Raw genomic sequence first — 922,746 nt, 5'->3', positions numbered from 1 at the left:
AGGTTTCGTTATGAAACGTCACCAACAGACCATTGCTTGACCAGACGCCGCTGCTTCCCCACGGGGTCAGCGCGGCGGCTTCGTCCAGCGCCGTGCAGAGGCAGTAGCGCGCGCCGACAATCACTTCATACGGTAAGCCCGCCTGCTGGCATCGCACTTCGAAACGGCGAATTTCGTCAATCAGGCGCTGGCGCAGCCCGACCTGATCGTCGTGGGAAACCGAATGACGGATTTGCGGAATCGCATTGAGCAGCGGATTGGCGGCCGCCACCAGCTGATTGTTCCCACTGGCTCCGGTAAACACGGCATCACTGCCGGTATCCTGTCGTTCCTGCATATTAAGCGCTCGCTTTATTATTCTGTCGGGCTACGGATGGCCCAGAACTCCATATCGAGACCCGGGAATTCCCCTGCGAGATGCAGCGCGAATGCCCCGGACTTGTCCATCTCGTGCCACAGTTCGCTGCCCCTCTCGAGCTCGAAATAGCTGTAGCCTGCATGCCACGGGATCTGCGGCGGCGCGACGGGCATTGCCCGAAGCATGATGCCCGGCAGCTGGAGCTGGACCAGATCGCGAATTTTCGACACTGGCGCAACCTTCATCTGGGCAGGGAAATGGGTTTGCAGGTGTTCGCCGGGGACATTGGCTTTTACCGCCAGCACGAAGCCAAATTCGCGGACCATGCTGGTCTCCGGCACGGTGGCGATGTTCAGCCCGTGGGAGCGTTCGTGCAGCGGCAGCTGGATGGCATGATCTTCCATGACCAGCGACAGCCCCTGACGCAGCATCAGCATCAGTTTGCTGAAGCAAACGGCGAGATCGTCATGGTCGTATACCGGCAGTATGCTCTCTGCGGTACGCTGCGGCGTCCAGGTGGCGAGCTCCGTGGCGAACGGCAGCCAGCTGCGCCAGAGCGCTTCCGGGTGAAGCAGCGGCAGCGTTTTTAAATGTGAGACGTCGCCAAGGTGGCGGTTGATCAGCGAGAGAAGCGTGAACTCAACCATCTCGGACGTATTGAAACGCCCCGGCTGGCGCAGTCGACCGCCGATCTGCTGGCTACGCTGCACCAGCAAGCCGTGCAGGTCATTGATCATGCCGTACAGCTGCGGGCTGTTATTGGTGTTCAGCATTGGCGGGATGTAGCTGTTATCCAGCCGCACGTGGTTATCGTTGCGCTTTTCGGTGACGTACGCCACGCCGATGGCGGTCCATTCTGCCGTCAGATCTTTCTCCAGCATCAGGGTCAGACGCAGGCGGCCAAACTGGACCGTCGCCTCCCCGACCGACATGGCGTTGTCGTCTTCCACCTCTTGTTCAAAGGTAATAAAACGCGCCAGAGAAGACTGCTCCTCGCTGAAAATCACCTCTTCACGGCCACCGCGACGAACCGGCAGCGCAAGCACCACCTTTTCATTGGTGAGATTATCGGGGATTTTTAGCGGAGCCGGACCGTTGCGGTCGCTGCGAACCTGGAAAAAGGTGCCGTCAGGCAGCAAACCGCTACAGTAGCTCAGGGCAATACAGCCCTGGCGAAGCATCGCTTCATCCAGCTCAAGGTCGAGAAAGCCCCAAAGATACGATCGCTGCAAGGCCCCCCACTCACGAACGTGGTTGAGGAGGTAGCTTTCTGTCCGCTGAAAATGGTGGGGACGCAGGAACATGCCCTCGGTCCAGACGACCTTTTCTGCTTTCGTCATGATGATCTCTTTCCTGTTATGAAGGGCGTTACTGGCTGATGACCCGGATACCATTTACGTCAAGAAAGACGCTGGCCTGGAGTTCATCTGCGGACCATTTCCAGAACTGGTAAATCGCGTTTTCGCCGGGAACAGGCAAAGGAAGTGAGACGCGCCATTTTTTGCCGTCCAGCGCCTGGTATTCCGCCATCACGCCGATATAGCGCGCTTCCGGTGAGCTTTGTCCGCTCAGGGTTTTCGAAAGCTGGCCCGGCATCAGGAAGAACACATCGCTGTTCAGCAGATTCGCGCCAAGCGTGGCTGACGCATTGTTCTGTAAGGAGTAGAAGTCACTGGACATGAAATCCGCATCGGATTTCAGCAGCAACACTCTGACCTTAAGCGGCGCAGAATCATTGATTTGAGGATGAGCCTGAAACTGAAGATTGTAGCGGGAGGGGTCGCTGTGTGAAGACGACGTACAACCACCGATCAGCGCGAGAATCAACGCAAAAAAAGGGAACCACATCCGATGAAAATTTTTATTATTCATAAAAATATGCTCGTGAAACCCATTTAGTTCAGGATCCAGGTACCGTTCGCGCTGTCTTTGCAGGCTTTGCTGTTGCCATCGACATCAACACAGGTGGTTTTCTTACGCGCTTTCGGGCGCAGTGCCTGTTTACGCACGGTGGCTTCGTACTGGTCAGCCTTGATCACGGCACGCATCGGAACGTAACCAATCAGCTGTTCACTCCCTTCATCGGCCAGCGCCATCCAGAAATGTTCAACCTGCCCCAGCACGACGTAAGTTTTACCGGTCTCAAGCGTACGGATCACTTTTCCGCCGTAGTCAGGACGGCTCATCAGGGATGCCGGGTACATGGCACGGTACGGTTCATTCACCTGAGTGAACTCCGCCGGAGGGGTAACAGCGTGACGGTGCGTCAGCGTGATGCCATTCACCTGGCTGGTCACAATCGTATCATCGGTGATCGCTGGTTTCTGCGGCGCCTTACAGCCCGCCACCGCCATAACAAACAGAAGTGATAACAATACGCGCAGTTTCATATGCTTTTCCGTAGCGATATTTAGAGGATGAAGAGAGGGGATAAAATTTGACTTAGGTGCTATTGTTAAAATAGTCAGGTTTTTCCGGGGCGTTACTATTATTTGGGCATAGCTACCGCACGAGCCTTGAGAATAAGGCCCAGCGTAATCCTGACATATTTTGACAAACGGTAAACAAGTTTACATGAGCTGGTCACCTTTTCAATATTTCCTTTCTCTCTACTACTGTTTAATGAAGCAACCGCCCCACCCTGAGATTAATCTGAAAAATACACAAGTCATGCAACACTATGATTTAAAAACAAAAATATACAAAAGAGAACCATTATCACTAACGTAACATCGCTATTTTCGCCACTACCATAATTAGTAGAATGGAGAATTTTTCAGTTGCGCATGAATATATTTCACGTGAATTATTTAATGTATTGATAGCATCTCTACAAAACTCAGGGACGCCATCCCAGCGAATTAAGAAAACATAGTAAGGATCGAGAAATTAATTTCACGCCACAAATTAACTTTATGCTCCCTCTTTCTGACGGTAATTTTTTCTCTTCCGGGTCGTATGAATAATTAAGCCTCACTACAATTTCATTCACCAGAGCATTGCTTAAAATATAACCATATCCTCCCGAATGGCGGATAAAAACGCTGCTTTCGACTGGCGAATTCTATTTTGTATTTTATCGTCACTACACTATCGCTTGCTTTTCTTCATTGCGACGACTTATTACTAACATGATGAAAATTTGTTATGCGTTCTTTGCTTTTCCTGGCCATAGCTCGCAGCACGAGCGGCAAAGACAGTGTAGTTGGGGTACAAAAGACGTGCCGTGGCCAGCATCGGGCGTTTGAACAGAACCGTGGATCATACAGTCAACGCTCTCCTCTTGACTTATTTTGTGATAAAGGTACTTTTCAGGACATGAAGAAGATCCTGATTATCGTTCCCGATGGTGGCATGTTGTTTGAGGCCGCCGGTATCGCCGACATTCTGATGCAGGCCAACCGGCTGCACCCGGACGGCTTTGCGCAGCCCCGCTACCGCATCATTATCGCCACCACCCAGCCTCATCTGGTGATCCACGGCCAGTCCGGCTTGAACCTGCTGGCGGACTATCGCCTGCCGGAGCTGGATCCGCGCGAGCCGCTGGACACGATCATCATTACCGGCCGCGGCATGAATGAGCTGGAGAGCACCGCCGTGGTGGACTGGCTGCACCTGGCCGCGCCGCATGCGCGACGCGTCGCCTCTGTCTGCGGCGGGGCCCTGCTGCTGGCACAGGCCGGACTGCTCGATGGGCGCCGGGCAACGACCCACTGGCGGCTTCTGGAAACCCTGAAAACCCGCTATCCTGCGGTCAACGTTGAGGGCGGCCCGCTCTATGTTCAGGATGGCCCCGTCTGGACGTCCGGCGGCGTCAGCTCCGGGTTTGACCTGACGCTGGCGCTGGTGGAGGATGATTACGGCTTCACCCTCGCCCGCAATGTGGCGCAGGATATGGTGATGTACCTGCGCCGGCCTGGCGGCCAGCTACAGTTCAGCCGCTATAATCTGGAGCAGTCTGGCGCGACCGGACCCGTCAGCGAACTGCAAAGCTGGATCCTGCAAAACCTCACCGCAGATTTGTGCGTCGAAAGGCTGGCCGAACGGGTCGCCATGAGCCCGCGCAACTTCACCCGCGTGTTCACGCGTGACGTGGGCGTGCCTCCGGCCCGTTATGTCACCGAAGCGCGCCTGGCCGCCGCCCGACAGCTTCTGGAGCAGACCCAGGATCCGCTTGAGGTCATTGCCGAAAAAAGCGGGTTTGGTACCAGCATCAACCTGCGCCGCGTTTTTGAAAAGCAGCTTCATCTCACGCCGGGCGAATACCGCCAGCGCTTCCACTGCCGCAGAATGGCGTAATATGATCCTTTTTTGTCATTTACGCCATCTGACCTGACGCCTACAGTAACTCCAGACAACACAGATAAGGAGTGCATCATGGTTAAGGTCGGTATTAACGGTTTCGGCCGTATCGGACGTAATGTCCTGCGCGCGGCGCTGGGCAACCCGGATCTCCAGATTGTGGCCATTAACGATCTGACGGACAGTAAAACCCTCGCCCATCTGCTGAAATATGACTCTCTGCTCGGCACGCTGCCGGTGCCTGTGGAAGCGGCGGACGGCGCGCTACAGGTTGACGGGCAACGCATCACCGTATTCAGTGAACGCGACCCGGCAAACATTCCGTGGAAAGACGCTGGCGTTGAGGTGGTAATCGAAGCCACAGGCTTCTTCACCGAACGTGAAAAAGCGGCGGTGCATATCACGAGCGGCGGCGCAAAACGCGTCATTATTTCCGCCCCGGCTAAAAATGATGATCTGACGGTGGTAATGGGTGTGAACCACACGCTGTACGATCCGGCCCAGCATTTTGTGATCAGTAACGGGAGTTGCACCACTAATGGTCTGGCGCCAGCGGCGCAGGTGCTGCACCAGCAGTTTGGCATTGAGCACGGGCTGATGAACACCACGCATGCCTACACCAACAGCCAGGCGCTGCATGATCAGCCGGAAAAAGATCTGCGCGGCGCGCGCGCGGCAGCATTATCCATTGTGCCTTACTCCAGCGGCGCGGCAAAAGCGCTCGGGAAAGTGATCCCCGAGCTGGACGGTAAACTCACCGGGTATTCTCTGCGCGTGCCGGTTCCGGTGGTGTCGATTGTCGATCTGACGGTGACGCTGAGCCGCAACGTAACCGCCGAAGAGGTGAATGACGCGTTCCGTCAGGCTGCCACCAGCGGGCCGTTGAAAGGCATCCTGGGCTACAGCGATGAACCGCTGGTCTCCAGTGATTATCAGGGCGACCCGCGCTCATCCATCATCGACGGGCTTTCAACGCTGGTGATTGGCGGGAATATGGTGAAGATCCTGTCGTGGTATGACAACGAATGGGGCTTCTCCAACCGTCTGGTGGATCTGGCGGTGCTGATGGATAAGAAAGGGTTGTAGCCGATCGCATTGCCGGGTGACGCTTGCGCATACCCGGCCTGCAAAATGGCCCCTCTGCCTGCTAACAGGGGGGCATCATGACACTCTTCAGAAATAATATTTAAACCGCACACGACCGCCATAACGATCGTCGTTCTTATCGCTTCCCTTTTTCGGCGACGCGTTCACCCACGAAGCGTAGGCGCCCAGGTAAATGTTAAAGTTCTTCATCTTCATTACGTTGGGAATAAGGTATGACGCATGGACAGTGTGAATATCATACTCACCCGGATCGGTGATCCAGCAATCATTCTCACACTCTGCGTCAAAGGTTGAAGTGTTAAATTCGTCGATTTCGTTATGCGCATAAATATAGCCCAGCTCAGCGTTACGCCACAGGACATTGACGCCGGAGGTGAAGTCCGTTTCGTCTGCGGCGTCAAGATACGCTGTGTTGAGATTCACGACTATGCCATCCTCTGGATCGGCTTTCAGACCATCCCAGGTCATGGTGAATCCGTAACCGGTGCGGTCAGACTGATCGACCCAACGACCCGCGTCATCCCGATAGCCATAAGCATTGTTGACCAGATTGGTTTCCATGGCGACGGCCGTTGAGAACGGGCCGTCCTGCCACGAAATAACTGGCCGGACATAGGCGACGTTCTTATCATTTTCCAGTTCCGCGCCATGGTAGCGCTGGTCGACGTACAGATCGCTGCCGTCTTTGAACAGCGTATTCAGCTCGAAATACCAGTTATCCAGCGTTTTACTCATCAGGAAGTTACCGCCGCTGTCGGTACGGCCACGCCCCTCTTTCAGCATATAAATGTAACCATAGCCGTCGCTATAAAGATCGTCCGCTGTATTGCCCGAGTATTCAACAAAGGTATCCTGGTTGAGCGGGAACATATCGTAGGCTTCAAAACGTCCAACTTTAATTTCCCAGTCGTTTTCTGCGCCAAAGAAAAATACCGCATCATCAAGGTACATTTGCCCTGCCAAATCGCCCAGTGGTTGTACAGAAAATCCGGAAAAATGGCCGTTATCCATTTTTCGATAACCATCAAACCCCAGCAAAATACGACCATTTATATCCCACCGTTCTTTATCTCCCGGCGCCCAGTCGCTATTAGCACTTTGCTTAACAGAAGTCAGACTGCCGGTTTTGCTGGCAGCATCCATATTAAATTCCACATCGCCATAAAATTTTATATCTCCAAAGCCCGAAAGCGTCAGCTTCGGTGGTGCGTCTTTATTGACGGGCTCTTCTGACTGTACGACCACGGGAGCGGCCTGCTGACTGGCCGCCTGCTGTTGTTTCAACGCCTCGATTTGCGCCTCCAGTTGCGCCAGTTTTTCATCTACGCTCGTCGCACTTTGTGCCGCAAAAAGAGAGCCAGAACAGAGTGCCCCCACGAGGACAACCATTTTTTTTAATTGCATAGAATCCATCCTGAAATAAAAGTGAATACCCAAAGTGATGGGTCACTCTATTTCGTCTAAATGCTTTTCGGCAGGCTATTATGTTTTTTGTTATGTCGGTTATGTTTTTTACTTTGTGTGACCTTCACAGAAAGTTATTCGCGGAATGTAATAAAGAAACACAACCCCGTTCACAGAATTAAAAAAGGTTGCAACCCATAAGCCTGGTCAATATTCATAGTGTGCCCTGACAGGATATTTAATTAAAATCACTCCCCAAAAAACATTCCCCGAGTAAATAGTTTTCGGCGCGCTTCTCACGTCCGGGCGCGGCGGTAAATCGTCTGGTAATGCGCAAAATGGGATATCTAACACGCGAAGCGGGCTATATTCGTCTAAGGTTTTCAGGTGATTGACGACAGCGGTGACGCTGCCCAGCGACGAATGGAGATGAACCGATGATAAAAACTCGAATGCTACACCCTGGCTTGTTACACCTTACGTTGGCAGGCGCCCTACTCGGTGTTACCGCATTTGGTTATGCTGAAGACCAGCCAACGAGCCAGCAAAGCTCACCTGATATTCTCCTTGGCCCCCTCTTTAATGAAGTACAGAGCGCCAAACTGTTCCCGGACCAGAAAACCTTCGCGGATGCCGTTCCCAAAAGCGACCCGCTAACCATCCTGGCGGATTACCGGATGCAGCATACCCAGTCCGGTTTTGACCTGCGCCACTTCGTAGAGATGAACTTTATCCTGCCGAAGGAAGGTGAGAAATACGTTCCCCCTGAAGGCCAGAGCCTGCGCGAACACATAGACGATCTGTGGCCTGTACTGACCCGCACCACTGACAAAGCGAACAAATGGGACTCCCTCCTGCCCCTGCCAAAGCCCTATGTCGTGCCGGGAGGACGCTTCCGCGAAGTCTATTACTGGGACAGCTATTTCACCATGCTGGGGCTGGCCGAGAGCGGCCACTGGGATAAGATCGGCGACATGGTGGACAACTTCGCTTACGAGCTTGATACCTGGGGCCATATCCCTAACGGTAACCGCAGCTACTACCTGAGCCGCTCTCAGCCGCCTTTCTTCTCGCTGATGGTGGAATTGCTGGCCACGCATGACAGCGACGCGTTGAAGAAATACCGTCCGCAGATGGAGAAAGAGTACGCTTACTGGATGGAGGGGGCTGATGGGCTCCAGCCTGGTCAGGCGAACAAACGCGTGGTGAAGCTGGATGACGGCTCGATCCTCAACCGCTACTGGGACGATCGGGACACGCCGCGCCCTGAGTCGTGGCTGGATGACGTGACCACCGCCAAAAATAACCCTAACCGTCCGGCCACCGAAATTTACCGCGATCTGCGCTCTGCCGCGGCCTCGGGCTGGGATTTCAGCTCCCGCTGGATGGACGATCCACAGAAGCTGGGTACCATCCGCACCACCAGCATCGTGCCGGTGGATCTGAATGCGCTGATGTTTAAGATGGAAAAACTGCTGGCCCGCGCCAGTCAGGAAGACGGCGATAACGCCAGTGCAAGTAAATATGACGCGCTGGCCTCCGCACGTCAGAAAGCCATGGAAAGCCACCTGTGGAACGATAAAGAGGGCTGGTATGCGGATTACGATCTGAAAACCGGGAAGGTGCGTAATCAGCTGACGGCCGCAGCCCTCTTCCCGCTGTATGTGAAGGCCGCATCACAGGATCGCGCCGATAAAGTGGCCGCAGCCGCGTCGTCACGCCTGCTGAAACCGGGCGGTATTTCTACCACCACCATCAACAGCGGGCAGCAGTGGGATGCGCCGAACGGCTGGGCGCCGTTGCAGTGGGTAGCGGTGGAAGGGTTGCAGAACTATGGTCAGCAGAAAGTGGCGATGGACGTAACCTGGCGTTTCCTGAAAAACGTTCAGCATACCTACGATCGCGAGAAGAAACTGGTTGAGAAGTACGATGTCTCTTCGACCGGTACCGGCGGTGGCGGCGGTGAGTATCCGTTGCAGGACGGTTTCGGCTGGAGTAACGGCGTGACGCTCAGGATGCTGGACATGGTCTGCCCGAAAGAGAAGCCGTGCGACAGCGTACCGGAGAATCAGCCTGCGGCAAACGATGATGTTGCACCTGCGAAACAGGCGGCGCAGTAGCGCCCCTCACCCTGACCCTCTCCCCGGTGGGGCGAGGGGACGGTTCCGTGCAATAGATTGGCCCGGTAGCGAAGCGCCACCGGGCTTTTTTCAGAAGCTGTAACTCGCCCCGACCTGGAACGTGCGGTCACGGCCTATCCAGCAGTTGGTCGCGTCATAGCAGGTGAGGGTCTCTTTGTTGGTGACGTTCTGCGCGCTCGCTTTCAACGTCAGCCCCTCCAGCGATGGCGCCAGCTCGCCCATGCGGTAAGACGCCGCCAGATCGTATTGCGTCGTACCGCCCAGCTTGCCTGCGTCGTTGGCTGGCGAGATCTCCATCGGCCCGGTGTAGCGTGCCCCTGCCCCCAGCGTTAACCCTCTCAGCGGTGTGCTGTCAAAGGTGTAATCTCCCCACAGATTAAAGGCGTTCTCAGGGACCTGCGTCGGTCGTTTGCCCTGGTACTTGTCATCTTCGGTATTGATGGCGTGGGTGTAGGCATAGTTGGCAATCAGCGTCAGGTTATCCGTTGGACGACTCATAGCGGAAAGCTCCGCACCTTTCGATTCCACTTCCCCGGTCTGGCGATAGTTGAGGAAGCCCGGATCGCTGGTCACCACATTTTTCTGACGAATGTTAAACACCGAGGCGGTGAAGGTGGTTGCGTATTCCGCCAGCAGGTATTTCACCCCACCCTCCACCTGCTTGCTGGTGGTGGGCTTAACGTCTTTCGCGGTCAGCGTGCCCTGCGGCGATACCGGGGCGAACCCTTCCGAATAGCTGATAAACGGTGAGAGACCATTGTCGAAGGCATAAAGCGCGCCCAGTCGCTTGGTGAGGCGATCCTGCGATACCCAGGCTTTGTCACCGTTTTGCAGATAGTTGGTGGTGACAGAACGGTAGTCGTCATAGCGCAGGCTGGCCAGCACGTTCAGCCCGCCAAACGCAATCTGATCCTGGAGGTAATAGCCATTCTGCTGATAGCTGAGACGGTTTTTCTGCGCGGTTTCAAGCCCCAGCGCATCGTTATCGATCTGCGAGTGATCCGGATTACGCATATCGATACCCGGTGTGGACGAGGCGTAACGATAGTGGAAGTGAGAGTTCAGCTTCTGGTAGTCAAAGCCCGCCAGCAGATGATGTTTCCAGTCCCCCAGCGCGACGGTTCGGGTGACTTGGTTATCAATGTTGAAGCTCTGTAAATCTTCATCCGTGGTATAGGCGAAGCGGTTAAGCTGGTAGACCTCGCTGCCCGTCCCGGTTGAATAGGCGCTGCGCTGGTGGGTGTCCACGTCAAAGTAGCGCGCTTTCTGGCTAAAGCCCCAGCCACTGTCAAACTCATGTTCAAAGCTGTAGCCCAGCATCCACTGACGCTGCTTAAAGCCGCTCCACTCATCCCCGGCATAGTCACGACGATCGGCGTATTTAGACCGTAGATAGCTTAGCGGCATCGGATCAGACGGCGTCAGGCTCGGCGTATTTTGCGCCAGCGCGTCAATAGTCAGGCGCGTTTTGTCATCCGGCTGCCAGGTCACGGAGGGGGCCACCAGATAGTTTTCATAGCGCGTGGTGTGCGCCTGTTCGTCACTCTCTGTCGCTTTACCCAGCAGGCGATAGTTCCAGTCGCTGGTCGCAATCTGCCCCGTGGAATCCAGGTACCCCTCTTTCAGATTGCGGTTTCCGGTATTAAAGCCCAGCTCCGTTTTCGCCTCTTTCTGCGGCTTTTTACTCTGAATATTGACCAGCCCGCCCGGGGAGCCACCGCCATACAGCACTGATGACGGCCCCTTCAGGATATCGACGCTCTCAATCAGCAGCGGATCGATTCGCGCTTTAGTGTTCCCGGTGACGTTATAGGGAAGTTGCAGGCCGTTGTAGAACTCCTGCTCGACGTTGAACCCGCGGATTTTGTACTCGCTCATGTAAGAGGTGCTCCCGCGCACCTCCGTGGAAACGCCCGGCGCATAGCGCAGGATCTCGTTTACCGAACTGGCGTGCCGCTGCTCAATCTCTTTAGCGGCGATGGTGTTGATCACCTGGGGCGTTTTACTTTCCGCGACGGCTGATTTCGTGGCGCTGTTGGTCCAGGCAGGGAGCGCGCTGCCCTGCTCTGTACCGGTCACCACGATGGTGGGTTCTTCTGCAAAAGCCTGTGTTTGCAATGCCAGCGTGACGGCGCCTGCCAACGCGCATAACGCAAAACGTGAGGTGCTCATAGTGTCGTCTTGTTATTAGATGCCATTGGGAACGCCAATTATTATCATTTCCATTAGCAAATCAATATCGGCGGAGAAAAACAGATCGTTTGTATTAAGTTTCATGCCAGCGTGCCGATAACCCAGAGACAGTCTGTCATCTATCGAGGAGCCATCTGGCGTGAGTAGCTACAGTGAGCAGTTCCTGAAACAAAATCCGCTGGCTGTATTAGGGGTATTACGCGACCTGAAAAAGGGCGAGGTGCCGCTGCGCATCAACTGGTCAACCAGCCAGTTTATCAGCAAGATCCTGGACGTGACGGCAGAACACCTGATCGTGGATCTGGGTAGCCAGAGCGAAGAAAACCGTGCCGCGCTCCAGGCAGAAAACCTCTCGGTGATGGCCGAAACGCAGGGGGCTAAAGTCGAGTTTATACTGCCCCGCCTGACCACGATCGCGTACCAGGGTTTGCCTGCGTTTATCGCTCCCCTGCCCGCTAACCTCTGGTTCGTGCAACGCCGCGAGTTTTTTCGCATCAGCGCCCCGCTTCACCCGGCCTATTTCTGTAAGGCAAAAATGCCGGACAAAAAAGAGATCCGCTTTCGTCTCTTCGACCTGTCACTGGGCGGGATGGGCGCGTTAATGGATACGCCGGAGCCGGAAGGACTGGTGGAAGGCATGCGTTTTAGTCAGATTGAGCTGGATATGGGCGGATGGGGACGCTTCTGGTTTGACGCCCAGCTGATTGCCATCAGCGAGCGTAAGGTGGTGGACAGCAAAAACGAAACCATTACCACGCCGCGACTGAGCTTTCGCTTTCTGAATGTCGGGCCAGGCGCCGAACGCGAACTACAGCGCATCATCTTCTCACTGGAGCGTGAAGCGCGGGAACGCGCGAACAAAGTGCGCTGAAAGGCGTCGGGCAGCATGCTGCCGCCCGACAAAGGCGTTACATGGCGTCCATCGCTTTCTGTACTTTCCAGATATAACGTGGAGCCTGTGCTGACGGATGATTCTTCACAACGTGCTCGAAGAATTCATCTTTATCCATATCGTTAATCTCTTCTATCGCCTCTTTGCGATCGGATGAGAAGGTTCGGAGCAGCGCGCCGGCTCCGTTAACGTACGACACCACCAGCGCATATTGCATCACTTCCGGATCGTCAATCCCCTTCAGAATGCCATGCTCGAGAATACTCAGGTAAGCGGTTCCCATAGAGATATTACGTTCCGGGTTTTTCAGCTCGCTGGTGGATGGCTGTCCCTTCCAGCCCATGTAGCGATAGACCTCTCTTCCCGCCGTCGAGGCTTTTAACTGCATCAGCCCCACCGCATTCGATTTACTCACCAGCGTCGGGTTGCCACCGGATTCCACGGCAATGATCGCCGTGATCAGACGCGGGCTCACGCCCCAGGCCTTCCCGGCTTGTTCGCTGATCGGCATCCACTGCATGGCCCGCTTTACCGGCACTTCAGGGTTCCAGGGGGGATTTTGATAATCATGTTTTGAACTACAGCCAGCGAGCAGCACAATCAAAAAAGCAAACCATCTCAATTTCACGTCATCTATCCTTATAGCCGGTCATCGCGGTACGTCGCCCCTTGAAGCAGGCGGCGTATACGCGGCATGATATAGACAATTAGATTCTCATTCAGCAAGGAATTGCCATGCCTCAGTTTCATCTCATCGCACCGTCAGGCTACTGCATCAACCAGGAGGCGGCACAGCGGGGCGTTCAGCGCCTGCTGGAAATGGGCCATCAGGTAGAAAATCAGACTATTATCCCCCGCCGTATGCAGCGTTTTGCCGGTACGGAGGCGCAGAGACTGAGCGATATCAACAGCCTGGCGACGCTGGAAGGTGAAAACACTATTGTGCTGGCCGTGCGCGGCGGCTATGGCGCAAGCCGGCTGCTGGAGAGCATCGACTGGGCCGGGCTGGCCGCGCGCCAGCAGCAGGATCCGCTGTTAATCTGCGGACACAGCGATTTCACGGCGATCCAGCTCGGCCTGCTGGCGTTGCATAACGTCATTACCTTTAGCGGCCCGATGCTGGCCGGCAACTTTGGTGCGCCGGAGCTGGATGCGTTTACGCAGGACCATTTCTGGCGCGCCCTGCAAAACCCGACGTTCACCGTCGAGTGGCAAGGCAATGGACCGCACTGGGAATGTGAAGGACAGCTGTGGGGCGGCAACCTCGCGATGCTGGTGTCGCTGATTGGAACGCCGTGGCTACCGCAGATCACGGACGGCATACTGGTGCTGGAAGATATCAACGAACACCCGTTCCGCGTCGAACGTATGCTGTTGCAGCTGTATCACGCCGGGATCCTGGATCGGCAGTCGGCCATTGTGCTGGGCAGTTTTAGTGGTTCAGCCCCCAACGATTACGATGCGGGCTATTCCCTGGAGACGATGATTGATTTCATTCGTTCCCGGCTGGATATCCCGGTGATCGCCGGTCTGGATTTCGGCCATGAGCCGCAAACCGTTACCCTGCCGCTGGGTGCCCAGGCGCACCTTGTACACGATAATTCAGGCAGTCGGTTAACAATCAGCGGTCATCCGGTCTTAAAGGCATAAAAAAGCCGTTATTCCCCCTCAATAAAACGCAGTTAACGTTGTTATTATGTTAGGGTTTTAATAACAGCGTTCACATTGAGGTGGGAGTAAGACGACATTGGGTGCCACAGCGATAATCAGTCTTTTCATTCTGGGTTCCATCCTGGTAACCTTTAGCATTTTATTAAGTTCATTTTCATCGCGTCTTGGCATACCTATTCTTGTCATTTTCCTGGCTATCGGCATGCTTGCCGGGATCGACGGTATCGGCGGTATCCCCTTCGATAATTACCCTTTCGCCTATATGGTGAGTAACCTCGCGCTGGCGGTGATTCTGCTGGACGGCGGAATGCGCACCCAGGCAAGTTCGTTTCGCGTTGCCTTAGGCCCGGCGCTGTCTCTGGCGACCGTCGGCGTGCTGATCACCTCCGGCCTGACCGGCATGATGGCGGCCTGGCTGTTTAACCTCGATATAATGGAAGGCCTGCTGATTGGCGCGATTGTCGGCTCTACCGATGCGGCGGCGGTTTTCTCACTGCTCGGCGGCAAGGGGCTGAACGAACGCGTTGGCTCCACGCTTGAGATTGAATCCGGCAGTAACGATCCGATGGCGGTGTTCCTGACCATTACCCTGATTGAGATGATCCAGCAGCACGAAACCGGCCTGAGCTGGATGTTCGCCTGGCACATCCTCCAGCAGTTTGGCCTCGGGATTATCATTGGTCTCGGCGGCGGTTACCTGTTACAGCATACGATTAACCGTATTACGCTGCCTTCCGGCCTTTACCCGCTGCTGGCCCTGAGCGGTGGGATCCTGATCTTTGCCGTCACCACCGCGCTGGACGGCAGCGGTATTCTGGCGGTTTACCTTTGCGGTTTCCTGTTGGGCAACCGACCGATTCGCAACCGTCACGCCATCTTGCAGAACTTCGACGGTCTGGCCTGGCTGGCGCAGATCGCCATGTTCCTGGTGCTGGGCCTGCTGGTGACGCCGTCGGACCTGCTGCCTATCGCCGTACCGGCGCTGCTTTTGTCGGCCTGGATGATCTTCTTCGCCCGTCCGCTGTCGGTGTTTGCCGGGCTGCTGCCGTTCCGCGGGTTTAACCTGCGTGAGCGGATATTTATCAGTTGGGTGGGGCTGCGCGGCGCGGTGCCAATTATTCTGGCAGTGTTCCCGATGATGGCCGGGCTGGACAACGCCCGCCTGTTCTTCAACGTCGCCTTCTTCGTGGTGCTGGTGTCGCTGCTGTTCCAGGGGACGTCGCTGGGCTGGGCGGCGAAAAAAGCCAAAGTGGTGGTACCGCCCATTGGCTGGCCGGTCTCCCGCGTGGGGCTGGATATTCACCCTGAGAATCCCTGGGAACAGTTTGTCTACCAGCTAAGCGCCGATAAGTGGTGCGTGGGCGCGTCCCTGCGCGATCTGCATATGCCCGCTGAAACGCGCATTGCCGCCCTGTTCCGGGATAACGCCCTGCTTCACCCGACCGGCAGCACGCGGCTGCGTGAGAACGATATCCTCTGCGTGATTGGCCGCGAGCGCGACCTGCCGGCCCTCGGCAAGCTGTTCAGCCAGTCGCCCCCGGTGGCGCTGGATCAGCGTTTCTTCGGCGATTTTATCCTCGAAGCCAGCGCCCGCTTTGCGGATGTGGCGCTGATTTATGGCCTGGAAGGTGGACTGGAGAATCGCGATAACCAGCAAACACTGGGTGAAATTATTCAGCAATTATTAGGGGCTGCGCCGGTCGTCGGTGACCAGGTGGAGTTTGCCGGGATGATCTGGACGGTAGCGGAGAAAGAAGATAACGCGGTGCGCAAAGTCGGCGTAAGGCCAATGGAGGAGGAGGCGGAGTAGCTGCTTTTTAGCCGGGTGGCGGCTTCGCCTTACCCGGCCTACAAAACCCCGAACGTAGGCCGGGTAAGCGTTAGCGCCACCCGGCACACACACAAGTTACACCGTCACAACAGGCACTCTTGGCGCCAGCGCGCACATCAATTCATACCCGACGGTGCCCGCCGCAGCGGCCACATCATCAATTTTAACCTCGTTGCCCCACAGCTCAACCGGCGATCCGATGCCCGCCTGGGGACACGGCGTCAAATCGATGGCCAGCATATCCATGGAGACGGTGCCTACCGTGCCCGTGCGCACGCCATCGACCCACACCGGCGTGCCGCTCGGGGCGATGCGCGGATAACCATCTGCATAGCCCCCCGCCACGATACCGATGCGCTGTTCACCTGCTGCCCGATAGCGGCTGCCATAGCCCACCGTATCGCCCGCTTTCAGGGTTTGCACGCCGATAATCTCGCTTCGTAACGTCATCACCGGCTTCAGGCCGCTGTTGGCAATATCCTGCCACTGACCTGAGGGTGACGCGCCGTACAGTACGATCCCCGGACGTACCCAGTTGTAGTGCGCCTCGGGATGCCAGAGCATTGCCGCTGAGTTCGACAGCGAGCGCGGACAGTCCAGACCTTCTGCCGCCTGCTCAATGCGGACCATGGCATCGGCAATGCCGTCCGGCTTTTCCGCATCGGCGAAGTGCGCCATCAGCGTCATCTCACCGACGTTTTTCAGCGCACGAAGCTGCTGCCAGACCGTATGCACCCGTTCAGGCTGGAAGCCCAGACGGTTCATCCCGCTGTTCACTTTGAGATAGATATCCAGCGGGGCATGCAGCTTCGCGTCCTGGATGGCCTTGATCTGCCAGTTACTGTGAACGCTGGTCGTCAGGCGGTACTTATCCAGCAGAGGCAGATCCTGCGCATGAAAGAATCCTTCCAGCAGCAGGATCGGTCCTTTCCAGCCGCGCTCGCGCAGCAGGATGGCCTCTTCCAGATTCAGCAAGGCAAAACCATCGGTGCCGCCGAGCGCACTCCAGATACGGTCGATACCATGACCGTAGGCGTTGGCTTTCACCACCGACCAGACACGAGAACCCGGCGCAGCACGGCGAACAATTTGCAGGTTATCCTTCAGCGCCTGCAAATCCAGCTGGGCCAGAATGGGACGGGACATGACGACTCCTTAATTATGCGCGCCGTGCAGGTGTTGTGGACGCGATGGGGTAAACCCTGATTGATAGCGTGCGGCGCTCAAATCGTCAAACGGAATTGCCGGCGTCCTTCCGGAGATCAGGTCGCTCAGCAGCTGGCCCGAACCGCAGGCCATGGTCCAGCCAAGCGTGCCGTGGCCGGTGTTAGTCCACAGATTTTTGTATGGTGTACGGCCCACAATCGGCGTGCCGTCCGGGGTCATTGGGCGCAGGCCGGTCCAGAACGTCGCCTGCTCAATGAAGCCGCCGCGCGGGAAGAGATCGCCCACGACCATCTCCAGCGTTTCACGACGCGGTTTGAGCAGCTCGGTATTGAAGCCCACGATTTCCGCCATGCCCCCGACGCGGATCCGGTTATCGAAGCGGGTGATGGCGATTTTGTAGGTTTCATCAAGAATGGTCGAGACCGGCGCGCCGCTGTCCTCTTTCACCGGGATGGTCAGGGAGTAGCCTTTCAGCGGATAGACCGGGATATCCAGGATCCCTTTCAGCATCGCGGTTGAGTAGGAGCCAAACGCCATCACGTAGGCATCGGCTTTAATTACCTCCTCCCCACACTTCACGCCGTAAATCTTCTCACCTTCCGACAGCAGTTTGTCGACAGAAGTATTGAAGCGGAATTTCACCCCGGCCTGCTCACACATGCGCGCCAGACGCTGGGTGAATAGCTGGCAGTCGCCGGTTTCATCGTTCGGTAAACGCAGACCGCCCGTCAGCTTATGCGCGACCTCGGCAAGCGCTGGCTCCACCTGCGCCAGCTGGCTGGCTTCCAGCAGCTGATACGGTACGCCCGCATCTTCAAGCACGGCGATATCGCGGGTCGCGTTTTCGTACTGTTGCGCGGTACGGAACAGCTGAAGCGTGCCGCCCTGACGCCCTTCATATTCAATGCCCGTTGAGGCGCGCAGCGCCTTCAGGCAGTCGCGGCTGTATTCCGCCAGCCGCACCATACGCCCCTTGTTTTCCATATAGTGGCGGGTGTCGCAGTTGCGCAGCATCTGCCACATCCATTTAAGCTGGAACTGCGTGCCGTCAAGACTTATCGCCAGGGGCGCATGTCGCTGAAACATCCATTTGATCGCCTTCAGCGGAACGCCCGGGGCCGCCCACGGCGCAGCGTAGCCCGGAGAGATTTGCCCCGCATTCGCCGCGCTGGTTTCCAGCGCCGGACCGGATTCGCGATCGATAACGGTAACCTCATGTCCCGCCTGACTTAAATACCAGGCGCTGGTTACGCCAACGACACCACTTCCCAGTATGACAACACGCATAGCCACTCCATTATGAGCAAAAGAACAATCATCTAATTACAGATTGATAACCTAGTTGAAAATATTATTCAACATATGACTTTTTTATGGTGACTCAACTCACATATCCCGCTGTATCAGGGGATGGCGCTTATTTGGGATCTCCTGCTGCGCGTTATTTTTAACCAGTAGAAAATTCTGTAGGCACCGCTTTTTTTGCCGTATCGAAAACGCGAAATCGCAAAGAAAAAATTTCTGCGCCCCGCGTATTTGAATGGGGTGATCTATGCTTGAAAGGAGGCTCTCCAGTCAGAGAGAGCGACCAACAACGAGGGCGCGCTAATGGCTACACTAGATTCCATGTCCAGGGACAGCACCCGTCTGAGCGATGGACCCGACTGGACCTTCGAGTTGCTGGATGTCTACCTGGCGGAGATCGACCGGGTGGCCAAACTCTATCGTCTGGATACCTACCCCCATCAGATTGAAGTCATCACCTCGGAACAGATGATGGACGCTTACTCCAGCGTCGGGATGCCAATTAACTATCCGCACTGGTCGTTTGGCAAAAAATTCATTGAGACAGAGCGGCTGTATAAGCACGGGCAGCAGGGACTGGCGTATGAAATCGTCATTAACTCTAACCCGTGTATTGCCTATCTGATGGAGGAGAACACCATTACCATGCAGGCGCTGGTGATGGCGCACGCCTGCTATGGACATAACTCGTTCTTCAAAAATAACTATCTGTTCCGCAGCTGGACGGACGCCAGCTCCATCGTCGATTATCTGATCTTCGCCCGCAAATACATTACCGACTGCGAAGAGCGCTACGGCGTGGACGAGGTGGAGAAGCTGCTGGACTCCTGCCACGCGCTGATGAACTACGGCGTTGACCGCTATAAGCGTCCGCAGAAGATCTCATTGCAGGAAGAGAAAGCCCGACAGAAAAGCCGCGAAGAGTATCTGCAAAGCCAGGTGAATATGCTGTGGCGCACCCTGCCAAAACGTGAAGAGGAGAAAACCGTCGCCGAGGCGCGTCGCTACCCTTCCGAGCCGCAGGAAAACCTGCTCTACTTTATGGAGAAAAACGCCCCGCTGCTGGAGCCGTGGCAGCGTGAGATCCTGCGCATCGTGCGCAAGGTGAGCCAGTATTTCTATCCGCAGAAGCAGACCCAGGTGATGAACGAAGGCTGGGCGACCTTCTGGCACTACACCATTCTTAACCACCTGTACGACGAAGGAAAAGTCACCGAGCGGTTTATGATGGAGTTTCTGCACAGCCACACCAACGTGGTATTCCAGCCGGCATATAACAGCCCGTGGTACAGCGGCATTAACCCGTACGCGCTCGGCTTTGCCATGTTCCAGGATATCAAGCGTATTTGTCAGTCGCCCACCGAAGAGGACAAATACTGGTTCCCGGATATTGCCGGTTCCGACTGGCTGGAAACGCTGCACTTCGCGATGCGTGATTTTAAGGATGAGAGCTTTATCAGCCAGTTCATGTCGCCGAAGATCATGCGTGATTTCCGCTTCTTCACCGTACTGGATGATGACCGCAACAACTACCTGGAGATCTCCGCGATCCACAACGAAGAGGGTTATCGCGAGATCCGCTCGCGCCTGTCATCCCAGTACAACCTGAGTAATCTTGAACCGAACATTCAGGTCTGGAACGTGGATCTGCGCGGCGACCGCTCCCTGACGTTGCGCTATATTCCGCACAACCGCGCGCCGCTGGATAAGGGGCGTAAGGAAGTGCTGAAGCATGTGCATCGCCTGTGGGGATTTGATGTGTTGCTGGAGCAGCAGAACGAAGATGGCAGCGTGGAGCTGCTGGACCGGTGTCCGGCGCGGTTGAATACGCTGTAGTTTGTTGCCGGGTGGCGGCTACGCCTTACCCGGCCTACGGGTTTTGTAGGCCCGGTAAGCAAAGCGCCACCGGGCGAAAAAAAACCTCTCAATCGAGAGGTTTTTTATTTTAGCGACTCTGAATCGCTAAATCACCCGGCAGCGTTTTCTGCATCCGGTGCCAGATTTCACCGGAGTCGTGGCCGTAACGACGCACCGTTTCATAGACCTGATCGTGCAGCCCTTCGGTGCAGAGTTTGCTCAGTTTATGGTAGAAGCCGAGCGCCAGGCTGCGGGCTTCAGGGTTAGCAAAGTAGTGACGACCAATGCGCGTATATAACCCTTTCATTCCATTCAGGATCAGACCGTAAACCGGATTGCCGGAAGCAAACGCCAGACCGCGGAACACGTTGTAATCCAGGGTCGCAAAGGCATCCGCGTGGTCTTCCACCTCATTAGCGGTGGCAAGCACTTTCAGCGCATCTTCAGGATGCTGACGAAACGCGGTGCGGATGAAAATGGTGGCGATGTTGGTGCGCACGGAAAGCAGATTATCAATCAGCTGCGGTACGCTTTCGTGGTCGAGACGCGCCAGCGTTTCCAGAATGTTCAGCCCGGACGTTTCCCAGAAGTTGTTCACCTTAGTGGGTTTGCCATGCTGTATCGTCAACCAGCCATCGCGCGCCAGACGCTGGAGCACTTCTCGCAGCGTGGTACGGGTGACGCCAATCAGTTCAGAGAGTTCGCGTTCAGCAGGTAGAATTGATCCCGCAGGGAAACGATTATTCCAGATGCTTTCAATGATGTACTCTTCCGCGAAACCCGCCGGGCTCTGCGCCTTAATGACCATAGTGAGATTTCCATTACACAGCTTTAGCAAATTGCACTCATCATACCAGAGGCGCGCAGAGGCAGATAGCGCAGCAGAGACAGAAAAGAGGGATCGCCGTTTCATTTTTATGAAATTTACAAATGGCTTAATCCCCCGCTCTGCCGCCATTTTTGCGTATACTGATGTCTTGTCTTATTTGACGGGTAAAGGACGTCTGTCGTGGAAATTTCATTTGGGCGCGCGCTGTGGCGCAACTTTTTAGGTCAGTCACCTGACTGGTACAAACTTACTTTACTGGTATTCCTGGTCGTTAATCCCGTTATCTTTTTGCTGGATCCCTTCGTTGCCGGGTGGATGTTGGTCGCCGAATTTATCTTTACCCTGGCGATGGCGCTGAAGTGCTATCCGCTGTTGCCCGGCGGGCTGCTGGCGCTGGAAGCCGTGGTCATTGGAATGACCAGCGCGGAGCATGTTAAAAACGAGATAGCGTCGAATCTTGAAGTCCTGCTGCTGCTGATCTTCATGGTGGCGGGGATCTACTTTATGAAGCAGCTTCTGCTGTTTATCTTCACCCGTTTGCTGCTGAGCATTCCGTCGAAAACGCTGCTCTCGCTGGCGTTTTGCCTCGCCGCGGCCTTCCTCTCTGCCTTCCTGGATGCGCTGACGGTCGTTGCGGTGGTGATCAGCGTCGCCGTCGGCTTTTACGGGATTTACCACCGGGTGGCCTCGTCTCGTCCTGGCGATAACTTGCAGGACGACAGCCACGTTGAGGCGCACAACCGCGATGTGCTGGAACAGTTCCGCGCGTTTCTGCGCAGCCTGATGATGCATGCGGGCGTGGGGACGGCGCTGGGCGGCGTGATGACCATGGTCGGGGAGCCGCAAAACCTGATTATCGCCAAAGCGGCTGAATGGCATTTTGGCGAATTTTTCCTGCGCATGGCGCCCGTCAGCGTGCCCGTGCTGGTCTGCGGGTTAGCCACCTGTGTGCTGGTCGAAAAATTCAACCTCTTTGGGTATGGCGCGAAGTTGCCCGATCAGGTCCGCCAGGAGCTGCATAAGTTTGACGAGCAGAGCCGCAAACAACGCACGCGCCAGGAGACGCTGCGCCTGATTGCACAGGGTTTCATCGGCGTGTGGCTTATCGCTGCGCTGGCCTTCCACCTTGCCGAGGTGGGGCTGATTGGCCTGTCGGTAATTATCCTTGCAACCAGCCTGGGCGGCGTTACGGACGAACATGCTATCGGAAAAGCCTTTACCGAAGCGCTGCCGTTTACCGCCCTGCTGGCGGTGTTTTTCGCGGTCGTGGCGGTGATTATTGACCAACATCTGTTCGCGCCGATCATCGCGTTTGTGCTTCAGGCTACGCCAGATTCGCAGCTAACGCTGTTCTATTTGTTTAACGGTCTGTTGTCCTCTATATCCGATAACGTCTTTGTCGGGACGGTATACATCAATGAGGCCAAAGCCGCGATGGAGCAAGGGATTGTCAGCAGTGAACAGTTCGAGCTGCTGGCGGTGGCGATCAACACCGGAACCAACCTCCCCTCCGTGGCAACCCCGAACGGTCAGGCGGCATTCCTCTTCCTGCTGACCTCGGCGCTGGCACCACTCATACGACTTTCTTATGGAAGAATGGTCTGGATGGCGCTGCCGTATACGCTGGTGCTTACCCTGGTTGGTTTGCTGTGCATCAAAATTACTCTCGTTCCCTGTACGCAATGGTTATTGCAAGCAGGTATACTTGCGGCGCATTAAAATTCGTTTACACTGCGCTGTCTAAGCATGTTCCAGGGAAATGATTATGTTGCGATTTTTGAACCAGTGCTCACGCGGTCGCGGAGCGTGGTTGTTGATGGCCCTGACCGCCTTTGCGCTGGAAATGGTCGCGCTGTGGTTTCAGCATGTGATGGGGCTGAAACCTTGCGTACTGTGTATTTATGAGCGTTGTGCGCTGTTCGGCATTATGGGCGCGGGTCTGGTAGGTGCGATTGCACCTAAATCACCGTTACGCTATGCGGCAATTGCCATCTGGCTGTACAGCGCCGGGAAAGGGATTGCGCTTGCCTGGGAGCACACCCAGATGCAGCTTCACCCGTCGCCGTTTATGACCTGTGATTTTGCCGCCCGCTTCCCGAGCTGGCTGCCGCTGGATAAATGGCTGCCGCAGGTGTTTGTGGCCTCCGGTGACTGCTCTGTACGCCAGTGGGAGTTCCTGACGCTGGAGATGCCGCAGTGGCTGGTGGGCATTTTTGTCGCCTACTTTGTGGTGGCGCTGCTGGTGCTGATTGCCCAGCCGTTCAAACCAAAGAAACGCGATCTTTTTGGAAGGTAAAAGCAAAACGGCAACGTCAGTTTTGTAGATCGGGTAAGCGCAGCGCCACCCGACAAAATTGCGCACAATAAAAAACCCGCCTCGGCGGGTTTTTTATTGTCACCGATTAGGGTGATTCATAATGTGGTCTTCCCAGTCGCGCACCTCGGACTCTTTCACCGCAATGTGGCGCACGGAAATACGTTCACCGTGCATCGCCGCTTTCGACCCCGTCAACAGCGGATGCCATGTGGGCAGATCTTTTCCTTCCGCCAGCAGGCGATACGCGCAGGTATGCGGCAGCCACTCAAAGGTCGGCAGATTTTCACGGGTTAACTTGATGCAGTCCGGCTCATATTCGAAACGGCGCTCATAGTTGCGGCACTGGCAGGTTTTGATGTTTAACTGCTTGCAGGCTACGTTGGTGAAATAGATCTCGTCCGAATCTTCATCCATCAGCTTATGCAGGCAGCACTGCCCGCAGCCGTCACACAACGATTCCCACTCCGCGTCGGTCATGTCGTCGAGAGTTTTGCTTTGCCAGAAAGGAATGTCGTTCATCGGGATGTCCACACGTCAAAATAGAGCGCACCTTATAACGAGTCTGGCACGTTGATGCAAGTTTTGCCGCCCTTTTCAGGCGGCAAGGTGCTTTTACAGCACGCGGGTTTTCAGCGACAGGCCGTTAAAACTGACGTCCAGTTCGTCGCCGCCAAGCAGCGGCCCCACACCTTCCGGAGTGCCGGTTAGGATCACGTCGCCAGGTTTCAGGGTGAAGAAGCGGCTCATGTAGGCAATCAGCGGAACGATCTTATGGATCATGTCAGCGGTTGTTCCCTGCTGGCGGATCTCGCCGTTGACCTTCAGGCTGAGCGGCGTGTTCTGCGGATCGTCGGTAAATTCACTCACCGGAACGAAACCGGAAATCGGGCATGAATTATCAAAACCCTTGGCTTTTTCCCACGGCTGCCCCGCTTTCTTCATTTTGCCCTGGACGTCACGCAGCGTCAGGTCGAGCGCGACACCGTAACCCACAATCGCTTTCTCTACATGCTCTTCAGTTGCCTGGCGCAGCGTCGCGCCGATCAGCACCGCCAGCTCCACTTCATGATGCACCGAGCCCAGTCCCTGCGGCAGAACCAGCGGCTGGCGAATATCGCACAGTGCGGTTTCTGGCTTAATAAACAGAACCGGCTCTTCCGGCACGGCGCTGCCCATCTCCTGAATATGTTTTGCATAGTTGCTGCCCACGCAGACCACTTTGCTGACGGGATAATCCAGTAATGCACCTTGCCAGTTATGATGTTGATACATGGTCGACCCCTAATCGGTTGATGAGTTGTTCCCGGAAAGACCCGGGCTTATTTCTTTCCGCTCAGCTCAAGGTGCTGTTTTAATAAATTCTCCGGTGGCGGCGGAAGCTGTAAATAATAGCCCTGCTCGGTTAACGCCTTTTTGACTTTCTCAAGATCGGCGTTCACCAGCTTCTTACGGCCGTCCAGCGGCAGCAGCATCGCCAGCTGCGGTCGGCCAAAGCTTTTCATTAATTCTTCAGGCACGCGGGAAAAATCGTCTTTCTTTTCGACATAAAGGTAGGTCTGGTCGCGGCTGGTACTTCTGTAGATCACACAAAACATGTTTTTACTCTGAATTAACGGGTGGTTGCTTGCCTCAATATACTCCTGACTATAACATGCCTGATACTCTTCGGAATATCGCGGCGATGTGTTGCGGTTAATAGCAAATTGAGTAAGGCCAGGATGTCAAATACGCCCATCGAGCTTAAAGGCAGTAGCTTCACCTTATCAGTGGTTCATTTGCATGATGCAAAACCCGAGGTTATTCGTCAGGCGTTAGAAGACAAAATCGCGCAGGCTCCCGCTTTTCTTAAGCATGCTCCTGTCGTCGTCAATGTAAGCGACCTTGAGGGGCCGGTTAACTGGAAGCGACTCCAGCAGGCCGTCGTCTCCACGGGGTTGCGCATCGTGGGTATTAGCGGCTGCAAAGACGCAGAGTTAAAAGCCGAAATTGAACGCGCGGGTTTGCCCTTGTTAAACGAGGGCAAAGAAAAAGCTCCGCGTGCAACGCCTGCAACCGTTCCCGCTCCCCCGCCTCCGGCGCAAAATGTAGCCCCAGTCACAAAAACGCGATTGATTGATCTGCCGGTTCGTTCCGGTCAGCGCATTTATGCGCCAAACTGTGATCTGATTGTTACAAGCCACGTCAGTGCGGGCGCAGAACTGATTGCAGATGGCAATATTCACGTTTACGGTATGATGCGTGGGCGTGCGCTTGCGGGCGCCAGCGGCGATCGAGAAGCACAAATTTTTTGTACTCACCTGACGGCAGAACTGGTGTCTATCGCAGGTGAATATTGGCTGAGCGATAAAATCCCAGCCGAATTTTATGGCAAAGCGGCCCGTCTGCAACTGGCAGATAACGCTTTGACCGTTCAACCGTTAAATTGATCCCTTTTAACAAGGAATTTCTATGGCACGCATTATTGTTGTGACTTCGGGTAAAGGAGGCGTTGGCAAGACCACCTCCAGCGCGGCCATCGCTACTGGTTTGGCCCAGAAGGGAAAGAAAACCGTCGTAATCGACTTCGATATCGGTCTGCGTAACCTGGACCTGATCATGGGTTGCGAGCGTCGCGTGGTGTATGACTTTGTGAACGTCATTCAGGGCGATGCCACCCTTAACCAGGCGCTGATTAAAGATAAGCGTACCGAGAACCTCTACATTCTTCCGGCGTCTCAGACCCGTGATAAAGACGCGCTGACTCGCGAAGGCGTGGAAAAGGTGCTCGACGATCTGAAAAAGATGGAGTTCGACTTCGTGGTCTGCGACTCCCCGGCCGGTATCGAAACCGGCGCGCTGATGGCGCTCTACTTCGCGGATGAAGCCATCATCACCACCAACCCGGAAGTCTCGTCAGTACGTGACTCCGACCGTATTCTCGGCATTCTGGCCTCGAAATCCCGCCGTGCGGAAAATGGCCAGGAGCCAATCAAAGAGCACCTGCTGCTAACCCGCTACAACCCGGGCCGTGTGAACAAAGGTGACATGCTGAGCATGGAAGACGTGCTGGAGATCCTGCGCATCAAACTGGTTGGCGTGATCCCGGAAGATCAGTCCGTGTTGCGCGCCTCTAACCAGGGCGAGCCCGTGATCCTAGATACACAGGCAGACGCAGGTAAAGCGTATGCGGATACCGTTGACCGTCTGCTGGGAGAAGAACGTCCTTTCCGCTTCATTGAAGAAGAGAAGAAAGGTTTCCTCAAACGCCTGTTCGGAGGATAAGTTATGGCATTACTGGACTTTTTTCTCTCGCGGAAAAAAAGCACCGCCAACATCGCAAAAGAACGTCTGCAAATCATTGTGGCGGAACGTCGTCGTAGCGACGCCGAACCGCACTACCTGCCGCAGTTGCGCAAAGACATTCTGGAAGTGATCTGCAAATACGTGCAGATTGACCCGGAAATGGTCACCGTTCAGCTGGAGCAAAAAGACGGGGATATTTCGATTCTGGAGCTGAACGTGACGCTTCCGGAAGCGGAAGAGTCGCGTTAATCCATTTGTGGTTTTGTAGGCCGGGTAAGCATCACGACGCCCGGCAATTTCCCCGGTGGCGCTGCGCTTACCGGGGCTACAATTCTTTAGCGCGGATACCCTTCCAGCAGGGTATTCAGGCGTTCGGCCATCAGTTCCCCCCGCCATCCGGCGACCAGTTCCGGTAAACCATTTTGCGGTTTCAACTTCCAGTGCCAGTTCAGCAGCTGGTTAATCTGACGACGTGAAGCCAGCAGTTCGGCACTCAGTTTGCTTTCCCCCGCCACCGTCTGCACCAGCGCTTTGATGTCTTTGAACGCCTTGCGGTAGCCCGGCATATCCATCAGGTTAAGCAGCGGTTCTGGCAGTGCGTCCTCTGGCAGCTGCTGAGCTTTCTCTACCAGCGCGAGCAGCGTTTTACCGTGGAAACGGATCTCACTTCCGGAAAGGCCAATGCTGTCCAGCTCACCAAGGCTACCCGGCATATAGCGCGCCACCGCCCACAGGTGTTCTTCACGCACCACGAAGTTAACCGCCAGATCGCGCTCACGCGCTTTACGCAGACGCCAGTCAGCCAGCAATTGCAGACAGGCCAGTTGACGGGTGCGCAGCTGCCAGGCGTTGGTGATGTCACGCCAGGCTTCTTTCGGATCAACCACTTCCTGACGACGCTGCTGCGTCATGCGGCACTCGTCCAGTGCGGCAGACAGCCAACCGGACGCCTCAGCCTCTTTCATGAGCTGGCCGGCAATCGGTAGCAGATAAAAGACGTCTGCCGCGGCGTATTCAAGCTGACGCGCCGTCAGCGGGCGCGCAAGCCAGTCGGTACGCGATTCGCTCTTATCCAGCGTCAGACCGGTGTACTCTTCCACCATCGCCGCAAAACCCCAGGAGAGCGGACGACCGCTGAACGCCGCGAGGATCTGGGTATCAATCAGCGGCTGCGGCATGATGCCAAAGGTGTTGAGAAATACTTCCAGATCTTCACTGCCCGCGTGCAGATATTTGGTCACGGCGGTATCCAGCAACAGCTCGCGCATTGGCGCCCAGTCGGTAATGCCGAGGGGGTCAATCAACGACACGTGTTTGCCGTCATACATCTGAATCAGACCCAGCTGCGGATAGTACGTTCGGGTGCGGACAAATTCCGTATCCAGGGCGATAGCGGGAAATTCACGCGTCACCTCGCACAGCGAAGCCAGCTCGTCGTTGGTTGTGATCATCTGGTAATTCAAATCGGACTCTCTTTTGTTTGCGCCCATAAAAAACGCCGGATTAACCGGCGTCTGGGCGATTAACGTGAAGCTCAGGCCTTATTGTCCACTTTGGCACGGGCTTCGTCACGTAATTCTCGTCGTAATATCTTCCCGACGTTGGATTTCGGCAGCTCATCCCGGAATTCCACCAGCTTCGGCACTTTATAGCCCGTCAGCTGACGGCGACAAAACGTTATCAGCGCATCCTCGGTCAGAGAAGGATCTTTCTTGACCACAAATATCTTCACCGCTTCACCGCTGCTGCCGGAAGGAACGCCCACCGCCGCCACTTCCAGCACGCCGCTGTGCTGCATCACCACGTCTTCGATTTCGTTCGGATAGACGTTGAACCCTGACACCAGGATCATATCTTTCTTGCGATCGACGATGCGCAGGAAGCCTTCGTCATCCATCACCGCGATGTCGCCCGTGTGCAGCCAGCCGTCTTTGATGATCTCATCCGTGGCATCCGGACGTTGCCAGTAGCCCAGCATCACCTGCGGCCCTCTGACGCACAGCTCTCCTGGCTCACCGTGAGGCACTTCGTTATCCTCATCATCCACCAGTTTTGCTTCCGTCGACGGGACCGGCAGACCGATACTGCCGCTGTGATAGTCGATATCATGCGGGTTAACGCTGACCAGCGGGGCGCACTCCGTCAGGCCATAGCCTTCCAGCAGATATTGCCCGGTGAGTTTCACCCAGCGCTCGGCAACCGCCTGCTGAACCGGCATCCCGCCACCCGCAGAGAGGTGCAGCGTGGAGAAATCGAGCTGCTGGAACTCTTTATTGTTAAGCAGCGCGTTAAACAGGGTGTTCACGCCGGTCATGGCGGTGAACGGGTATTTCGCCAGCTCTTTGACCAGCCCCGGAATGTCGCGTGGGTTGGTGATCAATACGTTTTGACCGCCAAGCTCAATAAACAGCAGGCAGTTCATGGTCAGCGCAAAAATGTGATACAGCGGAAGCGCGGTGATCACCAGCTCCTTGCCCGGGTGCAGCAGCGGCCCGTAGGTGGCATTAACCTGCTCAAGGTTCGCCAGCATATTTCGGTGGGTCAGCATCGCCCCTTTCGCCACGCCGGTGGTACCGCCCGTGTATTGCAGAAATGCCAGATCCTCAGACACGATCTCCGGCTTCACGTACTGCATCCGGTAGCCCGCATGCAGGGCGCGGCGGAAGGAGATGGCATCCGGCAGGTGGTATTTCGGCACCAGCCGCTTAACGTATTTAACGACAAAGTTGACCAGCGTACCTTTCGCGGTAGAGAGCTGGTCGCCCATGCGCGTCAGGATGACGTGCTTAACCTGAGTTTTTTCAACGACTTTTTCCAGCGTGTGGGCAAAGTTGGAGACAATCACAATCGCCGCCGCGCCGCTGTCATTCAACTGATGTTCCAGCTCGCGCGGGGTATAGAGCGGGTTAACGTTAACCACAATCATCCCTGCCCTGAGGATCCCGAACAGCGCCACCGGGTATTGCAGCAGGTTTGGCATCATCAGCGCGACGCGATCCCCTTTCTGCAAGCCCAACCCTTCCTGTAAATAGGCCGCAAACGCCCGGCTGCGCTCTTCCAGCTTACGGAAGGTCATCACTTCGCCCATATTCACAAATGCAGGCTGGTCAGCGTAGCGCCGTACCGAGTGTTCAAATAATTCAATCAGGGATTGATAACGGTCAGGATTGATCTCCGCAGGGACATCCGCGGGATAACGGTTAAGCCAAACCTTTTTCAATGCATCACCTCTGAAATGAGTGTTCGTCGTCATCACAGCCCCGATAATAAACAGTTTGTTAACATTATATTAACTCAGCGTACCAGTTTATTAATTGTTCAGATTGCAGGTTGCGAAGCGCGTCACTCTTTTTTTTCGTTTTATCCGTAGAAAAACAGAGACAGCGGCTGAGCCGCTGTCTCTTTCCTAACAATAACAGTAAGTTACTCAGTTACGATTGTTTGAACCTGTGCAGGGCCTGGATTGTACCAACCCCAGCCACCGTAGCCGTAACGATACGGATGCGGTCCCCACATCCACGGATCGATTGGCTGTGGCGGCATCACCACCTGCTGGGCGATACGCCAGCGTTTGTAGCCGTTCACCTGCATGGTCATAAATTTGTATGGCGTATTGCCGATTTTCCCCGCCACCGAACCGGTAATCGGCCCGACGACGGTCACCAGCTGCCCGCGGAAATCTACCGGATCGAGGAAGCCGCTGACGTCAGCGTAGATCCGCCCGCGCGAGGCTTCACCCAGAACAGGCCGCGCGCCGTCGTCCAGCGGGACAGTGGCAATCTCCAGTCGGGTTTTACCCTGCTGGTTTATCACTTCAACCACCTTGCCGCCAAACCGCGCTTCCTGCCCGACATACAGCTCCGGGGCATTCATCACGCGTACCAGATCCTGCTGTGGCGTCGGGCTGGTGCCCTTGATCGCATCAGGAACGGTGACGCACCCGCTCAGTGCTATGGCAACCGCGCCTGCCATAAGAAAGCGTACAACTTTAGTCTGAACCGCCATGATGCGACTCCTTTTTCTCAGTTCCTGTTACTGAGATTCACTCGCGGCCAGGAAGTTTCTTCCACGCGACGGTGTTTCGTAAATAAACCGGTTCAGCATGTTCAACCGCCACGGTTTTTCCTGCGGCAAGTAGCTGACAGGCAATCGGCAGCATATCTTCTGCGGCGGGCAGGAGCATGTTACCGTCCACCAGCGTAAGGCCGGTGTCCTTCGCCATCTCAGGCCATGCCGGCCAGCCGGTTCCGACCGTCGCCCACTCACCGGAGAGCTGCTTCAGGCGCCCGGTGACGGCTTCAGGTTTAAGCACCGCTTCCGTCTCTTCGCCGTGCCAGACGCCGTTTTCGTCACGGGTGTACTCCGCCCAGTAGACTTCCCCCATGCGGGCATCAATCGCAGCCAGCACGCGGGTGGCCCCGGTCATGCGCCAGGCGCCCTGAGCCATGGTCGCAAGCGTTGAGACGCCGATCATCGGCAGGTCAGCGCCCAGCGCCAGCCCCTGCGCAATGCCAATCCCGATACGTACGCCCGTAAAGCTGCCCGGACCACGGCCGTAGGCCAGCGCGTCGAGGTCAGTCAGGGCGGTGTTGCCCTCGGTTAAAATGGTTTTTACCAGGGGCAGAATACGTTGGGTGTGTTCCCGTGGGCACTCTTCGAAATGAGCAAAAGTCGTACCGTCGTTCCACAGGGCAACGGAACAGGCCTCTGTCGCGGTATCAATAGCCAGAATTCGCATCAGTCGTCGCGCTCTCGCAATGGTCAGTCACAAAATGGCGCGCATCTTAACACACTCCGGGAAGAATTACTCCGCCGTCGGGTTCGCCAGGAAGCGGACCGCGCGTTTAATATCCCGCGTGCGCGGCGCGGGCGGCAGGCTGGCGAGGAAGGTGGCGCCGTAGGGACGCATCACCAGGCGGTTGTCGCAGATCACCAGCACCCCGCGGTCGGTGACGTCGCGGATCAGTCGCCCTACCCCCTGTTTAAGCGTGATGACCGCGTCCGGCAGCTGGACGTCGTCGAACGGATCGCCCCCGCGCAGACGGCAATCCTCCATGCGCGCTTTCAGGAGCGGATCGTCCGGCGATGTGAACGGCAGCTTATCGATAATCACCAGCGAGAGCGTATCGCCGCGCACGTCCACCCCTTCCCAGAAGCTGCTGGTCGCCACCAGCAGGGCATTACCGGCGCTGACAAACTGCTGGAGCAGCTGGCCTTTGCTGGTTTCCCCCTGCAACAGCACCGGTAGCGTCATGGTGGCGCGGAACTGCTCGGCCAGTTCGCGCATCATGGCGTGTGAGGTGCAGAGCATAAAGCAGCGCCCGTTGTTGGCCTCAATCATCGGCTTCAGCATGGCCGCCAGATGGCGCGCCGCGCCCGGCTGGTTAGGCAGCGGCAGATTGCGCGGCACGCACAGCAGCGCCTGTTTCTCATAGTCGAACGGGCTCGGCAGAAGCAGGGATTCCGCCTGCTCAATGCCGAGGCGCTCGGTAAAGTGGTGCAGATCGTCATTGACCGACAGCGTGGCCGAGGTAAAGACCCAGGTGCCGGGCTTTTGCGCCATCACCTCTTTGAATTTATCAGCAACGGTCAGCGGCGTGAGCGCCAGGGTGAAGTGGCGCGAGGTACATTCGTACCAGTAGCTATAGCCCGGCTGGTTGATCTCTTTCAGCCGCTTCAGCCGCCCACGGTAGAGCGTGGCGCGCTCGAAAGCGGCGTCCAGCAGCGCTGAACGTCCGAGGGACAGCTTCACCACGTCGTAACAGAGTTCAAGGGCATCATCGAGCAGCAGCAGCGCGCGCTGGATATTTTTGTCTGCGAGCAGTTCGCGCAGGTTGCCGCGATAGCCCGGCTCGCCAAGCTGTAAGCGGAAATCCTGTGCGCATTGCGCCAGGCGGTCCGCGCACTTCTGCAACTGCTGGGTATCTTTGAGTTCGGTGCGATAGGCAATGGTAATATCTTTCGCCAGATCCTGAAGCTGACGGCTGGAGAGCGACTGACCAAAATACTGGCTGGCGATGTCCGGTAGCTGATGGGCTTCATCGAAGATCATCACCTCCGCCTCCGGGATCAGCTCGCCGAAACCACTGTCCTTGACCACCATATCCGCAAGAAACAGGTGATGGTTCACCACCACCACGTCGGCGTCCATCGCGGTTTTACGCGCTTTCACCACAAAACAGTCCTTATACAGCGGGCAGTCGCTGCCGAGGCAGTTGTCATTGGTGCTGGTCACCAGCGGCCAGGCCGGGGAGTCTTCCGGCACGCTCGCGCAGGTGCTGATGTCCCCCTCCTCCGTCTGGTTGGCCCAGGCGCGCAGGACGATCACATCGCTCAGGGTTTGTACCGGCAGGTCGCCGCCCGCCAGCGCCTGCTGTTCAAGGCGCTCCAGACACAGGTAGTTAGAACGCCCTTTCAGCAAGGCCAGACGCCCTTTGTATTTCAGCGCTTTCGCCACCGTGGGTAAATCGCGGCTGTAGAGCTGATCCTGGAGCGCTTTTGATCCCGTAGAGATGATCACCTTCTTTTTCGCCCGCAGCGCAGGAGCGAGGTAAGCATACGTTTTCCCCGTACCGGTGCCGGCCTCCACGACCAGCGGCTGCGCCTTGTCGATGGCGTGCGCGACGGCATGCGCCATCTGACGTTGGGGTTCGCGCGGTTTAAAGCCGGGAATAGCCTGTGCTAAGTGACCTTCTGGGGAAAAATCGTCTGCCACGGTGTTCTCTCACTGTATTTTTGCACAGGGATTATGTCAGCCCCTTCTCTCCGGTGCCACCCCAAATAGTGACGACGGCGGAACATTGTGGCAGTCTTGCCGCCTGACGACGAAAGATAACGAGGATACGTTTATGACAATTACGCGCATTGATGCCGAAGCCCGCTGGTCTGATGTGGTGATCCACAACCAGACGCTGTACTACACCGGCGTCCCTGCCAATCTGGACGCTGACGCCTTCGAGCAGACCGCCAACACCCTGGCGCAGATCGACGCCGTACTGGAAAAACAGGGCAGCGATAAATCCCGCATTCTGGATGCGACGATTTTTCTGGCGAATAAAGACGATTTCGCGGCGATGAATAAAGCCTGGGATGCGTGGGTGGTGGCGGGTCACGCGCCTGTACGCTGCACCGTACAGGCCACGCTGATGAAACCGGAATATAAGGTTGAGATCAAGATTATCGCGGCAGTGTAAGCCGGTTATTCTTCATCTTCATCCTCAAAGCGCGCCACGATCCGCTCGCCGGTATGGGTGGCGCGAAGTTCTTCCGCGACCTGGGAAATTGCCTGTCCGCTGCTCATCCCCTGGGACATCAGCTCCTGAATACGTTCAACGGCTTTCTGCTGTTGGTCATGGCTGAGAGAAGGTAAACCTGCAAACATCGTTAACTCCTGCTAAATTATTCGCGCTAATTATTTCACGCTGCCCGGTAGTATGCCATACATGAACATGCGCTTCCCCACTGTTATGACCTTGCCCTGGCGTGCAGACGCCGCCGAGTTCTGGTTTGCCCGTCTGAGCCACCTGCCTTTTGCGATGCTCCTGCACTCCGGGCATGCGGATCATCCCTACAGCCGCTTTGATATTCTGGTGGCCGACCCGGTTAAAACGCTGACGACCGATGCGCTGTCGCCAACTGACGATCCGCTGATGCGACTCCAGAACGAGATCCATGCTCTGGGCTTATCTGCCACACCGGATCCGGATCTGCCTTTCCAGGGGGGCGCGCTGGGCCTGTTTGGTTACGATCTGGGTCGCCGTTTCGAAAAGCTGCCCGAGCATGCGCAGGCGGATATTTCCCTGCCGGATATGGCGGTTGGGCTCTATGACTGGGCGCTGATCGTGGATCACCGTAAGCAGACGGTTTCTCTGCTAAGCCACCGGGACGTGCAGGCGCGTCTGGCCTGGCTTGAGGCGCAACGGCCCGCCGCCCCGGAACGCTTTATGCTAACCTCCGGCTGGCGCTCGAACATGAGCGCGGAGGAATACGCGGAAAAATTCTCCCGCGTGCAGACGTATCTTCACAGCGGCGACTGTTATCAGGTCAACCTTGCCCAGCGTTTCCAGGCGGCATACGAGGGAGACGAATGGCAGGCGTTTACCCGCCTCAATGCCAGCAATAAGGCCCCGTTCAGCGCATTTTTACGCCTTGAACACGGCGCCATCCTCAGCCTTTCGCCTGAGCGTTTTATTCACCTGGCTGACGGTATGATTCAGACCCGCCCGATAAAGGGCACCCTGCCGCGCCTTGCCGATGCCGACGCCGACCGTCAGCAGGCGGAGACGCTGGCGGCCTCGCCGAAAGATCGCGCTGAAAACCTGATGATTGTCGATCTGATGCGCAATGATATTGGCCGCGTCGCCGAGCCGGGCAGCGTGCGCGTGCCGGAGCTGTTCGTCGTGGAGCCATTCCCGGCGGTGCATCATCTGGTCAGCACCATCACCGCACGTCTGCCGGCCTCGCGAACCGCCTGCGATCTGCTCCGCGCCGCGTTTCCGGGCGGCTCCATTACCGGCGCGCCGAAGGTCCGGGCGATGGAGATCATCGACGAACTGGAACCGCATCGCCGCAACGCCTGGTGCGGCAGCATCGGCTATGTGAGTCTGTGCGGCACCATGGATACCAGCATCACTATTCGCACCCTGACGGCCTGCGACGGTAACCTGTACTGTTCCGCAGGCGGTGGCATTGTGGCCGACAGCCAGGCGGAGGCGGAATATCAGGAAACCTTTGATAAAGTGAATCGTATCCTGAAACAACTGGAGAACTCACGGTGAAGAAAGACAACCTGACGCTGGATGATTTTCTGTCGCGCTTTCAGCTTCTGCGGCCCCAGGTTAACCGCGCCACGCTGAATCAACGTCAGGCGGCGGTGCTGATCCCGGTCGTGCGTCGTGAGCAGCCGGGTCTGTTGCTTACCCAGCGCTCACCGCATATGCGAAAACACGCCGGTCAGGTTGCGTTCCCGGGCGGCGCGGTGGACAGCACCGATGCATCCCTGATTGCCGCCGCACTGCGCGAAGCGCATGAGGAAGTGGCGATCCCCCCGGAGGCGGTCGAGGTGATCGGCGTGCTGCCGCCAGTGGACAGCGTAACCGGTTTTCAGGTCACGCCGGTCGTTGGCATTATTCCGCCCGATCTTCAGTATCACGCCAGCGTCGATGAAGTTTCAGCGGTATTCGAAATGCCGCTGGAAGAGGCCCTTCGTCTGGGTCGCTATCACCCGCTGGATATTCACCGCCGCGGACACGATCATCGGGTCTGGCTGTCGTGGTATCAGCATTATTTTGTCTGGGGCATGACGGCAGGCATCATTCGTGAGCTGGCCCTGCAAATCGGCCTGAAGCCTTGACTATACTTTACATTCCACCCTTTTCTGGCAGGTTTGCGATCGGCGTCGCGCTATTAGCAAAACCATCGTTAACCATTAGTTTAATTCATGTGAATAGTTAAGCCGAGGTTGGTGTTCCCTCTTACACTATGCGCAGTTATAACATCGTTACTGGAACCCCAGTAACCCTGTCAGGAGTGTGAAAGTGATTAGTATATTCGACATGTTCAAAGTGGGGATTGGTCCATCTTCTTCCCACACTGTAGGGCCGATGAAGGCCGGTAAACAGTTCGTCGATGATCTGGTCGAAAAAGGATTACTGGAAAGCGTTACCCGTGTCGCCGTAGACGTTTACGGTTCACTGTCATTAACGGGTAAAGGCCACCACACCGATATCGCCATTATTATGGGTCTGGCGGGCAATATGCCGGACACAGTTGATATTGATGCCATTCCGGCATTTATCCGCGACGTGGAAACGCGCGGTCGTTTGCTGCTGGCTAACGGCCAGCACGAAGTGGACTTCCCGCAGGATGACGGGATGCGTTTTCGTAGCGACAACCTGCCGCTGCATGAAAACGGCATGACCATCCACGCCTGGAGTGGCGAAAAAGAGATCTACAGCAAAACTTACTACTCCATCGGCGGCGGCTTTATCGTTGACGAAGAACACTTTGGTAAAGAGAGCGCGGGCGACGTCAATGTGCCCTATCCGTTTAAATCGGCCACCGAGATGCTGGGCTACTGCAAAGAGACCGGTCTGTCCCTGTCAGGCATGGTGATGCAGAACGAACTGGCGCTGCACAGCAAGAAAGAGATTGAAGACTATTTTGCTAACGTGTGGCAAACCATGCGCGCCTGTATTGACCGCGGGATGAACACCGAGGGTGTTCTGCCTGGGCCACTGCGCGTACCGCGTCGTGCCTCTGCGCTGCGCCGCATGCTGGTCACTACCGACAAGTTCTCCAATGACCCAATGAACGTGGTCGACTGGGTGAACATGTTTGCCCTCGCGGTTAACGAAGAGAACGCAGCGGGTGGTCGCGTCGTGACGGCGCCAACCAACGGCGCGTGCGGTATCGTTCCGGCGGTGCTGGCCTATTACGATCACTTTATTGAGCCCGTGACGCCGGACATCTATATCCGTTACTTCCTCGCGGCAGGCGCTATCGGCGCGCTGTACAAGATGAATGCGTCCATCTCCGGCGCTGAAGTGGGCTGTCAGGGTGAAGTGGGCGTAGCCTGCTCCATGGCGGCGGCTGGCCTGGCGGAGCTGCTGGGCGCCAGCCCTGAGCAGGTGTGCGTAGCGGCGGAAATCGGCATGGAGCACAACCTCGGCTTGACCTGTGACCCGGTTGCCGGCCAGGTGCAGGTGCCGTGCATTGAGCGTAACGCCATCGCCTCCGTCAAAGCGATCAACGCCTCGCGTATGGCGATGCGCCGTACCAGCGAGCCACGCGTGTCGCTGGATAAGGTTATTGAAACCATGTACGAGACCGGCAAGGACATGAACGCGAAGTACCGTGAAACCTCGCGCGGCGGTCTGGCCATTAAGGTGCAGTGCGACTAAGCCTTCCTTTCGCCCATCTGCAACGGATGGGCGAATTTTCCCCTCTCGTCTCGTCGCTTCGCGTATTCCCCACTACACTGTCACTGTTGCGTCTGGCTTTTCTGGCCGGTGCTTAACAGGCGACCGTTCATGCAAACTGCACAAACGATCATTAAAGACTATCGCCGAAAACGCGTTATCGTCTGTGTCACGGTTGCGCTCGTTACGCTCGTCCTGACGCTGGGTATTCGCTTTATTTCACAGCGCAACATAAATCAGGATCGGATCCACGACTTTACCCACCACACCGTGCGTGCGCTTGATAAGGTGCTTCTTTCGTTAGAGGCCCAGCGGGAAACGCTACTTTCACTGGTTGGCATACCCTGTTCCGAAGCAAATCTGATCCTGCGAAAACAGGCGGCGATCCTCCAGACCGTACGCTCCATCGCCCTCATTCAAGACGGAATACTGTATTGCTCAAGCGTCTTTGGCAGCCGTAATGTGCCCGTCAGTGAGTTTGTGCCGGAGCTGCCGGTCAGTGAATCCAGGCTGTTGCTGCTGACCGATCGGTGGCTGGTAAAAGGCAGCCCGGTACTGATTCAGTGGTCTCCCCTCGCGAGCGACGGCAACGACGGGGTGATGGAGGTGGTGAATATCGATCTCATCACTAAAATGATTCTTGAGCCGCAGCGGCCGCAGATCACCGACGTTGTCCTGAGAGTAGGAGATAACTTCCTCCGCGACGGGCAACAGGTGACGACTACGCCGACCTTCGATGAAAACGCCTCCCTGCTGGAACAATCGTCACAGCATTACCCTTTCAGCGTCACGGTGAGCGGCCCCGGGCCTGGCGAAATGGCGTTAAAAAATCTGCCCACCCAGCTGCCGCTGGCGTTAATGCTCAGCTTACTGATGGGCTATATCGCCTGGCTCGCCACCGCGCGGCGCATCAGTTTCACCTGGGAAATCAATATGGGAATTGCGGCCAGGGAGTTTGAGCTCTTCTGCCAGCCGCTGGTGAATGCCCGCACCCGGGAATGCGTCGGCGTCGAGATCCTCCTGCGCTGGAACAACCCGCGTCAGGGATGGATTTCGCCCGATGTCTTTATCCCTCTGGCCGAAGAACATAACCTGATTGTTCCGCTTACCCGCTACGTCATCAGCGAAACGGTGCGGCAGATAGGCTATTTCCCGGCCTCGCGCGATTTCCATATCGGCATTAACGTGGCCGCCAGCCATTTTCGCCGCGCTGCGCTGATCCAGGATCTCAACCGCATCTGGTTTAACGCCAGCCCTGTTCAACAGTTGATCGTGGAGTTAACCGAACGCGATGCGTTGCTGGATGTGGATTACCGCATCGTGCGGGAGCTGCACCGCAAAGGGGTGAAACTTGCGATTGATGATTTTGGTACCGGCAACAGCTCACTTTCATGGCTAGAAAAACTGCATCCGGATGTGCTGAAAATTGATAAATCCTTCACCACCGCGATCGGCACCGACGCCGTGAACTCAACGGTAACGGATATTATTATTGCGCTGGGTCAGCGGCTGAATATTGAACTGGTTGCGGAAGGGGTGGAAACCGAGGAGCAGTCACGCTACCTGCGCCGTCACAGCGTACATATTTTGCAGGGGTACTTGTATGCGCGGCCAATGCCGCTGCGCGAGTTTCCGAAATGGCTGGCGGAAAGTCACTCTCCGCCAGCCCGCCACAACGGACACATCGTGCCCTTACTGCCGTTACACTAGATAGCGTTACTCTTCTTCGTCGTGTGCAGAGTGCTCTTTAACAATACGCACCATATCAACGCGATAGTCGTTGGCTTCGACGATGGTAATTTGCAGCGGCGGCAGCTCCAGCACATCACCAATACGCGGGATCTGCCCGTTAACGGCAATCACCAGCCCCGCGACGGTGGCAATGTCTTCATCATCATTGACCACGTTTTCGACGCCCAGCGTGTGCGAGAGCGCGTGCAGGTCGGTGGTGCCTTTCACCAGCCAGCCGTCACCGTCGGCAACGATTTCCGGGGTTTCATCCGCATCAGGGAATTCACCGGCAATGGCTTCCAGCACGTCCAGCGGCGTCACCAGGCCCTGTACCACACCAAATTCATTGGTGACGATAACAAAGCTCCCGCGGGCACGACGCAATACGCCCAGCAGGTTGATCGGATCCAGCGTCTCCGGTACTACGATGGCGGGCGACGCGGCCGCTACGGCCTCGACGTTAACGCCCTCTTCCAGCGCCACCAGCATCTCTTTCGCGCGTACGACACCGATGATCTCATCCAGCTCACCCCGGCAGACCGGGAACAGACTGTGTGGCGAGGAGAGCAGCTGCTGACGAATTTCGTCAACGCTCAGGTTGGCGTCCACCCAGCTGATCTCACCGCGCGGCGTCATAATGCCGCGCAGGGAGCGGGAAGCCAGCGAAAGCACGCCGTTGATCATGTAGCGTTCTTCTTCCACAAACGCGCCTTCCGGCACCGGAACCGGGTTACGGTTCTCGTTATCAGCCTGCACGTTGACCTGACGACGTCCGCCCATCAGTCGCAGAATCGCATCTGCGGTACGGGCTCGCAGCGGCTGATTCGACTGCTGCTTAATAAAGTTACGGCGCGCAATCTGGTTAAACAGCTCGATCAGAATCGAGAAGCCAATCGCGGCGTACAGGTAGCCTTTCGGAATATGGAAGCCAAACCCTTCTGCCACCAGGCTCAGACCAATCATCAGCAGGAAGCTCAGACACAGCACAACGACCGTCGGATGCTGGTTGACGAAACGCGTCAGCGGTTTTGACGCCAGCAGCATTACCGCCATCGCAATCACCACCGCCGCCATCATCACCGGCAGATGGTTCACCATGCCGACCGCCGTAATCACCGCATCCAGTGAGAAGACCGCATCAAGCACCACAATCTGGAGAACAACCACCCAGAAGCTGGCGTAACCCTTACCGTGGCCATCATCGTGCTGCCGGTTCTCCAGCCGTTCATGCAGCTCTGTTGTGGCTTTGAACAGCAGGAACAGTCCCCCCACCAGCATGATTAAATCGCGGCCGGAGAAGGTGAAATCCATGACGGTGAACAGCGGCTTCGTCAGGGTAACCATCCACGAGATCACAGACAGCAAGCCCAGACGCATGATCAGCGCCAGCGAGAGGCCGATCAGACGGGCTTTATCACGCTGTTTCGGCGGCAGCTTATCCGCGAGGATGGCGATAAACACCAGGTTATCAATACCGAGAACGATCTCCAGCACGACCAGCGTAAGCAAGCCTACCCAGATTGACGGGTCCATTAAGAATTCCATGACACGCTCCTGCTAAAGGAATGACAAAACGGTGCCCCGCTAATTTCGGGCATTTCAAAGGGAATGAGAGTCGATGCGTGGCGAAGATCGCCGATGAATAAGGCGCGGAATGGCCTGGAAGATGACTGACGTCGGTGACGGTCCATATAGTGGGCTGTAGCCCCATACTCCTGAATAATTAAACGGACGCTAAACATATCAGAGACAATTGGTTTTTAGCAAAGATTTACGTTCCTTTGCAAACTTCTGTAACACACGCGGATTAACTTAAAGAAAAATCTGTAAGGCTTAGCTAAATTACGGATCTTCATCACATAAATTATTTTTTCACTATCTAAAATAATTCGCGGAAGTCTTAGTTTTTTGAACTCTAACCCTTATCTGAATCGATTCGGTTCGCCAATACGATTCTCAGTACGCCTGCCTGGCAGACGTATACATGATAATAAAAGGAGGTAGCAAGTGACCATTGCTATTGTCATAGGCACACATGGTTGGGCTGCGGAGCAGTTACTCAAAACGGCAGAAATGCTGTTGGGCGAGCAGGAAAACGTCGGCTGGATCGATTTCGTTCCCGGTGAAAATGCCGAGACGCTGATTGAAAAATACACTGCTCAGCTTGAGAAGCTGGATACCAGCAAAGGCGTGCTGTTTCTCGTGGATACATGGGGCGGCAGCCCGTTCAACGCTGCCAGCCGCATTGTCGTCGATAAAGAGCATTATGAAGTCGTCGCCGGGGTGAATATCCCGATGTTGGTGGAAACCTTCATGGCGCGTGACGACAACCCAGGTTTTGATGAACTGGTGGCACTGGCGGTGGAAACCGGTCGCGAAGGCGTGAAGGCGCTGAAAGCGCAGCCGGTTGAAAAACCGGCCCCTGCCCCTGCTGCACCAAGGGCGGCAGCACCGGCGAAGCCAATGGGTCCGAACGATTACATGGTTATCGGCCTTGCGCGTATTGATGACCGTCTGATCCACGGCCAGGTGGCAACACGCTGGACCAAAGAGACCAACGTACAACGCATCATCGTGGTCAGTGACGAAGTGGCCGCCGACACTGTCCGTAAAACCCTTCTTACCCAGGTTGCACCGCCGGGCGTCACCGCGCACGTCGTGGATGTCGCCAAAATGATCCGCGTTTACAACAACCCGAAATATGCGGGTGAGCGCGTGATGCTTCTCTTCACCAACCCGACAGACGTCGAACGCATTGTTGAAGGCGGCGTGAAAATCACCTCCGTTAACATTGGCGGTATGGCATTCCGTCAGGGCAAAACGCAGGTCAACAACGCGATTTCAGTGGATGCGAAAGATATCGAGGCCTTCAACAAACTGAATGCACGCGGTATCGAACTGGAAGCCCGTAAGGTTTCCACGGACCAGAAACTGAAAATGATGGATTTGATCGGCAAAGTGGGGAAATAAGCCCGGGCCGGTTTTTCATATAGAGCTTATGTAATAGGAGAAGTGCAATGGAGATTACTACTCTTCAGATTGTGCTGGTGTTCATCGTCGCATGTATTGCGGGTATGGAGTCCGTACTTGATGAATTTCAGTTCCACCGCCCTCTGGTGGCCTGTACGTTGATTGGCGCCGTTCTCGGTGACATGAAAACCGGTATCATCATCGGTGGTACTTTGGAAATGATCGCCCTCGGCTGGATGAACATCGGTGCGGCAGTTGCGCCAGATGCCGCGCTGGCGTCCATTATTTCAACCGTTCTGGTTATCGCTGGTCATCAGAGTATTGGTGCCGGTATCGCGCTGGCCATCCCGCTGGCCGCAGCGGGTCAGGTGCTGACCATTATCGTCCGTACTATTACCGTTGCCTTCCAGCACGCGGCGGATAAGGCGGCCGAAAACGGCAACCTCACCGCGCTCTCCTGGATCCACGTTTCTTCCCTGTTCCTGCAAGCGATGCGTATCGCAATCCCTGCGGTTATCGTGGCGATTTCTGTCGGTACCAGCGAAGTTCAGGGCATGCTGAATGCGATCCCTGAAGTGGTTACCAGCGGTCTGAATATCGCCGGGGGTATGATCGTGGTGGTCGGTTATGCGATGGTCATCAACATGATGCGCGCGGGCTACCTGATGCCATTCTTCTACCTCGGCTTCGTTACCGCTGCGTTCACCAACTTCAACCTGGTTGCGCTGGGTGTGATTGGTGCGGTGATGGCGATTCTTTATATCCAGCTCAGCCCGAAATACAACCGTGTCGCGGGTGCCCCTGCGCAGGCTGCTGGTAACAACGATCTCGATAACGAACTGGACTAACAGGTGAGCGAAATGGTTGATATGACAAAAACTACCACTGAGAAAAAACTCACTCCGGGTGATATTCGTGGCGTGTTCATCCGTTCTAACCTGTTTCAGGGTTCATGGAACTTCGAACGTATGCAGGCGCTCGGCTTCTGCTTCTCCATGGTGCCGGCCATCAAACGCCTGTATCCGGAAAACAACGAAGCACGCCGTCAGGCAATTAAGCGTCACCTGGAATTCTTCAACACCCATCCTTATGTTGCGGCGCCGGTTCTGGGCGTGACGCTGGCAATGGAAGAGCAGCGTGCGAACGGGGCTGAGATCGACGATGGTGCCATCAACGGTATCAAAGTTGGTCTGATGGGGCCGCTGGCAGGCGTGGGCGACCCGATCTTCTGGGGTACCGTGCGGCCGGTCTTTGCGGCGCTGGGCGCCGGGATCGCCATGAGCGGCAGCCTGCTCGGTCCTCTGCTGTTCTTCATCCTGTTCAACGCGGTGCGTCTGCTGACCCGTTACTACGGCGTGGCGTACGGTTATCGTAAAGGGGTGGATATCGTTAAGGATATGGGCGGCGGCTTCCTGCAAAAACTGACTGAGGGGGCGTCAATCCTCGGCCTGTTTGTAATGGGGGCGCTGGTTAACAAGTGGACGCACGTGAACATCCCGCTGGTGGTATCGACGATCACTGGTCAGGATGGTCAGACGCGCGTTACCACCGTGCAGACGATTCTGGACCAGCTGATGCCGGGCCTGGTACCGCTGCTGTTAACCTTCGCCTGTATGTGGCTGCTGCGTAAGAAAGTGAACCCGCTGTGGATCATCGTTGGCTTCTTCGTCATCGGTATCGCGGGCTACGCCGTCGGCCTGCTGGGTCTGTAATAAAATGCGTTACCGACCGGGGGCTTGCCCCCGGTCTTTTTATCTGGAGGATGAATGACTGTCACGGACACCGTACTGGTTTTATTTATTGTTGCCCTTCTGGCTTACGCGATCTATGACGAGTTCATTATGCCTCGCCGCCACGGCGAGACGCTGCTGACCCTTCCCCTCTTACGCCGTGGACGCATTGATGCGTTTATCTTCGCCGGTCTGGTAGTCATCCTGATTTACAATAATGTGACCAGCCACGGCGCAATATTAACCACATGGTTATTATGTGCGCTGGCATTAATGGCGATTTACCTGTTCTGGATCCGCTCGCCAAAACTCATTTTTAAAAAACACGGATTCTTCTTCGCCAATGTCTGGATAGAATATAACCGTATTAAAGAGATGAATTTATCCGAAGACGGGGTTCTGGTGATGCAATTAGAACAACGCCGCCTGCTCATCCGGGTCAAAAATATTGATGACCTGGAAAAGATCTACAAATTACTCGTTAAAACTCAATGAGTTAATATTATAGCATCGGCTATATATTGCATTATTCTTAAACCAGCAATATAGCCGATGCTATATCTCCTCTGTTAATTGCCTTATTTTTGTTAACGATATTTTCACGCATAAATCTAAATGAAAATCGTTATCAATATAGTGGCTATATAAAGCCATCTTCGTTGTTGTTTTATATTCTCAAAATATGTTAAGGTTGCGCCCGTCGTTGGGGAGTAGCCGATTTCCTGCCTGCGGGAAATGTACGTGTCAACATACTCGTTGAAAAACGTGGCGCGTACGGATCGTTTTCAGCACACTTACTGTGCCAAAAGCAATCAGGCGAGACCATAGATACATCAACTGCTGTTTACTGGGGGCAGTGATGTGTCATATGGATATCCCCGGTCTGGACGCTCTTATGAATATCTCCGCTACGATCCTTCTGGCTTTTGGCATGTCCATGGACGCATTTGCCGCCTCTATTGGTAAAGGTGCCACCCTCCATAAACCTAAATTTTCCGACGCCCTGCGTACCGGTCTCATATTTGGTGCTATCGAAACGCTGACGCCGCTTATCGGCTGGGGTCTGGGGATGCTCGCCAGCCAGTTCGTGCTGGAGTGGAATCACTGGATTGCTTTCGTGCTGCTGGTGTTCCTCGGCGGACGCATGGTGATTGAAGGCTTTCGTGGTAACGGCGATGAAGATGATGCGCCGCTGCAACGCCACGGCTTCTGGCTTCTGGTGACAACCGCCATCGCAACCAGCCTGGATGCAATGGCCGTGGGTGTCGGTCTGGCGTTTTTGCAGGTCAATATTATCGCCACCGCGCTGGCGATTGGCTGCGCCACGCTGATCATGTCAACGCTGGGGATGATGGTGGGTCGGTTCATTGGCCCGCTCTTAGGCAAACGCGCCGAAATTCTGGGCGGTATCGTGTTGATCGGGATTGGTGCCCAAATCCTTTGGGCACACTTCGCGGGTTAACCTTCGCGCTGCCAGCAATGGATGCTGAAATCCGTATGGCAGCGAAATTCTGTCTGCGCTGCCAGCGTTTCCCACACCTCTGGTTTTGCCCGCCATGCAAACGGCGTCATTTGCAGTAACGCCACGGCTTCACTTCCCTGCAACGTCATTTCATACGCTACCGACTGCGCCTGCTTTAACGCAAAGCCCGCCAGCTGTTCAGAGTGCGGCGCATGCAGGTGAACTTCATCATAGATCAGCCCTTTTAACTCCAGCAGATGACGCGGCCCTGGCGTGACGGTGATAACCCAGCCGCCAGGCTTAACGACGCGCGCCAGCTCCTCTGCCTTGCACGGCGCATAGATACGCACCACGGCGTCCATACTCGCTTCTTCAAACGGCAGGCGGTGGCTGGAGGCCACGCAGAACGTTACCGCTGAGTAGCGTTTGGCTGCCGCACGGATTGCCACTTTCGACACGTCCAGCCCGAAAGTTTCGGCACCCTTCTCAGCCGCCACGTCAGCAAACGTGGCGGTGTAGTAACCTTCGCCGCAGCCGATATCCAGCATGGCGGATGCGCCTTCTGTCAGATATTGACGGAGTAAGGCGACAACGGCATCCCTGAGCGGTTGATAGTGCCCGGCATCGAGAAACGCCCGGCGCGCCTGCATCATCTCCGCGCTGTCACCCGGGTCCCGGGAGCGCTTGTGTTGTACCGGCAGAAGATTTACATAGCCCTCTTTCGCCCGGTCAAACTGATGTCCCTGTGGACAGATAAACGTTTTCTCCGCGCGCGTCAGCGGCGCGTGGCAAAGGGGACAACTGAAAGACATGACAGCTCCAGGGCGTAAACCAAAAGGCGAAGTGTACCGCTATTCGCCAGGGTTATAAACGGCTGGGTGACGCATCACGATCAGATGGTCAGAATCTGCCGGCAGCCCGTCTGGCTTCACGTTTTCCAGGCGCAGGACGTTACCCATAATTTCGCTGAACACGGGCGCAGAAACGGCCCCGCCATAGTAGGCACCGTTTTGCGGATCGTTGATCACCACCACCAGCGCGAAACGGGGATCGCTGGCAGGCGCAACGCCTGCGGTATAGGCGACGTATTTATCCACATACTTACCATGTTCATCGATTTTTTTGGCCGTCCCGGTTTTTATCGCCACGCGATAGTTACGCACCGCCGCTTTGACCCCGCCACCGCCGGGTAACGCAACGCTCTCCATCATATGTTCCACCTCGTGAACAATTTCCTCGGGCATCACCCGCTTGCCAATCACCGGCGGGTCAATACGGGTGATGGACAGAGGCCGTTCAATGCCGTAGCTGCCGATGGTGGCATACACATGCGCCAGCTGGAGGGGGGTTACCATCAGGCCATACCCAAAGGCAAAGGTCGCCCGATCTAACTGACTCCAGAATTTTCGCTGCGGCAGTAAACCTGCGCTTTCTCCCGTTAAGCCAAGCCCGGTACTCTCGCCAAAACCAAAGTGTTTATAGGTATCCAGTAACCGTTGCACGGGCATCGCCAGCGAAAGACGGGACACGCCCGTATCACTGGATTTTTGCAGGATCCCGGTCATCGTCAGCTCGGGGTAGTAGCCCACATCGCGGATACGATGGCCATCAATGGTGTAGGGATGCGTGTCTATGACGCTGTCAGGCTGTACCAGCCCCTGCTGTAGCGCCGTCATCAGCACCAGAGGCTTAACGGTCGAGCCAGGTTCAAAGGTGTCGCTGATCGCGCGATTGCGAAAAACATCCAGCGTTGCCCCTTCCCGGTTATTGGGGTTGAAGTCGGGGAAGCTCGCCATTGCCAGAATTTCGCCCGTCTGGATATTAATCAGCACCGACGCGCCTGATTCGGCTTTGTTCCACGCTACGGCATTATCCAGCGCGTCTTCGGTGATAGTTTGCAGGCGTTCATCGATACTAAGCTGGATATTATGTGCAGGTACGGGAGCCACCTCCGTAAGGTTCTCCACCACATGTCCGTAGCGATCTTTCCTGACCAGCCGCACGCCTGCCTTCCCGGTAAGCTGCGTGTTAAAGCTTTTCTCGACGCCCTCAATGCCCTGACCATCAATATTGGTGAAGCCAATCAGGTTCGCCGCCACGTGCCCGGCAGGATAAAAGCGGCGGGACTCATCGCGAAGGTTGATACCGGGGAGACGCAGCTTATCGATCCACTTTGCCTGGGCGGGATCAACCTGACGGGCCAGGTAAATAAATCGCCCGTGCGGGTTACTGTTAATTCGCGATGCGAGCGTGCTCAGAGAAAGGTGTAAGGCATTTGCCAGGGCCTGCCAGCGCGAGTCAAAACCGATCCCCCCTTTTTCCAGCACTGTTTTGGGATCGGCCCAGACGGCCTGGACGGGTACGCTCACCGCAAGGGGTCGCCCTTCACGGTCAACAATCATCCCACGCGGGGCGTCTATCGCCACTTCGCGCAGGGAGCGCATATCCTCCTGCTTCACCAGATTATCCGGTTTGATAATTTGTAGCCACGCTACTCGGCCCAGCAGAAACGCAAGGCTACAAAAGATGGCGAGACACAGAAGTGCAAAACGTGCCGGAGTAAAATTTCCGGTGGTGGTTATTGTCTTTTTTTTCACCTTAACCCCAGGGCTGTTAATCAACGCCCTGATTTAACGAGAAAAGCGGATAATAAGGCGGGAAAACAATGCTAATAATCTCGCGGGTTTGCAACAAGATAATAACAGAGGAAGATTACGTAATATTTTGAAAAATAAGCGTATAAAAAAAGCCCCGCATCGGCGAGGCTTATGTCTGAGATCGAAGCGCTGAGCGCTTCAGTCAGCAGTGATTCGATCAGATAGCAGTTACGTTAACCGCAGCTGGGCCTTTCTGGCCATCCTGAATTTCGAACTCAACGTTCTGGCCTTCAGCCAGAGTTTTGAAGCCGTTACCCTGGATTGCAGAGAAGTGTACGAACACGTCTTTGCTGCCGTCAGCAGGAGTAATGAAACCAAAACCTTTAGACTCGTTGAACCACTTAACTTGACCTTTAATCTTTGCCATTTGCAAAATTCCTTAGAGTGTTTTCTTAGCCCGCGGGCTTTGACATAGATAAAACTGAGACATTACTGCTTGAGGCACTAATATAAGGTTCGGCAGAGAAGCGGTATTCAACGACAACGTGTTTACTCAGGACTTCTTTACTGAAAATGCCACACATAAACAGAACTGTACCTCGTTTGACCCAAAACGTGTTATCACACACAACGTTTAATATGGCAAGCCATTTTTAAACGTGTCTCGATCCGCCGCACAAATTCAGACGTTACTCCATAACAATCTGCACAGTTATGCGAATTGTCAAATGAAGCGCCACCTGACCTCACTGCCCGCAGGGTGCGTTGACGCGCCCTGTAATCAAAGACTTTTTAAACATAGCTCAATCATTTCAAAGCGTCCATCCCAATCCCAGAATTTCTTTAAAGGAATGACTGAGTTAGAACATTTTGTGAAAAGTTATGCTGAAAACATTGCAACGCACCAACATGTGTCAGGGAATATACGATGTTAATTACATTTTGCTAACTGTATTAAAAACCACCATTTAATAAGTGTTAATCTGCACCAAAATAATGAAATTTTTATGACTCTGCCTCAAAACAAGGCAAGCAAAACGTTTCGATAAAAATAAAACACTTCAGGAAAGATAAAGCACACTATTTATTCAACGAAACTGAATTTGTTAAATAAGGATAAATATTCGCCAGTTTTCAGTGTGCTAAAACATGAGTTAACTGCTGCTTAATTAAATGCCGGGAAGTTGTGGGATGCATTTGATAAGGGAGGGGATTTACGCGTACGTCAGGCCACCTCCCCGCTCCGGGCAGACTATCGTTCAGCTACCAGGCGAATGAAGTCTTCCTCGTCTTGTTGTTGAGCAACAGCGTCCTTCGGTACCGCTTTCTCCTCCGGCTCGTTGGCTTCGCACAAACGACGCAGCAGCGCAGTCTGCCGTTTCTGCTGATCGAGCAATGCCTCCAGCAGCTCAATCTGCTCGTTTGTGCGGGAGCTGGCGCGGTTAACGAAAAACCACAGCACCAGCCCAACGACCAGCACCAACAAAGACATTACCAGGGATGCAATGCTCAGCAGCCCCGAATTCAGTAACTCACCCATTTCACCACCTCAGTAAAAACCACCATTTTACCACTGCCGCCGCGTAAGGACATCACTCAGCGTAAAAATGGTCTCTACCAGGGGATAAACTTATTGATTGAACAAATGCCGCTAAAGAACTGTACATCCTGATCGCACATCACATTGATAGTCTGCGTCCACAGCACCACGCATGCTATCAACACTATAATCAGAATTACCCAGCGTATTTTTTTCACTCCACACTCCGTCTTATGACCTGATACAGCCAGGTTATCACGGTTATCTTAAACAGGGGCTAACTGTACCTTCAACAGACGCTTTTCGGAATCGTGCACTTGTTTCACTGCGTAAAGCCGTTACGCTTACTCTATGACAACAAAGAAAAAAGAGGCAACGATGCGTTTACTTATTCGTACAGTAATTGTACTGGCCATTGTCTGGATCGGCCTGTTATTAAGTGGGTACGGCGTATTAATGGGGAGCAAAGAAAATGCCGCGGGTCTGGGTATCCAGTGTAAATATCTTACCGCCCAGGGGATAAGCACGGCTCAGTACATACATTCCGACAGCGGGATCATCGGGTTAACCAACTGTCCTGTGCTGCGTAAATCATCTGTTGTGGTTGATAACGGTTAATCAGCGCTGAACTTCGCTTACAGAAACGCCGCAAAAGTGCGGCGTTTTTATTGGTGGCGTCGATCAGAACGGATAATCGTTATAGCCCATCTGCTCTGAAATTTTGCGCGCTGCGGTATGCAGAATCGCCACATATTCATGAAGACGCTCTTCAGAGAAACGCAGCGTTGGGAACGAAATGCTCAGGCCCGCAATGACAACGCCGAAGCGGTCAAACACCGGCACACCGATGCAACGCAGCCCCTCTTCCTGCTCTTCGTTATCTTCCCCGTAACCCTGTTCACGCACTTTATCCAGCACGCTCAGCAGTTCTTCCGTACTGGTAATCGTGCGGTCGGTGCTGCGTTTGTACTCCACCCCGTCAAGGATTTGCTTCACCTCTTCGCGATCGCGCCAGGCCAGCAGTACTTTACCAATTGCGGTGCTGTACAGCGGGTTACGACGACCAATGCGTGAATACATGCGCAGGTTGTACATGGAGTCAATTTTGTGGATGTAAACAATGCTGTCTTCATCCAGCGCACCGAGGTGAATTGTCTCTTTCGTCAGTCGTGAAAGTTCACGCATCTGAATGTCAGCGCTGCGGATCAGATCCACGTTCTGCAAGGCGCGGGCGCCCAGTTCAAACAGTTTCAGGGTCAGAGAATATTTTTCTGATTCTCCTTCCTGCGCGACATAACCCAATGATTTCATCGTCTGCAAAAAGCGATAAACGGTGCTTTTCGACATCATCACACGCTGCGACAACTCTGTAATACCAATTTCACGCTCTTCTCCGAGCGCCTGCAAGATGCCAAACACCTTCAGCACGGAAGAAACAGAATCTGGCTGCTTATCCAAATCTGCGATTGCCATTTATCACCTCATAGAGAGTGTTTTATAAAAATCAGAACCGGTTTTTATTATAAATTCGTGTGATGCGTGCTGCAATCTATCTGGGTTTACTTCGTTACAAATCTGCGACATAAAACCGAAATAACGATGCTAAAATAGTTACTCTGAAAATAATTTCACGCTGAGTCATTCTTTCCCCATGCAAAAAAACGTTTCTGATGGCCTGCCCTTATCGCAGCGGTACGGGGCAATTGCCACTATTGTCATCGGTATTTCGATGGCTGTCCTTGACGGTGCGATTGCCAACGTGGCTCTTCCTACCATTGCCAAAGACCTTAATGCTTCGCCGGCAAGCTCCATCTGGATTGTGAACGCGTACCAGATAGCGATTGTGATTTCCCTTCTGTCACTCTCTTTCCTGGGCGATATGTTTGGTTATCGCCGGGTTTACCAGTGCGGGCTGGTGGTCTTTACCCTCACCTCGCTCTTCTGTGCCCTTTCAGATTCACTGCACACCCTTACGCTGGCGCGTATCGCGCAGGGCTTTGGCGGCGCGGCGCTAATGAGCGTGAACACGGCCCTGATACGGCTTATTTATCCTCAACGCCACCTGGGGCGCGGCATGGGCATTAACTCCTTTATTGTGGCCGTGTCGTCCGCCGCCGGCCCAACGATTGCCGCCGCCATCCTGTCCGTTGCCTCGTGGCAGTGGCTGTTTGCCATTAACGTGCCGCTGGGCATTGTGGCGATCTTCTTCGCCCTGCGCTATCTTCCGGAAAATGGTCCGAAAAGCACCATGCCACGTTTCGATCTGCCCAGCGCCGTGATGAACGCGCTGACTTTTGGCCTGCTGATTACCGCGCTGAGCGGATTTGCGCAGGGACAGTCTCTGTCGCTCATTGCCGCAGAAATCGTTGCCATGCTTATCATCGGCTTTTTCTTTGTTCGACGTCAGCTGGCGCTGCCCGTGCCGTTACTGCCGGTGGATTTGCTGCGTATTCCGCTGTTTTCGCTATCCATTTGTACCTCCATTTGCTCGTTCTGCGCCCAGATGCTGGCGCTGGTTGCACTGCCGTTCTTTTTGCAGAGCGTGATTGGCCGTTCAGAAGTGGAGACAGGCTTGCTGCTCACGCCCTGGCCGCTGGCAACCATGGTGATGGCCCCGCTGGCCGGTTACCTTATTGAGCGCGTCCATGCCGGGCTTCTGGGGGCGATTGGGCTGGTTGTCATGGCGGTGGGACTGTTTGCGCTGGCGCTCCTGCCCGCCTCGCCGGGGGATCTGGATATTATCTGGCGCATGATCCTGTGCGGGGCCGGTTTTGGTCTGTTCCAGTCCCCTAATAACCACACGATTATCACCTCTGCCCCACGTCATCGCAGCGGTGGCGCCAGCGGGATGCTGGGCACGGCAAGACTGTTAGGGCAAAGCACCGGGGCCGCACTAGTGGCGTTGATGTTTAACCTTGCCGGGCAGAATGCGACACACGTTGCGCTAATTACCGCAGGGACCCTGGCGACCCTCGCGGCTGTCATTAGCGGCCTTCGCGTCACCCAGCCAAAGGCGCAGGCATAAAAAAACCGGGCGGAGAATGGCTCCAGCCCGGTTCTTTTCAACCCGATTACGTTACTTCAGGTATTCGCCGCTACGCAGCGCTTCAATACGTTTATCCAGCGGCGGGTGAGACATAAACAGCTCGCTCAGCGACTTTGATTTGCCGTTGATGCAGAAGGCCATCATGCTGTTTGCTTCCTGCGGCTCGTAGCTGGTTTTCAGTCGTTGCAGCGCAGCAATCATCTTTTCACGACCCACCAGTTTCGCGGAACCGGCATCCGCGTGGAACTCACGATGACGGGAGAACCACATGGTAATGATGCTTGCCAGGATACCGAACACCAGCTCCAGCACCATTGAAACAGCAAAATAGATCAGCGGGTTGCCGTTGCTCTCTTCACCCTCATCACGGTTGCCCCCCATAAACCCGGCAGCAATCTGTGCCAGAATACGAGAAATAAAGATAACGAAGGTGTTCACCACGCCCTGGATCAGGGTCATGGTGACCATATCGCCATTGGCGATATGGCTGATCTCGTGAGCAATAACCGCTTCCGCTTCGTCACGGCTCATGTTTTGCAGCAGGCCGGTACTGACGGCCACCAGGGACGCGTCACGACGCGCACCGGTAGCAAACGCGTTAATATCCGGCGCGTGGTAGATGGCTACCTGCGGCATGGCAATGCCCGCCTGCTTTGACTGCTGAGCAACCGTGCTCATCAGCCACTGCTCCATATCGTTACGCGGTTGCTCAATAACTTCACCGCCCACGGATTTCAGTGCCATCCACCTGGACATCAGCAGTGAAATGAAAGAGCCACCGAAACCAAACAGCAGCGCCATAATCAACAGACCCTGAACGCTGCTCGACTGAATTCCCGTCAGGCTTAGCACCAGCCCGAATACCACCATCACCGCCAGGTTGGTGAGCAGGAAGAGCGCGATTCGCATCATAATATTCTTTTAACCTCAGTTTAACAAAACGCACTATGCGATTACCCACATCGTATGGGTATTACGGCTATTTTCAAGCATCCAGACGGCGTAAGTCACCAGAAAGACACAACTTTACACAATTGGAAATCCGCCTGACGGAAGGAGGAGGTACATAAAGAAACAGGCACAATTTCTTGTGCCTGTTGGGGGATTATTTTGTCGGAGCAGGTTGCAGGGCAGGTTTCTCTTTTTCCAGCTTCGCGAGATCAAGCGCGATATGCACCGTCTCGTTCAGATACGGATCGGGCTCCTGGTAATCCTTAGGCAGATCGTCCAGTTTTTTGAGCAGAGGCTTGCCTTCACGTTTGAAGCGATCGTTGATACGCGCCAGACGTGTCGCGTCATCTTCATTGTTCTCTTTCTCACGCTGGGCATAGTTCAGAGACACAATGTTCCGTTTCGCTTTCAAAGCGTTGAAACGCGCGATGTCCTTCATGATGTACTGGAATTCCGGATCCTTCCCGATGCGATCGTTGTGATTTTTCAGCAGTTCCGGTCCGAACTGTTTCATATCACCCGATTTCACGAATGTCGCGGCATCAATGCTATCCCACGGCAGCGCGTTATCTTCAAACTTCTCGCCCGTTTCCGTCTCTTCGGTACCTGTCGGCATCATGATATCCGGCGTCACGCCTTTGCGCTGCGTACTGCCGCCGTTGACGCGGTAAAACTTCTGAATGGTGTACTGTACTGAGCCCAGCGCAGGCCACTCAGGGCGCAGCATCTGGTCGTAAATACGGTTCAGAGAGCGGTACTGCTGAACGGTGCCCTTGCCAAACGTCGGTTCGCCGACGATTAATGCCCGGCCGTAATCCTGCATGGCAGCAGCGAAGATTTCCGATGCAGAGGCGCTGAAGCGATCGACAAGCACCACCAGCGGACCCTTATAGTAGACCACACCATCGGTATCGGCATCTTCACGCACTTTACCGTTGTTATCGCGCACCTGTACCACCGGGCCAGACGGGATAAACAGCCCGGAAAGCGAGACGGCCTCGGTCAATGCCCCGCCGCCGTTGCTGCGCAGGTCAATGATCACGCTGCTGACATTCTGCTTTTCAAGCTTCTGGAGCTGCACTTTCACATCATCGGTCAGGCCGACGTAGAAACCTGGGATATCCAGAACGCCAACCTTCTCTTTACCCACGGTTTTCACCGACATTTTCACCGCGCGATCTTCCAGACGGATACGCTCACGGGTCAGAGTAACGATACGGGTTTTGGTCCCCTTACCGGCTGGCAGGATCTCCAGGCGAACTTTGCTGCCCTTCGGCCCTTTGATCAGCGCAACAACATCATCAAGACGCCAGCCAATCACGTCCACCATGCTCTTTCCGGTTTGCCCCACACCGACAATACGGTCGCCTACGCTGATCGCTTTGCTTTTCGACGCAGGGCCACCGGCCACCATGGAGTTGATTACGGTGTAGTCATCGTCCATCTGAAGCACAGCACCGATACCTTCCAGAGACAGGCTCATTTCGGTATTGAACTGTTCGGTGTTACGTGGAGAGAGATAATTAGTGTGCGGATCAATTTCATGCGCAAACGCGGTCATCGCCAGCGAGAAAACATCTTCACTGTTGGTCTGCGCCAGACGACGAATAGCGAATTTGTATCGACGATTTAACGTCTCACGGATCTCTTTCTCGTCTTTGCCTGTAAGCTTGAGGCTCAGTTCGTCATATTTGACTTTTCCGTCCCACAGCGCATTCAGTTCAGCCTCGTCTTTCGGCCATGGCGCTTTGCTGCGGTCCAGATTAAAGGTGTCGTTGCCGGTGAAGTCCATCGGACGTTCCAGCACTTTCAGCGCGTATTGATAACGCTCAAAACGGCGCTTTTGCGATAAGTTGTACAGATCGTAGAACAGATCGAGCTTTCCGGAGCGCAGCTCATCACCCACTTCGGATTTGCGTTTAGCGAACTGTTCGACATCGCTGGCCAGCAGTACGTTATGGCTGTAATCCAGCAAGTTCAGATAACGGTCAAAGATTTTGGCCGAAAAGGCCTGATCGAGATCGAACTGACGATAGTGCGAACGAGTAAAGCGCGACGTCACGCGCTCACTCACCGTCGCGTGCTGAGTCTCTTCCTTGAGAACCGGAATTTGATCAACACGCGTAATATCGTCCACAGCGAAAGCATGGCCTGTTATAGCAAACAGGCCAGCCAGCGCGGTGAGCTTAAAAAAAGTGTTCATGCCAGGCTCGGCCTCCGTTTCAGAACAACAAGTGTTCTGCGCGTACAATCATTGACATACCAGAAGTCAGCTGTACACGAACGCCATCTTTGGTGATTTCCAGTACGGTGGCGTCCATCGCGTTGTTACCCGCTTTCACCTTCAGTGACTGACCTACGCTCAGTGCGTTGATGTCAGAAACTGGGGTGTGGCGCGGCTCTTCGCGCGGCGCACGTGGGGCTTTAGCTGCTGGTTTGTCAGCACGCGGTTTGCGATCGTTATTTTCAGTACGACGCGGTGCCGGGCGCGGTTTACGCTCGCGACGAGGGGCGTCTTCCTGACCGTTTGCCGCTGCGGCTTCGCGTTTTTTCGCCTGCTGTTCCGCACGCTGTGCCTGCACGCGAGCTTTGGCTTCTTCAAGCTGCTTACGCGCATGTTCTACGTGCTGCTCGTCCAGCTCACCGCACGGGTTGCCGTCAAGGTCGACACGGGTCGCACCCGGCTTGATACCGTACAGGTAACGCCAGCTCGAGGTATAAAGGCGCAAGGCAGAACGAAGCTGCGTTTTGCTGAGGTTCATCTCCCCCTCAACGCGCGCGACCAGATCCTGAAAGATACCGACTTTCAGAGGACGCGCTTCACCTTCAGCGCTGAAGCACTGCGGGAAACGCTCGGCCAGAAATGCGATAACTTCTTTACTGCTATTCAACTTAGGTTGATTTTCCATGAAATTTCCTGATTACAACGGACGTTGCCAACAAGCGCAGGCATGAACAGGCGACATTATAATGACGCTATCAGTAAATGCTACGTTATCCGTTGATTATCCTGCGACGCTCGCAAAGAATTTATGATAATCGGTCTCTGCCAGAACATTTTCCAGGTTTGCGGCCAGCGCGCGCAGCCCCTGCTCATCCTCGGCAGTAAAGCGGCTGAAGACCGTGCTGTCGATATCCAGAACGCCAATAATCTGATTTTTAACCACCAGCGGCAGTACGATTTCAGAATTGCTGCTGGCATCGCAGGCAATGTGGCCGTCAAACGCATGAACATCTTCGACACGCTGAACCTGACGAGTCGCCACTGCGGTACCGCACACGCCACGACCTACCGGGATGCGTACGCAGGCGAGTTTCCCCTGGAAGGGCCCGAGCACCAGCGTGTCGCCTTCCAGCAGATAAAAGCCCGCCCAGTTCACGTCAGAAAGGCGTTCGAACAGTAACGCACTGGTATTTGCCAGAGTGGCTAAGAAACTGGTTTCCCCTGCCATTAATGCCTTAAAATCGCGATTCAGATCCGCGTAGAATTCTGTTTTGTTCATTATTCAATCACTTAGTTATCTTACATAGTTACCGCATAGCCTATTAAAATAAGCATTAAATGCGCTCATGCTCAAGATGAATCCGTTCATGAGTTATTATAACTTTCAACAATACTAATCTGTGTGCGACTGATGGCCCTAAAAACACCCCAAATTACGCCGACACGAAAGATCGTTGTCCGTACGGTAAGCCAGGCTCTGCCCCGTGCACATTATCAGCGTTGTCCCCAGTGCGATACGCTTTTTATGTTGCCGAAGATGAAATCGCACCAAAGTGCTTTTTGTCCTTGCTGCGATGCCAAAATTCGCGATGGCCGGGACTGGTCATTGACGCGCCTGGCAGCAATGGCGGTCACCATGCTGCTGCTGATGCCCTTCGCCTGGACCGAGCCGCTGTTAAAGCTCTACCTGCTTGGCGTGCGTATTGACGCTAACGTGTTGCAGGGGATCTGGCAGATGACGCGCCAGGGCGATCCGCTTACGGCCGCCATGGTGCTGTTCTGCGTCGTCGGCGCGCCGTTGGTGCTGGTCGCGGCAATTGCCTACCTGTGGTTTGGCAACATTCTGGGGATGAACCTGCGCCCTGTCCTGCTCATGCTGGAAAAGCTCAAGGAGTGGGTGATGCTGGACATCTATCTGGTAGGCATTGGCGTGGCCTCCATCAAGGTGCAGGATTATGCGTTTTTACAACCCGGCATCGGCCTTTTCGCGTTTATTTCACTGGTCCTGCTGAGTATTTTGACCCTGATTCATCTCAATGTTGAACAGCTTTGGGAGCGATTTTACCCGCAGCGCCCCGCGACCCGGCCTGATGAAAACCTGCGCGTCTGCCTGGGCTGCCATTACACCGGTTTTCCGGATAAACGCGGGAGGTGCCCACGCTGCCACATTCCGTTAAGATTGCGACGCAACAACAGCCTGCAAAAGTGCTGGGCGGCGCTAATCGCCTCCCTGGTATTTTTGTTCCCGGCCAACATGCTGCCGATCTCCGTAATTTATGTGAACGGCGCCCGTCAGGAAGATACTATCCTTTCGGGGATTATCTCTCTGGCGCACAGTAACGTGGGGGTCGCCGCCATTGTTTTCATCGCCAGTATTCTGGTGCCCTTTACCAAAGTGGTGGTGATGTTTACGCTGCTTATCAGCATTCACTTTAAATGCGAACAAGGACTACGCACCCGCATCCTGCTTCTGCGATTTGTGACCTGGATTGGTCGCTGGTCGATGTTGGATCTGTTCGTGATTTCGCTGATGATGTCGCTCATCAATCGCGATCAGTTACTTGCTTTTACCATGGGACCCGCAGCTTTTTATTTCGGCTCTGCGGTGATATTGACTATTCTTGCAGTGGAATGGCTGGACAGCCGCTTACTTTGGGACGCACATGAGTCAGGAAACGCCCGCTTCGCCGACTGAAGCGAGAATTAAAACAAAACGCCGCATTTCGCCATTCTGGTTGCTGCCTGTTATCGCGCTGATGATCGCAGGCTGGCTTATCTGGACGAGCTATGAAGATCGCGGAAGTACCATCACGATTGATTTCCAGTCTGCGGACGGCATTGTCGCCGGACGTACCCCCGTTCGCTTCCAGGGGGTGGAAGTGGGTACCGTGCAGGATATCTCCCTTGACAAAGGGCTGAACAAAATCCAGGTCCGGGCGAGCATTAAGTCTGACATGCAGGATGCCCTGCGTGCCGAAACGCAGTTCTGGCTGGTCACGCCTAAAGCCTCCCTGGCCGGCGTTTCCGGGCTGGATGCGCTTGTGGGCGGTAACTATATCGGCATGATGCCCGGCAAAGGTGAGCCACAGGATCACTTTGTTGCGCTGGATACCCAGCCGAAATATCGGCTGAATAACGGCGATTTGATGATCCATCTCCGCGCGCCGGATTTGGGCTCGCTGAACAGTGGTTCTCTGGTCTATTTCCGCAAAATTCCGGTAGGCCGCGTTTACGACTACGCCATTAACCCGAACAAAGATGGCGTGACTATTGATGTACTCATCGAGCGCCGTTTTACCAACCTGGTGAAAAAAGGCAGCCGCTTCTGGAACGTCTCAGGCGTCGATGCCGACCTGAGCTTAAGCGGTGCGAAAGTGAAGCTTGAGAGCCTGGCGGCGCTGGTGAATGGCGCTATCGCCTTTGACTCACCAGCTAACTCCAGCCCTGCCGCCGCAGAAGATACCTTTGGCCTGTACGCCGACCTGGCGCACAGCCAGCGCGGTGTCATCGTCAAGCTGACCCTGCCGGATGCCAAAGGCCTGAAAGCCGGTTCGACCCCGCTGATGTACCAGGGTTTAGAGGTCGGGCAACTGACAAAATTAACCCTCAATGCGGGCGGTTCCGTTACCGGCGAAATGACGGTGGATCCGAGCGTGGTGGATCTCCTGCGGGAAAAAACGCGCATTGAACTGCGTAATCCGAAGCTCTCCCTCAGCGACGCCAGCATCAGTTCTCTGCTGACGGGAAGCATCTTTGAGCTGATCCCCGGCGAAGGTGCGCCGAACAAAAACTTTGTTATCGCGCCGGCAGATAAAGCCCTGCTGCAAAAACCGGGCGTGTTGACGGTTACGCTGAATGCACCGGAAAGCTACGGTATTGAAGCCGGGCAACCGCTGATCCTGCACGGTGTGCAGGTGGGCCAGGTCCTCGAACGTAAGCTGTCGGAAAAAGGGGTCTCCTTCTCCGCCGCCATCGATCCGCAGTACGGCAACCTGGTCCACGGCGACAGTAAATTTGTGGTTAACAGTCGGGTCGACGTGAAGGTGGGTCTGGACGGGGTTGAGTTCCTCGGCGCCAGCGCCAGTGAGTGGGTTAACGGCGGGATCCGCATTCTGCCGGGCAGCAAAGGTGCGCTGCGCGAAAGCTATCCGCTGTTCGCCAATCTGGACAAAGCCATTGAAAACAGCCTCGGCGACCTGCCAACCACCACGCTGACCTTAAGCGCTGAAACGCTGCCGGATGTCCAGGCAGGCTCCGTCGTGCTTTACCGTAAGTTTGAGGTGGGGGAAGTGATCACCGTTCGTCCTCGTGCGGACGCGTTTGATATCGAACTGCATATCAAGCCGGAGTACCGCAAGCTGCTCACGCCAAACAGCGTGTTCTGGGCTGAGGGTGGCGCGAAAGTGCAGCTCAACGGCAGCGGGCTGACCGTACAGGCATCGCCTCTCTCCCGTGCCCTGCGCGGTGCGATCAGCTTCGATAACCTGAGCGGCGCCGGCGGCAACATGCGTAAAGGTGACAAGCGGATCCTCTTCCCGTCCGAAACCGCGGCGCGCGCGGTCGGGGGGCAAATTACCCTGCACACCTTTGATGCCGGTAAACTGGCAGAAGGCATGCCCATCCGCTATCTCGGCATTGATATCGGGCAGGTCCAGAAGCTGACGCTGATCACCGCACGCAATGAAGTGCAGGCGACCGCCGTGCTTTATCCGGAATATGTGCAGACGTTCGCCCGGGCAGGCTCGCGCTTCTCGGTAGTTACGCCGCAAATTTCTGCCGCAGGGGTTGAGCATCTCGATACCATACTTCAGCCGTACATTAACGTTGAACCGGGTCGCGGCAACGCACGTCGTGAATTTGAGTTGCAGGAGGCCACCATCACCGACTCCCGTTATCTGGACGGTCTGAGCATTGTGGTTGAAGTGCCGGAAGCCGGTTCGCTGGGCATCGGTACGCCGGTCCTGTTCCGCGGCATTGAAGTAGGGACAGTAACAAGCCTGACGCTGGGTAATCTGTCCGATCGCGTGATGGTCGGCCTGCGCATCAGCCAGCGTTATCAGCATCTGGTGCGCAACAACTCGGTGTTCTGGCTCGCTTCAGGCTACTCGCTGGACTTCGGCCTGACCGGTGGCGTGGTCAAAACGGGGACCTTTAATCAGTTCATTCGCGGCGGCATTGCCTTCGCGACGCCGCCTGGCACGCCTCTGGCGCCTAAGGCGCAGGCAGGTAAACACTTCCTGCTGCTGGAAAGTGAACCGAAAGAGTGGCGCGAATGGGGAACGGCGCTGCCGCGTTAATCTCGCAGGCTCCGGTGTCAACGCGCCGGAGCCTTTATGTTACACTGCGCACCTGAATGTTTCCCTGTGGTGTGCCCGTGGCTCAAAACTCCGTATTTCTTCCCGAACAATTCCTCGCACAGATGCGCGAGGCGCTTCCAGCTCATCTCTCTTTCGACGATTTCGTTGCCGCCTGCCAGCGCCCTTTGCGCCGGAGTATTCGCGTCAATACGCTGAAAATCAGCGTCGGGGCGTTTCTGGATCTCGTCTCCCCCTACGGCTGGCAATTAACGCCAGTGCCGTGGTGTGAAGAGGGTTTCTGGATCGAACGGGATGACGAGGAGAGCCTGCCGCTCGGCAGCACCGCCGAGCACCTGAGCGGGCTGTTTTATATTCAGGAAGCCAGCTCCATGCTGCCGGTTGCTGCGCTGTTTGCCGACGGGAACCAGCCTGAGCGGGTTATGGATGTCGCGGCGGCGCCGGGCTCTAAAACCACGCAGATTGCCGCCCGGATGAACAACCGCGGCGCGATCCTCGCCAACGAATTTTCCGCCAGCCGGGTTAAAGTCCTGCATGCCAATATCAGCCGCTGCGGGATCCACAACGTCGCGTTAACGCACTTCGATGGTCGCGTGTTTGGCGCTGCCCTGCCGGAAGCCTTTGATGCCATCCTGCTCGACGCGCCCTGCTCCGGCGAAGGCGTGGTGCGTAAAGATCCTGATGCGTTAAAAAACTGGTCCGTTGAAAGCAACCTGGAGATCGCCGCCACACAGCGCGAACTGATCGACAGCGCGTTTCATGCCCTGCGCCCAGGCGGGACGCTGGTTTACTCTACCTGCACGCTGAATCGCGATGAAAACGAGGACGTCTGCCTGTGGCTCAAGCAACGCTATGCGGATGCCGTCGAGTTTCTGCCGCTGGACACCCTCTTCGACTCGGCCAGTCATGCGGCCACCCCTGAAGGCTTCCTGCATGTCTTCCCGCAGATTTACGATTGCGAAGGCTTCTTTGTTGCCCGTCTGCGTAAAACCCGCGCCGTCGATCCCTTGCCTGCCCCTAAGTTTAAGGTCGGCAACTTCCCGTTCACGCCGGTCAAAGGCCGTGAGGCGGCACAGGCGCAAGCGGCTGCGAGCAAAGTCGGCCTGCACTGGGATGAGAGCCTGCGCCTCTGGATGCGTGACAAAGAGCTGTGGCTGTTCCCGGTCAACATCGAACCGCTGATTGGTAAGGTGCGTTTCTCCCGCCTCGGTATTCGCCTGGCGGAGATCCACAACAAAGGCTATCGCTGGCAGCACGAAGCGGTCATTGCGCTGGCCGGCAGTGAGAACACCTTTGCCCTGACGCATCAGGAAGCGGAAGAGTGGTATCGCGGTCGTGACGTTTACCCGGAAGACGGCCCGTCACAGGATGAAGTCATCGTGACGTATCAGGGCTATCCGCTGGGGCTGGCGAAAAAAGTCGGCTCGCGGCTGAAAAACAGCTATCCGCGCGAACTGGTACGCGATGGCCGCCTGTTTACCGGTAACAACCGCAGCGCCTGAAAAAAAGCGCATTTTTTTACTGGCGATTTCGCTCTCCTTGTCTAGGATCAAAAATGGGTGACTGCACTGGTCATACCAGATTTTGGGCAACAAACCGGAGAGCATTATGACGAAAACCAGCGTACGCATTGGCGCTTTTGAAATCGACGACGCTGAATTGCGCGGCGAATCACAAGGCGAACGAACGTTAAGTATTCCCTGCAAATCCGATCCGGATTTGTGCATGCAGCTGGACGCCTGGGATGCAGATACCAGCGTCCCGGCAATCCTAGATGGGGAACATTCCGTTCTGTACCGTGAGCATTACGACAGTAAAACCGATGCCTGGGTCTTGCGTCTTGCCTGACCCAAAGAGAACCCGCCCGAAGGCGGGTTATTTATTACTGAAGCTGCGCCAGCGTCAGAAAGCCCCCGAATACTGCCCCCGTATCAATGTAGTGCAGATTGTTAAAATCGTAGCGTTTGTCCACAGGCGTATGTCCAAACCAGAAGTGATCCGCGCCGCTAATGCCCTGCCCTTTGCCCACCATAAAGCCCATTAACCGGTCGCGATCCCACAGCACGCGCTGGACATCCACCGGCTTATGCCAGCCATATTCAGCGGAGGGATAATCCGCATGAGCAATCACGTTCAGACCGTTTTTGCAGGTTATTTCAATAATGTGCGGTAAGTCCCGACACGCATCGAGTAAACCCTTCGCCTGTTTTTGTTGAGCGTCCTTAAGCCCGGTAAACCAGTTACCGCCATTTATCGACCAGAGACTAAAATCATTATTTTCAAGCGCATCTAACGCCATTTGCTCGTGATTACCGCGTACCGCATAAAACCAGTTTTCCTGCATCAGCTGTAAACATTTTACGCTGTCAGGCCCGCGATCGATAATATCCCCCACCGAGATCAGCAGATCCGTATCAGGATTAAAATGCCGTCGTTTCAGCTCATCCATAAGCCACTGATAGCAACCATGAATATCGCTGACAACCCAGACATGACGCCAGTGTTCTCCCTCTATTTTCTGATACATAACGCCTCCTGTAAGAAGTATAGCTGCCACAGAAAATGTCATGAGCTGGCGTTGGATTTTGCCAATCCAAACAAACCATAAACCAGCCGGAAATAAAGATCGCTGCGCTATTAATCCCTTATTCCCTGGCCTTTAAAATAGAGCGGAATAAAAAGAGGGATTTTCACGTGTCAAACATACACCTGCAAAACGATGTTTTTTATCCGCATCGCACAAATATTATTTCTGAACTGGTGAGAGGAAAACGCGTTCCCGGCCCAATCTGGCACAAACGTGATTACCGGTTAAAGTTTCTTCTACGCTCGCTTTTATTCTGGTCCTCCACCCATCGCATGCTGGAGGCCCTGTCCGGGCGCGATGATTTCGACAGGCTGCTCACCTCTCAAATTACCTTGCCGAGCAAAACTCACCGCCAGTATCTGATGCGCGGCCTGAACTCAAACGATCGGGCCGATGCTATCATCAGCCACTATCAGTGGATTGATAGTCTGAAAAACATCGCCCTCGCCCACGCGCTGACCAGCCCGCAAGAGGCGCCAGTTGTCCGGTTCGAGGCAAAAAACGGCGAAATCTATACCGTCCACGCCTCGTCCGCAGGTAAGGCCGAACGCGAAGGCGAAAGCACGCTTTGGCTGCACGACAATGACAATACGCTGCTTGCCAGCCTGACGTTCTGTGTCGCACGCAGTAACGGCCGTACGGTGCTGGTGATCGGCGGCCTTCAGGGTCCACGTCGTCATGTTTCACGGGAGGTGATTAAGCAGGCTACCCGTGCCTGCCATGGGCTTTTCCCGAAACGCGTGCTGATGGAGGTGATCTTCCAGCTTGCCTCACGCTCGAACATTAGCGCGATTTTTGCCGTCAGCGATGAAGGCCATGTTTTCCGCGCGCTGCGCTACCGTCTGAGCAAAGGCCGTCATTTTCACGCCAGCTACGACGAGTTCTGGGAAGGCCTGAACGGAAAGAAACTCTCCCCCTTCTGCTGGCAGTTGCCGCTCCAGATGGAGCGTAAAGCACTGGAGGAGATTGCCAGCAAAAAACGCGCCGAATACCGTCGCCGCTTTGCGTTACTTGATGATATTGCGGCTTCCGTACATGCGCGCATTGATCCCGCAGTCGTCTCAGGCAAAATACAAACAAAAATTTAACAAAACAGCCAAAAAGGACTGGACTTACGCCTGCCGGGTTGTGGTATGTTTGAAGCAGGCGCACAGGAAGTGAACCTTCTGCTGAGACGAAAACCGGATTTTATCGTTTATTTTCAAGCAGATAAAAAGAGACCGAATACGATTCCTGTATTCGGTCCAGGGAAATGGCTCTTGGGAGAGAGCCGTGCGCTAAAAGTTGGCATTAATGCAGGCTCAATCGCCTTGCCCTTTAAGAATAGATGACGACGTCAGGTTTTCCAGTCCACAGCAAAAGTGGTCTGAAAAAAAGCGTCAGAACATCACTAAATGTGAAAAACCGCAGAGCTTTTACAAGCACCTGCGGTTTTTTTTTACTGGAAACCTGACGGCTAGCAGAGCTTTTCAGCGCGCTCAATAAACGGTGCCAGACTCTTCTTCTGCCCGGGGTTTGCCGGGTCATCTACCTGGATCACGCTGACAGGCTGTCCGTTACTTTTCCCGCTGGCAACCTGCTGCTCCGCCACGTCATTTAACGGATACTGCACGAGCGTACTGGGATTGATGACATACAGCGCGTTACCGGGACGGCAGGTAAGCATGACTTCTTCACGATTAAATGCCCAGTTGTCCTTACCCACTTCAAACCGGCTGACAGTGATGACCTGCGGCGCGGCTAACGCACTGCTGGCACAGGTGAGAAGTAAAAGAGAAAGCAGTGTCTTATTCATATGTTATTTAACCTTGTCAGAAGGGTTCCCAGGTCGCGAACAGGCTGACGGCCGCCAGTACCAGCGCGCCCAGCACCACCTCTGCCTGTGTCATCCTGATAAAAATCTGTTGTTCCCGCCCGGCCTCCGGGCGAAAGCGTGGCACAAGAAAATACCGATTCGCCAGCGCAATTGCCACCATCATCATGACCAGCGCACATTTGAACAACAACAGCTGGACATAAGGCGCCTGCCACGGCACGTTTATGCCAACAATAAAGAGCGTATTGATTATCCCGGTCAGCAGCACGCCTGCCACGGCGTAATGCCCCACGCGGGAGAAGCGCATCATGGTAAAGATAGCGGCTGGCTGCCAGCGGCCTTTCGCCAGACGCATACAAAACAGCAGCGGCAGTAAACCACCCACCCAGGTCGCGGCGCAGAGCAGGTGAAGCGCATGGTTGAGACGATGCAACGCTCCCGGTGCGCCACCGTTCATCGCGGCATGTCCCACGCCCGCCAGCAGCACCAGCTGCCCCATCGCGAGCAGTAACAGCCGAGAGCCTTTTTGCGGGGTAAGCCATGCAGCGCCCGCCGTCACAACGGCCAGCACCATTTGCCACAACCAGACGCCGCCAAATTGCGTTCCCAGCACGCTGCGCCAGACCGCCGGACGAATGACATCGCCCCAGCCGTTGCCCATCAACCCACTTTGCAGGCCAAACATCAGCAGAGCCGCTATCAGGCTGATTAAGGCCGCGAGTTTCTGCTGCCGCTGGAAACGCCGGGTCATGAGGCGCTGCAACGAAGACGGCGCAAACCAGACGCTGTAGAGCGCGTTGCCGAAAAGCAGCATCAGCGCAGCAAAATGGATGAAGCGTAACGCGACGTAGCTCAGGGTCAGCATGCTATTTCACGCTAAAGTGATAGCTGCCTTTGGTTTTGTGGCCATCCACGGAGACCACATGCCAGTCCACCGTGTAGGTGCCGGACGTCAACGGTTTCTCAAGAGGAACAATCAGCTTTGCGTTATCCTTCTCGTCACGCTTCACCGCGCCGGTCTGGATCTTGTGCTGCTGCGCGTCCGTCACCACCACGCCGCTGAAGGCAGGCTCAATGCCTTCCGAGAAGTTCAGGGTAATGACCTCTGGTGCCACCGCAACGGTATTTTCCTGCGGGGATTGCTGCTTAAGATGCGCATGGGCCAGAACTGAGGGCGTGATGGCTGAAGAGAGCAGAAAGACCAGCGCGCACGCGACACGGGAAGGGGTAAAATGCATCACAATCATTCCTTTTCGTTATGCCTGAATGCTAAAGAATAACTCTGTATAATTAACGAGTCGAGGAACATCCTTTGCTCCCTTGTCATCGTTGAACAATCGCGGTAACGTTGCCGCCGCAGAAAAAGGAGAAGGAAATGAACGTTAACCTGGCCGCCCTTCCTCAGGACGAGATGGACAAAGTGAATGTCGATCTCGCCGCCGCGGGGGTCGCATTCAAAGAGCGTTACAACATGCCCGTCGTGGCTGAAGTGGTAGAGCGTGAACAACCCGCGCATCTGCGCGACTGGTTTCGCGAACGTCTCATTGCGCATCGCCTCGCCTCCGTCAATCTCTCGCGCCTTCCGTACGAACCTAAAGTTAAATAAGCTTAACGTCTCGTTACACTTCCTTACGCGTTATGTGGCAGGATAAGAAAACCCTGATAAATTTAGGTGTAATCTTAAAATCCCAGCGACTTAGTGTATAAGGAAGTCACGATGTCACGATGGAATATTGCCGCGGCTCAGTATGCCCCGCGGCACAACTGTGTTGATGAGCACGTAAAACATCACCTGCACTTTATTGCCGAGGCTGCCTGGCATGGGTGCGATTTAATCGTCTTTCCGGAGCTTTCGCTTACCGGCCCAGGCGGAACATCCTTACCCCCACCCCCTGACGATTTGCAGCTTGCCCCCCTCCTTCACGCTGCCCAGTCACGTTTCATCACGGTGATAGCTGGTATTACACTCCAGCAACACGGCCAGCGCCAGAAAGGACTCGCGCTTTTCACCCCTAACCTGTCGACCATCCGGCGTTATCCGCAGGGCAACGGTGCGGGTGTTATTCCTGGCGATAAACGGTTAACCATCGTGGATAACCAGGCTGACGCCCCGGAACTGGACCCGGAGGCAACGCTGTTCACCAGCAGCCTGGCCGTGGGCGAGCATCGCTGGCGGCAATCCATCGGTTCGTTACAACGCTTCGCGCACAAGTACGCCATCGCGGTATTAATGGCGAACGCGCGCGGCGGTAGCGCGTTATGGGATGAAAAAGGTCAGCTGATCGTACGTGCGGATAAGGGAGAACTGCTGCTAACCGGTTCTTTAGGCCAACAGGGTTGGCAAGGCGATATCATTCCATTAGGCTAGGCATTTTGGATCAGGAGCGATCAATGCTGCGCGTTATCGATACCGAAACCTGTGATTTGCAGGGTGGAATTGTGGAAGTCGCTTCTGTCGACGTGATTGACGGAAAGATAGTCAACCCCATGAGCCATCTGGTGCGCCCGGATCGTCCCATCAGTGCGCAGGCGATGGCGATACATCGTATTACGGAATCGATGGTGGCGGATAAGCCGTGGATTGAAGAGATCATCCCTCTTTACCACGGTAGCCAGTGGTATGTGGCCCATAACGCCAGCTTTGACCGCCGCGTGCTGCCGGAGATGCCCGGCGAATGGATTTGCACTATGAAGCTGGCGCGCCGTCTGTGGCCGGGGATCAAATACAGCAATATGGCGCTGTATAAGTCGCGTAAACTCAGCGTGCGGACGCCGGAAGGGCTGCATCATCACCGCGCTCTTTACGACTGCTACATCACCGCAGCGCTCCTGATTGATATCATGAATACTTCCGGCTGGACGCCAGACGATATGGCGACCATTACCGGGCGCCCCGCGCTACTGACCACCTTTACGTTCGGAAAATATCGCGGGAAGCCAGTATCGGAAGTGGCGGACAAAGATCCGGGCTATCTGCGCTGGCTGTACAACAACCTCGACAGAATGAGCCCGGAACTGCGCCTGACGCTGAAGCATTATTTAGGCGAAGCCTGAGTCCCCGCCCGGCCTGGCAGCGTATCCTGCGCCAGGCCAATCAAAAAGGCGTACTCCAGCGCCACCCCTTCATAGGATTTAAATCGCCCTGATTTCCCTCCGTGCCCCGAGTCCATATCGGTACACAGCAGCAGCAAATTATCGTCAGTTTTCAGCTCACGCAACTTCGCCACCCATTTCGCGGGCTCCCAGTACTGTACCTGAGAATCGTGCAGGCCGGTGGTCACCAGCATATGCGGATAGGCTTTCGCCTCGACGTTATCGTACGGGCTGTACTCTTTCATGTAGCGATAATAGGTTTCATCCTGCGGGTTCCCCCACTCCTCAAACTCCCCGGTGGTCAGTGGAATGGACTCATCCAGCATGGTCGTCACCACGTCCACAAACGGCACCTGGGCGATAACGCCTTTAAACAGTTCAGGCCGCTGGTTGATCACGGCGCCCATAAGCATGCCCCCGGCGCTGCCTCCCATGCCAAAGCAGAGCTGCGGATCGCCATAACCCTGCGCGATCAGCGCATCGCAAACATCAAGGTAGTCATTAAAGGTATTTTTCTTTTTGAGAAATTTTCCGTCTTCATACCAGTGCTGACCCAGCTCGCCGCCGCCGCGAATATGGGCAATCGCATAAACAAAACCGCGGTCGAGCAGGCTCAGCCTGCTGCTGCTGAAATCGGCGTCCATGCTGGATCCATAGGAGCCATAGCCATAGACGAGGATGGGGTTTTTACCTTTGTTGAAGTGCGCCTTGTGATAGACGAGCGACACTGGGACTTCAACGCCGTCGCGTGCGGTCACCCACAGGTGCTCACTGCGATAATTTTCCGACTCAAAACCCCGGACCTCAGCCTGTTTAATCACCTGACGCTGCCCGGTGTCCATATCCAGTTCAAACAACGTATCCGGGGTGGTCATCGACGAATAGCCGTATCGCAGGCGGGACGATTCCGGTTCCGGGTTAAAGCCGATCCACGTTACGTAAGCCGGGTCATCGAACGCAATGCCCACCACTTCGCGGGTTTTGCGGTTGATTTGGCGGATACTGGTCAGTCCGCGCTGACGCTCTTCCACCACCAGCCAGTCGGTAAACAGGGTGAACCCCTCCAGCATCACCTGATCGCGCGCGGGAATTAACACTTCCCATTTGCGTTCATCGCGCACTTTGGTTTTATAAAGGCCAAAGTTTTTGCCCTCGCGGTTCGAACGCAGGTAAAAGCTGTGCTGGAAGTGATCCAGGCTGTACTCATGATCTTTACGGCGCGGCAGGAAGCACAGAGGCTGCGCATCCGGCAGCTCTGCATCCAGCAGCAGCACTTCTGAGGTGGTGGCGCTGGAGAGGAAAATGATCACGTAGTGGCGAGACGACGTTTTGTGCAGGCTGACATAGAACGTCTCATCTTTTTCCTCATACACCAGTTCATCGTCGGCGGAATCGGTCCCCACCGTATGACGCCAGACCTGATAAGGCAGCAGCGTTGAGACATGCTTTTTAACGTAGTAAACCGTTTCTGAATCGTTACCCCAGACGAAATCGGGGGAGACATTATCCAGCATTTCGGGATACCAGTTTCCCGTTTCAAGATTGCGGAAACGCAAACCGTACTGGCGGCGGGAGAGGTAATCCTCAGCCAGCGCCATAATGGCGTTATCGGGGGAAATGGACATGCCGCCCAGCGTATAAAACTCACTGTGGGCAGCACGTTTGTTGGCATCCAGCAGGATCTCCCATTCATCCCACTCGGCGCTCAGCACAGACTGGCGCTGGTAGATGGGATATTCGTTTCCCGGCTCATAAATATGGCGATAGCGATAACCGTTTTTGCACCACGGGGCAGAGACATCACGCTGGGGGATACGCTGCACCATTTCCTTCAGAAGTTGATCCTGAAGCGCCTGCTGGCTGGCCATGACCTGGCGGCCATAGTCGTTTTCCTCGTGCAGATAGTCCAGCACCTCTGGCCGGGAACGAGAATCGTCCCGCAGCCAGTAGTAGTTATCGATACGCGTATCGCCATGCGTGGTGATCGCATAAGGAGTACGTCGGGCTTTTGGAGGCATGGCATTCTTACTTTTTCGTTTTACATCCTATAAGGTTGGCAAAACACGCGTATGATGCAAGCGAAACATGGCCTTCTAGCCCACGAGGGTCTGCTTCTGCTGCTGAATATCCTGCTCAATTCCCTCACGAACGTCCTGTGGGATCTTCAGCGCATCGCCCAGGGCGTTCAGGTAGCTGCGCTCCATAAAGTGATCGATATCGATGGCGGCACAGCTCAGAAAATAGAGTTCCAGCGCCTCTTCTTCGTTTTTCACGCTTTGCGCCAGACGCTGCGGATCAAGCGGCTGTTCGATGGCCTGCGCCACCAGCGCCCTGCCCTGTTCCTCAACGCCCGCTTCCCGCATCTGCTGTTCAATTGCGGCACGTTCACTGGCATCAATATGCCCGTCGCTCTTGGCCGCAAAGACCAGGGCGAGGATCAACCGCTCGGTGCGTAAATCTAACGGCGATACCTGCTTCCCGTATTGCGGTTCATCCTGATGCGCGCTGCGCACCTTGTCTTTGTATTTGTTCCATAAGACGGAGCCTGCAATAGCCCCTCCGCCCGCCAGCAGCGCGCCGGTACCGTATTTGGTAAGCAGTTTCCGCGATGATTTATTGGCAACCAGCAAACCGGCCAGCCCGCCGAGCGCACCCGGCACCAGCAGCTTGCTCAGACCCTGCTCGCCGGACGACGAGCCTTTTTGTCCCAACAGGGATTGCAGTTGATTCATCCAGCCTGACATATTTTTCCTCACGTAACAGTGCGTAACCTTCACAGCCTAAGCGAGCGGGTGTCAGGAAATGTCTGTCAGTGCTAAAGAAGCGCAAATTTCCCTGCTGTCCGGTTATCCCCATACAAGACAGACGCAAACGTTTTCGTTTATACTGCCCGCATCTTTTTCAGGGGGATTTTTATGACTCGTTTAGGAACCGCGCTGCGTCCCGCCGCGACGCGCGTCATGCTGTTGGGATCGGGTGAACTGGGTAAAGAAGTGGCCATTGAATGCCAGCGTTTAGGTGTGGAAGTAATTGCGGTGGACCGTTACGCGAATGCGCCCGCCATGCACGTCGCGCATCGCTCGCACGTCATCGATATGCTTGACGGTAATGCGCTGCGGGGGTTAATTGCCGACGAAAAACCGGATTTCGTGGTACCTGAAATTGAGGCCATTGCCACTGAGATGTTGATTGCCCTTGAACAGGAAGGCCAGCGCGTGGTGCCCTGCGCCACTGCGGCAAAACTGACCATGAACCGGGAAGGCATTCGTCGCCTGGCGGCAGAAGAATTACAGCTCCCGACCTCCAGCTACCGTTTTGCCGGGGATAAAGCTGCGTTTCTCCAGGCCGTAGAGGAGATTGGCTACCCGTGCATCATTAAGCCGGTAATGAGCTCCTCCGGCAAAGGGCAGAGCTTTATCCGCGACAGCAGCACGCTGGACAACGCCTGGGACTATGCCCAGCAGGGCGGCCGAGCCGGGGCCGGGCGCGTCATCGTGGAAGGCGTGGTGAAGTTTGATTTTGAAATTACCCTGCTCACCGTCAGCGCCGTGGATGGCGTTTATTTCTGCGACCCGATTGGTCATCGCCAGGAAGACGGCGATTATCGCGAATCCTGGCAGCCGCAGCAGATGAGCGCGCTGGCGCTGGCACGCGCACAGGAGATCGCCCGCAAGACGGTGCTGGCGCTGGACGGCTACGGCCTGTTCGGCGTGGAATTGTTTGTTTGCGGCGACGAGGTGATCTTCAGCGAAGTCTCCCCTCGTCCGCACGATACCGGGATGGTTACGCTGATTTCACAGGATCTCTCCGAGTTCGCGCTGCACGTACGCGCTTTCCTCGGCCTGCCGGTTGGCGGCATCCGTCAGTACGGCCCGGCAGCCTCGGCGGTGATCCTGCCGCAGCTGACCAGCCAGAATGTCACCTTTGATAACGTCGAAGGTGCGGTTGGCGCAGGCTTGCAGGTCCGGCTGTTCGGCAAACCGGAGATCGACGGAAGCCGTCGTCTGGGCGTGGCATTAGCTACCGGGGAAAATGTGGACGAAGCCGTCGCGAGAGCAAAAAGAGCGGCTGCGAACGTCAGCGTAGCAGGATAAAAAAACGGGCCGAAAGGCCCGTTTTAACTGTCTGGCTGGCCGGGTTAGGCGCAGCCGACACCCGGCAAACAAACTTACTGTTTCGCGCCTTCTACCGCTTCGCGAGCCAGTTTAGTGATGCGATCCCAGTCGCCTGCTTCCAGCGCATCCGCCGGAACCAGCCAGGAGCCGCCGATGCACAGCACGCTTTTCAGCGCCAGGTAGTCGCGGTAGTTGGCCGGAGAGATGCCGCCCGTTGGGCAGAAACGCACCTGGGAGAATGGGCCCGCAATGGCCTGCAACGCTTTGGTGCCGCCGTTCGCTTCAGCCGGGAAGAATTTGAACTCTTTCAGGCCGTAGTCCATGCCCAGCATCAGTTCAGAAACGGTGCTGATACCCGGGATCAGCGGAATAGAACCTTCGGTTGCGGCTTTCAGCAGCGGCTCAGTCAGCCCCGGGCTGATGGCAAACTGTGCGCCCGCTTCGGTCACTTCCGCCAGCTGCTGCGCATTCAGAACCGTACCGGCACCAATGATCGCTTCCGGCACTTCTTTGGCGATAGCACGGATCGCATCCATCGCACAGGCGGTACGCAGGGTCACTTCCAGAACGCGAACGCCACCCGCAACCAGCGCCTTCGCCATTGGGACAGCGTGCTCCAGTTTGTTTACCACAATAACCGGCACGACAGGGCCAGTGGTCAGGATTGCTTCTGCACTTGTTTTCCAGTTTTTCATCAGAGTTTTCTCTCGCCAGATCGTTAAAATCAAGTCGTCTTAAAACGTAATACAGGTTGCGCCCTGCTCCGCACCGGAGAGTTTCTCACGCAACGCACCAAACATTTCGCGTCCGGTACCCACGCGTGACGCGCTCAGGTCAGGAATATGTGGCTGACGCGCCGCCAGCTCTGCTTCATCCACCAGCAGGGTTAACTCGCCTGTCTGACCGTTAACGCGGATCATGTCACCATCACGCACTTTCGCCAGCAGGCCGCCGTCGTAGGCTTCCGGGGTGACATGAATCGCTGAAGGCACTTTACCGGATGCCCCTGAAAGGCGTCCATCGGTTACCAGTGCAATTTTGAAACGGCGGTCCAATAATACACCAAGCGGCGGCATAAGTTTATGTAATTCTGGCATCCCGTTCGCTTTTGGTCCCTGATGACGCACCACGACCACACAGTCTTTATCAAGCAGACCCGCGTCAAAGGCAGGTAAAACGTCGTGCTGGCTTTCAAACACCACCGCCGGGGCTTCGATAACCTGATTCTCTTCCGGCACGGCAGAGGTTTTCATCACGGCACGTCCAAGGTTACCGCTCAGCACTTTGGTGCCGCCGTGAGGAGAGAACGGCTGTTCGAAGGTTGCGATAACCTGAGGATCGAGCGAGTCGCTCGCCCCTTCGCGCCAGTCCAGCTCACCGTTGTTCAGCCAGGGTTCAAGGGTATAGCGATGCAGGCCAAAGCCCGCCACCGTGTTGACATCCTCATGCAGCAGGCCGCCTTTCAGCAGCTCGCGCATCAGCACCGGCACGCCGCCCGCGGCCTGGAAGTGGTTGATGTCCGCCGGACCGTTCGGGTACAGACGGGCCATCAGTGGTACCACGGAGGAGATATCGGAGAAGTCATCCCAGTTGATCAGAATGCCCGCCGCGCGCGCCATCGCGACAAGGTGCATGGTATGGTTGGTTGAACCGCCGGTCGCCAGCAGGGCGACAATCCCGTTTACGATGACTTTTTCATCCACCATTTTGCCCATTGGCATCCACTCGTTGCCGTTACCGGTCAGGCGCGTCACCTGACGGGCTGCGGCTTCGGTCAGCGCTTTACGCAGTGGCGCATCCGGCTGGATGAACGACGAGCCCGGCAGCTGCATACCCATAAACTCCACCACCATCTGGTTGGTGTTGGCCGTACCGTAGAACGTACAGGTGCCCGGCGCATGATAGGACGCGGCTTCCGCTTCCAGCAGTGCCTGACGGTCCGCTTTTCCTTCGGCATACAGCTGGCGGATACGGACTTTTTCCTTGTTTGGCAGACCGCTAGCCATCGGGCCTGACGGCACAAAAATCGCTGGCAGATGGCCAAACGACAGCGCGGCCATCACCAGCCCCGGGACGATTTTGTCGCACACGCCCAGATAGAGCGCGCCATCAAACATGTTGTGAGAGAGGCCCACTGCCGCCGACATGGCGATCACTTCGCGGCTCAGCAAGGACAGCTCCATACCGTCCTGGCCCTGGGTTACGCCATCACACATGGCCGGCACGCCGCCTGCAACCTGGCCCACCGCGTTCACGCTGTGCAGCGCATTGCGGATGATAGCCGGGTAGGCCTCATACGGCTGGTGGGCTGAAAGCATGTCGTTATAGGAGGTAATTATGGCGATATTGTTACGCAACATGCTTTTCAGCGCGTCTTTATCACCAGGCTGGCAGGCCGCAAAGCCGTGGGCCAGATTCCCGCAGGCCAGCTGAGAGCGATGGACAGTTTCACTCTTCGCCTGTTCGATGCGGGCAAGGTAGGCAGTACGGGTCTCTTTCGAGCGCTCAACAATGCGCTGTGTTACGCGTAACAATGTCGGATTCATAAAAGCTCCTCTAATTTATCTGTCCAGGCTCGGGAGTTTACACAGTTTCTGACGGTTGTTAACAACGCTGAAACGCCTGATATCCGGAGCACAGGGGCAAAATGTCTGAAGGGAGTGTAATAAAAAAAGCTCCGCGGGTGAATCCACGCGGAGCTTAAAAGATAAAAATTATGCCACTTGCTGTGTTAGATCATGTTACCGGTAAAATAACACCTTTGGGCTAGAGAAGGTGGTTATTCAAACTCGTTCCAGGAGCGGCCATCACGGGTGATCATCGCAACGGAGGCGACAGGTCCCCAGGTTCCCGCCTGATACGGTTTTGGCGCGTCCTGATCGGCTGCCCACGCTTCAGTGATAGAGTCGACCCACTTCCACGCCTCTTCCACTTCATCGCGGCGGACGAACAGCGCCTGGATACCACGCATGGTTTCCAGCAGCAGACGCTCGTAAGCATCGGCGAGATGCGTCTGGTTGAAGGTTTCAGAGTAGCTCAGGTCCAGCTTGGTAGTTTGCAGGTTGTGTTTGTGATCAAGGCCTGGCACTTTGTTGAGGATCTGAATATCCACACCCTCGTCCGGTTGCAGACGGATGGTCAGTTTGTTCTGCGGCAGTTCCTGCCAGGATTCTTTGAACAGGTTCAGTTCCGGATTCTTGAAGTAGACCACCACTTCGGAGCATTTTGCCGGCAGACGTTTACCGGTACGCAGGTAGAACGGCACACCGGCCCAGCGCCAGTCGTCGATATCCACGCGGATCGCCACAAACGTCTCGGTGTTGCTGGACTTGTTCGCGCCCTCTTCTTCCAGATAGCCAGGAACTTTTTTCCCCTGGGCAAAACCTGCGGTGTACTGGCCGCGCACGGTTTTCTCGCGCACGTTGGAGCGGTCAATACGGCGCAGTGATTTCAGAACTTTCACTTTGGCGTCACGAATGCTGTCGGCCGTCAGATCTGACGGTGGAGACATGGCAATCATGCACAGAATTTGCAGCAGGTGGTTCTGGATCATGTCCCGCATCTGGCCGGCCTGGTCGAAGTAGCCCCAACGGCCTTCGATGCCCACCTCTTCCGCCACGGTAATTTCCACATGGTCGATAGTGCGGTTGTCCCAGTTGTTCACAAACAGGGAGTTGGCAAAACGCAGCGCCAGCAGGTTCAGTACCGTCTCTTTGCCCAGATAGTGGTCAATACGGTAAACCTGACACTCCTCAAAGAACTCGCCCACCTGGTCGTTGATTTCACGCGAGGTCGCCAGCGACGTACCCAGCGGTTTCTCCATCACCACGCGCGCCGGTTTGGCGTTCAGCTTCGCCTCGCCCAGACCTTTGCAGATGGCGCCGAAGGTGCTTGGCGGCATGGCGAAATAGTTAATTGTGACACGATTTTCCTGGTCAAGCATTTCACCCAGACGGGTAAAGGCGCCTACATCGTTGACGTCCAGGTTGCAGAAATCGAGACGCCCGCTCAGCTTATCCCAAAGGCTTTCATCGATTTTCTCTTTCATGAACGTTTCGAGCGCCTCGCGCACGACTTTGGTATAAGCCTCCTTATCCCAGTCTGCGCGTCCTACCCCAAGGATTCGGGTGTCGGGATGGATCTGGCCCGCTTTTTCGAGCTGATACAGGGAAGGCAGCAATTTTCGGCGTGCAAGATCGCCTTTCGCGCCGAAAATGACCAGGTCACATGCCTGGGCTGTTTGCGTTACCGCCATGTCATTCTCCTCAGTTAGATCGCCTGGTACTCTGCCAGGTATCGTTGTAATTTTATTACAATGCACTGTACTGCTTTTACGCGTTTCCTGAAACCATTAGCGCTTAACGTCGCGTGCTATACGGTAATTTTTCGTCACCCGGGCCATAACGCCCGTCTGATGACGCAACAAACGTCGATTCTTTGCGCAACAGGGTCAGAGCAAAACCCGACGTCGATCAAGTAATGAAAAAAAACAACAACATTTCTTGTCGACGATTACCCTTTCGGGAGTCCCGGGGGTAATATCGGCTAAATCGAATCAAGATTTCATCTCTTTATGAAATCGTTTATGCCCTCATGAGCGTCTTGTTAACAATGAACATGCTGGAAAAAATCCAGTTTCAACTGGAACACCTTAGCAAATCCGAGCGCAAAGTGGCTGAAGTTATTCTCGCCGCGCCCGCTCAGGCGATTCATTCAAGCATCGCCGCTCTGGCACAGGAATCGGGCGTCAGCGAACCGACGGTCAATCGATTCTGTCGTAGTCTGGACACGCGCGGCTTTCCTGATTTTAAACTGCATCTGGCCCAAAGTCTGGCAAACGGCACCCCGTATGTTAATCGCAATGTAGATGAAGACGACAGCGTTGATGCTTACACCGCAAAAATATTTGAATCGGCTATGGCCACGCTCGACCACGTTCGCCAGTCTCTGGACATGAGTTCAGTGAATCGCGCGGTCGATCTTCTCACGCAGGCCAAACGGATTGCCTTCTTTGGCCTTGGCTCGTCCGCCGCCGTGGCGCATGACGCCATGAATAAGTTCTTTCGCTTTAACGTGCCGGTGATTTACTCCGATGACATTGTGCTGCAACGCATGAGCTGTATGAATTGTAGTGAAGATGATGTCGTGGTACTCATCTCCCATACGGGCCGCACCAAGAGCCAGGTGGAGCTGGCGCAGCTCGCGCGTGACAACGATGCGATGGTCATCGCCCTGACGACGGCAGGTACGCCGCTGGCCAGGGAAGCGACGCTCGCTATTACCCTGGACGTACCGGAGGACACCGACATGTACATGCCGATGGTCTCCCGCCTGGCGCAGTTGACGGTCATCGACGTGCTGGCGACCGGTTTTACCTTACGCCGGGGCGCAAAATTCCGGGATAACTTGAAGCGGGTCAAGGAAGCCCTGAAAGAATCGCGTTTTGATAAAGAATTGCTTATAAAGAGCGATGTTCCCTAATAACTACGATGTACGATTTACGGCATTCGGTCCCCTCGCTACTGCCTTGCGATAGATGAAGGCCGATTCTATGTTCACGCAACACCAAAGTTGTTTCAGTCAACGGAGTATTACATGTCCAGAAGGCTTCGCAGAACCAAGATCGTCACCACCTTAGGCCCGGCCACCGACCGCGATAATAACCTCGAAAAGATTATCGCCGCGGGTGCCAACGTGGTGCGCATGAACTTCTCTCACGGTACGCCAGAAGACCATAAATTACGTGCCGACAAAGTGCGTGAAATCGCAGCTAAACTGGGCCGCCATGTTGCTATCCTCGGTGACCTGCAAGGTCCAAAAATCCGCGTATCGACCTTTAAAGAAGGCAAAGTCTTCCTCAACATCGGCGATAAATTCCTGCTGGATGCCAACCTGAGCAAAGGCGAAGGCGATAAGGAAAAAGTGGGTATCGACTACAAAGGTCTGCCTGCTGACGTTGTGCCTGGCGACATCCTGCTGCTGGACGACGGACGCGTACAGCTGAAAGTGCTGGAAGTTCAGGGTATGAAGGTATTCACCGAAGTGACCGTCGGCGGCCCGCTCTCCAACAACAAAGGCATCAACAAACTCGGCGGTGGCCTGTCTGCCGAAGCGCTGACCGATAAAGACAAAGCGGATATCGTGACCGCAGCGCAGATCGGCGTGGATTACCTGGCTGTCTCCTTCCCGCGCTGCGGCGAAGATCTGAACTATGCTCGCCGCCTGGCGCGCGATGCAGGCTGCGATGCGAAAATCGTTGCGAAAGTGGAACGCGCTGAAGCGGTCTGCGATCAGGACGCGATGGACGACGTGATCCTGGCGTCTGACGTGGTGATGGTTGCCCGTGGTGACCTGGGCGTGGAAATTGGCGACCCTGAACTGGTCGGTATCCAGAAAGCGCTGATCCGTCGCGCGCGTCAGCTGAACCGCGCGGTGATCACCGCCACCCAGATGATGGAATCCATGATCACCAACCCAATGCCGACCCGTGCGGAAGTCATGGACGTGGCGAACGCCGTGCTGGATGGTACCGATGCGGTGATGCTGTCAGCGGAAACCGCGGCAGGTCAGTATCCGGCAGAAACCGTGGCCGCCATGGCGCGCGTGTGCCTGGGTGCAGAGAAGATCCCAAGCATTAACGTCTCTAAACACCGCCTGGACATTCAGTTCGACAACGTGGAAGAAGCGATTGCGATGTCTGCGATGTACGCAGCCAACCACCTGAAAGGGGTCACGGCGATCATCACCATGACCGAATCTGGCCGTACCGCGCTAATGACGTCCCGTATCAGCTCCGGTCTGCCGATCTTCGCCATGTCCCGTCACGAGCGTACGCTGAACCTGACGGCGCTGTATCGCGGCGTGACGCCAGTATACTTCGACAGCACCAACGACGGCGTGGCCGCCGCGCACGATGCCGTGAACCTGCTGCGCGACAAAGGTTATCTGGTATCCGGTGATATCGTTATCGTGACGCAGGGTGACGTGATGAGCACCATCGGCTCAACCAATACCACCCGCGTACTGACCGTAGAGTAAGCTCCGATCCCCTCTCCCCTAAGGGGAGAGGGGTGAAGGTTTCCTATTTCTTCGGGAAAAGCTCTTTACGCTTGTACGGCTCTGTTTCGCCAGGTTTGCGCGTTTTGAGCAGCTTCAGGATCCACGTATATTGCTCTTTATGCGGCCCCACCAGCACCTCCACCTCTTCATTCATGCGACGTGCGATGGTGTGATCGTCTGCGGTCAGCAGATCGTCCATCGGCGGACGTACCTCAATGCTCAGGCGATGCGTTTTACCGTCATAAACCGGGAACAGTGGGATCACGCGGGCGCGGCAGACTTTCATCAGGCGACCAATCGCGGGTAGCGTGGCTTTATAGGTTGCGAAGAAATCGACAAACTCGCTGTGTTCCGGGCCGTGGTCCTGATCGGGCAGATAGTAGCCCCAGTAACCCTGACGTACCGACTGAATGAAAGGCTTAATGCCATCGTTTCGGGCGTGCAAACGCCCGCCAAAGCGACGGCGCACGGTATTCCAGACGAAGTCGTAGATTTTGTTTCCCTGATTATGGAACATCGCCGCCATTTTCTGGCCCTGCGACGCCATTAACATCGCCGGAATGTCTACCCCCCAGCCGTGCGGCACCAGGAAAATCACCTTTTCATCATTGCGACGCATCTCGTCGATGATCTCCAGCCCTTTCCAGTCAACGCGTTCGACGATCTTCTCCGGCCCTTTCAGCGCCAGTTCCGCCATCATCGCCATGGCCTGGGGCGCGGTGGTATACATGTCATCAATGATTGCTTCGCGTTCGGCGTCGCTTTTATCCGGAAAACAGTACAACAGATTTATTTGCGCGCGGCGGCGTGCGCTTTTACCTAAGCGCCCTGCCAGGCGCCCCACTTTGCCGAGCACCGGATCGCGGAGGGAAGCAGGTAGCAACGCCATGCCAGCAAACGCGTATACGCCAAGCCAGGCGCCCCAGTTACGCGGGTGGCGGAAAGATTTTTCAAACTCGGGAATGTACTCAATATTGTTTTTTTTGGTTTCCATGCGGGTTCCAGGGTCTGGTGACGCAAAAATATATTCGGATAGTGTAGCGAGGCTGCCGCCCGCGCACAAAAGAAAAAGCCGGCGCATACTGACGCCGGCTTTTTAAATCAGGAGAGCTTAGTCGAAGCGCAGCTGCGGCATCACCTCTTTCACCTGCGCCAGGTAATCTTTGCGATCTTTGCCGGTCAGCCCTTCGGTGCGCGGCAGTTTTGCCGTCAGCGGGTTAACTGCCTGCTGGTTGATCCACACTTCGTAGTGCAGGTGCGGACCCGTCGACCGGCCGGTGTTACCGGACAACGCGATGCGATCGCCACGTTTCACTTTCTGGCCCGGTTTGACCAGCAGTTTACGCAGGTGCATGTAGCGGGTGGTGTACGTACGACCGTGACGAATAGCAACGTAGTAGCCAGCAGCACCGCTGCGTTTCGCCATGACCACTTCACCATCCCCTACCGCCAGCACTGGCGTGCCCTGCGGCATGGCGAAGTCAACGCCACGGTGCGGCGCTACGCGGCCAGTTACCGGGTTCAGACGACGCGGGTTGAAGTTGGAGGAGACGCGGAACTGTTTTGCCGTTGGGAAACGCAGGAAGCCTTTTGCCAGACCCGTACCGCTGCGGTCATAGAACTTACCGTCTTCCGCGCGAATGGCGTAGTAGTCTTTGCCGTCTGAACGCAGACGAACACCCACCAGCTGGCTCTGCTCGCGCTTACCATCCAGCATTTCGCGGGACATCAGGACAGAGAACTGATCGCCTTTTTTCAGTTTGCGGAAATCCATCTGCCACTGCATGGCTTTGATCACCGAGCTGATTTCAGCGCTGGTCAGGCCGGCATCGCGTGCGCTGTAAACAAAGCTGCCGCCGACGGTCCCTTTCATGACGCTGTTAACCCAGTCGCCCTGCTGCAATTCGCTGGTCATTTTGAAACCGTTTGCAGTGCGATCGTAGGTGCGGGTTTCGCGACGGGACATCTCCCAGGTCAGACGTTGCAGATCGCCGTCGGGCGTTAGGGTCCAGGAAAGCTGCTGACCAATTTTCAGGTTACGCAGCTCTTTATCGGATGCGGCGAGCTGGCTGATGTTGCCCATGTCGATACCGTACTGGTTCAGGACGCTGCTCAGCGTATCGCCAGTAGAAACAACATATTCATGAATGCCGGCTTCATTCTGGATCTTGTCATCCAGCTCATCCTGGGGAATCGCTTCATCTTCCTGAGCGGCCTGATCGATAGGCTCGCTGGCCTCAGGCAGCAGAGAGCGGATCTCGCTCTTCTCCAGTTCGATGGTTTTAATGATTGGGGCGGAACTCGGGTGGTAAACATAGGGCCGCCAGACGGCGACCGCTAATGTGAGAACTGTAAGCGACCCCAGCATAACGCGGTGGGGTCGAGGCAGATTGTTAAATGCCAGGGCGACAGAGCGGGCTATCTGTTGCACGTATTCACTTCCTCGTTAATCTCCTTTCAGGCAGCTCGCATACTGATTCGCCAGTTGGCTGAGGAACTGCGAATAGCTCGCTTTGCTCAACTGGATGTTCGTACCTAGCGGGTCAAGGGTTCCCATGCGCACGGATGTTCCCCTGGCCACGGCTTCTACGACCGCTGGCCTGAACTGTGGCTCAGCAAAAACGCATGTCGCTTTTTGCTCAACCAACTGTGTTCTGATTTCATGTAAACGCTGCGCACCAGGCTGAATTTCAGGGTTGACGGTAAAATGCCCCAGCGGGGTCAGACCGTAATGTTTCTCGTAATACCCGTAGGCATCATGAAAAACGAAGTACCCTTTTCCTTTAAGCGGTGCGAGCTCGTTACCCACCTGTTTGTCGGTTGCGGCTAATTGAGCCTCAAAATCCTTCAGGTTGGCGTCGAGTTTGATTCGACTTTGCGGCATAAGTTCCACTAATTTGTCGTGGATTGCAACCGCTGTAAGCCGCGCTATCTCTGGGGAGAGCCAGAGATGCATGTTGTATTCGCCGTGATGGTGATGGTCGTCACCTTTTTCACCGTGAGCATGGTCGTGGTCGTGTTCGTCACCCTCGTCCTCAGCTCCTTTCATGAGTAACGGTTTCACGCCGGACAGCCCGGCAATCGTCACCTGTTTCTCAGCGGGAAGCTGACTGGCTGACTTCTGCATGAACGCTTCCATCTCAGGACCAATCCAGACGACTAAGTCCGCGTTCTGTAAGCGTTTTACATCAGATGGACGCAGGGAATAATCATGCTCGGAAGCACCGTCAGGCAGCAGAACCTGGGTCTCAGTGACCCCATCCGCGATGGCAGAGGCGATAAACCCAAGCGGTTTAAGCGAAGCGACAACGGCGGCGTTAACATCTTGTGCTGTTGTACCCCAAAGAGCAGCGGATAAAGCTGCGAAAAGAAGCGTATTTTTCTGTAACATAATGCGACTAATCATCGTAATGAATGCGTGGAATGTGATATTATAACATTCGATGACTTCTGCAAGCTTAAATTGACATGACGACTTTAGTTTCTCTTGAAAATGTTTCGGTCTCATTCGGCCAGCGCCGCGTCCTTTCTGAGGTGTCGCTGAATCTGAAGCCCGGCAAAATACTCACGCTGCTCGGCCCTAACGGTGCAGGCAAGTCGACGCTGGTACGCGTCGTATTAGGCCTGGTAGCCCCTGATGCAGGTGTTATCGTCCGCCAAGACAAGTTGCGTATCGGCTATGTGCCGCAAAAATTACACCTCGATGCCACCCTGCCCCTGACGGTGAGCCGCTTCCTGCGCCTCCGTCCCGGTACGCGTAAAGTGGATATCCTCCCGGCGCTGAAACGCGTTCAGGCGGGACATCTTGTTGAGGCGCCCTTGCAAAAGCTGTCGGGCGGTGAAACCCAGCGCGTATTACTTGCCCGCGCCCTGCTCAGCAGCCCTCAGCTGCTGGTCCTGGACGAGCCGACGCAGGGTGTTGACGTCAACGGTCAGGTTGCGCTGTACGATCTGATTGACCAGCTCCGTCGGGAGCTAAACTGCGCGGTGCTGATGGTGTCCCATGATCTGCATCTGGTGATGGCCAAAACCGACGAAGTGCTGTGCCTGAACCATCACATTTGTTGTTCCGGCACGCCGGAAGTGGTGTCAATGCATCCGGAATTTATCTCTATGTTTGGCCATCGTGGCGCCGAGCAGCTGGGCATCTATCGTCATAATCACAATCACCGCCATGATTTACAGGGACGAATCGTCCTGCGTCGGGGAAATGGACACTCATGATTGAACTGTTACTGCCCGGCTGGCTGGCCGGGATTATGCTTGCCTGCGCCGCGGGTCCACTCGGCTCGTTTGTCGTCTGGCGCAGAATGTCCTATTTCGGCGATACGCTGGCCCATGCTTCATTGCTGGGTGTGGCGTTTGGTTTGTTACTGGACGTGAACCCGTTTTATGCGGTGATTGTCGTCACGCTGCTGCTGGCTGCCGGTCTGGTCTGGCTGGAAAAACGTCCTCATCTGGCAATTGATACCCTGCTCGGCATTATGGCGCACAGCGCCCTGTCGCTGGGCCTGGTGGTGGTGAGCCTGATGTCAAACATCCGCGTGGACCTGATGGCCTACCTGTTTGGCGATCTGCTGGCCGTCACGCCCGAAGATCTGATTTCTATTGCCATTGGCGTGGCAGTGGTGCTCGGGATCCTGCTGTGGCAGTGGCGGAATTTACTGGCTATGACCGTCAGCCCGGATCTGGCCTTTGTCGATGGCGTGAAGCTTCAGCGCGTGAAGCTGCTGTTGATGCTGGTGACGGCGTTAACCATCGGCGTGGCGATGAAGTTTGTCGGCGCGCTGATCATCACGTCGCTGCTGATAATTCCTGCCGCCACTGCGCGCCGTTTTGCGCGTACGCCGGAGCAAATGGCCGGTATCGCGGTGATTATCGGAATGATTGCGGTGACGGGCGGGTTAACCTTCTCGGCGTTTTATGACACGCCAGCGGGGCCGTCGGTGGTACTGTGCGCGGCGGTGTTGTTTATTTTCAGTATGATGAAGAAGACCGCAAATTAACATCGAGGGCGCTGATGCCCTCACCCTGGCCCTCTCCCACAGGGAGAGGGAACAATGCATTACGGCATTGCCGGTGGCGTAATACCGAAATGATTCCACGCCCGCACCGTCGCCATACGACCACGTGGGGTACGCTGTAAGAAGCCCTGCTGGATCAGATACGGCTCCAGCACGTCCTCGATAGTCTCACGCTCTTCGCCAATTGCCGCCGCCAGGTTATCCAGCCCTACCGGCCCGCCAAAGAACTTATCCAGCACCGCCAGCAGCAGCTTACGGTCCATATAGTCAAAGCCTTCGGCATCGACATTCAGCATATCCAGCGCCTGGGCGGCGATCTCGGCCGATATGGTGCCGTCGTGCTTCACCTCGGCAAAGTCACGCACCCGGCGCAGCAGGCGGTTGGCAATACGCGGCGTACCGCGGGAGCGCTTCGCCACTTCAAACGCCCCCTCTTCGCTCATATCCAGCCCCATGTAGCGCGCGCTGCGCCCTACAATATGCTGAAGGTCGGGCACCTGATAAAACTCCAGACGCTGCACGATACCAAAACGGTCGCGTAGTGGAGAGGTCAGCGAGCCGGCGCGGGTCGTGGCGCCAATCAGGGTAAACGGTGGCAGATCGATTTTGATCGAGCGCGCGGCCGGACCTTCACCGATCATGATATCCAGCTGGTAATCCTCCATTGCCGGATAGAGCACTTCCTCCACCACCGGTGAAAGACGGTGGATCTCATCGATAAACAGCACGTCATGCGGTTCGAGGTTGGTCAGCATCGCCGCCAGGTCCCCTGCTTTCTCCAGTACCGGGCCGGAGGTGGTACGCAGGTTAACGCCCATTTCATTGGCGACGATATTCGCCAGGGTGGTTTTACCTAACCCCGGCGGACCAAAAATCAGCAGGTGATCGAGCGCATCGCCGCGCAGCTTTGCCGCCTGGATGAAAATCTCCATCTGAGAACGAACCTGCGGCTGGCCGATGTACTCATCCAGCAGTTTGGGACGGATCGCGCGATCCACCACGTCATCTGGCTGAATAGTGCCTGCCGATACCAGGCGGTCTGCTTCAATCATCCTTTACCTCACAATGCAGCGCGCAGCGCTTCACGAATCAGAGTTTCACTGCTGGCATCCGGTTTAGCAATTTTGCTCACCATCCGGCTGGCCTCCTGAGGTTTATAGCCCAGCGCCACCAGCGCGGCAACCGCTTCCTGCTCGGCATCATCATCCGATGCAGGCGCGCCCGGGGAAGTCAGCACCAGATCGGCTGCCGGCGTGAACAGATCGCCATGCAGACCTTTGAAGCGGTCCTTCATCTCGACAATCAAACGCTCGGCGGTTTTCTTCCCGATGCCCGGAAGTTTAATTAACGCAGCTGGATCTTCACGCTCAACGGCGTTCACAAACTGTGGCGCTGACATACCGGACAGAATCGCCAGGGCCAGCTTCGGCCCGACGCCGTTGGTTTTAATCAATTCGCGGAACAGGGTGCGTTCCTGTTTGTTATTGAAGCCGTACAGCAGCTGAGCGTCTTCACGCACCACAAACTGGGTAAAGACAACCGCCTCTTTGCCCGCCTCCGGCAGCTCATAGAAGCAGGTCATTGGCATATGGACTTCATAGCCCACGCCACCCACTTCCAGCAGTACTAACGGGGGTTGTTTTTCAATGATGATGCCTCTGAGTCTGCCTATCACGTGACGCTCCTGCGTTCTGGAAGAAATTAACTGCCGACATAATAAAAAAAGGCTGGATAAACATCCAGCCTGATTTGTCATTATCGTAACCTGCCACGCGCCAGATTGAGCCGCGACTCGCTCATTTGCATCGCATTCTGGCTGACGTGACAGTGGGTAATCGCAATGGCCAGCGCATCGGCGGCGTCAGCCTGCGGGTTCGCAGGGAGCTTCAGCAGGGTACGCACCATGTGCTGTACCTGGCTTTTCTCCGCGCTACCAATGCCCACCACCGTCTGCTTAACCTGTCGGGCCGCGTACTCAAACACCGGCAGATCCTGGTTCACGGCGGCAACAATCGCCACGCCGCGCGCCTGACCGAGCTTTAACGCCGAGTCAGCGTTCTTCGCCATAAAGACCTGCTCGATGGCGAAATAGTCCGGCTGAAACTGGGTGATGATCTCCGACACGCCCGCATAGATGAGCTTCAGGCGCGACGGCAGATCGTCCACTTTGGTGCGAATACAGCCGCTGCCGAGGTAGGTTAGCTGGCGTCCCACCTGACGGATAACGCCATAGCCGGTGACGCGTGAGCCGGGGTCAATCCCGAGAATAATCGACATCACGCGTCTCCCGTAAACGGTTTACAGGCTCTCATCAGAGAGTCGCTGCAACCTCATCAGAGATTTCACCGTTGTGATACACTTCCTGCACGTCGTCGCAGTCTTCGAGCATGTCGATCAGACGCAGCAGTTTCGGTGCGGTTTCCGCATCCATGTCCGCTTTGGTAGACGGGATCATGGAGACTTCAGCGTTATCCGCCTTCAGGCCAGCCGCTTCCAGCGCATCGCGCACGGCACCCATCTCTTCCCATGCGGTGTAAACATCAATAGCACCGTCGTCGTAGGTCACCACGTCTTCCGCACCGGCTTCCAGCGCCGCTTCCATGATCGCATCTTCGTCGCCTTTCTCGAAGGAGATGACGCCTTTTTTGCTGAACAGGTACGCTACGGAACCGTCAGTGCCCAGGTTGCCGCCGGTTTTGGTGAACGCGTGGCGCACTTCCGCAACGGTACGGTTACGGTTGTCGGACAGACACTCAACCATCACCGCCGTACCGCCAGGACCGTAACCTTCATAAATGATGGTTTCCATGTTCGCGTCTTCATCACCGCCCACGCCACGTGCGATGGCACGGTTCAGGGTGTCACGCGTCATGTTGTTGGACAGGGCTTTATCCACCGCTGCGCGCAGACGTGGGTTAGAGGCCGGATCGCCGCCGCCCAGACGCGCCGCTGTCACCAGCTCACGAATGATTTTGGTAAAGATTTTACCGCGTTTGGCATCCTGTGCCGCTTTGCGGTGTTTGGTGTTGGCCCACTTACTATGACCTGCCATAAAAAGTTCTCCAAAAATCGCGCCTTCTCAGGCAGCGTTAATTACAAATTCTTCAATCGCCTGCCGGTTGCTCCACGACTTGGTCAGTGCGGCGGCATCCGCCGCATTCACCCAGCGGTAGGTCAGGTGTTCCGTGAACACGATCTCCCGCTCATGGGGAAGCGCAAGGCAGAACCACGATTCCGTATTGCGCTCAATGCCCGGTGCATAGCGATGACGTAAATGGCTAAAAATTTCAAACTCCACCGTGCGCTGACAGTCCTTCAGGGTCAGTTGCTCGCGAGCAACATCAATGGCGACCTCTTCCTTTACTTCACGCGCGGCGGCCTGCGGCGCGGTCTCCCCCTCTTCCAGGCTGCCGGTAACCGACTGCCAGAAATCCGGATCGTCGCGCCGCTGCAACATCAGCACCCGCTTCGTGTCTTCTGCATAAATGACCACCAGAACCGAAACGGGACGCTTATATGCCATATCAGTTTTTCTCTTCCTTCTTCACCACCTCAATGCCCAGCTCAGCCAGCGCGGCCGGGTTGGCAAAGCTTGGCGCTTCAGTCATCAGACACGCCGCTGCGGTGGTTTTCGGGAAGGCGATCACATCACGGATGTTGTCGGTGCCGGTCAGCAGCATGGTCAGACGGTCAAGACCGAAGGCCAGACCAGCGTGCGGAGGGGTACCGTACTTCAGGGCGTCCAGCAGGAAGCCAAACTTCTCGCGCTGCTCCTGCTCGTTAATGCCCAGAATGCCGAACACGGTCTGCTGCATTTCACCGCTGTGAATACGCACGGAACCGCCGCCCACTTCGTAGCCGTTGATGACCATATCGTAGGCGTTTGCCACCGCGTCTTCCGGCGCCGCTTTCAGCTCTGCCGCCGTCATCTCTTTTGGCGAGGTGAACGGGTGGTGCATCGCGGTCAGGCCGCCTTCACCGTCGTCTTCAAACATCGGGAAGTCGATTACCCACAGCGGCGCCCATTTGCTTTCGTCGGTCAGGTTCAGGTCTTTGCCAAGCTTCAGACGCAGCGCGCCCATCGCATCCGCAACCACTTTCTTGTTGTCTGCGCCGAAGAAGATCATGTCGCCGTCCTGCGCGCCGGTGCGCTCAAGGATCGCTTCCACGATGTCCGCATTCAGGAATTTCGCCACCGGGCTGGTGATGCCTTCCAGACCTTTTGCACGCTCGGTTACTTTAATATAGGCCAGACCTTTCGCGCCGTAGATCTTGATGAAGTTGCCGTAGTCGTCAATCTGCTTACGGCTCAGGGCAGCACCGCCCGGAACGCGCAGGGCAGCCACGCGGCCTTTCGGATCGTTAGCCGGGCCAGCAAAGACCGCGAACTCAACGGCTTTCACCAGGTCTGCCACGTCCACCAGCTCCATCGGGTTACGCAGGTCTGGTTTGTCAGAACCGTAGCGACGCTCGGCTTCCGCGAAGGTCATGACAGGGAAATCGCCCAGCTCAACGCCTTTCACGTCGTTCCACAGGCTACGCACCAGGGCTTCCATCACCTCACGCACCTGCTCAGCGGTCATGAAGGAGGTTTCCACATCGATCTGGGTAAATTCTGGCTGACGGTCAGCGCGCAGGTCTTCGTCGCGGAAGCATTTCACGATCTGATAGTAGCGATCGAAGCCGGACATCATCAGCAGCTGTTTGAAAAGCTGTGGTGACTGCGGCAGCGCGTAGAATTTGCCTTTATGGACGCGGGATGGCACCAGGTAGTCGCGCGCGCCTTCCGGCGTGGCTTTGGTCAGCATCGGGGTTTCGATATCAAGGAAACCGTGGTCATCCATAAAACGGCGCACCAGGCTGGTGATTTTCGCACGGGTTTTCAGGCGCTGAGCCATTTCCGGACGACGCAGATCCAGGTAGCGGTATTTCAGACGCGCTTCTTCGGTGTTGACGTGGTTGGAGTCCAGCGGCAACGCTTCCGCGCGGTTGATGATCGTCAGATCGGACGCCAGCACTTCGATAGCGCCGGTCGCCATGTCGGCGTTGACGTTTTTCTCGTCACGCGCACGCACGGTGCCCGTCACCTGAATGCAGAACTCATTGCGCAGCTCAGAAGCCAGCTTCAACGCATCAGCGCGATCCGGATCGAAGAACACCTGAACGATACCTTCGCGGTCACGCATATCAATAAAGATAAGGCTACCAAGATCGCGACGACGATTGACCCAACCACACAGGGTGACCTGCTGCCCGACGTGGGACTGACGCAGCTGCCCGCAATATTCTGTACGCATGAGATATCCCTTAATTAGCCGCAGGCTGATTGTCGCCTGTCTCGCAGGCTACGATGTCGCAGCTTTCTGTATGTCACAACTGGATGAAAAAAGGCGGCTATTATACTGGAAATTCTGCCGCACGATAAGAGCGAAGCACGGCCTGACGCGCGTTTGCTGAACTCTTATTGCCTATTCTCACAAAAATTAACAAAATTATCCGACCGATAACAGGCCATCACGTCGTAAGGTGTAGAAAAGCAATCATTTGACGGGAGTGACGATGTTTACACTTGATGCCACCAAAACCGCCCTTGTGGTCATTGATTTACAGGAAGGCATTCTGCCTTTTGCCGGTGGTCCGCACACCGCTGACGATGTGGTCAGCCGCGCTGCGCGCCTGGCAGAAAAATGCCGCGCCAGCGGCTCGCCTGTTGTTATGGTGCGCGTCGGCTGGTCCGCTGATTTCGCCGAAGCGTTAAAGCAGCCGGTTGATGCCAAGGCCCCGGCGCAGGCGCTGCCGGACAACTGGTGGACATATCCTGTCTCGCTCGGTAAACGCGACAGCGATATAGAAGTTACCAAACGCCAGTGGGGCGCATTCTACGGCACCGACCTGGAGCTCCAGCTGCGCCGTCGCGGGATCGACACGATTATTCTGTGCGGGATCTCCACCAACATTGGTGTGGAATCCACCGCCCGTAACGCCTGGGAGCTGGGCTTTAACCTGGTGATCGCGGAAGATGCGTGCAGCGCAGCCTCTGCGGATCAGCATCAGGGCAGCATGACCCATATCTTCCCGCGTATCGGTCGCGTGCGCAGCACGGATGAGATCCTCAGCGCGCTATGATGTACGTGGGCCTGCCCCAGTGGTCGCACCCGAAATGGGTGCGCCTGGGTATTACCAGCCTTGAAGAGTATGCCCGACACTTTAACTGCGTGGAGGGCAATACCACGCTGTACGCCCTGCCCCGCGCGGAGATCGTCGAACGCTGGCGCGAGCAAACCACCGACAACTTCCGCTTTTGCTTTAAATTCCCGGCGACCATCTCCCACAACGCCGCGCTGCGCAACTGCGATGATTTAACCCACGAGTTTTTCACCCGGATGTCGCCTCTGGCCAACCGTATTGGCCAGTACTGGCTCCAGCTTCCCGCCACGTTTGGCCCGCGCGACCTGCCCGCCCTCTGGCAGTTTCTCGACGCCCTGCCACATGGCTTTACCTACGGCGTAGAAGTGAGGCATCCGGAATTCTTTGCCAAGGGCGACGCGGAGAAAGCGCTCAATCGCGGCCTGCATGAACGATCGGTCAACCGCGTGATCCTCGACAGCCGCCCTGTGCACAGCGCAATCCCGCACAGCGAAGCGGTTGTTGATGCCCAGCGCAAAAAACCGAAAGTGCCCGTCCACGCGATCTTAACGGCACAGAACCCGATGGTCCGGTTTATCGGCAGCGATAACATGCAGCAAAATGAGGAGATGTTCGCCGTCTGGCTGCAAACGCTGGCGAAATGGGAGCACACCACCACGCCGTACCTTTTTTTACATACGCCGGATATCGCACAGGCGCCTGAACTGGTCGATGCTCTCTGGCAGGCCTTGCAGCAGGCGGTTCCGTCGGTTGGCCCCGCGCCGTCCATCCCACAACAATCTTCTCTTTTCTGAAATCACCCCCTATCATAGAGACGTGCCATCTGCCAAAAACAGGGAGTTAGTATGGTCAGCGCGCTGTATGCGGTGTTAGGTGCATTACTGCTGATTAAGTTTTCATTTGATGTTGTGCGCCTGAGAATGCAGTACCGCGTCTCGTACGGTGACGGGGGCTTTTCTGAGCTACAAAGCGCAATCCGCATCCACGGCAACGCGGTCGAGTACATTCCCGTCGCGTTAATTTTACTGCTGTTAATGGAGATGGATGGCGCAGAAACATGGATGGTGCACGTCTGTGGGCTGCTGCTGATAGCTGGGCGTTTGATGCATTATTATGGTTTTCACCACCGCCTGATCCGCTGGCGTCGTTCCGGCATGAGCGCGACCTGGTGCTCGCTTTTGCTGATGGTGCTGGCTAACCTTTGGTATATGCCGTGGGAGTTGGTTTTCTCCTTCCATTAGCGCACAATATGCCCCTTTATTTTTCCCGGATTTTTACGTTATGTCAGATCGCGACACGCTTTTTTCCGCGCCTATCGCCAGCCTGGGCGACTGGACCTTTGATGAACGGGTAGCCGAAGTCTTCCCGGATATGATCCAGCGCTCTGTTCCCGGTTATTCCAATATTATCTCCATGATCGGCATGCTGGCGGAGCGTTTTGTTCAACCCGGCACGCAGGTCTATGACCTGGGCTGTTCGCTGGGAGCGGCAACGCTGTCCATTCGTCGTAACGTTCATCACGAAGGCTGCAAGATTGTGGCTGTCGATAACTCACCGGCCATGGTCGAACGCTGCCGTCGCCACATTGACGCGTATAAAGCCCCTACGCCTGTGGAGGTGGTAGAAGGCGATATCCGCGATATCGACATCCAAAACGCCTCGATGGTGGTACTGAACTTTACCCTTCAGTTCCTGGTGCCGGACGATCGTCAGCGGTTGCTGGATAAAATTTATCAGGGCCTGAACCCGGGCGGCGCGCTGGTGTTGTCTGAGAAATTCAGCTTTGAAGACGCCAGCGTGGGCGAACTGCTGTTCAACATGCACCATGATTTCAAGCGTGCAAATGGCTACAGCGAGCTGGAGATCAGCCAGAAGCGCAGCATGCTTGAAAACGTCATGCTGACGGATTCCGTAGAAACCCACAAAGCGCGCCTGCGCAAAGCCGGATTTGAACACAGCGAACTGTGGTTCCAGTGCTTTAACTTTGGTTCTCTGGTGGCGCTTAAAGCCGGAGACGCAGCATGATCGAGTTCGGTAATTTCTATCAGCTGATTGCCAAAAACCACCTTTCCCACTGGCTGGAAACCCTGCCTGCGCAAATTGCCACCTGGCAGCGCGATCAGCAGCATGGTCTGTTGAAGCAGTGGTCCAACGCCGTGGAGTTTCTGCCTGAACTGACGCCTCATCGTCTGGATTTACTGCACAGCGTGACGGCGGAGAGCGAAGAGCCGCTCCCGGCCGGGCAGATCAACCGCATCGAAACGCTGATGCGTAACCTGATGCCGTGGCGCAAAGGGCCGTTCTCGCTGTACGGCGTAAACATCAACACCGAGTGGCGTTCCGACTGGAAGTGGGATCGCGTTCTGCCGCATTTATCCGACCTGACCGGGCGCACCATTCTGGACGTGGGCTGCGGTAGCGGCTATCACATGTGGCGCATGATCGGCGCAGGCGCGCATCTGGCCGTCGGTATCGATCCGATGCAGCTGTTCCTGTGCCAGTTTGAAGCGGTGCGTAAGCTGCTGGGTAACGACCAGCGTGCGCACCTGCTGCCGCTGGGTATCGAGCAACTCCCTGCCCTGAAAGCGTTTGATACCGTTTTCTCGATGGGCGTGCTGTACCACCGTCGTTCCCCGCTGGAGCATCTGTGGCAACTGAAAGATCAGCTGGTCAGCGGCGGCGAACTGGTGCTGGAAACGCTGGTCATCGAAGGCGATGAACATGCCGTTCTGGTGCCGGGCGATCGCTATGCGCAGATGCGCAACGTTTACTTCATCCCTTCCGCGCTGGCGCTGAAGAACTGGCTGGAGAAATGTGGATTTGTCGATGTACGCATCGCCGATGTGTGCGTGACGTCAGTTGAGGAACAGCGCCGCACCGACTGGATGATCACCGAATCACTGGAGCAATTCCTCGACCCGGACGATCACAGTAAAACCATAGAAGGCTATCCGGCCCCGATGCGTGCGGTATTGATTGCGACCAAGCCGTAGCCTTTAGCCGGGTGGCGGCTGCGCCTTACCCGGCCTACGCGTGATTTCGTAGGCCCGGTAAGCGCAGCGCCACCGGGCAAAAAAGAAAAAAAGGCCCCTGTGTAATTTGCAGGGGCCTGGTACAAGCAAGCATCATATTGGGCGACATGATGCGCGGTAAAAATCGGTACGTTGCTACACGTGATGACGTTCAATCAACGATTTCATTACCGCAACCGACTCTCCATCCACACCGTAGCGTGAGTACTCATCCGCTTCAGCATCCGTCGACATTGACAACCCTGTATTGCGATAACGCATGGGTGAAGGTATCCATTTACCCGCCGAGCTGTGCAGCTCTTCCACCCCTGCGTTTAAAAACAGTTCCAGATTGCTGGCGCGTACTCCTGCGCCCGCCATGATTATTGGAACACCGGAATGTGCTTTTAGTTCCGTAATTAATTTCAGTCCTTTTTCAGCCGAGGACTGCTGGCCCGACGTCAGAACGCGCGCCACGCCCAGTTCTGCCAGCGTATCAAAGGCTTGTATCGGATCCTGACACATATCGAACGCACGATGAAAAGTGACCGCCATCCCCCGGGCGGCGCGCATGACCTGACGCATACGCGGAAGATCGATGTTGCCGTCTTCGTCCAGCACACCGATCACCAGCCCCGGAAAACCGGAATCACGGACGAGGGCGATATCCTCAAGCATGGCACTGAACTCACCCGCCGTATAACAAAAATCACCGCCGCGCGGGCGAATAATCGGGTGCACCGGAATGGTGATGGCCTGGCGGGCTGATTTCAGCACGCCAAAGGACGGGGTTAATCCCCCTTCTTTAGGTGCCGCGCAAAGCTCGATGCGATCGGCCCCGTGCCGTTGCGCAGTGACGGCACACTCCACGCTGTAACAACAAATTTCCAGCAGCGCCATGTCATCCTCCTTAAATTTCACTCAACGTACCATCGTGGCACGTTGCCCGATTGATGTCTGGATCGACGCTCACAATGCTTACGCTTCGCTGGCGACGATCTGCTCGATAGTCCAGGGATGGAATTTCACCGTCACGTTGCCGTCCGTTACGGCAAGCGTAGGGTTCGGTAAGCGTTCGCGCTCCCCTTTTGGCGAGCTGGTTTTGACGAAAATACCCGGCTGGCTTAACCCCTCGTCGGAAAGCAGCGCCAGCGCACGGGCGTTCAGCGTCTCGGGCTCCCCAGGCAGAACAATTTCGATATGCTCCCAGCCTTCGTGCGGATAACGCTTCTCTCCTGGCCAGGGCAGTTCCACAACGGTGAATTGCCAGTGCGCCACCGTTACCGGCGCGTGAAGTTTGAACAGGCAGATCGGGCGACCGTTAATGATATTCTCCGACAGCAGTTCTCCGCACTGCTCAAAGCCACGCCGCCAGCGTTCGGCGGTGGCATTCTGGTGGCAGCGCAAAGAGATGTGATCGGCCTCAAGCGGCGCGATATCCAGCCCGAGACGGGTGGCAAGTTCTGTGAACGCCTGAGTGAAGCGCGGTAAATCTGCGGAAATATCATGCAGTTCGTCAATGGTATGCCAGTTCGCCATAGGTCAGTCTCGTTTCGTGTCGCAAAGCCGCTAATTTACTCTGTTGCCCTCTGTCGACCAACCGCAGAATCACGGTTTTTTCGACTGCATGATTATGCATACCGTCTTCGCCTGGATTCTGAGCGATCTTCGCCCCCCGCAGGGCTGACGCCCGAAGGCATTTGCAGTATACTCCCGCCCTAAATTCTTAAACTGGCGTGGGTGTTTTTTACCCGCATCAAAAACGTAAGGTATCCAGGTGAATATTCAGGCTCTTCTCTCAGAAAAAGTCAGTCAGGCACTGATTGCCGCAGGTGCGCCTGCGGATTGCGAACCACAGGTTCGTCAGTCAGCGAAAGTACAGTTTGGCGACTATCAGGCTAATGGCGTGATGGCAGTGGCTAAAAAACTGGGCATGCCGCCGCGACAGCTCGCTGAGCAGGTACTGACGCATCTGGATCTCACCGGCATCGCCAGCAAAACCGAAATCGCCGGTCCAGGCTTTATCAACATTTTCCTTGAGCCTGCATTCCTCGCAAGCCACGTTGACGCGGCGCTGAAGTCTGACCGTCTGGGCGTGGCTCAGCCAGAAGCGCAGACCGTGGTGGTTGACTACTCCGCGCCAAACGTGGCGAAAGAGATGCACGTCGGTCACCTGCGCTCCACCATCATCGGTGACGCGGCGGTGCGTACCCTGGAGTTCCTTGGTCACAAGGTGATCCGCGCTAACCACGTAGGCGACTGGGGCACGCAGTTCGGCATGCTGATCGCGTATCTGGAAAAGCAGCAGCAGGAAAACGCAGGCGAAATGGCGCTGGCAGACCTGGAAGGTTTCTACCGTGAAGCCAAAAAGCACTATGACGAAGATGAAGCCTTCGCCGAGCGCGCGCGCAGCTACGTGGTGAAACTTCAAGGCGGCGACCCGTACTTCCTCGAGATGTGGCGCAAGCTGGTGGACATTACCATGTCCCAGAATCAGCTCACCTATAACCGTCTGAACGTGACCCTGACCCGTGACGACGTGATGGGTGAAAGCCTGTATAACCCGATGCTGCCAGGCATTGTGGCGGACCTGAAAGCTAAAAATCTGGCGGTGGAAAGCGAAGGCGCAACGGTGGTGTTCCTTGATGAGTATAAAAACAAGGAAGGCGAACCGATGGGTGTGATCGTCCAGAAAAAGGATGGCGGCTATCTCTACACCACCACCGACATCGCCTGTGCGAAATACCGTTACGAAACCCTGCATGCGGATCGCGTGCTGTATTACATCGACTCCCGTCAGCACCAGCACCTGATGCAGGCGTGGACTATCGTGCGTAAAGCGGGTTATGTGCCGGATTCCGTGCCGCTGGAACATCACATGTTCGGCATGATGCTGGGTAAAGACGGTAAGCCGTTCAAAACCCGTGCGGGCGGCACCGTGAAGCTTTCCGATCTGCTGGATGAAGCGCTGGAACGCGCGCGTCGCCTGGTGGCCGAGAAGAACCCGGATATGCCTGCTGACGAGCTGGAGAAACTGGCTAACGCGGTTGGGATCGGCGCGGTGAAATACGCGGATCTCTCCAAGAACCGTACCACCGACTATATCTTCGACTGGGACAACATGCTGGCGTTTGAAGGCAACACGGCGCCATATATGCAGTACGCTTATACCCGCGTACTCTCCGTCTTCCGTAAAGCCAATATCGACGAAAGCGTGCTGGCGAATGCCACGGTGACCCTTACCGAAGATCGTGAAGCACAGCTGGCTGCCCGCCTGCTTCAGTTCGAAGAGACGCTCTCCGTGGTCGCGCGTGACGGTACGCCGCACGTTATGTGTGCTTACCTGTACGATCTGGCCGGTCTGTTCTCTGGCTTCTACGAACACTGCCCTATCCTCTCTGCCGAGAGCGAAGCGGTGCGTCACAGCCGCCTGAAGCTGGCGCAGCTGACGGCGAAGACACTGCAGCTCGGTCTGGATACCCTGGGTATCGAAACCGTAGAACGTATGTAAAAAAGAAACCCGGCGAGCGCCGGGTTTTTTATTATCAGAAATATTTCCGCAAATATTCCGTCAGACACAGAATCGCCATTGCCTGGCCATACGGCATCGAGGTCAGCGGTATCTGGCGGTAAAACGCCAGATCGCTTCCCATCCCCGTCCCGAAGGACGTTTGCAGCAGCTCCCCTTCCGGGGAGATGTTTTGCACGATGCCGCGAATCGCTTTCTCCGCCACCTCTGCGTACTCTGCGCCGACATAACGCTTGCGCACGGCTTTCAGAATGCCGTAGGCAAACCCTGCCGTGGCCGACGCCTCCAGATAAGAATCAGGATCGTCCAGCAGCGTATGCCACAATCCGCTCTCGTCCTGACATTTTGCCAGTGCGGCGATCTGCGCGTTCAGTACCTGCACCAGATAGCGACGAACGGCGTTGTTTTCCGGCAGATCCACCAGCTCAAGGAAATCCGGGATCACGATGGTCAGCCAGCTGTTGCCGCGCGCCCAGCGAGCCCGGGCAAAGTTGTGATTGCCGTCGTAATTCCAGCCGTGGAACCACAGCCCGGTCTCCCGATCCATCAGATTCTGTACGTGGAGCAGGAACTGGTAGATCGCCTCCTCGACGTACTCCGGCTTGTTCAGCAGCTTGCCGATTTTCGCCAGCGGCAGCACCGTCATCATCAGCGTGTCATCCCACATCTGCTGATGGTTCTCTTCCGCCAGGGTGATGTGCTGCATGCCGCCATGTTCGGTGCGCGGCATCTCATTCATCGCCCATTCCGCCCAGCTTTCCAGCCACGGCAGCCAGGCCGGGTTTTTGGTCTCTTCGTAGCGATACGCCAGCGTCAGGAACGGCGACATGGTATTCACGTTTTTGGTGGTTGCGCCTTCAGCGAAACGGTCAGCAAACCAGCTGTCGATAATCTCGCGCATCCCTTCGTCACCGGTCTGGCAGTAATACTGCCAGATACCGTATAAACCGACGCCGTGGGTCCATTCCCATCCGGCCCAGCCTTTGGTGTCGATCACGCGCCCGTCGTCCAGCCGCAGCAAAAACTCACCCGTTTTGTCGTGGATATTGACCAGGTTATGCGTCACCTTTTGAATCAGCGATTGCAGCTCATCCCTGGCGATAAAGCGCTCAGGCTGACGCAGTAACGGGCTATGTTTGACAGGCCAAACTTTCATCATCTTAACCTCTGTTGTATGTCGAATTCAGTACCGCGCGATCCTTCAGCGAAGGGGCCGCTGGCTTATTGCGATTCAGATAACCGATGTTGTTGTTGCCCCACAGGGATTCATACGGCATTCCCGCCAGCATCTCCACGGTAGCGCGGGCCTGCGGGGTCACCGCCTCTGGCATCGCATGGCCGGACTCGCGCATTTTCGCGGTCTCTTCACGCAGGGTGCTGTGGGTCTGCAAATTGAGTTTGAAGCGCAGGGAGACAAGGAAGCCGCAGAACAGCACCAGAATAGTGCCAACGCTCAGGATCATCAGAATGGTGTGGCTCACTTCCGCAGGCTGCATTTTTTGCCCGCTGACAAAGCCCGACATCTGCATCACGATCCCCACCAGCATCACCGCACCGGCCTGAGACGCTTTACGGGTCAGCGTCATGATGCCCGCGAAGATCCCTTCGCGACGCTGACCGGTGATCACTTCGTCCACGTCAGCAATGTAGGTGTAGGTATTCCACGGTACGTAGTTGATACCTCCGCGGCCAAGACCGGCAACCGCAGAGATCAGCAGCAGCAGAGCGTAAACGTCGCTCAGGCCCGCGTAATAAAGCACCGCGTAAGAGAGCGAAGCCAGACCAAACAGCACGACCACCATGCGGTAAGACGGCGCAGGTCCGAAGCGAATGCACAGCGGGATCATGCCGATCACGGCGAGGAACTGGAAAATGGCCATCGTGCCCAGCAGGTTGGACGCCATTGACGCCTCCTGCATCAGCACAAATACCACGTAATAGGTGAACACCGCATTAAAGACGTCCTGGGCGATGTAGCCGCCAAGGTACATCCCCAGATGCTGGCGGAAAATCTTGATGCGCAGCGTCGAACTTAATTCGACAAAAAGACGGTTCAGGCTCTGGCCCAGGGTCAGCTTTTTCTTCTCTTCCTCGGCACGCAGAGCCGCTTCAGACCACTCTTCCCGCGGACGCTCCCAGGTGAAGAACCAGACGAAAGTAAGCATCAGCGCGCAGAGTACGGAGAAGACCAGGCTTGCATAGAAGAAGGAGATCGCGTTGTCTTTGCCGAAATGCGTGAGCAGGATCCCCGGCAGGAAGGAGGCCAGAATGGCGGACATCTGCGCCATAGAGATTCGCGCCCCGGAGAATTTGGTTTTCTGTTTGAAATCGTCCGTCATCTCCGGCACCAGCGTTTCGTACGGCACCAGGATCATGGTGTAGACGATATCAAAGATCAGATAGGTCAGCAGGTAGTACCAGAAACTCATGTCCCCTACCCACATCAGCGAGTAGCTGAAAACGCAGGGAATACCGAGCAGGATAAAGAACTTACGACGGCCAAAACGCTTGCCCAGCCAGGTGGTGCCAAAGTTATCGGTTAAAAAGCCCATTAACGGGCTGACAACCGCATCCAGCACCCTTGCAGCAGCGAAGATAAAGGTTGCTTCAATCGGTGTGAGTCCACAGAAGGTGGTATAAAAATACAAAAGCCAGGCGGCCGTCAGGGCGGTAGTCCCCGCCCCGAGGAAGTCCCCTGACCCGTAAGCAAAATAATTTGCGAGTCCAATTTTACGTGTTTTCATTGCCGTCAACCCTAATCAGTTTTGGGAGACTCCCTGTAAGCAACCTCGTCCGGGAGTTTTTACACGGCTACAGTAAAAGTATCGACCTGTTGATACCTTTCTGTTTCTGCCATCACAAAGTGGTGAATGGCAAAAACGCAAAGAGTGTCAATACGCGTGTCACTGATTTATAAAACAGCGTTTCTTTTGTATCAAAAGGGAAGGTCATTTTTGCGAGCCAGCCTTCAGAAATGCCTGGAGACTGGCGAAAAGGCGGGCAGTTAGCGGTAGTTGACGAGCACCTCGTTGCGCTGAACCTTCAGCGCCGGTATGAGACGTCCACCGCCTGGCACTTCCCAGATAAAGCGTAAAGGCTCCTGAGCAGACACCCCGTTGAAGGCCTGGGTAGTGCCACGTTGACCCTCGATTTCCGCGCAGCGGGTCAGCGAACACAGCCGCACCCGCAACCCGGCCGGTGTGGGTCCCGTCAGGGTGTAATTCCAGGCCACCAGCGTCATCTGCCCGGACACGGGCTCAGAGGCGGACAGCGGACGGGAGGAGATCGACTCCCCCCGATGGTTGAGCGTTAAGCCGATACTGCTGGCCTGCCATGCCCCCTCGCCTGCGGCCTGCGCCGCCAGCGGGAAAAGTAAGATCCACAGCCACTTACGCATTATTTCCCTCCTATGGTCGCCGTCATGCGAATATTGCGGTTATCGGACAGCTCCATATTCGACAGCACTACCAGCTGGTTCAGGCTCCGGCGCAGGAAGCGCGACAGCAACGGACGCAGCGCGTGATTCACCAGCAGCACCGGCGGCGCGCCCAGCATCTCCTGACGCGCCAGCGCCTCCTGGGTTTGCGCCAGTAATCTGTCCGCCAGACCCGGCTCCAGCCCGCCACCGCCCTGCAACGCCTGAAGCAGCAGACGTTCCAGCGGCGTGTCCAGGCCAATGACCTGCACTTCGCCGGTTCCCGGGAACCATTGCTGGGTAATGGCGCGTCCAAGCGCCACGCGCACCACCGCCGTCAGTTCGTGCGGATCGCTTTGCAGCGGCGCATGTTCGGCCAGCGTCTCAAGGATGGTACGCATATCGCGAATGGGCACCTTCTCATCGAGCAGATTTTGCAGCACTTTGTGCAGGGTGGTTAAGGTCAGTACGCCCGGCACCAAATCTTCGGTCAGCTTCGGCATCTCCTGCGTTACGCGGTCGAGCAGCTGCTGCGCCTCCTGACGTCCAAACAGTTCCGCGGAGAACTGGCCAATCAGGTGGTTGAGGTGCGTTGCCACCACGGTACTGGCCTCAACGACCGTGTAACCCTGAATCTGGGCCTGCTCTTTCAGGGCGCTCTCAATCCAGATTGCCGCCAGACCAAAGGCCGGGTCGGTCGTCTGCTCACCCGGCAACGTGCCTGCGGCGGTGCCCGGGTTAATCGCCAGCCAGCGGCCGGGGTACGCATCACCGCTGCCGATTTCCACCCCTTTCATCAGGATGCGGTAGCGCGCGGGCGGGAGATCCATATTGTCCCGGATGTGGACCACCGGCGGCAGGAAGCCCATATCCTGGGCGAATTTTTTACGAATGCTGCGGATACGGCCAAGCAGCTCACCATCCTGCTGGAAATCCACCATCGGGATCAGGCGGTACCCCACTTCCATCCCCAGCGAATCTTCGAGCTGTACGTCGTTCCAGGTGGCTTCCACCGCCTGGGTGTTCTCAGGCATTTTGACCGGCGCAGGCTCTGCCTTAGGCTGCGTTTCCCGGCCACGCATCCACCAGGCAAGCCCCAGCAGCGCAGCGGTGAACAGCAGGAATACCAGGTTTGGCATGCCCGGCACCATACCGAGCAGGCCCAGCACCGCCGCGGAGAGCAGCATAACGCGCGGGTTGCTGAAGAGCTGCCCCACCATCTGCTCGCCCACGTCCTGATCGGTACTGACGCGAGTCACAATCACGCCCGCCGCGGTGGAGATCACCAGCGCCGGGATCTGCGCCACCAGACCGTCACCAATGGTCAGCAGCGTATAGCTTTCCGCCGCGTGGCCCATGTCCATGCCGTGTTGCAGCACGCCGACGAGCAGGCCGCCGACGACGTTAATCACCATGATCAGAATGCCCGCGATGGCGTCACCGCGCACAAACTTACTCGCACCGTCCATGGAGCCGTAGAAATCTGCCTCCTGGGTCACTTCGGCACGGCGTTTTTTCGCTTCATCTTCCGCGATCAGCCCGGCATTCAGGTCGGCGTCGATGGCCATCTGCTTGCCCGGCATCCCGTCGAGCACGAAGCGCGCGCCCACTTCAGCGATACGCCCCGCCCCTTTAGTGATAACCATGAAGTTGATAATCACCAGAATGACGAACACCACGATACCGATGGCGAAGTTGCCGCCCACCAGGAAGTGACCGAAGGCTTCGACCACCTTGCCCGCCGCCGCCGCGCCGGTGTGCCCTTCCATCAGGATGATACGCGTGGAGGCAACGTTCAGCGCCAGGCGCAGCAGCGTGGTGAACAGCAGGATCGTTGGAAACGCGGCGAACTCCAGCGTGCGCTGGGTGAACATCGCCACCAGCAACACCATGATGGACAACGCAATGTTGAAGGTGAAAAGCAGGTCGAGGATAAATGCCGGTAACGGCAGCACCATCATCGACAGAATTAGCAGGATCAGAATCGGTCCGGCAAGGATCTGCCATTGCGTCGATTTCAGGTTGCCGGGCAGGCGCAACATTGCCACCAGATTAGCCATCAGTGTCCTTCTCGTTCAAAAAATCCAGTGCTTCAGGCACCGGAAGGTTCTCAGGTTTTACAGGTCGTTGACCGCCCGCTAAACGCCAGCGTTTCAGTTGCCACACCCAGGCCAGCACCTCTGCGACAGCGGCGTAGAGCTGGCCCGGGATCTGTTGTCCAATTTCCGCGTGGCGATACAGCGCGCGAGCCAGCGGCGGTGCTTCCAGGATCGGCACACGGTTTTCCGTGGCGATTTCACGAATGCGCAGCGCAATCAGCCCGGCCCCTTTCGCCACCACTTTCGGCGCGCTCATTTTGTTTTCGTCGTACTGAAGCGCCACGGAGTAGTGAGTCGGGTTGGTGACGATGACGTCGGCTTTCGGCACATCTTCCATCATGCGCCGACGCGCGGCGGCGCGCTGCATCTGGCGGATACGGCCCTTAACGTGCGGGTCGCCTTCCATCTGCTTATATTCATCGCGGATGTCCTGACGCGACATTCGCAGCTTTTTGATATGGGAATAGATCTGGAAGATAACGTCGAACGCCACCATCGGAATAATGCTGAGTACCACCAGCAGCGAGCATAACCCGACCAGGTTCAGGGCATTCTTCATCGCCGTCATCGGGGACTCGCTGATCAGGCGCATCATCTCCGGCCAGTGGTGCCACAAAAAAAACCCGGCGGTACTGCCCATAAGAAGCGATTTCAGGATCGCTTTAAGAAGCTCAGCCCCGGTTTGCGCGGAAAACATTTTCGCAATGCCGGGGAACGGATTGAGCTTAGAGAATTTCGGTTGCAGCGATTTACCGCTGAACACCAGGCCACCGAGCATGACCGGCGAAACAAGGGCCACGATGACCACGCCCGCGATCAGCGGCAGCAAGGCGATCATCGCGCTTTTCACAAGGTTGATGATCTGAATGAGGATCAGATTGGGGTCATTGACCATGCTGTGATCAAAACGTAAGCCAGCCGAGAGCATTCCCGCCAGTCTGCGGGCGAGCATCTCCCCGCCCCACCAGATTATGCAGACGCCCACCACCAGGATCAGCAGGGATGTCAGCTCTCGGGATCGGGGGATCTGCCCATCCTCACGGGCTTTTTCAAGTCGGTGGGGTGTGGGGGCTTCTGTTTTGTCGTCGTTCTCTTCTGCCACTGTGCCTGCTCGCAGCCCATTAATTCACGGGTATCATGCCTAAGAATTACTTTGGCAATCGCGTAAACAAACCAATAAAAAGGGCCGATTTAATCCCTTAACACCTATTACACCTGCCCCTGGTTTCGTTTCTTGCGTAACGCATTCCAGTTTTAAAATTTTCATTCTGGACCGTCTGGTAACCCCTGATTGGGTTTGATAGCTTTCCTTAAAGGCCTCAATAAAAAGGATGTTTTATGAAGTGGAGTAAGTTGTTAAATAGCAGCAGACGCAAAGATAAAGAGAAAAATCCGGGTTCAAAAAAGTCCGACCTCGCCGCCGGTAGGCAAGAGATTGAACGAGACTTTGACCGCTTACTCTTCGCAGCGCCAACCCGTCGTTTAGCTGATAAAACGCAGGTTTTCCCACTGGATCTGAATGACAGCGTACGTACCCGATTGACCCATTCCCACGAAGTGGCGAATTTTGCCAGAGGCATTGGGATGCGTCTTGCCTTTGAAATGAAAGAAGAAATATTTGGAAGCGACTGTAACCACTTAATACTGGAACGCGATGTCCCCGCTCTGTTGGCAACGATTGGACTGGCACATGATTTGGGTAACCCTCCTTTCGGGCATCAGGGAGAGGCAGCGATGGCGACGTGGTTTCGTCGCAATTTGGCTCCCCTGGTAGCGCATGGTTTCGATGAAGAAAGCGGCAGGATATTCAATGATTTCATGAACTTCGATGGTAATTCTCAAACGCTTCGCCTTGTGACCAGACTTCAAATTATCAATGATAATTATGGTTTGAATCTTACCTATGCGTCACTTGCAGCCATGATTAAATACCCTCAGTCCTCCTACATCAAAAACAAGAAATGGAGTAAACATGGGTATCTGTTCTCGGAAGAAAAAGTGGTACATGATATTTGGCAGGAAACAGGCCTTTCTGAAGGACTCAGACATCCCTTTACCTATTTAATGGAAGCGTGTGATGACATAGCGTATTCAATTCTTGATGCGGAAGACACCATTAAAAAAGGGCTGGCATCCTATCAGGATCTGATTAGTTTTCTGACAAGTGGAAAAACGGAACAGATAAAACAATTAATCAGTTGGTAAAAAAAGTACAGGATAAGAATCGGGAATGGGACGACCGAAAACAAGAGCTCTCCCCCGCTGAAATCAATGATATGAGTATGCAAATGTTCCGTGTGCACGGAACAAATGTACTCATTACGAGTGTTGTTGAGGCTTTTCGACAGTGCCATAAACAGCTTTGCAATACCGAGTGCGCTATTAAGGATCTGATCAGTATCAGTGATGGAAATGAACTTTGTTCAGCGTTGAAAAAATTTGATCAAACCCGTGGCTATCGTCATCGAACCGTACTTGAGCTGGAGCTGAAAGGCTCAAACTACATACAGGGACTCATGGACATGCTCTGGGTAGGTATAAGGGGTCGTAAAAGCGGTGGAAAGGAATGGGATACACCATTTGGTCGTTATGCTTATGGCCGAATCTCTGAAAACTACCGCCGAGTGTTTGATGATAAAGAAAACAACTTACCCCCCCTTTATAAAGAAGCGCAGTTGCTCGCTGATGCTGTTTCAGGAATGACAGACAGTTATTTGATACGCCTTCACGATGAGCTAAAATCGCTTTATGAATATGAAAGTCGTCTCCAGCCATCAACGCCTTAAGCTAAGAATCGAAGATTTCTTTGACGTTAGCGAAGAGCGAAAGCAAGCCAGAGCGCTCATCGACGCTCTGGCTGAGCGCTCGCACGCGTGGATTTTTGGTGGGATGATTCGTGATATCGGCCTTTTTGGGCGTGGAGGCTTTACTTCGGATATCGATCTGGTCATTGATCTGTCACGAGAAGAGCTGATTAACGCGCTGAACAGACACAACATCGAATGTTTCAGCGTAAATAAGCTGGGCGGGATCCGCTTCCATTACATGAGTCTGGATTTTGATATCTGGAGCATCAATGATACCTGGGCCTTTAAGAACAGGATTGTTGAGTTTAAAGATACCTACAGCTTGTTGAATACAACGCTGATGTCATGGGATTCAATTCTTTACGATGTGAAGAAGAAACATCTCATTAGTCCCGATAACTATCTCCACGACTTGCATCACCGTCGGCTTGAACTCGTATTACAGAAAACACCTAACGAAGTGGGTTCTGTTATCAAGATCTTGCGCACAATCTATAACAAGCGAGTCCAGATCCTGGGGCCGCAGTTGACCGATTTTTTGTTACAGGCTCTGCATGAACACAGCTTTGACCAGCTAAGGCAGTATGAATACGGTAGTTATCACTCTTCTTCCTTTAGCGTCGAGGATCTGCGCCGTCTCAAAGAAGACCTCTGCCATTTCCGAACCGGATTCGATATAAAAATTCGAATTTAAACCATAGAAAACACCACCTCAATGAGGTGGTGTTTTTACGTTAAAAACCAAGACTGTCCAGCAGATCGTCCACCTGATCCTGGCTTGCCACCACGCCCGCTTTGCTGGTGTCAAGCTGTGGACCATTGAGCAGGCTTTCGTTCTCGCGTTTCGGACGGGCAGCCGGTTCCGGTATGTTCTCCAGCAGCACCATCAGCAGCTGACGTTCAATCTCCTGAATCACATCCATCATGCGCTTGATCACCTGGCCGGTGAGGTCCTGGAAATCCTGTGCCATCATGATGTCCAGCAGCTGGGCATTGGTGAAGCTGGTGTGGCCCGGCACGTCACCCAGGTACTGACGGGTATCCGTTACCAGTTCGCGGGCATCCGCCAGCTCAATAGGGTTCTCAAACCACTCATCCCAGCGTTTGCTCAGCGCTTTCGCCCCCTTCTCCATCGCATCCTGGTGCGGCTGCGAGGCTTCAACGCTGTTCAGCGCACGCTCGGCCGCCTGCGCGGTCATCTGTACGACGTAGTCCAGACGGTCGCGCGCGTCAGGGATGGCTTCCGCCGCTTCGGCGATAGCCTGGTCCAGCCCCAGCTCACGCAGGCTGTCACGCAGCATGCGGGTCAGGCTACCAATGCGGGCAATAATGTCGCTCGGCGAATGTTCTTCAACGGGTTTCATAGCAGGTTGCAACATATCCATCACCTCACATGCCGAGTTTCTCGAAGATCTTCCCGAGCTTCTCTTCCAGAGTCGCCGCGGTGAATGGCTTCACCACGTAGCCGCTTGCGCCCGCCTGTGCAGCGGCAATAATGTTCTCTTTCTTCGCTTCTGCGGTCACCATCAGCACCGGCAAAGAGGCCATGCCCGCATCCGCGCGGATGGTTTTCAGCAGTTCGAGACCGTCCATGTTCGGCATGTTCCAGTCGGAAATCACAAAACCAAACCCGCCAGCCTGGAGTTTGTTCAGCGCATCCACCCCGTCTTCTGCTTCTTCAACATTGTTGAAGCCCAGCTCTTTCAGCAGGTTGCGCACAATGCGACGCATGGTGGAAAAGTCATCCACAACCAAAAACTTAAGCTCTTTATCCGCCATAAAATAATACTCCTGAGTCAAATACGTATTGCCTGTCCGGCACTGATTTTCGCCAGCATCTGCTGGCTTACCTGGCTAAGATCGACCACTTCGCTTACGCCACCCATATTGATGGCCTCGCGCGGCATGCCGAACACCACACAACTTGCTTCATTCTGCGCAATCGTCCAGGCACCAGCCTGGTGCATCGCAAGCATTCCGGCGGCGCCGTCGTTGCCCATCCCCGTCAGGATCACCCCAACGGCGTTGCGCCCCGCATGTTTCGCCACCGAATGAAACAGCACATCCACCGACGGACGGTGCCGGTTAACCGGCGGCCCGTCATGAATTTTGATTTGATAGTTCGCCCCGCTGCGCGCCAGCTCCATGTGCTTGTCACCCGGGGCGATATAGGCGTGACCCGGCAGCACGCGCTCGCCGTCTTCCGCCTCTTTCACGCTGATCTGGCACAGCTTATTCAGGCGCTCCGCGAACGAACGGGTAAACCCTGGCGGCATATGTTGCGTGATCAGAATACCCGGGCTTGAGAGCGGCAATGGCTGGAGTACATGGCGAATTGCCTCTGTTCCTCCGGTTGACGCCCCAATGACCAGCAACTTTTCCGAGCTGAGTAACGGCCCTGCCTTCAGGGTTGCCGGAGCTGCCATCGGCTTGTGGGCCGCGAGTTTTGCGCGCGACGCGGTACGGATTTTCTCGGCGATCATCTCGCTGTACGCCAGCATCCCCTCGCGAATGCCGAGCTGCGGCTTGGTGACAAAATCCACCGCCCCCAGCTCCAGCGCGCGCAGGGTGATTTCTGAACCTTTACCGGTCAGAGATGACACCATCACCACCGGCATCGGGCGCAGGCGCATTAATTTTTCCAGGAAATCGATGCCATCCATGCGCGGCATTTCAACATCCAGCGTCAGCACGTCGGGGTTATATTTTTTGATTAAATCCCGCGCGACCAGCGGATCGGGCGCTGTCGCCACCATCTCCATATCGCTGTGGCTATTGATGATTTCGGTCATGATCTGACGCATTAGCGCTGAATCATCGACAGACAATACCCTGATTTTACTCATGCTTTTTCCTTACTCAGCGCATATACCGTTTGCCCACGCAGGCTAAACTCACGCACGAGGTTACTGAAGTTTTCCGAGTGCCCGGCAAACAGTAAACCGTCAGGCTTGAGCAACGGAACAAAGCGACGCAGGATGTCCTGTTGCGTCGTTTTATCAAAATAGATCATCACGTTACGGCAAAAAATGGCGTCGAATGGCCCCGGCACGTTGTACTGCTTATCCAGTAAATTAACGGGAGCAAATTCCACGCAGTTCGCCAGCTCCTGGCGTACGCGCACCAGTCCTTCATGCGGGCCGGTACCGCGCATGAAGTAACGCTGTAGCTGCTGAGGAGACAGCGTTTTAAGCTCATCCTGGCGATAAACGCCGTTACGGGCTTTTTCCAGCACTTCGGTATCGATGTCGCTGGCGTACACTTTCCAGCGGCCCGGCGCCATGCCCAGGGTGTCCGCCAGGGTGATGGCCAGCGAGTACGGCTCTTCCCCGGTAGAGGCCGCCGCGCTCCAGACGCGATACTCCCCGCTACGGCGACGGGCGTGTTCCGCCAGCACCGGGAAGTGATGCGCCTCGCGGAAAAACGCGGTCAGGTTGGTGGTTAATGAGTTGATAAATGCCTGCCATTCGGCGCTGTTCTGGTTCGCTTCGAGCATGCTCAGATAGCGGCCAAAATCATCCAGCCCCAGCGTACGCAAGCGCCGCACCAGCCGGTTGTAGACCATGTCTCGCTTATGGTCCGCAAGCACGATCCCCGCACGCTGGTAGATTAACTGACATATCCGACGAAAATGCGCGTCGGACAGCGCGAGGCGCTGTGTCATCTGCAACAATAATGACGTTTGCCCTGAGGGCATGGGTGATGTCATAGCGCCTTCTTAATCACATTCAGGATACAACGGGCACGGCCTGTGACCGTCCGACTTCTGTTACTGCTTCAACGTGCTCTTTCACATTAAATACGGCGACCAACCCGGTAAGGTGATCCGCCTGGTTTGCCAGCTGATCGGTAGCCGCCGCCGCCTCTTCCACCAGTGAGGCGTTCTGCTGCGTAACCTGATCCATCTGTGTAACGGCCTGCGCCACCTGCTCAATACCACGGCGTTGTTCATCAGACGCCGAGGCAATCTCGCCCATAATGTCGTTAACCCGCGTCACGGAGGTGACAATCTCGTGCATGGTCTGCGCGGCGGTATCCACCAGCGCGGAGCCCTGCTGAACGCGGGAGACCGACTCTTCTATCAGCCCTTTGATCTCTTTCGCCGCATTGGCGCTGCGGCTGGCGAGGTTTCGGACTTCACCGGCAACCACCGCGAACCCGCGCCCCTGCTCCCCGGCACGCGCCGCTTCAACGGCCGCGTTCAGCGCCAGAATATTGGTCTGGAACGCGATACCGTCGATGACGCTGATAATGTCGCCAATTTTCTGCGAGCTGGCGGCAATCTCCTGCATCGTGCTGGCGACGTGAGAGGCCTGATCGCCCCCACGTTTCGCCGTCATCGCCGCCTGTTTTGACAAGTCGGACGCCTGACGCGCGTTATCGGCGTTCTGGCTTACCGTCGCGGTCAGTTGCTCCATGCTGGCCGCCGTCTGCGCCAGCGATGCCGCCTGCTGTTCGGTGCGGGATGAGAGATCGTTATTGCCTGCCGCAATCTCGGAGATCCCGGTATGCATGGCGTAACTGCCCTGGCGAACGTTGCTTACCGTTTCCCGCAGCGACCCCTGCATCGCCTTCAGGCTGGCGAAAATCGCTGATATTTCATTCCTGCCATACACGGCCACCGGACGCGCCAGATCGCCCTTCGCCATACTGTCGAAGTGGCTGCTGACGATGGCCAGCGGCTGGACGATCATTTTGCGCGACCACCACAGCGAGCCGCCGGTCAGCAGGGCGGCCAGGATCACCATGGTCAGGAAAATCGCCCCTGACATGCGGTAGCTGGTACGGCTGTCCGCACCGGCACGCGCCACAAACTGGTTAATATCCTGCTGCCAGGCGTTAAAGCTGCCGTCGAACGCCGCCTGAGACGCCTGCACCGGCGCGGTCAGGAAGTCAGAAAGCTGGTTGTTCTCCAGCCACGTCGCCTGATGGTCGAGATCGCCGTACCACACATCAAAGGTCTTTTTCATGGCGACTTTCAGCGCTTTCTCTTTCTCACTGACCGCCTCCTGCGCCGTAAAGGCCTTAAACTGCGCGTCGGCCTGCTTCAGACTGCTGCGGGCCACGACCATCAGCGCCTTAATATCCTCCGGCGGATAGCTCAGCGCGGTTAACGTCCCTGCTTTGTTCAGCGCAGTGCTTGCCTGCAACAGCACGGCACGCGTTTGTGCCAGTGCGGAGCGCTGCTGATTACTCGTCTCAACTTCCTGCAAATTCTGATAGCCATCGCGAAACGCCCAGAAAGACAACCCGTTACTGCCAACCTGCAAAACCCCACACAGGATCAGAATCAAAAACAGTGTGGTCGAGATACGAATACGATTTAACATCCACGCTCCCATCAAGCGGCAAGCAGCCGCGGTTTAATTGTCAGTCAAAATGTTTCCCAGTTTTCATCTTGTCCGGTCACCGCTGCGCGCGTACGTGTTGTCACGGGCGCCGGGGTTGCTTCGCTGTACGCCGACCGCGAGCTGACCGTATTTGTCGTTTTTGAAGTAAGACGGAACGCCGAGACGGCCATTTTCAGGCGGCTCGCCTGGTCCTCCAGCGCAGCGGCCGCGGCAGCGGACTCCTGCACCAGGGCGGCGTTTTGCTGCGTCACACGATCCATTTCCGATACCGCCAGGGCGACCTGGTCAATACCACGACTCTGCTCATCCGATGCAGAGGCGATTTCACCCATGATGTCCGTCACGCGCGTCACGGCATTCACGATGTCATTCATGGTTTCACCCGCACTTTCCACCAGCACCGAGCCGGTATCCACGCGTGAAACAGAGTCTTCAATCAGGGCTTTGATCTCTTTCGCCGCATTGGCGCTGCGGCTGGCGAGGTTACGCACTTCGCCAGCGACCACGGCAAACCCGCGCCCCTGCTCGCCCGCACGCGCCGCTTCAACGGCCGCGTTCAGCGCCAGGATGTTGGTCTGGAAGGCGATACCGTCGATTACGCTGATGATGTCGGCAATTTTCTTCGAGCTGTCGGCAATGTCATGCATGGTTTTCACCACGCCGTCGACCACCCGACCGCCGCGCTGGGCGGTGTCGGACGCGCTTTCTGCAAGCTGCGACGCCTGGCGGGCATTGTCGGCATTCTGCTTCACGGTCGCGGTGAGCTGCTCCATGCTGGCCGCCGTCTCTTCCAGTGCGGATGCCTGCTGTTCGGTACGGGACGAGAGATCGTTGTTGCCCATCGCGATTTCACTCGTGCCGGTATAGATGGCATCCGCCCCCTCGCGAACGTTGGCGACGGTATCAATCAGCGAACGCTGCATATGGTCGACGCTGGTTGCCAGCTCGGTGATCTCATTGCGGCCAGAAACGGTCAGCGTTTTCGTGAGATCGCCTCGGCCAATATCACGGATATGGGCAATGACGCGGCCAAGCGGGTTAAGAAGGATATGACGAATGCCGTACCACACGGCCACCAGCACGATGACCAGCGCGAGGGCGAGAACCGCCATCTGCCATTTCGCGAAACGGTAGTCGTTCTGGCTTTGCGTGAACGCGGAGTGATAAAGCTCGCCGCTGGCTTTGGCGTACTCGCCGAGCGCCGCGCCGAGGGCGTTCTGCATTCCCTGGGTCGGCTGCGCGAAATAGGCGTCCATATTGCCCTTTTCCAGGAACTGCACCAGCTCCGTGAGGCCGGCGAAGTAGGCCTGATATTTTTCATCTATGTTCGCGCTCGCCTGCGCCATTGCTGGCTGAGGGGCGATTTTTTTGAAGGCGTCGTAATGTTTCGCCGCGTCTGCCAGCGTGGCGCGCGCATTCTTCAGCAGTTCCGTTTTTGCGCTGCTCTGCTGGTTATTTGGGTCCATCATCATGCGGGCAGACGAGCGGCTCAGGTTGATACGCGTCTGCAACATCAGATCCCAGGTCGTGGTCAGTTCGCTTTGCTGCATTCGCAAATCGTTCGAGGCCGCGAAGCTGTCCTGGTTCTGTTTTAACGACGAGAAAAAGAGGCCGCCAGAAGTAAGCTGAAGAAGTGCGAAAATGACCAGCACCATCATAAGCATTGTGACAACGCGGATACGGTTCAACATACAACACCTTCTCATAGATTTATTAACGGTGTTATCGGCACAGGCCACAGGAACTTTACATTTGCGAAAGGGAAAAGCGCGGGAGTCAGAATGCGACGTCGACAATCAGCGTGTCGGTGTAGGTTCCGGCAGGCGGCGTGGCCTGGCTGGTCAGAACTTTGGCGGTGTAGTTGTAGGTACGTAAAAGCCCGTCCGTACTGACCTGCGATGAGCTGGCGCTGGCCCAGCGCTCGCTGCCGCTGCTACCCCAGCGGTTGCTGGTCGCCTCTTTGTAGATGTCGTAACTCATGAAGTTGCTGCCGCTGACCATACGACGCACGTTGTTCAGGGCATTTGCCCCATTATTAATGCCTATGGTGTAGGTGCTGCCTTTGGTGCAGGTGACGGCAACCGACTGTGAAACGGTGGGAAAATTTTGCACCAGCGGCGCGCTGTTAAAATTCACGTCCGGCGTGGTCATGGTGCTGCAATCGTTGGTGACGGTCATGTTGAGGAGGATCGAGGTGGTTGCCGTACCGGTTTGCGGGGTCAGGCACGCTCCGACCGCGCCAACGGCGCACACGTTGTAGTTAATACTGAACGTTAACAACACCTGATACGGCCCGGCGGTGACGTTCTGCCCCATTACGGTCCGGAAATAAAGGGGAATGTTGTAGCGCCTTGAACCCAGCAGCCCGAGCAGCGTGTTTCCGCTCCAGGTATAGGCTTTGCTGATTTGTATTTCACTGTTTCCGCCGCAGCCGGACGCCCCGCACAGCCGCGCAGGGATGACATCGGTAATAGCCGCGTTGTCCGTACGCTTCATGGTCGCCCGGCTATTCGCGAAGACGGATGCCGAGGTGTAATTCAGCGTCACCGAGTCGTTGGTTAACAGGTTGAGAACGGTATCGCAGGTCACCACCAGCGTGCCCGTCGTTTCCACTTCCCCGGTGCCGCTGAGTGCGAACGAGGTGACGCTGCCAAACGAGGCATTCACCGTACTGACGGTACAGGCCGCCCAGCTGCCGCCGGAGCACAGCAGCAGGAGCGCGATTAACAGGCGTCTCACGGCGCCTCCCGACAGGTCAGCGGACCGTAGGTTTGCAGCTTATGTGCAGGGTTTGCGCCAACGGTCAGCGTTGCCGTACAGCGTTTACCCTCCGGGGTGATGACCTCGAGCGGATTCACGTCGTTGAGGTTTTCCAGCCAGGCGAGGCCGTCGTAGCCGACAACCGCGCTGCTGCGCGACGCGCGTCTGACCTGGCTTCCTACCGGGATCGCATTGCCCTGCGCATCGTGCAGGATCACGCTGGCAACCCGCTCCTGCTCCATCGGAAAATCCACCAGATAACCGTTATGCCGACGAATCGCCACCCGACGCTCGGTCTCTTTCAGCCGGGTATCCGCGGGTAAGTTCAGGGTATCGATGCGGTAACTTGCCGGGTAATAGGCCGAAACGCCGCTCACCAGCAGATAGCCTTTGTTATTGGTTTTTCCGACCGGCTGGTTTTCGTAGCTGACGGGAACATCCGGATGACCGTCGGTGCTGATCACCACAAACGCATCGTTGATTTTGTTCGCCGCAAACAGTTCACCGTCCATCAGCACGACAGAACCCATCGCCTCGCCCCACCAGGTCATCATGCCCTTCTCACCATAGCCGCCGCCCTGTAGCTCCACGTTGTTATTCCGCCAGCCGAGCGTGGCCTGCTGATAGTTACTCGACCGCGACTGGTTGGCCCAGGCCATGTTCCAGCTAAAGCCGCCGTCTGAAGGCATCGAGTGGTTGTAGTTAATGCGTTGAGTGCTGCCTGCGTCAGGGGTGTTTTCAAAGGTGACGGCGGCGCTGTCACGTTCGCCGAGGGGAACCTGCAACGACAGCGCAACCGTCCAGTCGCCCCGCTGCTGGTCACGGCTGGCAGCCAGATAAATACTGCTTGAGCCCCACAGATTACGGCTCCAGGAGAGGTTGAGCAGCTCAGTTTTCTGGCTGTCAAAACTCTCAACGCCGATCCACGCCGCGCCGATATTGCCGTATCCGCCGAGGTTAAAGGTTAAAGAATACTGGTCGGTATTGCGGCTCAGGCTGGCAACGGGGTTATCATTTTCATCATAAACGGTGGGCTGATCGTACAGGGCGAGATTGCCAAAACCACGATCACGTCGGGTATGCTGGGTCGCTACGCTAAACTCGCTGGTGTTGTATTGATAGCCCCAGTTTATCTGGCCGCCGCTATCGCCGCGCATGCGGCTTTGGGTCCACGAGGTATTTACCACGCCAAAACGCCCGAGCTTCAGTACCGTGCCCGCGCCGCCAAGCGCCAGCGACTCCGCCCCTTCCGCATGCCCCTCCAGCGTCAGCCAGTCGGTCACCCCGTAGCGGTACGATCCGCTGCCCGCCGCCGGGCCATAGTCAAAATTCTCAATACCGTAGTTACGCCGCAGGCTGCCCAGCGTCACGGCGCCGTCGCTTAACCCCTGCTTAAGCAGATCGCTGCTGACATAAAACGGCAGCGTGGTACTCACCTGACGACCCAGCGCATCAGTGGTAACCAGTACTGCATCGCCAGCACCGTTGATATACGGCAGATTGGTGAGGGTAAACGGCCCCGGCTGAAGGCGGGTGGAGCCGGAACGGTAGCCATTAATAAAGAGATCGACCGAGGTCGGGACAGCCGCCTCGCCGGAAAACGCCGGCAGCGGCCAGGTCACCAGATCCGGACGCAGGGAGAAGTCGCGCCCGTAGCTGATCCCGCCCATGCGCACGCTGGTGCTCCAGCTCAGCGCATCGCTGATGACGTCCCCGGCGGACCAGGTGGTGGCATCCTCTTCGTTGGTGATCAGTAAGGTAGAGTCATAACGCACGTACCCTTCCTGCTGCCCGCTGTTACCGGTGAAATTCTGCCGGGCGTAACCCGTCGATGAAAATGAATAATCCTCATTGAAATAGCGGAACTCGTGCCAGACCGATGCCTGACCGCCCGTGTGTTCGGAATGGTTGGTATAAACGTCGTAATTGAGCAGCGCGCCGCGGCCATAGTGCGGCTTGCTTTGCATGCTCTGTTCGCTGAACGGCGTGATCCGCGCCGCGACCCAGTCCCGGGGGACCGTCAGCAACAGGCGCTGGGCCGTACTGTCGTACTCTGCGTGTACCGACGTAAGCGTCGAGAGATTCACCTCTCCGGCTGGCACATGCGCGGGCGGCAGCCCGGCGCGGAGCAAATCCGCGCCCGAAATAAACCAGGCTCCCTCGCGCTGCGTCACCGGCACCACCAGACCCGTGTCATAGTGGTTCAGCACCAGGACGAGCTGAAATACTGCTTCGCCGTTCATCGTCCGTGCATCCGGCGGCGGCGGTAAACTGTCGTCGCCGGTTTCGGCAAAGGCGCTGGTACTGACGCAAAGCAGGATCATCATCGCCGGTTTCAGTTGACGGGCGTCGATTGCCATTGCGTATCCCTGGCATTAATTTGCGCGCTCATCCGGTTCGGCTGATAAATCCCTGCCGGAAGCGGCCAGCTTCGGGTGCTGCCTGGCAGCACATAACCCAACAGCCCCTCGGCAACCGTGCGTTTTTGCCCGCCCTGCTCAACCGTAACCTGGCTGAGCCGGACGTGCACATCCCCCTGATTACGGACCTGAAGCGCGGGTTTCCCCCCTTCCTGAACGACCCGCCAGCTCAGCTGTTGAGTATTCGCCAGCGCGTGGTGCGCCCCTTCGTTGAGGGTGGGGATCCCCTGCCCATAAACAAATAAGGGAATGGAATAGCGCATTTGCAGTTTGAGGCCCATGGACGGTTCCGCTTTGGCATCCGGCTGGGGAATTTCATCCACAATAATGCGGTAGGCCTGCTCAACCCCCGACGGGATTGTCCCCTGCTTGATCAGGCGAATAAGCTGTTTACTGCCTTTGGCGATGGTCACGATCGGCGGGCTGGCGACCACATCCTGCTGGGCGGTGTAACGCTCATATCCTCCCTCCTGCTTCCAGCGCACAATACGCACCTGCATTGTCGTGGTGCTGTTGCCCTGATTCTGGATCCACAATTCAGTTGCTCTGGCCTCTGCCGAAAGCCACGGATCGATGGGCCACAAAAGAATGGTTGCCGCTGCCTGCGCCTGGCTCGCTGCCAGAGCCGTTGCCCCCAACAGACCCACCAGGCCTGATCGCCTGAAAAATGGCTTCATCGATGTTCTCCCTTTCCTACCATGACAAGGTCACGGTGAGTTGATCTGAATATGTTCCCGGCAGGCTAAACCCCGTCAGGAGCGCGACGCCAAAAAGAGGCAGCGCGATGTTATTGCTGTTGGTATAGGTAATCGGTATGGCCTGGTTAACCCCAATTTCGCTGTTCGCCGCCAGAGAGCTGCTGCTGTAAAGCCGGTAACCAACAACTTCGGTCCCACCTGAACGCGTCATCCGTCGCACCGAGCTGTAATTCTGGCCGCCGTCAATGCTCATGCTCAGCGCCACGCCCGGCGTGCAGGCGATGGACAACGCACCGTCGGCGACAAAGCTGGTGCTGACCGGCGTGTTGTCCACGCCGTTACGGGTTCCAAAATCCAGCGTCCCAAAGCGCCCGCCCGTGCCGGTACTCACCGAGCACCCTGGTACTACCGTCGCGCTCACCCTGAAGGACTGGGAGGTCACCGCTCTGGCGTCGCAGTTCATCATCAGCCCGACGATCAGGGCCAAAAAAGGTTGCACGACGCCCTCTGCGCTTTCGCGCAGACATAAACACAATGCCTTCATGGCTGAATCAGTAGGTGACGCTGACGTTAATCGTGTCGGTATAGGTTCCCGGTACAACCGTTACGCTATTGCCACCGCCCGTTATGCGTCCGTAGAGGGTATAGCTGTCCACCCCGCCCGCCGTGGAGGCAACGGGCAACGCGGCGTTGTTAGCGATCACGTTGTTGTACCCGCTGTCGCTATAGAGGCTGTATGCCACGCCCTGTGCCGCATTGGCAGTGTTCACCAGATAGCGGGCGGGTGTGCCGGGGGTGCCGACAACGGTTCCGGGTGCGGTCGCGTTGGTGTTGCCGGTGATCGCCACCGTGTAACTGGCAGTGGTACATTGAATGGTAAAGGTGTTTCCGCCGCTGGCCCCGGTTAACTGGGTTGACAGGGTGGAGAATGTCGCAGGATGGGTCCCGAAATCGAGTGTCCCGAAGTTAATGCCGTTTTGCGTTGGCGAGCCGTTGATCAAACAACCGTTCGTCAGCGTCAGCGTCGCCCCGATAGTACCGCTACTGGTGACTGCCAGCGCCTGACCGACAGTCGCCGCCGTCAGCAGTGTACCCGCGCAGATAAAAAGAAGTGTTCTTTTCATTTACCACCCTCCAGAAGAAATAATGGTCCGCTTACCCTATTTTATTCATACTGTTCAGTATGTTAGCCCCGCTTAAACATTCCCCGGCGCGGTTACTGAGAATTTAGTTTATGGTTCACGCTTCAACCACTTTCAGCGAAGGTGAGACACCCGCCCTCCAATTAACAGGCTATTAACAAACATTACAAAGAGTTAGCAAAATAAAACGGGCATTATATTTGCTTAATTTGAGGATATATCGCCTGTAACGTGATCCGCGTCACAATATATCGTCATCATAAAAACAACGAATTTCATAAAAATTAAAAACAAGTTGTAACTCACGCAGCTTTACTTCAATTTATGCCCCGAATATTTTCCTGCGCTTAAATAAAAATTTTGTATGCATTGACGCAGGAAACTCTTTTAGCGCATAGAGGATCTTTTTGTGGCAAGTGCAAACAAACTCACGCTCTTCATCGTGATTTTCATGCTGGCGGGCATTCTTTCAGGTGCGGCAATCCATGAGTATGCTTCGCCCGACGCGATACAGGCCTGGTCGGAGAACATCACCCTGCTGACCGATATTTTCCTGCGGCTGATTAAGATGGTGATTGCCCCGCTGGTGTTCAGCACCCTGACGGTGGGCATTATGAAGCTGGGTGAAACGTCGACGATTGGGCGCGTCGGGGGTAAAGCGATGGTGTGGTTTATCAGCTCATCCGTACTTTCCATTCTGGTGGGGCTGTTTATTGTTACCCTTGAACAACCCGGCAGCGGTCTGAACCTGAGCATTCCGACAGAGACGGTTGATACCGGCCTGGCCGTTAGCGGGATGTCGCTGAAAGCCTTCCTGTCACACACTATTCCAACCAGCATTGCCGGCGCGATGGCGAACAATGAGATCCTGCAAATTGTGGTCTTCTCGATGTTCTTCGGCATCGGCGGCGCGTCATTAGGTCAAAAATTCAACGCCCCGCTGGTGGCGGCGCTGGATGTGGTCTCCCACATTATGCTGAAAGTGACGGGCTATGTGATGTACGTTGCGCCGCTGGCCATTTTTGCCGCGATTTCGTCCGTGATTGCCACTCAGGGTCTGGGCATTTTGCTGAACTATGCCTCGTTCATTGGCGGTTACTATGTGGCGATCCTTCTGACCTGTCTGGTATTGCTGGCGGTAGGTTACATGGTACTGAAAAAAGAGATTTTCCGTCTGGTGGCGATGCTGAAAGATCCGGTTCTGGTCGCGTTTACCACCAGCAGCTCAGAAGCGGCATACCCGAAAACGCTGGAGCAGTTAGCGCGCTTCGGCTGTTCACGTAATATCGCCTCTTTCGTCCTGCCGATCGGCTACTCGTTTAACCTGGTCGGCTCCATGGTGTACTGCTCGTTCGCCTCGATGTTTATCGCCCAGGCATACAACATTCACCTGAGTTTCACCGAGGTGACGGTGCTAATGTTAACGTTGATGCTGGCCTCGAAAGGGATTGCGGGCGTACCGCGCTCGTCGCTGGTGGTGCTGGCGGCAACTATTCCGAGCTTTAACATTCCGGTGGCCGGGATCCTGCTGCTGATGGGGATTGACCATTTCCTGGATATGGGACGATCGGCCATTAACGTGCTGGGGAACGGGATTGCGACGGCGATGCTGTCGCAGAATGAAGGGGCGCGGGAAGCGGAATCAGCGCTGGTGGAGCAGGAGGCGTAAGGTTACAAAAGAGCCGGGTGGCGCTGACGCTTACCCGGCCTACGTGTTCGAGCCATTTGTAGGCCGGGTAAGGCGAAGCCGCCACCCGGCTTTATTTTATGCCACGTGATTCGCCGCAATATCCAGCAGCGCCATCTCTTCGCTGTTCAGCAGCTTCTCAATATTCACCAGAATCAGCATACGCTCGCCGAGCGCACCCAGCCCCGTCAGGTATTCCGTCGACAGCGTGACCGCAAACTCCGGCGCAGGACGGATTTGATCGGCGGTCAGCGACAGCACATCAGACACGCCATCCACCACGATCCCCACCACGCGCTGCCCCAGATTCAGGACGATCACCACCGTGTTATCGTTGTACTCCACATCGCCCTGGCTAAACTTCACGCGCAGGTCCACGATAGGCACAATCACACCGCGCAGGTTGGTCACACCCTTGATAAACGCTGGCGTGTTCGCAATGCGCGTTACCTGGTCGTAACCGCGAATTTCCTGCACTTTCAGGATGTCGATACCGTACTCTTCATCCCCTAAGGTGAAAACCAGGAATTCCTGTCCAGATGGCTCGCCCGCCAGTTTCGTTACGTTACTCATACCGGTCATGTTATTACCTTTTACTTAATCAGGCGGCTGTGTTCGCCACACGTTGTTCACGATTTAATCCCTGAAGTGCCGATACATCGACGATCAGCGCGACGCTACCATCACCCAGGATGGTGGCAGCAGAGATCCCCGGCACTTTGCGGTAGTTACTTTCCAGGTTCTTAACCACCACCTGATGCTGACCAATCAGCTGATCGACCAGCAGCGCGTAGCGGCGTCCGGCGCTTTGCAGGATCACAACGATACCCTGCGTGGCCTCGGTTTTTGCCCCGTCCACTTCAAACACTTTCCACAGTTCCACCAGCGGCAGGTACTCGCCGCGCACTTCGAGCACGCGCTCGCCGCCCGCCAGCGGATGCAGATCTTCTTCACGCGGCTGGAGGGACTCCATCACCGCGTTCAGCGGCAGAATAAAGACTTCGTCCGCCACTTTAACGGACATGCCGTCAAGAATGGCCAGCGTCAGCGGCAACAGGATACGAATCGTGGTGCCCGCGCCCTGCTTAGACTGGATCTCAACGTGACCGCCCATCTCCTGAATGTTACGTTTCACCACGTCCATGCCCACGCCGCGGCCGGAAACGTCGGTGACCTGCTCTGCGGTTGAGAAGCCCGGGGCAAAAATCAGCATGCCCACTTCTTCGTCGGTCATGTTTTCGTTAACCGCCATTCCCTGCGAAATCGCCTTCGCCAGAATGCGCTCGCGGTTCAGGCCGGCGCCATCATCGGTCACTTCGATGCAGATGTTGCCGCCCTGATGTTCCGCTGACAGGATCAGGTTGCCCACGGGCGATTTTCCAGCTGCTACGCGGTTTTCCGGCAGCTCGATGCCGTGGTCGAGGCTGTTACGCACCAGGTGCGTTAACGGATCGATAATGCGTTCAATCAGGCTCTTGTCCAGCTCGGTGGAGCTGCCCATCAGCGTGAGTTCGATCTGTTTGTTGAGCTTGCCGGCCAGGTCGCGCACCAGGCGCGGGAAGCGGCTGAAGACATATTCCATCGGCATCATGCGGATGGACATCACCGATTCCTGTAAATCGCGGGCGTTACGTTGTAACTGGCCCATGCTGGTGATGAGATCGCCATGGGTCACCGGGTCCAGCTCGTTGGAGCGCTGGGCCAGCATCGACTGGGTGATGACCAGTTCACCCACCAGGTTGATCAGCTGATCCACTTTCTCCACCGCCACGCGAATGCTCGTGGACTCGCTGGAACGCGCCGCCGGTTTTTCACCGCGGGCCGGAGCGGCCGTCTCTTTTGGCACGGCTTTCAGGGCCGGGGCAGCGGCAACTACCGCAGGGGTATTCTCTGCCGGAGCAGGCGCTTCAACGGCCGCCGCCTCGGTTTCAAACGCAATCTGATCCGCTTCAATCACGAAGCAGAGCACCGCCACGATGTCATCCTGGCCAATCCCATCGTCAAGCGTCGCGGCCAGGCTGTCTTTGCCCTTCACCACGTTGCTGAGCGTCGCCAGGTTCCCCAGCTCCTCTTCCAGCAGGTTGACCTCGTTCTCCTTCAGACGTGACAGCACCACGCGCAGTTTTCCTGCGGGCGCGTCAGGCGCCGTATCGGGTTCGGCCACGGCGTCAACAACGCTCAGTTTTGCCGCAGGGACAGCGGGCGCAGACGCCTCACCTTTGGCTTCCAGCGCTAACTGACGCAGCGCGTTGCAGATGTATTCAAAGCTGGCGGCATCAGGCTCTGCCGAACTTTTATAGGCGTCGAGCTGTTCCTGCATAATATCTTTCGTTTCCAAAAACAGGTTGATAATGTCGGTATTGAGCTGCATCTCACCGCGTCGTGCTTCATCCAGCAGGTTTTCCATTAAATGGGTGGTTTCCTGCAAAATGGTAAATCCAAACGTTCCGGCACCGCCTTTAATGGAATGCGCCGCACGGAAGATGGCATTGAGCTGTTCTGAGTCCGGTGCCTCGGGCACCAGATCCAGCAAATGTTGCTCCATATCGGCCAACAATTCGTCGGCTTCATCAAAAAATGTCTGGTAAAAATCGGTAATATCCATGCTCACGCTATCACCTCGGATTGGCTGGTGGCGATGTTGGAACGGCAGCCGAAGGGACGGCCCCAGGCTGTTTTAAATCGTCCAGTGACTCATTCTGACTTTCGGCGTTTTCATGCAGGATGGCCTGCTCCGCCTGCTGGTTCAGCACTAAAAGACTGATACGACGGTTGATGGCGTCATCCGGTCCGCGGTCGGTAAGGCGCATGGTTGCAGCCATGCCGACCACGCGCAGGACCTTGCCATCATCAAGCCCACCCGCCACCAGCTCGCGACGCGAGGCGTTGGCGCGATCGGCAGAAAGCTCCCAGTTGCTGTATCCTTTCTCTCCCGTGGCGTACGGGAAATCATCCGTGTGTCCGGACAGGCTAATGCGGTTTGGAATACCGTTCAGCACCGGTGCAATCGCACGCAGAATATCGCGCATGTAGGGCTCCACGTCGGCGCTGCCGGTTTTAAACATAGGCCGGTTCTGGCTGTCGATGATCTGAATACGCAGCCCTTCCTGTACCAGGTCAATTTTCAGATGCGGACGCAGCGCGCGCAGCTTAGGGTCCGCTTCAATCAGCTGATCCAGGTCACCGCGCAGTTTTTTCAGGCGAGCCTGCTCCATCCTTTTTTTCAGCTCGTCGATGTTAGGCTGTTTTTTCACTTCGCCCTGCTGCTGGGTATAATCGTCACCGCCGCCGGGGATCGGGCTGTCGCTGTTAGAAATGCGCGGCCCGCCGGTAACCGCCGTCGCCAGCGGCGTTCTGAAATATTCCGCAATCTGAATAAGCTCTTTCGGGCTGGAGATGGAGATTAGCCACATCACCAGAAAGAAGGCCATCATGGCGGTCATAAAGTCGGCGTACGCGATCTTCCAGGAGCCGTGAGAACCGTGCCCGTGCCCCTTATGCTTGCGCTTTTTTACGATGACGATCGGATGGGACTGGTTTTTCATGCGTCCTCAGTTGTCGTCTGTTGGTTAGGGTTTTTCACCGCGCGCACGTGCTCTTCCAGTTCGATAAACGACGGACGTTCGCTGGAGTAAAGCGTCTTACGACCAAATTCGACGGCAATCGGTGGCGCATAGCCGTTGAGGTTTGAGAGCAGCGTAATTTTCACGCACTGCATCATTTTGGTGGTTTCGGCGCTCTTCTGGCGCAGCACGCTCGCCAGCGGGGAGATAAAGCCGTAGGCCAGTAAAATACCGAGGAACGTCCCCACCATCGCGTGGGCAATCAGCGCCCCCAGTTCAGCCGCCGGGCGATCCGCCGAGGCCAGGGCATGAACGACGCCCATGACCGCCGCCACGATGCCGAACGCCGGAAGCGAGTCGCCCACCAGCGCCAGGCTGTTGGCCGGTACTTCGGACTCGCTCTCGTGGGTTTCGATCTCTTCGTCCATCAGGGCTTCAATTTCGAAGGTGTTCATGTTGCCGCTGATGATCAGTCGCAGGTAATCGACGATAAAATCGAGCATCATCGCGTCGGCCAGAATACGCGGGTAGCTGGCGAAAATTTCGCTCTCTTTCGGGTTTTCGATGTCCCGCTCCAGCGAGAACATCCCCTGCTGACGTGACTTCGCCATCAGGCGATAGAGCAGCGCCAGCAGATCCATATACATGCTTTTGGTGTATTTCGAGCGACGAAACAGCAGCGGAATCGCCTTCAGCGTGCCCTTGATCGATTTGCCGTTGTTACCAACGATAAAAGCCCCTACCCCTGCACCGCCGATGATGACAAGTTCAGCCGGTTGATAGAGTGCTCCAAGGTGCCCGCCGGTCATCATGTAACCGCCGAAAACTGTACCGAGAACTACCAGGTAACCTAATAAGATAAGCACGACATCATCCTTCCGCTAGTGACTATGGCAGGACGTTCATTTCGAGCGCATGACCTGAACGCAGGGTAAAAAAAAGCAGCGGTAATCGCTTACCGCTGCTGGAATCTTGCCCACAGGTTCGGGTTAAACAGCGTGTTCGATCTGTTCATCCAGCAGTTGTGGAATAATATCGGCAGCATCCCGGGAAAGTTTACGTCTTTTTACGGCTCGGGATGGAGGCTGGCACAAACTACAGGCGAAGCTGCCCGCAGGCTGGTGCGCGTGGGTAATGAAATTGCCGTCACAGCAGTTGCAGCGGGACAATTCAAGCATTCCGCTTTCAACAAAACGCACCAGCGTCCAGGCGCGGGTCAGCGCCAGCAGGGGTCCCTCTTCCTGCTGCGGGCATTGCTCAAGGTAAAGTTTGTAGGCTTTGATCACGGCATCAACGCCGCTGCATAAGCCCGTTTTAAGCAGGTACTGCCAGGCGTTACAGAACATGGAAGCATGAATGTTCTGCTCCCAGGTCATGAACCAGTCAGTCGAAAACGGCAGCATGCCTTTTGGCGGCGGGCTACCACGCAATTCTTTGTACAGCTTGATCAGACGACCACGGCTCAGCTGCGTCTCGCTTTCCAGCATTTGTAAACGCGCACCGAGCGTGATGAGTTCCATTGCCAGCTGGATATCACGGGCTTCCTGAACAATGCTTTTTTCGCTCATTGTTAAGCCCTTTTCTTCCGGGCTACGTCATCAGGCTGGCTGATTTCGTTGAGCAGGCGGGTGGAGAGAAGAATACCGGTGTGGATCTGTTGCAGATCGTCCACGCGGGATTCCTGAGTCAGACGCGTAATGGTCTGCGGGTTATCAAAACGGAACTGGCAGACAAGTTGATTGGTTTCAGCCAGCTTGACCATTTGCGGGAGGGTTAATCCACCCAGCATGGTTGCCATCTCTTCGTTAACACCCAGACGAAACATCGCTGACGGTTTGTCCTGACTAATCAAACGCTGCGCGAGCAATAAATACGACAAATTGATGTCATAAATATGTTTTAGCAACTCGGATGTATGCATTTTTCCCATCCCGAATAACCAACTATTATTTTTATGCGGAAAGACCGCACCCCGTGATGTCGCCGGGAAATCACCCGGTATAAAAAGAAAAGGCCAAATGCATAGTTGAATTTAGGTTTGTACGTCGTAAAGCGCGTGACCGGTTAACATGGCCAAAATGTCGGTTACACATTTTATCTTTTCTTACAAATAACTAAGATTTTTCCTAATTCGACGCAAACTCTACTCGTCAGTTTTGACACATACAATGCAGCCCCCCCTGGAATTTAAAAAAAATGTGATCTCTGTCACATAATTTACGCGAATGTAACCCATAAATCCATCAGCGTGACTTGTAATTTGACTATTTATTGAGCAACTGAACCTTGTTTATATTCTTATGGAACGAATACTCATGCAGAGGGATGAGGGGATCGGGTATGAAAATTGCTACGTCGAAGAAGCACTGCCCTTTCGCGTCACAACGGGCGCGAACGCCAGAGAAGAGGCGGAGTTAATTAAGTAAAAACAGCAGCTTAAGTTTTCCTTTCGAGAAAAAAGTTTCCATGGGTAACCATCACGCTTGCGTTGACGATCGGTTAACGCGATTTAACAGCACGGAAGGCTAAATGTGTGATTTACGTTAAGTTGTTAATTACTTTCATTTAGCGTCCCCATTTCGTTATTCTTCTTATAAGAATAATTAATGAATAATTATGATAAGCTTCACACTATTGTCGCATGTGCCTCTTGCAGAAGCGGCAGATTCGCGGTAAAGCTTGAGAAAGGTGTCATTCTGACATAAAAGGAGTGTGTGATGAGTTACTCCCATCTTCTTGTTTCTGTTGCGGTTTCCCCCGAAAGTCATCAACTCGTCGCCCGTGCCGTTTCCATTGCCCGCCCGAATAATGCCCGCATAAGTCTGATTACCCTGGCTGCTGAACCCGAAATGTATAATCAACTGGCAGCGCCAATGCTGGAAGATATTCGTGAGGTTCTTCAGGAGGAAACGCAGCAATTTCTGCGCGAGCTGGTTGAGCGGGCAAAATATCCTGTCCACCAGACGGTGATTGCCACCGGCGAGTTAAGTGGACATATTCTGGACATTTGTCAGAAACAGAATGTTGACCTGGTCATTTGCGGAAATCATAACCAGAGCTTTTTTTCCCGGGCGGCATGCTCGGCAAAATCCATCGTTTCGTCAAGCCAGGTGGATGTCCTGCTGGTGCCTCTCGGGGGCAATTAATGCCCCCGGAGAAAATCAGGCGAGTTTAGGGAAGGTCGCGATCTTTTTTTGCAGATCACCTTCCTGAGTTTGCGGCTGGATCGCGCGCAAATCGTCAATAAAACGCGCCTGCCAGCGGTTGATATCATTCTTAACGATGGTCTCCATCATTTCTGAATGACGTGAAATACGTTCCGCAAGCGGCATGGTTAACGCGCGGTTCAGGGCATTTGCCACATCATCGCGATCGTAAGGGTTCACAATCAGCGCCGAGGTTAACTCGTTTGCCGCACCGGCAAATTGGGACAGCACCAGCACGCCCGGGTCAGCAGGATCTTGTGCTGCTACATACTCTTTTGCCACCAGATTCATCCCGTCGCGCAGCGGGGTGACCAGCCCGACGTCCGCATAGCGGAACACTTTCATCAGGATTTTGCGCTCAAAGTGCTGATTCAGATAGAAAAGTGGAGTCCAGCCGAGCTGACCATAGCGCCCGTTGATGCGCCCTGCTTCGGTCTCCAGCTGGTGACGAATATCCTGGTAAGCCTGAACCTCACCGCGCGAGGTCGGCGCTATCTGGGTATAGCGGATCTTGCCGTGATGCTGCGGGAATTTATCCAGCAGGGTTTCATAAGCGAGGAATCGCTCCGGCAACCCTTTGGAATAATCCAGTCGTTCAACCGAAAAGATATTCTTAACGTGCTTGAGTTCGTCCTTGAGCTGGGCAAGCTTCGGCGGCAGCGGACCAGAGGCCTGCTCGGCGATTTCGTCTGGCTCAATACCAATCGGGTAGACTTCGGTATGGAAATTTCGTCCCCACGCGGTGTGAGATTTGCCGCCGTGAGTGACCAGCCGGGTTTTACCCGACACGCTGTCGAGGAACGCCAGCCTGTCATTTTCCGTCTGGAAACCGAGCAGGTCGTAATCAGACAATGCTTCAAGAATTTCATCATGCTGCGGCAGCGCCGTAAAGATCTCCGGGGTCGGGAACGGAATATGCAGGAAGAAGCCGATCCGGTTCTTCACACCCCGTTTACGCAGCTCCCTGGCGAAGGGCAGCAGATGGTAATCGTGGATCCATAAAATATCGTCTTCTTCGATTAGCGGCAGCAGTTTATCTGCCAGCAGCGCGTTAACGCGCATGTAGCCTTCATAGGATTCACGCTGGAATTTCACCAAATCCAGACGATAGTGGAACGCTGGCCACAGCACGGCGTTTGAGAACTCGGAATAATATTCATCGTAGTCCTTCTCACTAAGGGCGAAGGAGGCCCACGTGATATTGCCCCGTGACACCTTTTTTAGCGGTTTCTCATCATTACTGATTTCCCCGCTCCAGCCAAACCAGAGACCACCCGCGGCTTTGAGGGCACCTAATACCCCGACCGCCAGGCCACCGGCACTGGCTTTTTTATCATCCGGCGGTGCGATGCGATTAGAGACGACGACTAAGCGACCCATAATGATTTCTCCCGTTGTTTTGCGCTATTTGTTGTTGTTGCTGGTTAGCGACGTCAGATATCCACTGCCAGACGCTGGCGACATTTTCCAGCCGCCATCCGGCAATGGTTTCACCAGATCCCACCTTGACAGACATGCCCTGGGCCTGGTTTACCACCCTGAACCCGGCCTCGTCGGTAAGGTCATCCCCAAAAAAGACTGGCGTACGCCCTTTGAACGGCGCTTCCGCCATAAACGCTGCAATGGCAGCGCCTTTATTAATTCCTGCCGGTTTAATCTCGACCACACATTTACCCGGCTGTAACGCCAGCTCCGGATGGGCTTCCGCCACGCTTCTTGCCACCGCAAATATCGCCGCCTCATGATGGGGCGCCTGACGGTAGTGCAGCGCAAAGGCCATGCCTTTGGCTTCCAGTTCCGTACCGGGAAGCATTTCCAGAGCCGAAGAGAGTTGCGCATGCAGCGCCTGAATCAGCGTGTCGGGGAGTGAAACTATATGCAGTTGATCATGGATATCGCGGCGCTCCGCTCCGTGCACACCGGCCAGCGGAAAGTGATAAGGACTGGCGAGCACGTCCAGCTCGGCCATTGAGCGCCCTGAAATCAATGCCAGTGCCCCCTCGTTCTGTCGGGAGAGCTGCTGCAAATTCTCTAACACCGTGTCCGGTACAACGACGTCATCCGGATGCGGTTCAATCCCGGCGAGCGTCCCGTCGAGGTCAAAAAAGAAAGCAAATTTTCCGGGCAGTACAGGCGGTGCGGTTAACAAGTCAGCCACCCTAATCCTCCTTACAGTGAACAAAACAGCCATGTAAGTATAGACAGTGTGACGGTGCTCGCCATTTGGCAACCGGCCCGTCATCAAAACTGGCGGGCCGGTCAGGGGGTCAACTATGGTTAATAGTTGAGCATATTGATGGCTAAAAATAAATCAGACGGTACGCTTCGCTTTTTGCTTGTAACGGTCGAAGATCACCGCTGCCAGCAGGATCAGGCCGCGTACGACGTACTGAGAGAACGGAGAAATATTAAGCAGGTTCATGGCGTTCTCCACGGTCCCCAGAATCAGGATCCCCGCCACCACATATGAGATTTTTCCGATGCCGCCCTTGAGGGAAACGCCCCCTAAAACGCAGGCTGAGATGACGATCAGCTCATAACCAATGGAGGTCATTGGCTGGCCGCTGGTCATACGCGACGCCAGAATAATCCCCGCCGCCGCCGATACCAGCCCGGAAAGCACGAAGATAATGATCTTGGTCCGTACGACCGGAACACCCGCCAGACGCGCCGCCTCTTCATTGCCGCCAATCGCCAGCGTGTTACGGCCAAACGTGGTGCGGTTAAGCAGGAAACCGAACAGGATCAAACAGCCTACCGTCAGCCAGATTGGCGCAGGCAGCCCCAGCCAGTTGGCATAGCCCAGCGTGAAGAAACGCTCGTCTTCAATCCCCACGGCTTTCCCGTCGGAGATGATATAGGCCAGACCGCGCACGATTTGCATGGTCGCCAGCGTCGTAATCAGGGCGTTAATCTTCAGGCGCGCAATGACAAACCCGTTCACCAGGCCGCTCAGCACGCCGAGCAGCAGCCCGGCCAGCACGCCGATCCACAGGCTTTCGGTCATGTTGATCACCACGGCAGTGGTGACGCCAGCACAGGCAATCACCGAGGCAACCGACAGGTCAAAATCGCCGGAGGCCAGGCAGAACAGCATTCCGCAGGCCACCATGCCGGACATGGAGATAGCCAGCCCCAGCCCCTTCATATTGATGAACGTGGCGAAATTCGGCACAAAAATCGCGCAGGCGACGAACAGGGCAGCAAAGACCACCAGCATGCCGTACTGGTCCCAGATGCGGCCAAAACTGAAAGCCGACTTCGGCGCTCCGGATGTAGTAACAGAAGACATCATTGACTCCTTACTCAGGCGACAGCCTGGCTAACTTTAGGCATGGCGAGACTCAACGCCTGTTGTTCATTCGCCTGTTCATGCAGCAATTCACCGGCAATTTCACCTTCACGCATCACAACAATGCGGTCGGCAACGCCCAGCACCTCAGGCAGATCGCTGGAGGCGAACAGGACCGCCACACCGCGTTTTGCCAGTTCATAGATGACGTTATAGATTTCGTGTTTCGCCCCCACGTCGATACCGCGCGTTGGCTCATCCAGCAAAATGACCTTCATATCTTCCGACAGCCAGCGCCCCAGAATGGCTTTTTGCTGATTGCCGCCGGACAGGTTCATGATCAGCTGTTCAGCCCCGGGGGTTTTGATGTTCAGCGAACGGATATGGTGATCCGCGTTGCTCGCCTCCCAGCCGTCGTTAATCAGACATCCCGCGCGGATGAACTTGCGCCGGGCAGAGATGTTGATGTTGTCGCGCACCGAGTGCACCGGAATGATGCCCTCGGCCTTTCGATCCTCCGGGCAGAGCATAATCCCCGCGTTAATCGCCTGCGCAGGCTTCTGAATATCGACCTTTTTCCCGTCGACGAAAACCTGGCCCTGGGTTATTCGGGTGCCGCCAAACAGCCCTTTCATCAGCTCGCTGCGCCCTGCCCCCACAAGGCCAAACAGCCCGACGATTTCGCCGCTGCGCACCGAGAGTGAAATGGGCGTGCGCACGCCCGGGGCTTTGACGTTATCCAGACGCAGACGCTCAGGGCCATACTCGCGCGGTTTCCAGTGGTAAATATCCCCGAGATCGCGTCCGACCATCGCCTGCACCAGTTGGTCATGGTTGACCTGCTGCATATCGGTGAAGGTGCGCACGTAGCGGCCATCTTTAAACACGGTGATGGCATCGCTTAAGGCAAAAATCTCTTCCATTCGGTGAGAAACGTACAGAATGATGCGGCCCTCTTTGCGCAGCTCGCGGATCACGCGAAAGAGATTTTCTATTTCACGCGCCGAGAGCGAGCTGGTTGGCTCGTCAAAAGCGATAATTTTGGCGTTACGTGCCAGCGCTTTGGCAATTTCCACCATCTGCCACTGGCCGATGGAGAGATACTTAAGGGGCGTTTGCGGATCGACATCCAGCCCAAGGTGCTTGAGCTGCAAGCCCGCTTCATAGTTGAGCAGCGAGCGGTTGACCACGCCGCTTTTATGCGGAAGCTGGCCCAGATAGATGTTCTCCGCCACGGTCATTTCAGGAATGAGATGCAGCTCCTGATAGATGATAGCGACGCCCGCATTTAACGCTGCCGTGGTGTCGGCAAAGGCCACCTCTTCGCCGCGAATAGCCAGCGTGCCGGTGGTGGGCGTGTAGTTGCCGCTGAGAATTTTTAGCAGCGTGGATTTTCCCGCGCCATTCTCCCCCATCAGGGCGTGAACCTGGCCGGCATAGCAGTCGAAGCTGATATCGGTCAACGCGTTTACACCGGGGAACGTTTTACCGATGCCGCGGAAAGAGAGATACGGATCAGACTGTTGCATAACGACTCCGTGATTCCTGTAGTGTGTACGTCTGGCCCCTCACGGTGAGTGAGGGGCGCAATCACAGCGTATTACTTACCGCCCAGTCCTTTTTTCGCCAGCTCCTCTTTGAAGTTATCGCGGGTGATCAGCACCACATCGGTCACTTCGGTGAATTTCGGCGGCTCAACCCCTTTGGTCACCCAGTTGTAGAGCATTTCGCTGGATTTATAGCCGTGGACATCCGGGCTTGGCAGCAGAGAGCCGTAGAAACCGGTCGCCTGCGCTTTAGACAGTTCGCTCACGGCGTCAACGCCGTTGATGCCGATCCCGATCACGTCCGGTGCTTTAAAGCCCTGGCCTTCCGTTGCACGCACGCCGCCCAGTACGGTGTTGTCGTTCATCCCCACCACCAGCCAGTGCTTCACTTCCGGATGCTGGACGAGCATGGAATTCGCCGCATCAAAGGCGCCCGGAATATCGTTGGATTTGGTCGGAACTTTGTAGATCTGTTTTTCCGGGAAGCCAGCCGCTTTCAGGGCGTCCATGGACCCGGTGGTACGACGACGGGCGGTGTCCAGCTCGTCAGCGGTAATGGCCATCACGGCGGTCTCTTTGACATCCCAGCCGCGTTTTTGCATCTCTTTGTAGAGCTCCTGGCCCTGACGCTCACCGATTTTAGTGGCCGCCATCATTACCAGCGGAACGGTATCCATCGGTTTACCTTTGGCGTTCACGAACTGATCGTCCACCGCAATCACTTTCATGTCGTAACCGCGCGCTTTCGCGGCAATCGCTGACCCCAGTTTTGGATCCGGCGTACAGATAACGAAACCTTTCGCGCCGCTGGCCGCCAGGCTATCAATGGCGTTCAGCGTTTTCTCACCGTCAGGTACGGCGATTTTAATTACCTCAAATCCCAAATCTTTTCCGGCTTTATCAGCAAATTTCCATTCGGTCTGGAACCACGGCTCTTCCGGCTGTTTAACCAGAAAACCGAGCTTTAAATTTTCAGCGATAGCGGATTGTGACATAACGGCAGCCAGGCCGATGGCCGCCAGCGCTTTAGTAAATTTGTGCATGGTAAACTCCAGCTTTAGCATTCTTATCTGTAGGGAATAATGGCGAACGACTTATTTAATCGGACTTAAAACAAGGCATTAGCGCTTACCTCGTCATAAGCGTTATTGCTGGAGATAGTTTTAGCGGGAAATTAATCATCCATAAGAGAGCGACATCACACCGCAGAATTACAGTAATTGCGTACATAAATTCAGCGAAAAATGACATAAAAAAGGACGTAATTGTCCTACAAATGGAAGGGAGTTAAGCAGGATTATCCATAAGGTCAGCTAAGAAATCCCTGTAACCCGGACGCCTTAGCGCCCGGCAGAAAAATTACCAGCGGTAATAGATGTGTTCAGCATGATCGCGCACGGGGGCGTCGTCACCCAACAGACGAGCAGAGAGCGCCAGCGCAAAGTCAAAAGCGTGCCCCAGCCCCTTGCCGCTGATGAGGTTATTATCCACCACGACCGGCGCATCCACATATACACCCTCATCAACGCTCTGCCAGAGATCGCCGGAACAGACGTAGCGACGCCCCTTCAGTAGCCCGTTACCGCCCAGCACCCGCGCGGCCGCAGAGCAGATTGGGCAGATGAGTTTGCCCTGCTTGTCATGCGCGGAAACAAAGCGGAGCACCTGCTTGCTAGCCGCAAGATTGACGCTCCCCTGCGGCCCACCGGGCAACACGACTGCGTCATACAGCGTATTAATGCGCTCCGTTAACGTACTGTCAGCCACCATGGGGATATTGTGGTAACTCACTACCGCACGGGACTCCGCACAGGCCAGCGTCTCCACCTCAATCTGTAAACGCCGCAGAATATCAATCGTGATAATCGCTTCTGCTTCTTCAAAACCGGGTGCCAGCAGCACCGCAACGTTAGCCATCATAAACCTCAACGAATGAAAAGATGTAAAACAGTGTTTCATTTTCACTCTTTATCAGATCACAATCTTGCGACGCGATCACAGAACCGTATATTGAGTGAAAATTGATTTAGCTCAAATTTGATACGACAGGATATATTTGCAGATATTATTTCTGATTTAACACTTTTACAGAATTTCCCGCCAAAGAACGTTTCCTGAAACGATAAAAATGAGCGATATTAATTTCACACCCATTAAAATCAACAAGTTATATTAAACACAATCTCTTAACCCTCTTTCTATTCTGGGCTATATTTAAATTTGTAATGTATGGTAAACACAGCCTTATTAAGAGTTTTCTTAAGTCAAAGAGAAGCGTATGCTTATTTAAATCGAACACAGGAAGTGAATTTTCGAGTTTTTTACCTTGCAGAAATCTATTTCTGCCATTCAATCGTCAATACCTGCCGGGTCAGGTTAAGTAGCGGACATCAAGTCCCACAGTCAATAAGGATATGAGAATGACTACCCAAACGATGATGCAAAAACTGAATGCCCAGATGAACCTGGAGTTTTATGCTTCAAATCTGCATCTGCATTTGAGCGCGTGGTGTTCCAGAAAAAGCCTCAACGGCACTGCCACCTTCTTTCGTACTCAGGCGCAAAGTAACGTCACGCACATGATGCGCGTCTTTAATTTTTTGAAAGCTGTCGGGGCAAACCCTACCGTCAAAGAGCTTGAAACGATTGAAGATAATTATACTTCTCTGGAAGAACTGTTTCAGAAAACGCTCGAAGAGTATGAGCAACGCTGTGCGAAGCTGAGCAAACTGGCTGATGAAGCCAAAGCGCAACGGGACATCATTACCCTCAAGTTTTTACGTGATATGGACAGAGAGCAGCAGCAGGATGGCATGCTGCTGAAGACGCTCGCAGATGAAATCCGCAACGCGAAACGCGCGGGGATTTGTCTGGAGCAGACGGACCGCCATCTTCTCGACATTGCTACCGTGCAACACCACTAAGTCCTTCACCCGCTCCCGTCAGGGCTGAGAGTTCCCCACAAAATAATGCCTGCACAGACGGCCCCCTCTCCCTTGAGGGAGAGGGCTGGGGTGAGGGGGAACATACGGCTCTGGTGGTCATTCCGTTCACTTTATGTTCCTTGCTACTCTGTCACGGCATAACCGGTGAACGTGCCAGGGTGGCTCAGTCGCCACAACCCTGGCGACCCGGGCTTCCGGCGGAAAATCGCCGCTTCGCGGTACCTTCGGCTTATTCCTTCCGGCTTATCGGGGACGGGCGGAGGTAACATCCCTGTAAAGCCCGCCCTCTCGGCGCATCCCTGCGCCTCGCCCCGGCCTACAGGAAACGCCTCAGCGATTTACAGCCGGACCGAGGCATCGCTGAAAGCCTTCAGTTATTCTGAAGGCAACGTTATCGCTTTTGCTTTCAAATTACTGGGGATCCCTCAGCCCGTCAGGGAGTGGGTACCAACTCCCTGCTTTTGCTGACATTTAACAAATCAGATCTTGCTCCCAATGAATAACCATACATCGTGTAATGATTTGTTTAATTACATTCATTAACGAGGGAGCATCATGATCACCATTGAGTTTATTGTCATTATTCTCTGCCTGCTGATAGGCACCCGCTTCGGCGGGATGGGCCTGGGGCTGATAAGCGGCATCGGCCTGTTTGTTTTGAGTTTTGTCTTTGGTCTGCAACCCGGTAAACCGCCGGTTGACGTGATGCTCACGATCCTCGCCGTCATCGGCTGTGCGGCCACGCTACAGACCGCCGGTGGCCTGAATGTAATGATGCAGTTTGCAGAGCGCCTGCTGCGTAAACATCCCCAGCACATCACCCTTCTCGCACCGTTTACCACCTGGATGTTGACCTTCCTGTGCGGGACCGGGCACGTCGTCTACACCATGTTTCCCATTATCGCGGATATCGCCCTGAAAAAAGGCATACGCCCGGAACGGCCGATGGCGGTGGCCTCGGTGGCATCTCAGATGGCGATCACCGCCTCCCCCGTTTCCGTGGCCGTCGTTTCGCTGGTCTCGATTCTGGGTGCGCAGCACGGTATCGGCCACGCGTGGGGGATCCTCGAAATTCTTGCGGTCTCCGTACCGGCCTCACTGTCTGGCGTCGCCATTGCGGCGCTGTGGAGCTTGCGTCGCGGGAAAAACCTCGCAGACGATCCTGAATTTCAGGAAAAGCTGAAAGATCCGAAACAGCGGGAGTTTATCTATGGAGGAACGGAGACGTTGATGGATCAACGTTTCCCGAAACAGGCCTACTGGTCCACGTGGATCTTCTTCGCCGGGATTGCCATAGTGGTCCTGCTGGGTGCGCTGCCCGAGCTGCGTCCGGCGTTTGAGATCAAAGGGAAAATGACAGCCCTGTCGATGAACCTTGTCATTCAAATGATGATGCTGATCGCCGGGGCCATCATGCTGATGACCTGCAAGGTGAATGCGTCGGCCATTTCAAACGGGGCGGTATTTAAGGCGGGGATGGTCGCGATTTTCTCGGTGTTTGGCGTGGCGTGGATGAGCGATACCTTTTTTCAGGCGCATCTCGACGAGCTGAAAATGGCGCTGGAGGGGGTGGTGAAAAGTCATCCCTGGACGTATGCCATCGTGCTGTTCCTGGTATCAAAACTGGTCAACAGCCAGGCTGCGGCCTTGACCGCGGTCGCCCCGATGGGGTTGATGCTGGGCATCGATCCGAAAATGCTGGTGGCCTTCTTCCCGGCATCCTACGGCTACTTTGTGCTGCCCACCTATCCGAGCGATCTGGCCTGTATCGGGTTCGATCGCTCCGGCACCACCCGCATCGGTAAATTCATCATCAACCACAGCTTTATTCTGCCGGGGCTGATTGGCGTCAGCTGTGCCTGCGTGGTGAGCTATCTGCTGGTGCAGACGTTCTTCTGATCCTTCTGCGGGCGACAGGCTCTGTCGCCCTTCGACGTAAAAGCAGAAAAGAGTTTCTAATTTTAAAACATCGGTTTATTTTAGTGTGACTCACCCTGCGGTGTGAAGCGGAGTTCAATCAGCGCAATCGCTTTCTGGATCGCGCGGAGCGTAACCGGGTCCGCCGCAGCAGGATGGTTGGTGAAATCGATGTTTTTCAGCTGGGTCGACATCTTTTCGCGTACCTCAACCGGCGCGATAACGTCAATCACATCAAGGATTTGTTTGATAACCAGCTGGCAGGCGACGACGTCAGATACCAGTTCCTGATCGGCGCTCAGGTTTTGTGACATGGGGTTCTCCTTATTCAAAGGCCGCCATAGTAGCAAAACAGACGCCCTTCCATCTCCCTCTCGTCGTCCGCAGACATAAAAAAACCTGCCGAAGCAGGTTTTTTTATCAGAACATCGCACCCGGTGGGACGTCTTTAAACGTTGTGCAGTAGTTTGCCCACATGCTTTTCAGGATTTTGCGCAGTTTCATTATGTTGCTCCAGTAACGTGTTATGCAGGTGTTATTGTCAATACGCTTATAATATGACCACCATCACAAAAATCAACCATTTTGTGACCTGCATCACGGTTATTAAACCCTCAGTGCTGCTGGTTTGTTAAAAAAAGCCATGATAAATCCGCACGTTACAGGCTTATAAATTCCAGTAAATGTTTATAAAATTTTTTGAGCGGGCAGGAAGAGAATGAGTGAAAACGTATCCGGCAAAGAGAGCCGTGGATTATCGCCTGCGGCGCTGCTGGTGGCCGGTGCTTTCTTTATGGAGTTTCTGGATGGGACGGTGATCGCCACCGCGTTGCCGGATATGGCAAAAAGCTTCGGCGACCAGGCGGTGGATCTGAATATCGGCATCAGCGCCTATCTGATCACCCTGGCCGTACTGATCCCCGCCAGCGGCTGGATCGCCGACCGCTTCGGCGCGCGAAAAGTGTTTGCCCTCGCGCTGGCGATCTTCACGCTGGCCTCGGTATTTTGCGGCCTGTCCACCACGCTCGATCAGTTCGTTGCGATGCGCGTCCTCCAGGGCATGGGTGGCGCGCTGATGGTGCCCGTAGGTCGCCTGGCCGTGCTACGCACCACGCCAAAACATCAGCTCATCACGGCAATCGCCACCCTGACGTGGCCTGCGCTGGTCGCGCCGATCATCGGCCCGCCGCTGGGTGGGTTCATTACCAGCTATGCCGACTGGCGCTGGATCTTCTTTATTAACGTGCCGCTGGGGATAATCGCCATTTTGCTGGCACTGCGCATCATTCCGGACCTGCATGAAGATACGCGCCGACCGTTTGATTTACCGGGTTTTGTTGTCACCACCCTTGCCATGGTGAGCCTGGTTTATGCGATGGAGTTGATGGGCGCAGAGCCTCTGCGAACAGGATTAACCGCCACGCTGTTTATCGTCGGTGTCGTCGCCTTAAGCCTGGCGCTGCGTCACTTTAAGCGGGCAACCTGGCCGATGATCAGGCTCGATGCGATGCAGGTGCCGACGTTTCGCGTCACCCTGTACGGCGGATCGCTGTTTCGCGCCTCCATCAGCGCGGTTCCGTTCCTGTTACCGCTGATGTTCCAGGTCGGCTTTGGCATGGACGCGTTCCATTCTGGCCTGCTGGTGCTGGCGGTTTTCGTTGGCAATCTCACCATTAAACCGGCGACGACGCCGCTTATCCGCAGCCTGGGGTTTAAGCGGCTGTTGCTGATTAACGGTGCGTTGAATGTCCTGGCGTTGCTGGCCTGCGCGTTTCTTACGCCGCAGACGCCCGCGTGGCTCATCATGCTGATCCTTTATCTGGGCGGCGTTTTCCGTTCGATTCAGTTTACAGCCATCAGTACGTTGGCTTTTGCGGATGTGCCATCGGTGCAGATGAGCTATGCCAATACTCTGTTTTCAACCGCAACGCAGCTTGCCGTGGGGCTTGGGATCACGCTCGGGGCGATTGGTATTCGTATCGGGGAAAAAGTCAGTGAGGCGATGGGGATTGCCGGTATGCCAGGAATGAGCTTCCGGCTGGCATTTGTGGCAATCGCGCTGATCTGCCTGGTGGGAATGGTTGACACGCTGCGTCTGACTCAAGATGCGGGCAGCGCGGTCTCATCGAAAAAGTAACGCTATCTGCCGGGCAGGCAACGCACCGCCCGGCAAAGTAAATCAGCCAACAATACCGCGCACGAAGGCTTCAATCTCTTTGTCCTGGCAGTTCTCGAAGAAGCACTGCTGGAAGCGCTGGCCTGATACGGCGGTTTTAACCAGCTCAGGATCGATTGCTCGCAGGGTATCCAGATAGTTTTCTTTCACCACCGCCGCTTTCACCTGGTTCAGGATCCCGGCGTTACGCACCTGCGGCTCTTTACGCTCTGGTGGATAGCCTTCGCCATTGCGTCCGGTAAACGCTTTCTCAAAGATAAAGCGTACGTTCAGTTCTGCCCCCCAGCCGAAGCCCTTCGCAAACGGCAGAGAAAGCGCGTTACCGTTGTTGATTTGCGCAAACAGGAAAGCATCCGCAGGATCGATGCAGTAACCGCAAATCACACCCGGATGGATGTTCAGAGACATCAGCGCGCCCTGCCCGGTACCGCAGCCGGTAACAACAAAATCAACGGCTTTAGCGTTAAGCAGAATGCTCGCCATGATGCCCAGGTGAATATAGGTGAGATGATGATCGTTCTCATCACTCATACCGACGTTATAGACCGGAAAACCTTTCTCATCAGCAACGGCTTTCAGCTCATTAAGGATGATGGGATTCTTAGCGGCCTGGCTGTTTTCCATCATCAGTGCAATTTTCATCTTGTCTCTCCTGAATGCATGGCGGGCGATCCCGCTGTGGATACCTTTTCAACTTAACCTTACTATCAAACAAACGCACTTTCAAATTAAGTGAAAGATTGTTTTAAAAAACAAAGATGCGCTCACAATTTCGCGCGGTGGCCCGGCTCGTTGCACAGTGAGAGGGCAGATCCTCCGGCTATTCCAGCCATTGCGTACCATCGCGTTGGTTACAATGGCGTATTTCCCGTCACGCAGAGTGAACCATGAAACGTGTAATCATAGCCGGAACGATCCTGTTGCTCGCCGGGTGCAGTATCAACCGTCAGGCAGAAGTCAGCAGTACGGATGCCCCAAACGGAATTGTGCGCCTCGACTATGGCCAGGCCATGCTGCAAAACGCCTGGTCTGATGAGTATGTTAATAACGGTACGGCAACCAAAGCCTGTCAACATATGGGCTACGCCACTGCGTCAGCCTACGGGCAGCCAATTAAAACCTGCACCCTGATCAGCGGTTCACTCTGTCTGAACGAAAGTGTGACCATTCAGTATAAATGTCAGGGATATGCTGTTACCTCTTCCAGCCAGAATCCGTGGTATTAACCGCTACTGCCAGTCACGCTGGCAGTTTATTTAATAAGAACTAAAACAATTCTCATTAATAAATATAAATGACGGCAATGCGTTTTATTCCCATTCGTATTTTTAATAAGGAAATATTTATTTTACTTTTTGCAAATAATTAAATAACAAATTATAGTGTCGCTCATCGTGAACCAGAATTAATAAACCGGAGCTGCACCATGTTAAAAACTGAAATGATCGACAAGCTCAATGCGCAAATGAATCTTGAGCTTTTTTCTTCCCTGCTTTATCAGCAGATGAGCGCCTGGTGCAGCTATCACAGCTTTGAAGGGGCGGCCGCCTTCCTGCGTCGTCATGCCCAGGAAGAGATGACGCACATGCAGCGTCTGTTTGATTACCTGACGGACACCGGCAGCCTGCCGCGCATTGATAACGTGGCATCGCCTTTTGCCGAATACGGCTCTCTTGATGAACTGTTCCGCGCCACCTATGAGCATGAACAGCTGATCACCCAGAAAATTAATGAACTGGCTCATGCCGCCATGACCAGCCAGGATTATCCAACCTTTAATTTCCTTCAGTGGTATGTGGCTGAACAGCACGAAGAAGAGAAGCTGTTTAAATCCGTGCTGGATAAATTATCTCTGGCAGGTAAATCCGGGGAAGGTCTGTACTTCATTGATAAAGAGCTGTCGACGCTCGATACCCAGAATTAACAGAAAAGCGGTGCTGAGTTTTCAGCACCGCATTATTTAATGGCGGCAAATTTTACTTTCGTGAGTGGAAAATCCGTCTGCTGCTGGAATGAATTTTCCGCGCGCCGCCAGAAACGCCACCAGCTCCGCGGCCGTCATCTCCGAAGCTGAACAGGTATGGAAACGCGCCGCTTCGCCAAAGCGGGCATGTATCGCCTCAACCAGACTCTCCTCCGTATAGCGCTCACCTGACTCAATCATCATATTCAGCACGTCGTGTCCGTGAATTGACATGGTTACCTCTCGCAAATAAAAAGCAGACTAAACGTTCCCTCTACGGCACGCTTTGCGCTGGCTCAGGTTACCCTTTTCTTTTTGTAAATTAATTATTACACCCTATGTAACGGTGATTTGACGAGATGGTGCTTTTCCCTTACTCTGCGCCGCAGAATGAGTCGCGGTATGGAAGCGTTGTAGAGGAAAGCGTGAAGAACAGAACTCTGGGAAGTATTTTTATCGTCGCCGGAACGACAATTGGCGCAGGAATGTTGGCCATGCCGTTGGCTGCCGCCGGCGTCGGGTTTGGGGTTACCGTAGTGCTGCTGGGCGGTCTGTGGGCCCTGATGTGTTACACCGCGCTATTATTGCTGGAGGTTTATCAGCATGTCCCTGCCGATACTGGCTTAGGCTCCCTGGCTGCACGCTATCTTGGACGCTACGGGCAGTGGATCACCGGTTTCAGCATGATGTTCCTGATGTACGCCCTGACTGCCGCTTACATCAGCGGCGCCGGGGAGCTGATTGCGTCAAGTATCAATGACGGCTTCGGTGCGTCACTTTCACCGGAAACAGGCGCCATTGTCTTTACGCTGATCGGTGGCGGCGTGGTTTGTGCGGGCACATCGCTGGTCGATCTGTTTAACCGTTTTTTGTTCAGCGCCAAAATTCTCTTCCTGATTGTGATGCTGGTGCTGCTGGCACCGCATGTTCACAAGATTAACCTGCTCTCCCTCCCGCTGGAGAAAGGTCTGGCGCTTTCGGCCATCCCGGTTATTTTCACCTCCTTCGGTTTTCACGGCAGCGTGCCGAGCATCGTGAGCTATATGAACGGTGATATTCGCAAGCTGCGCCGCGTCTTTGTTATCGGCAGCGCCATTCCGTTGATTGCTTACCTGTTCTGGCAGCTGGTGACGCTGGGCAGTATTGATTCCAATACCTTTATCGGCCTGATGGCAGAGCATTCTGGTCTGAATGGATTCCTGGTTGCCCTGCGTAACGTGGTGGCCTCTTCACACGTGGAGCTGGCGGTACATCTGTTTGCAGACCTGGCGCTGGCAACCTCCTTCCTCGGCGTAGCGCTTGGCCTGTTTGACTATATGGCGGATCTGTTCCAGCGTCGCAATACCGTTGCCGGACGCTTACAGACGGGGGCGATGACCTTCCTGCCGCCGCTGGCCTTCGCGCTCTTTTACCCGCGCGGGTTTGTGATGGCGCTGGGGTATGCTGGCGTGGCGTTATCGGTACTGGCCCTGCTGCTGCCTTCCCTGCTGGCGTGGAAGAGCCGCCAGCAACATCCGCAGCAGGGGTATCGCGTAGCGGGCGGTACGCCAATGCTTTGCGCGGTGTTTGGTTGTGGGGTGGTGATTATTCTGGTGCAGATTTTGATTGCAGCGGGGATGCTGCCGGAAGTGGGATAACTTATTTATACAGGTCCTGAGGTACTGTTCCGTTCACCTTAAGATCAACAGAATATAATTTTTTCACAGCATGTGAACGGGATAAGGGGGCCGCCGCGGCCCCCTTATCAATCCCCGCGGCCCCGCGGAAAATCGGTGCTTCGCACTGCGCTCACCTCCCGACCATCTGCCTGCGGTCGGCTCAACTCGACATCCTGTCTCGATTCGCCTCTGGCCGCCATCCATGGCGTCCAGCCCTTGTCATCTGGTCTCCGGTTCGCCGATTTTAGCGGGGACTCAACACCCGTGCCCCATTCAGGCCACAGTAATTAATGATTTAATGCAGGCAGCAGCTTTTAAACTTCTTCCCACTCCCGCACGGGCACGGATCGTTACGCCCCACCTTCGACCCGTTCACGATCGGCTTTTTCGCTTCCGGCTGCTGCGGGTTAGCCACCCAGTAGTTATACAAACGCAGCGCCGCAGGCTGAATGCTTTCGATGCTGGCCATGTACTCCTCTTCGGTCAGCGCATCCAGCTTCTCGCTGTTCTCTTCCGTCCCGTGCAGGGCAATCACCGCCAGGTCCGCTTCCAGCGCTTCCGGCAGGGATGACCAGTCCGTCAGCGCCACGCCGCGCATGTAGCCATAGCACCACTCTTCCACCACGGTATAGCTCTGACCGTCAACGTCGTTATAGCCAAACAGCGGTTCAAACTGATCCGGGTATTCGCTCAAACGCTCGGCAATATCGTTCATGTGCTTAAAGCAGAGATCGATAAAACGGTTCATCTCACGATCGTTTTTCCAGCGCGGAATATATTTCTCACCACCCCAGACCGCCACCAGCCAGGTGTCGGGCTCCACCACAACGGGACCGGAAAGTACTGCGGTAAGCATGCCGTCCAGTTCGGACACGTCAATCACGGATGCATCGTCGTGACCGTAAGAGATTAATGTCTCTTCCAGCCACGCCATCTCGCTTTCATTTAATGGGCCTTCAGCCATTGCTGATACTCCTGATAAAAAAAACGATCCTGACATATATCGCCGCGCGTGCCTATCTGAAGTTTAGGTCTTTATTGCTGCAAAAACGTGCAAATCGTGACCGTTGCACAACTTATGGGCTTTGTTGTTAAGGAGATGTGATCTCCGCTGTAAATTCATCTCATCCCGCAAAGACGCATAAAACGGCGCTCTATACTCAACGTGTTGTGACCCGGTCAAGGGATTAACCATTCTGGCAACCTTTTTGCTTAATGTTCTGCGCGCTTCGCGGTGCGTGGGATCCTCGCCGTATTAAGCATGAGATTGCTTCTAAAGTGCATTTTGTTCTCGCTCTTGTTTTTGGATTTACGATGCCATCAGGCGTTCGGGTTTCTACCTGGTGCAAAAACCTCTTTGCTAAGGAACATAATAATGTCGCTGAAATTTACCAAAACTCCCCTCTCCCTGGTGCTGGCCGGTTGTCTGGTGACGGCCTTTTCCGCGCAGGCCGATATCGTCATCGGCGTGGCCGGGCCGTTCACAGGCCCGAACGCAACCTACGGCGATCAATACTGGCATGGCGCTACGCAGGCGGCGGAAGACATTAACGCCGCCGGTGGGATCAACGGTGAGAAAATCAAACTGGTTCAGGGCGACGACGCCTGCGAGCCCAAACAGGCCGTCGCCGTTGCCAACCGCTTAGTCGATCAGGATAAAGTGAAAGCGGTCGTCGGCCACTTCTGCTCCTCGTCGACCATGCCCGCCTCCGAGGTCTACAGCGATGCCGGGATCCTCTCCATCACCCCCGGCTCAACGAACCCGCTGATTACCGAACGTGGCATGAGCGATATATTTCGCATGTGCGGACGTGACGACCAGCAGGGCCAGGTCGCCAGCGATTTCATTCTTGATAAGCTGAAAGCCAAACGGGTGGTCATCATCCACGATAAAGACACCTACGGCCAGGGGCTGGCGGACGCCACTAAGGCGGCGCTGGCGAAACGCGGCGTGAAGGAGGTGATGTACGAAGGGTTATCCCGCGGGGAGAAAGACTTTAACGCGCTGGTGACCAAAATCGGCGCACAAAAACCGGACGTGGTGTTCTTCGGGGGCTGTCACCCGGAAGCGGGCCCGCTGGTTCGCCAGATGCGTGAACAGGGCGTGCAGGCGAAGTTCTTCTCGGGAGACTGTATCGTCAATGAAGAGATGGTCACCGCCGCCGGTGGGGCGCAGTACACCAACGGTATTTACATGACCTTCGGTAAAGATCCGCGCCTGATCCCGGACGGAAAAGCCGTCATCGAGAAATTCCGCACCGGTAAATTTGAACCTGAAGGATACACCCTCTACGCCTACGCGTCTGTGCAGGCTATCGCGGCGGCATTCAAGGCCACGAAAGGGACGGATTCCGCAAAAGCCAGCGAGTGGCTGAAGGCCAACCCTGTCGACACGGTGATGGGTAAAAAAGCCTGGGACAGCAAAGGTGACCTCAAAGTCTCTGACTACGTGGTCTATCAGTGGGATGACAAAGGCAAATATAAAGAAGTGCCATAACGGGACGGAATCTGCTCAGCGCCGGCAGGTCTGACTGTCGGCGTAACCCTTTATTCAGGTGCGCGACCATGAGTACATTCTTCCTGCAACAATTAATTAATGGCTTAACGCTGGGTTCGGTCTACGGTCTTATCGCCATCGGCTACACCATGGTGTACGGCATCATCGGTATGATCAATTTCGCCCACGGCGAAGTGTATATGATCTCCGCCTATCTCTCGGCCATTGGCCTGGCCCTGCTGGCGTTTTTTGGACTCCACTCCTTTCCGCTGCTGATCCTGGGGACGCTGGTTTTCACCATCGTGGTCACCGGGGTTTACGGCTGGACGATTGAGCGCATCGCCTATAAGCCGCTACGCAACTCGACGCGTCTGGCGCCGCTGATTTCGGCCATCGGGATGTCGTTGATACTGCAAAACTACGTCCAGCTCAGCCAGGGCCCGCGCCAGCAGGGCGTGCCGACCATGCTGGATGGCGTGCTGCGTTTTCACCTCGGCGAAGGGTTTGTCCAGATAACCTATACCAAAGTCTTTATTCTCATCGCCTCGTTCGCGGGCATGCTGGTGCTGACCTGGATTATCAACCGTACCCGCTTAGGACGCATGTGCCGTGCGGTACAGCAGGATCGTAAGATGGCCTCCATCCTGGGTATCAACACCGACAGAATTATTTCGCTGGTGTTTGTTATCGGCGCAGCCATGGCCGGGCTGGCGGGCGTGCTGATCACCATGAATTACGGCACCTTTGATTTTTACGTCGGGTTTGTTATCGGCATCAAGGCCTTTACGGCGGCGGTGCTGGGCGGCATCGGCTCTCTGCCCGGTGCGATGCTTGGCGGGCTGATTCTGGGCGTCGCAGAAGCGCAATTCTCCGGGATGGTGAACTCGGATTATAAAGACGTGTTCTCGTTTGGATTGCTGGTCTTAATTCTGATCTTCCGTCCTCAGGGGCTGCTGGGCCGCCCTGTCGTGGCTAAAGTGTAAGGAACAACGCGATGACCTCTGACGGTTTTTCCCTGAAGCGCTGCATTCTGGACTCGATTTTTTCCGGAATGATCGCCCTGATTATTTTCGGCCCGATTGCGGGCGTGATACTGGATGGTTACAGCTTTACCTTTGACGGCCAGCGGCTGGCGTGGATTGTAGGCACGGTGATGGTGGGACGCTTTTTACTGAGCGCCTTTTCAGCTACGGCGGCCGGAAGACGTTTACAGGCACGGTTTGAATCCGACAATGCGGGGGTGTATGTCCGGCCGCCGGCGTATAAAAGCCGCATGCGCTGGATCATTCCGCTGATTGTCACGCTGGCGATCTGCTTCCCGTTTGTGGCCACTAAATACGTTCTGACGGTTGCCATTCTCGGACTGATCTACGTCCTGCTCGGTCTTGGGCTGAACATTGTTGTTGGCCTGGCAGGGCTGCTGGATCTGGGTTATGTCGCCTTCTATGCCATCGGCGCTTACGGGCTGGCGCTCGGGTATCAGTATCTGGGGCTTGGGTTCTGGAGCATGCTGCCGCTGGCGGCGCTAATGGCCGCGGGCGCGGGCGCCCTGCTCGGCTTTCCGGTGCTGCGCATGCACGGGGATTATCTCGCCATCGTCACGCTCGGGTTTGGCGAGATCATCCGCCTGGTGCTGAACAACTGGCTCACCTTCACCGGCGGGCCTAACGGCGTTTCAGCCCCTGCCCCGACCTTTTTTGGCCTGGAGTTTGGCCGACGCGCCAAAGAAGGCGGCGTCCCCTTCCACGAGTTCTTCGGCCTGACCTATAACCCCAACTTGAAGTTTATCTTCATCTATGCGGTGCTGTTCCTGGTAGTCATGCTGGTGCTGTACATTAAACACCGGCTGACCCGAATGCCCATTGGACGGGCGTGGGAAGCGCTCCGTGAGGATGAGATTGCCTGCCGTTCAATGGGGCTAAATCACGTTCTGGTCAAACTCTCGGCCTTCACCCTGGGCGCATCGACGGCAGGTATCGCCGGGGTGTTTTTTGCCACCTACCAGGGATTTGTTAACCCGACCTCTTTCACCTTTTTTGAATCGGCCCTGATCCTCGCCATTGTGGTCCTGGGCGGGATGGGCTCCACCGTCGGCGTCGTACTGGCCGCCTTTGTGCTGACCGTCACGCCGGAACTGCTGCGCAGCTTTGCGGAATATCGCGTGCTGCTGTTTGGCATGCTGATGGTGGTGATGATGATCTGGCGTCCTCGCGGTCTGATCCGCATCAACCGCAGCGGATTTGCCGTGCGTAAAGGAGTGGCGCCATGAACGCAACGATTTTACGTGTAGAACATCTGATGATGCACTTCGGCGGGATCAAGGCCTTAAACGACGTCAATCTTGAGGTGCAGCGCGGCTCCATTACCGCACTCATTGGGCCTAACGGCGCGGGAAAAACGACCGTCTTTAACTGCCTGACCGGTTTCTACCGGGCCTCCGGCGGCAACATTCTGTTCAATGCACGAAATAAAACCACCCATGTCATTCAGGTGCTCGGCCAGAAATTCCAGCCGGGCGACTGGCTCAACCCGGCGCAGCTTGGTCAACGCCTGTTCTATAAGATGTTTGGCGGCACGCATCTGGTGAACCGCGCGGGTCTTGCGCGCACGTTTCAGAACATCCGCCTGTTCCGCGAGATGTCCGTTGTGGAAAACCTGCTGGTGGCACAGCACATGCGCGTCAACCGCAATCTGCTGGCGGGGGTGCTGAACACCCCTGCGTATCGTCGCTCAGAGAACGATGCGCTGGACCGGGCGTTTTACTGGCTGGAGGTGGTGGATCTGGTGGATTGCGCGAACCGTCTGGCCGGGGAAATGTCCTATGGCCAGCAACGACGCCTCGAAATCGCCCGCGCCATGTGTACCGGCCCGGAGATGATTTGTCTCGATGAACCTGCTGCCGGCCTGAACCCGGTGGAAACGCACAAGCTGAGTGAGATCATCCGGTTCCTGCGCGACCACCATGACATCACGGTTTTGCTGATCGAGCATGATATGGGGATGGTGATGGGCATTTCAGATGACATCATTGTGCTCGATCATGGCGATGTGATTGCCAGAGGTAAACCGGCTGAAATCCAGCACAATGAAAAAGTGATTGCCGCGTATCTGGGCACCGACGAAAGCGAGGTAAATCTGTGAGCGAACCGATGCTTCAGTTTCAGGATGTGGATGTTTTCTACGGGGTGATCCAGGCGTTGAAGCAGGTTTCGCTTGAGGTTAACAAAGGGGAAACCGTGGCCCTGATTGGCGCTAACGGCGCGGGGAAGTCAACATTACTGATGTCTGTCTTTGGTCAGCCCCGGATCCGCAACGGGCAGATCCTCTTCTGCGGCGAGGATATAAGCCACAAATCCACCCACTATGTTGCCACCGGTGGCATCGCGCAGGCACCTGAGGGACGACGCATTTTCCCGGATATGTCTGTAGAAGAGAACCTGCTGATGGGGACAATCCCCGTCGGCAATCAGCATGCAGCGGAAGATATGCAAAGCATGTTCGACCTCTTCCCCCGCCTCAAGGAGCGACGTAACCAGCGGGCGATGACGCTCTCCGGCGGTGAACAGCAGATGCTGGCTATCGCCCGCGCGCTGATGAGCCGTCCTAAACTTCTGCTGCTGGATGAACCCAGCCTCGGCCTCGCGCCAATCGTGGTTAAACAGATTTTCCAGACGCTGCGCGAACTGGCCCGTAACGGAATGACGATTTTTCTGGTCGAGCAGAATGCGCACCACGCGCTGAAGTTGTCCGACCGCGGCTATGTGATGGTTAACGGGCAGATTCGGTTAAGCGGCAGCGGCGAGGCGTTGCTGAAGGATCCGGAGGTGAGGAAGGCGTATCTGGGTGGCGTGTGAAACGAAAAGGCTATAGTGAGAAAAACTCACAGTGATTGCGATTATTAATCGTTTTTCAAAAACGCACACCTTCCAATATTATCCTCTCGACCTACCCTGACGGTGGGCCAATTAAAACATTCAGGCGCAAACTGAATAGTCATAATGAGAGGAACCGGGGCAAACATGACACTTGATGCTTTATTTCAGTTAATGAAAATTATATCGCCATCTGAAATTCCATCAGATGGCGATTTAGCGAATTTTATGACCCTGCTTATCTCCACCAAAAATCATTCTGACGCCCTGTTACCGTTTTCGCAGCGCGCGTATATGCTTTCAGTTGCCTATCGCGATCCCCAAAAAGCAGCTGCGTTGCTTTCATCCTGTCAGCCCGAAGCAGGCAACCCTCTCCCGCTGCTCAACTTCTCTGGCTGGCCGGACGTGCGTTACGCCACTTCTGGTGAATTACAGACGCCCGAGTCTAAGGACTATTTTCACAAGATTTCGTCTGCCGCCACGCTATTACGTGCGGCAATTATTGACGCTGAGCAACAGAAAAACACGCCAGCATTTTATATTCTGGATAAGGTGCTCAACCTGAACAGCGCTTTGCCAGAACGTTATAAAAAGATGGCAAATATATCTTATACATAACGGTATTAATAAATCCGACTGTCATCGTATGCCAGATAATCGATATCCAGCGCCGGAACGACCGGGGTATGGTTTTGCAGCCAGGCCAGAAGATGCTGAATGCTCTCTCTTTTGAGTGAATTTTTTGGCCAGACGAGGTAGTAGCCATCCCCCGTCGCGATAGCTTCCCTGAAAGGCAGGCCCAGCAGGCCACTTTTCAGGGCATCAAGCGTGAGATGCAGGTCGGCGATAGCGATGCCGTGCCCGTTCATCGCGGCAATACTTCCCTGTTCAAGGGTATCGAACACCATACCGCTGCTCATATCGAGCCCCGGGAACAATCCTGTTCTTCGCAGCCAGCGCCGCCAGTCACGTCTGTCCGGTGAAGGATGGATCAGATCGCATTGCGGAAGCCGCTGCCGGGCCGGTTCGATAAGTGATGGAGTACAAACCGGGATAAGCCATTCATGAAATAGCAGTTGGCTTTCCGTTGTGTCACCAAAACGCCCATTGCCGAGAAGAATGGCGCAATCGTAGGGCTCAAGATTGAAATCAACGGTGTCAATGTCCATCCAGACGCTGGCAATCTCAACCTGTGGTTTTGCATGGTTGTTGCGAAAAGATCGCAGCACGTCGAGAAGCCATCTCATGGTCAGGGTACTGGGTGCTTTAAGCCGCAGCAGGTGGTTTTCACTACGAAATACCCGGCAGGCCCATTCAATGCTCGTGAAGCTTTCGTTCAGCTGCCCGGCAAGCACTCGCCCGGCTTCAGTGACCTCCACCCGAGGACCTTGCCTTTTGAAAAGCTCGCAGTCGAACCACAGTTCAAGGGTACGAACATGTCTGCTGACCGCGCCCGGCGTAATATTGAGCGTTTCAGCGGCTTTACTGAAGGAGTTCAACCGCGCAGCAACTTCAAACGCACGCAGTGCATACAATGGCGGTAAAGACATAGCGTCCCTTAAATGAAAATTTCATTATGCTAAAACTTGTTCCGGGGCAACGCCAGCAAGTAAATTATGGAGAAACACAATGATCCCCAATATACCGAGTCATATCGATAGGGGTCAAAATCGATATGCAAAAAGCTGCGGACAAACTCGTAGCCATTAGCAAAGATGTTTATCTGAACGGCTGCAACAGCGATTACAAACACCATATATGCGATAAATAGCGGGTATTTACGCAGCCTGTTAACTTTTAGTTTACCGAGATAAAGCAGGAAAAAAATTGCCACAGATACAACAAAATACACGATAGCAGGCCAAACAGGTGGATGAAGCGAAAATTCTAATTCTTGTGACATAATCAATTCTCTTTAGCTATATGGTACATCTGCCAACCCGTAATACTCCCACTGGTCAAATCCAGCGCCATTGCGGTTTTAGACGCTTCTTGCCAACCTCTGATATAATCGGATTGGATATTGTGGAATAAACTCCAGGACTTTTCTCTGGGGCCCAAAACCTTTCTGCCCGCACCATATGCTGATAAAGAGAGATCAACGACGCCATAGACTAAGTCTGCCTGGTTATTACCATAACCTAACTTCGTAGCAGCAAATCTATATGCATCTCTCAGGGTTCCTGATTGTTCTTCACGGAAAAGGAGATAATAGCCATTTTCGTACATATTATTTAAACCATGAGCGATCATAGGGGCGCCGTACGCAGCACATGCCAGACCCAGCGAACCAACACATAAACTAGCGCCCCCATAAACTTGTGCGCCACCGGCGACGAAGCCAATCTGTTTGAGCGCGATGGTTGTCGTTGTCGTCCGATTTTTTTCGACAACTATGTATATCTTCGCTCGGTTAAAAGTAAGCAGCTCATCCTGTTCATGGAGGTGCCGTATCTGTTCATCAAGGATATGTGTCCCCCCAGAATAGGTAAGACAATGGGATTCAATCTCTCTTTTCAAATTCCCCACAAGCTGTTGGATTTCAAAAAACAGATTTGAAGTGCCATAAAGTATATGCTTTGCGGCGATTTGCTCTGCGAGCAGCTCAATTTCACGGATTTTATGCTCAAAATGACTTTTATCACGATTATGATTATACATTCCACCTCCATGTTACAAATGATGATCATCAATACTACATGCGTTTAGACGACATTCAATAGTCGTTTACATATATGCGTTTGCAGCAGCTAAGAGGTGAAATTTCTTATACAAAGTGCACACGGCCACATCGTGCATTATCGCCACATGCTTTTATACCCGGCGCTTACAGTCAGATGATTGGGCAGTAAGTGACAATGCTGTACGGCGGCACTGCCTCAGTTCGTCCACCTGTTGTACCAGTTTCCGTTCGCTTTGCCCGAGGCATTCCCGTTTTCATACCCTCTGCGTACCTACCTACACAGCTTTCTGAGAAGCTTTTATGCGCTGGTCGGTTCACTACCGTTCCGCTTATTTTTCATTTAAAAAACCAGTTCACATCCTGGACGTTTGAGAGCTTGTCGCCGGAGAGCCATGTTAAAGTTGTCCCTGTGCCGGGCTGGAAAATAAGATTTGTTGTCAGGAAGGGGGGATTGCAGGCACAAAAAAACCACCTTTCGGTGGTTTCACGACACTGCTTATTGCTTTGATTATTCTGCTTTTTCCCATGGTAGCCGGAGTGGGACTTGAACCCACACAGCGCGAACGCCGAGGGATTTTAAATCCCTTGTGTCTACCGATTCCACCATCCGGCCAGGGAAGAAAGTGGAGGCGCGTTCCGGAGTCGAACCGGACTAGACGGATTTGCAATCCGCTACATAACCGCTTTGCTAACGCGCCTTAAATCTGTTGTCTTTCGACCTGCACCCGCAAACTGCAGATGCATTAATCTGGAGCGGGAAACGAGACTCGAACTCGCGACCCCGACCTTGGCAAGGTCGTGCTCTACCAACTGAGCTATTCCCGCATGTTATCAAGTAACTATTTAACTACTTCATAACCACTTGATTTCATTGTCGTCCGGCTAACTGTGCCGCCGTTCGATGCGTTGCATTCTACTGATATGACGTTTTGAGTCAACGTTATTTTTTGCATCTCAGGATCGTTTGCTGAAAATTAAGCCGAAACGATCACTGTTCAAGCAAATCACCGCGCGCAGCGTTCAAATATTGCAGCATTGACCACAGCGTCAGCACCGCCGCAACCCACAGCAGACCAATGCCGGCCCACTCTACCCAGGCATTCGGACGCCACAGCATCCATACCAGCGCCGCCATCTGTGCGGTGGTTTTAACTTTACCGATCCAGGACACCGCCACGCTGCTGCGTTTACCCAGCTCCGCCATCCACTCGCGCAGGGCAGAGATAATAATCTCACGGCCAATCATGGTCGCGGCAGGCAGCGTTACCCACCAGGTATGATAATGTTCCGCCACCAGCACCATCGCGATTGCCACCATCACCTTATCCGCAACCGGATCGAGGAACGCGCCAAAGCGGGTACTCTGGTTCCAGCGACGCGCCAGATAACCATCAAACCAGTCCGTAACGGCAGCGATCAGGAAAATCAGCGCACAGGCAAAAGGCGCCCAGACGACCGGCAGGTAAAATGCCAGGACGAAGAACGGAATGAGCACAACGCGAAAAAGAGTGAGCAACGTAGGGATATTAAATCGCATGATGACGGTAACTGTCTGTTGTCAGTAAAATTTAGCTCTATGTTGCTACAGAGCCCTCAATGTTTCAACGAGTAGTAGATCTTTTCTGCCAGCCCTTGCGAAATACCCGGCACTTTTGCAATTTCTTCCATACTGGCGTTGAGTAATCCTTGCAATCCGCCCATATACTTCAACAGCATCTGGCGACGTTTTGGCCCGACGCCTTCAATCGTCTCAAGGGTACTGGTATTTTTCACTTTCGCCCGTTTTTTACGGTGCCCACTGATGGCATGATCGTGCGACTCATCCCGGATATGCTGGATCACATGCAGCGCAGGGGAATCCGGCGGCAGGCTAAAGCCCTCGCCTTCCGGCTCAAAGAACAGCGTTTCCAGGCCAGCCTTACGATCTGCCCCTTTCGCTACCCCCAGCAGCAGCGGATGGTTCTTATCCCACTCCACGTCGAGCGATTCAAATACCGCCTTCGCCTGCCCCAACTGCCCTTTCCCGCCGTCGATAAGGATAACGTCCGGAATTTTGCTCTCTTCAATCGCTTTACCATAGCGACGGCGCAGCACCTGGTTCATGGCGGCATAATCGTCACCAGGTGTAATGCCGGTGATGTTATAGCGACGATACTCTGCCCGCAGCGGACCGTTGGCATCAAAGACCACACACGACGCCACGGTCTGCTCACCCATCGTATGGCTGATGTCGAAGCATTCCATGCGTTTCACTTCCGGCAGCTTGAGCAGCGTAGCAAGCGCGGTTAAACGCTGGCTGACAGTCGACTGCTGGGAAAGTTTAGTGGTCAGCGCCGTGGCGGCATTGGTTCGCGCCAGCTTCAGATAGCGCGCGCGATCGCCGCGCGGTTTCGTCTGAACATTCACCCGGCGGCCTGCCAGCTCTGAAAGCGACTCCGCCAGCAGGGTTTTATCATCGAGCGTGAAGTCGAGCAGGATCTCCGAGGGCAGCGTACGCATCTGGCTGCCCTGCAAATAAAACTGGCCGACGAAGGTCTCCACCACTTCACCCAGCTCAGTGCCGCCCGGCACTTTCGGGAAGTAGCTGCGGCTGCCGAGCACTTTGCCCTGACGAATAAAAAGCACATGAACGCAGGCCAGACCGGCGTCAAAGGCTACGCCGATAACATCGAGGTCGTCGCCCGTATTGGAAACAAACTGCTTCTCGGTCACCCTGCGCACCGCCTGAATCTGGTCGCGGATGCGTGCGGCCTCCTCAAATTCCAGCGCCGCGCTGGCTTTTTCCATACGGGCAATCAGTTGCGTCAGCACCTGATCGTCTTTCCCGGCTAAAAACAGGCGGACATATTCCACCTGCTGCGCGTACTCTTCTTCGCTCACCAGCCCTTCAACGCACGGCCCCAGGCAGCGGCCAATCTGATATTGCAGGCATGGCCGGGAGCGGTTGCGATAAACGCTATTTTCGCACTGGCGAACAGGAAAGATTTTTTGCAAAAGCGCCAGCGTTTCCCGCACGGCATAACCGTTCGGGAACGGGCCGAAATATTCACCTTTCGCATGCTTAGCGCCACGATGCATCGCCAGCCGCGGGTGCGTGTCGCCGCTCAGGAAGATAAACGGATAGGATTTGTCATCGCGCAGCAGAACGTTGTAGCGCGGCTGATACAACTTAATGTAGTTGTGCTCAAGGAGCAGCGCTTCCGTTTCCGTATGCGTTACGGTGACATCAATGTTGTGTATAAGTGCGACCAGCGCTTCGGTTTTACGGGAGGCAAGGTTGCTGCGGAAATAGCTGGAAAGGCGTTTCTTCAGATCTTTCGCCTTACCGACATAGATAACCGTACCGCCAGCATCGTACATACGGTAGACGCCTGGCTGGCTGGTGACGGTTTTCAGAAATGCTTTTGAATCGAACGCTTCACTCACTGACTTATTAACGACTCCGCATTGCACAAACCATGGCGAATGGCCAGGTGAGTCAGTTCGACATCACCGTGAATGTTCAGTTTACTGAACATTCGATAGCGATAGCTGTTGACCGTTTTCGGGCTGAGATTCAGCTGCTCTGAGATCTCATTCACCTTCTGACCTTTAGTGATCATCAGCATAATCTGCAATTCGCGCTCAGACAAACTGGCAAACGGAGATTCCGTTTTTTCCGGTTCAATCTGACTCAGCGCCATCTGTTGAGCAATATCAGAAGCGATGTAGCGCTGCCCGGCGTGTACGGTGCGGATCGCATTGACGACTTCCTGCGGCGCGGCGCCTTTACTGAGATACCCGGCAGCACCCGCCTGCATAACCCTGGCGGGCAGCGGATTTTCGGTATGGACGGTCAGCATGATAACTTTGGTATCAACGAACATGCGCGCGATTTTGCGCGTGGCTTCAAGCCCGCCAATACCGGGCATGTTCATATCCATCAGCACCACGTCTGCGGAGTTAGCGCGACACCATTTGACGGCATCTTCGCCACAGCACGCCTCGCCGGCAACTTTAATACCCTTTATATCTTCAAGAATGCGTCGTATCCCTGCGCGCACCAGTTCGTGGTCATCAACAAGAAGGACGTTGATCAAAGGAAATGTCTCCAGAATAGGGATAACGCTACTGACTGCTAATTGGGTTTATATTAACGGTTTTCCATGCAAGATTAAAACGCTAAAAAATCGCCTATTCGATTCTGGTCTCGTTTTTGGAAATTAAGCTGTACAGTAAGTGGAAAGAAAACCCTTGCCCGCCGGGCTTTTACCGCTATTTTTTAGCATCGACATTCGAAAAGTTACTAAAACAGTTGTTAACTCAAACGAAAAAGAGCGCGCGATTTTTTGTAACAACAATTAACGAATGGCGAACCGGGGATAAACATTTAATTGTCGCTAACATATTGGACAGAGTACCTTCATAATCCGCGCCGCCCAATAATCACTGCGCGATAAGTATAAAAAACAACCACTGCATTTTTTGCCGTAGCTTGTGGTATACTCCGCCGCCTTAACTTTCATCGTCGCGCTCATGCGCTGTTTTATAATGAGGAAAATAAATGAGCACACCTGAATTTGCCACTGCCGAGAATAACCAGGAACTGGCACAGGAAGTAAACTGCCTTAAGTCGCTGCTGACGCTTATGCTACAGGCGATGGGCCAGGCTGATGCTGGTCGTGTGATCATTAAAATGGAAAAACAGATCGCGCAGATGGAAGACCAGGCGGAATCCGCTGTTTTTGCCAATACGGTTAAGCAAATTAAACAAGCCTACCGCCAGTAACAAAAACGGCTGGATGCAAAGCATTCAGCCGTTTTCTCGTCTGACACGCAGAACGTGATATCAGTCAGATAAGCCCCGTCGCCGCGGCATAACACGCTATCTGGATCTTATTCGGTGCGTTGAATTTCTTCTGCATATTCTTTTGATGGAAATTGACGGTATTTTCCGAGATGGAGAGAATGATGGCGATTTCTGCCGACGTCTTCCCTTCTGCGGTCCACTTCAGAATTTCCCGCTCACGCTTGCTGAATTTCATTTCAGGCGGCATCACCGTCTCATGTTCAAAGCGCAACAGTGTAGTGAGCGCCATCTGGACGAGCATTTGTAAACGCAGCTCAACTTCTTCACTGGATATCGAGTGTGCCTGTAAGCTGGTACATGACACGGAGAGGAAACCGAGCGCATGATTTGGCATCATCAGACACTGCGTTATTCCCTTGCGTAAACCGTGGTCCCGCGCGCCGTCCCATAATTGCTGGGCATCCGTGAATAATTCATCCGTCCAGGGCAAATGTCCCTGAATGAAATTCTCCGGCTTCAGCACCGGGTCAATGGCGAAATAATTCTCGGACTGATATTGCGCCATCCATTGTTGCGGATAACTGGAATGGACGGAGGTTCGCGGGCGGGTAAATGGCACAGGGTGTCGAACACAAAGCGCATAATAATCGAATTCAAGCGCCTGCGTTTGTCGCTGAAGTTCCTGATATACCTCTTCGGCACAGGTCATTTCCTGAAACCGGAGGAAGCATTCCCGTCGCCAGGTGAAAAAGTCTATATCCCTCATACTTACTGAATGAAGCCTCTGATAAAGATAATCATTATTATGGTGAATATAACCTAACACATAAAGCATGATTATTTATATAAAATATCGGCCACAGGCAGATTATCTTTAATTTGGCGATGGCTTATCCACATCAGGCGGAATAAAAAAGCAACAGAACGGAGTTTAAGGGAGGATAATTTGCTCCAGAAGCGGCATCTGGAGCAAATTGAACGCTAAAATGCTACTGCATTAAGAATTTTTCAAGGAACTGACGGGTACGGGGCTGCTGCGGATTGGCAAACAGCGCTTTAGCCGGCCCCTGCTCAACTATTCTCCCCTGATCCATGAAAATAGCCCGATCGGCAACGTCGCGAGCGAAGCTCATTTCATGCGTCACAATCACCATCGTGCGTTTCTCCTGCGCCAGCTGTCGGATCGTGTTCAGTACTTCCCCGACCAGCTCAGGATCGAGCGCGGATGTGGGTTCGTCAAACAGGATCACATCCGGGCGCATCGCCAGCGCGCGCGCAATGGCGACACGCTGCTGCTGCCCGCCAGATAAGCGACGCGGATAGCTCGTCTCCTTCCCTGCCAGCCCAACCTTCGCCAGCAGCTCGCGGGCGCGGACCGTCGCGTCTTCCTTAGGTTCCCCCTTGACGATGACCGGCCCTTCAATAATGTTTTCCAGCACCGTGCGGTGCGGAAAGAGATTAAAGCTCTGGAACACGAAGCCGACATGCTGGCGCAGGCGGCGAATCAGCCCTTTTTGCTGGCTGATGGGTTTCCCGGTATCAATGGTGATATCACCCACGCGGATCGTCCCGCCTTCGGGCTGCTCCAGTAAATTGATGCTGCGCAGCAGCGTGGTTTTGCCTGACCCGCTCGGGCCGATAATTGCTACCACTTCGCCCTGCTCAACCTCAAGGTCAATGCCATGCAGCACCGTTTGCCCGTGGAATTTTTTCACCAGGTTTTTGACGTCAATTGCACTCATTTTGGATCACGCTCCTGGCGGTTAAGCTGGTTTTCAAAATAGTTTTGCAGAGCGGACAGTACCGTCGCCATCACCCAGTAAATCAGCGAGGCCGCCAGATACATGGTAAACACTTCCAGCGTGCGCGAGGTGATCAGCTGCGCCTGACGGAACAGCTCCGGCACCTGAATGGTCGCCGCAAGCGAGGTGTCTTTCACGAGGCTGATAAAGCTGTTGCTCAGCGGCGGCAACGCCACGCGCGCCGCCTGGGGCAGGATCGCTCGGCGCAGCGTCTGCCACGGGGTCATCCCGATACTGGCAGCCGCTTCCCACTGTCCTTTATCGATGGACGAGATCGCCGCACGCAGCGTTTCAGAGGTGTACGCCGCCGTATTCAGCGACAGGCCAATCATCGCCGCCGGGATCGGATCCAGCTCGATACCGAACTGTGGCAGACCGTAGTAAATCATAAACAGCTGGGCGATAAGCGGCGTTCCGCGGAACACGGAGATGTAAAACCGCGCCAGCCACCGCACCGGCCAGATGTTCGACATGCGCATCAGTGCCAGCACAAACCCGAGCACCAGCCCGAAGAACATCCCGCCGATACTGAGCTGTAAAGTAAACACCGCGCCCTTAAGCAAGAACGGCAGCGAATCAATAACCAGTTGAATACTTTCTTGCATTATTATTTTTCTACCTGATTTTTAGACATGAGGATGATAGGCAAACAGCGCAGGCGCCCCGCCAGTATGAACAAACAAAATGGGTCCTTCATCCTTAAAGCGCTTGCGGGCGATGCCGTCGATCAGGCCCGCCATTGCCTTGCCGGTATAGACCGGGTCGAGCAGAATACCTTCGAGACGGGCCAGCAGCTTAACGGCCTCCATCCCTTCATCATTGGGGGTGCCATAGCCCGGCGCGAAATAGTCATCCCACAGCAGTATTTCCGCCTTCGCCTGAAGCGCAAGCTGTTCAGCCACCGCCTGTTGCAGGGTGACGACTTTCGGCTTCTGGTCCGCAACGCTTCTGGAAACCGTCACGCCAATCAGCTCGACCTCCGGCATCAGTTGCTCAAGCCCGACCGCTAAACCAGCATGGGTCCCCGCACTGCCGGACGCCACCACCACCGAGGATAAACTCACCGCGCCTTCGCACTGCTGAGCGATTTCCAGCGCGCTCTCAACATAGCCGAGGGCACCCAGCGCATTCGAGCCGCCAACCGGGATCACGTACGGACGAAAACCCTGCGCTTCCAGACGCGTCGCCAGCTCGTCGAGCTGTGCAGCCGGGTCGGTCAACGCGTCGACCATTTCAACCTGCACGTTGAACAGATCCAGCAGCAAACGGTTACCGTTAGTCAGGTAATTCTCTGCCTGCGTCCCGATCGGGTTCTCCAGCAGGGCTACGCAGTGGAGTCCCAGCTTCGCCGCCACTGCCGCCGTCTGGCGAACGTGGTTAGACTGAATTGCCCCGGCGGTGATCAGCGTGTCCGCCCCCTCACGCAGAGCATCGGCGGCGAGAAACTCCAGCTTGCGCAGCTTATTTCCGCCCATCGCCATGGGCGTCACATCGTCACGCTTAATGAATATATCGCGCCCCAGGTAGTCAGAAAATCGCGGCAGATACTCCAGCGGCGTGGGTGCGCCGATAAATTCCAGACGGGGAAAGCGCGTTAAATTCTGTAGTGACATGGTTCCTCCGGTCACGCAAACAATTGTTATTTCATTATGCACGCAGACGCGCGAGAAATAAAAAAGGCGCTTTTAAAAGCGCCTTTTTTTGTCAGTCAGAGACTTATTTCGTCACGTCTGCACCAAACCACTTCTCAGAAAGCGCCTTCAGGCTACCGTCTTTCTGCATCTCAGCAATGGCGCCGTCGATGGCTTTCAGCAGATCCTCGTTACCTTTACGCACCGCCACGCCGGATTCCTGACGGGAGAACGCATCACCCGCGACAGCCAGGGTATTGTTGGTTTTCTTCACCAGATCCAGCGCTGCCAGGCGGTCAACCAGAATGGCGTCAATACGGCCTACGCGCAGATCCTGGTATTTCGTCGGGTCATCATCGTAGGTACGGATGTCCACGCCCTGCACATTCTGGCGCAGCCACTCCTCGTAGTTGGTGCCCAGACCGACGCCGACTTTCTTACCTTTCAGATCCGCTGCGGATTTGATACTGCCTTCGTTACCTTTCTTCACCAGCGCCTGAATACCGGACACGGTGTACGGCGTGGAGAAGTCATACTTCTTCTTACGCTCGTCAGAAATGGTTACCTGGTTAATCACCACGTCAATACGTTTGGAATCCAGTGACGCCAGCATCCCGTCCCATTTGGTGGGTTTCAGGGAGGCTTTAACGCCGAGGTGTTTTGCCAGCTCCTGCGCAAACTCCACTTCAAAACCGGTCAGTTTACCGTCGTCGCCCTGGAAGCTGAACGGAGGATAGGTTCCTTCCAGCCCAACCAGCAGCGTGCCGCGCTCTTTAACTTTGTTGAGCAGATTCTCTGCCGCGAACGTTTTCACGCTCATCCCCGCGACCAGCGCAACGGCCATCATCCCCATCAGCGCCTGACGACCCAGAAGTGCTAATTTCATAAGTACCCCGATACAGTGGAATTTTTGAGTAGTGTAGAGAAATCGCCTGCAACGTCAAAGGCGGCTGCGCTACATCTTATTCTTTTTTAATATATATCAGAAGTTGTTCCGGCGCGGACTTTCTGCTTTATGACGCCCGGCATCTGGACTTTATATTGCGCGTACTTTCGCAGCGCGATGCGGTAATTATTGGTACTGGTGGCGGGCAACCAGGGTTCCAGATTTTCATCCAGGTATCCGGTCGTCAGCAGATCGCGGGAGATATTTTGCATGGTCAAATGCTGACCCAGGCGGCGCAGGCGAACCACGTATTCACGCACGGTGCCGTGACTCATCTCCGTTTGTTCAAACAGGAATTGCTTGAAGCCGATAATATCGAAGAAGTCGCTTTGCTCTTTGCAATGGAGATCGCCACAGAAACGGCAAAGCGCTACCCACTCTTTTTGCTCTTCAAGCCAGGCGGCTTCATCCATCAGCGTGTCGAGGCGGGAAATCGCAATCTTATTCACGATTTCACCGCGACGAACCAGCGTGATGCGGTCGAGTAATTTTTTACAGTGGGCGCAATGCGTCTGGCTGTGTTTAAAGTCTTTCAGGTAGCGGCTTAAAGGCCGTCTTTTAGATTGCTGCACCGTCATGATAACTCCTGGTTGTCAATACGTTGTGCGGCATTTCCAAGGCGAATAACTCACCTATAACTTACCCAGTTTTGTGCGCAGGCGTTTAATGGCCTGGCTGTGCAGCTGGCTCACCCGTGACTCGCCCACCTCCAGCACGGCGCCAATCTCTTTGAGATTGAGCTCTTCCTGGTAATAGAGGGTTAACACCAGTTGCTCACGTTCCGGTAAAGCTTCGATCGCTTCCATCACGCGCTGGCGTAAATTTCCTTCCAGTAAGTGGTGTAACGGGTTTTCTTGCTGGTGTTCATCGGTCACCAGCTCGATGCTATCGCCATGCTCTTCGCGCCACTCATCATAAGAGAAGAGTTGGCTGTTATTGGTATCGAGCAACATCTGGCGATACTCTTCAACAGGAATGCCCAGACGCTCCGCTACTTCGGTTTCCGTCGCGTTGCGCCCCAGTTCCTGCTCCAGCTGTCCCATCGCATGCGCCACTTCGCGCGCGTTGCGGCGAACGCTGCGCGGCACCCAGTCGCGGCTGCGCAGCTCGTCCAGCATCGCACCACGAATACGCTGCACTGCGTAAGTCGTAAATGCCGTTCCTTGCAGAGCGTCGTACCGGTCAACTGCATTCAATAACCCGATACCGCCCGCCTGTAGCAGATCGTCCAGTTCCACGCTCGCCGGCAAACGCACCTGGAGGCGCAATGCTTCGTGACGCACCAGCGGAACATAACGCTGCCACAGCGAGTGTTTATCCATTACACCTTCAGCGGTATAGAGTGAATTCACGATAAACAGCCCTGCGTTAGTTGAGTTATCGGCATGATTATCCGATTCTGGAGGGGTTTTAATCGGGTGAATAGTGGGTGAAATGAGGGGTTATTTGGGGGGTTACGCGTAAATGCGGACAGAAAAAACCCCGCCGAAGCGGGGTTTAAGCGTAATCAGGCGATTAGCCTTGCAGCAGAGACAGAACCTGCTGAGGAACCTGGTTAGCTTTGGACAGCACGGAGTTACCGGCCTGCTGAACGATCTGCGCTTTAGACATGTTGGACACTTCGGTCGCATAGTCGGCGTCCTGAATACGGGACTGCGCTTCAGACAGGTTGGTGGTGGTGTTGTTCAGGTTGGTTACGGCAGAGCTCAGACGGTTCTGAACCGCACCCAGTGAAGAACGGAATTTGTCTACGGACGCGATTGCTTTGTCCAGCAGAGCCAGTGGATCCGCAGTAGATGCGCCTTTGAATTCAGCCTTTGTGGTAATGTCGCCGACATCTTCACCGGTTGAATCAGTTGGAGCGTCACCACCATTTTTAATTGCATCTGCAGTAAGTGCGAAATTTTTGCCTTGAATAGTAACAAAGCCAGTTGCATCGCCAGTAGTAGGGTCTGCTGCCACTTTTACGTAGGTATCTTTAATACTACCTGAACCCGTTGCGTCAGTATAAGCTACTGTAGCTTTATTCAGTACAACATTACCAGTGGCGTCATCGACAGAAACGGCATAGTTATCTGAGCCGGAGCTTACGACGTACGTTCCGTTAGTAGAGTCTTGAACATTGTGTAACGTAAGGGTACTAGCATCTACATCCAGAGCTTTAGCAACGGCGTCCAGTTTAACATCTTTCAGAGCTCCAGAAGCTCCAACCTGAGTAATTGAATCACTCAGCTTAAGTGCGGTTCCTGCAACACCGAAACCTTTCAGACCCAATGTAGAAGAGTCAATTTTCTGCAGGTCAATAGAGATAGTCTGGCCATCATTCGCGCCAACCTGAATCTTCATGGAGCCGTCTTTAGCCAGCACGTTCACGCCGTTGAACTGAGTCTGACCAGATACACGGTCAATTTCGTCCAGACGGGATTTGATTTCGTCCTGGATTGAAGACAGGTCAGAATCAGAGTTAGTACCGGTAGTTGCCTGAACGGTCAGTTCACGAACACGCTGCAAGTTGTTGTTGATTTCAGACAGTGCGCCTTCAGTGGTCTGCGCCAGAGAGATACCGTCGTTAGCGTTACGTGCAGCCTGAGTCAGGCCTTTGATGTTAGAGGTGAAGCGGTTAGCGATAGCCTGGCCCGCAGCGTCATCTTTCGCGCTGTTGATACGCAGACCAGAAGACAGACGCTCGATAGAAGAAGACAGAGCGGACTGGTTCTTGTTGATGTTGTTCTGAGTGATCAGCGAGAGGCTGTTGGTATTAATGACTTGTGCCATGATTTCGATTCCTGTTGTTCATCAAATCTGTTTGGTTAGATTTGGGTTTCCACCCTTCGGCTTCATCGCCGTCAAAGGTGTTATCGTCTGGTCCAAACCAACCTTTAGATATTTTTTCAGGATCGCGTTAATTTTTTTAGCCACGGAAAAGCTCTTCTCTATTACCGTTATTCCCGCCATTAAAAAAAAGAAATTAACCGTAAACTTTCCCCCATTAAGGCCGATAACCCCACTATTCGTTCTACGTGTCGATAGATTAAGGAATAAATATGGCAAGTATTTCATCATTGGGGATTGGTTCGGGTCTTAAGTTAGCAGACATTCTGGATAGTCTGACCACGGCCGAAAAAGCACAGCTGACGCCAATTTCCAAACAACAGACATCGTATACCGCCAAGCTGAGCGCTTACGGCACGTTGAAAAGTTCACTGGAAGCGTTTCAGACCGCCAACACCGCGCTGAATAAAGCCGACCTGTTTACAGCGACCAGCACGTCGAGCAGTACCACGGCATTCAGCGCCACCACTACCGGCAGCGCGATTGCCGGTAAATACACCATCAGCGTGTCGCAGCTGGCGCAGGCGCAAACCCTGACGACCAAAAACGCGCAGCCGGATACCAAAACGGCCATTGCCACGGCTGACAGCAAGATCACCTTTACCGCCGGTAACGGTAAAGATCCGGTGACCGTAGATATCAGCGCGGCAAACTCCTCGCTGACCGGCATTCGCGATGCGATTAACAAAGCTGACGCCGGCGTGACCGCCAGTATTATTAACGTCGGTAATGGTCAGTACCGTCTGTCCATCACCTCCACCGAAACCGGGGCGGACAACGCGGTCAGCATCAGCGTGAGCGGCGACAGCGCCCTGCAATCCTTTATGGGTTACAACGGCACCAGCACCGACGCCAGCAACGGCATGACAGAAAGCGTCACCGCGCAGAACGCCAAGCTGAAGGTGAATAACGTCGATATCGAAAACAGCAGCAACACCATCAGCGATGCGCTGGAAGATATCACCCTGAACCTGAACGATGTCACCACCGGTAACCAGACGCTGACGATCGCTAAAGATACATCGAAAGCGGAAACGGCGATGAAAGCCTGGGTGGATGCCTACAACACCCTTCAGGACAGCTTTGCATCATTAACCAAATATACGGCAGTTGATGCGGGTACAGATGCGCAGGACTCCAGCAACGGTGCCCTGCTCGGGGACAGCACGCTGCGTACTATTCAGACGCAGCTGAAAACCATGCTGGGCAACTCCGTCGGCGGAACCGCCTATAAAACGCTGTCTCAGGTCGGCATTACTTCAGATCCAAGCACGGGCAAGCTGGAGCTGGACAGCGACAAGCTGAAAAAAGCGCTGACGGATAACCCGTCTGCCGTGAAAGATTTGGTTGTGGGTGACGGTAAAACCACCGGGATCACTACCACCATGGCCACCCATCTGACTGACTGGCTTTCCAGTAAAGGCATTATCCAGGCGGCCAAAGATGGCGTCAGCAAAACGCTGAACAAGTTAACGGATCAATATAACGCCGTGAGCGAACGTATTGACGCGAGAGTGGCGCAGTACAAAGCCCAGTTTACCCAGCTGGACGTACTGATGACCTCGCTGAACAACACCAGCAGCTACCTGACGCAGCAGTTCGAAAATACGTCCAGCAACAAGTAGTAAACGCTAATCAGACCCGAGGGGGATAACATGTACGGCGCAAAAGGCACGCAAGCCTACGCAAAGATAGAAGTTGAAAGCGCGGTGATGAGCGCCAGCCAGCAGCAGCTGGTTATCATGCTATTTGATGGAGCCCTCAGCGCGCTGGTACGCGCGCGTCTGTTCCTGGCAGACGGTAATATCCCGGCAAAAGGGCTGGCGCTCTCAAAAGCCATCAACATTATCGAAAACGGGCTGAAGGTTGGCCTGGTGGAAAATAACGGTGATGAGCTTACGCAAAACCTGATTGCCCTTTATGCCTATATGGTACGTCGCCTCCTGCACGCCAATGTGAATAACGACGCCAGCGCCATCGAAGAGGTGGAAAACTTGCTGCGCAATATCGCTGACGGGTGGAAGGAGGTTGCCGGTACGCCACAACTGATGCAGGACGCCGTCTAATGAGTAACGCACCGCAACTTTATGCCCTTTATCAGCAACTCCTTGAGCAGAGCCAGTTGATGTTGCGACTGGCCCGGCAGGGACTATGGGATGATCTGATCATCTGTGAAACCGACTATGTTAATGCGGTGCACTCACTGGCTCGTCTCACTCAGGAAAGTGAACCTTCGATGCAGATTCAGGAGCAGCTTCGCCCGACGCTGCGGGTGATCCTGGACAACGAAGGCCAGGTAAAAACGTTGCTGCAAGCCAGAATGGATGAACTGGCGAAGCTGGTTGGGCAATCCTCCATCCAGAAAACCGTTCTCTCCACCTACGGTAACCAGGGCGGTCATGTCCTGGTTCCGCAAAGTAATAGCGATATTAATTAGCCATTTAACTGGCGGGCAAACGTAAACCGTTTCGTTCGCCAGGCATTTCTGCCAAACCTGCTCCATACTTGAGTTTCGCGACCTCATGGAGATGGTGCATGCGCAACCCAACACTTTTACAATGTTTTCACTGGTACTACCCCACCGGCGGTGAACTGTGGCGAGAAGTCACGGCATTAGCCCCCAACCTGAACGAAATCGGCATCAATATGGTCTGGTTACCGCCGGCATACAAAGGGGCATCCGGCGGCTATTCCGTCGGGTATGACTCTTATGACCTTTTCGACCTCGGTGAGTTTGACCAGAAAGGCAGCGTCGCCACCAAATACGGCGATAAAGCCCAGCTGCTGGAGGCCATCAACGCCTTAAAAAGCAACCAGATTGCGGTGCTTCTGGACGTGGTGGTCAACCATAAAATGGGGGCCGATGAAAAGGAACCCGTCCGCGTGCAGCGTGTGGATGCTCAGGATCGCACCCAAATCAGCGATGAGATCATCGAATGCGAAGCCTGGACGCGTTACACCTTCCCCGTTCGGGCCGGGCAGTATTCGCAATTCATCTGGGATTACAAATGCTTCAGCGGTATCGACCACATTGAAAACCCCAATGAGGACGGTATCTTCAAAATCGTGAACGACTACACCGGCGAAGGCTGGAACGATCAGGTCGACGACGAGATGGGCAATTTCGATTACCTGATGGGTGAAAATATTGATTTTCGCAACCATGCGGTGACGGAGGAGATCAAATACTGGGCGCGCTGGGTGATGGAGCAAACCCACTGCGACGGCTTCCGCCTGGACGCGGTAAAACACATCCCGGCCTGGTTCTATAAAGAGTGGATTGAGCACGTCCAGGAGGTGGCCCCGCAGCCGCTGTTTATTGTGGCGGAATACTGGTCTCACGAAGTGGATAAATTGCAGCACTACATCAATCAGGTGGACGGCAAAACCATGCTGTTTGATGCGCCGCTGCAAATGAAATTTCACGAAGCGTCACGCCAGGGACGCGACTACGATATGAGCCAGATTTTCACCGGTACGCTAGTGGAAGCCGATCCGTTCCATGCCGTGACCCTGGTAGCCAACCACGATACCCAACCCTTGCAGGCGCTGGAAGCCCCGGTTGAAGCCTGGTTCAAACCGCTGGCCTACGCGCTCATCCTGCTGCGTGAAAACGGCGTGCCGAGCGTGTTCTATCCGGATCTTTTTGGCGCCAGCTATGACGACACCGGCGGGGATGGCGAGACGTATCACATTGATATGCCAGTGATCGAGCAGCTCCACGAGCTGATCCTCGCCCGACAGCGCTTCGCCCACGGCGTGCAGACGCTCTTTTTCGACCATCCAAACTGCATTGCCTTCAGCCGCAGCGGAACGGAGGATAACCCTGGCTGCGTGGTGGTGCTGTCGAACGGTGATGACGGCGAGAAGACCATCTGTCTCGGTGAGAATTACGGCAATAAAAACTGGCGTGATTTTTTGGGCAATCGCGAGGAAACCGTGACCACGGCGGCGGATGGCGAAGGGACGTTCTTCTGTAACGGGGGAAGCGTCAGCGTCTGGGTGATTGAGGACGCGCTGTAGTGCTGGGAAAGTGCGGCCTGATGCCCTCACCCCGACCCTCTCCCACCGGGAGAGGGAGCAAACCCTAAAAACGGCAATATGATTGCCGTTTTGCTTTTACCGCTACGGAAGCTTACTCTCCAGCGGATTCTTGCTCAGGTAATCTGCGCATTCCACTGTTGGACGGTCAACCTTGTACAGTTCCATACCGTCATACTCCAGCGCCGCCCCATCACGCTCCAGCGGATAGACATCCAGCTTACGCGTCACGTTGTAATAATCATCTGAACGCAGCATGATCTTACCCGGCACCGCGATAACGCGCTGCCACTGACGGCAATCCAGCGTATCCCCCTCTGGCGTCACCACCAGCGTGGCGATCGCTTCCGGGCTCACCATCGCGCTCTGCGGCCCTTTCGACTGCCAGTAACCTGCCAGTTGCGAAGGTACCGGGTGCTTAATCACTTCCTGGTAGTTATCGACCTGAACACATCCCGCTAACGTCAGCATCGCAGCCACAATTGCTACTTTTTTCATCATCTTTCCTGCATGCGAAGAAAAAAATATTGTGGCATTAAAGCCATCAGGCTGCCAGCGTAAGATAGGTATTGATTAAACCTGCATCCCCATCACTTCCTGGTATGCCGACACCAGCTTGTTACGCACCTGCAACCCCATCTGCAATGACACCGACGCTTTTTGCAGATCGGCCATCACATCGTTGAGCGCCACGCCGGGTTCGCCAAGGGTAAATCTCTCAGCCTGGGTACGGGCCGCGTTTTGCTTGTCGCTGATCCGGTCCAGCGCCGCATGCAGTTGACCGGCGAAGCTAACGCCCGGCGGCTGGTCAGCCACGCTCTGATTACGGGCGGTCATCGCCGTTGCCTGTAACTGACTGAGTACCCCTTCAATGCCCTGTATAGCCATGACTCTCCCCTGGATGGTTTTTTACGAGGTCAAGACTAACAGCTTGTCAATAAGATAATGGCGGTAAATAGCGTTAAAAAACCAGGTTATTTGACGCATAGAAAATCCCGAATCATCAAATAATGGCAGGGCCATCAGTATGGAACTTTTGTCGTGTTTGCCGACCCGGGAGTCAGTTTTGTTTCTCTACACGAATAACGTAAACCACCAGGATTTAAGAGGTGCGCAATGAGTGCGACAGCAGCATCGACAGCGCCACAGAATAAATCACTCGAGTGGATGAACCGCCTTCGCGCCAACCCTAAGATCCCGTTGATTGTGGCAGGCGCTGCCGCCATTGCGATCGTTGTCGCGATGGTCTTATGGGCAAAAAGCCCGGATTACCGCACGCTCTACAGCAACCTTTCCGACCAGGATGGCGGTGCCATCGTCACCCAGTTAACCCAGATGAACATCCCGTATCGCTTTGCCGATAACGGTGGTGCGCTTGAAGTACCGGCAGATAAAGTGCACGAGCTTCGCCTGCGTCTCGCCCAGCAGGGGCTGCCAAAAGGCGGCGCGGTTGGGTTTGAGCTGCTGGATCAGGAAAAATTCGGCATCAGTCAGTTCAGCGAGCAGGTTAACTATCAGCGCGCACTGGAAGGTGAGCTGGCCCGTACGATTGAAACCTTAGGCCCGGTGAAAAGTGCCCGCGTGCACCTGGCGATGCCTAAGCCGTCCCTGTTTGTCCGTGAACAAAAGTCCCCTTCGGCCTCTGTGACCGTTAACCTCGAACCTGGCCGTGCGCTGGATGAAGGGCAGATCAGCGCCGTCACGCACCTGGTCTCCAGTGCGGTGGCCGGCCTGCCGCCGGGTAACGTTACGCTGGTGGATCAGAGTGGTCATCTGCTGACGCAGTCCAACACCGCAGGGCGCGATCTCAACGACGCTCAGCTGAAATACGCCGCGGATGTGGAAGGCCGTCTCCAGCGTCGCATCGAAGCGATTCTGGGCCCGGTGGTCGGCAGCAGCAACGTACACGCGCAGGTCACAGCGCAGATTGATTTCTCGAATAAAGAACAGACCGAAGAGCAGTACGCCCCGAACGGGGATGCCTCCCGCGCCGTGTTACGCTCGCGTCAGATCAATGAGACGGAACAGGTCGGCGGACAGTATCCTGGCGGTGTGCCGGGCGCGCTCTCTAACCAGCCAGCGCCTGCCAACGCCGCGCCAATCTCCACCCCGCCGGCAAACCCGCAGAACGGTCAGCAAACGAATCAGCAGACGACCTCGACCGCGAACAGTACCGGCCCGCGTAACAGCAGCCGTAACGAAACGACCAACTACGAAGTCGACCGGACTATCCGCCATACCAAACTGAACACGGGCGATATTCAGCGTCTCTCTGTTGCCGTGGTGGTGAACTACAAAACGCTGCCGGACGGTAAACCGCTGCCGCTCACAGCGGAGCAGATGAAGCAGATCGAAGATTTAACCCGCGAAGCGATGGGCTTCTCTGAAAAACGTGGCGATACCCTCAACGTTGTGAACTCACCGTTCAACCCGGTGGATGAGACCGGTGGCGAACTGCCGTTCTGGCAACAGCAGGCGTTCTTCGATCAGCTAATGTCCGCAGGCCGCTGGCTGCTGGTGCTGATTGTCGCGTGGCTGCTGTGGCGTAAGGGCGTTCGTCCTCAGCTACAGCGCCGTGCTGAAGCCGAGAAAGCCGCGCTGGAACAGAAGAACGCGCGTCCGGACGAGGAAGAAGCGGTTGAAGTTCGTCTCAGCAAAGATGAACAGATGCAGCAGCGCCGTGCTAACCAGCGTATGGGCGCAGAGGTGATGAGCCAGCGCATTCGCGAAATGTCAGATAACGATCCGCGCGTCGTCGCGCTGGTCATCCGCGGTTGGATGGGTAACGAACATGAGTAATACGCTTACAGGCACCGATAAAAGCGTCATCCTGCTGATGACCATTGGCGAAGATCGCGCGGCGGAAGTGTTTAAACACCTCTCCCAGCGAGAAGTGCAGATCCTCAGCGCGGCGATGGCCAACGTGCGCCAGATCTCCAACAAGCAGCTGACAGAAGTGCTGGCGGAGTTTGAGCAGGAAGCCGAGCAGTTTGCCGCGCTCAACGTCAACGCCAACGAATACCTGCGCTCCGTGCTGGTTAAGGCGCTGGGCGAAGAGCGCGCCGCCAGCCTGCTGGAAGATATTCTCGAAACGCGCGACACCGCCAGCGGGATCGAAACGCTCAACTTTATGGAGCCGCAAAGCGCCGCCGATCTTATTCGCGACGAGCACCCGCAGATTATCGCCACCATTCTGGTCCACCTCAAACGGGGTCAGGCGGCCGATATTCTGGCGCTGTTCGACGAGCGCCTGCGCCACGACGTGATGCTGCGTATCGCCACCTTCGGCGGCGTCCAGCCGGCCGCGCTGGCGGAGCTGACCGAAGTGCTGAACAACCTGCTCGACGGCCAGAACCTCAAGCGCAGCAAAATGGGTGGCGTGAGAACGGCAGCGGAAATCATCAACCTGATGAAAACGCAGCAGGAAGAGGCGGTTATTACGGCGGTACGCGAGTTCGACGGCGAGCTGGCGCAGAAAATTATCGACGAGATGTTCCTGTTCGAAAACCTGGTCGAAGTGGACGACCGCAGCATCCAGCGCCTGCTCCAGGAGGTGGACTCCGAATCGCTGCTTATCGCCCTCAAAGGCGCCGAGCAGCCGCTGCGCGAGAAATTCCTGCGCAACATGTCCCAGCGTGCGGCCGATATCCTGCGCGACGACCTGGCCAACCGTGGCCCGGTGCGTTTGTCTCAGGTGGAAAACGAACAGAAGGCGATCCTGCTTATTGTTCGTCGTCTGGCAGAAACCGGCGAGATGGTGATTGGCAGCGGAGACGACACCTATGTCTGATGAACTGTCGTGGAAGCGCTGGACGCCTGACGACCTCTCCCCTCCCACCGCAGAGTTCACCCCTGCCGTTGTGTCGTCCGACGAGGGCGACGCCGGGGCGGGCATCCCCGAGCTGAGTGAAGAGGAACAGCGCGCCCAGATGCTGGCCCAGATGCAAATGCAGGCGCACGAGCAGGGCTTCAACGCCGGGATGAACGAAGGCCGTCAGACCGGGCAAGCACAGGGTTATCAGGAAGGGCTGGCGAAAGGTTTAGAGCAGGGCATCGAGCAGGCGCGCCAGCAGCAGGCGCCGCTGCATGCCCGCATGCAGCAACTGGTGAGCGAGTTTCAGCACACGCTGGATGCGCTCGACAGCGTGATTGCCTCGCGCCTGATGCAGATGGCGCTGGAGGCGGCCCGTCAGGTGATCGGCCAGACGCCGGTAGTGGATAACGCCGCGCTGATTAAGCAGATCCAGGGGCTGCTCCAGCAGGAGCCGCTGTTCAGCGGCAAACCGCAGCTGCGCGTTCATCCTGATGATTTGCAGCGCGTGGAAGAGAGCCTCGGCGCGACGCTAAGCCTGCACGGCTGGCGGCTGCGCGGCGATCCGTCGCTCCATCACGGAGGCTGTAAGGTCTCGGCGGATGAGGGCGATCTGGATGCCAGCGTCGCGACCCGCTGGCAGGAACTGTGCCGCCTGGCGGCACCGGGAGTCGTCTGATGACCGCTCGCCTTACGCGCTGGCTTAACACGCTCGATAATTTTGAAACGAAGATGGCGCAGCTGCCATCCGTTCGTCGTTATGGACGCCTGACGCGCGCCACCGGTCTGGTCCTGGAAGCCACGGGGCTGCAACTTCCGCTCGGCGCCACCTGCGTGATTGAGCGTCAGGACGGGGGGGAGACGCGTGAAGTGGAAAGCGAAGTGGTCGGGTTCAACGGTCAGCGCCTGTTTCTGATGCCCCTTGAAGAAGTGGAAGGGATTTTGCCCGGCGCCCGCGTCTACGCGAAAAACATCAGCGGTGACGGCCTGCAAAGCGGCAAACAGCTCCCGCTCGGTCCGGCGCTGCTGGGCCGCGTGCTGGACGGAAGCGGCAAACCGCTCGATGGCCTGCCCTCCCCTGATACCACCGAAACCGGCGCGCTGATCACCCAACCCTTCAACCCGCTGCAACGCACGCCAATCGAGCACGTACTGGATACCGGCGTGCGGCCGATTAACGCCCTGCTCACCGTGGGACGCGGCCAGCGTATGGGGCTGTTTGCCGGCTCCGGCGTGGGTAAATCGGTCCTGCTCGGCATGATGGCGCGTTATACCCAGGCGGACGTTATCGTGGTTGGCCTGATTGGTGAGCGTGGTCGCGAAGTCAAAGATTTCATCGAAAACATTCTGGGTGCGGAGGGCCGCGCCCGTTCGGTGGTGATCGCCGCGCCTGCGGACGTGTCGCCGCTACTGCGTATGCAGGGTGCCGCCTACGCCACGCGTATTGCGGAAGATTTCCGCGACCGGGGCCAGCACGTGCTGCTGATTATGGACTCCCTGACCCGCTACGCGATGGCGCAGCGTGAGATTGCGCTGGCCATCGGCGAGCCGCCCGCGACCAAAGGCTACCCGCCGTCGGTCTTCGCCAAGCTCCCGGCGTTGGTTGAGCGCGCGGGGAACGGCATCAGCGGCGGCGGCTCCATCACCGCGTTCTATACGGTACTGACCGAAGGCGATGACCAGCAGGACCCGATTGCCGACTCCGCGCGCGCGATCCTCGACGGCCATATCGTGCTGTCGCGCCGTCTGGCCGAAGCCGGGCACTATCCGGCAATTGATATTGAAGCCTCGATCAGCCGTGCGATGACGGCCTTGATCACCGAGCAACACTACGCCCGCGTGCGTAACTTCAAACAACTGCTCTCCAGCTTCCAGCGCAACCGCGATCTGGTAAGCGTCGGGGCGTACGCCAAAGGCAGCGACCCGATGCTCGATAAAGCGATTGCCCTGTGGCCGCAGCTGGAGGCATTTCTGCAACAGGGTATTTTTGAACGCGCCGACTGGGAAGATTCCCTCCAGGCACTGGAGCTGATTTTCCCGCAGGTGTAACACAGGTGGAGGGCGAAGGTCATGGCGCAGAACAGCGCGTTATCAACGCTGAAAGATCTGGCTGAAAAAGAAGTTGATGATGCCGCATTGCAGCTTGGCGCAATGCGACGCGGGTGCCAGCAGGCTGAAGAACAGTTGAAGATGTTAATCGACTATCAGCATGAATATCGCACCAACCTTAACACCGACATGGCGCAAGGCATTGGTAGCCAGCGCTGGATTAACTATCAGCAGTTTATCCAGACGCTGGAAAAGGCGATTGAGCAGCATCGCCAGCAGCTCAACCAGTGGACGCAAAAAGTCGATACCGCGCTGAATTTCTGGCGCGAGAAAAAACAGCGGTTGCAGGCCTGGCAAACCTTACAGGACCGACAGATTGCAGCCTCGACCCTGGCGGAAAACCGTCTGGATCAGAAAAAAATGGATGAGTTTGCCCAGCGCGCATCAATGAGGAAACCAGAATGATCACACTGCAACAACTGCTGATGACCGACAGCGACCCGTCCGGCGGCACGCTGACCGGGAAAGGCGCTGAGGGCGCGCAAGATTTTCTTTCTCTGCTGGCGGGCGCGCTGACCGAGACCACCGGCAAAGGCAAAGATGCCCCGCTGACGCTGGCGGATCTGAAAGCGGCGGGCAACAAGCTGTCGACAGCGGCAAAGGAAAAAAACGGTGATACCACGCTCCAGGCCAAAATCGCCGAACTGCTCTCCCGTCAGGAGACCCTGACTGGTGAAGATACCGCCGTCTCCCTGCAAAGCCTCGTCTCCGGCCTGAAACCCGCCGCGAATACGGATGCGCTGAAGGCGCTGACCCAGCCGGAGGCGAAAACAAACAGCGAGACCACGACTGAAGAAGAGGAGCTGGCCGGGTTAAGCGCGCTGATGGCGATGTTACCGCACCAGCAGACCACCATCCCGGTAGCGACGCAGCCTGCGAGCACCGGGGAGATCGCCCCCCGTGCCGCCCTCCCCTCTGCGCTAGCCCAGACGGACAACGGCCAGCATCAGCCGCTTAGCCATGCGTTAACGGGTCAGGAAAAAATGCCGGTTCAGGACAGCGACACATCGTTGCCCGCCACGGCAGCCGTTACGCCAGCCGTCGCCGCCGTCGCAGAGAAGCAGGACGTAGCGAGCGCGGCGTCGTCTGCCGCCAGCCCAACCGCGACGCTGGCACCGATCGTCAGTCACCTGGCGCCTTCACAGCCTGCCGCTACCGTTGCGACAGCGCCGGTGTTAAGCCAGCCGCTGGGCACGCACGAATGGCAGCAGAATCTGAGCCAGCACATCACCCTGTTCACAAAGCAGGGACAGCAGACCGCAGAGCTGCGTCTGCACCCGGAAGATCTGGGTCAGGTGCAAATTTCGCTTAAGCTGGATGACAACCAGGCGCAGTTGCAGATGGTTTCGCCCCACAGCCACGTCCGCGCGGCGCTGGAAGCGGCCCTGCCGATCCTGCGCACGCAGCTTGCGGAAAACGGCATTCAGCTTTCCCAAAGCAGCGTCAGCAGCGAGGGCTTTGCCGGGCAACAGCAGTCCTCATCCGGGCAGCAACAGCACACTTCGCGTTCCGGCCAGCATGGCGGGTTTAACGATGAGAGTGAAGAGTTATTGCCTGCCCCTGCCGCCCTGCAATCCGCCGCGCGCGGCAGCCGTGCCGTAGACATCTTTGCCTAAACGCCAGAGGTAACGTGATTATCCCCGTCTTTTCCACGCTTTGACCTAAGCCGGACACGGGATAATCACCGTATTAAGCTGTACCGAAACAGGAAGCTCGTATCAGATGACAGACTCCGCTATCACCAAAAAAAGCAAGCGTTCCATCTGGATCCCGCTGCTGGTGTTGATTACCCTCGCGGCCTGCGCCACCGCAGGCTACAGTTACTGGCGTATGCAGCAGGAACCCTCCAGCGCGGCCGCCAAAGCTGAAGCGCCGCCTCCACCGGCGCCGGTCTTCTACCCGCTGGATACGTTCACCGTGAACCTGGGCGATGCGGATCGCGTGCTTTACGTGGGTATTACGCTGCGTCTGAAAGATGAAGCGACCCGTGCACGCCTGAACGACTACCTGCCAGAAGTGCGTAGCCGTCTGCTGCTGCTGTTTTCTCGTCAGGATGCCTCCGCGCTCGCCACCGATGTGGGCAAGCAAAAGCTGGTCGATGCCATTAAACAGACGCTGGCGACCCCGCTGGTAAACGGCCAACCTAAGCAGGAAGTCACTGACGTTCTGTATACAGCCTTCATTCTGCGGTAACGACATGGGCGACAGTATTCTTTCTCAGGCAGAAATCGATGCGCTGCTCAACGGCGACAGCGATAAAAGTGACGAACCGAAGCCGGGTCTGACCGGCGATGATAATATTCGTCCCTACGATCCCAATACCCAGCGTCGCGTGGTGCGCGAGCGTTTACAGGCGCTGGAGATCATCAACGAACGTTTCGCACGTCAGTTCCGTATGGGGTTGTTTAACCTGCTGCGTCGTAGCCCGGATATCACCGTCGGTGCGATCCGCATTCAGCCGTATCATGAGTTTGCCCGCAACCTGCCGGTGCCAACCAACCTTAACCTGATCCATCTGAAACCGCTGCGCGGTACCGGTCTGGTTGTGTTCTCGCCAAGCCTGGTGTTCATCGCGGTGGATAACCTGTTCGGTGGCGATGGCCGTTTCCCGACCAAAGTGGAAGGCCGCGAGTTTACCCATACCGAACAGCGTGTGATTAACCGCATGCTGAAGCTTGCGCTGGAATCCTACAGCGACGCGTGGAAAGCGATTAACCCGCTGGAAGTCGAGTACGTGCGTTCCGAGATGCAGGTGAAGTTTACCAACATCACCACCTCCCCGAATGACATCGTCGTGAACACCCCGTTCCACGTCGAGATCGGCAACCTGACGGGCGAGTTCAACATCTGCCTGCCGTTCAGCATGATTGAACCGCTGCGCGAACTGCTGGTGAACCCGCCGCTGGAGAACTCACGTCACGAAGATCAGAACTGGCGTGAAAACCTGGTGCGTCAGGTGCAGCATTCGCAGCTGGAGCTGGTGGCCAACTTCGCCGACATCTCCATGCGGTTATCGCAGATCCTGAAATTACAACCCGGCGACGTTTTGCCGATAGATAAACCCGACCGCATTATTGCCCATGTGGATGGCGTACCCGTGCTGACAAGCCAGTACGGCACGATTAACGGCCAGTATGCGTTACGCGTTGAGCACTTGATCAACCCGATTTTGAATTCGCTGAATGAGGAACAGCCCAAATGAGTGACATGAACAATCCGTCCGATGAAAACAGCGGAGCACTGGACGATCTGTGGGCTGACGCGTTAAACGAGCAGAAAACGACGCCGACGAAAAGCGCGGCAGACGCGGTCTTTCAGCAGTTAGGCGGCGGCGACGTCAGCGGCACGTTGCAGGACATCGACCTGATTATGGACATTCCGGTCAAGCTGACCGTTGAGCTGGGTCGCACCCGCATGACCATTAAAGAGCTGCTGCGCCTGACGCAGGGTTCCGTGGTGGCGCTTGACGGTTTAGCGGGTGAGCCGCTGGATATTCTGATCAACGGCTACCTGATTGCACAGGGCGAAGTAGTGGTGGTGGCCGATAAATACGGCGTACGTATCACCGACATCATTACCCCTTCCGAACGCATGCGTCGTCTGAGTCGTTAAGTATGAAAACCCAGGCAACACTGTCCGCGCCCTCCGCCGTACCCGGCTCACCGCTGCTCCAGGTGAGCGGCGCGCTGTTCGGTATTATTGCCTTTATCCTTATCGCCGCCTGGCTGGCAAAGCGTTTCGGTCTGGCGGGGAAAACGGCCGGTACCCGCGGGTTGAAGGTCAGCGCCAGCACACCGCTAGGACCGCGCGAGCGCGTGGTCATTGTGGAGGTGGAAGATGCACGACTGGTGCTGGGCGTGACCGCCTCCAGCATTAACGTCCTTCACACGCTCCCCCCTGCGCCTGTCACGGTGGAGGCTAACGCCCAGGCCCCTGCGGATTTCCAGTCCGTAATGAAGAGTTTGCTCAAGCGTCCCGGGAGATCCTGATGCGCCGTTTGTTATTCCTTACGCTGACAGGCCTGGGCCTGTTCGCGCCCTCTGTGTATGCGCAACTGCCGGGGCTGGTTTCCACGCCGCTGGCGAACGGTGGACAAAGCTGGTCCCTGTCCGTGCAGACGCTGGTATTCATCACCTCGCTGACCTTTATCCCGGCGATCCTGCTAATGATGACCAGCTTCACCCGCATCATCATTGTGTTTGGCCTGCTGCGCAACGCGCTCGGCACGCCGTCCGCGCCGCCCAATCAGGTGCTGCTGGGTTTAGCCCTGTTCCTGACCTTTTTCATTATGTCGCCGGTTATCGACAAGATTTACACCGAGGCCTACCAGCCGTTCAGCGAAGATAAAATTTCCATGCAGGTTGCCCTGGAAAAGGGCGCGCAGCCATTACGTGAATTTATGCTTCGCCAGACGCGCGAAGCGGATCTGGCCCTGTTTGCCCGTCTCGCTAACACGGGTGAGTTACAGGGGCCGGAAGCGGTGCCGATGCGCATTCTGCTCCCGGCGTATGTGACCAGTGAGCTCAAAACGGCGTTCCAGATTGGCTTCACCATTTTCATTCCGTTCCTGATTATTGACCTGGTGATCGCCAGCGTCCTGATGGCGCTCGGGATGATGATGGTCCCACCCGCAACCATTGCCCTGCCCTTTAAGATCATGCTGTTCGTGCTGGTCGACGGTTGGCAGCTGCTGGTCAGCTCGCTGGCGCAGAGTTTCTACAGTTGAGGAGCGCGCAATGACGCCTGAGTCGGTCATGATGATGGGCACGGAGGCGATGAAAGTCGCGATTGCCGTCGCCGCGCCCCTGCTGCTGGTTGCGCTGGTCACCGGTCTGATTATCAGTATTCTCCAGGCCGCCACGCAGATTAACGAAATGACCCTGTCGTTCATCCCGAAGATCATTGCCGTCTTCGTGGCGATTATCGTTGCCGGGCCATGGATGCTCAATTTGCTGCTGGACTATATGCGCAACCTGTTCACCAATCTGCCTTACATCATCGGCTGACGGACGATGCTGCATTTCACCAGCGATCAGTTTGTTCAGTGGCTCGGGATCTATTTCTGGCCGATGCTGCGCATCATGGCGCTGATCTCCACCGCCCCCATACTCAGTGAAAAGTCGGTGCCTAAACGCGTCAAAATTGGGCTGGGCATCGTTATCACCATTATCGTTGCCCCTACCCTGCCAGCGGTGGATATCCCGATCTTTTCCCCGAATGCGATCTGGATTGCCCTGCAACAGGTGATGATTGGCGTGGCGGTCGGGTTTACGATGCAGCTCGCCTTCGCCGCGGTACGAACGGCGGGTGAACTTATCGGTTTGCAGATGGGCCTGTCTTTCGCGACGTTCGTTGACCCGGGCAGCCACCTGAATATGCCCGTGCTGGCGCGTATTATCGACCTGCTGGCGATGCTGTTGTTTCTCTCGTTCAACGGCCACCTGTGGCTCATCTCGATGCTGGTGGACACCTTCCACACGCTGCCGATTGGCGACAACCCGGTAAACAGCAACGCGTTTCTGGCGCTGGTGCGGGCTGCCGGGCTGATCTTCCTCAACGGGCTGATGCTGGCGCTGCCGATCATTACCCTGCTGCTCACCGTTAACCTCGCATTAGGTTTACTCAACCGAATGGCTCCGCAGCTGTCGGTATTCGTCATCGGCTTTCCGGTGACTTTGACGGTTGGCCTTTTATTAATGTCATTATTGATGCCACTTATCGCCCCCTTCTGCGAGCATTTATTCAGCGAGATATTCAATCTGTTAGCGGATATTGTCAGCGAACTTCCACGCAAATAATAACCCGCAGTGTTTGCAATGTCTTTCTGAGGATATTCCTAAAAATAATCTCGAAAAACATCTACCAGGATATATCTGACGCGGTTTAAATGTTTCTAACCACCTCACAATACTTAATATTTACTTTACTTTAAGATGATTCCTGGCAAATTATACGTAACTTTACGGGATAGTGAGTTCGCCTGAAAGTCTTTGTCATGCTCACAGGTTTTATTAGATTTTTTCCATCCCGTATGGCTGTTTATGAGCTCTCAGGCAGGTGGTGAATTATCGTTACGCATTGAGTGAGGGTATGCCATGTCAACGATCATTATGGATTTATGCAGCTACACCCGGCTAGGGTTAACCGGGTACTTAGCAAGCAGAGGGGTAAGAAAGAGAGACATCAACGATGCACACACCGTTGAAGAACTCGCAGCCGCTTGTGACGCCCACAAGCCCGGCGTGGTGTTTATTAATGAGGACTGTTTCATTCACGACCCCGCTAACAGTCAGCACATTAAGCAGATCATTAATCAGCATCCTAAGACCCTGTTTATTGTTTTTATGGCGATCGCCAATATTCATTTCGATGAGTATTTGTTGGTGCGTAAAAACTTATTAATCAGTTCGAAATCGATTAAACCAGAGTCGCTTGATGACATCCTGGGCGATTATTTGAATAAAGAAGTTAAGAATGTAGGGGCGGTTAACTTACCCACCCTATCATTAAGCAGAACTGAATCAAGTATGCTAAGAATGTGGATGGCTGGACAAGGGACAATTCAGATCTCAGACCAGATGAATATCAAGGCAAAAACAGTATCGTCACACAAAGGAAATATTAAAAGGAAAATTAAAACGCATAATAAGCAAGTCATATACCATGTCGTACGCCTGACAGATAATGTGACGAATGGGATTTTCGTTAATATGCGCTAATTTGCACGGCCATGTTATACCCTACCTTGATCTCTGGCCTGGCCAGAGATTTTGCTTTTCAGTAGCCGGAGCCGGGGAGAAGACGCCCCCGACGCCGCCCTATTCCGCCGTTTCCACAAAGATCCCATCCGGGTGCCCCAGTTCGTTGAAGAACCAGATGCCGAGCGGGTAATCTTCCAGCGACACCAGATACATTGTGCCTTCATTAAACTCTTCTATAGCCAGCACCACGCCCGGGCGGCGCGGCCCACCGTCCGTTTTGACGGTTACCCGATCGTTGACCTTCATACATTCCTCCTGTGGTTTTGAGCCAGTGTAGAACAAATTGCATTGCCTGGCATCGCCACCTGGCGCGAATGGCGTTTTTGTGTGCGGTCTATACTTAACTGTTGAGACGATTAAATGAGGAACCCGCCATGAAGACCGACAAAGAGTACAGCGACACCATTAAGCGTGAGGTTGAAGTGGATGTCGATGCCCTGCTTGCCGCCATCAATGAAATCAGTGAGTCCGAAGTTCATCGCGCGGAGGATAATTCCGACCGTGTCGTGGTCAATGGTAGGGATTACCATACCTACCGTGAACTGGCTGAAGCATTCGAGCTGGATATCCATGACTTTAGCGTCTCGGAGACGAACCGCTAAGGCGAAAAAAATCCCGGTCATGGGGATGACCGGGATCAAACTTGCTTATGCAAGAAGCACTTGTAAATTCGTTACACCAGGAAATCTGATGCAGGTAAGACATTATCCCCAACGGAATAGTCTTACAAGCATATATTCTCTTAGCGAATATTATATTTTATACATGTGAATTTTGGTTATGAGTATAAACATGCGCCGCCTGTGGGTTTGTCGGGATCGTTTCCACTTCAACGGCGCGTCAATGCCTGTTTTTTTAAGATTTATCTTAGGTGAAATCATCACCCGGGAGACGTTATGCCTTCGTTTGAGGAGACTCTGCTTGTTTTTACCGACCTCGACGGCACGCTGTTAGATTTTCACACACTCGACTGGCAGCCTGCGGCCCCCTGGCTGGAAAAGTTAATGGATGAACAGGTACCGGTCATTCTGTGCAGCAGCAAAACCGCGTCCGAGATGGATGACATCCAGCAGGAGCTGGGGCTTGGCGGGTTGCCCTATATTGCGGAAAACGGCGCGGTGATCCAGCCTGACGTACGGTGGGAAAACGCCGCACGGTTCATCTCAGAAAAGAAGCATGACGATATCCGGCAGTGTATTGCCCGGGTACGCCAGGAGATGCATCTTAAATTCACCACCTTCGATGACGTGGACGAGCGCGTGGTCGCCGAATGGACTGGGCTGAGTCGTCCCCGCTCAGTGCTTGCGCGTAAACACGAGGCTTCCGTGACGCTGATCTGGCGTGACAGTGATGAACAAATGGAACGCTTTGCCGCCGAACTCGCCCGGCAGGGGCTGAAGATTGTCCAGGGAGCACGCTTCTGGCATATCCTGGATACCTGCTGCGGCAAAGACGTGGCGGTTCACTGGCTTGTGGACCAGTATCGCCTGCACGAGGGTTCCGAACCGACGACGCTGGGCCTGGGCGACGGCCCGAATGATGCCCCGCTGCTGGACAGCGTAGGCTTTGCCGTCGTGGTGAAAGGCTTCAACCGGGAGGGCGTCAGCCTTAAGAACAACGATCCCGCCCGGGTTTATCACACTCAGCACACCGGGCCGACCGGCTGGTGCGAGGGGCTTGATTACTTTTTGACGTGATCCTGCCAGATGACCCGGTTACGCCCGCGCTGTTTCGCCTCATACAGACGCGCATCGGCGGTGGATTGCAGATTTTCGAAGTGATAATTGCCCTTCTCCTGCGCGCCAGAGACGCCAAACGACGCACTTACGCGCAGGGTGGTACTTTTCTTAATCAGGATCTCTTTGCTGTCGATACGCTCGCGGATCTGCTCTGCGACTTCCGCCGCCTCTTCAAGCGTCATGCCCGGCAGCACCACACAGAACTCTTCGCCCCCGACGCGTCCGGCAATATCTTTAGTCCGGAGGGTGCTGGCAATCAGACCTGCGGCATGGGACAACACCTTATCACCCGCCTGATGCCCGAACCGATCATTGATGCTCTTGAAGCAATCAAGATCGATCTGAATGACCGAGAAAGGCAGCGACTGCTGTTCACACTGCTTCGCCAGCATTTTCGCCTGCTCGAACAGCGACCCACGATTATTCAGCCGGGTCAGAGGGTCGTGCCAGGCCTGCCATTGCAGCGAGTTCTGCATCGAATACATATTACTGACCATGCGCCGGATCACCAGCCATGAGATGAGCAGCATCGCGGTGAACAGCGCCCAAAGCAATGCCAGCACAATGCTGATGCTGCCGAAATCACCGCGCACCCCTTCATCCAGGGTGTGCACGCGCAGGACGATGCCATCAAAATGGTCGAGACGCTCCCAGCTCACAAAACGACTCCCCAGGCGAATGCCGCCTTCGGAATCCGATTCTATCGCGTGCGCTATCTGCGCTAATTCGCGCGCGTCAAAATGATTAACGTCCGCAGCAGTTGATTCAGACGTTGCAAGCTGAGTAAGCCGACTGCCATACAGTTGGTATTCCCCTTCCGGGTTATCGCCCACGGCTTCCACCAGCAGGCGACGCAGGGTGGCAAAGGTGAAATCCATCGCCACCACGCCATACCAGACGTGATTGTAATAAACCGGCACGCTGGCGGTGATCAGCGGCTTTTTGCCGACAAAGGTGGAAGGCGGCGAGATAAACCAGCGCACGGCACGCGCACGGTTTTCACGCTCGGACTGTTGGGTAAACCAGGGCTGAGTGACCAGATGGTAATAGCGCTGCACGATATCGCTGGAATTTCCCGGCGTATCCGTTTCCAGAAAGAATCCGGCGCGAGAGACATAAATCACGCGCTCTTCGTTGCGGGAAGGGCTGGATGCCAGACGCAGCAAATACCCCACTTCAAGCGCGGCGGACAGTTCATTATCAAGGTACTCATCATCACGGTTCAGAAGGGTCGTCTTTTCAACGAAGGCATCCGAAACACCGTTGATCGGTAACGTGCGCTGTTTATCAACCGCAATTTGCCAGCTGGGGGACGTGCGCAAATGCGCAAAACGCTTTACCGCATCATGCAGCACGCCAAACGCCAGCGGCGTTTCCAGCGCATCACGCATGCTGTGGCGAAAAAACAATATCTTATCGACGCTGAACTGAAGCTGTCTGTCCAGCGCACTGGCAACCGTTTCCAGATGGTTACGCTGGCTGGAGATATAAGCATCTTCCAGTACCACAACTTCGCGCCAGGTCAGGAGGGTGGAAAAGATCAGGACAACGATAAAACAGAAGTTAACAATCAAACGGGGATTGCTGCGCTTATGCAGCCACTGCAAAAAAGATTGTTTTACAACAAAGGTATCGTGCTGCACACACACTCCCTGATTGTCGCTCACCATCCGATATGATAAGTCTTCTGCCAGTAAAAACGCCCGGCAAGGCCGGGCGTTGTGTGATTAAGCCTTGTCGCGTTTTTGCCTTTTATTAGCAGGCTGAAGCTCGTCTTCGCGAAAAGCCTCCCGCTTAATGCCGTATCCATCATGCCACCGACACTCCACCATTCCGCTGGAATACCCGGTGACGATCATACCTGGACCACCATTTTTGGGCTTAACTTCATCACTGATCAAAAAGACCATACCTGCCTCCTGTATCAGGGTGAAACGTTTTCAATTTAGACGAGGAATGGTCTTTTTGCATCCGGGGTCAGCAATAATTAATGCGATTTCCCGCGTACTTTTTCAACCAGCTTAACAACGGCTACCACAATCAGACCGACGATAAAGCCCAGTACGAGGTTAAGCAGTGTGGGCAGAATTGCAGCAACTACCGCTCCCTGGCCTGACGCAAAATGTTCAATCATGTGATGCAGCGAAGCAACACCGTGCACGATAATTCCGCCGCCGACCAGGAACATCGCCAGGGTTCCCACCACCGACAAGGTTTTCATCAGCCACGGCGCCAGCACCAGCAGGCTTTTCCCAATGCCGCGCGCAATTGCGCTGGATTTTTTTTCCAGCCAGAAGCCGATATCGTCCAGCTTGACGATCAGCCCGACCAGGCCATAAACCCCTATCGTCACGAGGATCGCAATGCCGGACAGGATCAGCACCTGGTTCATCAGAGGGGCATCTGAGACGATCCCCAGCGTAATCGCCACAATCTCGGCCGAGAGGATAAAGTCCGTGCGGATCGCACCTTTGACCTTATCGCGTTCAAACGTTTTTGGATCCTGTGCGGCCAGCGCTTCCAGACGCTGCTGGCGCATTTCCGGGGTGTCTTTCTCTTTGCGTGCAGCGAACATATGCAACACTTTTTCGGCACCCTCGAAGCACAGGAACGCCCCGCCAATCATCAGCAGGGGCGTAATGGCCCAGGGTATAAAGGCGCTAATCAGCAGCGCCAGCGGAACGAGGATCACCTTGTTAATAAAGGACCCTTTCGCAACGCCCCACACCACCGGCAACTCACGGTTCGCCCGCACGCCGCTGACCTGCTGCGCGTTAAGCGACAAATCATCTCCCAGTACCCCGGCGGTCTTTTTCGCCGCCAGTTTTCCCATAACCGAAATGTCATCCAGCAAGGTGGCGATGTCGTCCAGTAATGTTAATAAGCTACTTCCTGCCAAAATCTCTTTCCTTCTTTTTTTGCTAATTAAGTGAATAGTATGGAACAAAACTCACCGCCCGGAAACTGGCACCTCGCGTCAACAAAAATTTCACATCAACAACACAATTAAAGCACTCGCCAGGCTGATAGTTTTGGCGTTAACTATGAGCGAACTTTTTATTTCGTCGTGAGGGACTATGCGTTTCCGGCATTTATTACCGCTCATTGGAGCACTCTTTTCCCTGTATATCATCTGGGGGTCCACCTATTTTGTCATTCGTATAGGCGTGGAAAGCTGGCCCCCGCTGATGATGGCCGGTATTCGTTTCCTTACGGCCGGCGTGCTGCTGATGGCGTTTTTATTGCTGCGCGGCCACAGACTACCGCCGCTGCGTCCCCTGCTTAACGCCGCCCTGATTGGCCTGCTGCTGCTGGCGGTGGGCAATGGCGCGGTAACCGTCGCCGAACACCAGAACGTGCCGTCGGGCATCGCCGCAGTGGTCGTCGCAACCGTGCCGCTGTTTACGCTCTGCTTTAGTCGCCTCTTCGGGATCCGCACCCGTAAGCTCGAATGGCTGGGCATCGCGATTGGGCTTGTGGGTATCATCCTGCTGAACAGCGGCGGTAACCTGAGCGGGAACCCCTGGGCTGCCGTTCTGATCATGATCGGCTCCATGAGCTGGGCCTTCGGCTCGGTCTACGGTTCACGCATCGAGCTGCCCTCCGGGATGATGGCAGGTGCGATTGAGATGCTCGCGGCGGGCATTGTGCTGCTGATGGCCTCCGCGTTGACGGGTGAAAAACTGACGGCGATGCCAGACCTTTCAGGTTTCCTGGCCGTCGGGTATCTGGCGCTGTTTGGCTCGATTATCGCCATCAACGCCTATATGTACCTGATTCGCAACGTCTCACCGGCGGTTGCCACCAGCTACGCCTACGTTAACCCGGTGGTTGCCGTGCTGCTGGGTACCGGTTTTGCGGGCGAAGTGCTGTCGACGATTGAATGGCTGGCGCTGGGTGTGATTGTCTTTGCCGTGGTACTGGTCACGCTGGGTAAATATTTGCTGCCCGCGAAACCGATTGTCACGAGGTGTGAGGTGGAGAAACCGTGATCGGGTGAATGCCCTGGGTATCGATCTGCGCGGCCTGACCGCCGCCGCAGATCCACTCTTCCAGCCGCTCCGTCAGTTCCACGTCATTCAGCTTCATTCTTCCGCGCAGCGCGCACTCCCAGACAATCAGCACCCGCCAGCCCTGAGCGTAAAGCTGCGAAACATCGCGTTTATCACGCTCGACGTTCCTGCCAATCTTCTCCAGCCAGAAGTCGGTGCGTGTCGCCGGGACTTTAAACAGATAGCAGTCGTGATGATGCCAGAAACAGCCGTGGGTAAAGATGATGCACTGGTACGCGTCGATGACGAAATCAGGACGCCCGGCAAGCGTGGCATCCTGAACCCTGAATTCAAACCCGGCGGCGGTCAGAAGGCCCGCGATCCGTTTTTCAATCGCGGTATCACGCGTGCCGATGGCACGCATGTTTTTACTGCGCGTGGCCTTATTGTGAACGTCCGCCATTGACGGCCTCGCTCTGACGAAGCTGAACGGCCTTGCTGATGCGTGAGGCCAGCAGTTTAGCTACCGCGGCAAAGGCTGGCACCACCACCGAGTTGCCAAACTGACGATAGGCCTGGGTATCCGACACCGGGATGCGAAAACTGTAGCCCTGCGGCGTCTCAAAGCCCATTAAGCGGGCGCACTCGCGCGGCGTTAAGCGCCGCGGTCGGTGCTGTTGGTTCTGGGGATCGTCAAAATCTTTTTCGCCCAGCGCCTTATCCCAGCCGCGATCGATAAGAATTTCCGCACCATCTTTGTAATAGCGCGCCGACAGCGTACGCGTCACGCTGTCAGGATTAAGCGGATTGACCATGCCAAACCCAAAGCCATTGCCTTTGGCCTGATGCTTTTTGGCATAGCGATAGAGGTATTTCCACAGCACCGGGGTCAGAATGAATTTCGCATCGACGGCGGGCTCCAGCAGATCGGCCACCGTCGGGCGGCGCGCCGGATACAGCGAGGGCAAATCACGCAGCGTAAAATCGCCTTTCAGATTGAGATCGCGGCGGAAGCCCACCAGCACGATGCGTTCGCGGTGCTGCGGCAGGAAGTGTTTGCCGTCGATAATTTTCGGATCGTCCGGCCCCATGTCCTCTGCATCCGCCACGTCATAACCCAGTTCATCCAGCGTTTGCATGATAATGCGGAAGGTTTTGCCGCCGTCATGACTCTTTAAATTCTTGACGTTCTCCAGCACAAAAATTGCCGGGCGGCGGGCATCAATGATCCGGGCAACATCAAAGAACAGTGTGCCCTGCGTATCGCAGGCAAAGCCGTGTGCGCGTCCCAGCGCGTTCTTCTTCGACACGCCAGCCAGCGAGAACGGCTGACACGGAAAGCCCGCCAGCAGCACATCGTGCGCCGGAATGGTATTGCGAATGTGTTCGGCGGCCTCTTCATCGCTGACGCCGGTTTTGTGGCTCAGCGTGACATCCCGAATATCCGCGTTGAACTGGTGCGCGTCGGGATCGCAATACCAGTTGGCTTTATAGGTACGGACGGCATGTTTGTTCCATTCACTGGTGAATACACACTGCCCGCCAATAGCTTCAAAGCCATGGCGAATGCCGCCGATACCGGCAAAGAGATCGATAAAGCGAAAGGCATAATTTGGATGCGCAGCAGGCGGACGCGGCAGCAAATTTTGCAGATAGCGGAACTCACCGTCGCTCAGGCGGTGCCCTGCCCTGTCGCTTATCAGCAGCCGCTTGAGTATCGCCGGGCTCCAGTGGCTCTCGCCATGGGCCACCAGCTGGTTTGCCAGCGTTTTAGCATCATACATTTCCAGCAGCTGACGCAGGAGTGCCTGCACGGCTGCCGTTGATTTCTCAACCCGCTCAGGCGCGGGCACAGTCACTGATCGATTTTCCTGCATTCTCTTAACCGGACAATAAAAACAGAAAACAGAGTACCACAGTTCAGGATCGCACACTGCGACGGAAATGGGTCAATATCTGGCTGTCGGTTCCGAGGTAATCGCCCTGTAATTCGGCACTCAGCTTCGCCATAAACTGGATCAGAAAATCGGCATTGTGACGCGCAAGTTCGCGCCCCCGCGCGGTTTGCATGGTGTCAGGCAGGCGCAGGAGTTTGGTCTGAAAGTGGTCGAGCGCGAAGGCTTTATCATCCAGCGCTCGTGTTCCGGCGAACGGGTCGTCGGCATCAAACAGCGCGGCGCCCAGCGCACCGGAGACGGCAAAGACGCGCGCCAGGCCGATAGCGCCTAACGCCTCCAGCCGGTCGGCATCCTGCACAATTTTGGCCTCCAGGCTTTGCGGCGCGATACCGGCACTGAAGCTGTGCGCTTCAATAGCATGCTCAACGGCTGCATAACGATCCGGCGGAAAATCAGGAAAGTCGCGACTGAGGATCTCGCGCGTTTTTCGCGCTGCCAGCCGCGAGGAGTGGCTACGTTCCGGGTGATTTTTCGGCAGGCTGACAATGTCATGGAAGTAGCATGCGGTCAGCACAACCAGCGGATCGCTATCCTCGTCAGCCATAATACCCTGCGCCGTCATCCAGACGCGGTGAAAATGGGCGATATCGTGCGCCGCATCATCAGTAAAATGATTTTCGTCGAGCCAGCGCTCAAAACGGTGTTGCCACTGCGCAAGTTCCATCATCCTGTCCTGTTGCTCAAAAGTGAGTGAATTATAATACACCCGAATTAAAATCCTTTATAAATAGAATTACGAAATACTTAATAATAATTACCCGCTATATTTTCAATGAATTAATTCATATGAAAAATAAAGAGATAAAACGAAATATTTTGTAATATTTTCACCACTTTAATTACATTTATTTTTGAACCTAAATAATAATCCATAGAATAGTATCAGCCATGTAGTTACGGAGGGTAATTACATATATTCAGACAATTTATATTTAAAGGGAATATATAATGAAAAGAAAAGTTCTGGCAATTCTTGTACCCGCGTTATTAATGGCTGGCGCAGTTAATGCGGCGGAAATGTATAACAAGAATGGCAACAAAGTTGACCTGTACGGTAAGGTTGATGCGCGTCATACCTTCTCCGACAACCCAGGCGACGACGGCGATGAAACCTATGTACAGGTGGGTTTCAAAGGCGAAACGCAGATCACGAACGACCTGACAGGTTATGGCCAGTGGGAATATAAAACCTACGCTAACGACACCGAAGGCGCAGGGGATAAATCTTTCAACCGTCTGGCATTCGCTGGCCTGAAATATGGCGACTACGGCTCATTTGATTACGGCCGTAATTACGGCGTCGTGTATGACGTTGAAGCCTGGACCGATATGCTGCCGGTATTTGGTGGAGATTCTTACACCTGGACGGATAACTATATGGTTGGCCGTACTAACGGTGTGGCGACCTACCGTAACAATGATTTCTTTGGTCTGGTCGACGGCCTGAACTTTGCGCTGCAATATCAGGGAAATAATGAAGGTGGACCAAACGAAAATCAGGAAGGCACCAAAAACGGCCATGATGACGTTCGTTTCCAGAACGGCGACGGCTTCGGTATGTCTACCACCTATGACTTCGATTTCGGCCTGACGCTGGGTGCGGCTTATTCTTCCTCTGACCGTACTAACGACCAGGTCGCTTACGGCGCTGGCACCTATAACCGCTTCAGCAAATATGCTGGCGGTGAACGTGCGGAAGCGTGGACAATCGGTGCTAAATACGATGCTAATGATGTCTACCTGGCCATGATGTATGCGGAAACCCGTAACATGACTCCGTACGGCAACGATGGCATCGCCAACAAAACACAGAACTTTGAAGCCGTAGCGCAGTACCAGTTTGACTTCGGTCTGCGTCCATCCCTGGCGTGGGTCTATTCTAAAGGCATCGATTTGGGCGGTAACGATTATCACCCAGGCAATGGCTATGACTATGTAGACCAGGATCTGGTTAACTACATCGACGTGGGCATGACCTACAGCTTCAACAAAAACTTCTCCACCTACGTTGATTATAAAATCAACCTGCTGGACGAAGATGATGCCTTCTACAATGACAACGGTATTGCTACCGATGACATCGTAGGCGTAGGCATGACCTACCAGTTCTAATTCCCATCAATATTAAAGCCCGCGATGCGGGCTTTTTTTATTTGACGCTGAAATGTTATGGCGCTTCCTGCAAGGCCAGGCGAACAAACCCGTTATTCTGCGCCAGCAATTCGTGCGCTTTCCAGGCATCCAGCCCCGTCAGCACCATCAGTACCGCCGTTTTGCACTGGTGGTTGCAGCTTTCCAGCGCGGCCTTCGCCTGCGCCCGGCTACATCCCCCCGCTTCCATCACAATGGCAATTTGTCGTTCGGCCCATCTGGTATTGCTTGCCTCCAGATCAACGCGCAGGTTGCTGTACACCCGTCCGGAACGTACCGCCAGACCGGTGGTGATCATATGCAGGATCATGCTTTGCGCAATGCCTGCTTTAGCGTTGGTATACCCGGCCACCACATCCGCGCCCAGATCGGGGGCAATGACCATGCTCGCCAGCTGCGCCGCTTCACTTTGCGCATCCTCCGTAATGATCGCAACCGTTGAGCCCAGAGACCACGCATGACGCATCGCGCCCCATACCCATGGGGTTTTGCCGCTGACGGACAGCGCCAGCATCATGTCATGCTCGCCAAATTCTATCGTCTGAAGGTCGGCAACGCCGCGCGCGTAGCTACCGGCGTGATCGCCTGCTGTCATCGCAATGACGGGATGTTTTCCCGGCGCAAACGCTTCTGCCGCCTGTTCAGCCACGCGTCCGGACGCGCCCGCGCCGGTCAGTACCAGACGTCCGCCGTGGCTAAGCGTCGCCGCCGCGTTATCCACCACGCGGGCCAGCATACTTAAGTGAGGGGTAAGTGCAGAAGAGATTTGCGCGTCATCCTGGTGTATGACGTTAAGCATATCCAGCGTCGATAATCTGTCGATGTTCGTGGTGCTGGCGTGCCGTCTTTCCCTGGCCGTACCGGTAAGCATAATGCTCATAAACTGCCTCCTTATTATGAGTACCCTCACACTATAAAGTGTTTTATATAGGTCACCTGAGAGGAGGCTCACGAAACGCCTCTCTTTACATGGCTTTATGAAACGCCCGTCATCAGCGATAATTAGCCCTTTCTTATTCATCGCGGAGTGTTAATGAGCGATTTGCAGCCCTTCCCCCCGACGCGCAAGCGCCCTATGAAGCTGAATACGCTGGTTACGCTGATGGTGTGCGCGATTATCGGCTCGGTGCTGCTGGTGGTCTTCGCGCTGTACTCTGTGCAGATCACCCGCGCCACGCGCGATGACGTGAAAGATACCGCGCTGGGTATCGCCCGGACGCTGGCCGACAGCCCGGAGATCAAGCGTGGCCTGATGGAATCGCCGCAGGCTGGCATCATCCAGCCGATTGCCGAGGCGGTGACGAAGCGCAACGACCTGCTGTTTACCGTGGTCACCGACCTGCGTGGGATCCGCTATTCCCATCCAAACGAAGCGCTGTTAGGTTTGCATTTTATTGGCGACGATCTGACGCCCGCCCTGGAAGGGAAAGAGAATGTCTCCGTTAACCGCGGCGCGCTCGCGGAAGCGCTGCGCGTCTTTACGCCCGTGTATGACGACCAGCACGACCAGATCGGCGTGGTGGTGGTGGGTATTTCGCTGAATAAAGTTGAAGATCAGATTGCCCGCGGGCGGCTCAACGCCGTGTGGACCATCTTATTCAGCGTTCTGATGAGCTCAGTGGCGATCTGGGGTCTGGTCCGGGTTCTGAAACGTATCCTCTTTGGGCTGGAGCCTTACGAAATCTCAGCCCTCTTTGAGCAGCGCCAGGCCATGTTGCAGTCCCTGCGCGAAGGCGTGATGGCCGTGGATATGCACGGGCGCGTGACGATGATTAACCACACCGCCAGAGAAATATTACTCCTGACCTCGGGCCAGCACTCCGAAAGCAGCAGTGAACCGCTTCTGGCCAGCCTGCGCGAAGTGTCAAAAACCGGCATTGCCCGCCAGGATCAGGAGATCGGCTGTAACGGGCGGCTGCTGCTGTGCAACATGGTCCCCGTGAAAAGCCAGAATCAGGTGATCGGGGCGATCAGCACGTTCCGCGATAAGACCGAAATCAGCCAGTTAATGCAGCGTATTGATGGCATGGTCAGCTACGTTGATGCCCTGCGCTCCCATACGCATGAGTTTATGAATAAGCTGCACGTGATCCTCGGCCTGCTGCACATGAAGCGCTACGATAAGCTGGAGGAGTACATCATCCAGACCGCGCAGAATTATCAGACGGATATCGGCGCGATACAGCGCAAAGTTAAATCGCCGGTCATTGCGGGCTTCCTGCTGGGTAAAATTAACCGCGCTAAAGAGGCCGGAGTGACCCTGACGCTGGCGGAGGAAAGTCAGCTTCCTGACACCGCCAATGAAGAGCAGGTTGCGGTGCTGATCACCGTGCTGGGCAATTTAATCGAAAATGCCCTGGATGCGATGGAAGGCCAGCCGGAAGGCGAGATCGGCCTGCTGCTGCATTATCAGAACGGCTGGCTAAGCGGTGAGGTCAGCGATGACGGTCCCGGCATTGATCCCGAGCGGCTGGAGGCTATTTTTACAAAGGGCTACTCAACAAAAGGTGAAAACCGCGGCGTTGGGCTGTTCCTTGCGCGTCAGCAGATCCAGAATCTGGGCGGAGATATTACCGTCGAGTCGGAGCCTGGCGTATTTACCCAATTTTTTGTTCAGATCCCCTGGGATAGCGAGAGGAATATCGCGTGATAAATGTGTTAATTGTCGATGATGACGCCATGGTAGCCGACCTCAACCGTCTGTATGTTAACCGCGTTGAGGGTTTTAGCTGCTGCGGCGTCGCTTCCACGCTCAACCAGGCCGAGGCGTTGATCGCCAACCCAGGCCAGCCGATCGATCTGGTGCTGCTGGATGTCTATATGCAGCAGGATAACGGGCTGGATCTCCTGCCCATCATCCGCGCGTCGGGCCGCCCGATTGATGTCATCATGATCTCGTCGGCCTCCGACGCCGCAACGATCCAGACCTCAATGCACTATGGCGTGGTGGATTACCTGATTAAACCGTTCCAGTTCCCGCGTTTTGAAGAGGCGCTGAACGGCTGGAAGGCAAAGCGCAGCCTGATGGGATCGCATCAGTATTATGAACAGGCCGACGTCGACAGGCTGATCCACGGCGGCGCGCCGGAGCTGGCCGACAGCAAAAAATTACCGAAAGGCCTGACGCCGCAGACGCTGCGCACCATTTGCCAGTGGATCGACAGCCATCCGGAGATAGAGTTTTCCACCGACGATCTGGCGAATGCGGTCAACATTTCCCGCGTCTCCTGCCGCAAATACCTGATCTGGCTGGCGCAAATTAATATCCTGTTCACCAGCATTCACTACGGCGCTACCGGCCGGCCGGTATATCGCTACCGTTTGCAGCCGGAACAGGTCGGCCTACTCAAACAGTACTGCCAGTAATTCGGTAGCTGTCGTCCAGAAGGGTAAAACGGAAGTGGTGCATCGAGGAGATCACCACTTCTTTTGTTTTTGTGACAAAGATGGCTTCAATATCGGGGCGCGAACGCAGCGCGGCGCAGCCCTTTTCCACGCCCATGCCGTAGATCAGCGTGGTCCAGATATCGCCGTCGAGGGAGTCTGGCGAAATAATCGTCACGCTCTCCAGTTCGTTATCCAGCGGGTAGCCGGTGCGTGGGTCAAGTATGTGGTGATAACGTTTGCCGTTCAGCTCGAAGTAGCGCTCATAGGTGCCTGACGTCACCACCGACCGGTTTTCGACCGTCATGGCGCCAATCAGCGCGTCACCGGCGAACGGTTTTTTCAGGCCGACGCGCCAGCCGCCCTCCGGCGAGCCTAACGTCTGGACGTTGCCGCCAAGGTTGATCAGCCCAAGTTCAACGCCCTCTTTAAGGAGGTGATCCCGCACCCTGTCGGCGATATAGCCTTTAGCAATGGCCCCCAGATCGATCTCCATTCCCTGGCGAGTAAGGAACACGCTGCTGTTGGCTTCATCCAGCACCACGTCCGCAGGATGCGTGATGCCCAGCAAGGCGGCGATCTCGTCCGCGGGCGGTACAGCGTCCCCCTTAAAGCCAATTTTCCAGCATTTCACCAGCGGGCCGATCGCCAGGTTAAAGGCGCTGTCTTTAAGCAGGCTGGCCGCTTTCGCGCAGCGGATCAGCTCGAACACCGGGCGACTGACGGCAACCGGATGCTGACCGGCCGCATGGTTGATGTCCATTACCTGGGAGTGCGCTCGGTTAACGGTAAGCAGATCTTCGTACTGTTTGATCAGGCGAAACACGCGAGAGGCAAGCGCTTCGTCATGGGAAAAGAGTTTCAGGAGGATGGGCGATCCCATCAGAACGGCGGAGTAGCTGTAAACGCGATGGCTATCAGGCATTTCATGAGTCCTCAGATGTAGCCCCGGCAGGCACCGCGCCGCCGGGGAAACAGGAGCCTTACCGTGTTTTCGAACGCATAGCCGCCTGATGTCCTGCAAGCGTACCAAAAATAATGATATCTGCCACCGCGTTACCGCCGATGCGGTTACCGCCATGGATGCCCCCGACAACCTCACCCGCAGCAAACGCTCCCGGCAATACGTTGTGGTTGCTGTCCAGCACGCAGGTTTCTGTGTTAATGGTCACGCCGCCCATGGTGTGGTGAACGCCCGGTGCAATCTGAATGGCGTAGAACGGCCCTTCGTTGATTGGCGCACGCAGCGCGGTGGTGCGACCGAAATCATCGTCGTGCTGTTTCTCCACAAAGCCGTTGTAGCGTTCCAGCGTTGCCAGGAACTGGTGGTGATCCATCCCCAGCGCTTCCGCCAGGGCTTTTGGCGAGCTGGCGCTGGTAACAAACCCTTTTGCGATGTACTCATCCGCGGCTTTGTTTTTGGCGCGAACATGCTCGTCAAAGACGATGTAAGCGTATTTCTCCGGCAGCGCGATGATCTGCGCCGAGACTTTGTCGCGGGTCGACATTTCGTTATAGAAGCGGTTGCCCTGCTGGTTTACCAGAATCGCCCCGCCGCCGCGGATGGATTCGGAAATCAGATACGACGTTTTCTGCTCAACGGTTGGGTGGATCTGAATTTCGCCCATATCCACGGTGCCCGCACCGATACGCTCCAGCAGCGCGATACCGCCTCCGGTCGCCCCTTTGTGGTTGGTGGTAACGAACCCTGCCAGATCCGGACGGTATTTCACCACCATCTTGCTGTTGGCGCTGAAGCCGCCCGTTGCCACAATCACGCTTTTAGTTGCCACGGTGAGGGTTTCGTTCTCTTCGGTGGTCAGACGCACGCCGGTCACTTCGCCGTTTTCGAAAATGATGTCGCTCACGGAGGTATCCAGCATCACCTCGATGTTGCGCTTGTTGACGTTACGCACCAGGCCGCTGATCAGATACCCGCCCACTGCGGAACCGTCTTTCGGACGGTGCGTACGGTCGATGCTCATCCCGCCGGTGGTGGTAATGTCGTTCAGCATAATGCCGCGTGTGGCCAGCCATTCGATGGCCTGCGGCGCGTTCTCGACAAAGCGACGCAGCAGTTCAGGGTCGTTCTTGTTGCCACCGCCTTTCAGACTTTCCTGGTAGAACAGCTCTTTGCTGTCCTGAATACCTTTCACGCGCTGGAAGCGGGTCTCCGCCGCGTTCATCCCGGCCGAGGCTTTAATGGTGTTCCCGCCGATGGTGGGCATTTTCTCGACGATCAGCACGTTCGCGCCTTCGTCATGCGCCTGAATCGCCGCTGCCAGACCGGCGCCGCCGCTGCCGACCACCACCACATCCACGCTTTTAGTCTCATTCGGGTCTGCGCCCTCTTCCGCCGCCAGCGCTTTGCTGGATTTCAGCATCGCCTTCGAGACCGCTTTTTTCACCGCCTCGCTCTGGCTGGTCGCGCCCGTAATCGCGTCCACGTGCGGGGTGTTGGCATCCAGAATACGGGTACGGATCTCTTCGAAGCTGGTGACAAACTCGACGTCTTCACTCGGGCCGGAGGCCAGTTCGATATCGGCGATGCGGTCGGTTTCGAGGCTGACGTTAATCACCAGCTCGTTAGCATCGTCCTGCACTTTTTCAATAAAGGTGCCCGGTTTGAATTTCGATTCGCCCATGCTCATGTCGCGGATCATCGCTTCTACCAGCGAGAAGCGCCACAGCGGTTCCGGGATGCTCAGTTCTTCGCGTCGGGTACTGTCCATAAACAGCTCCAGGCTTTCGCCCGCCGCGATGCGATCGGTCCAGTTCGGATAGGCGATGGTGGCGCGGCCAACGGCAATCAGGTCGTAACCGTGATCCAGCGCTTCATTCACATCCGTGGCATTCACCACGCCGCCAACGCCCATTACCGGTACCTGCGCCAGCGTGTCAGAGCGCATGGCGCAGTATTTTTCGATAAGTGGCGTCGGGTCCTGAGTATCGACGATAGAAGGACGCAGGGCGGCGCCAAGGGAGAAGTGGAGATAATCTACCCCGCGCGCGGCCAGTTTTTCCAGCAGATACAGGGTGTCTTCGAAGCGAATGCCCGGGACTTCAAGCTCTTCCGGAGAGAAACGGTAGCCAATGATAAACGCGTCGTCCGCGTACTGGCGCACCATCTTGTGGGTAATGTCCAGCACCGCCAGCGGGAATTTCGCGCGGTTTTCGCGGCTGCCGCCCCACTCGTCGTCCCGCTGGTTAGAGTTCGGGGAGAAGAACTGCTGGATCAGATAGGTATTCGCCCCGTGGATTTCGACGCCGTCGAACCCGGCCTGAATTGCGCGGCGCACGGCTTCGCCGAACTTGCCGATCATGCCTTCCACCTCTTCCGCGGTCAGGGCAACCGGCGTGGCGGCACCGTCACGCGGCGCGGCAACGGCGCTTGGGCCAACCGGCGTGCGACCCCCAATCAGTTTTGGGTCGACCATACGGCCGCCGTGGTAGATTTGCAGCAGGGCTTTGGAGCCTTTGGACTTGATAGCGTCAGCGATTTTTGCCAGCCCGGCGATTTTCTCGTCGTTATCAATACCAATTGCGCCCGGGAACGCCAGGCCGAGATCGTCAACAAAACAGCACTCAACGATGATGGTGCCGATGCTGCCCGCGCGGGCGCGGTAGTACTCCACCAGCTCGCTGGTCACGGTGCCATCGTAATAACCGGTACAGGTTGTCATCGGGGCCATTAACAAACGGTTTTTCAGTTCAGTACCATTCGGTAATGTGAAGGGGCTTAAAATACGTTCGTTAGTGCTCATAATAGAAACTCCAAACTTTAAAAATTAAGAATTCGTTATCGGAATGATTTTTTATTTCGTGTTTTTTGCCGATGTCATGATAGTAATATAAAGCTTTTTTTAGTTTCTAAAGTCATTACGTTAGTTAATAAACTATTTAATCCCTTCGATAACATTAATAACACATTGGTGTTAGCGGGAATGTTTCACTCGTTCACAAGAATTTAAAAAAAGTTAAATTATAAAAGGTCAAACCAATACACCAAATCTAGCAAAAAACCCTATAAAACAACGATAAACAAAAGCACCAGAATTTAAATGTTATAGTTTTGATACATAAAATGCGTAAAATTAGCGAATAACCACACTACTCAGAGTGGTTATTATAAAAAATATAAAAATAGCCATTCAGTTCCGTTTTTTTGATCGCGATCAATAGTTATGGCATTCAAAAGAGCAATATAAAAACATCATCATTTTTTATTTAGCGCAAACCAAAATGCGTTAAATCGCTATTAGTGAAAACACAAATCCGCACCTTAAATAACTAAAAAAAGCAAAAAGGATATTTCAATCGAATTTGTGTTTTCGCCGGGCGACGAATTTTTGACAACTTAAGACGTGAAACTATGAATACAAAAACTGCTGTAACGCCTCCTGCGGCGAATCTGGCATCAAATGGAACAGCAAAACGACTGCTGATGATGGCTTTGCCCGTCATTGTTGCCGTCCTGCTGTTGTTTGTCCCCGTTCCGGAAGGGCTGCCGCCTTATGCGTGGCACTACTTCGCCATCTTTGTCGGCGTCATCGTCGGCTTAATTTTCGAACCGCTGCCGGGCGCCGTGATCGGTCTTACCGGCGTCGTGGCGATTGCGCTGTGCAGCCAGTGGGTACTCTTTAGCCCGGAACAGCTGGCTGACCCAAAATTCAAGCTGGCGGGCGCCTCCTTTAAATGGGCGGTCAGCGGGTTTGGTAACTCCACCGTCTGGCTGATTTTCGGTGCCTTTATGTTCGCCGCAGGCTACGACAAAACCCGCTTCGGCCGCCGTCTGGCGCTGATTCTGGTGAAGTACCTGGGCCGTCGCAGCCTGACGCTCGGTTACGCCATTACGTTTGCGGACCTGCTGCTGGCCCCGTTCACCCCGTCCAACACCGCGCGCAGCGGCGGGACCATCTACCCGATCATCGCCAACCTGCCGCCGCTGTACGGTTCAAAACCCAATGACCCAAGCGCGCGCAAAATCGGTTCGTATCTGATGTGGGTAGCCATCACCGCGGCCTGTATCACCAGCTCGATGTTCCTTTCCGCTCTGGCACCTAACCTGCTGGCGCTGGCGCTGGTAAAAAGCACGGTTGGAATTGATATCTCCTGGGGGACCTGGTTCCTCGCCTTCCTGCCGCTGGGCATCCTGCTGATCCTGACCATGCCGCTGCTGGCCTACTGGTTCTACCCGCCGGAAGTAAAAGTGAATAACGAAGTACCGCTGTGGGCGACCCGTGAACTGGAAAAACTGGGCAAACTGTCGCGCAATGAGATCCTGCTGCTGGTGTTCGTGTGCTGTGCGCTGCTGATGTGGATCTTCGCCGCGGCGTGGATTGAACCGGCCATGGCTGCCCTGCTGATCGTTGGCCTGATGCTGTGGACCGGCGTGCTGGAGTGGAACGATATCACCGGTAACAAAGCCGCGTGGAATACCTTCGTCTGGTTCGCCACCCTGGTGGCGCTGGCGGATGGCCTCTCCTCCACCGGTTTTATCAGCTGGCTGGGTAAAGAAGGCGGCCTGCTGATGAGCGGTATCTCTCCGGGTGTCGCCACCATCGTGCTGCTGCTGGCGTTCTACCTGCTGCACTACCTGTTCGCCAGCACCACCGCGCACACCACGGCGCTGCTGCCTGCGATGCTGACCATCGCCTCCACCATTCCGGGCATGAATATGGAAGTGTTCGTTCTGCTGATGGTGACCTCGCTGGGCGTGATGGGGATCATTACCCCCTACGGTACGGGTCCAAGCCCGATTTACTACGGTAGCGGCTACCTGCCAACCAAAGACTACTGGCGCCTCGGCACCATCTTCGGTGCCATCTTCCTGGCAGCTCTGCTGCTGATTGGTTATCCGTGGATGTCCATGATGTTCTGATTCCTGACCGCCGGACTTCTCCTCCGGCGGTTTTATTTTTGTGGAGCAATACGCTATGTCAAACAAACCGTTTATCTACCAGAACCCCTTCCCTCTTGCGCACGATGACACCGAATACTATCTGCTGACCAAAGAGCACGTTTCCGTTGCCGAGTTCGACGGTCAGGAAGTCCTGAAAGTGGAGCCTGAAGGCCTGACCCTGCTGGCACAGCAGGCCTTCCACGATGCCGCGTTTATGCTGCGCCCTTCCCACCAGAAGCAGGTTGCCGCCATTCTCAACGACCCGGAAGCCAGCCAGAACGACAAATACGTTGCCCTCCAGTTCCTGCGTAACTCTGAAATTGCCGCAAAAGGCGTGCTGCCAACCTGTCAGGATACCGGCACCGCGATCATCATGGGCAAAAAAGGCCAGCGCGTCTGGACCGGCGGCGGTGACGAAGCGGCCCTGAGCCAGGGCGTCTATAACACATACATTGAAGATAACCTGCGCTACTCGCAGAATGCGGCGCTGGATATGTATAAAGAGGTGAATACCGGCACCAACCTGCCCGCGCAGATTGACCTCTACAGCGTGGACGGCGACGAGTATAAATTCCTGTGCATGGCGAAAGGCGGCGGTTCCGCCAATAAAACTTATCTGTATCAGGAAACCAAAGCGCTGATCACCCCGGCGAAGCTGAAAAATTATCTGGTTGAGAAGATGCGCACCCTGGGTACCGCAGCCTGCCCGCCGTACCACATTGCCTTTGTTATCGGCGGAACCTCAGCGGAAGCCACGCTGAAAACCGTTAAGCTGGCTTCTACCCGCTACTACGATGCGCTGCCAACCGAAGGCAACGAACACGGCCAGGCGTTCCGCGACGTCCAGCTTGAGCAGGAACTGCTTCAGGAAGCGCAAAACCTCGGCCTTGGCGCGCAGTTCGGCGGGAAATACTTCGCCCACGATATTCGCGTGATCCGTCTGCCGCGCCACGGCGCCTCCTGCCCGATCGGCATGGGGGTCTCCTGCTCCGCTGACCGTAATATCAAAGCGAAAATCAACCGCGACGGGATCTGGATTGAGAAGCTGGAGCACAATCCGGGCCAGTATATTCCTGAATCCCTGCGTCAACAGGGTGAAGGCGACGTGGTGAGCATCAATCTCGACAAGCCGATGAATGAGATCCTGGCGCAGCTTTCCGCGCACCCGGTCTCCACCCGCCTGTCGCTGAACGGCACCATCATCGTGGCGCGCGATATCGCCCATGCGAAGCTGAAAGAGCTGCTCGACAACGGGGAAGAACTGCCGCAGTACGTTAAAGATCACCCGATTTACTACGCAGGCCCGGCCAAAACGCCAGAAGGTTACGCGTCTGGCTCACTCGGCCCGACCACTGCGGGACGTATGGACTCCTATGTGGACTTACTGCAATCCCACGGCGCGAGCATGATCATGCTGGCCAAAGGTAACCGCAGCCAGCAGGTCACCGACGCCTGCCATAAGCACGGCGGCTTCTACCTCGGCAGCATCGGCGGCCCGGCGGCGGTGCTGGCGCAAAACAGCATCAAGAGCCTGGAGTGCGTGGCGTATCCTGAACTGGGAATGGAAGCCATCTGGAAAATTGAAGTAGAAAACTTCCCGGCGTTTATCCTGGTGGATGACAAAGGCAACGACTTCTTCCAGCAGATCCAGAATAAACAGTGCAAAGGGTGCTCACAGCGCTGAACGTTTCCATAACGCCGGAAGCAGCGACAGCGTATCGTTGATCAACCCGCGCTTGTCGCTGCCCGGCTTCCAGATAGTGACCATCGTCTGGCTTATCCCCTGGCTGCCCACTTCGGTGGGCAGCCTTTTTACATTTTTCCACTGCGTTGCCTGAAGATGGGTCGGCAAAAACCCCCAGCCGCAGCCCTGTTCCAGCAGGCCGCGCAGCATCTCCAGTTCGTTAGTGAAAAGCGTGTGCCCTGAAATTTGCAGGCGACGGGCAACCGGCTCGTCTGACGCGGGATGCATAATCACCTGTGGCACCAGAGAGAGATCGAGCAGCGACACCGGCGACGCAACCTCCGCAAAAAGCGCCGTTGCGGCGTAAAAATCCATTTCGATCGCCCCCAGCGCCCGCCACTCCATCTCATTGCCCACGCTGCGGTTGCGCGCCTGGCAGATCCCCAGATCGGCCTGACCGTTTGCCAGCATCGCTTCCGCCTCATCGCGCGATGCGCTGGTCAGGCTCAGGCGGATCTTTTTCGTCGCCAGTGTGGCAATCAGCGCCTGTAAAAAAGCTCTGGGGGTGAACGGATCGTAAGCGAGGGCAATGTCCTGCGTCGCGCTGTCCGGTACCGATCTGGCAAACGCCTCAAACGCTTTGACCTGGCGCATCAGCAGGTGCGCCTGCCGCTGAAGCTGCTCCCCCTCCGGCGTCAGGCGCAGGCTGCGCCCCTCCCGCAGGAACAGAGCATAGCCCAGCCCATCCTCAAGGAAATCGATCAGATCCCGCAGGGTAGTACGATCTTTGCCGAGTTTACTGGCCGCCTTCATCAGGCTGCCGTGTTCAGCGACGGCAGTGAACGCCTCAAGCTGGGCAAAGGAATAGATCAGTGATGCCACGCCATTCTCCACGCAATTTTTACGGGGGATTTTCCCCCATAACGCGTTTTTTATTATAGGCCGCAGGTTCTTAAACTGAAGTCCTTCCTGAGCCAAACGAGATAAATATGAAAATCAAAACAAACCGCACGCTGCTCGCGGCGCTGGTTGTCAGCAGCCTGCTCTCGCCCGCCGTTATGGCGGCCTGCAACGGTACCGACCTCACCACCTGTCCGGCGCCTTTCGATGCCAGACTCCCGGACGCGCATACCATGCTCACCTGGAGCCAGGCCGATCGCGTGGTGGGCTTTCGCAATGACTACCGCAACTACGCAGGGGATGTGTTCCGCCACGGCAACGCTACGCCGCTGCTGCCCGCAGAAAAACCGCTCACCGATGCCCGCTATCAGGTGAAGGGTAAGAGTTACACTCTTCAGGATTACCTTAAACGCCAGAACGTCAGCGGCATGCTGGTGCTGAAAAACGGCAAAGTGGCCTATAAATACCTGGGAGAAGGCAATACCGACTCAACGCTCTGGACGTCGCGGTCCGTGGGCAAATCCGTGGTCTCCGCGCTGGTGGGTGTTGCAATTAAAGAAGGGAAAATCCACTCCCTGGACGACCTTGTCACCCAATACGAACCTGACTTAAAAGGCACCGCCTGGGAGGGCGTAACGCTAAAACAGCTCATCACCCACACCTCTGGCGTGGCGTGGAACGAAGATTACACCAACCCGCAATCTGACTTCGCCCGGCTTACCGAATGCGAAGCGAAGCCGGGCACCTACAACTGCGTGCGCACCCTGGTGAAGGGGTTACACCGTGAACACCCGGCGGGCGAAAACTGGTCCTATTCCTCGGGTGGCGCCTGGCTGTTAGGCGATGTGCTTGAGCGCGCCACCGGCATGACGCTCGCGGCGTATCTGGAGAAGACCATCTGGCAGCCGTACGGCATGGCGAGCGACGGCGTGTGGCATGCCTACAGCAAAGGCCAGCACGACGTGGGTGCGCATGGGTTCAACGCCACGCTGGAAGACTGGGGGCGTTTCGGGGAGTTTATCCTGCATAACGGTACGCTGCCGGACGGGAAGCAGATCCTCCCCGAGGGCTGGGTGAAACAGTCCTCAGCCTGGACACAGGCCAAAGGATCGGTGTCCGACGCGCATCCGAAGGGGTTATACGGCTACCAGTGGTGGAACAACGAAGTACCAGCCACCGCCACACACGTTGAGCCGAAAGTCGAAAATTCGCTGAAGGATTCCCTGTGGGCGCTGGGTATTTTTGGTCAGATGATCATGGTTAATCAGAAAGAAAATCTGGTTATCGTCCAGTGGTCCACCTGGCCGCAGGCAGAGCCGTCATTCAGCGCCCAGCCGCTGGAAGCGTCGCTGATGTTTAGCGCGATTGCGAACGCGCTGCGCTGATAATCCCAAGCCAGGCCCCGCCTGGCTTCTCACCTGCGCGATGTCACAAAACCGATATATCAGCAACTTAGCGAAATCGAGTAAATAAAAGATCACCGAAATGTTAAGTTATTGTTGAATATGTAAATACTGGTCAACGCTTTGTCATTAATGCACCACACGCATCAGTCCATGCGCTATTTGCGCTTATTAATTTCCACTTCCTGATCCAGTTTTCAGAAACAGACGAGCATAACGTCACTATACAACTGGAGATAATCATGGTTTCCTCAACCTCACCTGCAACGCTTCGTGCCAAAGCGGGCGCGATTTTCCGCGTCACGTCGGGCAACTTTCTTGAGCAATTCGACTTCTTTCTGTTCGGCTTTTATGCCACCTACATCGCCCATACTTTTTTTCCGGCAAGCAGTGAATTTGCGTCCCTGATGATGACCTTCGCCGTCTTTGGCGCGGGCTTCCTGATGCGTCCGATCGGGGCCATTGTGCTGGGGGCTTACATTGATAAAGTGGGTCGCCGTAAAGGGCTGATCGTCACCCTGTCAATTATGGCCGCCGGAACCTTCCTGATCGTGCTGATCCCTTCTTACCAGAGCATTGGCCTGTGGGCGCCGCTGCTGGTGCTGACCGGCCGCCTGTTGCAGGGTTTTTCGGCAGGCGCCGAGCTGGGCGGGGTTTCGGTTTATCTGGCGGAGATCGCCACGCCGGGCCGCAAGGGTTTCTACACCAGCTGGCAGTCGGGTAGCCAGCAGGTCGCCATTATGATCGCGGCGGCGATGGGCTTCGCCCTGAATGTGGTGCTGGAAGAGAGTGCCATTCGCGAATGGGGGTGGCGTATTCCGTTCCTGTTTGGCTGTCTGATTGTGCCGTTTATCTTTTTCCTGCGCCGCAAGCTCGAAGAGACCGAGGAATTCAGCGCCCGTCGCCACCATCTGGCAATGCGTCAGGTCTTCACAACGCTGCTCGCCAACTGGCCGGTAGTCGTCGCGGGCATGCTGATGGTGGCGATGACCACCACCGCGTTTTACCTGATCACCGTTTACGCGCCGACCTTCGGTAAAAAAGTCCTGATGCTTAGCGCGTCGGACAGTCTTCTGGTCACGCTGCTGGTGGCGGTGTCCAACTTCATCTGGCTTCCGGTGGGCGGCGCGCTGTCGGATCGCTTCGGGCGTAAACCGGTGCTGATCGCCATGACGCTGCTGGCGCTGGCGACCAGCTATCCGGCGCTGACGATGCTGGCCGCAGCCCCGAGCTTCTCAATGATGCTGACCGTGCTGCTGTGGCTCTCTTTCCTCTACGGCCTGTATAACGGCGCGATGATCCCGGCCCTGACGGAGATCATGCCAGCAGAGGTGCGCGTGGCGGGCTTCTCACTGGCTTACAGCCTGGCAACGGCGGTCTTTGGCGGTTTCACGCCGGTGATTTCGACTGCCTTAATTGAGTACACCGGCGACAAAGCCTCTCCGGGCTACTGGATGAGCTTTGCCGCCGTTTGCGCCCTGCTAGCAACGCTTTATCTCTATCGTCGTCGCACGTTAATCCTGCAAACTGCCGTTAAGGAGTGATCCCTCATGCTTACATTCAGAACGGTGATTGCCGCCCTGATCTTCGCCACCCTCAGCGCGGGCGCGCTTGCGCAGGATGTGACGGTGATGATTTCTGGCGGCTTCAAAGCGGCGCTGGAGAAGCTGACGCCGCAGTACGATGCGCAAAGCGGCGACAGGCTCATTGTGATCTCCGGCCCGTCGATGGGCAAAACGCCGCAGGCCATTCCGGCCCGGCTCGCCCGGGGCGAAAAAGCGGACGTGGTGATTATGGTGGGCGATGCGCTGGCGAAACTGGAACAGGATCGCAGGACGGCGGCGGGCTCTCGCGTGGAGCTGGCGGATTCTCCCGTCGGGATGGTCGTCAAAGCGGGCGCGCCGGTGCCGGATATCAGTACGGTGCCTGCCCTGCGGCAAACGCTGCTGAAGGCGCATTCCATAGCTTATTCCGACAGCGCCAGCGGCCGGTATGTAGAGAGCCAGCTGTTCCGTAAGCTGGGCATCGACGGCCAGGTTCACGATAAAGCGCACCGGGTTGAGCGCATCCCGGTGGCGTCTGAAGTGGCAAAAGGGAAATACGATCTCGGCTTTCAGCAGGTGAGCGAGCTTCTGCCGGTCCCGGGGGTGATGTTTGTGGGTAAGTTGCCTGACGACATGCAGTACATTACCCGTTTCGCCGGAGCCGTAACGCAGAAGGCTGACCATCCCGAACAGGGAAAAGCGCTGCTGGCCTTTCTCTCTTCGCCACAGGCCGCCAGCGTCATTACGGCAACGGGCTTAACGCCCGTCAGTGCACCTCGCGATACTGCTCGGTAATCAGCGTTTCGAGTTCGGCAGCAATATAGGACTGGATCCGCCCGCGGCGGCGGATCAGCCCCACGGTTCGCCTGACCTCAGGCTCGGTTAAAGGTACCGACGTCAGCAGCGAATGCTCTGCGCGGGGCATTGACATGGCGGGAACGGCCGCAATGCCGATCCCGGCTTCAACCATCCCCAGCATGGTCGTCACGTGCCGCGTTTCGCAGATGCTGGGGCGCTCAGGCCGAATATGCCCGACCCGCTGGTCGAGAAGATTGCGGTTGCCGGAGGTCTTATCCAGACCGATATAATCCTGCTGATAAAAAGCCTGCCACGTCAGGCTTTTTCTTTTTGCAAGCGGGCTGTCGCGCCGGCAGGCAGCCACGTAGACATCCTCCACCAGCGGGACAAACTCGATGTCGGGCTGCAAACTCCGGGCAAAGCAGATACCAAAATCCGCCTGTCCGCGGGTGACGGCCTCGATAACATTTCCGGCGCTGCTGTCGATCAGTTTTATGCGCACGCGAGGATAACGGGACTGAAAGCGGCGGATAACATCCGGCATAAAGTAACAGGCGGCGGACGGCACCGTCGCCACGGTGATTAGCCCCGTACGCTCCTCGCTGGCCTTATCGATATCCGAAAGCATGGACTCCACATCAGCAAGCAGCTGTCCGCATCGGTCGGCAAAGGTCTGTCCATACAGGGTCAGCGTGACGCGCCGGGTGGTTCTGTCGAACAGTTTTGTCCCCAGTGCCGCCTCCAGCTTTTCAATTCTGCGACTCAACGCCGACTGGGAAAGGCAGATAGACTCCGCCGCAAGACGGAAATTGCCATATTCCAGTAAAGCGCGGAAGGCATAGAGATCGTTGAGGTCAAAATTGACGGGCATACTGACGGGATCCTTAAGCACGGTAGGGTAAGAAGAGATTTATCATAGTCGCGCACGACATACTTCACAAAATGAAGGGGATACCCCTAAAGCGCTATCAACCTGACGGCACATAGTGATAGTTTATGCGGGCTGGATTCCTCTTAAACAGGCTGCCAGTCTGCATGCAGCCGAAGAGGAGTGTCATACTGCTTAACAGAGTATGTTGGCATGCTAACAGCCCCTGACCTTTCCATTTTGTTCACGTGCGAGTAACGAGCAAAGCGATGATTAAGTGGCCCTGGAAAACGAACGACGCTGGTCGAAATATGGCGCTGCCCTGGGATGAGGCTCTGGCGATCCCCGTGCTGGCGAATCTCTTGCCTGAAGAGCAATCAAAGCTGATTCAGCTGGCCGAGCGTTTTTTACAGCAAAAACGGCTGGTACCGCTACAGGGCTTCGAACTGGATCCGCTTAAAAATTCCCGCATCGCCCTGCTCTTCTGCTTGCCGGTGCTGGAGCTGGGTATCGAATGGCTGGATGGCTTCCACGAAGTGCTGATCTACCCGGCGCCGTTTATCGTCGATGATGAGTGGGAGGATGACATCGGGCTGGTGCACAACCAGCGTATGGTGCAGTCCGGGCAAAGCTGGCAGCAAGGGCCAATCATCCTCAACTGGCTGGATATTCAGGACTCGTTCGATGCCTCGGGCTTCAACCTGATCATTCACGAAGTGGCGCATAAGCTGGATACCCGCAACGGCGATCGCGCCAGCGGCGTGCCGCTGATCCCGCTGCGTGAAGTCGCGGGATGGGAGCACGACCTGCACGCGGCGATGGAAAACATTCAGGATGAGATAGACCTGGTGGGTGAAAGCGCGGCTAGCATTGATGCCTATGCCGCGACCGATCCCGCCGAGTGTTTTGCGGTACTGTCCGAGTATTTCTTTAGCGCACCTGAGCTTTTCGCTCCGCGCTTCCCGGCGCTGTGGCAGCGTTTTTGCCATTTTTATCAGCAGGATCCGCTTCAGCGTCTGCGGCAAAGTGAGGACGCAGCCAGCACATCCTCTCATCCGTTCCACTAATGTTCAGCAGAGGTACGATCGGTCGATCGTACCCACACGCTCACCGCGAGAAACAGCAGCGCCATTCCCCATGCGGCAGTAATCAAAAACTGCTCACCGTAAAAGCGCGTCACCACGGGTACCAGCAGCGCGCTGGCCCCGTATCCCAGCGTATGGCTGGTGGCGATCACCCCTGCGCCTTTGCCCGTCGTCAGCCGATCGTTGAGCAAAAGCTGGTATCCCGGCGTTGCCATGGCGGCCCCCAGCGAAGTGATGACAATTCCCACGTAGAACAGGGCTAAACTGGCGAGACACATCAGCCCAAGACCCGCCACCATCAAGACCGCGGCAATTAAGAGTAAAAATCTCGGGGTAAAATGCTGCGGGCGTACCACCAGAAACTGCGCCGCCAGGGTCGCCAGCGCGGCCAGGCTCAGCAGCAGCGCGACATGATGGCTGATTTGCACGGCATCGCCATTAAATAACGGGTGAAGATGCGGCGATAAACCAAGCTGCATCAGGCTGACCAGCGCCGCCAGCAGCAGTGCCAGAACCAGGAAAGGCAGCATGGAGGCCTGTAACCGCGTCGACTGGTGCGCCACCGGCGGCAGCGGGGGATCGGCGGCTTCGCGCAGCACCAGCAGCAGCGCGATAAACGGTGCCAGCGCCATCAGCCAGAGCGGTGCGACCGGGCTGACGCTGAGCATCAGCGCGGCCAGGGGCGGTCCCAGCAGACGCCCGCAGCTAAGGCCAGAGCTTATCGTCGCCAGCGCCGCCATCCTTTTATCCAGCCCCGCGCGTTGAATGGCCCACGTCTGGGCCGCAGGCACCAGCCCTGATACCGTCAGGCCGTACAGCATGCGCGACAGCACCAGGCCTGCCATTCCCCAGAGAGCATTCAGCGCGCCGTTCGCCATCGCCCAGACCACCAGCGCCATCACGACAAAGCTCGCCAGATAGCCTCCCAGCGAGGCCAGCATAACGATCTTACAGCCGTGCCGCTCGCTCTGGCGTCCCCACCAGGGCGATGCGGGTAAAAAGAGCATCGAGCCGAACATCAGCAGCCCGGCCCAGACGGAGAGCGACAGTCCGGTCAGGGAGACCAGCTGCGGCAGCATAACCAGCAAACCGTTTTGCCCAATACCTAATAAACCGGCGCCCAGTGCCAGGGGCCAGTTAGCTTTAGGGGTCACAACGTCAGTGAGATTCTCAGTACGGGTGCGCATAAAATTGTGAAGATAATGTCAATAAATGTGTGGAAATTATGAAGTTTATGAAAACAAATATTGCAAAAATAGTTGCCACTGTAAACAGAATGAATATCATAACGAGAATTATTATCAGTCATGGAATGAGGTACAACTATGCGTACTCTGCCCCGCTCCGCCGGTACAGATGTTGCGGCCCAGTGTTTTTTGAACGCGCTGCTGCGCGAAACGAAGGACTGGCATTATCTTCCCGCAACCCGTGCGGATGAGTTATCACAGATTCATATCCCGCTTTCCCCAACCCAGGCCATTCGGGTTCCGGTACGCTATTTCTCCCCCACGCAGCATCACCAGTATCGTTTTCCGGCAACGCTGATTCAGGCCGACAGCGACGGCGGTGACACGGTCACATTTCATCAACTGATTGATTTCATTCTTCAAAAAGAGACGGTAAAAGGCGATCTGGATGCTGATACGCTGGCTCGCTTTAAGCAGCGCGTCCTGGAAAGCCATACGCACACCTGGCAGGCCATTGATTTACGCCACAACTGGGCAAACCTGCGCGATAAGCCGCTGACGTTTGCCGAAGCGGAACAGGCGCTGCTGGTCGGCCATGCTTTTCATCCTGCCCCAAAGTCGCACGAGCCGTTCAACGAGGCCGAGGCGCGTCGCTATCTGCCGGATTTCGCCTCCCGCTTCCCGCTGCGCTGGTTTGCGGTTGAGCATGAGCTGATTACCGGCGACAGCCTGAATGTCTCCCTGCGGGAACGTCTGCTGCGCTTTGCAGCGCAGAGCGCGCCGGCCCTTCTCGGTCACTTCACCGACACCTGCTGGATGCTGCCGATGCACCCGTGGCAGGCCGACTATCTGCTGGAGCAGGACTGGTGCCAGCGTCTGGTAGAAAAAGGCGCCCTGCGCGATCTGGGCGAAGCCGGTGCGCAATGGCTGCCCACCAGCTCTTCCCGCTCGCTGTACAGTGAAACCAACAGCGACATGATTAAGTTTTCCCTGAGCGTGCGGCTGACCAACTCCGTGCGCACGCTGTCGGTGAAAGAGGTTAAGCGCGGCATGCGCCTGGCACGCCTGGCGAAAACGGCACGCTGGCAGGAACTTCAGGCGCGCTACCCGACCATGCGCGTGATGCAGGAGGACGGCTGGGCGGGGCTGTGCGATGAGCACGGCGTCGTTCAGGAAGAGAGCCTGATGGCCCTGCGCGTCAACCTGCTGTTCGATACCCCTGAAACGCAAACCAACGTGCTGGTGAGCCTGACCCAGGTCGCGCCGGACGGCGGCGACAGCCTGCTCGCCGCGGCGGTGCGTCGTCTGAGCCAGCGTCTGGATCTCCCGCTCGCCCAGGCCGCGCGCTGCTGGCTGGACGCTTACTGCGACCGGGTATTGCTTCCGCTGTTCAGCGCCGAGGCGGACTACGGTCTGGTCCTGTTGGCGCACCAGCAAAATATCCTCGTTGAGATGCAGCAGGATTTCCCCGTTGGGCTGATCTACCGCGACTGCCAGGGCAGCGCCTGGACCGAAGGGGCCGACGCGTGGCTGAAAGAGGCAGGTGAAACCGAAGTGGAAAACCGCTTCGGTGAGAGCCAGCTGCTGCGCTACTTCCCTTATTACCTGCTGCTGAACTCTACCCTTGCCGTCACCGCCGCGCTCGCCGCTGCCGGTTTCGACAGCGAAGAGAACCTGATGTCCCGCGTGCGTGACGCGCTGGCCGAACTGCGCACCACGGCGAAGCAGACCCGCTGCCTCGATTACGTGCTCGACAGCCCGACCTGGAACTGCAAAGGCAACTTCTTCTGCTACCTGCACGATCGCAACGAAAACACCATCGTCGATCCGGCGGTGATCTATTTCGACTTTAGCAACCCGTTTTATAAGGAGAAGGCGTGATGGCAAACGCGAATATCGTCCATTCCGGCTACGGCTTTCGCTGCACGGTCACGGAACAAAACCTGCCGCTGACGCTGGGTCTCGACGGCAGCGCGGTGCTGGAGCGGCTGACCGGGCTCCCGGACGGCTGGCTGGTGGACGCCCTCGACCAGCTGTTTGTTGCCGCGCCCGCCCTGACCGGCATTACCCTGCCGTGGGCAGCCTGGCAGGATGAACCTCAGGCGCAGGCGCTGTTTAGCCTCGTTCACGGGGATTATCTGGCGCGTGAAATTTTCTGGCAGCTGCCGCTGTGGCTGAAAGGCGAACGTCCACAGGCGAGCGGCGGAATGCAGTTTGACGAAAGCCGTCAGCTGTACTTCCCGCTGCGCCCTCACCGCCCGCAGAGCGAGGTGTACCGCCGTTACGATCCGCAGATTAAGCGCACCCTGAGCTTCCGCGTGGCGGACGTGGCGCTGGACGGCGAGCGTTTTACCCGCTGGATGAACAACCCGCGCGTAAATGCCTTCTGGGAGATGGCCGGTCCGCAGGCCGAGCAGGAGAACTACCTGCGTCGCCAGCTCGACTCGACCTATTGTTACCCGGTGATCGGCTGCTTTGACGATCAGCCGTTCGGCTATTTTGAACTCTACTGGGCGGCAGAAGATCGCATTGGCCGCCACTACCGCTGGCAGCCGTTTGACCGCGGGCTGCACATGCTGGTGGGTGAAGAAAACTGGCGCGGCGCGCAATACATCCGCAGCTGGCTGCGCGGCCTGAGCCACTATCTGTATCTCGATGAACCGCGCACCACGCGCATTGTCGCCGAGCCGCGCTTCGACAATCAGCGTCTGTTCCGCCATCTGGCGTCCGCCGGTTTCGACACGGTGAAAGAGTTCGACTTCCCGCACAAACGCTCCCGTCTGATCATGAGCGAGCGTCATCACTTCTTCCACGAGGTGGAACTGTGAACGCACTCTGGCAGAAAGTGAACCGCGAGATGGTGGCGAAGATCCTCGCCGAACTGGAATATGAACGCACCCTGCGCGCCGAGCCGGTTTCGGCGGACAACTGGCGCATCAGTATGGGCAACGCGTGCTGGCAGTTTCGCGCCACGCGTGGGATATGGGGCTGGCTGCATATTGACCCTGATACCCTGACCACCACCAGCGGCGCGGCGGTCGAAGCGGAAAACGCGCTGCTGCAACTGGCCACCGTGCTGGAGATGAGCGACGCGCAAACGGCGGAGCACATGGAAGATCTCTACGCCACGCTGCGGGGTGACATGCAGCTGTTGCAGGCGCGTGAAACGCTGGATGCCGATGCGCTGATCCACCTCGACCCGGACGAACTACAGTGCCTGATGCGCGGTCACCCGAAGTTTATTTTCAACAAGGGACGCCGCGGCTGGGGGCTGGATGCCCTGCGCCTGTACGCGCCGGAATATCGCGGGCGTTTCCGCCTGCACTGGGTCGCCGTGCAGCGCGAGCGTCTGGTCTGGAGCAGCGACGCCGATTGCGATATTAACGCCCTGCTCTCCAGCGCCATGGACGATGCCGAGCGCGAGCGGTTCGACGCCCGCTGGCAGGAGCTGGATCTGGACGACAGCTGGCTGCCGGTGCCGCTGCACCCGTGGCAGTGGCAGCAAAAAATTGCCATTCATTTCCTGGCGCAGCTCGCGCGCGGTGAGATGGTAGAGCTGGGTGAGTTCGGCGATGAGTATCTGGCGCAGCAGTCCCTGCGCACGCTGACCAACGCCAGCCGTCGCGCGCCGTATGACATCAAGCTGCCGCTGACTATCTACAACACCTCCTGCTATCGCGGTATTCCGGGCAAGTATATCGCCGCCGGTCCGCTGGCCTCGCGCTGGCTACAGCAGCAGTTCGCCAGCGATGCCACGCTGATTCACTCCGGGGCGCAGGTGCTTGGCGAACCCGCAGCCGGATATCTGTCGCATCCGGGTTATGCCGCATTGCCTGAGGCGCCGTACCGCTATCAGGAGATGCTGGGGGTGATCTGGCGCGAGAACCCATCCTGCTATTTACAGGATGGCGAACAGGCGGTGCTGATGGCGGCGCTGATGGAAACCGATAACCAGGGGCGCCCGCTGATTGACGCGTGGATCAAACGCTCGGGGTTAACCGCTGACGCATGGCTGGAAAAGCTGTTTGAGGCGACGGTGATCCCCTTCTATCACCTGCTCTGTCGCTACGGGGTGGCGCTCATCGCCCACGGCCAGAACGTCACGCTGGTGATGAAAGATTACGTTCCGCAGCGCATTTTGCTGAAGGATTTCCAGGGCGACATGCGCCTGGTGGATGAAGATTTCCCGCAGGCGAAGAGCCTGCCGGAGCAGGTAAAAGCGGTGACGGCGCGCCTCAGCGCGGATTACATCATCCACGACCTGCAAACCGGCAACTTTGTCACGGTGCTGCGCTTTATATCCCGCCTCACCCTGCAATGCGGCGTGAGCGAAACCCGCTTCTATCAGATCCTGGCGCTGGTGTTACGTCGCTATATAGCCGCCCATCCGGATCTTGCGGCGCGCTTCGCCAAATTCGACCTGTTTAAGCCGCAGATTATTCGCGTGATCCTCAACCCGGTCAAACTTACCTTCTCTGAACACGACGGCGGCAGCCGCATGCTGCCGAACTACGTCTGCGATCTTGATAACCCTCTTTTTCTGGTCTCCCAGGAGTCAGCGCAATGAAAACCTATGATTTCATCGGCATTGGTATCGGTCCGTTCAACCTCAGTATTGCCGCGCTGGCAGAGGGGCTGGACGGTTTTAGCTCGCTGTTTCTTGAACGCAAGCCGCACTTTTCCTGGCACCCGGGGATGATGGTGCCGGACTGCCATATGCAGACCAGCTTTCTGAAGGATCTGGTCAGCGCCGTGGAGCCAACCAACCGCCACAGCTTCCTGAACTATCTGGTACAGCGCAAAAAGTTCTACCGTTTCCTCACTACCGAGCAGCGCACCGTCTCGCGCGAGGAGTTTGCCGACTACCTGTGCTGGGCGGCGGATAACCTCACTAACCTGGCCTTCAGCCAGCAGGTACAGCAGGTCAGCTTTGATGAGCAAAACGGTCTGTTTGAGGTCGTGACCCAGCGGGATCGCTTCCTGGCGCGCCACGTCTGCGTGGGGATTGGGAAGCAGATCAATCTCCCAGACTGCGTCACCGCGCAGGACGATACCTGCTTCCACGCCAGCGAAATGATGCTGCGCACGCCGGATTTAGCGGGCAAGCGCGTCACCGTCGTTGGCGGCGGCCAGAGCGGTGCGGATCTGTTTTTAAATATCTTCCGTGGGGAATGGGGCCAGCCGCTGAGCCTCAACTGGGTGTCGCGCCGCAACAACTACAACGCGCTGGATGAAGCCGCGTTTGCTAATGAGTATTTCACGCCGGAGTATGTGGACAGCTTCTCCACCCTCGGTGACGACGCCCGACGTCAGATGTTGCAGGGGCAGAAGATGACCTCCGACGGGATCACCACGGAGTCGCTGCTGGCCATCTATCGCGCCATGTATCACCGCTTCGAAGTGCTGCGCGAAAAACCCTGGGCGCATCTGATGCCGTCCCGCTCGGTGACGGCGCTGACGCGCCAGGAAACCGGACATCGCCTCAGCATCCAGCATCACCTGGACGGCGGGCGCGAACAGCTGGAGAGCGACGTGGTGATTTTCGCCACCGGCTACCGCGCCGTGCAGCCCGCGTTTCTCGCCCCGCTCTCTTCCCGACTGCGTCTGGATGAGAATGAAGCCTTCTGCATCAACAACGATTTCACCCTTGAATGGGACGGCCCGCAGAGCAACCGCCTGTTTGCCGTCAATGCCGGGATGCACCGTCTCGGTATTGCCGAACCCCAGCTCAGCCTGATGGCCTGGCGCGCGGCGCGAATTTTGAATCGCGCTCACGATGACGAGCCGTTTGAGCTGGCAACCACCCCCGGCGTGATCCACTGGCGGAGCACCACCAGCCCGGAGAGCAGCCAGGTTTTTAAATCATTAATGAAGACCACCGAGTACTGACACACACATTCAGGATCAACATAACAATGAAACGTTCTCATCTTTGGGTTTTAAATCCGTGCTTGCTTGCCATGCTTTCTACCTCTGCGTGGGCGGAAGAACAAAAGGAAGAAGATATTGTGGTCTCCGCCAGCCGGGCACATCGCAGCGTGGCAGAGATGGCGCAAACCACCTGGGTTATTGAGCGGGCGGAAATTGAGCAGCAGGTTCAGGGCGGGAAAGAGATTAAAGACGTGCTGGCCCAGCTGATCCCCGGCATGGACGTCAGCAGCCAGGGACGTACCAACTACGGCATGAACCTGCGCGGTCGCTCCATGATGGTGATGGTGGACGGCGTACGTCTGAACTCTTCCCGCAGCGACAGCCGCCAGCTCGACTCTATCGATCCGTTCAACATTGACCGTATCGAAGTCATTTCCGGCGCCACCTCGCTGTACGGCGGCGGCAGTACCGGCGGGCTGGTGAACATCGTCACCAAAAAAGGCCAGCCGGAGACCGAAGTGGAGTTCCAGACCGGGGCAAAAAGCGGGTTTAACAGCCATAACGACCATGATGAGAACGTCTCCGCAGCCGTGAGCGGCGGCAATAACAACGCCTCTGGCCGTCTGTCGGTCTCCTATCAGCGCTACGGCGGCTGGTATGACGGCAACGGCGACGAGGTGATTATCGATAACACCCAGACCGGCTTGCAGTATTCCGACCGTATCGACGTGATGGGGACAGGCACCATCAACATCGACGATCATCAGCAGCTCCAGTTAACCACGCAGTACTACAAGAGCGAATCCGACGGCAAGCACGGCCTGTTCCTTGGGGAGAATTTCGCTGCGGTCACGGGCGATGCCAAAGCCTATAATAAAGATAACCTGAACTCTGACCGTATCCCGGGCACAGAGCGTCACCTGATCAACCTGCAATACTCGAACACCGATTTCTGGGGTCAGGATCTGGTTGCGCAGATTTACTACCGTGACGAGAGCCTGACCTACTACCCGTTCCCGACGCTGAGCAAAGGCGCGGTGACCAGCATTGGCGCGTCCCAGCAGAAAACCGATTTTTACGGCGGCAAGCTGACGCTGAACAGCAAGCCGATGGACGACCTGACCCTCACCTGGGGTGTGGACGCCGATCATGAAACGTTCGATGCCAACCAGCAGTTCTTTGACTTGAGCAAAGCGGCGGCGAGCGGCGGCATGGAGCTGGACAATGCCTACAACGTGGGCCGTTATCCGGGTTACAGCATTACCAACCTCGCGCCGTTCCTGCAAGCCAGCTATGACATTGACGCCATCACCCTGAGCGGCGGCGTGCGTTACCAGTACACCGAAAACAAGGTGGACGATTTTGTCGGCTACACCCAGCAGCAGGCAATCGCCACGGGCAAAGCGACCTCCGCTGACGCGGTGCCGGGCGGGAAAACCGACTACAACAACTTCCTGTTTAACGCCGGGATCCTTGGACGTCTTACCGAACAGCAGCAGCTGTGGTTTAACTTCTCCCAGGGCTTCGAGATCCCGGACCTGGCGAAGTACTACGGCTCCGGCACCTATCAGCTGGTCGATGGTCACTATCGCCTGCAAAACAGCGTCAACGTGAACGACTCAACGCTGGACGGTATTAAGGTCAATGCTTACGAGCTGGGCTGGCGCTTCACCGGCGATAACCTGCGTACCCAGGTGGCGGCGTACTACTCGCTCTCGGATAAAACCATCACCATCAACAAGAGCGACATGACCATCAACCTGGAAGACGACAAACGTCGTATCTACGGGGTTGAAGGCCAGGTGGACTATTTCTTCACCGACAGCGACTGGAGCACCGGGGCGAACTTTAACGCCATTAAGTCCGAAACGCGTGAAAACGGGAAATGGGAGAAGCTGACGGTCGACAGCGCCAGCCCGTCTAAAGCCAGCGCATGGGTTAACTGGGCGCCGGGCGACTGGGCCCTGCGCGTGCAGAGCACACAAACCTTCGACGTGTCTGACGCCGACGGTAAGAAGATTGATGGCTATAACACCGTTGATTTCCTGGGCAGCTACGCCCTGCCGGTGGGCAAAGTCAGCTTCAGCGTGGAGAACCTGCTGGACAAAGACTACACCACCGCCTGGGGCCAGCGCGCACCGGGGCTGTATAGCCCAACCTATGGCTCACCGGGTCTTTATACTTATAAAGGCCGTGGACGTACGTTTGGTCTGAACTACTCCGTTCTGTTCTGATCCTGCGCGCCGCCTGCGGGCGGCGCATTTTGCTGTGCAATTTGAAAGCAAATTTGCTATTAAATCATCGGTTTGCTGAAATTCTCGGCAAACGAACAAAAACGATGTTTTCCCCTTTGACAAGGCGCACGCAGGTCGATAATATGCGCCTCGTTCACACGATTCCTCTGTAGTTCAGTCGGTAGAACGGCGGACTGTTAATCCGTATGTCACTGGTTCGAGTCCAGTCAGAGGAGCCAAATTTGAAAAGCCTGCTTTTAGAGCAGGCTTTTTGCTTTTGTGGGTTACAACACAAACTCGTAATGAGAACCATCGGGTAGTTCTACATCCAGCCGTAGCTTCCCTCCGGCGGCCTCAACGTAGCGTTTCAAAGAAGAAAGCTTAATATCGCGTCCTGCCTTTTCCATGACGGCGACAGTAGGTTGTTTAATACCCAACGCCCTGGCCATATCTACCTGCGTTTTTTGCACTTTTTCACGTAACTCGGCCAGATGGATATTGAGCAAAATATCCGTTGCCATTGCCTGTGCGCTGGCAACAACCTCAGGTTTTTCATCTGCAATAAGCTGCTCCAGGGTTCTGCCCATCGCGTTAATTCCTCTCTTTTAATGTGTTCAGCCAGCGAGTGTATTCCCGATCCGCAACGAGGAGCATCTCATCGTAAAATCGCCTTTCATTACCGACCTTATTGCCCGCACACAGTACAATACCCGTACGGTTCGGATCGAAAGCGAAAAATGCCCTCAGCGGATCACCCTTACTCTGGATACGCAACTCTTTCATGTTGCTGTGGCGGGAGCCTTTCAGCGTATCGGCATACGGTCTGGACAGACCCGGTCCCCTCTCCCGCAAAACAAGTAGCGCGGCCAGTACGCTGGCTCTCTCGCTATCGTTTAATGAGGTGAACCAGTCGTCAAACCTGTCCGTAGTTTTAATCGCCCACACGGGACCTCCTTGTACAACATAGATCAAAAACTATATAGATGCAAAACTATAGTGCCGATTATGCAGACAGATTGGCTGGTATGCAGGTTAAGGATGCAAAATATGGAAGCCGTCTTCAGAAATAAAGGAGAAACAGGGTGAAGGGGGAATACAAGCCCGGAAAGCGCAGCGCACCCGGGCAAACGCGTAGTTAAATCTGATAATCAATCGCCACTTCTTCCGGCTCCATCACCTGGCGTTTGATCTCATCTACGGAGAGCCCCGCATTGCACAGCTCGATAAAACGCCACACATAGTTACGCTGAAGCTGCCCGCGCTTCAGCCCGAGCCAGACGGTGTTCGCATCGAACAGATGACGCGTATCCAGACGCACCAGATTACCAGCCTCATATTCTCCGCCAGACTGCTCGGCCACCAGGCCAATCCCCAGCCCTAACTCGACGTAGGTTTTGATCACGTCGGAATCCTGCGCGCTCAGCACCACGTCCGGCGTGAGCCCTTTACGCTTGAACGCTTCATCTATGCGCGAACGCCCGGTAATGCCCTGCCGGTAGGTGATAAGCGGCCATTTGACGATCTCTTCCAGCGTCAACGGTGAAACCTGGTTCAGCGGGTGTTCGGCGGGTAATAGCAGGCTGTGGTGCCAGCGGAACCACGGGAACGCCACCAGCAGCGGGTCATTGCTCAGCCGTTCACTGGCGATACCGATATCGGCCCCACCGTTATGCAGCAGCACTTCAATTTCCTGCGGCGTGCCCTGGATCAGTTCGAGACGTACGTCCGGGAAGATCTCACGAAATGCTTTGATAACCGTCGGAAGGCTGTAACGCGCCTGTGTATGGGTGGTGGCGATAGTCAGCACACCGGAAGCGTCGTTGGTAAAGAGATCCGCCAGCCGACGAACGTTGCTGGCCTCGTTGAGAATGCGCTCAGCGATGGTCAGCAATGCCTTGCCTGGCTCGGTCATACCCAGCAGGCGCTTGCCGCGACGGATAAAAATCTCAATGCCTAACTCCTCCTCCAGCTCGCGGATATGTCGGCTGACGCCCGACTGAGAGGTGTAAAGCATATTGGCGACTTCGGTCAGGTTGTAATCCCGCCTGGCCGCCTCACGAATAATTTTAAGTTGCTGGAAATTCACAATTCACTCCGGCGCATCTGACATAAGGCTATTGTTAGAGTCAGGCGGGCTGGAGAACAAATAATAAAAACCAGCATCTTATGCTTATTTGGAATATCAGCTGACGAGTTGCAGCTCGCGATTTTCCAGCGACGGCTTACTGACCAGAGACATCAGGATCTCTTTCACCGCCTGCGCCTGCGGTGACAGGGAGCCGCGCGCGGACATATTCAACGACAGCGGTAAGCTCATGGATGGCGTGGTGATGCGGGCCATCCAGCCGTTCGCCGCGCTGCACAGTGAACGTGCGGCAGACTCGGGCAGAACCGTTACACCCATGCCGCTGGCAATGGCGGCAGTCAGCGTGGAGATGGAATCAATCTCGCCGATGATCTTCGCCGTCAGACGGCGCAGCGAGAACGCTTCGTCAACGCGCACGCGCACGGCACTGTAGTCGCGCGGCAGGAACAGGTTCATCTCTGCCACAGCGGTTAAATCAATGCTCTGGCCGGGGCAATCACGGGTACCGACCAGGTAAAGATCTTCCTTCAGCAGCGGCTGGCTGGTGATACCGGCAACCGGGGAGCGATCGTACAGCACCGCCATATCCAGCTGACCGTTGAGCAGTTTGTCATTAAGCACGGAACCACTGTTCTCATGCAGATAAACCAGCACTTCCGGTAGCTCCGCGCGCACCGCCTGAAGCAGCGGCATGGTGACAGACGATGCGGCCGTTCCCGGCGCCAGGCCAATGGAGACATGGCCGCTCAGGGTCTGACCCACATTGTGCACGGCCAGCTGCGCCTGTTCACACTGACGCAGGATCGTGCGGGCATGGGTATATAAAATTTTTCCCGCTTCGGTAGGCGTTACGCCGCGCTTGGTGCGGATCAACAGTTGCTGGTCCATTTCGCCTTCCAGAGTCGCGACCTGCTGGCTCAGCGCAGGCTGCGCGATATGCAGCACTTCAGCCGCCTGGGTCAGGCTGCCGATATCGACGATTTTTACGAAGTATTTCAGTCGTCTTAAGTTCATGTTGCCCCCTGTTCGAAAATAGCGTGCCGGTAACGGCTGTGTTGTTAAACAGGTTTTGCAATATGGATGCCAGTTTTTTGCAGCGGGTGTATGTCGCTGCTAAGCGGCTGAAAATAAGGAAAGCCAATCACTGGTGCCTGTTTTGAGACGGGGACAACGGTTTCCGATCTGCCCCATTCGGGGTATATCTGCACAATAATGGTGCATTCCGTTGGCAAAAACGTCACTTTGCTGGTTTTGTCAGCAAACAGTTCAAAGTCGGCGATCCATCCTTTGACAAGGCGTACGCAGGTCGATAATATGCGCCCCGTTCACACGATTCCTCTGTAGTTCAGTCGGTAGAACGGCGGACTGTTAATCCGTATGTCACTGGTTCGAGTCCAGTCAGAGGAGCCAATTTTCTGTTTTCATGCATCCTTGCGAATCTTTATCTGATGTTGATTCAACAGGTTAGTGTGAAAACTCTTCTCGGTGCATTTTGATTTTACCCTACGCATCGGGAAAAATTGGTGGTCAAATCTGGGGTCAGGTTAGTTCGATAATGGAGTGACCCCCATATGTCCCTTACCGACGCAAAAATCCGCACCCTCAAGCCTTCTGATAAACCCTTTAAAGTCTCCGATTCTCACGGTCTGTATCTGCTGGTTAAGCCGGGTGGCTCCCGCCACTGGTATCTCAAATACCGTATTAGCGGTAAAGAATCCCGCATTGCGCTGGGTGCCTATCCAGCCATCTCCCTGTCTGATGCGCGACAGCAACGTGAAGGTATCCGTAAAATGCTGGCGCTGAATATCAACCCGGTACAGCAGCGGGCTGCTGAACGTGGCTCACGAACACCGGAGAAAGTTTTTAAAAACGTGGCGCTGGCGTGGCATAAAAGTAACAGGAAATGGTCGCAGAACACCGCCGACCGTCTGCTTGCCAGCCTGAACAATCACATCTTTCCGGTCATCGGGAACCTACCTGTATCAGAACTTAAACCCCGTCATTTCATTGACCTGCTGAAAGGGATCGAGGAAAAAGGTCTGCTGGAGGTTGCGTCCCGCACACGGCAGCACCTGAGTAACATAATGCGCCATGCGGTCCATCAGGAGTTAATCGATACGAACCCTGCAGCAAACCTTGGCGGCGTGACCACACCTCCTGTCAGACGGCACTATCCTGCCCTGCCGCTGGAGCGGCTGCCTGAACTGCTTGAACGTATTGGGGCATATCATCAGGGCCGTGAACTGACCCGGCATGCCGTTCTGCTGATGCTGCATGTGTTCATTCGCTCCAGTGAACTGCGTTTCGCCCGCTGGTCAGAGATTGATTTCACAAACCGAGTCTGGACGATACCCGCGACGCGAGAACCCATTATTGGCGTGCGTTATTCCGGCCGCGGGGCAAAAATGCGAATGCCGCATATCGTCCCCCTCTCAGAACAGTCCATCGCCATTCTGAAACAGATTAAGGATATCACCGGTAATAATGAACTGATCTTCCCCGGCGACCATAACCCGTATAAGCCAATGTCTGAAAACACGGTCAATAAGGCACTGCGGGTGATGGGTTACGACACGAAAAAGGATATCTGCGGTCACGGCTTCCGGGCAATGGCATGCAGTGCGCTGATGGAATCGGGTTTATGGGCAAAGGACGCAGTAGAACGCCAGATGAGTCATCAGGAGCGCAATACCGTGCGCATGGCTTATATTCATAAGGCAGAGCACCTAGAAGCCCGCAAAGCGATGATGCAGTGGTGGTCGGATTATCTGGAAGCATGCCGAGAATCTTATGCACCGCCTTATACAATTGGTAAAAATAAGTTTATCCCATAATATACTAACGAATCCCACACTCTGGCAAATTACCACCACCTCCACAGGAGGTGGTTCTATATAGACTTTTATCAACTTCATGACGAAAAACACCTATTTTATCCCAAAAGAAGACAATAGAGTCACAGAGGAATCAAAGAGCGACTCAATTGTCTTTGGACAGTCTGGTTGTGAGGTTAGAAAACAGTTACTCCTACACCATTAAATAGGGCGCAATGCTCGCTAATTTCTCCCGGGTTTCTGTCAGTTCGCGTTCCGGCGTAGATTGCGCGATGATTCCCGCCCCCGCCTGTATCCAGCAGCGCTGGCTATCCTGAAATACGGAACGCAGAACTAGCGCTGCATCAAAGCGCGTATCGTCCAGCAGCAGGATTGCGCCGGAATAAAGCTCTCGCGGCGTCTTCTCAATTTGCATAATCGCGTTCAGAGCAGCATTTTTAGGGATACCTGAGGCGGTAATCGACGGAAACAGCACGGTAAACGCATCCCAGGCATCCTTGTTTTCCGCAAGCTGACCGCTCACGCCAGACCCCAGATGCTGAACGCTGCCGCGCTGGCGAACCGACATTAAATCTTCAACCACCACGCTGCCCGGCTGGCAAACGGCCTCCAGTTCAGCAATAGCTTCTTTGACAGAAAGGATATGCTCAAGCACCTCTTTACTGTCGTGCAGCAGTTCTGCCTCTTTCGCCTTATTATGCTCCGGGTTTCCCATGCGATCGCGGGTGCCCGCAAGCGGTTCAGTGACCACTTTATTGCCCGTCACTGACATCACCAGTTCCGGGCTAAAGCCCAGCGCTTCGCGTCCTTCCTGACGGAACATAAACGAGCGCACAGGTGTGTTTGCCTGCCGCCCGTATAACAGCGTGGCGGGCATATCAATCCGCGATGGCAGGGGAATGGCGCGCGAGACAATCACTTTGACATACTCGCCACGGCGGATCTCCGCAACGGCGCGCGCAACCTGTTGTTTATATGCCTCACCATTGAGGGCGGTATCCACCGCCAGTGGTGCGTTCTGCGTCGTTGTACCGGCCTCTTTTACCCACTCGCACAAACGTCGGCACCCGTCGGCGGAGTCCGCATAAACGGTGACATTTCCCTTTTCAAAAATAAGTTCTTCACGGGGAACGGTTAACGTCAGCAGCGGCCACTCCCCGGCGTTAAAGGCAATCCCCCGCGCATGCGCCGCAAAGTTGAACCCAACCTGTCCATATACCCGACGTCCTTTCACCTGAGGATGCGCCATAAAACGACGCGCGCAGTCGGCAATGGAATCCACCGCCCATTTTTGCTCCCCGGCATCATCAATAAATGTCGCCTGCGTTCCGTCGGCATTAATGTGCAGCCGTGCCTGGCACCCTTTGCCTAAATACCAACAGGGTTGACGCTCATAGACATAACACTCTTCTTCTGCGAACTGGCGTAAAACGCCAGAAATCGTCGGTAGCCATTGTTCCTCTGGTAACGCCAGATGTAGAAATTCACTGATTTTCATCCCTTACCTCTCTGTGTTATTCCCGGATCAATCAATTGCGCTTGTCATCAGTTCTCTTGCCGAATGCAGCCGGATATAAGCAACCCACGCCGCCAGCAACGTGAATGCCCCGGCAAACAGGAAGCAGGCCGCATAGCCAAAATGTTGAGCAACAACGCCACCGATAACGCCTGCCAGAATGGCGATTGCCGCGTCAGTACATTGAAAGAGGGTGAAGTCGACACCGGCCTGCAAAGGCGATGAAAGCGACATCAGCGTGGCGTAAAGACAGACCAGCGCGCAGGCCAGCGAAATGGACTGGACAATGACCAGACACTGGAGAATCGGCAGCAGCAGATGACCCGGCGCCATCATGAGCGTCATCACCACCGCCAGCAGCGCGATCCCCTGGACGCCATAAGCCGTCAACAGCGCTCTGCCGGGTGAGGTGTATTTCATCAGCAATCCGCCGGCCAGCGTTCCTGCTATGCCCGCTGCAATATTGCCGCCGCTGAACAGCGCGCCCAATGCGGACATGCTCAACCCATGATCCAACAACAGCGGTGCCAGAAGAGGCAGCACAAACCGCATGCCTGAATTCAGCATCAATACCAGCAGTAAGCCCAGGCGCGCCAGCTTCCTCCTTAGCGCATAACCTAACGCCGGAACATGCGGGATAGTCGCTGTTCGCGTCGGCTCCGTAATGCGCCACAGCGGGAGTGACAGCGCCATAATCAGCACCGCCATCATCAGCATGGCGACAGGCCAGCCGGATGCCGCCGACAGCATCAGGAACACCCCGCCGCCGCACATCATTCCCAGATAGCTGCCGCCGACCTGCACGCTGTTTCCCCAGCCGTAACCCGTGCGGGTCAGTTGATCGACGCAAAAGCCGTCGCTGGCGATATCAATGGTGGAGGCGACCGTGCCTGCCACCATAAACAGAACAAATAACGCGACGATTTGCGTATCGGGGAATCCCCCTTCTCGCCCAAACCAGCCAATCGCTGCGGCAATAGTCAGGATCGCCGCTAGCGCGACCTGACCACGCAGGATTAACATGCGGGAACGGCGTTCCTGGCTACCGGGCGGAAGCCGCCAGCGCTCGATCCATGGCGCCCAAATAAACTTCAGCGCCCAGGGCAGCATAAACAGGGTTGTCGCACCGGCAAGCGCCAGCGAACCGCCAGCAGCGCGCACCAGCGCGGGTAAGGACTGCATAGACAGCGCCGATACCAGACTCTGCGTCACATAGACGCCGGCAATAGCAAAAATCACCCGCCCGGTCGTCAACGTCAGCGGTTTCACATTCGACTGAACATCACTCATGCACCCACTCTCCAGACGCGGAAACCCCGTCGTCGCGCCACACGCGCGCGGCCATTTGCGCCTGCCACAGCGCCTGATAACGTCCATGATGTGAGAGCAATTGCGCATGAGTACCCTGCTCAACCACCTGTCCCTCTTCCATCACCAGAATGTTTCCGGCCCCGGCGATGGTGGATAAACGGTGAGCGATGATAATCACCGTCCGGTTGTGAACCAGGTTATCGATCGCTTTTTGCACCGCCAGCTCGCTTTCAATATCCAGCGCGGCAGTCGGTTCATCGAGAATGACGACCGGCGCGTTTTTCAATAACGCTCTGGCAATGGAAATCCGCTGGCGCTCGCCGCCCGATAGCTGGCCGCCCATCTCTCCCATTGGCGTCAGCCAGCCTTGCGGAAGACGGGAAATAAACTCAAGGCACTGCGCCGCGCGGGCGGCCTCTTCTACCTCCTGCCGCGTCGCCTGTGGGCGCGCGATACGGATATTCGCCAGCAGCGTGTCATCAAACAGCCAGACATCCTGGAAAACAACAGAAATCAGGCTATTGAGCTGTTCCGGCGTCAGGCGGCGAATATCGACGCCGCCAATAGAAATCTGCCCTTGCTGCGGATCGGCATAGCGCATTAACAGTTTGGTGACCGTAGTTTTGCCTGCGCCGGAGGCACCCACCAGCGCGCTCATACTGGCTGCCGGGAACGTCAAAGAAACATGATTAAGCGCGTGGCCGTCGCCTTCTTCGTAGCGATAGCTGACGTTGTCAAAGCGGATATCGTAACGTTCCGGCATCTCGCTTTGCTCTGCGACGGGAAGCGGTGCTATCGCCATAAACCGCTCAATCCGTTGCAGGGCGCTGGCGATCAGTTCCACAACCGAGGTGTAGCTGATAAACATCGCCATCGGTTCTGCGAAGCGCATAATCATCGCGACGGCGGCAATCAAAAAGGCGAGGTTCAGAGTGCCCGTCACTACCCAGACGATCCCGGATAACACCACCACCTGTAGGCCCAACTCCACGACGCTGGCGATCAGCATCGTCGCGCCAGCGCCCTGACGGTGAGTGCGGGTCTGTAAGTTTTCCAGCGCATTGAAATGCGCCAGCAGCGCCCGGCTTTTATCGGCATCGCTGCCGCAGGTGCGCAATACCATCATCCCCTGAGCAAATTCAACGATATCGCCGCTCAGACGCTGGTGCGCTTCCCCCAGCGTCTGCATTTGTCGCCGCATCGCCGGGCGGCGCCAGTAATAAAACGGCACCAGCAGAGGGAAGATCAGCAACATCACCAGCCCCAGCCGCCAGTCTATCCACAATGTCGCCAGCGACGCCGTCAGCGGCGTGACAATGGTGAGCAGCAAAATATTGGCTATCGCAATAACATAATTGAGGTTTTCATCCACGTTGCCCAGCAGCAAGGCGTTCATTTCACCCGCCCTGCCGCGCTGGAGCTTCTCCAGCGGCACGCGGCGTAACTGCTCGCCAAGTCGCAGGCGCAACTCATGGGTGGCCTGCGCCAGATGACCACGGTATTCAAAGCCCAGGCCATACCAGCGTAGCACCAGCGTCACAATTGCGGCGACGCTGAAGGCCATAGCCCAGTTAAGAAGTTGCGGCGCGTCTCCCCGTAACAGCGCATCAATGATCGGATAAAGACAGGCAAAGGCGATCCCCTGCATGAATGCCGCCAGCAACAGCGCCAGCATACTGCGTCGCAGCATCCTGGCCTGACTGCCAACGCTGGAGATAAGCTGGCGCCAGATGACGCGCCAGGCCAGGTTATCCGCAGGATTATTGTCTTTCATTTTCCACCACCTCTTCCTGTGTTCCACCCGGCACCCAATGCTGCGCCTGCTGATAGTGTTGCCAGAGCCGTTGATACAGGCCGCCCTGCGCCAACAGTTGCGTATGGTTCCCCATTTCCCTGAGCTGTCCGTCGGAAAACAGCAATATCACATCGGCCTGAGTCACCATTGAGAGACGATGCGCGACCATGATGACCGTCCGGCCACGCATGGCCGCCGCGAGCGCCTTGATAAGCGCCGCTTCGTTTTCCGGGTCAGCAAACGCCGTCGCCTCATCGAGCACCAGGATGGGGCGATCCTGCAAAAGCGCCCGGGCGATAGTAATGCGCTGCCGCTGGCCGCCGGAGAGAAATACCCCACGTTCCCCGACTCGTGTGTTGTAACCTTCTGGCAGAGCGCTAATAAAATCATGGGCCTGCGCCACTCTGGCCGCCGCTATTACCGCCTCCAGCGGCGTATCCGGCGCGCCCAGACGAATGTTATTGGCTATCGTGTCGGCAAAAAGGAAGTTGTCCTGAAACACAAACGAGAGTTGCTTCATCAGGGTGTCCGTCTGCATATCACGCAGATCCACGCCGCCAATACGGATATGGCCTTTGTCCGGGTCGGCGTAACGCAGCAGCAAGCGCGCCACGGTGCTTTTTCCGGCGCCGCTTGGCCCGACCAGCGCCACAATTTGCCCGGCAGGCACATGAAAGCTCACCTCCTGCAACGCGGCGCCAGTACGCGCTTGCGGATAATGAAAGCTCACCTGCTCAAAGGTAATGCTCGCCTCTTGCGGCTGCTGGTCAGACTGCGGCAGCGATAACTCCGGCATCGCGAGAACCTGATAAATACGCTGAATGCTTAAACGCGTTTGCGCGACCAGGTTATTGAGCATCATCATTGGCATTACGGCTTCGGCCATTCCGCTGCCCAGCAGTAAAACGGCCACCCACGCGATAAAATCGAAACTGCCATAGTGCAACAGGCCGTATCCCGACCAGATCAGGACAAACAGGGTCGGGAGAGGATTCAGAATCGAGAAGGAAAAACGCGCTGAAAAACCGGCTTTGCGATACCAGGTTTTGAGCACATCGACCCACTCTTCAAGGGCGCGTTGATAGCGCAGAAAACTGGTGCTGCCGCTATCAAACGTTCTCACCACGGGCATGGCCTGCACGAACTCAATAACCGCCGCGCTAACCTGCTCGCGCGCCTTATGATAACGCTGAGCCATATCTTCCGAACGCTGGCGGGCGAGCACGAGAACAACCGATCCAAACGCCAGTACCCCCAGCGTCGCGATTGCCAGCCGCCAGTCCAGCCAGAACAAGATAACGATTGTCGCCAGCGGCATGATGATCGCGCGGGCATAGAGCGGCGTGCTGTCGGCCACAAAAATATGTAACGACTTCACGTCATCCAGCATCACTTTCGCCACTGACCCGCTGCCCATTTGCTGTAACACGCCAGGCGGAAGCTGCAATGCTTTACGGGCTAACCTGCTGCGCAGAATGTTCTCCAGATGAAAAGCCGCGTAATGAGAGGTGTTGAACGCCTGTAAGCGCAGAACAAAAGTTAAGACCACGCAGCCGATCACGCCGCCCAGCGGCCAGGCCGGAATAGCGTCAGGCGTCGCGCGAATGTCACGCAGGCTCCACGCCAGAAAAAGGAGCGCCCCCAGGCTGGTTAATGCCGCCAGCCCCGCCAGCGCCATAGCTAAAATAACCTTCCTGCGAACCGGTGTAATCACCTGCCAGAGAGGAAATCGGGACAGCGATTCAGTATTGGATGATTGAGATGACATGGGAGCAACTGAATTTCCTGATGAATTTTTACGGACGCCAAAAACGACAATTCAGGGTGGCGTTCTGAGAATTAATGTGAATAATAACCATTATCAATAACTCATCTACCCCATTCGGTTCTATTTATACCCGCATTGGTCTAAGCCACAGGGAGATAACCAGGTCATGACGGAGTCACCGCAAACGCAATCTGAAATCTCTATTCACCAGTTGGTGGTCGGGAAACCTGCAAACGATGGCAATATTCCTGCTCAGTGTGAACTGCTGCGCTGTTCGTTGCAGGAAGGTATGGATATTTTGCTCTGGAGGGGCCATTTTGCGCGGCCTGAGACGTTGCAGCTACACGACGATCTGGGCAGGATTAACTTCTCGTGCATCCTGGAAGGCACATCGCGCTTTGCGATTCAGGGACTCCGGCGCCACACCGACTGGGAGCTTGCGCGCAATCGCCATTACATTACCCATACGCCAGACTGTCGCGGCAGCGCCTCCTATTGTGGCCGATTCGAGAGCATTACCCTCTCCTTCAGCCCTGAAACCCTCGCGCTGTGGGTGCCGGATATTAGCGCGGTCATTAAGAATAAGATCGACTCCCACTGCTGTTGCCAGCAGCAGCGTTGTAATGCTGAAACCCACTTAACGGCTCAGGCCTTGCGTCACGCGCTGATGCGCATGCACGGCGGCTTCAGTCATGAACAAAAGCCGTCGACGCTATGGTTGCAGGGGCAAAGTCTGGTCATGCTCAGTCTGGTGCTGGATGAACATCGCGAAGACGCCAGTTGCCTCTCCTGCCACTTCAACCCGATGGAACGCCAGAAACTGCTGCGGGCGAAGGATCTGCTGCTGGCTGATCTGACGCAAGCGCCGGGCGTCGCGGAGCTGGCCAGAGAGTCCGGTCTGAGCGTTCTCAAAATTAAGCGAGGCTTCCGCGTTCTGTTCAACAACAGCGTCTATGGCCTGTTTCAGGCTGAACGAATGCAGGAAGCCAGAAGACGCCTGGCCAACGGCAATACCTCCGTCATGACGGTGGCGGCCGATCTGGGCTATGCCAACGCCAGCCATTTCTCTGCCGCCTTCCAGAAACAGTTTGGCGTAACCCCTTCGACCTTTAAACGCGTGATGTAACCGGGGTCGCGCCCCCCTAAACTCCTCCCTGACAGAGGCCCGGATACCCCATCCGGGCCTCTGTTCTTTCCGCCTGTTACCAACCCGAAACGGGCATAAATAAACCCGTTTCGGGTAGCATCCAATTGTTAATAATTATTATTCTCATATGAGCAATGCTTTTCGGTAAGACGTGCCATCAGGAGGAAGAATGATTTCTGGCGCACCATCTCAGGATTCGCTGTTACCGGACAACCGCCACGCGGCTGATTACCAACAATTACGCGAGCGGCTCATACAGGAACTGAATTTAACGCCGCAGCAGTTACATGAAGAGAGCAACCTGATCCAGGCCGGCCTGGATTCCATAAGATTGATGAGATGGTTACACTGGTTTCGTAAAAATGGCTACCGCCTTACCCTTCGCGAGCTGTATGCCGCCCCCACGCTGGCGGCATGGAACCAGTTAATGCTCAGCCGGTCGCCTGAGAACGCGGAAGAAGAAACGCCGCCCGACGAATCATCCTGGCCGAACATGACCGAAAGTACCCCCTTCCCATTGACGCCAGTACAGCACGCCTACCTGACGGGCCGCATGCCGGGGCAGACGCTTGGCGGCGTGGGTTGCCACCTGTATCAGGAGTTTGAAGGCCATTGTCTGACGGCGTCGCAGTTGGAGCAGGCCATCACGACCTTGCTGCAACGCCACCCAATGCTGCATATCGCCTTTCGCCCCGACGGGCAGCAGGTCTGGCTACCGCAACCTTACTGGAACGGCGTCACCGTTCATGATTTACGCCATAACGACGCTGAAAGCCGCCAGGCCTATCTGGACGCACTGCGCCAGCGCCTGAGCCACCGTCTTTTACGCGTGGAAATCGGCGAAACGTTTGATTTTCAGCTGACGCTCTTGCCGGACAATCGCCACCGCCTCCATGTCAATATTGACCTGCTGATTATGGATGCCTCCAGCTTTACGCTTTTCTTCGATGAGCTTAACGCCCTGCTGGCCGGAGAATCGCTGCCGGCTATCGACACCCGCTATGATTTCCGCTCGTATTTGCTGCACCAGCAGAAGATCAATCAAACACTGAGAGACGACGCGCGCGCTTACTGGCTGGCGAAAGCATCGACGCTTCCCCCCGCGCCCGTCTTGCCGCTGGCCTGCGAACCCGCCACGCTACGTGAAGTCCGTAATACCCGACGCCGCATGATTGTCCCGGCAACACGCTGGCACGCCTTTAGCAACCGGGCCGGCGAGTATGGCGTGACGCCGACAATGGCGCTGGCGACCTGTTTTTCTGCCGTGCTGGCTCGCTGGGGCGGCCTGACGCGTCTGCTGCTTAACATCACCTTATTCGACCGCCAGCCGCTGCACCCGGCGGTTGGCGCGATGCTTGCCGACTTCACCAATATTCTTCTGCTGGATACCGCCTGCGATGGCGATACCGTCAGCAACCTGGCGCGTAAAAACCAGCTCACGTTTACGGAGGACTGGGAGCATCGCCACTGGTCCGGCGTCGAATTACTCCGTGAACTCAAACGCCAGCAGCGCTACCCCCACGGCGCCCCGGTGGTATTTACCAGCAATCTGGGGCGTTCCCTCTACAGCAGCCGCGCAGAATCGCCGTTGGGCGAGCCGGAATGGGGCATCTCGCAAACGCCGCAGGTCTGGATAGATCATCTGGCGTTCGAGCATCACGGCGAGGTCTGGCTACAATGGGACAGCAACGACGCGCTGTTCCCTCCGGCGTTAGTCGAAACATTGTTCGACGCCTACTGCCAGTTGATTAACCAACTCTGCGATGACGAAAGCGCCTGGCAAAAGCCGTTCGCAGATATGATGCCCGCCAGCCAGCGCGCGATACGCGAACGGGTCAACGCCACCGGCGCCCCCATTCCCGAAGGCTTGCTGCATGAAGGCATTTTCCGTATCGCTCTGCAACAGCCGCAGGCGCTGGCGGTAACGGACATGCGTTATCAGTGGAATTATCATGAGCTGACAGACTATGCCCGCCGTTGCGCGGGCAGGTTAATCGAGTGCGGGGTTCAGCCCGGCGATAATGTGGCTATCACGATGTCGAAAGGCGCAGGACAACTTGTTGCGGTTCTGGCCGTCCTGCTGGCCGGGGCGGTTTACGTTCCGGTTTCGCTGGATCAGCCTGCCGCACGGCGCGAGAAAATCTACGCTGACGCCAGCGTCCGGCTGGTGCTCATTTGTCAGCACGACACCAGCGCCGGGTCAGACGATATTCCCGTCCTTGCCTGGCAGCAGGCCATTGAGGCGGAGCCGATCGCCAACCCGGTAGTACGCGCCCCCACGCAACCGGCCTACATTATCTACACCTCCGGCTCTACCGGTACGCCGAAAGGGGTAGTCATTTCTCACCGGGGAGCGCTTAACACCTGTTGCGATATCAATACCCGCTATCAGGTTGGCCCGCATGACAGGGTGCTGGCCCTCTCCGCCCTACATTTTGATTTATCGGTTTACGACATTTTTGGCGTACTGCGCGCGGGCGGCGCGCTGGTGATGGTGATGGAAAATCAACGGCGCGATCCTCACGCATGGTGTGAGCTGATCCAGCGCCATCAGGTCACGCTCTGGAACAGCGTCCCGGCGCTGTTCGATATGCTGCTGACCTGGTGTGAAGGTTTCGCCGACGCCACGCCGGAAAACCTGCGCGCAGTGATGCTTTCCGGCGACTGGATCGGGCTTGACCTCCCCGCCCGTTATCGGGCCTTCCGGCCACAAGGACAATTTATCGCGATGGGCGGCGCCACCGAGGCGTCTATCTGGTCTAACGCCTGCGAAATTCACGACGTCCCCGCCCACTGGCGCTCCATCCCTTACGGTTTTCCGCTAACCAACCAACGCTACCGGGTGGTGGATGAACAGGGCCGGGACTGCCCTGACTGGGTGCCGGGTGAATTATGGATTGGCGGCATTGGGGTCGCGGAAGGCTATTTCAACGATCCCCTGCGTAGCGAGCAGCAATTTTTGACGCTCCCGGACGAGCGCTGGTATCGCACCGGCGATCTCGGCTGCTACTGGCCAGATGGCACAATCGAGTTCCTCGGTCGTCGCGACAAGCAGGTCAAAGTCGGAGGATATCGCATCGAGCTGGGCGAAATCGAAAGCGCGCTCAGCCAGCTGGCGGGGGTGAAACAAGCAACCGTTCTGGCGATCGGCGAAAAAGAAAAAACGCTGGCGGCATACGTTGTTCCTCAGGGCGAGGCTTTTTGCGTTACCGATCATCGGAACCCGGCACTGCCGCAGGCGTGGCACACGCTTGCGGGAACGTTGCCCTGTTGCGCCATCTCGCCAGAGATCTCCGCAGAACAGGTAGCCGATTTCCTTCAGCATCGCCTGCTAAAACTGAAGCCGGGTCACACCGCTGGCGCCGATCCTCTCCCCCTGATGAACTCACTCGCTATCCAGCCGCGCTGGCAGGCCGTGGTGGAACTCTGGTTAGCATTTCTGGTGACACAACGGCGACTGAAGCCCGCTGCTGAAGGTTATCAGGTCTGCGCTGGTGAAGAACACGAGGATGAGCACCCGCACTTCAGCGGACATGATTTAACGTTATCGCAAATTCTTCGCGGTGCCCGTAACGAACTGTCGTTACTGAACGACGCGCAGTGGTCGCCGGAAAGCCTGGCCTTTAACCATCCGGCCAGCGCCCCGTATATTCAGGAACTGGCGACAATTTGCCAACAGCTTGCACAGCGCTTACAGCGCCCGGTACGCCTGCTTGATGTGGGAACCCGCACTGGCCGCGCCGCAGAATCGCTGTTAGCACAGCTCAACGCCGGACAGATTGAGTATGTCGGGCTTGAGCAGAGCCAGGAGATGCTGCTGAGCGCCCGGCAGAGGCTCGCCCCCTGGCCTGGCGCCCGTCTGTCCCTCTGGAATGCAGACACGCTGGCGGCGCACGCTCACTCGGCGGACATTATCTGGCTTAATAACGCCCTGCATCGTCTGCTGCCGGAAGATCCCGGGCTCCTTGCGACATTACAACAGCTTGCCGTTCCCGGCGCGCTGCTCTACGTGATGGAGTTTCGCCAGTTAACGCCGTCCGCCCTGCTCAGCACGCTCCTGTTAACCAATGGGCAGCCGGAGGCCTTGCTGCATAACAGCGCCGACTGGGCGGCATTATTTAGCGCGGCCGCCTTCAACTGTCAGCATGGCGATGAGGTCGCGGGGTTACAACGCTTCCTCGTACAATGTCCTGACAGGCAGGTGCGCCGCGATCCCCGTCAACTTCAGGCCGCCCTCGCCGGACGTCTGCCGGGGTGGATGGTGCCGCAACGGATCGTCTTCCTCGACGCCTTACCGCTGACGGCTAACGGGAAAATTGACTACCAGGCGCTGAAGCGTCGTCATACCCCTGAAGCGGAAAACCCGGCCGAAGCGGATTTACCCCAGGGCGACATTGAAAAACAGGTTGCCGCCCTCTGGCAGCAACTCTTATCAACTGGCAATGTCACCAGAGAAACCGACTTCTTCCAGCAAGGCGGCGATAGCCTGCTGGCGACCCGTCTGACCGGGCAACTTCATCAGGCAGGTTATGAAGCGCAATTAAGCGACCTGTTTAATCATCCCCGGCTGGCGGATTTTGCCGCCACGCTGCGGAAAACCGACGTCCCGGTCGAACAACCATTCGTCCACTCCCCTGAAGAACGCTACCAGCCCTTTGCGCTTACCGACGTGCAGCAGGCTTACCTGGTGGGGCGTCAGCCGGGCTTTGCCCTGGGCGGCGTCGGCTCACATTTCTTTGTTGAATTTGAAATTGCCGATCTGGACCTCACCCGGCTGGAGACGGTCTGGAACCGATTAATCGCCCGCCACGATATGCTGCGCGCCATCGTGCGTGATGGACAGCAACAGGTGCTCGAACAGACGCCCCCCTGGGTGATACCCACACACACCCTCCATACGCCTGAAGAGGCGTTGCGGGTGCGCGAAAAACTGGCGCATCAGGTACTCAACCCCGAAGTGTGGCCGGTATTCGATCTCCAGGTCGGATACGTGGACGGGATGCCTGCCCGCCTGTGGCTGTGTCTGGATAACCTGTTGCTTGACGGTCTGAGCATGCAGATCCTGCTGGCGGAGCTGGAGCACGGCTACCGCTACCCGCAACAGCTGCTTCCGCCGCTGCCCGTCACCTTCAGGGATTATCTGCAACAACCCTCGCTACAGTCGCCCAATCCAGATTCTCTGGCATGGTGGCAGGCGCAGCTTGATGATATTCCTCCGGCGCCTGCGTTGCCGCTGCGCTGCTTGCCTCAGGAGGTTGAAACACCGCGCTTCGCCCGCCTGAACGGCGCGCTGGACAGCACGCGCTGGCATCGGCTGAAAAAACGGGCGGCTGACGCCCATCTCACCCCGTCGGCCGTACTGTTGTCGGTGTGGTCAACGGTTCTCTCTGCATGGAGTGCACAGCCTGAGTTCACGCTTAACCTTACGCTTTTCGACAGGCGACCGCTGCACCCGCAAATCAACCAGATTCTGGGCGATTTCACCTCGCTGATGCTGCTGAGCTGGCATCCCGGCGAAAGCTGGCTGCACAGCGCGCAGTCACTACAGCAGCGGCTGAGCCAGAACCTCAACCACCGCGATGTGTCAGCCATCCGCGTGATGCGTCAACTGGCGCAACGGCAAAACGTGCCTGCCGTTCCGATGCCCGTCGTCTTTACCAGCGCGCTGGGCTTTGAGCAGGATAACTTCCTCGCCCGGCGTAATCTGCTCAAACCGGTCTGGGGCATCTCCCAGACGCCGCAGGTCTGGCTCGATCACCAGATTTATGAATCCGAAGGCGAACTGCGCTTTAACTGGGATTTTGTCGCCGCGCTGTTTCCTGCCGGGCAGGTGGAGCGCCAGTTTGAACAGTATTGCGCATTGCTAAACCGAATGGCCGAGGATGAAAGCGGCTGGCAACTGCCGCTCGCCGCGCTGGTGCCTCCCGTTAAACACGCAGGGCAATGCGCAGAGCGCTCACCGCGCGTATGCCCTGAGCACTCTCAGCCACACATTGCGGCGGACGAGAGCACCGTCAGCCTGATTTGCGACGCCTTCCGCGAGGTGGTTGGCGAGTCTGTCACGCCCGCAGAAAACTTCTTTGAGGCGGGCGCAACGTCGCTGAATCTGGTGCAACTGCACGTTTTGTTACAACGTCACGAATTTTCCACCCTGACGTTGCTTGACCTCTTCACCCACCCTTCTCCTGCTGCCCTGGCCGATTATCTGGCCGGCGTCGCCACGGTGGAGAAAACAAAACGACCTCGCCCTGTTCGCCGTCGTCAGCGGCGGATATAGCGCGAAGCAAACTGATTTTCCCCGGAACGCCATCGCGAACGCATGGCGTTCCATTGACTTTGTGAATCTTAGGAAACGGGACCGATTATGGATAACTTGCGCTTCTCTTCTGCGCCGACAGCAGATTCCATTGATGCATCGATCGCTCAACACTACCCGGACTGCGAACCTGTCGCGGTTATCGGCTACGCCTGTCATTTTCCTGAATCGCCGGATGGCGAAACGTTCTGGCAAAATCTGCTGGAAGGTCGTGAATGCAGCCGACGCTTTACGCGCGAAGAGCTTCTGGCCGTCGGTCTGGATGCCGCCATCATTGACGATCCTCATTATGTCAATATCGGTACGGTGTTAGACAACGCCGACTGCTTCGACGCCACCCTGTTTGGCTATTCGCGACAGGAAGCGGAGTCGATGGACCCGCAGCAGCGCCTATTTTTGCAGGCGGTCTGGCATGCGCTGGAACATGCCGGTTATGCCCCCGGCGCCGTCCCCCATAAGACCGGCGTTTTCGCCTCTTCCCGGATGAGTACCTACCCCGGTCGCGAAGCATTGAACGTGACAGAAGTCGCGCAGGTAAAAGGTCTGCAATCTCTGATGGGCAATGATAAAGACTATATTGCCACCCGCGCCGCGTACAAACTCAACCTGCACGGCCCGGCGTTATCGGTACAGACCGCCTGCTCCAGCTCGCTGGTTGCAGTGCATCTGGCCTGTGAAAGCCTGCGCGCAGGCGAATCCGATATGGCGGTTGCCGGCGGCGTGGCGCTCTCTTTCCCCCAGCAGGCAGGCTACCGCTACCAGCCCGGAATGATTTTCTCTCCTGATGGTCACTGTCGTCCCTTTGACGCCTCGGCTGAGGGCACCTGGGCCGGTAACGGTCTCGGCTGCGTGGTGCTGCGTCGCCTGAGAGACGCGCTGCTGTCAGGCGATCCGATTATCTCGGTGATCCTCTCCAGCGCGGTCAACAACGACGGCAACAGAAAGGTCGGCTATACCGCCCCTTCCGTCGCAGGGCAACAGGCAGTCATCGAAGAGGCGTTAATGCTGGCGGCCATCGACGACAGGCAGGTAGGTTACATTGAAACCCACGGCACCGGCACACCGCTGGGCGACGCGATTGAAATTGAAGCGTTACGCAACGTCTATGCGCCTCGCCCGCAGGATCAGCGCTGTGCGCTCGGTTCCGTGAAAAGTAACATGGGCCATCTGGATACCGCGGCGGGCATTGCCGGACTGCTGAAAACCGTTCTGGCAGTCAGTCGCGGGCAAATTCCTCCCTTACTGAATTTTCACACCCCCAACCCGGCGCTGAAACTTGAAGAGAGCCCCTTTACCATACCGGTGTCGGCACAGGCATGGCAGGACGAAATGCGCTATGCGGGCGTCTCCTCCTTTGGTATTGGCGGCACCAACTGCCATATGATCGTCGCCTCGCTGCCCGACGCGCTCAACGCGCGCCTCCCCGATACGGATAGCGGCAGAAAAAGTACCGCGCTGCTGCTCAGCGCCGCCAGCGACAGCGCGTTGCGGCGGCTGGCGACGGATTATGCCGGGGCGCTGAGAGAGGATGCGGATGCCAGCTCTCTGGCCTTCACAGCCCTGCACGCGCGCCGTCTCGATCTCCCCTTCCGCCTGGCGGCGCCATTAAACCGTGAAACCGCCGAGGCGCTCAGCGCCTGGGCCGGTGAGAAATCGGGGGCGCTGGTTTACAGCGGCCACGGCGCCAGCGGCAAGCAGGTGTGGCTGTTTACCGGCCAGGGCTCGCACTGGCGCACTATGGGTCAAACGATGTACCAGCACTCAACGGCGTTTGCCGACACGCTGGATCGCTGTTTTTCCGCCTGTAGCGAAATGCTCACGCCGTCACTGCGCGAAGCGATGTTTAACCCCGATTCGGCGCAGCTGGACAATATGGCCTGGGCGCAGCCGGCGATTGTCGCGTTTGAAATCGCGATGGCGGCGCACTGGCGTGCTGAAGGACTGAAGCCAGACTTCGCCATTGGGCATTCCGTCGGTGAATTTGCCGCTGCCGTTGTCTGCGGACACTATACGATTGAACAGGTCATGCCACTGGTTTGTCGGCGCGGCGCGCTAATGCAGCAGTGCGCAAGCGGCGCGATGGTGGCGGTATTTGCAGACGAAGACACGCTGATGCCGCTGGCTCGCCAGTTTGAGCTGGATCTCGCCGCCAACAACGGTACGCAACATACGGTATTTTCCGGGCCGGAAGCCCGTCTCGCGGTATTTTGCGCCACGCTCTCGCAGCATGACATTAACTATCGTCGCCTGAGCGTAACCGGTGCGGCGCACTCCGCTTTACTGGAGCCGATACTCGATCGGTTCCAGGACGCCTGCGCGGGACTGCACGCGGAGCCGGGGCAAATACCGATTATTTCCACGCTCACCGCCGACGTCATTGATGAGTCAACGCTCAACCAGGCGGATTACTGGCGCCGACACATGCGCCAGCCGGTGCGTTTTATCCAGAGTATTCAGGTGGCGCATCAGCTCGGCGCCCGCGTTTTTCTGGAGATGGGGCCCGATGCCCAGTTGGTTGCTTGCGGGCAGCGCGAATACCGCGATAACGCATACTGGATAGCCAGCGCCCGGCGTAACAAAGAGGCGAGCGATGTCCTCAATCAGGCCCTGCTCCAGCTTTACGCTGCCGGCGTCGCCCTACCGTGGGCCGACCTGCTGGCGGGCGATGGACAACGTATCGCTGCGCCATGTTATCCGTTTGATACTGAGCGTTACTGGAAAGAGCGCGTCTCCCCGGCCTGCGAGCCTGCCGACGCAGCGCTGTCTGCCGGGCTGGAGGTGGCGAGTCGCGCCGCGACAGCGCTCGATCTCCCTCGCCTGGAAGCGCTTAAACAGTGCGCCACGCGACTGCACGCCATCTACGTCGATCAACTGGTACAACGCTGTACCGGCGATGCCATTGAGAACGGCGTGGACGCCATGACCATCATGCGCCGTGGACGTCTGCTGCCCCGCTACCAGCAGCTACTCCAGCGCCTGCTGAATAACTGCGTGGTCGACGGCGATTACCGCTGCACCGACGGGCGATACGTCCGCGCCCGCCCCATTGAACATCAACAGCGGGAATCACTGCTGACGGAACTTGCCGGTTATTGTGAAGGTTTTCAGGCTATTCCCGACACCATCGCCCGTGCCGGCGATCGGTTATATGAAATGATGAGCGGCGCGGAAGAACCGGTGGCGATTATCTTCCCGCAAAGCGCCTCCGACGGCGTGGAAGTGCTGTATCAGGAATTCAGCTTTGGCCGCTATTTCAACCAAATCGCCGCCGGGGTATTACGCGGCATTGTCCAGACGCGTCAGCCCCGCCAGCCGTTGCGTATTCTTGAAGTTGGCGGCGGAACCGGCGGCACCACCGCGTGGCTGCTGCCGGAACTCAACGGCGTTCCGGCACTGGAGTACCATTTCACCGATATCTCGGCGCTGTTCACCCGTCGCGCCCAGCAGAAATTCGCCGACTATGATTTTGTGAAGTATAGCGAGCTGGATCTCGAAAAAGAGGCGCAGTCTCAGGGTTTCCAGGCACAGTCTTACGATCTTATCGTGGCAGCGAACGTGATTCACGCCACCCGCCATATTGGCCGCACGCTCGATAATCTGCGCCCCCTGCTCAAGCCGGGCGGGCGCCTGCTGATGCGCGAAATCACCCAGCCAATGCGTCTGTTTGACTTCGTTTTCGGCCCGCTGGTTCTTCCGCTACAGGATCTCGACGCCCGCGAAGGTGAGTTATTCCTCACCACCGCTCAGTGGCAACAACAGTGCCGCCACGCCGGATTCAGCAAAGTGGCGTGGCTACCGCAGGATGGCAGCCCGACCGCCGGGATGAGCGAACATATCATTCTCGCCACGCTGCCCGGTCAGGCGGTTAGCGCCGTAACATTCACCGCGCCATCAGAACCCGTGTTGGGGCAGGCGCTGACGGATAACGGTGATTATCTCGCCGACTGGTCTGATTGCGCAGGTCAGCCCGAACGGTTTAACGCCCGCTGGCAGGAGGCCTGGCGTCTGCTTTCACAGCGTCATGGCGACGCTCTACCTGTGGAACCGCCCCCCGTCGCCGCCCCGGAGTGGCTGGGGAAGGTTCGCTTAAGCTGGCAAAACGAAGCCTTTTCCCGCGGTCAGATGCGCGTTGAAGCCCGTCATCCTGCTGGCGAGTGGCTGCCGCTATCGCCCGCCGCGCCTCTTCCTGCGCCGCAGACGCATTATCAATGGCGCTGGACGCCCCTCAACGTCGCCAGCATTGACCATCCGCTTACCTTTAGCTTCAGCGCCGGTACGCTTGCGCGCAGCGACGAGCTGGCGCAATACGGCATCATTCACGATCCGCACGCCTCTTCGCGACTGATGATTGTTGAGGAGAGCGAGGATACGCTGGCCTTAGCGGAGAAAGTGATAGCAGCGCTCACCGCCAGCGCAGCCGGATTGATTGTGGTTACTCGCCGCGCGTGGCGAGTCGAGGAAAATGAAGCACTCTCTGCATCCCATCACGCGCTATGGGCCTTGCTTCGCGTCGCGGCCAACGAACAGCCGGAACGGTTGCTTGCCGCCATCGATCTCGCCGAAAACACCCCGTGGGAAACGCTGCATCAAGGGTTGAGCGCAGTCTCACTATCACAGCGCTGGCTCGCCGCACGGGGTGACACCCTTTGGCTCCCTTCACTGGCGCCCAATACGGGATGCGCCGCTGAATTACCGGCAAACGTGTTTACCGGCGATAGCCGCTGGCATCTGGTGACCGGAGCGTTTGGCGGATTAGGCCGCCTTGCCGTGAACTGGCTCAGAGAAAAAGGGGCGCGACGCATCGCCCTGCTGGCGCCGCGCGTGGATGAGTCATGGCTACGCGACGTGGAGGGCGGGCAGACGCGCGTCTGCCGTTGTGATGTGGGCGATGCCGGGCAACTGGCCACGGTTCTTGACGATCTGGCGGCCAACGGCGGCATTGCCGGAGCGATTCATGCCGCTGGCGTATTGGCTGACGCGCCCTTGCAGGAGCTTGATGACCACCAGTTGGCTGCCGTTTTCGCGGTAAAAGCGCAGGCGGCAAGCCAGCTGTTGCAAACCCTGCGCAACCACGACGGACGCTATCTTATTCTCTACTCTTCCGCTGCCGCCACCCTCGGCGCGCCGGGTCAGAGCGCCCATGCGCTGGCCTGCGGCTACCTGGACGGGCTGGCCCAGCAGTTTTCCACCCTTGATGCGCCGAAAACGCTCTCTGTCGCCTGGGGCGCATGGGGAGAAAGCGGTCGGGCGGCCACGCCGGAAATGCTGGCGACGCTCGCCAGCCGAGGTATGGGCGCGTTAAGCGATGCCGAAGGCTGCTGGCACCTGGAACAGGCGGTGATGCGCGGCGCCCCGTGGCGACTGGCGATGCGCGTTTTTACCGACAAAATGCCCCCGTTACAACAGGCTCTGTTTAACATCAGCGCCACAGAAAAAGCCGCAACGCCGGTCATTCCTCCTGCTGATGACAACGCCTTTAACGGCAGCCTGAGCGATGAAACAGCGGTGATGGCATGGCTGAAAAAGCGGATTGCGGTTCAGCTAAGGCTGAGCGATCCGGCGTCACTGCATCCAAACCAGGATCTGTTGCAACTCGGCATGGACTCGCTGCTCTTCCTTGAACTCAGTAGCGATATTCAGCACTACCTGGGCGTACGCATCAATGCGGAACGGGCGTGGCAGGATCTGTCTCCTCATGGACTCACGCAGCTTATCTGTTCTAAGCCAGAGGCGACGCCTGCCGCTTCGCAGCCGGAAGTGTTGCGGCACGACGCCGACGAGCGTTATGCGCCCTTCCCTTTGACGCCCATTCAGCACGCCTACTGGCTGGGGCGAACCCACCTCATTGGCTATGGCGGCGTCGCCTGTCACGTCCTGTTTGAGTGGGATAAACGCCACGATGAGTTCAATCTCGCCATACTGGAGAAAGCATGGAACCAGCTCATCGCACGCCACGATATGTTGCGTATGGTGGTTGATGCCGACGGGCAGCAGCGAATCCTGGCGACAACGCCGGAGTATCACATCCCGCGTGACGATCTGCGCGCGCTTTCCCCGGAAGAACAGCGCATTGCGCTGGAAAAACGGCGGCATGAACTGAGCTATCGCGTTTTGCCTGCCGACCAGTGGCCTCTTTTTGAGCTGGTGGTCAGCGAAATCGACGATTGCCATTACCGTCTGCATATGAACCTCGACCTTTTGCAGTTTGATGTGCAGAGTTTTAAAGTCATGATGGACGACCTGGCGCAGGTCTGGCGCGGTGAAACGCTGGCGCCGCTCGCTATTACCTTCCGTGATTATGTGATGGCTGAACAGGCGCGCCGACAGACATCGGCATGGCACGATGCCTGGGATTACTGGCAGGAAAAACTGCCGCAACTGCCCTTAGCGCCAGAGCTGCCGGTGGTTGAGACGCCCCCGGAAACGCCACACTTCACCACCTTCAAATCGACGATCGGCAAGACAGAATGGCAGGCCGTGAAACAGAGCTGGCAGCAGCAAGGCGTCACACCGTCTGCCGCGCTGCTCACGCTGTTTGCCGCCACCCTTGAGCGCTGGAGCCGTACCACAACATTTACGCTGAACCTGACGTTCTTCAATCGCCAGCCGATCCATCCGCAAATCAACCAGTTGATTGGTGATTTTACCTCCGTCACGCTGGTTGATTTTAACTTCTCAGCGCCGGTGACGTTGCAAGAGCAGATGCAACAGACCCAACAGCGCCTCTGGCAAAACATGGCGCACAGTGAAATGAACGGTGTTGAGGTGATCCGTGAGCTGGGCCGCCTGCGCGGATCACAACGTCAACCGCTGATGCCGGTAGTGTTTACCAGTATGCTGGGGATGACGCTGGAAGGCATGACTATCGATCAGGCGATGAGCCATCTGTTCGGCGAACCCTGCTATGTATTCACGCAAACGCCGCAGGTCTGGCTGGATCATCAGGTCATGGAGAGCGACGGCGAGTTGATGTTTAGCTGGTACTGCATGGACAACGTGCTGGAACCCGGCGCTGCCGAGGCGATGTTTAATGACTATTGCGCCATCCTGCAAGCCGTCATCGCCGCCCCTGAAAGCCTGAAGACTCTCGCCAGCGGCATCGCCGGGCACATTCCCCGCCGACGCTGGCCGCTGAACGCGCAGGCGGACTACGACCTGCGGGATATTGAGCAGGCGACGCTCGAATACCCCGGCATCCGGCAGGCCAGAGCGGAAATAACCGAACAGGGCGCGTTGACGCTGGATATCGTGATGGCCGACGATCCGTCGCCATCAGCGGCGATGCCTGATGAGCACGAACTTACCCAACTGGCGCTGCCGTTGCCTGAGCAGGCGCAGCTTGATGAGCTGGAGGCGACCTGGCGCTGGCTGGAGGCGCGTGCGCTACAGGGGATCGCGGCTACGCTAAATCGTCACGGCCTGTTTACCACGCCGGAGATCGCCCATCGCTTTAGCGCAATAGTACAGGCGCTGTCCGCGCAAGCGTCTCACCAGCGTCTGCTGCGCCAGTGGCTACAGTGTCTGACGGAAAGAGAGTGGTTAATCCGCGAAGGTGAAAGCTGGCGCTGCCGCATTCCGCTCAGCGAGATTCCTGAGCCTCAGGAAGCGTGCCCGCAAAGCCAATGGAGCCAGGCGCTGGCGCAGTATCTGGAAACCTGCATCGCCCGGCACGACGCCCTCTTCTCCGGGCAGTGTTCTCCGCTGGAATTGCTGTTCAACGAGCAGCATCGCGTTACCGACGCGCTGTATCGCGACAACCCCGCCAGCGCCTGTCTGAATCGCTATACCGCGCAGATTGCCGCCTTGTGCAGCGCAGAACGGATTCTGGAGGTTGGCGCCGGAACCGCAGCCACTACCGCGCCGGTGCTGAAGGCCACGCGGAACACGCGGCAGTCGTACCACTTCACGGACGTCTCCGCGCAGTTCCTCAATGACGCCAGAGCCCGTTTCCATGATGAATCGCAGGTGTCTTATGCCTTGTTCGACATCAACCAGCCGCTGGATTTCACCGCCCACCCGGAGGCGGGTTACGACCTGATCGTTGCCGTCAATGTGCTCCACGACGCCAGCCATGTCGTCCAGACGTTGCGCAGATTAAAACTGTTGCTGAAAGCCGGCGGACGTTTGATGATCGTTGAAGCGACGGAGCGAAACAGCGTATTCCAGCTGGCGAGCGTGGGCTTTATTGAGGGATTAAGCGGATACCGCGATTTCCGCCGCCGGGATGAGAAACCGATGCTCACCCGCTCCGCATGGCAGGAGGTTCTCGTTCAGGCCGGGTTTGCAAACGAGCTGGCGTGGCCCGCGCAGGAATCGTCGCCGCTGCGCCAGCATCTGCTGGTGGCGCGTTCGCCTGGCGTAAATCGCCCGGATAAAAAAGCCGTGAGCCGCTATTTACAGCAGCGCTTTGGCACCGGTCTGCCCATTTTACAGATCCGGCAAAGAGAAGCGTTATTTACGCCGCTGCATGCCCCGTCTGATGCGCCGACTGAGCCAGCCAAACCCACGCCAGTTGCCGGGGGGAATCCGGCGCTGGAAAAACAGGTGGCTGAACTCTGGCAATCGCTGCTGTCTCGCCCCGTGGCAAGGCATCACGACTTTTTCGAACTGGGCGGCGACAGCCTGATGGCGACAAGGATGGTCGCGCAGCTAAACCGGAGAGGGATTGCCAGGGCTAACCTTCAGGATCTGTTCAGCCATTCGACGCTGAGCGACTTCTGCGCCCATCTACAGGCGGCTACGTCAGGAGAGGACAACCCGATACCCCTTTGCCAGGGCGACGGTGAGGAAACCCTGTTTGTCTTCCACGCTTCAGACGGCGATATCAGCGCCTGGCTGCCGCTCGCTAGCGCGTTGAACAGGCGCGTTTTCGGCCTGCAAGCAAAATCGCCGCAGCGCTTTGCCACGCTCGACCAGATGATCGATGAGTATGTCGGGTGCATCCGTCGTCAGCAGCCTCACGGCCCTTATGTGCTGGCGGGTTGGTCGTATGGCGCGTTTCTTGCGGCGGGCGCCGCACAGCGCCTGTACGCCAAAGGCGAGCAGGTTCGGATGGTGTTAATCGATCCCGTGTGCCGACAGGATTTCTGTTGCGAAAACCGGGCGGCCCTGCTGCGCCTGTTAGCCGAAGGACAAACGCCTCTGGCACTGCCCGAACATTTCGACCAGCAGACGCCCGACAGCCAGCTTGCCGACTTTATCAGCCTCGCTAAAACGGCCGGTATGGTGCCGCAAAACCTGACGCTGCAAGCGGCAGAAACGTGGCTCGACAACATCGCGCATCTGCTGCGTTTACTGACTGAGCATACGCCGGGCGAAAGCGTTCCGGTCCCCTGTCTCATGGTGTATGCCGCCGGGAGACCCGCGCGCTGGACGCCAGCAGAAACCGAGTGGCAGGGCTGGATAAACAACGCAGACGACGCTGTGATTGAAGCCAGCCACTGGCAAATCATGATGGAAGCCCCCCACGTTCAGGCTTGTGCGCAACACATTACGCGCTGGCTTTGCGCAACCTCAACGCAACCGGAGAACACGTTATGATGCCGTCCGCCTCCCCAAAACAACGCGTACTGATTGTGGGCGCCAAATTTGGCGAAATGTACCTGAATGCCTTTATGCAGCCCCCGGAGGGGCTGGAACTGGTCGGCCTGCTGGCGCAGGGAAGCGCCCGTTCAAGAGAGCTGGCTCATGCGTTTGGCATTCCGCTGTATACCTCGCCGGAACAGATAACCAGGATGCCGGATATCGCCTGTATTGTCGTGCGTTCGACCGTCGCCGGAGGAACCGGTACGCAGCTTGCCAGACACTTTCTGACGCGCGGCGTACACGTCATTCAGGAGCATCCCCTCCACCCGGATGACATCAGTTCCTTACAAACGCTGGCGCAGGAACAGGGCTGCTGCTATTGGGTAAACACGTTTTATCCGCATACGCGCGCGGGACGCACATGGCTTCGCGATGCGCAGCAGCTGCGTCGCTGCCTGGCTAAGACGCCGCCGGTAGTCCACGCCACCACCAGCCGACAGTTGCTCTACTCCACTCTGGATTTGTTGTTGCTGGCTCTGGGCGTTGATGCCGCCGCCGTGGAGTGCGACGTGGTTGGCAGCTTTAGCGATTTTCACTGTCTGAGACTCTTCTGGCCGGAGGGAGAAGCCTGCCTGCTGCTTCAGCGCTATCTCGATCCTGACGATCCAGATATGCATAGCCTTATCATGCACCGCCTGCTGCTGGGCTGGCCGGAAGGTCATCTTTCGCTGGAGGCGAGCTACGGCCCCGTCATCTGGTCATCCAGCCTGTTTGTCGCAGACCATCAGGAGAACGCCCACAGCCTCTACCGCAGACCGGAGATCCTGCGCGATCTGCCGGGTCTGACGCGCAGCGCGGCGCCCCTGAGCTGGCGCGACTGCTGCGAAACCGTCGGGCCGGAGGGCGTCAGCTGGTTGCTACACCAGTTGCGCAGCCATCTGGCGGGCGAACATCCACCAGCGGCCTGCCAAAGCGTACATCAGATCGCGTTATCACGTTTATGGCAGCAGATTTTACGTAAGACCGGCAATGCGGAGATCAGACGCCTGACGCCGCCGCACCACGACCGGTTAGCCGGTTTCTACAACGATGATGATAAGGAGGCGCTGTGACGCAATCTGCAATGTGCATCCCGCTGTGGCCCGCCCGAAACGGTAATACTGCGCATCTAGTCATGTGCCCTTTCGCTGGCGGCAGCAGTAGCGCGTTTCGCCACTGGCAAGCTGAGCAACTGGCTGATTGCGCGCTTTCTCTGGTGACCTGGCCGGGGCGCGATCGCCTTCGCCATCTGGAACCGCTCAGAAGCATTACACAACTGGCGGCACTGCTGGCGAACGAGCTGGAAGCATCCGTATCGCCTGACACGCCGCTTTTACTCGCCGGGCACAGCATGGGGGCACAGGTGGCGTTTGAAACCTGCCGACTTCTGGAGCAACGGGGGCTTGCGCCACAAGGACTGATTATTTCCGGGTGCCATGCCCCGCATCTGCATTCTGAACGCCAGCTCAGCCATCGCGATGATGCCGACTTTATCGCTGAGCTGATAGACATTGGCGGATGTTCTCCTGAACTGCGGGAAAACCAGGAATTAATGTCGCTGTTTCTTCCTCTTCTGCGCGCTGATTTTTACGCCACCGAGAGCTATCACTACGACTCGCCCGACGTCTGTCCGCCGCTGCGCACGCCTGCGCTGTTATTGTGCGGCAGCCACGATCGCGAAGCCTCCTGGCAGCAGGTCGATGCCTGGCGTCAGTGGCTGAGCCCCGTTACAGGCCCGGTGGTGATTGACGGCGATCATTTCTATCCCATTCAACAAGCCCGGTCCTTTTTTACGCAGATTGTCCGCCATTTTCCCCACGCATTTTCTGCAATGACCGCGTTGCAAAAACAGCCCAGTACTTCAGAAAGGTGACGCATGAATTCTTCCTTTGAATCTCTGATTGAACAGTATCCCTTACCCATTGCCGAACAGTTGCGCCACTGGGCGGCCCGTTATGCCTCGCGAATTGCCGTCGTTGATGCAAAGGGGTCGTTAACCTACAGCGCGCTTGATGCACAAGTTGACGAACTTGCCGCAGGTCTGTCATCACTGGGTTTGCGTTCGGGGGAGCATGTAATTGTGCAGCTTCCCAACGACAACGCGTTTGTTACCCTGCTGTTCGCCTTGTTAAGACTGGGCGTTATCCCCGTGCTGGCGATGCCCTCGCAACGGGCGCTGGATATCGACGCGCTGATTGAGCTGGCGCAACCCGTCGCTTACGTTATTCACGGGGAAAACCACGCAGAGCTGGCCCGACAGATGGCGCACAAACACGCCTGCTTGCGTCATGTTCTGGTCGCTGGAGAGACCGTGAGCGACGATTTTACGCCGCTCTTCTCCCTTCACGGTGAGCGACAGGCATGGCCGCAGCCTGATGTTTCCGCCACCGCGTTGTTGTTGCTCTCAGGCGGCACAACCGGCACGCCCAAACTCATCCCGCGCCGACATGCCGACTATAGCTATAACTTCAGCGCTTCTGCTGAACTGTGCGGCATCAGCCAACAGAGCGTGTATCTCGCCGTCCTCCCGGTGGCGCATAACTTTCCGCTGGCCTGCCCCGGTATTCTGGGAACGCTTGCCTGCGGCGGAAAAGTGGTGCTGACCGACAGCGCCAGCTGTGATGAGGTGATGCCTTTAATCGCGCAGGAAAGAGTGACTCACGTCGCCCTGGTTCCGGCGCTGGCGCAATTATGGGTGCAGGCCAGGGAGTGGGAAGACAGCGACCTTTCGTCGCTGCGCGTCATTCAGGCAGGCGGCGCCCGGCTCGACCCGACGCTTGCTGAGCAGGTTATCGCCACCTTTGACTGTACCCTGCAACAGGTTTTCGGTATGGCGGAAGGCCTGCTCTGTTTTACCCGGCTGGACGATCCGCATGCCACCATTCTCCACAGCCAGGGGCGCCCGTTGTCCCCTCTGGATGAAATCCGCATCGTTGATCAAGACGAGAACGACGTCGCGCCGGGCGAAACCGGGCAATTGTTAACGCGCGGCCCTTATACCATTTCGGGCTATTACCGCGCCCCTGCCCACAACGCGCAGGCCTTTACCGCGCAAGGGTTTTACCGCACAGGCGACAATGTCAGGCTGGATGAGGTGGGGAACCTGCACGTTGAGGGACGCATAAAAGAGCAGATCAACCGCGCCGGAGAAAAAATAGCCGCGGCTGAAGTGGAATCGGCACTGCTGCGTTTAGCGGAAGTGCAAGATTGCGCGGTGGTCGCCGCGCCGGACACGCTGCTTGGCGAGCGGATTTGCGCGTTTATCATCGCGCAGCAGGTGCCAACTGACTATCAGCAGTTGCGTCAACAACTGACCCGTATGGGGCTCAGCGCGTGGAAAATTCCTGACCAAATCGAGTTTCTGGACCACTGGCCGCTCACCGCCGTCGGCAAGATAGACAAAAAACGCCTGACGGCTCTCGCCGTCGACCGTTATCGCCATTCTGCCCAATAAGCGCAAACCGACCCGAAACAGGTTGAAATAAACCCGTTTCGGGTAGCACCACTATTAGAAATAGTTATCATTTTCAATTCACCATTGTCGGTATTTTTGGCGTTTCGCCGTCTTACAGGGACTCACAACAATGAAAATGACACGGCTTTATCCTCTGGCCTTGGGGGGATTATTGCTCCCCGCCATTGCTAATGCCCAAACTTCACAGCAAGACGAAAGCACGCTGGTGGTTACCGCCAGTAAACAATCTTCCCGCTCGGCATCAGCCAACAACGTCTCGTCTACTGTTGTCAGCGCGCCGGAATTAAGCGACGCTGGCGTCACCGCCAGCGACAAACTCCCCAGAGTCTTGCCCGGGCTCAATATTGAAAATAGCGGCAACATGCTTTTTTCGACGATCTCGCTACGCGGCGTCTCTTCAGCGCAGGACTTCTATAACCCCGCCGTCACCCTGTATGTCGATGGCGTCCCTCAGCTTTCCACCAACACCATCCAGGCGCTTACCGATGTGCAAAGCGTGGAGTTGCTGCGAGGCCCACAGGGAACGTTATATGGCAAAAGCGCTCAGGGCGGGATCATCAACATCGTCACCCAGCAGCCGGACAGCACGCCGCGCGGCTATATTGAAGGCGGCGTCAGTAGCCGCGACAGTTATCGAAGTAAGTTCAACCTGAGCGGCCCCATTCAGGATGGCCTGCTGTACGGCAGCGTCACCCTGTTACGCCAGGTTGATGACGGCGACATGATTAACCCCGCGACGGGAAGCGATGACTTAGGCGGCACCCGCGCCAGCATAGGGAATGTGAAACTGCGTCTGGCGCCGGACGATCAGCCCTGGGAAATGGGCTTTGCCGCCTCACGCGAATGTACCCGCGCCACCCAGGACGCCTATGTGGGATGGAATGATATTAAGGGCCGTAAGCTGTCGATCAGCGATGGTTCACCAGACCCGTACATGCGGCGCTGCACTGACAGCCAGACCCTGAGTGGGAAATACACCACCGATGACTGGGTTTTCAACCTGATCAGCGCCTGGCAGCAGCTGCATTATTCGCGCACCTTCCCTTCCGGTTCGTTAATCGTCAATATGCCTCAGCGCTGGAATCAGGATGTGCAGGAGCTGCGCGCCGCAACCCTGGGCGATGCGCGTACCGTTGATATGGTGTTTGGGCTGTACCGGCAGAACACCCGCGAGAAGTTAAATTCAGCCTACGACATGCCGACAATGCCTTATTTAAGCAGTACCGGCTATACCACCGCTGAAACGCTGGCCGCATACAGTGACCTGACCTGGCATTTAACCGATCGTTTTGATATCGGCGGCGGCGTGCGCTTCTCGCATGATAAATCCAGTACACAATATCACGGCAGCATGCTCGGCAACCCGTTTGGCGACCAGGGTAAGAGCAATGACGATCAGGTGCTCGGGCAGCTATCCGCAGGCTATATGCTGACCGATGACTGGAGAGTGTATACCCGTGTAGCCCAGGGATATAAACCTTCCGGGTACAACATCGTGCCTACTGCGGGTCTTGATGCCAAACCGTTCGTCGCCGAGAAATCCATCAACTATGAACTTGGCACCCGCTACGAAACCGCTGACGTCACGCTGCAAGCCGCGACGTTTTATACCCACACCAAAGACATGCAGCTTTACTCTGGCCCGGTCGGGATGCAGACATTAAGCAATGCGGGTAAAGCCGACGCCACCGGCGTTGAGCTTGAAGCGAAGTGGCGGTTTGCGCCAGGCTGGTCATGGGATATCAATGGCAACGTGATCCGTTCCGAATTCACCAATGACAGTGAGTTGTATCACGGTAACCGGGTGCCGTTCGTACCACGTTATGGCGCGGGAAGCAGCGTGAACGGCGTGATTGATACGCGCTATGGCGCACTGATGCCCCGACTGGCGGTTAATCTGGTCGGGCCGCATTATTTCGATGGCGACAACCAGTTGCGGCAAGGCACCTATGCCACCCTGGACAGCAGCCTGGGCTGGCAGGCGACTGAACGGATGAACATTTCCGTCTATGTCGATAACCTGTTCGACCGTCGTTACCGTACCTATGGCTACATGAACGGCAGCAGCGCCGTCGCGCAGGTCAATATGGGTCGCACCGTCGGTATCAATACGCGAATTGATTTCTTCTGATTATTGTAAAAGGGATACCGAAAAGGTATCCCTTTTACACCACTAGTTAAAACCAGTAACTCAGCAGAGTCGCAAAAAATATTAATCCATAGTGATTATTTAAACAATGAAATTGCGATTAGGACAAATAGATTTAACTTTCTCGTTCCTTTCTCTCCTTATACTAAAGAAATAATCATATCAAAATAAAAATTCACAACAGTGCAACATTAAAAATACAACCAACAAACAATCCTATATACAAGGCACATCTCCAGAATATAAAAGCACAGACAAACAACCTAAAAAAACAACCCGAATTAATAAACCTTTACAATTACACACCCTCAACTCAAAACAATTTCGAAAACTCAAAGATTTCATCGGCAAAAACAGTCATTAACACATCTATTTTTTTGAAATTCTGTAGAGTAAAACTGATATAAAGCATTTATCATATTAACATATCAATAAGTGCAAACTTAAAAATCAAAAGTTAGGGTTCAGTAAAACCAATTCGCCACAAAAAAACCACCCCATACATATAAATTATTTTATAGGTAAAATAGATTATATATTCTCATAGCTACCACAAACTATACTAGCCTGAACTATATTTATTCTGCTGCAATCAATGCATACATAACACAAATATCACTCAGGTACACTACTCAAACCACGCTGGGATTTTTCCTCAAGTTATAATCATCACCCCGAAAATCATTCGGCATTTACTCATTAAATAGTCACCCCATAGGCCTGTACATGTTCACTCAGAAATATACATCCTTTTCTCTGTCATAAACCCTCTGATTAATCATAAATAAATACTTGTGACACCAATCTTTTTCCTTAACGGAACGAATTGTTGTGTAGAAGGAGATAATATTATGTCAAAAAAATATCAGCCATTGCTTATAACTCATTATATGTCAACATGGGTCACTATAACGGAAGCAGTTGAGATCACTACCAAAACCATAAAACAAAAAATTACTCCTAGCGATATTTATCGTCATGCCTTGAGTGGCAACATCCTACTATCGGTCTATTTCCAGTCTCCTGTGATACTTAAGAAGATACAAACTTTTAATGGAAAAATAAAATTCAGGCAGTTTGAGGGAGACCTACTTGATAAACTATGCATGCTTGACAGGGACGGTTTTATTTATGGTCAAAATTTAAGACTCTGTACAGAAGCCAGATATGTTTGTCCTGTGCAACAAATTATAGATACCCCCCTGATAGGCTATGAATATGTTTTGATTCAGCGCATACTGGCACGTGAACTTAAATTTCCCTCCCCAATTGTGGGGGCAAGAAAAACTAACCATGGTATTATAGTAAGATTTTCAGAGGAGCTTTTTCAAATTTTCGAAACGATGAGTTGGAAAGAACGCGTAGAAAAACAAATTTCCAGACTACCTAAAAACACAGCATTAGATGTCATAAAAAAACTAACAGAAGTGACGACCATAAAATATAATCACAATGGGTGTTTTCCTCTTTATACATTACCGCCTGATGCCTGTTTTGTTATTCGCCACACCGAAGTCGAAAGACTAATTAATTTATACAAAAAAAGGGAGAGTCATCCCATTTCACCTTCCCGTATGACAACACCGTTATCACGCCTGTTTTGGCTGGCCTGCAAGCACAATGATACTATCAGCCCACTGCTGAATCATCCCTATAAGCTCCTTTCTATTTTTGAACAATGGGCATCAGACGATGGCATCGGGGAAAAACTGGACGCTGAAACACTGAAAAATGCGCTGAAGCGTGGTTCGCCATCTTCGACATCCTTATCCGGCTAATACCATCCCCATTTGTAATGGCCGACAACCCTAAATAAGGGTTTTGCATCCCTTATTTAGGGCTCACCAGCTTTCTCTCAGGCTTCCACTGTGTTTTTTTATTCTCCGGCCACCGTTTATTTCAGTCACAGGAGGATATATGACATCTTATCAGTTACTACGCCTCAGACAGGTTGAGCAAAAAACAGGGCTGAAGCGTTCACAGATATACCTTTATATGAAAGAGGGTGCATTTCCCCGTTCAATAAAAATAGGCCCTGCTAGTGTTGCCTGGCTCGAGTCTGAGATTGACGAGTGGATCAACAAAAAGTTATCTGACCGATAAAGACGCAATGAGGAGAAGATGATGAACATTAATATCCCTGCACTCATAAACTTCGATCCTGCAGGTATAAAAAAAAGCACCTGCATGTATATTTCAGACCTGCCCGGTATTGTGCTATATGAAACTATACCATTCACTGAATATTCAGCTGAATTACTGAGCACTTATTCAGTTAAGGAGTCAATTTCATGCTTCCATCCCTGAATCATATTATATTAACCGTTGCTCTTCAGGCGCTACGGGAAGGAAATATTCATCACTGCGAAACTATGGGATTCACTTACGATGAAATGAATTTGCTCGGTTGCTTATCAATAAACGATCTTATCACCCTCAGTCAGGCACCTTTACCGCTTGTCGATATTACTATCCGCCATGATGTCCTGCAAAAATTACTGGCATCATCCCACGAGGAAAACAGGCGTCAGGAACAACTGAACAGAGCTGTCAGGCTGGGGGGCTCAATCGCACTGATGAACCGTTATTTCGGGGTTGGCTCCAGAGAAACCTGTGCACGCCGCCGGTTACTCGGTGTCTCCGTTCCAAACGGGAGAACACCCATTCCGGATGAAGAAACCGATGCTGCAATCTGGCATCAGTGGCAAAAATATCGGGTCGAAAACATTGATTCCCCGGAGGCGCTGGACGCCATGATGCAGGTTACAGAAAACCTTTCATCGTGTACTGCCCCCTCGCTGACCGTTGTCTGGAACTGCATCACGCATTGCGAAAGAAAGAACACGGTAAGGAGAATACAACGTGCCAGATGAAATCGATCGCGATCAGGCGTTTAATGAACGGTGCCTAGAAGCACTGATTGAACAAAGCCGGTTAAGACCCACACCGACACCTTCCCTGCAGCACTGTCGATTTTGCGGCAAGGCTATTCCGGAAAAACGCCGTCAGACGCTGCCGGGTGTAACAACCTGTACTGACTGTCAGTCGATACTGGAGAAACGCAGACGTTAAATCTGTATGTGCGGAGGAGAATAGCTCCGCACATTTTAATATGCACCAGCCGGCTTGTTTTCAGGTTCCCGTGCCTCCATGTCATGGATGAATAACCTGCTCACATCTCCTGCTGTGGCAATCCTTTTTTACAGTCAGTACACCAGAGGTCAGACATGAACAAACCGGCAAACAAGATGGAATTCGTCAGAAAACTGCGGTAAATAAATGACGGCAGCCTGCTGGAAAAGGTTGTCGGGCATATGGAAGAAAAGCTCACAGGGAATGAGCTTGAAATGCTTTATGCCGCAGCAGATTATCGCCGCGCAGAGATTGTAATAAACCAGTACTTTGATAAGGTTCCCGGTAATGTCTGGAAATATGTCAGATAACTCTGTGTTTTTTATGCAACAGGTACAGACGGATACCACTGCGGCATGAAAACGAATTTCACCACCCGGCCCGGTAAGTATCGGCCTAAGTGGCCGGGAAACGTTTAACCAGATTAAAGACCGTCCCTTACAACAAAAGGGACTACTGTATTCCTGTCTTTCACGCCTTACACATTATTGTCGTTACCAAATTCAGCCACAGAGACAGCATACAACCCCATCTGACATATAAAGAAAGTCTTCCTCCGGATGTTTAATTTAACCTGATAATAATCAACAAATATTATTATCAGCCCGCCCGTCATCATTCATGCACACACACACCATGCCAGTAATACGTTAATTTCAAATACTTTTTTATCATTCCTTCCGGTATTTATTTTCCCGTTAAAATTTCATTCCCCCTCCTGCATCCTGACCATGCTCTTTAACAATATGGAGCGGGCTGTCACACAACCATAATTCAGGGTGCCGCTGAATGTTCTCGCTGACCCGTTAAAACCGGAATGCAGGATCGGAATGTGATCGAAGAGATCATCTTCAACAATTTTAATTAAACGAGGACACTATGAGAAAGCCTGTTTATTACGCGTATGTTGCCCAGGAAAGTCATCCGGACTCTCAGGGTGAGAAAAATACCTGGTGGACAAAGGTCGGAGTCGCCTTTCCCCACCACGGTAAATCCGGTCTGAATATTGTCCTGACGCCCGGTATTGCCGTTTCCGGCAAACTGGTCCTGCTTGAGCCCCGGGAGGAAAATAATCCACCACAGAATACGGGCCCCATCGAAACCGTGTCGTAACCACCCTTAATTCTGTTCCCACAGCATGCAGTATCAGCAGACCCTGCATGTCACTTGTTTACTGAGGTCACCATGCTTTCCACCACAGCCTTTCTGGCGATAGCCATGCAGTGCGCCGCCAGCATTCATCCGTCCACGGCATTCGACGTGGCACGGGTGGAATCCGGTTTTAACCCTTATGCCATCGCTGAGATTGTCCCGAAGGCCGGCCCCTCTTTCGGCGATCAACACATTATTTCTCACCTGCCAGCCAGCCGGGGAGATGCAGAGCATATTCTCCGCCGCCTGACAGCACAGGATCGCCGTTACTCTGTCGGGCTGATGCAAATCACCAGCACCAATTTCCGCCATTATGGTGTGTCCGCCACAGAGCTACTTGATCCCTGTACCAATCTGTCCGTCTTCGAACACATTCTCAGAGACTGCTACCGGCGCGGCGGCACGCTGAAAAGGGCGCTGAGTTGTTATTATTCCGGCAATTTCAGTACCGGGCAACAACCTGAAACGGCGTTTTCCGGAACGAGCTATATCCAGCGAATCGGTTATCCGCCGGGATCATCCCGCTATGCGGTCCCCGGAACCCGTGAGGACAAATCATCAGTTGCCGTTCCCCTGAAAACCGCCCCTGCCAGTGACTCATCCCGTCACCACGAGATCTGGCCCGGAGTCGTCGTCCGTGGCGTCCCTGCGAAACTCCGCCAAGAAAAAATCTTCATCGCACCGTTCTCCGCGCCGTCAGTGCGCCGGAGTTTCTCCCTGTCACCCCGTGAGGAGGAGGAATAATGATACTTTTCCGCAAGCTAAAAGCTGTGGTCCCCCCCGTTTCGGCCTGTACGCTGACGACTTTTTCTGCAACCCCGGCACTGGCCGACGGATTTCAGCGGGCAAATACTGTCATGCAAAAAGTGTCAACCGGGCTGCATGGTCTGGCGGCAATCACGATCACCGTGGCCGTGATCTGGATTGGCTATAAGACCCTGTGGAAAGGCGAGAGCCTGTCGCAGTGCGGCTACATCATCATTGGCGGCATTTTAATTGGCGGAGGCAGTGAAATCGGCGCTCTGCTGATGAGCTAAGAGGCTGAACATATGGCAAAGCTGCTCAAGGCAATGAAACGCCCGGCGGCGCTGTGGGGGGTGCCTATGGTGCCCCTGCTGGCTGTCACGGGTGTAACCATCATCGTTGCTGTCTGGACTTCCGTCGCACTCCTGTTCTTACTTCCCGTCGAATTTCTGGTGATGAAATCCCTCACCAGAAATGAACCAATGCGGTTCAATCTGATTGCCGTTTGGCTGAGAGTGAAGGGAAAACCGGTAGCAAACCGTTTATTTGGCGCAACAACACTTATGCCCGTTGAGCATGAGGCTGTTGATATCAAGGAGTTTCTCGACGCCATGAAACTAAATCAGTGTGCCACCATCAAGAAGTATATTCCGTACTCATCGCACATTCATCAGCATGTGGTTCGCTCACCTAAAAGCGATCTGTACTGCACCTGGGAATTGATGGGAACGCCGTTCGACTGCGAGTCTGACGAATCACTCCAGTTCGGGACGAACCAGTTACACGGGCTAATCCACTCATTCGAAGGTATGCCCGTCACTTTCTATATCCATAACGACCGCAATACGTTTACCGACAATCTTCATAAAGATTCCGGCAACCCGTATGCCGATGAAGTTAGCCGTCTTTACTACGCTTCTGTCGGGGTGTTCCGGCGTAACCGCCTGTTCCTGACAGTCTGCTATCGCCCGTTTGTCAGCCTTGAAAAAGCAGAACGCAAACGGATGAAAGACAGCCAGAAACTAAAGGAACTGGACGGTGCTTTGCTGGAAATGCTGGAAATAAAAAGCACGCTCGATACCGCGCTGTCGCGCTATGGTGCGCGGCCTCTCGGTACGTTTACCGAAGGAAGCGCGGTGTTTTCGTCGCAACTGGCTTTCTATGAATATCTGTTAACGCACCAGTGGCGAAAGGTGCGCGTCACCCGCACCCCGGCCTATGACGTGATGGGAGCGGCGGCGTTGTTCTTTTCGGCTGAATCCGGGCAGATAAACCACGCCAACGGTACGCAATATTTCCGGGGGCTGGAGGTTAAAGAGTTCTCCGAAGAAACCGCCACGGGGATGATGGACTCCCTTCTTTATGCCCCCTGCGATTACGTGATCACGCAGTCCTATACCTGCATGTCACGCGAGGAAGCGAAGAAAGCCATTAAGCGTACCCGTCGCCTTTTGATGAGTGCCGATGACGATGCTGTTTCCCAGCGGCTGGATCTGGATGTGGCGCTTGACCTGCTGACATCGGGGAAAATCGCTTACGGAAAGCACCATTTTTCCATCATGGTGTATTCCCCGTCGCTGGAAAACCTAGTGGCTGATACTAACGAAATCAGTAATGCGCTGAACAACATCGGGATAACGCCTGTTCCGGCAGAAATATCGCTTTCAGCGGCGTATATGGCGCAACTGCCAGGCAACTACAACCTGCGGCCACGTAAAGGGGAGCTAAGTAGCCAAACTTTGTGGAGCTGGCCGCACTCCATAATTTCTATCCGGGCAAGCGCGATAAAGCCCCCTGGGGGGATGCTATGGCTTTACTGCGCACCCCGTCAGGAGATGGCTACTATATCAACCTGCATAACACACTGGCAGATAAGGACGAATTCAACGAAAAGAACCCGGCCAGTACCTGCATCCTCGGTACGAACGGTTCGGGTAAAACCATGTTGATGACGTTCTTTGAGATCATGCAGCAGAAATACGGGCGTGAGGATAGCTTCTCCCCGGATGCCAAAACCAAACGGCTGACAACCGTTTACCTCGATAAAGACCGGGGCGCAGAGATGAACATCCGGGCGCTGGGTGGCCGTTACTATCGGGTTATCAGTGGTGAGTCTACAGGGTGGAACCCGTTCTCGTTGCCAGCAACCAAACGCAATATCAATTTCATCAAGCAACTGATGAAAATCCTTTGTACCCGCAACGGCTCGACGATCTTCCCACGCGATGAACGCCGTCTGAGTGATGCGGTTAATGCTGTGATGAATGACGAGCCACAATATCGCGTCTACGGCATTACCCGAATGCTGGAGAATTTGCCTGAGCCGGCTACGAAAGAAGCCCAGGAAAACGGCCTTAGCATTCGGTTGTCACAGTGGGCGCAGGGCGGTGAGTTCGGCTGGGTGTTTGATAACGAGTCTGACACGTTCGATATCAGCAACTGCGATAACTTCGGCATCGACGGAACGGAGTTCCTGGACGATGCAAGCGTATGTGCGCCAATCTCGTTTTATCTGCTGTACCGCATTACCAGCCTGCTTGACGGGCGACGCCTGGTCATTTTCATGGATGAATTCTGGAAGTGGTTACGCGACCCGGTGTTTAAGGACTTTGCTTATAACAAGCTGAAAACCATCCGTAAGCTGAACGGGATGCTGGTCGTCGGCACTCAATCCCCGGCTGAGATCATCAAAGATGATATCGCCCCGGCAGTGATTGAGCAGTGCGGGACACAGATTCTGGCGGCGAACCCCAACGCCGACCGCGCACATTATGTTGACGACATGAAGTTTGAACCGGAAGTGTTCGACGTGGTGAAAGGGCTTGACCCGCAAGCCCGCCAGTATGTTGTGGTGAAAAATCAGTTCAAGCGCGGCGATACCAAACGTTTTGCCGCTCGTGTCACGCTAGACCTGTCGGGTATCGGCAGATATACCAAAGTCATGAGCGGCGATGCCCCCAACCTCGAAATATTCGAATCGATTTACCGGGAAGGAATGCAGCCTCATGAATGGCTCGATACCTACCTGGCTAAAGCACTCTGATTCCAAAGGAGATATAGGATGAAAACTCACTTTTACGCGCTAATTTTCGCATGTTCGCTTGCAAGCCCTCTGGCACAAGCGGGAGGTATATTAGTATTTGATGCCACGGCCAAACTGGAAAATGTCCGCCAGTGGCAGAAAGAAGCGAAGCAATGGATGGAGACCGCACAACACTACAAAGACCAGATACGAGCTTATAAAGACCAACTGGCAACAGCCACAGGTGTTCGAGATATCGCCAGCTTTGTTGACCAAGCCAAAAGCCTGAAAGCCGATCTCGAAAAACTACGCAAGCCGGGACAGGCTCTGAATGATTTGCTTCTCTCCGGCGGCTCCTCCGGGCAGTTCGATGCGCTGTACGAAAAATATAAAATTTTTGATACCTGCAAAGCCGAACGCTCGGAGAGTTATGCCAACGTGTGCAAACAACAGGTCATCAATAAAGCTATCCAGCTTGAGCAGACCGACGAGATCCAGAATCAGGTAAGCCAGGCCCTGGGAGAAATCAACAGCCTCTCCAACAGAGTTGCGCTAGCCAAAGATTCGAAAGAATCTCAAGACCTTGCAAACAGTATTCAGCTAAAATCTGTCATGCTGAACACGCTTACCACTCAGTGGGAAATGAGTGTGAAAGCAGCAGATAAACGCGAAAAAGTGCTTGAGGCGGAGCGCGTTAAACAGTGGAACCAACAGCAGTTAAACGCGCCAACTGCTGACCTTAATAATTTATGAGGTTTTTATGTTATCAAAAAAAATTATTTTAATTTCGACGCTCACCCTGTGTTTTTCTGTTATTGGATGCAAGGAGGAAGCTAAAACAACAAAATGGTATAAGGAACACCCTGATGAATTAAAACTCGTTTATGAAAAGTGCCAAAAGAGTGGTGATGCTACTGAAAACTGCAAGAATGCAAATGAAGCCCACTATCAAATAAAGCAGCTAAACGCACCAACTCCAGACTTAAATAATTTAGAGGAGTAATATATGAGTGGCGGTCTTTTTGTTGGGGTTGAGAAATACCTAATAGGAGGAATAACGGACGCCACAAAAGGATTAATGATGTCGTACTCTTCTATGATGATGGGGCTGGCAGCAGCGTCAGCTACCATCTACATCATGTGGCGTGGATACCAGACTCTGGCTGGTAAGCTCTCTACGCCGATGGAAGACACGATGTGGGACATCATGAGGATGGCGATCATCCTGTCCTTTGTAGCTAATTTAGGTGGCTACCTCGATGGCGTTATTGATGCCATAAACGGAATAAAGGAGGGTTTTTCTGGCAGTGATAATATATGGCAGCTATTAGACACCTTATGGAATAAAGCAAAGGTGTTAGGTAAAACATTACACGACATGGATGATTCCACTTATATAAAAGATGAGGGAATGACTGCTCAATTTTATGTCTGGCTTGGGATATTCGTCTTAATGATTATCACCGCGTTTGTTTCCATGATAGCGGAAGTCATGATCTTATTACTGAGTATTACAGCACCTATATTTATTTTTTGCCTTATGTATGGTTTTCTCCGCACCATGTTCAATAACTGGCTACAAAATATATTTGCAGCCATATTAACCATTATGCTTTCAGCTCTTTCTTTAAGAATTGTAGTGAATTATTTAAACCTAGTCCTTACCAAGGCAACGAAGGTCGCGGACAGTTCAACAATTGTTGAATTAGGAGCACAAGTCTGTCTTGCGGGTATCTGTGCGGCAATATTGGTTTATCTCTCCGCAAAACTGGCCGCAGCACTGGCCGGGGCGAGTGCTACCGTATCCATGCAGGGGCTGGCCGCTGTAGGTATCGGTGCTGCTGCTTTTGGTGCCGGGAAGCTAGCCGGAGGTGCAATTAAAGAAACCAAACGTTCCACCCAGGACAACATTCAGGGCTGGAAGGATGCGAATGCAGGTAAGCCCGGCAAGCCTGGAGGTGAGTTAGGCTATAACGCTTCTAAAGCGCGTAAATACGCGATTGAGCAGATGATAGCCCGGAACGAAGCGCGGAGGCTGGCACAGTCGAGAGAATCCGCAGTTAAGAAGTTCAATAGCTAAGACGTCTCCAGTCCATCCCCCCAAAGTGCCAACTTATGAAAATATAATTATATTTTCATATTTTTAATTCAATTGAGGAAATATTTGATGAAACGCTTGATTGCGCTGGCTTTGCTATGCGCGCTTTCTGGCTGCGCCCAGAACACGCTTCCATCTGCATTTAGCGGTAAGGGAGAACCCGTAAACACATCTCAAATTATGGCGGAGTTAAACAGTCATGAATGAACAGAAATTAATTGCTGAATCCCGCACCTTTGAGCAGCAAATGATTGACCGGGATAAACGCGCCACGAAAGCCGGTTTTGTTGTTGGCGGTGTGGGTCTGCTGATTGCGGTACTGGCGCTCGTCGCCGTGGTCGTGATGTTGCCACTAAAACAGACAGACGTTGATCTGTATACCGTGGATAACCACACAGGACGGGTGGAACATGTTACCCGGACATCGAAAACCAGCCTGACCGCAACAGAAGCCTATCAAAAGGCGATGGCCGCAAACTACGTCAAAGTACGTGAGCGGTATGTCTATCCCTCTTTGCAGGACGACTACGAGACGGTACAGGTCTACAACGCTCCCCAGGTAAACGATGACTATCTGGCGCTTTACGCCGGAAAAAACGCCCCGGACAAGGTTTATAAGAACGGTGCGCACACCGTGAAAGTGGAGATCCTGTCCAACCAGATCACCGATGGAACAGCCCCCGATAAAGTCGCCACTGTTCGCTACAAGAAGATTATCCGCCGTCTGGCTGATAACAGCACCCGCAACGAGTATTGGGATGCCCGGTTCACATTCCATTCAGACCCTGACAAGGACATGAGCGATGCGGAACGCGAGATCAACTACTTCGGCTTTACCGTCACCAGTTGGCAGACCGACCGCGAAATCCGGGGAGGTGAATGATGAAAAAGTTAACGTTTACCGCACTGGCACTGATGATGTGCGGCGCGGCATGGGGTGCGGCCATACCACAGGCAAGCCGCTATGACTCCCGTGTTCAGCAGGTTATCTATAACCCTCAGAACGTCACCGTCGTTAACACCAAACCCGGCTTTATGACAACGCTGGTATTTGATAACGATGAGGCGGTCATAAGCGCCAAACCCGGCTTTGATGAGGCGTGGGAAGCAACGCCGGATGCAAACCGGGTAAACGTTCGCCCGGTTGCGCTCACGCAGGGAGCGCCCGGAGAAGATGGCAACACAACGCAGGTCGTGATCCCCCCGAACAGCCGGGACTGGCATACCAATATGCTGGTTGTCACCAGTAAGCGCCTGTACAACGTCGAGCTGAACGTCATCGATGATAAATCGGCACAGCAACCCGCTTTTCAGGTGAGCTATCGCTATCCGGGCGAAGAACGGGACAAAGCGAGCCGGGAGGCGACGGCCAGACAGCGCGAGTGGGAGCAGAAACAGCAACAGGCCAGCGTCCAGAAAGCGCTGAACTCGGCGCAGACGCCCCGCAACTGGAGTTACACCAAATATCCGGGCAAAGGCAGTTTCAACATAGTTCCCGACTTTGCTTATGACGATGGCCGCTTTACGTTCGTGGGCTTCTCCCCGTCTAAGTCCATTCCTTCTGTCACCAAAGAGCTGAACGGCAAAGAGCATGCGGTTAACAGCAGTATCCAGAAGAAAGGCGACTTCACCGTACTGGTGATTCAGGAGGTGACGCCACGCCTGGTACTGCGTTCCGGTAATGCCGTTGTAGGTCTGGAAAATAGCGGATTTGGCAAGGTACACGCCGCCGATGGTTCCACCGTATCCCGGCAGGTGGAAAGAGTGGAAAAACCGGAATCCAATTAATCTATAAAAATAGTTTTATATTTTTATAAAAGGAAACATGCAGATGAACGACGAAAACAAAGTGCCTGTGCCGGATGAAGCGCAGGCATCCCCGGCACACGCTGAGGATGATATTGCCACGCTTGAGCGGGAAGCCCGCGTAAAAAGGGAGGCAGAGCTTCTCAACGCGCAGGACGACGAAGAGAAAGACCCGGTACAACCCGCCGTTAACAAGCTGAAAAAGCGCAAACGGGGCAAAGCAACCGCCTTTCTTGCCATTGTCGCGGTCGCGCTTATCTTCCTGGCATGGGGTGGTAACTGGGTTTATCGCAATATCCTGTGGCAGCCTACGGAAGAAAAGAAACAGGACACAGCCCCGCAGACGAACAAAACCGATTACCGGCAGCGTAACGATCTCGGTATGTCCATCGATACAGCCGAAGAAGAGCCAGAGCAACAGGATAACGGCCAGAGCAGCGCGGGGGGAACAGGGCAGGCGGCTGCCCCGCCAGAACTCAACAAAGCCAGCTTCCTTATTCGCCGTGATGGTTCGGCCACCACACAGAACCAGGTAAAAACCCGGCAGCAGGAAATGACGCTGACATCGGCAACAACCACCGGACAACAGGACAGCAGCGCGGCCACACCTCCCGGCCAGCCGCAAAATACCACCGCACCGTCGCAGGGACAAAGCCCCGCACCAGTACGGCGCATACCCTATAACCCTGACCTGTACATCCCGGAAAATACCTCGATCCCCTGCTCACTGGATCGCCGCTTTGTATCTGACCGGGCGGGGAAACTTCGCTGTACGGTCACTACTGACATCTGGAGCGCCAGCGGCAACACGAAGCTGATAGAGAAAGGCACTACCGCATCATTACTTTACCGCGCCATAGCGGAAGAAGGTATGAGGCACGGGCAAGGGCGGGCATTCATCATTGCGACGAAGCTACGCACCCGCCAGCCACCTTATCTCGATATCCCGTTGGTTGATACCAGCGCGGCTGGCGAGCTGGGCGAGGCTGGCGTTGATGGGTGGATAGATTCGCACTTCTGGGAGCGATTCGGCGGCGCATTAATGGTTGGCATGATCCCCGATATTGCCGCATGGGCATCCAACAGCGCAGGTAAAAAAGACCGCAATACGGACTATACGGAAAACAGTCGCCAGGCTATGGCAGATATGGCTCGTACCACTCTGGAAAACAGCATCAATATTCCCCCAACGCTCCATAAGAATCAGGGCGAGATCATCAATCTGATCACAGGCGAGGATATTGATTTTTCCAACATCTATACACTAAGGTTGAAAAATGACCGCTAAGAATATTTCCCTCGACCGCTATAAACAACGTTTCTTTGGCGACTTTCTGGAGCTTCCCGGCCTGACGGAAATCGCCGTCAACCGTCCAGGTGAACTGTACACAAAAATCAACGGCGTGTGGGAGCAACATGCCGTTCCTTTGAACTATGAGGATTGCTACAACTTTGCCCGGTGCCTGGCAAAACACCACGGCGACAATATCGAAGATATTAAGCCGGGGCTGTCAGCCACGCTGGAATCCGGCGAACGGTGCCAGGTGATTGTTCCTCCGGCCTGTGAGCGCGATACGGTGTCTATCACCATCCGTAAGCCATCAAAGGTACAAATCCCGCATCAGTCATATATCGATGCGGGGTTTTATAACCGGGTAACAGGCGAGGAAAAAACGGAGACGCACGACGAGGAATTAATTGCATTGTACAATACAAAAAACATTCCTTTGTTTATGGAGAAATGCGTCGAGTACGGTAAAACTCTCGCGGTCGCCGGGGAAACCAGTACAGGGAAAACTACCTATATGAAAATGTTGATAGGTTATATTCCGGTACATCTTCGGATATCAACAATTGAGGACAACCCGGAAATCACGTTCTTTATCCATAAAAACTACGTCCATCTTTTTTATCCGTCAGAATCATCAGATGAAAAAGGTTCTATCGTTACCCCGGCGAGCCTTTTACGCTGGAATTACCGTATGAACCCTGACCGCATTTTATTAACAGAGGTTCGCGGTGCGGAAGCCTGGGACTTCCTTAAAATAACAGGTTCCGGCCATGAAGGGAGTATGACCTCCATTCATGCAGGATCAGCGAAAGAAGCTATAGATGGGTTTATTACCCGTTGCTATGAAAATCCACAGTGCGCCCAGCTCCCCTATACATTTATGTTACGTAAGGTTCTGGATAGCCTGGACGTGATTGTGAGCATTGATTTAGACGGAAATGTCCGCCGTATGAATGACATTTATTTCCGTCCAATTCATCGAAACCAGTATTTTGAGGAAATGAAAGCATGATAAAACAAATTAAAGTAATTATGTTGGCAGCAATAGTTACCGGATGTTCATCGCCACCGCCTCCCGTTCCTGTAGATTGGGATAAAGCCGCCGCCCCATTAAATACCAGTTTACCGCAATGGAGCGACAATAACGTTATGGTCCCTTCCCCGACAGTTAACAGTAAATGGACATCATCAATCAGCGCACAAAGTTTCTACAATACAATACAATATGGACTCCAGCCGTATTTTACGCAGTCGCCCACTCAACACGAATTGTCGTCACTGCACAATCCGGCACTGATTTCTTTAATGCCAAAAACTGGCTTCGGCAGAATGGAGCAAAAGGTGTTATTGAATACCAGCCTGTCTTTAATTGTCTGACGTGCAGAGAAACCACTATTTATTTCTCTCGCTAATCAATTTAAGCAACACAACCTAATAAGGACTCACCATGAATAAAACCGTTATCGCGGCGGCTGTATTATGTATGGCCGCAGGAACCCCAATTTATTCCTTTGCCGCTGACCCGTGCGAAGTTGTTCTTTGCATGTACGGAAAAGCAACGGGTAATAGTGGTGGAAGTGAATGCCGCTCAGCAGAAAAGGCTTTCTTTAATATAGTCAAAAAGAATAAACATGGTTTCTTACCTAACCATACGTTGAATGCGAGAAAAGCATTTCTTGGTGAATGTCCCAGCGCAGACCCGGAGGCAGTAAATAAAATACTATCTAAGTTCGGCAAGGTCAGAGGATAGTAATAATCCGCATAACACCCCCTGTTTACTGTAAAAGGTGCAACATGCAAAAAGAAGACTTATTTATCCGAAATATACATTCTCGTAATCAGGACAGGATATCGGTAGCCCTGATATATGACACGTTATCTAAAGAAGCCCACAGTGGTTGTGGGCTGTATTATGAGATATACGAAAGCAGGCTTATCGGTCTTTTGCGCGATCATCTTTTAGAACTTAATGAAGCTGACGCAAATAAATTACGACGCTATGCCGAAAGCAAAGGCACGAAAATTGATGATGCGTCCTACAGTGAAGCACTGGAAGCTGAAAGGGAGTGCAGGGCTGAAATATACCGCGAACAGATGTAATCACACAGAACAAAAATGTATTGTGCAACACACAGGCTGACAGGCGGCGGGTTTTTAAGGCTTCATTATTTTTGGCTTCAATTTCGAAGAAATTGTTAAGACGAAAAATAATGAAGTGGAACGTGGACAGAAAATTCAATTTCGGAGAAATTGCTAATTTTCAGGATCCACGTCCACCCGCGAACATTCGCCCCAGCGAATTGAAGCGGGCCGGGGGGAGCCGCAAAAATTTTGCCGCCCCAGCGAGCAATAAGGCACGCCCACGTGCCGGTTTTTGTGGGGGGCTTGCCCCGCACACCGTCGCAGCCAGGCTATATTTCCCGCCCCGGCGGGGAATATGCCGATTAGGCGCGACCAACCCCTTTAAAGCAGCGTTCCCATTTTTTCGAGCTTGCGAAGAAAAAATAGGCTAAACGCGCGTCTTAAAGGGGTTGGTCGCGCGTAGCGTGCGACGGTGTGCCGCCGTTGACCCCGGGGGTTTTGACGCGACGTTCAGCCGCGACATTACCCCCATGCGACAGGCAATAAGGGCGTCCAGCCCGCATGTACTGGCGCACGCCGTGTCGTGCAGGAAAGCATGCTTTCCTGCACATGGCCGCACAGCGGCCACCTTCTTTACCCCATACGCTCGCCCCGCCTTTTCGCCCGACACCGTGGGGCGAATTGATGGGGCGATGTTATGGGGTGAATAGCTGACGAGGGAGGTATCATGATTTTAAATAAGCTTGCCGCTTCACTGTCGCCGATAGTGAACGGGATGCTGGCGCTGCTCGCTTTTGTGCAACAGCAACAACTGGTGCTGGCGTTATTAGCGGGGCTGACGATGCCGTTTTTTGCGTCGATGAAAAGCGATGAACGGCAGAAAGCCCCGTTATGGAAAAAGCTGATTATCGCTTTTTCCCTGCTGTGTTTTCTCTCCGGCACACTGGCTCCGGTCGTTATCGGACCCTTTCAGTGGTTGTATAAGATCAGACCCAGCAGTGATAATACGGTACTGGCTTGGTCAGTACGGATTGCATTCACTGTAACCGGGGTTATTTTTCATATTATGCTTCGCCGGATATTCACGCCGGAACTGGACAAAATAAAGAAACGCCTTGTTAAAAAAACCACCCTTGAACGGGAATTGCGCACCGATGTCCGCACCGTAAAGTCCCTGCTGCCCGAAACACTGCATTATGATCCGCTGGATTATATCGACCTGAATAAAGGCATTTTTACTGGCATGGACAGGGAGAACGAACCAATGTATCTCCCGTTAAAAGACTGGCAGAAACAGCACGCGGATATTATTGGCACCACCGGAGCCGGTAAAGGGGTAGCTGCCGGGATATTGCTATATCAAAGTATTATTGCCGGTGAAGGCGTTTTTGTTATGGACCCCAAAGACGATGAATGGGCACCACACCTTTACCGCAAAGCCTGCGAGGATGCAGGAAAACCCTTTGCCTTAATTGACCTGCGAAAACAGCAATACCAGCTAAACCTGATTGAAGATATTACGCCAGATGAACTGGAAGAATTGTTCGTTGCCGGTTTCAGCCTGGCAGAAAAAGGGCAGGAATCGGACTTCTATCGTATTGATGACCGAAAAGCCGCCCGTATGGCCGCGCAATTTGTCAGTGATAACCCATCGGCAACTCTCCGTGATATTTATAACGGTGATTACGTTCAGGGTATTGCCGAAAAAATCAAAGCGTTCTTTGGGAAGATTGAGGAACTGGCATTACTCAATGCCATTAACTCACCAGAAGGCTTTTCGCTTAAGCACATATTTGATGAGGGCGGCTGCTGTTATGTAGTCGGCTCCATGCGAAACAGCAAAATTATTACCGCCCAGCGCATGCTGCTGGTTCGCCTTTACCAGTTAGCAGAAAGGCGCGACCGTGTAACAGACGTACCCCGCCCCATTGCTGTTTATCTTTCCGAACTGAAATACCATTTATCCAGGCCAGCGCTGGAAGGTTTAGGCGCGGCGCGGGATAAAGGCGTACACATTATTATGGACCACCAGTCCATCGCCGATTTAAAAGACTGCCCGGCAGATTTGAAAGGTGACGCCGTTGTCGGTGCGGTCGTTGAAAATGCCAAATTCAAACTGGTTTACCGGGTTATGGATCCGGATACGGCAGGCTGGGTGGCAAGAATGTCAGGCACGATTCTGGTGGATGACGAACTCCGCAAGGCTAAGACGGATAATATGCTGACAGAAACCATCGACAGTGAGCGCACAATCCGCCAGGCCGAACGTTTCTTTATTGACAGCAATATGATCCTGAACCTGCCCGATTTTGTCAGCTTTATCTTTACGACAAAAACGCTACCTTCTGCCTCCTTGATTTCACCGATAAAGGTCAGAAAGCGTCAGCTAAAAATCTTCTCGGTTTCCCCTGATATTGCCGCAGCGGCAGCCCCGGTGAAGATCATGCTGGATTTTGGCGAGGATGATAAACCAGCCATGCCGGATGTGATGACAACCCATCCGGCTCTTTTCTTCGACGAAAGCGAAGTAAAACCGGCAAAGTCCCAATCTGATGATGAAGAACACTTCTCCCCACTGGATTTTTAAGGAGTGGTTATGCTGATTTCGTCATATCACGAGCGCCAGACGCGCAACAGCGAGAAAATAAGACAACTGCTGAACTTCCTGAAAGAAGAAACCTACAGTGATTTTAAAACGCTGATGCAGTTATTTAGCTTCCGAGATCATAAGTCGCTTTATTCGCTGCTTGCAAAAATGGAGCGAATGGGGTTAATCCAGAAGCATATGCTTGAATCACGGACAATCAAGATTTCATTATGGGGGATCACCAGCGACGGGCTGGCGGCGGTCTTAACCCCGAATGATAAAATCTTTCCTGCGCGGTTTGAACCATCAAAAATCACCGGCTGGACACTGGAGCACCATCTTGATAATCAGGCCGCCAGGCTTATTCTGGAGAAGAAAGGTGCTTCGGGATGGATTAACGGCGACCGTGCCAGCTTTCTCAGCCAGTATCAGGTAAAACATCGCCCGGACGGGTTACTGACCCTGCCTGACGGTAACGTTATTGCCATTGAAACCGAGCGCCGCCTGAAAACCCGAGCCCGCTACCAGTCGATTATCGCCAGCCACCTGCTGGCCCGAACAAACAAGTACTGGATTTACATTTTTTATGTTGTGCCCGATCCACAGAAGAAGCGTGCGCTTGAACTGCTGTTTGACAGTATCAGGCATGTCATCATCAACCATCAGCACATCCCGCTGGAAGAACGCCACCGTAGGGTGTTTCGCATTTATACCTTTGATGAACTGAAACACCTGTCATTAGGCAGCTATACGTAAGCTTTTACTCAGGCCATCGTGATGGCCTCACCGGCCTGGCGGCGATACCGCCAGGCCGGAAATTTTTTATTCCACTGCGAGCCGCAGACTGTTCGGTACTCGCTGTGCTGCGTTCCGCCTCAGTCTGCGCCTTGCAGCGTTGCCGGTTAAAAGCCATGTAACCGCATTCCCTTGCGGTGTCTGATTCCGGTCTCAGAGTTTATCCATCAGGTAACGATGTGCTTTAGAGGCTGCGCTGGCCGCTTTGAAAATATAACGCTTGTCGTTTTTTAGCGCTTTCAGCCAGGAAGCAATATAGCTTCCATGTTGTACCTCTCCCTCAATCCCAAGATCCGCCATCAGAAAGGCACTTCCCAGCTCTGCTACCAGTTCTTCCTCTGCATAATCCGCACTGCCAAACTTCCCTTTCATTTCACGGTTCAGACGTTTTTTGCCACCACTCCAGTGAACCAGCTCATGCAGACCTGTAGCGTAGAAATTAGCCGCATCCGAAAACAGATGGCGCTCCGGTAGCCAGACTTCATCTGTTGATGGGCTGAAAAAGGCGTTTTGTCCTTTCTCGATGATGTTTGCGCCACTCTTCCGCAACAGGTTCTCAGCCTGCGGCAACGGGTCAAAGGTTGCTTCCGGGCTGACAGTTTCAGTTGTCAGGGACAGGCCGTCGATTTGCTGAACGTTAAACACGGTGAAGGTTTTCAGCATCGGGATATGTTCAACTTCTCCGGCGTCGTTTTCCTTCTCCAGCGTGGTGTAAAAAATAGCTGTTGTACCATGTTCCCCCTTGCGAACCTGTCCACCTGCTACCTGTGCCTGTTTGTAGGTCATCCAGCGTGAATCGCTGAAACCCTGCTTAGATGCGCTGCACCACAGTAACATGATGTTCATACCGCTGTAGGCTACGCCGGTGGCGTAATTCGATGGCAGACCAGATATGCCGGATACGCGTTGCCACGGGCAGGACCACGGTTTTACACCGTCTTCAAGTGCTGCAATGATGTTGTTGGTAACGGTCTGATAAATGTCGGCTCTGGTTTTAGAAAATTTCGTTTTTGAGGAGCCTGACGGGTCCAGCGGGGATACGCTGGTCGCCGCTGTGATGTTAGGGGCGCTAGTCTGGGTATGCAGGGAAATCGTCATGGTTTTTTCTCCGTCAGTGTGTGATTTTCGTCTTCGTATCGCCTGACGGTTCGCTTTCCCGGCATCGTTCCGTCCAGCAAGGGCGCAGCATGCGTGCCATTTACCCTTGCTGGACGGGTTGTGTTGGGAAACGATTAACCGGAAGCTGATATGAAGAACGAAAAGTACACAGGAGGAAAAACTATGCCCCTGCATAGCCGGACTTAGCGCCCCTTAGTTCGCAGCGGTGAAATGGTTTGGGGGTTAACACTGCAGCGGTGATACTTGCAAATAATCATCCGAGTGGTATCTCTGAGCCCAGTCATGCTGGCAAGGTGATGAGGGTGCAGATTAAAAAAGGATTGGGAATAGTCGACATGCGTACATTGGCTCACTTTACTTCGGAGGTGAGTCCACGGTGTCCTTCGCTGAATGGGGGTTATTTTGATCGCAGGGAGCTTCGGCCCCCATTTTGCTGTGATCTATGTTGAATTCTCCGTGGCAGCATGTTCCCTACGCTTTGGAATACCGACTGTATGCGCTGCTTACTTTTATTGTATTTGATTATACTCAATTTATGTACGATTGACGTACATCCTCAAAACCCTTACCGTTGAGTAATAGCCTGTCCTTTTTGTGGCATAATATGACCGCAGCTGCCCGTCACCCAAATGAAGTTCTCACACAATGGCATGAGGCTGGTGGTGTGTTAACGATTGAGCTAGCGCGCCAACTTGGTGTCCCAGCCAATGGAACACCCAGATCATCATCGGCAAACGCAGTATTACCAGCGACTAAGCACTACGGCTTGCTCATTGGTTCAGCGATTACTCGCAGTTCTGGATGCACTTGTAGGCACTGTACGATTTGGAGTTTGTCGAAACTGAATCAGGAATGGCTATCAGATCGCTCCCTACTGGCCTAACTGTTTACTATTGTAAGATTAACAAGCATACGAAGCCTGAATTGGGAAGATTTATGACGGAAGGGCTTACATTGATGAGTGTATTTGGAGGGAAGTAGCGCATGAATGATGCACCTTCAGACATCATATTTCACTATCCACCGGAGCTGTTCAATCTCCTGGTGGATGTTGTGCCGTTGCTCAATCGCTCTAAGCAGGATGTGCTGGTTTTCTTCCGGGGCGCAGGAGTACCTGACAACATAACTTCTGACATTGCAGTTCACTTGAGGGCTGCACCAAAGGATGTCAACAAGTACCAGATGGTTCGCACGGTACTTGAACGCCTCAACGCGAAGGGGGAACACGCTCTCCGTGAACGGCGCGAGGTGCTGCGGCGCGTGGTGGACTTTGCGAACTTTGATTCGTGCTGGCCCGCAGACCAACTTAAGGCCAAAGGTCTTGTCGCCAGTATCCGCGAAGTCGTCAACCAAAAAGACGCTTTCACGCGCATGAACAATGCCCGCGAAGAAGAACGGCAAACCCGCCTCGCTGAGTCACAGCGGATCGCAGCAGAAAAACGTGATCGTAGTTATAGAATCGAGAATGCCAAGCAGGGTTTATATAAATTATTTGGCACTACTGCGACTGCACAGGAAAGAGGAAAATTGCTGGAGACGGCTCTCAACAATCTTTTTCAAGCCTACGGTGTTCTCATTCGTAAATCCTTTCATTTGGTTGGTGAGGCTGGTGAAGGGATCGTCGAGCAGATTGATGGGATCATTGAACTCAGTGGTGTTCTGTATTTCGTTGAAATGAAATGGTATCGCAATCCGGTGGGTAAGCCTGAGATTTCAGAGCATCTTGTTCGCCTCATGTCGCGTGCCGAGGTTCGAGGTATCTTCATTTCTGCCAGTGACTATACAGAACCAGCCATTCTTACGGCACGTGAATTTCTGCAACACAAAGTTGTAGTCCTATCCACGCTTCATGAGATCGTCCGTCTGCTTGAGCAGCAAGACGACCTTTCAGAGTTCTTCACAAAGAAAGTCCAGGCTGCGCAGATACACAAAAACCCGTATTTCTGCCCACACGATAGCCAAGCACAAGGTGCGTTATGACTGCGAGTTGGATGGACATCAATAAGCCGCCGAGCCCAGCAACCGCTGTTACGGCAGCTCAGGTGGCGAACGGCCCCATTTTTCCACCGCAGCAAAGACTACTGACCTACTCACCAGACGAGTGGGAGGGATTCGTCGAGGAATGGGCTTATTACTGCCTCACGACGAAGTATGAACACGTCCTGCGTTTCTCTGGTGCTGGTGATATGGGTATTGATGTCGCCGGGTTCGTTGGTGATGAACGCCTGCTGGGGGTTTGGGACAATTTCCAATGCAAGCACTACGGCAATGCCATCAGGCCTAGTGATGTTTGGGTTGAGTTCGGGAAGATCATCTGGTACTCGTACAAAGGTGAATATACGGTCCCTCGTCGCTACTACTTTGTTTCGCCACGAGGTGCTGGTACGTCGCTTAGCCGCCTATTTTCGAATGACACGAAGTTGCGTGAGGAATTGTTAGCTAACTGGGATAAGCATGTGAAAAATGCAATCACTAGCACACAAGAAGTGTTACTCGACGCGAAGCTTCGTGCCTATGTAGACTCATTCGATTTTACCATCTTCGACGCCAAGACTGCGCTTCAGCTTGTTGACGATCACAGAGCCACACCGGTTCACACAGCGCGCTTTGGTGGTGGACTACCAACGCGGCCTGCATCTGAAAAGCCGCCCCAAGAAGTTGCCGCCACCGAGAGCCGCTATGTGACGCAGTTGTTCGGCGCATACAGCGAACACACAGGAACAATAGTGACTGACCCTTCGGCCTTGCCCTTGCCGAAACTCAAGGATCATTTCCGTCGCCAGCGCGAGGCGTTCTATGAGGCTGAGTCACTGCGCGTCTTCGCACGTGATAGTGTCCCGCCAGGCACGTTCGAAGCTTTGCTGGATGACATTCATGATGGCGTTATTGATACACATGACGGGAACCATGCTGACGGCTACGAAAAGGTCTGCGCTGTCACCAAGGCTGCCCGCGACATGCAAATTACGGCAAACGCCCTCATCATTTGTACTAACCCCAAGGATAGAGACGGAATCTGCCACCAACTTGTGAACGAAGAGCGCCTTCGGTGGACACGATCATGAGCCAAGAACATAAGCCAATTACCTTCAATAGCCCACTTGAGGCGGGTATACGTGCGGTCTCGATTCTGGGTGCTGCCTATCCGCAAACCTACGACCTCCAGCGGCTTGTGGCCTTTGACTACCTTCTTGTTCACACGGGCGATATTGGTGGACCAGACAATTTGCACCCACCGACGCCAATGCGCTCTGCTGAATTGCTCGTGCGCCGCAAGTTAGTTGAGCAATCACTGCTTCTGATGATGACCCGTGACCTAGTTGAGCGCGAAGTCACATCCGAGGGAATCAAGTACGGCGCGGGTGAAAATGCTGCAACGTTCCTGTCATCAGTATCTTCCAACTATTTGCTGTCCCTGAAGGATCGCGCTGTATGGCTTGTCGAAACTATTGGTGATCTGACGGATGAACAGTTCAAAGCCATGATGCGCCGTTTCTTCGATAAATGGGTCGAACAGTTTCAGAGCATTGAGCAAAGCTTAGGAGGTGATGCATGACGACAGTAACTCCCGGCTTACGCTTGCGCTTTCTCGGTTTTTTTGGGCCACAAAAGCCACCCGCTACAGTGACCTTCGGTACTGGCCTCAATGTCATTTACGGCGCATCAAACACTGGAAAATCTTTCATTGTCGAAGCCATCGACTTCATGCTCGGTGGAAAGCCGCCTCTGCGTGATATCCCTGAGCGCGTTGGCTACGACCTTGTTCTATTGGGGCTTGAAACCCTTGATGGGAAGTCATTTACACTCTGGCGCAGCATAGATGGCGGTGGTTTTCGGCTCTACGAAGACTTGCACCAGACGCCACCAACAAACGAAATTCCGTATACGCAGCTTGACGAAAAACACAGCGATAAGAACAATACGAACCTTTCATCATTCTTGCTGGATCTATGTAGCCTTGGTGGAAAGCGTGTTCGCAAAAATTCCCGGAACGAAACCCTCAGTTTAAGCTTTCGCAACATTGCGCGTTTGATGATCGTCGATGAGACGGAGATCACACAACAAAGCTCACCGCTTATTGATGGCAATCCCACCGCCAACACGCCGAACTTGGCCACATTCAAGTTACTTTTAACCGGAGCAGACGACTCCGCATTGGTCGCCACCAGTAATAAGAGTGAGCCGGAAGAGTTATCGCGCAAGGCACAATTGCGTCTTCTCGATCAGCTTCTTGAAGACTATGGTGACCGGCTCAAGGAGTTGACAAAGAGTCCTAAGGAACTCAAGGAGCAGCTAGAGAAGATTAACACCTCACTTCGTCAACAGGCGGCCCAGGTAAACACCACCGAAGATGAGTTTCAGGAGGCTGCCGGGAAGCGACGAGAATTACGCAAAAAACTGGAAGAAAGCCGAGAGCGACGTGCAGAGGTAAGTGCGATGCTTGAGCGATTCAGGCTGCTTGATAGACACTACTTGTCCGATATTGAAAGGCTACGTGCCATTGAAGAAGGCGGGACGCTCTTTAGCGTACTGAGTGCCGGGCATTGTCCTCTTTGCGGAGCGGCCCCCGATCATCATCCCCCCGATACTGGGTGTAATGGAGATACTGATGCCGTCGTTCAGGCTGCACGTGTGGAGATTGCCAAGATCGAAGTTTTGCGCACGGAACTTGTAGCTACCGTCCAAAGCCTTGAGCGCGAAGGCGCCAACTTTGATCGCAGAATACCCACTGTTGTTCGAGAATTAGAGTCGATTTCGGAGTCAGTTGAAGAATTCCTCGCTCCCAAGCTCTCGACCCTTCGCAAGTCCTATTCAGACTTTGCCGACAAGCGGGCCGAGGTACGCGAAGCGCTGGCACTCTATGCCACTGTTCAAGACATGGAGCGCCGTCGGGCTGATCTTGAGAAGGGCACTGAGGACGAGAAGGCTGGGGTGGTTACTAACGCAGATCTCTCAAGCACTGTGGCCCATAGTTTTGCTAAGACTGTTGAAGGCATACTGACTGGTTGGCACTTCCCAGAGGTTGGGGATGTGTACTTCGATTCCAAGTCTCGAGATCTTGTAATTGCTGGAAAGTCGCGTAGTGCTTTTGGTAAGGGCCTTCGCGCCATTACGCATGCAGCTTTCACCCTCGGGCTGCTTGCTTTCTGCCGTGAGCGCCACACACCACACACGGGATTCGTTGTACTCGATTCTCCATTGCTGGCATACAGAGAGCCAGATGGAACAGAATATGATTTGACCGGTACTGACCTTAAAGATCAGTTTTACGCGTACCTTGAAGCGCTGCCTGAGGACACCCAAGTCATCGTTGTTGAGAACACCGACCCGCCTGATGCAATCATGAAGCGTGAGCAGTCTCTTATGTTTGGCAAGAATCCGCATCATGGCCGTTACGGTTTGTTCCCTTTTATAGCCGACCCTGCACAATAAATGTGTATACAAATGGGAAGTCACCAATGACTTGGTGACGATCCAGCGTTTTTTATCGAATAGTATATGTACCTCCCCTTCGCGGGTCTGGTTGCTCCAGATTTGCTATTCGCTTATCCCTGACAGGCTTAGCCAGTTTTCCGTATCCTGACACCTCCGGCCCGACGTCAGATTGCCCACGGGGTGGCTTTAAAAAAACTGGGCGATGTTGTGATTCGCCGCGCCCAGTTTCAATCTCCGTAGCTGTCCTCGCTCAGGCAACCACGTTAATCCCGCGAGTTGTCTAAAATCGGGGCAAAATTGGCTGCACCGGATGAACCCAACATCCAGGACTTTCACTGTCAAAAAAATCAACACGAACAGGCCCTAGATCGTCCTGAATAACCTGATACGCATGGTTGCAATAGACCTGATTCCAGCGATAAACGGAAACCGCTACACGTTGGATGCCGGTTCCGCGCATCCGCTTCAGAATATGACGGTCATGTTCTCCAAGCCCCCAACCAAGTATCGTTAAGGAGGGTCGCTGCGACGTAAGTACCTCCCGGTACACGGTGGACAGATAGTAGCTATTCTGGATAGAAGATACTTTCTGCTGCATCGTTCCTTCGCTAACAAACAGCGGCACCGCTTGCTCGCTGCGCCACTCTTCAAGAATTGCCTCAAGCAAGCCTTCTCCAGCGTTGTGGATCTTGAACTCCTGCTCCACAACATTTCTGCACAGGGCCAAGCTTCCATGCGGGTAGAAAACCAAGGTGTTAGTACGCTCTCTAAAAGTATCACGAAATCTCCACCAAGCATCGTCGAAGATGCCGTTCCACAAGAAACAATCCTTGAATAAATGACCATCTTGGATGTCGAATCCATAGGTCATCGTCCAGTAGATCAACAAGTCGTAATTCAACGATAAAACGGTATCGAACCCTTTGAGGAACTGGTACATATTAGGCAATTTATCGCTAACTTGCTCATATTCAGGGTGTATATCACGAACGGCCTGAATCAAACAATTTCTGACATTCAGGTAGGCTTGATGTGTGCGATTGTCTGGTATTTGAAGTGATCTGTTTACGTTGGATGCCTGCCAAACTAGCCGAAGAATCATCTCGAAATCGGATGTTCTGAAAAATTGGAAGAGTCGATTCATATCATGTGTAAGCAGACCTGCCCTGTGGGCGTAAGCCAGTAGAGAACCGTAGTCAAGGACCGGTGAAACAGCAATGCTTGCACCATTACCCAACAATATCGTATTCCGATGATAGTTAGGTGCAATTTGAGCCCAAGGCATAATAGCGTGTGGCATATCTTATTCTCTCTTTTTCCTTGGCAGTTTATTATGAAATAGCACTGATAAGCCATTTTCCACAATTTCTTAAGGATAAATCTTTTTGGTCGAGTTTAAGGCCTTTCTGTACATGTCGGCGCGGTACGCCACCGACGTAATGGACTTGCCTCATATCCGAATGCATCATACCGCCACATAATGTTTTTGGTTCTGTCCCGGCGTCGTAATACGCTTCTGTTATCCTTTGCGCATCCAGTCCACGCCAATTTTCGGATTCAGATCGATATCGGCTTCATCCAGATAAAATACCGGCTGGTCCGTCCGCCTCTGGGCTACAGCCTATTAGATGGGGAGCCACTTTTCCTCATAATGCAGATGTTGGATTTTAAGTGTTGGCGAAGCTCTGGGCCAGATCATTCTGCCCGTCTCAAGCATCTATGTAATGTAGCGGGATGCAGTGACACGTTAAAGAGTCGGTTATCGACCTCTATGTCCACAACGTGAAGGGCTGGCAATAAAACCAATATTTTTATGAGAGCTGGTGCTGTATGCGCTGATATACTCGATTACATTGAGGTCTTCTACAACCTGGAACGGCACCACAGCCATCTAAGCCATTTCATCCCGAAGGACTTCGAACAGGTCCAGTTATGAGGGCAGGAAATATCTACTATCGTGGGGTCAATCCACGATTTACCAGAAGCTGATATGGAAAATGGAAAGCATACAGGAGAAAAAATCTGCCTCTGTATAGCTGGACATGGAGCCCCTTGCTCCGCTGTGGTGAAATAGGTTGTGGTAGGATCTAGAGGCGTTAGTTCATATCTAAGATGTTAGCCTGCTTTTAACGACAAACAGGAGTAATATCATAGAGCGATTGGTTATTAGAAACATACACCGCCATCATTAAAAGTTATTTTTGGATTAACATCGTAATTCGACCATATTTAATAATACCTCAATGATACGGAGCCCCCAAAAATTTACTATAGTAAATTCAAAATGGTCTTATAGTTTTGTTCATCCTTTATAGATAATAATAAAAAACTCTTCACTTTGAAGTTTTGCTTTTTTTAGTAATTATGTAGAACAAACACAAAGATACTATCGGTGTTATATATACAATCAAATATATATTAAAAATTTGGTTGAAATCATTAGCGATAACATGGTACAATAAGAAAATTAATTATTATATTCATGGCCATTAACAATAAGGTCTATGGGCGGTAGCGTACTTATATAAAAATTAGTTGTTATATCTATTACCAACGTAAAATCTCTCCCTCTCTTGCTAATAAGACTTATTTATAACAGAGGGGGTTCTATTCACCTATTAACTGAATTATTTTTTCAAAAATCAATTAAGTTAATACTTATACACATATGCATGATAATACCGCAGGTATATTACTTATGGGAATAAAAAGTATACGGATTAAAAACATACTCTCCTTTGATGACGTATATATTGATAGCTTTGAAGATTTTAATTTGATTATTGGTAGAAATAACTCTGGAAAATCAAATCTTTTAAAAGTATTTAAATACTTTTATGAAAAATTAGACGAGCAACGGAGCATTCCTCTTACTCTAAATTCGAATTACACGCCCTCTGGAATAATAACAATTACATATGATACAACCCGGATAAAGAAAATAGTAACCAGCACTAATAATAACTCTCGATTTCATAAACATATATACAACACTCTTTTTAAAGAACCAAATAAAAATAAATTCACCGCACTTTTCGCACCCGAAAGAAAAAAACAAAATAGCGAATATTCCTTAACACTTACAATATCAAATGATGACTCAATATCATGGTCTACGAAAGATAAAAAACTTTTATCCCTAATTAAAATTATCTTCCCTTTTTTTTATATAGACACACGTAGAATGGATTTATACAACTGGGAAGACATATGGAGAATAATAAGTAGCATTAACTCCTTCAACTTTCAGAAAATAAGCGAAGATGAAATCCTGAAATTTTTAGATGAAAATATTTCATCTAGAGATGGCGACTACAAAAAATACATCACTCGCATTACTGATGTAATTGACACAAAACCATACACCTATAAAGAGAAAGTAATTAATTATATTAAGATAGCATTGAAAGGTCATATTTTCACGAACTCAGGTGAAGATATCCTTCATCAGTCTGATGGAACAAATTCACATAAATATATTGAAACAATTATTAAGTTGCTCATTTCGTTATCACGAACCGAGTTCATAACACCTACCATATATATAGACGAACCCGAGATCGGACTACATCCAAAACTTGGCGAGCAATTTATTACAACAATTCACACAACTTATAATAGATATAAAAAAAGCGTTCCCGAAAAGGAATCAGGAAAATACTCAACACCTTATCCTTGTTTAATTTTCAGCACCCATGCACCAAATATTTTAAAGCAAACTATTAAACTTTTTTCAACAGATCAGCAGATTTTGCATTTTTCTAAAAAGAATAAACACTCCACAAAGATATCTAAATTAAACTCACAATATAGTGATTTGCGTTTTATAAATATGTTTAGCGATAATGAAGCTAGACTTTTTTTCAGTGAGTATATTCTTTTCGTAGAAGGTTCCACTGAAATGGAAGTCTTCCAAAATAGTTCTTTAGCTAGAATTTATCCTGATTTAGGCAGGATTGACATATACGCCAGTGATGATGTTATGTTGAGAAATATAAACCCAACTTATTCTCAAGCAGCAATTCCTTTTTTAATTGTTAAAGATATAGACAAGGTGATTAAGCTTGACTATAAAAATGAAATATTAAGTCTGGATGGTGATGTTTCTCTAGTTAATAAACTAATACGAAAAGGCAGTTTAAAGTTTTATAATCCATCCTTAATAAAAAAAATTGACAGCGCAAAGGAAATAATAAGAGCGGATAAGTCTAAGAAGGAAATGTCGGTTGATGGCTTGTTTTTCAAAACATTTAAAATTGAAAATTTTGTGAGGGATTTCAATAAACTGTTAAAATCATTTAACCTTAATTATATGACAACTACAATAGAGGGTGCATTAATAAATGAGCATTCTTTAAAATACTTTTACAGATGGATTTGTCATATCGTTTTTAACCAGCTAGACGTCAATAATGAAAACCCTAAAAAAATGTTTGCTGGCTTAATGAGAACGTACAATCTTAAAGATGGAGCTATAAGTATATTAAATTCGGCTTTTGTTCTCTCAACTCATTTAAGTATATTAGATCCAGTGGAGCAAAAGCTGGTATTCAAGGTTAAAAAAAGGGCTCTTTTTTTAATTAAAAAAAGCATTAAAGGAGATTTTAAAAACAATAAAGAAATTACAACCCTATTTAGACTTCTTTTTGGAGGAAAAACTGCCACACTTATAAGTTTAGAAATGAATCTGAAAAAAAGCTGTCAAAGAATAGACCCATCTATTACAGCCACAATAAAGAAATATAAAAGCAATGAGCTTAAATTCTTACTCCCCTATACCACAAAAACTAGTGGCTGGGTTACCAGTTTTTTGGATTTTACGATAGCTAAGTTAGAGCAAGAAAATGCTGATAAGATAGCCGAGAATTTACGCTTCCTTTTCCCTGAAATTATATCTATAATAGAGCAAGCTTCTTCTTCGATAGATATAGGGGAGTTTCACTGAACGATTGTCGTTCCTAGCCCCTGCAAACACTAGTTTGCCGCCGCCAATTGTCGCGATGGCCGCTTTAAGCCTCACGGGGTGTAAAGATGGTCTTGGTATCGGAGAAGAAGCTTTATGAAAGAAAAAATAAGCAAGATTGATAAAAATTTCTATACTGACATTTTTATTAAAACATCATTTCAAAATGAATTCGAGGCAGGGGGAGTTATACCACCAATTGCCAAGAATCAAGTATCAACAATCAGTAACAAAAATAAAACATTCTATTCTCTAGCTCACTCATCCCCACACTACTCTATTCAAACCAGAATTGAAAAATTCTTACTTAAAAATATACCTTTAAGTGCATCGAGTTTTGCATTCAGAAAAGAGCGCTCATACTTGCATTATTTAGAGCCTCATACCCAAAATGTCAAATATTGTCATCTTGACATTGTTTCATTCTTTCATAGCATAGACGTAAATATTGTACGTGATACTTTTTCGGTATACTTTTCCGATGAGTTTTTGGTAAAAGAGAAACAATCCTTATTAGATGCATTCATGGCTAGTGTGACTCTGACTGCGGAGTTAGACGGGGTCGAAAAAACATTCATTCCGATGGGATTTAAATCTTCCCCATCAATATCTAATATTATTTTTAGAAAAATTGACATTTTAATACAAAAATTTTGTGATAAGAATAAAATTACTTATACACGATATGCAGATGATCTTTTGTTCTCAACAAAAAAAGAAAACAATATATTAAGCAGCACTTTTTTTATAAATGAGATTTCATCCATTCTCTCCATTAATAAATTCAAGTTAAATAAATCGAAGTATTTATATAAAGAAGGGACTATTTCTTTAGGTGGATACGTCATTGAAAATATTTTAAAAGATAACAGCAGTGGAAATATTAGATTGTCGTCTTCAAAATTAAACCCCTTATATAAAGCACTATATGAAATCAAGAAAGGTAGCTCTTCAAAGCATATATGCATTAAAGTATTTAACCTAAAACTCAAAAGATTTATATATAAAAAAAATAAAGAAAAATTTGAAGCCAAGTTCTACTCATCGCAACTGAAAAATAAACTCTTGGGATATCGTTCTTATCTGCTTTCCTTCGTAATATTCCATAAAAAATACAAATGCATTAATCCTATTTTTTTAGAGAAATGCGTATTTCTTATAAGTGAAATTGAATCTATAATGAACAGGAAGTTTTAAAAAACAGCAAGAACTTATTAACACTACCTATGTCATAATTAAAAATCTCATACCATAAACAATCAGCCACAATGATCATTGTGGCCATGATGTTAGTAATATTCGACTAATTTTTTATATCAATTTAGCTCCGTGAATTCACAGAGCAATACATCCACGTGATCCACAGTACAGCGTTTAATGGTGGTCATTCTGGTGGTCTTGACGGACTAGCAATTCAGGTTTAGCTTACTTATTAGCCAGTTACTGGCAATGGCGATCCCAGTCAGGGGAGCCAAATTTAGAAAATCCCGCTTAAGGAAACTTACGCGGGATTTTTGTTATTAATCAACTGGCCCTGCAATTAGCCCATATGCCGACATAGCTCGCTCCATCTGTTTATCGCTGTGGCGAACGGCGTATTGCCCAACAAACAGAGATTAATTTCAGCCCCATTTCCCCTGACTGATCTCCGTGACCCGGTTATACGGGATGTTTACTGTGAACCACGTTGAGCGGTTATGACAGGCGCTACATGACACGATAACCCGGAATCATCAGTGCCGTTCAATGTGGCAGTTGCTAAAAAAAGTTCACCATTTTATGGAAACCGCCAGCCCGTTTTCCGGAGGTCAACATGGGCTGGCAAAAGAGTAGCGTTATTCCGCGCAACTATTTAGCTTTTATTTTCTCTAAGAATATCGAGGTATGAACGCTCTCTCCTATTTATCCATGTTTCTTTTATATGCTCTGACAATTGTGGAATATCGCTTTCTAGCGTAGAAGGCCATAAGCAAGGATTATAATCATAGACTCTTAACATGTGGTCTATATCAAATATAGGTGCAGTACCTTTTGCTCTGATCAAACAGACAGGTTTACTAAAGGCAATCCTCATACCTAATTCAAAAAGCACATTTGGATTGTGTTCAGTTAGATCAACTATCACAAGATCAGCAGCATCAAGATCGTTGACAATCGTAGATTGAATAACTTCACTCCCTGCTTTTTTTGCCGTCTTAGCATTAAATCCAGCCTTCACCGCAGAAGGCGTAATGAGATGTTTAAGTACTTCATCAAAATAACCATGCGGGTAGTTAGACGTTTTTTCTGAAAAAGGCATAGCAACAAATGCAATAAGTTTACTTTGCCCTTGAGATTCACCGAGCATAATGGAACTACTAGCTGTGGCAGTTTTGTCATTAACTGAGTTAGTACTAATGCTATCTTCTCTAGCGACTTTTTCTCGAACGTATTTGAGGTTTTGTTGATATAAGTTATAAAAGTCGTCTTGTAATTGATCATCTATACCGAATTCAGTTTTTAGAGTATTCTTTAAATATTCAATCTCAGGTAGGTTACCACCTTGATAGTAATCATATACTTTCTTAAATAAGTCTATATTTAAGAAGCTACTTAATATTGCATTGCCTTCTTCCTCCTGTGATTTAGGATATACTAAACTCTTCCCTAATTCCGTAAGTTCAATTTTGCTTGTGTCGCGAGTACCCACGGTTATGCCGTAATCTCGAGCAGACGCAGTCATGTAGAAAAAATTGGCACTTTACCTAAACCCAGTGCTTTAGCAACTTCACCTGGTGCCCATGGGTTACCGGCGTTAAATTCCTTCAGACAGTCAGCTATTTTTCTACAATCTTCTAGAGAGTATTGAGGGAAGTCACGCTTTGGTTTGGTCGCTTTTTTTCTAGGCTTCCTTACTTTAACTACAGGCGTTGTTTCAGATGCAACTTCTGGAGTGGTTTCATTTTGGGAAATTTCGTTATCTTCAGACATATAAATCCTTTTTAATACTAAGAACAAGACTACGATGAAAAATCAAATTTTACATCGTACCGATGATAGCAATGGGATATATCTCAATTAAATAAAAGCTATTGCCATCACAAAATCAAGTTATTAATTATGATTTATTCAATCTTCCCCATTGTTTCATTATTTATACCCATCAGCGGCCTGGCCTCATACCGCACATCTTCGCCCCCACGCACCAGCCGATCCCGCAACCCATAATGATGCACCCGCGCCATGCGCTGCACCCGTGTAACTGACACCCAGTTATCTCATTGATTTTTATTGCCAGAAGCTCTGAGCTCCAGCGTGATCGCTGGTAGCCAAAATCGCCGGGAGCATGTTTTACCAGCTCACGTAATAACATGCAGATATGCTCAAAAGGCCAGCGACGGGCACACCCGGCAGGTAATGATTTCAGTCCTGCAACACCCGACAGCGTGAACCAGTTAATCCAGCGGCCGACGGAGGAACGGGCACAGCAAAGCGTTCTGGCAACGTCGCTGACGCGACAGCCGCGGTGCATCATCAGCATGGCAGTCAGCCGACGGGCATAATTTTTATCGTGCGTTTTATGGATCGCTTTCTGCATCAGGCGTCGTTCGTCACGGGGAATTGGTGCTATGATCGGCATCACTCAGTCCGGTCAGTGATATTGGTTGGTTTGGCGATGATCAGATCGCACAATCCGGGCTGAGTTCACTCAAAGTGATCTACTATTCCGCGCAGCTTTTTAGATTTATGTAACCTTCGCCTATTGGTGGTCATTTTGGTGGTCTTGACAGCATCGCAATTCAGGTTTAGCTTACTTATTAGCCACTTAAAGGCAAAAGCGATCCCAGTCAGAGGAGCCAAATTTGAAAAGCCTGCTTTTAAAGCAGGCTTTTTGCTTTTCTGCGTTCGGTCAGTTTGTCGGGTGGCGGCTTCGCCTTACCCGACCTACATTCTGCCTTCGGTAAAATTGTCGGGTGGCGGCTTCGCCTTACCCGACCTACGGTCCTGTAGGCCCGGTAAGCGCAGCGCCACCGGGCATAGCAAGCTTCACCGGCATCCCCGACCGCCGTTCCAGCTCAGCCCCCGCCCCTTCACTTATTAGCTGCGTCCTTTGTGCGGCTGAAATGGGCAGCGGCACCTTATTTGTCGATTCAAATTCCGCGCGATTGCGTGACAGCGGCTCGTGAACCTCTACCCAACGGCTACCGTCCGGCTCGGTGGTCACCTTTAAGGGCTGATCGATAAGCTGTACCCTCGTCCCCACCGAAACGTTATCGAACAGGTATTTGATATCGTTATTACGCAGGCGAATGCAGCCCTGGCTGACGCGCAGACCAATGCCGAAATTTGAGTTGGTACCGTGGATCGCGTACAGCCTGCCGATATAGAGGGCATACAGCCCCATCGGGTTATCCGGCCCGGCGGGAACGAACGCGGGCAACGTTTTCCCCTCTTTCGCGTAAGCGCGTCGCGTATTTGGCGTGGGTGACCAGGTTGGGCCTTCCTGTTTGCGCTCAACGGCGGTTACCCAGTTACGCGGCGTTTCGCGCCCGGCCTGACCGATGCCAATAGGCAGCACCTCAACCGTGTTGCTGCCGGGTGGATAATAGTAAAGTCGCATTTCCGCGACGTTCACCACAATCCCCTCGCGCACGGTTGGCGGCAGAATAAGCTGCTGCGGCACCACCAGCTGTGTTCCGGCTCGCGGTAAAAACGGATCCACGCCAGGATTGGCTTCCAGCATATTGCTCAACCCCTGTCCGTGCTGCGCTGCAAACGCTTCGAGCGGCAGGGTATTGCCCTCAGGCACGGTGATGGTGATCGGCGCCCCCACCAGACGGCTGCCCTCGGGAGGGAGGGGGTAGGTTACAGCAGATGCAGCGGGAACCAGAATACCAAGCGTAAAAACGAACGAGGCAAATCGAATCATAGTGTTCTGTACTCAGTCAAAGAGAAAGCCTGCCAGTGGGCAGGCTTAGCCTACTCATTCAGTCATCTTTTCGTCGTGCGCCATCTCCGGGTAAGGACTTTTTCTGCTTCAACAATCATGAACATCGCAAACCCAATCAGGAAGGTAATGATCCAGTAGCGGAACGGTAGCGCTTCGGTACCGAACAGCATTTGCATGAACGGCGCATAGATGATCAGAAGCTGAAGGGCCAGAAGTACGCCGCTCACGATCCATATCCCCTTGTTAGCCAGCAGACCTTTACTCAGGGAGAAGCCGTCGGTGACGCGGCAGTTGAGCATGTAAAACCACTGGGCGGTGACCAGCGTTTGCAGCAACACGGTGCGAATGAACTCCGGTGAGTAGCCGCGTGGTTGCAGCCAGGCCTCCAGCACAAAGGCGCTGATGGCAATCATCAGGCCGACAAACACTACTCGCCAGATGGCATAACCGTCCATCACATGCAGGTTAGACTTACGCGGCGGCCGGTTCATGATGTCCTTCTCACCCGCTTCAAACGCCAGGCCAAACGACAGCGTTGCAGAGGTTGCCATGTTCATCCACAGGATCAGTACCGGCGTTAGTGGGATCAGGTTCCCCGCCAGCAGGGCAATAATGATCAGTAAGGCCTGGGCGATGTTGCTCGGGATAACGAACAAAATGGTCTTTTTCAGGTTGTCGTAGACCCGACGCCCTTCATGGACCGCCCGGGCAATGGTGGCAAAGTTATCATCCGTTAACACCATATCGGCGGCTTCTTTGGTGACTTCAGTACCTTTGATCCCCATCGCGATGCCGACATCCGCCCGCTTCAGCGCCGGCGCATCGTTCACCCCGTCCCCGGTCATTCCGACCACTTCCTGCTTACTTTGCAGCGCCTGCACCAGGCGGAATTTATCTTCCGGGCTGGTGCGGGCAAAGATATCGTATTTTTGCGCCGCCTCGCTCAGCTGGTGGTCGTCCATCGCCTCCAGCTCGCGCCCGGTGATGGCGCTCGCCGCGTTGCCAATACCCAGCATCTGTCCAATGCTCATCGCCGTTTGTGGATGATCCCCGGTAATCATTTTCACGCGAATGCCCGCCTGCAAGCAGTCGGCAATGGCCGAAATGGCTTCCGGGCGCGGGGGATCCATCATGCCCGCAATGCCGAGCAGTATGACCCCTTCTTGCAGATCCGCATGCGTCAGCTCGCGCTGCCCGCTGGCGGCCGGTTTCCAGGCCGCAGCCACCATGCGCAATCCCTCGCGCGCATACTCTTCAATCTTCTCTTCCCAGTAGTGCAGGTTGAACGGCTCCAGCCCGTTTTGGGTCTGCTGGTGCTGGCAAAGACGGAAAAGGACGTCCGGCGCACCGGTGATTAACATCACCTCTTCGTCGCCCAGGCGATAGAGGGTGGACATGTATTTATATTGCGAATCAAATGGGATTTTACTGCGCAATTCGGCGTCAATTGCCGGAAGCGGAATTTTGGCCGCCAGCACCTTCAGCGCGCCTTCGGTAGGCCCGCCGGTGATTTTCCACAGCCCCTGCTCATCTTTGATCAGTTGGCTGTCATTACAGAGATCGACTGTGCGCAGATAGCGCTCCAGCACAGATCCCGGGGTCACGGTGACCGGTGTCGGATCGTCAACGGGGTGAATAGTACCCACCGGCTCGTAGCTGTCTCCCTCCACGCGGTAGGTGGTGTCCGCGGTAATCACCGCTTTTACCGTCATCTCATTCATGGTCAGGGTGCCGGTTTTGTCCGAGCAGATAACCGTCATCGCCCCCAGCGTTTCCACGGTAGGCAGCTTGCGAATAATCGCCTTGCGACGCGCCATCGCCTGCACGCCCAGCGAGAGGATGATCGAGATAATGGCCGGTAATCCTTCCGGCACCGCCGCTACCGCAAGGCTAATCAACGACAGCACCAGCTCTGATACGGGCATATCACGGAAGATAAGACTGAAAACGAACAGCGCCAGCATCATTACCAGAATGGTGATAAAAATGGTCTTGCCGAGCTTGTCCATTTGCACCATCAACGGGGTACGGTGTTTTTCAATGTCTGACATCATCTGGTTGATATGGCCGAGTTCGGTCTCCCCACCGGTCGCCACCACCAGCCCTTTTCCCGCGCCGGAGCTGACGGTGGTGCCAGAATAAAGCAGGTTGTAACGGTCGCCTAACGGCAACTCCCCGTGGAGCGCATCGCTGCTTTTCTCCACTACCGTGGATTCGCCGGTGAGAATAGCTTCTTCCACCCGCAGATTGTGCGCCTCTGTCACGCGAAGATCGGCAGGAATGCGATCCCCGGCGCGTATCACGACGATATCTCCGGGCACCAGCGCTGTCGTCGGGATAGTTTCATGGTTGCCCTGCCGGATGACCACAGCCTCGCTGGAGAGCATATTGCGAATACTTTGCAGCGATTTCTCCGCATTGCTCTCCTGAATATGGCCAATCAGGGCGTTAATAATGGCTACCCCAAGAATGACAAACATATCCACCCAGTGTCCCATTATCAGCTTCAGCAGCGCCGCCGCCAGAAGGACGTAAATAAGGACATCGTTGAAATGGGCCAGAAAGCGCAGCCAGCCAGGTTTACCCGGTTTTTGCGGTAAGGCATTTTCACCGTATTTTTCCAGCCTGGCGGTGGCTTCTGTACTGCTAAGTCCGTCGAGGCTGGATTGGATATTTGTCAGGGTTTCATCAACGGTCTGTTGATAATACGGACGGTGAGGCTTTTCTGTTATCATCGTTCCTTCCTCAGGTTCTTTTCAGAAATCACCTTGCTTTCATGACATTAACGAATAACGAAAACAGGAACATGCGCGTAACGAACGATACTCGCCGCCTCTGACCCTAATAAATGAGTTTGAATATTTGGATTACGTGATCCCACAATAATCGCACCGACGTTAAGCTCATCCGCCAGTTTGATTACCTCATCACGTATATTCCCGCTGCGAACATGTAGATGGACATTTGCTTCCGGCAGGTTGATTTTTTTTACCAGCGCAGCCAGTTTTTCTTTAGCATTATTAATCATATATTCATCCATCTTTCTCGCGTCTGCAATAAAACCGCGGGTCAGTTCCGCCGAGAACTTTGGCATAACGTACAGCAGATGGACATTACCCGATGCGCTTTGCGCCAGGAATTGGGCATGCTGTAGCGCTTTATCAGACAATGCTGTTTCGTATACATCCACCGGCACCAGAATCGTTTTATACATATCAAGCATCCTTTTTTATAACCAACACAACAGTGAGTGAATCAGGAGAGATCGCATCAAACCCATGGGTACAGGCGTGAATGCCTTTTACGGAAAAAAAGGAATGGATGCTATTAAACGTAGCACAGGAATATCAGGATGTTATTCAAAGGGGATACACCATCGTAACGCTTGTTTCGCCTTAGTATGTCACGCCACTAATAATGGTTATTTAACATTTATTTATTCACCGACTATGCTCATAGTCAGGCATGCAACACGTTTATTCTCTTTATCCCGCGCCACCTTCAACCTCATGGAGGAATGCATGTACGGTTTAAGCCTGATTCGCCTTGGTTTGTTTATTGCGCTCGCCATTATCGCCAGCACAGCAATCGGTTTATTTACCTATGTGGTCGTCTCGGCCCTGGCAGAATAGCGCCACCCCAGCATTGATGACGAAATAAATAAAACAATTATTATCAGGGGAATACTGTGAAGCGCTACCTCTCTCTTCTGCCTGCTGTTTTATTGCTGCTGACGGCGTGCGATCCGAAACCCGACCGCGCCGCGCCCCTGCCGAAAATGGTAAAAGTCGCAGAGGTGGTCAAGGCTGGCAACGCGCAGCAGCGCGTGTTTCCCGCCCGTATTGAATCCGGCGACGCCACGGATCTCGCGTTCAAACGAGCCGGGCAGATTGAGACCCTGGACATTCGCCAGGGTGCCATTGTCAAACAGGGGCAACGACTCGCCAGCCTCAACGCCCGTGAAGCCCGGCAGCGCCTGAACGACAGGCAAACGGCGGCGACCCTGGCTCAGCGGCAATTCGACCGCTTCCAGACCCTGGCGGGACGCCAGGCCGTGTCGAAAGCCGAGATGGATGTCCAGCGCGCCAACCGCGATTCAGCAAACGCCGCGCTACAGATTGCGCGCGAAGAATTAAGCCAGATGACGCTCGTCGCCCCCTTTAGCGGGACAGCGGTCAGCGTCCATGTGCGAAATCATCAGGTCGTCTCCGCCGGCCAGCCCGTCGTCACTTTGACCCGTACCGATCTGCTGGACGTGGTGTTCAGCCTTCCAGAGAACCTGTTTAACACCTTCGATATTCGCAATGCGCAGTACAAACCGGTAGTGAGGATCAACGCCCTGCCCGGTCGCGAGTTTACCGCTGTGTACAAAGAGCACTCAGGCAGTAGCGACAGCAACACATTGACCTGGCAGGTGATTTTAACCATGCCCCGCCCGGTTGATTTTCCCGTCGTGGGCGGCGTCAGCGGAACGGTCACCATCAATTTAACCAACCTTCCGGCTGGTGTGGGCAGTGAGGCGCTGGTAGTGCCGGTTGAAGCGGTCTTTAACCCGGATAACCGCCCGCGCAATGAGCCACATGTCTGGGTGGTGACGGGCGAAGGCGATACGTTGCACCTTGAAGATCGTAAGGTCAGCGTGGGGCAAGTCAGCGCTGAGGGCGTCGTCATCGTCGGTGGGCTTAAGGCGGGTGAACGCGTGGTGGCCGCAGGCGTTGGGGTGCTACATCCCAACCAGCCGGTACGTATCTGGACGCGTGAACGGGGACTGTAATGGATATCTCTCGTCAGTTTATCAGCAACCCGGTTCGCGTCTGGCTGACGATTTTGCTGCTGGGCGTAGGCGGCATTATTGCCCTGTTGAACATCGGCAGACTGGAAGATCCGGCGTTTACCATCAAAACGGCGGTGGTGATCACCCATTATCCGGGCGCGTCGGCGCAGCAGGTTGAGGAAGAGGTCACCCTGCCGCTGGAAAATGCGCTTCAGCAGTTACCTTATCTGGATAACGTCAGCTCCATCTCCTCCAGCGGCCTGTCGCAGATCACGGTCAATATAGCCTCGCGCTACCACTCAAATGCACTGCCGCAAATCTGGGATGAACTGCGTCGCCGGGTGGGAGATGCCGCCAGACAGTTTCCACCCGGCGTAGTGACCCCGTTTGTGAATGACGATTTTGGCGATGTGTTCGGCTTTTTCTTTGCCATTTCCGGAGATGAATTCAGCAATCCGGAACTGGTCCGGTATGCCGAGCAGCTGCGCCGGGAGTTGGTCCTCGTGCCAGGCGTGGGCAAAGTGGCCATCGGCGGAGCCCTCACTCAGCAGATTAACGTGGACATTTCTCTGAGCAAAATGGCCGCGCGCGGGATAACGCTGAACCAGCTTTCTGCCCAGCTCAGCAGGCTGAACGTGGTCTCCAGCGCGGGAGAGATCCCCTCCGGTACCGAGTCAATTCGTCTGCATCCTACCGGTGAATTCGAAAGTATTGACGAGCTGGCCGATCTCATCGTGACCCCGCCCGGCGTTGGGGCGGCTACCCGCTTACGGGATATTGCCACCCTGTCACGCGGGCTGGATGCGTCCCCTGCCAGCATCTACCATGCCAACGGCAGAAAAGCCGTCACCATGGGCGTCTCCTTTATCCCCGGCGTTAACGTGATCGACGTGGGACATGCCCTGGAGGCGAAGCTAGAGCAGATGTCAGCCGAGAAACCGGCAGGTATCCATATCGACCTGTTTTACGATCAGGCGGCGGAGGTCGGGCATTCCGTTAACGGATTTATCATTAACTTCCTGATGGCGCTGGCGATTGTCATCGGCGTGTTGTTGATCTTTATGGGCTTACGCAGCGGGATCATTATTGCCTTTTCCCTCGCCCTCAACGTGCTGGGCACGCTGCTGATCATGTATCTCTGGGGTATTGAACTACAGCGCATTTCACTGGGTGCGCTGATCATCGCCCTCAGCATGCTGGTCGACAATGCCATTGTTATTGTCGAAGGGGTACTGGTAGCCCGGCAGCAGGGCTCGTCCCTGATGAACGCTATTAGCGACATTATTCGCCGTTCTGCGCTGCCGCTGCTGGGTGCAACGGTCATCGCCATCCTGGCCTTTGCGCCCGTCGGGCTGTCACAGGATTCCACCGGCGAATACTGTAAGTCGCTGTTTCAGGTCCTGCTGATTTCGCTCATGCTGAGCTGGTTCTCAGCCCTCACCATTACGCCAGTGCTGATTAAGTGGTGGCTGTTTAAACGAGATGCTGCACCGCCAAAGGCCGACGAAACGGATCCCTATGACAAACGCATCTATCGGATCTATCAGGGTGTGCTCAACGCGCTGTTACGGCGTAAAGCGCCAACGCTGGTAGTGATGGCCGCACTGCTGGCCGCCGCCATCTGGGGCTTTGGCTCGGTGCGGCAGAACTTCTTCCCCTCCTCCAGTACGCCAATTTTCTTTGTCGACCTCTGGCTCCCTTACGGTACCGACATTAACTGGACCGAGAAGATGACCGGTGATATCGAGAAAACCATTAACGGCCAGCCAGGCGTGGAAACTACGGTCTCGACGATTGGTCAGGGAAGTATGCGATTTATTTTGACCTACAGCGGACAGCGGCAGTACAGCAACTATGCGCAAATTATGGTGAGAATGGACGACCAGCGTAACATCCCCGCCCTGACCCGCCACGTGGATGAGTACATCGCACGGAACTATCCGCAGGTTAACGCCAGCACAAAGCGGGTGATGTTTGGCCCCTCCGGCGACAGCGCCATTGAAATACGTATTAAAGGCCCCGATCCGGACAGGCTGCGTCTGATCGCCAGCCAGGTAGACAACATCCTTACGCGCGATCCGGCGACGGACAGCGTCAGGAACGACTGGCAAAATCGCAGCAAAGTGATCCGCCCGCAGTACGTCACCGCGCTGGGACGTGAGCTTGGCGTGGATAAGCAGGACGTCGATAACGCACTGGAGATGAATTTCTCCGGCAGTCGGGCGGGATTGTACAGAGAAGGCAGCGACCTGTTGCCCGTGGTGGTGCGCCCGCCGGAAAGCGAGCGGCTGGACGCCAATCACCTGAATAACGTTCTGGTCTGGAGCCAGACCCGGCAGCAGTATATTCCGCTGAGCAACGTCATCAGCGGCTTCGCGCTGGAGTGGGAAGATCCGCTGATCCTGCGCCGTGACCGCTCCCGCGTGCTGACCGTGCAGACCGACCCTGACCCGCTAAGCCAGCAAACCTCCGGCGATATTCTCGCCCGCGTGAAGCCGCAAATTGATGCCCTGCCCCTGCCCCACGGCTACAGCATTGAGTGGGGCGGGGACGCGGAGAACTCCAGCGAAGCGCAGCAGGGGTTATTTACCACGCTGCCGCTCGGCTATCTGGTGATGTTTGTGATCACGGTGCTGATGTTCAGTTCGGTGAAAAACGCCGTCGCCATCTGGCTGACCGTGCCGCTGGCGCTGATCGGCGTGACGCCGGGGTTTTTAATTACCGGCATCCCTTTTGGCTTTATGGCGTTGATTGGCCTGCTGAGCCTGAGCGGGATGCTGATCCGCAACGGTATTGTGCTGGTGGAAGAGATAGAACAGCAGAAAGTGCAGCAGGATCAGCACAGTGCGATCGTTTACGCCGCCACGTCGCGCCTGCGTCCCATCCTCCTCACCGCCTTTACGACCGTACTCGGCCTCGCCCCTCTGCTGCTGGATGTGTTCTTCCAGAGCATGGCCGTTGTGATTATGTTTGGGCTTGGGTTTGCTACAATCCTGACGCTGCTGGTACTCCCCGTAATTTACGCGTGTTTCCATCGTAAGGACAAAGCTGAACAACAATGAATGCGACAGGGCTGAATATCATCAAGACGCTGGGGTGTATGACGGCGGTTACCTTTTTCACCATCTACAACACCTGGGATCATTACGATTATGACTATCACTGGATCCTCGGTTTTTTAACCTTCATTTCGACCATCGCCACGCCGTTATTTTTTGTGGTTGCAGGGTATCTGGACGGGCAATCCCGGCACGGCACGCGCTGGCAGCTGGATAAGATCAAAAGTCTGGTGATCGTCTTTCTGTTCTGGGTAACGATTTACTACCTGTGGGAGCCCTATCAGCGCGGATATCTGATCCAGCCCTGGTTCGTGTTCGCGTTTATCGTGATTTACACGTTTCACCCGGTGGTGGAGTGGCTCAGCCAGCGACGAACGCTCTTTTGCGGGGTGATTGCCGCCCTGCTGCTTTTCTCATACGGGTACGATTTACTGTCAGCCCTCTATCCTGATGCCCATGTCCTTTCATTGTCGCCGCAGTATCGCCTGTGGACGTGGCTGCTGTTTTATCTGACGGGGCAGCTCTTTTGCGATCCGCAGATCGCGGCGTGGATCGGCCGCAAAAATGTGGTCAGGGCAGCGGTCATCGCCATACCGTTTATTTATCTCTTCACGTGGTTTTACGAACGGCACTTCTTTTTTGCGCTATTTAAAGCAGACAGAAACGCCTTTATCCTCACCGGATCGCAAATCTACATTCTGATTATTGCCCTGGTGATTGCGGCCAACGGCGTGCGTTTTCGCCACAATGCGGAGTTTAAAGAGTCCGTGCTGGCCGCCATTAGCAAAACCATGACCGGGGTCTATATTATGCACTACTCGGTGTTTCACCTGCTGACCGCGCTCATTCCGGTGACGTCCCTGAGCACCAAACTTGCTCTGATTGTGCTTACGTTTGTTACGTCGGTCCTGTTTTCGCTGCTGATCCTGTCCAACGCAGTGGCCAAAAAAGTGATCACCCTCTAAAAGCCCAGGCGCAGCCAGGCAAACAGCACGTTGCCGTTGTTGTAGGTCCCGGGAATATAGGTGAACTGGACGGTGACGCGCTTATATCCGGCAGAGAAAAGCGGGAAGATAAACGGCAGCGGGACATAGTTGGCAAAGTCGTCGCGTGCCGTGATCCCCGCAGCGGCCCCCAGCCCCAGACGGAAATCTTTTGCGTTATCCAGATACCAGCCCTTCTCCCAGCCGTAGCCCATCGCAGGCTGCCATTCGTTATGTGAATCTTTGAACATCATGGCAAAGAGCGCGCTCCAGTTGCCCTCGTCGTTGTAGCGGGACACGCCCAGCCCCCCGCCCCACGGCATTTCGTTGTAATTGTCGGTTTTCTCTTTGTCATACATGAATCGAGCATGCCAGCTCAGAAACGGAAGGTAGAGATCGTAACGATCCGGCTGTTCCCAGGTTTGCGCAATATCGTCCGTTACTGCATCCCACCAGCGGTGAATACGCTGTTCGCCATAGACTTTCGGCTCCGCATGCAGCGGAGATACGACTAAAAACAGGACTACCCATAGTGCAGGAAAGAGGCGTTGCATCGTTATACCCTCAGCTTACGTCACGCAGCGATCGTTATTACTGTAAACCATTCAGCCCTAACCGGAGCCAAACAGGCTGATTTATGTTGTCGCCCGATAAGATGAAATTTATTTATTCTGCGCTTTCAGGAAAGATAAAAACGTTTTCTCAGGCCGCCTGTCGCGGTAGTCTCATACATTCCGTCAATATGACGGCCGTGATGTGAGTGACCTTTTCTTATACCAATAATTAAAAATCAGTACAGACAGGACAACTATGGACTCCACCCTTATCTCCGCTCGCCGCAACGAGGAGACACCTTCGCTTAACCGCGCCCGCCGCGCCGCTTTAGGTAGCTTCGCAGGCGCCGTCGTCGACTGGTATGACTTTCTGCTCTACGGTATTACCGCTGCGCTGGTCTTTAACCGTGAATTCTTTCCCCAGATCAGCCCCGCCATGGGCACGCTTGCTGCGTTTGCCACCTTCGGCGTCGGTTTTCTGTTTCGTCCGCTGGGCGGGATAATTTTCGGCCACTTCGGCGATCGCCTTGGCCGGAAACGTATGCTGATGCTCACCGTCTGGATGATGGGTATTGCCACCGCGCTGATCGGTATTTTACCCTCCTTTGCCTCGATTGGCTGGTGGGCCCCGGTGTTGCTGGTGACGCTGCGCGCCATTCAGGGCTTTGCCGTCGGTGGTGAATGGGGCGGCGCGGCATTGCTGTCCGTGGAAAGCGCGCCGAAGAACAAGAAAGCGTTTTACAGCAGCGGCGTGCAGGTGGGTTATGGCGTGGGTCTGCTGCTCTCCACGGGCCTGGTGTCGCTCATAAGCCAGCTCACGACAGACGAGCAGTTCCTGAGCTGGGGCTGGCGTATTCCGTTTATCTTCAGCATTGTGCTGGTCGTGGTGGCCCTGTGGATCCGTAACGGCATGGAAGAGTCGGCTGAGTTTGAACGGCAGCAGCGCGAAAAACCGGTCGCGAAGAAACGGCTGCCGGTGATGGAAGCGCTGGTGCAGCACCCTGGCGCTTTTCTGAAAATCATTGCCCTGCGCCTGTGCGAACTGCTAACGATGTATATCGTCACCGCCTTTGCCCTGAACTACTCCACGCAAAACCTCGGCCTGCCGCGGGAATTGTTCCTGAATATTGGCCTGGTGGTGGGCGGGATCAGCTGCCTGACCATCCCCTGCTTCGCCTGGCTGGCGGATCGCTTTGGCCGTCGACGGGTGTATATCACCGGGGCGCTCATCGGCACACTCAGCGCCTGGCCGTTCTTTATGGCGCTGGAGGCACAGTCGGTCTTCTGGATTGTCTTCTTCGCGATCATGCTTGCGAACATCGCTCACGATATGGTGGTCTGCGTGCAGCAGCCAATGTTTACCGAGCTGTTTGGCGCAAGCTACCGTTACAGCGGCGCGGGCGTGGGATATCAGGTGGCGAGCGTGGTCGGCGGTGGGTTTACGCCGTTTATCGCCGCCGCGCTGGTGACGTTCTCGGGCGGTAACTGGCATAGCGTGGCGATTTATCTGCTGGCGGGTTGCCTGCTTTCTGCCGCCACCGCCCTGTTGATGAAGGAAACCGCGCACAGCTGATCTCCTCACTTTTGTTTCACAGGCGTGTGACATACTATCGGGTAAAGCCGCACACCTGTGGAACAAGGAGACAGACATGAATAATAAGGGCTCCAGCCTGACCCCGGCTCAGGCGCTGGAAAAACTCGACGCGCTGTATGAACAGTCCGTCAATGCACTGCGCAGCGCCATCAGTGACTATATCGAAACAGGGAAACTTCCCGATGAAAAGGCCAGAACCCAGGGCCTTTTTGTTTATCCATCGCTCTCTGTCACCTGGGACGGCAGCGCCAGCAGCAATCCGAAAACCCGCGCCTATGCGCGTTTCACCCACTCCGGCTGTTACAGCACGACCATCACGCGACCTGCGCTGTTCCGCCCCTACCTGGAAGAGCAGCTTACCCTGCTGTATCAGGATTACGGCGCGCATATCAGCGTTGAACCGTCCCTGCACGAGATCCCTTACCCGTACGTGATAGACGGTTCAGCGCTGACGCTGGATCGCTCCATGAGCGCGGGGCTGACCCGCCACTTCCCGACCACTGAGCTGTCGCAGATTGGCGATGAGACGGCGGACGGGATCTATCACCCGGCAGAGTTTTCACCGCTGTCGCACTTTGATGCCCGCCGTGTCGATTTCTCGCTGGCACGCCTGCGCCACTACACCGGCACCCCAGCCGAACATTTCCAGCCGTTCGTGTTGTTTACCAATTACACCCGCTATGTGGACGAATTTGTCCGCTGGGGCTGTAGCCAGATCCTCGATCCGGACAGCCCTTACATCGCCCTCTCCTGCGCGGGCGGGATCTGGATCACCGCCGAAACCGAAGCACCGGAAGAGGCCATCTCCGACCTGGCGTGGAAAAAGCACCAGATGCCAGCCTGGCACCTGATCACCGCCGACGGTCAGGGCATTACGCTGATTAACATCGGCGTTGGCCCGTCGAATGCGAAAACCATCTGCGACCATCTGGCGGTACTGCGCCCGGACGTCTGGCTGATGATCGGCCACTGCGGCGGCCTGCGTGAAAGTCAGCTGATTGGCGATTACGTCCTCGCCCACGCTTATTTGCGTGACGACCATGTCCTTGACGCGGTTCTGCCGCCGGATATTCCTATCCCGAGTATCGCGGAAGTGCAGCGCGCCCTGTACGACGCCACCAAAGAGGTGAGCGGCATGCCGGGTGAAGAGGTGAAGCAGCGCCTGCGTACCGGTACGGTCGTCACCACCGACGATCGTAACTGGGAGCTGCGCTATTCCGCCTCCGCCCTGCGTTTCAATCTCAGCCGTGCGGTCGCAATCGATATGGAAAGCGCCACCATTGCCGCGCAGGGCTATCGCTTCCGCGTCCCTTACGGCACGCTGCTGTGCGTGTCCGATAAACCGCTGCACGGCGAGATCAAACTGCCGGGCCAGGCGAACCGTTTCTACGAAGGGGCGATCTCAGAGCATCTTCAGATTGGTATTCGCGCTATCGATTTACTGCGTGCAGAGGGCGACAAACTGCATTCCCGCAAGCTGCGCACCTTTAATGAGCCACCGTTCCGCTGATAACAAGGACCCACTCACCCGGCCTGGGATTCCGTAGGTCGGGTAAGCGGAGCGCCACCCGACAAACTGACCGAACGCAGAAAAGCAAAAAGCCTGCTTTAAAAGCAGGCTTTTCAAATTTGGCTCCTCTGACTGGACTCGAACCAGTGACATACGGATTAACAGTCCGCCGTTCTACCGACTGAACTACAGAGGAATCGTGTGAACGGGGCGCATATTATCGATGCGCTCTGAGGATGTCAAAGGGTGAATGCAGATTTTCAATCGTTTGCCGATTTATTCTCCACTTCGCACATTTGTCAGGCACTTGCCGTTTCCGAAACCTCCTGCTCCGGTTTTTTTCGCGGATATTTCCACAGCCAGCGCCCGCTCACCATGCGCCAGTAGAACAGCGCCCCGCGCACGGCCCAGTCAAGGAACATCCCCAGCCAGACGCCGACAACGCCCATACCCAACATTACCCCCAGCGTGTAGCCCGCCACAACGCGACAGCCCCACATGCCGAGCATGGAGACCCACATCGCAAACCGGGCATCGCGCGCCCCTTTCAGCCCGGCAGGAAGTACCCAGGACGCGGCCCAAATTGGCATAAACGCCGCGTTGAGCCAAATGAGCACCTTCACGACCTCTTTCACGTCATTTTCATGCGTATAGAACGAGGCCATCAGCCCGGCAAAAGGCGCAGTTCCCCACGCAATCGCCGTCAGTCCAATAGTTGAAAGCCAGAAGACGTGCCGAAGTTGCCGTTCCGCCTGCCCTATCTGCCCCTTTCCTAGACGTCTGCCGGTGATGATCGTCGACGCCGACCCCAGCGCGTTTCCCGGCAGGTTAATGAGTGAGGCGATGGAGAAGGCAATAAAGTTGCCGGCGATGACGTCTGTTCCCATCCCGGCAACAAACATCTGCGTCAGCAGTTTCCCACCGTTAAACAACACGGATTCGATGCTGGCCGGAATCCCGATCCCCATCACTTCCCAGATAATGGCGAAGTTAAGCGGACGGAAATAGCTTTTCAGCGTCAGACGCAGCGATGGCGTAATTCCCGCCATCAATACGCCAATTATCGCCGCCGCACCAATATAGCGGGAAATGGTTAGCCCTAAACCCGCGCCGACAAAGCCCAGCCCCTCCCAGGAAAAGACGCCGTATATCAAAACGCTGCTGATAATGATGTTCAGGATGTTCATGCCGCCGTTGATCAGCAGTGGAATTTTGGTATTCCCTGCACCACGAAGCGCACCGCTACCAATCAGCGCGATGGCAGCCGCCGGATAACTCAGCACCGTCATTTCCAGGTAGGTGAGAGCCAGATCCTTCACCTCGCTGGTCGCTTCTCCCGCGACAATGTCGATAATTTCTTTGCCGTAATAATGGATAACCGCCGCAAGGATGATCGAAAAGAGGGTCATGATCATTAGGGACTGTCTGGCCGCTTCGCGGGCACGCTTCGGATCGAGCTTGCCCAGGCTAAACGCCACCACCACCGTCGTACCGAGATCGATAGCGGCAAAGAAGGACATCACAACCATGTTGAAACTGTCCGCCAGCCCTACCCCGGCCATGGCTTCTTTACCGAGCCAGCTCACCAGAAAGGTGCTCAGCACCCCCATTAGCAGGACGCAGGTATTCTCCAGGAAAATAGGCACGGCAAGGGGGGTGATTTCACGCCAGAACAGAACTCGATAGCTCTTACGTTTTGCATACCAGGGCGTGCGCATAATCGCCTGGCGTAGGGGTGCGGTGACGTTCAAAATGGACCTTAGCGAGAAAGTTGAAACTCCATTTCAAATGATGGGGCAGAAATGCGTATCCTGCAAAGTATTTTCCATAAAATTATGTTTGGATTTACAACAAAATGACGACAGAATCATCAAACAAACGCTTTTGCCTGAGATCAGGTTTGACAAAAGTTTTTTCGCCGCTAAGATAAGCCTCCACAACGATTCCTCTGTAGTTCAGTCGGTAGAACGGCGGACTGTTAATCCGTATGTCACTGGTTCGAGTCCAGTCAGAGGAGCCAAATTTAAAAAGCCTGCTTTTAGAGCAGGCTTTTTGCTTTTCTGCGTTCGTGAAATTATCGGGTGGCGGCTTCGCCTTACCCGACCTACGTAATAACAGTCCTGTAGGCCCGGTAAGCGCAGCGCCACCGGGCAACAGAGCGTGCGATTACTCGCCTTTAGCGTCGACGTTTTTGATTTCGCCCATCACTTTCAGCTTCTTGGAGATGTCGCGACGCTCTTTGGACAGCTCAGCGTTTTTGATGATGTAGTCATCAACGCGATCTTCATAATCGCTCTTCATGCTGGCGATGATGCCCTGAATAGCTTCAACGCTCATGCCAGGCTTGATGTAGTCGCTCAGGTTGTCCAGCAGCAGGACACGTTTCTGGTTGTCACGGATCTTCTTCTCTACGTCCTGGATTTCGCGCTGTAGCTTGTTTTTGCGGCGGAACAGGCGGACGAACTCCAGAACATCCTGGAACGAAGGCTTGGTAGTTTCCATTTTTATACCCCTGATAATGTGAGATTCGGATTCGTTAAAGCAACCGTTTTAACAGACAGCGGCTGCGAATGACAATGAGTATATCGTTTAAAACCATCATAACCCTAATTGTTGCTGAATCGAAGCAGCAGGCATCACATACGCTTTTTATTTGCGCAGTGCCCGGCAAATCAGCTGCGATAACAACTCCAGCTGTCGCGCCAGCTCCATACTCAGCCAGACATAACCATGGATGGGCGTTTCCGCCACATTGTCGCCCTGGCGCTCATTCATCAGCTGTTTGAGCTCGGTGACGATTTCGTTCAGCCGCTCGCTGTTCGCCCGTATCGGCTGTGGGTTACCTTCGTAGAGCGCATGGGCGATGGTCAGCAGGGTTTGTTGCGTCATCTGCTGCGTCTCTTTCAGCGTATGCGCGTTGAGCATCAGAAGATGGCTGGGGCGTGAGGCCCAGTGGGCATTGATTTGCAGTTCAAGCATACAGACCAGATTACGGCTGACCGTCTGAATAGCTTCAAAAATGGCTTTCTGGATATGGGTTTCTTTGCTTGCCGGGGTAATCAACCCGCGCATTTTGACCACATCATTGAGGATTTTTTGCAGGTGCTTTTCCAGACGCGGGCGCTCAATCAGATTCGGCGAAAACCCGGCCTGGTAGACCCGGTTAAATGCCGTGACGTAGTTTGCCATCTGAATGCGCCAGTGCAGGAAGGCGCGCTGCGGCCAGATGCCGGTAAACAGCATGGCGAGCAACGAGCCGAGGATCACGTCCCCGCTTCGCCACAATGCGGTGGTCATATCGCCCGCCGGTGCGCCGACCACAACCGCGAGCGTAATGCCAATCAGCAGCGCCTGATACGGTTTCTTGCCGAGGGCCAGCCATCCACAAAGAAACATCGCCACCGCGCACCACAGCAACATGACCGGAAACGAGATCAGCTCCAGCTTCAGGGCGATAAGCCCAAGCGCTGAGCCTAAAACGGTGCCGCCTATGCGTTCGAAAGCGCGCGGGACCACGTTCCCCCAGAATGAGATCGGCCCCATCACCACCACCAGCGTGATCAGCGGCCACGTCCCTTCCGGGATATCCAGCAGACGAACCAGTACGAAGGTCAACACAAACGCCAGCGCAATGCGGCAACCGTGCACCACGCGATAATGTTTGTATAACCGAATTTCAAAAGGGGTTAATGACTTGTCGGGGCGCACACCCGTCTCCAGCTCTACGGCAAACCACAATTGTACTGTGTTTTCAGCCGGGTGGATCGCGCCCGGCTGAAAAACCCTGCATTCCGCAGGATTATCCCACTTTGTGCTCTACCGGTACAAACATCTCAATATCCCAGTAGCCGTCAGCATTGCCATCGTTAAGATAACGTTCGAAGCAGGGTTTTGCCGCGATCTGGAATTTGTTGTCTTCCAGCAGGGAGTTGAAGAACTGATACCATGGAGTGGCGAAATCATGATTTTCGACGCGCGCGGCGGCAATCGCATACTCTCCGGCAGCAATTTCGGTCATCATCACCCCTTCGCTGTTCTCAGGGATAGTGAAATCGTCCGCTACCGTTACGGCGGTAACGCAGCGGAGCTTTTCTGCCGGCACGTCATCCGGATTGTCATAATAAACGGCCACCCACTCCTGCGGCTGAATATGACGCCCGTCTACCCACATGACCAGCTGTTCAAATCCCTGCTTGACCGTCTTTTCCCACGGCCCCACGAGATGAAAGCCAGCGATCGTACGTTTCTGTTGCTGCCTGATGCTGTAGTCCATGCTGCCTCCGTTTATTACTGTATATATATACACTGTAAAGCAGAATCGAGATTATCGGCAAACCAGGAGTGTTTATTATGTGAGCAGACTCGCAACACTGCCAGTCTGCCCAAAAAGGTCAGAGTTTATGATGCAGATAATCGCCGAGGCGGGAGAAAAGGCCGCCCTTTTCAACGCTTTCCAGCGTAACCAATGGCCAGTGCGCTACCACCTTGTCACGATCGTACAGCTGGATCTCCCCTACCCGCTGATGCGCAGCGATCGGCGCTTCCAGCTCTTTTTTATCCATCACGTATTTCGCCTTGATGTTTGGCACTTCCGATTTGGGTAATGCCAGCCAGAAGTCCTGATCCGTGCCCAGCGCGATCTGCTCTTTATCGCCGTACCAGATGCGCTCGGTTCCCACTTTTTTACCGTTATGCAGGATCTGCACCGTATCAAAATTTTGCTGTCCCCAGTGCAGCAGCTTGCGCGCCTGATCTTCACGTCCTTTCGGGCTGTCTGCCCCCATCACCACCGCAATCAGTCGACGCTGACCGTCCACCGCGGAGGCAATCAGGTTAAAGCCCGCGCCCGAGGTGTGACCCGTTTTCAGGCCATCCACGTTCATGGTCTTATCCCACAGCAGGCCGTTGCGGTTCTGCTGGGTGATGCCGTTCCAGGTCAGGCTCTTTTCGCTGTACATGTGATAGAACTCAGGCTCGCCGTGAATGATGGCCCGGGAAAGCACGGCGAGATCGTAAGCGGAGCTGTGCTGGCCCGGTGCATCCAGCCCGTGTACGGTTTCGAAGTGGGTATCGCGCAGGTTCAGCTTTTCAACGTAGTCATTCATCATCCTGACGAACTGCGGCTGACCGCCCGCCACGTGATCCGCCAGCGCCACGCAGGCGTCATTGCCGGAATCAACAATCAGGCCGCGGCTGAGATCGCGCACGGAAACCCGATCGCCCTCCTTCAGAAACATCAGCGACGAACCGTCAAAGACCGGATTGCCTTTTGCCCAGGCGTCACGTCCGACCGTCACAATGTCATCGGGGCTGATGCGGTGGCTATCAATAGCACGATCGACAACGTACCCCGTCATCAGTTTGGTCAGGCTCGCCGGATTACGCTGCTGATGTTCGTTGCCCGCCGTTAAGATTTGACCCGTGGTGTAATCCATCAATACCCAGGAGCCAGCCTGGATGGCAGGCGGCTGAGGTGAAAAATCCAGCGGCTCGGCAGCCAGCGCGGATGAAATACTCGAAGCGAGTAAAGAAACAGCAATAAACAGACGGCGTTTCAACGGTATATCCTCAGGTCAGTAAAAATCGATGACCTTTTTACGGGAGTTCTGATGTCGTTACCTGCCTTAATTGCAAAAAAATGTGACAGCACGCAGATTTTTTCGGAACAAATCTCGCAAATTTCTTGCCTGACGGTGCTTTTTATTCGGACTGCTCACCCCAATCGTTTACCATAGAGACGTCAATTTTTAACAGGATGAGATTACTGGTGTCTGACTCTGCCGCGCGCCCGACTTTTTTGTTCCACGATTACGAAACCTTTGGCACCCATCCGGCGCTGGACCGACCGGCGCAGTTTGCGGCTATCCGTACCGATGACGAATTTAACGTCATCGGCGAACCCGAGGTGTTTTACTGTAAGCCCGCCGATGACTATCTGCCGCAGCCGGGCGCGGTAATGGTGACGGGCATCACGCCTCAGGAAGCGCGGGATAAAGGCGTTAGCGAAGCAGAATTTGCCCGTCGCATCCACGACCTGTTCACGGTGCCCAATACCTGCGTGGTGGGTTACAACAACATCCGTTTTGACGATGAAGTGACGCGCAATATCTTCTACCGCAACTTCTACGATCCGTATGCCTGGAGCTGGCAGAACCGTAATTCACGCTGGGATTTGCTGGATATCATGCGCGCCTGCTATGCGCTGCGCCCGGAGGGGATTAACTGGCCGGAGAACGACGACGGCTTGCCGAGCTTCAGGCTCGAGCACCTGACGCGGGCCAACGGCATTGAGCACAGCAACGCCCACGACGCGATGGCAGACGTTTACGCGACCATCGCTATGGCGAAACTTGTAAAAACCGCGCAGCCGCGCCTGTTTGAGTATCTGTTGAGCCATCGCAGCAAGCAAAAGCTGATGACGCTAATTGACGTGCCGCAGATGAAACCGCTGGTGCATATTTCAGGGATGTTCGGTGCGTGGCGCGGGAATACAAGCTGGGTGGCGCCGCTTGCCTGGCATCCGGACAACCGTAACGCCGTCATCATGGTGGATCTCGCCGGAGATATCTCCCCGCTGCTTGAGCTCGACAGCGACACCTTACGTGAACGGCTCTATACGCCGAAAGAGGCGCTGGGTGACCTGCCAGCCATACCGGTAAAACTGGTGCACATCAATAAGTGCCCGGTGCTGGCGCAGGCCAACACGCTGCGCCCGGAAGACGCCGACCGGCTGGGGATTAACCGTCAGCACTGCCTCGATAACCTGAAAGTGCTGCGCGACAACCCGCATGTGCGCGAGAAAGTCGTCGCCATTTTTGCCGAAGCAGAGCCGTTCGTGCCGTCTGAGAATGTGGATGCGCAGCTTTATAACGGCTTCTTCAGCGACGCCGATCGCGCGGCGATGAATATCGTGCTGCAAACCGACCCGCGTAACCTGCCCGCGCTGGATATCACCTTCGCAGATAAGCGCATTGAGAAGCTGATGTTTAATTATCGCGCGCGCAACTATCCCGGCACGCTGGATGAAGCAGAGCAGGAACGCTGGTTACAGCATCGGCGCAACGTGTTTACGCCGGAGTTTCTTAATAGCTACGCCCAGGAGCTGGAGATGCTTTACGGTCAGTATGAAGGGAATGCTGAGAAGCAGGCGCTGCTGAAAGCGCTGTTCCAGTATGCGCAAGAGATTGTCTGAATAGCGGGTACAAAAAAGCCGGAGGCGATGTCTCCGGCTTTTTTTTGCCGGGTGGCGCTAACGCTTACCCGGCCTACGAAACTGTAGGTCGGGTTGAGCATAGCCGTCACCCGACACAGTCTTACGCGACGTCTTCGTACTGAGGAACCGGGTTGCGGAAGCTTCTGGTCACGCAAGCCAGGTAAATCAGACCGATTGCACCCCAGATCAGACCCAGAACCATTGAGCTCTCTTCCAGGTTGATCCACAGGGCGCCCACCGTCAGGGCACCACACACTGGCAGCACCAGATAGTTGATGTGGTCCTTCAGCGTCTTGTTGCGCTTCTCACGGATCCAGAACTGCGAAATCACGGAGAGGTTAACGAAGGTGAACGCCACCAGCGCACCAAAGTTAATCAGCGCCGTGGCCGTTACCAGGTCGAATTTAATCGCCAGCAGGGCAATAGCGCCCACCAGCAGCACGTTCCACGCCGGGGTACGCCATTTAGGATGCACGTAACCGAAGAAGCGGGTTGGGAACACACCGTCACGGCCCATCACGTACATCAGACGAGAAACGCCCGCGTGCGCAGCCATACCGGAAGCCAGTACGGTGACGCTGGAGAAGATCAGCACGCCCCACTGGAAGGTTTTACCCGCCACGTACAGCATAATTTCAGGCTGTGATGCATCCGGATCTTTAAAGCGAGAGATATCCGGGAAGTACAGCTGTAAGAAGTAAGACGCACCGATGAAGATCAGGCCGCCAATCAGCGCGGTCAGGAAAATCGCTTTCGGGATCACGCGCTCAGCGTCTTTGGTCTCTTCAGACAGAGAAGAGATACCGTCGAAGCCCAGGAACGAGAAGCACAGGATAGTCGCACCGGTGATCATCGGCACTACGTGCGCGCCTTCAGACCAGAACGGACGGGTGCTGGTCAGCGTACCTGCGCCTTCACCGTGGGAAACGCCGTAGATGATCAGCCCAACGATAACCGCAACAATCCCCATCTGAAGGATCACAATCAGGGTGTTGAAGTTAGCCACGGTCTTGATACTGCGCAGGTTAGAGATGGTCATAAAGGCCACCAGCGCCACAACGAAGATCCACGACGGCACGGAAGGCACCAGCGCTTCGAAGTAAATTTTTGCCAGCAGAATGTTGATCATCGGCATGAACAGGTAGTCCAGCAGTGATGACCAGCCCACCATAAAGCCAACCGCCGGGCTAATGGATTTCTGAGCATAGGTGTACGCAGAGCCTGCGGACGGGAAACGGCGAACCAGTTTACCGTAGCTCAGCGCTGTAAAGAGGATGGCGACCAGCGCAAAGGCGTACGCCGTTGCAACGTGACCGTCAGTAAGGCCTGATACGATACCGAATGTATCGAACAGCGTCATCGGTTGCATATAGGCAAGGCCCATCATAACAACCGGAATCAACGTAAGCGTTTTACGTAATTCCACGCGAGAGGTGTTTGGAGTTGCGTTATGCGACATAGTTATTCTCCTTTACGGTGATAACCGCCACGTAAGCGAAAAATTGCCCCATTTCTTTCTTCCTCAGCGACAACAACTGTCGGATTTTAGTAAATATCTATCCGGTACGAAGCCCGGCCTCTTGGTTTTTAGTTTCGTTTCGTACATGCAAAAAAAAATAACCGACGCCTTTTATATCGTCGATTATTCATTTGTTTGCAGCGGCGGCATTTTGCCCTATTCCAGATACAAAAGGCAATACATTGAGAAACCTGCCCATAAATTAATTTTACTAACTGATTGATTTCCCATCATCTGCCTGAGCGTAAACTGTGGCGATAGCACTATTTGCTAAAATTTCGTCTCGCCACCAGGCGCTGGCAAGCCCGGCGGTCTGTTCATTCCAGCCTACCCATACCGATTCGTTACTGCTTTGCGCTAAAACTTGTTTTTCAACCAGCGCTCCGCTGTCAATAAACCGCTGCGCTAAATAACGGGGAAGGTAACCGCACCCCAGGCCGCTTATTTGCAGCTCCAGTTTGGTTTTAAAATCAAAAACGGTGATGGCCTCCTGCTCATCCAGCAGCTGCGATGAAATGCCGCATTCGGGGCGAGAACTGTCTCCAACCACAATGGCGCGATAGTTTTTAATGACGCGTCGGGTAACAGGCTCCGGTTCATTCGCCAGCGGGTGATGAGGCGCAACGGCAAAAACCTGCTCCAGAACGCCGAGCCGCGCAAAACCAAATTCGCTCAACTGGGGAGGCTCATGCAGCGCGCCAACGATGATATCCGCCCTGCCCTGCGTCAGGGCCTCCCAGGAACCGCCCAGCACGCCATTGATAAAAACCAGCCGGGTGACGCTGTGGCGCTGATAGAACGCCTCAATAAGCGGAGTAAGCAGGGAGAAAGGGAAAGTATCATCAACCCCAATCACCAGTTCATTTTCCCAACCCTGGTGAAGTTTGACGGCCTGTTTTTCCAGCTCGCGAACCGTATGCAGCACGTCACGCCCTTTTTCCAGCAGCATCTGCCCTGTACGGGTGAAACGCGCGCGATGCCCGGTGCGGTCAAGGATTTGGATATTAAGATCGCTCTCGAGCTTTTGCACGGTGTAGCTCAGAGCCGAAGGGGTTTTATAGAGCTTCGCCGAGGCGGCGGCAAAGCTCCCCTCTTTTTCCAGCGCATCCAGAATAACAAGAACATCCAGCAGCGGTTTCATCTTCGCCCCCTTGCGGTGTGCGATTGTCTCCGCCGGCGCAATTATTCCATGGGCATAACCAGCGGATCGGGATACTGATATTCAAATCCCAGTTCATGGCAAATACGATTGCCATCAATAATTTTGCCTTTGCGTTCCCCCTGCGCCTCACTGAATACCGGCGGCGCCAGACCCAGCTGGCGCGCCATCAGCGGATAAAAGGTACTGCGCGGCGGATGCGAAGGCGCACATATATTATAGATGTGCCCCCCTTTCGGAGCCTGCAAAAGCAGTTCTATTGCGCCGATAACATCCTCAAGATGCACAAGATTAACCCCGTGCTGGCCATCCGGCGCGGATTTACCGGCAAAGAAGCGCCCCGGATGACGCCCCGGCCCCACCAGCCCGGCCAGACGTAAGATATCCACCTGCGTGCCAGGCAGATTGTGCAGCCAGTCTTCCAGCTCTTTCAGTACCCGGCCGCTGGCGGTCACCGGACGGCGCTCGGTGTTTTCTTTCGCCGTACCGTCGATATCGCCATAGACGGAGGTGGAGCTGGTGAAAATGATACGCGGAATATGGTGCGCCAGGGCGCTGTCGACGATCTCCTGCACCGCCTGCAAGTAAAAAGACTCACCCGGGCCGCTGCGCCGCGCCGGTAAGGTAATGACCAGCGCGTCCACATTCATCAGTTCATCCAGCTCGTCGGTATCGCAGATAAGCTCGGGTTCGAGACGCAGCTCGACGCCATCAATGCCGCACATGCGTGCCGCTTCAACCCCATCTCGGGTGGTCTTACTCCCTGTCACCTGCCAGCCTTTCGCGGCTAATGACATCGCCAGTGGCATTCCTAACCATCCTAACCCGACAATCGCGACCTTTTTCATTACATTCTCCGCTTAACGATGCCTGTTATAAGGCTACGCCAGCCTGGTGGAACGCACAATTCATACCATCAATATGAAATGAATTAATGATCAAAAAAAGCCCTTGCTTTATGGCGTACAACTGGTTTAGGTTAAAAGACATCAAATGCATAAGCATTCAACGAGAATTTATATGACACGCGTTCCTTTTAAAAACCACCATCATCACCATCATCCTGACTAGTCTTTCAGGCGATGTGTGCTGGAAGACGTTTGGATCTTCCAGTGGTGCATGAACGCATGAAAAAGCCCCCGGAAGATCTTCTTCCGGGGGCTTTTTTTTGGACCGCATTCAGACAGGTTAAAACAGGTTAACGAGGAACACAGAATGTTAGATAACTCACGTTTACGCATAGCTATTCAAAAATCAGGCCGTTTAAGCGACGATTCACGCGAACTGCTGGCCCGCTGCGGGATTAAAATCAACCTGCACACCCAGCGCCTGATCGCCCTGGCTGAAAATATGCCGATCGACATTCTGCGCGTACGTGATGACGATATCCCGGGCCTGGTGATGGATGGCGTCGTTGATCTCGGCATCATCGGCGAAAACGTACTGGAAGAAGAGTTATTAACCCGCCGCGCGCAGGGCGAAGATCCGCGCTACTTTACCCTGCGTCGTCTGGACTTTGGCGGCTGCCGCCTGTCGCTGGCTACGCCGGTCGATGAAGCCTGGGACGGCCCGGCCGCGCTGAACGGCAAACGTATCGCCACCTCTTACCCTCACCTGCTGAAGCGTTACCTCGATCAAAAAGGCGTGCAGTTTAAATCCTGTCTGCTGAACGGCTCCGTTGAAGTGGCGCCGCGTGCGGGCCTGGCCGATGCCATCTGTGACCTCGTGTCCACCGGCGCCACGCTCGAAGCGAACGGCCTGCGCGAAGTGGAGGTGATCTACCGCTCCAAAGCCTGCCTGATTCAGCGCGACGGCGAGATGGCCGACGCCAAACAGCAGCTCATCGACAAGCTGCTGACTCGCATTCAGGGCGTGATTCAGGCGCGTGAATCCAAATACATCATGATGCATGCGCCGACCGAGCGCCTGGACGAAGTGATTGCCCTGCTGCCGGGCGCTGAGCGTCCAACCATTCTGCCGCTGGCGGGCGACCAGCAGCGCGTGGCGATGCACATGGTCAGCAGCGAAACCCTGTTCTGGGAAACCATGGAAAAACTTAAGGCGCTGGGCGCAAGCTCCATTCTGGTGCTGCCAATTGAGAAGATGATGGAGTAACGACCATGAGCTTTAACACAATCATCGACTGGAATACCTGTAGCGACGCGCAACAGCGCGAGCTGCTGATGCGCCCGGCAATTTCCGCCTCGGAGAGCATCACCCGCACCGTGGCGGAGATCCTCGATAACATCAAAGCCCGCGGGGACGATGCGCTGCGCGAGTACAGCGCGAAGTTTGATAAAACTGAGGTCGACGCGTTACAGGTTACCGAGCAGGAAATCATTGATGCCAGCAATCGTCTGGGTGATGACATCAAACAGGCGATGGCCGTCGCGGTGAAAAATATTGATACCTTCCACACCGCGCAGAAATTGCAGGCGGTGGATATGGAAACCCTGCCCGGCGTACGCTGCCAGCAGGTGACGCGCCCGGTGGCGTCCGTCGGCCTCTATATTCCCGGCGGCTCTGCCCCGCTGTTTTCGACCGTCCTGATGCTGGCCACCCCGGCACGTATTGCCGGTTGTCAGAAGGTGGTGCTCTGCTCTCCTCCACCGATCGCCGATGAGATCCTGTACGCGGCGAAGCTGTGCGGCGTGCAGGCGATCTATAAAGTGGGCGGTGCGCAGGCGATTTCTGCCCTGGCGTTCGGAACAGTATCCATTCCTAAGGTCGACAAAATCTTTGGCCCGGGCAATGCCTACGTGACCGAGGCGAAGCGCCAGGTCAGCCAGCGTCTGGACGGCGCGGCGATTGATATGCCTGCCGGTCCGTCTGAAGTGCTGGTGATTGCCGACAGCGGCGCTACACCGGATTTCGTGGCCTCTGACCTGCTCTCGCAGGCCGAGCACGGCCCTGACTCGCAGGTGATTTTACTGACGCCAGATGCCGACATGGCAAAACGCGTGGGCGACGCCGTTGAGCGTCAGCTGGCTGACCTGCCGCGGGCGGAAACGGCGCGTCAGGCGCTATCCGCCAGCCGCCTGATTGTGGCCCGCGATCTTGACCAGTGCATCGCCATCTCCAACCAGTACGGTCCTGAGCACCTGATTATTCAAACCCGCAACGCGCGCGAACTGGTCGACAGCATAACCAGCGCAGGCTCGGTGTTCCTCGGGGACTGGTCACCGGAATCCGCCGGGGATTACGCCTCCGGCACCAACCACGTGCTGCCCACGTATGGCTATACCTCAACCTGCTCCAGCCTGGGGCTGGCGGATTTCCAGAAGCGCATGACCGTGCAGGAACTCTCCCGCGAGGGATTTGCCTCGCTGGCGTCGACCATTGAAACCCTGGCCGCCGCCGAGCGCCTGACTGCCCACAAAAATGCCGTGACGCTGCGCGTTGCCGCCCTGAAGGAGCAAGCATGAACATCGAAGAATTAGCCCGCGAAAATGTCCGTCGCCTGACGCCCTATCAGTCTGCGCGTCGTCTGGGCGGGAACGGCGACGTCTGGCTGAATGCCAATGAATATCCCACGGCGGTGGCCTTTGAGCTCTCGCAGCAGACGCTGAACCGCTACCCGGAGTGTCAGCCGAAAGCGGTGATCGAGAACTATGCGCAGTATGCAGGCGTGAAGCCTGAGCAGGTGCTGGTCAGCCGTGGGGCTGATGAAGGGATTGAGCTGCTGATCCGCGCCTTCTGTGAGCCGGGTAAAGACGCGGTGATGTACTGCCAGCCTACCTACGGGATGTACAGCGTCAGCGCCGAAACCTTTGGCGTAGCCTGCCGCAACGTGCAGGCGCTCGACAACTGGCAGCTGGATTTGCAGGGCATCGCCGATAACCTTGACGGCGTGAAGGTGGTGTTTGTCTGTTGCCCGAACAACCCCACCGGGCAGATTATTCATCCGCAGGATATCCGCACCCTGCTGGAGATGACGCGCGGCAAGGCGCTGGTCGTCGCTGATGAAGCCTACATTGAGTTCTGCCCGCAGGCGACGCTGACAGGCTGGCTTGAGGAGTATCCGCATCTCGTTGTGCTGCGTACCCTTTCCAAAGCCTTCGCCCTCGCCGGCCTTCGCTGTGGATTTACGCTGGCGAATAAAGCGGTTATCGACCTGCTGCTGAAAGTGATTGCCCCGTATCCGCTCTCAACGCCGGTTGCCGATATTGCGGCACAGGCGCTGGCCCCGCAGGGCATCAGCGCGATGCGCGAGCGTGTGGCGCAGATCCTGGAAGAGCGTCAGTATCTTGTCGATGCCCTTAAAACGATTCCGTGCGTGGAGCAGGTGTTCGACTCGGAAACCAATTACATCCTGGTGCGCTTCACCGCCTCAAGCGCGATATTTAAATCGTTGTGGGATCAGGGCATTATCTTACGAGACCAGAATAAACAACCTACCCTGAGCGGCTGCCTGCGTATTACCGTCGGCACCCGTGCAGAGAGCCAGCGCGTGATTGACGCCCTGAAAGCGGAGAAAGTATGAGTCAGAAGTATCTCTTTATCGATCGTGACGGCACCATCATCTCGGAGCCACCCAGCGATTTTCAGGTCGATCGTTTCGACAAGCTGGCCTTTGAACCCGATGTGATCCCGGTGCTGCTGAAGCTTCAGAAAGCAGGCTATAAGCTGGTGATGATCACCAACCAGGACGGTCTGGGCACCGACAGCTTCCCGCAGGGAGACTTTGACGGCCCGCACAACCTGATGATGCAGGTGCTGACCTCGCAGGGCATCGCCTTCGACGAAGTGCTGATCTGCCCGCATATGCCTGCCGACGAGTGCGACTGCCGCAAGCCAAAAGTGAAGCTTGTTGAACGTTATCTGGCGGAAGAGGCGCTGGATAAAGCCAACAGCTATGTGATCGGCGATCGCGTCACGGATATCACGTTGGCGGACAACATGGGCATTGCGGGCCTGCGCTATAACCGCGACACGCTAAACTGGGAGATGATTGGCGAGCAGCTCACCCGACGCGACCGCTATTCCCACGTTGAACGCAACACCAAAGAGACGCAGATCGACGTGAAGGTCTGGCTCGACCGCGAAGGCGGCAGCAAGATCCACACTGGCGTCGGTTTCTTTGACCACATGCTGGATCAAATCGCCACTCACGGCGGCTTCCGTATGGAGATCACCGTTAAGGGCGACCTGTATATCGACGATCACCACACCGTGGAAGATACCGGCCTGGCGCTGGGCGAAGCCCTGAAGCTGGCGCTCGGCGACAAGCGCGGCATCAACCGCTTCGGCTTTGTTCTGCCGATGGACGAGTGCCTGGCGCGCTGCGCGATGGATATCTCCGGGCGTCCGCACCTGGAATACAAAGCCGACTTTACCTATCAGCGCGTGGGCGATCTCAGCACCGAGATGGTGGAACACTTCTTCCGCTCGCTTTCTTACACCATGGGCCTGACGCTGCACCTGAAAACCAAAGGCAAAAACGATCACCACCGCGTCGAGAGCCTGTTCAAAGCCTTTGGCCGTACCCTGCGCCAGGCGATCCGCGTGGAAGGTGACGCCCTGCCCTCGTCGAAAGGAGTGCTGTAATGAACGTGGTGATTCTGGATACCGGATGCGCCAACCTGAACTCCGTACAGTCGGCGATTATGCGCCACGGCTACGAGCCGGTGGTGAGCCGCGACCCGGACGTGGTGCTGCGTGCGGATAAACTCTTTCTGCCGGGCGTTGGCACCGCCCAGGCGGCGATGGATCAGATCCATGAGCGCGAGCTGGTAGATCTCATCAAAGCCTGTACTCAGCCGGTGCTGGGCATTTGCCTCGGCATGCAGCTGCTTGGCCGCCGCAGCGAAGAGAGCAACGGCGTTGATCTGCTGGGCATTATTGAAGAAGACGTGCCGAAAATGACCGACCACGGCCTGCCGCTGCCGCACATGGGCTGGAACCGCGTTTATCCGAAGGCGGGCAACAGGCTGTTCCAGGGTATTGAAGACGGCGCGTACTTCTATTTCGTCCACAGCTACGCCATGCCCGTGAATGCCTACACCATCGCCCAGTGCAATTACGGCGAGGCGTTCACCGCCGCCGTGCAGAAAGATAACTTTTACGGCGTGCAGTTTCACCCGGAACGCTCCGGCGCCGCCGGTGCGCAACTGCTGAAAAATTTCCTGGAGATGTGATGATAATTCCCGCTTTAGATTTAATTGACGGCACGGTTGTTCGTCTCCACCAGGGCGATTACGGGCAGCAGCGCGACTACGGCAACGACCCGCTGCCGCGGTTACAGGCTTACGCCGCCGAGGGCGCTGAGGTATTGCACCTGGTCGATCTGACCGGCGCGAAAGATCCGGCCAAACGCCAGATCCCACTGCTTAAAACACTGGTGGCTGGCGTGGACGTCCCGGTGCAGGTGGGCGGCGGCGTGCGTACGGAAGCCGATGTTGCCGCCTTACTGGACGCGGGCGTGGCGCGCGTGGTAGTGGGTTCGACCGCTGTGAAAGATCCTGAGAGTGTCAAGGGCTGGTTCCGCCGCTTCGGTGCGGATGCGCTGGTGCTGGCGCTGGATGTGCGCATTGACGCGCAGGGTAACAAGCAGGTCGCGGTCAGCGGCTGGCAGGAAAACTCCGGCGTAACGCTGGAAGAGCTGGTCGGGATGTATCTCCCCGTAGGGCTGAAGCACGTCCTGTGCACGGATATTTCACGCGATGGTACGCTCGCAGGCTCTAACGTCTCGCTGTATGAAGAGGTTTGCGCGCGTTATCCGCAGGTGGCGTTTCAGTCCTCTGGCGGTATCGGCGACCTGGCGGATATCACCGCTCTGCGCGGAACCGGTGTACGTGGCGTGATCGTGGGTCGCGCGCTGCTGGAAGGCAAATTTACGGTGAAGGAGGCGATTCAATGCTGGCAAAACGGATAATTCCCTGCCTGGACGTGCGTGATGGTCAGGTTGTAAAAGGCGTGCAGTTCCGCAACCACGAGATCATTGGCGACATCGTTCCGCTGGCAAAACGCTATGCCGAAGAAGGCGCAGACGAACTGGTATTTTACGATATCACCGCCTCCAGCGATGGCCGCGTGGTGGATAAAAGCTGGGTGGCGCGCGTGGCAGAGGTGATTGATATTCCCTTCTGCGTTGCGGGCGGGATTAAATCTGCTGACGATGCGGCGAAAATTCTCTCTTTCGGTGCGGACAAAATTTCGATTAACTCCCCTGCGCTTGCAGATCCGGAGCTGATTACGCGTCTGGCGGACCGCTTTGGCGTGCAGTGCATTGTCGTGGGGATCGACACCTGGTTTGATACCGCGACGGGCAAATATCACGTTAACCAGTACACCGGCGATGAAAGCCGCACGCGCGTCACCCAATGGGAGACGCTGGACTGGGTGCAGGAAGTACAAAAACGCGGTGCAGGTGAAATCGTGCTGAACATGATGAACCAGGACGGCGTACGCAACGGTTACGACCTCGAGCAGCTGAAAAAAGTGCGCGCGGTGTGCCAGGTTCCGCTGATTGCCTCCGGCGGCGCAGGCACCATGGAACACTTCCTTGAAGCCTTCCGCGATGCGAACGTAGACGGCGCGCTGGCCGCTTCCGTGTTCCACAAACAGATTATCAATATTGGTGAGTTAAAAACGTACCTGGCCGACCAGGGCGTGGAGATCAGGGTATGTTAACAGAGCAACAACAGGCGCAGCTGGACTGGGAAAAAACTGACGGATTACTGCCGGTGGTTGTACAGCATGCCGTTTCAGGCGAAGTGCTGATGCTGGGATACATGAACCAGGAGGCACTGGCAAAAACACTCGACAGCGGCAAGGTGACGTTTTTCTCGCGCACCAAACAGCGCCTGTGGACGAAAGGGGAAACCTCGGGTCACTTCCTGAATGTGGTCAGCATTACGCCAGACTGCGACAACGACACCCTGCTGGTGCTGGTCAACCCGATTGGGCCGACCTGTCACAAAGGCACCAGCAGCTGCTTCGGCGAGACGAGCCACCAGTGGCTGTTCCTCTATCAGCTGGAACAGCTGCTGGCAGAGCGTAAATCAGCGGATCCTGAGAGCTCATACACGGCGAAGCTGTACGCCAGCGGCACCAAACGGATTGCGCAGAAGGTAGGCGAGGAAGGCGTTGAAACGGCGCTGGCGGCCACCGTGCATGACCGTGAGGAGCTGACGAACGAAGCGTCGGATTTAATGTATCACCTGCTGGTGCTGCTTCAGGATCAGGAGCTGGATTTAACGACGGTGATTGAGAATTTGCGGAAACGACATAAATAAAAAAAGACCGGGGAGACCCGGTCTTTTTTTGTGTGTAAATCAGGCTCTTGGCTTGTAGTTTCTCAGCGCGTTACGGCCGAGGACGACAGCAGAACCGATGATCCCGCCGAGGAGAACGGCAAGGATGAGGGTAATGGCCTTTTTAGGGCTGTCGCGGCGAATAGGCAGATCAGGCTTCATAACATAGCGATACACATGAATGGTATCTGGATTAACATTGAGATTCTCGATATCCAATAAAGTCTTTTTGGTCTGGTAGTAAGAACCAGGAAATACCAGTGGACGTGAAGCTTCGTTATCAACCATTGATTTGAGCGCTACGGTGCCCAGCAGGAACATGGTTTCTTGAGTAACATCCTGCGTTTGCTGGAGCTGCGGTGTGCTAATTTTCGCGGCTTCAGCGTTCTTAAGCGCCTCAGAAATTTGCTTGATACGCAGATCTTTTTGCTCCTGCGCGACCTTCTCTTGGTTCAAGAGGGAGTCATTCAGCGTTGTAATCTGCTGCTTTAGGTTGTCTCTGAGGTCCAGCGTCAGTTCTTTTGCCGTCTGTTCGTCAACCTGTTGGATGTACTGAGCTAGTTGTTTTTGTGCTGCTTCAGCAGATTCACCCTGATAACTTACAGTTAAAGGTGCACTCTGTCCTTTTACTGTAGGCTCAATAGTCAATTTCTCAGGGTCTTCCTGATTATCCAGCGCTTGCGCTAATGCTGAGAAAGAGGAATTGAAGCGCCCAATAGCACGATTCTGAATATCGAGCATGGAAGGTGCAGCACCGCCATAGAGGATATTCAATGCAGTTGAATAGGTGGCGATTTGTGCCGCATCAGGCTGGGCTATAATGGCGGATGATGTCCATTTCTCTTTAGCGACAGTGATGTAAACAACTGCGAGAACGATAAAAGCAGCAACGAATGCTCCAATTACCCACTTACCACGCCACAGCTGTAGCACTAAATCCAGTAAATCAATTTGCTCCGGGTCATTGTTGCGTGTGACCAGGTTATTGTTGTTTTGCGTCATACAATCCCTAACAGATGAAAAAGGGCAAAAATAATCTTGTTTCCATAGTGTATCTGTTGCTGCGGAATTTTCTATAAGAATCCGATGAGTTATATCGGAAAGATGGGTTATGTATGTCGAGCCCAACGCGTTATCATAGATGGACTTTGATGCCCACTGGCATCAACAAGAATACAGATTATATGAGGGGAAGCTATGAAATTTCTGGTAACGGGCGCGGCGGGCTTTATCGGTTCTCATGTCAGCAAGCGCCTGCTTGATGCAGGGCATGAAGTTGTTGGGCTTGATAATCTGAATGATTACTATGATCCTAACCTCAAGCTCGCTCGCCTCGAACTGCTCAAATCCGAGAGTTTCACCTTCCACAAGCTGGACTTAGCGGACCGCGAGGGCATGGCCGCGCTCTTCGCCAATGAAAAATTTGACCGCGTGATCCATCTTGCCGCCCAGGCGGGCGTGCGTTACTCGCTGGAAAACCCGCATGCCTACGCAGATGCTAACCTGGTAGGTCACCTGAACGTGCTGGAAGGCTGTCGCCACAACAAGGTTCAGCATCTCCTGTATGCGTCATCAAGTTCTGTCTACGGCCTCAACCGTAAGATGCCGTTTTCTACTGACGACTCCGTAGACCATCCGGTATCCCTGTATGCCGCAACCAAAAAAGCCAATGAGCTGATGTCGCATACCTATTCGCATCTGTATAACCTGCCGACCACTGGCCTGCGCTTCTTTACCGTCTATGGCCCGTGGGGACGCCCGGACATGGCGCTGTTTAAATTCACCAAAGCCATGATTGAAGGCAACAGCATCGACGTATACAACTACGGCAAGATGAAGCGCGACTTCACCTATATTGATGATATTGCGGAGGCGATTATTCGCCTACAAGACGTCATTCCTCAGGCCGATACCGACTGGACAGTCGAAACCGGTTCGCCAGCAACCAGTTCTGCCCCGTATCGCGTGTATAACATCGGTAACAGTTCACCTGTCGAACTGATGGATTACATTACCGCACTTGAAGAGGCGCTGGGCAAGGAAGCGGTAAAAAATATGATGCCGATCCAGCCGGGTGACGTGCTGGAGACCAGTGCGGACACCAAAGCGCTATATGACGTTATTGGGTTTAAACCACAAACCTCAGTCAAAGAAGGCGTGAAAAACTTCGTCGACTGGTACCGCAACTTCTATAACGTTTAAAAACAAAAAACCCGGCAGAGCGCCGGGTTTTTTTATATCACGATATTAATCAGTCGCTGCCGAACAAATCGCGGGTATAGACTTTATCTTTCACGTCCGCCAGCTCTTCCGCCATACGGTTGGAGATAATTACATCCGCTTCTTTCTTGAATGCATCCAGATCGCGAATGACGCGAGAGTGGAAGAACTCGTCTTCCTGCATGGCCGGTTCATAAATAATGACCTGTACGCCCTTCGCCTTAATACGCTTCATGATCCCCTGAATGGAAGAAGCGCGGAAGTTATCGGAACCGCTCTTCATGATCAGGCGATACACGCCCACCACTTTCGGCTGACGCGCCAGAATGGAATCTGAGATGAAGTCCTTACGCGTGCGGTTGGCATCCACAATGGCGGAAATCAGGTTGTTCGGCACTGCCTGATAGTTTGCCAGCAGCTGCTTGGTGTCTTTTGGCAGGCAGTAACCACCGTAACCGAAGGACGGATTGTTGTAATGGTTACCGATACGCGGGTCAAGACACACGCCCTCGATGATCTGACGGGTGTTCAGACCTAAGCTTTCGGCATAGCTGTCAAGTTCGTTGAAGTAAGCCACACGCATCGCCAGATAGGTATTGGCGAAAAGCTTAATGGCCTCAGCTTCTGTGGAATCGGTGAACAGCACCGGAATGTCTTTTTTGATTGCGCCTTCCTGAAGCAGTGCAGCAAAACGCTCCGCACGCTCGGAACGCTCGCCAATCACGATACGGGATGGGTGCAGGTTATCGTATAACGCCCTGCCCTCGCGGAGAAATTCCGGCGAGAAGAAGACATTATCAATACCCAACTCTTCTTTAATCGATTTGGTGAAACCCACTGGAATTGTCGACTTGATGATCATCACTGCGTTCGGGTTGATTGCCGTAACGTCTTTAATCACCGCTTCAACGGTAGAGGTATTGAAGTAGTTGGTTTTAGGATCGTAGTCGGTTGGCGTGGCGATGATGACGAAATCCGCATCGCGGTAAGCATCTTCTTTGTCCGTGGTAGCGCGGAAGTTCAGCGGTTTGGTCGCGAGGTATTCTTCAATCTCTTTATCGACGATCGGGGACTTCTTCTGGTTAAGCAGGTCCACTTTTGCCTGCACGATATCCAGCGCAACCACTTCATGGTTTTGTGCAATCAGAATACCGTTTGAGAGACCAACATAGCCTGTTCCGGAGATGGTTACTTTCATAACATTGAACTCAAAAATTAAGTTAATTAAACCAAAAAGATATCTAATAGGGATGATAAATGTCAATGAGCAGTATCATTTATAAGAAATAACCCATAACGTTCCTAATAGTCCACACCACATTTTTTGTCGAGTAACCGCATTGGTGAACCTACGGCGATTTTATTTGCAGGCACATTTTTGGTAACGATGCAACCAGCCCCTATTACCGCATCATTCTCTATAATAACCTTCCCAATAATTACGGCGTTAGCATATATGATAACATTATCACCGATTACTGGATAATCTTCATTCTTGTTATTACTTACACCTATGGTCACATTTTGATAAATTGTGCAGTCGCTGCCTATTTTAACATTTTTCCCAATTACGATCCCTAAAGGATGAGGTAAAAAAGTATTTTTCTTTCCTAATACATCTATACCAATGGTTAAATGATTCACCATTGGCAACTTCAAACTTCGATAAAATTTGTAACTGTAAAACAATTCCATTGTACTAAAAAACTTTCTTTTGAAAAAGTTAAAAGCTCTGGTAAAGAAACCTTTTTTAGATGTCATTTTCAGTTGTCTCCTTCTCTCTAAGCATGTTAAATAACTTAACAGTGCCAGGAATACCAAATGTCAAAACAGTAGTCGTTTGCCATCTAAAACATTCAAAAGTTTTTTTATTGAATGCATTACTAATCCAAGCTGCAAACAGTTGGCTTATCAAAGAAGAGAAAGCCGCACCAATAATACCAAAGTGTGGGATTAAAATAATATTTAAGCTAAAGTTAATTAACAATCCAAATATAGCTCGAACCAAGCGAAGATATGTCAAACCATAAATAATCATCAAATTAGTGCATGCAGAGCCAAAAACTGCAAATGTTGTACCTAACAAAAGAATCAACATAACATAATAGGAGTCAAGGTAGTGCATACCAAACATTAAAGGTATTAGATAATATGCTGAAATAGCAACCAATAACGCCATGAAAAATGCGCTAAAATAAACCACATCAAAATAAAACAGCACATTATTTTTAGTTGTTTTTCGTGAGATAAGGGGATAATAAGATGTAACTAGTGCAGCCGGTATAAAAATGTAAGCTTCAGCAATCCTTATAGCAACGCTAAATAGAGCGACAGAATCAGCACCTAACATCTTCATTATCATAATTTGATCTAATCGAGTGTAAAGAACAATAATTATAGAAGATGCGATGATTGGCCATGATTCTCTTAATAAATTCTTTAGCATTTTAATGTTAAAATGGGATATATTAACACTAATATACTGCTTTCTATTGCTTAGTAGAATTATGAAGATAAACGATACGAAAAAATCAAAGCTATATGATGCAGCAAACCATAAAACATCTGCACCCTTATAAAGTAAAAAAATTTTAACTAAGGAAGAAACAATTAGTGATATAAGGCTAACTTTTGTAATTATGGCTGCTTTAAGTTGTGACTGATAATACGAAAAATAGGTATTTTGCGTTTGAAAAACTAAACTTACCAAACAAGCCATAAGCACAAACTTATTTTGCAATGAACTTGTTTCAAAACACAATCCAACAAAGAAAATAGCAATAATTAAAATCGAACAGCCAATTCTCGACCAAAATGCTGTTGAAAAAATCACATCATGATCTTTTCGTTGGTGAAACTTATTTATCAAGACATTATCAAATCCAAGACTTGTTATCGCTAATAACATTGTGGCAATGGTTTGATAGTAAGATAAAAAACCAAATTCAGTAGGACCTAACACCCGTGAAATTAGAGCAAAGAGAATAAACCCAACAATGATTCGTACAAATTTCTCAGCAAAAATCCAACCTGCATTTTTGATGTAGTCAGACATACATAATCTCGGAATAATTATCCATACTTTCAACCATGGTTTTTTAATTTCAAGGAGGGAATTAAAGAAATAAATAAGCCTGAACTAGTTCAGGCTTATAGTTCAATATATCAATCCAGCCATTCGGTGTGGAACACACCTTCTTTATCGGTACGCTTATAGGTATGCGCACCGAAGTAGTCACGCTGTGCCTGAATCAGGTTCGCTGGCAGAACGGCAGCACGATAGCTGTCATAATACGCCACCGCAGCAGAGAAGGTCGGAACCGGGATACCATTCTGCACCGCGTACGCAACAACATCACGCAGCGCCTGCTGATATTCGTCAGCAATTTGTTTGAAGTAAGGTGCCAGCAGAAGGTTTGCGATACCCGCGTTTTCAGCATAGGCATCGGTGATTTTTTGCAGGAACTGAGCGCGAATGATACAGCCGGCACGGAAGATCTTCGCAATCTCACCGTAGTTCAGATCCCAGTTGTTCTCGTCAGATGCCGCGCGCAGCTGAGAGAAGCCCTGCGCGTAAGAGACGATTTTACCCAGATACAGCGCGCGACGGACTTTCTCAACGAACTCAGCTTTGTCGCCGGCTGGTTTAGCCTGTGGACCAGACAGCACTTTAGATGCCGCGACGCGTTGCTCTTTCAGAGAAGAGATATAACGTGCAAATACGGATTCGGTGATCAGGGACAGTGGCTCACCCAGATCCAGAGAGCTCTGGCTGGTCCATTTACCGGTACCTTTGTTCGCAGCTTCATCCAGAATCACATCAACCAGGTATTTACCCTCTTCATCCTTCTTGGTGAAGATATCTTTGGTGATGTCGATCAGATAGCTGTTCAGCTCGCCTTTGTTCCACTCGGTGAAGGTCTCTGCGAGCTCCTCGTTGGAGAGGCTCAGGCCGCCTTTCAGCAGAGAGTAGGCTTCAGCAATCAGCTGCATGTCGCCATATTCAATGCCGTTGTGAACCATTTTCACGTAATGACCAGCGCCATCAGGACCGATATAAGTCACACACGGCTCACCATCTTCCGCAACCGCAGCGATTTTGGTCAGAATTGGCGCAACCAGTTCATACGCTTCTTTCTGACCGCCAGGCATGATGGATGGACCTTTCAGAGCGCCTTCTTCACCGCCGGATACGCCGGTACCAATGAAGTTGAAGCCTTCAGCAGACAGTTCACGGTTACGACGAATGGTGTCCTGGAAGAAGGTGTTGCCGCCATCGATAATGATGTCGCCTTTATCCAGATACGGTTTCAGTGAATCGATAGCTGCATCGGTACCTGCGCCCGCTTTCACCATTAACAGGATACGACGAGGTGTTTCCAGAGACTCAACGAACTCTTTAACCGTATAGAAAGGAACCAGTTTTTTGCCTGGATTCTCAGCGATGACTTCTTCGGTCTTATCACGGGAGCGGTTGAAAACGGAGACGGTATAACCACGGCTTTCGATGTTGAGCGCCAGGTTGCGCCCCATCACTGCCATACCGACAACGCCGATCTGTTGCTTGGACATTACATACTCCTGTCAGGTGTGAATGCTGCGACTTAAGGGCAGCTTGAACTAGTCAAATCATAATAACTGATTATAACTTCAAAAATCAAAAATAACACAATGAATAATTATTATGTTTCAGCAGAAAAGTCTCACAATATTTTACTTTTTATTCCTCTTCTAATACCATATTTATATGTCAAAAAAGTAACTATGCTTTTTACATGCCAAAAGAAATGTTTTGAAAAAAATCTTCTATTGCTAAACTGCGCATAATGAATGCCCATTAAGTCAGGAAAATAAAGAACACGTTCGGAATAATGCTTGTTAGCACGCCAACATATGTCAATATCTTCGCAATACATAAAATATGCTTCGTTAAATCCTTTTAATTTTTTAAAAAGATCGCTCTTAAACATCAAAAAGGATCCAGCAGCCCAATCTACATATTCAGGTTGATGAATTTTGCTTTTATCTATTATAGTTGTGTTTTTCCCAATTATATAAGACTTAACAAAATCAATTAAACTTGGGAAGTTCCTAATTGAATTGTCATAAATCGTTAATTCCTCATTTCGGAATAAATTTATAGTCGCAAGATTGATGTTTTGCTGAGTCATTTTATCAATGGCTTTTTTTAGAGTTGTAGAATCAACTTTAACATCGGGATTCAGTATTACGAAATAATCATCATCCTTTATTTCATTTGAATAATATTCATAAATTACGTTATTATTAGCGCCAAAACCTAACATCTCGTTTGTTGTAATATAATCGATATTATTCGATTTGCAGTAAACATTTAACTCATGAGAATTTAAATTATCCTTAATGCAAATCTTAAAATCATTATCCTTAGCTAATTGAGGTAATGAATTTAGTTTTCTAATAATGTCGAGATGCCCATGAGAAACTACTGAAAGATAAATCATTATTCATCCTTACAAAACTTTAAGCACATGCAAGCAAATCCGATAATTATATTTTTTTTGTGAAAAGATATCTAATACCATGTATTTGGCTAGCCATCCAATAGCGTATATAACTTATTTTATTTGGTCTACTTAAAATTATTAGTATTTGGTGAATGCTATTTACAATAAACTCTCTAATTTTCATAGATAATGGAACATAGTGTAATGAAAAGAGAACATACATATTTCTCATTCTGAAATATCTACGCCAAGGTGAATGGACTGGTAAATTCCATAATAAAAATTTTATCTTGTCATCACCTATAGTATGCGCCATTTTAACGTTGGGTAATGCATAAAATTTATACTCTTTATCCAAAGCTCTTAGGCACCATTCAGTATCAACATAGTCAATGAACAAATCTTCATTCATCATACCTATATCGCTGATCACTTCCGCAGAAGTAAATGTACCGGAGGAAATAATAAATGACACCTCAATTGGATTTTCTTCACAAGAAGGTATAATTCTCTTTCTACCAAATATGGGTTTTAGCTTAATTTGCGGATATATAAAATTGTAGTCAGGATCATAAAAAACAGGCCCTACTGCCGCCAATTTCGATGTTTTTGTTATTTCTTCAAATGACTCATGAAGTGCAGCAATCATATTATTTTCAATCTGGCTATCTTGATCAAAAAATACAAAATAGTCAGTTTTTTTGTCAAGCCCCTTTATGATACCGATATTCTGTGCAGCAGCTATACCTAAATTTGTAGGTAGCTCTATTACTTCGAGTGACGGTGACAAGTTATCAATCAAAAAATCTTTTTGAGAACTTCCATTATCAACAACTATAATCGTCCCAACTTGATTCTCCAAAGAGTTTATCAGTTTATTTATATTACTATTTGGGTTATAAGTAACCACTACTGCAACAATATTTTTCATAGTATGTGATATTAAAAGAGAAAAACGCCAGTAATACTGGAATATAATTGCCGTGCTGAATAAAGTAATATTAGCAATGTAGCTATGAATCCTGGGGTAATATATCTTTTTAAACTGGGCAAAAGCAAAGGTATTGTTAGAAATCCAAATAATGTGAAAAACCTATTTGACAACTCAGAGTTAAATGCAAATAGTTCACCCAGAACAAGTTGTAATGATAATACTTTAGTCAGGAGGATCTGTAATTTATCATGAGGTGTTTCTGCAACTTTAGGAGAATATATAATAAAGAAAACTAAAATTATAAAGAGTACAGCCCCACCGACATTCATAATTAACAAATTTTCTGCATCAAACACCCCTTGCTGCTGAAGTATTACATATGTATTAACTTTTGCCGCCAAGAAAGATGGTAAATATGAAGCCATTAATACAGAATAGTCAAAAATTAAGTTTTTGGAAATTAAAAACACCGAACAAAAAAGAGGAGCAAAGAAATATATAAATTTGTTTATTTTTTTAGTGTCAAATAAATAAATTACCAAAGCTATTATAGCAGAATAGTGAAATAAAATTGCGATTATTATTTTAATAAGGAAGGCTGATTTATTCCTTTCTATTACATCTTTCAATGACCATAAGATTATTGCACATGCCAGTCCGATTCGAATTTGATTCATATCATGAAGTATGAAATATGTAGAAACATATAGAATTACTGTAAGAATTGGAGATGAAGATAGTTTTTTAAATGTAATTATCTTTATCGAAATACTGATAAAAGCATATAATAAAAGAAAAGATGTGACATTATTATCAAACAATAAATGATTAATACTCAATAGTAGCCAAAAGCCAGGCTCTTTATCCATGAAATCTATTGAGTTGAGACCTTTAAAATCAAGCACAAAATTCGAATAAGCAACCGAATCCGGATCAAGGCCAATGGGTCTAAAACCTGCGATAGCAACCAAGATAAATATTATAGATATGAATATAAACCATTGTAGACTTTTAGGCATTTTTAAAACCTATTTTAATTTCCGAAGTGTTGACAAAATGACATTAGCCACTTTGTATAAGAAATTTTTATGCTTATTCATATCAATTTTTATAATGGCTCTTTTAATAAATTTTTGTTCCCTATATGCTTTGTGCAAGGCTATACTAAAGTATGGATTGCTTATCCGGGAACTTTCATCAAGAGTTAATGCTTTGACTTTCTGTTTCCATAAGCAATAGCAAAAACTTAGTTGATCTCGTTTGGACCAATTATTAATCTCTCTCCACCATTCCTCCATTATTTTTTGCATTTTTTTGGAATGATGATTTCTTAGGATGATATTATTTTCATAAAGACCAAATTTTTCTGGATAACCTTCTCGATGATAATGTTCCATTTGTTTTTTAATCGTATCTGGATTATCTTTATTCTGATTAATGCACGTAATTGATTCTTGATAAATACAGTCCCGGTCCATATGCCGCGGCAAGGCAATATTTAATTCAGGAGAAACATATTTCTCAAAAAAGCCCTTTAATTCTTTTTTTATGATGATATTACCATCTACATAAAGACTAAAATCTACATCTGTAAGGTATTTATACGGGAATATCTTAATCTTCCTATTAAGCATGTGATTATCTAAATCTTCATTGATATAGACAATGTTCCACGTGTTGGATTTCAGCTTTTGGGAGTTAGTGAAGCATACGTATTTTATCTTATCATGTTTATAATCTAGTTCATTTATTTCATCATACTCACCGGTAATTACCGTATACACAACAATGTTGCAATTTTCGATATCATTCATTATTAATTTATTAGTTAGAAGCGTGTACAAAAAGAGCTAAAATATTTAGCTCTTACATAATATATAAGTATATTTCCTACTTTCATAGTTCTGGAAATACAATTAATTATAGATCGCTAAACCGACTTTGTTTGAGATCCTTATCTGAAAGAATTAAATTTTCTTGATGAGGCCAGTTGATATTAATGTCTGCATCGTTCCATATAATGCCTCTGTCACTTTCAGGATGATAATAATTTGTCGTCTTATAAACAAACTCAGCCGTATTACTCAACACCAAAAATCCGTGTGCAAACCCTTCAGGGATCCAAAGCTGTCGTTTATTTTCAGCAGAAAGATAGACACCAACCCATTTCCCAAACGTTGGCGAAGATTTACGAATATCAACCGCAACATCAAAAACTTCACCAGCGACACAACGTACCAGTTTGCCCTGTGCATACGGTTCCAGTTGGTAATGCAAGCCACGCAGAACGCCTTTGCAGGATTTTGAGTGATTATCCTGCACAAACTCAACTTTACGCCCTACCGCCTCTTCAAATACTTTCTGGCTGAAACTTTCAAAGAAAAACCCACGATCGTCACCAAATACTTTTGGTTCAAAAATCAGCACATCTGGAATATCAGTTTTAATTACATTCATGTCTTAGTAACCTTTAATCATCTTCAACAGGTATTGGCCATAGGCATTTTTCTTCAATGGTTCAGCCAGCTTCTTCACCTGCTCAGCATCAATAAACCCTTTGCGATACGCAATCTCTTCCGGGCAGGACACTTTCAATCCCTGACGCTCTTCAATTGTCGCAATAAAGTTGCTCGCCTCGATCAGGCTCTGATGGGTTCCTGTATCCAGCCACGCATATCCACGCCCCATCATCGCAACGGACAAACGCCCCTGCTCAAGATAAATACGGTTAATGTCGGTAATTTCCAGCTCACCGCGTGCAGAAGGCTTCAGGTTCTTCGCCATCTGCACTACATCGTTATCATAGAAATAGAGTCCCGTTACGGCATAGTTGCTCTTCGGCTCCAGCGGTTTCTCTTCCAGGCTAATTGCCGTACCATCTTTATCGAACTCTACCACGCCATAACGTTCAGGATCGTTGACGTGGTAGGCGAATACGGTTGCACCGTCACCTTTATTTACTGCGGCTTCCAGCTGTTTTGGCAAGTCATGACCATAGAAAATGTTATCGCCCAGCACCAGCGCACAGCTATCGTCACCAATAAACTCTTCGCCAATGATGAATGCCTGTGCCAGTCCGTCCGGGCTTGGCTGAACTTTATACTGAAGGTTTAACCCCCACTGGCTGCCGTCACCCAGAAGCTGTTCAAAGCGAGGGGTATCCTGCGGCGTACTGATAATCAGAATATCTTTAATCCCTGCCAGCATCAGCGTGGACAGCGGATAGTAAATCATGGGTTTGTCATAAATTGGCAGCAGCTGCTTGCTTACCGCCATGGTCACTGGGTAGAGACGAGTGCCGGATCCGCCGGCAAGGATAATACCTTTACGTGTAGTCATTTTAATTTCTCTATAAACACGAAATGCCCGTAAACGGGCATTTTTTAATTGATTAAATGGATTGCGCCGTGAAAAGTTCGGCAAGCATACGCTTTACACCAACATGCCATGCAGGCAAGACCAGGTTGAAGTTCTGCTGGAATTTCATGGTATTTAAGCGTGAGTTGTGCGGGCGACGCGCAGGCGTCGGATATGCCGTGGTTGGTACAGCATTCAGCTTTTTAATAGCCAACTCAATGCCTGCCTTTTGAGCTTCCTCGAACACCAACGCCGCATAGTCGTACCAGGTGGTCGTCTCAGAGGCGACCAGATGGTAAAGCCCGGCAACTTCTGGTTTCACCATCGCGACACGAATGGCATGGGCGGTACAATCGGCTAAAAGTTCGGCACCCGTCGGAGCCCCAACCTGATCGTTGATGACGGAAAGTTCCTGGCGTTCTTTCGCCAGGCGTAGCATGGTCTTAGCGAAATTGTTGCCTTTACCTGCATATACCCAGCTGGTGCGGAAAATCAGGTGATTAGGGCAGTTATCCTGTAATGCTTTTTCGCCTTCCAGTTTCGTCTGACCATAAACATTCAGCGGTGCCGTCGCATCCGTTTCACTCCATGGGGTTTCGCCATCACCCGGGAAAACGTAGTCCGTGGAGTAGTGAACAACCCAGGCGCCGATCTTTGCAGCTTCTTTGGCGATAGCCTCAACGCTTGTCGCATTCAATAGCTGTGCAAACTCTGGCTCTGATTCTGCTTTATCCACTGCGGTGTGTGCGGCTGCATTGACGATCACGTCAGGTTTAATATTACGAACCGTCTCAGCAATCCCTTCCGGGTTGCTGAAATCACCGCAGTAATCTTTAGAATGCACATCAAGCGCAATCAGATTGCCAAGTGGAGCCAGCGCGCGCTGAAGCTCCCAGCCTACCTGCCCTGTTTTGCCGAACAGAAGAATGTTCATTATTGACGTTCCCCGTAGTTCTGTTCGATCCATGTTTTATAAGCACCGCTTTTTACGTTATTAACCCACTCCTGGTTGCTCAGATACCATTCCACGGTCTTACGAATTCCGCTTTCGAACGTCTCTTCAGGCTTCCAGCCCAGTTCCACCCCAATTTTATGCGCATCAATCGCATAGCGGCGGTCATGTCCTGGTCGATCGGCAACATACGTAATTTGATCGCGGTAAGAGCCTTCTTTCGGCACGATTTCATCCAGCAAATCGCAAATAGTGTGCACAACGTCCAGGTTCTGCTTTTCGTTATGACCGCCGATGTTGTAAGTTTCCCCCGGTTTACCCTGCGTCACGACGGTGTAAAGCGCACGGGCATGGTCTTCAACATAGAGCCAGTCACGGATCTGATCGCCTTTGCCGTAAATCGGCAGCGCTTTTCCGTCCAGCGCGTTCAGGATCACCAGCGGGATCAGCTTTTCCGGGAAATGATACGGACCGTAGTTGTTTGAACAATTGGTGACAATTGTCGGGAAACCGTAGGTGCGCAGCCAGGCGCGAACCAGATGGTCGCTGGACGCTTTGGAGGCAGAGTATGGGCTGCTTGGCGCGTAGGCCGTGGTTTCAGTGAACAGCGGAAGCTCTGAGGATACCGGGTGTTCATCCGGGTGCGGCAGATCGCCGTATACTTCATCGGTGGAGATATGATGGAAGCGAAACGCTTTTTTCGCTGCGTCATCAAGGGTTGACCAGTAAGCACGGGCAGCTTCCAGAAGCACATATGTCCCAACAATGTTGGTTTCAATGAATGCCGCCGGGCCGGTAATGGAACGGTCTACGTGGCTTTCTGCCGCCAGATGCATTACCGCATCCGGTTTATGTTCAGCAAAAATACGGTCCATAGCCGCTTTATCACAAATATCTGCATGCTCAAACACATAACGTTCGCTGGCGCTGACATCGTTAAGGGATTCCAGGTTACCGGCATACGTCAGTTTATCCACGTTGACGACTTCATCCTGGGTATTAGTAATAATATGTCGTACAACCGCTGAGCCGATAAAGCCGGCTCCACCCGTCACAAGAATTTTCACGTTATCTATTCCGTTTTGTAGATATGTCGAGATATTGGCGTTCTAAACCCTGGTATTAATTCAGGTTTCAGAAATTTTGCACGCTACCGCCCCTGGCTTGACAGCTACCAGTGCACTGAGCGAGTGTTGAATATAAGATTGGCTGTCTGATTTCAGACAAAAACTGGCGTTAATTGTCGTCTTAAATGGTCTCGGAAACAAGCACAAATCGTTACAAATCAGCCCAGATTTGAAGCAGGTAACTCTCTGTTATTATGGGAATTAATAATAAAAAGCGGCAGCCATCATTTTGGTTATTTAACAACATAACTAAAATGATGGCTGCCGCGCATGAAGTCTTTCAGGCTGCGGAAGAAGTATCAGTCGTTAGCCAGCAACTTCTCAATCCGGCTTCTGAACTTCGCCCCTTCCTTCAGGTTACGCAGGCCATAGTTCACAAACGCCTGCATATACCCCATTTTCTTACCGCAGTCATAGCTATCGCCGGTCATCAGCATCGCATCAACCGACTGCTTCTTCGCCAGCTCAGCAATCGCATCGGTCAGCTGGATACGATCCCAGGCGCCCGGCTCAGTTTTTTCCAGCTCAGCCCAGATATCCGCATTCAGCACATAACGGCCAACTGCCATCAGGTCGGAGTCCAGGGTCTGCGGCTGATCGGGTTTTTCGATAAACTCAACGATACGGCTCACCTGCCCTTCCGTCTCCAGTGGCTCTTTGGTCTGAATAACGGAATACTCGGAGAGATCGCCCTTCATACGTTTCGCCAGCACCTGGCTACGGCCCGTTTCATTGAAACGTGCCACCATTGCCGCCAGGTTGTAACGCAGCGGATCGGCGGAAGCGGTATCAATAATGATGTCCGGCAGAACCACGATGAACGGGTTATCACCCACCACCGGGCGCGCGCAGAGGATTGAGTGGCCCAGACCCAGCGGCTGCGCCTGACGCACGTTCATGATGGTCACGCCAGGAGGACAGATAGACTGAACTTCTGCCAGAAGCTGGCGCTTAACACGCTGCTCAAGCAGCGCCTCGAGTTCATAAGAGGTGTCGAAGTGGTTCTCAACGGCATTCTTCGAAGAGTGCGTCACCAGAACGATTTCTTTGATCCCCGCAGCAACAATCTCGTCGACGATGTACTGAATCATCGGCTTGTCAACGATCGGCAGCATCTCTTTAGGAATGGCCTTTGTGGCGGGCAACATATGCATGCCCAAACCCGCTACCGGTATGACTGCTTTCAAATTAATCATTATTTCTTCCACCTTAAAATGGTTGACGAATTATAGCTTTTAAACCTGTTTTCGCCAGCATGTTTTGCCGTAAATATGAAGTAATCCTAGGTCACCCCACCACAAATTACAGTAGTTGTAATCTGAATAGATCGCGATTCCATACCAGGAATAGTCGCAAAATAGGCTGTAGGATTACCTGTGCGGCAGCGCAAAATTCAACCGTTCCGTATTCACCACGTGTTGATCGACCCGATCAATATCCACCGAACTCTGCCCCTTTTCATTAACCGCTTTTATGTTCGCGAGCGACAACAGCGTCTCGTTTTTGGCCATAAACTTCCCACGCACGTCTTTGCGCAAGTCGAAGTTCATCTTAAGCGCTGGTCCCGTCGCTGACTCCTGCATCACGTTGATATTACGCAAGAAAAGGTGCTGTGGCTTGTTGTGCAGCTCAAGCGTTGCCCGCTGCATGTTGACGTTGGTGATGGCAACAAACGAGGTGGCATTGCCGGAAGAAATCTGTATCCCGCGCAGCTTATAGGCAAGCTGTCGGTTATCCAGGCGAATATCGTTAAGTTTGAAGTTTTGCGGTATCGACAGATAATCGCCCTTGATCACGCCATACCCGATTAACATTCCGGCGCTGTTCACCATATCGATATTATCAATAACGAAATTATCACAGCCATAAATAGCTACCGTCGCGTTATCAATTCCGGCCTTTTTACTGAAGTCGGGAGTAATATTGCTGGCCTTGATATTACGGATCACAAAGTGTTTACCGTTTTCAACATGGACCAACTGCCGACAGTTGCTGCCGGTGATATTTGCCACCACGAAGTTTTTAACGGTCTGCTGTTCCGGATAGTCATTGTCGTACGTGCTGCCAGCCAGCCCAATGCCTATGCCCCAGTTGATCTTGCCGTTTGTGCAGTTGATGTTATCGATCACGTGGTCAGAGATCAGGATATTGCGGTCGTTAATCGCCACGTTCCACTCAATCGCGTCCCCCTGCAAGTGGCTGAATTTACTGTTGGTAATGCGCGCACCGTCCACCTGATTATGAAAACCCTGGCGCAGAATGGCGTAGTTGGCCTGGCTCACGGAAATACGATCGATAAGCAGGTTACGCATCACTCTCGGCTTTTTACCGCCGATGTAGATCTGGGTGACGGGACCGAAGCCGCTCATCGCCAGCCCTTTAATGACACAGTCGGAGCCACGCACGTCCAGCGTAATGTTATGCGTGCGCCCCTCTCCTTCCCCAATGACCTTACAGCCTTCCTGGAGCACAAACCGCCCGCGGCCGTTGCCCTTCAGCGCACCGCGGATCAGCAGGGTTTTGCCATCAGGAATGAAAATGCCGGTATTGATGTTTTCACAGGTTAACCCGGCGGGAACAACAACGGTATCGCCCTCGGTAAATGCCTGCTTAAAGGCGGCGATCCAGTCGTTATTGTTGTAGCGATCGACAGAAACCGTCTTCCCGGTTGCCGCCCGCACAGCGCGGGGCGACAGCAGCGGCATGGCAGCCAGGACGGATAAAGAAGAGACAAATCGGCGTCGGGTAATCTTTTTCAGCATACAACCTCAGCGTTACAGCGTTTGCAGCAGGCTCGCTAACTGGCGATTAATCACCTGCTGATTGAATTCTGCTTCAACTTTTTGCCGCGCATTTTGCAGCACAGGGATCAGCGTCTGCTGATCGATATCGCTGAACGCGGCCAGACGATCCGCCAGCGCCAGCGCATTGTTTTCAGGGACCAGCCAGCCGGAGTGTTCAGAGGTGATCAGCTCCGGGATCCCGCTGTGCAGGGTCGAGACCACCGGAATGCCGACCGCCATCGCCTCCATCAGCGCCACGGGAATGCCTTCCATATCGCCGTCAGCGCCGGTTACGGAAGGCAGCAGGAACACATCCGCGTCATCAAGCATGGCTTTCACTTCGTGGCTCGGCTTGAAGCCCGGCATCTCGACCACGTCTTCCAGCTGATACTGTTCAATCAGCGTGCGCAGGCGACGCTCCCACGGCCCGATACCCAGGATGCGGTAGTGGAAGTCCACGCGCGCGCCTTCAGCTGGCGACAGGCTTCGATGGCTACGTGCAGCCCTTTCTTTTCGGTCAGGCGGGCAACAGAGATAATTTGCAGCGGCTTGCCCGGCACCTTGACCGGTCGCTGAGTGAAACGTTCCATATCCACGCCCATGCGTGAAACGGTGATTTTCTCGCTCGGGCACCCCATGGTTTTCAGGCGTCCGGCCCACAGGTTGCTTATTGGCAGCATCATGTCGCCACGGCGAAACAGCTGCTGATATTCCGGCGTGTAGTGGTTCAGTACTTCCCGGCTGGAGATGTCGATACCGTGGAAAATGGTTGCGATTTTGCCGTCAATCACCCCCAGCTCACGCAGTTTTGCCGCAGTTACGCCCGCCGGGCCAAAGTGGGCGATAAAGACATCGGCCCGGTACGGCTGGGCCGTTTGCCCGCAAATGGCGGAAAGGATCAGGTTGCGGGCCTCCGCCCCATAGCGCGACATATTCAGCGCCCGCCACGTCGAGGCGCGATGAAGGCCGCGCAGCGTCTGGCTGGCGCGATGGCGCAGTTTGTTCATTCGTCCGGTGGGTTCATCCTGCAACCAGCGGGTTTTCGCCTCCAGCCCATACCGGGTATACGCCGCATGGGTGTTTTGCGTATCGCCCTTTTGCAGGGCGATAATCTCCACGTCATACCCCATATCGATAAACGCGGTGATTTGGTTCAGCACAAAGGTTTCAGACGACAGCGGAAATTTCAGTAAGAAGAAACCAACCTTCATTTCCCCTCCCGGACGCGGTCGAGTACGGATTTCACCATGCCAATACCTTTTTCGCGTTCGGCTTTTACCGCCACCGCCAGACGTTCGTTGATCGCAGGCAGCTGACCGAGCGTGTCGCCCACCATCGCACCCAGCGACCCGTCCAGCAGATGACGAATATCGACGGCCATTTCCGGCATACCGAGCTGCTGCATAATGCCCGCAGACTTGTGCTCGTAGTTAATGGCGATGGCTGGCGTGCCGAAGTTCATTGAGATAATGGCCGAGTGCAAACGCGTGCCCACGGTCAGGTCGCAGGCGGAGAGCAGCTTGCCCATCTCCAGATCGTTCAGCTCGTCCATCACCACGTGATAGCGGGACGGATCGTTCACCAGGTTGCGCAGGTTGAGCGCCACCATACGGTCATCTTTGTTGTAGCTGTCGATACCGGTACAGGTGGAAAGCGCCAGCACCTGGTAACCGCTGTCCAGCACGCGGTTCACCACATCGGCAAAGGCTTTCTCGTACGCCGCCTGGGTCGTGCCGAGGCGTTTATCGAACGGCGCAAGTTCACGCAGGGTAATGGCGACGGTTTTCTGCTTTGCCGCCACGTCCAGCCAGTGCTGTACCGCGTAGCTGGCCTGGAAACTGTCATCCTGATGATCCACCAGCCAGGCGGTGTCCACACCGTGCTCCACTTTGGTGGTGTCGATTTCACTGCGTTTCATCATGTCGAGGCTGACCGATTCACGCAGGATCAGCGCGTCGCAGTGGCCGAAGACATAGTTCGCCAGCTGGTTAAACTGCGGATCCTGGAATGGCCCGACGCTGTGGCCGATCATAAACAGCGGCTTTTTCGCCATGAACGTACAAAGCGCATGCTCAAACTGCGGCACGCCGTAGAGATCGACGAAGAACGAACCGCCCACCTGAATAATGGCGTCATAGCCGGACAGCAGACGAACAAAATCGGTAAAGCCCTGCGCGATGGCAATGTTGCGCAGCTTGCCGGTGTCGGTCACGCGAGAAAGCAGCACCTGATGCTGGTAGCGGCGACGCAGCACTTTCTTCACGCGCCCCATCACGCCCGCGGCGTTGTTGTGCTGTTTCATCTGGCTGTAGAGCGGGTCGCCCATCACCGGGCGGTTCAGTAACCAGGATGAGCTGACAGGATAACGGCTCATCACATCCACTTCTGTCTCAGGCTTAAGGGTGTTAATTGCATCCAGTAAACCGCGCAGGATGGCGCTGTCGCCACGGTTGCCGCAGGTATGGTTGCCAAGAATAAGTAATTTCATAATGGCCTCGTAAAATTAGCCTGCGCGAAGCAGCGTTTTCATTTTTTCATTACGGCAAAACTGGCGCTTCATCTCGACCACCAGCGCATTGCGTGACAGCACAATCATCACGCCGAACGCCAGCGCGCCTGCCGCGACCTGCACCGCAAGCAGCGCCGCCAGCGGCAGATGCCCGTTGAGCACCACGCCCAGGCCGTAGCTCACCGCAAGCGTCGGTAAGGAGAGATAGAACGGCAGCCACAGGCTGAGAATGTACTGACGGTAGCTGGAGCCCAGCACCGGTTTGATCATCACGAAGTAGCTCAGCACGGTATTGACGATTTGCACCAGCAGGAAGCCGAGCGTCACGCCAATGGCGCCCGCCGTGTGGCCGCCCACAATAATTGCCGGAATAAACAGGAAGGTTTTAAACACGTTGAACTTGAAGCTGATATCCACGCGCGCCTTCGCCATTAGCAGAGAACCAATCGGGTTCCCCACCGAGCGCAGCAGCCCCACGACGCACAGCAGTTGCAGGATCGGGATGATGCTGTTCCACTTCTCGCCAAACACCAGCGGTACGAAATTGCTGGCAACCACCATCAGCCCCAGCAGCACCGGGAAGTTGATGATCCCCACGACGGAGAGCAGCTTGTAAAAGTTCACGCGCAGCTTCTCGGTATCGTCCTGAATTTTGGCGAACGCCGGGAACAGCACGCGGGTAATGATAGGATTGAGCTTCATCGGCGGGACAACCGCGACGTTATACGCCAGGTTGTAGCCACCCGCGACGCTCGCGCCCAGAATGCGCGCCAGCACCAGCGTGGAAAGGTTAGTATTCACGTAGTTGATAATGCTGTCTGCCGTCAGCCACGCGCCGAAGCGCAGGTTGGATGAAACAGACGCCAGTGAAAAATGCAGCCCCGGGCGATAAATCTTACGGCCAAAGAAGCCAAACAGCAGCGTGCGCACGGCAGAGTTAACCAGGTAGCCGAGGATGGCGGTCATCGCCAGCGGCCAGAAATGGGCGCTGACCACTGTGAAGGTAAAGCCCGCCAGTACGGCGCTGGTTTCAATCATGCCGATTTTGTTGAACTCCAGCTCCTTTTGCATCAGCGCGCGGAACTGCTGCCCGTGCGGGATCACCACGAAAGCGAACGACAGGGTGCGCATCAGCGGCGCCAGGTCCGGGTTATGCAGCACGCCGGCAATCACATCGCTCAGCAGGAACACCAGCACAAAGACGAAGATACCCAGCCCGACGTTCAGCCAGTAGAGGGTGGTCAGCTCCAGATGGCTGATCTCTTTGCGCTGGATAATGGAGTTGGCGATACCAAAGTCCGACAGCGTATCGGCCAGGGCGATAATCACCAGCGAGACGGTCAGCAGACCAAACTGGTGGTTATCGATAATGCGCGCCAGCACCGTCATCTGCACCAGGCCGAGGCCAATGATGACGATGGTGGCCATGGCTGACCATTTCGCGCCGCTGATGGTTTTTTCTCGTAAGCTCATCTTAGTACGCCGCTTTGTTCACAAAGCCTTTGAAAATGGTCAGAAAAACAATCTTGATATCGAACCAGAGGCTCCACTCGCGGATGTACTCCAGATCGAACTCGATACGTTTTTCCATTTTTTCCAGCGTGTCGGTCTCGCCGCGCCAGCCGTTGATCTGCGCCCAGCCGGTGATGCCTGGCTTCACCTTATGGCGCAGCATGTAGCCTTCAATCAGGGTACGGTACTGCTCGTTATGGGCCACGGCGTGTGGACGAGGCCCGACGATGGACATCCCGCCGGTGAACACGTTGATGAACTGCGGCAGCTCATCGAGCGAGGTACGGCGCAGGAAGTTGCCCACGCGGGTGACGCGCGGATCGTTCTGCGTCGCCTGGGTCACCACCTTGTCGTTCTCCATCACCTTCATGGAGCGGAATTTCCACACCATGATCGGCTTACCGTCCATGCCGTAGCGGGTCTGACGGAAGATGATCGGCCCCGGCGAGCTGAGCTTCACCGCCAGCGCAATGCAGCACAGCACCGGGGAGATGAGCAGCAGGATCAGGGACGAAAGGACGATATCTTCCACGCGCTTCAGCACGCGGTTAATCCCCGACAGCGGCGTGTCGTACAGTGGAACAACCGGTACCCCGTTCACCTCTTCAATACGGGAGTGGAGAATATTGAAGGTGAATACATCCGGGATGAGGATCACCGAGCAGGTGGTATCCGCCAGCTCGCGCATCAGTTTCTTGATGCGGGATTCATCTTTCATCTGCATGGCGATGTAGACGTTATGAATTTTGCCGGCTTTCGCATCGTCAATAAGCTGTTCGTAGTTACCTGCCCAGTCGGACGGCACGCCGCCGGGCTTCGCGTCGTGATAAATCCCGACCACTTCAAAACCTAACCACGGCTCTTTGCGGAAGCTGTCGAGCAACACCTGTCCCACCGGCAGGTCGCCCGCCACGGCAACGAAGCGACGGTTATACCCACGGTTGCGCAGCCAGCCCGCGCCAAAGCGGATCAGCGAGCGGCAGACCACCATGCCAATGCTGGTTAACAGATACCAGCAGAGATAGGTCACAAGACGGTTATCAAAATCATGGCTGAACGCCACCAGGCCTGCGCTGAAAACCAGGCTTAAGGTCCAGTTCTGGAGCAGCAGCATCAGTTCGGTGGTCATTTTGACGCCGCGCCATGAACGATAAAAATCGGTCATGCCGCCGATCATCTGAAACACCACCAGCGCAATCAACGCCATCAGCAAGTGCATGTATAAGAACGACTGCCCGCTGACCCAACACACCGCCCACAGTCCGCCGACCATGATGGTGATATCAGAAAAACGCTGCACCATAGAGATTAACGATGCATTCGTTCTCGCTCGTTCGCGCTTTTTTAGATTTGTCATCGTTGTTCCTTTAGTTCTAAACCTTACCCCTCACCCTACCCCTCACCCCAAAGGGGAGAGGGAACTTGAACACCCTCTCCCCTCTGGGGAGAGGGCTGGGGTGAGGGGCAGTTTTTACTGATTCAACAGCGCCAGAATGTCCTTCGTTCGGGCTTCCATCAGCGCGGTATCGGCGCGGGACTCCACGTTCAGGCGCACCACCGGCTCGGTGTTGGAGGAGCGCAGGTTGAAGCGCCACTGCGGGAACGCCATGCTGATACCGTCGGTACGGTCAATCTCCAGCGCATGAATGGCAAAGTGGTGCTCTACGCGGGCAATGGCCTCAGCGGGCTGCGCCAGTTTGCTGTTGATCTCCCCGCTCGCCGGGAACGCCGCCATGCGGTCGCGCACCAGTTCGCCCAGGCTCTTCCCTTTCAGGCACAGCAGCTCAGTCACCAGCAGCCACGGGATCATCCCGCTGTCGCAGTAGGCAAAATCACGGAAATAGTGGTGGGCGCTCATCTCGCCGCCGTAGATGGCGTCTTCCTCACGCATACGCTCTTTGATAAACGCGTGGCCGGTTTTGGACATCACCGGCTCGCCGCCCGCGGCCTTCACCACGTCGACGGTGTTCCAGGAAAGACGCGGATCGTGAATGATTTTCGCCCCCGGGTTTTTCTCGAGGAACGCTTCCGCCAGCAGGCCAACGATGTAGTAGCCTTCGATAAACTGCCCTTTCTCGTCGAACAGGAAGCAGCGGTCGAAATCGCCGTCAAAGGCGATACCCATATCGGCGCCGTGCTCAATCACCGCGTTGCGGGTGTCGTCGCGGCACTCCGGCAGCAGCGGGTTAGGAATACCGTTCGGGAAGTTGCCGTCAGGCGTGTTGTGCACTTTGACGAAGGTCACCGGCACGTTCAGCGCCTTAAAGCGGGCTTCAAGTGCATCGACAACCGGGCCTGCCGCGCCGTTGCCGGAGTTAATCACCAGCTTCAGCGGTTTGAGGTTCGCCACGTTGATGTAGCCCAGAAGGTGGTCGATGTACTCTTTTTGCAGGTTAATCTGCTTATAGCTGCCGCGTGTGGCTTCATTCACCGGCGGGAAGTCGTTGGCCTCGGCCAGACGCTGCACGTCACGCAGGCCGGTGTCGCCGCTGATAGGACGCGCGCCCTTGCGCACCAGCTTCATGCCGTTGTAGTCCATCGGGTTATGGCTGGCCGTCACTTCGATACCGCCGTCCACGCCCAGGTGAAAGGTGGCAAAATAGATCTCTTCGGTACCGGAAAGGCCGATGTCCAGCACATCGACGCCCGCGTCCTGTAGCCCTTTCGCCAGCGCCAGCTTCAGGGAAACGCTTGTCAGACGCACGTCGCCGCCCAGCACGATAGTTTTTGGTTTCAGGTATTCGCCGTACGCGCGGCCGATGCGCCACGCAATGTCTTCGTTCAGCTCTTCGCCCAGCTTGCCGCGAATATCGTAGGCTTTAAAACAGGTTAATTTTTCCATGATGACCCCTTTTTCAGGCAACAGTTGGCCCTGACCATGTAATGGCCAAATTTATTTTTGTCATTCGTAGGCCCGGTAAGCGCAGCGCCACCGGGCATGATGCGGAGTGCTACACGCGCCCGTAGCGATCCTGGAAGCGGATGATGTCGTCCTCTTCCAGATAGGAGCCGGAACGCACCTCAATTAAGTCGAGCGGAATTTTCCCCGGGTTTTCCAGACAGTGCGTGGCGCCCAGCGGAATATAAATGGACTCGTTTTCACCGAGCAGCTTCACTTCACCGTCGATGGTCACTTTGGCGGTCCCCGCCACCACCACCCAGTGTTCGGCGCGGTGATGGTGCATCTGCACCGATAGCCCTTCTCCCGGCTTCACGGTGATGCGTTTCACCTGGTAACGCTCGCCGGCGTCGATGGAGTCATATTTGCCCCACGGGCGGTAGACTTCGCGGTGAATATGGTGTTCGTGGCGGCCATCGGCCTTGATCTGCTCCACCACTTTTTTAACGTCCTGCACGGCATTACGGTCGGCAATCAGCACCGCGTCTTTGGTCTGCACGACCACCAGATCCTTCACCCCTACCGTGGTGACGAGGCCAGATTCGGCGTAGACGTAGCTGTTTTCCGTTTTGTGGCTGATCACATCCCCGTGATGGACGTTACCCTCCGGGGTATGCGCGCTGATCTCCCACAGTGACGACCAGGAGCCGACGTCGCTCCAGCCCGCATCCATCGGTACCACTACCGCATCTGCCGTACGTTCCATTACCGCATAGTCAATGGACTCTTCCGGACAGGCGAGGAAGGCTTCTTCGTCCACGCGGATAAAATCGAGATCCGGATCCACCACCGCCATCGCTTTTTCGCAGGCGCGCAAGATATCCGGGCGATATTTTTCCAGCTCTTCCAGGTAGCGACCGGCGCGGAACAGGAACATACCGCTGTTCCAGTAGTATTCCCCGCTGGCCACGTACGCCTGCGCGGTTTCCAGATTCGGTTTTTCGACAAACTGCGCCACGTCAAAGGCCACGCTGTCGCCTTCACCAGGCGTAACGCTGCCGCGGCGAATGTAGCCATAGCCGGTTTCCGGGAGATCCGGCACGATGCCGAAGGTCACCAGCTTGCCGTTCTCAGCGTAAGGAATCGCGGCGCGTACCGCATCGCGGAAGGCCTCTTCCTGCTGGATGACGTGGTCAGCCGCCAGCACCAGCATCAGCGGGTCGCAGTCCGGGCTGCTGCGTTTTGCCGCCAGCGCCGCAAGGGCAATGGCAGGCGCCGTGTTGCGTCCGGCAGGCTCCAGAATGATATTTTCGGTCAGTTTGTTCAGCTGGCGCAGCTGCTCGGCAACGATAAAGCGGTGCTGTTCGTTACAGATCACCACCGGGCTTTCACACTCCACGCCGTGCAGACGGTTAACCGTCGTTTGCAGCATGGTGAGGTCGCCTTTCAGGCACAGAAATTGTTTTGGATAAAGCACGCGGGACAGTGGCCACAACCGGCTCCCGGATCCACCCGCCATTACGACCGGATACAAAGTGGTTTGACTCATGATTTATCCCCGTATATCTGCAATAAATTGGCTCAGCACGTTCTCTTTCTCGAGCGTGCGTTCGGCATATTCACGTGCCACCGTGTTCTCTTTTGGCATGGCGAGTGCCTGCTCAATTCCGGTCACCAGCGCAGGAACCGATTCCGGCTCCACGCAAACGGCAATGCCCGGGTAGCTGTTGCACAGCTGGCCTAATTCTGTTGCGGCTTCTGCCGTAATCACCGCGTTTCCGCCCACTGCCAGAATGTTTGTCAGCTTGGACGGCAGCACCGCATCCGCCGCGCCGCGTTTTTGCACCACCAGATGGCAATCCGCCATTTTCAGCAGCGCGGGCAGCGCGTCATAAGACTGAAGCGGGAAGAAGCGGATGTTGGTCAGTCCGCGCTCGCTGGCCATTTTTTCCAGCCGCGCTTTACCGCCGCCCTGCCCGACTATCACGAACATCCACGGGTGTTCGCTCAGCTGAAGCGCGGCGTCAATCACGCTCTCCAGCCCCTGTTTTTCGCCGATGTTGCCTGAGTAAAGAATGATTTTTTGCTCAGCAGGCAACCCGAGCTGCGCGCGTAACGCCTGCGCATCCTGGTCTGTCACATCGCGGAAGCGCGCCACTTCGGACCAGTTCGGAAAGAAGATCACTTTTTCCGCCGGGACGCCCTTCTCCTGCGCCTTGTTCATCATTGAGCGCGAAATGGTCGAGACGTAATCCACGTTGTGCAGACCGCTGCGCTCAAAGGCGCTGGCGAGCTTCGCCACCTTGCCGCCCTTGCCTTTCCCGGCCATCCCCAGCCCGAGCATGGCGTCCACTTCATAATCCTGAATGTGCAGCAGGGTGCGCGCGCCGGAGAGTTTGCCCAGCAGGCGCATGCCTGGCGTGCAGAACAGCGTCGGCACCACGCCGATGATGCGATCCGGCTTCCAGCGTCGCTGCGCCATCAGCGGGAAGAAACTGCTCAGGGCAAAGCTGCCCAGATGAATTAAACGTTTCAGCGTCGAGGGCTGTTTCGGCACGTAGAGCGGGCAGCGCCAGACGGTCGCGGCGCCTTCTTCGCGGCGGTAGCGCCAGCTGGAATAGCGTTCGCCTACCTTCCACTCCGGGTAATACGGCGGGGCAGTAATCACCCGCACGTCATGTCCCTGGCTCGCCATCCACTCGACCATCTCGCCGGTGTATTTCCCGATACCGGTAAGCTCCGGCGAGTAGTTAATTCCGTAGACGAGGATTTTCATAGACCTGGCACCTCGGCCTGACGTTCCGCAAGGAAGTACGCCCGACTGTTGTCATGGACGTTGTCGCTTGCCAGCAGCGCCTCTGGCGTTAACCAGCGGTAATCGTCATGCTGAGAATCAGGCAGACGCAGGTCTGCCTCACTCACCTTCAGGCGGAACCCCAGCACGATGTAGTGCGTGGTGAACCCGGTGCCTGAAAAGTTATCGTCATAGAAGTGCTGCCAGACCCCGTAAAACTGGCCCGCTGCCATCGGCAGTTGCAGGCCCAGTTCCGCCAGAGTGAGACGCTCAAACGCATCGGTAAGCGTCTCATCCTTCTGCACGCGCCCGCCGGGCACGAACCAGAAGCCCTGTGCAGGACGATTGGTTCGTTTCCCCAGCAAGAACTCGCCGCGTTCGTTCTCCACGATCAAATCAATTGAGATCAGCGGAGTGGAACGCACTACCGTGGCAAAATCTTCCTGACTTAAAAACATCATTACCCCCGGAAGCGGTGCTGGTTTTCCAGGAACCACTGGTAGGTGCTGGCCAGCCCCTGCTCCAGTGAGACCTCGTGATACCAGCCCAGCTGATGCAGACGGGTCACGTCCAGCAGCTTGCGCGGCGTGCCGTCCGGTTTGGTGGCGTCAAACACCACGCGTCCTTTGTAGCCCACCACCTGCGCGATGGTCTGCGCCAGCTCGCGAATGGTGCAGTCCACGCCGGTCCCGACGTTAATGTGCGACAGCATCGGCTCGGTGTTTTCCTGCCACACCTCGCGATCCAGCTCCATGACGTGAATGCTGGCCGCCGCCATGTCGTCCACGTGCAGGAACTCACGCATTGGCGTACCGCTGCCCCACACCACCACGTCCGGGGCGTTTTCGGCAGTCGCCTCGTGGAAACGACGCAGCAGCGCCGGGATCACGTGCGAATTGCTCGGGTGGAAGTTGTCGTGCGGTCCGTACAGGTTGGTCGGCATCACCGAGCGATAGTCGCGGTTATACTGACGGTTGTAGGATTCACACAGCTTGATCCCGGCAATTTTGGCAATCGCATACGGCTCGTTGGTGGCTTCAAGCGTGCCCTGCAACAGTTCGCTCTCGGCGATCGGCTGCTTCGCCATTTTCGGGTAGATACAGGATGAGCCGAGGAACAGCAGCTTATTCACGTTGTGCAGATGCGCCGCGTGAATGATGTTGCTCTCAATCATCATGTTCTCGTAGATGAAATCCGCCGGGTAGGTGTTGTTAGCGACAATGCCGCCCACCTTCGCCGCCGCCAGATACACCTGGTCGATACGTTCGCTGGCGAAGAAGTCCTGCACCGCAAGGCTATCAAGCAGGTTCAGCTCGTCGCGGGTGCGAACAATCACCTCAACGTCGCCGCGCTGTTCCAGCTGGCGAACAATCGCGGAACCCACCATTCCGCGATGACCGGCGACAAAAATACGTTGTTTTGTCATTCTCAGGACTCCAGCGCGATGGCAACCTCGTAGCCATGAGACTTGAGCAGGGAGTGTTTTTTCGCTGCTTCAAGATCTTTGGCCACCATCTCGGATACCATTTCTTGCAGGGTGGTTTCTGGTTTCCAGCCCAGCTTCTCGTGCGCTTTGGTTGGGTCGCCCAGCAGGGTTTCCACTTCAGCAGGACGGAAGTAACGCGGATCAACCTGGACAATCACGTCGCCTGGCTTCACGCCCGGTGCGTCGTGGCCGGTCACGGAAACAACGATACCCTTCTCTTCCACGCCGGTGCCTTCGAAGCGCAGCTTGATGCCCAGCTGTGCCGCAGCCATCTCAACGAACTGACGCACGGAGTACTGCACGCCGGTCGCGATCACGAAGTCTTCTGGCTGTTCCTGCTGCAACATCATCCACTGCATTTTCACGTAGTCTTTCGCATGGCCCCAGTCACGCAGGGAATCCATGTTGCCGAGGTGCAGGCAAGACTCCAGGCCCTGAGCGATGTTGGCGATCGCGCGGGTGATTTTGCGGGTCACGAAGGTTTCGCCGCGACGCGGAGATTCGTGGTTGAACAGAATGCCGTTACAGGCGTACATGCCGTAGGATTCACGGTAGTTCACGGTGATCCAGTAAGCGTACAGTTTCGCCACAGCGTACGGAGAACGTGGGTAGAACGGCGTGGTCTCTTTCTGCGGAATTTCCTGCACCAGACCGTACAGCTCAGAGGTAGATGCCTGGTAGAAGCGGGTTTTCTTCTCAAGACCAAGGAAGCGAATCGCTTCCAGCAGACGCAGCGTACCCATCGCATCCACGTCAGCGGTGTACTCCGGGGACTCGAAGGAAACCGCAACGTGGCTCATTGCCCCCAGGTTGTACACTTCATCCGGCTGTACTTCTTGCAGGATGCGGGTCAGGTTGGAGGTATCGGTCAGGTCGCCGTAGTGCAGATGGAATTTCGGGTTTGCCGCATGCGGATCCTGGTAAATGTGATCGACACGCTCGGTGTTGAATGAAGAGGCACGACGCTTAATACCGTGAACTTCATACCCTTTTTCCAGTAACAATTCTGCCAGGTAAGAACCATCTTGTCCGGTAACGCCGGTGATGAGAGCGACTTTAGACATGTTTATATTCCTCTGTACTTATCAAAGTTTTTCAGTTTCAACGCGTTCGCGTATCACCACTGCGGGGTTGCCACGGCAAATTTTATTTGCCGGAAGCGATTTAAAAACGCTGCTGCGGGCACCGACTACCGTGCCATCGCCAACAGAAACACCGGGTGCAACAAAGACGTCTGTTGCCAGCCAGCATTTTTCACCGATCACAACAGGCGAAGCGGTAATATCAAAATGCGGGCTCATAAAATCGTGGCTGCCGGTGCACAAATAACACTTCTGTGAAACCACCGAATTTGCGCCAATCGTAATCTCGCCAAGGGTATATAACACCGCGTCATCCCCAACCCAGGCGTAATCCCCAAGCGTTAATTTCCACGGATAAGTAATTTTCACCGAAGGTCGAATGACTACGTTTTTTCCTATTTTTGCGCCAAACAGACGCAGTAAAAATGCGCGCCAGCGGTACAGTATTTGCGGCGACCAGGCAAATAACGTTGCCTGTACAGCCCACCACAGTTGAACTTTAATACCGCTCCCGCCCCGAAAACCTTTCGGCACGGAGAATCCATTTAATTCCTGCATTACGTTTCCTTATATCTCAGGCTTTGTTATATAAGGCTTTCGCTTTACCCGTCGTTTTCAGACGTAAGAAATAAGATAATTCCGCCCAGAACCCCGGCACGCGTAATATTTTACGCTGCACGTTTTTGGCATCCTGGCACAGTTCCAGATTATTCGAGGTTGACACGCCACCCATTGAAAATTCAGATACCAGTCCTTTAATTCGACGGAACGGGTAGCCAGATTTGTACAGGCTGGCCGCCAGGGCATAATCTGATGACACTTTATAGCGCAAATCGTAAGGCTGTTTTTTCAGGCCGCTCATTGGGAAGAAAATAGCCTGATGGCTGGCCGGCAGGCTGTGGTAGATATACCAGCCTGGTTTCGCGCCGCGCAGCACTTTTTTCCCCTCGCCGAAATCAAGCAGCGCATCACCGATAAACATGGCATCTTCTTTCTGGCGCGCCAGCTGACGGGCAAACAGCGCCACATCTTCATGGAACACATCGCCGGAATTGAGGAAGATCGCGTAACGCCCCTGCGCCATGTTGATGCCTTTATTCATGGCATCGTAAATACCTTTATCTTTCTCGCTGATGTAACGTAAGTTGAACTCACCGTTGAGTTTTTCCAGGAACTCCGCCGTGCCGTCGTTCGAGCCGCCATCGACCACGATCCACTCAAAAGTGAGGCTCGGATCGCGCGCCAGGTTGCGCAGCGAGCGCCAGGTTTTTACCACCCCTTCGTAGTTACGAAAGGCGACAGTAATGACGCTAAGAAACATAAATCACCTCATTTCGTCATACGCTCGTAATATTCAGCGCTTTGCGCAAAATAAACGGACATACAATTAAGAATGCATATTCCGGGCTAAATATTGACCCGGTAAAAAACAACGACACCGGTGTGAACAGATAAAGTTGCACGCGAAAGTTCTGGTTATCACCAAACGCGTTAATCATCATTTTGAAAACTTTAAACAGATACCACAGTGTCAACAGTACGGCGAACCAGGAAAAATAGATAATTAACAGATACAGACCATTGTCTATGGTTTTACCGACATCCGCACCGTTAAAGATTCCGAATGATGCAACATATTCGTAAAGTGAGCCGAATCTTACTACGCCATCAATATGGGTTAAGGAATAACCCACCATCACCAGTGGACCAATGATGCGATAATAGGACGACGAACCTTCCGTTCCCAAATCACCCAGACGTTCAGAAATGTACGGAAACGCAAATATTACGCCCACTAAAAATACCGTCAGAGAGATTATCGCCAGCGGCAGTTTTTTCTTAATCGCCTCTTTGTTCAGGTACTGGAACGCCCACTCCAGCAGGTAAAACAGAATAAACGTCATTACCCCGGAGAACGACCCTGACAGAACGATTCCTGCAAGAATCATAGCATCGGTCTTGGGGGTTTTGATACCGAACTGTTTGATGCTGAGCCAAATTGAGATTAATGCCAGAGCAAAAAACGCCGGTTCAAAATAGAGCGCGGTTGTACGCTTGCCACCAAACTTAATGAAGTTCAGTACATAGCTGTTACTGTATATAAGATATTTCGAAATTATTTCCATCAGGCTACTGCCGCCTGTGAGAATAATTTGCGCCATCTCCATTGCCGCAAGCACAACAATCAGCCCGACGACAATATAAAAGAACCTGAGGATTTTCCTATAATTGTGCGGAGAAATAGTTTTAAAGCGAATACTCCACACCATGCCAATAATGATAACGATATAAACAAACAGCATGGTGGAGGTGACATATTTGCTGGCGTCCAGCGACTGACCAAAGATGTAGTTAAACGCCGTCAGACCAAACCCGATGCCCAGTGAAATCATCAGCTTTTTGAGGTTAAGCTTGTCAACGTAAAGCAACAGCAGAACCGGCAGGAAGGTGACGATAGTGATCGGGAAGCTTTCACCGAGCTGGGCAATCTTAACGTTGACCAGCAGGTAGATCAGCGGCAGCAGCAGATAACTACAGATTCTGATAGAACGAGACATACTCCTCCAGCATCTGTTGTCCACTGTACGCTTTGCGGCTACGGTTGCGGAACGATTCCAGGTCCGTGCCAAAAACAGCCTGCGCGATATCGGCCTTCGACAACTGCACCAGCGGCAGCACCTCATTTTCACTGAAGGTTTTACCGCCGGATTTCTCCAGCACTTCCCGCGCGGCGTCGCTGTGGGTGGCAATCACCGGTACGCCGATGGAGAGCGCTTCGCACAGGATCAGCGGGTAGTTGTCCACGCGGGAGCTGAACACCAGCGCGTCCATACCGTTCAGCGCGCTCATCAGTTTGCGCTTGTCGGTTTCAAACCCGTGGTTCACCACGTTAGCGCCATCAAACGGCGAGAATTTGCCAAAGGTATGCAGCTCAATTTTGTCGCCGAGCGCCATCATGTCGCGCACCAGCTGCTGGTTGGTTTTGCCGTCGTAGCGCAGGTCATGGGCGACGACCGCAATTTTCGGCTTACCGGGGGTAACGGCTACGGGCATCAGTTCGGCCAGGATCGCTTCCGTTGCCACATCAATACCGTTGTTGATGATCTGGCAGCGCCCTGCTCCGTACAGGCTATTAAAAGCGTCCGCCACGTGCTGGCTTGGGGAGATAAAGGTGCAGCCGAGCGAGAGCATATCGCGGAACAGCTGACGCTTACCCTCAACCAGCTGATGCGCGCGATCGACCTTCACCGGCGGGTAGTTGCTGAGCGTAGGGCATTTCTGGCAGTTATCTTTCCAGCCTTCGCAGCCGTCGGTAAAGGCGCAACGTCCGGTCACGCTCCAGTGGTCGTGCAGCGTCCAGACAAATCGGGTATCCGGCTTGTGCGCCTTCACCTTGCCACAAAACGCCACCACCTCTTCCAGATTCAGCCAGTAGCTGTGCAGCACGTGGAAGTGCAGCACAACCGGGCCGCGAGTACGGGTGACGGTGCGGTAGAGATTATTCAGGTTGCCGAACAGGTCGCGGTTAAACAGGCGGAACAGCGCAATATTGGCGATGGAGGTCAGACGTGGCGTCTGCTTCAGCACCTGCGGATAGTTATCATGGCTGACGCTTTTCTTGCCGCCTTTACCGTAACCGTAAACAAAGCGCGACTGGAGTCCTTTTTGCAGCGCGCGCTGGTGCAGATCCAGCGCTACGCCTGCCGCCCCGCCCTCTGCGAGGCGTACGTTAAATTGCAGAATGTTCATTTAATCACCTTCACGCGGGCTTTCTCGCCCACCACCAGCGCGTTGTCCGGAATGCTGTCCAGCACCACGCTGCCTGCGCCAATCGTCACGTTATTACCCACGGTAATGTCCCCGATCATCACCACGTTGGCGCCCAACTCGACGTTATTGCCAATCACCGGGCAAGCCAGGCTGTCTGGCCCGCGGTTGCCGATTGTCACCCCGTGGCGAATGGTGAAATCATCACCCGCGACGACGAACTTGTTGATGACCACCGCATAGCCGTGATGAATGGTAAAGCGGCGGCCAATGGTGGCAGCGGCCTGAATTTCATAGCCAAAAAAGCATTCGGTGATGATGCGGTACAGCACCAGCACCGGCGCGGCCCAGATATTGTTCAGCACATTTTTTTTGCGCCACACCGAGCAAAAGTGCGCAATACGGTAGGCCAGAACCATGCAGCACGGGCGCAGGCTCCAGCTGTTAGCGCGGCAATCTTCCAGAAACATTATTTCCCCCGAAGCCCGTCAGCCAGACGCTTGCCGTTACGTACCGACAGCAGCGTCAGCAGCGTGCGCCAGTTCATGCGCTTATTACGGATCTGATACAGGGTGAAGAGCTGATACTTCCGGCTGGCACGGTCAAACTTGTCCTTGTGCTTGCGGTAAAAATGGAAGTAGCCCGAGAATTTCTTCGGCGACGAGGTGATTTGCATCTCCCCGTGATTGATGTGCAGGATCTGCGTGGCCTCTTCCACCTTCCACGGCTCGCCGTACTCCACCACCATCCGCAGGAAGATGTCGTAATCCTGCGCGGCCTTCAGCTCGGTATCGAACAGGCACTCCTTAAAGCGCCATGCCCAGGTAAACACCTGATTGCCGATAATGTTGCGCTTGTAGAACAGGCGGCGGGAATACGGTGATTTCGGATACAGCGGCAGGCTGGCCGGCTGCGAATAGACCTCGCCCTGGCAAACATAGTCATTGGCATACAGAAACGCGTGGGTCACCAGCTGCGCTTTGTGCGACAGGAAGATTGACAGACGGTTTGGCGTCCATTCGTCATCGTCGTCGATACCGGTCAGATACTGCCCTTTCGCCTGCATAATCGCCTGGTTGCGCACCGCACACGCCCCGGAGTTGATGGCGTTGTGAGTGTACATCACGCGCGGGTCGTTCAGGTCTTCAACAAACTTTTGCAGTTGTTCGTAAGAGGAGGAACAGTCATCCACGATAATCAGTTCCCAGTTATCGTAATCCTGACGCAGGACCGATTTAATCGCGCGGATCGCCAGCTGCTGACGATTCCATGTCGGCATATAGATAGAAATCAAAGGGCGTTGTGTGGTCATGGTCTTCCCCTTATCCCTCACCCCGACCCTCTCCCGGAGGGAGAGGGAGAAAAGCTGCACCATGCAGTCCTCTCTCCCCCCTGGGGAGAGGGTTAGGATGAGGGGGATTGTTATTTACTGTCAGACTTGTATTCGTACTCGTAGTAGCCGTAATCCTGATACCCGGTCGCGCGGCGGAAGATGGAGTTCAGAATGACCCCCTTCACCTCAATACCGTTCTGCTCAAAGCGGCTCAGGCTGGTTTCCACTTCCTTCAGGGTGTTCACCGCATAGCGTGCGACCATCAGCGTGGTGCCCGCATGACGCCCTACCACGGCGGCGTCGGTGACCGCCAGAATTGGTGGGGTATCGATCAGCACCAGGTCATAGTTTTTGCTCGCCCACTCAATCAGCTGCGTGAAGCGCTCGCTCATCAGCAGTTCAGACGGGTTCGGCGGAACCTGGCCACGCGGGATCAGGTCAAATTTCGGAATCGACGTCGGCTTGGCGCTCTCGCTGATTTCCCCTTTACCGAGCAGGATTTCCGACAGACCGTTAACGTTGTTGGTGCCCAGCAGCTCGTGGGTGTAGCCCTTACGCATATCGCAGTCGATCAGCAGCACGCGCTTGTTGGTCTGGCTCACCACCGCCGCCAGGTTGGCGCAGACGAAGGTTTTACCGATTGACGGGCTGACACCGGTCATCATCAGGACGTTGTTTTTGGCCTGCATCATGGCGAAGTGGAGGCTGGTACGCAGGCTGCGCACCGCTTCAATCGCCAGGTCAGTCGGGTTACCCACGGCCAGCAGCTGGCTCTGTTTGTAACGCTTGACGCCCTTAACGGTTTTGACGCTGTCACGGGACTTCTGCCACTCTGAAAGCGGGATGCTGGCGTACACGCTGATCCCGTTCTCTTCCAGCACCTGCGGGCTTTCGATACCGCGGTTGAACAGCGAGCGCAGCAGCACGCCGACAATGGAAAGCATCAGGCCGAGAATAATGCTGCCGAGGATAATCAGCGCTTTCTTCGGCTTCAGCACGCCCGGCTGGGTAATCGCCGGGTCAACGATACGCACGTCGCCGACGGTGCTGGCTTCGGTGATTTTCAGCTCCTGCTGTTTGTTCAGCAGCTGCATGTAAACCTGCTGGCCGGATTCCACATCACGCGTCAGGCGTACAATTTCCTGCTGCGTCTTCGGCATCGCGGTCACGCGGTCATTCAGCTTCGCCTTCTCTTCTTCCAGGGTACGACGTTTCTCCAGCAGCGTGCGGTACGCCGGGTGACGTTTGGTATAGAGCTTGGAAATCTCCGCCTCTTTGAAGGTCAGCTCGTTCAGCTGCGCATCAATATTCACCATGGAGTCGAGAACCGATTTCGCCTCCAGCGGCAGATCGACGGAATCCTTGTCCTGACGGTACGCGTTCAGCTTGTTCTCAGCGTCATCCAGACGGGCGCGCACCTCCGGCAGCTGTTTACTGAGAAACGCCAGGCTTTTTGCAGCTTCCGCTGACTTACGCTCAACGTTCTGCTCCAGATAGTTGCGGGTGATGCTATTGAGGATGTCGCGAATTTGATCCTTGTCTTCACCGGTGAAGGTCATGCTCAGGACGCCGGTGTCCTTGCCGTTTTCGGTGACGGTCAGGTTGTTTTGCAGGTTGTTGATCATCCCGAGCGTCGAGAATTTGGTGACCGTAAACTCCCCGCCCTCATGCGCCTGAATTGCGCTGACCTTGATGCTGACGCCCTCTTTGGTCAGCATCTGCCCCACCTCGCCGCGTGCGCTGAAGCCCGCGTCGCTGGTCAGTTGATACTGTTTTGGTCCCAGCACGGTCAGGGTAAAGGTTTGGTCCCCTGCCCCTTTTGGGATCACGAAGTCGGTCACTTTTACCGTATCGTTACTGCGCCCCATCAGGCGATCCCAGCCTGCGCCAAATACCGGGAAGGTGTTTTTGGTGACCGCGATATCCAGCCCCAGATCGTGAACCGTTTTGCCCAGTACCAGGCGCGACTGGATCAGCTGAATTTCGGCTTCCGATGCTGGCGGCTTGTTGGCCAGCGCCGAGCCGATATCCTGAACCAGCGAGTTTCCGGTATTTTGTTCGATCTGCACCAGCGCGTCGGCGCTGTAAATAGGCGTCGCGAACAGCGTATAAACGATCGCCGCCACGGCAAAGATGGCGGTAATACCCAGCACCCACCATTTCGCTTCAATAACGGTCCCGACCAGGCGACCGATATCGATTTCATCACTGCCCGACGTCGGGGCGGCAGAAGGTCTTGTTTTTTCTGTCATTGTTATCCCTGCTGAGCTTTCAGTGCCTGCGCCCACTGACGGGCAGACTGGTCTAGTAAGGTGTATACCGCCTCAAAGGCCTCGCGGCTCTTGCGATACGGATCGGGAATTTCGCGCTCACCATCCCAGTGACCAAACAGCATCACCTTGCCGCGCATCTCCGGTGCGATATCGCACAGCGCGTGAATGTGGCGTTTTTCCATCGCGAGGATCAGGTCATATTCCCGGCACATCCGGCCAGAGACCTGACGGGCAACGTGCCCGTCGAGTGAGAGGTTATGCTCAAGGGCAACGCTTGCGGCACGTTCGTCGGCACCTTTTCCGACCAGCGCGCCCAGCCCTGCGGAGTCGACCGTTAACGCAGGCTGGTAATTTTTCAACAGCCTTTCAGCCGTGGGGGAACGGCAAATGTTCCCCACGCACACCACCAGAATTTTGTTAAACATCGCGGCTTACCAGTTATGAACGTCGCTCGCCGTATCCGTCATGTAGCGAACGCCACTGATGGTAGGCAGCAACTGGTTGATCAGACGGTTCCAGCGGGCAACCGGCGCGGTGGTGACATAGACCACATCGTACGGCTGGAGACGGAACGACGTTGCCATGACCAGGGACGTCGCGTCGGACATATCCAGCTGGTAGATGTTGGCAATCTTGCCCTTCGCGTTCTCGCCTTTGATAGGACGGATCACGAAGATACCGCTGGCGTTGGAGGCGGTCAGATCGATGCCTTCCGCATTGCCCAGCGCTTCGGTCAGGGTCATACCGCTGAAGTCCATCTTGAGGGTGCTCTGTTTCTTCACTTCACCCATCACGAACACTTTCAGATCGTCGTTGCGCGGCACGTACAGAATATCGCCCGGATAAAGGAGGCGGTTCTGGGTCAGGTCACCGTTTTGCATCAGCGCCTGAAGCGAAATGCGCTGCTCTTTGCCGTTGTGGGTCAGCACCACGTTGCGCCAGTCAGCGCCGTCGGTTAAGCCGCCTGCGGCATTGATCGCATCGAGAACGGTGAGCGGGACGTTGGTGATCGCCTGCTGGCCGGATTTATTGACCTGGCCAGAGATATAGGCTTTCTGGGATCGGAACGCGGCGATATTAACGTCCACCTGCGGGTCAGCAATGTACTGCGCCAGGCGGCCGGTAATATCACTACGGATCTCAGCAAGCGTTTTGCCCGCGACGTGCACTTTGCCAATGTAGGGATAGAACATGGTGCCATCGGACTGTACCCAGTTACCGGTGTCACTTGAGCTGCGGTACTGGCCCGCAGGCGTGGTCAGTTCAGGGTGATCCCAGACGGTCACATTAATGACGTCACCCGGACCCACGCGATACTGGTAAGAGGCAATTTCCTGGTCCAGAGACATATTTGGCTGAGCAACATTTGGACGTGGGCGTAATTGTTCCACCAGACGTGGGGTTAATGGATACACATTCACCATTTTGTCGAGATCAAAATCAGCATCCTGCTGTTTAATCACATCCTTGCCCATTGTCGACATATTGCTGCCGGGAAAGACCGTGCAACCACTCATCAAGGTCACAGACACCAATAATGGCATCAATTTCATTTTGGATTTCATCATTGATTATTTATCACTTTGGCAGAGTAATTATCCTGTGCAATTAAAATAAGCGCGGGTCGTGGTGACAATCAGAATGCAGTTAATCATTTAGCAATATAACTGGCATCAGTCCTAAAAAAAGCTTATTCATCCATTGGCTATTGACAGAATAATTGAGGCTGATTCACACGCTTTCAGGCACGCTACCGCCCTTGGCTTTCAGTTACCAATCCACTGACTAAACAATGCGTTATGGTTAGACACCCTCTTGGATAAGGCCTTTTGCGAAATATATCAAACGCCTCACAGGGGCGATTGATAATGTATAACCTTCACCAAAGACCGAAACAAAAATAGCAACAAGGAGATTTAACATTTGATGCTGGAAGAATTGTTGCAGCTAACCTAATAGCAGGCAAGGAGACAACCGTCCTAATATTCGTTTTTAAGATTAATATTAAGAGCAAAGTTTTAAGGTTTTCGGATTTTCTTTATATTGACAAAATAGATCGCCAGACCATTTATTGCGATATATCCTAAATATCGTCTTATGTAATTAAATCTTCGCAATTAACTTATTTACACCGCCCGGCAAATGGGGTTTACCTGAGTGTAGCATTAAGAGAAATCTCACCCCGGCATTGCAATTTCCGTCGGCTTTATCCATGATCGAAGTGTGACATTAGTCATATAACAGAAGGTATTGCATTTACTATGGAATGGATTGCCGATCCATCAATCTGGGCCGGGCTGGTGACGCTGGTCGTCATCGAATTAGTGCTCGGCATTGATAACCTGGTGTTTATCGCCATCCTTGCCGATAAATTACCCCCTTCACAACGCGACCGCGCCCGCGTGACGGGTCTTCTGTTCGCCATGGTGATGCGTCTGCTGTTACTGGCCTCAATCTCCTGGCTGGTGACGCTGACCAAACCCTTATTCAGCGTGCAGGGTCTGAGCTTTAGCGCCCGCGACCTGATCATGCTTTTCGGCGGATTGTTCCTGCTGTTCAAAGCCACGGTTGAGCTTAATGAGCGGCTGGAAGGAAAAGACAGTGAAAACCCCACCCAGCGACGCGGTGCAAAATTCTGGCCAGTGGTCGCGCAGATAGTGGTGCTGGATGCCGTCTTTTCTCTCGACTCCGTGATCACGGCCGTCGGGATGGTTGACCATCTGGCGGTGATGATGGCCGCGGTGATCATCGCCATCACCCTGATGGTGCTCGCCAGTAAAGCCCTGACGCGCTTCGTGAACAGCCACCCGACTATCGTCATCCTCTGTCTGAGCTTCCTGCTGATGATTGGCTTTAGCCTGGTCGCGGATGGTTTTGGCTTCCATATCCCGAAAGGGTATTTGTACGCCGCCATTGGTTTCTCGGTGCTGATTGAGTTTCTCAACCAGCTGGCCATTTTCAACCGTCGCCGTTTTCTCTCCGCGAACCAGACATTACGACAGCGCACCGCAGATACGGTGATGCGCCTGCTGAGCGGCAAAAAAGAGGATGCCGAGCTGGATGCTGAATCCGCGGCGATGCTTGCCGACCACAGCGACGGGCAGATCTTCAACCCGCAGGAACGCCGGATGATAGAGCGCGTGCTTAACCTCAACCAGCGCTCGGTGAGCAGTATCATGACCTCCCGCCATGACATTGAGCATATTGACCTGACGGCGCCGGAAGAGCAGATCCGCGCCCTGCTGGATAAAAACCAGCACACCCGCGTGGTCGTGACCGGCGGTGAAGAGGAAGAAGAGCTGCTGGGCGTGGTACACGTGATTGACCTCCTGCAACAGCAGCTCCACGGCGAGCCGCTCAACCTGCGGGCGCTGGTGCGCCAGCCGCTGGTCTTCCCGGAAGCGCTACCGCTGCTCTCCGCGCTGGAGCAGTTCCGCAACGCGCGTACCCACTTCGCGTTTGTCGTTGATGAGTTTGGTTCTGTGGAAGGGCTGGTAACGCTCAGCGACGTGATGGAAACCATCGCTGGTAATCTGCCTAATGAGGTGGATGAGATCGATGCGCGTCACGATATTCAGAAAAACGCCGACGGCAGCTGGACCGCCAACGGCCACATGCCGCTCGAAGATCTGGTGCAGTTCGTTCCGCTTCCGCTGGATGAGAAGCGCGAATACCACACCATCGCCGGTTTGCTGATGGAATATCTGCAACGTATTCCGCAGCCGGGCGAAGAGGTCCAGGTGGGGGATTACATGATCAAAACCTTGCAGGTAGAGAGCCATCGCGTGCAGAAGGTGCAGCTGATACCGCTGCGCGGTGAAGATGAGATGGATTTTGAGGTGTAAAAAAGCCGGGTGGCGCTTCGCTTACCCGGCCTACGGTGTCTGGCTTTTGTAGGCCGGGTAAGGCAAAGCCGCCACCCGGCACAACAGGCATCACAGCTTATCGAGCAGCTTTTTCACGTCCTTACCTGACTGAGACTCTTTATTGCGGTCCGCCCAGTCATTCAGCCGACGTTTCGCTTCATCCTGAAGGTGCTTCCGCAGGATCTGATCGACCTGCAAACTGTAATTCAACTCCTGCCATTTTCCGTACACGCGCAGCGGTATCGGCGTCTCTTTCAGGAACTCCACAAGCTGGCCTTCGCCTTCCCAGCCAGCCTTCACGCGGACGTTGAAGCGGGTGTCTGCCGTCTCTTTCACCAGATCCAGCGCGCCGGTTCCGGTCAGCGCCAGCAGTGACGAAGTCCCCTGCATGTCGTCCAGCGAGAGCTGACCGTTGTCGAGGGCAAGCTCGCTGGTAAAGCTGTCCAGACGGGTTGCGCTGTCGTAGTTTTCATTCGCTTTCACGCTGCTGCTGCGTTCTACCGCCTGCTGCACCAGCTGCTGGAAGTTCAGCCCTTCCATGCGCGAATCTTTCAGCTCAACGTGCGCCTTCCCCTGCCAGCTACGACGGAAGGCGTCCGCATCAATCTTCGTACCAGAGAAATCCCCTGCCAGCGACAGCTGCCCCGTGAGGGCAATCGGGTAATTAAAGGCTTTCAGGATGGTGCCAATCTCAACGTTTTCCAGACGCGGCTGGAACGCGGCGCTGGCAACGTCTTTGCGCACATCCAGCGAGCCCGGCAGGGAGAGGTTCCCTGCTCCCATTTTTCCGCTGAGCTCGGAGATGACCAGCAGGCCGTTGTGGTTGAACATCTGGCTGCTGACGTCAGTAAAATCAATCCCACGCCAGCGCACGCTGTTCGCTTTCAGCAGAATGTCGGCGGTAAATCCGCGCAGGCCGTTGTAGTCAGGCTGATCGAGATTTGAGGAGATCACCGGACGCGACTGCATGACCTGGCTTTGCCCCACCTGCGTGGCTCCCTCATCGGTCGCGTTCACCGGTTGGGGCGGAAGCAGGTTCTCGAGGTTCAGCTTGTCGAATTGCAGATCCAGCACCCACTTAGGTTTCTCATCAAGCGTGACGCTCGCCTGCCCCTTCAGGGCGCTGTCGTTGGCCTGGAGGTTGAGCGCGTTCAGTTCGAGCTGTTTGCGCTCTTCATGCCACACCGCCTGCATCGTGCCCTGGCCGGCAATCCCCTTCGCGGGCAAATCCGCGCCGGTCAGCTGCCAGTTAAGCTGCTGAACGTCCGCCGTCAGCTGGTGCGGATAATCAGAGGCGTTCACGTTCGCGTTCATCGACAGGTTGAGATCGCGCTGATTGCGGTTGATCCGCCCGGAGAACTCCATGGTGGCGTGATGGTTGGCATCCTGCTCCATCCTGAGGTTGATATTGCGTACGGTGATCTGTTCGTCATCTTCATGCTGGAAAACCAGCATGCTGTCAGCAACTTTCAGATTACCAATATCAAACGACCAGCCGGTGTCAGACGGGACGTCAGGTAAGGTGTTTTCACGCGGTGCGACCGGAGCATCCGCCTGACGAACGGCTTCGGTTTGCGGCGTAAGCTGAATCACCGCCCCTTTCAGCATCACCTGTTCAACCTGGAGCTGATGGGATAAGAGCGGGATGAGCGCGACATCAAGACGCATGTTATCCGCCGTGACCAGCGGCTGCGCGGCACCCGGCGCGGTGAGGGACATACGTCCGGAGAGAATGCTGAGCTGAGGCCAGACGTGCCAGCGCAGCGGCCCGTCCAGCTTGAGTTCATACCCGCTGCGCGCTTCCACCTGCCGCACCATGTAGGCCCGGAAGTCATTCGGGTTAACCAGCAGCACCAACGCTGAAAGGCCAGCCACCAGCACCACCAGCAAAATCATCAGCGTTGTCAGAACTCTTCTCATGGCTTCCTCAGTGAACTCACAGATCAGTCTTTATCGATACGACTGGCAACCGCACCCTGCTGGTTGCGATATTTTGCGTCCTGACGGCGGTTATAAGGACGGTCTGCCGGGCCGGTCAGCGGTTCAAAGCTCAACGCACCAATCATCATTCCCGGACGAAGCGCCAGCGGCAATTTACCGGCGTTAAAGAACTCCAGCACGATACGGCCAGACCAGCCCGGATCGATACGGTGCGCGGTGACGTGCACCATCAGGCCCAGACGCGCCAGGGAAGAGCGTCCGTCAAGCCAGCCGACCAGGTCCGCAGGCAGCGTGACCGATTCAAAGGTCACCGCCAGCGCCAGTTCGCCAGGATGGAGATAAAACGCCTCTCCTTCTTCGATGACGATTTCGTCGCTCATGACGCGATCCAGCGCCGCACTGACTTCGTCTTTCGGCCCGCTGAGGTCGATAAACGGTGCCGTGTGGCCGCTGAAGGTGCGGAATTTATTCCCCAGACGCACATCGACGGTCACGCCGTTAATACGCTCAACCGGCGGACGCGGGGTGATAGACAGGCGGCCTTCATCCAGCCAGGCTTCTATATCGCGGTCACAAAGACGCATGGCACTTTCTCCTTTCGTGCATCGCGCCCTGAAGCCTTACGGCGTCAGGGCAAAACCAGGTTATCTCTGAACGGTACACAATTCACACGGCTTATTCAAAAAACTGACTGATTTTCGCTTTTAAGATATCAATGGCAATACGGTTTTTACCGCCGCGAGGCACGATAATATCGGCGTATTGTTTCGAAGGCTCAATAAATTGCAGGAACATCGGGCGAACGGTTTTCTGATATTGCGCCATCACGGAGTCCATGGAGCGGCCGCGTTCGTTAACGTCGCGTTTAATACGCCGCATCAGGCAGATATCCAGCGGAGTGTCGACGAAAATCGAGAAGTTCATAGATTCGCGCAAACGGGCGTCGGTGAGCAGCAAAATCCCTTCAAGGATAATCACCTTCTTGGGCTCGATACGGATCGTTTCCTGGGTGCGGGTATGTTCCACGTAGCTGTAGACGGGCAGCTCAATCGCCTCGCCGCGCTTCAGCGCTTCCAGATGCTGGAACAGCAGGCTGTGATCCATCGCACTGGGGTGGTCGTAGTTGGTTTTTACGCGCTCTTCCATCGAAAGATGGGATTGATCTTTGTAATAGCTATCTTCGGGAATCACACCGATATGCTCATCACCCACTTGTTCACGCAGTTCGCGATAAAGCGTACTGGCAATAAGACTTTTACCTGAAGCCGATGCGCCGGCGATGCCTATGATGACGCACTGATGAGACTTATCAGTCATAAATTTAGCGACCTGATTAACCTGGATGTAAGGAAGGACGACGCCGGAGCGTCAAACGCGGCAATTATAGGGATTTCGGGGGCGTGATACCAGTCGAATGCGCAGGTTATGCGAGGCGGGCTGAAAAGCGCCGTTTCACGCCTTTAGCGAAATTTTTACGCGCGGTTTTTCGCCATTTCATCACCCTTCTTCGCAGAGTAACTATTTTATAAGTCTATGAAGTCAAAATCTGACCACTCAGCATATGAATTGTAAAATGTTTGTACTAGCATAAACCAAATTATTAATTTCACGCGTCCGGACCTGGCTCCTGACAACATGGCGTCCCTGGATAGAGCGGTAATGAATAAACAATACCAGCGGGTTTTGGTTACTACCCCACATCCTTTACTGCGGCTTGTCTGTCTGGGTCTGGTCACGTTCATCTTCACCTTATTTTCCCTCGAGCTGACTCGCTTCGGTACGCTGCTGGCGCCACTATGGTTCCCGACTTCAATTATGATGGTGGCGTTTTACCGCCATGCGGGAAAAATGTGGCCCGGCATTGCGCTCGCCTGCTCCTTTGGCAATATTTTTGCCTCGTGGATGCTCTTCTCATGGGCATCGATCAATATCACCTACACGGCGATCAATATCATTGAGGCCACGGTTGGCGCGCTGTTACTGCGTAAGCTGCTCCCCTGGTATAATCCGCTGCAAAACCTCAACGACTGGGTCCGGCTTGCCCTCGGCAGTGCCCTGGTGCCGCCGCTGGTGGGGGGCGTTCTGGTTCATTTTCTGGTGCCGAGCGCGGAGCCGCTGCGTAATTTCCTTGTCTGGGTACTTTCAGAAGCCATTGGCGCACTGGCGCTGGTGCCGTTAGGTCTGCTGTTTAAGCCGCATTACCTGCTGCGCCACCGCAACCCGAAACTGCTGCTGGAAACGCTGGTGACCCTGGTCGTCACGCTGGTTCTTAGCTGGACGGCAATCACCTGGCTGCCGTGGCCATTCACCTGCATTATCGTTCTGCTGATGTGGAGCGCGGTCCGTCTGCCGCGTATGGAAGCGTTCCTGATATTTTTATTCACCATCATGATGGTGTCCCTGATGATGGCGCGAAATCCGCTCTCCATGACGCCCTCCACCATGATCGTCACCTTCAACGCGCCGTGGCTCCCCTTCCTGATGATGCTGCTCCCCGCCAACATTATGACGATGGTGATGTATGCCTTCCGGGCCGAGCGTAAACATATTACGGAAAGCGAAGAACGTTTTCGCAATGCGATGGAGTATTCCGCGATTGGTATGGCGCTGGTGGGCATTGAGGGCCAGTGGCTCCAGGCCAACAAGGCTCTGTGCAATTTCCTCGGTTACAGCCAGTCCGAGCTTCAGTCGCTCACGTTCCAGCAGTTAACCTGGCCGGAAGATTTAAATACCGACCTGGAGCAGCTGCAACAGCTGATTCACGGCGAGATCAACACCTACACCCTCGAAAAACGCTACTACACCCGCAGCGGCGAGGTGGTGTGGGCGCTGCTGGCCGTCTCCGTTGTGCGCCATGCCGACGGCACCCCGCTCTACTTTATTGCCCAGATTGAAGACATCAACGATCTGAAACAGACCGAGTGGGTGAATAAGCGTCTGATGGAGCGTATCACTCTCGCTAACGAAGCCGGCGGAATCGGGATTTGGGAGTGGGATCTCGAGCCGGACGTAATCAGCTGGGATAAACGGATGTTTGAGCTGTACGAGATCCCCTCGCACATTAAACCCACCTGGCAGCTCTGGCATGCGGCCATGGTGCCTGAAGATCGTACGCACGCCGAACAGGTCCTGCGTGAGTCACTCCAGGCCAGGGTACCTTTCAAGCTGGAATTTCGCATTCGCGTCAAGGATGGCATTCGCCACATTCGTTCGCTGGCGAACCGGGTGCTGAACAAACAGGGCGAAGTGGAGCGGCTGTTAGGGATCAACATGGATATGACCGAGGTGAAGCAGCTGAACGAGGCGCTGTTCCAGGAAAAAGAGCGCCTGCATATCACCCTCGACTCTATCGGCGAAGCGGTGCTGTGTACCGACATCGACATGAACATCACCTTTATGAACCCGGTCGCCGAGAAGATGAGCGGCTGGTCGCAAAGCGAAGCGCTGGGTCAGCCCATTCTGAAGGTGCTACACATTACCTTCGGCGAGAACGGTCCGTTAATGGAAAACATCCACAGCGGCGATATGTCCCGTACCGATATCGAACAGGATGTGGTGCTTAACTGCCGCAATGGCGGCAGTTTCGACATTCATTACAGCATAACCCCCCTCAGCACTCTGGAAGGACACACCATCGGCTCGGTGCTGGTGATTCAGGACGTCACCGAGTCGCGCAAAATGCTGCGCCAGCTGAGCTACAGCGCTTCCCATGACGCCCTTACCCACCTGGCGAACCGCGTCAGCTTTGAAAACCATCTTAAGCGCCTGTTGCAGACGGTACAGGAGACCCATCAGCGTCACGCGCTGGTCTTTATCGATCTTGACCGTTTTAAGGCGGTGAACGATACGGCAGGCCACGCGGCGGGCGACGCTCTCCTGCGCGAACTCTCTTCGCTGATGCTGACCATGCTGCGCTCCAGCGACGTGCTGGCGCGTCTGGGCGGCGACGAGTTTGGCCTGCTGCTGCCGGACTGCAACGTCGAAAGCGCACGCTATATTGCGGGCCGGTTGATCGACGCCATCAACAACTATCATTTTTCCTGGGAAGGACGCCTGCACCGCATTGGCGCCAGCGCGGGGATTACGCTGATTGACGACACCAATTACCAGGCTGCGGAAGTGATGTCTCAGGCCGATATCGCCTGCTACGCCTCGAAAAACAGCGGGCGCGGCGTGGTCACCGTCTACGAACCCCAGCAGGAGCGGATCCACAGCGCGCGCAGCATGATGTCGCTGGATGAGCAGTGGCACATGATTAAAGATAACCATCTGCTGATGATCGCCCGCAGCGTCGCCTCGCCGCGCATTCCCGAGAGCAGTAGCTTCTGGCTGATTTCCTTGCGGCTGTGGACCAGCCAGGGAGAAGTGCTGGAAGAGCATGCCTTCCGCGCCGGGCTGGCGGAGCCGGAGCTGCTGCACGCCCTGGACCGACGGATATTCAGCGAATTTTTCCGTACCTATGCCGCACAGGTGGCGGCCAAAGGAATGGGCGTCGCGCTGCCGCTCTCAGAAGCGGGTTTAGCCAGCGTCACGCTGGTGGATGAGCTGCTCGACCTGATCACCAGAGGTCCGCTGCCGGCGCGGCTGCTGCATCTGGCGATCGCCGTTGATGTGCTGAGCAATACGGATGAAAACGTGCAGCAGGGTCTGCAAAAGCTTCGTCAGGCCGGCTGTCGCGTGGTGCTGACCCGGGTCGGACGCGATATGAACGTCTTCAGCCAGCTCAGCGCCAACACCGCCGATTATCTGCTGCTGGATACAGACATGGTGACCAACGTCCACGGCAATCTGATGGATGAGATGATGGTGACAATCATTCAGGGCCACGCCCAGCGTCTGGGCATAAAAACCATTGCCGGGCCATGCCATCAGTCGATCATGATGGATACGCTGTCGGGCATCGGCGTTGATTTTATTTACGGCGACACCATCGGGGAAGCGCAGCCGCTTGATCTACTGCTGAATACCAGCTATTTCGCCATCAACTGACGGCGACCAGCCGTCGGTGTACCAGATATGTAACAGCGCATACGAGCGCCACGGCTGCCAGCGTTCGGCATAGCGACGGATCTGCGCGGGCGTCATACCGGCAAAGCGCTGTTTAATCAGATAGTCATCCGGCAGGAAAACATCCTTCGCCTGCCAGCCGCGCAGGGCCAGATAATTCGCGGTCCAGCGCCCGATGCCGGGGCGCTGCTGTAGCGCCTTCATCCCGGCCTCAACGTTCGCAGGCGGGAACAGCGGGAATTCACCGTCCACCGCCGACTGCGCCAGATGAATCAACGACTCCGCACGCCTGAGCGGCATCCCGAGGGCTTTCAACGCCAGCGGATCTGCCGCGGCCAGCACCTCTGGCGGAGGAAAGCAGAGATAGCCCGGCGCATCCTCAATGGGTTCACCGCACAGCGCCACCACCCGTGACGCCAGTTTTGCCGCCATCGCCACGCTCACCAGTTGCCCGAGAATGGCGCGCACGCCCTGCTCGTATGCATCCATCGCGCCGGGCAAACGTAAGCCCGGCCGCGCCGCGCCGAGCTCGCCGAGAGTCTGCGCAATGTGCAGCGGGTCGCAATCGAGGTCAAACAGGCGGGAGATGCGGTCGAGGCAGATATCCGCCACCGGGATCAGGCCAGGGCTGAGCGACACCGCCAGCGTAGGGGTTGCGCTGTCTGGCGTAACCCGGAAAACGCCCTGGTGCCCGGCATAGCCAAAACTGCGCTCGTAGTAATCCTCCGTAACGGTCTCAACCCCCCTGACCGCACGCGCGGCAAGAAAGCCAAACATCCACGACCAGTCGTAGGGCGGTTGCCAGTTCAGGGTGTACATCGTCTCTCCTTTTGTATTTACCTCAGCATAAACCGAAAGATCGCCTTGCGCCTTGCTTTCATATTCCTGTTGTCGCCTGGCAGACATTTCGCTAAAGTCTCGCCCCTTCTCACCGGCATGGGGATTTATTGTGTTTATTGGATTCGACTACGGCACCGCAAACTGCTCGGTTGCGATAATGCAAAATGGACAACCGCAGCTCCTGAAAATGGAAAACGGCAGTACGCTGTTGCCGTCAATGCTTTGTGCGCCCACGCGTGAAGCGGTGAGCGAGTGGCTGTTCCGCCACCATCAGGTTCCGGCCACGGCGGCGGAGACCCAGGCGCTGCTGCGCCGTGCGGTCAGCTTTAACCGCGAGGAAGATATCGACGTTACCCCGTCCAGCGTGCAGTTCGGCCTCTCTTCCCTCGGGCAGTACATTGAAGACCCGGAAGAGGTCTACTTCGTTAAATCGCCGAAATCCTTCCTCGGCGCCAGCGGCCTGAAGCCGCAGCAGGTGGCGATGTTTGAAGATCTGGTCTGCGCGATGATGCTGCACATCCGCAATCAGGCGCAGTCCCAGGTGCCGGATGCCATCACCCAGGCGGTGATTGGCCGTCCGATTAACTTTCAGGGGCTGGGCGGCGACGAAGCCAACCAGCAGGCGCAGGGGATCCTTGAGCGTGCAGCGCACCGGGCAGGCTTCCGTGACGTGGTGTTCCAGTATGAGCCGGTTGCGGCGGGGCTGGATTTTGAAGCCACGCTGACGGAAGAGAAACGGGTGCTGGTGGTGGACATCGGCGGCGGTACGACGGACTGTTCATTACTGCTGATGGGTCCCCAGTGGCATCACCGTCGCGATCGTGAAAATAGTCTGCTGGGGCACAGCGGCTGCCGCGTGGGCGGTAACGATCTGGATATTGCCCTGGCCTTCAAGAGCCTGATGCCGCTGCTCGGTATGGGCGGTCAAACCGAGAAAGGCATCGCCCTGCCGATCCTGCCGTGGTGGAACGCGATTGCCATCAACGACGTCCCTGCCCAGAGTGATTTTTACAGCACCGCGAATGGCCGTTTCCTCAACGATCTGGTGCGTGATGCGCAGGATGCAGAGAAGGTCGCACTTCTGTATAAGGTGTGGCGTCAGCGCCTGAGCTACCGCGTGGTGCGCACCGCCGAAGAGAGCAAAATTGCCCTTTCCGATCGTCCAGAGCATGCGGTTTCGCTGCCGTTTATCAGTGACGATCTGGCTACGGCAATCACCCAGGAAGGGCTGGAAATGGCGCTCACTCAGCCGCTTCAGCGTATTCTGGAGCAGGTGCAGTTAGCGCTTGAGAACGGCAACGTGAAGCCGGACGTAATTTACCTGACTGGCGGTAGCGCCCGTTCGCCGCTGATCAAGAAAGCGCTGGCGGAACAGCTACCGGGGATCCCGATTGCCGGCGGCGATGACTTTGGCTCCGTTACGGCAGGGCTGGCGCGCTGGGCGCAGGTGGTGTTTAGCTAATGGGGTTGTGCCGGGTGGCGGCTTCGCCTTACCCGGCCTACAAGATCCTCCAACCGTAGGCCGGGTAAGCGCAGCGCCACCCGGCGAAGGCGAAACAGCGCGCCACACTCAGACAATTCCCGACAGTCTTCCATATTTCCTCCATTTTTTCGCTGTGTTAGCTGACTAAACTAGTATCATTCCCCGAAAGAGTTTCAGGATGAGAACGTATAACGATGAAAGGCAGTAACAAATCCCGCTGGGCAATCGCCGTTGGTCTGATTGTGGTGGTCCTGGCCGCCGCCTGGTATTGGCACAGCCAGTCCGCGAACTCCACGGCACCTGCTGGCGCTAATAGCCCCTCACAACGCTCAACGGGCGGCGGGCGCCACGCTATGCGCGGCGGTGCGCTGGCACCGGTGCAGGCGGCAACGGCGGTGAATAAAGCGGTGCCTCGTTATCTCTCCGGGCTGGGAACCATCACCGCCGCCAACACCGTGACGGTACGTAGCCGCGTGGACGGTCAGCTGATGGCCATCCATTTCCAGGAAGGTCAGCAGGTAAAAGCCGGCGATCTGCTGGCGGAAATCGATCCAAGCCAGTTTAAGGTTGCCCTGGCGCAGGCGCAGGGGCAGCTCGCGAAAGACAAAGCCACCCTCGCCAATGCCCGCCGCGATTTAGCCCGCTATCAGCAGCTGGTAAAAACCAACCTCGTGTCGCGCCAGGAGCTGGACACCCAGCAGTCTCTGGTCAGTGAATCTCAGGGCACCATCAAGGCCGACGAAGCCGCGGTCGCCAGCGCCCAGCTCCAGCTCGACTGGAGCCGGATCACCGCGCCGATTGACGGCCGCGTGGGCCTGAAACAGGTCGATATCGGGAACCAAATCTCCAGCGGCGATACCACGAGCATCGTGGTGATCACCCAGACGCACCCTATCGATCTCGTTTTTACCCTGCCGGAAAGCGACATTGCGACGGTGATACAGGCGCAGAAGGCCGGAAAAGCGCTGGTGGTTGAAGCCTGGGATCGGACCAACAAGCAGAAGCTGAGCGAAGGTTCGCTGTTGAGCCTGGATAACCAGATCGACACCACCACCGGCACCATCAAGCTAAAAGCACGCTTCAACAATCAGGACGATGCCCTGTTCCCGAATCAGTTCGTCAACGCGCGAATGCTGGTCGCGACCGAAGAAAACGCGGTAGTGATCCCGACGGCGGCCCTGCAAATGGGGAGTGAAGGCAACTTTGTCTGGGTGCTGAACAGCGAAAACAAGGTCAGCAAACATCTGGTGAAAACCGGCATCCAGGACAGCCAGACGGTGGTGATCAGCGCCGGGCTGTCCGCTGGCGACCGCGTCGTGACCGACGGTATTGACCGTCTGACCGAAGGGGCGCAGGTCGAGGTGGTGGAAGCGCAGAATACAGGAGCAAAAGCCTGATGCAGGTGATGCCGCCGAGCTCTACAGGTGGGCCATCACGCCTGTTTATCTTACGTCCGGTTGCGACGACCCTGTTGATGGTGGCGATCCTGCTGGCCGGGATCATTGGCTACCGTTTTCTGCCCGTGTCGGCGCTGCCGGAAGTGGACTACCCGACCATTCAGGTTGTCACCCTCTATCCGGGCGCCAGTCCGGATGTGGTGACGTCCGCCATCACCGCCCCGCTGGAGCGTCAGTTTGGCCAGATGTCTGGCCTGAAGCAAATGTCCTCCCAGAGCTCCGGTGGCGCTTCGGTCGTCACGCTTCAGTTCCAGCTCACGCTGTCGCTGGACGTCGCTGAGCAGGAGGTGCAGGCCGCGATTAACGCCGCCACAAACCTGCTGCCGTCTGACCTGCCGAATCCACCTGTTTACAGCAAGGTCAACCCGGCGGATCCGCCGATCATGACCCTTGCCGTCACCTCCTCCGCCATGCCGATGACCCAGGTGGAAGACATGGTTGAAACCCGCGTGGCGCAGAAGATTTCGCAGGTGACCGGCGTGGGGCTGGTGACGCTGGCGGGCGGTCAACGCCCCGCCGTGCGCGTCAAACTGAATGCCCAGGCCATTGCCGCGCTGGGGTTAACCAGCGAAACCATTCGCACCGCCATCAGCAGCGCCAACGTCAACTCAGCGAAGGGTTCGCTGGACGGCCCGACCCGCGCGGTCACGCTCTCCGCCAACGACCAGATGCAGTCCGCCGATGAGTACCGTCAGCTGATCATTGCCTACCAGAACGGCGCGCCGATCCGTTTGGGCGACGTGGCAACCGTTGAACAAGGCGCGGAAAACAGCTGGCTCGGGGCGTGGGCCAATAAGCAGCAGGCGATTGTCATGAACGTTCAGCGCCAGCCGGGCGCGAACATTATTGATACCGCCGACAGCATTCGCACCATGCTGCCGCAGCTGGTGGAAAGCCTGCCAAAATCGGTCAGCGTGAAAGTGCTCTCTGACCGCACCACGAATATTCGCGCGTCAGTGACCGACACCCAGTTCGAGCTGATGCTGGCGATTGCGCTGGTGGTGATGATCATCTACCTGTTCCTGCGCAACGTCCCGGCAACCATCATTCCCGCCGTCGCCGTGCCGCTCTCGCTGGTCGGAACGTTCGCGGTGATGGTGTTCCTCGACTTCTCGATTAACAACCTGACGCTGATGGCGCTCACCATCGCTACCGGGTTTGTGGTGGACGACGCCATCGTGGTAATCGAGAACATCTCGCGCTATATCGAAAAAGGTGAAAAGCCGTTAGCCGCCGCGCTGAAGGGCGCGGGGGAGATCGGCTTTACCATTATCTCGCTCACCTTCTCGCTGATTGCGGTGCTGATCCCGCTGCTGTTTATGGGCGATATCGTCGGGCGGCTGTTCCGCGAGTTTGCCGTGACGCTGGCGGTCGCCATTCTGATCTCTGCCGTGGTGTCGCTGACGCTGACGCCGATGATGTGCGCCCGCATGCTGAGCCACGAGTCCTTGCGCAAGCAAAACCGCTTCTCGCGCGCCTCCGAGCGGATGTTCGAGCGCATTATCGCCGCCTACGGCCGCGTGCTGGCGAAAGTGCTGAACCATCCGTGGGCAACGCTCGGCGTGGCGCTCGGCACCCTGGCGCTCAGCGTCATGCTGTGGATTTTCATTCCGAAAGGCTTCTTCCCGATTCAGGACAACGGCATTATTCAGGGCACGCTTCAGGCGCCGCAGACGGTCTCCTTCGCCAACATGGCGCAGCGCCAGCAGCAGGTGTCTGAGATCATCATGAAAGATCCGGCGGTGGAAAGCCTGACTGCCTACGTGGGCGTGGACGGCACCAACCCGTCGCTCAACAGCGCGCGCCTGCAAATTAACCTTAAACCGCTCGATGACCGCGACGATCGCGTTAACGCGGTGATTGAACGCCTGCAAAGCGCGGTGGCGCGCGTGCCGGGCATTGAGCTGTATCTGCAACCGATCCAGGATTTAACCATTGATACGCAGGTGAGCCGCACGCAGTACCAGTTTACGCTCCAGGCCACCTCGCTTGAGGCACTGAGCACCTGGGTGCCGCAGCTGGTGGACAAGCTGAAAGCACTGCCGCAAGTTTCTGACGTCAGCAGCGACTGGCAGGATAAAGGGCTGGCGGCGTACGTGAACGTCAACCGCGACACCGCCAGCCGTCTGGGCATTACCATGTCCGACGTGGATAACGCCCTGTATAACGCCTTTGGCCAGCGCCTGATCTCCACCATCTATACCCAGGCCAACCAGTATCGCGTGGTGCTGGAACATAACACCGAGAACACGCCCGGGCTGGCCGCGCTGGACACGGTGCGCCTGACCAGCAAAGACAGCGGGATTGTGCCGCTCAGCGCCATTGCCAGCGTGGAAGAGCGTCACACCCCGCTGTCGATTAACCATCTCGATCAGTTCCCGTCCACCACCATTTCCTTCAACGTGCCGGACGGCTATTCCCTGGGCGAAGCGGTGGAGGCCATTCTGGGCGCGGAGAAAGAACTCAGCTTCCCGTCCGATATTCAGACCCAGTTCCAGGGCAGTACGCTGGCGTTCCAGGCCGCGCTGGGCAGCACCGTCTGGCTGATTGTCGCGGCGGTGGTGGCGATGTATATCGTGCTTGGCGTGCTGTATGAAAGCTTTATCCACCCGATCACCATCCTCTCCACACTGCCGACGGCGGGCGTGGGGGCGCTGCTGGCGCTGATGCTAGCGGGGAGCGAGCTGGACGTCATTGCGATCATCGGCATCATCCTGCTTATCGGCATCGTGAAGAAAAACGCCATCATGATGATCGACTTTGCGCTGGCCGCCGAGCGCGAGCAGGGTATGGCGCCGCGCGAGGCCATTTACCAGGCCTGTCTGCTGCGTTTTCGTCCGATCCTGATGACCACCCTCGCCGCCCTGCTGGGCGCGCTGCCGCTGATGCTGAGCACCGGCGTGGGGGCCGAACTGCGCCGTCCGCTGGGCATCGGGATGGTGGGCGGCCTGCTGGTGAGCCAGGTGCTGACGCTGTTTACCACGCCGGTTATCTACCTGCTGTTTGACCGTCTGGCCCTGTGGACGAAAAGCCGCTTCCCGAAACGTGAAGAGGAGGCGTAAGTGAAGTTTTTCGCCCTCTTCATTTACCGTCCGGTGGCGACGATTTTACTCTCCGTCGCTATTACCCTGTGCGGCGTGCTGGGCTTCCGGCTGCTGCCGGTGGCCCCGCTGCCGCAGGTCGATTTCCCGGTGATCATGGTCAGCGCCTCGCTGCCGGGTGCCTCGCCGGAGACCATGGCGTCATCGGTGGCGACGCCGCTTGAGCGCTCGCTTGGGCGAATTGCCGGGGTTAACGAGATGACCTCCAGCAGTTCGCTGGGCAGCACGCGCATCATTCTGGAATTTAACTTCGACCGGGACATCAACGGCGCGGCGCGTGACGTGCAGGCCGCGATAAACGCCGCCCAAAGCCTGCTGCCAAGCGGCATGCCGAGCCGTCCAACCTACCGCAAGGCTAACCCGTCCGACGCGCCGATCATGATCCTGACGCTCACGTCAGAGACCTACTCCCAGGGCGAGCTGTACGATTTTGCCTCCACCCAGCTGGCGCAAACCATCGCCCAGATTGACGGCGTGGGCGACGTGGACGTCGGCGGCAGCTCTCTGCCCGCTGTGCGCGTGGGGCTGAATCCGCAGGCGCTGTTTAACCAGGGCGTGTCGCTGGACGACGTGCGTTCCGCCATCAGCAACGCCAACGTGCGTAAGCCGCAGGGCGCGATTGAGGACAACAGCCACCGCTGGCAGATCCAGACCAACGATGAGCTGAAAACCGCCGCCGAGTATCAGCCGTTGATTATTCACTACAACAACGGTGCGGCGGTGCGCCTGAGCGACGTCGCCAGCGTCACCGATTCGGTGCAGGACGTGCGTAACGCCGGGATGACCAACGCCAAACCGGCGATTTTGCTGATGATCCGCAAACTGCCGGAAGCCAACATCATCCAGACGGTGAACAGCATCCGCGCGCGCCTGCCGGAACTCCAGGAAACGATTCCGGCGGCCATCGACCTCCAGATTGCGCAGGACCGCTCCCCTACCATCCGCGCCTCGCTTGAGGAGGTAGAGCAAACGCTGATCATCTCCGTCGCGCTGGTGATCCTGGTGGTGTTCCTGTTCCTGCGCTCGGGGCGCGCCACGCTGATCCCGGCGGTGGCGGTTCCGGTATCGCTGATAGGCACCTTTGCCGCCATGTACCTGTGTGGGTTTAGTCTTAACAACCTGTCGCTGATGGCGCTGACGATTGCCACCGGGTTTGTAGTGGATGACGCCATCGTGGTGCTGGAGAATATCTCGCGCCATCTGGAAGCGGGCATGAAGCCGCTCCAGGCGGCGCTTCAGGGGACGCGCGAAGTGGGCTTCACGGTCCTGTCCATGAGCCTGTCGCTGGTGGCGGTGTTCCTGCCGCTGCTGCTGATGGGCGGCCTGCCGGGGCGACTGCTGCGCGAATTTGCCGTCACGCTTTCCGTCGCCATCGGTATCTCCCTGGTGATTTCGCTGACGCTGACGCCGATGATGTGCGGCTGGATGCTAAAGCGCAGCCAACCGCACTCGCAGCCGCGCAGGAAAGGCTTTGGCCGCGTCCTGATAGCAATGCAGTCCGGCTATGGCAAATCGCTGAAATGGGTGCTGAACCACACGCGTCTTGTCGGGCTGGTGCTGATGGGCACCATTGTGCTCAACGTCTGGATGTATATCACCATCCCGAAAACCTTCTTCCCGGAGCAGGATACCGGCGTGCTGATGGGCGGTATTCAGGCGGACCAGAGTATTTCGTTCCAGGCGATGCGGGGCAAACTGCAAGACTTTATGAAAATCATCCGGGAAGATCCGGCCGTGGATAACGTCACCGGCTTTACCGGCGGCTCGCGCGTTAACAGCGGGATGATGTTTATTACCCTTAAGCCGCGCGGTGAACGTCACGAAACGGCGCAGCAGATCATTGACCGCCTGCGGCTGAAGCTCGCCAAAGAGCCGGGGGCAAATCTGTTTTTGATGGCCGTTCAGGATATCCGCGTCGGCGGACGACAGGCTAACGCCAGCTATCAGTACACCCTGCTCTCAGATGACTTAGCCGCCCTGCGCGAGTGGGAGCCTAAGATCCGTAAAGCGCTGGCCGCGCTGCCGCAGCTGGCGGACGTGAACTCCGACAGCCAGAATAACGGCGCGGAGATGGCGCTCACCTACGATCGCGAAACCATGTCCCGCCTGGGCATTAACGTTGAAGCGGCCAACAGCCTGCTTAACAACGCCTTCGGGCAGCGTGAAGTCTCCACCATCTATCAGCCGATGAACCAGTACAAGGTGGTGATGGAAGTTGATCCGCGCTACACCCAGGACATCAGCGCGCTGGACAAGATGTTTGTGATCAATAATGACGGCAAGGCGATCCCGCTGTCGTACTTCGCCAGCTGGCAGCCGTCGAACGCGCCGCTGTCGGTGAACCACCAGGGGCTTTCCGCCGCCTCGACCGTGTCGTTTAACCTGCCAACCGGCTCGTCGCTGTCTGAGGCCAGCGACGCCATCAACCGCGCCATGACCCAGCTCGGGGTGCCCTCCTCCGTGCGCGGCAGCTTTGCCGGTACGGCGCAGGTGTTCCAGGACACCATGAACTCGCAGGTCATTTTGATCCTGGCGGCTATTGCCACGGTTTATATCGTGCTGGGCGTGCTGTACGAAAGCTATGTGCACCCGTTGACCATTCTCTCCACGCTGCCTTCTGCGGGCGTGGGGGCGCTGCTGGCGCTGGAGCTGTTCGGTGCCCCGTTCAGCCTAATCGCGCTCATCGGGATCATGCTATTAATAGGTATTGTGAAGAAAAACGCGATTATGATGGTCGACTTTGCCCTGGACGCCCAGCGTAACGGCAACCTGACGCCGGACGAGGCGATATTCCAGGCCTGTCTGCTGCGTTTTCGCCCGATCATGATGACCACGCTGGCCGCGCTGTTCGGTGCGCTACCGCTGGTTATATCCGGCGGTGACGGCTCTGAACTGCGCCAGCCGCTGGGGATCACGATTGTCGGCGGCCTGGTGATGAGCCAGCTGCTGACGCTCTACACCACGCCGGTAGTCTATCTGTTCTTTGACCGACTGCGGCTGCGTTTTTCGCGTAAAAAGAGAACCACGGTGACCGAGTAAATGACCGACCTACCCAGTAACGTTCGCTGGCAATTGTGGATCGTCGCGTTCGGCTTCTTTATGCAGTCGCTGGACACGACCATCGTGAACACCGCCCTTCCCTCGATGGCGAAAAGCCTGGGGGAGAGCCCGCTGCACATGCATATGGTGATTGTCGCCTACGTGCTGACGGTCGCCGTGATGCTGCCCGCCAGCGGCTGGCTGGCGGATAAAGTCGGTGTGAGAAACATCTTCTTCACCGCCATTGTGCTGTTTACCACCGGGTCGCTGTTTTGCGCCCAGGCCAATACCCTCGACCAGTTGGTGATGGCGCGCGTGCTACAGGGCGTCGGCGGCGCGATGATGGTGCCCGTCGGGCGGTTAACGGTGATGAAAATTGTTCCGCGCACGCAGTATATGGCGGCGATGACCTTCGTCACCTTGCCCGGTCAGGTCGGCCCGCTGCTTGGCCCGGCGCTGGGCGGGATTCTGGTGGAGTATGCCTCCTGGCACTGGATCTTCCTGATCAACCTGCCGGTCGGTATTATCGGCGCGATTGCCACTCTGACGCTGATGCCGAACTATAAAATGCAGACCCGGCGCTTTGATTTCGTTGGCTTTATCCTGCTGGCGGCTGGCATGGCGACGCTCACCCTGGCCCTCGACGGGCAAAAAGGGCTGGGGATCTCCTCCCTGTCGCTCGCCCTGCTGGTGGCGCTGGGGATCACCGCGATTCTCTGGTATCTGTGGCATGCCAGAGGCAACGCTAACGCGCTGTTCAGCCTGAATCTGTTCAGGAATCCCACCTACCGTCTTGGTCTGTTCGGCAGCTTTGCCGGACGCATCGGCAGCGGCATGTTGCCGTTTATGACGCCGGTGTTTTTACAGATTGGGATGGGCTTCTCGCCGTTCCACGCCGGGCTGATGATGATCCCGATGGTGCTCGGCAGCATGGGGATGAAGCGTATTGTGGTGCAGGTGGTGAACCGCTTCGGCTATCGCCGGGTGCTGGTGGCCGCCACGATCGGGCTGGCGCTGGTCTGCCTGCTGTTTATGGCCGTGGCGCTGCTGGGCTGGTACTACATCCTGCCGCTGGTGCTGTTCTGCCAGGGGATCATCAACTCCATGCGCTTCTCGTCGATGAACACCCTGACGCTAAAAGATCTGCCGGACGAGCTGGCGAGCAGTGGTAACAGCCTGCTGTCGATGATCATGCAGCTCTCCATGAGCGTGGGGGTCACGGTCGCCGGATTGCTGCTCGGCATGTACGGTCAGCACCATCTCAGCGCCGACACCCCCGTCGCGCATCAGGTATTTTTATACACTTACCTCAGCATGGCGGTAATTATCGCCCTGCCCGCTTTTATCTTTGTCAGAGTACCGAATGACACGACCAAAAACGTCGTGATCCGACGCGGCAAAAGGAGTGCACCATGAAATTCTGGCGTCCGGGGATCACCGGTAAGCTTTTTGTGGCGATTTTCGCCACCTGTATCGTTCTGCTGATTACCATGCACTGGGCGGTGCGGGTCAGCTTTGAGCGCGGCTTTATTGACTACATTAAACACGGTAACGAACAGCGACTACAGGGCTTAAGCGACGCGCTGGGCGAACAGTATAGCCTGCACGGTAACTGGCGTTTTCTGCGCAATAACGATCGCTTTGTGTTTCAAATCCTGCGCTCGCTGGAGCACGATAATGACGACGACCGCCCGGGGCCGGGCATGCCGCCGCACGGCTGGCGCACCCAGTTCTGGGTGATAGATCAGGAGATGCGCGTGCTCGTTGGCCCACGCTCTCCGGTACCGCCGGACGGTACAAAGCGCGCCATCACCTCGAACGGCGCGACGGTGGGCTGGGTTATCGCCTCGCCGGTCGAGCGGCTGACGCGCAACACCGACATCAACTTTGACCGCCAGCAGCGTCAGACCAGCTGGCTGATTGTCGCGCTTTCTACCCTGCTTGCGGCGCTCGCCACCTTCCCGCTGGCGCGCGGCCTGCTGGCGCCGGTTAAGCGCCTGGTGGAAGGCACGCACAAGCTGGCGGCGGGTGATTTCTCGACCCGCGTGGACACCCGCAGCCAGGATGAACTGGGCAAGCTGGCGCAGGACTTCAACCAGCTCGCCAGCACGCTGGAAAAAAACCAGCAGATGCGCCGCGATTTTATGGCCGACATTTCGCACGAGCTGCGCACCCCGCTGGCGGTGCTGCGCGGCGAGCTGGAGGCGATTCAGGACGGCGTGCGGCAGTTCACCCCCGAGTCCGTGGCCTCGCTTCAGGCGGAAGTCGGCACGCTGACCAAGCTGGTGGACGATCTGCATCAGCTTTCCATGTCCGACGAAGGCGCCCTGGCCTACCAGAAAGCCCCAGTCGACGTGATCAATATCCTTGAAGTTGTGACCGGCGCATTCCGCGAGCGCTTCGCCAGCCGTGACCTGAAAATCAACCTTTCGCTGCCGGACAGCGCGGTGGTATTTGGCGACAGAGATCGCCTGATGCAGCTGTTCAATAATCTGCTGGAGAACAGCCTCCGCTACACCGACGGCGGCGGCGCGCTGCATATCTCCGGCAGGCAGGAAAACGGGCGCTTTGCCCTGACCTTTGCGGACTCCGCCCCTGGCGTGAAAGATGCGCAGCTGGAAAAACTGTTCGAGCGCTTCTATCGTACCGAAGGTTCACGCAACCGCGCCAGCGGCGGTTCCGGCCTTGGGCTGGCGATTTGCGTTAACATTGTTGAGGCCCATGGCGGCACCATCCGCGCCGCCCATTCGCCTTTTGGCGGGGTTAGCATTACAGTAGAGTTACCTCTGGAACGGGATTTATCGAGGGAAGCATGACCGAGTTACCGATTGACGACAACACACCGCGTATTTTGATCGTGGAAGACGAGCCTAAACTTGGGCAACTGCTGATCGACTATTTGCGTGCCGCAAGTTACGCGCCAACGCTTATCAGCCACGGCGACCAGGTGCTGCCCTACGTGCGCCAGACGCCGCCGGATCTGATCCTGCTGGATCTGATGCTGCCGGGTACCGACGGCCTGACCCTGTGCCGGGAAATTCGTCGTTTCTCCGATGTTCCCATCGTGATGGTGACGGCCAAAATCGAAGAGATCGACCGTCTGCTGGGGCTCGAAATCGGCGCCGACGATTACATCTGCAAGCCTTACAGCCCGCGGGAGGTGGTCGCTCGGGTGAAAACCATCCTCCGCCGCTGTAAGCCACAGCGTGAATTGCAGGTGCTGGATGCGCAAAGCCCGCTGATCGTCGACGAAAGCCGCTTCCAGGCGAGCTGGCGCAGCAAACTATTGGATCTTACCCCAGCGGAGTTCCGCCTGCTGAAAACGCTCTCCCACGAGCCGGGAAAAGTGTTTTCCCGCGAACAGCTGCTCAACCATCTGTATGACGATTACCGCGTAGTGACCGACCGCACCATCGACAGTCACATCAAAAACCTGCGCCGCAAGCTGGAGGCACTGGACGCCGACCAGTCGTTTATTCGCGCGGTGTACGGCGTGGGTTATCGCTGGGAAGCGGATGCGTGCAGGATTGCCTGAATACCCCCCCCTCACCCCAGCCCTCTCCCTCAAGGGAGAGGGGGCCGTCTGTGCAGGCATTATTTTGTGGGGAACCCTCAGCCCCAAAGGGGAGAGGGTTAGGGTGAGGGGCAAAGCTTTACCTCTCTTCCCCGCAGCGCTACAATGCCCGCCCTTAAAGTGGGGGATCTCCCCTTACCGCTGCACCAGGTGCACGCGGATCTGACCTGTCATCAGAACGAGAACAAACATGTTTAAACCGGAACTCCTTTCCCCGGCGGGAACGCTGCAAAATATGCGTTACGCTTTCGCCTATGGTGCCGACGCCGTTTACGCGGGCCAGCCGCGCTACTCGCTGCGCGTGCGTAACAACGAATTCAACCACGAGAATCTTCAGCTCGGCATCAATGAAGCGCATGCCCTGGGCAAAAAATTCTACGTGGTGGTGAACATCGCGCCGCACAACGCCAAGCTGAAAACGTTCATTCGCGACCTGAAGCCGGTCGTGGAGATGGGGCCGGACGCGCTGATCATGTCGGACCCGGGTTTAATCATGCTGGTTCGGGAGAACTTCCCGGAGATGGACATTCACCTCTCGGTGCAGGCTAACGCCGTCAACTGGGCAACGGTGAAATTCTGGAAACAGATGGGGCTGACCCGCGTCATTCTGTCCCGCGAGCTGTCCCTCGAAGAGATCGAAGAGATCCGCACCCAGGTCCCGGATATGGAGATCGAAATCTTCGTTCACGGCGCGCTGTGCATGGCCTACTCCGGCCGCTGCCTGCTCTCTGGCTACATCAACAAGCGTGACCCGAACCAGGGCACCTGCACCAACGCCTGCCGCTGGGAATATAACGTTCAGGAAGGCAAAGAAGATGACATCGGCAATATCGTGCACAAACACGAGCCGATCCCGGTCACCAACGTTGAGCCAACGCTGGGTATCGGCGCGCCTACCGACAGCGTGTTTATGATCGAAGAAGCCAAACGTCCGGGCGAATACATGACCGCCTTCGAAGACGAGCATGGCACCTACATCATGAACTCCAAAGATCTGCGCGCCATCGCACACGTCGAGCGTTTAACCCAGATGGGCGTACACTCCCTGAAAATCGAAGGCCGCACCAAGTCTTACTACTACTGCGCCCGTACCGCACAGGTGTATCGCAAAGCCATCGACGATGCCGCCGCCGGCAAACCGTTCGACACCAGCCTGCTGGAAACGCTGGAAGGTCTGGCGCATCGCGGCTATACCGAAGGTTTCCTGCGTCGTCACACCCACGACGACTACCAGAACTACGAGCATGGCTACTCTATTTCCGAACGCCAGCAGTTTGTAGGCGACTTCACCGGCGAACGTAAAGGTCCGCTGGCCGCCGTCGCCGTAAAAAACAAATTCACTAAAGGCGACAGCCTGGAGCTGATGACGCCTCAGGGCAACATGAACTTCCGCCTGGAGCACCTGGAAAACAAAAAAGGTGAGGCGATAGAGGTCGCACCTGGCGACGGCCATGTGGTCTGGCTGCCGGTTCCTGAAGAGGTAGAGCTGGAGTTTGCGCTGCTGATGCGTAATTTTGAAGGTGAAAATACCCGAAATCCACACGGCAAATAGTCAATCAACGGGATTTTTTCACGCTGGGATAATTCTTAGAATCGGATCACATACCGCTTCGTTCAATACGGGTATTATCCCCCCGCTGAAAAACATAACCCATAAATGCTAGCTGTACCAGGAACCACCTCCTTAGCCTGCGTAATCTCCCTTACGCGGGCTTATTTTTTTTACCCCTGAAAGTTAAAATGGAGTTGCGTTGACCTGGTGGGGGGTCGTGTCGGCATTTGGCATAGCATATAAGGGAATCGTACAGACAAAGGATCTGTATCCCATCTTTTAATGGATTAGAGAAGGATGAAAACTATTCGGAACATTCCTAATTGTAAGAGATGGCAGCCCCCTTACTCTTGATTCAAGAACAGCCTACGATTCACCTGGACGGAGAGAGATGAAGTGACATTCCCAAGTCAGTTTTCAAAGGATATTCCAGATTACGAAATCGCACGTAGTCTTGGTCTTGCCTCTGGCTGCGATATAAATTTCACAGCACTTGCAGGTCAACTGGACTGTAGCAGAAATTTTAATCAGGCCGGGATTATCTACTCAGACGGTGCACGTCAGTGGTTAGTAAGGCCATCAAGAAGAATCGCGACACCAAACGAAAGCTCGGTTAGTCATGTAGTCATAACCAAAGTAAATGCCTCGTTAGTTAACCCTGTTCAGGCAACAACGGCGACGATTAAGTCCCCTTCCCTGGCAACTGAAATTGGTTCAACGGCAATTTCCTGCGGAGCCGCAATACTTACTGTTGTACTTGCGGCAGGTGCCGGCATGGCTATTCCACTCACCGCAGGGTCTTCCGGTGCTATAGCCGCTGTGATCTTGGCCGGTGGTGTTGCGACAGGAATTCAATGTGCAAATGGGCTTGGCCGCCTGTCGTTGATTGCTATGAATCATGATGACTATGTTGCGTGGATGGACTCCCAGGAGTGGTATACAGCAACCAACACAGCCCTGGATGCGATTTCTCTTGCCGGGGCTGCTGCGGGTTTAAAAAGCGCTGTATTGACCTATCGCCTTCTTAACCGTTCATCGTCTGAGAGTTTGCTCTCTTTATTACAAAAAATGAGCCGGGCTGACCGTACGCGATTAACAGAGGAGATTATTCGTATCCGCAATCCCGGCATCTCGAATTCAGGTGTAAAAGCCGCAATGAAAGCAGGCGTGTATCCTAAACGTTATCCGTCAGAAGCGTTGCAGTTGCTCTTACAGCGTGAGTTGCTGAACACCATTTCAAATTCCTCTGCCTTTGTTGGAAGTGCTATCTCAGGAAATATCAGAAATCCGCAGAATGTTGCACAAACGGGTAAATACATTTTTGGTTTAATTCAGTCTTTTTCATTTACAGGAAGTTATTGACTCGTCCATGATGAAATACATTAAAAATAGCCTTACATTAAGTGCCTTGGTTAACAGTAAAATGGCGACCGATGATCTCCACCAGCTTGAAACATTAAAAGAAGAATTAAAAGATCAGTTCGGCGTTCCTGTGGGCGTACATATGACAGGGATTCCTCTGGCAGTTAGCACATTACTTGCTATTTTTTGCTACGCCATGGTGCAAGTTTCCCTCTGGCTGTTGCTGTTTCGCTGGCTCGGCTTAGCTGAATTTAAGGTTATGATGGGAGTATTCATTGCAGCAATTGTGTATTGTCTGATAGTGATGAGCACGATGTTTCTGACTACACGGGGATCTTTGCCTGGATATAAACTGCATATTTTCGTCATTACGCTGACAGGCATAATGAGCATCGTTTATTTCATCTGGACAGGGATTTCGCTTTTAATCGGCCCTGTTGAGAACTACACACCGCAAATAACCTCTTTGTTGGGGCTGGTTTTTTTCTGTCTGAACATTAAGTGGATGGATTCATCGATTTTTTACCGTTCAATTGCGCTAACGCTACATAATCGGGTCTGGCGTAAGCAGCTCAAAATTGAGGCAAGGCCAACGTCAGGCCTCTAACGTTGACCACAATTGCCATTTGAGTACCAGTAACAGCCATGTAAGCGCTACGGGGTTCTTTGGTCGGGTTCAAAGGCCCCCTTACGCGGGCTTATTTTTTGCCTTTCATCCTGTTCTTACCCGCTTTTTCCTTCTCTGGGATACACTCTTTCTATAGTTAAAAAAGGGAGCAACCCGGATGGCATCCTATCCAGACAGTTTATTAATTCTCAATGGCAAAAGTGCAGGCAACGATCTGTTGCGCCAGGCGATCACCGAATTGCGTGAAGATGGCGCGCGCATTCACGTGCGGGTGACCTTTGAAAAAGGCGATGCGGCACGCTATATCGACGAAGGCATCAGGTTAGGCGCTGAGACCATCATTTCAGGCGGCGGCGACGGAACAATCAACGAGATCGCTGGTGCGCTTATTGACCTCAACACAGCACATCGCCCGGTGATGGGCATTTTACCGCTCGGTACCGCCAATGATTTTGCCACCAGCGCCGGCATACCTGAGGATTTAGGCAAAGCGCTGCAACTGGCTATCCTCGGGAAAGCGACCGCCGTCGACATTGCGCAGGTGAATGAAAGAACCTGCTTTATCAACATGGCAACGGGCGGTTTCGGCACGCGGATCACCAGCGAAACGCCGGAGAAGCTGAAAGCCGCGCTGGGCGGCGTCTCGTACCTCATTCACGGCCTGATGCGCATGGACACCCTCAAGCCCGACAGTTGTGAAATCCACGGTGAGAACTTCCACTGGCAGGGCGACGCGCTGGTGATTGGTATCGGCAACGGACGTCAGGCAGGCGGCGGACAGCAGCTTTGCCCGGAAGCCCTGATTAATGATGGTCAGCTACAGCTGCGCATTTTTACTGGCGACGGGCTGCTGCCCGCGCTGTTTACGACGCTGACGCAGCCAGAGGAGAGCCCCAATATCATCGCCGGGAAATCCGCGTGGTTTGAAGTGATCGCCCCACACGGCATGACCTTTAACCTTGATGGCGAACCGCTGAGCGGAGAGAAATTCCGCATCGAAGTTGTTCCGGGCGCGTTGCAGTGCCGATTACCGCCGGATTGTCAGCTCTTGCGCTGATGGTTTGCCGGGTGGCGGCTACGCCTTACCCGGCCTACAGGACCGATCGCGTAGCCGCCACCCGGCTACCTAATACACCGCCACCTCCCGCGCCATCTCGCGGGAATACTGCTGTGAGGCATTGACCAGCATCCGCGTATAGTCGGTTTTGGCCTGCCCGGCGACCAGTTCGTCCACCGTCAGGCTTTCAAGGATTTTGCCATACTGCATTACCGCCACCTTCTGACACAGATGGGCAATCACGCCCAGATCGTGGGTCACCATCAGATAGGTCAGGTTCGACTCACGCTGAAGTTCCGCCAGCAGGTTGAGGATTTCCGCCTGCACCGAGACGTCCAGCGCCGAGGTAGGTTCATCCAGCAGCAGCACCTGCGGCTCCAGAATCAGCGCCCTGGCAATCGCCACGCGCTGGCGCTGCCCGCCGGAAAGCTGGTGCGGATAGCGATCGCGAAACGCCCGGCTAAGCCCAACTTTATCCAGCAGGGCGTGAACGCGCCGCTCCCGATCTTTTATGCGGTGAATGTGCAGCGGCTCTTCCAGAATATCGCCGATGGTGTGACGCGGATGCAAAGAGCCGTACGGATCCTGAAATACCATCTGCACCCGGCGGCAGCGTTCCTGGCTGATACGTTTTTCCAGCCGCTTGCCGTTAATCGCCAGCTCGCCCTCCCAGTGGGTAAACAGCCCGGCAAGGCATTTCAGCACCGTGGTTTTGCCCGAACCGGACTCCCCCACCAGGCCGTAAATCTCGCCGTCCCTCACGCTGATATTCACATCGTCCAGCACCTGATTACGCTTCTCGCCCTCGCCAAACGTCAGGTTAAGGTGTTGTATCTCGATCATCTCTGCTCCTTACTCGTTGAGCCAGCTGGCCTGACGCTGTAATACCGGCAGAGTCGGTCGGCGATGGTTGATTTCCGGTAGCGCGCTGATGAGCCCCTGGGTGTAGGGATGCCTGGCGTTGTGCAGATCCTTCGCGGCAATCGACTCCACCACCCGTCCGGCGTACATCACCAGCACCCGGTCGCAGAAGCTGCGCACCAGGTTGATGTCGTGGCTGATAAAGATCAGCCCCAGACCGCGGGACTGCACCAGGTCGTCGAGCAGGCCCAGCACCTGCAAACGCACCGACACGTCCAGCGCCGAAGTCGGCTCGTCCGCAATGACCAGCTCGGGATCGGCGATCAGCATCATGGCGATCATGATGCGTTGCCCCTGCCCGCCGGAAATCTCGTGCGGACAGAGGTGATACACCCGCTCCGGCTGGCGAATGCGCACCACATCGAGCATCTCCAGCACTCTGGCTTTGGCTTCCGCCTTGCGCCCCGGATGATGGGTCAGCCAGGCTTCGGCAATTTGGTCGCCCACGCACACCACCGGGTTAAGGGAGTATTTCGGGTCCTGCATGATCATCGAGATGCGCTTGCCGCGAATGCCGCGCATCTGCGCCTCGCTGACGGCCTGTAAATCGACATCGCCAAACTGCATCCGCGCGGCGCGGATCTGCGCTTTGGCCGGATGCAGGCGTAGCAGCGCCCGCCCGACGGTGGATTTACCGGAACCGGATTCACCGACAATCGCCAGCTTTTCACGTCCGAGCTGGAAAGAGACGCCGCGCACCGCGTGGGTGACCGCGTCGCCGTTGATAAAATCGACGTGGAGATCGCGCACGTCGAGCATCGGGTTATTCGCTACGAGGATCGAGGATGTCACGCAGGCCATCTCCTAAGAAGTTGAACGCCAGACTGTTGATCAGGATCGCCAGCCCCGGAATAGTCACCACCCACCAGCACTCCATCATGTAGGTACGACCGCTGGAGATCATCGCTCCCCACTCCGGCTCCGGCGGCTGTGCGCCAAGGCCAAGAAAGCCCAGCCCGGCGGCGGTGAGAATGATCCCCGCCATGTTCATGGTGATGCGGATAATCACTGACGGCAGGCACAGCGGGACAATGTGACGCCACAGTACGCGCACCGGGGAAGCACCCTGAAGCCGCACGGCGGAGATAAAATCGGCCTGGCGCAGAGAGAGGGTTTCGGCGCGCGCCAGACGGGCAATCGGCGGCCAGGCGGTGAGCGTAATCGCAATCACCACGTGCTCCAGCCCCGGCCCGAGCGCCGCGACAAACGCCAGCGCCAGCACCAGGCTCGGGAAGGAGATAAAGATATCGGTGACGCGCATCAGCACCGCGTCCACCCTGCCGCCGAAGTAGCCTGCGGTCACGCCCAGCAGCAGTCCCAGCGGGCCAACGGTCACGGAGACCAGCAGCACGATGTAGAGCGTGATGCGCGCGCCGTACACCAGCCGGCTGAAGATGTCCCGGCCAAACTCGTCGGTGCCGAACCAGTGCAGTGCGTTCGGGGCGACCAGCGCGTTATTGAGGTCCTGCACCAGCGGGTTGTACGGCGCGATCAGCGGGGCAAACGCCGCCACAATCAGCAGCAGCAGGATAATCCCGCCGCCGATGGCGGTGAGCGGATTGCGCGCCATCTTGCCGACGAAGCCCGCGGCGCGGCCCAGCGTGCGTCTGATACGCTGGCGGCGTTCGGATGGCCCGGTCCCCAGCGGCGAATCCAGAGAAACGGTCATGATTTCGTCCTCGGGTCAAAGAGTTGATACAGCATGTCGGAGAGCAGGTTCAGCATCACGAAGATGACCCCCACCAGCAGCACGCAGCCCATGACCGCGTTCATATCCCCGAGCAGCAGGCTGCCGGTGAGATACGAACCGAAGCCCGGCCAGGAGAAGACGGTTTCAATCAGCACCGCCCCCTCCAGCAGCGAGCCGTAGGCCAGCGCCACTACCGTCAGGAGCTGCACGAGAATGTTGCGAAACGCGTGATTCCAGATCACCTGACGTTCAGTTAAGCCCTTCACCCGGGCAGTGATAATGAACTCCTGCGACAGCTGCGCCAGCATAAAGCTGCGGGTCATGCGGCTGATGTAGGCCAGCGAGTGGAAGCCGAGCAACGACGCGGGCAAAACCAGATGGTTAATGGCGTTCCAGAACACCGCGCCGTTTCCGGCCAGCAATGCATCCACCGTCATCAGCCCGGTACGGCGCGGGACTACCCCCTCCAGTCCGAGATCCAGACGCCCCGCGCCCCCCACCCAGCCAAGCCAGGCGTAGAACAGCAGCAGCCCCATCATCCCGACCCAGAAAATCGGCGTGGAATAACCCGCCAGACTGATGATGCGCACCACGTAGTCGGAAACGCTGTTGCGCCGCGCCGCCGCCAGTACGCCCAGCGGAATGCCCAGACCCGCACCGACGATAATCGCCATCGTCGCCAGCTCGAGCGTCGCCGGGAAGACGCGCAGAATATCGGCAGTCACCGGTTTACCCGTCAGCAGGGCATTGCCCAGATCGCCGTGCAGCAGGTTATTGAGGTAAATACCGAACTGAGCCAGCAGCGACCGGTCGAATCCCAGCTGGTGATAGACCTGCTGATAGGTGCTGTGGTCGGCATCCGGTCCGACAATCGCCAGCACCGGATCGACGGGCATTACGCGACCGATGAAAAAGGTCAGCAGCAGCAGACCGAACAGCGTCACCACCACCTGCGTTAACCGCTTTGAGAAGCGCCGGGTCCGTGAGCCGGGCGCGAGAATTGCCACACTCATTTGTCACCTCCGGTTTTGTAGACCTCACGCAGGAAGGTGGTGGCCGACGGGTGCGACTGGAAGTTCTTCACCTCGTTACGCACCACCACCGAATCGACCATCTGTGACAGGGGGATCATCGCCGGGATCAGCGCGTCGTAGCGGACGTGGATCTGCTGGTAGTCGGCGATCTGTTTTTCCGGATCGCGCTCCAGCAGGGCCTTGTCGATCATTTCGTTGAGCGGCTTGTCGTAGAAGCTGGTACGCCAGCCCTGGAAGTTGGTCAGACGGGCTTCATCGCTGTTGTCCGGGTTATAGACCAACGCCCGCAGGCTGGAGTGCGGATGGGGTTCGACGCCGCTACCGCCGCGCCCCACCAGCATGTCGAACCTGCGCTCGCGCATTGCGCCGTAGATCTGGTTCCCGGTGCCGGTGATGATTTTGGCGTTAATCCCCGCCTGCATCAGCGTTGACTGCACCGCAATGGCAATATTCAGGAACGGCTGATCCGCCAGCACCCTCAGGGTCGTATCAAATCCGTCCGGATAACCCGCCTCTGCCAGCAGCTTTCTGGCACGAGGGATATCGAGCTTATAGCCCGGGTCCGGCAGCGTTGATGGCATACCCGCCTTGATGGGGCGCTGGTGCAGCACGCCGTAGCCCGGCATCAGCGCGCTGTTGATGCCCTGATAGTCAATCAGATAGCGCACCGCTTCGCGCACCTTCGGGTTAGCGAAATGGACCTCTTTCATGCTCATCGCCACGTAGTAGACCGTGCCTTTCTGCACGGCTTCGACGGTGAGCTGCGGGTCTTTGCGCAGGGCGTTAATGTCCGCCACCGCCATGTTGTTGGCAACGTCGAGGTCGCCTTTCTCAATCATCAGGCGCAGGGTTTGTGACTCCTGGAAATGACGCAGCACCACCCGACTCATTTTGGGTTCTTCCCGCCAGTATTGCGGGTTGCGCTGCATGCGCAGCACATCCTTCGCCTGCAAGGTTTCCAGCATAAACGGGCCGGAACCCGCTTCGTTGGTGGTAAGCCAGCGGTTGCCCCAGTCGTTATTCACCGCGTGCTGCTGCACCGTTTTGCTGTCGAGCACGCCGAGGTTGCCGAGCGCGCCGAGGGAGTAGATCACCAGCTGCGGATCGTTAGGCTTAGGCAGAACAATTTGCACCGTGTAGGCATCGGGGGCGCTGATTTGGCTGTCGATGTTTTGCTTAGAAAATCCATACGACTTCCACACCGACGCCTGGGCAAGGTTGAGGTGCAGCAGACGGCGCATCGACCAGACCACATCCTCCGCCGTGAGCGGGTTGCCAGAGTGGAATTTAACGTCGTCACGCAGGTGAAAGGTCAGGGTTTTACGGTCCGGCGAAATATCCCAGGACGTCGCCAGCGCGGGCCTGACGTTTGTGAGCGCGTTCGGGTCCAGCTCCACCAGCGAATCGTAGAGATTGACCACTATGCCGACCACTTCGTTACCGGTCATCGCCGCCGGATCGAGTGTCAGGAGGTTGTTCATATTCATGCCGATGATGAGCTGGTCGGGCGGCGTTTTCGCGTACGCCGCACCGCTCCCCATCATCAGCGAGAGCGCGAGCAAGCACGCCCCGGCTAAGGGAGATCGTTTCATGTATATATCGCCTGTAGGGTACGTTTTTATCTGTCAGTCGTGGCTGACGGTATTGGCTTCGATATATGCAAAATTAATGTCTTCGCCCAGTCCCGGGCGGGTCGGCAGACTGACCATGCCGTTTTCGTCCATCGGGTCCACCAGGCTGTTGAGGTACGCCGCCGGTTGGTCGTAGTCGAGGAACGGGTGCAGCAGGCCGCGCTCGTACCAGCGGCAGTTTTTGATGGCGCCAATCACCGCCAGGCTGGCCGCGCCGTTGCCGTGTATTTCGCAGTCCATGCCAAAAGATTCCGCCAGGTTCGCCACCTTCAGCGTTGGGGAAATGCCGCCCACGCCGTTCGACCCCGCGCGCAGGATGTCGCACGCCCCGGCTTTGATCCAGTCCGCGCGGCTGTGGTGCTTTCCGCCCAGGCTTTCCGGCCCGATAACCGGAATCGAGAGGTTCTCCGCCAGCCACGCGTAGGAGGCCATGCTCTCCTCTTCCATCGGCTCTTCAAACCAGGCGAAGTCAAGCTTTTCCAGCGCTTTGCCGATGTACAGCGCCTCGGTACGGCTGTACCAGTGGTAGCCGTCAATCATCAGGTCAATGTCCGGGCCAACCGCTTCACGCACGGCGGCACAGGCTTTGACGTCCATCTTTGGATTGGGGGCGAAAGAGACCGGCGGCATCCAGGTGTGCAGCTTGATGGCCTTGTAACCGCGCGCCACCAGCTTTTCGGCAAAGCTGGCGTACTCCTCCGGCGTGGATAATCCGCCCGGCAGATCGTCGCCGCACATGGTGCTGCCATAGGCCGGCACCTTATCGCGATAGCCGCCAAGCAGTTTCCAGACCGGCAGGTTGAGCTTACGGCCAATCAGATCCCACAGCGCCTGTTCAACGAAGCCCAGCGCACGCTCGGTCAGCTGATGCGCGCTTCCCCGCTGCCAGTGCGCCAGATCCTGCCAGATGCGTTCCCGGTTGAATGCGTCCTGCCCCACCAGCACTTTGCGAAAGAAGGTATTGACCACAAAGGGGCGCACCACTTCCGGCGGCGCGAACGAATATCCGCGGGTGCCCTCTTCTGCCGTGATGGTCAGCATCGCCATTTTGGCCATGCTCTCCGGCCCCGGATGCGAATGCCCCGCGGCGTCAGAGACCCGACGCGTCGGGTACTGAAAAACAGTGACGTTTACAGATTCAATTTTCATTATCGGTCCTTAAGTCCGGCGATAAGCCCAGAAGCAGAAAATGACAAAGGGGTTTTATGATTTTAAAAATGCGTTTCAGTATGTAATTTAAGCATAAAAAATCAGCACGTCCTCGGACAAAACGCGTTAAGGAGAGGCTATTTTTTGGGCATATGCACGGTCGGACGTGACAATTTTCACAAAAGCGCGGGGAAATGTGAGGTTGATCGGGGGACGTTATTTGAAGGTAAGCGCAGAAGCAGGAATATGCTGACCGGCAACAACCCGCGGAAACTTCTGCGCTTACAAATCAGTCAACTAACCCGCTTCCGGGGCTGGAACGGCAAGCTTTTCCAGCAGCGCATGCATAGACGCATACCGGCCACTGGCATTGTTAAAGCTGGCATGATGGCACGCTGGCGAGACGATGAGGGTTTTGAGCCCCGCACTAAGGGCGGCACGGTAGCCGCTCTGGCTGTCCTCAATCACTATGCACTGCGAGGCCGTCAGGCCTAATTTTCGCAGCGCCGAGAGATAGACGGCAGGGTGCGGTTTTCCGTAGCGTTCATCGTCGGCGCTGCAAATGACCTCAAAATAGTGACCCATCCTGAGTTTCTTAAGCACCGCATGCACGATTTCATGCGACGAAGAGGTGGCAAGTGCAATCCGGTAACCTGCCTCACGAAAATACGACATCACGTCGTAGATGCCCTCTATCGCTTTGCCTTCCCGGCCAATCAGTTCGATGATGCGCAGACGAATGGCCGCTTCAATCATTTCAGGATCGGCCTCAAGTTTGCAGTATTCGCACCAGGTCCGGGCAATCTCATCCAGCCGCTTGCCTTTCGTCAGTGACTCACACTCTTCATCGCTGACCTCAGCACGCCAGCCTGCCAGAGCTGCTTTCTGCGCCTGACGCCACAGGCCTTCGGAGTCAATGATGACGCCATCCATGTCAAAAATTACCGCCTTAACATCCATCATACGTCTCCGTGAATGGCCCGACGCTGCCGTCAGGCCTGAATAAATTACGAAATTCCGACCGTTTCACCCTTACAGGTTTCCTGACGAACAAACCCAGGCTGTTCAACCCGAATAAACGGACACAGGATGAAGGCCACGACATACAGCGCCGTGTAGGCAATGACCACGCCGAGCGTGCTGAACCAGGGCAGCAGCACCACGGCAATCGCCGGCGCAAGGAAGTTAGACAGACCGGCTGACAGGTTATACACCGAAATCGCCGCCCCCTTGTGCCGCGGCTCCAGCGCCGGGAACACCGCCGCCATCGGTACGAAGGCCGCCACAAAAATCCCCAGCGCGATGGCCGGCACCAGTGCCATGGCAAAGTTATGCCCGAAGTGCTGCGGAATGTAGTAAAACGCCAGGCTCGAGAGCGCCATCCCGATACAGCCAAACCAGCGCACCACCCGCATCCAGCCCATTTTTTCCGCCACCACGCCCCAGAAGACGTTCGAGAAGATGGTGGTGAAGAAGAATACCGCCCAGACCTGAAGCCACTCGGAGGTGGTGAAGCCCAGTTCGTCAACAAACATCATCGGCATGATGACGGCAAACCCGAACAGGGAGAGGGTGTTGATGATACGCACCATGCTGGAGAGCAGAATACTGCGGTTGGTGTAGAGCAGCGTCGCTGCACGGCCCAGCTCGGCGAATTTTTCCCGGGTGGAGAGAGTCTGCATATGCCGTGGCGTTTCCACCTTACGCATAGAGACCAGCGCAATGATCCCGCCGGTTACGCAGAATGCCAGCGCCAGCCACAGCGTGCCCATCTCCCCGATGTGCGGAATGGTAAAGCTCGGAATGTAGCTGCCGAACACGCCGATGCCGATAGAGTAAACCGCCCAGAACCAGCCCAGCGCCGCGCTGGTACTGTCGCTGCGAACGTTATGCACAATGGCGACGATAAAGGCATAGAGGAACAGCGGATAGGCCAGGCCGCGGATCCCGTAGAACAGCAGAATTAATGCGTAATTTGCCTGACCCAGACCAAAAACGAGAAACAGGACGTGGAAAACGCACCACAGGACGAAGCCAATCAGCATGGTTTTTTGCGGGGTGATGATTTCAGCCACCACGCCGGAGATCCACGCGGAGAGCGCCGCCGCGAGACCGTAAAGCGTGAAGGCGAAAGAGGCTTCAGCAGGCGTGAAGCCCAGCGCCTTAATATAGTGCGACAGGAATGCCAGCTCGAAACCATCGCCCGTCATAAAGACCGCGATAGCGATATACCCCCAGACCAGACTCAGGGGTAATCCCAGCCATTGTTTGTTATTTAACGACATATTGACCTCGTTTTTAGGGTACAGGGAACCGCTCCGGCAGCATCGCCGGAGGGTCTTTGCCACAGAATTATGGGTTTCGGTAGTTCAGGTCGTTTTGGTAAAGCGCGTTAAACTGCTGGTAACGCGTCATCAGCGCACGGTGGCGCGCCGGATCGCTGCGCCAGGTTTTATAGACTTCAGGTTTTTCGCACACGGAAGCCAGCGGCTTACCGGCTGCGAGACAGGCCAGCCGTGCAGCCCCCAGCGCACCGCCGGTTTCGCCGCCCTTATGCGTCACCACCGGCATCGCCAGAATATCGGCCAGCAGCTGGGCCCAGAAGGGGCTCCGCGCCCCGCCGCCGACGAGGGAGCACTGTTCAATCTGCGTGCCGCTCTCCTGCAACACGCGAAGGCCATCGGCAATACCGAAGCTGACGCCTTCCAGCACCGCATACCCCATCAGCGCACGCTGGCTGGAGTGCGTTAGCCCCCAGAACATGCCCCGTGCACAGGGATCGTTATGCGGCGTACGTTCCCCGGAAAGGTACGGCAGGAACATCGGCGCGCTCGCTTTCTCCGCATCGCTTAGCTGGGCGATCTCCTCAAGCAATGCCAGCTCCGTGACGCCCACCAGACGGCAAAACCACTGTAGACAACTGGCGGCGCTTAACATCACGCTCATCTGATGCCACAGGTTTGGCAGCACGTGACAGAACGCGTGCACGGCAGACTGGGGCGCCGGACGGTAGGCATCCGTGACCACAAACAGCACGCCGGAGGTGCCCAGCGAAATAAACGCATCGCCCGGCGAAACGGCCCCAACCCCTATCGCGCTGACGGCGTTATCTCCCCCGCCGCCGGCAACGATAACCGAGGGGTTCAGACCCCACCGCTGCGCTACCGCAGGTTCGAGTAGCGCCGAGACCTCACACCCTTCCACCAGCGCAGGCATGGCGGCACGCGACAGCCCACATTTTTCCAGCAGTGCATCCGACCAGTCTCGTTTTCCCACATCCAGCCACAGCGTCCCGGCCGAGTCCGACATATCAGAGATTTTTTTTCCGGTCATTTTGAAGCGCAGATAATCCTTCGGCAGCAGCACGGTGGCGAGACGGCTGAAGTTCTGCGGCTCATGACGGCGCACCCAGAGCAGCTTTGGTGCCGTAAACCCCGGCATTGCCAGGTTCCCCGCCACCTGGTGCAGTTCGGGCGCCATCTCTTCCAGCTCTGCGCACTCCTGCGCGCAGCGGGTGTCATTCCACAGGATGGCCGGACGCAGGGGTTCACCCGCGGCATCCAGCAGTACCGCACCGTGCATCTGCCCGGAAAGGCCAATGGCTTTTATCGCCTGCCAGTGGTGGCCGCACTTCTCCCGGAGGGTGGCAATCAGGTATTCGGTTGCCTCCCACCAGGATTCCGGCGATTGTTCAGACCAGTGCGGCTTCGGACGCTGTATCGTCAGCGGCGCGCTATGGGTGGCGACAACGCCGTTGTTTTCGTCAATGACCAGCGCCTTTAATTCTGATGTGCCAAGATCGATGCCCAGATACATACCCACCTCTCACTTAATCAGCGCGTAGACGTCAGCGATTTTTTCACGCAGAAGCGCGGCAAAATCTTCCCGGCCGGTCAGATCGCCAAACAGGGCGGTATCGCTGGCATATCGGGCTATCGGATCGTCCGATTCGAACATCGCATGTACCGCAGAGGCGTTGAGGATACCGTCCTGGTATTCATATGGCAGCTTGCCGTGATGCCACTGCTCCATATAGACGTAGAACAGCGCAGGCAGCATAGCGGTAGCGTCAGGACGTACGCCGCGCTGGTAACATTCACGCAGCGTTGGGGCTATCATCGCCGGGATCTTCGAGAACCCGTCGGCCGCGACGCGCTGGTTGGTGTCCTGAATCCAGGGGTTGGTAAAACGCTTAAGCACCACGTCGCGGTAGGCTGGCAGATCGATGCCATTATCTCCCAGGCAGGGAATGACATCTTCCGTCACGTAGCGGTCGGCAATCTTGTAGATAAATTCTGTCAGCGTGCTTTCATGGATATACTGCTGCCCGACCAGAGTACCCGCCCAGGCGATACAGCTATGGGAGGCATTGAGGATGCGGATCTTCGCCTCTTCATAAGGGATGACGGATCCCACCAGCTCCACGCCCACCGTTTCCAGCGCGGGACGAACGTCGCGGAAATTGTCTTCAACCACCCACTGAATAAAGCGTTCCCCCATAACCGGGGCGTTATCGTCTATGCCCGTCCGGGCCTTAATGCGCGCCGGGAGATCGGCCGCCGGACGCGGTGTGATGCGATCCACCATGGTATTCGGACAGGTCGCATTAGCGCTCAGCCATTCGATGACCCTCTGTTTGCCGCTGAGGGTTAAGAATTCAATCAACCCGTCGTGGAAGCGCTCGCCGTTATGCCGCACGTTGTCACAGTTAAGCAAGGTTACCGGACCCGCTCCGTTCGCCATACGCGCTTCGAGGATGCGGGCAATTGTCCCGTAGATGGTTTTACAGCCGCCCTTAATATCGCTCGCCAGATCGGCATTGGCCACATCCAGCCTGTGGCTGGTATCCAGATAGTAGCCCCCCTCCGTCACGGTAAACGCGATGACCCGAGTCTGCGGGTTCGCCCCTTCGGCAATCAGCGGCTGCAAATCCGCCTGCCACGGGATCAGCGTCTGAATCGAGGCGATCTCTTCATAGTCTCTCTCGCCTTCCGGGCTGACGGTCTCCAGTACATATCGCCCCTTCTGCGCGGCCAGCGCCTGCACCACATGTTCAGCATCGTTGCGTATGTTGCCCGCAGCGATGTGCCAGCGCGTATCGCCGCCGGCAATCAGGCGGTGCAGATACCACGCCTGATGCGCACGATGAAAAGACCCCAGCCCAATATGTAGCCATGTGTATTTCTCGGTCATTGTTCTGTTCTCCAGTGAGGTTATGGCTGAACTGTAGATGATCATTTGATTAAAATAAGAGCTACAGATCACAAAAGAACAAATGACCATTCAAATAACAAATGACCAATAAAGAGCAAACCGCTTGCCTCAGCGCGGAGCACCCGCCAGAATGACAGACAATTGTTGTGGGTGTTGACCGCCCTCAACCCCACTCTTGAGGCAGGTAAACGTGAGCAAAGAAGATGACATCAGGCTCGATCAAAAAGTGCGGGCGGCATGGATGTATTACATCGCCGGGCTTAATCAAAGCGAAATTGCCAGCCAGCTCGGCACATCAAGACCGGTGGTGCAGCGGCTGATTGCCGCCGCGAAAGAGGAAGGCATTGTCTCGATTGGGCTTCATCACCCTGTCGCTAACTGCCTCGATTATGCGCAACTTCTCGCGGAAAAATATCACCTGACCCACTGCAACATTGTGCCCGTCTACCGCAATGAAAGCGCGCTGGATAGCGTGACGTTTGGCTGTTATCAGCTGATGGCCCGCTACCTGCAAGGTGATAAACCCACGGTTGTCGGAATTGGCTCCGGACTGACGCTAAAAAAAACCATCAAGCGTATCGATTTTGACAGCCACAACACCCGCTGTGTCGCCCTGATCAGCGCCATGAACGAGCACGGGCAATGTAACTATTACGATGATGTGCCGTTGCTGCTGGCGCGTAAAATTCAGGGAAAATATTACCAGTGGCCGGCGCCGCGCTATGCTCAGTCCAGCGAGGAGCATGAGATGTGGTGCTCAAACCGCCTGTTCCGTAACGTCTGCGCCGTGGCGGATGCGGCCGATGTGATTTTTGTCGGCATCGGGGCGCTGGGCAGGCAGAGCCCTATCTTCAAAGACGGGTTTATCGATGAGGCACAGCTGGAAGAGTTGACCCAGCGCGGTGGCGTTGGCGAAATACTCGGACGCTTTATCGATGCCGACGGCAACGTCATCGACAGCCAGATTAATCGCTTTATTACCAGCTACGATATTCGCCAGAGCCAGTGCCCACGCATTGCGGCCGCCTGCGGCGAGGATAAACGCCCGGCGATCCTTGCCGCCCTCAAAGGCGGCTGGGTAAACGGTCTGGTGACGGATGAACAGACCGCGCGCTGGCTGCTGACGCGTCAGGGCTAGCCCGTGACGCTCTGGCTGCCAATCAGTTCCGGTGGGATCTCAATACGCCTGACCGAGGTATCACCGGAATCGAGAATTTCAAATACCTTCTCCAGCATCGCCGGGACGTCCTGGCGCACCATGTCGATATCATGTCCCAGCAGAGAGACAAATGGGTCCCAGTCAAAACAACCCATCGGCGGCTGATTTTGGCCGGTCTGCCCGTATTGGGCCAGCCAACGTACCACCCCCTCCAGCGAAATGGTCGAATTGACAAACAGCCCCTTTAGCGCCGTCGATGGCGACGGGAAGGTGGTTCTGAGCTGCTCCTCCACGCGCGATGACGAGTACCCGGTGACCAGCAGCTGCTGTTCCGGAACGGTCAGCCCATGGGCCTGATGGGCATCAAGGAACCCGCGCAGGCGCTCTGCGGTGTTGTTATCACTCCGGCGTCCGCCCACGAAGGTCAGCGGAGCCAGCGAACCAAACCGTTTAAAGCTGCTGGCGAGGATCCGCTCTGTCAGCATCTTCGCGCCGCCGTAGTTATCCGAAATGATAGAGGGCGCCAGGGTACCCGGCAGATCAAGATTTAGCGTAGGTACGCCCGCCTGATGACAGAGTTCAGCAATTTTGTCCGGGTGTGTCGCCCCCGTGGCAATGACCCAGTCAACCTGCCAGGAGAGCATGGCACGGGCGGCATCCAGCTCGAGTTCCGGCTGTCGGCGTGTGCAGGTAATAATCGGCAACAGCCCTCTGGCACGCGCCATCTCTTCGAATTTTTCCGCTATAGAGCCGAAATAGCGGTTGTCATATTTCGGCACAATCATGCCGATAACGTTCGATTTCTTGCTGCGCAGCAGGCTTGCCTGACGGTTAACCGCGTAGCCCTGCTCTTGTGCAATGCGGGTTACCTTCTCTGCCAGGCTGGCGCTGATGCGGCGTTTCTTCCAGTTGCCATTCAAAATAGCACTCACCGCGCTGGCAGAAACGCCGGTGAGTTCCGCCAGATCGTAAATGGTCGTTTTCTTCGTTTTCTCAACGCGCGTCACAAAATCGCCTCTTCATTTTGAATGTCTCTTGCTGGAGAAATAAGCAAGTGCTAGATCTGCTTCATCGATTGAGCAGTTTGCTTCACGCGTCAGTCAGAACCCCCGTTCTTCACGCGAAAGCAGACACACCCTAAAAATCATCTCTGCATAAAGGATTATAAAATGAATCACTCTGTCCCCTCCATGAATAGTTCCCTTCAGGGCAAAGTCGCTGCTATCACTGGCGCCGCCTCAGGTATTGGCCTGGAGTGTGCAAAAACGCTGCTCGGCGCTGGCGCTAAGGTGGTGTTAATCGACCGGGAAGGCGAAAAGCTTCAGCGCCTTGTCGCCGAGCTGGGCGAGAACGCGTTTGCCCTGCAAATCGATCTGTTCAAACCCGAGCAAGTCGACGCGATGCTGAGCGACATTGTCAGCCTCGCCGGCGGCCTGGATATTTTTCACGCCAATGCAGGCGCCTACATCGGCGGGCCGGTTGCTGAAGGCGACCCGGACGTCTGGGATCGCGTACTGAACCTGAATATCAACGCCGCGTTCCGCTGCGTTCGCGCCGTACTGCCGCATATGATTGCGCAGAAGTCAGGCGATATTATCTTCACCAGCTCCATTGCGGGCGTGGTGCCGGTTATCTGGGAGCCGATCTACACCGCGTCCAAATTTGCCGTTCAGGCGTTCGTGCATACCACCCGTCGTCAGGTCGCGGAACATGGCGTGCGCGTCGGAGCCGTTCTGCCTGGGCCGGTAGTGACGGCTCTGCTCGACGACTGGCCGCAGGCCAAAATGGATGAAGCGCTGGCAAACGGCAGCCTGATGCAGCCGATTGAAGTCGCAGAATCGGTGTTGTTCATGGTGACCCGTTCGAAGAACGTTACCGTCCGGGATCTGGTGATTCTGCCTAACAGCGTCGATCTTTAAGGGCCGCAAGGATGAAGAGTACACCTGAAACCGTTATCGGCGTAGACGTCGGCTCCGGCAGCGTCCGCGCGGGCATTTTCGATCTCAGCGGCAGGCTGCTTTCCCACGCGACGCAGAAAATTGCCACCGTGCACCGCAGCGGAAGCCGCGTGGAGCAGTCCAGCGCCGAGATCTGGCAGGCCGTTTGCCGCTGCATCCGCGAGGCGCTGGCGCACTCCGGGACGACTCCGCAGAGCGTTGCCGGCATCGGGTTTGACGCCACCTGCTCGCTGGTGGTGTTGGACAACAATGGCGAACCGCTGGCGGTCAGCCCTGACGGTGAAGCGGAAAACAATATCATCGTCTGGATGGATCACCGTGCGACAGACCAGGCGGAGCGCATCAACGCCACCCATCATCCGGTGCTGGACTATGTTGGCGGAAAAATATCGCCCGAAATGGAGACGCCCAAGCTGCTGTGGCTGAAGGAAAACCATCGTGAGGTCTACGATCGCGCCTGGCAATTTTTCGATTTGGCCGATTTCCTGACCTGGCGCGCGACCGGCGATCTCACCCGTTCCATCTGTACCGTAACCTGTAAATGGACGTGGCTGGCCCATGAGAATCGCTGGGACCCGGACTATTTCCGCACCGTTGGCCTGGACGAGCTGGCCGGAGAAGATTTTGTCCGCATAGGGCAGCATATTGCCGCCCCCGGCACCCCTTGCGGCGAGGGCTTAACGGAGCAGGCCGCGCGTGAGATGGGCTTGCTGCCAGGCACGCCGGTGGCGGTAGGGTTAATTGATGCCCACGCTGGCGGCATCGGGACGTTGGGCGTTGGCGGCGGCGCGCTGAACAATCTCGCGTATGTTTTTGGCACCTCATCGTGCACCATGACCAGCGCCGAGAGCGCCGTTTTTGTGCCCGGCGTCTGGGGGCCTTATTTTAGCGCGATGGTACCTGGGCTGTGGCTGATTGAGGGCGGACAAAGCGCCGCGGGTGCCGCTATCGATCGGTTATTAAGTTTCCATCCTGCCGCACCGCAAGCGCGCCAGCTGGCACAGGAGTCAGACCTGCCGCTGCCGGTTTACCTGGCGGACCGGCTTTTACAGACCTTCGCCACCGCCTCAGAGGCGGTGAACCTGGCAGCAGGACTGCACGTGGTACCCGAATTTCTGGGTAACCGCGCGCCCTTTGCCGATCCCCATGCGCGGGCCACGATCTGCGGGCTGGGCATGGAGAACGATATCAATAACCTGATGGCACTGTATGTGGCCGGTCTGTGTGGTATCGGTTACGGTTTGCGACAAATCATTGACGCCCAGCGTGAATGCGGCGTACAGACCGAAAATATCGTTATCAGCGGCGGCGCGGGCCAGCACCCTTTCGTTCGCCAGCTGCTGGCAGATACCTGCGGGCTGCCGGTGTTAGCGACCCAATGCAGCGAACCGGTATTACTGGGTTCGGCCATTCTCGGGGCGGTGGCGGGAAATATAGCGCCTTCAGTGACCGATGCCATGAAACAATTTACCCACGTGGATAAATATTTCTATCCGCAAGCGAACTATCAGTCCCTTCATCTGCGTCGATACGAGGCTTATAAGCAGTTACAACAGACTGCGACAGTAATCAGAGAATAAATACACGTCAGTATATTTAGAGAAAAAGACAATAAGAAAACTCACGCCGGAATATTTCCGGTGTGGGCTTACCTGTACGCTACAAACGAGGTCAATATGTCCGAAATAAATAAACAGTGGCTGGGATTGCCGCTGAACCTGCTATGGGGATATCTGGCGATCGCGGTCTTTATGACGGGTGACGGTTTCGAGCTGGCATTCCTGTCGCACTATATTAAATCACTGGGCTTCACGCCTGCTGAAGCCTCTTTCGCCTTCACGCTCTACGGTCTCGCGGCGGCGCTCTCCGCGTGGATCTCCGGCGTGGTGGCTGAAATCATCACCCCGCAAAAAACCATGCTGATTGGCTTCGTGCTGTGGTGCGTTTTCCACGTCCTGTTTCTCGTTTTTGGTCTGGGTCAGGCAAATTACGCATTAATGCTGCTGTTTTACGGGATCCGCGGCCTGGCCTATCCGTTATTTTTGTACGCCTTCATCGTGGTCATTATTCATAATGTGCGTAGCGATAAATCCAGCTCGGCGCTGGGCTGGTACTGGGCGGTTTATTCCGTAGGTATTGGCGTGGCGGGCAGTTATATTCCGAGCTTTACCATTCCGCACATCGGGGAGATGGGCACCCTGTGGCTGGCACTGGCGTTTTGTCTGGCGGGGGGAGTCATCGCCATGGTATCCCTGCGCAGCGTCAAAACCCCAACGCACATGCATAATCTCTCCACCCGGGAAAAATTCGCCGAGCTGGGCCGTGCGGCGACGCTGCTCTACACCAACCGCAGTATCCTGCTCTCCAGCATGGTGCGTATCATCAACACCCTCTCCCTGTTCGGGTTTGCCGTCATCATGCCGATGATGTTTGTTGACGAGCTGGGCTTCACCACCTCCGAGTGGCTTCAGGTCTGGGCGGTATTCTTCTTCACCACCATCTTCTCGAACGTCTTCTGGGGCGTGGTGGCGGAAAAAATGGGCTGGATGCGGGTGGTGCGCTGGTTTGGCTGCATCGGGATGGCGCTCTCGAGCCTGGCGTTTTACTACATTCCGCAGCACTTCGGGCATAACTTTGCCATGGCGCTGCTCCCGGCCATCGCGCTGGGGATTTTTGTGGCGGCCTTCGTACCGATGGCGGCGGTGTTCCCGGCGCTGGAGCCGCGGCACAAGGGGGCGGCGATTTCGGTGTATAACCTGTCAGCCGGTCTGTCTAACTTCCTTGCGCCGGCGATTGCCGTGGTGCTGCTGCCCTGGTTCAGCACGCTCGGCGTGGTCATCGCCTATACGGTGCTTTATCTGCTGGCTTTTGTTCTGTGTGCCTTTATCCGCGTCACGCAGCCGGGCTTAGAAAAAGCAAATAGCAGCAAGAGAGGGATGGCGGGTCTGCTGAATACTCCTCATCCTGAAACGCTGAAGGAGTAAGCGAGAGAACTTTCCTGCCGGGTCACGCTTATCCCGGCAGGAAGATGCGTGCGATTAGGCAATCGTCACTTTATTGTCCAGATAGACATCCTGAACCGCATTAATCAGCTTCACGCCGTCGGCCATGGATTTTTTAAACGCTTTGCGGCCCAGGATCAGCCCCATTCCGCCGGCGCGTTTGTTAATCACCGCCGTGCGCACCGCGTCGGTCAGATCGGTTTCACCGCCTGCTGCACCGCCGGAGTTAATCAGCCCGGCGCGGCCCATGTAGCAGTTAGCCAGCTGGTAGCGCACCAGATCGATAGGGTTGTCGCTGGTCAGCTTGCTGTAGACGCGGTCGTCGGTATAGCCAAAGTTCACCGCTTTATACCCGCCGTTATTCTCGGCCATTTTCTGTTTCACGATGTCCGCGCCGATGGTTGCCGCCAGGTGATTTGCCTGACCGGTCAGATCCGCTGATACGTGGTAATCCACGCCGTCTTTCTTAAACGCGTTGTTACGCAGATAGGCCCACAATACGGTCACCATCCCCAGCTCGTGCGCGCGCTCAAACGCGGCAGAGATCTCTTCTATCTGCCGACGCGACTGCTCAGAGCCAAAATAGATAGTCGCCCCGACCGCTACCGCACCCATGTTGAACGCCTGTTCGACGCTGGCGTACAGTGTCTGGTCGTATTCGGTTGGGTAGCTCAGGGTTTCGTTGTGATTCAGCTTGACGAGGAACGGAATGCGGTGAGCATAGCGGCGGGAAACGGAGGCCAGCACGCCATACGTCGATGCCACACAGTTACAGCCCGCTTCAATCGCCAGCTCGACAATGTTTTTCGGGTCAAAGTAGAGCGGGTTAGCTGCAAACGACGCTCCCGCCGAGTGCTCTACGCCCTGGTCAACGGGCAGAATGGAGAGATACCCGGTCCCGCCCAGACGACCGGTATTATAAAGCGTCTGCATGTTTCGCAGTACGGCAGGCGGACGGTTGTTGTCGACCATGACGCGGTCTACGTAATCATGGCCAGGCAGATAAAGCTGGTCGGCTGGAATGGTCATACAACGATGCTGTAAAAGGCTGTCGGCGTCTTTGCCAAGCAGTTGCGCAATATCAGTCATAGTGATGCTCCCGTAAGTCCGACATGATGTCGGAGCGTGTGATCCAAGCCCACGTTTTTGCAGGCAGACTAAGCCTGGTACCGACTTAACCTATTTTCCACCATTTGCAACTTTTTTAAGCACAATCTGCTGGCTCGTTTCGTGTACAACATTTTTGTTACACTGATCAAACAATCGCCTTAAAGGTATTTAAAAGGTATTATCACATGGTATGTTACATGCGTACCTCTGACATGCAGGATTAAAAAATGAAAACGAAAGTCCAACTGTCATTCATGATGTTCGTTGAATGGTTTATCTGGGGCGCATGGTTTGTGCCGCTGTGGCTGTGGCTGAGTAAGAGCGGGTTTACCGCCGGGGAAATTGGCTGGTCGTACGCCTGTACCGCGATTGCCGCGATCCTCTCTCCCATCCTTGTCGGCTCGCTGACGGACCGTTTCTTCGCCGCCCAGAAAGTGCTGGCCGTGCTGATGTTCGCTGGCGCGATTCTGATGTATTTCGCAGCACAGCAAACCCAGTTCAGCACCTTCTTCCCGCTGCTGCTGGCCTACTCCCTGACCTATATGCCGACCATCGCGCTGACCAACAGTATCGCCTTCGCGAACGTCGATGACGTGGAGGCTGATTTCCCGCGCATTCGCGTGATGGGCACCATCGGCTGGATTGCCTCCGGCCTGGCGTGCGGCTTCCTGCCGCAGATGATGGGCTATAGCGACATCTCTGACACCAATATCCCGCTGCTGATGACCGCTGCCAGCTCCCTTCTGCTTGGCGTCTTCGCGCTGTTCCTGCCGAATACCCCGCCGAAGAGTACCGGCAAGCTGGATTTCAAAGTGATGCTGGGGCTGGATGCGCTGATCCTGCTGCGCGATAAAAACTTCCTGGTGTTCTTCTTCTGCTCGTTCCTGTTCGCCATGCCGCTGGCCTTCTACTATATCTTTGCCAACGGCTATCTCACCGAAGTGGGGATGAAAAACGCCACCGGCTGGATGACCCTCGGCCAGTTCTCTGAAATCTTCTTCATGCTCGCTCTGCCATTCTTTACCAAACGCTTTGGTATTAAGAAGGTCTTGCTGCTGGGCCTGATCACCGCCGCCATTCGCTACGGTTTCTTTGTTTACGGCGGCGCCGAGCAATACTTCACCTACGCCCTGCTGTTCCTCGGCATTCTGCTGCACGGCGTAAGCTATGACTTCTATTACGTCACCGCGTACATCTACGTGGATAAAAAAGCGCCCGTGCACATGCGCAACGCGGCGCAGGGCTTGATCACGCTGTGCTGTCAGGGCTTTGGTAGCCTGCTGGGTTACCGTCTCGGCGGCGTGATGATGGAAAAAATGTTCGCATATAAAGAGCCGGTGAATGGGCTGACCTTCAACTGGGCCGGAATGTGGACGTTTGGTGCAATCATGATTGTGGTGATTGCCGTGCTGTTTATGCTGTTTTTCCGCGAATCGGATAAAGAGATCACCGCAATTGAGGTGGTTGATGGCGATACCGCGCTGACACGAGAGGAAGTTAAATGAAACAAGACCGTATTCTCGGTGCTCTTTACGGGCAGGCGTTAGGGGATGCGATGGGGATGCCGTCGGAGCTGTGGCCGCGCAAGCGGGTGAAAGCGCACTTCGGCTGGATCGACCGTTTCTTACCCGGCCCGGCTGAGAATAATGCCGCCTGTTACTTTAAGCAGGCCGAATTTACGGATGATACGTCGATGGCGCTGTGCCTGGCCGACGCGATTATCGAATGCGACGGGGAAATTAACCCTGACGTTATCGGTAAGCATATTCTGGACTGGGCGCTGGATTTTGACGCGTTCAATAAGAATGTGCTCGGCCCGACCTCCAAAATTGCCCTGAACGCCATCCGTGACGGCAAGCCGGTGAGCCAGCTGGAAAACAACGGCGTCACCAACGGGGCGGCGATGCGCGCCTCCCCGCTGGGATGCCTCCTGCCAGCCACGCGTCTGGCGCACTTTGTGGAACAGGTTGCGTTAGCCTCCAGCCCGACCCATAAATCGGATCTCGCCATCGCCGGTGCGGTGGTGATCGCCTGGGCGGTTTCACGCGCTATCGACGGCGAGCGCTGGCATCACATCGCCGATGCCCTGCCGGGTATTGCCCGTGCGGCGCAGGAGGAGAACACGACCACCTTCAGCGCATCGCTTTCCGCTCGTATTGAGCTGGCCCTGAAAACCGTGCGCGAAGCCAACGGTACCGAGTCCGCCAGCGAGCAGATCTATCAGCTTATTGGCGCGGGCACGAGCACCCTTGAGTCCGTTCCGGCGGCGATTGCGATGGTCGAACTCGCGGGCACCGATCCGAACCGCTGCGCGGTGTTATGCGCCAACCTGGGCGGTGATACTGACACTATCGGCGCGATGGCAACGGCCATCTGCGGTGCGCTGCACGGTGTACAGGCCATTGATCCGGCACTCAAAAACGAACTTGATGCCGTAAACCGGCTCGATTTCAGCCACTACTGCGAAAAACTGCTGCACTTCCGGGAGCAAAGGGAGGGCGTATGAGTGCTTTTGCCCGCCGTCTCGAAACCCTCCACGCCACGCGCCCCGTAACGGTACTCGGCGCGGCGGTCATCGACGTGATTGCCGACGCCTACGCCCTGCCCTGGCGCGGGTGTGATATCGAGCTGAAGCAACAGGGAGTGAATATTGGCGGCTGCGCGCTGAATATCGCCATCGCCCTGAAGCGGCTCGGCATTGCTGCGCAAAACGCCCTTCCCGTCGGCCACGGCGTGTGGGCCGATATTATCCGTAACGCCATGGCGAAGCAGGATCTGCACAGCGCCGTGGAAGCGGAAACGGGCGATAACGGCTGGTGCCTGGCGCTGGTGGAGCCTGACGGTGAACGGACCTTTATGTCGTTTAGCGGCGTGGAGAACCAGTGGCAGCAGCGCTGGCTGGACGGGTTAAGCGTGCCGGCAGGGAGCCTGATCTCTTTGTCCGGCTACCAGCTGGCGTCCCCCAGCGGTGAGCTGCTGACGGCCTGGCTGGAAAGTCTTCAGGATGCGACGCTCTTTATCGATTTCGGTCCGCGCATCGCGGATATTCCCGACCCGCTGATGGCGCGGATCATGGCCTGCAAACCAATCGTCTCGCTCAATCGTCAGGAGGCGGAACTTGCCGCCGAATGGCTTGGCGTAAACGTGGAAGAGCTCGGCACACGGTGGCAGCAGAGGTTTGGCGCTGCGCTGATCGTACGCCATGATAAAGACGGGGCGGTCTGGTACGACGGTGACGCTTCCGGACACGTTCCGGCGTTTCCTGCTACCGTGGTCGATACCATCGGCGCGGGTGACAGCCATGCGGGAGGTACCCTTGCCGGGCTGGCCGCGGGATGGTCACTGCCAGAGGCGGTGCAGCTTGGCAATGCCGTAGCCGCCTGGGTAGTCAGCCATCGCGGTGGCGACTGCGCCCCCACGCGCGAGGCCCTACTCCTCGCACACAAAGACGTATAGGTCGCTGCGGCAGTAGCTGATGCTGTACTCAATTGGCCGGTGCTGTTGATCGAGCGCGACTTGCTTGATCACCAGCACCGGTATCTTATCGTCCATCTTGATATGCGCCTGAAACTCGCTGTCCGGCATCCGGGCGCTGACGCGGGAACGGGTGCGCTGCGGAAAGATATTCTGGCTGCGGAAGTAATCGTAAAGCGAGACGCCGATGTCGTCCGGATTGGGGATTAATCCTACCGGTACCCAGGACTCCTCTATTGATACCGCATCGTCATCCACGTAGCGGATGCGCTTAAGCAGAAATACATCGCTGTCCGGCGCAAGGGAAAGGTGACGGGCGATCTCCTCCGGACATTTCACGACGCGTTTATTAACCCACAGCGTGTTGGGCGTTTTGCCCCGCAGCACCACCTGCTGAGAAAACCCGCGCGCCTCTTTTAGCGAATATTCAAAGATATTGTTGATTTGCGTACCGTATCCACGCGCGCGGGTGACGACGCCGGCCTCTTCCAGCGCCTGCATCGCTTTACGCACCGTAATGCGCGACACACCGGCCAGCTGGCTCAGATCGCGCTCGCCCGGCAAAATATTACCGTGCGCGAGCACGCCGCTGCGTACCGCGTTTTTAACCGTTTCGGCAAATTTCAGGTACAACGGCGTGTTGTCCGGTGCGGCAATTCGTTCCTTGAGTTGAGCAATTAACCGGGTATGCGCTTGTTCCATCTCTGTTTTTCTCTGGCATAAGGTTTTATGCCAGTATACGGCTTACCACCATGCATGAAAATGGTGAACCGGCCCAATACCGTGACCCACTTCCAGAGAATCGGCTTTTGCCAGCGCGCACGAGAGCCAGATCTTCGCCTCCTGCACCGTATCCGCCCAGTTCGCGTTTCGGGGACGCAGCGCCGCCAGCGCCGCCGAGAGCGTACATCCCGTGCCGTGGGTGTTTTTGGTCTGTACCCGCGGGGCGGTGAAACGTTGAGCGCCATCGCGGGTGAAGAGCCAGTCCGGGCTTTCTGCATCATCAAGATGACCGCCTTTCATCAGCACCGCGCTGCATCCCATCGCCAGCAGCGCATTGCCCTGCTCTTTCATCTCACGTTCGTTTTGCGCGTGTGACGCATCCAGCAGCGCGGCGGCTTCAGGGAGGTTTGGCGTGATCAGCGCCACCTGCGGCAGCAGCTTTTTACGCAGGGTGTCGACGGCAGAGGCGGAGAGCAACGGATCGCCGCTTTTGGCCAGCATCACGGTATCGAGCACCACGTTTTTTATCTGATAACGTTTGAGACGTTCAGCGACCGCTTCAACAATGTCCGCCTCTGCAAGCATGCCGATTTTGGTGGTGTCGATGCGTACATCGCTGAATACCGAATCCAGCTGTGCGGCGACAAAATCCGGCTCAATACGATATACCGACTGTACACCGCGCGTGTTTTGCGCCACCAGCGCGGTGATAACCGAGCATCCGTAAGCGCCGAGCGCAGAGAAGGTTTTCAGGTCTGCCTGGATCCCCGCTCCGCCGCTGGGATCGGTTCCCGCAATAGTCAAGGCATTAATGCGTGTCATACCAGCTCCTCCAGCGCGTAAAGCGCATCCAGAAACGCCGGGGCAAAGCTGCCGGGGCCCCGGCTGTGAGTCAGTGCAGCTGACCCTGCGCGCTTCATAAAGCCGCAGGCTGCCGTCGCATTATCAAGCCTGTCGCCAGGCAGCGAACAGCAGGCGGCGACGACCGCCGAGAGCGCACAGCCTGTTCCCACCACGCGGGTCATCAGCGGGTCGCCGCCCGCGACCGTACGGGTTCGCTGACCATCAGTGATGTGATCCACTTCTCCTGTGACGACCACAACGGCATGGGTCTGACGGGCGAGCGTCTGCGCAGCGGTCAACGCGCTCGCCGCCGTATCGGTGGAATCAACCCCGCGCCCGCCCGCACTCATTCCGGCAAGGGCGAGGATTTCGGAGGCGTTTCCACGAATGGCCGCAGGTTTAAGGGACAATATTTGCTGGCAAAATCGGGTGCGGTACGCCAGCGCGCCAACCGCAACCGGATCCAGAACCCAGGGCGTACCCGCGGCTACCGCGCTCTCAATGGCCCGACGCATCGACTGGGCGCGCGGCGCGGTGAGTGTACCCACGTTGATGAGCAGAGCATCGGCAAGCGCGGCAAACTGTTCCGCTTCCTCGGCTTCGATCACCATTGCCGGGGAAGCACCCAGCGCGAGCAAAACGTTGGCGGTGAAGGTCTGCACGACATCGTTGGTCATACAGTGCGTGAGCGGGGAACGGGTTCGGAATTGATGTAAAACGTGTGAGTCGAGCAGGTCAGGCTGCATGGTTTCGCTCCTGCCGTGCGTGAAGAAGCGATGACCGGGTAGGCATCTGACTTCCCTACGCTGGCATTATCCAGATCAGGTAATACGGGTATTTCTCAGCCTTCACAAAGAAGGGCACCCCGAGTCAAATAAATTACAATACAATCAGTTACATAAAAAGAATATGTAGGTACTTAGTGTAACCGTGGCCATAGGCAGGGCGCAAGATGTTTCGTTTTATCAAAGCAGGTATTACACCTGAAATCCGCAAACTATATAAAGAATGTCTTCTTTAACTCCCCTGTTCTGAATCTCACCAGGTACAACATATATAGCCACATAATACTGACAGCAACTATCTCAACAATTATGAAAAAGAGAACCCTTCGCCTGATCATCATTCTGCACACCAGACGCCCAGCTTTTCCAACACCCTCCCATTTAAAACTTACGTTACGTTCTCCTGATACTTTTCTGGTTTTTTTCCACCTCAAAACTTACTGATTCAATGTAAACTTTCAGTTTCACACACTAATGCTTTCAAATGAAATCATATCCCAAAACTAACAAACGAGTACATTTAAAGAACATTAAAATCAAATTGAAATAAAATTTCATTTTTATCATCAAGTTAAATATAGAGACTAAAACAATCATCAGCAACCTTTTGTTTTTAATAGAAAAAAAATAAAACACACGTACCTTATCCACTTTTAATCATTCAAATAAATCTTGATTTAAATCAATATTTTTAGGTGCAAAATAACTATAGTTCAGCAATGAAATTAAATAAATACAAAAACCCTTAAATACTTAAACTTACCCGTTTTGCTCTGCACAACCAAACGTAAGCCATAACGCTAATGTGATTTTTTCTTTCTAATGATGTGAGCCTTTTAAATGAAATTCTTCAACAAAGCAGTAATCGCTGTCATTGGTACTCTGTTTGCCAGTATCGTTGATAATGCTAATGCTGCGTCTGCTGTTCTGTATGATCAAAATAACCCTGCTTCAGGTTTTCACCTTAATGGTACAGATAACCGTGTATATGATTTAGATGTTGTTGAGAGTGATAATAATCGCCAGGCTATCCAGATTTACAACCTGCAAGGCGATCGCGAAAAACTGCAATCCTCAATTGATTCCACTAATACTAACGTAGCGGGTAATACGTCATTACTGAACCAGACGATTACTAATGTGAATAACATCAATGCAGATCTGCAAGCTAACAAAACTTTGTTAAGCACCGGCATTACTACCGCTCAAATCAGCGCTAATGATGCTGATAGCACCGCTCATACTGCGTTAGCTGCTGCTGGAAATGCTCAAATCACCGCAGACAACAATGCAAAAAATATTGCTGTCGTGGCAGATCAAACACGTATCAATAGCGGGTTAATTAGTATTAACGATACCCGTATCACTGCACTTGAGAATGCACCAGTGCCGAAAGATGGTATTGATGGTAAAGAAGGTGCAAAAGGTGATGCAGGTGCTCAAGGGATTCAGGGTGTAGCAGGTGCTATCGGGGCTGAAGGTAAACCCGGAGCTAAAGGCAATGATGGTAAAGATGGTGCTGATGGTAAAGACGGTAAAAACGGTGTAACAACAATCATCACGAAGAAAGAAGTTGATACAGCTACTATCAACAAAATTAAATTACTCAATACTCAAACAGCGGCACAAGCTGCTGACCTGAAAGCCACTCAACATGTTTTTGCCCAAGCACAATCTTCAAGCAATGCTCAATTCAAAAGCCTGCAAAATGAAGTTGACGAGAACAAGAAAGAAGCGCGTAGCGGCGTTGCCTCTGCTATCGCTCTCGCTTCCATGCCACAAGTAGAGAAAGAGCAATCTGTAATGTTCTCCGCCGGTGTGGGGTCATTTAAGAATGAGCAAGCTATCAGCGCAGGAGCATCTTTCCATGCAGGTGAACACGCTGTAATCAAGGCTGGTATAAGTGATTCTACAAACAGCGATCTTGCTATGGGTGCAGGCATCGGTATTGGCTTTTAAATCAAAAGCCTAAAACCTCTATAATATTACTTGTATAACTTAACAACTATTCGACGTCACACTTTTATTCATTAAACAGAACATGCTCAAACATATTTTTATTTCAGCTGCCCTGTACGTGATGCTCATTTCAATCGGGATCTGGATCGGCATGATGTACGTTTCTTATTATTTGTGTCGTTTTTAAGGCGATAAAATGAAAAAATTAATGATATTAGTCATAAGTACTGCCGTGCTTACAGGTTGTGTCTCGCCTGAGCAACGCATCGCAAATTGCACTGCGAAAGGGGTCAGTTACGATACCTGCTATCTTTCTGAACAACAAAGGCAACAAGGCATCAACAATGCGTCACTCTCTGCTGCATATGCAAATGCCGCTCGTGCGGCGGACGCTAATCAAAAACATCACCACCATAATTAAGGGTATTTATGAAAACTAAATTTACGCTGTTGGCGTTACTTTTCTCTGTGGTGGTGACGCCTGCGCACGCCATAAACGCCCATTATCGCGCGCAATTAGAGCGTTCGGGATGCACGCAAATTAGCGCTGGCGATGGCTCTTGCGATATCAGCAAAACCAAAGCGGAAAATGCGGCACAACACGAACCAACGACATCCGTTCACGATCCCCTGCGTGAAGCCTCGTTCTCGTCGGATACGGTTAACGCCACGCTTTCTAACGGCTTCTTTAGCGCCACCGTAAACGGCAAAAAAGCCAGCGTTAAACGTCTGAATGCGAATTTCTATGAGATCCGTGGTAATGGTTTTGTGATATCGCTAAGCCTGGATGAAAACGGTATTACGGACGCGTCGTGGAATAAAACGAAGGGACGTGAACACGGTATTTTACGCGTTAGCCAGAAATAAACAGCGTAAGGAGGCTCACTGCCTCCTTTTCACCTGACAATCGCACGATTTGTCACACTCTTTTGTCTGATTTTACAATGCGGATAAATCATACGTAAGCTGCTGTTTTTATTTAGCATAAAGTGCAATCTCCCCCATACAAACGGCGATCTTCCCTGCCCTGTGCCCTGTGTCACAAAACAGTAAGCAAATTAACCATTGAGCCCGGTGACAAAAGGCTCTATATTGGCGGCGTTTTTTTCAGGCCCCATCTGTTTTTTAACTTTTTATTCAATCGTTGCTCATAACGAAGCGGCGGTTGTAGGAGTGATATGATGACGGATAAAGTCCGTATTGACACCGTAGATGCCCACAAAAGCAACGAAACCTATCTGGCCCGTCAGGCCGAATTTGAATCTAACGTCAGGAGTTATCCGCGCAAATTGCCTTTAGCGATTACGAAAGCAGAAGGCGTGTGGATCACCGATGCAGATAATAAAGAATACCTTGACTGTTTAGCAGGCGCAGGCACCCTCGCGCTTGGACACAATCATCCTGATGTGCTGAAAAGCATCCAAAATGTCATTACCAGCGGCTTGCCGTTACATACCCTGGATCTGACCACGCCGTTGAAAGACGCGTTTTCAGAATACCTGCTCTCTCTGTTGCCTGGTCAGGGCAAAGAGTACTGCCTGCAATTCACTGGCCCGTCCGGGGCTGATGCCGTTGAAGCGGCGCTGAAGCTGGCGAAAAAAGTGACCGGTCGTAGCGGTATCATCAGTTTCTCTGGTGGTTACCACGGTATGACCCACGGCGCACTGTCCGTCACCGGCAACCTGTCTCCGAAAGAAGCGGTTGACGGTATGATGCCAGAAGTCCAGTTCATGCCTTACCCACACGAGTATCGTTGCCCACTGGGTATCGGTGGTGAAGCGGGCGTGAAGGCGCTGACCTACTACTTCGAAAATCTGATTAACGACGTCGAAAGCGGCGTGCGTAAACCTGCCGCGGTGATCCTCGAAGCCGTTCAGGGTGAAGGTGGCGTGAACCCGGCGCCTGTTGAGTGGTTGCAGCGCATCCGTAAAGTCACTCAGGAACACGGTATCCTGCTGATCCTCGACGAAGTCCAGGCTGGCTTTGCCCGTACCGGTAAATTCTTTGCCTTCGAACACGCTGGCATTGAGCCAGACATCATCGTGATGTCTAAAGCAGTCGGTGGCGGTCTGCCGCTGGCCGTGCTCGGTATCAAAAAGCAGTTCGATGCATGGGCGCCAGGTCACCATACCGGTACTTTCCGCGGCAACCAGCTGGCGATGGCTACCGGTCTGACCACGCTGAAGATCCTGAAAGACCAGAACATCGCGGGCAAAGTAGCCGCACAGGGCGAATGGCTGAAAGGCCAGCTGAAAGAGATGGCGAAACGCTATCCGGTGATCGGCCACGTTCGCGGTCTGGGCATGATGATCGGTATTGAAATCGTTAAGCCACATGAAGCCGCCGATCACATGGGTTGCTTCCCGGGCGATGGCGAGCTGTCTGCACTGATCCAGAAGAAATGCTTCGAAGCCGGCCTGATTCTGGAGCGTGGCGGCCGTAACGGTATCGTTCTGCGTCTGCTGCCTTCTCTGCTTATCAGCGATGACGAGCTGAAAGTCTTCCTGGATAAATTCGAGCAGGCACTGCTTGCTGCGGGCGTTAGCCCGGCATAACAGGAGTTGTTGAATACGATGTCTGATTCAAACCCAATTTTGTTCTCCTCTGCGCAGAGCATTGAAGCTTACCAGCAGGCGATTGAACAAAGCACTCAGGCTGTGATGCAGTGGCTGAAACAGCCTGAGATGTACCAGGGCAAAACGGTCGCAGAGCTGCGCGACCGTATTAAGCTGGATTTCAACCCGAAAGGGCTGGGCAACGAAGCGGCGATCGAACGCGCCGTGGAGTTCTTCCTGAAAGACAGTTTGTCCGTTCATCACCCGCAGTGCGTGGCGCACCTGCACTGCCCAAGCCTGGTGGTTAGCCAGGCGGCGGAAGTGCTGATCAACGCCAGTAACCAGAGTATGGACTCCTGGGATCAAAGCCCGTCCGCAACCATCATTGAGATCAAACTGATCGAATGGCTGCGTACCCGCGTGGGTTATCAGGCTGGCGACGCAGGCGTCTTCACCAGCGGCGGCACCCAGAGTAACCTGATGGGGCTGATGCTGGCGCGTGACGCGTTCTTTGCGCGTCAGGGCCACTCGGTTCAGCAGGACGGTCTGACAGGCGATCTGCGTAAGATCCGCGTGCTGTGTTCGGAAAATGCCCACTTCTCCGTGCAGAAAAACATGGCGCTGATGGGTCTGGGCTACCAGTCCGTGGTGCAGGTGAAAACTGACGAATTCTCCCGCATGGATCTCACCGATCTGGCGGCGAAAATCGAACAGTGCAACGCGAACGGCGAGCAGATCCTGGCGATTGTGGCCACGGCCGGTACGACCGATGCGGGTGCTATCGATCCGCTGCGTGCTATTGCTGAGCTGGCTGCGAAACAGAATATCTGGGTGCACGTTGATGCGGCCTGGGGCGGCGCGCTGCTGATGTCTGAGCAGTATCGTCACTACCTGGACGGTATCGAGCTCGTGGATTCCGTCACCCTGGACTTCCACAAGCAGTTCTTCCAGACCATCAGCTGCGGTGCGTTCCTGCTGAAAGAAGCGCGTCACTATGAACTGATGCGCTATCAGGCGGCCTATCTGAACTCTGAGTTCGATGAAGAAGCGGGTGTACCTAACCTGGTCTCCAAATCTCTGCAAACCACGCGCCGTTTCGACGCGCTGAAACTGTGGATGAGCCTGGAAGCGCTGGGTCAGGAGCAATACGCGGCAATCATCGATCACGGCGTGACGCTGGCACAGCAGGTTGCGGCTTACGTGAAAGAGCAGTCTGCTCTGGAACTGGTGATGCAACCCCAGCTGGCAAGCGTGCTGTTCCGATTCCGTCCGCAGGCGCAGATGGATGACGCCGGTATTGCCCTGCTGAACCAGAAAATTGGCGATGCGCTGCTGGAGTCTGGCCGTGCAAACGTCGGTGTGACCGAGCATAACGGTATCACCTGCCTGAAGCTGACCCTGCTGAACCCAACCGTGACGCTGGAGGACGTAAAAATCCTGCTGTCTCTGGTTGAGCGTACCGCGCAGGAAGTGATGGCGAAGTAATACTTATCCCTCTCCCACCCGGGAGAGGGATTGTTTTTCCCGCGCTAACGCCTTTCCCCTTTTTTCCTCGAAGCATAACCGTATTCATACTGGCTGTACCCCGAGCTGTAATACAGCGCTGCGGATTTAACAATATCGTTGAGGATTGTGCCGCTGACCTTCACGCCGACGTGCTGTAACCGTTTAACGGTATTCTCCATCTCTTTCACGCTGGTTTTATCGAAACGGGCAACCATTAGCGTTGTTCCGGCTGCTCTGGCGACCAGCGCGGCATCGGTGACGGCCAGGACCGGCGGTGTATCAATGATGACGATGTCATATTGCTCGTTAACCCAGGACATGACGGAAAGGAATCGTTCGCTTAACAGCAATTCTAACGGGCGCAGGGGTTCCGGGCCGCAGGTGATGACGTCAATTCCCCCTTTTTCAGCATGCTGAATGACCTCCGCTAAGTCGCGTTTCCCTTCGAGCAGGCAGGACAATCCGTGGCGGTTCTCCAGACCAAAAATATTATGAACATAGCCCTGGCGCATATCCGCATCAATAAACAGCACCCGCTGACCGCTCTGCCCGGCGATGGCCGCCAGATTCGTCGCCACCAGCGTTTTTCCGCAGTCCTGCGTGGGGCCAGAAATCATCACAATGCGGTTCTCAGCCTCCATCATGGTGAAATGCAGACTGGTCCGCAGCCCGCGCACCGCTTCAACAAACATATCAGCAGGGCGATCGACGGGCAGGAAAGGCACATCCGAGGTTTTGTGTTTCCAGCGACGAGAAAACGGATTTTTTCTGCGCAACTGCGTTTTACTCCACAGCCACTGTGAACGTGGCAACGTAGCCAGAACCGGCATCCCCTGCGCTTCCAGCTGTTCGGAAAGCGTGATCCCACGTTTGAACGCCTGACGTACCACCACGGTCCCCATTGAGAGCATTAGCCCGAACAGCGCGCCAAGAACGATGATTAACGTTTTACGCGGCTTTATCGGGTCCGGCAGCGTAACGGCCTCATCAATGATCCTCACGTTCCCGACAGCGCTGGAGCGGGAAATATTCAGCTCCTGCTGGCGCGTCAATAGCTGTAAATAAATCGTGCGACCCAACTCAACATCGCGGCTCAGGCGTAAAATCTCCTGCTGCGTGGAGGGCATAGCTGACACACGGTTATTGAGACGCTCCCGTTCCCGCTCAAGGGTCTGTCTCTTTTCATGCAATGCACGATAGGTAGGGTGACTCTTTTTAAAGAGCTGGGAGATCTCTGCCTCCCGGAACGTCAGCTCATTTAGCTGATTCTCAACGTTAACAACCTGATCCAGGACAGATTTTGCCTCCAGAGACAGGTCCACCGAGTCTCGCTGCGCCCGGTAGGCATTCAGCCGCGCTTCTGCCTGATCAAGGTCCGCGCTGATTTTCGGCAACTGCGCCTGTAAAAAATCCAGACTACGAGAATCCTGAGCCTCCTGGCGCGCGATATTTTGCTGGAGATAATTTTCAGCAATTGCATTCAGCACCCGGGCGATGCTGTCAGGGTCTTCGCCCGTCAGGGTTAAGGTCACGATACCGCTCTGTTTCTCCGATTCTGCAACCGTGAGACGCTTCTTCAGCGCGTTGATCGTCTCAAGCCGCGTCAACGACTTAAGCGAAAATTGCGTGCCTGGCTCAGCCTCAATCGACGTCACCAGCAGAACGATCCCTTGCGTAACCAGCGTTTTCCCAACCTGGCCGTCGGCCTCAATGTTTTCGCCCGTCAGGTGATATTTTCCCGCTTCCTGTACGGTCAGCGTGAGCTCTTGCGCGTTGCCTTCCACCTGCGGGATCTGGAGTTCGCCTAACGTGATTTTGCCCTGCTCACGCCCTTGCAGACGCTGCCAGAGACGCCCCACCACAGGCAAAACGCGCTGCTTTGCCTGCTGTGTCAGAGCTAATTTATCAACGGTCTCGCCGAGGATCATGCGGGATTTCAGCAGTAAAATTTCAGGGGCAACATCCGGCGACACATCGGTGCCCAGCTGGCTCAAACCTTTGAGCAGGTTGTTATCGTGTTTGTTTTCAATTTGCACCATGGCATCCGCCTGATAAACAGGTGGCGCAATCCAGGCATAGAGACCGGCGCACAGGATGAACAGGAGCGTCACGCACAGAATCATCGTGCAGTGGTCGATCATCTCGACGAGCAAACGAACGAGATCGACTTCATGTTGTTGGGGTGCCGCTGCACCATAATTGTCTGTTGTGTAAGACGACATTAATGCTTCATTCCTTTCTGACCTAAACGACGTGCCCATTCCTGACTGGCTTTACCCAATAGCCCAAACACATATTCAAACGCTTCCCGGCTTTGACGGTAGGGATCGGGGATCTCCTGCGGCTCCAGCCATTGCCCAAAAAGCAGCGACTTTCCTCGAATCTCCGGCGCCATGGCCGCAATGAAGCGAAGATGTTCCGGCTCCATAACCAGGATAAGATCGGATCCCTGCATCAAATTGCGTGTCAGCCTGCGCGCCACATGACCGTCGAGGGAAATCCCATGCCGCCAGGCTACGTCCTGGGCGCTGTCATCCGCCGGGCACCCTTCAAGCCCGAATATGCCCGCCGAGGCGATATATCTGTCGGGCAGGTGCTGGCGCAAAAGCCGCTCCCCAATCGGAGAACGGCAGACATTTCCGGTGCAAACCACGAGTATTGATTTGAACATTATTGCGGCCACGATCTGATGTAACGAACCGTTTCGGTAAGGTCATGCACCCCGCTGATGGTCGGAACAAGCTGTGATATCACGCGATTCCAGCGGGACAGTGGTGCAGTGGTGACATAGACAATGTCATAGGGCTCAAGCTGAAACTCGGTGCCTAACACCATGGCTGATGCGTCCTGAGCATTGAGCTGGTAGAGGTTGGCAATTATTTCTGAACGCTCGCTTTTCGGCAGCGAACGAATGACAAAAATTCCGGTGGCATCGGCCATATTCTGGTTCAGCCCACCGGCATTGCCCAGCGCTTCCGCCAGGGTCATGCCGCTGCGATCCATTTTCAGCGTGCTCTGTTTAACGACCTCGCCCATGACGAACACTTTCAGCGCATCGTTACGGGGGACAAACAGAATATCGCCGGGATAGAGCAGCTTATTTTGCGTGAGATCGCCATGCTGCATCAGCGCATATAGCGAGAGGCGCGTGTCCTTCCCATTATGCGTCAGCACGACATTGCGCCAGTCCGCGTCGGCAGAGAGCCCCCCAGCGGCGTTCACGGCATCCATGACCGTTAACGGGATATTGGTAATAGCCTGCTGCCCTGACTTCACCACCTCGCCCGTCACATAGGCTTTTTGTGAGCGAAAAGAGGCGACGCTGACATCCACCTGCGGGCTTTCAATAACATTGTTCAGCCGGGCCGTGATCTCCTCGCGTACCCGTGCGACCGTTTTGCCAGCCACCGGCAATTTACCGACATAGGGATAGAAAAGCGTGCCGTCGGCATTGACCCAATTACCGGTGTCACTGGCGCTACGATACTGCCCTGCCGGGGTTGTCAGTTCAGGGTGATCCCAGACGGTGACGGTTAGAATATCCCCAACGCCGATACGGTATTCCCAGTTTTTGACCTGTTCATCCAGATTAGGATTTGCCTGAGATTTCAAAACCGATGGTCGCATTTTTTCAATTAACGAAGGCGTAAGAGGATAAACATCAATCCGTTTCTCAAGACGATCATTTGCATCTTCTGCGGCAATTATCTTTTTCCCAGCGAGATCGAGATGCTGGCCAGGGTAAAATACGCAGCCAGATAAGGGGGTAATAATTAAAAATAATATCGATACAACTGTTGTGTTTTTCATTTATTACATAATATCTTTTATAGTAGTGATTATCGTATACAGGATAAAACATTAACATTTCACTCAAGCACAAGTTGCTGTTATTCAATGAATTAACAGATACACAAAGAGTATTTATAAAACCACACGACATTCCTTTGGGCAGACTTTACAGCCCTGCATTGTCTTAATCAGGCTTTCGGAAAGAGGGTTTCAGGCAATCTTAAATGTTCTATTTGTTGAATGCATGCCTGAATCTTAGTAAATTTGCCTTGAAAATGTTTTTTCAGAATTAATTAATAAACCAATAATTATGTTATCTGTATAAGCTCATATTTATTCGTCGAAGTAATAATTAATGACGGTTGCGACTACACAAAACCGTGCACTTTTGTTACATTTTTTGCAAACTCACCCTGTGAGGATACTTAAAATGAACTGTCTGCCATCCGTTAGCGGATCTGCACACAAAAAGTATCAGTAACGATATGACTGGAGAAAAAATGGCTAAGCGTAAATTGTTGCTTCTGGGTGTATTACTGTCACTGGCGGGGGCCGCGCACGCTGCACCGCAAACATCGACAGCGCCTTCCGGCATCAAGGCCTATGAAGAGCAAGAGTTTATTGCCGATTTTACGAAGTTTAAAATCGGCGACACCGCGCCCGCGCAGTATCAGACGCCTGAGTACACCATCAAACAGTACCAGCTGCGTAACCTTCCCGCGCCCGATGCCGGCACACACTGGACCTACATGGGTGAGAATTATGTTCTGATTGGCGATGCCGATGGCAAAATCTACAAAGCCTATAACGGAGATATTTTCTATCACCGCTGATACGATCCTAATCCGTCCGTGGCAGGAGAGCGATCGCCCTTTCCTGCGCACGCTCTTCCTTCACGCCCGACGTGAAGCCTGGCCGTGGCTGGACAGTTCTGCGTGGCAGCTTGAAGATTTTGACGCGGCAACCCTGGACGAAGGGATTTGGGTGGCGGAGCAGGATGGGCACCGACTTGGCTTTGCCTCAGTCTCGACGAACGATAATTTTCTGCACAACCTGTTTGTCGATCCGAACTATCAGAGCCTGGGCGTCGGACATGTGTTGCTTGAACACGTGCAGAAGACGTTTACCAGCACGGGTTCACTCAAGTGTCTGGTGAAGAATGAGCGGGCGGTTGCGTTTTACCAGCGCCACGGCTGGCACATTGAGGCGACGGGAGATTCTCCGGACGGAGAGTATTATTTGATGCACTATCGGCTTGGGTAAAGTCAGGTGGCGCTACGCTTACCTGACCTACAAAATCGAGCCAGGCCGGGTAAGGCGAAGCCGCCACCCGGCACTAACGCGCAGAGACGTTACACCGCGCGGAAAGCGATTTCACCCGGAATGACTTCGCCCTGCCAGTAAAGCTGCGCCGCAACGCGCCCCGCCAGCTGACGGTAGATTTCCGTGAATTCGCTATCCGGACGGCTGACCACCGTCGGCTTACCGCTATCCAGATCTTCACGCAGTGTGATATGCAGCGGCAGTTGCCCCAGCAGTTGCGTGTGGTATTGCGCCGCCAGCTTTTCGGCGCCACCGGTACCAAAGATAGGCTCATGGTGCCCGCAGTTGCTGCAAATATGCATGCTCATGTTCTCGACGATACCCAGTACCGGCACCTCCACCTTCTCGAACATGACGATGCCTTTTTTGGCGTCGATCAGCGCGATATCCTGCGGTGTGGTGACCACGACGGCGCCGGTAACCGGAATGTTCTGCGCCAGCGTCAGCTGGATATCACCGGTGCCCGGCGGCATGTCCAGTACCAGATAATCGAGGTCAGGCCACATTGTCTCCTGCAACATTTGCAGCAGCGCCTTGCTGGCCATCGGGCCACGCCAGACCATTGCGTTATCGTCAGTTACCAGGTAACCAATGGAGTTGGTCGCCAGACCGTGCGCCACGATTGGCGCCATGTGGGTGCCGTCCGGCGAAGTTGGACGCTGGTTTTCCGCCCCCAGCATGTTTGGAATGGATGGGCCGTAGATATCCGCATCCAGAATGCCGACTTTCGCCCCTTCTGCCGCCAGCGCAAGCGCCAGGTTCACGGCGGTCGACGATTTACCCACCCCGCCCTTGCCTGAACTGACGGCGATGATGTTCTTCACGCCGTTAACGCCCGGCTGATTTTTCACGCGCTTGAGCGTGGCGATGCTGTGGCTTAGCTTCCAGTCAATTGCTTTTGCGCCGGTAATGCGCAACAGCTCAGAGCTGGTTTGCTCTTTCAGGGCATCAAAGGCGCTGGTCCAGACGAACGGCATCTGTAGCTCAATGTGCAGCGTATCGTCCAACCATGCGACGTGATGAAGCGCTTTCAGCGTCGTGAGATTGTGCTTCAGGGTTGGATGCTGAAAATTAGCCAGCGTCCCGGCGACCATTGCTCGTAAGGCTTCCGGTGATTTGGCCTGGGATTGAGAACTCATCCCGACTCCTTTGTTCTTGTGAATAAGACCTTAGACAAACAAGTTTACCTGAAAGGCCGCGGTTTGTGCTTACTTAATAATGCCCCTTTTGGTAATATCGAAAACCCTTTTCACAGTTAAAAGAAGTAATGCCTACTATGACTCAAGTCGCGAAAAAAATTCTGGTAACGTGCGCCCTGCCGTACGCCAACGGCTCAATCCACCTCGGCCACATGCTGGAGCATATCCAGGCTGATGTCTGGGTCCGTTACCAGCGAATGCGCGGCCACGAGGTGAACTTCATCTGTGCGGACGATGCCCACGGCACGCCGATCATGCTGAAAGCGCAGCAGCTGGGAATTTCCCCGGAACAGATGATCGCCGAAATGAGTCAGGAGCATCAGACCGATTTTGCTGGCTTTGACATCAGCTATGACAACTATCACTCCACGCACAGCGACGAAAACCGCGAGCTGTCAGAGCTGATCTACACCCGTCTGAAAGAGAACGGTTTCATTAAAAACCGCACCATCTCTCAGCTGTACGATCCGGAAAAAGGCATGTTCCTGCCGGACCGTTTCGTCAAAGGCACCTGTCCGAAATGTAAATCCCCGGACCAGTACGGCGATAACTGCGAAGTATGCGGCGCAACCTACAGCCCGACCGAGCTTATCGAACCGAAGTCCGTGGTCTCCGGCGCGACGCCGGTGATGCGTGACTCCGAACACTTCTTCTTCGACCTGCCGTCGTTCAGCGAAATGCTGAAGGCGTGGACCCGCAGCGGTGCGTTGCAGGAGCAGGTGGCGAACAAAATGCAGGAGTGGTTCGAATCCGGTCTGCAACAGTGGGATATCTCCCGCGATGCGCCATACTTTGGCTTCGAAATCCCGAACGCGCCGGGCAAATATTTTTACGTCTGGCTGGATGCGCCGATTGGCTACATGGGGTCGTTCAAGAATCTGTGTGACAAGCGCGGCGACACCGTAAGCTTCGACGAATACTGGAAGAAAGATTCCGATGCCGAGCTGTATCACTTCATCGGTAAAGACATCGTTTACTTCCATAGCCTGTTCTGGCCAGCAATGCTGGAAGGCAGCAACTTCCGCAAGCCGACCAACCTGTTCGTACATGGCTACGTAACGGTGAACGGCGCGAAGATGTCTAAATCTCGCGGGACGTTTATTAAGGCCAGCACCTGGCTGAACCACTTTGACGCGGACAGCCTGCGCTACTACTACACCGCGAAGCTCTCTTCCCGCATCGACGATATCGACCTGAATCTGGAAGATTTCGTGCAGCGCGTGAACGCGGACATCGTCAACAAGGTGGTGAACCTGGCGTCCCGTAACGCAGGTTTTATCGCCAAACGCTTTGACGGCGTGCTTTCTGCGGAACTGGCCGATCCTGAGCTGTATAAAACCTTCACCGACGCCGCCGCTGCGGTTGGAGAAGCCTGGGAAAGCCGTGAATTCGGTAAAGCCATTCGCGAAATCATGGCGCTGGCAGACGTGGCCAACCGCTATGTGGACGAGCAGGCGCCGTGGGTGGTAGCGAAACAGGAAGGCCGCGACGCCGACTTGCAGGCGATCTGCACCATGGGTCTGAACATGTTCCGCGTGCTGATGACCTGGCTGAAGCCGGTTCTGCCGCAGCTGGCAACCCGCGCGGAAGCATTCCTGAACACTGAACTGACCTGGGATGCCATCCAGCAGCCGCTGCTCGGCCACAAGGTGAACACCTTCAAGGCGCTGTATAACCGCATCGAGATGAAGCAGGTTGACGCGTTGGTGGAAGCATCCAAAGAAGAGGTGAAAGCGGCTGCCACACCGGTGACCGGCCCGCTGGCGGACGATCCGATTCTGGAGACCATCACCTTTGATGATTTCGCCAAAGTCGACCTGCGCGTGGCGCTGATCGAAAACGCGGAGTTCGTGGAGGGTTCTGACAAACTGCTGCGTCTGACCCTGGATCTGGGCGGCGAGAAGCGTAACGTCTTCTCCGGCATCCGTTCTGCGTATCCGGACCCGCAGGTGCTGATTGGTCGTCAGACCGTGATGGTCGCCAACCTGGCACCGCGCAAAATGCGCTTCGGCATCTCTGAGGGGATGGTGATGGCCGCAGGCCCGGGCGGGAAAGATATCTTCCTGTTAAGCCCTGACGAAGGCGCGAAGCCGGGTCAGCAGGTGAAGTAATAAAAAAGCCGGATGAGAATCCGGCTTTTTTTTGCCCGGCGGCGCTACGCTTGCACGGGCCTACGGGTTTTGTAGGCCGGGTCAGGCGAAGCCGCCATCCGGCTAAAATCACCCCTTCTGGTTATGCACCCGCTGCGTCAACCCACGCAGGAAATAACGCAGAAACTGATCCCCACACTCGCGGTAATTCTTATGATCCGGCGCGCGCATCATGGCGGTGATTTCCGGCATCGACACGCGAAATTTCTGCTCGGTCATGATCGCCAGAATGTCGTCAGTTTTCAGGGAGAAAGCAATACGCAGCTTTTTCAGCACCGTGTTGTTATTCACCCGACGCTCCAGCGCCAGCTCAGGCGCAGATTCATCTTTGCCGCGCTTGTCGTAGATCAGGCCATTCAGAAAGCCCGACAGAATAATGTCCGGGCAGCGAACAAAACCCTCTTCATCTTCTTTAGTCATCCAGGTGTCGAACCCGGCGGACGTGGATTCCATGTCGGAGAGCGCAAGAATGCGCACCATGTCATTATTGTTCGCTTTCAGGGTGTAGCGCAGGCTACGAAGAATATCGTTACTTAGCATAGAGCCTTCGAATGTCGATGATGCAATGGCGCGCAGTGTACCAGTTTTACAGCCCTATCGCCTCTTTCAAACTTTTCAGGTAGCGACGACTGACGGGAACGGTTTGCCCGGCACGTAACACCAGCTCGGCCTGGCCGTTATCTTCCAGACGGATCTCCTTCAGGTGCGCCATGTTCACCAGATACTGACGATGGCAGCGGATTAGCGGCGTGCGGCTCTCCAGCGTGCGCAGGGTCAGCTCGGTAAAGCCTTCGTTACCTTCAGCGCTGGTGACGTATACCCCGCTCAGACGGCTGCTGACAAAGGCAACGTCGTCCATTTGCAGGAGGTAAATCCGGCTGTGCCCGGTACAGGGTATAAACTTCAGGGGCTGCTGATGCTCCGGCAGCAGCGTCACGTCCTGCACAGTACGCTCCTGATGCAGGCGGGTCAGGGTCTTTTCAAGCCGTTTCTCTTCAATCGGCTTCAGCAGATAATCAAATGCGTGCTCTTCAAACGCCTTTACCGCGTACTCATCAAAGGCCGTCAGAAAGACGATATAGGGACGGTGCTCCGGGTCGAGCATGCCGACCATCTCCAGCCCGCTGATGCGCGGCATCTGAATATCGAGGAACAGCACGTCCGGGCGCAGTTTATGCACCGCACCGATGCCTTCAATCGCATTGGCACATTCCCCCACAACCTCGATATCACTCTGCTCCTGCAAGAGAACACGCAGGTTTTCCCGTGCTAACGGCTCATCATCGACAATCAGCACTCTTAACATGCGTTCTCCTCCAGCGGCAATCGTAAGGTAATTCGGGTATAGCGGTCTGGCTCACAGGCGACGGTGATACCGCAGTCGTCACCAAAATGCGCGCGCAGACGTTTATCCACCAGGCTCATGCCCAGACCGCCTGACGCGGAAGCTTCATACAGCCCCGCGTTGTCTTCAATATCCAGCACCAGATGGTGGTTAAAACGGGAAGCGGAAATCATAATCTCTCCACTTCCCAGCAGCTGCGACGTCCCATGCTTAATGGCATTTTCTACAATCGGTTGCAGGGTAAAGGCCGGAAGATGCTGATACGCCAGATCGTCCGGGACGGATAACGACACCTGTAAACGTGACTGGAAGCGCGCTTTTTCAATTTGCAGATAGGCGTTTACATGCTCAATCTCGTCCGCGAGGGTGACAATCTCCGAGGGTCGCTTCAGATTTTTGCGGAAAAAGGTCGAGAGAAATTGCACCAGCTGCGCGGCCTGATCGCTGTCGCGGCGGATCACCGCCTTCAGCGTGTTGAGCGCGTTAAACAGGAAATGCGGGTTCACCTGAGCGTGCAGGAGTTTAATTTCTGACTGCGTCAGCAGCGCTTTTTGCCGTTCATACTGCCCCGCCAGGATTTGCGCCGAAAGCAGCCGGGCGATCCCCTCCCCCAGCGTGCGGTTGATGGAGCTGAACAGGCGATTTTTGGCTTCGTAAAGCTTAATAGTGCCCATGACGCGCTGGTTTTCGCCCCGCAGGGGAATGACCAGTGTAGAGCCGAGTTTGCACTGCGGATGCAGGGAACAGCGGTACGGCACTTCATTTCCGTCGGCATACACCACTTCACCCGTTTCAATAGCGCGCAGGGTATAGGCCGAGGAGATCGGTTTGCCCGGCAGATGGTGGTCGTCGCCGGTACCGGTAAACGCCAGCAGCTTCTCGCGATCGGTAATCGCCACGGCTCCGATATCCAGCTCTTTATACAGCACCTGCGCCACCTTCATACTGTTCTCCTCGTTGAATCCCTGCCGCAGGATCCCTTCCGTCGACGCCGCAACTTTTAAGGCGGTGGCAGAAAATGCCGAGGTGTATTTTTCGAACATGGCGCGTTTGTCGAGCAGAATGCGCATAAACAGCGCCGCACCTACAGTATTGGTGACCATCATCGGTGCGGCAATGCTGCTGACCAGATGTAACGCATCGTCAAACGGGCGCGCGATCAGCAGGATGATCGCCATCTGCGCCATTTCCGCCACGAAGGTAATCGCCCCTGCGGTAAAGGGACTGAACACTTTATCCGGGCGACCGCGCTTAATCATATAGCTGTGGACGAGACCACCGAGCAGCCCTTCGACGATGGTGGAGATCATGCAGCTCAGCGCCGTCATACCGCCCATCGAATAGCGGTGCAGGCCGCCGGTTAACCCCACCAGACCGCCGACAACCGGGCCTCCGAGCAGCCCGCCCATTACCGCGCCGATGGCGCGCGTATTGGCGATGGAATCTTCGATATGGAGACCAAACCAGGTCCCCATAATGCAGAATATGGAAAATACGACGTAGCAGAGGAATTTGTGCGGCAGACGGACGGTGACCTGCATCAGCGGGATAAACAGGCGCGTTTTGCTCATCAACCAGGCGATGACAAGGAACACGCACATCTGCTGAAGCAACAGCAGCACCAGATTAAACTCGTACATACTCACAAACCGCACATTCTAAAAACGCGTAACATACACTGATAGCGGTTAACTTTCTTTGAAACGTGCCAAAAAAGCGATAAATCGTGTCCGCCATCACACCTTTTGCCGGAGATAACCTGTCTTTCGTATAATTTGTACAAAAAAGAATCAAATCTTCCTGGTTCCGCAAAGTGGGTCTACAGTTAAGCTGGGGACGCGCAAGCCTGGGGGCGAAAATGGCGCTTTACACAATAGGTGAAGTGGCACTCCTGTGTGATATCAATCCCGTTACGCTACGGGCGTGGCAGCGACGGTATGGATTGCTTAAGCCGCAAAGAACGGACGGGGGGCACCGCCTGTTTAACGATGCGGATATTGACCGGATCCGCGAGATCAAAAGCTGGATCGACAATGGCGTACAGGTCGGCAAGGTAAAATCGCTTCTGAGCCAGGACGATCCAGATACGCAGCTTCTCTGGCGCGAGCAGCAGGAAACGCTGCTGAGGCTGTTGCAGAGTGGCAATTTGCAGCGTCTGCGCGGCTGGATCAAAGAACAGGGTCGAGACTACCCGGCGCAAACCTTGATCACCCATCTTTTTATTCCCCTACGGCGTCGGCTTCAGTGTCAGCAAACCACCTTACAGGCACTGCTCAGCATGCTTGATGGCGTGCTGATTAACTATATTTCCGTCTGTCTTGCCTCAGCGCGGAATAAAAACAGCAAAGATGCGCTGGTGATCGGCTGGAACGTACACGATACCACCCGACTGTGGCTCGAAGCCTGGATTGCCACCCAGCAGGGCTGGCGCGTTGACGTGCTTGCCCACTCCCTGGCCCAGCTCAGACCGGAACTGTTTGAGGGACAGACGCTGCTGGTCTGGTGCGGCGAAGTCCCCTCCGCTTCCCAGCAGCAGCTCCTGACGGAATGGCGCGAACATGGTTATCCCGTTTACTCGCTGGGGCCAAATGCGTCGTAACGGCATTTAATGGTTCATTAACAGCTGCGCTTCACCGTATAATTGTTCCGTTAACAACAGGAGCACATGATGAAGGCAACGAAACTGGCCGTAATTACCCTCTTTGCACTGATGGCCATCAGCGGTATCGGTGGCGTTATGCTTGCAGGTTATTCATTTATTGTTCGCGGCGGTGTTGGCTGAGGTATCCGGCCAGGCGTTCAAACAGGCGATCCACCACAATCGCCGCCAGCGCAACCAGAACCGCCCCCTGAATAATGTAAGCCGTATTAAACCCGCTTAACCCGATAATGATCGGCGTTCCCAGCGTATTGGCTCCGACCGTCGAGGCGATGGTTGCCGTACCAATGTTGATAATCACGGACGTTCGCACGCCGGCGATAATCACCGGTGCGGCCAGCGGCAGTTCGACCTTCACCAGCCGCTGCCAGGCGCTCATCCCCATCCCTTCCGCTACGCTCAGCACCGATGCAGGCACCGCCGCAATCCCCGCCAGCGTCCCTTGCAGAATGGGCAACACGCCGTACAAAATCAGCGCAATGATGGCAGGCTCCTGCCCAAAACCGATCGCCGGCACGGCAATCGCCAGCACGGCCACCGGCGGGAAGGTCTGCCCCGTTGCGGCGATGGTCTCCACCAGCGGACGAAACTCCCTGCCCGCGGGTCTCGTCACCGCAATCCCGGCGCCTGTGCCCAGCACGATGGCAATCACGCTTGACACCGCCACCAGCCAGAAGTGCGCCAGGGTGAGATTAACAAAGCTCTCCTGCTGGTACACCGGGCGCGGCAGCCCGGGGATAAGCGCATTAAACAGCGCCGCGCTGTGCGGCATCAGGTAGAGTAAGGCGATAAACAGCCCTGTCAGCCAGAGTAACGGATCACGGACCCACTTCACGCGTCACCTCCCCCGCCAGCAGATCGCGAAAATGGATCGTCCCGCATGGCGTCCCCTGCCCGTCCGCAACGGGTAATACCTCGCACTGCCGGGCGACAAACGCCGACAGAGCATCGCGCAGGCTCATCCCATCGTGCAGCGGTTCACCACCGATTTGCGCATCGTGCGGACGCAGATAGTCCCTGACGGTGCGCAGCGAGAGCAGCCTGACGCCCAGCTCGCTGCGGCCAAAAAATTCACGCACAAAATCATTCGCTGGCGAGGTTAACAGCTCAAGCGGCGTACCCTGCTGGACGACTTCGCCGTGATCCATCAGTATCAGACGATCGGCCAGCCGCAGCGCTTCGTCGATATCATGCGTCACCAGCACGATGGTGCGCCCTAGAATACGGTGGATGCGGCTCATCTCCGCCTGAAGTGCGCCGCGGGTGACCGGATCCAGCGCGCCGAAGGGCTCATCCATCAGCAGCACCTGCGGGTTAGCGGCCAGCGCGCGCGCCACCCCGACCCGCTGCTGCTGTCCGCCGGAAAGCTGGTGCGGATAGCGGTCGCGAAGCGACGCGTCCAGGCCCAGCAGCGCCATCAGCTCGTCGACACGCTCATTGATCTTCCCCCGGGACCATTTTTCCAGCTGTAGCACGGTGGCAATGTTCTGGGCCACCGTCCAGTGGGGAAACAGGCCGATGGACTGAATGGCGTAGCCCATACGCCGCCGCAGTTCCAGCACCGGCAGGCTGCGGATCTCCTCTCCGGCAAAGCGAATCGTCCCGCTGTCATGTTCCACCAGCCGGTTGATCATCTTCAGCGTCGTCGATTTTCCCGACCCCGACGTCCCGATCAATACCGAGAACGCCCCCTCGGCAAAATGCAGATTGAGGTGACTTGCCGCCGGACGGCCCGCAAAGGTTTTACTCACATCATGAAATTCAATCATTGGCTCTTCTCCTGAGCAGCGCGAGCCACAGGGCAAACAGGGCATCCAGTACGACCGCCAGCGCAATCGTGGGCACAACGCCCAGCAGCACCAGATCCAGCGCGCTGCTGAGCAGCCCCTGGAACACCAGTGCCCCAAAGCCGCCCGCCCCGATCAGCGCGGCAATCACCGCCATCCCCACGGTTTGCACCGTCACCACCCGCAGGCTGCGAACCAGCAGCGGAAGCGCAAGCGGCAGCTGTATTTTCCAGAAACACTGCCGCGCACTCATCCCCATCGCATGAGCGCTTTCCAGCACGTCAGGCGGAACCTGGCTTAACCCCGCCACCACGCCGCGCACCAGCGGCAGCAGCGCATACAGCACAAGGGCGATAAGGGCAGGCGTCAGCCCGGTTCCGGCAATGCCTGCCGCGGCCAACGCAGGGAAGGATTTCACCAGACCGGCCAGGGGGGCAATCAGCAGGCCAAACAGGGCAACGGAGGGGATGGTCTGAATAACGTTGAGCACGGTAAAGACGGCACCCTGGCGGCTGGGATGCCGGTAGCACCCGATGCCCAGCGGCACGCCCAGCAGCAGCGCCGGGATCAGCGTCCCGAACAGGATCGTCAGATGTTGCGCCAGCGCGTTGTCAAACACCTCCTGGCGGTTGGCGTACTCTTTTAACAGCGAGAGTTGATTCAGATCGCCGCTGAAGAGGATCAGCAGAGGGATGACCCAGAATTGCGCGTTCAGCAGCCAGCGCCAGACGGGTAGCGGCGTGAGACGGCGAATGGCATCGCTACAGACCAGCAGACAAAGTGCCAGCCACAGCCACAGCCCGCTGCCAATCGACGTGCGCGCCAGCGGGCTTTCAACCGAGGCCATCTGCGTTGCCGCCTGTCCCGCGCTCCAGAACAGCACAATAAACAGCGCTTCGCTGAGCAGAAGCGTCAGCCACAGGGCGGTTCGCCCTGGCCAGAAGGCTAAGGCTACAGTACTCGCCAGCGCCGCGCCCAGCAGTAGCGGCGTAAATGACCAGATCTGCCAGAGCGCGCGCGGTTCGCCCGACACCAGACGGTTTGGCGCGACATTTACAAAGGGTAACGCGACCGCCGCAATGGCCACACAGGCCAACAGCAGCAAGACGCGGTTATGACATTTTATTGGCACAGCCTTGTCCCGTTACTTCACAAGCCCTTGTTGTTTCAGGAAGTCGGCAGCCACCTTTTTGGCATCCAGCCCCTCAACGGCAATGCTGGCATTCAGCTGTTGCAGCGTTTTCGCATCCAGTTTTTCAAACACCGGTTTGAGCCATTCCGCAATATCCGGGTAGGCTTTTAGCACCGCCTCGCGCACGACCGGGGTTGGGGCGTAAATTGGCTGAACGCCTTTCGGGTCGGTCAGGGTTTGCAGACCAAGCGCCGCGACCGGGCCGTCGGTGCCGTAGGCCATCGCCGCGTTGACGCCGGAGGTTTGCTGTGCCGCCGCCTTAATGGTCACCGCCGTGTCGCCGCCCGCCAGCGAGAGCAGCTGAGACTGATCGAGCTTGAAATCATAGGCTTTTTCAAACGCTGGCAGGGCATCAGCGCGCTCGATAAACTCTGCCGAGGCCGCGAGCTTAAACTCGCCCTTCTCTTTCAGGTAGCGGCTGAGATCGTCAAGCGAGGTGAGCTTGCCTTTCTCGGCAATATCTTTACGCACCGCGATGGTCCAGGTGTTGTTGGCCGGTGCCGGCGTAAGCCAGACCAGCTTATTTTTTTCCGCGTCCAGCTTTTTGACTTTTTCGTACCCGGCTTTGGCATTTTTCCAGGCCGGATCGTTTTCATCCTTGAAGAAGAATGCCCCGTTGCCGGTGTATTCCGGGTAGATATCCAGCTCGCCGGACGTGATGGCACCGCGTACGACAGGTGTGGTGCCAAGCTGTACTTTATTGACCGTTTTCACGCCGTGGCTTTCGAGTACCTGCAAAATGATATTGCCGAGCAACGCGCCCTCGGTATCAATTTTGGAACCCACCTTAACCGGCTCTGCGGCCTGTAGCGGCAGGCTTAGCGCCGCCAGAAGCACCGCCGATCCTGTTATCCCCTTAATAATCGTCATTCTGCTTTCCTCATTATTTTGTGGCCTTTTTCATAGGCTTGAGACAAAAGCGTAGCTTAAAACAGCGAATTTAACCGTTTTTCGTACAAGATGAGAGGCATCCCCCGCCAGACGGGGGATGGGGGGAAGGTAAGATTATTGCAGTTCGAATTCGGCTTTGTTCACGCGGGCGGAATCCACGCCGATGAAGACGTTGAATTTGCCAGGCTCGGCATCGTATTTCATCTGCTGATTCCAGAACTTCAGCGCATTCACGTCAATCGGGAAGCTGACCGTTCTGGTTTCGCCCGGTTTCAGGTTGACCTTCTCGAAGCCGCGCAGCTGTTTCACCGGACGGCTCATGGAGGCCGTGACGTCCTGAACGTACATCTGGATCACCGTCGCGCCTTCGCGTTTGCCGCTGTTGGTCACCTCCACGCTGGCGGTCACTTTGCCGTCACGCTTCAGGGTCGGCGCCGACATTTTGACGTCAGACACCTTGAAGGTGGTGTAGCTCAGGCCATAGCCAAACGGATAGAGCGGGCCGTTAGCTTCGTCGAAGTAACGGGACGTGTACTTGTTCGGCTTGTCGGCGTTATACGGACGACCGGTGTTCAGGTGGCTGTAGTAAACCGGGATCTGCCCGACGGAGCGCGGGAAGGACATCGGCAGCTTGCCGGACGGGTTGTAATCGCCAAACAGCACGTCGGCAATGGCGTTACCGCCTTCGGTACCGGCGAACCAGGTTTCCAGAATGGCGTCAGCCTGCTGGTCTTCTTTCACCAGCGCCAGCGGACGCCCGTTCATCAGCACCAGCACCAGCGGCTTGCCGGTGGCTTTCAGGGCCGCGATCAGATCGCGCTGGCTTTGCGGGATGGTAATGTCGGTACGGCTGGAGGCTTCGTGCGCCATCCCCTGCGCTTCACCCACCACCGCGACCACCACGTCGGACTGCTTCGCGGCGTTCACCGCTTCGTCGATCATCTCTTTCGGCGTGCGCGGATCCACCTTCACCGCTTCCTCGTACTGGTTGAGGAAGGTCACGATGTCTTTATCGTTGGTGACGTTCGCGCCTTTGGCGTAAACCACTTTTGCATTATCACCCACGGCGCTCTTAATGCCGGTCAGCACGGTAACGGACTGATCCGCCACGCCTGCGGCGGACCAGCTGCCCATGACGTCGCGCTTGCTGTCGGCCAGCGGACCAACCACGGCAATGGTGCCGGATTTTTTCAGCGGCAGCGTGTCGAGACGGTTTTTCAGCAGCACCAGGCTTTCGCGCGCTACTTCCCGGGCTTCCTTACGGTGCAGACGGCTTTCGGCGTTAGTGTCCGCCGGGTCTGAATCCTTCGGCCCCAGATGGCTGTAAGGATCGTTAAACAGCCCCATGTCATATTTCACGTTCAGCACGTGGCGAGCGGCGTCGTCCAGCTCTGCCATCGTCACTTTGCCGCTCTTCACCAGCCCCGGCAGGTATTTGCTGTAGTACTCGTCGCTCATGCTCATGTTGATGCCGGACTTGAGCGCCACGCGTACCGCGTCTTCCGGATCGGACGCCGTGCCGTGTTTAATCAGCTCTTTAATCGCGCCGTGGTCAGAGACGGTAATGCCCTTAAAGCCCCACTGGTCGCGCAACACGTCTTTCAGCAGCCACGAATCGGAGGTGGCAGGCGTGCCGTTGAGAGAGTTCAGCGCTACCATCACCGCCCCGCTGCCCGCGTCCAGCCCTGCCTTGTATGGCGGCATGTAGTCGTTAAACAGGCGCTGTGGGCTCATGTCGACGGTGTTGTACTCTTTACCGCCCTCCACCGCGCCATAGGCAGCGAAGTGCTTGACGCTGGTCATGACCGAGTAACGATCTGCCGGGCTTTTGCCCTGCATCGCTTCCACCATGGTTTTGCCCATCGTGGCGGTTAAATACGTGTCTTCACCGAAGCCCTCCGAAGCGCGGCCCCAGCGCGGATCGCGGGAGACGTCAACCATCGGCGCCCAGGTCATATTCAGGCCGTCGTCTGCGGCTTCATATGCCGAAACGCGCCCGACGGTTTTCACCGCATCAAGATTAAAAGAGGAGGCTAAGCCGAGGCTAATCGGGAAGACGGTACGCTGGCCGTGCACCACGTCATAAGCGAAGAACAGTGGAATTTTCAGGCGGCTCAGCTCCATCACCTGATCCTGCATCTTGCGGATATCCTGGCGGGTAACGGTGTTAAAAATGGCCCCTACCTGCCCGTCTTTGATCATCTCGCGAATGGCTTCTTTCGGGTTATCCGGACCGACGCTGATCAGGCGCAGCTGGCCGATTTTCTCATCGACCGTCATCTTTTTGAGTAAATCCGTGACAAAGGCGTCGCGGGCTTCGGGCGTGAGCGGGTGATTACCAAACAAATCCTCTGCCAGCGCAGGTTGCAGCGCCAGGCTGACGGCGACACCTACAGAACATAGCCATTTCATGTTGTTATTCTCTCTCATCAATAACCGCGGGAAGCACCCGGCCAGACCGTGCGAAAAGCGCAGTGTGCCATAAAGCCTGAAAACCTTGCAGGGTTATTCTCTGATTTTTCTCATGAATACCCGACCGCTCAACGGCTAATCGCGCTATGCTTTACAGCGAGAAATTTGCCCCACCACAAGGAGTGGAAGATGTCTTCTGTTCGAACTGACGATAACACTACATTTATTAACGAACTGTCTCGCCTGGTTGGTCACTCTCACCTGCTTACCGACCCGGCCAAAACCGCCCGCTATCGGAAGGGCTTTCGCTCCGGCCAGGGCGACGCGCTGGCGGTAGTCTTCCCCGGTACGTTGCTCGAACTGTGGCGCGTGCTCAGCGCCTGCGTTGCGGCAGACAAGATTATTTTAATGCAGGCTGCGAATACCGGCCTGACCGAAGGCTCCACGCCGAACGGCAACGATTACGATCGTGACATCGTGATTATCAGCACCCTGCGCCTCGACAAACTGCACCTGCTGGACAAGGGCGAACAGGTGCTCGCCTTCCCCGGCACCACGCTTTACTCGCTGGAAAAAGCGCTTAAGCCGCTGGGACGCGAACCGCACTCGGTGATCGGCTCATCGTGCATTGGCGCCTCGGTGATCGGCGGGATCTGCAATAACTCCGGCGGCTCGCTGGTGCAGCGCGGCCCGGCTTACACGGAAATGTCGCTGTTCGCCCGTATCGATGAAAACGGCAAGCTGACGCTGGTTAACCATCTGGGGATCGATCTGGGCGTAACGCCTGAACAGATCCTCAGCAAACTTGACGATGACCGCGTGAAGGACGAAGACGTTCAGCACGATGGCCGTCACGCGCATGACCACGATTACATCACCCGCGTGCGCGATATCAATGCCGATACGCCGGCGCGCTATAACGCCGATCCGGATCGCCTGTTTGAATCCTCCGGCTGCGCGGGCAAGCTGGCCGTTTTTGCGGTGCGCCTCGATACCTTCCCGGCAGAGAAAAAGCAGCAGGTGTTTTACATCGGCACCAATCAGCCGGAGGTGCTGACGGAGATCCGTCGTCATATTCTGGCCGAGTTCACTCACCTGCCGGTGGCGGGCGAGTATATGCACCGGGACATTTACGACATCGCCGAGCGCTACGGGAAAGACACCTTCCTGATGATCGACAAACTCGGCACCGACAAAATGCCGTTCTTCTTCACTATGAAGGGCCGCACCGACGCGATGCTGGAGAAAGTATCGTTGTTCAAACCGCACTTCACCGACCGCTTTATGCAGAAGCTGGGTAACGTCTTCCCGGCGCATTTACCGGAGCGGATGAAGACCTGGCGCGACAAGTATGAGCACCATCTGCTGCTGAAAATGGCCGGGGACGGAATTGCCGAAGCGCAGAGCTGGCTCACCGAATTCTTCAAAACCGCCGACGGGGATTTCTTTGCCTGTACGCCGGAAGAAGGCAGCAAAGCCTTCCTGCACCGCTTCGCCGCGGCGGGTGCTGCCATCCGTTATCAGGCGGTGCATTCCGAAGAGGTGGAGGATATTCTGGCGCTGGATATCGCCCTGCGTCGCAACGATACCGAGTGGTTTGAACATCTGCCGCCGGAGATTGACAGCAAGCTGGTGCATAAGCTCTATTACGGCCACTTTATGTGCTATGTCTTCCATCAGGATTACATCGTCAAAAAAGGGGTTGATGCGCATGCGCTGAAAGAACAGATGCTGGCGCTGCTGCACGAGCGTGGCGCGCAATATCCTGCCGAGCACAACGTAGGACACCTGTACAAAGCGCCGGAGACGCTTAAACAGTTTTATCGCAAAAATGACCCTACAAACAGTATGAACCCGGGCATTGGTAAGACAACGCGGAAGAAATACTGGAAAGAGAGTGCCGAAACAGAGGAACACAATACGCAAGCCTCTGATGAACTCTTATAGCCAAATTTAAGAGATTGTTAAGCCCTCCTCAAACGTACTAGAGTATCTGCCTGTTGCCAGAGAAACGTTTCTCTGGCTTTCCAAACAAGGAGCGGGCAGAACATGTCGGCTGTAGAAATTTTCCCCGAAACTGAAATCGAGGTGCGCGACGCCCTTCCTGACGATGCGCATGCCATCTCGGCGATATACGCCTGGCATGTGCTTCATGGCCGTGCGTCCTTCGAGGAAGTTCCTCCCACCGTCGATGAGATGCGTCAGCGGATGAAGAGCGTGACCGACAGCGGTTTACCGTGGCTGGTTGCGCTGTATCGCGGCATTGTTGTCGGCTACTGCTACGCCACGTTTTATCGTCCACGCCAGGCCTACCGGTACACCCTTGAGGAATCCATCTATGTGGATGCCAGCACTACCGGGCGCGGGTTTGGCTCGGCCTTACTCCAGGCACTGATCGCCCGTTGTGAACAAGGACCCTGGCGGCAGATGATTGCCGTGGTTGGTGACGGAAACAATAATGCGGGATCGTTACGGCTGCATAAAAAACATGGCTTCGAGGTTGTCGGTCAACTGCGCAGCGTGGGGTATAAGAAGGGGGACTGGCGGGATACGTTGATCATGCAGCGTCCACTCAACGATGGTGACTGGACGCTGCCGGAGTAGGCGCTTTCGCCCGGTGGCGCTTCGCTTACCGGGCCTACGTATCGGGGCCGCTTTAGGGCCGTAGGCCGGGTAAGGCGAAGCCGCCACCCGGCACAGACAGGCGGCTCAGTCGTTCTGCGCCGTCGCCATCTGTTCCGCTTTCTGCTTTTTATACGCCAGCGCTGAAGCCGGCACCGGCTGCACTTTCCCGGTTTCAATCCAGGTGCGCAGGCGGCTGGCGTCCGCAAAGTGGGTATATTTGCCGAAGGCATCCATCACCACCAGCGCTACTGGCTTACCGTTAAACACGGTGCGCATCACCAGGCAGTGCCCTGCCGCATTAGTGAATCCGGTCTTGGTTAACTGAATATTCCAGTTATCGCGATACACCAGATGGTTAGTGTTGCGGAACGGCAGCGTATACGCCGGGTTCGAGAATGTCGCCATCTCCTCACGCGTGGTACTGAGCTGACCGATCAGCGGGTATTGCTTACTGGCGATCAGCAGCTTGGTTAAATCACGCGCCGTCGAGACGTTATGAATCGACAGACCGGTTGGCTCCACGAAATGGGTATTTTTCATCCCCAGCGCTTTGGCTTTGGCGTTCATCGCGCGGATAAACGCGTCGTAACCACCAGGATAATGGTGGGCAAGGCTTGCCGCCGCGCGGTTCTCAGAGGACATCAGCGCCAGCAGCAGCATATTTTTACGGCTGATTTCACTGTTCAGACGCACGCGAGAGTAGATCCCTTTCATCTCTGGCGTGTGGCTGATATCCACCTTCAGCTTTTCGTCCAGCGGCAGTCGTGCATCAAGCACCACCATCGCGGTCATGACTTTGGTTATGGAAGCGATCGGGCGCACCAGATCCGGATGACTGGCGTAGATCACCTTGTTGGTATTCAGGTCAACGATCATCGCGCTGCCGGACGCAATCTGGGGTTGCGCAGCAGCGGTGGCGACTGCGGTCGTTTTGGCGATGGCTGGCGCGGTAGCGGAGACGCCCAGCAGCAGCGCAAGACTAAGGAGTGACACTCGAAATTTCAGCATGATGAGACTTCTGATAATGATTCACGCACGTTATGACGTACACCGCCTGTGTCAACGGATAAACACAGGCTGGCTTCGGCATCATAGCGGTCACCGTGCGTTGTCGCCAGCGGAGAATCATAACCAGATGCTGCATTGCTGGCATTTACGCCAGCAATGCAGGGAACTTAAAAGAGACGGTATCCATAACCCCAAAGAATAACTGTCAGGGCCAGTAGCGCTTCCAGGACCAGCACGCCGATGGCAAGCGTAGAGCTGGAGAAGCTCAGGCCCTCTTCTTTATTGATATTGAGGAAGGTTGGCACCCCTACATACAGCAGATAACCGGTGTAAAAGAGGGCAACCGTACCGATCAGCGCGCACAGCCAGACCAGTGGATAGAGCGCGACAATACCGCTTAAAAACAGCGGGGTCGCGACGTATCCGGCGAAGACCATACAGTGTGCCAGCGACGGGCGCTGCGGATAGTTGCGCGCCATCCAGTGGATGACCCGCCCCATCACCGCCACCCCGGCCAGCATCAGGCCATAAAACAGAATGGCCAGGTACAGTCCGGTAAACCAGGAAAGCTGAACCACGGTGCCGTCACCAAAGTTCCAGCCTATCTGCGTAGTACCAATAAACGCGCAGACCACCGGCACCGCTGCCATCAGCAGGACATGGTGGGTATAGTGATGCGCGACCGTTTCGTTCTCGTTACGGATCACCTGCATTTCACGATCGGGATGGGAGAAAAGTCCCCAGACATGGTTCATAACGCCCCCTTGTTGTCGGCCCGTCAGCGATAGCTTAAGTATAATGCAGGCTTTAGATTATTTTATGTACAGTGGGAAATTTCCGTTGATTGCCGCGCGGTTGATGGATGGGGTATATGATTAACGCAGGCACAGTAAGGGAGATGACGTTTACGTAATGGATATCAACGGTCTTATTGAACAATATGGATACGCCGCGCTGGTGATCGGCAGCGTCGCGGAAGGCGAAACCATCACGCTGCTGGGCGGGGTGGCCGCACATCAGGGATTGCTGAAATTCTCGCTGGTGGTCGCCGCCGTCGCGTTGGGCGGTATGATTGGCGATCAGCTGCTCTACTTTCTGGGGCTGCGCTTTGGCCCGACGCTTTTGCAACGTTTTGCTAAGCATCAAAAGAAAATTCGCCGTGCTCAGCGGCTTATCCAGCGACGTCCCTGGCTGTTTGTGATTGGTACCCGCTTTATGTACGGCTTTCGCATCATCGGGCCAATACTGATTGGCGCGAGCCGCTTACCGCCGAAAATCTTCCTGCCGCTGAACATTCTCGGGGCGATTGCCTGGGCGCTGATTTTCACCACGCTTGGCTACGTGGGTGGCGAAGTAATAGGTCCGTGGCTGCATAATCTCGATCAGCATCTTAAACACTGGGCCTGGTTGATCCTGGTTGTTGCAGTGGTGATTGTGGTACGGCTGTGGATGCGGCACAGAGAGAAGAGGCGGGATCAGGAGTGAGTGCGGCCTGATGCCCTCACCCCGGCCCTCTCCCACAGGGAGAGGGGGTTTTTAGTTCCCTCTCCCACAGGGAGAGGGTTAGGGTGAGGGGAACCTATCCCTCCGGCTTAAACTGCGGATTCGCCAGCATAAAACCGCCGTCGACGATAAACGACTGCCCGGTGGTGTAGCTGGCGTCGCTGTCACACAGCCACGCCACCAGGCTGGCAATTTCTTTGGTATGCCCTGGCCGTGCCAGCGGGATTTCCGGCATTGCGCCTTCTTTCACTTCGCTGTCGTCCATATCATTCATCGGCGTGGCGATCGCTCCGGGCGCAACGGCGTTCACCAGAATCTTATGTTTAACCAACTCCAGCGCCATCGACTTTGTTAACCCGCCCAGCGCATGTTTGGCCGCCGTATAGGCGCTGGCGTCCGGCAATGGCGTATGTTCATGCACCGAGGTGATATTCACGATCCGCCCCCCTTCCCCCTGCTTCACCATCTGACGCGCCGCGATTTGCGAGCAGAGAAACGCGCCGTCCACGTCAACGGTGAATATGTGCCGCCAGTCGTCAAACGACAGGTCCAGAAATGGCGCTTTATTCATCGCCCCGGCATTGTTAACCAGCACATCCAGCCGCCCGAAACGCGTAATCAGGGTTTCAATGGCCTTTGCGCCTTCCGGCAAATTGCTTAAGTCGAGATGAATGGCCTCGGCACGCTGCCCGCGCGCTTCAATTTCACGGCAGGTTGCCAGCGCCCCTTTCTCATCTGAATGCCAGGTTACTCCGACATCAAACCCGCGTTCGGCCAGCATCAGGGCCGTCGTTTTGCCAATTCCTGAATCCGATGCGGTAACAATTGCGACTCGCGTCATACTCACCTCCTGATAATCTGCAAAGAGGTAAGTATAGATAATGCGCAATGTTAGCCGTGATGATATCCGCCACCCAGCGCGGAGGTGAGCTGGAGCGTGGCATCCACGTACTGACCTTTCAGCATCAACCCGGTAATACGCTCTTTGAGCGCCGGAATTTTTGCTTCACTCACCCGGGAGCCGGCAATGATCCCGGCGCTGAAACGCGCCTGTGCCAGCGCAACGACGCGCGCCGCATCTTTTTCGATCTGCTGCTGGTGCTGATTTTTGGCGGTCAGCGTTTCCACTTCGCTGGCCGTCCGGGCAACCTGGTTTACGGCATCTACCACGGCCTTGTTGTAGTTCGCCACGGAGAGGTTGTTTTGCGCCTGGGCGATATCCAGGTTCGCATTCAACCGACCGCTGTCAAAAATTGGCAGCGTCAGCCCGGCGGTTACGCCCATTTGCTGCGCAGATGAGCGGAACAGGTCACTCAGGTGCAATGCATCCTGCTGCAAGAATGCCATCAAATTGATGTCAGGGTAGAACGCGGCTCTGGCGGCATCCACTTCGCTCATGGATGCTTCGATATACCAGTGCGCCTCCTGCAAATCCGGGCGCCGAGCCAGCAGTTCATAACCGAGCGTTGATGGCAACGACGCCTCTGCGTCAGGTAAGGCATGCCGGGCGAGCGTGACTGAAGGGGTATGGGTCAACGCATTCAGACGCGCCTCAATGACCTTCATTTTGCCGTGCACGTCAGCGAGCTGTTCATCGGTTTTGCTGGCATTAATATCCGTTTCAACGCCTTCCACCGAGGAGGTAATGCCGTGCTGATAAAGCTCACGATCGGCACCGATGATATTTTCCTGCTCCCGTTTGATTTGCGCGAGTACGTCACCCACCGCGGCCTCGGTCTGCCAGTCCCAGTACAGCCGCGCGACGCTGCTGGCGAGCAGCTGGCGGGTCTGCTCCAGCTCCGCTTTTTGCGCATTCACCTGACCGATGCGGGCCTCAATTTGGGCGCGGTTTTTACCCCATAAATCCAGATCCCAACCCGCCGTCAGACCAAAGGTGCCGTTGGTGTACCAGGGGCCGGTTGTCCCCGCCGCCGGGTCGGTCAGCGCAAATGGCCCCATCAGCCCCTCTGCCGACATTTTTTGCCGTTCAACATCTGCGGAAAAATCCAGCTGTGGACCCTCAGCAGCGACAGCGGCTTTCGCCTGTGCTTCCGCCAGGGTGATACGCTGACGGGCAATTTGCATATCCGGCGCATCCTCCAGCGCTTTGTCGATCAGCGCGTTGAGCTGGGGGTCGTTAAAGTCTTTCCACCATTCGCTTTTTGGCCAGTCGGCATGACGCAGTTGGGTATTTACAGCTGCGGCGGCGGCTTGCGTTTTTACTGGAGACACCGTGGCATGTTCCGGCGCGCAGGCGGCCAGCATAAAAACAAGAGGAGCACTCAGAGATAAAGTAAGAGAACGTTTCATTACGCCATGAACTCAAAAAAATAAAGGCGCAACTTACGCTTACTGACGTTCCGTTTTTTAGTAACGCGTGGCAATCCGCATATTGTTATACATTTTCATATCCGGAAATTTATTCTCCAAGACAATGATTTAATTTCATGTATTCATGCTAATTATGAATTGGCTGCTACACTTACTTCGACAGACATACGCAGGAGAGGCGAATGAAAATATTATTGTGGGTTATTTTGATTATATTTCTGATAGGGCTGCTGGTGGTAACCGGCGTATTTAAGATGATTTTCTGATTCTGTTGCCCGGCTCCGCGCCGGGCAAACACTTCACACTTCGCTCAGGATTTTGACTGGATCACCCGGGCAATATCCGCAGACGTCTGTAGGGTACGGATCTCCTGAAATAATCCCAGCGCGTCGTCGTACTCTTTACGCAAATAACTCAGCCACTGCTTAATGCGCGCGACGTGATACAAGCCGGTATCGCCCTGCTTTTCCAGCCGCGTGTATTTTTGCAGTAGTTTCACCACATCCGCCCACGGCATCCGCGGCTCATTATATTTCACCACCCGGCTGAGGTTCGGCACGTTCAGCGCACCGCGGCCAATCATCACGGCATTACAGCCGGTCTCTTTGAGGCAGGCCTGCGCGCTCTCATAATCCCAGATTTCGCCGTTGGCAATCACCGGGATCGTAAGCCGTTTGCGGATCTCGCCAATCGCCTGCCAGTTAATGCGCTCGGCTTTATAACCATCCTCTTTGGTTCGCCCGTGCACCACCAGCTCGGTGGCGCCCGCCTGCTGCACCGCGTCAGCAATTTCAAACTGCTTGTCGTCGCTGTCCCATCCCAGACGCACTTTGACCGTCACCGGCAGGTGCGATGGCACCGCCTCACGCATGGCCTTTGCGCCGCGATAAATCAGCTCCGGATCTTTAAGTAGCGTCGCCCCCCCGCCGCTGCCGTTGACCAGCTTTGACGGACAGCCGCAGTTAAGATCGACGCCGTACGAACCAAGCGCTACCGCGCGGGCGGCGTTTTCAGCCAGCCACTCAGGATACTGGCCGAGCAGCTGGACACGCACCAGCGTACCGGACGGGGTACGGCTCTGACGATGCAGTTCCGGGCAGAGACGATAAAATGATTTTTCTGGCAGCAACATATCGACCACGCGCAGAAACTCCGTCACGCAGAGATCGTAATCGTTCACCTCGGTAAGCAGCTCGCGCACGAGAGAGTCGAGCACACCTTCCATCGGGGCCAGTAAAACACGCATTCTGAGTACCTGTGAAAAAAGACGCGCTATAGTAGCTGCTCTCTATGTATGTTGAAAGCCCGGCGTTCCATTGCGGAATGTCTGGTATGCCCAAAATTCATGATGTGATCCGTGGCACATTTTCAGGTTTAATTGTATGATGAATACGTCTCAGCAAGGACTTTCACCATGAGCAAATCACTGAATACTATCTGGCAATACCTTCGCGCCTTCGTCCTCATTTATGCCTGCCTGTACGCCGGCATTTTTATCGCTTCGCTGCTGCCGATTACGATACCCGGCAGCATTATCGGCATGCTGATCCTGTTTGTGCTACTGGCATTACAGGTGCTGCCCGCGAAATGGGTTAATCCGGGGTGCTTCGTTCTCATTCGCTATATGGCCCTGCTTTTTGTGCCTATCGGCGTTGGGGTGATGCAGTATTACGATGTGCTTAAAGCGCAGTTCGGCCCGATTGTGGTCTCCTGCGCCATCAGTACGCTGGTGGTATTCCTGGTCGTCAGCTGGAGTTCACACATTGTGCATGGCGAACGCAAGGTCGTCGGGGAGAGAACAAAAAAATGATGGCGAATATCTGGTGGTCCCTGCCGTTAACCCTGGTGGTGTTCTTTGCTGCGCGTAAGCTTGCGGTGCGTTTCAAAATGCCGTTGCTCAACCCGCTGCTGGTCGCCATGGTGGTGATTATTCCTTTTCTGCTGCTCACCGGCATTCCTTATGAGCGTTACTTCGCCGGGAGCAAGATCCTCAACGATTTGTTGCAGCCTGCCGTGGTGGCGCTGGCGTTTCCTTTATATGAGCAACTGCATCAGATCCGCGCGCGCTGGAAATCCATCATTACCATCTGCTTTGTGGGTAGCCTTGTTGCGATGATCACCGGTACCTCGGTGGCCTTATTGATGGGCGCGTCGCCGCAGATCGCCGCCTCTATCCTGCCTAAATCCGTCACCACGCCGATTGCCATGGCCGTGGGCGGCAGCATCGGGGGCATTCCGGCCATCAGCGCCGTGTGCGTGATTTTCGTCGGTATCCTGGGCGCGGTGTTTGGTCATACGCTGCTGAATATCATGAAAATTCGGACCAAAGCGGCACGCGGTCTGGCGATGGGTACCGCCTCGCACGCGCTGGGCACCGCACGCTGCGCGGAACTGGATTATCAGGAAGGGGCATTCAGCTCGCTGGCGCTGGTGATCTGCGGGATTATCACTTCCCTGGTCGCGCCGTTTATCTTCCCGATTATTCTGGCAGTCATGGGCTAAAATTTGCGATGCGTCGCGCAAATTTCATTTTCATTTCATAAGTTGCACACATAATGAGATTTGGATCACATATAAAGGCCGTACGGCTCCGTACACTACCGATCCATTAACCTTGATGAGGCAACGTCATGCATCCACGTTTTCAAGCTGCTTTCTCTCAGCTTGCAGAGAATTTGCAATCAGCCCTGGCTCCGGTTCTGGCGGATGCGCATTTCCCCGCCCTGCTGACGGCAGATCAGGTCACGGCCCTTAAACAGGCAACGGGGCTGGACGAAGACGCGCTGGCTTTCGCCCTGCTGCCCCTTGCGGCTGCCTGCGCCCGCGCTGACCTTTCCCATTTTAACGTAGGCGCAATTGCGCGCGGCGTGAGCGGAACCTGGTACTTCGGCGGAAACATGGAGTTCATCGGTGCGACCATGCAGCAAACCGTCCACGCGGAGCAGAGCGCCATCAGTCACGCCTGGCTGCGCGGCGAAAAAGCCCTGCGCGCCATCACCGTCAACTATACCCCTTGCGGCCACTGCCGCCAGTTTATGAATGAGCTGAACAGCGGTCTTGAACTGCGTATCAACCTGCCGGGACGCGCACCGCATACGCTGGGTGATTACCTGCCGGATGCTTTCGGCCCGAAAGATCTTGAGATCAAAACCCTGCTGATGGACGAGCAGGACCACGGTTATGCGCTCTCGGGAGATGAGCTGAGCGAAGCGGCCATTGCCGCCGCCAATAAAAGCCACACGCCATACAGCAAATCTCCAAGCGGCGTCGCCCTTCAGTGCCGCGACGGCCGCATCTTCACCGGCAGCTATGCAGAGAACGCCGCATTTAACCCGACGCTGCCTCCGCTCCAGGGTGCCCTGAACCTGCTTAGCCTGAACGGGTATGACTACCCGGATATTCAGCGCGCAATCCTGGCTGAAAAGGCCGATGCGCCGCTGATCCAGTGGGACGCGACCGCAGCCACGCTGAAAGCGCTGGGCTGTTCAACCATCGACCGCGTGCTGCTGGCATAATCTGTTCGGCGGGCAGAGTTGCCCGCCAGTCTGACGAAAAACCCCTCAGTTGAATCGCTGTTTCTTGCGCTAACCAGGCGGGTACAGTAGCCTGAGGGAAATTTCATCATCGGTACGAGCCATCTGCATGTTAAAGCGCGTGTTTTACAGCCTGTCTGTCCTGGTCGGCATACTGCTGTTGATCGTGCTGGGTCTCGACCGCTGGATGAGCTGGAAAACAGCCCCCTACATTTTTGATGACCTACAGGATCTCCCCTACCGTCAGGTTGGTGTGGTGCTTGGCACCGCCAAGTATTACCGCACTGGCGTCATAAATCAGTATTACCGGTATCGTATTCAGGGCGCGCTGAACGCCTATAACAGCGGCAAGGTGAACTATCTGCTGCTGAGCGGCGATAACGCGCTGCAAAGCTATAACGAGCCGGTGACGATGCGCAAAGATCTGATTGCCGCAGGCGTCGACCCGGCCGATATCGTGCTCGACTACGCCGGATTCCGCACGCTTGATTCCATCGTGCGTACCCGCAAGGTGTTCGACACCAATGATTTCATCATCATTACCCAGCGTTTCCACTGCGAGCGGGCGCTGTTTATCGCCCTGCATATGGGCATTCAGGCGCAGTGTTATGCGGTGCCATCGCCAAAGGATATGCTGAGCGTGCGCGTACGTGAGTTTGGCGCTCGTTTTGGCGCGCTGGCTGACCTGTACTTATTCAAACGTGAACCGCGCTTTTTAGGCCCGCTGGTGCCGATCCCAACGATGCACGAAGTGCCGGAGAATGCACAGGGTTACCCGGCGGTAACGCCAGAGCAGTTGCTGGAAATTCAGAAGAAGTAATAACTTTTGTCGGGTGGCGGCTTCGCCTTACCCGACCTACGATCGCGATTTTGTAGGCCCGGTAAGCGTCGCGCCACCAGGCAAAAAAAGGCCCGCTACGTGAGCGGGCCTTTTCATTCTGAAGATCTTACTTCTTACGCGCGTACTTCAGTGAATCCAGCGCAACCGCGAAGATGATGATGGCGCCCTTGATGATGTACTGCCAGTAGGGGTTCACGCCGATGTAGGTCAGGCCGTAGTTGATAACGGTGAAGATGATCACACCGGTCACCACGCCCAGCACGGTACCCACGCCGCCGCTGAAGGAGACGCCGCCAACCACGCAGGCTGCAATCGCATCCAGTTCGTACATAAAGCCGAGGTTGTTGGTTGCAGAGCCGATACGGCCCGCTTCCAGCATCCCGCCGAAGGCGTAGAAGACCCCGGACAGGGCGTAAATCATCAGCAGGTTCAGAGCCACGTTGACCCCGGACACTTTCGCCGCTTCAGGGTTACCGCCGATAGCAAAGATGTTTTTACCGAAGCGGGTTTTGTTCCACAGGATCCAGACGAACGCCACCGCAATCAGCGCATAGAAGGTGATGTAGGAGAGACGGAAGCTGCCCAGCGCAACAAACCCCTGCGTGAAGGTCGAGAAGCCGCTGTCGAAGCCAGAGATTGGAGACGCGCCGACGAAATCGTAGTACAGGGAGTTGATACCATAAACGATGATCATCGTGCCAAGCGTGGTGATGAATGGCGTCACGTTCAGGTAAGCAATGATGATGCCGTTAATCAGGCCAATTACCGCGCCGATGGCGCACACGATCAGGATCACCACGAAAATCGGCATGGTCGCCATCTCCGGGAACACCTTGTTGGCGTTTTCCATCGACTGCAACAGGGTTGCCGCAATGACCGCCGCCAGACCCACCTGGCGCCCTGCCGAAAGGTCAGTCCCTTGGGTAACGATAAGCCCCGCCACGCCAAGCGCGATAATAATACGTACGGAAGACTGGGTCAGAATGTTACTCAAGTTCAGCAGACTTAAGAACGTAGGGTCCTGGAAAATAATAATCGCCAGCAAGACTAAAAGAACAACGTAAATACCGCCTTCTTTCAGATAAGTGAGAAAACTTTTTTTATTTAACGCACTCATGAGGAGCCCCTGATCTTAAAGGTGCAAAGACGCAAGACGCAAAATTTCGTTTTGCGTTGTCGTTTTGGTTTCAACAATACCGGCAACGAGACCATTGCTCATAACCAGAATACGGTCTGTGATCCCTAACAATTCCGGCATTTCGGAAGAAATAATAATGATCCCTTTATCTTTTTTCGCCAGCTCGGCGATCAGCTGGTAAATCTCAAATTTTGCACCCACGTCGATACCGCGCGTAGGTTCATCCAGCATCAGAATTTCAGGCTGGGTTAATAGCCAGCGACCAATAATGACTTTCTGCTGGTTCCCTCCCGAGAGTGAGCCAATTTGCGTGCGGTGGCCCGGCGTTTTCACGCGCATGGAGTCAATCACCCACTGGGTATCGCTCTTCATGCGGGAATTATCCAGCAGCCCGACTTTATTTTTGTAATTGCGAATATTAGAAATTAACGAGTTAAAGTTAATATCCAGATAAGCGTAAATACCGGTGGAACGACGCTCTTCCGTCACCAGCGCAAAGCCATTATTAATGGCTTCGTTGGCGTTGTGGTTGTTGATCTTCTTACCGTGCAGCGTAATGGTGCCTTCGGCTTTCTCACGGATACCAAACAGGGTTTCCACGATATCGGTGCGCTTAGCGCCCACCAGCCCTGCGATGCCAAGGATCTCCCCCTTGTGCAGATCGAAAGAGACATCGCGGATAGACGGCTGACGCAGCGAGGTCAGGTTACGCACCTCCAGAATCACTTCGCCTGGCTTGTTTTCTTTATCCGGGAAGCGCTGGTTCAGAGAACGGCCAACCATCATGGCGATGATCTTGTCCATATCCAGCCCTTCCAGCGGCTGGGTGGCGATCCACTGGCCGTCGCGCAGGATGGTGATTTCATCGCACAGCTGGAAGATCTCTTCCATTTTATGTGAGATATAGACAATGCCGCAGCCGCGATCTTTCAGCTTACGAATAATGGTAAAAAGGTGGTTAACCTCTTTTTCCGTTAATGACGATGTCGGTTCATCCATGATCACGATTTTCGCATCATAGGAGAACGCTTTGGCAATTTCGATCATCTGCATCTGGGAAACGGATAATGTCCCGACGCGTGCGCGCGGGTCGATATCAATATCCAGCTCATCAAAAATGGCTTTGGTGTCGCGATACATTTTATCCTGATCGACAAAGACACCTTTGGTTGGATAACGACCCAACCACATATTATCCATAACTGAACGTTGCAGAACCAGGTTTAATTCCTGGTGTACCATCGAGATACCGTTCTCCAGCGCTTCTTTCGCTGAATGGAAGTCGATCTCTTTTCCCTGAAAAAGAATGCTGCCAGAATCTTTTTGATAGATCCCAAAGAGGCATTTTAATAATGTTGATTTACCCGCACCGTTTTCACCCATTAACGCATGAATAGAGTGTGGACGAACTTTTAAATTAACATTATCGAGCGCCTTAACACCGGGGAATGACTTGTTGACACCGGTCATTTCCAACAAGTATTCACCGGACGACTGAGTAGTTGTGCTGACCATAATTATACCTTGTTGGCCTCGCATATCGCGTTATAAAAGGGCGCAACGAATTGCGCCCAGTGAAGACAATGCAGATAACTTATTTACCGATAAACTCAGCCAGGTTGGACTGGTCTACGCCCACGTAAGGAACGCGAACGATTTTGTTGTCAATTTTCCAGTTAGTCCCGTCAGCGGCGCCTTTACCGTCGGCCAGGTTTTTCGCCAGATCGAAGGTGGCTTTCGCCTGGTTGTTGGCATCGTTCAGCACGGTACCGGCCATAGCGCCAGATTTCACCAGCGCCAGCGCTTCTGGCAGGGCATCCACACCGAATACAGGAATGGCGGATTTGTTGTGGGCTTTCAGCGCTTCTACCGCACCCATTGCCATCGCATCGTTGTTGGCGATGACCACTTCAATTTTGTTGGCGTTCGGACCAGAGAGCCACGCGTCCATCTTATCTTTCGCCTGAGCGGTGTCCCACATTGCGGTGTCTAACGCCAGCTGCTGGGTTTTCAGGCCCTTGTCGTTCAGCTCTTTAATAACGTAGGTGGTACGTGCTTCAGCATCCGGATGGCCCGGTTCGCCTTTCAGCAGAACGAACTGAATCTGACCATCTTTGTTCAGATCCCAGTTCGGGTTCGCCGCCCAGTGTTTCGCAATCAGATCGCCCTGGATAATCCCGGACTCTTTGGAGTCGGTACCCACGTAATACGCTTTGTCGTAGCTGTCCAGCGCCTTACGGGAAGGTTCTTTGTTGAAGAAGACAATTGGCACGTTCTGGCCGCGCGCTTTCTCGATCACCGTGCCTGCCGCAGCCGGGTCAACCAGGTTAATAGCCAGCGCTTTCACGCCTTTTGCCAGAAGAACGTCAATCTGATCGTTCTGTTTGGACTGGTCATTCTGGGAGTCATTCATCAGCAGCTGCACGTCTGGCGCTGATTTAGCATCTTTTTCAATTGCTTTACGCACAACGGACATGAAGTTGTCGTCGTATTTATAGATAGTCACGCCAATACGGGTATCCGCTGCGTGCGCTGCTGCGCCAAAAAGCATGCTTGCCATGACAGCAGACAGAGTCAACACCTTCTTATTCATGGTATCTCCGGTTTTTTTTATGCAGGGTAGTTCTTGTGAAAAACGGTCGGCGGGCAGAAGTTAATAAAACGTTACTGATCGCCGAAGTTCACTTATAAAATGTCCAGCTTCCGTGTTCGGTAACGCTCCAGAAATGCGTTTTATTCGTTGTTTGAGGCATGCTGGTAACGGTAAAAGTGAATAATCACCGTTACATTGTGTTTCAGCCCCTAAAACGCTGACATCATAGACAGCGGCTTGTTAAGATACTGTGAATTTACTCACAGATTGAAAACGGTTACATCACGTGATGTTATCAGTTAGTGATCGGAGCCACAGTTTGTCGGATAGCGACCGAATGGCGGCGTACTAAAGTCGGCATAAAACAATGCGTTGCGTCAGGATCTAACAGCCCTGCCGCCCCCTGTAACGCCAGCTCTGTCGCCAGTTTCGCCATCGACGCAATGGGGTAACGCACCGTTGTCAGCTGCGGATCGGTGTAACGGGCAATCGGGATATCGTCAAAGCCGATCAGCGATAAATGCTGTGGCACCGCAATGCCGTTGTCTTTCAGCGCGGTAAGCGCACCTGCCGCCATGCTGTCGTTATAGGCAAACACGGCCGTCAGCTGAAGATTACGCCCCAGCAGTTCCACCATTGCCGCTTCACCGCCCTGCATGTCCGGCGAACCGGTACCTACCCAGCTTTCCAGCGGCGCAATGCCCTGCTCTTTCAGGGCGTTTTGCCAGCCCTCGCGGCGCATCATGTCGTCTTCAATACCGTGGCTGGAGGCCAGATAACCAATGCGCTGATGGCCGTTGCTGATGAGCATCCGCGTCGCCATCATCGCGCCGCTGATGTTATCCAGACCGACGCAGCGGTGCGCGTAGCCGGGGACGATACGATTGATAAGCACCATGCCGGGGATTTGCTCCATAAACCCGGCCAGCTCTTCATCGCTCAGGGCTTTAGAGTGCACAATCAGGGCGTTACAGCGCTGGCGGATCAGTACCTCAATGGCATAACGCTCTTTTTCAGCCTCGTGATAGCTGTTGCCAATCAACACATATTTCTGGTGCTGCTGGGCAACGACGTCCACCGCTTTGACCAGCGCGCCGAAGAAGGCGTCAGACACGTCCATCACCACTACGCCAATGGTATCGCTGACCTGCGTCGCCAGCGCCTGGGCATTAGCGTTTGGCCGGTACCCCAGTTGGGTCACGGCTTTCATTACGGTTTCACGCGTTTCAGGGCTGACCAGCGCACTGTTGTTCAGCACGCGGGAGACAGTAGCAACAGAAACACCCGCCTGGCGGGCGACGTCACGAATGGTGATCATATTCACCACCCTTTAAAGGATTGCAGCAACTCACAGACACCCCCTGTGTTTAGCAAGGTGGCTATTCTGGCAGCGAGAGAGAGGAGACTACGTGAAGAAGCTCACACAGATGAAAACGCTTACATCCGTTTTGTTAATGATTGTGATCCAGATCGTTATCTGGATGTATTACGCAATGACACGCCCGAAGCACGGGCGGTTAACCGTCGCCATGCCCATTCCAGCGGGCCCTGGCGGAAAAAACGCAGCCAGACAACCGAAAACACCACGTTAACAATCCAGACCGGAATAACAAACGCCAGCAGCGTCAGGCGGTCGAATTTCATAAACAGGCCGAATCGGTAGAAAAGCGTGGTGCATATCAGCGTTTGCAGGATGTAATTGCTTAACGCCATCCGCCCAACGCAGGCCACCGCACTGACGATCCACAGGCGGGAAAGCTGGAGCCAGAAGCCGTAGATCAGCGCCGCATAGCCAATAGTCTGGAACGGCGCGCTCAGTTCGCGCGGCACCTGCAACAGGAATGCACACCAGCGGTAATCCCACTGAAGATGCCACTGCATCATCACCGCCGGGAGGTTGATGATCACGCCGAGCAGCACCAGCCCTGCTCCCGTACGACGATAGTGTCGCAGGCTAAATTCCCCTTTCAGCCAGCCGGTGCGCATCAGGGCTGCGCCCATCAGCATCATCCCCGCCAGTTGCCAGCCGTATTGCGCGCCCAGCGCCAGCAGATTATCGCCGAGCATATCGGCCCGGTTGCCTATCGCTTCCATGCCGCCTTTCAGCTTCCAGAACTGCTCATATTGCAGGTTGGCCGCATCCGGGATCCATGAACGACTGGTGGAAGCATCGGCAATCATGCCAAGCAGCAATAACACGGCCAGTCCCATGACATAGAGCATCACGCCGGTATTAAACAGGCTTTTCACTCCGGGCGCGTCGCGGATCAGCCGCCAGCAAATCAGCCCCACCAGACCATACGCGAGCAGAATATCGCCGTCCCAGAACAGCAGCCCGTGAATAAAACCGAGGATAACCAGCAGCGTTAAACGCGACTGGATCCAGCGCGTACCGCGTTTGAGGAGAAGCTGAAGTCCCGCGCCAAACAGAAGCGCAAAGAGGGTCAGGAATTTAACCTGTGCAAAGAGATCGAGGATTGCCCACGTCCAGGCGTCGCTGCGCGTGATGTCGCCATACCACGCAGGATTCAGATAAGCGGCCTTCGGCAGACCGAAGGCGCTGATATTCAGCAGCAGGATACCGAGAATGGCGACGCCGCGAACAAAATCGAGCGTGACGTTTCGCTCCATGGTCCCTGCCCTGTCTGATTAGTTGTGGTGACGCACGGCGCGCAGGAACTCCTGGCGGGTGTTCTGGCTCGATTTGAACAGGCCACCCAGCGAAGTGGTGGTGGTTGCGCTGGTTGCATCACGCACGCCGCGCGCTTTCACGCAGTAGTGCACCGCGTCGATAGACACCGCCACGTTGTTAGTACCCAACAGAGTTTGCAGTGCGGTCAGGATCTGCTGCGTCAGACGCTCCTGCACCTGCGGACGCTGGGCAAAGAACTGCACGATGCGGTTGATCTTGGACAGGCCAATGACCGTATCTTTTGGAATATAGGCCACCGTCGCTTTACCATCGATGGTCACAAAGTGATGCTCGCAGGTGCTGGTCAGCGTGATATCGCGTACCGTCACCATCTCATCGACCTTCATCTTATTTTCAATGACGGTGATTTTCGGGAAGTTCGCGTAATCCAGGCCGGAGAAAATTTCGTCGACGTACATCTTCGCGATGCGGTGCGGCGTCTCCATCAGGCTGTCGTCGCTCAGATCGAGATTCAGCAGTTGCATGATCTCCGTCATATGGCCGGCGATCAGACTCTTGCGGGTATCATTGTCCAGCTCCTGCACGGGCGGGCGCAATGGCGTTTCAAGACCGCGCGCAACCAGCGCTTCATGGACAAGGGCTGCTTCTTTACTGAGTGATGACATTCTTTTCTCCTGCAGGTGTGGCGTCTTTTGCCCTCGTTGTGGCAAAAGTGTGCGCTCATTGTGCGTGAGGCGACGCACATAATCCAGTATTCACGACGATAATTATTGCAATTGCTGTTGCCTTTCAGCCTGACGGTTCCAGACTAACGCTCCGCCAACGAACAGCGCGATCCCCGCCAGCCCCAGCGCAGGTTCCAGCCGATGCGTGAGCCAGGTCGACAGTGCCGACGTGACCGGACCCACCAGCTGACCAATGGCATACCCGGTGGTGAGCAGTCCCGCCATATAACGCGTGTGGTCTGGCGCCAGCTCGCGACCGTACAAAAGAGAGAGCTGCACGGCGCAGAGGAACCCGCCGCCCACCAGCAGCCCACCCGTCAACAAGCCGCCTATGCCCGGCAGCAGCCAGGCCGCCAGCACGCCAATCCCCTGTAACCACAGAACAATCGCCAGCCTGCGGTTAGCGCTTGATGTATGCCGCAGGGCAATGCTGAGCGCAATTCCCACCACCGAGGCGGCGCCAAATATCGGCCAGACAAACTGGGCAAACAGGCTGCCAGGAAAACGCACCGCCGCCATTTGCGATAAAAAGGTCGCCGGGAGGATATAGCCGAACCCTGCCAGGCTGTAGCTCCAGACCAGACGCTTGAGATCTGCGGTCAGCAGCAGCGGTTCAGGCGCGGTACCGGGCCGATGGAGCTGCCCGGACCGCGGCAGGTAGCGCGCCACCAGCACAATCAGCACCAGCGCCAGTACGCCGTAGATTTGCCATGCCGCCCCGGCGGACAAGGATTTCGCCTGAATATAGACCGCCAGCAGGCCGCTCAGGGCGATGCCGGCCCCGGGTCCGGCAAAGACGGCCGCACTGAGTCCCGGTTTGCCCAGCTGCCCCAGCCGCTCGTTGGTCCAGGCGGCAATCAGCACCATCGACCAGCCGCTCATGCAGCCGATCACAAAGCGCAGCAGACCGTGAACAACGGCATTATCTGCCGCCGCGGAGAGCAGCGTTAGCGCCACCGCACCGGTGATGCCAAGCCAGAGACGCGTTTCAACGAAGCGATGGGCGCGCATGGCATCCCATGCCCCCACCAGATAGCCCATATAGTTCATTGCCGCCACCAGCCCCGCGCTGGTAAGCGTGAGTTGCCCGGCGGCTATCATCAGCGGCACCTGAGGCGTGAAGGCGAAGCGCCCTATCCCCATCGCCACGACCAGAACCACAAATCCGCTGAGCGCGATACGCAGCGCCATGATCGCTCCAATTGTTAAAGAAAAGTAAATTTATGATGCAACATCTCGCCGTCCTGCGAAAGTGAAAGTTGCTCACAGGTCAATGAAAACTCTGTATTATGCGTTTTATGAATCGTCTTACCTTTAAGGAGCCCTGCATGGAACTGCTCGAAGAGCATCGTTGTTTTGAAGGTCGACAGCAGCGCTGGCGGCACGACTCCACCACGCTGAATTGTGCTATGACGTTCAGCATTTTCCTGCCCCCTGCGGACAATCCACCGGTGCTGTACTGGCTTTCAGGCCTGACCTGCAACGACGAAAACTTCACCACCAAAGCGGGTGCCCAGCGTATTGCCGCCGAACTGGGCATAGCGCTGGTGATGCCAGATACCAGCCCGCGTGGCGATGACGTGGCCGACGATGCCGGATACGATTTGGGTAAAGGCGCCGGGTTCTATCTCAACGCCACGGAACAACCGTGGGCGAGCCATTACCGCATGTATGACTACATTCGCGATGAACTGCCTGCCCTGGTGCACTCTCAGTTCGCGGTCAGCGAGCGCTGCGCGATAAGCGGACATTCGATGGGGGGCCACGGGGCGCTGATAATGGCGCTGAAAAATCCGGGGAAATACACCAGCGTGTCCGCATTTGCGCCGATTGTGAACCCAACGCAGGTGCCGTGGGGGCAAAAAGCCTTTACGCACTATCTGGGTGAAGAAGCAGAAAAATGGCAGGAATGGGACAGCTGCGCGTTGATGCTGGCGAGCGATTCGGTGAATGCGATCCCAATGCTTATCGATCAGGGCGATGCGGATCAGTTCCTCGCCGGACAACTACAGCCTGCGGTGCTGGCGGAAGCCGCGCGCCAGAAGGACTGGCCGCTAACTCTGCGCATTCAGCCGGGATACGACCACAGCTATTACTTCATGGCGTCCTTTATTGAGGATCATCTCCGCTTCCATGCGGAGCATCTGTTCAGGTAAGTTCCGCCTTTTGCCCGGTAGCGCCTCCTGCCTACCGGGTCTTTCCCCTCCCCCTCTTTACATACTTCTATCCGCTTGAATCCAGCCTGATTTCTGTTGCCGACCCCCAAACACAAATGATTTCAATTATCATTTGTGTTTACAATTCTACATTCTTTTGTACAATTCGAGGCTCTTCTCCATCTCAAAGAGTTCTTACAAGACAAAAACATACAGTTCTCAGGGTTATCCCGATGGAGTTTTATTCATTTTTATACGGAATGTACAAATGACAATACCGCGCATTAAGCTCCTGGCCGTCGCCATTGGCGCTGCCACATGTTCCCCCTTCGTTCACGCAGCCGATCAGGACACCGTTGTCGTCACCGCGACGGGTTTTGAACAAAAGATCCAGAATGCCCCCGCCTCCATCTCTGTGATTTCAAAACAGCAGATTGAAGATAAAGCCTACCGTGATGTTACCGATGCCCTGAGAGACGTCCCGGGCGTTGTCGTCACTGGCGGCGGGAGCAGCAGTGATATCAGTATTCGCGGCATGGCCTCTCAGTACACCCTGTTCCTGGTGAACGGCAAACGCGTCAGTACGCGAAGCACTCGCCCCAACAGCGACAACTCGGGTATTGAACAAGGCTGGCTGCCGCCGCTGGAGTCCATTGAGCGCATCGAGGTCATCCGCGGCCCGATGTCCTCGCTTTACGGCTCCGATGCTATGGGTGGCGTAATTAACGTCATTACCAAAAAAGTCTCGAACACTAAAGCCTGGACCGGTTCGTTGCATGGCGATGCGACCTTCCAGGAAAACAATGATTCCGGCGATATCTTCCAGACCAACGCCTACGCTTCTGGTCCCCTGATCGACGGACTGCTGGGCGCAAAAGTGACGGGGCTGTTGTCACGCCGCGCAGAAGATAAAATCGTGAACGGCTATAACGAGCAGAAAATGCGTAACGGTGGCATTACGCTGAACTTCACGCCGGACGAGAAGAACGATTTCGACCTCGACTTTGCTCGCGAGCTTCAGGACAGAAACAGCACCCCGGGGATGTCGAAAGCGGCTGAAACCTGCCGGGGAACAACCTGTACGCCAAATACCAAAAGCGACTCGCGCTATGAGCACACGACCTACTCCTTAACGCACAGCGGGTATTACGACGACTTCAATACCACCAGCTATATCCAGCAGGAAGAGACCAATAATCCAGGTCGCAAAATGCGCTCCTATAACACCACCTTCAACAACCAGAACCAGATTTTCCTCGGCGATCATACGTTGACCCTCGGCGGGCAGTATCGTTATGAGAAACTGCGCGACAAGGGTAATCAGCTGGAAGCTGCTGACGGCCTGAACAAACTGACGCGCTGGAGCTGGGCCCTGTTTGCCGAAGATGAATGGGCAATGACGGAAAGCTTTACGTTGACCGGCGGCCTGCGTATGGACAAAGACCAAAACTACGGTACTAACTGGACGCCGCGCGGTTACGGCGTATGGCACCTGGCCGATCAGTGGACGTTAAAAGGCGGGGTTTCGGCTGGCTATCGTGCGCCGGATCTGCGTCAGTCGTCTGCCAGCTGGGGCCAGGTAACGGGTGGCGGCCGTCTTGACGGTATCATCGTTGGCAACCCGGATCTGAAACCAGAGAAGAGTCTGAGCGAAGAGCTCGCCCTGCTCTGGGATAACAACGATAACCTGAATGCCGGCGTAACGCTGTTTAATACCGACTTCAAGGACAAGATTACGGAAGTTCGCCGCTGTAACAGCAGCGCCGATCCCGCCTGTACGATTGGCGATCACAGCTATGATTTCGTCAGCGATCGCGTCAACGTGGACAAAGCCAACATGCGCGGTGTGGAGTCCTCCTTCGGGTGGAAAATCACGCGCGATGTGAACTGGACTGCAAACTACACCTATACGGAGTCCGAGCAGAAGAGCGGCCAGTTCTCCGGCAAGCCACTGAACAAAATGCCGAAACACATGTTCAACACTACCCTGGACTGGCAGGCGACGCCAGATGTCGGATTCTGGAGCCGTCTGAACCTGCGCGGTAAAACGTCTGAGTACCTGAGCCGCACGTCAATGTCCCAGGGTACGCCGTCCTACACTCAGGTTGATGTCGGTATGCGCTACAACGCCAACAAAAACCTGCTGGTTACTGCCGGTGTGTATAACGTGCTCGATAAGCAGATTGATTACGATACGTATGACACCGTGCTGGATGGCCGTCGCTATACCGTCGGCATGACCTACAGCTTCTGATCTGCCCATAAAAAAGCCCGCTCAACTGAGCGGGCTAAAAGAGAGGAAATGCGGTTATTGTTTAAATCGTTCCGGGAAATCCATTTCACTGTAGCGAACGAAGCGTGTTCCTTTCGTCAGTTTGTAGCCAAACCAGATGATCAGGAACAGCGGAATGCCAATATAGGTGGCCGTGACGGCGCCCCAGTCAATGGTGTCCGCAAGGAAGGCCTCATAGTTCTGACCCAGGGTAATAATCAGGCACAGAACGAAGGCGAAGATCGGCCCCAGCGGGAAGAACCCTGACCGGTACGGCAGATTATTCAGATCATGACCCTGCTTGACGTACCCGCGACGGAAACGGTAGTGGCTGATGGCAATGCCCAGCCAGGCAATGAAGCCCGTCATACCAGAGGTGTTAAGCAGCCACAGGTAGACCGTCTGATTGCCGAACATGGAGGTCAGGAAACAGAGACCCGCAATCACCGTGGTCGCATACAGCGCGTTGCGCGGCACGCCACCGCGAGACAGTTTCGAGAAAATACGCGGCGCTTTACCGTCGCAGGCCAGGGTGTAGAGCATGCGGGTGGAGGCGTACATCCCGGAGTTACCCGCAGACAGTACCGCCGTCAGGATCACCGCGTTCATCACCGCCGCGGCAGAGAGCAGACCCGCGTGCTGGAAGACTAGCGTGAACGGGCTGACGCTGATGTCTTTCACATCATTACGCAGCAGGCTTGGGTCGGTATACGGAATGATCAGGCTGATAATCAGGATCGCGAACACATAGAACAGCAGGATACGCCAGAACACCTGACGCACCGCGCGCGGAATGTTCTTCTCCGGGTTTTCGGATTCACCGGCCGCGATACCAATCAGCTCGGTACCCTGGAAGGAGAAGCCGACAATCATCGCCACGCCAATCATCGCCGAGAAGCCCCCGGCAAACGGCGCATCGCCTATAGTCCAGTTACTCCAGCCCGCCGGTTCAGCCCCTTTGAAAATACCAACGATCATCGCCACACCGACGACGATAAAGATGATGACGGTTGCCACTTTAATCAAAGAGAACCAGTATTCCGCTTCGCCAAAGCCGCGCACGGAGATGTAGTTCAGCAGGAAGATGACCGCCAGGAACAGGGCGCTCCAGATCCAGCCTGGCGTGTCCGGGAACCACCAGGTCATCACCAGCTGTGCGGCGACGAGGTCAACGGCGATGGTCACCGCCCAGTTGTACCAGTAGTTCCAGCCCAGCGCGAAGCCGAAGCCTTCCTCAACGTATTTTTGTCCGTAGGTCGAAAAGGAACCAGACACCGGCATGTATGCCGCCAGTTCACCCAGGCTGGTCATCAGGAAGTAGACCATCAGGCCAATCAGGATATAAGAGAATAGTGCCCCACCCGGGCCGGCTGCCGAAATTGTTGCGCCAGAGGCAACGAAAAGACCCGTACCGATGGAGCCGCCAATGGCGATCATCGTCAGGTGACGCGCCTTAAGTGCGCGACGTAGCGCGGGCGCTTCTGTGGTTTTAGTTTCTGAAACCATGTGAAAATGCTGTCCATTCAATAAATGAGGCGCGATTGTAGCAGACGATCTGCGTTGCTTCCGGCAGAAATGCTCAGTTATAAGAGAGCTTCATGACTCGGCCAGGATTATAAGTAAAGCATAATTTTTCCCTCTCCCCTTTGGGGAGAGGGCCAGGGTGAGGGGAGCTTTTACATCTCGCAGTAACGCAGAAAACGCTGGAGCGAACTGGAAAGGTGTTTCTGACGATGATGGATGCACCACAGCGTGCGCACCAGCTTCGGCAGCGGAACGGGGATCTCAACCAGAGAGCCGGTCTCCAGCTGTTCGGCAATCACCCGTCGGGAAAGACAGCTAATGCCCAGGCCATGACGCACCGCATGCTTAATCGCCTCGGAGTTACCTAACTCCATCCCTAACTGGAACTGCGGCAGATGGGACAGCAGCAGATAATCGACAATCTCACGCGTGCCGGAGCCCTGCTCTCGCAGGATCCACTGCGCCTGCGCCAGACGCTCCAGCGTCACCTCGCCCTGGAGTAAAGAAGAGGCCGGGGAGGCAAACACCACCAGCTCATCCTCCAGCCAGGGTTCCGCAATGATATCCACGTTGTGGCACGGCCCTTCGATAAGCCCGATGTCCACGCGGAAATCGATCACCGCGTTGATCACGTCCTGGCTGTTGCCGACGCTCATTTCCAGCGGCAGGGTCGGAAAATCCCGGCGGTAGCGGGCAATCACTTCCGGCAGGATGTAGTTACCGATCGTGCTGCTGGCGTAGACGCGAATAGCGCCGTTGTCCTCGCGGAACAGCTGTTCGATCTCCGTTGCCTGCTCCAGCAAGGCCAGGGCACGCGGGTACAGCAGGCGGCCATGTTCGTTCACCACCAGCCGCTTTCCTACCCTGTCGAAAAGCTGAACGCCCAGTTGCCCTTCAAGATCGGTCAAGGCCGCGCTAACGGCGGACTGCGAGAGCGCCAGCATTTGTGACGCCTGGGTTGTCGAGCCGCTTTTCAGCACCTCGGCAAAAACTTCCAGCTGACGCAATGTAATGTGCATGGTTGCTTACCACTTATAAAGATTGATTATAAATATATAATCAATTTTATTTTTAAGCCAGAGCGCCGTAACCTTTAGCCAGACAAAGGAGAAGGTTATGTCAGAAATCACCTTACAACATCATCGTACAGTGTGGCACTTCGTGCCGGGTCTCGCGCTCAGCGCCGTGGTTACCGGCGTGGCTTTATGGGGCGGGAGTATACCGGCGGTTGCCGGCGCAGGGTTCAGCGCCCTGACGCTGGCCATTCTGCTTGGCATGGTGGTCGGGAACACCGTTTATCCACACATATGGAAATCCTGCGACGGCGGCGTGCTTTTCGCCAAGCAGCATTTATTACGTCTCGGGATCATCCTTTATGGCTTCCGTCTCACCTTTTCGCAGATTGCGGATGTCGGTGTCAGCGGGATTGCCATTGACGTCCTGACCCTTTCGAGCACCTTTTTACTGGCGTGCTTTATCGGCCAGAAGATCTTTGGGCTGGACAAACAGACCAGCTGGCTGATCGGTGCGGGTAGCAGCATCTGCGGCGCGGCGGCGGTACTGGCAACAGAACCCGTCGTTAAAGCCGAAGCCAGTAAAGTCACGGTTGCCGTCGCGACGGTAGTTATCTTCGGTACGCTGGCGATCTTCCTGTATCCGGCCATGTATCCGCTGGTGGCGCACTGGTTTAGTCCGGAAACCTACGGCATTTATATCGGCTCAACCATGCACGAAGTGGCGCAGGTGGTGGCGGCAGGTCACGCCATTAACCCGGAAGCGGAAAACGCGGCGGTCATCGCCAAAATGCTGCGCGTGATGATGCTGGCCCCGTTCCTGATTTTCCTCGCGGCGCGGGTTAAACAGCTTGCTCCGGCAGGCGGCAGCGAGAAAAGCAAAATCACCATTCCGTGGTTTGCGATCCTGTTCATCTTGGTCGCTGTCTTCAACTCTTTCCACCTGCTGCCAAAAGCGATGGTGGATATGCTGGTGACGCTGGATACGGTCCTGCTGGCGATGGCGATGGCGGCGCTGGGCGTCACCACACACGTCAGCGCGCTGAAAAAAGCCGGCGCGAAACCGCTGCTGATGGCGCTGGTGCTGTTCATCTGGCTAATCGTTGGCGGTGGTGCGATTAACCTTGCGGTACACAGCCTGTTGGCATAAACCATCTCGTCCTTCTCCTGTTAACCCGCTATCATAGGCATTTCGGGTTAACAGGAGTCTTTTTATGAAATATGTTGGAGCGCACGTCAGCGCTGCCGGTGGCCTTGCGAATGCCGCCATTCGCGCCGCCGAAATCGAGGCGACCGCTTTCGCCCTGTTCACCAAAAACCAGCGCCAGTGGCGCGCCGCAGCGCTCACCGCTGAAGTGATTGATGATTTCAAAGCCGCCTGTGAGAAATACCACTATGGGCCTGGCCAAATCCTCCCCCATGACAGCTACCTCATTAACCTCGGTCACCCGGTTGCCGAGGCGCTGGAAAAATCCCGCGAAGCGTTCCTGGATGAGGTTCAGCGCTGTGAACAGCTGGGGCTGACGCTGCTGAACTTCCATCCCGGCAGCCATCTGATGCAGATTGACGAAGACGCCTGTCTGGCGCGCATCGCCGAGTCCATCAACATGACGCTGGATAAAACCCAGGGCGTGACGGCGGTGATTGAGAATACCGCCGGTCAGGGCAGCAACCTCGGCTTTAAGTTTGAGCATCTGGCGGCGATCATCGACGGCGTGGAAGATAAATCCCGCGTGGGGGTGTGCATCGATACCTGTCACGCCTTTGCCGCCGGCTATGACCTGCGCACAACCGAGGCCACGAAAAATACCTTCGAGGAGTTCGAGCGTATTGTCGGTTTTAAATACCTTCGCGGTATGCACTTAAACGATGCGAAAAGCGCGTTCGGCAGCCGCGTTGACCGCCACCACAGCCTGGGCGAAGGCAACATCGGCCATGATGCGTTCCGCTTTATCATGCAGGACGCCCGCTTCGACGGTATTCCGATGGTGCTCGAAACCATTAACCCGGATATCTGGGCGGAAGAGATTGCCTGGCTGAAGGCGCAGCAAACCGCTGAACAGGCGGCATAAAAAAAGCCGGGCTGCTTACGCACCCGGCTTTTTTTGTAGGTCGGGTAAGGCGAAGCCGCCACCCGACACCTCTTTTAGGCTGCTTTTGCGACCACTTCCGCTTCCGGGCGCTTCAGCACCGCGTAAGACAGGCCTGCCACCAGCGTACCGGCAACAATGGCCAGCAGATAACCCAGCACCGGCGTGATGGCGCCAGGGATGAGCAGGACGAACAGACCGCCGTGCGGCGCCATCAGTTTCGCACCTACCGCCATGGAGATAGCCCCCGTCACCGCACCACCCATGATACAGCACGGCAGAACACGCATTGGATCGCGTGCCGCAAACGGGATTGCGCCTTCGGTGATGAAGCACAGGCCCAGCACCAGCGCCGCTTTACCGCCTTCCTGCTGCGCTTTATCGAACTTACGGCGGGCAATAATCGTCGCCAGACCGAGCGCCAGCGGAGGCACCATACCGGCCGCCATGATCGCCGCCATCGGCGCGTAGGTCTGGGTACTCAGCAGGCCAACGCCAAACGCATATGCCGCTTTGTTCACCGGACCACCCATGTCGGTACACATCATACCGCCGAGGATTGCGCCCAGCAGCACCGCGTTCGCCGTCCCCATGGTTTGCAGCCAGTGGGTCAGACCTTCCAGAATGCCCGCGACCGGCTTACCAATCAGGTAAATCATCGCCAGACCGACCACCAGGCTGGAAATCAGCGGAATGATCAGGATAGGTTTCAGCGCCTCCATACTCTGCGGTAGCTTCAGCTTCGAGCTGATCAGCTTCGCCACATAACCGGCGAGGAAACCGGCAATGATACCGCCGATAAAGCCAGAACCGGTGCTCACGGCGAGCATACCGCCGATAAGACCCGGCGTCAGACCCGGACGGTCAGCAATGGAGAAGGCGATAAAGCCCGCCAGCACCGGCACCATCAACGCAAACGCGGAGCCGCCGCCAATCTGCATCAACGCGGCCGCCAGTGTGCCCGGCTCTTTAAACGCCTCGATACCAAAGGCGAAGGAGAGCGCAATACACAGGCCGCCCGCCACCACCATCGGCAGCATGTAGGACACGCCGGTCAGCAGGTGACGATACGCGCCCGCAGACTCTTTTTTCCCTTCGGTCGCAGTTTTAGCCGCACTGGTTGCCTGATACGGTTTGGCTTCTGCCAGCGCCTTATCAAACTCCTGCGCGGTCTTCTTCAGCGCCAGGCCGGTAGAGGTACGGTACATCGGCTTGCCGGCAAACTTCGCCAGATCCACTTCGATATCCGCCGCCACAATCACCAGATCGGCTTCCGCCACCTCTTCCGGCGTGATGGCATTGCCCGCACCAACAGAGCCGCGGGTTTCAACCTTCACCCACCAGCCACGTTTTTTCGCTTCGGTTTCAATGGCTTCAGCCGCCATAAAGGTGTGCGCCACACCTGTCGGGCAGGCCGTTACCGCAACAATGCGTTTCGGCCCAGCGGCGGCAACCGGCGCCGCCTCAACAGGTGCGCTGTAAACCGTCGCATGACCTTTTGCTTCGCTCAGAAACAGTTCAGGATGTGCCACCGCGCGATTAATATCACCTAGCCACACTTTTTTACCGTTCAGGGCGCTGTCCGCGGGGATTTTGTCGCCCAGAACAATCGCCATTTCAGCATCACCCGGGTTATCAATGATATCCAGGTGCGCTTTTTGTGCCGCCGCGCCCAGCAGGGTCTTCGCCATATAGGCACGAGCCTGTCCGAGACCGGAGTCAATGATCAGCAGCGTTTTCATTATTCCTCTCCTGCTGTTAGTTAAAAGGTTTTAAGTCAACGCGCGCCATCATCGCGGCTAACTGGGTACGATCGGTAATACCGACATTGCTCTGGCTCACGGCCAGGGCCGCAACGGCGGTAGCAAGACGTAAGGTATGTTCACTGGATTCGCGCATCAGCAGACCGTAGATCAGGCCGCCAACCATCGAATCCCCGGCACCCACGGTGCTGACCACCTCCATTGAAGGCGGTTTGGCAATCCATTCCCCGGAGGCGTTCACCCACAGGGCACCTTCTGCACCCAGCGAAATCACCACGTGAGCGATACCCTGCTCGCGCAGCGCATGGGCAGCGTCAATCACATCCTTTAATTCTGGCAGCTTACGGCCCGCCCAGATCTCCAGTTCGCGGCGGTTAGGCTTAACCAGCCATGGCGAGGCTTTCAGACCGGCGACCAGCGCGTCGCGGCTGCTGTCGAAAATAATGCACGGGCACTGGCTGCGCAGGCGCGTCATCCAGTCGGTGAACGCTTCCGGGCTGACGCCGGACGGCAGACTGCCGCTGACGCACACCATGTCAAACTGGCCCAGCCAGCTCAGGGAATCGGCAACAAAGCGCTCCCAGTCAGCCGGGGTCACTTCGAAGCCGGAGAAGTTCAGATCGGTCACTTCACCGTCTTTCTCGGTCAGCTTAACGTTGATGCGGGTACGGCCCTGCACAACCTGAAAACGGTTAGCGATGCCCAGTTCACTGAACAACTGCTGAAAACCATCCTGGTTGTCTTTACCGAGGAAGCCGCCTACGGTGACGTCGATGCCGAGATCTTTCAGCACCTTCGCCACGTTAATCCCTTTTCCTGCGGCATGCAGGCCGGTCGTCCGCACCAGGTTGACTTCGCCACGCTCAATTTCCGGGCAGAAGCCCACCAGATCGTAAGCCGGGTTCAGCGTAATGGTCGCAACACGTCTGCTCATTATGCGCCCTCCCCCAGACCGGCCGCGATGGCGTCGCCAATCGCTTTCAGCGCCTGTTCAGCATCCGCACCCTGCGCGGTAAAGCGCAGACGATGGCCTTTCTTCACGCCCAGCGCGACAACTTTCATCAGGCTGCGCCCGTTGGCTGGTTTACCCGAACCGTCCAGATTGGTCACGGTGATCTCACTTGCAAATTGTTTAATGGTATTCACCAGCATGGTGCCCGGACGGGCATGCAGGCCGTGTTCGTTACGCACCACGTACTCTGCGCTCAGCAGGTCATCCGTCAGCGCATCGTCGCTGGTCAGCAGGGCCAGCACCGTCGCCGCGTCTGCGTTCAGCAGTTTTTCAGCTTTATTGTTCAGCAGCAGTTCGCCCAGACGCTTCAGCACGGATACCGGCTGATCGTCCGCCATGGCGACCGTTACCAGCATCGCGGCGCGTTCGCCGTCTGTCTCAAAGGCAACCGCAGCACGGCTGACCGCGATAGCGCTACGCAGGTTGCCTTCAGCACTGTCGTTCAGCCAGATGCCCTGACCCAGGTTTAATGGCTTATCATTGATGGCGCACGTCACAAAAGTGGTATCTGCCGCTCCCACTTCTTTCAGGCGGGCCGCGTTCAGCGCCTGGAGCGTCAGCAAATCGGACGCAACGACGTCCAGCGTCAGGGTTTCATTATCCAGCTTCAGCGCTTCGCTCTGTTTTTCGCCCATCAGCAGGGCACGCAGCTCTTCAGCAGTGGTGGCGGATTTAAGCTGTTCCGCGACGGCATCATCACTCAGCACGTGCGTCAGCTGACGCAGCAGGCCCAGGTGTTCGTCACCGCTGGCCGCGATGCCAATCGCCACGTAAGCCACCTGACCCTCGCCCCACAGCACGCCCTGCGGGAACTGGAAGACCTGCACGCCGGTTTTCAGCACCTGATCGCGGGTGTCCGTGGTGCCGTGCGGAATTGCAATACCGTTACCGAGGAAGGTGGAGGTCTGCTGTTCACGCGCCAGCATGCCGTTGACGTAGCCGTCAGCCACGTTGCCAGCCTGCACGAGCGCAGCGGCGACCTGGCGAATAGCCTCTTCTTTATTCCCGGCCTGTTCGCCCGGGTGAATATCCTGAACAGATAACTGGAACATGATTCTCCTCTCCTGCTGAAATTGAATCGTTTCAGCTTAACTGAGAAACCAGGCGCTAACCTGCTTCTTCAGGACAGGCAAGATAGCGCTGAAACGTTTCAAGAAGTCTTGTCTTTTCTACAAAAGGTTGCAAGAAAAGTTACATTTCTTGTTGCAGAATTTAGAAGTGCAGCACATTTCTTCTTCAGTCGGGAGGTTTTTGCTGATGTTCAGCAAACAGGTTCAGCACGCTTCAGCGAAACGGCGATAAACTGAAATGCTATTTTGATTTATTGTGGCAATCTTGATTTTGCCCTCTGTTTATTTAATGACAGGCGGCGTAAACTCCGCCTCTCTCTGTTACTCGCAAAGACTGAACATGCATAACACCTCCGCTGCCGCCTCACCAAAGCCTTTTGATTTGACGTCAACGGCGTTTTTGATCGTTGCTTTTCTCACCGGTATTGCCGGTGCGTTACAAACGCCTACGCTGAGCCTGTTTCTGACCAACGAAGTTCATGCCCGCCCGGCGATGGTTGGCTTCTTCTTCACCGGGAGCGCCATCATCGGCATTTTCGTCAGCCAGTTTCTAGCCGGGCGTTCAGACCGCAAAGGCGATCGCAAAAGCCTGATCGTTTTTTGCTGCCTGCTCGGGGTGTTTGCCTGCCTGCTGTTTGCCTGGAACCGTAACTACTTCATTCTGCTGTTCGTGGGCGTCTTCCTGAGCAGTTTCGGCTCGACCGCCAACCCGCAGATGTTCGCCCTTGCCCGCGAGCATGCCGACCGCACCGGGCGAGAAGCGGTGATGTTCAGCTCGATACTGCGCGCGCAGGTGTCGCTGGCGTGGGTGATTGGCCCCCCGCTCGCCTACGCGCTGGCGATGGGTTTTGGCTTTACGGTGATGTACCTCAGCGCAGCCGTGGCCTTCGTGGTATGCGGCGCAATGGTCTGGTTCTTTCTGCCCTCCATGCGCAAAGAGCCGAAAGTGGCGACCGGTACGCTGGAAGCTCCGCGACGTAACCGGCGCGACGCGCTGCTGTTATTCATTATCTGTACGCTAATGTGGGGAACCAACAGCCTCTATATCATTAATATGCCGCTGTTTATTATTGATGAGTTGCATCTGCCGGAGAAGCTGGCCGGGATCATGATGGGAACCGCCGCGGGGCTTGAGATCCCCACCATGCTGATTGCGGGCTATTACGCGAAGCGCTTCGGCAAGCGCTTTTTGATGCGCGTCGCCGCCGTAGCCGGGCTGCTGTTTTATGTCGGTATGCTGACGGTTCATACGCCAGCCCTGCTTCTTGCTTTACAGCTGCTGAACGCCATTTACATCGGTATCCTGGCCGGTATCGGCATGCTCTACTTCCAGGATCTGATGCCGGGTCAGGCAGGCTCTGCCACCACCCTTTATACTAATACCACCCGCGTGGGCTGGATTATTGCAGGCTCACTGGCGGGCGTTGTGGCTGAAATCTGGAACTATCATACGGTGTTCTGGATTGCGCTGGTGATGTGCGTCCTGACGCTGAGCTGCCTGACGCGAATCAAAGACGTTTAAGGCGCGGTGAGCGCTTCCAGCTCAAGCAGATAAGTGATGGCCTGCTGGCGCGTACTGCCGCACATTTCGGCGGTTGGCTGGAGCCCGGAGCACACCTTCGGGCGCAGGGGCGAGCCAAAGATCATGCACAGGTTAGTGTCAGAGAGCTGAACGCAGCGGGTATTGGCAGGCTTGCCCTCCGGCATGCCTGGAATGGGGCTTGAGATGGACGGTGCGGTACAGCACGCGCCACAGTCGGAACGACAATCCATACATGCTCTCTGTTGGTGGCAGATGCCCGCGCAGTCGGGCATTGCGCGCACAGTAACACCTTTTATGTATTGATAGCAAAACCCACGAATTCCGCTTGCCTGAAAGGCCGCGCGCGAGTAATTTGGCGCGATATTTTTTACCTCCCGTAAACAGGATTACTGCAATGCCAAGAGCGAACGAAATTAAGAAAGGTATGGTACTGAATTACAACGGCAAACTGCTGATTGTGAAAGATATCGATATTCAGGCACCCAGCGCCCGTGGCGCAGCAACGCTGTACAAAATGCGTTTCTCCGATGTCCGCACCGGCCTGAAAGTGGAAGAACGTTTTAAAGGCGACGATATCGTCGATACCGTGACCCTCACCCGTCGCTACGTTGATTTCTCCTACATCGACGGCAACGAATACGTGTTCATGGATAAAGAAGATTACACCCCGTATATCTTCACCAAAGATCAGATCGAAGAAGAGCTGCTTTTTATTCCTGAAGGTGGGATGCCGGACATGCAGGTGCTGACCTGGGATGGCGTGCTGCTGGCGCTGGAGCTGCCTCAGACCGTTGATCTGGAAATCGTTGAAACGGCGCCGGGCATCAAAGGCGCGTCTGCAAGTGCGCGTAACAAACCGGCTACCCTGACTACCGGTCTGGTCGTACAGGTGCCAGAATACCTGTCAGCGGGCGAGAAAATCCGTATCCATATCGAAGAAAAACGCTATATGGGTCGTGCTGACTGATTGCGGCGTTTGCCGGGTGGCGGCTGCGCCTTACCCGGCCTACAAAAACACAAAAACCGGCCTCAGAGCCGGTTTTTCGTAGGCCCGGTAAGCGTAGCGCCACCGGGCGATCAGGCTTAAAGAAGTTCAGGATACTTCGTCATTTTCAGCGCCAGCTCGATACCGCGCACTTCCGCCATCCCTTTCAGACGGCCAATCGCCGAATACCCTGGATTCGTTTTCTTGCGCAGATCGTCCAGCATCTGGTGCCCGTGATCCGGACGGAACGGGATTGGACGCACATCCCCCGCCTGCTTACGACGTACCTCTTCAGAGAGAATGGCATCCACCACCGCAACCATGTTCACGTCGCCGCCAAGATGGGCTGCTTCGTGGAAGGTTTTCGGGTTCTCTTCACGGCAGGTTGCACGCAGGTGGGTGAAATGAATGCGATCGCCGAAGGTTTCGATCATCCGCACCAGATCGTTATCCGCCCGCACGCCATACGAGCCCGTACACATGGTAAAGCCGTTGTAGATGCTGTCCACCGTCTCTTTCAGCCACTGCATATCTTCAATCGTAGACACGATACGCGGCAGGCCGAGGATAGGGCGCGGTGGATCGTCAGGATGAACCGCCAGCCGCACGCCGACTTCTTCTGCCACCGGCACAATAGCGCGCAGGAAGTGCGCCATGTTTTCACGCAGCTGGTTTTTATCGATATCGCCATATTCCGCCAGGCGCGCGCGGAACTGATCGAGGGTATAACCCTCTTCCGCCCCCGGCAGGCCCGCGATGATATTGCGAACCAGCTTCTCAATGTCCGCTTCACCGGCGGCATTGAACCACGCCAGCGCCTGCTGCTGCTCTTCGGCGGTGTAGTCTGCTTCCGCCCCCGGACGCTTCAGAATGTGCAGTTCGAAAGCCGCAAAAGCGATTTGATCGAAACGCAGCGCCTTCGAACCATCGGCCATTTCATATTCCAGGTCGGTACGCGTCCAGTCCAGGATCGGCATAAAGTTGTAGCAGACGGTATCAATACCACAGGCTGCCAGGTTACGAATGCTCTGCTGATAATTCGCAATCCAGATATCACACTCACCGGAGTGGGTTTTGATATCTTCGTGAACCGGAATACTTTCCACAACAGACCAGGTTAACCCCTTCTCTGCCAGCTGAGCCTGACGCTTTTGGATTTCCTCCACCGGCCACACCTGACCGTTCGGAATATGATGCAGCGCCGTGACCACACCCGTTGCGCCAGCCTGACGCACATCATCAAGAGAAACCGGATCGTTCGGCCCGTACCAACGCCAGGTTTGTTCCATTGCCCCACCCTCTCAAGTTGTTATACCAATATGTGTTACCTCAATGACGACTACCATACATTTTTAATCGAAGTGGTCAATACAGCACGCGGCATTGATTGATCAAACTCACATAACAGGGATATTTACGGCTTACCAATTTAATTTGTTGTCATATAACTTTACACTGGCATTGTTAATTAATGGTTAATCAGGTGTGTATTACATGAAGACTATTGCCTCCACCGCGCTTCCTGCTCATGTCCAGCAGCCCCGCTACGATCGCGAGCAGTTACGCTCCCGCATCGTCCATTTCGGTTTTGGCGCGTTCCACCGGGCGCATCAGGCGTTGTTAACAAACCGGGTACTGAATGCCAAAGGAGGCGACTGGGGAATTTGTGAGATTAGCCTCTTTAGCGGCGATGTCCTTATGGGCCAGCTCCGGGCGCAGGATCATCTGTTTACCGTGCTGGAGAAAGGTGCCGAAGGCAATCAGCCCATTATTATCGGTGCGGTAAAAGAGTGCCTGAACGCCAAACTCGACTCGCTGGCAGCCATTATTGAGAAATTCTGCGAACCGCAGGTGGCAATTGTCTCCCTCACCATTACCGAAAAAGGCTACTGTATCGATCCGGCGACGGGAAAACTGGATATGCGGAACAGCCGCATCCTGCACGATCTCGAGCACCCGTCTGAGCCGCATTCCGCGCCGGGTATTCTGGTTGAAGCCCTTCATCGCCGCCGCGAGCGGGGCCTGCCGGCGTTTACCGTGCTCTCCTGCGACAATATTCCCGACAACGGCCATGTGGTGAAAAATGCCGTTCTCGGCATGGCCGGAAAGCGTTCCGCAGAGCTGGCCGCATGGATCGAGGCGCACGTGAGCTTCCCTGGTACCATGGTCGACCGAATCGTGCCCGCCGCCACCGACGCCTCACTCGCGGAAATCACCCAGGAACTTGGCGTTGAGGATCCCTGCGCCATCAGCTGTGAACCGTTCATTCAGTGGGTAGTGGAAGATAACTTTGTCGCCGGGCGTCCGGAGTGGGAGGTGGCAGGCGTACAGATGGTTGAGGATGTCCTGCCCTGGGAGCAGATGAAGCTGCGGATGCTGAACGGCAGCCACTCCTTCCTCGCGTATCTGGGCTACCTTGCCGGCTACGCGCACATAAATGAATGTATGCAGGACGACAGTTTCCGCGAGGCTGCCCGCAGGCTGATGCTGAATGAGCAGGCCCCTACGCTGCGCATCACCAACGTTGATCTGACAGCCTATGCTGACAGCCTGCTTGACCGCTTCGCCAACCCGGCCCTACAGCATCGTACATGGCAAATCGCCATGGACGGCAGCCAGAAGCTGCCTCAGCGCATGCTGGAGGGGATCCGCATGCATCTTGAGCGTAACACCGCCTGGCCATTACTGGCGCTGGGGGTGGTGGGCTGGATGCGCTACGTCAGCGGTACGGACGAACAGGGCAACGCCATTGACGTACGCGATCCGCTGAGCGACAAGTTTCAGGCCATTGTCGCTACCAGCAGCGACGCAGAACGCGTTAGCGCCCTGCTGACGCTAAATGAAATCTTTGGCGACGACCTGCCGCAAAACCCTGTCTTTGTCGAGGCAATCACCAGCGCGTACCAGCGCCTCGTCCGGCTCGGCGCGCGCCAGGCCGTTATCGAAACGTTAAAAATTTAGCGATTATTGCGTTTAAGGCGAACGGTTTTATGCTCCGTTCGCCCTCCCTCTTCTCAATGCCCGATTTTTTCGTCAGGATGATAGATAGTTGTTACTACATCACAATTATTTATCGGAGCGCACGTGACCAAAACCAACCTGATCACCGGTTTTCTCGGCAGCGGTAAAACTACGTCCATTCTGCATTTGCTGGCCAATAAAGACCCGGCGGAAAAGTGGGCCGTGCTGGTCAACGAATTTGGCGAAGTGGGGATCGACGGCGCGTTGCTCGCCGACAGCGGCGCGATGGTGAAAGAGATCCCGGGCGGGTGTATGTGCTGCGTGAATGGTCTGCCGATGCAGGTCGGGCTGAATACGCTGCTGCGTCAGGGCAAGCCGGACCGTCTGCTGATTGAGCCCACCGGGCTGGGGCATCCTAAGCAAATCCTTGATTTACTGACCGCCCCGGTATACGAGCCGTGGCTTGAGCTGCGTGCGACGCTTTGCCTGCTCGACCCCCGCCAGCTGCTGGATGAAAAAGCGATCAATAATGACAATTTCCGCGACCAGCTCGCCTCGGCAGATATTATCGTGGCGAATAAATCCGATCGCGCGACGGCTGAGAGTCAGGCCGCGTTCCAGTCCTGGTGGCAGCAGGCTGGCGGTGGACGTCAGTATGTGCAGACGACCCAGGGCAACATTGATGGCGCCCTGCTCGACCTTCCCCGCCTCAACCAGACGCAACTGCCTGCCAGCGCTGAGCATTCGCATAGCCACGGCGCGAAGCAAGGCCTGGCTGCACTGAGCCTGCCGGAGCATCAGCGCTGGCGTCGCAACCTGAACAGCGGCCAGGGGCATCAGGCCTGCGGGTGGATCTTCGATGCCGATACGGTTTTCGACACCATTGGTATACTGGAATGGGCGAGACTCGCGCCGGTTGAGCGGGTAAAAGGGATCATGCGCACTCCGGATGGTCTGGTGCGCATTAACCGTCAGGGCGAGGATTTCTTTATTGAAACCCAGAACGTCGCGCCACCCGACAGCCGGATAGAGTTAATTAGTGCGGTTAATACCGACTGGAATGCCCTCCAGTCAAGCCTGTTGAAGCTTCGTTTAAGTTTGGGCGGCTAACGTTGCCCCTGATTTCACACATTGCTGAAGACTATGACGACTCGACTTCCTGCTATTTTATTGCTCAACGCTGCCGGCCTGGCGATCTTTTTCTCCTGGTATATCCCGGCGGATCACGGTTTCTGGTTCCCGCTGGATTCCGGGCTGTTCCACTTCTTTAACCAGGCGCTGGCGAAGAGTGAAGCCTTCCTGTGGCTGGTGGCGATCACCAACAACCGCGCGTTTGACGGCTGTTCGCTGCTGGCAATGGGCTGTCTGATGCTCTCCTTCTGGCTGAAGGAAGACAAAACGGGTCGTCGCCGTATTCTGATTATCGGCCTGGTGATGCTGCTGACGGCCGTGATTATTAACCAGCTGGCGCAGCATCTGATGCCGGTTAAACGCGCCAGTCCTTCGCTCTTTTTCCCGAATATTAACCGCGTCAGCGAGCTGCTTCATATTCCAACCAAAGATGCCTCGAAGGACAGTTTCCCGGGCGACCACGGTATGATGCTGCTGATTTTTGCAGGCTTCATGCTGCGCTATTTTGGTAAAAAAGCCTTCACCATCGCCCTGGTTATTGTGGTGGTATTTGCATTCCCGCGGGTGATGATTGGCGCTCACTGGCTGACAGATATCGCCGTAGGCTCCCTCACGGCGGTGTTAATTGGTTTACCGTGGGTGCTGATGACCCCACTCAGCGATCGCATAATAGGCATTTTTGATCGCTATCTTCCTGGCAAATTTAAACAAGCTGGAAACAAATAAATAACGAAAATTAACACCATTCATCAGGGATCGTTTTCGATCCCTGCGTCACTTCTTTTCGGCGTCATTCAACGCTGTCATCACCCCGTCATACAATTCGTGATAAAAATGAAGCAATTGCAGGGATTACCGATATGAATGGCGGCATTTTGAGCAATTCCGCGCTGTAACTTTGTGTATCACATTTTCTTATAAAAAAACGGACTTTTTTGCTCGCAATACCCCGTGCAATCGGTTAACCTCGAACTCGTTTTGCCCCACTGAGATAATTATTATCATGGTGAATAATTTTGTGCGTTGAGCCACAGTTTTCACCATAAAGAATTGTCTCATTGTGAACAGATTATTAGTCTCGTCACGGTTGGCATTTTTATAACGATATTTTCGTTAAGGACTTCAAGGGAAAACAAACAAAATGGTCAAATCTCAACCAATCTTGAGATATATCTTGCGGGGGATCCCGGCGATTGCAGTGGCGGTTCTGCTTTCGGCATGTAGTACGACGAACACCGCGAAGAATATGCATCCTGAGACGCGTGTTGTGGGAATGGAAGATTCCTCTTCACTGCAAGCCTCTCAGGATGAATTTGAAAATATGGTACGTAATCTCGACGTTAAGTCGCGTATTATGGATCAGTATGCTGACTGGAAAGGCGTGCGTTACCGTCTGGGCGGCAGCACCAAGAAAGGCATCGATTGTTCCGCATTCGTACAGCGTACGTTCCGTGAACAGTTTGGGTTAGACCTTCCGCGTTCTACTTATGAACAGCAGGAAATGGGCAAATCCATTTCGCGCACTAAACTGCGCACGGGCGATTTAGTCCTGTTCAGAGCGGGTTCAACCGGTCGACACGTTGGCATCTATATCGGTAACGATCAGTTTGTCCATGCTTCCACCAGCAGTGGTGTGACGATTTCCAGCATGAACGAACCTTACTGGAAGAAGCGCTACAACGAAGCTCGCCGCGTTCTGAGCCGTAGTTAATATTGCTGTCGTATCGTTGGTTATCCCTTGGCTGGCGATACGATAAAAAAAGCACTGCTCCGGCAGTGTTTTTTTTTGCCCGTTACACTGATAACTATCCAGCGGCATTTCAGGAATCACGACATCTATGTTTACCCGCTACTTCTCCAGCAACCGCAAGATTCTGTTTCTCAGTTTCCTTACGGGGTTATTCACTGCCCTGCTCCTGGGAGCATTACAGTTTTACTGGAGTTATCACAAGCGAGACGTCAGATTCGATACCCTTATTACCGATTTAAGCGTCTACATGGAGAGCTATTTCGATGAGCTCAAAATGTCGATTGATACGCTCCAGCCACTCACGCTGAACAGCTGCGAGGAAGTGAGTGCCGCCCTGACCTCCCGGGCGGCCTTTAGCATCAACGTGCGCGCCTTTTTGCTGGTCAGGGATAAAAACGCCTACTGCTCTTCCGCCACCGGCCCGATGAATGTCCCTCTGGAAGCGCTTATTCCTGAACTGCACATCAATAAACAGGTTGATATGGCGCTCCTGCCGGGCACTCCTATGCTGCCGGACAAGCCCGCGATTGCCATCTGGTATCGCAACCCACTGGTGAAGGACGGCGGTGTATTTACCTCCGTTAATCTTAACCTGACTCCTTATCTCCTCTACACCTCAAGACAGGATGAGTTTGCCGGTATTTCCATCATTATTGGCGATTATGCGTTATCAACCCATTCCGGAACGCTGGTCCCTGCACGTGATTTGCCTGATATCCCGGTCCGTACCGCCACGCTGAAAAATGTGCCTCTGACCATCCATGTTTATGCGGAAGCCTGGACGACCGATGATGTGCTGTACGCCCTGTTTTTCGGCCTGGTCTGCGGTATCGCGGCGGGCCTGTTGAATTTCTATATTCTTACTATCCGTCTTAATCCGGGGAAAGAGATCCTAACGGCCATCAAACGCGACCAGTTTTACGTGGTCTATCAACCCGTCGTGGATGCGCAGTCGCTCAAAATGACCGGGCTGGAAGTCCTGATGCGCTGGAAGCATCCGGTGATGGGAGAAATTCCACCGGATGCCTTTATTAATTTCGCTGAAGCGCAGAAGCTGATTGTCCCGCTGACGCTGCATCTTTTTGACCTGATTATCCGCGATGCCCCTGTCCTGCAAACGGTGCTCCCGCCTGGGGCCAAGTTTGGGATCAACATCGCGCCCGGGCATCTGCATGCGGAAAGCTTTAAAGAGGATATGCGCGCGTTTGCCGCCGCCCTTCCACCCGATCACTTCCAGATTGTGCTGGAAATAACCGAGCGCGATATGATCAACCACCGCGAGGCTAATCAGCTGTTCGAATGGCTGCACGAAGAAGGTTTTGAAATTGCCATCGATGATTTTGGCACCGGCCACAGCGCGCTGATCTATCTGGAACGCTTCACGATGGATTACCTGAAAATTGACCGTGGCTTCGTGAATGCCATCGGGACTGAAACCGTCACCTCGCCAGTGCTTGACGCGGTGCTGACGCTGGCAGAACGCCTGAATATGTTAACCGTTGCCGAGGGTGTTGAAACGCCGGAGCAGGCGGCGTGGCTGCGCGAGCATGGCGTGAACTATCTTCAGGGCTACTGGATCGGCCGCCCAATGCCGCTGGAGCAGTTCAGGACGTGGCAACCCGACATCACGCTCGGGGAATAATTTCACAATCACGGCGCTGTCCCTTATTATTCTGTTCAACCGAGCCTGCCTGTGAACAAAGGGATCCGCCGCACTATGATTATGCGCGTTGTGTTGACGCTATTGGCGCTGGTGAGCCTGTCGAGCCAGGCGCAGACCATCAAAGAGAGCACGGCCTTTGCCGTCATTGGCGAGCCGAAGTACGCGGTTAACTTTAACCACTACGATTACGTTAACCCCGCCGCCCCGAAAGGCGGAAACGTGACGCTTTCCGCCACGGGAACGTTTGACAACTTTAACCGCTTTGCCCTGCGCGGCGTGGCGGCAGCGCGTACCGAATCCCTCTATGACACGCTGTTCGTCACCTCCGACGACGAGCCCGGCAGCTATTATCCCCTGGTCGCCGAGAACGTGCGATACGCCGATGATTTCAGCTGGGCAGAAATCGCGATTAATCCGCGGGCGCGTTTTCACGACGGTACGCCGGTTAGCGCCCGTGACGTGGCATTCACCTTTCATAAATTTATGACCGAAGGCGTGCCGCAGTTTCGTCTGGTGTACAAGGGCACCACGGTGAAAGCCATCGCCCCGCTGACCGTGCGAATCGAACTCCCTGAGCCGAACAAAGAGAATATGCTGAGCCTGTTCTCCCTGCCCGTCATGCCCGAATCCTTCTGGAAAAATCATAAGCTGAGCGATCCTCTCTCTACCCCGCCGCTGGCCGGAGGGCCGTATCGCATTACCGACTGGCGAATGGGCCAGTACGTGATCTATTCCCGGGTGAAAGATTACTGGGCAGCCACGCTGCCGGTAAACCGGGGCCGCTGGAACTTCGATACAATCCGCTACGACTACTACCTGGATGATAACGTGGCCTTCGAGGCATTTAAGGCGGGCGCGTTTGATTTACGTGTCGAGAACAGCGCCAAAAATTGGGCGACCCGCTATATCGGAAATAATTTCGCGAAAGGCTATATCGTTAAAGACGAACACAAAAACGAATCCGCGCAGGACACGCGCTGGCTGGCGTTTAATATTCAGCGCCCGGTTTTTTCCGATCGTCGGGTGCGTGAAGCCATTACCCTGGCGTTTGATTTCGAATGGATGAACAAAGCGCTGTTTTACGGAGCCTACAGCCGGGCGAACAGCTATTTCCAGAATACTGAATATGCCGCCCGTGATTATCCCCACGCGGACGAGCTGGTTTTGCTGGCGCCAATGAAAGCGGAGCTCCCGCCGGAGGTGTTCACCCGCGTATTTGAACCGCCCAAATCCGACGGAAACGGGTTCGACCGGGACAACCTGCTGAAAGCCAGCAACCTGCTGGATGATGCTGGCTGGGTGCTGAAAAATCGGCAACGGGTTAATGTGCAAACCGGTAAACCGCTCAGCTTCGAACTGCTGATTGCCTCCGGCGCAAACGATCAGTGGGTGCTGCCATTTAAGAAGAACCTTGCCCGGCTTGGCGTCACCATGAATATCCGCCAGGTCGATATGGCCCAGTTAACCAACCGCAAGCGCAGTCGCGATTACGACATGATGCAGACCCTGTGGGCCGCGCAGCCGTGGCCGAGTTCAGATCTGCAAATCTCCTGGGCATCGGGTTATATCGACTCCTCCTACAACGCCCCGGGCGTAAAGAGCCCGGTGATTGATGCGCTGATTGCAAAAATTGTCGCCGCTCAGGGCGATAAGAACAAGCTTCTGCCGCTTGGCCGCGCGCTCGATCGGGTCTTAACCTGGAACTATTACATGCTGCCGATGTGGTATATGGGCGAAGATCGCGTGGCCCGCTGGGATAAATTCTCCCTGCCTGCCGTTCGCCCGGTCTACACCCTCGGCTTTGACACCTGGTGGTATGACGTGAATAAAGCCGCAAAACTGCCCGCAGAGCGGCGTTAAGGAGTGACGATGGGCGCTTATCTTATCCGCCGGCTGCTGTTAGTGATCCCGACGCTGTGGGCCATCATTACCATTAACTTTTTTATCGTCCAGATCGCCCCCGGCGGTCCGGTGGACCAGGCAATTGCGGCAATAGAATTTGGTCACGCTGGCGGCATGCCGGGCGGCGGCGGTGAAGGAATGGGGGCCAGCCATGCCCGGACGGGCGTGGGCAACATCAGCGAAAGCCACTACCGGGGCGGTCGCGGACTGGATCCGGAGGTGATCGCCGAGATCACCCATCGCTATGGTTTTGACAAGCCGCTGCACGAGCGTTATTTCAGGATGCTCTGGGATTATGTCCGTTTCGATTTTGGCGACAGCCTGTTTCGCAGCGCCTCGGTGTTAACCCTGATCAAACAAAGCCTGCCGGTTTCCATCACGCTCGGACTGTGGGGGACGCTGATTATTTATCTGGTCTCCATTCCGCTGGGGATCCGAAAAGCGGTCTACAACGGTAGCCGTTTCGATATCTGGAGCAGCACATTCATTATCATCGGCTACGCTATCCCGGCGTTTCTGTTTGCCGTGCTGCTGATTGTCTTTTTCGCCGGCGGCAGTTATTTCGACCTCTTCCCGCTGCGCGGGCTGGTCTCTGCGGATTTCAGCACCCTGCCGTGGTATCAGAAAATCACCGATTACTTCTGGCACATCACGCTTCCGGTGCTGGCGACGGTCATCGGCGGATTTGCGGCGCTTACGATGCTGACCAAAAACGCCTTTCTTGATGAGATCCGCAAACAGTACGTCGTCACCGCGCGCGCCAAGGGTGTCGGTGAAAAGCAGATCATGTGGAAGCACGTTTTTCGTAACGCCATGCTGCTGGTGATTGCCGGTTTCCCCGCCACGTTCATCAGTATGTTTTTTACCGGCTCTCTGCTGATAGAGGTGATGTTCTCGCTCAACGGATTAGGGCTGCTGGGCTATGAGGCCACCGTCTCCCGTGATTATCCGGTGATGTTTGGCACACTCTACATTTTCACCCTGATCGGCCTGCTGCTGAACATCATCAGCGATATCAGCTATACGCTGGTCGATCCCCGTATCGATTTTGAGGGTCGCTGATGTCGCGTTTAAGCCCCGTCAATCAGGCCCGCTGGGCGCGCTTTCGCCACAACCGTCGCGGCTACTGGTCGCTGTGGATCTTCGCCGTCCTGTTCGCCTTAAGTATGTGTTCGGAACTGATTGCCAACGATAAACCCCTGCTGGTGCATTTCAAAGACCGCTGGTATGTACCGGTGCTGGCCACCTACAGCGAAAGCGATTTTGGCGGCCCGTTTGCGACGCCAGCCGAGTACCAGGATCCCTGGTTACGTGAACAGATAGCGCAGCACGGCTGGGCTATCTGGGCGCCGATTCGTTTTGGCGCGAACAGTATTAACTTCGCCACGTCCACCCCCTTCCCTTCGCCGCCTTCCGCGCAAAACTGGCTGGGAACGGACGCCAACGGCGGCGATGTGCTGGCGCGCATTCTCTATGGCACCCGCATCTCGCTCCTGTTTGGGCTGCTGCTGACGCTCTTTAGCAGCGTAATGGGCGTTGTGGCGGGCGCCGTGCAGGGCTATTACGGGGGTAAAATAGATTTATGGGGACAGCGCGTGATTGAAGTCTGGTCCGGTATGCCGACGCTGTTTCTGATTATCCTGCTGTCCAGCGTGGTACAGCCTGGCTTCTGGTGGCTGCTCGGGATCACCGTCCTGTTCGGCTGGATGGCGCTGGTCGGCGTGGTGCGCGCGGAGTTTCTGCGTACGCGGAATTACGACTATATTCGCGCTGCGCAGGCATTAGGCGTGAGCGATGGCGCAATCATCTTCCGCCACATGCTTCCCAATGCTGTGGTGGCGACCCTCACCTTCCTGCCGTTTATTTTGTGCAGCTCCATTACCACCCTGACGTCGCTTGATTTTCTTGGTTTCGGTTTGCCGCTGGGCTCACCGTCCCTTGGCGAACTGCTGTTGCAGGGCAAAAACAATCTCCAGGCCCCCTGGCTGGGCATCGCCGCATTCCTCTCCGTGGCGGTGCTCCTTTCCCTGCTGATTTTTATTGGCGAAGCCGTGCGCGATGCCTTCGATCCCAACAAGGCGGTATGACATGACCCGGCCTCTTCTGAGCATAGAGAACCTGTCGATTGCGTTTTCAAAACAGGGCGAATCACGCACGGTGGTGACGGATTTATCGTTGCAGATCCAGCGCGGAGAGACGCTGGCGCTGGTCGGGGAATCCGGCTCCGGTAAGAGCGTTTCGGCGCTGTCGGTGCTGCGCCTGCTCCCTTCCCCGCCGGTCAGCTATCCGCAGGGGGATATTCTGTTCCATGGACAATCGCTGCTGAACGCTGACGAGCAAACCCTGCGCGGCATTCGTGGCAACAACATCGCCATGATTTTTCAGGAGCCGATGGTGTCGCTCAACCCACTGCATACCCTGGAAAAACAGCTCTATGAAGTGCTGTCACTTCATCGGGGAATGCGTAAAGAGGCAGCGCGGGGTGAAATTCTGGACTGCCTTGAACGCACCGGTATCCGTAATGCGGCGAAACGGCTGAACGATTTCCCGCACCAGCTTTCCGGCGGCGAGCGCCAGCGCGTGATGATTGCAATGGCCCTGCTCACGCGCCCCGAACTGCTGATTGCCGATGAACCTACTACCGCGCTGGACGTCACGGTACAGGCACAAATTCTGCAACTGCTGCGCGAACTGCGCGACGAGCTGAACATGAGCCTGCTGTTTATTACGCACAACCTGAGCATCGTGAAAAAGCTCGCTGACGCGGTGGCCGTGATGCAAAACGGCCGCTGCGTGGAACAGAACCGGGCATCCGCCCTGCTGAGCGCGCCTCAGCACCCGTATACACAGCGCCTGCTCGATAGCGAACCCGCTGGCGACCCGGTTCCGCTTAACGCTGACAGCGCGCCGTTGCTGAGGGTCGAGGGGCTGTCGGTGTCATTCCCGATCCGCAAAGGCATTTTGCGTCGCGTGGTCGATCACAATCATGTTCTGAAAGACATGAGCTTCGCTCTGCGTCCAGGCGAATCGCTTGGGCTTGTGGGCGAGTCCGGTTCAGGCAAAAGCACCACCGGCCTGGCGCTGCTGCGCCTGATCGCCTCTCAGGGAAGCATTGTTTTTGACGGCATGCCGCTGCAAAACCTGAATCGCCGGAGGATGCTTCCCGTGCGTCCGCGGATGCAGGTGGTATTTCAGGATCCAAACTCTTCGCTTAACCCGCGCCTGAGCGTATTACAGATTATTGAAGAGGGCCTGCGCGTCCACCAGCCGACAATGACGGCGCAACAGCGTGAAATCGACGTGATGCGGGTGATGGCGGAAGTGGGTTTAGATCCCGAGACCCGGCATCGGTATCCGGCTGAGTTTTCCGGCGGACAGCGCCAGCGTATAGCGATTGCCCGCGCGCTGATCCTGAAACCGGAGCTGATCGTGCTGGACGAGCCAACCTCTTCCCTGGACCGCACCGTGCAGGCGCAAATCCTGGCGCTGCTGAAGGGGCTACAGGAAAAGCATCGGCTGGCCTATATCTTTATCAGCCACGATTTACAGGTGGTGCGTGCGCTTTGCCATCAGGTGGTGGTATTGCGGCAGGGAGAAGTCGTTGAGCAGGGAGAGTGCCAGCGCGTATTCACCGCGCCGACGCAGGATTACACACGCCAGCTATTGTCCGCTGACTAGCACTCAGAAAGGATATTGACCGGAGAACGGCTCGGCAATGGCCACGCCGAAGTTTTTCAGACGACAGGTGGCGGCAAACTCATCCTGGCTGTTAACAAACAGGCACGGCTCACCTTCGCATTCCAGCACGGAGCTGTCCACTTCGATGTCCGTCAGCGCCTGGCTGAGACGTTCCATGACCGGCCACGCATTTTCATCGCTCGGGCTGAGCAGTTTGAGGGCCACCAGACAATTATCCTCCCCGGCAACGCTTTGCGGAATCGGTTCAACTTTCGAACCTGCAAAACCCGTCGACCAGCGATAGCTCTGGGGCAAGCGATGGACAATGGAGAGTTGTAATGTATTCACGTTCAGATCCCCGGAAGCAAATTTACTTCACAATTTATTTACATTTATAGTAACACATCATCGCCAACCTGCACTGTTTAGCGGATTTTATAGGCGTTGCAGGCTCGCGTCGGCGCTATATGTACCCGTTTCTGCGATCTAACTCAACCTTTTTAAATACAATGATGTGACTTTTTACATAAATAGATTTTACATAAAAGAAACAAACACAGGGTAAACGAACGGAGGGTTGGTTGATATGGGTCAACAAAAAGGCCCGTCACGGGCCTTAAGTGGTCATTTATGCGCCGTCTTTCGCGGCCGGCTGGCGTAAAGATAGAAGAGAATGGAGCAGGTCGCGCAGAGGGCAATCGCCCACAGCATCGGCCAGGCGGTATTAAACGTCGCCGTCGAGAGCAGCGCCCCGACTATCGCGCCAATTCCGAAACGGAACGTTCCTGCCAGCGACGAGGCGGTGCCCGCCATATGCGGAAATTCGTCGAGGATCACCGCCATCGCGTTGGATGAAACCATCGACACGCAGCCGACAAACGCCGCCACGCCCACCACCAGCGCCCAGAAACCGACGCCCAGCATCGCGCTCAATACCAGCCAGATAGCCATCACGAACTGGATCCACAGCCCGGCGCGGAACATATTCAGCGCCCCAACCCGCCGGACAAAGCGGCTGTTGATAATGGTCATCACAAACAGGAACACAATATTCAGCGCGAAGTAGTAACCAAAATGCTGGGGTGACACATGGTTCAGTTCGATGTACACAAACGGCCCCGCGCTCAGGAACGAGAACATTCCGGCAAAGCTGAAGCCGCTGGCCAGCATATAGCTGAGCACACGCTTATGGCGAAACAGCGAGGCAAAGTTGCCAAGCGTGGTGCGAATGTGGAACTTCTGACGTCGCTCGACCGGCAGCGTTTCATCGATAAAGACGAAGATCATCACCGAGGCCAGCAGCGCGGCAATCGCCAGGATCCAGAAAATCGCATGCCAGCTGAACCACACCAGGACCGCCCCGCCCACCATGGGGGCGACCAGCGGCGCAATTGTCGTGACCAGCATGACGAACGACATCATGCGTGAGAACTCTTCCTTCGGGTAGACGTCGCGCATCAGCGCGTTAATCACCACGCTTGCCGCAGCCGCCGCCAGGCCATGGAAGAAGCGCATCACAATCAGCTGATCGATACTCTGCGCCAGCGCGCAGGCCACCGCCGCCGCGGCAAATATCAATGTCCCGCCCAGGATAACCGGTTTACGCCCCAGGCTGTCGGCCATTGGGCCATAAAAGAGCTGACCGAGGGCAAAACCAAGAATGTAGGTGCTGAGCGTCATCTGCGCGCTGCCTGCCGGTACGCCAAACTGAGCGGAAATCACCGGCAGCGCGGGCAGATACATATCGATAGACAGCGGCATCAGCATGGCCAGCAGGCCAAGGATAAATACAATTTTAAACGACGAGTGTGGCCTGGTGGTCACAGGGTTCTCCTGAATTTAGCGTGAAGGCAGCCCGACGCTGGCAATCTCTTCTTCCGTCAGCGGGCGATATTCCCCTGGGGCCAGGTCTGGATCGAGTTCAATCGCGCCGATACGTTCACGATGCAGCCCCACAACGTGGTTGCCCACGGCGGCAAACATCCGCTTCACCTGATGGTAGCGGCCTTCACTGATGGTCAGACGGACGTCCGTGGGGGTGAGGATTTCCAGCACCGCCGGTTTGGTCAGATCCTTCTCATTATGCAGCTGAACGCCTTTCGCGAATTGCTCTGCCGTGTCATCCGAGACCGGAGACTCAAGCATCACCCGATAGGTTTTCTCACAGTGATGGCGCGGGGAGGTGATGCGGTGCGACCACTGGCCGTCATCGGTCATCAGCACCAGGCCGGTAGTATCGATATCCAGTCGCCCTGCCGCATGCAGCTTGTGCGCCACAGGTTCGTCGAGGAAATAGAGCACCGTCGGGTGATCCGGATCGTCCGTTGAACAGACGTAACCTTCCGGTTTGTTGAGCATGAAGTAGCGCGGGCCATTCTGCTGGGTCAGCGGGTTGCCGTCATACTCCACCTGGTGCTCAGGCTGGAGTTTAAAAGCGCTGTCTTTCACAATGTCGCCGTCCACGGTTACGCGGCTGGCGCGAATTTCACGCCCGGCAATAGCGCGGCTTACGCCGAGTTGCTGAGCGATAAACTTATCAAGTCGCATGAAATCTTTTTAGCCTTAATGGTGCTGGAAGTCGGACTACGCGTCCGAAAAAGAAGCAGTCAGAAACAGTTCAGTATAATGGTCTGGTTGCGCCACTCAAGGGAAAAAGTTTCGTGGCATACTATATGCGAGTTAACTGAATAGAGAAGCTATGACGTTCACATTACGCCCCTATCAGCAGGAAGCCGTTGATGCCACCCTCGCCTGGTTTCGCAAGCATCGGGAGCCCGCCGCCATCGTTCTCCCGACCGGAGCCGGTAAAAGCCTGGTGATTGCCGAACTGGCGCGCCTGGCCCGCGGACGCGTGCTGGTGCTGGCGCACGTCAAAGAGCTGGTGGCGCAAAACCACGCCAAATATTGCGCGCTCGGCCTGGAGGCCGACATTTTTGCCGCCGGACTGAAGCGCAAAGAGAGCCACGGAAAAGTGGTGTTTGGCAGCGTACAATCCGTTGCGCGCAACCTGGAACTGTTTCGCAGCGAGTTTTCCCTGCTGATTGTCGATGAGTGTCACCGCATCAGCGATGACGACGACAGCCAGTATCAGCAAATCCTCACTCATCTGAAAAAGGTGAATCCTCACCTCCGTCTGCTTGGCCTCACCGCCACGCCGTTTCGTCTGGGCAAGGGCTGGATTTATCAGTTTCATTATCACGGCATGGTGCGTGGCGATGAAAAGGCCCTGTTCCGCGACTGTATCTATGAGCTTCCGCTGCGCTACATGATCAAGCACGGCTACCTGACGCCGCCGGAGCGGCTGGATATGCCCGTCGTGCAGTACGATTTCAGCCGCTTACAGGCGCAGAGCAACGGGCTGTTCAGCGAGGCAGATCTTAACCATGAGCTGAAAAAACAGAAGCGGATCACGCCGCATATCATCAGCCAGATTGAAGAGTTCGCACAAACGCGCAAAGGGGTGATGATTTTTGCTGCCACTGTCGAACACGCGCGCGAAATTACGGGGCTGCTGCCCGCCGACGACGCGGCGTTAATTACCGGTGAAACCCCCGGCCCGGAGCGCGACAGCCTGATTGAGGACTTCAAAGCTCAGCGGTTCCGCTATCTGGTGAATGTCTCCGTACTAACCACCGGCTTTGACGCCCCGCACGTCGACCTGATTGCGATTCTTCGCCCGACGGAATCCGTCAGCCTGTATCAGCAGATTGTTGGCCGCGGGCTGCGTCTGGCGCCGGGCAAAACCGACTGTCTGATCCTTGATTACGCCGGTAACCCGCACGATCTCTATTCGCCGGAAGTCGGCACGCCAAAAGGCAAGAGCGACAACGTGCCCGTTCAGGTTTTTTGCCCTGCCTGCGGGTTTGCCAACACCTTCTGGGGGAAAACCACCGCCGACGGCACGCTGATCGAACATTTTGGCCGCCGCTGTCAGGGCTGGTTTGAAGACGATGAAGGCCATCGCGAACAGTGTGACTTCCGCTTCCGCTTCAAAAACTGCCCGCAGTGCAATGCCGAAAACGACATTGCCGCCCGCCGCTGTCGGGAGTGCGACACGGTCCTGGTCGACCCGGACGACATGCTGAAAGCGGCGCTGAAGCTGAAAGATGCGCTGGTGCTGCGCTGTTCCGGCATGGCCTTACAGCCCGGCGCGGATGAAAAAGGCGAGTGGCTAAAAATTACCTACTACGACGAGGATGGCGCAGACGTCAGCGAGCGGTTCCGGGTCCAGACGCCCGCCCAGCGCACCGCGTTCGAGCAGCTCTTTATCCGCCCGCATACCCGCACGCCTGGCGTGCCGCTGCGCTGGATAACCGTGGCCGATATCGTGCGCCAGCAGGCGTTACTGCGCCATCCTGATTTTGTTGTCGCCCGTAAAAAAGGGCAGTTCTGGCAGGTTCGTGAGAAGGTCTTTGACTATGAAGGACGCTTTCGCCGGGCAAACGAATTGCGCGGTTAACGGGACTTTTCGTTGATGCGCGAGCCATTTGAGTATAAAATGCCGCCCGCTTCACATCCGTGAGGCAGAACACTCACCTGCTGCTGGGTCGCCTGTAGTAGGGTTTTAAATACAGAGAGAAATCAATGTTCACTATCGAAGCAGAAGTACGTAACGTGCAGGGTAAGGGTGCGAGCCGCCGCCTGCGTACCGCAAACAAGTTCCCGGCTATCGTTTACGGTGGCGAAGCTGCTCCAGTTGCTATTGAACTGGATCACGACAAAGTATGGAACATGCAGAACAAAGCTGAATTCTACAGCGAAGTTCTGACCATCGTTGTTGACGGTAAAGAAGAAAAAGTGAAAGTTCAGGCTGTTCAGCGTCACGCGTTCAAGCCAAAACTGACTCACATCGACTTCGTTCGCGCGTAATCGCAAACCTGTCGAGAAAAACCCCGCGTTTGCGGGGTTTTTTTATGGCTGTTACTTACCGCCTGAAGTGCGACGCTGAAGCTGGTCGCGCAGATTCGGCGGTGTGCCTTTAATGGTCAGCGTGTCGGTGGCCGGGTCCCAAAAGATACGTTCCCCGAGCAGCATGGCATCAAAGTTAATGGTTAACCCACCGCCGCTACCGGCAAATTTCGTCAGCTGACGCAGCGTACTGCGATCCGCCGGGAAGCTCTCTTCCAGCTCATAGCCTTTTTCCGCAGTAAATTCCTGGAAGCTGACTTCGCTGACGCCTGCCAGCTCTTTGGACAGCGACTCCAGCTCAATCTCTTCTCCAGCCTGTAGCTGCTCGTTGCAGTAGCTGTAAACCTGCTGACGCACGGTCTGACGCTCAGATTTATCAAGCTGCGCCTCAGCCGTAAAGTCATCCACCGCCTGGAGGAGACCTTTGTTCTGCGCTTTGGCATTCAGCCCTTCGCTGGCGCCGAGGAAGTCCATAAAGAAATCCGCCACTTTGCGGCCCACGCGGCCTTTAAGGAAGGTCAGATAGCGCGTTGATTCCGGGTTGGTTTCCCATTCGGTTAAATCGATACGCGCCACAATATCCGCATGGTTGATATCCAGGTAGTGCGTTGAGCTGATATCCAGCTGCTCGTTCACGCGCATACTGCTTAAGTTATTCAGCACGGTGACCAGCAGATACTCTACCGCCAGATAGCGGTAGTGGCAGAACAGGACGATACCGCCATCGGCGAAGGGATATTTCGCCAGCTCGTCACGCAGACGGCCAGTAGCAGCGCGGCTGAATGCCAGGAAATCCTCTTCGCCCTGACGTTGCAGGCGCAGGCTATCCGCCAGTTCGCTCTCTTCGCTGAACAAGCCATAGGCTTTATTTTTCGCGCTGTAGACGCGATGCAACTCCGCCATCATCTCGACAACGGTAGGCGTTGGTTCCAGTAACGAATCGCGCAGCACCACTTCAAGGGTTTGCTCATCACGCTTGATAAGCTGGTGCAAGGCAATCTGGTTGATTTCCAGACTCATGATAAACTCTCCTTTTAGACCGGGCGGTATTCAACCACCACCAACGCATGTGTGCAACAGAAGATAAAAAAGGGGAAAAAAAGCTGTTGCTACGGTAATATGTCGCCCTTCTCTCAACAAACTGATTTTGATTTATGCCACAACATTCCCGCTACAGTGACGAACACGTTGAACAATTGCTCAGTGAGCTGGTCAACGTACTGGAAAAACATAAAACGCCAACCGATCTCTCCCTGATGGTTTTGGGAAATATGGTTACCAACCTGATCAATACCAGCGTTGCTCCGGCTCAGCGTCAGGCGATCGCCAAATCTTTCGCCCAGGCTTTGCAGTCCTCCGTTAGCGACGACCAGGCACACTAAGGGAAACGAACAACAGTTTATGGTGACGAATCGTCAGCGCTACCGTGAAAAAGTCTCCCAGATGGTCAGCTGGGGGCACTGGTTTGCCCTGTTCAACATTCTGTTGGCGATGGTGCTCGGCTGCCGTTATCTGTTTGTGGCGGACTGGCCAACCACGTTAACCGGGCGCATCTACTCGTGGATGAGTCTTGTTGGTCACTTTAGCTTTCTGGTCTTCGCCACCTATCTGCTGATCCTGTTCCCACTGACGTTTATCGTCATGTCGCAGCGGCTGATGCGCTTCCTGTCCGCCATTCTTGCGACGGCGGGCATGACGCTGTTGCTGATCGACAGCGAAGTCTTTACCCGCTTCCACCTGCACCTGAATCCTGTTGTCTGGGAGCTGGTGATTAACCCGGATCAGAACGAGACCGCGCGCGACTGGCAGCTGATGTTTATCAGCGTGCCGATCATCCTGCTGATCGAAATGCTGTTCGCCACGTGGAGCTGGCAGAAACTCCGCAGTCTGACCCGACGCCGCCATTATGCGAAGCCCGTCGCGGCGCTCTTTTTCGCCTCATTTATCGGTTCGCACCTGATGTATATCTGGGCAGATGCGAACTTCTACCGCCCGATTACCATGCAGCGCGCGAACCTGCCGCTCTCCTATCCGATGACGGCGCGTCGTTTCCTCGAAAAACACGGCCTGCTGGACGCGCAGGAGTATCAGCGTCGTCTGGTCGAACAGGGTAATCCGGAAGCGGTCAGCGTGCAGTATCCCCTGAGCGATCTGAAATATCGCGACATGGGCCGCGGTCAGAACGTGCTGCTGATTACCGTCGATGGCCTGAACTATTCCCGCTATGAGAAGCAGATGCCAGCGCTGGCTGAATTCGCTGAGAACAACATCGTATTCACTCAGCATATGAGCTCCGGTAATTCGACCGACGCGGGTATTTTCGGCCTGTTCTATGGCATTTCACCGAGCTATATGGACGGCGTGCTGTCGGCCCGTATTCCGGCGGCATTGATTACCGGGCTTAATCAGCAGGGCTACCAGCTGGGGCTGTTCGCCTCTGATGGTTTCAACAGCTCGCTGTACCGCCAGGCGCTGCTGTCTGATTTCTCACTGCCCGCCGCGCAGAGCCAGTCTGACGATCGGACCGCTGACCAGTGGATAGACTGGCTGAAGCGCTATGCGCAGGAAGATAACCGCTGGTTCTCCTGGGTTGCGTTTAACGGCACAACGCTTGATGACAGCAATCAGAAAGGCTTCGCGCGCCGCTATAGCCGTGCGGCGGGCGATGTCGATGCGCAGATCGGCCGCGTGCTGACCGCCCTGCGCGACGCGGGCAAGCTGGATAATACGGTCGTGATTATCACGGCGGGGCATGGCGTGCCGCTCGGCGAAGAGGCGAAGGGCATGGAGTGGTCGCGTCCGAACCTGCATGTTCCCCTGGTGATCCACTGGCCGGGCACTCCCGCGCAGCACATCAACATGCTCACCGACCATAAAGACGTCATGACCACGTTAATGCAACGGCTGCTGCACGTCAGCACACCGGCAATTGAGTACTCGCAGGGACAAGACCTCTTTAGCGCCACGCGGCGTCATAACTGGGTCACGGCTGCTGGCGGAAACACGCTGGTGGTGACCACGCCGACGTTGTCCCTGGTGCTGAACAGCAATGGCAATTACCAGACGTATAACCTCGAAGGTGAGAAGCTGAAAGACCAGAAGCCGCAGCTCAGTTTGCTGTTGCAGGTGCTGACAGACGAGAAGCGCTTTATCGCTAACTGATTATTTATGAATCAGTTAGCGTTGCTTGCCCCTTGCATTCAAAAAGGAATCGAGTAGTATTCCTTTTATGCGTCGGCACGTAGCGCAGCCTGGTAGCGCACCGTCATGGGGTGTCGGGGGTCGGAGGTTCAAATCCTCTCGTGCCGACCAAAACTACACAAAAAAACCAGCCGCTTATGGCTGGTTTTTTATTGCCTGTCTCCGCATGCGCAATACTTAGTGTTTTTCACGCCCACCGAGAAAGAAAATCCCCAGCGGAATCGCCAGCAGGACGGTGAACACCAGGCTGTAAACAAAGATCATCGCCGATTGCAGGACAAACATGCTGGTTGTCCAGGCAGAGAGCGGGATGTTGTACTGCTCAATCACACCGACAATGGTTGCTCGCCCCACGCATGCAGCAGCAATCATAAACACAACCAGTAACGCCAGCAGGAACTTGCGGCCTTCAGGTGTCTTCAGTTTTTCACGTACCATCTCCCCTCCCTTTACAGATGAATAACAATAATTAACGCGTAAAATAACACGATTGCCGCATCGACTCCAACACAGCATTAAACACCAATAAATGAACATAAAAGCAGTGCATTACTCCGTTTAAAATGAAAACATGAGTAAATTGCGCCAACTATTCACGTGCTATATGTTAGTCTTTCCAGGATCGTTTTAACAAAAAGGAATGACAGTGAAAAACGCACCTAAATTTGCCATCGCCCTCATCGCCGCTGCGTGCGCCAGCACCAGTGCTTTCGCCAGCGAAACCCGGAAAGAGCAGCCGCTGGAAAAAGTTGCTCCGTATCCGCAAGCGGACAAAGGGATGAAGCGCCAGGTTATTCAGCTCCCGGCTCAGCAGGATGAAGCAAATTTCAAAGTTGAGCTGTTAATCGGCCAGACGCTGGAAGTGGACTGCAACCAGCATCGCCTGGGCGGCCAGCTGGAAAGCAAAACGCTGGAAGGCTGGGGCTATGACTACTATGTCTTCGACAAAGTAACCTCGCCAGTCTCCACCATGATGGCGTGCCCGGACGGCAAGAAAGAGAAGAAATTTATTACCGCGTATCTGGGTGATAACAGTCTGCTGCGCTATAACAGCAAGCTGCCGATCGTCGTATACACGCCGGAAAACGTGGATGTGAAATATCGCGTATGGAAGGCGGATGAGACGGTAGGACGAGCGGTAGTTCGTTAAAAATAAGTCGGGTGGCGCTCTCGCTTACCCGACCTGGAAAGGGTGCGTTCTGGTGCCCTCACCCCAACCCTCTCCCACCGGGAGAGGGAGAAAACACTAAAAACGGTAACGGATGTTACCGTTTTGCGTTTACCTTACAGCGCGATATCCGCTACCGGCTTGCTTTCCGCCTGAGGCTTCAGCTCTGCCTTAGGCGCAGCATCCGCAGCCTGCGGTTTGACGTATTGCAGTTGCAGAACGCGGCTGGTGTATTCCAGCTCTTGTTCCGTGGCTTCAACGTTACCGTTCAGCTTCGTACCGTAGGATGGAATAATGGTTTTCAGCTTCGCCTGCCATTCCGGGCTGGATACTTTGTCCTTAAACACTTTTTCCATCAGGTGCAGCATGATTGGCGCAGCGGTAGACGCCCCCGGAGATGCCCCCAGCAGCGCGGCAATGGTGCCATCCTTGTCGCTTACCACTTCGGTGCCCAGACGCAGCACGCCGCCCTCTTTCGGATCGCGTTTGATAATCTGCACGCGCTGACCCGCCTGCCACAGACGCCAGTCTTCTTTCTTCGCCTGCGGATAGTACTCTTTCAGCGCCTCGAAGCGTTCTTCATCAGAGAGCATCACCTGGCTAATCAGGTATTTCACCAGATCGAAGTTATCCAGCCCCACGTCCATCATTGGCTTAACGTTTGACGTCGTGGTCGCGCTCAGCAGATCCCACAGGGAACCGTTTTTCAGGAATTTGGTGGAGAATGTGGCAAACGGCCCGAACAGCACTACGCGCTTACCGTCCAGCATGCGGGTGTCGATATGCGGAACGGACATCGGTGGTGCGCCCACAGAGGCCTGACCGTACACTTTAGCCAGATGACGGTTAACCACTTCCGGGTTTTCCGACACCAGGAACTGGCCGCCGACCGGGAAGCCTGCGTAGTCGTCCGCTTCCGGAATACCGGACTCCTGCAACAGTTTCAGCGCCGCGCCGCCCGCACCGATAAACACGAACTTCGCCTTAATCACATGCTCGGCTTCGTTGTTTTTCAGATCGGCAACGGTCACGCTCCAGCTGTTATCCGCGTTGCGCTTGAAACCACGCACTTCGGAGCTGAGTTGCAGGTTAAAGTTCTCTTTTTTCTTCAGAGAGGACACCAGCTGACGGGTGATTTCACCGTAGTTAACGTCAGTACCAATTTCAGTGCGGGTCGCCGCTACTTTCTGGTTCGGATCGCGGCCTTCCATGACCAGCGGCGCCCACTCTTTGATTTGAGCGTGATCTTCAGAGTATTTCATCCCGCGGAAAAGCGTGCTCTGTTGCAGGGCAGCGTAGCGCGCGCGCAGGAAGTTGACGTTTTGATCGCCCCACACAAAGCTCATGTGCGGTACGGTGTTGATGAAGGAGTGCGGATTGTGCAACACACCGCTGTTCACCTGGTGAGACCAGAACTGACGTGAGATCTGGAACGCTTCGTTGATCTCTACCGCCTTCTCGATACTAATGGAACCGTCCTTTTTCTGCGGCGTATAGTTCAGTTCCATGAGTGCCGAGTGCCCCGTCCCGGCGTTGTTCCAGCCGTTAGAGCTTTCCTGTGCCACGCCATCGAGGCGCTCGACCATGGTCATGGACCAGTTCGGCTCTAATTCCTGAAGATACGTTCCCAGCGTGGCGCTCATGATGCCGCCACCAATTAAAAGGACATCCGTTTCCTGCTCTTTTGGTGCGTCAGCCTTCGCCGCCAGCGAGACGACGTTCAGCCCCACGGCCAGAGAAAAGAGCACGGCAGTCATTTTTTTCATCATTTATGCCTTAGTTGAATAGTGCTTGATGCGTGGAAATTACAGGTGAAACACGCTGCGGTGGCACGGTAGCAACTTTTAAATATTGTTTAAAGGTTACGAAATTATTGTAATTGTGAAATTTAATGATGGATTGTTTGTAGGGATTTGGCTGACAGGCTGGCACCCGACGATTTTCCTGGCTATCATGCTGCACTTTGTGATCGCGCGCACGGAAGCCTGCCCCTACCAGCGAATTGTTATGTCATTACCCCACTCGTCTGTACCTCAAGAAGGCCATGTCGCCACTGTTTTACGTTCGCCTCACCGTCTGATGCGCGAAACCCTGGCCGGTGTGATTACCGCGCTGGCGCTGATCCCGGAAGTGATTTCGTTTTCCGTGGTCGCGGGCGTGGATCCGAAAGTGAGCCTTATCGCCTCCGTGGTGCTCTGTTTCGCCCTTTCCCTGCTCGGCGGGCGTCCGGCCATGGTGACGGCGGCGGCAGGTTCCGTCGCGCTGGTGATTGGGCCGATGGTCCATCAACACGGCGTACAGTACATTCTGCCCGCGGTGGTGATGGCAGGCGTGATTCAGATCCTGTTCGGCGCGCTGGGTATGGCGCGGCTGATGCGCTTTATTCCCCAGTCGGTGATGACCGGGTTTGTTAACGCCCTTGGCATTTTGATTTTCTTTGCCCAGGTGCCCCATTTCTGGAGCCGAAGCCCGCTGATTGTGGGCCTGTTCGTGCTGACGCTGCTGATTGTGCTCTGGGTGCCACGCTATATCAAAAGCGTGCCCTCCCCGCTGATTGCCATTGTGCTGCTGACTTTGTTCACCGTCACCAGCGGGCAAATCCTGCCGACGGTAGGGGATGAAGGCTCCATGGGTGGCGGTTTGCCGGGCTTTACGCAACTGCTGGTGCCGCTCAATCTGGAAACCCTGAGCATCATCTGGCCGTGCGCGCTAAGTATCGCTTTCGTTGGCCTGCTGGAATCCTTGTTGACGGCAAAACTGGTGGACGAGCTGACCGCTACCCCCTCCAGTAAGCGCCGCGAGAGCATCGGGCTGGGCGTGGGCAATATTATGGCCGGGTTCTACGGCGGCATTGCGGGCTGCGCGATGATTGGGCAGACCATCGTTAACGTGGAGATGGGGAAAGGCAGAAGCCGTATCTCCACCCTTGCGGCGGGCATCGTACTGCTGGTGCTGGTTACGGCGCTCAGCGAGGTGATGGCCAAAATTCCGATGGCGGTACTGGCGGGAATTATGGCCATTGTGGCCGTCAAGACCTTTAGCTGGCATAGCGTTCAGCCCGGAACGCTGAAAAACGCGCCGGTGGCTGAAACCGTCGTGATGCTGGTGACAGTTGTGGCAACGGTTTCCACCGGCAACCTGGCGATTGGCGTGCTGGGCGGGATTGTGATGATGTTCATCCTCCCTGCCCGACTTAAGCAAAAAGCGCGTGCTACAGAAGAAAAATCGTCGCCAGTCCAAGAAAAATAAAGAAACCGCCGGTATCGGTAATGGCAGTGATCATCACGCTCGACCCCACCGCGGGGTCGCGCCCCAGCCGGGTCATGGTCAACGGGATAATCACGCCCATCATCGCCGCCACCAGCAGGTTCAGCACCATCGCCAGCATCATGACCCCGCCCAGCGCCATATCATCGTACAGCCACCAGGTAATGCCGCCCATGATGCCGCCCCAGACCAGGCCGTTAATCAGCGCGACGCCCATCTCCCTGAAAATCAGCCACGAAAAATTACCCGGCTGAATGTTTTCCAGCGCCAGGGCGCGAACGATCATGGTGATAGTCTGATTGCCGGTGTTCCCGCCGATCCCCGCCACAATCGGCATCAGCGACGCCAGGGCCACCAGTTGGGAAATGGTATGTTCAAAGCCGTCAATAACGCGGGACGCCACGAACGCGGTGCATAAATTGATGGCGAGCCACGCCCAGCGGGTTTTGACGGCCTTGCCGACGGAGGCATGAACGTCATCTTCGGCACTGATCCCGCCAAGGGCACGCAGGTCGTTATCGGTCTCTTCATAGACCACGTCAACGATCTCATCGATGGTCAGACGCCCCATCAGCTTGCCCACCGAATCCACCACCGCCGCGCTCACCAGGTCATCACGTTCGAAGGTACGCGCCGCTTTTTCGGCATCGTCTTCCGGCGAGAAGACCATCGGCTCGGTTTCCATGACCTCACTCACCCGCTGCTGGGTGCTGTTAAGCAGGATCGTTTTCAGCTCCAGCTCCCCGAGCAGGGTTTTATCCCGCGAGGTGACGAACAGTTTATCGGTGTTATCCGGCATACTGCCCAGGCGACGAAGATAGCGCTGCACCGTACCCAGGGTAACGTCCGGACGCACGGTGATGACGCCAAACTCCATGATCGCGCCGACGCTGTTTTTCTCGTAGTGCATCACCTGACGCACGCGCGCCCGCTCTTCGGCAGGCAGGGAAGCCAGCAGGCGTCCGGTCAGGTTGCGCGGAAGATGCTGAACGAGGTAAATCTGCTCATCGATATCCAGCGTTTGCAGGGCGTCAAGGATGTCCCGGTCGCTCATCTCATCGATAAGGTCATCCCAGACGTTTTCCGAGGCTTCAAGCAGTACCTGACCGCGCTCGTGATCCTGCACCAGCCGCCACAGGGCGTGGCGCTCTTCGGAAGGTAATGCCTCCAGGGTGTCCGCCAGGTCCGGGGGCGGTAAATGTGCAACCAGCGCACCTACCTCAGCAATATCGTCGGCCAGCGTGCCGACATCATATTGCTCAGCCAGGGTTAGCTTACCCAATAACGTTGACGTGACCGCTTTATCGGTCGTCAGGAGCCAGATGAGCCGCGCACGCTCCTGGTCACGCTGCCTGGCGCTGTTTTTCTTTAATACCGACATCAATCATAAATCCATTAAATGAGTTGGCGTTAAGCATAGCGCGGGGATATGTAAATAAGAATAAACGGCGGGTCGGGATGGAGAAAAAAACGGCATATATGAAAAATTAGTGTGCCGGGCGCCACCCGGCACAATTGCAATCAGGCCGTACGCGCCACCGCGTCCCGTGACGCCGCATCGCGCTCATCGCCGGTCAGCTCACTCAGCTTGCCGTCGCGCATCTCCAGCAGACGGTCGGCGTGAATGAAGTAGTGATCGTCATGGCTGATGGCAAAAATGGTTTTTCCCATCGCCTGCATCAGCGGCAGCAGGACCTGATAAAACTCGCGACGGAAGTGCGGGTCCTGATCGGCGGCCCACTCATCCAGCAGGATGATGTCGCGCTCTTCGGCCAGCGCCAGCAGCAGCGCCACGCGCTTCTTCTGCCCTTTCGACAGCTTGAGATTCAGGATTTTGCCATCCTGTAGCTCCAGCTTGTGCGACATTTGCAGGTGCGCAAGCCATTTCTCCACCAGCGCCGGATCCGCCTGCTGCCCTTCCGGGCCCAGCAGCCGGTCGAACAGCCAGACGTCGGTAAATACCGCCGAGAAGAGCTTGCGGTAGTCCTCCGGTTTCTCCGCGCTCAGGGCTTTACCATCCAGCAAAATTTCACCCGCCTGCGGCTGGTAGAGGCCCGTCAGCAGCATCGCCAGCGTGGATTTGCCGCTGCCGTTGCCGCCGATCAGGAACAGCAGTTCGCCGCGGTGAATGGTCAGGTTGATCGGCCCCACGGAGAAGGCGTTATCCTGATAGCGGAAGGTAACGTTACGCAGCTCCAGCGTTTGCCAGTTCGGGAAGGCCTGCGGGCGCGGGAACTCAGCCTTAAACGGCGCAAGGTCGAATTTCTTCAGCTTGTTGAAGGCCACCTGAGCGCTCAGCAGCGTCGGCAGTGCGCCAACGGCCGACAGCAGCGGCGTGCGTAAAAACAGCAGCGTCAGGGAGTAGGTTGCCGCCACGTTGGTATCCGCCCACCCCAGGCTGTTCGCCATCCAGAACACCAGGCCAATCGCGCCCAGCATCATGATGTTGGACCAGTTCACGGCGCTCAGGTGGAACGTATCGGCGCGGATAATGTGATGACGATATTCGTGCGCATCCGGGATATAGAGATGGTTGAAGATATGCTCGGCACGCTCGCGGTTCAGTGTCAGCTCTTTGCGCCCTTCCAGCACCGTCTGATAATCGTTATAGAGCTTGTCTTCCGTTTCGCGCAGCACCGCCATGTGCTTATAGACGCGTGATACCAGCAGGAACCCGCCCCAGATGGTAATAACAATCCACAGCGCCGTCACCGCCAGCATTTTGCTGGAGAGCCAGGCGAGATAGGCTGCCGAGCCAAATGTCAGGATGATCCCCTGCACCAGCTCCGGCAGGCGCACAAAGGCGATGGTAATGGCGCGCACATCGCTGGTCAGCCCCGCCAGCAGAGAGGCACTTCCCAGCTGCTCGATGCGTTCCACCTGAGTATCAAGGATCCGTTTGATGAACTCACTGCGCAGACGGAAAACGAAATGGTGGCCGAGGGCGGTCAGCGCCAGCTGTGACCCGAGCGTGACTGCCATCAGCAGCAGCAGTAAACCCAAAAATTCCGGCAGGACGGAGAGTGACGTGTCGACCATTTCGATCAAACGCACGTTAATGAAGGCAATCAGGCCGATCCCCAGCGCCGCGCTGGCAAGGCTTAACGCCATCACCGCGATAAAAGGCCAGCGATACTGCCGCCAGACAAGAAGAAGTAGTTGCATGCAGAGCAATCCGGACAAGAAAAATCAGCCAGCAGTGTAAACTGCCTTTCACACACATCAAGAATAATTCTTATTTTTATTCTCTGTATGCCGCCTGACGGAACGTGAGGTTGTAGCGAAATGCCCCCGCCACCGGGTGATCGCCAGGTTTAAGCGGCTGAATACCGTGGTAAAAAAGCCGTGATTCACCGCCCCAGACCACCACATCACCATGCTCCAGCATCAGCCGTTTGAGCGGGTCGTTGCGCCGCAGGCCGCCAAACTGAAAGACAGCGGGCAGCCCAAGGGATACCGAGACGATCGGCGCGCGCAGGTCCGGCTCGTCCTTATCCTGATGCAAGGAGAGCTTTGCCCCAACGGCATAGCGGTTGATAAGACAGGCATCGGGTCGAAAATCAGGATAACCGGCCGCCACGGCGGCGTCATGACACAGCGCCTGAAACGCCTCCGGCATCGGCGGCCACGGCTGATCCGTCAGCGGATCGTTCGCGGCATATACATAGCTCCGCTCATTCGTCGCCCATCCCAGTTCGCCGCAGTTGGTCATCGCCACGGACATGGTATACCCGCCCGGCGTAACCATATGGCGAAACGGTGAACAAGCGGTAACGGCATCAATACCGTCGAACAGCGCCGCCGCGCGGGAAAGCGCGAAGCGTCTCAGGATCGTCGCCCCCGGCGCGAGCGGCTCGTGCCAGGGTTCAGCATCAGCAAAAAGATCGAGCATTATCCCTCCGGGTTGTTCGCCTCACGTTTCAACAATAGCATCTTACGCGCTGCGCCCCAGCGATAACCCGACAGCGCACCGTCGTTACGCACCACGCGGTGACAGGGGATGACTATCGCCAGTTTGTTGGCACCGCAGGCCCCCGCCACGGCACGTACGGCATTGGGTTTACCAATGGCCTTCGCCACCTGCTGATAGCTTGCCGTTTCACCGCAGGGGATATCCCGCAGCGCCTGCCAGACCTGCTGCTGGAAGGCGGTACCACGGATATCCAGCGGCAGCATCAGCGGCGTCGCGCGGCTGTCGACAGAGGCAATAACCTGCCGAACACGCCCGGCAAACGCGCCTTCCATCGGTTCACGGAAGGCAAGCGGAAACAGTGACAGCAGCTCAGCCGTCAGCCCGGCGTCGTCATCACCCAGCAGTATTGCGCAGATCCCGCGCTCGCTTTCCGCCACCAGACAGCGGCCCAGCGAGCAGTCACTGATGGCATAGCGGACCGCAGCCTCTCCGTTGCGGTACTGTTTTGCCGTCATGCCCAGCGCGCCGTTGGCTTTACGGTAGTAGCTGCTGCCGTCCGGAAAGCCAGCGGCCAGTACGGCGTCGGTGATTTTACCGCCCTGTGCAAGCAGGGTGCGCAGGCGTTGTTCACGCGCGGCCTGCTGCCATGCTTTCGGCGTCATGCCGGTGACGGATTTAAACAAGCGGTGGAAATGGAACGGACTCATGGCAACCTGCTGCGCCAGTGCCTCCAGGTTCAGCGCGGCATCCTGTTCAAGCAGTCGACAGGCCAGCGCAATGTTGGCCTTTTTCTGCGCCATAGGGTCGACCTGGTCCGGCCTACAGCGCTTACAGGGGCGGAAACCCGCCTGCGCGGCCTGGTGAGCATCAGGATAAAAGCAGACATTTTTACGCAGCGCGTGGCGGGCGCGGCAGGACGGACGACAATAAATGCCGGTCGTCTGCACGGCAAAGACAAACTGGTTATCCGCACGCGGATCGCGGGCCAGTACGGCCTGCCAGCGATCCTCATCGGTAAGATAGGTTGTGTTTTTCATTATCGGCTCCTCTTACAAGCATACGCTCAGCTTGCCTGAACGCCACCGAACAAAAACCCGCAACCTTGCTTTTTAATTTTTTTCGCTCACCAGGAAGCTGTTGAACTGCGGCGAACTCCAGGTTTTAAATCCGTCAGCCTCTTTGGTGATCATATAGACGGCCAGCCCTTCCTGACGCACCACCTCTTTGGCCTTCTCCGTGCCGAGCACCATCAATCCGGTATCCCAGGCATCCGCTTCCAGCGCGGTTGGGGCTATCACCGTCACGGACACCAGGTTGTGGGTAATCGGGCGTCCGGTTTGCGGATCAATCACGTGCGAGATACGTTTGCCATCCAGCTCGTAATAGTTGCGGTAGCTTCCGGAGGTGCTTATACCGTGCCCGTTGATGTCGACAATCGCCTGCACTGCGTTCTGCTGATCGGTTGGTTTTTGGATGGCCACTCGCCACGGCCTGCCGCTGGCGTTCATGCCCCGGCTGACGAGCGCGCCCCCGACGGAAACCAGATAACGCGGAATGCCTTCCTGCGCCATCAGGGCCGCGAGATGATCCGCAGCATACCCCTCGCCTACCGTGGAGAGATCGACAAACAGGTCGGGAATATCTTTTTGCAGGTATTGCTGACCGTACTGGGAGATCACCGCCAGATGCTGTAACCCTGTACGGGCGCGGGCGTCGTCGATGGCGGCTTGATCGGGTGTAGTCACCGGCTGCTTGTTGGGGCCAAATCCCCACAGGTTCACCAGCGGCCCCACGGTCACATCCATTGCGCCATTGGTTTTGTAGCCCACGCGCATGGATTCCGTGACGATATCGGCCATCGCTTCGCTCACCGGCCACAGCGAGGTGCTGCTGGAGCGATTGAAACGCATCAGCGCTGAGTCATTTTTATAGGTAGAGAGTAGCTGATCGTCGGCATCCAGCTGCGCCTGAATTTTACCGCGTAATTCTTCAGCGCGGGATTTATCAATATCCATCACGCTGACGCGCCAGAAGGTCCCCATGGTTTTCCCTTCCAGCACCGTCGCGGCGGGTGCGTCGATTTTTGCGGGCTGTGTGGAAGAGTCACACGCGGTCAGGAGTAAAAAAGTCGCCAGAACGCTGGCGCGTAAAAAAGTCATATCCATTGGTTATTATCCTCATGCCAGGGCGGCAAGAGTACACTAAAACAGCGTATTTGTAAGACCCTAAAAAAGCATGAAAAAAGGGGCCTGATGGCCCCTTTGTCGCTGTATGAGCAATTAGAACTGGTAAACCAGACCCAGCGCGACGATATCGTCAGTACCGATACCTGCTGCGCGAGTGAAGTCGTTCTCATCAACCAGGTTGATTTTGTAATCAACGTAGGTGGACATGTTTTTGTTGAAGTAGTAAGTCGCGCCAACATCAACATATTTCAGCAGATCCTGGTCGCCGTAGCCGTTTTCCAGGTCCTTACCTTTAGATTGCAGGTACGCCACGGATGGACGCAGACCGAAGTCGAACTGATACTGCGCAACCACTTCGAAGTTCTGCGCTTTGTTAGCCCAGCCCAGGTCGCCCGCACGGGTCGCGTTGTAAGTCTGAGTATACTGTGCAGCCAGGTAGATGTTGTTCGCGTCGTATTTCAGACCACCGGTGTAGATCTCTGCGCGATCGCCGTTACCGTAGGCCATGGCGTTCTGGTCATCAGTACGTTTAGAGCTGGTGACCGCCGTACCGAGTGCGAAGCCTTCGCCCAGATCGTAGGTCAGAGAGCCACCGTAGCCATCACCGTTCTGACGCAGTGCCTCACGACCGTTGTTGGTCTGGCCTTCGCCGCTTGGGCTGCCGTTTTTACCCTGGTACTGCAACGCGAAGTTCAGACCATCAACCAGACCGAAGAAGTCCTGGTTACGGTAGGTCGCGAAGCCGTTACCACGCTGCTGCATGAAGTTGTCAGAACCGTAGGTATCGCCGCCGAATTCCGGCAGAACGTCGGTCCAGGAAGTCACATCGTAAACAACGCCGTAGTTACGACCGTAGTCGAATGAACCCGCATCCGCGAATTTCAGACCTGCGAACGCCACACGCGTCCATGAGTTGTTTTCGTTCTCACCAGAGTTACCCTGGATCTGGTATTCCCACTGGCCGTAACCGGTCAGCTGGTCGTTAACCTGAGTTTCGCCTTTGAAGCCCAGACGCATGTAGGTCTGGTCGCCGTCTGCACTGTCGTCATCAGAGAAATAGTGCAGACCATCCACTTTACCGTACAGATCTAATTTGTTGCCGTCTTTGTTATAAATTTCAGCCGCATTTGCTGCGCCTGCCACCAGCAGAGCTGGTACCAGGAGGGACAGTACTTTAACTTTCATTTTATTAACCCTCTGTTATATGCCTTATTATTTACCACTGCTTACTGGTCAACCCTCTTAACCAGTCGGCAAGTTCATTCTCCTCAAAAATGCAGAATAATCCAACAGGAATATGATACGAAAACTTTGAAGATGTTTCACTTTACCATCAACATGTTTCAATTTGTAAATTTGAAGGAACTTTTACAGAGCATAAATAGTTTAAAAATATAGCACGGATAATCAAAACAAAAATATATTCTATTTAATACAAGTGATTAGCTTAAAAAACGGTACAGCACTGAATGACAAAAAAATTCCCTTCAACACCACTAAAATAACTCTCGCTATCATCATTAACTTTATTTATTACCGTCATTCAGTTCTGAATGTCTGTTTATCCCTAATTGAACCGGATGCTTCGCATTCGGTTTTTTTTTACCTTTCTTTACGTCAGCCTACATTTTATGTGCTACCCCTCAGAAATGATAACGACTATTAACTAAATCCAGATTCCGGCTTTCGCTGAATTCTTTTTTATGCTATTGAAATTAATTTCTTGTTTATTCGTGCTATTTTCCTGCCGGTGCGATCGCGTATTTATACATTTCACGGGGTTTTGTACACCTTTCATCCGGGGACGTTGAAGCCGGTTACCCGGATAAAAAGTCAAGGTCATACCGTTAACGACGCTGGAAATTCAGTTATTACCCTTTATACTGCCCTATCCCATTACCGCGCGGCCATTACGGGTTAAACACATCGATGAGTCAGACTGAAACTACCGCCCCGAGCAAATTCTCCCTTCTACCGGGCAGCATCACCCGTTTCTTTCTTCTGTTGATCGTTGTGCTGTTAGTCACAATGGGGGTGATGGTTCAGAGCGCCGTTAATACCTGGCTTAAAGATAAAAGCTATCAAATCGTCGATATCACCCATGCGGTGCATAAGCGCATTGATACGTGGCGCTATGCGACCTGGCAAATCTACGACAATATCGCTGCCGCGCCTGCCACCTCGTCAGGCGAAGGGTTGCAGGAAACGCGCCTTAAGCAGGATGTGTATTACCTTGAAAAACCGCAGCGCAAGACGGAAGCCCTGATTTTCGGCTCGCACGACAGCGCAACGCTTGAGATGACGCAGCGGATCTCCTCCTATCTGGACACCCTGTGGGGCGCCGAGACCGTACCGTGGTCAATGTATTACCTGAACGGTCAGGACAACAGCATGATCCTGATCTCGACCCTGCCGCTTAAGGATCTCTCCTCCGGCTTTAAAGAGACCACCGTTGGCAGTATTGTGGATTCCCGTCGGGCAGAAATGCTGCAACAGGCCAACGCGCTGGACGAGCGAGAAAGTTTCTCGTCGCTTCGCCGTCTTGCCTGGCAGAATGGCCACTACTTTACGCTGCGAACCACCTTTAACCAGCCGGGCCATCTGGCGACCGTGGTTGCCTTCGACCTGCCGATTAACGATCTCATCCCACCGGATATGCCGCTGGACAGTTTCCGTCTGGAGCCAGACAACAGCACCCAAAATATGCGCACGCCGTCGGATAAAGAAGGCGCGGACAGCGTAGCGATCTCCTTTAATGGCTCAAAGATTGAGATTGCCTCATCGCTCAACTCAACCGGTATGCGTCTGGTGTGGCAGGTGCCTTTTGGCACCCTGATGCTTGATACTCTGCAAAACATTCTGCTGCCGCTTTTGCTGAATATTGGCCTGCTGGCGCTGGCGCTGTTTGGCTACAGCACCTTCCGTTTCCAGTCGGGCCGCCAGAGCGACTCGACGTCGGTATCAGCCGGGACCAGCAACGAGTTGCGCATTCTTCGTGCCCTGAATGAAGAGATTATTTCCGTGCTGCCGCTTGGGGTGCTCGTTCACGACCAGGAGGCTAACCGCACGGTAATGAGCAATAAAATTGCCGATCACCTTCTGCCGCATCTTAACCTGCAAAATATTACGGCCATGGCGGACCAGCACCAGGGCGTTATTCAGGCCACCGTTAATAATGAACTGTATGAGATCCGTCAGTTCCGCAGTCAGGTCGCCTCGCGCACGCAAATCTTCATCATTCGCGATCAGGATCGCGAAGTGCTGGTGAATAAAAAGCTCAAGCAGGCGCAAAGGCTGTACGAGAAAAACCAACATGGCCGCGCGGCGTTTATGCAAAATATTGGCGATGCCTTTAAACAACCGTTGAAGTCACTCGCCACGCAGATTGCTGATCTGAGCACGCCGGAAAGCCGACAGCTCAGCAGCCAGGCCGACTCCCTGGTTCGTCTGGTGGACGAAATCCAGCTTGCGAACATGCTGGAGAATGACATCTGGAAGGGCACCCCTACGCTCTTCTCCATTCAGGACCTGATTGATGAGGTGGTGCCGGAAGTCCTGCCGGTGATCAAGCGCAAGGGACTCCAGCTGCTGATCAACAACCATTTACCGGCCAACGACGAACGTCACGGCGATCGCGATGCCCTGCGTCGCATCCTGATGATGTTGATACAGTATGCCGTCACCACGACGCAGATCGGCAAGATCACCCTTGAAGTCAGCACCGATGAGTCCACCGACGATCGTCTGACGTTCCGCATTCTGGATACGGGCGAAGGCGTCACAGTGAGCGAAATTGATAACCTGCACTTCCCGTTCCTGAACGATACCCAGCGCGACCACTACGGTAAGGCGAATGCCCTCACCTTCTGGCTTTGCGATCAGCTGGCGCGTAAGCTGGGCGGTCATCTGAACATTAAGGCCCGCGAATCCCTCGGCACCCGCTACTCTTTACACGTGAAAATGGCGGCGAATCCCCAGGAAGAGGATGAAGAGCGTCTGCTGGACGATGTGGTGGTGATGGTGGATGTGACCTCCAGTGAGATCCGTAATATCGTCGTTCGTCAGCTGGAAAACTGGGGGGCGTCCTGCATTACCCCGGACGAAAGGCTCGCGAGTCAAGAATTTGATCTATTTTTAACTGATAATCCGTCTAATCTTACTGCCTCAGGCTTGCTTTTAAGCGATGATGAGCCAGGCGTGCGGAAAATCGGCCCTGGGCAGCTGCGCGTCAACTTTAATATGAGCAATGCAATGCAGGAAGCTGTATTACAACTGATTGAAGAGAATCTGGCGCAGGAAGAGATCCTGGAGTCACCGTTAGGCGGCGATGAAAATGCCGAACTCCATGCCAGCGGATATTATTCGCTCTTCGTTGATACAGTACCAGATGATGTTAAGCGGTTGTATACTGAGTCCGCTGCGCAGGATTTTGCAGCGCTGGCACAGACAGCACACCGGCTTAAAGGGGTGTTTGCCATGCTTAATCTGGTTCCCGGCAAGCAGTTATGTGAAACGCTGGAACATCTAATTCGTGAGAAAGATGCCTCTGGCATTGAAAAATACATCAGCGACATTGACGCTTACGTCAAGAGCTTGCTGTAGCAAGGTAGCCTTATACATGAACAATATGAACGTAATTATTGCCGATGACCATCCGATTGTACTGTTCGGTATTCGCAAATCACTTGAACAGATCGAGTGGGTGAATGTAGTCGGTGAATTTGAAGATTCCACAGCCCTCATTAACAATTTGCCTAAACTTGATGCGCACGTGCTCATTACCGATCTCTCCATGCCTGGAGATAAGTACGGTGATGGGATCACGCTCATCAAATACATTAAACGCCACTTCCCGGACATTTCGATCATTGTTCTGACCATGAACAATAACCCGGCGATCCTGAGCGCCGTTCTGGATCTCGATATTGAAGGGATTGTGCTGAAACAAGGCGCACCTACCGATCTGCCAAAAGCGCTGGCGGCGCTACAGAAAGGGAAGAAATTCACTCCTGAGAGCGTCTCACGCCTGCTTGAAAAAATCAGCGCGGGTGGTTATGGCGACAAGCGTCTCTCGCCTAAAGAGAGTGAAGTTCTGCGTCTGTTCGCTGAAGGTTTCCTGGTCACTGAAATCGCCAAAAAGCTGAACCGCAGTATTAAAACCATCAGTAGCCAGAAAAAATCCGCGATGATGAAGCTGGGTGTTGATAACGATATCGCCCTGCTGAACTATCTCTCTTCCGTGACGCTGAGCGCAACGGACAAAGATTGATCTTCGCTGTCTACGCCGGGTGGCGCTCGCGCTTACCCGGCCTACAGCCGCCGGAGAAATAAAAAAGGCCCTTTCGGGCCTTTTTTATTGTCTCGCTTTTCGTACCCGCTCCGCATACACGGACAGTGTCTGCTTCAGTACATCCAGCGTGACCGGCTTCGACAGGCAGCTGTCCATTCCCGATTCCAGACAGCGCTGCTTCTCCTCCGCCAGCGCGTTGGCTGTCACCCCCACCACCGGCAGCGTCAGCCCCAGCTGTCGGATACGCTGCGTCAGACGGTAGCCGTCCATGTTAGGCATGTTCACATCGCTGAGCACAATATCAATATGGTTCTTACTTAAGACATTCAGGGCATCCACGCCATCATTGGCCGTTTTACACTGATAGCCCAGAGAGCCAAGCTGATCTGCGAGCAGACGACGGTTAATCGGATGATCGTCGACGACCAGAATCATCATATCGTCGTTCACCGACGCCAGCTCATCAGGGGAAGCCAGCACGGTGGCGCCGTCGCTGTCCTCAAGCTGCACGCTGTAAATACGCGCCAGCAAGCCCAGCAGCTCGTGCGGTGTCGCCACGCTGTGCACCCATACCCCAGGCGAACGCTCAAGCGGAATACCGATATGACGGCGGCAGAACATCACTACGCCGCGCCCCGCCCACGCCTGCTCCGGCTCAACGTCGGTGATCAGCATGTCATCCGCGTCCGGCGTCTGGCCTTCGTAGCGTGAAACCCGCACGCCGCTGCTGGTCAGCATCGAGGTCAGGAAATCATGTAAGGAGGCGTTGTGCACCGCCAGCCAGCAGTGCTTATCGCTCAGCCCGTCGACGGTGGTTTTCGCCGGATAGTGCGCCGAATAGAGCGGAATACGAATGGTGAACTGGCTGCCCATGCCTGGCTCTGTATCGACGGAGATATCTCCATCCATCATACTGATAAGCTTCTCGCAAATCGCCAGACCTAGCCCGGTCCCCTGGAAATTACGCTGGACGCCGGTTCCCACCTGGAAGAACGGATCGAACAGGCGAACGACCTCTTTCGCCGGAATGCCAACACCCGTGTCGCGCACGCGAATGGTCAGGTACTCCCCTGCCCGACAGACGTGCAGCACAATACAGCCGATATCGGTGAATTTGATGGCGTTGCTCAGCAGGTTTGAGATGACCTGTTGCAGACGCATCGGATCGCCATGCAGCGTCAGCGGCACATCCGGCTCGATAAAGCAGTACAGCCCAAGCTGTTTACGCACCACCAGCGGCAGGTAGTTAGCGCAGATATGGTTCATCACTTCGCGCGGGGAGAACTCGCGCGGCTCTATTTTCAACTGCTCGGATTCAATTTTAGAGAAATCGAGAATATCGCTGATGATTTTCAGCAGCAGGCTGGACGAGTTGTTCATGGCCGTCACCAGCCGGTCGACCCCTTTCGGCAGCTCTTTGGTCTGGAGCAGGTCGAGGTTACCGATAATGCCGTACAGCGGCGTTCGCAGCTCATGGCTGACGGTCGCGAGGAACATCGATTTCGACTGACTGGCCTGCTCCGCCGCCTGCGCCATATCCTGCAATGACTCTTCCATTTTCACGCGCGCAGAGACGTCCACCAGCACGCAAATGGCCACGTTTTCATTGCGGTAGCGAGAATGGACGAAGCTGATTTGCAGGTTGGTGTGGGTGCTGGTCAGCACATCCACAAAGTTAACCTGCTGACCGCAGATGATCTGCGTTAACCGCTGGCGGTCTTCATGCGTGAGCATGTTCAGGTAGTTATGGGCAAGCTCGTTACTGAGGATATTTGTCCCGTCCTGAGTACGCAGGATGCAGATCCCTACCGGCGCCGAGGCGACAATTTTACGGTTAAACTGCTCATGCTCTTCCAGACGCTGAGCATCCGCTTCCGCAGGAATAAAGATCCGCCGCTCATACATTCTCGCCAGCATAAACAGCGCGACGCCTACCGCGATGTTTAGCAAAATGGCGTTAAGGATCAGGATGCGAATGCGCTCCAGGACCTTGTCCACCGGCAGCGAGTAGACAATGCTCAGCGACGATGGCGGTAAACTTTTCTTCAGCACCAGCTCGCGGAACCCGGAGGTATAGCCAAACCATGACCGCTCCTGCATCCAGCTGGGTTCCACCTTCAGGCGGTTTTCAGGCCCGGTAAGGGAGATGAGCGGATGGCCGTTTTCATCCAGAATGGTCACGCCCATCGGCAGACTGCCCGGCGTGAAGAAGTTTTCCATACGGATGGTTTGTTCAATCCCCAGCAGCGCTTGCAGGCGGTTTCCGAGGTAAACCGGAGTCAGGGCATAGAAATAGCCGACGCCCATGCGCGGCCCCTGGCTTATCCAGAAGATGTTGTTCCCGCGCTCTTCCTGAGGCGCATTGCGGTATTTCACTATACGCTCATGCAGACTTTTCAGCGCGTCTTCGCGTTCGACGGGCATATCCCGCAGGCCGAAATCCGCCATGCAGAGATTTTCGTTGCCAATCAGGTAGACACGGTTCAGATCGTAGGCGGCCGAGAAATTATCGCGCCAGTAGCGCATAAACCATGAGAGGGACTCCAGTGAACCACGCCAGGCTTTGCTCATGGCGGAACAATCGGAGTCCGGGAAGAGCGGTTCGAAATCAGGTACTTCGGTTTTTTCATCCCGACCGCGGATAGCAAGAATGCCGTTCTCCGCCGTGAGTCGATTCTCAGCAATATACTTAAGCTCTTTCATCACGTCAGACGTGCGCTGGATATAGCGCTGAGCCTGATCCGAGCTTAAGTTAAACTCCTGGCGGATCTCCGCTTCTTTCTGGTGTAACGCGTTAACGATGTAAAACACCGAGAGCAGTGCCACCAGCAACCATAGCAGTAGCGCAAGCGCCCGAAACAGATAGCGAGAGACTTTTAACGTGGTACGAAAGGAGACGAGGTATTTCAAAGGGGCGAGGCTCCGCCGTCGGGGTCAAAAAGAATGTGGTTAAGGTAGCGGTAAACGCGGCTTGTCGCAACGTTCACTTGTCTGCTTGCGCAAAACAAAAGGGCCGGAAACCGGCCCTTTACGCGTCAGGAGACGTTACTCGTCAGCGTCATCCGCTACTTCATCATCGGTGTCCGCTTCCGGGGCGATTTCATCATCCCCTTCCGCAACGCTGCCGTCGATAGAGTCGAGCTCTTCGTCATCCACCGGCTCAGCAACGCGTTGCAGACCGACGACGTTTTCATCTTCCGCAGTACGGATGAGGATTACGCCCTGGGTGTTACGACCCACCACGCTGATCTCAGACACGCGGGTACGCACCAGCGTACCGGCATCGGTGATCATCATGATCTGGTCCGCGTCGTCCACCTGCACCGCGCCAACAACGGAACCGTTGCGCTCGGTCACTTTGATGGAGATAACGCCCTGCGTGCCGCGAGACTTGGTCGGGTATTCGCTTTCCGCCGTACGTTTACCGTAACCGTTCTGGGTGACGGTCAGGATTGCGCCTTCGCCACGAGGAACGATCAGGGAAACCACGCTGTCTTCACCCGCCAGCTTGATACCACGCACGCCGGTCGCCGTACGACCCATTGCGCGCACGGCGTTCTCTTTAAAGCGCACCACTTTACCGGCGGCAGAGAACAGCATGACTTCATCAGAACCGGAGGTCAGATCCACGCCGATCAGCTCATCGCCTTCGTTCAGGTTCACCGCGATGATCCCGGCAGAACGTGGACGGCTGAACTCGGTCAGCGCGGTTTTCTTCACGGTACCGCTCGCGGTCGCCATAAAGACGTTCACGCCCTCTTCGTACTCGCGTACCGGCAGAATAGCGGTGATACGTTCGTTCGCTTCCAGCGGCAGCAGGTTGACGATAGGACGACCCCGCGCGCCACGGCTCGCTTCCGGCAGCTGATAGACTTTCATCCAGTACAGACGGCCCCGGCTGGAGAAGCAGAGGATCGTGTCGTGGGTGTTGGCCACCAGCAGACGGTCAATGAAGTCTTCTTCTTTAATACGCGCCGCAGATTTGCCTTTACCGCCACGACGCTGTGCTTCGTAGTCGGTCAACGGCTGATACTTCACGTAGCCCTGGTGAGACAGCGTCACTACCACGTCTTCGCGGTTGATCAGATCTTCAATGTTGATATCAGAGCTATTGGCTGTGATTTCGGTGCGACGCTCGTCGCCGAACTGATCGCGAACCAGCTCCAGCTCTTCACGGATCACTTCCATCAGGCGCTCTGCGCTACCCAGGATATGCAGCAGCTCGGCAATCTGCTCCAGCAGCTCTTTGTACTCGTCGAGCAGTTTTTCATGCTCAAGGCCGGTCAGTTTCTGCAAACGCAGATCCAGAATCGCCTGGGCCTGCTGTTCAGTCAGGTAGTACTGACCGTCACGCACGCCGAATTCCGGTTCCAGCCACTCAGGACGCGCAGCGTCATCACCGGCACGTTCCAGCATTGCCGCCACGTTGCCCAGATCCCATGGACGCGCAACCAGCGACGCCTTCGCTTCTGCCGGCGTCGGCGCACGGCGGATCAGCTCGATGATCGGGTCGATGTTCGCCAGCGCAACGGCCAGTGCTTCAAGGATATGGGCACGGTCGCGCGCTTTGCGCAGTTCGAAGATGGTACGACGGGTCACCACTTCACGGCGGTGACGCACGAACGCGCTCAGGATCTCTTTCAGGTTCATGATCTTCGGCTGGCCATGGTGCAGCGCAACCATGTTGATACCGAAGGAGACCTGAAGCTGAGTCTGGGAGTAAAGGTTGTTCAGCACAACTTCACCCACCGCGTCGCGCTTGATTTCAATCACGATGCGCATACCGTCTTTATCAGACTCGTCACGCAGCGCGCTGATGCCTTCAACGCGTTTTTCTTTTACCAGCTCGGCGATTTTTTCAATCAGTCGCGCTTTGTTCACCTGATACGGGATCTCGTGAACAATAATGGTTTCACGGCCGGTTTTAGCGTCCGCTTCCACTTCGGCGCGGGCACGGATGTAAATCTTGCCGCGACCGGTGCGGTACGCTTCTTCAATACCGCGACGGCCATTGATGATTGCCGCCGTCGGGAAGTCCGGGCCCGGGATGTGTTCCATCAGCCCTTCAATGCTGATGTCTTCATCGTCAATGTAGGCCAGGCAGCCGTTGATCACTTCCGTGATATTGTGCGGTGGAATGTTGGTTGCCATACCGACGGCGATACCGGACGAACCGTTCACCAGCAGGTTTGGGATCTTCGTTGGCATAACGTCAGGAATTTTTTCCGTGCCGTCGTAGTTATCAACGAAATCAACCGTCTCTTTTTCCAGGTCAGCCATCAGCTCATGGGCAATCTTCGCCAGACGGATTTCCGTATAACGCATTGCCGCGGCGGAGTCGCCGTCGATAGAACCAAAGTTACCCTGACCATCTACCAGCATGTAACGCAGCGAGAAGGGCTGCGCCATACGGACAATGGTGTCGTACACCGCGTAATCACCATGAGGATGGTATTTACCGATTACGTCACCAACGACACGGGCAGATTTTTTGTAGGCTTTATTCCAGTCATTGCCCAATACGTTCATGGCGTATAGTACGCGACGGTGTACCGGCTTCAGGCCATCGCGGACGTCCGGCAGCGCACGGCCAACAATGACCGACATCGCATAGTCCAGATAGGAGCTTTTCAGCTCTTCCTCGATGTTAACCGGTGTAATTTCTCTCGCAAGGTCGCTCATCTAACCGCTATCCCTCTACTGTATCCCGGATTCAAAGGTCGCAAATTATAACACAGCCGCGGTGATACAGGTAAACCTATACGCTTTATTCACAGGGATTGCCTGATATACTCATTTGTCTTGCTAAATAAGGAGTAAAAGCGCCCATGAATGCCGAAAAATCCCCGGTGGCTCACAACGTTGACCACGAAGAGATTGCCAAATTTGAAGCGGTGGCGTCCCGCTGGTGGGATCTCGAAGGTGAGTTCAAACCTCTGCATCGTATTAACCCGCTGCGTCTGGGCTATATCGCGGAGCGTTCCGGCGGTCTGTTCGGTAAGAAAGTGCTCGACGTCGGCTGCGGCGGCGGCATCCTGGCGGAAAGTATGGCGCGTGAAGGGGCCACCGTCACCGGTCTGGACATGGGCTTCGAACCTCTACAGGTTGCGCGTCTTCATGCGCTGGAGTCCGGCGTACAGGTAGAATATGTCCAGGAAACCGTGGAAGAGCACGCGGCAAAACATGCGCACCAGTATGACGTGGTGACCTGCATGGAGATGCTGGAGCACGTTCCCGATCCGCAGTCGGTGGTCAGCGCCTGTGCAAAACTGGTGAAACCGGGTGGACAGGTCTTCTTCTCGACCATCAACCGCAACGGCAAAGCCTGGCTGATGGCCGTGGTAGGCGCGGAATACGTGCTGCGCATGGTGCCGAAAGGGACGCACGACGTGAAGAAGTTCATCAAGCCTGCCGAACTGCTGGGCTGGGTTGACCAGACATGGCTTAAGGAGCAGCACATGACGGGCCTGCACTACAATCCGCTGACGGATAAATTCAAACTTGCTCCAGGTGTGGATGTTAACTATATGTTGCACACAACCGCCAAAAACGACTAACGTCATCCGTTATTCTTATAATGATTGCGCGACATCATGTTGCGCAATTCTGACCTCCCGTTGAAGAAATCAGCACTCGATCAAATTTTGAATTTTTTTTCTTAATTATTGACATCTCTTCCAGGCCTTACGGCACGAGGACTTAGCCTTTTTTACCCTTTCACAACCTCAATTTAACGTCAAAATCAACCCTTGTGCTGAAAAGATTCGATACTAGAATACTCACCATATAGCGTTCTTCTTATCGCAAAACCCCTATATGTAGTATTTATCCACAGAGTTAGTCACAAGACGGTTCTGTGGATAAGCGGGGGATATTTTTTTATTTCACGGACAGGTAAAAACCCACATGAATCAGAGTCTGCTGGTGACAAAGCGCGACGGTACCACCGAGCGTATCAATCTGGACAAAATCCATCGAGTTCTCGACTGGGCAGCAGAAGGACTGAACAACGTATCTATCTCCCAGGTTGAACTGCGTTCTCACATTCAGTTCTACGACGGCATCAAAACGTCTGATATCCACGAAACCATTATCAAAGCCGCGGCAGATCTGATCTCCCGCGACGCACCGGATTATCAGTACCTCGCTGCGCGTCTGGCGATTTTCCACCTGCGTAAAAAAGCCTACGGCCAGTTCGAGCCGCCGAAGCTTTACGATCACGTAGTGAAAATGGTCGAGCTGGGCAAATACGACACGCATCTGCTGGAAGACTATACGGAAGAAGAGTTCGAGCAGATGAACGGGTTTATCGATCACTGGCGCGACATGAACTTCTCCTACGCGGCGGTGAAGCAGCTCGAAGGTAAATACCTGGTTCAGAACCGTGTGACGGGCGAAATCTACGAGAGCGCCCAGTTCCTCTATATTCTGGTGGCCGCCTGCCTGTTCTCTAATTACCCGCGTGAAACCCGTCTGGACTACGTGAAGCGTTTCTACGATGCGGTCTCTACGTTCAAGATTTCTCTGCCTACGCCAATCATGTCTGGCGTGCGTACCCCTACCCGTCAGTTCAGCTCCTGCGTACTGATCGAGTGTGGTGACAGCCTGGATTCCATCAACGCGACCTCCAGCGCCATCGTGAAATACGTCTCCCAGCGTGCCGGTATCGGCATCAACGCCGGCCGTATCCGTGCACTGGGCAGCCCGATCCGCGGCGGTGAAGCGTTCCACACCGGCTGTATTCCGTTCTACAAGCACTTCCAGACGGCAGTAAAATCCTGCTCTCAGGGCGGCGTGCGTGGTGGTGCAGCGACCCTGTTCTACCCGATGTGGCACCTGGAAGTGGAAAGCCTGCTGGTTCTGAAAAACAACCGCGGCGTGGAAGGCAACCGCGTGCGTCACATGGACTACGGCGTGCAGATCAACAAGCTGATGTACACCCGTCTGCTGAAAGGGGAAGACATCACCCTGTTCAGCCCGTCCGACGTCCCGGGTCTGTACGACGCGTTCTTCGCCGATCAGGACGAGTTCGAGCGTCTGTACACCAAATATGAAAAAGACGACAGCATCCGCAAGCAGCGCGTGAAAGCGGTCGATCTGTTCTCCCTGATGATGCAGGAACGTGCCTCTACCGGTCGTATCTACATCCAGAACGTTGACCACTGCAACACCCACAGCCCGTTCGATCCGGTGGTTGCACCAGTGCGCCAGTCCAACCTGTGCCTGGAGATCGCCCTGCCGACCAAACCGCTGGAAGACGTGAACGACGAAAACGGTGAAATCGCGCTCTGTACGCTGTCCGCATTCAACCTGGGTGCGATTAAGAGCCTGGACGAGCTGGAAGAGCTGGCGGTGCTGGCGGTTCGTGCGCTCGACGCCCTGCTGGATTACCAGGATTACCCAATCCCGGCGGCAAAACGCGGCGCAATGGGCCGTCGCACTTTAGGTATCGGCGTGATCAACTTCGCCTACTGGCTGGCGAAAAACGGCAAGCGTTACTCCGACGGCAGCGCCAACAATCTGACGCACCAGACGTTCGAAGCGATTCAGTACTACCTGATGAAAGCCTCTAACGAGCTGGCGAAAGAGCAAGGCGCGTGCCCGTGGTTCAACGAAACCACCTACTCGAAAGGCATTCTGCCGATCGACACCTACAAAAAAGACCTGGATGCGATCGTCAGCGAGCCGCTGCACCTCGACTGGGAAGGCCTGCGCGAGTCCATTAAAACTCACGGCCTGCGTAACTCCACGCTCTCTGCCCTGATGCCGTCCGAGACCTCTTCGCAGATCTCCAACGCCACCAACGGTATTGAGCCACCGCGCGGCCACGTCAGCATCAAAGCGTCGAAAGACGGCGTGCTGCGTCAGGTGGTGCCGGATTACGAAACGCTGGGTGACAACTACGAGCTGCTGTGGGAAATGCCAAACAACGACGGCTATCTGCAACTGGTGGGTATCATGCAGAAGTTTATCGACCAGTCGATCTCTGCCAATACCAACTACGACCCAACGCGCTTCCCGTCTGGCAAGGTTCCGATGCAGCAACTGCTGAAGGACCTGCTCACCGCCTACAAATTTGGCGTGAAAACGCTGTACTATCACAACACCCGTGATGGTGCGGAAGACGCCCAGGACGACCTGGTGCCGTCAATTCAGGACGATGGCTGCGAAAGCGGCGCATGTAAGATCTAATAAATTCCCTCACCCTAACCCTCTCCCACAGGGAGAGGGAACTCTTTCCCCCTCTCCCTGTGGGAGAGGGCCGGGGTGAGGGGAAATAACACCACAGGACTCACCGCAATGGCATATACCACCTTTTCACAGACGAAAAACGACCAGCTCAAAGAGCCGATGTTCTTCGGACAGCCGGTCAACGTGGCACGCTACGATCAGCAAAAATATGACATCTTCGAAAAGCTGATTGAAAAGCAACTCTCCTTCTTCTGGCGTCCGGAAGAAGTTGACGTTTCCCGCGACCGTATCGATTTCCAGGCACTGCCGGAACACGAAAAGCACATCTTCCTCAGCAACCTGAAGTACCAGACGCTGCTGGACTCCATCCAGGGTCGTAGTCCAAACGTGGCGCTGCTGCCGCTGATCTCGATTCCTGAGCTGGAAACCTGGGTAGAGACCTGGGCGTTCTCCGAGACGATCCACTCCCGCTCTTACACCCACATCATCCGCAACATCGTGAACGATCCGGCGGTGGTGTTTGACGATATCGTCACCAACGAGCAGATCCAGAAGCGCGCGGAAGGCATTGCGCACTACTACGACGAGCTGATCGAGATGACCAGCTACTGGCATCTGCTGGGCGAAGGCACGCATAACGTGAACGGCAAAACCATTACCGTAAACCTGCGGGCCCTGAAAAAGCAGCTGTACCTGTGCCTGATGAGCGTTAACGCGCTGGAAGCGATCCGCTTCTACGTGAGCTTCGCCTGCTCCTTCGCCTTTGCCGAGCGCAAGCTGATGGAAGGCAACGCCAAAATCATCCGCCTGATCGCCCGTGACGAAGCCCTGCATCTGACCGGGACTCAGCACATGCTGAACCTGCTGCGCAGCGGCGCGGACGACCCGGAAATGGCTGCGATTGCCGAAGAGTGCAAGCAGGAATGCTACGATCTGTTCGTGCTGGCCGCCCAGCAGGAGAAAGAGTGGGCAGACTACCTGTTCCGCGACGGCTCCATGATTGGCCTGAACAAAGACATTCTGTGCCAGTACGTGGAGTACATCACTAACATCCGCATGCAGGCTGTGGGTCTCGATCTGCCATTCCAGACGCGCTCTAACCCGATTCCGTGGATCAACACCTGGCTGGTGTCCGATAACGTGCAGGTTGCGCCGCAGGAAGTGGAAGTGAGTTCTTATCTGGTCGGTCAGATTGATTCTGAAGTCAACACCGACGACCTGAGCGATTTCCAGCTCTGATGAGCCGCGTAACGCTGAGCCTTTCTGGTACAGAGGTGTTGTGCCAGGAAGAGCACCCTTCTCTGCTGGTGGCGCTTGAAGCGCATCAGGTAGAAGTAGAGTACCAGTGTCGTGAAGGCTACTGCGGCTCCTGCCGCTGCCGTCTGGTCGCAGGCCAGGTAGACTGGCTGACCGAACCGCTGGCCTTTATCAGTGAAGGGGAGATTTTGCCCTGCTGCTGCCGGGCAAAAGGCGATATTGAGATCGAGATGTAATTATGTCGGGTGGCGCTTCGCTGACCCGACCTACAAAACCGCAGTTCGTAGGCCGGGTAAGGCGCAGCCGCCACCCGGCAATTTCAGCGTTTATCCTTCAAAAAGCTCACCGCTTTATCCGGGAAATCCGTAAACAACCCGTCCACATCCGCCTGGTTATACAGCACGTCGTAAAGCTGATTCACGTCCGTCGCATACTCCGGCAGCTGGTCTGCGCGTACGGTATACGGATGCACCTGCATCTTGCTCGCATGCGCCTCTTTCACCATCGCCGTCAGCTTCACGTGACCCGGCGTTGAGCCTTCCGCCACCAGCATGTGGTAATCCGGCCCGATGCCGTCGGCGTACTGCGCAATCTGCTTCATCGCGCCCGGCTTAAACATCCAGTCGTAGCTGTAGTTCACCCACTTCCCGTCCGGCTGTTTTTCCTGGGTTTCATTCCAGTCGGTATACGCAATCAGCTGCACCAGATTGAGATCCATCCCCATTTTCGGCTCCAGCTCGGTTTTGATGCGCTTCAGTTCCGCGGCGTCGAAACATTGCAGGAAAACCTTATCCTGCTTGCTGGTGTAGCCGTACTTTTTCAGTACCTCCAGCGTCTTCGCGGCAATGTCCTTCCCTTCCTGATGGTGGAACCACGGCGCTTTGATTTCCGGGTAGATACCGATATTTTTGCCTGTCGAGTGGTTCAGCCCCTGAACAAACTCGATCTCCTCTTCGAAGGTGTGAATACGGAAGTCAGACTTGCCCATCGGGAAACGTCCCGGATAGACCTGCACCTTCTTACCGTTTTCAATCTCGAAGCCCTCGGTAAACTTCAGTGAGCGGATCTCCGCCAACGTGAAGTCGATGGCGTAGTAGCGACCATCTTTACGGGCGCGATCCGGGAAACGCTCCGCCACGTCCGTGACGCGGTCAAGATAGTGGTCATGCAGAACGACCAGCTGGTCGTCCTTCGTCATCACCAGATCCTGCTCCAGATAATCCGCGCCCTGGGCATAGGCCATCGCTTTTGCCGGCAGCGTATGCTCCGGCAGATAACCGCTGGCGCCACGGTGGGCGATCACGATCTTATCCGCCGCCAGCGCGGAGCCTGTCATCAGGCCCGCCAGCAGCAGGCCTGTCGCTAACTGAGTTAATTTCATCGCAATGCTCCTTATTGACGACGCGCCAGCACTTCGGCGTGGTGACGTTTTTCACCAATCATCACAACAACCAACAGCAGAACAGCCAGCACGCTGCCGCCAATCATCACCATAAAGCCGCCATCCCAGCCGAAGAAGTCGACGGTGTAGCCGACGATGGCGCTCGCAGCGACAGAACCGCCGAGGTAGCCAAACAGACCGGTAAAGCCTGCCGCCGTGCCTGCCGCTTTCTTCGGCGCCAGCTCCAGGGCATGCAGACCAATCAGCATAACCGGACCATAAATCAGGAAGCCGATGACGATCATACAGGCCATATCCACACCCGGATTCCCCGGCGGGTTAAGCCAGTAAACGACCGTCGCGATGGTGACCAGCGTCATAAAGAACACGCCCGTCGCCCCACGGTTGCCCTTAAACACTTTGTCCGACATCCAGCCGCAGATCAGCGTGCCGGGAATGCCCGCGTATTCATACAGGAAATAGGCCCAGGAGGATTTATCCAGCGCGAAGTGCTTCACCTCTTTCAGGTAGGTTGGCGACCAGTCGAGGATGCCGTAGCGCAGCAGGTAGACAAATACGTTTGCCACCGCGATGTACCACAGCAGCTTGTTCGGCAGCACGTACTTCATGAAGATCTGCTTTGCCGTCAGCTCTTCTTCGTGCTTCTCGCTGTAATCATCCGGGTAGTCGTTTTTGTACTCTTCAATCGGCGGCAGGCCGCAGGACTGTGGGGTGTCGCGCATCAGAGCGAAGGCGATAATCGCCACCAGAATGGCGCCAAAGGCTGGCATATAGAGCGCGGCATGCCAGTCGTTGAACCAGGCCATCCCCAGCAGGAACAGCAGCGGCGGAAGCCCGCCCCCGACGTTATGTGCGCAGTTCCACACAGATACAATTCCACCACGCTCTTTCTGTGACCACCAGTGAACCATGGTGCGTCCGCATGGCGGCCACCCCATCCCCTGGAACCAGCCGCAGAGGAACAGCAGCACGAACATGATGGCAATGCTGGAGGTCGCCCACGGCACAAAGCCCATGAACAGCATCACCGCTGCCGCGAGGATCAGACCGGCGGGCAGGAACACGCGCGGATTCGAACGATCCGACACCGACCCCATAATGAACTTCGAAAAACCGTACGCGATGGAGATCCCCGACAGCGCAAATCCCAGATCGCCGCGAGAGAAGCCCTGCTCCACCAGGTACGGCATGGCGAGCGCAAAGTTTTTACGTACCAGATAGTACGCCGCATACCCGAAGAAGATCCCGAGGAAGATTTGCCAACGCAGACGGCGGTAGAGAGGATCAATCTCTGCCTCTGGCAGTCGCGCCCGATGTGGCGCAGGTTTAAAGATACTGAGCATAACAGCCTCCGTGGCCTTTCAAAAAATGACCGGGCATCTCGCGCCCGGCTACAGAGGCGGCGATGTTAAGAAATCACGGTGAATGTTACTGTGAATCAACGCACAGATTGTTACAGAAATATGACAGAATGCGCAAAAAAGCGCATGAAATCACGTTTCACTTTCGAATTTCGCGCGTTTATGTTCGAAATCAAACAAACCACACGATCAATGTGGCTAAATGCTAAAAAACGAACATAGAGGAAAGGCAATGACAATTCACGATCCACGCTTCAGCGATGTGATTATCATTGGCGGTGGCGCGACGGGTGCCGGCATCGCACGCGACTGCGCCCTGCGGGGATTGAGCGTCACGCTTCTGGAACGCCACGATATCGCCACCGGCGCGACGGGACGTAATCACGGTCTGTTGCACAGCGGCGCCCGCTATGCGGTCACTGACGCTGAGTCAGCACGCGAGTGTATCGCTGAAAACCAGATCCTCAGGCGCATCGCCCGCCACTGCGTTGAACCGACCAACGGTCTTTTTATCACCCTTCCAGAAGATGACCTCGGCTTTCAGCAAACCTTTATCACCGCGTGCACGGCGGCAGGCATTCAGGCCGAGGCGATCGATCCTGCGCAGGCGCGCCGACTTGAACCCTCGGTAAACCCGGCGTTACTGGGCGCGGTAAAGGTACCGGACGGAACCGTTGATCCTTTCCGCCTGACCGCCGCCAATATGCTCGACGCGCGGGAACATGGCGCCCAGATCCTGACCGGGCATCACGTCACCGGGCTTATTCGTGAAGGTAATACCGTGCGCGGAGTGCGCGTGTTTGATGCGCAGTACAACGAACACCGCGAGCTGTATGCCGCCGTCGTGGTCAACGCGGCGGGGATCTGGGGCCAGCGCATCGCGGAATACGCGGACCTGTCGGTGCGCATGTTCCCGGCGAAAGGCTCGCTGCTGATCCTCGACCACCGCATCAATAACCATGTCATCAACCGCTGCCGTAAACCGTCTGACGCCGATATCCTCGTGCCGGGGGACACCATTTCGTTAATCGGCACGACCTCAATGCATGTGGACTACAGCGAAATTGATTACAACCGCGTCACCGCTGAAGAGGTGGATATCCTGCTGCGCGAAGGGGAAAAGCTGGCCCCGGTGATGGCGCAGACGCGTATTCTGCGTGCCTACGCGGGCGTGCGTCCCCTTGTCGCCAGCGATAACGATCCGAGCGGGCGTAACGTCAGCCGCGGCATCGTGCTGCTCGATCACGCCGAACGCGACGGCATGGACGGGTTTATCACCATTACCGGCGGCAAGCTGATGACCTACCGGCTGATGGCCCAGTGGGCCAGCGATGCCGTCTGCCGTAAGCTCGGCAACACCGCACCGTGCGTGACGGCGGAACAGGCTCTGCCCGGCTCGCAGCAATCGACAGAAAAAACGCTGCACAAAATCATTTCACTCCCTGCCCCGCTTCGCGGTTCAGCGATTTACCGTCACGGCGACCGCACCCCAACCTGGCTCGGTGAAGGGCGACTCAGCCGCAGCCTGGTGTGCGAATGCGAAGCCGTGACCGCAGGCGAGGTGCAGTATGCCGTGGAAAACCTGACGGTGAACAACCTGCTCGATTTACGCCGCCGCACGCGCGTCGGGATGGGCACCTGTCAGGGGGAGCTGTGCGCCTGCCGTGCCGCCGGGCTGCTGCAACGTTTTCACGCCACCACGTCAACCCAGTCGCTTGCCCAGCTCAGCGATTTTTTAAACGAGCGCTGGAAAGGCATTCAGCCCGTCGCCTGGGGCGATGCCCTGCGCGAAAGCGAGTTTACCCGCTGGGTCTATCAGGGGCTTTGCGGTCTGGAGAAGGAGCACAACCATGAAATTTGATACCGTGATTGTGGGTGGGGGACTGGCGGGCCTGCTGTGCGGCCTCAAACTGACGCAGCGGGGTCTGCGCTGCGCCATTGTCACTCGCGGTCAGAGTGCCCTGCACTTCTCTTCCGGCTCGCTGGATTTACTGGGCGCGCTATCGTTCGCCGATCTGCCGCCTGAACATCCCTACCGCCTGACGGGCGCAGAGAATATGGCCCGCTTTGCCTGCGAAACCGAACACCTGCTCACCACCTGCGGCGCACGCATGCAGGGTGACGCCGAGCAAAATCATCAGCGCGTCACGCCGCTCGGCACCCTGCGCGCCGCCTGGCTTAGCCCGGAAGAGGTGCCTGTCGCCCCCATCGCTGCCGAGCGCGTGCGGGTGGTGGGGATCAGCGGCTTCCTCGATTTCCAGCCGCATCTGGCCGCCGCGTCTCTCAGACAGCAGGGTGTTCAGGTGGATACGGCGGAGATTGATCTCCCCGAACTCGACGTGCTGCGCGAAAACCCCAGCGAGTTTCGTGCGGTGAACATTGCCCGCCTGCTGGATAATGAAAGTTACTGGCCGCAGCTGTACGCGGCGCTTCAACCGCTCGGCGAGACCTGCGACGCCCTGTTTATGCCCGCCTGTTTTGGCTTAACGGACAACCGGCTCTGGCGCTGGCTCTCGGCGCGCCTGCCCTGTACGCTCGGTTTACTGCCGACGCTCCCCCCTTCCGTGCCCGGCATTCGTCTGCACACCCAGCTTCAGCGTCAGTATGTTGCCCAGGGTGGCGTCTGGATGGCAGGCGACGAGGTGAAAAAAATCACCCTGGCTGAGGGCGCGGTAAGCGAAATCTGGACCCGCAACCACGGCGACATCCCGCTTCGCGCACGCTTTACGGTGCTGGCAAGCGGCAGTTTCTTCAGTAACGGTCTGCTGAGCAGCCGGGATGGCGTGCGTGAGGCGATCCTCGGTCTGGACGTCCGGCAAAGCGCTTCCCGCGCGGACTGGTATCAAAGCGATTTCTTCACCCCGCAGCCCTGGCAGCAGTTCGGCGTGATCGTCGACAGCCAACTGCGCCCGCGGCTGGGCGGGGAACCGGTTGAAAATCTTTACGCCATCGGCTCGGTTCTGGGCGGGTACGATCCCGTGGCGCAGGGCTGCGGTGGCGGCGTCTGCGCCGTCACTGCGCTGCATGTCGCGGAGCAGATTATCCAGCGCAGGGAGGGAGCACAATGAACGACACCCGATTTGAAAGCTGTATCAAATGCACGGTCTGCACCACGGTTTGCCCGGTCAGCGGCGTCGATCCGCGCTATCCCGGCCCGAAACAGGCCGGTCCCGACGGGGAGCGTCTGCGCCTGAAGGATGGCGCGCTCTACGACGAGGCGCTGAAATACTGCATCAACTGCAAACGCTGCGAAGTTGCCTGCCCGTCGGACGTGAAAATAGGCGATATCATCCAGCGCGCCCGCGCCCGCTACAGTACGCAAAAACCGACGCTGCGTGACGCGATACTGAGCCACACCGATCTGATGGGTAGCCTCTCGACGCCTTTCGCGCCGGTCGTCAATGCCGCCACCGCCCTGAAGCCGGTGCGCAGGCTGCTGGATGCGACGCTCAAAATCGACCATCACCGCAGCCTGCCGAAATATTCTCACGGCACTTTCCGCCGCTGGTATAAATCCGTGGCGGCAGAACAGGCGCAGTTCGCTGAGCAGGTCGCCTTCTTCCACGGCTGCTACGTGAACTACAACCATCCGCAGCTGGGAAAAGACCTGCTGAAAGTGCTGAACGCCATGGGAACGGGCGTTCAGCTGCTGAGCAAAGAAAAGTGCTGCGGCGTTCCGCTGATTGCCAACGGCTTCATCGACAAAGCGCGCAAGCAGGCGAGCAGCAACGTCACCTCTTTACGCGAGGCGATCGTCGACAAAGGGATACCGGTACTGGCGACGTCGTCAACCTGCACCTTCACGCTGCGCGATGAATATCCGCATCTGCTGGATGTGGATAACACCGGCCTGCGCGAGCACATTGAGCTGGCGACCCGTTTTCTCTGGCGCAAACTGGACAGCGGTCAGACGTTACCGCTGGGCAAATTGCCGCTGAAAGTGGTGTATCACACGCCATGTCATATGGAGAAGATGGGCTGGTCGATCTATACGCTTGAGCTGCTGCGGCTGATCCCGGGGCTGGAGCTGACGGTGCTGGACTCACGCTGCTGCGGCATCGCTGGCACGTACGGCTTCAAGCGTGAAAACTACCCAACCTCACAGGCCATTGGCGCGCCGCTGTTCCGGCAGATTGAAGAGAGCGGCGCAGATATCGTGGTGACGGACTGCGAAACCTGCAAGTGGCAGATCGAGATGTCCACCAGCAAACGCTGTGAACATCCCATTACCTTGCTGGCAAAAGCGCTGGCGTAACCGTTGCCGGGGACACGGCCCCGGCACACTCTCACTCTACGAACAGCGATTCGACGACGTTGATCCAGCCGTGCTCGCTGGCGACCTCTTTCCCGTTCAGCCAGCGGCGCAGCATGTTCAGCGCCATCATCGCGCACACCTCCTGACGCACGGCCAGGCTGTGGCGGGTAATGCTCATCCTGACCCGCAGGGCGTGCGTCCCTTCCGGCGTTGCAAGGGCAAAGTTGAGATGCTCCTCATCCAGCCCGCCCACAAACAGCGCCAGCCCGGCGAAATGCTTCACTCTGCGCTCGGACGCCCAGCGCGCGGTCTGCGCCAGCGTCTCCTGCTGGAACGGCACCACTTCACTGGCCAGCAGCGGCGCACCCGCCCGGGTAAGCTGAAGCGCCAGAAGCCCACCGGTAAACTGCTCGCTTAACGTCACGCTCAGCTGGCGGGACTGCAAATGCCCTGCGATCTGCGCCGGCAGCCCTTCCGTTCCTTCGAAAATCAGGCTTTCCCCGGCGACGCGCTGCACTTCCGGCCACAGCGCCAGCATGGCGGCTTTCTCTGACGCCGGTCCGGTCAGCTTCAGTTCAATAATCGGCATGGAGGAGCGATAGCCCATCGACACGCCGGGAGGCAGTTGCAGGTGATCGAGGCTCTGGGCCAGATCGCTTTCCGAGCGACCAAAGGTGGTCAGACGCAGGCACAGCGGCGGTTCAGGCAGCGTAAAGCGCGCGCGCAGGCGCGGCAGGATCTGCTGCTCGACCATCACTTTAAATTCCGACGGGACGCCCGGGGTGAAGAACATCAGGCAGCGGTTCAGCTGAACGGCAAACCCGCAGGCGGTGCCGACCGGGTTATCAATCAGTTCCGCGCTGGCGGGAATTTCAGCCTGCTTGCGGTTGCTGGGGGCCATCACGCGGCCACGCCCGGAGAAAAAGCGCTCCATCTGTGCCAGCCACGCCTCGTGCAGAACCAGGCCTTCGCCTTTGGCCGTGGCGGCGGCCAGCGCGCTGAGATCGTCGCTGGTGGGTCCCAGCCCGCCGTTCACAATCAGCACGTCGCAGCGTTCGCTGCGCTCGCGCAGAACGTTGACCAGCGACTCAAGATTGTCACCTACGGTGTTGCGGCGCGTTAACGGTAATCCTTGCTCAAAGAAGAGATCGGCGAGCCAGGCGGCATTGGTATCAATGATTTGCCCATGCAGCACTTCGTCGCCAGTGGATAACATTTCCACATTTATCATTGTGTTCTCCCATTTCAATGGTCAAAACACTATAGCGCAATCGAAGACCGGGGGAAGAGAGAAACTGGCGCGACTGAACGCCGCGCCGAGAGGATTAGAAACCGGCGCTCACGCCAATGTACGGGCCGTCTGCCAGGGCGTTGTCGCGGTTGCCGTCTTTACCGGCCAGGTTCAGATAGCGATAGCCCGCTTCGATGGTGATCGGACGCATGATGGTCCAGCGCGCGCCGGCATTAGCTTCCTGATAGCTGTCGATACCGCTGGAGAGGGAATCCGGGGAGTAGTAGTACTCACCGAACAGGCCAAAGCTGTCGCCAATTTTCCACTGCAAGCCGCCGCCCACTGCCGCCGCGTAGCCTTCGTCGCCATCGTTCGGGTTGGTGTAAATGCCTTTACCGCCGACGGTCGCCAGGAAGGGACCCAACGGCACGTTGAAGCCGAGGCCCAGGCTTGCCGCATCCCCATCGTCGTCGTTGTGCGTCCAGCCGCCGGTCATTGCCAGGCCTGCGCTATCCGTGCCAAGACCAAAGCCCAGATGGGTATAATCTTGTCCCGCCGAGCCGTTGAAGGAAATTGCGTTTGCCGCTGCTGAAACAAACATCAGGCCGCTTAAGCCCATTAATGCCACTTTTTTCATTGTCGTGATCCCGCACAATTTATTCAGAGATGTCCAAAAACCGCGAGATTTTAACCTGACTGCCTGTGTGATCAATGGACTCCGCGTGCGGCGGGCAATTAGTTTGTAACGATTTGATAATATCGGCATTTATACCAGCATCAGAAAGCGCATTTTCACGCTCAGCCCACCCAGATTTTCACTGGGCATCAGCTGAAGATGGCTGCGGTGCAGGCGGGCAATATCGTTAGCCAGCGCCAGGCCAATGCCGGACCCGGCGGCATCGCCCACGTTATCCAGCCGATGAAACGGCAGCATGGCCTGGGAGATCTGGTCTTCAGCAATGCCCGGTCCGCTGTCCTCCACGCTCAGCTCAACGGCATCGTTAGCCGTGCGCAGGTACACCGTCACGACGCCCTGCTCCGGTGTGTATTTGATCGCGTTCTCCAGCAGGTTGGCGCAAAGTTCGCCCAGCAACACGTCATCCCCCTCAATCATTACCGGCTGCTGTACGCCGTCATAACCGAGATCGATACCCTTGCTGCGCGCCTGCGCCAGCCGGGAAAAGCAGCAGTTTTGCACCACCTGTACCAGATCGACAGGCGCAAACTGTCGCTCCCCCTGCTCTTTTCGCTTCACCGCCGAAAGCTGCAACAGCCTTTCCGTCAGCACGATGGTGTTATCCAGCGTGACGTTCATCGCCCGTAAGCTCTCCTGCCACAGCGCCGGATCGTTACGCGTCAGGGCAACCGATACCTGGGTTTTCAGCACCGCCAGCGGCGTTTTGAGCTGGTGTGAGGCGTCAGCGTTAAAGCGCGCCTGCCGCGAAAGCACGCCACGTAACCTGTCGATATAGCGGTTAAATGCCACAATCAGCAGCCGCGTTTCCGACCAGGGCAATAACTCCGGCAGCGGAGCCAGCAGCCCCGGCTCACGGCGCACCATCAGGGACGAGAGCTGCCGCATCGGGCGCAGCACGCGACGCAGCAGCCACGCGGTCAGGACCAGCGTCAGCAGCACCAGCAGCCCCTGCGACACGAGCGAGGAAAACAGCAGCTGAGTGGCCAGATAGCGCCGCGACTGCAACGTTTCGGCGACGTAGATCTCCGCCATCCCGAACACACTGTCCTCGTTAACCGGCTGGAGCAGCTTCGCCACGCGGATCGCCTGCCCGCGATACTCGGTATGATAAAACCACGCCAGCGCCGGATAGTGTGTAGTGCGCGACGTGGAGGGAGGCATATTCGGCAGATCGTCGTAGCCGGAGATCGTCCGCCCGTCAGGGTCCACGACCTTGTAGTAGAGGCGATCGTTCATGTTCAGTTCGAAGCTGTCGAGCACGACCCAGGGCACGTTCACATGGAGTTTACCATTGTGCACCACCAGCCGCTCTGACACCGTGCGCGCCGAGGATAACAGCGTGCGGTCATAGGCCTGCGTCGCCGCCTGTAACGCGCTAACGTAGCTGTTAAAGGCTGACAGCCCCCATAACAGCAGCAGCGGCAAACCCAGAAAAAGCAAAAGTTGCAGGTAAAGCGACTGCGGCTTAACCCACCTCATCGCCGCACTCCAGCACGTAGCCCAGCCCCCGGAGGGTAATGATCCGCACCCCGCTGCCGGTCAGCTTCTTACGCAGGCGGTGAATATAGAGATCGATGCTCTCGGGGCTGACGTCGTCGTTCAGGCTGAATACCTGGTCGAAAAGCTGTTGCCGGGAGACGGGACGGGTCCGGCGGTGCATCAGCACCTTCAGCAAAGAGAGTTCGCGCGGCGTGAGGGAAAGGGGTTCATCGCGCAGCAGAAAAAAGCCTTCATCATCGTACTCCAGCTCTCCCAGCCGCTGGCGCTCCTGGGTTCGTCCTTCGCTGCGGCGCAGCAGCGCGCGCAGGCGGGCATCAAGCTCATCCAGCTCGAACGGTTTCGGCAGGTAGTCATCCGCCCCGGCATTCAGCCCCTTCACCCTGTCTGCCACGTTGCTGCGGGCGGTAAGAAACAGCACCGGCAGCGTCTGCCCGCGCTTTCTCAGGCGATGCACCACCTCCAGCCCGTCGAAGCCGGGCATGCCGATATCAAGGATCGCGACGGCATAGTTTTCTCCCTGCAAAAGATGATCGGCCGCCCGTCCATCATTGACGCAATCCACGGCAAATCCGTTTTGTACCAGCGCTTTTTCCAGCCAGTGAGCCAGCTCACGATTATCTTCCGCCAGTAAGAGACGCATATCACATCCTGTAAAGTTGGTGTCGCAGTGAAAGGGAAATGAAAGGTTATTGTTTTAACAATCACGCAACGGAACCGCTACAAGGTGGTTCACATAATCAGAAAAAATACACCCGTACCCGTACTCCCGGTTCTCCGGCGTGAGGATAAACGATGAAAAAACAATTACTTTCTACCCTTGCTGCAAGCGTATTGCTGTTGAGTGCCTCTGTCGTCCAGGCGCAGGACGCGCCATCCCGTACCGAATGTATCGCCCCGGCCAAACCCGGCGGCGGCTTCGACCTGACCTGTAAGCTGATTCAGGTTAGCCTGCTGGAGACGAAGGCCATTGAAAAACCGATGCGCGTCACCTACATGCCCGGCGGCGTGGGCGCGGTAGCCTATAACGCCATCGTCGCGCAGCGCCCTGCCGAAGCGGGCACCGTGGTGGCCTTCTCCGGCGGTTCGCTGCTGAACCTGTCGCAGGGGAAATTTGGTCGTTATGACGTGAATGACGTGCGCTGGCTCGCCACCGTAGGCACCGATTACGGCATGATCGCCGTGCGCGCGGACTCTCCGTGGAAATCCCTGAAAGATCTGCTGACCGCCATGGAAAAAGATCCGAACAGCGTGGTCATTGGCGCGGGCGCCTCTATCGGCAGCCAGGACTGGATGAAAGCCGCGCTGCTGGCGCAGCAGGCCAAAGTGGATCCGCACAAGATGCGTTACGTGGCCTTTGAAGGCGGCGGCGAGCCGGTGACGGCGCTGATGGGCAATCACGTCCAGGCGGTATCGGGCGATCTCAGCGAAATGGTGCCCTACCTGAGCGGGGATAAGATCCGCGTGCTGGCGGTCTTCTCGGAAAACCGTCTGCCGGGCCAGCTGGCAGACGTCCCAACCGCCAAAGAGCAGGGTTATAACCTGGTCTGGCCGATCATCCGCGGCTTCTTCGTCGGGCCAAAAGTGACCGACGCCGAGTACCAGTGGTGGGTGGATACCTTCGCAAAACTTCAGCAAACCGAGGAGTTCAAAAAACAGCGCGATCTGCGCGGGCTGTTTGAGTTCAACCTGAACGGCAAGCAGCTGGACGAGTATGTCAAAAAACAGGTGAATGACTACCGCGAACAGGCGAAAGCCTTTGGTCTGGCGAAATAACCGGAGGCGCTATGAGCGATCGCATTTTTGCCGGGATATGGCTGCTGCTCTGCATTGGCGGCATGTTCGTCGCCTGGCAGATCCACAGCGAATACAGCTATGAACCCGTGGGGCCACGCCCCTTCCCCGTCGGCATAGTCGGCCTGATGCTGCTCTGCTCGGTGGCGCTGCTGCTGCGCCATCCGGATACCGTGGAGTGGCCGCCACGCCGTACGCTGCAACGTCTGCTGGTAATGGTAATTGTCCTGCTGATGTATGCGTGGGGCTTTGAGTGGCTCGGCTTCCCGATTGCCACCGCCCTGCTGACGATGGTGATTGGCATACTGTTTAACGCCTCGCTGCCTGCGGCGGGGATCTCCGGGGTCGTACTGGGCATTTTACTCTGGTACGCCTTCGACCGCCTGCTGGACGTGACCCTGCCGCTCGGCGCATGGTTTAACTAACGGAGCACGCTATGGATACCTGGATCTATCTCTCTCAGGGGTTCGCGGTAGCGATGACCCCGGAAAACCTGGTGATCGCCCTGATCGGCTGTTTCGTCGGGACCATCGTCGGCCTGCTGCCGGGCCTTGGCCCTATCAACGGCGTGGCGATTTTACTGCCGCTGGCCTTTGCGCTGCACCTGCCTGCGGAATCGGCGCTGATCCTGCTGGCGACGGTCTATATCGGCTGCGAATACGGGGGGCGTATTTCCTCGATTCTGCTTAACGTGCCCGGTGATGCCGCCGCCATTATGACCGCGCTGGATGGCTACCCGATGGCGCAGCAGGGGCGCGGCGGCGTGGCGCTCTCTATTTCTGCCGTCAGCTCGTTCTTTGGCTCCATGATCGCCATTGGCGGCATCATCCTCTTCGCCCCGGCGCTGGCCCAGTGGTCGCTGGCGTTTGGTCCGGCCGAGTATTTTGCCCTGATGGTGTTCGCCATCGCCTGTCTCGGCAGCATGATGGCGCAGAATCCGCTGAAGTCGTTTTTGTCTGCGTTGATTGGCCTCAGTCTGGCCACCGTCGGCGTGGATGCCAACACCGGGGTTTATCGTTTTACCTTCGACAGCGTTCATCTCTCCGACGGCGTGCAGTTTATCGTCGTGGTGATTGGTCTGTTCTCTGTCTCAGAAATCTTACTGATGCTGGAGCATACCAGCAGCGGGCAGACGCTGGTGCGTAAAACCGGACGTATGCTCTTTAATGCCAAAGAGGGGGCGCAGTGTATTGGCACCACCCTGCGTTCGTCGGTGATCGGTTTCTTCGTCGGCATTCTGCCCGGCGCGGGGGCTACTATCGCCAGCGCTATCACCTACATGACCGAGAAAAAGCTGAGCGGTAACAGCGACAGCTTCGGCAAAGGCGATATCCGCGGCGTGGCGGCGCCGGAGGCGGCGAATAACGCCTCGGCCTGCGGCTCGTTTATCCCGATGCTGACCCTCGGCGTGCCGGGCTCCGGCACCACGGCGGTAATGATGGGCGCGCTGACGCTCTATAACATCACCCCGGGTCCGGCGATGTTTACCGAGCAGCCCGATATCGTCTGGGGTTTAATTGCCGCCCTGCTGATCGCCAACGTGATGTTGCTGGTAATGAACATCCCGCTGATCGGCCTGTTCACCCGCATGCTGACCATTCCCCTGTGGTTCCTGGTCCCGGCCATCGCCGCCGTCTCTGCGGTTGGGGTGTACGCGGTGCACAGCACCACCTTCGACCTGGTGTTGATGGTGCTGCTCGGCGTGCTGGGCTACATTCTGCGCAAGATGCACTTCCCGATGTCGCCGCTGATTTTAGGGTTTGTGCTGGGGGAAATGCTGGAGCAGAACCTGCGCCGCGCCCTCTCCATCAGCAATGGCAACATGGGGATCCTGTGGGAGAGCAGCGTGACGAAGATCCTGCTGGCAATGGCGATTATGGTGATTGTCGTGCCGCCGGTGCTGCGCTGGGTCCGCCGACGCCAGCACAAACCGCAGCCGGATATCGGTTGATTAGCCCCTCAACAGGGCATTGACCCACTGCTTTAACGCCTGGCGGGAGATTTTAATCCCGCCATTTTTCAGTTCTGACGGCAGCGCCAGCCAGTGTACCGGCTGCTCAAAGCGCGCCAGCCTGCCCTGAACCCACTCCGGCAGCAGCGTGATATCCGTGCCCGGCTCGCATTCCACTACCGCCACCGGACGTTGCCCATACTCGGCATCATCCAGCGGAACGACAAACGCCTGGCTTACCTGCGGATGCGTGGCGATAACGCGCTCCAGCGCTTCGGGCTGGATCCCTTCTCCGCCGCTGAAAAAGAGATTGTCCATTCGGCCCAGAATGGTCAGGCGTCCGTCATGCCACTCGCCGCGATCGCGGGTGGCAAACCAGCCCTGCTCATTGACCAGCGGCAATAATGCGCCGTCTCGCCAGTAGCCCGCCGCCATGCTTTCCGCCCGGATCCAGACTTCACCGTTCACCACCTGAACGTCTCTGCCCGGCAGCGCGCTGCCCACGTCCGGCGCGCCGTCGGCCTCTTTGGCGCAGACGGTGGAGGCGAACTCGGTCAGACCGTAGCCGCAGAACGTACGGATCCCCTGCTCGCGCGCCTGTTCGGTCAGCGCAACGGGGATTTCCGCCCCGCCGAGCAGCACGGCTTTCAGCGCGACGGGATGGTGTGAATTAAGCAGCCGCCACAGCTGCGTCGGCACCAGCGAGGCGTGGGTACAGCCCTGTAGCGCCTGCTCCAGCGGCTGTTTTTCACGCACGGTGAGACGGCCTCCGCCCTGCAACCAGCGCCACAAAATCCCCTGACCGGAGACGTGAAACAGCGGCAGAGAGAGCAGCCAGTCGTCGCTATCGCCGTAAGGCATCAGCGCCAGCACCCCTTTTGCGCTGGCAAGGTGGGCGGCACAGGTGTGCACCGCCGCTTTCGGCAAGCCAGTGGAGCCAGAGGTGAGCGTCATTGAGGCCAGCCGTTCTGCCCGCCACGTCACGCCGCCCTGCCCCTCGCCCTCTCTTAATACCAGACCGGGCAGACCGTCATACTCACCGTTAAGCACCAGCGCAAAGCGCAGCGTCATCTGCGGCAGGAGGACGTCCAGCAGCGGACGGGGAAGCTGAGGGTTCACCGGCAAAATGCGGGCGCCGCACTGAAGCAGCGCCAGCCAGGCCAGCAGGGTCTGCGGGTGGTTGTGGGCGAGCAGCATGACGCCATCACCGTCCGTAACGCCCTGAGACTGAAAACCGGCTGCGAGACGATCGATACGCTCGCCCAGCTGAGACCAGCTGAGCGTTATATCGTCTAAACGCAGCGCGGATTTATCGGCACGCCGGGTGCGCCAGTACCGCCACGGCCAGTCGGTAAAACTCATCGCAATGGCTCCAGCGCCCCGACGTCGAGGCACGGCAAGGTGCTGCCAGGCCACTGGCGAATCAGCTGGGCCTGCATCAGGTTTAGCGTATCGAGACCGGGAACGGTGTCCGGCGTTAACCATGCAGCGATGCGCGCCAGCTGCGTCAGGCCGAGGCTGGATTCGATGGATGAACTGATCACCGCCGTCAGCCCTGCGGCATGGGCCGCCGCAACCTGCTCGCGCACCTTGTCGAGGCTGCCGGTCAGCGTTGGCTTAATCACCACGGCCCTGACGCCCGGCTCGGCGGCAAACGCGAAATCGGCTTCGCGCAGGCTCTCATCCCAGGCAATGGCAATGCCGGTTTCCCGGGCGAAGGCGCGCGAGTCGTCGCGCGTTTTGCACGGCTCTTCGAGAAACGCGATGCGGCTGCGGTACGCCGGGTTGACGTACTTCGCGAACTGTTGCGCCCTGAGCGGCGTCCAGGCGCGGTTGGCGTCCAGGCGCAGGTGCAGATCGGGAATGGCTTCCAGTAACAGGTTAACCACCATTCCGTCGCGCACTGCTTCGTACAGGCCAACCTTTATTTTCGCCACCTTCTCGCCAGGCATCGCGGAAAGGAGCGCGAAAAGTTCATCCGGATCGCCGGTACAGAGCGGCGCGGCGCAATAGTTCGCCGCGTCCGGTAAACTGCCGTCCAGCTCTGCCAGCGCACAGCTGATGCCGAACGCGGCGGAAGGAACGTCCGGCAGCGCCGGATCTGCTCCCTCACGCCATTCGTACGTCCAGGCCATCAGCGCAGCCTGCGCCTCGTCCGGCGTTTCCAGGCTAAAACCCGGAAGCGGGGCGATTTCGCCCCACCCTTCCCGCTCGCCCTGCCGGAGATGCACGCAAAAGCCGTCACGGGTTTTTAACCGCCGTTCACGCAGCACCACGCCCGCGTCCATCGGTATCTGCCAGCGGTAAACCTGCGCGCAACGCATTACGGGTTCCGTTTGTATTTGCTGAAGTCTGGCTGGCGTTTTTCGTTGAACGCGTTGCGCCCTTCCTGACCCTCTTCGGTCATATAGAACAGCATGGTGGCGTTACCTGCCAGCTCCTGAAGGCCCGCCTGACCGTCACAGTCGGCGTTGAGGGCCGCTTTGAGGCAGCGCAGCGCCATTGGGCTGTTTTGCAGCATTTCGCGACACCAGCGCACGGTCTCTTTTTCCAGATCGGCGATCGGCACCACGGTGTTAACCAGCCCCATATCCAGCGCTTCCTGGGCGTTGTACTGACGGCACAGGAACCAGATTTCGCGGGCTTTTTTCTGACCGACAATGCGCGCCATATAGGACGCGCCCCAGCCGCCGTCGAAAGAGCCGACTTTCGGGCCGGTCTGACCGAAAATGGCATTTTCCGCCGCGATCGTCAGGTCACACATCATGTGCAGCACGTGACCGCCGCCGATGGAATACCCTGCCACCATCGCGACCACCGGTTTTGGACAGGTGCGGATCTGGCGCTGGAAATCCAGCACGTTCAGGTGGTGTGTGCCCGCATCATCCTGGTATCCGCCGTAGTCACCGCGGACTTTCTGATCGCCGCCGGAGCAGAAGGCTTTCTCCCCTTCCCCGGTGAGGATGATGACGCCGATAGTGTCATCGTAGCGGGCATCCGCCAGCGCCTGGATCATCTCTTTTACGGTCAGCGGACGAAATGCGTTGCGCACCTGTGGACGGTTGATAGTGATTTTGGCGATACCATCGGCGGATTTGTGATAACGAATGTCGGTGTAGCCTTCGGAGCAGTCCTGCCATTCAACCGGCGCGTAAAGCATGTGTTCATCAGGATAGATCATAGCGTGTCCTTTGTTCGATAACGCAGTATCTGAGCCAGACTCGCGGCAACCGCGTCCGGGTTGTCCCGGTGGGCGTTGTGTCCGGCGTGAGGGATAGCATGACGCGTGGCGTTAAGTTCAGCGGCGATAGCTGCAAACTTCCCGTCACGTTCGCCATAGAGATAGTCAAAAGAAAAATCACGCGCGATGAGCGCGGGACGTAAATCAGGCTGAACGGCAAGCGAGGTGGCCTCCAGCATCTCTGCCAGCCTCGGGCCGTTGTTCCGGCTGCGCAGCGCGATCAGCGCCCTGCGCTGATCATCCGTAAGTGAGGCAAAGACCGGCTGTTGATACCAGTCGGCAAAGACGGCCTCCAGCGGCTCACTGCGAAACCGTGACGCCCAGCGGCGGTCAGAGATCAGCCGGGCCTGGCGCGCATCGGCGTCTTGCAGGCCCGGGTGTCCACCTTCCACAATCACCCCGTCTAACCCGGCAGGATGCTGGCAGGCATGGAACATCGCAATGCGGCCGCCGAGGGAGTACCCCACGAGCCAGTATCTTAGTATGTTGTAACTAACAAGGGTATGCGAGAGCAATTCACTTACCTCTGCAAACCCCGTCACGCCCGTATCCGCTGAACCACCGTGCCCGGGCAGGTCAAGGTAGAGCCGGGGGTAGTCATGCAGCGACGCCCCGACAGCCTGCCACTCGCGACAGTCGCCGGAAAAACCGTGCAGGAAAACCAGCCAGGGGTAGCCTGGTTTTCCTGGCTGGGAGAAGCCTGCGAGGATCACAGGTGACTCACCTGCGCAAGCAGATGTTGCAGCTTCTGCGCGCCGTCAGCATCGTTTACCACCAGCTCAATCAGCGTCGCGCCAGGCTGCCGCCAGGCGGTGTTCAGCGCCGTCTCCAGCGCGTCCCAGTTTTCCGGGCGATGGTACTTCAGGCTGAACATGGCGGCGGCATGTTCGAACTGCACGTTTTGCGGCATCAGATAGAAGCGCTCACGCTCGCTTTGCGGCGTCGGCAGCAACGAGAAAATCTGCCCGCCGTTATTGTTCACAACAATCAGCACGAACGGGGCCGACGCCTGACGCAGGAGCGCCAGCGCGTTGAGATCGTAGAGGGCTGAGAGATCCCCCACAATCGCCAGCGTGGATTTCGCGCTGGCCCGCTGTACGCCAGCGGCGGTGGAGATCAGGCCGTCAATGCCGCTCGCGCCCCGGTTGCTGTACACCGGATAACCCGCCGGCAGCTGCGAAAAGGCGTCAATCAGGCGCACCACCAGGCTGTTACCGACAAAAAGTTGTCCCTGCTCGGGAAGATATTTGCGGATACGGTGCGCAAGCCCGGCGTCACTGAACGCCTCGCACTGCGTTTTGGTGAGTTCCCACGCCTGACGTGACAGCCCCGGGATCTCCACCGCCCAGGGTTTGCGTTTTTCCGCCGGATGCAATTCCAGCCAGCTGTCAATATCGCTCACCAGGCGGCGGCCACGATGGTGCGCCGGGTCAAGGCGTCCTTCGAGCGGGTCCACCAGCCAGTACTCTTCAGGCGTACAGGTGGCCTGCCACTGGAGCAGACGCTTCCCCGTCAGGCTCGATCCCAGCTGGACGACAATCTGCGCCTGCGCCAGCTCGGTAACCGCTTTCGCGTTCCCCAGCCAGAGGTCGGCGCAGGGCAGCGGCTGGCCCGTCTGGGAAAGCACGTCACCAATCAGCGGCCAGCCAAGCGTTTGTGCCCACTCCGCCGCCAGCTTGCCTTCCGCCGCACTCATCCGCCCGGCAATCACCACGCCGCGCTTCTGGCGCCAGAAGAACCAGTCGCGCTGTCTTGCGCTTTCCAGATGCGTCTGCTCGCGCAGCCAGGGTTTTTCGCTCTCCCACCAGTCACCCAGCTGCTGTTGCCAGACGAGGCCAGTATCGTTCATTTCACCGTACAGCGGCTCGGCAAACGGGCAGTTAATGTGCAGCCCGCCGCTGCGCAGTGCGTTCATGGCGTGGTCGAGAGTTGAGACCAGCCAGCTGGCGGGAATGTCCTGAGTGGGGCGCGGCAACGAGACCGTCTGTGAAGGATGCGAGGCAAAAATGCCAGGCTGACGAATCGCCTGGTTAGCGCCGCAGTCAATAAGTTCCGGGGGACGGTCGGCAGTGAGTAAAATCAGCTTTTCACCGGTTAATCCCGCTTCAATCAGCGCCGGATAGAGGTTCGCCACCGCCGTGCCGGAGGTGACTATCACCGCCACGGGCGCTTTGCTGACTTTCGCCAGCCCGAGCGCCAGATGGCCCAGACCCCGCTCATCAAAATGGGTGTGGTGAATAAAAGCCCGGTTTTCCGCGGCAGCAAGGGTGAGCGGCGTGGAGCGAGAGCCCGGGGCAATACACACATGCCTGACACCATGACGGGTCAGGGCTTCAAGGATCACCGCCGCCCAGCGTCGGTTAAAAGAACTTACTGACATGAGATTGTCCAGTATCAAGAATGCGACACAGTATAAATAATAGAAAAAGTCAGAATTTTGATATGAATCGGGATTGCACGAATCAGTATTAATCCCTTAGGAGAAGGGAACGCAGCCCGGCGGCCTTGTTTTCGATCTCCTGCCACTCCTGCTCCGGATCGGAGCCGCTGACGATGCCCGCCCCCGCATAAAGACGCAGCGCAGCGTCGTGAACGCGGGCGGAGCGTAATGCCACACAGAATTCGCTTTGATCGCGCGATAAATAGCCCGCCGACCCGGCGTACCACTCCCGGTCAAACGGCTCCACTTTCGCAATAAATTCTCGCGCCGCCTGTCGCGGCAGCCCGGCCACCGCCGCCGTCGGTTGCAGAATATGCAGGCACTGCTCGTCGTCAGGCTGTTTAAGTTCGGTCCAGATACAGCGACGTAAATGCTGCACCTTGCGCAGACGCAGCACCTGCGCAGGCAGGATCTCCAGCGTCCGGGTATGGTGCTGAAGACGCTGGCAGATATCTTCCACCACCAGCATATTTTCCCGCTGATTTTTGTCGTCGTTCATCAGCCAGTCGCCCAGACGCTGAGCCTGCTTATCGTCAGAATGGCTGGCGACGGTGCCTGCCAGCGCTTCAGTGCGCAGCAGCGTGCCGCGTCGCCGCCACAGGCGTTCAGGCGTCGAGCCGAGGAAAGCGTTGCTGGCGTCAAAGACCATACAAAAATGATAGCAGTTGAGGTTTAGCGCGCGGCTGGCAGCCATCAGCGCGATGGCGTTCACGGGCTGCTGGCAATGCACGTCTGTAGCACGTGCGAGGACCACTTTCTCAAAATCGCCGCGAGCAAGGGTATCCGTCGCCTGACGAATCAACGCCAGCCATTCCGGTTTTTCCGGATGATGGGTTTCCTGCACAATCTGCACGGACAACGGGCGGATCGGCGCGGCGTCGCGCAGGTTATCGACAAAATTCAGCGCCTCACGGGCATCTTCCCGCAACGACGTTTCGCTCCACAGTTGCAGACGCAGCGTGGCGACCCCGCCAGACCGTCGCCAGAGAAGGCGCGGTAAAAACAGCTTGCCCTGCGCCGGGTTGAAGGCGTTCAGGCCGCAGATACGGGTGTCATTGGCTACGTCGTGGGTGTGCAAAAACCGCGAGGCCGAGGCCAGAGAATCAAAATGGGCGAGGCTTCCGAGCGCGGCAAGTTCTTCATCGCCGCTGCGCTGTTGCCAGTAAAACTGAGGATAGCATCGCTGCACACCGAGCCAGGCCAGCGGATCGAAGGCGTCGTTTAACGGGAAAGAGACATCGAAATGGCGTAAACCGGGTGTAGCTGGCAATGCTTGCGCAAGCTGAGTACGCAGGCTTTGCAGCGCGAGGAAAATCGAGTGCACGCGAACCTCTCCCTGTTAAAGCCTTATATTATACGGGGTACTGACGATAAATAGCAGTACCCACGTGTAGGGAGTGGTTTACCGGCTTAACGACGGGCTAACAGCAGACCCAGCACCAGCCCTACGGCCGCACCGACCCCAATGCCCTGCCACGGTTTTTCATGCACATAATCGTCGGCACGATAAACCGCCTGCTTGGCGCGGTAGTAGTAATTGTCGGATGCGTTACTGACGCGGTTTTTCACGTCATGCAGCGCCTGCTCGGCGCGGGCTTTGAGCTCAATGTACTTCTGATCGGCAGGATCGCCTGAAGAGCGCAGCACTTCTTCCAGCGTTTCGCTTAGCAGCGTCAGGTCGTCGTCGACTCGGGTATCCCAGGATTGAAATGACATATTTTTCTCCATGTTAGTACACCAGTCCGGTAACTATAGACAACGTATTGCTATTGCGCCTGTTTCGCTTCGCGTGCCATGCCGATGTGTGGGATGCCGTCTTCGTCGTAAATGTCCGTGACCGGGGTGAAACCAAAATGGCCATAGAATGATTGCAAATGCGCCTGCGCGCCCAGGTATAACGCCTTGTCCGGCCACTGTTTCTGGCATGCGTCCAGCGTTTTGTCCATCAGCTGATAGCCCAGCTTTTCACCGCGCGCGCGGCCGCTGATAATGACGCGCCCAATGACGACAGGGTCAAAATCCTCTTCGCTTTTCAGAATCCTCGCATACGCCACCAGCTCGTTATCGCGCCAGCCGAGGATGTGCCGGTTCTCGCCGATCAGGTCATCGCCGTCGATATCCTGATACGGGCAGGTTTGTTCAACCACAAAAACTTCGCAGCGCAGCTTGAGCAGGGCGTAGAGTGAATGCACGGACAGTTCGCTGTGGTGTAGATCTTGCCACTGGATCATGTGTTTCTCCTTCCTGGGGTTCATCACGTTATACTAAACCCCTTCCCATTCGGCAAAGGGCTGATTGCGTTATGGAACTGATTTTTCTGGGTACGTCCGCCGGGGTGCCAACCCGCTCACGAAACGTGACGGCGATTCTGCTGGATCTTAAGCATCCTACCCGCGGTGGGCTGTGGCTGTTTGACTGCGGTGAGGGTACGCAGCATCAGCTGCTGCATACCTCCTACCACCCGGGGAAAGTGGATAAAATATTTATCACCCATCTGCACGGCGACCATCTGTTTGGCCTGCCGGGCCTGCTGTGCAGCCGTTCGATGGCCGGTAACGCTAACCCGCTGACCATTTATGGCCCCGCGGGTATTCAGGAATTCGTTGAAACCACGCTGCGCCTGAGCGGCTCGTGGACCGATTATCCGCTGGAGGTGTTAGAGATCGGCGAGGGTCTGGTGTTCGATGACGGAGATTACCTGGTGCGCGCTTACCCGCTTAACCATCCGGTGGAATGCTACGGCTATCGCGTTGAGGAGCATGACAAGCCCGGGGCGCTGAACGCCGCCGCGTTGCAGGCCGATGGGGTGAAACCAGGCCCGCTGTTCCAGCGTCTGAAGCACGGCGAGACCGTCACGCTGGAAGACGGGCGCGTCATCAACGGTCAGGATTACCTCGCCCCGCCGCAGCCGGGCAAAAAACTGGCTATTTTTGGGGATACCGCCCCCTGCCCTTCGGCGCTCAGGCTTGCCAGGGGTGTAGATGTGATGGTGCATGAGGCGACGCTGGAAGCGGCGATGGAAGAAAAAGCCAACAGCCGGGGGCACAGCTCTACGCGTCAGGCGGCGCAGCTGGCACGTGAGGCTGGCGTCCGGAAACTGATTGTTACTCACGTCAGCTCACGCTATGACGTCCGCGGCGCTGAAAGCCTGCTGGCAGAGTGCCGGGAAGTATTTCCGGCATGCGAGCTGGCGGAAGATTTTGCTCAGGTCAGCGTTTAGTCCTTCATTTTTCCCTCAGCGTGCCGATAACGATTAAAAGGCCAGCATTTCTCTTGAGGGTAGAATGGATAATTTCCAGAAAGATATTGATGACAGGGCAAACCTGACCCTGTCCAACCGTTTTGAACTGTTGCTGTTCCGTCTTGGCACCTCTCTGAACGAAAATAAATCCGAGCTGTTCGGCATCAACGTATTCAAATTGCGCGAAATTGTGCCGATGCCGACCTTCACCAAACCGGCGGGAATGAAGTCTCCGCTGATGGGGATGGTGAACATTCGTGACCAGGTGATCCCGGTGATCGATCTGGCCGCCGTCGCCGGCTGCAAACCAGCCACCGGGCTGAACATCCTGCTGATCACCGAATATGCCCGCAGCGTGCAGGCGTTTGCCGTAGAATCGGTGGAAAACATCATGCGTCTGGACTGGAAGCAGGTGCACGCCGCGGAAACCGCCGTCAGCGGTCGCTACATCACCAGCATTGCCTGTCTGGACGAGAAGACCGATACCAACGATCTGGCGATGGTGCTGGACGTGGAGCAGATCCTGTACGACATCACCCCGGCGAACCACGATCTGCACGCCACCCATCTGGAAACCACCAAATTCAACATCAACCCTGGCTCTGTCGCGATTGTTGCAGAAGATTCAAAAGTAGCGCGCTCAATGCTGGAGAAGGGATTGCAGGCGATGGAGATCCCGGCCCAGCTGCATATCACCGGCAAAGACGCATGGGAGAAAATCACTCAGCTGGCCGCGCAGGCACAGGCCGAGGGCGTTCCCGTTACCGATAAGATTGCCCTGGTATTAACCGACCTCGAAATGCCGGAGATGGACGGATTTACGCTGACGCGCAAAATCAAAACCGACCCGGTACTGAAAGATATTCCGGTGGTGATCCACTCGTCTCTTTCCGGCAACGCGAACGAAGATCATATTCGCAAAGTGAAGGCGGACGGCTATGTGGCGAAGTTTGAGCTGAACGAGCTGTCGTCGGTGATTGAAGAGGTGCTGGACCGCTCGATGAAGAAGATTGAAGGGCCGTTGATTAGCCGCAAGCAGCTGGCTTAGTCGGGTGGCGCTACGCTTACCCGACCTACAGGACCCGTAGGCCCTGCAAGCGTAGCGCCGCTGGGCATGTTTTACTCTGTGCGGGCTGGTGCCCTCACCCCGGCCCTCTCCCACGGGGAGAGGGAGAAAACAATAAAAAACCCGCCGAGGCGGGTTTTTTGTTTTTACATCAGCGGCATCGCGCGCTGCACGATATCAATCAGCGGCTGCGGATAGATACCGAAGATCAGCACCAGCAGCGCGGAGATGAGCACCACAATGCCCCCCGCGCTGTACTGCCAGTTAGACGGCGCATCGCGGTTGAGCTGCTGAGGCGCGCTCAGGTACAGGCTCACCGCTACGCGCAGGTAGTAGTAGAGACCAATCGCGGAGCCGATAACGACACCCGCCGTCAGCCACCACAGACCCGCCTGCACACCGACGGCCAGCACGTAGAACTTACCGATAAAGCCCAGCGTCATCGGGATACCCGCCAGAGAGAGCATCATCACGGTCATTACCGCAGACAGAATCGGACGGTGCCAGAACAGACCACGGTAGGAGAACAGGGAATCCGCATCCGGGCCACGGTACGGGCTGGACATCAGGCTCACCACGCCGAACGCGCCGAGGCTGCTAAACAGGTAACCGGCCAGATAGACGCCCACAGTTTCCATCGACATCTCACCGCTTTGCAGCGCAATCAGCGCCACCAGCAGGTAACCCAGATGGGAGATAGAGGAGTAGCCCAGCAGACGCTTGATGTTGGACTGGCTCAGCGCCATCAGGTTACCGAAGATGATGGACACGAACGCGATAATGCCCAGCACCACGCGGACCGCTTCGCTGTCGCCCACCGGGGCGTACAGGAACAGACGCATGACCACACCGAAGATAGCGATTTTGCTCGCCGTCGCCAGGAAGGTCGAGACCGGTGCAGGGGCACCCTGGTATACGTCTGGCGTCCACAGGTGGAACGGAACCAGTGAAAGTTTAAAGCCAAGGCCAACAATCATCATGCCCAGACCCGCCAGCAGCAGCGGCTCATGCATCATGCCGTCGCCAAGGCTCTTACCGAGCGCCATGAAGGAGAGATTACCCGTCTGTGCGTACAGCAGCGCGATACCAAACAGCAGGAACGACGACGCGGCAGCAGACAGGATCGTGTACTTGATTGCCGCTTCCAGAGAGCGCTTCTGGCGGAAAGCGTAACCAATCAGGCCGAACAGCGGGAGTGAGATCAGCTCAATACCGAGGAACAGCGCGGCCAGGTGGTTCGCGTTCGCCAGCAGAATACCGCCCAGTGCGGCAATCAGTACCAGCAGGTAAAACTCTTCTTTGTTGTCGTTGTAACCTTCGAGCCACGGGTACGCAAAGGTACAGGTTGCCAGGCTCGCCAGCAGCACCAGACCGGTGTAGAGCATGGCGTAACCGTCAACGCGCATCAGCGGCGTGACGTCCATCGCTCCCGCCTGGCCAACAAACCAGAGGGAAACTAACGCAGCGTTCAGACCCAGAACGGACAGGGTCGCATTCAGGAAGTGATTGCGTCGCCACGCAATGGAGAGCATCACAACCACCACCGTCAATCCGACGATCAGCAGCGGTAGCAGCGCGATCAGTTGTTGTGGAGTTATTGTCATGGCGAATTACGGCCTTGTAGTAGAAGCAGAATTAACAAACCACTGCTGGATGTTACCCATCGCGGAGTGCGAGGTATCCAGAATCGGCTGCGGATAGAAGCCCAACAGCACCAGCAGTACGACCAGCAGCAGGATGATGAACAGCTCACGCAGCGACATCCCCGGCAGTTCTTGTGCAGCAATTTCACTCTTCGCTTTACCGAAGTAAGCGCGGTGCAGCATCGCCAGCGAGTACACGGAGGCAAATACCAGACCAAAGGTGGAGATGACGGTGATCGTCGGTACCACGTTGAAGCTGCCGAACAGGATCATAAACTCGCCGACGAAGTTACCGGTACCCGGCATACCCAGAGTCGCCACCGCGAAGAACATGGAGAGCGCCGGCAGCCATTTCATTTTGCCCCACAGACCGCCCATCATACGCATGTCGCGGGTATGCAGACGTTCATACAGTTGACCGCACAGGATGAAGAGACCGGCAGCGGACAGGCCGTGCGCAATCATCTGGATCACCGCCCCCTGGTACGCCAGCTGGCTGCCGGTGTAGATGGCAATCAGCACGAAGCCCATGTGGGAAACGGAGGTGTAAGCAATCAGACGTTTGATGTCGTACTGCGTGAAGGCCATCCACGCACCGTAGAAGATACCGATCACGCCAAGCCACATGGCAATCGGCGCGAACTCTGCGGAGGCGTTCGGGAACAGCGGCAGGGAGAAACGCAGCAGACCGTAGGCCGCCGTTTTCAGCAAGATACCCGCCAGGTCAACGGAACCCGCCGTTGGCGCCTGAGAGTGCGCGTCCGGCAGCCAGCCGTGCAGCGGTACGACCGGCATTTTCACCGCGAAGGCGATGAAGAAGCCGAGCATCAGCAAGTATTCCACGCCGTGGGACATCGGGGTCTTCAGCAGATCTTCATAGTTGAAGGTCCAGACGCCGGTCGCATTGTAATGCACGAATACCAGCGCCAGGATGGCAATCAGCATCACCAGACCACTCGCCTGGGTGTAGATGAAGAACTTGGTGGCCGCCGTGATACGCGTTTTACCGTCGGATGCCTTGTGGCCCCACAGCGCGATCAGGAAGTACATCGGCACCAGCATCATCTCCCAGAAGAAGAAGAACAGGAACATGTCGATGGCCAGGAACACGCCGATCACGCCGCCCAGGATCCACATCAGGTTCAGGTGGAAGAAGCCCTGATATTTTTCGATTTCTCGCCAGGAGCAGAGTACCGCCAGAACGCCGAGCAGACCGGTCAGCACCACCATCAGCAGCGACAGACCGTCAATCGCGAGGTGGATCGTAATACCGAAACGTGGGATCCACGGCAGAATGAACTCAGACTGCCACTGCGGAAGGCCCGCGGACTGGGTCAGTGAGTAGCCACCCTGCAACCAGAGTTGCAGACCAAGCGCGAGCGTCAATCCCATGGTGATCAGCGCGATCCAGCGCGGCATCTTCACGCCAAAGCGTTCGGTCTGCCAGCACAGGAAGCCGCCGATGAAGGGAATTAATATTAGCCAGGGTAGTAACATGGCGATTTTTATTCCTTGTTAAAGTCCCTCAGGGACCGATTTTCAACGAATTCGACAAAATTCACGTTTGAGTGCGGGGCCTTTTGCCCGGTGGCGCTTCGCTTACCGGGCCTACGGTCCGTAGGTCGGGTAAGCGCTAGCGCCACCCGACAATCCCCGTTAACTCAAAATCAACGCAACACCATCAGCAGCGCCAGTACGACAACCGCACCGATGCTCATGGACGCCACATACCAGCGCAGATAACCGTTCTCGCTGAACAGCAGGCCTTTACCTGCAAAGCGAGAGAGGATCGCCGGGATATTCATCAGGCTGTTCAGTGGATCGCGCTTCAGCAGCCACGCAATGCCCAGGAACGGCTTCACGAAGATCATGTCGTACAGCCAGTCGAAGCCCCATGCGTTGTACCACCAGGTGCCCAGCAGACGGCCCGGCGCGCTGTTGGCAACGGCAGTCACCAGCGTGCGTTTGCCCAGCCACAGCCATGCGGCAATCAGGATGCCCGCGATAGCCACTACGCCGGAGGTGATTTCAAGCGTCAGAACGCGACCGTGCTCAAGCTCGGTTGTCGCCGGCAGTACGCCCTGCAACGGTGGCACAATCATCGCGCCAACGAAGGTGGACAGGACCAGCAGCACAATCAGCGGCAGGTGGTGGGTAATCCCCTTCCCTGCGTGAGCGTGAATTTGTTCTTTACCGTGGAAGACGATGAAAATCATACGGAAGGTGTACAGGGAGGTCATAAACGCACCGACCAGACCCGCAACCATCAGATTGATATGACCATTCGCCATGGCGCCCGCCAGGATTTCGTCCTTACTGAAGAAGCCTGCGGTGATCAGCGGCAGTGCCGCCAGCGCCGCGCCGCCTACCAGGAAGCAGACATACACCAGCGGGATAGACTTACGCAGTCCGCCCATTTTGAAGATGTTCTGCTCGTGGTGGCAGGCCAGAATCACCGAACCGGATGAGAGGAACAGCAGCGCTTTAAAGAACGCGTGCGTCATCAGGTGGAAAATGGCCGCGTCCCACGCCTGAACGCCCAGCGCCAGGAACATGTAACCAATCTGGCTCATGGTGGAGTACGCGAGCACGCGTTTGATGTCGGTCTGCACCAGCGCGGCAAAGCCAGCCAGCACCAGCGTAACCGCACCGACGATACCCACCAGATGCAGAATTTCCGGGGTCATCAGGAACAGGCCATGGGTACGCGCAATCAGGTAGACACCGGCGGTGACCATGGTCGCGGCGTGGATCAGCGCGGAGACAGGGGTTGGACCCGCCATCGCGTCGGCCAGCCATGTCTGCAACGGCAGCTGCGCGGATTTACCCACAGCGCCACCCAGCAGCATCAGCGTTGCCCACCACAGCATGTTGTTGCCTGCTTCGAAGTGCGCCGGCGCCAGTTCCACCATTTCGCGGAAGTTCAGCGTGCCCAGTTCGTTGTAGAGAATGAACAGCGCGAAAGCGAGGAACACGTCACCCACACGGGTCACGACGAACGCTTTCATGGCCGCTGCGCCATTCTTCGGATCGGTGTAGTAGAAACCGATCAGCAGGTAAGAACACAGACCCACGCCTTCCCAGCCCAGATACATCAGCAGCAGGTTATCGGCCAGCACCAGAACCACCATGCTGGCGATAAACAGGTTGGTGTAGGCGAAGAAGCGGGAGTATCCCTCTTCACCGCGCATGTACCAGGAGGCGAACATGTGGATCAGGAAGCCGACGCCGGTAACTACGGAGAGCATGGTCAGAGACAGACCATCCAGCACCAGGTTGAAACCGATGTTGAAGTTACCGACCGACATCCAGTTCCACAGCGGTACGCTGTAGGCCTGACGTCCATTGTTAAAGAAGTCGATACCCGCATACGCTGTGACCAGCGCAGCCAGGCCGATAGAGCCAATGCCCACGGTGGCAGACAGATTCTCAGACCAGCGGCCGCGAGAAAACGCCAGCAGCACGAAGCCAATCAGCGGAAAAATAATGGTTAAGGCAAGCATGTTCATCCACGCAACTCACTTACTGAATCGATGTTCAGGTTCTGGCGGCGACGATGGAGCTGTAGCAACAGCGCCAGGCCAATACTCGCTTCAGCAGCCGCGAGGCTGATGGCGAGAATGTACATCACCTGACCATCGGTCTGGCCCCAGTAGCTGCCGGCGACCACAAAGGCCAGCGCGGAAGCGTTGATCATGATTTCCAGACCGATCAGCATAAACAGCAGATTGCGGCGGATAACCAGACCGGTTAAGCCCAGAACGAATAAAATCGCAGCGAGGATCAGTCCATGTGTTAAGGGGATCATGCGCGTTCCTCCGTTTTTCTTTTCGCGCGGTCGTCAGTGCGGTTGCTCAGCACCTCGCCGACACGCTCTTCGCGGCCAACGTGGAAGGCCACAACCAGACCCGCCAGCAGCAGCATTGAGGCCAGCTCAACCGCCAGAACGTACGGACCAAACAGGGTGATACCCACGGCTTTCGCGCTGATTGGCGTCCCGTCGATACCCTGGTCGTTGACGCCCAGAATGGCGTAAACAATCACCGCCAGCATGATGGCCGACAGAATCGCCGGGCCAATCCACACCTGTGGTTTTAACCACTGACGTTCCTGCTCAATTTCAGAGCCGCCCAGGTTGAGCATCATCACCACGAACACAAACAGCACCATGATGGCCCCGGCGTAGACGATGATTTCCAGCGCACCAGCGAAGTGCGCGCCCAGCGCAAAGAACACCCCGGAAATAGCCAGCAGCGAAATGATTAAATACAGCAGCGCATGCACCGGATTGGTGTGCGTGATCACTCGCAGCGTAGCCAGGATGGCGATAAGGCCACAGATATAAAAAGCGAATTCCATTGCCCTCTCCTTACGGTAACAGGCTCTTGACGTCGATAGGCTTAGCTTCGTTCTCTGCTTCGCCTTTATCTTTGCCGTCGATTGCCATACCCGCCATCCGGTAGAAGTTATATTCCGGGTATTTGCCCGGACCGGAAATCAGCAGATCCTCTTTCTCGTACACCAGATCCTGACGCTTGTACTCACCCAGCTCGAAGTCTGGAGTCAGCTGAATCGCCGTGGTTGGGCACGCTTCTTCACACAGACCGCAGAAAATGCAGCGTGAGAAGTTGATGCGGAAGAACTCAGGGTACCAGCGGCCGTCTACCGTCTCTGCTTTTTGCAGAGAGATACAGCCCACCGGACACGCTACCGCACACAGGTTACAGGCAACGCAACGCTCGGAACCGTCCGGGTCGCGCGTCAGCACGATACGTCCACGGTAGCGCGGCGGCAGATATACCGGCTCTTCCGGGTACATCCGGGTTTCGCGTTTGGCAAACGCATGCAGGCCGATCATCCAGATACTGCGTACCTGAGTGCCGAAACCTACCAATAATTCTTTTAAGGTCATGATCTCAAAGCCCCTTATGGCTGCTGCCAGAGAATGACAGCCGCCGTTACCAACAAGTTGACGAGCGTCAGCGGCAGGCACACTTTCCAGCCGAAGGACATTACCTGGTCATAACGCGGACGCGGTAACGCTGCGCGAATCAAAATGAACATCATCATGAAGAACGCGGTTTTCAGCGCGAACCAGATGAACGGCGGTAAGAACGGGCCATGCCAGCCACCAAAGAACAGCGTTACCATCAACGCGGAAATGGTGACAATACCGATGTACTCGCCCACGAAGAACAGACCGAACTTCATACCGGAATATTCAATGTGGTAACCGTCGGCCAGTTCCTGTTCGGCTTCTGGCTGGTCAAACGGGTGACGGTGACATACCGCCACGCCCGCGATGGCAAAGGTAATAAACCCAAAGAACTGCGGGATAACGTTCCAGATGTCGGCCTGGTTGTTGACGATGTCGGTCATGTTAAATGAGCCGGCCTGCGCCACCACGCCCATCAGAGAGAGACCCAGGAACACTTCGTAGCTCAGCGTCTGCGCGGAAGCACGCATCGCACCCAGCAGCGAGTATTTGTTGTTACTGGACCAGCCTGCGAACAGCACCGCGTAAACCGCGAGCCCTGCCATCATCAGGAAGAACAGAATGCCGATGTTCAGGTCAGCCACCACCCAGGTCGGGCTGACCGGAACGATAGCAAACGCAAGCAGCAGCGAGGTGAAGGCAATCATCGGCGCCAGCGTAAAGATCACGCGGTCCGAGAAGCGCGGAACCCAGTCCTCTTTAAAGAACATCTTGATCATGTCCGCGACCAGCTGGAGTGAACCACCCCAGCCCACGCGGTTCGGTCCGTAACGGTTCTGGAACAGACCGAGCAAACGACGTTCACCAAAGCTCATGAACGCGCCGCAGGTGACGACCACCAGCAGAATCACAACCGCTTTCAGAATGCTCAGCAGGATGTCGATAAGATCCGGTGTTAACCAACTCATGCTTTTGCCTCCTGAAGGTTATCAAGATGCGCACCCGCCAGGACCGGCGCGATGCCAGGCATACCCATCGGCAGACCCACCTGCCCTGCTGACAGGCGTTCAGAAATAATCAGCGGCAGGCTGATTGTCTGGCCGTCGTAGCTAAAGGCAATGTTCGCACCCGCGTTAACGCCAAGCTTCGCGGCATCCGCCGGGTTGAGCTTGATGTACGGCTGCGGCATACGCTGCTGGAATACCGGAGAACGCTGGGACATTTCGTCGCTACCGAACAGATGGTAGTACGGTGCAATACGCCAGTGACCTTCCTGCGCCTGGAAGCTCGCCGGAACGGTGGTGAAGAAGTCCAGATCGGTTTCGGAGGCTTCAATCAGACGCACGCCCGGATCGCCGTGGCGCAGGTGACCACCCACTTCAGCCTGGAACTTGTTCCATGCCTGCGGGGAGTTCCAGCCCGGTGCCCATGCAAACGGGATTTGCGAACGCGGCGCAGACGGCTGGTTGTTCCCTTCCATCGAGAAGGCAAACATGGTGTCTTTATCCTGCGGCTGACGCGGTTCGTGCACGCTGATGTTGGCGCGCATCGCGGTACGACCGCTGTAGCGGTGCGGCTCACGCGCCAGTTTCTGGCCGCGAATGCGGAAGCTTGCGTCAGGCGCGGCGTCTTTAATGCCCGCCAGCTGAGGCAGTTTCTCAACAACCGCGTCAATAACGTGGTCGAGCTGCGTCCAGTCCACTTCACGGCTCTGCACGGTGCTGTGCAGAGAGTGCAGCCAGCGCCAGCTTTCCAGCATCACGGTGTTGCTGTCGTAGTAGGCCGGGTCATAAACCTGGAAGAAACGCTGGGCGCGGCCTTCGTTGTTGATCACCGTCCCGTCGCTTTCTGCGAAGCTTGCCGCAGAGAGCACCAGGTGCGCTTTGTCCATGATCGCGGTGCGCTGATGGTCGATAACCATCACCAGCGGCGCTCTGGAGAGCGCGGCGTCAACGCGAGCGGCAGAAGCATGGCGATGCAGGTCGTTTTCCAGCACCACAACGGCGTCAGCGGCACCGGATTCCAGTTCGCTTAACGCGTCTTCCAGCGAGCCGCCGCCAATCATACCCAGACCGATGCTGTTCACCGCACGGGCAATCATAGTCACACCGACGTCAGCGCCGCGGCCCTTCAGGGCTTTGGCAACGTTCGCTGCGGCCTGAATGATTTCAGCGCTACCGGCGTTGGTACCGGAAATAATCAGAGGTTTCTTCGCCCCCGCCAGTGCCTGAACAATCACGTCGACCTTGTTTTGCAGGTCGCGATCCAGTTCAACGGCCGGCGAGTTGCTGTCCAGCGCGTGGGCAATGGCAAAGCCGAGACGCGCCTGATCTTCAACCGGTGCGCAGTAGGTCCACGCCGCGATGTCGTCCAGACGGGTATTATCAACGTTGGTCACAAACAGAGGATGCTTCGCGCGCTGACCGATGTTCAGGATTGCCGCAATCTGCCAGTCGGCCACTTTCTGCGCCGCTGCCATTTCACGTGCTTTCCCCTTCACCGCCTGACGAACCGCCAGAGCCGCGCGTGCGCCGGTCTGCGTCAGGTCTTCACCCAGCACCAGAACCGCATCATAAGATTCAATTTCGCGCAGCGCAGGGGTGTGGACACCGCCTTCACGCAGCACTTTCAGTACCAGCTGCAGACGTTCCTGCTCGCCCTGAGCGATACCGGTATAGAAGTTTTCCGCCCCAACCAGCTCGCGCAGCGCGAAGTTGCTTTCGATGCTGGCGCGCGGGGAGCCGATGCCGATCACTTTCTTCGACTGACGCAGAATATCCGCCGCGCCCTGCATCGCCTGCTCAGCGTTCAGGGTAATGACGTCATCGCCACGGCGCTGAACCGGCTGACGCGGACGGTCTTTCAGGTTCACATAGCCATAGCCGAAACGACCGCGGTCGCAGAGGAAGTAGTGGTTAACTGTACCGTTGTAACGGTTTTCGATACGACGCAGTTCGCCGTAACGTTCACCCGGGCTGGTGTTACAGCCAAGGGAGCACTGCTGGCAGATGCTTGGCGCAAACTGCATGTCCCATTTACGGTTGTAACGTTCAGAGTGGGTTTTATCCGTGAATACGCCGGTCGGACAGATTTCTACCAGGTTACCGGAGAATTCGCTTTCCAGCGTACCGTCTTCCGGACGACCGAAGTAGACGTTGTCATGCGCGCCATATACGCCCAGATCCTGTCCGTCTGCATAATCTTTGTAATAACGCACGCAGCGGTAGCAGGCGATGCAGCGGTTCATTTCGTGAGAGATGAACGGCCCCAGATCCTGGTTACGGTGGGTACGCTTGGTAAAGCGATAGCGACGGAAGCTGTGACCGGTCATGACGGTCATATCCTGAAGGTGGCAGTTACCGCCCTCCTCACACACCGGACAGTCGTGCGGGTGGTTGGTCATCAACCACTCCACCACGCTTTCACGGAACTGTTTGGCTTCTTCGTCATCAATCGAAATAAAGGTGCCTTCGGCGGCTGGCGTCATACAGGACATCACCAGGCGACCACGCGTGTCTTCCGCGTTTTGATATTGCTTCACCGCACACTGGCGGCAAGCACCGACGCTGCCCAGCGCCGGATGCCAGCAAAAGTACGGAATATCGAGGCCAAGAGACAGACAAGCTTCCAGCAGGTTGTCCGCCCCGTTGACTTCGTATTCTTTGCCGTCTACATGAATCGTAGCCATTAGCATGCTTCCAGTTGGCTCGGCCGAAACCGAGCGTTAATCAAAATTCTGTTTTTACCAGCGCGCTTTCAGCAGGTTCGGCTGAATACCATTGATCGAATGGGTATTGCTGAACGGCTGCTTGATGCCTGCTTCGAATTCGTCGCGGAAATATTTAATCGCGCTTTGCAGCGGCTCGACGGCGCCCGGTGCGTGGGCACAGAAGGTTTTACCCGGCCCTAAGAATCGACACAGTTGCTCAAGTGTCTCGATATCGCCAGGCTGGCCTTCGCCACGTTCGATAGCACGCAGGATCTTCACGCTCCACGGCAGACCATCACGGCACGGTGTACACCAGCCGCAGGACTCGCGGGCGAAGAACTCTTCCAGGTTACGCACCAGGGATACCATGCCGATCTCATGGTCGACGGCCATCGCCAGCGCCGTACCCAGACGGCTGCCTGCTTTACCAATGCTTTCGAACTCCATTGGCAGGTCAAGGTGGGCTTCGGTCAGGAAGTCCGTCCCTGCCCCACCCGGCTGCCAGGCTTTGAATTTCAGGCCATCGCGCATGCCGCCGGCGTAGTCTTCAAGAATTTCGCGTGCGGTGGTGCCGAACGGCAGCTCCCAGACGCCAGGGTTCTTCACGCGACCGGAGAAGCCCATCAGCTTGGTACCGGCATCTTTGCTTGAGGAGATGCCCTGATACCACTCCACGCCGTTCGCGAGGATCGCCGGGACGTTGCACAGGGTTTCGACGTTGTTGACGCAGGTCGGTTTACCCCACACGCCGGAGCTTGCCGGGAACGGTGGCTTGGAGCGCGGGTTCGCGCGGCGGCCTTCCAGGGAGTTAATCAGCGCGGTTTCTTCACCGCAGATATAACGCCCGGCACCGGTGTGCACGAACAGCTCGAAGTCAAACCCGGTGCCCAGGATGTTTTTACCCAGCAGACCGGCTTCAGTGGCTTCGGCAATCGCGCGACGCAGGTTTTCAGCCGCTTCGATGTATTCACCGCGCAGGAAGATATAGCCACGGTACGCTTTCAGCGCGAACGCGGAGATCAGCATGCCTTCCACCAGCAGGTGCGGCAGCTGTTCCATCAGCAGGCGGTCTTTATAGGTACCCGGCTCCATTTCATCGGCGTTACACAGCAGGTAACGGATGTTCATGGATTCATCTTTCGGCATCAGGCTCCACTTCAGACCGGTGGAGAAGCCCGCGCCGCCGCGGCCTTTCAGGCCAGACTCTTTCACCGCGTTAACGATGTCGTCCGGCGCCATGCCGCCAAGGGCTTTACGCGCGCCGGCATAGCCGTTTTTGCTCTGATATTCGTCGAGCCAGACCGGCTGTTTGTCATCACGCAGACGCCAGGTCAGCGGATGCGTCTCAGCAGTACGAATTACAGTTTTCATTTGTACTGCTCCAGCAGGTCAGGAATCGCTTCCGGCGTCAGATGACTGTGAGTGTCCTCATCAATCATCATGGTCGGCCCCTTGTCGCAGTTACCCAGGCAGCAGGTTGGCAGCAGAGTAAAGCGTCCGTCGAAGGTGGTCTGGCCCGGCTTGATATTGAGTTTCTTCTCAATCGCAGCCTGAATGCCCTGATAACCGGTGATGTGGCAGACCACGCTGTCACAGTAGCGGATCACATGGCGGCCTACCGGCTGACGGAAGATCTGGCTGTAGAACGTGGCTACGCCTTCTACGTCACTTGCCGGAATGCCCAGCACTTTTGCGATCTCGTAGATCGCCCCATCCGGCACCCAACCACGCTGTTTCTGTACGATTTTCAGCGCTTCAATGGACGCCGCACGCGGGTCTTCGTAGTGGTGCATCTCGTGCTCAATGGCGGCACGCTCTGCTTCACTCAGCTCAAAAGCCTCGGTTTGTGGTTGTTGATTCTCGTGCATAATTAGCGGTCCACATCTGACATAACAAAATCGATACTACCCAGATACACAATCAGGTCGGAGACCAGACTGCCGCGAATGGCGGCCGGGATCTGCTGCAAGTGCGCGAAGCTTGGCGTACGCACGCGGGTGCGGTAGCTCATGGTGCTGCCGTCGCTGGTGAGGTAGTAGCTGTTGATACCCTTGGTCGCTTCAATCATCTGGAAGGATTCCTGTGCCGGCATGACCGGGCCCCAGGAAACTTGCAGGAAGTGGGTGATCAGGGTTTCGATATGTTGCAGCGTGCGCTCTTTCGGTGGCGGCGTCGTCAGCGGGTGATCCGCCTTGAACGGGCCTTCCGGCATGTTATTGAGGCACTGCTCAAGGATGCGCAGGCTCTGGCGCAGCTCTTCCACTTTCAGCATCACGCGGGTGTAGCAGTCGGATACGCCGCCGCCAACCGGGACTTCAAAGTCGAAGTTCTCGTAACCAGAGTAAGGACGGGCTTTACGCACGTCGAAATCAATACCCGTCGCACGCAGACCTGCACCTGTGGTTCCCCACTCCAGCGCTTCTTTCGCGCCGTAGGCAGCAACGCCCTGGGAACGGCCTTTCAGGATGGAGTTACGCAGCGCGGCTTTCTCGTAAGACGCCAGACGTTTTGGCATCCAGTCGAGGAATTCACGCAGCAGACGGTCCCAGCCGCGCGGCAGATCGTGCGCCACACCGCCGATGCGGAACCAGGCCGGGTGCATACGGAAACCGGTAATCGCTTCCACCAGATCGTAGATTTTCTGACGGTCGGTAAAGGCGAAGAAGACCGGCGTCATCGCGCCGACGTCCTGAATGAACGTGGAGATGTACAGCAGGTGGCTGTTAATACGGAACAGTTCAGACAGCATCACGCGAATCACGTTAACGCGATCCGGGACGGTGATGCCTGCCAGCTTCTCAACGGCCAGCACGTATGGCATTTCGTTCACGCAGCCGCCGAGGTATTCGATACGGTCGGTGTACGGAATGTAGCTGTGCCAGGACTGACGCTCGCCCATCTTCTCGGCACCACGGTGGTGGTAGCCGATGTCAGGGACGCAGTCGACAATTTCTTCACCGTCAAGCTGAAGGATAATACGGAATGCACCGTGCGCAGAGGGGTGGTTTGGACCGAGGTTGAGGAACATGAAGTCCTCGTTTTCGGTGCCGCGCTTCATGCCCCAGTCTTCCGGCTTGAAGGTCAGCGCTTCCATCTCCAGATCCTGCTTGGCTTTGGTCAGCTCAAACGGGTCAAATTCGGTGGCGCGTGCCGGGTAGTCTTTACGCAGCGGGTGGCCGGTCCAGGTCTGCGGCATCATGATGCGCGTCAGATGCGGGTGACCGTCGAAGGTCATGCCGAACATTTCCCAGGTTTCACGCTCGTACCAGTTGGCGTTCGGGAAAAGTTTGGTGATCGTCGGCAGATGCATGTCGTTTTCAGACAATGCCACCTTGAGCATGATATCCGCGTTGCGGTCTATTGAGATCAGGTGGTAGAAAACGGAAAAATCCGCAGCAGGGAGACCCTGGCGGTGCGTTCTCAGACGTTCGTCCATGCCGTGTAAGTCAAACAGCATGACGTAAGGTTTTGGCAATTTCTTGAGGAAATCGACAACTTCCAGTAATTGCTCACGCTTCACCCAAACAACGGGTACCCCGGTGCGGGTGGCCTGAACAGTAAAGGCATCCGGCCCAAAACGGTTGCGCAGTTCGCCAATGACGGGGTCATCGAGATGATCCCGGGTCTGCCAGACGGCTTCTTGCGCGGTTAAGTCGGTCATATTGTTCACCATTGCAAATGGTCCGTGGTGACTGTTAAGCCTGGCTTCGCGCTATTTGAGTAGTGATATGCGAAGGTGTTCTCCAGGCCCACAGGCGCAAATTAAATTTCGTCAGGCGTACGCAGGTTGGTGACGGCAATACGTTCACCACGTTTACGCTCGCGCTCAGACTGCATGTTCGCGCGATAGACACCCTGATCGCCAACAACCCATGAAAGCGGGCGGCGTTCTTTACCAATTGACTCCTGGAGCAGCATCAGCGCCTGCATATAGGCCTCTGGACGCGGCGGGCAGCCCGGGATGTACACATCCACCGGAATGAACTTATCAACGCCCTGCACAACGGAATAAATGTCGTACATACCGCCGGAGTTTGCACATGCGCCCATGGAGATAACCCATTTTGGCTCCAGCATCTGGTCATAAAGACGCTGAATAACTGGTGCCATCTTGGTAAAGCAGGTCCCGGCCACCACCATCAGGTCAGCCTGACGTGGAGAAGCACGCAGTACCTCGGCCCCAAAACGCGCAACGTCATGCACCGCAGTGAATGACGTCACCATTTCAACGTAGCAGCAAGAAAGGCCAAAGTTGTATGGCCAGATGGAGTTCTTACGACCCCAGTTGACCATGTCGTGCATGGCATGTTCGAGCTTGCCCATGTACACGCTTTTGTTGACTTCTTGCTCCAGGGGGTCGGTTACGATCTCCTGTTTTTGCAGGGGGTAACGGTCATTCTCACCGTTAGGATCTATGCGGGTGAGCGTATAATCCATCTTATTGCCTCGCTGTTACTGCTGACGATTAGAGATACTGTTTTCCGGGTTGATGTGTTCACGGCGTGAACGCACAGGTGTCCAGTCCAGCGCGCCAATACGCACCAGATAAACCAGACCGGCCAGTAACACTAAAATGAAAATTGCGGCCTCGACAAAGCCCACCCAACCACTTTCGCGAATGGAGGTAGACCACGCGAAGAGGTAAAGCGCTTCCACGTCAAAAATGACGAAGAACATGGCTACCAGGTAGAACTTGGCAGACAGGCGTAAGCGAGCGGTACCTACTGAATCAATACCTGATTCGAAAGGTGTGTTTTTGTGCCTTGCGCGGGCGCGACCGCCCAGGAACCAGCCGCCGACTAACATCAGGCAGCACAGGCCAATGGCTACAATAAGAAAGATTGCGAATGCCCAGTGATGAGCGATGACTTCTGTGGATGTTGACATACTCATTGCTTACTCATCAAAAGTGATACCGACGACACTGCTCTTGCTGGCAGATGGGCATCACATCGATTCATGGGGAGGAACAAAATAACCTTACACTAACTGTCAGAAATGAGACATAGACAGCAAAATGATGGGGTTTTTTACTCCTTTCTATAACCTTTTGTCAACTTTAACAAAGGTTTCTTCACATTAAATTACAACATGCGATTCTCATTAACATTTGGTGCCCTTTAACCCTGGTGGGTACATGACTTTCCGTCAAATGCATCTTGTTGAATCGTGTCCGTTTTGGAAGTAAAAAAAATAACCCTCCTATTTTGACAGGATTTGCCAACGATTCCTCCCCCCAAATGGGAGTATTTTCTTGATCTGAGACACGCTTTTGTTAATTCAATCAAAAAAACAGCAACATATTTCCTGTTTTTTTAACATCGGCGGGGTATGAGGTAAGTTAGAACAGGTATTGTTTACATCTTAACCAAAAACATTTTCTGCATTGATAAATAAGCGGTATTTGCTTTATCCCTGCTCCGTTCACGGTTATGAATAGCAAAAAAAACCACTCGCAGGAAAAAATCATGCGAGTGGCTCTTTTTTGCACTTACATTTTGTTACGAGAATTTTGAGGGAATGATCACTCAAAATCCCCTTCCACGATCAGGGAGTCGTCCCCTCCTTCGGGAGTAACAGGCGCGTACTGCCATGGATTGTGGTAGTTTTCCATTGCCTCGAACACCACTTTTGCCAGCTCGTTGTTGCTGGCGGCGTTATGGCACAGCAGGTACTCCGTATCCGGCAACGACGGGAGTCCCTCGGATTGACCCAGCACACGCAGATCGGGGCTCATCATCTCCACCGGACGGGCCGTTACGCCAAGCCCGGCCTTCACCGCCGCTCGCACTGCGGGCAAGGTTGACGCCACGTACGCCAGGCGCCATGGAATACCGGCTTCGTTGAGCGCAGCCAGCACCATATCGCGGAACGGACTCGGATCGTCCAGCAGGACCAGGGGTATCGGCTCACCTTTCTGCAATACATACTCCGCGGCACAGTACCAGTGCGTTGGAGAAGTACGCAGCGTCAGGCTGTCAAACTGGCCAGGTCGATGCGTGGTGACCACCAGGTCAACCTCGTTTTCTTTCAGCATCTCAACCATGAAAGCATTGCGTTTAACGCTAACGTCCAGGGCAAGCTTCGGATAAACCGAGCTAATTCGGTTGAGAAGGAAGGGTAAAATGGTATCTGCTGATTCATCTGACGCCCCTAATGTTAACACTCCCTGAAGGTTGCTAAACATTAATGACATACAGGCTTCATCATTAAAGCGCAGTATCTTTCTGGCATAACCCAGAAGCTGAATACCATGTTCTGTTAAAAGCTTATTACGTCCATGACGCGCAAAAAGCTCTTTACCAACCAGTTGTTCCAGCCGCTGCATTTGCTGACTCACGGCGGACTGGGTACGGCAAACGGCGGCAGCAGCTGCTGCAAAAGTGTTGAGATCGGCGACCGCAACAAACGTTCTCAGCAGATCGAGGTCGAGATTCATTATCGGACGATTTGCATTTATCATATCTTTTCACTTTCAGGTTGCTCGTGCGGAGCTGCCCGGGTTGAAGCTGTGTGTAACAGTTAAGCAATTCCTTCTGAAGAGTTTCCCTCGCATCCCGGCCCGGCAGACTGCCTGACAGATAGTTATTGTACTGCGGTATATCACCAGTCAGAAATCACGTTTCATGACGTTATTTTTATTCTCCTGCGTCCAGGATATTTCGTTGTTTGCAGGTCGATGTTAATACCATAAAGAGTAAGACATGTTTTCTGCCATCTATATCGCAGCGTTGGCAACGTAGCAAGATGTGACTTACCCAATCAGCCAGAGATAATTTTAACAATAACAATCGATTAATACAGGAAAGCAGTATCCGATATACGTAACAGGCCTATCGCTATGCTGCATTCCCGAAACACATCTTAACCCAAATCCACTATATTTATAAGTCTTATTGCAATATTAAGGATTTACCGCCAATGATAAGCAACTACACTCTTTTTATTAAAATTAACGAAAGTTGCATTTTCGTCGTTAATAATAAATAAAGTTTAATTTAGATTCAGGCCATTCATTAATAACCCTTAACATTAATTTCACATGAGTAACTTTTAACCTGGCTTTGCTAATATGGCAATCGGTATCTCAGCATTCAGGTTTTACGAATGGTCACTCAGGGGGACTAATGCATCAGCCCGAATCGTCTTTTTATTTATTCCAGAATAATATTCATCCTTATATGAAATTTTTAGCATAAACCACCCAGCACCCCTCTTTATCACGATAAATTCAGGCACAAAATCACTCCGTCGTTAGAGTAAGCGATCACCGCGGCATTGCCCGGTTGGACGAAATCTTCTTCTGTGCGCCCTTCAAAACGAAGCGCGGTGGGAGTACATTGTTCCGTGCTCACTTCCACGGCAGGAAGTTGCAATAATAGCGAAAAGGTTAAAGGTTCATGTCCCCTATCGAAAAATCCAGCAAGCTCGACAACGTCTGTTACGACATCCGTGGCCCGGTACTCAAAGAGGCAAAACGCCTTGAAGAGGAAGGCAATAAGGTTCTGAAACTCAACATCGGCAACCCCGCGCCATTTGGTTTTGAAGCGCCGGATGAGATCCTGGTGGATGTGATCCGTAACCTGCCCACTGCACAAGGCTACTGCGATTCAAAAGGGCTTTATTCCGCGCGTAAAGCCATCATGCAGCACTATCAGGCTCGCGGTATGCGCGACGTCACCGTTGAAGATATCTACATTGGCAACGGTGTCTCGGAGCTGATCGTTCAGGCGATGCAGGCGCTCCTGAACAGCGGCGATGAAATGCTGGTTCCTGCCCCGGATTATCCGCTGTGGACGGCTGCGGTGTCCCTGTCCAGCGGTAAAGCGGTGCACTACCTGTGCGACGAATCCTCTGACTGGTTCCCGGATCTGGATGATATTCGCGCCAAAATTACCCCGCGCACCCGGGGTATCGTGATCATTAACCCGAATAACCCGACGGGTGCGGTCTATTCAAAAGAGCTGCTGATGGAGATCGTCGAGATCGCCCGCCAGCACAACCTGATCATCTTTGCCGACGAGATTTACGACAAGATCCTGTACGACGCGGCGCAGCACCACTCTATCGCCGCGCTGGCGCCCGATCTGCTGACGGTCACCTTTAACGGACTGTCTAAAACTTACCGCGTTGCCGGTTTCCGTCAGGGCTGGATGGTACTGAACGGTCCGAAAAAACATGCGAAAGGCTACATTGAAGGGCTGGAGATGCTGGCATCCATGCGTCTGTGCGCCAACGTACCGGCGCAACATGCGATCCAGACAGCACTCGGCGGCTATCAGAGCATCAGCGAGTTTATCGTTCCAGGCGGCCGCCTGTATGAACAGCGCAACCGCGCATGGGAATTGATTAATGATATTCCGGGCGTCTCCTGCGTGAAGCCTAACGGCGCGCTGTACATGTTCCCGAAAATCGACGCGAAGCGCTTCAATATTCACGACGACCAGAAAATGGTGCTCGACTTCCTGTTGCAGGAAAAAGTGCTGCTGGTTCAGGGGACGGCGTTTAACTGGCCGTGGCCGGATCACGTGCGTATCGTCACCCTGCCGCGCGAAGACGATCTCGAGATGGCCATCAGCCGCTTCGGGCGCTTCCTCTCCGGGTACCATCAGTAACGCTGACTTTTCGCCGGGTAGCGCTGTGCTTACCCGGCCTGCAACATCCGCAAATTTGCATCTTCCCTCCCCTCCCCGCACAATGAAGTCTGTCGCAGTGAAGACATAAGGTAACCTATGAGTCAGAGTCATTTCTTTGCCCACCTCTCCCGCCTGAAACTCATCAACCGCTGGCCGCTGATGCGCAATGTGCGTACTGAAAATGTGTCTGAGCACAGTTTGCAGGTTGCCATGGTCGCGCACGCGCTGGCCGCGATTAAAAACCGCAAATTCAACGGGCAGGTGAATGCCGAACGTATCGCCCTGCTGGCGATGTATCACGATGCATCGGAAGTGCTGACCGGGGATCTGCCTACGCCGGTGAAATATTTCAACTCGCAGATTGCCCAGGAATATAAGGCCATTGAGAAGATTGCCCAGCAGAAGCTGATCGACATGGTGCCTGAAGAGCTGCGCGATATCTTCGGGCCGCTGATCGATGAGCATCAGTATACGGAAGAGGAGAAATCCCTGGTTAAGCAGGCTGACGCGCTGTGCGCCTACCTGAAGTGTCTGGAAGAGCTGTCCGCCGGGAATAACGAGTTCCTGCTGGCGAAATCACGCCTGGAGAAGACGCTTGACTCCCGCCGTAGCGAAGAGATGGACTACTTTATGCGCGTGTTTGTGCCGAGCTTCCATTTGTCGCTGGATGAGATTAGCCAGGATTCGCCACTCTGATTTTCGCCCAGCGGCGCTGCGCTTGCAGGGCCTACGGGGTTGTAGGCCGGGTAAGGCGTAGCCGCCACCCGGCAAAATGCTCAGAACGGAAACAGGACCGGTATCAATACCACGCACACCAACATCACCAGCACGGTGAACGGCACACCCAGCTTCACGAAATCACTGAACCTATAATTCCCGGGCCCCAGCACCAGCGTATTGACCGGGGAAGAGACCGGCGTCATAAATGCCGCGGACGCCGCCATCGCAACCATCATCGCAAACGGATACGGCGAAACGCCCATCGATTTTGCCATCGCCAGCGCAATGGGCGCCATCAGCACCGCCGTTGCGGTATTGGAGATGAACAAACCAATGGTGGCGCACATGACGAACAGGCAAACCATCATCAGGTACGGACCATATCCCCCGCCCGCGTCCAATAAGCCTTTCACGATCAAATCCACCCCGCCGGTTTTCTGTAGCGCCAGGGCGAAGGGCATCATCCCGACGATGAGAATGATGCTCGGCCAGTGAATCGCTTTGTAAGCGCTTTCGGCGTCAATACAGCGGAATTTGCCCATTAACAGACAGGCGATTATCGCCGCCACCGGGTTAGGGATCTCGTCCGTCAGCATCAGCGCGACCATCAATACCAGGCAAAAAATCGCATGGGGCGCCTGGCTGTGCGCCGGTGATGCATCGTTCTCTTCAATCGGCATATTCAGCACCACAAAATCGCGGCCTTTCTGCCCGAGCTGGCTAATCAGTTTCCAGTTGCCGACCACGAGGAAGATATCCCCCAGCAGGATCGGCTCATCCACCACCGCCCCTTCAAGGGCTACGCCATCGCGCTTCAGGCCCACCACGTTGAGGCCATAGCGGGTACGAAAGCCGATTTCACGCACGGTTTTGCCCAATAACTCCGATTCCGGGATCAGCGACACCTCGGCCATTCCCACATCCAGCGCCTGGTCAGAGAAATACTCGCCGCGCAGGACCATCGGCTCCAGCAGCTGCTCGCTACAAAACTCCCGCAGATCCACGTCTGCGGTGGACATATCAATCAGCAGGACGTCACGCGCGCGAAACTCTGACACCCCGTTCACGTTAACGATCACCCGACGAAAACGACGCCAGCGCTCAACCCCGATGACGTTCGCGCCATAGCGTTCGCGTAGCTTAAGGTCATCCAGCCGCTGCCCCACCATAGGCGATCCCGGGCGGATAGCCAGACGTCGGGCACGCCCGGTCAGACGATACTCTTTAATCAGATCGCGGAAAGAGCGCCGCTTCCAGCCCTCTTTGGCTTTATCCTGCTTCTCCCCTTTCAGCGCAAAACGGGTCAATAGCATATAGATAATGCCCATAACCAGTACCACCAGCCCGATCGGCGTAACGCTGAAAAAGCTAAACCCCTCAAGCCCCTCACGGATCAGTTCGCTGTTCACGACGAGGTTCGGCGGCGTTGCGACCAGCGTCATCATGCCGCTGATGAGCCCGGCGAAGCTCAACGGCATCATCAGCCGCGACGGGGAGATCTGCATCCTCATGCAGACGCTCAGCACGACCGGAATAAAGATGGCCACGACGCCCGTAGAGCTCATAAACGCGCCCAGCCCGGCGACCGTCAGCATCAGGTAAATCAGCATTTTGGTTTCGCTGCTGCCCGCCACCTTAACCAACCACGACCCCATCATCGTCGCCACGCCGGTGCGTACCAGCCCGTCGCCAATAATAAACAGGGCGGCAATTAAAATAACGTTGGGATCGCTAAACCCGGAAAAGGCTTCCGGCAGGGAAAGGGTACCGCTCAGAACGAATGCGACAATCACAAACAGGGCGACGGCATCCATGCGCACCTTGCCCGTGGCAAAAAGAATGATGGCGATTAACAGCAGGCTCAGGACCCAAATCAGTTCACCGTTCACAACATGTCCTTGTCAGTGGAGGAGAAGCAATTCTGCCATAAAAAAGCCCCGGTAATGCGGGGCTATATCATGGGATTACATTTTTAGCGAGACGGTTACAACTCCGTCTGACGCCTTCGAGACGTCGATGGCGGTCAGGGTGTTAAGCACGAAATCCGCCTCTTCCAGCCGGGGGGAACCCGCCGGGACGTTAACGGCAATGACGTGGCTTCCGGCGTTCAGCCCGGCCAGCACGCCTGCCGCCGCGTCTTCCACCACCACGCACTCCGCTGGCGCAAGGCCAAGCAGTTCTGCGCCGAGCAGAAACGCATCCGGTTCAGGCTTGCCGCGCTTCACGCGCTCAGCGGTAATGAAGACGTCCGGCGTCGGTAAACCTGCCGCCTTATGACGGGCATGCGCGACGGGAACCGAGCCGGAGGTGACGATAGCCCACGGGATCTGCGCTTCATTCAGGTGCTCAAGCAGTTCACGCGCACCGGGCAGCGCGGTGATGCCTTCGGTATCGGTAGCTTCAATCTGCTCAAGATAGCGGAACTCCGCCTGAATCTCTTCCTCAGAACGTCCCGCAAGGAAGTGCCGCAATGAGGTAATGGCCTGTTTGCCATGGATGAAATTCAGTACGTCCTGATGGTCGATGCCGTGCCGGTCGGCCCAGTGGCACCACGAGCGCTCCACCACCGGTAGCGAATCCACCAGCGTACCGTCCAGATCAAACAGAAAACCTTTACACTGCACACACACCTCCGTCAGGCATTAATGATTTGTTGAATTTCGTTGCTGCTTAAATGGTACTGACGCGGACAGGCGTGCCACGCGCTCAGCATACGTTGATACTTATCCCACATCGGGGTCTGGGCGTTGAAGCCGTGCGTACCCGCATCAAAATGGGTGTAACGCCCTTCGGTATTCACCATAAAGCGTACATAGCTCAGATAGCGCGCTTCCGTCGCAGCATCAAAGCCCAGGAACGTCACGCGGCGCTCGTCAATGGTCTGCTGGTCCTTCAGATTGGTCCAGGACACATGCAGCGCATGGTACATCTCCATGATGTCGATAACGATACGGCAGGTTTCCTCTTTCAGTTCGCCGAATTCGCGATCCAGTTCGCGCATCTGCAAGCCAAAACCACGTTCGACAATGGTTTGCAGGCGGCTGTAGCGCGCAGCGTTATCGGGATCAAGCATAGTCATCATCTTGTACTGGTTAGACAAAATCAGACGTTGAGCATGGGTCATTTCCATCTTTCGACTCCTGTAGCGCATTGCACTGTAAAAAAAAGACACGGTAACTGATTGTTACTGTGCCTTCTTTTGGTCGTCGTTTCGATGATCAATCACAAGTCATCGAGGAATGTTTTATCAAGCTGTTTAAACGCACGCTTGAGGGTATCCGCCAGCGCCTGATAGTCTGGCTTGCCTTCAACCGGTGCCAGCGCCTGGCCCGCCTCCTCCAGTTTTCCACGCACTTCATAAAACCAGTGTAAAACAGAAGGCGGAAGTGGCGTGACGGAACGTTTGCCTAACCACCATAGCCCCTGCATCGGCAGGCTTAAAGCAAAAAGCGCCGTCGCGACGGCAGGGCCAAGCTGTCCACCTAACGCTATCTGCCAGCACAGGGTAAAAACGGCAATCGGGGGCATAAAGCGAATCGCATAGCGCGTGGCGCGAATAGTGCGATTTTCAATAAACATGGGCGCGAGGCGCTTTTCCATCGGCCATGTCTTTGCGTAATGCTGTCCCCGACGAAACAGACTAAAAAAGTTCACGGACGGGATTTCGGGTGTCGACATGGCTGTACCTCAACTTCACATATAAAAATTAAAATTTTCGTGCAAAACCACAACAGGCTATGACAACGTTCAAAATATTTTGTCATCGCTACCCCGTATCGGGTATCCTGTGCCAGCCTGATAGGGCCGTAGACGATAAGCGTTAACTCGTCAAATTATCGCATATTATGCCATTGCCTGAAAAATGTTCAAAATGGCTTAAAATCATAGGTATTTCTTCCATCCTGCCAGAATGTTTGTTTGGCATGATGTTAATCATAAATGTCTGGGTCAGCATGCGTTACGCTTTTAGACTCACTGACGTTTTTTTAGCCACGTATCAATAATAGGTACTTCCATGTCGAGTAAGTTAGTACTGGTTCTGAACTGCGGTAGCTCCTCACTGAAATTCGCCATCATCGATGCGCTCAACGGTGACGAGTACCTCTCTGGTTTGGCCGAATGTTTCCATCTGCCTGAAGCACGTATCAAGTGGAAGATGGACGGCAGCAAACAAGAAGCGGCTTTAGGTGCAGGCGCCGCTCACAGTGAAGCGCTGAACTTTATCGTTAACACTATTCTGGCACAAAAACCAGAACTGTCTGCTCAGCTGACCGCAATTGGTCACCGTATCGTCCACGGCGGCGAAAAATACACCAGTTCCGTGGTAATCGACGACTCCGTGATCCAGGGTATCAAAGACTCTGCGTCTTTCGCACCGCTGCATAACCCGGCTCACCTGATCGGTATCGCTGAAGCACTGAAATCCTTCCCGAGTCTGAAAGACAAAAACGTGGCCGTGTTTGATACCGCGTTCCATCAGACCATGCCGGAAGAGTCTTACCTCTATGCCCTGCCATACAGCCTGTACAAAGAGCACGGCGTTCGTCGTTACGGCGCACACGGCACCAGCCACTTCTATGTGACTCAGGAAGCCGCAAAAGTGCTGAACAAGCCGGTTGAAGAAGTCAACATCATCACCTGCCACCTGGGCAACGGTGGTTCTGTTTCCGCTATCCGCAACGGTAAGTGTGTTGACACCTCTATGGGTCTGACCCCGCTGGAAGGTCTGGTGATGGGTACCCGTTCCGGTGATATCGACCCGGCGATCATCTTCCACCTGCACGACACCCTGGGCATGAGCGTTGACGACATCAACAAAATGCTGACCAAAGAGTCTGGCCTGCTGGGCCTGACCGAGGTCACCAGCGACTGCCGTTACGTTGAAGACAATTACGCAGAAAAAGCTGACGCTAAACGTGCAATGGACGTTTATTGCCACCGTCTGGCGAAGTACATCGGTTCTTACACCGCGCTGATGGAAGGCCGTCTGGATGCTGTTATCTTCACCGGCGGTATCGGTGAGAACGCGGCAATGGTACGTGAACTGTCCCTGGGCAAACTGGGCGTTCTGGGCTTCGAAGTTGATCATGAGCGTAACCTGGCTGCCCGCTTCGGCAAGTCTGGCTTCATCAACAAAGAAGGCACCCGCCCTGCTATCGTTATCCCAACTAACGAAGAGCTGGTCATCGCGCAAGACGCGCACCGCCTGACTGCCTGATTCCACACCGCCAGCAATGCTGGCGGTGCTGTTTTGTAACCCGCCCAACGCGGCGGTAACGAAAGAGGATAAACCGTGTCCCGTACTATTATGCTGATCCCTACCGGAACCAGCGTCGGCCTGACCAGCGTCAGCCTCGGCGTAATCCGCGCTATGGAACGCAAAGGCGTTCGTCTGAGCGTCTTTAAGCCTATCGCCCAGCCACGTGCCGGTGGCGATGCGCCAGACCAGACCACCACCATCGTTCGCAAGAACTCCAATCTGCCAGCGGCTGAACCGCTGAAGATGAGCCACGTTGAATCTCTGCTCTCCAGCAACCAGAAAGACGTGCTGATGGAAGAGATCATTGCCAACTACCACGCAAACGCGCAGGACGCGGAAGTGGTGCTGGTTGAAGGCCTGGTCCCGACCCGTAAACACCAGTTTGCCCAGTCTCTGAACTTTGAAATCGCGAAAACCCTGAACGCAGAGATCGTTTTCGTGATGTCTCAGGGCACGGATACCCCAGAGCAGCTGAAAGAGCGTATCGAACTGACGCGCAGCAGCTTCGGCGGTGCGAAAAACACCAGCATCACCGGCGTGATTGTTAACAAGCTGAACGCGCCAGTAGATGAGCAGGGCCGTACGCGTCCTGACCTGTCCGAAATTTTTGACGACTCTTCCAAAGCGAAAGTCATCAAAGTTGACCCGGCTAAGTTGCAGGATTCCAGCCCGCTGCCTGTTCTGGGCGCGGTGCCATGGAGCTTCGATCTGATTGCCACCCGTGCAATCGATATGGCGCGTCACCTGAACGCCACCGTGATCAACGAAGGCGATATCAACACCCGCCGCGTGAAGTCCGTAACTTTCTGCGCACGTAGCATTCCACACATGCTGGAGCACTTCCGTGCAGGTTCCCTGCTGGTAACCTCCGCAGACCGTCCGGACGTGCTGGTTGCAGCCTGTCTGGCCGCGATGAACGGCGTGGAGATCGGCGCGATCCTGCTGACCGGTGCCTACGAGATGGACCCACGCGTAAGCAAGCTGTGCGAACGTGCGTTCGCCACTGGCCTGCCAGTCTTCATGGTGAACACTAACACCTGGCAGACCTCCCTGAGCCTGCAAAGCTTCAACCTCGAAGTGCCGGTTGATGACCACGAGCGTATCGAGAAAGTTCAGGAATACGTTGCGGGCTACATCAACGCAGACTGGATCGAATCCCTGACCGCGACCTCCGAGCGCAGCCGTCGTCTGTCTCCTCCAGCCTTCCGTTACCAGCTGACCGAGCTGGCGCGTAAAGCGGGCAAACGCGTGGTTCTGCCAGAAGGCGACGAACCACGTACCGTTAAAGCGGCAGCCATCTGTGCAGAGCGCGGTATCGCGACCTGTGTGCTGCTGGGTAACCCGGATGAGATCAACCGCGTTGCGGCGTCTCAGGGCGTTGAGCTCGGCGCGGGCATCGAAATCGTTGATCCTGACGTGGTCCGCGAAAGCTACGTTGCCCGTCTGGTTGAGCTGCGTAAGAACAAAGGCATGACCGAAGCCGTTGCGCGCGAGCAGCTGGAAGACAACGTGGTGCTGGGTACGCTGATGCTGGAGCAGGACGAAGTTGACGGTCTGGTTTCCGGTGCGGTTCACACCACCGCAAATACCATCCGTCCACCGTTGCAGCTGATCAAAACTGCACCGGGCAGCTCTCTGGTCTCCTCCGTGTTCTTCATGCTGCTGCCTGAACAGGTTTACGTTTACGGCGACTGCGCGATCAACCCGGACCCAACCGCAGAGCAGCTGGCAGAAATCGCTATCCAGTCTGCGGACTCCGCGATTGCCTTCGGTATCGAACCACGCGTCGCGATGCTCTCCTACTCCACTGGCACCTCTGGTGCAGGTAGTGACGTAGAGAAAGTCCGTGAAGCGACCCGCATTGCACAGGAAAAACGTCCGGATCTGATGATCGACGGCCCGCTCCAGTACGATGCCGCGGTAATGGCTGACGTGGCGAAATCCAAAGCGCCGAACTCGCCGGTTGCAGGTCGCGCTACCGTGTTCATCTTCCCGGATCTGAACACCGGTAACACCACCTATAAAGCGGTACAGCGTTCAGCAGACCTGATCTCCATCGGGCCAATGCTGCAAGGCATGCGCAAACCTGTGAACGACCTGTCCCGTGGTGCGCTGGTTGACGATATCGTCTACACCATCGCGCTGACCGCGATCCAGTCTTCGCAGCAGCAGTAAGCTAAAAAGCCCGGTGGCGCTAGCGCTTACCGGGCCTACGGTTTTATAGGCCGGATAAGCGAAGCGCCATCCGGCAAGAGAGGCGACCACAAATGGTCGCCTTTTTTATTACAGCAGCTCCCGCGCCGCCGACACAATGTCATGTGCCGTCAGGCCATACTCCTTCTGCAAGAAGTCCTGCGTACCCACCTGACCATACCGTTCCTTCACCCCCACCCGCCGCATAGGCACCGGACAGGTTTCCACCAGCACTTCCGCCACCGCCGACCCCAGCCCGTTGTGAATGCTGTGATTTTCGCAGGTCACAATACGCCCGGTTTTCTCGGCATAGTTTTTCACCAGCATCCGATCGATGGGCTTCAGGGTAAACATGTCGATGACCGCTGCGCTTACCCCCTCCTGCTCCAGCTGGCGCGCCGCCTCCAGCGCTTCCGCCACCATAATGCCGTTAGCAATCAGGGTAATATCGGTTCCCTCGCGCAGCACGTTGCCCTTGCCGATGGTGAAGGTTGACCCCGGGGCATACACGCTCGGCGCCTGTTTACGGATGGTCCTTACCCAGTAAAAGCCTTCCAGGTCAATGAGCTGACGCAGCACATCTTCGAACATCACCGCATCGGTCACCTCCAGCACCACTGAATGCGCCAGACCGCGCACGATGCCCATATCCTCAAACGACATATGCGTCCCGCCGTTGTGACAGGCCGTCACGCCCGCATCCGAGGCAATCACCTTCACGTTATTGCGCTGGTAGTCCAGGGACATAAACAGCTGGTCAAAGCAGCGACGGCTGGCAAAAGCGGTAAAGGTATGAACGAACGGCTTACGTCCGGTGAGCGACAGCCCGGCGGCCGTCCCAATCACGTTGGCCTCCATAATGCCGCAGTTGATGACGTGCTGTGGGTAATCACGCGCTACGCCGTCCATCGCCATCGAACTCATCAGATCCGCTTCGAGCGCAATGATCTCGCTCCCGGCCTCAATCTGTTTTGCCACAAAACCCGCGTAGACCTTACGCATCTCAACGGCATCTTTCTGTCCTGTCGGTGCAACCTTAATCATGTGAAGCCTCCAGTTGGCGAATCGTCTCGTTAAGCGCCGCTTTGCTCTCCTCGGTTAATCGCAGGTGATGCGAGTTGCTGAGCTGTTCAAGGTATGGCACCCCCTGCCCTTTAATGCTGTCGAGGATCACCACCCGCGGACGCGCATCAGCCTCAGGGATCGGCGCGGTCACCTCCAGCAGCGCCGGAATGTCATCCCCTTTCACCGTCACCACGTCAAAACCAAAGGCGCGGAATTTGCCTTCCAGGTCGAAGGCGCTGATGATTTCGTCCAGCTCGCCGTCGAGCTGCTGTTTGTTCCAGTCCACGAATACCGTCAGGTTGTTCAGTCGATGGTGAGCGATAAACTGGAAGGCTTCCCAGCACTGCCCTTCATTCAGTTCTCCGTCGCCAACGATGCAAAACACCCGGTTTGGCCTTCCTGCCAGCTTGTGCGACAGCGCCATGCCGCCAGCGATGGAGATCCCCTGCCCCAGTGAACCGGTGGTGGCATCCACGCCGCGTGTTTTCAGGCGATCCGGGTGACTTGGCAGACGCGTCCCGTTCTGGTTCAGCGTGCTCAACTCTTCAATCGGGAAGTAGCCCTTAATCGCCAGCGTGCTGTACAGCGCCGGCCCCGCATGGCCTTTCGACAGCACAAAGTAATCGCGCTCTGGCCAGTCCGGATCGGCCGGGTCGATCTTCATCACCGCGCCGTACAGAACGGCCAGCGTTTCAACGACTGACATGCTGCCGCCGTAGTGCCCAAAACCCAGCTGCGTAAGGGATTTCAGCGTCTCAAGGCGGATCTGACGCGCCAGGTCGGTTATTTCATTCTCATTCATGATTTGGCTCCGGGGTTTTCCTGCGCGTTACCGCTGGCAGGTTTGTTTTTAGCGAAGACGTTGTAGGCCACCAGCAGCGCGAACAACACAACAACCAGTCCGGTGATGGCAAGCGGCGACAGGAAGCGTGCCAGGTTGCCCAGCACAATCCCGACCGCACCAAAATCAGCGTCCGAGAAGGTCGTATTCGCAAAGCCAATTGCGCCCAGAACAGGCAGCAGCAGGACCGGGAGGAAGGTGATCAGCAGGCCGTTAGCAAAGGCGCCAATCATTGCCCCGCGGCGTCCACCGGTGGCGTTACCGAACACGCCCGCCGTTGCGCCGGTGAAGAAGTGCGGAACGACGCCCGGGAGGATCAGCACCCAGCTAAACTGACCGCAGATGAACAACCCAACAATCCCGCCGAGGAAGCTAAACAGGAAACCAATCAGCACCGCGTTTGGCGCATACGGGTAGACTACCGGGCAGTCCAGCGCAGGCCGCGCATTGGGCACCAGTTTTTCCGAGAAGCCGGTAAAGGCCGGGACGATTTCCGCCAGAATCAGGCGCACGCCCTGCAAGATGATGAACACGCCTGCCGCGAAGGTGATGGCCATAATGATGGCGTATACCAGGTAGTTTTGGCCGCCGCTGAAGGTGGCCTCCACGTACTCACGTCCGGCGCTCACCGCCATGATCAGGTAGATAATCATCATGGTCAGGGAGATGGAGATTGAACTGTCACGCAGGAAGCTAAGGTTCTTCGGCAGGTTCATCTCTTCGGTGGAGCGCGAGCCTTTCCCGACCTTGCTGCCAATCCAGCCGGACAGCACGTAGCCCAGCGTACCGAAATGACCGAAGGCGATCTCATCGTTGCCGGTAATACGCTTCATATAGCGCTGCGCAATCGCCGGGAAGAAGGCCATAATCAGGCCGAGGATCAACGAACCGGTAAAGACCAGCCCGACCCCCTCGAAGCCTGCAACCGTCAGGATCACGCCGATCATGCATGCCATGTAGAAGGTGTGATGCCCGGTGAGGAAGATGTATTTCAGGCGGGTAAAGCGCGCGACAATAATATTCGCCACCATCCCGAAGGCCATAATGAGCGCGGTGGAAGCGCCATATTTCTCCAGGGCAATCGATACAATAGCTTCATTGTTGGGAATAATGCCCTGAATATTAAAGGCGTGCTCAAACATACCGCCGAGCGGATTTAAAGAGCCCACCAGCACAGTTGCGCCGCCGCCCAGTACAATAAAGCCGAGAATGGTTTTAATTGTGCCTTTTACCACATCCGAAAAGGCTTTTTTCTGCGCCACAAGACCAATCAGAGCAATTAACCCGACCAGCACTGAAGGGACTTTTAAAATATCAACAACGAAATTCAGCGTTTCAAGGATAAACATATCCACCTCGCCTTATCAGGATTATTGTCTTTCGAACCAGGCGCGCAGCTGCGCTTCGAGTTCGTTGATATCGATGATATTGTTGATTACCACCAGCTGGCTTTCCGGCACGCTGGCGCTGGCGGCAATGTCTTTCGCCATTACAAACAGGTCCGCCGCGCCCGGCGTGGCCGAGGAGAGATCGGAGTGTTCAACCTCGGCCTCAATTTCCAGTTTTTTGAGCACCTTTTTAATATTCATTTCGACCATAAAACTGCTGCCCAGGCCGGAGCCGCAAATAGCCATGATTTTCATTGTTATCCCCTTTATTGAGTAGAGTACGCCCCATCACGCTGACGCGTAATGTTGAGATGAATCGGATTAAATAATTAAATCAGAAGCGATCGATAACGGTTTTTATCTCCTCCAGCGTATTCGCCCGATGTAATTCAGCCATATCTTCGTCGCTGGAAAATAATTCCGCTAAGGCTGAGATCATTTCGATATGGCTATGCTTGTCCGGTGCCGCCAGCATCACAATCACATCGACGGGATCAAACTCACCGGCACCAAAAGAGACGCCCTGTTTTAGTTTTAATAATGACAGGCCAAGTCCTTTCGCCCCTTCTTCCGGTCGCGCATGTGGCATTGCCAGCCCTGGAGCCAGCACATAGTAGGGACCTAACGTCTGGTGCTGCTCGATGATAGCCGTGACATATTCCGGCGCAATGACCTGCAAATCCAGCAGCGGTTTCGCGCACAGTTCCAGCGCCTGGGGCCAGCTTTCAACGCTATCCTGTAGGATGATGGTTGTATCATATATCCACTTTTTGAGCATTTTTCACTCCCGTTAAAGACCAGACATGGGCAAACTCTATTCAACCCATCAATCAATGACTGCGATCGCGATCACAAAGATAGCGCTACCAACGACTAACATGCAGAACTGTGATAGCGCTATCAAATTGCTATCATGGTGCGAAATCACAGCAAAAAAAGGGATTTAAGGCGTATACTGCCTGTCACGTAAAATGAAGGATGAAACTGAATCGCGTCCTGTCAGCAGGAAGATGTATGTCTTTAACCCGAAAACGGCGCAGTACCGGAAAAGTAACGCTCGCGGATGTCGCACAGCTTGCCGGCGTAGGCACGATGACTGTTTCCCGTGCCCTCCGCACGCCCGAACAGGTTTCCGATAAACTGCGTGAAAAAATTGAAGCCGCGGTGCAGGAGCTGGGTTATATGCCCAATCTTGCCGCCAGCGCACTGGCATCGGCGTCGTCATGGACGATCGCGATGGTAGTTCCCAATCTTTCCGAAGCTGGCTGTTCCGAGATGTTCGCCGGGCTACAGCAGGTGCTCCAGCCAGCCGGATACCAGATCATGCTGGCGGAATCTCAGCATCGTCTTGAACAGGAAGAGAAACTGCTCGAAACGCTGCTGGCCTCGAATATCGCCGCGGCGATACTGCTCAGCGTCGAGCACTCCGATACCGTACGCCACTGGCTGAAAAACGCCTCTATCCCGGTGATGGAAATGGGTGCAATGCGTGCCGATCCGATTGATATGAATATCGGGATTGATAACGTCGCCGCCATGTATGAACTTACCGAGATGGTGATTCAGCGTGGCTACCAGAATATCGGCCTGCTGTGCGCTAACCAGGAGCAGTGGATTTTTCAGCAGCATTTGCAGGGCTGGTACAAGGCGATGTTGCGCCACCACCTGTCGCCGAACAGAGTGATTAATGCCGCCATGCCGCCGAACTTCTCCACCGGTGCGGCACAACTGCCAGAGTTCCTGCTGGCGTGGCCGGAACTGGATGCGCTGGTGTGCGTATCAGATGAACTGGCCTGCGGCGCGCTGTATGAGTGCCAGCGTCGGCGCATCAAAGTGCCGGACGATTTAGCGGTCGTGGGCTTTGGCGACAGCGACGTCAGCCGCGTCTGCCAGCCGCCGCTGACAACGATGGCAGTACCGCATCGCAAGATTGGGATTGAAGCCGGGAAAGCGTTACTGGAACGTCTGAATGACGGAGACTGGCGCGATCATAAACCCATCGCGTCCAGCCTGTGTATGCGGGAAAGCTGTTAAGGCTTACTCAGCCTCTTCCTCTTTTTCCGCCTTATTTTCCGGTTTAGCGGATTCGTTTTTGGCGTTGCGGGTCATCCACAGCGCCAGTGCTTTAAGAGAATCTGCCGTGAACTCGTCGCAACGCGCAGTGATCTCTTCCGGCGTCATCCAGCACACTTCGCTCACTTCCTCTTCCTGCAAGGCGAAAGGTCCGTGGGAAACGCAGCTGAACAGCCCGCCCCAGACGCGACAATGTTCATCTTCGAAATAAAATTGCCCGTGCTCGGCAAACGGCACGCCAGCGATACCTAACTCTTCTTCCGCTTCACGACGCGCGGAATCCAGCAATACTTCATCGGCCTGCACAACGCCACCCGCTGTGGCATCCAGCATACCAGGAAGAAAATCTTTGGTGTCGGTGCGACGCTGGACCAGAATCTTGCCCATGCCGTCATGAACAACGATGTACGTCGCGCGGTGACGCAGACGCTCCGCACGCATTTGTTCGCGGCTGGCCTGCGCGATCACTTCATTCTCTTCGCTGACAATGTCAACCCACTCAGTACTTGCCAAATGATTCTGCTCCACCATCGGGAAACCTTCTCGTCTAAGCGCTCTTTCGGCGCGTTTGCAGTTGTGGTGTAACTTACGGATTAATCGCTATCTGCGCAATAACTTGCTGATCATTAAGTGCGATAACGCTTAATGTCCCGTCTTCATACATGCCGTAGCTTCCCGGATTGCCGCCTTTAGGAATGCTGACAGACCCGGGATTAAAGTGATAAAACGCCCCGCGTTTTTCCGCCACCGGAATATGAGTATGACCATAAACCAGGACATCGCCAGCGGCGAGTGACGGCAGGTTATCCGGGCCGAACAGGTGCCCGTGGGTCAGGAACAAACGGCTGTTTTCCATCAACACCTGTTGCCAGGGAGCGGTGATGGGAAAATTCAGCAGCATCTGGTCAACTTCGCTGTCACAGTTGCCGCGAACGGCGATAATGCGCGAGGCAAAATGATTAAGTTTTTCCGCCACCTGCGCGGGAGCGTAGCCTTCCGGCAACGCATTGCGTGGGCCGTGGTTTAACACGTCGCCCAGGATCACCAGCCATTGCGCTCCGCTTTGGGCGAACAGAGAAAGCACGCGTTCGGTCGAGGGCAGCGATCCATGAATATCCGACGCAAACATCAGTTTCATCAGTTACTCCTCAGGAATTCAGACTGCCCCTATCATACCTCAAGCGCCCCGTCTTATCAGCCCGCGCGCTTAGCAGAGAGTGCCAGATAGCGCTGTACCGACGCGCGTTGCCACTGGAATGTGGCGTAATCCACCAGCAGCTGTGGGACGTCATCGCCATTGAGGATCAAGCGATTGAGCATCAGCGCCAGATCGGTGTCGGCAATACACCACTCGCCAAACAGGTTGGGGTTACCCTGCGCCAGTAGCGATGACGCAGTTTCGATCAGCTTCCGGGCGCTGGATAAGCCTTCCTCGCTGAGGGCGGGCTTTTTGACGCCAGCGAACACCACATCCGTAGAGCGTTCTGTGCGAATCGGCACCAGGTCGCTACGCAGCCATGCCTGGATCTGGCGGGCGCGGGCGCGCTTTTGCAGATCGTGAGGATAGATGCGTTCCCACTCTGGCGGGGCAAAGCGGTCCTCAAGATATTCGTCAATCGCCGAGGATTCACTCAACTCAAAACCGTCGATCTCCAGCACAGGGACTCGGCGAGTGAGCGCGTAGCCCTGCCACTGGGGCTTCAGATGTTCGCCGCTGTCCAGGTCGACGGTTTTCAGACTAAAAGTAAGCCCCTTTTCTGCCAGCGCCACATAAACGCTCATGACATAAGGAGAAAAAAAGTTCGCATCGGACCACAACGTTATTACAGGCTGGCTCATAACATCCTCATCGGCTGATCGGTTTTCACTCAACATATAATCTCTTTGCCTCGCTGTCACTTGATGAAAACTCACGATTTACAACAAGCACCTATACTGATTTTTTATGGCAACACTATTCGCACTGACAGGAGTTGAGAATGATAGATCTCTATTATGCCCCCACCCCTAATGGCCATAAGATCACCCTCTTTCTCGAAGAAGCCGAAGTGGACTACCGGATCATTCGCGTGGATATCAGTAAAGGCGACCAGTTCCGCCCCGTTTTTCTGGCCATATCGCCCAACAATAAAATTCCGGCCATCATTGATAACCTGCCTTCTGACGGCGGCAAACCGTTAAGCCTGTTTGAGTCTGGAGAGATTTTGCTCTATCTGGCAGAGAAAACCGGCAAGCTCCTGAGCGGTGAGTTGCGCGAGCGTCATCACACGCTGCAATGGTTATTCTGGCAGTCGAGCGGCCTGGGGCCAATGCTGGGGCAGAATCACCACTTTACCGCCTATGCGCCGCAGACGATCCCTTACGCCATTGAGCGATATCAGGTCGAAACCCAGCGCCTGTACGGGGTCCTGAACCGTCGGCTGGAAAAATCACCGTGGCTGGGAGGTGAGCATTACAGCATTGCAGATATCGCCTGCTGGCCGTGGATTAACACCCATGAACGCCACCGGATCGATCTGGCCACTTATCCGGCAGTGAACAACTGGTTTGAGCGCATCCGGACGCGCCCGGCCACCGAACGCGCCATGCAAAAAATCCATCAGATTTGAGCCTGCGCCCCGTTGGGTGCAGGTGTTTTCCTCATGTATGATGAGGTGAAAATACTGACACGGAGAAGACCTGCAATGTCCCAGCATGACGCTATTATTCGTATAAAAAACTTACGCTTACGCACGTTCATTGGTATCAAAGAGGAGGAGATCGCGAATCGCCAGGATATCGTGGTGAATGTAGTGATCCACTACCCGGCAGACAAGGCGCGTGCCAGCGAGGACATCAATGACGCGCTGAACTATCGCACGATCACCAAAAGCATCATCCAGTACGTTGAGAACAACCGTTTTGCGCTACTGGAAAAATTAACTCAGGATGTGCTCGACATCGCACGCGAACACCACTGGGTCACTTATGCTGAAGTGGAGATCGATAAACTTCACGCCCTGCGCTACGCCGACTCCGTCTCCATGACGTTAAGCTGGCAGCGCCAGGCGTAAACCTGGAGGTTGTATGAAGATCCTGCTCACCGGCGGTACGGGCCTGATTGGTCGCCATCTCATTCCACGTTTGCAGGCGTTGCATCACGACATTACCGTGGTCACGCGCAGCCCGGAGAAAGCGCGCCAGGTGCTGGGCGCCGGCGTTGAGATCTGGAAAGGCCTGGCGGAAAGGCAGGATCTGAACGGCTTTGACGCCGTCATCAACCTTGCTGGCGAACCTATCGCCGATAAACGCTGGACCGAAGAGCAAAAACAGCGTTTATGCAGCAGCCGCTGGAACATGACCGAAAGGCTGGTTGAGCTGATTCGCAACAGTGAGACGCCGCCTTCGGTGCTGATTTCCGGCTCTGCTACAGGCTACTATGGCGATCTCGGTGAAGTGGTGGTGACCGAAGAGGAGCCGCCGCACAACGAGTTTACCCATAAACTCTGCGCCCAGTGGGAGCGCATCGCCTGCGCGGCGCAAAGCGATCGTACCCGCGTCTGCCTGCTGCGCACCGGCGTGGTACTTGCGCCGAAGGGCGGTATTCTCGGTAAAATGCTGCCGCCGTTTAAAATGGGGCTTGGCGGGCCCATCGGCAATGGTCGTCAGTATCTGGCGTGGATCCATATCGAGGATATGGTCAACGGCATTCTCTGGCTGCTAGATAACGATCTGCGCGGGCCATTTAACATGGTATCCCCTTACCCCGTACGTAATGAACAATTTGCTCACGCCCTGGGGCATGCCCTGCATCGCCCGGCGGTGCTGCGCGTGCCTGCAACGGCGATTCGTCTGTTGATGGGTGAGTCTTCGGTGCTGGTGCTGGGCGGGCAACGCGCGCTGCCAAAACGGCTGGAAGCGGCCGGGTTCACGTTCCGCTGGTATGACCTGGAAGAGGCGCTGGGGGATGTGGTTCAGTGAATATGTTAGAGTTATACGCCATGTCTGGATGAGATGGCGTAACTATGGCAACCATTACCACAACCCGGCTTCACCTCACCCCTTTCGAACCTTCTGACTGGGCGTTCTTCCGCTCTCTGCGTGAAGACCCCGCCATCATGCGCTATATGGCCGCTATCACGCCGGAAAAAGAGACGCGCCGCGTATTTGCCGCGCGCCTGATGGCGGAGCATGTCTTTGTGATCCGTCTGCATAACGACGTTACGCCGCTCGGGGATATCGGCCTGCAAATCAGTGCGGTGAACCGTGAAGAGGCGGATATTGGCTACACGGTTGTGCCTGCCGCGCAGGGAAAAGGCATTGCCAGCGAGGCGCTGCACGCGGTGTGCGAGTATGCATTTAACCAGACGGGCGTGAAGGCGATAAACGCGTACGTGCTGGCAGATAACGTTGGGTCGGTGCGGGTCCTTGAGAAAGCGGGTTTTGTGCGCACGCAGGTGCTGGAGAAGGCGTACGAGATTAACGGCGTACGGTATGACGACTGGGTGTATCGGCTGGAGTGTTGAATGCCGGGCGGCACTGCGTTTGCCCGGCCTACGGGTTTTGTAGGCCCGGTAAGCGAAGCGCCACCGGGCAATTGGGCGGCTCTGCGGCCTGATGCCCTCACCCCGGCCCTCTCCCACAGGGAGAGGGAGAAAGGCCAAACCTACTTCAACGAGCCTTTCAGGAACTGCTGCAACCGCGGGCTTTGCGGGTTCGCCAGCACCTCATCGGGGTGCCCCTGCTCTTCAATTTTCCCCTGATGCAGGAAGATAACGTGGTTAGAAACGTTACGTGCGAAGCCCATCTCGTGCGTCACCACCACCATCGTTTTGCCCTCTTCCGCCAGCTTTTGCATGATGCGCAGCACTTCGCCAACGAGTTCAGGATCCAGCGCGGAAGTCGGTTCGTCAAACAGCAACACTTCCGGCTCCATCGCCAGCGCACGGGCGATAGAAACACGCTGCTGCTGCCCCCCTGACAGGTGCACCGGATATTTGATCTGCTGCCGCTCGTCGATACCCACTTTCGCCAGGTATTTGACCGCACGCTCGCGGGCTTCCTGCTTGCTTAAGCCGAGCACCTGAACCGGCGCTTCCATCACGTTCTCCAGCACCGTCATGTGGCTCCAGAGGTTGAAGTGCTGGAACACCATCGTCAGGCGTGTGCGCAGCAGGCGCAGCTGGTTTTTATCCGCCACTTTAAGCTGGCCGTCTTTATCACGGACCATGTTGATGTTCTGTCCGCTCACCACAATCGATCCTTCGCTCGGCTTTTCGAGGAAGTTGATGCAGCGCAGGAAGGTACTTTTACCCGAACCTGATGAGCCGATAATACTGATCACGTCGCCCGCGTTAGCCTCCAGCGACACCCCTTTCAGCACTTCATGTTCGCCGTAGCGCTTGTGCAAATCAATTACGTTTAATTTGTTCTCAGCCATCATAAATTCTCAGTGCGTCGACGGTTTTATATGCTGCAACCAGCGTTTTTCAGCCTTACGGAACAGGCTGATCAGGACGTAAGAAATGATCAAATAGAGCACTGCCGCAATGCCAAACGCCGTAAACGGCTGGTAGGTGGCAGAGTTAATATCGCGGGCAATCTTTAACAGATCAGGTACCGTGGCGGTAAACGCCAGTGCCGTCGAATGCAGCATTAAAATCACTTCGTTGCTGTAGGCCGGCAGCGCAATACGCAGCGCCGAAGGCAGAATAATACAGCGGTAGAGCTTCACGGACGAGAAGCCGTACGCGCGCGCCGCCTCGATCTCACCGTGCGGCACAGAACGGATGGCCCCGGCGAAGATCTCGGTGGTATAGGCGCAGGTATTGAGGGTCAGCGCCAGCACCGTACAGTTCAGACCGCTGCGGAAGAACGCGTTCAGCATCTCGGTGCCTTTCACGATCTCCAGCGTGTACATCCCGGAATAGAACACCAGCAGTTGCACGTACAGCGGAGTACCGCGAAACACGTAGGTGAATAGCCAGATAGGGAACTGGATAAATTTATTGTTCGACACGCGGCCAATGGCAAGAAACACCGCCAGAATGCCGCCCATTACCACCGAGGAGATCAGCAGCCACAGCGTGATGGCCACGCCAGTAAAGCGGTAGCCATCCGTCCACAGCAGGGATTTCCAGTACTCCTGAATAATCTCAATCACAGGTCAGCCCTCTTCACACCCACGGAGTAGCGACGTTCGAGCAGAAGCAGCACACCATTGGAGACGGTCGTAAAGACCAGATAGATCACGCCGCAAACCACCGCAAAATAGAACGGTTCCCAGGTGCTTTTACCTGCCAGTTGCGTGGCCTTCACCACATCTTCCAGACCCAGCAGGGAGACCAGCGCCGTTGCCTTGAGAATAACCTGCCAGTTGTTACCGATGCCCGGTAGCGCGTAGCGCATCATGGCCGGGAACATGATCCGGCGAAACGTTTGTGAGGAGGTAAAACCGTAGGCGGTTGCCGCTTCAATATGCCCTTTCGGCACGGCCATGTAAGCGCCGCGGAAAGTCTCAGTGAAATAGGCACCGTAGATAAAACCAAGGGTAATAATACCGGCCACCATCGGGTCGATATCGATCTGCTCCATGCCGATGGCATCCGTCACGCCGTTAAGTGCGATTTGCAGGCCGTAAAAGATCAGCAGCATCAGCACCAGGTCAGGCACGCCGCGAATCAGCGTGGTATAGCCTTCAAATATCAGCGCCAGCGGTCTGTTGGCGGATAATTTTGCCCCCGCGCCCGCCAGGCCTATCAGCACCGCCAGCACCACGGAGCTGATAGCCAGCTCAAGGGTGACAAGCGCGCCCTGTAAAATAACGCCAGAAAATCCGTACAGCATACCGCGTGCCCTGTCGTCTCGTGAGTGGTGGAACCGTGTCTTTTCCCCTCCCGCAACGGGAGGGGCCGCACGTTATCAGACGGGGCGATTAGCCGCCGTAAACGTTAAAATCGAAGTACTTTTTAGCCAGCTTGTCATAGGTGCCGTCCGCGCGCATATCGGCGAACGCTTTGTTCAGGGCTTCACGCAGTTCGTTGTCTTCTTTACGCAGGCCCATACCGGTACCGACGCCAAAGAGTTTTTCGTCCTTAATGGACGGACCGCCGAACTTGTAATCTTTACCCACAGGCTGTTTCAGGAAGCCTTCGCTTGCCGCCACTTCGTCCTGGAATGCTGCATCAATGCGGCCTGCCGTCAGGTCTGCGTAGATGTTTTCCTGGCCCTGGTAAGAGACAATTTCAATCCCCTTTGGCGCCCAGTGCTCGTTGCCGTAGGTTTCCTGCGTCGTACCCTGCAACACGCCCACGCGTTTGCCTTTCAGAGATTCAAGGGTTGGCTGAATGTCAGAGGATTTCGCCACCACAAGACGTGAGTCCGCCGCATAGAGTTTGTCCGTGAAGGCAATCTCCTGCTGACGTTTTTCTGTGATGGACAGGGAGGACATGATCACGTCAATTTTCTTCGCTTTCAGGGACGGGATCAGCGCATCCAGCGGGTTTTCAACGTAGGTACATTGCGCTTTAATGCGTTTGCACAGCTCGTTAGCCAGATCGATGTCAAAACCGACCAGTTCCCCCTTCGCATTCTTCGATTCGAAAGGTGCATAGGTTGGGTCAGTTCCAATACGAATTTTCTGCGGAATTGCTGCGAATGCCGCGGTGGCGCTGGAAAAAGCCAGTACCAGAGAAAGTGACAACACCAGTTTTTTCATATCTGTCCTCAACAAACTGTCTTAATACGAGATTTTTACGACGACGGGGTGTTGTTAATGTGCCATTAATCCCCTCATTCAGGCAAAGATTAATGCCTTTGAACGGGAATTTTTGCATTTTAAATGCTTAACTATGCACACAGCGATCCAGTATGGTGCATGTGTTGCACCATACTGGAACATAACCCCGTTAAGATGCACCACTTCAGTGCATCTTATTCAGGCATTAATCACCGTAGACGTTGAAATCGAAGTATTTCTTCGCCAGTTTGTCGTAGGTACCGTCTTTACGCAGCTCATTAAACGCTTTGTCGAAGGCGGCTTTCAGCTCGGTATCATCCTTACGCAGGCCAATACCGGTACCGTCGCCAAAGTATTTTTTGTCTTTTACCGACGGGCCGGCAAAGGCGTACTCTTTACCCGCAGGCTGTTTCAGGAAGCCTTCGCTCGCGGCGACTTCATCCTGAAACGCGGCATCCAGACGGCCTGCCGCCAGGTCAGAGTAGATCAGATCCTGGTTCTGGTAAGCCACAACATCGACGCCCTTCTCGCGCCAGTTAGCATTGGCGTAACCTTCCTGGGTCGAGCCCTGAAGCACGCCAACATGTTTGCCTTTCAGCGAGTCGATGGTCGGCTGGATTGGCGAGCCTTTCGCGGCAATCAGACGTGAGTCGGCAGCGTAGAGCTTCTCAGAGAAGGCGATCTCCTGCTGACGTTTTTCCGTGATGGAGAGAGAAGAGATAATGGCATCAATTTTCTTGGCTTTCAGCGACGGGATCAGCGCGTCAAAGTCACTGCCCACCCATGTGCATTTCACTTCCATGCGTTTGCACATCTCATTTCCCAGATCGATATCAAACCCCACGAAGTCGCCTTTCGCATCCTTGGAGGAGAATGGCGCGTAGGTTGCGTCTGTACCGATACGAACTGTCTGTGGAAGCGCTGCATAGCTACTTGCTGCTGCACTCAAGCCCACGAGCAAAGACAGAGCCAGAACCGTCTTCTTCATACATTTACCCTCAAGAACCGTGATTTTATTATGGTTTATGTTGTGTGTTGTGTTGCAGGCTGTTCTTGCAGGTCTTATGCCACATTGTCGTCGGGTTAAAACTTCGACGTTAAATATGTTAATAAAACGTTGCATACTGCCTTAATGGTGAAAGATAGCAGGTCTGCCGAACGAACCGGAAAGAGAAAAAGGGAAAAAGCGAATTAAATGTCGAGGATATGATCGCGGTTGCAGTTTTGCCCTGAAACAGGGCAAATTGTCTTTTCATGCACCTTGTTTGTGCACAGCTTCACGCCCCCTGCCAGCGGGTAAAGAGATCTTCCGGCAGGTCGATATCGAACTGATCCAGTACGCGGTTAACGGTCTGGTTGATGACATCGTCCAGCGTTTGCGGACGATGATAGAACGCGGGGACCGGCGGCATAATCACGGCCCCCAGTTCGGCTGCCTGCGTCATTAAACGCAGATGTCCCAGGTGCAGCGGAGTTTCCCGCACGCAGAGCACCAGAGGACGACGCTCTTTCAGCACCACATCCGCTGCACGCGTCACCAGCGTGTCGGTATAGCTGTTTACAATGCCGGAAAGGGTTTTAATCGAACAGGGCAAAATAACCATGCCGGCCGTTTTAAACGAGCCCGAAGAGATGCTGGCGGCGATATCGCGGGCATCGTGGACAACGTCAGCCAGGGCCTGAACGTCGCGCAGGGAGAGATCGGTTTCAAGAGAGAGGGTCTGACGCGCCGCCTGGCTCATCACCAGATGGGTTTCTACGCCTGCAACGTCACGCAGCACCTGTAAAAGCCGGACGCCATAAATCGCGCCGCTGGCACCGCTGATCCCTACAATGAGTCGTTTCATGATTTTCGCCCTTGCTGATTTCAGGGCAGACTGTGCAGGATTTTACGGGGAGTTGCAAGTGAGGGCGAACGCCCTCACCTGCATACGCATCAACCTTCGTTGTGCATCTCTAAGCTTTCGAGATCGTTTTGCAACTGGACGGCTTTCGCATCGTCGTTACGCAGCGAATCCAGATAGTCGAGATACTGCTGGTCAACGTCTTTCGTTACGTAGATCCCATTGAATACCGAGCATTCGAACTGCTGAATATCCGGGTTCTCGGCGCGCACCGCGTCGATCAGATCGTTCAGATCCTGGAAAATCAGGCCGTCGGCACCGATGATTTGCCGAATTTCGTCTACTTCACGACCGTGAGCAATCAGCTCGTTAGCGGTTGGCATATCAATGCCATACACGTTCGGGAAGCGAATTTCCGGCGCTGCGGAGGCGAGATACACTTTCTTCGCCCCGGCCTCACGCGCCATCTCGATGATCTGCTCAGACGTCGTGCCGCGCACAATGGAGTCGTCCACCAGCAGCACGTTCTTGTCGCGGAACTCGGCACGGTTAGCGTTCAGCTTACGACGTACGGACTTACGACGCAGCTGCTGGCCCGGCATGATAAAAGTGCGGCCCACGTAGCGGTTTTTTACGAAGCCCTGACGGTACGGCTTGTCCAGAATACGGGCAATTTCCAGCGCGATATCACAGGAGGTTTCAGGGATTGGGATCACGACATCAATGTCGAGATCGTCCCACTCGCGGGCAATCTTCTCGCCCAGCTTCGTCCCCATGTTGACGCGCGCGCTGTAAACGGAAATCTTGTCGATGAACGAGTCCGGACGCGCGAAGTAAACGTATTCGAACAGGCACGGGTTGCTCACCGGGTTGTCGGCGCACTGACGGGTAAACAGCTGGCCCTTCTCAGTGATGTAGACCGCTTCGCCTGGCGCGACATCACGCAGGAATTCGAAGCCCAGAGTGTCCAGCGCCACGCTTTCGGAGGCAACCATGTACTCGGAACGGCCATCGCCGAGGTCACGTTTGCCGAGCACCAGCGGGCGAATGCCGTTTGGATCGCGGAAGGCCACCATGCCGTGACCGATGATCATCGCCACGCAAGCGTACGCGCCACGGATCAGGCGGTTAGTCGCGGCAACGGCGGCAAAAATGTTGTCTGCTTCCAGCGGATAATGGCGGAAGTTATCCAGTTCGCTGGCAAAGATATTGAGCAGGATTTCAGAATCAGAGGTGGTGTTAATGTGGCGACGTTTCTCTTCGAACAGCTTTTTACGCAGCTCGTGGGCATTGGTCAGATTGCCATTGTGGGCAAGCGTGATGCCATACGGGGAGTTAACGTAAAAAGGCTGAGCCTCAGAGGCGCTGGAACTGCCAGCAGTAGGATAACGAACGTGACCGATCCCCATATTACCTTGCAGACGCTGCATATGGCGGGCTTCAAACACATCGTTTACCAGGCCATTCGCCTTGCGTAAACGGAAGCAGTTGTTTGCATCAATGGTGATGATACCCGCAGCATCCTGCCCACGGTGCTGAAGCACCGTTAACGCGTCATAAATCGACTGGTTTACCGGCATGAAACCGGCGATACCGACAATACCGCACATTCGTCTTTTCCTCGTTAAGCCACATCTCAGGGTTTATGCCCTGGGCAAGAAACTCGACGAGCTTTGCAGATAGTCAAAGAACCATCTGATGATGAAGCTGAACTCCGGAATGAGCTGCGATTTTTGCCAGTCTTCACTTTTGGAGAACCCGGTAAAGGTATCCAGGAAGAACAGGATCGCGGCCACAATGAGCACGCCTCGCAACGCGCCGAAACAGATGCCGAGTACCCTGTCCGTTCCTGACAGACCGGTTTTCTCGACCAGCTGACCTATCACGTAATTGACGATAGCGCCGACAATCAGCGTCGCGATAAACAGCACCGCGATGGCGATTCCGTTTCGGACCAGTTCATCTTCAAAGCCCGTGAACCAGACAGACAGGTAAGTGTAGTAATGACTGGCAACAAAGAAAGCACAACCCCAGGTTACCAGCGATAACGCTTCACGAACAAAGCCACGGATCAGGCTAACCAGACAGGAAAAACCAATCACCGCAATGATGGCGTAATCAATCCAGACCATATGTGTCCCACGATTAAACGCCCTGTCATCCAGTTCGGGGCGAATTCTAACAGAAAAAGAAAACGTTTGCGTAGGGATTTCCTTCCCACGCGTAAATAAAAAAGGCGCTGAAAAAATGCTCAACGCCACCGCACCTTTGACGTTTCTGTGAACGTCTGCCTCCCCCTCACCCCGGCCCTCTCCCTCAAGGGAGAGGGTTAGGGTGAGGGGGTAATTTCTATCAGTTTGCGCTGTAGTTCATCACCACACCGCTCAGGCCGGAGATTTGCTTCAGCTCGCCAAGCGAACCTTTGAGCTTATCTTTAGACGCATCCGGCCCGACGAGGATACGGGTAATTTTACCCTGTACCGGCGTGGTGGGTGAAGTATAAACACGGTATCCCGCGCCGCGCAGTTTACTCACGATCTCATTGACCTTATCTGCATTTTTCAACGCACCGAGCTGAACGACATAGGCTTTACCCGTAGGGGCGGCCTCCTGCTGGGTCTGTTTGGCCGGTGGCGGCGTTTCCGTTGCCGCAGCCAGCTGCTCGTCGGCTTTGTCACGCTGCGGTTTAGGCTGCGTTTTCTCTACCGGCTTCGGTTTTTCAACCGGTTTGGGTTGCTCTACCGGTACAGGATCGATTTCAACGTTGTTATTCGCGGCCAGACGCGACGGATCAAGAGACGGCGCGGCTGCATCACCTGCGCGCACCTCTTCCGCTGCACCTTCTGGCGGCTGGGCAGGCAGCGCCTGCGTTGCCGCTGGCAGCATATCGGGCTCGTCGCGATCGCCCGGTTTGGGTACCAGCGGAATGGCCGCAAATTCATCCTGGTAATGCTTTTTTTGCCCGTCGAGCAGTCCCGGGAGAATAATCACCCCGAGCGCGACCAGCACAATGGTTCCTGTTAAACGGTTCTGAAACTTACTCGCCACCGGTTCTCCCCGCGTCCATCACTTCCATGACATGTGCCACCGTGTGGAATGACCCACACACCAGCACGGTATCTTCTGGTTTAGCCTCCGCCATCGCGGCACGCCAGGCCGAAACCACACTGCTGTAGATTTCGCCTTTGCCGAGATGTTCCATCAACTGCTCAGCAGTCGCGCCGCGCGGCCCTTCCAGAGGAGCACAATACCAGCTATCGACCACACTCTCCATGCAGGCCAGCGTGCCGCCGATATCTTTATCATGAAGCATACCGATAACCGCCAGCACGCGCCCGGTTTTTGGTAACGATTTGAGACGTCCTGCGAGGTACGCCGCCGCATGCGGGTTATGTGCAACATCCAGAATCAGACGCGGCGACTCACTTACAATCTGAAAACGTCCCGGCAGCAGTGCGTTCTGAATGCCGTCGCGGATCGCCTGCTCACTTACCGCTAATCCGCTGGCGCGCAGGGCTGCCAGCGCAGTCGCCGCGTTAGGCTGTGGCACCTGCGGAAGGGGCAGACTCTCCAGCACGCCCTGCGCATCGCTGAAGCGCCAGCCTTTGTCCTGCACCTCATACTGCCAGTCCACGCCGCGACGCAGCAGACGAGCGCCCTTCTCTTTCGCTACCTCAGCAATGGTGTGCGGCATGTCCGGTTCGCCTACCACGGCAGGCTTATTGGCCCGGAAAATACCGGCCTTCTCACGGCCAATGCTCTCGCGGTCCGGGCCCAGCCAGTCGGTGTGATCCAGCGCGATGCTGGTGACGACGGCGACATCCGCATCCACCATATTGGTGGCATCCAGACGCCCGCCCAACCCCACTTCCAGGATCACCACGTCCAGCTGCGCCTGCTTAAACAGCCACAGCGCCGACAGGGTGCCGTATTCGAAATAGGTTAATGAGGTTTCGCCGCGCGCAGCTTCGATAGCGGCAAACGACGCCGTATGGGCGGATTCCGCCAGCTCGGTGTTTTGCACGCGCACGCGCTCGGTATAGCGCACCAGATGCGGCGAGCTGTAAACGCCAACCTTGTACCCCGCCGCCATCAGGACAGATTCCAGCGTGCGGCAGGTGGTGCCTTTACCGTTAGTGCCGGCCACGGTAAATACGAAAGGCGCGGGTTTCAACACGTCAAGACGCGCGGCAACCTGGCTTACGCGCTCAAGGCCCATGTCGATAGTTTTACTGTGCAGGTTTTCCAGATAAGAAAGCCACGCGGCCAGGGGCGACGTGGCTTGAGGAATGCTTTTATTTTCCATGATGCCCGGTTGTCATTAACGGTTTAGAAAGCAAAAGGGCAGCGCCATTCGGCCCTGCCCTTTTCAGTTATCAGGCCTCGGGTTCCTGATCCGGTACCACCACGCCTTCGCGCGGCTCGTCCGGGTTCGGCGCCGGCAGATTCATCAGCTTCGCCAGGACGCTTGCCAGTTTCAGGCGCATTTCCGGACGGCGGACGATCATGTCGATGGCGCCCTTCTCAATGAGGAACTCACTGCGCTGGAAGCCCGGCGGCAGTTTCTCACGTACGGTCTGCTCGATAACGCGAGGACCCGCAAAGCCGATCAGCGCTTTTGGCTCAGCGATGTTCAGGTCGCCCAGCATCGCGAAGCTTGCAGAAACGCCGCCCATGGTTGGATCGGTCAGTACCGAGATGTACGGCAGACCGCGCTCCTGCATTTTCGCCAGCGCCGCAGAGGTTTTCGCCATCTGCATCAGGGACATCAGCGCTTCCTGCATACGTGCGCCACCGGAGGCGGAGAAGCAGATCAGCGGGCAGTTGTCTTCCAGCGCCTGCTCAACGGCACGCACGAAGCGCGCGCCAACCACAGAGCCCATTGAGCCGCCCATAAAGGAGAACTCAAACGCGGCGGCAACCACCGGCATCTCGTGCAGGGTGCCTTTCATGACGATCAGCGCGTCTTTCTCGCCGGTCTCTTTCTGCGCAGAGGCCAGACGATCTTTGTATTTTTTGGAGTCGCGGAACTTAAGCACATCTTTTGGCTCCAGTTCGCTGCCCAGTTCTACCAGAGAACCTTCGTCCAGCAGGCTATGCAGGCGGTTGCGCGCCGACATACGCATATGGTGGTCACACTTCGGACACACCTCAAGATTGCGTTCCAGCTCTGCGCGATACAGAACCTGGCCGCAGCTATCACACTTCGTCCATACCCCTTCAGGAATGCTCGCTTTACGCGTTGGGGTAATGTTGCTTTTAATTCGTTCAATCCAGCTCATTGATAACCTTTCTGCCTGAACCTGGTCGTATGCCAGTTTTGCTGTAAGAGGCGAATAATGCCATTTTTGCCTCCAACAGACCATGAATGTTGCACATTAAAACATAACAGCCCGAAACTTTGGATAAAAAAGTGGTCGAACCGCCAGCGTGCATTTACTTCGCTTGCTTTGCCGCCGCGCGTTTGTGACGGATAATTTCGATGACGCCAGGCAGTACGGAAAGCACAATAATCGCTACAATCAGTAACTTAAGGTTTTCCTGAACCACCGGCAGATCGCCAAACAGGTAGCCTGCATAGGTGAACAGCAGCACCCACAGCAGCGCGCCCACCACGTTGTACATGGCAAAATGACGATAGGACATGTGACCCATTCCCGCCACAAACGGTGCAAATGTACGCACAATAGGCACAAAACGGGCAAGGATTATGGTCTTACCGCCATGGCGCTCATAGAACGCATGGGTCTTATCTAAATAACTGCGGCGGAAAATCTTCGAGTCCGGATTACTGAACAACCGCTCGCCAAACACCCGCCCGATGGTGTAATTGACCGCATCACCAACAATCGCGGCGATGATCATCAGGACCACCATCAGATGGACATTCAGGTCATTCGTTGGCAGTGCGGATAACGCGCCCGCCACGAACAGCAGTGAATCTCCCGGCAGGAACGGCGTAACCACAAGGCCGGTTTCACAGAACAGAATGAGGAACAGAATGGCGTACACCCAGACGCCGTACTGCGCGACCAGCTCCGCCAGGTGAACATCAATATGCAGGATGAAATCAATCAGAAAACGTATTACGTCCATATTGTCTAAGCCCTAATTGCACCTTTGTTTAGTCCGCTAAAAACAGCGGGCCCATTGGCGGTTTTGGCAGGTCGAACCGGTCCGGATAATCCACCGAAACCAGATACAGCCCTTCCGCTTTCGCCGTTGCTGCCGCAAGCGTTCTGTCCTTCGCTGCCAGCAGTTCTGCAATCCAGCTCTCCGGCTGGTGTCCGGCGCCCACTTCCATCAGGCTGCCTACAATATTCCGCACCATATGATGTACAAAGGCATTGGCTTTGATATCCACCACCACATACGCGCCATAACGACTGACGTTAATGTGCATGACGTTACGCCACGGCGTACGGGACTGACACTGCACCGCACGAAACGACGTAAAATCATTCTCACCAATCAGACACTGCGCCGCACGCTGCATACATTCTGCATCCAGCGGTTCATAAAAATGCGTCACGCCCTGGCTTAACACCGCCGGGCGCAGGCGCTGGTTATAGATGACATAACGGTAGCGCCGCGCCGTCGCGCTGAAACGCGCGTGAAAATCATCCGGCACAGCTTTCACCCAACGCACGGCAATGTCACCAGGCAAATTCGCATTTACACCCAGCGTCCAGGCCGCGGCTTTGCGCACGGCGGTGGTGTCAAAATGCACCACCTGCCCCGTGCCGTGAACGCCGGCATCGGTGCGGCCCGCACAGAAGACGCTTATCGGTTCGTTCGCCACCTGAGAGAGCGCTTTCTCCAGCTTCTCCTGGACGCTGCGCACCTCATTCTGCCGCTGCCAGCCATAGTATTTACTGCCATCGTATTCAATGCCGAGGGCAATTCTGTGGACCGGCTTTTGTTCCACATCTGACATCAGTACAGATACTCCTGCACCAGTTTTTCCGCGATTTTGACCGCCATCAGCGCGCCGCCAAAACGCACGTTGTCGGCAACGGACCAGAACTGCACCTGCTCCGGCATACCGTAATCGTTACGCACGCAGCCCACAGAGAGATGCGCGCTGCCGGTGGCGTCGCCCACCTGCGTCGGGAATTCGCTCTCTTCGGACAGGACAATGTCCTCACCGCGGCCAAACGCGTCGCGGGCTTCTTCAGCCGCCAGCGGACGCAGGGCTTCAAACCCGACCATCTGCGCGTGGCCGTAAAAGACCGGAGACTGCACGACATTCGCGGAGATCATCAGCCCGTCATCCTGCAAAATTTTGCGTGCTTCATCGACGATACGACGCTCTTCCCGCACCGAACCTTCACGATCCGGCAGCAGCGGCAGCATGTTGAACGCCAGCTGGCGGCCAAAGAAATCATCTTCGTCGATCGGGATACCGTTCAACAGCTTCGCGCTCTGCCCTGCCAGTGCGTCTACGGCTTTTTTACCGTTAGCGGAGGCTGAAAGCAGGCTGGTCACGGAAATACGCGACAGGCCACCGTCGTCGATCAGCGGCTTCAGCGCGGTCAGCAACTGGCTGGTGAGGCTGTTCGGTACTGCAATGATGTTGCGGTTGCGGTAGTCAGCCAGCACAAACGGGTTGACGTCCGGCACCACCAGCGGCACATCCGGCTCCAGGGAGAACAGGCCGCTCAGGTCGATCACCAGACAGCCTGAATTTGTCGCTTCTTCAATGTAAGACGCCGTGGCTTCCGCCCCTGCGGCAAAAAACGCCAGCTGAGCCTGCGTCCAGTCAAACGCGGCGGCATCCTGCACCATCACGGATTTGCCGCCGAAACGCAGATGTTCTCCTGCGCTGTCGGTACGCGCCAGTGCGTAAATCTCACCCACCGGGAACTGACGCTCAGCAAGGGTTTCAAGCAGGGCTTCGCCCACGGCGCCAGTGGCACCCAAAATGGCAATGTTCCAGCCTTCAGACATGGTGGTTTACTCCAGAAATAAAAAGCGTCCCTGCCGGAGCATCCGACAGGGAGCATTAAGAAGACATTAACGTGCCGGGTGGTGAACGGCGTTAAATCCCAGTTTATGCAGCAGCCCCGCCGCTGACGCGTCATCGCACATGACATACAGGGAAGACCACTCGCGGCGCTCAAGGTAATTTTTGCGCAGCTTGTCAAACTCACCCGGAATACCCGCCACTTTACGCAGCAGCGCGTCATCGCGGCGCACATCATACACCAAATGCACCAGTCTTTTCAGCGTTGCCTCATCCAGCGGGCCATGAAGGGTAATGCGGCCAAATTCCGGGGCGGGCAGCAGCGTATCCAGCGCCACCTGCTGCGGATGGCCGATAAAGGCGCTGTAAGCCTCAAACACCTGGGTTGTGCCACGCGCTTTGCCTTCAAGGGTATAACCCGCGATATGCGCGGTACCCACGTCCACCTTATTCAGCAAGGCGACGTTGAGATCCGGCTCTGGTTCCCAAACGTCCAGCACGACGCTAAGCTCTTGTCCTTCGTCGAGACATGCCAGCAGCGCCGCGTTATCCACCACCGGTCCCCGGCAGGCATTTATCAGAATAGTGCCAGCCTTCAGACGGCGGATCAGCTTTTCGTCGGCCAGGTGCAGAGTCTTGTACGGCCCCTCTTTAAAGAGCGGCGTATGGAAGGTGATGACGTCGCACTCGTCGACCAGCTCATCCAGCGTGCGGAAGTCGCCTTCATCGCCGTTATCCTTACGCGGCGGATCGCACAGCAGGGTGCGGATACCCCAGGCTTCCAGACGCTTTTGCAGACGTCCGCCCACGTTGCCCACCCCCACAATCCCGACGGTGCGGTCTTTCAGCGCAAAACCATCGCGCTCGGCCAGCATCAATAGCGAGGAGAAAACATATTCCACGACGGCAATGGCGTTACAGCCTGGCGCCGCGGAAAAACCAATCCCCGCCTGCTTAAGCCACTGGTCATCCACATGATCGGTCCCGGCCGTTGCCGTCCCGACAAATTTAACCCCTTTGCCGGTGAGCAGTGCCTCATTTACTTTGGTCACCGAGCGCACCATCAGGGCGTCTGCATCGTCCAGTTCGCTGACCGGAATCGGGCGACCAGGGACAGCCTTAACCTCACCCAGGCGGCTGAACAGCTCACGGGCGTAAGGCATATTTTCATCAACGAGGATTTTCACGTCTGAGTACCTGTTTGAGAGGAAGTAAACCTGCCAAGTGTGCCATAATCTCGCCGCCGGGCATATATCTCCGCCCGGTTACGCAGAGTTTGACTTTAAGGATTTTTGACGATGCAGCCCATTTCAGGTACGCCTCCGCGCCCTCCGGGTGAAGGCCCCGTAACGCCCAACACGCCAGGCGAACAACCGCTCTCCACGCAGCAACGCACCGTACTGGAGCGTCTGATCACGCGTCTTATTGCGTTAACCTCACAGCAAAACGCAGAGGTATGGGCCGGCGTTAAGCACGATTTGGGCGTCAGAAACGATGCGCCGCTACAGTCGCGCCATTTCCCTGCCGCCGAACAAAACCTGAACCAGCGTCTTACAAGCGCACAGCAGCAACATACTACCCGCCAGATTATCTCGCAGCTGACCGAGCTATTGGGCCAGGGGAATAATCGCCAGGCGGTGAGTGATTTTATCCGTCAACAGTACGGTCATACCGCCCTGAGCCAGCTTTCGCAAGAACAGCTGAAAACCGTGTTGACCCTGCTACAAAGCAATCAGCTTTCTATCCCGCAGCCGCAACAGCGCCCGTCTACAGAGCGGCCATTGCAGCCTGCGGAGCATAATACGCTCAAGCAGATGGTCACTAAGCTGGCTGCCGCTACCGGCGAACCCACAAAGCTTATCTGGCAATCCATGCTGGAACTTTCCGGTGTGAAAGCGGGCGAGATGATCCCGGCAAAACAGTTTACCCATCTGGTCACCTGGCTCCAGGCGCGTCAGACGCTCAGCACCCAGAGCGCCCCGACCCTGCACAGCGTACAGGCGGCGCTGAAACAACCGCTGGAACCGCACGAGTTCGATATGATTCGGGATTACGCTCAGCAGAGCTGGCAGGCTACGCCGCAAACGGTGCTGACCACCGCGCAGGTGCAGGATGTGCTCAATCAGATCTTCATTCGCCGCGCCGAGCGGGAAGGCGGCGTGCCGGAGGTAAGAAACATTCAGCCGATCTACAGCCCGCTGTTTGCCCCCGTAGTTGATACGTTCAAAACGCTTTCTTCCCGTCCGGGATTGATGTTTATCGCGTTGGTGATTGCGCTGGCGATTTTCTGGCTGGTTGCGTGAGGATTTGCCCGGTGGCGCTTCGCTTACCGGGCCTACAACGGCTCGAACAGTAGGCCGGGTAAGGCGAAGCCGCCACCCGGCAACATACTACCGCTTGCGAAACGCCACCAGCGTCACCACAATTCCCACCACCGCTGACACCGCACCGGCCAGGAAGACGGAAGGATAGCCAAACGACGTTGCAAGCAGCCCCGCGAGCGGCCCGGTGATGCCGTATGAGATATCCTGAAACGCCGCATAGCCGCCCAGCGCCGTGCCGCGCACCTGCGGAGCGACGCGCTTCACCACTTCAACGCCCAGCGCCGGGAAGATCAGCGAGCAGCCGCAGCCGGTTAACGCCGCACCCAGCAGCGCAACGGATGCAGAGGGCGCCTGCCAGAGCAGTACCAGACCCACGGTCTCAATGACAAGTGACGCCACGGCCACCTTCACGCCGCCAAAGCGATCCGGCATCCAGCCAAACAGCACGCGCATCAATACAAACGCGCCGCCAAAGGCCGTCAGCGTAAAGCCCGCCATCGCCCAGCCGCGGCTCATGAAATAGAGGGAGACAAAGGTACCAATAACCGCGAAGCCCACCCCCTGAAGCGCCAGCCCGAGCCCCGGCTGCCAGATTTGCCCCACCACGCTCCACAGCGAAGGACGCTCGCCTTTATGGGCGGGCACCTTACGTACCGAACCGTTAAACGCCCACGCCAGCAGCGGCAATACCATGGTGGTGCCTGCCAGCGCCGCAAAACCAAACTGGCTGTGGATCAGCAGCCCCAGTGGAGCGCCTGCCGCCAGCGCGCCGTAAATCGCCATTCCGTTCCAGGACATCACTTTTCCGGAACGCGCAGGCCCCACCAGCCCCATTCCCCAGGTCAGGGTGCCGGTCAGCAGCTGGCTTTCGCCAAAGCCGAGGATCAGACGCCCTGCCACCAGCAGCGCGAATTTATACGCTGCATCTATTGGCAACAGCGCCGCCAGCAGCCAGGCTCCCCCCGCCAGCCCGCAGGCAAACATGCCCTGCAACGCCGAGCGTTTTGCGCCGTGCTGATCCGCCAGGCGACCGGCGTAGCCCCGGGTTAATACCGTCGCTAAAAACTGAATGCCCACCGCAATGCCGACCATGGTGTTGCCATAGCCCAGCTCCTGGTGAACGAACAAGGGGATCACCGGCAGCGGCAGGCCAACGGTCATATAGGTCAGAAACACCGCAAAGGCGATGCGGAAAAGGGGAAGATTCCCGGAAGGAGCGCTCTTCCCAGGGGTAACAGCCTTCATGCATAACTCCGTGTTCAGGCATAAAAAAAGGGAGCCGCGCGGCTCCCTTCTACTATACCTTCAAACGCTTACGCTTTCAGCTTACGCATCACCAGCGTGGCGTTGGTGCCGCCGAAACCGAAGCTGTTGGACATAACGGTCGTCAGCGCACGTTCGGTGGTTTCGGTCACGATGTTCAGGCCAGCCGCCTGCTCGTCCATCTCTTCGATGTTGATGCTTGGCGCGATAAAGCCGTTTTCCAGCATCAGCAGAGAGTAGATCGCTTCCTGCACGCCCGCCGCTCCCAGAGAGTGACCGGTCATGGCTTTGGTTGCAGAGATAGCCGGGCTGTTGTCGCCGAACACTTCACGGATCGCACCCAGCTCTTTCACGTCGCCTACCGGCGTTGAGGTGCCGTGGGAGTTCAGGTAGTCGATTGGAGTATCAACACCGTGCATCGCCATCTTCATGCAGCGCACCGCGCCTTCACCGGATGGAGCAACCATGTCAGCGCCGTCAGACGTTGCGCCGTAGCCCACGATCTCAGCATAGATGTGCGCGCCACGCGCCAGCGCGTGTTCCAGCTCTTCAACCACAACCATACCGCCGCCGCCAGCGATAACAAAACCGTCGCGGTGTGCGTCATAAGTACGGGACGCTTTGTCTGGCGTTTCGTTGTATTTGGTGGACAGTGCGCCCATTGCGTCAAACTCACAGGCCATTTCCCAGCCCAGCTCTTCGCCGCCGCCAGCAAATACGATGTCCTGTTTGCCCAGCTGGATCTGCTCAACCGCATTACCGATACAGTGTGCGGAGGTCGCACATGCAGAGCTGATGGAGTAGTTCACACCGTGGATTTTGAACGGCGTTGCCAGGCACGCGGAAACCGCTGACCCCATGGCTTTGGTCACAACATATGGACCGACCGCTTTCAGGCCGCGCGGGCTGCGCATGGCGTCAGCACCGAACACCTGAGCTTTAGAGGAACCGCCGGAGCCTGCAATCAGGCCCACGCGTGGGTTGTTCTGGTAAGCGTCTTCGCTCAGACCAGAATCCTTGATCGCTTCCTGCATGGAAAGATAGGCGTAGATAGAGGCATCGTTCATGAAACGAACCACTTTACGGTCAATTAAACCGGTGGTGTCCAGTTTAACGTTACCCCATACGTGGCTACGCATTCCAGAATCTTTAAACTCTTCAGAGAAAGTGATCCCGGAGCGTCCTTCACGCAGAGATGCCAGGACTTCCTGCTGGTTATTACCGATGCTGGAAACGATGCCCAGGCCAGTAATCACTGCACGTTTCATTCAATACCTCTGTAAGTCGCACTATAAAAAGTTTCGAGTCGCACAATAGCGTACACTTGTACGCCGAACAAGTCCGATCAGCCATTTTCTGTGGAAATTTGCACCGATGGGCTCACATCGCTAAGATCGTGCCACTGCCTGTCGGACGAGTAACTTACGTGAAACAAAACGCCATACAACCTGCCAACCTCGAATTCAACGCTGAGGGTACACCTGTTTCCCGAGATTTTGATGACGTCTACTTTTCTAATGATAACGGACTGGAAGAGACGCGCTATGTTTTCCTCGAAGGAAATCATCTCAGCACCCGCTTCCCTGAGCATCCGCGCAGCCTGTTTGTCGTAGCGGAGAGCGGTTTCGGCACCGGGCTGAATTTTCTGACCCTCTGGCAGGCGTTCGACCAGTTTCGCACTGCACACCCCGAGGCTACCTTACAAAGATTACATTTCATCAGTTTCGAAAAATTTCCGCTTACCGCGCACGATCTGCGGCTTGCCCATCAGCGCTGGCCGGAGCTTACCCACTGGGCGGAACAGCTTCAGGCCCAGTGGCCTCCGGCTATCGGTGGCTGTCATCGTCTGATTCTGGACGACGGACGCGTCACCCTCGACCTGTGGCTGGGCGACATTAACGACCTGACCGATAAGCTTGATGACTCAATGAATCAGAAGGTGGACGCCTGGTTCCTGGATGGTTTTGCGCCCGCCAAAAACCCGGACATGTGGAGCCCGCACCTGTTCAGCGCCATGGCACGTCTGGCGCGCCCGGGCGCAACGCTTGCCACCTTCACCTCGGCGGGATTTGTTCGCCGTGGGTTGCAGGAGGCGGGGTTTACCATGAGGAAAACCAAAGGCTTTGGCCGCAAACGCGACATGCTGGTCGGGGTGATGGAACAGGATCTGGCGATCCCGGCGCAGGCCCCCTGGTTTGCCCGTCGCGCCAGCACCTCGCGTGAGGTCGCCATTGTGGGCGGGGGTATCGCCAGCGCCCTGCTCTCGCTGGCGCTGCTGCACCGTGGCTGGCAGGTGACGCTCTACTGCGCTGACGAGGCGCCGGCGACGGGCGCATCAGGCAACCGTCAGGGCGCGCTTTATCCCTTATTAAGTTCACACGATCCGGCACTGTTCCAGTTCTTCCCGGCGGCGTTTACGTTTGCTCGCCGCCTTTACGATAGCCTGCCGGTTGCGTTCGACCACAACTGGTGCGGCGTGACGCAGCTCGGCTGGGACGAGAAGAGCCAGCAGAAAATCACACAAATGTTGTCGCTGGGTCTGCCGGAGGCCATCGCCCATGCCGTCACGGCGCAGCAGGTTGCAGAGACCGCTGGCGTCGACACCGGCTGCGGGGGTATTCAGTATCCACTCGGCGGCTGGCTGTGTCCGGCTGAACTGACTTCTGCGGCGATAGCCCTCGGGCAGTCGCGTGGGTTGACAGTGCATTATGCCCATAAGGTTCAATCGCTAAGCCGCACTGCGCACTGGAATTTGCGTTTCGCTAACGGCAAAGAGGCGCAGCATGCCAGCGTTGTGCTGGCCAACGGGCATCATATCAGCCAGTTTACCCAGACAGCGTCATTGCCGGTTTATCCGGTCGGCGGCCAGGTAAGCCATATTCCTGCCGCCCCCCAACTGAGCAAACTGCGTCAGGTGCTGTGTTACGACGGCTACCTGACGCCGCAAAACCCGTCCAACGGCCATCACTGCATCGGTGCCAGCTACCATCGCGGTGAAACAGATATGCAGTACAGCGAAGCGGATCAGCAGCAAAACCGCCAGCGCCTGCTCGACTGTTTCCCGGATGCGTCGTGGGCAAAAGAGGTGAATGTCGGTGAGGGTCAGGCGCGCTGCGGCGTACGCTGCGCGACCCGCGATCACCTGCCGATGGCGGGAAACGTGCCGGACTATGACGCCACGCTTGAAGTCTATCAGGATCTTGCTGACAACAAAGAAACGGCGGTAAGTGCTCCCGTTCACCCCGAGCTGTTTATGCTGGGTGGCTTAGGCTCGCGGGGATTATGCTCCGCGCCGCTGCTGGCTGAAGCGTTAGCCGCGCAAATGAGCGACGAGCCGGTTCCGCTGGACAGGGTTACGCTCGCGGGGCTGAATCCAAACCGACTGTGGGTGCGGAAATTGCTGAAGGGGAAAATGGTCAAGTAGGGTGCGGTCTGGTGCCCTCACCCCGGCCCTCTCCCTGTGGGAGAGGGCGGTGATACACTTACTTCGCTTTCGCCTGCTGGAACAAATTGTCCCACATGCCCAGCACTAAAGACTGGTCGCGCGGAGAGAGTTCCCCGGCCAGAATGGCTTTTTCCAGGCTGCGAGTGACTTCCGCGTGAACGGCGTCGGCAGAGTGATCGTCCCCGGCTTCCAGCGCGGCTATCGCCAGCGTCAGGTGACCACGCAGATAACCGCTGGCGAACAGCTCATCATCACTGGCGTGTTCCACCATGTCATCAATTAACGCCAGAATGCGTGATTCAAATTCTGCGATCATCTTCTTTCCTCTGTTAAAGATCTTCCGGCCAAGGGAAGCATTCCGCCGTGATCTCCGGCGTGTGGTAATAATTCTGTAAAGCCTCGATCAAGCGTGCCGGACGTGCCGGGATGCCTTTCTCAAGATATTCCATCACCTGCGCATGAACGCGGCGCTGGAAGACGATACGGTCTGGCTCGAAGTCGCCTTCGAGATTGTCACAGCTTACGTTGAACGGGAAACCCGCCGCTACGCAGAACAGCCATTCGAGCGCCTGAGGTTTCACCTCCACATCTTCGAACTGCCCCTGGGTGGCGGCGTCGCGCCCGTCCGGGCAGTACCAGTAACCAAAGTCCACCAGCTCGCGACGCGCTTTCCCGGCGATACACCAGTGCGAAATTTCGTGCAAACCGCTGGCGTAAAAGCCGTGGGCAAAGATGATGCGGTTATACGGAACCTCGTCATCAGCTGGAAGATAGATCGGTTCGTCGTCGCCTTTAATCAGACGGGTATTAAAATCATCAGCGAAACAGCTATCGAAGATCTCAATCAGCTGTTCGTAGTTATGCGTACTGTTCATTAGTTCATCCCCAACCAGGTGAGGATCTCCTGTCCATGGCTGTCATAAAGAAGTTTGGCGCTCATCACCGCCGAGACGACAACAATCATCGGGCGGATCAGCTTTTGTCCTTTGCTTAATACCAGACGCGAGCCTGCGCGCGCGCCCAAAAACTGCCCTGCCATCATCACAAACCCGGTTGCCCAGATAACCTTGCCGCCAATGATAAACAGCAGCAGACCGCCAACGTTGGAGGTCGCGTTGAGGACTTTGGCGTGGGCGGTGGATTTGGCGAGGTTGAATCCGGCCAGCGTCACGAATGCCAGCGCATAAAACGAACCTGCCCCCGGGCCAAAGAAGCCATCGTAAAAACCGACGCAGCCACCGGCAATCAGCGCAAACGGCAGGCCGTGAAGACGACGCTGTCGATCTTCTTCCCCGAGCTTTGGCATCAGCAGGAAATAGAGGCCGATACAGATAACCAGCAGCGGCAGGATCTGGCGCAGAATGTCGGACTGTACGTGCTGGACCAGCAGCGCACCCGCCGTTGAGCCAATAAACGTCATCAGGATATTGAGCTTCTGATCGGCGAGATTCACCACTTTGCGCCGGATGAAATAGAGCGACGAGGAGAGCGAACCGCCGCATGCCTGGAGTTTGTTGGTGGCAAGCGCCTGGGCAGGGCTCATGCCTGCCGCCAGCAGCGCCGGAACGGTGAGCAACCCGCCGCCGCCCGCCAGGGCATCGATAAATCCGGCTAAAATCGCAACAAAAAAGAGCACCGCCAGCAGCAGCGGTGACACCATGAACAGATCGACGAAATTATCCATTAAAGTACATGCTCATCCAGTAGCGCCTGGCAGGAAGGCGGCAACGGAGGCGGTGTCTTCTTCTCAGGCTTAGAGGTTCCAGGCTTGGCTGGTTCAAACCAGCTTTGCAGTTCGTAACCACAACCATCGCCAGGCGGTGGCAGCGGCTGATCTTCACATTCCAGGCTGTTCGCCGGACAGCGCAGGCGAACATGCATATGCGCCCGGTGCTGGAACCAAGGGCGCACTTTACGCAACCAGTCGCGATCCGTTCCCGCATCCAGGCAAAGCTGCTGCTTGATGGCCGGATTAACAAAGATCCGCGTGACGTCGTTATCCTCTGCCGCCAGCTTAATCATGCTGGAAATTTCCGGCGACCATCGCGAGGCGACGACCCGTTTACCGTCGGCCGAGACCAGATCCAGCGCCTGCGGTTTCAGCAGCTGCGCTGAGCTCCAGCGCGTTTTCGGCAATTGCAGGAAGATATCCACATCCAGTCCGGTCTGGTGGCTGGCGTGACCGCCGTTGAAGCGACCACCGGCAGGCATCCCCATATCGCCAATCAGCACCGTCCCCAGCCCCAGGTTATGCACCTGGTTGCCAAGACGCTGAATAAACAGCAGCAGGTCAGGATGGCCGAAATAACGGCGCTGATCGGTACGCATCACCTGATAAGTATCCGACTGCAACGGCAGCGCCTGCGCACCGACGATACACCCGTTGGAGAAAGCGCCAATGGACTGCGCGCTCCCCGCTACCGGGTGGGTGATTTTCTGCCACGGCGTAGCGGCCAGGCTTGCTCCACTGGCCAGCAGCGCCAGCAGAGCGATTGCAGTTTTTTTCATAGTTACCAGCGTGGAATGGTGGTCGTCACATCCGCATTCTGCGCGCGCTGGCGCAGGAAGTGATCCATCAGCACGATCGCCAGCATCGCTTCTGCGATCGGCACCGCGCGGATCCCCACGCACGGATCGTGACGCCCTTTGGTGATCATCTCAACTTCATCGCCAGCGCGGTTAATCGTGTGGCCCGGGACGGTAATGCTGGACGTTGGTTTCAGCGCGATATTGGCAATAATTTGCTGCCCGCTGCTGATGCCGCCCAGAATGCCGCCCGCATGGTTGCTCTGGAAACCCGCCTTCGTGATTTCGTCGCGGTTCTGGCTGCCGCGAAGCTTGACCACGTCAAAACCGTCGCCGATTTCGACGCCTTTCACCGCGTTGATGCTCATCAGCGCGTGGGCGATGTCGGCGTCAAGGCGGTCAAATACCGGCTCGCCCCAGCCAGCCGGCACGCCGTCGGCCACCACGGTGACTTTCGCACCAATGGAGTCGCCCTCTTTTTTCAGGCCACGCATCAGCTCATCCAGCGCGTCCAGCTTGTCGGCATCGGCGCAGAAGAACGGGTTGAGCTCTACCTGATCCCAGTCTTTGATTGCCAGCGGAATGTCGCCCATCTGGGACAGACAGCCGCGGATAACGATGCCGAATTTCTGCTGGAGATATTTTTTGGCAATTGCCCCTGCCGCCACGCGCATCGCGGTTTCACGCGCGGAAGAACGCCCGCCGCCGCGATAGTCGCGAAAGCCATATTTTTGTTCGTAGGTATAGTCGGCGTGACCAGGACGGAAAACGTCCTTAATCGCGCCGTAGTCCTGAGAACGCTGATCGGTGTTTTCAATCAGCAGACCAATGCTGGTCCCTGTGGTACGGCCTTCAAATACGCCGGAGAGAATTTTGACCTGGTCCGGCTCGCGACGCTGCGTGGTGTAGCGAGAGGTACCCGGACGACGACGGTCAAGGTCATGCTGTAAATCGGCTTCGGTCAGTTCGATGCCTGGCGGGACGCCATCAACGATACAACCCAGTGCCAGACCGTGCGACTCGCCAAAGGTGGTCACACGGAATACCTGTCCAATACTGTTTCCTGCCATCACGGCTCCGATGTTGTTGTTTGTGTTTGAGCGTTGTGAAACGGGCCGAAGCCCGCTGGATTAATCTTTGTAAATGCTGAAGTATTCGCGTGCATCAAGCAGTTGCGCCTTGGTCAGCATAAAGACGCCGTCACCGCCGTTGTCGAACTCAAGCCAGGTGAACGGCACATCCGGGTACTGCTCTATCAGATGTACCATGCTGTTGCCTACTTCACAAATCAGAACGCCGTCGTCGGTCAGATAATCCGGCGCGCAGGCCAGGATGCGGCGGGTCAGCTTCAGCCCGTCAGAACCTGACGCCAGGCCCAGCTCCGGCTCGTGACGATACTCGTTCGGCAGGTCGGACATATCTTCTGCATCCACGTACGGCGGATTGGTGACGATCAGGTCGTATTGCAGCGTCGGCAGGTCGCGGAACAGGTCAGAGCGGATAGGCGTGACGTGATGAATCAGCCCGTGCTCTTCAATGTTGTGTTCGGTGACGGCCAGCGCGTCGGTGGAGATATCGACGGCGTCCACTTCCGCTTCCGGGAAGGCGTACGCGCAGGCAATGGCGATGCAGCCGCTGCCGGTGCACATATCAAGAATGTGCTGCGGCTGATGGTTAATCAGGCCGTCAAAATGGTTGTTGATCAGCTCGCCAATCGGCGAACGCGGCACCAGCACGCGCTCATCAACGTAGAATTCGTGGCCGCAGAACCAGGCTTTGTTGGTCAGGTAAGCCACCGGAATGCGCTCGTTTACGCGACGGATCACGCGCTCAACGATGCGGTGTTTTTCACTGGAGGTCAGGCGCGCGGTGCGCATGTCTTCCGGAATATCCAGCGGCAGGTAGAGAGACGGCAGCACCAGCTGCACGGCCTCATCCCACGGGTTGTCGGTACCGTGTCCGTACCAGATATTGGCGGCGCTGAAGCGGCTAACCGACCAGCGCAACATGTCCTGTATGGTATGCAGCTCGTTTACTGCTTCATCGACAAAAATTTTATCCACTCTTTCCTCCAGGGCATGCTCGCATAATTTTCGGCGGCTAGTTTGCCATGAAGACGGCGATAAATCAGCAATGACGCGTACCGCTTGAGGTTAAAAAATGCGTTTAGTCGGGTACACTATCGGAAATACGAGATGAGAATGACGAATGAAAAAGAAAACATCGCTCAGCGAGGAGGATCAGGCTCTATTCCGCCAGCTGATGACCGGGACGCGTCAAATCACGCACGACACCATTGTCCATCGCCCGCAGCGTAAAAAAGTCAGCGAGGTACCGGTCAAACGGTTGCTCCAGGAGCAGGCCGATAACAGCCACTATTTTTCAGATGAGTTTCAGCCGCTGCTAAATACCCAGGGTGCGGTGAAATACGTGCGCGAAGACGTCAGCCATTTTGAACTGAAAAAATTACGCCGGGGAGATTATTCGCCGGAGCTGTTCCTCGATCTGCATGGGTTGACCCAGATGCAGGCGAAACAGGAGCTGGGGGCGTTGATCGCGGCATGTCGTCGCGAGCATGTTTTTTGCGCCTGCGTGATGCACGGCCACGGCAAACATATTCTTAAGCAACAGACACCGCTGTGGCTGGCTCAGCATCCACACGTGATGGCTTTTCATCAGGCGCCAAAAGAGTACGGCGGAGATGCCGCATTGCTGGTATTGATTGAGGTCGAGGAGTGGCAGCCGCCAGAATTGCCCTGACAGGATGGCGGGAGGCACGCTGCACCCCGCCATATCGCACGTCACGTCAGATGGCTTTTGCCATCTTCAGGTTGCACGGACTCATTTGCCAGTTAAAGACCCCTTTGCCGGTTTCGTCGAGGGTGACGTTGGCAATGGCGGACGTTGTGAACATCGGTGGCGTTTCGCCCGGGCACAGCTCAGATACCAGATAGCCGACCAGCGGCAGGTGGGAAATGACCAGTGCGGAAGCGACACCTTCATTGCACAGCGCCTGAAGGTAAGCACTGACAAGGCCAACATCGCCACACGGCGTGAGTTCAGGGAGAACATCCACACTGGATGGCAGGTTCATACACTCTCCTACCACATCCAGCGTCTGTTCTGCCCGCAGGAACGGACTCACCAGAACGCGTTCAATGTCCACTTTTTGACCTTTAAGCCATGTCGCCATCTGACGGGATTCGTCGCAGCCACAGACGGTTAAAGGACGTACTGAGTCACTGGCGGCATCGAGTGCCGCGTCGCCGTGACGCATGATAAAAACTTGCATATTGCACCGCTTTTGTTAACCAGAATCACCGGCGTTAACTACCCGCGATTAATGCTCTGAGGTAGAAAACCCGATGGCCGGGCATTGTGCCTGATCCATTCGGTGAATGAAACGCTGTTTTTTACCTCAATGGCGTAAGTATAGTCAATCTCTGTTTACAATTTCGCCAGAACAGGTTCCATCACCTCAGGATTTACCCTTCTTTGACTTCAGTTTACGCAATCAGTTTCCCTTGCGGGCCAGAATGTCTGACCCCGTTCCGCCATCTGCAATAATTCGTCACAAGGTGTAAACCGTGGGCCATATTGCGAGGCCAGACGTTGCAGGATCGCAACCACTTCACCCGCCCCGAGGGTATCCATATACCGGAACGGACCGCCAAGGAATGGCGGAAAACCGATACCAAACACGGCGCCGATGTCGCCGTCGCGCGCGCTTTTGATCACCTGCTCACCAAAGCAGCGCGCCGCTTCATTGAGCATCATCATCACGCAGCGCTCAGCACACTGAACCGCCGACAGTTTTCCCTGACCCGTGACAGGAATAAGCGCATAAACTGAAGGGTCGACCTGTTTCTTGCTTTTACGCCCTTTCGCGGCGTAAAGATAGAAACCGCGTTCATTTTTTCTGCCTTTGCGATCGTCCTTCAAAATTGCGGAAACAAAGTTTGCAGGCGGCGCAAAACGATCGCCATAAGCCGCTTCCAGCACAGGGATAATTTTAGTCCCCGTATCAATTCCTACCTCATCCAAAAGTTGGATTGGGCCGACGGGGAAACCAAACTTCACCAGAGCGTCATCGACGTGCTCAATTTTCTCCCCTTCCGTCAGCAACCGCATCGCTTCGTTAATGTACGGCGCCAGAATGCGGTTGACGTAGAAGCCGGCTTTGTCCGCGACCACAATCGGGGTTTTGCCCTGTTTTTTCGCCAGTTTCACCACGGTGGCAATAGTTTGCGGGCTGGTTGTGGCATGCGGGATAACCTCCACCAGCGGCATTTTTTCTACAGGGCTGAAATAGTGCAGCCCTATCACCTGCTCCGGGCGCACGGCTTTCGCCGCGATGTCGCCGATCGGCAAAGACGAGGTGTTTGACGCGAAAATAGTGTGCGGCGCGCAATGCTGTTCAACGTCCGCCACCATCTGCTGCTTAAGGGCGAGATCTTCGAACACGGCTTCAATCACCAGATCGCGGTGTGCAAACCCACTGTAGTCGGTGGCGCCAGTGATCATCGAGAGGGTTTTATCACGCTCACTGGCCTTGATATGGCGGCGCTTCACTTTGCGATCAAGGTTCTGCCAGCTGTACTGCAACGCGTGGTTGATACCCTTAGGGTTGATATCTTTGATACGTACGGGCAATTTGCCTTTGCTGGCGGTGACAAATGCGATGCCGCCGCCCATCAGCCCACCACCCAGAACGCCAACGGCGCGCAGCGGAGCCGGTTCAGCTTCACTGCCCGGATCTTTTTTAACCTCCGTGCTGGCAAAGAAAATGCCGCGCAGCGCCTGCGATTGCGGCGTCATCGCCAGCTCACCAAAGGCTTTCGCTTCCGCAGCATAACCGCTGCTGCTGCCCTGCGATAAACCGGTTTCAATCACCTTCAGAATGCGCGTCGCTGCCGGATAGTTCCCTTTGGTTTTTTGCTCGGTTTTTTTACCCACCATATTGAACAGCAGCGTGCGCCCCAGCGGCCCGGCGAGGATACGCTCGCGCACCGGCAGAGGGCGTTTCGCCTGACGACCTTTCAGCGCCCGCTCAACGGCGGCCTCAAGCAAGATGGCGTGCGGAACGACCTCATCAACCAGACCCGCCTTTAACGCCTGACGGGCGCGCAGCTGTTTACCGGTTAAAATCATCTCCAGCGCCGTACTGACGCCCACCAGACGCGGCAGGCGCTGCGTGCCACCTGAACCGGGCAGCAATCCAAGCTGTACCTCCGGCAGTCCGAGTACGGTTTTCGCATCGTCGGTACAAATTCGGCTGTGACAGGCCAGCGCCAGCTCAAGCCCACCGCCCAGGCAGGCCCCGTGGATCGCAGCGACAACGGGTATCGACAGCGCATGGATCTCCGCCATTACCTGCTGCCCCTGACGGGCCAGGTCTTCTGCTTCCTGAGCGCTTTTCGCCCGGGCAATCATGTTGATATCGGCCCCGGCAATAAAGTTATCCGGCTTTGCCGAGATAAATACCAGGCCACGTATCGCTTTGTTTTCGCGGATCTGTCTGAGCATCGCACGCACCTGAACGCCGAACTCGGCCTTCAGGGTGTTCATCTTTTCGTCGGGTACATCAATGGTGATAACAGCCACGTTATCAAGGCGAACAGCCAGATTAAATGCAGATGTCGTTTCCATTATTCAGCCTCCAGAACCATTGCTGCACCCAGGCCGCCCGCCGCACAGGCGGTAACGAGACCAAAACCGCCGCCGCGGCGACGCAGCTCGTGCAAAGTCTGAGTTATCATTCTCGCGCCGGTCGCCGCAAATGGATGGCCGTAGGCGATGGATCCGCCAAGCACGTTAAACTTACTCTGATCCACTTCGCCGGTCGCGTGGGCGCGGCCCAGTACATCGCGCGCGAAGCGCTCGCTTGCCAGCAGCTGAATGTTTGCCAGGGTTTGTGCGGCAAAGGCTTCGTGCATATCGATCAGGGTTAAGTCAGCCAGCGTCAACCCCGCACGCTCCAGCGCCAGCGGCGTGGACCAGGCCGGACCGAGCAGCATGTCCTGCCAGACATCAATGGCGGTAAAGGCGTAGCTACGCAAATAGCCCAGCGGTGGGATGCCAAGCTCTTTCGCCCGGGATTCCGTCATCAGGATCACGGCGGCGGCACCGTCCGTCAGTGGCGTACTGTTGGCCGCCGTAACGGTGCCATGTTTACGATCAAACGCCGGGCGCAGTTTTGCGTAATCCTCCAGCGTCGAGGTGCCACGGATATTGTTATCTTCCACCAGCGGTTCGCGGAAAGGCGGGATGTAAGCCGTCATCACCTCGTCGGCAAGTTTGCCTTCCGACCAGGCCTTCGCAGCGAGCTGATGCGAGCGATGCGCCAGTGCATCCTGCTGTTCGCGGGTAATACCGTAGGTTTTTGCCATCTGCTCGGCAGTGTCGCCCATACGCAGGCCGGTGGAGTATTCAGCAACGGCAGGTGGCACGGGCATGAGGTCGCGCAGACGTAAACGCGAGAAGAGTTTGAGCTTCGCACCGGTGGTCCGGGCTTTGTTGGCATCCACGAGGATGCGGGCCAGCTGTTTGCTCACACCGATGGGCAGCACGGATGAGGAATCCGCGCCGCCGGCGATCCCCGCGCGAATGGTCCCCGCCATCAGGCTTTCCGCCACGTTCGCCACCGCCTGGAAACTGGTGGCGCAGGCGCGGCTGACGCTGTATGCGTCGGTGTGAACATTCATGCCGGTGCCCAGCACGATTTCACGTGCGATATTGGGCGCTTCCGGCATTTGCACCACCTGGCCGAAAACCAGTTGCTCAATAACCTCTGGCGGGATCTCGCTGCGAGCCAGCATCTCCCCCACCACCATTTTTCCCAGATCGACAGCCGGTATACCGTGAAACGCGGTTGCCTGACGCGCAAACGGCGTACGTAACCCGCTGACAATGGCAATGCGGTCACCGTGTCGGGTGATAAGCGGTAATGCCTGACTCATAACACTCCCCTGTAAAAAAATTTTGCGCACACATTAAGTGGTCTGACCTGATAATAGTCTTAACTATTTTTTTACATTGAGCCAATCGGGGAAGCGAAAAATTGCGAGCTAAGGCACAGAGAAGAAAAAGAAAATGCCCCTGCATGGCAGAGGCATTTGTGAGATTTGTTGCCGGGTTGCGGCGTTGCCTTACCCGGCCTACACGATCATAGGCCCGTGCAAAAAGTATTAACGCAGGCCCAGCTGGAAGATCAGCGTTTCTGCTTCGCAGGCGAACACAAAGTCGATATCCAGCCGCACGCCGCCTTCCACTTCCGTGAAGGTGGATTTGATTTCACACGGATCGGATTCGACTTCACGCGCGCGCTGGCTCAGCGCGGCCAGCGTCTCTTCCGCTTCAGCGCGGTTAGGGAATACGCGGCTGTAAGAGGCGGTGCAATCGGTGTTGTCCATAATGGTGCCAACATCCATACAGCAGCAAACCGGGGTTTCATCAGCACTGCATTTACTCATAGCTCAATTTCCTCTGTATTCGCGCAGGGCGCGAGATAAACACGATGCGTCTATTTTACGCCCCCGGACGAGCCCCCTCCAGCCGTTAATGGCGCAAAATCGGATAAGTGAGCAATATCACACTAAAAAATGATCTAAAACAAAATTCCCCTTTTCAGAGGAATCGCACTGGTCACAATTTTGCCAACCAGATCTCGTTTCAAGAAACATATCTGAAAATATTAATAAACAAACTTGCAACATCCCAGCTGGTCAGACCTATACTCTCGCCACTGGTCTGATTTGTAAGTCATACCTCAGACCCTACACTTCGCGCTCCTGTTACGGTATGTAACAATTATTGAATAAAAATAACTCAATGAGGTTATGGTCATGAGCCAGAAAACCCTGTTCAAACAAACTGCTTTAGCAGTTGCAGTGGCAATCGTCTCAACGTCCGCCTGGTCAGCGGGCTTCCAGTTAAACGAATTTTCTTCCTCTGGCCTTGGCCGTGCGTATTCCGGGGAAGGTGCGATTGCCGATGACGCAGGCAACGCGAGTCGTAACCCGGCACTGATCATGATGTTTGATCGCCCTACCTTCTCTGCCGGTGCGGTTTACATCGATCCTGATGTCAACATTTCTGGCAAATCTCAGTTCACCGGCGCAGATCTGAAGGCGGATAACATTGCGCCGACCGCGTGGGTGCCTAACCTGCACTTTGTTGCGCCAATCAATGAACAGTTTGGTTGGGGTGCCTCTGTCACCTCTAACTATGGCCTGGCAACGGAGTTCAATAACAACTATCCGGCCGGGGAATACGGCGGTAAAACCGACCTGACGACCCTGAACCTCAACCTGAGCGGCGCATATCGTCTGAACGATAACTGGAGCTTTGGTCTGGGCTTTGATGCTGTCTACGCCGATGCAAAAATCGAGCGTTACTCCGGGGAGCAAACTGCTGCACTGCCGAAAAACAGCAATAAAATTGCCAGCCTGAAAGGTGATGAATGGGGTTACGGCTGGAACGCCGGTATCCTGTATGAACTGGATAAAAACAACCGCTGGGGTCTGACCTATCGCTCAGAAGTGAAAATTGATTTCGATGGCGATTACAAAAGCGGCATCCTGAGCCCAGTCAACGGTATGGTCCCAGGCGCGGGCACCACCATTCCATGGGGTACCTCGAATCAAACCGTACCGGGTTCACTGTCGCTGCATCTGCCAGAAATGTGGGAAGTGTCAGGTTATAACCGCGTTGCGCCGCAGTGGGCAATTCACTACAGCCTCGCGTATACCAGCTGGAGCCAGTTCGAGGAGCTTAAAGCCACCGGCAGCAACGGCCAGACGCTGTTCTATAAAGACGAAAGCTTCCACGATGCATACCGTATCGCGCTTGGTACGACCTATTATATGGATGATAACTGGACGTTCCGTACCGGCGTGGCATTTGATGACAGCCCGGTACCGGCCGATAAACGTTCTATCTCTATTCCGGATCAGGACCGTTTCTGGGTGAGTGCGGGGGCAACCTACGCGTTCAACGAGAATGCCTCTATCGACGCGGGCGTGTCGTACATGCATGGCCAGAAGGTGACCTTCCAGGAAGGCCCGTACGAGTTTACCTCTGAAGGTAAAGCCTGGCTGTTTGGTACCAACTTCAACTACGCGTTCTAATCCCAACACGATTAAAAAAGGTGAGCATTGCTCACCTTTTTTATTTATTCCGAATCGATATCTTTTAATTCGTTCTCGATGGCTTTCGCGTTCGGATTATCTTCCGGCTTCAGCTTACCGCCGTTGGCAATAAAGTCATGGTTCTGGAAGTAGGCCTCGCGGACCATGATGTACGGATCGGAAGACTGACGCAGCAGACCATCAGAATCCAGCAGTTGCGCACGCGTTTCAATTCCTTCCACGGTCCATTTACCAATAGACAGCGGCCAGGTGAGCCATGACAGTACAGGATACAGCGTATCCACCATGTCGCCGCCATCATCACGCACGGTAAAGCTGCCGTAGAATGGCAGGTGCACATACGGACCATAACCTACGCCATAATGACCCAGCGTGCTGCCGAAACGGTGCGGCTGTTCACGCTGTAATTTCGGGTTCGCCATGCCTGCGACATCAATTAAGCCGCCCATACCCAGCAGGGAGTTCAGGAAGAAGCGGGTGAAATGCACCATCCCCTGATACGGGTCGCCCTGAAGGAAGTAGTTGACCATAACCGCTGGCTCTTCCAGGTTACTGGTAAAGTTGCTCAGCCCGTTACGCGCCGGCTGCGGAACATAGTCACGCCATGCCACGGCAACCGGACGAACCAGATATGGATCCAGCACATTATAGTTAAAGCTGTACATTGAACGGTTAAATCCTTCGAGAGGATCGGAGCGTCCCGTTTGCTCGCCAGAGCTGGCGCAGCCCACAAGCATTGTTACGCCCAGCGCAAGCGCCGACAGCCGAAGCTTCATAAATTTCTCCCTGTTCAATATGGCTATCGTTGAATGCCATCTGTGACGGAGCCTGAGATGCTCCGCCTGAAACGTGCAAGTGATTGTAACAGCACGCTTACCGATGTCTACGAGGACAATGACGACCCGCTCGCGTCATCACGCTAATTTCAGCATAGCCTGTCTTTCGGAATTCGTTTCGCTGGCAATTTTATATTGGCTTTGAAAGAGATGTCTCACCTTTATTGCCATTTTCAGCAATTTAAGAGCATCCCCACGGGGAAAGCGCTAAAAGCCGCTACGCTTAAATGAGCAATTACCCCGAAGGAGCTGTTATGAAAGACATTAGCGAAGAGAAAATTGGTGAAAGCAAAGAGGAACATGAGATTGAAAGCGAGGAGAAAGACCGGGGAGAAGAGATAGAAGTCGATGAAGATCGCCTGCCGTCGCGCGCCATGGCTATTCATGAGCATATTCGCCAGGACGGGGAAAAAGAGATGGAGCGCGACGCGATGGCCCTGCTGTGGTCAGCCATTGCAGCCGGTCTGTCGATGGGTGCCTCTCTGCTCGCCAAAGGGATATTTCACGTTCAGCTGGAAGGCGTACCGGGCGGGTTTTTGCTGGAAAATTTAGGCTACACGTTCGGCTTTATTATCGTCATTATGGCGCGACAGCAGCTTTTTACGGAGAATACCGTCACTGCCGTACTGCCCGTCATGCAAAATCCGACCCTCGGTAATTTCGGTTTACTGATGCGCCTGTGGAGCGTCGTGCTGCTGGGGAACCTGATCGGTACGGGCATAGCCGCCTGGGCGTTCGAGTATATGCCAATATTTGATGAACCGACCCGCGACGCATTTGTGAAAATTGGCATGGATGTGATGAAAAACACGCCGGTTGAAATGTTCTCTAATGCCATAATTTCCGGCTGGATCATCGCCACTATGGTCTGGATGTTCCCGTCAGCGGGCAGCGCGAAAATCGTGGTGATTATCCTGATGACCTGGCTTATCGCACTCGCCGATACCACGCACATTGTTGTCGGAACCGTGGAGATCCTTTATCTGGTATTTAACGGCACACTCCACTGGAGCGACTTTTTCTGGCCGTTCGCCCTGCCAACCCTCGCAGGCAACATTTGTGGCGGGACCTTTATCTTTGCGCTGCTGAGCCATGCGCAAATCCGTAACGACATGTCCAACAAGCGTAAGGCCGAGCTTAAGGCTCAGGAAAAAAAGGATAAAACTGCCGAAAAATCGGCGTGAACGGTGACTCTTTGACCAGTCAGGCGGCAATGCGCTTAACGAAAAGTGTAAATAACGCTATACTCTTGCCGCTTCGTCCCCTTAGTTAAATGGATATAACGAGCCCCTCCTAAGGGCTAGTTGCAGGTTCGATTCCTGCAGGGGACACTTCTGTCTTTCCTTACACCCCCTTCCAAAGCTCCACGCAGTTTCGGCCACGCCGTTTCGCGCCGTATAAGGCTTCATCCGCCGCCTGAATCAATCGCTCGTAATCGGGATGCCCGTTGAACATCGCAACGCCTATCGAGAGGGAGAGCGGGATAATATCGCCGGTTGGGGAGTTAACCTTGATTTTTTCCACCCGCCTGCGGATACGCTCGGCAATTCGCAGCGCGTCCACCTCTGAGATTTCCGTTAGCACAATCAGAAATTCATCGCCGCCGTAGCGAAAAACGTAATCACAGGTTCGCACGTTGTCGTAGAACGCGCCGGAGACTTTTCGCAGGATCTCGTCCCCGGTATTGTGCCCCCAGGTATCGTTGATTTGTTTAAATTTGTCGACGTCAATCAGCAGCGTCGAGAGCTTTGTTCCCGCCCGGGTGGCGTGCAGGATTTCGCGTTTGAAGATGGTTGGCAGGAAACGGCGATTCAACAGGCGGGTCAGGACATCAACCCCCACCTCGTGTCGCGACACTTCGTCAAACAGTTCGCGCAAAAGCGTGATGATTTGCGAGAGGGTATTACGCATTCGCTGCAAGAATTTATCCCGCTGCGCTTTATCACTCAGACCCTGCCCTGCAAGACGGACCTCGTTAAAAAGGTCATCGAATTCCTGAATCAGACGAGAGATATGACCGGCCTCAGCGATCCCGCTGAAGTAGTGCCGACCTTTATGGCTAAACCACAGTCCAAATTCAGACTGCCCCAGCGGCAGACTGTTGCCGATACTGGAATTAAGCGTGATCTTATACAGAAGCACCATTTCCCATGACAGCAGCGCCGCGGTCTGTCTCTCCTTCTCCTCTTCTGCGTTCTCCATTAAGGAAAAGATGCGATAATTTTCGTCCTCTTTCGCCGCATTGTTCTCGCTAAATACATAGGCCCGCGACATCACTTCCATGGCCAGATCGATACTGTTTATCGCGTAGTGATAAATATGCAGCTTCACCTCAGGCGAATGGGCGCTGGTAGTAATGACAGGTAACAGCAGCTTTTTCAGAACACGGAAGCCCATTTCAACTAAATCAACCGAAATACCAATACGGGCATGAACATCCGCAGCGCGCTGCTGCGCCCGCATCTGCTCTTCAACCTGTTCCACACGGCATGAGAGCACATCAATAAGCCAGCGACGAAGCGCCTCCTGAAGCTGCCTCTCCACCTGTTCGGTGGTCAGGAATTCAGCTGCCGATGGATCTGCCAGCACAACACGATAGAATTCAGCGACCAGGGGAGTTGCGTTGTCTCTGGCAAGCTCAGTCGCAAGCCGATGCACATCGGGATCGGTTTCATTAATCGGCTTCACCCACTCTTCTTTCACCGTTTGCAGGTAGGTTTCCATGGTCTGCACCTTCAGGAGACATGCGGGAACGCAGATTTAACAATAGCAAAATCAAACCACTCCGCAATTGCCGCTTTTTTAAACAAAAACGAGTGATGGCTCATAATGTATAACGGTGCTACATTATGCCGCCCACCCAAGTCAGCAATGGCCAGGCAACGTCGTAAAGAACGGTAAAGCCTGCAACCATGACCTCGTCCTACGGTCTCAATGGCACGTGGTATCGCGAAGTCTGCGCTACCTTCCCAGGCTTTACAAAGGTTCCACTATTTTGTCTCAATCCAAATTTCAGCGGGCGTTTTTGCACCCGCGCTACTGGTTTACATGGTTCGGCCTTGGCGTACTTTGGCTGCTGGTTCAACTTCCATATCCCGTGATCCGTTTCCTGGGTTCTAAGCTCGGCAGCGCATCGCGTTACTTTCTTAAGCGTCGTGAATCCATTGCCCGAAAAAATCTCGAACTGTGCTTTCCGCATTACAATGCGCGGCAGCGCGAAACGCTGATTGCGGAAAACTTTAAATCTATCGGTATGGCGCTGCTTGAAACCGGTATGGCCTGGTTCTGGCCAGACGAGCGTGTCCGTAAATGGTTTGACGTGGAAGGCCTGGATAACCTGAAACGTGCCCAGATGCAAAACCGCGGCGTGATGGTTGTGGGTGTGCATTTTATGTCGCTTGAGCTGGGCGGCCGCGTTATGGGTCTTTGTCAGCCAATGATGGCAACCTATCGCCCGCATAACAGCGCGCTTATGGAATGGGTACAAACGCGGGGCCGCATGCGTTCAAATAAGGCGATGATCAGCCGTAACAATCTGCGCGGTATGGTTGGCGCCCTGAAAAAAGGTGAAGCCGTCTGGTTTGCCCCGGATCAGGACTACGGTCCTAAAGGCAGCAGTTTTGCCCCTTTCTTTGCGGTTAAAGATGTCGCTACGACGAACGGTACCTTTGTGATTTCACGTCTCTCAGGCGCCGCGATGTTGACGGTGACCATGGTCAGAAAAGCGGATAAGTCAGGCTATCGTCTGCATATCTCCCCAGAGATGGCGAACTATCCTGAAGATGAGAGTGAAGCCGCGACCTTTATCAATAAGGTGATTGAGTTTGAAATTATGCGTGCGCCTGAGCAGTATCTGTGGATGCACCGCCGCTTTAAAACCCGCCCCCTGGGCGAAGCCTCGCTCTATATCTGACCCCTTTCGAAGGTTAGTTTCGCTAAGAAACTAACCTTTTCAAACACCTGTAATCGCAGTGCGTAACGGCTTTTTTCGACCGTCGCTCAACAGGCATTTATTGCGTACCGAAATCAAACTGTCGCCGTTCCACGACACTCGTAAGTGTAGGAAATTATTTAAAAAAATGCCTCTTGTCACTCCTGAAATTTAGGCGTACATTAGCGCCGTCTGGCGACAGGAAAGCACAGAATTCAGAGCTGAAGTTAGCGACGTCACGGGATAATTCCGATTTCCCCTTTCGCATGATTTCAACTCTCTATACTCAGTTGGACTCTGTTTTTTTAATGCGTACCGGAAGATACGCGGAGCGATGAAACGTGAAATATTTCTTTATGGGCATTTCGGTTATTGTTTTAGTTTGGGCCGGAACGTTTGCTCTGATGATCTAGTTAAGAAAATGCAGCCAAAAAAACAGGCGCCGTTGGCGCCTGTTTTTTTTGTCCGTTACGACTCGGGTTGTTCCGCAACGCTCTTCGCTGCAAGCAGGCCATCCGCGCGGAACATGCTTTTAATGCCCCGCACTGCCTGACGGATACGGTCGCTGTTTTCAATCAGCGCGAAACGCACGTGCGTGTCACCGTAGTCACCAAAGCCAATGCCTGGAGAGACGCAAACCTTCGCGTCCTGAAGCAGTTTTTTGGCAAATTCCAGAGAGCCCATCGCCGCATACGGCTCAGGGATTTTCGCCCAGACGTACATAGAGGCTTTAGGCATTTCCACCATCCAGCCTGCTTCATGAAGCCCTTTTACCAGCACATCACGGCGGCGTTTGTACTGAGCGGCAATATCGAGCACGCATTGCTGATCCCCTTCCAGCGCCGCGATGGCCGCGACCTGTAACGGCGTAAAGGTGCCATAGTCATGGTAGCTTTTAATACGCGCCAGGGCGCTCACCAGCGTTTTGTTTCCCACCATAAAACCAATTCGCCAGCCCGCCATGTTGTAGCTTTTCGACAGGGTGAAAAACTCAACCGCCACATCGCGGGCACCCGGTACCTGCATAATTGACGGCGCTTTCCAGCCATCATAAACGATATCGGCGTAGGCGAGATCGTGTACCACCAGCACGTCGTAACGCTTAGCCAGCGCGACCACTTTCTCGAAGAATTCAAGTTCAACGCATTGTGCCGTTGGGTTTGACGGGAAACCGAGGATCATCATTTTCGGCTTCGGATAGCTTTCACGAATCGCCCGTTCCAGCTCGTTAAAGAAGTCGACGCCTTCCACCAGCGGGACAGAACGCACCTGCGCGCCGGCAATCACCGCCCCATAGATGTGAATCGGGTAGCTCGGATTCGGCACCAGTACGGTATCGCCGTGATCCAGCGTCGCCAGCATCAGGTGGGCCAGCCCCTCTTTGGAGCCAATGGTCACAATCGCTTCACTTTCAGGATCGATATCGACCTGATAACGATCCTGATACCAGCGGGAGATCGCCCGACGTAAGCGTGGAATGCCGCGTGAGGTGGAATACCCATGGGTATCAGGACGCTGCGCAACCGTGCAGAGTTTCTCAACGATATGCGGCGGCGTTGGGCCGTCAGGGTTACCCATACTGAAATCGATAATGTCTTCGCCGCGCCGACGCGCAGCCATTTTCAGTTCAGCAGTGATATTGAAAACATAAGGGGGGAGACGATCGATACGCGTAAAACGGCGTTCAGGACTGAATTCAGCCATAGATTCCTCAGAGTCACGTTAGCGCCCGGACCGTCCGAGCGACGCTGCCACCCGTGTGGCGTGCTTAGAAAATAACCTGAAGAAAAAGACGCTGTCGAGAGGATAACGGCAAAACAATATTTTGCGCTAAAACGGGAATGTGATTGCAGTGAAAAGCGGAACTCTTATCGCGAACAGGCAGTTTTAAGCGCTACGATTTAACACAATATTTTCAGTATCGTTACCTGACGTTTCTCCCCAAACGGAAAAGCACCGACTTTCAGTCAAAAGCCAGCAATCCCCTTTGATAATTATGGTTTTTCCCCATTTGATAAATCTGATGGATAGCTGGTCATCAGGCCCTATGTTTTCTATCATAGATTTTTCCCGTTTTCCCAGGCCTGACCGTGCACGAAATCTTCAATATGCTCCTGGCGGTGTTCGACCGCGCGGCATTAATGCTGATCTGTCTCTTTTTCCTTATCCGCATCCGCTTGTTCCGCGAACTGTTGCATAAATCTGCCCATTCGCCAAAAGAGCTGCTGGCCGTCACGTTTATCTTTTCGATGTTTGCCCTGTTCAGCACCTGGTCCGGGGTGCCGGTAGAAGGCTCGCTGGTGAACGTGCGCATCATCGCCGTCATGTCGGGCGGGATCCTCTTTGGTCCCTGGGTAGGGATTATCACAGGCATCATCGCCGGCACCCATCGATACCTGATTGATATTGGCGGCGTGACGGCAGTCCCCTGCTTTATCACCAGCATTATTGCCGGGCTGCTCTCGGGCTGGATTAACCGCAAAATCCCGAAAAAGCAGCACTGGCGTGCAGGGATTATCGCGGGGATGGTCTGCGAAACGCTGACCATGATCCTGGTCATCGTCTGGGCGCCAACCGTTGCGCTGGGGCTGGATATCGTCTCGAAGATCGGTATTCCTATGATCCTCGGGAGCGTCTGTATCGGTTTTATCGTGCTGCTGGTGCAAAGCGTGGAGGGCGAAAAAGAGGCCAGCGCCGCGCGTCAGGCCAAGCTGGCGCTGGATATCGCCAACAAGACGCTGCCGCTTTTCCGACACGTTAACGCCGAATCTTTACGTCAGGTTTGCGATATCATCCGCCGTGATATTCACGCCGATGCGGTCGCCATCACCAATATTGACCACGTGCTGGCTTACGTTGGCGTCGGGGAGCACAATTATCGCGACAGCGACGATACCATCAGCCCGACCACCAGACAGGCGATTAACTACGGAAAAATCATCATTAAAAACAATGATGAAGCCCACCGGACGCCAGAGATCCACTCAATGCTGGTGATCCCGCTGTGGGAAAAAGGCGTGGTCACGGGGACGCTGAAAATTTACTACTGCCATGCGCACCAAATCACCTCTTCGCTCCAGGAGATGGCGATTGGCCTGTCGCAGATTATCTCCACTCAACTTGAGGTTTCGCGTGCAGAGCAGCTGCGCGAGATGGCAAATAAGGCAGAGCTGCGCGCCCTGCAAAGCAAGATCAATCCCCATTTCCTGTTTAACGCGCTGAACGCTATCTCCTCTTCCATCCGTCTGAATCCGGATACCGCGCGGCAGCTGATATTTAATCTGTCGCGCTATCTGCGCTACAACATTGAGCTAAAAGACGACGAGCAGATCGACATCAAAAAAGAGCTGTATCAAATCAAGGATTACATCGCCATCGAGCAGGCACGCTTTGGCGATAAGCTCACGGTCATTTACGATATTGATGAAGAGGTCAGCTGCGTGATCCCAAGCCTGCTGATCCAGCCTCTGGTGGAAAACGCCATTGTTCACGGTATTCAGCCGTGTAAAGGCAAAGGCGTAGTAACGATTAGCGTGACGGAAAGCGGTAACCGCGTGCGCATCGCCGTGCGCGATACCGGGCACGGCATCGATCCGAAAGTCATCGAGCGCGTCAAATCAAACGAAATGCCGGGCAACAAGATCGGACTGCTGAATGTGCATCACCGGGTCAAACTGCTGTACGGTGACGGGCTGCATATTCACCGTCTTGAGCCGGGCACCGAAATTGCCTTTTATGTTCCGAATGAGCGAACGCCCGTGAATGCCCCGATATCCTTGTTGCCGTAGGCCGGAGTAACAGATGAAAGTCATCATCGTAGAAGATGAATTTCTGGCTCAACAGGAGTTGAGCTGGCTTATCAAAACCCACAGCCAGATGGAGATTGTTGGCTGTTTTGAGGATGGTCTGGACGTGCTGAAATTTTTACAGCATAACCGGGTCGACGCGATATTCCTCGATATTAATATTCCGTCGCTGGACGGCGTCCTGCTGGCGCAAAATATCAATCAGTTCGCCCACAAGCCGTTTATTGTGTTTGTCACCGCGTGGAAAGAGCATGCCGTGGAAGCCTTCGAGCTTGAGGCGTTTGACTATATTCTGAAGCCGTATCAGGAGTCGCGTATTATCAGCATGCTGCATAAGCTGGAAGCCGCGTGGCAGCAGCAGGCATTACCCGCCAGTGCCAGCCCGGTAGCGCGGGAAAACGACACGATTAATCTGGTGAAGGACGAACGAATCATCGTCACGCCTGTCGACGATATTTACTATGCCGAAGCGCATGAAAAAATGACGTTTGTCTATACGCGGCGTGAATCCTACGTCATGGCGATGAACATCACCGAATTCTGCAATAAACTCCCGGCCGCTCACTTCTTCCGCTGCCACCGCTCGTTCTGCGTCAACCTGAACAAGATCCGCGAAATCGAACCCTGGTTTAATAACACCTATATTTTGCGGCTGAAGGATCTGGATTTTCAGGTGCCGGTAAGCCGCAGCAGAGTGAAAGAGTTCCGCCAGCTCATGCACCTGTAGCGCGTTCCCTCTCCCGCAGGAGAGGGGAATGAGCATCAGAGGATCTGACCCAGTACCTGACGCAGATGCGCCCCGGAGCCCAGTAAGCCTGGGTTGTCGTGGACAATCAGGTAAACAGGAATGTCCTGGACATAACTCCTGAAGCGGCCTTTGTCTTCGAAGCCGCCACGGAAGCCGGAGGCGGTAAAGAAATCGAGGAAGCGCGGTACGATCCCGCCCGCAATATAGACCCCGCCAAAGGTGCCAAGGTTCAGCGCCAGGTTGCCGCCAAAACGCCCCATGATGACGCAGAACAGCGACAAAGCACGGCGGCAGTCAATACAGCTGTCGGCCAGTGCGCGTTCGGTCACATCTTTAGGTTGCAGATTTTCCGGCAGACGACCGTCTGATTTTACAATCGCCCGATACAGGTTCACCAGGCCCGGACCAGAAAGCACCCGCTCGGCCGACACGTGCCCAATCTCAGCGCGTAGCTCCTCAAGAATAATGCCCTCTTCTTCGCTGTTCGGCGCAAAATCCACGTGACCGCCTTCGCCCGGCAGGCTGACCCAGCGTTTGTCGACGTGGACCAGGTGCGCCACCCCCAGGCCGGTGCCTGCGCCATAAACGGCAATCGGTTTGCCTTCAACCGGGGCCGTACCGCCGAACTGAATCAGATGCTCTGGTTTAAGCATTGGGATAGCCATGGAAACCGCAGTGAAGTCGTTGATAATTTCAAGGTGCGAGAAGCCGAGGTTTTTCCGCATTTCGGCAATTGAGAAGGCCCACGTGTGGTTGGTCATCGCCACCCAATCGCCGGTGATCGGACAGGCGATAGCGATACAACCGTCTTCAACGCTCACTTTATGCTCTTCCAGATAGACGCGAACCACCGCTTCCAGGCTTGGGTAATCCAGCCCTGAATAGGTTTTCGCCTGAGAAATTTCACCGCTGTTCACATCGCACAGGGCAAGGCGCGCGTTGGTGCCGCCTACATCACCTACCAAAGCATACTTTGTCATTCTTCTACTGCTCCGCTAAAGTCAGAATAAATCTTTGGGACACTGTAAATTCAAGGCGTGATAACAACAACGACCAGAAGGTGACTGCCCATGGATTATCGATCTTCGTCACATTATAACTTTACCGTTTCAGCACCTTTTGCACTATTGCCACAATGCTGATTGTGCAAAGTAACGTTAAGCCGTTTTGTACAAGGAAATCATCATGCTCCATCCGCGAGCCAGAACCATGCTGTTATTGGCTGTCCCGGCGCTGATTATTGGCGTGGCGTCGAGCCTGGTGCTCATCGTCGTCATGAAAGTGGCGGCGGTGCTGCAAACGATTTTATGGACCGCGCTTCCGGTAAAATTCGGCATCAGCATTGACTCGCCGGGCTGGATCATGATGATGCTGACCCTGACCGGGATTGCCGTAGGGCTGGTGATCCGCTATAGCCCGGGTCATGCCGGGCCGGACCCGGCACTGGAACCCTTGATTGGCGCCCCTGTCTCTCCCTCTGCTCTGCCGGGGCTTATTATCGCGCTGATTATCGGTCTTGCAGGCGGCGTAAGCCTCGGGCCTGAACATCCCATTATGGCGGTTAATATCGCGCTGGCGGTCTTTCTGGGGGCGCGTCTTTTTCCGCGCGTTGGCGCGCTGGACTGGACGATCCTGGCGTCAGCAGGCACCATCGGGGCGCTGTTTGGCACTCCGGTCGCGGCTGCGCTCATTTTTTCGCAAACCCTCAGCAGTGATCATGAAGTACCGCTGTGGGATAAACTCTTCGCGCCGCTAATGGCCGCCGCTGCGGGAGCCCTCACCACCAGCCTGTTTTTCCATCCCCATTTTTCACTCACCATCCCCCACTACGGCCAGATGCAACTCACCGATATTTTCAGCGGTGCCGTCGTCGTCGCGATCGCCATTGCGCTGGGGATGGTCGCGGTGTGGTGTCTCCCTCGCCTGCATCGCCTGATGCACAGGCTGAAGCATCCGGTGCTGATTCTGGGTATGGGGGGTTTTATTCTGGGCGTTTTAGGCGCCATCGGCGGGACGGTTACGCTGTTTAAGGGTCTGGACGAGATGCAGCAGCTGGCCTTCAGCCAGGTCTTTAGCGTCTCCGATTATCTGCTGTTCGCGCTGGTAAAACTGGCGGCGCTGGTGGTCGCTGCGGCCTGTGGTTTCCGGGGAGGTCGTATCTTCCCGGCGGTATTTGTTGGCGTCGCGCTGGGGCTGATGCTGCATGAGCACGTTGACGCTGTCCCTGCGGCGATTACCGTCTCCTGTTCCATTCTGGGGCTGGTACTGGTGGTCACGCGCGATGCGTGGCTGAGCCTGTTTATGGCGGCCGTTGTCGTGCCGGATACCACGCTTCTGCCGCTGCTCTGTATCGTGATGTTGCCCGCCTGGCTCCTGCTGGCGGGCAAACCGATGCTGATGGGATGGCGAAACGACAGGTAATCAGGCGTTATTGCGCGCCTCCAGCGCTTTGGTCAGCGCGCTCAGCAGCGGCGGAATATCGGCTTTCGGCAGCATCACCTCGATCAGCGAAAGCCGCTCATGGTGTGCCACTTTATCCAGCACCTCCGCCAGCGCTTCCGCTTCGCTGACGCGCCAGCACTCTGCCTGAGGCGCCAGGCTCAGCGCCTGCGGGATCTGCGTCCAGTTCCAGAGGGCAATATCGTTATAGCGCTGCTCCGGCCCGTGGATGGCCCTTTCCACCGTGTATCCTTCGTTGTTAAGCACCAGAATAATCGGGCGCTGTTTGTCGCGCAGCATCGATCCCAGCTCCTGAATGGTCAACTGCGCGGCGCCGTCACCCGTCAGGACAATCACGCGTCGGTTCGGACACGCCGTTTGCGCGCCAAATGCTGCCGCCAGCGTGTAGCCAATCGATCCCCACAGCGGCTGGACGATAAAGTTCACGTCCGCCGGTAAACGCAGATCGATAGCGCCGAAAGCAGACGTTCCCTGGTCAGCCAGAATAATGTCTCCGGGGCGGATAAACGTTTGCAGGGTACGCCAGAAGCTCTCCTGAGTCAGCGCCCCTTCGATAGTCGGGAACGAAAAGCCGCTGTGATCCAATGGCGCTCGCGTATCACGAACATAGGTTTTACACAGCGCTGTCAGCGTTTCAATGGCCTCCCTCATCGGGATACCCGTAAACCAGACGTCGCCGACGCGGGACGCGTGGGGCTGAACCTCTATCGTCTGGTCTGGCGTCAGCTGGTGGGTAAACCCGGCAGTGAGCGTATCGGTAAAGCGCGTGCCAATACACAGCACCGTATCAGCCCCCTCGATGGCCTCTTTGACCGGCGCGGCGCTCGCCGATCCGCTGTAGGTGCCGTAAAAACCGCTCTGTCGTTCGTCAAAAATGCCCTTGCCCATCAGCATGGTGGCGTGTGCCATCGGCACCTCTTTCACCCACGTCTGAAGGGCCGTGCGCAGACCATGGCGGAGTACCAGGAAGTCCGCTAACAGCGCGGTGCGTTTGCTCGTGGACAAGCGCTTTTCGGCAGCCTCACGGAACGCCTGCAAGCAGGCTAAATCAGCCGGTGCGGGGTTAACAGTGAGAGCGCTTACAGGGGGCGTAGCGGCTTTTTTCGCCACATCAGCGGGCAGCATCAGGTAGCCCGGACGGCGCTCCCGCAGCATAGTGGTCAGGACTCTGTCAATTTCATAGCAGGCGTTTTGTTCGGTAAGTACCGCCTGTGCAACGGTGATGGGTTCGCTCATATGATAGAAATGGCGGAACTCGCCGTCGCCCAACGTATGGTGCAATAACTCTCCTCGCTGCTGCGCCGCCATACCCGGGGCCCCCACAATATGGAGGACGGGAACATGTTCGGCAAAGCTGCCCGCCACACCGTTCATGGCGCTTAACTCCCCAACGCCGAATGTCGTCAGGAGCGCGGCAAAGCCCTTACAGCGGGCATAACCGTCTGCGGCGTAAGACGCGTTCAGTTCATTGGCACAGCCCACCCAGCAGATGTCCGGGCTGTCTATCACGTGATCGAGAAATTGCAGGTTATAGTCGCCTGGCACACCAAACAGATGATCGGCACCACAATCTGTTAGTCGGTCCAGCAGGTAATCGGCGACGCAATAGGGGGTACGCATATTATAAGTGTCCTTCTGACGTTGACCTCACTCTGAGTATTAAATAAGCGTGAAGCGTGTCCAGAATTGGCGACAATCAGGGTCTGGAAAGAATGCTTTACGAAAAAAGCTGAGCTATGCTCATTTTCTTCAGGTTAGTGTAAACGTATACACTGATGTTTCTTTCCAGCGCCAGAGGTCTCGCCAATGGGTTATCAGCCTGACAAAAATCGTTATCAGACAATGCAATATCGCCGCTGTGGGCAAAGCGGCCTTAAGCTTCCCGCCATCTCGCTGGGGCTTTGGCATAATTTTGGCGACGCGACGTTACTCGAAAACAGCCGTCAACTTTTACAGCGTGCTTTCGATTTGGGTATTACGCATTTTGACCTTGCCAATAATTACGGCCCGCCTCCTGGTTCGGCCGAACGTAATTTCGGGCGCATTTTGCAGGAGGATTTCCTGCCCTGGCGCGATGAGCTAATCATCTCCACCAAAGCGGGCTACACCATGTGGGACGGGCCTTACGGCGACTGGGGCTCACGTAAATATCTGATCGCCAGCCTGGACCAGAGCCTCAGGCGTATGGGGCTGGAGTATGTCGATATTTTCTATCACCACCGCCCGGATCCACAAACGCCGCTACGTGAAACCATGAAAGCGCTTGACCATGTGGTGCGTCAGGGCAAGGCGCTGTACATCGGTCTGTCCAACTACCCGGCAGAAGTGGCAAGGCAGGCGATTGAAATACTGGAGGATCTGGGCACGCCATGTCTGATCCACCAGCCGAAGTACTCCATGTTTGAACGTGCGCCTGAAGAGGGGTTGCTGGACGTGTTGCAGCATAAAGGGGTGGGATGTATCCCCTTCTCCCCCCTGGCGGGCGGACAGTTGACCGATCGCTATCTGAACGGTATCCCGGCGGATTCTCGCGCAGCAAGCGGCAGTAAGTTCCTTAACCCGGAGCAGATCACCGACAAAAAGCTGGAAAAGGTACGCAAGCTGAATGCGCTGGCGGAAAACCGGGGGCAAAAGCTATCGCAAATGGCACTGGCCTGGATCCTGCGCCACGATGCGGTGACATCCGTGCTCATCGGCGCAAGCAAGACCGGACAAATTGAAGATGCAGCAGGCGTGCTTGAGAATTGTCGGTTCACGGCAGAAGAGCTGAAGACGATAGATACGATCCTGTCCAGTTCAGATTAAAAACACTTTTAGCAAAAAGTGCTCTCGTTCCTGATTTAGGAGTTGAGGCGATGAAACGAATGTTTACCAACTCGTAAAATTGCGTTAACAGGTCGCACAGCGGCCCCGATCGTGAAGGAGAAGAGTATGTTCAGGTCACTGATTCTTGCAGCGGTATTACTGGTTTCGGCCCCGCTGGTCGCCAGTGCGGGCGAAATCACCCTGTTGCCATCGATTAAATTACAAATTGGCGATCGTGATGACTACGGCAGATATTGGGACGGTGGCTACTGGCGCGACCGTGACTACTGGCATCGCCATTATGAATGGCGTCAAAACCGCTGGTGGAAACACGATAACGGCTATCACCGTGGCTGGGATAAGCGTAAGGCTTACGAACGCGGCTACCGCGAAGGCTGGAACGATCGTGACGACCGCCGTGGCGGCTGGGGTCATGGAAAAGGCAGAGGCCACGGTCACGGCCATCACCATTAACAACAAAAAGGAGCCTTCCGGCTCCTTTTTCTTTTACAGGCCTGCGGCTGTGCCTATCAGCAACCACAAGTTTAACGCCACCACCACGACCACAATGGCCCACCCGGCGCGCTTCACCCACGTCGAATTCACCAGTTCGCCCATCAGCGATTTATTACTGGTGAAGATCAGCAGTGGCACCAGCGCCAGCGCAATCCCGAAACTTAGCAGTACCTGACTCATCACCAGAATGCGGGTCGGATCCAGCCCCATCAGGATCACAACAAAGGAAGGCAGCATCGTGACCGAGCGGCGAACCCACAGCGGAATATGGAAACGTACGAACCCCTGCATCACCACCTGCCCGGCCAGTGTCCCCACAACCGTAGATGAAAGACCCGCAGCGACCAGGCTTAAACCAAAAATAGTGGCAGCGGCATGACTCAGCAACGGCTCCAGCGTCAGGTAAGCCTGGTCGAGATCGGCAACCCCGGTATGCCCGTTAAAGTGGAACGCGGCGGCGGCGGTCGCCATCATCGCCAGATTCACAAATCCGGCAATGGTCATCGCGATAGTCACATCCCATTTCGAGGCGGAGTAGCGCTCTTTACTCGTCCCGCCATGCAGATTCTGGGTTAATGAAGAGTGCAGATAAATGACGTGCGGCATGATGGTCGCCCCCAGCACTCCGGCAGCCAGAAAAACGGCTTCAGAAGTGGGTAACGACGGGATCACCATCCCTTTCGTCAGCTGCGCCAGATTCGGCTGGGAGAAAATCAGCTCAACAATATAGGCGGCAGCGACGAACAGCAGCAGGCCGCCGATGACTTTCTCCAGCGGTTTTTGTCCCCGCCGCTGGAGCATCAGAATCAGGAAAGTGGCGATACCGGTCAGCACCGCCCCCTGAAGCAGGGAGACGCCCAGGATAAGCTTAAAGCCGATCGCCGCCCCGATAAACTCGGCGAGATCGGTGGCCATGGCGATAATTTCCGCCTGAACCCAGTAAAACCAAACTGCCGGACGTGGATAATGATCGCGGATTTGCTCCGCCAGGTTTTTTCCGGTAGCAATACCCAGCTTCGCGGAGAGCATCTGAATCAGCATCGCCATCAGATTGGCCCATACCACAACCCACAGCAGTTTATAGCCGAAACTGGCCCCGGCCTGAATATTGGTCGCAAAATTACCCGGATCGATGTAGCCAATCGCGGCAATGAATGCCGGTCCCATTAATGCGAACCGCAGCTTGCGTGCCGCTCTGCCGCTGCTACTCTCTACGCGACTATTCGTCATTTCTGCCTCTGGAAATATAGCCTTTGCTATGTTTTATGCTATCAAAATGAGAATGATTATCAAGTTCATTTGTAACGGTTAACATGATTTCTCTGATAGTCAGGAACGATAGACAGGCAGGTGGAGCAAGGTCACAGAATGTGAAAATGCGCAGACATTTGTGAAGCGTAGCACACAAACTTAACTTTTCACTCATTTACCTAACATAACAAAAATGTCTTGTTGATCACTATTTTTGAGACTCGTCACAGGATGTAACTATAGTGTGGGCTTGATCTCGTTTTCTTTGTGCTTGTTACATAGAATGTGCACGGAAATTAAACCTGCCTCATATTTGGAGCAAATATGGACCGCGTCCTTCATTTTGTCCTGGCACTCGTTGTCGTTACTGCACTTGCATTGCTGGTCAGCACAGACCGCAAAAAAATTCGTATTCGCTATGTTGTCCAACTGCTGGTCATTGAAGTTTTACTTGCGTGGTTCTTCCTGAACTCCAACGTAGGCCTGGGCTTCGTGAAAGGCTTCTCCGAAATGTTCGAAAAACTGCTCGGATTTGCCAACGAAGGGACAAACTTCGTCTTTGGCAGCATGAACGATCAGGGTCTGGCCTTCTTCTTCCTGAAGGTGCTCTGCCCTATCGTCTTCATCTCTGCCTTGATCGGTATCCTTCAGCACATCCGCGTTCTGCCGGTGGTTATCCGTGCGATCGGCTTCCTGTTATCGAAAGTTAACGGCATGGGCAAACTGGAATCCTTTAACGCAGTCAGCTCGCTGATCCTGGGTCAGTCTGAGAACTTCATTGCGTATAAAGATATTCTCGGCAAGATGTCCCGTAACCGCATGTACACCATGGCGGCAACCGCAATGTCTACCGTTTCCATGTCTATCGTGGGCGCGTATATGACCATGCTGGAACCAAAATACGTAGTTGCGGCGCTGGTTCTGAACATGTTCAGCACCTTTATCGTGCTTTCGCTGATTAACCCGTACCGTGTGGATGCCAGCGAAGAGAACATTCAGATGTCAAACCTGCACGAGGGACAGAGCTTCTTCGAAATGCTGGGTGAATACATTCTGGCGGGTTTCAAGGTTGCAATTATCGTCGCCGCAATGCTGATTGGCTTTATCGCGCTGATCGCTGCGCTGAACGCCCTGTTTGCGGCCGTACTCGGTATCTCCTTCCAGGGTATTCTGGGCTACATCTTCTACCCGATTGCCTGGGTGATGGGCGTGCCCGCTCACGAAGCGTTGCAGGTGGGCAGTATCATGGCAACGAAACTGGTTTCCAATGAGTTCGTGGCGATGATGGATCTCCAGAAGATTGCCAGCACACTCTCCCCTCGTGCGGAAGGGATCCTGTCCGTCTTCCTGGTCTCCTTCGCGAACTTCTCTTCCATCGGTATTATCGCTGGTGCGATTAAAGGCCTGAACGAAGAGCAAGGTAACGTCGTTTCTCGCTTTGGCCTGAAGCTGGTTTACGGTTCAACACTGGTGAGCGTCCTGTCTGCCTCTATCGCAGCACTGGTTCTGTAATTCATACCGCGTAATAAAAACCGGGAGTCCTCGCTCCCGGTTTTTTTATGCCTCCAGCGCCGTCAGGGGCACTGGTTTACCAATCAAATAGCCCTGCAAATAGTCCACGCCAAATCGCAGCAACATCTCGCGTTGTTCAGCCGATTCCACATATTCAGCCACCACACAAAGCGATTTCGTTTTGGCCATGTTGCAAATGGACTGCACGATCATCGCATCCATGCTGTCGGTGCAGATATCTTTCACGAAGCAGCCATCGATCTTAATGATATCGGCCTCCAGCCGCTTCAGGCGCTCAAAGTTGGCATAGCCGGTACCAAAGTCATCAATAGCAATGCGGAAGCCGTAATCCCGCAGCTGCTGGATATTGTTGATGCTGCTTCCCGAGTCAGAGAAAGCCTGTTCCTCGGTGATCTCAATGACGATATCTTGCGGCGCAATAGCGTAGCGTTCAAAAAGCGCGATGATCTCAGCCGCTATCTCATTTTGCATCAGCGTCAGCGGCATCAGATTAACGGAGAACTGCGTTCCGGCCCGTTCGGACGGATGGCTGCGCATCCACATCAGCAATTTTTCCACCACGTTCAGGTCAAATCGGTGGCTCAGGTTAAACTGAGCAATCAGCGGAATAAAGCGATCAGGCGTGATGATCTCCCCCTCGCTTTCAAGCCTTGAGAGGATTTCAAAGTACCCTTCCCCACGCGCGTTATGGATTGGCTGGGCGTAAAGGTGAAGCCCACCGATATCAAGGGCGCGTTTTATGCGGGCCAGCATCAGCACTCTGTCCGTCGTCTGACCGGAGACATCATCCAGACTGTTGGTTAACGCCAGGACGTTGTGCCCGGCACAGGACTGCTCGGAGAGCCAGCTCAGCTGACCCAGCGTGTGATGCAGGCTTTCTCCATCCGGCACTTCACCCCAGGAGGCGCCAAACTCGATGTCGAGCTCAGTCTTGTTCCAGATAATCTTACGGCTGTTCAGATGATCAACCATATATTGCAGACGTTCAGCCGTGCCCGGACCCAGCAAGACCACTACCAGCTCACTGCCCGGCAACTGGAAGAGCTTCTCGTCTTTTTGCAATAACGGTTGCAGCGACGCGGTTATCATCTTTTTACAATGTACACGCATGAGGATGCCGTAGTGACGGCTCAGGAATTCGAGATTATCCAGGCGCAGGCAGCAGACTTTGGCCTCGGGATGGTGCTGTAAAAACACTTCCAGCGCACGAATGTTAGGCAGACCGGTGAGCGGATCGGTAAGCGCCCTCTCCTGCCACCCCTGTTTCAGCCATTCACTTTTCTGATAGATCCGCGACATGTAAAGCAGGCAGATGGCGAAAGAGATAAGCACCGACAGGATAAAGGAGAGCGAGTGGCCCGATTCAACACCATTAAGAAAATTATAATTATAGGTCAACAGCATGAGCGCCGAGGCCGCCCAGAATAAAGAGATGAGCGCATAGCTCAGACGACCAATCCCCAGGGTGAAAAGAATGAAAACGATTGGCATCAAATAACCCGCAATAAACTGCGACTCAAAAGGCGCGCATAAAATAGCGATCATCGAGATCAACAGCATCAGCCACACAACGATAAATAACGCTCTTTTGTGACAAAAGAGGGGCTTCACGCTTCGCCGCCAGAATGTTCGGGCATAGCGAGGATTAATAATCATTCTTAACGGATAATAGAACATCATGGTGAAAATCAGGGCGGCACAAATCAGACTCTGAATATCGATAACGTTATAAATTGCAGAGCCTTCGCCGAAATAGGAGGAGATTGTCACCGGGAAATCAAATAAATATCCCGCCAGATACATCGATAATTTGATGCCCACAGGCACCATAAATCCGAGCCAGAAAATACGTATGCCAATGTACTTATTCGGTATGCTGTGTCGCCAGCGCTTGCCCAGCACCAGACGGATGACGCCACAGGCGGCGAAGACGGTAAACGTCTGACAACATAATAATACGGCAGATTGTAGTGGTGCTAAATCAAGATTATAAATATTAGTAATACTAAAACTTAACAGCAAAGGAATGATTGCCCGTCGTCCAAATAACAACACGATGGCGAGCATGGCACTTAAGGGCAACCACGCCAGATAAACATCATTTTCGCTGACGATGGCCCGTGGAGAGATATAACGAGAAAAAGGAATCGCAATCAGGCTTAGCGCCAGGGCAATCATAAATATCTTTACATTATTGTAAATTTTTCTATTCATTAATCCGGATAATCTATTTTACCATCGTCTCATTGACCGCATGGATAATAGGTTTATTAATTACATGAATCAAGTTCAGGTCTATTTATAGACTTGTTTATTGATTTGGATTGAGGTGAGGTGTAGAAAACGACGTTAATTGCAACAAAAACAGTCTAAAATATTTTACAAGCTATAAAAAAACCCCCGTCTTGCGACGAGGGTTTAAATTTTGGTGGAGCTAAGCGGGATCGAACCGCTGACCTCTTGCATGCCATGCAAGCGCTCTCCCAGCTGAGCTATAGCCCCACATGTTACTTTACCTACCGCACTCTGTTGGGTTCAGAGTTTGGTGGAGCTAAGCGGGATCGAACCGCTGACCTCCTGCATGCCATGCAGGCGCTCTCCCAGCTGAGCTATAGCCCCGTCGTAAAGCTGTCATGTTGACGGGCGGCATAATATGAATTCCGCCGCAGAGTGTCAACGGCAAATTCAGCCTCCGCCTTTCAATCGCCGAAAAATCATGCAAATGAATCACTTTGCGAGCCTGCTCGCAGCCAGGAGTTAAGCTTGTCACGTTTTCACGTAAAACGGTGCTATAAAATGAACCACTAATTAACCCCACAGATATTCAGGAAATTGTATGATCAAGGAACGAATGACGCCAGAAGAGTTAGCCCTGCTCACTGGCTATAGCCGACAGACCATCAATAAATGGGTACGCAAAGAGGGTTGGATTACATCGCCAAAGCCAGGCGTTCAGGGTGGCAAAGCGCGTCTGGTACACGTCAATGAAAAAGTGCGCGACTTTATTCGCAGCGCGCGCAGGGCAACAGAGACGCCGGAACTGCCAGATAAGGCGTACCACGAGGGCTCGCTTCATGCCCTGCTCCTGACGCTGGCGAATGAAATGACGCCGGAAGAGCAAAAGCAGATGACATCGCTGTTACTGCGGGAAGGGATTACCGGCTTGTTACAACGTTTAGGGATTCGCGACCAACGCTGATATGAAAAGATTACGCAGCAAAATGACCACGGAAGAGCTGGCGGACAGTCTGGGCGTAGCCCGACAAACCGTTAATCGCTGGATACGACAGAAAGGATGGAAAACGGAGGGTATCAACGGTGTAAAAGGCGGAAGAGCGAGGGTGATATGTATTGATGCGCACGTTAAGGAGCACATCATTAGTCTTCCCGCCATTCGTAACCGTCGGGCTGTTTACCATGTGGCGGAAAGCCCTTCCCACTACGGCGTGGCAACCTCATCCAGCCTGCTTCCACAAATTATCGACTCGCTGGAAAACATGACGACTGTCGAACAGGAACGTTTGCACAAGTTGCTCGCTCGTGAAGGGTTGCAGGGTTTTCTCACGCGTCTTGGTATTGCTGAATAACAGGCATAAAAAACGGCAGGTTACCCTGCCGTTTTTTGTATTACACGAGTATTACTGCTGGCTTTCACGCTCAGCAATAAAGCCCAGCGCTTTGTTGATACGCGCAACGCTACGTGATTTGCCGATGGCATGAACGGTCACGTCCAGCGCCGGAGACTGGCCTGCCCCCGTCACCGCAACGCGCAGCGGCATACCGACTTTACCCATGCCAATTTCCAGCTCATCAGCGGTAGCCTGAATCGCGTGGTGAACATTTTCCGCAGTCCATTCGGTAATGGCTTCGAGTTTATCACGCACCACTTCCAGCGGCTGACGCGCAACCGGACGCAGGTGTTTCTTGGCCGCGTCGGCGTCGAACGCGTCAAACTCTTCATAGAAGTAACGGCAGCTTTCAGCAATTTCTTTCAGCGTTTTGCAACGCTCGCCAAGCAGCTTCACCAGATCCGCCAGTTCAGGGCCCGTACGGGTATCGATGTTTGCCTGTTCAATGTGCCATTGCAGATAAGTCGCCACATATTCTGGCTGCATGGTATTGATGTAGTGATGGTTCAGCCACAGCAGTTTGTCAGTGTTGAACGCGCTGGCTGATTTGCTGACCGAGTTTAGAGAGAACAGCTCGATCATCTCTTCGCGGCTGAAGATCTCCTGGTCACCATGAGCCCAGCCCAGACGCACCAGGTAGTTCAGCAGCGCTTCCGGCAGATAGCCGTCATCACGGTACTGCATCACGCTCACCGCGCCATGACGTTTGGACAGCTTTTTACCGTCGTCACCGTTGATCATTGATACGTGCGCATACACCGGTACAGGCGCGTTCAGCGCTTTCAGAATGTTGATCTGACGCGGGGTGTTATTGATATGGTCTTCACCACGGATCACGTGAGTGATTTCCATATCCCAGTCGTCCACAACTACGCAGAAGTTATAGGTTGGCGATCCGTCAGTACGACGAATGATAAGGTCATCCAGCTCCTGGTTGCTGAATTCGATCGGACCACGGATCTGGTCATCAAAGATAACAGAGCCATCCTGTGGGTTAGCAAAACGCACTACGCAAGGCTCATCCGCAGCATGCTCGCTGTGGTCATGGCGGCAACGACCGTCATAACGCGGTTTTTCGCCTTTTGCCATTTGCTCTTCACGCAGCGCATCCAGACGCTCCCTGGAGCAGTAGCACTTATAGGCCGTGCCTGCCACCAGCATCTCGTCAATTACGGCGTTATAGCGGTCAAAACGTTTGGTCTGGAAGTATGGGCCTTCGTCCCACGCCAGATTCAGCCAGTTCATCCCATCCATAATGGCTTCAATTGCTTCCGGCGTTGAGCGCTCCAGATCGGTGTCTTCAATACGCAGCACAAACTCACCGTTGTTGTGACGTGCGAAAAGCCAGGAGTAGAGAGCGGTACGTGCACCACCGACATGCAGATAACCTGTCGGGCTCGGCGCGAAGCGAGTTTTGATTTTCATGAAATGGCCTTACGTTATAAAGATGCCGGTAATCGGCAAATTCCGGGAAGAAAACAATGGGCAATATTCTATCACTGTGGGCCGATTCCTCAATGTCGATCACTTTATCCGGTTCGAGATTGCTGTTTTTGTTTATAAATCATGCGCCACAGTCCGTTTTGCGATCGTTTTGACTAATTTTACGACGAACGAATAAAAACTTTAGAAAATGCGTTGACTCATTTTCAACTCTCCCTATAATGCGACTCCACACAGCGGGGGTGATTAGCTCAGTTGGTAGAGCATCTCCTTTACACGGAGGGGGTCGGCGGTTCGAGCCCGTCATCACCCACCATCTACTTCGGTAGACTCGCAGTGTAGATAAGCATTGAGATTGGGCGATTAGCTCAGTTGGTAGAGCATCTCCTTTACACGGAGGGGGTCGGCGGTTCGAGCCCGTCATCGCCCACCATTCTCACCTTATCGCAGCAGTTCCGAAATGGGCGATTAGCTCAGTTGGTAGAGCATCTCCTTTACACGGAGGGGGTCGGCGGTTCGAGCCCGTCATCGCCCACCATTTCGGGTCGTTAGCTCAGTTGGTAGAGCAGTTGACTTTTAATCAATTGGTCGCAGGTTCGAATCCTGCACGACCCACCAATGTAAAAAAGCGCCCTAAAGGCGCTTTTTTGCTATCTGCGATATAGCACATCTCCATTGCAGCCAGACCGCTTGTTTTACTCAAGCTCACGCCTTCTTTGCCGATACCTCTATTTTATGGCGAAAAGGATCTCAATATGACAACTCTTAAGCCCGTTTCTCTGTCGGCGATGGAAATCGGCAGCGTAGATAACAGCTCCGGCGGAAACGACATTGCTTCTCAAATCACCCGTCTGACCAAACAGATAACGAAAGTCACTCAGCAGCTCAAAGAAGTGGCCATGGGTGATGCCACAGCAGAAGAGAAGCAAAAGCAGCAGGAATTACTCGAATCTCAGCTGGCTATGTTGCAGGCACAGCTGGCGCAATTGCAGCGTCAGCAGGCAGAAGAGGCGATGCCAAAACAGGAAAAAGGTCAGGCAGTCGCGGAAGGCATCAATAAGCCCTCCGCGGAGCATCAGATTAATATCTACATCTGATTATTGGTTTCGTTAAAAAGTGGATCGCGTGTGCGGGCCTCCATCAAACGTTCGGCCTGCATACGCACCACATCCCAGCAGGCATGCGCCGCGCCGGAAAGTGACCTGTTTTTACGGCGTACCAGCATCAGCTGGCGTTCGACACAGGGTACGAAACGCTTCACCGTTAAACGACTCCCCTGCGGCAGTGGCAGCGCCAGCGCCGGCAGAACGCTGATGCCAATCCCCGCTTCGACCATCGGGAAGAGCGTGGCAGGATGCCCGATCTCCTGCACAATGGTTGCCTTAACGCCCTGCGCGGCCAGTGCGGCATCTATCAGCGGACGGCTGCCTGATGCATAATCCTGTAACACCAGGTTTGCCCCCTGCAAGGCCTGCCAGGCCACCTGCGGCAGCGATGCCAGCGGATCATCATCGCGGCAGAGCAATAAAAAGGGCTCCGAGAGCACCACTTCACATTCCAGGTCGCTTACCGCCCCGGGATCAATAACGATGCCAAAATCCACATCCCCCTGACGGATACTCTCCAGTACCCACTGCTGCGGCCTGTCGTGCAAAACAAAATCGATATCCGGATAGCGGTGATTACTTTCAGCGATACACTGGGGAATAAGATGCGCCGAAATCGTCTGGCTCGCCGCCACTCTCACGGTGCCGGAAAGCTGTTGTCCGAGCCGGCCAACATCCCTGAGCGTACTGTTCAGTTCATCCAGCAGCCTTTCCAGTCGCATTGCCAGCTGCTGTCCCGCTTCGGTGAGTACCACTTCTCGCGTCGTACGGTCGAGCAGCTTCACTCCCGTTTGCGTTTCAAGCTCCTTAACGCTATGGCTCACCGCCGACTGGCTGAGGCCAATGATCTCCCCTGCCCGGCTAAAGCTGCGGGCCTGCGCGACGGTGACGAAAACGCGAAGCTGACGTAACGAATAATTCATCTGTTTAATTCATGAATGGATGCAATAAATCAATTTTATTTCTCAAAGGGAAGAAAGCACAATAGCGGCATCTGTTTTCAGGAGTGATTATGAAACTTTTTCGTATCCTTGATCCGTTTACGCTGACCCTGATTAGTGTCGTCTTGCTGGCCTCGTTCTTCCCGGCGCGGGGCAGTTTCGTTCCGGTTATTGAAGGACTGACCACGGCAGCCATTGCCCTGCTGTTCTTTATGCATGGCGCCAAACTCTCCCGTGAAGCCATTATTGCAGGCGGTAGCCACTGGCGACTGCACCTGTGGGTAATGTGCAGCACCTTTATCCTCTTCCCGGTTCTGGGCGTGCTGTTCGCCTGGTGGGCGCCGGTGAATGTCGATCCGGCGCTGTATACCGGTTTCCTTTATCTGTGCATTTTACCGGCCACCGTGCAGTCCGCTATTGCCTTTACCTCGCTGGCGGGCGGTAACGTCGCGGCGGCGGTTTGTTCTGCTTCCGCTTCCAGCCTGCTGGGGATCTTTGTTTCACCGCTGCTGGTCGGTCTGCTGATGAACATGCACGGGGCGGAAGGCAATCTGGAGCAGGTGGGTAAAATTTGTCTGCAACTGCTGCTGCCGTTTGTGCTCGGACACTTATCCCGTCCCTGGATTGGGGCATTTGTGGCAAAACATAAAAAATGGATCGGGAAAACGGACCAAAGCTCAATTCTGCTGGTGGTTTACACGGCCTTCAGCGAAGCCGTGGTGAACGGCATCTGGCACAGGGTGGGCGCTGGATCGCTGCTGTTTATTGTGGTGGTAAGCATCGTTTTGCTGGCCATTGTCATCGCGGTTAACGTCTTTGTGGCCCGCAAATGCGGCTTCAACAAGGCCGATGAAATCACCATTGTATTTTGCGGATCGAAAAAGAGCCTGGCCAACGGGATCCCGATGGCCAATATTCTGTTCCCGACGTCCGTCATTGGGATGATGGTGTTGCCGCTGATGATTTTCCATCAGATCCAGCTGATGGTGTGTGCGGTACTGGCGCGGCGTTACAAGGCGCAGACAGAAAAGCTGGCGCAGGAAGAGACCCGCGCCGCGAAAGTTTAAGGACGTTTCAGGGGCTGAACCAGCTGGGTCAGCCCCTCTGTTTTGATCAGTAACGTGATAGCCATCAGCTCGCCCAGACGCCCGGCGGGGAACTCATCCTTACGGGCAAACCACAGCAGATACTCTTCCGGTAAATCAATCAGCCTGCGACCCTTATATTTACCGAACGGCATCTCCGTATTGGCGATCTCAACGAGCTGCTCTTTTTCCACGTCACTCTCCTAACAGGCGCATCATTTCCGCTTCGTCGATTACCTCGATGCCAAGCTCCTGCGCTTTTGCCAGCTTCGAACCGGCCGCTTCCCCGGCAATCACCAGGTCGGTTTTCTTCGATACGCTGCCCGCCACTTTTGCCCCCAACGCCACCAGGCGCGCTTTCGCGTCATCGCGCGAGAGCTGGCTCAGGCTGCCGGTCAGCACCACCGTTTTACCGGCAAACGGGCTGTCGATCTCTTCGGCATTAACCACTACCGGTGCAGGCCAGTGAATGCCCTGTTCCAGTAATTTACCGATCACTTCACGGTTGCTCTCTTCGGCGAAGAAGTTGAAAACGTGGGTAGCGACCACAATGCCGACATCAGGGACTTTCTGTAGCTCGTCGATGGTGGCTTTCTCCAGCGCGTCCAGCGTGCCGAAATACGCCGCCAGCCCTGCCGCCGTCGCCTCTCCGACTTCACGAATGCCAAGCGCGTAAAGGAAACGGGCAAAGGTGGTGTTTTTGGCCGCCTCGAGCGCATTGACGATGTTCTGGGCTGATTTCGGCCCCATACGATCAAGACCGGTCAGCTTACCTGCCGTCAGGGTAAAGAGGTCCGCTGGCGTATGGACGTACTCTTTCTCAACTAACTGGTCGATAATCTTGTCACCCATTCCGTCGACGTCCATCGCCCGGCGGGAGACAAAGTGCTTCAGGGACTCTTTACGCTGCGCGCCGCAGATTAACCCGCCCGTACAGCGCGTTACCGCTTCACCTTCCACGCGCTCAACGTCCGAACCACATACCGGACAGTGGGCTGGAAACTCGATGGCACGGGTATCGGCAGGACGTTCAGACTCCACAACGTTAACCACCTGTGGGATCACGTCGCCCGCGCGGCGAATCACCACTTTGTCACCAATGCGCAGGCCCAGGCGGGCAATTTCATCGGCGTTATGCAGCGTGGCGTTACTTACCAGCACGCCAGCCACCTGCACAGGCTCCAGACGCGCCACAGGCGTAATCGCCCCCGTACGCCCTACCTGAAACTCCACGTCGCGAACGAAGGTCATCTGCTCCTGCGCCGGGAACTTAAAGGCTACCGCCCAGCGCGGCGCACGGGCCACAAATCCTAACTGTTCCTGCAACGCCAGCGAGTTAACCTTGATCACCACGCCATCAATATCAAACCCGAGCGTGGGACGATCCTCTTCAACCTTGTGATAGAACGCCAGCACCGCCTCCGGAGAGTCGCAGAGCTGCACGCGGTTGCTAACCGGTAACCCCCACTCTTTGAACTGCATTAAACGACCCAGGTGAGTATCTGGCAGGTCACCGCCTTCCAGGATCCCGACGCCGTAGCAGAAGAAAGTAAGCGGTCGCTTCGCGGTGATTCGCGGATCGAGCTGACGCAGCGAACCTGCCGCCGCGTTACGCGGGTTTGCAAACACTTTCCCACCGGTACGACGCGCTTCTTCGTTGATCTTCTCGAAGCCCGCCTGCGGAAGGAATACTTCCCCGCGCACTTCCAGCCGGGCGGGAATGTTATCGCCACGCAGTTTCAGCGGGATCGCACGAATAGTGCGCACATTAGTGGTGATGTCTTCCCCGGTAGTGCCGTCGCCGCGCGTTGCGGCACGCACCATCACGCCGTTCTCATAAAGAATGCTAACGGCCAGACCATCCAGCTTTAGCTCGCAGCACCAGCTCAGATTGTCGATGCTCTTCAGGCGATCCTGCACACGCTTGTTGAAAGCCAGAAAACTCTCTTCATCAAACACGTTATCCAGCGACAGCATCGGCACTTCATGGCGCACCTGGCTGAAAGCGCCCAGCGGTTCCGCGCCGACGCGCTGCGTTGGGGAATCGGGCGTAATCAGTTCGGGGTGCTGCGCTTCCAGCTCGCGCAGTTCACGCATCAGGCGGTCATATTCCGCATCCGGCACTTCCGGTGCGTCCATAACATGATAGAGATATTCATGATGGCGAAGCGTGGTTCGCAGTTCAGTAAGTTGTTGTTCGATTGAGTCCATATCGCACCATCAATGAGAAAAACCCCCGACAGGCGGGGGTTGAGGAGGAGGTGAAGTTAACGCGACGATTACGCGTTCGCTTCCTTAACTTCGCGGATGCGGTCCTGATACTCGCGCAGTTTCTGCGGCGTCATCATTCGACGCTGATCGTCGAGCACCACACCGCCCACTTCGTCGGCGATGTGCTGAGCGGACTGTAGCATCAGCTTAAAGTTTTGCAGCTCGTCACCGTAGGACGGCACCTGCATAAAGATCGTAACCCCCGGCGTGACGAAATCACCGGTCATTTCCGGGTCAAACGTGCCTGGATTGACCATATTGGCCAGGCTAAACAGCGCCGGACCGCTACCGTCAGGACTCAGGTGGCGATGGAAAATATTCATGTCGCCGAACTTGAAGCCTGCCTGTTGGATGCTGTTAAGCAGCACGTCACCGTTCAGATGGGTGCCATGATGAGCAGCCACGTTCATGATGATCACCGCTTCTTTACGCTGCGGCTTTTCAACAACCGGTTCTGGCTCTGCGACCGGCTCTGGCTCAACGCGCGGAGCGGGCTGTGGCGCAGGTGGTTCAGGCTGCGGCTGCGGTTGTTGTACCGGCTGCGGCTGCTGAACAGGCTGTGGCTGATGCACTGGCTGTGCAGGCTGTTGCACAGGTTGCGGCTGTACAGGCTGTGGCGCAACGGGCTGCTGTTGCACAGGCTGCTGCGGCGGATGACGAACAGGTTCTTCCACTGGCGGCGGCGCTGGCTGGCGCGGCTGGGCAGAGGCATACGGTGGTTGATACTGGTGCTGCGGAGCGCGGGGGGCTTCATGCTCTCCATGCGCTGCGCCGGGCGCAGTATTGACCCGATGAACACGAACTTCACCCACGCCGTCGTCGTCAGGACCGTCGATGTCGTCTTCAACGTCATCGTCGTCACGACTGGACTTCATGCGCTTCAGTGGACGATCGCGAAACATAGAGGAACGCTCTTTACGGCTGGTCCAGAAACCATGTACCAGTAAAGCGATTATGGCGATCGCGCCAACAATGATTAATATCAGACGCAAATCCTGCATCATTATATTCTCTGTTGTTCTAACACCTTGCCACCACGGCAAACATTTACTCACTAAGAGTATTTGCCGTTTACGTCAAGTGCAAGTGTATGCAGAGCATTCACAGCATAAAGATGAACTAAATCGTGCTTTTTGCTGGTTTTTCGAACATTTCCGAACTGGTCATTGGCCCGTAACTGGATAATATAGGCGGGCAATTCCACTGGTTGTGTAAAAAGGAGTACAGCCTGGTATGGTTTCAACATCTTCTTCTGCCCCACGCAGCGGGGTCTGGTACTTTTCTCAGGGCTGGAAACTGGTCTCCCTGCCGGGCATTCGACGCTTCGTTATTTTGCCGTTACTGATCAACATTATTCTGATGGGCGGGGCCTTCTGGTGGCTGTTCACCAGACTGGAAAGCTGGATCCCTTCCCTGATGAGCTATGTGCCGGACTGGTTACAGTGGCTAGACTACCTGCTCTGGCCGATTGCGGTTATCTCCGTGCTGCTGGTTTTCGGTTATTTCTTTTCGACGATAGCAAACTGGATAGCCGCGCCGTTCAACGGTCTGCTGGCCGAACAGCTGGAAGCGCGCCTGACCGGTGCGACGCCACCTGACACGGGCGTACTGGGGATCGTGAAAGATCTCCCCCGCATCATGAAGCGTGAATGGCAGAAGTTCGCCTGGTACCTGCCGCGGGCGATTGTGCTGCTTATTCTTTATTTTGTACCCGGGATTGGCCAGACGGTCGCGCCCGTGCTGTGGTTCCTGTTCAGCGCCTGGATGCTCGCTATCCAGTACTGTGATTATCCGTTCGATAACCACAAAGTGCCGTTTAAAGAGATGCGCACTGCCCTGCGCACTCAGAAGGTTGCCAACATGCAGTTTGGCGCGCTGACCAGCCTGTTCACCATGATCCCTTTCCTGAATTTGTTCATCATGCCCGTCGCCGTTTGCGGCGCGACGGCGATGTGGGTGGACTGCTACCGTGCTAAGCACGCGTTATGGAAGTAATGCAAAAATGTGTAAAAGAGGGGTGGCTTATGCCGCCCCTTATTCCATACTGATCCCCATTATTTCCTTGCAGCATATAGATATGCGATTTCCTTACTTCCCCATACCTGTTCAACAGGTATGCTGGGTCGGTATCCCAATTTCATACAGTTAAGGACAGGCCATGAGTAAGATTTATGAAGACAACTCGCTGACTATCGGTCATACGCCCCTGGTTCGACTGAACCGTATCGGTAATGGACGCATTCTGGCGAAGGTCGAATCTCGTAACCCAAGCTTCAGCGTTAAATGCCGTATCGGTGCGAATATGATTTGGGATGCTGAAAAGCGTGGCGTGCTGAAACCTGGCGTTGAGCTGGTTGAACCCACCAGCGGCAATACCGGTATCGCTCTGGCCTATGTTGCGGCGGCGCGTGGCTATAAGCTGACGCTGACTATGCCTGAAACCATGAGCATTGAGCGTCGTAAGCTGCTGAAAGCGCTGGGTGCGAACCTGGTCCTGACCGAAGGCGCAAAAGGCATGAAGGGCGCGATTCAGAAGGCCGAAGAAATTGTTGCCAGCGATCCGGCAAAGTATCTGCTGCTCCAGCAGTTCAGCAACCCGGCCAACCCGGAAATTCATGAGAAAACCACCGGCCCGGAAATCTGGGAAGATACCGACGGTCAGGTTGATGTGTTTATCTCCGGCGTAGGCACCGGCGGTACGCTGACCGGTGTGTCTCGCTATATTAAAGGCACGAAAGGTAAAAAAGATCTGATTACCGTTGCCGTTGAGCCAACCGACTCACCGGTTATCGCTCAGGCGCTGGCAGGCGAAGAGATCAAACCTGGCCCACACAAAATCCAGGGTATCGGCGCTGGCTTTATTCCAGGCAACCTGGATCTGAAGCTGATCGATAAAGTCGTCGCCATTACCAATGAAGAAGCCATCTCCACGGCGCGTCGCCTGATGGACGAGGAAGGCATTCTGGCGGGTATCTCTTCCGGTGCGGCGGTTGCGGCAGCCCTCAAACTGCTGGAAGATGAAACCTTTACCAATAAGAACATTGTGGTTATCCTACCGTCTTCGGGTGAGCGTTACTTAAGCACAGCACTGTTTGCCGATCTCTTCACAGAGAAAGAACTGCAACAGTGATGCCAGCATGTTAAAAACGCGTAAAAAAGCACCTTTTCAGGTGCTTTTTTGTGGCCTGCTTCAAAGTTTTACCCCTCCTGGCATTGCTTCACCCCGTTGGGTCTGGTATTTAAACCAGCAATTATTTTGATGCGCGAAATTAATCGGTGAACGAAATAGCGTTGCTGAATCGATTTTATGATTTGGTTCAAGTCTTGCTTTCACTGCATAATGTTTAATGACGATTGAAACGTCAGCGCTAACTATACAGGCTAAAGTTAAGTCGCCAGGCTAGACTTTAGTTCCACAACACTAAACCTATAAGTTGGGGAAATACAATGTTCCAGCAAGAAGTTACCATTACCGCTCCGAACGGTCTGCACACCCGCCCTGCTGCTCAGTTTGTTAAAGAAGCGAAAGGCTTCACTTCTGAAATCACTGTGACTTCCAACGGCAAAAGCGCTAGCGCAAAAAGCCTGTTCAAGCTGCAAACTCTGGGCCTGACTCAGGGTACCGTTGTTACCATCTCCGCTGAAGGTGAAGACGAGCAGAAAGCAGTTGAGCATCTGGTTAAGCTGATGGCTGAACTCGAGTAAGTTTACCGGGTTCTTTTCAATATCAGTCACAAGTAAGGTAGGGTTATGATTTCAGGCATTTTAGCATCCCCGGGTATCGCTTTCGGCAAAGCATTGCTGCTGAAAGAAGACGAAATCGTCATTGACCGGAAAAAAATTTCTGCCGACAAGGTTGATCAGGAAGTTGAACGTTTTCTGAGCGGTCGTGCCAAGGCATCTGCGCAACTGGAAGCGATTAAAACTAAAGCTGGCGAAACTTTCGGTGAAGAAAAAGAAGCCATCTTCGAAGGGCACATTATGCTGCTCGAAGATGAGGAGCTGGAGCAGGAAATCATAGCCCTGATTAAAGATAAAGGCATGACGGCCGACGCGGCTGCGCATGAAGTTATCGAAGGTCAGGCATCTGCCCTGGAAGAGCTGGACGATGAATACCTGAAAGAACGTGCGGCTGACGTACGTGACATCGGTAAGCGCCTGCTGCGCAACATCCTGGGTCTGGCCATCATCGATCTGAGCGCGATTCAGGACGAAGTCATCCTGGTTGCCGCTGACCTGACCCCGTCTGAAACCGCACAGCTGAACCTGAACAAGGTGCTGGGTTTCATTACTGATGCAGGTGGACGTACCTCCCACACCTCAATCATGGCGCGTTCTCTGGAGCTGCCAGCCATTGTGGGTACCGGTAGCGTTACCTCCCAGGTTAAAAACGACGACTATCTGATTCTGGATGCCGTAAACAATGTGGTTTACGTCAACCCAACTAACGATGTGATCGAGCAGCTGCGTTCCGTTCAGGAGCAGGTTGCTACCGAGAAAGCGGAACTCGCTAAACTGAAAGATCTGCCAGCTATCACGCTGGACGGCCATCAGGTTGAAGTGTGCGCTAACATCGGTACCGTACGTGACGTTGACGGCGCTGAGCGCAACGGCGCGGAAGGTGTAGGTCTGTATCGTACTGAATTCCTGTTCATGGATCGCGACGCTCTGCCAACGGAAGAAGAGCAGTTTGCAGCGTACAAAGCGGTTGCGGAAGCGTGCGGCTCGCAGGCTGTAATCGTCCGTACCATGGACATCGGTGGCGACAAAGAGCTGCCGTACATGAACTTCCCGAAAGAAGAGAACCCGTTCCTGGGCTGGCGTGCCGTGCGTATCGCCATGGATCGCAAAGAGATCCTGCGTGACCAGGTTCGCGCTATTCTGCGTGCCTCCGCTTTCGGTAAACTGCGCATCATGTTCCCGATGATCATCTCTGTTGAAGAAGTGCGTGCACTGAAGAAAGAGATCGAAATCTACAAACAGGAACTGCGCGACGAAGGTAAAGCATTTGACGAATCCATTGAGATCGGCGTGATGGTGGAAACACCGGCAGCCGCGACCATTGCGCGTCATTTAGCCAAAGAAGTTGATTTCTTTAGTATCGGTACCAATGATTTAACGCAGTACACCCTGGCAGTTGACCGTGGTAATGATATGATTTCACATCTCTACCAACCAATGTCACCGTCCGTACTGAATTTGATCAAGCAAGTTATTGATGCTTCTCATGCAGAAGGTAAATGGACTGGCATGTGTGGTGAGCTTGCAGGCGACGAACGTGCTACACTTCTGTTGCTGGGTATGGGTCTGGACGAATTCTCTATGAGCGCCATTTCCATCCCGCGCATTAAGAAGATTATCCGTAACACGAACTTCGAAGATGCGAAGGTGTTAGCAGAGCAGGCTCTTGCTCAACCGACAACGGACGAGTTAATGACGCTGGTTAACAAGTTCATTGAAGAAAAAACAATCTGCTAATCCACGAGATGCGGCCCAATTTACTGCTTAGGAGAAGATCATGGGTTTGTTCGATAAACTAAAATCTCTGGTTTCTGATGACAAGAAAGACTCCGGAACTATTGAGATTGTTGCTCCGCTCTCCGGCGAGATCGTCAACATCGAAGACGTGCCGGATGTAGTTTTTGCTGAGAAAATCGTTGGTGATGGCATTGCTATCAAACCAACTGGCAACAAAATGGTTGCTCCAGTTGACGGCACCATCGGTAAAATTTTTGAAACCAACCATGCGTTCTCTATCGAATCCGATAGCGGTATCGAACTGTTCGTTCACTTCGGTATCGACACCGTTGAACTGAAAGGCGAAGGCTTCAAACGTATCGCAGAAGAAGGCCAGCGTGTTAAAGTTGGCGACCCGGTAATTGAATTCGATCTGCCGCTGCTGGAAGAAAAAGCGAAGTCTACCCTGACTCCGGTTGTTATCTCCAACATGGACGAAATCAAAGAACTGATCAAACTGTCTGGCAGCGTCACCGTGGGTGAAACCCCGGTTATCCGCATCAAGAAGTAATTCTTGCCGCACAGAAAAATGGCGCCTTCGGGCGCCATTTTTGTTTATGCCGGCAGGATAAGCTCGTCATAGCCTTTCGACTGCGTATAGATCATAACGTCAGTCACCCGATCGCCCGCCATGCGAATGGCATCGGCAACGGTTTTCCCTCCCACAATGCCGCTGACCAGCTCCGAACAGAACAGATCGCCCGTTCCTTTCAGATCCGTCTCTACGCGCGGGTGCGCGCTTACGGTAACACCTTCTTCGCTCACCAGCACAACGTGGATATTCTGCGGATCGTCAGACACTGGCGCACTGGTGATCGCTACCCATTTCAGCGAGTCGGACAGCAGCCCCTGCGCGGCGGCAATGGCGCTCTCCGGCGTACGGCACGGTTTGCCGCTCAGCACTTCAAGTTCATACACGTTGGGCGTAATGCCCTGGGCCAGCGGGAGCAGATGCTCACGGTAGGCTTCAGGAATATCCGGCTTCACGTACATCCCGCTATCGATATCCCCAATTACCGGGTCGACCAGCACCAGCAGATCGGGATGTTGCACTTTGATTGCCTTCAGCCACTGCGCCAGCAGCGCGATCTGGCTGGCGCTGCCCATATAGCCGGTGGTGACCGCTTTAAGCTCGCGCAGGATCTCGCGCTCTTCCAGCGCCTTAAGGTAGCCGCTGAACCACTCGTCCGGGATCACCCCGCCGTAGAAGGTGTCGTAGTGAGGCGTATTGCTGAACAGCACCGTTGGCACGGCGGTAACGTTCAGCCGGTGGGTGCGAATATTCGGCACCGCGATGCTGTTTCCCACGCTGCCGTACACCACCTGCGACTGTACGGCGACAATATCGGTTTGCTGCGCCCGGGTGTTATCCCGGAATAAAATCATCTCCATGACGCTTAAATCCCCGCCCCCTGCGAATAACTCTCTTCACCAAAGACGCCGGTAGACAGATAACGGTCGCCGCGATCGCAAATAATCGCTACGACCACCGCCCCCGGCGTGGACTCAGCCACCCGGATCGCACCCGCTACGGCACCGCCAGAGCTGACGCCGCAGAAGATACCTTCACGCACGGCCAGCTCACGCATGGTATTTTCCGCCTCGCGCTGATGAATATCCAGCACCTGGTCCACAAGCTGCGCATTAAAGATGCCCGGCATATACTCCGCCGGCCAGCGGCGGATGCCCGGAATGCTGCTCCCCTCTTCCGGTTGCAGGCCGACAATCGTCACCGGCTTCTCCTGTTCGCGCAGAAAGCGTGACACACCGGTGATCGTGCCCGTGGTCCCCATGCTGGAGACAAAGTGGGTGATGCGCTCGTCGGTTTGCTGCCAGATTTCCGGGCCGGTGGTGGTGTAGTGCGCGTACGGGTTGTCCGGGTTGTTGAACTGGTCGAGAAGCTTGCCTTCCCCGCGCTCCGACATCGCTAACGCTAAATCTCGCGCCCCTTCCATCCCCTGCTCTTTGCTCACCAGAATCAGCTCGGCTCCATAGGCGCGCATGGCGGCCCGGCGCTCCTGGCTCATGTTATCCGGCATCAGCAGCTTCATGCGGTAGCCTTTCAGGGCGGCAATCATCGCCAGCGCAATTCCGGTATTTCCGCTGGTGGCCTCAATGAGCACGTCGCCTGGCTTAATTTCACCGCGCTTCTCGGCCTGGACAATCATCGACAGTGCCGCCCGGTCTTTCACCGACCCCGCCGGGTTATTGCCTTCGAGTTTGACCCAGATTTCGCTGCCGTTATCAGGCCCCATGCGCTGAAGTTTGACCAGAGGGGTGTTGCCGATGGTGTGTTCGAGTGTATTCACGATTTTTACTCAATAAAAAAGCCGGGTGGCGCTTAGCTTACCCGGCCTACAAGACGCAGTGATAACTGTAGGCCCGGTCAGCGCAGCGCCACCGGGCGATAAACATACTAATAACCTATCAGGCTGACTCCGCCAGAGCAATATCCTCGCGCGTTTCAATGCGCTCGTTACCGTGATAAATGCGCGCGTGTTGCAGCCCGACAAACAGGCGCTCCCCCCGGTGCGGCGGCACGTCGTCACGCATAACCACGGTCAGCGGCTCGGTGTACCAGCCCAGGGGCTGTACCACCAATTGGGTGTAGTGCCCTTTAGGGCTAGCTTCCAGCACCTGCACCGGAAGCGGTGAATCCAGGCTGGTACGGCGGCTGACGTCCACTTCCCACGGACGCAGGAACAGATCCACCGGCCCCTGATGCGCGGAGGTATACCCCAGCGGCCAGCGGTGCGCGCCAACGTGGAACTGACCGCCGCGAATGGTGCCCTGAAGGCGGTTTACTTCCCCCATAAACTCCAGCACAAAGCGGGTCGCCGGTTCACGCCAGAGCTGCTCTGGCTCGTCAACCTGCTCAATGTTGCCCTGACTCATTACCACCACGCGATCGGCCACTTCCATCGCCTCTTCCTGATCGTGGGTCACGAAAACGCTGGTGAACTGGAGTTCCTCATGCAGCTGACGCAGCCAGCGGCGCAGCTCTTTTCGCACCTGCGCATCCAGCGCGCCAAACGGTTCGTCCAGCAGCAGGATTTGCGGTTCAACGGCTAACGCACGCGCCAGCGCCACGCGCTGCTTCTGCCCGCCGGAAAGTTGAGCCGGGAAGCGGTCCGCCAGATGCGCAAGCTGCACCATCTCCAGCAGTTTGGTCACTTTCGCTTTGATGGCGGCGGCATCTGGACGTTCACGACGCGGCAGCACGGTCAGGCCAAACGCGATGTTGTCGAATACCGTCATGTGGCGGAACAGCGCATAATGCTGAAATACAAAGCCCACTTTACGGTCGCGGGCGTGCAGGCGGCTAACGTCCGTACCGTGGAAGCGAATATGTCCGCTGGTCTGGTGTTCAAGCCCGGCGATAATACGCAGCAGCGTGGTTTTACCGGAGCCAGACGGCCCCAGCAGCGCCACCATTTGTCCGGAAGGGATATCCAGCGAGATATCATTCAGCACCTGGGTGCGACCAAAAGACTTCTTAATATTGGCAATCTCAATGCTCATGATTTCCCTCCTGATGCTGACGTTTTTCCTGATTCTCTAAACGCCACTGCACCACACTCTTCAAAAACAGGGTCAAAATCGCCATCAGCGTCAGCAACGCTGCGGCAGTAAAGGAACCGACGGTGTTGTAGTCCTGTTCCAGTAATTCAATCTGTAACGGCAGCGACAGGGTTTCGCCGCGAATCGAGCCGGATACCACCGACACCGCGCCAAACTCACCGATCGCACGGGCGTTGGTCAGCACCACGCCGTAAAGCAGTGCCCAGCGGATATTCGGCAGCGTGACGCGGCGGAACATCTGCCAGCCGGAAGCGCCGAGCAGCACCGCGGCTTCATCTTCATGGCTGCCCTGGCTGAGCATCACCGGCACCAGCTCGCGCACCACGAACGGACAGGTGACAAAGACGGTCACCAGCACCATCCCCGGCCAGGCGAACATGATTTGCAGGTCGTGCTCATCCAGCCAGCCGCCCAGCGGGCCATTGGAGCCGTAGAAGAGCAGATAAACCAGACCCGCCACCACCGGAGACACCGCAAACGGGATATCCAGCAGGGTCAGCAGCAGCTGACGCCCCGGGAAGTTAAAGCGCGTTACCAGCCAGGCCAGCAATACGCCAAACACCAGATTCACCGGGACGGTGATCAGGGCAATCATCACCGTCAGCCAGATGGCGTGGAGCATGTCCGGATCGGCCAGGTTTTGCAGCGCGGGCATAATCCCTTTGCTGAAGGCCTGCACGAAGATGTACACCATCGGCACGACGAGAATGAATGCGGAGACCAGCACGCCGGTACCAATCAGAAACCATTTGCCCCAGTTGATGCGGGGCGCGTCATAGCGCTTCAATTGCGTAACTTCCGCCATCAGTGACCTACCACACGTCGACCAAAGCGACTTTGCAGAGTGTTAATCGAAAACAGTAGCAGCAGCGACGCGGCAAGGATCACCGAGGCAATCGCGCTCGCGGCCGGATAATCAAACTCCTGCAAACGGACAAAAATCATCAGCGAGGTCACTTCGGTTTTCCACGCGATGTTCCCGGCAATAAAAATGACCGCGCCAAATTCACCGAGGCTGCGGGTAAAGGAAAGCGCCACCCCCGCCAGCAAGGCCGGAGAAAGTTCCGGCAGCACAACCTTACGGAAACTCTGCCAGCGCGTGGCGCCCAGGGTCTCCGCAGCCTCTTCGTATTCGGGGCCTAACTCTTCCAGCACCGGCTGCACGGTACGTACCACAAACGGGATGCTGGTGAAGGCCATCGCCACCGCGATACCGATCCAGGTATAGGTCACTTTAATATCAAACTTCGCCAGCCATTCGCCGTAAAAGCCGTTCACGGAGAACAGCGACGCCAGCGTCAGACCGGCCACCGCCGTCGGCAGGGCAAACGGCAGATCCATCAGGGCGTCGAGCAGCGTGCGGCCCGGGAAGCGATAGCGGGTTAAGATCCATGCCATCAGCAGGCCAAACACGCCGTTAAAAATCGAGGCCACGAATGCAGACAGCAGCGTGACCTTGTAGGCCGCCACCACCTGCGGGTTGGTGACCACTTCCCAGTACTGGGACCAGCTCATCTCAGCGAGCTGCATCACCAGAGCGCTGAGCGGTAACAATAAAATCAGACAGACGAACAGCAGGCTGGTCCCGAGGCTTAAGGTAAAACCCGGCAGCACACGTCTTGTTGATCCTGCAAACATTACTTACGCCCCGCCGCCAGCAATTTGTCTAACTCACCGCCGCTGGCAAAATGCGTTTTCATCACCTCAGGCCAGGCGCCGAAATGATCTTCCACGCGGAACAGCTCGGTCTGCGGGAATTTGTCTTTCAGCTTGTTCATCACGTCCGGATTATTAACGCGGTAGTAATAGTCAGTAATCACCGTCTGCGCCTGCGGGCTGTACAGATAGTTGAGATAGGCTTTTGCCGCTTTCTCTGTGCCGTTGGCTTTGACGTTTTTATCCACCCACGCCACCGGGAACTCGGCCAGAACGTTGGTTTTCGGGATAACCACTTCGAAGCCCTGCGCTTCGTACTGTTTACGAATATTGTTCACTTCGGATTCAAAGCTGATCAGCACGTCGCCCAGCCCGCGCTCGGCGAAAGTGGTGGTTGCGCCCCGGCCGCCGGTGTCAAACACTTCGACGTTTTTCAGGAACTGGGTCATAAACTGTTCGGTTTTCGCTTTATCGTTACCGTCAGCTTTGTCCGCCGCGCCCCACGCCGCCAGATAGGTATAACGCGCGTTGCCGGAGGTTTTCGGATTCGGGAAAATCAGCTTGACGTCAGAACGCACCAGGTCGTTCCAGTCGTGAATGTTTTTCGGGTTGCCCTTGCGCACCAGGAAGCCCATGGTGGAGTAGAACGGCGAACTGTTGTTCGGCAGGCGGCTTTGCCAGTCCGCCGGGATCAGCTTGCCTTTGTCGTGCAGGATCTGCACGTCCGTGACCTGGTTGTAGGTCACCACATCCGCTTTCAGCCCCTGCAAAATGGCCAGCGCCTGCTTGGATGAGCCAGCGTGCGACTGTTTGATGGTCAGCTTGTCGCCGTTGTTCTCTTTCGCCCACTGCTGTTCAAATGCGGGATTAAGGGCGGCAAACAGCTCGCGCGAAACATCATAAGAACTGTTCAGCAACTCGGTTGCCTGCGCCTGCGCCACCAGCAGTAAACCTGCCAGTGCCAGCGATCCTTTTTTCAGTACAGTAACGGCCATTGCGCACCCTTATAAATGTGATGACTATCTTATAGTCATAATATTTATAACGGAGTCTAAAGGAGTAACGGTTTTATATACCGTTTGGTGATTTAGAAGCAGAAAAGGGAATAAGGGGTGCGGGAGAAATTGCCGGGTGGCGCTAACGCTTACCCGGCCTACGAATGGAGAGCGATTTACAGCGCCAGCAGGCGCTCAACGGACGGCGCAAAGTAGTAGCCGCCGGTCACGGGACGGGTGAAGCGCAGCATGGCGTCACGCTTGCCGTCGGTATCGCCAAACATGCTCAGCAGCTGCTGTTCGATGTTGTAGAGGCGCGCACAGTAAGCGCAGAAGTACAGGCCGTGCGTACCGCTCGCGGTGCCGTACGGCAAGCTCTGGCGAACAATCTTCAGCCCCTTACCGTCTTCTTTAAGGTCAACGCGGGTCAGGTGGGACGTGACCGGACGCGCATCGCCGTCAATCTCTTCATTGGCGTCTTTGGTGCGGCCAATCATCATCTCCTGGTCATGCACGCTCATGCGGTTGAGCTGCCTGAGGTTATGCTCCCAGCGCTGGACGAACACGTAGCTGCCGCCCGCGTCCACGCCATCCTTGATTACAGCCACCTCGCGACGCGTCTCTTCCCCGGCCGGGTTTTCGGTGCCGTCGACGAAGCCGCTCAAATCGCGCTCTTCCACCCAGCGGAAACCGTGGATCTCTTCCTGCACGTCGATGCTGTCACCAAAGGCCTCAATCGCTGCCTGAGCGACGGAGAAATTCACGTCATGGCGCAGGGAGAGGATATGAATCAGGACGTCATACTGGGTGGCGGGCGCAAGACCTTTGCCATAAGGAATAAAGTCTTTCAGCTCTTCTGCGCCTTCGCCGCCGCTCAGCTGACGCCAGACGGTATTGCCAAAGGCAACCACCGCGCCCAGATGGGCTTCGGGGAATTTGGCCTGAAAGGTGGCCAGTTTATCAACGAAAATTTTGCTGGCCGCGCGCAGGGCATCCACGTCCCCTTTGACGTTGGCTTCAATCCAAATCGCCGCGCGGCAATGTTCTGGCAAAATGCCACTCTGAACCTGAGACATCGCTCCTCCTGAAAAAAAGATGCCACGACAGCGTGGCATTGATGGCGGCTATTATACCTGGATTTCAGCGAGGCGGCTTGCTCAGGCGCAAATTACTGCTTCCAGATAATTTTGCTCACTTTCCACTTTTTCAGGGTGTCGTCAGAGGGCATTAACCCTTCCGGACCGTTCCAGGTGCCGCTGAATACATAGCTAATGTGCTGGCTGCCGTCGGCCTTACACTCGACCGCCACGCTGTCATCCGAGGGCACGCTGGCGCAGTGGCCAAACGCTTTCTGATAGAGTTCGCCAAACGGCGTACCTACCTTCACGCCACCTGAGGTCGGGATCTCTTCATCCATCACCGCAATGCGGTTGACCGTACCTTTATCGCCGTTGATGACCATCGCCACCTTGTCGTCTTTCAACGCTTCGAAATAGCGCACGATGTTGCCGTTCTCGGTTTTCATGCCGCTGCGCAGGCGATAATCACTGCCGATGGCCTCCTGAATGGCATCCTGATCCAGCGCCGTCGAGGCGGTGATTTTGCCCACGCCCTGCTCGGTCACTTCCGTTGAGGAGCCAAACCAGTTCCACGGATAGGCCGCAGACCAGTTGATGGATGAGAGCGTGGAACAGCCGGTTAACGCCAGCGGGAGAGCGCATAAAAGTAAACGCAGCGATTTCATTGAGACGTCCTTACGTAATAAATCAACGCTTGTTGGAGTGCAGTATCGGCAAAAAGTGCCGTTTTAATCTGACTCTTGCGTAAAACAGGCGCGTAAACGGGGGTTCGTGACCAGCCACAGCAGCGCGACAATATCCGCCACCACTAGCGCAATCCCGATACCGGAAAGCGGCTCGCCGTACAGCCAGAGCACGGGCTGCCAGACCAGGAGCACAACCTGCGCCAGAATCAACAGCCAGCGAAGTGCGCGCCAGAAGCGCGGGAGGAACTGCCGCCGACCGCTGCACAGGAACGCCAGCACCGCCGGTACACCGGGCAGTAACCCCAGCCAGAACGCATCGTGATCGGGATAAAAGAGATTCAGTAGCGTATCGCCCTGCCCGCGTGACGCGCCAGCCATCAAGAACAGCACCCAGGTGCGGGCCTGCAACAGCAGAACGCCCCAGAATAAAAAAGGCAGACGCAGACGACCGTGAACATCATAGTCGCCAGGGTGAAACTCAGTACTCTTCATCTTCGATCAGGCGCTTACCCAGCGTCAGTACATCCGCGTGCTCGTAGCCCAGACGTTCATACATGCCCAGCACCACGTCGTTATCTTCCCGCACCATAATCTGGATTTTCGGGCAGCCACGGGCGATCAGTTTCTTTTCCAGACGGTTAAGCAGCGCGTTGGCGATGCCGCGCGCGCGATATTCCGGGTGCACGCCCAGATAGTAGGCCGACCCGCGGTGGCCGTCGTACCCGCCCATTACCGTCCCGACCACCTCGCCGTTGACCTCAGCGACCAGAAACAGACTGACGTCGTGATTCACCTTCCGTTCGATGTCCATTTCCGGATCGTTCCACGGACGCAGCAGATCGCAGCGCTCCCAAAGGGTGATCACCTCTTCGAAATCTTCCTGGCGAAAAACGCGTATCTCCATGGTATTAACCGCCTTTTCGGGTTTAAAAACAGTGATTATGGCGTGAACAGGGCATTTAGCCAATAACCGGGGAAAAACTCGCCAAAATTTGGCATAATGTCACTTTGTCACGTATTGAAATGAAAAGTAAAACAATTCTCAATAAGGAATGTCGTCACGCAAAACGCGATACGATATAACACCAGGACCCCAATTTTTACAATTCAGGCCGCATGAGCACATTCAAACCATTAAAAGCACTCACATCGCGTCGTCAGGTTCTCAAAGCGGGGCTGGCGGCCTTAACGTTAACAGGCATCGCAAAGCAGGCTCAGGCAAAAGAAGAGAGCTCGCTTAAAACCAGTAACGGACACAGCAAGCCGAAAACCAAAAAAGCCGGCGCAAAGCGTCTGGTCATGCTCGATCCGGGCCACGGCGGGATCGACACCGGCGCCATTGGCGGAAACGGGTCGAAAGAAAAACACGTCGTGCTGGCAATTGCAAAAAATGTGCGCGCAATTTTACGCAGCAACGGCATTGACGCCCGCCTGACGCGCACGGGCGACACGTTTATCCCGCTGTACGATCGCGTGGAAATTGCCCATAAGCACGGCGCCGACCTGTTTATGTCCATTCACGCGGATGGCTTCACAAACCCTTCCGCCGCAGGCGCATCGGTGTTCGCCCTCTCCAACCGTGGCGCCAGTAGCGCCATGGCGAAATACCTCTCCGATCGCGAAAACCGGGCGGATGAAGTGGCCGGGAAAAAAGCCACCGACAAAGACCATCTGTTGCAGCAGGTTCTGTTTGATCTCGTGCAGACCGATACCATCAAAAACAGCCTGACGCTCGGCTCGCATATCCTTAAACGGATTAAGCCCGTGCACCGTCTGCACAGTAAAAGCACCGAGCAGGCCGCGTTTGTGGTGCTGAAGTCCCCGTCCATTCCGTCCGTGCTGGTTGAAACCTCGTTCATTACCAACCCGGAAGAGGAGCGTTTACTCGGCACCACGGCGTTTCGTCAGAAGATCGCGAACGCTATCGCCTCCGGGGTCATCAGTTATTTCAACTGGTTCGATAATCAAAAAGCGCACTCCAGGAAACGTTGATGAAACCGAATGCACAACTGGTCAAAACTTTCCTGATGCAGTTACAGGACGCGATTTGCCAGAAACTGGCCGCCGCAGACGGCGGTGAATTTCAGGAAGATGCCTGGCAGCGCGAAGCGGGCGGCGGTGGACGCAGCCGCGTGCTGCGTAACGGTGGCATTTTTGAACAGGCCGGGGTCAACTTCTCCCACGTCCACGGTGATGCAATGCCGGCGTCCGCCACGGCGCATCGGCCTGAACTGGCGGGCCGCAGCTTCGAGGCGATGGGCGTCTCGCTGGTGGTGCATCCGCATAACCCGTTTGTGCCAACCAGCCACGCCAACGTGCGCTTTTTCATCGCGGAAAAACCGGGGGCCGATCCGGTCTGGTGGTTTGGCGGCGGTTTCGACTTAACGCCTTACTATGGCTTCGAAGAGGACGCCGTGCACTGGCACACCACCGCGCGCGACCTCTGCCTGCCGTTTGGCGAAGACGTTTACCCGAAATACAAAAAGTGGTGCGATGATTATTTCTATCTGAAGCATCGCGACGAGCAACGCGGCATCGGCGGGCTGTTCTTTGACGATCTCAACACGCCGGATTTTGATACCGCGTTCAGCTTTATGCGCGCAGTGGGTAAAGGCTTTACCGATGCCTATCTGCCGATTGTCGAACGCCGCAAAAACACCGACTACGGCGTTCGCGAGCGTGAGTTCCAGCTGTACCGCCGCGGGCGTTACGTGGAGTTTAACCTGGTATGGGATCGCGGGACGCTGTTTGGCCTGCAAACCGGTGGGCGCACGGAGTCCATTCTGATGTCGATGCCGCCGCTGGTGCGCTGGGAATACAGCTTTGAACCCAAAGAAGGCAGCCCGGAGGCTGCCTTGCGTGAGTTTATTCGGGTTCGGAACTGGGTGTAACCCCCTCACCCCTGCCCTCTCCCAAAGGGAGAGGGAGTATAAATTCCCTCTCCCTTTGGGAGAGGGTTAGGGCGAGGGTAAAAATTACAGCGGCTGCGTCTGTGCCTCAACCACCGCCAGCGCTACCATGTTGACGATACGACGCACGGAGGCAATCGGCGTTAATACATGTACCGGTTTTGACACCCCCATCAGCACTGGCCCTACGGTCACCCCTTCAGAACTCGACACACGCAGCAGGTTATAGCTGATACGCGCCGCTTCCACGTTCGGCATAATCAGCACGTTCGCCGAGCCTTTCAGCGGGCTGTCCGGCATACGTTCATTACGAATGCTCTCCACCAGCGCGGCGTCGCCGTGCATCTCGCCGTCGATCATCAGTTCCGGCGCACGCTCGCGCACCAGGTCCAGCGTCTGGCGCATTTTGCACGCCGCCGCGGATTTGGATGACCCGAAGTTAGAATGCGACAGCAGCGCCACTTTCGGCTCGATACCAAAGCGGCGCACGGTTTCCGCCGCCATCACGGTGATTTCCGCCAGTTCGTCCGGGGAAGGATCGTCGTTGACGTAGGTATCGGCGATAAAGGTGTTACCGCTTGGCAGCAACAGCGCGTTCATTGCGCCGGCAGTATGGACACCCTCGCGATAGCCGAAGATCTCCTGCACCACGCTGAAATGCTCATGGTACTCGCCGATGGTGCCGCAGATCAGCGCATCCGCCTCACCGCGGTGAACCATGATCGCGCCGATCACCGTGGTGTTGCTGATCACCGCCCGCTGCGCCTGCTCCTGGGTGATCCCGCGACGCTTCATAATCGAATAGTATTCGTTCCAGTACTCTTTGAAGCGCGGATCGGATTCGTTATTGACGATCTCAAAGTCGACGCCCGGCTTAATTTGCAGGCCCAGCTTCTGGATACGCATCTCGATCACGCTCGGACGACCAATCAGGATCGGTTTCGCCAGCCCTAAGGTGATCAGCTCCTGCGTGGCATGCAGCACGCGCGCCTCTTCCCCTTCCGCCAGCACCACGCGCTTCGCGTCAGCGCGCGCCTGGGAGAAGATCGGCTTCATAAACAGGTTGGTTTTGTAGACGAACTCGGTGAGTTTATCGACGTAGGCATCGAAATCTTCAATCGGTCGCGTCGCCACGCCAGAGTCCATCGCCGCTTTGGCCACCGCTGGCGCGATCTTCACGATCAGACGCGGGTCAAATGGTTTAGGGATAATGTAGTCCGGGCCGAAGCTCAGATCCTGATCGCCGTAGGCGGAGGCCACCACTTCGCTCTGCTCGGCGTGCGCCAGCTCTGCGATAGCATGAACGGCGGCGAGCTTCATCTCTTCGTTGATTGCCGTAGCGCCGACGTCCAGCGCACCGCGGAAGATGAATGGGAAGCAGAGCACGTTGTTCACCTGGTTCGGGTAGTCCGAACGTCCGGTACAGATGATCGCGTCTTCACGCACTGCCTTCGCCAGCGGCGGCAGAATTTCCGGCTCCGGGTTCGCCAGGGCCAGGATCATTGGCGCGCGCGCCATCTTCTGCACCATCTCCTGGGTCAGTACTTTCGGGCCTGAACAGCCGAGGAAAATGTCGGCACCTTCAATGACGTCTTCTAGCGTGCGCTTGCCGTCGTCTTCCACCGCATAGGCCGCCTTGGTTTCCGCCATGTTTGGCTCGCGGTCTTTGTAAATCACGCCTTTGGAGTCGCAGACCACGATGTTGTGTTTCTGCATGCCCAGCGCCACCAGCAGGTTCATACAGGCGATGGCCGCGGCGCCAGCGCCGGAGACCACCATGCGCACGTCGGAGAGGTTTTTCTCCACCACACGCAGACCGTTCAGAATGGCGGCGGTACTGATAATCGCCGTGCCGTGCTGGTCGTCATGGAACACGGGAATGTTCATACGCTCGCGCAGCTTCTGCTCGATATAGAAACATTCCGGCGCTTTGATGTCTTCCAGGTTGATGCCGCCGAAGGTCGGCTCCAGCGCCGCCACCACGTTGATGAATTTATCCGGGTCCAGTTCGTCCACTTCGATATCGAAGACGTCGATACCGGCAAATTTCTTAAACAGAACGCCCTTCCCTTCCATCACCGGCTTACCGGCCAGCGCGCCAATGTTCCCTAACCCCAGTACCGCCGTACCGTTAGAGATAACGGCCACCAGGTTGCCACGGGCGGTGTATTTGTACGCTGCCAGCGGATCTTTTTCGATTTCAAGGCACGGGGCAGCTACACCTGGCGAGTAGGCCAGCGCCAGATCGCGCTGGGTCGCCAGCGGTTTGGTCGGGGATACCTGGATTTTACCCGGAACAGGAAACTCGTGAAAATCGAGAGCGCTTTGTTTTAACTGATCATCCATCTTGTTATTCCTTTCACGTTTCGGTCAAAAAGGGTGATGTTGACGTTCCTATGCACACCCTGGTGTGCCGCATAGTATCGCCGCAGGCAGGCTCCTAAACTTTGAAGGCTGCCAAACTCTCACCATTGCAGAATAAAAATTGTTATCAATTTATAACAGCCATGTTACCCGTCTCAGACAGCAATGCCTCCCCCGTCTGCTATGCTTTTTTGTTAAGTCCATCATGATTTTCTCAGAAGTGTGACCTGACGCACTCGACTAACTCTTTTATTTCCAAGGAGTAATTATGAACCAGCTAGACGGCATCAAACAATTTACCACCGTGGTTGCAGACAGCGGCGACATCGAATCGATTCGTCACTACCAGCCGGAAGACGCGACCACCAACCCCTCGCTGCTGCTCAAGGCGGCCGGTCTTGCGCACTTTAGTCATCTGATTGATGACGCCCTTGCCTACGGCAAACAGCGCGGTAAAACGCAGGAGCAGCAGGTCGCCGAAGCCAGTGACAAGCTGGCGGTCAATATCGGTGCGGAAATTCTTAAAAGCATACCGGGACGCGTCTCCACCGAAGTGGATGCCCGCCTCTCATTCGACCAGGAAAAGAGCATTAGCAAGGCTCGCCGCCTGGTGGAACTCTACCAGGAGCAGGGGATCGATAAATCACGCATCCTGATCAAGCTTGCCTCCACCTGGGAAGGCATCCGCGCGGCGGAAGTGCTGGAGAAAGAGGGGATCAACTGTAACCTGACGCTGCTGTTCTCCTTCGCCCAGGCGCGTGCCTGCGCCGAAGCGGGCGTGTTCCTGATTTCACCGTTTGTCGGACGTATCTACGACTGGTATCAGGCGAAACAGCCGATGGATCCGTATGTGGTGGACGAAGATCCCGGCGTGAAATCGGTGCGTAATATCTACGATTATTACAAGCAGCACCGCTACGAGACCATCGTGATGGGGGCCAGCTTCCGCCGCACCGAGCAGATCCTCGCGCTCGCGGGCTGCGACCGGCTGACCATCTCCCCAGACCTGCTGAAGAAGCTTCAGGAGAGTGAAGAGACGGTGATCCGCAAGCTTGTGCCAACCTCCACCGTTCTGCCAAAACCAAAACCCATGACCGAAGCGGAATTCCGCTGGGAGCACAATCAGGATCCAATGGCCGTGGAAAAACTGGCGGACGGCATCCGTCAGTTCGCCGTCGACCAGCGCAAACTCGAAGATCTTCTCGCCGCCAAACTTTAACCTTGCCACGGAGTGAACTATGTCCCGTAAAGAGCTCGCCAACGCCATTCGCGCCCTCAGCATGGATGCCGTACAAAAAGCCAATTCCGGCCACCCTGGCGCCCCCATGGGGATGGCTGATATCGCCGAAGTGCTGTGGAACGACTTCCTGAAGCACAACCCTACCGATCCGACCTGGTACGACCGCGACCGTTTTATTCTTTCCAACGGGCACGCCTCGATGCTGCTCTACAGCCTGCTGCACCTTTCCGGCTACGATCTGCCGCTTGAGGAATTAAAAAACTTCCGCCAACTGCACTCCAAAACGCCGGGCCACCCGGAGATCGGCTATACGCCGGGCGTTGAAACCACTACCGGCCCGCTGGGCCAGGGGCTGGCGAATGCCGTTGGCCTGGCGATTGCCGAACGTACGCTGGCCGCGCAGTTCAACCAGCCCGACCACGAGATTGTCGATCACTATACCTATGTCTTTATGGGCGACGGCTGTCTGATGGAGGGGATCTCTCACGAGGTCTGTTCTCTGGCGGGCACCCTGGGGCTGGGCAAGCTGATTGGCTTCTACGATCACAACGGTATCTCCATTGACGGGGAAACCGAGGGCTGGTTTACCGACGATACGGCGAAACGCTTTGAAGCCTATCACTGGCACGTAGTGCACGAGATCGACGGTCACGATCCTGAGGCGGTGAAAAAAGCGATTCAGGAAGCGCAGAGCGTGAAGGACAAACCGTCCCTGATCATCTGCCGCACCACCATCGGCTTCGGCTCGCCGAACAAAGCGGGCAAAGAGGAGGCGCACGGCGCGGCGCTGGGTGAAGAGGAAGTGGCGCTGACCCGCCAGAAACTGGGCTGGAAACACCCGGCCTTTGAGATCCCAAAAGAGATCTACAAGGCCTGGGATGCTCGCGAAACAGGTGAAAAAGCGCAGCAGGCCTGGAACGAGAAGTTTGCCGCCTACAAAAAAGCGTATCCGGAGCTGGCGGCTGAGTTTACCCGCCGCATGAGCGGCGGCCTGCCGGAAGACTGGGAAGAGAAAACTCATGCGCTGATTGAGAACCTGCAATCCAACCCGGCGAAAATTGCCACCCGTAAGGCATCACAAAACACCCTGAACGCGATTGGCCCAATCCTGCCCGAACTGCTGGGCGGCTCGGCGGATCTGGCGCCAAGTAACCTCACCATCTGGTCCGGCTCTAAATCCCTGAAGGAGGACATTGCCGGGAACTACATCCACTACGGCGTGCGCGAGTTCGGGATGACCGCCATTGCCAACGGCATCGCCCACCACGGCGGCTTCGTGCCGTACACTGCCACCTTCCTGATGTTTGTCGAATATGCCCGTAACGCGGCGCGTATGGCGGCCCTGATGAAGGCGCGGCAAATCATGGTGTATACCCACGACTCTATCGGGCTGGGTGAAGATGGGCCGACGCACCAGGCGGTAGAGCAGCTGGCAAGCCTGCGCTTAACGCCAAACTTCAGCACCTGGCGTCCTTGCGATCAGGTGGAAGCGGCAGTGGGCTGGAAGCTGGCCGTAGAGCGTCATAACGGACCCACGGCGCTGATCCTGTCGCGCCAGAACCTGGCGCAGATCGAGCGCACGCCGGAGCAGGTGAATAATATCTCCCGCGGCGGGTACATCCTGAAAGACAGCGGCGGTAAGCCAGACGTGATCCTGATCGCCACCGGTTCCGAGGTGGAAATCACAGTAAAAGCGGCGGAGAAACTGACCGCCGAGGGTCACGCGGTGCGCGTGGTTTCCCTGCCTTCAACGGATATCTTTGATGCCCAGGATGAGGCGTACCGCGAATCGGTGCTGCCTTCAAACGTCGCGGCGCGCGTGGCGGTTGAAGCTGGCATTGCCGACTACTGGTACAAATACGTGGGTCTGAAAGGGGCAATTGTCGGGATGCATGGTTACGGTGAATCCGCCCCGGCCGACAAGCTGTTCCCGTATTTCGGCTTTACCGTTGAGAACGTGGTGGAGAAGGCGCTAAGCGTGCTGTAGTGCGATCTGCGTTGCCCGGTGGCGGCTACGCCTTACCGGGCCTACGGTTCTAAAAAGTAGGCCGGGTAAGCGACAGCGCCACCGGGCAAAACCCTACCTTGTGATCCACAGCGTGGGCCAGGCATCTGGCCCATTCCAGTTATCACAGCTTGGCTCTTCCGCGTAGCGTACCAGGCGGAAGCGCTGGCCGTTAAAACGCCAGCGGGTCTGGATCCCACAGTCGCCAATCCCGCGTCCCAGCGCCAGCGTGGTCAGCTCGCGCGTTTTTTCGTCGAAGCTGGCATTCATCAGCTCCATGTCGCTACTCTGGCTGGAAGGGGTAAACGGCAGGCGCAATCTCACGCTCCTGGCCGAAAATGGTTTTTTACGCGACACCAGCCACGCCAGGTCGACGGTGTTGTACGCCCCCGCCTCACAGCTGATGATCATCAGCGCTTTGTCATCGGTCAGCGCGGTCACGCGCACTTCACGCCGGTTCGGATCGAGAGAGCACTGGCTGTGGTTCATGCGCCAGGTACCGTAATCCAGCAGATCGTTGAGTTCGTTATGCGTCAGCGGCGTTGGCGTGGGGTTCACCACCGCCACCTTTTTTAATGCCGGCGCAGGCGGCACGCTCAGCGGTGGACTATCCCCTTTTTTAATCCACGCCGTTTCACTTCCGACGCGTTTTTGCTGGGCATCGATAAACAGCAGCGCCGCTTTCAGACCGGCCAGAGAAATTGTCTGCTTCCCCCCGCGCAGGGTCAGCGCCTGCCCTTCCTGAATGGTTTTCAGAAACGTGGTGATGGTGGCCGTATCGTCTGTTTTAAGATGCCAGGGGGCTAACTGCCAGTGTTGCGACGTGAGTTTAAGCGGCACATTGTCGAGCAGCAGGCGCGGGGCGATGTCAGGCTCTTTCACCGGAGGCGCCGAAAGCCCGCCGAGATCGATGCGCAGGCTGGCGTCCGTTTTTGCCCCCGCACTGCGGCTCAGCGTCATGACCAGACCGCGATGCTCGCCGGTATTGCGCGCTACGCAGAAGTTCTGGTTATTGCAGGTCACCTGCCAGTCTGAAAAAGACTGCTGCGCAGGCGCAGCCCACACCAAAGGCGCGGGAAGCACGCAAATGAAGAAGAGAAGATAAACGCAGTAGCGCATGAACGGCACAGCCCCGGAAACGAATAGGTCAATCTGGGGCGTATCTTCGTGCCCTGGGCGGGCTGGCTCAATCGGATTTATCGGATAGATTTATCTGAAATACAACTTATCGCGCTTCCGCCGCCGCATTCATCCGCCCGCTGGTTTGCAGATACTGCAACAGGATCACCGCTTTACCGTCGCGGATCTCGCCGCGTTTCACCATGTCGACAGCCTGAGCGAAAGGCATTTCCAGCACTTCAATATCTTCATCGTCCACACCACCGCCCCGGTGCGTGCGCTGAGCATCGGTATATTCCGCAATGAAGAAGTGAACCAGCTCGGTAACCCCGCCAGGGGACATAAACAGCTCAAAGACTTTCTGCACCGCACCCACTTCAAAACCCGTCTCCTCAATGGCTTCTTTGCGGATACACACTTCCGGCTCATCGTCATCAAGCAGACCTGCACAGGTTTCAATCAGACGTCCGTCCGCGTTGCCATTGACCCATGTCGCGATGCGAAACTGGCGGATCAGCACCACGCTTTGCTTTTCACGGTTATACAGCAGGATGGTTGCACCATTGCCCCGGTCGTAGACTTCGCGTTTATGGCGAATGACGTCCCCGTTCTTACGGGTGAGATCGTAAGTGATGTTACGCAGGACAAAGTAATTTTCAGAAAGGATTTTGTCTTTAATAACGGTAATGTTCAGGGACATACGGGCTCCACGGCAAAATGAGTCTGTTTATACTACGCCGTGAAGCCCGCTTTGTCGCCCGTCTGCATTAATGCATGTTGCGCGGCGGCACGCCAAGCCAGTCCATGATCCCCTGCGCGGCATGGCGCCCTTCCGCCATCGCGGTGACCACCAGATCCGCACCGCGTACCGCATCACCGCCAGCAAAAATCTGCGGATTCGAGGTCTGGTAGCGATAACGGCTCTCCACGGAGGCCCTGATGCGCCCCCAGTCGTCGGTGTCGACGCCCTGCGCCTGAAGCCACGGCATGGCGTGCGGATTAAAACCAAACGCCATGATCACCGCATCCGCTGGCATGACAAACTCACTGCCCGCCACCGGGACAGGACGCCGCCGCCCCTGCGCATCCGGCTCGCCCAGCCTGGTGCGCAGCATCCGGATACCGTTAACCTTCCCGTCGGTATCCAGCGTGAGCTCAACCGGCTGGACATTAAATTCAAACGCTGCGCCCTCTTCTTTCGCGTTTTTAACCTCTTTCTTTGAGCCCGGCATGTTGGCCTCGTCCCGCCGATAGGCGCAGGTGACTTTCGCCGCGCCATGCCGCAGCGCGGTGCGCACGCAGTCCATCGCCGTATCGCCCCCGCCGAGCACCACCACGTTTAAACCCTGTGTGTCGATAAACGGTTCGTCTGCGGCAGGATCAAGGCCCATCACGTTCCGCGTGTTTGCCACTAAAAACGGCAGCGCGTCGTACACACCCGGCGCGTCTTCGTGAGGGATACCCGCTTTCATGGAACGATAGGTCCCTACGCCGATGAACAGGGCATCGTAGTCGTTTTGCAGTTGGGCCATCGACACGTCTTTTCCCACCTCGCAGTTCAGCTCGAAGCGGATGCCCATCGCGCTGAATATCTCTCTGCGCCGCGCTAACAGGGATTTATCCAGCTTGAAGGCCGGAATACCAAAGGTCAGCAATCCGCCGATTTCCGGATGGCGGTCGTAGACCGTCACGCCGACGCCGCTGCGCACCAGCACGTCGGCGCAGGCCAGCCCTGCCGGACCGGCGCCGATGATGGCGACGCGCTTACCGACCGGCTTAACGTGGCTGACGTCCGGCGTCCAGCCCATCGCCAGCGCCCGATCCGAGATATACCGTTCTATATTACCGATGGTTACTGCCCCTGACGCATCCCGCAGGGTGCAGGCGCCTTCACATAATCGATCCTGTGGGCAGACGCGGCCGGTAATTTCCGGTAAACAGTTAGTCTGGTGAGAAAGCTCAGCCGCACCGACGATATCCCCCGCCCCGATCCGCTCAATCCACTGGGGAATGTGGTTATGCAGCGGGCAGGTCCACTCGCAAATGCTGTGCTCGCCACATTTCAGGCACCGGGATGCCTCTCGCTGCGCCTGTTCCGGGCGAAACGGCAGGTAGATCTCGTTAAAATGGTATGCGCGTGCTTCGGGGCTGAGCTTATCCGGCTCACCGCGCGCCGGGGTGTTTTGCATCTGTTGCCGTTTGGTTTGCGGAGGGACTGACTGAACCGCCTCGCTGTGCCACGGCAGCGCGTCCAGCCTTGCGCTGCGCTGTCGGCGCTGTTTAACCAGCTTATCCAGTACGGCTGGGGTGGCGAGCGTAAGCACCGCCGCCGGGCAGTTTTCCACGCAGGCCGGGCCTTGCGGCCTTTCCAGGCAGAGGTCGCATTTGTGCGCCGAGGCCTTTACGCTGTCGTTTTCCAGCGGGGCGATCAGCATGTCCATCGTGCCAAACGGACAGGCCACCACGCAGGCTTTACAGCCAATGCATTTTTGTTGATTGACCTGTACGCTGTCGTTGTGTTGCGTGATGGCTCCGTTCGGGCAGCTTTGCGCGCAGGGCGCATTTTCACAGTGGTGGCAGGTCACGGGACTTTTTCGCAAGCCAGAAGTAAGGACCGTAATGCGGGGATGAAAATGGCGCTCGCTCAGCGCGTGCTGTTCCCCGTTGTGCGCCATCACACAGGCAACTTCGCAGGCGCGACAACCGATACACTGTTGAGCGTTGGCCATAATAAAACGATTCATAACAACACCTGTTTTTGGTTCAATAACCTTATTCTTTCTATTGCTATCGTATTTACCCACAGCGGCATGGCGACGCAATGTTCAAATGCCCAGGAAGCCGAACTATTTCCAGTGAACCTGTGGCAGATCAATTTAATTCAGGAAGCTGATGAGTGACCGTTAAACGCCCCGTATCGGGAAGCCTGGCTCGGGCTTTCTTTTCGATGATTGTCTTGTCCGTTCTGATCAGCGCCATTGCGCTGGTCACACTCGCCAGCAGCCAGCGCGACGCCGAGGCGATTAACATCGCCGGCTCGCTGCGTATGCAGAGCTACCGCCTGGGCTACGAAATGCAGCGCGCCGGCCCATCGCTGGCAGAGCACCGCGCGGTCTGGCAAAAAACGCTGAGCGCGCCTGCGTTGCAGAAGCTAAACCGCTGGTATGTGCCAGAGGACGTCAAACAGCGTTACCAGCAGTTGCACCTTGGCTGGCAGGAGATGGACACGCGCATCGCCAGCGGCGATACCGGATGGTATCAGAACCACATAGAGGATTTCGTGGGCCGGATAGATGCCTTTGTGCTGGCGCTACAGCACTACACCGAACATAAAATTCAGCTGGTGATTTTCATGTCGCTGACGGGTGGCCTGGGCATCCTGCTGCTGGCGGTGGTGACCCTGCGGCGCATCCGCCGTCAGGTTGTGCTGCCGCTGAATAATCTGGTGGCGGCGAGCGAGCGTATCGAACAGGGGCAATTCGACACTCCCGCGCCGGATACTACGCTTCCCAACGAGCTGGGCCAGCTTTCCCGCGCCTTCAACCATATGTCGGCGGAATTACACACCCTGTACCGTTCACTTGAGCGCTCCGTTGCTGAAAAAACCCGCCACCTGAATGAAGCGCATCAGCAGCTCGAAATGCTGTTTAAATGCTCACAGGCGTTGAATACCGGGCAGATAGACAGCCACTGTTTCCGGCATATTTTGCAGATTGTGCATGACTATACGCAGATGAATTACCTGCAATTGCGCACCAGTGACGACTGGCAGCTTTACGAAGGACAGGAGTCCCCGGGCGAGAAAATGCACAATTTACCGGTGTTAATGCAGGACACCCTGTACGGCGAACTGCGCTGGCAAAGCGCGACCGGGGATGTTCCGCTGCCGCTCATGGAAAGCGTGGCGACGATGCTGGGCCGGGGGCTCTATTTTAATCAGGCGCAGAAACATTATCAGCAGTTGCTGCTGATGGAGGAGCGCGCCACCATCGCGCGCGAGCTGCATGATTCGCTGGCGCAGGTGCTCTCCTATTTGCGTATTCAGCTTACGCTGCTGAAGCATGCCGTGCCCGGCGACAATGCTCCGGCGCAGACCATCATTACGGACTTCTCCCGCGAGCTGAATAATGCCTGGCATCAGCTACGCGAGCTGCTCACCACCTTCCGCCTGACGCTCAATCACGCCAATCTTCCTGCCGCGCTACAGGAGTCTCTCGACGGGTTGCAAAGCCAGACCCGCGCGAAGCTGGTGCTCGACTGCCGTCTCTCATCGCTGGCGCTGGACGCACAAAAACAGGTGCACCTCTTACAGATTGTGCGTGAGGCAGTGCTGAATGCGATTAAACATGCCGACGCCAGCGAGATTGTGGTCAGCTGCGTCACCATCGCGGACGGCACTCACACGGTCACGATCCGCGACAACGGCATTGGTATCGGCGACGCCAGTGAACCGCCGGGGCATTACGGGCTGAATATCATGCGCGAACGCGCGGGACGGCTCGGCGGGACATTACACTTTTCTCAGCCGCCACAGGGCGGGACACAGGTCAGCGTAACGTTCCAGACGCCTGCGGCCCAGGCTGAAAAATAGCGAGAAAGAAGGCGCGCTGAAAAAAGCGCATGATAATTTACATTATCTCCTTTATTTCTCCACGTTTGACCTGGGCCTTACCGCTAAAGTTAGGCGGGCAATAAACAATAATGACGTGCAGCAAAACGAGGTCACACTTTAATGGCGAATTTTTTCATCGATCGCCCCATTTTTGCCTGGGTGCTTGCAATCCTGTTGTGTCTGACGGGTGTCCTGGCGATTACGTCCCTTCCTGTTGAGCAATACCCTGACCTCGCGCCCCCCAACGTGCGTATCACGGCGAACTACCCTGGCGCCTCGGCACAGACGCTGGAAAATACCGTCACCCAGGTTATCGAGCAGAACATGACGGGTCTCGATAACCTGATGTACATGTCCTCACAGAGCAGCGCCACGGGCCAGGCGACGGTAACCCTGAGCTTTACGGCGGGCACGGATCCGGATGAAGCGGTGCAGCAGGTGCAAAACCAGCTGCAATCGGCCCTGCGTAAACTGCCTCAGGCGGTGCAGAACCAGGGGGTGACCGTGCGTAAAACCGGTGACACCAATATTTTGACCATCGCGTTTGTTTCAACCGATGGCTCAATGGATAAGCAGGACATAGCGGACTACGTCGCCAGTAATATTCAGGACCCGCTCAGCCGTATCAACGGCGTGGGTGATATCGACGCCTACGGCTCGCAGTACTCCATGCGTATCTGGCTGGATCCCAACAAGCTGAACAGCGTGCAGATGACCGCCAAAGATGTCACCGACGCTATCGAATCGCAGAACGCCCAGATTGCCGTGGGGCAGCTCGGCGGTACCCCGTCCGTGGATAACCAGGCGCTTAACGCCACCATCAACTCCCAGTCGCTGCTCCAGACACCTGAACAGTTCCGCAATATCACGCTACGCGTGAATCAGGACGGTTCGGAAGTGCGTCTGGGGGATGTCGCCACCGTGGAAATGGGGGCGGAAAAATATGACTACCTGAGCCGCTTCAACGGTAATGCCGCGTCCGGGCTGGGGGTGAAACTGGCCTCCGGCGCCAACGAAATGGCGACCGCGCAGCGGGTGCTAGAGCGTCTGGATGAGCTGTCGCATTTCTTCCCGCACGGACTGGAGTACAAAGTCGCCTACGAAACCACCTCGTTCGTAAAGGCCTCCATCGAAGATGTGGTGAAAACCCTGCTCGAAGCTATCGCGCTGGTGTTCCTCGTGATGTACCTGTTCCTGCAAAACTTCCGCGCTACGCTGATCCCCACTATTGCGGTGCCGGTGGTGCTGCTGGGTACCTTTGCGGTGCTGTATGCCTTCGGTTACAGCATCAACACTCTGACCATGTTCGCCATGGTGCTGGCCATCGGTCTGCTGGTGGATGATGCCATCGTGGTGGTGGAAAACGTTGAGCGCATCATGAGCGAGGAAGGGCTTTCGCCCCGCGAGGCCACGCGCAAATCGATGGGACAGATTCAGGGCGCGCTGGTCGGTATCGCCATGGTGCTGTCGGCGGTATTTATCCCGATGGCGTTTTTTGGCGGCACCACGGGCGCGATTTATCGCCAGTTCTCGATCACCATCGTCTCTGCAATGGTGCTCTCCGTACTGGTGGCGATGATCCTTACCCCTGCCCTGTGCGCGACGCTGCTGAAACCGCTGCATAAGGGCGAACACCACGGTCAAAAAGGCTTCTTCGGCTGGTTTAACCGCATGTTTAACCGCAATGCGGCGCGCTATGAAGCGGGCGTGGGTAAAGTACTGCACCGCAGCGTGCGCTGGATGGTGGTTTATGTCCTGCTGCTCGGCGGCATGGTCTTCCTGTTCCTGCGGCTGCCAACCTCGTTCCTGCCGCTGGAAGATCGCGGCATGTTTATCACCTCCGTACAGTTACCCAGCGGCTCGACCCAGCAGCAGACCCTGAAAGTGGTGCAGAAGGTTGAGAACTACTTCCATACTCAGGAGAAAGATAACGTGGTCTCCGTCTTCTCCACCGTCGGCTCTGGCCCTGGCGGTAACGGGCAGAACGTGGCGCGTATGTTTGTGCGCCTGAAAGACTGGGACCAGCGCGACAGCGATACCGGCTCCTCCTTTGCCATCATTGAGCGTGCAACCAAAGCGTTCAACAAAATCAAGGAAGCGCGCGTTTTCGCCAGCAGCCCGCCCGCCATCAGCGGCCTGGGCAGCTCAGCCGGGTTTGATATGGAGCTTCAGGATCACGCGGGTGCCGGGCATGACGCGTTGATGGCTGCTCGCGACAAGCTGCTGGAGCTGGCCGGGAAAGATCCGCAGCTTACCCGCGTTCGTCATAACGGTCTGGATGACAGCCCTCAGCTACAGGTGGATATTGACCAGCGTAAAGCGCAGGCGCTGGGCGTCTCCATCGACGACATTAACGACACCCTGCAAACGGCATGGGGCTCAAGCTACGTGAATGACTTTATGGATCGCGGCCGCGTGAAGAAGGTCTACGTTCAGTCTGCCGCCAAATACCGCATGCTGCCGGACGATATCAACCGCTGGTATGTGCGCAATAACACCGGCGGCATGGTGCCGTTCTCGGCGTTTGCGACGTCACGCTGGGAGACCGGTTCACCGCGTCTGGAGCGTTACAACGGCTATTCGGCGCTGGAGATTGTCGGTGAAGCCGCGCCGGGCGTCAGTACCGGCACCGCAATGGATATAATGGAAAAACTGGTTCAGCAGTTACCGACCGGCTTTGGCCTGGAGTGGACGGCGATGTCCTACCAGGAACGGCTTTCCGGCGCTCAGGCGCCTGCCTTGTATGCCCTTTCGCTGCTGGTGGTGTTCCTCTGTCTGGCGGCGCTGTATGAAAGCTGGTCAGTGCCGTTCTCGGTGATGCTGGTGGTGCCTCTCGGGGTCATCGGCGCGCTGCTGGCAACCTGGATGCGCGGCCTGGAAAATGATGTCTATTTCCAGGTCGGACTCCTCACCGTAATCGGATTGTCGGCGAAAAACGCCATTCTGATCGTCGAATTTGCCAATGAGATGAATGCCAAAGGTCACGAACTGATGGCCGCCACGCTGCACGCCTGTCGTCAGCGCCTGCGTCCGATCCTGATGACCTCTCTGGCGTTTGTGTTTGGCGTCCTGCCGATGGCCACCAGCTCCGGCGCAGGCTCCAGCAGCCAGCACGCGGTGGGAACGGGCGTTATGGGGGGAATGATTTCGGCGACGATTCTGGCTATCTATTTCGTACCGCTGTTCTTTGTGCTGGTACGCCGTCGTTTCCCGCTGAAGGATAAGCCGGAATAACACGTTGAAATAAAAAAGGCGGCTTTACAGGCCGCCTTTTTATTGTGTGATTCTTTCACACTATGGTTATTTTAGTTAATTAAGTGCTCTTGCATTTCTTACCGGAAATTCATTTACGAAGCATGCCTTCGATAAAATCTTTCCAGTTCCCCAGTTCACGTTCAATCATAACAACCTCTCTTATTATTATGCGCATTCTACGAAAACGTATCATCATTGTGAAGCCACTTTAACCGATTGCTGTGATTGAGCCCCGCTGTGCTGGTAGGTTTAGGATCACTATGAGCGTTGTCGGGTAAATTTTATGTGACCTACAGCAATATTTTGAAATAGTAGGAAAAATGACAGCATTTTTAATTTCCCCCTGAGTTTATTGGCAATTTAAACAGGGTGGACAACTATGCTTAAAAGATGAAAGACTATTCAGCTTACAGCTGTTCGTTGAATTATGGAGAATTGTAAATCCCGAAAAATTCCGAATGTGTTATATTCCACTTAAGGATATATCTTCGAAAATATTGAACATTTAATCCACAAAAGAACAAAAGGATTCACTATGGTTGTGATGTACGGCATTAAGAATTGCGACACGATTAAAAAAGCCCGCCGCTGGCTGGAAGCACACAACATCGACTATCGCTTCCACGATTACCGTGCCGACGGGCTTGACCCCGCGTTTCTCCATTCCGCCATCAACGAACTGGGGTGGGAAGCGCTACTGAATACCCGCGGGACCACCTGGCGAAAACTGGATGAATCTCTCCGGGCCACGATCAACGACGCCGACAGCGCAGCCAAACTGATGCTTGAAATGCCGGCAATCATCAAACGCCCATTGCTCTGCAAGCCAGGTCAGCCTATGCTGCTGGGTTTCAGTGAAACCCTTTATTCAGATTTATTCGTTGAGGTGTAGTCTATGTCATGCCCGGTCATTGAGCTGACTCAGCAGCTTATTCGCCGTCCTTCCCTTAGCCCGGACGACGCAGGTTGTCAGGCATTAATGATTGAGCGCCTGCGTGCCATCGGTTTTACCGTGGAGCACATGGATTTTGGCGATACGCAGAACTTCTGGGCATGGCGCGGTCAGGGAGAGACGCTGGCGTTTGCCGGACATACTGACGTAGTTCCCGCAGGCGACGCAGACCGCTGGATCAACCCGCCTTTTGAGCCGACCATCCGCGACGGCATGCTTTTCGGACGCGGCGCTGCGGACATGAAAGGTTCTCTGGCTGCGATGGTCGTGGCGGCAGAGCGTTTCGTCGCCCAGCATCCGAACCATAAAAACCGTCTTGCGTTTTTGATTACCTCCGATGAAGAAGCCAGCGCCCACAACGGCACCGTGAAGGTCGTTGAGGCCCTGATGGCGCGCAATGAACGTCTGGACTACTGTCTGGTGGGCGAACCGTCCAGCACCGAAGTGGTGGGCGATGTGGTGAAAAATGGCCGCCGTGGATCCCTGACCTGTAATTTGACTATTCATGGCGTGCAGGGCCACGTTGCCTATCCGCACCTGGCGGATAACCCGGTACACCGCGCCGCGCCGATGCTGAACGAACTGGTAGGCATTGAATGGGATAAAGGCAACGAATTTTTCCCGCCAACCAGCATGCAGATAGCCAACATCAAGGCCGGCACCGGCAGCAACAACGTCATTCCCGGCGATCTCTTCGTCCAGTTTAACTTCCGCTTCAGCACCGAACTGACCGACGAGATGATCAAAGCGCGCGTGATTGCGCTGCTCGAGAAATATCAGCTGCGCTATACCCTCGACTGGTGGCTGTCTGGCCAGCCGTTCCTGACGCAGCGCGGTAAACTGGTGGATGCGGTGGTGAACGCCATTGCGCACTATAATGAAATTAAGCCACAACTGCTGACAACGGGCGGCACGTCTGACGGACGCTTTATCGCCCGCATGGGCGCACAGGTTGTCGAACTGGGTCCGGTTAACGCGACGATTCACAAAATCAATGAATGCGTGAACGCTGCCGATTTACAACTGCTGGCCCGCATGTATCAACGTATTATGGAGCAGCTCGTCGCCTGACGGGTGCTTAAAGAGGATTAGCGAATGGACTGGCTTTCAAAGTACTGGTGGATTCTGGTGTTGGTATTTCTGGTAGGCGTGCTGCTTAACGTGATTAAAGATCTCAAGCGCGTTGACCACAAAAAGTTCCTTGCCAACAAACCGGATCTTCCGCCGCACCGTGATTTTAACGACAAGTGGGACGATGAAGACGACTGGCCGAAGAAGGACCAGAAGAAGTAATCGCTCTGTTTCCCCTCTCCCTAAAGAGAGGGGGACACCTCACATAAACTCGACGATATCATCGTCATTCGGCTTACCGCCGCTGAGCGCTTCATCAAAGTAGTGCTTCGGTACGGTATAACGCAGATGATCGAGCGCGAACTGCATGCTGCGATCGTCAATGGCATGCCCCAGATCGTCTACGATATCCAGCGTCACATCTCCGCCCTCGCGCATCAGCGTCTCCTGGGCAGTAACCGCATGCGAAAGCTCAATTACCCGGTCTTCCCCTCCATGAATGAGATGGATCGTGGTCTGCGTGGTCGCGCTTTGCGGTAACGTCGCAAAACGCCCGTTAAAGGCAATCACGCGGGACACCAGTCCGGGCTGCGCTTTTACGCTTTCCAGCGACATGATTGAGCCCTGAGAGAAGCCAATCAGCGCCGTTGCGTCGGCGCCTACGCCGCTCTGCTGCTGCCAGTAACGCACGGTATCGATAAAGGCTGGCATAGCGGCATCAATACGCGCCTGACGATTCTCCTCCGTCACGCCCTCGACGGAAAACCACTGCCGCCCGTCCGGACCGCACGGCTCCACGCCGCCAATGCTGACGATCAGCGCGTGTGGGAAAACGGGTGCAAACCAGCTGCCAATTTGTCCCATATTGACGGCATTGTTGCCCACGCCATGAAACAGAAGCAGGAGCTGTTTAGCAGGTGTACCCGGGCTTTGCACAACAAAATGGTCATGTTTCATGGCGATCTCCTTAATTGATAAGCAGGATTTTACGCCTCTGCGGGGTAATGACCATGCCACTTTACTGAAGAACTCATTGAAAAAATTGCCATTGCAAAATGTCGGCTTTCAGCTGCTGGCTACGGGAGTAATCAAGCCTTTCAAGCGCGTGAGCGGTTTCCTCGCGTAGCTTCGCCAGCAACGCTTTGCGCCCGAAATCGTGCGTATTCCCTTCCATTTTCCCCCGCAGCGCCGGAAGTGGCATGTCCACGGCTAACAACAACCGCGTCAGCGCCGCAACCGAAGTTGAAAACGCCCGGTGAGCAAAGGCAAACCCCGCCAGCTCCAGCCAGTCGTCACTATTAAGGGTAGCTTCCCATGCATCCGTCACCGGGATCTTTTCGCCATTCCAGGCCGACAGGACGCGCATATCACGACATAACCGCTGATGCGCCTGTTCGCAGAGCTGATGCCCCGCCTCGCTCAGCGGCAGCAATGCCATCGCCGTATAGCACCCGCTGCTGGCTTCCCGGTGGCTGCCCATTCGCACCAGCACAAACCCGCACTGCCGCCAGAAACGCCACAGCTCGTCGGTATAGCCAAAGCTGACCGAGAGATAATCTTCTCCGCTGGCACTGCGGATCAGCCGCTGGCCGATGCCTTCCCGCTGGCGATGGGGATGAACCGCAATGCGGCTGACGCGTCGGCCTTTCAGCGTCGCCGCGAGCGGCGAGCCGCCGTGCGCTGCCAGCGACTGCGCCACCAGATTTCCACGCGGCCGACGAAAGCCCGCCCAGACTGCGCGGCTAAGTTCAGGGGGTAATCCCCCCTCCTCCACCAGCCAGAGCGCGCCCGCGATCTCCGCGCCCGCCTGAGCAACAGCAAAGTGCTGGCCGGGGGCGTCCATCATCCGGCGTAAATCGAGGGGTGACGTCCGGTAGTGCGCGGCACACAGCAGTTCATACACGCCTGCCCCGCGCGCCGGATCGCTCTCCCACATCCCGGGCTCCAGCGACGTTAAACGTACCTCGCCTTCCGGTTTGCGATCGATAAGCGCATCGTCGAACAGCAGCGCGTTCGCCACTATCCGCTCAAGGGGACATCCGGCAGCCCAGCGAACAGGCGTGGATAAGGTATAACGCCGCAGCCCGCTGAACCGGGCGCAGAACTTCAGCAGGAATCCCCTGCCCGTGCCTTCATAACCCTGCACCGTGGTGGTCAGCAACACGCGGGGAAAGCGCGACGCCAGCTTCTCCAGCAGCGGGCCGGGGATGGCGGCCGCCTCATCGACAATCAGCCAGTCAGCTTCTGTTGTGGAGGCCAGCAGCGCATCCGGGGCCATAAAGTGAAAATGTTCCCCGGCGAAACGCGCGATGACATCCGTCGCCCCTTTTGCCGGTGCCGTCACGACTGCACTCCCCTGAATGCCGTTGAGCAACATGCCCGCCAGGGCGGACTTTCCGCGTCCGCGCGGTGCCGTCACGGCGGCCACGCCCGCAGGCATGGTCAGAAGAGCGTCGAGGATCTCAGCTTGCTCGCGCTGCGGTTCACCGCTGGCAGGCTGCCAGGCGGGTAAATCTGACGTAACGGGAAGGCACAGAGGACGATGTTGATGCCAGACGATGGCATCTGAATCGGCGGCAAGCGTCCGGCAAAAGTGGTGAACAAAGTGCGGGGTGGCGATCGGCTCGGCGCTGTCGCTCCAGCGTAGAGAATCCGCGTCGGGCCTGTTAGCCCAGACGGAGAACGGCGGCACCAGCAGCATCAGAAGGCTTCCGGCGCGCAGGGTCCCGCTGAGGGCGGCGAAGGCCGAGACGTCAAACCCGCGACGCGCGTCAAAAACGGCGTGCAGGTATTCACGTCCCAGCAGGCCGCTGATGGTCTTAGAGGGGTTTTCCTCCAGCCACAGCCAGTCTCCTGGTAACGTATCGCGCAGAATGGTCGCCTGGCTCAACGTCCGCGCTTCATCGCCGCTGAGCACCACCAGCCGGCGGTGCCCGGTACGCTGAAGCTGGTTGACCAGCTGTTCAAACCCCAACATCACATAGCTTTGCCGAAGGTATTACACTGCGACGGGTTGCCGCTGTCGAAGCCACGCTTAAACCAACTGTAGCGCTGCTCTGAGGTGCCATGGGTAAAGCTGTCCGGCACAACGCGCCCCTGGCTCTGCTGCTGCAAGCGATCGTCACCAATCGCCTGTGCGGCATTCAGGGCCTCTTCCAGATCGCCTGTTTCCAGCACGCCCTGCTGCTGCATGCTGTGTCCCCAGACGCCAGCGAAGCAGTCGGCCTGAAGCTCCATGCGTACGGACAGACGATTCACCTCCGCCTGAGAAGCATTCTGCTGCATCTGACGCACTTTAGGCTCAATGCCGAGGAGCTTCTGCACGTGGTGGCCGACTTCATGCGCGATCACGTAGCCCTGGGCAAAATCGCCGTCGGCGCCCAGCTTGCTTTTCATGTCGTCATAGAAGGAGAGATCGATATAGACGGTGCTGTCCGCCGGGCAGTAGAACGGCCCCATAACGGACTGCCCGGTGCCGCAGCCGGTGCGGGTTGCGCCCCGGTACATCACCAGTTTTGGCGGCTGATAAGTCCGCCCCATTTTCTCGAACTGCTGACCCCAGGTATCTTCGGTCGTCGCGAGAATAACGGAAGTAAATTTCGCCGCTTCATCTTCATTCGGGCTGATGGAGCGCTGAGAATACTGCTGCTGTTGCCCGGTTTCACCGGTCATCAAACCGGTCAGGTCGACGCCGTAGTAGCCCGCCACCAGCACAACGACCAGCAGAATAATGCCGCCCTTGCCGCTGGGTAACCGGAAACCTGGCCCGCCCATAGACGGACCACCGCCACCACTGCTGCGTCTGTCTTCTACGTTGTCACTTTCACGACGCCCTTGCCAGCGCATAAACACCTCGAACTATTCCATTTATAATAGCTATGATCGTAGGCGGTTAATGAAAGGATTACCATAGTAAACAAGGATAAGACGCCAAAGGATGCCAACATCCTTTGGCAAATGCGCAGTTTAGTCGAGCTTAACGCCTAAACGGTGAGCAACCGCTTCGTACGCTTCGACCACGCCACCCAGACTCTGGCGGAAACGGTCTTTGTCCATTTTATCCAGCGTCTCTTTGTCCCACAGGCGGCTGCCGTCCGGCGAGAATTCGTCGCCCAGCACCACTTCGCCCTTGTACAGACCGAACTCCAGCTTGAAGTCGACCAGGATCAGGCCCGCGTCATCAAACAGTTTTTTCAGCACGTCGTTGGCTTTGTAGGTCAGTTCCTGCATGCGCGCCAGGTTCTCTTTGCTTACCCAGCCGAAGGTTTCGCAGTAGGATTCGTTGACCATCGGGTCGTGCATGGCGTCGTTTTTCAGGAACAGATCGAACAGCGGTGGATTCAGTTCGATACCCTCTTCAATGCCCAGACGCTTCACCAGGGAGCCTGCGGCACGGTTACGGATCACGCACTCAACCGGCACCATATCCAGTTTTTTTACCAGACATTCCGTATCGGACAGCAACGCTTCCATCTGAGTCGGGATACCGGCTTCGGCCAGTTTGGTCATAATGAAGTGGTTGAACTTGTTGTTCACCATGCCCTTACGATCGAACTGCTCAATGCGTGCGCCGTCTCCTGCTGACGTATCATTGCGGAATTCGAGCACCAACAGATCCGGGTTTTCCGTGCTGTATACGGTTTTCGCTTTGCCACGATACAACTCAGCTTGCTTCTGCATCTTCATTACTCCTGGTGTGATGATTTGTATTCAAAACTGGCCATATTATGCCACGCACACGTTTGCGTAGCACGAAAATAAAAAGGGCTGGATTAACCAGCCCTCACTATTATTTGCTGAATGCGGCCTGGAAGGCAGCGACCAGCGCATCGTTCTGCGCCTGGGTCAGCGTGTGTCCTTTCGGATCGATAAATTGCAGGCTGCTGCGGTTATCGAGGTCGCCAACCTGGATTTTGTAGTCACCGGAAGGCAGCTGTGGATCGCTTGCCCCCAGCTCCTGCCAGGCGCTATCAGACAGCGGCTTATAGGTCGCTGTGATGCTGCCCGTTGAACGGGTGCTGTCGGTCACCTTCATGCCCACTTTTTCAAGCGTTGCTGGCAGGCGCTGCCAGGTCTGGTTAAACGGCGCACGCACCACCAGCATTGGCAGGCCGGTATCGTCTGCACCGCTCTGCACATCAAACGTTGAACCGTTACGGTTCTGCGCGGCGTTTGCGGCATCGGTAGCGTTCTTATCCAGACCAGCGGCAATCACGTTCAGCATTTCAGTGCTGTAGCGCTGCATGGCGGCCGGATCGGCAACCGGTTTACCTGCCTGCTCAAGATTCAACAGCTTGACGGTAACCGCCTGCTGATAACCCTGCGGCTTAACGGAGACTTGATAACGACCACGATACTGCTGGTCTTCATCGAGACGGTTCCACTCAATCCAGTCGGTGGTTAAGGTCTGGCTGGCGTCGTCGCGTTTATCAATCGTATAGTTTTTCGACTGAATAACGCTCACAACCTGCGGCCACAGCGTGGCACCGCGTGCGCTTTCCACCAGCAGAGAGGCCGTATCACCGGTAAACTGCGTGCGCGCGCCACTCACCAGCGCCAGAGGCTGAGCCGGCGGACGAATATCAAGCGCTTTACCCACCAGGCCACTGCCGTTGGTAACCGGAATATTATAATCACCGTTCTGGATCGGCAGGATCATGCCGGCAGGCGCGTGAAGTTCAGCAAGCGGCGGCGCATCCAGATAGGATTCATCACCGCTCACCTGGCGCTTGTAGCGCGAGTCTGAACTACAGGCAGCGAGGAGCATAACAAGCGAAACACCCGCAACCTTCGCCAGGCGCGACTTCTGTACTGAATAAGCCATCAAATCTCCCTAAACTTTACAGCAAACCGGCATGCTTCAGCGCGCCAGCGACAATTTCACGACCGTGGTCGGTAATCGGTGTCATTGGCAGACGCAGCGTGTCGGTTGCTACAAGCCCCAACTCCTTACATGCCCATTTCACTGGGATCGGATTGGGTTCGACAAATAATTTATTGTGCAACGGCATCAGACGCTGATTAATCACGCGAGCTTCATCAAAGTGACCGGCTGCGGCCAGTTTGCACATGTCAGCCATATCACGCGCCGCCACGTTCGCCGTAACGGAAATCACGCCATTACCACCGAGCTGCATAAAGTCCAGCGCTGTCGCATCATCACCGCTCAACAGGATAAAGTCGTCTGAAACCAGCTCTTTGATCTGATGAACGCGGCTTAAGTTCCCTGTCGCCTCTTTAATCCCGATAATATTTTTTACTTTCGAGAGACGGCCAACGGTTTCCGGCAGCATATCGCAACCGGTACGGGACGGCACATTATACAGAATTTGTGGCAAGTCAGTATGTTCAGCGATGGCTTTGAAATGCTGGAACAAACCTTCCTGAGTAGGACGGTTGTAATAAGGGGTCACCGTCAGGCAGCCGACAATGCCGCTGTCGTTAAAACGCTGAGTCAGGCTAATCGCTTCTGCCGTTGCGTTTGCGCCCGTCCCCGCGATGACCGGAATACGCCCGTCCGCCAGTTCCAGGGTCAGCATCACAACGTCGCCGTGCTCTTCGTGGCTCAGCGTAGCGGATTCACCGGTAGTCCCTACCGAAACGATCGCCGAGGTTCCATTGGCGACATGGTAATCAATGAGCTTCTTCATGCTTGACCGGCAGACATTACCTTTTTCATCCATCGGTGTAACAAGCGCGACAATACTTCCCGTGAACATGAGCCATCCTCTGTGCGAACAAGAGCCTCAATGTTACGTTTGGAACTGTAATAAAAGCAAGCGACCTGAGGCTCTCAGGCGGTTGTATGCATGTTTTTTTTATGCTTTCCTTAGGAAGACTTAACCACGCAAAGGAAGAACAGGTTTGACAACCTCATCACAACATTACCTGGTTATCACTGCGCTGGGTGCTGACAGGCCGGGTATCGTGAATACCATCACTCGCCACGTGAGCAGCTGCGGCTGCAACATCGAAGATAGCCGGCTGGCTATGCTTGGCGAAGAGTTCACGTTCATCATGCTGCTTTCCGGAACATGGAATGCCATTACCCTCATCGAATCTACCCTGCCGCTGAAAGGCGCAGAGCTGGATTTACTGATTGTGATGAAGCGCACCACCGCGCGCCCGCGTCCGGCTCTGCCTGCCACGGTCTGGGTACAGGTTGAAGTGCCTGATTCACCTCATCTGATTGAACGTTTTACGGCGCTGTTTGACAGCCATCAGATGAACATTGCCGAACTGGTTTCCCGCACGCAGCCGGGCGATGAAAACGCAATCCCGACGCTGTTTATTCAAATTACCGCACACAGCCCTGCCTCGCAGGATGCGTCAAATATCGAGCAAGCGTTCAAAGCCCTCTGTACAGAATTACATGCGCAAGGCAGTATAAGCGTCGTCGATTATTCGCAGCACGAACAGGATGGAGTTGAGTAATGAACCCACTGAAAGCCGGTGATATCGCACCGAAATTTAGCTTACCGGATCAAGACGGCGAGCAAGTAAATTTGACCGACTTCCAGGGACAGCGTGTTCTGGTCTATTTCTACCCGAAAGCCATGACCCCGGGCTGTACCGTACAGGCCTGCGGTCTACGCGACAACATGGATGAGTTGAAGAAGGTCGGTGTGGAAGTGCTGGGCATCAGCACCGATAAGCCAGAGAAGCTGTCACGCTTTGCGGAAAAAGAGCTGCTGAACTTCACGCTGCTTTCCGATGAAGACCACCAGGTTTGCGAGCAGTTTGGCGTCTGGGGTGAGAAGTCCTTTATGGGCAAAACGTACGACGGTATTCACCGCATCAGTTTCCTGATTGACGCTGACGGTAAAGTTGAGCACGTGTTTGATGATTTCAAAACCAGCAACCACCACGACGTGGTGTTGAAGTGGCTGAAAGAGAACGCGTGATCATTTTAGTGCCGGGTGGCGCTGCGCTTACCCGGGCTACAAGGTAAATGCAAAACGGTAGCATGCGCTACCGTTTTTAGTGTTTGCCCCCTCTCCCCGCGGGAGAGGGTTGGGGTGAGGGCATCAGCCCGCACTAAATCTACTTCTCTTCCACCGCTGGCACGTCCGGCCACGCGTGGACCACGGCTTTAATCAGCGTCGCCAGCGGAATGGCGAAGAATACCCCCCAGAATCCCCACAGCCCGCCGAAAATCACCACTGACAGGATAATCACCAGCGGATGCAGGTTAACTGCTTCTGAGAACAGCACCGGTACCAGCAGGTTCCCGTCCAGTCCCTGAATAATCAGGTATACGGCGAAACAACTCCAGAACTCCGTACCCAGACCAAACTGGAACAGCGCCACACCGACTACCGGAATGGTCACCACAAACGCGCCGATATACGGGATCAGAACCGAGAATCCGACCAGCACCGCCAGCAGCAGCGAGTAGTTCAGTCCGAAGATCACGAAGCCAATCCAGGTCGCCACGCCCACCACAATCATCTCCAGCACTTTGCCGCGAATGTAGTTGGTGATCTGCTGGTTCATCTCCTGCCAGACCTGACCGGCGAGACCGCGATTGCGCGGCAGCACGCGGCGCACCGCGTTCAGCATCTGCTCTTTATCTTTGACCAGGAAGAACACCATTAGCGGCACGAGAACAAGGTAAACCGCCAGCGTCAGCAGGCCTACCAGCGAGGCCAGAGAGTATTTCACCACCGAGTCACCCATGGTCATGATGCGGGCGCGCATGTTTTCGGCCATCGCATCGATGATCCCGGCGTCCATCAGCGCAGGATAGCGGCGCGGCAGCGTGGCGGCAAAATCAGACAGTTTATTCAGCATGCCGGGCATATCGCGGATCAAGTAGATCCCCTGTTGCCAGGCGATGGGCATCACCACGAAGGACATCAGCAGCAGAATGCCGACAAACAGCACCAGAACAATGCTGGTCGCCCAGCGGCGGGAACAGCCGATATGTTCCAGACGCGCGGTGGGCCACTCCAGCAGATACGCCAGCACAATCGCCACCAGTAGCGGCGCCAGCAGGCCACTAAAGAAGAACAGGATACCGAATCCGGCAACCAGAATGACCAGCAAAGCAATGGCTTCCGGGTCGCTAAACCGACGCCGATACCACTGCATTAACATTTCGAGCATACAACCCTTCCCTGAATCGAATGGCGGGAGTGAGACGGTGAATTGTATCTAACTGTCACAAAAAAGACTTTCCTTTTTGTTTCACTGTCAGGTTTCGCAAAACCCTGATGAATGGGATTTTCTTCATCTCTTAACACAGCTACACTCGCAGAGCAGCGGAGATGAACGTTATGCGGGTTCATCGGTCAAATTAGCACATCCAACATACAGGACAGTGGTTATGTTCAGGCAGTTGAGAAAAACACTGGTTGCGACACTGATTGCCGCCGTGACGGTGGGTCAGGTGTTGCCCGCTTTCGCTGACTCGTCCGATTCATTGCCGGACATGGGCACCACGGCAGGAAGCACGCTCTCCATCGGGCAGGAGATGCAGATGGGTGATTATTACGTACGCCAGCTGCGCGGCAGTGCTCCGCTGATTAACGACCCATTGCTGGTGCAATACATTAACGGTCTGGGGATGCGTCTGGTGGCGCACGCCGACTCGGTAAAAACGCCCTTCCACTTCTATTTAATCAATAACGACGAAATCAACGCCTTCGCCTTCTTTGGCGGGAACGTGGTGCTGCATTCGGCGTTGTTCCGTTATTCCGATAACGAAAGCCAGCTGGCGTCCGTCATGGCGCACGAAATTTCGCACGTCACCCAGCGCCATCTGGCGCGTGCGATGGAAGATCAGAAGCGTAACGCCCCGCTAACCTGGGTGGGCGCGCTGGGCTCTATTCTGCTGGCGATGGCAAGCCCGCAGGCCGGGATGGCGGCACTTACCGGGACGCTGGCGGGGACGCGTCAGGGGATGATCAGCTTTACCCAGCAGAACGAGCAGGAAGCAGACCGCATCGGCATTCAGGTTTTACAGCGTTCCGGCTTTGACCCGCAGGCCATGCCGAGCTTCCTGGAAAAGCTGCTCGACCAGGCACGCTACTCGTCGCGCCCGCCTGAAATTCTGTTGACCCACCCGCTGCCGGAAAGCCGCCTCTCGGATGCGCGTAACCGAGCCAACCAGATGCGTCCGGTCGTGGTGCAGTCTTCGCAGGATTTCTACATGGCCAAAGTGAGAACGCTTGGCATGTACAACTCCGGACGTAATCAGCTCACCAGCGATCTGCTGGACGCGCTGGCGAAAGGCAACGTGCGCGAGAAAAACGCGGCGCAGTATGGTCAGGCGCTCCAGGCGATGGAGGCCAGCAAATACGATGAAGCGCGAAAAGCGCTACAGCCGCTGCTGGCGGCGGCGCCTGACAATCCGTGGTATCTCGACCTCGCCACCGATATCGATCTGGGGCAGAAAAAAGCGACCGATGCGATTAATCGCCTGAAAGGGGCGAAAGATCTTCGTAACAATCCGGTATTGCAGCTTAACCTGGCGAACGCCTACCTACAGGGCGGCCAGCCCGGCGAGGCGGTGACCATTCTGAACCGCTACACCTTTAACAATAAAGACGACCAGAACGGCTGGGAGCTGCTCGCCCAGGCCCAGGGGCAACTGGGTAATCGCGATCAGGAGCTGGCTGCGCGTGCGGAAGGTCTGGCGCTGGCGGGTCGTCTCGATCAGGCCATTTCCCTGCTGAGCAGCGCCAGCTCGCAGGTGAAGCTTGGCAGCCTGCAACAGGCCCGCTACGATGCGCGAATCGACCAGCTGCGCGGCCTGCAACAACGCTTTAAGCCGTACGAGAAGATGTAATAAAGGAGAAGTCATGACAGACGCGGTAAAAATTTACCATAACCCTCGCTGCTCCAAGAGTCGAGACACCCTCAGCCTGCTGAAGTCTAACGGCATCGAACCGGAAGTGGTGCTGTACCTGGAGACGCCGCCGGACGCGCAGACTATCCGCCAGCTGCTGAAGATGCTGAACATGGGCAGCGCACGCGACCTGATGCGTCAGAAAGAAGATCTGTATAAGTCGCTCAATCTGAACGATACCAGTCTCACTGAAGATCGGCTGATTCAGGCGATGGTCGACAATCCAAAGCTGATTGAGCGCCCGATTGTAGTGGCAAATGGCAAGGCGCGTATCGGCCGTCCGCCGGAAGACGTGCTCGAGATCGTCTAATCGTTACGCCGCAGCGCTTCCAGAAACGCCTGCGGCGTACGCTCTCCCAGCTTTTTCTGCGCTTTTCCCCGGTTGTAAAACTCACACAGTTGGATCAACAGCTCTCCCATCGGTTCACTGTTCACCCGCGGAATGATTTCGCGTAACGGCACGGTGACCTGAAGAGCGAGATAATACTGTGAATGCACTTTTACGGTGACGTTATGCTCTGGCAAGTTCACTTCCAGCCCAAAAGTCTCAACAGATTGAATATCAGCCGGACAGGCAGCCAGCACCTCGTTCGTCCAGCGGGTCAGCAACTGCGGCGATACGCCAGCATAAAGCCGGGCGTAACACCAGCCGCTGACGGGTTCACGCGCCCAGAGCAGGTGTTGCTCGCCACCGTCGTCCATATGTAGCGACAGCGGCTGATGATGCAGGAGTAGCTTCTGCGGCATGATCCCGGCCTTCAGCGCCTTTTTGCCCTGCAACGACGCCCCCTTTTGTTTTAGCGAGGCTGGTTTGAGGTAGCGGTTCAGGGTCGCGCGGGAAACGGCGATCCCGAGTCCGTCATTCACCAGCAGCAGCAGTTCATCCAGCGGTGCCCCTGTGATATCCCGCAGGGCATTTATCAGTGCCGCCTGCTCTTGTCTCAGCGCTTTGTGTATCACTTTTGGCGTTGTGTGGTTATCCGAAACCTGGTCGCGGTTGCGCCAGCGCCTGACGGTGGTGACCGAGATCCCCAGCTCAACGGCAAGCTCTCTGTCGCTTTTATCTGACTGCTGAAGATAGCGACGGATACGCGGCGTAGTGGTGGCGTTGGCATGCAGTTTGATTTCCATCGCGTCTCTCCGGAACTAATCTTATGAGATTTATATCAGAGCGGCGAATGCTTTGTGACCGATTTCACCTTTCGCTCGCCACGCTTCACTGATAATCCACAGACATAACATAAACAACACCTCTCAATCTTGTACGGAGTTCACAATGAACAATGTTCTGGGATTTCTTGAAGCAAAACTGATGCCGCTGGCGGCGAAAACGGCCCAGCAGCGTCATCTTGGGGCCATTCGCGGCGCCTACGTGTCATTCATGCCGTTTATTATCGTCGGCTCCATTCTGCTGGTGATCTCCTCCTTCCCGAATCAGGCCTATCAGCAGTTTATGTCTCAGGCCTTTGGTGAGAGCTGGAGTGCAATTATAGAGATCCCGTTTAACGCGGTGTTCTCAACCATGTCGCTGTTTATCAGCTTCCTTGTGGCCTACCGCCTGGCTGAGCATTATGGCGAGGACCGCATCTCCTGCGGCATCCTGGCGCTGGTCGCGTTTCTGATCCTGACGCCTTTTATCAAAGTGGCGGAAAACGGCGGCATTACCGTGATGCCGGTGGAGTGGATTGGCAGCAAAGGGCTGTTCGTGGCGATGATCGGTTCCCTGCTGTGGACGGAACTGTTCTGCTGGCTGAAGCGCAAAAAGCTGGTCATCAAAATGCCGGACGGCGTGCCTCCGGCGGTGCAGGAGTCGTTCGCGGCCCTGATCCCGGCCCTGCTGGTGATGATTCTGGTGCTGCTTATCCGCATCATCTTTGAAAACACCCACTATCACACCATCCACCAGTTTATTTATGAAGTGGTTGCCACCCCGGTGCGCCACTACGGCACCTCTTATTTCGGGGCGCTGATGACCGTATTCAGCATCACCATTCTGTGGTCAGTGGGCATTAACTCCGGTTCGATGATCAACGGGATTATTCGCCCGCTGTGGATGGAGAACCAGACCGACAACATCGCCGCGATCCAGGCGGGAACGACGCCGCCGCACATCATCACCGAACAGTTTTTTGACATGATCTGGATGGGTGGCGCGGGCGCCACGCTGTCGCTGGTGATTGCGATGCTGATTTTCGCCCGCAGCAAAAACATGCGCGAAGTAGCGCGCCTCGGTGCGGGCGCGTCAGTGTTTAACATCAACGAACCGATTCTCTTTGGCCTGCCGGTGATCATGAACCCGATCATGCTCATCCCGTTCAATCTGGTGCCGCTGGTGCTGGTCACCGTGCAGTATGCGGCGATGAAAATTGGTGCGGTCGCCGTCACCACCGGGGTGTTTATCCCCTGGACGCTACCGCCGGTTATCAGCGGCTTTATCGTCACCGGGCACCTGAGCGGCAGCGTGATGCAGCTGATCAACCTGCTGATTGGCGCCATGCTGTACCTGCCTTTCATGCGTATCGTGGATAAACAGTACCGCGCCGCGGAGCTGACTACCGCTACGCAAACCGACACCACCCTTGCAAAACAGGAGTAAAGCATGTGGGGAATTATCGCAACCTGGCGAATGGCGCTTGAAGGGGTAACGGAATCTGCGTCTGCGCTGGCTGCGGGCAAACCTGTCGCTCCGGCGGTAGTCGATGCCGTCGCCGCCGTGGAGGACTTTCCGTTTTATAAATCCGTCGGCTACGGCGGGCTGCCGACCGAGAACGGCGAGGTGGAGCTGGACGCGGCCTATATGGACGGCGACACGCTGGCGTTCGGCGCCGTGGGCAATCTGGTGGATATCGCCAACCCGGTGCGCGTGGCGCACGCACTCAGCCGCCAGCGCTATAACAGCCTGCTGGTCGGCCAGGGCGCGCGCGAATGGGCGCTGAGCCAGGGCTTTGCCGACAAAACCATGCTCACGGATCGCGCCATGCAACACTACCGTAAGCGCTGCCGCGAAACGCTGGACAAGGGGTTAAGCCCCTACGACGGACATGACACCGTCGGCATCATCGGCCTCGATAAACAGGGCTCGATGAGCGTCGCCACCTCCACCAGCGGCCTGTTTATGAAAAAACGCGGCCGCCTCGGTGACTCACCCATCATCGGCTCCGGCTTTTACTGCGACAGCGAAACCGGCGCGGCCACCGCCACGGGCGTCGGTGAAGATCTGATGAAGGGCTGTACCAGCTACGAAATCGTTCGCCGGATGGCGCAAGGGATGACGCCGCAGCAGGCGGCGGATTCGGTGGTGTTCGAACTGGAAGACAAGCTGATGTCGCGCTTTGGCCGCGCGGGCGATCTCTCCGTGGTGTGCATGAACAGCAAAGGAGAATTTGGCGCCGCGACCAACATCAAAACCTTCTCGTTTGTGGTGGCGACGGCTCGCCAGCCCCTCACCGTTTTCCGTACTGAACGCCTGCGGGAGAAAACGCACTATCACGCGGTAGATGAGGAGTGGATGCAGGCCTATGCCGCGCGGATCCGCGCACCGATTGAGGAGTCATGATGATCACATACCAGTTTATCAACGCGCTTTCAGACGCGAAGCCGCAAAGCCATTTGATTGCGCGCGCTGACAGTTCCCTGTTACCGGAAAGCGCTCTTGTCGCTGAAATGCGCCAGCAGAGCACCGTCGCGGACGCGCGCTTTGGCTGCGCGCCGTTTGCCCGCATCACCCTTTTGCCGGATGCGCTCTGGCATGACGCCCTGACCGAAGGGTTGCTAACCGCTCTGCGACCGCTGCTTGCCGCCCCCGCCAGCGCCGAACTCGTGCTGGACGTGACGGATATTGACGATGTGGTGCTGGCGCAGGTACTGCGTTTTCTCTTTAATCAGGCGCACAGGCTCAGTGACCTGAAGCTGAAGAAGACGGACGAAGCGCTGCGTCTTACCTGCATCACTGCCCTCTGCTTGCCGGAACAGCAGGCGAAGCTGGAGACGACCTTCCGCCAGCAGCAGGCCATTGCGCTCGGCATGGTTGCGGCGCGACGTCTGGCGGATATGCCGTCCGACCGCTGCACGCCGCAGTTTGTGGTGGAAGAGGCGCAAAAACTGTGTGCCGCCAGCCCTGCCCTGCGCTGCGAGGTGTTGGATGAAAAGCAAATTGTTGAGCAGGGGCTGGGGCTACTGCACGCCGTTGGCAAAGGGGCGACCTGCCCACCGCGTCTGCTGGCTATTCACTATAACGGCGTGTCTGATGGCCCGGTGCGCTGCTACGTGGGAAAAGGCATTACCTTTGACACCGGCGGCCTGTGGCTGAAGAAAGGCGCGGGCATGTACACCATGAAATATGACATGTGCGGCGCGGCTAACGTGCTCGGGCTGATGCTGACCGTTGCGGAGCTGAAATTACCCGTGCGCATCATGGGCGTGCTGGCGCTGGCGGAAAACGCCATCGGCCCCGACGCCATGCAGCCCGGCACGGTGGCGATGGCCTGCAACGGCACCACCGTTGAAATCAACAATACCGATGCCGAGGGCCGGCTGGTGCTGGCAGACGCTATCGCCTGGGCGAGTCAGCGCCATCCGCAGGCGCACTATATCATCGATATGGCGACCTTAACCGGAGCGGTGGTGAAAGCGCTGGGGTATGAGCTGAGCGGGCTGATGACCCAGGATGAGCCGTTGCGTCAGGCACTGACGCTCGCGGGCAAACGGAGCGGCGACGAGGTGTGGTCCCTGCCGCTGGATGCGCGGCTGAGAAAGCAAACCGACAGCGCGATTGCCGATCTGTGCAACACGCCGACCAACAACGCGGCGATCAGCGCGTCGGCGGCGTGGCTGCTGCACCACTTCTGCCCCCCGACCATTCCGTGGGCGCATCTGGATATCAGCGGGACGGCGCTGTGGCGTGAAAGCGGACGAAGCGTGGCGTCGGGAAGGCCGATTCCTCTGCTGGTGGAGCACTTGTTGGGGGATCTTTAGCCGGGTGGCGGCTGCGCCTTACCCGGCCTACAAGGTATGACGGGTTTTCGTAGGCCGGGTAAGGCGCAGCCGCCACCCGGCAAAACTAGAGCTTGAGAATATCTTTCACAAACGGAATGGTCAGCTTGCGCTGGGCGGTGATGGAGGCGCGATCGAGCTGATCGAGCGTATCAAAGAGCGTGCGCATTTCCCTGTCCAGGCGTTTAAGCAGGAACCGACCCACGTCCTCCGGCAGCTCAAACCCACGCTGCTTAGCGCGCAGCTGAAGTGCCTGGAGTTTGTCTTCATCCGACAGCGGTTGCAGCTTGTAGATTTGCCCCCAGTCCAGACGAGACGCCAGATCCGGCAGCCCCAGATTGAGCTGACGCGGCGGACGATCGCCGGTGATCAGCAGCCGGGTTTTGCCCGACTCCAGAATGCGGTTGTAGAGGTTAAAGATCGCCATTTCCCACGGTTCGTCCCCCGCCACGCATTCGATATTATCGATGCAGACCAGGGAGAGATGTTCCATGCCCTCCAGCACCTCAGGCACAAACCAGGTGCGTTTATCCAGCGGCACATAGCCTACCGCGTCACCGCGCGCCGAAAGCTCCGCACAGGCGGCATGCAGCAGGTGGCTGCGTCCCGCGCCTTCGCGTGACCAGATATAGATGTATCCGCTGTGTTCCTGGCGCAGCACGTTTTGCAGTGCAGCCAGTAAAGAGGGGTTATCACCCGGCCAGAAACTCGCGAAAGTTTCGTCGTCAGGGAGATAAAGTGGCAGAGAGAGCTGTGCCGGTCCGTTCAGAAATACCTCAACCAGAGATCTTACATAAAATCGGAATGGAGTTTAACACGGAACCTGCAAGGAGAGAACCGGGCGATCCTTCGCCCGGCATGACGATCAATGTGGCGCTTTTTCGCTGTCGTCCGCGTCCAGCACTACCTCTTCCGGGCGGATCACCGAGATCAGCTTGAAAATCAGGCTCAGGCCGACGCCGACGATGGTCGCCAGCGCCATCCCCTTCAGCTCTGCCGCGCCGATGTGCACCTTCGCGCCGCTCACGCCGATAATCAGGATAACGGAAGTGAGGATCAGGTTCTGCGCCTTGCTGTAATCCACTTTGGATTCAATCAGCACGCGAATACCGGAGGCACCGATCACCCCGTACAGCAGCAGAGAAACGCCGCCCATCACCGGAACCGGGATAATCTGGATCGCCGCCGCCAGTTTACCAACGCAGGAGAGCAGAATGGCGATGATCGCCGCGCCGCCGATAACCCAGGTGCTGTAGACGCGGGTGATCGCCATTACGCCGATATTCTCACCGTAAGTCGTGTTTGGCGTGGAGCCGAAGAAACCGGAGATAATGGTCGAGAAGCCGTTCGCAAACATGGAGCGGTGCAGGCCCGGATCGCGGATCAGGTCGCGCTTCACGATGTTCGCCGTCACCACCAGGTGGCCGACGTGCTCAGCAATCACCACCAGCGCGGCAGGCAGAATGGTGAAAATGGCGAACCATTCAAAGCGCGGGGTGTAGAAGGTTGGCAGCGCGAACCAGTGCGCCTCGGCAATCGGGGTGGTATCCACAACGCCCATCACGAAGGAGAGCGCGTAACCCGCCAGCACGCCGATCAGGATCGGGATAATCGCCATAAAGCCGCGGAACAGGACGGAACCGAATACCGTCACGCCCAGCGTCACCAGCGAAATAATAATGGTTTTGGAATCCGGTGACTGACCGTCCGCAGGCAGCAGCCCGGCCATGTTCGCCGCCACGCCCGCCAGCTCCAGGCCGATGACGGCAACGATGGCCCCCATTGCCGCAGGCGGGAACATCACGTCCAGCCAGCCGGTACCGGCCTTCTTCACAATGAAGGAGACCAGGCAGAACAGCACGCCGCACATGATAAAGCCGCCCAGCGCGACCTCATAACCCAGCGGCAGCAACAGCAGAACCGGGGAGATAAACGCGAAGCTCGACCCGAGATAGGCCGGGATTTTGCCTTTACAGATGAAGAGGTAAAGTAGCGTACCGATGCCGTTAAACAGCAGCACGGTAGCCGGGTTAATGTGAAACAGGATTGGCACCAGCACTGTTGCGCCAAACATGGCGAACAGGTGCTGCAAACTAAGCGGGATTGTCTGTAAAAGCGGCGGTCTTTCACTCACCCCGATAGCACGGCGCGTCATAGTGTTTTCCTCTGAGTGTCATTGTTGGTTTTTATTCAAAAAAAAGCCGACTATCAAAGTCGGCTTCTTTATCGTTATTCGATTATTTAGTACCAAAAATCTTATCGCCGGCATCGCCGAGCCCCGGGATGATGTACCCGTGCTCGTTCAGTCCCTGGTCGACAGACGCGGTATAGAGTTCAACGTCCGGGTGCGCTTTTTCCAGCGCCGCGATACCTTCCGGCGCCGCAACCAGCACCAGCACTTTGATGCTGCTGCATCCCGCTTTTTTCAGCAGGTCGATGGTGGCGATCATCGAACCGCCGGTCGCCAGCATCGGGTCAACCACCAGCGCCATACGCTCGTCGATGTTAGAGACCAGCTTCTGGAAGTACGGGACCGGCTCAAGCGTCTCTTCGTTACGGTAGATACCCACCACGCTGATACGCGCGCTTGGGACGTGCTCCAGCACGCCTTCCATCATGCCCAGACCCGCACGCAGGATTGGCACCACGGTAATTTTTTTACCTTTGATCTGCTCAACCTGTACCGGACCGTTCCAGCCTTCGATGGTCACTTTTTCCGTTTCCAGATCAGAGGTCGCTTCGTAGGTCAGCAGGCTACCCACTTCAGAAGCCAGTTCGCGAAAACGCTTCGTGCTGATGTCATGCTCACGCATCAGGCCCAACTTGTGTTTAACGAGTGGGTGTTTCACTTCCACAATCTTCATTCTCTTTCTCCTCTGAGGTGGCATCCGCAAAAAAATCGCGGGATTATACCGCTTTTTTCGGATTGCGCCATACCCATCTTGCTTGACGTATATCAAGCAAAGTGATTTAGAGACAAAAAAACCGGAGGCGAAGCTCCGGCTTGGGTGCGGGTTCAGCCCGGTGGCGCTGCGCTTACGCGGGCCTACGTGTAGTGTAGGTCGGGTAAGCGTTAGCGCCACCCGACAATTACAGGTTATCGCCGTTGCTGGCAATCACCTGCTTATACCAGTCGAACGATTTCTTCTTGCTGCGGTTCAGCGTGCCGTTACCTTCGTTATCTTTATCGACAAAGATAAAGCCGTAGCGTTTTTTCATCTCGCCTGTGCCGGCAGAGACCAGGTCGATACAGCCCCACGGGGTATAGCCCATCAGATCTACGCCATCCTCCACCACCGCTTTTTTCATCTCGCGGATGTGTGCGGAAAGGTAGTCGATGCGGTACTGGTCGTTCACCGTGCCGTCGCTTTCCTGCACGTCGATCGCGCCAAAGCCGTTCTCAACAATAAACAGCGGCAGTTGGTAGTGATCCCAGAACCAGTTGAGGGAGTAGCGAAGCCCCACCGGGTCAATCTGCCAGCCCCAGTCCGATTTCTGCACGTACGGGTTAGAGACCAGGCTCTTGCTCTCGTCGTAGTCCAGCTGCGGGTTGTCCGCCGTCGCCTTGGTAGCAAAAGACATGTAGTAGCTGAACCCGATGTAATCCACGCAGCCCTGCGTCAGCGCCACTTTATCTTCTTCGGTGATATCCAGCGCGAAGCCGCGACGTTCAAAGTAGTTGAGCAGATGCTGCGGATACTTGCCGCGCACGTGAACGTCGGTGAACCAGTAGCGACGATGCATGGCGTTCATCGCCATCATCATATCGTCCGGGGCACAGGTCAGCGGATAGATGGGGCACATGGCAATCATGCAGCCGATTTGCAGTGACGGGTTGATCTCGCGCCCCGCCTTCACCGCCAGAGCACTGGCCACCAGCTCATAGTGCGCCGCCTGGAACATCACCGGCTCGCGATCTTCTCCCGGCGCATATTTCAGCCCGGAGTTGGTAAACGGCGCAAAGTCTTCGTGGAAGTTGGCCTGGTTGTTGATCTCGTTAAAGGTCATCCAGTACTTCACTTTATGCTGGTAGCGCTCAAAAACGACCTTCGCGAAGCGAACAAAGAAGTCGATCAGCTTACGGTTGCGCCAGCCGCCGTATTCCGTCACCAGGTGGAAAGGCATCTCGAAGTGGGAAAGCGTGATCACCGGCTCGATGCCGTGCTTCAGGCACTCGTCAAAAAGATCGTCATAGAATTTGAGTCCCGCTTCGTTCGGCTCCAGCTCGTCGCCTTTCGGGAAGATACGCGTCCAGGCGATGGAGGTGCGGAAGCATTTGAACCCCATCTCGGCAAAGAGTTTGATGTCTTCTTTATAGCGGTGATAAAAGTCGATGGCTTCGTGGTTTGGGTAATTTTTCCCCTCCAGCACGCCGTTGGTGATTTCACGCGGTACCCCGTGGGCGCCTGCCGTCATGACATCGGCAACGCTCACGCCCTTGCCGCCCTCTTTCCAGCCGCCTTCGAGCTGGTGCGCCGCAACGGCCCCACCCCACAGAAAACCTGCTTTAAATCCTGACATTCGCTATCCCTCATTCTGCGTTATTTTCTGCAAAAACAGTTACAGAAACCGGTTTCAGTTTGATGATGTGCAAAGGGGATAGCCGTTGCAAGCAGATCGCCGAAACCGGTTTCATTTTCGTGAACAGAGTCAAGTTTGTTGCCCTAGACAGCCCGCACAGAAAAAAAGATCCTCGCGCCGAGAATAGGCTCGCAAACGTTTGCCTGGACTGTTAGAATTGCGCCGATTTTTCTTACTAGCTATGCAATCGCGTGGGGATTTAAGCCGTGACCAACAAAACTTCTCTCAGCTACAAAGATGCCGGTGTTGATATTGACGCAGGTAATGCGCTGGTTGACCGAATCAAAGGTGTGGTGAAAAAAACCCGCCGCCCGGAAGTGATGGGTGGCCTGGGTGGATTCGGCGCACTGTGCGCGCTGCCGCAAAAATATCGTGAACCTGTGCTGGTCTCGGGTACGGATGGTGTCGGTACAAAACTGCGCCTGGCGATGGATCTTAAGCGTCACGATACGATTGGTATCGATCTGGTGGCGATGTGCGTCAACGACCTGGTGGTACAGGGCGCCGAGCCGCTGTTCTTCCTCGATTACTACGCGACCGGCAAGCTGGACGTGGATACCGCAGCCAGCGTCATTAACGGTATCGCCGAAGGCTGCCTGCAATCCGGCTGTGCGCTGGTCGGCGGTGAAACCGCGGAAATGCCTGGCATGTATCACGGTGAAGATTATGACGTCGCAGGCTTCTGCGTCGGCGTGGTAGAAAAATCAGAAATTATCGACGGCAGCAAAGTGGCTGACGGCGATGTGCTGGTTGCGCTGGCCTCCAGCGGTCCGCACTCCAACGGCTACTCTCTGGTGCGTAAAATCCTCGAAGTGAGCGGTTGCGACCCGCTGACCACCGAGCTGGACGGCAAACCGCTGGCCGATCACCTGCTGGCCCCGACCCGCATCTACGTGAAAAACGTGCTGGAGCTGATTGAGAACGTTGACGTGCACGCCATCGCTCACCTCACCGGCGGCGGCTTCTGGGAAAACATTCCGCGCGTGCTGCCGGACAATACCCAGGCGGTGATCGACGCATCCTCATGGCAGTGGCCGTCCGTCTTCAACTGGCTGCAAACCGCAGGCAACGTGAGCTCTCACGAAATGTACCGCACCTTTAACTGCGGCGTGGGCATGGTTATCGCCCTGCCCGCCAGCGAAGCGGATAAAGCGGTTAAGCTGCTGACAGAAAAAGGTGAAAACGCGTGGAAAATCGGTACGATTAAAGCTTCCGATTCCGAACAGCGTGTGGTCATTGAATGAAAAACATCGTGGTGCTCATTTCCGGCAACGGAAGCAATTTGCAGGCAATCATAGACGCCTGCAAACAGAAGAAAATCAATGGCACCATTCGGGCAGTATTCAGCAACAAGGCCGATGCATTCGGCCTTGAGCGCGCGCGGGAAGCGAACATTCCTGCGCACGCGCTGGAAGCCAGCCAGTTCGCCGGGCGTGAAGCCTTTGACCGTGAGCTGGTGCAGGAGATTGACGCCTACGCACCTGACGTGGTGGTGCTGGCAGGCTACATGCGCATCCTGAGCCCGGCTTTTGTTGCACACTACGCCGGACGACTGCTCAATATCCACCCTTCCCTGCTGCCAAAATACCCCGGTCTGCACACCCATCGTCAGGTGCTGGAGAACGGCGATGAGGAGCATGGTACCTCCGTGCATTTCGTCACCGACGAGCTGGACGGCGGTCCGGTCATTTTGCAGGCAAAAGTACCGGTCTTTGACGGCGACAACGAAGACGACGTGACCGAACGTGTGCAGACGCAGGAACACGCCATTTATCCGCTGGTGGTAAGCTGGTTTGTCGATGGACGTCTGGAGATGCGCAACGGCGCAGCCTGGCTGGACGGCGTGAAGTTGCCCCCGCAGGGTTATGCGGCTGAAGAGTAGTCTGTTTGAATTGCCCGGCGGCGCTTCGCTTGCACGGGCCTACGGTCCCGTAGGTCGTGGTAAGCGCAGCGCCACCCGACACCCCCTCCCCCAACCCTCTAAATTCCCCAACAAAAAAATAACTGTCATACTTTTCTGGCACTGTTGGACATATCGTGGAAATGCTCGCCATAATAAGGACGAGACGGATTTACCACGTCCTGTGATTGAACTGGAGTGTGAGCTGTAATGGGTCAGGAAAAGTTATACATCGAGAAAGAGCTAAGCTGGTTAGCATTCAACGAACGTGTACTTCAGGAAGCGGCCGATAAAAGCAACCCGCTGATTGAACGTATGCGTTTTTTAGGCATCTATTCCAACAATCTGGATGAGTTCTACAAGGTTCGCTTCGCCGAACTGAAACGCCGAATCATCATCAGCGAAGAACAGGGCTTAAACTCCCACTCGCGGCATCTGCTTGGAAAAATCCAGTCTCGCGTCATGAAAGCCGATCAGGAATTTGATGGCCTCTATAACGAGCTGCTGCTGGAAATGGCACGCAACCAAATCTTCCTGATCAACGAACGCCAGCTCTCCGCGAATCAGCAAAACTGGCTGCGCCACTATTTCAAACATTATCTGCGCCAGCACATTACCCCGATTCTGATCAACCGTGAAACCGATCTGGTGCAGTTCCTGAAAGATGATTACACCTATCTGGCGGTAGAAATCATTCGTGGTGAGACCATTAACTACGCGTTGCTGGAAATACCGTCTGATAAAGTCCCACGCTTTGTAAACCTGCCGCCGGAAACCCCGCGCCGGCGTAAGCCGATGATCCTGCTGGATAACATCCTGCGCTACTGCCTGGACGATATCTTCAAAGGCTTCTTCGATTACGACGCGCTCAACGCCTACTCGATGAAGATGACCCGTGACGCCGAGTACGATCTGGTGCATGAGATGGAGGCCAGCATGATGGAGCTGATGTCTTCCAGCCTCAAGCAGCGCCTGACGGCGGAGCCGGTGCGGTTTGTCTATCAACGCGATATGCCGGACGCGATGGTGGAGATGCTGCGCGATAAGCTGACCATCTCCCGCTACGACTCCATTATCCCCGGTGGGCGTTACCACAACTTTAAAGATTTCATTGGCTTCCCGAACGTCGGCAAGGCCAATCTGGTGAACAAACCGCTGCCGCGCCTGCGCCATATCTGGTTCGATAAGTTCCGCAACGGGTTCGACGCCATCCGCGAACGGGATGTGCTGCTCTACTATCCGTATCACACCTTTGAACACGTGCTGGAATTGCTGCGTCAGGCCTCGTTCGATCCGAACGTGCTGGCGATCAAAATAAACATTTATCGCGTGGCGAAAGATTCCCGTATCATCGATGCGATGATCCACGCGGCGCACAACGGCAAGAAAGTGACCGTGGTGGTTGAGCTCCAGGCTCGCTTCGACGAGGAGGCCAACATCCACTGGGCGCGCCGACTGACGGAAGCGGGCGTACACGTCATCTTCTCCGCGCCAGGGCTGAAAATTCACGCCAAGCTGTTCCTGATCTCCCGTAAAGAGGGCGAGGACGTGGTGCGCTACGCCCATATCGGTACCGGGAACTTTAACGAGAAAACCGCGAGAATCTACACCGACTATTCGCTGCTGACTGCCGATGCCCGCATCACCAACGAAGTGCGTCGGGTGTTCAACTTCATTGAGAACCCGTACCGCCCGGTGAGCTTCGATTATCTGCTGGTGTCACCGCAGAACTCACGGCGCCTGCTGTACGATATGATCGATAAAGAGATTGCCAATGCGCAGAACGGCTTGTCGTCCGGCATCACGCTGAAGCTCAACAATCTGGTGGACAAAGGGCTGGTGGACCGCCTGTACGCGGCCTCCAGCTCCGGCGTTCCGGTAAATCTGCTCATTCGCGGCATGTGCTCGCTCATTCCGGAACTGGAAGGCATCAGCGACAATATCCGCGTGATCAGCATTGTGGATCGCTATCTTGAACACGATCGCGTCTATATTTTCGATAACGCCGGTGATAAGCGCGTATACCTCTCGTCCGCCGACTGGATGACGCGTAACATTGATTACCGTATTGAAGTGGCGGCACCGCTGCTGGATCCTCGCCTTAAGCAGCGTATCCTGGACATTATCGAGATCCTGTTCAGCGATACGGTGAAAGCACGTTATATCGACAAAGAACTCAGTAATCGCTATGTACCGCGCGGCAATCGCCGTAAAGTGCGCTCGCAGCTGGCGATTTACGATTACATTAAATCACTTGAGCAATCCGATTAACCTATGCCAATAAACGATAATACCCCACGCCCGCAGGAGTTCGCCGCGGTCGATCTTGGCTCAAACAGTTTCCATATGGTCATCGCCCGCGAGGTGGATGGCGCGATGCAGATCATCGGTCGTCTGAAGCAGCGTGTGCATCTGGCCGATGGACTCGACGCGCGTAACATGCTGAGCGAAGAGGCCATGGAGCGCGGGCTGAACTGTCTGTCGCTGTTCGCAGAACGTTTGCAAGGCTTTTCGCCGTCCAGCGTCTGCATCGTCGGGACGCATACGCTACGCCAGGCGCTGAACGCGCCGGAGTTTCTTAAGCGCGCGGAAAAGGTTATCCCCTACCCGATTGAGATCATCTCCGGTAACGAAGAAGCGCGCCTGATTTTTATGGGCGTGGAGCATACGCAGCCGGAAAAAGGCCGCAAGCTGGTGATTGATATCGGCGGTGGTTCCACGGAACTGGTGATTGGCGAAGATTTCGAGCCGCGTCTGGTGGAAAGCCGCCGTATGGGCTGCGTCAGCTTCGCGCAGATGTATTTCCCGGGCGGCGTCATCACCCGCGAAAACTTCCAGCGCGCGCGCATGGCCGCCGTACAAAAACTGGAAAATCTGGCCTGGCAATACCGTATTCAGGGCTGGAACGTGGCGCTGGGCGCATCGGGTTCGATTAAAGCGGCCCATGAAGTGCTGCTGGCAATGGGTGAAAAAGACGGGTTTATTACGCCTGAGCGCCTGGTGAAACTCACCGAAGAGGTGCTTAAGCATAAGAGCTTCGACGCCCTGAGTTTGCCGGGTCTGTCCGACGAACGTAAAGCCGTGTTCGTACCGGGGCTGGCGATCCTCTGCGGCGTGTTTGACGCGCTGGCGATTAAAGAGCTGCGCCTCTCTGACGGCGCCCTGCGTGAAGGCGTGCTGTATGAGATGGAAGGCCGTTTCCGTCATCAGGATATTCGCAGCCGCACCGCGCAGAGCCTGGCAAACCAGTACAACATCGACCGCGAACAGGCGAAACGGGTGCTCGAAACCACGGTTCAGATGTACGAGCAGTGGGAGGAGCAGAATCCGAAGCTGGCGCATCCGCAGCTGGCCGCGCTGTTGAAATGGGCCGCCATGTTGCACGAGGTGGGGCTGAACATTAACCACAGCGGAATGCATCGCCATTCAGCCTATATTCTGCAAAACAGCGATCTGCCTGGTTTCAACCAGGAGCAGCAAACCATGATGGCGACGCTGGTGCGCTATCACCGCAAAGCCATCAAGCTCGACGATCTGCCGCGCTTTACGTTATTTAAGAAAAAGCAGTTCCTGCCGCTCATTCAGCTGTTGCGCCTGGGCGTGTTGCTCAATAATCAGCGACAGGCAACCACCACGCCGCCGACGCTGAAGCTAAAAACGGATGACTATCACTGGACGCTGAGCTTCCCGAACGACTGGTTTAGCCAGAACGCGCTGGTGCTGCTGGATCTGGAAAAAGAGCAGCAGTACTGGGAAGCGGTCACCGGCTGGCTGTTGAAGATTGAAGAAGAGAGTTCTGAGGCGGCAGCGTAACGGCTCAGGCGGTCTCCTGAGAAGGCTGCGTGTTGAGCAACGTATCAAGCTCAGCCGGCAACCCAATCAAATAGCCCTGCACATAATCGATACCTAGCGCGTGCACCGCGCTACGTATCTCTTCCGTTTCCACATATTCCGCCACCACCAGCATTTTCTTCATCCGGGCCAGATGGCAAATGGAAGCCACAATCTGGTAATCCAGGCTGTTGCTGACAATATTGCGAATAAAGCCGCCGTCGATTTTGAGAATGTCTGCGTCCACGCTTTTTAACCGCGCATAGCTGGCGTAGCCCGTGCCAAAATCATCAATGGCGATCCGGATGCCCATTTTTTGTAATTTCCTGAGGGTCGACGCCGCCAGATCCGCATGACCAAAGGCGCTGCTTTCGGTCACTTCAAAGATCAGCTGCCACGCTTCAACGGCGTATTTGGCTAACAGGCGGCTCACTTCAAGCGGGAACTGCGCCCTGTAGGCGGTAGAAGGTGCGAGGTTGATCGCAAAGCGCTGGCCCGGCAAACGCTGGCGGTGCTGTGCCAGAAAACTCAACGTATGCTCCAGTACCCATAAATCAACACGCGACGATAAACCAAACTCCTGTGCAATGGGCAGGAACTGCTCGGGAAAGATCAGCGCCCCGTTATCATCACGCATTCGCAGCAGCACCTCGTGATAACAATCACCGCGCAGCCCGCGAACAGGCTGAACCAGCAGGGTAAAAGCGTCCTGCTCCAGCGTGGCCTGCAAACGACTCATCATCGCGACCTTATCTTTCAGGCTACGCTGCAAATGAACAGCCCCGCGCTGCTGAAGATTTTCCGGGTGGTTGGTAGAAAGGGAGAGATCGGCCACGATACCCAGTTCCCCCAGCACCAGATAGAGATGATTGACGGGTGAGCGTACATAGCAATAGCTCACGCCGACCTGAGGCTGTACCGGCATACCATCCCAGATAAAAACAAACTGCTTGATATGCTCGTCCAGCGTTTCAATGCGCTGTTGATGCGACTCCGCCTCCAGACGCACCGCCATGTCATACCCGGTGAGGTGATAGACTCGCTCATTGGGCTGAAGGGTGCCGTTTATCCATTGCGCCAGCTGCTGTTTATACTGGATCCGCAGCATCACGCCGTAATTGCGTCCCAGCACCTCCAGCTCGGGCACGCGCAGTAAACAGAGCGCTGACCACGGATGACTGGCCAGCTCGCGCGACAGCGCCCGCAGGTTGGGCATATGCACCACCGGATCGAGAAAAGCCTGACTGCGGGAGCGAATATTGATGGCCCGCTGACGTGTCGCCAGCATCGACATGTACGTCACAACGAAGGAAAAGACCAGATAGCTGGATGAGGTGATCGCCAGCTGAATGCCATACCCCTCTTGCACCGGAATGTAGTGATAAAAAAAGTGAATCGACACCAGCAGGACCGGCGTCCAGATGAGTGACATCAGCTTGTAGCCAAAGCGCATCGCCCCCCAGAGCATAACGGGCATCAGCAGGGACAAGGTGTAGTTGGTACTGAAAATGGAACTGTTTGCATTCATAGGCAGCAGCAGCATGACCAGCAACCCGCCCAGGGCTATAAACCACACCACAAACTCAAAGGCCGTCACCTTTTTGTCTATTTGCGCGCGGAGCTGGGACACCAGTCCCTTGATATAGCGCGGATGACGTATCAGACGGATCAGCAGGTAGCTTAGCGGCACGCCCGTCAGCCCGCTCACCAGCAGCCCCTGATAGTTAATAAGGGTCCGAATATTGAGGGGATTCAGTCCTGCGAGGCTCTGGCGGCTCTCATAGACGCCGAGATAGACCGCAAACTGAAACAGCAGCAGAAATAGCGTTGCCGGGCAAAACACCTGCCAGAAAATACGCTGCCCCATCAGGCGTATGTCACCGTAAGCGGTCATATTGCGCCGGGGCGCAAATACGCGATAACCGCCCCAGCTGAGCACCAGAGGAACGATAAAATGCAGAATGCCGGCCATGGCTTCAAATAACCCAACGGAGGGGTAATAACGTAAAAACAGCGACACCACCACCCCGGGGAGGGCTTCCAGGCCAAAGAATAACATCAGCGTCAGCAAAAAGGAGAGCGGGAGATAATAGAGCGCAACGATACCGTCGCCCAACTGCGTTAAGGTATTAGCCACACTAAGCACCGGGAGTAACACGACGGGTAAAATAAGAGGAAGTGCCCACCAGCGGTCTTTATTTTGCTTCAGGATGTGGTGAATATTCATAGATGCTCGTTTACAACCCTTGCGCTCCAGAGGGTAAATGAAGACAGGCATCCAACCTGACGTACACGTTGCCTGGAAATTCCTGGCAAGCACAGTGGAGGAGGGATTTTAAATAGCAACGACGGGATGCGGTTGACCTAAATCAAATTAATTTATCTGAATAAACCTTTTTCACGTTTTTTTTGAATATTTTTCCTGTAATTATCAATGCGATAAATAAAAGCGATGTTTTTAATAACATAAATTAATGTAAGCATTGACGCTATTTTACATTTCGCCGAATTGACCCTGACTTGCGGCTGTGCCTTAATAGCCGCATCGCCCAAAAGGGTATACTCAGGAAAAGAAAGTGAGTCAGGCTACGCGTATGCGAAAACGACATCGATTTAACACCCGGATGACCCGCATCATACTGCTTATCAGTTTCCTGTTTTTCTTTGGCCGCTTTGTTTATTCCTCCATTGGCGCCTGGTATCACCATCAGGACAAAATTCAGTCGCAGCAAACCAGTCTTAGCGTTGAAACGCCCGAGCGCTAACGTACCGGGTGTTTTTGCACTATTCGAATAATGCCTGCAATCCTTTTGTACGAGCGATTTCATCCGACCGGGTATGGTCATCACCGCAGATTTACCTCGGGTTGACGCGGGTCTTTTCCGGACTGGCGATAGCCGCCAACTATCTCCGATACCTAAAAATGATTATCTGTCAGATGGCGGGTCGGGTCGGGAAAAAGTGACTCACGTGGCGTGGGATAACAAACCAGGATGGCTCGTGGTTAGTAAGAGTGAGCGGATGAATGATCCTGAACCTGAGCGCGCGATGGCAAAGTTTCGCAGGTCGGGTAGGCTCAGCGCCACCCGACAAGAAAAGCCGATTTCAGCGCCTGTTATCTACAGGATAACTCCTGTTAATCCATGCGTGGTCCTTCTCCCACGTAAACATCCATTTGCGCACCGGGCCGGCCATCACGTTGAGGTAATAACTGTCATACCCGGCCATCGTTGCCACAGGATGGTACCCCCTGGGCACCATCACCACGTCACGGTTATAGACCGCCATACACTCATCCAGCGTTCTGTCGTCGGTGTAGACGCGCTGCATGCAGAAACCCTGCGCAGGGTTAAGACGATGGTAGTAGGTTTCTTCCAGGTACGTCTCCTGCGACGGGTTATCGGTGTCGTGCTTATGACTGGGATACGAGCTGGTGCAGCCCTCACTGGTCCACACTTCCACCACCAGCAGGCTGTCGGCAGGTTTGTCTTCTGGCAGGATGTTGTGCACGTAGCGCTGGTTGTGGCCCATACCGCGCGCTTCACCGTCGATATCCTGTGGGGCAATCAGCCGCGTCGGATACGCTCCTGTGCCCGGCGCAGCGCAGACGGCCAGCTCCAGCTTAGTCAGCGCTTTCACCTCTACAGTCTCCTGTGGGGTCACGTAAACCGCCCAGGGCTTAATGCGCTCGAACGGACTCATCCGCTCGCCGATGTCGTTAAACCGGGCGGAAGGGGTGCTGATGGAAGCGCGACCGGCAACCAGCACCAGACAGCGCTCTTCGCTGACAGCAGGCAGCGTCAGCTGCTGCCCCTCCTGCAACTCATAAGCTTCAAAGCCGACATACCCCCAGTCAGCGCTTTCTGGCGTAACGGACTGCGTGCGCCCCTCCGCGTTCGGCTGTTGCCAGCGTGATAACAGACGTGACATGTCACCTCCTCAAATAAGTCCGGCATTGCGCGCCAGGCGGTGCAGGTTGTTATACCCCAGTCGGGCATAGGTAAGCGGATGGGCGATTGCCGGGTCCTGCTCCGCCTCGACCACCAGCCAGCCGCGATAGTCCTGCGCCTTCAGCAGTTGCATGATCGGCGGGTAGTCGACGCAGCCGTCGCCCGGCACGGTAAACACGCCGCTCAGCACCGCATCGAGGAAGCTGGTTTTGCGGTTTTTCACGTCCGCCAGCACGTCGGCACGCACGTCTTTGCAGTGAACGTGGTTGATACGCGACGCCCAGCGCTGCGCCACCGCCAGCGGATCGGCCCCGGCAAAGGTCAGGTGACCGGTATCCAGCAGCAGTCCCACCGCTTCGCCGGTGTGGGCCATCAGGTTGTCCACGTCGTCGGCGGACTCAATCACCGTGCCCATATGGTGATGGTAGGCAATCTGCACGCCCTGCTGCTGGGTGTAGCGGGCAAATTCGGTGAGCTTCTCGCCATACTCTTTCCAGCGTTCCTGCGGGAAGCGCGGGCGCAGATGCACCGGGGTCTGCTGCTCGCCATGAATGCAGCCGCTCACTTCCGCAAAGACCAGCACCTTCGCCCCCAGCTCGCGCAGCAGCGTCAGATGCGACTGCACGGCGGCGATCTCCTCCTCCACGCTGCGCTCCAGCAGGCGGCCGGAGTACCAGCCGGAAACCAGCTGCAGGTCGTGGCGCTGCAGGATGGGGCCGAGCAGGTGCGCTTCGCGCGGGAACTTATTGCCCAGCTCGAAACCGGCGAAACCGGCCTCTTTCCCTTCGCTCAGACAGGTCTCCAGCGAGGTTTCCGCCCCGAGAGAAGGCAGATCGTCGTTCGTCCACGTCAGCGGGTTAATGCCTAATTGCACACTCATTGTCGTCTCCATTATGCGTGTCCGCGCTCGCGCCACCAGGCGATAAGCTGTAGGTAGTTGTCCCGGATGCGCGCCACCAGCTGCGCATCGTCAATATCATGTTTCAGCCACGCGCGGGAAGCATCGCCAAACAGCGTGCGTCCCACGGCGAAACCTTTCACCAGCGGCTGCCCCGCCGCGGCTCTGAAGTCGGCCCGGAGCTGTTCTGCCGGAGCATCCAGCCCGAGGATCACCACCCCACGGCAGTACGGGTCCCGGCGTTCGATAATCTCGCTCAACGCCGTCCAGCCCTCTGCGGAGAGCGGTGGCAGTTTCCACCAGTCGGGGTAAATCCCCAGGTTGTAGAAGCGAGAAATGGCCCGCAGGTAAAGTTCGTCGCTGCGCGGCATGCTGGCGGGCAAAATCACTTCCAGCAGCAGCTCGTGCCCGGACTGGCAGCAGGCGTGGTACACCTCGGCGATTTTCTGCTCCTGCTCCAGGCGCAGACCGTGGGCATCTTCCGGGTGGAAGAAGACCAGACACTTCACCACGTGCTCCTGCGGCCAGCTGATAAGCTGGGTTCCGATGTTGCCGTGCTCCATCTCCAGAGGCCGGGAGCCAGGCAGCTCGATGGGGCGGCCAATCCACCACCCTTCCCCGGTGATGGCGTTCAGCGCGTCCTGACCAAAGGTGCCGTCGCACAGCAGACCAGCTTTACCTTCCAGCCCGGCGCGGCTCGCCGCCTCGCGGCTGGCCTGCAGGATCAGTTGCTTCAGCGCCGGAATGCGCTTAAGCGACGCGCCGCACTGCATCGCCATATCCTCAAGCTGGCTGCGGTGATCGAACGCCATCACGCACAGCTCCGGCCACTCGCGGCGACGGGTGGTCACCCGGTGGAGATGGTTAAGACGCGGGTCGAGATCCGGGCGCGGCACATCCGCAGCGCGGGAGAGATAGTCATCCAGCTCGATTTTGCTCGGCATCGCCGGGGCGCAGCCGTGGCGCGACACCACCAGCGCGCCGCAGGCGTTGGCATAGCGGCACGCCTGCTCCCAGCCCTCGTCGTTCAGGTAGCCGCGCAGCAGGCCGGACATAAATGCGTCCCCCGCGCCGAGGACGTTTAGCACCTCCACGCGCACGCCGGTCACCGTCAGGCCGTCGTCCAGCCGGGGCGGAATAGCGTCTGTATAGACCGAGCAGCCCAGCGCGCCGCGCTTGCAGACCAGCGTCGCCTGACTCACGCCACGCACCTGAGCCAGCGCCTGTAACGTATCCGTACTGCCACCCGCAATGTGAAACTCCTCTTCGGTGCCGACAATGACGTCGAAGAGGTGCAGCACCTCCTGTAGCTCACGGGTGACCTTGTCGGCGGCGATAAATCGCGTTTCACCGTCGCCTAAGGAGGTCAGCCCCCACAGCACCGGACGGAAGTCGATGTCCAGCACCGTGCGCACGCCGTGACGGCGGGCATAGCCCAGCGCCGTCAGCACCGCCTCGCGGGTCTGCGGATGAGAAAGATGCGTCCCGGTGATGGCAAGACAACGGGCGGAGGCAATGTAGCTTTCGTCCACATCGCTGGCCGTAATAGCCATATCCGCGCAGTTATCGCGATAAAAAATCAGAGGAAAAGTGTCCCGGTCTTTAATGCCGAGTAGCACCAGCGCCGTGAGGCGTTCTTTATCAATAATCAGATGGCGGGTATCGCAGCCAACCTGGTTGAGCTCTTCGCGCAGGAAGCGGCCCATATGTTCATCGCCAACGCGCGCCAGCATCGACGAGCGTAAACCCTGGCGCGCGGTGCCGTACGCCACGTTGCCGGAAGACCCGCCGAGATATTTGGCGAAGCTCGACGCGTCCTCCAGACGGGCACCAACCTGCTGGCTGTAGAGGTCTACCGCCACGCGGCCCATGCATATCACATCAAACTGCTTTTCCACGTTGATACCTCATCAGACAATATCGTTCACGTTCAGCCAGCGGCCTTCCAGGTGTGAGAGCGCGATCGCGTCCAGCACGCGCGACACCTTCCAGCCCTCTTCGAAGTCCGGCCACATTGGCGCGTCGGCGGCAATCCCGTCCACCAGGTCGCGCACCTCCACCGTTTTTTGATCGTTAAAGCCAATACCATGGCCCGCGCCCATGCAGAACGCGGCGTAGTCCGGGTGCGCCGGGCCAACGAGCAGCGTGCGGAACCCCTGACGGTTCACCGGATCGTCATGCAGATAGAGCTTCAGCTCCGCCATGCGCTCCTGGGTGAAGCTGATGGCGCCCTTCGTCCCGGTGATGACGTACGACAGCCCCATCTTGCGGCCGCAGGCGACGCGGGAGGTTTCAATGACGCCCTGCGCCCCGCTCGCGAAGCGCACCATCGCGTGGGCCTGATCCTCGTTTTCGACGGCAATCATCTCCGACGATCCGGCCTTCGCCGGGCGCTCCGGGACCACGATCTTCAGGTCGCCGCAGACCTGCTCGATATCCCCCACCAGGTACTGGGCCATATTGACGATGTGCGCCGCAAGGTCGCCCAGCGCGCCCAGCCCGGCGGTCTCTTTAAAGCAGTGCCAGTGAATGGGCGACAGCGGGTCGGCCATGTAGTCTTCGTTGTGGGTGCCGTAGAAGTGGATCACCTCGCCAATCTCGCCGCGGGCGATAATCTCCTTCGCCAGCTGCGCGGTCGGGTTCTTCATGTAGTTGAACCCCACCAGCGTTTTCACCCCGGCCCGCTTCGCGGCATCGACCATCGCGCGCGCGTCGTGGGCGTTAAGCGCCAGCGGCTTCTCCGAGTAGACGTGCTTGCCGTGGCGGATCGCCTCCAGCGCCATCTCTTTATGCAGATGGTTGGGTGAGCAAATATCCACTACATCAATGGCCGGGTCGGCCACCAGCGCCCGCCAGTCGCCAGTGGAGCGGTTGAAGCCAAACGCCTGCGCACGTGCTGCCGCCAGCTCCGGCGTGACTTCCGCCACCATCTCGCGCACCAGACTGCCGCGCAGGTTGAACACCGTCGGGGCCTGGGCATAGGCGATGGCGTGCGCCTTGCCGATATACCCGGTGCCAATCAATCCAATACGAATCTCTTTCATCACGATCCTCACAGTGCGCCGCGACGGCTCTTGGCATAGGTATCGAATGCCACCGCCAGAACGATAATTAATCCGGTGATAATTTGCTGGTAGTAGGCCGAGACGTTCATCAGCACCAGGCCGTTAATCAGAATGCCCATGATGATGGAGCCGATAACGGTGCCGCCGATGCGCCCGTAGCCGCCCATCAGCGAGGTACCGCCGATCACCACCGAGGCGATAACGCGCAGCTCAAAGGAGATCCCGGCCACCGCCTCGGCGCTCCCCAGACGCGCGCTCAGAATGAAGCCTGCCAGTCCCGCCAGGCAGCCGATCAGCACGTAGACGCTGACCAGCACGCGCTTGACGTTCACCCCCGCCAGGCGCGCCGCCTCCGGGTTGCCGCCGATGGCGTAGACGAAGCGGCCCCAGCGGGTTTTATGCAGCGCCAGATAGCCGCCGACGGCGACGATGGCGAAGATCCAGATCGGAATGGAAATGCCGAGCAGCTCGCCGCGCCCCCACCAGCGGTAGCCGGGATCGAAACCGGCGATCGGCGCGCCGTCGTTAATCACCAGCGTCAGGCCGCGCCAGATGGTCATCCCGCCGAGGGTAACGATGAACGGCGGAAGGCGCAGGCGAGTGACGCCCAGACCGTGCAGAAAGCCAATCGCCGTGCCCATCGCCAGACAAATCCCCAGCCCGATCAGCCAGCTCATGCCGCCCCAGGCGTTCGGGTCGACGGTGGTGAAGTTATCCCCCTTAATGACGTACGCCGCGGTCATGGCGCACACCGCCAGAATGGAGCCGACGGAGAGGTCGATCCCGGCGGTCAGAATGACGAAGGTCATCCCCACGGCCATGATCCCGTAGATGGAGACTTCGGTCAGAATGTTGAAAATATTGCGTTCAGAGAAAAAGTTGCTGTTCTGCGACTGGAAGAAGATCAGCAGCAGGATCATGAAAATCAGCACCCCGAAGCGCTCGAAGAAGGCGATGGGATCGATGCGTCCGGCGCGTTTGACCGGGGCCTGCGTTTTAGAAATCATCTGCGTCATGGGAAACTCCGTTATGCCGCGTTCAGGGCGTTATGGTTGATAGCCATCATCGTCATCAGCCGTTCTTCGTTAGCGTCGTCACCGTGGATCTCGCCGGTTACCCGACCTTCGCTGAGGGTGATGATCCGGTCAGACACCGCCATCACCTCAGGCAGATCGGAGGAGATCACGATCACCGCCACGCCCTTTTTTGCCATGTCAAACAGCACCTGATGCACTTCCGATTTGGTCCCCACGTCGATGCCGCGCGTCGGCTCATCGACGATCAGCACCCGCGGGTTGAGTGCCATACAGCGCGCGAGGATGACTTTTTGCTGGTTACCGCCGGAGAGCTTGCGCACCTCCTGCGCGCTGTTGACCATTTTGATCTGAAGCGCCTGGCGGTAGGATTCAATCAGATCGTCTTCCTTGCGGGTGTTCACAAACCAGCGCCATTTCAGCAGCGAAGAGAGACAGGAGAGCGACAGGTTATCTCGGATCGACAGCCCCAGCACCGCCCCTTCCTTTTTGCGATCTTCCGGCACCAGCGCCACGCCCTGATCGAGGGCATACAACGGGTCACGCGGCTGATACGGCACGCCGTCCAGTTCAAAGCTGCCCGAGGTAAACGCGTCTGCGCCAAACAGGCAGCGCGCCACCTCGGTACGTCCCGCGCCCACCAGTCCGGCGATGCCCAGCACCTCCCCGGCGTGGACGTGGAAGCTGATGTCGTGCAGGGCAATACCGTGCGGATCCAGCGGCGGCTTCTCGCGGCTCAGCCACTTCACTGCCAGGCGGACGGGTTTGTCTTCATGATGCGTTTCGCTGGCAGGACGGCGGTTAAAGGCTACGTCGCGCCCGACCATCAGGCGGATCAGCTGCTCTACGTTGGTCTCCTCCACCGCGCCGGTGCCGGTGAAGCGGCCGTCCTGGAAAACGGTGAAGCGATCGCAGAGCTGGAAAACTTCGTGCAGGCGGTGAGTTACATAGATAATACTCACGCCACGGTTTTTAAGCTCCCGCACCACGCGGTGCAGGCTTTCTACTTCGCTGTCGCTCAGCGCGGCGGAAGGTTCATCCATGATGATCAGCCGAGCGTTAAGGGTCAGCGCTCTCGCGATCTCCACCATCTGCTGCTGGGCCACGCTCAGGCGGGCAACCGGTGTGGTCGGCGCAACATTCAGTTGCAGGTAATCCAGAATGACCTGCGCCTCCTGGTTTACTGCTTTTTCGTCAACGATCAGGTTGCGCCTGCGCGGTTCGCGCCCGAGAAACATGTTTTCCGCAACGGTCATGTTGGGCAGCAGGTTGAACTCCTGATAGATGGTGATAATGCCCTTGTTCTGGCGTTCCACTGGAGAGTCATCTACCGGCAGCGTTTCGTCGTTAAACCAGATATCCCCGCGGGTTTGCGGCTGCGCGCCCGCGAGCGCTTTCAGCAATGTAGATTTTCCCGCCCCGTTTTCCCCCAGCAGGGCGTGGATTTCTCCGCTACCGACGGTCAGCTGAGCGCTGCTCAGCGCCCAGACGCCGGAAAAGCTTTTTGCCAGGTCGGTCACTTTCAGTAAGGGTTGCGACATCGGTCTGCTCCTCCTCATGTTGAGCCGCCAGAGGCGGCTCGGGACATATCAGTTACCGGCCTCACCGATACGCTCGGCCTGCTGTAGGTTCTCTTTGGTGATCAGCGTCGGCGGGTAGTCGGCTCCGGTGATGGCTTTCTTCTCGCGCACGTTGGCCACCAGCTGGCTCATCGCCGTCTGCACCGCAAAGCCCGGACGCTGATCAGCCGTCACCGCCAGCCAGCCGTCGCGCACGCGAGCCAGCGCTTCCGGTACCGCATCAAAGCCGGTGACCAGAATTTCTCCCGGCTTTACGCCCTGGCCTTGCAGCGCTTCAATAGCCCCCAGCGCCATATCGTCGTTGGCGGAGAGGATCACCTGCGGGCGTTTCGGCAGCGAAGGCAGAACGCTTTCCACAATGCGCATCCCTTCGGAACGCATCCAGTTGCCGGTCTGATCGGCGACGATCTTGTACTTATCCCCGCCCGCCTTCAGACTGTCGCGGATCCCTTTGGTGCGTTCGATATTGGAGGAAGAGCCCGGCTGACCGGTGAGGAGAATGATGTCCGCGCCGTTGGGGAATTTGGTTTTGACGAAATCGCCAATCGCCTGGCCGCCCTTATAGTTGTTGGCGCCGAAGTGCGGCACTTTCTTCTGGCTGTCGACGGAGCGGTCGAGCGTGACCACCGGCAGCTTCGCATCCTGAATTTCATCCACCGCGCTGGAGACCGCGTTTACGTCGTTCGGGGAGACGATAAAGCCCTGCGCCCCGCGGGTGATGGCGTTTTCCAGGTCAGCTACCTGTTTCGGTGAACTGCCCTGCCCGTCCAGCACCTGAAGCTTCACGCCCATCTCTTTTGCGGCTTTCACCGCCGTGCGCTGCATGTGAACTTCAAACGGCATGGCCAGGTTTGGCGTACTGAAAACTATTTGCTCGTTTTCGGCGAGGGCGGCCCCGGACGTCATGGCGATGAGGGCGGCTACGATCAGTTTTTTCATTATTATGTCTCTCTGTGTAGGGTTGTGGTGTTTAGAGGACGATCTCGCGCTGGCTACGCAGCGACTCCAGCGCTTTATCCGCAAGGTACAGCGCACGTTCACCATCATCGCCGCTGCAGTCAGGTACCGCTTCGCCACGCAGGACCGCAACAAAGTGTTCCCATTCCGCGGCGTAAGCGGATTTGTAGCGCTGCAGGAAGAAATGTTCCGGCAGCGCGCTGGTGCAGCCCTGTTTACCGTAGTGCTGCACCTGGTTTTCAAGGATGTTGCCCGCGCACAGCAGCCCTTCGGAGCCGTGCAACTCCAGGCGCTGGTCGTAGCCGTAAGATGAACGGCGGCTGTTAACGATGGTCGCCATCGCGCCGGAGGCGTATTTCAGAACGATAAACGCGGTATCGATATCCCCCGCCTCGCCAATCGCCGGATCCACCAGGTTGCTGCCCTGGGCATACACCGACACCGGCTCTTCGCCCATGACGAAGCGTGCCATGTCAAAATCGTGGATAGTCATATCGCGGAACATGCCGCCGGAGACGCGCACGTATTCCACAGGCGGCGGAGATGGATCGCGGGAGATAATCAGCAGCGATTCCGGCTTGCCGATGCACCCGGCCTGCACGTCGGTTTTAACGCGACGGAACTGCGGGTCAAAGCGGCGGTTAAAGCCGATAAACAGCGGCACATCGTACTCTTTGACCACTTTCAGGCAGTCGCGCACGCGGGCGAGGTCGAGGTGTACCGGCTTTTCACAAAAGATGGCTTTGCCGTGCCGGGCGGCCATTTCAATCAGGTCCGCGTGGGTATCAGTCGCGGAGGCGATCAGCACGGCGTGCACGTTAGGGTCGGTCATCGCATCAATCAAGCTCTGCTGGCGGGCCTGATACTGCGCGGCGAGACGGGTTGCAAATTCCTGATTCGGGTCAACCACGGACCAGAGCGTGGTCGCGCCGTGGCTGGCGATGTTAGCTGCATGAACCTGGCCAATTCGGCCAGCGCCCAGTAAAGCAATGTTAAACATAACGGCTCCCGGTGTTGGTGAATGCTGTGAACTAACGACCCTATAAATAAAACATTTATTTCATTTTTATAAATAGTGAAAATTATGTTTTTGAGTGTGAGTTAACACTTTTGAGATGAATGAGATAAATTTTGTTATCAATCTCACAACATGGAAGGACGTGCGGCAACTCCCCTCACCCCGGCCCTCTCCCCAAAGGGGCGAGGGAGAAAAGAGCGCACCAAACTATCCCCTCTCCCTTTGGGGAGAGGGTAGGGTAAGGGGAAAATGAAATGAAAATTTCGTTAAGGCGAAAAAACTTAATACTGCCGGGCTTTTTTCAGCTGCGCCTGCGTTTGCTCCGCGGCTTTGCGCACGGCAGACGACGCCGCCACCTGCGCGTCACCGGTACGCCACCACGACGCATAGTCATGGGTCATGGTCTTCGGCAGCACTTTAATGTCCAGCAGCGTCGGGCCAAGGTGCGCGCGTGACGCCTCAAGCGCCGCCAGCAGGCTTTGCTCATCGTTCACCCGCCACGCACGGCAGCCGTAGCTTTCCGCATTTTGCGCAAAGTCGACCTTCACCAGCGGCCCGTCAAGCCGCCCGGTTTCCGGGTTGCGCCTGCGGTTTTCCGTGCCAAAACTGCCCATTCCGTGCCCCATCTGTAGGTTGTTAATGCAGCCAAAGCCGGCGTTATCAAATAACAGAATGGTGACTTTGATCCCCTCCTGTACGGCGGTTTGCAGCTCGGAATGGAGCATCATGTACGAACCATCCCCCACCATGGCATAAACCGGTAGCTGCGGTTTCGCGAGCTTCGCGCCAATAGCTGCCGCGATCTCATAGCCCATGCACGAGTAGCCGTACTCCAGATGATAACTGTCCGGCGCTTTGACCTGCCAGAGACGCTGTAAATCGCCCGGCAGCGAACCGGCCGCGCCCACCACGATGGCGTTATCCTCAATATGCTGGTTGATCAGCCCCAGCACCCGCGTCTGGGTCAGCCGGGTGTTGAGCGTCTCGCCGTATTCCGCCAGCTGCGCATCCAGGTGTCCAGCCACTTCGGGTGCGTCATCAGGACGCCACTGGCGATCCCACAGGCGGCAGCACTCGTCGCGCCAGGCGGACTTCGCCCCGGCAATCGCTTCTCCCCAGGCGCTGCGATACCCGGCGAGCGCGTGGGTCAAGCCTCTCAGCCCGGTTTGGGCATCGGCAATCAGCGCGGTGGCGTCCAGCTTCAGGGCATCAAACTCGGCCACGTTCAGCAGCAGAAACTCAACGTCCGGGTGGGAAAAGAGCGCCTTGGAGCCGGTGGTAAAGTCGGTAAGACGCGTGCCGATGCCAATCACTAAGTCAGCCTGTGGCGCAAGCTGGTTGGCGGCCATACCACCGGTTACCCCCACGCCGCCCAGGTTAAGTGGGTGGTCACTTACCAGCGCCCCCTTTCCGGCCTGGGTTTCGGCAAACGGCAGCCGCAGCGTCTCGACAAATTCGCGAAACGCTTCATGCGCGCCGGAATAGCGCACGCCGCCGCCGCAAACCACCAGCGGACGGCGCTTGCGGGCGATCAGCGCCCGCGCCTGCTCCAGGCGCTCCGGATCTGGCGGGCGGCGCTCGATGTGGTGCACGCGACGCGCGAAGAAGCTCAGCGGGTAGTCCCAGGCTTCTCCCTGCACGTCCTGCGGCAGGCAAATGGTCACCGCGCCGGTATCGGCGGGGTCAGTGAGCGTTCGCATCGCGCTTAGCATCGCGCTCATCAGCTGTTCCGGCCGGTTGATGCGGTCCCAGTAGCGGGAGACCGGACGGAAGCAGTCATTAGTGCTGATGCTAAGATCGTGATACTGCTCGATCTGCTGCAGTACGGGGTCCGGCTGGCGGCTGGCGTAGATATCTCCCGGCAGTAGTAGCAGCGGGATGCGGTTCGCCGTCGCCGTTGCCGCTGCGGTAATCATATTGGCAGCGCCTGGCCCGACGGAGGAAGTGACGGCAAAAATGCGCTGACGGCGATGCTGTTTGGCGAACCCCGTCGCCATGTGGGCAATCCCCTGCTCGTTGCACCCCTGCATGATTTTCAGATGACCGGGATCCTGCTCCAGCGCCTGGCCGATACCGAGCACGTTGCCGTGACCAAAGATGGTGGCGACGCCCTCCACGAAGGGCGTTTCAATGCCATCAATGCTGACGTACTGTTGATTAAGGAACCGGACCAGCGCCTGGGCCATGGTCATACGTTCGGTTTGCATAAAACCTCCTGTCAGCCCAGCGTCGGCATGGAGAACGCAGCGCCTGTCTCCTGCTGCATTTCCGGCCAGCGTGCGGTGACGGTTTTCATTCGGGTGTAGAAACGCACGCCGTCGTTACCATGGACGTTGAGCGCACCGAAGATGGAACGCTTCCAGCCACCGAAACTGTGAAATGCCATCGGCACCGGAATCGGCACGTTGACGCCCACCATGCCCGCCTGCACCTCCTCGCAGAAGCGGCGGGCGCAGCCGCCATCACGGGTGAAAATCGCCGTACCATTACCATATTCGTGGCGATTAATCAGGTCCACCGCGCTGCTGTAATCTGCTACGCGAACCACAGAAAGCACCGGGCCAAAAATTTCTTCTTTATAGATGGTCATCTCCGGGGTGACGGTATCGAACAGCGTCGGCCCGACGAAGTAGCCCTGCTCGTGGCCCTTCACGCTGAAGCCGCGACCGTCCACGCGAAGTTTCGCTCCCTGCGCTTCCCCGCTGTCGATGTAGCCCAGCACCTTGCTGCGGTGCGCGGAGGAGATGAGCGGCCCCATTTCGTTTTCTGGCGTCTGGTCCAGCCCTGGCCCAACGCGCAGCGCGGCAATCTGTTTTTCCAGACGGGCGCAGAGGTCATCGGCGGTTTTATCGCCCACCGCCAGTACCACTGAAAGCGCCATACAGCGTTCCCCCGCCGCGCCGTAGGCCGCGCCCATAATGGCGTTGGTTGCCATCTCCATGTCGGCATCCGGCATTAAAATGCAGTGGTTTTTCGCCCCACCCAGCGCCTGACAGCGTTTGCCGTGGGCGGACGCGGTCTGGTAAATGTATTCCGCAATCGGCGTAGAGCCAACAAAGCTCACCGCCTGCACGCGCGGATCGGTCAGTAGCACGTCAACGGACTCTTTATCACCCTGCACCACGTTGAAGACGCCATCCGGCAGGCCGGCCTCTTTCAGGAGCTGCGCCAGCGCGAGCGCGAGAGAAGGATCTTTTTCCGAGGGTTTCAGCACGAAGGTATTCCCTGTCGCCAGCGCAATCGGGAACATCCACATCGGCACCATCGCCGGGAAGTTAAACGGTGTGATCCCAACGCAGACCCCGAGCGGCTGCATCAGCGAGTGGCTGTCGACGCCGGTGCCGACGTTCGCAGAGTGCTCACCCTTTTGCAAATGCGGAATACCGCAGGCAAATTCCACCACTTCCAGGCCACGGGTCAATTCGCCCACCGCGTCGGAGAAGACCTTGCCGTGCTCTTCGCTGATGATGCGGGCCAGGCGCGTCATGTTCTCCTCCAGCAGCGACTTGAAGCGGAACATCACGCGCGCGCGCTTAAGCGGAGCCTGGCGCGCCCACGCAGGAAACGCCTGCTGCGCGGCGGCAATCGCCTGCCCGGTTTCCTGCGCCGTACTCATTACCACCTGGCGGATCTGCTCGCCCGTGGCTGGGTTGAAGATCGCCTGAACGCGCTGGCCTGAACCGGTGACACATTCGCCGTGAATAAAATTCGCTACCGTCTCCATCCTTAACCTCTCGCTGTTGATACGTGACTGTTGACTGAACACTGTGTACAAACACTATATATGAAACAAACGTTCCATTTTAAGTTGAAATAAAATAAATGATGATTATTGTGATCAAGGATGGATTTTTATGTTTACAGCCAGTAACACTGGCTCAGCGTGCGCTATTAAGAAATTTCGGGCGAGGAAATGACTGAAGTTTCTGTTTCATTTTTGCTGCCAGATGGATGGCCGACATTTAAAAGACGCGGTTTTGCGTTTAGAATCATGAGACTGTATTTGGGGGATAAGATGACGACAGCAACCAGCCTGAACGAACTGCAGCAGCAAATCCGCGAGCGATACGATAACCTGAGTAAGAGGTTGCAGCAGGTCTCCCGCTATGTACTGGATAACACCAACAGCGTGGCCTTTGATACGGTTGCCGTTATTGCCGAGCGCGCCGACGTGCCGCCCTCGACGCTGATCCGCTTCGCCAACGCCTTTGACTTCACCGGCTTTAACGAAATGAAACAGCTGTTTCGCATGAACCTGGTGGAAGAGACCGCCAGCTACAGCGACCGCGCGCGGCTGTTCCGTGAAATGGAGAGCGAGGCCGTGCCGGAGACGCCGCTCGATATTCTGCACGAGTTCGCCCGCTCGAACGCGCAGGCGCTCCAGCAGCTGGCCGCCCGCGCGGAACCGGAAATGCTGGAGCGCGCAGTGCAGCTGCTGGCTGACGCCGACACCATCTACATCGCCGGACTGCGCCGCTCCTTTAGCGTCGCGGCTTACCTGACCTATGCCCTGAGTCATCTGGAGTGCCGCCCTATTCTGCTCGACGGCATGGGCGGAATGCTGCGCGAACAGATCAGCCGCATTAAAGCGCGCGACATTGTGGTGTCGATCAGCTTCTCGCCGTACGCCGAAGAGACAGTGATGGTCAGTGAAACTGCCGCCAGCGTCGGCGCGCGGCAGATCGTGATTACGGACAGCCAGATAAGCCCCCTGGCGACGTTTAGCGATCTTTGCTTTGTGGTGAAAGAGGCGCAGGTGGATGCGTTTCGGTCTCAGTCGGCAACGCTATGCCTGGTGCAGTCGCTGGTAGTGGCCCTGGCGTATAGGTTGGGTGAAGGGAAGTGAGGAAATAAAAACCCCCTGCACAGGCAGAGGGTTTGGGTGTTAATTCAGAGGGAGATTATTCCCACTCAATCGTAGCCGGTGGCTTACCGCTGATGTCATACACGACGCGGGAAATACCGTTAACTTCGTTGATGATGCGGTTAGACACGCGGCCTAAGAAGTCATACGGCAGGTGCGCCCAGTGCGCGGTCATGAAGTCGATGGTTTCCACCGCACGCAGGGAAACAACCCAGTCGTACTTGCGGCCATCGCCCATGACGCCAACGGAGCGAACCGGCAGGAACACGGTGAACGCCTGGCTCACTTTGTTGTACAGGTCAGCTTTGTGCAGCTCTTCGATGAAGATAGCGTCCGCGCGACGCAGCAGGTCGCAGTACTCTTTCTTCACTTCGCCCAGCACGCGCACGCCCAGACCCGGGCCCGGGAACGGATGACGGTAGAGCATGTCGTACGGCAGACCCAGCTCCAGGCCGATCTTACGCACTTCGTCTTTGAACAGCTCACGCAGCGGTTCAACCAGGCCCATCTTCATCTCTTTCGGCAGGCCGCCCACGTTGTGGTGAGATTTGATGACGTGCGCTTTACCGGTGGCGGAGGCCGCAGACTCGATCACGTCAGGGTAGATGGTGCCCTGCGCCAGCCATTTCACATCTTCCAGCTTCAGCGCTTCTTCGTCGAACACTTCCACGAACACGCGACCGATGATTTTACGTTTCGCTTCCGGATCGTTCTCGCCTTTCAGCGCGTCCAGGAAGCGCTGCTCGCCTTCCACGTGAACGATGTTCAGACCGAAGTGGTCGCCAAACATGTCCATAACCTGCTGGGCTTCGTTCAGACGCAGCAGACCGTTGTCCACGAAGACGCAGGTCAGGTTTTTACCGATGGCGCGGTGCAGCAGCATCGCGGTCACGGAGGAGTCCACGCCGCCGGAGAGGCCGAGGATCACTTTGTCATCGCCAACCTGCTGGCGGATACGCTCCACGGCGTCGTCGATGATTTTTGCCGGGGTCCACAGGGCTTCGCACTGGCAGATGTCACGCACGAAGCGCTCCAGCATGCGCATACCCTGACGGGTGTGGGTCACTTCCGGGTGGAACTGCACGCCGTAGAAACGTTTTTCTTCGTTCGCCATGATGGCGAACGGGCAGCTTTCAGTGCTGGCAACGGTCACGAAGTCAGACGGGATAGCGGTGACTTTGTCGCCGTGGCTCATCCACACGTCCAGCAGCGGTTTGCCGTCTGCGGTCAGGGAGTCTTCGATACCGCGCACCAGCGCGCTGTCGGTGACGACTTCAACCTGTGCGTAGCCGAACTCACGCTCGTTAGAGCCTTCTACGTGGCCGCCCAGCTGCATCGCCATGGTCTGCATGCCGTAGCAAACGCCGAACACCGGTACGCCCGCTTCGAACACGTACTGCGGCGCACGCGGGCTGTTCTCTTCGGTGGTGCTTTCCGGGCCGCCGGACAGGATGATGCCGCTTGGATTGAACTCGCGAATCTGTGCTTCCGTGACATCCCACGCCCACAGCTCACAGTAAACGCCCAGTTCACGCACGCGGCGCGCCACCAGCTGAGTGTACTGAGAACCAAAGTCCAGGATGAGAATGCGATGTTTATGAATGTTTTCCGTCATTGACGCTAATTCCGAGGCAAGTGAAACAAAACAAAGCGCCCGGCATTGAGCCGGGCGCGGAAATTTATCAGGAGCCCAGACGGTAGTTCGGGGACTCTTTGGTGATCGTCACGTCGTGAACGTGGCTCTCCTGGATACCCGCACCGCTGATGCGTACGAATTCCGCTTTGGTACGCAGCAGGTCAATGGTACCACAGCCGGTCAGACCCATACAGGAGCGCAGGCCGCCCATCTGCTGGTGAATGATCTCTTTCAGGCGGCCTTTATACGCCACACGGCCTTCAATACCTTCCGGCACCAGTTTGTCTGCGGCGTTATCGGTCTGGAAGTAACGGTCGGAGGAACCTTTGGACATCGCGCCCAGGGAGCCCATACCGCGGTAGGATTTATAAGAACGCCCCTGGTAGAGTTCGATTTCACCCGGGGATTCTTCGGTACCGGCCAGCATGGAGCCCACCATCACGGCTGCGGCACCTGCGGCGATCGCTTTGGCGATGTCGCCAGAGAAACGGATACCGCCGTCCGCGATGACCGGAATACCGGTACCTTCCAGCGCTTCGACCGCGTCAGAAACCGCCGTGATCTGCGGCACGCCTACGCCGGTGACGATACGGGTGGTACAGATAGAGCCAGGACCGATACCCACTTTCACCGCGCTGCAACCCGCTTCCGCCAGCGCGCGAGCGCCTGCGCCGGTTGCCACGTTACCGCCGATGATCTGGAGATCCGGGTATTTAGCACGGGTTTCACGAATACGTTGCAGAACGCCTTCGGAGTGGCCGTGGGAGGAGTCAATCAGCAGCACGTCAACGCCCGCAGCAACCAGCGCGTCAACGCGCTCTTCGTTACCCGCACCTGCGCCAACCGCAGCGCCGACGCGCAGACGGCCATGCTCGTCTTTACAGGCGTTCGGTTTACGTTCTGCTTTCTGGAAATCTTTAACGGTGATCATGCCGCGCAGGTGGAAGTTCGCGTCCACTACCAGCGCTTTCTCAACGCGTTTTTCGTGCATTTTCGCCAGCACCACGTCGCGGGTTTCGCCTTCACGCACGGTCACCAGACGCTCTTTTGGCGTCATGTAGACGCTGACAGGCTGGTTCAGGTCAGTCACGAAACGCACGTCACGACCGGTAATGATACCCACCAGTTCGTTGTCTTCAGTGACTACCGGATAGCCTGCAAAGCCGTTACGCTCGGTCAGGGCTTTCACTTCGTGCAGCGTGGTGGTTGGCAGAACGGTCTGAGGATCGGACACGATACCGGATTCATGCTTCTTCACGCGGCGAACTTCTTCCGCCTGACGCTCGATAGACATGTTTTTGTGGATAAAGCCAATGCCGCCTTCCTGTGCCAGGGCGATAGCCAGACGCGCTTCAGTCACGGTGTCCATTGCTGCGGAGAGCATAGGAATGTTCAGACGAATGGTTTTCGTCAACTGCGTGCTGAGGTCGGCAGTATTCGGCAGAACGGTGGAGTGAGCGGGAACGAGGAGGACGTCGTCAAACGTCAGTGCTTCTTTAGCGATACGTAGCATGGGCAATATCTCTGACCTGGGTGGTTAAATATTGCCGTGGCATTATACAGAGCGTAACCGATTGCATCCACACTTTTTTGAAAAAAATGCTTGCGCTCACCTCTCAGCAGGTTACTATCGACTGAATAACTTGCTGATTTAGAATTTGATCCCGCTCACATGTTATCCTCTCAATCCCCCTCAATTTATACTGTCAGCCGCCTTAATCAGACGGTACGTTTGCTGCTTGAGCAGGAAATGGGACAGGTCTGGATCAGCGGTGAAATCTCTAACTTCACGCAGCCTGCTTCCGGTCACTGGTACTTTACGCTGAAAGACGACACCGCTCAGGTGCGCTGCGCGATGTTCCGCAACAGCAACCGTCGCGTGACGTTCCGTCCTCAGCATGGCCAGCAGGTTCTGGTTCGCGCCAACATTACCCTGTATGAGCCGCGCGGCGATTATCAGATTATCGTCGAGAGCATGCAGCCCGCCGGTGAAGGCTTGCTGCAACAGAAGTACGAGCAGCTCAAAGCCATGCTTTCGGCTGAGGGATTGTTCGACCAGCAGTTTAAAAAGCCCCTGCCCTCACCCGCTCACTGCGTTGGGGTCATTACCTCGAAAACCGGTGCGGCCCTGCACGATATTTTGCACGTTCTGAAGCGCCGTGACCCTTCCCTGCCCGTCATTATTTACCCAACTGCCGTTCAGGGTGACGATGCGCCGGGGCAGATCGTGCGCGCGATTGAACTGGCAAATGCCCGTCAGGAGTGTGATGTATTAATCGTTGGGCGCGGCGGCGGCTCGCTGGAAGACCTTTGGAGCTTTAACGACGAGCGCGTGGCGCGGGCAATCTTTGCCAGCCTTATCCCGGTGGTAAGCGCCGTCGGTCACGAAACGGATGTGACGATAGCCGATTTTGTCGCGGATTTACGCGCGCCCACGCCGTCCGCGGCGGCAGAGGTAGTCAGCCGTAACCAGCTGGAGCTGCTGCGTCAGATCCAGAACGGGCAGCAGCGCCTGGAGATGGCGATGGATTACTTCCTCGCCAACCGTACCCGCCGCTTTACCCAGCTTCACCATCGTCTGCAACAGCAGCATCCGCAATTGCGTCTGGCGCGTCAGCAAACCGTGCTGGAACGTCTGCGTCAGCGGATGAACTTCGCGCTGGATAACCAGCTTAAGCGGGCGGTATCTCGCCAGCAGCGCGTCACGCAGCGTCTGAACCAGCAAAACCCGCAGCCGAAGATTTATCGCGCACAAACGCGTATCCAGCAGCTTGAGTTCCGCCTCGCGGAAAATATCCGCTCACGCCTGAGCACCACGCGCGAGCGTTTCGGCAATGCGGTCACCCATCTGGAAGCCGTCAGCCCGCTCTCCACGCTGGCTCGCGGCTATAGTGTGACCACCGCGACGGACGGCAAAGTGCTGAAACAAACGAAACAGGTTAAAGCCGGGGATGTGCTCACCACCCGGCTTTCTGACGGCTGGGTCGAGAGTGAGGTGAAAGAGATCAAACCGGTGAAAAAAACGCGACAGCGTAAAAGCGGATAAATCTTCGCCGGTTACAAACTATACTGCTGCTATTGCCTTTTTTAATAAGGAGAGCAGCATGCCCCATCTTCATAGCGTCATCCCTCCGTATATTCTTCGCCGTATTATCGAAAGCGGTTCTGAGCCGCAGCAGCGCTGCGCCCGTCAGACATTAACCCACGTCCAGACGCTGATGGCCCATATGCCGGGCAAACCCGCCGCCCCGCATGTGAATAAAGCCGGTCAGCTTGAGCGTGACATCTACGATGCGAAACAGACCCAGGAGCTGCCGGGTACCCAGGTGCGCTATGAAGGCCAGCCCTCCAACGGCGATGTGGCGGTGGATGAAGCGTACGATTATCTGGGTATCACCCATGATTTCTTCTGGAAAGAATATCAGCGCGATTCACTCGATAACAAAGGACTGATCCTCACCGGCACCGTGCATTATGGTCGGGAATATCAGAACGCCTTCTGGAACGGCCAGCAGATGGTCTTTGGCGACGGTGACGGAGAAATCTTCAACCGCTTCACCATTGCCATCGACGTGGTGGCGCATGAGCTGAGCCACGGCGTGACCGAGACCGAAGCCGGGCTGATTTATTTTGAACAGTCGGGCGCGCTAAACGAGTCGCTGTCAGACGTGTTTGGCTCGCTGGTGAAGCAATATCATCTGAAGCAAACCGCCGATAAAGCAGACTGGCTGATTGGTGAAGGGCTGCTGGCAGCGGGGATTAACGGCAAAGGGCTACGTTCCATGTCTGAACCCGGTACCGCCTACGACGATCCGCTGCTCGGCAAAGACCCGCAGCCCGCGCACATGAAAGACTTCATCAAAACGCGCGAGGATAACGGCGGCGTGCATCTTAACTCCGGCATCCCCAACCGCGCGTTTTACCTGGCCGCAACGGCGATCGGTGGCTACGCCTGGGAAAAAGCGGGTTATGCCTGGTACGACACGGTTTGCGATCGCAACCTGGCGCAGGATGCGGATTTTGACGCCTTTGCAAAACTGACGATCGCGCACGGCGAGAAACGATCCGGTAGCGACGTTGGGGCGGCCATTAAACAAGCCTGGGAACAGGTAGGAGTGCTGTAAATGCAGGTTCCGGAACTGACGGATGACGCCGTGGTTGAGCTGGCCCGGGAAGGCGGCGTCGCCTTTATCCCTAAGCTGAGCGGCCAGCGCACCATTGCGCTCTCCTCGCTTAATGAGGCCCAGCGCCAGCGCCTGGTGAGCATTCTTGAGCAGGCTTTCCCGCGCGGCCAGCCGCCCGGGAAAGCCTCTTCCCCCGGCAGCGGTGACCAGCGCTATTTCCGCATCCAGATTATCTGGACCGGCCAAAATCAGGCGCACTACGCCGATATCATCGTGCTGGTACCCGAGCAGGAAGCACCCGAGTCGCTGGTGGAACTGTGGCAGAAAGGTGAAGGCTGCGTGTGCGATTAACCTTCAGCCCGAACAAACTCCACGCGTTTTTTAGAGATAAGACCGTGGCCGTTCTGGCAAAAATAGTCCACCGCACCGCAGGCTTTTAGTACCTGGAGTGGCTGATGACACTCCGGGCAGCGGGCTTCGAGCGCGATATCTTTATTACAATTTTCGCAGTGCGCTACCCCGTTCAGGGGCTCCAGCGGTGTCTGGCAATCCGGGCAGGTAATCGTCATGGTGACTCCTTCAAAGCGTTCAGGTCTGCGATAATTTTACCACGTCGCGTTCAGTGCGGGCCACGCAACTGTTGCTGTAAGGTCAGCAGCAGCGTCACCTCCTCGAGCCTGCGGCGCGTCGTGCGGCTCACCTGGTGCGGATCCCGTTCAAAGAGACTTTTTGCTCCCAGAATATGCTCCGCAAGGCAATGCTCGTAGATCGTACCGGGAATATGCCAGCGCTGAATTTCTTTACCCTTAATCAGCTCCAGCACATCTTCTGCGCCGCGTCGGTCGTGGCTGACGATGCGCCCGTCGCGCAAATGGAAGCGTAATCCCTTTTGCCCGCCCGCAGGCCCCGCGTATTTGTTAAGCCAGATGTCCACCGGCACGCCGCTGATGCTTCCCTGCAAATGCGCCTCGCCTTCCGCCGTGGTCAGATCGCCCGTTGCGATTTCGCGGCCCAGGCGGTCTTTTGCTGTCACCACCTGCAACGTCATATCGTCACTGCCGCCCAGGTAACGCACCGTTTCACGCAGCATCGCCAGCACGTGCGTACCGATATCCAGAATCACACCATCTGGATGGCGAAGCGTTCGCGCGTCTGGCTCGCCGGTGGCGAAGTTGAGCGCAATGGGCTCTCCTTCGGCGTTATACCCGCTTGGCTCCTGCAAAAAACCTTCGATTTTGACGATGTCAGAAACATGAGCGACCAGTGATTGCTTTACGCTATCGAGACGCGCCATCCAGTGATCGAGCGCCAGCACGCGGTCGGCGGCTCCCGGTTGAGCCAGCAGCGCTTTCAGTTTTTCAATTTGGGGCAGCGTGGCGACAATCGGTTTTTCTACCACAATACGCGACGCGGGTGAGGCCAGCGCCTGCTCAAGCACCTCGAGATGGTACAGGGAGGAAGTGGTGATAAACAGGGTATCCAGCGGGTGGGAAAGAAGTTCACCGAGCGACGCGCAACGTGTGACCCCTTCAGGCTGCTTCTCGGGATGAATATCAAAACCTAAACAGCGCGGAGTATCAGGAAAAAGATTTCGTATTGCCGGTAAGTAAGCCGTTTCAACCACAGCACCAAGCCCAACAAACCCTAACAGCATGTTCTTACCTCGTTAAGTCAATTGCCGGGGCATAACGCCACCCCGGCAAGGTCGAGGTTTATCAGGCGTTAGCGGCCGGTTTAGTCTGCGCATTTTCCAGCATGCGGCGCACCGGAACAATGAGGACGATCAGCACCGCAGCACAAATCAGCAGCGCAATGGAGCAACGGGCAAAGAGGTCTGGCAGCATATCCAGCTGGTCGGCCTTCACGTGACCACCAATCAGCCCCGCAGCCAGGTTACCCAGCGCACTGGCGCAGAACCACAGGCCCATCATCTGGCCGCGCATTCTCTCCGGCGCCAGCAGGGTCATGGTCGCAAGACCAATCGGACTCAGGCACAGTTCCCCGAGCGTCAGCATCAGGATACTGCCCACCAGCCAGAACGGAGAAACCCCTGCCCCACCGTTGCTCAGCACGTTCTGCGCCGCCAGCATCATCAGGCCAAAGCCCGCCGCCGCGCACAGAATGCCGATCACGAACTTGGTGATGCTGCTCGGACGAATGTTTTTGCTCGCCAGCTTCGGCCATGCCCAGCTAAATACCGGGGCCAGCAGAATGATGAACAGGGCATTGATCGACTGGAACCACACCGCCGGGATCTCAAAATCACCGATCATGCGGTTAGTGTAGTCGTTGGCGAACAGGTTGAAGGAGGTTGGCTTCTGCTCGAACGCGGACCAGAAGAACGCGGCGGAGACCAGCAGAATAAAGCACACCAGCAGCCTTGCGCGCTCTTTGCGATTCAGCCCGGCGAAGATGAACAGATAGATGAAGTAGAGCGCGACGGAGGCGGCAATCACATACACCAGCACGCTGGCGACCGCGACCGGATTAATCACAATCACGCCCTGGGCAATCAACGTTACGATGATTGCAACACCCACAGCCAGCGCCAGCAGCCAGGCACCCACGCCGTTACGTTTCACTACCGGACTGTTCCAGGTGGAGTCCAGACCGACTTCACTGTCGTAGCACTTCATGGCCGGAACGGCAAACACGCGGAAGATAATCAGGGCGACCAGCATCCCGATACCACCGATACCAAAGCCCCAGTGCCAGCCGTGGGTTTTAATCAGCCAGCCGGAAATCAGAGGGGCAATGAACGAGCCCATGTTGATGCCCATATAGAACAGCGAGAAACCGCCGTCACGACGCGCATCGCCTTTTTTATACAGGGTGCCGACCATGACCGAGATACAGGTCTTGAACAGGCCGGAGCCGAGCACGATAAACATCAGGCCGATGAAGAACAGGTTGTCGCCCATGATGGCCGACAGGGCGATCGACAGGTGCCCGAGCGCAATCAAAATCGAACCGTACCAGACGGCCCGCTGCTGGCCGAGCCAGTTATCCGCCAGCCAGCCGCCCGGCAGCGCAGCGAGGTACATGGTGCCGGCAAAGATGCCGACAATCGCCGAGGCGTTTTCACGCGCCAGGCCCATTCCGCCGTCATAGACGGTGGCGGCCATAAACAGAATCAGTAGCGGGCGAATACCGTAAAACGAAAAACGCTCCCACATCTCGGTGAAGAACAGCGAACCGAGCGGATAAGGATGGCCGAAGAAGGTTCGGCTCTCTTTTTGATTAACAGAGGATTGCATAATTCTCCCGAAAAGGTATGTGTCGTGCTTGTAAACACCAGCATGTACGCCGAACGGTTACGTATCCGATCGATTTTTTACATGCGGCGAAATGTTGGTTAACCATTTGATAACCAGGCGCTAGTTTTGTCTAGTACCGAACCCTGGACTTTAAGACGAAAATTCGATGATTGTCTACTTTCTTAGATATAAACATGGTTAAAAGCGAATAGTGATTGACATCACACAGGGAAGGCAGGCCTTTTGAATGGGCGAAAAAAACCCGCGACAGGCGCGGGTTTTAGTGAGTTCGGTAAGAATTATTTGCTTTTCTTAATGTGCTTAATCAAACGCTTACGCTTACGCATCTGGTTCGGCGTCAGGGTGTTGCGTTTATTCGCAAACGGGTTCTCCCCTTCCTTGAACTGAATACGGATAGGCGTACCCATCACGTCCAGCGACTTGCGGAAGTAGTTCATCAGGTAGCGTTTGTAGGAGTCCGGCAGATCCTTCACCTGGTTACCGTGGATCACCACGATAGGCGGGTTATACCCCCCGGCGTGAGCATATTTCAGCTTCACGCGACGACCGCGCACCAGCGGCGGTTGGTGGTCTTCAGCAGCCATGTTCATGATACGGGTCAGCATCGCCGTGCTCTGACGGCGGGTAGAGCTGTCATAGGCTTCACGAACGGATTCGAACAGGTTGCCAACACCACTCCCGTGCAGGGCAGAAATGAAGTGAACGCGGGCAAAGTCGATAAAGCCCAGACGGAAGTCCAGCGTCTCTTTCACCTGCTCGCGCACTTCATTGCTCAGGCCGTCCCACTTGTTGACGACGATAACCAGTGAGCGCCCACTATTGAGGATAAAGCCAAGCAGAGAGAGATCCTGATCGGAGATACCTTCACGTGCGTCGATGACCAGCAGCACCACGTTGGCGTCTTCAATCGCCTGAAGGGTTTTGATCACCGAGAATTTTTCTACCACATCGGTGATTTTCCCGCGCTTACGCACCCCTGCGGTGTCGATAAGTACGTACTCACGTTCATCGCGCTGCATTGGAATGTAAATGCTGTCACGCGTTGTGCCTGGCATGTCGTAAACCACCACGCGCTCTTCACCGAGAATACGGTTAGTAAGCGTAGACTTACCTACGTTTGGGCGACCCACGATAGCCAGCTTGATAGGCAGATCCTGCGGGTTGAAGTCGTCTTCCGGCTCTTCCTCGCCTTCCTCTCCGGCTTCAAACTGCGCCCAGTATTCAGCGTCCTCGTCCACCTCTTCCGGCGGGTTCACTTCATCCACCCACGGCAGCAGAACGGTTTCCAGCAGGCTGGTGACGCCACGACCATGCGAGGCCGCGATAGGATAAATATCGCCCAGGCCTAAAGACCAGAAATCCGCAACAGCCTGATCGGCATCGATGCCGTCAGTTTTGTTCGCCACCAGGAAGGTTGGCTTTTCGCGTGAACGCAGATGTTTAGCAATAGCAGAATCCGCGGGCATCAGGCCAGCGCGAGCATCCACCATAAACAGAACCACATCCGCTTCTTCGATAGCCAGCAGAGATTGCTCTGCCATGCGGGTTTCTACGCCGTCTTCCGTACCGTCAATACCCCCGGTATCGATACAGATGAACTCGCGTCCTTCCACCTCTGCACGACCGTACTTACGGTCACGCGTCAGCCCCGGGAAATCCGCAACCAGCGCATCACGGGTGCGTGTTAAACGGTTAAAAAGAGTGGATTTTCCAACGTTAGGGCGCCCGACAAGCGCGACCACAGGTACCATGTTTGAAGCCTCATAAAATTCAAAATAACGTCGCTTTCGCAGCGTTTTTAAAAATGTCAAAACGGCTCCTGAGTGAACAGGAGCCGTTTAGTATACTACAACCGCCGTGTAATTAACGCGTGATCGCGTACAGCGTGCCGTCTTTTGCCTGAATCAGCAGTTTGCCGTCAGCCACAACGGGCTCCGTCAGGAAGCCTGAGCTATCCACTTTCTGCTGTGCCACGAAGCGACCATTCTCTGGATCGATCCAGTGCATATAGCCTTCGCTGTCGCCCACCACCAGGCTGCCGTTATACAGTGCCGGTGCGGTCAGCAGACGGTGCAGCAGATCGCTCTGCGTCCACAGCGTCACGCCACCTTCGGTGCTCAGCGCCAGCAGACGGTCGTTCTGATCCACCATATAAATACGGTTGCCGTCGACGATGAAATCGTTCACGGAACCCAGCTCACGTTTCCACATGATCTGGCCGCTACGCAGGTCCAGCGCCGTCAGGTTGCCGTTGTACGCCAGCGCGTAAACCACACCGTCGACGATAACTGGCGTGGTGTCCACGTCACTCAGACGGTCAATTTCAGTTGAACCGGTCGCCTGGGAAATACGCTGCTGCCAGATCATCTGGCCCTGCTGCATCAGTACCGCGCTGACACGGCCGTTGTCACCGCCCACAATGGCGGCGCCAAAGGCGGTCGCCGGAGCAGATTCGCCACGCAGAGACAGCGCTGGCATATCCAGGTTAACCGTCCATTTTACCAGACCATCGGCTTCGTTCAGCGCCTGCAACTGGCCGTTGCTGGTATGGATCAGCACCAGGCCGTCGCTGACAACCGGACGCGACAAGGATTCACCGGCAACGGTGGTCTGCCATGCAACCGAACCGTCGCTGGCATTCAGCGCGTAAACCTGCGCTTTTTCGCTGCCCACATACACGTGACCGCCAGCAACGGTCAGGCCGCCAGAAAGCAGTGCAGGTTTACGGGAGAACCAGCCGTCTTTTTCCGCCAGGTTAATGGACCACACTTCTTTTCCGTCATCAGCGTTCAGCGCTTTAACGGTGCCTTTGCGATCGGCCGCATAGACAACGCCGTCAGCAAATGCCGGGTGCAGGTTGGAATAAAAATCGCCAATACCATCACCCACGGAGGTGTCCCAGGCGGTGGATGGGGTGAACTGGTTTTCAACCGTCGGCAGCGGGGACATTTTAACAACGTCTTCTTCGCCACTGAACAGTGAACAACCACTCAATAACGTAACAGAAAGCAGTCCTGGCAGAAGTAATTTACGCAATTGCATTGGGTCCCTCTCAGACGGACAAATTATTTATTTTCATCTGCATCATTTCGCTCAGCGCAGGTGAAGCTTTACTATCCACGCCAGCTTGCCACGCTTTACGCGCGCCCGCTTTATCACCTTTACTCAGCAGTGCTTCACCGCGAAGATCGGCAACAATAGCGGCAAAGCCTTCGCCTTTGATGGTATCAAGCGTTTTCAGCGCGTCGTCGGCTTTTTTCTGCTGAACCTGGATACGCGCCAGACGCAGATTGATCACCGCTTTCAGATTTTCGTCACTGGCAGCAGCAAGCCCCTGAGACAGTTGCGCAGCGGCTTTGTCCAGTTCGTTTTTATCAACATACTGCTGAGCCACTTCCAGCGCAGCCAGCGCGCCGTAGGTGTTTTTGTTGTCAGCGGCAAATTTCTCCGCAGCCGTCAGCGTTTGCGGCTGATCGGCACGGATTGCGCTAACGGTATTTTCGTAGTTCAGGGACGAACCGCGAGCAGAGTCAGCCTGATGATTGTTCCAGTAACGCCAGCCTACCAGCGCACCAACACCTAAAATAACCCCTACAACCAGTGCCTTGCCGTTTTCAGCAAAGAAGCGCTTAACCGCATCAACCTGGTCGTGTTCGTTCTCGTAAATTTCCACGCAGTCCTTCTCCTTAGCCCAATAGAGTGCGCAAGTGCGCCGCAACGCCATCCTGCGTTACCGTAGTTTGCTCACCAGAGCGCAGGTCTTTGACTACCACTTCGCCGTTGGCCACTTCGGACTCACCCAGCACCAGTGCGATACTTGCGCCCCACTTATCGGCACGAGCAAACTGTTTTTTAAAGTTGCCGCCGCCGTGGTTGGTCATCAGCTTAACGTCCGGCAGCGCATCGCGCACGCGTTCGGCAAGCTGCATCGCCGCAGACTGCGTATCCGCACCTGAGGCCACCAGGTATATATCGACAACAGGATCGGCTTTAAATTCCGGATTAACTGCCTGAACCAGCAAAACAAGTCGCTCAAGGCCCATCGCGAAGCCTACAGCCGGTGCTGCGCGACCACCCAGTTGTTCGACCAGACCGTCATAACGACCGCCGGCACAGACGGTGCCCTGCGAACCGAGGCTGGTGGTGACCCACTCAAATACGGTGCGGTTGTAGTAGTCCAGACCGCGCACCAGACGCTGGTTAACGGTATAAGCAATGCCCGCCGCTTCAAGCAGTTTGCACAGGCCAGCAAAGTGTTCGCGGGAATCCTCATCCAGGTAGTCACCCAGCGCTGGCGCATCGTTCAGCAGCGCCTGTACGTCAGGATTTTTGGAATCGAGTACGCGCAGCGGGTTGCTGTACATACGACGCTTACAGTCTTCGTCAAGCTTCTCTTTGTGCTGTTCCAGGAACGCCACCAGCGCATCGCGGTAGTTCGCACGCGCTTCCAGAGAACCGATAGAGTTCAGCTCCAGGGACACGTGCTGAGAAATACCGAGCGCACGCCACCAGCGGGCAGTCAGCATAATCAGTTCAGCATCGATATCTGGTCCTTGCAGACCAAACACTTCCACGCCAAGCTGGTTGAACTGACGGTAGCGGCCTTTTTGCGGACGTTCGTGGCGGAACATCGGGCCGATATACCACAGGCGCTGCTCCTGATTGTACAGGAGACCATGTTCGATGCCGGCGCGTACGCAACCCGCCGTCCCCTCAGGACGCAGGGTCAGGCTGTCGCCGTTGCGGTCCTCAAAGGTGTACATCTCTTTTTCAACCACGTCGGTTACTTCGCCGATCGCGCGTTTGAATAACGGGGTCTGCTCTACAATCGGCAAACGAATTTCGCTGTAACCGTAGCTGCCGAGCACCTGCTTCAGTGTGCCTTCAATGCGCTGCCAGATGGCGGTTTCGCCAGGCAGATAATCGTTCATGCCGCGGATGGCTTGAATGTTTTTTGCCACGTTTATTCTCTTTCTATATACAAAAAAGAACCCAAAGAATGGGTTCAATCATACATGGGAAGCAGCCTGCTTCCCATCACGTTATTTTTCAACCTGCTGAACGCTGATGCGCTTCGCTTCGTCCATCATCGTCGCTTTCGCGCGAATCCGGGCTTCGAGCTGGTCGATCATATCACTATTATCCAGACGATCTTTACGAACGCCATCTTCATAGAGACCACTTTTCTTGTTACCGCCGGTAACGCCCAGCGTGGACACCAGCGCTTCACCCGGACCGTTCACCACGCAGCCGATGATGGAAACGTCCATCGGGGTGATGATGTCTTCCAGGCGCTGCTCCAGAGCATTCACGGTGCCGATCACGTCAAACTCCTGACGTGAACAGGTTGGGCAGGCAATGAAGTTGATCCCACGCGCGCGGATACGCAGTGATTTCAGGATGTCGAAACCGACTTTGATCTCTTCCACCGGATCGGCGGCCAGGGAGACGCGTAACGTGTCGCCGATGCCTTCAGAGAGCAGCAGGCCGAGACCAATCGCCGATTTTACCGAACCGCTTCGCAGACCGCCCGCCTCGGTGATCCCAAGGTGGAGCGGCTGATCGATCTGTTTTGCCAGCAGACGATACGATTCAACGGCCAGGAAGACGTCAGACGCTTTCACGCTCACTTTAAACTGATCGAAGTTAAGGCGATCCAGATGATCGACGTGACGCATTGCGGATTCGAGCAGCGCCTGCGGCGTCGGCTCACCGTACTTTTCCTGGAGATCTTTTTCCAGAGAGCCAGCGTTCACGCCGATACGGATTGGAATGTTTTTGTCGCGGGCGCAGTCAACCACCATGCGAATGCGCTCTTCGTTGCCGATGTTGCCTGGGTTAATACGCAGGCAATCGACACCATATTCAGCAACTTTCAGCGCGATACGGTAATCGAAGTGAATATCGGCAACCAGCGGAACGCTCACCTGCTGCTTGATCAGTTTGAACGCCTCGGCGGCATCCATGGTCGGTACAGAGACGCGAACAATGTCCGCGCCTACGCGTTCTAATGCTTTGATTTGATTGACCGTCGCTTCTACATCCGTAGTACGCGTATTGGTCATCGACTGGACGGCGATAGGCGCCCCATCGCCGACTGGCACGTTCCCAACGTAAATCCGTTTCGATTTTCTACGTTGAATAGGAGCCTGGTTATGCATGTAAAATCTCCCGCATTGCCCGTCTGTTACTGTGCTGCTGATTGTTCGGCATTAACGGTAAGACGCGCAACCTGGTTAGTTCTGATAAAGCGGCTCAGATCGACAGGTTTTCCTTGATACTGGATCTGTACCGCTGCCGGTGCGCCGATTTTAAGCTTGTAAGGTGCCTGGCCCGTTAGATTTAACGTGCCATCTTTACGTTGCAGGCCGCTGAACAGCTTTTTACCTGTCGCATCAGTCACTTCCAGCCAGCAATCCGCCGTGAAATTCATCACCAGCGCATTCGGATCAACGGCAGGTGCCGCCGTACCCGCCGGGTCAGTTGGCAGTGACGCCGCGGTGTTATCTGCCGGTGCCGTTGCCGCAGGGGCGGTATCAACATTGGCCTGTGAAGGTGATACGACCGCGTTTTGATCCTGGGCCTGGGTGGCTGGTGCGGTATTCGCCGTCGCTTCTGGCGTCGTCGCTGGCTCGGTTGCAGGCGTGCTGCTTGCTGCCGCCTGAGGTTCGCTGGAGGTCGCAGCTCCTTCGGTGCTCAGCGGCACGCTTTGCGCGCCGTTATTACCAGACTGATTGAGCTCAGCGGAGGACTGATCGGCCATCGTCGTGATCTCTTCCTGCTGCGCTTTGTGGTTTTGCCACCACCATGCGCCCGTCAGGCCGACAACCACGAACAGGACCAGCCAGGTAAAGCTCATCAGCCAGCCATCGCGTTTTTTACGACGTTTACCCAGAGAGAAGCTCTGCATCGGCGCAACTTTTGCCGCACGCACAGGCGCCTGCTTCTCCATCATCGGCAGTAATTCGTCTTCAGGGATATGAACCAGTTTGGCGTAAGAACGGATATAACCGCGCAGAAATGTTGAAGCCAGATCGGCGGGTGCCTTATCTTCTTCAATATCGCGAACGGTGGAAACCTTCAGGCACAGGCGTTCTGCAACGGCTTGCTGGCTGAGTCCGAGTTGTTCACGGGCGTTGCGAAGACGAACGCCAGTGGAGAGTGCTGCATTTTGATCGTGAGTGGCTTCAGTATTCATTCGCTACAACTACTGGTACGTGAAAATAAGGGTTCAGGTGCCGGTGAGTCACAATGCCACCCGCACCGCGAAACTTTAGGTCAGTTAACCTGGAACAAACAGTATAAGACTGTCGGGCCGCAGATGACAGCGCTGGCAGGCCTTCACGCTAAACTGTTGTTACGTCGTTACATACTGCCCGAAAGTCGTATGAAACGCACCGTAATTATTAATCAGTCATAATGATTGTGACTGAATATTCAGTAAATTAATGCTTCACGGCGCAAAAAACGCGCCGTGTCTGCATAATAATCAAACGGTTTTGACCGCGATTGACTCACCCTGCATGCGCTTACGCAGCGTACGTTTGGTACGGTCAATAACGTCACCCGCCAGCTGACCACAGGCTGCGTCGATATCATCGCCACGCGTTTTACGAACGATGGTGGTGAAACCATACTCCATCAGCACTTTTGAGAAGCGATCGATACGGCTGTTCGAGCTACGGCCATACGGCGCGCCCGGGAACGGGTTCCATGGGATCAGGTTGATCTTACATGGCGTATCTTTCAGCAGTTCAGCCAGCTCATGTGCATGTTCGGTACCGTCGTTAACATGATCCAGCATCACGTATTCAATGGTCACGCGGCCCTGGTTCGCATTGGATTTCTCCAGGTAACGGCGCACGCCAGCCAGGAAGGTTTCGATATTGTACTTTTTGTTGATCGGCACAATTTCGTCACGGATGGCGTCGTTTGGCGCGTGAAGGGAGATGGCCAGCGCAACGTCAATCATGTCGCCCAGTTTGTCCAGCGCAGGCACAACGCCGGAAGTAGAGAGCGTAACGCGGCGCTTGGACAGACCAAAACCGAAATCGTCGAGCATGATTTCCATCGCCGGAACGACGTTGGTCAGGTTGAGCAGCGGTTCACCCATCCCCATCATCACCACGTTGGTGATTGGACGTGTACCGGTGACTTTCGCCGCGCCCACGATTTTCGCGGCACGCCAGACCTGGCCGATGATTTCCGACACGCGCAGGTTACGGTTAAAGCCCTGCTGCGCCGTAGAGCAGAATTTGCACTCCAGCGCACAGCCCACCTGAGAAGAGACGCACAGCGTGGCGCGATCGTCTTCCGGGATATACACGGTTTCAACGCGCTGATCGCCAACGGCAATGGCCCACTTGATGGTGCCATCTGAAGAGCGCTGCTCTTCCACCACTTCCGGTGCGCGGATTTCCGCCACTTCTTTAAGCTTATTGCGCAGCACTTTGTTGATGTCCGTCATGTCATCAAAGTTGTCGCTGCAATAGTGGTACATCCATTTCATGACCTGATCGGCACGAAATGGCTTCTCGCCCATCTCTTTAAAGAACTCGCGCATCTGCTGACGGTTCAGGTCCAGCAGGTTAATTTTTCCATTTTTATTGGGAACCGCAGGAATGGCGACTTCGGAGGTATTCACTAATTCAGACATAATTTTTTCCGGCCTCGTTGTTACACGTTGTGGCCCTTGGTGGGTTGAAAAGAAACGCCCCGGTAAGCAGTCTGCTCGTCCGGGGCGTTGCATTGTACAAAGTCTGGCGCAGGGATGCCACGTTTGCACGCGGCATTTACGAAATTATTAGCGAGTGCGCGGGCACACTTCGCCTTCAGCGAAGAAGAACGCGATTTCGCGCGCAGCAGATTCAACAGAGTCGGAACCGTGGGTGCCGTTCTCGGTGAAGCTGTCTGCATAGTCGGCGCGCAGAGTACCTGCCAGCGCGTTGTCCGGGTTGGTTGCACCCAGCAGATCGCGGTGACGCTGTACCGCGTTTTCGCCTTCCAGTACGGATACCACGATTGGGCCAGAGGTCATGAACTCGACCAGACCATCAAAGAATGGGCGACCTTCGTGCTCAGCGTAAAAACCGCGAGCCTGCTCAACGGTCAGGTGCAGCATTTTGGTGCCAACGATCTTAAACCCTGCTGATTCAAAGCGAGCGAAGATGCTGCCAATAACGTTTTTTGCCACCGCGTTTGGTTTGATGATGGAAAAAGTACGTTCAATAGCCATTGATAACCTCTGTAAAATGTTCTGTTGTTTTTGCATACCTGAGTATGGTGTGGCGCGGATTATAAAGAGCAATAGCGCCATTGCCTATGGTTATGCATAACATTTTTTTAAAATGAGACGAAGATTAGCAACAGCTCGTATTTCGCATACCGTGTTGATGATGAAAACAGAGCGGACACTGCTTTTCATCAGACGTAAATGACCAGAAATGACGGTGGCACGTCAGGCAAACGGCTTCATATGCCGGTATGGTCACGCTTTTCGCTGTTCCTTCTGTTTGCGTCACGTTTATCGCCGCATGCTGGCATACCGCCTCGCAGCCGCCGCACCCCGTACAGCGTCCGGTTTCCACGATCAGTTCAGCGTTCTCAAACCGAATCGCGTTTTCCGTACAACTCCGCCAGCACGCGCCGCACAGTACGCAGGATTCGGTATCGAGAGTTATCTCTGCCTCGCTAAACGCAGAAAACGCCCTGCGCAGTTCACGCTGACCGGGCACGACGCTACAGGCCTGGACATCCTCTCGGGGAACGTGCATCAGCACACGCCGGGCGGTATTAACCTCGTTGACGGGTATATATTTAAACGCCCACGCCGCTTCACCGCGTCGGCGAAGCGCCAGATTCAGCCGGGCAATCGCCAGCAACCAGTCAGGATTCTGCTCCGCGTCGATACTGATAAAACGAACGTGGTGCTGCGCGTGCCACAGCAGAAGCTCATTCACCCCTGGCGCACGGTCAGTAAACGGCCCAACAAGCGTATCGCCACAGAGAAAGCGTTTTCGCGGCGTGATGCCGGTGATGGCCTCAGCGGGGCAGACGAACAGGCAGTCACCGCATTCAATACAGCGGCTGTCATCAACCGAGACGCCTGAGTCGGTAATAGAAAAAGTCTGCACAGGGCAGACGTCCGCGCAGGTGAGGCAGGAAGCGTGGCGAAAACGGCGACGGACGCACGCATGCGTCACGTCCATCGCCGGGACAAAGGTCAATCCGCCCATCAGCCAATACTGAAGAAAACGAAGCGCAGCATCAGCTCACCGACAATCAGCAATGCGCTTCCCAGCAGCATGGGAGATGGCGCCGCTTTCAGACCGCCCGCAGCAAAGCACAGCATACCCGCAACGGATACGCACCAGCTCAGCAGATGAACGGTTCGCAGTTGCTCCAGCATCTGTAGCGGTGCGTGAGGGAACGTCACCACGGTGTTGTCCATAGCCGTAATATCTGCCAGCCAGACGGGCTGCATCACCAGACGCACAAGCACCAGCAGCGTGATAATGACAACCGCCGCACGCACGGTAGTCTGGGAACGCGTCCCAACGGCCATGCAGGCTGAGCCGATAATTCCCACCGAACCGATAAACAGCACCAGAGTGTTTACGTGCTGCCATGTCACCACGGATGCGTGCATGTAGATCTGCGCCATGCAGAACACGTCGACTAAACCAACCAGACCTGCCACAACCAACAGTGGCTTCCAGCCTGGCTTTTTGACAAACATCAGCAGCGTTGCGAAGCCAAGCGCCGCAAGATAAAGACTGGCAAAGATAATCTCACGGCTCAGCCAGGAGCTGGATACGTGGCGCAGCGCGTTAAGAGCATTAAGCGGATAGCCCATGTGCAGCGCGGAGGCGAGCAGCCCCAGGCTCGCCAGCACAAACGCTCCGGCTGCCGGCAGCAGCGCGCTGCGTTGCGTGCTTCCGAACGCCAGCCACAGCGTAACGCCAACCGATCCTTGCAGGAACAACGTAAAAATCAGCAATGGTAACTCATGCATGACGTTTCCCCTCTTTCTCTGCGCCCTGATGCGCTTTGATCACCAGGTTTGGTTTGGTGATGGAGGAATCAGGCAGGCCTTTCACATCACAGACCGCACCATACTTCGCCCGCAGTTCATCAATCGGCCCGAATTTAATCGCTTCGAGTGGACAGGTTGCCGCACAGACGGGCTGCTCTCCCTTCTCCTGGAGATCCACGCAGAAATCACATTTGGACATCTGCCCGGTCTGCTCGTTGAGCTGTGGCGCGCCGTAAGGGCAAGACCATGCGCAGTAGCCGCAGCCGACACACTTATCAGTATCAACGCGCACAATGCCGTCCCCCGGACGCTTATGCATCGCGGTGGTTGGACAGTTTTTGGTGCAGACAGGGTCTGCGCAGTGGTTACAGGAAATAGAGAGCGTGTAGGCAAAAACGTTGTTGCTGACGCCGCCCTGCCCGGTCGGGATAAAACTCCCGCCGTTGACTTCATAAACGCGACGGAAACGACGTCCGACCTCAAGGTTGTTTTTATCTTTGCACGCCACCTGGCATGCCTTGCAGCCCGAGCACCGAGAAGAGTCGATATAAAAACCCAGCTGTTTGTCGCTCACCGGTGCGTAATGTTTAAACTGACTCATGCTTTAGCTACCTCCACCAGCATGGTTTGATGGGAATTCCCTTTCGCAAGCGCGGTAATACGGGCGGAACTGAGCACGTTCGCGCAGCCGCCTTTATCGATACCCTGCGCGTCCGGCTGCCACCAGGCGCCTGCCTGCATGGCCACCACGCCTGGAATGATGCGCGGCGTGACCTCCGCCGGGATCTCGCAAATGCCGCGCGCGTTATGAATACGCACGGTATCCCCCTGCGCAATGCCGCGCTTTTGCGCATCCTGCGGGTTGATCCACAGCTTTTGCTGCTGCGCCTCAATTAACCACGGGTTGGCGTACTGGGTGGAGTTAGCGCGGTTTTTCCCTTTCCAGGTGATCAGCTGGAGCGGGAAGGTTTTCGCCAGCTCGTCTTCCGGCCCTTCATGGGCTGGCACGTAGTGCGACAGCGCCGGAATTTCCGGGTGATGTATGTCGTACAGACGCTTCGAGAAGATCTCAATTTTTCCGGACGGCGTCGGGAACGGATGATTCTGCGGATCGCGAATGTTGTCTTCAAAGGCAACGTACGGCGCGCTTTTGAAAAGATGCTGACGCGTCTTCTGTAGCGTCGCGAAGTCCGGCAGGTTTTCATCCGGCATGGACAGCCGCGTCTGCTCCCAGATGTGCTCAATCCACGCTTTTTCGTCACGGCCCTCGCTGAACGCTGGCTCGACGCCAAGCTTAGCAGCGACTTCCCGCAGCCAGTCGTAGTCTGAACGGCGTTCAAATTCAGGTTCAATCAGCTTTTCTGACAGGATCAGATAGCTTGCCGTGCCCCAGGTTTCGCCGATATTCCAGCGTTCCATGAAGCTGGTTTCCGGCAAAAGCAGGTCGGCGTATCTGGCGCTCGGCGTCATAAACAGATCGCTTGCGACGATAAACTCGATTTTCGACTCGTCTTCCAGGACACGGGTTGCCTGATGAAGATCCGGGTTCTGGTTAGCCAGATAATTGCCCGCCAGCGAGAACAGGATGCGGATATTGCTGTCCAGCTTCTCAGCATCCTTCAGGCCATCTTCCGCGGTTACCTTAGAAGCATCATCCGCGGCCTGCACCCAGTTCATGACCGAAATTTTGGCGTTGACCGGGTTGTCCGGCATCTCTGGCCCGGCCGCAAATTTGCGGTTTGCGCAGCCGCCATAGCCTGCTGCCCAGCCGCCTTTCACCCCGACGTTACCCGTTAGCGTGGCCAGTATCGTCGAGCCGCGCGCGGTGCGCTCGCCGCAGTTGTGACGCTGCGGTCCCCAGCCCTGGATCAGCGCGGCGGGTTTGGTGGTTGCGTAGTCACGCGCCAGCTGACGAATAGTTTGTGCAGGCACGTGGGTGATTTTCTCTGCCCACTCAGGCGTTTTCGCCACGCCATCCTTTGCACCGCTCAGGTAAGCCATCAGGGATTCATTGGCCGGAACGCCCTCTGGCATGGCGTCTTCGTCAAAGCCCAGGGTGTAGCGTTGAATAAAGTCGCGATCGTGCAGATTCTCCGTGACGATCACATACATCATCGCGTCCATCAGGGCGTTGTCCGTGGCAGGAAGCAATGGGATCCACTGATCGGCAAGGGAGGAAACCGTATCGGAATAGCGTGGGTCGACAACAATGAAGCGCGTGCCGTTTTGCTTCATCTTCTGGTAGAAGTGGTTGCTGTGCCCGAAGATGGTTTCCGTCGGGTTATGCCCCCAGAGAATGACCAGTTTGGTATCCAGCAGCGTGTCCAGAGAGCTGCCGCTGGCGGCGGTGCCATAGGTATACGGCGTTGCCGCCGCCGTGTTACCCATACTGACCGAGTGATAGCTTTCGAGATAGCCGCCGGTTAAGTTGAGCAGACGACGAACCATTTTATCGCCGGAAAAGGTCCCGCCGGACACCGCGGTGCCCACATGAACATAGCGTGACGCAGCACCGTATTTTTGCGTAATAGTTTTTAATTGATTCGCAATGAGGGTGGTGGCTTCATCCCAGGTAATACGCTCGAATTTTCCTTCGCCACGTTTACCTACGCGTTTCATTGGATATTTCAGTCGATCGGGGTGATAAACAAATTTCCGATAAGCCCGACCACGAACGCAGGCGCGCATTACTGGCATCTGCGGATCCAGCGCGTTATCCGGACGCGTTGAAATTCGGGTCACAACGCCATCACTGACGTGAGCACGAATATCACACTTCCCGCCGCAGTCAAACGTACTACAGGTTTGCACCACTTTTTCTTCAGGCGTAGCGTCTGAAACCGCCGCGCCCTGTGCCTGTACTTTGCCGGTTTTGACGACAAACGGCAGGGCGGCGAGCGCCGACCCTGCCTGAATAAACTGACGCCGGGATATGGCGGGAATAAGCCCTTCTCCCTGATGTTTATTTTTTTTCATTGCTCGTTCCTTCAAATAAAAACGCATTCTCGTTTTTTTTCAGGAACGAATATTGATAATTATCAAGCTAACTCTTGAGGGGTAATACTTAGCGATCTAATTCAAAATTCACTGTCGCCGTTTGTCCTGTTTCATCTAATACAATTAATTGATATTTACCCGGCAAATATAATTGCAGTGAATAATTCTTCTGATGCCCGTCCAGCGGTTCGCCATTCAAAAACCACCATCGTTGTCCCTCCCCGCCGCTGGTTGAAACGTTGAGGGTCATATTTTTCTCACCCGGAAGACGTTTAATTACCGCCCCTTCTCTGACGCCTGACAACATCATCGGCGCCGCATTATGATTATCCAGCGGAGGGCAAATAGCTGAACGGGCGGGAAGACGAGCAGCCCGTTTTTCAGCAGCAGGCAGCCAGGGCTCCAGCGGTAGCGGCCAGACATCCAGCACTTTCTCTGTCGCATCAGGACAATCCGCCGCAACGCGTTTGCCTTCTTTATCCAGCCAGACCGGGAAACGGATCCCGCGAATACCTTCCTGTTCCGGCAGCAACAGCGTAGGCGGTTCACTGCCTTCCAGCAGCCAGGTTGACAGCCGACGCCGACAGTTTTCGCTCCCTTCAGGCAGGGACTGGCCCCCCGGCCAGCAAATCACGCCCCGTCCTACGCTTGCAGGACGCGGATCGCGCGGCAGGCGCGCTTCATCCACCATCGAGCGGGACTGAAGCATGTTATTGACCTGATTCAGGAGCGGTACCGCGCTGGCGAAACCAAACTGCCCGGCAACGGGCGTGCCGTCCGGGCGTCCGGTCCAGATTCCAATGACATACCGGGCGTTCAGGCCGATGGCCCAGGCATCCCGGTAGCCATAGCTGGTGCCCGTTTTCCACGCCAGCGGCGCAACCTGGGGCAACGCACTGTCCGGCAGGGGCTGTGCTTCATTAGCGAGAATGCGACGAATGATCCACGCCGCCCCCTGCGACAGCAGCGGACGTTCGATCAGCGGATCGCCCGGCTGTAAACGCAGCCGGCCCGCCTTACCCTGACGCGCAAAGGCGCTATAGGCGGCAGCGATATCAGCCAGGCGTGCGCCTGCGCCCCCCAGGATCAGAGAGAGGTTGGGCTGTGCCCCCGCAGGCAGAATGAGCGGTAATCCCGCGTTGCTCAGCATTCCGGCAAAACGTTTTGGGCCGTACGCTTCCAGAACCTGCACCGCAGGCAGGTTGAGGGAACGCACCAGGGCTTCGCTCATACTGACCGGCCCATGGAAGCCGCTGTCAAAGTTGCCGGGACGATAATCCCCCGTTTTTCTTGGCACATCCTGTAATAACGAAGCGGGATGGATCAGACCATCGTCCAGCGCCATGCCATAGATGAATGGCTTGAGGACCGATCCCGGCGATCGGATCGCATTGACCATATCCACGTGGCTGAAACGGCTGTCATCATTGATATCTACCGAGCCTACCCAGCCACGCACTTTCATGGATGTATGATCCACGACGATCATCGCCAGCGAACTGCGGGCGGGCAGGCGTGATTTCCAGTTCATTGCCAGCTCTTCAAGCTGTCGTTGCAAAGCTGCATCCAGCGTGGTGACTATTTTTGTGTCACGACTTTTACTCAGCATCATGCGGGAAAAGAGCGGCGCCAGCTGCGGCATCTGCCGGGGAGCCAGCCAGACCGGCTCTTCACGGGACTCTTTCACCTGCTTCTCAGACCAGACGCCCTGAGTCAGCATGCGGTCGAGCACTTTGTTCCGCGCCGCTTCGGCACGTTCCGGCCAGCGGTCCGGGCGCAGACGGCTGGGTGCCTGCGGCAGAACTGCCAGCAGCGCCGCGTCGGAATAGCTCAGCTGAGACGGCGGTTTGCCAAGGTAAGTCCAGCTTGCCGCACCCACGCCCTGCAACGTGCCGCCAAACGGGGCACGGTTAAGATACAGCGTCAGGATTTCACGCTTGGAGAGATGCCACTCCAGCTGCATCGCCCGCCACAGCTGACGAATTTTACCGCCAAAGGTACGCGGATGCGGATCCAGCAGGCGCGCCACCTGCATGGTAAGCGTGCTCCCGCCGGAAACCACTCTCCCGGAGGTGAGATCCTGCCAGGCGGCACGCAGTACAGAAAGCGGATTGACGCCCGGGTGATCCCAGAACCAGCGATCTTCATACTGGATCAGCGCCTCAAGATAGCGTGGGGAAACCTCTTCAATGGTAACCGGATAGCGCCAGATGCCTTCGCTGTCGGCAAAACGCCACAGCGGAACACCCTGCTCATCCACCACCACTCGCGCTGGGTTGACCTCTTTCAGGGGCAACGGCCACACGCGGTCAGCGACGACAATCAGCCCCCCTGAAACGAGAAGCGCTCCCGCCAGCCACAGCCAGCGGGAGCGAATCAGGCGTGCTATCCGCATCTTACGGAACAACGATCAGCGGGCCACTGGCCGCCCCCGTTGCCCGCCACTGCGGAACGTACATGGACTCGACCATCGGAACAGGCACCTGGTAGGTTCCCGGCGTAACGGCACGGGCCAGGTAAACCAGCGTGACCGGCTGACCTTCATTGACCGGCACCGCGGCCACAAAGCGATCGTCGCGGAATTCCATGTGCTGAATATCAGACTGTTGCATCTGATTCAGCAGGTTTTGCACTTCACTGCCGCTGTCCTGCAAGCTGGCGCTGCTGCTCGCCAGATTCTGGTTTTCCAGCTCCAGACCTGCCGGGAGCAGATCCACCACCAGCGCATCCGGCACGTTCTGGCTGGCCTTCACCTCCAGCCACACCAGAACCAGCTCACCGCTCTTCAGAGAAGAGAGCGACTTGCTGCTGCCGTCTGTCGCCAGGATATGACGTTCAATCTGCAAGACATTAGAGGATGGCTGAGGCGCGTACTCCGGATAGCCAGTCGTGTCCAGTCGTACCCACAGCGGCGTAGTGCCGGTATTCGTCACCTGCAAGGCATCAAGCTGGTCGCCGTTCAGGTTTTCTACCTGCGCTTTATCACTGCTCTGGGTCTGTTCAGAGAGGCTGGTCGTTGCCGTCCACGCGCCTGACAAGGTTTGCAGTGAACGTCCGGCCATGAACAGCGCATTGCTCTCCTGGGTAGACAGCCAGCGCTGGCTGAACGCGTCTTCAGATAACGCGTTCAGCAGCCTGTTTTGCGCATCCGGCAGCAGCTTGTACTCTTCCAGCAGGGAGAGCATCAGGGCATTATCACGCAGCTGGCTGCCGTAATCCGCCATCCAGTTTCGGCTGTCGTTACGGGGAGTTTTGAGAGCCAGATCCAGCGCCTGCTGGCTGCGCGGTGCATCCCCCATCAGTTTGAGTGCCATGCCCAGCTGCATCAACGGAAGCCCGGAAGCAGCCTGAGCGTGGCGCTCCCAGATTTCACGCAGCGCACCGAGCGGCGCTTTTTGCTGACGAGCCAGCACCAGCGAAGCGTACGCCTGAACAGCAAATTTGCTGGCCTGGGTGTCGTCGCTGTAGCGGATGGACATCATCCCCGGATCCTGTAAATAGCGCAACAGTCGGCTGTTGGCGTTATTCACTGCCTCGGCAGGCACGCTGTAACCCTGCTCCCCTGCCCGCACCAGGAAGTCCGTGACATAGGCGGTCAGCCAGTACTCTTCCGGGCCGTTTTTATCCCACAAGGCAAAACCGCCATCGTCACGCTGCATTTGCAGCAGACGGGAGATCCCGATATCAATGGCCGCACGGCGTTTATCGTCGGTATCGCCTTTAATACCCAGTGCCTTAAGTTGTGCCGCGTTGGTGTAAAGCGACGGGAACAGGCCGCTGGTGGTCTGCTCAAGACATCCGTATGGATAGGCCTGAAGTTCACGAATGTAGCGCGCCAGATTTAAAGGTGGTTTACCGCTGAGCAACAGCTGCCCCTGTAGCGTGGCAGGCGAGAAACCGTTGATATGCTGTGCTGGTGCACTCCAGGATTCGCCAGGGTTCAGCATCGTGCCCGTATTCACCGTTTGCGCCGGGAATGCGGGACGCACGCCAATTTTCCAGCTTTTCTGCTGCGGCGCAAACGTCTCACCTGGGAGCTGAAGCCCCGTCACCTGAGCAGTCACTTCACCATCACCATAGCCTTCCAGGGCGCGCACCGGAATAAACAGGGTGCTACGTGCGCCAGGCGGCAGCTTAACCGGCTCTGGCTGAGCACCTTCGAGCGACAACTTACCGGTTGCGGTTAACGCAATGTTCAGCGTTTGCGGCTGGTCCGTCAGGTTAGTCAGGTCCAGCGTCAGGCGGGAGGTATCGCCACTGGCGAGGAATCGCGGCGTATTAAGCTCGGTGATAATCGGAGCCGCCACAATGATTTTGCTTTCGCTGCTGCCGAAATCGTCTTCCGTCCAGGCCTGCGCCATCAGACGCAGTTCGCCGTTGAAATCGCCAATCGGCAGCGTGATGGTGCCTTCGCCGTTGGCATCAAGCGTAACCGGCTGCGCCTGCTGGGCAATTATGGTGACATGGTTCACCGGTGGCTTACCGCCGCGTTTCAGTTCATCGCCGTCTCCGCCAAAGCGCAGTGCGGCCAGACGTCCCTGACCTTCAATCACCTGGCCGTAAACATCATAGATGTCCGCGCCATAGCGCTTCTGACCGAAGAAAGCTTCCCACGGATCCGGCGTGACGTAGTCGGTAATGTTCAGCACGCCGCTATCGACAGCCGAGACCAGCACGTTCACCTTCTGTGGCACAGCCCCCTCTTTTACGCTGGCTTTCACTTTCACAGAAAGCGTCTGGTTCGGACGCATTTTTTGCGGGTTATCCAGTGCGATGGCCAGGCGACGATTTTCGTCCCCCATTGGCAGATGCAGCAGGCCAACCGCCCGTTTTGGCGTGGCGGATTTGGATTTATCGCCAGGACGAACCACCAGCGTGCTGAGGTAGAGATCGTGACGTTTCCAGTCCTTATCCACCGGAATGGCGAGATCCAGACCGTTTGCTGGCACGTCGATCTCTTTCCACCACAGCGGTCCTTCGCTGGATTCGATCATTGCATAGCCCTTGCCTGCGGCCGGCGCTGCAATATGCAGGTTGATGGTATCGCCTGGCTGATAGGATGGCTTGTCCAGTTTCAGCGTCACACGATCCGGGCGAGCAGCGCCCGTGCCATCGCTGTTATCCTGCCAGCTGTACCCCGCCCAGAAGCGCACGCTGCTGACCATGTCATCAGGGGCTTTCACTTCCAGACGGTATGAGCCCCACTCCACCGGGAAGGTGACTTTACCGGTTTCATCGGCCTTGAGGTTTAGCTCCTGCTCGCCCTCAACCAGATCTTTTTGATCAAACTGAGACTGCCAGCCCTCACTCTCGGACCAGTTCCAGAAGTAGTCGCGACGCTCACGGATCAGACGCACCTGCAAACCAGATACCGCTTTTTTTGTCCCGCTGGCATCGGCATAGACGATGTCAAAGCTGGCGTTGCCGTTTTCATCGACAATCGGCTGATTGACGGTGGTATCGGTACGGTAGTCGTAAACGGCCTTGCTGGCGAACTGTGGGCGGATCCCCGGAAGTTCAGCCGCAGGCCAGATAGTCTGCTCGGCGCGTCGCGTTACCGGACGCCCACCTGATTCCAGCAGGCTGGCCTGCAAAATCAGTTGCAGCGGCGAGTGCGCCTCTTTCCACTGGCTTTCGGTGGTAACCTGCCCACGCCCCTGTTCGTCCAGCGTAAGCTGCACTTCATCCAGGCTGCGGCTCAGGTTCTCCTCGGCAATATCACCGAACTGGAAGCCAGGCAGCGCAGGCACCGCGTCACGTAGCGGACGCAGGAAAAGCTGGCCTTGCAGAGAATTGCCGTTAGCCGGCGCGCCATACAGGTAATAGCCCACAACGTTAAAGTCGACATTATCCTGCGGGGAAACTGGCGTTTTTTGCCCGGTCAGATTCAGCGCCATACGCTCAGGCATAAAATCTTCGACGTGGAAATCCCACATGCGCTGCTGGTTATCGCCCGTATTCGCGCGAATATGCCACATGCCGGTCTGGGCGCCGCTATCGAGCGGATAGTTGAAGCGATAAAGGCCGTTCTCAGGTTGCACAACGACCGTACGCGCCACCTGTCCGTCCGGGCGCAGCACGTCAAGTTTTACCGGCTGATCGGGAAGCGGTTTGCCATCGCTGTCGCGAAGCAGGCCGTTCAGGATCACCGTTTCACCCGGACGATAGAGATCGCGCGGGCCAAACATAAAGAACTGTTTGCTGTAACCCGGGTTACCGGCGATATCAAACTCCGCCAGATCGAGCGCCGGAAGTTTGAGGTCGAGAAGCGTCGTCTGGCCATCTTTACTGGCCAGGATCAGCGCGGCTTCTTTATCGGTTTCCAGTTTCGCATGACCATCGGCGTCGCTGTTCGCCTCGGCCAGGGTCTGCCCTTTATCGTTCAGAAGGGTAATGGCCACACCTGACTGCGCCGCACCGTTTTCAAGACTCTGGGTGAAGATGTCCAGGCGGTTATGATAACGGTGAGCGGACAGCCCAATATCACTTAAGGTAAAGAGCGTCGCGGCGTTACTGTAGTTATAGTGACCAGCCTGATTCATCACGGCGATATAGACGCCAGACTGCTGGAGCGGCTTAATATCTTTGAGCGGCAGGAGCAGTTTTTCACGCGTATTGCGCGCCGGGTTGAGGTCGAAACGGCCGGTGTAGACCAGTTCCGCCATCTTCAGCAGGTTGTCAGATTCCCAGTTGGTCAGCGAGTTACGGTACTCCCACTGGCTGACAAACGAGGCCAGCGACTCCGGCTTCACGCGATAGAAGTTCACATCCACATTGTTGACGTTGAGCGCCATCACCGGCAACCCTTCCACCACCTTACCCGGCAGCAGCGATCCGCGGCTGGCGAATCCGACCGTCGGTTCAACATCCCGGGTGGTGATCGCTTTTTCATAGTCGATGCCGAATGTCGCTTTGTTCAGCGCCAGCAAATTACGTTCGACGGTGACGACCAGATTACGATTCGGCTCCAGATGGCGCAGGCGCAGCTCTTTCAGATTGGGGGCCAGTTCCCAGGCGCCGTCCACTTTGCCGCTTTTTTTATCCACCACATGCACCGTTTTCGCAAAATCCTGGCTGGGATCCAGCGGTACAGAGAAGGTCAGAACCAGCGTCGCAGCGCCGTCGAGTTGCACTTCAGAGGCATCCAGCAGCGTCAACGCCTTGCCCTGACTCTGCGCGGCCAGCTTAGCCAGCTTTTCAGGATCCGGTTTTGCCGGGGTTTTCTGTTCTGATGCAGTAGACGCTGCGGGGGCAGCGGCCTGAGGTTTGTCGTCGCTGTTATCACAGCCGACAAGCGTAAAGGTGGTGAGCAGCGCGAGAGAGATCGCAGCTAAGCGAAACGGTTTCATCCTGTGTCCCTGGCCTGAGGGGCCTGTTGGTCATCGTCCGGATAAGTATTATCCGCAAGTTTCGTTAATACAAAAAGTCCAATTTTATAATCTGGAAAGCACCTCGCAGAATGGCATCACGCAGCCAAACCGTGATGGAACGGCGATCACAGCGCATAACGTAACATGTTACCTTTCGCGTCATTTGTTTTTAAAACAAGAAGATAGCTGGATAAGCTCGCATCAGGCCTGCTAGTTTTATGACCATGACGCACCCCGAGTGCGCGGTTCAATAAGAGAGAAAGCCATGAAACGAGCCGTGAACGCCCTACAAAATTTCGGAAAATCATTGTACGGACCTGTACTTATCTTACCCATCGTCGGCCTGTTTATCGCCTTCGGGAATGTACTGGGTAACGGCAATCTGGCCGAGTACCTGCCGTTTCTCGGCCACCCGCTGCTCCAGAGTGTCGGCCAGCTGATCGCCAAATCTGCCGTGTCGGTGCTGGTCAACCTGGCGCTGGTGTTTGCCGTCGGGATCCCCATTGGACTGGCAACACGAGACAAAGGCTACGCGGCGCTGATTGGGCTGGTGACCTTTATCGTATTCATTAACGCGATGAACGTGACGTTACAGCTTCAGGGAGAACTGGCCCCTGCGGAACAGATGAAAGCCGCCGGACAAAGCATGGTGCTGGGCGTCCAGGTGCTGGAGATGGGCGTTTTCGCCGGGATCCTGACCGGGGCGCTCTCCGGTTATCTGTACAACAAATATTCCGGTGTCCAGTTTAACGGCGCGATGGCGATTTACTCCGGCCACTGCTTTGTCGCGATTGTGATGCTGCCTGTCTCTATGCTGCTCGGCGTGGTCATGAGCGAACTCTGGCCGTACGCACAGCATGGAATAAGCGCTTTGGCGCTGGCGATCAAAGGGTCCGGTCCGTTTGGCGTGGCGATCTACGGTTTCCTTGAACGCATTCTGGTGCCGACGGGCCTGCATCATCTGGTCTATACGCCGTTCCTGTATACCGAACTGGGCGGTACGCAGGAGGTGTGTGGCGCAACCTATCAGGGCGCGCGCAATATCTACTTCGCCGAGATGGCCTGCCCGGACGTGAAGCAGCTCAGCAGTACCGTGGTGTGGGATGCGCGCGGCATCAGCAAGATGTTCGGCCTTCCTGCCGCCGCGCTGGCGATGTACATGACCGCGAAGCCAGAGCGTAAAGCGATTGCGAAAGCGATTCTGATCCCGGCGGCGCTGACCTCGCTGCTGGTCGGCGTAACCGAGCCGATTGAATTCTCCTTCCTGTTTGTCGCCCCGCTGCTGTTCGTGGTGCATGCGGTGCTGACCGGCATCGGCATGATGCTGTTCTCGCTGTTTGGCGTTCACGCCATCGGCGCCAACGGGATTATCGATTTCATCCTCTACAACCTGCCGCTCGGCACGGAGAAGTCCAACTGGCCCATGTACATCGTGGTCGGGCTGATCATGTTCGCCCTTTATTTCGTGGTATTCCGCTTCCTGATCCTGCGCTTCAACATGAAAACGCCGGGCCGTGAAGATGAGGACCAGGAGACACGCCTTTACAGCAAGCAGGAGTACCAGGCGAAGGGCAATAACGACGAGCTGGGCGAATCCATCGTGGTGGGTCTGGGCGGTCGGGAAAATATAGAGGTAGTGGATAACTGCTACACCCGCTTACGCGTCACGGTGAAGGACGTCGACATCATCGACGAACCGCGCCTGAAAGCGACCGGCGCGAAAGGGGTTATCAAACAAGGTAACAACGTTCAGGTGGTCTACGGGCTGCATGTCAAAAAAATGCGAGAAGCCGTTGAGACGTTTCTCTGAAAGGAGCTAAAGATGTTTACACCCCCATTTATTCTGTCGATTGCCGGCGGCGGCAGCACCTACACGCCAGGTATTGTGAAAAGCCTGATGGTACGTCTGCATGATTTCCCTCTGGCAGAGATCCGCCTGTATGACATTGACGAGGCGCGCCAGAACACCATTGCGCCCGTGGTGGAGAAGGTTATTCGCGACCACAGCCAGAGCATCAAATTCACCGTCACCAGCGACCCGGAAGTGGCCTTCAGCGGCGCGCATTTTGTTTTTGCCCAGATGCGCGTCGGACAGTACAAAATGCGCGAGCAGGATGAAAAGATCCCGCTGCGCCACGGGGTGGTCGGCCAGGAAACCTGCGGACCCGGCGGGCTGGCATATGGCCTGCGTACTATCCTGCCGATGGTAGAGCTGATCGATCGGGTGGAACGCTACGCGCACGAAAAGGCGTGGATCGTGAACTACTCCAACCCGGCGGCGATTGTAGCTGAGGGCGTGCGTCGCCTGCGCCCCAACGCACGCGTGCTGAACATCTGCGATATGCCGGTTGCCGCGATGCGCAATATGGGCGCCATTCTGGGCGTGGATCGCCATAAACTGGAGGTGGACTATTTTGGCCTCAACCATTTCGGCTGGTTTACCCGCGTGCGGGTGGACGGCGAGGACAAGCTGCCGGAGCTGCGTAAACATATCGCGAAGTTTGGCCTGCTGACGGAAGATGCCGCGAAAACCGACCCGCAGCACTCGGATCCGTCGTGGGTGAAAACCTGGCGCAACATCAAGCCGATTATGGATAACTTCCCGGAGTACCTGCCGAACCCGTATCTACAGTACTACCTGATGCCAAACCAGATTGTGGAGCATCAGAACCCTGACTATACCCGCGCCAACGAAGTGATGAACGGGCGTGAGAAAAAGCTGTTTGCCGCCGCCGAAGAGTACCAGCGCACCGGAATTTTACCGGACGCCTTCCACGTAGGTGTTCACGGCGAATTTATCGTCGATGTCGCCTGCTCACTGGCGTTCAACCTGCGCCAACGCCATCTGGTAATGGTGGAAAACCGCGGGGCGATTACCAACCTGCCGTACGATGCGGTGGTGGAGGTGCCTGCCTATATCACCTCCGAAGGGCCGGAGCCTGTCCGCGTGGGTCAGGTACCGCTGTTCCACCAGACGCTCCTGCAACAGCAGCTGGCCTCTGAACAGCTGCTGGTTGAGGCAACCATCGAAGGCAGCTACGAGAAAGCGTTGCAGGCGTTCACTCTGAACCGCACCGTGCCGACCATGGAGCACGCGAAAGCGATTCTGGATGAGATGATCGAAGCCAACCGCGACTACTGGCCTGCGCTGCAAAAGGCCTGGCAGGACGGTGAAGCGGTGAAAAAATAGGGGCTTGCTCGCGAGTTGAACGTGGTTAGCTTGTCGGTGTCAGAAAAAACACCGACAATCCTTTTTTACGGAAAAGAATGGAGGCAACCATGTCCACCTCATATTTTGTCGCTGCCGACTGGCTGATTGAGCACGGCGACGACCCGGAAGTTCAGATTATCGACGCGCGCATGGCCCCTCCGGGCCAGGAGCATCGTGACGTTCCCGCTGAATACCGTGCAGGGCACCTGCCTGGCGCGGTATTTTTTGATATCGAAGCCCTCTCCGATCACACCTCTCCCCTGCCGCACATGCTGCCTCGCCCGGAAGCGTTTTCCGTGGCGATGCGCGAGCTGGGCATCAGCAAAGATAAACATCTTGTTGTTTACGATGAAGGTAATCTGTTTTCCGCGCCGCGAGCGTGGTGGATGCTGAAAAACTTCGGCGTGGAAAAGGTATCGATTCTGGCGGGCGGACTTGCAGGCTGGAAGCGCGACGAACTACCGCTTCAGCAGGGTGACGTCACGCTGCCGGAAGGGGAATTTGATGCCACGTTTGACGCTAACGTGGTCAAGCGCCTGACCGATGTGCTGGTCGTGAGCCACGAAAACACGGCGCAAATCGTCGATGCGCGTCCCGCTCCACGTTTCAACGCAGAAGCGGACGAGCCGCGTCCGGGACTGAAACGCGGACATATCCCGGGGGCGCTGAACGTACCGTGGGGCGATCTGGTGTTTGAAGGCGAGCTGAAAACCACCGATGAATTGCGTGCCATTTTTGAACGTCAGGGCGTGGATTTGCATCGTCCGGTTATTGCCAGCTGCGGCTCCGGCGTGACGGCCTGCGTGGTGATCCTGGCGCTGGCAACCCTTGGCGCGAATGACGTGACTCTGTACGACGGCGCCTGGAGTGAATGGGGTGCACGGGACGATCTGCCGGTTGAACCGGCGAAATAATGGATAACCGCCTGGCAACGCTGTTAACGCGCGGATCGTCGCTGACCCGCGCGGAGTATCGCGTCCTCGCCCACCTCACTGAGCATCCATTGCTGGTGGGCAACATCACGGTGCGCGAGCTGGCGCAGGCGACATTTGTCTCTACCGCGACGATTATGCGGCTGTGTCAGAAACTGGGGTTTAGCGGCTTTAGCGAGTTTATCTGGCACTGCAAGCAGCTGCTTTCTGACACGCCGCATATCACCGTACAGCCTGAGCAACATGCGGAAATGCCCGCGCTTTTTACCCGGTTCGTTGCCAACTATCAGCAGACCTTCCAGTGGGTCACTCAGGACAAACGCCAGCAGTTTGCCAGCCTGCTGCGCCAGAAAGAGAGCTTCTTTCTCTACGGCGCCGGGTTTTCGTACCTTTTTGCCGAGTACCTGACCAAGAAGTTGCAGGTGCTGGGAAAAACGGCGTTCATCTCCGGGCCGGGAGACAGCCGGAATATTTTTCTCAGCAACGCCGCGCGCTATCAGGTGTTTATTGCCGTTTCACGCAGCGGCGAAACGGAGCAGGTACTGGATAAAGCGCGGATCGCCAAAAACGTCGGCATGACGATCGTCGCCTTTACCCGCGCGTCGGCCAATACGCTGGCAGGCATGGCGGACGTGCATTTTGCCCTCTATGACGAAGCGGTACATTTCGCCGCCGAAGCCGCAGGGGTAACGTCGTTTGAGTCGAATCTGGTGCTGCTGATGGATTTACTGCTGCTGGAAGCAACGGGGTGAAGGTCACCCCGCCGTAATCAGATAATGCGGTTGGTCTTGAGATCGCGCAGGAAGCCGCCCCAGCGACGCTCGTAGAACGGGGTGATGTGCTCGGTAATAAAGTGGCTGATCCCCTTCTCACCTTTCTTCACCTGACAGATATCAATCGGCTCATCGCCCGGCAGGGTGTCGGTTGCCACGCTTCCCGCTGCCTGGATGATCTCGTCGATATCGCCGTCGGCCTCAATCCCTATCAGCAGAACAGGCTTTTCGTCAGCGCTCTCTTTGATAGAGCAGAGAAACGCGCGTTTTACCGGCTTGATGGTTTTAAACAGCGTGGTCAGGGAGTCAATCATCTGCGCGGGCGGCTCGGCCACTTCAGACAGCAGCAGCGTTTCGCCCCCTTCCAGCACCTCCTGAGTGCTGAGCGGGTTGCCCTCGTCACCAATCAGGTGGCTGATTTCGCGCGGAGTAAACTCTTTCCCGGTCGGCAGTTTGGCGTTGAGGAACAGCGTCTGCCCCAGGGTCATTTCGAACAACGTGCGCACCGGCATCACCACGAACGCCTGTTCGTCTTCTACCGCTTCCTGCAAGGCCTCGAGCGAAGTAAAGAACGGGATCACCGAGGTGCCGTCGTCTTTCTCCCAGTGCAGCAGATCCAGCGCGCTGTCTTCGACAACCTGCTCCCCTTCCGCCGCGGTGCCCGGCACCCAGACGGTGGATTCCAGCAGCGTGCGGAAAAAGGCCGGACGGTGGGCGGGTTCGGTCGCCGCCTGCTCCAGCAGGGTTTCTAATTCGTTTTTGGTTTCTGACATAGTTTGGCTACTTCAAAAAACGCCGGGTGGCGCTTTGCTGACCCGGCCTACAAAACCGTAGGCCCGTGCAAGCGCAGCGCCGCCGGGCAATACGATGACTCCGAAGGCGCGCGTAAGCGTAGCGCTACCCGGCAAAAAAGATCACTCAGCCGTCAGCAGGTTCGCCACGGTACGCACGCCCAGACCGGTCGCACCCGCAGACCACTGCTCAACCGCCGCTTTACGGTAGGTTGCGGAGCAGTCAATGTGCAGCCAGCCTTCATGGTAGTTCTCAACGAAGTGAGACAGGAAGCCTGCTGCGGTGCTTGCCCCCGCCGGGTACGCCGCGCTCGCGGTGTTGTTCAGCTCGGCGAAGTTGGACGGCAGCTGGCTGCGGTGGAACTCGGCCAGCGGCAGACGCCAGAACGGTTCGTTTTCCGCCGCCGCGCTGGCCAGCAGGCGAGCGGCCAGCTTGTCGTCGAAGCTGAACAGGGCGTGATAGTCGTTACCCAGCGCCGTTTTCGCCGCGCCGGTCAGGGTTGCCATGTCGATAATCAGCTCCGGCTTCTGCGCAGAGGCGTCGATCAGGCCATCGGCCAGCACCAGACGGCCTTCGGCGTCGGTGTTCATCACCTCAACGTTTTTACCGTTGCGGTAGCGAATGATGTCGCCCAGCTTGAAGGCGTTGCCGCTCACCATGTTGTCCGCGCAGCACAGGTAGAGCTTCACGCGCTTGTTCAGACCGCGGGTGATGGCGAACGCCAGCGCGCCGGTAATGGTGGCCGCACCGCCCATGTCGGACTTCATGGAATCCATGAACGCGCTCTGCTTCAGGCTGTAGCCGCCGGTGTCGAAAGTGATGCCTTTTCCGACCAGACAGGCAAAGACCGGCGCTTCTTTATCGCCGGTTGGGTTGTAATCCAGCGCCAGCAGGACCGGAGGACGCTCGGAGCCACGGCCCACGGTGTGGATGCCCATGTAGTTCTGCTCGCGCAGGTCTTCACCTTTGGTGATGCGGTAAGACATCTTGTCGCCCGCCACGCCGCACAGCAGGTCGACGGCGCGCTGCGCCAGCTGCTCAGGGCCTAACTCTTCCGCCGGGGCGTTGATGGTGTCGCGCACCCAGTCGATGATTTGCAGGCGGCTTTCCAGCTCTTTCTGACCGGCTTCGTCGAGGGTCGCCCACTCGATTTTGCGGGTGCCTTTCGGGCCTTTGTAGCCTGCCCAGAATGCCCAGCTGCGATCGGTGTCCCAGCCTTCGCCTTCCAGAGACACATGCTTAATGCCAAGGCCGTCAATTTTACGCGCGGCGCGCTGGATCAAACCTAAATCATCATTGCCCGTCAGGTGCAGGGTAATACCGTCATTGTTGATGCTGTAGGTGGCTTTTTCGCCCCAGCGTGCGTCAGCAGGCTGATTCGAGAGCGTAATCTTCATCGCTTCGGTCATTTTATTTATCCTTATTAGCAAACGGGCCGCCTGAAGGCAGCCCGTTAAGTGATTTACTCTGCTTCATCTAACCAGACTAACAGAATCGCCTCCAGAATTTTTTCATTGGATGCGTTTGGATCGTCGTCGAAATCTTCCAGATCGCAAATCCACTGATGCATGTCGGTGAATCGTACGGTCTTCGGATCGAGATCCGGGTTCGCGTCGTAGAGCGCTTCGCCGATTTCACGGCTGTCTGTCCACTTCAGTCCCATATCAATGCTCGCGTGCGTGGTTGATGGTGTAGCGTGGGAACTCCACGACCAGATCTTCATCGGTCACCGCAGCCTGGCAGCTTAAGCGGCTGTCTGGCTCCAGACCCCATGCTTTATCCAGCATGTCGTCTTCGTCTTCGGTGCTCTCGGCGAGAGAATCAAAACCTTCACGTACGATGCAGTGGCACGTTGTGCAGGCACAGGATTTTTCACAGGCGTGTTCCACTTCGATACCTGCACGCAGGGCAACATCGAGAATGGTTTCACCGGTCTTCGCTTCCAGAACAGCGCCATCCGGACAGAGGTCCGCATGAGGCAAAATTACAATTTTTGGCATATTAAACCTCGTCCACGGACTGGCCTTTCAGCGCGACGCGGACAGATTTGTCCATGCGGCGAGCAGCGAAGTCCTGGGTTTGTTTATCAACGTTTTTAATGGCTTCTTCTATTGCGTCAGCGTCATTGCCTTCGGCGACTGCGCTTAAGCGCGCGGCAGCGTCATCAATCACCTGGCGCTCAGCGGCGCTTAACAGCGCGGCATCGGCAGCGAGCGCGCCGTTCAGGCTTTCCAGCACGCGTGCGGCTTCCACTTTTTGTTCGGCCAGCATACGCGCCTTCACATCCTGCTCGGCGTAGCTCATTGAGTCCTGAATCATGGAGGCGATTTCGCCATCGGTCAGGCCGTAGGACGGCTTCACCTGGATGGACGATTCCACGCCGGTCGATTTTTCCATCGCCGTGACGCTCAGCAGGCCGTCCGCATCCACCTGGAAGGTAACGCGAATATGCGCCCCGCCCGCCGGCAGCGCCGGAATTCCGCGCAGCGCAAAGCGCGCCAGAGAGCGGCAGTCCTGCACCAGCTCGCGCTCGCCCTGCATCACGTGGATGGACATCGCGGTCTGGCCGTCTTTGAAGGTAGTAAACTCCTGCGCGCGCGCCACCGGAATGGTGGTGTTACGCGGAATGACTTTCTCCACCAGGCCGCCCATGGTTTCTAAACCCAGAGACAGCGGGATGACGTCCAGCAGCAGCATTTCGCTGTCCGGCTTGTTGCCGACCAGGATATCGGCCTGGATAGCGGCGCCCACGGCAACCACTTTGTCCGGGTCGATAGAGGTCAGCGGCGTGCGGCCAAAGAATTCGCCCACGCGCTCGCGCACCAGCGGCACGCGGGTTGAGCCGCCAACCATGACCACTTCCAGCACCTCGCTGGCCTCCACGCCCGCATCTTTCAATGCGCGACGGCAGGCCAGCAGGGTACGCTTAACCAGAGGCGCAATCAGTTCGCTGAACTGATTGCGGGTGATCTCACCCTGCCAGCCCGCAACGTTAACCGTGACCGATTGCGCGTCGCTCAGGGCAATTTTGGCGTCGATGGCCGCATCCAGCAGTTCACGCTGTACGCGCGCATCGCTGCGATCGCTGATGCCCGCCTGCTCGCGGATGTAGTCTGCCAGCAGATGGTCGAAGTCATCGCCGCCGAGCGCGGAATCCCCGCCGGTCGCCAGCACTTCGAACACGCCGCGGCTCAAGCGCAGGATTGAGATATCAAACGTCCCGCCGCCGAGATCGTAAACCGCAATCACCCCTTCCTGACCGGAATCGAGGCCGTAGGCAATGGCCGCCGCCGTCGGTTCGTTCAGCAGACGCAGCACATGCAGGCCCGCCAGACGCGCGGCGTCTTTGGTGCCCTGACGCTGTGCATCGTCGAAGTAGGCCGGAACGGTGATTACCACGCCGTCGAGATCGCCGCCGAGCGTCGCCGTGGCGCGCGCCGCCAGCGCTTTGAGGATGTCAGCGGAAACGCGAATCGGGTTCAGCAGACCGGCAGACGTCGCGATCATCGGCAGGCCGTTTTCGCTGGCCTGTAGCTGATACGGCAGATGCGGGTAACGGGTCTGGATATCAGCCAGCGAGCGGCCCATCATGCGCTTAACCGAGCTGATGGTATTGGCCGGATCGCGCGCGGCGTTGGCGCGGGCATCAAACCCGACCGCGTGACCCTGCTGCTGGTAGTGGACCACCGAAGGCAGCAGATGGCGCCCCTGCTCGTCAGCCAGCGTTTCCGCCTGGCCGCTACGCACGGTCGCCACGAGAGAATTGGTGGTGCCCAGATCAATACCGACCGCCAGACGACGCTGGTGCGGTGCGGCGCTTAAGCCTGGCTCACTAATTTGTAATAAGGCCATAATTGCTTCCGAAATTAAAAATCGAGCAGCTTTTCTTCGAGTTGTTCAGCACTGCTTCGCAGTTTATCGAGAAAACGGAGTTTGCGCACAGTGTCTGCCGCCACGTCCCAGGTCTCGTTGTTCAGTTGCTCCACCATCTGCTGATGGCGGGTATCGAACATGCCCTTTACGCGCGTGATAAAGCTTTCCAGGCGCGCTTCGTCTTTAGCCTGTTCAATTTCATCCAGCTCTTCGCGCAGCTCCAGCTGTTCCATCAGAAAGGCGGTGTCGCGCACGGTATGCTGTTCGCTCGCCAGATCGAAACCGTGGAGCGAGAGCAGATATTCTGCACGCGCCAGCGGATGACGCAGCGTTTGCCAGGCCTGGTTGATGGTTGCGGAGTGTGACACCGCAGCCAGCTGCTCTGCCTGCGTCCCGCTGGCGAATTTATCCGGATGGTACTGACGCTGGAGATCCTGAAAACGGACCGTCAGCGCCTGGAGATCGATCGGGTATTGAGCGGGTAGTCCGAAGAGAGTGAAGTAATCCATAACAATCTCAGGGGTAGCCTGTTAGAACAAACCCCACGCGTAGCAAAGCCACGGTGGGGTTTCGGATGACGCGCGGTTAAACGTGGAAGCTTTCGCCGCAACCACACTCGTCTTTGACGTTCGGATTCGTGAATTTGAACCCTTCGTTCAGGCCTTCTTTTACGAAGTCCAGCTGAGTGCCGTTGAGGAATTGCAGGCTTTTGCCATCGACCACCACCTTCACGCCCTTGTCTTCAAACACGGTGTCATCAGACGCCGGTTCGTCAACAAACTCCAGTACGTAAGCCATACCAGAACAGCCGGAGGTACGTACGCCCAGTCGCAGGCCAAAGCCTTTACCACGGTTCGCCAGAAAAGAGCTTACTCGCGCGGCAGCGCTGTCGCTAAGGGTAATCGACATACTCAAACCTCAATTATTTTGCTTCACGTTTGCTTTTGTAATCCGCAATGGCGGCTTTGATCGCGTCTTCTGCCAGAATTGAGCAGTGAATTTTCACCGGCGGCAGTTCGAGTTCTTCAGCAATATCCGTGTTCTTGATTGCCTGTGCTTCGTCCAGAGACTTGCCCTTCACCCATTCGGTGACCAGGGAGCTGGAAGCGATAGCAGAACCGCAGCCGTAGGTCTTGAAGCGCGCGTCTTCAATGATACCTTCATTGTTGACTTTAATCTGCAACTTCATTACGTCGCCACACGCTGGCGCGCCAACCATACCGCTACCGACAGATTCATCGCTGTTGTCAAAAGAGCCAACGTTGCGCGGGTTCTCGTAATGATCGATAACTTTTTCGCTGTATGCCATGATTGAATTCTCCTTATGTACCGATTAGTGATGTGACCATTCAATGCTGTTCAGATCCACGCCCTGCTTGAACATTTCCCACAGTGGAGAAAGGTCGCGCAGACGGCCAATGGAGTTACGAACCAGTTTGATGGTGTAGTCAATCTCTTCTTCGGTAGTAAAACGACCTAAAGAGAAACGGATAGAGCTGTGTGCCAGCTCGTCAGTCATACCCAGCGCGCGCAGCACGTAGGATGGCTCCAGGCTTGCAGACGTACAGGCAGAACCGGAAGAAACCGCCAGGTCTTTCAGCGCCATGATCAGCGACTCGCCTTCAACATAGTTGAAGCTGACGTTGAGGATGTTTGGCGCGCCCTGCTCGAGATCGCCGTTCAGATACACTTCTTCCATATCTTTCACGCCGTCCCACAGACGGTTACGCAGCGTACGCAGGCGTGCCATCTCGGTTTCCATCTCTTCTTTCGCGATGCGATACGCTTCGCCCATGCCCACGATCTGGTGAACAGGCAGCGTACCGGAACGCATGCCGCGCTCGTGACCACCGCCGTGCATCTGTGCTTCGATGCGGATACGTGGCTTACGACGAACGTACAGCGCGCCGATACCTTTCGGACCATAGATTTTGTGACCGGAGAAGGACATCAGGTCCACTTTCAGCTGGCTCAGGTCGATAGGCAGTTTGCCCACGCTCTGGGTCGCATCCACGTGGTAGATGATGCCGCGCGCACGGCACATTTCGCCGATGGTTGCGATGTCCTGCACAACGCCGATTTCGTTGTTAACGTGCATGATGGAAACCAGAATGGTGTCATCACGCATGGCCGCTTCGAGCTCTTTCAGGTCGATGATCCCGTTGCTCTGCGGCGCCAGGTAAGTCACTTCGAACCCTTCACGCTCCAGCTGACGGCAGGTGTCCAGCACGGCTTTGTGTTCGGTTTTGCTGGTAATAATGTGCTTGCCTTTTTTCTGATAAAAGTTGGCAGCACCTTTGATCGCCAGGTTGTCGGATTCGGTCGCGCCGGAGGTGAAAACAATTTCACGCGGATCGGCACCAACCAGGTCAGCAATCTGATTACGGGCGATATCAACCGCCTCTTCAGCATGCCAGCCAAAACGGTGAGAACGGGAAGCTGGGTTACCAAAGTTTCCGTCCAGGGTCAGACACTGCATCATTTTCTCGGCAACACGCGGGTCCACCGGCGTGGTTGCGGAGTAATCGAGATAAATCGGTAATTTCATTGCTCTATAAACTCCGTACATCGCTTCAATGCAAGGAATCAGGCAACCGGCTGGATGTACGACCGAGTACGCGGGGCGAGCTAACGCCCCGGCCTGATTCTGAAATACTTATCTTTTTAATTACGCGCGCAGTTTAACGTCGATGGCGTCCTGCGAACGGGTGCTGCGCTGTGAATCCTGACTATGCTGACGACCAGAGACATCCAGAACTTCCTGGTTATTAACCAGTTCACCCAGGGTGATGTTGTTCAGGAAGCCGGTCAGACGGTCGCTCAGATCGCGCCACAGCGCGTGGGTCAGGCATTTATCGCCGCCCTGACAGCCGCCTTTACCCTGGCAACGGGTCGCGTCAACGGATTCGTCAACCGCGCTAATCACTTCGCCAACCGCAATACTGCCTGCGTCTTTACCCAGCAGATAACCGCCGCCCGGGCCACGAACGCTGGACACCAGTCCATTTTTACGCAGTCTGGAGAACAGCTGTTCCAGGTAAGAGAGGGAGATCCCTTGTCGTTCAGAAATATCAGCCAACGGAACCGGGCCCGCTTCGGAGTTGAGCGCAACGTCCAGCATCGCGGTCACGGCATAACGCCCTTTAGATGTCAGTCTCATGTCTTACTTAACCTCAAACTCGCCCCTGCCCGGGGTTTTTTATTGTAAAATGGGGGTATTGCATAGCAGGGCCAAGTCTGACATTCCTGACTAAATTGGTCAACTATTTACTTGACTGTTTTAGTCAGGTATTTAACCTTCTGTGCCGTATTTTGCCCGGCGGCGCTGCGCTTGCACGGGCCTACGGGCTTTGTAGGCCGGGTAAGCGCAGCGCCACCCGGCGAACACACTGCACTACTCTTTATTCTTCTGCTCAATCGACGCCAGAATCCCGCGCAGGATGTTCAGCTCCTGGCTTTCCGGACGCGCGCGGGTGAACATACGGCGCAGCTTGTTCATCACCTGACCCGGGTGGCCTTCACGGATAAAGCCGGTTGAGAGCAGCGTCTGCTCCAGATGACCGTAGAAGCGCTCAAGGTCGTCCACCAGCGGGTAGGCCGTCTCTTCTTTAGGTTCGACCGGTTTCTCCTGCGTCGCCAGCCATGCCATGCGCACTTCATAGGCAATCACCTGCACCGCCATCGCCAGATTCAGCGAGCTGTATTCCGGGTTGGCGGCAATCGCCACATGATAGTGGCACTTCTGTAATTCCTCGTTGGTCAGGCCAACACGTTCACGGCCAAACACCAGCGCAACCGGCGCCTGTTCCGCTTCTGAGATGCTTTTCAGGCCGCATTCGCGCGGGTCCAGCATCGGCCAGGGCAGCGTACGGGAGCGCGCGCTGGTCCCCACCACCAGGCTGCAACCGGCCAGAGCTTCATCCAGGGTGTCCACGATCTGCGCATTCCCGATCACGTCGCTGGCGCCGGCCGCCAGAGCAATAGCCTGAGAGTCTGGTTTCACCAGCGGATTCACCAGCCACAGGTTCGTTAAGCCCATGGTTTTCATAGCGCGGGCCACAGAGCCCATGTTGCCGGTGTGCGATGTTTCGACCAGCACGATTCGAATGTTTTGCAGCATAATTTTTAAATGTCTGGATTCAGTGTCTGAAGAATATTCGGGCATATTATCATAAACGAGAGACATAATCCGATCCCGCTGCTATACTCTGCGCCGATTTTCCTGTTCTTTAACATCCAGTGAGAGAGACCGATGCATCCGATGCTGACCATCGCCGTGCGCGCAGCGCGCAAGGCGGGTAATGTAATTGCCAAACACTACGAAACCCCAGACTCCGTAGAAACCAGCCAGAAAGGCAGCAATGATTTCGTGACGAACGTAGATAAAGCCGCAGAAGCGATTATTATCGAAACGATCCGCAAATCTTACCCGCAGCACACCATCATCACCGAAGAAAGCGGTGAACATGAAGGTACCGATCAGGATGTTCAATGGGTTATCGATCCACTGGATGGCACCACCAACTTCGTCAAACGCCTGCCACACTTCTCTGTGTCTATCGCAGTACGCATCAAAGGCCGTACTGAAGTCGCCGTTGTTTACGATCCAATGCGTAACGAACTGTTCACCGCGACCCGCGGTCAGGGCGCGCAGCTGAACGGCTACCGTCTGCGTTGCAGCAATGCACGCGATCTGGACGGCACGATTCTGGCGACCGGCTTCCCGTTCAAGGCGAAGCAGCACGCAACCACTTATATGAATATCCTGGGCAAGCTGTTCACCGAATGCGCGGACTTCCGTCGCACCGGCTCTGCTGCACTGGATCTGGCCTACGTCGCGACCGGCCGCGTTGACGGTTACTTTGAGCTGTCTCTGAAGCCGTGGGACTTCGCGGCGGGCGAGCTGATCGCTCGTGAAGCAGGCGCGATTGTTTGCGACTTCACCGGCGGCCATAACTATATGTCTACCGGCAACATCGTTGCAGGTAACCCGCGCGTTGTTAAAGCCATGCTGGCAAACATGCGTGATGAACTGAGCGATGCGCTGAAGCGTTAATCCCGGTAACTGCACTCAGCGGTTATTTCCCCAATGCTGTCTGTTTTTATAAATCCCCGATATTCATCATCGGGGATTTTTTATTAGTCGTTCCTGTTACGCCTAAATAATCATCAGTATTTACTCTATAATTTAATTTATAGCAGATTGCCTTTTCGTTTTTATCATTACGATACTTCCTGACTAAACGCCTCACTCAGGAAAAATAAATGAGCCACCTTATTTATTTAACGCTTGAGGGCAATATTCAGGGAAAGATTTCTGCTGGCTGTGGTTCTCAGGCTTCAGTCGGCAACCGCTATCAGCTGGGACATGAAGATGAAATCTTTGTTTTCAGCCTGATGCAGGAAGCGGGCGGTACCGGTGACCGGATTTACCATCGCGGACTACAATTCTGTAAGCTCCTGGATAAAAGCTCTCCGTTAATCAGTAATGCTATTAATAATAATGAACGTCTTAAGCTTACCTTTGATATTTACCGCACTAATCGATACGGTCAAATGGAGAAGTACTATCTTATCGAATTACGTGGTGCATCAATACGGTCCATTCAGCTGCATTCAAAAATGAATGATATGGACTATGAATATATCTCGGTGGATTATGATTATATTCTGAGTCGCCATCTTATTGCCGGTACCGAATTTGATTATCTGCTGACGCCTGATAATTACAGCCGTCTTTTTCCGGTGGTGCAGAAGACTATCCTCCCCGAAGAGCAGCCTGAACGGAGAGTGACGTTGGTGCTGGGGATATTCTTTGATGGCACCGGTAATAACGCGGTAAACACCCGGAACATGCTTGAGGCCCTTACGGCGCAGCACTTTGATATTAACAGCCCGGATGCGGCAACCATTCTCGCCAGAAATGCATCGGAGAAGATGGGAATTAGTGGGATCGGGGCGGGGAGCTATCTGGGGTATTACACGAATATTCATCGTCTGAATGAGTTGTATGAACGTAACTTCCCGCCAGACGGTAATTATATTCAAGGTGGTGTTTATGTTGAGGGCATTGGCACCCGGGCGGGCGAACCTGATAATCCGATAGGGCTTGGATTAGGTACAGCAGAGACTGGTATTGTAGCCAAAACTGACGATGCGGTAGCGCAGCTGGCGACAGCCATAGATTCAGCACTTGGTTTACTGAAAGGGAAGTTTGTTGTCGATACCCTGCTGTTTGATATCTTCGGCTTCAGCCGCGGCGCTGCGGCGGCTCGCCACTTCGCCAACCGTGTCCAGGCGGAAGACCAGTCCATTATCAGCGCCATTTCAACGGGCATGGTTAAAATTAGCTTCCGCGGTGCTCCGGCAGGCAGAAACCGTTTTCTCGGCATTATGGACACCGTAGCGGCCGTCGGCACGGTAATGAATGGTCTCAATCCGCACAGCGCCAATACCGGCAATGTCAACACTCGCCTGCGTCCCGGCGTGGCGGAAAAAGTATTTCACATCACCGCCCAACACGAATGCCGCTATAACTTCGCCCTCAACAGCATTGCTCCCGCCTGGCCGGAACTCATACTTCCCGGCGCCCATTCTGATATCGGCGGCGGCTATCTGCCCCAGTTGCGGGAAGACCTCTTCCTTACCCGTCCGCTGGTGGAAACCCTGCCTAACAACCAGCCCGGCACACAGTCGCACGTTTACCGGCAGACGATGGCGCAGCTAGGCGTGCTGGAGCATTCACCCGCCATCATGCCCGTCATTCGAACCAATGCCATCACCCCGGACGTCTGGGAAGATGATTTCGCCCTGCCTGACCGCTACAGCCAGCCGCAGAAGCGCGCGTTTGCCGCTCTGACGCTACGCCACCGGACGGTCCTTTTTGACTGGTCAAAGGTGGCGCTGCGGGTCATGGTCGATGCGGCAGTGGAGGCAGGAGCGTTATTTACTGACGTAGACAGCATTAAAATTCACGCCTTACCTGATGAGCTAAAGCCGTTGTCTGACCTCGCCCGAGAAATGGGAAAAGCGGCCCGTCAGCAAAGAAGCGTAACCGGCTTTACACCTGATGAGGTGGACATAATTGCCCGGAAATATATCCACTGCTCAGCCCACTGGAACGCCGTGGAGCTTAAACAGTCCGGTGAATTACAGGGTGGCGCCTCAGCCTCCGAAACCATCGGCTTTGTCAACCGGCCGGATGAAAACTGGATCAGAACGATTTACGACATGGATGGAAACAAACGATGAAAAAACGCAACGTGCTGGCGCTTGCCCTGCTGCTTACAGCTGCAGGCTGCAGCCCACAAAAATCTCACCCTCTACAGTCAAAACAAGCCGCCAGCGGTGACTGGACGCTGCCTTATGATGAATGGACTTTTACCTTCATCACGCCAAGAAAATTACCATCTATGGTAAATCACGCCAGAGTCATCGACACAGATGGTTATCTGTATACGTTCAATACCCTCGATCCGACTTCATGGGACCCTGCCTCTGTTGATAAATGGCCTGAAAATGCGCACGGTTTTTACGCGAACTTCAATAAAGTTAAAAACCCCCCGCAGTACATTGTCTTCTGCTGGGAATCCTATATTGACCAGCAAACCTACGAAACCAGCGCCGTCTTCGGTCCGGACACCTGGCTGCGAATGAAAACACCGGCAGATCATATCAGTCCCACGGGCAGAACTGTCTGGTACAACAGAATGGTATTTGGCCTCTCCCCCGGAGGAAAAGTCAAGATCTGGTTTTCAGATGTCGCCGGACGCCCCAGCCTGCCCGTCAAACCGCTGAAACTGACGACCCGCTCCGGCAAGGACCTTACCCTGTGCAAAGGCTACGTCGTTCCCGGCGGTACGTTTAACGTCATCCAGTCAACGCAGGATTTCATCAAAGGCAAAACCTACCCCTACGGTAACTGGGATTAACAAGAAGCGACAGACTCGTGGTTATGGGGGATCAGACCGTACGTCGCTAAAACGGCCGCAACCCCCTACCCACCGGCACCGCGCTCATCCACATTGTCACCGCAGCCACCAGCAGAATCACCCCGCCCGCCAGTGCCAGCGTCGTCCAGCCAACCTGTCGCCACAATACCGGCGTTTTATTGCCGCTGAGTTTTACCGCCAGCTGACGAAAGCTGTGCACCAGCAGGGCTAACGAAGAGATCGTCAGAGACGTTCCCGCCGCCATCGCCAGCGCCGAGAGCATGCCCCAGCCAAATACGCCTGTCACTTTGCTGAACAACAGCACCATGATTGCGCCCGAGCATGGACGCATCCCCATTGAGAGAACAATCATCAGGCGCGCACGCCAGTCCTCACTGTTCTGTAATTGTTCCTGCGTCGGCAGATGCTGATGCCCGCACCCGCAGTTTTCATGGTGAACGTGATGCGGTGTAAAGGATTTGAATTTTGGTTTTCGCAGCAACGCGCGCAATTTTTTCAGCGCCCGCCAGCAGAGGATCAGCCCCAGCACGCCTACCAGCGCGTAACTCCCCTTCTCCAGCCAGAAGCTGCTCATATGCAGCTGGCGGGCCGGCAGCTGTAGCAGCGAAAGGACGACCACGACCAGCGCAATCGCCACACCGCCCTGAAGTAAAGAAGAAGCCAGCGTCAGGCCGATACTCGATTTCAGCTTCGACGGATGCGTGGCAAGCCAGGTCGTGATGACGATTTTGCCGTGCCCCGGTCCCAGGGCATGCAGCACGCCATAGATAAAGCTGAACGCCAGAAGAGCGCCGCCCGCTTTGGTCGGATTTTCCGCCACGGCTTTCAGCAGACCGCTCATCTGCTGATTAACTTCCCGCTGCCAGAGGATGCTTTTCATCATCACCTGCGGCCATGCCTGCCACAGCCAGAGCGCGCCGCCAACCGCTAACAACAAAAAAAGCGCCAGAGGCCAGAGGTGCAGCCAGCGACGCGGCTTACTGACGGGAGAGGAGATCACTGACATTGTAACGTCACCTCCTGCGCAAACTGTTTACCTAACTCCATGTCTTCAGGGGGCGCATCGTCTTTATCAAGAGAAACGGCAAAGTTCAGCATCTCTTCGCTGGGTTTCGGGGTGTGCACGGCAATTTTGCAGCTTTTTTGCAGCGCGTCCGGCAGCCGTACGTCGCTGTCATTGTCATAGCGCATATCGACATAGTAGGTTGGGTCAAACGTGGAAAACCTGTACTTCTGCCCGGCCAGCGGTTGAGGGTGCGCCAGCGGAAGGATAAAGGTCAGCACCGCCTGATGTCCGTCGCGGGTCATACCGTACACCGTGGGACGGTTGAGAAATTTCACCTTTTGTCCGTTGTGCCAGAACTCGGTGAAGTAGTGCTGACCCAGCACGTTGGCCATCACTTCCGCCGCCAGCTTTTTCCAGATCTCATCGCCGGGCTTTGCGTTTCCGGCATCGTACAGCAGGTCGGCGGAGGTGATTTCATCCATCGTCCAGCGCATTTTCAGGCCGCTGAGCTGCGTGCCGTCCGTCACCAGTTCGGTTTTCAGGCTGATAAAACTGTGAGGATGTGCGCCGGCGGCACAAGTGAAAACCGCCAAAAATAACGCTACCGCGCTTTGTTTAACTATTTGCATCTGTTCCTCACGTCAAAAATTCTGTGATGTTCGCCAGCAATCCTGAGTGAAAGGCCTGCCGGTGCGCTTTTCAGCGCCCATCCTTTAGCTATTCTTATCAAACATTCACACTGGATACCCGACAGATGATGACGACGCTTGAAATTCCATCTGTGCTTTCCAGTTCGCAGCGCCGCTGCCAGGTGCTTTTGATGCTTTACCTGCCCGATGCTGCCATCACCGCACAGAGCATAATCGCTGCCAACGGCGTGGACGACGTCATGGCACGGCAAGATATAGCCGAGACGCGCGATGAAATCCAGCGCTATCATCGGCTTGATATCGTCACGCACCATGATGGCTGCTACCGAATTGAGGGTTCCGCCCTGAATCAACGTTTGTGCCTGCTGCACTGGCTGCGCAGGGCGCTTCGGCTCTGTCCACATTTTGTCGCCCAACAGTTTACCCCTGCCTTAAAAACCGCGCTTAAACAGCACGGCATTGCCCGCCCGCTTTATGACGATGCGAACCTTCGGGCGCTTATCAACTTTTGTGCGCGCAAGCTTCAGCGCCAGTTTGAGTCCCGCGACGTACAGTTTTTACAGCTTTATCTGCAATATTGTCTGATTCAGCATCATCTGGGCAATACGCCAGAGTTTTCGCCCGTTCAGCGCAGCTGGACGCAGTCCCGAGGGGAATACTTTACGGCGCAGGAAATTGTCCGCCACTGGAAACGGCGCGTCCCGCAGGGAACGCACAGCGATGAACAGCTGTTCCTGGCACTGCTGTTTATGATGCTTCGCACACCCGACCCGGTGATGGATAAACACCAGCAGGATCAGCGCCTGCGTCGCGCCATCGTGCGTATGATTGCCCGTTTCCGGGCGCAAACCGGGATGAACTTCAGCGATGAGCAAGGGCTGACCGATCAGCTTTATATTCATCTGGCTCAGGCGCTGGACCGCTCCTTATTTGACATCGGCATCGACAACAGTCTGCCGGAAGAGATCCACCGTTTATACCCCCGGCTGCTGCGCACCACTAAAGAGGCGCTGTTTGAGCTGGAAGCCGAATTTGGTCTGCGATTCTCCGGTGAAGAGATGGCGCTGGTGGCGGTGATTTTTGGTGCCTGGCTGATGCAGGAGACCGACCTGCATGAAAAACAGGTGGTCCTGTTAACGGGGGAAGATAAAGCCTGCGAAGCGTTAATTGAGCAGCAGCTTCGCGAGCTGACGCTGCTGCCGCTCAATATTCGTTATCTTAGCCTGGAGGCGTTTAAGAAGGAGGGCGCCCCCCGCGAGGCAGCGCTGGTCATTACGCCTTATCCAACCGCCCTGCCGCTGTTCTCGCCGCCGCTCATTCATGCCGTTGAGACCCTGAACACGCAGCAGCAGGAACATATTCGCGTTATGCTCGAATCGTAGTTACGTGCGAGCAGCGACTTTAGGGCGGATGACGATGGCAGGTAAAGCGACCAGCGCCATCACCCAGAACACACCGTGCCCCAGGTGCTGATAGAGGAAACCGGCAAATACGGTCATCACCGCAATACTGCCGCCCATCGCCACCGCTGAATAGACCGCCTGAAGACGAATAACGTCCCCACCCTCTCGCGCCGCGATGTAGCGCATCGCCGCCAGATGGCACACGGTGAAGGTTCCGCAGTGCAGAATTTGCGCCACAATCAGCCACGGCAGCTCCGTCGTCCAGCCCATGATGCCCCAGCGCACCACGCCGCACACGGCGGAAAGCAGCAGCAGGTCACGCGCCCCGAAACGACGGAAAAGTTTTTGGCTCAGCGCGAAGATAATGACCTCCGCCACCACGCCGAGCGACCACAGGTAGCCTACCGCAGAAGCCGAGTAGCCCGCCCCCTGCCAGTAGATGGCGCTGAAGCCGTAATAGGCCGCATGTGCCCCCTGGAGCAGACAGACGCAGGCCAGGAAACGCCAGCTTTGCGCCACCAGCGAGCGCCAGGCGGGCCAGCCGGCGCTCTCCTGATGGCGGCTTTCGCCCTGCGGCATTACCGACGGACGCAGCAACATACCGAGCAGCATCGAGGCGATGCCGAGCGTTAACAGCGCCAGAATGGCACGATAGTCATAGAGGCTGACCAGTTTCCCGACCAGCGCAGAGCCGATCACGAAGGCAATCGATCCCCACAGGCGCACGCGGCCATAGTCCATGATGATCTGCTTTTGCCAGGTGTTCGCCAGGGCATCCGTCAGCGGCACCAGCGGGGAGAAGAACAGATTAAAGCCAACCATTACCACCATCAGCCAGGCAAACTGATGGCTGACCCAGAAGCAGGCCGCAAAGACCAGCGTCAGCAGGGCCAGAATTCGCACCGCTTTAATCAGTAAGGAGGGATCGCTGACGCGGGGCGCAATCAGCAGGCTACCCAGGAAACGTGCCACCAGCCCCGCGCCCAGCAGGATGCCAATGGTCTCAGGCGTCAGACCAATTCCCTTGAGCCAGACGCTCCAGAAAGGCAAAAAAATACCGTAACTAAAGAAATAGGTGAAATAGCTGAGCGCCAGCCAGCGCGTGGAATGCAAGACCATGAATCCCTCCCGAAATGGAGGCGATAGTCTGGCGTTAATCCCTGACTTTAGCAAGTCGTTAGCGCGCTATAAATTAACGATAAATTAACATCATCACCAGCCGGACAGCGTATGGCGAGAGCGGTAAAACTGTATTACGTTTATAAGACATCGCCTGAAGAGGTCGTTTGCCATGAACAGCTTACGTTATTTCGATTTCGGCTCCTCTCGTTCTTTCCTGCTTTTAATTGCCCGCATTGCTATTGTGGTCCTGTTTATTATTTTCGGTTATCCCAAGCTGACGGGGTTTAGCGGCACCGTTCAGTATATGACGTCGCTCGGCGCCCCCATGCCCATGCTGGCCGCCATTGTTGCGGTGGTGATGGAAGTCCCCGCCGCGATTCTGATTGTACTGGGCTTTTTCACCCGCCCCCTCGCGGTGATCTTTGTCTTCTATACGCTGGGAACAGCGGTGATTGGTCACCACTACTGGGATATGACGGGCGATGCGGTTCTGCCAAATATGATTAACTTCTACAAAAATGTAAGTATCGCTGGCGCCTTTATTTTGCTGGCGATTACCGGGCCGGGGGCCATCTCCCTTGACCGACGTTAGCCCATAAAAAAAGGCCGCATGAGCGGCCTTTTTCAGTTTTGCGACGCAGAGAATTATGCGTAAACCGGGAAGCGTGCGCAGATGTCCAGCACTTTACCTTTAACGCGCTCGATAACCGCGTCGTCATTGATGTTGTCCAGAACGTCACACATCCAGCCCGCCAGCTCTTTCACTTCCGCTTCTTTAAAGCCACGGCGAGTTACGGCCGGAGAACCGATACGGATACCGGAGGTCACGAACGGGCTCTTCGGATCGTTTGGCACGCTGTTTTTGTTCACGGTGATGTTGGCGCGGCCGAGGGCAGCGTCAGCTTCTTTACCGGTCAGGTTCTTATCAACCAGGTCCAGCAGGAACAGGTGGTTTTCAGTCCCGCCAGACACCACTTTGTAGCCACGGTTCAGGAACACTTCCACCATCGCTTTGGCGTTTTTAGCAACCTGCTGCTGGTAAACCTTGAACTCTGGCTCCATCGCTTCTTTCAGCGCGACGGCTTTCGCGGCGATAACGTGCATCAGCGGGCCGCCCTGGGCGCTTGGGAACACGGCGGAGTTCAGTTTTTTATACAGCTCTTCGTCACCGCCTTTCGCCAGGATCAGGCCACCGCGTGGACCTGCCAGGGTTTTGTGGGTGGTGGTGGTCACAACGTGCGCATGTGGAACCGGGTTCGGGTAAACGCCTGCCGCAATCAGACCGGCAACGTGCGCCATGTCGACGAACAGGTACGCGCCGATGCTGTCAGCGATTTCACGCATTTTTGCCCAGTCAACGATGCCGGAGTAAGCAGAGAAGCCACCGATGATCATCTTCGGCTTGTGCTCTTTGGCCTGCTTCGCCATGTCTTCGTAGTCAATTTTACCGGACTCATCAATACCGTAAGGGATGATATTGTACAGTTTGCCAGAGAAGTTAACCGGGGAGCCGTGAGTCAGGTGGCCGCCCTGCGCCAGGTTCATACCCAGAACGGTATCGCCCGGCTGCAACAGCGCGGTGTAAACAGCGAAGTTAGCCTGAGAGCCAGAGTGCGGCTGGACGTTCGCGTAGTCAGCGCCAAAGAGTTCTTTCGCACGGTCAATCGCCAGCTGCTCAACGATATCAACGTATTCGCAACCGCCGTAGTAGCGCTTGCCCGGATAACCTTCAGCATATTTGTTGGTCAGCTGAGAACCCTGCGCCTGCATCACGCGCGGGCTGGTGTAGTTTTCGGAGGCGATCAGTTCGATGTGCTCTTCCTGACGTACTTTTTCCTGCTCCATAGCCTGCCACAGTTCGGCATCATAATCGGCAATGTTCATTTCACGCTTTAACATCCGCATCTCCTGACTCAGCTAACAAGTAAATTTTTGGCCTGAAAAGGCAGTCCTGTTGGACGACGGGCAACAGTATAACTGAATAGTTCTGCGATAACAGGTCTTGACAAACGATTTTACGCAAACGTTTACCTCCACGCCACGCAAGGGTTTGAGCAATAAAGCTCTCGCCATTTTCAACGGATTTCTTTTCAGCTTTGTGATGCATATTTTTCACGATGCAAAGAACCATTTACATTGCAGGGGTATTTTTATAAGATGCATATAAAATACATCATTAAAGTAACATCAGAAGGAAGCTGCTATGCTCGACGCCCAAACCATCGCTACCGTGAAAGCCACAATCCCCCTGCTGGTTGAAACGGGTCCTAAACTGACCGCCCATTTCTACGATCGCATGTTCGCGCATAACCCGGAGCTCAAAGAGATTTTCAACATGAGCAACCAGCGTAACGGCGATCAGCGCGAAGCGCTGTTTAACGCTATTGCCGCCTATGCCAGCAACATCGAAAACCTGCCGGCTCTGCTGCCTGCGGTGGAAAAAATCGCCCAGAAGCACACCAGCTTCCAGATCAAACCTGAGCAGTACAACATCGTCGGCAGTCACCTGCTGGCAACCCTGGACGAAATGTTCAGCCCGGGCCAGGAAGTACTGGATGCCTGGGGTAAGGCCTATGGCGTACTGGCAAACGTATTCATCAACCGTGAAGCGCAGATCTACAGCGAAAACGCCAGCAAGAATGGCGGCTGGGAAGGCACGCGCGCCTTCCGCATCGTTGAGAAAACCCCGCGCAGCGCACTGATCACCAGCTTTGAGTTTGAGCCAGTGGACGGTCAGCCGGTTGCCGATTACCAGCCGGGCCAGTATCTGGGCGTCTGGCTGAAGCCTGAAGGCTTCCCGCACCAGGAGATTCGCCAGTACTCCCTGACCCGCAAGCCAGACGGCAAAGGCTATCGCATTGCGGTTAAACGTGAGGAAGGCGGTCAGGTATCCAACTGGCTGCATAACGAAGCCAGCGTGGGCGACGTGGTCCATCTGGCGGCACCGGCGGGCGATTTCTTTATGGCCGTTGAAACGAATACCCCGGTGACGCTGATCTCCGCAGGCGTAGGTCAGACGCCAATGCTGGCGATGCTGGATACGCTGGCGAAAGCAAACCACAGCGCGCAGGTTAACTGGTTCCACGCGGCGGAGAACGGTGATGTGCACGCCTTTGCGGATGAAGTCAAAGCGCTCGGAGCGACCCTGCCGCGTTTCACCGCGCATACCTGGTATCGCCTGCCGACGGAGGCAGACCGCGCAGCGGCTCGTTTCGACAGCGAAGGCCTGATGAATTTAGGGCAGCATGAAGGGGCGTTCAGCGCACCGGGGATGCAGTTCTACGTTTGTGGGCCAGTAGCGTTTATGCAGTATGCCGCGAAGCAGCTGGTAGACCTGGGCGTGAATAAAGACAACATTCATTACGAATGTTTCGGCCCGCATAAAGTGCTGTAATCGCCCGGCGGCGCTGCGCTTGCACGGGCCTACGAAGGGTTTTTTAGGCCGGGTACGCGCAGCGCCACCCGGCAAGAATGTTAAATCGCCGCGTCGTCTTCTTCGCCGGTACGGATACGGATCACGCGCGCCACGTCAAAGACGAAGATTTTCCCGTCGCCAATTTTACCGGTCTGCGCCGTGCGGATGATGGTATCCACACAGGTATCGACGATATCATCGCTCACCACAATCTCGATTTTCACTTTCGGCAGAAAGTCCACCATGTACTCTGCGCCACGGTATAGCTCGGTGTGGCCCTTCTGACGACCAAAACCTTTCACTTCAGTTACGGTCATCCCGGTGATGCCTACTTCTGCCAGCGCTTCACGTACATCATCCAGTTTGAAAGGTTTAATAATCGCATCAATCTTTTTCATGGTGGGTCCTTAAACTCTTGCCAGTAAGCAGCCTCGTAATCGGTTGCTCACAGTATCATATTCAGGCGAATTTTGCGGTATTACTCTTTAAAATCGTTCGCTTCCAGCTCGTGGCGTGAGAGCAATTTATAAAACTCGGTACGGTTACGCCCGGCCATGCGCGCCGCGTGGGTCACGTTGCCTTTGGTGATTTGCAGCAGCTTACGCAGATAGTTCAGCTCGAACTGGTTTCGCGCTTCCGCAAACGTCGGTAAGGCCGTGTTTTCCCCCTCGAGCGCCTGCTCCACCAGCGCATCGCTGATCACCGGCGATGACGTCAGCGCCACGCACTGCTCAATCACGTTCACCAGCTGGCGTACGTTGCCCGGCCAGCTTGCGGTCATCAGGCGTTTCATCGCATCGGTGGAGAACGCGCGCACGAATGGTTTGTGGCGGTCAGCGGCCTGGCGCAAAAGGTGATTTGCCAGCAGCGGGATATCTTCCGCACGCTCGGCCAGCGCCGGGATTTTCAGGTTGACGACATTCAGTCGATAGTAAAGATCTTCACGGAACTCGTTGCGCGCCATCACCTTGGGTAAATCGCGATGGGTAGCGGAAATAATACGCACGTTGATATCGATATCGCGGTTGCTGCCAAGCGGACGCACTTTTCGCTCCTGCAACACGCGCAGCAGTTTGACCTGCAACGGCGCGGGCATATCGCCAATTTCATCAAGAAACAGCGTGCCCCCCTCAGCCGCCTGGAACAGCCCTTCACGGCTGCTCACCGCGCCGGTAAAGGCGCCGCGGGCATGGCCGAAGAGCTCAGACTCAAGCAGCTGTTCCGGCAGCGCGCCACAGTTGATGGCAATAAAGGCATTTTTACTGCGCGGGCTGGCGTTGTGGATCGCCTGGGCCAGGATCTCTTTCCCGGTCCCGCTCTGGCCGTTGATCAGCACGCTAACGTCGGATTGCGCCACCATCCGCGCCTGTTCCAGCAGGCGCAGCATCACAGGGCTACGCGTCACGATGGATTCACGCCAGGCGTCGTCGCCGGATGGCGCCGCATGCTCAAGGGCGCTGTCGATTGCTTTATAGAGAGCGTCTTTATCCACTGGTTTGGTGAGGAAGCTGAATACCCCCTGCTGCGTTGCGGCCACCGCATCAGGAATAGATCCGTGAGCGGTGAGGATAATCACCGGCATCCCGGGCTGCTGCTTCTGGATCTCCGTGAACAGTTGCAGGCCATCCATTTCATCCATGCGCAAATCGCTGATCACCAGATCGATTTTCTCGCGGCTGAGCACTTTCAGCCCCTCCTGCCCGCTTTCAGCGGTGACCACGCTGTAGCCTTCGCTGACCAGACGCATTCCCAGCAGCTTTAACAGCCCGGGATCGTCATCCACCAGTAACAGATGGGCAGGTTTACGGCTTGTCATGGCTTCACATCCTCTTGTTTCGGCGTCTCACTGTCTGGCGTCGTGGCAGAGTTGCCTTTCGACCCATCGGGCAGATAGCTGCCTGCCGGCTTACGCGTCGAGAGCTGTCTTTCGATATCGGTCAGATTTTCGAGCTTGCGGGTGGTGGTTTCCAGCTGCTCGCGCAGCGACTCCTGCTGCTGGCGAAGCGCATCAAGCTCGCTGTCGCTCGACTGCTGCAATTTGCTGTAGCGGAAACGCTCTTCAGACAGTTGTAATTGCAGGGTTTGTCCATCCCGCCAGAGCTGATAGACCGGGCGCACCTGCGGGGGAATATTGATCACGTAAGTATCCAGCCGCGTCACGTTGGCGCGGCGTTCGACAGGCGTGATTCTGGCATCCGCCATCACGATCCCACGTTTAAACGCGTCCTGCCAGGTATCGTCCACCAGCATCGCCGCCTGGGCACGGGCCTCGGCGGGCGCCAGCCGCTGGGCGCAGTCTATTCCGCGCAGCCAGAACAGCGGATTGGATTCAACATCACGCCCCGACAGGTTCCAGATATCATCGCAACGTGTTGAAAGGAAATCGGCCAGCTGTTTTTGCGGCCATTTATCTTCCTGTTTGTGGCTAATTGCACTTTTCGGCGCATGGGTTACACAGCCGGCCAGCAGTAAGCAGGGCAGGCTCAGGCGCACATTTTTGCTGGAAAACACCGCGCGCAGTGCGCGGTAAAAGACGTGTGACATACTCACCAGGTTGTTATTCATTTCATTGATTTTTCCGGCTCAAGAGGCAGTTCGATACGAAAACAGACATCGGCGCGTTCATCACTCACGATGTTAAGCTCACCCTGCATGCGTCGTATGCAGTCGCGGGCAATACTCAGCCCCAGACCACTTCCTTTTACCGCACCTTTTCGCTGATGACTCCCCTGGAAGAAGGGCTCAAAGATCATCGTTTTTTCATCATCCGGAATCGGGCTTCCCGTATTCGCTACGTCAATAAATACCCGCGAACCGTTGTTATTGCTTCTGATATAAATGGTACCGGATTCAGTACCATAGTGCACCGCATTGGAATAAAGATTATCCAGTACGCTCATCAACAGCATCGGCTCTGCCAGGCAGGAAGGCGCATTGAGATCCACCTGGGTATGCATCATTTTAGCTCTTGCTGGCAGGCTATGGGCGGAGATCACCATGTCCACCAACGGTTCAATCTCAACGCTTTCAAGCACCACAGCACCATCCGCCAGCTTGCGGTTATAGTCCAGCAGTTGTTCAATAAGTTTTTGTAAATTGCGGCTACTGGCATCCAGAATCGCCACGATCTCTTTTTGCTCAGGGGTTAACGGCCCCGCTACTTCGTCTGCCAGCAGCTCCGTGCCTTCACGCATACTGGCCAGCGGTGTTTTGAGTTCGTGTGAGATATGGCGCAGGAACTGATGACGCTGCGATTCCAGCCACGCCAGGCGTTCAGAAAGCCAGATGATACGCTGACCGACCGAGCGCAGCTCGCGCGGGCCTTTAAAAACAACCGTATCCCCGAGAGATTTGCCCTCCCCCAGGCGGTTAATCATCCGCTGGATCCCCTTTACGGGGCCGATAATCATGCGGGTAAAGAGCAGTACCAGCCCAAGGCTGACGAGGAACAGCACCAGCGCCTGCCAGCCGAAGAACTGGCCGCGCTCGGCAATCTCCTGCTGGAGTTGCTGGCCACGGGAAAAGATAACCGTACGGGTGGACTGCACCATCTCCGTATTGGCGTTCGCGAAGGCTTCAAGTCGGGCGGCGGCGGCGGCATCAGGACCGCTGTTTTTGCACTGGAGCTGCGCCAGATCGTTCAGATCCTGACGCAGCGCCTGATAGAGTTTGTCATCCGGCAAGACCCCGGCATGGGCATCCAGCATTTCGCTGTAGCGTTTACGCTGGTTCTGATAGACCCTCTCCAGCGTGCGGTCGTCCAGCACGCAGTACTGGCGATAGCTACGCTCCATCTCCAGCGCGGCGTTGGTCATTGCCTCGCTACGGCGGGCATCAATAAGCGTGGTGCGGTTAGTCAGGGCCGCCTGGGCACTTAACGCATTCAGGCTTTGCCATGCCTGCCACGCCAGAACCAGCAAAGGTAGCAGGATCAGCAGGAAGGCCATCATAACGAGCTGTCGCAGGGAGCGAGGGAAAGCGGGCCAGCGTTTCAACACATTACTCTCATCATCCGGGTTTGAGGAGAGCGTAACTGAGTCTGCCCTTCAGATACAACAAAGCCGGGTAAAAACCCGGCTTTGTCATGGAATAAGGCGGTGCCTAACTCGACGTTTCGCCCTGGCCTGATAAAGCATTGCAATAATCAGTAGTTGGACGGCAGGCACCTTTTTGTGCGTCATTCGAAGTTTATGTAGCACGTCCCGAAGGGGCTGACATAAGAAGGTGAATGAGCCACTGCTTACTATTATGCAACGTGCGTGCCAGATTGCAAAAATTGATACTATCCTTATGATTAATAATAGTTTTATTATTAAAATGCATTGATTGTCAGGTGAATGATTTCCAGGCTAAGTGTCGCTATTAAGCAACACCTTAATGGGAACCCGTCCTGACATATATAAATCAATAAGTTAAGTGTCTCTTATTGGAGACACTTAACCCAGAGGATTGTCGCGATTTTGCGACAGGTACAAAAAAGCCCGGTGGCGCTCGCGCTTACCGGGCCTACAGTCAGGGCGTTGAAACTTAACCCAGTTGTTTACGCGCGTTGCGGAAAATGCGCATCCACGGGCTGTCCTCGCCCCAGTTTTCCGGGTGCCAGGAGTTGCTAACGGTACGGAAGACACGCTCCGGGTGCGGCATCATGATCGTCACCCGACCGCTTTCGCTGGTGACCGCGGTAATGCCATTTGCCGAACCGTTCGGGTTAGCCGGATAGGTTTCGGTGACCTTGCCGAAGTTATCAACAAAGCGCAGCGCCACCAGTCCTTTGCTTTCAAGCTGAGCCAGGTGCGCCGCATCACGCACTTCAACCTGACCTTCACCGTGCGAAACCGCGATTGGCATCTGTGAACCGACCATTCCCTGCAACAGCAGAGACGGGCTTTGGGTCACTTCTACCAGGCTGAAGCGCGCTTCGAAGCGGTCAGACTGGTTACGCACAAAGCGCGGCCAGGCTTCGCTGCCCGGGATCAGCTCGCGCAGGTTAGACATCATCTGACAGCCGTTACACACGCCCAGCGCCAGCGTCTGCGGACGGTGGAAGAAGGTTTCGAACTCGTCACGCACGCGGCTGTTGAACAGAATAGACTTCGCCCAGCCTTCGCCCGCGCCCAGCACGTCGCCGTAGGAGAAACCGCCGCAGGCGACCAGCGCCTGGAAATCATCCAGCCCGGTACGCCCGGCCAGCAGGTCGCTCATGTGGACGTCGATGGCGTCAAAGCCCGCCCGGTGGAAGGCCGCCGCCATCTCAACGTGGGAGTTAACGCCCTGCTCGCGCAGCACGGCTACTTTCGGACGCGCACCGGTCGCAATGTACGGCGCGGCAATGTCTTCGTTAATGTCGAAGCTGAGCTTCACGTTCAGGCCAGGATCGTTGTCGTTCGCCTTCGCGTTGTGTTCCTGATCGGCGCATTCCGGATTGTCACGCAGGCGCTGCATCTGCCAGGTGGTTTCCGCCCACCACATACGCAGCGTGGTGCGGCTTTCGCTGAACACCGCGTGGCCGTCGGCTTCAATCACGAAGCGGTCGCCCTGCACCGCTTTACCGAGATAGTGTACGCAGTCTGCCAGACCGTGCTGCGCCAGAATCGCTTCCACCGCGTCGCGATCTGCGGCGCGTACCTGAATGACCGCGCCAAGCTCTTCGTTAAACAGCGCCGCCAGGCGGTCTTCGCCAAGCGTGGCAATGTTTGCTTCAACGCCGCAGTGACCGGTGAAGGCCATCTCTGCCAGCGTCACCAGCAGGCCACCATCGGAACGGTCGTGGTAGGCCAGCAGCTTACGCTGCGCCACCAGCGCCTGAATTGCGTCGTAGAAGCCTTTCAGCTGAGCGACGTCGCGCACGTCGGCTGGCTTATCGCCGAGCTGGCGGTAAACCTGCGCCAGCGCGGTGGCGCCCAGTGCGTTATGGCCTTTGCCGAGGTCAATCAACAGCAGGGCGTTATCTTCAGTGGAAAGCTGCGGCGTAACGGTATGACGCACGTCTTCCACGCGCGCAAACGCGGTGATCACCAGCGACAGCGGAGAGGTCATCTCGCGCTGCTCGTTACCTTCCTGCCAGCGGGTTTTCATCGACATGGAGTCTTTACCCACCGGAATGGTCAGGCCGAGCGCAGGACACAGCTCTTCACCCACCGCTTTCACCGCTTCGTACAGGCCGGCATCTTCGCCCGGGTGACCGGCAGCGGCCATCCAGTTCGCGGAAAGTTTGATGCGTTTGATATCGCCAATCTGCGTCGCGGCGATGTTGGTCAGCGCTTCACCGACCGCCAGACGGGCAGAAGCGGCGAAGTCCAGCAGCGCCACTGGCGTGCGTTCGCCCAGTGCCATCGCTTCGCCGTAGTAGCTGTCGAGGCTCGCGGTGGTCACGGCGCAGTTAGCGACCGGGATCTGCCACGGGCCGACCATCTGATCGCGCGACACCATACCGGTCACGGTACGGTCGCCGATGGTGACCAGGAAGGTTTTCTCTGCCACGGCAGGCAGGTGCAGCACGCGGTTAACCGCTTCTGCCACGGTGATGCCCTGGCGATCCAGCGCTTTGCCCGCCGCTTTGCGAGTCTGCACGTCGCGGGTCATCTTCGGCGTTTTGCCGAGCAGCACGTCCAGCGGCAGATCGATCGGCTGGTTGTCAAAGTGGGTGTCGCTTAAGGAAAGGTGCTGCTCTTCGGTCGCTTCACCGATGACCGCATACGGCGCGCGCTCGCGGCGGCACAGCTCGTCAAACAGCGGCAGCTGATCGGCGGCAACCGCCAGCACGTAGCGCTCCTGGGATTCGTTACACCAGATTTCCAGCGGGCTCATGCCCGGCTCATCGCTCAGGATATCGCGCAGGTTGAAGCGTCCGCCGCGACCGCCGTCGCTCACCAGCTCAGGCATAGCGTTGGACAGGCCGCCCGCGCCCACGTCGTGGATGAACAGAATCGGGTTGGCGTCGCCGAGCTGCCAGCAGCGGTCGATCACTTCCTGACAACGGCGCTCCATTTCCGGGTTGTCGCGCTGCACGGACGCGAAGTCGAGATCCGCATCAGACTGGCCGGAAGCCATAGACGAGGCTGCCCCGCCGCCCAGACCGATGTTCATTGCCGGGCCGCCGAGCACGATCAGCTTCGCGCCGACGACGATCTCGCCTTTCTGCACGTGATCGGCGCGAATGTTGCCAATCCCGCCCGCCAGCATGATCGGTTTGTGGTAGCCGCGCAGCTCTTCGCCGTTGTGGCTGTCCACTTTCTCTTCGTAGGTACGGAAGTAACCGTTCAGCGCCGGACGACCAAATTCGTTGTTGAACGCCGCGCCGCCCAGCGGGCCTTCGGTCATGATATCCAGCGCGGTGACAATGCGCTCTGGCTTGCCGAAGTCTTCTTCCCACGGCTGCTCAAAGCCCGGAATACGCAGGTTGGAAACGGAGAAACCGACCAGACCCGCTTTTGGTTTCGCGCCGCGACCGGTCGCACCTTCGTCACGGATTTCACCGCCGGAGCCGGTCGCCGCCCCCGGCCACGGAGAAATGGCCGTCGGGTGGTTGTGGGTTTCCACTTTCATCAGGATATGCGCAGGCTCCTGGTGGAAGTCATAGCGCCCTGCTTCACGGTCGGCGAAGAAGCGGCCCACCTCGGAACCTTCCATCACCGCGGCGTTGTCTTTATAAGCAGACAGCACATGATCAGGGGTTTGCTCCATGGTGTTTTTGATCATTTTGAACAGCGACTTCGGCTGCTGTTCGCCGTCGATAATCCAGTCGGCGTTGAAAATCTTGTGGCGGCAGTGCTCGGAGTTGGCCTGCGCGAACATATACAGTTCGATGTCGTTCGGGTTGCGATTCAGCTTAACGAATGCATCCTGAAGGTAGTCGATTTCATCTTCTGCGAGCGCCAGACCAAGACGCAGGTTTGCGTCGATCAGCGCCTGACGCCCCTGCCCCAGCAGATCCACGCTCTGTACCGGCGCAGGCTGATGGTGGGAGAACAGTTTCTGCGCATCATCCAGAGAATCAAACACGCTCTCCATCATGCGGTCGTGCAGCTCTGCGGCAACCACCTGCCACTGCGCGTCGCTCAGGGTTGACGCTTCCACATAGTACGCCACACCGCGCTCCAGACGGTTAATCTGGCTCAGGCCGCAGTTGTGAGCGATGTCGGTGGCTTTGGAAGACCAGGGGGAGATGGTGCCAGGGCGTGGCGTGGCGAGGATTAATTTGCCGGTCGGCGTATGGCTGCTCAGGCTTGGGCCATATTTAAGCAGGCGTTCCAGCTGTACGCGCTCCTCTGCATTCAGGGGGGCGTTCAGGTCAGCAAAATGGACATACTCAGCGTAAATATTGCTTACCGGAAGGTCGGCCGCCTGAAAACGTGCCAGCAGTTTGTTAATACGGAAGGCAGACAGTGCAGGCGAACCACGCAGAATTTCCATCATAAGTCTCTCGTCTTCGAAGCGCCGGGGCGCTTACAGTGTGCGCAAGGGGGGAAAACGGGCGTCATTATAGAGAATCCTGAGCGCCGACGAAACCGTTTGCGTCGAAATAAAATCATCCTTTATGTTTAACAATAGATGTGACCTGTCTCTCTAATTGGTTGCCAACTGGCGCTACTTTGCGCAAAATGCCGCTCAATCAATGGCAAACTCTATTCTTAACATGACTACAGCACACTGAGGCAACCGGCGTCGCAGAGAATTAACTAATTGAAAAAATTAAAGATTAATTATCTGCTCATCGGCATTGTTACGTTGCTGCTGGCAGTGGCCCTCTGGCCGTCTATCCCCTGGTTCGGCAAGGCCGAAAACCGTATCGCCGCCATTCAGGAGCGGGGGGAGTTGCGCGTCAGTACCCTCTCCTCCCCGCTTATTTACGACGATATCAACGGTAAAACTATCGGTCTTGATTACGAACTGGCACAGCTGTTTGCGGACTATCTGGGCGTGAAGCTGAAAGTTACCGTGCGGCAGAACATCAACCAGCTGTTTGATGATTTGGACCATGACCGTGCCGATATTCTCGCCGCAGGTCTGGTGTACAACAGCGAACGCAGCAAAAACTATCAGCCGGGCCCGACCTATTACTCCGTGTCGCAGCAGGTGGTTTATCGTGTGGGTAGCCTGCGCCCGCGCTCACTGGCCGACATCACCGACCAGCAATTGACCATTGCGCCAGGCCATGTGGTGATTGACGATCTGCGGGCGTTGAAAGAGAAAAAATACCCGAACCTCAGCTGGACGGTCGATCCTAAACTCGGCACGACCGAATTACTGGAGCAGGTAAAAGATAAAAAGCTGGCCTATACCATTGCTGATTCGGTGGCGATCAGCCTTTTCCAGCGCGTTCATCCTGAAATTGCCGTGGCGCTGGATGTGACCGACGAACAGCCGGTGACCTGGTTTACCCAGCTGGACGACGATCAAACCGTCTCTGCGGCTATGCTCGATTTCTTTAATTCCATCAATGAAGACGGCACCCTGGCGCGCCTGGAAGAGAAATATCTCGGTCACGGAGACGATTTTGATTACGTTGACACCCGCACCTTCCTGCGCGCGGTGGACAGCGTGCTGCCGGATCTGCAACCGCTGTTTGAGAAGTACGCCCAGGAGATTGACTGGAAGCTGCTGGCGGCGATTTCCTACCAGGAATCGCACTGGGATGCTCAGGCCACCTCCCCCACGGGCGTGCGCGGGTTGATGATGCTGACCAAAAATACCGCCCAGAGCCTCGGCATCAGCGACCGGACCGATGCGGAACAGAGCATCAGCGGCGGCGCGCAGTATTTACAGGATATGATGGCGAAAGTGCCGGAGACGGTCCCGGAAGGGGAGCGGATCTGGTTTGCGCTGGCCGCCTATAACATGGGTTATGCGCACATGCTCGACGCGCGGGCGCTGACGGCGAAAACCAAAGGTAACCCGGACAGCTGGTCAGATGTAAAACAGCGCCTGCCGCTGCTTAGCCAGAAACAGTGGTACCAGAAGCTGACGTACGGCTATGCGCGCGGGCATGAAGCGTATGCCTACGTGGAAAATATTCGTAAGTACCAGATAAGCCTGGTGGGATATCTGCTGGAGAAAGAAAAAGAGGCGGCCGAGGCGCAACAGCTGGCTGAAAGCTATCCGGTGGTCGCACCGGACGAGCTTAATCATCCTGCGGTTTCAATTCTGCCTTTTGTTGCTTTTTCTGCTGCCGACGCATTCGAAAAAAGTCACTTAACAGACCCGAACATTCTGGTGCAAGTACCCCGCCGATAGTTTTCACCTGGTGGTTCATCCCCGGATGCCCAAGTACGTCCATCAGTGAACCAGCAGCGCCCGTCTTTTCATCCCGCGCGCCAAACACCAGCGTACCGATTCGGCTGTGCACCATCGCCCCGGAGCACATTACGCACGGCTCAAGGGTGACATACAGGGTGGTATCAAGCAGACGATAGTTTTGCAGCACCAGTCCGCCCTGACGCAGCGCCATAATTTCAGCATGCGCGGTAGGATCGTGACGGCCAATCGGACGGTTCCACCCTTCCCCAATCACCTGATTGTTATGGACCAGTACCGCGCCCACGGGCACTTCGCCCTCGTCCCAGGCGCGCTGAGCCAGCGCCAGCGCATGGCGCATCCAGTATTCATGATTGTGTTCAGGGTTGGACAAGGGCTGATACTCCAGTCGAAAAGCGGGCGGCATTATACACAGCCGGTACAGATAAGACTATTCGAGTTGCTGAAGTTCGCCCAGAGGCGTGACGCGCCAGCGGTGCTGGCAAAAATAGAGCAGCGGGTTGTCCTGCTTGCTGTCGCTGTAGCCGCTGTACAGACGCAGCGGCGTACCGATGCGTTTCTCCAGCTGCACCACTTTTTCATGTCCGAGGCAGCGCATAGTCAGCACCCAGCCGCCGTAGCCGCGCGCGATTTGTGTCGCGATAAGATTCACGCGCGGCAGCCAGGGCGTATCAAAATAGACATGCTCCACCAGCGTCTGCGGGGAGCCGGTAATCAGCCAGATATCGGCATCGTTGGCGTCGAGATAGCTGGTCAGGCGCGCCTGTACCACGGGAAACGCGGCGACGTGCCCGCGAAACCAGTGCGCAAAATCCTGTTCGAGCTGCTTAAGGCGCGCTTCGCTATGACCAAACGTGCATCCCCAGAGCAGCAGGCTCATCGGCCAGCGCGCTGCACGGCCTTTCACCAGCAGCGCGATACCAATAACGGGTAACAGGGGTAATACCAGCAACGCGTTAAGGGGCTGGCGCCGCAGCAGGTAGCGCATAAAGGTGCCGAACATATCCTGCTGATGCAGCGTTCCATCCAGATCAAAAAAGACAACGCGACGCTCGTGACTGGCCAAACCTTACTCCTCTGGGTCGTTGAATCCTAACAGCCAGGTAAACAGGAACCCGGCGATCACCGCTACCAGATAGCCTAACAGATAGAGCATCACTTTTCCGGTCACGATGGTTAATGCCAGCGGTAAACCGGAGATCCCGAAGGTAATGACGGTCGCCACTTTCCAGTAGCTGATTAACGCCCCGCCCACCGCGCCACCGAGGCAGGCGGCCAGGAACGGCTTACCCAGCGGCAAGGTCACGCCGAAAATCAACGGTTCGCCGATACCGAGTAACCCGACCGGCAGCGCCCCTTTAATGACCTTTTTCAGACGCGCGTTGCGGGTTTTCATCAGCACCGCGATGGCCGCGCCGACCTGCCCAACGCCCGCCATCGACAGGATCGGCAGCAGTGCGTTATAGCCGTGCGCCTGTACCAGTTCGACGTGGATCGGCACCAGCCCCTGATGCAGACCGGTCAGCACTAACGGCAGGAAGGTCCCGGACAGCACGGCCCCCACCAGCAGCCCGCCGCGATCGATCGCCAGAGACGCGCCGTGGGCGATGGCTTCAGAGATCGCGCCGCCTAACGGTTGCAGCGCCACAATCGCCACGCTCCCGGTAATCAATGTGGTCAGCAGCGGGTTGAGGATCAGCTCAATCGAGCCTGGCAGCAACGCGCGCAGCTTTTTCTCGATCCAGCACATCAGAATGACCACCAGCAGCACGGCAATCACCCCACCGCGGCCTGGCTGAAGCGCCTCGCCAAACAGCGTAATCTGCGCCAGCTGCGGGCTGGAGAGGATACCCGCCATTACGCCGCCCATCGCCAGCGAGCCGCCGAACACTTTGGCCGTGTTTACCCCCACCAGAATGTTCATGATGGCAAACACCGCGCTGCCGAAAATCGCCAGAATACCCAGCAGGTTCGGATACTGGGTGGCGAAATTCCCGACAATATCCGGACGCTTGAGGATATTGATAATCCCGGTGATCAGCCCCGATGCGATAAACGCCGGGATCAGAGGAATAAAGACGTTTGCCAGCTGGCGCAGCGCATCGCTCATGGGGGCTTTGTATTTGGCTTTCGCCTGCGCTTTGGTGTGTTCCGCGTCGTCAAAGGCGGGAGCCGTTTCACTGCCCGTCATCAGGGCGCGCATGGCATCAACCACCTGCGCCGCTTTGCCCGGACCGACAATCAGCTGGTGCTGTTGCCCCTGTTTAACGTACCCGCTCACGCCGGGGAGCTGCTTCAGGCGCGTTAAATCAAGCTTTTCGTCGTTGTGCACCTCGACGCGTACACGCGTCATGCAGTTTTCCAGACGCTGAATATTTTTTTCCCCACCGATCCCAAGCAGGATGTCGCTGGCGAGCGCTGCTGTTTTGTCCATACACGCCTCTTATTGGTGTTCTAATGCCGCCCGTAAAAACCCGTGATGGGCTTCGAGCCTGGCTCTGGCCGCGGCTGCATCCAGCCCGGTTAATATCATCAGAATGGCGGGTTTGACGTCGTAATCGGTCTGTTTGAGTACCGCTTCCGCCTCTTCCCGACCTGCCCCTGTCGCCTCTATCACCATGCGGCAGGCTCTGTCCACCAACTTGACGTTGGTGGCCTGCATATCCACCATCAGGTTTTGGTAGACCTTGCCGAATTTCACCATCGCGCCGGTGGAGATCATATTGAGCACCAGCTTCTGCGCGGTTCCCGATTTCAGGCGCGTGGAGCCGGTGAGCGCTTCCGGCCCGACGACCGGAGAGATGGCAATGGCGGCCACCTGCGCAATCGGCGAACCCGGGTTACAAGAGATGGCCACCGTGGTACATCCCGTCTGTCTGGCGTATTCCAGCCCACCAATGACGTACGGCGTACGACCAGAAGCCGCCAGCCCGACGACCAGATCCTGCGCGGTCAGGTTCAGCGCCCTGAGATCGTCTTCCCCAAGCTGTTTATTGTCTTCTGCCCCTTCCACCGCTTTCAGCAGCGCGCCGGGGCCACCGGCAATCAGGCCAACGACCAGACCGTGCGGAACGCCAAAGGTCGGGGGACATTCTGAGGCATCCAGCACACCGAGTCGCCCACTGGTACCCGCCCCCATGTAAATAATGCGTCCTCCTGCTTTCAGAGAGTCGGCAGCGGCGTCTACGGCTTTCGCCACCTCGGGCAATGTCTCTTTGACTGCCAGCGCGACGAGGGTATCCTGTTGATTAAAGCGGTTTACCAGCTCCAGCGTGGACAGTGCATCAAGATCCATGGTTTGCGGGTTACGCATTTCAGAAACAAGAGAGCCTAGATTCATGTTATTTACCTCTGGAATTTTTAATTCATAATAAACGCACTATAATGGAATATAAAATTCATTCAGGCGAGCAAAATTCGTATTTGCGCGGGTAATCACATTTTCGCCAGGAGACCGTATGAACTGTTTAATTCGTATTCGCCAGCGCTACGCAGGGTTTGCCCAGAGTGACAAAAAGCTGGCGGATTATTTACTTTCCCAGCCCGATCGCGCGCGACACCTCAGCTCCCAGCAGCTGGCAGGCGAAGCCGGGGTGAGCCAGTCGAGCGTGGTGAAATTTGCCCAGAAGATAGGCTATAAAGGCTTTCCGGCGCTAAAACTGGCGATCAGTGAAGCACTGGTAAGCAACCCTAATCCGCAGTCAATGCCGGTGCATAACCAGATCCGCGGCGACGATCCGATGCGTCTGGTCGGCGAAAAGCTGATCAAAGAGAACGTGGCGGCAATGCATGCCACGCTGGATGTGAACACGGAAGAGAAGCTGCTGGAAAGCGTAGCCATGCTTCGCGACGCGCGGCGTATTGTATTGACCGGGATCGGCGCCTCCGGACTGGTTGCGCGTAACTTTGGCTGGAAGCTGACAAAAATCGGCTATAACGCCATCGTTGAACAGGATATGCACGCGCTGCTGGCGACCGTGCAGGCCATGGATCCTGACGATTTACTGCTGGCCATCTCCTATTCCGGCGAGCGTCGTGAAATTAATATGGCTACCGACGAAGCCCTGCGCGTAGGAGGAAAAATTCTGGCGATTACTGGCTTCAGCCCGAATGCGCTCCAGCAACGGGCCACCCGCTGTCTGTATACCATTGCCGAGGAACAGGCCACTCGCAGTGCGGCGATTTCGTCGACGAGTGCGCAGATGATGCTGACGGACCTGCTGTTTATGGCGCTGGTTCAGCAGGATCTGGAGCGTGCGCCAGAGCGTATTCGTCACAGCGAAGAGCTGGTAAAAAAACTGGTCTGAACAACGAATGAGCGTATAATGCCCGCCCTGTTTGTGATGTTTCTGAGAATTTCCTGATGGCGCTGTTAATCACCAAAAAATGCATCAACTGCGATATGTGCGAACCCGAATGCCCGAACGAGGCGATTTCGATGGGCGACAGCATTTATGAGATTAACAGCGACCGCTGCACCGAATGCATCGGCCACTATGAGACGCCGACCTGCCAGAAGGTGTGCCCCATTCCCAATACGATCTTAAAAGATCCGGCACACGTCGAGAACGAAGAACAGCTGTGGGATAAGTTTGTCCTGATGCACCATGCGGACAAAATTTAACTCTCGATGATCACCGTCGCACAGGCGTAGTGGCGTTCATCGGCAAGCGTTACGTGCATGTGCGCCACGCCCAGCTTTTCCGCCAGCTTAAGCGCCTCGCCCCATAAACGTAGACGTGGCTTACCCAGCTCATCGTTAAACACTTCAAACTGGTTAAACGCCAGGCCGTTACGAATGCCCGTGCCGAACGCTTTCGCCGCCGCCTCTTTTACCGCGAAACGCTTTGCCAGAAAGCGCACCGGCTGTTGATGCGCCTCCCAGATAGCCCATTCGTTATCGCTCAGCACGCGTCTTGCGAGGCGATCGCCGCTCCGGGCGATCACCGCTTCAATGCGGGCTATTTCAACGATGTCGGTGCCTAAGCCCAGAATAGCCATTACTGACGCGCTTCCAGCATCAGGCGCTTCATCTCGGAAACCGCTTCTTTAAGACCGCTCATCACCGCGCGGCCAATGATGGCGTGGCCGATGTTCAGCTCGTGCATTTCCGGCAGGGCAGCGATGGCTTTTACGTTGTGATAGGTCAGGCCGTGACCGGCGTTAACCTTCAGTCCCAGGCTCGCGGCGTAGGTTGCCGCTTTGGCGATTCGCTCCAGCTCTTTCGCCTGCGCTGCATCGTTTTCGGCATCGGCATAGCAGCCGGTGTGAATTTCAATATACGGCGCACCCACGTCGGCAGCGGCTTTAATCTGGGTGAAATCGGCGTCGATAAACAGAGAAACCAGGATACCGGCATCCGCCAGGCGTTTGCAGGCATCGCGCATTTTGTCGAGCTGCCCGGCCACATCCAGACCGCCTTCGGTGGTCACTTCCTGACGCTTTTCCGGCACCAGGCAGCAAAAATGCGGTTTGGTCTCGCAGGCAATCGCCAGCATCTCTTCGGTGACCGCCATCTCCAGATTCATGCGGGTGTCCAGCGTCTGACGCAGGATGCGCACGTCCCGGTCGGTGATGTGGCGACGATCTTCACGCAGGTGAACGGTAATGCCGTCGGCGCCAGCCTGCTCAGCGATAAACGCCGCCTGAACCGGATCGGGATACGCGGTACCGCGTGCATTACGTAACGTGGCGATGTGATCGATGTTGACGCCTAACAGTAATTCAGCCATGACAATCCTCGGTATTTTTGTTCATTTACCTTCTCCCTCCCCCTCCGGGAGAGGGCTGGGGTGAGGGGTAAAACATTAGCGTTTCGGCATAAACTGCCTGAATAATTCGCGGCTCTTTAAAGGTTTGCCCCCAAGATACGGCTTGAGCGCAATTCGGGTAAAGCGTTTTGCCGCACGCAGAGTGTCGGCGTCCGGGAACTCGCGTTCATACAGTGCTCTGAGCTGGCGCCCGGTAAAGGTGCTGTTATCGACGACGACACTGGCAATAAAGCCCTTTTCCTCACGATAGCGATAGGTCATGGTGTCTTCTACCTCGTCGCCGCTTCCCGCACAGTGCAGAAAATCGACGCCGTAACCAAGGTGCCCGAGCAGAGCCAGTTCGAAACGACGCAGCACAGGCTCAGGGGTGCCGGTTGCGCCAGCAAGTGCCTGAATACAGTGCAGGTAATCAAAGAAAAGTTCAGAGAAGCGGGTCTCATGTTCAAGAACCCGTGAGATGAGTTCGTTAACATACAAACCGCTGTAGAGCGTGATACCAGAAAGAGGAAGCGCCAGGGAGACGGCTTCAGCACTGCGCAGGGTTTTGACTTCCCCTCGCCCGCCAAAGCGGACCAGCAGCGGGGTGAAAGGCTGCAAGGCACCTTTCAGATTAGAACGTCTGGAACGTGCGCCTTTGGCAACAAGGCGCACGCGACCGGACTCTTCCGTGAAGACGTCCAGCATCAGGCTGGTTTCGCTCCAGGGACGACTATGCAGGACAAAGGCGCGCTGCCATCCATCCATATGCTCGTCGTCTTAGGTTACTGATCTTCGCCGTAACCGAGGCTGCGCAGCGCACGCTCATCATCGGCCCAGCCAGATTTCACTTTCACCCACAGTTCCAGGTGAACCGGTGCTTCAAACATGTCCTGCATGTCTTTACGGGCTTCGATTCCGATAGTTTTGATCTTGGCGCCTTTATTGCCGATCACCATCTTCTTCTGCCCTTCACGCTCAACGAGGATCAGACCGTTAATATCGTAGCCGCCACGCTCGTTGCTCTGGAAACGCTCGATCTCCACCGTCACAGAGTACGGCAGTTCAGCGCCCAGGAAACGCATCAGCTTCTCACGGATGATTTCAGACGCCATAAAACGCTGAGAGCGATCGGTGATGTAGTCTTCCGGGAAGTGATGAGTCGCTTCCGGCAGATGCTTGCGCACGATACCCGCGATGGTATCAACGTTCAGACCCGTTTCCGCAGACAGCGGGACGATGTCCAGGAAGTTCATCTGGCTGCCCAGCCATTGCAGGTGCGGCAGCAGATCGGCTTTTTCCTGCACGTTGTCCACTTTATTGACTGCGAGGATCACCGGCGTTTTGCCGTCGCGCAGCTTGTTCAGGACCATTTCGTCGTCCGGCGTCCAGCGGGTGCCTTCCACAACGAAAATCACCAGCTCTACGTCGCCAATGGAGCTGCTCGCCGCCTTGTTCATCAGACGGTTGATGGCGCGCTTCTCTTCCATGTGCAGGCCCGGTGTATCGACGTAGATCGCCTGATACGCGCCTTCAGTATGGATACCGACGATGCGGTGACGCGTGGTCTGCGCCTTACGCGAGGTGATAGAAATCTTCTGCCCAAGCAGATTATTCAGCAGGGTGGATTTGCCAACGTTCGGACGTCCGACGATGGCAATAAATCCGCAATAGGTTTTGTCGATGCTCATTCCAGCTCCAGCATTTTTAACGCCTGTTCGGCGGCAGCCTGTTCAGCCTTACGACGGCTTGAACCCGTGCCGACCACCGGTTCACTCAGGCCACTGACCTGGCAATGGATGGTAAATTCCTGATCGTGGGCTTCGCCACGCACCTGCACCACCAGATAGGATGGCAGCGGCAGATGACGACCCTGCAAATATTCTTGCAGACGCGTTTTAGGATCTTTTTGTTTATCGCCCGGGCTGATTTCGTCCAGGCGGGTCTGATACCAGTTAAGGATCAGCTTTTCTACGGTCTGGATATCGCTGTCCAGGAACACGCCACCGATCAATGCCTCGACCGTATCGGCAAGGATGGATTCACGACGGAAACCACCACTTTTCAGCTCACCTGGCCCCAGACGCAGGCATTCACCCAGCTCAAATTCGCGTGCGATTTCAGCGAGGGTATTGCCGCGCACCAGCGTGGCGCGCATGCGGCTCATATCACCTTCGTCCACGCGCGGAAAACGATGATAAAGCGCATTTGCAATCACGAAACTTAAAATAGAGTCGCCTAAAAACTCGAGACGCTCATTATGTTTGCTGCTGGCACTGCGATGGGTTAATGCCTGTTGCAACAACTCCTGATGATGAAAAGTGTAGCCCAGCTTCCGTTGAAGCCGATTAATTACGATGGGGTTCATGCGATACCAATAAATGAATGCGTCAAAAATGCAGCACACGAAACCGACCTGAGAAAACCAACGCGGTTTCGTGTGCCGTGGCACCCTTGCAGGGCCAACCTTAAACTTCGGGGGAATATTCTATACACAACGACAGGGGATGTCGTTAGTTCAAAGAGATTTATCGCTGAAATAATTCACGTAGCGGCGAATAAAAGCCGCTACGTGTTATTTTTGGCGAAAATTAATGAATTCCGCCAATACGATTCAGGCGAACGCCGGTCGGCCACTCGCCTTCCTGCTTCTCAAAACTCATCCAGATAGCGGTTGCTTTACCGACCAGATTCGCTTCCGGCACAAAGCCCCAGTAACGGCTGTCCGCAGAGTTATCGCGGTTGTCACCCATCATGAAGTAGTGTCCCGGCGGCACAATCCAGGTCGCCAGCTGTTGGCCTGGCTGCTGGTAGTACATTGCCAGCTGATCCTGTGCGATGGGCACGGTCAGAATGCGGTGAGTAACATCGCCCAGCGTCTCTTTGCGTTCAACCAGACGAATGCCATTCTCTTTGGTTTCACCTTTTGGCACCTGGAAGAATCCGCTGGTCGCTTCACCGCCGTTACGGCGGGCGAAGGTCTGCACAAAATCAGCTGGCTCAACGTTGGAGTAAGTGACTGGCAGCGCATTTTCACATGCGGTGCCAGAGCTACAGCCTGGCTGAATGGTCACCTCTTTCGCCACCGGATCGTAGGTCACTTTATCGCCCGGCAGACCTACCGCGCGTTTAATATAATCCAGCCGCGGATCTTCCGGATATTTAAACACCACGATGTCGCCACGTTTCGGATGACCCGTTTCGATCAGCGTTTTCTGGTAGATCGGATCTTTGATGCCATAGGCAAACTTTTCAACCAGAATGAAATCACCGATCAGCAGCGTTGGCATCATCGATCCTGACGGGATCTGGAACGGTTCATAGATAAATGAACGCACCACCAGCACAATCGCCAGCACCGGGAATACCGATGCCCCTGTCTCCAGCCATCCCGGTTTTGGGCCGACTTTTTTCAGGGTTTTCGCGTCCAGCGCATCGCCCGTGGCTGCCTGCGCGGCAGCCTGACGTTCACGGCGTTTTGGGGCGAAGATAAACTTATCCAGGCACCACAACAGACCTGTCACCAGGGTAGCGATGACCAGGATCAGGGCAAACATGTTCGCCATGCCAACTCCTTAAGGTTATTTACCGTTACCGTCTTTACCAACATGAAGGATGGCAAGGAATGCTTCCTGCGGCAGCTCAACGTTACCGACCTGCTTCATACGCTTCTTACCTTCTTTCTGCTTCTGCAACAGCTTTTTCTTACGGCTGACGTCGCCGCCGTAGCACTTAGCCAGAACGTTTTTACGCAGCTGCTTCACGGTTGAACGGGCAATGATGTGGTTACCAATGGCCGCCTGAATCGCAATGTCAAACTGCTGACGCGGGATCAGATCTTTCATCTTCTCAACCAGCTCACGACCACGGTACGGTGCGTTATCGTTGTGGGTGATCAGCGCCAGCGCATCCACACGCTCACCGTTGATCAGCACGTCCACACGAACCATGTTCGAGGCCTGGAAGCGTTTGAAGTTGTAGTCCAGCGACGCATAGCCACGGGAGGTAGACTTCAGACGGTCGAAGAAGTCGAGCACCACTTCTGCCATCGGAATTTCATAGGTCAGCGCCACCTGGTTACCGTGGTAAACCATGTTGGTCTGCACGCCACGCTTCTCAATACACAGGGTGATCACGTTACCGAGGAACTCCTGCGGCAGCAGCATGTGACACTCTGCGATTGGCTCGCGCAGTTCCTGAATATTATTCAGCGGCGGGAGCTTGGACGGGCTGTCGACGTAGATCACCTCTTTCGATGTGGTTTCTACTTCGTAGACAACCGTCGGGGCGGTGGTGATCAGATCCAGATCGTATTCACGCTCCAGACGTTCCTGAATGATCTCCATGTGCAGCAGACCGAGGAAGCCACAGCGGAAGCCAAAGCCCAGCGCCGTTGAGCTTTCTGGCTCGTAGAACAGGGAGGCATCATTGAGGCTCAGCTTTCCGAGCGCATCGCGGAAGTTTTCGTAATCGTCAGAGCTGACCGGGAACAGACCCGCATAAACCTGCGGTTTCACCTTTTTGAAGCCTGGCAGCGCTTTATCTGCCGGGTTACGTGCACCGGTCAGGGTATCACCCACCGGCGCGCCGAGGATGTCTTTAATGGCACAGACCAGCCAGCCCACTTCGCCGCATTTCAGCTCGGTACGGTCAACCTGTTTTGGCGTGAAGATGCCCAGACGGTCAGCGTTGTAGACCTGGCCGGTGCTCATGACCTTGATTTTGTCGCCTTTACGCATGGTGCCGTTTTTAATACGCACCAGCGAGACAACGCCGAGGTAGTTATCAAACCAGGAGTCGATGATCAGCGCCTGTAGCGGCGCATCCGGGTCGCCTTCCGGCGGCGGAATATCACGCACCAGACGTTCCAGTACGTCCGGAACACCGACACCGGTTTTCGCCGAGCAGCGCACTGCATCGGTCGCATCAATACCGACGATGTCTTCAATCTCTTCCGCTACGCGCTCAGGATCGGCGGCTGGCAGGTCGATTTTATTCAGAACCGGCACCACTTCAAGATCCATTTCCATGGCGGTGTAGCAGTTTGCCAGCGTCTGGGCCTCTACGCCCTGCCCGGCATCCACCACCAGCAGCGCGCCTTCGCAGGCCGCCAGCGAGCGTGACACTTCATAAGAGAAGTCAACGTGCCCTGGGGTGTCGATAAAGTTCAGCTGATAGGTTTCACCATCGGAAGCTTTATAGTCGAGCGTCACGCTCTGCGCTTTGATGGTAATACCGCGTTCGCGTTCCAGGTCCATGGAGTCCAGAACCTGGGCTGCCATTTCACGATCAGACAGGCCACCGCAAATCTGGATAATACGGTCAGACAGCGTCGACTTACCGTGGTCAATGTGAGCAATGATCGAAAAGTTACGTATGTTCTTCATATAGTTAAATAATTATGCCTTACGAATTCCTGGAGGCCGCTGTTCTTAGCCTGACGTTTTTCAGTGCGAAAACGCAGCATTCTACACTACATCCTTGTCAGCTGGAAATGCACTTAGAGCCAGGTATAGCGCGAAGAGACGGCGTTTTCTTTATTGCGATGTAAATAATAATAAAGCCCGGCAGATTACCGGGCCTCAGAAGAGAGCGTCTCAACACGAAGTTGGTCGGGTGCCAGTGCAACGCTGAGGATAACGGGCTGCCACGCTTCCCGGGCGGCAAGCCTTGGGGAAACGCCTTTAGCAAGCCAGAACCCGCCCACCCCGCCCAACGCGGCACCGCACAAGGCGGCCAAATCTGTGCCGAACAGCATCTGGAAAACCCCGCCCATCACGAACAGACCTGCCAGCGGAGAAAGGTAAACCAGCATGGCGGAAGTGAGCAGGCTACCTTCAGCGATGCCCAGCTCCACTTTTTGCCCTGCCACCAGCGGCTGATCGCTCGGCACAGCAATAGTGTGCGACGTTTGCGGCCCCAGCTTATTCAACACGCGGCTGCCGCAACCGGCTCGCGAAGCGCAGCTGCTGCATGATGCTTTAACGTCACAGCTGACAAGCGCTACGCCATCCTGCCAGGATACGACCGTGGCCCACTCTTTAATCATTGCGCAGCCCTGAATTTAATGCTGTCTGAAATACGTTTTGCCGTTGGCGGCGGTAATTCACCGACAATGGTAATTTCCGCATTATCGCGCACCGTCGTGCTGACCGTCCGGCGACCGGTACGGAGCATCTGTTCGGAACTGTTCGCCGTAGCGCGATTGATATTCACCGAGAAGCTAAACAGCCCATCGGAATAGAGTCGCGACTCAACTGGTGTTTCGATGGTTGGGAGCTGGCGACGGCTGCTGGAAACTTCGCTGAACCCTTGCGGGATCCAGGATGGTACCCAGTTAAAATTGACAGAATCGCCGGCAGGCACGGAAAGCAAAGGCGGCAGGCTGGCTTTGGCCAGATTCTGCATGCTGTTGCCAACCTGACTGTTCACATCGAAGGAGATCACGCGGAACTGCTCCAGCGTCTCACCGTCGCGATCGAGCAGATCAACGCGCATCGGCAGCTTCGTCTCTGCGTCAATCCAGACGATATAGCTGTAACGTGTCCCATCCCGCGCAACAACGCGGATCACTTCGCACAGCCTGTCGGCAATACGCGTTCGTCCCACCGAGATAAAATCATAGTAGGGGGCGAGACGTTTAAAATCGGTGTAAATGAGCGACGGCAGGGAGTCAACGATGTAGTCACCATTGAGCGTAAACGGCTCAAGGCCAGGCTCGAAATAGCTGATTTCGTTCCCACGCTGGACCACTTCCCGACGCGGGCCATCCATCTGTAAAAGCTGGGCGAGCGGCTGGTTATCAAGGCGGGCGTGGCGATAGCGTAACGATTCGACACCCTGCTTATTGATGCTGATAAATGCCAACTCGTAATTGAGTGACTGGCTGGCCAGATTCATTTGCTGCAACAACGCCCCGGATGAAACATCAGCCGAGGCGTTAGCAGAGAAGAACAGGCTACCCGCCATCAAAGACATGGCGAACCAAAGTTGCTTCATTACTGCGATTGCGTTCCTAAAGTTTGGTTTCCTGGCACCTGCACAGCAGCCTGCTGGGTTTGGGCCTGCTCAAACTGAAGCTGCTCGGAGTGCAGACGGCGCTGCAACTCGTAATCCTGCAACATCGCATTAATGCGACGGCGCTGCTCCTGTACCTGCTGTTGTTGTCCGCCGCTTGCGGAGGCATCTGCCGGTACGCCCAGGCTAACCGGGCTGGCTTTACCCATCATCGGCAGCGTATTGAACACTGGCGCTTCAGGCTGCTGATTGGCTTCAGACTGAGTATTATAGTGCTGGACCCCAACGATAACTGCAAGCGATACGCACGCAGCGACCCCCATTTGGGTGAGCTGGCTGGCCCATGGACGCACCTTGTGCCAGAACGGCATTTTCTGCCATTGGTGAGGTGCAGGCTGCGCTTCAGGAATCAGCGGCGTGGTCTGATGAACAGGTTCGTTCTCAATGGCCGCCATAACGCGTGCTGAGATATCGAAATGGAGAACCTCGCTGGTATCACCGCGCAGAGAGTCGCGGATAAGATGATAGCTCTCCCAGGTCTGTTGCATTTCGGGAGAATGAGACAACTCATCGAGCAGCTCATTATCCAGCGTTTCACCATCCATTAAAGCGGAAAGTTTTTCTTTCTGCATGCCTAATACCTTTTCCAGTATCCCGCTATCGTCAACGCCTGATAAGCGGTTGAACTTTATTATCAATGGCTTCTCGCGCACGGAAAATTCGTGAACGAACCGTGCCGACCGGACAATCCATGATGGCGGCTATCTCTTCATAGCTTAGGCCATCCAGCTCCCGTAACGTAATTGCCATGCGTAAATCTTCCGGGAGCGACTCGATCGTGCGAAAAACGATTTGTCTCAGTTCTTCTGACAACATTAAGTTCTCAGGGTTCGAAATTTCTTTCAGCGCGCCACCACTTTCGAAGTTTTCTGCGTCGATAGCGTCAACGTCACTAGAAGGCGGACGACGGCCCTGAGCAACCAAATAATTCTTAGCCGTATTGACTGCAATACGATACAGCCAGGTATAAAAAGCACTATCCCCCCGGAATGAATCCAGCGCGCGATAGGCCTTAATAAAAGACTCTTGCACCACATCAGGAACATCGCCTGACGGTACATAGCGGGAAACCAGACTCGCTACCTTATGCTGGTAGCGCACCACCAGTAGGTTAAAAGCTTTCTGATCTCCCTTCTGGACCCGTTCAACCAGGACCTGGTCCGTTAACTGCTCGCTCATCCGAGGTAATGTCTCCCCAAACCAAATTCCACGCGTTATCGAAACGCCACTCTAACAACATTGCACTTTGAGCAAGCACCGAATTAGAGTGTCTGTTCTTCAATAAGTTCCGTAACGCCTTTGTTTTTGTTCATCGCGCCGCAGACCGTTCATTTTCTCTCATTATAAGTCTGTTCACGATACGCACCCGCTTTCTGACAAGAATCATCAACTTTATCGTCAGAAGAGTAACGCAACACAGGCTTTATTTCACCACAAAATCTGAAGCTAACGATCTGCTTCGCAAAATATTTCCGGCCATTTAGCGCAGATTTAACTTCTGGCCTTCCGTTTAGTCATTGCAACACACAACAAAAAAAACGTGCGATATCTCGCATCACAATGCTATTCTCCCCACACCATGTTTAGTAAATTAAACAAACATCATGAACACGACGCCTGAACTTCATTGTGATGTACTGATCATCGGCAGCGGTGCTGCCGGCCTATCCCTCGCACTGCGCCTGGCGGAACATCAGAACGTAATCGTGCTGAGTAAAGGGCCGATGAGCGAAGGTTCCACCTTCTATGCACAAGGCGGTATTGCCGCCGTGTTTGATGAAACGGATAGTATAGCCTCGCACGTAGAAGACACCCTGATTGCCGGCGCCGGGATCGTGGATGAGCATGCGGCAGAGTTTGTCGCCAGCAATGCCCGCCACTGCGTGCAATGGCTTATCGATCAGGGCGTGCTGTTTGATACGCATGTTCAGCCTAATGGTGAAGAGAGCTATCACCTGACCCGTGAAGGCGGGCACAGCCACCGCCGTATTCTGCACGCTGCTGATGCAACCGGAAAAGCGGTTGAAACCACGCTGGTCAGCAAAGCCCTCAGCCATCCTAATATTCGGGTGCTGGAGCGCAGCAACGCCGTCGACCTGATTATTTCCGATAAGATTGGCCTGCCCGGCACGCGCCGTGTTGTCGGCGCATGGGTGTGGAATCGGAATAAAGAGAAGGTGGAAACCTGCCAGGCAAAAGCCGTTGTGCTGGCGACTGGCGGCGCCTCCAAGGTTTACCAGTACACGACTAACCCGGATATCGCCTCCGGAGACGGTATCGCCATGGCCTGGCGCGCAGGCTGCCGCGTGGCGAATATGGAGTTTAATCAATTCCATCCTACCGCCCTGTTCCACCCGCAGGCACGTAACTTCCTGTTAACTGAAGCGTTGCGCGGCGAAGGCGCGTATCTGAAGCGTCCGGACGGTTCCCGGTTTATGCCGGACTTCGACCCCCGAGGTGAACTTGCCCCGCGGGATATCGTGGCCCGCGCCATTGACCACGAGATGAAGCGGCTTGGCGTCGACTGTATGTATCTGGACATTAGCCATAAACCGGAAGACTTTATTCGCCAGCACTTCCCGATGATTTATGAAAAGCTGCTGAGTCTGGGTATTGATTTAACCCGCGATCCGGTGCCGATTGTACCTGCCGCACACTATACCTGTGGCGGGGTGATGGTTGACGATCATGGTCGTACCGACGTGGATGGTTTGTATGCGATCGGCGAGGTCAGCTACACCGGCCTGCATGGTGCGAATCGCATGGCCTCAAACTCGCTGCTGGAGTGTCTGGTGTATGGGTGGTCGGCTGCGGAAGATATTACCAAACGCATGCCCTATGCACGTCCGACAACACACTTGCCGGCATGGGATGAAAGTCGGGTAGAAAACCCGGACGAACTGGTGGTTATCCAGCATAACTGGCACGAGCTGCGGCTTTTCATGTGGGATTATGTCGGGATTGTACGCACAACGAAGCGTCTGGAACGCGCGTTACGCCGCATCATGATGTTGCAGCAGGAAATTGATGAATATTACGCCAACTTCCGCGTTTCTAATAATCTGCTGGAGCTGCGCAACCTTGTGCAGGTTGCCGAGCTGATTGTGCGCTGTGCGATGATGCGCAAAGAGAGCCGTGGCCTGCATTATACGCTGGACTATCCCGAACCGCTTGAAATGTCCGGCCCGTCGGTGTTGACGCCGCAGGTTCACATAAACAGATAAAAGGCCTGGGTCAGTGCAGTGTAATCTTCGGAATAACGCTGGTCTGGCCCACGAATGACCATCCTGTCGATAAAGCATTCCCCCTCTTTCGGCGAGAGCGCCAGCAACACGCGGTGCGGTAAGCGTCCTTCCGTATCCGAAATATCGGTACGAAGACGCAGATTCCAGCCGATCCCCCGTGCGATCTCAATGAAGGTATTACCCGTGCTTTCAGGCAAGACCACGCAGAAAAATCCCTCTTCCGAGATGAGCTCCGCCGCACTGGTCAGTAGCGCCTTGTGATCGAGCGAGCCGGTGTAACGTGCCTGCTCGCGTTCTGGCGTTCCACATTCCACGCCTGGCGTGAAATACGGCGGATTGCTGACAATCAAATCGTAACGCGCGGTTTGCTCCGACGCCCAGGTCAGGACATCGGCGCATTCTACCCTGATGCGATCTGCCCACGGAGAGTCGGCAGCGTTTTCACTTGCCTGCCGAGCCGCCTGAGGATCAAGCTCAACGGCGTCGATCGTGACGTGTTCTTCCGTTCGCTGCGCCAGCATCAGCGCCTGAAGTCCGCTGCCCGTACCAATATCCAGAATGCGTTTTACACCTGCGACAGGCGCCCATGCACCCAGTAAAATACCGTCTGTACCGACTTTCATCGCACAACGATCGTGCGCCACAAAAAACTGTTTAAACGTAAAACCATCGCGGCGCAACTGCGCTTTGAGTTGAGACATGTCAGGGCAACCTTCTGAGTGAAACTGGAGTAGCATAGGGGAAAGCGAAGTGGTCGAAAAGCGATATCCATACAAACAGATGAAGATTACAGCCGTAACGTCTATAATCAGCGCCCCACACAGAGGTAGAACATGACTGTAACGACTTTTTCCGAACTTGAACTCGATGAAAGCCTGCTCAATGCCCTTGAGAGCAAAGGCTTTACACGCCCGACCGCCATTCAGGCCGCGGCCATTCCGCCTGCGCTTGAGGGCCGCGATGTGCTCGGTTCTGCGCCAACCGGCACGGGGAAGACAGCAGCCTACTTGCTGCCTGTGTTGCAGCATTTGCTCGACTTTCCGCGTAAAAAATCAGGCCCGCCGCGCATTTTGATCCTGACCCCGACCCGTGAACTGGCGATGCAGGTTGCCGAACACGCGCGTGAGCTGGCGGCGAACACCCATCTGGATATCGCGACCATCACCGGTGGCGTAGCGTATATGAACCACGCCGAAGTGTTCAGCGAAAACCAGGATATCGTTGTCGCGACGACGGGCCGTCTGCTGCAATACATAAAAGAAGAGAACTTCGACTGCCGCGCGGTGGAAACGCTGATTCTCGATGAAGCTGACCGCATGCTGGACATGGGCTTTGCCCAGGATATCGAACACATCGCGGGTGAAACGCGCTGGCGTAATCAGACAATGCTGTTCTCGGCAACCCTTGAAGGGGATGCCATTAAAGATTTCGCCGAACGTCTGCTGGAAGATCCGGTGGAAGTGTCCGCTACGCCATCGACCCGTGAGCGTAAGAAGATCCACCAGTGGTACTACCGCGCAGATAACCTTGAGCATAAGGTTGAGTTGTTGAAACACCTGCTGAAGCAGGAAGAGGCAACCCGTACCATCGTCTTCGTACGCAAACGTGAGCGCGTGCATGAGCTGGCAGAAATGCTGCGCAATGCCGGTATCAACAACTGCTATCTCGAAGGTGAAATGGCGCAGGTTAAGCGTACCGAAGGGATTAAGCGCCTGACCGATGGCCGCGTGAATGTGCTGGTTGCCACCGATGTTGCCGCGCGCGGGATCGACATCCCGGACGTGAGCCACGTAATCAACTTTGATATGCCGCGCAGCGGTGATACTTACCTGCACCGTATTGGTCGTACCGGCCGTGCGGGCCGCAAAGGTATTGCTATCTCTCTGGTAGAAGCGCACGACCATCTGCTGCTACAGAAAATTGGCCGCTACGTTGAGGAGCCGCTGAAAGCTCGCGTGATTGACGGGCTTCGTCCGACCACACGTGCGCCGAGTGAAAAAATGACGGGTAAACCGTCCAAGAAAGCGCTCGCGAAACGTGCTGAGAGAAAAGAGAAAGAAAAAGAGAAGCCGCGCGTTAAACAGCGCCACCGCGATACCAAAAATATTGGTAAGCGCCGTAAGCCAAGTTCTGCTGCGCCAGAGACAAAAACGGAAGAGTAAAAAAAGCCGGGACATTCCCGGCTTTTTTATTCCACCCCCGAAGCTGAACTTTACAGGCTTTCAGTAAAGGTACGCGCGATAACGTCGCGCTGCTGTTCCGGGGTCAGAGAGTTGAAACGCACCGCATAGCCAGACACACGGATGGTCAGCTGCGGGTATTTTTCCGGGTGCTCAACGGCATCCATCAGCGTTTCGCGACGCAGGACGTTAACGTTCAGGTGCTGACCGCCTTCCACGCGTACTTCTGGTTGCACTTGCATTGGAATTTCACGGTATTCAATTTCGCCCAGTTTGCTCACCGGAACGATTTCGTCTTCCGCAAAACCTGCTTTCGCTACTACACAGCGCGCTTCGTTTTTCTCGCTGTCCAGCAGCCAGAAAGAGTTCAGCAGATCGTCATTTGCAGCTTTAGTAATCTGGATACCTGTAATCATGTGTTGCCTCCCTTAGGCTACATTAACTGATGCTGGCCTTTTGCGGCCAATTGGTAAAACCATTGTTTGTTGTGTGTATATATAACATTCAGACCCGGGTGATTTATTGATTTAAATCAACAAAACCACCAACCACACAAAGAGTGTGGTCTGTATTTTTTGTTTTAGATCAATTTTAAAAGTTTACCAATTCAACTTAACCAGCCTGGTTTTCAACATAAATTGAGTCACTTAGCTTGGTTTTCCGCGGGTAATTTTGCTCATTGGTGTTTAACAGGTAAGCTAGACACAGAATGAGATTCGCAGGAGAGCGAGATGACAACACCTTTAACCTGGCATGACGTGCTGGCAGAAGAGAAGCAGCAGCCCTATTTTATTAATACCCTCAGTACCGTTGCGGCTGAACGGCAGGCCGGCCAGACAATTTATCCGCCGCAGAAAGATGTGTTTAACGCCTTCCGCTACACCGAACTGAGTGATGTAAAGGTGGTTATCCTGGGGCAGGATCCGTACCACGGCCCCGGGCAGGCTCACGGACTGGCATTTTCCGTGCGTCCGGGCGTGGCCATCCCCCCTTCTCTGCTGAATATGTATAAAGAGCTGGAAGGAACGATTCCGGGTTTTACCCGCCCTAATCACGGTTATCTGGAAAGCTGGGCGCGCCAGGGCGTGCTGTTGCTGAATACCGTATTAACCGTCCGGGCGGGTCAGGCACACTCCCACGCCAGTCTGGGATGGGAAACCTTTACCGATAAGGTTATCAGCCTGATCAATGAGCATCGTGAAGGCGTCGTGTTTTTACTCTGGGGTTCGCATGCCCAAAAGAAAGGGGCGATTATCGATCGTCAGCGTCATTACGTGCTGAAGGCACCGCACCCGTCGCCGCTGTCTGCGCATCGCGGTTTCTTTGGCAGTAATCATTTTGTTCTGACGAATGAGTGGCTGGAAAAGCGTGGCGAAAAGCCGATTGACTGGATGCCTGTGTTACCGGCAGAGAGCGAGTAGGGTTTGAATGTGCCGGGTCAGGCCCGGCACATAAAAGGCTTATGCCTTGTTCTGACGCCACCATTCCGCCAGCAGCACGCCGGTCGCAACGGATACGTTCAGGCTTTCAACGTTGCCAGTGCCGTCGATAGAGACGCTCAGGTCAGCGCTGGAGAGTGCCGCATCAGACAGACCATCACGCTCCTGACCTAACACCAGCACCATTTTGCGCGGCAGCGTCGCTTTAAACAGCGGCGTAGCGGCACGGCTTGAGGTGGTGACAATGGTGTAGCCCGCTTTACGGAATTGCTCCAGGGCTTCCAGCACGCTGTCGCCGGTGATCGGCTGAACGTGCTCTGCACCGCCTTCCGCGGTACGAATCGCCGCACCGGATTCCAGCAGCGCGGCATCCTGCAACAGAACGCCTTTCACGCCAAAGTGCGCGCAGCTACGCATCATAGCGCCCAGGTTATGCGGGTTACCCACATCTTCCAGCGCCAGCACGCAGTCATCGGCATCCGCCTGGCTAACCCACTGCTGCACGGTAGTGCCGTTACGTTTTTTGATCAGGAAGCAGACGCCGCCGTGGTGTTCTGTACCGGACGCTTTTGTCAGCTCGGCATCGTCAACCACGTGGTAGGCTTTGCGGTTCGCCGCCATCCAGCGCAGCGCTTCTTTGAAGCGCGGGGTCACGCTCTGAATAAACCATGCACGAACGATACACTCCGGGCGGCTCTGGAACAGGGCCTGACAGGCGTTCTCACCGTAGACACGGGTCTCTTCCGCACGCTGACGACGCAACACTTCCGGATCGATAAAGCTTTTTCCGCTGATACCGCCGTGATCGGCTTTTTCGGTCGCCTCTTCACCGGGCGCGCGAGAAACGGTACGCCATGGCGATCCACCGTCACGGACAACATCATCGCGTTTGCGATCGTCACGCTTACGGTCATCACGTTTGCGGTCATCGCCGCGGTTATTTCTGTCATCGCGGGCGGGGCGACGGCCACCGTCTGCACGAGAAGACGCCGGACGCCCGCCACCTTTTCCGGTACGCGGATTTTGGGTGCGTTTATCAGAGTCATCATCACTGCGGACATACATCACTTTGACCTTGCCGCTTTTGTTTTTCATTTCGTCGTTCATGCTTTTCTCCACCAGCGCTGCGCGAAGCGCGCAGATTACCCGATGTGCAAGCTCATAGCCATAATTTCGTACAAAAGCCTGTGACTATTGTTCCCATTGAATAAAACGCATTGTCGTTTCATACAAGCTCACTGATAATATGTAACATATCAGAAACATTATCGGCGTTCTGCCGTTGTTCCACGGCTCTATCAGAGGTTAGTTATGAATACCGTATGTGCCAACTGTCAGGCTTTAAACCGCATTCCGGACGATCGGATGGATGACGGTGCGAAATGCGGGCGTTGTGGCCACGAATTATTTGATGGCGATGTCATTAACGCGACGGGTGCTACGCTGGACAAACTCCTCAAGGACGATCTGCCTGTTGTGGTCGATTTCTGGGCGCCGTGGTGCGGCCCCTGCCGTAACTTTGCGCCCATCTTCGAAGACGTGGCTGAAGAGCGCAGCGGGAAAATGCGTTTTGTCAAAGTGAATACCGAAGCGGAACGTGAACTCAGCGCCCGTTTTCGCATTCGCAGCATTCCAACCATTATGATTTTCAAAAATGGTGAAGTGATCGACATGCTCAATGGCGCAGTACCGAAAGCGCCTTTCGACAGCTGGTTAAACGAATCCCTGTAACATTCGCGGGGCATATCTTGTGCCCCGTTCTCTCCTCTGCGAAAATGGGGTTTTTCCTGCCTTTTCGCCCATGACTGATAACGCTGTACTCCAATTACGCGCCGAGCGCCTTGCGCGCGCCACCCGCCCTTTTCTGGCCCGAGGCAATCGTATTCGCCGCTGCCAGCGCTGCCTTTTACCGCTGAAAGTGTGTCTGTGCGAAACGCTTGTACCGAGCGAGGCGAAAAGCCGCTTTTGTCTGGTCATGTTCGATACCGAACCGATGAAGCCCAGCAACACGGGGCGTTTGATCGCCGATATTCTGCCTAACACCGCAGCGTTTCAGTGGTCGCGCACTGAGCCACCTAAGGCTCTGCTCGACCTGGTGGCAAGCCCGGACTATCAGCCTATGGTCGTTTTCCCGGCATCATATGCAGGCGAACAACGTCAGGTGCTTACGGCGCCACCATCTGGTAAGCCGCCGCTGTTTATTATGCTCGACGGCACCTGGACCGAAGCGAGAAAGATGTTTCGCAAAAGCCCTTATCTTGATGCGCTGCCGGTGATTTCCGTCGATCTGTCGCGCGTCTCGGCCTATCGCTTACGTGAAGCGCATGCCGACGGTCAATATTGCACCGCTGAAGTCGCTATTGCGCTACTGGATCTGGCGGGCGATACCCAGGCGGCCGGCGCGCTGGGCTCCCACTTCTCCTGCTTCCGCGAACGTTATCTTGCGGGAAAAACCGTTCATAAGGGTAGCGTCACAGCAACTGAGGCAGAAAGCGTTTAAAATCATCAGGTCGCTTGCATTCACAGGAGGCCTGCATGAGCCAGAGAGGGTTAGAAGCGCTACTCCGTCCGAAATCCATTGCTGTTATTGGCGCCTCGATGAAACCGGACCGCGCAGGGTATCTGATGATGCGTAACCTGCTGGCTGGCGGGTTTAACGGCCCGGTCATGCCCGTTACGCCCGCTTATAAGGCGGTACAGGGGGTGCTGGCGTGGCCGGATGTGCAGAGCCTGCCTTTCGTTCCCGACCTCGCCGTGCTCTGTACGCATGCGAAACGAAACCTCGAACTGCTTGAGTCGCTCGGTCAGAAAGGCTGTAAAACCTGCATTATTCTTTCCTCGCCTCCTGAACAGCAGCCCGAACTGCTGGCCTGCGCCAGCCGCTACCAGATGCGCATTCTTGGTCCAAACAGCCTCGGTCTGCTTGCGCCCTGGCAAGGGCTGAATGCCAGTTTTTCCCCGGTTCCGATCCGCAAAGGCAAACTGGCCTTTATTTCGCAGTCGGCTGCGGTATCCAATACCATCCTCGACTGGGCGCAGCAGCGTGAGATGGGCTTTTCCTACTTCATCGCTTTGGGCGACAGCCTGGACATTGACGTCGATGAGCTGCTGGATTTCCTGGCGCGTGACAGCAAAACCAGCGCTATCCTGCTCTACCTTGAACACCTGAGCGACGCCCGTCGTTTTGTGTCGGCGTCGCGTAGCGCATCGCGAAATAAACCGATACTGGTCATCAAAAGCGGGCGCAGCCCCGCGGCTCAGCGCCTGCTACATTCCCGTTCCGGGATGGATCCCGCATGGGATGCAGCGATCCAGCGCGCCGGTTTACTGCGGGTACAGGATACGCACGAGCTTTTTTCCGCCGTCGAAACGTTAAGCCACATGCGCCCCCTGCGCGGTGAAAAGCTGATGATTGTCAGCAACGGTGCCGCTCCCGCCGCCCTGGCGCTGGACGAGCTCTGGCTACGCAACGGCAAGCTGGCCACGCTGGGTGAAGAGACGCTACAGCGCCTGCGGGACGCGTTACCGGGAAGCGTTGTTCCCGATAATCCCCTCGATTTGCGCGATGATGCCAGCAGCGATCGTTACATTAAGGCGATCACGATTTTGCTCGATAGCCAGGACTTTGATGCGCTGATGATTATCCATTCGCCCAGCGCGGTTGCGCCAGGCAGCGAAAGTGCTCGTGCGCTGATTGAGGCAGTCCGAAACCATCCCCGCGGCAAATACGTTACCCTGCTGACCAACTGGTGCGGCGAGTTCTCCTCCCAGGAGGCACGGCGTCTGTTTAGTGAAGCCGGGTTGCCAACCTACCGTACCCCGGAGGGCACCATTACCGCGTTTATGCATATGGTTGAATACCGCCGCAACCAGAAGCAGCTGCGTGAAACGCCTGCCCTGCCGGGCAATCTCACCGCAAATTCAGTGGATGTGCACAGGCTTTTGCAGCAGGCCATCGAAGAGGGCGCCACTTCTCTTGATACACATGAGGTGCAACCCATTCTTGGCAGCTATGGGATGCAAACCCTGCCCACCTGGATTGCCGGCGACAGCGCTGAGGCGGTACATATCGCTGAGCAGATTGGTTATCCGGTCGCGCTGAAGCTGCGCTCTCCCGATATTCCGCACAAATCGGATGTGCAGGGCGTCATGCTGTATCTGCGCACCGCGACAGAAGTACAACAGGCCGCGGATGCCATTATCGATCGCGTAAAAATGACGTGGCCACAGGCCCGGATCCACGGCCTGCTGGTGCAGAGCATGGCCAACCGTGCAGGTGCGCAGGAGCTACGCGTGGTTGTCGAACACGATCCGGTTTTTGGTCCGCTCATTATGCTGGGTGAAGGCGGCGTTGAGTGGCGGCCAGAAGAACAGGCGGTTGTCGCGCTTCCTCCTCTAAACATGAACCTGGCGCGTTATTTGATTATTCAGGCCATCAAAAGCAAAAAAATCCGCGGGAGAAGCGCTCTGCGGCCGCTTGATATCGCCGGGTTAAGCCAGTTTCTGGTGAAGGTCTCCAACCTCATTGTTGACTGTGCGGAGATCCAGCGCCTGGATATCCATCCCCTTCTTGCCTCCGGAAATGAATTTACCGCGCTGGACGTGACGCTGGATATTGCGCCCTTTATCGGTGATCGGGAAAGCCGTCTCGCCATTCGTCCTTATCCTCTTCATCTTGAAGAGTGGGTGGAGATGAAAAATGGGGAGCGGGCGCTGTTTCGCCCTATCCTGCCGGAAGACGAGCCGCTGCTGCGGGCGTTCATCTCGCAGGTGACGAAGGAAGATTTGTACTATCGCTATTTCAGCGAAATCAATGAATTTACCCACGACGATTTAGCCAATATGACCCAGATCGACTACGATCGAGAAATGGCGATTGTGGCGGTCCGCCGTTCCGGAGCGGGAGAGGAGATCCTCGGCGTGACGCGTGCCATTTCCGACCCGGATAACGTGGATGCGGAGTTTGCCGTACTGGTGCGTTCCGATCTTAAGGGTTTGGGGTTGGGCAGACGGCTGCTCGAAAAACTCATTGGTTATACGCGCGATCACGGATTGTCACGCCTGAATGGCATTACTATGCCAAATAATCGGGGTATGGTGACCCTGGCGCGGAAGCTCGGTTTTGACGTTGATATCCAGCTGGATGAAGGCATTGTCTCTCTGTCCCTCAGCCTGATTTCGACGGATAAACAAGAGTAAGCTGCTGGAAATGTTACCCACTTTTCGCGGCACTGGGGTATCATTGTCCGCTTATGTTGTTTGCCTGGTACAGACAACCCTTCAATGAACAGAGAAGAAACGCACTGTGATGTTGTCAAAATTTAAGCGTAATAAACATCAACAACACCTTGCTCAACTACCGAAGATTTCTCAGTCAGTTGATGATGTAGAGTTCTTTTATGCTCCCGCTCATTTCCGGGAGACGCTTCTTGAAAAGATTGCCAGCGCTACGCGACGTATTTGCATTGTGGCGCTCTATCTTGAACAAGATGAAGGTGGGCGTGCGATCCTGAACGCGCTCTATGAAGCGAAACGTCAGCGTCCAGAACTGGATGTTCGCGTGCTGGTTGACTGGCACCGTGCTCAGCGCGGCCGTATTGGTGCGGCTGCCTCGAATACCAATGCTGACTGGTATTGCCACACGGCCCAGGAAAATCCGGGTATTGATATCCCGGTATATGGCGTACCGGTGAATACCCGTGAAGCGCTTGGCGTTCTTCATTTTAAAGGATTTATCATTGATGACAGCGTCCTTTATAGCGGTGCCAGCCTGAATGATGTGTATCTCCATCAGCTCGATAAATACCGTTACGATCGCTACCATCTGATCCGCAATCCGCAGATGGCCGACATCATGTTCAACTGGGTTGATAAAAACCTGGTTCATGGCCGGGGTGTGCACCGTCTTGACGATCCTCATCGTCCGAAAAGCCCGGAAATCAAAAACGACGTTCGCTCCTTCCGCCAGGAACTGCGCGATGCGGTTTATCGTTTTCAGGGGGATGCCAGTAATGAAGAACTGTCCGTTACGCCTCTGGTAGGCCTGGGAAAATCCAGCCTGCTGAACAAGACCATCTTCCATTTGATGCCGTGCGCGGAGCATAAGCTCACCATCTGCACCCCGTACTTCAACCTTCCCGCCGTTCTGGTGCGTAATATCATTCAGCTGCTGCGTGATGGTAAAAAGGTGGAAATTATTGTCGGGGATAAAACGGCAAATGACTTTTTCATTCCGGAAGATCAGCCTTTCAAGATCATCGGCGCACTGCCTTATCTCTATGAGATTAACCTGCGCCGCTTCCTGAGCCGTTTACAGTACTATGTGAACACGGACCAGCTGGTTGTGCGTCTCTGGAAAGATGTAGACAACAGCTATCACCTCAAAGGAATGTGGGTGGATGATGAGTGGATGCTGCTGACCGGTAATAATCTCAACCCACGCGCCTGGCGTCTGGATCTGGAAAACGCCATCCTTATTCACGATCCTCAGCATGCGTTAGCCGCGAAACGCGATCGTGAGCTGGAGCTTATACGCACGCATACTACAGTGGTTCGTCATTATCGCAATCTGCAAAGCATCGCTGATTATCCGGTGAAAGTTCGCAAGCTGATTCGCCGTCTACGTCGGATCCGTATCGACCGCCTCATCAGCCGCATTCTGTAATACACGAGCCCTGTCATCGACGGGGCTTTTTTATGGAGTCTGTTAATGCGTACGCCTTTCCTGATAATCCCTCTTTTCCTGACCGGTTGCAGCCATATGGCTAATGATAACTGGTCGGGTCAGGATAAAGCTCAACACTTTCTGGCGTCTGCAATGTTGTCCGCTGCGGGTAATGAATATGCGCTGCACCAGGGTTATAGCCGGGATCGAAGTGCCACAATGGGGCTGATGTTCTCCATCAGCCTGGGGGCATCAAAAGAACTTTGGGATAGCCGCCCCTCGGGAAGCGGCTGGAGCTGGAAAGATTTTGCCTGGGACGTAGCCGGGGCAACAACCGGCTACGCCGTCTGGCAGATGGCGCATTATTAAAGGCGGATCCCTTTTCCTTTACGATGCAGCATCAGGGAGACAATAAACGCCAGCGCCCCCATGATGGTGACATACCAGAAAAAGGTCGATTCACTGCCCCATGACTTAAGGGATAGCGCGACATACTCTGCCGAACCGCCGAACAGGGCGTTAGCGACCGCATAAGAGAGGCCTACGCCCAGCGCCCTCACCTGTGCGGGAAACATTTCTGCTTTCAAAATGCCACTGATTGCCGTGTAAAAACTAATAATAATAAGTGCCACCATAATCAAAGCGAAAGCGGCATACGGAGAGGTTGTATGCTGTAGCGCCGTCAAAAGCGGAACAGTCCCCAGGGTGAGCATGCCACCAAAGATCAGCATGGAGGTGCGGCGACCTATTTTGTCCGACAGCGCGCCAACAATCGGCTGGATGAGCATAAAGACCAGTAACGCCACCGTCATGACGACACTCGCAACGTTAGCATGCATGCCCGTGGTGTTGACCAGATATTTTTGCATATAGGTGGTGAAGGTATAGAAGCTTAGCGAGCCTGCGGCGGTAAAGCCTAATACCATCAAAAACGCTTTGCGGTTTCGCCACAGCCCTTTCATCGAACCGGCTTCTTTCAGCGCCCTGACCTCCTGCTGGGAGGTTTCATCAAGCTGACGGCGTAACCACAGCGCCACAACCGCCAGGGCAGCCCCCAGGGCAAACGGGATGCGCCAGCCCCAGGCGCGTAAATCTTCATCGCTAAGGATTTGTTGAAGGATCACCACAACCAGTAACGCCAGCAGCTGACCGCCAATGAGGGTTACATACTGGAATGATGCATAGAAACCTTTGCGCCCTTCAACAGCTACTTCGCTCATGTATGTCGCGCTGGTGCCATATTCGCCACCCACTGACAGCCCCTGGAACAGGCGTGCCAGCAGCAACAACGCCGGTGCCCATGTTCCGATAGTGTCATATCCGGGAAGGCAGGCAATCACCAGCGAGCCGACGCACATCATGCACACGGAGATGAGCATGGATGTCTTGCGCCCTTTCCTGTCCGCGATCCTGCCGAACAGCCATCCGCCAATGGGACGCATCAGGAACCCGGCGGCAAAAACGCCTGCGGTTTGCAGAAGCTGCGTTGTGGTGTTCCCTGACGGGAAGAAGATATGTGCAAAGTAGAGTGAACAAAATGAATAGACGTAAAAATCAAACCACTCTACAAGGTTCCCCGATGAAGCTCCAACGATTGCCCAAACCCGACGGCGAGTATCCTTGCCTGCTAAACTTGTGTTATCCGTATCTGCACTGGCTACGGTTTCTGTCATTTTAAAATCCCCTGTCTCACATTGCGGGCCATTGCCCACAAACAGTAAAACCGGATTTAAAACGAATCGTTAGGTAAATAAAATGTTTCCAATATGTTTCATTGGATTTTGTGAACTCGATCAGGTATCGAATTATTAGCGGACGTAGTAATTATCCCCACGCTTGCTGGTGAGCCTTTTTTCGCTGCAAATAATCTTCATCAGCACGAATTTTATCCCACCACGTTTTGAACACCGCAGCGGCTTCTGCTTTTACTGGATCGTGATCGAGGGGTTTGACCTGGCGATTCTCATCATACTTTTTTCCGCCTTTATGATTGGCGTATCGTCGGGCACGGGTGTATCCCATCTGAATGAATTTACGCGCCATATCCATACCTACAAAATCGTTATTCCTGCGGTACTCTTCAAAGAGGGCGTAGATCTCTTCTGCCGAACGCGCTGCGACTTCAGCATTTTTATAACGCCAGTGCGGCAGGATTTCGCTTTTATAAGGCTCGACCATCAATACGCCCTGCTCACCCCGGCCAACCTGATACCGTTCGGGATGTTCGCGAAAATTAATATTGGCAAAATCTTGTTGATAATCAAAGGGACGAGTCAAAGCGGCACCATTGTTAAAATTGTTTTAACAATTGTAGGCCGGATAAGGGGAAGCCACCATCCGGCATGTTTTCCACGTACAAAGCAAAAAACCCCGCACCTTACGGTACGGGGTTCTTCTTAATTGATGCCTGGCAGTTCCCTACTCTCACATGGGGAGACCCCACACTACCATCGGCGCTACGGCGTTTCACTTCTGAGTTCGGCATGGGGTCAGGTGGGACCACCGCGCTACAGCCGCCAGGCAAATTCTTGTGCTCTGTCCTGTGTCTTTCGCACTGATACTGCGTTGGCTGCTCTCGTAAAGTCAGTCACATACCTCAGTATGCTCCTTCCTTTCCTTCGTTTGCCGCCTTGTCTCAGCGCAAAATCCTTCGGACTCTGAATCTAAGCTGAAAATCGTGTCTGTCTCTTCGCCAAAACACCTTCGGCGTTGTAAGGTTAAGCCTCACGGTTCATTAGTATCGGTTAGCTCAACGCATCGCTGCGCTTACACACCCGACCTATCAACGTCATCGTCTTCAACGTTCCTTCAGGAGACTCAAGGTCTCAGGGAGAACTCATCTCGGGGCAAGTTTCGTGCTTAGATGCTTTCAGCACTTATCTCTTCCGCATTTAGCTACCGGGCAGTGCCATTGGCATGACAACCCGAACACCAGTGATGCGTCCACTCCGGTCCTCTCGTACTAGGAGCAGCCCCCCTCAATTCTCCAGCGCCCACGGCAGATAGGGACCGAACTGTCTCACGACGTTCTAAACCCAGCTCGCGTACCACTTTAAATGGCGAACAGCCATACCCTTGGGACCTACTTCAGCCCCAGGATGTGATGAGCCGACATCGAGGTGCCAAACACCGCCGTCGATATGAACTCTTGGGCGGTATCAGCCTGTTATCCCCGGAGTACCTTTTATCCGTTGAGCGATGGCCCTTCCATTCAGAACCACCGGATCACTATGACCTGCTTTCGCACCTGCTCGCGCCGTCACGCTCGCAGTCAAGCTGGCTTATGCCATTGCACTAACCTCCTGATGTCCGACCAGGATTAGCCAACCTTCGTGCTCCTCCGTTACTCTTTGGGAGGAGACCGCCCCAGTCAAACTACCCACCAGACACTGTCCGCAACCCGGATTACGGGTCCACGTTAGAACACCAGCCATTAAAGGGTGGTATTTCAAGGTTGGCTCCACGCAGACTGGCGTCCACGCTTCAAAGCCTCCCACCTATCCTACACATCAAGGACCAGTGTTCAGTGTCAAGCTATAGTAAAGGTTCACGGGGTCTTTCCGTCTTGCCGCGGGTACACTGCATCTTCACAGCGAGTTCAATTTCACTGAGTCTCGGGTGGAGACAGCCTGGCCATCATTACGCCATTCGTGCAGGTCGGAACTTACCCGACAAGGAATTTCGCTACCTTAGGACCGTTATAGTTACGGCCGCCGTTTACCGGGGCTTCGATCAAGAGCTTCGCGTTGCCGCTAACCCCATCAATTAACCTTCCGGCACCGGGCAGGCGTCACACCGTATACGTCCACTTTCGTGTTTGCACAGTGCTGTGTTTTTAATAAACAGTTGCAGCCAGCTGGTATCTTCGACTGATTTCAGCTCCACCCGCAGGGGCTTCACCTACATATCAGCGTGCCTTCTCCCGAAGTTACGGCACCATTTTGCCTAGTTCCTTCACCCGAGTTCTCTCAAGCGCCTTGGTATTCTCTACCTGACCACCTGTGTCGGTTTGGGGTACGATTTCGTGTTACCTGATGCTTAGAGGCTTTTCCTGGAAGCAGGGCATTTATCACTTCAGCACCGTAGTGCCTCGTCATCACACCTCAGCGTTAACAAGGTACCGGATTTACCTGGAACCTCCGCCTACATGCTTAAACCGGGACAACCGTCGCCCGGCTGACATAGCCTTCTCCGTCCCCCCTTCGCAGTAACACCAAGTACAGGAATATTAACCTGTTTCCCATCGACTACGCCTTTCGGCCTCGCCTTAGGGGTCGACTCACCCTGCCCCGATTAACGTTGGACAGGAACCCTTGGTCTTCCGGCGAGCGGGCTTTTCACCCGCTTTATCGTTACTTATGTCAGCATTCGCACTTCTGATACCTCCAGCATGCCTCACAGCACACCTTCAACGGCTTACAGAACGCTCCCCTACCCAACAACACATAGTGTCGCTGCCGCAGCTTCGGTGCATGGTTTAGCCCCGTTACATCTTCCGCGCAGGCCGACTCGACCAGTGAGCTATTACGCTTTCTTTAAATGATGGCTGCTTCTAAGCCAACATCCTGGCTGTCTGTGCCTTCCCACATCGTTTCCCACTTAACCATGACTTTGGGACCTTAGCTGGCGGTCTGGGTTGTTTCCCTCTTCACGACGGACGTTAGCACCCGCCGTGTGTCTCCCGTGATAACATTCTTCGGTATTCGTAGTTTGCATCGGGTTGGTAAGCCGGGATGGCCCCCTAGCCGAAACAGTGCTCTACCCCCGAAGATGAGTTCACGAGGCGCTACCTAAATAGCTTTCGGGGAGAACCAGCTATCTCCCGGTTTGATTGGCCTTTCACCCCCAGCCACAGGTCATCCGCTAATTTTTCAACATTAGTCGGTTCGGTCCTCCAGTTAGTGTTACCCAACCTTCAACCTGCCCATGGCTAGATCACCGGGTTTCGGGTCTATACCCTGCAACTTAACGCCCAGTTAAGACTCGGTTTCCCTTCGGCTCCCCTATACGGTTAACCTTGCTACAGAATATAAGTCGCTGACCCATTATACAAAAGGTACGCAGTCACCCCATAAAGAGGCTCCCACTGCTTGTACGTACACGGTTTCAGGTTCTTTTTCACTCCCCTCGCCGGGGTTCTTTTCGCCTTTCCCTCACGGTACTGGTTCACTATCGGTCAGTCAGGAGTATTTAGCCTTGGAGGATGGTCCCCCCATATTCAGACAGGATACCACGTGTCCCGCCCTACTCTTCGAGTTCACAGCATGTGCATTTTCGTGTACGGGACTATCACCCTGTACCGTCGGACTTTCCAGACCGTTCCACTAACACACAAGCTGATTCAGACTCCGGGCTGCTCCCCGTTCGCTCGCCGCTACTGGGGGAATCTCGGTTGATTTCTTTTCCTCGGGGTACTTAGATGTTTCAGTTCCCCCGGTTCGCCTCGTTAACCTATGTATTCAGTTAACGATAGTGCAACGGATTGCACTGGGTTTCCCCATTCGGACATCGCCGGGTCAAAGGTTCATATCACCTCGCCGGCGCTTTTCGCAGATTAGCACGTCCTTCATCGCCTCTGACTGCCAGGGCATCCACCGTGTACGCTTAGTCGCTTAACCTCACAACCCGAAGATGTTTCACTTCTGATTGCGAAAATTTGAGAGACTCGAACACACATGAGCTGTGTGTCGTTTCAATTTTCAGCTTGATCCAGATTTTTAAAGAGCAAATATCTCAAACATGACTCGCAAGTCAGTTTTGAGATATTAAGGCAGGTGACTTTCACTCACGAACCAGCAAGTGGCGTCCCCTAGGGGATTCGAACCCCTGTTACCGCCGTGAAAGGGCGGTGTCCTGGGCCTCTAGACGAAGGGGACGTACAGTCTCAATCGCAAGACGCCTTGCTATTTACTTTTCATCAGACAATCTGTGTGAGCACTGCAAAGGCAGGTTCTTTAAGGTAAGGAGGTGATCCAACCGCAGGTTCCCCTACGGTTACCTTGTTACGACTTCACCCCAGTCATGAATCACAAAGTGGTAAGCGCCCTCCCGAAGGTTAAGCTACCTACTTCTTTTGCAACCCACTCCCATGGTGTGACGGGCGGTGTGTACAAGGCCCGGGAACGTATTCACCGTGGCATTCTGATCCACGATTACTAGCGATTCCGACTTCATGGAGTCGAGTTGCAGACTCCAATCCGGACTACGACGCACTTTATGAGGTCCGCTTGCTCTCGCGAGGTCGCTTCTCTTTGTATGCGCCATTGTAGCACGTGTGTAGCCCTACTCGTAAGGGCCATGATGACTTGACGTCATCCCCACCTTCCTCCAGTTTATCACTGGCAGTCTCCTTTGAGTTCCCGGCCGGACCGCTGGCAACAAAGGATAAGGGTTGCGCTCGTTGCGGGACTTAACCCAACATTTCACAACACGAGCTGACGACAGCCATGCAGCACCTGTCTCAGAGTTCCCGAAGGCACCAATCCATCTCTGGAAAGTTCTCTGGATGTCAAGAGTAGGTAAGGTTCTTCGCGTTGCATCGAATTAAACCACATGCTCCACCGCTTGTGCGGGCCCCCGTCAATTCATTTGAGTTTTAACCTTGCGGCCGTACTCCCCAGGCGGTCGACTTAACGCGTTAGCTCCGGAAGCCACGCCTCAAGGGCACAACCTCCAAGTCGACATCGTTTACGGCGTGGACTACCAGGGTATCTAATCCTGTTTGCTCCCCACGCTTTCGCACCTGAGCGTCAGTCTTTGTCCAGGGGGCCGCCTTCGCCACCGGTATTCCTCCAGATCTCTACGCATTTCACCGCTACACCTGGAATTCTACCCCCCTCTACAAGACTCTAGCCTGCCAGTTTCGAATGCAGTTCCCAGGTTGAGCCCGGGGATTTCACATCCGACTTGACAGACCGCCTGCGTGCGCTTTACGCCCAGTAATTCCGATTAACGCTTGCACCCTCCGTATTACCGCGGCTGCTGGCACGGAGTTAGCCGGTGCTTCTTCTGCGGGTAACGTCAATCGACAAGGTTATTAACCTTATCGCCTTCCTCCCCGCTGAAAGTACTTTACAACCCGAAGGCCTTCTTCATACACGCGGCATGGCTGCATCAGGCTTGCGCCCATTGTGCAATATTCCCCACTGCTGCCTCCCGTAGGAGTCTGGACCGTGTCTCAGTTCCAGTGTGGCTGGTCATCCTCTCAGACCAGCTAGGGATCGTCGCCTAGGTGAGCCGTTACCCCACCTACTAGCTAATCCCATCTGGGCACATCCGATGGCAAGAGGCCCGAAGGTCCCCCTCTTTGGTCTTGCGACGTTATGCGGTATTAGCTACCGTTTCCAGTAGTTATCCCCCTCCATCAGGCAGTTTCCCAGACATTACTCACCCGTCCGCCACTCGTCAGCAAAGCAGCAAGCTGCTTCCTGTTACCGTTCGACTTGCATGTGTTAGGCCTGCCGCCAGCGTTCAATCTGAGCCATGATCAAACTCTTCAATTTAAAAGTTTGATGCTCAATGAATTAAACTTCGTAATGAATTACGTGTTCACTCGTTGAGACTTGGTATTCATTTAGTGTCCGAGGACATTAAGAATCCATGTCACTTTGAGTGCCCACACAGATTGTCTGATAAATTGTTAAAGAGCAGTGCCGCTTCGTTTTCGCTGCGGCGCGGGGTGTGCATATTACGCTTTCCCGCTTCAGAGTCAAGCGTTTTTTTTGCTTTTCTCTGCTGACCCGGCGGCTTGCGTGCCGTTGTTCCGTGTCAGTGGAGGCGCATTATAGGGAGTAATTCCGAACCTGCAAGGATAAAGTGAAAATTATTTACTGACCGCTCATTTTCCAGGCAAATCACATCCCAGACCTCAATTTTCGCCTGGTTTTTAAACAAAAACGAGCCGCAAGCGGCCCGTTTTTGCGTTTTGTGACTTACTGCACTGCCACAATGCGATCGTCGTTGGCTTCCAGACGAATAACTTTGCCCGGAACCAGCTCCCCAGAGAGGATTTGCTGTGCCAGCGGGTTTTCGATCTGCTGCTGGATAGCACGTTTTAACGGACGCGCACCATAAACAGGATCGTAACCATTCTCGCTCAGCAGTTTCAGCGCATCGTCGGAAATGTGGATTTCATACCCACGCTCTTCCAGACGTTTGTACAGACGCTGCAACTGGATCTGCGCAATCGACGCGATGTGTTTCTCGCCCAGCGGATGGAACACGACCACTTCATCAATACGGTTGATGAACTCCGGACGGAAGTTTTGGCTGACCACACCCAGCACAAGATCTTTCATATGGCTGTAATCCAGCTCACCGAAGCGTTCCTGAATCAAATCGGAACCCAGGTTCGAGGTCATGATCACCACCGTGTTACGGAAGTCGACCGTTCTTCCCTGCCCGTCCGTCAGACGCCCATCATCCAGCACCTGCAACAGAATGTTAAACACGTCAGGATGAGCCTTTTCCACTTCATCCAGCAGGATGACGGAATAAGGACGACGACGAACCGCTTCCGTCAGGTAACCGCCCTCTTCATAACCGACATATCCCGGAGGCGCACCGACCAGACGCGAGACGGAGTGTTTCTCCATAAACTCGGACATATCGATACGCACCATCGCGTCATCGCTGTCGAACATAAAGTTAGCCAGCGCTTTACACAGCTCGGTTTTACCAACACCGGTTGGCCCCAGGAAAAGGAACGAGCCGATTGGACGATTCGGATCGGACAGCCCCGCACGGCTACGACGAATGGCGTTAGATACCGCTTCGACCGCTTCGTTCTGTCCAATGACGCGCTGATGCAGATCCTGCTCCATACGCAGCAGTTTCTCACGTTCGCTTTCCATCATGCGAGCCACAGGAATACCCGTCCAGCGCGCCAGCACTTCGGCAATCTCGGCATCCGTCACTTTATTACGCAACAGACGCATGGTTTTGCCTTCCGACTGCGTGGCGATCTCAAGCTGTTTTTCCAGCTCAGGGATCTTGCCGTACTGTAGCTCGGACATCCGCGCCAGATCTCCTACGCGACGGGCCTGCTCAATGGCAATTTTCGCCTGCTCCAGCTCCGCCTTGATTGTCTGGGTGCCAGAGAGGGAGGCTTTCTCAGCTTTCCACTCTTCTTCCAGCTCAGAATACTGACGCTCTTTCTCGTCCAGTTCTTCGTTAAGCATATCGAGGCGTTTCTTACTCGCTTCGTCAGACTCTTTGTTCAGCGCCTGCTGTTCCAGCTTGAGCTGGATAATGCGGCGATCGAGTCGGTCCAGCTCTTCCGGTTTCGAGTCAATCTGCATACGGATGCTGGACGCCGCTTCATCGATAAGGTCGATGGCTTTATCCGGCAACTGACGGTCGGCAATGTAACGATGCGAAAGCGTCGCCGCCGCAACGATGGCCGGGTCAGTGATCTGCACGTGATGGTGCAGCTCATAACGCTCTTTCAGACCACGCAAAATAGCGATGGTATCTTCAACGCTTGGTTCAGCGACAAACACCTTCTGGAAGCGACGCTCCAGCGCGGCATCTTTTTCAATGTACTGACGATACTCGTCCAGCGTAGTGGCGCCGACGCAGTGAAGTTCACCACGCGCCAGCGCAGGTTTCAGCATGTTCCCGGCATCCATTGCGCCGTCAGCTTTACCCGCCCCCACCATGGTGTGCAGTTCGTCGATAAACAGGATGACGTTACCTTCCTGTTTCGCCAGATCGTTCAGCACGCCTTTCAGACGCTCTTCAAATTCACCGCGGTATTTCGCCCCGGCCACCAGCGCGCCCATATCCAGCGCCAGTACGCGACGGCCTTTCAGCCCTTCGGGCACTTCGCCATTAACGATACGCTGCGCCAGCCCTTCAACGATGGCGGTTTTACCGACGCCAGGCTCACCAATCAGCACCGGGTTGTTTTTGGTACGACGTTGCAGTACCTGGATAGTCCGACGAATTTCTTCGTCACGGCCGATTACCGGGTCAAGTTTGCCCTGCTCGGCACGTTCGGTCAGGTCGACCGTAAATTTCTTCAAAGCCTGACGTTGGTCTTCGGCTCCCTGGTCGTTCACGCTTTCACCTCCGCGCATTTTCTCAATCGCCTGGGTCACATTAGCGGTGGTTGCACCGGCGGATTTCAGCAGGTCGGTTAAGGTACCGCGTGATTCAAGCGCCGCCAGAACAAACAGCTCTGACGAAATAAAGTTGTCCCCACGTTTTTGCGCCAGCTTGTCGCAAAGGTTCAGCACGCGCACCAGATCCTGCGACGGCTGCACGTCGCCGCCGGTACCTTCTACCTGCGGTAAACGGCTCAGCGCCTGATCGATGGCGGTGCGTAACTGGCCGGCATTAATGCCAGCGGACGTTAATAAAGGACGTACCGATCCCCCTTCCTGATTCAGCAAGGCGCTCATTAAATGAAGAGGTTCGATAAATTGGTTGTCGTGCCCCAGTGCGAGGGACTGGGCATCGGCGAGAGCAAGCTGGAATTTATTAGTAAGACGATCCAGACGCATAACTCCTCCCATAACAGGTCAAATTTGCTACTGGAGATTAAATGAGGTCATCCCTCAATTATTCAAGGTTAATAACCTGAATTATGTGAAAAGAAAACGGCGCGTACCGGATCGTCTTGATTCTTTAGGTTATATCAGCCAAATGAAACTTGCCATACGACCTGTCGTCTTGTCGCGGCGATAGGAGAAAAAATCACCCTTTTCGGTGAAGGTACAGCGATCTCCGCCGAAGATTTGGGTCACGCCGACGTTATTCAGGCGCTGGCGGGCAAGCTGATAAATATCGGCCAGATATTTATCTCCGGAAGCCACAAACGCTTCGACCGCTTGCGGATCTTTTTCCATAAAGGCATCGCGCACTTCGGGCCCGACCTCAAACGCCTGCGGGCCAATCGCCGGGCCAAGCCAAGCGATGAGATTTGCAGAATCGTCATGGAAGCAGGCAACGGTCTCTTCCAGCACGCCTTCGCACAGGCCTCGCCATCCGGCGTGGGCAGCAGCCACTTCAGTTCCTGCCTTATTGCAGAACAACACCGGCAGGCAATCAGCAGTCATCACCGCGCAAACCGTTCCCGGCGTATTGCTGTACGAAGCATCGGCGCGCTTAGACGCATAGGGCTCCCCCGTCAGCTTCAGCACCGCTTTACCGTGCACCTGCTCAAGCCAGACCGGTTTTGAAGGAAGGTTTCCCGCAGCAAAGAGGCGTTTACGGTTCTCTTCAACGTGCTCCAGGTTATCGCCACAGTGCGCACCGAGGTTCAGAGACTCCCACGCGCCCTGGCTCACGCCACCGATACGGGTTGAACTACAGGCGGCCACGCCTTCAGGCAGTGTCCACTCCGGGACAATCAGTTTGGTCATAACCAGTCCACGTGATCCTTATGTTCTTCGAAATCTGCGCGCATCGCGTCGATAAGTTCCACCATATCCTGTGGGATCGGCGCATGCCATTCCATCTGAATTCCGGTGATTGGGTGGTAAAGACGCAGCATCGTCGCATGCAGCGCCTGGCGATCGAATTTACGCAGCACGGAGATGAATTCATCCGATGCGCCCTTTGGTGGACGCGGACGACCGCCGTAAACCGGGTCACCCACCAGCGGATGGGTAATATGCGCCATGTGCACGCGGATCTGGTGAGTACGCCCGGTTTCCAGGCGCAGACGCAGGCGCGTATGAATACGGAAATGTTCCATGATGCGGTAGTGGGTTACCGCCGGTTTACCCATCGGGTGTACGGACATATGCGTACGCTTGGTTGGGTGACGGCTGATAGGCTCTTCCACCGTGCCGCCAGAGGTCATATGACCAATCGCCACCGCTTCATACTCACGGGTGATTTCGCGCAGTTGCAACGATTCCACCAGGCGAGTCTGGGCGGGAACCGTCTTCGCCACCACCATCAGACCCGTGGTGTCTTTATCCAGACGGTGAACGATACCGGCACGCGGTACATCGGCAATCGGCGGATAATAATGAAGGAGAGCGTTAAGTACCGTACCGTCAGGATTGCCCGCGCCCGGGTGAACAACAAAGTCGCGCGGCTTGTTGATGACCAGAATGTCGTCATCTTCGTAGACGATATCCAGCGGGATATCCTGCGGCTCGAAGCGGACTTCCTCTTCGATTTCAGCATTGATGGCGACAGCTTCCCCACCAAACACTTTCTCTTTTGGTTTGTCCCAGATCTTGCCGTTTACCAGCACGCGCTGGTCAAGGATCCATTCTTTTATGCGTGAACGCGAATAATCAGGGAACAATTCGGCCAAAGCCTGATCTAAGCGTTGACCGAGCTGATTTTCGGAGACTGTTGCGGTGAGTTCTACTCGTTGTGCCATAAACTGCTTCTTCGTTTAACGTTGGGTTTTACGGCTTTGCCGTTTAATATAGTGTGCTATTGTAGCTGGTCTTAATCGGGAGCAGGAACTGAGTTTCTCCCGGACAAACATTTGAGGAAAGTCAAAACGTCATGACGCGCATGAAATATCTGGTGGCAGCGGCCACGTTGAGCCTGGCTTTGGTGGGCTGCTCCGGTTCGAATGAACAGGTCCCTGACAATCCGCCGAATGAAATCTATGCGACTGCACAACAAAAGTTGCAGGACGGTAACTGGAAACAGGCGATAACGCAACTGGAAGCGTTGGATAATCGCTATCCGTTTGGCCCGTATTCGCAGCAGGTACAGTTAGATCTTATCTACGCCTACTACAAAAATGCCGATCTGCCGCTGGCTCAGGCAACCATCGATCGTTTCATGCGTCTGAACCCTACCCATCCTAACATCGATTACGTGATGTACATGCGCGGCCTGACTAACATGGCGCTGGATGATAGTGCATTGCAGGGCTTCTTCGGGGTGGATCGTTCCGACCGTGACCCGCAACATGCGCGTGATGCTTTCAATGACTTCTCCAAACTGGTGCGTAGCTACCCGAACAGCCAGTACATTACCGATGCCACTAAGCGTCTGGTATTCCTGAAAGATCGTCTGGCGAAGTATGAGTACTCCGTTGCGGAATACTACACCCGCCGTGGCGCATGGGTTGCCGTGGTTAACCGTGTAGAAGGCATGCTGCGTGATTATCCGGATACCCAGGCCACGCGTGATGGCCTGAAGCTGATGGAGAATGCGTATCGCCAGATGCAGATGACGGCTCAGGCTGACAAAGTGGCGAAAATCATCGCCGCGAACAGCAGCAACACCTGATACCGCTACAACGCATAACGGCAGCCCGCGGGCTGCCGTTTTTTTATTCTTTCAGACTTACGCTGAAGCGGTTTAGCTTCAACACATCCATTCAACTATGACCGCAATTGTTGGCTTCGACAAGGTAAATCTCACCTCTTCCTGCCCTGCCTCACAAAAAAGATTCCCTGACAAAAACCGACAAAATAACGTGATCTAAATCACACATTTTGACATTAGGTCGGGTATGCTGGAATCACCAAGACGGAAAGACAAGAGGTAAAATTTATGACAATGAACATTACCAGTAAACAAATGGAAATTACTCCGGCAATCCGCCAGCACGTCGCAGACCGTCTCGCCAAACTGGATAAATGGCAAACACATTTGATTAATCCACATATCATCCTGTCCAAGGAGCCGCAGGGTTTCATCGCTGATGCAACTATCAATACTCCAAACGGCCATCTGGTCGCCAGCGCAAAACACGAGGATATGTACACCGCAATTAACGATTTGATCAACAAGCTGGAACGGCAGCTCAATAAAGTGCAACACAAAGGTGAAGCACGTCGCGCCGCAACCTCGGTGAAAGACGCCAGCTTCGCGGAAGAAGTTGAAGAAGAGTAATCCTCTAAAATTGAGTGTACCGACAACGCGCCTTCGGGCGCGTTTTTTATTGACAGGATCAAAACAGTGCAGGTACTTTAACCCTATCAATTTCAGGATGACTTTATGAAACAGACGCCGTTTTTCTTCGCATTCTTTTTTACCTTCCCCTGACCGGGAGGCGTTTCGTCGTGTGATAAAGAATGCGAAGACGAACAACAAGGCCTCCCACACCGGGAGGCCTTTTTTATTGATAACGATAAAATGAGACAGACAACACTATGACACCGGAAAACCCGCTCCTGGATTTACGCGTAAAAATCAGTGCACTCGACGAAAAATTACTGGCCCTGCTGGCAGAACGCCGCGCGCTCGCCGTTGAAGTGGGCAAAGCCAAGCTCGAGTCCCATCGGCCGGTGCGCGATATCGATCGCGAACGTGATTTACTGGAACGGTTGATTCAACTCGGCAAAGCGCATCATCTGGATGCGCACTACATCACCCGCCTGTTCCAGCTCATCATCGAAGACTCCGTTCTGACGCAACAAGCCCTGCTCCAGCAGCATCTGAACAAAACCAACCCGCACTCTGCTCGTATCGCTTTCCTCGGCCCGAAAGGCTCCTATTCTCACCTGGCGGCTCGCCAGTACGCAGCCCGACATTTCGAAGAGTTTATTGAGAGCGGCTGCGCGAAATTTGCAGACATCTTCAACCAGGTCGAAACCGGCCAGGCAGATTACGCCGTGGTGCCTATTGAGAACACCAGTTCCGGCGCCATCAACGATGTTTACGATCTGCTCCAGCACACCAGCCTGTCGTTAGTCGGCGAGTTGACTATCCCTATCGATCACTGTGTGCTGGTCTCTGGCTCAACCGATCTGAGTCAGATCGAAACGGTGTACAGCCACCCGCAGCCGTTCCAGCAGTGCAGCCAGTTCCTGAACCGTTATCCGCACTGGAAAATTGAATACACCGAAAGCACCTCGGCGGCGATGGAAAAAGTGGCGCAGGCAAACTCTTCTGCCGTCGCGGCTCTCGGTAGCGAAGCGGGCGGCGCGCTGTATGGCTTACAGGTGCTGGAACGCAATCTGGCCAACCAGACGCAGAATATCACCCGTTTCGTGGTTCTGGCCCGCAAGGCCATCAACGTGTCGGACCAGGTCCCGGCGAAAACCACCCTGCTGATGGCGACCGGCCAGCAGGCGGGTGCGCTGGTTGAAGCGCTGCTGGTGCTGCGTAATCACAACCTGATCATGACGAAGCTGGAATCCCGCCCAATACATGGCAACCCGTGGGAAGAAATGTTTTATCTCGACGTTCAGGCCAACCTGGAGTCTGCGTCCATGCAGAAAGCCCTGCGCGAACTGGGCGAGATCACACGCTCCATGAAAGTGCTGGGCTGCTATCCGAGCGAAAACGTGGTCCCGGTCGATCCGGCTTAACGTTCGATAAAGCGGCTTTTCTTCATCCCTGCCACATTTACAGGCAGGGTGAAGATGGCACCGGAAAGCGGATATTTCGCCAGCTCCTCCGCCTCCATATTTTCCCGCGTGGTGGTGATAAACAGCGTTTTCATATCGTCGCCGCCAAAGCAGACCATTGTCGGGCAGCGTACCGGCAGCCGATACTCTTCCAGCTGTTCGCCTTGCGGTGAAAACCGTGCGATACGCCAGCCGTCAAACAGTGCGCTCCAGTAGCAGCCTTCCTCATCCATTGCCGCACCGTCGGGTATACCTTCTCCCTCGCTAAACCGGCGAAACTCTTCGCGCTTACCGGGTTCTCCCTGCTCATCAAGCGGCGTACGGTAGATCACGCCGTTCGGCGTATCAGAAGTAAACATCCACCGTTTATCAGGACTAAACGCTAAACCGTTATGCCCGTGAATATCGCACTGGATCACTTGCGGCGTCAGGTCGTTGTCGATACGCATCAGCATGGCGCCGTTATAATCTCCCGGCCCCCAGAACGTGCCCGCATAAAACCGTCCCTGATGATCGGTACCGCCATCGTTAAAGCGTGCAAGCTGCGGGTTGGACGGGTTATCGCAAACCTTACGCTGGAGCAGGCCGTGTTTATCGGTCAGCCAGATGGCGTTTCGCATCGCGACGATAAATCCGCCGCGTTCACGCAGGGCAAAACACCCAACTTCTTCATGGAATGAGAGCACCGAGTGTTCCGCGGTGGGCAGATGGTACCGATGGATCTCCCCTTCCAGGATATCCGCCCAGTAGAGCGCCTTCTCGTCTGCACTCCACGTCGGGCATTCGGGCAGATGCCCGGTATAGTTCAACAGCAGCTGCGGTTCAGCCATGACAGTTCCCCAAAATGAAAAAAGCCAGCAATGCTGGCTTTCAGTATATACATCATCGCATTACTGGCGACTGTCATTTGCCTGGCGCAACAGCGTGCGGCTTTCACTCTGGAATCGCGTGGCGTAATCACCGAACCAGTGCTCCACTTTACGGAAACTGTCGATAAAGGCTTGTTTATCGCCGTGTTCCAGCAAGGTGATCGCTTCGCCAAAACGCTGATAATAGCGCTTGATCAGCGCCAGATTATTTTCAGACGACATGATGATGTCGGCGTAAAGCTGCGGATCCTGGGCAAACAGTCGCCCGACCATCGCCAGCTCCAGACGATAGATTGGCGAGGAAAGCGCCAGCAATTGTTCAAGCTGAACGTTCTCTTCCGCCAGGTGCAGCCCATAGGCGAAGGTAGCAAAGTGGCGCAGCGCCTGAATAAACGCCATGTTCTGGTCATGCTCTACCGCGCTAATGCGGTGCAAACGTGCTCCCCAGACCTGGATCTGTTCCAGGAACCACTGGTAGGCTTCCGGCTGCCGTCCGTCACAGTAAACCACTACCTGCTTCGCCAGGCTTCCGCTGTCCGGGCCAAACATCGGGTGTAACCCAAGCACGGGGCCAGTGTGCGCCGCTAGCATTGCCTGTAACGGACCATTTTTAACGGAGGCCAGGTCCACCAGTATGCAATCTTCCGGCAGCGGAGGAAGTTTCGCGATTATTTGCTCCGTCACATGGATCGGCACGCTGACGATAACCATTCCGGCGTCTTTCATCAGCTCCGGCGCGTGCGACCAGTCCTCTTTCTCCAGAATACGCACCTGATAGCCAGAAAGCGTCAGCATTTTCTCAAACAGACGCCCCATCTGCCCGCCACCACCGACGATAACCACCGGGCGCAGCGACGGACAGAGGGTTTTGAAGCCCTTGTCGTTTTCGCTGGAATAGGACTCGCGCATCACGCGACGCAGGACGTCCTCAATCAAATCAGGTGATACGCCCAGGGCCTGCGCCTCTTTACGGCGGGAGGCGAGCATAGAGGCCTCGCGCTCCGGAACGTAAATCGGCAGTCCGTATTTACTTTTAACCTCGCCGACCTCAGCAACCAGTGCCATGCGGCGCGCCAGAAGATCCAGCAACGCCTTATCCACTTCATCAATTTGATCGCGTAATGCGGTCAATTCAGCAACCATAACTACCCTCTTATGCCAGACGCGTCGCCAGCTGGCCGTTCAAATCTTTGTGGATCTCACGCAGCAGCGCATCGGTGGTTTCCCAGCTAATGCAGGCATCGGTGACCGAGACGCCGGGCTTCATCGCGCTACGCGGCTGTTCCGATGACTGATTGCCTTCATGAATATTACTTTCAATCATCAGGCCGATAATTGAACGGTTGCCATCTTTAATCTGAGCAATCACAGATTCTGCAACCGCAGGCTGGCGACGGTAATCTTTATTCGAATTACCATGACTGCAATCTACCATCAGCGCCGGACGCAGTCCCGCCTGTTCCATCTCTTTTTCACACTGCGCGACATCCGCCGGGCTGTAGTTTGGCGCTTTACCACCGCGCAGGATCACATGCCCGTCCGGGTTGCCCTGCGTTTGCAGCAGGCATACCTGGCCCGCCTGGTTGATCCCGACAAAACGATGGGGCATGGCGGCGGCGCGCATGGCGTTAATCGCCGTCGCCAGGCTGCCGTCGGTACCGTTTTTAAAACCAACCGGCATAGACAGGCCAGACGCCATCTCGCGGTGGGTTTGTGACTCGGTGGTGCGCGCCCCAATCGCAGACCAGCTAAACAGATCGCCGAGGTACTGCGGGCTGTTCGGATCCAGCGCTTCGGTTGCCAGCGGCAGCCCCATGCTGACCAGCTCTACCAGCAGGCGACGCGCAATCTTCAGGCCGGCTTCCACATCAAACGAGCCATCCATGTGCGGATCGTTGATCAACCCTTTCCAGCCAACGGTCGTACGTGGCTTCTCAAAATAGACGCGCATCACCAGATAGAGGCTATCGCTGACCTCCTCCGCTAATGCTTTAAATCGACGAGCGTACTCAATGGCGGTTTCAGGATCGTGAATAGAGCAAGGACCACATACCACCAGCAGGCGCGGATCGCGGCCAGCGATAATGTCAGAAATGGTCTGGCGCGAGTGCTCAATCTGAGCTTCCTGCGCGACGCTCAGCGGGAATTCCGCCTTCAGTTGATCCGGGGTGATTAACACCTGTTCGTCAGTGATATGTACGTTGTTCAGCGCGTCTTTTTGCATGATTGCGATCCTGTCAAACTCGTTTGCGATAATGGTTTTCCTCGAAGAGGTGACACAACGATATCACATTAAGTAAAGATTTCAATCCAAAATACGTACACATTACTTTACATTAGCCCTTTAATTGCAAAAATCATGGCCTAAAATCGTAAAGTTAAAATTACACACGCACACCTGTAACCAAGCTATGCTCACAAAAAGGAGAATAGCCATGCGTTCAATTGCTTTTATGTTGTTGTCGCTTATTTTGTCGGGTTGCCAGATCAATCCTTATACTTTTCAGCCTGACTGGACCAGCCCGGACTGGTTCACGGCCGGTAAAGAAGACGCTATGAATGGTGTTCCGGTTAAAGATAACCAGGCTCTGGCCGATAGTTTTAATGACCCTCAGGTTGATCGAGCGGAATATCTTCGTGGCTACGCTAACGGACAGAAAAAAATATGCGAAGAGGGCTTTATTCACGCCTGGGGATTAGCGGGCAAATCATTTCCTGCCAGCTGCGATGCAACTGAAAATGCAGTAAAACTGCATGAATCCTGGCAACAAGGAGTGGATGAAAGTATGCGTTCCAGCAGGCTTAATTGAGCCTGCCTTAATTCCTCTGAATATAGCTCACTGTAAGATTTAGCTTAGGTCAAAACAGGGATATTTCTGACATAATGACGGCTTTGATAAACAATGGTATTCTGCCGACAATTCTTAAGGACATCTATTTCCGGGGCGGTTTGGCGGATTCTGATGAGAAATGCAATCTTGATCGCTTTGCTCCGACTCCCCCTGGTGCTAATACTGTTCATTTTAGTAGCCCCTGCAACGGCAGGCTCGTTCACGGAAACGGATAAATCAGTACGTTCGATTGTTTCTGGCATTGTGAGCTACACCCGATGGCCAGCACTGTCCGGCCAGCCTAAGCTCTGTATTTATGCCTCTTCCCATTACAGACAGGCGCTCAGCAGTGAAGATGAACACAACCCGTTGCCCTATAGTCCTGTCATTGTGCATAGCGATCGGGAAGCACTCGCAGCAAGGTGTGATGCCCTCTATTTCGGGAGCGAGTCGCCGGCAAAACAACAGGAAATAATAAATCAATATCAGGGCCAGGCGTTGCTATTAATGTCAGAACAAAATCCTGAATGCGTTATTGGCAGCGCATTTTGTCTGATAATAGAGCACAACCTCGTCAGGTTTTCCGTAAATCTGGATGCGCTGGCGCGCAGTGGCGTAAGAGTCAATCCGGATGTATTAATGCTCGCACGGAATAAGAAGCATGAATAAGGAAGTCGCACCAACACCGCGTCCGACGTTTAAAAGAACGTTGCGACGAATCAGCATGATAAGCGTCATTATAACGATGACGTTTATATGGTTGCTGCTGTGTTTCGCTTCCGTGGTGACATTAAAGCAATACGCGCAAAAAAACCTCGAACTTACCGGCGCCACCATGAGCCACAGCCTTGAAGCCTCTCTGGTGTTCAACGATGCCGTGGCGGCAAATGAAACGCTGGCGACCCTCGGCAAGCAGGGGCAGTTCGCCGTGGCGGAAGTGCTTAACGCACATCATAAACGGTTTGCCTGGTGGTCATGGAACCCGGCGGATAATACCGACACGCTGGGCGCGCTGGTCAACCGGTGGTTGTTCCCTGTTCCTGTCGCACAGCCCATCATACATAACGGCAATGTGATTGGCGAAATTCGTCTGACCGCGCGAGACAGCCTGATTAGCCACTTTATCTGGCTCTCATTTGCGGTCCTCACCGGCTGCATTCTTTTTGCCTCTGCCGTCGCATTGACCATCACTCGCTCGCTACATCATGGCATGGTTGTTGAAATGCAAAACATCACTGACGTTGTGCATGACGTTCGCACTAACCGCAACTTCTCTCGCCGGGTAACGGAAGGCCGCATTGAAGAGTTCCACCAGTTTGGTGAAGACTTCAACAGCCTGCTGGATGAAATGGAAGAGTGGCAGCTCAAGCTACAGGCGAAAAACGCTCAACTGTTGCGTACCGCCATGCACGATCCGCTCACGGGGCTTGCAAACCGCGCCGCGTTTCGCAACAACATTGCGGCATTAATGAACGACGCTTCAGCAAAAACCAATTCTGCCCTGCTCTTCCTGGACGGTGATAACTTTAAGGTTATCAATGACACCTGGGGTCATGCCGCGGGTGACTGCGTACTGATCGAAGCCGCCAAAAGGATGGTCGAGTTTGGCGAAAAACGTCATCAGTCTTACCGTCTTGGCGGCGATGAATTTGCCATGATCCTTTACGGCGTCCACACCGCACGTGAGGTCGAATTTATTTGCGCTGCTCTGTCGCAGCAATTTATCCGTCCGTTTGATCTGCATAACGGGCACACAGCATCAATGTCCCTCAGCATTGGCTTTGCTCTGGCGTGGGAAAATGCCCCCGTTGAAGCATTACTGGAGCAAGCCGATCGCAATATGTATCTGGTCAAAAACCAGCGTTCGAAAACAATATCCTGAAAGGAAGACGATATGTTAAAGCGATACTTTGCGCCGTTAATACTGGCATCACTGGTAATGTCCGGATGCCAGTCATCCCCTGAAGGGAAATTCACGCCAGAGCAAATTGCGGCCATGAAATCCTACGGCTTTAACGAACTGAATGGCGACTGGTCTCTGGGCCTGTCGGATAAGATCCTGTTTGATAAAAATGACGCCAGGCTGCGCCCGGAAAGTGAAACGCAGATCCAGACTATGGCCTCACGCCTGGCGGCAACCGGTCTGAACCACGCCAGGATGGATGGCCATACGGATAACTATGGCGAAGAGAGCTACAACGAAGCGCTTTCGTTAAAACGTGCCAATGTTGTGGCGGATGCCTGGGCGAAGGGCGCGAATATCCCGCGCAGCAATCTCACTACGCGGGGCTTAGGCAAAAAATACCCTATCAGCAGCAACCGCACTGCGCAGGGGCGAGCTGAAAACCGCCGGGTTGCGGTAGTCATCAGCACGCCTTAAGGCTATTTAACGGCTGTTCCGGCGAGCGACACGCCTGAACCTGCTCGCCAGCGCAGCCAGTCAATCACAATAAAGACCGCCAGACTGACGCCCATTACCGGCAACGCCAGCCCCAGCAGGAGGCTTATCAGGAACGTCATTCCCCTTCCCCACAGCGGCAATGCCAGCCAGCTTTGGCAGAGCGTCTGTACCGGATTCGCGGCTGACGTTGCAGGGCGACGCATCCACCACATCCGGTATCCCCAGATAATTAACACACACAGCGCAACGCCAAACGCGATGAGCAGCAGCTGATTTGCCAGACCAAACAGGATCCCCATATGGAAATCCACGCCCCAGCGGGTGAGTTTAGCCATCAGCGGGAAATCCCCGAAGAGAGTGCTGTCCAGCACCTTCAGTGAGTGGGGATCCACGGCAACGGCATCAACCTGCGTTGGCCAGCGGCGATCGATTTCCGTCACCGTCCAGGCCTGGTCGACCCTGCTTGCCGGACGGATCTCAACGTTGTTCGCATCAATCCCTGACTGGCGGGCGACCTGCAATACGTTGTCAAAAAGCGACAGTTTGACTGGCATTTCAGGCATCGTCATTCCCCCGTGATGACCACGATGTTCGGCGTGTTCATCCCTCATTTCCGGCGCACCGGAAAGGGTGGTGTTTACCTGCGGCGTCAGCCAGTTCATCTCTGCACGCAGCTTATCGACGTTGCCACCGGCCCATTGTGACCAGGTTAACCCGGTGACTGAGAACAGCAGCATTCCCGCCAGTAACGTCCAGCCTAAGATCACATGCAGGCGGCGACGATTCTGGAAACGATTGTTAATACGGCGCTTCGGTCGGGTGTAGAACCACAGCGCGATCCCGCACAGAGCAGCAACCCACATCCACGAGGCGGCTAACTCGCTATAGAGGCGCCCGATGTTGCCCAGCATCAGCGAGGTATGCAGATAATCGATAGTCTGACGCAGCGGTAAAATCCCGCTGGTGCCGTACACGGTCATATCCCCTCGAATCTCAAGGCTGGTGGGATCAATAAAAATAGCCCGATGCTCGGAGGGACCCAGCGCCGGGTCGGCAAACATCACGCGGGTCGTTTCGCCCTCTTCCAGCCCCGGACGTACAGCATGTAAACGCAGCGCTGAACCCACGGCCTTTTCCGCCACGGCAATTTGTTCAGCAAGAGGCTGCGCCTCACCCACGGCATCCGTGTGGAGTGCATGATGGTACAGCGCCTTTTCAAGCTGCGGCGTGGCGACATACAGCGTTCCGGTCAGCGCTGCGAAGAAGATAAACGGACCGACAAACAGCCCGATATAGAAATGGAGGCGACGCAGCAGGTTTCCCCATGCCGCGCGCGGAGTGCAGGTAGTCATACTTTTCCTTTTTAAGGCAAAAAGTGAGTGATTTTGTTTTAAAGGGAGAAAGCAGACCGACGCGGCGGCGCGCGGGTATCGGGGTAAAGCCAGGGGAAAAAGTGCCAGTGGCTGACCGCCTGACGAGGCGGTTTCACGCGCAGCCGCTGCAACACCACGCTGAGCAGAACGATAAGCGCCAGCATCACGCCCGGCACATGCGCTAACAGCACGCAGTAGCCGCATGCTTCCGCATGGTCAACTGGCATAGAATGCGGCATATCACCATGATGCTCGTCCATCGACATCATGCTCATGTCATGGTGCATACCCGGCATGGCGCTCATGGGATCTTTTTGCAGCGAGACGGAGATCAGCGGCGCCACGACGATCAGCAGGATCGCAAACAGCGCGGTCAATGCCGCTGCGCGTTTCCAGTTACGCTGATGCAGTACGTTATCCACTTACCCTCCACCCAAGAGGCGAACATTGTAAATGATTTATGACGGAAGGGTTAACGCGAGAGGTGCGATGGGATAAAAAAAGGGCCAGCCTTTCGGCCAGCCCTTTCTAACAGGATGTCGCTTAAGCGAATCTTAGTTCAGACGCTCTTTAATACGAGCAGACTTACCAGTACGCTCACGCAGGTAGTACAGTTTAGCTTTACGTACAGCACCACGACGTTTAACAGCAATGCTGTCAACTACCGGAGAGTGAGTCTGGAAGACACGCTCAACGCCTTCGCCGTTGGAAATTTTACGAACAGTGAATGCAGAGTGCAGACCGCGGTTACGAATAGCGATAACCACGCCCTCGAATGCCTGCAGACGTTTTTTGGAACCTTCAACAACCCATACTTTCACTTCCACGGTGTCACCTGGACGGAAGGAAGGTACGTCCTGCTTCATCTGCTCTTGTTCAAGTTGCTTAATAATGTTGCTCATAATTTAATCTCTTATCCTGGGTAAACTGATATTCGGGAGCGTATTACGCATTCCCATCATGTTCATGCTGCTGGTGCGCGTGTTCAGTTTTGAACTCGGCCAGCAACTTTGCTTGCTCTTCAGTCAGAGCCAGGTTTTCCAGAAGTTCAGGTCTTCTAAGCCAGGTTCGGCCCAGCGACTGCTTCAAACGCCAGCGACGTATCTCGGCATGGTTTCCAGACAGTAATACTGCCGGGACTTCCATCCCTTCTAACACTTCAGGACGAGTATAGTGTGGACAGTCCAGCAATCCATCGGCAAACGAATCTTCTGTCGCCGAAGCTTCATGGCCCAGTACACCCGGAATGAACCGGGCAACGGAGTCAATCAGCGTCATTGCTGGTAACTCACCACCGCTGAGAACGTAATCGCCGATAGACCATTCTTCGTCAATCTCGGTTTGAATTACGCGCTCATCTATCCCTTCGTAGCGACCACAGACCAGAATCAGCTTTTGATTCGTCGCCAGTTCGCTCACGCCCGCTTGATCAAGCTTGCGTCCCTGAGGTGACAGATAAATCACCTTCGCGCCTTCACCTGCCGCGGCTTTTGCTGTGTGAATGGCGTCCCGTAAGGGTTGCACCATCATCAACATCCCCGGTCCGCCGCCGTAAGGACGATCGTCCACGGTACGGTGCCGGTCGTGCGTGAAGTCACGAGGACTCCAGCTCTGGATGCTCAGCAGGCCATTCTTTACTGCCCGGCCAGTTACCCCGTAATCGGTAATCGCGCGGAACATTTCAGGAAACAGGCTAATTATGCCAATCCACATAGCGCCGTCTTTTACCGTTTATCCGGAGAATTTAAAAACCAGGATCCCAATCTACTTCAATGGTTTGAGTAGTGAGATCGACTTTCTTGATAACCTGTCCATCGAGGAACGGAACCAACCGCTCCTTGATGCCAAATGCATCTTTCAGGTTTGCCTTAATGACGAGAACGTCATTTGACCCGGTTTCCATCATGTCGATGACTTTCCCCAGGCTGTAGCCTTCAGTGGTCACTACCTGGCAACCCATAAGGTCTTTCCAGTAGTAGTCACCCTCTTCCAGCTGTGGCAACTGCGACGAATCCACGACAATTTCACAATTAGTCAGCGCATTCGCGGCATCACGATCGTCAATGCCTTTCAGCTTGATGATGATGTCCTGATTGTGGTGACGCCAGCTTTCCAGCTCGACCTCTTCCCACTTACCGCCTTTCTGGATAAACCAGGGCTGGTAATTAAAAATGCTATCAGCGTCTTCAGTGGAGGAAAACACTCTGAGCCAACCACGGATACCGTAGCAAGAACCCATTTTTCCCAATACGATCGGTTCAACAGGTGCTTTATTGCTCATCATGACCACCGTGACAGATTAAGCTGCTTTGTTTGCTGCTTTGATCAGCGTAGCAACGCGATCGGAAACAGTAGCGCCCTGGCCAACCCAGTGAGCGATACGATCCAGATCCAGACGGGTTTCTTCTTCTGCGCCAGCGGCCAGTGGGTTGAAGAAACCAACGCGCTCGATGAAGCGACCGTTGCGTGCATTACGGCTGTCAGTCACAACAACCTGGTAGAACGGACGCTTTTTAGCGCCGTGACGAGCTAAACGAATAGTTACCATAACATCCTCTTGTGTGAATAAAACAACCGGGCCCCATCGAGGAACGGAGCCCGGGTGTCATATTAAAAGCCCGAAAATTTTACTCATTTTCGGGCAAAAAGCAATCTCAAAAGCGATTAACGCCCAGGAAAACCGGGAGGCATCATGCCTTTCATGCCGCGCATCATCTTCGCCATGCCGCCTTTCTTCATTTTCTTCATCATGCGCTGCATGTCGTCGAACTGTTTCAGAAGGCGGTTAACGTCCTGCACCTGCATGCCGCAACCGGCTGCGATACGGCGTTTACGGGAACCTTTGATGATTTCTGGCTTCGCGCGCTCTTTCAGCGTCATCGAGTTGATGATGGCCTCCATACGCACCAGCACTTTGTCATCCATCTGGGATTTGACGTTGTCCGGGATCTGGCCCATGCCTGGCAGTTTGCCCATCAGGCTTGCCATGCCGCCCATGTTTTTCATCTGACGCAGCTGCTCAAGGAAGTCGGTCAGATCGAAACCGTCGCCTTTTTTCAGCTTGCTGGCGAGTTTTTCCGCCTGCGCGCGGTCAACCTTGCTTTCAATATCTTCGATCAGCGACAGCACGTCGCCCATGCCGAGGATACGGGAGGCAATACGATCCGGATGGAACGGCTCCAGCGCTTCGGTTTTCTCGCCCACGCCGAGGAACTTGATTGGCTTACCGGTGATATGACGAATAGAGAGCGCCGCACCGCCGCGGGCATCGCCGTCGACTTTGGTCAGCACCACGCCGGTTAACGGCAGGGCTTCGTTAAACGCTTTTGCGGTGTTCGCCGCATCCTGACCGGTCATGGCGTCAACAACAAACAGGGTCTCTACCGGATTGATAGAGGCATGCACCTGCTTGATTTCGTCCATCATCGCTTCGTCAACGTGCAGACGACCGGCGGTATCCACCAGCAGCACGTCGTAGAATTTCAGCTTCGCCTCTTTCAGCGCCGCGTTAACGATATCGACAGGCTTCTGCGCCACGTCGGACGGGAAGAAGTCTACGCCAACCTGCTCGGCCAACGTTTCCAGCTGTTTGATCGCCGCCGGGCGATACACGTCCGCCGACACCACCAGCACCTTTTTCTTGTGCTTTTCGCGCAGGAATTTCCCCAGCTTACCGACGCTGGTAGTTTTACCCGCACCTTGCAGACCCGCCATCAGCACGACGGCCGGCGGCTGAGCCGCCAGGTTTAGCACCTGGTTCTCTTCGCCCATCGCCGAAACCAGCTCGTTACGGACGATTTTGACGAACTCCTGACCCGGAGTCAGGCTCTTGTTCACTTCATGGCCAACCGCTTTCTCTTTCACGCGGTTGATAAAATCACGCACGACCGGCAACGCGACGTCTGCTTCCAGCAGCGCCATGCGCACTTCGCGCAGCGTTTCCTTGATGTTCTCTTCGGTGAGGCGTCCACGGCCGCTGATGTTGCGCAGCGTGCGCGACAAACGATCGGTTAAATTATCAAACATTGTCTCTCGCCTGGGGTAGAAACGTTAGGTCGCCTGGGCGACACATACACAGAATTTTGCCGGAGTATAACATGAAGGCGCCTTTGTTGTTATGCAACGGTTGGAGCAGGCGTCACGTAACGTTATACTGCTTCTCTTTCTTATTAAGACAACTGTCGACGCCTATATGCCTGTTTTCGCACTGATCGCCCTTGTTGCCTACTCTGTCAGCCTCGCGCTGATCATTCCTGGCCTGCTGCAAAAAAACAGCGGCTGGCGGCGCATGGCTATTCTTTCGGCAGTGATCGCACTGATTAGCCATGCGTTTGCGCTGGAATCACGCATCATTCCCGGCGACGGCAGCGTGCAAAATCTGAGCGTACTGAACGTCGGCTCGCTGGTCAGCCTGATGATCTGTACGGTCATGACCATTGTCGCGTCTAAAAACCGTGGCTGGCTGCTGCTGCCGATAGTCTACGCCTTTGCGCTGATCAACCTGGCGTTAGCCACGTTCATGCCCAATGAGTTTATTACTCACCTGGAAGCCACGCCGGGGATGCTGGTGCATATTGGCCTGTCGCTGTTCTCCTACGCGACGCTGATCATCGCCGCCCTTTACGCCATGCAACTCGCCTGGATTGACTACCAGCTGAAAAATAAAAAGCTGGCGTTTAACCACGAAATGCCGCCGCTGATGGTGATTGAGCGTAAGATGTTCCACATCACCCAGGTCGGTGTGGTTCTGCTGACGCTGACGCTGTGCACGGGCTTGTTTTATATGAAGAACCTGTTCAGCGTGGAGAATATCGATAAAGCGGTCCTCTCCATCATCGCGTGGTTTGTCTATATTGTCCTGTTATGGGGCCATTATCATGAAGGCTGGCGCGGTCGTCGCGTGGTCTGGTTCAACGTAGCGGGTGCGGGCATTCTCACGCTTGCCTATTTTGGTAGCCGCTTCATACAGCAATTTGCTGGCTAAGTAACAAAAGGAGTTCCCCCTGGAACACATCTCTACCACCACGCTGATCGTCATTCTGGTCATCATGGTGGTCATCTCCGCTTATTTCTCTGGCTCTGAAACCGGCATGATGACGCTGAACCGCTACCGGTTACGCCATCGCGCCAAGCAGGGTAACCGTGCCGCGCGTCGTGTCGAAAAGCTTCTGCGTAAGCCGGACCGGCTGATTAGCCTGGTGCTTATCGGTAACAACCTGGTCAATATTCTCGCCTCTGCACTGGGCACCATCGTCGGGATGCGTCTGTACGGCAACGCAGGCGTGGCGATTGCCACAGGTGTGCTCACGTTTGTGGTGCTGGTGTTTGCGGAAGTGCTGCCCAAAACCATCGCCGCGCTTTACCCGGAAAAAGTCGCCTACCCGAGCAGCTTCCTGTTAGCACCGCTGCTTATTCTGATGATGCCGCTGGTCTGGCTGCTGAATATGGTGACACGGGTGCTGATGCGCATGGTGGGTATAAAGGCAGACGTCACCATTAGTAGCGCGCTCAGCAAAGACGAACTGCGTACCATCGTGAATGAATCCCGCTCGCAGATCTCCCGCCGCAATCAGGACATGCTCCTGTCGGTGCTGGATCTGGAAAAGGTCAGCGTTGACGACATCATGGTGCCGCGCAATGAAATCGTCGGGATTGATATCAACGACGACTGGAAGGCCATTGTCCGCCAGCTGACACACTCCCCGCACGGGCGTATCGTCCTCTATCGCGATTCCCTCGACGATGCCATCAGCATGCTGCGCGTGCGCGAGGCCTATCGTCTGATGACTGAGAAAAACGAGTTCACCAAAGAGGTAATGCTGCGCGCCGCCGACGAAATTTACTACGTGCCGGAAGGCACCCCACTCAGCACGCAACTGGTGAAGTTCCAGCGAAACAAGAAGAAAGTCGGCCTGGTGGTGGATGAATACGGCGACATACAGGGGCTGGTGACGGTCGAAGATATTCTGGAAGAGATTGTTGGGGACTTTACCACGTCGATGTCGCCTTCCCTTGCGGAAGAAGTCACCCCGCAAAACGACGGGTCAGTGCTTATCGACGGCAGCGCCAACATTCGTGAAATCAATAAAGCGTTCAACTGGCATTTGCCGGAAGACGAAGCGCGGACGATGAACGGTATGATCCTGGAAGCGCTGGAAGAGATCCCGGCGGCAGGCACGCGCGTGCGTATTGAACAGTATGATATTGATATTCTGGACGTTCAGGACAACATGATTAAGCAGGTGAAGGTCCTGCCCGTTAAACCTTTACGCGAAAGTATCGCCGAGTAATGTTGTAGGCCGGGTAAGGCGAAGCCGCCACCCGGCACTACGGGTCGGCAAATTACGCTTTCGCTTTCGCCACGGTCACCATCGCAGCGCGAATAGTACGACCGTTCAGGGTATACCCTTTCTGCATCACGCCCAGCACGTTACCCGCGGCAACGTCTTCGGATTCCACCATCGCAATGGCCTGGTGAACGTTTGGATCCAGCGGTACATCCGTATCGGCAATCACTTCAACACCGAACTTACGCACCACATCCAGCATGGATTTCAGCGTCAGCTCAATGCCTTCAATCATCGCCGCGTTATCCGGGTTAGCTTTATCCGCCACTTCCAGCGCGCGATCCAGGCTGTCGATCACCGGAAGCAGTTCGTTGACGAATTTCTCCAGCGCAAATTTGTGCGCCTTTTCAACGTCCAGCTCGGTACGACGGCGCAGGTTTTCCATTTCCGCTTTGATACGCAGTACGCCATCGCGTTCGCGATTCTGCGCTTCTACCAACTGAGCTTCCAGGTTGGCAATTTTTTCATCGCGCGGGTCCACCTGCTCAGCAGACGTGTCTGGCTCTACTGCCTCAACTTCATCGTGCTGTTCCGTGATAATTTCTTCAGGGGCTTGCCCCTCAGGCGTTTTCTGTTCTTTACTACTCATGAATTTCTCCGCGTTTTTCTGCATTCATCTCGCTAACTTCGCTTATTATGGGGATCAGTTTCCTGGATTCAAGGGAACAAGGCAGATTGTCATCATTCATCAGGCACAAGGACCTCCAGAAAATGAATAATCATTTCAGGTGTATTGGGATCGTCGGCCATCCGCGTCACCCTACCGCATTGACGACACATGAAATGTTGTATCGCTGGCTGTGTGGTAAAGGCTATGAAGTGATGGTCGAGCAGCAGATCGCCCAGGAGTTGCAGCTTAAAAGCGTCAGAACCGGCACGCTGGCGGAAATTGGCCAGCAGGCGGATCTCGCCGTGGTGGTCGGTGGCGACGGCAATATGCTGGGCGCGGCGCGAACGCTGGCTCGCTATGATATTAAGGTTATTGGTATTAACCGTGGCAATCTCGGTTTCCTGACCGACCTCGACCCGGACAATGCGCAGCAGCAGCTGGCGGACGTGCTGGAAGGCCACTATATCAGTGAAAAACGGTTTTTACTGGAAGCCCAGGTGTGTCAGCAAGACTGCCAGAAGCGCATCAGCACCGCCATTAACGAGGTGGTTCTCCATCCCGGTAAAGTGGCGCACATGATCGAGTTCGAAGTCTATATCGACGAAATATTCGCTTTCTCGCAGCGTTCTGACGGGCTGATTATTTCAACCCCGACGGGGTCAACTGCCTACTCGCTTTCAGCCGGAGGCCCAATCCTGACGCCATCGCTGGATGCCATTACCCTTGTGCCGATGTTCCCGCATACGCTCTCGGCGCGTCCGCTGGTGATCAACGGCGACAGCACCATCCGCCTGCGTTTTTCCCATCGCCGTAACGACCTGGAGATCAGCTGCGACAGTCAGATTGCGCTCCCCATTCAGGAAGGTGAAGATGTCCTCATTCGCCGCTGCGATTACCATCTGAACCTGATTCACCCGAAAGATTACAGCTATTTCAACACATTAAGCTCCAAGCTCGGCTGGTCAAAAAAATTGTTCTGATTTTGCATCCAGCACTTTACTGTATATAAAACCAGTTTATACTGTATACAAACACAGTTATGGTTTTTCATACAGGAAAACAATTATGCTGGCACAACTGACCATCAGCAACTTTGCCATTGTTCGTGAGCTTGAGATCGACTTCCATAGCGGAATGACGGCGATTACCGGAGAAACCGGTGCAGGTAAATCCATTGCCATTGATGCCCTCGGCTTGTGCCTCGGCGGTCGTGCTGAGGGGGATATGGTGCGCACAGGCGCCGCCCGTGCCGATCTCTGCGCCCGCTTCTCGTTGAAAGACACACCTGCCGCCCTGCGCTGGCTGGAAGCGAACCAGCTCGAAGACGGACGTGAGTGTTTACTTCGCCGCGTCATCAGCAGCGATGGCCGCTCCCGCGGTTTTATCAATGGTACAGCGGTTCCCCTTTCCCAGCTTCGCGAGCTGGGCCAGCTGCTCATCCAGATCCATGGTCAGCATGCGCACCAGCAGTTAATCAAACCCGAACAACAGAAAGCCCTGCTTGATGGCTACGCAGGTGAGTACGCGCTTACTCAACTCATGGCGGAGCACTATCGTCAGTGGCATCAAAGCTGCCGCGAACTTGCGCAGCATCAGCAGCAAAGCCAGGAGCGTACCGCGCGCGCCGAGCTGCTGGAATATCAGCTGAAAGAGCTGAACGAATTTAACCCGCAGGCGGGTGAATTTGAGCAAATCGACGAAGAGTACAAGCGTCTGGCCAACAGCGGTCAGCTGCTTTCCACCAGCCAGACTGCCCTTAACATGCTGGCGGATGGCGAAGACGTGAATTTGCAGAGCCAGCTGTATAACGTGCGTCAGCTTGTGACCGAACTGACCGGCATGGACAATAAGCTTTCTGGCGTACTGGAAATGCTGGAAGAGGCCGCGATTCAGATTTCAGAAGCCGGGGATGAGCTGCGCCACTATTGTGAACGTCTGGATCTCGACCCGAACCGTCTGTTCGAACTTGAGCAACGCATCTCCCGTCAGATTTCACTGGCGCGTAAGCATCACGTAACCCCGGAAGAGCTGCCGAATTACTATCAGTCTCTGCTGGAGGAACAGCAGCAGCTGGACGATCAGGCCGATTCCCTTGAAACCTTGTCTCTGGCGGTCAATCTGCATCATCAGCAGGCGCTGGAAACGGCGAAACGGCTGCATGACGTGCGGCAACACTATGCGCTGGAGCTTAGCCAGCACATTACCGACAGTATGCATACGCTGGCGATGCCGCATGGGGTGTTCACCATAGATGTTCGCTTTGAAGAGAATCACCTGACGGCGGAAGGCGCAGATCGCGTAGAATTCCGCGTCACCACCAACCCGGGCCAGCCTTTGCAGGCGATTTCGAAAGTGGCTTCCGGCGGTGAACTGTCGCGTATCGCCCTGGCCATTCAGGTGATTACCGCCCGTAAAATGGAAACCCCGGCGTTGATTTTCGATGAAGTGGATGTGGGTATCAGCGGCCCGACCGCGGCCGTTGTCGGCAAACTGCTGCGTCAGTTAGGTGAATCGACGCAGGTCATGTGTGTGACTCACCTGCCGCAGGTCGCCGGTTGTGGTCATCACCACTTTATCGTCAGCAAGGAAACCGATGGCGAAATGACGGAAACGCACATGAAGCCGCTGGATAAACGCTCACGCTTGCAGGAGCTGGCACGCCTGCTCGGCGGCAGTGAAGTCACCCGCAATACGCTTGCGAATGCGAAAGAACTGCTGGCGGCATAAACTTTTTCGGGATCTCAGGGTCATACAGAACAACAAAAACGCCGCCAGACCGGTTTCAAAGTGGGGCAAGGTCTATTATCATCGGCATATTACATATGAGCCGCGTACTGCTCGGGCCCGAAAAGGAATCAAATCACTATGCGCTGTAAAACGCTGACCGCTGCCGCAGCGGTTCTTCTGATGTTGACCGCAGGCTGTTCCACTCTGGAGAAAGTGGTTTACCGTCCTGACATCAACCAGGGGAACTACCTTACCCCCAACGATGTGTCCAAAATCCGCGTGGGTATGACACAACAGCAGGTCGCTTATGCCCTGGGAACCCCGATGATGTCCGATCCGTTCGGCACAAACACCTGGTTCTATGTATTCCGCCAGCAGCCTGGTCATGAAGATGTGACCCAGCAAACCCTGACGCTGACCTTCAGCAGTGCCGGCGTGCTGACCAACATCGACAACAAGCCTGCCCTGACCAAATAATCAGGCGTCAGCAACGCAAAAAGGTGCTCATTGAGCACCTTTTTTGTATCTGAATTCTTACGCAGAATCGTAGCCCCGGTAAGCGAAGCGCCACCGGGGGAGAAAGCGCTACTTACCCGATTTCTCCGCTCGCTGACGGCGCAGCTCTTTCGGATCAGCAATCAGCGGGCGATAAATCTCAACCCGATCGCCATCCTTCAGCGCATCAGCAAGCTTAACCGGACGGCTATAAATGCCGACTTTATTCTTCGCCAGGTCAATATCACGGCGAAGTTCAAGGATGCCGGAGGCCCGGATAGCCGCCTCAACGGTGACGCCCTCTTCAAGCGTCACGCGCTGCAAATACTGCTTCTCCGGCAGCGCATACACCACCTCAACAGCAATCTTATGCGACACTGTAAACCTCTTTGGCGCGCGTGGTGAACGCCTGAACCATATTCGAGGCCAGCTCTTTAAAGATACGGCCAAACGCTAGTTCGATCAGCTTATTGGTAAATTCAAAATCCAGATGAAACTCAATGCGGCAGGCGTCAGCGCTCAGCGGCGTAAACTTCCACCCCCCCATCAGTTTTTTAAACGGACCATCCACCAGATGCATCAAAATACTCTGATTGCTCGTCAGGGTATTGCGCGTGGTGAACGTTTTGCTGATCCCCGCTTTGGAGACATCCACGGCCGCAGTCATCTGCGTCGGGCCGGATTCCAGCACCCGGCTACCGGTGCATCCCGGAATAAATTCCGGATAGGACTGAACGTCGTTCACTAACTGATACATTTGTTCCGCGCTGTAGGGAACAAGCGCGGTACGGCTAATCTGAGGCATAGCATTTTCCATGGTCACACAACAGACAAATAATAACATTTATCACCTGTTAAAAAAACGCTAAGCCTTATCTCGTGCTAAGATAGCGCGTTAGACCTCACAAGACGCAATGAGGTGACTTTTTAAAATCAGATTACCGACGGCTTTACGACACTTATGACGAAGAAAAAAGCACATAAACCTGGTTCGGCGACCATTGCGCTTAACAAGCGTGCTCGCCACGAGTATTTCATCGAAGAAGAATTCGAGGCCGGCCTTGCGTTGCAGGGCTGGGAAGTAAAATCGCTGCGTGCCGGGAAAGCCAATATCGGCGACAGCTACGTGATCCTGAAAGACGGTGAGGCCTTCCTGTTCGGCGCGAACTTTACGCCGCTGACCGTCGCCTCTTCACATTACGTCTGCGATCCTACCCGCACCCGTAAGCTGCTGCTGAACAAGCGCGAACTGGAATCCCTCTACGGACGCATCAACCGCGAAGGCTTCACCGTGGTGGCGCTCTCTTTGTACTGGAAAAACGCCTGGTGCAAAGTGAAAATCGGCGTGGCGAAAGGTAAGAAACAGCACGACAAACGTACTGACCTGAAAGCACGCGAGTGGCAGCTCGACAAAGCACGTATCATGAAAAACGCAGGACGTTGATTCTGCGCACTTATTGTACTATTCAATAAGTTAGCGTTTCGGGCTGGTGTCGAGGAAGTAAAATCTGGTATACTGAGTTCAACACTATTGGGGCTGATTCTGGATTCGACGGGATTTGCGAAACCCAAGGTGCATGCCGAGGGGCGGTTTGCCTCGTTAAAAGCCGCAAAAAAATAGTCGCAAACGACGAAAACTACGCTTTAGCAGCTTAATAACCTGCTAAGAGCCCTCTCTCCCTAGCTTCCGCTCTTAAGACGGGGATCAAAGAGAGGTCAAACCCAAAAGAGATCGCGTGGAAACCCTGCCTGGGGTTGAAGCGTTAAAACTAATCAGGCTAGTTCGTCAGTGGCGTGTTTGTCCGCAGCTGGCGTGCGAATGTAAAGACAAACTAAGCATGTAGTACCGAGGATGTAGAAATTTCGGACGCGGGTTCAACTCCCGCCAGCTCCACCAAAATGTTCCATCGGTGATTACCAGAGTCATCCGATGAAGTCCTGAAAGCCCGCACGGCGCAAGCCCTGCGGGCTTTTTTGTGTCTGGCGTTGTCCGAGAACATCCGGTTAAATCCAGAGAAAATAGGTACACGTTTAGGTACACGCTATACTGTGGTCCATTAAACGTGTACCAATTATGGAAGGGATCCAGACATGGCGCGCATTACACGCCCCCTCACTAACAACGAAATCCTCAAAGCAAAACCCCGCGAAAAAGACTTCACCCTGCATGATGGTGATGGCCTGTTCTTACTCGTAAAAACCTCCGGCAAAAAACTCTGGCGCTTCCGTTATCAACGACCGGGAAGCAGCAGCCGCACAAATTTGAGTCTCGGCTCATACCCTGCCTTTACACTCGCAGCAGCTCGTCAGATACGCGACCAGCACTTAACCATGCTCGCGCTAGATATGGATCCACAACAGCAACAAGAGCATGCATCAGAAAAGCGTCAGATAGAGCTGGATAGCATTTTCTCAACTGTGGCCACCAACTGGTTCAAAATGAAGAGCAAAAGCGTCACCGAAGACTATGCAAAAGATATTTGGCGATCTTTAGACAAGGACGTTTTCCCTGCAATAGGCACGATACCTGTTCAGGAGATTAAGGCCAGAACAATTGTTGAAGCATTAGAGCCAATCAAAGCGCGTGGTGCTCTGGAGACTGTTCGTCGTCTGGTACAGCGTATTAATGAGATTATGATTTACGCGGTAAATACCGGCTTGATTGACGCAAACCCAACCTCAGGAGTTGGAATGGCTTTTGAGAGGCCTAAAAAGCAAAATATGCCTACGCTTAGACCAGAAGAATTACCAAGTCTGATGCGTTCTTTGGTTATGTCAAATCTGTCTGTTCCTACTCGCTGTCTAATTGAGTGGCAACTCCTAACCCTTGTACGCCCTTCTGAAGCCTCCGGTACCAGGTGGGAAGAGATCGATCTCGACTCAAAACTCTGGACAATCCCCGCCGAAAGGATGAAAGCGAAGCGTGAACATTTAATTCCTCTATCTCCTCAGGCGCTTTATATTCTTGAGATCATGGCACCCATCAGTAAGCACCGTGATCATGTTTTTCCAAGTAGAAATGACCCTAAGAAAGCTATGAATAGCCAGACGGCTAATGCTGCACTAAAAAGAGTTGGCTGGAATGGGAAGCTAGTTGCTCATGGCTTACGCTCGATAGCTAGCACGACGCTTAATGAAGAAGGATTTAATCCAGACGTCATTGAAGCAGCACTAGCTCATTCTGATAAGAATGAGGTACGAAGAGCATACAACCGCTCTGTCTATTTGCAACAAAGAGTAGAGCTGATGCTGTGGTGGGGGAATTTTGTAGAAAATAAAAGGGGTTGAAGCAACCTCATCCCTTAGTGTGTGCATTTCTGCTCTTGAGCGTCATAAGGTAGGCCAGGTTACATGCAACTTACCTACCGTAATCAGCCCTAGTATATCGAAAAATCGTGTAGGGCATATTGGTTGCTTCAACAACAAATTAGCAATTCAATAGGCTTTTTTCAATTGTTTTTTTTCTAAGAAATTCAAAAGATCGACATTACTCCAGTCCACAAACCAAGGATTCGCTACAGAATAACTGATAAAACTATCTATTTTTTCATTGTTAGGAGTAGCTTCTTGCAATTCTTTTAAAGTTGATTTCAACCATATTTTTTTCCATTTTAAATCAATATAAGGGCAAGACATAACATCCAAAAAGAGCATTGCCTTTTCACTATAATCCAAAATACTATCACTTGACATTAACTTGGAGTTAATAATATCAATAATTTTATTTTTAAGTGTATTATAAACTTTCTTATCCTTTACGATATATAGACAGGACACTATATCAAAATAAGAATCAACTTCACTAAAAATGTTCTCAATCAACTGTTTTGATAAATATCGTTCTTGATCTAGCTCACCTATAACATACATAATATTATATGCCTCAAGACTAATTAGATTATCTATGGCTACTTTGCTAGTATTAGCAGATTTAAGAAAGTCTTCAATTTCAAAATAAACATATGATGCTATAAGCTCACTGTATGATGGTACTTTAGCCTTAAAATATCTGAGAGCCACGATAAGTATTGAAGCCAATTTATATGATGAACTAACAGACGGAGCAACTCTGAAAAAGAACAATGAAATATGGAGCAAAACATACATTGCATTGTATATATCTTTATCTTCGACTTGATTAACTGAAGAAGTTAATCTTTTAATTCTTTCAAAAATCGCCGACACAATATAAGAAGCAACCTCACCATATCCCGCATTATTTTCAGCACATATTATTTTCACCTCATCTATAAATTTGTTAGCTAACTTCCTATTGTTATATATTGGCTTTGCGATTAATTTCATTTCATCATCATAACCAAGAAAAGATTCAATAAATAAATTCATTCTTTGATTGACGTGATGTATAATTTGCGTTTTTGCTGTGATAAAAGGTCGAGTGTTTTTTGTTACTTTACCCAAATTTATATGCATGTTATATTCATTCAGTTTATCAGTGTAAATCTTATATATAATTTCGGCATTAGTTTCATTTTTAGCAAAAATAAAAACATCATCAACATAACGGCGAATATCATAATCGATACCCTTACGTATCGATGGCTCGATATTATTTAATTTAAACTGAACATTTAAATCTATTTTTTGAAATATAACCTCAGCGAATATTCGACTAATTTCTGGACCGATAATTACACCATGGGTTTCGTTAAAGTTGCAACGTTGCATTAATTTATCAAAAGCATCACCAAAGTTTAATGATTTATTAGCTAACATCCCTTTAATGAAAGTCTTGGTTTTTGCAGCCCAAGAAATTGAATGAGTATAGATACTGTCGAAACATTTTGAAACATCTAATGTATATAGCGTATTATATTTACGCTCAAGGTCAATAAACTCATTAGACATAAAGAACTTATACAGGCGATCATATCCGTGATAGCCAAAATATGAAGAAGCATGCCGAGTTAATAGTTCATTTTTGTCGGTATCAACAGGCCCTCTCTTATATAAATTCTTGTCTTCCAATAAGTTCTTATAATAATATGTACTTGCAACCTTCACCGGTCGCCGAATAGAAAAATCACTACGGGAACAAAAATTGATCATCATTTGATTAAAATGGAGATAAAAATCCCGCATTTCAATCTGAGATATGGGGTGTGGAAAGGCTAAACGTCGAAACTCCGTCTCATTTTTATTAATTTTAAAAACATAGGGAATCGTATACCTACCTTTCTTCTTTTCCCCTAGAATTATTCTTTGAATCAATACCTTAGCAGTATCATTGGCCGTTGTATATTTAACTACATTGTTATAAAAACCATCATTGGACACTATTATAGGCGTTTCATAGGGTATGGTTTCAGTAACTAAAACCCTATTAAAATCTTTTTTATTAACTCTTACTTCCTTTTTTTTAGACATATTTCCAACACCTTTGAATTTTCATCATTTTTGAAGCTGAATAATGAAAAAAATGACGTTTCTCATGGCCTCTAACAAAACTAATCTTAAGTAATCGATATTTTTTGCATTGGTTTAAGTTCGCATGAAAATCAAAGAAAACCTTACCACTAGATGATAATACAGCCTTTCTTAAAAACACATCAAGTTCAGCAAGGCGCTTAGAAGATTTAGCATCAATAAGAGGATAATTAAAATGAATGCCCGACAACCGTTTTAATACTCTATCTGAATCTAAAACACTAAAGTTTGTGGACAGGAATTTTAGTCTTTCACATAGCAACTCAAAATCATTGGTTTTATTAAAATCAACAATCGAATAAATCACTCTACTTTTTACTTTATTAGCCTTTGCATGTGCAAGATCAATTTCAATTACCCTATAGAATCCTCTTATATTGCACTCTTCAATTTTATCTCCCACGCTAAAATCGTACCCTAAATATTCAAAGGATAACAATTTTTTGGAGGGTGCACGGTTTGTTTTTTTGGAAGATTTTGGAATTAAATCGCTAATATAATATTTCTTCCCTTCATTAAAACGCAATCCATTTGGAAGGTTTGATTTTACATTCTCAATAAAAGCATCACTATCTTCGTAACCACTAGTGACAATAACTATATCATCTACATACCTAGCATAATAAAAAACAGAGTGGTTATCTTTCACTTGATTATCGAAATCATACATTAGTAACTCTGCCAAGTATGCACTGATTGACAATCCTCTTGGTATTCCTTGCCCACCATTCAGATAGAATGAATAAAGAAATTCCTTTAGAACCTGCTTTGTTTTAAGCTCTAACCGCTCCAATCCATCTATTTTATTAAATATATAGTTTTTATCGAAAGATTCATAAAATGAAAATATATCCAATCTGTATATTTTATACTGTGAACACTCTGATAAAAAAACCTTTAATGTATCAACAATCTTTGTTCGAGAAGGTAATCTTAATTGATATAGCTTAGATAAATTTTTTTTAATTTTCCTCAAGACCAATACATCAGCTAACTCATCGGCCCAATATACTGTTTTCCCTCTTAAAACGGATGAGCGTAAATTATAACCCAAGAACCCATCCTTATATCTTTCGATAGCCGAGTTAATAGTCTTTTCTCGAACACTGTCTAGACTTAATGCTCTATTTTTATGGAAATCCTCAGGTTTGAAACATCGTGAGAGTGTGCGCGGATTGAAAGACTGATCATACATACAATCGTCCTGACTTAAGTTTATATTATCTTAATATTGCCTCCGTGAAGAATTCCTTTCAAGCCTTTTGGCGCGCAATGCTCTCCCCGCCACGCCTGCCCGCTTAAGGGGGCGCTTTTAATGCAGGCGCATGACCGGCCTCAGAGCGCGCCAGTGCTGGCGCTGGCGGGGAATTCAGTGTCGGTAAAACGCATGCAAAACCATGCACCTATGCATGCATGGCTCTTATAAGTAAAAATGGCGGGATTTTCGGGGATTTTTAAGCGGACTACTGCACGGCCAGTTCTGCACGGCGGCGTGTGTAATTCAGGTTCTGTGCGGGTGTGAATTTTTCACGACTATCATCGCGCGAAGCCGCGTCAGGCCTGAATCCGATGACCGTTAAAATGTCATTATCCTGCGCCGAATAATTTATGTAGCGTCAGTGTGGTCACGTATGTTTCTCCTGATAACTGGCCGTGCTTACGCACCGGCACGGTTAACGGTGGCCGCCGGTGCGGGTGCAGGGATGACCGGCTCTGTTGCCGGTGAACGAATAACCCCGTCGATGGATTCAAGCGTGCGGAACGTGGCCGAGCACTCTATGTTCATGCACTGGTGATAGCGCTGTTTGACGTTATCGGACAGATACCGACTGGTGCGGGAATGCGCGCTGGTTTTGCAGAACGGCCAGTGAAACATGCTTACTCCTCCGCTTTTGTCTCGCCATTTTCAGCCAGCTTTCTGGCAAGCATCATCCTCTTCGCAGGGCTGCGTAACAGCTCCGTATCAACGTCAGTAATCTGCGGCCGGTGCATACCCGTCACGGACAATACCGGCTCCTGATTCATATCGAAGCTGCCCTGACGACTTAGCGCATCGGCAGCTCGTCGATGGCCGCGGACTGCGGCGCGCTCTCCCCCTTCATTTCGAGAGCGCGAATGCGCAGCAGGAAAGCGCGAAAAGCGCGATCGAAAACACCGGAATCATCGGAATACGCATATGAAGGCTAACGGATACAGAAAGGTGCTCAGCCTGAAAATGTTCGGGCAGGGGCTGCCCATGATGCTGAAAGAGTACGGCCTGAATCATGAGAAGCGGAACATAAAGCAGGAGATACAGACCAACCCGTCACTGAAAGAAGAAAGCTACGACGACTGGCTGCCGACATGCGACGAGCCCGCAGCGACATAACCAACCTCAACCAGCAACAGCCGTCTTTTTATCTCAGCTGAATATGATGAGTTCAAATAAATAAGAAAAGCCAGTAATTTACTCTTATCAACCGAAGAAAGTTTTGGCTATTATCGAGTCAGGATATGGAGGGATGGGATACTGTTATGGAAGAAGGTGGAATGGTCGTTGTTATGTCACCGGTACAGCTGGCGGCGGTGCTTTCAGATAAAAGCATTACAGAGGCGGAAACGCTGAGTAACCGACTGTTGGGGGGACTTGGCGTTTTACTCGGAGCGGTAGAAATGGCCGGTGCCACGGCACTATGTATCGCGCCAGAACCAACAGGACTAACGAAAGCGGGATGTGTGGTTGTTGGTGCACATAGTCTTGACGCTGTTCAAAGCGCAGCCAGACAGCTAATAACCGGTCGTGATACGCGCTCAGCCACCTGGCAAATTGCTGTAAGCGCGGCAAGAGAACTTGGTGCCGATGAAGACACCGCCCTCAATATCGGCATGACAGTTGATATAGCCGTTCCGCTTGGATTTGCAGCTGCTATTGGTGCCGTCCGTGTAGCTGCAATTAAAGCTGGTCGCATCAAATTGATCCAGCATGAATCAGTTACGGGTCTTAAACCCGGCGGCCATACACTCGCAAATCATGTCGGAAAAACTGACAGTGAGTTACTTGCCCGATTCGAGAAAAATAAGCGACTTGTTATGTCTTCAACGTTTAAAGACTTAAATGTTGCTGAAAATGTTATTTCGAGGGCGGTCTATCTTAACCGGGCAAATATCAAATCGTTACTCGGAGGTGGTAAAATTGGTGGACGCCTTACCATCAATTATTCTGCCGGTCAGGAGGTTGGGTATGGATTCACGCGAGGCAGCACACAGCGCATCAGCATGCGTGGAGTGAGGATTGTTATCGAATTGCAAGAGTATAACGGAAAACCTTACTATATCCTTACAGCATTCCCGACCCCATAGGACAGGTGGATTATGCAAAGTTTCTATCATCTTGATCAGCTGATTCAGGGTTATTTCAATCAGGATCATGACCTCATAAATGAGGGAGAGGATACTATTGAAGGCACTGTTGAACTCTATAAAAAAACAGCTCCCGACTGGATGTTAAAAGAGTTAGCCGAAGAGGTCGATTCTTTCCTTGTGCTTTACGGAGACAGGCTGGATGAGGAGTTCAAAAGCCGGTATGGATTTGATTTTTCACCTGAGTTGTGGGATTCAACCCCATTCAATTTCCTGACGACTGTGCGCAAACTTGCCCTTTCTTCGAAGTAGCTACAGGCAGACAAACCCGCAGCGACTTAACCGACCTCAGATCGGCAACAGCCGGTCTTTTTCTTTCTAAACATAGCTAAGGGTGAACAGAGTGAACAGTTAAATGCGAAAAACCTTTTTCTTGATGTGATCCATTCAAAAAACAGGTTTCTTCACCGGTCCCGGCCTGACAGCACCACACTGTAAAAGTACGTTTTCTCCCCCCTTCCCATAAAGCACGTAAACCATTGATATAAAACATTTAATACCTCATATATTTCCGTTTCCTTTTGTTTTGTCGAACGATCTGTGAACAACACCAAAACATTAACAACAAGGAAACAATAATATAACTACAGAGGTGACCTTATGCTCAATAAAGAACGGCATTATGCAATTTTGACCTGGCTTAACAGGTACGAACGGGCGACGGTGAATCAGCTTGCGAAAGTTTTTAACGTCACCAGGGAAACGATTCGCAGCGACCTGAACTTATTAGCGCAGGAAGGCGGCATTGAGCGATGCCACGGTGGGGCAATTATCAAACGCCGTATTTTTCATACCCAATCAGTCAATAATTTAGATAGCAATATCATTCATTTTTTTGACTCCGCGCAGTCAAGAAAAACGATCAAATCCCGACATAAAGGGCGAAAGATGAAAGGTAAAGTCTGTATTCTGGGTTCATTCAACGTTGATATTATTGCTAATGTCGATCGTTTCCCGCAAAGCGGAGAATCTATTTTTTCCGAAAATACCATTATTGGACCCGGCGGCAAAGGCGCCAATCAGGCGCTGGCCGTAAGCAAATGCAATGTTAAAACCCATTTTGTCGGTAAGGTGGGTAACGATCAGTTTAGTCAGATGGCCTTTGAACATCTTTCATCTTCTGCTATCGACAGCTTCACGCTTTATCAGGATAAAGATCAGAAAACCGGCACCGCGCTTATTTATGTTTGTCAAAGTGATGGTGAAAATATGATTGCCATCAGCCCTGGGGCCAATCGGTCCATTACAGCCGATGAAGTTGAAGCGATTACCCCTGAAGTGAAAAACGCAGATATTTTTTTAACCCAGCTGGAAAATAATCTACCCGCTACCTTTCGGGCCATTGAAATTGCCCGCCGTAACGGGATTAAGGTGGTTTTGAACCCTGCCCCCTGGTCATCTGATGTGGTTAGCTGCCTGAAGAACGTGGACTTTCTGACCCCAAACGAGACTGAGGCCTCATTGCTGTCCGGCATTCATATCGTGGACCTTGCCAGCGCGAAGGAAGCCGCCAGAGCCATTAAAGCGAAAGGGGTAGGACACGTCATCATCACCATGGGAGCGAAAGGCGCGCTTATTTATGACGGTGAGCAATTTATTCATATCCCGGCGCTGAAAGCCGTATGTGTGGATACCACCGGTGCTGGCGATGCCTTCAACGGCGCATTCGCCGCCGCGATGGCGAAAGGGGAATCCATTATTCAGGCAGCAAAATTTGCCTGTGCTTTCGCCTCTTTGGCCGTCGAAAAAGAAGGCGCATCAAATATGCCCGAATATAAAGATGTCCTGACCCGCCTCGCGCAATATAACGATAAAAAAATTCTCACCGAGAAAATTTAACGCACGCATATTTCTGCAAACACAGATTATATTCACGACAACCATTTCAGTAATGGGAGTATGTCCGATGAAAGCCCTGACAGAATCTAAACCCGGCGGCGCGATACCGCAGGTAAATAACATGCCTCACCAGCAAACACTATCCCGCATGGCACGTTGCCGCCAGACGTTACGCCGGTGGTGGCCGTTCTACGTGATGGCCCTGCCTGGAGTTATCTATTTTTTTATCTGGCACTATTTACCCATTTGGGAAACCAAAATTGCGTTTGAGCAGTACCGTATTATCCCGCCGAATATCTGGGTCGGGATGCAGTATTTTGCCACGCTGATGTCATCCCCTGTTTTCTGGCAGGTGATACAGAACACCGTGATTATCGGCGCAATGAAGCTGATTTTTATTTTTCCGGTTCCCATTATCGTGGCGCTCTTGCTCAATGAAGTGCGCTCATCCGGTTACCGTAAATTTGTCCAGTCGGTGATTTATCTGCCGCATTATCTTTCCTGGGTGGTGATCGCCAGTATCGCGATTGCCACGCTCTCGCCGGTTGATGGCGCGGTTAACGACATCATTAAATCGATGGGCTACGATCCGATCCCCTTTATGACCGACAGCGGCTCTATCCGCTGGGTACTGGTGTTCACTGAAATGTGGCGCAGCGCGGGCTGGGACTCATTACTTTACATCGCGGCGATCCTCGCCATCGATCCACAGCTGTATGAAGCGGCGGAAATGGATGGTGCCGGGCGCTGGCGCAAAATCTGGCACATCACCCTGCCCGCTATCACCCCGACTATCGCCACACTGTTTATCCTCAACGTCGGGCTGTTCCTGAGCCAGGGTTTTGATCAGGTCTTCAACATGACCAACGACGTGGTGAACGGTCAGATAGACATCATCGACACCTACGTCTACCGCATGGGCCTGCGCACCGGGGAGTTCTCGCTGGCGACCGCCGCAGGGTTATTCAAAGGCGTGATCGGCATGGTCCTTATCGTGCTGGCACATAACGTTTCAAAACGCCTGACGGGTAAAGGAGTCTGGTAATGCGCATCTCATCACGAAGCACCCCTTTTGAGCGCATCGAATACGTGCTCATTCTCTCGGTACTGATGCTGCTGGTTGTCGTGACGCTACAACCGATCCTCAACCTGGTGGCGATATCCTTCTCCAGCCCGGCAAACGTGCCCGGCATGAGCGGCCTGGAAATTATTCCGCAGGGCTTTTCGCTGGACGTCTGGAAGCTGCTGCTGACCAACGAAGCCGTGCTGCGCGGGTTTGGCAATGCAATGCTGATTACCGTGGTGGGCACCATCATCAACGTAGTTTTCACCGTGCTGCTGGCCTGGGCGCTGGCGCAAAAACGCCTGCCGGGACGCCGCTGGCTGTTTATGTTTGTCCTGTTCACCATCGTCTTTGAGCCGGGCATCATCCCCGATTTTCTGGTGATGAAAAAGCTGGGGCTACTGAACAGCTACTGGTCCGTCATCCTGTATCGCGCGGTCTTCGCCTGGTACCTGATTATTCTGGTTCGCCTGTTCGAAGAGATCCCGGAGGAGCTGCTGGAAGCCGCCGAACTCGATGGCGCGAACCCGTTCCAGACGCTGTGGTACGTCATTATGCCGGTCGCCAAATCGTCCATTGCCATGATCACATTATTTTACATGGTGCTGCACTGGAACGAGTTTTTCCGCGCCATGGTGTACCTCAACGACCCGGACAAATGGCCGTTGCAGGTGGTGCTGCGTCAGTTTGTCGTCGAGGGCGATAAGCTGGCGATGGTAGGCGTCGAAAGCATGTCGAACTACACCGATGCCAGCCAGATCAGCATCAAGGCGCTGAAAGCCGGGATGATCACCTTAACCATCGCCCCGCTGATTGCCATCTACCCGATTATTTTGCGCTTCTTCACCAAAGGGACCATGTCCGGCGCGGTGAAGGGTTAACAGGAGCGATGACGATGAAATTATTCACAGCAATCGCCTGCGGCCTGCTGTTATGCCAGGCCGCCTGGGCCGAGCCGGTCACTATCCGGATTGTGGAAAAAGATCTGCTGACCACCAACCGCGAAGATGTCGCGCATATTCAGCGAATCGAGCAGGCGCTGGCACGCCAGGGACACGATATCCACATTGAGATCGTCAACCTGTCGTCTTCCGGCTACTCCGACGTGCTGAACGTGATGCTGCTCTCCGGCACCATCCCTGATCTGATCTATTTCAACGGCAGCGACCAGAAGATGGTCGAACAGGGCATTCTTGAAGACTGGCGTCCGTGGATTGCGCAAACCCGCTATCTGAAAGAGGCGCTGTGGCCGCACAACCAGCTTCGCCTGCAAAATCATCCGACCCTGCTGTATGTCTTTCCCCTGCGCGCGCGCCAGCCGGTGATCCGTGAGGACTGGTTACAGAAGAGCGGATTCAGCGCATCACCCAAAACGCTGGCGGAGTACGTCACGCTGTTCAATGCGATCCACGCCGGCGACTACAACGGCGACGGTAAGACGGATAGCTGGGGGATCACCTCCGAGAAAGACCTGCGCGATCTCGACGGTTTTATGAACCCGGCGTTTGGCATTCACGCCACCTGGCTCAAGGACGAACAGGGCAAGCTGATCAACGCCCAGATAAGCCCGCAGGAGCGGAGCAAGCTGGAGTTCTACCATTCGCTGTATCAGAAAGGACTGCTCTCCTCCCAGTACATCACCACCAACTGGGAGCTAAAAGAGGATGAGTTTTATACCGGCAAGGTTGGCGTGGTATCCGTCTCATCGCCGGGCAACGTCGGCGTGTACCAGGAAAAGATGCGCCAGATCCATCCTGACGCCACCCTCACCCTGCTCGACCCACCCGAAGGCCCGGCAGGTAAAGGGCTGGCGGCGACAGATGTTTCCATGGAAACGCGCGGCTTTGCCATGTCCTCGCTCTCGAAACATAAAAAGGAAGTGATGATCCTGCTCGATTTTCTGGCAAGCCCGGAAGGGCAAATGATGGAGCAGATGGGCTTCGAGAACACGCACTACGTTCGTAAGGGCAACACGATAAACGTGACGCCAAAAATTAATGCCTGGTATCCGCGGTTTATCCAGGCCGCCAACTGGAAGCCGCCGGTGGAGTGGCGGACGCCTGCGATGCTGCGCTATATCGACAATTCACAACGTTATTTTACGGCGGATAACGCCTTTATCTTCCCGGCGTCGTTTGCCGCCGCCATCGACTCAACCAGCAGTATTTATAACCAGTGGGCGTACCAGTTTGTCTCTGGCAAAGCGTCATTTGATCAGTGGGATCAGTATGTCAGCGCCTGGAAAGCCGCAGGTGGAAACGCCATGACCGAATATGCAGAGGAAAAATTAAAATGACCGTTACTCAAGCCGCTGATTTATCGTTCACGTCCCGCATTCTGGGCATGCTGTATGGCGTGGCGTTCGGTGATGCCTTAGGCGGACCGGTTGAGAAACTCTCCGCCCGGCAAATCGCGGAGAAATATGGCCGCGTCACCTCCATCCACCAGCGCTGGCACCGGATGGACGAGCCGTCCGCACGGCGCAACAACCGCGTACGCGGCAACGGTATCATCACCGACGATACGCTGATGACACTCTGCCTGATGGAGGTTTACAGCGAGCTGGGCCGTCACGTTGATGCGTGGGATATGGGGGAGTCTTTTGTGCGGAAGATTGCCTGGGAACCGCGCTGGGTGCCGGAACTGGATCGGGAAGCGCTGGTTATTGAGCGCCTGTTTTATCCGGAAAAATGGATCTTCCATCGTCTGCAACTGGCCGCCTGCGATCCGCGCCAGGGCGGCGTGGGCAATATGGTGAACTGCGGCGCAGCCATGTATGCCGCCCCCATCGGAGCTATTAATGCCTGCAACCCTGAGGCAGCTTACCAGGAAGCCATTAATTTCACCCAGGGGCATCAGCAGAGCTATGGGCTGGAGGCCGCCGGGGTCTTCGCCGCCTGCGTTGCAGCGGCATTTATTCCTGGCATCACCATTGAGGCTATCACCAACATCGCATTGAAACTGGCTAAAGACGGCACCCGCCAGGCCATCGCGGCAACGCTTGAGGTCGCGCATCGCTACCGTGGAACCGCATGGGATTATCAACAGGTCGTTGACGCCCTGCACGATGCGCTTTTGCCCTTCTCACCGATGGGTGATGACCTGATGCACGGCCCGGAAAAAGCGGGCGTCCCGACCATGGCCTACCAGCCCTCGCGTCTGATGTCGATTGAGGAACTGCCGATGGCGCTGGCCTTCTGCCTGCTGCGCGAAGGCGAGTTTCGCGGCGCGGTGGAAGACGCCATCAATTCAGGCCGTGATACCGACTCTATCGGGGTAATGAGCGGCGCGATTTTAGGCGCGCTGCACGGGGAAGCCATTGTCGAACCTGAGGTGCTGGCGGGTATTGATAGCGCCAACCGCCTGGATCTGCGTACGGCCGCGCTGCGCTTCAGCGAATCAGCACAAAGCATTATCCAGCAGGATCTCGCTGCGGCGGCGCTTTACCGCCAGCACGTCATGCCATTATTGCAGCCAGGCCACACCGCCGGGCGAGGAGAGTAACATGAGCCAAATCGTTTTAAATAATCTCGGTAAATCCTACGGCAACGTCAGCATCATTAAAGGGATCTCGCTGAGCATTCACGAAGGCGAATTTATTGTGCTGGTCGGCCCGTCCGGGTGTGGGAAATCCACCCTGCTGCGCATGATTGCGGGTCTGGAAGACATCACCTCCGGTGAACTGCTGATGCACGGCGAGGTGGTCAACACTCTGCCCGCCAAAAAACGCGATATCGCCATGGTGTTCCAGAGCTATGCGCTCTATCCACACATGAAGGTGCGGGACAACATGAGTTTTGCCCTGAAGCTTGCCAGCGTCTCAAAAGCGGAACGGATGGCGCGCGTGGAAGAGGCAGCGGAAATCCTCGGCCTGACGCATCTGCTCGATCGCCTCCCGCGGGATCTTTCCGGCGGCCAGCGTCAGCGCGTGGCGATGGGACGCGCGCTGGTGCGTGACCCGAAGGCCTTTTTGTTTGATGAACCGCTCTCCAACCTGGACGCCAAACTGCGCCATAAAATGCGCGGAGAAATTCGTAAGATCCACCAGCGGATGGGTCGCACCACCATCTACGTGACGCACGATCAGACGGAAGCGATGACCATGGCGGACAGGATTGTGGTGCTGAATGCCGGACATATTGAGCAGGTCGGCACCCCGGAAGAGCTGTACCGTAACCCGGATAACCTGTTTGTCGCGGGCTTTATCGGCACGCCGGAAATTAACACCCTTAAAGGCGTGATTCAGCACGGCGAGATTGTGCTCAACAACGGCTACCGCTTCCCCTGCCCCCTCCGCTCACATATTGAAGGGATGGAGATCATCTGCGCCACCCGACCGCACTATATCCGGCTCGGCGAGTCAGGGATGCCAGCGGAAATCGTGCTGATAGAAATGACCGGGGAAGGACAGGAGATCCGGGTGCGTATCAACGATCAGGAGCTGATCGTGGTGTCCCATGAAAAGCTGGATATCAACGTGGGTCAGAAGGTCTTCCTCACCGTAGACGCGGAAAAAATGTTCTTGTTTGATGCCCAGACCGGTAAGCGCCTGCGGTCATAGAATGCTTAATCAATCCCTCCTGCAATCGCAGGGGGATTTTATAATGGCGGTGGGTATATATCAGGCTAGGCCAGGCTAGTTTCCAGCATCGAATCCACCATATCCATCTCTTCACGGCTGAGCAGCATTTCGATATTGACCAGGATGATCATTCTGTTTTCCATCACACCAAGCCCAAGAAGATAGCGGCTTGATAGCATGGACGCGAAGTCCGGCGTCGGTTTAATCTGATCCATGTCCATCGACAGCACGTCAACCACACCGTCTACCACGATTCCTACAACGCGATTATTGAGGTTAAGGATGATCACTACCGTACTGTCATCCTGCTGAACGTCAGGAAGACTGAAGCGCACGCGAAGGTCAACTATTGGCACTATCACACCGCGCAGGTTGGTCACGCCGGTGATAAAACCTGGCGCGTTCGGGATACGAGTAACGCTATCGCATCCACGTATCTCTTGTACCTTCAGAATGTCGATCCCATATTCTTCGTTACCGAGACGAAAAACCAGATACTCCTGCGCAATGGCGTCCGCGCCCGCAGGCTTTGTCGTTGTTTGGGTCATGCTGTTACTCCTTGCTTGCCGAACGTCGGCCTGACATGGTTTTCCTTTTGTCCGTTCATCGTCGACAGTTCAACCACGTCGAGGATTAGCGCAACGCTGCCATCACCGAGAATGGTCGCGGCTGAAACGCCCGGTACTTTGCGATAGTTCTGTTCGAGGTTTTTTACCACAACCTGTTGCTGACCAATGAGCTGATCGACCCACAGGGCGTAGCGGCATCCAGCGCTTTGGACGATCACCACAATGCCATCTTCAGGTGCGGTCTCGCCGGGCACCGATAGGCGCTGACGCAGCATCACCAGCGGAAGATATTCGCCACGAATTTGCAGCAGACGTTCCTCCCCGACGAAGCGGCAGAGCATATCCTCGCCGGGCCTCAGCGATTCCATTACCGCGCCGAGCGGCAGAACATAGATCTCCTGTCCAACTTTCACCAGCATGCCATCAAGGATTGCCAGCGTCAGCGGCAGAATAATGCGTATCGTCGTGCCTTCTCCCGGCTTTGAAAGGACTTCGACATGGCCGCCCATGGCCATAATGTTACGACGGACCACGTCCATACCCACGCCGCGCCCGGAAACATCCGTCACGCTTTCTGCGGTGGAAAATCCCGCGGCGAAAATCAGCATCCATACGTCCTCATCGCTGAGGGTGTCGCTGATATTCATTCCCTGGGAGCGGGCTTTCGCGAGGATTTTCTCCCGGTTCAGTCCGGCACCATCATCAGTCACCTCAATGATGATATTGCCGCCATGATGTTCCGCCGAGAGGATAAGATTGCCCACTACCGACTTCCCCTTACGGGCACGTTCTTCTTTCTGCTCAATGCCGTGATCGAGACTGTTACGCACCAGATGAGTCAGTGGGTCGATAATGCGTTCGATCAGGCTCTTATCCAGCTCGGCCGAGCCGCCACGAAGAGTTAGCTCTACCTCTTTGTTCAGGCGAGAACCCAGATCGTGCACCAGCCGCGGGAAGCGGCTAAACACATAATCCATTGGCATCATTCGAATCGACATGACTGATGACTGAAGCTCGCGTGTATTACGCTCCATTTGCGCCACGCAGCTGGAGAGCATGTCGTAGCTCGCTGGATCAAGTTTTTTGGAAAGCTGAGATAGCATCGCCTGGGTGATGATGAGCTCACCCACCTGGTTAATGATCTGATCGACTTTACTGACCGCCACGCGGATGCTGCCCGATTCCTGACTATTACTGCGGGCTGGCACCGGCGCGGCAGGTCGTGAAGGCGGTTCTGAATGGTCCGCGACTACAGAAGCCTTGTCCGTAACAGGAGAAGTCACTTCAACCGACGCTGGTTGAACGACATGCTCGATAAGTATTTGCGACTCTTCAAGCACAAAACACAGCACCGCGGAGATATCATCGGCAGAGGCGCTCGTGCGCAGCTGAACCACCATGCCATCATCAGCCTTCTGCGTAGCGACAATCTCTCCCATGTGGGATAACTCTTCCTGAAGCATTGCCCGCTCGCTTTCAGGAATTTTCTTCAACGTCACGCAGAGTAAAGGCTCACCATCAGCTGCCCCCTGCTGCGTCGCGGCTTTGTCTTGCAACTCGACTGCCGTCTGGGCATGTTTGTCTTCCAGAGCAATCTTGCGCAGGGCTTCACAAATATAGCGATAACTCGCTTCATCAGGTTCCTGCGAAGACTGATAGGCTTCCAGTTGCGCTTGCATAATGTCTTTACATTCCAGAAATAGATTAACGGTCGTTCGGTTAAGCGAGCGTTCTCCGGCTCGCACCTGGTCAAACAGGTTCTCAAGTAGATGCGTGGTCTCTTGCAGGGCATTAAAGCCAAAAGTCCCTGCCCCGCCTTTCAAAGAATGCGCTGCGCGAAAAATGGCATTTACCTGTTCAGGATTCGGCGATGCGGCATCAATCTCCAGCAAATGCTTCTCCATCTCGGCCAGCAGCTCTTCCGCTTCGGTAAAAAAGATCTCGGTGAAATCATTCATGTCCATCGCTATACCCCCTTACCTCCTGCTGCGTAGTGTTGTTCAGGACGTTTTCTGGGCGATGCATGCGCGTGTCTTCCAGACGGATATCCTGTTCTTTGGTTTTACTTAATACCAAAATGCTAATACGGCGATTCGCCGGACTTGAGGGATCACTGTTTTCTAAAGGCATACGGCTTCCCGTGCCGATCACGCGAAGAAAACGCTCATCGTCAAGACCTGCTTTAACCAGCACGCGGCGCGCGGCGTTGGCGCGTCCGGAAGAAAGTTCCCAGTTACTGTATCCGGAGGTGCCGCCCGCATAGGGAAGCGAGTCGGTATGGCCGGTGAGACTGATTTTATTGGGCAACTCCTGCAACAGCGGCACAAGCGCCTGCAAAATGCCGTTCATATAGGATTCCGGCAGCTCGCTGCCTACTCTAAACATCGGGCGATCCTGGCTGTCGGTGATCTGAATGAGCAGACCGTCGTTGGTAAGACGCAGCATAATGTTGGATTTAAAGTTATTGAGCCGGGGATCGGTTTCGATCATCTGCTGCAATTTATCTCTGGCCTGTTTCAGGCTCTCCATCCAGCGCTGCCGCTCGCTCTGTACCCGCTTATGATTCGCCACTTCTCCGTCCTGCTTCATCAGATCGTCACCGCCGCCGGGGATGATGCTGTCGCTCAGGCTGGTTTTGTCGCCATTGGCCATAGATGGCTTAAGCGGCATGCGGAAGTAATCGGCGATCATCTCCCGCTGCACCGTGCTGGACTGAGAAATCAGCCACATTACCAGGAAGAACGCCATCATCGCGGTCATAAAATCGGCGTAGGCGATTTTCCACGTACCACCGTGATGAGCATGCTTTTTCTTCTTTCGCTTGCGCGAAATGATTATCGGGGAATCGTTTTTCATGCCGTGGCATCCGCAGACTTAGACTTAAGGCTGGCGCTGGATTTCACTTCCCGCACATGCTCTTCAAGCTCCTCAAAGGAAGGCCGTTCGCTGGTAAAAATGGTTTTTCGGCCAAACTCCACGGCAATTTGTGGCGCATAGCCGTTTAGACTGGAGAGCAGCGTGACTTTTATACACTGAAGGATTTTGACCTGATCGGAACTCATCTGACGCAGCAGGGTTGCGAGCGGTAATACAAACCCGTAGGCAATCAAAATTCCGAGGAACGTGCCCACCAGCGCGTGGCCAATCAACATTCCGAGCTCGGCTGCGGGTCGGTCCGCGGCACCGAGCGCGTTCACTACCCCCATGACGGCAGCCACAATACCAAAGGCCGGAAAGGCATCGCCGACGGTATTCAGACTGTGGGCCGGAACCTCAAGCTCCTCTTCGCAGGTTTCAATTTCCTCATCCATTAACGCTTCGATTTCATGCGAGTTCATACTTCCGCCAATCATCAGGCGGAAGTAATCGAGGATAAAGTTGCTTAACATCGGATCGCTCATCAGACGAGGATAAGCGCTGAAAATTTCGCTGCCCGCCGGATCTTCAATGTCTTTCTCAAGTGACATGAGTCCCTGAACACGACTTTTTGACAGCAGCAAAAACATAAGCGCCATCAGGTCCATATAAACCGTTTTGTTGTAGCGTTTCCCCACGAACAGCTTCACGATAGCTTTACCCGTCGCCTTAAGGGATTTCATGTTATTACCAACAATAAAAGCGCCGACCCCGGCACCGCCGATAATTAACAATTCCAAAGGCTGGAACAGCGCGAGCAGATTACCACCAGACAGTACGAACCCACCAAATACGGTAGCAATAACAACAAGATAGCCAAAGATAACTAACACACTCTCTCCTTTTTACTCGCTGACCGATGTCGAGTGCCGTGGCATCGAATAAAACGCCATCCTGTGCATTGCCATCGAACATCCGTCAGGCTGTCATAATTTCCGGCGTGGCATAATTGCCTGCGATTCCGCTGAGGTTGACCTGCGATTTCTTAAATGCCCGCGAAGGAGGGCTACACAAACTACAGGTGAACGGGTTTTTGATGAATTCCGTCGTGACCACAAAACCACCGGAACAAACGCTACAGGCCTTACGGGAAATAATACCGCAGTCGATAAAGCGTAATAATGTCCAGGCACGCGTTAGCCCCAGGACAGGTTTATCGTCGCAGCAAGAACCACACTGCTCCAGATAAAGACGGTAGGTTTTCATCAATATTTCAATAGGGCGCCCGCCCCCAGTTTTCTGAAGATAAAGGTAAATGTTATAGAACATGGAAGAGTGAATATTCTGCTCCCATGACATGAACCAGTCTTCAGAAAAAGGGAGCATCCCTTTTGGAGGCGGACAGCCGCGTAACTCTTTATACAAGCGCAGTAAACGCCGACGACTTAAAGAAGTTTCAGATTCCAGAACCTGCATTCTTGCCCCAAGGTTAATTAACCCCATGGCAATATTTACCTCTTCAATTTCTTGCAATAAACTTTTCTCGCACATTTTATGCTTCTCCCGTCACAGCAGCATCGGACTCGCTTAATGAATTAAGTAAGTTTGTCGATAAAATGATGCCGGTATGAATTTGCTGAAGAGCTTCAATACGCGAATCTTTCGTCAAATTTTCGATGACCACTTCGTCATCGACGCGTAAACGACAAATCAACTGATTGGTCGCAGCCAGTTTCATCAACTGTGGTAAAGACAACTCTTTTAAATTATCAATCGTGCCTTCGGATAAGCCGAGACGAAAACTGGCAGCAAACTTGTCCTGTCTGATCAGCTGCTGCGCCAGTAATAAATAAGAAAGATTAATATCGTGAATGTTTTGCAGATACTCGTCAAAATTGGACACAAAAAGCTCCCACTGTTTTTCAACCACAAACAAGGCTAAATAGTTAAGGCAAAATGTTTACCCGGTCGATGCAGAGAGTCTTTTGGCATTGATAATCGCTGAATTCAGTCAAGCTGATTCAATAAATTATCGAAAAACTTTTCAATGCCAAAGGATGGCTACATCACAAATCTGACGAAATCATATTCATTAAGAATTTTCCTAGCAAGCTTTAAGAAAACAACGCGCACCAGAAAACTATCATAACTAAATGATTTACCTATAAAAATACACATTGTTAAACATTCTTAATTATCACGCAACGTAATTAACTTTACTTAGGAAATATTGTTAATCTTGTTAATGTTATCGCTATGTTATTCTTTCCTTAACCGATCCATTCTGCTTCGTAAGCGTTTTATCGCTAAACTGTGCAACTGGCTAACGCGCGTTTCGGTAACGCCCAAAATTAATCCAATCTCTTTCATGTTCAGATCCTGCTGATAATAAAACTGCAATATCTGCTGTTCACGCTTGGGGATCATTCGGATATGCTCAGCAATGTTGGCTATCAAGTTTTCCTGAATGGCCTCATTTAACGGATTAAGCTGTGCATTTTCGCCGTCATTACTCTCCCAACTGTCAGAATAGTTTTCCTGAAGCTCATCAATAGAGTACATCTGGCTGCTATTATTATCAGCCAGCATTTGCTGAAATTCCTTTAGCGAAACGCCCATCCGTTCAGCAATATCAGCTTCGGTCGCTTCCCCCCCCTTTTCCTGTTCGATCTGCTGAATAAGTGACACAATTTCCCGCGAATGCGATCGCACGCGCCGTGGAACCCAATCACTTTCCCGAAGCTCATCCATTAATGCCCATTTCACACGCTGTGAGATCCAGGCATTAAGGGCCACCCCTTTTTTAGGGTCAAAGCTATCAATGGCACTCAAAAAACCCATGGAGCCCGCCTGAATGAGATCGTCTAATTCGACATTGGCAGGCAGTCTCTTATGCAAACGCAGCGCTTCTTGCCTGACGATAAAATGGTATTTTGACCACAATGCCGTTTTATTCTCCAGCCCTTCAGCTGTGTATATACCGTCCACGCATTTCTTCCACCTAATCTTCACATTCTCAATTATCAGTTGAAACCACATAATCAAAAAGTGCGATAAGCTTTTATAAAAATGCGCATTCTGTTAATTTAATCATCGCGCTGCCTGACAGGAATAATTGGCGGCACTATTGACGCCAATTATTCTCTTTCCGCAGATGTCAGAACGTTTCCCACTGCGCATTATCATTTTCAACGTGACGCAACGTCATTTTTTCCGGCGCGGGCGTATGGCGTTTTTCAACTTTTTCATCTCGCAGGGTAAACTGGGCAACAAGCTGCTCAAGCTCGTCCGACTGAGATTCCAGTTTGCCTGCCGCCATGGCCGCTTCTTCCACCATCGCCGCGTTCTGCTGAGTCACCAGATCCATCTCGTTCACGGCCTGCGAAATCTGATTGATACCCGCACTTTGCTCGTCAGAGGCCGAACTGATTTCGCCCATAATCTGCGTCACCTCAGCAACCGAAGTCACGATGTCCTGCATGACGCCGCTCGCCTGGCTTACCTGGCGCGAACCTGTATCAATATTGTTAACGCTGGTATTAATCAGCTGATTAATCTCTTTCGCTGCATCGGCGCTGCGCTTGGCGAGGTTACGCACTTCTTCCGCAACTACCGCAAAGCCACGCCCCTGCTCTCCCGCTCGAGCGGCTTCAACCGCTGCGTTCAAGGCCAGAATGTTGGTCTGATTGGCGATACTGTCGATGACGCCGTTAATATCAGCAATCTGACGGGAGCTTTCGGTAATCTGCGCCATGATAGCTTCCAGGTTTACCATCACCTCGCCGCCATTTTGGGCATTCATGCTTGCCCCTTCTGCCAGACTGCGCGCCGCATGTGCGTTATCCGCATTCTGGCGTACGGTGGTTTTAATTTGCTCCATGCTGGCAGCCGTCTCCTGAAGGGCCGCAGCCTGTTCTTCGGTACGGGAGGAAAGGTCGCTGTTGCCCTGAGCAATCTCCTGGGCGTTAGAATGGATATTCACTACCCCTTCACGGATACCGGTAATGGTGTTGGTCAGGGAGACACGCATCTTCTCAAGCTCCCTGAGCATTTTGCCAATTTCGTTATCAGCGCCAGTCTCTATGGCATGACTCAGATCGCCTGCCGCTACGCGCTGAAGCATCTCAACGGTAGTTTCCATCCGGCGCACCAGCGCAATACGCAACCAGTAACGAACGGCTAACAATACGCAAATCGCGATAGCCATCATCACCACGCTTACCCAAATCATCATCTTGTAGCTGCTTTCAGCTACTGATACATATTCGTACCCCCGGTCAGATGAGATTTCTGAATACTTCTCAATTTTTTGACGCAGCTCGGTACGCAGTTCCATATCACCGTTCATCGAGCCCGGGTATCCTTCCGGTCGCTCAAGATAGCCGAGCTTGGTTTGGACGGTGTTATAAACCAGGTCAAATTTGGCGCGAAGCTCCTCAGCAGCCCTTGTCTCTGCCAGGCTGTTGAATTTCACCTGCGCGAAAGCATCCATCTCCTTGCGCGCCTCTTTCAGCAGGTTGTGGGTGTGTTTGATCATCTCTGGCGACAGTGGTTTATGCAGCGACGTCTGAAGCATCATCCCGTTCGTATTCGCCACCACCGAGTTAATGTTATATGCGGCGTTAGTCATATAGGCGTTGCTGTCATTAACGTCCACAACGCGTTTAAAATTTTTATTAATCGTCACCGAGTTATAAACGGAAAAAGCCGTAACGCCAAACAGCATGCAAGAGATCATGCCGATAATCAGGCTGATTACGGTATAGATTTTTAGTTTATTTAACATAGGTCCTCATAAGCCGCACATAAATATACGGCTAAAACTTTCATAAATAAGGTGGAAAGATAATGTTATTTATTAAATAAATTCATTTTTTGCATTGACTGAAATACCATCATGGATGCGTTCAGCGCAAATTCTGACATTTTAGAATCCATAATGAGCGAGGTCATCGTGCTATAGTCAGCGCCAATGGCCGTCTGAACCTTGGTTATGGTGTCGTTGATCATGACGTCGCCACTCATATCAAGCGCGTCCAGTTGCTGAAGGTTGGTCCCCAGTTCCGCCTGCGCCTTACCCAGACGATCGATGCCGCCGGAAACCGCTTCGCTGGCGGCGCTCAACGCAGCATTCAGCGCATCACGGTCGATGGGATCGCGAGAAAGTTCTTCTACCGCTTTATCAAGAACAGAGAATATATCCCCGAAAACATCGCTGCCCAGGTGGCCCGTCTGCATATCCGTACCATCGGCAACGGTTTGTCGACGAGCGGTATCACCGCCGACATAGTTACCCGCATCGTCAAACGGCGCCGTATCGCTTTTAAATCCGCCAAAAATATAGCGCCCGCTCCCGTCGCGATTATTCGCGAGATCCATCAGATTGCCGCGAATACCTTTAATCTCTGCACCCAGCGCCCGACGATCTTCATCAGAGTAGCTTTCCGTTTTCGCCGCTACGATTTTTTCGGTGAGGGTGGTGGTCAGCAAATTGCCCACACCGTTCAGGATATTATCTTCATGCTCAAGTGAACTCCGCACCGTTGAACGTACGTTGCTGTAAAGCTCAAGCTTCGCCAGTGCGTCCTGATAATTTACCGCATCGGTAGCGGACTTTGGATCATCCGAGGCTCGCAGCAACGATTTTCCAGCAGAGAGTTGAAGATAAATATTATTATTATCACTCACGCGCTTTGACATGCTCTCGGCGCTCTGTTTAAACATATACAGCGTACTTAATCGCATCGGATAGCTCCTTATTTAATCGAAAGCAGCGAATCAAACATGGTGGTTGCGGTCTGTAGAATTTGCGCATTGGCCTGGTAATATTGAATAAACATCTGCATATTGACGGTTTCTTCGTTCATATCCACACCTGAAAGCGCCTGCTTCGCATCATATTTAGTTTGCAGGTCGATCTCAGCCGAGGAAATGCCCGATTTTACCGCCCGCGCGTTAGAACCAATGGTCCCCACCAGGCTTGAATAAGCCTCCGTCAGCGTGCTGCCGCCAATCAGTTTCTCATTCTGGATCTTAAGCATCTCTTCCAGATTGAGATTATTTCCCACCCCGCCCCCGGAGGCATCCGCTGCGGCAAAATCCTGTGCGCTGTTGATCGCGCGGCCAATACCCTCCGCAGCCCCAGCCATAGGATTAAAGGAAAAACTGTCGCCGGCGCTTGCGGTCACACCGGAGAGATCAATCTCAATGCCGTCAAACTCAAGCGTGGCGGAACCGGCCGGCACCTGCTTCACCAGGCGTCCGTCCTCCCCCATTACGTTCCAGTTTGTTCCATCAAAGTCGATGCTGTAATTTTCAGATTTTACGTTGGTGTAGTCCGTCACGCTGATAGCGTCGAGCGTTCCCCCACCGGCATTGCCTGCATTTGCCACCGCCTTCATAGGTGGCAGAGAGAAAAGATCGCCCCCCGGCACACCCGCTGGCGTCTCACCCAAACGGTGCTGCTCGTTCATGCGGCTCGCCATCATAAAGGCGATCTGGTTTAGCTCGTTTTTAGCGAGCTCAAGATCTTCGCTGCGGAACTTAAACAACCCAGCCAGGCGGCCTTTGGTAATGCTCGCTTCGTTAACTGGCGTGGTAGTACCGTTGCTATCAACGTAAGAGACAACGATTCTGTCAGGATCGCTTTCAGACGCTGTGGCCTGTAGCTTGCTGGCGTTTTCGCCAAAGACAAGGGGGCGACCATCCTGAAGCGTTACGTCGACGCGGCCAGATACGCTATTCTCGGTTACATCTATACCGATCTGCTCACTCAGTTTTTCCAGTAATGCATCACGTTGATCCAGCAGGTCCGCAGGCGGCGTACCGTTCTGCGCCTGTACGCGTTCCAGCTGTTTATTCACTTCTGCCAGCTGGTCGCTGATGCTATTAATTTCTTTAACGCTGGTTTCGATATTGGTGTTGGTGCTCTTTTCCAGCGCGGTGAGGCGCTTGCCGCTGTCATTGAAGCGCTGGGTCAATACGCCGAGTGAGCTGAATACTGCGGAACGGGCCGGGCCGTCATCTGGGGTTGCGCTCAGCGTCGCCATCGACTTGAACAGGTTATTGATGGAGACAGAGACGTTGTCGGATTCATCGCCCAACATATTATCAATGTCGCTCAATTGCTCCATGCGGCCGTTAAGCGAGGCCCAGTTTGAGACGGAGCCGCGTAGCTGCTTGTTGGCAAAAGCATCGTAAGCGCGATCGACGCCAGTTACCGTCGCACCGTAGCCATAAAATCCGTTTCCCGTGGTCATGCCACCGAGCTCACCAATCACAAGGCTGCGGCGGCTATAGGTATCGCTCATGCCATTGGTCAGGTTGCTGCCTACCACACTAAGAGCGGATTGCGCTACGCTAAGGCCACTTTTCGCGAGACTAAAGAGGTTGTTCATAAGGCACCTGGATATTCCGTTATTTCCAGCCCGATATTCGGGCAGGGTCAAAATTATTGCTCTGCTTTATTCATCGGTGATTGCGAATTTATCTAAAAACTTTTTTAAAATATTTTCGCGAGGTCGTTTTTATAGGCTTCTACACCCTGCTTAATATCACCTTTTACTTTCTGAATAATGGTGATCAGTTTTTTCGCATAGGCAGGATCGGTTGCGTATCCCCCCGCCTGAAGCGCTTTGGCCGCCTGCTCCGGCGAACGGGAATGCGCAACGCCCGCATAGCGCGGGTTCTTAGTGAGTAGCTTCGTATAATCGGCGAGCGCATGTTCATAGGAATCGTAAACGCGAAACGAGGCCTTTATCTTTTGCTTTACGCCGTTGATGTATTCGGTGGTCATCACCTCTGTGGTCTTGCCTTGCCAGTCACCTCCGGCCTTAATGCCGAACAGGTTATGGCTGGGGCGGCCGTCAGCGGTGGGGATTTCACGCTGCCCCCATCCTGACTCCAGCGCCGCCTGCGCGAGGATCAGTTGCGGATGAACCCCGCTCTGCCTGGCAGCGATCTGTGCTGGACGCAGCAGACGAGAAATAAAGGATTGAGCCCCCTGCGCTACTTTGCCGAAGGAGACCGACGCAGACGGCGCCAGCGGCCCGGTGGCGGATCTGACGGAGGAGGAAAGTCCCGGCAAATTAAGCGGACCGCTGCCGGGCGTCGACACCGATGGGCTATCGATCTCCCCGCCTGACTGGCGCACAATCATATCCGCAAACCCAAGCTGTCCGCTCCCGGCAATATTTTGCGCCACCTGCTGGTCGTGCATCGCGGTAAACATATCGGTGGACTGGCTGTGCATGAGGTCATCTTTGATGGTGGCATCGCGCATGCTCTTCATCATCATCTGCACGAAGATCCCCTCCATCTGCTGCGCCGCCGCCCTGAGCGCCCCGGGTTCAGCGCGGCGTGCATCGCGCTTTAGCGCGTCGAGAGAGCGAACGTCAAAGGCTGGCTTATCCAGACGATCGAAAGCATTCATCACTCCACCTCCAGCTTCGCACGCAGGCAGCCTGCATTTTTCATTGACTGCAAAATGGACATCAGCTCATTTGGCGTCGCGCCAAGCGTATTGAGTGCCCTGATCACCGCGTTCAGATCCGTGCTGCTGCGCACGCTTTGCAGCGAGCCGCCGCGGTCGCGTACTGAGATATCGGTTTGTGGCACCACGACGGTCTGCCCTCCCCCGAGGGGAGTATCCGGCTGGCTCACAACATTATTCTGTGTAACCTCTACCGTCAGCGATCCATAAGCTACGGCACAGGCATCGAGGGAAACATGGCGGTTCATCACCACGGCGCCGGTACGAGAGTTAACAATGACCTTCGCATCCTGTATCCCCACCCGCAGCGGAATATCCTGGATATTGGCGAGGAAACGCACCCGGGAAGGACCATCCGGCGGTGCAAACAAACGTACAGTACGGGCATCTTCAGGGATTGCCGCCCCACCGCTATAGCGACGATTAATCTCGTCGCTGATCTGCTGCGCCAGCGAGAAATCTGACTCGTTAAGCTGTAGGCGCAGCGTGTTTTGCGTGGCGAAGTCATTCGGGACTTCGCGTTCAACCGTCGCCCCACCGCTAATGCGACCGCCGTTAAGCTGGTTAACCTGCACGCGACTGCCGCCAGCCTGCGCGCCAGCCCCGGAGATCAGCACATTGCCCTGCGCCATCGCGTAGATCTGGTTGTCCGCCCCTTTAAGTGGCGTCATCAGCAGCGTACCGCCACGCAGGCTCTTCGCATTCCCCAGAGAAGAGACCACGATGTCGATCTTATCCCCTGAGCGGGCGAACGGCGGCAGTTCGGCCGTCACCATCACCGCGGCAATATTTTTCAGCTGCATGTTGGTGCCCGCCGGTACGGTGATCCCAAGCTGGGACAACATATTATTGAGGCTCTGGCCCGTAAACGGCGCCTGCATCGTCTGGTCGCCCGTGCCATCAAGCCCCACCACCAGCCCGTAGCCCATTAGCGAGTTGGAGCGTACCCCCTGCACCGTGGCCAGATCGCGAATTCGCTCGGCCTGCGCCGGCGTGTACAGCATCGGAATGCTGAGCAGCAGGCCGAGAAATAACAGAATGGATTTTGTATTCATCGTCGTATCAAAAAGGAGAAAGGTTCAGGAACAGGCGTTGCAGCCAGCCCATCGTCTGCGCTTCGTTGATGTAGCCGTTGCCGACATACTCAATGCGCGCATCCGCCACCTGAGTTGAGGGCACGGTGTTGGCCCCGCTGATGGTGCGAGGGTTCACCACACCCGAGAAGCGTATAAACTCGGTCCCCTGGTTTATGGCTATCTGCTTCTCACCGACCACCTGTAAATTGCCGTTCGGCAGGAGTTTATTTACCGTCACCGTGATGGTGCCGGTAAAGGTGTTGCGCGCCGCCGCCCCGCCCTTGCCGGAGAAGTCGCTTTTGCCCTCCGCGTTAAAGTCAGCTTTGCCGTTACCCAGCCAGCTGTTCGAGCTGCCCGGCATGGCCAGTAATCCCATTCCGGCCGATCCATTACGGTTGGCACTGGCGGAGGAGCTCTTGCTGGCGCTAACGTTTTCCTGAAGCAGAATCGTCAACGTGTCGCCCACGCTGCGCGGCCTGCGGTCTTCAAACATCGGCTGATAGCCATAGTTCATGGCCTGTCCTGCCTGGAACAGCGAGCCGCCGGTTGTGACCGGTGCCATCGGTAATGGTTCTGCCGACGTTGGTCCGTCCACGAGCGGTTTTTGCAAAATATGCGCGCAGCCGCTTAGCAGCAGCACGCCCGCCAGCAGTGCAGGACGCGATAGCCCTGTTGGACTGTATGTAAAAAGTGTTTTCATTTACGTGTCGATAAACCATCTATCCGCCCGAGCCTGCGCCCGGAGCGGTAAGAGAGAGGAAATTAAAGCTGGGTAAGCCTCTGCAACATCTGATCGGATGCAGAAACGGCCTTACTGTTGATCTCGTAAGCGCGCTGGACCTGGATCATATTGACCAGCTCCTCAGCCACGTTGACGTTAGACGTCTCAATGTACTTCTGCTTGAGCGTACCCGCATCTTCAAGGCCCGGATTCAGTTCATTCGGTGCGCCGGAGGATTGCGTTTCACGATAGAGGTTGCCGCCAATGCTTTCGAGACCGGCATCGTTGACAAAGGTCGCCAGGGTCAACTGCCCCACCTGCTGCGGCTGAGCCTGACCCGGGAGCGTCACGCTGACGATACCATCAGGGCTTATCTGCATCTCTTTGGCGTCCTGCGGTACTACGACGCCCGGCAGAATGGGATGGCCTTCTGCGTTTACCAACTGACCGTTTTCATTTTTATCGAAATGTCCGTCACGGGTGTACGCGGTGCTGCCGTCGGGCAACTGCACCTGGAAGAAGCCTTTGCCTTCGATAGCGACATCGGTATCGTTGCCGGTCATGTTCAGGCCGCCCTGAGTATGCACGCGCTGGGTAGAGACCGGACGCACGCCGGTACCCAGCTGGAGGCCGCTTGGCAGCGTTGTCTGTTCGGAAGCCTGTGCACCGGGCTGGCGCATGGTTTGATAAAGCAAATCCTGGAACACCGCTCGCTGGCGCTTAAAGCCGTTGGTATTGACGTTCGCCAGGTTGTTTGAAATCACGTCCATATTGGTCTGCTGTGCTTCCAGACCGGTTTTTGCGATCCATAATGACCGAATCATCTGTACTCCTTGCGCGGGTTAGCCCACGCTTAATAGCTGGTTGGCCTTTTGCGCGTTTTCATCCGCGGTGCGGATCACCTTCATGTTCATCTCGAAGCTGCGTGCGGTGGCGATCATCTCCGTCATGGCCTTCACCGGGCTCACGTTACTTCCCTCAAGGGATTCAGGACTCAGACGCATGGCGTCATCCTGGGGCAACGCATTGCCCGCCGCCGGGCGAAACAGCCCATCGTCGCCGTGGATCAGGGTGCTCATGGGAGCATTAACCATTTTCAGTCTTCCGACCGGCACGACGGCCGTTGGCTCATCACCCGCGCCAAGTGCAGAGACGGTACCGTCCTCCGCAATGGTGATCTGCGAATGGGGAGGAACCACCAGCGGTGCGCCATCGCCCATCAGCGGCTTCCCGCCAACCTGCAATGCGCCGTCCCGATCGATCTCAATGCCGCCGTTACGGGTGTACCCTTCACTACCGTCTGGCAAGGCTACCGCCAGCCAGCCGTTCTGCGGAAGTGCAACGTCGAGACTGCGTCCGGTGTGGGTAATCGGTCCCATGGTGTCGTCGTTATACGGCGTCGATTCCGCTACCAGCGCGCGAGTTTTCAGGGTCTGCCCCTCAACCGGCACAGCGCGAAACGCGGCCAGTTGAGCACGAAAGCCCGCCGTGGCGCTGTTAGCCATATTGTTCGACGTCACGGCCTGGCGGTTGAGCGCCGCGTTGGCAGCACTCAATGCGGTATATATTGCGCGATCCATCCGCCGCCCTTATCGCAGGTTAACCAGCGTCTGGAGTAGCTCAGACTGGGTTTTGATGGTTTGCGAATTCGACTGGTAGTTACGCTGGTAGACAATCATATTGACCATCTCCTGACCCAGATCGACGTTAGACTGCTCAAGCATATTCCCGTTAATCGTACCGAAGCTGCCGGAGCCGGAAGTACCAAGGAAAGGCTGGCCGGACTGCGGCGTTTCGCTCCAGACGTTATTACCTTCAGCCGCCAGCCCACCGCTGTTGGCGAAATCAGCCAGTACGATTTGTGCCACGGTCTGACGCTGACCGTTACTGTAGGTCGCGACCACTTCTCCGCTGTCGCCAATAACAAAGCTCTGATATTTACCCGGGGCCTGACCGTCGATGGTGTCAACTTTCACGAGGCTATCGGTGGCCCGGCGGGTCAAGCTGGAAAGATCCATGTCGATACTCAGCGGCGCGGAGCCATTAAACGCGGCCCCGTTAATGGTCATTTTGGTACTGGCCATCGCCGCCGTGTCCATATTGCCGTTGCTATCGAACTTTAAATCCAGGGAGGTCACATCAGGCGTGCCGGGCGCGGTTTCATCGCGCGCGTAAGCTTTCCACTCGCCTGCCGCGGTCTGCACGAAGTAGACCTTTACGGTGTGTTTATTGCCCAGCGTGTCGGTCGCCTCAATCTGGCTCTGGTAGTTGTAGGTTTTCGGATCGCTATAATCGAACGAGTCGGTGATGATGGTGGTGTCATCTGACTTCAGGTTACCCGTAAGGGATCCGGCGGTGGACGCCGCGGGGGGCATGTCTTCCGTCGGTATACGAATGGGTCCTACCGGTGCGCCAGGGGCGATTGTCGGCGGCGTACCGGTCGCCTGGTAGCCGGTCAGGTACAATCCATTGGTGCTGTTGATGATATTGCCGTTCTGATCCTGCTTAAACTGGCCGTTACGTCCGTAATAGACGGCGCCACCTTCGCTTACCATGCGGAAAAATCCTTTTCCCTGTAAGCCCATATCCAGCGAGCTATTGCCCGCCGTGAGGCCACCGTCGCCGAAGTTCTGGGTCACGCCCGCAACCTGAACCCCGAGACCCGTCGTTCCGGCGAAGATGTCGGCGAAGGCCACGGAGCCTGCTTTAAAACCTGCTGTCTGGGAGTTGGCGATATTGTTTCCAACCACGTCCAGCGCTTTGGCGGCTGCATTGAGGCCGCTAAGACCTTGTGAAAAGCTCATATTGAAGTTCCAGAGAGTAAATTATTCGCTATTTTTGGATAACAACCACGTCGCCCATGGTGATGGGGTCATGATTGAGCAGGTGCAGTACCGCGCCGTTGGCCGTCATCGTGACGCCAGACACCTGCTCCTGAATCAGGCCGGATATTTCCGGGTTATCGCCTTCCGGATTTTTCGCCTCAAAGGAGAGCGTGTATTCCCTGTCCTGAGGCGGCCCCGGCTCCGGCTGGAAGTTTTCCAGATCGTCGAGGGTGTAAGTCTTCACACCGGATTTCACGTCCTTCAGCTGCGCCGTATAGGCATTGCCTTCATCATCCGTCAGCGTGACGGTGACCGTTTCTGCATCCCCCGATAACAGGAAACTAAAGCTGTCTGATGGCTTCTCCTCCCCGTCCAGTGGCTGCGTGGCGTCACCAAAGGCGACTTTCGGATCGCCCTCGATCAGTACCCCACGGCCAACCCAGGAGGCGGCGCTCATACTGCCCAACTGCGCCATAAGCGCCTGAACGTTGCCGACAGATGCGTTGAGTTTTTCCACTCCCGCGGCGGTATTGAACTGTGCCAGCTGGGAGGTCAGCTGGTTGTTATCCATCGGGTTAGTCGGGTCCTGGTTTTGCATCTGTGCAACCAGCAGCTTCATAAACTGCTCGGAGAGGTCGGCTGCACTGCTGCCCGTGCCGTAGGTGCTGGTATTGCCGCTGGTGTCGTTTACCGTTGAAACTGTCATATCCTGCCTTACTGACCAAGGGTTAAGGTTTTCTGCATCAGCGCCCTGGCGGAGTTCATCACCTCCACATTTGCCTGATAACTGCGTGAGGCGGAAATGGTATTGACCATCTCATTGACCACGTTGACGTTAGGCATGCGTACATATCCCTGTTCGTCCGCCAGCGGATTACCGGGCTCATAGACCAGGCGATCGGGCGCTGTACTTTCCACTACGTCGCTGACTCTGACGCCGCCGATGCCCTGGCCGGCAGAGGTGTCCGCTTCAAACATGACCTGACGGGCGCGGTAAGGCTGTCCGTCCGGTCCGGCAACGCTGTCTGCGTTCGCCATATTGCTGGCACTCACGTTGAGACGTTTTGACTGCGCGGCCATCGCCGAGCCTGAAATATCAAATACGCTAAATAACGACATTTATTTACCCCTGACTGACTACCGTCATCATTTTCTTAATATCTGCACCGAGGAATGTCAGGCTCGATTGATATTTCATGGCGTTATCCGCGAAATTAACTCGCTCGCGGTCCATATCCACGGTGTTACCATCAGCACTTGGTTGATCCGGTACGCGATATAGCAACTGAGCATCATCAAAAGGCATTTTTTTACCCTGCATATGCTTGCTGGACGTTAAAGCCATTGTGACAGGCCCTGATGCAGGTTTATTCCCTAACGCATTTTTAAGTTGCTGAGAAAAATCAATATCTCGCGCCTGATAGCCTGGCGTATCGGCATTCGCAATATTCGATGCCAGGACTTCCTGCCGACGCGAGAGCAGACCTAACGCTTGCTGTTGGAAGCGAAACGCATCGTCAAGTTTATTCATCATGCACTCTGGCCTCTGCCTTGCTTTATATAAACCGCGATAGTGTAGACAGCGCTGATGAAATATCACACTGCAAAGACCTGACAGAAATAGGCGCTATTAGCGAAATTAAGATAGATATTTAAAACATGCGGAACTGATTCATGAAAACGGCAGCAGAAGTGTCGTTATTTAACGCAATAAAAGCGTTTCTATCACGTATATAATTTAGTCAGAATAAGCATACCCGTTTACTTTACTGGTTTTACAATAAGGCAACAAGATGAAGCTTCCATTATTACGCGTAACGCTGGTAACGCTCCTTTTCGCGAGCCCGCTGTATGCCAGCGTGCCATCCGCGACAACGGCGAAACTTCGATTAGTGCAGAAACTGGAGGCGCTGGTTAAGCTCACGGAAAATCCAGGCAATATCGTTCGTACCGTTACGCTGCTGGCCTCGCCCGGACAGCTATCAGCGGTGTGCGAAAATCCTGACCTGAGCCTGGCCGGGCATGATGACCGCCTCACCGGCAAACGCACCGCAGTGGCGCGCTGCGGCATGCGTAAGTTCTATCTGCCGTTTAGCATTAGCGCCCAGGGAACCTTCTGGGTCGCCAGTCATAGTCTGAAGGGCGGGGAAATTGTGCAGCAGGGCGATATTACTCCCATGACCGGCAGCATAGACGATTTGCCCGTTGGTCTAATGTTTGAGGCGAGGGACATTGTCGGCCAACGCCTTTTGCGCCCCCTTTCCGCGGGCAAACCGGTGCTGCAAAACCAGCTGCGCCAGCAGTGGCGTCTTCGCGCCGGGCAGACGGTAGAACTGGTCATGTCGGGACCGGGTTTCTTTATCCGCAGCCAGGGCAAAGCGCTAAACAACGCTGCGGTTGACGATACGCTGCGCGTGAAAACCACGGGTGGACGTAACGTTACGGGAAAAGTGGGTCGTGACGGAGCCGTGACAATTTTTTTAGAACAATAATTTTAGTTTTTTCGTGTATTTCCGAAGACTAGTGTATAGGCAAGAGCAGTAACGATTACTGGCGAGGATAAACATGAGCATCGAAAGCACCCAACCCACCGCACCGATTGGCAATCTGGCTGGCGGACACGAACTGCGTACACGCGGCACTACTCAGGAAAATAGTGTCGCGACGGGCGAAGCGCGCGGAAACAAAACCGAAGTGACCCTGAGCGCGCTGACAAAAAAAATTCAGACCGATGACAGCCGTGACGTGGATTATGCACGGGTGGATAAAATCCGTGCCGCAATGGCCTCCGGGGAACTCACTATCGAGCCAGAGAAAATTGCTCAGGCGCTGGTGCGACATATTTTTGAGTATTAATAACGGCAGGATTTTTTAACATTATGGATAAGCTGTACCCGATACTGACGCAAATGAAAACGTCCCTGGACGAGCTGGAAGCCATCATGATTGAAGAGGTCAATCAGCTCAGCCGCGTACAAATAAATCCCGTTTCGCTACAGGTATTATCGGATAATAAAAGCCAATTGCTTTCGTCGATTCAGTACTATGATGAAATGCGTCTCCAGCAGGAACAGCTTTCCGCCCTTCAGGCGCCCTATCACCATCACAGCAGGCTGTTCACCAGCTGGAAGCTGATCAGAGAACGGGTGCAAAGCACCAAAACGCTGAACGCGCAGGTCGAAACGCTTCTGCAAAACCATATGAAGAAGAATCAATATATGCAGAAGGTGGTAGACCGCGTGGGTCACGCCAACGCGCTCTACGGCCCCGCCGGGGAATCCAGCCAGGCTCCTGCGGGTCGTAAATACAATATCAGCATCTGATTCGCCTCTTGCTTACCCGTAACCGAGCTCGCCCATGGCGGGCTTTTTTTACGCGCTAACGTCATCTTGCAGAGGGATTGAGGCGGGACACGCTCCCGCCTTCAGGGGCGGGAGCGTCAGACAGTGTGGTATGCCTGGGCAGACGCGTTTGATTTAAGTAGAGCAGAAATGTTATTGCTGAGATGACCTAGCCGGACTGACATCCGCTGGCGCAGACGTTCGTCCTGGGCAAGAAGCTGCGCAAGCTGTGCGCGGGCGTCTTCAGCAAGCGGCGAGAGATCGAACTCACAGAGCGCCTGCATACCCCGGGCGTAGGCTGCAACCTCTTCGGTAAAGCACTCCCACGCCTCCTCGTCTGCTAACTGCTGTAGACGTTCGTTACTCTGCAACATCAGGGCGATTTGCCGCGTGAGTTTATCAGCCATGCTTCACCTGACGCGCCTGTGGGTCGATGGCTTTCCACGTCTCAGCCATATCCACCATCAGTGAGATAAGATGCGGGAGCATTTCCCCGGACTTATTAAGGTTCGCTTCCAGCAGAGAGCGCGAAATATACTCGTACAGTCGCTCCAGGTCGGCGGCAATCTGTCCCCCAACCTCATGGTTAAGCCCGGCGCGCAGGCCATTATCAATAATGTTGATTGCACGGGAGATCATCTCACCCCGGCGAGCGATGTTTCCAGACTGGAAGTAGATCTCGGCGCGACGCATGGCATTGATTGCTCCGTCGTAGAGCAAAACGATGAGCTGGTGCGGGGTGGCGCCAGCAATCTGGCTGTCCAGAGAGACGGAGGAATAGGCGCTGTTGCCCGTTTTGGTGTACATCTTCGGTTCCTGCCGGGCAGTTGGCCTGCCCGGATGCGTTAAGTTTAACCCATGATCCCAAGCAGCGCGGACTGAAGCTGCTGGCTCGTACTGTTCATTTGCGTCAGGGCCTGGTCGAGACGCTGGAATTCCTTACGGCTGCGGTCAAGGCTGTCCTGAATGCGTTCCTGCATGCGGGCTATCTGTTTTTCAACGCGGGTATTTTGTTCCTTTACCCCCTTGAGAGCGGTGGAGATCGCCCCTTCAACCTTCGGGATCGAATCGTTATCGCCCAGATAGGTGGTGAACACCTCCTCCATGCGATCCTTGATCCCGCCCGTTGAGCCGGTGCCTAAAAACAGAGCTTCCACTTCCTTTGGATTTTTCTTCAGCGCTTCGTCGAGCTTTTTATTGTCGATGGTGAGTATGCCCAGGGTCCCGGTACGCTCCTCGCCGGGCTTGGTTTCGTTGAACTTCACCTCAATACCGAGCGCACCCAGAGATTTGTACAGATCGTCGGCATCGCCATAGCTCCCGGCGACAGCGGACTTCATCTGGCTGGTCAAACGGCGCAGGGTACCGTCACCGAAAAGCGCGCCGTTTGACGCATTGGCCTGCGGCAGTTCATCGCCGGTCGTCTTTTCCGGTTCGTTGTATGCACTGGCGCTGGATGCAGCGCTAAGATAGGCGTTATAGACATTCACAAACTCTTCAATCAGGCTTTTAACCTTAGAGGTATCGGCGGTGATCGACAGTGTTTCTGATTTCAGTTTTGATGCGTCGTCAGGATCTTTTTCTGAGACCTCGCGCAGATCGAGGGTGATCCCGTCAATGGCGTCAGAAATGGTATTGGAGCTGCGTTCAATCTTCGTACCATCAACGTAGACAATGGCATTCTGCGCCGGCGTAATCTCCCGGGCATTATCTGCCCCCGGCGTGACTGCCGGGTCGTAATCCAGCACTTTTGCCAGCTTACTGTCGCCGCTTACGCTGATGCTAATTTCGCCATCTTCGCCGGTCTTTTTCGACGTCACGACCAGCTGATATTTGCCATCTTCGGCAGGCATTACCGTCGCGGTAACATCGCCATTTTTAGCATTAATTTTTTTAGCAATCTGTACCAGAGAGGTTTCATCATCTTTCAGCTCCACCTCCATCGGCTTGCCTTTGCCTGCGGTGATGGTCACCGTACGCGGACCGGCGCCGTCACCCAGCTGGGTGTCGTTCGCATTTTGCGGTGCCGTCCCCACTTTATTGGCTTTTGCTAACTGCTCAACCTGGACCGAGTAACTATTCGGGATCGCTCCCTTACCTGCCGTTGCGTTAAATGCCTTGTTGGTGCCAATGCTGACCCCATTGAACCCTTCATCCTCCAGTTTTTTCAGCGCCGTTTTCACCGCATCCAGACTGCTGGAGATTTTACCCCAGGAGGAAGTTTGTCCTTCATAATTGCTCTGCTTCTGCAAATAGGGGTTTAATTTTTTATTCTCAGCTACCTGGAGCTGCGAAATCATACTTTCAATATCTAACCCGGAGCCGCCGAGGCCTGACATAGAGAACGAAGCCATGATTTGTATTCCTGTTACAGTGAAGATAGATATAGCGATATCATCGGGGTTTCGGCCATAAAGTTTAATTTTTTACAGTTCAGGCGACAACGAAACCACCACATTAATACACTCTTACACGCTTATCAGGCTATTGACTGAGGTAATCGGGAGAATTGCCGTCACTTGTGAATGCTTTTTCTGGAATATAAAAAATTATGAAAAAATAATTTAGTCATTTCCTTTTCATCCGATTAATTCAGTATGCGCAACAGACATCGCATATTTAACTGGCGAATGCCGTCGTTACTTTATTTAAAAGGATATTGATATGGCCCAGGTCATTAATACTAACGCATTGAGCTTGATGGCTCAGAACAACCTGAACAAATCTCAGACTTCTCTGGGTACTGCAATTCAGCGTCTCTCTTCCGGTCTGCGTATCAACAGTGCGAAAGACGATGCAGCAGGTATGGCGATCTCTAACCGCTTCACCTCTTCTATCCGCGGCCTGACCCAGGCAGCACGTAACGCCAACGATGGTATCTCCCTGGCGCAGACCACCGAGGGCGCGCTGGAAGAAGTAACCGAGAACTTACAGCGTATCCGTGAACTGACCGTTCAGGCAAAAAACGGTACCAACTCTTCTGACGACCGTGACTCCATTAAAAAAGAGATCTCTGCACGTCTGGACGAAATCAAACGTATTTCTGAAACCACCAACTTCAACGGCGTTAACGTTCTCGATGGCTCCAAAGATAAACTGACCATCCAGATTGGCGACAAAGATGGCCAGACCATCGACATCGATCTGAAGAAACTGGACATCGACTCTCTGGGTCTGGACGGCTTCACTGCTGCATTCGATAAAATTGCCGGCTCTGCTGGCGCCACCAGTCAGTACACCAAGGCAGCCACTGCGAAAGCAGCGGGCGACGATACGGGTATCAGCACTGCTGCCGGTAACTGGAAAGTTGCCGCAGCTGACATCACCGCAATTGAAACGGCAGTGGGCGCAGCAGCAGGCGACGTCAAGCTGTACGTAGCTGATGGTGAAGCTTTCGCTTACGATAAAACTGCCGACAAAATGTTTAAACTGGACACCTCTGCCATCACCTTCAAGGATGATGGTGCTGGCAATGCGATCATTGACGGTGCTGTACCTGCTGGCGCCGTAACGGAAGTCAACGCGCTGGATGCCGATATCCTGTTGAACGGTCCATCTACGCTGAGCGATGCCACTAAGCTGAAAGAAGGCGCGACCTTCAAAGCTCAGGATGGTTCTGAAGTGACGCTGGATCAGGCTAAACTGGACGAGATCTCCAACGCGGCCTTTGGCGCTGACGCTGCTGACAGCAACATGCAGCTGTTCTCCGTGAAAGACGGTGCAAACACCAAATACTTCGCGCAGAGCACCGACGCAAGCGGTAACACCGTGGTGAAAGAGCTGACCTTCGCAGATAACGCAACTGCCCCTACCGTCGCGGATGCAGGCGCAGCGAACTCCGCGTTCATCAACACCGCCGCTAACGCTGCCGCAGCCGACGACCTGCTGGGTAACCTGGATGCAGCCCTGACCGAAGTGACTAACTTCCAGGCTGACCTGGGTGCGATTCAGAACCGTTTCAGCTCTATCATCGCGAACCTGAACACCACTGTTATCAACACCACCGAAGCCCGCTCCCGTATCCAGGATGCTGACTTCTCCGTGGAAGTGTCCGCAATGAGCCGTTCTAACATCCTGCAACAGGCCGGCGTATCCGTTCTGAGCCAGGCTAACCAGGTACCTCAGAACGTTCTGAGCCTGCTGCGCTAATCCCGAAAAGCCTCAACATTTACGCGTATTTATTGCGCGTTAGCCCTCCCTGTCGGAGGGCTTTTTTCGTTTTGAACCTCGCTAATCGTCCTCAATCCTTCTCCCCTGCCCTAACCGTCTGTCAGGCAAGTCACAACCAACCAAAAACATTACAAATAATATGGTTAAAAAGGTCTCGCAAAACAATATAAAAACGCGTTTACCCTATTTGGAGACAATCGGTAATCGACCATAAATAGCATGCGTAAAGTGCCATTGAATACGAAATGAAAGAACGAACGCATCTCGTTTATTTATTATGAACGCAACCTTCCGCTAAACAGCTCATCTCAACATTGTTTAAATGATATGACCAGTGAGATAAAATTAACCAACTCATTTATAGCGACTGCCGATATTTAATGTTAAAATCGTTTTCGCTGCACAGCGTGCAAAAGGAGAAATTCCCTCCTGTTACTTATACATTTTTAAGCGTTTAGCTTATCTAACTTGAGCAGTCAGCAAATGCCCGTCAGTCATTGCCCTTCACGTACTAAGCCTCAGAAAAATAGGAATATAAGCGTCACCCCACTGCTATCGTGCCGCCAGGTTCAGCGAGAGGAATCACCGCATGCGCATCAAAATGGGAGGGCATTTACTTTATTTATCACACAAATACGCCAACCGAGGCCTGGCCATTTTTAACATCGGCATTAATAACATTAATATCGTTGAAATTTACCTTTAGCGATCCGCGAATAGTTGCGATATAAGCCTTAGGTAGCCCGAAATTGTTGCGCATTGTTAACGAAAAGACTTTACCCAATTAACATAAATACCCATTCAATTCACCTTATCTTTCATTACGAAGTATCAAGATATTATGGTCAATTACATTGCGATTGGATCGTTAGTGACGCTGGATTTACACACGAGGTTACTAACACGAACGCGCGACGGCGAGTGCGTGACGCTGCCTGCCAGCGCCTGCCTCTGCCTTGCCGCCCTGGTGGAAGCGCAGGGACAAATTTTGTCTCAGGAACAGTTAATGGATATCGGCTGGCGTAGCGCTGGCGTTGAGGTCACGGATAATAGCGTGCGCGTTATGGTGAACAAGCTTCGACGAGCGCTGGCCTCGCTAGAGATGCAGGATGCTATTGCGCTGGTTGCCGTAACGCGAAGCGGCTATCGCCTGATTATTCGTGAAGAGAGCCCGCCGGAACCCTCGGCTGAAAGCGTTGAGATCCTCCCCCCACCACAGCCGCCTGAAATGCCGGTGGAGGCTACGCCTTCTCCCCCCTCCGCTACGCCAGCACCGCGTCGAAAAAGGCTTTTGCGAAGCGCTGCGTTCGCGGTCTGCGGCATGCTGATCGGTATTCTTATTGCCTTGTCCGTCAAAAATGCGTTTGTCCCCAGCCCGCAGAGCATCGAGTTTATCCTCTGGCAGGGAGAAGGGATCCCCCCCGGCCATATCGTGATGGTGCAAAAAAACCGAATAAGCCAAACAGAACTTATCCAGGCAACGCTGCACACCTATAGCGAATATGTGCTGGAAAGACGCGTCCATTACAGACCGGGTAAAATTTTATACATCACTACCGGTACGGGAAAGATAGATAAATATCAGGCAGTTATTGCCTGTCAAAAACCCATTCAGGAGCAAAAGAATGACTGTGAATCGTTCTATTTTCATCTTTATTAAACGCCCGCAGATCCTCTTTGCTGGCGGCCTGATGACAGGTTTAGCGTTAACAATCGGGTACACGATCGCCACGTCGCCGCTGAAACAGACGTGCTTTGCCCCAGCCTCGTTTTACACTATCAAGGACGAAAACAACGTGACGCTGGCGCGAGGAATTTATCGCTCATACCGCGATGGACTTCATGAGGGACACACGACCTATATCGGTAACATCCGCCATTTTCAGGACGGAAAACGCGTAGGGCAAGCTTCACCCGTACAGCGCAGCGTGAATTATACCATGTCCTTCTCCGGCAACCTGCTGCATCTGACGATGCTTAGCCACGCCCGTCGGCTCGGCGATCAAAGCAACGAAAAAGAGGTGACGGATTATATTTTTCCGCAGCTTAAGAGCGGCGAAACCTCCACCAGTTCCCTCTATTTGCTGGAAAACAGCATCCTGGCATCGGGAACGGAGACGGTAGTACGGATAGCCTGCACGAATTAAGCCCTCAAACCAGCGCTTGTAGTAACCCGCTCAGGATCTCGAAGCCGTGGCTCATAAGACGTTCAAAAAATGGAGCCAGCGTTTCGTCGATGAGCAACAGTGCCAGCATGCCAAAGGTCAGCGTGAGCGGGAACCCTACTACAAAGATCGAGAGCTGCGGGGTAAGTCGGTTTAGCAGCGCAAGCACCATGTTTATGCTCAGCAGCAGGGCTATCACCGGGAGGCCCAGGATCAGTCCCTGACTGAAGATGAGTCCGGCATGATTAACGAGGTAAAACATCCCGCCAGCATGCAGCGGTTCTGAGTTAATGGGGAGAGCCTCGAATGTCTCTGCAAGCAGCGAAAGCAACCACAGATGGCCGTTAAACACCAGAAAGAGCAGCATCGCCAGCATGTTTAGCAGGCGAGCGATCACCGGGCTGTTACCGCTGCCCGGGTCGAAGAAGGTGGCAAACGAGAGTCCCATCTGCATCCCAATGATCTCGCCCGCCAGGCGAACAGCGGCAAACAGCAGTTGCATCGTCAGCCCCATCGCGGCGCCGATGAGCACCTGCTTAGCCATCGTCCAGACGCCCGCCCAGGAGTAAAGTCCTATATCCGCGTCAGAAACCAGCCCGCCCAGCAGCAGCGCGAGGGTTAAGGCCAATGCCGCACGCAGGCGGGCGCTTATCGCTTTTTCGCTAAATACTGGCGCAACATGCAGAAGCGCCGAGATACGCACCATGACCAAAAAGTAATGGCTTATCAGGGCGTAAAGCTGCTCAAGGGGAAGATTAAAAATCATTAGCCGATGGCGTAAGGAATGCTGGCGAACAACATGCGCGTGTATTCAATAAAGATTTTCATCATCCACGGACCGAGCAGTACGCCGACACCCACGATCATCAGGATTTTAGGGATAAAGGTCATGGTCATTTCGTTCACCTGCGTCGCGGCCTGAAGAATACTGATAATCAGACCGGTTGCCAGCGCGACCAGCAACAGCGGCCCCGCAATCATTAGCCCAACCTTGATAGCTTCCATGCCCAATACCATGACGCTTTCGGGGGTCATATCAGGCTCCTATGAGTAAAAGCTTTGTGCAAGCGAACCGACCAGCAGCTGCCAGCCATCCACGAGTACGAACAGCATCAGCTTAAAAGGCAGCGCAATTGTCGCTGGCGGAACCATCATCATCCCCAGCGCCATCAGAATGCTGGCCACCACCAAATCAATAATCAAAAACGGAATAAAGATGGTAAAACCAATCTGGAAGGCGGTTTTCAGCTCGCTGGTGACGAAGGAAGGCACCAGAATACTCAGCGGCACGTCCTCCGGGCCGGTAAGGGTCGGCGTTTTAGCAATGCGGGCAAACATCGCCAGATCGGCTTCACGCGTCTGCTCAAGCATAAAGGCCCGCAGCGGTTTTACGCCTTCCTTCAGGGCCGTTTCCATGGTGATTTTATTGGCCTGCAACGGCTGCCATGCCTGTTCATAGATCTGGTTGAGCACTGGCGACATCACAAAAAAGGTCAAAAACAGGGCCAGTCCCACTAATACCTGATTTGGCGGTGCGGTCGGCGTACCTAGCGCGTTGCGCATCAATCCCAGCACGATAACGATACGCGTAAAGCCAGTCATCATCAGCAGTACCGCAGGGATGAACGTGAATCCACTGAGCAACAATAGCGTCTGGATGGGTAGCGTCCAGCCAGCGCTCCCCGGCGAACTGGCCAGCGTAATGTCGCCGTTAGCGGCGAGCGCAGAGGCGACGGGCAGCAGCAGACCAACGCCCGTCGCAGCACGGGCAATCAATAGACGGTTCATTTTTGCTCACCACCCGAACGGTATTTATGAAGAAAGTTATCCAGCATGGCGGGGAAAGCCGCTGAAGGAGTCGCCTGCTCAGGCACCTCTGGCCTAACCTGTACGGTAAGACAGCTAATGTGGGTTGGGGTAACACCCAGCACCAGACGCTGTTCGCCCACGTCAACCACCACCAGCCGTTCGCGCGAGCCGAGAGGTTTACTTGCCACCAGCGATACCGCAGCCTGGCTTTCGCGGGTGCAACGCGCCAACCCGCTGCGGCGAGCGATCCACGCCAGCAGTACCATCAGCATAATAATGAGCATGAGCGTACCGATAACCGATAGCGCGATTGCCCCGCCAGAGAGCACGTTCGTGCTCCCTGCGGCAAAAGGAGGTTGTACTGCGTTCATTAGCGGCTCAGGCGATGCATTCGCTCGGATGGGGTAATGATATCGGTAATACGAATCCCGAATTTATCGGACACGACCACCACTTCGCCCTGGGCAATAAGGTAACCATTGATCAGAATATCAAGCGGCTCACCCGCCAGACCGTCAAGCGAAACCACCGAGCCCTGGCTTAAGCGCAGCAGCTCCTTGATAGTCATTTTTGTGCGGCCCAGCTCAACGGTCATTTTGACAGGGATATCCAGAATCAGGTTCATCTCTTCAGAAAACTGAGGAACCGCCGTTTGCTCTGTACTTCCCGCAGCGTTCTGCTCGTTCAGCGCCTCACCCCAAAGATTGTCCATAGACTTATCTTCAGATCCCGACGAGTTATTCATGTCGCTCATGGGGAAATCACTCCTTATTGAAAGATTTTAATGCTGGCTGATTCATCCGATCGACCTTCAGAGCATATTGATTATTTACAGAGCCATATTTCGCGGTAAATACCGGCACGCTGCCGACGTTCGCTTCTATAAACTCCTGCTTATCCAGTGGGATAATGTCGCCTTTTTTCATCTTCATGACGTTTGACAACCGCGTGTTGATGTCGGCAAATTGCGCCACCAGCTCCAGCTCGGTTTCACGCATCTGGCTTGCCAGCATGCTGCGCCACTCAGAATCCTCATGGCGCGAATTATCCATTGGCGGATTGCTTAACAGTTCACGCAGAGGCTCTATCGTGCTGAAGGGAATACAAATATTGAACTCCCCGCGATGCGAGCCGATTTCCACGGAGAAAGGCGTGGTGACAACAACATCGTTTGGTGAAGAGGTAATATTGGTAAATTTCACCTGTATCTCTGAACGGATGTATTCCGTCTTAATTTTATAAATAGAGCCCCAGGCAAACTCATACGCCTCGCGTGCCATTGTCAGCATACGGTGGATCACCCGCTGCTCGGTCGGGGTAAATTCCCGCCCGTCTGCCTTCGTCGGGAAACGCCCGTCTCCGCCGAACAGGTTATCCACGGCCATAAATACCAGACCGGAGGAGAATGCCATCAGCGCGGTCCCTCGCAGGGGATTAAGGTGCAGCAGGTTCAGGTTAGTTGGCACCGGTAAATTGCGGGCAAACTCATGATACGGCTGGATCTTGATATTTCCCGCCGTAATATCTGAACTGCGGCGCAGCAGGTTAAATAGCCCCATCCTGAACTGACGGGCAAAGCGTTCGTTAATAATTTCCAGAGAATGAAGCCGCTCGCGAATCACGCGTCGCTGAGTATTTGGATCGTAAGGTTTTATCCCCGCATCTCCCATGCTTCCATGGAGGTCATCGGGACTCTCCGTATCAGCATTGAGCAGGCGATCGATCTCATCCTGTGATAAAAAACTATCAGCCATTGTGTTTACCGCAGAATAAATTCATTAATCAAAACGTCAGTGACGTTAATCTTTTTGTTGAACGCCAGCGGTTTTTTAAGCTCATTATTGATGTTGCTAATCAGCTGGCGTTTACCTTCATCCGTTGAGAGCGTTTCATACGTTTGCTGAGAAAGCAGCATAAACAATCGGCTGCGATATTCCGGCAGGAATTTCTCAAGCACCTGTACGGACGACGTATCGCCAAGTCGTACGGACAGACCAATGTAGAGCACGCGATCCGACTCGTGCTGCGTCGGGGTCAGGCTAACGGTAAAGGTATTCATCGACACGTATAACGGTTCAACTTGCTGTATCGCCGGGGCTTCGTGCTCACTTCTCGAATTGTTGTCCGTCTGCACGTGTGCATATTTCATCGACCAGAACAGATAGCCTGAAAAACCGCAGGCTGCGAGGGCAATCAGAAACATTAGTATTAACAGAAGCGAGCGCGACCCTCCGCGAGCCGCAGCATTTTTATTTTTGTTACCCATTACGTAAACCCAATAAAATAAGAGAGGCAGCAACCTGCCCCTCGATAAATACGGCGGACATTGTAGTCCATTTAATCAGCAGAATAATCAGGAGATAAAATTTCATTCCTGTCGGCAATTCAGCAATTCAGGCAAAAGTGTTAATGCCGTATATATTTCCTTGCGTCGATGTTAATAATTCCGCCACAGCGTCTTCGTCCACGAACACGTTATCTGCACCTTGAGCGGTATGCTGCTCTCCGGAAGGATGACGTCCCTGCTCGCCACCGCCAGTATGTGGTCGATCGGGGCTCACGCTCGCCTGGCCCAACTGAAGCCCGGTTTCCGCTAAAGCCGCCCGCAGGTGCGGTAGAGCAGTCTCCATCATCTGCCGCACCTGGGCATGTTCGCTGACGATATGGATCTGCGCCTGGTCCTGCTGCACGCGCAAAGAGATATGCAATGAGCCCAGCTCCTGAGGATGCAGGCGGATCTCCGCATTGTGCAAATTGTCGCGGCTGAACAGGGCAATATGTTGGCTCACCGACTGTTTCCATTCGGGCGACTCCAGCGGATAACGGACGTTGACCACCTGCTGTGAGACAGGCTGACTGACCAGTCGCGCCGTTGATGGCTCCATCACGACGCTCTGAACCGTGGGATCGCACGTAGCGTGCTGCGATGCGTCTCCCTGATGAGCCGTTAAGCCTGGCATCACGGCGCTGGCGTCCGGGGCTTTCCCCCCTAACGCCTGTGCCTGCATCTGGAGAGGGGTATCTTCGCGTCGGGCGGGCTTCAGCTTAATATCGTCAACAGGGATCGTTAAAGGCGCCTTTTCGCCAGCTACCTCTTCACGTGGCAGAGTCGCATCAGCAAGGGTCGAAGCCTCTGTAGCGCCCCTCGCCTGGCGGGTGACTATTTGCTGAAGCTGCCACTGCGGGCTTTCATCACCGGGAGAGGCGCTGATTCTGACCTCCGCCAGCGTGTCGTCACTCTCCCCCGGCTCAGCTACCGGCGGCAAAACCGGCTGCGGAAGAGGGTATCCTTCATGACTCAACAGCTGCGCCGGAACGTCCAGCCCAGGTAACAACAGTCCCATCTGCGCCAACCTGTCGTCGAGCGTGAGAGCAAAATCCTCGCCGATGAGTTTTCCTTTGCCTGCTCTCGTCGGCGCTCCGCCGGACAGCAGAGCCGTAATATCAATATTCATAGCCTTTCTCTTTTCTGTCCGGCACGCTGGGCGAATTCGTCCATCATTTTTTGCTCCTGGCGGCTCTGTGCCATAGCCAGTGCCGCTTCGCGGCGATCGATGAGCGTCTCAAACGCATTAAGGCGCTGCTTTTTCTGTAGCCACTTCTCTTTGACCCGATCCACGGCTTGTTCGCAGGTGGAAACATGTGATTCGTGCTGCTTCACCACCTGGTTAAGTGACAAAATGAAAGACTGTTGATTAACCAGATCCGCCATCGACATACCGCTGCCCAGCAGGCCCTGACGCAAAGATTGCTGGTACTCGCGCTCATAGTGCTGAAGCTGTTCATGCTGGGCCACAGCTGCCATAAGCGTCTGCTGGACGCTGCCGAGGGCGCGAGTGGTCTCCGTAAGCTTTTCCTGAGCCATATCACGCAGCATGACCATTGGATTATTCACTTTCACGTTTTATCCCGCCTGTTCAACGATGTCTGGGAAAAGTTGGCTCAGTGCGGCAATAGCCTCGTCGTAACCGCTCCGCTCGTGTATTGCCTGATGCAGGAAGGCTTCCAGCGCAGGATACTGGTCTATCGCTCTATCGAGCAGCGGATCGCTGCCCTTCACGTAAGCGCCTACGCTGACCAGATCCCGGTTACGCTGGTAGGTCGACAACAGCTGCTTAAAACGCTGAACCTTGCGGTACTGGACATGCGGAATTAGCTCCGTCATCGCGCGGCTAATAGAGGCTTCAATATCAATAGCAGGATAATGGCCCGCCTCAGCCAGGCGACGAGAAAGCACGATATGGCCATCGAGGATCGCGCGCGCCGAATCGGCGATCGGATCCTGCTGATCGTCCCCTTCGGTCAGAACGGTATAAAAGGCGGTTATCGATCCGCCGCCGCGCATACCGTTACCCGCACGCTCTACCAGTGCGGGCAGACGCGCGAAGACGGACGGTGGATAACCTTTCGTTGCCGGCGGTTCACCGATAGCCAGCGCCACTTCACGCTGCGCCATGGCATAGCGCGTAAGAGAGTCCATTATCAGCAGGACATTCATCCCACGATCGCGGTAATCCTCAGCAATTCGGGTGGCGTAAACCGCACCCTGCATACGCAGGATCGGTGAGACGTCAGCAGGTGCGGCGATCACGACCGCGCGTGAGAGCCCCTCTTCGCCAAGAATGTTCTCGATAAAATCTTTTACTTCACGTCCGCGCTCGCCAATCAGCCCGACGACGATGACGTCGGCGGTGGTGAAACGGGCCATCATGCCGAGCAGCACCGACTTACCGACGCCCGAGCCGGCAAAAAGGCCCATACGCTGTCCCCTGCCAACCGTCAGCAGGCCATTTATTGCCCTCACGCCCACATCGAGCACGGACTTGATGGGATCGCGGTGAAGCGGGTTAAACGAGGGGGTAAACAGGCCGGCTACGGGTTTTCCCGCCGGTGGACGACCATCCAGGGGGCGGCCCTGAGCGTCAAGCACGCGCCCCAGCAGGTGTAACCCCACCGGCAGCTGTTTACCCGCTCCCTTATCGGCCTCTGGCGCGTACGCGCGCGCGCCGGGAAGAATACCGTCAACATGTTCAAGCGGCATAAGATAGAGCGTCTGACCGTTAAACCCGACCACCTCACACTCGACCGGTAAAATAGCCTGCCCAGTCTGACGTTCAACAATGCACAACGCGCCTATCGGCAGCTTCAGGCCAACGGCCTCCATCACCAGCCCGGTAGCACGCGTCAGCTTGCCGTACTGACGAAAGCGCGGGAGCTCTCCGAGCTTCTCTTCCACCCGATCCATGACCGAGAGCCAGTTTTTTAACTGCTGGCTCATTGGGACAATTCCTCTCGGGCGAGCTGACAGAGAGACTGCCAGCGCGTTTCCATGGTGGCGTCATACTCCACGTCCGGCGTGACCACACGACATCCCCCTGCGGCCAATTGGGGATCGCTTTGTAAGGACCACCCCATTGAGGAGAGCGTCTCACCGATCGCCTGGGAGACCATGGGCAGATCCTGCGGGTTCACATGCAGTTCTGTCGGGCCGTTGAGCAGGGTATCCTGCTTCATTAACTGGCGGATCTGCGCAAGCAGAGCATGGTTATCCGCCACGCTCAGGGTGCCGTACAGCTGCTGTACCGCCGTCAGCGCCAGCTGAACCAGACGTCCGGGAATAAGGCTATCGAGATTCGAAAGCGCAAGCTTGCACTGCGTCACCCATTCTCCAGCCTGGAGCAGTAAAGCCTGCCGTTCGTCACGAGCCTGTTCCAGCCCCTGCGCCAGACCCGCCTCACGCCCCTCCTTCAGCCCGGCCTCATAGCCTTCGCGACGGCCTTCCTCTTTGCCTTGCGCCAATCCCTGAGCAATACCCTGCTGCTCAGCCTGCTTACGCAGGCGTGCCAGCTCGGCCTTAAACTGCGCGTCAGAATGGCCGGTATCCTGCGTCTGCAACGGTACTTCAACCGTTTCGTTTAACAGATCCTCAGGCTGCCAGCTGCGCCACTGAGCGGCGCTATTGGCATCAAACGTAGGCATCGTCGCTGCCTCCAATGATGATTTCCCCAGTCTCCGCAAGGCGACGAACGATGTTCAGAATAGTCTTCTGCTCGGCTTCCACCTGTGACAAACGAACCGGGCCGCGCGATGCCAGATCTTCGGTCATCAGATCCGACTGACGGCGCGACATGTTACGGAAGAACTTGGCCCGCAGCGCTTCGTCTGCTCCTTTGAGGGCGATGATAAGGGTTTCACTTTCCACCTCCTGCAACAGACGCTGGATGCTGCGATCCTCGACATCCACCAGGTTTTCGAACAAGAACATTTCGTCGATAATTTTCTGTGCCAGCTCACTGTCGAAATCGCGAACCGCCTCAATGGCGGCCTCTTCCTGCTGGGATTTCATCAGGTTTAAAATCTCCGCAGCCGGGCGCACCCCACCCATTTTGCTGCGCTTAAGATTCTGACCGTGGAGCAGGCCGTTGAGTACCTCCGTCAGTTCCTGCAACGCGGCGGGCTGAACCCCGCCGAAGGTGGCGATACGCAGCATAATGTCGTTACGTTCACGATCGTCGAATTTGCTCAGGACGTCCGCCGCCTGGTTACGCTTTAAGTGGACCAGGATCGTGGCGATAATTTGCGGGTGTTCTTCACGAATCAGATCGAATACCGCCAGCGGATCCATAAAGTTGAGCGTTTCGATCCCGTTTCCACCCTGGTGGGTATCCAGCAAATCCTCAAGCAGCGTTGACGCACGCTCTTCACCCAGCGCCTTGACCAGCACGCTGCGCAGATACTCGTTCGTGTTAAGGCTCAGCGCGGCATACTCGCTTGAGTCATTTTTAAAGTCGCGCAGCACGGAGGCCATTTGATCGTGGGTAAACCCCGCCATGTTGACCATAGAACTGCTGATGGTCTTCACCTCATGCGCGTTTAGGTGCTTAAAGACTTCGGCGGCCAGGACGTCGCCCAGCGTCAACATAACGATGGCGCTTTTCTCTGCGGCATTCATGATTTGAGCTCCTGATTCATCCACTGACGAATAACCAGCGCAATAACCCGCGGCTCTTGTTCCGCCAGTTCGCGCAGCTGCTGACTGTTAAGTTCCGTATCCACACGCTGCTGAGCGCGGTCACGCGCATCCTTTTCGGACGCTTTCTTGCGGGCGGCCAGCTCTTCCTGACGCGCCTCTTTTTCCATTTCCATGCGGCGCAGGCTGGTTTCCTGATGGCGGATCCAGGCCGGATGAACAAGCTTACGCCACATAACCCAGGCGATAATCGCAATAACCAGATAACGCGCAATCGCCATCATCAACTGATAAAACTTATCCTGTTTCCAGAATGGCGGGAGTTCCTCTTCCTCAACCCCGTTAAACGGCGAGTTCAAAATATTGACGCTATCGCCGCGTGAGGCCGTATAGCCGACAGCCTCCTTAACCAGAGCATTAATACGGTTCAGTTCAGCCTCACTCAGCGGACCCGGCTTGCCCTCAGCGCCTTGCGGCAGATGGTTTATCACCACCGCGACTGAAAGACGATCGATGCGCCCCATGGCATTTTTAATGTGGGTTAGCGTGCGATCGACCTCAAAATTGGTGGTCTCATCGTTGTGATTGTTGTAGGGCTGTGAACGGTCATTTCCGGTACCAGCGGTACTGGTTTGAGCGGCAGGCTTGTTAAGCGGCTGCGTAAGTGGCGCAGTGGCAGGCGCTGGCGGCTGATTCGTCAGCGCGCCCGGTACGCCGCCATTGCCGCGTCCATTACCCTGCTCGGACTGGCTCGTCTGGCGGCTTCGAATCACCATTTTTTGCGGATCGGCGTTGGGCTGATACTGCTCCTGCGTCTGCTCCTGCTGGGTAAAATCAATCTGCGCCGTGACCTGGGCGCGAATATTTTTGCTGCCCACCAGCGGCGCCAGGATTCGCTGGATGCGCTGCTGGTAATCACTTTCGATCTCACTGGTGTACTTCAGCTGTGACGTTTGCAGGCCGCGCAAACCACTTTGGGTGAGCAGCTCACCCCGCTGATCGACGATAGTGACATTTTCTGCCGTCAGCCCCGTCACGGCGCTGGAAATCAGATGAGTAATGGCAATGACCTGTCCTTCATCCAGGGTACGCCCCTGAATCAGGTTGACGGTAACGGAAGCCGTTGGCTGTTTTTGCTCACGCACAAACATCGTCTGCTTGGGTGTGGCAAGATGAACGCGCGCCGATCTGATCGGCCCCAGGTTTTCAATAGTACGCGCCAGCTCTCCCTCAAGCGCCCGCTGATAATTAACCTGTTCGCTAAACTGGCTAATACCAAACTTTTCCTTATCCAGCAGTTCAAACCCTACGGAGCCGCCTTTTGGCAACCCCTGTTGGGCCAGCTTCATACGCACTTCATGGACCTGCCCTTCAGGAACCAGAATAGCGCCACCCGGCGCGTCGATGCGGTAAGGGACATTCATCTGCGACAGCTGGGCAACAATGGCCCCACCGTCTTCATCACTGATATTGCTAAACAACACGCGATAGCCTGGCTCTTTTGCCCAGAACATAAGCGCAATTAATACCGATACGGCAGCCGCGGCGCAAATGACCAGCGATAGCTTCGGGCTGGCGCGAAGCCATGACAGAGCCGATTTAATTCGGTCAGCCGGATTATTCGTTAAATCATTTAATGTGGCACTCATGCCGTGATCCTGTAAGAAATAGCACGCACAATAATGCGCGTCAGCGCCTGTGATATCGCAGGGCTGATAACGACGATTTCAAATTAAGAGAAATTTTCAGGCGGGCATTATCGTCTGAAAGGCCGATTTTTTAAGGATAAATAAGCTTAAAGTAATGTTCGCTTATTGGATTTTATGGCCATTTTGCCTACGTGTTAAACTATCAACGTTTAAAAGATATGTAATAAATGTGTGCTTTTCCCTTATTAATTCAGGAAGTCAACAATGTCAGCAACTTTAATGCGTGGCGTACTCGATCAAATTAACACTCAGTCACAGCAAATAGCCGGCATGAGCCGAAACCAGCCTGCCGCGCTGAAAAACACGCCGTCGTTCTCTGACATTTTATTCAATAGTATCAATGAAATTAATGAAACTCAGGTTAACGCGAAAGAAATGACGCAGCAGTGGATGTCTGGCAGTAGCGATATTGGATTAAATGACGTAATGCTGGCAATGCAGAAGTCCTCAATTTCTTTTAGCTTCGGTGTGCAAGCGCGCAATAAAATGCTCAGTGCCTACCAGGAAATCATGAATACCCCGGTATAAGGCCTCGCCCTGTCTATGAGTGAATTTAAAGACATTCCCGTGCGCTTATCGCCAAATAAGCTTACGTTATCCGATTCTGAATTACAGCGTATTGGGCAACTGATCTATCGCCGCGCCGGGATTGTAGTCAACGCACAAAAACGAGAGATGATTTTTAATCGTTTATCACGGCGGCTACGGGCGCTGGGGATTGACACATTTCTTGAGTACATCAGCATTCTGGAATCCCACAGCGAGCATCCGGAATGGCAGAACTTTGTCAACGCGCTGACAACCAATCTGACCTCTTTCTTTCGCGAAACCTACCACTTCCCGGTGCTCGCAGAACACGCCCGTCAGCGGCCCAACGGCTACCGCGTCTGGTGTACTGCCGCTTCCACCGGGGAAGAACCTTGCTCCATCGCCATGACGCTGGACGAGACTCTGGGGAGCGCGACGGGAGGGCCACGCGTCTGGGCCTCTGACATCGATACCGAGGTGCTGGCCAAAGCGGAGGCAGGGGTATACCGCATGTCCGACCTACACTCGCTGACCCTGGTGCAAAAACGCCACTATTTTTTGCGCGGCTCGGGTGAGAACAGCGATCGGGTGAAGGTAAAGCCAGAACTGCTGGCCGCTATTCACTATCAGCGGCTCAACTTGCTGGACAACAGCTGGCCGCTGCCCGGACCGTTTGACGCCATCTTTTGCCGCAACGTGATGATCTATTTCGATGCGCCGACGCAGAAGCGTCTGCTTGAGCGCTTTGCCCGCATGCTGAAGCCAGACGGCCTGCTGTTTGTTGGTCACTCTGAACATTTTAATCATCCGCACATTCCACTCAGGCTTCGCGGCCAGTCGGTGTATGAACTTACGGAGGCCTTACGGTGAAACGGATACGGGTGCTGACAGTTGATGATTCTGCGCTCATGCGCAACATCCTGAGCGCAGTGATCAATCAACAGCCAGATATGGAGATGGTCGGCACCGCGCCAGACCCGCTGATCGCACGCGAGATGATTAAGCAGTTGAACCCCGACGTGCTGACGCTGGATATCGACATGCCGAAAATGGATGGGCTGGAGTTTCTCTCCCGTTTGATGCGCCTTCGTCCAATGCCGGTGGTGATGATCTCCTCGATGACCACCCGAGGCTCGAAGGCGACAATGGCCGCGCTGGAACACGGCGCCGTCGATTTTCTGGCCAAACCCGATCAGCGTATCGCCGGAAATCTGGAACTGTGGGGTGTGCAGGTCGCAGAGAAGATCCGCATTGCCGCGAAGGCAAAACTGGGACGTCAGGCTGAAGTGGCCTCGCCGATACTGCGGGGCATTACCGTGGATCCACAAAGCATTGTGGCGATTGGCTCCTCGACCGGCGGGACGGAGGCGCTGCGCCAGGTATTAACACCGCTGCCAGCCAGCGTCCCCGGTATCGTCATCGCCCAGCATATGCCTGCTGGATTTACCCGCTCCTTCGCCCAGCGTCTTGATTCACTTTGCCAGATAAAGGTGCATGAAGCGGATGACGGCGATCCGGTACTTCCGGGTACGGCATTGATCGCCCCCGGCGACAAGCATATGGAGATCGTCCGTCACGGAAAAGGGTACGCCGTCAGGCTGACCGACGCGCCCCCCGTCAACCGTCATCGCCCGTCTGTAGACGTTCTCTTTAACTCCGTTGCACAGCTGGTGGGCGCACATGCCAGCGCCGCCATCCTTACCGGAATGGGAGCCGACGGCGCACGTGGGTTGCTGGCGTTGCGGGAGTCGGGCGCGTTTACCCTCGCTCAGAGCGAAGCGAGCTGCGTGGTGTTCGGTATGCCTCGCGAAGCGATTGCCCTTGGCGCTGCCCGAGAAATCGTCGATCTCAATAAAATTAGCCAGCGTCTGCTGGAAAGTTTCAGCCATAAACCACGACGTTCAGGAGAGAACACACATGTCGGATAAAAACCTGCGTTTTTTGGTGGTGGACGATTTTGCCACCATGAGACGTATCGTACGTAACCTGCTTCAGGATCTGGGCTATTCAAATATTGAAGAGGCGGAAGATGGCCAGGACGCGCTGAACAAGCTGCGCGCCGGTGAGTTTGATTTCGTTGTGAGCGACTGGAATATGCCCAACCTTGATGGCCTTGAGCTGCTGAAAACCATTCGCCTCGACCCGGCGATGTCAAAGCTGCCGGTACTGATGGTTACTGCGGAAGCAAAGCGCGAAAACATTATCGCCGCCGCGCAGGCGGGTGCCAACGGTTACATCGTTAAACCGTTTACTGCCGCCACGCTGGAAGAAAAGCTTGGCAAAATTTTTGAAAAACTCGGGTGAATACTATGACCACTCAGCCTGGCGAGATCGCGGAACCGCCAAAGGATCTCTTTTTGCGTATCGGTCAATTAACCCGGCTGCTGCGCGACAGTATGGCAAATCTTGGCCTGGAGCAGGCCATTAAAGAAGTCGCGGACGCGTTCCCCAACACGCGTGACCGTCTCAACTACGTTGTTGGCAAAACGTCTCAGGCCGCCGATCGCGCGCTGACGGCCGTCGAGGTGGCACGACCGCTCCAGGAAAGATTAGGTGAAAATGCCGGTAAGCTTACTGAACGGTGGGACGCCTGGTTTGAAGAGCCACAGCCGCTTGACGAGGCGCGAGAACTGGTGAAAGAGACACGTACCTTTCTGCTGGACGTGCCGGCCACCGCTCAGCAAACCAACCAGCAGCTCACCGAAATAATGATGGCGCAAGACTTCCAGGATCTCACCGGCCAGGTGCTACAAAGCCTGATGCAGGTGATTCAGACCGTCGAAACCGAGCTGATCAGCGTGCTGGTTGAAAACATGCGCGAACGTGACGCGGGTATCGAACAGAGCGGTGACGCCCATCTCAAGAACGGCCCGCAGATTGATACCAGCGTCGCCGGGATTGTCGCCTCTCAGGAACAGGTGGATGACCTGCTGGAGTCGCTGGGCTTTTGATGACCCCAGGCCAACACTATGTCTGAAGAGAGCGAGAGCGACAAAACAGAAGACCCCACACCCCACCGAAAACAGAAAGCGCGGGAGGAAGGTCAGGTTCCGCGTTCGCGCGAGCTGACCACCCTTGCCATGCTTCTGGTGGGCTGGGGGCTTATCGTCGGCGCAGGTAGCCATCTGGCGACGCAGCTTGAATCTATTCTGCACAACGGGCTGACCTTTGATCGACTGCTGATCCGCGACCCGCAGAATATGTTACATCGTGCAGCCTCGCTGTTGAGCATGGCTTTTCTCGCCATTCTGCCCTTCGCCGGCGGGCTGTACGTGACCGCAATAACGGCACCGTCGATTATCGGCGGCCTGAACGCAAGCAGTAAGGCGCTAAAGGTTAATCTTAAAAAACTTAATCCCGTCACCGGTATCAAGCGTCTTTTCTCTGCCCAAATGGTATCAGAGATGATCAAAAGCATCCTCAAGGTGCTGTTGGCCGCCACGGGGGGAGGACTGTTTTTACTGCTCAATAAAAGCAGGTTCATCAATCTAATGTATGAACCGTTGGGCGGCGCGCTAAACGACATCAGCAACCTGCTGATTGGCTGCATGCTGTACGTGATTTTGTCACTGATCCCCATGGTGGCCTTCGACGTGATTTATCAGCTCTGGAGCAACTTTAAGAAGCTGAGAATGAGCCGCCAGGAGATAAAGGATGAATTTAAAAACCAGGAAGGTGACCCGCACATTAAGGGTCGCGTCAGGCAGATTCAGCGCCAGATGGCACAAAGCCGCATGATGGCCGAGGTGCCCACCGCCGATGTGGTCGTCAACAACCCGACCCACTATTCCGTGGCGCTGAAGTACCAGGAAGGCACCATGGGCGCACCGATCGTCGTCGCAAGCGGCAGTGGACTTATTGCCCTGCGCATCCGCGAGATGGCTGAAGAAAATCGGGTTCCGATGCTGGAAGCGCCACCGCTGGCGCGTGCGCTTTACCGGCACTGCGAGCCGGGTCAGCCGGTGCCCGGTGAATTATATAACGCTGTTGCCGAAGTCCTGGCCTGGGTATATAGCCTGCGCCGGTGGCGTAAAGGCTTTGGCTTGCGCCCAACAGAACCTAAAGATTTGCCGGTTCCCCCGGCGCTCGATTTTGCACAAGAGAGTAAAGAGTAATGGCTAATATCGCCACCAAATTACGTTTGCCCGGCATCAAGGAGACCCAGTGGCAGGTACTGGCCGGTCCAGTCCTGATCATGACGATCCTTGCGATGATGATCCTGCCGCTGCCAACCTTCGTGTTGGACTTGCTGTTTACCTTTAATATTGTACTGGCGATCATGATCCTTCTGGTCGCCATGTTTACCCAGAATACGCTGGAGTTTTCCGCCTTCCCGACGGTACTGCTCTTCTCAACGCTGCTTCGCCTGGCGCTAAACGTCGCCTCAACGCGCGTTATCCTGATGCACGGCCATAACGGCGCTGACGCCGCGGGCCAGGTCATCGAAGCGTTCGGCCACTTCCTGGTAGGCGGCAACTTTGCCATCGGCATCGTCGTTTTTATCATATTGATAATTATAAACTTTATGGTCATCACCAAGGGGGCCGGGCGTATTGCAGAAGTGGGCGCTCGCTTTACCCTTGACGGTATGCCCGGTAAACAAATGGCAATCGATGCCGACCTGAACGCCGGTCTGATCGGCGAGGAGGAGGCCAAGCGCCGTCGAAAAGAGGTGACTCAGGAGGCAGATTTTTACGGCTCCATGGACGGTGCGAGCAAATTTGTTCGTGGCGATGCCATCGCAGGCCTGCTGATCATGGCAATAAACATTATCGGTGGCCTGATTATCGGCGTAATGCAGCATGATATGAGCCTCAGCGCAGCGGGAGAAGCCTACACGCTGTTGACCATCGGTGACGGCCTGGTTGCGCAGATCCCTGGTCTTGTGATCTCCACCGCGGCAGGTGTCGTTGTAACGCGTGTGGTCAACGAGCAGGACGTAGGCGAGCAGATGGTCGGCCAGCTGTTTACCTCGCCTCGCGTGCTTGCCCTCTCTGCGGCCGTAATTGGTTTGCTGGGGCTAATCCCAGGCATGCCCAATCTGGTCTTTTTACTCTTTACCTCCTCACTTTTAGGCATTGCATGGTGGCTGCGGGGCCAGGAAGGTAAGGCGAAAAAAACGGGCGCCGCCCCCTCCGCCCCTACCCGAGCTGAAGCTGACGTGGCGCAGGTTAATGAAGTGACATGGTCTGACGTACAGATGGAAGATGTACTGGGGCTGGAGGTTGGCTATCGACTGATCCCTATGGTCGATCATGAACAGCAGGGCCAGCTGTTAACCCGCGTACGGGGTATTCGTAAGAAGTTCGCGCAGCAGATGGGCTTTCTGCCGCCAGCAGTTCATATTCGCGATAATCTCGACCTGCCGCCGACTCACTATCGTATTCTGCTAAAAGGGGTGACGATTGGTAAAGGCGAGGTCCAGCCCGATCGCTGGATGGCGATCGATCCAGGCTGTGCAGAGGGAGAAGTGCCCGGTACGCCCTGTAAAGAACCAACCTTTGGACTTCCCGCTCTATGGATCGATGAAGTCCATCGCGAGCTGGCGCAGACGCTGGGCTATACCGTAGTCGATCCATGTTCCGTCGTCGCTACGCACCTGAACCACCTTATCAGCACCCACACGGACGAACTTTTCGGTCGCCAGGAGGCGCAGCAGCTGCTTGACCAGCTCACCAAACAGTCGCCGAAGCTGATAGAGGATTTGATCCCCGGGGTAATCAGCCTGACCACGCTGCACAAAGTACTGCAAAATCTGCTCTCCGAGCGCGTGCCGATCCGCGATATGCGGACCATCATCGACACGCTGGCTGAGTATGCCACTCCTCAGTCTGACGCTGACGAGCTGACGGCCCGCGTGCGCGCTCGCCTCTCCCGGGCGATTACGCAGCAGTGGTTCCCTGGCGACGACGATATCCAAATAATCGGCCTTGATATGTCACTTGAGCAGTTGCTGGTACAGGCAACCCAGAGCGGAAGCGCTATCGAGCCGGGAATTGCCGAGAATTTAATGAAACAGACCGAGCAGGCGTTGCAGCATCAGGAAGCGCTGGGTGCGCCGCCGGTTCTGCTGGTGAACCCGGCGCTGCGTTTGATGCTGTCCCGCTATCTTCGTCGCATCTTCCCTCAGCTTGCAGTGCTCTCCAGCCAGGAGATAAACACTCAGCGCAACGTGAGAATGACGTATCTCATTGGAGGTAAATCGTGATAAGAGCCGCCTTGCTTGTTCTGCTGCTTGCGCCACCGGCGTTTGCTGCGGACGGTTCATGGAGCAGCCATAGTTTTGGCGGCACGCTGTCGCGCGGCAAGCAGGTACTGAAAAGTCGTCCAGTTCAGCCCGCCACGCCCCTTCCGAAAGGGGTTACGCCGACGCATCTGCTGTGGAAGATTACACCGGACGGCCCCACGCCGCCGGGCTTTCGCATTCGCGTCTGTAACAACCTGCGCTGTCTGATGCTCAGGGAACTGGCGGGCGAAATCCCGTTGCCAGCGGGTTTCCCGGCCGCGGGCCCCTTTCGCTTTGAGTATCAGTCGGTAGCGCGCGGCGAAATGACGCCGCCGCTGACAATACTGAAAAATGAAATCACAATAAGGTATCGCGGCAAGGGGCCATCGGCGCCTTAAGAGAGGTTCTGACAAACGGTACCGCTCTGGCGATATCCTGCCTTAAACCTCAGCACCTCATTTATCCCGCCCAGCGCCCCCTCACATGCCAGCGCCAGCGTCATCAGCATCGTCTCATCCTCCTGCGCCGATAACATCTCCATCCCTACCGGCAGCCCGATACGGCTTACGCCACAGGGCAACGTAATGGCAGGCAGGCCGCTGATGGCGGCCAGTTCCGGCGCGCAGCCTGGCGGCATCTTCGCCATACTTTCTGGTAATCGTTGTACGGTGGGATACACAAATCCGTCGATGCGCTGCACCTCCGCCACCTGGCAAAGGTTCTGCCGCAACAGGCGCTGAAAGCGACGCCCCGCCAGCCAGAGCGGGGTTTTCAGCGTGTTACTCGCCAGCATCTGACGTAGAAACGGCGCAAACTCTGGCAGGAAAGCGCCGGAGTCCACAATGCTTGTCAGTCCGGAGGGAGCGCCAGGCTGTTTGCTAAGCCAGTCGTCAATCGCCACGCGAAATTCATACAGACTGAGGCAGGTGGCCTGCCTCACCTCTTCAAGGAAGGGGAGTGAAACCTCCACCAGCGTCGCTCCGGCACGGCGCAACGTGTGCAGCGCCGACTGCCAGACCTCCAGCTGTACCTCATCCTCTCCCTGTAACGCGGTCACCACGCCAAAGCGAACGCCTTTCAGCGAACGCACAGGAAGCGCAACCGGCGGCAGGCCATGGATCACCGCATGCAGCAAGGCGGCATCCTCAACGCTATGTACCATTGGCCCAACGGTATCTTTGCTGGGCGAGAGCGGCGCCACGCCGTCCAGCTGTGAACGGCGAAAGGCAGGCCGTAGCCCCACCAGCCCGGTATAGCTACAGGGAATGCGGATAGAGCCGCCGGTATCGGTACCCAATGCGCCATCCGCCATTCCAGCCGCCACCGCCGCGGCGCATCCTCCGCTGGAACCTCCGGCGGTGAGTGTCGGGCAAAGTGGATTCGCCACATCCCCCCCCAGCGAGCTACGCGAGCGCACATCGAACGCGAACTCGGACATATTGGCCCTGGCAAGAATAATCGCCCCCGCTCTGCGCAATCGCTGCACGACCCGAGCATCCGCTGTCGCGTTAAGTGAGGCCAGCGCACGGCAGCCAAGGGTGATCGGCATCGGCGCGCAGGCAATATTATCTTTGACGATCAGCGGCACGCCGTGCAGGGGGCCGATCGGCTCTCCACGCCGACGCTGCTGCTGATGCTGTTCCGCCTGAGACATGGCGTCAGGGTTAACCCCGAGGATCGCGTTGAGCGCCCGGTGCTGCTGTATGACGTCGAGACGGCGGGCAATTTCCTCCGGACAGTCGTCTGGCGGTATCAGGCGCTTCATAGTCTCAGGCTCCCCGTGCTGAAAACCGGGCAGAAGGCTGCCCGGGATACGTTTTAGTCCCGCATGCCGGTAGTAATGGCATCAATGTCCTGCGGACGCAGACGAATTTCCGCCGCCCGTCGGTGCCCCTGCATCCCCTCGGTACGGCTCTGGCGGATCGCCGGTTCTGCGATTGCCGGGATACCCTGCTCGTCAATCCACTGATGGGTACAGATTTTGACGTATGCCCCTACCCACAGACCGCCGGTATAGCGTGCCGCCGCCATCGTCGGTAACGTATGGTTGGTGCCGCAGCATTTATCGGAGAATACCACGCTGGCGTTCTGACCAATAAACAGCGAGCCATAGTTGCGGATCTTCGCTGCCGTCGCGTGCGGATCGCGGGTATGCACCTGCAAATGCTCCGTCGCCATATGGTCAGCAAACGCAATCAGCTGCGCTTCATCTTCGCAGAGCACAATTTCACCCTGCCGACGCCACGCCTCGCCCGCCGTGGCGGCCGTTGGCAGGCTGGCAAGCTGACGCTCAACCTCCGCCAGGGTACGCTCAGCGATATCCCGGCTGGTTGTCGCCAGCCCGACGCGGGTATGAATATCGTGCTCTGCCTGCGCCAGCATATCGGCGGCCAGAATGCGCGGGTCGACGCTGTCGTCGGCGATAGTAAAAATCTCGCTCGGCCCGGCGAGGGCATCAATGCCGACTCGACCAAACACCTGGCGTTTCGCTTCGTTAACGAAGGCGTTGCCTGGCCCAACGATTTTGTCCACCGACGGGATGCTCTCCGTTCCCCAGGCCATAGCCGCAATGGCCTGCGCGCCGCCAACTTTGAAAATGCGGTGCGCGCCCGCCAGATGGCAAACTGCAATCATCGCCGGATGGGCGCCCGGGGGCAGACAGGCGATAATCTGTTCACAGCCCGCCACCGTCGCAGGAACAATCGACATCACGGGTGCGGAGAGAATCGGATACCGTCCGCCCGGCACGTAGCAGCCCACCGTCTGCACCGGGATGATCCGGTGACCGAGATGCACGCCAGGCAGCGTCTCTACCTCCAGCGGCAGCATGGTCGCCAGCTGCGCCTGCGCAAAACGACGCACCTGATTAATGGCAAACTCACTGTCGCGGCGCGTCTGGGCATCCATCCCCTCCAGTGCTTCGGCAATCTCCTGCTCGCTCACCTCAAACTGCGCCGGTACGACATGATCAAACTGCTGCGAAAAGGCTCTTAGCGCCGTATCGCCCTCGGCTTTCACGCGCTCGATAATGGCGCTGACCTTCTCCGTCAGGGAACGATCGGCCTGCGCATCCTGCCCCTGCGGGCGCTTAATCCAGCTCACCTGATTTAACATTTACGCGTCCTCCATCTGGCCGAGTTTGATCTGCGCCAGCAGCGCCAGATGGTCATAAACCACCCACTCATCAACAATTTTTCCGTTGACGATGTGGTAGTGCGACATGCCCATCACGAACAGTCGTTCTCCGGTCGGCTTGCCGAGTTCGCCGTAACCCAGGTGATGTCCTTCGATAATCCAGCGTACGGCCACTTTGACGCCGCCTTCATCGCATGGGTTGGAACAAATATGCTGCGGCAGCCACGCGCCGTCAGGGATCATCCCCACCAGCGCCAGCGTCTGATGGGTTACCGCCGCGGTGCCGTACAGCTCTTTCATCAGCGGACCGTGCCACTGTACGTTAGGCGCATACACTTCTTTGATCTTGCCAAACATCCGGCGGTTGTAGATCTCATGCAGCCAGCGCAGGCACTGCTCCTCCGTATCGGTGTGCGCAATGGAAACATCGCACTCCATCTCCGGCGGATATTGCCCCAGCATGCGGCCGTTTTCGCCGATGTCCATCACGCGGAAGCCTTTATCGAACTGCTCCTTTGCCATATTAAATGCGATTTGATCGGTATTCAGGCCAAGCTGTTTCATCAGTGACATATTGTCGCTGACCACCCACTCCCGATAAATTTTATTCTCGTGGATCATGCAATCCGCCACGGTACGCGTCACAAACGTACGGTTCGTCGGTTTGCCTAAATGGCTGTACTGTGTATGCCGCCCGCTTCCCGTCACCAGGTGAGAGGTATAAAAACCGTCAACATCATTTCCGTTCCAGATAACCTGGGTTGCCATTCCGCGCCGTTCCGGGAAGGCAATTAAGCGTTGCAGCGTATCCTGCACCACCTGTTCGCGGTTATAGAGTGTCCCCAGCGCGTTATACAGCACGCAGTTATGGGTATAGTGAGAATAAATTAAGCCGACATCGCGCTCGTCCCATATTTTATGGGTGCAGCGAACGATATAATCGACAATATCGGTATAGCAGTCATCAAAGCCGCGTAATGATTGCACACGCGGTCTTTTTTCCGGTACCAGATCGACAAAATCACGACGCTCCACCTGTAATACAGGTTCCTCTTTCAGCGATTTCACGCTGCTTTTTTCGGGTACGGCTGGTGCTTTATTTGTTGCTTCGGTGGAAGACATATAAACTCCTGCTCTGTTTTCAGACAATAAGAACCCGCACCCGTAAGTGAGGGTGAATTAAACACGGTTATTTTTTGCAGCCGGAATAAGGGGGCTGCCGCCCCATTAATTAAATATTTGCGACCAAATCGCTAATTCATCGATCCCCAGATATTCACGGAAAATTAAACCATCACGTAATTCAAGCTGGCTGATACCGGTAATTGATATGGGTTTACGGGTCGGCGCACCAAATTTGCCGTAACCGTCATGCCAGGTTAACAACGACCAGCGCAATGAAAGTCGAATCGGCTCATTAGGATCTTTACGCACAATCAGGTGATGAAGCTGCGTTTCGCTGTCGGCAAATGAAGCGCGATAACCGGAAAGCTGTGCGCCAATTTCCTGTTCGCCGGTGCAGAGGCAGTGCCCCGGCGCGTACAGCGTCGCCGCCGGGTGATAGAGACCGGGCACCACGCCGCTGTTACCGCCCGCCCACATCGTTAAGTAGCGCTCAACGACCCCGGCCAGCGCCCCTTCAACGTCGTCGCCCTCAGGCCCACCCGCCCAGCGGGCGTCAAGCGTCTCAGCAGACACAGATTCCAGCCCAAGCTGCTGGCGCATGGTCGCCAGGTTAAAAGCAAAGTCGCGGACATCCAGCCCCAGTTGCGCCACAATCGCGGCACGATCCTGAAGCAGCCACTCCTGGCGTACGGCACCATCAACACAGATGCGATCGGCCCAGGTGCGGACCCAGACATTTTTCCCGGTCGGCGGGCCAAAAAATCCCTCCCCCTGGTGCTGAATGCGGGCTACGGTACGCTGCGCCGCATAGTACTCGTCCCCCGGGTTCTGGCTGCACAGAATATCCTCCGTCAGCACCGCTCGCTGCGGGAAGCTGTGCATCGCCTCAAGCGTCAGGCGCATAAACTGGGAAAGCTCATGCAGCTGTTTTTCGGGGGTAGTGAAAACCACCGGCGTGGCGTAAAAATCCGCCAGCTGGCCGATATCTTTCTGCTCCCACACCACGTGCGTCAGCGTCAAAATGAACTGCTGGATAGAGTCGAATTGAGGGCTGAAGCCCCGTAATCTGGTCATGTGCGCTCCTTAGACTGGAATAGCGTTAAACCATTGGTTTCGATAACGCCGCTGCGTGGGCGACGCGCCGAGTGGCGTATCACCAGCGTACCAGGCACCGTAATCTGTTCAGGCTCTATGGTTCCGCTATCAATTTGCTTCATTAACAGTTCCACCGTGGCATCCACCATCGCGCCGACCGGCTGCGACGCCGAGGTCAACGCATAAGAGGGCCAGCCGGAAGGGCCGATGTCGTCATAGCCGACAACGGAGACCTCCTCCGGAATGCGCAAACCAAACTCATAGCGCGCCACATCCATTACCGTGACGGCCATATGATCGTTGGCGACAAAGACCGCATCCGGCGCTGGCGACGTCGAAAACAGGGTATAGGCTGCCCGGGTGGTTTGCTGAGCGTCGTAATTCCCGTGCACCACCCGGACATCGGTGATGCCATGTTCTTCCAGCGTGGAAATGAACCCGCGCTGGCGGGCGATATTGACCGGGGAATCGGCCACGCCGCCCACGTAGGCAAAACGCTTGTGCTCCCCCGCCAGCAGAAACTCGGCAATCTGCCGCGCGGCCGCTTCGTTATTACTGTTGACGCTGGAGGCCATGCCACTCTCTTCGCTGCGGTTAAACAGCACTACCGGGATCCCGGCGGCAAGGCACTCCTCGGATAACTCCAGCGACAGCGTCACCGAGGCCAGCACAATGCCATCCACCCGGTACTGCATAATCTGGTCAAAAATACGGTCTACGTTACCTTCCCGATCGCCAACGAACAGCAGCAGGTGATAGTTCAGCGTATCCAGCTTTTGCGCCAGCGCCTCCAGCACCTGCGAGTAAAAGGGGTTATCAAAGTAAGAAATGACGACACCGATAATGCGCGAACGAGCCGTGTTGAGCGAACGGGCGATCGCATTCGGGCGATAGCCCAGCTCGCGCGCTGCCTTCAGCACTTTTTCACGCGTTGCCGGTGAAATGCTGGCCCCCGGCGTGAACGTTCGCGACACCGCAGATTGCGATACCCCCGCCAGCTGAGCGACCTGTTGGGATGTGACTGCTGCAAAAGTCTTACGTTTCATTACCCCTGATTCCTTATCAACGTCCTGCCCATTTGCACGTGCTTCAAACGCCTCAGCAAGTGGGTGTTTTTTATACTTACACCACCTTTGCATGCGTATGCAACACAAAAAATTAAAATTCTCACAACAAGATCGAGATCACTTTACAAATGTGAAACCTTTTCGTAACTTCAAATCTTGAATACGTATGCAAAGAGTTTTCATACCGTCAATGGTACCGGAGAGAACAGGAGTCGCCCAAAGGATTGAACCGGTAAACGTCGTCCCTGACTGGTTATAACCCATTAATTCTTAAGAGGTTCAAAACCATGTTTCAAGCACTGTTACGCCGTCGGGAAGCCCGGCTCTTTTTCATCATCAGCATCCTGTTCTTTATCTGCATTCATAGCATTGATGCATTCCTGGCCCCCATGATGATCAACCAGGGCATTGAGCCACAGATCATGGGCATCATCATGGGCGCGTCCGGTCTGGCAACCCTTCTGATACGCTTCCCGTTAGGCATTATTTCCGACGTGGTTAAAAGCCGCAGGATCTTCATCCAGATTGGCCTGCTGCTGCCAATTATCGCCTGGCCGATTGCCTGGCTTGAACCCAACGCCATTACGCTGTATCTGGCGAAAGCGGCAGACGGTGTCACGGCGGCGACCTGGGTGCTGTACAACATCCTGTTCATGCGTTACTTCGGTCGCAACGAAGCGCCTGCCGCCGTCGCGCTGCTGGCGCTGGCAGGGCCCATCGGCGTGTTTCTCGGTAACTGTAATGGCGCGGTGCTGATTCACTATTTCGCCAATAACATCGCCTTTTTTGTCTCCTGCATCTCCGCCCTGGTGGCGTTATTCCTGACGACCCGCATTCAGGACGTGCACGACCCGGTTCAGGCCCCCACGCTTAAAGCCTGCATTACCGGCGCGCGCCAGCAACTGGCCGACCGTTCCGTCTGGCTGATTGGCATCCTGGCGACCGTCGTCATTCTGGTGCCCTTCGCCACCCGCGACACGCTGACGCCGGTCTATGCCGAGCAGCTTGGCGCCCGGGCGGGGATCCTCGCGCTGCTGGGTAACATTCACCTTCTTTTTTACGGGCTGGCCATCGCCCTGTGCAGCTCGGTGTTTTATCAGCGCCTTGGGCTGGTAAAAACCGCCGTGCTCGGCATCGTTTTACAGGTGATTTCCACTTTCGGCATTCCCTTTACCAGCAATATCTATGTGATTTACCTGTGGCAGGCGCTGGCGGGGTTCTCGTTCGGTATGGCCTTTGCCGCATTCATGTCGCTCAGCGTAGTGAATACCTCGTCTGATGAACAATCCACGCGAATGGGACTATTCCAGACCATTTATTCCTGCGGCATGTTTGTCGGGCCGGTAATGATGGGCGTAATGATGCAACATATTAACCTGTCGTCCGGTTATATATTGATTGCCGCCCTTTCCGTTGTGGCCGCTATTGCCACGCCGCTGTCCGCTCGATGGGTATATGCCCGTAAAACGCAAACCTCAGCCCAATTATTAAAAAACGGTGCGTACGCTGCCGCGCCGGATCAATAACTCTTTCTGAAGTAAACACCCTTTCCCGGCTCGCCGGGAGGACAACTGACATCTGAAAAAGGTAAGGAGAAGCGAGTGTCCTGGAAATTAAAAACCGGTAAATCTACCGAAGAGCGCCAGCAAGCCAACCAGCAAATAAGAGAAACGGTTGAACAAATACTTGCGGATATTGAAAAACGCGGAAATAAAGCCATTCGCGAATTATCCATTAAATTCGATCGTTATGACCGTCAGGATTATCGTCTGACGTCCGCGGAGATTGACCGCTGCATAAAACAGTTAAGCCGCCAGGAGATTCAGGATATTGAATTTGCCCAACAGCAGGTGGCGAATTTTGCCCGCGCGCAGAAAGAATGTCTGCGTGACCTGGAAATTGAAACGCGTCCCGGGGTGATCCTCGGACATAAAAATATTCCGATTAACGCCGTAGGATGTTACGTGCCTGGCGGAAAATATCCCCTGCTCGCCTCCGCGCACATGTCGATCATCACTGCCAGCGTGGCGGGGTGTTCAAGAATCATCAGCTGTGCCCCGCCGTTTAACGGTCAGCCCGCCCCGGCGATTGTCGCGGCGCAAAAAATGGCTGGCGCAACGGAAATCTATGCCCTTGGCGGCATTCAGGCGATAGGCGCCATGGCGCTGGGCACGGACTCGCTGGCACCGGTCGACATGCTGGTCGGGCCCGGTAACGCCTTCGTTGCGGAGGCCAAACGCCAGCTGTTCGGCCGGGTAGGTATCGATCTGTTTGCCGGTCCGACGGAAACGCTGGTGATTGCCGATGACACTGTTGACGCGGAAATGTGCGCCACGGACCTGCTGGGCCAGGCCGAACACGGCGTCACCACCCCTGCCATCCTGCTGACGAACTCGCTTCAACTTGCCAAAGAGACGCTCAGCGAAGTGGAACGGCTGCTGGAAAAGCTCCCTACCGCCGACATTGCCCGCCAGTCGTGGCAGGACTACGGGGAAATCATCGTCTGCGACAGCCACGAAGAGATGCTGCTGGAGGCAGATCGTATCGCTTCCGAACATGTTCAGGTGATGACCGACCGGGACGACTGGTTCCTGGCTAACCTGACCAATTACGGCGCGCTGTTCCTTGGACCGCATACTAACGTGGCCTACGGCGATAAGGTGATCGGCACCAACCACACCCTGCCCACGCAGAAAGCCGCACGTTATACCGGCGGCCTGTGGGTGGGCAAGTTCATGAAAACCTGCACCTTCCAGAAAGTCCTCAGCGACGAAGCCACTGCCGAAATCGGCAGCTATTGTTCCCGTCTGTCGCTGCTGGAAGGGTTCGCCGGACATGCCGAGCAGGCCAATATTCGCGTGCGCCGTTATGGCCAGACGGAAGTTCCCTACGCCACACCGGCCCCGGTCAGGGAAAAGGTGTAAGCCATGACGCTTTTGCAAACGCCCTCTTTCACCCTGCACGGCAAACGCGCGCTGGTGACCGGCGGGTCAAGAGGGATTGGCTTCGCCGCCGCCGTCGCCCTCGCACAGGCGGGAGCAGAGGTATGGATCGCCGCCCGGGGCCGCGAGGCGCTGGCGCATGCCACAGGTCTGGCAGCGGAACACAGTCTCGCATTTCACCCGCTGGAACTGGATATTACCGACACTCAGGAGGTGGCGCGTGTGCTGGCGACGTTGCCCACGCCCGACATTCTGGTGAACAGTGCCGGGCTGGCCCGCCACCAGCCGTTTCTTAAGGTGAACGAGGAAAATTTCGATGCGGTGATGGCGCTTAACCTGCGCGCCACCTTTTTTATCAGCCAGCATGTGGCGCGCAGAATGCGGGTGGACGGTAAGGGGGGATCGATTATTCACATCTCATCGCAAATGGGACACGTTGGTGGCCCCGAGCGTAGCGTGTACTGTGCCTCCAAATTCGCGCTTGAAGGGTTAACCCGAACGATGGCGCTGGAGCTGGGCGATGCGGGGATCCGTGTCAATACGCTGTGCCCGACCTTCATTGAAACCGACCTGACGCGTTCGTCGCTCGCCGACCCGGCATTTCGCCGCTATGTGCTGGACAACATCAAACTGCGCCGGCCAGGCAGGCTGGAGGACATTATGGGGCCGGTAGTGTTCCTCGCCTCTGAGGCCGCCGGGCTGATCACCGGCAGCGCCCTGATGGTTGACGGCGGCTGGACGGCTACGTGAGGGATGCAATGGAATATCCGCTTCTGGACAATACCGATCTGCCGCTGGTTCTGCTTGGCGGCACGCTGTGTAACGCCCGGCTCTGGCAGCCCGTCATTGAACGGCTGAACGTCTCAGCGGTGCTGTGCATCACGCTGACGGGCGCAGAGTCCGCGCCGCAGGCGTCACGGCGGTTGTTAAAGGTTCTGCCACCGCGCTTTCTGCTGGCGGGCTTTTCGCTCGGCGCGATTGTCGCGCTGCAAATGGCCGCCGACGCGCCAGAAAGAGTGAACGGGCTGACGCTGATTTCCGTTAATCCGTTGCCCGTTGCGCCAGACACCCTTGCTTCACGCCGGGAAGCGGTACACACCGCACAGGCGCGGGGCCTGGCCGACTGGCTGGTCTCGTCGCTGTGGCAGAGCTATGTCGCCCCGTCACGTCTGTCCGATCGGATCCTGCAAGAGACTATTTGCCGAATGGCGCAAGAGTGCGGCATTGAGACCTTTGCGGAGCAAACGGAAATGGCCATTCACCGGCAGGACAACCGGGCTGCGTTTAACGCCCTCTCCTGCCCCACATTACTTCTAAACGGCGCGCAGGACGTTATCTGCACGCCCCATCATCATCAGCTACTGACAGCAGGCAACGCGAACGTGACCAGGCATACGGTGGAGGCTGGCGGGCATTTTATTCCGCTGGAAACCCCGGATGAGATCGCGCCGCTGCTGCGTCAGTGGATAACGGAGTGCATACAGTGCGCAAAAACAGTTTAAAGACCACATTTCTGGAAAATACCCCGATCGTTAACGGCTGGCTGGCGATCCCGTCCGGGTATAGCGCGGAAATTATGGGCCATCAGGGTTACGACGCCGTCACCGTCGATTTGCAGCACGGCATGATTGATTTTGCCAGCGCGTTGTCGATGCTACAGGCGCTATCGAGCACGCCTGCCGTGCCGCTGGTGAGGGTGGCAGATAACGATCCGGCGCAAATCATGCGCGTATTAGACGCCGGCGCGTATGGCGTAATCTGTCCGATGATCTCCAGCGCGGAACAGGCTCGCCGTTTTGTCGCTGCCTGTCGCTATCCACCGCTGGGTGTTCGCTCCTTTGGTCCGGCCAGAGGTCTACTCTACGGCGGCAGTGATTATCCACAGCACGCTAACGACGAGATCCTGACGCTGGCAATGATCGAAACCCGCGAAGGGCTGGCGGATCTTGACGCCATCCTTGATACCGAAGGACTAGACGGTGTGTTTATTGGCCCCAACGATCTCTCGCTGACGCTGACCGGCAGCGCCAGCGCCGAATCCCAACATCCCGAAATGCTTGCTGCTATTGAGCGGGTGATTCACTGCTGCCGCCAGCAGCAGAAGATTGCCGGTATTTTCTGCACTTCCGGCGCGGCCGCCGCAGCGCGTATTGCGCAGGGTTTCCAGTTTGTTACCCCTGCAAACGACGTTATGCAGCTGGGTCGCGCCTCACGTGAAGCAATTGCCCTCGCCCGCGGCAACGCCATCCCTACCACCGGTGCATCCGGGTATTAAAAGGAGAAATGATGAAAACTATCCATCTTAGCCAGAGCCAGGCACGAACACGGTTAATCGCCCCCGACGATATGGTTTCCTGCAATCTTGCTTTTATTGATTGCAAGCTGCCCGGTTCGCATCTCAAACAAAACTATTCCTTCATCGGCCCGGGTGTAACTCAGTCCAGCGAGCAGATTGTTAATATCCCCGAGCCGCACGGCTTTAACATTGGCGCGGCGGCTATGCCGAAAGGGGTAACCAATAACCTGCATCTGCATTTCACCGCAGAAGTGTTCCTGATCCATGAAGGGACATGGCGTTTTCGCTGGGGCGCCAACGGCGAGCATGAAGCGGAATTTAGCGCGCCCACCATCCTCTCAATACCGACCTGGATCTTCCGCGGTTTCACCAACGTCAGTAAAGAAGATACCTGCGGCATGGTATTTACCGTGCTCGGCGGGGACAACACGGGCGGCATCATCTGGCACCCGTCAGTGCTGGCGGCCGCCAGCGAGTACGGTATGTATCTCAGCAAGGATAATATGCTGATTGCGCAGGAGGCAGGTGAACCAATGCCCGATCCCGCCACGCTGCTGACGCCGCTGTCAGAGCAATATATTGCCGGTCTGCGTGACTACAGCGTTGAGGAGATGCGCCAGCGTGCGGTAACCGGCGATGATCGCTGCTGGTCAGCGCAGGGACTGCTGGACTCGGTGCTGCCGGGACACGGCGGCGAAATTGCGCCGGTTATCGGTTTCGGCATTTCACAGGATCGGGATTCCGCTCCCGCTACCCTGAGCCCGCACGGTTTTTCCGTCGAATGGCTGCGGCTTGCTGACGACCACATTGTCGGTCGCCATCTCTGCCCGGATATTCAGGTGATCATGGTCTTTAAAGGCCAGCTGGAGGTGACCTGGAACGAGGCGGGTAAGGAAGTCAGCATTATCGCCCCGGAACGTTCGGTGATCTCCATTCCTGCAAACAGCTGGCGCCGCTACCGCGCGGTTGATGGCAATGTGGAGTTTATTCTGACGACCCAGGGCGATCAGCGTAAGCGCCTGTACTGGGACGAAGCGATCCTGCACCAGGCGAGAGAACACAATCGCTGTCTCGATCCTGATGGCTACGTGGCGGATGCCGACATCCTGCCAGCCACGGCCCGTCGGGCCGGAGAAAAAGTAGAAAAAGTGCCAGCAGCTAACTGATTTTTACGGCAAAGTGGCGCAAAATAGGGGGGCAGGGATCGCCTGCACCATCATCAATAATGATGCACATAAAACGGATTGCATGATAAACATGGATGGAAAATCAAATGTACAGACCCATAGTCGTTATCCTCTTTATTCTTCTGACGCTCGCCGCACTGATTGAAATGGGGATTATCTCTTTCGGCTAAACCTCCCCCCTCAGAAAGGCCACATTTGCGGCCTTTTTATTTATGAAATATGTGAAGTCGACAGTTTATTTTTATGCGTAGCAGAATCCAAACCCAAACCGAAAATATATTTCATTAATGCAACTCTTCGAAATATATCATACAGCAGATGATTCACCCTAACTTAAATCATTATTAAGCAGTCATTAATATTCGCTGTAATTATAAATAAAGCCTATGTATTCAGTATTATCCCCCTCTCATTTCTTCCACTACCTAATCCCGACAGCCTGTACGCCAACGCCTCTGTGGCGCGGCCCGCATAGCCAACAAAATATATTCGCGCTATCAATTAATTTTCTCTGCAATCACAGTGCAGGGTTTACAGACACTTAATTTGCACATTCAGATATTTATAGCTATATCATTTTTACAGCAAAACAAATAATACCTGCACAAATAATAAGGTTTATAAATTACGAAAATATAAATAAATAACAGTTACTCATGTAAATAATTAGCTTCGCCCTGATGTTGCCACGTTGATTGCTGGCGGGTCTCGGTCGCTCTAAAGAAAGCAACGGTAAATACTGTTTTATTCACAGTATTTTCGCCGGGAGCGCCCTCATCCCTCCAGAAAATATGGCCACGTCTGACACGCCGTAAACAATAACTCTGCTGGAGTAATAACTGTATGAGCCAAATATCTGTTATATCGAAACTAACTGGCGTGGAAACGACCACGGAGGGAACACAGGTAACACTCGGCCATTCGTCTATTGTTAAACTTAATGTGGATCGCGCCGATATCTCAGGTTACTCCCGCAGCGGAAACGATCTGGTGATTACCCTCCACTCGGGCGAAGTGATTACCCTCAAGAATTTCTACGTCACCGACGCGCAGGGCGTGAGCCAGCTGGTGCTTGAGGAGAGCGACGGTGCGCTGTGGTGGATTGAAGATCCAACCGGTGCCGCCACCTATGAATCCATCGCCTCCACGGACGCCCTACTGGCGGCGTCAGGGAGTGATACCGGCGGCGCCGCAGCGTGGCCCTGGGTGCTGGGTGGCCTGGCCGTCGCAGGTGGGATTGCCATTGCGGCGGGAACCGGCGGTGGAGGTGGCGGGGATGACGATAACAACAGTCCGAATCCCGGCAATCCGGGAAATCCTTCCGAGCCAGATACCACGCCTCCGGATGCCCCCACCAATCTACAGGTCTCACCTGACGGCAAAACCGTCACCGGTACCGCTGAGCCGGGCAGCACGATTACCCTGAAAGATGCCGATGGCAACACCATCGGAACGGGCAAAGCGGGTAGCGACGGGAAATTTACGATTGATCTCGGTACGCCGCTTACCAACGGAGAACAGATCACCGCTACCGCCACCGATCCGTCCGGCAATACCAGCCAGGGCGGTCAGGTTACGGCACCGGATCTCACCGCGCCGGATGCCCCGGCCAATCTGGAGGTCTCCCCTGACGGCAAAACCGTCACCGGTACCGCTGAGCCGGGCAGCACCGTTACCCTGAAAGATGCCGATGGCAACACCATCGGAACGGGCAAAGCGGGCAGCGACGGGAAATTTACGATTGATCTCGGTACGCCGCTTACCAACGGAGAACAGATCACCGCTACCGCCACCGATCCGTCCGGCAATACCAGCCCGGGCGTTCAGGTCACGGCACCGGATTTAACCGCGCCGGATGCACCCGAGATTGTCACCGTCAATGATAACGTGGGCGCCGAAACAGGCCCGCTGAGCAACGGACAACGCACGGACGATGCGCGTCCGACGTTCAGCGGCATCAGTGAAGCCGGCACCGTCATTACCTTCTATGACAACGGGAAACCGATTGGCACCGCCACAGCCGATGCCACCGGGAAATGGAGCTTTACCCCGTCGACCAACCTGTCTGAAGGCAACCACGCCATTACCACCACCGCGACCGATGCCGCAGGCAATACCAGCCCGGCGTCCACGGCGGTAACCTTCGTGGTCGATACCGTCGCGCCTGGCGCGCCAGCGATCGTCAGCATCACCGATGATGTTGCGCCTGGCACCGGCACGCTCGGGAGTGGAAGCAGCACCAACGACCCACGGCCACAGCTCACCGGCACGGCGGAAGCGGGCTCGACGGTCACCATCTATGATAACGGCATTGCCATTGGCACAGCGGTTGTGGGCAGTAACGGAAGCTGGAGCTTTACGCCGTCGGTGAATCTGAGCGAAGGCAGCCACCAGCTTACCGTGCGCGCCACCGACGTCGCCGGTAACACCGGCCTAGCCTCGCCGGTCTTTACCGTCACGGTAGATGTCACCGCGCCGCAAACGCCTTCCGGATTTATCATTAACGACGACACGGGCGTACTGAAAGGGGCGATCGGTGCCGGGCAGTTTACCGATGCCTCAGAGCCGCGCCTGACGGGCAGAGGCGAACCGGGCAGCACGATCACGGTTTACGATAACGGCGTTGTTATCGGCACCACCACCGTTCTGCCGAACGGTACCTGGAGCATCACGCCGACGAGTCCACTGGCAGAAGGCACACACTCGATTACCCTACGGGAAACCGATGCGGCAGGCAACCAGAGCGGTCTGTCTCAGCCGATCAACTTTACCGTCGATCTTACGCCGCCAGACATGCCGGTTGCGACGCTCAACTCCGCAGGCACCCAGATTACCGGTACCGCCGAGCCGGGCAGTAAAATCGTCATCACCAACAATGCCGGGCTGCAAATCGGGACCGCCACTGCCGACAGCAACGGCAACTATGTCGCCAACCTGAACCCTGCGCAGACCAACGGTGAGATTATCTCCGTGGTCGCCTCCGATGCCGCAGGCAACCAGAGCTCACCGGCGCTGGTTAACGCAGCGGATATCACCCCGCCTGCCGCACCGGGCAACCTGGTGGTGGCGGAAGACGGGGCCAGCGTCAGCGGAACCGCCGAGCCAAACAGCACGATTATCATTAAAGCGCCGGACGGTACGATCATCGGCCAGGCCACCGCCGGTCCGGACGGCACATTTACCATCCCGATTTCGCCAGCCCAGACCAACGGCGAAGCCCTTGAAGTGACGGCCACCGACGGCAGCGGTAACACCAGTCCGTCTGGCTTTGCCGACGCGCCAGACAGCACCCCACCGCTGGCGCCGGAAAACGTGGTGATCTCTGCCGACGGCACCACCGTAACCGGTACAGCCGAGCCGGGCAGTACCGTCACCATTCGTGAAAATGGCGTGAAGGTCGGGGAAGCGGTCGCCGACGATCAGGGGAATTTCAGCGTAGATCTGATCCCGCCGAAAGCCAACGGCGAAGCCCTGACTGCCGATGCCACTGATACCGCCGGAAACACCGGTCCGACCGCGCCGTTTGACGCGCCGGACATCACCGCGGCACAAACCCCGGTCATCACGGGCGTGGTGGATGATGCCCCCGGCGTCACCGGTCCTGTCAGCCAGAACGGTCTCACCAACGACAGCACGCCTACCATCAACGGAACGGGCGAGCCTGGCACCACCATCACCCTCTACAGCGGTACTACCGAAATTGGCACCGCAGTCGTGTCGGCGAACGGTCAGTGGTCCATCACGCTGGAAACCGCGCTACCGGACGGCGGGCACGTACTGACGGCGACGGCGGTTGACGCCAACAATAACCTCAGCGGGACATCGAACACCTGGAGCATCACGGTGGATACCGCCGCCCCGGGCGCGCCGGCCATTACGCAGGTCATTGATGACGTACCGGGCCGCACGGGTGCGCTCGACACCAATGAAACCACCAACGACACGCTCCCGACGCTGAACGGTACCGGCGAGCCGGGCTCCACCGTGACGATCCGTCTGGACGGACAGGATATTGGTACTGCCGTTGTCAACAGCGGTGGCGCATGGACCTTCACGCCTACTACCCCATTAGTGAACGGGCAGCATACGTTCACCGTCGTCGCGAGCGATGCGGCCGGCAACGCCAGCGCACCATCAGCCGGCTTTACCTTTACCGTCGATACGACTCCGCCACCGGCGGCCACCATTGACACCGTTTCCGATAACGTGGGGCCCGTGCAGCTTCCGCTTAACAGCGGGGACACCACCGACGACACGCTGCCGCAGTTGCAGGGAACCGCACCGGACGGCACCACCATCACGATCTATGACGGAACCACCCTGCTCGGCACGGCCGTGCTCGACGGCAGCGGCGGCTGGAGCTTCACGCCAACCACGCCGCTGACGGACGGCCCGCACTCGCTGACGGTCCACGCAACGGATGAGGCGGGTAACACCACCATTTCGCCGCCGTTTGAACTGGCGATCGACACCACCGCGCCTGCAACGCCGGATATTCCTGAGATCACCGTCAACCCGGACGGCGGCACGCCGGGGACGGCCCTGAATCCTGGGGAGACCACCCGGGATACCACGCCAACCCTGAGCGGCTCGGGCACGCCGGGCGATACCGTCAACATTTACGATGGTGCCACCAAAATTGGTGAAGCCGAGATCGATGGCGACGGTAACTGGAGCTGGACACCCACCACTCCGCTGCCTGACGGCACCTACGATCTCTCCCTGACGGTGACCAACCAGGACAGCGCCGGGAACGAAAGCGCGCCGTCCACGCCGGTGACCATTACCATTGATACCGACGCGCCTGCCCAGCCGGGAACCCCAACGGTGACAGACAGCGTAAGCCAGATCACCGGTCCCGTGCTGGATGGCGAATCCACCAACGATCCGCGTCCGGTCCTGAGCGGCACCGGTACGCCGAATGACGTCATTACCATCTATGACCAGGTGGGTACAGGCGAGCCGCAGGCCGTGGGCAGCGTTACGGTGGACGGTAACGGTAACTGGAGCTGGCGTCCTGAGAACAACATTGGCGAAGGGACGCACGAATACACGGCGACCGCCACCGATGAAGCCGGGAACGAATCTGTGCCATCAGCCGGTATCACGATAACGGTCGATACCCTCGCCCCGGACACCCCTGTTATCAGCGACATCGCCGGCGCGCAGAACGGCGGGTCCACTAACGACACCACACCGACCCTGAGCGGAACCGGCACCACCGGCGAGACGGTGATCATCTACAACAACGGCGTGGAAGTGGATCGCGTTGAAGTCGTCAATGGCGGATGGTCCTATACCCTGCCGACGCAGACCGACGGCCCGCTGAATATCACCGTCGCCGCGGTGGACGATGCCGGTAACGTTAGCCCGGTAAGCCCGGTCTTTACGGTGGAGGTTGATACGCAGGCGCCAACCGTGCCGCAAATTGACGCCGTCTCTGACAGCCAGCTGACCAACAGCGTGCTTTACACCCGCGACGGTACGCCAACCCTCACCGGGATTGGCGAGCCGGGTTCGAGCGTCACCGTTTCTGTTGATGGTGTCGCCTCGCCGGTGGTCGTGGAGGTTCAGCCGAACGGGACATGGTCCTGGACCGCCGACCCTGCGCTTACCGAGGGGCCGCATACCTTCTCAGTGGCCGCGAGTGACGCGGCGGGGAATACCTCCGCCAGCTCCGGGGATCTCAGCGTGACGGTGGATACCCTGCCGCCTGCAACGCCAACTAATATCACCATTGCCGCGGAGGGCACCCCGCTGACCGGGACGGCAGATGACGGAACCACGGTGACGGTTCGTGACGCCAACGGCAATGTCATCGGGACCGGGGTCGCGACGGGAGGCACCTTCTCCATTGCCCTCTCCCCGGCCCAGTTGGATGCCGCGACGCTGACGCTCACCGCCACGGACCCCGCAGGCAATGCCAGCCCGTCAACCACCTTTGACGTGCCGGACTCTCCGCTCGAGCTGCCTGCGGTACCGGTGATTACGGCGATCAACGATGACGTCGATCCCGTCACGGGTGATGTGAAAGATAAAACCACCAATGACGTCACGCCTACCCTTACCGGCACCGCCGATCCGGGGAGCGTGATCGCCATTTATCAGGATGGATCGCTGCTTCCGGTGACCACTGTCGTTGCGGATACCAACGGCAACTGGAGCTACACGCCACCGTTGCCGCTGACGGAAGGGCCACACACCTTTGCAGTGACCGCCACGAATACCACCACCGGCGAGACCAGCGGACAGTCGCCGATCGCGACCGTGACCGTCGACCTTACCGCCCCGACAGCGCCAGCCATCGGTGCGGTGACTGATGACGTAGGTCCGATCACCGGCCCAATCGCCGACGGGCAGAGTACCAATGACAACCGTCCTACCCTGACCGGGACAGGCACGGCCGGGGACACTATTACGGTGTACGATGACGGCGACCCGCTGGGCACCGTTGTTGTCGGTCCGACCGGCACCTGGAGCTACACGCCGCCTGCGCTGGACGACGGCAGCCACACCCTGACCGTGACCGCCACCGACCCGGCGGGCAATGAGAGCACCCCGTCGGCCGGGATCACCATTGTGGTCGACACCGTCTCCACCACGCCGGTGATTACCAGCGTGACGGATAACGCAGGCAATGCGGCAACGCCTGTCCCAAGCGGCGATCCAACCAACGACACCACGCCAACCCTGACCGGTACCGCCGAGCCGAACAGCGTCGTCGCCATTTTTGATGGCGCCACGCAGATTGGTACGGTGTCGGCAGACGGTACCGGCGCCTGGGCATTTACCCCTGAAACCGCCCTCGGGGAAGGAACGCATGACTTTACGGTCAGAGCGACGGATCCGCAGGGCAACGTCAGCCAGCCGTCCGGCGTCTGGAGCATCAATATCGATCTGACGGCGCCACAGGTGCCGACGATCGATACGGTCAGCGACAACGCTCCGGGTGGCGTAACCGGCCCGCTTACCGCCGGGCAGGTCACCAATGACACCACACCAACCCTGAGCGGCACCGGCCAGGCGGGTACCACCATTCACGTTCTGAATAACGGCGTGGAGATTGGTACCACTACGGTCGACGGCAACGGTAACTGGACCTTTACGCCGGATCCGGTTCTGACGGACGGGACGTATAACCTGCGCGTCAACGCCAGCGATGATGTCGGAAACGTCTCCGCCAACTCGCCAGTATTCGCCTTTACGGTGGATACCACTGGCCCTGCGGCCCCGGTGGTTACCACGGTGATAGACGATGTCAGCCCGGGAACGGGAATCATCGCCAGCAACGGTTCCACCAACGACACCCGTCCAACCTTCAACGGTACGGGGGAAGTGGGCGCAACGGTGCACGTTATTGTCGATGATGTGGAAATCGGCACGGCGGTCGTCAACGCCCAGGGTAACTGGACCTTCACGCCGACCACCGCGCTGGGTGAAGGGCCGCATACCATTACCTTCAACGCCACCGATGCCGCAGGCAATACCGGGGTCACCTCGCCACCGTTCAACCTGACGGTGGATACGTCGGTGCCCGACGCACCGGTCTTTACCCCTGCCACCGACAATGCCGGTCCCGTGCTGGGCCCGGTCGCCTCGGGACAAAGCACAGACGACACCACGCCAACGCTGAACGGCACCGCGGCAGCCAACGCGACCATCACCATCTATGAGAATGGTCAGCAGGTGGGCACCGCCGTGGCGGATGCCAACGGCGTATGGAGCTTCACCACCGGCACGCTGGCAAACGGCAGCCACACCTGGACCGCCACGGCAACCGATGCCGCGGGCAACGTCAGTCCTGCCTCACCAGGCTTTACGCTGGTTGTGGATACGACTGCGCCTGCCGCGCCGGTTATCACCCAGGCGATTGACGATGTTGGCACCATCACCGGGGCGATTGGCTCCGGCCAGACCACGAACGATCCTCTCCCGCGCCTGGTGGGGACCAGCGAGCCGCTGGCCACCGTGAATATCTACGAAGGCACGACGCTGGTGGGCACCGGTACTGCCGATGCTAACGGCAACTGGACCGTGGATATCACCGTGCCGCTGGGCACCGGGTCACACACCTTTACCGCAGAAGCAACGGATCAGGCGGGGAACACCGGCGCGCCGTCCGCCGACTTCAGCCTGACCATTGACACCACGCCGCCAGCGCTACCGGTGCTGACCAGCATCACCGACGACGTCGGTAATGCTGCGACGCCTGTCGCCAACGGCGGGTTAACCAACGATGCACGTCCAACGCTCACCGGTACGGCAGAAGCCGGCGCGACGGTAACCATCTATGACAATGGGGTACAGATTGGCACCGCGGTCGCCACCGGCGGCGCGTGGAGCTTTACGCCGTCCACCCCGCTGGCTGACGGGCCGCATAATCTGACCTTCTCCGCCACCGACGCCGTGGGCAACGCCAGCGCGCAGACCGGGGGTTACACCATCAATGTGGATGCCACCGCCCCTGTCGCACCGGCAATCACCTCGATTGTGGATGATGTGGGAACCGTCACCGGCCCTGTCACCGGCACCAACCCAACCAACGACACCCGTCCGACCTTAAACGGTACGGCGGAAGCCAATGCCACCGTACGTATTTACGACGGCACAACGCTGGTGGGAACCGTCACTGCCGATGCCAACGGCAACTGGACGCTGCCGCAAACCAGCACCACGCTGACCGAAGGCGCGCATAACTTCACCGCCACCGCCACCGATGCCGCGGGCAATACCAGCGCGCCATCGCCGATTATCACGATCAACGTTGACCTGACGCCGCCAGCAGCCCCAACCGGGCTGGCGGTGATCACCAACGGGACGCAGGTTACCGGTACGGCGGAAGCAGGAAGTACCGTCACCATTACCAGCAGCACCGGAACCGTGCTTGGAACGGCCGTCGCGGACGGCAGCGGAAACTTCAGCGCCACCCTCACCCCTCCACAGACCGGCGGGGAGTCACTGATTGTCTTTGCTACCGATAAGGCCGGTAACGCAGGTATCACCACCTCCGTGATTGCCCCGATCACCACGATCCCGAACGCGCCGGTTATCGCTAACATCGACGATAACGTTGGCACGGTGACGGGCAACCTGACCAACGGGAAAACCACCGATGACACCACGCCAACCCTGAGCGGCACGGCGCAGCCAAACGCGACTATCACCCTCTATAACAACGGGGTGCTGATGGGCACGGTCACCGCAAATGCCAGCGGCAACTGGAGCTTCACCACGCCGGTGCTGAGCGAAGGGCCGCATGCCTTCACCGCCACGGCGAGCAACGGCTCGGGCACCAGCCCGATTTCCACCTCGACCACCGTCATTGTCGATCTCACTGCGCCAACGGCCCCGACCGGGACCTTCAACGCAGACGGCAGTGTACTGACCGGTAGCGCCGAAGCGGGCAGTACCGTCACCATCCGTCTGGCGGATAACTCAACGGTCACCGCCACGGCAGACAGCAACGGCTCCTGGAGCTACACCTTCCTCAATAAACAGACGGAAGGCCAGACGCTGCAAATCACCGCCACCGACGCGGCAGGCAACGTCTCGCTGCCCGGCTCAGCCCTTGCGCCGGTGGTGCCGCTCTCAGCCAGCACCAACGTTGAAGAGCTGGCGCTGACAACCACCGCAACGGTGACCAACTCGCAGTACAGCGACTATGGTTTCCTGCTGGTGGGCGCCGTAGGTAACGTGCTGACGCTGCTCGGCAACGACACCGCGCAGGTAGGTTTCACCGTCGGCAGCGGCGGCAGTGCGGATATTGCCGTGAACGCCAACGCCACGGGGGCCGTACTCTCCCTGCTCAATACCCTTGAGCTGGTGGTACAGCGCTTTGACGCCGCCAACAACACCTGGACCACCGTGGTCGACACCGGACAGCCGCAGTTCGCTGACCTGCTGACCCTCGGCGCGACGGGGGTGTCGCTGAACCTGACCGGCCTGGCGGATGGTCAGTATCGCGTCCTGAGCTACAACACTAACCTGCTGGCAACCGGCTCTTACACCAGCCTCGATGTGGCGGTGAAAGAGACCAGCGCAGGCACCGTGTCCGGCGAGACCAGCGTTGTCGGGAACGTCATCACCGACGTGGATCCAACCGCAGGCAGCGACAACGCCCCGGCGGGCACCACCGTCACCGCGGTCACCAACGCCCAGGGCACCACCACCAGCGTCACGGCTGACGGCACGGTGATTCAGGGGCAGTACGGCACGCTGACCATCAACCTGGACGGCAGCTATACCTATAACCTGACCAACACCAGCGCCGCCGTCATTGGGCGCACGGAGAACTTTACCTACACCATCACCCACAACGGCACCAGCGCCTCGGCAAATCTGGTTCTGTCGCTGGGCGAAGGCACCAGCAGCAGCGGTATCGTGGCCGTGGACGATACCGCCTCGCTGACCTTCGATACCTCCGTGGAGGCGATTAACAACGGCACCTCGTCGCAGGGCGGCTTTACCCTGGTGGGGATCAACCTTGGCAATACGCTGGGGCTGAACCTGCTGGACGATCTGGCCAACCCGATCATCTATAACGTGGAAGAAGGCACCACCCGCACCATGACCGTTCAGGCGTCCGTGGGCGGCGTGGCGCTGGCCTCGGTGTTCGACCTCTACATCTATAAGTTCAACAATGCGACGCAGACCTTCGAGCAGATGCGCGTTGAACCCGGCTGGCTGCGCGCGCCGCTGCTGGGCGGCACCTCCTCGCAGCTGACGCTGAATCTGCCCGCCGGCGAGTACCTGTTCCTGCTCAATACGGCGGCGGGGATCACCGCGCTGACGGCCTACACGCTGAACGTCTTGCAGGATCATGTCTACAGCGTGGCAAGCGTGAGCGAGAGCACCACCGGGGATGTGCTGGCGGATGATATTGCGCCAGCGGGTACCGTGGTCTCCGACGTTAACGGCGTGGCGGTGAACAGCAGCGGTCTGACGGAGATCACCGGCGAGTACGGTACGCTGCGGATCAACGCGGCCGGAGAGTACACCTACACCCTGAACAGCGGGGTCGGCGCGGACCATATCAGCACGCCGGATACCTTCGTCTACACCATCACCGCGCCTGACGGCTCGAAAGACACGGCATCGCTGAACATCACCCCAACCGCGCGCCCAATGGATGCGGTAAACGATGTCAGCACCGCGATGGACGTCACGTCGGTTCACCATACGTCAACCTATACGGATACCTCCGTCGGCACCGCCAGCTGGACTACCGCCCTGTTGGGGTCAACGCAGGGCAGCGGAAGCGGGACCTTCGTGGTGGATGCAAACACCGCGCTGCATAACGCCTCGCTGCACTTTAACGTGGCCTCGCTGCTGGCACTGGGCGGGCTGACGGTGAACTGGTCAATCACTGACGGGACGAATGTGATTCGCAGCGGCTCCTTCAGCGGAGGCTCACTGCTGGGCGGCAGCATCGACGTTCCGCTGACCGGTCTGGATCTCAACGCTGGGACCTATACGCTGAACTTTACCGGCAGCGTACCGGGGCTGAGCGTGGGGAACATCACCATTACCCCAAGCGTAAACGGCACGACCTACTCCCTGTCGCAATTCGACGCGACGGGCACCCACACCGTTGACGGCAATATCTTCGACGGCACCGGCTCCGCAGGGGCGATGGACCAGCTGCACTCGGTTGATACCCGCGTGAGCATTACCGGCTACGACGGCGTTACCACCACGCTGGATCCGTACACCGGCAGCACGATGTCAAACATCACGGGCCACTACGGGACGCTGGCGATTGCCGCTGACGGCAGTTACACCTATACCCTTAACCCGGGGATCTCGCTCTCTACCATTACCAGCAAGGAGGTCTTTAACTACACCCTGACCGACGCCAGCGGCGCCACGGATACCGCGTCGCTGACCATTGACATGGCGCCGAAATTTGTCAGTTCGGAGCATAACGATGTGATTAACGGCACGGCCTACGGCGACACGCTGATTTATCAGGTGTTGAACAATACGGCGGGTAACGCTACCGCAGGTAACAGCACGGGCGACCACTGGACGAACTTCTCCCTCACGCAGGGAGACAAGATCGACATTGGCGATCTGCTGGTGGGCTGGAACGGTAGTGCGTCGACGCTGGGGAACTATGTGTCTGTTTCACAAAGCGGTAACAATACTGTGATCTCCATCGACCGTGACGGCACGGGAGCCGCCTACACTAAATCTGCGCTCGTTACGCTGGACAACGTTCAGACCACCTACGACGAGCTTGTAAACCAGCAACACATCATTACCTGATAGCACCTGCAAGAAATGACCCGGGCGCGCACAGCGCCCGGGCATAAACAAAAAAGCAGTACTTTTTTATTAGGGACAAGACATGGGAAAGAAGATGCCTTACTGGTGGCTCTCGTGCTGCCTGATATCTGTGCCCGCTATCGCGGCAAACCCTGCGGCGATGATTAATACCGGACAATTAAGCGAAACGCAGGAACTCCCCTCTTTAAATGGTCGCGTGGCGCCCGTAGCCAGCAAAGCCGCCCCCGGCACGCTACAGCTGAATGAAGCGGTTAACCGCGCCGTGACCTGGCATCCGGCCATCAGTGAAGCCGTCGGCAAACTTTATCAGCAGAGCGAAAATGTGGACGTCGCCAAATCGAAATATTATCCGCAAATTAACGCCGGCATGGATAACGGCTATAGCCACGACGGTGACGATAATGGCTTTACCCCTTCGCTGGTGCTTTCTCTTTCGCAAATGCTTTACGACTTCGGCAAAGTCGCAAGCCAGGTACGCGCGGAAAACGCGGGCGTCGCCCAGCAGCAGGCCAACGTGCTGGTGAGCATCGACACCATCGCCCACGATACCGCCATCGCCATGGTGCAGGTGCAGACCTGGCAGCAGATGGTCGAGACCGCCAAAGAACAGCTGGATGCCCTGTCCTCCATCGGCACCCTGACGAAACAACGTAATGATGAAGGCGCAACGTCACTCTCTGACGTGGTGCAGACCGACGCCCGCATCGAAGGGGCGCGTGCGCAGCTGATGCAGTATCAGGCCAGCCTCGACAGCTCGCGCGCCACGCTGATGAGCCTGCTGGGCTGGGACAGCCTGAACGCGGTCAGCAATGACTTTCCGCAGAGTCTGGCCCGCAGCTGCGACATCGCCGAGCCGGACGATCGTCTGGTGCCCTCGGTATTAGCGGCCTGGGCGCAGGCCAACGTCGCGCAGGCTAATCTCGACTATGCCAACGCGCAAATGACCCCTACCGTTTCGCTGGAGCCGGAAGTTCGTCACTACCTGAACGACCGCTACGCCGGCAACGAAACGCGGGACCGCACCCAGTACTCCGCGTGGGTAAAAGTGCAGATGCCGCTCTATCAGGGCGGCGGCCTCACCGCCCGGCGTAACGCCGCCGGACACGCGGTGGAATCCGCCCAGTCCACCATCCAGCGCACCCGTCTTGAGGTGCGGCAAAAACTGCTGGAAGCGCGCAGCCAGGTGATGAGCCTGATGAGCACGCTTCAGATCCAGGGCCGTCAGGAAGCGCTCAGCGCCCGCACCCGCGAGCTGTATCAGCAGCAGTATCTCGATCTCGGTTCCCGCCCGCTGCTCGACGTGCTCAACGCCGAGCAGGAGGTGTATCAGGCGCGCTTTACCCAACAGCAAACCGCCGGACAGCTGCATCAGCTTCAGCTCAACTGTCTGTACAACACCGGGCGCCTGCGTCACGCGTTCGATCTTGAAAACCGCACCATCCAGACCGTGGAGATCCAGCCATGAAGCAACGCGATATTCCGCAGGGTGAAAACATGACGGATGAGGCGCTGGAGCAGTGGGCGCAGGCGTTTGGCTATGTGGCGACGCGCTATCGCGTTGCCTGCTCGCCAGGCTCGCTGATCGCCGGCGCGCCGTGGCTGAAAGGCAAACCGATGGTGCCCGCGCTGACGCAGCTCGCCCGTGAAGCCGGGCTGACATTCCAGCTGCTGACGGCCGATCAGCACGCTATCAACAGCTGGCGTCTGCCGGTGGTGGTGGAGCTGAACGACGGTAAAATCGGCGTGATCGACAATTTCGACGGCGAGGATACGCTTGAGGTCAGCTTTTTCGACGACAGCACGCACACCAACCGCCTGTCGATGAGCGCGATGCTGCCTGCCATCCGCCACGTCATCGCCCTGCGT

General features: G+C 55.4%; 814 protein-coding genes, 16 tRNA genes, 3 rRNA genes, 1 other RNA gene, 14 pseudogenes, 1 riboswitch and 2 other annotated features (2 of these 851 only partly in view). Of the genes and pseudogenes, 361 read left to right on the top strand and 487 right to left on the bottom strand.

Annotated features, from left to right (window positions below):
* The 4 genes in view from O1722_RS09750 to O1722_RS09735 are tightly spaced (at most 28 nt apart) and all read right to left on the bottom strand, a layout consistent with a single transcriptional unit that may run on beyond the window.
* Nucleotides 1-337: the start of a DotU family type VI secretion system protein gene (locus O1722_RS09750; RefSeq protein WP_003859963.1), read on the bottom strand. It extends 902 nt beyond the left edge of the window; only the first 337 of its 1,239 coding nucleotides appear in the window; its start codon is at nucleotides 335-337; the stop codon falls past the left edge of the window.
* A gap of 17 nt (nucleotides 338-354) precedes the next feature.
* The gene (gene tssK / locus O1722_RS09745) at nucleotides 355-1,698 is read right to left on the bottom strand and encodes a type VI secretion system baseplate subunit TssK (RefSeq protein ID WP_033486827.1); all 1,344 of its coding nucleotides are present in this window, start codon (nucleotides 1,696-1,698) and stop codon (nucleotides 355-357) included.
* A gap of 28 nt (nucleotides 1,699-1,726) precedes the next feature.
* The gene (gene tssJ, locus O1722_RS09740; protein ID WP_022648418.1) at nucleotides 1,727-2,230 is read right to left on the bottom strand and encodes a type VI secretion system lipoprotein TssJ; all 504 of its coding nucleotides are present in this window, start codon (nucleotides 2,228-2,230) and stop codon (nucleotides 1,727-1,729) included.
* A 23-nt stretch (nucleotides 2,231-2,253) separates the two neighbouring features.
* Nucleotides 2,254-2,748 carry a hypothetical protein gene (locus tag O1722_RS09735; RefSeq protein WP_006810964.1) on the bottom strand — a complete coding sequence of 165 codons (495 nt, stop codon included), beginning with the start codon at nucleotides 2,746-2,748 and terminating at the stop codon, nucleotides 2,254-2,256.
* Between the two features lie 928 nt (nucleotides 2,749-3,676).
* Here O1722_RS09735 and O1722_RS09730 point away from each other — a divergent pair.
* Both O1722_RS09730 and gap read left to right on the top strand, forming a co-directional pair.
* Entirely contained in the window at nucleotides 3,677-4,657 is a 981-nt protein-coding gene (locus tag O1722_RS09730) for a GlxA family transcriptional regulator (protein WP_033486826.1), read from the top strand.
* A gap of 78 nt (nucleotides 4,658-4,735) precedes the next feature.
* Nucleotides 4,736-5,746, top strand: coding sequence for a type I glyceraldehyde-3-phosphate dehydrogenase (gene gap, locus O1722_RS09725; RefSeq protein WP_033486825.1), 1,011 nt, complete (start codon nucleotides 4,736-4,738; stop codon nucleotides 5,744-5,746).
* 87 nt (nucleotides 5,747-5,833) lie between these two features.
* On the opposite strand, the gene O1722_RS09720 is transcribed toward gap, so the two are convergent.
* Complete coding sequence (locus O1722_RS09720) at nucleotides 5,834-7,171, bottom strand: carbohydrate porin (protein WP_033486824.1); 1,338 nt, start codon at nucleotides 7,169-7,171, stop codon at nucleotides 5,834-5,836.
* Between the two features lie 437 nt (nucleotides 7,172-7,608).
* Here O1722_RS09720 and O1722_RS09715 point away from each other — a divergent pair, with 437 nt between their 5' ends.
* Nucleotides 7,609-9,291 (top strand): alpha,alpha-trehalase, encoded by a 1,683-nt coding sequence (locus O1722_RS09715; RefSeq protein ID WP_033486823.1) that lies wholly within the window; start codon nucleotides 7,609-7,611, stop codon nucleotides 9,289-9,291.
* 90 nt (nucleotides 9,292-9,381) lie between these two features.
* On the opposite strand, the gene O1722_RS09710 is transcribed toward O1722_RS09715, so the two are convergent.
* Nucleotides 9,382-11,484 (bottom strand): TonB-dependent siderophore receptor, encoded by a 2,103-nt coding sequence (locus O1722_RS09710; RefSeq protein WP_033486821.1) that lies wholly within the window; start codon nucleotides 11,482-11,484, stop codon nucleotides 9,382-9,384.
* Nucleotides 11,485-11,644: 160 nt separating this feature from the next.
* On the opposite strand from O1722_RS09710, the gene ycgR reads away from it, so the two are divergent.
* Nucleotides 11,645-12,376: a flagellar brake protein YcgR gene (gene ycgR / locus O1722_RS09705; protein ID WP_033486820.1), complete on the top strand. Its 732-nt coding sequence runs from the start codon at nucleotides 11,645-11,647 to the stop codon at nucleotides 12,374-12,376.
* 37 nt (nucleotides 12,377-12,413) lie between these two features.
* On the opposite strand, the gene emtA is transcribed toward ycgR, so the two are convergent.
* Nucleotides 12,414-13,025: a membrane-bound lytic murein transglycosylase EmtA gene (gene emtA, locus O1722_RS09700; protein ID WP_017384310.1), complete on the bottom strand. Its 612-nt coding sequence runs from the start codon at nucleotides 13,023-13,025 to the stop codon at nucleotides 12,414-12,416.
* 107 nt (nucleotides 13,026-13,132) lie between these two features.
* On the opposite strand from emtA, the gene ldcA reads away from it, so the two are divergent.
* Together ldcA and O1722_RS09690 are read left to right on the top strand one after the other, a co-directional pair.
* Nucleotides 13,133-14,047 (top strand): muramoyltetrapeptide carboxypeptidase, encoded by a 915-nt coding sequence (gene ldcA / locus O1722_RS09695; protein ID WP_032671646.1) that lies wholly within the window; start codon nucleotides 13,133-13,135, stop codon nucleotides 14,045-14,047.
* A gap of 97 nt (nucleotides 14,048-14,144) precedes the next feature.
* Nucleotides 14,145-15,878 carry a potassium/proton antiporter gene (locus O1722_RS09690; protein WP_017384312.1) on the top strand — a complete coding sequence of 578 codons (1,734 nt, stop codon included), beginning with the start codon at nucleotides 14,145-14,147 and terminating at the stop codon, nucleotides 15,876-15,878.
* On the opposite strand, the pseudogene O1722_RS09685 reads toward O1722_RS09690, so the two are convergent.
* From O1722_RS09685 to O1722_RS09675, 3 genes and pseudogenes are all read right to left on the bottom strand, one after another.
* Nucleotides 15,822-15,965: pseudogene (locus O1722_RS09685) on the bottom strand (hypothetical protein); the annotation flags it as partial. The gene O1722_RS09690 and the pseudogene O1722_RS09685 overlap by 57 nt on opposite strands.
* A gap of 9 nt (nucleotides 15,966-15,974) precedes the next feature.
* Nucleotides 15,975-17,045 carry a catabolic alanine racemase DadX gene (gene dadX, locus O1722_RS09680; RefSeq protein ID WP_033486819.1) on the bottom strand — a complete coding sequence of 357 codons (1,071 nt, stop codon included), beginning with the start codon at nucleotides 17,043-17,045 and terminating at the stop codon, nucleotides 15,975-15,977.
* A gap of 9 nt (nucleotides 17,046-17,054) precedes the next feature.
* Nucleotides 17,055-18,353: a D-amino acid dehydrogenase gene (locus tag O1722_RS09675; RefSeq protein ID WP_015570317.1), complete on the bottom strand. Its 1,299-nt coding sequence runs from the start codon at nucleotides 18,351-18,353 to the stop codon at nucleotides 17,055-17,057.
* Nucleotides 18,354-18,674: 321 nt separating this feature from the next.
* On the opposite strand from O1722_RS09675, the gene O1722_RS09670 reads away from it, so the two are divergent.
* Nucleotides 18,675-20,207, top strand: coding sequence for a SpoVR family protein (locus tag O1722_RS09670; protein ID WP_017384314.1), 1,533 nt, complete (start codon nucleotides 18,675-18,677; stop codon nucleotides 20,205-20,207).
* A gap of 109 nt (nucleotides 20,208-20,316) precedes the next feature.
* Here the strand turns inward: O1722_RS09670 and fadR are convergent, their stop codons facing one another.
* Nucleotides 20,317-21,036 (bottom strand): fatty acid metabolism transcriptional regulator FadR, encoded by a 720-nt coding sequence (fadR, locus tag O1722_RS09665; RefSeq protein WP_015570315.1) that lies wholly within the window; start codon nucleotides 21,034-21,036, stop codon nucleotides 20,317-20,319.
* 201 nt (nucleotides 21,037-21,237) lie between these two features.
* Here fadR and nhaB point away from each other — a divergent pair, with 201 nt between their 5' ends.
* Both nhaB and dsbB read left to right on the top strand, forming a co-directional pair.
* Nucleotides 21,238-22,776 carry a Na(+)/H(+) antiporter NhaB gene (gene nhaB / locus O1722_RS09660; protein WP_017693269.1) on the top strand — a complete coding sequence of 513 codons (1,539 nt, stop codon included), beginning with the start codon at nucleotides 21,238-21,240 and terminating at the stop codon, nucleotides 22,774-22,776.
* Between the two features lie 46 nt (nucleotides 22,777-22,822).
* Nucleotides 22,823-23,353 (top strand): disulfide bond formation protein DsbB, encoded by a 531-nt coding sequence (gene dsbB, locus O1722_RS09655; protein WP_017693268.1) that lies wholly within the window; start codon nucleotides 22,823-22,825, stop codon nucleotides 23,351-23,353.
* A 99-nt stretch (nucleotides 23,354-23,452) separates the two neighbouring features.
* Here dsbB and O1722_RS09650 read toward each other — a convergent pair whose 3' ends face one another.
* The 3 genes from O1722_RS09650 to O1722_RS09640 form a co-directional block, all read right to left on the bottom strand.
* Entirely contained in the window at nucleotides 23,453-23,893 is a 441-nt protein-coding gene (locus tag O1722_RS09650) for a YcgN family cysteine cluster protein (RefSeq protein ID WP_015570314.1), read from the bottom strand.
* A 93-nt stretch (nucleotides 23,894-23,986) separates the two neighbouring features.
* Complete coding sequence (locus O1722_RS09645; protein WP_033486817.1) at nucleotides 23,987-24,646, bottom strand: fumarylacetoacetate hydrolase family protein; 660 nt, start codon at nucleotides 24,644-24,646, stop codon at nucleotides 23,987-23,989.
* Between the two features lie 47 nt (nucleotides 24,647-24,693).
* Entirely contained in the window at nucleotides 24,694-24,969 is a 276-nt protein-coding gene (locus tag O1722_RS09640) for a YcgL domain-containing protein (RefSeq protein WP_033486816.1), read from the bottom strand.
* Between the two features lie 123 nt (nucleotides 24,970-25,092).
* On the opposite strand from O1722_RS09640, the gene minC reads away from it, so the two are divergent.
* Genes minC through minE form a run of 3 tightly spaced genes read left to right on the top strand, consistent with a single transcriptional unit; the run spans nucleotide 25,093 to nucleotide 26,905 of the window.
* Complete coding sequence (gene minC / locus O1722_RS09635; RefSeq protein ID WP_015570311.1) at nucleotides 25,093-25,800, top strand: septum site-determining protein MinC; 708 nt, start codon at nucleotides 25,093-25,095, stop codon at nucleotides 25,798-25,800.
* Between the two features lie 22 nt (nucleotides 25,801-25,822).
* Nucleotides 25,823-26,635, top strand: a complete 813-nt coding sequence (gene minD / locus O1722_RS09630; RefSeq protein ID WP_003859938.1) for a septum site-determining protein MinD — start codon at nucleotides 25,823-25,825, stop codon at nucleotides 26,633-26,635.
* 3 nt (nucleotides 26,636-26,638) lie between these two features.
* Nucleotides 26,639-26,905 (top strand): cell division topological specificity factor MinE, encoded by a 267-nt coding sequence (gene minE, locus O1722_RS09625; RefSeq protein ID WP_003859937.1) that lies wholly within the window; start codon nucleotides 26,639-26,641, stop codon nucleotides 26,903-26,905.
* 86 nt (nucleotides 26,906-26,991) lie between these two features.
* On the opposite strand, the gene rnd is transcribed toward minE, so the two are convergent.
* The 5 genes from rnd to yoaA all read right to left on the bottom strand — a co-directional run bounded on the left by rnd (nucleotide 26,992) and on the right by yoaA (nucleotide 33,371).
* Nucleotides 26,992-28,107, bottom strand: coding sequence for a ribonuclease D (rnd, locus tag O1722_RS09620; protein WP_122959317.1), 1,116 nt, complete (start codon nucleotides 28,105-28,107; stop codon nucleotides 26,992-26,994).
* 83 nt (nucleotides 28,108-28,190) lie between these two features.
* A complete protein-coding gene (fadD, locus tag O1722_RS09615) occupies nucleotides 28,191-29,876 on the bottom strand; it encodes a long-chain-fatty-acid--CoA ligase FadD (RefSeq protein WP_003859933.1) in 1,686 nt (561 codons plus the stop codon).
* 203 nt (nucleotides 29,877-30,079) lie between these two features.
* A complete protein-coding gene (locus O1722_RS09610) occupies nucleotides 30,080-30,661 on the bottom strand; it encodes a Slp family lipoprotein (protein ID WP_023303883.1) in 582 nt (193 codons plus the stop codon).
* 37 nt (nucleotides 30,662-30,698) lie between these two features.
* Entirely contained in the window at nucleotides 30,699-31,394 is a 696-nt protein-coding gene (gene tsaB, locus O1722_RS09605) for a tRNA (adenosine(37)-N6)-threonylcarbamoyltransferase complex dimerization subunit type 1 TsaB (RefSeq protein WP_015570308.1), read from the bottom strand.
* Nucleotides 31,395-31,460: 66 nt separating this feature from the next.
* Nucleotides 31,461-33,371: a DNA repair helicase YoaA gene (gene yoaA, locus O1722_RS09600; protein ID WP_033486814.1), complete on the bottom strand. Its 1,911-nt coding sequence runs from the start codon at nucleotides 33,369-33,371 to the stop codon at nucleotides 31,461-31,463.
* Between the two features lie 133 nt (nucleotides 33,372-33,504).
* Between yoaA and O1722_RS09595 the strand changes: the two genes are divergently transcribed.
* Nucleotides 33,505-33,849 carry a RidA family protein gene (locus O1722_RS09595; RefSeq protein WP_003859927.1) on the top strand — a complete coding sequence of 115 codons (345 nt, stop codon included), beginning with the start codon at nucleotides 33,505-33,507 and terminating at the stop codon, nucleotides 33,847-33,849.
* 5 nt (nucleotides 33,850-33,854) lie between these two features.
* Here the strand turns inward: O1722_RS09595 and O1722_RS09590 are convergent, their stop codons facing one another.
* On the bottom strand, nucleotides 33,855-34,037 hold the full coding sequence (locus O1722_RS09590; RefSeq protein WP_003859925.1) for a YoaH family protein: 183 nt from the start codon (nucleotides 34,035-34,037) through the stop codon (nucleotides 33,855-33,857).
* A gap of 61 nt (nucleotides 34,038-34,098) precedes the next feature.
* Between O1722_RS09590 and pabB the strand changes: the two genes are divergently transcribed.
* The 4 genes from pabB (at nucleotide 34,099) to O1722_RS09570 (ending at nucleotide 39,285) form a co-directional block, all read left to right on the top strand.
* On the top strand, nucleotides 34,099-35,433 hold the full coding sequence (gene pabB / locus O1722_RS09585) for an aminodeoxychorismate synthase component 1 (RefSeq protein WP_017693261.1): 1,335 nt from the start codon (nucleotides 34,099-34,101) through the stop codon (nucleotides 35,431-35,433).
* Complete coding sequence (locus tag O1722_RS09580; RefSeq protein ID WP_017384324.1) at nucleotides 35,430-36,008, top strand: CoA pyrophosphatase; 579 nt, start codon at nucleotides 35,430-35,432, stop codon at nucleotides 36,006-36,008. Before pabB ends, O1722_RS09580 begins: the two co-directional genes overlap by 4 nt.
* Nucleotides 36,009-36,192: 184 nt before the next feature.
* Nucleotides 36,193-37,557 (top strand): L-serine ammonia-lyase, encoded by a 1,365-nt coding sequence (sdaA, locus tag O1722_RS09575; RefSeq protein ID WP_003859920.1) that lies wholly within the window; start codon nucleotides 36,193-36,195, stop codon nucleotides 37,555-37,557.
* 129 nt (nucleotides 37,558-37,686) lie between these two features.
* Nucleotides 37,687-39,285 carry an EAL domain-containing protein gene (locus tag O1722_RS09570; RefSeq protein WP_033486813.1) on the top strand — a complete coding sequence of 533 codons (1,599 nt, stop codon included), beginning with the start codon at nucleotides 37,687-37,689 and terminating at the stop codon, nucleotides 39,283-39,285.
* A 6-nt stretch (nucleotides 39,286-39,291) separates the two neighbouring features.
* Here the strand turns inward: O1722_RS09570 and yoaE are convergent, their stop codons facing one another.
* Nucleotides 39,292-40,851 (bottom strand): CNNM family cation transport protein YoaE, encoded by a 1,560-nt coding sequence (yoaE, locus tag O1722_RS09565; RefSeq protein WP_006810992.1) that lies wholly within the window; start codon nucleotides 40,849-40,851, stop codon nucleotides 39,292-39,294.
* A 462-nt stretch (nucleotides 40,852-41,313) separates the two neighbouring features.
* Here yoaE and manX point away from each other — a divergent pair, with 462 nt between their 5' ends.
* The 5 genes from manX (at nucleotide 41,314) to mntP (ending at nucleotide 45,468) form a co-directional block, all read left to right on the top strand.
* The gene (gene manX, locus O1722_RS09560; RefSeq protein WP_017384327.1) at nucleotides 41,314-42,276 is read left to right on the top strand and encodes a PTS mannose transporter subunit IIAB; all 963 of its coding nucleotides are present in this window, start codon (nucleotides 41,314-41,316) and stop codon (nucleotides 42,274-42,276) included.
* Between the two features lie 47 nt (nucleotides 42,277-42,323).
* Complete coding sequence (manY, locus tag O1722_RS09555; RefSeq protein WP_003859914.1) at nucleotides 42,324-43,124, top strand: PTS mannose transporter subunit IIC; 801 nt, start codon at nucleotides 42,324-42,326, stop codon at nucleotides 43,122-43,124.
* 12 nt (nucleotides 43,125-43,136) lie between these two features.
* The gene (locus O1722_RS09550; protein WP_006810994.1) at nucleotides 43,137-43,988 is read left to right on the top strand and encodes a PTS mannose transporter subunit IID; all 852 of its coding nucleotides are present in this window, start codon (nucleotides 43,137-43,139) and stop codon (nucleotides 43,986-43,988) included.
* A 54-nt stretch (nucleotides 43,989-44,042) separates the two neighbouring features.
* Nucleotides 44,043-44,501: a DUF986 family protein gene (locus tag O1722_RS09545; RefSeq protein WP_015570303.1), complete on the top strand. Its 459-nt coding sequence runs from the start codon at nucleotides 44,043-44,045 to the stop codon at nucleotides 44,499-44,501.
* 400 nt (nucleotides 44,502-44,901) lie between these two features.
* Nucleotides 44,902-45,468, top strand: a complete 567-nt coding sequence (mntP, locus tag O1722_RS09540) for a manganese efflux pump MntP (RefSeq protein WP_023296797.1) — start codon at nucleotides 44,902-44,904, stop codon at nucleotides 45,466-45,468.
* On the opposite strand, the gene rlmA is transcribed toward mntP, so the two are convergent.
* From rlmA to mgrB, 6 genes and pseudogenes are all read right to left on the bottom strand, one after another.
* A complete protein-coding gene (rlmA, locus tag O1722_RS09535) occupies nucleotides 45,465-46,280 on the bottom strand; it encodes a 23S rRNA (guanine(745)-N(1))-methyltransferase (protein ID WP_033486812.1) in 816 nt (271 codons plus the stop codon). The two genes, mntP and rlmA, sit on opposite strands and share 4 nt — an antisense overlap.
* 39 nt (nucleotides 46,281-46,319) lie before the next feature.
* Nucleotides 46,320-48,065, bottom strand: a complete 1,746-nt coding sequence (ftsI, locus tag O1722_RS09530) for a peptidoglycan glycosyltransferase FtsI (protein WP_033486811.1) — start codon at nucleotides 48,063-48,065, stop codon at nucleotides 46,320-46,322.
* A gap of 217 nt (nucleotides 48,066-48,282) precedes the next feature.
* Nucleotides 48,283-48,492, bottom strand: coding sequence for a transcription antiterminator/RNA stability regulator CspE (gene cspE / locus O1722_RS09525; RefSeq protein WP_001062678.1), 210 nt, complete (start codon nucleotides 48,490-48,492; stop codon nucleotides 48,283-48,285).
* 12 nt (nucleotides 48,493-48,504) lie between these two features.
* Nucleotides 48,505-48,649, bottom strand: a pseudogene (locus O1722_RS09520) (DUF2627 domain-containing protein).
* A 668-nt stretch (nucleotides 48,650-49,317) separates the two neighbouring features.
* Nucleotides 49,318-49,605 (bottom strand): YebO family protein, encoded by a 288-nt coding sequence (locus O1722_RS09515; protein ID WP_032648590.1) that lies wholly within the window; start codon nucleotides 49,603-49,605, stop codon nucleotides 49,318-49,320.
* Nucleotides 49,606-49,679: 74 nt separating this feature from the next.
* The gene (mgrB, locus tag O1722_RS09510; protein ID WP_003859906.1) at nucleotides 49,680-49,823 is read right to left on the bottom strand and encodes a PhoP/PhoQ regulatory lipoprotein MgrB; all 144 of its coding nucleotides are present in this window, start codon (nucleotides 49,821-49,823) and stop codon (nucleotides 49,680-49,682) included.
* 160 nt (nucleotides 49,824-49,983) lie between these two features.
* Here mgrB and O1722_RS09505 point away from each other — a divergent pair, with 160 nt between their 5' ends.
* Nucleotides 49,984-50,223, top strand: a complete 240-nt coding sequence (locus O1722_RS09505; RefSeq protein WP_017384332.1) for a YobH family protein — start codon at nucleotides 49,984-49,986, stop codon at nucleotides 50,221-50,223.
* Nucleotides 50,224-50,286: 63 nt separating this feature from the next.
* Here the strand turns inward: O1722_RS09505 and kdgR are convergent, their stop codons facing one another.
* Nucleotides 50,287-51,078 carry a DNA-binding transcriptional regulator KdgR gene (gene kdgR, locus O1722_RS09500; RefSeq protein WP_015570299.1) on the bottom strand — a complete coding sequence of 264 codons (792 nt, stop codon included), beginning with the start codon at nucleotides 51,076-51,078 and terminating at the stop codon, nucleotides 50,287-50,289.
* A gap of 178 nt (nucleotides 51,079-51,256) precedes the next feature.
* Between kdgR and O1722_RS09495 the strand changes: the two genes are divergently transcribed.
* Nucleotides 51,257-52,630: an MFS transporter gene (locus O1722_RS09495; RefSeq protein ID WP_033486810.1), complete on the top strand. Its 1,374-nt coding sequence runs from the start codon at nucleotides 51,257-51,259 to the stop codon at nucleotides 52,628-52,630.
* Nucleotides 52,631-52,681: 51 nt separating this feature from the next.
* Here the strand turns inward: O1722_RS09495 and htpX are convergent, their stop codons facing one another.
* The 4 genes from htpX to O1722_RS09475 all read right to left on the bottom strand — a co-directional run bounded on the left by htpX (nucleotide 52,682) and on the right by O1722_RS09475 (nucleotide 57,105).
* Entirely contained in the window at nucleotides 52,682-53,563 is an 882-nt protein-coding gene (gene htpX, locus O1722_RS09490) for a protease HtpX (RefSeq protein ID WP_015570297.1), read from the bottom strand.
* A 193-nt stretch (nucleotides 53,564-53,756) separates the two neighbouring features.
* On the bottom strand, nucleotides 53,757-55,805 hold the full coding sequence (gene prc / locus O1722_RS09485; RefSeq protein ID WP_033486809.1) for a carboxy terminal-processing peptidase: 2,049 nt from the start codon (nucleotides 55,803-55,805) through the stop codon (nucleotides 53,757-53,759).
* A gap of 19 nt (nucleotides 55,806-55,824) precedes the next feature.
* Nucleotides 55,825-56,511, bottom strand: a complete 687-nt coding sequence (gene proQ / locus O1722_RS09480) for an RNA chaperone ProQ (protein WP_003859895.1) — start codon at nucleotides 56,509-56,511, stop codon at nucleotides 55,825-55,827.
* A 96-nt stretch (nucleotides 56,512-56,607) separates the two neighbouring features.
* Nucleotides 56,608-57,105 (bottom strand): GAF domain-containing protein, encoded by a 498-nt coding sequence (locus O1722_RS09475; RefSeq protein WP_006811006.1) that lies wholly within the window; start codon nucleotides 57,103-57,105, stop codon nucleotides 56,608-56,610.
* A gap of 132 nt (nucleotides 57,106-57,237) precedes the next feature.
* Here O1722_RS09475 and yebS point away from each other — a divergent pair, with 132 nt between their 5' ends.
* The 4 genes from yebS to O1722_RS09455 all read left to right on the top strand — a co-directional run bounded on the left by yebS (nucleotide 57,238) and on the right by O1722_RS09455 (nucleotide 62,989).
* Entirely contained in the window at nucleotides 57,238-58,521 is a 1,284-nt protein-coding gene (gene yebS, locus O1722_RS09470; protein ID WP_020480541.1) for a membrane integrity lipid transport subunit YebS, read from the top strand.
* Nucleotides 58,490-61,123 carry a PqiB family protein gene (locus O1722_RS09465; RefSeq protein ID WP_100151261.1) on the top strand — a complete coding sequence of 878 codons (2,634 nt, stop codon included), beginning with the start codon at nucleotides 58,490-58,492 and terminating at the stop codon, nucleotides 61,121-61,123. Before yebS ends, O1722_RS09465 begins: the two co-directional genes overlap by 32 nt.
* Before the next feature lie 56 nt (nucleotides 61,124-61,179).
* Nucleotides 61,180-62,643 carry a 16S rRNA (cytosine(1407)-C(5))-methyltransferase RsmF gene (rsmF, locus tag O1722_RS09460; RefSeq protein WP_017693253.1) on the top strand — a complete coding sequence of 488 codons (1,464 nt, stop codon included), beginning with the start codon at nucleotides 61,180-61,182 and terminating at the stop codon, nucleotides 62,641-62,643.
* Nucleotides 62,644-62,749: 106 nt separating this feature from the next.
* Nucleotides 62,750-62,989 (top strand): YebV family protein, encoded by a 240-nt coding sequence (locus O1722_RS09455; protein WP_003859885.1) that lies wholly within the window; start codon nucleotides 62,750-62,752, stop codon nucleotides 62,987-62,989.
* Between the two features lie 34 nt (nucleotides 62,990-63,023).
* Here the strand turns inward: O1722_RS09455 and pphA are convergent, their stop codons facing one another.
* Nucleotides 63,024-63,668: a protein-serine/threonine phosphatase gene (gene pphA / locus O1722_RS09450; protein WP_033486807.1), complete on the bottom strand. Its 645-nt coding sequence runs from the start codon at nucleotides 63,666-63,668 to the stop codon at nucleotides 63,024-63,026.
* 167 nt (nucleotides 63,669-63,835) lie between these two features.
* On the opposite strand from pphA, the gene O1722_RS09445 reads away from it, so the two are divergent.
* The gene (locus O1722_RS09445) at nucleotides 63,836-64,816 is read left to right on the top strand and encodes a VirK/YbjX family protein (protein WP_033486806.1); all 981 of its coding nucleotides are present in this window, start codon (nucleotides 63,836-63,838) and stop codon (nucleotides 64,814-64,816) included.
* A gap of 45 nt (nucleotides 64,817-64,861) precedes the next feature.
* The gene (locus O1722_RS09440) at nucleotides 64,862-65,059 is read left to right on the top strand and encodes a hypothetical protein (RefSeq protein ID WP_017693250.1); all 198 of its coding nucleotides are present in this window, start codon (nucleotides 64,862-64,864) and stop codon (nucleotides 65,057-65,059) included.
* 125 nt (nucleotides 65,060-65,184) lie between these two features.
* On the opposite strand, the gene O1722_RS09435 is transcribed toward O1722_RS09440, so the two are convergent.
* Genes O1722_RS09435 through yobA form a run of 3 tightly spaced genes read right to left on the bottom strand, consistent with a single transcriptional unit; the run spans nucleotide 65,185 to nucleotide 66,782 of the window.
* The gene (locus O1722_RS09435) at nucleotides 65,185-65,523 is read right to left on the bottom strand and encodes a YebY family protein (RefSeq protein WP_033486805.1); all 339 of its coding nucleotides are present in this window, start codon (nucleotides 65,521-65,523) and stop codon (nucleotides 65,185-65,187) included.
* 16 nt (nucleotides 65,524-65,539) lie between these two features.
* Nucleotides 65,540-66,409 carry a copper homeostasis membrane protein CopD gene (gene copD, locus O1722_RS09430; protein ID WP_017384341.1) on the bottom strand — a complete coding sequence of 290 codons (870 nt, stop codon included), beginning with the start codon at nucleotides 66,407-66,409 and terminating at the stop codon, nucleotides 65,540-65,542.
* 1 nt (nucleotide 66,410) lies between these two features.
* Nucleotides 66,411-66,782, bottom strand: a complete 372-nt coding sequence (gene yobA / locus O1722_RS09425) for a CopC domain-containing protein YobA (protein WP_023296802.1) — start codon at nucleotides 66,780-66,782, stop codon at nucleotides 66,411-66,413.
* Between the two features lie 137 nt (nucleotides 66,783-66,919).
* Between yobA and O1722_RS09420 the strand changes: the two genes are divergently transcribed.
* The 3 genes from O1722_RS09420 to exoX all read left to right on the top strand — a co-directional run bounded on the left by O1722_RS09420 (nucleotide 66,920) and on the right by exoX (nucleotide 68,598).
* Nucleotides 66,920-67,150, top strand: coding sequence for a DNA polymerase III subunit theta (locus O1722_RS09420; protein ID WP_003859784.1), 231 nt, complete (start codon nucleotides 66,920-66,922; stop codon nucleotides 67,148-67,150).
* Between the two features lie 111 nt (nucleotides 67,151-67,261).
* Nucleotides 67,262-67,912, top strand: a complete 651-nt coding sequence (locus O1722_RS09415; RefSeq protein ID WP_003859783.1) for a carbon-nitrogen hydrolase family protein — start codon at nucleotides 67,262-67,264, stop codon at nucleotides 67,910-67,912.
* A 23-nt stretch (nucleotides 67,913-67,935) separates the two neighbouring features.
* A complete protein-coding gene (gene exoX, locus O1722_RS09410) occupies nucleotides 67,936-68,598 on the top strand; it encodes an exodeoxyribonuclease X (protein ID WP_015570288.1) in 663 nt (220 codons plus the stop codon).
* On the opposite strand, the gene ptrB is transcribed toward exoX, so the two are convergent.
* Nucleotides 68,580-70,655 carry an oligopeptidase B gene (gene ptrB / locus O1722_RS09405; protein WP_017693247.1) on the bottom strand — a complete coding sequence of 692 codons (2,076 nt, stop codon included), beginning with the start codon at nucleotides 70,653-70,655 and terminating at the stop codon, nucleotides 68,580-68,582. The genes exoX and ptrB overlap by 19 nt on opposite strands.
* Before the next feature lie 75 nt (nucleotides 70,656-70,730).
* Entirely contained in the window at nucleotides 70,731-71,381 is a 651-nt protein-coding gene (locus tag O1722_RS09400) for a tellurite resistance TerB family protein (RefSeq protein WP_015570286.1), read from the bottom strand.
* Between the two features lie 171 nt (nucleotides 71,382-71,552).
* Here O1722_RS09400 and purT point away from each other — a divergent pair, with 171 nt between their 5' ends.
* Nucleotides 71,553-72,731, top strand: a complete 1,179-nt coding sequence (gene purT, locus O1722_RS09395; protein ID WP_033486804.1) for a formate-dependent phosphoribosylglycinamide formyltransferase — start codon at nucleotides 71,553-71,555, stop codon at nucleotides 72,729-72,731.
* 74 nt (nucleotides 72,732-72,805) lie between these two features.
* Here purT and kdgA read toward each other — a convergent pair whose 3' ends face one another.
* The 3 genes from kdgA to zwf form a co-directional block, all read right to left on the bottom strand.
* On the bottom strand, nucleotides 72,806-73,447 hold the full coding sequence (gene kdgA, locus O1722_RS09390; protein ID WP_003859774.1) for a bifunctional 4-hydroxy-2-oxoglutarate aldolase/2-dehydro-3-deoxy-phosphogluconate aldolase: 642 nt from the start codon (nucleotides 73,445-73,447) through the stop codon (nucleotides 72,806-72,808).
* 39 nt (nucleotides 73,448-73,486) lie between these two features.
* Nucleotides 73,487-75,298: a phosphogluconate dehydratase gene (edd, locus tag O1722_RS09385; RefSeq protein WP_017693246.1), complete on the bottom strand. Its 1,812-nt coding sequence runs from the start codon at nucleotides 75,296-75,298 to the stop codon at nucleotides 73,487-73,489.
* 233 nt (nucleotides 75,299-75,531) lie between these two features.
* Nucleotides 75,532-77,007, bottom strand: a complete 1,476-nt coding sequence (gene zwf / locus O1722_RS09380; RefSeq protein WP_003859771.1) for a glucose-6-phosphate dehydrogenase — start codon at nucleotides 77,005-77,007, stop codon at nucleotides 75,532-75,534.
* Nucleotides 77,008-77,363: 356 nt separating this feature from the next.
* Between zwf and O1722_RS09375 the strand changes: the two genes are divergently transcribed.
* Entirely contained in the window at nucleotides 77,364-78,233 is an 870-nt protein-coding gene (locus O1722_RS09375) for a MurR/RpiR family transcriptional regulator (RefSeq protein WP_003859769.1), read from the top strand.
* A 114-nt stretch (nucleotides 78,234-78,347) separates the two neighbouring features.
* Nucleotides 78,348-79,790, top strand: a complete 1,443-nt coding sequence (pyk, locus tag O1722_RS09370) for a pyruvate kinase (protein WP_003859767.1) — start codon at nucleotides 78,348-78,350, stop codon at nucleotides 79,788-79,790.
* A 43-nt stretch (nucleotides 79,791-79,833) separates the two neighbouring features.
* Here pyk and lpxM read toward each other — a convergent pair whose 3' ends face one another.
* From lpxM to znuA, 3 genes are all read right to left on the bottom strand, one after another.
* A complete protein-coding gene (lpxM, locus tag O1722_RS09365) occupies nucleotides 79,834-80,805 on the bottom strand; it encodes a lauroyl-Kdo(2)-lipid IV(A) myristoyltransferase (protein ID WP_015570283.1) in 972 nt (323 codons plus the stop codon).
* A 117-nt stretch (nucleotides 80,806-80,922) separates the two neighbouring features.
* Nucleotides 80,923-82,242, bottom strand: a complete 1,320-nt coding sequence (gene mepM, locus O1722_RS09360; RefSeq protein WP_033486803.1) for a murein DD-endopeptidase MepM — start codon at nucleotides 82,240-82,242, stop codon at nucleotides 80,923-80,925.
* A 15-nt stretch (nucleotides 82,243-82,257) separates the two neighbouring features.
* Nucleotides 82,258-83,202: a zinc ABC transporter substrate-binding protein ZnuA gene (znuA, locus tag O1722_RS09355; RefSeq protein WP_032103662.1), complete on the bottom strand. Its 945-nt coding sequence runs from the start codon at nucleotides 83,200-83,202 to the stop codon at nucleotides 82,258-82,260.
* 77 nt (nucleotides 83,203-83,279) lie between these two features.
* Here znuA and znuC point away from each other — a divergent pair, with 77 nt between their 5' ends.
* A complete protein-coding gene (gene znuC, locus O1722_RS09350; protein WP_033486802.1) occupies nucleotides 83,280-84,035 on the top strand; it encodes a zinc ABC transporter ATP-binding protein ZnuC in 756 nt (251 codons plus the stop codon).
* Nucleotides 84,032-84,817, top strand: coding sequence for a zinc ABC transporter permease subunit ZnuB (gene znuB, locus O1722_RS09345; RefSeq protein ID WP_006811034.1), 786 nt, complete (start codon nucleotides 84,032-84,034; stop codon nucleotides 84,815-84,817). Before znuC ends, znuB begins: the two co-directional genes overlap by 4 nt.
* A gap of 59 nt (nucleotides 84,818-84,876) precedes the next feature.
* On the opposite strand, the gene ruvB is transcribed toward znuB, so the two are convergent.
* The 6 genes from ruvB to aspS all read right to left on the bottom strand — a co-directional run bounded on the left by ruvB (nucleotide 84,877) and on the right by aspS (nucleotide 90,132).
* Nucleotides 84,877-85,887, bottom strand: coding sequence for a Holliday junction branch migration DNA helicase RuvB (gene ruvB / locus O1722_RS09340; RefSeq protein WP_003859753.1), 1,011 nt, complete (start codon nucleotides 85,885-85,887; stop codon nucleotides 84,877-84,879).
* Nucleotides 85,888-85,895: 8 nt separating this feature from the next.
* Nucleotides 85,896-86,510 (bottom strand): Holliday junction branch migration protein RuvA, encoded by a 615-nt coding sequence (gene ruvA, locus O1722_RS09335; RefSeq protein ID WP_003859751.1) that lies wholly within the window; start codon nucleotides 86,508-86,510, stop codon nucleotides 85,896-85,898.
* 80 nt (nucleotides 86,511-86,590) lie between these two features.
* Entirely contained in the window at nucleotides 86,591-87,112 is a 522-nt protein-coding gene (ruvC, locus tag O1722_RS09330) for a crossover junction endodeoxyribonuclease RuvC (protein ID WP_003859749.1), read from the bottom strand.
* 34 nt (nucleotides 87,113-87,146) lie between these two features.
* Complete coding sequence (locus O1722_RS09325; RefSeq protein WP_003859747.1) at nucleotides 87,147-87,887, bottom strand: YebC/PmpR family DNA-binding transcriptional regulator; 741 nt, start codon at nucleotides 87,885-87,887, stop codon at nucleotides 87,147-87,149.
* 27 nt (nucleotides 87,888-87,914) lie between these two features.
* On the bottom strand, nucleotides 87,915-88,358 hold the full coding sequence (gene nudB / locus O1722_RS09320; protein ID WP_006811037.1) for a dihydroneopterin triphosphate diphosphatase: 444 nt from the start codon (nucleotides 88,356-88,358) through the stop codon (nucleotides 87,915-87,917).
* Nucleotide 88,359: 1 nt separating this feature from the next.
* Nucleotides 88,360-90,132: an aspartate--tRNA ligase gene (aspS, locus tag O1722_RS09315; RefSeq protein ID WP_017384352.1), complete on the bottom strand. Its 1,773-nt coding sequence runs from the start codon at nucleotides 90,130-90,132 to the stop codon at nucleotides 88,360-88,362.
* Between the two features lie 262 nt (nucleotides 90,133-90,394).
* Between aspS and O1722_RS09310 the strand changes: the two genes are divergently transcribed.
* From O1722_RS09310 to cmoB, 5 genes are read left to right on the top strand one after another with little or no spacing between them, the layout of a single operon-like run.
* The gene (locus O1722_RS09310; RefSeq protein WP_015570278.1) at nucleotides 90,395-90,961 is read left to right on the top strand and encodes a hydrolase; all 567 of its coding nucleotides are present in this window, start codon (nucleotides 90,395-90,397) and stop codon (nucleotides 90,959-90,961) included.
* Nucleotides 90,958-91,776 carry a DUF72 domain-containing protein gene (locus O1722_RS09305; RefSeq protein ID WP_033486801.1) on the top strand — a complete coding sequence of 273 codons (819 nt, stop codon included), beginning with the start codon at nucleotides 90,958-90,960 and terminating at the stop codon, nucleotides 91,774-91,776. The genes O1722_RS09310 and O1722_RS09305 overlap by 4 nt, the downstream gene beginning before the upstream one ends.
* Nucleotides 91,777-91,827: 51 nt before the next feature.
* Nucleotides 91,828-92,223, top strand: coding sequence for an MAPEG family protein (locus O1722_RS09300; RefSeq protein ID WP_003859737.1), 396 nt, complete (start codon nucleotides 91,828-91,830; stop codon nucleotides 92,221-92,223).
* Between the two features lie 40 nt (nucleotides 92,224-92,263).
* Nucleotides 92,264-93,007 carry a carboxy-S-adenosyl-L-methionine synthase CmoA gene (gene cmoA, locus O1722_RS09295; RefSeq protein ID WP_003859735.1) on the top strand — a complete coding sequence of 248 codons (744 nt, stop codon included), beginning with the start codon at nucleotides 92,264-92,266 and terminating at the stop codon, nucleotides 93,005-93,007.
* Complete coding sequence (cmoB, locus tag O1722_RS09290) at nucleotides 93,004-93,975, top strand: tRNA 5-methoxyuridine(34)/uridine 5-oxyacetic acid(34) synthase CmoB (RefSeq protein WP_015570275.1); 972 nt, start codon at nucleotides 93,004-93,006, stop codon at nucleotides 93,973-93,975. The genes cmoA and cmoB overlap by 4 nt, the downstream gene beginning before the upstream one ends.
* A 174-nt stretch (nucleotides 93,976-94,149) precedes the next feature.
* Here cmoB and cutC read toward each other — a convergent pair whose 3' ends face one another.
* Together cutC and O1722_RS09280 are read right to left on the bottom strand one after the other, a co-directional pair.
* Nucleotides 94,150-94,893 (bottom strand): copper homeostasis protein CutC, encoded by a 744-nt coding sequence (gene cutC, locus O1722_RS09285; RefSeq protein WP_033486800.1) that lies wholly within the window; start codon nucleotides 94,891-94,893, stop codon nucleotides 94,150-94,152.
* A 78-nt stretch (nucleotides 94,894-94,971) separates the two neighbouring features.
* A complete protein-coding gene (locus tag O1722_RS09280) occupies nucleotides 94,972-95,532 on the bottom strand; it encodes a VOC family protein (protein WP_015570274.1) in 561 nt (186 codons plus the stop codon).
* Nucleotides 95,533-95,770: 238 nt separating this feature from the next.
* On the opposite strand from O1722_RS09280, the gene argS reads away from it, so the two are divergent.
* Entirely contained in the window at nucleotides 95,771-97,504 is a 1,734-nt protein-coding gene (argS, locus tag O1722_RS09275) for an arginine--tRNA ligase (protein ID WP_033486799.1), read from the top strand.
* Between the two features lie 34 nt (nucleotides 97,505-97,538).
* Here the strand turns inward: argS and bglB are convergent, their stop codons facing one another.
* The 5 genes from bglB to flhB (O1722_RS09250) form a co-directional block, all read right to left on the bottom strand.
* Nucleotides 97,539-98,678 (bottom strand): beta-galactosidase BglB, encoded by a 1,140-nt coding sequence (gene bglB / locus O1722_RS09270; RefSeq protein ID WP_033486910.1) that lies wholly within the window; start codon nucleotides 98,676-98,678, stop codon nucleotides 97,539-97,541.
* Between the two features lie 4 nt (nucleotides 98,679-98,682).
* Complete coding sequence (locus O1722_RS09265) at nucleotides 98,683-100,266, bottom strand: MFS transporter (RefSeq protein WP_033486798.1); 1,584 nt, start codon at nucleotides 100,264-100,266, stop codon at nucleotides 98,683-98,685.
* A gap of 260 nt (nucleotides 100,267-100,526) precedes the next feature.
* Nucleotides 100,527-100,919: a flagellar protein FlhE gene (flhE, locus tag O1722_RS09260; RefSeq protein WP_023303901.1), complete on the bottom strand. Its 393-nt coding sequence runs from the start codon at nucleotides 100,917-100,919 to the stop codon at nucleotides 100,527-100,529.
* A complete protein-coding gene (gene flhA / locus O1722_RS09255; RefSeq protein WP_003859723.1) occupies nucleotides 100,919-102,997 on the bottom strand; it encodes a flagellar biosynthesis protein FlhA in 2,079 nt (692 codons plus the stop codon). The genes flhE and flhA (O1722_RS09255) overlap by 1 nt, the downstream gene beginning before the upstream one ends.
* Entirely contained in the window at nucleotides 102,990-104,138 is a 1,149-nt protein-coding gene (gene flhB / locus O1722_RS09250; protein ID WP_006811100.1) for a flagellar biosynthesis protein FlhB, read from the bottom strand. The genes flhA (O1722_RS09255) and flhB (O1722_RS09250) overlap by 8 nt, the downstream gene beginning before the upstream one ends.
* 236 nt (nucleotides 104,139-104,374) lie before the next feature.
* Between flhB (O1722_RS09250) and dgt the strand changes: the two genes are divergently transcribed.
* From dgt to O1722_RS09235, 3 genes are all read left to right on the top strand, one after another.
* Nucleotides 104,375-105,241 carry a dGTP triphosphohydrolase gene (gene dgt / locus O1722_RS09245; protein WP_479954548.1) on the top strand — a complete coding sequence of 289 codons (867 nt, stop codon included), beginning with the start codon at nucleotides 104,375-104,377 and terminating at the stop codon, nucleotides 105,239-105,241.
* A gap of 77 nt (nucleotides 105,242-105,318) precedes the next feature.
* Nucleotides 105,319-105,822, top strand: coding sequence for a hypothetical protein (locus tag O1722_RS09240; RefSeq protein ID WP_479954545.1), 504 nt, complete (start codon nucleotides 105,319-105,321; stop codon nucleotides 105,820-105,822).
* On the top strand, nucleotides 105,785-106,537 hold the full coding sequence (locus O1722_RS09235) for a hypothetical protein (RefSeq protein ID WP_174785219.1): 753 nt from the start codon (nucleotides 105,785-105,787) through the stop codon (nucleotides 106,535-106,537). Before O1722_RS09240 ends, O1722_RS09235 begins: the two co-directional genes overlap by 38 nt.
* 40 nt (nucleotides 106,538-106,577) lie before the next feature.
* On the opposite strand, the gene cheZ (O1722_RS09230) is transcribed toward O1722_RS09235, so the two are convergent.
* The 11 genes from cheZ (O1722_RS09230) to O1722_RS09180 form a co-directional block, all read right to left on the bottom strand.
* Nucleotides 106,578-107,222, bottom strand: coding sequence for a protein phosphatase CheZ (gene cheZ / locus O1722_RS09230; RefSeq protein WP_003859718.1), 645 nt, complete (start codon nucleotides 107,220-107,222; stop codon nucleotides 106,578-106,580).
* Nucleotides 107,223-107,232: 10 nt separating this feature from the next.
* A complete protein-coding gene (gene cheY / locus O1722_RS09225) occupies nucleotides 107,233-107,622 on the bottom strand; it encodes a chemotaxis response regulator CheY (RefSeq protein WP_000763862.1) in 390 nt (129 codons plus the stop codon).
* A gap of 17 nt (nucleotides 107,623-107,639) precedes the next feature.
* Nucleotides 107,640-108,689, bottom strand: coding sequence for a protein-glutamate methylesterase/protein-glutamine glutaminase (locus tag O1722_RS09220; RefSeq protein ID WP_014884341.1), 1,050 nt, complete (start codon nucleotides 108,687-108,689; stop codon nucleotides 107,640-107,642).
* Nucleotides 108,686-109,552 carry a protein-glutamate O-methyltransferase CheR gene (cheR, locus tag O1722_RS09215; protein ID WP_017384409.1) on the bottom strand — a complete coding sequence of 289 codons (867 nt, stop codon included), beginning with the start codon at nucleotides 109,550-109,552 and terminating at the stop codon, nucleotides 108,686-108,688. Before cheR ends, O1722_RS09220 begins: the two co-directional genes overlap by 4 nt.
* Nucleotides 109,553-109,571: 19 nt before the next feature.
* Nucleotides 109,572-111,173, bottom strand: coding sequence for a methyl-accepting chemotaxis protein IV (gene tap / locus O1722_RS09210; RefSeq protein ID WP_017693235.1), 1,602 nt, complete (start codon nucleotides 111,171-111,173; stop codon nucleotides 109,572-109,574).
* A gap of 44 nt (nucleotides 111,174-111,217) precedes the next feature.
* A complete protein-coding gene (gene tar, locus O1722_RS09205) occupies nucleotides 111,218-112,885 on the bottom strand; it encodes a methyl-accepting chemotaxis protein II (protein ID WP_017384411.1) in 1,668 nt (555 codons plus the stop codon).
* A gap of 85 nt (nucleotides 112,886-112,970) precedes the next feature.
* Nucleotides 112,971-113,933, bottom strand: a complete 963-nt coding sequence (locus tag O1722_RS09200; protein ID WP_017384412.1) for a Csu type fimbrial protein — start codon at nucleotides 113,931-113,933, stop codon at nucleotides 112,971-112,973.
* Complete coding sequence (locus O1722_RS09195) at nucleotides 113,930-116,314, bottom strand: fimbria/pilus outer membrane usher protein (protein ID WP_033486796.1); 2,385 nt, start codon at nucleotides 116,312-116,314, stop codon at nucleotides 113,930-113,932. The genes O1722_RS09200 and O1722_RS09195 overlap by 4 nt, the downstream gene beginning before the upstream one ends.
* Nucleotides 116,290-117,051, bottom strand: a complete 762-nt coding sequence (locus O1722_RS09190; RefSeq protein ID WP_100151237.1) for a fimbrial biogenesis chaperone — start codon at nucleotides 117,049-117,051, stop codon at nucleotides 116,290-116,292. The genes O1722_RS09195 and O1722_RS09190 overlap by 25 nt, the downstream gene beginning before the upstream one ends.
* 16 nt (nucleotides 117,052-117,067) lie before the next feature.
* Nucleotides 117,068-117,616, bottom strand: a complete 549-nt coding sequence (locus tag O1722_RS09185) for a Csu type fimbrial protein (RefSeq protein ID WP_033486795.1) — start codon at nucleotides 117,614-117,616, stop codon at nucleotides 117,068-117,070.
* A gap of 7 nt (nucleotides 117,617-117,623) precedes the next feature.
* Entirely contained in the window at nucleotides 117,624-118,196 is a 573-nt protein-coding gene (locus tag O1722_RS09180) for a Csu type fimbrial protein (RefSeq protein ID WP_058686686.1), read from the bottom strand.
* A gap of 427 nt (nucleotides 118,197-118,623) precedes the next feature.
* On the opposite strand from O1722_RS09180, the gene O1722_RS09175 reads away from it, so the two are divergent.
* Nucleotides 118,624-119,883 carry a dicarboxylate/amino acid:cation symporter gene (locus tag O1722_RS09175; RefSeq protein ID WP_017384415.1) on the top strand — a complete coding sequence of 420 codons (1,260 nt, stop codon included), beginning with the start codon at nucleotides 118,624-118,626 and terminating at the stop codon, nucleotides 119,881-119,883.
* A 96-nt stretch (nucleotides 119,884-119,979) separates the two neighbouring features.
* Here O1722_RS09175 and cheW read toward each other — a convergent pair whose 3' ends face one another.
* From cheW to flhD (O1722_RS09145), 6 genes are all read right to left on the bottom strand, one after another.
* On the bottom strand, nucleotides 119,980-120,483 hold the full coding sequence (cheW, locus tag O1722_RS09170; RefSeq protein WP_003859699.1) for a chemotaxis protein CheW: 504 nt from the start codon (nucleotides 120,481-120,483) through the stop codon (nucleotides 119,980-119,982).
* Nucleotides 120,484-120,502: 19 nt separating this feature from the next.
* Nucleotides 120,503-122,512, bottom strand: a complete 2,010-nt coding sequence (gene cheA, locus O1722_RS09165; RefSeq protein ID WP_032669618.1) for a chemotaxis protein CheA — start codon at nucleotides 122,510-122,512, stop codon at nucleotides 120,503-120,505.
* 4 nt (nucleotides 122,513-122,516) lie between these two features.
* Complete coding sequence (motB, locus tag O1722_RS09160; protein WP_003859697.1) at nucleotides 122,517-123,446, bottom strand: flagellar motor protein MotB; 930 nt, start codon at nucleotides 123,444-123,446, stop codon at nucleotides 122,517-122,519.
* A complete protein-coding gene (gene motA, locus O1722_RS09155) occupies nucleotides 123,443-124,330 on the bottom strand; it encodes a flagellar motor stator protein MotA (protein ID WP_003859696.1) in 888 nt (295 codons plus the stop codon). The genes motB (O1722_RS09160) and motA (O1722_RS09155) overlap by 4 nt, the downstream gene beginning before the upstream one ends.
* 123 nt (nucleotides 124,331-124,453) lie before the next feature.
* Nucleotides 124,454-125,032, bottom strand: a complete 579-nt coding sequence (gene flhC, locus O1722_RS09150) for a flagellar transcriptional regulator FlhC (protein ID WP_003859695.1) — start codon at nucleotides 125,030-125,032, stop codon at nucleotides 124,454-124,456.
* Nucleotides 125,033-125,034: 2 nt separating this feature from the next.
* A complete protein-coding gene (gene flhD, locus O1722_RS09145; protein ID WP_003859693.1) occupies nucleotides 125,035-125,385 on the bottom strand; it encodes a flagellar transcriptional regulator FlhD in 351 nt (116 codons plus the stop codon).
* A gap of 796 nt (nucleotides 125,386-126,181) precedes the next feature.
* On the opposite strand from flhD (O1722_RS09145), the gene uspC reads away from it, so the two are divergent.
* Nucleotides 126,182-126,610, top strand: a complete 429-nt coding sequence (gene uspC, locus O1722_RS09140; protein ID WP_017384418.1) for a universal stress protein UspC — start codon at nucleotides 126,182-126,184, stop codon at nucleotides 126,608-126,610.
* A gap of 15 nt (nucleotides 126,611-126,625) precedes the next feature.
* Here uspC and otsA read toward each other — a convergent pair whose 3' ends face one another.
* The 6 genes from otsA to O1722_RS09110 form a co-directional block, all read right to left on the bottom strand.
* Nucleotides 126,626-128,050, bottom strand: a complete 1,425-nt coding sequence (otsA, locus tag O1722_RS09135; protein WP_015570257.1) for an alpha,alpha-trehalose-phosphate synthase — start codon at nucleotides 128,048-128,050, stop codon at nucleotides 126,626-126,628.
* On the bottom strand, nucleotides 128,025-128,828 hold the full coding sequence (otsB, locus tag O1722_RS09130) for a trehalose-phosphatase (RefSeq protein WP_033486793.1): 804 nt from the start codon (nucleotides 128,826-128,828) through the stop codon (nucleotides 128,025-128,027). The genes otsA and otsB overlap by 26 nt, the downstream gene beginning before the upstream one ends.
* 153 nt (nucleotides 128,829-128,981) lie before the next feature.
* Entirely contained in the window at nucleotides 128,982-129,962 is a 981-nt protein-coding gene (gene araH / locus O1722_RS09125; RefSeq protein ID WP_003859689.1) for an arabinose ABC transporter permease AraH, read from the bottom strand.
* A 14-nt stretch (nucleotides 129,963-129,976) separates the two neighbouring features.
* Nucleotides 129,977-131,491: an L-arabinose ABC transporter ATP-binding protein AraG gene (gene araG / locus O1722_RS09120; protein WP_003859688.1), complete on the bottom strand. Its 1,515-nt coding sequence runs from the start codon at nucleotides 131,489-131,491 to the stop codon at nucleotides 129,977-129,979.
* Nucleotides 131,492-131,562: 71 nt separating this feature from the next.
* The gene (gene araF, locus O1722_RS09115; RefSeq protein WP_017384422.1) at nucleotides 131,563-132,552 is read right to left on the bottom strand and encodes an arabinose ABC transporter substrate-binding protein AraF; all 990 of its coding nucleotides are present in this window, start codon (nucleotides 132,550-132,552) and stop codon (nucleotides 131,563-131,565) included.
* Nucleotides 132,553-132,868: 316 nt separating this feature from the next.
* The gene (locus O1722_RS09110) at nucleotides 132,869-133,426 is read right to left on the bottom strand and encodes a DJ-1 family glyoxalase III (protein WP_033486792.1); all 558 of its coding nucleotides are present in this window, start codon (nucleotides 133,424-133,426) and stop codon (nucleotides 132,869-132,871) included.
* Between the two features lie 503 nt (nucleotides 133,427-133,929).
* On the opposite strand from O1722_RS09110, the gene O1722_RS09105 reads away from it, so the two are divergent.
* Complete coding sequence (locus O1722_RS09105) at nucleotides 133,930-134,433, top strand: non-heme ferritin-like protein (protein WP_017384424.1); 504 nt, start codon at nucleotides 133,930-133,932, stop codon at nucleotides 134,431-134,433.
* Between the two features lie 576 nt (nucleotides 134,434-135,009).
* Nucleotides 135,010-136,353, top strand: a complete 1,344-nt coding sequence (locus O1722_RS09100) for an anaerobic C4-dicarboxylate transporter (RefSeq protein WP_032671672.1) — start codon at nucleotides 135,010-135,012, stop codon at nucleotides 136,351-136,353.
* 80 nt (nucleotides 136,354-136,433) lie between these two features.
* On the opposite strand, the gene O1722_RS09095 is transcribed toward O1722_RS09100, so the two are convergent.
* Nucleotides 136,434-136,685 (bottom strand): DUF2766 family protein, encoded by a 252-nt coding sequence (locus O1722_RS09095; RefSeq protein ID WP_003859683.1) that lies wholly within the window; start codon nucleotides 136,683-136,685, stop codon nucleotides 136,434-136,436.
* 106 nt (nucleotides 136,686-136,791) lie between these two features.
* Nucleotides 136,792-136,875 (bottom strand): stress response protein AzuC, encoded by an 84-nt coding sequence (azuC, locus tag O1722_RS09090; RefSeq protein WP_003859682.1) that lies wholly within the window; start codon nucleotides 136,873-136,875, stop codon nucleotides 136,792-136,794.
* Between the two features lie 214 nt (nucleotides 136,876-137,089).
* Here azuC and O1722_RS09085 point away from each other — a divergent pair, with 214 nt between their 5' ends.
* Nucleotides 137,090-138,508: an MFS transporter gene (locus O1722_RS09085; protein WP_033486941.1), complete on the top strand. Its 1,419-nt coding sequence runs from the start codon at nucleotides 137,090-137,092 to the stop codon at nucleotides 138,506-138,508.
* A gap of 42 nt (nucleotides 138,509-138,550) precedes the next feature.
* Here the strand turns inward: O1722_RS09085 and O1722_RS09080 are convergent, their stop codons facing one another.
* Nucleotides 138,551-139,189 (bottom strand): RpiB/LacA/LacB family sugar-phosphate isomerase, encoded by a 639-nt coding sequence (locus O1722_RS09080; RefSeq protein ID WP_003859680.1) that lies wholly within the window; start codon nucleotides 139,187-139,189, stop codon nucleotides 138,551-138,553.
* A 245-nt stretch (nucleotides 139,190-139,434) separates the two neighbouring features.
* On the opposite strand from O1722_RS09080, the gene yecR reads away from it, so the two are divergent.
* Together yecR and ftnA are read left to right on the top strand one after the other, a co-directional pair.
* Complete coding sequence (gene yecR, locus O1722_RS09075) at nucleotides 139,435-139,773, top strand: YecR family lipoprotein (RefSeq protein WP_015570249.1); 339 nt, start codon at nucleotides 139,435-139,437, stop codon at nucleotides 139,771-139,773.
* 200 nt (nucleotides 139,774-139,973) lie between these two features.
* Nucleotides 139,974-140,471 carry a non-heme ferritin gene (ftnA, locus tag O1722_RS09070; RefSeq protein ID WP_003859676.1) on the top strand — a complete coding sequence of 166 codons (498 nt, stop codon included), beginning with the start codon at nucleotides 139,974-139,976 and terminating at the stop codon, nucleotides 140,469-140,471.
* 36 nt (nucleotides 140,472-140,507) lie between these two features.
* On the opposite strand, the gene O1722_RS09065 is transcribed toward ftnA, so the two are convergent.
* Nucleotides 140,508-140,744, bottom strand: a complete 237-nt coding sequence (locus tag O1722_RS09065; protein ID WP_003859673.1) for a YecH family metal-binding protein — start codon at nucleotides 140,742-140,744, stop codon at nucleotides 140,508-140,510.
* A 191-nt stretch (nucleotides 140,745-140,935) separates the two neighbouring features.
* Here O1722_RS09065 and tyrP point away from each other — a divergent pair, with 191 nt between their 5' ends.
* Nucleotides 140,936-142,147 (top strand): tyrosine transporter TyrP, encoded by a 1,212-nt coding sequence (gene tyrP, locus O1722_RS09060; protein ID WP_032620305.1) that lies wholly within the window; start codon nucleotides 140,936-140,938, stop codon nucleotides 142,145-142,147.
* A gap of 316 nt (nucleotides 142,148-142,463) precedes the next feature.
* On the opposite strand, the gene O1722_RS09055 is transcribed toward tyrP, so the two are convergent.
* A complete protein-coding gene (locus O1722_RS09055) occupies nucleotides 142,464-143,132 on the bottom strand; it encodes a YecA/YgfB family protein (RefSeq protein WP_003859671.1) in 669 nt (222 codons plus the stop codon).
* A gap of 411 nt (nucleotides 143,133-143,543) precedes the next feature.
* On the opposite strand from O1722_RS09055, the gene O1722_RS09050 reads away from it, so the two are divergent.
* The 6 genes from O1722_RS09050 to O1722_RS09025 all read left to right on the top strand — a co-directional run bounded on the left by O1722_RS09050 (nucleotide 143,544) and on the right by O1722_RS09025 (nucleotide 149,155).
* Nucleotides 143,544-144,665 carry a branched-chain amino acid ABC transporter substrate-binding protein gene (locus O1722_RS09050; RefSeq protein ID WP_003859669.1) on the top strand — a complete coding sequence of 374 codons (1,122 nt, stop codon included), beginning with the start codon at nucleotides 143,544-143,546 and terminating at the stop codon, nucleotides 144,663-144,665.
* A gap of 68 nt (nucleotides 144,666-144,733) precedes the next feature.
* Complete coding sequence (locus O1722_RS09045; RefSeq protein ID WP_003859667.1) at nucleotides 144,734-145,648, top strand: ABC transporter permease subunit; 915 nt, start codon at nucleotides 144,734-144,736, stop codon at nucleotides 145,646-145,648.
* An 11-nt stretch (nucleotides 145,649-145,659) separates the two neighbouring features.
* Entirely contained in the window at nucleotides 145,660-146,934 is a 1,275-nt protein-coding gene (gene livM, locus O1722_RS09040) for a high-affinity branched-chain amino acid ABC transporter permease LivM (protein ID WP_015570245.1), read from the top strand.
* The gene (locus O1722_RS09035) at nucleotides 146,931-147,806 is read left to right on the top strand and encodes an ABC transporter ATP-binding protein (RefSeq protein WP_033486940.1); all 876 of its coding nucleotides are present in this window, start codon (nucleotides 146,931-146,933) and stop codon (nucleotides 147,804-147,806) included. The genes livM and O1722_RS09035 overlap by 4 nt, the downstream gene beginning before the upstream one ends.
* Entirely contained in the window at nucleotides 147,803-148,519 is a 717-nt protein-coding gene (locus O1722_RS09030; protein ID WP_017384431.1) for an ABC transporter ATP-binding protein, read from the top strand. The genes O1722_RS09035 and O1722_RS09030 overlap by 4 nt, the downstream gene beginning before the upstream one ends.
* 165 nt (nucleotides 148,520-148,684) lie before the next feature.
* The gene (locus O1722_RS09025) at nucleotides 148,685-149,155 is read left to right on the top strand and encodes a hypothetical protein (protein ID WP_033486939.1); all 471 of its coding nucleotides are present in this window, start codon (nucleotides 148,685-148,687) and stop codon (nucleotides 149,153-149,155) included.
* Nucleotides 149,156-149,160: 5 nt separating this feature from the next.
* On the opposite strand, the gene O1722_RS09020 is transcribed toward O1722_RS09025, so the two are convergent.
* From O1722_RS09020 to uvrY, 9 genes are all read right to left on the bottom strand, one after another.
* Entirely contained in the window at nucleotides 149,161-150,087 is a 927-nt protein-coding gene (locus O1722_RS09020) for a LysR substrate-binding domain-containing protein (RefSeq protein WP_017384433.1), read from the bottom strand.
* Nucleotides 150,088-150,116: 29 nt separating this feature from the next.
* Nucleotides 150,117-150,440 (bottom strand): hypothetical protein, encoded by a 324-nt coding sequence (locus O1722_RS09015; protein ID WP_017384434.1) that lies wholly within the window; start codon nucleotides 150,438-150,440, stop codon nucleotides 150,117-150,119.
* A gap of 2 nt (nucleotides 150,441-150,442) precedes the next feature.
* Nucleotides 150,443-151,198 carry a DUF4225 domain-containing protein gene (locus O1722_RS09010; RefSeq protein WP_033486938.1) on the bottom strand — a complete coding sequence of 252 codons (756 nt, stop codon included), beginning with the start codon at nucleotides 151,196-151,198 and terminating at the stop codon, nucleotides 150,443-150,445.
* 548 nt (nucleotides 151,199-151,746) lie between these two features.
* Nucleotides 151,747-151,833, bottom strand: a tRNA-Leu gene (locus tag O1722_RS09005).
* Nucleotides 151,834-151,844: 11 nt separating this feature from the next.
* Nucleotides 151,845-151,918: transfer RNA gene (locus O1722_RS09000), tRNA-Cys, on the bottom strand.
* Between the two features lie 51 nt (nucleotides 151,919-151,969).
* Nucleotides 151,970-152,045, bottom strand: a tRNA-Gly gene (locus O1722_RS08995).
* A gap of 163 nt (nucleotides 152,046-152,208) precedes the next feature.
* Nucleotides 152,209-152,757, bottom strand: coding sequence for a CDP-diacylglycerol--glycerol-3-phosphate 3-phosphatidyltransferase (pgsA, locus tag O1722_RS08990; RefSeq protein WP_003859652.1), 549 nt, complete (start codon nucleotides 152,755-152,757; stop codon nucleotides 152,209-152,211).
* A 56-nt stretch (nucleotides 152,758-152,813) separates the two neighbouring features.
* A complete protein-coding gene (uvrC, locus tag O1722_RS08985) occupies nucleotides 152,814-154,646 on the bottom strand; it encodes an excinuclease ABC subunit UvrC (protein WP_017384477.1) in 1,833 nt (610 codons plus the stop codon).
* Nucleotides 154,643-155,299, bottom strand: a complete 657-nt coding sequence (gene uvrY, locus O1722_RS08980) for a UvrY/SirA/GacA family response regulator transcription factor (protein WP_017384478.1) — start codon at nucleotides 155,297-155,299, stop codon at nucleotides 154,643-154,645. The genes uvrC and uvrY overlap by 4 nt, the downstream gene beginning before the upstream one ends.
* Before the next feature lie 397 nt (nucleotides 155,300-155,696).
* On the opposite strand from uvrY, the gene O1722_RS08975 reads away from it, so the two are divergent.
* Nucleotides 155,697-155,777, top strand: coding sequence for a hypothetical protein (locus tag O1722_RS08975; protein WP_418235935.1), 81 nt, complete (start codon nucleotides 155,697-155,699; stop codon nucleotides 155,775-155,777).
* Entirely contained in the window at nucleotides 155,764-155,988 is a 225-nt protein-coding gene (locus O1722_RS08970) for a DUF2594 family protein (RefSeq protein WP_003859644.1), read from the top strand. The genes O1722_RS08975 and O1722_RS08970 overlap by 14 nt, the downstream gene beginning before the upstream one ends.
* A gap of 64 nt (nucleotides 155,989-156,052) precedes the next feature.
* Here O1722_RS08970 and sdiA read toward each other — a convergent pair whose 3' ends face one another.
* From sdiA to O1722_RS08930, 8 genes are all read right to left on the bottom strand, one after another.
* Entirely contained in the window at nucleotides 156,053-156,775 is a 723-nt protein-coding gene (gene sdiA, locus O1722_RS08965; RefSeq protein ID WP_017384479.1) for a quorum-sensing transcriptional regulator SdiA, read from the bottom strand.
* Nucleotides 156,776-156,998: 223 nt separating this feature from the next.
* A complete protein-coding gene (tcyN, locus tag O1722_RS08960) occupies nucleotides 156,999-157,751 on the bottom strand; it encodes an L-cystine ABC transporter ATP-binding protein TcyN (RefSeq protein ID WP_003859634.1) in 753 nt (250 codons plus the stop codon).
* Nucleotides 157,748-158,416, bottom strand: a complete 669-nt coding sequence (gene tcyL, locus O1722_RS08955; protein ID WP_003859632.1) for a cystine ABC transporter permease — start codon at nucleotides 158,414-158,416, stop codon at nucleotides 157,748-157,750. Before tcyL ends, tcyN begins: the two co-directional genes overlap by 4 nt.
* A 21-nt stretch (nucleotides 158,417-158,437) precedes the next feature.
* Nucleotides 158,438-159,424, bottom strand: a complete 987-nt coding sequence (dcyD, locus tag O1722_RS08950) for a D-cysteine desulfhydrase (protein ID WP_017693220.1) — start codon at nucleotides 159,422-159,424, stop codon at nucleotides 158,438-158,440.
* A 103-nt stretch (nucleotides 159,425-159,527) separates the two neighbouring features.
* Complete coding sequence (tcyJ, locus tag O1722_RS08945) at nucleotides 159,528-160,328, bottom strand: cystine ABC transporter substrate-binding protein (protein ID WP_003859627.1); 801 nt, start codon at nucleotides 160,326-160,328, stop codon at nucleotides 159,528-159,530.
* 86 nt (nucleotides 160,329-160,414) lie between these two features.
* Entirely contained in the window at nucleotides 160,415-160,966 is a 552-nt protein-coding gene (gene fliZ, locus O1722_RS08940) for a flagella biosynthesis regulatory protein FliZ (RefSeq protein ID WP_015570235.1), read from the bottom strand.
* 54 nt (nucleotides 160,967-161,020) lie between these two features.
* A complete protein-coding gene (locus O1722_RS08935) occupies nucleotides 161,021-161,740 on the bottom strand; it encodes an RNA polymerase sigma factor FliA (protein ID WP_003859623.1) in 720 nt (239 codons plus the stop codon).
* Nucleotides 161,741-161,903: 163 nt separating this feature from the next.
* The gene (locus tag O1722_RS08930) at nucleotides 161,904-163,163 is read right to left on the bottom strand and encodes a FliC/FljB family flagellin (protein ID WP_032669597.1); all 1,260 of its coding nucleotides are present in this window, start codon (nucleotides 163,161-163,163) and stop codon (nucleotides 161,904-161,906) included.
* Nucleotides 163,164-163,432: 269 nt separating this feature from the next.
* Between O1722_RS08930 and fliD (O1722_RS08925) the strand changes: the two genes are divergently transcribed.
* From fliD (O1722_RS08925) to amyA, 4 genes are all read left to right on the top strand, one after another.
* Nucleotides 163,433-164,845: a flagellar filament capping protein FliD gene (gene fliD / locus O1722_RS08925; protein WP_017693218.1), complete on the top strand. Its 1,413-nt coding sequence runs from the start codon at nucleotides 163,433-163,435 to the stop codon at nucleotides 164,843-164,845.
* Between the two features lie 30 nt (nucleotides 164,846-164,875).
* Nucleotides 164,876-165,286 carry a flagellar export chaperone FliS gene (gene fliS, locus O1722_RS08920; RefSeq protein ID WP_003859616.1) on the top strand — a complete coding sequence of 137 codons (411 nt, stop codon included), beginning with the start codon at nucleotides 164,876-164,878 and terminating at the stop codon, nucleotides 165,284-165,286.
* Nucleotides 165,286-165,657, top strand: a complete 372-nt coding sequence (fliT, locus tag O1722_RS08915) for a flagella biosynthesis regulatory protein FliT (protein ID WP_006811148.1) — start codon at nucleotides 165,286-165,288, stop codon at nucleotides 165,655-165,657. Before fliS (O1722_RS08920) ends, fliT (O1722_RS08915) begins: the two co-directional genes overlap by 1 nt.
* Before the next feature lie 98 nt (nucleotides 165,658-165,755).
* Entirely contained in the window at nucleotides 165,756-167,243 is a 1,488-nt protein-coding gene (gene amyA, locus O1722_RS08910; RefSeq protein WP_032671684.1) for an alpha-amylase, read from the top strand.
* 102 nt (nucleotides 167,244-167,345) lie between these two features.
* Here the strand turns inward: amyA and yedD are convergent, their stop codons facing one another.
* Nucleotides 167,346-167,759, bottom strand: coding sequence for a lipoprotein YedD (gene yedD / locus O1722_RS08905; RefSeq protein ID WP_003859613.1), 414 nt, complete (start codon nucleotides 167,757-167,759; stop codon nucleotides 167,346-167,348).
* Nucleotides 167,760-167,834: 75 nt separating this feature from the next.
* A complete protein-coding gene (gene fliE / locus O1722_RS08900) occupies nucleotides 167,835-168,149 on the bottom strand; it encodes a flagellar hook-basal body complex protein FliE (protein ID WP_003859612.1) in 315 nt (104 codons plus the stop codon).
* Nucleotides 168,150-168,377: 228 nt separating this feature from the next.
* Here fliE (O1722_RS08900) and fliF (O1722_RS08895) point away from each other — a divergent pair, with 228 nt between their 5' ends.
* The 14 genes and pseudogenes from fliF (O1722_RS08895) (at nucleotide 168,378) to rcsA (ending at nucleotide 179,900) form a co-directional block, all read left to right on the top strand.
* The gene (fliF, locus tag O1722_RS08895) at nucleotides 168,378-170,060 is read left to right on the top strand and encodes a flagellar basal-body MS-ring/collar protein FliF (RefSeq protein ID WP_017383346.1); all 1,683 of its coding nucleotides are present in this window, start codon (nucleotides 168,378-168,380) and stop codon (nucleotides 170,058-170,060) included.
* Nucleotides 170,053-171,051, top strand: a complete 999-nt coding sequence (gene fliG, locus O1722_RS08890) for a flagellar motor switch protein FliG (RefSeq protein WP_003859608.1) — start codon at nucleotides 170,053-170,055, stop codon at nucleotides 171,049-171,051. Before fliF (O1722_RS08895) ends, fliG (O1722_RS08890) begins: the two co-directional genes overlap by 8 nt.
* Nucleotides 171,044-171,751 carry a flagellar assembly protein FliH gene (fliH, locus tag O1722_RS08885; RefSeq protein WP_033486936.1) on the top strand — a complete coding sequence of 236 codons (708 nt, stop codon included), beginning with the start codon at nucleotides 171,044-171,046 and terminating at the stop codon, nucleotides 171,749-171,751. Before fliG (O1722_RS08890) ends, fliH begins: the two co-directional genes overlap by 8 nt.
* Complete coding sequence (gene fliI / locus O1722_RS08880; protein ID WP_017693144.1) at nucleotides 171,751-173,121, top strand: flagellar protein export ATPase FliI; 1,371 nt, start codon at nucleotides 171,751-171,753, stop codon at nucleotides 173,119-173,121. Before fliH ends, fliI (O1722_RS08880) begins: the two co-directional genes overlap by 1 nt.
* A gap of 21 nt (nucleotides 173,122-173,142) precedes the next feature.
* The gene (gene fliJ, locus O1722_RS08875) at nucleotides 173,143-173,586 is read left to right on the top strand and encodes a flagellar export protein FliJ (protein ID WP_017383343.1); all 444 of its coding nucleotides are present in this window, start codon (nucleotides 173,143-173,145) and stop codon (nucleotides 173,584-173,586) included.
* Nucleotides 173,583-174,797, top strand: a complete 1,215-nt coding sequence (gene fliK / locus O1722_RS08870; RefSeq protein ID WP_045339036.1) for a flagellar hook length control protein FliK — start codon at nucleotides 173,583-173,585, stop codon at nucleotides 174,795-174,797. The genes fliJ (O1722_RS08875) and fliK overlap by 4 nt, the downstream gene beginning before the upstream one ends.
* Nucleotides 174,798-174,903: 106 nt before the next feature.
* Nucleotides 174,904-175,374, top strand: coding sequence for a flagellar basal body-associated protein FliL (gene fliL, locus O1722_RS08865; protein ID WP_003859598.1), 471 nt, complete (start codon nucleotides 174,904-174,906; stop codon nucleotides 175,372-175,374).
* A 4-nt stretch (nucleotides 175,375-175,378) separates the two neighbouring features.
* Nucleotides 175,379-176,383 (top strand): flagellar motor switch protein FliM, encoded by a 1,005-nt coding sequence (fliM, locus tag O1722_RS08860; RefSeq protein ID WP_003859594.1) that lies wholly within the window; start codon nucleotides 175,379-175,381, stop codon nucleotides 176,381-176,383.
* Nucleotides 176,380-176,793 carry a flagellar motor switch protein FliN gene (gene fliN / locus O1722_RS08855; RefSeq protein ID WP_003859592.1) on the top strand — a complete coding sequence of 138 codons (414 nt, stop codon included), beginning with the start codon at nucleotides 176,380-176,382 and terminating at the stop codon, nucleotides 176,791-176,793. Before fliM (O1722_RS08860) ends, fliN (O1722_RS08855) begins: the two co-directional genes overlap by 4 nt.
* A 2-nt stretch (nucleotides 176,794-176,795) precedes the next feature.
* The gene (gene fliO / locus O1722_RS08850) at nucleotides 176,796-177,170 is read left to right on the top strand and encodes a flagellar biosynthetic protein FliO (protein WP_015572438.1); all 375 of its coding nucleotides are present in this window, start codon (nucleotides 176,796-176,798) and stop codon (nucleotides 177,168-177,170) included.
* Entirely contained in the window at nucleotides 177,170-177,907 is a 738-nt protein-coding gene (fliP, locus tag O1722_RS08845) for a flagellar type III secretion system pore protein FliP (protein WP_015572437.1), read from the top strand. The genes fliO (O1722_RS08850) and fliP (O1722_RS08845) overlap by 1 nt, the downstream gene beginning before the upstream one ends.
* A 10-nt stretch (nucleotides 177,908-177,917) precedes the next feature.
* Complete coding sequence (fliQ, locus tag O1722_RS08840) at nucleotides 177,918-178,187, top strand: flagellar biosynthesis protein FliQ (RefSeq protein WP_003859587.1); 270 nt, start codon at nucleotides 177,918-177,920, stop codon at nucleotides 178,185-178,187.
* A 6-nt stretch (nucleotides 178,188-178,193) separates the two neighbouring features.
* A pseudogene (gene fliR, locus O1722_RS08835) lies at nucleotides 178,194-178,986 on the top strand (flagellar biosynthetic protein FliR); the annotation flags it as partial.
* Between the two features lie 290 nt (nucleotides 178,987-179,276).
* The gene (gene rcsA / locus O1722_RS08830) at nucleotides 179,277-179,900 is read left to right on the top strand and encodes a transcriptional regulator RcsA (protein WP_017383340.1); all 624 of its coding nucleotides are present in this window, start codon (nucleotides 179,277-179,279) and stop codon (nucleotides 179,898-179,900) included.
* A 99-nt stretch (nucleotides 179,901-179,999) separates the two neighbouring features.
* Here the strand turns inward: rcsA and dsrB are convergent, their stop codons facing one another.
* Complete coding sequence (dsrB, locus tag O1722_RS08825; RefSeq protein ID WP_003859583.1) at nucleotides 180,000-180,188, bottom strand: protein DsrB; 189 nt, start codon at nucleotides 180,186-180,188, stop codon at nucleotides 180,000-180,002.
* 128 nt (nucleotides 180,189-180,316) lie between these two features.
* On the opposite strand from dsrB, the gene yodD reads away from it, so the two are divergent.
* A complete protein-coding gene (gene yodD / locus O1722_RS08820) occupies nucleotides 180,317-180,544 on the top strand; it encodes a YodD family peroxide/acid resistance protein (RefSeq protein WP_017383339.1) in 228 nt (75 codons plus the stop codon).
* 294 nt (nucleotides 180,545-180,838) lie between these two features.
* On the top strand, nucleotides 180,839-181,639 hold the full coding sequence (locus O1722_RS08815) for a mannosyl-3-phosphoglycerate phosphatase-related protein (RefSeq protein ID WP_017383338.1): 801 nt from the start codon (nucleotides 180,839-180,841) through the stop codon (nucleotides 181,637-181,639).
* Here the strand turns inward: O1722_RS08815 and dgcQ are convergent.
* The 3 genes from dgcQ to O1722_RS08800 all read right to left on the bottom strand — a co-directional run bounded on the left by dgcQ (nucleotide 181,624) and on the right by O1722_RS08800 (nucleotide 184,580).
* A complete protein-coding gene (dgcQ, locus tag O1722_RS08810) occupies nucleotides 181,624-183,324 on the bottom strand; it encodes a cellulose biosynthesis regulator diguanylate cyclase DgcQ (RefSeq protein WP_032671690.1) in 1,701 nt (566 codons plus the stop codon). The genes O1722_RS08815 and dgcQ overlap by 16 nt on opposite strands.
* 84 nt (nucleotides 183,325-183,408) lie before the next feature.
* Nucleotides 183,409-183,591 carry a YodC family protein gene (locus tag O1722_RS08805; RefSeq protein WP_003859574.1) on the bottom strand — a complete coding sequence of 61 codons (183 nt, stop codon included), beginning with the start codon at nucleotides 183,589-183,591 and terminating at the stop codon, nucleotides 183,409-183,411.
* Nucleotides 183,592-183,668: 77 nt separating this feature from the next.
* Nucleotides 183,669-184,580, bottom strand: a complete 912-nt coding sequence (locus O1722_RS08800; RefSeq protein ID WP_017383336.1) for a DUF808 domain-containing protein — start codon at nucleotides 184,578-184,580, stop codon at nucleotides 183,669-183,671.
* 178 nt (nucleotides 184,581-184,758) lie between these two features.
* Here O1722_RS08800 and yedA point away from each other — a divergent pair, with 178 nt between their 5' ends.
* Nucleotides 184,759-185,673, top strand: a complete 915-nt coding sequence (gene yedA / locus O1722_RS08795) for a drug/metabolite exporter YedA (RefSeq protein ID WP_023303927.1) — start codon at nucleotides 184,759-184,761, stop codon at nucleotides 185,671-185,673.
* Here the strand turns inward: yedA and O1722_RS08790 are convergent.
* The 3 genes from O1722_RS08790 to O1722_RS08780 are packed head-to-tail and all read right to left on the bottom strand — an operon-like array spanning nucleotide 185,645 to nucleotide 188,295.
* On the bottom strand, nucleotides 185,645-186,136 hold the full coding sequence (locus tag O1722_RS08790; RefSeq protein ID WP_017383335.1) for a very short patch repair endonuclease: 492 nt from the start codon (nucleotides 186,134-186,136) through the stop codon (nucleotides 185,645-185,647). The genes yedA and O1722_RS08790 overlap by 29 nt on opposite strands.
* Nucleotides 186,117-187,550 (bottom strand): DNA cytosine methyltransferase, encoded by a 1,434-nt coding sequence (locus O1722_RS08785; RefSeq protein WP_094058366.1) that lies wholly within the window; start codon nucleotides 187,548-187,550, stop codon nucleotides 186,117-186,119. The genes O1722_RS08790 and O1722_RS08785 overlap by 20 nt, the downstream gene beginning before the upstream one ends.
* A 43-nt stretch (nucleotides 187,551-187,593) precedes the next feature.
* Nucleotides 187,594-188,295, bottom strand: a complete 702-nt coding sequence (locus tag O1722_RS08780; protein WP_033486933.1) for a phosphohydrolase — start codon at nucleotides 188,293-188,295, stop codon at nucleotides 187,594-187,596.
* Between the two features lie 284 nt (nucleotides 188,296-188,579).
* Here O1722_RS08780 and ompC point away from each other — a divergent pair, with 284 nt between their 5' ends.
* A complete protein-coding gene (gene ompC, locus O1722_RS08775) occupies nucleotides 188,580-189,743 on the top strand; it encodes a porin OmpC (protein ID WP_033486932.1) in 1,164 nt (387 codons plus the stop codon).
* Nucleotides 189,744-189,798: 55 nt separating this feature from the next.
* On the opposite strand, the gene O1722_RS08770 is transcribed toward ompC, so the two are convergent.
* Entirely contained in the window at nucleotides 189,799-190,662 is an 864-nt protein-coding gene (locus O1722_RS08770; RefSeq protein ID WP_032671692.1) for an N-acetylmuramic acid 6-phosphate etherase, read from the bottom strand.
* A gap of 153 nt (nucleotides 190,663-190,815) precedes the next feature.
* On the opposite strand from O1722_RS08770, the gene O1722_RS08765 reads away from it, so the two are divergent.
* Entirely contained in the window at nucleotides 190,816-192,432 is a 1,617-nt protein-coding gene (locus O1722_RS08765) for a sensor histidine kinase (RefSeq protein ID WP_017383330.1), read from the top strand.
* On the top strand, nucleotides 192,429-193,148 hold the full coding sequence (gene dcuR / locus O1722_RS08760) for a two-component system response regulator DcuR (protein ID WP_003859556.1): 720 nt from the start codon (nucleotides 192,429-192,431) through the stop codon (nucleotides 193,146-193,148). The genes O1722_RS08765 and dcuR overlap by 4 nt, the downstream gene beginning before the upstream one ends.
* On the opposite strand, the gene O1722_RS08755 is transcribed toward dcuR, so the two are convergent.
* Together O1722_RS08755 and O1722_RS08750 are read right to left on the bottom strand one after the other, a co-directional pair.
* The gene (locus tag O1722_RS08755) at nucleotides 193,129-194,091 is read right to left on the bottom strand and encodes an FAD:protein FMN transferase (RefSeq protein ID WP_033486931.1); all 963 of its coding nucleotides are present in this window, start codon (nucleotides 194,089-194,091) and stop codon (nucleotides 193,129-193,131) included. The genes dcuR and O1722_RS08755 overlap by 20 nt on opposite strands.
* A 58-nt stretch (nucleotides 194,092-194,149) precedes the next feature.
* On the bottom strand, nucleotides 194,150-196,930 hold the full coding sequence (locus tag O1722_RS08750; protein WP_033486929.1) for a flavocytochrome c: 2,781 nt from the start codon (nucleotides 196,928-196,930) through the stop codon (nucleotides 194,150-194,152).
* A 608-nt stretch (nucleotides 196,931-197,538) separates the two neighbouring features.
* On the opposite strand from O1722_RS08750, the gene O1722_RS08745 reads away from it, so the two are divergent.
* Together O1722_RS08745 and fumA are read left to right on the top strand one after the other, a co-directional pair.
* Entirely contained in the window at nucleotides 197,539-199,047 is a 1,509-nt protein-coding gene (locus tag O1722_RS08745; RefSeq protein WP_017383327.1) for an anion permease, read from the top strand.
* Nucleotides 199,048-199,102: 55 nt separating this feature from the next.
* Nucleotides 199,103-200,752, top strand: a complete 1,650-nt coding sequence (gene fumA, locus O1722_RS08740; RefSeq protein ID WP_033486928.1) for a class I fumarate hydratase FumA — start codon at nucleotides 199,103-199,105, stop codon at nucleotides 200,750-200,752.
* Here the strand turns inward: fumA and O1722_RS08735 are convergent.
* The gene (locus O1722_RS08735; RefSeq protein ID WP_017383325.1) at nucleotides 200,741-201,646 is read right to left on the bottom strand and encodes a LysR family transcriptional regulator; all 906 of its coding nucleotides are present in this window, start codon (nucleotides 201,644-201,646) and stop codon (nucleotides 200,741-200,743) included. The two genes, fumA and O1722_RS08735, sit on opposite strands and share 12 nt — an antisense overlap.
* A gap of 95 nt (nucleotides 201,647-201,741) precedes the next feature.
* On the opposite strand from O1722_RS08735, the gene O1722_RS08730 reads away from it, so the two are divergent.
* The 3 genes from O1722_RS08730 to O1722_RS08720 all read left to right on the top strand — a co-directional run bounded on the left by O1722_RS08730 (nucleotide 201,742) and on the right by O1722_RS08720 (nucleotide 205,394).
* Entirely contained in the window at nucleotides 201,742-203,037 is a 1,296-nt protein-coding gene (locus O1722_RS08730) for a serine hydrolase domain-containing protein (protein ID WP_033486927.1), read from the top strand.
* Between the two features lie 260 nt (nucleotides 203,038-203,297).
* Complete coding sequence (tcuC, locus tag O1722_RS08725; RefSeq protein WP_017693129.1) at nucleotides 203,298-204,599, top strand: MFS transporter; 1,302 nt, start codon at nucleotides 203,298-203,300, stop codon at nucleotides 204,597-204,599.
* Nucleotides 204,600-204,605: 6 nt separating this feature from the next.
* The gene (locus O1722_RS08720; RefSeq protein WP_033486926.1) at nucleotides 204,606-205,394 is read left to right on the top strand and encodes a substrate-binding domain-containing protein; all 789 of its coding nucleotides are present in this window, start codon (nucleotides 204,606-204,608) and stop codon (nucleotides 205,392-205,394) included.
* On the opposite strand, the gene psrA is transcribed toward O1722_RS08720, so the two are convergent.
* On the bottom strand, nucleotides 205,366-206,268 hold the full coding sequence (psrA, locus tag O1722_RS08715) for an L-proline-binding transcription factor PsrA (protein ID WP_003859540.1): 903 nt from the start codon (nucleotides 206,266-206,268) through the stop codon (nucleotides 205,366-205,368). The genes O1722_RS08720 and psrA overlap by 29 nt on opposite strands.
* A 266-nt stretch (nucleotides 206,269-206,534) precedes the next feature.
* Between psrA and mtfA the strand changes: the two genes are divergently transcribed.
* Nucleotides 206,535-207,332: a DgsA anti-repressor MtfA gene (gene mtfA, locus O1722_RS08710; protein WP_017383320.1), complete on the top strand. Its 798-nt coding sequence runs from the start codon at nucleotides 206,535-206,537 to the stop codon at nucleotides 207,330-207,332.
* On the opposite strand, the gene O1722_RS08705 is transcribed toward mtfA, so the two are convergent.
* Nucleotides 207,329-208,537 carry an MFS transporter gene (locus tag O1722_RS08705; RefSeq protein WP_033486925.1) on the bottom strand — a complete coding sequence of 403 codons (1,209 nt, stop codon included), beginning with the start codon at nucleotides 208,535-208,537 and terminating at the stop codon, nucleotides 207,329-207,331. The genes mtfA and O1722_RS08705 overlap by 4 nt on opposite strands.
* 138 nt (nucleotides 208,538-208,675) lie before the next feature.
* Here O1722_RS08705 and O1722_RS08700 point away from each other — a divergent pair, with 138 nt between their 5' ends.
* The 6 genes from O1722_RS08700 to O1722_RS08675 all read left to right on the top strand — a co-directional run bounded on the left by O1722_RS08700 (nucleotide 208,676) and on the right by O1722_RS08675 (nucleotide 216,881).
* Nucleotides 208,676-210,418: an IucA/IucC family protein gene (locus O1722_RS08700; RefSeq protein WP_058686684.1), complete on the top strand. Its 1,743-nt coding sequence runs from the start codon at nucleotides 208,676-208,678 to the stop codon at nucleotides 210,416-210,418.
* On the top strand, nucleotides 210,418-211,365 hold the full coding sequence (locus O1722_RS08695; protein ID WP_033486923.1) for a GNAT family N-acetyltransferase: 948 nt from the start codon (nucleotides 210,418-210,420) through the stop codon (nucleotides 211,363-211,365). The genes O1722_RS08700 and O1722_RS08695 overlap by 1 nt, the downstream gene beginning before the upstream one ends.
* Nucleotides 211,362-213,104, top strand: a complete 1,743-nt coding sequence (iucC, locus tag O1722_RS08690; RefSeq protein ID WP_033486922.1) for an IucA/IucC family protein — start codon at nucleotides 211,362-211,364, stop codon at nucleotides 213,102-213,104. The genes O1722_RS08695 and iucC overlap by 4 nt, the downstream gene beginning before the upstream one ends.
* Nucleotides 213,101-214,426 carry a lysine N(6)-hydroxylase/L-ornithine N(5)-oxygenase family protein gene (locus tag O1722_RS08685; protein ID WP_479954535.1) on the top strand — a complete coding sequence of 442 codons (1,326 nt, stop codon included), beginning with the start codon at nucleotides 213,101-213,103 and terminating at the stop codon, nucleotides 214,424-214,426. Before iucC ends, O1722_RS08685 begins: the two co-directional genes overlap by 4 nt.
* A 26-nt stretch (nucleotides 214,427-214,452) precedes the next feature.
* Nucleotides 214,453-216,642, top strand: a complete 2,190-nt coding sequence (locus O1722_RS08680) for a TonB-dependent siderophore receptor (RefSeq protein WP_033486921.1) — start codon at nucleotides 214,453-214,455, stop codon at nucleotides 216,640-216,642.
* 163 nt (nucleotides 216,643-216,805) lie between these two features.
* Nucleotides 216,806-216,881: transfer RNA gene (locus O1722_RS08675), tRNA-Asn, on the top strand.
* Between the two features lie 45 nt (nucleotides 216,882-216,926).
* Here O1722_RS08675 and O1722_RS08670 read toward each other — a convergent pair.
* The 4 genes from O1722_RS08670 to nac form a co-directional block, all read right to left on the bottom strand.
* Nucleotides 216,927-217,229, bottom strand: coding sequence for a helix-turn-helix domain-containing protein (locus O1722_RS08670; RefSeq protein WP_017383313.1), 303 nt, complete (start codon nucleotides 217,227-217,229; stop codon nucleotides 216,927-216,929).
* A 4-nt stretch (nucleotides 217,230-217,233) separates the two neighbouring features.
* The gene (locus tag O1722_RS08665; protein WP_017383312.1) at nucleotides 217,234-217,587 is read right to left on the bottom strand and encodes a type II toxin-antitoxin system RelE/ParE family toxin; all 354 of its coding nucleotides are present in this window, start codon (nucleotides 217,585-217,587) and stop codon (nucleotides 217,234-217,236) included.
* Between the two features lie 190 nt (nucleotides 217,588-217,777).
* Nucleotides 217,778-218,728: an HTH-type transcriptional regulator Cbl gene (gene cbl, locus O1722_RS08660; protein ID WP_017383311.1), complete on the bottom strand. Its 951-nt coding sequence runs from the start codon at nucleotides 218,726-218,728 to the stop codon at nucleotides 217,778-217,780.
* Nucleotides 218,729-218,824: 96 nt separating this feature from the next.
* Complete coding sequence (nac, locus tag O1722_RS08655; protein ID WP_003859531.1) at nucleotides 218,825-219,742, bottom strand: nitrogen assimilation transcriptional regulator NAC; 918 nt, start codon at nucleotides 219,740-219,742, stop codon at nucleotides 218,825-218,827.
* 320 nt (nucleotides 219,743-220,062) lie between these two features.
* Between nac and O1722_RS08650 the strand changes: the two genes are divergently transcribed.
* Nucleotides 220,063-220,138, top strand: a tRNA-Asn gene (locus O1722_RS08650).
* Nucleotides 220,139-220,299: 161 nt separating this feature from the next.
* Nucleotides 220,300-221,562, top strand: a complete 1,263-nt coding sequence (locus tag O1722_RS08645; protein ID WP_000059623.1) for a tyrosine-type recombinase/integrase — start codon at nucleotides 220,300-220,302, stop codon at nucleotides 221,560-221,562.
* A 193-nt stretch (nucleotides 221,563-221,755) separates the two neighbouring features.
* Here O1722_RS08645 and ybtS read toward each other — a convergent pair whose 3' ends face one another.
* The 4 genes from ybtS to ybtP are packed head-to-tail and all read right to left on the bottom strand — an operon-like array spanning nucleotide 221,756 to nucleotide 227,862.
* On the bottom strand, nucleotides 221,756-223,060 hold the full coding sequence (gene ybtS / locus O1722_RS08640) for a yersiniabactin biosynthesis salicylate synthase Irp9/YbtS (protein WP_000703040.1): 1,305 nt from the start codon (nucleotides 223,058-223,060) through the stop codon (nucleotides 221,756-221,758).
* A 27-nt stretch (nucleotides 223,061-223,087) separates the two neighbouring features.
* On the bottom strand, nucleotides 223,088-224,368 hold the full coding sequence (gene ybtX / locus O1722_RS08635; protein ID WP_479954529.1) for a yersiniabactin-associated zinc MFS transporter YbtX: 1,281 nt from the start codon (nucleotides 224,366-224,368) through the stop codon (nucleotides 223,088-223,090).
* Complete coding sequence (ybtQ, locus tag O1722_RS08630; protein WP_001446633.1) at nucleotides 224,361-226,163, bottom strand: yersiniabactin ABC transporter ATP-binding/permease protein YbtQ; 1,803 nt, start codon at nucleotides 226,161-226,163, stop codon at nucleotides 224,361-224,363. The genes ybtX and ybtQ overlap by 8 nt, the downstream gene beginning before the upstream one ends.
* The gene (ybtP, locus tag O1722_RS08625; RefSeq protein ID WP_001327262.1) at nucleotides 226,150-227,862 is read right to left on the bottom strand and encodes a yersiniabactin ABC transporter ATP-binding/permease protein YbtP; all 1,713 of its coding nucleotides are present in this window, start codon (nucleotides 227,860-227,862) and stop codon (nucleotides 226,150-226,152) included. The genes ybtQ and ybtP overlap by 14 nt, the downstream gene beginning before the upstream one ends.
* 256 nt (nucleotides 227,863-228,118) lie before the next feature.
* On the opposite strand from ybtP, the gene ybtA reads away from it, so the two are divergent.
* From ybtA to mobC, 30 genes and pseudogenes are all read left to right on the top strand, one after another.
* Entirely contained in the window at nucleotides 228,119-229,078 is a 960-nt protein-coding gene (gene ybtA / locus O1722_RS08620; RefSeq protein ID WP_000140406.1) for a yersiniabactin transcriptional regulator YbtA, read from the top strand.
* Between the two features lie 190 nt (nucleotides 229,079-229,268).
* Nucleotides 229,269-235,376 (top strand): yersiniabactin non-ribosomal peptide synthetase HMWP2, encoded by a 6,108-nt coding sequence (gene irp2, locus O1722_RS08615; protein ID WP_021551846.1) that lies wholly within the window; start codon nucleotides 229,269-229,271, stop codon nucleotides 235,374-235,376.
* Nucleotides 235,377-235,463: 87 nt separating this feature from the next.
* Nucleotides 235,464-244,955, top strand: coding sequence for a yersiniabactin polyketide synthase HMWP1 (gene irp1, locus O1722_RS08610; RefSeq protein ID WP_000369492.1), 9,492 nt, complete (start codon nucleotides 235,464-235,466; stop codon nucleotides 244,953-244,955).
* Nucleotides 244,952-246,052 (top strand): yersiniabactin biosynthesis oxidoreductase YbtU, encoded by a 1,101-nt coding sequence (ybtU, locus tag O1722_RS08605; RefSeq protein WP_000982866.1) that lies wholly within the window; start codon nucleotides 244,952-244,954, stop codon nucleotides 246,050-246,052. Before irp1 ends, ybtU begins: the two co-directional genes overlap by 4 nt.
* Nucleotides 246,049-246,852, top strand: a complete 804-nt coding sequence (ybtT, locus tag O1722_RS08600) for a yersiniabactin biosynthesis thioesterase YbtT (RefSeq protein ID WP_000194284.1) — start codon at nucleotides 246,049-246,051, stop codon at nucleotides 246,850-246,852. Before ybtU ends, ybtT begins: the two co-directional genes overlap by 4 nt.
* A 3-nt stretch (nucleotides 246,853-246,855) precedes the next feature.
* Nucleotides 246,856-248,433 carry a yersiniabactin biosynthesis salycil-AMP ligase YbtE gene (ybtE, locus tag O1722_RS08595; RefSeq protein WP_001088826.1) on the top strand — a complete coding sequence of 526 codons (1,578 nt, stop codon included), beginning with the start codon at nucleotides 246,856-246,858 and terminating at the stop codon, nucleotides 248,431-248,433.
* 130 nt (nucleotides 248,434-248,563) lie between these two features.
* A complete protein-coding gene (gene fyuA / locus O1722_RS08590; RefSeq protein WP_021524741.1) occupies nucleotides 248,564-250,585 on the top strand; it encodes a siderophore yersiniabactin receptor FyuA in 2,022 nt (673 codons plus the stop codon).
* Nucleotides 250,586-251,454: 869 nt separating this feature from the next.
* Nucleotides 251,455-252,381 (top strand): hypothetical protein, encoded by a 927-nt coding sequence (locus tag O1722_RS08585; RefSeq protein ID WP_000039790.1) that lies wholly within the window; start codon nucleotides 251,455-251,457, stop codon nucleotides 252,379-252,381.
* A 139-nt stretch (nucleotides 252,382-252,520) separates the two neighbouring features.
* A complete protein-coding gene (locus tag O1722_RS08580) occupies nucleotides 252,521-252,706 on the top strand; it encodes an AlpA family transcriptional regulator (protein ID WP_000205185.1) in 186 nt (61 codons plus the stop codon).
* 21 nt (nucleotides 252,707-252,727) lie between these two features.
* Nucleotides 252,728-252,910 (top strand): hypothetical protein, encoded by a 183-nt coding sequence (locus tag O1722_RS08575; protein ID WP_001309570.1) that lies wholly within the window; start codon nucleotides 252,728-252,730, stop codon nucleotides 252,908-252,910.
* Nucleotides 252,895-253,476 (top strand): DUF2857 domain-containing protein, encoded by a 582-nt coding sequence (locus O1722_RS08570; RefSeq protein ID WP_000937857.1) that lies wholly within the window; start codon nucleotides 252,895-252,897, stop codon nucleotides 253,474-253,476. Before O1722_RS08575 ends, O1722_RS08570 begins: the two co-directional genes overlap by 16 nt.
* The gene (locus O1722_RS08565; protein ID WP_001112403.1) at nucleotides 253,466-253,675 is read left to right on the top strand and encodes a TraR/DksA family transcriptional regulator; all 210 of its coding nucleotides are present in this window, start codon (nucleotides 253,466-253,468) and stop codon (nucleotides 253,673-253,675) included. Before O1722_RS08570 ends, O1722_RS08565 begins: the two co-directional genes overlap by 11 nt.
* Before the next feature lie 221 nt (nucleotides 253,676-253,896).
* Nucleotides 253,897-254,046 (top strand): annotated as a pseudogene (locus O1722_RS08560) (Hha/YmoA family nucleoid-associated regulatory protein); the annotation flags it as partial.
* Nucleotides 254,047-254,614: 568 nt separating this feature from the next.
* The gene (locus tag O1722_RS08555) at nucleotides 254,615-254,848 is read left to right on the top strand and encodes a hypothetical protein (RefSeq protein WP_001231171.1); all 234 of its coding nucleotides are present in this window, start codon (nucleotides 254,615-254,617) and stop codon (nucleotides 254,846-254,848) included.
* Nucleotides 254,849-254,920: 72 nt separating this feature from the next.
* Nucleotides 254,921-255,631, top strand: coding sequence for a lytic transglycosylase domain-containing protein (locus O1722_RS08550; protein ID WP_001446637.1), 711 nt, complete (start codon nucleotides 254,921-254,923; stop codon nucleotides 255,629-255,631).
* On the top strand, nucleotides 255,631-255,924 hold the full coding sequence (locus O1722_RS08545) for a TrbC/VirB2 family protein (RefSeq protein WP_000600171.1): 294 nt from the start codon (nucleotides 255,631-255,633) through the stop codon (nucleotides 255,922-255,924). Before O1722_RS08550 ends, O1722_RS08545 begins: the two co-directional genes overlap by 1 nt.
* A gap of 12 nt (nucleotides 255,925-255,936) precedes the next feature.
* Nucleotides 255,937-258,674, top strand: a pseudogene (locus tag O1722_RS08540) (VirB4 family type IV secretion/conjugal transfer ATPase).
* 18 nt (nucleotides 258,675-258,692) lie between these two features.
* The gene (locus tag O1722_RS08535) at nucleotides 258,693-259,406 is read left to right on the top strand and encodes a TrbJ/VirB5 family protein (protein WP_000848059.1); all 714 of its coding nucleotides are present in this window, start codon (nucleotides 258,693-258,695) and stop codon (nucleotides 259,404-259,406) included.
* 7 nt (nucleotides 259,407-259,413) lie between these two features.
* Entirely contained in the window at nucleotides 259,414-259,656 is a 243-nt protein-coding gene (locus O1722_RS08530) for an EexN family lipoprotein (protein WP_000949385.1), read from the top strand.
* Between the two features lie 3 nt (nucleotides 259,657-259,659).
* Nucleotides 259,660-260,733: a TrbL/VirB6 family protein gene (locus O1722_RS08525; protein WP_000014008.1), complete on the top strand. Its 1,074-nt coding sequence runs from the start codon at nucleotides 259,660-259,662 to the stop codon at nucleotides 260,731-260,733.
* Nucleotides 260,734-260,820: 87 nt separating this feature from the next.
* On the top strand, nucleotides 260,821-260,958 hold the full coding sequence (locus O1722_RS08520; RefSeq protein WP_000825478.1) for a hypothetical protein: 138 nt from the start codon (nucleotides 260,821-260,823) through the stop codon (nucleotides 260,956-260,958).
* Nucleotides 260,951-261,634, top strand: coding sequence for a VirB8 family type IV secretion system protein (locus O1722_RS08515; protein ID WP_001005327.1), 684 nt, complete (start codon nucleotides 260,951-260,953; stop codon nucleotides 261,632-261,634). Before O1722_RS08520 ends, O1722_RS08515 begins: the two co-directional genes overlap by 8 nt.
* Nucleotides 261,631-262,539 carry a P-type conjugative transfer protein VirB9 gene (gene virB9, locus O1722_RS08510; RefSeq protein ID WP_000976329.1) on the top strand — a complete coding sequence of 303 codons (909 nt, stop codon included), beginning with the start codon at nucleotides 261,631-261,633 and terminating at the stop codon, nucleotides 262,537-262,539. The genes O1722_RS08515 and virB9 overlap by 4 nt, the downstream gene beginning before the upstream one ends.
* 43 nt (nucleotides 262,540-262,582) lie before the next feature.
* Complete coding sequence (gene virB10 / locus O1722_RS08505; protein ID WP_000997456.1) at nucleotides 262,583-263,845, top strand: VirB10/TraB/TrbI family type IV secretion system protein; 1,263 nt, start codon at nucleotides 262,583-262,585, stop codon at nucleotides 263,843-263,845.
* Nucleotides 263,835-264,860 carry a P-type DNA transfer ATPase VirB11 gene (gene virB11 / locus O1722_RS08500; RefSeq protein WP_000125557.1) on the top strand — a complete coding sequence of 342 codons (1,026 nt, stop codon included), beginning with the start codon at nucleotides 263,835-263,837 and terminating at the stop codon, nucleotides 264,858-264,860. The genes virB10 and virB11 overlap by 11 nt, the downstream gene beginning before the upstream one ends.
* Nucleotides 264,857-265,260: pseudogene (locus O1722_RS08495) on the top strand (cag pathogenicity island Cag12 family protein). The gene virB11 and the pseudogene O1722_RS08495 overlap by 4 nt, the downstream one beginning before the upstream one ends.
* A gap of 35 nt (nucleotides 265,261-265,295) precedes the next feature.
* Nucleotides 265,296-265,598, top strand: coding sequence for a TrbM/KikA/MpfK family conjugal transfer protein (locus O1722_RS08490; protein WP_001044654.1), 303 nt, complete (start codon nucleotides 265,296-265,298; stop codon nucleotides 265,596-265,598).
* A gap of 44 nt (nucleotides 265,599-265,642) precedes the next feature.
* Nucleotides 265,643-265,948 (top strand): hypothetical protein, encoded by a 306-nt coding sequence (locus O1722_RS08485; RefSeq protein WP_001168332.1) that lies wholly within the window; start codon nucleotides 265,643-265,645, stop codon nucleotides 265,946-265,948.
* A 709-nt stretch (nucleotides 265,949-266,657) separates the two neighbouring features.
* Nucleotides 266,658-268,517 carry a type IV secretory system conjugative DNA transfer family protein gene (locus O1722_RS08480; RefSeq protein WP_000602685.1) on the top strand — a complete coding sequence of 620 codons (1,860 nt, stop codon included), beginning with the start codon at nucleotides 266,658-266,660 and terminating at the stop codon, nucleotides 268,515-268,517.
* Between the two features lie 9 nt (nucleotides 268,518-268,526).
* On the top strand, nucleotides 268,527-269,273 hold the full coding sequence (mobC, locus tag O1722_RS08475; RefSeq protein ID WP_000909124.1) for a MobC family replication-relaxation protein: 747 nt from the start codon (nucleotides 268,527-268,529) through the stop codon (nucleotides 269,271-269,273).
* A gap of 192 nt (nucleotides 269,274-269,465) precedes the next feature.
* On the opposite strand, the gene O1722_RS08470 is transcribed toward mobC, so the two are convergent.
* Nucleotides 269,466-270,410: an ArdC family protein gene (locus O1722_RS08470; protein ID WP_040168253.1), complete on the bottom strand. Its 945-nt coding sequence runs from the start codon at nucleotides 270,408-270,410 to the stop codon at nucleotides 269,466-269,468.
* A gap of 236 nt (nucleotides 270,411-270,646) precedes the next feature.
* Here O1722_RS08470 and O1722_RS08465 point away from each other — a divergent pair, with 236 nt between their 5' ends.
* The 5 genes from O1722_RS08465 to O1722_RS08445 all read left to right on the top strand — a co-directional run bounded on the left by O1722_RS08465 (nucleotide 270,647) and on the right by O1722_RS08445 (nucleotide 275,864).
* On the top strand, nucleotides 270,647-270,880 hold the full coding sequence (locus tag O1722_RS08465; protein WP_001446639.1) for a JAB domain-containing protein: 234 nt from the start codon (nucleotides 270,647-270,649) through the stop codon (nucleotides 270,878-270,880).
* A 535-nt stretch (nucleotides 270,881-271,415) separates the two neighbouring features.
* The gene (locus O1722_RS08460) at nucleotides 271,416-272,411 is read left to right on the top strand and encodes a restriction endonuclease (protein WP_000996055.1); all 996 of its coding nucleotides are present in this window, start codon (nucleotides 271,416-271,418) and stop codon (nucleotides 272,409-272,411) included.
* Nucleotides 272,408-273,496, top strand: a complete 1,089-nt coding sequence (locus O1722_RS08455; RefSeq protein WP_000127329.1) for an ABC-three component system protein — start codon at nucleotides 272,408-272,410, stop codon at nucleotides 273,494-273,496. The genes O1722_RS08460 and O1722_RS08455 overlap by 4 nt, the downstream gene beginning before the upstream one ends.
* Nucleotides 273,493-273,987, top strand: coding sequence for an ABC-three component system middle component 2 (locus tag O1722_RS08450; RefSeq protein ID WP_000076577.1), 495 nt, complete (start codon nucleotides 273,493-273,495; stop codon nucleotides 273,985-273,987). The genes O1722_RS08455 and O1722_RS08450 overlap by 4 nt, the downstream gene beginning before the upstream one ends.
* Complete coding sequence (locus O1722_RS08445) at nucleotides 273,984-275,864, top strand: ATP-binding protein (protein WP_000214431.1); 1,881 nt, start codon at nucleotides 273,984-273,986, stop codon at nucleotides 275,862-275,864. Before O1722_RS08450 ends, O1722_RS08445 begins: the two co-directional genes overlap by 4 nt.
* 283 nt (nucleotides 275,865-276,147) lie before the next feature.
* Here the strand turns inward: O1722_RS08445 and O1722_RS08440 are convergent, their stop codons facing one another.
* Nucleotides 276,148-277,167 (bottom strand): DUF4917 family protein, encoded by a 1,020-nt coding sequence (locus tag O1722_RS08440; RefSeq protein ID WP_001119745.1) that lies wholly within the window; start codon nucleotides 277,165-277,167, stop codon nucleotides 276,148-276,150.
* A gap of 127 nt (nucleotides 277,168-277,294) precedes the next feature.
* Nucleotides 277,295-277,634: pseudogene (locus O1722_RS08435) on the bottom strand (IS630 family transposase); the annotation flags it as partial.
* A 931-nt stretch (nucleotides 277,635-278,565) separates the two neighbouring features.
* Here O1722_RS08435 and O1722_RS08430 point away from each other — a divergent pair.
* The 3 genes and pseudogenes from O1722_RS08430 to O1722_RS08420 all read left to right on the top strand — a co-directional run.
* Nucleotides 278,566-280,812 carry a retron Eco8 family effector endonuclease gene (locus tag O1722_RS08430; RefSeq protein WP_000511710.1) on the top strand — a complete coding sequence of 749 codons (2,247 nt, stop codon included), beginning with the start codon at nucleotides 278,566-278,568 and terminating at the stop codon, nucleotides 280,810-280,812.
* A gap of 114 nt (nucleotides 280,813-280,926) precedes the next feature.
* Nucleotides 280,927-282,027, top strand: a complete 1,101-nt coding sequence (locus O1722_RS08425) for a reverse transcriptase domain-containing protein (RefSeq protein ID WP_000659976.1) — start codon at nucleotides 280,927-280,929, stop codon at nucleotides 282,025-282,027.
* Nucleotides 282,028-282,507: 480 nt separating this feature from the next.
* A pseudogene (locus O1722_RS08420) lies at nucleotides 282,508-282,663 on the top strand (IS630 family transposase); the annotation flags it as partial.
* A gap of 19 nt (nucleotides 282,664-282,682) precedes the next feature.
* On the opposite strand, the gene O1722_RS08415 reads toward O1722_RS08420, so the two are convergent.
* The 7 genes and pseudogenes from O1722_RS08415 to O1722_RS08385 form a co-directional block, all read right to left on the bottom strand.
* Complete coding sequence (locus O1722_RS08415) at nucleotides 282,683-283,519, bottom strand: hypothetical protein (RefSeq protein ID WP_223175058.1); 837 nt, start codon at nucleotides 283,517-283,519, stop codon at nucleotides 282,683-282,685.
* Between the two features lie 29 nt (nucleotides 283,520-283,548).
* Nucleotides 283,549-283,800, bottom strand: a complete 252-nt coding sequence (locus O1722_RS08410) for a hypothetical protein (protein ID WP_001287855.1) — start codon at nucleotides 283,798-283,800, stop codon at nucleotides 283,549-283,551.
* A 134-nt stretch (nucleotides 283,801-283,934) separates the two neighbouring features.
* A pseudogene (locus O1722_RS08405) lies at nucleotides 283,935-284,066 on the bottom strand (phage virion morphogenesis family protein); the annotation flags it as partial.
* Nucleotides 284,015-284,449 (bottom strand): annotated as a pseudogene (locus O1722_RS08400) (helix-turn-helix domain-containing protein); the annotation flags it as partial. The pseudogenes O1722_RS08405 and O1722_RS08400, both read right to left, overlap by 52 nt.
* A gap of 357 nt (nucleotides 284,450-284,806) precedes the next feature.
* A complete protein-coding gene (gene ldtA, locus O1722_RS08395; protein ID WP_015572412.1) occupies nucleotides 284,807-285,739 on the bottom strand; it encodes a L,D-transpeptidase in 933 nt (310 codons plus the stop codon).
* 62 nt (nucleotides 285,740-285,801) lie between these two features.
* Nucleotides 285,802-288,495, bottom strand: coding sequence for a cation-transporting P-type ATPase (locus O1722_RS08390; protein ID WP_033487961.1), 2,694 nt, complete (start codon nucleotides 288,493-288,495; stop codon nucleotides 285,802-285,804).
* 47 nt (nucleotides 288,496-288,542) lie between these two features.
* Entirely contained in the window at nucleotides 288,543-288,974 is a 432-nt protein-coding gene (locus O1722_RS08385) for a universal stress protein (protein WP_003859525.1), read from the bottom strand.
* A gap of 103 nt (nucleotides 288,975-289,077) precedes the next feature.
* Here O1722_RS08385 and O1722_RS08380 point away from each other — a divergent pair, with 103 nt between their 5' ends.
* Genes O1722_RS08380 through O1722_RS08365 form a run of 4 tightly spaced genes read left to right on the top strand, consistent with a single transcriptional unit; the run spans nucleotide 289,078 to nucleotide 294,558 of the window.
* Nucleotides 289,078-289,392: a hypothetical protein gene (locus O1722_RS08380; protein ID WP_154597617.1), complete on the top strand. Its 315-nt coding sequence runs from the start codon at nucleotides 289,078-289,080 to the stop codon at nucleotides 289,390-289,392.
* Nucleotides 289,393-289,448: 56 nt separating this feature from the next.
* Nucleotides 289,449-290,534, top strand: a complete 1,086-nt coding sequence (locus O1722_RS08375) for an efflux RND transporter periplasmic adaptor subunit (RefSeq protein ID WP_192870721.1) — start codon at nucleotides 289,449-289,451, stop codon at nucleotides 290,532-290,534.
* Nucleotides 290,534-293,596, top strand: coding sequence for an efflux RND transporter permease subunit (locus O1722_RS08370; protein ID WP_032669554.1), 3,063 nt, complete (start codon nucleotides 290,534-290,536; stop codon nucleotides 293,594-293,596). Before O1722_RS08375 ends, O1722_RS08370 begins: the two co-directional genes overlap by 1 nt.
* 38 nt (nucleotides 293,597-293,634) lie before the next feature.
* The gene (locus tag O1722_RS08365) at nucleotides 293,635-294,558 is read left to right on the top strand and encodes an acyltransferase (RefSeq protein WP_162268565.1); all 924 of its coding nucleotides are present in this window, start codon (nucleotides 293,635-293,637) and stop codon (nucleotides 294,556-294,558) included.
* On the opposite strand, the gene pagP is transcribed toward O1722_RS08365, so the two are convergent.
* Nucleotides 294,555-295,130, bottom strand: a complete 576-nt coding sequence (pagP, locus tag O1722_RS08360) for a lipid IV(A) palmitoyltransferase PagP (RefSeq protein WP_003859516.1) — start codon at nucleotides 295,128-295,130, stop codon at nucleotides 294,555-294,557. The two genes, O1722_RS08365 and pagP, sit on opposite strands and share 4 nt — an antisense overlap.
* A 256-nt stretch (nucleotides 295,131-295,386) precedes the next feature.
* On the opposite strand from pagP, the gene shiA reads away from it, so the two are divergent.
* Nucleotides 295,387-296,703 (top strand): shikimate transporter, encoded by a 1,317-nt coding sequence (gene shiA / locus O1722_RS08355; RefSeq protein WP_017383305.1) that lies wholly within the window; start codon nucleotides 295,387-295,389, stop codon nucleotides 296,701-296,703.
* A 76-nt stretch (nucleotides 296,704-296,779) separates the two neighbouring features.
* Nucleotides 296,780-298,234 (top strand): AMP nucleosidase, encoded by a 1,455-nt coding sequence (locus tag O1722_RS08350; protein WP_015572404.1) that lies wholly within the window; start codon nucleotides 296,780-296,782, stop codon nucleotides 298,232-298,234.
* 120 nt (nucleotides 298,235-298,354) lie between these two features.
* Here the strand turns inward: O1722_RS08350 and O1722_RS08345 are convergent.
* A tRNA-Asn gene (locus O1722_RS08345) sits at nucleotides 298,355-298,430 on the bottom strand.
* Between the two features lie 103 nt (nucleotides 298,431-298,533).
* Complete coding sequence (emmdR, locus tag O1722_RS08340) at nucleotides 298,534-299,952, bottom strand: multidrug efflux MATE transporter EmmdR (protein ID WP_023294986.1); 1,419 nt, start codon at nucleotides 299,950-299,952, stop codon at nucleotides 298,534-298,536.
* A gap of 226 nt (nucleotides 299,953-300,178) precedes the next feature.
* On the opposite strand from emmdR, the gene O1722_RS08335 reads away from it, so the two are divergent.
* Nucleotides 300,179-300,254, top strand: a tRNA-Asn gene (locus O1722_RS08335).
* A 146-nt stretch (nucleotides 300,255-300,400) separates the two neighbouring features.
* Here O1722_RS08335 and O1722_RS08330 read toward each other — a convergent pair.
* The 4 genes from O1722_RS08330 to dacD all read right to left on the bottom strand — a co-directional run bounded on the left by O1722_RS08330 (nucleotide 300,401) and on the right by dacD (nucleotide 303,798).
* Nucleotides 300,401-300,736, bottom strand: coding sequence for a DUF496 family protein (locus O1722_RS08330; RefSeq protein ID WP_000450410.1), 336 nt, complete (start codon nucleotides 300,734-300,736; stop codon nucleotides 300,401-300,403).
* Between the two features lie 147 nt (nucleotides 300,737-300,883).
* Entirely contained in the window at nucleotides 300,884-301,942 is a 1,059-nt protein-coding gene (locus tag O1722_RS08325) for an FUSC family protein (protein ID WP_033487301.1), read from the bottom strand.
* Nucleotides 301,943-302,033: 91 nt separating this feature from the next.
* Nucleotides 302,034-302,507, bottom strand: a complete 474-nt coding sequence (sbmC, locus tag O1722_RS08320) for a DNA gyrase inhibitor SbmC (RefSeq protein WP_032671710.1) — start codon at nucleotides 302,505-302,507, stop codon at nucleotides 302,034-302,036.
* A gap of 118 nt (nucleotides 302,508-302,625) precedes the next feature.
* Complete coding sequence (gene dacD / locus O1722_RS08315; protein WP_047740833.1) at nucleotides 302,626-303,798, bottom strand: serine-type D-Ala-D-Ala carboxypeptidase DacD; 1,173 nt, start codon at nucleotides 303,796-303,798, stop codon at nucleotides 302,626-302,628.
* A 191-nt stretch (nucleotides 303,799-303,989) separates the two neighbouring features.
* Between dacD and sbcB the strand changes: the two genes are divergently transcribed.
* Nucleotides 303,990-305,426, top strand: a complete 1,437-nt coding sequence (sbcB, locus tag O1722_RS08310; protein WP_370532110.1) for an exodeoxyribonuclease I — start codon at nucleotides 303,990-303,992, stop codon at nucleotides 305,424-305,426.
* A 121-nt stretch (nucleotides 305,427-305,547) separates the two neighbouring features.
* Here sbcB and O1722_RS08305 read toward each other — a convergent pair whose 3' ends face one another.
* From O1722_RS08305 to O1722_RS08290, 4 genes are all read right to left on the bottom strand, one after another.
* Nucleotides 305,548-306,906 carry an APC family permease gene (locus O1722_RS08305; RefSeq protein ID WP_006811203.1) on the bottom strand — a complete coding sequence of 453 codons (1,359 nt, stop codon included), beginning with the start codon at nucleotides 306,904-306,906 and terminating at the stop codon, nucleotides 305,548-305,550.
* Entirely contained in the window at nucleotides 306,896-306,958 is a 63-nt protein-coding gene (gene yoeI / locus O1722_RS08300) for a membrane protein YoeI (RefSeq protein ID WP_099458931.1), read from the bottom strand. Before yoeI ends, O1722_RS08305 begins: the two co-directional genes overlap by 11 nt.
* 219 nt (nucleotides 306,959-307,177) lie before the next feature.
* Entirely contained in the window at nucleotides 307,178-308,107 is a 930-nt protein-coding gene (locus O1722_RS08295; RefSeq protein ID WP_015572401.1) for a LysR substrate-binding domain-containing protein, read from the bottom strand.
* A 41-nt stretch (nucleotides 308,108-308,148) separates the two neighbouring features.
* Nucleotides 308,149-308,973 carry an SDR family oxidoreductase gene (locus tag O1722_RS08290; protein ID WP_017383300.1) on the bottom strand — a complete coding sequence of 275 codons (825 nt, stop codon included), beginning with the start codon at nucleotides 308,971-308,973 and terminating at the stop codon, nucleotides 308,149-308,151.
* Nucleotides 308,974-309,145: 172 nt separating this feature from the next.
* On the opposite strand from O1722_RS08290, the gene hisL reads away from it, so the two are divergent.
* From hisL to hisIE, 9 genes are all read left to right on the top strand, one after another.
* The gene (hisL, locus tag O1722_RS08285; RefSeq protein ID WP_099516347.1) at nucleotides 309,146-309,196 is read left to right on the top strand and encodes a his operon leader peptide; all 51 of its coding nucleotides are present in this window, start codon (nucleotides 309,146-309,148) and stop codon (nucleotides 309,194-309,196) included.
* Nucleotides 309,172-309,295, top strand: a sequence feature (His leader region). Its footprint overlaps the gene before it by 25 nt.
* A 45-nt stretch (nucleotides 309,296-309,340) precedes the next feature.
* Nucleotides 309,341-310,240, top strand: coding sequence for an ATP phosphoribosyltransferase (hisG, locus tag O1722_RS08280; protein WP_000886595.1), 900 nt, complete (start codon nucleotides 309,341-309,343; stop codon nucleotides 310,238-310,240).
* 5 nt (nucleotides 310,241-310,245) lie between these two features.
* Nucleotides 310,246-311,550, top strand: a complete 1,305-nt coding sequence (gene hisD, locus O1722_RS08275) for a histidinol dehydrogenase (protein ID WP_033487302.1) — start codon at nucleotides 310,246-310,248, stop codon at nucleotides 311,548-311,550.
* Nucleotides 311,547-312,608: a histidinol-phosphate transaminase gene (gene hisC, locus O1722_RS08270; RefSeq protein WP_033487303.1), complete on the top strand. Its 1,062-nt coding sequence runs from the start codon at nucleotides 311,547-311,549 to the stop codon at nucleotides 312,606-312,608. The genes hisD (O1722_RS08275) and hisC overlap by 4 nt, the downstream gene beginning before the upstream one ends.
* Complete coding sequence (gene hisB / locus O1722_RS08265) at nucleotides 312,605-313,672, top strand: bifunctional histidinol-phosphatase/imidazoleglycerol-phosphate dehydratase HisB (RefSeq protein ID WP_033487304.1); 1,068 nt, start codon at nucleotides 312,605-312,607, stop codon at nucleotides 313,670-313,672. Before hisC ends, hisB begins: the two co-directional genes overlap by 4 nt.
* Nucleotides 313,672-314,262 (top strand): imidazole glycerol phosphate synthase subunit HisH, encoded by a 591-nt coding sequence (gene hisH / locus O1722_RS08260; protein ID WP_015572396.1) that lies wholly within the window; start codon nucleotides 313,672-313,674, stop codon nucleotides 314,260-314,262. Before hisB ends, hisH begins: the two co-directional genes overlap by 1 nt.
* Nucleotides 314,262-314,999 carry a 1-(5-phosphoribosyl)-5-[(5-phosphoribosylamino)methylideneamino]imidazole-4-carboxamide isomerase gene (gene hisA, locus O1722_RS08255; RefSeq protein ID WP_033487305.1) on the top strand — a complete coding sequence of 246 codons (738 nt, stop codon included), beginning with the start codon at nucleotides 314,262-314,264 and terminating at the stop codon, nucleotides 314,997-314,999. Before hisH ends, hisA begins: the two co-directional genes overlap by 1 nt.
* Nucleotides 314,981-315,757: an imidazole glycerol phosphate synthase subunit HisF gene (gene hisF / locus O1722_RS08250; RefSeq protein WP_003859481.1), complete on the top strand. Its 777-nt coding sequence runs from the start codon at nucleotides 314,981-314,983 to the stop codon at nucleotides 315,755-315,757. Before hisA ends, hisF begins: the two co-directional genes overlap by 19 nt.
* Nucleotides 315,751-316,362, top strand: a complete 612-nt coding sequence (gene hisIE, locus O1722_RS08245; protein ID WP_023314451.1) for a bifunctional phosphoribosyl-AMP cyclohydrolase/phosphoribosyl-ATP diphosphatase HisIE — start codon at nucleotides 315,751-315,753, stop codon at nucleotides 316,360-316,362. Before hisF ends, hisIE begins: the two co-directional genes overlap by 7 nt.
* Before the next feature lie 39 nt (nucleotides 316,363-316,401).
* On the opposite strand, the gene wzzB is transcribed toward hisIE, so the two are convergent.
* A complete protein-coding gene (gene wzzB, locus O1722_RS08240; RefSeq protein ID WP_032671718.1) occupies nucleotides 316,402-317,382 on the bottom strand; it encodes an LPS O-antigen chain length determinant protein WzzB in 981 nt (326 codons plus the stop codon).
* 195 nt (nucleotides 317,383-317,577) lie between these two features.
* Between wzzB and O1722_RS08235 the strand changes: the two genes are divergently transcribed.
* A complete protein-coding gene (locus tag O1722_RS08235) occupies nucleotides 317,578-318,582 on the top strand; it encodes an NAD-dependent epimerase (protein WP_033487306.1) in 1,005 nt (334 codons plus the stop codon).
* Nucleotides 318,583-318,631: 49 nt separating this feature from the next.
* Here O1722_RS08235 and ugd read toward each other — a convergent pair whose 3' ends face one another.
* The 33 genes and pseudogenes from ugd to O1722_RS08070 form a co-directional block, all read right to left on the bottom strand.
* A complete protein-coding gene (gene ugd, locus O1722_RS08230; RefSeq protein ID WP_033487468.1) occupies nucleotides 318,632-319,798 on the bottom strand; it encodes a UDP-glucose 6-dehydrogenase in 1,167 nt (388 codons plus the stop codon).
* 104 nt (nucleotides 319,799-319,902) lie between these two features.
* Nucleotides 319,903-320,361: a serine acetyltransferase gene (locus O1722_RS08225; RefSeq protein ID WP_080296614.1), complete on the bottom strand. Its 459-nt coding sequence runs from the start codon at nucleotides 320,359-320,361 to the stop codon at nucleotides 319,903-319,905.
* Nucleotides 320,351-321,655 carry a flippase gene (locus O1722_RS08220; protein WP_033487307.1) on the bottom strand — a complete coding sequence of 435 codons (1,305 nt, stop codon included), beginning with the start codon at nucleotides 321,653-321,655 and terminating at the stop codon, nucleotides 320,351-320,353. Before O1722_RS08220 ends, O1722_RS08225 begins: the two co-directional genes overlap by 11 nt.
* A 110-nt stretch (nucleotides 321,656-321,765) precedes the next feature.
* On the bottom strand, nucleotides 321,766-323,172 hold the full coding sequence (gene gndA, locus O1722_RS08215; RefSeq protein ID WP_032671723.1) for an NADP-dependent phosphogluconate dehydrogenase: 1,407 nt from the start codon (nucleotides 323,170-323,172) through the stop codon (nucleotides 321,766-321,768).
* Nucleotides 323,173-323,303: 131 nt separating this feature from the next.
* On the bottom strand, nucleotides 323,304-324,083 hold the full coding sequence (locus O1722_RS08210) for a glycosyltransferase family protein (RefSeq protein WP_058686681.1): 780 nt from the start codon (nucleotides 324,081-324,083) through the stop codon (nucleotides 323,304-323,306).
* A gap of 46 nt (nucleotides 324,084-324,129) precedes the next feature.
* The gene (locus O1722_RS08205) at nucleotides 324,130-325,017 is read right to left on the bottom strand and encodes a glycosyltransferase family 2 protein (RefSeq protein ID WP_033487309.1); all 888 of its coding nucleotides are present in this window, start codon (nucleotides 325,015-325,017) and stop codon (nucleotides 324,130-324,132) included.
* A gap of 11 nt (nucleotides 325,018-325,028) precedes the next feature.
* Nucleotides 325,029-326,039 (bottom strand): EpsG family protein, encoded by a 1,011-nt coding sequence (locus tag O1722_RS08200; protein ID WP_033487310.1) that lies wholly within the window; start codon nucleotides 326,037-326,039, stop codon nucleotides 325,029-325,031.
* 9 nt (nucleotides 326,040-326,048) lie between these two features.
* Nucleotides 326,049-326,834 (bottom strand): glycosyltransferase domain-containing protein, encoded by a 786-nt coding sequence (locus O1722_RS08195; RefSeq protein ID WP_032671729.1) that lies wholly within the window; start codon nucleotides 326,832-326,834, stop codon nucleotides 326,049-326,051.
* Between the two features lie 106 nt (nucleotides 326,835-326,940).
* Nucleotides 326,941-327,477, bottom strand: coding sequence for a dTDP-4-dehydrorhamnose 3,5-epimerase (gene rfbC / locus O1722_RS08190; RefSeq protein ID WP_033487312.1), 537 nt, complete (start codon nucleotides 327,475-327,477; stop codon nucleotides 326,941-326,943).
* 3 nt (nucleotides 327,478-327,480) lie between these two features.
* Nucleotides 327,481-328,359: a glucose-1-phosphate thymidylyltransferase RfbA gene (gene rfbA, locus O1722_RS08185; protein ID WP_033487313.1), complete on the bottom strand. Its 879-nt coding sequence runs from the start codon at nucleotides 328,357-328,359 to the stop codon at nucleotides 327,481-327,483.
* A gap of 52 nt (nucleotides 328,360-328,411) precedes the next feature.
* Nucleotides 328,412-329,311, bottom strand: a complete 900-nt coding sequence (gene rfbD / locus O1722_RS08180) for a dTDP-4-dehydrorhamnose reductase (protein ID WP_058686680.1) — start codon at nucleotides 329,309-329,311, stop codon at nucleotides 328,412-328,414.
* Complete coding sequence (gene rfbB / locus O1722_RS08175) at nucleotides 329,311-330,396, bottom strand: dTDP-glucose 4,6-dehydratase (protein WP_033487315.1); 1,086 nt, start codon at nucleotides 330,394-330,396, stop codon at nucleotides 329,311-329,313. Before rfbB ends, rfbD begins: the two co-directional genes overlap by 1 nt.
* Nucleotides 330,397-330,755: 359 nt before the next feature.
* A complete protein-coding gene (galF, locus tag O1722_RS08170; RefSeq protein ID WP_017383282.1) occupies nucleotides 330,756-331,652 on the bottom strand; it encodes a GalU regulator GalF in 897 nt (298 codons plus the stop codon).
* Between the two features lie 174 nt (nucleotides 331,653-331,826).
* Nucleotides 331,827-333,218 (bottom strand): colanic acid biosynthesis protein WcaM, encoded by a 1,392-nt coding sequence (gene wcaM, locus O1722_RS08165; protein ID WP_032619346.1) that lies wholly within the window; start codon nucleotides 333,216-333,218, stop codon nucleotides 331,827-331,829.
* A gap of 12 nt (nucleotides 333,219-333,230) precedes the next feature.
* Nucleotides 333,231-334,450 (bottom strand): annotated as a pseudogene (wcaL, locus tag O1722_RS08160) (colanic acid biosynthesis glycosyltransferase WcaL).
* On the bottom strand, nucleotides 334,447-335,727 hold the full coding sequence (gene wcaK, locus O1722_RS08155; protein ID WP_006811234.1) for a colanic acid biosynthesis pyruvyl transferase WcaK: 1,281 nt from the start codon (nucleotides 335,725-335,727) through the stop codon (nucleotides 334,447-334,449). Before wcaK ends, wcaL begins: the two are co-directional and overlap by 4 nt.
* A 15-nt stretch (nucleotides 335,728-335,742) precedes the next feature.
* Entirely contained in the window at nucleotides 335,743-337,221 is a 1,479-nt protein-coding gene (gene wzxC, locus O1722_RS08150) for a colanic acid undecaprenyl disphosphate flippase WzxC (RefSeq protein WP_033487316.1), read from the bottom strand.
* A 1-nt stretch (nucleotide 337,222) separates the two neighbouring features.
* Complete coding sequence (gene wcaJ, locus O1722_RS08145; RefSeq protein WP_006811236.1) at nucleotides 337,223-338,617, bottom strand: undecaprenyl-phosphate glucose phosphotransferase; 1,395 nt, start codon at nucleotides 338,615-338,617, stop codon at nucleotides 337,223-337,225.
* Between the two features lie 114 nt (nucleotides 338,618-338,731).
* Nucleotides 338,732-340,102: a colanic acid biosynthesis phosphomannomutase CpsG gene (gene cpsG, locus O1722_RS08140; RefSeq protein ID WP_032671735.1), complete on the bottom strand. Its 1,371-nt coding sequence runs from the start codon at nucleotides 340,100-340,102 to the stop codon at nucleotides 338,732-338,734.
* A 109-nt stretch (nucleotides 340,103-340,211) separates the two neighbouring features.
* Entirely contained in the window at nucleotides 340,212-341,648 is a 1,437-nt protein-coding gene (cpsB, locus tag O1722_RS08135) for a mannose-1-phosphate guanyltransferase (protein WP_017693088.1), read from the bottom strand.
* A 3-nt stretch (nucleotides 341,649-341,651) separates the two neighbouring features.
* Nucleotides 341,652-342,875, bottom strand: coding sequence for a colanic acid biosynthesis fucosyltransferase WcaI (gene wcaI / locus O1722_RS08130; RefSeq protein ID WP_022651482.1), 1,224 nt, complete (start codon nucleotides 342,873-342,875; stop codon nucleotides 341,652-341,654).
* On the bottom strand, nucleotides 342,872-343,351 hold the full coding sequence (locus O1722_RS08125; RefSeq protein ID WP_065186924.1) for a GDP-mannose mannosyl hydrolase: 480 nt from the start codon (nucleotides 343,349-343,351) through the stop codon (nucleotides 342,872-342,874). Before O1722_RS08125 ends, wcaI begins: the two co-directional genes overlap by 4 nt.
* A 2-nt stretch (nucleotides 343,352-343,353) precedes the next feature.
* Nucleotides 343,354-344,319, bottom strand: a complete 966-nt coding sequence (gene fcl, locus O1722_RS08120) for a GDP-L-fucose synthase (protein ID WP_032671736.1) — start codon at nucleotides 344,317-344,319, stop codon at nucleotides 343,354-343,356.
* A 2-nt stretch (nucleotides 344,320-344,321) separates the two neighbouring features.
* Complete coding sequence (gmd, locus tag O1722_RS08115; protein WP_003863514.1) at nucleotides 344,322-345,443, bottom strand: GDP-mannose 4,6-dehydratase; 1,122 nt, start codon at nucleotides 345,441-345,443, stop codon at nucleotides 344,322-344,324.
* A gap of 21 nt (nucleotides 345,444-345,464) precedes the next feature.
* Nucleotides 345,465-346,019: a colanic acid biosynthesis acetyltransferase WcaF gene (wcaF, locus tag O1722_RS08110; protein ID WP_015572376.1), complete on the bottom strand. Its 555-nt coding sequence runs from the start codon at nucleotides 346,017-346,019 to the stop codon at nucleotides 345,465-345,467.
* Nucleotides 346,020-346,035: 16 nt separating this feature from the next.
* Entirely contained in the window at nucleotides 346,036-346,782 is a 747-nt protein-coding gene (gene wcaE / locus O1722_RS08105) for a colanic acid biosynthesis glycosyltransferase WcaE (protein WP_003863510.1), read from the bottom strand.
* A 16-nt stretch (nucleotides 346,783-346,798) separates the two neighbouring features.
* The gene (gene wcaD / locus O1722_RS08100) at nucleotides 346,799-348,019 is read right to left on the bottom strand and encodes a colanic acid polymerase WcaD (RefSeq protein ID WP_015572375.1); all 1,221 of its coding nucleotides are present in this window, start codon (nucleotides 348,017-348,019) and stop codon (nucleotides 346,799-346,801) included.
* Complete coding sequence (gene wcaC / locus O1722_RS08095; protein ID WP_032669515.1) at nucleotides 347,994-349,211, bottom strand: colanic acid biosynthesis glycosyltransferase WcaC; 1,218 nt, start codon at nucleotides 349,209-349,211, stop codon at nucleotides 347,994-347,996. Before wcaC ends, wcaD begins: the two co-directional genes overlap by 26 nt.
* Nucleotides 349,208-349,699: a colanic acid biosynthesis acetyltransferase WcaB gene (gene wcaB, locus O1722_RS08090; protein WP_003863505.1), complete on the bottom strand. Its 492-nt coding sequence runs from the start codon at nucleotides 349,697-349,699 to the stop codon at nucleotides 349,208-349,210. The genes wcaC and wcaB overlap by 4 nt, the downstream gene beginning before the upstream one ends.
* On the bottom strand, nucleotides 349,699-350,541 hold the full coding sequence (wcaA, locus tag O1722_RS08085) for a colanic acid biosynthesis glycosyltransferase WcaA (protein ID WP_017693085.1): 843 nt from the start codon (nucleotides 350,539-350,541) through the stop codon (nucleotides 349,699-349,701). The genes wcaB and wcaA overlap by 1 nt, the downstream gene beginning before the upstream one ends.
* A 110-nt stretch (nucleotides 350,542-350,651) precedes the next feature.
* The gene (gene wzc / locus O1722_RS08080; RefSeq protein ID WP_015572374.1) at nucleotides 350,652-352,814 is read right to left on the bottom strand and encodes a tyrosine-protein kinase Wzc; all 2,163 of its coding nucleotides are present in this window, start codon (nucleotides 352,812-352,814) and stop codon (nucleotides 350,652-350,654) included.
* Between the two features lie 2 nt (nucleotides 352,815-352,816).
* Complete coding sequence (wzb, locus tag O1722_RS08075; RefSeq protein WP_003862078.1) at nucleotides 352,817-353,260, bottom strand: low molecular weight protein-tyrosine-phosphatase Wzb; 444 nt, start codon at nucleotides 353,258-353,260, stop codon at nucleotides 352,817-352,819.
* 6 nt (nucleotides 353,261-353,266) lie between these two features.
* On the bottom strand, nucleotides 353,267-354,403 hold the full coding sequence (locus O1722_RS08070; RefSeq protein ID WP_003862079.1) for a polysaccharide export protein: 1,137 nt from the start codon (nucleotides 354,401-354,403) through the stop codon (nucleotides 353,267-353,269).
* 693 nt (nucleotides 354,404-355,096) lie between these two features.
* Here O1722_RS08070 and O1722_RS08065 point away from each other — a divergent pair.
* On the top strand, nucleotides 355,097-356,680 hold the full coding sequence (locus O1722_RS08065) for a TerC family protein (protein WP_033487317.1): 1,584 nt from the start codon (nucleotides 355,097-355,099) through the stop codon (nucleotides 356,678-356,680).
* 90 nt (nucleotides 356,681-356,770) lie between these two features.
* Here the strand turns inward: O1722_RS08065 and asmA are convergent, their stop codons facing one another.
* The 3 genes from asmA to udk all read right to left on the bottom strand — a co-directional run bounded on the left by asmA (nucleotide 356,771) and on the right by udk (nucleotide 359,959).
* On the bottom strand, nucleotides 356,771-358,621 hold the full coding sequence (gene asmA, locus O1722_RS08060; RefSeq protein WP_033487319.1) for an outer membrane assembly protein AsmA: 1,851 nt from the start codon (nucleotides 358,619-358,621) through the stop codon (nucleotides 356,771-356,773).
* Between the two features lie 23 nt (nucleotides 358,622-358,644).
* On the bottom strand, nucleotides 358,645-359,226 hold the full coding sequence (gene dcd, locus O1722_RS08055) for a dCTP deaminase (RefSeq protein WP_017383269.1): 582 nt from the start codon (nucleotides 359,224-359,226) through the stop codon (nucleotides 358,645-358,647).
* 91 nt (nucleotides 359,227-359,317) lie between these two features.
* The gene (udk, locus tag O1722_RS08050) at nucleotides 359,318-359,959 is read right to left on the bottom strand and encodes a uridine kinase (RefSeq protein ID WP_000130320.1); all 642 of its coding nucleotides are present in this window, start codon (nucleotides 359,957-359,959) and stop codon (nucleotides 359,318-359,320) included.
* 342 nt (nucleotides 359,960-360,301) lie between these two features.
* On the opposite strand from udk, the gene O1722_RS08045 reads away from it, so the two are divergent.
* On the top strand, nucleotides 360,302-363,631 hold the full coding sequence (locus O1722_RS08045; protein ID WP_032669512.1) for a diguanylate cyclase: 3,330 nt from the start codon (nucleotides 360,302-360,304) through the stop codon (nucleotides 363,629-363,631).
* On the opposite strand, the gene alkA is transcribed toward O1722_RS08045, so the two are convergent.
* The gene (alkA, locus tag O1722_RS08040) at nucleotides 363,596-364,468 is read right to left on the bottom strand and encodes a DNA-3-methyladenine glycosylase 2 (protein ID WP_023295022.1); all 873 of its coding nucleotides are present in this window, start codon (nucleotides 364,466-364,468) and stop codon (nucleotides 363,596-363,598) included. The two genes, O1722_RS08045 and alkA, sit on opposite strands and share 36 nt — an antisense overlap.
* Before the next feature lie 130 nt (nucleotides 364,469-364,598).
* On the opposite strand from alkA, the gene yegD reads away from it, so the two are divergent.
* From yegD to yegS, 11 genes are all read left to right on the top strand, one after another.
* Entirely contained in the window at nucleotides 364,599-365,951 is a 1,353-nt protein-coding gene (yegD, locus tag O1722_RS08035; protein ID WP_017383266.1) for a molecular chaperone, read from the top strand.
* Between the two features lie 215 nt (nucleotides 365,952-366,166).
* Nucleotides 366,167-367,369 (top strand): MdtA/MuxA family multidrug efflux RND transporter periplasmic adaptor subunit, encoded by a 1,203-nt coding sequence (locus O1722_RS08030; protein WP_033487321.1) that lies wholly within the window; start codon nucleotides 366,167-366,169, stop codon nucleotides 367,367-367,369.
* Nucleotides 367,369-370,491: an MdtB/MuxB family multidrug efflux RND transporter permease subunit gene (locus O1722_RS08025; RefSeq protein WP_033487322.1), complete on the top strand. Its 3,123-nt coding sequence runs from the start codon at nucleotides 367,369-367,371 to the stop codon at nucleotides 370,489-370,491. The genes O1722_RS08030 and O1722_RS08025 overlap by 1 nt, the downstream gene beginning before the upstream one ends.
* The gene (mdtC, locus tag O1722_RS08020) at nucleotides 370,492-373,569 is read left to right on the top strand and encodes a multidrug efflux RND transporter permease subunit MdtC (RefSeq protein WP_058686678.1); all 3,078 of its coding nucleotides are present in this window, start codon (nucleotides 370,492-370,494) and stop codon (nucleotides 373,567-373,569) included. It abuts the gene before it with no gap.
* On the top strand, nucleotides 373,570-374,985 hold the full coding sequence (gene mdtD / locus O1722_RS08015; RefSeq protein ID WP_033487325.1) for an MFS transporter: 1,416 nt from the start codon (nucleotides 373,570-373,572) through the stop codon (nucleotides 374,983-374,985).
* Complete coding sequence (gene baeS / locus O1722_RS08010) at nucleotides 374,982-376,385, top strand: envelope stress sensor histidine kinase BaeS (protein ID WP_015572365.1); 1,404 nt, start codon at nucleotides 374,982-374,984, stop codon at nucleotides 376,383-376,385. Before mdtD ends, baeS begins: the two co-directional genes overlap by 4 nt.
* Nucleotides 376,382-377,104, top strand: a complete 723-nt coding sequence (baeR, locus tag O1722_RS08005) for an envelope stress response regulator BaeR (protein ID WP_015572364.1) — start codon at nucleotides 376,382-376,384, stop codon at nucleotides 377,102-377,104. The genes baeS and baeR overlap by 4 nt, the downstream gene beginning before the upstream one ends.
* Nucleotides 377,105-377,333: 229 nt before the next feature.
* Nucleotides 377,334-378,695, top strand: a complete 1,362-nt coding sequence (gene trhP / locus O1722_RS08000; protein ID WP_017383261.1) for a prephenate-dependent tRNA uridine(34) hydroxylase TrhP — start codon at nucleotides 377,334-377,336, stop codon at nucleotides 378,693-378,695.
* Nucleotides 378,696-379,091: 396 nt separating this feature from the next.
* On the top strand, nucleotides 379,092-380,057 hold the full coding sequence (locus O1722_RS07995; RefSeq protein WP_033487327.1) for an Ssp4 family T6SS effector: 966 nt from the start codon (nucleotides 379,092-379,094) through the stop codon (nucleotides 380,055-380,057).
* 7 nt (nucleotides 380,058-380,064) lie between these two features.
* The gene (locus O1722_RS07990) at nucleotides 380,065-380,664 is read left to right on the top strand and encodes a hypothetical protein (protein ID WP_050515890.1); all 600 of its coding nucleotides are present in this window, start codon (nucleotides 380,065-380,067) and stop codon (nucleotides 380,662-380,664) included.
* Nucleotides 380,665-380,842: 178 nt separating this feature from the next.
* Complete coding sequence (gene yegS / locus O1722_RS07985; RefSeq protein WP_015572360.1) at nucleotides 380,843-381,742, top strand: lipid kinase YegS; 900 nt, start codon at nucleotides 380,843-380,845, stop codon at nucleotides 381,740-381,742.
* Nucleotides 381,743-381,811: 69 nt separating this feature from the next.
* Here yegS and O1722_RS07980 read toward each other — a convergent pair whose 3' ends face one another.
* The 10 genes from O1722_RS07980 to dalD form a co-directional block, all read right to left on the bottom strand.
* A complete protein-coding gene (locus O1722_RS07980) occupies nucleotides 381,812-382,585 on the bottom strand; it encodes an ABC transporter ATP-binding protein (protein ID WP_032104609.1) in 774 nt (257 codons plus the stop codon).
* 9 nt (nucleotides 382,586-382,594) lie between these two features.
* Complete coding sequence (locus O1722_RS07975; protein ID WP_023295029.1) at nucleotides 382,595-383,455, bottom strand: ABC transporter ATP-binding protein; 861 nt, start codon at nucleotides 383,453-383,455, stop codon at nucleotides 382,595-382,597.
* The gene (locus tag O1722_RS07970) at nucleotides 383,427-384,332 is read right to left on the bottom strand and encodes an ABC transporter permease (RefSeq protein WP_015572358.1); all 906 of its coding nucleotides are present in this window, start codon (nucleotides 384,330-384,332) and stop codon (nucleotides 383,427-383,429) included. The genes O1722_RS07975 and O1722_RS07970 overlap by 29 nt, the downstream gene beginning before the upstream one ends.
* A complete protein-coding gene (locus tag O1722_RS07965) occupies nucleotides 384,329-385,366 on the bottom strand; it encodes an ABC transporter permease (protein WP_017693076.1) in 1,038 nt (345 codons plus the stop codon). Before O1722_RS07965 ends, O1722_RS07970 begins: the two co-directional genes overlap by 4 nt.
* The gene (locus O1722_RS07960; protein WP_100151235.1) at nucleotides 385,363-386,979 is read right to left on the bottom strand and encodes an ABC transporter substrate-binding protein; all 1,617 of its coding nucleotides are present in this window, start codon (nucleotides 386,977-386,979) and stop codon (nucleotides 385,363-385,365) included. Before O1722_RS07960 ends, O1722_RS07965 begins: the two co-directional genes overlap by 4 nt.
* 33 nt (nucleotides 386,980-387,012) lie before the next feature.
* Nucleotides 387,013-388,167, bottom strand: a complete 1,155-nt coding sequence (locus O1722_RS07955; RefSeq protein WP_015572356.1) for a mandelate racemase family protein — start codon at nucleotides 388,165-388,167, stop codon at nucleotides 387,013-387,015.
* A gap of 297 nt (nucleotides 388,168-388,464) precedes the next feature.
* Nucleotides 388,465-389,130 (bottom strand): HAD family hydrolase, encoded by a 666-nt coding sequence (locus O1722_RS07950; protein ID WP_080296615.1) that lies wholly within the window; start codon nucleotides 389,128-389,130, stop codon nucleotides 388,465-388,467.
* A 44-nt stretch (nucleotides 389,131-389,174) separates the two neighbouring features.
* On the bottom strand, nucleotides 389,175-390,452 hold the full coding sequence (locus tag O1722_RS07945) for an RbtT/DalT/CsbX family MFS transporter (protein WP_017693074.1): 1,278 nt from the start codon (nucleotides 390,450-390,452) through the stop codon (nucleotides 389,175-389,177).
* A gap of 67 nt (nucleotides 390,453-390,519) precedes the next feature.
* A complete protein-coding gene (xylB, locus tag O1722_RS07940; RefSeq protein ID WP_033487330.1) occupies nucleotides 390,520-391,983 on the bottom strand; it encodes a xylulokinase in 1,464 nt (487 codons plus the stop codon).
* Nucleotides 391,984-391,992: 9 nt separating this feature from the next.
* Entirely contained in the window at nucleotides 391,993-393,360 is a 1,368-nt protein-coding gene (gene dalD / locus O1722_RS07935) for a D-arabinitol 4-dehydrogenase (RefSeq protein ID WP_033487331.1), read from the bottom strand.
* Nucleotides 393,361-393,571: 211 nt separating this feature from the next.
* Here dalD and O1722_RS07930 point away from each other — a divergent pair, with 211 nt between their 5' ends.
* Nucleotides 393,572-394,519 carry a sugar-binding transcriptional regulator gene (locus O1722_RS07930; RefSeq protein ID WP_023295033.1) on the top strand — a complete coding sequence of 316 codons (948 nt, stop codon included), beginning with the start codon at nucleotides 393,572-393,574 and terminating at the stop codon, nucleotides 394,517-394,519.
* On the opposite strand, the gene O1722_RS07925 is transcribed toward O1722_RS07930, so the two are convergent.
* Nucleotides 394,516-395,547 carry a LacI family DNA-binding transcriptional regulator gene (locus tag O1722_RS07925; protein ID WP_033487332.1) on the bottom strand — a complete coding sequence of 344 codons (1,032 nt, stop codon included), beginning with the start codon at nucleotides 395,545-395,547 and terminating at the stop codon, nucleotides 394,516-394,518. The genes O1722_RS07930 and O1722_RS07925 overlap by 4 nt on opposite strands.
* A 162-nt stretch (nucleotides 395,548-395,709) precedes the next feature.
* Between O1722_RS07925 and O1722_RS07920 the strand changes: the two genes are divergently transcribed.
* The 3 genes from O1722_RS07920 (at nucleotide 395,710) to O1722_RS07910 (ending at nucleotide 399,482) form a co-directional block, all read left to right on the top strand.
* On the top strand, nucleotides 395,710-396,459 hold the full coding sequence (locus O1722_RS07920) for an SDR family oxidoreductase (protein WP_162230620.1): 750 nt from the start codon (nucleotides 395,710-395,712) through the stop codon (nucleotides 396,457-396,459).
* 11 nt (nucleotides 396,460-396,470) lie between these two features.
* On the top strand, nucleotides 396,471-398,078 hold the full coding sequence (locus O1722_RS07915) for an FGGY-family carbohydrate kinase (RefSeq protein ID WP_033487334.1): 1,608 nt from the start codon (nucleotides 396,471-396,473) through the stop codon (nucleotides 398,076-398,078).
* A 96-nt stretch (nucleotides 398,079-398,174) separates the two neighbouring features.
* Nucleotides 398,175-399,482: an RbtT/DalT/CsbX family MFS transporter gene (locus O1722_RS07910; protein WP_033487335.1), complete on the top strand. Its 1,308-nt coding sequence runs from the start codon at nucleotides 398,175-398,177 to the stop codon at nucleotides 399,480-399,482.
* Nucleotides 399,483-399,536: 54 nt separating this feature from the next.
* On the opposite strand, the gene fbaB is transcribed toward O1722_RS07910, so the two are convergent.
* Nucleotides 399,537-400,589: a class I fructose-bisphosphate aldolase gene (gene fbaB / locus O1722_RS07905; RefSeq protein WP_015572352.1), complete on the bottom strand. Its 1,053-nt coding sequence runs from the start codon at nucleotides 400,587-400,589 to the stop codon at nucleotides 399,537-399,539.
* 248 nt (nucleotides 400,590-400,837) lie between these two features.
* Here fbaB and O1722_RS07900 point away from each other — a divergent pair, with 248 nt between their 5' ends.
* The 3 genes from O1722_RS07900 to O1722_RS07890 are packed head-to-tail and all read left to right on the top strand — an operon-like array spanning nucleotide 400,838 to nucleotide 404,066.
* On the top strand, nucleotides 400,838-402,115 hold the full coding sequence (locus O1722_RS07900; protein WP_033487337.1) for a nucleoside permease: 1,278 nt from the start codon (nucleotides 400,838-400,840) through the stop codon (nucleotides 402,113-402,115).
* Nucleotides 402,112-403,116 carry an ADP-ribosylglycohydrolase family protein gene (locus O1722_RS07895; protein ID WP_032654232.1) on the top strand — a complete coding sequence of 335 codons (1,005 nt, stop codon included), beginning with the start codon at nucleotides 402,112-402,114 and terminating at the stop codon, nucleotides 403,114-403,116. Before O1722_RS07900 ends, O1722_RS07895 begins: the two co-directional genes overlap by 4 nt.
* Nucleotides 403,113-404,066: a PfkB family carbohydrate kinase gene (locus tag O1722_RS07890; RefSeq protein WP_023295037.1), complete on the top strand. Its 954-nt coding sequence runs from the start codon at nucleotides 403,113-403,115 to the stop codon at nucleotides 404,064-404,066. The genes O1722_RS07895 and O1722_RS07890 overlap by 4 nt, the downstream gene beginning before the upstream one ends.
* On the opposite strand, the gene O1722_RS07885 is transcribed toward O1722_RS07890, so the two are convergent.
* From O1722_RS07885 to thiM, 3 genes are read right to left on the bottom strand one after another with little or no spacing between them, the layout of a single operon-like run.
* A complete protein-coding gene (locus O1722_RS07885) occupies nucleotides 404,040-404,786 on the bottom strand; it encodes a GntR family transcriptional regulator (RefSeq protein ID WP_003859242.1) in 747 nt (248 codons plus the stop codon). The two genes, O1722_RS07890 and O1722_RS07885, sit on opposite strands and share 27 nt — an antisense overlap.
* Nucleotides 404,787-404,828: 42 nt before the next feature.
* On the bottom strand, nucleotides 404,829-405,629 hold the full coding sequence (gene thiD, locus O1722_RS07880; RefSeq protein WP_017383356.1) for a bifunctional hydroxymethylpyrimidine kinase/phosphomethylpyrimidine kinase: 801 nt from the start codon (nucleotides 405,627-405,629) through the stop codon (nucleotides 404,829-404,831).
* On the bottom strand, nucleotides 405,626-406,396 hold the full coding sequence (gene thiM / locus O1722_RS07875) for a hydroxyethylthiazole kinase (protein WP_017693063.1): 771 nt from the start codon (nucleotides 406,394-406,396) through the stop codon (nucleotides 405,626-405,628). The genes thiD and thiM overlap by 4 nt, the downstream gene beginning before the upstream one ends.
* A 35-nt stretch (nucleotides 406,397-406,431) precedes the next feature.
* Nucleotides 406,432-406,528, bottom strand: a riboswitch (TPP riboswitch).
* 747 nt (nucleotides 406,529-407,275) lie between these two features.
* Here thiM and O1722_RS07870 point away from each other — a divergent pair.
* From O1722_RS07870 to O1722_RS07850, 5 genes are all read left to right on the top strand, one after another.
* The gene (locus O1722_RS07870) at nucleotides 407,276-408,394 is read left to right on the top strand and encodes a YadA C-terminal domain-containing protein (RefSeq protein WP_050515891.1); all 1,119 of its coding nucleotides are present in this window, start codon (nucleotides 407,276-407,278) and stop codon (nucleotides 408,392-408,394) included.
* Nucleotides 408,395-408,590: 196 nt separating this feature from the next.
* Nucleotides 408,591-408,815: a hypothetical protein gene (locus O1722_RS07865; protein ID WP_071524132.1), complete on the top strand. Its 225-nt coding sequence runs from the start codon at nucleotides 408,591-408,593 to the stop codon at nucleotides 408,813-408,815.
* Nucleotides 408,816-408,823: 8 nt separating this feature from the next.
* Nucleotides 408,824-409,261, top strand: a complete 438-nt coding sequence (locus O1722_RS07860; RefSeq protein WP_033487338.1) for a hypothetical protein — start codon at nucleotides 408,824-408,826, stop codon at nucleotides 409,259-409,261.
* A 311-nt stretch (nucleotides 409,262-409,572) separates the two neighbouring features.
* The gene (locus tag O1722_RS07855; protein WP_015572345.1) at nucleotides 409,573-410,949 is read left to right on the top strand and encodes a diaminobutyrate--2-oxoglutarate transaminase; all 1,377 of its coding nucleotides are present in this window, start codon (nucleotides 409,573-409,575) and stop codon (nucleotides 410,947-410,949) included.
* Between the two features lie 18 nt (nucleotides 410,950-410,967).
* A complete protein-coding gene (locus O1722_RS07850) occupies nucleotides 410,968-412,434 on the top strand; it encodes a pyridoxal phosphate-dependent decarboxylase family protein (protein WP_033487339.1) in 1,467 nt (488 codons plus the stop codon).
* Nucleotides 412,435-412,478: 44 nt separating this feature from the next.
* On the opposite strand, the gene O1722_RS07845 is transcribed toward O1722_RS07850, so the two are convergent.
* Genes O1722_RS07845 through O1722_RS07835 form a run of 3 tightly spaced genes read right to left on the bottom strand, consistent with a single transcriptional unit; the run spans nucleotide 412,479 to nucleotide 416,265 of the window.
* Nucleotides 412,479-414,677, bottom strand: coding sequence for a polysaccharide biosynthesis tyrosine autokinase (locus O1722_RS07845; RefSeq protein WP_033487340.1), 2,199 nt, complete (start codon nucleotides 414,675-414,677; stop codon nucleotides 412,479-412,481).
* A complete protein-coding gene (locus O1722_RS07840; RefSeq protein WP_017383364.1) occupies nucleotides 414,677-415,126 on the bottom strand; it encodes an arsenate reductase/protein-tyrosine-phosphatase family protein in 450 nt (149 codons plus the stop codon). The genes O1722_RS07845 and O1722_RS07840 overlap by 1 nt, the downstream gene beginning before the upstream one ends.
* Nucleotides 415,126-416,265: a polysaccharide export protein gene (locus tag O1722_RS07835; protein WP_032654252.1), complete on the bottom strand. Its 1,140-nt coding sequence runs from the start codon at nucleotides 416,263-416,265 to the stop codon at nucleotides 415,126-415,128. The genes O1722_RS07840 and O1722_RS07835 overlap by 1 nt, the downstream gene beginning before the upstream one ends.
* A 482-nt stretch (nucleotides 416,266-416,747) precedes the next feature.
* On the opposite strand from O1722_RS07835, the gene O1722_RS07830 reads away from it, so the two are divergent.
* Together O1722_RS07830 and O1722_RS07825 are read left to right on the top strand one after the other, a co-directional pair.
* On the top strand, nucleotides 416,748-417,080 hold the full coding sequence (locus tag O1722_RS07830) for an RcnB family protein (protein WP_017383366.1): 333 nt from the start codon (nucleotides 416,748-416,750) through the stop codon (nucleotides 417,078-417,080).
* Complete coding sequence (locus tag O1722_RS07825; RefSeq protein ID WP_032654255.1) at nucleotides 417,031-417,510, top strand: GNAT family N-acetyltransferase; 480 nt, start codon at nucleotides 417,031-417,033, stop codon at nucleotides 417,508-417,510. Before O1722_RS07830 ends, O1722_RS07825 begins: the two co-directional genes overlap by 50 nt.
* 89 nt (nucleotides 417,511-417,599) lie before the next feature.
* Here the strand turns inward: O1722_RS07825 and apbC are convergent, their stop codons facing one another.
* On the bottom strand, nucleotides 417,600-418,709 hold the full coding sequence (gene apbC, locus O1722_RS07820; RefSeq protein ID WP_017383367.1) for an iron-sulfur cluster carrier protein ApbC: 1,110 nt from the start codon (nucleotides 418,707-418,709) through the stop codon (nucleotides 417,600-417,602).
* A 137-nt stretch (nucleotides 418,710-418,846) separates the two neighbouring features.
* On the opposite strand from apbC, the gene metG reads away from it, so the two are divergent.
* Nucleotides 418,847-420,880, top strand: a complete 2,034-nt coding sequence (gene metG, locus O1722_RS07815) for a methionine--tRNA ligase (protein WP_033487341.1) — start codon at nucleotides 418,847-418,849, stop codon at nucleotides 420,878-420,880.
* A gap of 108 nt (nucleotides 420,881-420,988) precedes the next feature.
* Here metG and O1722_RS07810 read toward each other — a convergent pair whose 3' ends face one another.
* Genes O1722_RS07810 through O1722_RS07800 form a run of 3 tightly spaced genes read right to left on the bottom strand, consistent with a single transcriptional unit; the run spans nucleotide 420,989 to nucleotide 423,904 of the window.
* Nucleotides 420,989-421,459, bottom strand: coding sequence for a YehS family protein (locus O1722_RS07810; RefSeq protein WP_015572337.1), 471 nt, complete (start codon nucleotides 421,457-421,459; stop codon nucleotides 420,989-420,991).
* Between the two features lie 46 nt (nucleotides 421,460-421,505).
* Nucleotides 421,506-422,225: a two-component system response regulator BtsR gene (gene btsR, locus O1722_RS07805; protein WP_015572336.1), complete on the bottom strand. Its 720-nt coding sequence runs from the start codon at nucleotides 422,223-422,225 to the stop codon at nucleotides 421,506-421,508.
* Nucleotides 422,219-423,904 carry a sensor histidine kinase gene (locus O1722_RS07800; protein WP_033487342.1) on the bottom strand — a complete coding sequence of 562 codons (1,686 nt, stop codon included), beginning with the start codon at nucleotides 423,902-423,904 and terminating at the stop codon, nucleotides 422,219-422,221. Before O1722_RS07800 ends, btsR begins: the two co-directional genes overlap by 7 nt.
* Before the next feature lie 218 nt (nucleotides 423,905-424,122).
* Here O1722_RS07800 and mlrA point away from each other — a divergent pair, with 218 nt between their 5' ends.
* Together mlrA and O1722_RS07790 are read left to right on the top strand one after the other, a co-directional pair.
* Nucleotides 424,123-424,863 carry an HTH-type transcriptional regulator MlrA gene (gene mlrA / locus O1722_RS07795; RefSeq protein WP_017693055.1) on the top strand — a complete coding sequence of 247 codons (741 nt, stop codon included), beginning with the start codon at nucleotides 424,123-424,125 and terminating at the stop codon, nucleotides 424,861-424,863.
* Nucleotides 424,864-424,932: 69 nt separating this feature from the next.
* Nucleotides 424,933-425,046, top strand: a complete 114-nt coding sequence (locus O1722_RS07790; protein WP_017383372.1) for a protein YohO — start codon at nucleotides 424,933-424,935, stop codon at nucleotides 425,044-425,046.
* On the opposite strand, the gene O1722_RS07785 is transcribed toward O1722_RS07790, so the two are convergent.
* From O1722_RS07785 to bglX, 5 genes are all read right to left on the bottom strand, one after another.
* Nucleotides 425,021-425,758, bottom strand: a complete 738-nt coding sequence (locus O1722_RS07785) for an ABC transporter permease (RefSeq protein ID WP_017383373.1) — start codon at nucleotides 425,756-425,758, stop codon at nucleotides 425,021-425,023. The two genes, O1722_RS07790 and O1722_RS07785, sit on opposite strands and share 26 nt — an antisense overlap.
* A complete protein-coding gene (locus tag O1722_RS07780; protein WP_032654271.1) occupies nucleotides 425,742-426,692 on the bottom strand; it encodes an ABC transporter ATP-binding protein in 951 nt (316 codons plus the stop codon). The genes O1722_RS07785 and O1722_RS07780 overlap by 17 nt, the downstream gene beginning before the upstream one ends.
* Nucleotides 426,685-427,842 (bottom strand): ABC transporter permease, encoded by a 1,158-nt coding sequence (locus tag O1722_RS07775; RefSeq protein ID WP_033487343.1) that lies wholly within the window; start codon nucleotides 427,840-427,842, stop codon nucleotides 426,685-426,687. The genes O1722_RS07780 and O1722_RS07775 overlap by 8 nt, the downstream gene beginning before the upstream one ends.
* Nucleotides 427,843-427,854: 12 nt before the next feature.
* Nucleotides 427,855-428,772: a glycine betaine ABC transporter substrate-binding protein OsmF gene (gene osmF, locus O1722_RS07770; RefSeq protein ID WP_015572333.1), complete on the bottom strand. Its 918-nt coding sequence runs from the start codon at nucleotides 428,770-428,772 to the stop codon at nucleotides 427,855-427,857.
* Between the two features lie 135 nt (nucleotides 428,773-428,907).
* Complete coding sequence (gene bglX / locus O1722_RS07765) at nucleotides 428,908-431,205, bottom strand: beta-glucosidase BglX (protein ID WP_023304110.1); 2,298 nt, start codon at nucleotides 431,203-431,205, stop codon at nucleotides 428,908-428,910.
* Nucleotides 431,206-431,394: 189 nt separating this feature from the next.
* Here bglX and dld point away from each other — a divergent pair, with 189 nt between their 5' ends.
* Both dld and O1722_RS07755 read left to right on the top strand, forming a co-directional pair.
* Nucleotides 431,395-433,152 carry a D-lactate dehydrogenase gene (dld, locus tag O1722_RS07760; RefSeq protein WP_015572331.1) on the top strand — a complete coding sequence of 586 codons (1,758 nt, stop codon included), beginning with the start codon at nucleotides 431,395-431,397 and terminating at the stop codon, nucleotides 433,150-433,152.
* Nucleotides 433,153-433,254: 102 nt separating this feature from the next.
* Nucleotides 433,255-433,809 carry a GNAT family N-acetyltransferase gene (locus O1722_RS07755; RefSeq protein ID WP_017383377.1) on the top strand — a complete coding sequence of 185 codons (555 nt, stop codon included), beginning with the start codon at nucleotides 433,255-433,257 and terminating at the stop codon, nucleotides 433,807-433,809.
* A 105-nt stretch (nucleotides 433,810-433,914) separates the two neighbouring features.
* Here O1722_RS07755 and pbpG read toward each other — a convergent pair whose 3' ends face one another.
* Together pbpG and O1722_RS07745 are read right to left on the bottom strand one after the other, a co-directional pair.
* Nucleotides 433,915-434,838, bottom strand: coding sequence for a D-alanyl-D-alanine endopeptidase (gene pbpG / locus O1722_RS07750; RefSeq protein ID WP_015572329.1), 924 nt, complete (start codon nucleotides 434,836-434,838; stop codon nucleotides 433,915-433,917).
* A 167-nt stretch (nucleotides 434,839-435,005) separates the two neighbouring features.
* A complete protein-coding gene (locus tag O1722_RS07745) occupies nucleotides 435,006-435,593 on the bottom strand; it encodes a Yip1 family protein (protein WP_003859296.1) in 588 nt (195 codons plus the stop codon).
* A gap of 157 nt (nucleotides 435,594-435,750) precedes the next feature.
* Here O1722_RS07745 and O1722_RS07740 point away from each other — a divergent pair, with 157 nt between their 5' ends.
* Entirely contained in the window at nucleotides 435,751-436,323 is a 573-nt protein-coding gene (locus O1722_RS07740) for a DedA family protein (RefSeq protein ID WP_032669483.1), read from the top strand.
* 94 nt (nucleotides 436,324-436,417) lie between these two features.
* Here O1722_RS07740 and O1722_RS07735 read toward each other — a convergent pair whose 3' ends face one another.
* Both O1722_RS07735 and mdtQ read right to left on the bottom strand, forming a co-directional pair.
* A complete protein-coding gene (locus tag O1722_RS07735) occupies nucleotides 436,418-437,182 on the bottom strand; it encodes an SDR family oxidoreductase (protein WP_072203318.1) in 765 nt (254 codons plus the stop codon).
* 50 nt (nucleotides 437,183-437,232) lie between these two features.
* Nucleotides 437,233-438,651, bottom strand: a complete 1,419-nt coding sequence (gene mdtQ / locus O1722_RS07730) for a multidrug resistance outer membrane protein MdtQ (RefSeq protein WP_033487345.1) — start codon at nucleotides 438,649-438,651, stop codon at nucleotides 437,233-437,235.
* Nucleotides 438,652-438,854: 203 nt separating this feature from the next.
* On the opposite strand from mdtQ, the gene yohP reads away from it, so the two are divergent.
* Nucleotides 438,855-438,938, top strand: coding sequence for a small membrane protein YohP (gene yohP / locus O1722_RS07725; protein ID WP_015572324.1), 84 nt, complete (start codon nucleotides 438,855-438,857; stop codon nucleotides 438,936-438,938).
* Nucleotides 438,939-438,982: 44 nt separating this feature from the next.
* Here yohP and dusC read toward each other — a convergent pair whose 3' ends face one another.
* On the bottom strand, nucleotides 438,983-439,918 hold the full coding sequence (gene dusC / locus O1722_RS07720; protein ID WP_015572323.1) for a tRNA dihydrouridine(16) synthase DusC: 936 nt from the start codon (nucleotides 439,916-439,918) through the stop codon (nucleotides 438,983-438,985).
* A gap of 168 nt (nucleotides 439,919-440,086) precedes the next feature.
* Between dusC and O1722_RS07715 the strand changes: the two genes are divergently transcribed.
* The 4 genes from O1722_RS07715 to sanA all read left to right on the top strand — a co-directional run bounded on the left by O1722_RS07715 (nucleotide 440,087) and on the right by sanA (nucleotide 443,025).
* Nucleotides 440,087-440,482: a CidA/LrgA family protein gene (locus O1722_RS07715; RefSeq protein ID WP_032671768.1), complete on the top strand. Its 396-nt coding sequence runs from the start codon at nucleotides 440,087-440,089 to the stop codon at nucleotides 440,480-440,482.
* The gene (locus O1722_RS07710) at nucleotides 440,479-441,174 is read left to right on the top strand and encodes a CidB/LrgB family autolysis modulator (RefSeq protein WP_015572322.1); all 696 of its coding nucleotides are present in this window, start codon (nucleotides 440,479-440,481) and stop codon (nucleotides 441,172-441,174) included. The genes O1722_RS07715 and O1722_RS07710 overlap by 4 nt, the downstream gene beginning before the upstream one ends.
* 128 nt (nucleotides 441,175-441,302) lie before the next feature.
* The gene (gene cdd, locus O1722_RS07705; RefSeq protein ID WP_017693047.1) at nucleotides 441,303-442,187 is read left to right on the top strand and encodes a cytidine deaminase; all 885 of its coding nucleotides are present in this window, start codon (nucleotides 441,303-441,305) and stop codon (nucleotides 442,185-442,187) included.
* Between the two features lie 127 nt (nucleotides 442,188-442,314).
* Nucleotides 442,315-443,025: an outer membrane permeability protein SanA gene (gene sanA / locus O1722_RS07700; RefSeq protein WP_017383381.1), complete on the top strand. Its 711-nt coding sequence runs from the start codon at nucleotides 442,315-442,317 to the stop codon at nucleotides 443,023-443,025.
* 127 nt (nucleotides 443,026-443,152) lie between these two features.
* Here sanA and mglC read toward each other — a convergent pair whose 3' ends face one another.
* The 7 genes from mglC to O1722_RS07665 form a co-directional block, all read right to left on the bottom strand.
* Nucleotides 443,153-444,163, bottom strand: a complete 1,011-nt coding sequence (mglC, locus tag O1722_RS07695; protein ID WP_003859318.1) for a galactose/methyl galactoside ABC transporter permease MglC — start codon at nucleotides 444,161-444,163, stop codon at nucleotides 443,153-443,155.
* A gap of 15 nt (nucleotides 444,164-444,178) precedes the next feature.
* Nucleotides 444,179-445,699: a galactose/methyl galactoside ABC transporter ATP-binding protein MglA gene (mglA, locus tag O1722_RS07690; protein ID WP_003859320.1), complete on the bottom strand. Its 1,521-nt coding sequence runs from the start codon at nucleotides 445,697-445,699 to the stop codon at nucleotides 444,179-444,181.
* A 79-nt stretch (nucleotides 445,700-445,778) separates the two neighbouring features.
* Nucleotides 445,779-446,777 carry a galactose/glucose ABC transporter substrate-binding protein MglB gene (gene mglB, locus O1722_RS07685; RefSeq protein WP_017383382.1) on the bottom strand — a complete coding sequence of 333 codons (999 nt, stop codon included), beginning with the start codon at nucleotides 446,775-446,777 and terminating at the stop codon, nucleotides 445,779-445,781.
* Between the two features lie 295 nt (nucleotides 446,778-447,072).
* Nucleotides 447,073-448,095 carry an HTH-type transcriptional regulator GalS gene (gene galS, locus O1722_RS07680; protein WP_003859324.1) on the bottom strand — a complete coding sequence of 341 codons (1,023 nt, stop codon included), beginning with the start codon at nucleotides 448,093-448,095 and terminating at the stop codon, nucleotides 447,073-447,075.
* A 155-nt stretch (nucleotides 448,096-448,250) separates the two neighbouring features.
* Nucleotides 448,251-449,408 carry a DUF418 domain-containing protein YeiB gene (gene yeiB / locus O1722_RS07675; protein ID WP_032648910.1) on the bottom strand — a complete coding sequence of 386 codons (1,158 nt, stop codon included), beginning with the start codon at nucleotides 449,406-449,408 and terminating at the stop codon, nucleotides 448,251-448,253.
* Between the two features lie 18 nt (nucleotides 449,409-449,426).
* Nucleotides 449,427-450,095 carry a GTP cyclohydrolase I FolE gene (gene folE, locus O1722_RS07670; RefSeq protein WP_015572317.1) on the bottom strand — a complete coding sequence of 223 codons (669 nt, stop codon included), beginning with the start codon at nucleotides 450,093-450,095 and terminating at the stop codon, nucleotides 449,427-449,429.
* Nucleotides 450,096-450,197: 102 nt separating this feature from the next.
* Entirely contained in the window at nucleotides 450,198-451,346 is a 1,149-nt protein-coding gene (locus O1722_RS07665) for a YbfB/YjiJ family MFS transporter (RefSeq protein ID WP_023295058.1), read from the bottom strand.
* 137 nt (nucleotides 451,347-451,483) lie between these two features.
* On the opposite strand from O1722_RS07665, the gene fghA reads away from it, so the two are divergent.
* Together fghA and O1722_RS07655 are read left to right on the top strand one after the other, a co-directional pair.
* Entirely contained in the window at nucleotides 451,484-452,311 is an 828-nt protein-coding gene (gene fghA, locus O1722_RS07660; RefSeq protein WP_033487347.1) for an S-formylglutathione hydrolase, read from the top strand.
* Nucleotides 452,312-452,579: 268 nt separating this feature from the next.
* Entirely contained in the window at nucleotides 452,580-454,565 is a 1,986-nt protein-coding gene (locus tag O1722_RS07655) for a ligand-gated channel protein (protein WP_015572315.1), read from the top strand.
* 54 nt (nucleotides 454,566-454,619) lie between these two features.
* Here the strand turns inward: O1722_RS07655 and O1722_RS07650 are convergent, their stop codons facing one another.
* On the bottom strand, nucleotides 454,620-456,089 hold the full coding sequence (locus O1722_RS07650) for an amino acid permease (protein ID WP_006811308.1): 1,470 nt from the start codon (nucleotides 456,087-456,089) through the stop codon (nucleotides 454,620-454,622).
* 170 nt (nucleotides 456,090-456,259) lie between these two features.
* The gene (yieE, locus tag O1722_RS07645) at nucleotides 456,260-457,126 is read right to left on the bottom strand and encodes a DNA-binding transcriptional regulator YeiE (protein WP_003859337.1); all 867 of its coding nucleotides are present in this window, start codon (nucleotides 457,124-457,126) and stop codon (nucleotides 456,260-456,262) included.
* Between the two features lie 97 nt (nucleotides 457,127-457,223).
* Between yieE and O1722_RS07640 the strand changes: the two genes are divergently transcribed.
* Together O1722_RS07640 and nfo are read left to right on the top strand one after the other, a co-directional pair.
* Entirely contained in the window at nucleotides 457,224-458,270 is a 1,047-nt protein-coding gene (locus O1722_RS07640) for a YeiH family protein (RefSeq protein WP_479954487.1), read from the top strand.
* Between the two features lie 64 nt (nucleotides 458,271-458,334).
* The gene (nfo, locus tag O1722_RS07635) at nucleotides 458,335-459,192 is read left to right on the top strand and encodes a deoxyribonuclease IV (protein ID WP_017693043.1); all 858 of its coding nucleotides are present in this window, start codon (nucleotides 458,335-458,337) and stop codon (nucleotides 459,190-459,192) included.
* Nucleotides 459,193-459,266: 74 nt separating this feature from the next.
* Here nfo and fruA read toward each other — a convergent pair whose 3' ends face one another.
* The 3 genes from fruA to fruB are packed head-to-tail and all read right to left on the bottom strand — an operon-like array spanning nucleotide 459,267 to nucleotide 463,037.
* Nucleotides 459,267-460,952, bottom strand: coding sequence for a PTS fructose transporter subunit IIBC (gene fruA, locus O1722_RS07630; RefSeq protein WP_033487351.1), 1,686 nt, complete (start codon nucleotides 460,950-460,952; stop codon nucleotides 459,267-459,269).
* Nucleotides 460,953-460,968: 16 nt separating this feature from the next.
* Complete coding sequence (gene fruK / locus O1722_RS07625; RefSeq protein ID WP_006811313.1) at nucleotides 460,969-461,907, bottom strand: 1-phosphofructokinase; 939 nt, start codon at nucleotides 461,905-461,907, stop codon at nucleotides 460,969-460,971.
* The gene (fruB, locus tag O1722_RS07620) at nucleotides 461,907-463,037 is read right to left on the bottom strand and encodes a fused PTS fructose transporter subunit IIA/HPr protein (RefSeq protein ID WP_017383390.1); all 1,131 of its coding nucleotides are present in this window, start codon (nucleotides 463,035-463,037) and stop codon (nucleotides 461,907-461,909) included. The genes fruK and fruB overlap by 1 nt, the downstream gene beginning before the upstream one ends.
* A gap of 358 nt (nucleotides 463,038-463,395) precedes the next feature.
* Between fruB and setB the strand changes: the two genes are divergently transcribed.
* Nucleotides 463,396-464,577 carry a sugar efflux transporter SetB gene (setB, locus tag O1722_RS07615; protein WP_033487352.1) on the top strand — a complete coding sequence of 394 codons (1,182 nt, stop codon included), beginning with the start codon at nucleotides 463,396-463,398 and terminating at the stop codon, nucleotides 464,575-464,577.
* Here setB and O1722_RS07610 read toward each other — a convergent pair.
* A complete protein-coding gene (locus tag O1722_RS07610; protein WP_003859353.1) occupies nucleotides 464,574-464,828 on the bottom strand; it encodes a YkgJ family cysteine cluster protein in 255 nt (84 codons plus the stop codon). The two genes, setB and O1722_RS07610, sit on opposite strands and share 4 nt — an antisense overlap.
* A 164-nt stretch (nucleotides 464,829-464,992) precedes the next feature.
* On the opposite strand from O1722_RS07610, the gene yeiP reads away from it, so the two are divergent.
* A complete protein-coding gene (gene yeiP / locus O1722_RS07605; protein WP_003859355.1) occupies nucleotides 464,993-465,565 on the top strand; it encodes an elongation factor P-like protein YeiP in 573 nt (190 codons plus the stop codon).
* 116 nt (nucleotides 465,566-465,681) lie between these two features.
* Here yeiP and uxuA read toward each other — a convergent pair whose 3' ends face one another.
* Nucleotides 465,682-466,872 carry a mannonate dehydratase gene (gene uxuA / locus O1722_RS07600; protein ID WP_033487353.1) on the bottom strand — a complete coding sequence of 397 codons (1,191 nt, stop codon included), beginning with the start codon at nucleotides 466,870-466,872 and terminating at the stop codon, nucleotides 465,682-465,684.
* Between the two features lie 205 nt (nucleotides 466,873-467,077).
* On the opposite strand from uxuA, the gene O1722_RS07595 reads away from it, so the two are divergent.
* From O1722_RS07595 to yejF, 9 genes are all read left to right on the top strand, one after another.
* Nucleotides 467,078-468,544, top strand: coding sequence for a mannitol dehydrogenase family protein (locus O1722_RS07595; RefSeq protein ID WP_033487354.1), 1,467 nt, complete (start codon nucleotides 467,078-467,080; stop codon nucleotides 468,542-468,544).
* A gap of 123 nt (nucleotides 468,545-468,667) precedes the next feature.
* A complete protein-coding gene (locus tag O1722_RS07590; protein ID WP_017383393.1) occupies nucleotides 468,668-469,654 on the top strand; it encodes a CobW family GTP-binding protein in 987 nt (328 codons plus the stop codon).
* Between the two features lie 33 nt (nucleotides 469,655-469,687).
* The gene (locus O1722_RS07585) at nucleotides 469,688-470,401 is read left to right on the top strand and encodes a phosphatase PAP2 family protein (RefSeq protein WP_017693036.1); all 714 of its coding nucleotides are present in this window, start codon (nucleotides 469,688-469,690) and stop codon (nucleotides 470,399-470,401) included.
* 415 nt (nucleotides 470,402-470,816) lie between these two features.
* Nucleotides 470,817-471,386, top strand: a complete 570-nt coding sequence (mepS, locus tag O1722_RS07580) for a bifunctional murein DD-endopeptidase/murein LD-carboxypeptidase (RefSeq protein ID WP_003859364.1) — start codon at nucleotides 470,817-470,819, stop codon at nucleotides 471,384-471,386.
* Between the two features lie 127 nt (nucleotides 471,387-471,513).
* Nucleotides 471,514-473,067, top strand: coding sequence for a cyclic di-GMP phosphodiesterase (locus O1722_RS07575; protein ID WP_033487356.1), 1,554 nt, complete (start codon nucleotides 471,514-471,516; stop codon nucleotides 473,065-473,067).
* Between the two features lie 75 nt (nucleotides 473,068-473,142).
* A complete protein-coding gene (locus tag O1722_RS07570) occupies nucleotides 473,143-474,948 on the top strand; it encodes an extracellular solute-binding protein (protein ID WP_033487357.1) in 1,806 nt (601 codons plus the stop codon).
* A gap of 9 nt (nucleotides 474,949-474,957) precedes the next feature.
* On the top strand, nucleotides 474,958-476,052 hold the full coding sequence (locus O1722_RS07565) for a microcin C ABC transporter permease YejB (RefSeq protein ID WP_003859369.1): 1,095 nt from the start codon (nucleotides 474,958-474,960) through the stop codon (nucleotides 476,050-476,052).
* Nucleotides 476,052-477,077, top strand: a complete 1,026-nt coding sequence (locus tag O1722_RS07560) for a microcin C ABC transporter permease (RefSeq protein WP_017693033.1) — start codon at nucleotides 476,052-476,054, stop codon at nucleotides 477,075-477,077. The genes O1722_RS07565 and O1722_RS07560 overlap by 1 nt, the downstream gene beginning before the upstream one ends.
* 1 nt (nucleotide 477,078) lies before the next feature.
* On the top strand, nucleotides 477,079-478,668 hold the full coding sequence (gene yejF / locus O1722_RS07555) for a microcin C ABC transporter ATP-binding protein YejF (RefSeq protein WP_048973472.1): 1,590 nt from the start codon (nucleotides 477,079-477,081) through the stop codon (nucleotides 478,666-478,668).
* Nucleotides 478,669-478,671: 3 nt separating this feature from the next.
* Here yejF and O1722_RS07550 read toward each other — a convergent pair whose 3' ends face one another.
* The 3 genes from O1722_RS07550 to rsuA all read right to left on the bottom strand — a co-directional run bounded on the left by O1722_RS07550 (nucleotide 478,672) and on the right by rsuA (nucleotide 481,215).
* On the bottom strand, nucleotides 478,672-479,016 hold the full coding sequence (locus O1722_RS07550; protein WP_003859372.1) for a YejG family protein: 345 nt from the start codon (nucleotides 479,014-479,016) through the stop codon (nucleotides 478,672-478,674).
* A 276-nt stretch (nucleotides 479,017-479,292) separates the two neighbouring features.
* Nucleotides 479,293-480,492: a Bcr/CflA family multidrug efflux MFS transporter gene (locus tag O1722_RS07545; protein WP_033487360.1), complete on the bottom strand. Its 1,200-nt coding sequence runs from the start codon at nucleotides 480,490-480,492 to the stop codon at nucleotides 479,293-479,295.
* Nucleotides 480,493-480,507: 15 nt separating this feature from the next.
* A complete protein-coding gene (gene rsuA / locus O1722_RS07540; protein ID WP_017383401.1) occupies nucleotides 480,508-481,215 on the bottom strand; it encodes a 16S rRNA pseudouridine(516) synthase RsuA in 708 nt (235 codons plus the stop codon).
* Nucleotides 481,216-481,366: 151 nt separating this feature from the next.
* On the opposite strand from rsuA, the gene radD reads away from it, so the two are divergent.
* Nucleotides 481,367-483,127 carry a DNA repair helicase RadD gene (gene radD, locus O1722_RS07535; protein ID WP_023304130.1) on the top strand — a complete coding sequence of 587 codons (1,761 nt, stop codon included), beginning with the start codon at nucleotides 481,367-481,369 and terminating at the stop codon, nucleotides 483,125-483,127.
* A 125-nt stretch (nucleotides 483,128-483,252) separates the two neighbouring features.
* Nucleotides 483,253-483,537: a 50S ribosomal protein L25 gene (gene rplY / locus O1722_RS07530; protein WP_015572298.1), complete on the top strand. Its 285-nt coding sequence runs from the start codon at nucleotides 483,253-483,255 to the stop codon at nucleotides 483,535-483,537.
* Between the two features lie 51 nt (nucleotides 483,538-483,588).
* On the opposite strand, the gene yejK is transcribed toward rplY, so the two are convergent.
* On the bottom strand, nucleotides 483,589-484,596 hold the full coding sequence (gene yejK, locus O1722_RS07525; protein WP_017693031.1) for a nucleoid-associated protein YejK: 1,008 nt from the start codon (nucleotides 484,594-484,596) through the stop codon (nucleotides 483,589-483,591).
* A gap of 134 nt (nucleotides 484,597-484,730) precedes the next feature.
* On the opposite strand from yejK, the gene O1722_RS07520 reads away from it, so the two are divergent.
* The 3 genes from O1722_RS07520 (at nucleotide 484,731) to O1722_RS07510 (ending at nucleotide 486,888) form a co-directional block, all read left to right on the top strand.
* Nucleotides 484,731-484,958, top strand: a complete 228-nt coding sequence (locus tag O1722_RS07520; protein WP_001135586.1) for a YejL family protein — start codon at nucleotides 484,731-484,733, stop codon at nucleotides 484,956-484,958.
* Nucleotides 484,959-484,977: 19 nt separating this feature from the next.
* The gene (yejM, locus tag O1722_RS07515; protein WP_033487361.1) at nucleotides 484,978-486,738 is read left to right on the top strand and encodes an LPS biosynthesis-modulating metalloenzyme YejM; all 1,761 of its coding nucleotides are present in this window, start codon (nucleotides 484,978-484,980) and stop codon (nucleotides 486,736-486,738) included.
* A gap of 73 nt (nucleotides 486,739-486,811) precedes the next feature.
* A tRNA-Pro gene (locus tag O1722_RS07510) sits at nucleotides 486,812-486,888 on the top strand.
* A gap of 66 nt (nucleotides 486,889-486,954) precedes the next feature.
* On the opposite strand, the gene O1722_RS07505 is transcribed toward O1722_RS07510, so the two are convergent.
* Nucleotides 486,955-487,215, bottom strand: a complete 261-nt coding sequence (locus O1722_RS07505; protein ID WP_006811332.1) for a DUF2534 family protein — start codon at nucleotides 487,213-487,215, stop codon at nucleotides 486,955-486,957.
* 202 nt (nucleotides 487,216-487,417) lie between these two features.
* Here O1722_RS07505 and eco point away from each other — a divergent pair, with 202 nt between their 5' ends.
* Nucleotides 487,418-487,927, top strand: coding sequence for a serine protease inhibitor ecotin (eco, locus tag O1722_RS07500; RefSeq protein ID WP_032669458.1), 510 nt, complete (start codon nucleotides 487,418-487,420; stop codon nucleotides 487,925-487,927).
* A 134-nt stretch (nucleotides 487,928-488,061) separates the two neighbouring features.
* On the opposite strand, the gene mqo is transcribed toward eco, so the two are convergent.
* On the bottom strand, nucleotides 488,062-489,711 hold the full coding sequence (gene mqo, locus O1722_RS07495) for a malate dehydrogenase (quinone) (RefSeq protein ID WP_032619315.1): 1,650 nt from the start codon (nucleotides 489,709-489,711) through the stop codon (nucleotides 488,062-488,064).
* Nucleotides 489,712-489,898: 187 nt separating this feature from the next.
* Here mqo and O1722_RS07490 point away from each other — a divergent pair, with 187 nt between their 5' ends.
* On the top strand, nucleotides 489,899-491,194 hold the full coding sequence (locus O1722_RS07490) for a SulP family inorganic anion transporter (RefSeq protein WP_033487472.1): 1,296 nt from the start codon (nucleotides 489,899-489,901) through the stop codon (nucleotides 491,192-491,194).
* Here O1722_RS07490 and mgtE read toward each other — a convergent pair.
* From mgtE to O1722_RS07460, 6 genes are all read right to left on the bottom strand, one after another.
* Nucleotides 491,157-492,593: a magnesium transporter gene (gene mgtE, locus O1722_RS07485; RefSeq protein WP_006811337.1), complete on the bottom strand. Its 1,437-nt coding sequence runs from the start codon at nucleotides 492,591-492,593 to the stop codon at nucleotides 491,157-491,159. The two genes, O1722_RS07490 and mgtE, sit on opposite strands and share 38 nt — an antisense overlap.
* Nucleotides 492,594-492,733: 140 nt before the next feature.
* On the bottom strand, nucleotides 492,734-494,377 hold the full coding sequence (locus O1722_RS07480) for a multidrug ABC transporter permease/ATP-binding protein (protein WP_017383408.1): 1,644 nt from the start codon (nucleotides 494,375-494,377) through the stop codon (nucleotides 492,734-492,736).
* Between the two features lie 76 nt (nucleotides 494,378-494,453).
* Complete coding sequence (gene alkB / locus O1722_RS07475; protein WP_033487362.1) at nucleotides 494,454-495,104, bottom strand: DNA oxidative demethylase AlkB; 651 nt, start codon at nucleotides 495,102-495,104, stop codon at nucleotides 494,454-494,456.
* A complete protein-coding gene (ada, locus tag O1722_RS07470) occupies nucleotides 495,104-496,162 on the bottom strand; it encodes a bifunctional DNA-binding transcriptional regulator/O6-methylguanine-DNA methyltransferase Ada (protein WP_033487363.1) in 1,059 nt (352 codons plus the stop codon). The genes alkB and ada overlap by 1 nt, the downstream gene beginning before the upstream one ends.
* A 72-nt stretch (nucleotides 496,163-496,234) precedes the next feature.
* Entirely contained in the window at nucleotides 496,235-497,290 is a 1,056-nt protein-coding gene (gene apbE / locus O1722_RS07465) for an FAD:protein FMN transferase ApbE (protein WP_015572290.1), read from the bottom strand.
* A 114-nt stretch (nucleotides 497,291-497,404) separates the two neighbouring features.
* Nucleotides 497,405-498,496: a porin OmpC gene (locus O1722_RS07460; RefSeq protein WP_033487364.1), complete on the bottom strand. Its 1,092-nt coding sequence runs from the start codon at nucleotides 498,494-498,496 to the stop codon at nucleotides 497,405-497,407.
* 744 nt (nucleotides 498,497-499,240) lie between these two features.
* Between O1722_RS07460 and rcsD the strand changes: the two genes are divergently transcribed.
* Together rcsD and rcsB are read left to right on the top strand one after the other, a co-directional pair.
* Nucleotides 499,241-501,913, top strand: a complete 2,673-nt coding sequence (rcsD, locus tag O1722_RS07455) for a phosphotransferase RcsD (protein WP_017383411.1) — start codon at nucleotides 499,241-499,243, stop codon at nucleotides 501,911-501,913.
* Between the two features lie 16 nt (nucleotides 501,914-501,929).
* Nucleotides 501,930-502,580, top strand: coding sequence for a response regulator transcription factor RcsB (gene rcsB, locus O1722_RS07450; protein ID WP_003859405.1), 651 nt, complete (start codon nucleotides 501,930-501,932; stop codon nucleotides 502,578-502,580).
* Between the two features lie 84 nt (nucleotides 502,581-502,664).
* On the opposite strand, the gene rcsC is transcribed toward rcsB, so the two are convergent.
* Both rcsC and gyrA read right to left on the bottom strand, forming a co-directional pair.
* A complete protein-coding gene (rcsC, locus tag O1722_RS07445; protein WP_017693023.1) occupies nucleotides 502,665-505,511 on the bottom strand; it encodes a two-component system sensor histidine kinase RcsC in 2,847 nt (948 codons plus the stop codon).
* A 135-nt stretch (nucleotides 505,512-505,646) separates the two neighbouring features.
* Nucleotides 505,647-508,283, bottom strand: a complete 2,637-nt coding sequence (gene gyrA / locus O1722_RS07440; RefSeq protein ID WP_032634852.1) for a DNA topoisomerase (ATP-hydrolyzing) subunit A — start codon at nucleotides 508,281-508,283, stop codon at nucleotides 505,647-505,649.
* Nucleotides 508,284-508,429: 146 nt separating this feature from the next.
* On the opposite strand from gyrA, the gene ubiG reads away from it, so the two are divergent.
* The 4 genes from ubiG to yfaE all read left to right on the top strand — a co-directional run bounded on the left by ubiG (nucleotide 508,430) and on the right by yfaE (nucleotide 513,286).
* Nucleotides 508,430-509,158, top strand: a complete 729-nt coding sequence (gene ubiG / locus O1722_RS07435) for a bifunctional 2-polyprenyl-6-hydroxyphenol methylase/3-demethylubiquinol 3-O-methyltransferase UbiG (RefSeq protein WP_006811346.1) — start codon at nucleotides 508,430-508,432, stop codon at nucleotides 509,156-509,158.
* Nucleotides 509,159-509,507: 349 nt separating this feature from the next.
* Nucleotides 509,508-511,793 (top strand): class 1a ribonucleoside-diphosphate reductase subunit alpha, encoded by a 2,286-nt coding sequence (nrdA, locus tag O1722_RS07430; RefSeq protein ID WP_033487366.1) that lies wholly within the window; start codon nucleotides 509,508-509,510, stop codon nucleotides 511,791-511,793.
* A gap of 108 nt (nucleotides 511,794-511,901) precedes the next feature.
* Nucleotides 511,902-513,032 (top strand): class Ia ribonucleoside-diphosphate reductase subunit beta, encoded by a 1,131-nt coding sequence (nrdB, locus tag O1722_RS07425; RefSeq protein ID WP_026080618.1) that lies wholly within the window; start codon nucleotides 511,902-511,904, stop codon nucleotides 513,030-513,032.
* Nucleotides 513,032-513,286: a class I ribonucleotide reductase maintenance protein YfaE gene (yfaE, locus tag O1722_RS07420; RefSeq protein ID WP_003859419.1), complete on the top strand. Its 255-nt coding sequence runs from the start codon at nucleotides 513,032-513,034 to the stop codon at nucleotides 513,284-513,286. Before nrdB ends, yfaE begins: the two co-directional genes overlap by 1 nt.
* A gap of 83 nt (nucleotides 513,287-513,369) precedes the next feature.
* Here the strand turns inward: yfaE and glpQ are convergent, their stop codons facing one another.
* Nucleotides 513,370-514,431, bottom strand: a complete 1,062-nt coding sequence (gene glpQ, locus O1722_RS07415; protein WP_017693020.1) for a glycerophosphodiester phosphodiesterase — start codon at nucleotides 514,429-514,431, stop codon at nucleotides 513,370-513,372.
* A gap of 11 nt (nucleotides 514,432-514,442) precedes the next feature.
* Nucleotides 514,443-515,795, bottom strand: coding sequence for a glycerol-3-phosphate transporter (gene glpT, locus O1722_RS07410; RefSeq protein ID WP_003859423.1), 1,353 nt, complete (start codon nucleotides 515,793-515,795; stop codon nucleotides 514,443-514,445).
* 250 nt (nucleotides 515,796-516,045) lie between these two features.
* Here glpT and glpA point away from each other — a divergent pair, with 250 nt between their 5' ends.
* From glpA to glpC, 3 genes are read left to right on the top strand one after another with little or no spacing between them, the layout of a single operon-like run.
* The gene (gene glpA / locus O1722_RS07405) at nucleotides 516,046-517,674 is read left to right on the top strand and encodes an anaerobic glycerol-3-phosphate dehydrogenase subunit A (RefSeq protein ID WP_033487367.1); all 1,629 of its coding nucleotides are present in this window, start codon (nucleotides 516,046-516,048) and stop codon (nucleotides 517,672-517,674) included.
* Nucleotides 517,664-518,881: a glycerol-3-phosphate dehydrogenase subunit GlpB gene (glpB, locus tag O1722_RS07400; protein ID WP_045339263.1), complete on the top strand. Its 1,218-nt coding sequence runs from the start codon at nucleotides 517,664-517,666 to the stop codon at nucleotides 518,879-518,881. The genes glpA and glpB overlap by 11 nt, the downstream gene beginning before the upstream one ends.
* Entirely contained in the window at nucleotides 518,878-520,068 is a 1,191-nt protein-coding gene (gene glpC / locus O1722_RS07395) for an anaerobic glycerol-3-phosphate dehydrogenase subunit GlpC (RefSeq protein WP_032671780.1), read from the top strand. Before glpB ends, glpC begins: the two co-directional genes overlap by 4 nt.
* Nucleotides 520,069-520,099: 31 nt before the next feature.
* On the opposite strand, the gene O1722_RS07390 is transcribed toward glpC, so the two are convergent.
* From O1722_RS07390 to tctD, 4 genes are all read right to left on the bottom strand, one after another.
* Complete coding sequence (locus O1722_RS07390; protein ID WP_017383418.1) at nucleotides 520,100-521,299, bottom strand: nicotinamide mononucleotide deamidase-related protein YfaY; 1,200 nt, start codon at nucleotides 521,297-521,299, stop codon at nucleotides 520,100-520,102.
* A 94-nt stretch (nucleotides 521,300-521,393) separates the two neighbouring features.
* The gene (locus O1722_RS07385) at nucleotides 521,394-521,936 is read right to left on the bottom strand and encodes a YfaZ family outer membrane protein (RefSeq protein ID WP_017383419.1); all 543 of its coding nucleotides are present in this window, start codon (nucleotides 521,934-521,936) and stop codon (nucleotides 521,394-521,396) included.
* 129 nt (nucleotides 521,937-522,065) lie between these two features.
* Nucleotides 522,066-523,475 carry a sensor histidine kinase gene (locus tag O1722_RS07380; protein ID WP_033487370.1) on the bottom strand — a complete coding sequence of 470 codons (1,410 nt, stop codon included), beginning with the start codon at nucleotides 523,473-523,475 and terminating at the stop codon, nucleotides 522,066-522,068.
* Nucleotides 523,462-524,136: a transcriptional regulator TctD gene (gene tctD / locus O1722_RS07375; RefSeq protein ID WP_100151234.1), complete on the bottom strand. Its 675-nt coding sequence runs from the start codon at nucleotides 524,134-524,136 to the stop codon at nucleotides 523,462-523,464. Before tctD ends, O1722_RS07380 begins: the two co-directional genes overlap by 14 nt.
* 152 nt (nucleotides 524,137-524,288) lie before the next feature.
* On the opposite strand from tctD, the gene O1722_RS07370 reads away from it, so the two are divergent.
* From O1722_RS07370 to O1722_RS07360, 3 genes are read left to right on the top strand one after another with little or no spacing between them, the layout of a single operon-like run.
* Complete coding sequence (locus O1722_RS07370) at nucleotides 524,289-525,269, top strand: Bug family tripartite tricarboxylate transporter substrate binding protein (RefSeq protein ID WP_006811363.1); 981 nt, start codon at nucleotides 524,289-524,291, stop codon at nucleotides 525,267-525,269.
* An 11-nt stretch (nucleotides 525,270-525,280) separates the two neighbouring features.
* Nucleotides 525,281-525,712 carry a tripartite tricarboxylate transporter TctB family protein gene (locus O1722_RS07365; RefSeq protein ID WP_003859443.1) on the top strand — a complete coding sequence of 144 codons (432 nt, stop codon included), beginning with the start codon at nucleotides 525,281-525,283 and terminating at the stop codon, nucleotides 525,710-525,712.
* An 11-nt stretch (nucleotides 525,713-525,723) separates the two neighbouring features.
* Nucleotides 525,724-527,238 (top strand): tripartite tricarboxylate transporter permease, encoded by a 1,515-nt coding sequence (locus tag O1722_RS07360; RefSeq protein ID WP_479954480.1) that lies wholly within the window; start codon nucleotides 525,724-525,726, stop codon nucleotides 527,236-527,238.
* On the opposite strand, the gene menE is transcribed toward O1722_RS07360, so the two are convergent.
* The 8 genes from menE to O1722_RS07320 form a co-directional block, all read right to left on the bottom strand.
* Entirely contained in the window at nucleotides 527,239-528,600 is a 1,362-nt protein-coding gene (menE, locus tag O1722_RS07355; RefSeq protein ID WP_033487371.1) for an o-succinylbenzoate--CoA ligase, read from the bottom strand. It lies immediately after the preceding gene.
* Nucleotides 528,597-529,562 (bottom strand): o-succinylbenzoate synthase, encoded by a 966-nt coding sequence (gene menC / locus O1722_RS07350; RefSeq protein WP_032669452.1) that lies wholly within the window; start codon nucleotides 529,560-529,562, stop codon nucleotides 528,597-528,599. The genes menE and menC overlap by 4 nt, the downstream gene beginning before the upstream one ends.
* Nucleotides 529,562-530,419, bottom strand: a complete 858-nt coding sequence (gene menB, locus O1722_RS07345) for a 1,4-dihydroxy-2-naphthoyl-CoA synthase (protein WP_003859452.1) — start codon at nucleotides 530,417-530,419, stop codon at nucleotides 529,562-529,564. Before menB ends, menC begins: the two co-directional genes overlap by 1 nt.
* Complete coding sequence (menH, locus tag O1722_RS07340) at nucleotides 530,416-531,192, bottom strand: 2-succinyl-6-hydroxy-2,4-cyclohexadiene-1-carboxylate synthase (protein ID WP_033487373.1); 777 nt, start codon at nucleotides 531,190-531,192, stop codon at nucleotides 530,416-530,418. The genes menB and menH overlap by 4 nt, the downstream gene beginning before the upstream one ends.
* Nucleotides 531,189-532,859, bottom strand: coding sequence for a 2-succinyl-5-enolpyruvyl-6-hydroxy-3-cyclohexene-1-carboxylic-acid synthase (gene menD, locus O1722_RS07335; protein ID WP_100151233.1), 1,671 nt, complete (start codon nucleotides 532,857-532,859; stop codon nucleotides 531,189-531,191). Before menD ends, menH begins: the two co-directional genes overlap by 4 nt.
* A gap of 88 nt (nucleotides 532,860-532,947) precedes the next feature.
* A complete protein-coding gene (gene menF, locus O1722_RS07330; protein WP_017693007.1) occupies nucleotides 532,948-534,243 on the bottom strand; it encodes an isochorismate synthase MenF in 1,296 nt (431 codons plus the stop codon).
* A gap of 86 nt (nucleotides 534,244-534,329) precedes the next feature.
* Nucleotides 534,330-534,635 carry a stress response protein ElaB gene (gene elaB, locus O1722_RS07325; RefSeq protein ID WP_017693006.1) on the bottom strand — a complete coding sequence of 102 codons (306 nt, stop codon included), beginning with the start codon at nucleotides 534,633-534,635 and terminating at the stop codon, nucleotides 534,330-534,332.
* Between the two features lie 50 nt (nucleotides 534,636-534,685).
* Complete coding sequence (locus tag O1722_RS07320; RefSeq protein WP_033487376.1) at nucleotides 534,686-535,150, bottom strand: GNAT family N-acetyltransferase; 465 nt, start codon at nucleotides 535,148-535,150, stop codon at nucleotides 534,686-534,688.
* 71 nt (nucleotides 535,151-535,221) lie between these two features.
* Between O1722_RS07320 and rbn the strand changes: the two genes are divergently transcribed.
* Both rbn and O1722_RS07310 read left to right on the top strand, forming a co-directional pair.
* Nucleotides 535,222-536,139 (top strand): ribonuclease BN, encoded by a 918-nt coding sequence (rbn, locus tag O1722_RS07315; RefSeq protein WP_015572275.1) that lies wholly within the window; start codon nucleotides 535,222-535,224, stop codon nucleotides 536,137-536,139.
* Between the two features lie 64 nt (nucleotides 536,140-536,203).
* On the top strand, nucleotides 536,204-537,208 hold the full coding sequence (locus O1722_RS07310) for a chemotaxis protein (RefSeq protein WP_033487377.1): 1,005 nt from the start codon (nucleotides 536,204-536,206) through the stop codon (nucleotides 537,206-537,208).
* 164 nt (nucleotides 537,209-537,372) lie between these two features.
* On the opposite strand, the gene nuoN is transcribed toward O1722_RS07310, so the two are convergent.
* From nuoN to lrhA, 14 genes are all read right to left on the bottom strand, one after another.
* On the bottom strand, nucleotides 537,373-538,830 hold the full coding sequence (nuoN, locus tag O1722_RS07305; protein ID WP_033487378.1) for an NADH-quinone oxidoreductase subunit NuoN: 1,458 nt from the start codon (nucleotides 538,828-538,830) through the stop codon (nucleotides 537,373-537,375).
* A gap of 6 nt (nucleotides 538,831-538,836) precedes the next feature.
* Nucleotides 538,837-540,366, bottom strand: coding sequence for an NADH-quinone oxidoreductase subunit M (gene nuoM, locus O1722_RS07300; protein WP_003861498.1), 1,530 nt, complete (start codon nucleotides 540,364-540,366; stop codon nucleotides 538,837-538,839).
* 170 nt (nucleotides 540,367-540,536) lie between these two features.
* The gene (gene nuoL, locus O1722_RS07295) at nucleotides 540,537-542,378 is read right to left on the bottom strand and encodes an NADH-quinone oxidoreductase subunit L (RefSeq protein ID WP_003861497.1); all 1,842 of its coding nucleotides are present in this window, start codon (nucleotides 542,376-542,378) and stop codon (nucleotides 540,537-540,539) included.
* The gene (nuoK, locus tag O1722_RS07290) at nucleotides 542,375-542,677 is read right to left on the bottom strand and encodes an NADH-quinone oxidoreductase subunit NuoK (protein WP_003861496.1); all 303 of its coding nucleotides are present in this window, start codon (nucleotides 542,675-542,677) and stop codon (nucleotides 542,375-542,377) included. Before nuoK ends, nuoL begins: the two co-directional genes overlap by 4 nt.
* On the bottom strand, nucleotides 542,674-543,228 hold the full coding sequence (gene nuoJ, locus O1722_RS07285) for an NADH-quinone oxidoreductase subunit J (protein ID WP_003861493.1): 555 nt from the start codon (nucleotides 543,226-543,228) through the stop codon (nucleotides 542,674-542,676). Before nuoJ ends, nuoK begins: the two co-directional genes overlap by 4 nt.
* Before the next feature lie 10 nt (nucleotides 543,229-543,238).
* A complete protein-coding gene (gene nuoI / locus O1722_RS07280; RefSeq protein ID WP_003861491.1) occupies nucleotides 543,239-543,781 on the bottom strand; it encodes an NADH-quinone oxidoreductase subunit NuoI in 543 nt (180 codons plus the stop codon).
* A gap of 14 nt (nucleotides 543,782-543,795) precedes the next feature.
* Nucleotides 543,796-544,773, bottom strand: a complete 978-nt coding sequence (gene nuoH / locus O1722_RS07275) for an NADH-quinone oxidoreductase subunit NuoH (protein ID WP_003861490.1) — start codon at nucleotides 544,771-544,773, stop codon at nucleotides 543,796-543,798.
* On the bottom strand, nucleotides 544,770-547,493 hold the full coding sequence (nuoG, locus tag O1722_RS07270) for an NADH-quinone oxidoreductase subunit NuoG (RefSeq protein WP_033487379.1): 2,724 nt from the start codon (nucleotides 547,491-547,493) through the stop codon (nucleotides 544,770-544,772). Before nuoG ends, nuoH begins: the two co-directional genes overlap by 4 nt.
* A gap of 54 nt (nucleotides 547,494-547,547) precedes the next feature.
* Nucleotides 547,548-548,885 carry an NADH-quinone oxidoreductase subunit NuoF gene (gene nuoF / locus O1722_RS07265; protein ID WP_003861487.1) on the bottom strand — a complete coding sequence of 446 codons (1,338 nt, stop codon included), beginning with the start codon at nucleotides 548,883-548,885 and terminating at the stop codon, nucleotides 547,548-547,550.
* Entirely contained in the window at nucleotides 548,882-549,382 is a 501-nt protein-coding gene (gene nuoE, locus O1722_RS07260) for an NADH-quinone oxidoreductase subunit NuoE (RefSeq protein WP_006176513.1), read from the bottom strand. The genes nuoF and nuoE overlap by 4 nt, the downstream gene beginning before the upstream one ends.
* A 2-nt stretch (nucleotides 549,383-549,384) precedes the next feature.
* Nucleotides 549,385-551,187 (bottom strand): NADH-quinone oxidoreductase subunit C/D, encoded by a 1,803-nt coding sequence (gene nuoC, locus O1722_RS07255; protein WP_072203324.1) that lies wholly within the window; start codon nucleotides 551,185-551,187, stop codon nucleotides 549,385-549,387.
* Between the two features lie 89 nt (nucleotides 551,188-551,276).
* Nucleotides 551,277-551,951 carry an NADH-quinone oxidoreductase subunit NuoB gene (gene nuoB / locus O1722_RS07250; protein ID WP_003861482.1) on the bottom strand — a complete coding sequence of 225 codons (675 nt, stop codon included), beginning with the start codon at nucleotides 551,949-551,951 and terminating at the stop codon, nucleotides 551,277-551,279.
* A gap of 15 nt (nucleotides 551,952-551,966) precedes the next feature.
* A complete protein-coding gene (gene nuoA, locus O1722_RS07245) occupies nucleotides 551,967-552,407 on the bottom strand; it encodes an NADH-quinone oxidoreductase subunit NuoA (RefSeq protein ID WP_003861475.1) in 441 nt (146 codons plus the stop codon).
* 631 nt (nucleotides 552,408-553,038) lie between these two features.
* Entirely contained in the window at nucleotides 553,039-553,977 is a 939-nt protein-coding gene (lrhA, locus tag O1722_RS07240) for a transcriptional regulator LrhA (protein ID WP_017693002.1), read from the bottom strand.
* A 937-nt stretch (nucleotides 553,978-554,914) separates the two neighbouring features.
* Between lrhA and alaA the strand changes: the two genes are divergently transcribed.
* Nucleotides 554,915-556,129, top strand: a complete 1,215-nt coding sequence (gene alaA, locus O1722_RS07235) for an alanine transaminase AlaA (protein WP_003861471.1) — start codon at nucleotides 554,915-554,917, stop codon at nucleotides 556,127-556,129.
* Nucleotides 556,130-556,246: 117 nt separating this feature from the next.
* Nucleotides 556,247-556,846, top strand: coding sequence for a 5'-deoxynucleotidase (yfbR, locus tag O1722_RS07230; RefSeq protein ID WP_033487380.1), 600 nt, complete (start codon nucleotides 556,247-556,249; stop codon nucleotides 556,844-556,846).
* An 80-nt stretch (nucleotides 556,847-556,926) separates the two neighbouring features.
* On the opposite strand, the gene O1722_RS07225 is transcribed toward yfbR, so the two are convergent.
* The 4 genes from O1722_RS07225 to yfbV form a co-directional block, all read right to left on the bottom strand.
* Nucleotides 556,927-558,759: an SLC13 family permease gene (locus O1722_RS07225; RefSeq protein ID WP_033487382.1), complete on the bottom strand. Its 1,833-nt coding sequence runs from the start codon at nucleotides 558,757-558,759 to the stop codon at nucleotides 556,927-556,929.
* 75 nt (nucleotides 558,760-558,834) lie between these two features.
* Nucleotides 558,835-559,494 (bottom strand): sugar phosphatase, encoded by a 660-nt coding sequence (locus O1722_RS07220; protein ID WP_003861463.1) that lies wholly within the window; start codon nucleotides 559,492-559,494, stop codon nucleotides 558,835-558,837.
* A gap of 11 nt (nucleotides 559,495-559,505) precedes the next feature.
* A complete protein-coding gene (locus O1722_RS07215; protein WP_003861461.1) occupies nucleotides 559,506-560,000 on the bottom strand; it encodes a YfbU family protein in 495 nt (164 codons plus the stop codon).
* 92 nt (nucleotides 560,001-560,092) lie between these two features.
* Nucleotides 560,093-560,548 (bottom strand): terminus macrodomain insulation protein YfbV, encoded by a 456-nt coding sequence (gene yfbV / locus O1722_RS07210; protein WP_017383434.1) that lies wholly within the window; start codon nucleotides 560,546-560,548, stop codon nucleotides 560,093-560,095.
* Between the two features lie 337 nt (nucleotides 560,549-560,885).
* On the opposite strand from yfbV, the gene ackA reads away from it, so the two are divergent.
* Together ackA and pta are read left to right on the top strand one after the other, a co-directional pair.
* Nucleotides 560,886-562,088, top strand: a complete 1,203-nt coding sequence (ackA, locus tag O1722_RS07205; protein WP_015572267.1) for an acetate kinase — start codon at nucleotides 560,886-560,888, stop codon at nucleotides 562,086-562,088.
* A 75-nt stretch (nucleotides 562,089-562,163) separates the two neighbouring features.
* Nucleotides 562,164-564,305 (top strand): phosphate acetyltransferase, encoded by a 2,142-nt coding sequence (pta, locus tag O1722_RS07200; protein WP_017383435.1) that lies wholly within the window; start codon nucleotides 562,164-562,166, stop codon nucleotides 564,303-564,305.
* 108 nt (nucleotides 564,306-564,413) lie between these two features.
* Here the strand turns inward: pta and O1722_RS07195 are convergent, their stop codons facing one another.
* From O1722_RS07195 to O1722_RS07175, 5 genes are all read right to left on the bottom strand, one after another.
* On the bottom strand, nucleotides 564,414-565,367 hold the full coding sequence (locus O1722_RS07195) for a transketolase family protein (protein WP_015572265.1): 954 nt from the start codon (nucleotides 565,365-565,367) through the stop codon (nucleotides 564,414-564,416).
* Nucleotides 565,360-566,190, bottom strand: a complete 831-nt coding sequence (locus tag O1722_RS07190; protein WP_015572264.1) for a transketolase — start codon at nucleotides 566,188-566,190, stop codon at nucleotides 565,360-565,362. Before O1722_RS07190 ends, O1722_RS07195 begins: the two co-directional genes overlap by 8 nt.
* A complete protein-coding gene (locus O1722_RS07185) occupies nucleotides 566,187-567,578 on the bottom strand; it encodes a PTS ascorbate transporter subunit IIC (RefSeq protein ID WP_017383437.1) in 1,392 nt (463 codons plus the stop codon). Before O1722_RS07185 ends, O1722_RS07190 begins: the two co-directional genes overlap by 4 nt.
* Before the next feature lie 21 nt (nucleotides 567,579-567,599).
* Complete coding sequence (locus O1722_RS07180) at nucleotides 567,600-567,872, bottom strand: PTS sugar transporter subunit IIB (RefSeq protein WP_003861447.1); 273 nt, start codon at nucleotides 567,870-567,872, stop codon at nucleotides 567,600-567,602.
* A 79-nt stretch (nucleotides 567,873-567,951) separates the two neighbouring features.
* Nucleotides 567,952-568,395, bottom strand: a complete 444-nt coding sequence (locus O1722_RS07175; protein WP_017383438.1) for a PTS sugar transporter subunit IIA — start codon at nucleotides 568,393-568,395, stop codon at nucleotides 567,952-567,954.
* A 236-nt stretch (nucleotides 568,396-568,631) separates the two neighbouring features.
* Between O1722_RS07175 and O1722_RS07170 the strand changes: the two genes are divergently transcribed.
* Entirely contained in the window at nucleotides 568,632-569,651 is a 1,020-nt protein-coding gene (locus O1722_RS07170; protein ID WP_017692998.1) for a LacI family DNA-binding transcriptional regulator, read from the top strand.
* A 3-nt stretch (nucleotides 569,652-569,654) separates the two neighbouring features.
* Here O1722_RS07170 and yfcD read toward each other — a convergent pair whose 3' ends face one another.
* From yfcD to yfcF, 3 genes are read right to left on the bottom strand one after another with little or no spacing between them, the layout of a single operon-like run.
* A complete protein-coding gene (gene yfcD, locus O1722_RS07165; protein ID WP_033487383.1) occupies nucleotides 569,655-570,221 on the bottom strand; it encodes an NUDIX hydrolase YfcD in 567 nt (188 codons plus the stop codon).
* Nucleotides 570,222-570,276: 55 nt separating this feature from the next.
* The gene (gene yfcE / locus O1722_RS07160; RefSeq protein ID WP_033487385.1) at nucleotides 570,277-570,828 is read right to left on the bottom strand and encodes a phosphodiesterase; all 552 of its coding nucleotides are present in this window, start codon (nucleotides 570,826-570,828) and stop codon (nucleotides 570,277-570,279) included.
* A gap of 56 nt (nucleotides 570,829-570,884) precedes the next feature.
* Nucleotides 570,885-571,529 carry a glutathione transferase gene (gene yfcF, locus O1722_RS07155; protein ID WP_017692996.1) on the bottom strand — a complete coding sequence of 215 codons (645 nt, stop codon included), beginning with the start codon at nucleotides 571,527-571,529 and terminating at the stop codon, nucleotides 570,885-570,887.
* A gap of 140 nt (nucleotides 571,530-571,669) precedes the next feature.
* Between yfcF and yfcG the strand changes: the two genes are divergently transcribed.
* From yfcG to O1722_RS07135, 4 genes are all read left to right on the top strand, one after another.
* Nucleotides 571,670-572,299 carry a GSH-dependent disulfide bond oxidoreductase gene (yfcG, locus tag O1722_RS07150; RefSeq protein ID WP_003861434.1) on the top strand — a complete coding sequence of 210 codons (630 nt, stop codon included), beginning with the start codon at nucleotides 571,670-571,672 and terminating at the stop codon, nucleotides 572,297-572,299.
* A gap of 75 nt (nucleotides 572,300-572,374) precedes the next feature.
* Nucleotides 572,375-572,743, top strand: coding sequence for a dihydroneopterin triphosphate 2'-epimerase (folX, locus tag O1722_RS07145; protein ID WP_003861432.1), 369 nt, complete (start codon nucleotides 572,375-572,377; stop codon nucleotides 572,741-572,743).
* Nucleotides 572,744-572,756: 13 nt separating this feature from the next.
* Nucleotides 572,757-573,650, top strand: a complete 894-nt coding sequence (locus O1722_RS07140) for a TIGR01777 family oxidoreductase (protein WP_017692995.1) — start codon at nucleotides 572,757-572,759, stop codon at nucleotides 573,648-573,650.
* Between the two features lie 44 nt (nucleotides 573,651-573,694).
* Nucleotides 573,695-574,195: a GNAT family N-acetyltransferase gene (locus O1722_RS07135; RefSeq protein WP_033487387.1), complete on the top strand. Its 501-nt coding sequence runs from the start codon at nucleotides 573,695-573,697 to the stop codon at nucleotides 574,193-574,195.
* A gap of 140 nt (nucleotides 574,196-574,335) precedes the next feature.
* On the opposite strand, the gene hisP is transcribed toward O1722_RS07135, so the two are convergent.
* The 15 genes from hisP to pdxB form a co-directional block, all read right to left on the bottom strand.
* Complete coding sequence (gene hisP, locus O1722_RS07130; protein WP_003861426.1) at nucleotides 574,336-575,109, bottom strand: histidine ABC transporter ATP-binding protein HisP; 774 nt, start codon at nucleotides 575,107-575,109, stop codon at nucleotides 574,336-574,338.
* Nucleotides 575,110-575,118: 9 nt separating this feature from the next.
* Entirely contained in the window at nucleotides 575,119-575,832 is a 714-nt protein-coding gene (locus O1722_RS07125) for an ABC transporter permease (protein WP_003861424.1), read from the bottom strand.
* Entirely contained in the window at nucleotides 575,829-576,515 is a 687-nt protein-coding gene (locus tag O1722_RS07120; RefSeq protein WP_015572256.1) for a histidine ABC transporter permease HisQ, read from the bottom strand. The genes O1722_RS07125 and O1722_RS07120 overlap by 4 nt, the downstream gene beginning before the upstream one ends.
* An 88-nt stretch (nucleotides 576,516-576,603) precedes the next feature.
* Nucleotides 576,604-577,386, bottom strand: a complete 783-nt coding sequence (gene hisJ / locus O1722_RS07115) for a histidine ABC transporter substrate-binding protein HisJ (RefSeq protein ID WP_033487388.1) — start codon at nucleotides 577,384-577,386, stop codon at nucleotides 576,604-576,606.
* Between the two features lie 226 nt (nucleotides 577,387-577,612).
* Nucleotides 577,613-578,395: a lysine/arginine/ornithine ABC transporter substrate-binding protein ArgT gene (gene argT, locus O1722_RS07110; RefSeq protein ID WP_015572255.1), complete on the bottom strand. Its 783-nt coding sequence runs from the start codon at nucleotides 578,393-578,395 to the stop codon at nucleotides 577,613-577,615.
* A gap of 289 nt (nucleotides 578,396-578,684) precedes the next feature.
* Nucleotides 578,685-579,254: a UbiX family flavin prenyltransferase gene (locus O1722_RS07105; protein WP_015572254.1), complete on the bottom strand. Its 570-nt coding sequence runs from the start codon at nucleotides 579,252-579,254 to the stop codon at nucleotides 578,685-578,687.
* An 89-nt stretch (nucleotides 579,255-579,343) separates the two neighbouring features.
* Nucleotides 579,344-580,861 (bottom strand): amidophosphoribosyltransferase, encoded by a 1,518-nt coding sequence (purF, locus tag O1722_RS07100; RefSeq protein ID WP_006811407.1) that lies wholly within the window; start codon nucleotides 580,859-580,861, stop codon nucleotides 579,344-579,346.
* Nucleotides 580,862-580,894: 33 nt separating this feature from the next.
* Complete coding sequence (gene cvpA / locus O1722_RS07095) at nucleotides 580,895-581,383, bottom strand: colicin V production protein (RefSeq protein WP_000262116.1); 489 nt, start codon at nucleotides 581,381-581,383, stop codon at nucleotides 580,895-580,897.
* A gap of 220 nt (nucleotides 581,384-581,603) precedes the next feature.
* Nucleotides 581,604-582,299: a cell division protein DedD gene (dedD, locus tag O1722_RS07090; protein ID WP_017383444.1), complete on the bottom strand. Its 696-nt coding sequence runs from the start codon at nucleotides 582,297-582,299 to the stop codon at nucleotides 581,604-581,606.
* Nucleotides 582,289-583,557, bottom strand: coding sequence for a bifunctional tetrahydrofolate synthase/dihydrofolate synthase (folC, locus tag O1722_RS07085; protein WP_033487389.1), 1,269 nt, complete (start codon nucleotides 583,555-583,557; stop codon nucleotides 582,289-582,291). The genes dedD and folC overlap by 11 nt, the downstream gene beginning before the upstream one ends.
* 70 nt (nucleotides 583,558-583,627) lie before the next feature.
* Nucleotides 583,628-584,533 carry an acetyl-CoA carboxylase, carboxyltransferase subunit beta gene (gene accD / locus O1722_RS07080; RefSeq protein WP_014884667.1) on the bottom strand — a complete coding sequence of 302 codons (906 nt, stop codon included), beginning with the start codon at nucleotides 584,531-584,533 and terminating at the stop codon, nucleotides 583,628-583,630.
* A 154-nt stretch (nucleotides 584,534-584,687) separates the two neighbouring features.
* The gene (locus O1722_RS07075) at nucleotides 584,688-585,347 is read right to left on the bottom strand and encodes a DedA family protein (protein WP_003861406.1); all 660 of its coding nucleotides are present in this window, start codon (nucleotides 585,345-585,347) and stop codon (nucleotides 584,688-584,690) included.
* A gap of 28 nt (nucleotides 585,348-585,375) precedes the next feature.
* Nucleotides 585,376-586,188 carry a tRNA pseudouridine(38-40) synthase TruA gene (truA, locus tag O1722_RS07070; RefSeq protein WP_023295093.1) on the bottom strand — a complete coding sequence of 271 codons (813 nt, stop codon included), beginning with the start codon at nucleotides 586,186-586,188 and terminating at the stop codon, nucleotides 585,376-585,378.
* Nucleotides 586,188-587,201 (bottom strand): aspartate-semialdehyde dehydrogenase, encoded by a 1,014-nt coding sequence (locus O1722_RS07065; RefSeq protein WP_015572252.1) that lies wholly within the window; start codon nucleotides 587,199-587,201, stop codon nucleotides 586,188-586,190. The genes truA and O1722_RS07065 overlap by 1 nt, the downstream gene beginning before the upstream one ends.
* Before the next feature lie 66 nt (nucleotides 587,202-587,267).
* A complete protein-coding gene (gene pdxB, locus O1722_RS07060) occupies nucleotides 587,268-588,404 on the bottom strand; it encodes a 4-phosphoerythronate dehydrogenase PdxB (protein ID WP_017692991.1) in 1,137 nt (378 codons plus the stop codon).
* A gap of 111 nt (nucleotides 588,405-588,515) precedes the next feature.
* Between pdxB and flk the strand changes: the two genes are divergently transcribed.
* A complete protein-coding gene (gene flk, locus O1722_RS07055) occupies nucleotides 588,516-589,520 on the top strand; it encodes a flagella biosynthesis regulator Flk (protein WP_032648972.1) in 1,005 nt (334 codons plus the stop codon).
* An 87-nt stretch (nucleotides 589,521-589,607) separates the two neighbouring features.
* Here the strand turns inward: flk and O1722_RS07050 are convergent, their stop codons facing one another.
* On the bottom strand, nucleotides 589,608-590,786 hold the full coding sequence (locus tag O1722_RS07050) for an MFS transporter (protein WP_032669432.1): 1,179 nt from the start codon (nucleotides 590,784-590,786) through the stop codon (nucleotides 589,608-589,610).
* A gap of 68 nt (nucleotides 590,787-590,854) precedes the next feature.
* Nucleotides 590,855-592,072 carry a beta-ketoacyl-ACP synthase I gene (fabB, locus tag O1722_RS07045; RefSeq protein ID WP_015572249.1) on the bottom strand — a complete coding sequence of 406 codons (1,218 nt, stop codon included), beginning with the start codon at nucleotides 592,070-592,072 and terminating at the stop codon, nucleotides 590,855-590,857.
* A 158-nt stretch (nucleotides 592,073-592,230) separates the two neighbouring features.
* On the opposite strand from fabB, the gene mnmC reads away from it, so the two are divergent.
* Complete coding sequence (mnmC, locus tag O1722_RS07040; protein ID WP_032648976.1) at nucleotides 592,231-594,228, top strand: bifunctional tRNA (5-methylaminomethyl-2-thiouridine)(34)-methyltransferase MnmC2/FAD-dependent 5-carboxymethylaminomethyl-2-thiouridine(34) oxidoreductase MnmC1; 1,998 nt, start codon at nucleotides 592,231-592,233, stop codon at nucleotides 594,226-594,228.
* Between the two features lie 58 nt (nucleotides 594,229-594,286).
* On the opposite strand, the gene O1722_RS07035 is transcribed toward mnmC, so the two are convergent.
* From O1722_RS07035 to prmB, 6 genes are read right to left on the bottom strand one after another with little or no spacing between them, the layout of a single operon-like run.
* Nucleotides 594,287-594,565: a YfcL family protein gene (locus tag O1722_RS07035; RefSeq protein WP_033487391.1), complete on the bottom strand. Its 279-nt coding sequence runs from the start codon at nucleotides 594,563-594,565 to the stop codon at nucleotides 594,287-594,289.
* Between the two features lie 13 nt (nucleotides 594,566-594,578).
* Nucleotides 594,579-595,124 (bottom strand): elongation factor P hydroxylase, encoded by a 546-nt coding sequence (locus O1722_RS07030; RefSeq protein WP_003861390.1) that lies wholly within the window; start codon nucleotides 595,122-595,124, stop codon nucleotides 594,579-594,581.
* On the bottom strand, nucleotides 595,124-595,933 hold the full coding sequence (locus O1722_RS07025) for a sulfite exporter TauE/SafE family protein (RefSeq protein WP_033487392.1): 810 nt from the start codon (nucleotides 595,931-595,933) through the stop codon (nucleotides 595,124-595,126). The genes O1722_RS07030 and O1722_RS07025 overlap by 1 nt, the downstream gene beginning before the upstream one ends.
* The gene (mepA, locus tag O1722_RS07020; RefSeq protein ID WP_015572248.1) at nucleotides 595,933-596,757 is read right to left on the bottom strand and encodes a penicillin-insensitive murein endopeptidase; all 825 of its coding nucleotides are present in this window, start codon (nucleotides 596,755-596,757) and stop codon (nucleotides 595,933-595,935) included. The genes O1722_RS07025 and mepA overlap by 1 nt, the downstream gene beginning before the upstream one ends.
* A gap of 2 nt (nucleotides 596,758-596,759) precedes the next feature.
* Nucleotides 596,760-597,845, bottom strand: coding sequence for a chorismate synthase (gene aroC, locus O1722_RS07015; RefSeq protein WP_015572247.1), 1,086 nt, complete (start codon nucleotides 597,843-597,845; stop codon nucleotides 596,760-596,762).
* A gap of 60 nt (nucleotides 597,846-597,905) precedes the next feature.
* Nucleotides 597,906-598,838 (bottom strand): 50S ribosomal protein L3 N(5)-glutamine methyltransferase, encoded by a 933-nt coding sequence (gene prmB / locus O1722_RS07010; RefSeq protein ID WP_003861381.1) that lies wholly within the window; start codon nucleotides 598,836-598,838, stop codon nucleotides 597,906-597,908.
* Nucleotides 598,839-598,983: 145 nt separating this feature from the next.
* Here prmB and smrB point away from each other — a divergent pair, with 145 nt between their 5' ends.
* Entirely contained in the window at nucleotides 598,984-599,535 is a 552-nt protein-coding gene (smrB, locus tag O1722_RS07005; protein WP_015572246.1) for an endonuclease SmrB, read from the top strand.
* A gap of 46 nt (nucleotides 599,536-599,581) precedes the next feature.
* Here smrB and sixA read toward each other — a convergent pair whose 3' ends face one another.
* The 4 genes from sixA to O1722_RS06985 form a co-directional block, all read right to left on the bottom strand.
* Entirely contained in the window at nucleotides 599,582-600,067 is a 486-nt protein-coding gene (gene sixA, locus O1722_RS07000; protein ID WP_003861375.1) for a phosphohistidine phosphatase SixA, read from the bottom strand.
* A 209-nt stretch (nucleotides 600,068-600,276) separates the two neighbouring features.
* Nucleotides 600,277-602,424 carry a fatty acid oxidation complex subunit alpha FadJ gene (fadJ, locus tag O1722_RS06995; RefSeq protein ID WP_017383453.1) on the bottom strand — a complete coding sequence of 716 codons (2,148 nt, stop codon included), beginning with the start codon at nucleotides 602,422-602,424 and terminating at the stop codon, nucleotides 600,277-600,279.
* Nucleotides 602,424-603,734 (bottom strand): acetyl-CoA C-acyltransferase FadI, encoded by a 1,311-nt coding sequence (gene fadI / locus O1722_RS06990; RefSeq protein WP_033487393.1) that lies wholly within the window; start codon nucleotides 603,732-603,734, stop codon nucleotides 602,424-602,426. Before fadI ends, fadJ begins: the two co-directional genes overlap by 1 nt.
* Before the next feature lie 228 nt (nucleotides 603,735-603,962).
* A complete protein-coding gene (locus O1722_RS06985; RefSeq protein ID WP_017383455.1) occupies nucleotides 603,963-604,247 on the bottom strand; it encodes a YfcZ/YiiS family protein in 285 nt (94 codons plus the stop codon).
* Nucleotides 604,248-604,619: 372 nt separating this feature from the next.
* Between O1722_RS06985 and fadL the strand changes: the two genes are divergently transcribed.
* A complete protein-coding gene (fadL, locus tag O1722_RS06980) occupies nucleotides 604,620-605,903 on the top strand; it encodes a long-chain fatty acid transporter FadL (RefSeq protein WP_032102746.1) in 1,284 nt (427 codons plus the stop codon).
* Nucleotides 605,904-605,947: 44 nt separating this feature from the next.
* On the opposite strand, the gene mlaA is transcribed toward fadL, so the two are convergent.
* Complete coding sequence (gene mlaA, locus O1722_RS06975; RefSeq protein ID WP_003861365.1) at nucleotides 605,948-606,700, bottom strand: phospholipid-binding lipoprotein MlaA; 753 nt, start codon at nucleotides 606,698-606,700, stop codon at nucleotides 605,948-605,950.
* 314 nt (nucleotides 606,701-607,014) lie between these two features.
* Between mlaA and O1722_RS06970 the strand changes: the two genes are divergently transcribed.
* Together O1722_RS06970 and O1722_RS06965 are read left to right on the top strand one after the other, a co-directional pair.
* Nucleotides 607,015-607,944, top strand: coding sequence for a formate/nitrite transporter family protein (locus O1722_RS06970; RefSeq protein ID WP_017383457.1), 930 nt, complete (start codon nucleotides 607,015-607,017; stop codon nucleotides 607,942-607,944).
* Between the two features lie 75 nt (nucleotides 607,945-608,019).
* Nucleotides 608,020-608,091, top strand: a tRNA-Arg gene (locus tag O1722_RS06965).
* A 13-nt stretch (nucleotides 608,092-608,104) separates the two neighbouring features.
* Here the strand turns inward: O1722_RS06965 and O1722_RS06960 are convergent.
* Nucleotides 608,105-609,484: a diguanylate cyclase gene (locus tag O1722_RS06960; protein WP_033487395.1), complete on the bottom strand. Its 1,380-nt coding sequence runs from the start codon at nucleotides 609,482-609,484 to the stop codon at nucleotides 608,105-608,107.
* 268 nt (nucleotides 609,485-609,752) lie between these two features.
* Here O1722_RS06960 and lpxP point away from each other — a divergent pair, with 268 nt between their 5' ends.
* Nucleotides 609,753-610,673, top strand: coding sequence for a kdo(2)-lipid IV(A) palmitoleoyltransferase (gene lpxP / locus O1722_RS06955; protein WP_086524742.1), 921 nt, complete (start codon nucleotides 609,753-609,755; stop codon nucleotides 610,671-610,673).
* Between the two features lie 359 nt (nucleotides 610,674-611,032).
* The gene (gene ypdK, locus O1722_RS06950) at nucleotides 611,033-611,104 is read left to right on the top strand and encodes a membrane protein YpdK (RefSeq protein WP_099458937.1); all 72 of its coding nucleotides are present in this window, start codon (nucleotides 611,033-611,035) and stop codon (nucleotides 611,102-611,104) included.
* A 55-nt stretch (nucleotides 611,105-611,159) separates the two neighbouring features.
* Here the strand turns inward: ypdK and alaC are convergent, their stop codons facing one another.
* Entirely contained in the window at nucleotides 611,160-612,395 is a 1,236-nt protein-coding gene (alaC, locus tag O1722_RS06945; RefSeq protein WP_017383460.1) for an alanine transaminase, read from the bottom strand.
* A gap of 386 nt (nucleotides 612,396-612,781) precedes the next feature.
* On the opposite strand from alaC, the gene O1722_RS06940 reads away from it, so the two are divergent.
* On the top strand, nucleotides 612,782-614,479 hold the full coding sequence (locus tag O1722_RS06940) for a sensor histidine kinase (RefSeq protein WP_033487397.1): 1,698 nt from the start codon (nucleotides 612,782-612,784) through the stop codon (nucleotides 614,477-614,479).
* Nucleotides 614,480-614,492: 13 nt separating this feature from the next.
* A complete protein-coding gene (locus tag O1722_RS06935; RefSeq protein WP_015572237.1) occupies nucleotides 614,493-615,224 on the top strand; it encodes a LytR/AlgR family response regulator transcription factor in 732 nt (243 codons plus the stop codon).
* A gap of 35 nt (nucleotides 615,225-615,259) precedes the next feature.
* Here the strand turns inward: O1722_RS06935 and glk are convergent, their stop codons facing one another.
* Nucleotides 615,260-616,225 carry a glucokinase gene (gene glk, locus O1722_RS06930; RefSeq protein WP_003861352.1) on the bottom strand — a complete coding sequence of 322 codons (966 nt, stop codon included), beginning with the start codon at nucleotides 616,223-616,225 and terminating at the stop codon, nucleotides 615,260-615,262.
* Nucleotides 616,226-616,430: 205 nt separating this feature from the next.
* Between glk and O1722_RS06925 the strand changes: the two genes are divergently transcribed.
* Nucleotides 616,431-617,666, top strand: a complete 1,236-nt coding sequence (locus O1722_RS06925) for an ion channel protein (RefSeq protein WP_032648992.1) — start codon at nucleotides 616,431-616,433, stop codon at nucleotides 617,664-617,666.
* Here the strand turns inward: O1722_RS06925 and ipdC are convergent, their stop codons facing one another.
* Complete coding sequence (gene ipdC / locus O1722_RS06920; protein WP_023295103.1) at nucleotides 617,667-619,325, bottom strand: indolepyruvate decarboxylase; 1,659 nt, start codon at nucleotides 619,323-619,325, stop codon at nucleotides 617,667-617,669.
* Between the two features lie 186 nt (nucleotides 619,326-619,511).
* Between ipdC and mgrA the strand changes: the two genes are divergently transcribed.
* Nucleotides 619,512-620,510, top strand: a complete 999-nt coding sequence (gene mgrA / locus O1722_RS06915) for an L-glyceraldehyde 3-phosphate reductase (RefSeq protein WP_017692976.1) — start codon at nucleotides 619,512-619,514, stop codon at nucleotides 620,508-620,510.
* 126 nt (nucleotides 620,511-620,636) lie between these two features.
* Nucleotides 620,637-620,984, top strand: coding sequence for a DUF2502 domain-containing protein (locus O1722_RS06910; protein WP_033487398.1), 348 nt, complete (start codon nucleotides 620,637-620,639; stop codon nucleotides 620,982-620,984).
* A 33-nt stretch (nucleotides 620,985-621,017) separates the two neighbouring features.
* Here the strand turns inward: O1722_RS06910 and O1722_RS06905 are convergent, their stop codons facing one another.
* Complete coding sequence (locus O1722_RS06905; RefSeq protein ID WP_023295104.1) at nucleotides 621,018-622,256, bottom strand: Nramp family divalent metal transporter; 1,239 nt, start codon at nucleotides 622,254-622,256, stop codon at nucleotides 621,018-621,020.
* 345 nt (nucleotides 622,257-622,601) lie between these two features.
* On the opposite strand from O1722_RS06905, the gene nupC reads away from it, so the two are divergent.
* Nucleotides 622,602-623,789: a nucleoside permease NupC gene (gene nupC / locus O1722_RS06900; protein ID WP_006811440.1), complete on the top strand. Its 1,188-nt coding sequence runs from the start codon at nucleotides 622,602-622,604 to the stop codon at nucleotides 623,787-623,789.
* Nucleotides 623,790-623,834: 45 nt separating this feature from the next.
* On the opposite strand, the gene O1722_RS06895 is transcribed toward nupC, so the two are convergent.
* The 3 genes from O1722_RS06895 to O1722_RS06885 form a co-directional block, all read right to left on the bottom strand.
* The gene (locus tag O1722_RS06895) at nucleotides 623,835-626,024 is read right to left on the bottom strand and encodes a sensor domain-containing phosphodiesterase (RefSeq protein ID WP_033487400.1); all 2,190 of its coding nucleotides are present in this window, start codon (nucleotides 626,022-626,024) and stop codon (nucleotides 623,835-623,837) included.
* 212 nt (nucleotides 626,025-626,236) lie between these two features.
* Nucleotides 626,237-626,312 (bottom strand) — tRNA-Ala (locus tag O1722_RS06890).
* Nucleotides 626,313-626,353: 41 nt separating this feature from the next.
* Nucleotides 626,354-626,429 (bottom strand) — tRNA-Ala (locus O1722_RS06885).
* 217 nt (nucleotides 626,430-626,646) lie between these two features.
* Here O1722_RS06885 and O1722_RS06880 point away from each other — a divergent pair.
* Nucleotides 626,647-627,009 (top strand): YfeC-like transcriptional regulator, encoded by a 363-nt coding sequence (locus tag O1722_RS06880; RefSeq protein ID WP_015572232.1) that lies wholly within the window; start codon nucleotides 626,647-626,649, stop codon nucleotides 627,007-627,009.
* A gap of 1 nt (nucleotide 627,010) precedes the next feature.
* The gene (locus O1722_RS06875) at nucleotides 627,011-627,397 is read left to right on the top strand and encodes a YfeC-like transcriptional regulator (RefSeq protein ID WP_017383469.1); all 387 of its coding nucleotides are present in this window, start codon (nucleotides 627,011-627,013) and stop codon (nucleotides 627,395-627,397) included.
* A gap of 51 nt (nucleotides 627,398-627,448) precedes the next feature.
* On the opposite strand, the gene gltX is transcribed toward O1722_RS06875, so the two are convergent.
* Nucleotides 627,449-628,864, bottom strand: a complete 1,416-nt coding sequence (gltX, locus tag O1722_RS06870; RefSeq protein WP_015572231.1) for a glutamate--tRNA ligase — start codon at nucleotides 628,862-628,864, stop codon at nucleotides 627,449-627,451.
* A 258-nt stretch (nucleotides 628,865-629,122) separates the two neighbouring features.
* Between gltX and O1722_RS06865 the strand changes: the two genes are divergently transcribed.
* The 5 genes from O1722_RS06865 to O1722_RS06845 all read left to right on the top strand — a co-directional run bounded on the left by O1722_RS06865 (nucleotide 629,123) and on the right by O1722_RS06845 (nucleotide 629,979).
* A tRNA-Val gene (locus O1722_RS06865) sits at nucleotides 629,123-629,198 on the top strand.
* 41 nt (nucleotides 629,199-629,239) lie between these two features.
* Nucleotides 629,240-629,315: transfer RNA gene (locus tag O1722_RS06860), tRNA-Val, on the top strand.
* Between the two features lie 29 nt (nucleotides 629,316-629,344).
* Nucleotides 629,345-629,420: transfer RNA gene (locus O1722_RS06855), tRNA-Val, on the top strand.
* A 4-nt stretch (nucleotides 629,421-629,424) separates the two neighbouring features.
* Nucleotides 629,425-629,500: transfer RNA gene (locus O1722_RS06850), tRNA-Lys, on the top strand.
* A 137-nt stretch (nucleotides 629,501-629,637) separates the two neighbouring features.
* Nucleotides 629,638-629,979: a FlxA-like family protein gene (locus tag O1722_RS06845; RefSeq protein WP_017383471.1), complete on the top strand. Its 342-nt coding sequence runs from the start codon at nucleotides 629,638-629,640 to the stop codon at nucleotides 629,977-629,979.
* On the opposite strand, the gene O1722_RS06840 is transcribed toward O1722_RS06845, so the two are convergent.
* Nucleotides 629,970-630,911 carry a LysR family transcriptional regulator gene (locus O1722_RS06840; RefSeq protein WP_033487403.1) on the bottom strand — a complete coding sequence of 314 codons (942 nt, stop codon included), beginning with the start codon at nucleotides 630,909-630,911 and terminating at the stop codon, nucleotides 629,970-629,972. The two genes, O1722_RS06845 and O1722_RS06840, sit on opposite strands and share 10 nt — an antisense overlap.
* Nucleotides 630,912-631,000: 89 nt before the next feature.
* On the opposite strand from O1722_RS06840, the gene O1722_RS06835 reads away from it, so the two are divergent.
* On the top strand, nucleotides 631,001-631,996 hold the full coding sequence (locus tag O1722_RS06835; protein WP_023304176.1) for a bile acid:sodium symporter family protein: 996 nt from the start codon (nucleotides 631,001-631,003) through the stop codon (nucleotides 631,994-631,996).
* On the opposite strand, the gene O1722_RS06830 is transcribed toward O1722_RS06835, so the two are convergent.
* The 3 genes from O1722_RS06830 to zipA all read right to left on the bottom strand — a co-directional run bounded on the left by O1722_RS06830 (nucleotide 631,993) and on the right by zipA (nucleotide 635,289).
* A complete protein-coding gene (locus O1722_RS06830) occupies nucleotides 631,993-632,208 on the bottom strand; it encodes a DUF3820 family protein (protein ID WP_003861328.1) in 216 nt (71 codons plus the stop codon). The two genes, O1722_RS06835 and O1722_RS06830, sit on opposite strands and share 4 nt — an antisense overlap.
* Before the next feature lies 1 nt (nucleotide 632,209).
* The gene (gene ligA, locus O1722_RS06825; protein WP_017383473.1) at nucleotides 632,210-634,225 is read right to left on the bottom strand and encodes an NAD-dependent DNA ligase LigA; all 2,016 of its coding nucleotides are present in this window, start codon (nucleotides 634,223-634,225) and stop codon (nucleotides 632,210-632,212) included.
* 68 nt (nucleotides 634,226-634,293) lie between these two features.
* Complete coding sequence (gene zipA / locus O1722_RS06820) at nucleotides 634,294-635,289, bottom strand: cell division protein ZipA (protein WP_015572226.1); 996 nt, start codon at nucleotides 635,287-635,289, stop codon at nucleotides 634,294-634,296.
* A gap of 229 nt (nucleotides 635,290-635,518) precedes the next feature.
* Here zipA and cysZ point away from each other — a divergent pair, with 229 nt between their 5' ends.
* The 5 genes from cysZ (at nucleotide 635,519) to crr (ending at nucleotide 640,313) form a co-directional block, all read left to right on the top strand.
* Nucleotides 635,519-636,280, top strand: a complete 762-nt coding sequence (cysZ, locus tag O1722_RS06815) for a sulfate transporter CysZ (RefSeq protein WP_006811452.1) — start codon at nucleotides 635,519-635,521, stop codon at nucleotides 636,278-636,280.
* A 163-nt stretch (nucleotides 636,281-636,443) separates the two neighbouring features.
* Entirely contained in the window at nucleotides 636,444-637,415 is a 972-nt protein-coding gene (gene cysK / locus O1722_RS06810) for a cysteine synthase A (protein ID WP_006811453.1), read from the top strand.
* A 317-nt stretch (nucleotides 637,416-637,732) separates the two neighbouring features.
* Nucleotides 637,733-637,990 (top strand): phosphocarrier protein Hpr, encoded by a 258-nt coding sequence (ptsH, locus tag O1722_RS06805; RefSeq protein ID WP_000487600.1) that lies wholly within the window; start codon nucleotides 637,733-637,735, stop codon nucleotides 637,988-637,990.
* A 45-nt stretch (nucleotides 637,991-638,035) separates the two neighbouring features.
* Nucleotides 638,036-639,763 (top strand): phosphoenolpyruvate-protein phosphotransferase PtsI, encoded by a 1,728-nt coding sequence (gene ptsI, locus O1722_RS06800; RefSeq protein ID WP_006811455.1) that lies wholly within the window; start codon nucleotides 638,036-638,038, stop codon nucleotides 639,761-639,763.
* A 40-nt stretch (nucleotides 639,764-639,803) separates the two neighbouring features.
* Nucleotides 639,804-640,313: a PTS glucose transporter subunit IIA gene (gene crr / locus O1722_RS06795; protein WP_003861316.1), complete on the top strand. Its 510-nt coding sequence runs from the start codon at nucleotides 639,804-639,806 to the stop codon at nucleotides 640,311-640,313.
* 44 nt (nucleotides 640,314-640,357) lie between these two features.
* On the opposite strand, the gene pdxK is transcribed toward crr, so the two are convergent.
* The 10 genes from pdxK to O1722_RS06745 all read right to left on the bottom strand — a co-directional run bounded on the left by pdxK (nucleotide 640,358) and on the right by O1722_RS06745 (nucleotide 648,704).
* Nucleotides 640,358-641,194 carry a pyridoxine/pyridoxal/pyridoxamine kinase gene (gene pdxK / locus O1722_RS06790; protein WP_015572224.1) on the bottom strand — a complete coding sequence of 279 codons (837 nt, stop codon included), beginning with the start codon at nucleotides 641,192-641,194 and terminating at the stop codon, nucleotides 640,358-640,360.
* 5 nt (nucleotides 641,195-641,199) lie between these two features.
* The gene (gene cysM / locus O1722_RS06785; RefSeq protein WP_032671795.1) at nucleotides 641,200-642,111 is read right to left on the bottom strand and encodes a cysteine synthase CysM; all 912 of its coding nucleotides are present in this window, start codon (nucleotides 642,109-642,111) and stop codon (nucleotides 641,200-641,202) included.
* A 118-nt stretch (nucleotides 642,112-642,229) separates the two neighbouring features.
* Nucleotides 642,230-643,324 (bottom strand): sulfate/thiosulfate ABC transporter ATP-binding protein CysA, encoded by a 1,095-nt coding sequence (cysA, locus tag O1722_RS06780; protein WP_017383477.1) that lies wholly within the window; start codon nucleotides 643,322-643,324, stop codon nucleotides 642,230-642,232.
* Complete coding sequence (gene cysW / locus O1722_RS06775) at nucleotides 643,314-644,189, bottom strand: sulfate/thiosulfate ABC transporter permease CysW (protein WP_003861305.1); 876 nt, start codon at nucleotides 644,187-644,189, stop codon at nucleotides 643,314-643,316. The genes cysA and cysW overlap by 11 nt, the downstream gene beginning before the upstream one ends.
* On the bottom strand, nucleotides 644,189-645,022 hold the full coding sequence (cysT, locus tag O1722_RS06770) for a sulfate/thiosulfate ABC transporter permease CysT (protein ID WP_017383478.1): 834 nt from the start codon (nucleotides 645,020-645,022) through the stop codon (nucleotides 644,189-644,191). The genes cysW and cysT overlap by 1 nt, the downstream gene beginning before the upstream one ends.
* On the bottom strand, nucleotides 645,022-646,035 hold the full coding sequence (locus O1722_RS06765) for a sulfate ABC transporter substrate-binding protein (protein WP_032649009.1): 1,014 nt from the start codon (nucleotides 646,033-646,035) through the stop codon (nucleotides 645,022-645,024). Before O1722_RS06765 ends, cysT begins: the two co-directional genes overlap by 1 nt.
* Nucleotides 646,036-646,211: 176 nt before the next feature.
* Nucleotides 646,212-647,111 (bottom strand): Dyp-type peroxidase, encoded by a 900-nt coding sequence (locus O1722_RS06760; protein WP_017383480.1) that lies wholly within the window; start codon nucleotides 647,109-647,111, stop codon nucleotides 646,212-646,214.
* Nucleotides 647,112-647,203: 92 nt separating this feature from the next.
* Nucleotides 647,204-647,779, bottom strand: a complete 576-nt coding sequence (locus tag O1722_RS06755; RefSeq protein ID WP_015572220.1) for an RpoE-regulated lipoprotein — start codon at nucleotides 647,777-647,779, stop codon at nucleotides 647,204-647,206.
* A 63-nt stretch (nucleotides 647,780-647,842) separates the two neighbouring features.
* Nucleotides 647,843-648,292 carry a DUF2919 domain-containing protein gene (locus tag O1722_RS06750; protein WP_032669417.1) on the bottom strand — a complete coding sequence of 150 codons (450 nt, stop codon included), beginning with the start codon at nucleotides 648,290-648,292 and terminating at the stop codon, nucleotides 647,843-647,845.
* Nucleotides 648,279-648,704: a GNAT family acetyltransferase gene (locus tag O1722_RS06745; protein WP_003861292.1), complete on the bottom strand. Its 426-nt coding sequence runs from the start codon at nucleotides 648,702-648,704 to the stop codon at nucleotides 648,279-648,281. Before O1722_RS06745 ends, O1722_RS06750 begins: the two co-directional genes overlap by 14 nt.
* 212 nt (nucleotides 648,705-648,916) lie before the next feature.
* Between O1722_RS06745 and amiA the strand changes: the two genes are divergently transcribed.
* Both amiA and hemF read left to right on the top strand, forming a co-directional pair.
* Nucleotides 648,917-649,792, top strand: a complete 876-nt coding sequence (amiA, locus tag O1722_RS06740) for an N-acetylmuramoyl-L-alanine amidase AmiA (RefSeq protein ID WP_032669416.1) — start codon at nucleotides 648,917-648,919, stop codon at nucleotides 649,790-649,792.
* The gene (gene hemF, locus O1722_RS06735; protein WP_033487426.1) at nucleotides 649,792-650,691 is read left to right on the top strand and encodes an oxygen-dependent coproporphyrinogen oxidase; all 900 of its coding nucleotides are present in this window, start codon (nucleotides 649,792-649,794) and stop codon (nucleotides 650,689-650,691) included. The genes amiA and hemF overlap by 1 nt, the downstream gene beginning before the upstream one ends.
* Nucleotides 650,692-650,775: 84 nt before the next feature.
* Here the strand turns inward: hemF and maeB are convergent, their stop codons facing one another.
* Nucleotides 650,776-653,055 (bottom strand): NADP-dependent oxaloacetate-decarboxylating malate dehydrogenase, encoded by a 2,280-nt coding sequence (maeB, locus tag O1722_RS06730; RefSeq protein ID WP_023295115.1) that lies wholly within the window; start codon nucleotides 653,053-653,055, stop codon nucleotides 650,776-650,778.
* 286 nt (nucleotides 653,056-653,341) lie between these two features.
* Here maeB and tal point away from each other — a divergent pair, with 286 nt between their 5' ends.
* A complete protein-coding gene (gene tal, locus O1722_RS06725; RefSeq protein WP_015572217.1) occupies nucleotides 653,342-654,292 on the top strand; it encodes a transaldolase in 951 nt (316 codons plus the stop codon).
* A gap of 19 nt (nucleotides 654,293-654,311) precedes the next feature.
* On the top strand, nucleotides 654,312-656,300 hold the full coding sequence (tkt, locus tag O1722_RS06720) for a transketolase (RefSeq protein WP_033487427.1): 1,989 nt from the start codon (nucleotides 654,312-654,314) through the stop codon (nucleotides 656,298-656,300).
* Nucleotides 656,301-656,393: 93 nt separating this feature from the next.
* On the opposite strand, the gene O1722_RS06715 is transcribed toward tkt, so the two are convergent.
* From O1722_RS06715 to aegA, 3 genes are all read right to left on the bottom strand, one after another.
* Nucleotides 656,394-657,437, bottom strand: coding sequence for a DUF1176 domain-containing protein (locus O1722_RS06715; protein WP_023295117.1), 1,044 nt, complete (start codon nucleotides 657,435-657,437; stop codon nucleotides 656,394-656,396).
* Between the two features lie 106 nt (nucleotides 657,438-657,543).
* Entirely contained in the window at nucleotides 657,544-658,137 is a 594-nt protein-coding gene (gene nudK / locus O1722_RS06710) for a GDP-mannose pyrophosphatase NudK (protein ID WP_033487428.1), read from the bottom strand.
* 67 nt (nucleotides 658,138-658,204) lie between these two features.
* On the bottom strand, nucleotides 658,205-660,181 hold the full coding sequence (gene aegA / locus O1722_RS06705; protein ID WP_071963990.1) for a formate-dependent uric acid utilization protein AegA: 1,977 nt from the start codon (nucleotides 660,179-660,181) through the stop codon (nucleotides 658,205-658,207).
* Between the two features lie 152 nt (nucleotides 660,182-660,333).
* On the opposite strand from aegA, the gene narQ reads away from it, so the two are divergent.
* Nucleotides 660,334-662,028, top strand: coding sequence for a nitrate/nitrite two-component system sensor histidine kinase NarQ (gene narQ, locus O1722_RS06700; protein ID WP_023304187.1), 1,695 nt, complete (start codon nucleotides 660,334-660,336; stop codon nucleotides 662,026-662,028).
* Between the two features lie 141 nt (nucleotides 662,029-662,169).
* Nucleotides 662,170-665,283: a multidrug efflux RND transporter permease AcrD gene (gene acrD / locus O1722_RS06695; RefSeq protein ID WP_017383494.1), complete on the top strand. Its 3,114-nt coding sequence runs from the start codon at nucleotides 662,170-662,172 to the stop codon at nucleotides 665,281-665,283.
* A 109-nt stretch (nucleotides 665,284-665,392) separates the two neighbouring features.
* Here the strand turns inward: acrD and ypfM are convergent, their stop codons facing one another.
* Complete coding sequence (gene ypfM / locus O1722_RS06690) at nucleotides 665,393-665,452, bottom strand: protein YpfM (RefSeq protein WP_015572204.1); 60 nt, start codon at nucleotides 665,450-665,452, stop codon at nucleotides 665,393-665,395.
* A gap of 387 nt (nucleotides 665,453-665,839) precedes the next feature.
* Between ypfM and O1722_RS06685 the strand changes: the two genes are divergently transcribed.
* Genes O1722_RS06685 through O1722_RS06675 form a run of 3 tightly spaced genes read left to right on the top strand, consistent with a single transcriptional unit; the run spans nucleotide 665,840 to nucleotide 667,549 of the window.
* Nucleotides 665,840-666,196, top strand: a complete 357-nt coding sequence (locus O1722_RS06685) for an ArsC family reductase (protein WP_015572203.1) — start codon at nucleotides 665,840-665,842, stop codon at nucleotides 666,194-666,196.
* 3 nt (nucleotides 666,197-666,199) lie between these two features.
* Nucleotides 666,200-667,327, top strand: coding sequence for a succinyl-diaminopimelate desuccinylase (dapE, locus tag O1722_RS06680; protein WP_017383496.1), 1,128 nt, complete (start codon nucleotides 666,200-666,202; stop codon nucleotides 667,325-667,327).
* A 24-nt stretch (nucleotides 667,328-667,351) separates the two neighbouring features.
* The gene (locus O1722_RS06675) at nucleotides 667,352-667,549 is read left to right on the top strand and encodes a YpfN family protein (protein WP_000383991.1); all 198 of its coding nucleotides are present in this window, start codon (nucleotides 667,352-667,354) and stop codon (nucleotides 667,547-667,549) included.
* Nucleotides 667,550-667,588: 39 nt separating this feature from the next.
* Here O1722_RS06675 and ypfH read toward each other — a convergent pair whose 3' ends face one another.
* From ypfH to dapA, 6 genes are all read right to left on the bottom strand, one after another.
* The gene (gene ypfH / locus O1722_RS06670) at nucleotides 667,589-668,284 is read right to left on the bottom strand and encodes an esterase (RefSeq protein ID WP_100151232.1); all 696 of its coding nucleotides are present in this window, start codon (nucleotides 668,282-668,284) and stop codon (nucleotides 667,589-667,591) included.
* Nucleotides 668,285-668,357: 73 nt separating this feature from the next.
* Entirely contained in the window at nucleotides 668,358-670,304 is a 1,947-nt protein-coding gene (locus O1722_RS06665; protein ID WP_033487434.1) for a tRNA(Met) cytidine acetyltransferase TmcA, read from the bottom strand.
* A complete protein-coding gene (ypfJ, locus tag O1722_RS06660) occupies nucleotides 670,304-671,173 on the bottom strand; it encodes a KPN_02809 family neutral zinc metallopeptidase (protein ID WP_001303362.1) in 870 nt (289 codons plus the stop codon). The genes O1722_RS06665 and ypfJ overlap by 1 nt, the downstream gene beginning before the upstream one ends.
* Nucleotides 671,174-671,293: 120 nt before the next feature.
* Entirely contained in the window at nucleotides 671,294-672,007 is a 714-nt protein-coding gene (purC, locus tag O1722_RS06655) for a phosphoribosylaminoimidazolesuccinocarboxamide synthase (protein ID WP_001171626.1), read from the bottom strand.
* 109 nt (nucleotides 672,008-672,116) lie between these two features.
* Nucleotides 672,117-673,151 carry an outer membrane protein assembly factor BamC gene (gene bamC, locus O1722_RS06650; RefSeq protein WP_017383500.1) on the bottom strand — a complete coding sequence of 345 codons (1,035 nt, stop codon included), beginning with the start codon at nucleotides 673,149-673,151 and terminating at the stop codon, nucleotides 672,117-672,119.
* A 16-nt stretch (nucleotides 673,152-673,167) separates the two neighbouring features.
* Nucleotides 673,168-674,046, bottom strand: coding sequence for a 4-hydroxy-tetrahydrodipicolinate synthase (gene dapA, locus O1722_RS06645; RefSeq protein ID WP_003860542.1), 879 nt, complete (start codon nucleotides 674,044-674,046; stop codon nucleotides 673,168-673,170).
* Between the two features lie 145 nt (nucleotides 674,047-674,191).
* On the opposite strand from dapA, the gene O1722_RS06640 reads away from it, so the two are divergent.
* Both O1722_RS06640 and bcp read left to right on the top strand, forming a co-directional pair.
* Nucleotides 674,192-674,761, top strand: coding sequence for a glycine cleavage system transcriptional repressor (locus tag O1722_RS06640; RefSeq protein ID WP_000213743.1), 570 nt, complete (start codon nucleotides 674,192-674,194; stop codon nucleotides 674,759-674,761).
* Entirely contained in the window at nucleotides 674,761-675,231 is a 471-nt protein-coding gene (gene bcp, locus O1722_RS06635; RefSeq protein ID WP_015572198.1) for a thioredoxin-dependent thiol peroxidase, read from the top strand. Before O1722_RS06640 ends, bcp begins: the two co-directional genes overlap by 1 nt.
* A gap of 139 nt (nucleotides 675,232-675,370) precedes the next feature.
* On the opposite strand, the gene O1722_RS06630 is transcribed toward bcp, so the two are convergent.
* Nucleotides 675,371-676,435 (bottom strand): AI-2E family transporter, encoded by a 1,065-nt coding sequence (locus O1722_RS06630; RefSeq protein ID WP_003860546.1) that lies wholly within the window; start codon nucleotides 676,433-676,435, stop codon nucleotides 675,371-675,373.
* 220 nt (nucleotides 676,436-676,655) lie between these two features.
* Between O1722_RS06630 and bepA the strand changes: the two genes are divergently transcribed.
* Together bepA and arsC are read left to right on the top strand one after the other, a co-directional pair.
* Nucleotides 676,656-678,119 (top strand): beta-barrel assembly-enhancing protease, encoded by a 1,464-nt coding sequence (gene bepA, locus O1722_RS06625; protein WP_015572197.1) that lies wholly within the window; start codon nucleotides 676,656-676,658, stop codon nucleotides 678,117-678,119.
* Between the two features lie 13 nt (nucleotides 678,120-678,132).
* Nucleotides 678,133-678,489 (top strand): arsenate reductase (glutaredoxin), encoded by a 357-nt coding sequence (arsC, locus tag O1722_RS06620; protein ID WP_017383503.1) that lies wholly within the window; start codon nucleotides 678,133-678,135, stop codon nucleotides 678,487-678,489.
* Here the strand turns inward: arsC and O1722_RS06615 are convergent.
* Nucleotides 678,486-679,310 (bottom strand): homeodomain-like domain protein, encoded by an 825-nt coding sequence (locus O1722_RS06615; protein WP_017383504.1) that lies wholly within the window; start codon nucleotides 679,308-679,310, stop codon nucleotides 678,486-678,488. The two genes, arsC and O1722_RS06615, sit on opposite strands and share 4 nt — an antisense overlap.
* A gap of 145 nt (nucleotides 679,311-679,455) precedes the next feature.
* On the opposite strand from O1722_RS06615, the gene celB reads away from it, so the two are divergent.
* Genes celB through O1722_RS06600 form a run of 3 tightly spaced genes read left to right on the top strand, consistent with a single transcriptional unit; the run spans nucleotide 679,456 to nucleotide 683,153 of the window.
* On the top strand, nucleotides 679,456-680,775 hold the full coding sequence (celB, locus tag O1722_RS06610; protein ID WP_015572194.1) for a PTS cellobiose transporter subunit IIC: 1,320 nt from the start codon (nucleotides 679,456-679,458) through the stop codon (nucleotides 680,773-680,775).
* Nucleotides 680,776-680,778: 3 nt separating this feature from the next.
* On the top strand, nucleotides 680,779-681,735 hold the full coding sequence (locus O1722_RS06605) for a glycosylasparaginase (RefSeq protein ID WP_017383506.1): 957 nt from the start codon (nucleotides 680,779-680,781) through the stop codon (nucleotides 681,733-681,735).
* Nucleotides 681,735-683,153: a leucyl aminopeptidase family protein gene (locus O1722_RS06600; RefSeq protein ID WP_058686663.1), complete on the top strand. Its 1,419-nt coding sequence runs from the start codon at nucleotides 681,735-681,737 to the stop codon at nucleotides 683,151-683,153. The genes O1722_RS06605 and O1722_RS06600 overlap by 1 nt, the downstream gene beginning before the upstream one ends.
* Nucleotides 683,154-683,238: 85 nt before the next feature.
* On the opposite strand, the gene O1722_RS06595 is transcribed toward O1722_RS06600, so the two are convergent.
* From O1722_RS06595 to O1722_RS06580, 4 genes are all read right to left on the bottom strand, one after another.
* The gene (locus tag O1722_RS06595; protein ID WP_166792068.1) at nucleotides 683,239-683,940 is read right to left on the bottom strand and encodes a DnaA inactivator Hda; all 702 of its coding nucleotides are present in this window, start codon (nucleotides 683,938-683,940) and stop codon (nucleotides 683,239-683,241) included.
* A 96-nt stretch (nucleotides 683,941-684,036) separates the two neighbouring features.
* Entirely contained in the window at nucleotides 684,037-685,326 is a 1,290-nt protein-coding gene (uraA, locus tag O1722_RS06590; RefSeq protein ID WP_003860558.1) for a uracil permease, read from the bottom strand.
* 82 nt (nucleotides 685,327-685,408) lie between these two features.
* On the bottom strand, nucleotides 685,409-686,035 hold the full coding sequence (gene upp, locus O1722_RS06585) for a uracil phosphoribosyltransferase (protein WP_003860560.1): 627 nt from the start codon (nucleotides 686,033-686,035) through the stop codon (nucleotides 685,409-685,411).
* Nucleotides 686,036-686,261: 226 nt separating this feature from the next.
* On the bottom strand, nucleotides 686,262-687,692 hold the full coding sequence (locus O1722_RS06580) for a 6-phospho-beta-glucosidase (protein ID WP_015572190.1): 1,431 nt from the start codon (nucleotides 687,690-687,692) through the stop codon (nucleotides 686,262-686,264).
* 266 nt (nucleotides 687,693-687,958) lie between these two features.
* On the opposite strand from O1722_RS06580, the gene purM reads away from it, so the two are divergent.
* The 4 genes from purM to ppx all read left to right on the top strand — a co-directional run bounded on the left by purM (nucleotide 687,959) and on the right by ppx (nucleotide 693,465).
* Nucleotides 687,959-688,996: a phosphoribosylformylglycinamidine cyclo-ligase gene (gene purM, locus O1722_RS06575; protein ID WP_017383509.1), complete on the top strand. Its 1,038-nt coding sequence runs from the start codon at nucleotides 687,959-687,961 to the stop codon at nucleotides 688,994-688,996.
* Nucleotides 688,993-689,634, top strand: coding sequence for a phosphoribosylglycinamide formyltransferase (purN, locus tag O1722_RS06570; RefSeq protein WP_006811493.1), 642 nt, complete (start codon nucleotides 688,993-688,995; stop codon nucleotides 689,632-689,634). The genes purM and purN overlap by 4 nt, the downstream gene beginning before the upstream one ends.
* Before the next feature lie 228 nt (nucleotides 689,635-689,862).
* Complete coding sequence (gene ppk1, locus O1722_RS06565) at nucleotides 689,863-691,923, top strand: polyphosphate kinase 1 (protein ID WP_032669402.1); 2,061 nt, start codon at nucleotides 689,863-689,865, stop codon at nucleotides 691,921-691,923.
* 3 nt (nucleotides 691,924-691,926) lie between these two features.
* Complete coding sequence (ppx, locus tag O1722_RS06560; RefSeq protein WP_032671813.1) at nucleotides 691,927-693,465, top strand: exopolyphosphatase; 1,539 nt, start codon at nucleotides 691,927-691,929, stop codon at nucleotides 693,463-693,465.
* A 4-nt stretch (nucleotides 693,466-693,469) separates the two neighbouring features.
* On the opposite strand, the gene O1722_RS06555 is transcribed toward ppx, so the two are convergent.
* Nucleotides 693,470-695,710, bottom strand: a complete 2,241-nt coding sequence (locus O1722_RS06555) for an EAL domain-containing protein (protein ID WP_033487437.1) — start codon at nucleotides 695,708-695,710, stop codon at nucleotides 693,470-693,472.
* Between the two features lie 349 nt (nucleotides 695,711-696,059).
* On the opposite strand from O1722_RS06555, the gene O1722_RS06550 reads away from it, so the two are divergent.
* Nucleotides 696,060-696,248 carry a YfgG family protein gene (locus O1722_RS06550; protein ID WP_032654440.1) on the top strand — a complete coding sequence of 63 codons (189 nt, stop codon included), beginning with the start codon at nucleotides 696,060-696,062 and terminating at the stop codon, nucleotides 696,246-696,248.
* Between the two features lie 340 nt (nucleotides 696,249-696,588).
* On the opposite strand, the gene iolB is transcribed toward O1722_RS06550, so the two are convergent.
* From iolB to O1722_RS06500, 10 genes are all read right to left on the bottom strand, one after another.
* Nucleotides 696,589-697,413, bottom strand: coding sequence for a 5-deoxy-glucuronate isomerase (iolB, locus tag O1722_RS06545; protein WP_032654443.1), 825 nt, complete (start codon nucleotides 697,411-697,413; stop codon nucleotides 696,589-696,591).
* Between the two features lie 9 nt (nucleotides 697,414-697,422).
* Nucleotides 697,423-698,313: a myo-inosose-2 dehydratase gene (gene iolE / locus O1722_RS06540; RefSeq protein WP_033487439.1), complete on the bottom strand. Its 891-nt coding sequence runs from the start codon at nucleotides 698,311-698,313 to the stop codon at nucleotides 697,423-697,425.
* An 11-nt stretch (nucleotides 698,314-698,324) separates the two neighbouring features.
* Complete coding sequence (locus O1722_RS06535) at nucleotides 698,325-700,229, bottom strand: bifunctional 5-dehydro-2-deoxygluconokinase/5-dehydro-2-deoxyphosphogluconate aldolase (RefSeq protein WP_047741444.1); 1,905 nt, start codon at nucleotides 700,227-700,229, stop codon at nucleotides 698,325-698,327.
* Nucleotides 700,230-700,241: 12 nt separating this feature from the next.
* A complete protein-coding gene (locus O1722_RS06530) occupies nucleotides 700,242-701,375 on the bottom strand; it encodes a Gfo/Idh/MocA family protein (RefSeq protein WP_033487441.1) in 1,134 nt (377 codons plus the stop codon).
* Between the two features lie 8 nt (nucleotides 701,376-701,383).
* Nucleotides 701,384-702,412 carry an ABC transporter permease gene (locus O1722_RS06525; protein ID WP_032669397.1) on the bottom strand — a complete coding sequence of 343 codons (1,029 nt, stop codon included), beginning with the start codon at nucleotides 702,410-702,412 and terminating at the stop codon, nucleotides 701,384-701,386.
* Between the two features lie 11 nt (nucleotides 702,413-702,423).
* On the bottom strand, nucleotides 702,424-703,971 hold the full coding sequence (locus O1722_RS06520; RefSeq protein WP_033487443.1) for a sugar ABC transporter ATP-binding protein: 1,548 nt from the start codon (nucleotides 703,969-703,971) through the stop codon (nucleotides 702,424-702,426).
* Nucleotides 703,972-704,019: 48 nt separating this feature from the next.
* Entirely contained in the window at nucleotides 704,020-704,949 is a 930-nt protein-coding gene (locus O1722_RS06515; protein ID WP_032654457.1) for a substrate-binding domain-containing protein, read from the bottom strand.
* 31 nt (nucleotides 704,950-704,980) lie between these two features.
* A complete protein-coding gene (iolG, locus tag O1722_RS06510) occupies nucleotides 704,981-705,967 on the bottom strand; it encodes an inositol 2-dehydrogenase (RefSeq protein ID WP_033487444.1) in 987 nt (328 codons plus the stop codon).
* Nucleotides 705,968-706,266: 299 nt separating this feature from the next.
* On the bottom strand, nucleotides 706,267-708,192 hold the full coding sequence (iolD, locus tag O1722_RS06505; RefSeq protein WP_033487445.1) for a 3D-(3,5/4)-trihydroxycyclohexane-1,2-dione acylhydrolase (decyclizing): 1,926 nt from the start codon (nucleotides 708,190-708,192) through the stop codon (nucleotides 706,267-706,269).
* A gap of 11 nt (nucleotides 708,193-708,203) precedes the next feature.
* Nucleotides 708,204-709,709 carry a CoA-acylating methylmalonate-semialdehyde dehydrogenase gene (locus tag O1722_RS06500; protein ID WP_058686518.1) on the bottom strand — a complete coding sequence of 502 codons (1,506 nt, stop codon included), beginning with the start codon at nucleotides 709,707-709,709 and terminating at the stop codon, nucleotides 708,204-708,206.
* 291 nt (nucleotides 709,710-710,000) lie between these two features.
* On the opposite strand from O1722_RS06500, the gene O1722_RS06495 reads away from it, so the two are divergent.
* Complete coding sequence (locus tag O1722_RS06495) at nucleotides 710,001-710,831, top strand: MurR/RpiR family transcriptional regulator (RefSeq protein WP_032654464.1); 831 nt, start codon at nucleotides 710,001-710,003, stop codon at nucleotides 710,829-710,831.
* Nucleotides 710,832-710,886: 55 nt separating this feature from the next.
* On the opposite strand, the gene guaA is transcribed toward O1722_RS06495, so the two are convergent.
* Nucleotides 710,887-712,464, bottom strand: a complete 1,578-nt coding sequence (gene guaA / locus O1722_RS06490; RefSeq protein ID WP_006811514.1) for a glutamine-hydrolyzing GMP synthase — start codon at nucleotides 712,462-712,464, stop codon at nucleotides 710,887-710,889.
* A 67-nt stretch (nucleotides 712,465-712,531) separates the two neighbouring features.
* A complete protein-coding gene (guaB, locus tag O1722_RS06485; RefSeq protein ID WP_003860601.1) occupies nucleotides 712,532-713,998 on the bottom strand; it encodes an IMP dehydrogenase in 1,467 nt (488 codons plus the stop codon).
* Between the two features lie 159 nt (nucleotides 713,999-714,157).
* Here guaB and xseA point away from each other — a divergent pair, with 159 nt between their 5' ends.
* Genes xseA through O1722_RS06470 form a run of 3 tightly spaced genes read left to right on the top strand, consistent with a single transcriptional unit; the run spans nucleotide 714,158 to nucleotide 716,960 of the window.
* The gene (gene xseA / locus O1722_RS06480) at nucleotides 714,158-715,531 is read left to right on the top strand and encodes an exodeoxyribonuclease VII large subunit (protein WP_032654466.1); all 1,374 of its coding nucleotides are present in this window, start codon (nucleotides 714,158-714,160) and stop codon (nucleotides 715,529-715,531) included.
* A 58-nt stretch (nucleotides 715,532-715,589) separates the two neighbouring features.
* Nucleotides 715,590-716,609, top strand: a complete 1,020-nt coding sequence (locus O1722_RS06475) for a M4 family metallopeptidase (RefSeq protein ID WP_033487446.1) — start codon at nucleotides 715,590-715,592, stop codon at nucleotides 716,607-716,609.
* Nucleotides 716,610-716,960: a protealysin inhibitor emfourin gene (locus O1722_RS06470; RefSeq protein ID WP_033487447.1), complete on the top strand. Its 351-nt coding sequence runs from the start codon at nucleotides 716,610-716,612 to the stop codon at nucleotides 716,958-716,960. It begins immediately after the preceding gene.
* On the opposite strand, the gene O1722_RS06465 is transcribed toward O1722_RS06470, so the two are convergent.
* From O1722_RS06465 to O1722_RS06385, 17 genes are all read right to left on the bottom strand, one after another.
* Nucleotides 716,957-717,178: a zinc ribbon domain-containing protein gene (locus tag O1722_RS06465; protein WP_017692930.1), complete on the bottom strand. Its 222-nt coding sequence runs from the start codon at nucleotides 717,176-717,178 to the stop codon at nucleotides 716,957-716,959. The genes O1722_RS06470 and O1722_RS06465 overlap by 4 nt on opposite strands.
* Before the next feature lie 50 nt (nucleotides 717,179-717,228).
* Nucleotides 717,229-718,263 (bottom strand): Gfo/Idh/MocA family oxidoreductase, encoded by a 1,035-nt coding sequence (locus O1722_RS06460; protein ID WP_033487449.1) that lies wholly within the window; start codon nucleotides 718,261-718,263, stop codon nucleotides 717,229-717,231.
* A gap of 61 nt (nucleotides 718,264-718,324) precedes the next feature.
* On the bottom strand, nucleotides 718,325-719,866 hold the full coding sequence (locus O1722_RS06455) for a peptide MFS transporter (RefSeq protein WP_033487450.1): 1,542 nt from the start codon (nucleotides 719,864-719,866) through the stop codon (nucleotides 718,325-718,327).
* Nucleotides 719,867-720,165: 299 nt separating this feature from the next.
* A complete protein-coding gene (gene der / locus O1722_RS06450; protein ID WP_022648998.1) occupies nucleotides 720,166-721,638 on the bottom strand; it encodes a ribosome biogenesis GTPase Der in 1,473 nt (490 codons plus the stop codon).
* A gap of 112 nt (nucleotides 721,639-721,750) precedes the next feature.
* Entirely contained in the window at nucleotides 721,751-722,929 is a 1,179-nt protein-coding gene (gene bamB, locus O1722_RS06445) for an outer membrane protein assembly factor BamB (RefSeq protein WP_017383525.1), read from the bottom strand.
* A 10-nt stretch (nucleotides 722,930-722,939) separates the two neighbouring features.
* A complete protein-coding gene (locus tag O1722_RS06440) occupies nucleotides 722,940-723,560 on the bottom strand; it encodes a YfgM family protein (RefSeq protein ID WP_017383526.1) in 621 nt (206 codons plus the stop codon).
* Nucleotides 723,561-723,573: 13 nt separating this feature from the next.
* A complete protein-coding gene (gene hisS, locus O1722_RS06435) occupies nucleotides 723,574-724,848 on the bottom strand; it encodes a histidine--tRNA ligase (protein WP_017383527.1) in 1,275 nt (424 codons plus the stop codon).
* 81 nt (nucleotides 724,849-724,929) lie between these two features.
* A complete protein-coding gene (ispG, locus tag O1722_RS06430; RefSeq protein WP_017383528.1) occupies nucleotides 724,930-726,048 on the bottom strand; it encodes a flavodoxin-dependent (E)-4-hydroxy-3-methylbut-2-enyl-diphosphate synthase in 1,119 nt (372 codons plus the stop codon).
* Nucleotides 726,049-726,074: 26 nt separating this feature from the next.
* A complete protein-coding gene (rodZ, locus tag O1722_RS06425) occupies nucleotides 726,075-727,085 on the bottom strand; it encodes a cytoskeleton protein RodZ (RefSeq protein ID WP_032649072.1) in 1,011 nt (336 codons plus the stop codon).
* A 291-nt stretch (nucleotides 727,086-727,376) separates the two neighbouring features.
* Nucleotides 727,377-728,543 (bottom strand): dual-specificity RNA methyltransferase RlmN, encoded by a 1,167-nt coding sequence (rlmN, locus tag O1722_RS06420; RefSeq protein WP_003860623.1) that lies wholly within the window; start codon nucleotides 728,541-728,543, stop codon nucleotides 727,377-727,379.
* A 147-nt stretch (nucleotides 728,544-728,690) separates the two neighbouring features.
* Complete coding sequence (gene ndk / locus O1722_RS06415; RefSeq protein WP_003860625.1) at nucleotides 728,691-729,122, bottom strand: nucleoside-diphosphate kinase; 432 nt, start codon at nucleotides 729,120-729,122, stop codon at nucleotides 728,691-728,693.
* Between the two features lie 124 nt (nucleotides 729,123-729,246).
* Nucleotides 729,247-730,122, bottom strand: coding sequence for a 4Fe-4S binding protein (locus O1722_RS06410; RefSeq protein ID WP_033487451.1), 876 nt, complete (start codon nucleotides 730,120-730,122; stop codon nucleotides 729,247-729,249).
* Nucleotides 730,122-730,901, bottom strand: coding sequence for a dimethyl sulfoxide reductase anchor subunit family protein (locus O1722_RS06405; protein ID WP_033487452.1), 780 nt, complete (start codon nucleotides 730,899-730,901; stop codon nucleotides 730,122-730,124). The genes O1722_RS06410 and O1722_RS06405 overlap by 1 nt, the downstream gene beginning before the upstream one ends.
* On the bottom strand, nucleotides 730,894-731,523 hold the full coding sequence (locus tag O1722_RS06400; protein WP_050515892.1) for a DMSO/selenate family reductase complex B subunit: 630 nt from the start codon (nucleotides 731,521-731,523) through the stop codon (nucleotides 730,894-730,896). The genes O1722_RS06405 and O1722_RS06400 overlap by 8 nt, the downstream gene beginning before the upstream one ends.
* Complete coding sequence (locus O1722_RS06395; RefSeq protein ID WP_033487454.1) at nucleotides 731,520-733,898, bottom strand: DMSO/selenate family reductase complex A subunit; 2,379 nt, start codon at nucleotides 733,896-733,898, stop codon at nucleotides 731,520-731,522. The genes O1722_RS06400 and O1722_RS06395 overlap by 4 nt, the downstream gene beginning before the upstream one ends.
* Before the next feature lie 88 nt (nucleotides 733,899-733,986).
* A complete protein-coding gene (gene pbpC, locus O1722_RS06390; protein WP_023295146.1) occupies nucleotides 733,987-736,314 on the bottom strand; it encodes a peptidoglycan glycosyltransferase PbpC in 2,328 nt (775 codons plus the stop codon).
* Between the two features lies 1 nt (nucleotide 736,315).
* Nucleotides 736,316-741,268: an alpha-2-macroglobulin family protein gene (locus tag O1722_RS06385; protein WP_033487455.1), complete on the bottom strand. Its 4,953-nt coding sequence runs from the start codon at nucleotides 741,266-741,268 to the stop codon at nucleotides 736,316-736,318.
* Nucleotides 741,269-741,554: 286 nt separating this feature from the next.
* On the opposite strand from O1722_RS06385, the gene O1722_RS06380 reads away from it, so the two are divergent.
* From O1722_RS06380 to O1722_RS06365, 4 genes are all read left to right on the top strand, one after another.
* Nucleotides 741,555-743,099: a PTS transporter subunit EIIC gene (locus tag O1722_RS06380; protein WP_033487456.1), complete on the top strand. Its 1,545-nt coding sequence runs from the start codon at nucleotides 741,555-741,557 to the stop codon at nucleotides 743,097-743,099.
* 12 nt (nucleotides 743,100-743,111) lie between these two features.
* Nucleotides 743,112-744,479: a 6-phospho-alpha-glucosidase gene (locus O1722_RS06375; protein WP_017692919.1), complete on the top strand. Its 1,368-nt coding sequence runs from the start codon at nucleotides 743,112-743,114 to the stop codon at nucleotides 744,477-744,479.
* An 89-nt stretch (nucleotides 744,480-744,568) separates the two neighbouring features.
* On the top strand, nucleotides 744,569-745,414 hold the full coding sequence (sseA, locus tag O1722_RS06370; RefSeq protein ID WP_017383536.1) for a 3-mercaptopyruvate sulfurtransferase: 846 nt from the start codon (nucleotides 744,569-744,571) through the stop codon (nucleotides 745,412-745,414).
* Complete coding sequence (locus O1722_RS06365; RefSeq protein ID WP_015572161.1) at nucleotides 745,414-746,184, top strand: MurR/RpiR family transcriptional regulator; 771 nt, start codon at nucleotides 745,414-745,416, stop codon at nucleotides 746,182-746,184. Before sseA ends, O1722_RS06365 begins: the two co-directional genes overlap by 1 nt.
* Before the next feature lie 17 nt (nucleotides 746,185-746,201).
* On the opposite strand, the gene sseB is transcribed toward O1722_RS06365, so the two are convergent.
* From sseB to trmJ, 11 genes are all read right to left on the bottom strand, one after another.
* A complete protein-coding gene (gene sseB, locus O1722_RS06360) occupies nucleotides 746,202-746,978 on the bottom strand; it encodes an enhanced serine sensitivity protein SseB (RefSeq protein WP_023325069.1) in 777 nt (258 codons plus the stop codon).
* Between the two features lie 141 nt (nucleotides 746,979-747,119).
* Nucleotides 747,120-748,406, bottom strand: a complete 1,287-nt coding sequence (gene pepB / locus O1722_RS06355; RefSeq protein ID WP_033487457.1) for an aminopeptidase PepB — start codon at nucleotides 748,404-748,406, stop codon at nucleotides 747,120-747,122.
* 53 nt (nucleotides 748,407-748,459) lie between these two features.
* The gene (gene iscX / locus O1722_RS06350) at nucleotides 748,460-748,660 is read right to left on the bottom strand and encodes a Fe-S cluster assembly protein IscX (RefSeq protein WP_003860650.1); all 201 of its coding nucleotides are present in this window, start codon (nucleotides 748,658-748,660) and stop codon (nucleotides 748,460-748,462) included.
* 1 nt (nucleotide 748,661) lies between these two features.
* Nucleotides 748,662-748,997, bottom strand: coding sequence for an ISC system 2Fe-2S type ferredoxin (fdx, locus tag O1722_RS06345; protein ID WP_003860652.1), 336 nt, complete (start codon nucleotides 748,995-748,997; stop codon nucleotides 748,662-748,664).
* 1 nt (nucleotide 748,998) lies between these two features.
* Nucleotides 748,999-750,849: a Fe-S protein assembly chaperone HscA gene (gene hscA / locus O1722_RS06340; protein WP_015572159.1), complete on the bottom strand. Its 1,851-nt coding sequence runs from the start codon at nucleotides 750,847-750,849 to the stop codon at nucleotides 748,999-749,001.
* Between the two features lie 14 nt (nucleotides 750,850-750,863).
* The gene (gene hscB / locus O1722_RS06335) at nucleotides 750,864-751,379 is read right to left on the bottom strand and encodes a co-chaperone HscB (protein ID WP_003860657.1); all 516 of its coding nucleotides are present in this window, start codon (nucleotides 751,377-751,379) and stop codon (nucleotides 750,864-750,866) included.
* 76 nt (nucleotides 751,380-751,455) lie between these two features.
* Entirely contained in the window at nucleotides 751,456-751,779 is a 324-nt protein-coding gene (iscA, locus tag O1722_RS06330) for an iron-sulfur cluster assembly protein IscA (protein ID WP_003860659.1), read from the bottom strand.
* A 13-nt stretch (nucleotides 751,780-751,792) separates the two neighbouring features.
* Entirely contained in the window at nucleotides 751,793-752,179 is a 387-nt protein-coding gene (iscU, locus tag O1722_RS06325; RefSeq protein ID WP_003860661.1) for a Fe-S cluster assembly scaffold IscU, read from the bottom strand.
* Nucleotides 752,180-752,203: 24 nt separating this feature from the next.
* A complete protein-coding gene (gene iscS, locus O1722_RS06320) occupies nucleotides 752,204-753,418 on the bottom strand; it encodes a cysteine desulfurase (RefSeq protein WP_003860663.1) in 1,215 nt (404 codons plus the stop codon).
* A gap of 120 nt (nucleotides 753,419-753,538) precedes the next feature.
* Nucleotides 753,539-754,030 carry a Fe-S cluster assembly transcriptional regulator IscR gene (gene iscR, locus O1722_RS06315; RefSeq protein WP_022649018.1) on the bottom strand — a complete coding sequence of 164 codons (492 nt, stop codon included), beginning with the start codon at nucleotides 754,028-754,030 and terminating at the stop codon, nucleotides 753,539-753,541.
* Nucleotides 754,031-754,264: 234 nt separating this feature from the next.
* Nucleotides 754,265-754,990: a tRNA (cytosine(32)/uridine(32)-2'-O)-methyltransferase TrmJ gene (gene trmJ / locus O1722_RS06310; RefSeq protein WP_015572157.1), complete on the bottom strand. Its 726-nt coding sequence runs from the start codon at nucleotides 754,988-754,990 to the stop codon at nucleotides 754,265-754,267.
* A gap of 132 nt (nucleotides 754,991-755,122) precedes the next feature.
* Here trmJ and suhB point away from each other — a divergent pair, with 132 nt between their 5' ends.
* The 3 genes from suhB to O1722_RS06295 all read left to right on the top strand — a co-directional run bounded on the left by suhB (nucleotide 755,123) and on the right by O1722_RS06295 (nucleotide 758,801).
* Entirely contained in the window at nucleotides 755,123-755,926 is an 804-nt protein-coding gene (gene suhB / locus O1722_RS06305) for an inositol-1-monophosphatase (protein WP_003860668.1), read from the top strand.
* 209 nt (nucleotides 755,927-756,135) lie between these two features.
* Nucleotides 756,136-758,121: a type VI secretion system tube protein TssD gene (tssD, locus tag O1722_RS06300; RefSeq protein ID WP_058686519.1), complete on the top strand. Its 1,986-nt coding sequence runs from the start codon at nucleotides 756,136-756,138 to the stop codon at nucleotides 758,119-758,121.
* On the top strand, nucleotides 758,118-758,801 hold the full coding sequence (locus O1722_RS06295) for a DUF2931 family protein (protein ID WP_033487459.1): 684 nt from the start codon (nucleotides 758,118-758,120) through the stop codon (nucleotides 758,799-758,801). The genes tssD and O1722_RS06295 overlap by 4 nt, the downstream gene beginning before the upstream one ends.
* 46 nt (nucleotides 758,802-758,847) lie before the next feature.
* On the opposite strand, the gene O1722_RS06290 is transcribed toward O1722_RS06295, so the two are convergent.
* Together O1722_RS06290 and O1722_RS06285 are read right to left on the bottom strand one after the other, a co-directional pair.
* Nucleotides 758,848-759,828 (bottom strand): nickel/cobalt transporter, encoded by a 981-nt coding sequence (locus O1722_RS06290; protein ID WP_017692914.1) that lies wholly within the window; start codon nucleotides 759,826-759,828, stop codon nucleotides 758,848-758,850.
* A complete protein-coding gene (locus O1722_RS06285) occupies nucleotides 759,819-760,457 on the bottom strand; it encodes a DUF1007 family protein (protein ID WP_033487460.1) in 639 nt (212 codons plus the stop codon). The genes O1722_RS06290 and O1722_RS06285 overlap by 10 nt, the downstream gene beginning before the upstream one ends.
* 125 nt (nucleotides 760,458-760,582) lie before the next feature.
* On the opposite strand from O1722_RS06285, the gene csiE reads away from it, so the two are divergent.
* A complete protein-coding gene (gene csiE, locus O1722_RS06280; RefSeq protein ID WP_023295156.1) occupies nucleotides 760,583-761,860 on the top strand; it encodes a stationary phase inducible protein CsiE in 1,278 nt (425 codons plus the stop codon).
* Here csiE and O1722_RS06275 read toward each other — a convergent pair whose 3' ends face one another.
* Nucleotides 761,861-763,000, bottom strand: a complete 1,140-nt coding sequence (locus O1722_RS06275; protein WP_032671869.1) for a 3-phenylpropionate MFS transporter — start codon at nucleotides 762,998-763,000, stop codon at nucleotides 761,861-761,863.
* Nucleotides 763,001-763,172: 172 nt separating this feature from the next.
* Here O1722_RS06275 and O1722_RS06270 point away from each other — a divergent pair, with 172 nt between their 5' ends.
* Nucleotides 763,173-763,595, top strand: a complete 423-nt coding sequence (locus tag O1722_RS06270; protein ID WP_032671870.1) for a DoxX family protein — start codon at nucleotides 763,173-763,175, stop codon at nucleotides 763,593-763,595.
* A gap of 53 nt (nucleotides 763,596-763,648) precedes the next feature.
* On the opposite strand, the gene glyA is transcribed toward O1722_RS06270, so the two are convergent.
* Nucleotides 763,649-764,902: a serine hydroxymethyltransferase gene (glyA, locus tag O1722_RS06265; protein ID WP_003860678.1), complete on the bottom strand. Its 1,254-nt coding sequence runs from the start codon at nucleotides 764,900-764,902 to the stop codon at nucleotides 763,649-763,651.
* A 304-nt stretch (nucleotides 764,903-765,206) separates the two neighbouring features.
* On the opposite strand from glyA, the gene hmpA reads away from it, so the two are divergent.
* The gene (hmpA, locus tag O1722_RS06260; RefSeq protein WP_017383546.1) at nucleotides 765,207-766,397 is read left to right on the top strand and encodes an NO-inducible flavohemoprotein; all 1,191 of its coding nucleotides are present in this window, start codon (nucleotides 765,207-765,209) and stop codon (nucleotides 766,395-766,397) included.
* A gap of 80 nt (nucleotides 766,398-766,477) precedes the next feature.
* Here hmpA and glnB read toward each other — a convergent pair whose 3' ends face one another.
* From glnB to purL, 5 genes are all read right to left on the bottom strand, one after another.
* Nucleotides 766,478-766,816: a nitrogen regulatory protein P-II gene (gene glnB, locus O1722_RS06255; RefSeq protein ID WP_003860685.1), complete on the bottom strand. Its 339-nt coding sequence runs from the start codon at nucleotides 766,814-766,816 to the stop codon at nucleotides 766,478-766,480.
* Nucleotides 766,817-766,896: 80 nt separating this feature from the next.
* Entirely contained in the window at nucleotides 766,897-768,234 is a 1,338-nt protein-coding gene (gene glrR / locus O1722_RS06250; protein ID WP_015572150.1) for a two-component system response regulator GlrR, read from the bottom strand.
* Nucleotides 768,231-768,983, bottom strand: coding sequence for a two-component system QseEF-associated lipoprotein QseG (qseG, locus tag O1722_RS06245; protein WP_015572149.1), 753 nt, complete (start codon nucleotides 768,981-768,983; stop codon nucleotides 768,231-768,233). The genes glrR and qseG overlap by 4 nt, the downstream gene beginning before the upstream one ends.
* Complete coding sequence (gene qseE / locus O1722_RS06240; RefSeq protein WP_003860691.1) at nucleotides 768,980-770,413, bottom strand: two component system sensor histidine kinase QseE/GlrK; 1,434 nt, start codon at nucleotides 770,411-770,413, stop codon at nucleotides 768,980-768,982. Before qseE ends, qseG begins: the two co-directional genes overlap by 4 nt.
* Before the next feature lie 532 nt (nucleotides 770,414-770,945).
* Entirely contained in the window at nucleotides 770,946-774,833 is a 3,888-nt protein-coding gene (gene purL / locus O1722_RS06235; protein WP_023295163.1) for a phosphoribosylformylglycinamidine synthase, read from the bottom strand.
* A gap of 267 nt (nucleotides 774,834-775,100) precedes the next feature.
* On the opposite strand from purL, the gene mltF reads away from it, so the two are divergent.
* The gene (gene mltF, locus O1722_RS06230) at nucleotides 775,101-776,651 is read left to right on the top strand and encodes a membrane-bound lytic murein transglycosylase MltF (protein WP_017692908.1); all 1,551 of its coding nucleotides are present in this window, start codon (nucleotides 775,101-775,103) and stop codon (nucleotides 776,649-776,651) included.
* Here mltF and tadA read toward each other — a convergent pair.
* From tadA to murQ, 4 genes are read right to left on the bottom strand one after another with little or no spacing between them, the layout of a single operon-like run.
* Nucleotides 776,539-777,078, bottom strand: a complete 540-nt coding sequence (gene tadA, locus O1722_RS06225; RefSeq protein ID WP_023295164.1) for a tRNA adenosine(34) deaminase TadA — start codon at nucleotides 777,076-777,078, stop codon at nucleotides 776,539-776,541. The two genes, mltF and tadA, sit on opposite strands and share 113 nt — an antisense overlap.
* Nucleotides 777,079-777,102: 24 nt before the next feature.
* Nucleotides 777,103-777,738, bottom strand: a complete 636-nt coding sequence (yfhb, locus tag O1722_RS06220; protein ID WP_017383550.1) for a phosphatidylglycerophosphatase C — start codon at nucleotides 777,736-777,738, stop codon at nucleotides 777,103-777,105.
* A gap of 3 nt (nucleotides 777,739-777,741) precedes the next feature.
* Nucleotides 777,742-779,106 (bottom strand): PTS transporter subunit EIIC, encoded by a 1,365-nt coding sequence (locus O1722_RS06215; RefSeq protein ID WP_033487462.1) that lies wholly within the window; start codon nucleotides 779,104-779,106, stop codon nucleotides 777,742-777,744.
* A 9-nt stretch (nucleotides 779,107-779,115) separates the two neighbouring features.
* Nucleotides 779,116-780,012 carry an N-acetylmuramic acid 6-phosphate etherase gene (gene murQ / locus O1722_RS06210; RefSeq protein ID WP_033487463.1) on the bottom strand — a complete coding sequence of 299 codons (897 nt, stop codon included), beginning with the start codon at nucleotides 780,010-780,012 and terminating at the stop codon, nucleotides 779,116-779,118.
* Between the two features lie 118 nt (nucleotides 780,013-780,130).
* Between murQ and O1722_RS06205 the strand changes: the two genes are divergently transcribed.
* Together O1722_RS06205 and O1722_RS06200 are read left to right on the top strand one after the other, a co-directional pair.
* Nucleotides 780,131-780,979, top strand: coding sequence for a MurR/RpiR family transcriptional regulator (locus O1722_RS06205; protein WP_003860702.1), 849 nt, complete (start codon nucleotides 780,131-780,133; stop codon nucleotides 780,977-780,979).
* Between the two features lie 56 nt (nucleotides 780,980-781,035).
* Entirely contained in the window at nucleotides 781,036-781,296 is a 261-nt protein-coding gene (locus O1722_RS06200; protein ID WP_003860704.1) for a YfhL family 4Fe-4S dicluster ferredoxin, read from the top strand.
* Here the strand turns inward: O1722_RS06200 and acpS are convergent.
* The 11 genes from acpS to rpoE all read right to left on the bottom strand — a co-directional run bounded on the left by acpS (nucleotide 781,293) and on the right by rpoE (nucleotide 790,675).
* On the bottom strand, nucleotides 781,293-781,673 hold the full coding sequence (gene acpS / locus O1722_RS06195; RefSeq protein ID WP_015572144.1) for a holo-ACP synthase: 381 nt from the start codon (nucleotides 781,671-781,673) through the stop codon (nucleotides 781,293-781,295). The genes O1722_RS06200 and acpS overlap by 4 nt on opposite strands.
* The gene (gene pdxJ, locus O1722_RS06190) at nucleotides 781,673-782,404 is read right to left on the bottom strand and encodes a pyridoxine 5'-phosphate synthase (protein WP_015572143.1); all 732 of its coding nucleotides are present in this window, start codon (nucleotides 782,402-782,404) and stop codon (nucleotides 781,673-781,675) included. Before pdxJ ends, acpS begins: the two co-directional genes overlap by 1 nt.
* 75 nt (nucleotides 782,405-782,479) lie before the next feature.
* Nucleotides 782,480-783,187, bottom strand: a complete 708-nt coding sequence (recO, locus tag O1722_RS06185) for a DNA repair protein RecO (RefSeq protein ID WP_015572142.1) — start codon at nucleotides 783,185-783,187, stop codon at nucleotides 782,480-782,482.
* A 17-nt stretch (nucleotides 783,188-783,204) separates the two neighbouring features.
* Entirely contained in the window at nucleotides 783,205-784,110 is a 906-nt protein-coding gene (gene era, locus O1722_RS06180) for a GTPase Era (RefSeq protein WP_003860709.1), read from the bottom strand.
* The gene (gene rnc, locus O1722_RS06175) at nucleotides 784,107-784,787 is read right to left on the bottom strand and encodes a ribonuclease III (RefSeq protein WP_003860711.1); all 681 of its coding nucleotides are present in this window, start codon (nucleotides 784,785-784,787) and stop codon (nucleotides 784,107-784,109) included. Before rnc ends, era begins: the two co-directional genes overlap by 4 nt.
* A 223-nt stretch (nucleotides 784,788-785,010) precedes the next feature.
* The gene (gene lepB, locus O1722_RS06170) at nucleotides 785,011-785,985 is read right to left on the bottom strand and encodes a signal peptidase I (protein WP_006811565.1); all 975 of its coding nucleotides are present in this window, start codon (nucleotides 785,983-785,985) and stop codon (nucleotides 785,011-785,013) included.
* A gap of 15 nt (nucleotides 785,986-786,000) precedes the next feature.
* Nucleotides 786,001-787,806, bottom strand: coding sequence for a translation elongation factor 4 (gene lepA, locus O1722_RS06165; RefSeq protein ID WP_003860714.1), 1,806 nt, complete (start codon nucleotides 787,804-787,806; stop codon nucleotides 786,001-786,003).
* Between the two features lie 185 nt (nucleotides 787,807-787,991).
* A complete protein-coding gene (rseC, locus tag O1722_RS06160; protein WP_015572140.1) occupies nucleotides 787,992-788,468 on the bottom strand; it encodes a SoxR-reducing system protein RseC in 477 nt (158 codons plus the stop codon).
* Complete coding sequence (rseB, locus tag O1722_RS06155; protein ID WP_003860717.1) at nucleotides 788,465-789,418, bottom strand: sigma-E factor regulatory protein RseB; 954 nt, start codon at nucleotides 789,416-789,418, stop codon at nucleotides 788,465-788,467. The genes rseC and rseB overlap by 4 nt, the downstream gene beginning before the upstream one ends.
* The gene (rseA, locus tag O1722_RS06150; protein WP_015572138.1) at nucleotides 789,418-790,068 is read right to left on the bottom strand and encodes an anti-sigma-E factor RseA; all 651 of its coding nucleotides are present in this window, start codon (nucleotides 790,066-790,068) and stop codon (nucleotides 789,418-789,420) included. Before rseA ends, rseB begins: the two co-directional genes overlap by 1 nt.
* A gap of 31 nt (nucleotides 790,069-790,099) precedes the next feature.
* On the bottom strand, nucleotides 790,100-790,675 hold the full coding sequence (rpoE, locus tag O1722_RS06145; protein ID WP_006176728.1) for an RNA polymerase sigma factor RpoE: 576 nt from the start codon (nucleotides 790,673-790,675) through the stop codon (nucleotides 790,100-790,102).
* Nucleotides 790,676-791,100: 425 nt separating this feature from the next.
* On the opposite strand from rpoE, the gene nadB reads away from it, so the two are divergent.
* Entirely contained in the window at nucleotides 791,101-792,720 is a 1,620-nt protein-coding gene (nadB, locus tag O1722_RS06140) for an L-aspartate oxidase (protein WP_017692868.1), read from the top strand.
* On the opposite strand, the gene trmN is transcribed toward nadB, so the two are convergent.
* Entirely contained in the window at nucleotides 792,705-793,442 is a 738-nt protein-coding gene (trmN, locus tag O1722_RS06135) for a tRNA(1)(Val) (adenine(37)-N(6))-methyltransferase TrmN (RefSeq protein ID WP_015572137.1), read from the bottom strand. The genes nadB and trmN overlap by 16 nt on opposite strands.
* A gap of 132 nt (nucleotides 793,443-793,574) precedes the next feature.
* Here trmN and srmB point away from each other — a divergent pair, with 132 nt between their 5' ends.
* Nucleotides 793,575-794,903 carry an ATP-dependent RNA helicase SrmB gene (srmB, locus tag O1722_RS06130; protein WP_017383554.1) on the top strand — a complete coding sequence of 443 codons (1,329 nt, stop codon included), beginning with the start codon at nucleotides 793,575-793,577 and terminating at the stop codon, nucleotides 794,901-794,903.
* A 50-nt stretch (nucleotides 794,904-794,953) separates the two neighbouring features.
* Here the strand turns inward: srmB and grcA are convergent, their stop codons facing one another.
* Complete coding sequence (gene grcA, locus O1722_RS06125; protein ID WP_003860727.1) at nucleotides 794,954-795,337, bottom strand: autonomous glycyl radical cofactor GrcA; 384 nt, start codon at nucleotides 795,335-795,337, stop codon at nucleotides 794,954-794,956.
* A gap of 315 nt (nucleotides 795,338-795,652) precedes the next feature.
* Here grcA and ung point away from each other — a divergent pair, with 315 nt between their 5' ends.
* Nucleotides 795,653-796,342, top strand: a complete 690-nt coding sequence (gene ung, locus O1722_RS06120; protein WP_032654620.1) for a uracil-DNA glycosylase — start codon at nucleotides 795,653-795,655, stop codon at nucleotides 796,340-796,342.
* A 39-nt stretch (nucleotides 796,343-796,381) separates the two neighbouring features.
* Here ung and O1722_RS06115 read toward each other — a convergent pair whose 3' ends face one another.
* Nucleotides 796,382-797,467, bottom strand: coding sequence for a tRNA/rRNA methyltransferase (locus tag O1722_RS06115; protein ID WP_017383555.1), 1,086 nt, complete (start codon nucleotides 797,465-797,467; stop codon nucleotides 796,382-796,384).
* Nucleotides 797,468-797,671: 204 nt separating this feature from the next.
* Between O1722_RS06115 and trxC the strand changes: the two genes are divergently transcribed.
* The 5 genes from trxC to O1722_RS06090 all read left to right on the top strand — a co-directional run bounded on the left by trxC (nucleotide 797,672) and on the right by O1722_RS06090 (nucleotide 803,393).
* On the top strand, nucleotides 797,672-798,091 hold the full coding sequence (trxC, locus tag O1722_RS06110) for a thioredoxin TrxC (protein WP_003860733.1): 420 nt from the start codon (nucleotides 797,672-797,674) through the stop codon (nucleotides 798,089-798,091).
* Nucleotides 798,092-798,161: 70 nt separating this feature from the next.
* Entirely contained in the window at nucleotides 798,162-798,860 is a 699-nt protein-coding gene (gene tapT / locus O1722_RS06105) for a tRNA-uridine aminocarboxypropyltransferase (RefSeq protein ID WP_017692866.1), read from the top strand.
* Nucleotides 798,861-798,895: 35 nt separating this feature from the next.
* Complete coding sequence (locus tag O1722_RS06100; RefSeq protein ID WP_017692865.1) at nucleotides 798,896-801,559, top strand: bifunctional acetate--CoA ligase family protein/GNAT family N-acetyltransferase; 2,664 nt, start codon at nucleotides 798,896-798,898, stop codon at nucleotides 801,557-801,559.
* Between the two features lie 109 nt (nucleotides 801,560-801,668).
* On the top strand, nucleotides 801,669-803,024 hold the full coding sequence (pssA, locus tag O1722_RS06095; protein ID WP_033487465.1) for a CDP-diacylglycerol--serine O-phosphatidyltransferase: 1,356 nt from the start codon (nucleotides 801,669-801,671) through the stop codon (nucleotides 803,022-803,024).
* A gap of 45 nt (nucleotides 803,025-803,069) precedes the next feature.
* On the top strand, nucleotides 803,070-803,393 hold the full coding sequence (locus O1722_RS06090) for a YfiM family lipoprotein (protein WP_003860739.1): 324 nt from the start codon (nucleotides 803,070-803,072) through the stop codon (nucleotides 803,391-803,393).
* Here the strand turns inward: O1722_RS06090 and O1722_RS06085 are convergent.
* From O1722_RS06085 to rluD, 9 genes are all read right to left on the bottom strand, one after another.
* Entirely contained in the window at nucleotides 803,390-804,697 is a 1,308-nt protein-coding gene (locus O1722_RS06085) for an MFS family transporter (protein WP_017383558.1), read from the bottom strand. The genes O1722_RS06090 and O1722_RS06085 overlap by 4 nt on opposite strands.
* Nucleotides 804,698-804,848: 151 nt before the next feature.
* A complete protein-coding gene (locus O1722_RS06080; protein WP_017692863.1) occupies nucleotides 804,849-805,301 on the bottom strand; it encodes a DUF4385 domain-containing protein in 453 nt (150 codons plus the stop codon).
* 128 nt (nucleotides 805,302-805,429) lie between these two features.
* Nucleotides 805,430-805,545 (bottom strand): 5S ribosomal RNA (gene rrf, locus O1722_RS06075).
* 192 nt (nucleotides 805,546-805,737) lie between these two features.
* Nucleotides 805,738-808,642: ribosomal RNA gene (locus O1722_RS06070) — 23S ribosomal RNA — on the bottom strand.
* Nucleotides 808,643-808,824: 182 nt separating this feature from the next.
* A tRNA-Glu gene (locus tag O1722_RS06065) sits at nucleotides 808,825-808,900 on the bottom strand.
* Nucleotides 808,901-808,984: 84 nt separating this feature from the next.
* Nucleotides 808,985-810,526, bottom strand: a 16S ribosomal RNA gene (locus tag O1722_RS06060).
* The 16S, 23S and 5S rRNA genes sit together here with 1 tRNA gene alongside, the layout of an rRNA operon.
* A gap of 429 nt (nucleotides 810,527-810,955) precedes the next feature.
* Complete coding sequence (gene clpB, locus O1722_RS06055; protein WP_017692862.1) at nucleotides 810,956-813,529, bottom strand: ATP-dependent chaperone ClpB; 2,574 nt, start codon at nucleotides 813,527-813,529, stop codon at nucleotides 810,956-810,958.
* A gap of 129 nt (nucleotides 813,530-813,658) precedes the next feature.
* Nucleotides 813,659-814,390: a purine nucleoside phosphorylase YfiH gene (gene yfiH / locus O1722_RS06050; protein WP_017692861.1), complete on the bottom strand. Its 732-nt coding sequence runs from the start codon at nucleotides 814,388-814,390 to the stop codon at nucleotides 813,659-813,661.
* Entirely contained in the window at nucleotides 814,387-815,367 is a 981-nt protein-coding gene (rluD, locus tag O1722_RS06045; protein WP_017383977.1) for a 23S rRNA pseudouridine(1911/1915/1917) synthase RluD, read from the bottom strand. The genes yfiH and rluD overlap by 4 nt, the downstream gene beginning before the upstream one ends.
* Before the next feature lie 131 nt (nucleotides 815,368-815,498).
* Between rluD and bamD the strand changes: the two genes are divergently transcribed.
* The 4 genes from bamD to pheA all read left to right on the top strand — a co-directional run bounded on the left by bamD (nucleotide 815,499) and on the right by pheA (nucleotide 818,266).
* Nucleotides 815,499-816,236 (top strand): outer membrane protein assembly factor BamD, encoded by a 738-nt coding sequence (gene bamD / locus O1722_RS06040; protein ID WP_003863164.1) that lies wholly within the window; start codon nucleotides 815,499-815,501, stop codon nucleotides 816,234-816,236.
* A gap of 267 nt (nucleotides 816,237-816,503) precedes the next feature.
* A complete protein-coding gene (gene raiA, locus O1722_RS06035) occupies nucleotides 816,504-816,845 on the top strand; it encodes a ribosome-associated translation inhibitor RaiA (RefSeq protein ID WP_003863162.1) in 342 nt (113 codons plus the stop codon).
* A 104-nt stretch (nucleotides 816,846-816,949) separates the two neighbouring features.
* Nucleotides 816,950-817,075, top strand: a sequence feature (Phe leader region).
* Entirely contained in the window at nucleotides 816,951-816,998 is a 48-nt protein-coding gene (gene pheL, locus O1722_RS06030; protein WP_100229775.1) for a pheA operon leader peptide PheL, read from the top strand. It overlaps the preceding feature by 48 nt.
* Nucleotides 817,076-817,105: 30 nt before the next feature.
* The gene (pheA, locus tag O1722_RS06025) at nucleotides 817,106-818,266 is read left to right on the top strand and encodes a bifunctional chorismate mutase/prephenate dehydratase (RefSeq protein ID WP_015571567.1); all 1,161 of its coding nucleotides are present in this window, start codon (nucleotides 817,106-817,108) and stop codon (nucleotides 818,264-818,266) included.
* Here the strand turns inward: pheA and O1722_RS06020 are convergent.
* From O1722_RS06020 to aroF, 3 genes are read right to left on the bottom strand one after another with little or no spacing between them, the layout of a single operon-like run.
* Complete coding sequence (locus O1722_RS06020; RefSeq protein ID WP_017383978.1) at nucleotides 818,263-819,135, bottom strand: SMP-30/gluconolactonase/LRE family protein; 873 nt, start codon at nucleotides 819,133-819,135, stop codon at nucleotides 818,263-818,265. The genes pheA and O1722_RS06020 overlap by 4 nt on opposite strands.
* A gap of 60 nt (nucleotides 819,136-819,195) precedes the next feature.
* A complete protein-coding gene (tyrA, locus tag O1722_RS06015) occupies nucleotides 819,196-820,317 on the bottom strand; it encodes a bifunctional chorismate mutase/prephenate dehydrogenase (RefSeq protein WP_006811631.1) in 1,122 nt (373 codons plus the stop codon).
* Nucleotides 820,318-820,327: 10 nt separating this feature from the next.
* Nucleotides 820,328-821,398, bottom strand: coding sequence for a 3-deoxy-7-phosphoheptulonate synthase AroF (gene aroF, locus O1722_RS06010; RefSeq protein WP_006811632.1), 1,071 nt, complete (start codon nucleotides 821,396-821,398; stop codon nucleotides 820,328-820,330).
* Nucleotides 821,399-821,609: 211 nt separating this feature from the next.
* Here aroF and O1722_RS06005 point away from each other — a divergent pair, with 211 nt between their 5' ends.
* From O1722_RS06005 to O1722_RS05990, 4 genes are all read left to right on the top strand, one after another.
* Entirely contained in the window at nucleotides 821,610-821,984 is a 375-nt protein-coding gene (locus O1722_RS06005) for a DUF2799 domain-containing protein (RefSeq protein ID WP_017692860.1), read from the top strand.
* A 153-nt stretch (nucleotides 821,985-822,137) separates the two neighbouring features.
* A complete protein-coding gene (gene yfiR / locus O1722_RS06000; RefSeq protein WP_015571570.1) occupies nucleotides 822,138-822,674 on the top strand; it encodes a regulatory sequestration protein YfiR in 537 nt (178 codons plus the stop codon).
* Nucleotides 822,667-823,887, top strand: coding sequence for a diguanylate cyclase DgcN/YfiN (gene dgcN / locus O1722_RS05995; RefSeq protein WP_100151308.1), 1,221 nt, complete (start codon nucleotides 822,667-822,669; stop codon nucleotides 823,885-823,887). The genes yfiR and dgcN overlap by 8 nt, the downstream gene beginning before the upstream one ends.
* A 12-nt stretch (nucleotides 823,888-823,899) precedes the next feature.
* The gene (locus O1722_RS05990; protein WP_017692858.1) at nucleotides 823,900-824,385 is read left to right on the top strand and encodes an OmpA family protein; all 486 of its coding nucleotides are present in this window, start codon (nucleotides 823,900-823,902) and stop codon (nucleotides 824,383-824,385) included.
* A gap of 2 nt (nucleotides 824,386-824,387) precedes the next feature.
* On the opposite strand, the gene O1722_RS05985 is transcribed toward O1722_RS05990, so the two are convergent.
* From O1722_RS05985 to ffh, 7 genes are all read right to left on the bottom strand, one after another.
* Nucleotides 824,388-825,758, bottom strand: coding sequence for a PepSY-associated TM helix domain-containing protein (locus O1722_RS05985; RefSeq protein WP_033488109.1), 1,371 nt, complete (start codon nucleotides 825,756-825,758; stop codon nucleotides 824,388-824,390).
* A 38-nt stretch (nucleotides 825,759-825,796) separates the two neighbouring features.
* The gene (locus O1722_RS05980; RefSeq protein ID WP_023304265.1) at nucleotides 825,797-826,201 is read right to left on the bottom strand and encodes a DUF2946 domain-containing protein; all 405 of its coding nucleotides are present in this window, start codon (nucleotides 826,199-826,201) and stop codon (nucleotides 825,797-825,799) included.
* Nucleotides 826,202-826,333: 132 nt separating this feature from the next.
* The gene (gene rplS / locus O1722_RS05975) at nucleotides 826,334-826,681 is read right to left on the bottom strand and encodes a 50S ribosomal protein L19 (protein ID WP_002914145.1); all 348 of its coding nucleotides are present in this window, start codon (nucleotides 826,679-826,681) and stop codon (nucleotides 826,334-826,336) included.
* Nucleotides 826,682-826,724: 43 nt separating this feature from the next.
* Entirely contained in the window at nucleotides 826,725-827,492 is a 768-nt protein-coding gene (gene trmD / locus O1722_RS05970; protein WP_014832949.1) for a tRNA (guanosine(37)-N1)-methyltransferase TrmD, read from the bottom strand.
* Nucleotides 827,493-827,523: 31 nt separating this feature from the next.
* Entirely contained in the window at nucleotides 827,524-828,063 is a 540-nt protein-coding gene (rimM, locus tag O1722_RS05965) for a ribosome maturation factor RimM (protein WP_032609925.1), read from the bottom strand.
* Between the two features lie 15 nt (nucleotides 828,064-828,078).
* On the bottom strand, nucleotides 828,079-828,327 hold the full coding sequence (rpsP, locus tag O1722_RS05960) for a 30S ribosomal protein S16 (RefSeq protein ID WP_003863133.1): 249 nt from the start codon (nucleotides 828,325-828,327) through the stop codon (nucleotides 828,079-828,081).
* A 116-nt stretch (nucleotides 828,328-828,443) separates the two neighbouring features.
* Nucleotides 828,444-829,805 carry a signal recognition particle protein gene (ffh, locus tag O1722_RS05955; RefSeq protein WP_003863132.1) on the bottom strand — a complete coding sequence of 454 codons (1,362 nt, stop codon included), beginning with the start codon at nucleotides 829,803-829,805 and terminating at the stop codon, nucleotides 828,444-828,446.
* 166 nt (nucleotides 829,806-829,971) lie between these two features.
* Here ffh and O1722_RS05950 point away from each other — a divergent pair, with 166 nt between their 5' ends.
* Both O1722_RS05950 and O1722_RS05945 read left to right on the top strand, forming a co-directional pair.
* Nucleotides 829,972-830,763 carry a cytochrome C assembly family protein gene (locus tag O1722_RS05950; protein WP_014832951.1) on the top strand — a complete coding sequence of 264 codons (792 nt, stop codon included), beginning with the start codon at nucleotides 829,972-829,974 and terminating at the stop codon, nucleotides 830,761-830,763.
* 19 nt (nucleotides 830,764-830,782) lie between these two features.
* On the top strand, nucleotides 830,783-832,069 hold the full coding sequence (locus tag O1722_RS05945; protein WP_026094274.1) for an HlyC/CorC family transporter: 1,287 nt from the start codon (nucleotides 830,783-830,785) through the stop codon (nucleotides 832,067-832,069).
* Between the two features lie 52 nt (nucleotides 832,070-832,121).
* Here O1722_RS05945 and grpE read toward each other — a convergent pair whose 3' ends face one another.
* Complete coding sequence (grpE, locus tag O1722_RS05940) at nucleotides 832,122-832,715, bottom strand: nucleotide exchange factor GrpE (protein ID WP_003863126.1); 594 nt, start codon at nucleotides 832,713-832,715, stop codon at nucleotides 832,122-832,124.
* 122 nt (nucleotides 832,716-832,837) lie between these two features.
* Here grpE and nadK point away from each other — a divergent pair, with 122 nt between their 5' ends.
* The 3 genes from nadK to bamE all read left to right on the top strand — a co-directional run bounded on the left by nadK (nucleotide 832,838) and on the right by bamE (nucleotide 835,940).
* Nucleotides 832,838-833,716, top strand: coding sequence for an NAD(+) kinase (nadK, locus tag O1722_RS05935; protein ID WP_017383004.1), 879 nt, complete (start codon nucleotides 832,838-832,840; stop codon nucleotides 833,714-833,716).
* 85 nt (nucleotides 833,717-833,801) lie between these two features.
* Nucleotides 833,802-835,463 (top strand): DNA repair protein RecN, encoded by a 1,662-nt coding sequence (gene recN / locus O1722_RS05930; RefSeq protein ID WP_015571579.1) that lies wholly within the window; start codon nucleotides 833,802-833,804, stop codon nucleotides 835,461-835,463.
* 138 nt (nucleotides 835,464-835,601) lie between these two features.
* Nucleotides 835,602-835,940, top strand: coding sequence for an outer membrane protein assembly factor BamE (bamE, locus tag O1722_RS05925; RefSeq protein WP_003863121.1), 339 nt, complete (start codon nucleotides 835,602-835,604; stop codon nucleotides 835,938-835,940).
* Nucleotides 835,941-836,048: 108 nt separating this feature from the next.
* Here bamE and O1722_RS05920 read toward each other — a convergent pair whose 3' ends face one another.
* The gene (locus tag O1722_RS05920; protein WP_033488110.1) at nucleotides 836,049-836,336 is read right to left on the bottom strand and encodes an RnfH family protein; all 288 of its coding nucleotides are present in this window, start codon (nucleotides 836,334-836,336) and stop codon (nucleotides 836,049-836,051) included.
* The gene (locus O1722_RS05915) at nucleotides 836,326-836,763 is read right to left on the bottom strand and encodes a type II toxin-antitoxin system RatA family toxin (RefSeq protein ID WP_003863117.1); all 438 of its coding nucleotides are present in this window, start codon (nucleotides 836,761-836,763) and stop codon (nucleotides 836,326-836,328) included. The genes O1722_RS05920 and O1722_RS05915 overlap by 11 nt, the downstream gene beginning before the upstream one ends.
* Nucleotides 836,764-836,919: 156 nt before the next feature.
* Here O1722_RS05915 and smpB point away from each other — a divergent pair, with 156 nt between their 5' ends.
* The 3 genes from smpB (at nucleotide 836,920) to O1722_RS05900 (ending at nucleotide 839,246) form a co-directional block, all read left to right on the top strand.
* Complete coding sequence (gene smpB / locus O1722_RS05910; protein WP_003863115.1) at nucleotides 836,920-837,402, top strand: SsrA-binding protein SmpB; 483 nt, start codon at nucleotides 836,920-836,922, stop codon at nucleotides 837,400-837,402.
* A gap of 89 nt (nucleotides 837,403-837,491) precedes the next feature.
* Nucleotides 837,492-837,855: a transfer-messenger RNA gene (gene ssrA, locus O1722_RS05905) on the top strand.
* A gap of 194 nt (nucleotides 837,856-838,049) precedes the next feature.
* Nucleotides 838,050-839,246, top strand: coding sequence for an integrase domain-containing protein (locus tag O1722_RS05900; RefSeq protein ID WP_033487520.1), 1,197 nt, complete (start codon nucleotides 838,050-838,052; stop codon nucleotides 839,244-839,246).
* A 147-nt stretch (nucleotides 839,247-839,393) separates the two neighbouring features.
* On the opposite strand, the gene drt3b is transcribed toward O1722_RS05900, so the two are convergent.
* From drt3b to O1722_RS05875, 5 genes and pseudogenes are all read right to left on the bottom strand, one after another.
* Entirely contained in the window at nucleotides 839,394-841,346 is a 1,953-nt protein-coding gene (drt3b, locus tag O1722_RS05895) for an antiviral reverse transcriptase Drt3b (protein WP_033487521.1), read from the bottom strand.
* Nucleotides 841,339-842,601 carry an antiviral reverse transcriptase Drt3a gene (gene drt3a / locus O1722_RS05890; protein ID WP_033487522.1) on the bottom strand — a complete coding sequence of 421 codons (1,263 nt, stop codon included), beginning with the start codon at nucleotides 842,599-842,601 and terminating at the stop codon, nucleotides 841,339-841,341. The genes drt3b and drt3a overlap by 8 nt, the downstream gene beginning before the upstream one ends.
* 268 nt (nucleotides 842,602-842,869) lie before the next feature.
* Nucleotides 842,870-843,016 (bottom strand): annotated as a pseudogene (locus tag O1722_RS05885) (phage polarity suppression protein); the annotation flags it as partial.
* 47 nt (nucleotides 843,017-843,063) lie between these two features.
* Complete coding sequence (locus O1722_RS05880) at nucleotides 843,064-843,282, bottom strand: ogr/Delta-like zinc finger family protein (RefSeq protein ID WP_033487524.1); 219 nt, start codon at nucleotides 843,280-843,282, stop codon at nucleotides 843,064-843,066.
* A 2-nt stretch (nucleotides 843,283-843,284) separates the two neighbouring features.
* Nucleotides 843,285-843,541, bottom strand: a pseudogene (locus O1722_RS05875) (capsid protein); the annotation flags it as partial.
* Between the two features lie 41 nt (nucleotides 843,542-843,582).
* On the opposite strand from O1722_RS05875, the pseudogene O1722_RS05870 reads away from it, so the two are divergent.
* From O1722_RS05870 to O1722_RS05830, 9 genes and pseudogenes are all read left to right on the top strand, one after another.
* Nucleotides 843,583-843,774: pseudogene (locus tag O1722_RS05870) on the top strand (primase-like DNA-binding domain-containing protein); the annotation flags it as partial.
* A gap of 125 nt (nucleotides 843,775-843,899) precedes the next feature.
* Nucleotides 843,900-844,745 (top strand): RNase A-like domain-containing protein, encoded by an 846-nt coding sequence (locus O1722_RS05865; protein ID WP_063159242.1) that lies wholly within the window; start codon nucleotides 843,900-843,902, stop codon nucleotides 844,743-844,745.
* A gap of 12 nt (nucleotides 844,746-844,757) precedes the next feature.
* Nucleotides 844,758-845,057: a contact-dependent growth inhibition system immunity protein gene (locus tag O1722_RS05860; RefSeq protein ID WP_033487527.1), complete on the top strand. Its 300-nt coding sequence runs from the start codon at nucleotides 844,758-844,760 to the stop codon at nucleotides 845,055-845,057.
* A 348-nt stretch (nucleotides 845,058-845,405) separates the two neighbouring features.
* Nucleotides 845,406-846,644 (top strand): ribokinase, encoded by a 1,239-nt coding sequence (gene rbsK, locus O1722_RS05855; protein ID WP_033487528.1) that lies wholly within the window; start codon nucleotides 845,406-845,408, stop codon nucleotides 846,642-846,644.
* A gap of 121 nt (nucleotides 846,645-846,765) precedes the next feature.
* The gene (locus tag O1722_RS05850; protein ID WP_223230137.1) at nucleotides 846,766-847,689 is read left to right on the top strand and encodes an ABC transporter permease; all 924 of its coding nucleotides are present in this window, start codon (nucleotides 846,766-846,768) and stop codon (nucleotides 847,687-847,689) included.
* Entirely contained in the window at nucleotides 847,689-848,588 is a 900-nt protein-coding gene (locus O1722_RS05845; protein ID WP_017692842.1) for a carbohydrate ABC transporter permease, read from the top strand. The genes O1722_RS05850 and O1722_RS05845 overlap by 1 nt, the downstream gene beginning before the upstream one ends.
* Before the next feature lie 14 nt (nucleotides 848,589-848,602).
* A complete protein-coding gene (locus O1722_RS05840; protein ID WP_033487529.1) occupies nucleotides 848,603-850,003 on the top strand; it encodes an extracellular solute-binding protein in 1,401 nt (466 codons plus the stop codon).
* Nucleotides 850,000-851,211, top strand: a complete 1,212-nt coding sequence (locus O1722_RS05835) for an ADP-ribosylglycohydrolase family protein (RefSeq protein ID WP_033487530.1) — start codon at nucleotides 850,000-850,002, stop codon at nucleotides 851,209-851,211. The genes O1722_RS05840 and O1722_RS05835 overlap by 4 nt, the downstream gene beginning before the upstream one ends.
* 1 nt (nucleotide 851,212) lies before the next feature.
* Nucleotides 851,213-852,268 (top strand): ABC transporter ATP-binding protein, encoded by a 1,056-nt coding sequence (locus O1722_RS05830; protein WP_015571586.1) that lies wholly within the window; start codon nucleotides 851,213-851,215, stop codon nucleotides 852,266-852,268.
* A 65-nt stretch (nucleotides 852,269-852,333) separates the two neighbouring features.
* On the opposite strand, the gene O1722_RS05825 is transcribed toward O1722_RS05830, so the two are convergent.
* The 19 genes from O1722_RS05825 to flgB form a co-directional block, all read right to left on the bottom strand.
* Nucleotides 852,334-852,837, bottom strand: a complete 504-nt coding sequence (locus O1722_RS05825; RefSeq protein WP_015571587.1) for a chemotaxis protein CheW — start codon at nucleotides 852,835-852,837, stop codon at nucleotides 852,334-852,336.
* Nucleotides 852,834-854,822, bottom strand: a complete 1,989-nt coding sequence (gene cheA / locus O1722_RS05820) for a chemotaxis protein CheA (RefSeq protein WP_033487531.1) — start codon at nucleotides 854,820-854,822, stop codon at nucleotides 852,834-852,836. The genes O1722_RS05825 and cheA (O1722_RS05820) overlap by 4 nt, the downstream gene beginning before the upstream one ends.
* On the bottom strand, nucleotides 854,809-855,714 hold the full coding sequence (gene motB / locus O1722_RS05815; protein ID WP_017692838.1) for a flagellar motor protein MotB: 906 nt from the start codon (nucleotides 855,712-855,714) through the stop codon (nucleotides 854,809-854,811). Before motB (O1722_RS05815) ends, cheA (O1722_RS05820) begins: the two co-directional genes overlap by 14 nt.
* Nucleotides 855,711-856,607 (bottom strand): flagellar motor stator protein MotA, encoded by an 897-nt coding sequence (motA, locus tag O1722_RS05810; protein WP_017692837.1) that lies wholly within the window; start codon nucleotides 856,605-856,607, stop codon nucleotides 855,711-855,713. Before motA (O1722_RS05810) ends, motB (O1722_RS05815) begins: the two co-directional genes overlap by 4 nt.
* 85 nt (nucleotides 856,608-856,692) lie before the next feature.
* Nucleotides 856,693-857,265, bottom strand: a complete 573-nt coding sequence (gene flhC / locus O1722_RS05805; protein ID WP_015571589.1) for a flagellar transcriptional regulator FlhC — start codon at nucleotides 857,263-857,265, stop codon at nucleotides 856,693-856,695.
* 1 nt (nucleotide 857,266) lies between these two features.
* Entirely contained in the window at nucleotides 857,267-857,617 is a 351-nt protein-coding gene (flhD, locus tag O1722_RS05800) for a flagellar transcriptional regulator FlhD (RefSeq protein ID WP_023295279.1), read from the bottom strand.
* A gap of 356 nt (nucleotides 857,618-857,973) precedes the next feature.
* On the bottom strand, nucleotides 857,974-858,702 hold the full coding sequence (fliA, locus tag O1722_RS05795; RefSeq protein ID WP_026094273.1) for an RNA polymerase sigma factor FliA: 729 nt from the start codon (nucleotides 858,700-858,702) through the stop codon (nucleotides 857,974-857,976).
* Nucleotides 858,703-858,871: 169 nt separating this feature from the next.
* On the bottom strand, nucleotides 858,872-860,500 hold the full coding sequence (locus tag O1722_RS05790; RefSeq protein WP_032649212.1) for a methyl-accepting chemotaxis protein: 1,629 nt from the start codon (nucleotides 860,498-860,500) through the stop codon (nucleotides 858,872-858,874).
* Nucleotides 860,501-860,565: 65 nt separating this feature from the next.
* Nucleotides 860,566-861,459, bottom strand: a complete 894-nt coding sequence (gene flgL, locus O1722_RS05785; protein ID WP_017692833.1) for a flagellar hook-associated protein FlgL — start codon at nucleotides 861,457-861,459, stop codon at nucleotides 860,566-860,568.
* 11 nt (nucleotides 861,460-861,470) lie between these two features.
* Nucleotides 861,471-863,111: a flagellar hook-associated protein FlgK gene (gene flgK / locus O1722_RS05780; protein WP_032649214.1), complete on the bottom strand. Its 1,641-nt coding sequence runs from the start codon at nucleotides 863,109-863,111 to the stop codon at nucleotides 861,471-861,473.
* 104 nt (nucleotides 863,112-863,215) lie between these two features.
* The gene (gene flgJ / locus O1722_RS05775) at nucleotides 863,216-864,145 is read right to left on the bottom strand and encodes a flagellar assembly peptidoglycan hydrolase FlgJ (RefSeq protein WP_023295282.1); all 930 of its coding nucleotides are present in this window, start codon (nucleotides 864,143-864,145) and stop codon (nucleotides 863,216-863,218) included.
* The gene (locus O1722_RS05770) at nucleotides 864,145-865,209 is read right to left on the bottom strand and encodes a flagellar basal body P-ring protein FlgI (RefSeq protein ID WP_045324746.1); all 1,065 of its coding nucleotides are present in this window, start codon (nucleotides 865,207-865,209) and stop codon (nucleotides 864,145-864,147) included. The genes flgJ and O1722_RS05770 overlap by 1 nt, the downstream gene beginning before the upstream one ends.
* A 58-nt stretch (nucleotides 865,210-865,267) precedes the next feature.
* Nucleotides 865,268-865,981: a flagellar basal body L-ring protein FlgH gene (locus O1722_RS05765; RefSeq protein ID WP_015571594.1), complete on the bottom strand. Its 714-nt coding sequence runs from the start codon at nucleotides 865,979-865,981 to the stop codon at nucleotides 865,268-865,270.
* Nucleotides 865,982-866,043: 62 nt separating this feature from the next.
* A complete protein-coding gene (flgG, locus tag O1722_RS05760; protein ID WP_015571595.1) occupies nucleotides 866,044-866,826 on the bottom strand; it encodes a flagellar basal-body rod protein FlgG in 783 nt (260 codons plus the stop codon).
* A gap of 18 nt (nucleotides 866,827-866,844) precedes the next feature.
* Nucleotides 866,845-867,582 carry a flagellar basal body rod protein FlgF gene (locus O1722_RS05755; protein ID WP_015571596.1) on the bottom strand — a complete coding sequence of 246 codons (738 nt, stop codon included), beginning with the start codon at nucleotides 867,580-867,582 and terminating at the stop codon, nucleotides 866,845-866,847.
* A 9-nt stretch (nucleotides 867,583-867,591) separates the two neighbouring features.
* Complete coding sequence (gene flgE, locus O1722_RS05750; RefSeq protein WP_015571597.1) at nucleotides 867,592-868,806, bottom strand: flagellar hook protein FlgE; 1,215 nt, start codon at nucleotides 868,804-868,806, stop codon at nucleotides 867,592-867,594.
* A 28-nt stretch (nucleotides 868,807-868,834) separates the two neighbouring features.
* A complete protein-coding gene (locus O1722_RS05745; protein ID WP_015571598.1) occupies nucleotides 868,835-869,533 on the bottom strand; it encodes a flagellar hook assembly protein FlgD in 699 nt (232 codons plus the stop codon).
* Between the two features lie 8 nt (nucleotides 869,534-869,541).
* On the bottom strand, nucleotides 869,542-869,946 hold the full coding sequence (gene flgC, locus O1722_RS05740) for a flagellar basal body rod protein FlgC (RefSeq protein WP_015571599.1): 405 nt from the start codon (nucleotides 869,944-869,946) through the stop codon (nucleotides 869,542-869,544).
* A 4-nt stretch (nucleotides 869,947-869,950) separates the two neighbouring features.
* On the bottom strand, nucleotides 869,951-870,361 hold the full coding sequence (gene flgB, locus O1722_RS05735) for a flagellar basal body rod protein FlgB (RefSeq protein WP_015571600.1): 411 nt from the start codon (nucleotides 870,359-870,361) through the stop codon (nucleotides 869,951-869,953).
* A gap of 259 nt (nucleotides 870,362-870,620) precedes the next feature.
* Here flgB and flgA point away from each other — a divergent pair, with 259 nt between their 5' ends.
* The 3 genes from flgA (at nucleotide 870,621) to O1722_RS05720 (ending at nucleotide 872,150) form a co-directional block, all read left to right on the top strand.
* Nucleotides 870,621-871,319, top strand: a complete 699-nt coding sequence (flgA, locus tag O1722_RS05730; RefSeq protein WP_015571601.1) for a flagellar basal body P-ring formation chaperone FlgA — start codon at nucleotides 870,621-870,623, stop codon at nucleotides 871,317-871,319.
* A gap of 73 nt (nucleotides 871,320-871,392) precedes the next feature.
* Nucleotides 871,393-871,683, top strand: a complete 291-nt coding sequence (gene flgM, locus O1722_RS05725) for a flagellar biosynthesis anti-sigma factor FlgM (protein ID WP_032654665.1) — start codon at nucleotides 871,393-871,395, stop codon at nucleotides 871,681-871,683.
* Nucleotides 871,684-871,706: 23 nt separating this feature from the next.
* Nucleotides 871,707-872,150 (top strand): flagella synthesis protein FlgN, encoded by a 444-nt coding sequence (locus O1722_RS05720; protein ID WP_032654668.1) that lies wholly within the window; start codon nucleotides 871,707-871,709, stop codon nucleotides 872,148-872,150.
* A 116-nt stretch (nucleotides 872,151-872,266) separates the two neighbouring features.
* Here O1722_RS05720 and fliT (O1722_RS05715) read toward each other — a convergent pair whose 3' ends face one another.
* From fliT (O1722_RS05715) to fliD (O1722_RS05705), 3 genes are read right to left on the bottom strand one after another with little or no spacing between them, the layout of a single operon-like run.
* A complete protein-coding gene (gene fliT, locus O1722_RS05715; RefSeq protein ID WP_032654672.1) occupies nucleotides 872,267-872,575 on the bottom strand; it encodes a flagellar protein FliT in 309 nt (102 codons plus the stop codon).
* Nucleotides 872,568-872,975: a flagellar export chaperone FliS gene (fliS, locus tag O1722_RS05710; RefSeq protein WP_017692827.1), complete on the bottom strand. Its 408-nt coding sequence runs from the start codon at nucleotides 872,973-872,975 to the stop codon at nucleotides 872,568-872,570. Before fliS (O1722_RS05710) ends, fliT (O1722_RS05715) begins: the two co-directional genes overlap by 8 nt.
* A 44-nt stretch (nucleotides 872,976-873,019) precedes the next feature.
* A complete protein-coding gene (fliD, locus tag O1722_RS05705) occupies nucleotides 873,020-874,522 on the bottom strand; it encodes a flagellar filament capping protein FliD (RefSeq protein WP_017692826.1) in 1,503 nt (500 codons plus the stop codon).
* A 310-nt stretch (nucleotides 874,523-874,832) separates the two neighbouring features.
* Between fliD (O1722_RS05705) and O1722_RS05700 the strand changes: the two genes are divergently transcribed.
* The 3 genes from O1722_RS05700 (at nucleotide 874,833) to O1722_RS05690 (ending at nucleotide 878,485) form a co-directional block, all read left to right on the top strand.
* Nucleotides 874,833-876,317, top strand: coding sequence for a flagellin N-terminal helical domain-containing protein (locus tag O1722_RS05700; RefSeq protein WP_033487533.1), 1,485 nt, complete (start codon nucleotides 874,833-874,835; stop codon nucleotides 876,315-876,317).
* An 862-nt stretch (nucleotides 876,318-877,179) separates the two neighbouring features.
* The gene (locus O1722_RS05695) at nucleotides 877,180-877,998 is read left to right on the top strand and encodes a winged helix-turn-helix domain-containing protein (protein ID WP_026094272.1); all 819 of its coding nucleotides are present in this window, start codon (nucleotides 877,180-877,182) and stop codon (nucleotides 877,996-877,998) included.
* Nucleotides 877,964-878,485 (top strand): hypothetical protein, encoded by a 522-nt coding sequence (locus tag O1722_RS05690; protein WP_048974273.1) that lies wholly within the window; start codon nucleotides 877,964-877,966, stop codon nucleotides 878,483-878,485. Before O1722_RS05695 ends, O1722_RS05690 begins: the two co-directional genes overlap by 35 nt.
* Nucleotides 878,486-878,489: 4 nt before the next feature.
* Here the strand turns inward: O1722_RS05690 and fliR (O1722_RS05685) are convergent, their stop codons facing one another.
* The 13 genes from fliR (O1722_RS05685) to fliF (O1722_RS05625) form a co-directional block, all read right to left on the bottom strand.
* Nucleotides 878,490-879,269: a flagellar biosynthetic protein FliR gene (gene fliR / locus O1722_RS05685; protein WP_017692823.1), complete on the bottom strand. Its 780-nt coding sequence runs from the start codon at nucleotides 879,267-879,269 to the stop codon at nucleotides 878,490-878,492.
* Nucleotides 879,269-879,538, bottom strand: a complete 270-nt coding sequence (gene fliQ / locus O1722_RS05680) for a flagellar biosynthesis protein FliQ (protein WP_017692822.1) — start codon at nucleotides 879,536-879,538, stop codon at nucleotides 879,269-879,271. Before fliQ (O1722_RS05680) ends, fliR (O1722_RS05685) begins: the two co-directional genes overlap by 1 nt.
* A gap of 9 nt (nucleotides 879,539-879,547) precedes the next feature.
* Nucleotides 879,548-880,291, bottom strand: coding sequence for a flagellar type III secretion system pore protein FliP (gene fliP / locus O1722_RS05675; protein WP_015571610.1), 744 nt, complete (start codon nucleotides 880,289-880,291; stop codon nucleotides 879,548-879,550).
* Entirely contained in the window at nucleotides 880,288-880,683 is a 396-nt protein-coding gene (gene fliO / locus O1722_RS05670; RefSeq protein ID WP_015571611.1) for a flagellar biosynthetic protein FliO, read from the bottom strand. Before fliO (O1722_RS05670) ends, fliP (O1722_RS05675) begins: the two co-directional genes overlap by 4 nt.
* The gene (fliN, locus tag O1722_RS05665; RefSeq protein ID WP_015571612.1) at nucleotides 880,683-881,066 is read right to left on the bottom strand and encodes a flagellar motor switch protein FliN; all 384 of its coding nucleotides are present in this window, start codon (nucleotides 881,064-881,066) and stop codon (nucleotides 880,683-880,685) included. The genes fliO (O1722_RS05670) and fliN (O1722_RS05665) overlap by 1 nt, the downstream gene beginning before the upstream one ends.
* A 7-nt stretch (nucleotides 881,067-881,073) precedes the next feature.
* Nucleotides 881,074-882,066 carry a flagellar motor switch protein FliM gene (gene fliM / locus O1722_RS05660; protein ID WP_015571613.1) on the bottom strand — a complete coding sequence of 331 codons (993 nt, stop codon included), beginning with the start codon at nucleotides 882,064-882,066 and terminating at the stop codon, nucleotides 881,074-881,076.
* Between the two features lie 5 nt (nucleotides 882,067-882,071).
* Nucleotides 882,072-882,578, bottom strand: a complete 507-nt coding sequence (gene fliL, locus O1722_RS05655; RefSeq protein WP_033487534.1) for a flagellar basal body-associated protein FliL — start codon at nucleotides 882,576-882,578, stop codon at nucleotides 882,072-882,074.
* Nucleotides 882,579-882,705: 127 nt separating this feature from the next.
* Nucleotides 882,706-883,767 (bottom strand): flagellar hook-length control protein FliK, encoded by a 1,062-nt coding sequence (locus O1722_RS05650; protein WP_015571616.1) that lies wholly within the window; start codon nucleotides 883,765-883,767, stop codon nucleotides 882,706-882,708.
* Nucleotides 883,764-884,195, bottom strand: a complete 432-nt coding sequence (fliJ, locus tag O1722_RS05645; protein WP_015571617.1) for a flagellar export protein FliJ — start codon at nucleotides 884,193-884,195, stop codon at nucleotides 883,764-883,766. Before fliJ (O1722_RS05645) ends, O1722_RS05650 begins: the two co-directional genes overlap by 4 nt.
* Before the next feature lie 21 nt (nucleotides 884,196-884,216).
* On the bottom strand, nucleotides 884,217-885,590 hold the full coding sequence (fliI, locus tag O1722_RS05640; protein WP_033487535.1) for a flagellar protein export ATPase FliI: 1,374 nt from the start codon (nucleotides 885,588-885,590) through the stop codon (nucleotides 884,217-884,219).
* Nucleotides 885,587-886,291: a flagellar assembly protein FliH gene (locus tag O1722_RS05635; protein WP_017692817.1), complete on the bottom strand. Its 705-nt coding sequence runs from the start codon at nucleotides 886,289-886,291 to the stop codon at nucleotides 885,587-885,589. The genes fliI (O1722_RS05640) and O1722_RS05635 overlap by 4 nt, the downstream gene beginning before the upstream one ends.
* The gene (gene fliG / locus O1722_RS05630) at nucleotides 886,278-887,264 is read right to left on the bottom strand and encodes a flagellar motor switch protein FliG (protein ID WP_015571619.1); all 987 of its coding nucleotides are present in this window, start codon (nucleotides 887,262-887,264) and stop codon (nucleotides 886,278-886,280) included. Before fliG (O1722_RS05630) ends, O1722_RS05635 begins: the two co-directional genes overlap by 14 nt.
* On the bottom strand, nucleotides 887,261-888,931 hold the full coding sequence (fliF, locus tag O1722_RS05625; protein WP_032669355.1) for a flagellar basal-body MS-ring/collar protein FliF: 1,671 nt from the start codon (nucleotides 888,929-888,931) through the stop codon (nucleotides 887,261-887,263). Before fliF (O1722_RS05625) ends, fliG (O1722_RS05630) begins: the two co-directional genes overlap by 4 nt.
* 264 nt (nucleotides 888,932-889,195) lie before the next feature.
* Here fliF (O1722_RS05625) and fliE (O1722_RS05620) point away from each other — a divergent pair, with 264 nt between their 5' ends.
* From fliE (O1722_RS05620) to O1722_RS05585, 8 genes are read left to right on the top strand one after another with little or no spacing between them, the layout of a single operon-like run.
* Complete coding sequence (gene fliE, locus O1722_RS05620; RefSeq protein ID WP_020480519.1) at nucleotides 889,196-889,519, top strand: flagellar hook-basal body complex protein FliE; 324 nt, start codon at nucleotides 889,196-889,198, stop codon at nucleotides 889,517-889,519.
* A gap of 15 nt (nucleotides 889,520-889,534) precedes the next feature.
* Nucleotides 889,535-890,389 (top strand): CheR family methyltransferase, encoded by an 855-nt coding sequence (locus O1722_RS05615; protein WP_015571622.1) that lies wholly within the window; start codon nucleotides 889,535-889,537, stop codon nucleotides 890,387-890,389.
* On the top strand, nucleotides 890,386-891,447 hold the full coding sequence (locus O1722_RS05610) for a protein-glutamate methylesterase/protein-glutamine glutaminase (protein ID WP_017692814.1): 1,062 nt from the start codon (nucleotides 890,386-890,388) through the stop codon (nucleotides 891,445-891,447). The genes O1722_RS05615 and O1722_RS05610 overlap by 4 nt, the downstream gene beginning before the upstream one ends.
* Complete coding sequence (cheY, locus tag O1722_RS05605; protein WP_015571623.1) at nucleotides 891,437-891,823, top strand: chemotaxis response regulator CheY; 387 nt, start codon at nucleotides 891,437-891,439, stop codon at nucleotides 891,821-891,823. Before O1722_RS05610 ends, cheY (O1722_RS05605) begins: the two co-directional genes overlap by 11 nt.
* A gap of 5 nt (nucleotides 891,824-891,828) precedes the next feature.
* Entirely contained in the window at nucleotides 891,829-892,470 is a 642-nt protein-coding gene (cheZ, locus tag O1722_RS05600) for a protein phosphatase CheZ (protein ID WP_015571624.1), read from the top strand.
* A gap of 18 nt (nucleotides 892,471-892,488) precedes the next feature.
* Complete coding sequence (flhB, locus tag O1722_RS05595) at nucleotides 892,489-893,634, top strand: flagellar biosynthesis protein FlhB (RefSeq protein WP_015571625.1); 1,146 nt, start codon at nucleotides 892,489-892,491, stop codon at nucleotides 893,632-893,634.
* Nucleotides 893,634-895,727, top strand: a complete 2,094-nt coding sequence (flhA, locus tag O1722_RS05590) for a flagellar biosynthesis protein FlhA (RefSeq protein ID WP_033487536.1) — start codon at nucleotides 893,634-893,636, stop codon at nucleotides 895,725-895,727. Before flhB (O1722_RS05595) ends, flhA (O1722_RS05590) begins: the two co-directional genes overlap by 1 nt.
* A complete protein-coding gene (locus O1722_RS05585; protein ID WP_223230136.1) occupies nucleotides 895,724-896,143 on the top strand; it encodes a flagellar protein FlhE in 420 nt (139 codons plus the stop codon). Before flhA (O1722_RS05590) ends, O1722_RS05585 begins: the two co-directional genes overlap by 4 nt.
* On the opposite strand, the gene O1722_RS05580 is transcribed toward O1722_RS05585, so the two are convergent.
* From O1722_RS05580 to O1722_RS05560, 5 genes are all read right to left on the bottom strand, one after another.
* The gene (locus O1722_RS05580) at nucleotides 896,140-897,510 is read right to left on the bottom strand and encodes an amidase (protein ID WP_015571627.1); all 1,371 of its coding nucleotides are present in this window, start codon (nucleotides 897,508-897,510) and stop codon (nucleotides 896,140-896,142) included. The two genes, O1722_RS05585 and O1722_RS05580, sit on opposite strands and share 4 nt — an antisense overlap.
* A gap of 53 nt (nucleotides 897,511-897,563) precedes the next feature.
* On the bottom strand, nucleotides 897,564-898,859 hold the full coding sequence (gene hisD / locus O1722_RS05575) for a histidinol dehydrogenase (protein WP_033487537.1): 1,296 nt from the start codon (nucleotides 898,857-898,859) through the stop codon (nucleotides 897,564-897,566).
* A complete protein-coding gene (locus O1722_RS05570) occupies nucleotides 898,860-900,002 on the bottom strand; it encodes a nuclear transport factor 2 family protein (protein ID WP_033487538.1) in 1,143 nt (380 codons plus the stop codon).
* A 105-nt stretch (nucleotides 900,003-900,107) separates the two neighbouring features.
* Nucleotides 900,108-901,079 carry a nuclear transport factor 2 family protein gene (locus tag O1722_RS05565; protein ID WP_015571630.1) on the bottom strand — a complete coding sequence of 324 codons (972 nt, stop codon included), beginning with the start codon at nucleotides 901,077-901,079 and terminating at the stop codon, nucleotides 900,108-900,110.
* Complete coding sequence (locus tag O1722_RS05560; protein ID WP_003862277.1) at nucleotides 901,076-902,146, bottom strand: LacI family DNA-binding transcriptional regulator; 1,071 nt, start codon at nucleotides 902,144-902,146, stop codon at nucleotides 901,076-901,078. The genes O1722_RS05565 and O1722_RS05560 overlap by 4 nt, the downstream gene beginning before the upstream one ends.
* Nucleotides 902,147-902,454: 308 nt before the next feature.
* Here O1722_RS05560 and O1722_RS05555 point away from each other — a divergent pair, with 308 nt between their 5' ends.
* From O1722_RS05555 to O1722_RS05515, 9 genes are all read left to right on the top strand, one after another.
* Entirely contained in the window at nucleotides 902,455-903,693 is a 1,239-nt protein-coding gene (locus O1722_RS05555; RefSeq protein WP_479954459.1) for an MFS transporter, read from the top strand.
* Between the two features lie 75 nt (nucleotides 903,694-903,768).
* Nucleotides 903,769-905,091 carry a histidinol dehydrogenase gene (gene hisD, locus O1722_RS05550; RefSeq protein ID WP_100151310.1) on the top strand — a complete coding sequence of 441 codons (1,323 nt, stop codon included), beginning with the start codon at nucleotides 903,769-903,771 and terminating at the stop codon, nucleotides 905,089-905,091.
* 3 nt (nucleotides 905,092-905,094) lie between these two features.
* On the top strand, nucleotides 905,095-905,859 hold the full coding sequence (locus O1722_RS05545; protein WP_033487539.1) for an SDR family NAD(P)-dependent oxidoreductase: 765 nt from the start codon (nucleotides 905,095-905,097) through the stop codon (nucleotides 905,857-905,859).
* Nucleotides 905,860-905,867: 8 nt separating this feature from the next.
* Nucleotides 905,868-906,611: an alpha/beta fold hydrolase gene (locus tag O1722_RS05540; RefSeq protein WP_033487540.1), complete on the top strand. Its 744-nt coding sequence runs from the start codon at nucleotides 905,868-905,870 to the stop codon at nucleotides 906,609-906,611.
* On the top strand, nucleotides 906,593-907,384 hold the full coding sequence (locus O1722_RS05535) for an HpcH/HpaI aldolase family protein (protein WP_033487541.1): 792 nt from the start codon (nucleotides 906,593-906,595) through the stop codon (nucleotides 907,382-907,384). Before O1722_RS05540 ends, O1722_RS05535 begins: the two co-directional genes overlap by 19 nt.
* Before the next feature lie 11 nt (nucleotides 907,385-907,395).
* On the top strand, nucleotides 907,396-908,571 hold the full coding sequence (locus tag O1722_RS05530) for a cupin domain-containing protein (RefSeq protein ID WP_033487542.1): 1,176 nt from the start codon (nucleotides 907,396-907,398) through the stop codon (nucleotides 908,569-908,571).
* An 864-nt stretch (nucleotides 908,572-909,435) separates the two neighbouring features.
* On the top strand, nucleotides 909,436-920,859 hold the full coding sequence (locus O1722_RS05525) for a BapA/Bap/LapF family large adhesin (protein ID WP_131492444.1): 11,424 nt from the start codon (nucleotides 909,436-909,438) through the stop codon (nucleotides 920,857-920,859).
* 82 nt (nucleotides 920,860-920,941) lie between these two features.
* Nucleotides 920,942-922,345, top strand: a complete 1,404-nt coding sequence (locus tag O1722_RS05520) for a TolC family outer membrane protein (RefSeq protein WP_023295304.1) — start codon at nucleotides 920,942-920,944, stop codon at nucleotides 922,343-922,345.
* Nucleotides 922,342-922,746, top strand: partial view of a type I secretion system permease/ATPase gene (locus tag O1722_RS05515; protein ID WP_017692801.1) — the 5' portion only. The gene runs 1,788 nt beyond the window's last position; the window shows 405 of its 2,193 coding nt (coding positions 1-405); it begins with the start codon at nucleotides 922,342-922,344; its stop codon lies beyond the right edge, outside the window. Before O1722_RS05520 ends, O1722_RS05515 begins: the two co-directional genes overlap by 4 nt.

It is taken from the genome of Enterobacter cloacae complex sp. HYC003_NIDB, from assembly GCF_056673375.1.
This window is presented reverse-complemented; position numbering and strand designations above follow the sequence as displayed.

Coding starts and splice junctions, on each gene's coding strand:
- nuoL (WP_003861497.1), bottom strand. CDS start 542,378: ATGAACATGCTTGCCTTAACCATTATTTTTCCGCTGATTGGCTTCGTG.
- araG (WP_003859688.1), bottom strand. CDS start 131,491: ATGCAACAGTCTGATCCGTATCTCTCTTTCCGCGGCATCGGTAAAACG.
- cpsB (WP_017693088.1), bottom strand. CDS start 341,648: ATGAGTCAAACCACTTTGTATCCGGTCGTAATGGCGGGTGGATCCGGG.
- rpsP (WP_003863133.1), bottom strand. CDS start 828,327: ATGGTAACTATTCGTTTAGCTCGTCACGGCGCTAAAAAGCGTCCGTTC.
- mgrA (WP_017692976.1), top strand. CDS start 619,512: ATGGGTTATCAGCCTGACAAAAATCGTTATCAGACAATGCAATATCGC.
- O1722_RS09195 (WP_033486796.1), bottom strand. CDS start 116,314: ATGGCAATCGACGCCCGTCAACTGAAACCGGCGATGATGATCCTGCTT.
- wzb (WP_003862078.1), bottom strand. CDS start 353,260: ATGTTTAACAAAATTCTGGTGGTGTGCGTGGGGAACATTTGCCGTTCC.
- fadL (WP_032102746.1), top strand. CDS start 604,620: ATGAGCCAGAAAACCCTGTTCAAACAAACTGCTTTAGCAGTTGCAGTG.
- O1722_RS08720 (WP_033486926.1), top strand. CDS start 204,606: ATGCTTACATTCAGAACGGTGATTGCCGCCCTGATCTTCGCCACCCTC.
- O1722_RS08970 (WP_003859644.1), top strand. CDS start 155,764: ATGAGCACACCTGAATTTGCCACTGCCGAGAATAACCAGGAACTGGCA.
- era (WP_003860709.1), bottom strand. CDS start 784,110: ATGAGCATCGACAAAACCTATTGCGGATTTATTGCCATCGTCGGACGT.
- pepB (WP_033487457.1), bottom strand. CDS start 748,406: ATGACCGAAGCGATGAAGATTACGCTCTCGAATCAGCCTGCTGACGCA.
- tadA (WP_023295164.1), bottom strand. CDS start 777,078: ATGCCGCCCGCTTTTCGACTGGAGTATCAGCCCTTGTCCAACCCTGAA.
- hisC (WP_033487303.1), top strand. CDS start 311,547: ATGAACATCGAAGAATTAGCCCGCGAAAATGTCCGTCGCCTGACGCCC.
- O1722_RS09415 (WP_003859783.1), top strand. CDS start 67,262: ATGTCACGATGGAATATTGCCGCGGCTCAGTATGCCCCGCGGCACAAC.
- fadR (WP_015570315.1), bottom strand. CDS start 21,036: ATGGTCATTAAGGCGCAGAGCCCGGCGGGTTTCGCGGAAGAGTACATC.
- rpoE (WP_006176728.1), bottom strand. CDS start 790,675: ATGAGCGAGCAGTTAACGGACCAGGTCCTGGTTGAACGGGTCCAGAAG.
- elaB (WP_017693006.1), bottom strand. CDS start 534,635: ATGTCATTTCAATCCTGGGATACCCGAGTCGACGACGACCTGACGCTG.
- O1722_RS09240 (WP_479954545.1), top strand. CDS start 105,319: ATGCAAATGTTCCGTGTGCACGGAACAAATGTACTCATTACGAGTGTT.
- cysT (WP_017383478.1), bottom strand. CDS start 645,022: ATGTTTGCAGGATCAACAAGACGTGTGCTGCCGGGTTTTACCTTAAGC.
- cysW (WP_003861305.1), bottom strand. CDS start 644,189: ATGGCGGAAGTTACGCAATTGAAGCGCTATGACGCGCCCCGCATCAAC.
- tssJ (WP_022648418.1), bottom strand. CDS start 2,230: ATGAATAATAAAAATTTTCATCGGATGTGGTTCCCTTTTTTTGCGTTG.
- flhB (WP_015571625.1), top strand. CDS start 892,489: ATGTCTGAAGAGAGCGAGAGCGACAAAACAGAAGACCCCACACCCCAC.
- O1722_RS08575 (WP_001309570.1), top strand. CDS start 252,728: ATGAACATTAATATCCCTGCACTCATAAACTTCGATCCTGCAGGTATA.
- ldtA (WP_015572412.1), bottom strand. CDS start 285,739: ATGATTCGATTTGCCTCGTTCGTTTTTACGCTTGGTATTCTGGTTCCC.
- O1722_RS08770 (WP_032671692.1), bottom strand. CDS start 190,662: ATGAGCATTATGCTTACCGGTACGGCCAGGGAAAGACGGCACGCCAGC.
- cpsG (WP_032671735.1), bottom strand. CDS start 340,102: ATGGAAAAATTAACCTGTTTTAAAGCCTACGATATTCGCGGCAAGCTG.
- O1722_RS06960 (WP_033487395.1), bottom strand. CDS start 609,484: ATGGAAACCTACCTGCAAACGGTGAAAGAAGAGTGGGTGAAGCCGATT.
- O1722_RS06365 (WP_015572161.1), top strand. CDS start 745,414: ATGGATAACCGCCTGGCAACGCTGTTAACGCGCGGATCGTCGCTGACC.
- metG (WP_033487341.1), top strand. CDS start 418,847: ATGACTCAAGTCGCGAAAAAAATTCTGGTAACGTGCGCCCTGCCGTAC.
- pphA (WP_033486807.1), bottom strand. CDS start 63,668: ATGTATCAGAAAATAGAGGGAGAACACTGGCGTCATGTCTGGGTTGTC.
- yfcF (WP_017692996.1), bottom strand. CDS start 571,529: ATGAGCCAGCCTGTAATAACGTTGTGGTCCGATGCGAACTTTTTTTCT.
- yfiR (WP_015571570.1), top strand. CDS start 822,138: ATGAGAAATGCAATCTTGATCGCTTTGCTCCGACTCCCCCTGGTGCTA.
- gyrA (WP_032634852.1), bottom strand. CDS start 508,283: ATGAGCGACCTTGCGAGAGAAATTACACCGGTTAACATCGAGGAAGAG.
- O1722_RS05520 (WP_023295304.1), top strand. CDS start 920,942: ATGGGAAAGAAGATGCCTTACTGGTGGCTCTCGTGCTGCCTGATATCT.
- recO (WP_015572142.1), bottom strand. CDS start 783,187: ATGGATGGATGGCAGCGCGCCTTTGTCCTGCATAGTCGTCCCTGGAGC.
- upp (WP_003860560.1), bottom strand. CDS start 686,035: ATGAAGATTGTGGAAGTGAAACACCCACTCGTTAAACACAAGTTGGGC.
- fliE (WP_003859612.1), bottom strand. CDS start 168,149: ATGGCTATACAGGGCATTGAAGGGGTACTCAGTCAGTTACAGGCAACG.
- murQ (WP_033487463.1), bottom strand. CDS start 780,012: ATGAATCTAGGCTCTCTTGTTTCTGAAATGCGTAACCCGCAAACCATG.
- O1722_RS09515 (WP_032648590.1), bottom strand. CDS start 49,605: ATGGGTGAGTTACTGAATTCGGGGCTGCTGAGCATTGCATCCCTGGTA.
- virB10 (WP_000997456.1), top strand. CDS start 262,583: ATGAACGACGAAAACAAAGTGCCTGTGCCGGATGAAGCGCAGGCATCC.
- O1722_RS06455 (WP_033487450.1), bottom strand. CDS start 719,866: ATGCAATCCTCTGTTAATCAAAAAGAGAGCCGAACCTTCTTCGGCCAT.
- O1722_RS05900 (WP_033487520.1), top strand. CDS start 838,050: ATGGCGCGCATTACACGCCCCCTCACTAACAACGAAATCCTCAAAGCA.
- O1722_RS06475 (WP_033487446.1), top strand. CDS start 715,590: ATGCCCCATCTTCATAGCGTCATCCCTCCGTATATTCTTCGCCGTATT.
- hemF (WP_033487426.1), top strand. CDS start 649,792: ATGAAACCGAATGCACAACTGGTCAAAACTTTCCTGATGCAGTTACAG.
- ruvC (WP_003859749.1), bottom strand. CDS start 87,112: ATGTCGATTATTCTCGGGATTGACCCCGGCTCACGCGTCACCGGCTAT.
- O1722_RS09185 (WP_033486795.1), bottom strand. CDS start 117,616: ATGAAGGCATTGTGTTTATGTCTGCGCGAAAGCGCAGAGGGCGTCGTG.
- O1722_RS06615 (WP_017383504.1), bottom strand. CDS start 679,310: ATGGAAATCAAACTGCATGCCAACGCCACCACTACGCCGCGTATCCGT.
- mgtE (WP_006811337.1), bottom strand. CDS start 492,593: ATGTCGGTATTAAAGAAAAACAGCGCCAGGCAGCGTGACCAGGAGCGT.
- tal (WP_015572217.1), top strand. CDS start 653,342: ATGAACCAGCTAGACGGCATCAAACAATTTACCACCGTGGTTGCAGAC.
- fliS (WP_003859616.1), top strand. CDS start 164,876: ATGTACGGCGCAAAAGGCACGCAAGCCTACGCAAAGATAGAAGTTGAA.
- pdxK (WP_015572224.1), bottom strand. CDS start 641,194: ATGGAGATGATTTTATTCCGGGATAACACCCGGGCGCAGCAAACCGAT.
- O1722_RS08530 (WP_000949385.1), top strand. CDS start 259,414: ATGTTATCAAAAAAAATTATTTTAATTTCGACGCTCACCCTGTGTTTT.
- uraA (WP_003860558.1), bottom strand. CDS start 685,326: ATGACGCGCCGTGCTATCGGGGTGAGTGAAAGACCGCCGCTTTTACAG.
- O1722_RS05545 (WP_033487539.1), top strand. CDS start 905,095: ATGACGCTTTTGCAAACGCCCTCTTTCACCCTGCACGGCAAACGCGCG.
- pssA (WP_033487465.1), top strand. CDS start 801,669: ATGTTGTCAAAATTTAAGCGTAATAAACATCAACAACACCTTGCTCAA.
- O1722_RS07850 (WP_033487339.1), top strand. CDS start 410,968: ATGTCTGATTCAAACCCAATTTTGTTCTCCTCTGCGCAGAGCATTGAA.
- csiE (WP_023295156.1), top strand. CDS start 760,583: ATGATGACGACGCTTGAAATTCCATCTGTGCTTTCCAGTTCGCAGCGC.
- dalD (WP_033487331.1), bottom strand. CDS start 393,360: ATGACCGAGAAATACACATGGCTACATATTGGGCTGGGGTCTTTTCAT.
- O1722_RS09325 (WP_003859747.1), bottom strand. CDS start 87,887: ATGGCAGGTCATAGTAAGTGGGCCAACACCAAACACCGCAAAGCGGCA.
- rseC (WP_015572140.1), bottom strand. CDS start 788,468: ATGATTAAAGAGTGGGCCACGGTCGTATCCTGGCAGGATGGCGTAGCG.
- motB (WP_017692838.1), bottom strand. CDS start 855,714: ATGAAAAACGATTCCCCGATAATCATTTCGCGCAAGCGAAAGAAGAAA.
- argT (WP_015572255.1), bottom strand. CDS start 578,395: ATGAAGAAGACGGTTCTGGCTCTGTCTTTGCTCGTGGGCTTGAGTGCA.
- alkA (WP_023295022.1), bottom strand. CDS start 364,468: ATGTACACCCTGAACTGGCAACCGCCCTACGACTGGTCGTGGATGTTT.
- O1722_RS06285 (WP_033487460.1), bottom strand. CDS start 760,457: ATGCAAATAGTTAAACAAAGCGCGGTAGCGTTATTTTTGGCGGTTTTC.
- ybtQ (WP_001446633.1), bottom strand. CDS start 226,163: ATGAAAGACAATAATCCTGCGGATAACCTGGCCTGGCGCGTCATCTGG.
- O1722_RS07715 (WP_032671768.1), top strand. CDS start 440,087: ATGAGCAAATCACTGAATACTATCTGGCAATACCTTCGCGCCTTCGTC.
- O1722_RS08065 (WP_033487317.1), top strand. CDS start 355,097: ATGGAATGGATTGCCGATCCATCAATCTGGGCCGGGCTGGTGACGCTG.
- O1722_RS07120 (WP_015572256.1), bottom strand. CDS start 576,515: ATGCTGTACGGATTTTCTGGCGTTATTTTACAGGGCGCGCTTGTCACC.
- amiA (WP_032669416.1), top strand. CDS start 648,917: ATGAGCACATTCAAACCATTAAAAGCACTCACATCGCGTCGTCAGGTT.
- trmJ (WP_015572157.1), bottom strand. CDS start 754,990: ATGCTGCAAAACATTCGAATCGTGCTGGTCGAAACATCGCACACCGGC.
- O1722_RS05840 (WP_033487529.1), top strand. CDS start 848,603: ATGAAATTATTCACAGCAATCGCCTGCGGCCTGCTGTTATGCCAGGCC.
- O1722_RS07610 (WP_003859353.1), bottom strand. CDS start 464,828: ATGGATTGTCGTTCCGACTGTGGCGCGTGCTGTACCGCACCGTCCATC.
- O1722_RS05525 (WP_131492444.1), top strand. CDS start 909,436: ATGAGCCAAATATCTGTTATATCGAAACTAACTGGCGTGGAAACGACC.
- arsC (WP_017383503.1), top strand. CDS start 678,133: ATGACAGACGCGGTAAAAATTTACCATAACCCTCGCTGCTCCAAGAGT.
- O1722_RS08045 (WP_032669512.1), top strand. CDS start 360,302: ATGAATAAACAATACCAGCGGGTTTTGGTTACTACCCCACATCCTTTA.
- O1722_RS07980 (WP_032104609.1), bottom strand. CDS start 382,585: ATGATCGAGATACAACACCTTAACCTGACGTTTGGCGAGGGCGAGAAG.
- rcsB (WP_003859405.1), top strand. CDS start 501,930: ATGAACAATATGAACGTAATTATTGCCGATGACCATCCGATTGTACTG.
- gltX (WP_015572231.1), bottom strand. CDS start 628,864: ATGAAAATCAAAACTCGCTTCGCGCCGAGCCCGACAGGTTATCTGCAT.
- O1722_RS07755 (WP_017383377.1), top strand. CDS start 433,255: ATGTCGGCTGTAGAAATTTTCCCCGAAACTGAAATCGAGGTGCGCGAC.
- O1722_RS09310 (WP_015570278.1), top strand. CDS start 90,395: ATGTTTACACTTGATGCCACCAAAACCGCCCTTGTGGTCATTGATTTA.
- bglX (WP_023304110.1), bottom strand. CDS start 431,205: ATGAAATGGCTATGTTCTGTAGGTGTCGCCGTCAGCCTGGCGCTGCAA.
- acpS (WP_015572144.1), bottom strand. CDS start 781,673: ATGGCTATTCTGGGCTTAGGCACCGACATCGTTGAAATAGCCCGCATT.
- O1722_RS06880 (WP_015572232.1), top strand. CDS start 626,647: ATGATCAAGGAACGAATGACGCCAGAAGAGTTAGCCCTGCTCACTGGC.
- fliP (WP_015571610.1), bottom strand. CDS start 880,291: ATGAACCGTCTATTGATTGCCCGTGCTGCGACGGGCGTTGGTCTGCTG.
- O1722_RS06760 (WP_017383480.1), bottom strand. CDS start 647,111: ATGTCTCAGGTTCAGAGTGGCATTTTGCCAGAACATTGCCGCGCGGCG.
- O1722_RS07180 (WP_003861447.1), bottom strand. CDS start 567,872: ATGAAAATCATGGCTATTTGCGGCTCCGGCCTGGGCAGCAGTTTTATG.
- crr (WP_003861316.1), top strand. CDS start 639,804: ATGGGTTTGTTCGATAAACTAAAATCTCTGGTTTCTGATGACAAGAAA.
- O1722_RS05880 (WP_033487524.1), bottom strand. CDS start 843,282: ATGTTTCACTGGCCGTTCTGCAAAACCAGCGCGCATTCCCGCACCAGT.
- ubiG (WP_006811346.1), top strand. CDS start 508,430: ATGAATGCCGAAAAATCCCCGGTGGCTCACAACGTTGACCACGAAGAG.
- flgA (WP_015571601.1), top strand. CDS start 870,621: ATGAAGCTTCCATTATTACGCGTAACGCTGGTAACGCTCCTTTTCGCG.
- dld (WP_015572331.1), top strand. CDS start 431,395: ATGTCTTCTGTTCGAACTGACGATAACACTACATTTATTAACGAACTG.
- yfbR (WP_033487380.1), top strand. CDS start 556,247: ATGAGTCAGAGTCATTTCTTTGCCCACCTCTCCCGCCTGAAACTCATC.
- O1722_RS06970 (WP_017383457.1), top strand. CDS start 607,015: ATGAAAGACATTAGCGAAGAGAAAATTGGTGAAAGCAAAGAGGAACAT.
- cutC (WP_033486800.1), bottom strand. CDS start 94,893: ATGGCGCTGCTGGAAATTTGTTGTTACAGCGTGGAGTGTGCCGTCACT.
- lepA (WP_003860714.1), bottom strand. CDS start 787,806: ATGAAGAACATACGTAACTTTTCGATCATTGCTCACATTGACCACGGT.
- aroF (WP_006811632.1), bottom strand. CDS start 821,398: ATGCAAAAAGACGCGCTGAACAACGTACATATCACTGACGAACAGGTG.
- ftnA (WP_003859676.1), top strand. CDS start 139,974: ATGTTAAAAACTGAAATGATCGACAAGCTCAATGCGCAAATGAATCTT.
- O1722_RS05770 (WP_045324746.1), bottom strand. CDS start 865,209: ATGCTGTACACGCCGGCGCAGGCCGAGCGAATTCGCGATCTGGCCACG.
- O1722_RS09465 (WP_100151261.1), top strand. CDS start 58,490: ATGAGTCAGGAAACGCCCGCTTCGCCGACTGAAGCGAGAATTAAAACA.
- bglB (WP_033486910.1), bottom strand. CDS start 98,678: ATGAAAGTTTGGCCTGTCAAACATAGCCCGTTACTGCGTCAGCCTGAG.
- fliD (WP_017692826.1), bottom strand. CDS start 874,522: ATGGCTTCGTTCTCTATGTCAGGCCTCGGCGGCTCCGGGTTAGATATT.
- bcp (WP_015572198.1), top strand. CDS start 674,761: ATGAACCCACTGAAAGCCGGTGATATCGCACCGAAATTTAGCTTACCG.
- O1722_RS08555 (WP_001231171.1), top strand. CDS start 254,615: ATGAGAAAGCCTGTTTATTACGCGTATGTTGCCCAGGAAAGTCATCCG.
- wcaE (WP_003863510.1), bottom strand. CDS start 346,782: ATGTTTCTTAGCGTCATTACTGTCGCCTTTCGTAACTACGAAGGGGTG.
- hisA (WP_033487305.1), top strand. CDS start 314,262: ATGATAATTCCCGCTTTAGATTTAATTGACGGCACGGTTGTTCGTCTC.
- minE (WP_003859937.1), top strand. CDS start 26,639: ATGGCATTACTGGACTTTTTTCTCTCGCGGAAAAAAAGCACCGCCAAC.
- folX (WP_003861432.1), top strand. CDS start 572,375: ATGTCCCAGCATGACGCTATTATTCGTATAAAAAACTTACGCTTACGC.
- O1722_RS07835 (WP_032654252.1), bottom strand. CDS start 416,265: ATGAAAAACACAACAGTTGTATCGATATTATTTTTAATTATTACCCCC.
- znuA (WP_032103662.1), bottom strand. CDS start 83,202: ATGTTACAGAAAAATACGCTTCTTTTCGCAGCTTTATCCGCTGCTCTT.
- ybtE (WP_001088826.1), top strand. CDS start 246,856: ATGAATTCTTCCTTTGAATCTCTGATTGAACAGTATCCCTTACCCATT.
- O1722_RS05700 (WP_033487533.1), top strand. CDS start 874,833: ATGGCCCAGGTCATTAATACTAACGCATTGAGCTTGATGGCTCAGAAC.
- hisG (WP_000886595.1), top strand. CDS start 309,341: ATGTTAGATAACTCACGTTTACGCATAGCTATTCAAAAATCAGGCCGT.
- O1722_RS06100 (WP_017692865.1), top strand. CDS start 798,896: ATGAGCCAGAGAGGGTTAGAAGCGCTACTCCGTCCGAAATCCATTGCT.
- fliT (WP_006811148.1), top strand. CDS start 165,286: ATGAGTAACGCACCGCAACTTTATGCCCTTTATCAGCAACTCCTTGAG.
- aegA (WP_071963990.1), bottom strand. CDS start 660,181: ATGAATCGTTTTATTATGGCCAACGCTCAACAGTGTATCGGTTGTCGC.
- O1722_RS06580 (WP_015572190.1), bottom strand. CDS start 687,692: ATGTCAGGATTTAAAGCAGGTTTTCTGTGGGGTGGGGCCGTTGCGGCG.
- O1722_RS05765 (WP_015571594.1), bottom strand. CDS start 865,981: ATGAAAACACTTTTTACATACAGTCCAACAGGGCTATCGCGTCCTGCA.
- yeiP (WP_003859355.1), top strand. CDS start 464,993: ATGCCAAGAGCGAACGAAATTAAGAAAGGTATGGTACTGAATTACAAC.
- O1722_RS09110 (WP_033486792.1), bottom strand. CDS start 133,426: ATGGCTAACGTTGCGGTGCTGCTGGCACCCGGTTTTGAAGAAGCAGAA.
- O1722_RS09180 (WP_058686686.1), bottom strand. CDS start 118,196: ATGAAAAGAACACTTCTTTTTATCTGCGCGGGTACACTGCTGACGGCG.
- O1722_RS08780 (WP_033486933.1), bottom strand. CDS start 188,295: ATGGAACTTGCGCAGTGGCAACACCGTTTTGAGCGCTGGCTCGACGAA.
- ptsI (WP_006811455.1), top strand. CDS start 638,036: ATGATTTCAGGCATTTTAGCATCCCCGGGTATCGCTTTCGGCAAAGCA.
- tap (WP_017693235.1), bottom strand. CDS start 111,173: ATGTTAAATCGTATTCGTATCTCGACCACACTGTTTTTGATTCTGATC.
- O1722_RS09300 (WP_003859737.1), top strand. CDS start 91,828: ATGGTCAGCGCGCTGTATGCGGTGTTAGGTGCATTACTGCTGATTAAG.
- flgK (WP_032649214.1), bottom strand. CDS start 863,111: ATGAACAACCTCTTTAGTCTCGCGAAAAGTGGCCTTAGCGTAGCGCAA.
- O1722_RS06115 (WP_017383555.1), bottom strand. CDS start 797,467: ATGAACGACGAAATGAAAAACAAAAGCGGCAAGGTCAAAGTGATGTAT.
- O1722_RS08585 (WP_000039790.1), top strand. CDS start 251,455: ATGTCAAAAAAATATCAGCCATTGCTTATAACTCATTATATGTCAACA.
- O1722_RS06600 (WP_058686663.1), top strand. CDS start 681,735: ATGATCACATACCAGTTTATCAACGCGCTTTCAGACGCGAAGCCGCAA.
- celB (WP_015572194.1), top strand. CDS start 679,456: ATGAACAATGTTCTGGGATTTCTTGAAGCAAAACTGATGCCGCTGGCG.
- O1722_RS05755 (WP_015571596.1), bottom strand. CDS start 867,582: ATGGATCGCGCAATATATACCGCATTGAGTGCTGCCAACGCGGCGCTC.
- O1722_RS09055 (WP_003859671.1), bottom strand. CDS start 143,132: ATGGCTGAAGGCCCATTAAATGAAAGCGAGATGGCGTGGCTGGAAGAG.
- pabB (WP_017693261.1), top strand. CDS start 34,099: ATGAACATGCGCTTCCCCACTGTTATGACCTTGCCCTGGCGTGCAGAC.
- O1722_RS05560 (WP_003862277.1), bottom strand. CDS start 902,146: ATGAAACGTAAGACTTTTGCAGCAGTCACATCCCAACAGGTCGCTCAG.
- nrdB (WP_026080618.1), top strand. CDS start 511,902: ATGGCATATACCACCTTTTCACAGACGAAAAACGACCAGCTCAAAGAG.
- hisF (WP_003859481.1), top strand. CDS start 314,981: ATGCTGGCAAAACGGATAATTCCCTGCCTGGACGTGCGTGATGGTCAG.
- O1722_RS07960 (WP_100151235.1), bottom strand. CDS start 386,979: ATGAAACGATCTCCCTTAGCCGGGGCGTGCTTGCTCGCGCTCTCGCTG.
- O1722_RS06905 (WP_023295104.1), bottom strand. CDS start 622,256: ATGACGAATAGTCGCGTAGAGAGTAGCAGCGGCAGAGCGGCACGCAAG.
- O1722_RS08195 (WP_032671729.1), bottom strand. CDS start 326,834: ATGAATGATATCGAAAATTGCAACATTGTTGTGTATACGGTAATTACC.
- O1722_RS07480 (WP_017383408.1), bottom strand. CDS start 494,377: ATGCAACTACTTCTTCTTGTCTGGCGGCAGTATCGCTGGCCTTTTATC.
- O1722_RS07390 (WP_017383418.1), bottom strand. CDS start 521,299: ATGATAAATGTGGAAATGTTATCCACTGGCGACGAAGTGCTGCATGGG.
- O1722_RS08025 (WP_033487322.1), top strand. CDS start 367,369: ATGCAGGTGATGCCGCCGAGCTCTACAGGTGGGCCATCACGCCTGTTT.
- O1722_RS06005 (WP_017692860.1), top strand. CDS start 821,610: ATGCGTTCAATTGCTTTTATGTTGTTGTCGCTTATTTTGTCGGGTTGC.
- O1722_RS09235 (WP_174785219.1), top strand. CDS start 105,785: ATGAATATGAAAGTCGTCTCCAGCCATCAACGCCTTAAGCTAAGAATC.
- O1722_RS07800 (WP_033487342.1), bottom strand. CDS start 423,904: ATGTACGAGTTTAATCTGGTGCTGCTGTTGCTTCAGCAGATGTGCGTG.
- ung (WP_032654620.1), top strand. CDS start 795,653: ATGACAACACCTTTAACCTGGCATGACGTGCTGGCAGAAGAGAAGCAG.
- truA (WP_023295093.1), bottom strand. CDS start 586,188: ATGTCAGATGTGGAACAAAAGCCGGTCCACAGAATTGCCCTCGGCATT.
- O1722_RS06085 (WP_017383558.1), bottom strand. CDS start 804,697: ATGACAGAAACCGTAGCCAGTGCAGATACGGATAACACAAGTTTAGCA.
- pbpC (WP_023295146.1), bottom strand. CDS start 736,314: ATGCGGATAGCACGCCTGATTCGCTCCCGCTGGCTGTGGCTGGCGGGA.
- O1722_RS08700 (WP_058686684.1), top strand. CDS start 208,676: ATGCGTACTCTGCCCCGCTCCGCCGGTACAGATGTTGCGGCCCAGTGT.
- nuoK (WP_003861496.1), bottom strand. CDS start 542,677: ATGATCCCCTTAACACATGGACTGATCCTCGCTGCGATTTTATTCGTT.
- O1722_RS07520 (WP_001135586.1), top strand. CDS start 484,731: ATGCCACAACATTCCCGCTACAGTGACGAACACGTTGAACAATTGCTC.
- fliG (WP_015571619.1), bottom strand. CDS start 887,264: ATGAATGCCGCAGAGAAAAGCGCCATCGTTATGTTGACGCTGGGCGAC.
- O1722_RS07320 (WP_033487376.1), bottom strand. CDS start 535,150: ATGATCCAGTGGCAAGATCTACACCACAGCGAACTGTCCGTGCATTCA.
- dadX (WP_033486819.1), bottom strand. CDS start 17,045: ATGTCCCGTCCCATTCTGGCCCAGCTGGATTTGCAGGCGCTGAAGGAT.
- wcaC (WP_032669515.1), bottom strand. CDS start 349,211: ATGAACATTCTGCAATTTAACGTACGCCTCGCAGAGGGCGGGGCGGCA.
- O1722_RS08445 (WP_000214431.1), top strand. CDS start 273,984: ATGACGACAGTAACTCCCGGCTTACGCTTGCGCTTTCTCGGTTTTTTT.
- O1722_RS06910 (WP_033487398.1), top strand. CDS start 620,637: ATGTTCAGGTCACTGATTCTTGCAGCGGTATTACTGGTTTCGGCCCCG.
- wcaK (WP_006811234.1), bottom strand. CDS start 335,727: ATGAAATTACTTATTCTTGGCAACCATACCTGCGGCAACCGTGGCGAC.
- dgcN (WP_100151308.1), top strand. CDS start 822,667: ATGAATAAGGAAGTCGCACCAACACCGCGTCCGACGTTTAAAAGAACG.
- O1722_RS09715 (WP_033486823.1), top strand. CDS start 7,609: ATGATAAAAACTCGAATGCTACACCCTGGCTTGTTACACCTTACGTTG.
- glpC (WP_032671780.1), top strand. CDS start 518,878: ATGAACGACACCCGATTTGAAAGCTGTATCAAATGCACGGTCTGCACC.
- nuoN (WP_033487378.1), bottom strand. CDS start 538,830: ATGACAATAACTCCACAACAACTGATCGCGCTGCTACCGCTGCTGATC.
- O1722_RS06745 (WP_003861292.1), bottom strand. CDS start 648,704: ATGGAGATACGCGTTTTTCGCCAGGAAGATTTCGAAGAGGTGATCACC.
- apbE (WP_015572290.1), bottom strand. CDS start 497,290: ATGGATATGACTTTTTTACGCGCCAGCGTTCTGGCGACTTTTTTACTC.
- O1722_RS09735 (WP_006810964.1), bottom strand. CDS start 2,748: ATGAAACTGCGCGTATTGTTATCACTTCTGTTTGTTATGGCGGTGGCG.
- fliO (WP_015571611.1), bottom strand. CDS start 880,683: ATGAACGCAGTACAACCTCCTTTTGCCGCAGGGAGCACGAACGTGCTC.
- iscR (WP_022649018.1), bottom strand. CDS start 754,030: ATGAGACTGACATCTAAAGGGCGTTATGCCGTGACCGCGATGCTGGAC.
- ispG (WP_017383528.1), bottom strand. CDS start 726,048: ATGCATAACCAGGCTCCTATTCAACGTAGAAAATCGAAACGGATTTAC.
- O1722_RS06755 (WP_015572220.1), bottom strand. CDS start 647,779: ATGAAATCGCTGCGTTTACTTTTATGCGCTCTCCCGCTGGCGTTAACC.
- rcsA (WP_017383340.1), top strand. CDS start 179,277: ATGTCAACGATCATTATGGATTTATGCAGCTACACCCGGCTAGGGTTA.
- trmD (WP_014832949.1), bottom strand. CDS start 827,492: ATGTGGATTGGCATAATTAGCCTGTTTCCTGAAATGTTCCGCGCGATT.
- fliL (WP_033487534.1), bottom strand. CDS start 882,578: ATGGGTAACAAAAATAAAAATGCTGCGGCTCGCGGAGGGTCGCGCTCG.
- hisP (WP_003861426.1), bottom strand. CDS start 575,109: ATGGCTGAGAACAAATTAAACGTAATTGATTTGCACAAGCGCTACGGC.
- nudB (WP_006811037.1), bottom strand. CDS start 88,358: ATGGCATATAAGCGTCCCGTTTCGGTTCTGGTGGTCATTTATGCAGAA.
- ybtX (WP_479954529.1), bottom strand. CDS start 224,368: ATGAGTGATGTTCAGTCGAATGTGAAACCGCTGACGTTGACGACCGGG.
- yfiH (WP_017692861.1), bottom strand. CDS start 814,390: ATGACCAAACTGATTGTCCCGGAGTGGACACTGCCTGAAGGCGTGGCC.
- O1722_RS06840 (WP_033487403.1), bottom strand. CDS start 630,911: ATGAATTATTCGTTACGTCAGCTTCGCGTTTTCGTCACCGTCGCGCAG.
- fliM (WP_015571613.1), bottom strand. CDS start 882,066: ATGGCTGATAGTTTTTTATCACAGGATGAGATCGATCGCCTGCTCAAT.
- O1722_RS06555 (WP_033487437.1), bottom strand. CDS start 695,710: ATGAATATTCACCACATCCTGAAGCAAAATAAAGACCGCTGGTGGGCA.
- O1722_RS06500 (WP_058686518.1), bottom strand. CDS start 709,709: ATGGAGACGGTAGCGAATTTTATTCACGGCGAATGTGTCACCGGTTCA.
- flgG (WP_015571595.1), bottom strand. CDS start 866,826: ATGATTCGGTCATTATGGATCGCAAAAACCGGTCTGGAAGCACAGCAG.
- O1722_RS07860 (WP_033487338.1), top strand. CDS start 408,824: ATGAAAACTAAATTTACGCTGTTGGCGTTACTTTTCTCTGTGGTGGTG.
- fbaB (WP_015572352.1), bottom strand. CDS start 400,589: ATGACTGATATTGCGCAACTGCTTGGCAAAGACGCCGACAGCCTTTTA.
- O1722_RS07710 (WP_015572322.1), top strand. CDS start 440,479: ATGATGGCGAATATCTGGTGGTCCCTGCCGTTAACCCTGGTGGTGTTC.
- nuoH (WP_003861490.1), bottom strand. CDS start 544,773: ATGAGTTGGTTAACACCGGATCTTATCGACATCCTGCTGAGCATTCTG.
- O1722_RS09505 (WP_017384332.1), top strand. CDS start 49,984: ATGCGTTTACTTATTCGTACAGTAATTGTACTGGCCATTGTCTGGATC.
- yfcE (WP_033487385.1), bottom strand. CDS start 570,828: ATGAAACTGATGTTTGCGTCGGATATTCATGGATCGCTGCCCTCGACC.
- yecR (WP_015570249.1), top strand. CDS start 139,435: ATGAAACGTGTAATCATAGCCGGAACGATCCTGTTGCTCGCCGGGTGC.
- glnB (WP_003860685.1), bottom strand. CDS start 766,816: ATGAAAAAGATTGATGCGATTATTAAACCTTTCAAACTGGATGATGTA.
- suhB (WP_003860668.1), top strand. CDS start 755,123: ATGCATCCGATGCTGACCATCGCCGTGCGCGCAGCGCGCAAGGCGGGT.
- O1722_RS09305 (WP_033486801.1), top strand. CDS start 90,958: ATGATGTACGTGGGCCTGCCCCAGTGGTCGCACCCGAAATGGGTGCGC.
- fruB (WP_017383390.1), bottom strand. CDS start 463,037: ATGTTCCAGTTATCTGTTCAGGATATTCACCCGGGCGAACAGGCCGGG.
- yedD (WP_003859613.1), bottom strand. CDS start 167,759: ATGAAAAAAGTAGCAATTGTGGCTGCGATGCTGACGTTAGCGGGATGT.
- fliQ (WP_017692822.1), bottom strand. CDS start 879,538: ATGACCCCCGAAAGCGTCATGGTATTGGGCATGGAAGCTATCAAGGTT.
- fliN (WP_015571612.1), bottom strand. CDS start 881,066: ATGAGCGACATGAATAACTCGTCGGGATCTGAAGATAAGTCTATGGAC.
- O1722_RS09035 (WP_033486940.1), top strand. CDS start 146,931: ATGAACGCAACGATTTTACGTGTAGAACATCTGATGATGCACTTCGGC.
- O1722_RS05860 (WP_033487527.1), top strand. CDS start 844,758: ATGCAAAGTTTCTATCATCTTGATCAGCTGATTCAGGGTTATTTCAAT.
- O1722_RS05915 (WP_003863117.1), bottom strand. CDS start 836,763: ATGCCTCAGATTAGCCGTACCGCGCTTGTTCCCTACAGCGCGGAACAA.
- glyA (WP_003860678.1), bottom strand. CDS start 764,902: ATGTTAAAGCGTGAAATGAACATTGCCGATTATGATGCCGAACTGTGG.
- O1722_RS08525 (WP_000014008.1), top strand. CDS start 259,660: ATGAGTGGCGGTCTTTTTGTTGGGGTTGAGAAATACCTAATAGGAGGA.
- cysZ (WP_006811452.1), top strand. CDS start 635,519: ATGGTTTCAACATCTTCTTCTGCCCCACGCAGCGGGGTCTGGTACTTT.
- O1722_RS08790 (WP_017383335.1), bottom strand. CDS start 186,136: ATGGCGGACGTTCACAATAAGGCCACGCGCAGTAAAAACATGCGTGCC.
- tapT (WP_017692866.1), top strand. CDS start 798,162: ATGACTGATAACGCTGTACTCCAATTACGCGCCGAGCGCCTTGCGCGC.
- O1722_RS07810 (WP_015572337.1), bottom strand. CDS start 421,459: ATGCTAAGTAACGATATTCTTCGTAGCCTGCGCTACACCCTGAAAGCG.
- cheZ (WP_003859718.1), bottom strand. CDS start 107,222: ATGTTGCAACCTGCTATGAAACCCGTTGAAGAACATTCGCCGAGCGAC.
- yfcG (WP_003861434.1), top strand. CDS start 571,670: ATGATAGATCTCTATTATGCCCCCACCCCTAATGGCCATAAGATCACC.
- O1722_RS07920 (WP_162230620.1), top strand. CDS start 395,710: ATGAATCACTCTGTCCCCTCCATGAATAGTTCCCTTCAGGGCAAAGTC.
- O1722_RS08460 (WP_000996055.1), top strand. CDS start 271,416: ATGAATGATGCACCTTCAGACATCATATTTCACTATCCACCGGAGCTG.
- O1722_RS09640 (WP_033486816.1), bottom strand. CDS start 24,969: ATGTTTTGTGTGATCTACAGAAGTACCAGCCGCGACCAGACCTACCTT.
- O1722_RS09420 (WP_003859784.1), top strand. CDS start 66,920: ATGAACGTTAACCTGGCCGCCCTTCCTCAGGACGAGATGGACAAAGTG.
- rcsD (WP_017383411.1), top strand. CDS start 499,241: ATGAGTCAGACTGAAACTACCGCCCCGAGCAAATTCTCCCTTCTACCG.
- fliQ (WP_003859587.1), top strand. CDS start 177,918: ATGACGCCTGAGTCGGTCATGATGATGGGCACGGAGGCGATGAAAGTC.
- flgE (WP_015571597.1), bottom strand. CDS start 868,806: ATGAGCTTTTCACAAGGTCTTAGCGGCCTCAATGCAGCCGCCAAAGCG.
- O1722_RS09730 (WP_033486826.1), top strand. CDS start 3,677: ATGAAGAAGATCCTGATTATCGTTCCCGATGGTGGCATGTTGTTTGAG.
- O1722_RS08680 (WP_033486921.1), top strand. CDS start 214,453: ATGAAACGTTCTCATCTTTGGGTTTTAAATCCGTGCTTGCTTGCCATG.
- mepA (WP_015572248.1), bottom strand. CDS start 596,757: ATGAAAAAAACTGCAATCGCTCTGCTGGCGCTGCTGGCCAGTGGAGCA.
- O1722_RS09220 (WP_014884341.1), bottom strand. CDS start 108,689: ATGAGTAAAATCAGGGTATTGTCTGTCGATGATTCAGCGCTAATGCGT.
- tcyJ (WP_003859627.1), bottom strand. CDS start 160,328: ATGAAATTAGCACTTCTGGGTCGTCAGGCGCTGATGGGGATGATGGCC.
- O1722_RS06470 (WP_033487447.1), top strand. CDS start 716,610: ATGCAGGTTCCGGAACTGACGGATGACGCCGTGGTTGAGCTGGCCCGG.
- ackA (WP_015572267.1), top strand. CDS start 560,886: ATGTCGAGTAAGTTAGTACTGGTTCTGAACTGCGGTAGCTCCTCACTG.
- O1722_RS05720 (WP_032654668.1), top strand. CDS start 871,707: ATGGATAAGCTGTACCCGATACTGACGCAAATGAAAACGTCCCTGGAC.
- O1722_RS08210 (WP_058686681.1), bottom strand. CDS start 324,083: ATGATTTATCTTTCAGTAGTTTCTCATGGGCATCTCGACATTATTAGA.
- O1722_RS06845 (WP_017383471.1), top strand. CDS start 629,638: ATGACAACTCTTAAGCCCGTTTCTCTGTCGGCGATGGAAATCGGCAGC.
- amyA (WP_032671684.1), top strand. CDS start 165,756: ATGCGCAACCCAACACTTTTACAATGTTTTCACTGGTACTACCCCACC.
- lrhA (WP_017693002.1), bottom strand. CDS start 553,977: ATGATAAATGCAAATCGTCCGATAATGAATCTCGACCTCGATCTGCTG.
- O1722_RS07895 (WP_032654232.1), top strand. CDS start 402,112: ATGAAACAAGACCGTATTCTCGGTGCTCTTTACGGGCAGGCGTTAGGG.
- O1722_RS08670 (WP_017383313.1), bottom strand. CDS start 217,229: ATGGGCAGAACCCTGGAGCAGCTTATTGCAGATGAAAAACCTGAGGTT.
- aspS (WP_017384352.1), bottom strand. CDS start 90,132: ATGCGTACAGAATATTGCGGGCAGCTGCGTCAGTCCCACGTCGGGCAG.
- dgt (WP_479954548.1), top strand. CDS start 104,375: ATGAAGTGGAGTAAGTTGTTAAATAGCAGCAGACGCAAAGATAAAGAG.
- O1722_RS08205 (WP_033487309.1), bottom strand. CDS start 325,017: ATGAAAAATATTGTTGCAGTAGTGGTTACTTATAACCCAAATAGTAAT.
- nuoJ (WP_003861493.1), bottom strand. CDS start 543,228: ATGGAATTCGCTTTTTATATCTGTGGCCTTATCGCCATCCTGGCTACG.
- radD (WP_023304130.1), top strand. CDS start 481,367: ATGACGTTCACATTACGCCCCTATCAGCAGGAAGCCGTTGATGCCACC.
- nrdA (WP_033487366.1), top strand. CDS start 509,508: ATGAATCAGAGTCTGCTGGTGACAAAGCGCGACGGTACCACCGAGCGT.
- trxC (WP_003860733.1), top strand. CDS start 797,672: ATGAATACCGTATGTGCCAACTGTCAGGCTTTAAACCGCATTCCGGAC.
- O1722_RS07890 (WP_023295037.1), top strand. CDS start 403,113: ATGAGTGCTTTTGCCCGCCGTCTCGAAACCCTCCACGCCACGCGCCCC.
- mlaA (WP_003861365.1), bottom strand. CDS start 606,700: ATGAAGCTTCGGCTGTCGGCGCTTGCGCTGGGCGTAACAATGCTTGTG.
- irp2 (WP_021551846.1), top strand. CDS start 229,269: ATGATTTCTGGCGCACCATCTCAGGATTCGCTGTTACCGGACAACCGC.
- fliG (WP_003859608.1), top strand. CDS start 170,053: ATGAGTAATACGCTTACAGGCACCGATAAAAGCGTCATCCTGCTGATG.
- hisIE (WP_023314451.1), top strand. CDS start 315,751: ATGTTAACAGAGCAACAACAGGCGCAGCTGGACTGGGAAAAAACTGAC.
- O1722_RS07885 (WP_003859242.1), bottom strand. CDS start 404,786: ATGGAACAAGCGCATACCCGGTTAATTGCTCAACTCAAGGAACGAATT.
- rplS (WP_002914145.1), bottom strand. CDS start 826,681: ATGAGCAACATTATTAAGCAACTTGAACAAGAGCAGATGAAGCAGGAC.
- yieE (WP_003859337.1), bottom strand. CDS start 457,126: ATGCACATTACATTGCGTCAGCTGGAAGTTTTTGCCGAGGTGCTGAAA.
- baeR (WP_015572364.1), top strand. CDS start 376,382: ATGACCGAGTTACCGATTGACGACAACACACCGCGTATTTTGATCGTG.
- pheA (WP_015571567.1), top strand. CDS start 817,106: ATGACACCGGAAAACCCGCTCCTGGATTTACGCGTAAAAATCAGTGCA.
- gndA (WP_032671723.1), bottom strand. CDS start 323,172: ATGTCCAAGCAACAGATCGGCGTTGTCGGTATGGCAGTGATGGGGCGC.
- fliF (WP_017383346.1), top strand. CDS start 168,378: ATGAGTGCGACAGCAGCATCGACAGCGCCACAGAATAAATCACTCGAG.
- uspC (WP_017384418.1), top strand. CDS start 126,182: ATGAGTTACTCCCATCTTCTTGTTTCTGTTGCGGTTTCCCCCGAAAGT.
- xseA (WP_032654466.1), top strand. CDS start 714,158: ATGTTATCCTCTCAATCCCCCTCAATTTATACTGTCAGCCGCCTTAAT.
- O1722_RS06395 (WP_033487454.1), bottom strand. CDS start 733,898: ATGAAAAAAAATAAACATCAGGGAGAAGGGCTTATTCCCGCCATATCC.
- O1722_RS07195 (WP_015572265.1), bottom strand. CDS start 565,367: ATGATTAAGGTTGCACCGACAGGACAGAAAGATGCCGTTGAGATGCGT.
- O1722_RS09435 (WP_033486805.1), bottom strand. CDS start 65,523: ATGAATAAGACACTGCTTTCTCTTTTACTTCTCACCTGTGCCAGCAGT.
- O1722_RS08350 (WP_015572404.1), top strand. CDS start 296,780: ATGAATAATAAGGGCTCCAGCCTGACCCCGGCTCAGGCGCTGGAAAAA.
- O1722_RS06520 (WP_033487443.1), bottom strand. CDS start 703,971: ATGTCGCAACCCTTACTGAAAGTGACCGACCTGGCAAAAAGCTTTTCC.
- O1722_RS08295 (WP_015572401.1), bottom strand. CDS start 308,107: ATGAAACCGCTGCTGGATGTTCTTGTTATTCTGGATGCGCTGGAAAAA.
- iscU (WP_003860661.1), bottom strand. CDS start 752,179: ATGGCATACAGCGAAAAAGTTATCGATCATTACGAGAACCCGCGCAAC.
- glpQ (WP_017693020.1), bottom strand. CDS start 514,431: ATGAAATTAACTCAGTTAGCGACAGGCCTGCTGCTGGCGGGCCTGATG.
- lepB (WP_006811565.1), bottom strand. CDS start 785,985: ATGGCGAACATGTTTGCCCTGATCCTGGTCATCGCTACCCTGGTGACA.
- yejF (WP_048973472.1), top strand. CDS start 477,079: ATGACCCGGCCTCTTCTGAGCATAGAGAACCTGTCGATTGCGTTTTCA.
- motB (WP_003859697.1), bottom strand. CDS start 123,446: ATGAAAAACCAGTCCCATCCGATCGTCATCGTAAAAAAGCGCAAGCAT.
- thiD (WP_017383356.1), bottom strand. CDS start 405,629: ATGACACGCATTAATGCCTTGACTATTGCGGGAACCGATCCCAGCGGC.
- O1722_RS09455 (WP_003859885.1), top strand. CDS start 62,750: ATGACGAAAACCAGCGTACGCATTGGCGCTTTTGAAATCGACGACGCT.
- O1722_RS06685 (WP_015572203.1), top strand. CDS start 665,840: ATGGTTGTGATGTACGGCATTAAGAATTGCGACACGATTAAAAAAGCC.
- flgJ (WP_023295282.1), bottom strand. CDS start 864,145: ATGAATGCTTTCGATCGTCTGGATAAGCCAGCCTTTGACGTTCGCTCT.
- O1722_RS07855 (WP_015572345.1), top strand. CDS start 409,573: ATGATGACGGATAAAGTCCGTATTGACACCGTAGATGCCCACAAAAGC.
- ligA (WP_017383473.1), bottom strand. CDS start 634,225: ATGGACTCAATCGAACAACAACTTACTGAACTGCGAACCACGCTTCGC.
- tar (WP_017384411.1), bottom strand. CDS start 112,885: ATGTTGAACCGTATCCGCGTTGTCACAATGCTTATGATGGTGCTGGTC.
- mqo (WP_032619315.1), bottom strand. CDS start 489,711: ATGAAAAAAATGACTGCCGTGCTCTTTTCTCTGGCCGTGGGGCTGAAC.
- O1722_RS06665 (WP_033487434.1), bottom strand. CDS start 670,304: ATGTTGGGGTTTGAACAGCTGGTCAACCAGCTTCAGCGTACCGGGCAC.
- O1722_RS09495 (WP_033486810.1), top strand. CDS start 51,257: ATGCAAAAAAACGTTTCTGATGGCCTGCCCTTATCGCAGCGGTACGGG.
- grcA (WP_003860727.1), bottom strand. CDS start 795,337: ATGATTACAGGTATCCAGATTACTAAAGCTGCAAATGACGATCTGCTG.
- fliH (WP_033486936.1), top strand. CDS start 171,044: ATGTCTGATGAACTGTCGTGGAAGCGCTGGACGCCTGACGACCTCTCC.
- cheA (WP_033487531.1), bottom strand. CDS start 854,822: ATGGACATGAATGATTTCACCGAGATCTTTTTTACCGAAGCGGAAGAG.
- flgB (WP_015571600.1), bottom strand. CDS start 870,361: ATGATGAATAAACTTGACGATGCGTTTCGCTTCCAACAGCAAGCGTTA.
- nac (WP_003859531.1), bottom strand. CDS start 219,742: ATGAACTTAAGACGACTGAAATACTTCGTAAAAATCGTCGATATCGGC.
- purT (WP_033486804.1), top strand. CDS start 71,553: ATGACTCGTTTAGGAACCGCGCTGCGTCCCGCCGCGACGCGCGTCATG.
- flk (WP_032648972.1), top strand. CDS start 588,516: ATGCAGCCCATTTCAGGTACGCCTCCGCGCCCTCCGGGTGAAGGCCCC.
- yfbV (WP_017383434.1), bottom strand. CDS start 560,548: ATGTCGACACCCGAAATCCCGTCCGTGAACTTTTTTAGTCTGTTTCGT.
- O1722_RS06380 (WP_033487456.1), top strand. CDS start 741,555: ATGAAACGAGCCGTGAACGCCCTACAAAATTTCGGAAAATCATTGTAC.
- O1722_RS06675 (WP_000383991.1), top strand. CDS start 667,352: ATGGACTGGCTTTCAAAGTACTGGTGGATTCTGGTGTTGGTATTTCTG.
- nfo (WP_017693043.1), top strand. CDS start 458,335: ATGAAATATGTTGGAGCGCACGTCAGCGCTGCCGGTGGCCTTGCGAAT.
- O1722_RS07900 (WP_033487337.1), top strand. CDS start 400,838: ATGAAAACGAAAGTCCAACTGTCATTCATGATGTTCGTTGAATGGTTT.
- copD (WP_017384341.1), bottom strand. CDS start 66,409: ATGCTGACCCTGAGCTACGTCGCGTTACGCTTCATCCATTTTGCTGCG.
- yfaE (WP_003859419.1), top strand. CDS start 513,032: ATGAGCCGCGTAACGCTGAGCCTTTCTGGTACAGAGGTGTTGTGCCAG.
- O1722_RS07560 (WP_017693033.1), top strand. CDS start 476,052: ATGTCGCGTTTAAGCCCCGTCAATCAGGCCCGCTGGGCGCGCTTTCGC.
- fghA (WP_033487347.1), top strand. CDS start 451,484: ATGGAACTGCTCGAAGAGCATCGTTGTTTTGAAGGTCGACAGCAGCGC.
- trhP (WP_017383261.1), top strand. CDS start 377,334: ATGTTTAAACCGGAACTCCTTTCCCCGGCGGGAACGCTGCAAAATATG.
- O1722_RS08705 (WP_033486925.1), bottom strand. CDS start 208,537: ATGCGCACCCGTACTGAGAATCTCACTGACGTTGTGACCCCTAAAGCT.
- O1722_RS05690 (WP_048974273.1), top strand. CDS start 877,964: ATGACTGTGAATCGTTCTATTTTCATCTTTATTAAACGCCCGCAGATC.
- fumA (WP_033486928.1), top strand. CDS start 199,103: ATGTCAAACAAACCGTTTATCTACCAGAACCCCTTCCCTCTTGCGCAC.
- O1722_RS07740 (WP_032669483.1), top strand. CDS start 435,751: ATGGATATCAACGGTCTTATTGAACAATATGGATACGCCGCGCTGGTG.
- cspE (WP_001062678.1), bottom strand. CDS start 48,492: ATGGCAAAGATTAAAGGTCAAGTTAAGTGGTTCAACGAGTCTAAAGGT.
- cdd (WP_017693047.1), top strand. CDS start 441,303: ATGCATCCACGTTTTCAAGCTGCTTTCTCTCAGCTTGCAGAGAATTTG.
- fliN (WP_003859592.1), top strand. CDS start 176,380: ATGAGTGACATGAACAATCCGTCCGATGAAAACAGCGGAGCACTGGAC.
- O1722_RS07735 (WP_072203318.1), bottom strand. CDS start 437,182: ATGACGCGAGTCGCAATTGTTACCGCATCGGATTCAGGAATTGGCAAA.
- wzzB (WP_032671718.1), bottom strand. CDS start 317,382: ATGACGCAAAACAACAATAACCTGGTCACACGCAACAATGACCCGGAG.
- O1722_RS08490 (WP_001044654.1), top strand. CDS start 265,296: ATGAATAAAACCGTTATCGCGGCGGCTGTATTATGTATGGCCGCAGGA.
- minD (WP_003859938.1), top strand. CDS start 25,823: ATGGCACGCATTATTGTTGTGACTTCGGGTAAAGGAGGCGTTGGCAAG.
- iolE (WP_033487439.1), bottom strand. CDS start 698,313: ATGAGTGTGCAATTAGGCATTAACCCGCTGACGTGGACGAACGACGAT.
- purN (WP_006811493.1), top strand. CDS start 688,993: ATGAAAAACATCGTGGTGCTCATTTCCGGCAACGGAAGCAATTTGCAG.
- O1722_RS07870 (WP_050515891.1), top strand. CDS start 407,276: ATGAAATTCTTCAACAAAGCAGTAATCGCTGTCATTGGTACTCTGTTT.
- ptrB (WP_017693247.1), bottom strand. CDS start 70,655: ATGCCTCCAAAAGCCCGACGTACTCCTTATGCGATCACCACGCATGGC.
- folC (WP_033487389.1), bottom strand. CDS start 583,557: ATGGAAAATAAAAGCATTCCTCAAGCCACGTCGCCCCTGGCCGCGTGG.
- O1722_RS06385 (WP_033487455.1), bottom strand. CDS start 741,268: ATGAAACCGTTTCGCTTAGCTGCGATCTCTCTCGCGCTGCTCACCACC.
- O1722_RS09590 (WP_003859925.1), bottom strand. CDS start 34,037: ATGTTTGCAGGTTTACCTTCTCTCAGCCATGACCAACAGCAGAAAGCC.
- O1722_RS09015 (WP_017384434.1), bottom strand. CDS start 150,440: ATGTCACAAGAATTAGAATTTTCGCTTCATCCACCTGTTTGGCCTGCT.
- O1722_RS09050 (WP_003859669.1), top strand. CDS start 143,544: ATGTCGCTGAAATTTACCAAAACTCCCCTCTCCCTGGTGCTGGCCGGT.
- lpxM (WP_015570283.1), bottom strand. CDS start 80,805: ATGGAAACCAAAAAAAACAATATTGAGTACATTCCCGAGTTTGAAAAA.
- O1722_RS08365 (WP_162268565.1), top strand. CDS start 293,635: ATGACGGCGGTTACCTTTTTCACCATCTACAACACCTGGGATCATTAC.
- fruA (WP_033487351.1), bottom strand. CDS start 460,952: ATGAAAACGCTGCTGATCATTGACTCCGGTCTCGGACAGGCTCGTGCC.
- O1722_RS07570 (WP_033487357.1), top strand. CDS start 473,143: ATGATTATGCGCGTTGTGTTGACGCTATTGGCGCTGGTGAGCCTGTCG.
- O1722_RS09400 (WP_015570286.1), bottom strand. CDS start 71,381: ATGTCAGGCTGGATGAATCAACTGCAATCCCTGTTGGGACAAAAAGGC.
- O1722_RS07385 (WP_017383419.1), bottom strand. CDS start 521,936: ATGAAAAAAGTGGCATTAATGGGCTTAAGCGGCCTGATGTTTGTTTCA.
- O1722_RS07910 (WP_033487335.1), top strand. CDS start 398,175: ATGTCCGAAATAAATAAACAGTGGCTGGGATTGCCGCTGAACCTGCTA.
- yohP (WP_015572324.1), top strand. CDS start 438,855: ATGAAAATATTATTGTGGGTTATTTTGATTATATTTCTGATAGGGCTG.
- O1722_RS07065 (WP_015572252.1), bottom strand. CDS start 587,201: ATGTCTGAAGGCTGGAACATTGCCATTTTGGGTGCCACTGGCGCCGTG.
- xylB (WP_033487330.1), bottom strand. CDS start 391,983: ATGTATCTGGGCATCGATCTTGGCACATCAGAATTAAAGGCGCTGGTC.
- O1722_RS09375 (WP_003859769.1), top strand. CDS start 77,364: ATGAACATGCTGGAAAAAATCCAGTTTCAACTGGAACACCTTAGCAAA.
- rlmA (WP_033486812.1), bottom strand. CDS start 46,280: ATGTCTTTCAGTTGTCCCCTTTGCCACGCGCCGCTGACGCGCGCGGAG.
- O1722_RS08070 (WP_003862079.1), bottom strand. CDS start 354,403: ATGATGAAATCCAAAATGAAATTGATGCCATTATTGGTGTCTGTGACC.
- fcl (WP_032671736.1), bottom strand. CDS start 344,319: ATGACAAAACAACGTATTTTTGTCGCCGGTCATCGCGGAATGGTGGGT.
- pyk (WP_003859767.1), top strand. CDS start 78,348: ATGTCCAGAAGGCTTCGCAGAACCAAGATCGTCACCACCTTAGGCCCG.
- rlmN (WP_003860623.1), bottom strand. CDS start 728,543: ATGTCTGAATTAGTGAATACCTCCGAAGTCGCCATTCCTGCGGTTCCC.
- rsuA (WP_017383401.1), bottom strand. CDS start 481,215: ATGCGACTTGATAAGTTTATCGCTCAGCAACTCGGCGTAAGCCGCGCT.
- O1722_RS07945 (WP_017693074.1), bottom strand. CDS start 390,452: ATGTCGTTAAATAACAAACAATGGCTGGGATTACCCCTGAGTCTGGTC.
- O1722_RS09670 (WP_017384314.1), top strand. CDS start 18,675: ATGGCTACACTAGATTCCATGTCCAGGGACAGCACCCGTCTGAGCGAT.
- ndk (WP_003860625.1), bottom strand. CDS start 729,122: ATGGCTATTGAACGTACTTTTTCCATCATCAAACCAAACGCGGTGGCA.
- O1722_RS05540 (WP_033487540.1), top strand. CDS start 905,868: ATGGAATATCCGCTTCTGGACAATACCGATCTGCCGCTGGTTCTGCTT.
- rnd (WP_122959317.1), bottom strand. CDS start 28,107: ATGATCACAACCAACGACGAGCTGGCTTCGCTGTGCGAGGTGACGCGT.
- O1722_RS06410 (WP_033487451.1), bottom strand. CDS start 730,122: ATGGGCGGATTGACCTTTGTCCCGGCGATGGACGTGACGCATGCGTGC.
- O1722_RS08520 (WP_000825478.1), top strand. CDS start 260,821: ATGAAACGCTTGATTGCGCTGGCTTTGCTATGCGCGCTTTCTGGCTGC.
- nuoI (WP_003861491.1), bottom strand. CDS start 543,781: ATGACCTTAAAAGAATTATTGGTAGGTTTCGGCACTCAGGTACGCAGT.
- O1722_RS06895 (WP_033487400.1), bottom strand. CDS start 626,024: ATGAATAGAAAAATTTACAATAATGTAAAGATATTTATGATTGCCCTG.
- bamD (WP_003863164.1), top strand. CDS start 815,499: ATGACGCGCATGAAATATCTGGTGGCAGCGGCCACGTTGAGCCTGGCT.
- dsbB (WP_017693268.1), top strand. CDS start 22,823: ATGTTGCGATTTTTGAACCAGTGCTCACGCGGTCGCGGAGCGTGGTTG.
- iscS (WP_003860663.1), bottom strand. CDS start 753,418: ATGAAATTACCGATTTATCTCGATTACTCCGCAACCACGCCGGTGGAC.
- O1722_RS09675 (WP_015570317.1), bottom strand. CDS start 18,353: ATGCGTGTTGTCATACTGGGAAGTGGTGTCGTTGGCGTAACCAGCGCC.
- O1722_RS08580 (WP_000205185.1), top strand. CDS start 252,521: ATGACATCTTATCAGTTACTACGCCTCAGACAGGTTGAGCAAAAAACA.
- O1722_RS07185 (WP_017383437.1), bottom strand. CDS start 567,578: ATGTTTATCCTTGAAACGCTGAATTTCGTTGTTGATATTTTAAAAGTC.
- O1722_RS07990 (WP_050515890.1), top strand. CDS start 380,065: ATGATGAAATACATTAAAAATAGCCTTACATTAAGTGCCTTGGTTAAC.
- shiA (WP_017383305.1), top strand. CDS start 295,387: ATGGACTCCACCCTTATCTCCGCTCGCCGCAACGAGGAGACACCTTCG.
- iolD (WP_033487445.1), bottom strand. CDS start 708,192: ATGCAAACCGAACGTATGACCATGGCCCAGGCGCTGGTCCGGTTCCTT.
- O1722_RS06875 (WP_017383469.1), top strand. CDS start 627,011: ATGAAAAGATTACGCAGCAAAATGACCACGGAAGAGCTGGCGGACAGT.
- bamE (WP_003863121.1), top strand. CDS start 835,602: ATGCGCTGTAAAACGCTGACCGCTGCCGCAGCGGTTCTTCTGATGTTG.
- cheW (WP_003859699.1), bottom strand. CDS start 120,483: ATGACCGGTATGAGTAACGTAACGAAACTGGCGGGCGAGCCATCTGGA.
- O1722_RS05695 (WP_026094272.1), top strand. CDS start 877,180: ATGGTCAATTACATTGCGATTGGATCGTTAGTGACGCTGGATTTACAC.
- wcaJ (WP_006811236.1), bottom strand. CDS start 338,617: ATGACAAATCTAAAAAAGCGCGAACGAGCGAGAACGAATGCATCGTTA.
- nuoC (WP_072203324.1), bottom strand. CDS start 551,187: ATGGTGAACAATATGACCGACTTAACCGCGCAAGAAGCCGTCTGGCAG.
- nuoB (WP_003861482.1), bottom strand. CDS start 551,951: ATGGATTATACGCTCACCCGCATAGATCCTAACGGTGAGAATGACCGT.
- tcyN (WP_003859634.1), bottom strand. CDS start 157,751: ATGAGTGCAATTGACGTCAAAAACCTGGTGAAAAAATTCCACGGGCAA.
- rimM (WP_032609925.1), bottom strand. CDS start 828,063: ATGATGAGCAATAAAGCACCTGTTGAACCGATCGTATTGGGAAAAATG.
- O1722_RS08730 (WP_033486927.1), top strand. CDS start 201,742: ATGAAAATCAAAACAAACCGCACGCTGCTCGCGGCGCTGGTTGTCAGC.
- pbpG (WP_015572329.1), bottom strand. CDS start 434,838: ATGCTGAAATTTCGAGTGTCACTCCTTAGTCTTGCGCTGCTGCTGGGC.
- accD (WP_014884667.1), bottom strand. CDS start 584,533: ATGAGCTGGATTGAACGAATTAAAAGCAACATTACCCCAACGCGTAAA.
- menD (WP_100151233.1), bottom strand. CDS start 532,859: ATGTCAGTAAGTTCTTTTAACCGACGCTGGGCGGCGGTGATCCTTGAA.
- tssK (WP_033486827.1), bottom strand. CDS start 1,698: ATGACGAAAGCAGAAAAGGTCGTCTGGACCGAGGGCATGTTCCTGCGT.
- fabB (WP_015572249.1), bottom strand. CDS start 592,072: ATGAAACGTGCAGTGATTACTGGCCTGGGCATCGTTTCCAGCATCGGT.
- flgC (WP_015571599.1), bottom strand. CDS start 869,946: ATGTCGTTATTTAGCGTATTTGATATTTCAGGCTCGGCGATGGCCGCG.
- tyrA (WP_006811631.1), bottom strand. CDS start 820,317: ATGGTTGCTGAATTGACCGCATTACGCGATCAAATTGATGAAGTGGAT.
- rnc (WP_003860711.1), bottom strand. CDS start 784,787: ATGAACCCCATCGTAATTAATCGGCTTCAACGGAAGCTGGGCTACACT.
- O1722_RS06630 (WP_003860546.1), bottom strand. CDS start 676,435: ATGCTCGAAATGTTAATGCAGTGGTATCGGCGTCGGTTTAGCGACCCG.
- fliL (WP_003859598.1), top strand. CDS start 174,904: ATGACAGACTCCGCTATCACCAAAAAAAGCAAGCGTTCCATCTGGATC.
- O1722_RS07190 (WP_015572264.1), bottom strand. CDS start 566,190: ATGAATGAGAATGAAATAACCGACCTGGCGCGTCAGATCCGCCTTGAG.
- hisH (WP_015572396.1), top strand. CDS start 313,672: ATGAACGTGGTGATTCTGGATACCGGATGCGCCAACCTGAACTCCGTA.
- O1722_RS07950 (WP_080296615.1), bottom strand. CDS start 389,130: ATGATGGATGTTAAGGCGGTAATTTTTGACATGGATGGCGTCATCATT.
- ruvB (WP_003859753.1), bottom strand. CDS start 85,887: ATGATTGAAGCAGACCGCCTGGTATCGGCAGGCACTATTCAGCCAGAT.
- O1722_RS09105 (WP_017384424.1), top strand. CDS start 133,930: ATGACTACCCAAACGATGATGCAAAAACTGAATGCCCAGATGAACCTG.
- O1722_RS05985 (WP_033488109.1), bottom strand. CDS start 825,758: ATGACTACCTGCACTCCGCGCGCGGCATGGGGAAACCTGCTGCGTCGC.
- O1722_RS08440 (WP_001119745.1), bottom strand. CDS start 277,167: ATGCCACACGCTATTATGCCTTGGGCTCAAATTGCACCTAACTATCAT.
- emmdR (WP_023294986.1), bottom strand. CDS start 299,952: ATGCGCACGCCCTGGTATGCAAAACGTAAGAGCTATCGAGTTCTGTTC.
- rbn (WP_015572275.1), top strand. CDS start 535,222: ATGGAACTGATTTTTCTGGGTACGTCCGCCGGGGTGCCAACCCGCTCA.
- O1722_RS05565 (WP_015571630.1), bottom strand. CDS start 901,079: ATGACCAGATTACGGGGCTTCAGCCCTCAATTCGACTCTATCCAGCAG.
- O1722_RS06605 (WP_017383506.1), top strand. CDS start 680,779: ATGTGGGGAATTATCGCAACCTGGCGAATGGCGCTTGAAGGGGTAACG.
- ppx (WP_032671813.1), top strand. CDS start 691,927: ATGCCAATAAACGATAATACCCCACGCCCGCAGGAGTTCGCCGCGGTC.
- yodD (WP_017383339.1), top strand. CDS start 180,317: ATGAAGACCGACAAAGAGTACAGCGACACCATTAAGCGTGAGGTTGAA.
- ptsH (WP_000487600.1), top strand. CDS start 637,733: ATGTTCCAGCAAGAAGTTACCATTACCGCTCCGAACGGTCTGCACACC.
- iolG (WP_033487444.1), bottom strand. CDS start 705,967: ATGTTTAACATTGCTTTACTGGGCGCTGGCCGAATTGGCCAGGTTCAT.
- O1722_RS05530 (WP_033487542.1), top strand. CDS start 907,396: ATGAAAACTATCCATCTTAGCCAGAGCCAGGCACGAACACGGTTAATC.
- O1722_RS06200 (WP_003860704.1), top strand. CDS start 781,036: ATGGCGCTGTTAATCACCAAAAAATGCATCAACTGCGATATGTGCGAA.
- O1722_RS06515 (WP_032654457.1), bottom strand. CDS start 704,949: ATGAAAAAACTGATCGTAGCCGCCCTCATCGCCATGACGTCCGGGGCC.
- cheY (WP_000763862.1), bottom strand. CDS start 107,622: ATGGCGGATAAAGAGCTTAAGTTTTTGGTTGTGGATGACTTTTCCACC.
- O1722_RS09010 (WP_033486938.1), bottom strand. CDS start 151,198: ATGTATAATCATAATCGTGATAAAAGTCATTTTGAGCATAAAATCCGT.
- O1722_RS07380 (WP_033487370.1), bottom strand. CDS start 523,475: ATGAGGTGGGTTAAGCCGCAGTCGCTTTACCTGCAACTTTTGCTTTTT.
- O1722_RS09280 (WP_015570274.1), bottom strand. CDS start 95,532: ATGGCGAACTGGCATACCATTGACGAACTGCATGATATTTCCGCAGAT.
- bepA (WP_015572197.1), top strand. CDS start 676,656: ATGTTCAGGCAGTTGAGAAAAACACTGGTTGCGACACTGATTGCCGCC.
- O1722_RS08385 (WP_003859525.1), bottom strand. CDS start 288,974: ATGTATAAAACGATTCTGGTGCCGGTGGATGTATACGAAACAGCATTG.
- araF (WP_017384422.1), bottom strand. CDS start 132,552: ATGCACAAATTTACTAAAGCGCTGGCGGCCATCGGCCTGGCTGCCGTT.
- O1722_RS08455 (WP_000127329.1), top strand. CDS start 272,408: ATGACTGCGAGTTGGATGGACATCAATAAGCCGCCGAGCCCAGCAACC.
- nuoE (WP_006176513.1), bottom strand. CDS start 549,382: ATGCACGAGAATCAACAACCACAAACCGAGGCTTTTGAGCTGAGTGAA.
- O1722_RS06460 (WP_033487449.1), bottom strand. CDS start 718,263: ATGCTGTTAGGGTTTGTTGGGCTTGGTGCTGTGGTTGAAACGGCTTAC.
- apbC (WP_017383367.1), bottom strand. CDS start 418,709: ATGAGTTCTCAATCCCAGGCCAAATCACCGGAAGCCTTACGAGCAATG.
- O1722_RS09025 (WP_033486939.1), top strand. CDS start 148,685: ATGACACTTGATGCTTTATTTCAGTTAATGAAAATTATATCGCCATCT.
- flhA (WP_003859723.1), bottom strand. CDS start 102,997: ATGGCTAATCTGGTGGCAATGTTGCGCCTGCCCGGCAACCTGAAATCG.
- O1722_RS07175 (WP_017383438.1), bottom strand. CDS start 568,395: ATGCTCAAAAAGTGGATATATGATACAACCATCATCCTACAGGATAGC.
- O1722_RS09045 (WP_003859667.1), top strand. CDS start 144,734: ATGAGTACATTCTTCCTGCAACAATTAATTAATGGCTTAACGCTGGGT.
- O1722_RS06020 (WP_017383978.1), bottom strand. CDS start 819,135: ATGGCTGAACCGCAGCTGCTGTTGAACTATACCGGGCATCTGCCCGAA.
- sseA (WP_017383536.1), top strand. CDS start 744,569: ATGTCCACCTCATATTTTGTCGCTGCCGACTGGCTGATTGAGCACGGC.
- otsA (WP_015570257.1), bottom strand. CDS start 128,050: ATGGGTCGCTTAGTCGTCGTCTCTAATCGCATCGCACCGCCGGATGAT.
- O1722_RS06215 (WP_033487462.1), bottom strand. CDS start 779,106: ATGGACAAAACAGCAGCGCTCGCCAGCGACATCCTGCTTGGGATCGGT.
- yegS (WP_015572360.1), top strand. CDS start 380,843: ATGGCATCCTATCCAGACAGTTTATTAATTCTCAATGGCAAAAGTGCA.
- O1722_RS05865 (WP_063159242.1), top strand. CDS start 843,900: ATGGAGGGATGGGATACTGTTATGGAAGAAGGTGGAATGGTCGTTGTT.
- O1722_RS09440 (WP_017693250.1), top strand. CDS start 64,862: ATGTTTGAAGCAGGCGCACAGGAAGTGAACCTTCTGCTGAGACGAAAA.
- flgL (WP_017692833.1), bottom strand. CDS start 861,459: ATGCGATTAAGTACGCTGTATATGTTTAAACAGAGCGCCGAGAGCATG.
- flhC (WP_003859695.1), bottom strand. CDS start 125,032: ATGAGCGAAAAAAGCATTGTTCAGGAAGCCCGTGATATCCAGCTGGCA.
- nuoF (WP_003861487.1), bottom strand. CDS start 548,885: ATGAAAACTGTAATTCGTACTGCTGAGACGCATCCGCTGACCTGGCGT.
- der (WP_022648998.1), bottom strand. CDS start 721,638: ATGGTACCTGTGGTCGCGCTTGTCGGGCGCCCTAACGTTGGAAAATCC.
- yeiB (WP_032648910.1), bottom strand. CDS start 449,408: ATGGAGCGAAACGTCACGCTCGATTTTGTTCGCGGCGTCGCCATTCTC.
- guaB (WP_003860601.1), bottom strand. CDS start 713,998: ATGCTACGTATCGCTAAAGAAGCACTGACGTTTGACGACGTCCTCCTC.
- rplY (WP_015572298.1), top strand. CDS start 483,253: ATGTTCACTATCGAAGCAGAAGTACGTAACGTGCAGGGTAAGGGTGCG.
- sbcB (WP_370532110.1), top strand. CDS start 303,990: ATGAGATTACTGGTGTCTGACTCTGCCGCGCGCCCGACTTTTTTGTTC.
- cmoA (WP_003859735.1), top strand. CDS start 92,264: ATGTCAGATCGCGACACGCTTTTTTCCGCGCCTATCGCCAGCCTGGGC.
- rbsK (WP_033487528.1), top strand. CDS start 845,406: ATGCTCAATAAAGAACGGCATTATGCAATTTTGACCTGGCTTAACAGG.
- flhD (WP_003859693.1), bottom strand. CDS start 125,385: ATGCATACATCCGAGTTGCTAAAACATATTTATGACATCAATTTGTCG.
- tcuC (WP_017693129.1), top strand. CDS start 203,298: ATGGTTTCCTCAACCTCACCTGCAACGCTTCGTGCCAAAGCGGGCGCG.
- eco (WP_032669458.1), top strand. CDS start 487,418: ATGACAGTGAAAAACGCACCTAAATTTGCCATCGCCCTCATCGCCGCT.
- O1722_RS07655 (WP_015572315.1), top strand. CDS start 452,580: ATGACAATACCGCGCATTAAGCTCCTGGCCGTCGCCATTGGCGCTGCC.
- fliS (WP_017692827.1), bottom strand. CDS start 872,975: ATGTACACCAAAACGGGCAACAGCGCCTATTCCTCCGTCTCTCTGGAC.
- fruK (WP_006811313.1), bottom strand. CDS start 461,907: ATGAGCAGACGTGTTGCGACCATTACGCTGAACCCGGCTTACGATCTG.
- btsR (WP_015572336.1), bottom strand. CDS start 422,225: ATGTTAAGAGTGCTGATTGTCGATGATGAGCCGTTAGCACGGGAAAAC.
- O1722_RS05650 (WP_015571616.1), bottom strand. CDS start 883,767: ATGAATATTGATATTACGGCTCTGCTGTCCGGCGGAGCGCCGACGAGA.
- maeB (WP_023295115.1), bottom strand. CDS start 653,055: ATGGATGATCAGTTAAAACAAAGCGCTCTCGATTTTCACGAGTTTCCT.
- O1722_RS05825 (WP_015571587.1), bottom strand. CDS start 852,837: ATGACCCAAACAACGACAAAGCCTGCGGGCGCGGACGCCATTGCGCAG.
- O1722_RS07310 (WP_033487377.1), top strand. CDS start 536,204: ATGGATAATTTCCAGAAAGATATTGATGACAGGGCAAACCTGACCCTG.
- O1722_RS08645 (WP_000059623.1), top strand. CDS start 220,300: ATGTCCCTTACCGACGCAAAAATCCGCACCCTCAAGCCTTCTGATAAA.
- O1722_RS05745 (WP_015571598.1), bottom strand. CDS start 869,533: ATGACAGTTTCAACGGTAAACGACACCAGCGGCAATACCAGCACCTAC.
- fliI (WP_017693144.1), top strand. CDS start 171,751: ATGACCGCTCGCCTTACGCGCTGGCTTAACACGCTCGATAATTTTGAA.
- O1722_RS07505 (WP_006811332.1), bottom strand. CDS start 487,215: ATGGTACGTGAAAAACTGAAGACACCTGAAGGCCGCAAGTTCCTGCTG.
- rluD (WP_017383977.1), bottom strand. CDS start 815,367: ATGGCACAACGAGTAGAACTCACCGCAACAGTCTCCGAAAATCAGCTC.
- sseB (WP_023325069.1), bottom strand. CDS start 746,978: ATGTCAGAAACCAAAAACGAATTAGAAACCCTGCTGGAGCAGGCGGCG.
- tsaB (WP_015570308.1), bottom strand. CDS start 31,394: ATGCGAATTCTGGCTATTGATACCGCGACAGAGGCCTGTTCCGTTGCC.
- cheY (WP_015571623.1), top strand. CDS start 891,437: ATGTCGGATAAAAACCTGCGTTTTTTGGTGGTGGACGATTTTGCCACC.
- raiA (WP_003863162.1), top strand. CDS start 816,504: ATGACAATGAACATTACCAGTAAACAAATGGAAATTACTCCGGCAATC.
- O1722_RS09475 (WP_006811006.1), bottom strand. CDS start 57,105: ATGAACAAAACAGAATTCTACGCGGATCTGAATCGCGATTTTAAGGCA.
- mglA (WP_003859320.1), bottom strand. CDS start 445,699: ATGGTCAGCACAACTACTCAGTCGTCCGGTGAATACTTGTTGGAAATG.
- tssD (WP_058686519.1), top strand. CDS start 756,136: ATGAGCCACCTTATTTATTTAACGCTTGAGGGCAATATTCAGGGAAAG.
- iscX (WP_003860650.1), bottom strand. CDS start 748,660: ATGGGACTGAAGTGGACAGACAGCCGTGAAATCGGCGAAGCGCTCTAC.
- O1722_RS05990 (WP_017692858.1), top strand. CDS start 823,900: ATGTTAAAGCGATACTTTGCGCCGTTAATACTGGCATCACTGGTAATG.
- O1722_RS08685 (WP_479954535.1), top strand. CDS start 213,101: ATGAAAACCTATGATTTCATCGGCATTGGTATCGGTCCGTTCAACCTC.
- O1722_RS06525 (WP_032669397.1), bottom strand. CDS start 702,412: ATGACGCAGATGATTTCTAAAACGCAGGCCCCGGTCAAACGCGCCGGA.
- clpB (WP_017692862.1), bottom strand. CDS start 813,529: ATGCGTCTGGATCGTCTTACTAATAAATTCCAGCTTGCTCTCGCCGAT.
- O1722_RS06295 (WP_033487459.1), top strand. CDS start 758,118: ATGAAAAAACGCAACGTGCTGGCGCTTGCCCTGCTGCTTACAGCTGCA.
- proQ (WP_003859895.1), bottom strand. CDS start 56,511: ATGGAAAATCAACCTAAGTTGAATAGCAGTAAAGAAGTTATCGCATTT.
- wcaI (WP_022651482.1), bottom strand. CDS start 342,875: ATGAAAATCCTCGTCTACGGAATTAACTACTCGCCGGAGCTTACCGGT.
- ypfJ (WP_001303362.1), bottom strand. CDS start 671,173: ATGCGCTGGCAAGGGCGTCGTGAAAGTGACAACGTAGAAGACAGACGC.
- kdgR (WP_015570299.1), bottom strand. CDS start 51,078: ATGGCAATCGCAGATTTGGATAAGCAGCCAGATTCTGTTTCTTCCGTG.
- O1722_RS07365 (WP_003859443.1), top strand. CDS start 525,281: ATGAGCGATCGCATTTTTGCCGGGATATGGCTGCTGCTCTGCATTGGC.
- O1722_RS07970 (WP_015572358.1), bottom strand. CDS start 384,332: ATGACCGTTTCTCTGGATTCGCCGCTGGGGACCGGGCCATCCGAACGC.
- ada (WP_033487363.1), bottom strand. CDS start 496,162: ATGAAAAACACAACCTATCTTACCGATGAGGATCGCTGGCAGGCCGTA.
- O1722_RS08430 (WP_000511710.1), top strand. CDS start 278,566: ATGGGAATAAAAAGTATACGGATTAAAAACATACTCTCCTTTGATGAC.
- O1722_RS07595 (WP_033487354.1), top strand. CDS start 467,078: ATGAAGACTATTGCCTCCACCGCGCTTCCTGCTCATGTCCAGCAGCCC.
- O1722_RS06925 (WP_032648992.1), top strand. CDS start 616,431: ATGCTCCATCCGCGAGCCAGAACCATGCTGTTATTGGCTGTCCCGGCG.
- O1722_RS07650 (WP_006811308.1), bottom strand. CDS start 456,089: ATGGTTTCAGAAACTAAAACCACAGAAGCGCCCGCGCTACGTCGCGCA.
- fliJ (WP_015571617.1), bottom strand. CDS start 884,195: ATGGTCATGCTGCGTGATATGGCTCAGGAAAAGCTTACGGAGACCACT.
- yedA (WP_023303927.1), top strand. CDS start 184,759: ATGCGTTTCCGGCATTTATTACCGCTCATTGGAGCACTCTTTTCCCTG.
- O1722_RS08485 (WP_001168332.1), top strand. CDS start 265,643: ATGCAAAAAGAAGACTTATTTATCCGAAATATACATTCTCGTAATCAG.
- virB11 (WP_000125557.1), top strand. CDS start 263,835: ATGACCGCTAAGAATATTTCCCTCGACCGCTATAAACAACGTTTCTTT.
- sbmC (WP_032671710.1), bottom strand. CDS start 302,507: ATGGACTACAGCATCAGGCAGCAACAGAAACGTACGATCGCTGGCTTT.
- O1722_RS09020 (WP_017384433.1), bottom strand. CDS start 150,087: ATGTCTTTACCGCCATTGTATGCACTGCGTGCGTTTGAAGTTGCTGCG.
- folE (WP_015572317.1), bottom strand. CDS start 450,095: ATGTCATCACTCAGTAAAGAAGCAGCCCTTGTCCATGAAGCGCTGGTT.
- yoaE (WP_006810992.1), bottom strand. CDS start 40,851: ATGGAATTCTTAATGGACCCGTCAATCTGGGTAGGCTTGCTTACGCTG.
- O1722_RS06465 (WP_017692930.1), bottom strand. CDS start 717,178: ATGACGATTACCTGCCCGGATTGCCAGACACCGCTGGAGCCCCTGAAC.
- O1722_RS07050 (WP_032669432.1), bottom strand. CDS start 590,786: ATGAAGGCTGTTACCCCTGGGAAGAGCGCTCCTTCCGGGAATCTTCCC.
- nupC (WP_006811440.1), top strand. CDS start 622,602: ATGGACCGCGTCCTTCATTTTGTCCTGGCACTCGTTGTCGTTACTGCA.
- yejM (WP_033487361.1), top strand. CDS start 484,978: ATGGTGACGAATCGTCAGCGCTACCGTGAAAAAGTCTCCCAGATGGTC.
- gap (WP_033486825.1), top strand. CDS start 4,736: ATGGTTAAGGTCGGTATTAACGGTTTCGGCCGTATCGGACGTAATGTC.
- O1722_RS05850 (WP_223230137.1), top strand. CDS start 846,766: ATGCCTCACCAGCAAACACTATCCCGCATGGCACGTTGCCGCCAGACG.
- wcaM (WP_032619346.1), bottom strand. CDS start 333,218: ATGCTGAAAAAGATTACCCGACGCCGATTTGTCTCTTCTTTATCCGTC.
- dcyD (WP_017693220.1), bottom strand. CDS start 159,424: ATGTCACTACAGAATTTAACGCGCTTTCCCCGTCTGGAATTTATCGGC.
- prc (WP_033486809.1), bottom strand. CDS start 55,805: ATGAACACTTTTTTTAAGCTCACCGCGCTGGCTGGCCTGTTTGCTATA.
- udk (WP_000130320.1), bottom strand. CDS start 359,959: ATGACTGATAAGTCTCATCAGTGCGTCATCATAGGCATCGCCGGCGCA.
- O1722_RS09595 (WP_003859927.1), top strand. CDS start 33,505: ATGACAATTACGCGCATTGATGCCGAAGCCCGCTGGTCTGATGTGGTG.
- menE (WP_033487371.1), bottom strand. CDS start 528,600: ATGAGTTTTACCGACTGGCCGTGGCGGTACTGGCGCACCCGGCGTGCC.
- O1722_RS07830 (WP_017383366.1), top strand. CDS start 416,748: ATGGCTAAGCGTAAATTGTTGCTTCTGGGTGTATTACTGTCACTGGCG.
- O1722_RS07965 (WP_017693076.1), bottom strand. CDS start 385,366: ATGAGTGTGGCAATTCTCGCGCCCGGCTCACGGACCCGGCGCTTCTCA.
- cysA (WP_017383477.1), bottom strand. CDS start 643,324: ATGAGCATTGAGATTGCCAATATTAAGAAGTCTTTTGGTCGCACCCAG.
- alaA (WP_003861471.1), top strand. CDS start 554,915: ATGTCCCCTATCGAAAAATCCAGCAAGCTCGACAACGTCTGTTACGAC.
- O1722_RS08765 (WP_017383330.1), top strand. CDS start 190,816: ATGAGCGATTTGCAGCCCTTCCCCCCGACGCGCAAGCGCCCTATGAAG.
- sdiA (WP_017384479.1), bottom strand. CDS start 156,775: ATGAGGGATATAGACTTTTTCACCTGGCGACGGGAATGCTTCCTCCGG.
- nadB (WP_017692868.1), top strand. CDS start 791,101: ATGAACACGACGCCTGAACTTCATTGTGATGTACTGATCATCGGCAGC.
- mdtQ (WP_033487345.1), bottom strand. CDS start 438,651: ATGAAACGTTCTCTTACTTTATCTCTGAGTGCTCCTCTTGTTTTTATG.
- ompC (WP_033486932.1), top strand. CDS start 188,580: ATGAAAAGAAAAGTTCTGGCAATTCTTGTACCCGCGTTATTAATGGCT.
- ipdC (WP_023295103.1), bottom strand. CDS start 619,325: ATGCGTACCCCCTATTGCGTCGCCGATTACCTGCTGGACCGACTAACA.
- fliK (WP_045339036.1), top strand. CDS start 173,583: ATGATCACACTGCAACAACTGCTGATGACCGACAGCGACCCGTCCGGC.
- irp1 (WP_000369492.1), top strand. CDS start 235,464: ATGGATAACTTGCGCTTCTCTTCTGCGCCGACAGCAGATTCCATTGAT.
- cysK (WP_006811453.1), top strand. CDS start 636,444: ATGAGTAAGATTTATGAAGACAACTCGCTGACTATCGGTCATACGCCC.
- O1722_RS08930 (WP_032669597.1), bottom strand. CDS start 163,163: ATGGCACAAGTCATTAATACCAACAGCCTCTCGCTGATCACTCAGAAC.
- O1722_RS08030 (WP_033487321.1), top strand. CDS start 366,167: ATGAAAGGCAGTAACAAATCCCGCTGGGCAATCGCCGTTGGTCTGATT.
- O1722_RS08535 (WP_000848059.1), top strand. CDS start 258,693: ATGAAAACTCACTTTTACGCGCTAATTTTCGCATGTTCGCTTGCAAGC.
- nuoM (WP_003861498.1), bottom strand. CDS start 540,366: ATGTTACTACCCTGGCTAATATTAATTCCCTTCATCGGCGGCTTCCTG.
- fliD (WP_017693218.1), top strand. CDS start 163,433: ATGGCAAGTATTTCATCATTGGGGATTGGTTCGGGTCTTAAGTTAGCA.
- yejK (WP_017693031.1), bottom strand. CDS start 484,596: ATGAGTCTGGAAATCAACCAGATTGCCTTGCACCAGCTTATCAAGCGT.
- O1722_RS07955 (WP_015572356.1), bottom strand. CDS start 388,167: ATGAAAATTGAATCTGTAAACGTCACTGTTTTTCAGTACCCGACGCGT.
- O1722_RS05950 (WP_014832951.1), top strand. CDS start 829,972: ATGCCTGTTTTCGCACTGATCGCCCTTGTTGCCTACTCTGTCAGCCTC.
- hisB (WP_033487304.1), top strand. CDS start 312,605: ATGAGTCAGAAGTATCTCTTTATCGATCGTGACGGCACCATCATCTCG.
- O1722_RS06750 (WP_032669417.1), bottom strand. CDS start 648,292: ATGAAGAGTACTGAGTTTCACCCTGGCGACTATGATGTTCACGGTCGT.
- O1722_RS06205 (WP_003860702.1), top strand. CDS start 780,131: ATGAACTGTTTAATTCGTATTCGCCAGCGCTACGCAGGGTTTGCCCAG.
- O1722_RS07575 (WP_033487356.1), top strand. CDS start 471,514: ATGTTTACCCGCTACTTCTCCAGCAACCGCAAGATTCTGTTTCTCAGT.
- nudK (WP_033487428.1), bottom strand. CDS start 658,137: ATGTCCCTGAACATTACCGTTATTAAAGACAAAATCCTTTCTGAAAAT.
- O1722_RS07135 (WP_033487387.1), top strand. CDS start 573,695: ATGGCAACCATTACCACAACCCGGCTTCACCTCACCCCTTTCGAACCT.
- ybtA (WP_000140406.1), top strand. CDS start 228,119: ATGACGGAGTCACCGCAAACGCAATCTGAAATCTCTATTCACCAGTTG.
- wcaF (WP_015572376.1), bottom strand. CDS start 346,019: ATGCAGGAATTAAATGGATTCTCCGTGCCGAAAGGTTTTCGGGGCGGG.
- rfbD (WP_058686680.1), bottom strand. CDS start 329,311: ATGAACATTCTTCTGTTCGGCAAAACAGGGCAGGTAGGCTGGGAGCTT.
- fliZ (WP_015570235.1), bottom strand. CDS start 160,966: ATGACGGTGCAGCAATCTAAAAGACGGCCTTTAAGCCGCTACCTGAAA.
- thiM (WP_017693063.1), bottom strand. CDS start 406,396: ATGCAGCCTGACCTGCTCGACTCACACGTTTTACATCAATTCCGAACC.
- hisD (WP_033487537.1), bottom strand. CDS start 898,859: ATGTTAAATCAGGTGAGCTGGATTAAGCGCCCGCAGGGGCAGGATGCG.
- fliJ (WP_017383343.1), top strand. CDS start 173,143: ATGGCGCAGAACAGCGCGTTATCAACGCTGAAAGATCTGGCTGAAAAA.
- fliT (WP_032654672.1), bottom strand. CDS start 872,575: ATGGCTGATAAACTCACGCGGCAAATCGCCCTGATGTTGCAGAGTAAC.
- O1722_RS07025 (WP_033487392.1), bottom strand. CDS start 595,933: ATGGATAATTTCGTCGATCTGTTCATGGTGTCACCGCTGCTGCTGGCG.
- znuB (WP_006811034.1), top strand. CDS start 84,032: ATGATTGAACTGTTACTGCCCGGCTGGCTGGCCGGGATTATGCTTGCC.
- dsrB (WP_003859583.1), bottom strand. CDS start 180,188: ATGAAGGTCAACGATCGGGTAACCGTCAAAACGGACGGTGGGCCGCGC.
- O1722_RS05555 (WP_479954459.1), top strand. CDS start 902,455: ATGTTTCAAGCACTGTTACGCCGTCGGGAAGCCCGGCTCTTTTTCATC.
- O1722_RS07075 (WP_003861406.1), bottom strand. CDS start 585,347: ATGGACGTAATACGTTTTCTGATTGATTTCATCCTGCATATTGATGTT.
- cvpA (WP_000262116.1), bottom strand. CDS start 581,383: ATGGTCTGGATTGATTACGCCATCATTGCGGTGATTGGTTTTTCCTGT.
- O1722_RS09570 (WP_033486813.1), top strand. CDS start 37,687: ATGCAAACTGCACAAACGATCATTAAAGACTATCGCCGAAAACGCGTT.
- ybtU (WP_000982866.1), top strand. CDS start 244,952: ATGATGCCGTCCGCCTCCCCAAAACAACGCGTACTGATTGTGGGCGCC.
- O1722_RS08470 (WP_040168253.1), bottom strand. CDS start 270,410: ATGACGATTTCCCTGCATACCCAGACTAGCGCCCCTAACATCACAGCG.
- menC (WP_032669452.1), bottom strand. CDS start 529,562: ATGCGTTGCGCGCAGGTTTACCGCTGGCAGATACCGATGGACGCGGGC.
- baeS (WP_015572365.1), top strand. CDS start 374,982: ATGAAATTCTGGCGTCCGGGGATCACCGGTAAGCTTTTTGTGGCGATT.
- psrA (WP_003859540.1), bottom strand. CDS start 206,268: ATGCCCGTCAATTTTGACCTCAACGATCTCTATGCCTTCCGCGCTTTA.
- O1722_RS09080 (WP_003859680.1), bottom strand. CDS start 139,189: ATGAAAATTGCACTGATGATGGAAAACAGCCAGGCCGCTAAGAATCCC.
- trmN (WP_015572137.1), bottom strand. CDS start 793,442: ATGTCTCAACTCAAAGCGCAGTTGCGCCGCGATGGTTTTACGTTTAAA.
- bamB (WP_017383525.1), bottom strand. CDS start 722,929: ATGCAATTGCGTAAATTACTTCTGCCAGGACTGCTTTCTGTTACGTTA.
- O1722_RS08425 (WP_000659976.1), top strand. CDS start 280,927: ATGAAAGAAAAAATAAGCAAGATTGATAAAAATTTCTATACTGACATT.
- O1722_RS08550 (WP_001446637.1), top strand. CDS start 254,921: ATGCTTTCCACCACAGCCTTTCTGGCGATAGCCATGCAGTGCGCCGCC.
- O1722_RS08200 (WP_033487310.1), bottom strand. CDS start 326,039: ATGCCTAAAAGTCTACAATGGTTTATATTCATATCTATAATATTTATC.
- O1722_RS06400 (WP_050515892.1), bottom strand. CDS start 731,523: ATGAGTCAGTTTAAACATTACGCACCGGTGAGCGACAAACAGCTGGGT.
- cheR (WP_017384409.1), bottom strand. CDS start 109,552: ATGACATCACCCATGCCCTCAGGGCAAACGTCATTATTGTTGCAGATG.
- O1722_RS08515 (WP_001005327.1), top strand. CDS start 260,951: ATGAATGAACAGAAATTAATTGCTGAATCCCGCACCTTTGAGCAGCAA.
- purF (WP_006811407.1), bottom strand. CDS start 580,861: ATGTGCGGTATTGTCGGTATCGCCGGTTTCATGCCGGTAAACCAGTCG.
- fdx (WP_003860652.1), bottom strand. CDS start 748,997: ATGCCAAAAATTGTAATTTTGCCTCATGCGGACCTCTGTCCGGATGGC.
- O1722_RS08380 (WP_154597617.1), top strand. CDS start 289,078: ATGGATGCTATTAAACGTAGCACAGGAATATCAGGATGTTATTCAAAG.
- O1722_RS06495 (WP_032654464.1), top strand. CDS start 710,001: ATGACGACAGCAACCAGCCTGAACGAACTGCAGCAGCAAATCCGCGAG.
- flhA (WP_033487536.1), top strand. CDS start 893,634: ATGGCTAATATCGCCACCAAATTACGTTTGCCCGGCATCAAGGAGACC.
- O1722_RS06835 (WP_023304176.1), top strand. CDS start 631,001: ATGAAACTTTTTCGTATCCTTGATCCGTTTACGCTGACCCTGATTAGT.
- O1722_RS05830 (WP_015571586.1), top strand. CDS start 851,213: ATGAGCCAAATCGTTTTAAATAATCTCGGTAAATCCTACGGCAACGTC.
- nadK (WP_017383004.1), top strand. CDS start 832,838: ATGAATAATCATTTCAGGTGTATTGGGATCGTCGGCCATCCGCGTCAC.
- O1722_RS05615 (WP_015571622.1), top strand. CDS start 889,535: ATGAGTGAATTTAAAGACATTCCCGTGCGCTTATCGCCAAATAAGCTT.
- O1722_RS09265 (WP_033486798.1), bottom strand. CDS start 100,266: ATGAAAACACGTAAAATTGGACTCGCAAATTATTTTGCTTACGGGTCA.
- edd (WP_017693246.1), bottom strand. CDS start 75,298: ATGAATCCGACATTGTTACGCGTAACACAGCGCATTGTTGAGCGCTCG.
- O1722_RS08815 (WP_017383338.1), top strand. CDS start 180,839: ATGCCTTCGTTTGAGGAGACTCTGCTTGTTTTTACCGACCTCGACGGC.
- flhC (WP_015571589.1), bottom strand. CDS start 857,265: ATGTGCGAGAAAAGTTTATTGCAAGAAATTGAAGAGGTAAATATTGCC.
- srmB (WP_017383554.1), top strand. CDS start 793,575: ATGACTGTAACGACTTTTTCCGAACTTGAACTCGATGAAAGCCTGCTC.
- rseB (WP_003860717.1), bottom strand. CDS start 789,418: ATGAAGCAACTTTGGTTCGCCATGTCTTTGATGGCGGGTAGCCTGTTC.
- O1722_RS06405 (WP_033487452.1), bottom strand. CDS start 730,901: ATGCATGAGTTACCATTGCTGATTTTTACGTTGTTCCTGCAAGGATCG.
- O1722_RS07790 (WP_017383372.1), top strand. CDS start 424,933: ATGAAGGCAACGAAACTGGCCGTAATTACCCTCTTTGCACTGATGGCC.
- iscA (WP_003860659.1), bottom strand. CDS start 751,779: ATGTCGATTACCCTTAGCGACAGCGCTGCCGCGCGAGTAAGCTCTTTT.
- bamC (WP_017383500.1), bottom strand. CDS start 673,151: ATGGCTTATTCAGTACAGAAGTCGCGCCTGGCGAAGGTTGCGGGTGTT.
- O1722_RS08750 (WP_033486929.1), bottom strand. CDS start 196,930: ATGAGCACTAACGAACGTATTTTAAGCCCCTTCACATTACCGAATGGT.
- pgsA (WP_003859652.1), bottom strand. CDS start 152,757: ATGCGATTTAATATCCCTACGTTGCTCACTCTTTTTCGCGTTGTGCTC.
- wzxC (WP_033487316.1), bottom strand. CDS start 337,221: ATGAGCTTACGAGAAAAAACCATCAGCGGCGCGAAATGGTCAGCCATG.
- pagP (WP_003859516.1), bottom strand. CDS start 295,130: ATGCAACGCCTCTTTCCTGCACTATGGGTAGTCCTGTTTTTAGTCGTA.
- O1722_RS08695 (WP_033486923.1), top strand. CDS start 210,418: ATGGCAAACGCGAATATCGTCCATTCCGGCTACGGCTTTCGCTGCACG.
- O1722_RS08225 (WP_080296614.1), bottom strand. CDS start 320,361: ATGACATCTAAAAAAGGTTTCTTTACCAGAGCTTTTAACTTTTTCAAA.
- iolB (WP_032654443.1), bottom strand. CDS start 697,413: ATGTCACGTCTGTTATCACGCTGGCAACAGCCGAACGCGGAGGGGCGC.
- O1722_RS08570 (WP_000937857.1), top strand. CDS start 252,895: ATGCTTCCATCCCTGAATCATATTATATTAACCGTTGCTCTTCAGGCG.
- glpB (WP_045339263.1), top strand. CDS start 517,664: ATGAAATTTGATACCGTGATTGTGGGTGGGGGACTGGCGGGCCTGCTG.
- uxuA (WP_033487353.1), bottom strand. CDS start 466,872: ATGGAACAAACCTGGCGTTGGTACGGGCCGAACGATCCGGTTTCTCTT.
- grpE (WP_003863126.1), bottom strand. CDS start 832,715: ATGAGTAGTAAAGAACAGAAAACGCCTGAGGGGCAAGCCCCTGAAGAA.
- O1722_RS05635 (WP_017692817.1), bottom strand. CDS start 886,291: ATGCCTACGTTTGATGCCAATAGCGCCGCTCAGTGGCGCAGCTGGCAG.
- O1722_RS09095 (WP_003859683.1), bottom strand. CDS start 136,685: ATGTCACAAAACCTGAGCGCCGATCAGGAACTGGTATCTGACGTCGTC.
- mntP (WP_023296797.1), top strand. CDS start 44,902: ATGAATATCTCCGCTACGATCCTTCTGGCTTTTGGCATGTCCATGGAC.
- livM (WP_015570245.1), top strand. CDS start 145,660: ATGACCTCTGACGGTTTTTCCCTGAAGCGCTGCATTCTGGACTCGATT.
- mglC (WP_003859318.1), bottom strand. CDS start 444,163: ATGAGTGCGTTAAATAAAAAAAGTTTTCTCACTTATCTGAAAGAAGGC.
- O1722_RS08480 (WP_000602685.1), top strand. CDS start 266,658: ATGATTTTAAATAAGCTTGCCGCTTCACTGTCGCCGATAGTGAACGGG.
- O1722_RS07915 (WP_033487334.1), top strand. CDS start 396,471: ATGAAGAGTACACCTGAAACCGTTATCGGCGTAGACGTCGGCTCCGGC.
- kdgA (WP_003859774.1), bottom strand. CDS start 73,447: ATGAAAAACTGGAAAACAAGTGCAGAAGCAATCCTGACCACTGGCCCT.
- O1722_RS08805 (WP_003859574.1), bottom strand. CDS start 183,591: ATGGTCTTTTTGATCAGTGATGAAGTTAAGCCCAAAAATGGTGGTCCA.
- htpX (WP_015570297.1), bottom strand. CDS start 53,563: ATGATGCGAATCGCGCTCTTCCTGCTCACCAACCTGGCGGTGATGGTG.
- exoX (WP_015570288.1), top strand. CDS start 67,936: ATGCTGCGCGTTATCGATACCGAAACCTGTGATTTGCAGGGTGGAATT.
- hisJ (WP_033487388.1), bottom strand. CDS start 577,386: ATGAAAAAACTGGTGTTGTCACTTTCTCTGGTACTGGCTTTTTCCAGC.
- O1722_RS06270 (WP_032671870.1), top strand. CDS start 763,173: ATGAACAGCTTACGTTATTTCGATTTCGGCTCCTCTCGTTCTTTCCTG.
- yfcD (WP_033487383.1), bottom strand. CDS start 570,221: ATGGTGGAGCAGAATCATTTGGCAAGTACTGAGTGGGTTGACATTGTC.
- alaC (WP_017383460.1), bottom strand. CDS start 612,395: ATGGCTGAATTCAGTCCTGAACGCCGTTTTACGCGTATCGATCGTCTC.
- guaA (WP_006811514.1), bottom strand. CDS start 712,464: ATGACGGAAAACATTCATAAACATCGCATTCTCATCCTGGACTTTGGT.
- O1722_RS05790 (WP_032649212.1), bottom strand. CDS start 860,500: ATGTTAAATAAACTAAAAATCTATACCGTAATCAGCCTGATTATCGGC.
- O1722_RS07865 (WP_071524132.1), top strand. CDS start 408,591: ATGAAAAAATTAATGATATTAGTCATAAGTACTGCCGTGCTTACAGGT.
- acrD (WP_017383494.1), top strand. CDS start 662,170: ATGGCGAATTTTTTCATCGATCGCCCCATTTTTGCCTGGGTGCTTGCA.
- fliI (WP_033487535.1), bottom strand. CDS start 885,590: ATGAGCCAGCAGTTAAAAAACTGGCTCTCGGTCATGGATCGGGTGGAA.
- O1722_RS07460 (WP_033487364.1), bottom strand. CDS start 498,496: ATGAAAGTTAAAGTACTGTCCCTCCTGGTACCAGCTCTGCTGGTGGCA.
- wcaD (WP_015572375.1), bottom strand. CDS start 348,019: ATGTCTCGTTCTATCAGAATCTGTAGTTATCTGCTGCTGCCGCTGATC.
- flhE (WP_023303901.1), bottom strand. CDS start 100,919: ATGCGTAAGTGGCTGTGGATCTTACTTTTCCCGCTGGCGGCGCAGGCC.
- O1722_RS06290 (WP_017692914.1), bottom strand. CDS start 759,828: ATGTCAGTGATCTCCTCTCCCGTCAGTAAGCCGCGTCGCTGGCTGCAC.
- zipA (WP_015572226.1), bottom strand. CDS start 635,289: ATGATGCAGGATTTGCGTCTGATATTAATCATTGTTGGCGCGATCGCC.
- hscA (WP_015572159.1), bottom strand. CDS start 750,849: ATGGCCTTATTACAAATTAGTGAGCCAGGCTTAAGCGCCGCACCGCAC.
- osmF (WP_015572333.1), bottom strand. CDS start 428,772: ATGACGATTATTAAGGGGATAACAGGATCGGCGGTGCTTCTGGCGGCG.
- O1722_RS08305 (WP_006811203.1), bottom strand. CDS start 306,906: ATGTCGCATAACGCAACTCCAAACACCTCTCGCGTGGAATTACGTAAA.
- minC (WP_015570311.1), top strand. CDS start 25,093: ATGTCAAATACGCCCATCGAGCTTAAAGGCAGTAGCTTCACCTTATCA.
- O1722_RS07665 (WP_023295058.1), bottom strand. CDS start 451,346: ATGGCGCTGCGTATCGCGCTCAGCGGATTTGTGGTTCTGGTCGTGGCG.
- cheZ (WP_015571624.1), top strand. CDS start 891,829: ATGACCACTCAGCCTGGCGAGATCGCGGAACCGCCAAAGGATCTCTTT.
- wcaA (WP_017693085.1), bottom strand. CDS start 350,541: ATGACCACACAACGCCCTTTGATTTCTATCTATATGCCGACATGGAAT.
- drt3a (WP_033487522.1), bottom strand. CDS start 842,601: ATGTATGATCAGTCTTTCAATCCGCGCACACTCTCACGATGTTTCAAA.
- qseG (WP_015572149.1), bottom strand. CDS start 768,983: ATGAATAACAACCTGGTGAGTATGTCACACGTCTTTTACCGCGCACTG.
- O1722_RS09100 (WP_032671672.1), top strand. CDS start 135,010: ATGATCACCATTGAGTTTATTGTCATTATTCTCTGCCTGCTGATAGGC.
- O1722_RS09650 (WP_015570314.1), bottom strand. CDS start 23,893: ATGAACGACATTCCTTTCTGGCAAAGCAAAACTCTCGACGACATGACC.
- recN (WP_015571579.1), top strand. CDS start 833,802: ATGCTGGCACAACTGACCATCAGCAACTTTGCCATTGTTCGTGAGCTT.
- O1722_RS08220 (WP_033487307.1), bottom strand. CDS start 321,655: ATGTCTGACTACATCAAAAATGCAGGTTGGATTTTTGCTGAGAAATTT.
- mtfA (WP_017383320.1), top strand. CDS start 206,535: ATGATTAAGTGGCCCTGGAAAACGAACGACGCTGGTCGAAATATGGCG.
- glk (WP_003861352.1), bottom strand. CDS start 616,225: ATGACAAAGTATGCTTTGGTAGGTGATGTAGGCGGCACCAACGCGCGC.
- O1722_RS06530 (WP_033487441.1), bottom strand. CDS start 701,375: ATGAAAGAGATTCGTATTGGATTGATTGGCACCGGGTATATCGGCAAG.
- O1722_RS07215 (WP_003861461.1), bottom strand. CDS start 560,000: ATGGAAATGACCCATGCTCAACGTCTGATTTTGTCTAACCAGTACAAG.
- O1722_RS07360 (WP_479954480.1), top strand. CDS start 525,724: ATGGATACCTGGATCTATCTCTCTCAGGGGTTCGCGGTAGCGATGACC.
- O1722_RS08290 (WP_017383300.1), bottom strand. CDS start 308,973: ATGAAAAAGGTCGCGATTGTCGGGTTAGGATGGTTAGGAATGCCACTG.
- dapA (WP_003860542.1), bottom strand. CDS start 674,046: ATGTTCACGGGAAGTATTGTCGCGCTTGTTACACCGATGGATGAAAAA.
- ybtP (WP_001327262.1), bottom strand. CDS start 227,862: ATGGCGCTGGCGGGGCTGGCGGCATTAACCAGCCTGGGGGCGCTCCTT.
- O1722_RS09545 (WP_015570303.1), top strand. CDS start 44,043: ATGACTGTCACGGACACCGTACTGGTTTTATTTATTGTTGCCCTTCTG.
- smpB (WP_003863115.1), top strand. CDS start 836,920: ATGACGAAGAAAAAAGCACATAAACCTGGTTCGGCGACCATTGCGCTT.
- cmoB (WP_015570275.1), top strand. CDS start 93,004: ATGATCGAGTTCGGTAATTTCTATCAGCTGATTGCCAAAAACCACCTT.
- ldcA (WP_032671646.1), top strand. CDS start 13,133: ATGCCTCAGTTTCATCTCATCGCACCGTCAGGCTACTGCATCAACCAG.
- O1722_RS06090 (WP_003860739.1), top strand. CDS start 803,070: ATGCGTACGCCTTTCCTGATAATCCCTCTTTTCCTGACCGGTTGCAGC.
- ybtS (WP_000703040.1), bottom strand. CDS start 223,060: ATGAAAATCAGTGAATTTCTACATCTGGCGTTACCAGAGGAACAATGG.
- purC (WP_001171626.1), bottom strand. CDS start 672,007: ATGCAGAAGCAAGCTGAGTTGTATCGTGGCAAAGCGAAAACCGTATAC.
- hisD (WP_033487302.1), top strand. CDS start 310,246: ATGAGCTTTAACACAATCATCGACTGGAATACCTGTAGCGACGCGCAA.
- O1722_RS08125 (WP_065186924.1), bottom strand. CDS start 343,351: ATGTTTTTAAGTCAGGAAGATTTTGCCACGGTAGTGCGTTCCACTCCG.
- rfbA (WP_033487313.1), bottom strand. CDS start 328,359: ATGACTACACGTAAAGGTATTATCCTTGCCGGCGGATCCGGCACTCGT.
- O1722_RS07140 (WP_017692995.1), top strand. CDS start 572,757: ATGAAGATCCTGCTCACCGGCGGTACGGGCCTGATTGGTCGCCATCTC.
- O1722_RS08235 (WP_033487306.1), top strand. CDS start 317,578: ATGAAATTTCTGGTAACGGGCGCGGCGGGCTTTATCGGTTCTCATGTC.
- O1722_RS07845 (WP_033487340.1), bottom strand. CDS start 414,677: ATGTCGTCTTACACAACAGACAATTATGGTGCAGCGGCACCCCAACAA.
- O1722_RS07745 (WP_003859296.1), bottom strand. CDS start 435,593: ATGAACCATGTCTGGGGACTTTTCTCCCATCCCGATCGTGAAATGCAG.
- yebS (WP_020480541.1), top strand. CDS start 57,238: ATGGCCCTAAAAACACCCCAAATTACGCCGACACGAAAGATCGTTGTC.
- fadJ (WP_017383453.1), bottom strand. CDS start 602,424: ATGGAAACGACATCTGCATTTAATCTGGCTGTTCGCCTTGATAACGTG.
- O1722_RS09720 (WP_033486824.1), bottom strand. CDS start 7,171: ATGCAATTAAAAAAAATGGTTGTCCTCGTGGGGGCACTCTGTTCTGGC.
- fadI (WP_033487393.1), bottom strand. CDS start 603,734: ATGAGTCAGGCATTACCGCTTATCACCCGACACGGTGACCGCATTGCC.
- alkB (WP_033487362.1), bottom strand. CDS start 495,104: ATGCTCGATCTTTTTGCTGATGCTGAACCCTGGCACGAGCCGCTCGCG.
- azuC (WP_003859682.1), bottom strand. CDS start 136,875: ATGAAACTGCGCAAAATCCTGAAAAGCATGTGGGCAAACTACTGCACA.
- O1722_RS08410 (WP_001287855.1), bottom strand. CDS start 283,800: ATGTCTGAAGATAACGAAATTTCCCAAAATGAAACCACTCCAGAAGTT.
- setB (WP_033487352.1), top strand. CDS start 463,396: ATGCATAACACCTCCGCTGCCGCCTCACCAAAGCCTTTTGATTTGACG.
- O1722_RS08390 (WP_033487961.1), bottom strand. CDS start 288,495: ATGATAACAGAAAAGCCTCACCGTCCGTATTATCAACAGACCGTTGAT.
- wcaB (WP_003863505.1), bottom strand. CDS start 349,699: ATGTTTCTGGAAGATTGCCGCGCTAACAGCTGGAGCCTGCGCCCGTGC.
- sanA (WP_017383381.1), top strand. CDS start 442,315: ATGTTAAAGCGCGTGTTTTACAGCCTGTCTGTCCTGGTCGGCATACTG.
- O1722_RS05835 (WP_033487530.1), top strand. CDS start 850,000: ATGACCGTTACTCAAGCCGCTGATTTATCGTTCACGTCCCGCATTCTG.
- nuoA (WP_003861475.1), bottom strand. CDS start 552,407: ATGAGTATGTCAACATCCACAGAAGTCATCGCTCATCACTGGGCATTC.
- sixA (WP_003861375.1), bottom strand. CDS start 600,067: ATGCAAGTTTTTATCATGCGTCACGGCGACGCGGCACTCGATGCCGCC.
- O1722_RS06375 (WP_017692919.1), top strand. CDS start 743,112: ATGTTTACACCCCCATTTATTCTGTCGATTGCCGGCGGCGGCAGCACC.
- mlrA (WP_017693055.1), top strand. CDS start 424,123: ATGGCGCTTTACACAATAGGTGAAGTGGCACTCCTGTGTGATATCAAT.
- O1722_RS09610 (WP_023303883.1), bottom strand. CDS start 30,661: ATGGCGGTTCAGACTAAAGTTGTACGCTTTCTTATGGCAGGCGCGGTT.
- dapE (WP_017383496.1), top strand. CDS start 666,200: ATGTCATGCCCGGTCATTGAGCTGACTCAGCAGCTTATTCGCCGTCCT.
- O1722_RS07565 (WP_003859369.1), top strand. CDS start 474,958: ATGGGCGCTTATCTTATCCGCCGGCTGCTGTTAGTGATCCCGACGCTG.
- glrR (WP_015572150.1), bottom strand. CDS start 768,234: ATGACAAGCCGTAAACCTGCCCATCTGTTACTGGTGGATGACGATCCC.
- fliE (WP_020480519.1), top strand. CDS start 889,196: ATGTCAGCAACTTTAATGCGTGGCGTACTCGATCAAATTAACACTCAG.
- glpT (WP_003859423.1), bottom strand. CDS start 515,795: ATGCTCAGTATCTTTAAACCTGCGCCACATCGGGCGCGACTGCCAGAG.
- O1722_RS07585 (WP_017693036.1), top strand. CDS start 469,688: ATGACGACTCGACTTCCTGCTATTTTATTGCTCAACGCTGCCGGCCTG.
- ffh (WP_003863132.1), bottom strand. CDS start 829,805: ATGTTTGATAATTTAACCGATCGTTTGTCGCGCACGCTGCGCAACATC.
- fliO (WP_015572438.1), top strand. CDS start 176,796: ATGAAAACCCAGGCAACACTGTCCGCGCCCTCCGCCGTACCCGGCTCA.
- hscB (WP_003860657.1), bottom strand. CDS start 751,379: ATGGATTACTTCACTCTCTTCGGACTACCCGCTCAATACCCGATCGAT.
- O1722_RS06715 (WP_023295117.1), bottom strand. CDS start 657,437: ATGCGCTACTGCGTTTATCTTCTCTTCTTCATTTGCGTGCTTCCCGCG.
- O1722_RS08330 (WP_000450410.1), bottom strand. CDS start 300,736: ATGGAAACTACCAAGCCTTCGTTCCAGGATGTTCTGGAGTTCGTCCGC.
- O1722_RS07640 (WP_479954487.1), top strand. CDS start 457,224: ATGTCAGAAATCACCTTACAACATCATCGTACAGTGTGGCACTTCGTG.
- O1722_RS08745 (WP_017383327.1), top strand. CDS start 197,539: ATGAATACAAAAACTGCTGTAACGCCTCCTGCGGCGAATCTGGCATCA.
- flgM (WP_032654665.1), top strand. CDS start 871,393: ATGAGCATCGAAAGCACCCAACCCACCGCACCGATTGGCAATCTGGCT.
- tkt (WP_033487427.1), top strand. CDS start 654,312: ATGTCCCGTAAAGAGCTCGCCAACGCCATTCGCGCCCTCAGCATGGAT.
- O1722_RS08450 (WP_000076577.1), top strand. CDS start 273,493: ATGAGCCAAGAACATAAGCCAATTACCTTCAATAGCCCACTTGAGGCG.
- fyuA (WP_021524741.1), top strand. CDS start 248,564: ATGAAAATGACACGGCTTTATCCTCTGGCCTTGGGGGGATTATTGCTC.
- hmpA (WP_017383546.1), top strand. CDS start 765,207: ATGCTCGACGCCCAAACCATCGCTACCGTGAAAGCCACAATCCCCCTG.
- O1722_RS09645 (WP_033486817.1), bottom strand. CDS start 24,646: ATGTATCAACATCATAACTGGCAAGGTGCATTACTGGATTATCCCGTC.
- fliM (WP_003859594.1), top strand. CDS start 175,379: ATGGGCGACAGTATTCTTTCTCAGGCAGAAATCGATGCGCTGCTCAAC.
- smrB (WP_015572246.1), top strand. CDS start 598,984: ATGAAAAAGAAAACATCGCTCAGCGAGGAGGATCAGGCTCTATTCCGC.
- gmd (WP_003863514.1), bottom strand. CDS start 345,443: ATGTCTAAAGTCGCTCTCATCACCGGCGTTACCGGACAAGATGGTTCT.
- mepS (WP_003859364.1), top strand. CDS start 470,817: ATGGTCAAATCTCAACCAATCTTGAGATATATCTTGCGGGGGATCCCG.
- glpA (WP_033487367.1), top strand. CDS start 516,046: ATGACAATTCACGATCCACGCTTCAGCGATGTGATTATCATTGGCGGT.
- aroC (WP_015572247.1), bottom strand. CDS start 597,845: ATGGCAGGAAACAGTATTGGACAGGTATTCCGTGTGACCACCTTTGGC.
- O1722_RS07170 (WP_017692998.1), top strand. CDS start 568,632: ATGTCTTTAACCCGAAAACGGCGCAGTACCGGAAAAGTAACGCTCGCG.
- ypfH (WP_100151232.1), bottom strand. CDS start 668,284: ATGAAACATGACCATTTTGTTGTGCAAAGCCCGGGTACACCTGCTAAA.
- O1722_RS07370 (WP_006811363.1), top strand. CDS start 524,289: ATGAAAAAACAATTACTTTCTACCCTTGCTGCAAGCGTATTGCTGTTG.
- O1722_RS09190 (WP_100151237.1), bottom strand. CDS start 117,051: ATGAAGCCATTTTTCAGGCGATCAGGCCTGGTGGGTCTGTTGGGGGCA.
- dcd (WP_017383269.1), bottom strand. CDS start 359,226: ATGCGTCTTTGTGACCGCGATATAGAAGCCTGGCTGGATGAAGGCCGC.
- O1722_RS09710 (WP_033486821.1), bottom strand. CDS start 11,484: ATGAGCACCTCACGTTTTGCGTTATGCGCGTTGGCAGGCGCCGTCACG.
- purL (WP_023295163.1), bottom strand. CDS start 774,833: ATGATGGAAATTCTGCGTGGTTCGCCTGCACTGTCTGCCTTCCGTATT.
- znuC (WP_033486802.1), top strand. CDS start 83,280: ATGACGACTTTAGTTTCTCTTGAAAATGTTTCGGTCTCATTCGGCCAG.
- O1722_RS09550 (WP_006810994.1), top strand. CDS start 43,137: ATGGTTGATATGACAAAAACTACCACTGAGAAAAAACTCACTCCGGGT.
- virB9 (WP_000976329.1), top strand. CDS start 261,631: ATGATGAAAAAGTTAACGTTTACCGCACTGGCACTGATGATGTGCGGC.
- manY (WP_003859914.1), top strand. CDS start 42,324: ATGGAGATTACTACTCTTCAGATTGTGCTGGTGTTCATCGTCGCATGT.
- fliR (WP_017692823.1), bottom strand. CDS start 879,269: ATGATTTTTAATCTTCCCCTTGAGCAGCTTTACGCCCTGATAAGCCAT.
- O1722_RS07105 (WP_015572254.1), bottom strand. CDS start 579,254: ATGAAACGACTCATTGTAGGGATCAGCGGTGCCAGCGGCGCGATTTAT.
- tctD (WP_100151234.1), bottom strand. CDS start 524,136: ATGCGTCTCTTACTGGCGGAAGATAATCGTGAGCTGGCTCACTGGCTG.
- rodZ (WP_032649072.1), bottom strand. CDS start 727,085: ATGAATACTGAAGCCACTCACGATCAAAATGCAGCACTCTCCACTGGC.
- drt3b (WP_033487521.1), bottom strand. CDS start 841,346: ATGTCTAAAAAAAAGGAAGTAAGAGTTAATAAAAAAGATTTTAATAGG.
- O1722_RS08370 (WP_032669554.1), top strand. CDS start 290,534: ATGGATATCTCTCGTCAGTTTATCAGCAACCCGGTTCGCGTCTGGCTG.
- O1722_RS06765 (WP_032649009.1), bottom strand. CDS start 646,035: ATGGCCGTTACTGTACTGAAAAAAGGATCGCTGGCACTGGCAGGTTTA.
- rfbC (WP_033487312.1), bottom strand. CDS start 327,477: ATGAATGTAATTAAAACTGATATTCCAGATGTGCTGATTTTTGAACCA.
- fliP (WP_015572437.1), top strand. CDS start 177,170: ATGCGCCGTTTGTTATTCCTTACGCTGACAGGCCTGGGCCTGTTCGCG.
- asmA (WP_033487319.1), bottom strand. CDS start 358,621: ATGAGAAGAGTTCTGACAACGCTGATGATTTTGCTGGTGGTGCTGGTG.
- O1722_RS06275 (WP_032671869.1), bottom strand. CDS start 763,000: ATGGTCTTGCATTCCACGCGCTGGCTGGCGCTCAGCTATTTCACCTAT.
- O1722_RS07030 (WP_003861390.1), bottom strand. CDS start 595,124: ATGAACAGTACGCATAACTACGAACAGCTGATTGAGATCTTCGATAGC.
- ugd (WP_033487468.1), bottom strand. CDS start 319,798: ATGAAAGTAACCATCTCCGGAACAGGCTATGTTGGTCTCTCAAACGGT.
- O1722_RS08545 (WP_000600171.1), top strand. CDS start 255,631: ATGATACTTTTCCGCAAGCTAAAAGCTGTGGTCCCCCCCGTTTCGGCC.
- mdtD (WP_033487325.1), top strand. CDS start 373,570: ATGACCGACCTACCCAGTAACGTTCGCTGGCAATTGTGGATCGTCGCG.
- galS (WP_003859324.1), bottom strand. CDS start 448,095: ATGATCACCATTCGTGACGTCGCCCGCCAGGCGGGTGTTTCTGTTGCT.
- O1722_RS07825 (WP_032654255.1), top strand. CDS start 417,031: ATGGCAAAATCTACAAAGCCTATAACGGAGATATTTTCTATCACCGCT.
- O1722_RS07035 (WP_033487391.1), bottom strand. CDS start 594,565: ATGATCGCAGAATTTGAATCACGCATTCTGGCGTTAATTGATGACATG.
- nuoG (WP_033487379.1), bottom strand. CDS start 547,493: ATGGCTACGATTCATGTAGACGGCAAAGAATACGAAGTCAACGGGGCG.
- fliF (WP_032669355.1), bottom strand. CDS start 888,931: ATGAGTGCCACATTAAATGATTTAACGAATAATCCGGCTGACCGAATT.
- O1722_RS06935 (WP_015572237.1), top strand. CDS start 614,493: ATGAAAGTCATCATCGTAGAAGATGAATTTCTGGCTCAACAGGAGTTG.
- rsmF (WP_017693253.1), top strand. CDS start 61,180: ATGTTTCCCTGTGGTGTGCCCGTGGCTCAAAACTCCGTATTTCTTCCC.
- tcyL (WP_003859632.1), bottom strand. CDS start 158,416: ATGCAAGAAAGTATTCAACTGGTTATTGATTCGCTGCCGTTCTTGCTT.
- dusC (WP_015572323.1), bottom strand. CDS start 439,918: ATGCGTGTTTTACTGGCCCCGATGGAAGGTGTGCTCGACTCTCTCGTG.
- zwf (WP_003859771.1), bottom strand. CDS start 77,007: ATGGCGGTAACGCAAACAGCCCAGGCATGTGACCTGGTCATTTTCGGC.
- O1722_RS05570 (WP_033487538.1), bottom strand. CDS start 900,002: ATGTCTTCCACCGAAGCAACAAATAAAGCACCAGCCGTACCCGAAAAA.
- O1722_RS08785 (WP_094058366.1), bottom strand. CDS start 187,550: ATGCAGGAAAATCGATCAGTGACTGTGCCCGCGCCTGAGCGGGTTGAG.
- O1722_RS09065 (WP_003859673.1), bottom strand. CDS start 140,744: ATGTCAATTCACGGACACGACGTGCTGAATATGATGATTGAGTCAGGT.
- rseA (WP_015572138.1), bottom strand. CDS start 790,068: ATGCAGAAAGAAAAACTTTCCGCTTTAATGGATGGTGAAACGCTGGAT.
- O1722_RS06985 (WP_017383455.1), bottom strand. CDS start 604,247: ATGAGTAAATGCAGTGCTGATGAAACCCCGGTTTGCTGCTGTATGGAT.
- araH (WP_003859689.1), bottom strand. CDS start 129,962: ATGTCTTCTGTTACTACATCCGGAGCGCCGAAGTCGGCTTTCAGTTTT.
- ppk1 (WP_032669402.1), top strand. CDS start 689,863: ATGGGTCAGGAAAAGTTATACATCGAGAAAGAGCTAAGCTGGTTAGCA.
- menB (WP_003859452.1), bottom strand. CDS start 530,419: ATGATCTATCCTGATGAACACATGCTTTACGCGCCGGTTGAATGGCAG.
- O1722_RS05845 (WP_017692842.1), top strand. CDS start 847,689: ATGCGCATCTCATCACGAAGCACCCCTTTTGAGCGCATCGAATACGTG.
- wzc (WP_015572374.1), bottom strand. CDS start 352,814: ATGACAGAAAAAACAAGACCTTCTGCCGCCCCGACGTCGGGCAGTGAT.
- O1722_RS05580 (WP_015571627.1), bottom strand. CDS start 897,510: ATGAAGCGCCTGATACCGCCAGACGACTGTCCGGAGGAAATTGCCCGC.
- mglB (WP_017383382.1), bottom strand. CDS start 446,777: ATGAATAAGAAGGTGTTGACTCTGTCTGCTGTCATGGCAAGCATGCTT.
- galF (WP_017383282.1), bottom strand. CDS start 331,652: ATGATTAATTTGAAAGCAGTCATACCGGTAGCGGGTTTGGGCATGCAT.
- O1722_RS09085 (WP_033486941.1), top strand. CDS start 137,090: ATGAGTGAAAACGTATCCGGCAAAGAGAGCCGTGGATTATCGCCTGCG.
- O1722_RS08755 (WP_033486931.1), bottom strand. CDS start 194,091: ATGCCTGATAGCCATCGCGTTTACAGCTACTCCGCCGTTCTGATGGGA.
- mobC (WP_000909124.1), top strand. CDS start 268,527: ATGCTGATTTCGTCATATCACGAGCGCCAGACGCGCAACAGCGAGAAA.
- O1722_RS07840 (WP_017383364.1), bottom strand. CDS start 415,126: ATGTTCAAATCAATACTCGTGGTTTGCACCGGAAATGTCTGCCGTTCT.
- pdxJ (WP_015572143.1), bottom strand. CDS start 782,404: ATGGCTGAATTACTGTTAGGCGTCAACATCGATCACATCGCCACGTTA.
- yobA (WP_023296802.1), bottom strand. CDS start 66,782: ATGCATTTTACCCCTTCCCGTGTCGCGTGCGCGCTGGTCTTTCTGCTC.
- O1722_RS07490 (WP_033487472.1), top strand. CDS start 489,899: ATGCTGCACTTTGTGATCGCGCGCACGGAAGCCTGCCCCTACCAGCGA.
- O1722_RS07780 (WP_032654271.1), bottom strand. CDS start 426,692: ATGATTGAATTTCATGATGTGAGTAAAACCTTTGCGGGCCGTCCGGCG.